We start from the raw sequence: 877,500 nt of genomic DNA on the forward strand, positions 1-877,500 counted from the left end.
ACGGTTGAGCCGTGGGCTTTCACATCAGACTTAAAGGACCGCCTGCGCGCGCTTTACGCCCAATAATTCCGGACAACGCTTGCCACCTACGTATTACCGCGGCTGCTGGCACGTAGTTAGCCGTGGCTTTCTGGTTAGGTACCGTCAAGGTACCGGCAGTTACTCCGATACTTGTTCTTCCCTAACAACAGAGCTTTACGACCCGAAGGCCTTCATCGCTCACGCGGCGTTGCTCCATCAGACTTTCGTCCATTGTGGAAGATTCCCTACTGCTGCCTCCCGTAGGAGTCTGGGCCGTGTCTCAGTCCCAGTGTGGCCGATCACCCTCTCAGGTCGGCTACGCATCGTTGCCTTGGTGAGCCGTTACCTCACCAACTAGCTAATGCGCCGCGGGCCCATCTGTAAGTGTCAGCCGAAACCGACTTTCAGCTTACCAACATGTGTTGATAAGAATTATCCGGTATTAGCTCCGGTTTCCCGAAGTTATCCCAGTCTTACAGGCAGGTTGCCCACGTGTTACTCACCCGTCCGCCGCTAACTTTTGGGAGCAAGCTCCCGCAAGTTCGCTCGACTTGCATGTATTAGGCACGCCGCCAGCGTTCGTCCTGAGCCAGGATCAAACTCTCCAAGAAAGTTGATTAGCTCATAAATTTTACGTTGGCTTCATCTCATAAAGAGATGAATAATTATTGTTTGTTGACGTTTTTGTTTGTTTAGTTTTCAAAGAACAATCTACTAATCTTTCAATTAGCGACAAAAAATATAGTAACATAATAATTTGTCGTTGTCAACATTTCTAAACTCATTTCAACTCATACATTTAAGTTGAATAATATCTCGTAATGAAGACATTCATTATATTACTCCCCATTTCACTGTTCGTCAACAATAATTTTTTAACACTGATTCAATAATATTATTCATCTTAAAAAACCAAACCAATAGCACCAACAATGATTCTTACTATTACCAGAAATTAAGACAGCAAATTTTGCGATTTTTATCATACACATACTGCTTATTCAAACAATATTTTAATTAAAATGGTTTAGTTTGGTTTTAAAAGGAAAAATTAATGAAGGCACAAGCACCGTCCCCATGTTTCAGAAGCTAAAAAAGGAGTGTTGAGAAAATGAACATGAATGAGTTTAAAAAAGGTGAGGATAAAGGGTTTGTGAATCCGGCGGATCAGGAGCGGGAGGAATTTTCGTCTGAGAGTGAGAGAATGCCGGAGTTTGATGAGATCGGGACCGCTTTGAATGAAATTTAACCGAAAAACCCTTTACAAATAAGCAATGTATTTGTAAAGGGTTTTTGATAATCGAATTATTTAATTTCTAGGAGTACTGGGCAATGATCGCTTCCCATTACATCAGAATGAATTTCAGCATTTTTAAGACGGCTGCGGAAGGACTCCGATACGATAAAGTAATCAATCCGCCAGCCAATATTTCTTTCTCTCACCTTATTCATGTAAGACCACCAAGTGTAAGATCCCTCTTGATCAGGGTAAAAATGACGGAAGCTGTCAACAAATCCAGCATCGAGCAATGCGGTCATTTTCCCTCGTTCCTCATCTGTAAAACCAGAGTTGCCAACATTTGATTTTGCATTTCGTAAATCAATTTTACTGTGGGCTACGTTTAAATCGCCGCAAAGGATGACAGGCTTAGCCAAAGCAAGTTCTTTAAGATATTCGCGAATCCGGTCCTCCCACTCCAAGCGATATGTTAATCGCGCTAAGTCCCGCTGCGAGTTTGGGGTATAGACATTGACAAGGATAAAATCTTCAAACTCCAAAGTAAGAATCCTTCCCTCGTCTTCTGATTCGTCGGCACATAACCCATATCGTACGGAAATTGGTTCCACCTTCGTGAACACCGCGGTTCCCGAATACCCTTTCTTAATAGCATAGTTCCAATATTGGTAATACCCGTCTAATTCTAAATCAATTTGCCCCTCTTGCAATTTCGTTTCCTGTACGCAGAAAATATCTGCATCTACCTGATGAAAATAATCTAAAAAACCTTTCTTCACACAAGCTCTAAGACCGTTTACATTCCAAGATACGAATTTCATTTTGTATTCCTCTTCTTCAATCAGTAGTTTGATAGAAGACATTGTACCAGTTAAAGAAAAAGGTTAAAAGTAATACGCATGCTATACCAAAAAAAGAGAGCTAATTATATTAGCCCTCCTGCCTCATTTATTCAACATCAAAAACCTTAACTTCTACCATTTTATCGCCGTTTCTCATGTTTCTTGCTGTTTCTAAACCAGAGGTAACCAGTCCAAATACCGTATGAACACCATCTAAATGAGGCTGTGAATCATGAACGATGAAGAATTGGCTGCCACCTGTGTCTCTTCCAGCATGCGCCATTGAAAGTGCGCCTGGAATATGTTTGTGTGGGTTTCCTTCAGTTTCACATTTGATTGTGTAACCAGGGCCGCCCATACCTGTTCCTGTTGGGTCCCCTCCCTGACTTACAAAGCCTGGAATGACACGGTGGAAAATGACACCGTTGTAGAAGCCTTCATTCGCCAATTTTTCAAAATTCGCTACCGTTCCAGGTGCTTCATTTGAAAATAAATCAAATTCGATTTTTTCTCCATTTTCCATTAATATGTATCCTTTTTTAGCCAAAATAACCACTCCTTATGTAAAAATCATTTCTATCATACACTTTTCGAAAAAGAAAATAAAGTCATGTCCCCTGATCCGTCATAATTCCAATGAACCTGTGGTAAAATATAAGGGAGGGATGGTCCTGTTCGAACATTTCGCTTGTTGCGGGACACTTAACCACTGTACGGACGGACAGGACGTCCCTCTCTTAACAATAATAAACCAAAAGCCGTGACCCATGTCCCGGCTTTTTTATTTCCCGCTTCTTTTCTCCAACAAATGATGGAACGCATCGATTATGCTTAGAAATAGCAGGTAACCAACAAACGAATAAATATGCTGCCAGCTGTCAGTATGGACAAAGAAACCAAGTTCTTCGGCTAATTTTTCAAGAATCGGCACCAATAAGCTGACAAAGAGCAGAATGCCCCTTCTCCCCCATTTGTTTACCTGTGAAGTATAATGCAATATAGCCATGACACAAAGCGGCAGAACCACTAAGGTAAATAGAATATTAACAGGAAAGAGCTGCGGAAATGGCCGCAGAGGGAATTCATACACCCCAACTCCTACAAGGATTATGTCTAGATAGGTTCCCAGGAGTGCCGCCAGAAGTGCACCGGGAATATATTTCTTACTCCAGAAAGTTAATTGTTTTTTTCGCCAAAGCTGCGGTTTCGAGTCGTTCAAGTGTTTTGCAATATTCATTTTTTATCTCCCCATCCATCACAACAGCGTCATCCACTAATTAGTCCGCTACCTGAAAGTCTTCAAACCAATCTCCCTTTTCCGCTTCCGGGAGCCTATGTGGATGCGTTTTCGCCCATTCAACAACTTGTCTTAGGAAATCTTTATTAGCAAACAGGATAGAATATAACCTTTTTTCCAAATAGCTTTGTTCATTAATGACTAGTGCGGATGCAAAGAATATATGGATCCGGATTCCGCCAAAAATGATACCAGATCGTTTCCATGAAGGTAGAAATATTTAAATAGGTTAATAGATAAAGCAATGGTTGATTTCGCCTTAAACTCTCTTCATAAAGCAAAAATTGCGGATACACGTCTTGAAAAATCAGCCAATTTCCCCGTTCTAAAAAGGCGTTTTTGCTCTTCTTTTCAGTTCATCCCGTATGCTGTCAAGCGGCTGTTTTTCACGGTTTCTGTTAAAAAAATGACAAACTCCCTCCCCTCATGAATGGGTCTTGCACAAAAGGAATATGTATAGCCTAGGGAAATTTATGGGAGAGGATGGATGGAATAATGGTTGATACAAGAAATGGAATAGATTGGATTATTGAAACATTAAGAAAAAAACAGTCTCCCGACGGCTCTTGGGATGATCCATTTGAAACAGGCATTTCAACCGATGCTTATATGATCATTTTATTACGAACTTTGGAAATACATGATGAGGAATTGATACAAGGCCTCTGCAGGAGAATTCTCAGCAGGCAGGAGAAAAACGGCGCCTGGAAACTATTTTATGATGAAGACGATGGAAATGTGACCGCCACACTCGATGCGTACTATGCGCTATTATATTCAGGTTATTACCCCAAAACTGACCCCAAATTACTGGCGGCAAAAAAGTTTATATTATCTCATGGCGGCATAAATGAGGTCGGTTTATACACGAAAATCATGCTTGCTATAACTGGTCAATATGAATGGCCGTCGGATTCACCGGTGCCGATTGAATTGATTCTGCTGCCGCTAAATTTTCCAGTCAATTTCTATTCGTTCTCTGTTTTTGGGAGAGCAAACCTAGCCCCAATCATGATTCTTGCCACCAATAAATTCACACTAAAACCGGCACAAACTCCGGACCTGTCGGAATTAAATTTGAACCGTTATGGTGAATCGTTGTGGATTCGCTCTAGCAAGTTGCGTTCTTTTTTATCTTTTATCGGAGATGGGGTGAAAAACTTAAACGGTCTTCCTGAAGAGCTCCGCCCATTAGCATTCGAACGAGCAAAAAAATACATGCTTGACCGTATTGAACCAGATGGCACATTTTGCAGCTATTACAGCAGTACATTTTTAATGATTTTTGCCTTACTTTCACTAGGTTATAAGAAAACCGATCCCATTATTACGAAAGCGATCTCGGGAATTAAGTCGATGCAATGTGAGATCAAAGGGCTGCCGCATATGCAATACACCACCGCGGATCTGTGGAATACCTCGTTGATTGGGTTTGCCCTGCAATCAGCTGGTATCTCCCCTGATGACCCGATGGTGCAGAAGGCCAACCGTTATCTGCTCAGCAGGCAGCAACATAAATTTGGTGATTGGGTGATTCATAATCCTAATAGTCTTCCGGGGGGCTGGGGCTTTTCTAACATTAATACCATCCTGCCTGATGTCGATGATACCACCGCATCTTTAAGATCGATTTCTAGGATTGTGCCGCCTGAAAACGCTGCTTGGGAACGGGGCATCAGCTGGGCACTATCAATGCAAAACAACGATGGAGGATGGCCGGCATTTGAGAGGAATGCTGATTCCAAACTAGTAGAAAATCTGCCGCTGGAAAAAGCAAAATTCTTGTTAATGGACCCTTCCTGCGCCGATCTTACCGGAAGAACGCTTGAGTTTTTCGGTAATTATACAAACCTTTCGCGAAACCACGAAGCAATAAAAAACGGCATTACGTGGCTAAAAAAAGACCAAAAGAAAGATGGTTCCTGGTACGGAAGATGGGGAATCTGTTATATTTACGGAACATGGGCGGCCATTACCGGGCTGAAGGCAGCAGGAATACCGAATAGTGATTCATCCATTGGGAAAGCAATCAGCTGGCTACGAAGAATTCAAAATAACGATGGCGGCTGGGGGGAATCCTGCCACAGCGATATTCAAAACAAATATATTCCGCTTGGCACAAGCACCATCGTCCATACGGCTTGGGCGTTGGATGCCTTAATAACGGTGTCAGATCAGCCTAATGTCGAAATCGAGCGGGGAATTACCTATTTAATGAATTCTTTAAATAAGGACGACTGGACAACCGATTACCCTAAAGGACAAGGAATGGGCGGGGCCTTTTATATACATTATCACAGTTACCGCTATATTTTCCCGCTTCTCACACTGTCCCATTATCAGAGGAAGTTTCAATAATAAAACAAATAAAAAATAGTGACGACAAAGGACCACCATCCTTACCGTCACTATTGTTTTCTCGCCCACATTCAATTCTTAGATCCAAAGTGCAAATAACCCTTCCGTCACCCCAAGATTGTACATGTAATATACCCCAAATACGGTACTAACAATACCGGCTGTTAATGTAAGTGACCGATTTATTTTCTTTCGCTTTGTACTTAATACAAAAGGAAGACCGATAATCGTTGTAAAAGTGAGCATCCCTGTAATGGTTCCTAATCCAAAGATTAAAATATATAATGCCCCTTCCCATACAGAATGCACAGTACTCATCGTCAGGAGAACCATCGCCGCACTGCCTGCAAGTCCATGAATCAATCCAATTACCACTGATTTCATATATGACCCTTTTATGTAAGACTTGTCCGTATGGGTATGTCCTTCCTCTCTGCCGCTCTTTCTAAAGGAAAGGATACTGACAATCCCTAAATAAACGAGCATAATTCCGACTAGAAACTCTAACGACATGGACCATTTATCGGAAATATCGTTTTTGATTAGTATTAATATGATCCCGATAATAAACAATGTTGCAGTATGGCCAATCCCCCAAAATACCCCGGCTAGGGAGGCGTTCCATAGTTTTTTGCTTTGACTGGCAATTGTTGTGACAGCGATGACATGATCAGGCTCAATTGCATGCTTCAGCCCTAAAATAAATCCAAGCGCTAATATTGATAAAAGTGTAATCTCCATAATAGCCCTCCTTCAAAAAAATTTCCTTATATAGATTACTATGACAACCCTTCTAAAATAACCATCGAATTTTTATTTAAAGTAAAATTCTTCATAAAAAAAAGGAGCTAAGGAAACACTATTAAACAGTATTTGTTTTACCAAACTCAATTTCCTGATCTGCAAAGGAGTGATGATCAATAGATAAGAACAAATTGAGCTGGCTCGTTAGAACATCCTTAAAAGGAATCTCTCAAGTCATTTTAATTGAAAATACTGTCTCTGGCTTTATTATCTTAGCAGCCATAACGATTGCTTCCTATTCATTAGGGATAATCACTCTTTTATCAAGCATTGTTGGAACATTAATTGGTAAATTAGGCGGTGCTGAAGAGGAAAGCGTCAATCAAGGCTTATACGGATATAACTCAGTTTTGACCGGGATGGCTTTATCCTTATTTTTAAGCAGCGATGATCGATGGTTGATTGCCATAGCCGGTGCTGCAGTTGCCGCGCTATTTACAGCAGCCATGGTGCACTTTATGCGGCAAAGTGGAATTCCTGTTTTGACATTTCCCTTTATTGTCCTTACATGGTTCTTGCTGCTAACTACATACAGACTGGTTACCTTCAAGATTAGCCCGGAGCTTACGCCGCAATCCTTATCTAATTGGACACTTAATATTAAAGGAGAGACCAATTGGCTGGACGGAGCCGTAAATGGGATTGGACAAATTTTCTTTCTTGACAATACGCTTTCTGGAGTATTGCTTTTTGTTGCCGTATTTTGGGCTGGATGGAGACTAGGTGTTTACGCCATCATCGGTAATCTTGCCGCATTGTTAACCTCATACGGACTTGGCGGCGAACATTCATTGATTTTTATGGGGCTTTATGGATACAATGCCATTTTAACCATACTTGCAGTATCCATTGTTTTCAATGGGGATTCTAAGCACGTGCTGATAACCGGCATTATTGCTGCTTGTTTAACCGTTCCGATAACAGCAAGTGTTGTTACTTGGCTTTTGCCTTATGGACTTCCAGCACTAACCATGCCATTTGTCCTTTGTACCTGGATTTTTTTAGGAGCCCGAAAAATCCTCCCTTCTATATAATAGCCAATAAGAAAGCATCCCGGTTCATTCCCGGGATGCTTGTTTCATTCTTCCAGTTGGTCGCTTATCATATCAAAAACCTTAGATTCAATGGCACTAACATGTTCCTCTTCAAGTGTTTGTTTGGGATGTGGATGGAACCAATGAATTTTATCATCATGAACCATACCTTTATATTCATTGCCCTGTACACTTAGGGAAAATTGTGGGCGTTCATGAACATGGCCTTCCCAAAGTTGACTTACTTCAAAATCTTCAAACATTAGCTGAAACCTCCTTACCTGTTTAAAGGGAGTTTTTCCAATTCAACAAAACAGTATGCGATGATTAAAATAATTGTCAGACTCTAATAACTAATATTTTCTTAAAGAATATGGTTTCGTTTGAAACCATTCGTGACAGATACTGCGGTGAATTTCTGAAAAAATTTGTTCGATGACCTGTGTCGAATTTGCGAATACACGAACCGTAAATCCCGGTACCGGAAGCATAGAAAGACCGACTTTATAATCAGATGTCTCCCTGTCAAGTTTGGAATATAAATGATCAAGAAAAGAACTGCTCACTTGTTGATCGACGATAATCATCGAACCTAAATGAGTGAAGCCTTCCATGAACCCAAGTCCCCCGATTTTTTGCGTTGATGGTATCAATTTCAAGTGATCATAAGCCACTAGTTCTTCATCCATGTATATCTCATTTTGCAGCTGGACTGTTTTATAGCTAAAACGTTCTCCTTCCGGTGACCAGCCAGGAGTAATAATTTCTGAATAAAGCAATGACGCCGAAGGGTCCATTCGAATCACGTTTTTTTGTTTAAAATGAGCATTTTGATAGGCAATCAGTGGATCAGGAAAATACTCGAGGTAACTTCCTGCTTGTAAAATAATCTCTGATTCCTGGTAAGCAAATTGCTTTGGTGTCTTATAAACCTTTGTAGCTCCCTGTGTTGTCAGGGTCAGCTTTGCGTTTTCCGCTAGCGAAATTTTCATTTGGTAGCGGTCACCATCTAAATAGCCGCCTCCTGGATTTAGCAAATAATAACAAGCCCGGCCGGAATTATCATGGTAAACAGGGCGCATTACCTTAAATGCACCCTGGAAAAATACATTTTTCGCAACTGTCTTACCTTTTCTATCTTCCGCATTTAAATGCAGAACACCTGTCCAGTCGCCCATATTAAGCCAATCCTTTTAATAAGGCATTTTGCTTTAGCCAATCGATCACATTGTCGAGCCCTGTTTCATCCTTTAAATTAGTGAAGGCAAAGGGCCGTTCCCCGCGAAAGACTTTTGTATCGGATTCCATGACATCCAAACTGGCCCCGACATGTGGTGCCAAATCGGTTTTATTGATAATGAATAAATCCGATTTAATCATTCCCTGGCCGCCTTTCCGCGGTATTTTTTCACCCTGGGCCACATCAATAATGTAGATTGAAAAGTCCACCAGCTCCGGGCTGAATGTAGCCGCAAGATTATCGCCGCCGCTTTCCACAAAAATCAATTCGACATCTGGGTGTTTCTCCTTTAATTCATTGATGGCCGAAAAATTCATTGAAGCATCTTCACGAATGGCCGTATGCGGACAGCCTCCCGTTTCCACACCAATAATACGGTCGGAAGGCAAGACTCCGTTTTGCATTAAAAATTTCGCGTCTTCTTTTGTATAAATATCGTTTGTAACAACTGCCATACTTATTTCATCATTTAAACGCCGTGTTAATTTTTCTACTAACATTGTTTTTCCTGCTCCTACAGGTCCGCCTACCCCAATCTTAATTGGATCCAATACAAACACTCCCTTTCTTTTTTTACGACATAAAAATTCGGATATTTACTCGTTCATGCCTCATTTGGGATAACTCAATTCCTGGTGAGACGATGCCAAAATCTTCTTCATCTAATTGCTCTATCTTCTGTGCCGCTTCAACGAGAATTGGCTGAACATCACGGATTACTCTCTGCCCCGCTGTTTGCCCCAACGGAATACCGCGAACTGCATTTTGAACAATACTAGAAACCACAGAATACAAGTAAAATAGAACCGTCGTGGTTTTTGATACACCAAGATAGCGGGCAGCTATTGTGAACACAATGGCCGGATGACCAAAGGATTGCTTTTTACTAATCCGCTCCCTGTATAATGAAAGAACCGGTGTCTCATATAAAGATTGGACAAGTTCCAACATCCGTTCTCCCATCCTCATGCCCCCCTCTCGGGTCTCACGAGGCAGGTTTTGGACAGTTAATAAACGATCAAGTTTCCATACCTTATCATAATTCTCTTCTTCCAATGCTTCGTATGTAAGAAGAACTGCCAATCCATCTGAATAAATCAGCTGCTCATGAATGTATACCTGCAGCCATTGTGAAAAGGTCTCTAAATTATGCACCGTATTATCTTGAATATAACTTTCAAGTCCATATGAATGGCTAAACGCACCTGTTGGAAAATTTGAATCACACAGCTGAAATAATGCTAGAATCTTTTCATCCATGACTATGACCAATATGGCGGAAAGCCTGTTTTACTTTTCTGTTCTCGCGTTTATAAGGAATTTCTATCTCTTTTAAAAGCTCTTCGACAAGATAATCATATTGAACCATCATCACATCATCCTCGAATTGAGCTGGAAGGTGCCTATTTCCTAACTGATGAGCAATCGTACCCATTTCTTTGATACTGCGTGGAGTGATAACGATTAAATCATCTGCGATAACATCAATTACAATCATATTCTTCTCATCCATATAAAGTACATCGCCAGCAACAAGGTCACGAGGGTCCTTTAAACGAATGCCAATTTCCCGGCCGTGGTCCGTTGTTACCCGTTGGATTCTTTTCACCAGATGATCACTATCTAGATATACCTTTTCAATATGGCGCCTTATAATCTCTTCTTTTTCCATGTTTTCAATATTTGTTTCAATTCTTTCAATCAGCACATCTTTCACCTCAAAATAGAAAATAACGCTGTGTCATCGGCAGTTTTTTAGCAGGTGGACTTGTGATAAGCTCCCCGTTGACTCGAACCTCATAGGTTTGCGGATCAACTGATAATTCAGGGGTTTCCGAGTTAAGTTTCATGTCTTTCTTCGTTAATTTTCTGATTCCTTTTACTGGAAGAATGATTTTTTCTAACCCTAGTTTCTCATGGACTTTTCCTTCATAGGCTGCTTGCGAAACAAAAGTAATCGAACTCTTTGGCAGTGCTTTACCAGTAGTTGCATACATCGGACGGCTAATCACCGGCTGAGGAGTTGGAATAGAGGCGTTCGCATCCCCCATCATTCCGTGAACAATAAAACCGCTCTTTAGAACCAATTCTGGTTTCACACCAAAAAATGCCGGATTCCAAACGACCAGGTCAGCAATTTTTCCGACCTCAATGGAACCAACATAATCAGAAATTCCGTGAGTAATTGCAGGATTTATGGTATATTTTGCAATATAGCGCTTTGCCCGATTATTATCACATAGCTTGCCATCCCCTTGGATGGATCCTCGTTCTTGTTTCATTTTATCAGCTACTTGCCACGTTCTAAGTACCACTTCACCGACCCGTCCCATCGCCTGTGCATCGGAACTTGTCATACTAAAAATCCCCATATCCTGCAGGACATCTTCTGCTGCAATGGTTTCCTTCCTAATCCGTGAATCGGCAAAAGCGATATCTTCAGGTACAGAAGGATTTAAGTGGTGACAAACCATGAGCATGTCCAAATGTTCATCAACTGTATTAACGGTATATGGCATTGTTGGATTTGTGGAAGATGGCAGTACATTCATAAAGCTGGCCGATTTGATTAAGTCAGGTGCATGACCGCCGCCCGCACCTTCTGTATGGTACATGTGAATAACTCTATCTTTAATTGCAGCCATCGTATTTTCAACAAAACCTGCTTCATTTAACGTGTCGGCATGAAGAGCCACCTGTACGTCGTATTCATCCGCTACCCTTAAGGCATGGTCAAGTGCTGAAGGAGTTGCCCCCCAGTCTTCATGGACTTTTAATCCTATCACACCAGCTCTTACTTGCTCTGCAAGTGGTTCTTCAGTTGCTGCCTGCCCTTTGCCCGTTAATCCAACATTTATTGGCAGTCCCTCCACTGCTTCAAGCATTCGGTGAATATTCCATTCTCCTGGAGTTACCGTTGTTGCTCTTGATCCAGCTGAAGGTCCGGTACCGCCGCCAATCAACGTTGTTAGTCCTGCCGTCAGAGCAACTTCTACTTGTGCCGGATTAATAAAATGCACATGAGTGTCTATGCCCCCCGCGGTTACAATCATCCCTTCTCCGGCAATGATTTCAGTGGAAGCACCAATGACGATATCGACTCCATCCATCACTAATGGGTTACCTGCTTTTCCGATCCCGGCAATTTTTCCGTCTCGAATCGCAATATCTGCTTTAATGATCCCTGTATAATCTAGAATGACGGCATTCGTGATCACCACATCCGGGATCCCATCACCGCGAGTGACAAGCGGATGCTGCCCCATTCCATCGCGGATGACTTTACCGCCGCCAAAAACGACTTCCTCGCCATAGGTGGTATAGTCTTTTTCAATTTGAATGAACAAGTCGGTATCCGCCAGCCGGATGGAATCGCCGGTAGTCGGCCCAAACATTTGCGCATACTGCTTTCTTGACATTTCAAAACTCATTTGCCATGCCCTCCTTCGATTGAGCCGTCCGTTTTGTTGTTAAAGCCATATACTTTTTGTTCACCTGCATATGGAACCAATTCAACCTCTTTCTCATCGCCCGGTTCAAAACGGACTGCAGCACCGGCAGGTATATTTAACCTTTTGCCGTAGCCTTCTTTCCTGGAAAACTGTAAGGATTCATTCACTTCATAAAAATGATAATGTGACCCTACTTGAACCGGTCGGTCACCCGTATTCGTTACCTTAACTTTGGATACGCTTCTTCCTTCATTACAAATAATTGGTTCTTCTTTTAAAAATAATTGACCTGGTTCCCATTCCATTAGTTATCCCTCCTGCTGCTATTAACGAATTGGATCATGCACAGTTACTAGTTTTGTTCCATCTGGGAATGTTGCTTCTACCTGAATATCGTCAATAATATCGGCAATTCCTTCCATTACATCCTCACGCTTTAAGATGGTGGCACCATATTCCATTAATTCTGCTACGGATTTTCCATCTCTTGCCCCTTCTAATACCTCATAGGTGATAAGGGCTACTGCCTCAGGGTAATTGAGCTTTAACCCTCTGTCTCTTCTCCTCTTTGCAAGATCTGCCGCTACCACAATCATAAGCTTATCAATCTCACGCGGTACTAGTAACATCACCAAGCCTCCTTTAAATTTCTGTGTTGTTAAAATTAACCACCCTCATTATAAATCTCCATAATCCTGGTAAATTAAACATCCAAATAATTAAAAAAGACCCTTTCAGGTCTGTAAGTTTTTATTGCTTTATCGCTGTTTTTTAAAGTAAGGCTGTAAGCCCTTTATAGATTTCCACCATCTCTTCAATCTTCATTCTTACCAAACCGCTTGAAGACGGAGCAACAAAATCAATTGTTCCATCGACAACTGCTTCCTTTTGCATACCCCACGGTGCCGACTTCTGTCGGCTGAATTGTAAATACACCCCTTTACCGACAAAACAAACAATTTTCGGACGTAGTCTAGCAATTTTTTGTTTTAATATTTCCCTGCCTTGCTTATACTCATCTTTTGTAATTTCATCTGCAGCCTTTGTTGGTCTTGCAACAATGTTCGTGATTCCCATATTCCATTCTAATAACCAATCATCCTCTAAAGGTTCTAGCTTTCTAGGGGTTAAGCCTGCCTCATATAATATTTTCCAGAACCGATTACTCGGGTTAGCAAAATGATGACCAGTTTCACTTGACCGAATACTCGGATTAAAGCCGACAAACAAAATATTTAAATTTTCTTTTATACGGTCATTTACTTCTTTCATAGCCGCCACCCTCTCCAAAAAAATGAAGTCAATATTTTTTTATTTTACCACAATCTTTTCAGTTTCTTTTCAGAGTAGAAGTCTAGACTCCAGTTATAAAGATATTTGGAGGGATTATAAAATGAAGAAGTGGAAAAAATGGCTGGCCGCCGCAGCCGCCCTTTTCATCACTTTATCAATTGGAACATCTGTTATTGCTGATGACCATGACGATGATGATGATGAAAAACATGAGTATTATGAAAAACATCATGATGAAGACGATGACGAGCAATGGGAAAGTCAGCAGCCGGCCGTTCCATACCAGCAGCAAACCGATTATTGGAATATTTGGTCGAAAGAACCCATGAATAACCCGGAAAAAGTACTGCCCATTGAAAATCCGGAAGAATTGTTGATCAACTCGGGGGAAATAGAAAAGAAGATTTACCTGATCCCCAAAGATGGACAGCTGCTTGTCTCAGCTGACAGCATTGCAGAAATTTTAGGGGCCACGTCCACTTTTTACCCAACCAGTAAAATTTGTCTATTAAAAAAAGGGGATTTGGAGCTAATAGTTAAAGCGGGCTCTAATGCCGCTTATGAAAACAAGGTAAAATCACCAATGCCGGTCAACGCGGCCGCTTACGAAAATTCTATTTATCTGCCGATTTCAGTTGCCGCAAATGCCTTAGGCTATCGAGTAACCTGGAATGAGGCAAAAAAAGCGATTGTTTTACAGTCGTTATAAAGAAAGGGGATTAACATGGCAAAATCAAAAAAAGCAAAATGGTTGATGGGCATAAGCGGAACGGCATTATCTGCGTTTGTAATCAGTCAAGTCGGGGCAAATCAGGGTTCCACTCCCCTTGACTTACCGCAAACCATTTCGGCCGATTCAGTAAGTAAACAGGAAAAAGCGCTGATCAAGCTAGACTGGACCAACTATAACATTAATGGGGCAGCACCATCCAAAGGGGTTGAACAAAGTGACCGCCAAACTCGAAGATCCTAATGGACTAGAGACCGTAACGGTGGATGCTATGAGCACCTCCTTCTTTATAGCCGTCAATAATTGTATGACGGCGAACTGGAAAGAGATTATTGTAGATTGGATTAAATATGTGGAGCGGGAATGGTCCCGTTTCAACAGTGGAAATGAATTATCACGACTGAACCAATTAAAGGCGGGAGAAGAAGCGGCTGTCTCCCCTCCCCTCTTCGATCTTCTCTCAATTGCTGAAGCGTATCGTAATAAGACAAATGGTTACTTTTCACCCTATTTATTGCCGCAAATGGAGTTCCACGGCTATACCCGGTCATTTCCGTTCCTAACAAGCACACATGTTACGGAACAAATTCCAGCGGTTCATCCATTAGGAACCAGTCCTTTGAGCCTTAATAAACACACGAGCGTGGTAAAACATCTTAGCGACTGTCAACTAGATCTAGGCGGCATCGCCAAAGGTTATGCTGTACAGGCAGCCGCAAACTGGTTAAAAATCAATGGGGCAGTCGCCGGGGTGGTTGATGGCGGCGGTGATATGGCAGTATGGTCAACTGGCGAAAAAGAATGGAAGATTTCAATTGCCCATCCTTATCAAACAGAATTAGATATTGCCCAGTTTCGAATTAAGAATGGCGCGATTGCCACATCTAATATCATTTACCGGAAGTGGCATCAAGGAGAAAAAGAAAAACATCACCTATTAAACGGGGTTACCGGACAGCCGGTAGAAAACGGCATCATTCAAGCTACAGCTATTTCCGAAACCTGCCCAGATGCCGAAGTGATCGCAAAGCTAGCCTTTATGGCAAGCGGAAGGGAGCTGGAACAAATGTCTAAAAAAATCCATCCAAACTACTCACTTGTAATGGTTACAAAGGATGGAAAAATAATATTTAGCGGTGGTGACATTCATTGAACGAATATTTCTCTGTATGGACATTTATACGAACTTCGGGATTTTTGGCTTATTACCTTTTAACCCTGTCACTTGCAGCCGGCATGTTGGGGTCATTCTCAAAACTAAGGAAAAAGAAAGCTGCTCTCATCGTCTTTCATCAATCATGCAGTTGGTTTGGATTTCTGACTATTCTATTTCATATCCTTCTGCTTCTTAAAGATCAATATGTACCTTACTCGGTGAAACAACTTTTAGTCCCATTTCTTGCCGAAAACAAACCGTTATTTTCTGGCTTAGGAACACTGTCATTTTACTTATTCTTCTTAGTCATAGGCTCCTCAGACTTTTTGATGAAAAAATTAGGCCGAAAAAATTGGCGGAAGCTTCATTTTGCTGTAATACCCGCCTGGGGATTAACCGTTGTACACGGGATTGGAATTGGAACCGATTCCACTGAACCATGGGCACAATTTCTTTATACCGCAGGGATTATGGTCATCCTGATAGTAGGAATCCTCCGCTATATTGAGTCGGTTGTAATCAGACACCAATCAGAACGGGGAAAACCGATAAATGAATGAAGGCAGCCTTATAAGCTGCCTTTTCCTTGTGTAAACACAACCGTAAATATACTTCCAGCTCCCTTTTTACTGGAGACCACTATTTTTCCACCATGACCGTCTACAATCATTTTCGCAATGGAAAGCCCTAAGCCGGCACCGCCTTTTTCCCTCATCGGATCAGCCCGGTAAAAACGGTCAAAGATAAACGGCAGATCCTCTGCAGCAATTCCACTGCCTGAATCTCGAACAGCTATGTGAATCTCTTCGTTTTCAGCAGTTAAACCAAGTGTAACTTTACCTGTTTGGGTAAAACGAAAGGCATTATCCAATAAAATATACATTAACTGCTGAATCCTAACCTCATCACAGTTAAAGGTGATTCCTGGTTGAATATTCTGCTCAAATTCTATTTCAATTGGTTTATTTCTAAAAAAGCGCCTATAAATCGCGATAAATAATAAAGAAAGATCAATATCTTTTAATTCATAGGTTAACTGATTTTTATCACTTCTTGCTAAAACCAATAAATCTTGAACCAGCTTATTCATCAGAACCGCTTCCTGTTTGACATCACCGAGCACTTCCCGGCCAATCGGGCTTAATCGCTCTTTTTCTTCCTGCATTAATAAGTCCACTGAGCTGTAAAAAATACTTAATGGTGTCCGTAACTCATGGGAGGCGTCGGAGACGAACTTTTCCTGTTTATCAAACGCCAGCTTGATCGGCTTTATCGCCTGTCCCGCAAAATAATAACCTAGTAAAGCGAAAATCAAACTAAATACAATTGTAAGAACTAATAAGATCCATGTTATTTTTTCAATGAGATGCTTTTCGGCTGTAATTTCCATTCCAAGAAGGACGTAACCATTGTGTCCAAGTTCCTGTTTCATTAATAGAAAATGCTGCGAGCCCTTATCTACCTTGATGCTGTTGGAACTTGATTTTATATCAAGATTTCTCTCAATCCAATCAAACAGACCTTTGTTTGATTCTTTACCATATACAAAAGCCCCAGAGCCGTCAAATAGATAATAAAAAATCTTTCTCTCTGGATCATATTTCATGCCGTGATGATCCTTTTCAGCCAGGTCCTCATAGAAATCATGTTGCTCTTTTATAAAATAGTCGTTTAACTCTACCATTTCTTTCACTTTTATTTCATATGAGATTAGGAAATATAGGACCCCGATGAATGAACATAGCAATAGAACCAGAGAGATGGTATATAGTAACGTCAATCTTGTCTTTACTTTTTTAAACATTGCCCGATCTCACTTTATAGCCAATTCCACGGACATTCTGAATTAAGGAAGGTGTTCCAGAAGAATCTACTTTTTTGCGAACTAGCTTTATTAATGCATCCAAGGCATTATCCGTAACTTCGGTATCATACCCCCACAGTTTCTCAAATAAGACCTCTCTTGTCAGTATTTGATTACGGTTTCGCATTAAAATTTCAAGCAATTGGTATTCTTTCTTTGTCAGGTCAATCGGAACACCATTTCTGCTAAATTCATGGGTAGTTAAATTTAGAGTAAAATCTTTGATGCGAATAACCTCCTCAAAAGGCTTTTCTTTTCGGCGGTAAATTGCCCGAATCCTTGCGGACAGCTCACTAAACTCGAAGGGCTTTACTATATAATCATCTGCTCCAGAATCCAGCCCTGAGATGACATCCTCGTTTGCATCCTTGGCGGTAACAAATAATATTCCGCTTTGATTCCCTTTCGATCGTAACCGCCGGCAAATAGACAGTCCGCTTTCCCCCGGGAGCATCCAGTCTAAAATAATCACGTCGTAATCTTTGAGGATCGCATGGTTATATGCTTCCTTCCCAGTTTTGACCCAATCAACACCGTGAAATTCTGTTCTTAATAAATGGTACATTAGTTTTCCAAGCCGAATGTCATCCTCAGCCAGTAATATGTTCACCATCATCCCCTCATTTCAAAAAAATTCCTGCTATCACTATGATAGCAGGCTTCCCTGAAAAGAAAGTGAAAATTCCTTGAACAAAAGACTTCCCATTATGAGTAGATGCGTATTCCTCGAAACGAGGTAATTATACTAGCCAGCAAGCCGACAATGGACACAATCACGAGCGAGTACAATAGTTTGACATCTTGAAGGAAAAGCAATCCGACTATAATAATGACCGCATCTGTCGCAAAGATGATGACGCCAACATTGATTCGGGACCACTTGGCCAGTATCAGCGCGAGTAAATCCATACCCCCGGGACTGATATGACTGCGGAGCATGACACCGACTCCTATTCCAATGATAGTTGCACCTAAAATAATGCTGCTCATGATCGGCATGTGAATAACCCCGTTTAACGGCATCCATATCTCCAGCATTAAACCGCAAATAATTGCCCCGATTAATCCGTTATAAAAATAACCAGGATTATTTTTTAAAGCAAATAAATAAACCGGAATATTTAGGAAAATAAACGTTATCCCCGCCTTCAGCCCCCATATGTAATTAAGTAAGAGACTAATGCCGAAAAATCCCCCATTAATTAAATGGAAAGGAAGGATAAATCCATTAATGCCAATCCCAATCATCGTACTCCCAAAGCCAATTACAGCAATTTTTTTAAGCATCCCGACCATCCTTGTCCGATTTCCTTTATATACATATATGATAGGAAAATAGACTTCATTCAAATGGTTTTAGACAAGTTGGTGCATGGGGACAGTTCTTGGGCTTCATCCAACAGCAAAAAGGAACCCCACAGCAAATGATCTGAACCCAAAAAGTTAGACACTGAAATTTAGGCAGCTACCTGGGCATGAGTTCGGTATAGAACCGGACTCATGCCTTTTAATTTTGCCTTAATCCGTTTGTGATTATAGTAATAAATATATTTCTCTAATTCTACTTTAAAATGCTGCATACTCTCAAATTCTTTTAAATAGAGTAATTCAGACTTTAATAAGCCAAAGAAATTCTCCATGACTGCGTTATCTAAACAATTCCCCTTACGTGACATACTCTGAGTAATCCCACGTTCTTTTAAAGCATGTTGGTACTGCTTCATTTGATAATGCCAACCTTGATCAGAATGGAGGATGGGGGTGTCTCCGTCATTTAGACGTTTAAAAGCTTTATCCAGCATTTTTGAAACAAGTGGATAAACAGGACGCTTTTCTGTGTTAAAAGCGATGATTTCCCCGTTGTATAAATCTAGAATGGTGGATAAATATAGCTTCTCTCCATGTAGGTGGAATTCTGTTACATCCGTTACCCACTTCTCATTAGGCTTTGATGCTTTAAATTCACGCTCCAAAATATTAGGGGCAATTTTACCTACTTGCCCACGGTATGAACGATATTTTTTCATGCGTACAAGACATTTTAATCCCATTTCATTCATCAGGCGGCGAACAGTTTTATGATTAATTTGTAATCCTTGATTACGTAATTCCAACGTGATACGACGATATCCATATCGTCCTTGATGTTCCTCAAAAATATGATTAATTAGTTCTTTGACTTCCTTATATTTATCTGGACGATTCATTTGTTTAATCCAGTAATAATAGGTACTACGCGCAATACCAGCGACCTTTACTAGATCGATAACTTTAAATTCATGCCTTAATTCATATATTACTTGCGCTTTGTCTTGTTCCGTAATTTTTCTTTTTCTTGAATTAAGGCACTCAACTTTTTTAAATAGGCATTCTCCATACGTAAACGCTCAATTTCAGCGCGTAACGCTTTTTCAGATCCTTCCGCCGGTTGAGCTTTGTTTGTTTCTTTTTTCATGGATGAACGCCCCTTTGTCTTTGGTTGAAGAGCGTCAATCCCTTGAGTTTCAAATAAACACTTCCAATTCCCGACTGTTGTAGAGGCTGGAATGTTAAATGCTAAAGCTGCTTCATCGATGGACGCTCCCATCTCGTTTATATAATTTAGTACGTCCATTTTAAACTCTACTGGATAGTTTGTATATGTTTTGTGGAAAGCTGCTAATCCATGTTCACGATACTTAGCTACCCATTTTTTTAACATCGTAATATTTACACTATATTTTCCAGCTATATCTTTAAAGGATTCTACCCCCTCAAGGTAGTCATAAATAGCTTCTAGTTTGGTTTCTAAAGAATATTTAGTCATAAAAAACTGCACCTCCAATTGTTAGTTGTGTCTAACAATTGGGGTGCAGTTCAAAACGACGGTTCCTTTTTTTGTTCATGATTAAAACGTAACTATCATCAATCCGAGTTTCGATTATTTGTTAATTTAACCGTCAAGGTTTTCAGCTTTCCATCGCGATATATCTCACATTTAATATCATCACCTGATTTTACCTTCGTATATAAATATTTTCGTAATTCTGCTGAACTAGAAATTTTTTCACCATTCATCGACACAATTACATCTTTAGGCTGAAAACCAGCTCGCGCCGCTGCAGAATTCGGGTCGATATTCATAACGATGACTCCTTTGGTGACATCCTTTGGAAGGTCTCCCCAATACATCTGCGGAACTTCATTAAGGTCAGCTAATCCAATGCCCAAATATGGACGTTCGATTTTGCCGTTTTTAATTAATTGATTCACAATTGGGATCACATCATTACTTGGAATCGCAAAGCCCAACCCTTCGACACCGCTTTCTGATATTTTCATACTGTTAATCCCAACAATCTGGCCTTCAGGATTGATGAGTGCCCCGCCGCTGTTTCCCGGGTTAATTGCGGCATCTGTCTGGATGACGGTTGTCTCCCAATTACCAGCCGATGTTGGTACTGAAATACTTCGGTTTGTCGCGCTGACAATCCCTTGGGTAACTGTTCGTGACAATTCAGATCCTAATGGATTGCCAATTGCATATACTTGGTCTCCTGGACGAAGTGTCGCTGAATCGCCAAATTCAGCCGTTGCATTAACATTTTTTTCGTCAATTTTTAGCACGGCTAAATCGGTTAAGGCATCTGTCCCAACCACTGTAGCCTGGGTCTTTGCTCCATCATATAAAGACACTTCCAGCTTAGAGGCGCCTTCAACTACGTGATTATTTGTCACGATATATGCATGACCATTCTTTTTCTCAAAAATAACGCCAGAACCAGAACCTTGTTCAACATTTTGTGATGGTCCTGTTGTATTCCCAAAAAAGTCAACACTTTGTTGCTGTTGATAATTTTCAATCCCAACAATTGCCTTTGATACTCTTTCCACCGTATTAGCAATTGAATTAGTATTTCCTGCTTGAGCCGAAACAGGTTTAGCCTGGGGGCCGGTTTGCTGGATTTGAACAGGCTGATCATCTGCTTGGGACTGGAAGTTCTTCACATAATCCGTATGCGGCAGAATCGTTAAGGTTAAGACAGATCCTATGACACCTGCTGCCAATGTAGAGGCAAAACCTTTAATATTCTTTTTCATACGGTTATTTCGTGCAGGCTCTTTCCCTCTTTTTTCTTCTACTTTGAAATTACTATTTTCCGCCTCAACTTTTGTCGCATCATTTGTCACTTTTGGTTCCTCTTCACCCTTTGCTGTATCACTTGTTACTTTTCGTTCTGCCTCTACCTCAGGTGCATATTCTGAAGTATTGGCCGGCAGTGATAAATCAACCGAATTTTCTTGTTCAAACTGCTCTTTATTTTCCATATTTGATCAACTCCTATAAAGTTAAATCAATGATTATATTTCTTGTCTTAAATGTATCCAACAAATGTTAAAAAACTATGAACAATTTTAGACCGGTTTTGGAAAAATTTAAGAATTATTATAGAAAACAAAAAGCCGCAGGTGTTTAATCTGCAGCTCATTTCAAACTTGATTGTTTTGGAAAGGTGATAACAAATTTTGTCCCTTTTCCTTTTTCACTAAAGACTTTGATATCCCCGTTATGAAGATGTACGAGCTGCTTGACGATCGATAATCCTAGGCCAAATTCGCCATACGGATTGGTGGTTCTGGATAAATCAGCTTTGTAAAAGCGCCGCCAAATATTTTCTACTTCATCCGCATCAATTCCAATCCCAGTATCCTCAATCTCAATAATCACATGATTGTGATCCGCTTTTCCCCGCAGCCAAATGATGCCATTTGCCGTAAATTGAATGCTGTTTTTAGTAATATTGATTAAAATTTGAACAAGACGATCATAGTCAGCTAATACATATAGGTCAGTAGAAGCATCCACAATTATCTGATCATTCTTTTCTTCAGCCTGAAGACCTAGTTGTTCCTGTATAATTTCCAGCACTTCCGTGAGCTGGATTTCCTCTTTAAATAAGTGAATCTGATTGGAGCGGATTTTTTCGTAATCGAGGTTTTCGTTTACAAGGCGGATTAATCTCTTGGCCTCTTGACTGACAAGATTAATCCCCCTTTCCTTATCCTCTTCAGGAATCATATTATTTTTTAAACCTTCAATTACACCGCTGATAGTCGTAAGCGGCGTCCGCATTTCATGGGACACATCGGCCATAAATTGCCGGCGGCGGTTTTCCAGGCTTTCAATTTCCAGCATAGAAACATTAATTTTATCAACCATATTATTAAAATCATTCGCTAATTCTCCAATTTCATCATAATTAGAGGAATCAACATGGACATTATAATTTCCCGCGGATACTTGAGAAGCAGCATCGCGCAGACGCTGGATACGTTTAACGTGAATTCTAGACAAGTACCAGCTTTGAAGAAACGAGACACCAAATGAGATTAAAATGGTATAAAGTAAAATCTTATTTATTTGCTGAATCATTTTAATAGATCCGCTGATTGGCGATGTTAAAAGAATCCCGCCATAGAATTTATCATGATCAATATACGGTAAAACAACAAATGTTACCCCATCTTGATCAAAACTTTTATAATCACTTTGAACCACAATGGTTTGTCCCTTTGTAACCTTTTCCCAATCGGAACGCGGCAGATTTTTTATTGCCGGCCCATGGTTATTGACTAAATACAGGTTCCCATCCCGGTCAAACATACTAAAGCTCATTTTTCTGGCCGCTAAAACATTACTGTATTGATCAATAATCCGGTCTGAAGCAAGAGGCGCTTCTTTAATATCAGACAAGATCGCTTCGCCATATGATATAAGCTCATCTGCTTTATTCTCATATACAAGATTTTCAAGATAATGCGCAAACAGCAGGCTCAGCAGTAAAAACGCCACGATGATAATACTAATATGGGTAGAAAACTGCTGGTAAAAATACTTAAATTTCATCGGCTTTCGTTGTGTCATCGAACTTATACCCTACTCCCCAAACAGTATGGAAAAACGTCTGTGACGATATTTCTACTTTCTTCCGCAGCCGTTTAATATGAACATCAACGGTTCGTTCATCTCCGTAGAATTGATAGCCCCAGACGCTTTCAAGTAATTGCTCTCTTGAGAAAACCTGGCGTGGATGTTCGGCCAAATAATAAAGCAGGTCAAACTCCTTCGGTGTAAGATTCGTAATTGGTGTTCCGTCAACAATTACTTCCCTGGTTGTTTTATTTATCTTAAAATGGTCCGTTTGCAGTATACCGTCCATTTCTTTAGAAGCTTGTGTTTGATAACGGCGGGTAACTGCTTTAATTCTAGCCATCAGAGTTAACGGACTAAACGGTTTCGTAACATAATCGTCCGCTCCCATCTCGAGACCTAACACTTGATCGGATTCACTATCCTTTGCAGTTAACATTATAATTGGAACCGTTAACTTTTCTTCTCTTATTTTTCGGCAAATCGTCACCCCGTCCATTCCAGGGAGCATCCAGTCCACAATCAATGCATCCCAAGTACCATTTTTAAACTGCTTATAGCCTTCGAGCCCATCGTTCACAAATACGCCATCAATCCCTTCTTTGGCGAAAAACATCTCAATCATTGAACAAACACTTTTATTATCTTCAATCACTAATATTTTCAAATTAGTTCAACTCCCAGAAAAAACTTCACAATACTAGTGTAAACAAAATTTCCTCGATAGCAAAGGTTCTTATACTTTCTTCCCAGCTTATTAATAGATTGTTCATAGTTTTGAAATAAATAAATAGGCAAAAAGGCCTTGAAACGTTTCAAGGCCTTCACTGATCTCTATAGGGAAAAATTAAGATAGAATGAGATGCTGTCTCAATCCATCTTTGATCAATTCCGGAAGCGGTTCACTTTTTTGTTTTTCAAAGTCAAAATACACCATTGTAACATTTCCGCGGGCAATCAGTTCATTTGTTTCTTCCACAACAATATCATGTTCAAGCTGGAAGCTTTTCGTTCCTATTTTGGATACAAAAGTTTTGATCCCTAATTTTTGATTGAAATACCCTTGGCTGACAAAATCACATTTCGCAGATGCTAAAATAAAGTTCCAATTCTTTGCATCCGCTCCGTAACCAAGAGCCTCCAAAAAACGAATCCGCGCTTCTTCAAGATAAATAAAATAACTTGTATTATTAATATGACCAAGTGCATCAGTTTCACCAAATCTTACTGTAAGATTAGTTTCATGCATGTTTTCTTCTTCCTTCCAAAATTTGAATATTTACTTCATTATACAATCAATTATTTAATATTTATATTTTTTTGAATTGAAATCCCTCACCCTTATTTCCAATTTTTATAGTAGCGAATTTATTTATCAATGCCTCCTGTAGTTACATGAAACAACAAAAGATAAGCAATATTAAAACGAGGAGGTGTGATGCTATGAATTTATCCTGGATAATGGCATTTTGGCTGGCAGCCCAGCCGGTTAGTGCTCCTGAAGAGATAACCATTACAAAAGATGGCGTATTGATCACAACTATCAACCATTTGGATTTTTTCAACCCATATACAGACCTGCCAATTTTCGACGATCAAAAATATCAGCAGTTTTTAAACCAATTAGATCAACAAATTTCTATGGAGCCAAAAAATGCACGTATTGATCAAAAAGGGAATATCATTCCGGAAGAATCTGGTTCTAAAATCAATCGCGAGGCTTTTAGAGAGCGAATTTATTCTTATTTCTTTAACCAAAATTATGCTAACTTAGAAATTCCAATGGAAACAGTCCATCCAAAAGTAGACAGCGAATTGCTAAGTGATATTCGCAGTAAGCGAATTGGAAGCTATGTAACATCATTTAACCCTCACAATAGGAATCGTTCCTTTAACATTAAGCTCGCTGCTGAGGCCATAAATAATCATGTCGTTTTTCCTGAAGAGACATTTTCATTCAATAAGGTTGTAGGAAAAAGGACGAAAGCAAAAGGATATTTAAAGGCCCCCGTAATTGTCCGAGGTGAATTCTCGGAAGATATTGGCGGGGGCATTTGCCAAGTATCATCTACTCTATTTAATGCCGTGGACAATGCCGGCCTTGCGATTGTAAAACGCTTTTCACACAGCCGGGATGTCCCCTACATCCCACCCGGAAGAGATGCTACGGTCAGCTGGTATGGTCCTGACTTTGTATTTAAAAATAAGTATCAGCAGCCGGTCTTAATTAGAGCACGCACACTTGGAAATCTGCTGATTATCAATTTGTATTCATCCGAAGGTATAAATTACCAACCGCGAAAAATTCCTAGAGCACTGCATTAAAAAAGTCCGCGATGGCGGACTTTTTACAGGCTGTCGAGAAACTCACGACAGCCTTTTATTCCACTTACATTCTTTAATGATTCTTTGCGTTAATATTTTATAATAAATTTATAAGCTCATTAAACTGGGCTGTTGATTTGCGCTCCAGGCGCTTCGCTTTCCGCGGGCGTTGGAGGCCGTGTTTTATTTACTGATTCAACCCATTTTTTTAAAGGCTAATGCCAATATACATAAGTTTACGAAAGAAGAAGTTGAAGTAAAAACTCGCGAATATTTATAGGAATTAAATAAAGCAATAGAAGAGGACAGAGTTAAGTCTGGAAAAGCCTTAAAGGGATAGGACAGAGTTAAGGCCTGCCAAAATACAAAAAAGTTTACAACACACTTAGCAAGGTTAGAAAAAGTGTGTTGCATACTTTAGGTTGAAATGCACCTCTGTTGATTGGAGCGGAGGGTACTCGACTCCTGCGGGATCGAGAGGTCACGGGAGACCCCGCAGGCGTAAAAGCGCCGAGGAGGCTCCCGTACCTCCCCGCGGAAAGCGAGTGCCCGGAGCGGAAATCAACAGGCCCCTTTGCATGGACTGTTTTTTATAAAAAGAATAAAAAAAGTCCGCAAAAATGGCGGACTTTTTACTTACCTATTTTGATTATTATTGTTTAATGCACTTGCTAATAGCTCATCGGAAAACTCTGTTAACGCGGCATTATCCATATTGTTTAAATTCATTTTTGGAACCATATTTTTTACCGAGTCCCTAATAGGACCAGCCATATTCTTAACTGAATCCCTCAGCGGAAGTGCCATATTATTTCGTCTTCCTTTCGTCATACCGTAAACAGCAGCCCCAATTCCAATACCGGCAAGTGATGCCCAGATGGCTCCTTTATTATTGCGCTTTGGCATAAACATTTTCATTAGCGGCATTCTTTTCAGATTTCTTCTCATGTTCAGCACCCCTTTACCTTTATGCGGAAGAACAAATGGGTCTTCCATTTACTTAATTTGTCCCCATTTCGGATGAGTATTAGTAGGAAACTGTACATGCTTTGTTATTTACTGACAGTCTTTTGTCCGTAATTTCCGTAAAGGAATTCCTTCGATAAAAATAAATACGTCAATTCGTGTTTTGGATAATGCTTTAACGGGGTACCGGACAGCAAAAAAATCGGAAGCTGGCCCAGCTGTTTCACCACACGATAGCAATAGCTTTGAGGTATAAAACATTCAAAACCTAACGATTGAACACCACGGTTAAGTGTAGTTATTCCAATAATCGCCTTAATTTTATCTTGCTTCGGATGGGCTTTAAGATAATTAGTCAGAGCTGGCATGGATTGGAGTACCAGCTTGTAAATCATTCGGGATCGTTTTAGTTCATTTTTGATTCTTACATATTCCATTAACAAGCGAACATTGTGAAGATGAATTTTTAAAAGCAGATCGTTTTTCCCGATCACGGTGCCGTCTGATAGAATTATCCTTTTCCCCCTATATTTTGTCACCCGTACACGGAAGATTGAGCGTTTTTTTTGGTCGTCCAATATATATTGTAAACGGGAACATATATAAAAAAGTGGATCCATCAGTTTCCATAACCAAAGAATTGCTAACCGAACAGCCATTTGCTACACTCCATTCCCATCGACCATAAGAATATGTTGTTGACCCTTTTTTATTATGGTATTAGGATATGAAAAATGAACTTGAAAATGAATCAGCGAATGAGCTATTCATTGAATAATCTTAGTTTACATAATTCCATTATGGAATAATAAAAATAATCATATTGATAAGAGCACCTATTCCCGACCAAATTCATAAGATGCAAAAAAGGTGTTAGGGTGGTGTCTATGGGTGGCTTAACATATATTGATTTTTTGGCAAAGTTTGGCATTGGCGGAGCCCATCCAGGAGGAATTGGATTAACAAAAAGCATACTTGATGATGAAAAAATTACAAATGAATGTACCATATTAGATGCAGGCTGCGGTACAGGGCAAACGGCAGCATATTTATATGACCAGTATAAAGCAGAGATCACTTGCCTTGAACTAAATCCAATTATGGTTGAAAAGGCGAAGAGCCGTTTCCAAACCCTTCAATTACCCATTCAATTGATTCAAGGTTCTGTAGAAGAAATTCCGTTTCAAAGTAATACCTTTGATTTGGTCTTATGTGAATCGGTTTTGGCATTTGTGAATAAGCCAAAAGCCTTAAAAGAATACTACAGGGTTTTAAAACCAGGGGGCCGGCTGATTGCCAATGAGATGACCATAAATGCCAAGCTAAATAAACAAGAAGAACAAGAGATCATCCAGTTTTATAATATTGATTCATTATTATTAGAAACCGACTGGATGCGGCTGCTAGAAGAAACTGGCTTTAAGAACATTGAAATGAAGGCCCATCATTTAAATTTAATGGAAGGAAACACAGCGCAGGAATTTAACTTTTCTCAAGGTTTCGAACCGGAGCTTTTTAGTATCCTCAATCAACATGGGAATATGCTCTTAAAATATCACGACATTTTAAGTCATCGAATTTTCACCTGTTCAAAATAAACATGGAACTGAAAGCCATGATTTTCAATTAAAATTTGAAAATCATGGCTTTTTTTAAAAATACGGACATGTTTGGTTATTTCGCCCTTCCATCATATGGACATCCTTCATATTTTATAACAACTACATTGATTGGGGGAATTTAAATGCAGCTTAGTTATGAACAGGCTAAACGTTTAGAGGGGGAAATTATTCGTTTTAAGAATAAAGAAGGGCAATGGGCTATGGGTAAAGTATCAAAGGTCAGAAAGGACGGCTTGGAAATCGAAGAGTTAGCATATGGGCGTTCCAACTCTGGAGACGGCTACGGCTATGGATTCTGGGGACCATTCTGGCGTCCGCCTGTTTTCTTCCCGTTTGTAGGTTTTGGCATCGGCTTCCCGCTTTTCTTTTAACTCAGCAAGTATGATTTCTTACTTGCTTTTTTTAAAGATTTTCCACAGTTCATCAAACCTCATGAATATATTATCCTTTCCGATAAAAAATAAGTGGTGAAAGGATTGGTGATTACTGTGGATAGAACATTAGGGTATCTTAGGGAAACTTTGTCGAATTATACGGATGACCATACTGAAGGCAGACATCTTTATGAGAAGCTGACCGAAGGACAATACAAATCTGAAGGTGCATTTGTCAGAAGTCTAAATCAAAAAGAAATCGATTTTTTAAATAAAATTTTACACGCCGAAATTAACTATGCCCAGGATGTACAAGATGACAGGCGAGTCTACGAATTGAATGAGGTATATGAGTTGTTATTTTAACGAAAAAGATGGCAGCGGTAATCTGCCATCTTTTTCGGAAATATCCCCTTTTCCGTTGTTTTATTTCCTAGGTAAGCGCATACTACGACAAAACTCGATTTACCTATTTTAAAATCCGCTCAATAATCGACAAATATTTTTAGAAAATTCAAACATGACCATTTTTAAGAATTGCAAATTCGACAATCGGTGCACTTTCTTACAAAATTTCCAAAAACAGCTTTAATGAATTTCCCGCTTTTTAAATCTGCCGCCGCGAACTTCCGCAATATCTGCAACAGCTAAAAAGGCGTTCTCATCATACTCCGTTACAATTTCCTTCAGCTTTGCTTCCTCCAGACGATTGATTACACAGAATATCACCTTTTTTTGGTCGCCTGAATAGGCCCCTTCCCCATTTAAAAACGTAACTCCGCGGCCAAGACGGTGCATGATGGCATCACCAATAATTTTTGCATGATCACTAATAATCCACACGGATTTTGATTCATCTAGACCGGTAATTGTAATATCAATGGTTTTATAGGCAACAAAATACGCAATCAGCGAATACATAGCCCGGTCCCAAGTGAACACAAAACCTGCACAGCCCAGGATAAACAGATTAAAAAACATAATGATTTCCCCGACCGAGAAAGGGAGTTTATTATTAAATAAAATCGCTAGAATTTCGGTTCCATCTAATGAACCACCGTAACGAATGACCATTCCTACCCCAATCCCAAGGACAATTCCGCCAAAAACCGATGCTAATAATATATCCTGCGTAAAGGCAGGAACTGGATGAAGTAAGGTTGTAGCAATAGAAAGGATAATAATACCGTACAAAGTAGATAAGGCGAAGGTTTTTCCAATTTGTTTATAGCCTAAGAAGAAAAATGGAATATTTAGAAGAAATAAGAAAATCCCTAATTTCCATCCGGTAATGTATGAAAGCATTATCGAAATTCCGGTAATGCCGCCATCAATTACATTATTTGGTACCAGAAATATTTCCAGTCCGACACCCATTAAACTTGCGCCAATGGTAATTAAAAAAATCCGCTGGAGAATTTTTTTCTTCGTTAATTTACGATGCTGAATTTTCTCCATTACCACTTCAATTGTTTCCTGTTGATTAATAATATTTAGCTCATGAGTTTCTTGCATTATCTAGCCCCTTTCGATATTTAATATTATATTTATAGAATACCGAATTAGGTTCGAGATTTATATCATTTTGCATTATTTTTTTATTTTTTCAAAAAAAAGGCCTGAATATATTCAGGCAGCCTGGTATTTTTAGCTAGGTTCAACTTCGTCCCAGGAAAGTGTGGTGACACTTGTGTATTCACCTTTATCGATCTCTTCTGTAGTCGCACTTTGTTCTAATTCTTCATGGTCGTCCATTCCTGGTGCAAGTGTTGGATTTTGTTTCTTATGATCTTTTCGTTTAAACAAAGTTATCAGCTCCCTTATTAAAATATTGTTCCTATGCGATGCCGTTCATATTCAAAAAAGGGTCTCCTTCGAGGAGAGCCCTTTAACTAATCCATAACTGGATTCTTAAAATTATCCTTTACAGTAATGCCAAATTGCTGAATTTTATCCTCGATCCGCCCTACATTTTCTGCAAATTTGTCATCGTACGGAAGCGTAATAATGCTGCCATTGTTCAGCTCAAATTTGTACTGATAATTGCTTACAGTCCCTTGGTGATTTCGATAAACAATATGAACAGTATGTACATTTTCCCATTTATACTCTTTCTCATTTACACTCATCAACGAATTATAATGGACCCCTTTATCATCTAAATAATAATAATTCGTTAAACTGAAATAAAACGCCGGAATACTAATCAAAAGAAGCAAACCTGTTATGATTTTAAAATTGTTCCCATCCCATTTTTGGCGAAAAATCAAAAATATAGTAAATACAACAGCGATATAAAACATTCCTGCCATAAATGTGATATAAGCGGAAAATGGTGTAGCAAAAAACCATTGTGAGCGGGAAAAGTAAACAAGACTTTGAAAAGACGCTACTATAACAAATGGAACAAAAAAACTGCTTATGTACAAAATAATCGTGTAGGCAACAAGCTTTACGGATTTTTCCTCGGATGTCTCCTTCTTTCTCATTAACAGCAAATTTATTTCCCCTTCCTGTAATTATCTTCTTACTCAATTTTATCAAATTTTACTAATAATTGTAATATTTTTAACAAATAACAAGCTGCACTTGAAATTTACCATCTTAATTGGTAAAACTTACGCCCCTTTACACTTTTTTTCTATACATAAGCTTTTGGATGATTCGCATACTATCTTTGAAACATCATTCACACATAGAAAGAAGGTACTCATTATGACAGTTGGAACACAAGTGAAACAAACCATCGCTGGATTAAAAAGTGCTCAAGCAGCTTTTGAAACTTTTGCGTTACAAACCGATAACAAAAATGCAAAACAGCTTTATCAACAAGCTGCCCAGCAGACACAGGCAATCCTTGACAGCGTAGAACCGCGTCTTCAAGAAATTACAACTGAAGAGCCACAATACAATCAGTAATAAACATGGTTGGCTTTTTCGCCAACCCCTTTTTCATGTATTACTTTTTATAAAAAGGTGGTCTAATTATGACAGTAGCCTCAAATGTTAAACAATGTCTCCTCACAGTAAGGGGAATTGAATCACAGCTTTCCACCCTTGCGTTAAATTCTTTAGATGAAGAAGCAAAATCCATTTTTCATGAGTCCGCAATGGCAATAGAAACCGTTAAAAAAGACCTGCAATTTCGAGTCTTAGAGTTAGAACGGCAGGAACCACAATATAAAGGCTCTTAATGAGGTGAAAATGGATGAATGGTTATATCGAAATACTGCTTCGCTCTCTTAGTTTTATTTTATTTTTATTCCTGATCACAAAGCTTGTTGGAAAAAAACAAATATCACAGTTGACATTTTTTGAATATGTTGCCGGAATTACCATTGGAAGTATCGCTGGTGAGGTCGTTACTGGTTTAGAACAAAATTATTTTCAGGGTGCACTCGCTATATTTATCTTTGGTTTTGTTACCTTTTTATCGGACTACCTCTCCCTTAAAAGCAAAAAATTCCGTGATATTGTTGAGGGCAGCGGGACTGTTATTATTAAGGATGGGAAGTTATTAGAGGAAAATCTAAAAAAGGAAAAGTACACGATCGACAATATCTCCACCTTGCTAAGGCAAAATAATGTCTTTAAAATTGCTGATGTGGAATTTGCTGTTTTAGAACCACAAGGAAAATTGAGTGTGCTTCTAAAGAAGGAAAATCGTCCATTAACACCCAAAGATTTACAAATGAAAGTGCCAAATGAGAAAGAGCCGTATACCATCATTATGGATGGTAAAATTATCGATGACGCATTACGCTGGAGCGGTAAAAGCAGAGGATGGCTATATACAGAACTGGAAAAGATGAATGCAACACTCGATAATGTTTTTCTAGGACAGGTTGATTCTTATGGTGAATTAACCCTTGATCTCTATGATGATAAAATCCAAGTTCCCCAGCCGCAGCAGCGTCCATTGCTGTTAGCTTCATTAAAAAAGACACAAGCGGATTTAGAGATTTTCTCTCTTTCAACCCAATGTGAGAAATCAAAAGCAATGTATAAGAAGAATGCTGCCACTGTGCAAGAAATCATTACAAAGCTGGAACCATTTTTAAACGGTTAGGTTTTTAATTGCAGGCATAAAAATAATCCTTATCAATCGTCTGATAAGGATTATTTAATGGACTTATGAGGCAGTAGCTTTGTCCCTGATTGGTGCTACATTTTTATTGGAAATATAGCTATGCAGCACCATTCCACCCATAACCAAGGCAACACCAAGCCACGATAGCGTTGTTGGAAAAGCAGAATTAAGCAGCAATAATTCCCCTATCAGGGCAAACAACACTTCCATTGATTGAGTAGCCTCAACAACGGCCAGTTTTTGCATATTTCCTCTCACCAAATCAGTTGCTTGGAAAAATAAAATGGTAGCAATAACCCCTGAAGAAATGGCCACTAGGCTGGATTGAACAGTCTGCCCGATACTCGGTAAACCAACCGTAAAGTATCCATAGATTGAAAGCAGGACCCAAAACGGAAGACTGGCAAGTGTCATCCCTAATACCCGCTGAAATACATCCAAACGCCCGCCGCAGACATCCATCATTTTACGATTTCCAAGCGGGTATGCAAATGATGCAGCGACTACCGGCAATATCCCTAGTGTCAGGGCCATTACTGTTAATTGGGATGCCTGCTGGACCTGCATTAAAATGATTCCAAGTAAAATAATCATCGACATAGCCAGCCCTTTTAGCGGAATTCTGCCCTTTATTTTACTTGGTCCATTCTCGGTCATAATTGTCTCATAGAATAACGGGGCAAGCAGAGAACCAGAGATGATTGTAATTTGCCAGGTTGCTGCAATCAGCCACCCCGGGGCATATGCCGCCGAGAAACAAAGCGGTGCATAAAACAAGCCAAAACCAACAAAACTCCATAAAAGCCACGTACCCGGTGCATTTTTCATTTCGACAAACAGCGGTTTTAAGTTTTTCCTCGCCATTACGATGATGAAGAGAAATGGAACCATAAAGAAATATCTAAGGGAAGCACTCCATATCCAGCTGCCGCCTGCTAGGTCCATTGCCCTGTTTAAGATAAATGTAAAGGCAAAAAAGAAAGCAGCAAAAATTCCAATGATGATCGGCTTCATCCATCTACTCCCCCTTTATATATTTTCTATAGGGTTATTTTTTTATCATTAACTTTTTCAGTATATCAGATTTCTGAATTTTTTGTTAAAGAAATCTATAATATTGTAGTTTAACATGTATAGATTTTTTACCATTGACTTTTACAATATAATGTTTATACTATAGAAATATATTAACTTTATAAAAAAATCCTCATCAAACCGATGGGGTAGAGGTCGCGGCTTTTATTAGTAGGATGGACGAGATGCAGAGACATTACCTGACTCCATCTGAAAGGAAAAGCTGCCGAAGTGTACTTTTTCTCTGGTTAAGTATGCTGGGGCTGTTTCCGAATAGGAACAGAACTGTCACGATTGGACCTACCAGCCAAACGTGTTGAGCTATCTTTCGGAAGGTATGATGCGGGGTATTAACAATGCCACCTGAATCTGCTTGGGTGGCATTTTTTATTCCAAACTCCTTCCTATAAAATGAAAAGGAGTCACTAGTATGCAATCAGCAAACGCAATGAAAAATGATAATTACAACAAATCAACCACAACAAACAGTGAAAAAACTGAATTAAAGCGCAGCTTAAAATCACGCCACCTGGCAATGATTTCACTTGGCGGAACGATTGGCACCGGATTATTTCTTGCCAGCGGCGGAGCCATTCATGAGGCTGGGCCCGGTGGTGCACTGCTTTCCTATATAGTAATTGGGATTATGGTTTACTTTTTAATGCAAAGCTTAGCCGAAATGGCGGCATATATGCCGGTAGCGGGCAGCTTCAGTACGTATGCGACAAAGTTTGTCGATCCATCCCTTGGCTTTGCCCTTGGCTGGAATTATTGGTATAACTGGGCAATCACCATTGCTGCCGAACTTTCAGCGGTAACAATGATCATGAAGTTTTGGTTCCCTCATACACCATCCTTTCTTTGGAGTGGAATCTTTTTAGTAATAATGTTCCTATTAAATTATCTCTCTGTTAAAGGCTTTGGTGAAGCGGAATATTGGTTCTCTTTAATTAAAGTTGTTACGGTTATCATCTTTATTATTACAGGAACGTTGATGATATTTGGAATCATGGGCGGCCAGGCAGTAGGTTTTAAAAACTTCACTGTTGGTGATGCTCCATTCCATGGCGGCTTTATGACTATGCTCGGTATTTTCATGGCTGCAGGTTTCTCTTTCCAAGGAACCGAACTTTTAGGTGTGGCTGCTGGTGAAACAGATAACCCTGGTAAATCGATTCCACGTGCAGTAAGATCTGTATTTTGGCGGATTCTTTTATTCTATGTGTTAGCCATTTTAGTTATTGGTCTATTAATTCCTTATACAAATGAAAGCTTAGCGAATGGAGATGTATCCGTCAGTCCGTTCACACTTGTTTTCCAAAAAGCAGGAATTGCCTTTGCTGCTTCTGTTATGAATGCAGTTATCCTAACAGCTGTATTATCAGCAGGGAATTCTGGAATGTACGCCTCAACCCGGATGCTTTGGGATTTAGCACGTGAAGGTAAAGCACCAAAATTCCTTGGTAAACTAAATAAAAGAGGAGTACCGGTAAACGCGTTAATTGCTACTACTTTAGTCGGTACTGTCGCTTTTCTAGCTTCATTCTTCGGTGATGGCACGGTTTACGTTTGGCTGCTGAATGCCTCCGGAATGTCAGGGTTTATTGCTTGGCTTGGAATCGCTATTTGTCACTATCGTTTCCGCAGGGCATTCATTGCGCAAGGGAAGGATCTTAGCTTATTACCGTATAAATCGAAGTTATTCCCATTCGGTCCCATCTTCGCCTTTGCTGTTTGTGCTTTCGTAGTATTAGGGCAAAATTATTCAGCATTTTTGGGCGATCATATTGATTGGAATGGTGTTATGGTTTCTTATATTGGCTTACCATTATTTCTAATCCTTTGGATTGGCCATAAATTAACAAGGAAAACGAAACTAATTCCTTTAAATAAATGTGATTTAGAAGTTTAATTTTATAAAAACAACACGCATCTGCTGCGTGTTGTTTTTATAGTTTTACCTCTACTTCAGTTCCATCCTTTAACCTTGTTTCTACAAGGACGAGCCCTTTATAATTGGATAGTCCTTGGAGTAAAGGTTTCAAATCTTTTCTGTCAATTTCCGGGAAGATAAATTTACTGTCGTCTTTTTCAATCGCATTATTAATAAAACGGTTAACTCGCTTCGAGGTAATAATCAAACTTGCCAAATTCAAAACCGCATACGGCACAGGAATGGAGAATTTTCTATCTTTTACTTTCACCCTGACCTTTAACATTATTACTCAATCACCACATATACTTTATCACCATTTGCAGAGTTGATATCAACAATCTGTCCATCTAATTCATTTTCAATCGCTTCGATTAATAGATCAATATTGATATCCTTCACATATTTAGAAGCCTCAGGTATTTTTTCAGCTATATTTGTCCCTACCTTTAAAACTGCCTTCACAAGATTAATCGGTAAATTTACATTTATATTATCGCCTTCATCGGATGTTACTCGAATTTTCAACATTTTATTGCCATAAGGGGTTCTTTCTTTTATTAAGGAAACTGGTTCTGATTGCTCCTTCCCCTGGAGAATATTAATCAATTCACTCGCCTTTTCCTTGTCAATTTTTCCTTCCTCTACCATCGTTAAAATTCTTGAAATTTCATCCTTCATTCCTCTTCCTCCTCTTTTAATAATTCAATCGCTTCTTCCGCTGAGATTTCTCCCTTTTCTAGCATTGTAACAATCTTTTTCTTATCAATTTCTGGTTTCTTTTGTGTAGAAAACCCTAAAGCTGAAATGATTTCATCCAATTTCCCTCTTACTGTCGGATAAGAAATGCCTAATTCTTTTTCTACTTCTTTTATATTCCCACGGCATTTAAGGAAAACCTCAATAAAACGAAGCTGTTCTTTTCCGAGAGCCGCCAGCTTTGAAACTTCAAATTCATTTTCTATTGTTGTTTGACAATGCCGGCATTGCAGCTTCGTAATTTTTAATTGTTGACTACAAACCGGACAGTTTGTAAGTAAAGGATATGCCATAATCTTCTCCTTTCCTGTATTAACCATATCATACAACATTTTTGATTAAAATCAAACTAAAAATTAATATTTTTTATTAAAATTAAAAATATAATTAACTTATTTAATTTCACCTTTAATATTTTAAAATTCATTTTTGATTAAAACCAACAAAAAAACAGACCCGTAATTAAGGTCTGCTTTTCTACTATTAAAATTCTGCATTACCTGGTGTTCTTGGGAACGGGATGACATCTCTAATGTTGGTCATACCTGTTAAATACATGATCAGGCGCTCAAATCCAAGACCGTATCCCGCATGCTTCGTGCCGCCGTATTTTCTTAATTCCAGGTACCACCAATAATCCTCTTCATTCATACCAAGCTCTTTAATTTTCGCAGTTAATACTTCTTCACGTTCTTCCCGCTGACTGCCTCCGACTAATTCTCCAATGCCTGGTACTAGCAGGTCGGTTGCGGCAACCGTTTTCTGGTCATCATTTAATCGCATGTAGAATGCTTTGATTTCTTTTGGATAATCTGTTACGAACACCGGTTTTTTGAATACTTTTTCGCATAAGTAGCGCTCATGTTCAGTTTGAAGGTCTAATCCCCATTCAATCGGATAACCAAAATCCTCACCTGACTCTTTTAATAGTTCAATGGCTTCCGTATACGTCACACGCCCAAAATCTGCAGTACGTGCGTTTTCCAAACGGTCCAATAATCCTTTTTCCACGAAACTATTAAAGAAATTCATTTCTTCAGGAGCATGCTCTAACACATAGTTGATAACAAATTTCACCATTTCTTCCGTGTTATCCATAATATCCGGCAGTTCAGCAAATGCCATTTCTGGTTCCATCATCCAGAATTCCGCAGCATGTCTAGCAGTATTGGAGTTTTCCGCCCTGAAGGTTGGACCAAATGTATAAACATTGCGGAAAGCCAAGGCAAACGCTTCAGCAGAAAGCTGGCCGCTAACCGTTAAATTCGTTTCTCTCCCAAAGAAGTCTTTCGAAGAATCCGTTTTTCCTTCTTCATTTTTTGGCAGATTGTCCATATCTAAAGTAGTGACTCGGAACATTTCGCCTGCTCCCTCGGTATCACTCCCGGTGATAATAGGAGATTGAACATAGACAAAACCCTGCTCTTGGAAAAACTTATGAATGGCATACGCTGCAATCGAGCGTACCCGGAAAACGGCATTAAACGTATTCGTTCTAGGACGTAAGTGAGCAATTGTTCTTAAATACTCAAATGTGTGTCTTTTCTTTTGAAGAGGATAATCCACATTCGAGGAACCTTCAAGATCAATCTTCGTTGCTTTTATTTCAAATGGCTGCTTTGCTTCTGGTGTATGTATGAAGTCCCCTTCTACTTTAAGCGATGAACTGATTGGCAGTTTGGCAATTTCCTTATAATTTTCTAACTGATCATCAAAAACAATTTGAACACCCTTGAAAAAGCTTCCATCATTCAGTTCAATAAAACCAAATGTTTTTGAATCGCGGATGGTACGAATCCAGCCGGAAATTTGTACTTTTTGGTCAATGAAGTTTTCTGTATGACGGTATAAATTTTTGATTAAGGTTTGTTTCATTATGTTTCACTCCTAAATCCTATATATAACGGCAGCAGGTAAACAAAAAACCTCTCATCCCTCATTTGGGACGAAAGGTGCTTTTTTGTATTTGCCGTCCGTCTATGATCCCTTCCATATTATATAAAAATCCTAACAAATAAGCAATATTCAACAAATCTTCCTAGTATGCACTTATTTTAAAAAATTTTCAGAAAAATAGAAGGATATTCAGTGACGTCGGTCGAATTAAATCATAAAAGCGATTCTAGATTCATAAGGAGTGGTAATGTGGACAAAATTACTTGTATTGCCTATCTTCTTTACAAATCTTCAAAGAATCAAGACATACAGGAGAAGGCCATTCAATTGCTAAATGGAGATGTATCGATTCGAGAATTAAAACGCAATGATGCTGTAAAAACCTTGATCATCATCTCCGAATCCATGTTGAAAAAGAACAAAATTGATAAAAATCAAGTGCAGCTTTTTGCCGAAGAATATATGTCTATAGAAGTCTGACAACTTCCTAATTGGAAGTTTTTTCTTTCCAACAAGAATGTTTTTACTTCTATTTCAGAGGCTGTTTTGATACAATATATAAACTCCTTTTTCGACACTTCCTTAAACATCAGATTATACTCTCACAGAAATCATTAACCATTTTTCAAGTTTCCTAACATGCATTTATTTTACAATAAAATTATTTAATAAAGAAAGGTGATTATCATGATGCAAATCGAAGTAACCATTATGTTTGAAGGAAAAAGCTATTTGACTAATGTAATTGCGGATCGAAATACCTCTGACGAAGAAATCATGCGCCTTGCCCTCGAACAAGTTGAAAAGCAATGGAAAAAATAATTAATACAGGAAAAACATAAAAAAGCTGTATGCTGCAAAAAATGCAACATATAGCTTTTTATTTTACCTTTTGTTTTCAATCATATATGTTTCTTTAGGAATCTTCTCCATAAGCGGACTTATGCCATTCGTCGCCATCATATGAAGTTCATGCATTGCCCTGGTACATACAGTATAAAATAATTTCCGCTCACTTTCCCTATTGTATTGGGAGAGATCATACAAAATGACGGCATCAAATTCAATTCCTTTCGCTAAATATGACGGAACAACATTAGTCCCTTTTTCATAAATAATTGTTCCTTTTTCAATCAAATGAAGTGATACCTCTTTATTTAACGCTTCATAAGCTTGTTTACTTTCCTCTGATGTACGGCAGATAATGGCAATTGTTCGATGTCCAGCCTCCTGCAAATCGTTTAATTTTTCAATAATAGCATTTATTAGCGTATTCTTGTTCACAAATGTCACTACAGGTTTGTTACCTTTACGGTTAAATGGTTCAATTTGATCACCGCCGGGAATAAGCGCTTTAGTATACTCGACAATTTCTTTAGTCGAGCGGTATGTCTTTGTGAGGTTAAACGCCGCTGTATCTTCCCCTGCTGCAACAATCTGATTTAACACTGTTTCCGCTTCAGTAACCCCGGAAAAAATGGCTTGATTAAAGTCGCCAAGCAGCGTCATTTTGCTGTAAGGAAAAAGCCTGCGAATAAAGGCAAATTGAAATGGCGAATAATCTTGGGCTTCATCAATGAAGATGTGACGGATAGCTGTACTAGACTTTCGCCCTTCAAGTAAATCCTGCAAATAAACATAAGGTGCCGTATCTTCGTATGACATCACCATATCAGCAAATCGCTTCTCCGTTAACCTGTAAATTTCGTTCCAATCAGCCGGCAGACCGCAGGCACCCTCTTGAACTCTATTAAATAATTGTAAATAAATATTTGGCATATCAATAAATTTCAACTGCTTTACGATTGAAAATAGCGGTCTAAACTTTTGTTTGACCACCATTTCCGCGAGCAGCCTTTGTTCGCGGTCAAAATCATCAAATGTATCATCCGAAAACTTTTGCTTCTGCTGCAGCTGTTTAAAGGCCTCCATATAGTCTTCCTTCTCTAGAAACTGCAATTCCTCCTCTACCCAGCTTCGTGAACGCTCCCGTTTCATCGCCCTCTTAAGCTCCCGCAAAAGCCATTCCTTCACTAGCAGCATGCGGTTAGGTATACTGATATTTCTGTCTAACGAATAAAAATATTGATGAATGTCTCGTTTAGAGATGAGAGGATCTCCTCTAAATTTTAAATCTCTAAATATAAGTCCTTTGGTGGATAATTCGATACTATATTGATCAATCATTTTTTTAAAATCAAGGCTTGCTTTATAACGAATTCCATTAAGCCTCGTCTGATAATCTGGGTCATTTTCTTCATTAAGTAAATATTCCATTTGGTTAAATGGATCCTCAACGGTAAAATTCTTCCCGATTCGTTGATATAAAAATTCCTGAAAGGTGGTTTGCTGCATATTCTCTTCACCGAGCTCAGGCAGTACAGTTGCAACATAACTATTAAATAAAGGGTTTGGCGAAAAAAGCATGATATTTTCTGACGTAATCGTTCCGCGGTAGCGGTATAGTAAAAAAGCGACACGCTGCAATGCTGCTGATGTTTTCCCGCTTCCTGCCACCCCTTGAACAATTAGAAGATTATTTTTTTCATTACGAATGATAGCGTTTTGTTCACGCTGAATGGTGGCAACAATACTTTTCATTTGTGTGCTGGCATTATTCCCAAGCACCTCCTGAAGCATTTCATCACCGATGGTAACACCAGTATCGAACATCCCTTTTATTTTTGCTGCCTTTATAATAAATTGACGTTTTAATTGCATTTCTCCCTGGATGAATCCTTCTGGAGTCTGGTATTGTGCCGGTCCCGGTGAATAATCGTAATAAAGACTGGAAATCGGCGCCCGCCAGTCATATACGAGAAAATTTTCATCCTGCTGATCCATAAAAGAGGCAATCCCTAAATACACACGATCAACTGTTTTTTCTCCTTCCTCTAAAAAATCAATCCGCCCAAAGTAAGGAGAGTATTTTAAACGTTCCAGCGTATTAAGCTTCTGGTCCAATTGTTTATGGGTTCGTTCTCTTTCTGAAAGCAATTCTGCCTGCTGTTTTATACTCGCAGCAGTCTCTATCACATCATCAGGTTCATCCAGATTGACGGTAACATCCTCCCAAAAGGTTTTTCGCAGCTCGAGGACATCAGAACTTACACTGCCGGTATTCTTTTTAAGCTTATTGATGGTTTTGTCAATTTCGCCCGCAACCGAATGGACCCTTTCCTGCTCCAATTGCCAGTCCTTGTTTTGCAGCTCACTCATGCAACCACTCCCATAATAAAATTTGGCTCATTCTGTTGACAACCACAAATAATTATGTTAATGTTAATATAGGATAATTATAAATTTTATTAACATTAACATATATGCCAAATGTTATTTTAACATGACATCTTTTTATTTTCAAGACTATATATATGACGACGACGCCTGCATAAGGCGTTTTTTATTATGCCTTTTTTCCCCACTTCCATTCCAGACCCTCTATTTTTAAATTCTGTTTTATTTAAAAAATTTATTGAGAATTAAAAAACAATTGACATTAAATGCATTCGCTTTTATAATTTATCTTGAATTAAGTTATTTTAAATTCGAGATAAATAATCTCGAAATAATTTCATTGGAGGAGAAACAAAATGACAAATACAAAATGGGCTCTTGATGCAGCACACAGCAGTGTAGATTTTTCTGTACGTCACATGATGATCGCAAACGTGAAAGGTTCTTTCGAAAACTTTTCCGCTGTAATTGAAGCAGATCCAGCTGATTTAACTACAGCAAAAATTGAATTCTCAGTAGAAACAGGAAGCGTTGACACTCGCAACAAAGACCGTGACGGTCACTTAGTTTCCGCAGATTTCTTTGATGCTGAAAATCATCCTAATATGACTTTTAAGGCAACAAACATTGTTAAAACAGGCGAAGGCGAATATGATGTAACTGGTGATTTAACATTACGCGGCGTAACCAAGCAGGAAACATTCGCAGTTACCTTTGAAGGTTCAGGAAAAGACCCTTGGGGTAATGAAAAGGTTGGTTTCAGTGCAGAAGGTTCACTTAACCGCTCAGACTACGGTTTAGTATGGAATGCTGCTCTTGAAACTGGCGGCGTATTGGTTGGTGATAAGGTAAAAATTAATTTACAAATTCAAGCTGCTAAAGCCGAGTAATAAGAAAAAGAGGCTGCGATTCGGTTCGCAGTCTCTTTTGTTAATTCATCGTCCCGCTACTGGACGATACTTCCTAAATTTATTGCTGAATAACAACTCTTGTACCATTCGGGACCATACCTGATAGCTGGAGCACATCTCGATTGTACATTCTGATGCAGCCGTGGGAAACCGCTTTACCAATCGAGCTTGGATCGTTCGTACCATGAATCCCGTAGCCTTGTTTCGAAAGACTAAGCCACATGACCCCGAAAGGCCCTCCTGGATTTATTTGACGATTGACAATCACATATTCTCCCGGCGGTGTTCTTGTCAGCATCTTTCCGACTGCTATCGGAAAAATCTTTGTCAGCTTCCCATTGTGGTAAAGTGTCAATCTTCTTTTACTAATAGAAACTTGAATAGAATACGGAATTGTATTCGGCTCTGGAAGGCCTGGTATCTGAATTCTTTGGCCCGCGTGCAAATGACCGATTCCCGGGTTAGCAGCATGAAGGCGGTTCAAGCTAACCCGATAATCAGCTGATATGGAAGATAGCGTTTCACCGGGTTTCACGATATGAATCATCAGGGTCACACCTTTTTTCACTAGCATATGCCCTGAAAGTTAAACGTTGACATTGCTTCTTTAAAAAGCTCTCTCTAACACAAAAATGCGAATTCTTTAATCTCAGATGCTCATTGAGATCATCAATGTACACTTCAGTTCATCTTTTCTACGGTTTCGTGTTCATTGTGGCCCTCTATGTGCACTTACCGAGCTTTTTCCATCGATTTAGTGTTCATTGAGACCCTCTATGTGCACTTCACAAGCTTTTTCAATCGGTTTCATGTTCATTGAGATCCTCTATGTGCACTTACCGAGCGTTTTCCATCGATTTTGTGTTCATTGAGACCCTCTATGTGCACTTCACAAGCTTTTTCAAACCGTTCCGTGTTCATTGAGACCCTCTATGTGCACTTCTCATACATTTTCCCTCGAATTCGTGTTCATTAAAACCGTTATCTGCTCTTCACCAGTAAATTCACTGCCTCTTCCACCAATTTAGAGGAATCAATTTCACCTGATTCGTATGAATCACGAATGCATTGCTCTAAATTTGAGCTCACAATTACCGCAATCGTGCGATCGATTGCTGATCTGGCGGCGGAAAGCTGGGTAATGACCTCTTTGCAGTCCTTCCCTTCTTCAATCATCCGTAAGATCCCTTTAATCTGCCCTTCAACCCGTTTTAGCCGGTTAATCGATTTATCATTATATATCATGTCATTCACCTCAAAAAAATGTCAGCTTGTATTATACTATTATTTACACATACGGGTTGTGGTATGTCAAGGTGCAAAAATTGGTTAAACATAACCAATTTTTAATCCTCCATTCTAAATAGTGGCGTTAAATCCTCTCTAACAAAATGGTTATAAAAATAATCATTACTCGCCGTATCATATTTGTAATCTTTTTTCCATTCATCAATATTAAGTGCAATTTCCTTTAACGCTTGTGCAAACAAGGATATTTCTTTGTTTGTCATGATCGGGTGGAGTGAATAGCGGACCCAGCCTGGTTTTGTTGACAAATCACCTTGATTAATTTTATCAGTAATTTGTTTCGAAGAACTTTTATCAATATTAAACAAATAATGGCCATAGGTTCCGGCACATGAACAGCCGCCCCTTACTTGAATACCATAGCGATCATTCAGGAGCCGGACAATTAAATTATAATGGATATTTTCCATCGTAAAGGAAATAATCCCAAGGCGATTTTTCACATGGCCTTCCATGATTCGCAGTCCTGGGACTTCTTCCAACTTGGGAAACAAAAGTGCTAATTGCTCTTTTTCCCGGTTTAGAATATTGTCAATCCCCATTTGCTCTTTTAAATTGATACAAAGCGCTGTTCGAATCGCCTGAAGGATCCCCGGTGTGCCCCCGTCTTCCCGCAGTTCAATCTCATTATAATAATGATGCCCGCCCCACGGGTTCGTCCAAGTAACCGTTCCTCCGCCGGGATGATCAGGGACTTTATTGGAATATAATCTCGAATCAAATATTAAAACTCCGCTTGTTCCCGGGCCGCCTAAGAACTTATGGGGAGAGAAAAAGACCGCATCTAGCTTTTCCAATGGGTCTTTCGGGTGCATATTAATTTTGACATATGGGGCAGATGCGGCAAAGTCGACAAAACAACTTCCTCCATGCTGATGCATGATTTTGGCTAATTGATGATAAGGAGTTAGAATGCCAGTGACATTTGAACAGGCGGAAAACGAACCTATTTTCCACTTTCGCTTTTTATACCGACGCAGTAATTGTTTTAAATGGCTAATATCAACACCGCCATTCGCATCAGGATTAATGACTTCAACATCCGAAGCCGTCTCTAGCCATGATGTTTGATTCGAATGATGTTCTAAATGTGTCAAAAAAACAATTGGTCTCTCACGTTCTGGCAGCTTAAGCCGGGCTTTCCACCGTTCATGTACCCTTAGCCCTAATATCCGTTGAAATTTATTGATAACAGATGTCATCCCAAAACCGTCTAGAATCACTACATCATTCGGGCCAGCATTCACATGCTCCTTAATAATTTCCTTTGAATGTTTATACATTCCCGTCATCATTAGGCTTGTAACATTCGATTCTGTATGCGTATTGGCCATATATGGTCCAAACACTTCAGACATTTTTTGTTCAATTGGCCGGTAGAGCCGCCCGCTAGCCGTCCAATCCGCATACAAAATTTTCTTTTTCCCATAGGGCGAATCAAATTCTTGATCCATTCCGATGGTCTCCGAACGAAATTGTTGAAAATAGTGCTCAAGGTTTTCCGGAATCCGAAACGTTTTACTGCCAAGATTCGCGGTAATCATGTCCAATGCCTCCTCCACTTACTTGTTCTGCTTATCAATATATGCACAAACCTTTTCAGTGGTAAAACGATAGATAAAAAAATGGCTTCGAGTACAAATAAAGACGCCCAAATAATTTGGGCGCCATTCTCTTATTAATACGTCGTGACCTTAGCTGATTCTTTTTTGGTCACTTCATCGATTTTTTGAATAAACATTTGGAAGACCCGCTTTTTCTCCTCTAGGTCCTTTATGTATTCCTTTAATTGATTATAATTTTCCTCAAATGGTTTATGGTACATTTGCCGTATCTTTTCAATAATTTCTTCGTTTACGGTCGATTGGATCACTTGCTTGGTGATTCCATATTTGTAGGAATAGACCTTTAATTCCTGTGCGACTTCCTCATATTCTTTTTCAATTTCATCGAGAACCAGTAATATATCATTTCTCCAATCTTCTAGTGATTTTTGAAGATAGGATTTTACGATTGTATCTTCCATATTAACCCCCGCCGCCATAGTTAGTATTAGTCTATTATAGCGTTAATAGTTTACATAGAAGTTTCTCATAGATTACAAAGTTTTTTCATAGATTATAATTTGGTAAAAATAATGCCCAGCAACGCAGTAAATACTCCTACCAGCTGATAGGACTTTAACTTTTCTTTGAAAAATAGCAGGCCTGCAAGTACAACCACTAAGCAGTTTAAACTAACAATCGGAAAAACGATACTGGCTGTCCCAGTTTGCAGCGCATAGAAATAGCTGCTGTAGCCAAAAAAGCTGATTAATCCGACAATGGAACCGACATTCGCTTCTGATTTCTGCCATTTTTCCTTAATCGTCAAACTGCAAATCCCTAAATAAAGAGTTCCACCGCCGTACATAGCGATCAAAATTTCCAGAGAACCAATATGGAAAAACGAAGATGTTTTCATCAATATTCCGAGCAGTCCAAAGGACATGATTGATAGAATGACCCGAATCATCCATGGCCGGTAGTTAATAATACGATTCGCTGCGGGAGAATATTGGATGGTAATAGCCGACCCCAGCATGAATACAATGCCTACCCACTGCAAAACGGTAATATGCTCATTGAAAATGATGCCCGCAGTCAAGATTGGAAAAATGGCATTCGTTCCAATGATTGGTGATGTTAAGCTGGCCGGACCATTTTCAAATGCTTTCGACATTTGAATATTCCCATTTGCATTCAATATGCCGATGATGGCTCCCAGTAAAATGGCAGAAAGCCCAAGATGAACTCCTTTAATAATCCCAAAACCGATTGTTAAGATAAATGCCGTGAAATAAAAGTAAAGCTGAATATGAACCTTTGAATATCCGTTCCCTGTACTCCACTTAAAAATCGAATTATTTGCACCAAAGCATACCATCGTTACAAACGCAGCTGCAATCCACATGATGATCCTTCTTTCTGTTATATTACAATACACATATTAAACCTCTTTTCTACAATTCTCAATAATATTTTCAAAAAATTATATTGTTCGCGGATTTTTTGCAAAATATGTTGGTATTTCTACCTTCAAGTCTTGTTTTGATAGCTTTTGTCATGGGGCAGGAAAATTGGATACCACATGGTGAATTACATACACATAGACAAATTTTTTCCTAGATAGATATAGAAAGGAATGGAGTTTGATGAAGACCTATACATTAAAAGAAGTGGCAAAAAAAATAAATATTGCACCAGGGATTATCCGCCAATGGGAGAAGGAATTAAATGAGTATTTAGAGATTCCCCGTTCAAAACAGGGGGCACGTATTTATACAGATACGGAAATAGAGCTTTTGCAGGAAATCAAAGAAATGTACTGCCAAAAATTAAGTAAAGAGATGATCCGAACAAACTTACAACAATTACATGAGTCGGAACGTGAGGCAGAACCCGAAATGTTGAATACAGATAAAGTAGAAGCAATCAAGCCGATAGAAAACACGCAAACAACGGATGTCACAGCGGAAACAACAGATGTTTCTGTGGAAGTTATTGCAGCAGAAGCCATCACCACTGCGCCGGCAAATGAAGAACCTAATCTGAATGCCAGTCTTTTTCTAGAAGCAGTTGATACCTTTAAAAACAACTTCATCAATGAAGTAAAGGAAGAAATCCGCACTGTGGTCCGGAAAGAACTAATCGAAGAAATGAAGAAAGAAATCAATAAGGGAACATACACCACCGTCAAAACTCTTACCGATTCGATTTACAAATCAACGGCTAATACAAAAGCGGAGATTGAAGGGCTATCAGAAACTGTTGAAAAAGCATCAGAGGAAACAGCTGATAAATTGCAGTATCTTTCCAACAGCATAAAGAATGTCTCGATTGAAACAGCGGATGAGATTGCGACTTTATCAAAGCAATTATCGGAAACGACAAATAATCTATCACATACGATCGATTACACAAACAACGAATTATCGGGTCTGACAGAAGCAATTTCACTTGACCGGGAATTCTTTGTGGAGGAACGTCAGCAATACCTTCATGAAATTAGCCAAAGAGAGGTCGCATTCCAGCAAATGCTGACAAATTTTAGAGATGTTGCCGCAGCCAAGGAGAAAAAATGGTGGAAATTTTGGTCATAATTTACCACATATAAACAAGCCGTCAATCCCATTGGAATTTTCGCCTTGATTTGATTTGTCGTAAAAGTGTCAATGGTTATTTTTTCTTTGGAGGGATTACTCTTGAATACAACGGAAGTAGCTATTATTTTAGGGGTTTCTGTCAGTACTGTTCAGCGCTGGGTAAAGCAGCTAGGATTGCCAATGGAACGCAATGACCGGGGACATTATTTTTTCAAAGAGGAGGATATTGAATTATTGAAAAATATCAAGGAGCAATTGCAGAGTGGTGCACTGCTGCAGGACATTGCCCCGGTGACGGAAAAGAAACCATCCCGCAGAGGAACAATTAAGAATGTCGAGCAGGAACAAACCATCGAATTTTTAATGACGAAGGTAAAGGAGCTCGAATTAAACCTCCATGCAAAAGCAGATTCTGTTACCTCCTATCAGCTCCTGCAGCATCGGAGAGAAATCGAAGACTTGCAGGCCCATATAACCGGGCTGAATAAAAAGGTGGAACTGCTCGAGCAAGAATTAAACACATTAAAAGCTGGTCCTTCCATAGAAAAACCTTATGTATTAGACGACAGTAAAGTCAAAAGAAAGAAGAAAAATTTTGTCAGCTCATTTTTTGGTTTTTAAAGGAAATGTCAAAACCCTTCCATAAAAATGACCGAGCGCGTCAATAAACGATCGGTCATTTTTCATTGAAATCAAAGAAGCGCTTTCAAAGCTTACGCCTCCTTCATCCTTTTTTCCGCTTCAAATAACTCGCTGCAGTAGCTGATCTCCTTAATGGACACTTGAAGTTCGCCAGTCGGAATCTTGAGGGAAATATTCTCTCCCAGATCCTTTAATAGAAGCTGTCTTCCTACCGGAGATAAAAAGGAAATGAAGCCTCTATCCGGGTCCGAATGCTCTGGAAAACAAATAACATAATCTTCTGTATCATTTTCATCGTCATATAAGACCGTAACCTTTGTCCCAATATAAACTTTAGGAAATAATCCGATAAAAGCGTTCTTTTGATTTTGCTTTAACAAATCCTCTACTTCTAAAACATATCGATTAAAAAAGTGCTTCAGTCTTTCCTGGATTGGAGTTGATGAGATATAAAGATTTGTTAACTCCTTTAAATTTTCTTCAATAAAGGCTAACTGTTCAGTAAAAAACTCCTTACTATGGTTCATAATAGTTAGCCCCCTGACTATGATCAAACCTTCTGCAAAACTTCATTACTTTTTTCATTGTAAATTCCTCCTTAATAAAAAAAATGAACCTTCCAAATGCATACAATCACTCATAAGCTTTTAGCCTGCTGGCGAAAAGCTTTATGTTGAATCATATACTCGAAAGGAAATATTATTGGGTCCTTAAATTATTGGAAGACTTAATATAATATTACCATATCTATACAGGAAAATCCCAATATCCCAAAAATCTTATGACAAAAAAGCGATTCTTCAACGAGAATCGCTTTTTTGTCACAGTATTAATTTCCCTGTAAACTATAGGATAAATTCGGTTCAACAATGGGTTTGGTATATTTTTTTACCAAATAGCTGCCCAAAAAGACGCAGACTATTAAGGAAAAACAAGCAAGCAGCAGGTAATGGTTAGATATCACCTTTAATCCTTTATTTGGAATAAGCGCGTTAACCGATTTTATTATAAATCCATGGAATAAATAAATATATAGGGTTCTTTCACCAATCTCCGTTAGTTTTAAGTGAACGGACGGTATAAAAGTTAAAAATCCAAAGACTACAAGAATGGTGATTACATACTGGACTCCTCGATATAAACCATCCGCTATGTTTTCAACCCCCATTGCGGAGTAAGAACGATCTCCTAAAAGCCATGGTACAGCTTCTTCTGGAAAGCCAAGGCTGAAATAAAGGAATGTTCCAGCAATAACCACAATGCCAATTGGCAATGACCAGCTGCTCTTAATAATCCTCTTTAATTGTTCCTGGTTTAATAAAAAACCGATGAGGAAATACGGGAAAAACACGAATGTTCTTGATAAACTTAAAAAGCTGCCGATTTGATCAATGTAGCCGATTCCAATGCCTAAAACAATGCTTAAGGCCACACCCTTCCATTTTAACCTAGCAAACAAATACAACATGCAATTCCAGCAGAATAAGCTGAGTAAAAACCACATCGTCCAATGGGGCTGGAATAAATCATAGTGAAATGTTTCCTCTTTGCCGCTGAGATAATAGTAGACAGAATACAGTAGTTGGAAGATAAAATATGGCAGTAAGATTTTCTTCACCGTCTTTTGGATATACCCCTTTTTTCCAAATCCCTTTGAAAAATAACCGGAAATAAAAATAAACGCCGGCATGTGAAAGAGATAGATGAAGGTATATAACGTAAACAGAAGTCCGTCTTTTTCCTTTAACGGACTAATCACATGGCCAAAAACCACAAGAAAAATTAAGATAAATTTAGCGTTATCAAAATATTTGCTCCTTCTTGATTGGGAAGCCATTTTCCTCACCTCTGTAAATGGATTCGATCAAAAGGTATAGTAATATTATATTATTATTTGTTGCACAGTTCATCAAAATGTTATCCTTCTTACTAAAATAGAAGTGTAATTACCCTTTTTATCATTTTACCCTAAATATATTACAAATTGATGATAGGAAAATAACTTTTAGTTGCAGCTAATTTACAATTTTACAATAATAATTACTTTTTCCTATGAAAAAATAACTATTAGAAGTTTCGCCCCCGGCTCTTTAATCAAAAAAGCTTTAAGGGTAAATCAACCCCTAAAGCCTTTTTCTATCCAATGATATCCATTAATTGATTACTTATAATCTCTTGGTAATTTTCCTTTAATTCATTTAAGGAGATTTTGAATAGCGCCGCCAGTTGGGGCAGGTATTCTTGGTCATATCTTAGCCAAGAGGCATAGTTTCTTTTTATAAACCGCTCCGCTTCATTAAAGGATGAAAAAGACTGTCCCAACCTTTTTCCCCTATGGACAATCTCAAATATCCCGTCTTTTGGGAGTATAAATGAGATTTCATTTTGATGGTTTTGATAGCTAATGGCATACAGAGAATCCTTTACATTAAATTCATTCCGGTCGGCATCCAGTTTAGGCGGATGCTGATCGAACACATCGACAACGAATGCTTTAAATACGTCAGCACTCAAATCTGCACCGGATGCTTTGGGATGTCCACCGCCGCCATATGTTTTCGCAAACTCCGCAACATTCACATCATCATGAATCGTGCGAAAACCAATTTTCTTAGTGCCTACATTTAATAGAGCAATCATATCCAAGTGAGGGTTCAGATTATTTAAGGCATTTCCAAGCTCCGATAAGTGCTGCTCGGCATGGACAATCCCGACACAATATTCACCAATAAAGCTTTGCACCATTTGTCTGCTTTTGGATTGAATATACCGCTGGATTTTTTTCTCCTCAATATCCAGAATCATTGTTTCCGTGTCCGTAAATGTAAACGAACCCTTATTACCGGAAATTCTTTTTATCATTTCCTCTTCAAACTGTTCCCGGTTCATAATGTAAAACAAATCATTTAACCGTTTGGCCGCCAAATTATTATTTTCATCCCATTCCCACGTATCGTATTGCCGTACTAAATCAATAAATTCCTCAAGCGTCTGATTTCTCTCCATCATTCCATGTTCAATTAAATAATCATAAAATAACGAGGTCGCACATGTCTTTTTGCCATTTTCATATTCAGGGTTCACATTTCCCCATTCATATTGATTAAAATGCATCGCTGTCACATGATGGTCAATCACTCGAATATGTTTTCCCGCATTGTATCGTTCAGCTAATTTCTTCTCAATTTCCATATTGACCGCGAGATCTGTAATATATGTATCTTCCTTATCATTCTCATGATTTGAAATAAATGCATCTACCCTCTGATTAAGATTACGATAGGAACAGTATGAAACCTTTGCTTGCTCCCCAAAGGCAATTTTCGCAATCACCCCGCATCCCAATCCGTCCAAATCAATATCAGTAAATAGTTTAACCATATGTTTACCACCATTCGATTATATTTCCATAAAAGTTAGTTTGGTATCTACTTATGAAGCTTATTCAAAAAAATACAATGCTTCTATTTAGGAATGATTACCTTTACTATTGTTCCCTTTCCCGCTTCACTTTCAATTTCAATTTGCCCATGATGCAGGTCAATGATCGACTTTACAATTGATAATCCCAGCCCTGTACCTTTTACGGTGCGGGTCCTTGATGCATCAGCCCTGTAGAAGCGGTCGAAAATCCGTTCCTTTTCATCTGTATCTAGCCCAATACCTGTATCCTTTATTAGTACTGTAAACTTACAATCTGATTCAGTAAGCTCGACATCAATCGAGCCATTATCCCGATTGTATTTAATGGCATTGGTTAACAGGTTTTCCCAAACGGAATATAACAAATTCGAATCCCCTGTAATGATGCTCGTATCAGGAAGCTCGAAACTTAACATGATCCCTTTTTCCATCATGCTCCATTGATATTGATGAATGACAGTTCTAATCTGACTTGCAATATTCACCTGTTGAACTTCCATTAAATCTCTTTTACTTTCAATGGAGGACAGGAGCAGCAGCTGCTTTGTCATCTCTGACAGTCTGTCTACCTCAGAATCAATCACAGAGATACACTGCTCCTTCTCAATCATACTCTTATCCGGTTCTCTCAGCATATTTAAATACCCTTTAATATTGGTCAGCGGTGATTGGATATCATGAGTAATATTTGAGATAAGCTCACGGCGGAGGCTGTCTACCCTTGCCAATTTTTCCGACATCGCCGTAAAGTTGGCCGCTAAATGGCCCAGTTCATCCTTTCTGTCAATATCGAGCCTAATAGAATAATTCCCCTCCGAAATCTCCTTTGTTGCTCGATTCAATTTACTGATGGGTTCCACAAGATATTTTGTACTAATAAGCACAAATACAATACTTAAAATAATTGAAATCATTAGCAGCCATCCAAAGAGTACATGCATTTCATTAAACATCAGCTTAATATCAGGTCTGATAAATAAGGCATATTTTTCACCGCGGTATTCAAAAGGAACGCCGACAGAATTTTTTAATTCATTTGCAAAAAATCCGGTTACAAATGTTTTATGCGGAAACTCACGGATACCGTGATAAATTTCCCCATGCATTACTTTCTTTGATATCGCAGCGGAAAGATTACGAACCCGGAAGGAAGATCCAAAAAATTGCCGCTGTCCATCTTCATGAACCACCATTATTTGATAGCCAATCGTACCAATATGGTCAAAATAATCGTCTAAGCGGATCACTGGATGTCTGCCTGCAAAGTCAGCAATTTCAAACGCAAAATTCGTGATCTTTGAATCATTTTGCTCCTTTAATTTGACTTGATAATAGGCATTGGAAAGTAAAAAGGAAATGATGCCGCTGACAATCATAATCATGATTGTTATAAAGGCAAATTTGCTGTATAACGATTTCATCCTCATTTAAACAACCTCCAGGGAATAGCCCACCCCTCGTATGGTTTTGATTGTAAAATCATCGGTAATTCCGGTAAAACGCTCCCGTAACCGCTTGATATGGACATCCACCGTTCTTTCGTCTCCGGCGAAATCGATCCCCCAAACCTTCTCGATCAAGTGGCTGCGGCTGAAAACCTGGTTTGGATGGGCTGCCAAGAAGGCTAAGAGTTCAAATTCCTTCAGCGGCAGCATAAACGTTTTCCCCTTTATACTTACCTCGTAGCTCTTTTTGTTGATATAGATTGATCCTAAGTTAATATTGGCTTCTCCGGCCATTCCATATCTTCTAAGCAGGGCATTTACCCTGAAAACCAATTCTCTCGGTTCAAATGGCTTAATTAAATAATCGTCAGTCCCGGCCTCATATCCTTTTTCTTTATCTTCAATCTGGCTTTTTGCCGTTAATAAAATGACCGGAATATCGTATTGTTTACGAATTTCATTTGTCAGCAGATAGCCATCCATGACAGGCATCATGATATCGACAATCGCAAGATCGCAGACTTCTTCCTGAAGCAGTTTCTTTGCGGATGCTCCATTTTCTGCCTGTAAAATTTTAAACCCTTCCTTCATAAGAATACTTCTTACCAATTCCCGAATGTGCACATCATCGTCCACGATTAAAATGGTTTTCAAATTCAACACCCGCTTCATTTTCTTTACTCTGAATACAGTTTACCTAATGAATCATTATTTTGAAAGAATGAAACCATGAGACGTTACTAGTTTTGCTATTAAAATAGCAGAAAAGATTTGTATATTCCATTTCAGTAACATCAACTAAAACCATTAGAATGATGAAAAATTGGACATAATTGAGAATAACTCCTATGGCAAGAGGTGCATTACATGAAACGCAAGCTTATTATCTGGCTGAGTATCCTTTTTATTCTCTTTATGGCTGCATTGTTTATATACTATTTAGTTAAAGGCGATTCATCTAGGTGGCAGGTAGCCCTCGGCGGTATTCTTGTCAGCGCGTTACCGCTGTTATTATTAAGAATGAAAGACAATCCGTTTAACATGCCGATGATTATCGGCTATTATCTTTTTTTGTTTTGTACTTTATTTCTTGGTTCAATTTCAAGCTTTTATCTGCATCTTAAATGGTGGGATTCGATGCTTCATTTTTATAAAGGAATCTTTGTCGGCTTCATTGGAATAGCCCTTTTTAAACACCTAATCCCTGAAAACCGGCGGAAAGATGTATCAACTTGGATTTTGTTTCTTTTCGTTCTGTCGCTTGCGGTTTTAGCGAGTGTAGTTTGGGAAATATATGAATTTGTAGGGGATTTAACTTTTACACATACAATGCAAAGAGGCGGCAATCGTGACACAATGCTCGATCTATTATGGGGGACCGGCGGTGGAATCTTAGTGAGCATTTATTCTCTTTATCGAAAAAAGCAGATATAGACTGGAGGGATTGAGCATGAATCGAAAGCTTGTGATAATCTTAAGTACCATTTATGTCATCTTCATGGCAATCTTGGCAGTGTACTATTTAACTCAAGGTCAATCTTTTAAAGCAACTGTTGCTTTCAGCGGCATAGTATGCGGCGCCATTCCATTGCTGCTGGCATTGTTTACAAAGCTGAAGTTCAACCTGCCGATTGTTATTTCTTATTTACTATTTTTAGTTTTGTCTCAGTATTTAGGCTCAATCCGCGGCTGGTATGGACTTGGCTGGTGGGATACCTTTGTTCATTTTATCAGCGGAGGAATTATCGCCTTTGCCGGGATTGCATTATATGAAAGAATGATCCACCGTAATGCGGGAAATGCGATATCCCCTTGGTTTGTTTTTTGGTTTACCTTCGCCTTTGCCGCACTTGGCGGGGTCTTATGGGAAATCTATGAATTTAGCTGTGATCAGTTTTTCGGGATGAACTTACAAGGCGGCGGCAACAAGGATACGATGACGGACCTGATTGCCGATACCGGCGGCGGTCTTGTCATCGCCTGCTGGAGCGGTATCAGAACAAAGCTGAAGCTGAATAAAAGCAAATAGTTTCCGAGCGAATAGAAAAAGAAAAAGCAGGCTAACATTCCACGTTAGCACTGCTTTTTAATTCCGCCCTTACACGGGCACCGCCGCAAAAAACTCTTCGTAAATAGCTTTTACTGCCCTTAATTCATCCACTTCTTTAACGCCAAACATCATACTTACTTCGGATGAGCCTTGGTTAATCATTTCTATATTTACTTCTGCCTTTGCTAATGCCTTTGAAGCTCTGGCCATTGTTCCAATATTATGACGCATCCCCTCGCCAACCACCATGATCAGTGCCAGGCTGTGCACTATCTTCACTTCGTCCGCGTGCAATTCGTATTTAATCCGGCGTATAATTTCCGCTTCTTTTTCGGCATTTAGCTGATTTTCTCTTAAGATAACCGATAAATCATCAATGCCAGATGGCGTATGTTCATACGATAAACCTAAGTCTTCCAAAATACTTAACAGCTTCCGCCCAAAGCCGATTTCCCTGTTCATTAAGTACTTACTGACATAAATGCTGCAAAATCCTTCATCACTTGCCACACCTATTACAGGACCATTGGTATTATCCCGTTCCGCGACAATTTTTGTTCCGTGCGCCTGAGGATTGTTGGTATTCTTAATATGAACGGGAATGCCCGCACGAAAAGCCGGAACAAGCGCTTCGTCATGCAGCACGGAAAAACCGGCGTAGGAAAGCTCACGCATTTCTCGAAAGGTTAATTCTTTAATTTCTTTCGGTCGTGCAATCAAGCTTGGATTGACCGCGTAAACAGCATCAACATCGGTAAAGTTTTCGTACAAATCAGCCTTCAGAGCATTGGCAAGAATGGATCCCGTAATATCTGAACCGCTTCTGGAGAAGGTGAATACCTCCCCTTCCTTGCTATACCCGAAGAAGCCTGGGAACACCAGAATTCCTGGACGTTCATGTAGTTTAAACAGCAGTTCATAGCTTTCGGGAAGTACTTGCGCATTTCCGGGTTCATCAGAGACGTAAAGCCCTGCTTCTTTAGGATCAACGTACGACGCATCGATTCCTTTTTTACGAAAAAAGGCGGCTACTAATTTGGCATTATTATCTTCACCGCTTGCTTTTACAAGATCCATAAATCGATCTGGATTACTTTTATCTGCATTTAACCGATTTGAAAAATCAGTTTTAATTTCAGCAATAATTTCCGCCGGCAGCCCCAGTTCATCTGCAATCGCTGTATATCGCTCTATTAATGCCTCGAATTCTTCTTTAGGCTCTTTATTCTCTAGGTGTTTATTAGCACACTCTATTAATAAGTCTGTTACTTTCGTATCATCCGGGTATCTTTTCCCTGGAGCCGAAACAACAACAACCTTACGCTCAGGATCTGAAATCACAATCTCAAATACCTTTTCCAATTGCGTCCCTGATGCTAAGGATGATCCTCCAAACTTTATAACCTTCATGATTTCATCTCCTAAAACCAAAAATATAAATTTAATTTTATTACAATTTAGAAAATAATCAAGTCTTTTTTTCCACCCTATATGGACAATTGTCCTTTTAGAGTGGACAAGGAGCGGGAAAGGGGTAAAAAATTGGTGTCAGGCACCTTGTGAATTTTTCACATGGTGCCTGACACCAACTCAACAAAATGTGCAAGTATTCTTGCTGTCATTCCCCAAATGGCTTTGTCCTCATATATATAAAAGTATTCTTCTATTCCTCTGGTGCGCCATTTGTAGTTTTTGCCGCCGACGACCAGGTCATATGGAAAGTTTTGCTGGGGGATTACTTTAAATTCTACATGGTGTATTTCCGGTTTGTTGTTCATAAAGAACTCTAGCGGGACGGTGAACACTTCCCCCACTTCCAAAGGATTAATTTTAATCTTTTCCTGTTCACTGATAAACCCTGCAAACGGATAAATCAGCATGCCGAAAGGTGAAACCATAAAGTCCAGCGGGTACACCTCTGAAATGTCCCTTTCGTCGATACCCAATTCTTCCTTCGTCTCACGAATAGCCGCAGCTTTTTCATCCCTGTCTTCAGGGTCTATTCTTCCCCCGGGAAAACAAATTTCCCCCGGCTGGCGTCTTAATTGGAGCGATCGGACCTCAAATAATACATGAATCCCGTCATCCTTTTGAATTAGCGGCACCATGACAGCATATTTGGAATATTCCCTGCTGCCTAATATGGTTGGCGTATGCTGCTTTAATTTTGACATAATCGCTTCCAGTTCCATGCTTCCACCTCTCACTAAATCAATTTCATCTACCATTACCATAACACGTTTTTGAAGTATTCCATAGAAAAAAATAGCCCGGCCATCTCGGCCGGGTTACAAACCATTTACTCTTTATTTTCTACTTTTTGGAGATAGATTACAGATTACCATTAAAAAAGGTACTTACGAAAGAATCGCTCGGTCACTTGCCATTTGTGTACCGCGTATCCGTTTAAATTCTTCCAATAAGCCTTCAATTGTAAGGTCTTTCTTCTGGTCTTCATTCACTTCAAGAATAATTTGCCCTTTATCCATCATAATAAGGCGGTTTCCAAGGTCAATTGCCTGCTGCATATTATGTGTTACCATTAATGTTGTCAGCTTATAACGGTCGACAATTTCCTTTGTGATGTTCGTTATCAACTCTGCTCGTGAGGGATCTAGTGCAGCCGTATGCTCATCAAGAAGCAGGATCGACGGCTCCGTAAAGGTTGCCATCAACAGTGAAAGTGCCTGACGCTCCCCGCCTGATAACAATCCTACCTTGGCGCTAAGTCGATTTTCCAATCCAAGATGCAAGGTTTCCAGCACTTCGCGGAAGTATTCACGCCGCTTATTCGTTACACCCCTTCTAAAGGTCCTTGCCTTATTCCGTGAATACGCCATGGCCAGATTCTCTTCAATCGTCATACTTGGAGCTGTCCCTGCCATAGGGTCTTGGAAAACACGTCCAATCATTCTTGAACGCTTATATTCTGTCATAATAGTGACATTCTTACCGTCGATGTATACCTCGCCCACATCCGGGAATAAACCGCCAGAAATGATGTTCATAAGAGTCGATTTTCCTGCACCATTACTGCCGATGATGGTGACAAAGTCTCCCGCTTTAAGGGAAAGGTTTATATGGTCGATGGCAATTTTCTCATCAGGAGAGCCTTCATTAAATATCTTATGAATCTGATTTAACTGCAGCATGATTTTCCCCCTTCCCTTCGACAGATGCTGTTATAATGCTCAGCCTTTCCGCTTTTCGGCGGGCTTTGCGTTTCTTTTCTTTTGAATAGTCCAATACTTTCGGCATGGTTAGGGCAATAATCACAATAATGGCAGTTATAAGCTTCATATCACCCGGATCGAGGAATTCAAACCGGAGTGCCATGGATACAACAATTCGATAAATGATAGAGCCGCCAATGACAGCGAGGGTCGTTCTGACAATTGTTTTTGTCCCGAATAAGGCTTCCCCAATGATAACCGATGCCAGACCAATAATAATCATCCCAATCCCCATACCGACATCTGCAAATCCTCCCTGCTGGGCAATCAGGGCTCCGGAAAAGGCGACTAGGGCATTAGAAATACCAAGTCCTAGAATGGTCAGTAGATTTGTATTGGCGGAAAAGCTGCGAATCATCCGCTTGTTGTTACCAGTAGCCCGAATTGCAAGACCAATCTCCGTTTGTAAAAACCAATCGGTCAGTAATTTAATCGCAAAGGTCACGATAATCATCATGATGAGGATGCCCCAGGTTTCCGGGAGACTGTCCCCTAAACCAACCATCGTCAAAAAATTATTAAAAAATGCATCAATGCCTGTTTTTTCAAATACGGCCTCAATCTTTGAAAAAGCGGTTTCAGTATTTAACATCGAAATATTTGGACGTCCCATAATTCGTAAGTTAATAGAATAAAGGGCAATCATCATTAAAATACCGGATAGTAAATTATTGATTTTTCCGAAGGTATGCAGGACACCTGTTATACATCCGGCTAAAAAACCTGCAAATAGTGCCACCACTGTTGCTGCATAAGGATTAACGCCGCTCATTATTAATACGGCTGCAATCGCACCTCCAGTTACAAAGCTGCCGTCTACTGTTAAATCGGGAAAATCCAGGATTCGAAAGGACAGATAGACGCCCAGAGCCATAATCGCATAGATAATACCAGCTTCAAAAGATCCAAAAATCGCTGTAAACAATAAGATCATCCTTTCTTTAAGTCTTCAGGTCTAAGCGAGGAAGTATATTAATCTTAAAAAAAGTTTTTTTCGCGTTCAGTCAAGGAGTCAATCTTTAAAAGATTGACTCCTGATCAGCTTATGATTAATTAATTTCCGTCATAAAACTCACCAAGGCTGCTCCATTCCTCTTTTACGGTTAAACCTTGGGCTTCTGCTGCTTTTTTATTAATAACAAGCTTCAAGCTCTTAGGCAGTTCCACTGGAATATCTGACGCCTTTTTATTTCCGCTTAAGATTTCAGCAGCCATTTCACCTGACTGATAGCCTAGGTCATAATAGCTGAAGCCGCTTGCCGCAACCGCGCCTTTTTTCATTGAATCCAGTTCACCGACAAATAATGGGATCTTTTTGCTGTTTGCAACAGCAATTACAGCATCAAGCGCTGTTACAACCGTATTATCTGTAGGAACATAAATCGCATCGACACGTCCAACCAATGACTCCGCAGCCTGTTTTACCTCTGATGTATTAGCTACAGAAACTTCCACAAGCTTGGCACCTTTTTCCTCTACCAGCTTTTTCACTTCATCAACCTGAACAACTGAATTTTGTTCACCAGCATTATAGATAACACCGACATTTTTCGCTTTTACTTCTTCTGTGATAAAGCTGATTGTTTTCTTTGTTGCTTCAGGATGGTTATCTGTTGTTCCTGTTATGTTCTTACCAGGTTTATCAAACGCTTCTACCAATCCTGCGCCAACCGGGTCCGTTACGGAAGTAAAAATAATCGGAATATCTTTCGTTGCATTAAGAGCAGCAATAGCACTTGGTGTTGCATTGGCAAAAATCAAGTCCACCTTGTCCCCGACAAAGTTCTTTGCAATAGTTTGCGTATTATTTTGGTCTGCCTGTGCATTTTGAACATCAAATTTCACATCTATTCCTTTATCTTTTAATGCCTTTTGAAACCCCTCTGTTGCCGCATCTAATGAAGGATGTGGCGCAAACTGCGAAATACCGACTGTAAATGTCTTCTTTTCTTTCTCCGTTCCCCCTTGTTTTGTATCCCCTGAAGATTCTTTACTGCCGCATCCGGCTAGAAGCAACATTCCGGCTAATGCGATGGAAAGCCCCTTTACTGTTTTCTTCATCGTTTCAATTTCCCCCTTGTTTGGTTAAAAAAGAGTATTCTAAAAATTCGTATATTAAAAACTATTCTAGTATTTTTTTAGGTCAAAAGCAATAGAAATAGGAAAAATATTTTTAAAATTTATTGTTATTCACACATATAGGAATTATCGGGATGGAGCAAAATTCAAAGAATTTCAGCAATGATTCCCAAAACAAAAAACCTTCTGTTCCTACAGAAGGCCTAGAAAAGTATTTGAAATGTAAAGTGAAGGAAACAAATTTAACAATTTACCAATCTTGCGTCTTATCAAGCAATTTATCGATCTCTACTTGTTTCATCAAGAAAAGACTGTTCTCAGTTGTTAGATCTAACGTTGCCTCTAGTAATGTATCGATATCAATAACCATTATTCCCATCTATCTAACCTCCCGAGTAATAAAATACTTTCTTTCACTAATATCCTTCGAAACAAACTCCAAAAATATGAGGGTTGTTTTAAAATAGTCAACCAAAAAATTTATGAACGTATTGGAATTCACTAGAAAGGTATGATTTAGTTCACTATTTTTTCACAAATTGCCGTTTAAAATGAGTATGGAAACAAACAAGGAGTTGGGGGACTTCTTGTTTGCCTAAATCAAAAATGGGAGGGATAAAAAATGTACCAATCCATTGCATGGTACGCTACACTTTTTTTCGTTTTCCTCATTGGACTTGCTTTTGCATTCGTTTATGGGGAATCTCGAAAACTCAAAGAATATGCATCAATACAAGAAAAAGGCTACAAAATTCGAAAATTCTATTTTCTAGCTTTGGTTGCCATTATGGGGTTTGCCACAAGCCTATCTTTAAGCAGACTTCCATATCATGCCCAGCATGCATTGGCAGAATCAACTGGCAAGGTTGTTGATGTAAAGGGGGTTCAATTTGCATGGGAATTAAGTGATGAAAACTTTACGGTTGGGGAGCCAGTAGAGTTTCGCGTCACAAGCAAGGACGTCACCCATGGGTTTGGTTTATACGACTCTGACTTGGAACTCATTGGCCAAACACAGGCTATGCCTAAATATACAAATGTATTATCTGTAACGTTTGATAAACCTGGCACCTACAAAATTATGTGTTTGGAATATTGCAGCACCGGCCATCACGTGATGATTAAAGATATTGTGGTCAAACCAAAGGGAGGTAACTAATATGGAAACAATAGCGCGAAATTCCATTAAAAAAGGCGTTGCTGCCGCCTTAACGATTACCTCAGCTGTCCTTGTATTGATGATGATTTTTGGTGTTATGATGTTATTAAACCAAGGAAATACAATTAAAATTTCGCCACAGTTATTCTACGAGATCATGACAATCCACGGGACTGGGATGGTTGGCATCGCAGCATTAGGTGGAAGCGCCATCATGTGGTATTTCTTATCAAAGTATATTCAGCTGAATCCGAAGATCTTTTTCACCAATTTGTTTCTCACTTTAATTGGGGTGATTATGGTCTTGGCTGCTATTTTTGTGTTTAATTTTTCTGATGGCTGGACCTTCCTTTATCCGCTGCCTTCTGCCTCGGCAAAAATATATGGTACAACGGGTGCCTTACTATTCCTATTTGGCTTGTTAATCTTAGGTATTGGGTATCTGATTATGTACTTCTATATAGCTGCGAGACTTATCAAAGAATATGGCGGCCTAGGTAAATCACTTGGCTGGGATTATATTTTTAGAGGCAAGAAAGGTTATGGACCGCCTTCTGCTGTTGTTGCTTCTACAATGGTGATTATCGCAAATTCTGTAGGTGTCCTCGCAGGGGCAACAGCCCTAGTCGAGTCAATCATCAATATTTTGTTCCCTGCTGTCTCCTTTGATCCAATGATGGCAAAACATTTAACTTATGCTTTTGGACATATCTTTGCAAACTGTACGATTTATATGGCGGTTATTGCCGTTTACGAAATATTATCTGAATACACAGGCCGTCCGTGGAAACCCAATAAAGCGTTTCTCATTGCATGGAACTGTTCTACCCTGTTTACATTGATGATCTATACGCACCATCTATTAATGGACTTTGCGGTACCGCAATGGATGTTAATTATTGGACAAGTATTTTCATATGCTAATGGTCTGCCAGTTATGGTTGTAACGGCCTATGGTGCGTTGATGATTGTATTCCGTTCAGCTGTTAAATGGGACTTTGCATCTAGTATGATGTTTTTGGCGATGTTCGGCTGGGTGGCCGGTGCTGTTCCAGCAATTATTGATGCAACAATTGTTGTAAATCACGTCATGCATAATACAAAATGGGTACCTGGACATTTCCATACTTATATGGGAATGGGTGTAATTGCGATGATCTTTGGCTTCATGTATTATTTCAATAAAACAGAAGGTACCCAAAAACAAACAGGCACTGATCAGTTTGCAATTGCTATCTATTTTCTTTTCTTCTCCGGTTTAGCAGGCTCATTTCTATATGCTGGAAAAATCAGTGTCCCTCGCCGCTGGGCAGAGCATTTACCAGAATGGACCGGTTCAGACCAAATCGGTGCCATTTGTGGTGCTTTTGTAATAATCGCTGCAGTAATCTTTACCACTCGATTTATTTATGGTTTAAGAAATGTGGGGAAAAAGCCGCAAGAAAAAATCTTTAAATCTGTTTCATAATAAAAACAATCCAGCCGAAAATGTTCGGCTGGATTGTTTTTTCATTTATTTTAAAATACTTTTTTAGAATAGCCTTTTTTTAAATACTTTTAACAATTTCGGGCAGTTCGTCCAATCGTTTGGACATGCTTCTACATATTTTGTATTAGTAAAGCATAAGGAGGTGTAGCATAATGAGTGGATATGGTGGAAGCATGAGCTTTGTTTTGATTGTTGTTCTGTTTATCCTGTTAATCATCGTAGGTACTTCCTTCGGTAGTTTCTACTAAGGGTAAAGGAACCATCCAGTCGGCAGTCCTCCACAAATGACAGTGGGATTGTTCTATACTATCCTGTAATCCTCCTAAAATAAAGGCTGAGCGTTCGGTGCTCAGCCTTTATTATGATACTACCTCTTAGATTTTCGATATCCGGCATCCTGTGCATCTTTTTCAGAACAAAACCAAACAATATTGTCCTTAGCAGCATCATAGTAATTTCCGCCAGGAACATGGTAAATATGAGAATTGGCGTTCCCTTTAATTTTACCTTTACAGTTCAAGTTTGTTTCTTTGTCGTCACTAGGGTTATTTTGGAAGCTGCCCCCGCCTATATTTTTTGAAGGCGTTTTGGACGGTTGATTGTTGGTTGACTTATCGGAATGATATCCATCCTCTTGTGCGTAATTTTCAATCGACCAAATACCGACACCTTTTTTCTGAGCTTTTTTCTGAATCGCGTAAAACTCATCTACATATTTAGTATTTGGTGCATAAATATAGGCAACGCGGGCCAGCCCTTTCTCAAGCAGCATTTTATTAAACATTTTGCCATCGACATAAATATAAGCCAGCAGGCGGCCGTATTTATCACGGCCATCGCCGATCCCTGGTTCAATCTCTACCTTTTTGCCAACAGGAAGGATTTTTTTTGTATAATCCGATGCCTCAGGTCCAAACGGCTGAACTCCCAGGCGGGGATGATGTGTTTCCGGCGTATCCACACAAAGCATTCTTACCTTTTCTATTCGATTATTGAACTTTATTTCAACAGTGTCACCGTCGATATTTTTCACAATAACAGCAGGTATCAGTTTCTTATCGCTTTTGGATACAGTTGGTACATTCTTTTCCGGTACCGCTTCTTTAGGCTGGTCTGCCTTTTGCTCAACAGGCGGTGCGGCATGATTTGAGTTTTCTTTATTGGGGTTTTTTGAAGCAGTTTCAGAATCTGCACATCCGGAAAGAAAAACAGATAGAATGAAAACAAAAAACAATAGGGAATACTGTAGTTTATTCCGCATAAAGCACATACCTCTTTTGACTTTAATAATATATTTACTATTGTAACAAAACTTAACTAAAATCTGAACAAAAAAAAGAGAGAAGATAGTTCTTCTCTCTTACTTATTGATTATTTTCAGTAGACTTTGTCCCTTTTTTGGCATTAGGTCCAAGGTAGTCAAAATCATTTGGGTTTATTGGTGTATATCCTTCTGGCTGGTAAAAGCGCAGAAGGTCTTTATAAACAATTTCATCAGACATTTGTAATTCCGTATTAACACTGTCTGCAATGTCACTACAAGCTGCGGAATCTTCCATTAGTTCCTCTGATTCAGAGGAATAGCACTTGTCTTTTACTTGGATTACATCACCTGACACATAGTCTCCATTGCGGAATAAAGCCCAATTACGATGCTGCTTCGATAATAAATCAGAACCGAATTCCAAGTAATCCTTCGTATCAATACCTAGCAGATGAAGTACTGTTGGACGTACGTCTACTTCTCCGCCAACTTGAGATTGGATTCCGCCTTTCACACCAGGAACATGGATAAATAACGGCACACGCTGTAATTTTGCACTAATTGGCGGTGTAATTTCATCGACACCTAGTACTTTAGCCATTGCATCGTTATGGTTTTCGGAAATACCATAGTGGTCACCGTACAAGACAACAACTGTATTATCATATAATCCAGAAGCCTTTAAGTCGTTAAAGAATTGTTCCAAGGCCTGGTCCATATAATGGGCGGATTGGAAATATTGGTTTACAACCGTATCACCATAATCACCTGCAGGGAATTCTGTATCACCAGGATCCATGGCAAATGGGAAATGGTTCGATAAAGTAATAAACTTCGTATAGAACGGCTGCTTTAAGCCTGTAAGCATTGGCATTGACTCTGTAAAGAAAGGTTTATCCTTTAAACCATAGTTCTTTGTATTTTCTTCTGTCATGTTATAGTATTCGGCATCGAAAAATTGGTCATAGCCAAATGCTTTATAAATCACATTTCGATTCCAGAATGTTTTATAGTTTCCGTGGAATACTGCAGATGTATACCCCTGCCCTTTTAATATAGCAGGCATGGCTTGGTAGGTATTTTGTGCTTTGTTAACGAAAACAGCTCCCTGTGCCATCGGATAAAGCGAATTCTCCATTAAAAACTCAGCATCAGAAGTTTTCCCCTGTCCTGTTTGATGGTAGAAATTCTTAAAATAGAATGTGTTTTTATCATGTGTTAAAGAGTTTAAGAATGGTGTAACTTCCTTACCATCCGGCATTTTATAATCAATCATGAAGCTTTGTAATGACTCCATTGACACATAAATCACGTTCATGCCTTTGGCCTTACCAAAATATTTTGGATTTGGAGCCGCATAATTTGCCTTACGGTAGTTCTCAACATCTGTAATATCACTAGAATCAGCAAGTGCCCGCTGACTGGAGGATTTAACATTTTGAATCACATCATAAATCGTAAAGTTATAAGCACCTAGATATTTCACCAAGTAATTTCGGTCAAAGGAACGAGTTAATAATTGTGGACGGTCCTTTTCAGCTAATCCCAAGTTAAATAAGAAAGTGGTAATGGAAAATAACAAAACGATTTTAAAAGATTTTCTGTTCGTTACCGTCACATTTTTGAATACTGTTAATGCTAATGCGATCAAAATAAAGAAATCAGTGAAATAAAGAATGTCCCAAGGCGACATTAACGATAAAGCACTATCACCTAACTGACCAGCGTTCGTCTTTGTCTGCATTAAAACTGGAACAGTGATGAAATCATTAAAGAAACGATAGTAAGCTATATTGGCATACAGCAAGAACGATAAGATGAAGTTAGTGATAATCATGACCATCTTTGTTCGTTTCTTAAATAATAAGGCCAGCCCGAAAAAGAATAGCGCTGAGCTTAACGGATTAATAAACAATAAAAATTTCTGCAGGTTATTGTCAATACCAAGATTAAATTCAATTCGATAGGCCGCATACGTTTTAATCCAGAATAGGACAACGGCAATTGCAAAAAATGTAATATGACTATTATTTAATTTTTTGGATAGTCGTAATTTATTCATATATAATTTCTCCCCTCACTTACCAAACTAAAGCCTCGGTAAACGAACTTCATTACTATACCATATTTTTATTGAAATGAAAAACATAATTCGTACCATTAATTGTTTAATTTATCGCTATTTTTTTCCATATTTTTTCGCCAATTTCGACAACAGCCATTTACTTATACAGCTCAATCCTATTTATTTTATCCAATTGTCCATTTCATTTGTATGATTACTAACGGTTGGACATGACTATTTTTAGGTCTCAATTATATAAGACGAAATACCAGCTGAATGGTTTCATCTTTTTTGCATTTTGATTTACACTCTAGACGCTTCGCCTTCGCTCCAATCAATATTAAGGTAAATTCAAAAAAGCATAAAATCATTCATACTCAGCGTCTAAAAAAGGATTTCTAATTATCATATACTGGAATTATTTAGGATGCAATATGATTTTAGCCTTATCTTTTTCCGTGATGGGTCGAATAAAAATAGTTTCTAAGGCAACGATATACAAAAACCGAGTTAAAAAAGGGGGGAAAGTATGCCGAGAATTAGGTCGGATTTTACAAATAGTCCGTATTTTGTAGATGAACCCGGGAATTGGCATTTAAAACCGGGGGCACCAAAGGAATTACAAATCGAGCTTGAACAATATTTAGACAGTCTGACAATTGAAGATGACGCAGGCACCATTAATGGAAACCAAATTCAATACCCATATAATCGTTAATATAATAGAAGCAAACGATTTCACAATGAAGATTATGGTATAGAGCATAACTCAAATACAAAGAATATACTGATTAAATTATCAAGGAGTGATTGGATTGAACCAGAATCGAATTAAACAAATTTTGTCGTCTTCAGCCGATATTGAGGTCAAATATAATGGCGCGTCTGTATGGATTGATCAATTAAATGAGGATGGCAGAACAGCTACGGTTCATTTAAGAGGGCCGCTTGAGGAACGTACGATTGTAGAGCTTCACGAACTTGTTGAGGAGTAAAAAGAGAAGGCAGGAGTATCTCCTGCCTATACCATGTCTTCGTTTTCCCGTTCAATTTCACTTGGCTGCGGCTGGACATTCTGGACAATCGACCCAAGGACTTCTCTGTTAAATTTCCCCGTATCTTGTCCCGCTCCAGGTAAGGTATGCGACATCGGTAATTGTTCTAATTCTTTCCCTCTAGGCATGTTTACACCCTCCTTTCCCTATAAGTTATCCTATCTGTCTTCATTTTATTTAATCTAACTTTCCAAATCGTTCAAGATCACTATTTTTCCCGATTACTACCAGCACATCCCCTTCATCAAGCAATTTATCAGGTGATGGTGATATGTATATTTCATGGCCATGGCGGATCGCGATGACACTAATATTAAACTTGGCTCGAAAATCTATCTCCCTTAAAGATCTATCAATCATACGCTGCGGTATTTTAACTTCTTCTACGCTATAATCCTTGGAAATTTCTATAAAGTTTAACACATTTGGTGATAACAGCTGGTGCGCAACTCTTATCCCCATATCACGTTCTGGAAAGACAACCCAATCAGCGCCTACTTTTTCCAGCACTTGCCCATGCAGCTTATTTAACGCCTTGGCAATGACCTTCGGGACACCCATTTCTTTTAACACCAAAACACTTAAAATACTTGCTTGAATGTCGTTTCCAATTGCCACAATAACAGTGTCGAAATTTCGGATGCCAATTGCTTTCATCGCCTCAGCATCTGTCGAATCAGCAATCACAGCATGGGTAACATATGACTGAGCCTCATCCACTCTTTCTTCATTCACATCTATCCCCAAGACATCCTGACCTGATTCAAATAACTTATTAGCTATGTTGAGCCCAAACCTTCCTAATCCAATTACTGCGTATTGATCAGCCATAGTCGTACCTCCTTGGTGTAAATACTAGCCTATCATGATTTTGCCCTTTGGATAGCGGAATGCATCAGGTTTTCTGCGCATTGTCACAGCAAAGGCAACCGTTAAAGGTCCAACCCTTCCGGCAAACATAGTAAAAATAATAAGCGCCTTTCCAATTGGAGACAAGTCCGGGGTTAACCCCATTGAAAGGCCGACTGTTGCAAAAGCAGATGTTGCTTCGAATAAGATCATCAGAAAATCTTTTCCGTGCTCCGTAATGGTTAGAACAAGCGTTACTAGCGTTACTAACGAAAGCCCGCTGAAGGTTACGGTTAATGCCTTATAAATGGTTTCGTATTCAATTCGCTGACGATAAAAAATAACATCTTCTTTCCCGCGAATTTGGGACCATACTGCACCAATCAACGTCGTAAACGTGGTGGTCTTAATCCCCCCGCCGGTTGAGCCTGGGGATGCACCAATAAACATGAGGAATATGATTAAAAATAAAGAAGTTTGCGTCAGGTCGCCAATACTCAAAGTATTGGCACCCGCTGTTCTTGCCGTTACCGACTGAAATAATGAGCCAAGAATTTTCCCCGTGAACGACAGCGGTTTTAGGGTTTTTTCATTCGTTAATTCTAAACAAAAAATCCCGATGGTTCCAATAACGACTAGAAACAAACTTGTCATCAGCACAATTTTTGTATGTAATGATAATTTCTTTGAACGGCGATATTCGTAAAGTTCATTCATAACAATAAAACCAATTCCACCTAAAGTAATTAACATACAGACCGTTAAAGTGACGATTGGGTCAGCCACATAACCTGTCAGGCTGTGGAATTCACCCATTAGATCAAATCCGGCATTATTAAAATTGGAGATGGAATGAAAAATTCCATAATATATGGCTTTGCCAATTGGCATATCAAAGGCAAAGCGTATGGACAATAGGACAGCGCCAGTACCTTCAATCACAGCCGTAAAGATTAAGATTCGCTTGGCTAGTCTGACGATTCCTTCCATAGAAATATTATTTAATGATTCCTGGAGCAAAATTCGTTCTTTTAACGATATTCTTTTTCCTAATAAGAACGCAAAAAGTGTAGCCACCGTCATAAACCCGAGCCCGCCAATTTGAATCAAAGATAAAATGACGATTTGCCCAAAAAGGGTAAACGTTGTCCCTGTATCAACCACAACGAGGCCAGTTACACAAGTTGCCGAGGTAGCGGTAAATAAAGCATTTAAAAATGACAATCCTTCCCCATCTGTTGTCGCCACAGGAAGTGTCAAAATGAACGCCCCGATCAGAATAATAAGCGCAAAGCCGATAACTAGTATTTTCGGTGGATCAAGATAGAATTTTTTCTTTTTCATAAATTCCTTCCTTACTTTGCTCCGTCATTTAGACTTATATTTTACCTTATCCAAAGAATAGATTAATTATTTAATTTACAGGCGTAAATAAGAGCCGTTATGATAAAAAAAGAAATTCATATCCTTAAATGTGCTGTACCTCACAGTTTATTATTGGAACTTGGTCTATAATACACAGAGAATTTTTTCCAACTGAGGAACCTGTTTCGTAATATTAGAAAAATGGTAAGGTAATATTAATAAGGGAATGGAATGAAGGGGGATTAAAATGAAACAAGGATCAAGACAGCTTTATGTCCAGACGTCTAGCCTTGTCGTCGGTTTTATGGTCTGGGTATTAATATCTTCGCTTATGACGTTTATTAAAGAGGATATTGATCTTTCAGCGACACAAATATCGTGGGCAACAGCAGTGCCTGTTATTCTCGGCTCTTTGCTAAGGATTCCAATTGGCTTTTGGGCCAACCGTTACGGTGCTAGAATTTTATTTACGATTAGTTTTATCATCATGCTGATTCCGATTGCGATCATCAGCTATGCCAATTCATTTTTTATGTTAATTTTGGGCGGATTTATGCTGGGGATTGGCGGTGCTGTCTTTTCAATTGGTGTTACCTCTTTGCCAAAGTATTATCCGAAAGAAAAGCATGGCTTTATTAATGGGATTTACGGAGCGGGGAACATCGGTACTGCAATTACTTCATTTTCGGCTCCAGTATTAGCAAACACGTACGGCTGGAGAACTACAATTCTAATTTTCTTAATTATTGTGTTAATTTTCGCCGTCATTAATTTTCTTTTTGGTGACCGTAATGAGCATAAAGTAAATAATTCGTTTATCGTTAGTTTTAAACAGGTTTATCGAAACCCTAAGCTATGGTTTTTAAGCTTATGTTACTTTATCACATTTGGCTCTTTTGTTGCTTTTACGATATATTTACCATCGTTTTTAGTTAATCACTTTGATTTAAGCAAAGTTGATGCCGGTCTCCGTACTGCCGGATTCATTGCTTTAGCGACCATCTTCAGACCTGTTGGCGGATGGCTTGGAGATAAGATCAATCCATTTTTAATCTTAATGGCTGTGTTTTTCAGCCTGACCTTTGCTGGATTTCTTTTATCTTTTACACCGTCACTGCCGATTTACTCTTTTGGCTGCTTATTAGTAGCTTTCTTTGCTGGAATCGGAAATGGCGCGATTTTCAAGCTGGTACCATTATATTTTTCAAAACAGGCTGGAATTGTCAACGGTATTGTGGCCGCTATGGGCGGGCTTGGCGGTTTTTTCCCGCCGATTATTTTAACAATTCTCTTTAGTTGGACCGGGCACTATGCCATTGGATTTATGTCACTGTCTGAATTTTCATTAGCTACATTAGTATTGGTTGTTTGGCTTTACTACCAAGACAAACTTGATGTTTCATCTAAAATTGTCAATCATGCGGGAGAAGGAATTATGCTCACCGATTCTAGCGGGATTATTCAAAAAGTAAATCCTGCCTTTACGAGAATTACCGGATTCTCACAGGAAGAAGTCATTGGCAAAACTCCAAGTGTGCTTCAATCCGGGGAACATGACAAGCAATTTTATGAACAAATGTGGAGTCAATTAATGAGCGAGGATTACTGGGAAGGCGCTATTTGGAACAAACGGAAAAATAAAGAGATCTATAAAGAATGGTTAACAATTACAGCGATAAAAGATGATTCCGGAGAAACAAAACATTATGTTGGGTTATTTAAAGAAGATCATGAAAAACAAAAAAGACTATAAATCAATCAAAAGAGGCCTTCATTTTGAAGGTCTTTTTTCTATTGTCCAGCTCCAAGCTCCTTCCCCTTTTCTAAACTTATGACAACTTTTCGTCAAAACCTCTTTGTTCACAGTTCCTTCACTATTTTTGTGACGTACGTCACAAATTTCATGCTGCCATCTGGTTTATATTAACATCGTAAACACCAATTACTTAATAATTGATAAAAAAATTAAACATAAACATTGGGGGAGAAAAAAATGGCCCGAATAACGTATTGGAATCCGGAAGACGAAAAATTCTGGAACGCTGAAGGGAAAAAACATGCTAAGAGAAACCTATGGATTTCTGTTCCATCATTAATGCTTGCCTTTATTGTTTGGCAAATATGGTCTGTTGTAGCGATCAGATTAAATGACATTGGATTTCACTTTACTGATGAGCAGCTGTTTACTTTAGCCGCTGTTCCCGGACTTGTTGGCGCAACACTTAGATTTGTTTATACTTTTGCAGTTGGAACAATGGGAGGAAAAACCTGGACAGTTATTTCTACAGCAATCCTTGCCATTCCGGCAGTAGGTATTGGTTTTGCTGTCCAGAATCCAGAAACCCCATTCACAGTCATGCTTATTTTAGCAGCACTTTGTGGTTTAGGCGGTGGAAATTTCTCATCATCAAGTGCCAACATCAGCTTCTTCTTCCCGAAAAAAGAAAAAGGAACAGCACTTGGAATTAATGGCGGTTTAGGAAATATGGGGGTATCAGTTGTCCAATTCGTCACTCCATTAGTTATTACTTCAGGGACTTTTGCTTTGGTTGGCGGAAAACAAGTTATGTCAAACGGCCAAGAAATTTGGCTTCAAAATGCAGCATTTGTTTGGGTTATTCCAATTGTCATTGTGACATTGCTGGCCTTATTCAAAATGGATAATGTACCAGGTGCTAAACAATCTGTTGCTGATCAATTTGTCATTGTGAAACGGAAACACACTTGGATTATGACGATTCTTTATATTGGAACATTTGGTTCATTTATTGGGTACTCTGCGGCATTTCCGCTGCTTTTGAAATCACAATTCCCTGAGTATATTTCACTGGCTTTTCTTGGAGCGTTAGTTGCTGCGGCTGCAAGGCCTGTCGGCGGCTGGATTTCCGATAAGTTTGGCGGTGCGAAGGTAACAGCTTATGTGTTTGTAGTTATGACAATCGGTGCTTTAGGGGTTATTTATTTCTTGAATGCACAGCAATTTGCCGGTTTCTTAATTTCTTTTCTAGTGTTGTTCTTGGCATCAGGAATTGGATCTGGATCAACATTCCAAATGATTCCAAATATATTTATTCCAAAAGAAGCGGCTCCTGTTATCGGCTTTACCGCAGCGTTTGCTGCGTACGGATCATTCCTGATTCCAAAGCTTTTTGGCTGGTCTATCAACACTACAGGTTCATATGTAACAGCGTTCTACTTCTTTATCGGATTTTATGTGATCTCTTTTGTGCTAAACTGGTTCTTCTATCAAAGAAAGGCTGCTGCAAAGGCAGTTGTGAAACAGGCCGGATAAATATCCAGCCTGTTTTTATTCTGTTGATTTGCACTCCAATCATCAGGGCAACCTCAAACAGTATCCTTTTACACAGCCCTACATAAAGAGGACGCAGTCAATTACTGCGTCCTCTTTATTTTTAGTTTACTATTTTTTCAATCGTTACGGCGCATGCTTTGTATTCGGCGGTCCCGGAGATTGGGTCGTATTCATTTAAGGTTAATACATTGGTTGGGGTTTCGTGCCAGTGAAAGCTCATAAAGACAAGTCCTGGTACCACTTGTTCGGTTACTTTCGCCTTTACCTGCAGTTCCCCTCTTCTAGAACGAACTTGAACAACTTCTCCATCCGTTATTCCGAGCAGCTGGGCATCCTCTGGATGGATATCTACGGTTTCTTCCGTTTGCTTAAGCTTCACACCGGACGCATAATGTCGCGTCTGTGTATGGGTATTATACGTTTCATAACGTCTTCCAGTTGTCAGCGTGAACGGATATTCCTCATCAGGAAGCTCCATCGGTGGTGTATAGTCGACAGGTACAAACGGTGCCTTCTTTGTTTCAGCTTCCTGATGAAAACGTTCATGCATGACGAACGTTCCTGGATGATTTTCGTCTGGGCAAGGATAATGAATACTGTATTCCTGATCAAGACGTTCATATGAAATACCGCCATACATCTCCCAAGCAAGCCTTCTTACTTCGTTCCAGATTTCTTCACTATCTTTATACCGCATCGGATACCCCATTATGTCCGCAAGCTCACAAAGGATTTCCCAATCCTCCTTCGTATTTGGATGGGGTTCCACTGCCTTTCGGACCCGCTGGATACGCCGGTCTGTATTGGTGTAAGTTCCATCCACCTCTCCCCATGAGCGAGCCGGGAGAACCACATCCGCCATCTTTGCAGTTTCAGTCATGAAAATATCTTGCACGACTAATAAGTCCAGTTTTTCAAATAATGTCTTTGTATGATTCATATCGACATCAGCAAGAAGCGGATTTTCACCAATAATATACAGCGCTTTCAAATCACCCATTTCAATCCTGTCAAATGTTCTTGTCTGTGTATCACCTGCAATCGGATTAAGTGTAACCTTCCATTCTTTTTCATAGCGGGCCCGAAACTCATCATTGGCTAAACTCATTGCCCCTGTTAATTGATTCGGCAAACAGCCCATATCCCCGGCGCCTTGAACATTATTCTGGCCTCGGAGCGGCATGATGCCTGTTCCTGGTTTGCCAATATTGCCTGTTAACAAAGCTAAATTAGCAATGTCGAACACATTGTTAACCCCACAATGATGTTCAGTAATACCCAATGTATAAGCGACCATTGAACCGTTCGATCCGGCATACTCTCTTGCAGTTGCCACAATATCCTCGGCGGGTACACCGGTGATTTCTGCGGCATATTCCGGTGTAAATGGTTCCACCTGTTTTTTCAGTTTTTCAACATCGACTGTCATTTCATTAATGAATCTCTCATTGTATAATCCTTCAGTCAAAATGACTCGAATAAAGGCATTGATAAGGGCAATATCAGTTCCGACTTTGATTTGCAGGTGGCGGTGGGAAACCTTCACCATATCAATTTTTCGCGGATCGATAACAATAATCTTAAGGCCCGCCTTGACCGCTTTTTTCATCCGATTGGCGATGATTGGATGGGCCTCAGTTGTATTGGAGCCCATTAACAGCAGGACATCTGCGCGTTCAAAATCTTCAAGTGTGTTGGTAGGGAAACCGCTTCCAAAAACTGTTGCCAGACCGGCAACGCTAGGAGCGTGTCACGTTCGGTTACAGCCGTCAATATTATTGCTGCCGATAACCGTTCTCATAAATTTTTGCGTCACAAAATTGGATTCATTTGTACTTCTCGCACAGGCGAACAAGCTGATTGCATTCGGACCCCAGACGGTTTTAATTTCTGACAGTTTGCTGGCAATAAATTGATAGGCCTCTTCCCACGTTACTTCGACCAGCTTGCCCGCTTTTTTTATAAGCGGGGACGAAAGTCTATTTTTGGCATGAACGTATTCATAGGCAAATGCGCCTTTTACACATGTTTGTCCTTTGTTCACTGGTGCTTCTTTGTCGCCGCGGATTTTAACGATTTTGTTGTCTTTGACTTCAAGGACTAAACCACACCCTGTTCCGCAATAACCGCAGATTGTTTTTACATAGTTCGGTTCTCCCACAATATTACCTCCCTTATTTCAACATTACTATCTATATTATAATTTTAATCTATTTTTGATGAATGTCTTTACCTTTTTTGTATAAAATTTTGTCTATTTTTTAAAAATTAAAAAACGGGAGAATCGTTCTCCCGTTTTTAGGCTGTTTTTGCCGGTAATAGAATGTTAAATGTCGTACCTTTATTTAATTCACTTTCTACAAATACTTTGCCATTATGGCTTTCGATTATTTTAAAGCTCATCATCAGCCCTAAGCCATTACCACGCTTTTTCGTAGTGAAAAACGGCTCTCCCAACTTATTTAATTTATCCTTCGGAATACCGACACCGGAATCCTGAATAGATATTTGCACATTCTTTTCAAGGACAGTTGTTTTAACAAATAGATCTCCGCCATTCGGCATAGCTTCAATTCCATTTTTAATAAAGTTTAAAAACACCTGTTTCAAACGATTTTCATCGCATTCAATTTGGATTATTTCTTGGCTGCAGTCAAAATGCAGGCGGACATTCTTTTTCCTCGCCTCAAATTCAAGCAGGGACACAACATTTTTAATAACTGGGACAACATTCTTTTCTTCCAGTTCAACCGCCTTTGGTTTGGCTAAAACCATAAAATCCTCAACAATAGTGTTTACCCGTTCTATTTCATCAAGAATAATATTTAAGAATTCCTGTCGTTCCGGGTCCTTTTCATCGAGCTGCAAAAATTCTGCATACCCTCTCATCGATGTCAATGGATTGCGAATTTCATGAGCAACTCCTGCCGCCAGCTGCCCTACCGCCGCTAATTTATCTTGGCGGTGTAATACTTCTTCTGTTCTCTTCCGTTCGGTAATATCCGTCCGAATGGAGAGATATTGATACGGTTTGCCATTACTATTTAGAAACGGCACAATGGTTGTATCAACCCAATAATTAGAGCCATCTTTAGCGCGGTTACATATTTCACCATACCACACGTCACCCTGCCCAATCGTCCGCCACAGTTCCTTGAAGAATTCTTTTGAATGATATCCGGAATTCAAGATCCGATGGTCCTCACCCAGCAATTCTTCTTCGTGGTACCCAGAGATATCACAGAACTTTTCATTTACTGAAGTAATTTTACCCTTTTCATCTGTAATGGCTACAATGGATGACTGATTTAAAGCGAATGTAATATCCTTTACTTCCTTTATGGACTCAATTAAACCTTCCTCCGCTTTTTTTCGCTGGGTAATATCTGAACGAATAGCAATATATTGAACAGGTTTTCCTTTTTTATTTAAAAATGGAACTATGGTCGTATCAACCCAATAAAATGATCCATCCTTAGCTTTGTTGCGAATTTCCCCGCGCCAGATTTTCCCCGAAGAAATCATGCTCCAAAGGTTTTCAAAAAATTCTTTCGAATGGTAGCCGGAATTTAACATGCGATGTGTTTTTCCGATGATTTCTTCCTTCTTATATTTCGAGATCTCTTCAAATTTATCATTTATATCTAGTATGACACCATTTCTGTCTGTAATCGCTACAATAGCCGAAGCATCAAGTGCGGCTTTAATATCTTTTAAGCTTGTATCGGAGGTTGCTAGCTGTTTGCTGATTAATGTACTTGAGGCAATTAAGCCGCCCATGATAAGGACTGATACAATCAATACCAAATAAAGAAAAAAAGGACTTTCTGTAATTGTGCCGGTAACCTCATGATTTGCCGTTACAATGACCATCGCTTTTTTCAACAAGATATGCCCTTCCGCTATGGTACCCGAGATAATCAATGCGCTGGCCGGTTTCAACCATGGCAGGTTTTCTTTAGTAATAGCCGAGGAAAAAAGAATCCATAATGCAAATAAAAATGATGCAAAAATAAGTACACTAGAAAAAATAAATAATACTACGTTGTATTGAATTGAAACGTTCATCGCATAAATTCCAATAATATGAATTGCAATCACTGCCAAAGCTAAAAAAAAGCTGCCAATCATTAAATGATAAAACCGCACAATTCTTCCGTAAAAAGGCATAAACGCCATCCCGGAAAAGGATATTCCAATTAAAATTGATAAAATGGTAAGGGATATATGATAATTAGCAAACAGAATTGCATCTGTTGCAATAACCCCAATAAAATTAGTTACCCAGATCCCTATCCCCATTGAAAATGCTGCACCCAAAAACAACAACCGCTTATTTTGACCCGACGATTTAATTAAGATAAACATATCCAATGCTGTATATGAAGCCATGATTGTTAAACCAATGGCAATAATAAAGAAAAATGGATGAAACGATTCAAATAATGTATCCATTAACCAGCATCCCCCCTAAAACAAGATCTTTTCTATTACGATTGTAATGTAAAGTATTTCGTTATGGAAGGGCCATTTAATGATGGAAAGTATTTTTTTAAACGGTTTATCGGATAAAGGACCTATTTTTAAAAAAACAGAAAATTTTTCAAAAAAAGTCTACACATTTTTAATTTTTTCGTTTATACTGTACTATAACAAGGACGAAATAAATATTCTGTATTAATAAAGGAGGAGTTAAAGATGTTAATGAGTCCACTTGAATTTTTCCGTAGTTTGCCAAAGAAGGAATGTCCTGAATGCGGAGACCATATGGAGGAGCAAGCTGAGTCCTACATGATGGAATGTGATCGCTGTCTATCTAAAAGAGAAGAATAAGTAAATTTTTTTGGCACATCTGTATTATAACAAAACAACCATTAATATACTGTATTAATAAAGAGGGGGAATTAATATGTTAATGAGTCCAGTTGAATTTTTCCGTACTTTACCTAAGAAGGAATGTCCTGAATGCGGGGAACATATGGAGGAGCAGGCTGAATGCTACATGATGGAATGTGACCGCTGTTTATCAAAAAAAGGTGAATAAACTTAATCTCCAGTAAAACTGGAGATTATTTTCTTTTTCGATAGAAACAGGCAGGCATAAACAAATCCCCACAGGTAAAACCTTAAGTTAAGGAGCTGATAGTGAATGGCAAGAAAACAAGATTTCTTAACAACTGCCCCTAAACAACAACAAATCACGCTTAATAACGGTAATTCGTATCCTAATTTAAAAAATATTCCCGGTGACTCAGTGGATGAGCATAAACAACTTGAAGAGGCAAATACCATTATTACAGGTGATGAAATCCGCCAGCAAAACGAAAATCTTTGATATTAAGGAGGCCTGCGGAAAGTGATTCATCTGAAGCAAAATCCCACAAAAAAAAATAAAAAGACTGTTCAGCCAATTTATCTGACAGTCTTTTAACACAACTATTAAATTTTAGGCAGAACACGAATCTCTTGAGTCATTTCATTGCCGCACATTGGACAAAGCAAATCATCTGCCACAAAATCTTTTCTCATCCAGCCAATACATGAATCGCCAATACAGGAGTATACTTCTGTGTCTTCTAGAATTGTTTCCATTTCTTCGTCTTTTGCCCGTCTACCGTAAAAAATTGGAACCGCCTCCTTTTTATTAGTATGTCCAAAAAGTCGCTCAATTATTTTCATTAAGGAGGGGTATAAGATTATGTCTTCTAATAAGCGCTTTAGCAGCGTTGGTACAGATATTGAAGAAGTAAAAAGATTAAACAGCCAGTCTGGGCTTAGCTACAATGAAGTAAAACAGCTGCTTGCCAAACAATATGAGAACAAAGAAAAAAAATAAGGAGGATGTGATTCCTCCCAGGCTGTCGAAAAACTTTCGATAGCCTTTTATTTTATATGAGTTCTTTAATAATTCATCGCATTAATTTTCTATAACATAAAAATATATAGGCTTTTCAATAGGTATGTTGATCTCCGCTCCAGGCGGCTTCGCTTTCCGCGGGCGTGCCGGAGCCTCCTCGGCGCTGATGCGCCTGCGGGGTCTCCCCTGCCCCGTACTCCCGCAGGACACTGAATCACATCCTCGAATCCGCCCACGCACGAAGAAAATGCGTTAGCATTTTCGAGGAGTCTTCGCCGTCTTCCGCTCCAATCAACAGTGTGTTTAATAAAGACCTTTCGTTCAACTCATAGATAATAAAAATAAGTGGTGCAATCAATGCTTAAACCAAAAGAGTTTAGCCCGATAAATATGAATTTGTGTCTACTGATGAATTAGTTCCAGACAACCCCCTTTTTTTGAAAGGGAAATAAAAACAGACTTTCTGATCGAAAAATTTTTGGAGTAATTGCCCATTGAAGATATCATCCAACTCTTATCTAAATCAGGCAAACTGCTTTATAAATAAAGGAAAAAATTGAGCAAAGCTTTGCAGACTGAAGAAGAGCTGCATGGGCTTCGCTACTGCGGTTATTGGGATTGAAGAAAGCACTCGAACGGCTCTCCTTACTGCAGCCTGCCTAAATCTAAAAAAGATTGCAACACATTTAGCTAGGTTGAAAAAGGTGTGTTGTAAATCTTCAGGTTAATTTGCCCTCTATTGATTGGAGCGGAGGGCACTCGACTCCTGCGGGATAGAGAGGTCTTTGGAGACCCCACAGTCGCCTAGCGCCGAGGAGGCTCCAGGACCTCCCCGCGGAAAGCGAGTGCCCGGAGCGGAAATCAACAGGCCCGTTAGCATAGAGAATCTTATAAAAAAATTAGTATTCTAGTTTTCACAAAATGAAAAATTGCCGAGAAAAATAAGCTTTCTCGACAATCTGAGGAGGATGTGATTCCTCCTTTTTTATGACTTATCTGCTATTTTTATTATAACCGTCCCTTGCCCGGTATTGCTGCGGAGCGCGTGTTGGATATCTTAGCGGGAAGCTAAACATATGAACAAGTCTCGTAAATGGGATTGCCGCAAATAGCAGAAAGGCAAGGATGACATGAATTTTAAATAATACTGGAACACCAAGCATGAGATTAGAAAGCGGGTTAAAAGTAAATAAACTTCTAAACCATGGTCCAATGGTTGTGCGATATTCGTATGAAACAACTGTTGTATTATAGATTAGTGTCATATAAGTACCCAGCCCTGCAACAAGCAGTAACAGCACAATGGTAAAATAATCTCCAAATGTGGTATGGGTACGGACTCTTGGCAGCGAAAGCTTACGGATGAGCATCACAATTAATCCAAATACAACCATCAAACCGGCAACTCCGCCGCCTGCAATAGCAAAGAAATGATACGTATGCTCATCGATTCCGATTGATTCATACACCTCTATTGGAATCAACACACCCATAACATGACCGATAAAGGCAAAAATAATCCCATAATGGAAAACAACGGATGCTATCCGCAGCCACTTCCTGCCGAATATTTCGGTTGATGGAGCAGTCCAAGTCTTCCCTCGAAATACAAAACGAAAAAAGGTAGCGACAATTAAAATAGTTCCGCAAATATAAGGGAAAATAATCCACCAAAAAAGTTCTTCCAAAGCAGTCGTCAACCTCCTTTAATACATTGGTGTCAGGCACCCTTATTGATACATCAGTGGATATGGCAGCTCGTCTTGATCAGCCTGTTCGCGCTCGTGTTCAAAAAGGGCAATTTCTTCTGCTGCTGGTGCTTTAAAGACATACTTCGTTAAGAGTGCGATCGCATGATAGTACGGATGGCTTTCAGGAAGGGCGGTTTGAATCCGATGGATAGCATAGGCCAATCGGCTTTTAAGGCGGATTATATTTTCCGATTCTGGCGCAAAGGCTGACAGCTCCAGCAACATTGGAATATAATCAGCCAATTCCTTCCCTTCGTATTCAAAGCCGCTTTCAACAATCAGTTTTTGCAGTTTTATCAGCGCCATTCCCCGCTTTTTGCTGTCACCCAGTTCATGGGCAGTTAAATAAAGGTTGGTCATTTCTTTATAGTCAAAGGTTTCTACATATATTTCCTGCAAATCTTCCAAGCGCATTTGATAAAGTGGGTTCAGCCCTTTTACAATGGTTTCCCGATCATCAGCAGATAATATATTTTCGTGAATAAACTCTTCGATGACTGACCGTTCTTCAAAAAAGCGTCGGTCCGGGTAATCTAAAAACCGGGATAGGATGATTAAAATGACTTTTGCTTCATTATTCATTGTGCGTCACTTCTCCCAAATGGATATGTTGCCATTCCTTCCGGCGGTGCCAAGTCTTCGATGCTGCAAGCTCCTTGCTTATAATGCAAATCATCCTTCATTTCGCGGCGGCCCGTCGGAATCACGAATCGTTCATTGTATTTCGCCACGGCCAACAATCTCGCCATATCTTCCAGCTCTTCGGCGGATGTTTCCGCTTCTTGGATTAATTTATTCAATTTCGTTTGGTCCAAACCTCCTACAGTCTTTGAACGCATATGCACGCGCATCGCGGCCATTTTCAACAGAACCCTTCGAATAACTTTCGTATCATCCGCTGCTAATATCGAAGCCAAATACTCCATAGGTATTCTCATTTGATCAACGGCAGGAATATAGCCTTCAGCACTTAGTTCATGTTCATTCGTAATATGATTCATAATTGGACTAAGCGGCGGTACATACCATACCATTGGCAGCGTCCGATATTCTGGATGCAGTGGAAGAGCGATTTTCCACTTTATCGCCATTTTATAGATTGGTGATTCTTGTGCGCTTTGAATCCAGCTGTAATTAATCCCTTGCTCCTGCGCCTTTTCAATAACTTCTGGGTCAAATGGATCTAAAAACACGGATAACTGCGCCTCATACAAGTCCTTTGGATCTTCTACAGTAGCTGCCGCTTTTACACGGTCCGCATCATATAAAACAACCCCAATATACCGGATCCGTCCCACGCAGGTTTCGGAACAAATCGTCGGCAGTCCCGCTTCAGTTCTTGGATAGCAAAAATTACATTTCTCCGCTTTATGGGTATTCCAATTATAGTACACCTTGTGATATGGACAGCCGTTCATACAGAAACGCCAGCCACGGCAGGCATCCTGATCCACCAGAACAATCCCGTCTTCATCCCTTTTATATAAAGCCCCTGATGGACAGGAAGCAACGCAGGAGGGGTTTAAACAATGTTCGCAAATCCGCGGCAAATACATCATAAATGTCTTTTCATACTCCATCGCAATATGTTCCTGGAGCTTGCGGACGTTCGGATCCATTGGCACAGTTTCGCTGCCCCCTGCAAGATCATCATCCCAGTTCGGACCCCATTCCGGCTTATCCATATATTTTCCGGTAATCATCGATTTTGGCCGTGCAACTGGTAAGCTATCACCCTTATCCCGCTTATGAAGATGTTCAAAATCATATGTCCAAGGCTCATAAAAATCATCAAGATCCGCCATGTTTGGATTGTAAAAAATATTAGCCAGCTTCGCTATTGGTCCGCCTGTCCTTAAATGCAGCTGACCGTTACGCAGCACCCAGCCGCCCTTGTAGCGGTCGGTATTTTCCCATTCCTTTGGATATCCCGGACCGGGTCGGGTTTCAACGTTATTAAACCAGACATATTCCATTCCCGGCCGGTTCGTCCATACGTTTTTACAAGTAACAGAGCAGGTATGACAGCCGATACACTTATCTAGATGCATGACCATGGCAACTTGTGCTTTAATTCTCAAGCCAATCAACCTCCTTCATCGGCCGTATAATCGCTAATGTGTCCCGTTGGCTGCCGGTTGGTCCGTAATAGTTAAACCCATAGCTTAATTGTGAATAGCCGCCGATCATATGGGTTGCTTTCGGATAGATTCTCGTAACGCTGTTATGCGTACCGCCCCGGACTTTATTAATCGTGTTTCCAGGAACACCCATTGTCCGGTCTTGAGCGTGGTGCATGTAAACCGCTCCAGGAGGCATCCGGTATGTCAGCACGGCCCTAGCCGTAACTACACCATTTCGGTTATAAACCTCAATCCAATCATTATCCTTAATTCCGATGGAGGCTGCATCCTTTTCATTCATCCAGACAACCTGCCAGCCGCGGAACAGCTGAACCATATTGGTTGTATCAGTGAACATCGTATGAATGCCCCACTTTTGGTGTGGTGTCATATATCTTAACGTAATGGATTTCCCGCTATTTTCAATTTCTGATTCACCTTTAATAAAAGGCCCTTTGTTAATCGGCGGAATATATAACGGAAGCCCTTCACCATAATCAAGCATTACCTCATGGTCCAAATAAAAGCTTTGCCTTCCTGTGAGTGTATGCCAAGGAATATGAAATTCCTTATTGACTGTAAATGGCGAATAGCGGCGATTGTCGTTTTCAAGTCCGCTCCAAACAGGTGTGGAAATGGCTTGACGAGGCTGTACAGTTAAGGCGTCTAACGTATAATCCTCTTCTTCACGTCCTTCGGATATATGTCCTAATTTCTTGCCGGTCTTCTCCTCCATTGACTTCCAGCCTTCTACGGCCCGTTTTCCGTTTGTCGCACCGGACATAAGCAGGATGGCATTAATCGCCTTTTTATCGGAATATAAATCCGGCATTCCTTTTCCAATTCCTTCACGCTTTGACGGCCCTAAGCGATCGAGTAATTCCTTGTATACTTTTTCTCCCGGAATCCTAACACCTTTTGTTCCATAGCCATTCTTAATATTGGGGCCGACCGTAATCCACATATCATATACATGCGGATAATCGCGGTGAACGAAATTAAAATTCGGCATCGTTTTACCAGGTATCCCTTCAATCTCGCCTTTACGCCAATCCATTACTTTGCCGAATGGCTGGGCTATTTCATTAATCGTGTCATGTGCAAGCGGCGACATGACCAAATCTTCCTGCGGCGGCAGATGCTCTTTCGCAAGTTCTGAAAACGTTTTGGCTATTTCCCTAAAGGCATCCCAGTCACTTCTTGTTTCCCAAGGAGGGCTGATAGCCGCATTAAATGGATGGACAAACGGATGAAGATCAGTACTAGAGATATCAAATTTCTCATACCAAGTTGCTGCCGGTAATATGATGTCAGAGAATAGACCGGAGCTTGTCATACGGAAGTCCATACTCACAAATAAATCGGTTTTTCCTTCAGGAGGTATTTCCGAAATATTTACGTTCTCCGGCTGCCATGAATTGTCACTATTTGTCAATACTGAGTCTGTTCCGCCAATTAAATGCTTTACAAAATATTCATGACCCTTCCCGCTATCACCAAGCAAATTAGAACGCCAGTTAAAAAATACACGAGGGAAATTACGCGGATCGTTTGGATTCTCAATCGCAAAATCAAGCTTTCCTTCTGTCAGCTGCTTTGCAATATATGCCGTAACAGCCTGATCATCGCTATGTTTGGCACGCGCTTCTTTCAGAACATCTAAAGAATTTTGCGACAGCTGCGGGAAACTTGGAAGCCAGCCGAGACGTGCCGACAAAGCATTAAAATCCGCTGGATGCATTTTTGCGTATTGGCTGCCCCAGTCGGTTTGCGAGTCATTAAAGTCATATTCATAGCGAAATTGTTCGGTTGCAAAGTAAAAAAACGACGTTCCATTCATGAATCTTGGGGCTTTAACCCAATCATTGGCAAAGGCAATTTGGGAAAAGCCTTCTAACGGACGGACCTTCTCCTGCCCAACATAATGGGCCCATCCGCCTCCATTTACCCCTTGTGATCCCGTCAACAACACAAGGTTCAAAATTGAGCGATAAATTTGATCACTATGGAACCAGTGGTTTGTCCCCCCGCCCATTGCAATCATTGATTTTCCCTTGGTTAGCGCCGCGTTTTCGGCAAACTCCCTGGCAACCTGGATCACATGTTCCTTTTTGACACCGGTAATGCTTTCCTGCCAGGCCGGAGTATAAGGCTTATCCGCGTCATTATAATCAGCTGGATATTCGCCATTTAGGCCCCTTGTGATCCCGGTATGGGCTAACATCAGGTCAAATACCGTTGTGACCGCTAATTCCTCGCCTGATTTATTTTTAAAATATTTAATTGGAATAGCTCGTTCAATGGTTCCTCCCTCTTTTTTCGCAAAATAGGGAAATTCCACCATTGCCACATCATCTTTTAGCTCAAGGAAACTTAGCAGCGGGTTTATTTCAGATCCATCAGCTGCGGTTAAATCCAAGTTCCACTGACTGGTCCCGTCCCATCTAAATCCTTGACTGCCATTAGGGATAACAAGGCCTTTTGAATTTTCATCCCAGACAATCGTCTTCCACTCACCTAACGAATGCTGGTCAGAAAAATCAGAAGCCCGCAAGAAGCGATCAGAACGAAATTTTCCATTTTTCTTATCTAAAATAATCAGATACGGCAAATCTGTATATTTTTTGACATACTCAATAAAATAAGGTGTCTCTTTGTCCACATAAAATTCTTTTAAAATGACATGGGTCATAGCCATTGCCAGCGCTCCATCAGTTCCAGCCTTTGCCGGCAGCCACATATCGGCAAATTTCTCATATTCAGCATAATCCGGACTGACTCCGACAACCTTGGTGCCGTTGTACCTCGACTCCACCATGAAGTGCGCATCAGGGGTTCTTGTCTGTGGAATATTAGTACCCCAAATAATAAAATACTTCGAATTATACCAATCGCCGCTTTCCGGCACATCCGTTTGGTCACCCCAAACCTGCGGCGATGCTGGCGGCAGATCAGCATACCAATCATAAAAGCTTAAAATCGTACCGCCGATTAACGATAAAAATCTAGTTCCGCCCGAATAGCTGACCATTGACATCGCAGGGATCGGACTAAAACCGGCAATCCGATCCGGTCCATACTTTTTTATGGTATATATAGAGGCTGCCGCAATCATTTGACAAATTTCTTTCCATGTCCCACGGACGAAGCCACCTTTGCCCCTCGCCTTTACATATCGTTCTCGCTTTTTCGGGTCAGATACTATATTCTCCCAAGCCTGCACTGGGTTGTTTGTGTTCTTTAGCTCATCCTGCCACAATGCATAAAGATCACCGCGAACATATGGATGCTTCACCCGGGTAGGACTGTATGTATACCAAGAAAAGCTTGCCCCGCGCGGGCAGCCTCGTGGCTCATATTCAGGAAAGTCATCCCCTGTTGAGGGATAATCGGTTTGCTGTGTCTCCCAAGTGATAATGCCGTCCTTCACATGAATTTTCCAGCTGCATGAACCCGTACAGTTAACCCCGTGAGTTGAACGGACCACTTTATCATGTGCCCAGCGGTTTCGATAGACGGATTCCCAATCCCTTGGGCGTGGGTTTTCTTCTGTCCAGCCGTCGTTGATTCGCTCACCGCGTACTAAATGCCGAAGCGAATGAAGCAGATTATTCTTTTTCTTCTCCATTTTCTCTCTCACGCCCTTTCAGAAAATCCCTCAATGGGTTGAAATTCTCACCCAATAGTCGAAAAGAATTTTCTTCTGTTTGTAATTCATGGTTAAAGACATTGAAATTTGCTGCATTTGCCGCGGCTAGAATTAGACGCTGCAATGTATTCATATCATCTATTTGATAAATTTGCTCAATCAGCTCGCCTGATACATCTCCGAATCTCATCCTTAATACAGCAATTAAATCTTCGCGATCATCCACCAGCATGGTATCTGATTCAAATGAAAACAAGGTTTCTCAGCTCCTTTTAAAGTTTGATCATTTTATAATAGTCTGATATTAACTGTGACTTACATTTCCTTGCCGTTTCTTCAAGAAATCGGGTTACCTCATCGTCCGGATGATCAGCCTGTTCAAAACTGATATGGGTTGATGCGGAAGTTGAAAAATCAGCCGCAAACCGTAAAGTAACCGTAAAACCGCTTTCATCCTTAACTACTGTTCCTTGAACATCATGTGGATGTAAGTTTACCGCTGAAAACGTTTCTACCATTTTGTTATAAAGAGCCGGCACTGCAAATCTCATTAATTTTTCCTCTAATTTAAGCTTTTCACCCATTTTCATCTCACCTGCTTGCTAATCCCTATTTTTACCTCTTTTATGTTTCGTTATTTGCTAGAAGTTTATTCATTTCATCCTCATTATGAAACTCATCAATGATGACGAGGCAGTCCAATAATGTCAGCATACGCTCATTGACGGTTTGCGTTTCCAGCTCTTGTTTTATTTTCTGAACAATCCGCCGCATCAGATCATGGTCACGAGTCAGCTGGGCAATAAGATTTTCTAAAGAAGGGTGCTCAGCTGCTATGTCTTTATACAGCCCTTCTTCCTCCGACTCTGCATGCTTTAAGGTTCTTGATTCCCAATGCTCAATTGTAATTTCTGCAACCTGTACAGCCTTAGTCATTTCCCCATCATCCATGCACTTTTTTAAGAGGTTTCTTAATTCTTTTGCTTCGTTTAATGCAGCCTCATGGATGGATGAATGGGCATCTATCTTCTTTAAACTCGGTCCTGACATTTCATTTCTCCTTTTTTACATATATAGGGAAAGCGCTAAATGGAACTCTTATCCATAAGACTTACCCTTAAACAAGACAGATAAACCACGAAAATCCATTTTAACTGGTAAATCGTGTCTAATTTATGACTCCTTGTCAGTACTTAGAACAGAAAAAAGCTGCCCTTAATGGACAGCCTTTTTCAAAAGCAAAATATTTAATAGTACATTATGTTCACAATTTATCCATATCATTTTTTACGAAACTTCTTTATCTTATTAGTAGGAGGGACTCATTTATGAAAAAGATTTATCTAATTTGCGGACTGGCATTATTTCTTGGCATCGCCGCAGGTATCTCTTTCTTTCTAATACGGGATGCCAGCGCAGCTATACCGTCTAATATAACCTTAATCAATCAAAATGGAGATTCATATACATTCGGGAAAGATCAAACGAAATTGAAGCTGATTGAATTTATTTACACTCATTGCCCGGATGTATGCCCGACAACGACGCAAAAGATGGTCAGCTTAAAGAACGAGCTTGAGAAAAAAGGGGTATTTGGAAAGAAGATTGAATTTATTACAATTACAATTGACCCTTACCGTGACACCCCTGAAGTTTTATCCCGTTATATGAAGGGATTTGGGATTGAAAATGAAAATCATTGGGTGTTTTTGACCGGCAAAAAAGAAAATATAAGGGCTGAGCAAAAGAAGCTAAAAGAAATTACAGACACCCTGCAATTTCAATTTAAGGATCCTGGCAACGGCCAATTCGTGCATACCACATTTACTTATTTAGTAGATAAGAACAACCGGTTTGTCGCTAAGTTTCCAATGGGGAATGACTTTAATCAACAAGATGTATACAACAAGATTATTGATAAAATTGAATAAAATAAAAAAAGCGGTTAGTCTCTAGGATTAATCGCTTTTTATACCTATTCTCTCATTTAATTCACGGATGAAGGATATTTTCTAAGCTCTTGTAAAGATAACAGGTAATTAGACTTTGGTTTGGTTAAACTCGCTTTGATCCCTGCTTTTTTTAATTTGTTAACGAGTTCGGCCAGTTGTTTTTTTGCCATACTCTCACCTTCTTTAAATCCTGCTTACCCTAATTCTACAACAAAAATATGAATAAAGTATGAAATCCTGAAAATTTTTTTGGAAATTTTTATTCCTACGCACCTCTTGTGAAATATTCGCTCTTCCCCCCTATTAATGGTATAATGATAAGCAATATGTTTTTTGGAGGATATTTTACATGATTACCGTAAGTAATATTAGTTTAAGATATGGAGATCGAAAGCTTTTCGAAGATGTCAATATTAAATTTACGCCCGGAAACTGCTATGGTCTAATCGGTGCAAATGGTGCCGGTAAATCAACTTTTATAAAAATTTTATCCGGAGATATTGAACCGCAGACAGGAACGGTTCAACTCAATCCAAATGAACGAATGGCTGTTTTAAAACAGAACCATTTTGAATATGAAGAATTTGAAGTCTTAAAAACTGTGATTATGGGACATACAAGACTATACCAAGTCATGCAGGAAAAAGATGCCATTTATATGAAGGAAGATTTCACTGATGAAGATGGCATGAAAGCGGCGGAGCTTGAAGGGGAATTTGCCGAGTTGAACGGCTGGGAAGCTGAATCAGAAGCAGCCATTTTGTTAAAAGGGCTTGGTATTGAAGAGGAACTTCATTACAAAACAATGGAAGAATTAACTGGTTCTGAAAAAGTAAAGGTATTGCTCGCCCAAGCACTGTTTGGCAAACCGGATGTCCTGTTGCTGGACGAACCTACCAACCATTTGGATATTAAGGCCATTCAATGGCTGGAAGAGTTTTTGATCAACTTTGAAAATACAGTAATTGTCGTTTCCCATGACCGTCATTTCCTTAATAAAGTATGTACCCATATTGCTGACTTGGATTTTGGAAAAATTCAAATCTATGTCGGAAACTATGATTTCTGGTACGAATCAAGTCAGCTTGCATTAAGGATGGCACAGGATGCCAACAAGAAAAAAGAAGAAAAGATCAAGGAACTGCAAAACTTTATTGCCCGGTTCAGTGCTAATGCGTCAAAATCAAAACAGGCAACATCTAGGAAAAAGCTTTTAGATAAGATTAATCTTGATGATATTAAACCGTCATCGCGCCGCTATCCGTATGTAGGTTTCACCCCAGAGCGTGAAATCGGAAATGATTTATTACGGGTTGAAGGATTAACGAAAACCATTGATGGCGTAAAAGTTCTTAATAACATTAGCTTTTTCATGAATAAAGGCGATAAAATTGCTCTTGTTGGAACCAATGAAATTGCGAAAACTACCCTATTTAAAATTCTAATGGGTGAAATGGAGCCTGACAGCGGCAGCTTTAAATGGGGAATTACAACCTCCCAAGCCTATTTTCCAAAGGATAACTCCGAATATTTCGAAGGCAGCGAACTAAATCTTGTTGATTGGCTGCGGCAATTTTCACCAAATGACCAAAGCGAAAGCTTCTTGCGTGGTTTTCTAGGCAGAATGCTGTTTTCCGGTGAGGAAGTGTTAAAGAAAGCCAGCGTTCTCTCCGGGGGAGAAAAAGTCCGATGCATGTTGTCAAAGATGATGCTTAGCGGTGCAAATGTACTGGTCCTTGACGAGCCGACTAACCATTTAGACCTGGAATCCATTACCGCCTTAAATAATGGTTTGATTAACTTTAAAGGTTCCATGCTGTTTGCTTCCCATGACCATCAATTTATTCAAACGATTGCGAATCGCATCTTTGAAATCACACCAAATGGTCTTATTGATAAACAAATGACCTATGATGAATATTTGGATAACACCGATATCCAACAGCAAGTTGCGGAAATGTATAAATAATAATCTCGGGGGCACCAATCCTTTGGTGCCCTTGTTCATTTAGGCTAATATCTTTTTTGTTTTCTTCTTGAGGAAGATTCTTCTCTTGTACCCGTTTCCATATTGGTAGTTCCTTGCCCTTCAACTTGCGGTGAGCCAAGTCCAATTGTGGATGGATCAGCTTTACGTTTGCTTCGTTTACCCAATCGAAACACCTCCTGCCTTAGCTTTTGATAGAATGGAACTCATTATACCTGCATATTTCCGTGAATCTTAGGCAACATAATGTCAGAGGAGGTGTTTTGTATGGCAAAGATTGGAGTAGAACAATCGCTTACAAATGTTCAGCAGGCTTTACGTGAAAAGGGTTATGATGTGGTGGAATTAAAGCAGGAATCAGATGCACGGAATGTTGATTGCTGTGTTGTAACCGGACTGGATTCCAATGTAATGGGTATGCAGGATACAGTATCTAAAGCTCCGGTTATTGATGCAAACGGTATGTCCGCAGATGAGGTTTGCCGTGAAGTAGAAAGTAGACTTCAATAAACTTTTTTTCAAAGACTAAAGGATTTCTTTAGTCTTTTTTATTTTTCTTTCTTGGCTTTAATGTTTATTTTTGGTCCCCTTTCGTGTTCAGACTCCGTTTTTTCTGCTTTCTCATTCTCTTTCTCTTTCTTTAGTTCTTCCTCCTCTTCATTCTTCGTCATTGGTGTAAATTCGCCGCCATATGTAGCTCCAATATTTAATTTTCCCTTTAGCTCTTTAATTCCCAATTGACCAAAATTATTATTAAGTTCATATTTGTCCAAAATAATTTTTTCAATATTTATTTTCTCGATAATTATGGGAGGTTCATTTGTTTTTGTCCCCTGATTGGCCATTTTTTGATTCTGAAGGGCATGAAGTGCTGTCTCAAGCTCTTTGATATTTAATTCCATTAAGGAAAGTTTTTTTCTCAATTCTTTTTCATGTTCACTTTTACGAAATAGGATAAAAAAATTTTTGATAGACATAATCTCCGAACGCTCCCCTTTTCATTCCCTTATTCCATATATATGGGGAAATTAAATGAACATGTACAAAAGGAAATATTGTTATTCATTCGATGGGAATAATTTCGCCCTTTTCCGTCACTCTAGGATAACGTACAATTAGAACCCCGTTCCAAAACTTGGCGCTTATATCACTGGGATTTATCGTATCTGGCAACGTAATTTGGCGCTGAAATTCCCCATAAAACCTCTCGGAATAGCTGATCTTCAAATGGGGATGGAGGGACAATGCCTTACCTTTTACAGTTAAGATATTATTACTTAATCCCAATTCAACATTCTCCTTTAAGACCCCCGGCAATTCGATTATAACAACAACCTCCTCATCCCCTTCTAATAAATCAATGGTCGGGAATGTCTTTTCAACGCTGGCTTCCCGGGAGGCTTGCTGATGATTTCCTGCAGAGGGGCCTTTCATCTGTTCTTCATTCATAAATTGTTTGGCAAAATCCTGGTCAAATAAATTCCCCCAGAAGTCACCTCCTTGCATACCTTTAGCGACTTCCATCCACTGCTTTATTTTCTCCATATCCATCCAGCTCCCCCCCCCCTCTTTACAATCTATGAATAAACATGAACGTACTTTCCTTATTACTACATCATACTGATGAATGAGATAATTTACGCCATTTTTTATATCACATTTCGTAAATGACCATTTCCAGCATAAAAAAATAGGCATTGAAAATGCCTCCTTTCCAATGCCTATTTTAATTAAATCAGCTATTTGCCGAAAATTTCTTAACAGTGCCAACAACAACTGCGGCTAATGCCATCATGATTAGACCGTAAAATACATTCATTTGATTGCCCGAATGCTCTTTTTCTTTCGATTCAGTATTTTTTTCCGGTACAGGCACTGGCTCCGGCTCTACAAGCTTTAACTGCACCGCCTGCAAAATTTTCCCTTGATGATTTTTGATAGAGAGAATTCCCTTATCACTGATTTCCTTTGTACTTCCTAAAACGTCCTCTGTTACAAGAAGATCATGCTCTGGGAAAAATTCCCTTTCTCCACTTTTAAACAGTTCTCCTTGTTTGATTGAGCTATTTTTAAAAGATTTAAATCCGTAGTCAAACAATAATGCTGTATCATCATACTTATCGCGTTTCATATCGGATTTTAACACAACTGCGGTTAACTTGATTTTCCCATTATCTGCTGTAGTAGACAATGTCTGCCTTGATTCTGTTGTATATCCTGTTTTACCGCCCGTAATACCTGAATATGGCAGTTCGCCAATCAGCATCTTATGATGGGAAAGAAGATTCGTCTCCCACGACTTTCCTTTCCAATGAAGCTTTTTTGTCCCAAAGATCTCGGCGAATATTGGATTTTTCATCGCATAGTTGGTCATTAACGCCATATCCTTAGCCGTTGTATAATGGTTCTTATCAAATAAACCACTTGGATTTGTAAAATGTGTGTGCTGAACGCCGACTGTAGTTTTTAAATAATCATTTAGATGATTCGCAAATTGCTCAACACTTCCATCCATTTGTTCGGCGATCGCGACAGCGGCATCATTCCCAGAGTTGATCAGCATGCCTTGAACCAACTGTTTTAACGGCATTTTTTCCCCTTCAACTAAATAAACTCTAGTGCCGTCCTGCCTAACAGCATTTGCGCTTATCGTTGCAATACTGTCCAAATTGCCATTTTCAATGGCGTAGATGGCAGTAGCGATTTTTGTCAGACTGGCAGGATACATTTTTTTATCAGCTTCTTTACTGTAAAGTACCGAATTTGTCTCTGAATCCAATAGTACAGCCGACTCGCTTTTTAAGGCCAATTTCGAATCTGTTTTGGCAAATACTGTAGTATAACTTGAAAAAGTAAGAAGAAAAAGAGATAGTATGACCGCAATTTTTTTCAAAACCAACACCCTTATATAGTTCTATTATCCTAACTAATTGTATCAGATTGCTGTCAGAAAAAAATAGTTTTTCCATAAAAAGTTACAAAAAAACGGCAAGGAAATTCCCAGCCGTTTTTATCAGTCTTTTTTCCGTGAGATCAATAGCGATATTTGCGCCATGATAATTGGTAATGAGGATTTTTTACGATATGCTAAATATTTCGCTTCCCAGATGTTTGTATATTTTTCTTTAAAATTCTTTAAGCCTTGAAAGTGGTAAATTAAATGACCATGTAAAAAAATTTGGGCGGCAATTTTCTCGCTTAAGAAGGAGAATTTCGTTAACCCTACATTTGCTAATGGAGCCATCCCCATATTAAAGCGGTCATATCCATTCTTTTTAGCCCAATCAATTAACGATAAGAATAGACAATCAACAGTTCCAGCAGGCGCATCAGGTTTAAAGCGCATTAAATCAACCGAAATGGTTTGCTCGTCGTAAACATACATAATGCTGACAAAACCAAGAATTTGCGAGTCTTTATTTCTAATAATGGCAATCGGCGCCTTATTCAAATAGTCTTCATCAAAATACCCCAATGAAAACCCTTGCTCTTTCCTGCCTTGAAGCCAGTCGGTCGAAATCTCCCACAATTCTTGAAGGAGCTCGTCTGAAAATGGCGGTTCCAGCAGCTCAAATACATACTTTTCACGACTGAATTTATTTTGAATGGCCCGTAAGCCTTTCATTTTTATTCCAGAAAGCGAAAAGGTTTTTAAATCGACAAACGCTTCTTCTCCAAGCTTAAAGAAAGCAAAGCCATGGTTATGAAGCAGCGGCAGCATTTTTTCACCAACTTGATAGAATACAGGTGTGTAACCATATAAATCGGCAATTTCTTGAAATTCCGCAATTGCATTTGATACCTCGCTTTTTTCACCAACCGGTTCACCAAGAATGACTAATTTATCAGCATATGGCTGAAATGCCATCAGAATATTCCTTTTGCTGTTCCAAAAAATATATTTATCGTGCAGCAGGATTAAGTGTGATAATGCCTTGCCTTTATACTTTTGAAAGTGCTGAAGTATTTCTGATTCCTGATGAATCGACGTCTCAAACTTCCACTTTTTTGGCAAGCTGATTAAATAACCAGCAGAAATAATCATAAAAGCAATGATCAAACCAATAAATGCGCTCATAAATAAATCATGAGAATCAACAATTACGTAGGGCAATAATTTTTCCGGCATGGCCAGTTTTGCGCTCGGAAGATTCAAATAACCAATCAGCAGGTACATGAATGAAATGATTAGAATAACTGATACATCAAAAATCGTTTTCCCCCATGTAAGGACATAGCTTTCTCGATAAAATTGCCCCTTTGACATTCTTAAAATAAGGGCAACTATTATTAAAAAAATCGCTTCTTCATAATCGATTCCTTTAAAAATTGAAAATAATGCTGCTAAGATTAAAGCGAACATCGTTAAATCATATGCCCGTTTCACACTATATTCAATTCCGCGTGATAAACCCAGCAATAAAAAACCGGCTGCTACAGAAAGCTGGTGGGAAACATTTATGACCGGCAAAGCCAAAAGCTCCTGTGCAATTCTCAGCCTCGACATGATTCCCGGTACACTTGCCGATAAAAGTAAAATAAGTCCCGACGAAAACACAAGTAGGGTCAAAACAATATGGCTTAGCCCCTGAACAATGGCCATTGGGATATCATTCCACGACTTATTCCACTTTTCCCAATACAGCTTCACAAAAAACACTAGGCTGACAATAAACGGAATAAAGTAATATCCAAGACGGTAGAGTAAAAGGAGTACCAAAACCTTCTCCTCAGGAACATGGATATCCTGCATCCCCCAAATGAAAACAAGGTCAAACGAACCGAGCCCCCCGGGAATCATGCTTATGATGCCCGCACAGGCAGACACAATATAGACAGGAAATAACTGTTCAAATGAAATGCCAATCCCGAGAATTTTGCTTAAAATGTAAATGGCAATAAACACCGCAAACCATTCAACAATGGAAACCGCAATCAGCTTGATACCGTCATTTTTTGAAATCAAGGCCTGATTATTCTTTTTAGCATTGATCATTTGGATAATGATAAAGATAGGAAGATATAAACCGACGGCTAAAACGGCAAAATATAACCATTTCACATCGAGAAATAATGGGAAATCCCGATAGCGGATCGTCACAATCCATGCCAAAACGGAAATCCCTGTTAAATAAAATAAGGATACCGAGGCAATGATACTTAGCAGTCTTCGTTTGTCGTTCTCCAGCTTATGAAAGAAATAAGTTCTTAACATGGCTCCAATTAATCCGCCAAAGCCGATTAAATTAGAAAAAGAGTTCGCAATGAATGACTGCTCTAATAGTTCCCTTTTCGGAACTTTTATACCCAGAATTCTAACCAGGATTATATCATACAAAATCATTGGCAAAACGGCTGCGAATGTAATAATGATAATGATTAATAATACCCAGACATTTAGCTGTTGTAATTCATTTTTAAGCAGTTCCCCATTTAAATCACTGGTAAATTTCCTTATTTCAGTAATCGCAAAAATCAATAAAAACAACGGAAATATAAATTTTATTCCTTTTAGAATTTTTTCTTTTTTAATCCCCAATAAGAAAACCACCTATTTTTTATTCCTGTTTTTACTATAAACGTTTCGACAGGAAAAACAAAGAAATTTTACCTATTGTTATTATTTTCAACACCTTTTTTATGGATCAATCATACGCAATTTGTCCTATGAAAATGAAAGTTATAAAAAGTAGACAAGTTTTCACTCCTCATATGCATAAGTATAAATAAGAACAAATTGTAAAGGGGGAAGTTATTGTGAAATTTTTAGTTTTTAAGAAGGAAACATTTATCTTCTTTTTAGCTGTAGGCATTATGTTAACTGCTATTTCTGCTTGGTTTTTGTTTAAGGCAGGCGATACAGCTGTATTTAATCAACAATCAGAAGATAAAGTCCGCGAAATCCATATGGTGACGGGGGAATTCAAAACAACCATGAAAAATGGAAATCAATTAGAGGCCTACAGATGGGACCCAGGTACCATTTTGGTAGAGAAAGGGGAAAAAGTCAATTTATATATAAGCGGAATAAACGGAGAAAAGCATCCATTTCATATAGAAGGAACAAATATTAAAGGAGTAGTTGGTAAGGGGGAAGAAGTATTGGTGCCTCTTCAGTTTAATAAGGAAGGAACATATCGGTTAATTTGTGAAACCCATTCCAACAGGAAGCATAACGGACCGATGATCGCGTATATTATTGTTGATTAAAAACATATTAGACACTAATTTTACCAAGAAATTAGTGTCTTTTTAAATTGATTAATTGGTTCATCTCCTATATACTCTTATCATTGGCTTATTTACGGGGTGATAACTATTGTTTCAATTACTCATCGACCACTCTGATGTTAATACGTTAAATGCTTTATATGTGAGCATTTACTTAGGATTGGTCTTAAAATATTTCTGGGCGTGGGGTGTAGAGTATACACTTAACAACTCATCGTCTTATGTTAAAAATACCAAAACTATTCACCCATTGTTTTTAACCAAAAAAACAAACGGAGTTCATGGGAGCATTATCTTAACTCGAATCATTAAATATATTCGGAAAAAAGCCTGCCATAAGGACGATTCCGAGGAGCCTATTTCCCTCCTTCCTGCATTCAAATTCTTAACATAAACTCTAGGAGGAAATATGAAACTAAACAAAACTTCAATCATAAGCATCGTACTATTAATGGCAACAACAATTTTATTATCTGCTTGTTCTGCTCAGGCTCAAAGCGGAAATAACTCAGGGTTTTTTCATCATTATTTTGTTGAGCCCTTTTCAAATATTATTAACGCTATTGCTAATTTATTTAATGGAAATTACGGTCTAGCAATTATCCTTGTGACGCTGATCATCAGACTTGCGTTAATGCCATTGATGTTAAGACAATATAAAAATCAAATGGCTATGAAGGAAAAAATGGATGGTTTAAAGCCCGAAATGGATGCGATTCAAAAGAAAATGAAGGCGGAAAAAGACCCTAAGAAGAAACAAGAGCTGCAAGCGGAAATGATGGGGCTTTATCAAAAGCATGGTGTGAATCCGTTAAATATGGGCTGTCTGCCGATTTTGATCCAGATGCCAATTTTAACTGCATTCTATTATGCCATTCGCAGTTCAAAAGAAATCGCTACACATAAGTTCTTATGGTTCAGCTTAGGACATCCTGATATCATCATTACCATCATTGCTGGCCTCGTGTACTATTTCCAATTTAAAGTTTCACAATCGAGTATGCCAAAACAGCAGCAGGATCAAATGAAATTCATGGGGCTGCTTTCCCCATTGATGATTGTGATGTTTTCCTTTAGCGCCCCAGCCGCTTTGCCGCTTTATTGGGTTGTAGGGGGAACGTTTTTAACGATTCAAACTATTATCAGCCATAAGCTTTATCGTAATAACCAGCCGCTTGCTAAGGCTGATTCTAAATAAGGAAAAGAGAAGCATCGGTTACCGTGCTTCTCTTTTCATAGATCTATACTTTTTCCAATCATGAGTCCACAGTATAATACCCCAAGTCCAATGACTAAACTCAAGACAACATACGCGTAAAAAGATTTGTTTTTCCCAGCGATTTGAAGCTGTTCCGATTCAAGCATAAACGTAGAAAAAGTGGTAAAAGCCCCCATAAAGCCTACCCCAATCAATATGTAAAGATGGCCGTGAAGCTGTAATCCAACGAATAATCCTAATAAAAAGGCCCCTAATAGATTAACAATAAATGTACCAACAGGAAATCCGCCGGCTCCCTTCAGCATTCTGCTTAATACAAATCGGCATATTGCTCCAAAAAAGCCGCCAATTGAAACAAATAAAATTTCTGTCATATAGTTTGCTCCACCCCGTTATCACTGTTCACCCATTTTTAGTCCGATTCGTACAAATAATAGGCCACCCAAAAGGCTGATTAGTATGTATAAGAATGAAAATAGGTATTGACCTTGCTCCATTAATTTGATGGTTTCCAAACAAAAGGTAGAAAAAGTGGTATAAGATCCGATCACCCCAGTGGTTAATGCAGTTAACAGCAGAGGCGGCAGCTTTTTTAAACTGACAAACTTATTCGTGATCCATCCCAGCAAAAAAGCCCCTGTAAGGTTAACAAACAGCGTTCCAAAAGGAAAGGTTTCGTCCATCAATCCCGCAGCTGCGGTAGATAATAAATAACGAATGACACTGCCAATCATTCCTCCGATACCCACAAACAAATAAACCATCGAATAACACTCCAATTTCTCCTAAATATCTTTCATTTTACCATATCCGAACGGTTTTCCATTTATTCTTTAGGATAGATTTTATTCTAAACGGTATGCTAAATATGTACAACTGATAAAAAGGAGTGCAAAGGAAAATGAAAAAAAGAGTATTCTTAACTACAGCTCTTATTTTCAGTCTGTATTTAACAGGCTGTGCAAGGAATAATGTCAATGACGATGTTGCTTACCGAAATGCAAATGAACCGACAAGAGTGAATTATAATACACCAAACCACGGCGGTCCTGCCCTTACCGGGGTAGATGTCAGCGATAATCGGCTGGATTATAATGCAAATCGCCGTGATAATGATTTACTTGATGTGAGAAATGATAATCGTTCGAAAATGCGTGTGGCAGATGATGCGGCTAGAAAAGTTGCGGACTTGCCTGATGTCGATCGGGCAAACGTGATTGTGACAGAAAATAATGCGTATGTGGCTGCTAAATTAGACCGTTCGGCAAGAAATGGTTTAACCTCTAATATTGAAAATCAAATTTCACGTGCTGTTAAATCGGTGGATCGCGATATTGATCGTGTTTATGTATCAGTAAACCCTGATTTTTATGACCGTTTTAATAACTATGCGGGGGATATTCGTAACGGTCGTCCAGTATCCGGTTTCTTCGATGAATTTACCAAAACAATCCGCCGGGTATTTCCGGATGCACGGTAAGTAATAGCTAATGAAAATGCCCGGCACATCTCTGCCGGGCATTTTTTTACGCATCCTGAAAATATTCTTTGTAAAAACCGCCTACTTTTCCGGAATTATCAATAATGTAATAAAATTCCTCTGTTTCATTTTTTACATCATAGATTTTTCCGACTGTAAGAACTTGATCGACAATATATTTTTTTGCATCTGTATGGATACATTTTACTTTTTTTAATGCTTCACGATCGCGCCAAGTTAAATGGATCATCTGCTGCCACCGTCCTTAAGATTTTTCTACAACTCCAAGTATAATCAAAAGAACTCCCGAAGCGCAACCTGTATGAATTATTTCTTTGACAGCTGTTTTGCTTTTTCGCGGAGGCGGAATTTTTGAATTTTGCCTGATGCTGTCATTGGATAGGCATCTGTAAACTCAATATATCTTGGGATCTTATGTTTCGAAATTCTCCCATTGCAATAATCTTGTATCTCCTCAGGCGTTGCTGTTTCTCCTTCTTTCAAGATAATCCAGGCCATTACTTCTTCCCCGTAGACTTCATCAGGTACACCAACAACCTGAATATCTAAAATTTTTGGATGGGAGTACAAGAATTCCTCAATTTCTCGAGGATAAATATTTTCCCCTCCCCTTATAATCATATCCTTTAATCTTCCAGTAATACGGCAATAACCCGCTTCATCCATAACCGCTAAATCACCCGTATGAAGCCAGCCATCCTCATCAATGGCTTCTTTCGTTGCCTCCATATTCTTATAATACCCTTTCATAACATGATATCCTCTTGTACAGAGTTCTCCTTGGACACCTCGTGGAACCTCAATTGATGTTCCTGGTTCCACGATCTTCACTTCAATATTTGGAAGAGCTTTCCCTACTGTTTCGACACGAAGCTCAATTGGATCATCAGTCTTAGTTTGTGTAATCACAGGAGAGGATTCTGTTTGTCCGTAAGCAATGGTAATTTCGGAAGCGCCCATTTTTTCAATTACAGCCTTCATTACTTCAATTGGACAATTGGAACCAGCCATGATTCCTGTCCTTAAGTATGAAAGATCATATTGATGAAATTCGGGATCATTTAATTCTGCAATAAACATTGTAGGTACGCCATGTAAGGCGGTGCATTTTTCATCCTGTACCGTTTGCAGCACCCGCTTGGGATTAAATTCCTGTACTGGTACCATCGTCGCCCCGACGGATACACAGGCCATTGTACCAAGGACACAGCCGAAGCAATGAAAAAAAGGTACCGGGATACATAATCTGTCTTGATTAGTAAGCTTCATACAGCCTGCAATATAAAATCCATTATTTACAATATTATTATGTGTGAGCATAACACCCTTTGGAAACCCGGTGGTTCCAGAGGTGTATTGCATATTGATGACATCGTCAGGTCTTAAAGAAGCCAGGCGATCATCCAACTCTGAATCAGGTACTGTTTCACTTAACTTCTCGATGTCATGCCAGCTATATGTACCTGGATACTTCTTTTCACCAAGAACAATGACATTTTTTAAATAGGGAAGACGACTGCAGTTCAGGTTTCCAGGTTTTGATGTTTCCAGTTCCGGTGCAATTTCATATAACATGTCAATATAGGATGAGTCCTTATATGATTCCATTAAAATGATGGTAGTGGAATCAGATTGTTTCAATAAATACTCAAGCTCTGCCGTTTGATAGTTTGTATTAACCGTCACAAGAACGGCACCCATTTTCCCCGTTGCAAATTGCGTTATTAGCCATTCCGGGGTATTCGACGACCAAGCGGCAATATGTTCTCCTTTACCAATCCCTAACTTCATCAATCCCTTTGCAGCCTTACGGCAAATCTCATCAAATTCGCGATAAGTCCATCTTAAGTCTCGATCCGAATAAATGACTGCCGGATGGTCAGGGTAACGCTCTGCTTTTTCCGCCAATAGTGCACCTACAGTGATATTTAGTAATTCCGACATCTACAATCCTCCTTACCAGAAGATAAAAAAACGCTTACAAAAGTATGTTACCATATTTTAGTGAATATTCAATATTTTTTGAATACAACATTTAAAAAATAATATAACTAGACAAAAATCTTACAAATTTGTGAAAAAGGCTGTTTTAGGGGTTCTCAAAAAGGGAATAAACAATTACAATAGTAAAAACTGAATATTCAATCCATTTTCCAAGGAGGGCATTCACAAATTGAAAATTATGAGTAACGAGCAGTTGGTTGTTTCGTATCGGGATGCATTAAAGTCTGGCAAGGAAAAGGAATGGATAAAAATTTTAAAGCAGGAAATAGAACGAAGAGGATTAAAACCAATTAAAAATCGATAGTGTTAAAAAACCGCTGAAATGATTTCAGCGGTTTTTATGATTCTAGCCTTCAAGCAGCAGCTTTTCCGGATCCTCCAATAATTTCTTAATCATCACTAAGAAGCTTACAGCCTCTTTACCGTCAACAATCCGATGATCGTAGGAAAGGGCGACATACATCATTGGGCGATTTTCTGTTTTTTCCTTATCAATGGCAACCGGGCGCAGTTGAATGGTATGCATGCCTAATATTCCTACCTGTGGTCCATTTAGAATCGGTGTTGACAGCAGGGAGCCGAATACTCCGCCATTTGTAATAGTAAACGTTCCACCCTGCAGGTCTTTTAACGATAATTTATTGGACCTTGCTTTTTCAGCAAGCTGCATGATGTCACCTTCAATGTCGGCAAACGATTTACGCTCAGCATCTCTGACAACTGGAACAACCAGTCCATCTTCCGTAGAAACGGCAACACCGATATCATAAAACTTTTTAACCAATAGCTGATCCCCTTGTATTTCAGCATTTAAATAAGGGAATTTCTTTAACGCTGCAACTACAGCCTTTGTAAAAAATGACATGAACCCTAAGCGGACATCATGCTCTTCAAAAAATTGGTCCTTCCAGCGCTTCCTTAAGTTCATTACAGCGGTCATATCTATTTCATTAAAGGTTGTCAGCATCGCAGTTGTCTGCTTCACTTCTAGCAGCCGCTTGGCAATAGTCTGCCGTCTTCGGGACATTTTTTCATAGACAATTGGCTTCGTAAGATCTTCTGCTTTTGCCTGCCCGCCTGTCGTCTCCATTTTTGGAGGTGAAGGTGGTCTTTGCGAAACATTATGATTAAACGAAGATACATCCTGTCTACGGACTCTTCCCAATGGATCGGCAGTGGGAACCTCCAGTAAATCAATTCCTTTTTCACGGGCCAGCTTGCGGGCCGCCGGTGATGCAATTGGCCTGCTTCCAATTTCTTGCGTTTTATCTTCTGTTTGTTCCGTTTTTGTTTCGGCTGCATTTACTCGTTGAGGCTCGGGTTTTGGTGCCTCTACCGGTTGTTGTTCTTGTGTTTTTTCCGCGGCCGGTGTCCCTCCGCCACCTTCTTGGACAATTGCAATGGTTTCACCGACTCTAACCGTATCCCCTTCACTAAACTTTTGTTCTGTCAGTGTTCCGGCAAAATCGGAAATAACCTCAATATTGACCTTGTCTGTCTCCAGTTCAATTAGGTATTCGCCTTTTTCAACGTGCTCTCCTACATTTTTCAACCATTTTGCAATAGTACCTTCCGTAATCGACTCCGCTAATTCAGGTACTTTAATTTCAGCCATTCCTATTACCTCCTTAATCACTTCTCGTTAATGCAGCGGCTAGAATTTTAGATTGTATTAATTTATGAACATTCGGTTCACCCTCTGCAGGACTTGAGCGCCGGCGACGGCCGATATATTGCACAGTGATTCCATTTGAAGTCTGTTCGTTAATTCTCGGTTCAACGAAAGTCCATGCTCCCATATTTTTTGGTTCCTCTTGGAGCCAAAAGACCTCTTTCACATTCGGATATTTTGTAAATAGCTGTTTTACACGGTCAGTTGGAAACGGATAGATTTCTTCCAGCCTCATTACTTGAAGCCAGTCGTACCCTGCTCCGTCTTTCACTTGTTCAGCAATATCAATCGCAATTTTCCCCGAACACATGACAATTCTTTCAACCTTAGAATCATCTCTAGAAAAAGTAAATTGCTCAAGCACCGGCTCAAAGCGGCCATTGCTTAGTTCCGAACCGGTTGATGCCACAAGCGGATTCCGTAACAAACTTTTAGGCGACATAAGAACAAGCGGTCTAACTTCTTCTCTTAATAATTGTGCAGCCTGTCGTCTTAATAAATGAAAATATTGGGCGGCACTGGTGACATTGGCGACAGTCCAGTTCTTTTCCGCCGCAGTCTGTAAAAATCGCTCTGGTCTTGCACTGGAATGCTCCGGACCCTGACCTTCATATCCATGAGGCAGCAGCATCACGAGCCCTGACTTTTGTCCCCATTTTGCTCTGCCCGCAGCAATAAACTGATCGAATATAACCTGTGCGGCATTCGCAAAATCACCAAATTGCGCTTCCCAAATGACCAAGGTTTCAGGTGAAAACACGTTATAACCGTATTCAAAGCCGACAACAGCAGTCTCTGTTAAAGGACTATTATAGATGGCAAATGATGCTTTTGCTGACGATAAATGGTGCAGCGGCAGGTAAGTTTCACCCGTTTGTTCATCGTGCAGAACTAGATTCCGCTGGGCAAAGGTTCCACGCTCCGTATCTTGACCAGTAAATCGAATCGGTGTACCATCCGCTAATATGGAGGCAAAAGCTAATGACTCGGCTAACGCCCATTCGACCTTACCATTTTCCTCTAATGCGTTCATCCTGCGCTTTAAAATTTTCGCAAGCTTATGAAACACATTAAAGTCATTCGGCCATTGTAGCAATTCTTGATTCATTTGTTTCAATGTATCCAATGGAACAGCAGTATTGATTGCCGCCTGATCATCCGTAAAGTTCGGCGGGTCTGGAATGTGTAAATCCTCAGCCTTTTCGACCTTTGCAACCTTTTGTTGGGCTTCTTGCAGCCTTTGAGTTATCGCGCTTTGTAATTCTCCTATTTCTTTTTCATTTGCTATGCCTTCAGACAACAGGTTCTTTTCATATATTTCTTTTACTGTCGGGTGTTTTTGGACTAGTGAATAGATTTTTGGATTTGTTGCCATCGGTTCGTCCATCTCGTTATGCCCAAAACGACGGTATCCTATTAAATCAATCAAAATGTCCTTGTGAAACACTGCCCGGTATTCCGCGGCAATCAAGGCAGCTTTTATACAGCTTTCAGCGTCATCGGCGTTTACGTGAATGATTGGAATCTCAAACCCCTTAGCTAAATCGCTTGAATATCTCGTTGAACGAGAATCATATGATTCGGTGGTAAAACCAATCATATTATTGGCAATTATGTGTATGGTTCCTCCAGTACGGTACCCGCGTAAACGGCTTAGATTTAACGTTTCGGCGACAATTCCCTCGCCTGGAAAAGCAGCATCACCATGGATTAATATAGACAGTGCCGAATCTGATACTTCCTTCGGATAACCTGGCTGGTTCCTTTCATCTTGGGCTGCACGGGTATAACCTTCAACCACTGCCCCAACAAATTCCAGGTGACTTGGATTATTGGCGAGCGTAATTTTTGCCGTCTTTTCATTTACACCCTTTAGCTCACGGTTCAAACCTAGATGATACTTAACATCACCGGTCCAGCCAAAGTTGATTCCAATGGAGCCCTCTGAAGGAACAAGTTCCTTATTTGGAGCATGCTGAAATTCAGCAAAAATCATTTCATACGGTTTTCCTAAGACATGGGCCAGTACGTTTAATCTGCCACGATGGGCCATTCCAATGTTGATAGTATCAGCACCGCCATCAACTGCTCTGGATATGATTTCATCAATAAGCGGCACCATGATATCTAATCCTTCAATCGAAAAACGTTTTTGACCAACAAACGTCTTGTGAAGAAATTTTTCAAATTCTTCTACTTCCATAAGCCTATTCAATAATGTTAGCTTTTTTTCTTTAGAAAAATGAAATTGACGGTCAGCATTTTCAATTCGTTCCATTAACCAATTCTTCTCGTTCATATCATGGACATGTTCAAACTCGTACGTAATCGTGTTTGTATATAACTGTTTTAAATACTCCACTGCCTCATAGGCAGATTTGTTTGCCAGCGCCGAATTTTTAGAAATGATTCCAGCGGGCAAATTCCGTAAATCACTCTCGGCCAAACCATAACTTTGGAAATCTAAATGGGTCTTGTCAGGCTGATGATTTCCTAACGGGTAAATATCCGCGGCCAAATGTCCATAGGTACGAATAGCATCAGCCAATTTAATGGCAGCAAACATTTTCTCATTTCCGACCGCCGGCAGGTTTACTTCATTTGCAGTTGGCGTATCAAGGTTGTAAAGGTCTGCTTCGTTCATATCGGTAAACAAAGCTCTCATTTCTTCATCAACTGAAAGAGGATCTTGTTGAAATCTTTCAAATTGATCCATTAAATATCCAAGATTGGGACCAAGAAAATCATTTAGGTAATGTTTGTGATCCTGATTTGGTCTCATTATCTTCAATCCCCCTTATCCCAGTATGTATCATAACGCGGCTCCACATTATCATGTCACAAAATTAGAAATAATAAATTGACCGAAGTCAATATATTTCTATGATGTGTTTCTAGTTTAGTGTGTCTTAAAATGTCACAAAAAATTTTCCAAAATAAAAAAAACACATCTACTCACTAGATGTGTAATACCCTTTATTTTTATACTAAAACAGGCTGAAAGGAAAGCTGCTCTAATTTAGTCGCAACGTGGTCAGCGGCATCCTGATAATCTTTGGCAAAGATATCAATAAATTCTCTTTGATATTCTAATTTAGCATGATCATATCTTGGGTCATAATAATATTCAAGTAATATTGGAATCATCCCTTGATAATTCCGTTTTATCAGGGCTTCTGACAGCTGACTTTTAAGTTCGGCATCTTTTATCCGTTTTATAACCCTTTCCATCCCAAGCGAAATTTTTTCATAATACCAAGCTTCCTTTTCAAATGGCAGTACATATTCGGAGACTAAGTGTTTTACCCTTTGTTCGAGCGGTGTATGGATATACAGGTTAATGCCTTTAAACTTCACGTCCATTAATTTTTCAGGCTGTACTGCCTTACCAATTCGTTTGCTTTCCGCCTCAACGATAAAATAATCGGCCCCTTGAAGATCTTGCAGCCCTTTAAATAATAAGGAATCAAATGTTTTTTGATTATTACCTTCACCTAGTCCAACAGTTCCAAAGATGGACCCTCTGTGACCAGCCATTTCCTCTAAATCTAATATTGGATACCCTTTTGTTTTTAAAATCTTTAAAATCTCAGTTTTGCCTACACCCGTCAATCCATGTAAGACAACTGCCTGATTGGGAATCGCTGCAGGAATCTCTTCAAGAATATAGTGGCGGTAAGCTTTATAGCCGCCAACAAGGCGCCAGGCATAGATCCCTGCAAATTCCAGGAATGTCACAACTGCCTTACTCCGCATTCCTCCGCGCCAGCAATGAATGACTAATTCTCGATCTTTGCTATAGGATTTTATCTTTTGCAGCATGTCGGGGATTTTTGGTGAAACAAGCTCCATTGCACGCCATTTGGCAGCAGCCTGCCCTTCATGCTTATAAATGGTCCCTACTTCCTGGCGCTCCTCGTTCGAAAATAAAGGAATATTAATCGCTCCCGGGATGGCCCCATCTTTATATTCAATTGGTGACCGTATATCAATGATGATTGGGTCCTTAAGCTTAAAAAGTTCTTCAACTGATAAATCTTTCATAAAAATAACGCGCTCCTAAACATTATTAAGAAGTCTGGAAAATAAACAAAACTTCCCTTAGGAAGTTTTTAAATGCTTGTCCATTCGTCAAATATATATTAATTATAAAGGAGTTTAAGGAAGCTAGCAAGTAAACGGTATTTTATTCCAAATATTAGCGAATTTAACGAAATAATCCCTCTATAATAAAAAGGGCTGCTCATGATAGAGCAGGCCTTTCAGTATTATGCCATGTTGGATTTTTGTTTAAAAATGGACATTAAATCTTCCATTTCCTGCAAATTATTTTTAGAAAATAATTCAACAATTTTACTGCCGGCGACAACACCGTCACAATATTTTGTCAAATCTTGCATTTGTTCTTGACTAGATATTCCAAATCCCGCTAATACTGGGATTGGACTAACCTCCTTAACTGCTTTTAAATAGGCATAGAGGTCACCATCAAATTCATTTCTTACCCCAGTGATTCCTTTGACAGTCACCGTATATAAAAATCCATTCCCTTTAGCAGCAATCTGTTTAATGCGCTCAATTGGTGTTGTTAGCGTTACAAGCCGAATCAGCTCAATTTCGGCTGCTTCAAGCTCTGGTGCAATTAGTGCCTCTTCTTCTAAAGGCATATCTGGAATTATGCAGCCATCTACACCTGCATTTTGAATATCTTCCACAAAGCTAGAAATACCATAGGCATAAATAGGATTAAGATATGTCATAAGAATAATCGGGATATTAACCGACGACCTTGCCTCGGCAATTTTAGCTACTATGTCCTTTAACGTTGTTCCATTTTTCAACGCTCTGATTCCTGCTTGCTGGATGGTTGGGCCATCAGCAACCGGGTCGGAAAATGGCACCCCAACTTCAATTGCAGCTGCACCAAACTGTTCAAGCAGTACCAATCTTTCTGGCAAACAATCCAAACCGCCATCTCCTGCCATGATATATGGAACGAATGCCTTTGAACCATTTTTGTTTAATAATTGAAATGTTTTTTCAATGCGGTTCATCATTTGTTTCCTCCTTTAAGCCTTGCCCTTACAGCATCAACGTCCTTGTCTCCCCGTCCTGACAGACATACGACAAGATTTTTCGAAGGTCCAAGCTTTGCTGCCAGTTTAACTGCAAACGCAACGGCATGGGAGCTTTCCAGCGCTGGAATAATTCCTTCTAGTTTAGACAATAACTGAAAGGCATCTAGCGCCTCTTGATCGGTAATTGAATGATATTGAGCACGACCAATCTCCTTTAAATAACTATGCTCCGGGCCGACTCCTGGATAATCAAGACCTGCAGACACGGAGTGGGCTTCTTGAATCTGACCGTCCTCATTTTGCAGCACATACATTAAGGCTCCGTGAAGAACACCCGGTTTTCCTTTGGTTAATGACGCTGCATGAAATGGAGTATCAACTCCTTGTCCAGCTGCCTCAACACCATAAAGCTCTACTTCGTTCTCTTCAATAAACGGATAGAACATTCCCATCGCATTGCTGCCGCCGCCGATACATGCGACCACCGCATCTGGAAGAGATGGATTCCTATCTAAAAATTGTTTTTTTGTCTCCTTTCCAATGACACTTTGAAAATCTCTAACGATCATTGGGAAAGGGTGTGGACCGGATACCGAACCTAATAAATAATGGGTATCTTCAACATGTGCCACCCAGTATCTTAAAGCTTCGTTAACAGCATCCTTTAATGTCGCGCTTCCAGATGTTACACTTACAACCTTAGCACCTAATAATTCCATCCTGAATACATTCAGCGCCTGTCGTTTGATATCTTCTTCTCCCATAAAAATAACACAGTCTAAATTCAACAAAGCACAAACCGTCGCAGTCGCCACACCATGCTGGCCAGCACCGGTTTCAGCAACGATTTTTCTTTTGCCCATGCGTACTGCGAGCAGCGCCTGGCCAATCGCATTATTAATTTTATGTGCACCCGTGTGGTTTAAATCTTCCCGCTTTAAATAAATATTGGCCCCGCCGGCATATTTGGTTAAGTTTTCAGCGAAATATAACGGCGTCTCTCTTCCAACATATTCCTTAAGCAATCGCTCAAATTCAGCTTTAAATTCCGGGTCCAGTTTCGCCTTTTCGTAAGCATCGGCCAGTTCAGTAATTGCCTTCATTAAAGTTTCCGGTACAAATCTTCCCCCGAATTTGCCAAAATGGCCTGTTTGATTCGGCAACGTATAAGCGGTCATTTCATTTCTCCTCCTACTGCGATTCCTTTAGCCTTCGCTATAAATGCTTTGATTTTTTCAAGGTCTTTTACCCCATTACTTTCAACCCCGGAGCTTACATCGACCATATAAGGCTTGATGATTCTAATTGCCTGTTCCACATTATCAATATGGAGCCCGCCAGCAAGAATGATTTTCTTATTGGCCAGCAAATTTGTATTTACTTCATGCCAATCAAACACCGTTCCATTTCCGCCCCGGTATTTCCCCTTTGGACTATCTAGCAAAATATAATCTGCCGGAAAATCTCCGATATTTGCTAACTGCTCATTCCCCTGAAAACTGACCGCTTTAATCACCGGATATGACAGTGATTGGCTATATTCGGCAGTCTCATCGCCGTGCAATTGTATATGGGTTAGACCTGCGAATGATGCAATTCTATCAATTTCCTCATGGGTTTCGTTTACAAATACACCGACTTTATAAACATCAGGGGGAAGACTTTTAGCAATTTCTTTAGCCAGCTCCACAGAAACTCGCCGCTTGCTTTCTGCAAAAACTAAGCCAATTGCGTCAGCCCCATAATGAACGGCTTGAATCCCTGTGTTCACATCTGTTATTCCGCAAATTTTTACTTTCATTTCTTTACACCTTCTACTAACGGCAATTTAAATCCTTTAAGGGTTTCGCCAATACTGCTACTTTTCATAAAAGCTTCACCGACTAAAATTCCGTTTGCACCCGCATCCCGTACGCGTTCAACATCCAGCGGCTGGTGAAGTCCGCTTTCACTAATTAAAAATGCACCCGCGCTTTTAACAATCGCAGCTAATTTTTCCGTTACTTCTAGTGAAACATTGAAGGTTTTTAAATCACGGTTATTTACCCCAATCAGTTTGGCACCTGTTTTTAGAGCTGTTTCTAATTCCTCCTGATTATGGACCTCCATCAAAACCTCTAACCCGGATTGAGTTGCATATTGATATAAATCTTGCAGTTCTTCTTCCTTCAATGCCGCAACGATTAACAGCACCAAATCAGCACCATAGCCTTTCGCCTGGTCAATTTGCAGCCGATCGATAATAAAATCTTTACAAAGAATTGGCAGCTGGACCGCTTCCCGGACAGCCGTCAAATCTGCGAAAGCCCCTTTAAAAAAGGTTTGATCCGTAAGAACCGAGATTGCGCTGGCACCGTTTTTTTCATATATAACTGCTTGTTCAGCCGGTACAGCCGTGCTATTAATCATCCCTTTGGATGGTGATGCACGCTTGAATTCTGCAATAATTGCTAATTCCTCAGCATTTTGGAGCGTTTCAATGAAAGACCTCGCCTTAAAATGGGATACAGGTATATCGTTTAAATGTTCACGAAGAAGTTTTACCTCTACCTTCTTCTGTTCAATGATTTGATCTAAGATGGTTCCCATTTATATTGCCTCCTTCTGAACTGCATTGGATTTTTCAATTAATGTCGTCAGCCTGTTATAGGCTTTACCTGAATCAATAATTTCGGCTGCAATCCTTATTCCGGCTTCAATGCTATCTGCTTTGTCAGCCGTAAAAATACCAATTCCGGCATTCAGCAATACAGTATCCCGGTACGCACCTTTTTTCCCACGTAACACTTCGAGTAAAATTCCTGCATTATCTTTCGCTTCCCCACCTCTAATAGCACTGTTATCATAGCGCGGCAGATTAACTTCTTCTGGAGTAAACGTTGTATGAGAAATGATCCCGTTCTCTAGAATCGCAAGATGATTTTCCCCTTGCAGCGAGGCTTCATCCATGAAACCTGCTCCATTTACAATGACCGCCTTTTTTCTACCGAGCTGCTTAAGCACTTCAGCAAACACGGTTAAAAGATCGCGGCGGTATACCCCAAGGAGCTGATAATCAAGTTCAATTGGGTTTGTCAGCGGCCCGATAAAGTTAAAAATCGTTGGAATTTTAAGCTCCCTTCTTACGGTCGTTACCTTTTTTAATTTCGGATGGACATGAGGGGCGAATAAGAAAGCAATCCCAATTTCTTCAATTAATTCTTCAATTGCATCCGGGCTTAAGTTTAAATTCACGCCTAAATATTCAAGAACATCAGCACTCCCGGTTTTACTGGAGATACTGCGATTACCATGCTTCGCAACGGGAATTCCGGCACCTGCCAATACAAAAGCTGACGTTGTGCTGACGTTAAAGCTGGACGATCCATCCCCGCCAGTACCGCAATTATCAAGGGCGTTCGGCAGCCTCTTATTAAATCGCAATGTATTTCCCTTTAATGCCTTAACAATCCCGACAATTTCATCAACGGTTTCCCCTTTTGATTTAAGTCCCATTAAAAAGGCGGCAATTTCGGATTCCGAAACCTCTTCACCTAAAATGTAATCTACCGCTTCCTTCATTTGATTTTCTGAAAAAGATCTATGCTCAGCTAACTGGAGTAAATAACTCTTCATCTTTTCTCGTCCTTTCTATCTCAGCTAAAAAATTTCTCAACATTTGCTTTCCTTCAGGTGTACCAATTGATTCCGGATGAAACTGCAGCCCGTAGACAAGGTGGTGTATATGTTTAACCGCCATAATTTCATGATCATCCGTTGAATGAGCCGTACATTCGAGCTCGGATGGTAAACTGTCCTTGTCAATCGTTAAGGAATGATAGCGCATCACCTCTATTGGGGAGGTAAGGTTAGCGAATACACCGCGGCTGTTATGGCTGATGTTCGATATTTTCCCATGTTTAATGGTTTTTGCAGTCCGGATTTCACCGCCAAATGCAGCTCCGATTGCCTGGTGCCCAAGACAAATACCTAAAATCGGGATTTTTTGATAAAAGCGTTGAATAACTTCTAAACAAATTCCAGCATCCTCTGGCCTGCCGGGCCCAGGTGATAAAATGATCGCTTTCGGTTTCAATCTGTCAATTTCTTCAATCGTTATTTGATTATTCCGGTGGACAGCTGCTTTTTCGCCAATTTCACCCAAATATTGATACAGGTTAAATGTAAAGGAATCGAAATTATCAATCAGTAAAATCATTTTGCCTCCCTCCCTTCTAGAAACGATTTTAATTTATTCGACGTTTCTTCATATTCAGACTCGGGATGGGAGTCAAACACAATTCCGGCACCTGCTTGAATGTAAGCTGTTCCTTCCTTTAAAATCATCGTCCGGATTGCCAGAGCAAAATCAATATTCCCGTTTGCAGATACATAACCAACCGCACCGGAATACAGACCGCGTTTGGAAGCTTCTAATTTATTGATGATTTCCATTGCCCTGACCTTCGGTGCACCTGATACTGTACCTGCTGGGAGGCAGGCAGCCAGCGCATCAAGTGCGGTTTTATCAGGATGAAGCTGTCCGCTGATTTCCGATACGAGGTGCATCACATGGCGGAACTTTTCAACCGCCATATACTTATCCACATAAACCGAACCGAATTCACAAACCTTTCCAAGATCATTTCTGCCAAGATCCACCAGCATTTTATGCTCGGCAAGCTCTTTTTCATCATGAAGTAAATCGGTTTCAAGCGCTAAATCTTCGGAAGCTGTTTTTCCTCGTTTTCTCGTTCCTGCGATGGGGTTGGCAATCACAGCTTTTCCTTTTGTTTTAATTAAACTTTCTGGTGAAGAACCAATCACATTATAAGCACCGAAATCAATGTAAAACATATACGGCGTTGGATTATGGGAACGATGCTTTCGGTAAAGTGACAGCGGGGAGCCTTGAAATTCTGATTTCATTCTCCTTGACAGCACCACTTGGAAAATATCCCCTGCGAGAATATGCTCCTTTGCAGTGTCAACATTTTTGATGAAGGTTTCCCTCGTAGTTTCCGATTCAAATCCGCTAAAGGAGAAGGGCTCATCTTCTTTAAAATCATATGTTTTTTTCAGTTCCGCTTCTCTCTGCTTTATTTTCTGTTCAATTTTGCTCATATCACTATCTGCAAACGGGACCCCGCAAATGAATACTTTTTCCGCGGGATGATCATAAACTATTACCTCTTCATAAAACATTAAATGCACATCAGGCATTTCCAATCCGTTAGGATACTCTTTGCCGATTTCCTCATATTCCCTAATGATGTCATAGCCAACATAGCCAACCGCACCACCAATAAATGGGAATTGCAAATCTTCGAGATCCCTTCCCGGAAGCAGACCATGTAATACATCTAATGGATTTCCTTTAATTGTCCTGTTGTCACCGCTTTGCCCGATAATGGTATTGTTATCTCCGTAGGAAATTAGCTCAAACGCGGGATCAGCTCCGATGAAGGAATAACGACCCGAGTGGTTAAATTTATTTGAGCTTTCCAATAAAAATTTCTTTACCCCGCTAATCTTTTGCAAAATTGAAATCGGGGTAAGGACATCTCCACTAATCTCACTGACTAAAAAGTCTGTTTTGGTTTCCATTTCTCTGCTCCTCTCAACTAAAAGCATCAGCACCTATAGTCAAATTCAAACTGTCAAGATGCTAAAGCGGACTAAAAAAAAAATTCGTCCTCCAGATGCATAACAAATGTTATGCATCTGGAGGACGAATCTTAGATCCGTGGTGCCACCTTCATTAGCTAAAAATCAGCTCACTTTACCGGTATCAGAGAAAAAATTTAATACCTGTCTCATATAACGATGAGAGTTCGCCAAAGCCTACTGAATCAAATGGAATTGTTCGGTTTGGAGGCTCGGAAGTCCATTCACCAATACATCTTCACTGATTTGCACCAACCATCAGCTCTCTTTAGAATTTGTAAAGACTACTCCTCTTCGTCAAAGCCAAAACAATTATTTAATTGATTTTTATCTTAATCATTTCACAATCACCTGTCAAGTGGTTTTTGGAAAATTCTAAATGGATAAGCAATTTTTATCTTCATTTTAGGATTTTTCTACCACGGTAATTTTGTAGCTGTCAGTAAATATTAACTATATAAATATTTAGAAGGCGGGATAGGAAGACAAATGGAACATATTGAGCAATTATGGAAAAACCAAAATGCTGCAAAAAACAAAAAGGCCAAGTCAGGCCAAAAAGGTTCCAGTGAAATTTCCAGCCAAAAATGGGCAATCCTTTCATTATCATCTATTCCTTTAGTCATGACGTTAGGAAATTCTATGTTAATCCCTGTACTGCCCTCGATGGAAAAAGAACTATCAATCAGCGCGTTTCAATCAAGCATGGTTATCACGGTATATTCTATTGTGGCTATCATACTCATTCCAATTGCAGGATATTTATCTGATCATATCGGCAGAAAAAAAGTTATTGTCCCTAGTCTTATTATTGCGGGTATTGGCGGCTTGATTTCGGGGTGGGCAGCCTGGAAACTCGAGAACGCTTATTGGGTTATTTTGGCAGGGAGAGCCCTTCAAGGGGTAGGTGCGGCTGGAGCATTCCCGATTGTTCTACCGCTTGTGGGAGATATGTTCAAAAATGAAGATGACGTAAGTACCTGTTTAGGACTTATCGAAACCTCCAATACCTTTGGCAAAGTATTAAGCCCCATTTTCGGTGCGATACTAGCAGGATTTATGTGGTTTTTACCTTTTCTTGCATTCCCAATTTTTTGTGCCATATCTGTTTTGATGATGGCTTTTCTTGTGAAATCGCCAAAAAGCTCGCAAAAGCCGATGCCTTTCAAGGATTTTTTTACCGGAATTAAAAAAACGTTTAAGGAAAAAGGGCGCTGGCTCTATGCTATATTTTTTGTCGGCGGGATTCTTATGCTTGTTCTGTTTGGAATATTATTTTATCTGTCTGAGGTATTTGAAACAGAGTATGGAATTAAGGATATTAAAAAGGGATTTTTTTTAGCCTTGCCGCTTGGCGCGTTATGTTTAGCCTCGTTTATTAGCGGGAAAGTCATTAAAAAGAATAAAGTATTAATGAAGTGGTTGACATTTGGCGGAATTCTTGCGGCGGCACTCTCAATTGCAGCCTTATGGTTTTCGATTAAGCTATGGTACATGATCAGCATGTTTGTCATTAGCGGAATAGGAATTGGCATCGGACTCCCATGTCTCGACTCCTTAATTACGGATGGAGTTGAAAAGAAAGAACGGGGAACGATTACAAGCTTTTATACTTCGATGCGGTTTATCGGTGTTGCGGCAGGGCCGCCAATAATTGCTCTGTTAATGAACTATTCTAATCATTTGATTTTCATTATCATGAGCAGCATTAGTATTTTAGCAGCGATTATCACACTATTTGCCATTAAACCACAGGCAAAAGGATGATCAATAAAAAAGAGCTGAGTGCGTAAAAAATTCGTATCTCAGCTCTTTTTTATATTTTGCTTTTAAACAAAAATACCGCCATGTGGTGAATCCCGTTGACACAATGTTTTCTCTTCCACATTTACAATTATTATGTTATAATAATTATCGTCCCAAGCCAAACATTGCGGGTGTGGTTTAATGGTAGAATTTCAGCTTCCCAAGCTGACGGCGGGGGTTCGATTCCCCTCACCCGCTCCATGTTGTTGGAGAAGTACCCAAGTGGTTATAAGGGGGCGCACTCGAAATGCGTTAGGGCGGGCGACCGTCGCGTGAGTTCGAATCTCACCTTCTCCGCCATATACATAACAAATCAACGCCAGAATCTTCTGGCGTTTTTTATATAATACTTTATGTGTATAATAACAATAACTAACAAAATGAGTTAAAGGATGATTGACTTGAATATCAAAAGTTATACGGTAGAAAAATTAGAAGATCCATTTGGACTGCTGTCCGGAGACCGCTATGAATTCTTTCTTGATCTCGATATAGATGAAGAGGATGAACTTTTTTCAGAGAAAGGGGTTGGCTTAAGGGTGCTGTTTGTTGCTGAAGGGGAACAGACAAAAATCGTCAGCTATCATTTTTTTGAACAAGGAAGCGAGAAAGTGTTCGACTTTGCCCTTGAGGATGATGAGGAAGAGGAAATTCTTCAATTTTGTAAGGAACATTTGGCGGAATAATAAACAGGGGTTGGTCCTAACTTCCACTAAGAAGTAAAGACCAACCCTCTGTTTTTTAAAAGTGCTTACTATGATTTTGAATTACCTGTAATTCTTTAGTTGTTTGACTCATTTCACTATTGCAAATAGGGCATCGGGGTACATCACTGCTTTTAAAGTTATCGCGAATCCAGCATTTACAATCAGATGAATTACAAACCCAAATTTTTGTTTCCTCTAATTTGATTTCCTCTTCATTTCTTCTACCAAATGCCAATTCTCTTCCCCCTTGATACTATTATAGATAAAAAGGTGATGCTAAACCTTGCATCACCTTTTTGTTAACAAAAGATTAAACTGCTTGAACGTTTGCAGCTTGTGGTCCACGAGCGCCTTCAACGATTTCAAAGGAAACCGCTTGACCCTCTTCTAATGTTTTGAAACCTTCTGATTGAATAGCAGAGAAGTGAACGAATACATCTTGACCGCCTTCAGCCTCAATAAATCCAAAACCTTTTTCTGCATTAAACCATTTTACTTTACCGTTTTTCATGGATCTTACCCCCAACATTTTGTTCACTTTAAAGTTAATCTTACATTTCAATTAAAAAGCCGTAATTACACGCTGGGCAATAGACATCACCCACATAAATCGTGCAGTTACGGCTACTCTTTCTAAAATATCAATCGAACTTAAAGCGTAATTTCATTATATTGCATGAATTGCAATTTGTCAAGCCATTTCCAAATTACTCAGGCTTCTTTCTTTACCTTTGCAGGCGCCTTTTTCCTTGGTGCTGCCGCTTTTTTGGGGGCAGCAGCCAACTTAGGTGACGCAGCTGCCGTTTTTGGCTTCGTCCTGTCAATTGAAGCCTGTAGTGCTGCCATTAAATCCGTCACATTCGAGGCTGCCGGCTCTTTCATTGCGGCTGTTACCGTTTCTTTACCTTGGCGTTTTGATTCAATTAATTCCAGCAGCGCCGTCCTGTATTCATCATTATATTTTTCAGGCTCAAATTCGGTTGTTAACTGGTCAATTAACAAAATCGCTGTATCAAGTTCCTTTTTGGTTACTTTATCCTCTGCTGGAACATTTGGTACGTCCCCTGCTTTTCGAACCTCATCCGGATAATGAATCGTCTCCATTATCAATGTATTTTCATATACCCGGATTACCGCCATCTGTTCTTTTGAACGGATAACAATCTTAGCCAGACCTACTTTTTCTGTTTCTTCAAGCGCTTTGCGTAACAATGAATAAGCCTTTCCCCCACCTTCATTTGGGGACATATAATAGCTGCGGTCGAAGTATATCGGATCAATTTCCTCCATTTTTACAAAATCAATAATTTCCACAGCCTTATCTTCATTTTCTTTTTTTAACTTTTCAAGATCATCGTTTTCGAGAACCACAAATTTCCCTTTTGTATACTCGTATGCCTTTACGATATCCTCTGGCTTTACTTCCTCCTCACAAACAGAGCAAACCTTTTCATATTTAATCGGGGCATGGCATTTATTATGCAGCGTTCTCAGCTTGATATCCTTGTCTTCTGTTGCTGTATGAAGCTTAATGGGGATATTAACAAGGCCAAAGCTGATGCTCCCCTTCCACATTGTATGCATAAATAATTCTCCAATCTTTTTGCTAATAGTGTGTGAATTGACGACCTTAACATACTTAAAAACATCTGGAAAAGAATGAACTGCTGCAGTTAAACGCAAAGTAATAGAAAAAGGGGAATTACATGATGAAACCAATGCTTCCAACCCTTACCTTTGACATTCCAGTTCGGCCAGGCTGGGGTTATGAGGTGAAATATGATGGCTTCCGGGCAATATTGGATTGGGATTCAAATGGGATTAAATTAACCAGCCGTAACGGTAAATCGTTATTACCGCAATTCCCGGAAATAGAAACGTTTTTAATCCAGCAGGAAGCCAAATTCAAACCTTTTTTACCGCTTCAGCTTGATGGTGAATTAGTTTCGCTGGAGAATCCATATAAAGCAAATTTTTCTGCAATCCAAGTGCGAGGTCGCCTAAAAGCCGTAAAAAAAATCAATGAACAAGCTGTAAATTCGCCGTGCCGCCTGATGGTATTTGATCTTCTTAAATTGGCAGGAAAACCTTTACATTCCCTTTCTTTTGAAAAACGAAAACAGAAGCTGATGGAATTATTTCAAACACTGGAACTCGATCTCACAGCAAATACTTCCAACCAACAATTATTGCAGCTTGTAATGGCAGATGATAATTTTAATGCTATATGGGAAAAAATCGTATTATTCGATGGGGAAGGAATTGTTGCTAAGAGTAGGGAGAGTCTATGGGAGGAAGGGAAACGCTCCTTACAATGGTTAAAATATAAAAATTGGAAATATGTAAGCTGTTTTGTCACTTCTTTTGATAAAACAAATGGTTATTTTTATATCGGGGTTTACAATGGAAATAAAATCCACGGAATCGGTCAGGTGCTTTTCGGCTTTAAATCGGAGGAAAAGCAGGCATTGGGGCAAATTATCAGACAAAACATGGTAAGTGAGGACCAGCAGTTTGTTTATGTCGAGCCTGCCATCTGCCTTGAGGTCAAATATTTGGAGCTTTATGACAATCAGCTGCGGGAACCCCATTTTGACCGCTTCCGCTTCGACTTGCAGCCGGAGGAATGCACTTACAATAAATTCATGTTTGCCCAGAAAAACTTACCGAAAAACTTAGAAATCACCCACCCAGACAAACCGCTGTGGGACAAGCAGAACATTCTAAAGGCGGATTATATCCTTTATTTACGGGAGGTATCACCCTATATCCTGCCATTTTTAAAAAATCGCTTATTAACCGTCATTCGTTATCCACACGGAATGTTTGGGGAAGCATTCTATCAAAAAAACTGTCCGGATTATGCCCCTGATTTTGTTGAAACGATGCTTGCGGATGGAATTAATTATATTCTTTGTAATAATCTCAAAACACTTATTTGGCTTGGTAACCAGCTGGCAATAGAATTCCATGTACCGTTTCATACGATTGATAGCAAAGGCCCAAGTGAAATTGTGTTTGACCTGGACCCTCCGTCGAAAGAACATTTCCATTTGGCTGTTAAGGCAGCCATATTAATTAAAGAGGTTCTGGACCAGTTGAATTTAATCGGATTTATCAAAACATCCGGAAATAAAGGCCTGCAGATTTACCTCCCGCTGCCGGAGAATGAATTCACTTATGATGATACAAGGTTGTTCACAAGTTTTATCGCAGAATACTTAATATCCAAAGACCCTGATTCATTTACGATTGAACGGATGAAGAAAAATCGCGGCAACAGACTTTACGTCGATTATGTCCAGCACGGTGAAGGGAAGACGATCATTGCCCCATATTCGTTAAGAGGTAATGAGCATGGCGGAGCGGCTACACCGTTATATTGGGACGAGGTCGATGAAAAGCTTGATCCTAAAACATTCACCATGCTACATGCGTTACAACGCCTTAAGCAATTAGGGGACCCTTTCCGCAGCTATTTTCAAACAAAAGAAAAACAGCCCTTTGCCCCAGTTCTTGAAATATTAAAGAAAGGTACAGCAAAAAAAGGATAAGGAGAACCCCTTATCCTTTCATGTTATCTTTTATAAATTGCTGCACCTCTGACTGAAGCTTTTCATATGCAATCTGTTCTGTATATTCATTTTGTGCCGTTACTTCAAATGTGCCTGCCTTTAGGTCAATACTAACGTTTGCATTAAATAAGTAAGTGGCATTTCCAATTAAATCAATTTGAAATTCCTTATCCAGCTGATGAACAACACATTGAACCTTTCCGCCATTATTATACACATCAATGACCGACTCAAATTCATTCAGCCCCTGCATACAGGTTACAAGTGATGAAGCCGACATGGCCGTGCCGCAGGCATTTGTGAATCCAACGCCCCTCTCAAATGTTTTTACATAAATGGAACCTTTTCCAAGCTGGTTGACAAAACTCACATTGACTCCGTCAGGGAACAGTTCATTAGGGCCATTCACTTTTTCACTTAACTTTTGCTGAATATCGCTTTGTAATGTTTCGACATCAACCATAGTGATTAAATGCGGATTAGGAACAGCAAGAGCCGTAAATCTTAAATCATCTGACAGCTCATAAATTTTCTCATTATATAATGTTGGTTTATTTAACTTCAGCGGCAAAGCTTTTAAATCAAATAGGACAGGTGATATTTCTACTTGATAAGTATGAACCTGTGAAAAAAGCTCTGGCTGCTTGCTTACTTTTAAATCAGCCTTCATCGTCTCAACAAAGGCTTCATTTTTCCCAAGCAGTTCACATAAGTAGCGTGCCACTATACGCAAACCATTTCCGCACATCGAAGCTTCCGAGCCGTCTGCATTAAAGACCCGCATTCTTCCATCAGCACGTTCGCTTTTTATGACAAAAAGAATACCGTCAGCACCAAGCTTCGATTCTCTATCGCATAATAGCTTAGCTAGTTCTGCCCGTTCTAATTCCGTAAATGTATAGCCATGGGTGATTTCATCAATTAACAGAAAATCGTTGCCAGACCCATGACCTTTTATCATCTTAATCTCCACTAATAAAACCCCCGCAAAACAAAAATATACAATTATCATACCAAACAATTTTGCTGAGGGAAACTTCTACCTCTCGATGAAAAATTCATTTATTAAAAATGACATCCTAAGGAGTTTTTCTTGTTCTGATAGATTCGCATCAAATGATAAAACCGGTGTGTTCGGTTCTGGAAATAATGGACTCCATTCAACGGGCATCCAGCCCCTTCTCAGACGGCTGACCTGCTGATTATATTGATCGATTATTTTTACATCCATAAACGTTCCGGAGCCCTCCACAAACCCGATTAATGTTCCTTTCGTGTCATACAATTCCTCCCTGCTTTTTAACCAATTCAGCCTCGTTTTTTTTAAAAACCCTAAACGGTTTCTCTTTTTATCGTATACTTCAATTGTGATCTCTCGTTTCCTTTTTACGCCAAAGCAGGCAATTGCCTCATTTTTTGAATTATATAACACATATAACATAGAAAACTTTAGCTTTCGTAACCCTTTTAAGCGGTATCTTTTAATGCTTCCTGCTAATTGTCCGTCTGGAAAATAAAGCAGCACCTGTGGTGATTGTGCATTATGGAACAGCACTAGTAAATGTCTTGCGGAAAAGAGCGATTGGTCACCGTTTACGGGCTTCAAGGATGATAGGTTCCTATTAATTGTGATGGATTGCCTTTTCCGAAAAAGATAGAGTTGAAAGCATATAAAACTATAAAGAAAAAATGGAACAGTTAGAACAAAAACCGCCTCGTTATGCAAATAAGATAAATTTGCGGCGGTCATTAAAATAATCGGTAATAACGCTGCCAAACTGCCATTTAAGCTAAGGTTTGCAGCATCTTGGTAGTAATCATTTATTTTCATAGGAAAAACTCCTTATCAAATCCTCTAATACTAGTTTATTTAAAACACTAATAAAAAATGATAGAAGTTTTTTTGTTTATAAATTGAAATAGAAGATTCCTTCGCCCCATAAAAATATCCCGGCAAATTCATACCGGGATACCTAAAAAAACAGTTATTTAATTAACCTAAAAATCAACGGGAACTGATATTCTTCTCCCTCATATGCTTTGATTGCCGCAATGATAGTAAACACAAATAACATGATCCCCAAGGCAGCAAGTGCTACAAAACCAATCAGAATAATAGTTAATAAACTGCTAATAAATAAATATACTGTATAGGAAATGAAAAAGTTAAAATATTCCTTTCCGTGATAATCGATAAAGGACGATTCCTCCCGCTTAATTAACCATATAATAAGCGGACCAAGGACAGGTGCAAAAAAACTAAGCACGTACATTAATGCCGCCAGCATTTTTTCTTCACTTTTTACCATATGCCTTTTCCTCCATTGGAATTTTTTTATTCCTTCACTATTATTTACGTATCACTACGTCAAATGTTTCATACTATTTAACATGAATTTTCCATCTTTTCCTTACCCACAAATGCTGATAAAATGGATAAAATACTATTTTCACATGTAGAAAGGTTTAAATATGACAAAGATACTGTTGAAAAATGCCGTGATCTATCCGATTACCTCTAGTCCCTTGCCATCCTTTGATATTCAAATTGAAAATGGACAGATTGTTAGAATAGGGAAAAATATTCCCGCAGGTGCCGGCCATAAAATTATTGATTGCACAGGCGGCTACCTATTTCCGGGCTTTATTGATGTTCATACCCATTTGGGCCTTTATGATGAAGGTACCGGCTGGGCAGGCGATGATGCAAATGAGACAGCCGAGGCGTTAACGCCCCATATCCGTGCCATTGACGGAGTCTATCCGTTGGATCCTGCTTTCAATGATGCGGTTAAAAGCGGTGTGACTACCGCTCATGTTATGCCTGGCAGTGCTAATATTATTGGCGGGACAACTTCGGTGATTAAGACAACAGGGAAAAATATTAAAAAAATGATTGTTCAAGACATCGCTGGCTTAAAAATTGCGTTAGGTGAAAATCCAAAAAGAATTCACAGCCAAGGGAAAAACGATTCCATTACAAGAATGGGGATTATGGGAATGCTTCGGGAAGCATTTTATCAGGCGATTAATGCCGATAATCCCGATGATCTGAGAATCAGTCCGCTTGTAATGGCGCTAAAAAGGGAAATTCCCGTCAGAATTCATGCTCACCGTGCCGATGATATTATTACAGCGTTAAGATTGGCGGAAGAGTTTAACCTTGATTTGCGGATTGAGCATTGTACCGAGGGTCACTTGATCGCCAGCGAGCTATCAGGGATCAATCTGAAGGTTTCTGTTGGTCCGACATTGACAAGAAGATCCAAGGTGGAATTAAAGAATAAAACTTGGAAAACCTATCAAATTCTTTCGCAGCATGATATTGAAGTGTCTATTACCACCGACCATCCTTATACACCGATTCAATATTTAAATATTTGTGCAAGTTTAGCCGTCAAAGAAGGACTCTCCGAACAAAAGGCACTAGAAGGAATTACCATTCTTCCCGCTCGAAACTTGAAAATTGATCATCTTGTCGGAAGCATTGAAGCAGGAAAGCAGGCTGATTTGGTTTTATGGAGCCATCATCCTTTTCATTACTTAGCAAAGCCTTACTGGACGATGATAGGTGGAGAAATAGTCTATAAAGAAGGATAGAATTTTGTAGAAAAATGGAAAAAAATTTAGATAAAATTCGCTAAAAAAACTATTTTCTTTTAGCTTTTTTTCTTGTATGATACTTTTTGAAGAAACTTTTTTGTAGGATAATTTTTGGGGGTTTTATAAACTGCTTCGCTTTAACAACAAAAATGATATAGGGAAGGCAAATGGTGCGCCACCAGTTTACTGGTTCTAGTGGGTTCGATTCCCACCCCGAAATTTTTTACGTTACTTTTATAAAAAATTTCGAGGGTGGACCGCTAATCTCTTATGGGTGCGGAATGCCCTAATGGAGGGATACGCATGCTCAAGAAACGTGATCTTCACGATTCTCATGTACTTTATGAATTAATGACGCATCCGGATGTCTTCCCTTTTGTACGTCAAAAGGCAGCTTCTTACGATGAATTTTTATTTATGACTAAGCAGACCATTGAAGCTGAAGAACGCGGGGAACTCATCTCCCGCACCATTCTTGATGAATGGGGTTCGCCAATCGGCACCATCAGCTTGTTTGATATTGAAAACGGGGCGGGATTTCTAGGTACCTGGCTCGGTAAACCATACCACGGGAAGGGCTATAACAACATTGCGAAGGGTGCCTTTTTCCAAGAGCTCTTTTATGAAATAGGTATTGAGACAGTTTTTATGCGGATTCGCAAGGTCAATATCCGCTCCAGAAAAGCCGCAGAAAAACTTCCTTATGTGGTAAATGCAAATGAAACGCGTCGAGCTATTTATCAACAATTAAATTCCGCTGGAGACATTTACGATTTGTACGAAATTCCCAAGGATTTGTATACATTTCATTTACTTCGAAACGGTTCTGTACAATCCGATTCTCAATTACTGGAAGCATAAAAAGCAATCGGCTAATCCGATTGCTTTTTTTAAATACTATTTATTCAATAACGCTTTGCTCAATCCCGCCATCTAATTCACTCATACCCATCTGGAGCAAAAATTCCTCTAATTCCTCATTTGTTAATGTTTCGAAACGGCCATCTTGATAAAGGACTTGAGTTTGATTAGGATTAATTCGGTTTAAATTAAAACTCATTTCTCTTTGCTCCTTTCATTGAAGATATCATTATTATCCTCAAACGAAAGAAGTTTCATACAAGAAAATCAAATTGTTCAAAAAATTGTAAAAAGGCTTGCTACTGTTTATATACCTTTCCTAATACATCCATACCGCCTGTTACAGGAATAATACTGCCAGTAATGAAATCAGATTGCTCATCTACCAGAAAGCCGATTACCCGAGCTATGTCTTCTCCAGTACCCTCCCTTTCATTTTGGTTTCTTCCAGTAAAGGTCGCTCTTGATTCTTGAATGTTTCTTTCCTTCCATTCATTTGTAATATCTCCTGGGGAAACCATATTAGCAGTGATTCCATATTCCGCTTCTTCAATTGCGATGGTTCTGGTCAGGGAAGCGAGTCCTGTCTTTGCTGCGGCGAATGCGGAACGATACACCCAGCCTGGTGCTGATTCTACCCGATCAAACCCCATGGTAATAATTCTTCCCCAATTTTGCTTGCGCATGACAGGGATCACCAGCTTTGATAAATAAAACACGGACGTTAAATTTCCATTCAACAAATAATTCCACTCCTCAAAGGAGTAGTCAGTCATTTTTTTTCTTTCATGTATATAAGGACCGGCATTATGAATTAAGACATCCACTGATTCGAAGGATGAAAGTGTTTCTTCCACAATCCGCTCACATTCCTCCTGACGGGCAATATCACCTTGAACAGCAATACTGCGAATGCCATAGCATTCCTCTACGTACTGAGCTAATGAAACAGCTTCGGATTCACTATTACGATAATTAATAGCGATTTGATACCCCTTCTCCGCCAGATGAATCACGGTCTTTTTCCCTATACCAGCTGCCCCCCCCGTAATCAAAGCAGTTTTTTTATTCACAAACATTACCCCTCTAAGTGTAAAATTTTCCTCTTTATTTCATGTTAAAAAGAATTCTTCATATATGCAAATATTTTGGTGTCAAATTTGGTGTCAGGCACCATGTGAAAAATTCACATTCTTTTGCTTACCGCTTGTTTGGATAAAGATTTAATAACGAATGGGCTTTGAATTGCATAGGATGTGATATCAAAGAAAAGGATGTGACAGCATGCAGACTGTTATCAATATTTTTAGCTTTAAAATTAACAGTGTTTCTACTAATGGGTCTGTCAACATCGGAGAAGCACTTCATAATGCACATACCGCTAATTCAAAATCACAAGGTAAAAATACTTCTTATGGAGATTATGCACCGCCGAATGCGGCGATGGAAAATGTCTTCATTGATCCGGATGTCAATGATATGGGAGATATAGCGAATCCGTCAAATGTTTATTCCAATCCCATATAACATATAAAGGACTGAAAAAATAACATGCCCTTTCAAATTAATATTTTTAATATCAAAACAAACGCCATTAATAATAACGGAAATATCGATTTCGGCCCCATCATACAAAACTCACATACATCAAATACAAAACTAATTGGTACGAACATGGCTTTTGGAGACCTATCCCCAGCAACTTCCGGTCATATTAATAATTATGTTGATTTTGATGTAAGCGAGTTAGACCAAATTGCCAACCCTTCTTTACCGAATTTAAATCAAATTTAACTTCTCTGTTCGAAAGGATGAAAAAGAATGTTCCCATGGAATATATTCCCTTTTAATAAAGATATGAAAGATACAATGCAAAAAATGAAGCCAGGGGAAATTGATAAATATGTTCAAGATATCATTTCTAAAGCGCTGCCTGATAATATGAGAGGAATGATGAACCCGCAAGAGATGTTTAATGGTTTTCAATCCTCCACTCAGCAGCAGGCAGCAACTGGCAGTTTAAACTCTACTGCCTATGAGACACATGATTATGTCTTCGTTAGAATCCCAATTAAAGATGAAGAATGGTTAAAGAAACTTAGGCTTTACCACACATCTAATCAATTAATCCTAGAACATATACCAGAAAAAGATGATAAACATACGATTACCTTGCCTGCCATTGTTAAGAAGAAGGGAGCTGCCGCAAACTATAAAGACGGTATTCTTGAAGTGAAGATCCCTAAAAATATTGATATGCAGTTCTCGCAAATTGATGTAACCGAAATCATGTAACAAGACTATTTTTTTGCATGTTTTGCCTTCCCTTTAATAAGATGAAGTAATGGTTCATGCAGGGAGTGATAAATATGGAGATTGATAAGTTAAAAAAGTGGATGGATGCTGCGCAAAGTTTTCAAACGGAGGCATTTTGGAATACCATATTCGACAACCCCAAAAAGAATTCATCCTCTACTTTAAACGTTAACCCCTTTATGGCTGCTGACTTTTTTCCAAAATGCGATTTATACGAATTTGGCCATGAATTAATAGCCGAAATTGAGCTCCCGGGATTAAACAAGGAACAATTTAAGCTCTCCATTCAGGAACAAATGATTACCATTTCCGGAGAATTAAAATCGTTCAAGCAAAAGCGCAAATATTTTCTAAAAGAACGGGCAAGCCGATCCTTTAAAAAGGAAATAGCACTTCCCTACCCTATTATTATCGAAAAAGTAAAAAATGAAATTCATAATGGAATTCTAATGATTACCATGCCTATAAACCAGGATGAGATCGAAACCATTCCAATCAACTTTAATCACAATCCATCTGAATAGGGGAAAATTAAAATGAAGATTGGAAAATTGATTATTAACAACGGAGGTATGGCCATTAACTTTGGAGAGCTTGGAATTAAAGAGTTAACCGGATCAATTAATATCGGAACTACCTATGAAGGCGAGTGTTCTGAAAAAATAAAGGCTAAAATCAAAGAAAAATTAGCGGGCAAAATTAAGGATCCCTCCCCCTTCGGAAAGAGCTGTAGGACAGAATAAACCTGTCCTATTTTTATTTATAAAAGGAGACTAAACTGCACAAATCAAATGTTACATATTTCCTCTCCTGTTTGTAAAAAATAGTCTTAACCGTTATTTGAAAGGAGATAAATATGTCTATGTCTACTCCCTATCGTTGTCCTAATTGCAAAACGAACCGAAGCCGTTTCAATATGATTCAACAGGTTTCGCATTCCGTAAAACTCGATCCGCAAACCGGGGACGTCATTAAAGAATATAATTTAACCGAATTGGAACCTTTCCATCACCCTTATACAGGGCCCGAGTTTCGAATTCAATGCGGAACATGTGGTTTAATAGAAGATGAACGCACCTTTATTAAATTTGGGGAACAGCCCATATGATGTTAAAACACCTTTATTAATGAGCTTATCACTAATAAAGGTGTTATTGTTGTACCAAGTAATTTTCTTGTAAAAAATGAAGCGAATCGATTTTCCATGCATCCTGCGGCGAAAAACGCACTAAATGCAAATCTCCGCGAAAGAGATGCTTTCCGGTCTTATTAAACCACTCCACATCAATTGGAACATCCAAGCTAATTTCCTGTGTTAAATCTTCAGGCGGCAAATACTCCAATCGAGCTAAATTGATATATTCAAGCTCAGGCATAATCTTCTTCCAGTTTACCTTTTGCAGTGAAATTTTAGAGACAATTGGCTCATCCTGCTGCTTAATCGCGGTAAAATAAGCATAAATCACATCATATGGGTTTGCCTTTGCCAAATATTCATTCAGTTTACCAGCAGCTTTTAATATCATGAGCTTATGTGATAAATCCATTGAATTCGTTCGATGTGTCGTACTGCCATAAAAATGAATACAGAAATGGCCTGGAAAATTATTTTGAAGTGCCCCCGCACCATGGGGCATTCCATGCATCGATGCAGCAATCCAATGATCTTTGTGAATCACAATAATAGCCCTTCGTTTCCAGCTCCATTTTCCGCCATATATTTTTTTCATAATGCTGGTATCTTTTACAGTGAGGGGCTGTACATCGGCATGATTGCTTCCGGCACGTCTTTGCACCTTAAATTTCTTCCCAGTTTCAATATCTAATACTGTAAATTTTGTATATTTTGGCACAATATGATTAACTTCTTTCCAATCAGGCATTGTGACCTTATAACTGATGGCAGCCTCTGCCTCTGTCTTTTGCCCGCCAAGGAGAAAAAAAAGTATAAAAAGAATGACTGCCGCTTTTCTCATTAGCTTCCTCCATTCATTTTAATTCTCACATTTAAAGAATTACCTGAAGGGGCAGTTATCATTCATTTTTTTACTGGGATAAAAGAAAAAGCGGATGGATCACCAACCGCTTTTTCTTCTTATTAAATCATTCCCAGTAACAGGTGTCGCTCAAAGTTATTTGATATTTCCTTTCAAAACTTCTACAGCCTTATTTAACTGGGTATCATTTTTTTCAATTTTCTCCCTTAATAGCTCCATAAGCTTGATGGTAGAGTCGCCTTTTAACACACCATCAGCTTTTAAATTATTGGCCTTTTGGAAGGCGATGACCGCTTCTTTCGTTTTTTCATCGAAGAAACCATCAACACGTCCCGGTTTATAGCCAAGCGCCTTTAACATTTTCTGTGCTGTCTGTACTTCCGTCGAAGCATTAGACTTAGTTAATGCCTTATCCGGATCAATAATGGACAGCGTCGCATATTCTGGCAGCGCCACCGAAAAATCCGGTTCTATACCTTTTTTATGAATCCAGTTGCCATCTGGTGTGAGCCATTTGGCAATAGTATATTTAATATTTGATCCATCTTTAAAGTCGGTTGTTGTTTGAACCGTTCCTTTCCCAAAGGACTTTTCTCCAACGAGAGGGACTCCAGCCGATTCCTTCACTGCCGCAGCAAGGATTTCAGATGCGCTGGCACTTCCCTTATCAATCAATACGACCAATGGAAGATCGGGATTACCTGCATTTTGTGAAGGGATTTCCGTGATTTTTCCATCTCGGTCTTCCTCTTTTACAATGACCTTCCCTTTTGGAACGAACATGCTCGAGATGCTGACTGCCTGGTCTAATAAACCTCCAGGGTTTTGCCTTAAATCCAACACGAGGCCTTTCATTCCTTTTTTCTGCAGGTCATTTAAGGTTGTCACAAGCTCCTTAGATGTGTTACTAGAGAAGCTGGTAATTTGAACCTTCGCAATTTCTTTGTCGACCATTTCTCCATAAACGGTTTCAATAGGAATTTCATCACGAATGATTGGAACCGTAATTGGATTATCCTGTCCAGGACGTTTAATCGAAAGCTCCACTTTTGTTCCTTTTTTTCCGCGTATCATCATGACTGCCTGGGTCGAACTTTTCCCTTGAAGACTTTGTCCGTCAACTGATAAAACAACATCATTTGGTTTTAAGCCAGCCTTTTCAGCAGGCGATCCTTTAATCGGTGACACAATCACAATATGGCCATCTTTTTCCTGAATTTCCGCCCCTATTCCCTCAAAGGAAGAAGAAATGGTATTATGGAAACTTTTTGCCTCTTCTTGGCTCATATAATCGGAATAAGGGTCATCAAGCGCCTCAACCATACCATTGATTGCGCCATTAATCAGCTTCTGATCATCTGTTTTTGTATAATACTTACCTTTTAAAGTATCAAACGTATCATATAGCTTATTAAATTCTGACCGTTCATTGCCGACGGTTACAACCTTTTCTCCCCCAAACGAAAGGGCAACAGCCGTAATCCCTGCCGATAAAAAAACAATTAAAAATAGCAGCATAATAAAGTGGAATTTTTTCAAATGAATGTAGCTGGATTTATTTTCAACAGCGTGATCTTGTTCAACTTTTTCTTGTTCGTTTTTCTCTTCTTCCAAAGCCTTCACCACTTTCATCAACCCAAAAATAATTACTCTAATGTAATACAGCTGAAGCTATGTATAATTCTCCAATAAAAAAAGAATCCTTAGAGATTAGAATAACATCTTTTTAATTAAATTAACAAAGAAAAAGATAGTGATTGTAAAAAAAACGAAAACCTCTTCCTAATGGAAGAGGTCCAGAAGCTGTTTATTCCTTAATAGCTGCCTCCAGTGCTACTTCAATCATATCATTAAAGGTTAACTGTCTTTCTTCGGCTGTTGTTTCTTCACCAGTTAAAATATGATCACTGACAGTGAGAACTGACAATGCTTTGCGGCCAAATTTAGCTGCTAGTGTATAAAGTGCTGAAGTCTCCATCTCAAGCGCTAGAATTTGATATTTTGCCCATTTTTCAAGCTCCGCGTTATCATTATAGAAAGAATCTGCTGTGAACACGCTTCCTACTTTTAAATTTAACCCTTTTTCGATTCCAGCATCATAGGCATTCTTTAATAGTTCAAAGTTTGCTGTTGGGGCAAAGTCAACATGTCCAAAATTAAGGCGGTTCATATTCGAATCAGTCGAGCTGGTCATCGCCAAAATAACATCGCGTACCTTAACATCTTTTTGGATGGCTCCGCAGGTACCCACACGAATTAACATTTGTGCGTTGTAGCTCTGCATTAATTCATGAATATAGATAGAAATGGACGGAACTCCCATTCCTGTTCCTTGTACGGAAATTCTTTTGCCCTTGTATGTCCCTGTGAAACCGAACATATTTCGTACTTCGTTATAGCAAACTGCCCCTTCTAGGAAATTCTCGGCAATATATTTAGCTCGAAGCGGGTCGCCGGGAAGCAATACCGTTTCAGCGATTTCATTTTCTTTTGCAGCAATATGTATACTCATTTGAATCCCTCCAATACTTGTCCTTATTATGTACCATAGTCAATATATCATAAACGAATTTCAATGAAAAACCAAAACGAAGAAAATGACATGAAATTTTTAAATTGTGGGAAGCTAATCTTGATTTACAATCAAATACATTGCTGATGGTGATGTAACGGGAGGAATGGAAATGGGAAAAAAGCATCGTGCAAGAATTAACTCACCGAAGAAAAATAATCATATTCCTGCTGAAGCGATTGTCGCGGAACACGAGGCACATGCAAAAGAACATCAGGCAACCGGCGGAAGAAAGCGATAATTTGTTTAATAAAAAATAAACCTAAGGACCTCATGATTCCTTAGGTTTTTATTGTTCAAAATTACAGCAATGTAATGCGGTTAATAGGAACCCAGCCGCCTGGTTTTAATTGGTAATAATATTGTCCGCCACGACCTTCATCAATTAATATGATATCACCAGTCGATAAAAATCTTCCTTTATAATTGGCTGGGATTCTATCAGTTACGTTAAAACGGCTAAAGGTTTCTTCCAAACAATGTTTACGGCTGTCGGCCGGTATATTTATTCGATAGACTTGTTGATGACCTTTTTTCTCACGCTGTCTTGGTGTTTGAAAGATGGTCACATCATACTGCATATTGCCTCTTCTTGTTAATGCCTTGATCATCAATATCCCTCTGAATTAATAGAATTTTTAGTCTTATCTATTAATTAGAGATGGATGTTGTCAAATCCTTCGACGAAAAAACACTAATTTTGTCGATTATATGATATCTCCCTTTACCTTCATTGTTTTTGGTTAGGAGTATCGTTGAATCACCATATAGATTTTTTCCTGTAAATATGGAATATCGGAGTCAGTGACAATTAATCTTACATTTGTTTCATCTGTTCCGAGCGCCTCTGAGAACAACCCGGCAATGCCTCTTGCTTTCCGGTCTACCTGGAACATAATCTCTAGACCGCCATGGGCAGATGGAAAGAAAACGACTTCAAGCTCATCCAACCTGCCGCGAAATGGTCCAGATACAGGAACAAATTCAAATTCTTGAACAAACGGGAGCCGCCCCCTCATTCGTCTTGGAGCCTCCTCGCAATCCGCTTCCCTAATTCTAAATCCAAGCGTATCTATTGCATTAAAAATGGCGGTCATTAATGAATTGGGAACAACCTTTATATAATCTTTGTCACTTGGGTCTACACCGCCTTTAATATCAAGATCGGTGGTTACCCATACTTTTGATCTGCCAATTGACAGTGGTGTATCGAATGGCAGCTGAAATGTAAACGGAATGTCTGTTCTTTCATTTTTTCCTATTTGGAACGGGGTTGTCAGCCGAAAACGATCGATTGTTGTATTAACCGAATACTTTCGATCATCTGACTCTCTTAAATAGGTTGTATTTAAAGAAAGGTAAATTTCATCAATCTGCTGGTCAATTTTACCTCCCCTAATTTCGACGATGCCCTTGACTGTTTCGCCAGGCATATAGGTTTCTTTTTCGAGCTTTGTATCCACTGTTGCCGCCCCGATCCCCACGCTGGCAAATACTTTATTAAAGAATGTCATGTATTATTTCCCCCTTTTTACCTCATCGATATATACGGGTTTATAAAATTATGGTTTCGTTTTCTAAAAAATTTTTTCGATAGTAAGTATGATTGCAAATAAAAAGCGAGCATGAACATGCTCGTTTAAACAATCTATATTTGATGAGAAGGAAATCTTATCTTTTTAAAAACTTATTCCTCCTCCACTTCTTCATCGATGATACTTTTTTCAATTAAATATTCAAAGGTAATGTCTGCGATTTCTTCCAATTCTTCTTCACTTGGAACATATCCCCTTTTTACAAGCTCATGGAAGAAGAATTCGGCGATTTCTTCTGTATCAATAAAAACTTCGATTTCTTTCAAACCATCGACCCCCTTTTTACAGAATGTATGAGCTTCGTTGTCTTTTCATGCTAGTAACTTAGCTGGATATCTAATGTTGCGATGCTGTTATGTTGGCTGGAAATTTTTCTTTTCTTGGGTCATTTTTTATTGGGACAAGCATAGGATGAATGTAAAGAAATTTTCTGGGGTGGTAGAATGTCTAATTTACAAACAAAGCTGGAGTTATGGATAGCAGATGTTAATCAAGAGGATAGTAACACTTTGAAGCTATTTGCGAAAATTACGGATACCATGTTTTCAATGATTAAATGGGCGGGTATCCCATTTGTGCTTTATTTGTTAATTGAAGCCGCAAGATGGTAGCTATACATGGCTTTTCCCATCATTACTGACGATATTTTCCAATTTCCTCAGTATAACCCGCATAACCTGATAATATTCTTGATCATGGAACAATTCATATAAAATCCGGTAATCATTAAAGATATCCAAAAGGTTATCAATTAACTCTTTCTTTTCTTTTTTCTTGGCGATTTCTTCAAGCTCCGCTTTTCTCACCAGATTTTGTAAACTTGGATTCTTTAGGATCTTTTCCTGTCTATTGACTAAGTAAAGCAAGCCCAGCTTTTGAATAAACGTGTCGGCACTTTCCGCATCAGCGACAAGAGTAAGTTCTTCTTCGCCGGCTTCGAGCCACTCGCCATCGCTGATTCTCGAGAGCTCATAGATGACATCTTCCCAGGCATCCTCTTTATAACGCCAGATTTCAGTGCGGAAGCCGACCACCTTAAACAAATCAGCGCCATATCCGCTTACCTGTACCAAGTCACCGATAAAAAACTTATATTCTATATCAATATGCTCCTGCTCCATTACAGTTCCTTCAAATTCTGAAAGCAATTCTAATGCTGATTCCATAAACAAACCCTGACTTTTATTTACTTCATATACATAATTCCCCTCAAGCCACTTTACATCTGTTATTTTCCCAACGGTGCCATAAATGGTAATCACCACTGTATCACCGATATTATACTTTGGTTTTTTCCGCTGTGTCATTTCCTCCCCTCCCCTCAAATGATGAACCGTAAATTTTGATTACATTATTATATGCGCGTAGGAAAATAAACGCGCATTTTCCTTGATAAAATGAAAAAATCGCCTCTCATATTAAGGCGAATAAAGAGTATTTTTAATTATTATTTTTCTGTACTGATATATTGCTGCCATGCCTCATCAAAAATCGACATCGATTCTAAATAATGTCCATTCAGTTCAAGATATGCCGAAAGTTCATGGTAATCATCAGAATGTTTCGGAAAACTATGATCCAAATAAGCATCATTGGCAAACTTACTAATCGAATCCTTGGGTGACGGATGCCGAAACTTCAACAAAAAATGATAAAACGATTTCCTCATATACGAACGCCCTTCTATTCCAATTTCGTTTCATTATTATACTATAAAAAAGGGTGCCTGACACCATTGTGGATAACTCAGTTATCCACAATGGTGTCAGGCACCAAATGCTTTATGAAAAGTCGAAATAGTTTCTTTTTAATAATCTTGGGATTTCCATCAAATTCTCGAAGGTTATGACTTTGTCGATCTTTTTGCAGTCGATTAAAAATAATTGGTCTTCTATTTCTTTCACTATTGCTTCACTTTGGTAAATCATTGAGCAATCTGGGCAGGAAAACGTTGGGGTTTCACTGATCTCAATTGCTCGTGTCCCGTCCGGCAGTTCCCAATAGACTGATCCGGAAATATGTTCAACGTTCTCGCTTGAGCACCACTCGCATACCGTTTTCATTCATGTGCCCCCCTATTCCTTCCCCTGTTCCGCAACGGCTTCGGGTTGTGTATCCTTTTGGACTAGTGCTTGATATTTCTTTTCTTTTAGTTCATCGCGTTTACCCCGTTTATCCTTTAACGTCGTGTGCTGCGGGTCCTGATTGTATGTTTCCCTGCGATTTAGGCGTGATAACCCTTCTGGAACAAGATTAAAGTGTTCGTCATTCATAATTCCCGCAATGCCGTTCAGCGATTTTTTCTCATCCATTTCCGGATAAATTTCTTTAAAATAGCCTTCCGCCCGTCCCGGTACATAATTTTCCGGCTCTGGATACGACGTAATCACACCCTCAAAATTTCGCAGGACCACTTTTTCCGGACTTTGTGAAATGAGATAATTCGGCTGGAGCGCAATTTTTCCGCCGCCGCCAGGTGCGTCGACTACAAAGGTTGGAACCGCATAACCGCTCGTATGCCCGCGCAGTCCTTCGATAATTTCTAAGCCTTTGGAGACAGGTGCACGGAAATGGCCGATTCCTTCGGATAAATCACATTGATAAATGTAGTATGGACGGACACGAATCTTCACAAGATCGTGCATCAGTTTTTTCATTATAGGTACGCTATCATTAATGCCAGCAAGGATAACGGACTGGTTACCCACTGGAACACCGGCATTCGCCAGCATTTCACAGGCTCGTTTAGAATCTTCTGTAATTTCAATGGATGTATTAAAATGGGTATTCAGCCAAATTGGGTGATATTTTTTTAAAATATTGCAGAGGTTTTCGGTAATTCTTTGTGGAAATACAACAGGTGCTCTCGTTCCAATACGGATAATTTCGACATGGTCAATTTCACGTAAATTTTTTAAAATATATTCCAAAATATTGTCATTAATCAATAATCCGTCTCCGCCGGATATTAATACGTCTCTCACTTGAGGTGTTTCACGAATATAAGAAATGGCGGCATCCAGCTGTTTCTTCGGCACACCCATACCAATCTGTCCGGAAAAACGTCTTCTCGTACAATAACGGCAATACATCGAACATTGATTTGTCACCAAGAATAACACACGATCCGGGTATCGGTGAGTCAGCCCGGGTGTCGGCGAATCTTCATCCTCATATAATGGATCTTCTAAATCATATTTAGTTTTATAAATTTCTTTTGAAATCGGTACTGACTGCATTCGAATTGGGCAGCGCGGGTCATCTGGATTCATTAATGACGCATAATATGGTGTAATATTTAAAGGGATTGTTTTCGTTGAGATTCTGACGCCTTCTTCTTCCTCAGGTGTTAAATTGATTACCTTTTTTAAATCCTCTAATGTACGAATTGTATTCGTCAATTGCCATAACCAATCATTCCATTGTTCTTCTGTTACATCTTTCCAAAGCTCAATATCCTTCCAATGCCTTTTCGGCTTATACAAAAATTGTTTCATAATCCATTCCTCCTTCTTGCCTCACTAAATTAATATGCAAGAATCATGCCAAATTGACAAAGCGGTAATTTAACGCGGTTTTCCTCTGCAATTAACTCGTATTCCTTGTTTCTCAACCAAAAAAGGCGCTGAAATTTCAGCACCTTATAATGAAAGCCTTTTTAATTTGTATTGTAATGTCTGCCTCGGAATGTCCAAAAGCTTGGCTGCTTGATTAATATTCCCGTCCGTTTCCTCCATGGCTGACAAGATCAATGATTTTTCCAATTCATCGAGATTTTTCCGTAAAGAAAGATTCTCAAGCTGCTGATGACTGCTGTGTACAATAGTTAACTGTTGTTTTAACATCACCGGCAGGTCCTCAATTGCTAATATATTCATCTCACAGACATTCATCATATATTCAATCGTATGTTTTAATTCACGGACATTCCCAGGCCAATAATAATTAGCAAAAAAAGTCTCTAATTCCAGTTCCATCCCTTTAATATTTTTTTGAAGCTGTTTATTAAAAAACCCAATAAAATAATCGCTTAAAAACTTAATATCCTCTTTTCTCTCCCTTAAGGGAATTAATGAAAAAGTAAATACGTTGAGCCGGTAATATAAATCTGAGCGCAGCTTATGTTCCTTTAACGCCTTGCTTGGATGAAGATTGACCGCTGCAATAACGCGGACATTAACGACGATATTTTCCGCCCCGCCAACCCTTCTAATGAGACCATCCTCTAATACACGAAGAAGCTTTGCCTGTAATTCAATCGGCATGGCATGCAGTTCATCAAGGAATAGGGTTCCTCCATCAGCAAGTTCAAATAATCCTTTACGCTCGACAGCTCCTGTATAGCTCCCTTTTGCCGTCCCGAACAAAATACTTTCAAGCAATGTCTCCGGTATGGCCGCACAATTTTGGGCAATAAACGGACCGGCAGCCCTTAGCGATTCATGATGAATTCCTTGGACAAACAATTCTTTCCCTGTCCCGGATTCTCCATATACAAGAATGGGAGAATCCGATTTTGCCAGTTTTTTCGCTTCATCCTTCATGCTATTAAAGGCTGGGCTTACTGTTTTTAAGTCATTAAAAGTATAATTCACCTGCTTTTTAACCCTTTTCCGGCTCCCTTTTTTCAAGCCCTTTTGCAGATCCAGCAGCCGTTCGGATAGCAGCTTCATTCGCGAATAATCTTTGGCGATTTCGACGGCACCAATAATTTCTTTATCAACAAAAATCGGTAATGTTGTATTCATCGTGTCAATCCTGGTCCCATGGACATTGACATAAACCTGTGTCTGGTTATATATGGGCTTCCCGGTTCTTACCACTTTTAATAGAGTACTCGATTCTTCTGTTAACGAGGGAAATGCTGTTAATAAATGTTTCCCCAGCACCTCCTTAACCTCCATGCCATCATGCTTCGCGGCAACTTCATTATAAAAGATCGTCTTTCCATCGGTGTTCACCACATGAATTCCTTCATCAATGCTTTTCAGAATAGCCGCAAGCACTTCCTGCGTTAAGGCGGTAAGTTGTCCCATTACTTTCACCTTCCTTCTATAGTGATTACACAAGGTGCTGAAAAATGGGCAGCTGCAGCCGAATTTTTAGCAGTTTGCCAGATTCTTAACCCATATATTCATATTTTCCAGCTTGTCATAAATATAGACATTATTCATTAACCGCCCCCGGTATTTATATCCGAGCTGGTAAAGCGCAGCATTCATCCCAAAGGACAAGGATCGGGCAATGGAATAGGCGCAATAGATTCCATCACGTTTCAGCTCCTGCTCCAGCTCCTGTAACAGCAGCTTCATCAAGCCATATTTCCTGTGTTCCGTGAGTGTTGCACAATCGGTTAATTCAGCATTTTTGTAAAATGAATTAATTTCCGCCGAAGCAGCACTGACGATTTCTCCTTGATGGAAAAAACCATAATAGATTGTCCCATCCTCCATCGTCTTCTTTACATAATCTGGGTCATTTAGCGGGGTTGGATAAATCTGAAATACTTGTCGGTAAAGTGCGGAGAGCTTGGCTGCATCGCTTTGACTCACTTTTTTCAAGATATATTCCTTTGGCGGGAGCGGTCTCTTACCAGGTGGCTCCAATTGATAAATGTTTTGAATGATCCCATCCTCCGTCATCCAATGGTCGGTGGTTTTACGTTCTGAGGTATAAAATTTTGTAAAAAACCAAGCGTCAGTGCCAAGAAAATAACGGTCTATCACTGCCTCCGGCTGGAATCCGGCCTCATAAAAAGTGAACGTATCCTCCGTACGCCCCTTAATAATCAGTTTTTCCACACTATGTTCATGGACCAGTTTCTCGAGTTTCGTTAGAATCTCTTGAATGTTGCCTCGATAATCATCAGCACGGATTCTTTTATTAAATGGATCAAGGCAAACCTCAAGATAAAAATTTGACTCTTGCAAACGAACGGTTGTTTGTAATTGATTCATCTATTTTTCTCTCCCTTCACCTTATGTTTCGTGCAAGCTGTTTGTCTTCGTGAAAAAAATGCCTGACTGTAAAATAAGCCAGACATTTTTCCAACATACCAATTACAAAGCTTATTCTTTTACTACTTCTTCAATCATCCTGTTAATTCCTTCCTGAATCTAAAAAAGAATCCTAATGGGCATGCTCAACCTCACACCAATTGAGAATCGTCAAGGCAATGATTTCACTTGCAGTAAACAATTCGTCTAGGACAATATATTCATTTGCATCATGCGCCATTTCGGTTACTCCCGGACCAAATACGATAACAGGAGTATGACCGACATTGGAAAAAATACCGCCATCTGTTCCCCATGGACTGGCCTCAATTACTGGGGCTTCTCCCTTTATTTCTTTGAAACTATCAATTAGTGCTGTCATCAATGGATGATCATTTTCCAAGCTTCCTGGAAGCCATCTGGCGCCGAACCATTCAATTTTCAGTGGATTCTTACTCAGCCACGGATCCTGTTCATTCAATTCCTGAAGGCACGACTCCATCGTAAGCTGTGCCGCATCCATCGTTTCTTCCGGTGCAACCCCCATCCTGCCTTCGATGGTGGCGGTGTCAGGAACCGAGGATGGCCATTCGCCGCTTATAATTTTCCCGATATTAATCGGAATAGGAATGGGGATGCCTTCGTAGAGGGGGTCTGTTATTTGGGCATTCCGTTCTCTCTCTAATTGTTGCAGACGCCCGATAACAAGGACCGCTTTTTCAATCGCGCTGATTCCTTCGTAACGTGTCCCGCCATGGGCCGCTTTTCCTGGGACTGTAATTCTAAACCACATGGATCCTTGCTGCTTTGGAAAGAGTTTCATATTCGTTGGTTCAGGAATGATCGCTCCATCTGCTTGATAGCCCCGTAAAACAGCCGCCAATGTTCCTGCCCCGCCGCTCTCTTCTTCGATAACACTTTGAAAAATAAGATCCCCTTTCAGCTTAATGCCGCACGCGACAATTGATTCAATCGCTAATAAAAGGGCAGTATTTCCGCCCTTCATATCAGTAGAACCTCTCCCATACAACTTGCCGTCCTCAATATGACCGCTAAAGGGATCATGTGTCCAGCTTGTTTCGTCACCAACCGGGACCACATCAATATGCCCGTTTAAAATAAGCGATTTGCCGCCGCCTGTTCCCTTCAACACAGCAACAAGATTAGGATTGCCTTCAAAGCTGTGGCGGTCACAAAAATAGGCGGGATGGTCTTTCAGTTTCTCACCGCCAATTTCCCATATATCAAGCTTTAAACCAAGCTGGCGGCATTTTTCGATAATCACTGCCTGGGTACTGCTTTCATTTCCTCTTGTACTGTCTTCCTGGACAGTTTTTTGCAATAATTTGATTCCCCGCGCCCGATTCTCCTTCAGCCAAGTTCTGATTTTCTCTTCTTCGTTCTTCAATTGTCCCGCTCCTTTATTGTGATTAGTATTTGATGTGCCGAAGCTTCTCACTTACGTCAAATTCGCATCCGGTTTTTTCGATAACTTCTGTGATATTACAGGGGGGAAACAGCTCGGTTAGCAGCAAACCTTTATCCGTTACCTTAAACACAGCCAGCTCCGTAATAATAAGGTCTACACAGCGGCTTGAGGTTAATGGCAGCTTACATTCCTTGACAATCTTTGGATTTCCGTTTTTATCACAATGATTCATTAACACAATCACTTTTTTGGCCTTTTGGGCAAGCTCCATCGCTCCCCCCATACCAGGCACTTTTTTCCCCGGAACGATCCAATTGGCAAGGTCCCCTTTTTCACTAACTTCCAGTGAACCAAGAATTGTAAGATCTACCCTTCCTTTACGAATCATCGCAAACGCGGCAGTACTATCACAATACGAACCCCCGGTTGTTAAGGTAACTGGAAACCCACCGGCATTGCAGAGATTTTCATCCTCTTCCCCATTAATTGGACTTGGACCCATTCCGGTTATGCCATTTTCCGCTTGGAACATCACCGTTACTTCTTTTGACAAATGATTGGGGACAAGTGAAGGGATACCGATCCCTAAGTTGACAAGCATTCCATGTTGAATTTCTTCAGCTGCTCGTTTGGCTAATTTATTACGAATGTCTATTCCCATGCCCATCTCCAATTCACCCCCTTTGTTGGAATTACATAGTCAACAAACACGCCAGGGGTAATAATTTCTTCAGGTTTAAGACCTCCAAGCGGTACAATTTCTTCGACCTCGGCGATAGTAATATCCCCCGCCATCGCTACTAGCGGATTGGTATTGCGGGCGCTTTTGTCATAAATTAAATTTCCATATTCATCTGCCTTTTTGGCATATACAATCGAAACTTCCGCCGTTAGAGCCGTTTCGAGCAAATATTCATTACCGTTATGGGCTATAATCGGTTTGCCCTTTACGACGATTTCATTATCCATGCCAATATCGGAGAGAATCCCGGGGAGGCCGACACCACCTGCCCGGATTCTTTCCGCTAAAATGCCTTGCGGGGAAAATTCGACCTCCAGCCTGCCTTCATGCATCATTTTTCCGGCAAATGGGTTGGATCCAATATGAGAGGCTATTACCTTAGCTGCCCGTTCCTGACTGACCAGCTTGCCAATGCCGATATGCGGAAAACCGGTATCATTCCCGATAAGTGTTATATTTCTTATTCCCTTCTCCAGGATCCCATCAATAATTGTCGGCGGCGATCCAACCCCGCCAAACCCGCCAAACATAAGTGTCATACCATCATGGAAAAAGGTAAGAACATGTTCCAACGTCGTAATTTTCCCAAAGATATTTTTCATTTAAGATCCACCAGCCATACAACTGAAATCTTGTGCAAACGCGGTAAATGTTTCATTTAATAGGGCAATCAATTCGTCAATCTCCTTTTCTGTTATTGTTAATGGAGGAGCAATCATAATCGAATCACCATTCACCCCATCAATTCCTGAACCGGCCGGATAGACTATCAGCCCTTTTTCCTTCGCAAGCGCTACCATCTTTTGAGTGATTAATGCTTGACGCGGATAAGGTTTCTTCGTACCGCGGTCGGCGACAAATTCAATCCCAAGCATCAAACCTTTTCCGCGGATATCTCCAATAAACTCAAATTGTGACTGCATTTTTTCGAGCTGCTGTTTGAAGTAAACTCCTTTTGATTCTACTTGACTCATAATCTTGTTTTTTTCGATATATTCAAGAACGGCTAAAGCAATGGCACAGCTTTGCGGATTGGCACTTAATGTATGCCCGCTCATCACTTGTTTTGTACCGGCCAAAATCGGTTCCATCACTTTCTCACTGGCAACCGCTGCGGCAATCGGTGCATAACCCGCTCCCATCCCTTTTCCTAAGGTAACAATATCCGGCGTGATCTCCCAATGTGTACAGGCAAGCATCTCGCCCGTCCGTCCTGAACCGGTCATTACTTCATCAGCAATGAATAAAATTTCGTGCGTATCACAGATTTGCTTAATCACTTTAAAATAGTCCTCAGGTGGTGCAATCGCCCCGCCTGCCGCCCCAATGACCGGTTCGGCGATAAAGGCAGCTATTTTGTCCGCTCCAATTCGTTGTATCGCTGTTTCCAGCTCTCGTGCACAGGCATATTGGCACGACGGTGCTTCAAGCTGATATGGGCAGCGGTAGCAATACGGCGGATTAATCACTGGAAAATCCTCCAAAAGGGGAACAAAACGGGCTCGTCTTCCGGTATGGCCGGACATCGAAAGCGCTCCTAGGGTAATCCCATGGTAGCTTACCCATCTTGATAACACCTTTGTTTTTGTCTGAATCCCCTTTTCCTGCCAATATTGAATCGCAATTTTCATCGCTGTCTCTGTCGCTTCCGAGCCGCTATTTACAAAGAAGCTCCAATTAAGGTCGCCGGGGGTCATGTCGGCAATCTTTTTGGCCAAGCTTTCAGCCGCCTCGCTCGTAAACTGCGAACGGTACACAAAGGAAACTCTTCTGGCCTGTTGATTCATGGCCTCGATGATTTCAGGCTCTCCATGACCTATATTTGCTGTAACCGCTCCTGATGCCGCATCCAAATACTTTTTTCCATCCATATCAAATAAATAAACACCTTTACCATAATCGATGACAGGATAGACGTCATCCAAGACTGGTTTGATTAAATAAGAGCGTTTCACAGGATTTTCACATCCTTTTTCAAATATGTTAGACCTTATTCCAATTGTATGATTCAATTTTTTGTTTCTTTCATCTTTATAGAAGAAAAAAAACAGACTTCACCTAGTCTGTTTACATGTAAAATTGCACATTTTATAAAAGGAAGACAATCTTTACCTTTTCCCTATGGTATTATAAAATAACAGTTATAATTTAATGAGGTAAGATTACATGAGTGCAATTCGAAAAATTCAATCGAAATCAAAAGAATTATCGGCATTTCAATTAATTGTTATTTTCTACCTTTCCGCCCTTGTTATTTCTACACTTATCCTTAAAATACCGATCGCACTGCGTCCAAATGCAGAACTAAGCTTTATTGATGCGATGTTTACAGCTGCAAGTGCTGTCAGCGTTACTGGATTAAGTGTCATCTCGATAAAAGATACATTTAATAATTTTGGCATTTTCCTGCTTTGCTTAATTCTTCAATTAGGCGGGCTTGGGGTCATGTCCCTCAGTACCTTTCTATGGGTGATGATTGGCAAAAAGGTAGGGTTAAAGGAAAGACAATTAATTATGATTGACCAGAATCAATCCAATCTCGCTGGACTGGTACAGCTGGCAAAACGGATATTTGTTATTTTTATTTCCATTGAGATTATTGGCGGTATCATATTAGGACTATCTTTCCTTAATGATTACGACAGCGGCTATACAGCTTTTAAGCATGGCTTTTTTGCAGCCATTAGTGCGGCGACAAATGCTGGATTTGATATCACCGGTGAGTCGCTGATACCGTTTAAGAATGATTACTTTGTTCAAGCAATTGTCATGCTCCTGATAGTTTTCGGAGCTATTGGTTTTCCGGTTCTCGTGGAGGTTTATGAATTTATTGTTACCTATCGGACGAAGAGAAAGTTTCACTTTACCTTATTTACGAAATTGACCACTTCAACGTTCGTTATTATTACGTTATTAGGCGCCATTGTCATTTACCTATTGGACAGTCAGCATTTTTTTGTTGATAAAAGCTGGTATGATTCTGTTTTTTATTCTTTATTTCATTCGGTCACCTCTAAGAGTGCCGGGCTTGCTACAACGGATATCAATGAATTCACCCCGAGCAATCAGCTGTTTATGGCCATCTTAATGTTTATCGGAGGTTCACCGAGCAGTGCGAGCGGAGGAATCCGGACGACCACTTTTGCGATTGTCATTCTCGCCATCATTTTTTATGCACTGGGGAAAGGCTCGATTAAAATTTTCAAACGAGAGCTTAGGCAGGAAGATGTGTTAAAATCATTTATTGTAATGAGCACCGGGGCTTTTTTATGTTTAATTTCTATTTTAATCCTTTCCATTACCGAACAAGGAACAGTCATAGAGGTCATCTTTGAGGTTTCTTCCGCTTTTGGGACCAATGGCTTGTCGCTCGGGTTAACGCCAAACCTATCTCCGTTTGGAAAGATTTTAATTATCATTCTGATGTTTATCGGGAGGGTTGGCATTGTGACCTGCCTGTTAATGCTAAGAGGAAAAGGGAGCAGAGAAAAAATTCATTACCCGAAGGAAAAGGTTATAATTGGCTAAAAATAAAGCGGCTGACTTCCATTGAAGTCAGCCTTTATTGTCCTTTTTAATACCAGCTTGCGCCAATGATAATTAACAGAATGAATAACACAACAATTAACGCAAATCCGCCAAAACCAAAACCGAAGCCGCCGCCGAACCCGCCGCCATAACCGTATCCGCCTGCTGGATAACCGTACCCGCAGCATCCATCCATTCCATATCCTCCATAGCCACCATATCCATACATCTGCATTCACTCCTCTAAAGATTTGTGTCTTTTCTCTGTTACTTTATGTACTAGGTGCTTGACCTGTATGTGCATCCGCCTATATTATTTAAAGGACAATCATGAAAAATATAGGTGGAAATCATGAAAACAATTTTGAAAAACTTTATTAACGGGATTTTAACCATTGTCCCAATCATTTTGGTCATTTATGTCATCTACAAAACTTTTATTTTTTTAGACAGCCTGCTTGGGAATTTTTTAAGACCCTACCTACATGAGGATTATATTCCGGGCATCGGCTTGCTTTCGACGATTGTGTTGATTACGATTTTAGGTTGGCTGTCGACAAAGTATATCACTGGGAAAATTATTAAGATCATTGATTGGCTGCTTGAAAAAATCCCCGTTGTCAAAACGATTTATTCGGTCATTAAAGACACGATTCAATCCTTTTTAGGAGATAAGAAATCTTTCTCCAAGGTTGCCTTGGTAGTGGTTCCAGGTACAGAAATGCGCAGTATTGGGTTTATTACATCGGAGCAGCTTGAGGATTTTTACAGCCCATTAAAGGACCATGTGGCCGTCTATGTACCGCAAACGTTTCAGGTTGCCGGCTTTACCTTCCTAGTCCCTAAGGAACAGGTGGAAATCATCGACGTCAAACCGGAAGATGCGATGAAATTTGTCCTATCAGGTGGTATGACTTCCACTTCAAAACAAAAAGAAATTGGTTAACAATAAAAGCCGCATACAGCGGCTTTATTGTTGTTCAAATAACTTCTTAAATTTTCCGTATCCTTCTTTGTCCAAGTCTTCTTTCGGAATAAACCTTAGGGCGGCGGAATTGATGCAATAGCGTAATCCGTTAGGTTCCGGTCCGTCATTAAAGACGTGGCCCAGGTGTGAATCGGCGGTTTTGCTTCTAACTTCCGTGCGAATCATAAAATGGCTGTAATCATCTTTTTCCAGGATTTCTTGTTCTTCAATCGGCTTAGTAAAGCTCGGCCAGCCGCAGCCGGCATCGAATTTATCAAGCGAACTGAATAGCGGCTTGCCCGAAACGATGTCGACATAAATTCCGTCACGCTGTTCATTCCAATATTCATTTCGAAATGGCGGTTCTGTGCCGTTTTCCTGCGTAACCGCAAATTGCATTTCTGTTAAGTTTTTTTTCAATTGTTCAAGATCTTTTTTGATCATTTTTTCAAATCACCCCAATGTTCTTCTATATAGCCTTTTCTTCCTGAACCAATTTGATAACGCACGTAGTGAGCCGGGTTTTTCTTATAGTAATGCTGATGGTATTCCTCTGCAGGATAAAATGTCCTAGCAGGCAGGATGGGCGTGACTATCGGCTTTTTGAAACGGCCGCTGTCCGCCAATGCCCGCTTTGAATCCTCCGCTAACTGTTTCTGCTGTTCATCATGATAAAAAATCGCTGTTTGATACGATTGGCCGCGGTCATAGAATTGGCCGCCGGGATCGGTTGGATCAATTTGCTGCCAAAATAACTCCAATAATTTTTCATAAGGGAAAATCTCCGGGTCAAACGTTATTTGAACCGCTTCATAATGCCCGGTAGTGTCGGAACAGACTTGCTGGTAGGTTGGATTGGCGACAGTTCCGCCCGTATAGCCGGAAATGACGTTTATAATTCCCGGCTGCTCATCAAATGGCTTTACCATGCACCAGAAACAGCCCCCAGCAAATGTAGCTAATTGGTATTGTTTATCCATCTTCACACCCCATTCTATAAGTCATTGTTTACTATGAGTATACAGAAAATGAGGATGGAAATAAAATTTGCTGTTTAAAAAAACCGACCAGCATCACTGGATCGGTTCCATTTCATCTAATATTTATTTTTTTGGTTATGAACCTTTTTCCACTTTTTTCTTTCTTCAGATTGGGCTCGTTTATCAGACTTTCTTTCAATAAACGCAAGTTCCTTTTGCAATTTATTGTAACTAGAAAGCCTTTCTGACATGAGCATCCCCGTTTCAACCGCCGCTGTCACGGCACAGCCGGGCTCATTTCGATGGGAGCAATCCTTAAATTTACATTGTGACGCCAGCAGTTCGATATCCGAAAAGGTTTCCGACAGTCCCGAGGTGCTATTCCACAGCTGCAGCTCCCGCATCCCGGGAGTATCAATCAAAATACTGCCATTTGGCAGGAGCACCAATTCCCGGTGGGTGGTTGTATGCCTGCCGCGATCATCCGTCGACCTGATTTCCTTTACTGCTTGTTTTTCCTCGCCTAGCAACCGATTGGTTAAAGTGGATTTGCCGACACCCGAGGAGCCTAGTAAAGCAATCGTTTTTCCCGGCTCTAAATATGGTGCTAATTGTTCCAAACCTTGATTTTTCTCGGCACTTATCGGAATAATCGGCACACCGCCAAATGTGACCGCTTCAATTTCGGTTACCTTCTCAGCTATATTAGGACAAAGATCGGCCTTACTTAGCACGATAACCGGATTTGCTCCACTTTCCCATGCTAACAAAAGATAACGTTCTATTCTACGTACATTAAAATCCTCATTTAAAGAGTTAACTAGAAATACCGTATCCACATTTGCAGCAACGATTTGCTCTTCCGCCGTATTTCCAGCCTGCTTTCTCGAAAACTTGCTCTTTCTCGGCAGCACCTGTAAGATTGTTCCCTTTCCTTCCTCCAACCTTGGCCTTAGTGCCACCCAGTCTCCAACTGCCGGAAAATCTTCTCTAGTAAGTGCCTGATAATTGAACTTTCCAGATATCTCACATAATAATTCCTGATGTTCCGTCCAAACACGATACATTCGTTTATGCTCAAGAGCTACTCTGCCAATAATTAAACTTTCTTCAGCTTTCAAGTGATCAAACTCTGACTTCATTGTTTCAGATAAACCGATTGATAATAAATTCATTTTTAAATTCCTCCACGCAAAAAGTAAATAAAAAACCATAGGCATACACAGCCCATGGTTTCATTTGCATTATAGGAATGACTAAAATGAAATCATTAACGGTTACAATTATGGGCTGTGCTTACAATATTCAAATAGAAGTTATTGTTCATTGTTTCAATTGACATTGCACATCACCCGCTTTCATGTATTTTACATTTATAGTATATGAAATTTTTTACTTCATGTAAACAAAAATATGAAACAAATCCAAAATTTTACGCCCCTTAGGCACCCAGCCAGAAAATTTGAATATCTTATGTTGTATCAGATTTTTAGGAGATGGTCGTATGTCCGATACGAGAAATCAGGCAGATTATCTGCAAAAGGCTGCGATGTATGATTCATTAGCTCAATATTATAAATACACAAACCCTAACTACCACATGCATTTTTACCTAAAGCACCTGCACTACATGAACAAGGCAATCACGATGATCCGCACCCAGCCGCAATTGGATCTGGAGGAGGCCAAAATCCGCGTACTTCACACCTCCTATAATTCTTCCAATATTGATTTTTACGTAAATGGAAAGCGGGTTATCAGGGACTTGCCTTTTAAAAATGTCAGTACCGACCTGGCTTTAAAACCCGGCAAATACCATATTGATATTTATCCCGCCGGCAAAATGATAGACAGTGTGTTAAATAAAAAACTAACAGTTGAACCAGGCAAATCGTACACCTTAACGACGATTGAATCGATGAAAAAAATGCGCCTGCTCATGTTTGAGAATCTGCCTGAGGTGCCACGAAATGAAGCAAAGTTCCGCTTCATCCACTTATCACCGGATACACCGGCCTTAGACATTGCCGTGACAAACCGCGATGTGATTTTTCAAAAGGTAGCATATAAACAAGCCACCGAATATTTAGGACTAACCCCGATGACTGTCGACCTTGAAGCAAGAGAAGCCGGCACAAAGAACGTCCTCTTATCCATGCCCAAGCTGCAATTTAACGAAAATAAAAGCTACACCATCATCTTCATCGGATTATCAAAAGAACAGCCGGAGCTGCAATTTATTAGTATGGAGGATTAAAAAATGGTGCCTGACACCACAATTTTTTGAGGTGTCAGGCACCAAAAGAGGTCAGCCTATTTAACCGGTACTGAAATCGTAAATGCAATATTATCATGTTTAAGATCAAATTTGTCTGCTTTAATTTTCAAGTCACTCTTTAGCTTTAGCTGCTGCATATTGATGTAGACAAGTTCATCATTTGGCCTGATGATAACTCCTTTTGGGAGCTTATAATTTTCGCTGATAAACTTTAAGACATTGGATATCGGCAGCGGTAAATCGCCGAGTGACATCGCCTTTGCCGTTAACACCAAGTCCCCATTCTTGAGCGCCTTTGGTTTAAAGGTTAACTTCATATTTAATTCTTCGCTAAAAACGGGAATCTTTCCGTATAATTCGACTTCATCAGCCAATAACACCCTGTATTGGATTGGGGAATCAGCAGCCTCTTCCTCCAAATAATGGTTAATAAGTTTATTTAAATCATGTTTATTTGATTTCACATGAAAGGAAACATGTTCCCCCGCTTGGCGTTTTACGATCTTTTGCTCAACATCTTCATATGACCTCGTAACAAGTGATAAAAGTATAATTGCGAACAAAATATTGATTCCTATGAGTACCAGAAATCCTATTTTCCATTTATTTCTCATACAAATACTAATTCCCCTCTGTACTTACCATTAATGCCCGCTTTTCAAGATCAGGAATGACTCGTTCACCTAAGGTCTCGTTCAGCCTTTGGGCGATAAGTTGATAACCCTTGTCGTTTGGATGAAAATGATCCTTATACAATAAATCATCCCTATTGTTCAAAAATAAATCATCAATTCCGACAAAGTAAGCGTTAGGATAATTGACGACTACAGATTGCCCCGTCTTGTTCCACTCGGAAACAATTTCGTCCATTTCTTTAATATCGGAAAACCATTTTGAGAATGGATTGTACATACCTACTAAAACAATCGATGCATTGGGGTTCTCTTTAACGATGGTCTTCATAATTTCAATCAAGTGGTCCCGGTATGTTTCTTTTTCCGTCATAAAGTCTCCGTACTTTAAATTAGTAAAATGCTCCCGTACTACCTTCATGATATCATTGCCACCAATCGTTAAAATAATTAGATCTGCTTTTTGTAAAACTGGCTTCAATTCCGGAGATTGTAATCTTTTTAACAGCTGTTTTGTACGATTGCCTTTTACACCATAATTAAAGAAATCAACTTGGTTAACCCCTTTATCTTTTTCAAGCATCGATTCTAGATACGGCAAGTAACCGCCTTGCCCCGTACTGTCACCAACACCTTGAGTTAAGGAATCACCGGCGGATAACACGGTTAAATTTCGTGGCGAAAAATCTGAAGGAATGGGTGCAAAAGCTTGAACCGCTGTCTTCTTTTCTGGATGCAATGCCAATTGGTCCGTTTCGCTGCATGAGGTTAGTAATAACGCCGAGAGAAATAGAGGGGTGAAAAATTTTTTCACTGTATTCACCTTCCCTTCTAAACTATCTTTATCCCGCTTTAACGTGCAGTATGTGCATTACTTTAATGCTAAACTTAATTAGGGAAGCTATTCGTAAATATGCAGCTGCCCGTAAAAGCCCGATTTGTTCAACTAATAATCATTGGGAGATGAAAAGAACCCCAATGATTATAGTTTCACTTTATTATAACACGACAACTTTCATTCAAAACACTTCTGTACTATATCCTATTCTTGGCAAAAAAAATAGACCCGTGTAATGGTCTATTGTAATGTTTTAATATCACTAATAATTTCTTCAAACGGTACATCTTTAAACCCGCTGTAGTTTTTTCGAATATGTCCATCTTGGTCCACTAGGTAAATAAAGGTTTGGTGGATGACTTGGTTACCTTCCTGCGGCTTTTTCACCAACGTTTTGAAATTCTTAGTTGCGAATTTCTCAATAAAGTCTTGGGAATACCCGGTTAAAAAATTCCAATTGTTAAAATCAGCTCCAAATGACTTGGCATATTTTGTCAGCACATCAGGCGAATCGACGGTTGGATCGACACTGAAGGAGACAAATTCCACGTTTTTCAATCCTTCATCCTTAACCATCTTTTGCAACTTTGCCATATTTGAAGTCATCGGTGGGCAAACATCCGCACAGCTTGTAAAAATAAAATCCGATATCCAAACTTTACCTTTTAAATCCTTTAAACCAAGAGGCTTATTTGCTTGCGTCGTTGCCGTAAAGTCCTGAATCGGCCAATCAACACCATTCTTGATATCCTTCTTTCCACAGGCAGACAATAGCAATACTGCTGCCAGCAAACATATAGCGGCTAATCTCATCTTCATCATATCACCTACAAAATTCATCTTATGTATCCGTGACTAGTTTATCAAAGAATAGCATAAGAAGAAAGAAAAAGACTTGATCCCCTTATTCTCCGCCCTCCCATAAGGGAATATGGATTTTAAATGTAGTCCCTTCACCTTTTATACTTAATACCTCCACTCTTCCCTTCAGCCGCTCGACAAGCTGGTAGCAGACCATCATTCCTATTCCGGTTCCTTTTTCCTTTAAGGAGTAAAATGCTGTTCCAAGCCGTTGGACTTCTTCGAATGACATACCAACACCGGTATCGTTAATCTCAAACACTCCGTAATGAGGGGTTTTATAAACCTTAAGAGTCAATAGACCTCCGCCTCGCATGGATTCAATCCCGTTCTTAACAATATTGATCAGCACCTGTTTTAATTCACTCTCATTCCCTTTGACAAAGATATCTAGTTCAATTTGCTTCTCAAGGCTGATATTTTTTGACATCAAGGCAAAGGTATTCATTAAATCCATGACATTTGATGCCAGTGTACCTGCATTCACTTTCGTAATCTCCTCAAGGTCAGGTTTTGCAAGAGATAAATAGTCATTGATAATCATTTCGGCCCGGTTCAATTCCTCTATCATTAAATTAATATAGGTCTTTTCCTCCGATGTTAAATGATCCTTGGCATAAAACAGCTGCAAAAATCCCCTTACCACTGTCATCGGATTTCTGATTTCATGGGCCACGGATGCTGCCAGCTGACCGATCGCATTCATCTTTTCAGCACGCTGTAATTCCTTTTGCAGCCTCGACTTTTCAATAACTTTCTCCATCTCACCGATGGCTTCTTCAAATGAACGGCTGCCGCAAAGATCTGAAGGATGGCTGCCAAACTCTTTGTATGTATCTGAAAGCCGGTCGAAAAGAATGGACAGCTGACTTGTCATATGATTAAATTTTTCCCCAATTTGGCCGAGGTCTGATTCATCCGATATTTGCAGCTTCATGCTAAAATCCCCTGCACTCACTGCATTAATTCCCGAGATAATTTCTTGCACCGGTTCAAAAACCTTTTTGAGACCCCACCTCATGATCAAATAGACAAATGCGGTAATCAGAATTAGAGCCACAAGCAAAAAAGTTCCTGTTTTCTTTTTAAAGGCTTCGACTTTTGCTGCATCTACATTTACGACAAAAACCGCAATCTGTTTACCATTGTTATCTTCAATCGGCTTAAACGCTGTCACCCATGTTCCCTCAGCATCATGATATATTCGGCTGCTAGTGAGTCCCTTTTCTTTAACTGAACGATTAAAGGCTGCAAGAAATTCCTTTCCAGCGAAATAAGTACTGAAGCTGTCTAAAGTACCTTTTCCATCTTTTCTTGACATAGTTATAAAGGAAAGTTCATTACCCTTTATTTTCTTAGCAATCACAATATAGCCATCAAAATATTTTGAATTCTTTTCTAAAAGGTCTACAATTAATTCATTTAATTTAATTGCTGCCGGAGCATCTTCATCATGCTGTTTAATTACCTCTTGAACCAAACTGGAAGGAATGGAATCTTTCCAAAGCACGGCAATTCCTTTTGCCCGTTCAATCAACTGCTCCTCCATTTGGTTGGATTGAAAGAAAAAAACCATTCCTGCTGTTGAAACAACTACCAAAAATGTAATCATAAAAGAAAATAATAATACCTTTCGATAGAGCGGCAGTTCTTTCACCTTGTCCTTGGTCATATTCCAGGTCCTTTCAAAAGATTTTATGATATATGAAATTTCGACATTAGGACTTTAGAATCCTTTTGCGTTTACTCAAAATCGTTACTTTTTTCTTATCTCCTGAAAAAGCATGATGAAAAAACATGTTTGTAGGTGGTAAATATGATATGATGAATGAGCGTTCAGTCGTATTTATTATTTTAAACAAAATGTGAGGTGATGAAAATGGAACGAATTGGTCCCATCCTAGTAATAGAAGGCCCTAATCACAGCAAGGTACCTTATTCCCGAAGTTTATACTTGGATGGCAGTGAAAAAGTATTGTTCGACAGCGGTGCCGAGGCAAAAACACTAATGGAACTCAAGCGGGAAAAAGGAATAGAATTAATCATCAATACCCATTATCATCCAGATCATACAACCCACAACCATCTATTCCCCGAAGTCACCAAATGGATCAATCCGATTGAATTTGAAACTTCACGCACCGTGGATGGCGTTGCCCGTGCTAATGCCATTCATCAAGAATTGGGACCTAAGGGAGTGAAAAAGTGGAAAGACTCTCTTCCTAAAGAGCTAATTGAAAATCTTAGTCAAATTTCTGGAACATATGATTATGAAATAGAGTATCGATTTGGCGATGTAAAAGTTATCTTTTTACATACACCGGGCCATACAAGCGGTTTTACCTGCCCATACTTTCCCGAACAAGGCGTCGCTTTTGTCGGCGATTATGACATGACCTCGTTTGGACCATGGTATAACGGAACCGACGGCGATATTGATGATTTTCTAAGCTCAGGAAAACGACTGCTGACACTTGATGCTGACACATATATAACGGGTCATCAAAAAGGCATCTTTAACAAGCAGGAATTTAAGACGGCAATGGAACAATTCCTCTCCATTATTGACCGGCGTGACGAAATAATTGATCAATATGTCCGCCAAGGATTAACATTTGATGAGCTTACCGAAATCGGAATCTTTTATCCAAAGAAAAACTTGAAAAATCCCTTGTTTAGAATATGGGAACGGAGCGGGATTCGCAAGCATTTGGAAAGGCTTGGCTATACAATTGGGCAAGCTTCCGCAGAGCTTGTTAAATCAAAATAGGATGGAGCCAACTCTTTTTTGGCCCCATCCTATTTTTTTATTCATAGTAATACATTAATGCCAGTGCCCCAGCTCCGGTATGAGTGATGACAGTTGGATTCGTATAATCAATTTCTACATCTTGAAACCCGGTTAATTCAAAAATACTTTCCTTGATCTTAACCGACAGCTCGTGTGCTTCCGCATGAGCAATCCCGACTCCACGAATCGTTTTGCCCTTTACATCCTCAGCAAACTGCTTGGCCAAAAACTTTACCACTTGGGAATAGCTGCGTACCTTTGTGACCGGCGTGTACTCTGCCCCTTCAAGTGAAGCGATCGGCTTAATATTCAGCAACGAGCCGATAAAGGCCTTGCCTTTCCCAATCCGGCCGCCTTTTACTAGATTCTCTAATGTATCTACCATTATATATAATTTCGTATGATCGCGGACTGTCTCAAGCCTCTTAAGGATTTCATCCACACTTTTACCCGCGTTTGCCAATTCCGCCGCTTCTCTCACTTGAAACGAAAGCGCTTTTGAAATAAATTTCGAATCAATCACAGTCACTTTTGTGTCGGTCATCTGAGCCGCGCTTTCCGCCGAACGAACGGTGCCGCTCATTTTACCGGTCATATGAATGGAAAGTACTTCATAGCCTTCCATTCCAAGCCGGTCATATACTTCAAGAAATTCACCAACGGATGGCTGTGAGCTTTTCGGCAGCTCCTTTGAACCTTCCATTTTTTTGATAAAATCAACAGAGTTAAGCTCTACCCTGTCTAAATATGTTTCACCATCTATCGTAATCGCCAAAGGCACTATTTCAATTCCAAGTTTCTCTATGATTTCTTCAGGCATATCCATCGTTGAATCGGTTACAATTTTCACCTTGTTCATGCGTTCACATCCCTACTCTTACTCCCTTGATTATACAAGTTTCGACAAGGGATGGGAATGATTATTTTTTTAGAATAATAAAGTGAGAATAAACTTCGAGATAGTTAGTCTAAAAATAAAAATAGACCTTGATTTTCAAATTGTACAAATCAAGGTCTCATTATACTTTTCTATCTATTCTTTTTCGTTTTATTTGAAAAAATTGATATATAGAACCAGTTAAAACTAGTACAATACCTGCTAGCATTATATTAAACATATTTGTGCCAGTTTCGGGGAGTTTAGGACCGTCAACTGGCAGAGTACCACCTAAGGTGCCTTCGACATAAAACTTAAACTGAAATTCACAGCTTAAACCTTGAAATTCATTATTTAATTCAATAGGTATATAAATGTTGAACATTAGATCCTCATGGGAACCCTTATTTAAAAATCTCGCATTTGACTTCTTAAAATCTTTCAATTTACCCTTAAAAATCTCTCCAGAATTGTCGGTGATAGTAAAATATAATTCATTATAAAATTTTTCAGAGCCTGTTAGAAATCTATTTGAAAATAAATATTTAAAATCTTTCGAACCATTATTTTTGACAGTCAGTTTCTTTGTGTATGTATCTCCCGGTCGACCATTTTGAATATCAAAGAAAATTTTATAAGGACTTGTTGAAATATCAATTTCTTTTACTTTTTCTTCAGCATTTGAATTTATTATAGGTGCAATTAAGCAGAGAAAAAAACTAGCGACTACAACAAAAAATGGAAATTTTTTTTGCATATGGTAATCACCCAACAGTTATATTGAAAGGTGGGCAAACAAACACCCACCTTTTAATTTTTCATAAATTTTTATTGGTTAGTATCTTCCCAAGCAGCTTTATCGGTTGTATCTGGATCTACAAGATCGCCTGTGCCATTAGGAGTAACTGTTTTATCTGTCAGACCTTGTTTTCCATTGCCTGTTATAGTGCCGTTTGGACCTTGTGCATTATGACTTTTATTACCCATAACTTGACGAGCATCCAGCTTAAAGTCAACCTTGGCCACCATTCCCTGTAATTTATTTTGCGCAACATTTGTCTCAGGGAATGATATCATAATACGGTATCTTCCATAACTTCCAGCATCAATTCCATCAGGAGATAAATTAAGCTTAGTACCTTTAAGGAATCGGGGTTGGATTTTACCCACATAATTACCTGCGATTGCATCTTTTAATGAAATTTTTTGTGAATTTACCAACATTGATTCCGGCACATATTGCCCATTAACGACAGTTTCATAAAAATATGTTACAGATAATGCACTTAAGAAATCGTCGTCAGTGGCACCTGTATTTAGCGGATTCTCTACCGATACTTTAGAAAAATCCAAATATGTGTCCTCAATTGCTAGGCTACCTACATTTTTCAAATCAAATGTTCTTTCAACAGTGTCACCAGGTCGTAAGTTTGAAAGGTCAAAGTTTACAGGCCATTGTGTACCAGGATATTTTCCTACTTCAAGATTTAATGTACCAGCCGCAAAACCATTGTGAATAGTTGCTTCGTCACTAAAGTAAGCAAATGTTCCTCCTCCGATTAATGACAGACCTAGAGCAGCTGAAGCCATTCCTAAACCTAATTTCTTTTTAATACCCATTTTTTCTCCTCCTGTTTTTTACCCCTCTTTTTGAGGTATGTAGTATATTTATTGAACCCTTATTAGATATAAGGAGTTGCAATCTAAACTAGATGGTTTCTTGTGCATCTTTTCTTTTACTTGCAGGATCAATTTCCTTTAATGCTTTGAAAATCGTAATTCCAGAATAAGCTAATAATAATAATCCAGGTAAAATCATTAGTAGGGCTGTCCCATTTTTAGACTTAGCAAAATCTAAGAAATATCCAACATATGGTATTGTGAAACCTGTATATTTTGCTACTACATTTTGAGCAATTACAGGATCTTGATCGGCATTATCATTGTTATCACCTTTAGTTTCATACATTACTTGGTTATCATTCTTTATAACATCGATAATTCTATGAGTAGCCATTTGATTTTCTGCTATCAAAAAGGTGATTACATCGCCTTTATTCAAATTATTCTTATCTTCTACTGGTTTTACTGCAATTATTGACCCTGTTTTAAATGTTGGTTCCATGGAGCCTGATAAAACCGTTTTTAATTGGTAGCCTAAGAAATTAGGTTCGCCTCCAGAGGCTTTTGATGATATGACAACAAAAATCATAAAGATTAGAGTTAATGATAGAATGACAGTTATTACAGTACTAATAACTTTTTTTACTTTTTTCATATTTACACCACCAGTTTTTTTAATTTTCGTTACTTTTCTTTGTTTGAATTGTTTCATCAGCTGTATCTTCTTGCTTAGTTTCTTCTGAAGAAATTGAGTTGTCTTTTGTTTCGTTATTAATATCTGTTTTCGTATCTTCCGATGAATTTGAGTTATTTATTTTTTCAGGTTTATCCTCTGGTTTTGTTACCTGAGCAGGATTTTGACCAACTACCTCGTCGGCGTTTGTTGTTACATCAATAATTGTTCCTACAGACTCTTTTCCGGACTTATCAACTGTTGTAATTTTATAGGTATACTTTGTTTCGGGTTTTAATTTCTCGTCATCGAATTGACCATTCTTTATGTTGGTCCCAACAGGGGTTTTATCTTCATTTCGATAAACATTGACATGACTAAAGTTTTTATTACCCTGGTTAGGATTTGACCAAGTCAGATTGATAGAATTACTCGTATGCTTTTCTTTTACTTCTCTTACTTCAGAGCAAGGGGCATTTGTATGATCGTCACAGCCGCCTTTGTTATGGCCAGGATTATCTGGATCTGTCTTTTCACCAGTATCTTCATCAGGTTTATCGGGGCCATTTCCAATTCCCGCGTTATCCTTACAATAATTGTGCCAGTAATCAGATTTTCCATTTAATTCTTTACAAAAATCTTTAGCAGCACTAATCGTTCCGCTAATTTTCTCCACGTCATTAAAGTAAGCACCGGTATCAGATGTTAGGTATGAACCTGTTAGAATCAGTAGATACCAAATCGCTGCAATCTTAGCTATGAATACCAGCTTTCTGCTACTTTTCTTAAATTTTCTCAATCTTGTAGATCGAATCGTACTCACTCCCTCATTCGCTCTATTTTCGAACCAGCATATGTAGTGATTAAGAACGAAGTCGGTGAATCTATTAAACTTTTCACAACAACTTCTTTGCATTGTTCTCATTTAAGAACTTACAAATTGAGTATAAGACAAAATAACGAACTTGGAAAACCGCAAAAATAGGCGAACTTTCTTAATAAAGAACGTTTTCGGGACTTTTTCTCTAGTTTTCTCGTAATTACTTAATTTCTTGTACTTTATAAAATATTTAATGTTCTTTATAATGTAAAAAAAGGTTTTTTTACTATATAGGAGATGAAGGTGATGATCGGGAAACGAATTAAGATATTGCGAGAGAAAATGGGATTATCAATTACGGAGTTAGCAAGCCGGGCTGATGTTTCAAAATCCTATATCAGCCAGATTGAGCGGGGCGCACAATCCAATCCCTCACTGCAATTTTTGCGGAAGATTGCCGTTCCATTAGAAACCAACATAGAGTTCTTTTTAGAAGACTCAGAAAGTAATGAGTCATTAGAAATACAGCTTGATGATGAGTGGAAGGCATTAATCCAAGCTGCAATAAAAACAGGAAAATCAAAAGACAAACAAATAGCCCCCATTCTTCTAAAAGAATGAGGGCTATTTTAAGAAGGCTTAGTTCACTTCAATAATTTCTTCTTCCTGTTGTTTCTTTAGTTTTTTTCGATAGACTAATTTTGAAAGGTTGATGCTGACTTCATAAAGCAGTAACAACGGCAATGTCACGACGAAATCAGACATGAAGTCTGGCGGTGTGATGACGACCGCAATAATGACCAGTACAAAGTAAGCATATTTTCGAATCTTTGATAGCACAAACGGATTGATAATGCCTAGCGAGGTTAGGAACATTACCACAACCGGCAGTTCGAATAATACCCCGAATGGAATCGTCATATTCATGATAAAGCTGAAATATCTGTCAGCGGTAAAGTTCGTGACAAACATGCCTGCACCAATGTTGACTAAAAATTTCAGGACCATTGGAAAAATCACGAAATAGCCAAAAGCCAGTCCCATTATAAACAATAAAAAGAGTGCGGGAATATAGGAAAGGGTCAGCCTTCTTTCATTTGGCTTTAATGCAGGCTTCACAAACAGCCAGATTTGCAGGGCCAAAACAGGAATCGTTCCGGCGATGGCTACGACCGTTGCCAGCATAAAATATATCCAAATAATATCGCTTGGTCCTAAGACCATTAATTTCACGTCCAGGTCGCGGACAAACCATTTGTAGATGTCATCCACATAAATAAATCCGATGATAAAAAAAACAATAAAGGCAAGCGCCGAAATGATAATTCGTTTTCGTAATTCCTCTAAATGATCAACAAGCTGTAGTTCTTTATCTGCCATTTACTTCCCCTGCCAATTTCGAAGGTTGAGAATTTGTGTGATGGTTAAAATCATACTTTCACACTAAATATAGTTTAAATTCCAGAAGAAAAAGGGTGCAAGACGCAAAATCTTACACCTTATTTAGTCAATTTTTCTTTTTCGTCTTTAATGTCATCCATTACATCTTCGGTAAGCTCTCGTGTTGATTTTTTAAATTCTTTTAACGTTTGTCCAAATGCCCGGCCGATTTCCGGCAATTTCTTTGGTCCAAAAATGATCAGTGCAAGCACTAAAATTAAAATTAATCCCGGTACTCCGATATTTGAAAACATGGAAATACCTCCCCTTTAGTTGTTAATTTACTACTACGATTATAGTATTGAAAATTTAGTTTGGGTTAATTTTTCGAAATAATTCATAGTAAATTCACAATATCAATAAAAAACGTAATAGCGGTCATAATTTTCACTTTAAATCTCTATAGTCAATTTAACAATAACCTGTTTTGAAGTCAACGCATTAATTTTAAATGAAATTTTTAAAATATTTTGACAATATATTTCCAATAGCATATAATTGAAACATTAGTAATATTTACTAATAATAATTCTTCGGGATGGGGAGTGAGTTGGATGGAATTTTCACTTTGCAGTTTTGATGGTGCCCTGCCTGTGGAAGTTACAATCGATGATGACAACGGAAGATACACCATTCGTAAGAGCGATCGGACCGGTGAATATTTTAATAGCCCGAAAGAACTTATCGCTTGGGTGAAAGCACATTTCCATGAGGAGGAATTTTGCCATCCACACGAATTCCGAGGTATGCTCGCGCAGTTAACGGAATACGAACTAAATGGACTAAGTTACTAAATTAAAAAGCACCAGCTTCGGCTGATGCTTATTTTTCGTTACTTAACCTTCCGATCATAAATCAAAAATTCATAATCATATGGATTTTTGTCATCTTTGATTCCTTGTTCAGAAGAGACTAGCTTCCACTTAGTTTCATCGAATTCCGGAAAATAGGTATCGCCGTCAAATTGATGATGGATTAAGGTAATATACAGCCTGTCACCAAAGGCGAAGGTTTCTTTAAAAATCTCCGCACCGCCGATGACAAAAATCTCCTCGTCTTGCTCTCGGCAGTAGCGAATAAATCCCTCCATCGAGTCAAACACAGTGCAGCCCTCTGCTTGGTACCCCTTTTGACGGGTTATGATCAAGTTCTCTCTTCCCGGAAGCGGCCGGCCAATCGATTCATGTGTTTTCCGTCCCATCGCAATTGAATGGCCCATCGTCGTCCTTTTAAAGAATTTCAAATCCTCTGGCAAGTGCCAAGGCAATTGATTATTTATGCCGATCACCCTATTTTCATCCATTGCAACAATAAAGGAAATCATACACTAACCACTCCTTTAATGTGTGGATGCGGATCATAATTCTCCAAAACAAAATCTTCGTATTGGAACGAGAAAATATCCTTAACGTCTGGATTAATTTTTAAAATTGGCAGCGGTCGCGGTTCTCTTGTAAGCTGTAGGTTAACTTGTTCCAGATGGTTTTGATAAATATGAACATCCCCAAAAGTATGAATAAATTCCCCTGGTTTTAGGCCGGAAACTTGGGCAATCATCATCGTTAACAATGCATAGGAAGCAATGTTAAATGGCACGCCAAGGAAAACATCAGCTGAACGCTGGTATAATTGGCATGAGAGCTTGCCATCAGCTACATTGAATTGAAACATACAGTGGCATGGCGGCAGTGCCATTTGATCGATTTCTGCGACGTTCCAGGCATTCACAAGCAGCCTGCGGGAACTCGGATTGGTTTTAATTTGCTCAATTAACTCGCTGATCTGGTCGACCGTTTTACCGTCGGCGCCTGTCCACGAGCGCCATTGATGGCCATATACCGGGCCAAGTTCCCCGTTTTCGTCCGCCCACTCGTTCCAAATGCGGACACCGTTCTCCTGCAAATAGCGGACATTCGTATCCCCTTGTAAAAACCATAATAGTTCATAAATGATCGATCTCAAATGAAGTTTTTTGGTTGTTAATAGCGGGAAGCCTTCTTCTAAATTAAAGCGCATTTGATATCCAAATGTGCTGATAGTGCCGGTACCGGTCCGGTCACCCTTCACAGTACCCGTTTCCAAGACATGCTTACATAGGTCTAAATATTGTTTCAAGATTTACACTCCTCTAATTCCATATCCTTTAATTTTATTTCAGGCCCTTGATTATTTCAAATGTTTTAGGTGCCTGTTTCCGTAATTGTTGATTGGTATCGTTATTTAAGTAGTACATTGCAAATGATTCCGCAAAGTATTCTTCCGGGTATAAAAAATAACTGTTTCCTGGGAACAATTGATCATGTTCCAGTTCCATTACATGTTTAAATTCTTTTGTTTGACTAATATTATTTAAGACAAATTTGTCAATAGAATGCGCCATTTCGTGCAGTTCCAGGTTCACTGAACCGTGGCCTTTTCCCTTGTCACTGCTGCCGATTTTAACAAGTACGACCTTGCCGCCGCCAATGCCCGGCACGTCATCCCAGGTAATTTTTGTTTGATAGCCTCTTGGAATTTTTCCAGCCAGCTGCTTTGCCGTTGGATTATCGGTCAGCTTTCCAGTGAAAAGCTTTAATGTGATTCCTTGATCATCTATTTTATTTAAAAGCGAAGCCGGCAGTGAATCGATTCGGTTAATCATCTTCGCCGCTTCTTCTTGGTCAAAATTCTTTTTTGGTAAAACAATAATGTCATTTAAGGGTTGTGAAGATTTTTTTTTAAGAGATTGATAGAGCTGCGTATTGACTGAAAAATCGACAAGCTTTCTACCGTCATTGGATGCTCGGGATGTTGTCATGGATAATAAGAATAAGCTGGCAACAACTACTGTGATAAACCATTTGCGCATGTTAAAAGCCCCCAAACTCTATGAAATACTCCTAATAGAATTATATCATGTGAGATTGGGAGAGATTATGAATTTTATTAGGCAAATTAGGTATTAGTTGGGTTTGGCTATGGGACAGATTTGGCATAAGATTGTTTGGGTTGTCCCTTAGAACAGCTCTATAAGACTGTTTTGATGCAAAGTTACCTGCCTGTGTCCCATAGAACCTCTCAATGAGACTACTTTGCCACAAAGCCACCTAACTTTGTCCCCTAACAGAAAAAAAGCCGCCAAAATACCGGCGGCTTTCCTAACATATCAAACCTCTAATCCAAAATTACGGCATAATGATGCCAGTCCGCCTGCAAAACCGCTGCCGACGGCGTTAAATTTCCAATCGCCGTTATGACGATACAGCTCGCAAATGACGACAGCAGTTTCTACTGAGAAATCCTCGCCAAGGTCAAAGCGAAGAATTTCCCTTCCCGAATCCTCGTCCACCACACGCGCAAATGCGTTGCTGACCTGCCCAAAGTTTTGGTTTCGAGCTTCAGCGTCGTGAATCGTTACAGTGATTGCAATGCGCTCAATATGGGAAGGAACCTTGCTGAAGTCGATTTTGATTTGCTCATCGTCCCCATCGCCCTCACCTGTTCGGTTATCCCCCGTATGCTCTACAGCTCCGGTTGAATGTACCAAATTATTATAAAATATAAAATCATGATCATTAATGACCCGGCTGTTCGCGTCGGTAAGGAAGGCTGATGCATCTAAGTCAAAGTCCTGACCACCATGATAACGGTTTGTATCCCAGCCAAGTCCAACAATGACTTTTGTCAGGCCCGGATTCGTTTTTGTCAAATCAATTCTTTGTCCTTTTGATAAATTAATTCCCATTATGATCACCTCTTACATAAAATTTTCTTAACTAAACGAACGGACAACTTCGCTCAGACTGGCAGCATTGGTCCCAGAGCCGATTGCAGCAAATTTCCACTCATTACCGTGGCGGTAAATTTCACCTGTAACAAGACAGGTTAGTCCGCTGTAATTATCCGTTAAGTTATAATGGATTAATTCCTGATTATTGTTTGGATTCACAATACGAATAAAGGCATTGCGAATCATTCCAAAATGCTGTTTTCTTTTAACACAATCGTAAATGTTAACCACGAACACAAGCTTCTGAATATTTGCTGGAACACGGCTTAAATCGACCCAGATTTGTTCGTCATCCCCGTCGCCGTCCCCCGTTAGGTTGTCTCCAGAGTGCTGAACGCTGCCATCATTGCTCTTTAAGTTGCCAAAGTAAATAACGTCTTTGTTGCTCCCAAGCTTATCATTAGCTCCAAGCATGATAACAGAAGCATCACAATCGATGTTGGCCTGGCTTCCGCCGCCGCCAAACAGCGACCCGAAAAAGCCGCCGCCACCGCCGCTATTTTGTACAGGATCCCAGCCTAAGCCTACCAAAATTTTAGATAACCCAGGATTCCCTTTCGTTAAATCTACACGTTGTCCTTTTTGTAAATTGATTGCCATAACGATCACCTCATCCAATTATTAAACAATACTATGATTGTTGTTTCAGTTGTTTAAAGTTTTGCGTCAGCTGTTCTAAACGCTTTGTACCTTCTTCACGCAGGCGCTTATTTTCGTCTTCGATAGCCTTAGTTTCCTGCATCCCTTTTATAATAATGTTCCATGATTCTTCAATCGTTTCAATTTTAATGCTAGGGGCACCGGCTAGTCTTGCAATATCGGTGCTTTGCTGGGAAATGTTCTGTGCGTTACGCAAGAGCATTTCATTAGTACGACGGTCAAGTTCACTCATCGAATCAGCCACGAGCTTCTGTCTTTTTGCCGCAACGGCTTGAATTAAACCGTTTTTAAAAATCGGAATGGTCGTAACGAATGCTGAATTGATTTTCCCAATCAGCTTAGTGTTGCCTCGCTGCAGCATCCGAATTTGAGGTGCAGTTTGCAGTGACACCATTTTCGCCATTTCCAGATCGTAAACGCGCTGCTCCAACAGTTCAATCGCATTCTTTAGGGAATCGAGCTGCATCGAAGCAAGCTGATCTCCTGAAGCAACACGTGCTTCAAGCTGCGGCAGCTGAGTCGTTTTCAGCTCTTCTACCTTTAATTCACCTGCAACGATATATTTCTCAAGCGTTAAATAATATTGGTAGTTTTGCTCGTACATGTTATCAAGCATGGTTGTGGAATCCACCATTTCCTGTCGGTACTTTGAAATTTCCACATAAACTTTATCAATTTCAGATCCCATTGTTTGGTATTTTCCAAACAGCTTCTCAACCACTTTTTCGCCCTTTTTAAACAGCTTACCGAAAAAGCCGCCGGATGATTTTTGAAAATCCTTGGGATCAAACTTATCCATAATCCTGCCAAGCTGTTTTAACAGCTCGCCGGAATCCTCCACTTTGGTGGTTCGCATATTGCCTAATATTTGATCAGAAAACCGCGAGATTTGTTCTGCCGGTTCTTTTCCAAATTCCAATACTTGAATTTGATCGCGTTCATCGATGGAACGGGCCAAATTCTGTACTTCCGGTTCCTTGCGAAGGGCAAGCTTAATGTCGGATACTTTTGTTTCTGTCAATAAATCTTCGACAGGTGCTGGTGTTAAACCGCTGGATGGATTTGGTGTAAGATTCACTGTTTAATCTCCCCTTAAGTTTTTTAAGAACCCGTGAAAAAGTCCCTTTTTGAATATGGAATGAGACGGCTCTTTATACTCTAAATCAAAGACAACATCCTCCAGCCAATGGCTGTCGAATAAGCCTTCATCTAGGTAATTTTCAATATCGTTGTGACCGGTTGGATTATATACCAACAGATCAATACCGAATTGATTCAGTAACAGGAGCATTGCCGCATCCGATCTTGATAACATTCCAGTCTTCTCATTATTAAAAATAATGCATTTGGGAACCTCTTGCGAGTAATCAAACCGTTCTAGAAGTTGAATGATCTTTTTCGGGATAAACATTGCCTGGGTGAAAAGATAGATTTTTACTTCTTCAAGACTCTCCATTGGCAATGGTTTTAAACTAGGTTTTTCGCATATTTTCTTAACGGCATTTGCCAATCCTTTTTGCAGGCCTACAGGCAGGAAGGAATATGGCCAATAATGGGCCTGCATGATTTTCTCCGTACTAATTGAGCCATCACGTTCGAGGGCATTCCGATAATGAAAACGAAAATCGCTATGACTCGGAATCGTAATTGGCAGCCGGTGAATCAACATACAATTGTCTAATTGACTAAGAGTGTGAAGCCGCTCCCAATACTCCTTCCGATCCCTGCTGACACCGTTTATTTTGGCAAAAATAGACGGAATCTGGACCTGTCCATTACTGACATCAAATTCCGGACGAACCATTGCGATTTCATTACTAACGATAAACAGCTCATCATAGGTTGTTTTGAGCGTTAATGACGACGGCGTATAGTCCCTTAATTGCCACGGTTTATAAAGCCCCGACCCTTCCTGATTCAAGATTGTCTCAATCTCTTTGGAAGCCCTGTATGCCACGGTTGTTTTGCGGCTCCGTTTCTCCGTTGGAAACGGTTCAGGATGCTGATTTTTTGGATAACGATGAACAAAGATCTTTTCTTTAAGAAATCCCTCTATAATTTCTTTACCCTCAGGGTGAAAAATCACAATGTCACAGCCAAGCATTATTAAATAATATAAAAAATATTGATGGCTTTTTTTAACATCTCCGTACCATAAAAACTTTGGCATTGCCCTTTCAGGGTCTGCCGTTTCCAGAGGAGGTGCTAAGTGATTGATGGACCACTTGACTAAATCAACAAGCACACGTCTTAATTCGTGATTTTTCATTCCGTCTTGTTCACGCTCGGAATACAATTCCAATGTCGCAATCATCGCTTCCCTCAGTTTTCGGTGAAGGACAGGAACCTTTGATTTAAGCAATAATTTCTCACCATCAAGAAACGCTGCAAAGCGGTTGATTGACAGCTTTTGCTCCTGATGGACATTGATGACCCGCTGGATAGCTTGAAAATGGGCATTATCAATTGACTTATCAAGAGTATCCTCGCTAAGCAGATGTAAGTCTAATTCAGTTGATGAGACATAATCAAAAAGCTGATTATAGTATTCGTCTGTGTCGATTGGTACTCCAAGGAATTCCCCTAATACTTGCCCGATTTGAATGGTCCCATTTTCTAATGAATAATTGGGTCTTTCCGGAAGCGGCTTTTTAAGCATTCCAAGCCAATTTTCATATGAAAGGGCTACAGGTTGGATGTTTATTTGATTTAAAGATGTATTCATTCATAACCCCTTCCCTAGATAAGCGAAAGTTTTTGTTTTCATTGTTTAGCAAATTATGTAAGGTATCCTTTTCATCATAACACAGTTCATTAAATCGTTCATTTGTTTATACGAAAGATATGGGAAAATGTTTCACCATCTCATCACCTTTCCGCCACAATCACCTTTCTCCACGCACATGCATAGTAATAAATACTCACATTAAAGTAGGTGGCTCACATGAGATTTTTATATAAACGGCCAAAAGCAGAGCTTGTTTATGAAGAATTGGATGACGTGATGGAAGTGATGGCTTCTGATGTGTTCATTCTTCTCGATTTACTTATCTTCAGCCTGATTTTCACATTCCTGCTTGCACCTGCCATTGCTTCACTTGGCCTGTCATTCTTGTTTTTCATTGCCAGTTATAGTCTATTTTCCGGTCTTTATTTCTTTGTGTTTAAAAGATTGGCGGTCGAGCGGTAGGAGATTGACTATTTGATTCAAGATTTCTTCTCCTGCCATTACCCCTGGTTGACCTATTACAGTAAAAGCCGCATTTCCATGCATGTTTGCCAGTTCGCCATGATTTGGTACAAACCGATATTCGCATTTCTGCAAAAAGTCCCAATCAAGCACCGAGTCCCCTGCTCCTGCAATTCTGCTAATACCTTCACGCTGGCAAATATATGCTAAAGCCGCCCCTTTACTAATCGCCTTTGGAATGAAATAAAGCTTCCGGCCTTGCAATGACACCCTCCAGCCATACATTGACACAAAAGCTTCAATCGTACTTTTGTTAAATGAAGCCGGAAGCGCTGTAAGGGTATAATAGAAAAATAGATTTTCAACCTGCCGCAGCTTACCCGTAAAATAAATGCCCTCCCGCTTTAACAGCGCAAACAATTCAGCCATCGGCACCGATTCCGACTTCATAACACTGGAAATATGTGCCGACCATTCTTCCAGCAGCATGCCGCGATATAATATTTTGGCTCCATTTGTGGTGACAGCATATTGAAGTTGAATTTCGTTTTGAAAAATAATAAACCGGTTAAATTGCTCTGTCGTTCTTGTCGTTACCGGTATAAATAAAATTTCTTCACTAAGCTGTTTAAGGACTGTAAAAGCTTGCTCGGTCATAAAGCCGACCCATCGATCATCGTTCAGTTCAACTGGCTTTAAAGTTCGGCTGTCACGCCCGCCCAATTCTTCCAGCGCCCTTTCTGAATACATCAATGTGCGGTCAAGGTCGGAAGCGAAGATCATACCTCCGCCCCCTTCACCGATTTAATAATGCCGCAGCATAGATAGGTCAGTTGAGGATATTCGACCACTTCGACTCCCTTTTCTTCCGCCAGCATAAGAATATGTTTTACAAACGGACTGGAGGCATCCCGCATCAGAATTTTCCATGGCACCCTTCTAAGCAGCACCCTTGTTGTTTCACCCACACCCGGTTTAATATAATGCGTGCTCTCAACAGCAAATTCCTTTTGGATTCTTTTTACGTCCTCCATTCCTAAAAAATTCGTCTCAATTTGTTCCTCTTTCCTCTCGAAGGCAATTCGCTCTGCCTCCTCTGCAATACCAATAAACTCTTTTACAATTAAATCAATAAATTCGTTGGAAACATCTTCCGCTAACAGCTCTTTATAGAATTTAGCTCCATGAAAATCATCACTACCAATATAGTTTTTGTTTAAAACCGTCCGGCTCACCAACCCTGAAACAGTCGAGTTCAAGCAAGCGCTCGGAATTAAAAAGTCCTCTCTCGTTCCAAAAAGCCTCGTGCAATGCCCGGGATCGGCAATTACGGCAAGGGTATCATCAAGCTTAATTCCGTATTTTTGTTCATATTCCTTACAGGCCTTTGTTAGTTCAATTGAAATAGCCCCTTTACCAGTCCAGCCGTCGACAAATTGTATCGTTCCTTCAGGATGGGTGGTGCGAATATAATGGATGGCGTTTTCATCTATCCCGCGGTCACGGATAATCGAAACACTGTAATGCGGCAATGTGGCGCCAAATCGCATTTCAATATACCGTTTGATTAAAATTCCGACAGGGGTCCCTGCACGGGCTAGAGATACTATAATTGTATCTTCACCTTTAGAGTGAAAAATCTGTTCCGCCACGATTCCAATGCATAAGGCAACTTTTTGCTTATATTCCTGCAATGTCTTCCAAAAAAGATCGACATATTCCTTTGGCGGCTGATATTCAATTGGCAATGACTCGCTATAGTGGCGACCTGATTGAATTTGCCGCTCGCGATTTACAGTTGAGTCTTCAAGCCTAATATCACTTAAATTCTTTAAAAGAAAAACAACGTCATCTTCCGCATAAGTACCGAATTTAGCGGACTTAGTTGTCTGCATGCTGCTCACCTCTGCTTTTTGAAAAAAAGACAAGATTAACCAAGTTTATGTTTGTCTTTTTCAAATCCTCAAAGAAGGGTTCAAGATTCTTTAACTCTACTTCCCTCTCAAAAAATAAAAATAATTCATCATAGAATCCGGGAGGGATATTGTAGACAAAGTGCCTTACCTCAGGTTCCTCCGGATTAGGAAAAGACAAACCATATCTCGCCCCGTACCCCTCCCGATTTTCGATGTAAATTGGACTTCTCGTCGTTGATTGATAATATACTCCCATTCCCATTTCTGCGGCAATTTTCATCGGCAAATACATGAATTCACCTGTTCCAAGGCAAAGCGTCCGTTTTCCTTCTCGCTTTTGGCGTAAAAAGGCCGCTGCCTGGAAAGCTTTTTGCTCAAGTTCCTGATTTTGCATACTGGTTAACCCGAATCTGCCGCTCTCTTGTATATATGAAGCAGATCTAGTTTTGGAAGAAAAACCGGAAGAAGTAAAAAATGGTTCAACGTCCGTCATCTCTATTTTGATTGCTGTTTCTGTTTTCCGATTTTCAGGCTTTTGTTCCTCCATCTCACGCAGCTGTTTTACCAGCACATTACCTGACAATAGACTGACTGTATTAATTTTAATCCCTAATTCTTGCTCCACTTTTGCAAATTGACTTCGATGTGCCTCTGAGCGCCAATCCAAGATGGAAACGACCGTGTATTCGTTTCGCGGGAACTTACTTTGAATTGACTTGATTATATTTAATGCTGTTTTCCCGGTGGTTATTTCATCATCCACAAGAATGATTTCACGTTCATTTTGAATCATTTCTGGCGGGATATAACAGCGGTGCGAGGTCGCATGAGAATGCTCCTCCTCAAAGGTCACCTCGGGTTTAACATTTATTAATTCCTCTCTTGTCGTATGAAAATAATCGGCTTTTTGCAAACAGGAAAAAAATGCATGACCAAGAGCAGTTGCTGTTTCGGCAAAGCCGATCACAACTGGATGTATGTCGGGTGGAACGAATGGGTTAGGGACCTCACTCTCCCGGTCAAACTCATTGAAAAATGCTGATAACAGACGTTCTTTTTCGCTGCAGCGCAGGCCCTTAACAGATTCCATGAATCTTGACGCTAATAATGCGCCTGTCAATAACCCCTTCTTTGGATGAATCGGCACATGTTTTCCGAGCACATTGCTGACGAACAAAAATGCCCGTTTTTTATTGATCCGGGCTGCCATCGTGAACAGCTCCTCTACCTTCAGGTCATATGGATTATCATGCACATTGATTTCAACGTCCAGCGCATCAAGTATGTGATAGGTATACTTCTTGTTTGATAAGGTCGATGTTTGTATATTGTTCATGGAGCACCCCGTAAAGCTTTGATTTTAACATTGTTTTCTCGGCCCAATAAAGATGTGGTTTAATTTCATTCATCTTATTGGCAAATTCACTTTTCATTACTCCTATTTCCCCAGAAGCCGCCTGGATAATTGTCCTTGCATCAATATATTCCTCGTATGATACAACATTTAAGGCTTGAACCACCTTGATATGTGAAGGGTGAATAATTGTTTTCCCGGTGATCCCATTAGCGATATCCATGAGGATTTCACGAATCAGTCCATCCAAATTCTCATTCAATAATTTTTTGCGCCATTTAAGCCCTTCATCACCGTAACGTTCGCGAAATGGAGTTTGCCTGAGCTGTGGCTTCAGAATCCTGTTTTTGGCCGCAAAATACTCCCATACCGGCCCGGACACAACATAGGCGCTGTCATGTCTTTGAAAAACATTAATAATATCAGAAATACAATCTCTTAAAACAGCAATATCGTAAACTGTTGTATCCATGCTGCGGCGGATGCCGTATAGCCCGCAGAAATCTGTTGCCCCGATGCGAATGTTGAGGACATTTTCTTTATAGCGGTCCACAAGCCGCTTAATGTTCACCAATTCTTCCATTCTCGTCTCTTTTTGTATCACTTTCGCGGATTCTAAAATCGGCATCGCATAAAACGGGTACTGGTCTGAATGAATGCGGCGGACTGCCGCTAACAAAGCCTCCCCTGTTTCACTGTTAAACTTCGGAAGCACCACTCCGGTTAACAGCTGGATGGCATCCCCAAGCTGAGCCGCCACCCGCAGGAATTGCTCGAGGTTCCGAATGCGAATGAACATCAGGGGGAAGTCCGAATTAGTCAGGAATCCTTTATGAACTTCACCATAAAGTTTCCATAGTTCCCCTATCAGCATTCGTTCAGCAGCTTCAACCTGCTGGTCTCCAACCGCATCTTCAAGATCAATAACAAGAGAGGTTAGTCCCACATGTTTGTTGGAAAGGATCTCCTGATGTATATTGGCGCGTGTCGCAGGCATGTAGAGGGTTGCCCCCAACCCGTAGGCAAGAATTTCACGGCTCGTATACTTATTAAACTCCTGCGGTTTTTTATAGAAAAACTGGTCCAGCTCATCCTCGTAAAAATAGGTAAAAAACCTCATATTTATATACTGCTCCTTATGTAAGGTAAAAAATAAGGGAGACAACTCGCGGAAGCTCCCCTTTTAAAATATATATGTTAGATTTCTCAGCCTTCTGCTTTCTTTTTGTTCAAGAAGTGAACAATAAAGGTTGCACCAAAGGTAAACAATAAAATGATAAAGAAATATAGCGGCGGCATTTCGTAATGGAATAACACGCCAAGGAACATTTTAACCGAAATAATTAGAATTAAAATATAGGCCGTTGTTTCTAATTCCGGCACACGGTCAATCAAGGTCAAGAATACGCCGGCTACTCCCCGCATCATTAGGACCCCAAGCATACCGCCGATTAACAGTACCCAAACCTCGTTGCTGACACCAAAAGCTGCCAGGACGCTGTCGACTGAAAAAGCGATGTCCATTAGCTCAACAGAAGCGACCGTTCCCCAAAAAGTCCCGAACAGACGGATAAATATACCATTTTGATTGATGCCCTCTTCTTCATCATTTTCTCCGTTGTCGCCTTTACGCTTATCAATAAAATATTTAATCGCTAACCACGCAAGATATGCTGCACCTATTGCTTTTACCCACCAAAGCTTAATTAAGTAAACACCAAGTCCGATGGCAATAAAGCGAAAGCAGTAAGCTCCAAGCAGTCCATAGAATAAAGCCTTTTTCCGCTTCTCGGGCGGCAGATGCTTTACCATTACGGCTAAAACGAGCGCATTATCCGCTGAAAGAAGTCCTTCAAGAATAACCAGTGTACCAATGAGCCCCCATGCAACCGGGTCGGTTAAAACTTCTCCCCACATATGCCAATCAAAAAATTGCGCATACGTATCAAGAATACCTTGTAAAACTGACATTAAGTGTGTTCCCCCTAAGATAGACTGAATAAAAAGTGTAAGCGCCTCGGTCAGCCCCGAAAAGCATAAGACAATCCGTCAAGAAGGTTGATTTTTAACCCTCTTGACGGATTGGCTGTAGACCATCGAGGGGCTAGGCGCTGGAGCTGGATGAAAATAGTTGTCAAAAAGACCCAGCTTACTGCCGGGTCTACACATCCATTACCGATTAACCAACCTGTAAGCCAAAATCAGTTGCCAGTGCCGCTAAGCCGCCTTGATAGCCGCTGCCGATCGCACTGAATTTCCACTCGCCATTATGGCGGTACAATTCGCCCACTACAATTGCTGTTTCAATCGAGAAGTCTTCACCCAAATCATAACGAATTAATTCTTCGCCCGTTTCTTCGTTAAAAATGCGGGCATAAGAGTTGGAAACCTGTCCAAAGTTTTGGTTTCTGCTCGCAGCATCATGAATGGTGATTGTAAAAGCAACGCGTTGAATATTAGCTGGAATCGCAGTTAAATTAATATTTACCTGTTCATCGTCACCGTCACCTTCACCTGTACGGTTATCACCGGTATGTACAACAGAGCCGTTACCACCTTGCGGGTTATTATAGAACACAAAATCCGTTTCGGTTGACACTTTGCCATTTTCCCCTAACAAAAACACAGATGAATCCAAGTCAAAATCATGTCCGCCGTCGTACTTATTTGTGTCCCATCCAAGTCCGACAACCACTTTCGTTAACCCGGGATTTGTCTTTGTTAAATCAACTTTTTGTCCTTTTGATAAACTTACAGCCATTTTTTCATTCCTCCAATTTAGTTGATAGTTTATTTACGAGATTTTTCAAAAAAAGTTTCAGCAAAAAATCATTTTTTTTGTAAAAAATCTTAACTCATCCATTTTGGCGGTGTATTTTTGTCCCAATAGATAGAACCTAGGTCATGGTGTGTTTGATAATCATCATGATACGTATGGTAGTGAAAATTAAACCAATAGCCAGCTTGAGGTGGATTCTCTCTTCTGACATGGAACCTGAGAATATCTTTCCCTGTTTCGGCATTTTTTATATTAAAAATTTTCTCAGAAAGACCTTTACCCGGTTGTTCTGTGATGGTTAAGTTTTGCAAATCGTCTTCGGGAAATTGCGCCGCTGTTTCCTCCAGGGCAGCTTCAATATTCGGCAGAATCACTTCTCGGAATTCATTTTCAATTACCGGCTTAATTCTAGTTCCAAATTTTTGATAGGATTGAAGTTCCGCTTGTTTTAACAAATCTTGCATGAACGCTGCTTTATTAAATTGGGATTCGTCTATGAACTCGTTTTTTCGAGCAAAATTGTTTTCAATCGAAGGGGCTTCAACTACATCCCGGTCCGTATGATTTTCGGCATTGACCGTATTCATCAGCTGGGACGGTGTTACCAGACCAAAGGTTAAGATGGAAACGATAACAAATAACGATTTCTTAAGCCATTTATTCATAAAAGGGATCACCAATTTTCTTTTAAAAATAATAGATTACTGTTTATATAAAACATTATATCTCTTTTTTTGAAAAAATGGAAAAAATAATAAAGAGACGACACATAGTTCGTCTCCATTTTATTTAGCAATTGGCGTCGAAAGCCCCCATTAAATTTTGCATAACTGCTTCCATCGGCATCCCTTCAATATCATGTCGTGGGATAAAATGCACCACTTTTTTCCCTTTTAAAAGCGCCATTGACGGGGAGGAAGGCTCATATCCTTCAAAATACTCGCGCATTTTGGCGGTTGCCTCTTTATCCTGGCCGGCAAATACGGTCACAAGATGGTCAGGCTTTTTCTCGCTATTTACGACTGCTTGCGTTGCTGCCGGGCGGGCTAATCCAGCCGCGCAGCCGCAAACGGAGTTAACCACCACAAGGGTTGTTCCTTCGGCGTTTTCAATAAACTTTTCAACGTCTTCTGGCGTTGTTAATTCTTCAAACCCGGCCGTTGTTAACTCCTGCCGCATAGGTGAAATAATTTGTTTCATATATTCTTCATATGCATTTGACATGTATCCTACACTCCATTTCTTTTTTGGAAACTACTCTTCTGTTTTTCTTGCTTCGGTCATCTGCTTCCATACAGAACCTTTTGCTTCTTCGCCGCCTTCAATTCTTTCGATAGCCATTTTAATTTGCATGCTGACTTCAAATTCGGGATCAGTGTCGGCAGCTTTTAATGCCGGCAGCGCCTGCTCATCACCAACTTCATATAGAAACATCGCGGCCCGCCAGCGGACTAATTTACTTGCATCCTTTAATGCTTTCATCATTTCCGGAATCGCTTCAGTGAATCCTAAGTCGGATAGGCAATCTCCTGCGGTTCTGCGGACTGTGACCGTTTTATCAGTTAATGCCTGGTAAAGGAGCGGCAGTACCGCTTTGTCCTCGATCATTCCGAGGTAAACGGTCGCAAGCCGGCGAATTGAAGGTTTTTCATCCTCCAATGCTTTTTCAAGAACAGGTAGATCATTAAGCTCAGGATCATCCATCTGCTCAAGCAGCTGGTATCTAATTCGCCAATCAGGATTTTGCAGGTCTTCAATCGTTACTTTTTTGCGAACGCGTTTTGTTTTTTGTTCCGCTGTTGAATCTGGCGTCTGTGCCTTTTTAACTAATTCATTCAGCCTTTCCATCGGATAGGCAGCGATTAATTCCTCGACAACCTCCTGCCCGACCTGATCCATATCGCCGTATCTCACGCCTTGATTTTGCCATTTGCGCAGCAAAATATAATTGTCCACAGGCAGCTGGGCCTTTTCTCTTTCCTTTAAAAAGTATTCCGGCATGCCGAAACGTTTTTCTGTTGTACCATCTGTCAGTTTAACCTGAAGCGGGATTCCTTTAAACATTTGCACTTCGACTTTTATTTCGCCAAAATGCTCGTTCATCGTTTGAGTTCCTCCGGCCGCTTCATCAGCCTTTTCACCGAAAGCCTTGCGGACTTTAGGGAGAATTTGCTGCCAGTCAAATTTTGCATTACGCTCAACAGCCAGGAAATCCGCCACATGGTAAACTCCCTTAACTCCTTCAATTTGAAGAATCGCTTGGATGGTTTGCGGCGCATCATTGGCCGTTTCTTTTTTATAATTATGGCTTTTCCCCATCGGCAGCTCTTGATCTAATATGATTTTCATTGTATTGGGACTTGGCGTTGGTTCAATAGCCTTTATTTTCAACACAATCACCTTATTCTAATGTATTCTTTAACAAGTTTAACATACTAGAGATAGTTCATTCATGCAAAATGCCTATTTGGCCGTTTAAAGGTTAACAAAAGATTCATAATTAAGAACTCGCAAACCTTTTAATTTTTATAAAATAAACTTGAAGTTTTGTAAAAATAAGAAAGGACGTGCTTTATGATTAAAAGACCCCTTGTTAAACCTGCCAAATTAACTCTTCTGGAATTCTTGGACAAACGTATGACTTTACCTGCTGAAAACAAGTATTATTTTTTGAACCTCAAAAAAGGCTATGAAGGCGAAGTTATGTTTAATACACTGACAGAAAAACTTTCGTGTGACTGCCACATATTAAATGGGCTGCGCTTCAAATTTAACAATACCATCTTTCAAATTGATTCAATGATTTCTACAGGGCAAACCTTGTTTATGAATGAAGTGAAAAACATGACTGGTGACTATTATTATAAAGATAATCACTTTTATTCGATAAACGGCGAGGAACGCAAAGATCCGCTCGTCCAAATGGAGCGTGCCTCATCCCAGCTACGCCAGCTGATCCACAGTCTTGGGTTCCAGGTTAAGGTTCAGCCCAATGTGGTTCATGTAAATCCCGAATTCACCTTATATCAAGCTCCCCAAAATGCGCCCATTATTTTTCCAACACAGCTTCATCGTTATGTAAATAACTTAAATACAATCTCTACTAAGTTAAATCGAAATCATGATCTATTAACCGAAAGATTAATTTCGCTCCATGTCGAAGAGGACCCTTATGCCCAATTACCGACCTATACATATAAGGGAATGAGAACAGGGATGACTTGTGGGATTTGCGATTCATTTGAAATTACTTTACATGGTAAAAATGGCATTTGCAGAGATTGCGGGCATGTGGAGACAGTGGAAGCTATAGTCTTGCGGAATGTTTGGGAGTTAAAGATGCTTTTTCCAGAGTTGAAAATTACGACTAATCTTGTATTTGATTGGTGCGGGGGAGCGGTGAGTAGAAAAAGGATTAGTCGAATTCTAGGAAGGCATTGTAAGATGTTTGGAAGTGGACCGTGGGCATATTATGTCCTAGAAGATTAATTTATAGTTATGACATTAAGGGATGTATAATCTTGAGGACAATTTTTCCTTTTTAAAGTATATAATGTCCTCAAGATTATTTATTAAAGACATTTTGCTTATATAGCATCTGCGTTTTGTCTTCAAGATGCCCTATCGAAGACATTTTCCGATGCTTCTACCTTCGTTTTTTCCTCAAGATGCCTTATCGAAGACAAATTCTACCACTTCCACCCGCGTTTTGTCCTCAAGGCACCCTATCGAAGACATTTTTCGCCGCTTCTACCTTCGTTTTGTCCTCAAGATGCCTTATCAAAGACAAATTCTACCGCTTTCCCACAGGTTTTGTCCTAAAGACGCCTTATCGAAGACATTTTTCGCCGCTCCCCCCACGTTTTGTCCTCAATATCCCTTATTGAAGACACTTCCCGCTCATTCCACCCTCATTTTTTCATAAATCCCACTTAAGACCACGAATTCCCGCTATTCATTTTCTGCAACCTCCGCTAAATACGACCAGCGCTCGATTAAATATTCGAGTTTCTCGCTCAACTCGGTTTCCTGCTTCATTAGATCCTGTATTTTTGTAAAATCACTGCCGGCTCCCGCCATTAAAGTTTGTACCTCTTCCAGCTTCTCTTCCGTTGCTGCAATGACATCATCAATTTCTTCCCACTCTTTCTTCTCCTTAAAGGTCATTCTCTTTTTCTTTTCCTTTTCTGGAGCTTTCTCAGCAGGTGCAGCAGGGACGGCCGGCTTACTGACTACAGCAGCCGATTCTTTTTCAAGATATTCGCTGTAATTTCCATAGAATGAATCAATTCGGCCTTCACCTTGCAGAACTAGCAGCTGATCAGCCACCTTATCTAAGAAATAGCGGTCATGGGAAACGGTAATAACGACGCCTGAAAACTCCTCAAGATAGTCCTCGAGCACTGTCAGTGTCTGCGTATCCAGATCATTTGTCGGTTCATCCAGCAGCAGGACGTTAGGAGCAGTCATTAATATTTTCAACAAATACAAACGGCGCTTTTCACCGCCAGATAGCTTCCGGATTGGGGTACCGTGTGTGTATGGCGAGAATAGGAAACGTTCCAGCATCTGTGCAGCGGAAATTGTCCTGCCATCAGAAGTTTCGACGATTTGCGCCGTTTCTTTGATGTATTCAATCATCCGCTTATTCTCATCCATGTCCTCGCCTTCCTGAGTATAGTAAGCGATTTTTACAGTCTGCCCCATATTATATTCGCCTTCATCAAGCGGAATCCGTTTGGCAAGGATATTTAATAGTGTGGATTTCCCCGTTCCATTTTTTCCTATAATGCCTATCCTGTCACCCGGCTTTATCAGCAGGTTAAAATGATTGAGTATTGTTTTGTCATCGTACCGTTTCGTAGCATCCTTTAATTCAAAAACCTGTTTGCCTAACCGGCTTCCTGATAAGGAGATATCCAGCTTTTCAGAACCGGACTTGCCGCCTGCTAGTTTTTCATCAAGTTGTTCAAAACGTTGAATACGTGCCTTTTGCTTCGTCGAACGCGCCTGGGCACCGCGCCTGATCCATTCCAGTTCCCGTCTGAAAAGATTTTTTTGCTTTTCATATGTTGCCGCTTCGTTTTCCTCACGAATTGCCTTCGCTTCTAAAAAAGCAGCATAATTGCCTTTATAACTAAATATCTGGCCGCGATCCAGCTCGAAAATACGATTGGTCACCCGGTCCAGGAAATAACGATCATGGGTAACAAGCAGGATCGCACCTTTATATCTGCTCAAATAATCTTCAAGCCACTTAACAGAATCGAAGTCAAGATGGTTTGTCGGCTCATCTAAAATAAGTAAATCCGGTTCAGCAATCAAGACCTGCGCTAACGCGACGCGCTTTTTCTGGCCGCCGGAAAGGGCACCGACTCTTACTTCGAAATCTTCAATCCCTAATTTCGTTAAAATCGCTTTTGCATTCGTACTCGCATCCCAGGCATTAAGTGTATCCATTTGCTTTTGCAATCTGAAAAGTTCCTCCTGGATTAAGGGATCTTCCGGATTGTTAGTAAGTTTATACAGCGTATTTTCATATTCTCGCATTAGCTTTAAGATTGGAGCGTCTCCATAAAAGACCTGTTCAAGTACGGTACGATCCGCATCAAACTCAGGCTGCTGCTGAAGATAGGAAATGGAATAATCTTTACCGGTCACAATTTTGCCAGCATCCGGCTGATCCAAACCAGCAACAATCTTTAATAAAGAGGACTTTCCAGTTCCATTTACCCCAATCAAGCCGACACGTTCCTTTTCAGCAATGGTAAATGTAATTTCCTGAAAAAGCTGCTTCTCTCCATATGTTTTTGATAAACCTTCGACTGTGAGCATTTTCATTTTGAGTCCCCATTCCATTCTTGAAAAAATTGTTCTAAAAAGGTTTCCATCATCTTTTGACGGCTTTCCGCCATTTTTCTTGCGGTTTCGGTATTTAATAAGTTTTGTAGTTTGAGCAGCTTTTCATAGAAATGATGGAGGCTTGTCGATTTTCCTTTGCGGTATTCCTCCAAGCTCATTTCTTCTCTCACCTGTATATTCGGATTATAGATTTGCTGGCCTTTTTTTCCGCCATAGGCAAAGGCTCTGGCAATCCCGATGGCCCCGATTGCATCCAAGCGGTCGGCATCCTGGACAATTTGTGCCTCAATTGATGCCAGTTCACAGTCGTTACCGCCTTTATATGAAATGGTACCGATAATTTGTTTAATAAAAACTTTCTCTTTATGAGTAAGTGTGACCGACTCTAAAAAGCTCTCAAGCTTTTGCTGTCCGCTTTCAGCACTTTCGTTCAATTTTTCATCTGGTATATCATGCAAAAGAGCCGCCATTTCAATAATGAAACGGTCTCCCGCTTGTTCTTCTTTGCAGATATGAAGCGCATTCTTTCTCACCCGCTCGACATGGAACCAGTCGTGGCCGGTGGAATCTTCTCCTAATACGCTGCTTACATAGCATTCAGTCTGTCTGATTATTTCATCTTTCACATTCACGCACCTGCCTTCGTCCTTGCTATTTTAACATGAAAAAAATAACCCCGAAACATTTCGGGGTCCGTTTTCTTAAGTCATTTCATTAAACCAGCTGATGCCAATGGTATTTTCACCGGCATGAACGCCAATTACCGCACCAAGCGGGCAGATAATAATTTTCAATTCAGGAAATTGCACCGAGAGCTCACGCTGCCAGGTAATGGCATGGTCTTCATGTAGGCCGTATAGGATATAGACTTCCTTTATGTTATTTTTTTCGCAGCTTGAGCGGAAATAATCAAGTATTTTATCTTTAGCCTTTTTCTCGCTCCGTACCTTTTCTTTAACGAACAACGCTCCCTCGTTAAAAGAAATGATTGGCTTTACGTTTAACATGCTGCCTAGGAAAAATTGCAGCCCGGTCATTCTGCCGCCTCGGTGAAGCTGTTCTAAACTGCCGATTAGTACATAGGTCTCACCGGTTTCCCTGATTTGTTCAAGCTTGTGGATCACTGAATCCAGGCTTTCTCCCGCTGCTTCCAGCTCCATTGCTTTTTTCAGCAGAGCTGACATCGGGTAAGTCAGAATATGGGAATCGAACGTAGTAACCGGGATGTTCACAAGCTTCGCCGCCTGTTCACTAGAAGAGACGGTACCGCTTAGTTTGCCCGAAATCAGGACTGTGACAATCCGATCATAGTCTTTTTCTAATTGTTCGTATAATGCTTGAAACGCGCCAATTGCTGGCTGTGAAGTCTTTGCCGGCTGCTTTAAAGTTTTAAGTCGATTAAATAACTGTGAAGGGGTTAAGTCCACCCCGTCCGTATACTCTTCCCCATCTAGCAAAATAGTTAATGGAATCGTATAGAGGTCCGGGTGTTTTTTTAATTCTTCATCTAAATAGGCTGTGCTATCGGTTACCCAAGCCGTTTTGACCAATTGCCATCTCCCCTTTTTAGTAATAGGTCATAATATCTAGTTACAACCATCGTACCCTTTAATTCCGCTATTGTAAATATTGAAATTAAAAAATAAAACCGGCATCAACAGCCGGTTACTTCTTTCTGCTTATGTAGTTTTCAAGTGCAGTTAATGTAGTTAACATGAAAGCGGTCATCTCAATTAAATCGTCCATTTGTTCCTCACCAATGATCCTTACAAAATCAATGGTCACAACATTTTTTACTTTTCGCTGTTCCGCTAACGGATTAAATTCAACACTCTGTGTAATGTTCCTTAACTCCCCCCAAATACCTGTAATTATCCCTTGTACAGCTTGATAATGGTTAGCATCATCCTCATGTTCGAAGATAAACTGCAGCGTCACATTACATCCGGCCAGTTTTTCTGATACGCTGCCGGAAAGGAGCTCTGCAGCTAAATTTTCAAGCTTTGCTTCCAATTCAATCCTGGCGGTAAGAAGACGGCAGGTGACTTTGGGAAGCGTAAAAGAAATATTAAACAGGCGGGACATTTTGGCGATATTAACAATGTCATTTCGATCAGTAATGGCGATTTCGCCATCCAAATCCATGTCATACAGGGCCCCTTCGATAACAACCTTCATATTGTCAAAAGCAGCAGGATCAAACATAATGTAATTCGTCTCCTCGGATTTTTAAAAATTTCATTCATAATAAAAGAAAATCGGCAAATCGCCGATTTTCTTTTATTATACCATTATTTTAGAAAAGGCCAGAAGCGTTGCCGTTTTCATCAACATCCATATTTAATGCGGCAGGTTTTTTCGGAAGACCTGGCATTGTCATAATTTCACCTGTTAAGGCAACGATAAAGCCGGCCCCAATAGATGGCTTGAACTCCCTGATGGTAACGGTAAAGTCAGATGGTCTGCCTAGCTTTGTAGGATCATCTGATAGTGAATATTGTGATTTCGCCATACAAACCGGCAAATTGGACCAGCCGAATTTTTCAAAATCCAGCAGCTGCTTTTTGGCCTTGGAGGAAAATTCAACATCCTTACCGCCGTAAACCTTTTGGACAATCGTTCTTACCTTGCTTTCGATAGAGTCAGAAAGATCGTATAAAGGCGCAAATTTATTTTCTTCTTTTTCAATAACTGACAATAGCTTCTCTGCTAATTCGATTCCGCCTTCGCCGCCTTTTTCCCAAACCTCGGTTAAAGCAACTTCCACGTTTTCCCGCTTACACCATTCTAGTAATGTTTCAACCTCAAGCTCTGTGTCCGTAATGAATTTATTAATCGCCACGACTACTGGCAGACCAAAGCCTCTGATGGTTTCGATGTGTTTTTGCAGGTTAGCAAAACCTAATGTCAGTGCCGAGACATTCTCATTGACCAATTCCGTTTTTGGCACCCCGCCGTGCATTTTTAAAGCACGTATCGTTGCGACGATGACAACGGCCTCTGGTTTAATTCCGGCGCTCCTGGATTTGATATGTAAGAATTTCTCAGCCCCAAGGTCTGCGCCAAAGCCGGCCTCGGTAATGACATAATCAGCTAATTTAGTAGCTGTAATTGTTGCGATTGCGCTGTTGCAGCCATGGGCAATATTGGCAAACGGTCCGCCGTGAATTAGAGCCGGCGTATGTTCAATGGTTTGAACAAGGTTTGGCTTTACAGCATCTTTTAATAATAACCCCAGTGCGCCTTCAACCCCTAAATCACCGACCGTTACCGGCTCTTTGTTGTAATTATAAGCTACAACGATTCGTGATAAGCGCAGCTTAAGATCAGTTAAATCACTCGCTAGACATAGTACAGCCATAATTTCTGAAGCAACGGTTATATCAAAGCCATCTTCCCGCGGTACCCCCTGCAGCGGCCCCCCAAGTCCGATCACTACTTTTCTTAACGCACGGTCGTTTAAATCAACAGCCCGTTTCCAAACAATCCTGCGGGGATCAATATTCAATTCATTGCCTTGCTGGAGGTTATTATCAATCAAAGCTGCAAGGGCATTATTTGCAGTAGTAATGGCATGGAGGTCGCCGGTAAAATGCAGATTGATGTCTTCCATTGGCAGAACTTGGGCATAACCTCCGCCAGTTGCACCGCCCTTTATTCCCATAGTTGGTCCTAAAGAAGGTTCCCTAATGGCAAGCATCGCTTTTTTCCCAATCCGGTTAAACGCATCAGCTAACCCGACGGTTACAGTTGATTTCCCTTCACCGGCAGGAGTTGGATTAATGGCCGTTACTAAAATGATCTTTCCGCTTTCTTTTGTTTTTAGTTTAGCTAACGCCCCACTTGAGATTTTGGCTTTGTATTTTCCAAAAAGCTCGAGGTCATCCTCCTCCAAATTGATTTTTTTGGCGATTTCAACAATAGGTTTCATCTTTGCTGCTTGAGCAATTTCAATGTCTGATTTTACGGTTGTCTTCATTGCCACTTAAATCCCCCACACTTTCTATTTTTATAAACTACTTCCTTATTGTATCAAACAAGCGCTTACATTCCGAGTAATAAATGTGACGAAATTATTATCTTTTCTGAAATCATAATTATGTTTATAATGATAATATTGAATTTTTATACTATTCGTTACTCACGAATAACATTTGCACTTAAGGGGGGAAGTCCATTGCCAATTAACATTCCTAGGTTATTACCGGCACGGGCAACATTAGAGCAGGAAAATATCTTTATCATGGATGACGAACGGGCTACGAGCCAGGATATTCGACCATTAAATTTCTTAATCTTAAATTTAATGCCTGAGAAAGAAAAAGCGGAAACACAACTGTTAAGATTACTTGGAAATTCACCTCTGCAGGTGAATGTTAACTTTCTAAAAACTAGCTCCTATGAGTCAACACATACGAGTAAACAGCATCTGGAACAATTTTATACAACTTTTCCGGAGATCAAACATCAAAAATATGATGGTATGATTATTACCGGTGCACCAGTTGAGCTGTTAGAGTTCAATCAAGTAAAATATTGGGAAGAACTGCAGGAAATCATGGAGTGGACGAAAGCAAATGTGACGTCTACTTTACATATTTGCTGGGGCGCCCAGGCAGCATTGTACTATCATTACGGGATTGACAAATTTGAGCTGTCTCAAAAATGTTCCGGAATTTATGCACATCAAATTTTTGAACAAAATGATACATTGCTGCGCGGATTCGACGACGAGTTTTATGCACCGCATTCCCGCTATACTGATGTTTCCATTGAAGCGATTAAAAATAATCCCGCGTTAACATTATTGGCGGCATCTGAAGAAGCGGGCGCGCTTTTGATTGCCTCCAAGGACCGTAAGCATGTGATGATAACCGGTCACCTAGAATATGAATCTGACACGCTGGCCCAAGAATATGAGCGGGATGTAAAGAAGGGCTTACAAATTCATGTACCGGAAAACTATTTTCCAAACAATGACCCTTCCCAGCCTCCAATTAATCGCTGGCGGTCTCATGGTCACTTATTCTTTTCAAATTGGCTCAATTATTACGTTTACCAAGAAACACCATTTATTTGGAAATAAACGAAGCATCGGAGGAAACTCCGGTGCTTTTTCCTTTTCTCTTTGATTAAAAATCGAATAATAGAGAAAAGATAGGAAGAGAAAGGTGGAATGAAAGGTGGAAACAATCACAGCGCTGCACCGAAATCATTTTGGGCAAATTATTAGTTTTGTTACCTCGGAAGGCAGGGTCATTTCCTATCAAAAGGCCATCATGGATGCTGAGAATGGCGTCATTTCGGGGCTCCAAATGGAAAGTGACATAACGGGGAATATTTCTTTAAAACCAGAAGACAGTCACAGCTTCGATGACTATCCTAATCTTTTCTAAAAAAGCACCCAGCATTTTCTGCCAGGTGCTTTTTTCTCATTCATTTTCATTTTGTTTCTGGATGTCTTTTAATGCTTCAACACGGCAATCGTCTTCTTCAAAAAATTGCACTAGATCGCCGATGCGGTCGATTGCATCCCAGCTTAAATGATGTTCAATACCTTCTACATCATTGTAGATGTTTTCTTCCTTGACACCAATGATGTTCAAGAATTGTTCGAGTAATTCATGGCGAAACACGAGACGTTTGCCAATCTTCTTTCCCTTGGCTGTTAAAACAAGCCCTCTATATTTTTCATAGACTAAATATTCGTCTTTATCAAGCTTTTGGACCATTTTTGTTACCGAGGAGGGATGAACAGATAACGCCTCTGCTATATCAGAAACACGAGCGTATCCTTTTTCTTCAATTAATATATATATTTGTTCAATATAATCTTCCATACTAGGTGTTGGCATCCCGAAGCCCCTCCATTACTATTCATCATAAAAAGTGTACTATAGAACAATTTGAGTGACAAGGCTACTGGTGACAGTATTACCTGCCTCATTCTTTATTTAACTGGTGTACTTTCAAATAAAAATTTTATTTTATGTTCTTTTTCATCGTAATGCAGCCTGGCATTGAAGCTGCGGTCTTTATTCGTAAACCCTTCAATCACTTCGGTTTTCCCGTCTGTCAAAAGCAGTTTAATATTCTTTTGCGTGATCGCTTTGCCAAGGATTTTTTTGGAAATGGTAAAATCACAATGATTATTTTTGTAATTGCTGCAGCCATAAAAACTGCCTTTGTCGACAACGGAGCCGTCACATTTCTTGCATGGTCCTAGTTTCGTAAAAGTTTTCTTTCTCCCCCGCTGTTTGCCAGGGGTAAAGCTTTCACTTACCTCTACTGGGAAAGCCCAGTTTGCTGCCTGTTCAACAGTCGTCGTAATTAAATGATAGACCATTTTCTTCGTTTGTTCCATGAATTGCTTCGGTGAAGCTGTACCCTCTGATATTTCCTTCAGCTTCTGCTCCCACTTTGCGGTCATTTCCGGTGACGCCAGAATCTCCCGCCCAATAGCGCCAATCAGAATTTTCGCCTTAGCCGTCGCGTAGACTACATTCTTTTTCACTTCAATATAGGCCCGGTCCTTAAGCATTGTAATGATGCCGGCTCGCGTCGCCTCGGTGCCCAGGCCTTCCGTCTTTGTTAATATTTTCTCAAGCTCTTTATCATCTATATGTTTTCCGGCGGTTTTCATTAAGGTGATCAGCTGGCCCTCTGTGTAACGCTTCGGCGGCTGAGTCTGACTCTCCTTCACCTCAACCTTAACTGTTTGCCCTTGTTCACCCTTTGAAAGCTGCGGCAGTGCCGGGTCCTCATCCTGATCCTTTTGATGAAGAACCTTTCTCCAGCCTTCTTCAATCTGTACCTTCCCTTTGGAAATAAATTGCGCCCTGCCGTCCACCAGAGTTGTAACCGTTGTATATTCGGCAATGGCTTTATGGTGATGTGCAGCAATTAGGCTCCGTACAATTAAATCATATATTTTCTGCTCATCTGCACTTAGTTTCTCTATATTTGGGATTTGTTCTGTCGGGATAATCGCATAGTGGTCTGTGACCTTTTTTTCATTAACATAGCGTTTGTTCTCAAGAATAGAGGAAATGGGCAGCGGAAAGAATGGCTGATAGTCTTTTAAATGACTTAATTTGCTTAGAATCTCTGGAAATCCCGCCGCTTCCTCTTTCGTTACGTAACGTGAATCCGATCTTGGGTAGGATACATTCCCTTTTTGATAAAGCTTTTGCATGACATCCAGCGTTTTTTTTGGCGGGAATTTGAACCGTTTATTTGCCTCTGCCTGCAGAGCGGATAAATTATATAAAAGCGGGGGCAGGAATTCCTTGCGCTCGGAGATCACTTCGCTGACCTCCGCCGGCTTTTCACGGCAAAAAGCAGCTACTTTCTCTGCCAGTTCTTTTGTTTTCACCCGGGTTTCTCTATCATTTTGCCACTTACCGGTATATTTCTTACCATTCACTTTGAAATGGGCTAGTACTTCCCAAAAAGGCTCCGACTTGAAATTTTCAATTTCCAACTCTCGCTTTACAATTAACGCTAATGTTGGCGTTTGAACCCTTCCGACGGAAAATACGTCAGAAAAACCTTGTTTCTGCAGCAGCAAACTATAAAGCCGTGAAGCGTTCATTCCCACTACCCAGTCAGCACAGGCACGGGTATAAGCTTCAAAATATAAATTCCGCGTCTCCTGCTCGTCCAATAATTTTCTAAAACCGTCCCGAATTGCGTTTGCGGTCAAGGAGGATATCCATAATCTTTTCATTGGTTTACGGCACTCTGTTAACCGAAGAATATTACGAACGATTAATTCTCCTTCACGCCCAGCATCGCCCGCATGAATAATTTCCTTCACCCTTGGGTCGGTAACCAATTTCCTGATAATGGCATATTGCTTCACCTTATCTTTTGTGACTTCATAAGCAAAATGATCCGGTACAATCGGTAATGTTTCTAAAGACCATTTTTTCCAGGAAGGCTCGTATTTTTCCGGCTGCACTAATTGGCAGATATGTCCGACAGCCCATGTCACGTATGCGCCTTCCGGAAAGAACTCATTCGGAAAAATTTCAATAAAACCATTTTGTTTCTTATGTTTAAAAATAGATGCCAAGGTGGACCCTTGGTCTGGTTTTTCGGCAATGATTACCTTCATAATTTTGGCCCCTTTTCATTAAGGCGGTGTGAGCGGAGCTTTACTAGACTTTATTCAAATATAAAAAATAAATATAACAACGCAATTGGTAAAAATGAATCGATTTTGCGGCGCTCCGCCCCTTTTCCGCAATGCCCAAAACTCATTTTAACCACTAATTTCTAAACTAGTAAAGTCCAAATTCATTTTACCAAATTCACAACTGTGAAAGTATAGTCAAATTTGTTACAATATTTTTCCTTTGACATGAAAAAGGATCGCCTTTTTAAGACGACCTTTTTTCATAAATATTTTACATGCTGTTAACTGACTGTGTCCTGAATATACCAATTTTCATCCGAAATAATATTGGATACGGTTAAAATAAACGATGGGATGGTTTCCACATCGAATACAATCGCCCCAATATTGTTTGTAAACATCAGAAAGGCATCACCATGAGAGTACTTGGACAATTTCTCACCAATTTGCAGCAGTGACATTAAGATTGCCTGCCTTTCATCAGCATCAATCGCTACCTTTGGGGAGAATCGCAAGATCCATTCATCCTCTTCAATTGAAAAACGATACATTATCCTCACCCCATCATTTAGGTATAGTTACTCTAGCATATGAATAACACATATATATTTATGTTATCGGCACTGTTAATAAAAAAACTTTTGGCAATTTTCATGATTTGTGTAAAAACCTTCCGCCGTTTCTTGACTGACATATTTTCTTATTGTATATTTAAAGCATCATGTAGACGAATAACAATAGATACTGCTTTGGGTTTGGCTGCATGGTAATATTTAACTGTGGCACTAAATAAAGGTGGTGCCTCGAAAGGCTTAGGAGGAAGAATTACATGCAAAACGGTAAAGTAAAATGGTTCAACAATGAAAAAGGCTTTGGTTTTATCGAAGTTGAAGGCGGCGACGATGTATTCGTACACTTCAGTGCAATCCAAGGTGAAGGCTACAAATCATTAGAAGAAGGTCAAGAAGTTTCTTTTGAAATCGTTGAAGGAAACCGTGGACCTCAAGCTGCTAACGTAGTTAAGATCTAATCCATTATAAATTGACAAATTAAAGGCTGACATTTTAATGTCAGCCTTTTTATGTTATTCGAGTTTTTTGCCAAATTCTTTAATTTTCCCACCGACGGTACATTGAGAAATACAGAAACGATGGGCCTGCCTTCTTCCGCCTTCTTTTTTTAACTGCCGGTGGACAAAACAACCGTCGCAGTACTCTGCCAACAAGCTTTCCAGCTGATGAATAACTTCCTTCCTGACTGATGGCTTCACTAATTTCCACATCCCGACTTTATAAAATAAGCATTTTCGAGAAGATTTCTTTTCCTTCTAATGCCTGAGACGCCAGCTTATCCGCTTCTTTGTTGTCCTTTCTCGGTATAACAGTGTAAGTTGGATTAATGTCAAGTGCTTTGATTTTTTCTTCAATCCGGTCAAGCCAGCGGTTCAGTACATCTTCGTAGCACGGCCATTCCCCTTGAAGCTGCTTCAATAAGCCTTGGGCATCGCCTTTAAATTCACAAGGCATATGTTTTACCCCTAAATCCTCTAATATATTTAACCCGTAATAAAAAGCGGCATATTCTGCTTCATTGTTTGATTCCATTTCGTCAAACATCTCGTTGGCACGGATCCGATACTTCTTTTTGCCTTGGTTAAAGAATATGACGACACCTAAACCGGCTTGGTACGTTTCCTTTTGAAAACCGCCATCAAAATACACGGTCACCTCATGAGGATCCTCTTCAATTTCAGTTAACAGCTTTTTCATTTCCTTTAAAATCCAAGATGTCCCTTTTTCATCATAAAAATACAATTCGCTTCCTTTGCCGCTCGCCTCCAGCTCCTCCCCCATTTGGATGGCAGTTTCTCCAGAAATCCATTCTGATGTACATTGAACCTTTTCATTATTTTTTAATTTATGCTTCCACTCCAGCCTGAATTTCATTTTTGTCAGCCCTTCATTTATATTTTTGCAGCTTTGTTAAATTGTACTAATATATCCTAACTATATTCTTTCTTATCATACCCACATGTGCAATAGAAAAAATATTCTGCGCTGCAGTCATAATTATGATAAACTTTCCATATTGCAAATATATGGACATTTAATGATTCGGAGGCAATTATTGAAATGAAAAAACCGTTTATCGCTGATATAAGTTTATTATTCGTAACGCTGGTTTGGGGGATGACCTTTGTTCTCGTCCAGAATGCCATCGATTTTTTAGCACCGTTTGCCTTTAATGGCATTCGCTTTTTTTCTGCTGCAATTTTGCTTTTTTTATGCCTAATAATCTTTGAACGAGGCCAATTAAAAAAATTAAATGTAAAAGTGGCGGCCTCGGGATTTTTTATCGGATTTTGGCTGTTCCTGGGATATGTGACACAAACAATCGGCTTGCTCTATACAACAACCTCTAAGGCCGGCTTTATTACGGGTTTAAGCGTTGTCCTGGTGCCTTTATTTTCTATGTTTATTTTAAAACAATTCCCAAGCAGAAATGCTGTAATTGGTGTTTTAATTGCGACAATCGGCTTATTTCTGCTGACAATGACGGATGTATCGGCAATGAATATCGGTGATGGCTTTGTCTTCATCTGCGCGGTCAGCTTTGCGCTGCATATCATTTTTACAGGTAAATTCGCTCATCAATACCCAACATTGCTGCTGACGGTGATCCAAATTTTCACTGTTGGGTTTCTTTCCATTATCTCGTCGTTTTTGTTTGAAGATTGGAAACAATCATTAAGGGCCGATGTTTTATTATCGAAAGATGTTCTCATTGCATTGATTGTCACAAGTGTTTTTGCAACAGCGATTGCGTTTTTCATCCAAACAAATTTTCAAAAATATACATCCGCGACTAGAGTGGCATTAATCTTTGCCATGGAACCAGTGTTTGCAGCAATCACCGGTTATTACTGGGCGGAAGAACGGTTGACCTACAGCGCATTATTCGGCTGCAGCCTTATCTTTATGGGCATGATTTTCGCGGAGCTGCCGGCGAAAAAAATCCCGCTGTTTAGAAAAAGGAACAGTATCGAAGGATAATAAAAAACTCCCTTTTTTGAGGGAGTTTTTTCATCTGTTACATCGCTATTAATTCTATGTCCTCTACAAACTTCAGCGCATCTTTTCTTGAGATGATTTCGTTTGTTGTAAAAGTTTCCAGCAATGATACATAGAAACTTCCGTCAAATCTCTTTTGAGCTTTTAATGTCAACTCGATTGCCGTATTAATCAATTCATCGGAAGCATTTGTAAAGTGTTTTCCGAAATAAATAAAACCGATTGCATCCTCTTGAAACTTAAAGCCCTTTCCTTTCAAGTAGTGCAAATAATCCTCAACTGTCCGCACTTACTTTCCATCCCTCTCCAAAAAACTTGCCAATCCCTTTAAAATCTTAACTTAAAATTCGCAAATTTTCTATCCTTTTTTGTACATTTATGCCCGACAATCCCGATCAATGCTCCAAGCAATGCGCCCCCTAATACCTCTTCGGGCTGATGTCCAAGCATTTCTTTTAACTTCTTGGGGGTATCCTGTTTATATTCAACACTTTCTTCTTTATGAATTTTTTCAATTAATTCATTTAATGAATTCACCTTTAACGTCAATTCACCTGTCTGTCTTCTTACCCCTTGGGCATCATACATAACAATCAAACCATAAATAAGCGACAAAGCAAAATCAAACGTCGGCATTCCCCGTTTTAAAGCAATATACGTTGTTAAGGTTGAAACTCCCGCAGAATGGGAGCTTGGCATCCCGCCAGTACTGAAAAATAAATCTGGGCGCCACTCCCGCTTTTTAATATAATGCAACGGAATTTTGATACCCTGCGCAAGTGCAATGCTAAGAAGGGATAAATAGACTCCCCTGTTCATGTTCATCACCTCTACCTTTATTGTTTAGAAAGCGGTGTTTTATTATGCGAATCGGAAATACTAAAAAACGGGAGGTGACCGAAGTGGGTAAAAAGAATAAAAATCGCGGAGTCAAAGCACCGGGGGTAAATCCACAAGGATATGGCCAAGACGCTGAATTCGCCGAGGAACCAAAAAGCAAATTAGAAAACAGAGCAAAAAAATCAAACACAAAAATTTAACGCAAAGGTGTCAGGCACCATGTGCAAAAAACAACATGGTGCCTGACACCTTTTTCCTTTTATTAGGAAATGATTACTTCATCAATTGGCAGAAGACGCTGGAGGCCGCGGATCTCTAGTTCCATTAATTTAGTTAAGGCTTTTTCGCGTTCTATTTTAAGCCCAGCGTCTTCGATGATGCAGCTGACTGGGACGTCGCATTTGATCTCTGCTAATTTTCTTGATAGGTGGAGCATTTCTAGATCCTGTTCGATTTTTGTGCGGTGTGATTTTGAAAGCTGCTCTAAGTTAGCAACTATTCCATCGACATGTTGAAATTCTTTTAAAAGCTTAAGGGCTGTTTTCTCACCAATTCCCTTAACTCCGGGATAATTGTCGCTAGGATCGCCCATTAATGCCTTTAAATCAATCATTTGTCTTGGGGAAATCCCTTTTTCCTCAAAAAAGGTTTCCGGTGTGTGAACAAGATAATTTCCGTACCCCTTTTTTAACAATACTACAGATATTTGTTCGTCCAACAGCTGGAGGATATCCTGGTCACCAGTTAAGATGGACACATGGGCAGCATCTTTGACCTGGTTAGCAATTGTACCAATGCAATCGTCGGCTTCGAACCCAGCTAATCCAATGTTTGGAATATCAAAGGATTCCACAACCTCTTTGACGAGGTCAAATTGCGGGATTAATTCAACCGGCGCTTCGCCGCGGTTTCCTTTATACTCCGGAAACAGCTCTGTTCGAAACGTTTTGCTGCCCATATCCCAGCAGACCGCTAAATGTGTCGGCTTAAAGGTAGCAACAGCGGTAAACATATGCTTTATAAACCCATGAATTCCATTCGTTGGAACTCCTTTAGAATTGATCATAAATTGGCCTGTAACAGCAGTTGCATAAAATGCGCGGAAGAGCAGTGCCATTCCATCAACAAGCATGAATGAAGGCTTTTGATTCATCATTATTGTAACCTCCCATTAGAAAAGCGTAAGCGCCTTGCTCAGGGGCGAAAAGCACAAGACAAGCAGGCAGGAAGGCTGCTTTTTAGCCTTCTTGACGGATTGACTTGTGACCTCGAGCCCCTAGCGCTGGAGCTGGACAATAAAAGCGCAAGCGCCCGTTTAGTGAAGAACACCAATCTGGGCGCTTGTACTTGACAGTTAAAAACAACACGTCTTCCATTATATCATATATACAGTGTAAATACTTAGTCGATTTTATTGTCCTCGTAACTAATCCAATCGCTGAAGCTTCCTAAATACAGCTTTACTTTTTCAAAACCAGCTTCCTTTAAAGCAAGGAAGTTGGGCGTCGCGGTAATACCTGAACCGCAATAAACAATAATTTGTTTCTCAGGATCGACGTCAGCAAATCGTTCCTTTTGCTCAGCGGCAGATTTAAATTTTCCGGCTTCAAACCCTTCTATAAAAGGCTTATTAATCGCTCCCGGAATATGTCCGGCCTTCTTATCAATTGGCTCTTCGATTCCTAAATAACGCTTTGCTTCGCGCGAATCGATTAAAACAGCATCTTTCTTACCGGCTGATACCGCTCTAACTTCTTCAACGTCCGCCAAAAATTCTTCACGAATAATGCTGTGGAATTGAACCTTATCAAACGAAGGCACATCCGCAGTGATTGGAGAACCTGCTTCCTTCCATTGCTTGAAACCACCATTTAGCACAAATACCTGTTCATGGCCTAAATATTGCAGCAGCCACCAAAAGCGGCCGGCAAATGCTCCTTCACCATTGTCATAGGCAATAACCGTAACGGTCTCGTCGATGCCTGCCTCCCCCAGCTTATGAATGAACTCATCCAAATCAGGCATCGGATGACGACCGCCATGCACTCCAACAGGACTGGAAAGATCCTTTTCGATATCAAAGAAAACAGCACCGGGTATATGTCCCTCTGTATAATCCCGGTGTCCCTTCTCCTTATCGGCTAATGAAAAACGGCAATCGACAATTCTAATCCTGCTGTCATGCAGATGATTAAACAGCCATTCATGATCAACTAAATATTTCAAGCCATTTCCCCCTCATCAATGCGCTAATTTTCCCCTTATTTCCACCAGACGATCAAGCGATACACCACCGTCCAATGCAGCTAATAAGCTTAAATAGAAATCGTCCGACTGTTCCTTGAGTTGTTCAAGTAAACGGCTGAACTCATTTGTAATTTCATCCTGGTAATACTGCTTTACTTTCTCAGACTCCCGCTGTAAATATTGATCTGCCAATGGATTTAAGATGTTATTCAGCTCATCCGACATAAATCTCTTTTCATCCTTTTCAAAAAATGCTTTTGGATTTTTAAAATTGGATAATGCTTTTGTAAATACCTGCGATTCTATCTTGCTAAAGGCATTCGGGAAATCCAGCTCATTATTGGTATGTGCTTCAAACCTTGAAAAGGATAGATCATGGTTAATTTCATGCAGATGGCGGATTAGCGCTTCCTGATATTCCGCAAATAATTTTTCCGCAAATCGATCAAGTCTTACAGTGGTTGCCCGCATCTCTTGGGCAAAATCGAAACCGAAGCTCTCCAAAAATTCATCAAGTGCCGACTGCAGTGCTTTTTTCAAGTTGCGGCCATCGTCCTTTAAAGTAGAAGGATTGAATGCTTCCTTAAAGAAGTCACCAAAACGGAAAAAGACCCGCTGTTTAATATAATAGATTAATTCCTCGGCTTCCTGAACCATCCGGCTGTTAAGTGTATCAGCAGTTTGTTTAGCTAATAACTTGCTGATTGCTCCCTTCTGCCGTTCAATATCAAGCCTTTTCTCCTCTTTTATGCTTCGATCTTCTTGTGCTGTTTGAATGAGCTTATTTACAACATCCTGAACCCTTTCCACTTCCTTTTCCGCAGCGGAAACGGCCATTTGCGTCAAATCGTTGGAAATAAATGCTGAGAAATCCTGCTCAAAACGGCCCATTCCTGATGGCACTGCAACAGCCTGATTTGTTTTCTCCCGTAATGCCATCAGACTTGATAACGGATATAGATGCGGATTTCTAATCCCATATTTCATTAACTGCTCTTTTACATAATCACAAACTGCCTCTTTTTCTTCATCATTTTCGGCAAGGTCGATTGCATTAATAATGAAGAACATTTTATCAAGCTGGAAGGATTCCTTAACACGGCCCAGTTGAATTAAAAATTCACGATCTGCCTTTGAAAAGGCATGATTATAATAAGTAACAAAAAGAATGGCATCCGAATTTTTAATATAATCAAAAGCAACCCCAGTATGACGTGCATTAATCGAATCTGCCCCTGGTGTATCTACAAGCGTAATCCCTTTTCGCGTTAATTCACAGTCATAATAAAGCTCAATCCATTCGACATAACAGGACTTTTCTTCCAATGCAACAAATTCATTAAATTCGTTAAGGTCTGTTTCTAAAATCGTTCCAAGCTTTGACACGAAAGAAGAATAGCCCTTTGTAAATGCCTTAAGAAAAGCAAAATGTGTTTTCTCTAAAACGCCGGCCTGCCCTTTCTCAAGCATCATTTCATCAATGACTTTGGCCGCCTCTTGAAAATCTTTCGCCTGTAAATCAAAAACCTTTAGTGATCGGTTAACGTCCTCAAGCATGACCGCACTTTCCTTAAACTTGACCAAAGCCGTTCCATGCTTATGTTCCGGGGTTACCGGCTTGATTTTATTAATGGCTGCCGTTGTTGGATTCGGTGAAACCGGTAATACCTTATCTCCCATTAAAGCGTTGGCAAAGGAAGATTTTCCTGCACTGAAAGCACCGAATAAAGCAACGGTAAAGCCTTTGTTTTCTAGTCTGCCGGCTTTCTCGATTAATTCAGCTGAAAGCTTTTGAAAGCCCGGTAATTCAGAAATTAAGCCGGATGCATGCTTAAGCCGCGCCACAGTCGTTTTCAAATGATCCTCCGCATGCTTAGCGGCTGGTTTCACAGTTGTTGAATCCACATCATTATTTTGCTTAACCGGCTGTTCAATTTTTTCACGTTTAATAGGCGTTATTTGCTGATCTGATTTAATTAGCTCGTATTCTTCCTCTTCCTCGTCAAATAAATGATGGTCATCCCTATTAAATTCTTCCGAGCAGTTTAAAAGATCGTTAATATGCTGCGATTTCCCTGCTATAGTTTGCTGATAGGTTTGGATGGCAGACAATGCGTCTACATATTTCTCCATTTCACTATATTTCTTATCATATTGAGCTTTCAGTTTCGCGGTTTGCTCCGAAACGGCATGCATGAAGTTTTCTTTAAAATCAGCCAGCTGATCTCTTGCAATCTTTTTTACACCATTCGCCACATCCTCGGTGTAATGAAGCAATGATTCACCTGTTAAGCGGGCACCTGGCTTTACGGCATTAACTAGTATTGTTTCAGGGACGGTTAATGAAAAAGATTGTGCAAGCCCGAGCAATTCCCCTTGATTTAATTTTGTTTCTTTTAAAGTCTTTAGTAAATATTCACGTAAATGCCATTCAAGCTGTGATTTTGTTTTATCAACAATGTCTTCATAAAACGTTTTCAGCCTGGCGTTTCTCTCCTCAAGCGTTTTTTGCTTTGAAAATAGGAAGCCTACCTTAAATTCCGGCTGGCATGACTCTAAATACCGTTCAGCAAGTTCTCTTGTTTGAAACGGCATTAAATAGGCATTCTTTAATATTTGATTAACACCCTCATCAAATTCCTTTTCGCATTGACTGGTGCTGTCTTGTAAGTAAGCAAGCTCAGAAGTTAGCTTTTGATAAGATTCCATCAACTCTGTCTTTTCCTGATCAGATAATTCATTTAATGTGTCAAAAACGGATGAAAGCTTATCTTTCTCTGTCTTCCTTGTTTGCTCGGTATGTTCCGCTGCAATCTTTTTCAAGGAATGAAATACTGATGGCAGCAAATACTCATCCTTTGCAGCCAAATGGTCTGCAATAAATTGCTGCAGCTCCTGAAATTGATTCAATGGATGGTCTTTATATTTCAATGTTGTATAAAAAATCTTTGCTGGTCTGACACCCCAGGAGCCAAAGCTATCGATCACACTTTGTTGGAAGTCTATAAACGCCAGTTCCTCATCTTTATGTTTATCAATTTGGTTTACAACTAAGTAAACATCTTTTCCAGCCTCTGTCAGCTCTTTCGTGAACAAAAAGTTAAGCTCTGCCTGAACATGATTATAGTCCATGACATAAAGAATTAAATCAGCAAGGTGAATGGCTGATTCCGTAGCAATCCGGTGGGCATCATCTGCCGAATCAATCCCTGGTGTATCCATTATCACCGTATTGGGCGGCAATTGCGAATCGCTGTTACTAATCTCAATTGCTTCAATTTTGTCTCCATCCTTGCAATAATTTTTTACCAGCCCATAATCATATGGCGCTAAATAAAGACGCGGCTTTTCATTTTTGAAAAATACCTTTGCATAATCCTCGCCGGATTTCACCTTTACCAGGTTGGCGCTGGTCGGGATTGGACTCGATGGCAGTAAATTTTCACCGACAACTCTGTTGATCATCGTTGATTTGCCTGCTGAAAAATGGCCGCAGAAAGCAATCGCGTATTCTCGATTTGCGAGCTTTTTCGCCAGCTGTTTTACTTTTTCGGCATTTTCGGTATCATTCTGCTCTATAAAATATTCATATAGTAAGACAATCTTTTGTTTTAATGTCTGGATTGTCTCATTTGGATTTGCTGTTTTAACCATTTTGTTTTATTCCCCTTAGCAACATGATAATATTCTTTATTTTATACGATAATTTAAACTTTTCCTACCTTGACACTGTACTGAATTACAATTTTACAGAAAAAAATAAAAAAGCCAAGAAGTGTTAAACTCCTTGACCATAATGAAAAGTATTTTTATTGGGTAACATTTTTTAATACGTGCTTCATGACAAATGCGTAAATAATAATGGTTCCGCCTACAAAAGCATAAGCCATATGTAACACTCTCCTTAGCATACTAGTACATGAGAATGAATTTCATTGTTAAGTAGATTTTAGCACAGGTGATAATCGTTTTCAACTGTCCTTAAAAAATTGTCACATTTATTTAACAAGCTTAGGCAGAAATCGTTTATGCGCATGAAAGCTCCCTTCGTATTCCGTCAGACTCTTGAGCGCTTTTTCCTCCTCGGGAATTCTTACGCTGAGTATAATTAAATTTAATAACGAAAAGACCACAAACGTATAGTAGGCTGAAAACAGCAATGGAATCACAATGAATTCCAGTGAAACGACACAATAATTTGGGTGTCTCAAAAAACGGTACGGTCCTTTCATTATTACCTTTGCATTTGGGAGGACAAGGATTTTGGTATTCCAATACCTACCAAGCGAGGCAATAACCCAGACCCTAAGAAATTGCGTTAAAACAAACACCGTAAAAATTACCGGCCAAACCGCTGCAAGCCCGCGATTGAAAAACACTTTTTCAAATATCAATGAGATAAAAAAGAGGATATGCATCGAAACCATATAAGGATAATGGGAAGCTCCGAATTCGATCGCTCCCCTTCGTCTCATCCAATTTTCATTAGTTTTTGCAATTATTAATTCGGTAATGCGAATGACAAATAAATAACTAATAAACCAAATAAAAAGGGAGAAATCGTTCAATCAAACCACCTCAATAGCAGTAATTCCGAGCTGAATCCCGGGCCAAGTGCAGTGCATAAGCCGTAAGAGCCGCGCGGGATCTCCATCTCTAAATAACGCCGCAGCACATACAAAATGGTTGCAGATGACATATTCCCGTATTCTTTTAAGACTTCTAATGATATATTCGTCATTGCTCCGGGGATGTCTAATGCTTTTACATAGGCATCCAAGACTTTTTTACCGCCTGGATGTGCAATAAAATAATCAATTGTTTCGAAATTAAGACGATGCTCTTGTAAAAAACTCGTTACGTTGGGCTTAAGCCAGCTTTCGACGATATGTGGTATATCTCTAGAGAAAACAACATATAACCCTTCATTTTTAACATCCCATCCCATTACATCCAAGGAATTCGGCATTAATGTTGACTGAACGGCCATGATCGAAGGCATAGTCTTTTTTCTTCGAATCTTATCAAGATCACACTCATCACCACAAACCAGTACACAGGCAATCCCATCCGCAAATAAAGAGGTACCAATTAAATTGCTTTTAGACATGTCGTTATGCTGAAATGTAAGACTGCATAGTTCAACCGAAAGGACAAGAACCTTTGCCTTTGGATATGCCAAGCAATACTCATAGGCCCTGGATAACCCAGCGGCACCGCCTGCACAGCCAAGGCCCCATATCGGAATCCGTTTCGTGTTTGCATGGAACGGAAGCAGATTCATAATTCTTGCCTCAATCGATGGTGTGGCAAGCCCCGTTGTCGAGATAAAAAAGATGGCGTCAATTTCTTCCGCTTGGACCTGCCTATTAAGTAACGAAGTATTAGTCAAGCATTTCTCAATAGCCTCTTTTCCTAAGGAAACGGCCGATTCAATGTATGCGTCATTCTTCTCTTCAAATGAATGGCTTTTTCTAAACCAATCTACATTTTTCACAAAATGCCGCTTCTCAATTTGCCCATTCTGAAAAGCTCTCAAAAGTCTGTCAATATCTTTAAATGAATCGGAAAATAACTCTCTCGCAAACATGCTTGCTGTTCCTTGATTGATTTCATATGGAGGTATAGCTTCTGCTGCTGAAATAATAATCGGCATAATCAAACCCCTTAACCTATTTACGGGTATTTTTTCCAGCCTGAACAGAATTATGCGGATTGTTTAACGGGGTGGAAATAAAAAAAGCTCCCCCGATGGAGAAGCAAACGTTTTGAAGGTTGTTGTTGTTGTGCCCTTTCATTATATAACAGGATGGATGGACAAGCATCGCACAATCTTTTCCAATTTTTAAATTATTTATTTTTCCGGCTGTTTTTGCACTTCTATTTTGATTTTATTACTGGCAATCGTTCCACATATTTTACACGGTTCCATTTTGTTATATAGCAATCTGCACTGTTCACAATAATATTTCTCCATAATCCACCACTCTCTTTTCGAAAATAAAAAAACAGTTTTTTTGTTATTTTATTTCTGTCATTTCTACAATGTGACAGAAAAAAGAAGTGATTTAGATTACAAATATTCAATTAGTAAAATCACATCTGAAATGTGATAATTCACATTTTCTTCACATTTACAGCTAGTGGTTTGTGACTTAAATCACTGTTATATCAAGTTTTTAACATTACCATAGTAAATACCTTAGTAATGAACAATTTGTGAACTGCGATATTTCATATTTTACTTTCCCAATTGTTTTGTATTATGAAAGAGAACTTACTAAATTTATTTTCCAAACTTTCGGAAGGGAGTGTTTACGGATGGCAAAAGCAGAATTAAAAACGGTTGTAAAAATGAAACAAAAAACCGAAGTGGAAGACAGCTCTTCGTTAAAGGGTACATTTGCATCAGTTTTATTCTTAGGGTTATTCATTATCATTTCATGGCTAAGCGTCTACTTCCTATTCGTAGATCGTTTCTAAAAAATTAAGGGGGAAAAATTATGCATATGCATAAATTGGAGAAGATTTGGCTGATATTTGGGATCAGCTGCCTGATTATTTTCTTAACAACAGTAGGTGTAAGCGCCTTCTACCTTGGCAACAAACCGCCTAGCTGTTTGACTACCATCGATTCAGAAAAGGTGGATACAACAAAGCCATTCGATAAGCCCGGACTACATAAGGTAGAGGGTAAGGAATGGGATTATGAACTAGTTTATGTGGCATCTGCATTTTCTTATAATCCAGCAAAAGTTGAAGTTCCGCTTGGTGCAAAAGTAAAAGTTATCGCTACTACAAAGGATGTTATTCACGGTTTTGAAGTAGCAGGAACAAATATCAACATGATGCTTGAACCTGGTTATATCAGTGAATATACAACAACATTCGATAAAGCCGGTGAATATTTAATCGTATGTAATGAGTACTGCGGTTCAGGTCACCATTTAATGTTCTCGAAAATTGAGGTGGTTAAATAATGCTAAACAGTTATTCAGCAAAAACAAAAGTTGACCCTAAAGATGCAAAGCTTTCAATGGCACACTTCTTCGTCGCCTTTGGAGCACTCGCCCTTGGCGGATTAATGGGTTTATTACAAACCCTTGTCCGCTCCGGAAAATTTGAACTGCCGCTAGGAATTGGCTATTATCAAGTTTTAACCGCTCACGGAGTATTAATGGGACTTGTTTTGACAACGTTTTTTATCATGGGGTTTCAATATGCAGCTGTAAGCAGAACAGCTGGTCCGCATTCAAATGCTGCCAGACGCACAGGATGGATTGGTTTTTGGTTAATGACCGCTGGAACACTTATGTCCGGAACCATGATCTTACTTAACGAAGCATCTGTCCTTTATACATTCTATGCACCGCTAAAAGCACATTGGATTTTTTACTTAGGCTTAACCTTTGTTGTCGTCGGCAGCTGGGTTGATGGGGCTGCGCAAATTATGACTTATGCCAAATGGCGGAAAAACAACCCGGGAAAACCAAGCCCGCTGTTAAGCTTTATGGCCGTAATTAATACTGTAATGTGGATTGTCGCAACTATTGGCGTTGCCGCAACTGTATTATTCCAATTGCTTCCTTGGTCCTTAGGTTTAGTTGACCGCGTGGACGTATTAGTTAGCCGTACCCTATTCTGGTACTTTGGCCATCCGCTTGTATATTTCTGGCTGCTTCCTGCCTATATGTGCTGGTATGCGATTATTCCGAAAATTATCGGCGGAAAAATATTCTCGGATTCATTGGCTCGTTTATCATTTATTTTATTCCTGCTATTCTCAATTCCGGTTGGTTTCCACCACCAATTAACCGAACCAGGGATTGATCCTGCATGGAAGTTCTTACAAGTCGTTTTAACATTTATGGTTGTTATTCCATCATTAATGACAGCATTCTCTTTGTTTGCTACATTTGAAAGATATGGCCGCAGCAAAGGCGCCAAAGGCCTTTTCGGCTGGTTTAAGGTACTTCCATGGAACGATGCCCGTTTCACAGTTCCATTTATCGGAATGGCTTCCTTTATTCCTGCAGGTGCAGGCGGTATTATTAACGCTTCTAACCAAATGGACCAGGTTGTTCATAATACGATTTGGGTAACCGGACACTTCCATTTAACAGCTGCAACATCTGTTGTGTTAACTTTCTTTGGAATTTCGTATTGGCTTGTACCGCATTTAACCGGTCGTAAATTAACGAAGGCCATGAATAAGTTAGGCATTATCCAAGCTTGGGTATGGTTTATTGGAATGGCATTCATGTCTGGGGCGATGCATATCCAAGGTCTGTTAGGCGGACCGCGCCGTTCATCCTTCTCAACTTACGGTGATTCTCAGCAGGCACTGGATTGGATTCCGTACCAAATCGCTCAAGCAGTCGGCGGAACCATTTTATTCCTTGGCATTATCTTAGTCTTGATAATATTCATTAACCTTGCTTTTTTCGCACCAAAAGGAGACGAAGAATTCCCTGTTGGTGTGGCGGAAAATCTTGAGGAAAAAGCACCAATGGTATTCGAAAACTGGAAATTGTGGCTCGGCATTACCGCCGCACTAATTCTGTTCGCTTACACGATTCCATTTATCGATATCATCCAAAATGCCCCTCCTGGGTCAAAAGGATTCAAAACTTGGTAAAAGGAAATACGATAGCTTAACTCTAATATTAAAGGCTTCAATCTTAAGTGATTGAAGCCTTTTGTTTTTTCGGGAGATTGACAATAATGACCGATGCCAGAATTACGATGGAACCAATCGCCTGAATCGTGCCAAAGCTCTCTTTATAAAGCAGTAAACTTAATATCGTCGCAACAACCGGTTCTACTGTTGCGATGATCGCAGCCTTGCTGCTTTCAATTTTCTCAAGCCCCTTTGTATAGCAGAGAAAGGCAATGACAGTCGGGAACAGTCCAAAGCCGATTCCGTAAATCAATACATCTCCGTTCATTAATAAACTTCCCTTATTCCATAAATGAGTCAGCGGGACCAACGCAACTGAAGCGACTAAAAAGGTATAGAATGTTACGGTATAGGGCTGATATTTTTCCAATGCAAATTTTCCAAAAATGCTGTACAGGGCGTAACCGAAACCGGCTCCAAGACCGGTAATTATTCCGATTGTACTTAGTGATGCCGTATCATTTTGGCTCACACCCGCAATCAGAATACAGCCGAGGATTGTTCCGGTCACTGAAACGACTTTAACCCAGGTCATTTTTTCCTTTAAAAATAGAAACGATAACACAGTGACAAATGCCGGTGACGTATACAGTAAAATGACCGCTAAAGACAGATTCATTTGGTTCACAGAGGTAAAATAACACCAGTTAAACAAGACAATGCTAAAAATTCCCGTCCCAACAAATAACTTAAGATCCGATATTTGAATCTTCATTTGCTGGCGGTACTTCATAAGTCCAATAATCCAAAGTAAAATTGTTGCTGTTACCACTCTGATTGTCACTATCTCCATTGAGGAAAATCCTATACTGGAAAGCTTACGGACAAAGATCGCGATAATTCCCCATAAGGATGCACTAATAGTAATCAAAATAATCGGGTATAAGCGTTTCAATTTAATTGATACACCTTTCCGTATTTATCATACAAGTAATCAATCAGGTATTGGGCGTTTAAGCCTTCACCTGTTACATCTCTCAGGATTTCCAGCGGTTTTTTCAATTTTCCATATTGATGGATATGATTTGTCAGCCACTCTTTTATTGGCCGCAGGTCGCCTGTTTCAAGCAGCTGGTCAAAGTTCGGCAGATCCTTTAACATGGCCTGCTTAAATTGGGCCGCATACATATACCCCAGGGCATAGGATGGGAAATAACCAAAGCTGCCACCTGCCCAATGGACATCCTGAAGCACCCCTTGAGCATCGTTTTCCGGACGGATTCCCAAATATTCCTCGTACATATCATTCCAAATAGATGGAAGGTCTTTTACTTCGATATCCCCATCAAATAACCCTTTTTCGATTTCATAGCGAATAATGACATGAAGCGGATAGGTCAACTCATCAGCTTCAATCCTAATAAAGGATGGCTTTGATTCGTTGATGGCCCGGTAAAAGTCGTCAATCTCCACATCATCAAACTGCCCGCTGGCGAATTTTTTTAATATTGAATAATTCCTTTTCCAAAATGGCAGGCTTCGTCCAACAATATTTTCAAAGAATAGTGACTGTGATTCATGGATTCCTGTAGAAGTGCCATTACAAAGCGGTGTGCCAATTAAAGCTTTAGAAATATTTTGCTCATATAACGCATGGCCGCCCTCATGAATAGTGCCGAAAACGGCAGAACGGAAGTCTTGCTCATCATATTTTGTGGTCACCCGTACATCACCAGGATTTAGGCCGATTGCAAAAGGATGCACAGTCTCATCAAGCCGGCCGGCGTCGAAGTTATAACCCATTTGTGCAAGAATCTCCAGGCTTAAATCACGCTGCTGCGCTTTGGGGAATAATTGAAAAAGAAAATCCGTCTTTGGTTTATTTGGAGATGCCTCAATTTGCTTTACTAATGGAATAATTTTCTCTTTTAATTCTCCAAATACCTTGTCTAGTATCTTGACCGTAATGCCTGGTTCATACAAATCTAGCAGTACATCATATACGTTTTCTTGATGACCCCAGTAGCCGGCAAACCGTTTGGTCATCTCCACCAGCTTTTCAAGGTATGGCTGAAACATCTGGAAATTGGCCTTTTCCTTTGCCTCCTCCCAGACACTTTCAGCCTTCGATTGAAGAATCACAAATTCTTTGTACTCCCCTGCCGGAATTTTTTTATTCAGGTCATAATCCTTTTTACATTCCTCCAAAATCTTTCTAGTCGTTTCCGGCAATTCTGCCTTTGATAAATTCGCTATGTATGCGGCCATTTCTTCTGATACAGACATATTAAATACTTCCGTCGATAATAATCCGATCACTTCTGACCTTTGATCAACGCCCTGTTTCGGCGCCCCCGTCCTTAAGTCCCAATAAATAACACCGAGGGCTTCATTGTAGGCGGTCATTTTTTTAACATATTCCAAAAACTCTTTTTCTACTTGTACAATTTCCATGACTCTTTCCCCCTTTTTCATAATTAAATCTTATCATATTCTTCTGAAAAATTTATACAAAAAAAGACAACAGAAATAAATTCTGTTGTACAATAAATTTATGGAAAAAAAGAGGATACTTATGAAAAATATACAATCAAACGTTTAGAGAGAGTGAAGCGGCTAAGGCTTTTCAGCCAATTGCCAAGATTACTTCTTACTTATAAACACTTTCCAAGTTTCAGGTCCTTCTTCAAGGTATTCCCAAGTAAACTGCTCCGGTCTTTCCATCATAAATTGATAGAGCAGCGGTCTTGGATCATGATCATTAACGATTTGCATCGTTTCACCGGCGGCTAATTCATCAAACGCCTTAAAAATGGTTGGATGTTTTTCCCTCGGCGGATAATCTGGTACATTGATAACTTTTGTAAATGTTTGCATCATTTTCACTCCTTATATTTTGTTAACTTCTATTTCATTATAAAAAATGACTTAACAATGAATAGTGAACCCTATCACACTTTCAACATGATTTTGTTAATAGGGGATTTGGAGGTAGTAATATTGAAAGAATTAGTTGGATCCTGTAAATGCTGCGGGAAGGATATTTATTGTTTGGACGGCTTTTTTAACGGCGTTATTACAGATGATAAACAAACCTATTGTTTTGACTGCCAAGGAGCCATTTCAAAAGAAACAGAAAATCCGCAAGGCTAACCTTGCGGATTTCCCATTCTTACTCCTCATCAACCGAAAGATCCTTCACCGGCAGCTTCTCTTCTTCTTTATGAGTTGGTTTACGTAAATTGAAGAGCGCTTTAATACAGAACAGGGTTAAGACTATGACTCCGATTAAAAAGATGGTGTCAGGCACCGCACGCCAGGTCAAAATCGTCTGAACAAGATCCTGTTTTAAGAAGGTCGATGACCGGCTTGCAGCATATCCATGATAGAATGCTTCTTTAATTTGCATGAACCCTACTGGAAGCAATGAGAAAAAGACCATTCCGGCAAGTCCGATATTCAGCATAATACAGCTGAATTTAATCCATTTATCATTCCATGCCTCTGGTTTCACAATATTTCGTAATGAGTATAACAATACGGCGCAGGCAAACATACCGTATACGCCCATCATCGAACCATGCCCGTGTGTTGGTGTTAAGAATTGTCCATGTTCAAAGTAGGCAACAGCCGGCAGGTTAATTAGGAAGCCCAGCACGCCCGCACCCACTAAGTTCCAAATTGCAACGGAAATAAGGAACCAGAATGTGCCTTTGTATGGAAAATCGACACCGCCATCACGCATCATCTTATACTGTTCATATGCTTCAAGAATTAACAATGTTAACGGAATAACTTCTAATGCCGAGAATACGGCACCCAGCGCAATCCAAACCTCTGCGGACCCATTGTAATAATAATGGTGGCCAATGCCGATGACGCCGCTTCCTAAAAGTAAAGTTAACTGAAAATACAATTGTCTTACAGTTGATTTTTTTGTTACAAGACCTAATTGCACTAATAAGAACCCAATGACAACGACCGCAAATACTTCAAAAATCCCTTCAACCCATAGATGGATAATCCACCAGCGCCAGTAATCGGCGAAGGTAAAGCTCGTATCAGGATTTATAAATAATGCAAAGATATAAAAAGCAGGTACTGCAATTGCAGAATAGAATAATAAGTGGATCAAGCCGCCTTTATCTGACTCCTTCTTCAGCCCAGCTTTAATTCCCCGGAAGACAATAAATAGCCAGATGAACATCCCTGCTATGAGTATCAGCTGCCAAACCCTTCCGAGTTCGATATATTCCCAGCCGGAATGACCTAGCAAGAACCAGTTGTTTCCGAGATAGCCTTTTGCTCCAAGCCATTCGCCTGCCATACTGCCGCCGACAAGAATAACCAATGCCCAGAATAAAATATCTACCAATAAACCTTGCTTCTTCGGCTCATAGCCGCCAACAAGCGGTGCAACATAAATCCCCATACCAAGCCAGGCGGTCGCAATCCAGAAGATCGCCAGCTGCAGGTGATATCCTTTTGTGATGTTGAATGGAAGGATATCATGAATCCACTTTATTCCAAAGAAGCTGTCCGGTTCAATATAATAGTGAGCAAGCAAAGCCCCAAACATACATTGTACAAAGAATAACACCGAAACAACTGTAAAGTACTTCCCTGTTTTTACTTGGGAGTTTGTTACCGGCATTTTTCGTAAATCAATCCGCGGGAAGTTCCCTTCCTTGTATGCCTCTTTCATGCTAAATTGATAGCGATAGAAAAAGTATAATATGACCCCTACCATTAAAATTAAAATCGTAATACTAGCGCCGCTCCACCAAACTGCCGAAAAGGACATATGATTGCCGGCATCCTCGTAATACGGCCAGTTATTCGTGTATGTAATCTTATCACCTCCACGAACAGTACTGGAAAGCCAAGCGGTCCAGAAGAAGAAATCAGATATTTGCTTGATTTGGTCGCCTTTATCAACATAGGCCCGGTCGGTCTTGGGAATGTCTGAATCTTTGATTAGATTTGCCTTTAAGCCCCAGCCATCGCCTTTTGTGAAAATCCCCTTATAATATTCTCTTATTTTTTCCAGTCCAAAGGCTTGCGCATCGGTTAACTGCAGCGAATCTTTACTAGAATTATAGCGGTTTTTCCGCATTTCCTTAATGACTTGATTCTTAATGATTGATTTTTCATCTTCACTTAAGGAAGAAAAGTCTTTACCGAATTGTTGATTTGCTTTAAAATCCTGCATTCCTTCCGTATATATTTTCAGAGACTCAGCTGTATAATCTGGTCCCATATATGACCCATGACCTAACACTGTACCATAATCCATTAACCCGTATTTTTGCCAAACTGCCTGGCCGCCCATGATAGACTTTTTCGTCAGCAGCACTTCACCTTTTTGATTGGTTATTTCAAGCGGTCTTGGCGCCTGCTCCTTAAAGATCCAATAGCCGCCGCCAAGCAGGACGGTAAAGCTGATTAAAATGGTCACTATTAAAATGGACTTCAATAGGGCATTCTTATTTTCCTTCACCATTTTGGTTGGTGCTCCCCGTTGTATTTCCATGCAAGTCATCCTCTCTATTTTTTTACATGACTTATTCTAGCCCTCATTAAATTCGTATATAGTGAGTTGATTCATTTTTGTACTGTGATTTTTCTCACACTACTGCTCATATTTTCACACATTTGTCACATTGAGAATTATTTTCACAAAAACTAAGATTCTATGACGCAGGTCACATATTTCCTGTGATGACATTGCTACAATGAAAGCGAATCGGAATTAATAACACGAAGGTGATGTTTAATGAGAAAGGAAGACATTGAAAAAAGGCTGTCTGATGTTCCTTTATTTAAAGAACTTTCAGCAGATGAATTGGCGCCCATCATTGAAATCGCGCAAACCCGTTTTTATAAGCATAAAATGTATGTTTTCATGCAGGATGACCCCCTTGACAGAGTTTTCTTTATCCATAGCGGCAAAATCAAAATATATAAAACAGATTTCACCGGTAAAGAACAAATTGTCTCTGTGTTAGAACCGGGGGAAATGTTTCCTCACGCCGGGTTCTTTCGAAAAGGAAATTTTCCGGCCCATGCAGAGGTGATCGAAGATGCTCAATTAATCGTCATTCCAATTGATAAATTTGAGGAAATTCTACTTACCTACCCTGAACTTTGTATTAAACTCTTTAAAGTGCTGGGAGAAAAAATTGTTGATTTGCAAGGAAGATTAGAAGCTCAAGTCCTTCATAATACCTTTGAACAAATTGTTTTGCTGCTGATTAGGCTTTGTAAATCGAACGGAGAAAAAAGCGGCGAACGTGTCAGACTGACGACCCAATTTACAAACCGTGAATTAGCCAACATGATTGGTACTTCAAGAGAAACCGTCAGTCGGACAATGAATCTGTTAAAAAAGAAAGAACATATTCTCCAAACTGAAGAAGGCGATTATTTTATTGATCGCGAAGGATTGCAATCGGAATTATTAATTTAAAAATATCAGATAAAGGATGATTGGAATGGAACGTAAAATTATTGAACTAGATGTCCGTGAAGATTTGAAAAATAAGATTGAACCATTTCAAAAGATTATGGAGGCGGTAAAAGAATGTAAGAAGGATGATGTCTTTATTCTCCATGCTCCGTTTAAACCGACTCCGTTGTTTACCGTCTTAAAAGCAAAAGGCTTTTCACATGATGCTGAAGAAATTGAGAAAAAGCACTGGAAAGTAACTTTTACAAAAAACAATTAGGAGTGTGGACAATTATGAATGTATTAGATAATCGCGGTCTTGAACCGCCGCAGCCAATGATGCGGACACTAGCCGCATTGACGAAGATGAAAGATGATGAAGTATTAACGATTATTAATGATCGAAGACCGATGTTCCTGTATGAACAGCTGGAAGAGCTAGGCTATAAACAGCGAACTGAAGAACAATCCGACGGTAGTTTCAAAATTGAAATCTTCCGTTAAGAAGGTGAATATATGCTTCCGCAAAACTTAGGAAGTGAAACGAATATAAAGCTTCCTTTCTCATTTATTATTTTTAGTTTACTTGCCCTAACAGGATCACAGCTTGTGCTGTTATTCAACGGGCAGATGATGACAGGCGGCGGCTTTCGAGTTCCGGCCATATGGTCGGCAGCCCACCTTTTAATTCTTGGCTGGGCCTTGATGGCCGCCATGGGCTCGATGTATCAGCTCGTACCCGTCGCTTTCTTGACAAAAATATGGAATGAAACGTTCGGCTTTATTCAGTTTTTTATTACAGGAGCTGGCATTATCTTATTTGCAGCAGCCCTATATTGGGCGCCTCGTGATGCGATGATACCGGGTATTATGACCTTGCTGGGAATTTTAATGTTTTTATTCCAAATGGTGATGACACTTAAAACTCAGGCAAAGCCAAACATCTTATCCGCATTTGTCGGGACTGCATTGATTTGTTTATTTTTAACCATTTCATTAGGCATAACACTCATCTATTGTTTAAAAACAGGGACAGGCGCCTACTATTATCAAGCCATATTTAAAAGTCATTTATTAATGGGGCTTACTGGATGGTTTACGCTGTTAATTTTCGGATTTTCCTATAAGATGGTGCCGATGTTTTCATTATCACATGGTTTCCCGATGGTTCATGCCAGATTTGTATATGGCTTTTATGTGTCGGGACTTGTCATTACCGTGATTTCTTTCTTTACCGGACAAGGACTTCTCATAAAGGCAGGCTTCCTTTTCATGCTGATTGGCTTTTCCATCTTTAGCTGGCATGTCAGCATTATTATTAAAAAAAGATTAAAGAAAAAGCTGGATAAACCATTTTCATTTTCCTTAGCAGCGATAGGATTCGGAAATATCATCCATTTAGCAGCCTTTATCCTGTTATGGTCGCGAGCATTTAGTGAGTTTGCCGGACCTCTTGTTTATTCTTATATCCTGCTTTGGATTATCCTTAGCATTACCGGCTATTTATATAAAATCGTCCCCTTTCTATGGTGGACCCATAAGTACAGCAAAGAAATCGGTAAGACGAAAGTCCCTGCGCTGAAGGATATGATGAATGAAAAAATCATTGTTCCAGTCCTGTCAGTTTTTATTGCAGCGGTATGGATTATTATTTGTTCCTTAATTGTAAAATCAGTAATGCTGTTTAATATCGGACAATTTGCTGTTTCGCTTGCATTTGTTGTGATTGCACTTTCCATCATTAATGTTCTAAAAAAATAAACGAGGTGTTTATCATGAATCTAGAAGAAAAAATTCTTGACGCATTAAAAAGTGTTTATGATCCGGAGTTAAATATTAATGTAGTAGATTTAGGCCTAATTTATGGAGTCGGTATTTCGGATGAGGGCAATGTTCAAATAACGATGACCTTAACTACCCCAGGCTGTCCGCTCCATAGCAGCATTACAAGCGGTGTCCGCTACTGTGTCGAAGCACTTGAAGAAGTAAAAAATGTCGATGTCAACCTCGTCTGGCAGCCAGCATGGTCCCCGGATAAAATGACAGAAGACGGAAAAAAAGCATTAGGAAGATGGTAAATGAAAAGCGGAAGCGCCTGATGCTTCCGCTTTTTTATTAGTCTATTTGTACCGGCAAAACAGCTTTTATTTTTTCTAAAACCACCGGATCAAGCTCTTCATGCAATAGAATATGAACCTTCCCGCAGTCCTGTTCACTTCTGATTAACCGGCCCACTCCCTGTCTGAGGCGAAGCAGCATATATGGTAAATCCACTTGGGCAAATGGATCCTCCAAACCATTCTTTTTCGCAGTAAAAACCGGATCATCGGGTGGAAATGGGAGGGAAAAGATCAGCACATTTTCAAGTGACCTTCCCGGTATATCAAGACCTTCCCAAAGATGAATAGAGCAAAGAACAGCCTGCTCCTCATTTTGAAACTTGGAAACTAACGTACTTATCTCCTTGTCCCCTTCATAATAAATAGGAAATGGGAAAGACTCCCGTCTAAGGCTTTCTTTTACCGCTGCTAGTTCTGCTTGGTTATTTACGAGTATTAATGCCCGGCCTTCAGATAAGCGAAGCTGTTGATGCACATAGTGAATTTTATTCACATAATCTTCCTTTTTAAACGATGGCAGACAAATTTGCATGATTTTCTCATAATCAAATGGCGAAGCAACCGAAAATGATAAATAATCATCAATTCCTAGACTCTCAGCAATATAATCAAACGATTTTTCATTTGATAAAGTAGCAGAAGAGAAGATATATGGTTTCTTTTGTGAGAAAACCTCTTCCCTCATCACCTCTTCCACCATTTTCGGCATAATGACAAGTGTATGTTCTGCCCCAGACTCCTCGAACCAAGTAATCCCATTTAGTTCCTGAAGGAATAGCGACAAGGAGTATGTTATTTGTTCCAAATATTCCTCGACGATTTTCAAATCATATTCATCAATCACAAATAATTCACTTTCAAAGACAAGCTCCTCTTCAATCTCTTGCAGCTTTGCGAGTAATTTGCGGCACTGTTTCATAACAAGAGGATGTTTCGTAATCATATGCTTTTCCGAGCCTTGTGTCCGTTTCGCAAATTGAGAAAGTGAACTAAAGAAGGCCTCATTTTCTATTAATGCCTCTTCGATTGTATATAATGTTTTTTCCCTGACATCATTCTCCATTAATCTTGTCAGCAGCGTTTCCAATGTATAATCGGTAAAACGGTAGCTTAATGCTTTTTGAGCAGCAAATTCTAGCAAATGCCCCTCGTCAAAGACAACAGAAGAATGCTCAGGTAACAGCGGCAGCTGGCCTTCCCGTTTTCGAGAATTCTTCGTCCAAATATGCTCCATATAAAAATCATGCGAACAAATAATCAAATCCTTCGAATGACGGTAATATTCGCGGTTTAAAGTTAACCCGCAGCGATGGCGCTTATCGCAGGAAAAACAATCCTGAAGCGAATCCCAATTGATTTTTGTCCATACTTCATCAGGCAATGACGGATAATCTCTACGGTCACCATACCTGCTGAAATTCTGCATCGACCCTGTCATATGCACAAAGTCTGGCAGCTGTTCATATAGATCACTGATTTCGTCGGAAAAATCCCGTACTTGATCAAGTTTTTTCAAACATAAATATTGTTCCTGAGATTTTGCGAGCCGGACATCAATTTTCAACCCTAATGCCTGCTCCAATTTAGCTATATCGCCTTCTTTTTTAACCAGCTGTTCAATCAAGGTCTCATCCGCACAAGCAATGATTGCTGGGCGATGGGTATATCGGGCATACATGATCGCGTAAAGCAAATAAACGATGGTTTTTCCTGTTCCAACCCCCGCCTCGGCAAACATGACTTTTTTCTCCTTAAACGCTTTTTCAAGCTGAAAGGCCATAAATATTTGCTCATCGCGGAGTTCAAACCCCGCTTCCGGCAGAATGTCATAAAATACGTCGCCAATCCATTCGTTTAATTTATCATAAAATGATTCCGTCTTTGCAACCGTAAATGGCATGCTGTTCTGCAAACATATCCCTCCACAAAAAGAATAGCGTCAAAACGACGCTACCCGATATTAATTATTGTCCAATTCCTTGTTACGCGGCGGCCTTTTGCCCCAATATTGGTATAAATCCGTCCGAATTGAACCGTTAAACAGCTTCCGTTTTTTTGTTGCCGGTCTGCCGTAAAATTGTTCAAATTCCTCATTTGAAGTTAAGATATAAATCGACCATGTATCAAGCTTGTTTAATACTTGTCCCATCTCGCGGTACATTGCTTCCACAGCATTTTTCTCGCCAATCCGTTCTCCATATGGCGGATTGCCAATAATTACACCGTATTCCTTGGAGGTGGTGAAATCCTTCACCTGCATCTGCTTAAACTGGACAATATCGCCAAAACCAGCTTCAAATGCATTTTCTTGGGCGATATTAACCATTCGATGATCAATATCCGAACCGGTAATATCAAGGTGCTGATTATAGTTAGCTAAATCCTCTGCCTCTGTCCGGACCTCATCCCAAACCTTTTGTGGAATCCACTTCCACTCCTCAGAAACAAAATCACGATTAAAGCCTGGAGCGATATTTTGCCCAATCAATGCTGCTTCAATTGGAATCGTACCAGAGCCGCAGAAAGGATCATAAAATGGACGGTCAGGATGCCAATTGGTCAGCATGATAAGTGCAGCAGCCATAGTTTCCTTTAACGGCGCCTCCCCCTGGGCAGCCCGATAGCCGCGTTTATGCAATCCTTGTCCGCTGGCATCGATGGTAATGGTCGCGACATCCTTTAATAACGCCACTTCAATACGGTATAAAGCACCATTTTCTTCAAACCAGCTATTTCGTTTATAATGTTGTTTCATCCGTTCCACAATTGCTTTTTTGACGATCGCCTGGCAATCGGATACACTAAACAGCTTTGATTTCACTGACTTTCCAATTACGGGAAACTCTGCATCCTCAGGAAGAAATTGTTCCCATGGTAGTGCCTTTGTCCGCTCAAAAAGCTCATCAAAGGTATATGCCTTGAATTCGCCGACTTTAATTTTGATCCGGTCCGCCGTTCGCAGCCATAAATTACTTCGGGCAATCGCATATTCGTCTCCTTCATATGTGATTTTCCCATTATCCACCTGACAATCATATCCAAGCGTCCGAACTTCTTTGGCTACTAATGCCTCCAGTCCCATTGCCGCTGTTGCGATTATTTGATATGTCCCCATTATTTCACCCTTAATGTATGTAATGTTAAAAGAATCCTGTATCATTATTGGCTAAAAAAAATAAATTCAACCTATTACGTATGTAAGCAATTAAAAAGCCCTCCCGATTTGGAGGGCAATAATTTGCATGATTCATTCATTAAAAACGTTCTGTAAGCCATGTTCTGTTCCTCCGTACTCCAAACGACAAAATGTCTCGTACAAAGGCGGTAATCATCTATCTACAGATGGAAACCATCTGTCCTTCCCTTTGTTCAATTCCTCTGGGAAGATGCCCCTACCATAATTTGGGTTTCTCGCTCGCGGGGTTTACCCGTTCCACCCTTTCCATTTCTGGAAAGACTACGTCACTGTGGCACTTTTATAGGTACTCATACCATATCCAAAAGGACTTAGGTATTTCCCAGCCGTCAACCGGCAGACGCCGGCTGCCCTAGCTTATGAATTCGCTAGGCGCGAACACTACGAGCATCTCAGCTTCGTGCGAGCATGGACTTTCCTCAACAATTCGCCTAAAGCAAATTGCAGCGATTACCCGAACGTTATTAATGAGTACTTAACTATTATATGTAGTTCAAGCCGTAAATTCAATGGTTATTATTAGGAAATTACGGGATTTCTTGTTAATCATATAATTTATTGCCAAATACATGCTTTTCAAGATTCGATAACCGCTTTAGTATATCAAAATTAGTTGTGCCGGCAGGCTGAGCCATTGGCTGTCTTTTGCCTGCTTCTTCAAGCTGTTTACGCAGTCTCAAATTTTCTTGCTGAAGATCTTCAATTTCCTGATGCATTGTTCCATAATCTTTAATAACCAAATCTAGAAATTTATCCACTTCTTCTTGTTTATAACCGCGGACACCCGTTTTAAATTCTTTCTCTAATATATCCTTTGCCGTTAATTTCACTTTATCTGACAGCATTCAAATCACCTCAAATTCGCCCATCATTACTTATTATTTTTTCAAAAATATGCGGTTTTGTCAATTTTCATGTAGCTTAAAAATGACTTGCTCCCAATTATCATTATATTATGAAGATAAGCAGCTATACCTATAAAACTAATATTCCGTTTGCTTTAATTGTTCCTCTTCCACAATCATTTGCAGGTCATAAAAGGTAATCAATTCAATTAGATAATCATGATCCTCTTGATACTTTACCGCTAATTCGTATAAATATTTCGGACTGCCTTCCTTCTCCTGATCATAAAGCAGTAAAAGACCATCAATTTTATCAAGGAAAAATTGATTTTTTAAGCGGAATTGCCATGGTTTTTCATATCCCTTTTTAGTTACCGAATCCACAAAATCGGCTTGCATCAGTACGGATTCATACCATTCCTTATTATGTTCATTCCACGAGGCTTCCTGATTTAGAAAAGGAGTAATAACTGCCAGTTTTAATTCCGGATATTCGACCTGCAATTCAAATACGGTCTCGGCTGCCCACAGTTCAACTCCAAGCTGTCCGCTGATTAACACCCATTCAAGCCCTTCTTCAACCTTTGGCAATAGTGCTTTTTTTATCGCCGCTTTAATAAATGCCGCAGATGGATGATCTTTTTTAAAAATCCCTAATTCAAATGGTTTATACCCGGAAATGGCTAAAACGTTGATGGAAACCGTCCCCTTTAGCAAAATTTTTTTAAAATTAGGACAAACATTTTAATGGAATCAGCATACCATATAATAAATAAAAAAATAAAAAACAAGGGCTTAAAAGCCCCTGTAAATGAAAATCAAATGATTAAGGTCTAGGTCCCATATATGGTCCTGCCCCAAAACCAGGACCTCCTGGGCCAAACCCTGGACCTCCTGGGCCAAAGCCTGCGCCTCCCATACCGTATCCCGGTAACACATTAGGTGCCGGCATTCCGCCTGGCGCACAAGGGTTACAGCAGTTTACATGCTGATTACATACTTCTTCACAGCAGGATGATGTGTGCGGACAATAGTGTTTATGCTCGAACATATGGTGGTTTACCGTTGTTGTGTGTACCGGATGAATATGAGGCACCACCGTTTTTGAAAAAGTATGATTTACATAGTTAGTAGTTGGATGAATAACCGGCGGCGTAACATTAGCTCCTAGAAACATAATCCCTTCTCCCTTCAATTTGTATTGTGTTTACATTAACAGCCTATGAAGAAAGGAGTACTCTTGTACTAATGAAAATACCTATTTTTACGATTATTTCCAAAATCTTTATATTTTCCGTTGGACGCAACCTTAAAAATCAGATTTTTTAAAAAAATGAATAAAAGCTATCTTTTAAACTAGTAAAAACAACCGCAGTCAAACAAACAACAATAAAAAACAAAAATAAAATAGCTTTGTACATCACTACCAGCTCCATAAAATTCTAGAGTTGATTTTACTCAACAATTTTAAATTGTACCTTGTCCGAAGCAGATAGACAATATGATTTGAAAAATTTTTGTCATTAAAATGTGAAATTTTTGTTACATTTGTCGAAATGTGAAAAAAAACGGTTGTTCATCGATTTTTTTGCTTATTTTTGCGCTTGCCCTGGAAATTTTGTAAGCTTTCGTTCAAGCCGTTCTCGTCTTTTTCGAAGCCCTTCATCTGCAGCTTCGGTAATTAATTTCGGATTATTTGTAACACGTTTAGAAAGATTGATGGCTTTATCACAAAATTGAACAGCTTTCTCAAGATTCTTTAATCGATGTTCGTAAATTTTAGCAAGCTCTAGACACGCTTCGAGGTTCAAGGCGGCATCGGCTGAATCGATGACATCTAGGAATAAGTCACGTGCCTTTTCCCAGTCTCGATCTTTTTTTGCTTGAAATGCCAAAACACGCTTTGCCTGAAACGATGCGGAATCTTGTTTGTTTGTCAATTTCGTCAGCGTCTTCTCCGCTTCCTTCCTTTCACCGATGGCTGCAAACCATCTGCCTACTTCATAGGTTTCCATTCTTGTCTGCATTGTATCGGTCCCACAAAGTTGAAATGTTAAATGAGTATATAACGTTAAAAGTGAAAGAATATCTATTTCATTATGCTTTAAGACACCCAGCATCCCATCAGGCTGTTTGTTTTCAATAAAATCAAAATAGATCATTGGGGCCAAAAAACCGGGGATATCGTCTACTCTTTCGACCCCAAGAACCTCATTTTCCACTACAGAAAGCTTTAACCGTTCTAATTTGTGTTTCCATAGCCTCCTTGCGGCATGGAATAAATCAAAGTGCCCAAATGCAGGCAGGTTCGGGACATGGTCTCTTACAAGCATATGCCTCGTTTTAACCTGGGGCCAGTCAAATGATTTTCCATTATAGGTGACAAGTGTTTTATAATTAACCTTTTCTAAAAAACTTTGGTATAGCGGCACCTCTGCTCCCGGATGCGGCAGTATATGCTGCCTTAGTATCACACTATTATGTGTGATGCTGGCATACCCCAGTAAAAAGATGGTATTGCCCACCCCGCCGCCAAGTCCGGTTGTTTCCGTATCAAAAAAGAACAGTTCTCCAGGATTAAATCCTTTTGCAGACAACGGGTGATTTACATCCTGTTCATTCCAAAGCTCAACAGCTGTTAAAAAATCTTGAAAACGATAATGGCCATGTTTTTGGGAAAGCGGATAGTTCACTTCCCTGATTAAGCAGTAATCATGATCAAAAAAATATGGATAAACCTTTTCATCTTCCCATCGTTGCCGAAATGGCACCTCGATTTCTTCCGTTTCTGGAACAGCCTTAATGGTAAGTCTTTCCTGTTGATTACCGGCCGATGACATATGGGGCTTTAATCGATTTAATTTATTTTTTAATGACATGGGCGCACTTCCTTATTCGTTTCGGAAGCCTGCAGATACGAATCGATGATGTTTAATGTATCTCGTTTAGCTGTCTCATTCATTGCCTCTGTTCCGATACAAGATGGACAGCCAGATTCACATCGACAACGGGTAATCATCTTTCTTGCCTCATTAAATACATTAAACATATCGGTATAAATCTTTTCACTTAAACCGATTCCACCCGGATAGCGATCATAAAAGAAGATTGTCGGTTTTTCATTATGGTCCGCCTTTACCTGCGGTATGACATGAATATCTTGCGGGTCTGCCATCACAAATAACGGGGCAATATGATTCAATGCATGGGCGGCGCCGACCAAGCCTTGCTCAAGCCGCTCCTGCCCCATTTCTGCCAAAGCCTTATGCAGGGAAATCCATGCCGCATTGGTGTGCAATTCTTCTTCAGGCAGATGGATTGGCCCTGAGCCGATATTTTCATGAGTTTCAAATTTAATTTTTTTAAAGATTGTTGCCATCGCCCGGACACTGACATCACCGAAGCCAATTTCGGCTTTAGCAAAAGACTTAAATTGATCCTCCTCAAGCACCTTTAACTGAACCGCCAAATTTGCATCGGTAAAATAATCTACATCCACTTCGCGGACAAATGCCTTTTTCTCTTCCCAGTCCAGTTTCTCGACCTGAAACTGCGTGCCTTGATGCAAATAAATGGCCTCGTCATGCAGCAGCGTCATTGCCGAAAAGCGGTCCATTTCACCGATCACTTTCACATTTGCCACATCGGATTGATCCACAATTATGACGTTTTCCTGCGAAGCCGAGCGGAGACTTATATTGTGGGCAGGAAAAGAATCATTCATCCAATACCATTTATCGCCGTTTCGATAAAGGACCCGCTCCTCGGTTAAATACTCCAGCAGTTCTTCCGTTCCGACGCCGCCAAACTCTTCACCTGCTTTAAATGGCAGCTCATAGGCTGCACACTTCATATGGTCAATTAGGATAATAAGATTGTCAGGGTTAATCCGGGCTGTTTCCGGACTTCTAGTAAAAAAGTAGTCTGGGTTTTGAATAATATATTGGTCAAGTGGGCTCGAACTCGCCACCATCATCACCAATGCCTCGCCATGCCGTCTGCCCGCTCTACCGGCCTGCTGCCACGCACTTGAAATCGTCCCGGGGTAACCGGTCATGATACAAACCTGCAGCTGTCCTATGTCGACGCCGAGTTCAAGAGCATTGGTACTGACAACTCCATAAATTTCGCCGGAACGTAAACCTTTTTCAATTTTCCTCCGCTCCGTCGGCAAATAGCCGCCACGGTAGCCCATAATTGATTTCGGTCCTAATTGATGTTTCACCAATTCTTGCAGGTATGTCAAAATAATTTCAACCCTGACCCTGCTTCTGGCAAACACGATCGTTTGGATTTTATTTTTTAACAGCTCCCCGGCAATTTTCCGCACTTCAAGTGTGGCGCTCCTTCGAATATTTAGCGGTTTATTAACAATCGGCGGATTATAAAAAACAAAATGTTTTCTTCCGCTCGGTGCGCCATTATTATCAATAAGCTCCATTTTTTCTTCGGTTAACGTTTCAGCTAATTCCAATGGATTAGCGATTGTCGCGGACGTGCAGATAAATATTGGATTGCTGCCGTAATAACGACAAATCCGCTTTAACCTTCTTATAACATTCGCCACATGACTGCCAAAGACGCCTCGATACGTATGAAGCTCGTCGATCACGACAAATTGCAGGTTTTCAAACAGCGAAACCCATTTTGTATGGTGCGGCAGAATGGCGGAATGCAGCATATCAGGATTGGTAATCACCACATGACCCGCTTTTCTTACCCGCTGCCGAATATTTGCCGGTGTATCCCCGTCATATGTATAACTGTTGATATCAACACCCGCCGCCTGAATGATTTCGTTTATTTCACTTTTTTGGTCTTGGGCAAGCGCTTTAGTTGGGAACATATAAAGTGCTCTTGTCTTTGGATTTTCAAGTATGGCTTGCAGCACAGGGAGATTGTAGCATAACGTTTTTCCTGATGCCGTCGGGGTGACCGCCACAATACTTCTGCCTGAACTGACGTAATCGTACGCTGATTTTTGATGAGTATAAAGCTGGTTAATACCTTTGGAACAGAGAGCACCCATAAGCGCCGGATGCAGTGCTTCCGGCAGCGGGACAGTTTGAGCCTCCTTCTCCGGGATGGTATGCCATGTTACAATATTTTCTTTAAAATTTTCATTTATTTTTAAGTCATCAATAATTTCGGATAAACTTTTTTTCACTTTCAACCGTCTCACCTCAATATCTCTATTCTAGCGAATAAATGTTCGTTTTGAAAGTCAAAAAAGCCATTTTATGTTGATTTATCCTTGGTTTTTTTTTCCTAATTAAATATTCGCTGGCGTAAAAGTTTTTTCCGCAAAGAGTAAACTATTAGAACATTATTTGTTAGAATAGAAGTAATTGAATTTATGATGAAGGTGATTGAATGAAAATAGAGGAAATTAAAAAGGTTCTTTCCGGTTTTACTCTTTTTCGAGACCTAAATGATTATGAGCTGACAAAAATTACAGATATTGCTATTGTTCGGGAATGGAAAAAACACAGTCATGTATTTCTTCAAGGGGACCCGCTTGAAAATGTTTATTTCATTTATCATGGGAAAATTAAAATATATAAGAGTGACGTCAGCGGGAAAGAGCAAATTGTAAATATCATGAAAAAGGGCGATATGTTTCCTCACGTCGGCTTCTTTAGAAAAGGAGACTACCCTGCTTATGCTGAAGTATTGGATCCGTCAACTCTGATTGCGATTCCAATTTCAAAGTTTGAAAATGTGTTGATTGAAAATCCTGAGCTTTGTATTAAAGTGTTTAAGGTGTTAGGTGAAAAAATTGTTGATTTACAAAACCGCCTCGAAGAACAAATCCTCAATAATACGTATGAGCAAATTGTAAAACTGTTAATCCGTCTTGCAAAAAATCACGGCAGGAAACAGGACGATGGAACCATCCTGTTAAAATCGGAATTTACCAATAAAGATTTGGCCAATATGATTGGTACAACAAGAGAAACCATCAGCAGGACCTTAACGAAAATGAAGAAAGATGAATTGATCGAAGTGGATGATGAAGGAAATATGGTGTTAGACACCGAAATCTTAATGGAAGAGATTCATCTTATTTAATCCCGCGGCAAAACGGCTGCGGTTTTTTCTTTTTTATCTCACAATATTCCCTTTATACATTAAGCACCGCAAATTTCAGCACATAGCCAATTTGTCACGCATATGATATCGTGTGAAAATTGTGAAAGAGAGGGGATTATGGTGTCATCTAATCTTCCAAGCGATAAGAATAACCCTAAAAAGCCGCTTGATCCATTCAATGACATAAGAAAAGCCATGAATGAGTTTTTTAATGAAAAACCGATTAGAGGATTTTTACAGTCGATTGATGATTTCTTCAAAACTCCTTTTCCATTCGAAGGAGGCTTATATGTGGACACGGTAGAAACTGAAAATGAATATATAGTTTCCGCCGAGCTTCCTGGAGTGAAACGTGAGCAAATCCACTTGAATATCACCGGAAATTACTTAACCATTTCTGTAGAAAACAACGAGCTTGAAACAGCAGAGGACAGCCAGAATCATATTTATCACAGGAAGTTTGTCCGTCAACAGTCGTCAAGGACCGTATCACTTCCACAAGCCATTAACGAGAAAATGATTAAAGCATCTTACCGCGATGGATTATTACAAATTCGCATCCCGCGGCAAAAAGGTAAGATCATTGAAATTGAATAAACGATGAAAGCAAAAAAAAGACGGCTTCAAGCCGTTTTTTTTATACTTTAAAGATACTTCCAACCCCCTTAACAAGCGATGAAACCTGCGTCACTGCGTTCATCATTTGACCCGCGGTATTCATCATTTTATTAAAATCCACAGATCCATCCTGAGATTTAAAAGAATTCATCAGTGACTGCATCCCGCTTGGCTGTTTTGGGATAAAGCTTTGTTTTGGATAGGGATTCATCATAGGATAATTATTCATTTGCATATACGGTTTAGGGATCATTTCTTCTTTTGGCTGCAACGGGTTTTGAAATAAAAATTGCGAGTCCTTTTGTGAAAAATATTGATTCGGCATATTTTGGTCCATGAGTCCCGACTGATAGTTTTGCGCTGAAAATGGCTGGTATCCTTGCGGAAAATATGGGATTTGCTGCTGGTATGGATTCCACTCCTGATTATGCAGCGGGGCCTGTGGTGAAAACGGACCATTCCGGTTAAAGGGCTGCAGATGCTGCTGCCCAAAGGCAGGGCCATTGTACATCATTTGCCCTTGATACCCATTATTCATATTTTGAAAAGCTCTCCTTTTAGCAAACATGGGCAAACATCTCCTCCGCATTTATCACTATTACACTTTATGAAGGACAAAAATGATTGGTGAATTCAACAAATGAAATTCTCCATGTCAAAATTAGTGTTATTTTGTCTAAAGTTTAAATTTTTTAAAAACTAAGAAAGCGCTTAATTTCGTGATACGATAGAAAAAATGATGAAGGAGGATTTACGATGAACATTCACGAATTAAAAGAAAAATTCAGTCAAATTCGCAGCTTCAGCACAGATGATGTCAACGCATTAATGGATTTTGCCAAGAAGACCTATATTCATAATGAGATCAGCATTAAGGAATATCGTAAACTAGTTCGTGAACTTGAAGGTAAAGGGGCGGCATTGCCTGAAGAGCCCATTGAAAACTCCCTCATCGAAAATTGAATAAAAAAAAAAGATGCTGCTAGGCATCTTTTTTATGTTTTTATTACTTTTAATACTTCCCTAAGAAAATATTCAACTGTCCGCTGTGAATTTAAAAACCTTGATTTGCTCGTTTCCGGAAAAAAACACTGAATCGCTAACTTCTCAATATGGTCAGCAGTAGTTTCTACCTGCTTTTCGTGAATATGTTTAAAGGTCAAATCAGCCAGCCATTTCTTCATCAGAGATTTCCATTCATTATTTACAGCCATTACTTCATCAACAAATGGTTTTATCATTTGTTGAAAATCCTGCTTCTCTCCAGTTTCCCGCGCAAGCTGAAAATAGTTTAAAAACGAGGTATTATATGTTAGCAATCTTTCGGTTAGTTCATAGATGGTACTTTCCATTTTTCTTATCTCCTAGCAATGCTATATATCAATAATAACAGCATACTATTACTTAAATGCCAAATTCAAGTTTTGAACTTTAGGGGATTGGTTATAAACAATCTCTTGCTCTTCTTGGGAGTGAAGATCTAATTGTGCAACTTTATTTTCCATGATGGAGAGTTTATTTGCTGTATGAAATATTTTTTCCCGTTCGGTCATGTTTAATTTGTTTCGGTGGTCGGAGAAAGAATCCTCTAGAACCGACTCTAACTCTTCTAATTGGCCATGAATTTCCTCCAGCATGGATAGAATCTTACCCTTTTCAGTCGATGAATCAGTCATATATTAGTCCTCCTCATGGTATTCTTATTTACTATATTCTCTCTTCCCTTTCTCCTTCCTTCCCGCTTGACAAAACTAGAAGCTATTCGTCAAAGAAAGTGCTAATCCTGCATTTACTCTTGTTCATTTCGACATCCTCCTGCTAATAGCATGAAATAAAAGAAAACAGTACATGCTAAAAATCGGAGGTGTTAGAGATGTCCAAAAAAAATAAACAAAATAAAAAACAGCAGATGCAAACAGAGCCTGAGAATAGACCGGGCTACGGAGATAAAAAGCTTGAAGGGCCCGACAGACCTTCAACCTGACCAAATGGTCTAAAGCAAGGGTACTTCCCCTTGCTTTTTTATTGCCTTTTATGAAAGTCTAATATTTGTTGCAGGGATAGCATCATGTCCAGCTGGTATGATTTCTCAAAATACCAATCAGTCAGATGAATTGGCCGCTTATGCCATACCGGTCCATGAAGCCATAAAGGAGAGATATACCGCTTATGGCTCCAATCCTCAAAGGTATGGCGGGTATGTTCAATGAGCGGAAATGTTGTTCTGAGAATCGGTGTATTTCGACCTGTCTTTTTTTTAAAATATTGTTCATAATCATGTCTTGAACCTGTATGTGGCGTCTTAATGGCAAATTCTAAAAAATGAGGAAACAGCCTAGGATGTGATAAAATATCCGCAAGTCTTTTTCCTAAATCAATCCGGGTGGACAGCTTGCGAAAACCATTGGCGCAAGCACCATAAACCTCCCCGCCGCATGTTGGAAATAAAACACAGCTGAAATGCAGCCAATCCTGAAAATTAAACAACATTGTTCTAAATACGCGCTTCTTAAAGGAAGGATGTTCAATCACAGGCGTATGAATGACATTTTGCTCATTAATAATTAATGAGGTTGTTAACCGATTTCTATCCTTTTCCTTCCAATATCGTACCCATTCCGCTTGAATAAATGAAGAAACATGAAAATAGGGCAATAAATGAAACAAAGGCTTATTTAATTTCGTCGAATATTGGTAGAGCAAAAGCTGTGGAAAAACATCATGAAAAATGAGCCAATTTGCCCGTTCATATGTTAAAAAAAGCTGTTTCCTTGTTTGCGGCGGTATCAGCTGGGAGAAAACCTGCCCCTCTAGATCACACATATTCCAGCCCCCATTTCGGGAAACCATATGGGCAAGAAATGACCAAATAATATCCGGATTTCGTTTAAAATAAGATAAATAAGCATCTGTCCTAGATATGTTGTCCAGATTTTTCTTAGCCGTTTCAGCTTGAATTTGACGAACGAGGTGTTGTTCCTGTATTGTAAGATAATTCATAGATGGTTTTCTTCCCTTTATGATATTTTTAATAGATTATTAGTTTCCCGGCTTCTTTTAGTGGATGTACGTAAAAAGATTCATGCCAATTCGTTTTATTAACGTTACAATTACTATTAGATTCTGTCAGGCATGCTATTTTATACATCAAGTTATGCTAACAGTTACTATTATAAGGTGTGGCTTAAAGAGGTGTAAGACATGGATATTAAGTATCCAAATGGCAAAAAGTTTGAGCGGAAAGAACTTCCGAAACAAGCACCGGTAAATAAACCAAAAATCGAAACATATGGAAACCGTGGAATGACGTTAGAAGAATATTTAAATGATACAAATCAATTTTACCGGGAGCGAAAAATAGCCGTCATTCACAAAAAACCAACCCCTGTACAAATCGTCCAGGTGGATTATCCGAAACGAAGTGCGGCTGTTATTAAAGAGGCCTATTTTAAACTTGCGTCTACAACGGATTATAATGGGGTATACAATGGGAAATATATTGATTTTGAAGCCAAGGAAACAAAAAGTCCTACTTCGTTTCCGCTGAAGAATTTCCACCAGCATCAAATTTCCCATATGAAAGAAGTGATGGCTCAAGGAGGGATCTGCTTTGTGATTCTCATGTTTACGAAATATGACGAAGTATTTTTCCTTGAAGCAAAGCATTTGTTAGCATTTTGGGAAAGAATGATGAATGGAGGCAGAAAGTCAATTACAAAACAGGAAATTGAGCAAAATGGCCACCTCATTTCGCTTGGATTTCAACCTAGAATAGACTATATTAAAATATTAGATGCACTAAACCTTTGCTAAAACCTATTCCAAAGGTTAGAAAGGAAGGAAAAGCAGAATGGCTGATCAATACCAATCAAGAGAGGAGCGCCGGAAGAAACTCCAGGAAAAAGGAAAGCAAAAACCAAGAAAAAAACAGAAGGGGCTATTCAAGAAAATCTTTCTGTCCCTTGTCATCTTGGGAATTGTTTGCATTATTGCTGGAGTTGGCACTTTCGCGTATTTAGTAAAGGATACACCTCCGCTTGATCCAAAATTATTAAAAGACCCAATTCCATCGAAGATATTAGATAAAAATGAGCAGCTTGTGACTGAAGTAGGAGCTGTTAACAGAGAATACGCGAGTTATAAAGACATACCTAAAGTAGTGGAAAACGCCATTTTGGCTACTGAAGACTACCGGTTTTATAAACACCACGGCATCGACCCCATCCGGCTTGGCGGTGCGATTTTGGCCAATTTCCAGCGTGGTTTTGGTGCAGAAGGCGGAAGTACGATAACCCAGCAGGTAGTCAAAAATTCATTTTTAACTCATGAAAAAACGTTAAAGCGTAAAGTACAGGAAGCATGGCTTTCTTATCAGCTTGAACAAAAATATACGAAACACCAAATTTTTGAAATGTATGCAAATAAAGTGTTCGTGTCTGAAAACAGTCATGGAATTGCTACTGCAGCTAAAATTTATTATGGAAAATCATTAAAGGAATTAACATTAGCGGAAGCAGCGCAAATTGCCGGCATGCCGCAAAGCCCAAATAATTATAATCCGTTTACACATCCAGACTTAGCTGAAAAAAGACGGAACATTGTTTTAAGCCTGATGTATCAGCATGGATTTATTACAAAAGAACAAATGGAAGATGCCAAAAAGGTTCATGTAAAGGATACCGTATTAAAACCTAAAGAACGTAAAGTCAACACGAAACCGTATGATTCGTTCGTCGATGCCGTCATTGATGAGGTGAAAGAAAATACCGATTTTGATATTTTCACAGACGGTTTAACCATCTATACATCATTAGATAAGAATGCACAAGAACATGTCGATAAAATTCTCAATTCCAAGGAAATACCTTATCCTGACGATGAATTCCAAGCAGGTATTGCCCTGCTCGATACAAAGACTGGAGAAATTCGGGCAATTGGCGGCGGAAGGAACCAAAATGTGCAACGCGGCTTTAATTATGCGATTGATACGCAGCGCCAGCCAGGTTCAACGATTAAACCTGTGCTCGATTATGCTCCTGCAATGGAATATTTGAACTGGGGTACGTATCAAATGATTGAAGATAAACCCATAAAATATTCTACCGGACAAAAATTCGGCAACTGGGACCAATCGTATAAAGGTGCTATGACAATTAGGACTGCACTGCAATTATCACGGAACAGTCCCGCGGTACAAACCCTGCAGGAGGTTGGCCTCGAAAGAGCAAAGGACTTTGCTGTGGGTATTGGTATCCCGTTAAAAGAGATTTTTGAATCCTATGCTATAGGCGGATTCGGCGGCAAAACAGTCGGTGTTTCTCCTCTTGAGATGGCTGGCGCTTACAGTGCGTTTGGAAATAATGGCATTTATAATAAGCCGCATGCCATAAATAAGATTAAACTTCGTGATGGCACTGTTATTAGTTTGGCACCGGAACCAAAGGTGGCAATGAAGGATTCAACTGCTTTTATGATTACAGATATGCTGAAAAGCGTATTAGAATACCCTGGAACGGGTGTGAGAGCGAAGGTACCCGGCCTGCCGATTGCTGGTAAAACCGGAACAACCAACTATACGGATGAAGAAATAAGAAAATGGGGTATCCCGAACAGCAAAGCCGTTCCTGATGCGTGGTTCACCGGGTATACAACCAACTACACCGCATCTATTTGGACAGGATATAAAGACCGTAGCACACCAATTACCGCAGTTGGTGATAACCAAAGAATTGCCCAGTTCATATTTAAGGACTTAATGGCATATGTCTCAAGTGATATTGATACACCAGACTTTGAAATGCCTAACAGCGTGCAAAAGGTCCGAATTGAAAGAGGTTCTATGCCTCCGGTGCTGGCGAGCGAATATACACCAAGCAGCCAAGTCTCCATTGAGTACGCGGTTAAGGGGCATGCACCTACCACCGTATCACAGCGGTATTACAAATTGAATGCTCCATCGAACTTTGCCGCTAAATATGATGAGGCAAGCGGAAGCATTGTGTTATCTTGGAAGTACAAAAATACAAATGAAGCTGTTACTTTTGATGTATCAGATGGTACCAAACATTATTCCGTTCAGGATACTACATTAACATTACCTGCGGAACCTGGAGCAAAATACAACTTTACCGTTGTCGCCATAAGTGGAAGTAAGAAGAGTGACCCAGTTTCTGCTTCTATTGAAATCCCTAAACCGGAAACGCCAACAGTGCCGGGAAATGAGAATGATAATGGACAAGATAACGGGAACACCGGCAATAAAAATAATGATGGCAACGGCAACAATAATGGAAATAACAATGGCCAGAATAATGGCAATAGCGACAATAACGGCAATGGCAACAATAATGGGAACAACAATGGTCAAGGCACCGGCCAAGGAAATGGTGCTGGAAACGACGACGGCAGCGGTCAAGGAAGCGGAGATGGCAATGATCAAGGCGGTCAAAGCACACCCTCCACCCCTTCCGGTGACCAAGAAACCAACGGCAATGGAACATAAGCAAAAAAATCGTCTAGCTTTTTCGGCTGGACGATTTTTTTATCAACTCTTTCTTGACATATAGCTTTTGCAGTTCAATCATTAACTCTGACAACTGACGATAGGAATGGTATAAATGGGGTCTGGATATAATAAATTCAAGCCTTTCTTTAAGATTGACCGGCTTTACATCCAGTTCATCGTATGATATTACCTTCCCTATGGAAACATCTAGATCATTTGCTATGTTTAAAAATTGATTGAATAAAGCAATCCCCTTTTCCATAAGGAGTTTGGCATTTTTTTGCTCGCGTTTCCGAAATACATCTTCCAGCTGTGCCTTCATACCGTTCCATTCCTTCAGAAGGTCGGAAGCGGTCATCGATTGATCATTCATTGACAGCAGCCTTTCCTTTCATACGTTTTTTCCCTTCACGGCACAAATCTAATAATGGACAGCTTGGACATTGAGGATTTTGAGCTTTACAATGATATCTTCCGAAAAAGATTAAGCGATGATGGGAAACAGACCATTCGTTCTTAGGAATTTTTTTCATTAATGTCTTCTCTACCTCAAGAACTGAATCCTTCCAGCGGCAAATCCCAAGGCGCTTACTTACCCGCTCTACATGTGTATCAACCGCTATAGCGGGAATGTTAAAGGCAACAGACACGACAACATTAGCCGTTTTTCTTCCGACTCCAGGGAGTTTCGTCAGCTCATCCCGGTCCATCGGCAGTTCACCGCCATACTCCTCTAACAGCATACGGCAAAGGCTTTGGATATTTTTCGCCTTATTACGGTAAAGACCAATCGAACGAATGTCATTTTGCAATTCCTCTAACGAAACCTTTAAATAATCTTCCGGAGTTTTATATTTATTAAATAACTCTTTCGTTACTTTATTGACTAAAGCATCAGTACATTGTGCCGATAATGAAACGGCGATAACTAACTCAAAAGGGTTTGAATGATTTAACTCACAATGTGCATCAGGAAACATTTCGCCGATTTGATCGAGACAAAATCGTATTTGAGTATTATTCAGCAACCAGTTCACCCCACAATCAATTCTCTAACCAATTATAAAAAGGAACGGAAGGATTATACGTTTGTTCCTTTGGATTACTTTTCTGCAGCTGCTTTTGACGAAATTTCTGACCATGGTTTTTCGCCTGTTCAACTGTTTTAACTCCATTTTTCTTCCATTCAAACAGAATTCTATCAATATAGCGGAAATTTAACTTACCGGACATGACAGCCTCTCTTAAGGCAGCTTTAATAATGACTGGATCGTGGTGATCGTCATCCATCCACATGGCGAGGGATTCGCATTCAAATGGGGAAAGCGGACGTCCAAATTCTTTTTCAAAGCAAGTGTAAAGATCCATTTCTTCTGTCTTCTTTGTTGTCTCTTGGACTTGATTTCGCTGGGAAACCAAAAACTGTTCTACCAGTCTTTCCCACAATGGTTTAATGGAGTATTTTTCAAAGCGGATTCCGTCATTGGAATATTGGTCAATTATTTCAAGGAAGCCTCTTTGCAGCAACCTTCTAAGGATGTCATTGCATTCCGCAGTGGAAATAGTCATTCGACCCGATAGCTCCTCCGGGGTCGGAAAATATTTTCCCTTTTCCAAGAAGGTTAAAATATTTAATAAAAGAACGAGTTCCGTTTCATTTAAAGTAAGATTTCGGTATTCAGAAAATAATAAACTGGGAATGGTAATATTCCCTTCTTCAAGCCATGCTAACACATTTGATTTCATCTTTGGACACCTCCTAAACAGTATAACATGAACGGTTGCTCCCAGTAAGACTTTTAGGTATCCAGCATTGGAAATTGAAAACAAAAAGTCTGCAGGATGCAGACTTTTATAGTTTCATTATGATTGTTTTGCTTCAACAAATTCCTTCATTCTGGCAACAGCCTTTTCTAACAGGTCAAGTGATGTTGCATATGAAAGGCGGATATTATCAGGTGTGCCAAAGCCTGAACCTGGAATAACGGCAACTTTTGCTTCGACGAGTAATGCGGAGGCAAAATCATCGACATTTTGATACCCGGTCATTTCTGCAGCAGCCTTTACATTTGGATAAAGATAAAACGCACCTTGAGGCTTAACACAAGTAAATCCAGGAATCGCAGTTAATTGCTTATAAATGATTTCCAGTCTTTCTTCAAACGCCTTACGCATTACCTCAACCGGCTCCTGCGTCCCATTGTATGCGGCGATTGCTGCATATTGAGCTGTTGTTGTCGGATTTGATGTACTGTGGCTGGCCAAATTGGTCATCGCTTTAATAATCTTTTCTTCACCTGCTGCATAACCAATTCTCCATCCTGTCATGGAATGGGACTTGGAAACACCGTTAATAATGATGGTTTGCGCTTTAAGTTCCGGAGAAAGCTGGGCAATGGATACATGCTTAGCACCACCGTATACAAGCTTTTCATAAATTTCATCCGAGACAATCAAGATATCTTTTTCCAAGCAGACTTTTCCTAATTCACGAAGCTCTTCTTCGGTATACAATACACCGGTTGGATTGCTTGGAGAGTTAATAATAACTGCCTTCGTTTTATTCGTAACAGCCTGAGCCAGCTGTTCAGGAGTAATCTTGAATTGATTTTCTTCCTTCCCCTCGATGTAAACAGGTACTCCGCCTGCCAATTTCACCTGTTCAGGGTAGCTTACCCAATACGGAGTTGGAATGATTACCTCATCCCCGTCATTTAACAGCACTTGAAATAAAGTATACAGCACGTGCTTGGCACCGTTTCCGACAATAATTTCTGCTGGTTTATAGGTTAGGCCTTGATCGGTTTCAAACTTTTTGATAATCGCCTGCTTCAGGGCAGGTAATCCTGCTGACGGGGTATATTTCGTAAAGCCTTCATTCATGGATGTAACTGCCGCATCTAAAATATGCTGCGGTGTATTAAAATCGGGCTCCCCTGCCCCTAAACCGATAACATCCTCCCCTTGTTCCTTTAATTCTTTCGCTTTAGCAGTGATCGCTAATGTCGTTGACGGTGTAAGTGACAACACCCTGTTAGCTAATTCCAACACCATTAGTACTTCCTCCATTCTCCATCGTTGCTATAAATTTTCGATTTTTTTCAGCCATTCCCCTGTTTCAAAATGAATGTAATAATAATTTATTAGGTTATTTTCAGAACGGTAATAAATTTCCCATAATGGGATATTTTTTTCCATTCCTAGGCGGACTGAAATAATTTTTTTTGGTTGTTTTTCTTGTAATAGTTTGTGAATGGCATCTTCTTTTGAAAGACCTGCACTCGCTTTTCTTACAATAATTTGCTTACTCTTTTCCGGAATCCATACGATTACTTTTTGTCCCTGCTGATTCTTTCCCTCAATCACATTAATCTGTTCTTGTCCATTATAAATGTGAAAGTCTTCTACCTGGTCAATTTCTTTACCCGCCAGCTTTACGGCTTTTACTTCTGCTGCTTTAACAGGTTCCATTGATGTGAAGTATACTTTTAAAGAGGTTCCCAGGAGGACAATGACCAACACGATGGAAATCGAGATCATCCATTTTTTCATTATTCATCACTTCTTTATGTACGATAATCTACTTTACTATTATAACAGGTTATCACAAAAATACGTTAAATCAAGTATGTTTTAAATGAATTTTTCCATAATTATTCTACACCGGATGGGATTGTGATAACCTCATATTTTGTTTCAGTAAATTTGATTGTTATAGTGCCATGTTTTTTTGTATAGTAAATTTCCGACCATGCTTCATGTAAATCATCCAAGACGTCTGCATTGAGCTGTTGCTCCGTTCCTGCGAACATAACTGATATTTCCGGGTTAAGATTTTGAATTAAACTCTTGGATATAGCATCTTCCATTTCCTTGGTAAAATTTGGCAGCTTGAAAATATTCACAGCATCCAATTTCTTGCTTAATAAGGCTTTTTCTGCCTGATCACTAAAAGATGACATAAGAAAAATTCGATGATTAAAAAACTCCAGCATAAAATCCAAACCTTCATTTTGATTGTTTCCAGCATACTGAACAACGGCGGTTACTTCCGGAAGGATCACGGCTTTTGTCCCTGTGTTCCAATTTGTTACCTTTAGGTTTGCCGGTAAGAATCGGGAAACAAGCTGTGTTTTCAGTTTGGATGTCGTGATAATCTCTTGAATTTTGTATTTAGAAATCAGCTTTTTTAATGGCTTTTCTGACAGCAGCCCCATCTCGTTGGTCAAAATTAATGCTTTTAACTTTTTGACATTATAAAGATCAAGCCATCCTTCCAGTTCAACAATGGTGTCTACTCCGCCAGTATTCACCAGAATGTTTTCAGCATTCGGGCCTTGAATGAGTGTCGCATCTCCATCTGAAAGCCCTAAGAAAGTGACGGCCATTTCATTGTCTTTAATATTTAATTTAACCTTTTCAACACTGCTGGCGGGCGCAGCCGCACCGGCCATTATTGAAAACGGTATTAACAGGCTTAATAGAATAAGTACTATTCTCAAATAGACACCTCCTATAACACTAGGATGTGCAATTTTCCAAATATTATCAAACCCAAGAACGAATGATCCTTGCTAATTCATCAATTCTTCCTTTATTAATCGAGACTGGAGGAATAGATGCTAGAAAGCTTTTTCCATACTGATTAGTAATTATTCTTTTATCAAATACAACAACAATACCACGGTCAGTTTCTGTCCTGATTAACCTTCCAAACCCTTGTTTAAAGCGGAGGACGGCTTCCGGTAATGAATATTCCGTAAACGGGTTTCCACCCCGCTCTAAAATTAATTTACTTTTTGCCTCGGTCAACGGCTCATCTGGGGCGCTAAATGGAAGCCGGACAATACAAAGACAGGAAAGATCCTCACCTGGGATATCGACTCCTTCCCAAAAGCTGCTTGTGCCGAACAAAATCGCTTTATCGTAGCGCTTAAAATTTCTTGTCAATCTTGCCGGGCTGCCGCTGGATATTCCTTGTGCCATCAGGACAAAATCATTTAAAAAGCCGCTTTCTTTTACGAGATCATACGTTTTCTTCAACATATCATAAGCAGTAAAAAGAACTAACATCCTCCCTTTTGCCGCTTCGGCAATCGAAATAATTTGCTCCGTTAAGGCAATCACAAATTCATCTAATGTGACAGTATTAATTTCTGGCAGCTCTTCGGGAATTAGCAGCTTCACTTGCTTCTGATAATTAAATGGTGAAGAAACCATCATTGTTTCCGTTAAGACAGGGTCAAGACCAAGTTCATTTAGAATGAAATGGAATGAATCGTTAACAGTCAGGGACGCGGAAGTGATGACTGCAGCTTTTTTAACTGAAAAAAATTGCTCCTGTAATTGGTCCGCGACGACTGCCGGCTGTGCGACAAAGGTAGTAATATTTTGCGGGGAGCGCATATCAATTTCAATCCATTTGACATCATTTTTTTCACGAATAAAGCAGTTCATCACCGTATCCCTCAGTTCTTTCACATCATTTAAGAACGTTTGGATTTCCTCTAGTGTAGTCTGTTGATAGGTTGTTAACGGTGTTTTTGACTTCATAATCCACTTCAAGCGCTCCTTTATGGCTATTTGCAAATCCTTAAGTAAAAATGCCAGTCTCTCCGCGCTAATTACTAATGCCCTTACTTCTCTTTCGCCATCACTCTGGGAAAATCTTACCTTCGATCGGTAAAATCGTGGTGCCGCTCCAAGTTTCTTTTTCGCAAACAGGGCAATTAAATTAAAAAATTCATCGACTTCGTATGTTAAATCCATAACTAGCTGGTTCAACTGGAAAGGATGCAGTAAAGGCTCCTGCCCCTCTGAAATCATTTGAATAATGTCCTCCATATCATGAAAAAGCTGCGGCTGGTCTTCAAGCCCAAATCTCCCTATTAAAAGGCGAATCGCCAAATAATCTAATGAAGCACCAAAAAACTGTGTTGCCGTCTTTTCAAAATGATGGCCTTCATCAAGGATGACATAATCATAATCAGGTAAAATCGCGGCCTTTTCCTTAATATCACTTAAAACTAAGGAATGATTAGTTATAATAATGTCCGCATATTCAGCTTCTTTTTTTGCTTTTAAGTAAAAATCCCTATCTGAGTATTCTTGGTTAAATGAAAAGCCAAATGGACTGCTCTTTATTTTTTCCCAGAATATATGTCCGCCGCTTGATAAATTCAGTTCATCCTTATCGCCCGTTTCAGTTTCTGTTAGCCATACAAGAATCTGCATTTTTGTTAACGTTGTGTCATAATTATCGTTTTCATCAGATAGCGATTGATGGAATTTTTCAAGGCTAATATAATGGCTTCTGCCCTTAAGTAAAACAGCGTGTATCTTAAACGGAAGAATGCTTGCTAATAAAGGAATTTCCTTTTTTAACAGCTGCTCCTGAAGTTGAATCGTATATGTACTGATTACAATCGGTCCACTTTTATTCTCTTTGCAAAAATAAGCAGCGGGTAAAAGATATCCAAGTGATTTGCCCACACCCGTCCCTGCCTCAATCAATGAATGCCGCTCATAATGGAGGGCGCGATACACAGCATCCATCATTTGAAATTGGCCTGACCGTTTTTCAAATGATTTAAACCCTTTATTCAGTAGGTTGATCTTATCATTTTCATGTTCCGGGTAGGACAAATTAGTTTGTTCTTGTTCCATATCTATTGTCTTGGCTGTCTTTTTCACGACGAGGTCCTTAACCAATTCCGTATGTTCTGGGATGCCCTCATCCATTGGATCGAATTCTTCCAGTATTTCATCCAGCAATTGCTGCAGATCACTTTTTAACCCGCCTGAAAGGGGTAAAAGCTGCCTGATTGTTACCAATGGAAGAGCAGCCAAGCGCCGCAGGAAGATGAGCAAAAGCTCTGCCGTTACTTCAGCGTCACTGTCTGCCTGGTGTGGACGGTCATGATTTAAATTCTCTTGTTCAGCTAAGTCAGAAAGCTTATATCCATCAGCAGTTGGATACATAATCCTTGCCATTTCTACCGTATCAAGCACAGGTCCAAAAAAACCCTCATAGCCGGCAGAGACCAATTCCTCCTGCAAGAACGATAAATCAAACAAAACGTTATGGGCAACAAAGTAGGCCCCATCTAATAAAGTGATTACTTTCTCCGCAATTTCAGAAAAAACGGGAGCATTTTTGACCATCTCATCGTTGATGCCAGTTAATTCTTCAATAAAAATAGGGATCGATTTTTGGGGATTGATCAATGACGAGAATTGTTCCGTGATTACTCCATTTTCAATGACCACGGCCGCAAATTGGATAATTCTATCGCCTTTTTTGGGAATATTTCCTGTAGTTTCTAGATCTATTACAACAAATTTATTATACATATCTTTAGCACCCCAAACATTCATTCCTTAAACCGTACCACAAAAATCATAAAAAGAAAATCCCCGATGAATTCGGGGACTTTATATAATAGTAAGTGCTGGCTCTGCATGAATTAATTCTTTAATGTGGTTATTTTCACCCATTATCGCAACTTTTGGTTTATGGGCTGCGGTTTTTTCTTCCGCAACAAGCACATAGGAAATAATGATAACGATATCACCAGGCTGAACGAGGCGGGCTGCAGCACCATTTAAGCAGACAACTCCGCTCCCTCTATCCCCGGGGATGATATACGTTTCGAGTCTTGCTCCATTGTTGTTATTGACGATTTGCACTTTTTCATTCGCCATCATGCCGACCGCATCTAAAATATCCTGATCAATGGTAATACTACCTACATAGTTTAAATTAGCCTCCGTGACAGTGGCGCGGTGGATTTTCCCGTTCATCATGGTGCGAAACATATTATTTAGTTCCTCCCCTATTAACAATCGATGTCAATGATTAGATTATCTATTAATCGAGCTTTAGTAAATTTGACAGCAAGTGCAATGATTACTCTGCCTGCAACTGTTTCTACCGGCTGCAGCTGTGGATAGGAATAGATTTCAACGTAGTCTATTTCTCCACTTGTATCCTTTGAAATCATGTCCTTTATTGTATTAGTAATTTCAATTGGATTTTTTTCTCCTCGAATGATTGCTGTATTTGCCGCGAGTAAACTTTTATAAAGAATAGGTGCCTGTTCTCTTTCTAAAGGTAAAAGGTTTACATTCCGTGAGCTTTTAGCCAGTCCGTCGGTTTCACGAACCGTGTCAACAGCGACGAGTTCAATCGGAAAATTAAAGTCGGCAATTAAGCCCTCAATTACTGCTACCTGCTGGGCATCCTTCTTCCCAAAATAGGCTCTTGTCGGCATTACAATGTTAAAAAGCTTCGTAATCACGGTAGCAACACCATCAAAATGACCGGGACGGGACTTGCCGCATAAAACATCTGTCCGCTGCTGCACTGCTGCTTTTACTGTTAATGGATTGGGATACATTTCCTTCACAGATGGATAGAATAAGAGATCGACTTGTTCACATTCAGCTAAAGCACAGTCCCGTTCGAAATCGCGGGGGTAGGCAGCCAGATCCTCCTTTGGTCCAAATTGGATCGGATTCACAAATATACTTAAAACAACAAGATCATTTTCCTGTCTGGCGTTTTTTATTAATGTGAGATGACCTTCGTGGAGGTAGCCCATAGTTGGAACAAAGCCAACCGTTTTGCCTGCTTCCTTTTGTAAAGCCAGTTCTGTCCGTAATTCTCTGATGGTTTTGATGATTTTCATTGGAAACCTCCGTAAAGGACTTTCAATTCCTCTTCCTTCATTGTAAACGTATGCTTTTCTTCAGGAAATTGTTTATTTCTTACATCAGCTGCATAGGCTTGAATGGATTCAATCATAAACGGATGGACAGAATGATATTGCTTCACAAACTTTGGCACCCTCTCCACTCCATAGCCAATTAGATCATGGTAAACTAAAACTTGACCGTCAACATCTAGACCTGCACCTATTCCAATAATGGGAACAGAGACAGCCTTTGACACCTCCGCGGCAAGCTGTTTTGGGACACATTCCAGTACAATCGCAAATGCGCCTGCACGCTCACACTTTTTGGCATCTTCAATTAATTTTTTCGCCGCATTCGCATCTTTTCCTTGGACCTTGTATCCGCCCAGGACACCAACTGATTGCGGTGTTAAGCCTAAATGGGCACAAACCGGGATTCCGGCTTTTGTTATCGCAGTGATTTTTTCAATTACCTCGTCGGCACCTTCCAATTTAACAGCATTGGCCCCTGTTTCCTGGATCAATCTTCCCGCATTCATTAAGGTATCTTTCATTGATAAATGGTAAGTAAGAAACGGCATATCAACGACAATAAACGTATCCTTTGCCCCGCGTTTTACCGCTTTTGCATGATGAATCATGTCGTCGAGCGTCACAGAAACGGTTGATTCATAGCCTAGTACAACCATTCCGAGCGAATCGCCGACTAAAATGACATCAACCCCGCCTTGCTCGGCCTGCTTTGCAGATGGATAGTCGTAAGCCGTCAACATAACAATCTTTTCATTTGATTCCTTCATCTTCAAAAAATCTGTCGTCTGCTTCATCATTTTCCCTCCTCTTAATTGGAAGAGGTGACAAAACGTAAGAAAGAGAGCATAAAAAAATCCTTCTGAAGGCAGAAGGATTCCGTACTCTTTTGCTTGTTCCATCCCTCTGTCCCGGTCCGTCTTTCGGATCTAGGCAGAAACCTTTTAAATTTTAAGTTATCTAGTAACACATCATCAGGTGCAGTTCACATGCAGGATACTGCCCAATAAAATTGTACAAAAATTACAATGATCTTGCAAGAAGTATATTACTGTCTTTAAAGTTCAATATCAGCTGAATACACATGATGAATCACACCGGATTGATCTTCGATTTTTAATACACCTTCATCCGTAATTCCCAACGCTTTACCTTCAATAACCTCAGTCAGGGTTCTCGCCTTCAGGATTCTTCCAATACTGACAGCGTAGCCTTCCCATAAAATCTTGATTGGTATAAAACCTTGCTTTAAATAAAGTGAATAAAGTTTCTCAAAGTGCTTGAATATTGTACGGATTAATTCCGCCCGAGAAATCTGCTCTCCTTTTTGAATAGACAGAGAGCTCGCCTTGTCTTGCAGCTCCAAAGGAAAATCCTCCAGCTTCTGGTTGACATTAATCCCAACACCGATAATGATCGAATGAATCCGGTCTGCCTCCGCTTGTAATTCCGTTAAGATCCCCGTCACTTTCTTGCCGTCAATTAGAATATCATTTGGCCATTTAATTCCCGGTGTAAGCCCCGTTATTTCTTCCATTGCCTGAACAACAGCTACTGCTGTTAAAAGGGTTAACTGCGGTGCTTTTGTCAGGGGAATGTTTGGTTTAAGAATCAGGCTCATCCAAATCCCGGTATATTTCGGAGAATGCCAATTTCGATTCATTCTTCCCTTACCAGACCTTTGCTCATCAGCTATCACTACCGTTCCTTCAGGGACACCCTGTGATGCTAATTTGTGAGCAATCTTTTGAGTTGATTCAACACTTTCTTCATAATGTATATTCCTGCCAATGAAGCTGGTGGTCAAACCTAGCATAATTTCATCAGCCGATACTCTTTCTGGTGTTTTTATAATCCGGTAACCTTTTTTCCTAATCGCCTCAAGCTCGAAGCCTTCTTTTCTTAATTCCTCAATATGTTTCCACACTGCTGTTCTGGAACAGCCGACCAGTTCAGCCAAATATTGTCCCGACAAGTAAGATTCACCGGCGGTTGTGAAGGCATCAAGCAGCTGCTTCCTTAATTCTGACTGCATGCCAATAGCCACTCCTTAATATTTTGTTTATCATTTTTTACTATCCCATTTAAAATTGCTTGTTCAATCTGAACCAGCGACTCTTTTACCCAAGGACCACCGTTCCGGTTAAACCATTTCATCAAATCAGTTCCTGTTGCGGCAACATCTTTACTGTCTTTGATTGGAAGCTCCTGATAAGTAGTAAGCAGGCGTTCAATTTCCGTCCAATCGTTTAGACGTTTAATCGTTAAATAAAGCTTTTCAACAGATTCGATGACAATGCTGCCCGCTTTAAACAAATCATATACGGACCAATCCTTTTCAAGCCGACGCTCTAAATACATCAAAATACTTAGGATATGTTTTATTTCCTTAACGGAGAGACGCCAATCACGAAGGAACGATTCAGCAGCTTTTTCACTTAGCTTTAGACAAAATAAAAGTAAAGACCACATTTCACTTGTAGTTAAATTTTTGCCGTCGTAGGATAAGAACTTTTCGATTTCGCTTTTTTGGTTTTTTAACCCGGGTAAGTATGCACAGATATTGGTTTCGGCAATAATCCTTAATGCTTCATGCCAATTGTCGCCCGCCAAAAGTTTCTCGAATTCTGCCCTTTTTCGTTCAATTGCAATATTTTCAAGCAAGTATGTTAACTCTTTTAAAGCCCGCATCGTCTCTTCTTCTATATGAAAAGAGAGCTGGCTGACAAATCGTACCGCTCTCATCATACGAAGTGCATCTTCACTGAAGCGTTCCTTTGCATGCCCTACTGATTGAATAATTTTCTGCTCAATTGCCTGTTGACCCTTAAACGGATCAATGACTTGTCCCATTCTGTCCATCGCCATGGCATTCATGGTAAAGTCCCGCCGTCGAAGGTCATCAGTTAAATTGCGAATGAACGCTACCTCCTTCGGTCTTCTGAAATCTTGGTAATCTCCTTCTGTCCTAAAGGTCGTAATTTCATAAGATTTCAGATTAAATAGAACAAGGACAGTGCCATGTTCTATTCCAATATCAACCGTTTTAGGGAAAATGGCCTTCACTTCTTCCGGCGTTGCGCTCGTTGCAATATCGACATCACTAATCTGTTTATTCAGCAGGTAATCACGAACCGATCCGCCGACAAAGTATGCCTCATATCCTGCATCCTCAAGCTGCTGTAATACCGGAACGGCAGATAAAAATGGTTCATTCATTATTCTTCACCTAAATTCACTAAACGGTAATAGATTCTCTCATATTGTTTAACAATCTCGTCGGATTTGAATTTGGTGTTCACCAAATCCAGCGATTGCCGGGAAAATTCCTGATGAAGATCTTCATCCTCTAATAAGCCAACTGCTTTTTTTGCAATGTCTTCAATATCACCGACTTCACAAATATACCCAGCAGCCCCATTGTCAATAACCTCCGGGATTCCTCCAATATTTGTCCCAATACAAGGAACGCCGCAGGCCATCGCCTCTAATGCAACGAGTCCAAAGCTCTCCTTTTCCGATAAAAGTAACATTAAATCACTGATGGAATATAGTTCCTCAAGGTTTTCTTGTTTGCCAAGAAAAATGACTTGATCTTCTAATGCCAGCTGTCTGACGAGCCTGCATATAATCGTCATTTCCGGTCCATCGCCAACGAGCAGCAGCTTAGCAGGCATTACGCTAGAAATTTTCGCAAATGTTTTCACGACATCCTGCACTCGTTTCACGGCCCGAAAATTAGAGACATGGATAATGACTTTCTCGTTTTCTTTGATGCCGAATTCTTCTTTTAGATGCCGGGCATCCGTCTTTTGGTAAATCCGGTGATCAATGAAATTATAGACCGTTTCAATTTGTTTATCGGGATGGATGAGATCATATGTTTGATTGACTAATGCGTTAGAAACGGCTGTTACCACATCTGATTTTTCAATCCCAAATTTAATGGCATCAGTTAATGATGGGTCATATCCTAACACTGTAATATCGGTGCCATGCAGGGTCGTTACAATTTTAAGGTCTCTTCCGGCCATTTGTTTAGCCAAAATCGCACAAACCGCATGAGGAATGGCATAATGGACATGAAGGACATCTAATTTCTCCCTGTTTGCGACCTCTGCCATTTTACTTGCTAAGGCAATATCATATGGTGCGTATTGAAATACAGAATATTGATTAACATCGACCTGATGGTAATAAATATTATGGTATATTTTGTTTAAGCGAAAAGGGATGCTGGAAGATATGAAATGGATTTCATGTCCTTTTTCGGCCAGCATTTTTCCTAATTCTGTTGCAACTACTCCAGAGCCCCCTACCGTTGGATAGCAGGTAATTCCGATTTTAAGTCTCCTCATGCATTATTCTCCTAACAAGTCATGCTTCAAAAGAATTGGAACCTTCGTTTTGAAGCCTTCAGCATATCTTACATTTACTAGCTTTCCAAACATTCTTTCCCTTGCTTCCACCGTTTCAATATATCCGTTAACCAACGGTGTATTAAAGCTCTCGGCTGTTTTTTCAAATTGGCTTTTATAAGCCCTTAAGGCCGTAAGCTTATGATCAATAAACGGTGTAATATCAATGGTAAAATCCGGGTGATGAAAGCCATTTATCATATAAAAATACATTCTATCCACCTTGTGGGGTACATTGCAGCCATCTGTATGATATTTTTTAATCCCCGCCGAAAAAACTGCCTCCTCCACTAGCCTTGCGCAATTCCCATGGTCAGGATGGCGGTCTTCGTAATATGGGGCAAACACAATTTTCGGCTTATAGATTCGAATGATTTTGGCAATCTCATTTATGTATGATTCCTGTAAAAACAGGCCCCGGTCAGGAAAGCCAAGTGACGTTCGGACAGAAACTCGTAATATTTCTGCAGCTTTTCCCGCTTCCTCCTTTCTTAGCAGGACATTCCCGTTTGAGGAAAGGTCGGCATCGGTTAAATCGCAAATGCCGACCTGTTTTCCTTCGGAGGTAAGTTTTGCAATGGTTCCTCCCATGCCAATTTCAACATCATCGGCATGGGCACCAAAAGCAAGGATATGTAATGCATTATCTTCCATTATTTTCATCATTCTCCCTGGCGATATTTCTCCAATCCAATAACCCTTCATCCAACCCTCTAATTAACAATTCTGCCGTCCCCATATTAGTCGCAAGCGGGATTGAATAAACATCACAAAGACGGATAAGGGCAGATACATCTGGTTCATGAGGCTGGGCAGTTAACGGATCACGGAAAAAAAAGATAGCATCCATTTGATTTTTTGCAATCATTGCTCCAATTTCCTGATCCCCGCCAAGCGGCCCTGATTTGTAACGAGTAATAGTTAAACCAGTTGCTTCAGATATCCGCATACCTGTCGTCCCTGTTGCAAAAAGATTATGTTTAACAAAAATAGATTGGTAAGCCGTCACAAATTGGACTAAATCATTCTTCTTTTGATCATGTGCAATTAAGGCAATATTCATCTGGGATGCTCCTAATCCAAAATATTTTCTAATCCGTATACAAATGTATTTTGCTTCATGACAGTTTCAACGGCAACTTTGACACCAGACATAAAGGAGGCGCGGTTATAAGAATCATGGCGAATCGTAATCGTTTGACCATCTGATCCAAACATCACCTGCTGATGGGCAATCAAACCCGGTAAACGGACGGAATGAATATGCATTCCATCAAAGTCGGCCCCCCTTGCTCCCTGGATTGTTTCTTTCTCATTAGGATGCCCCTGTATTTTCGTTTCCCTTACCGCTGCAATCATTTCGGCTGTTTTTACGGCCGTTCCTGACGGGGCATCGAGCTTTTTGTCATGGTGCATTTCAATGATTTCAATGTCTTGAAAATATTTTGCCGCCATTTGTGAAAATTTCATCATCAAAACAGCGCCAATTGCAAAGTTTGGAGCGATGATACAGCCTAGTTCTTTTTCCTTACAAATCTCGTCTAATTCCAGTAGCTGTTCTTTTGTAAACCCAGTTGTGCCGACAACTGGACGGACGCCATGGTTTAAAGCTGTTTTGGCATGGTACGGTCCCGCCTCTGGTGTCGTTAGATCAATTAGGACGTCTGCATCGGTTTCTTGAAGACATTTCTCAATCTCTGTATAAACCGGAACATTTGAAACGAAATGAAATCCTTCTATATCACTCAACATTATGCCATCGTATTTATGGTCCAATACAGCGACTAATTCAAATTGTTCGGTGTTTGTTACTAAGTTTACGGCTTCCCGTCCCATCCTTCCGCGGGGACCGGCGATGATAATTTTAACAGTTTCCATTTCCTTCACTCCCTATTAATCCTGTTCAATTCTTGTCCAGCGATTTTTATCTCGTGTGTTAAACTTGTTCATAACTATATCATGAGCCTCTTCCAAATCGATCTGTAATGAATTGGCAAAGCATATGATGACAAACAGAAGATCACCCAGCTCTTCCTCAATGGCTTTTTCAGTTTCTATGGATTTCTTCGGCTTCTCCCCATAATAATGGTTTACTTCCCGCGCCAGCTCGCCTAGTTCTTCCGTCATCCGAGCAAGCATGGCCAGCGGGCTAAAATATCCTTCTTTAAATTGACTGATGTATGTATCGACTTCTCGTTGAAGGTCTTTCATTGTTTTTCCTGCTGCCATTCAATTTCACCCTCATTTCACTACAGCTTTTTCTTCGTTTTTTCTTTCATTTTTTCTATTTTCATGTTAGCTAAATTAAACCCGTTTTACAAATGTTTTCGCTTAAATCGACATTTTTCTGCATCCAATTGCTCTTATAAACTTTATTCGATATAATTAAATTCGCCCATCTATGTGCAAAAAGTGGTAGTGGAGGAATGTTTATGATTTTTGGCCTTAAATTGAAAAATATCCTTTTTATCCTGTTAGGAACAGCCATCATGTCATTCGGTCTCGTTAATTTTAACATGCAAAATAAATTGGCTGAAGGCGGTTTTACCGGGATTACTCTCATACTTTATTTCTTGTTCCACTGGGACCCATCTTATACCAACCTGATATTAAATATCCCTCTTTTTTTTATCGGCTGGAAGCTTTTGGGGAGAAATGCCTTTTTATATACCATTATTGGCACTGTTGGTGTATCCATTTTTCTATGGATTTTTCAGCGTAATTCCATCGAAATGCCGCTTCAGCACGACTTAACACTAGCAGCTCTTTTTGCCGGGGTATTAGCGGGGATAGGCTTAGGAATTATTTTTCGTTTTGGCGGCACTACCGGCGGCGTAGATATTATTGCTAGACTTGTTCAGAAATATGTTGGCTGGAACATGGGGAAAACGATGTTCTTGTTTGATGCCTGTGTCATTACACTCTCATTATTTACTTACTTAAATTACAAACAAGCAATGTATACGCTTGTTGCTGTATTTGTCGGCGCGAGGGTAATCGATTTTATCCAAGAAGGGGCCTATTCTGCCCGTGGAGCGATGATCATTTCGGATAAAAACGAAGAAATTGCCGGAAAGATTATGGAGGAAATGGAACGCGGTGTCACCGCACTCAGGGGTTACGGCTCTTATACTAAAAATGAACGTGAAGTTTTGTACTGTGTTGTAGCGAAAAATGAACTCATACGATTAAAAAACATCATAACCTCTGTTGACCCCCATGCGTTTGTATCCATTTCCGTCGTCCATGATGTTCAAGGCGAGGGCTTTACACTTGATGAAAATAAAATGCCATTACATGATTAAAGGCAATGTCTCATAAAAGACATTGCCTTTTGTATTAATCGTCGTTACTGCGATTCATTCCAGTAAAAATAAGCACTAGCCTTAAGAGCTCTAGAACAGCAACAGCCGCGGCTGCGACATATGTCAATGCCGCTGCATTTAACACCTTCCTTGCCTCCCGTTCTTCGCGGTTTGCAATTAACCCAAGAGAAACAACCTGATCCATTGCCCGGCTTGAGGCATTAAACTCTACCGGAAGCGTCACAATTTGAAACAGAACTGCGGCCGCCATAAATATGATTCCTAGTAATAGCAGCCCTGACAAATGGGCAAATATCCCAATCATAATTAAAATCCATGAAATATTGGAACCAAAATTTGCTACAGGTACTAAAGTGGAACGGAATCGCAAAAACGCATAACCCTCGGAATCTTGCAAGGCGTGTCCACATTCATGCGCTGCTACAGCTGCTGCTGCAATAGAATGCCCATGATAATTTTCCGGGGATAATCGGACCGCTTTCGAGCGCGGGTCATAATGGTCACTTAAAAATCCATGTCCTTCTTCGACCGCTACATCATATAAGCCATTAGCGTTTAATATGCCTCTCGCTATCTCGGCACCAGTTCTATATGTGGATGACGGTACTTGTGAATATTTAGTAAAGGTACTTTTTACTCTCATTTGTGCCCATAACGGAACCAAGATAATGATCGCAAAATAGATAAGATACAATTTTTACACTCCTAACCAGCTTCATTAGACAATATTTTAGTTAAGCCGATTAGACGCGTCAATCTTTATGCTCTCTGGAGCGATTTTTCTTTACTTCTTTTTCACCTTGATATTTTCTAAAGCCTACATAAGACAATGTCATAATTATAATACTTCCTGTTGAGATAATCACCCACCACAAGGAGGGATCCGCTTCATCATCTTCCATGTTAGCAAAAAGATTTTTTAAATCTGTATCAAGCTTATCAAGCTCAGCCCTGCCCTCTTCATTATGAAGGATATCTGAGCGGTAATGATCGATAACTTTTATCCGTGCATCTAATCTCTGTATATTCTCTGCTGGAACATCAATTTTCATACTAGGATAAATGACATTGTACAAGGATAAAAAAGTATTAAAGCTTGAATGAAATTTGGCGCTGTCGCCATTAATAGCAGCATTCTTTGCATGGGCAAATGCCGTCATAATTTGGTTTTCCATTTCGGTCCACAATGGCTGATGGCTAGTAACAATGGCATCTATCACAAGCCGGAATTTTGTCAGTTTATTAATTCGTTCTTCATGATCCATTGTCGGACTAACAGCAGCTTCCATTGCTTCATCATGGGAGGTGTGTATGATTCTAACTTCATCCATGGATAACGGCTGCTGTCTGCCTGAAACACTAGTAAACTGGGTTGAAAAATAATCAAGTAATTTCTTAGCATCTTCATATCTATGGAACTTCACCATTTGGAGTGCTTCGTCTGATATATCATCCAATTTCTCCATTGGTGTTTGTACCTCGGCATTAACTGGTATGGGAGTAAGCATCAAGATGATTGCAAACAAATAAAGCCATTTTATTTTCACCATAGTCCCCCCTTTCGTTACTAATAAAGTGTATGAAGGGGTGGACAAGGTTAGACCATTTTTTATTTCATTTCTAGCTTAAATCTACCAGGACGTATGACAAAATAATAGGCAATTCCAATCGATACCATCGAAAGCCAGAACGTGAAATATCCGATTTGCGGGGTAAATTGGTCCAGCATATGGTAACTCGGCATCATGAAAAATACATAATCAATGACATCATTATGTAATGTCCAAATTGCTGCAACAACCAAATGCCAGATTTTAAAACGATAAAACGGGGCAAATAAAACGCCTTCTACCGCCATGGCAAAATGGGAGAATATTAACATTAAACCAATCCAGTCCAGCTCTCCCTGAACAAAGTAAACCAAGATGTTCATGACAACAGCCCAAATACCATATTTAAATAGCGTGACAATGGCAAAGGCCTCTAAAAGCGGCCAGTTTCCTTTTAATAAAAAGGCAATTAAGACAAAAACGAAAAAAAGACTGGCTGTCGGACTATCGGGCACAAACGGCAGAAAAACAGCCGGTGTTTCTTTTAATTGCCACCCGTACCAGTAATATCCATAGATTGTTCCGACAATGTTCACAATTAGCAATAATAGAAGAATAGAACGGTTTGCTAATAGGGGATAAATCCAACGCAAAAACAACACCCCTTTTCATTTTGATTAATAAAAAAGCTGACGAAATTTCGTCAGCTTTTTAGTTCATAGATTACTTGCCAAGTCCAGAGATAAATTCAGACAGCTTTTTCAGCTCTTCATCAGTACCTTTGAAGACTCCTGGAGGCATGTTTTTATAACCTTCTTTAGCAATCTTTGCCACTTCATCTGCAGATAATCCTGTGTTGGCTAATGAAGGTGCCGCAGCTCCGCCTTGCAGGTCATCACCATGGCAAGTGATACATGTATTTTTGCTAGCAATTTGATAGCCATCACTCGACTTATCAACTTCAACTTTTTGAACGATTTTCCCTTGACGTTCAGCAGCTGCCCAGTCATGAGTAGCAACTGATTGCCAAGTTAAAAATGTAGTGGCTGCCAATGCAAGTAACATAAATGCAGTAGCTAACGGACGCTTGCTGGCACGGCGTTCAGGTCCACGGTCAATAAATGGTGCTAATAATAAGCCGCCAAATGCAAGTCCCGGAATAATCATTGCCCCGATAACAGTATATGGACCGGAAGCATACGTGTATTTAAGTAGCTGATACAAGAATAAGAAATACCAGTCTGGTAATGGAATATAGCCTGTATCTGTAGGATCCGCGATTCTTTCAAGCGGAGCTGGATGTGCTACTGTTAAACATAAAATTCCAACAAGGAATACCGCCCCAACCATCCATTCTTTCAACAGGAAGTTTGGCCAGAATGCCTCAGTTTTACCAGGGTATTCTGAGTAATCTTTTGGAAGTTTCTGTTTTCTTACTTCAGGTGCCAAAATACGTGAGTCACCTACAAACTTTAAACCTTTACCGCGATGCATTGAGCAATCCCCTCCTTTTTCTATAAAGATTGGTAAAATTCATTGATTTTCATCAAAATCATAGTGGTCCGGAAATACCTTGTTTTCTAATCATGATAAAGTGTGCAGCTAGTAATCCAAATAATACAGCAGGCAAGAAGAATACATGAATCGCAAAGAAGCGGGTTAATGTTTGCGCCCCGACGATATGTTCATGACCAGCGAGCAGCACTTTCACGTACGAACCAATGAATGGAGTTGCCTCCGCAATCTGCAAGCCTACTTTTGTTGCGAACAACGCTTTCATATCCCAAGGTAACAGGTAGCCGGTAAAGCCTAAGCCAAGCATGACGAAGAAAATAAGTACTCCGACAACCCAGTTAAGTTCACGAGGCTTCTTATAAGCGCCTTGGAAGAACACGCGAAGTGTATGTAAGAACATCATCACAAGTACTAAACTGGCACCCCAGTGATGCATACCACGTACAATTTGTCCAAATGCAACTTCATTTTGTAAATAATAAACTGATTCCCAAGCATTTTTAATATCCGGTACATAGTACATTGTTAAAAACATACCGGAAAGGATTTGGATAACCGTAACGAAAAATGTCATACCTCCAAAGCAATAAACAAACGCAGAAAAATGATGCGCCGGGTTTACATGCTCAGGTACTTCATGATCCGCGATATCGCGCCACAAAGGCGTAATATCTAAACGCTCATCTACCCAATCGTAAATTTTGTTTAACAATGATTACGCCTCCTTCCGTGGTTTAGCTTTTCCTAAATAAAGATAACCGTCTTTTTCTTTGTATGGGTACACATCAAGCGGTGCTAACGGCGGTGTACCAGGTACGTTTGTTCCATCCTTTGTATAACGGCCATAGTGGCATGGACAGAAGAATTGTTCTGGATGTTCCTTATCAGAATTCCAGTTAACGGTACAGCCTAAGTGCTTACATACTGGTGACAGGGCAACGATTTTACCTGCATCATCCTTGTAAACCCAAGCAGATTCTGTTACGTCTGATTCATACCATGCATCTTTCTGCTTATAGGTAAAGTCAACACGCACCGGTTCATTTGTTAAATCAGCTACTTTTTGTTTTGTTGCAACAAATTCACCTGCCGCCTCTGCCTTTAACACAGGATCAACAGCAAAACGCACCATTGGCATTAAAATCCCTGCCGCCATGAATCCGCCTACACCTGTTAGTGTGTAACTCAAGAATTGCCGTCTTGAAACGCGATCTTTACTCATGCTTATCCCCCCTCCATTCATGAAGTTAAGTCCACGGGACTAATTTAAACACATATAAAACTAGGACATAACAATGATATATCAATCTTCAAGTAAGGTCAATATCATACTATTTTAAAAACAGTTAATATACGTGGTTTTATTCATTTTCGTGCCACTTTTGTGTAAAAAGTGTTAAAAGCTGCTTCACCTGGCTGTCAATAACCGGTAACTTTTGAGAATCGTTCATATGTTCCAGCGGGATAGCTGGAATCCAAATCAGGGATCCTTTTAATTCTCCTTCTTTCCGTCGCCATTCCAGATTAGAAGTGATGTAGAAAACATGCTTAAAGCCGGCTGCATAAATATTTTCCTCCCAGCTTTGCAAATCCGTTAATTCTTTTCCTTCCTGCTCTTGCTCAAGGTACGTAAAGGGTGGAAATAACAAGATTCTCCCGGTAAACTGTCTTTCTAGATGATTCGTTAATAAAGTAATAAATTCAGCTGCTGCGGCTGATTGCTTGATCCCTCCCCCAACTAATACGGAGTATAGTGGCACAACAGCAGTATCAACGTATTCCTTTGCATTTGAGTACGTCTCAACATCTTGAGGTATCCATTTCATTTTTTTTGCACCAACCTTTTCATTTCAATACCCCAATAGTACCATTATTCCCTAAACAATTAAACATATTGAAAGTTTATACAAATTTTCTAGCAAAAATAAAGGCATGCTTGTTGTTTTACGCTCAAGTATTTGGCACCAATTAACATGGTTATTAATCAAAAATGAATGAACCTAATCACAAAAAAAGAGTTTGCTTAGCGCAAACTCTCTTTTTTTGTCGAATGTGTCAATTTATTTAATTTTTCCGTTAAGGCATGAAAGGCTTCCCGATCCTGCCTGTCAAGAGCTTCATCAATTAGCTGCAGCAGCTTATCACGCTGAAAGCGTTCAATACTTTCTTTAAGCATTTGTTCAGCAATCATGCCATCTTTTTCATTTACCTGCAAATGTTTAGGTACGAATGGATTTTCCTCAAGTACCGCAGCATATTGATGTGCCTGATTAGAGGCATGGAAGTTAAGTTGAATATAAATATCCTCGTCCCGATTAAGCCGAATATCATGAAAGGATTTTTCGGCATCTGTTGTCATCACATTTTCCTTATAAAAGCGAAACGGTACTTTATCGACACAATGTGTTGACATAATTAAGCCCCGCGGACAATATTGTGCTTGCTCAACAAAATGGACCCTTTCCATCAGCTGATCATGACTCATTAAATAATTTAAAATCCAAACACATTCTCTTCTCTTTAATTGGTAATGATTTAAAAACCAGCGAATAAAATCCTTCTTCTCGTTGACAGATACAGGGGTTGCCATATTCATTTCCCTCCTCTGCATATTCAGTTTAGATCTCCTGATTCGGTAAGTCGCTCAAGTAAATCGAGAACTTCTGTATTGGTTGGGTCTTTCAATAATATCTGTTTAAAAATTTCGGCAGCCAGGTCGGTTTTTCCTTCTTCAATTAGAAAATATCCGTAATCTGTTAAAAACGTTTCATTATTCTTAAAATAAGTATATGCACTTTCATATTTGTCTAATGCGTCAGAAAATTCTTCTAATCCTTCATACGCCAAGGCGGAATCCCATAAAAGCTGCGGCTCATCCTCTGCCGCTAAATCGAGTTCGGAAATTAATTCAATAACATCCTTGTAGCGTTCCTGCTGAAGAAAAAGTTTATTCAAGGTAATGGCCGCTTCTAAATATCCGGGGTCTAAAACAAGTGATTCTCGTAGGTACTTCTCAGCTTCCTCTTCCATACCAAGTTTTAAGGCAATTTTTCCACCTTTATAAAATAATTCTTTATTAAATTCATCCTGCTTAATTCCCTCTTGAACAATTCGCAGGCTGTTTTCAAGCTCCTCTTCCCGTTCATAAGCGGATGCCAAGTGCAAATAAAGGGAGTGATATTCGGGGTCAAGCTCTTTTAGCTCCGTGAACTTTTCAATTGCAGTACGGTTATATCCTGCCTGTAGTGCGGTAAACGCATATCCAAATAACGTATTGATTTCGAGTTTTTCCTCAAGTGCTTTATCATAATAGATTAAAGCATCCTCAAAAGCCCCGGAAGCGCTTAACAAATCAGCCATCCGGCTGTGAATATTAACCCCGGCAATTTCGTTTGTTTCTTTAAGGACGTCTTCATAGGCCTTCATAGCCTTTAGAATTTCCCCTTGTTCACCGTATAGCTCTCCAAGGGCAAAATCAATAATAATTTCATTTGGCAATAATTCTTTTGCTTTCAATATCTTATTTTCGGAAACCTCGTAAAGTCCTTCCATTTGGTAAAGGTCGGCCAGCAGCAATAGTGATTGTCCGTAATTGGCATCCTGTGTTGAAATCTTCTCCAAAACAAGAATCGCCTGTTCTTCTTCCCCAGCTTCTACTAAAATTTCCGCTAACAGAATAAGGAGTTCGCCCTCCTCTGGAAATACTGTTAACAGCTTTTCAATTAATGCATTGGCTTCTTCGAGGAAGCCGTAATGGAATAATTCTTCACCAAGCATAAATTTTTCTTCGTGGCTGCCTTTGTTTAATACAACATTATATTCATCTAAGGCTTCTTTATGTTGGCCGTTTTCTAACAAATGAATAATTTTATTGACTCGATCCATAGAATTTTTACCTCTTTAGCTAGATTTACAAAGAAAAAAAGGACGGGGTTCGCACCGTAACATATTCCCCAAAACCCGGTTTAAATAACACTTCATTTAAAACACGGACAATTTTTCCTTTGTGGACTGTAATGACAAGTCTATCACCATGATAATGAAATAAATCAGCTTCATCAACATTCTTGATTTCCCGCTCCTTAAAATATAAGTTATAACTCAATTCAGTTCCATTCATGAGACTTGATTTTTGCGGGTAGAGGCCGATTTTATTTAAAACTTTTTTAGAAATCGGGGTGTTTTCGGATATTTCTTCATCTATTGCCGGGATTTTTTCTTGCAATATTATCTGTTTCCAATTCGACAATAGGGCCTTCGCCTCCTTCTTTTTTGAAGAAGAAATAATTGGAATTAACGGACAATTGTAAGGGAACATCGCTTCTCGTATCCAACCCCAGGGAATTCCCTTAAAGTCATCGTGTTCACCTATTTCAACAAAAATGGCCGGAATTTTTTCCTTTTTACATTTTCGGATCAATGATGGTGTAAGATGCCGTAAAGGAATTTTAATTCCAATGATATAATCAATTGGACTGCTAATTAGTGCCGTTTTCATTCCTTTTACTTTATATTCCAGTTCACTTTCGTAAGATACGGGAACATGTGTAAAAAGTGTCGTAGAGCCCTTCATTAGGAACTGTTCTTTAAATAGCTGCTTCAATTCATGGTGGGTGATCTTTGGTGAAATATTTGAGTTTAGAAGGACGAAGGAAGGGGTCATGATATATGGTTCAAGATTCATTTTTATGAATTGGTATTGCTTGGAATGGGTTAGATTTGCTGATACTTTGTCTTCCTGTATTAATAGTGAATTGATAGTTAGTTCTTTGTCTTTTAGGATATGGGCATTTTCAATGATATAAGTCATCCTCCCACCCTTTCTCTCTTTTTAAGACAAGCTATGCTGAATTTAAAAAAACTATGTCTGAAATAAAAAAAACAAAAGCCGCGGGGAGCGGCTTTTATTGGATTAATTGATTTAAATGTGTAAAGAAGTTTGGGTAGGAGACGGAGATAGATTCTGGATTTTCCAGAATAACTTCCCCATCGCTGATTAGGGCTGCGATTGCCAGCATCATGCCGATACGGTGGTCACCGTGGCTGGAGACCGTTCCGCCGGTTAATTTAGATTTTCCGTTGATGATCATGCCGTCCGCTGTCGCTTCTATTGAAGCCCCAAGTTTACGTAACTCTTCGACCACAGTGTCAATTCTGTTAGTTTCCTTTACTTTCAATTCTTCAGCATCTTTAATAATCGTTGTCCCTTCGGCCTGTGTCGCCATAAGGGCAATGATTGGAATTTCATCAATGAGCGTCGGAATGATATCGCCGGCGATTACAGTTCCTTTCAGATTGGATGCCTTGATGATTAGGTCTCCTGATGGCTCAAAGGAGTTTTCTTTATTTGATATGATTTCGAGCTCCGCCCCCATATTTTTCAACACTTCAATCATGCCGGTTCTTGTCGGATTCAATCCAACATTTTTCAAAACGATTTCACTGTTCGGAACAATCGCTCCAGCAGCAAGGAAAAACGCGGCGGATGAGATATCCCCGGGAACATGTACATCTTGAGCCGTCAGTCTTTGTCCGCCTTGGACCGTGATTGTTTGATTGTCTTTAGCAATTTCCCCGCCAAATTGACGAATCATTCTTTCCGTATGATCTCTTGTCGAGGCTGGCTCGAGAATTGTTGTAATACCATCTGCGTGGAGCCCTGCAAGAATTAATGCTGATTTAACCTGTGCACTGGCAACAGGCAGCTCATAATTGATTGGCGACAAATTGCCGCCGCGTATCGCGATTGGAGTATAAGCGCCATTTTCCCTGGCATCTATCTTTACACCCATTTGCTTTAGCGGTACGGTCACTCTCGTCATGGGTCTTTTGCCAATCGACTCATCCCCTACGAGTGTTGAGAAAAATGGTCTTCCAGCTAAAATTCCCATCAGCAAGCGGATCGTTGTCCCGGAATTGCCAACATCCAATACTTCTTTAGGTTCCGATAAGCCTTCAAAGCCGGCCCCATAAATTCGTATCTTTCCGTTTTCCTCTTCCTCAATTCTTACCCCGAGCTTACGAAAGCAGGAAATTGTACTCAAACAATCCTCACCGGGAAGAAAGTTCGTAATCGTCGTTTCGCCATGTGCGATTGCTCCAAACATGACCGAACGATGTGAAATCGATTTATCTCCCGGGATTACTACCTCACCGTTCAACCTATTAACATTCGTCTTAAGTTTTATTGACGCCATTTTATCACCTTTTCATTCATTTTAAGACCCATTCGAGGTGCCAAAGCTCGTATAGGAAAGGATACATTTTTCCGCCCGCTGGCGATCCTCTTCTGTTTGAAAACTTATCACCAGCACTCCGTTAATATCCTCCCTCGTTTCAAGGATACGAATATTGGTAATACTAATTTTCTCCTGTGCCAAATATCCAGTGATTTCTGAAACAACCCCAGGATAGTCAGGAACATCCACATATAAATCATAAAAAGATGGGATTGCTCCTTTTTCCTTTTGCGGCAAACCATCACGAAATTGTTTCGCTTGAGAAAAATAATCAAAAATCTCTTCACCGTTTCCCGACTCTAAGAGTTCTTTTACCCCGTTCATTTCCTTCTGCCACTGGTTTAGAAGGTCAATTAACACCTCTCGATTATGAAGCAGGATATCTTTCCACATTTTTGGACTGCTTGAGGCAATTCTCGTAATATCCCTAAACCCGCCGGCTGCAAGTCGGGGAATCAATTGCTCTGTTGCCGATAATTTTTCCGTTTGGCGGACAATAGAGGCAGCGATAATATGCGGAAAATGACTGACAATTCCGGTTAAATAATCATGATTCTGAGGTGCGATTGTTAAAAATTTGGCATTAGTGCCACTTAACCATCCTTTTAACTCCTCCACCTTTGAAGGTGCTGCCCCCTCATCTGGGGTTAACAGATAAAAAGCATTCTCAAACAAAATTTCTTTTGCAGCGGAAACACCGCTTTTATGAGAACCAGCCATTGGATGCCCGCCAATAAAGGTTATTCCCTCTTTCTTTAGGCTGTCAGCTGTTTCCACAATGGTTACTTTCGTGCTTCCTGTATCAGTAACAATTACCCCAGGTTTTAATGTTAACTTTGAGAGGGCTTGAATGATTGATTTCGTGTCATTTACAGGTGCCGAAATAATAATTAAATCAGCATCTTTCGCTCCTTCTGGAATATTTTCCGCCGCCTCATCAATAACTCCCAGCATTTTTGCGAGCCTTGCCTGTTCTCTATTTATATCAAATCCAATGATGGCTGCCTCTTTATGCGCTTTTTTTATACAAAGAGCAAGCGAACCGCCTATTAATCCTAAGCCAATGACAAATACCCGGCCATTCAAGTTTAATTCCCCCTAAATAGAAAAGCGGATCTCATCCGCTTATGAAAGCAAGAAGACCGCTAATTGTTTTACTTGTTTATATCCTTAAGGAATTCTCCCAGTACTTTTAATAATCCTTCATTTTGTTCAAACGAACCGACCGTGATTCTCACAGAAGTTGGGAATCCGAGCGGTTTACCGGAGCGGACAATAAATCCTCTTTCCAATAAAAATTGAAACACTTGATCAGCTTCAACATTAAAATCAATTAAAATAAAATTGGTTTGGGATGGATAATACTTCAAGCTGTTATCATGACAAAAATCATAGAATTGTGCCAGACCCTGGCGGTTTTTCTCTTTGCAAATTTCTACAAATTCCTGGTCAGCAATTGCTGCTGCAGCTGCCAGCTGGCCTAACGAATTATTGTTAAACGGCTCACGTGCCGGCTCAAGCGCTTTAATTATTTCCGGATTGGCAACACCATACCCAACCCTTAGAGCAGCTAACCCATATATTTTGGAGAATGTTCTTAATACAATTAAATTTTGATATTTTCGAATCAAGCTGATGGAATCATAATAATCCTCGGCAACAACGTACTCATAATAGGCTTCATCAAGCACAACAAGGGTATGTTCCGGAACCCGGTCCAAAAATGATACTAATTTTTGTTCAGGGATATATGTACCAGTCGGGTTATTTGGACTGCAAACCCAGATCACATTTGTCTTTTCATCAATCGCTGCAAGCATTCCCTCCAGGTCGTGCTCACCATCAATTGTAGGAACTTCTTTGATGATGGCTCCTTCAATCACAGCATTGTGTTTATATTGTGAAAAGGTGTGATCCGCCATGATTGTATTCGCATTTGGATGTAATAATGCTCTTGAAATCATTTGGATTAGGTTATCTGAACCGTTCCCAAAAATCAATTCATTCTCAGCAACATTTAAAAAGGCAGCAAGCTTTTCTCTTAGCAATGTGGCATATCCATCTGGATAAAGAGCTAAACTTATTTGATTCTCCCTAAGCGCAGCCATCGCCTGCTGCGAGCAGCCAAAGGGATTTTCGTTGGATGCCAGCTTAACAATATGCTTAAGATTGTATTCCCGTTTTACCGATTCAATTGATTTACCAGGCTGATAAGGTGTTAACGTTAATAATTGCTCTTTAAATCTCATGTTTGTTCACTCCATTTCATTGCTTTATTTTTCCCAGGATTAAATAAGACTTCCGTCCAAATCTGGCCGTAAAACTTTTGCTCCATTTAAATATACATGATTAATTTCTTTCTGTGCTATGTCTGTGTTAACATGAAGCATGACCCGGATGCAATTCGTTAATGAATTAGGAACCGGAATCTCACGCATGCACATAACTGGGACATAGGTCCAGCCCGGAAAATTCCGTAATACTCTAGCAGGAAATACTGCTGTAATATCTTCTGTTGTCGAAATAAAGACCGAGGCAACGGAGTCTGGGTCAATCTTGTTTAACTCAATAATCTTTGCCACCAGTTCTTCTGTGGCAGTAAGAATTTCTTCTGCGGAATTTCTGCTAACCGTAGTCGCCCCTCTTATCCCTCTGATCATGACCATTCCCCCCTTGAAGTCTAAAATTTTTGGAGTCTATCTATTATAAGCGAATCATCAATTTCTCTTAGATTCGGCCGTCCAATTTCCTCAAGTAAGACAAAGCGAACCGTTTCGTCTACAGACTTTTTATCCTGTTTCATTTTCTGCAGCAGCTGATCATTTGATATATGCATAGGAATCCTAGTCTGGTATCCAAGCTTTTGTACCCAAGAAATAAATCTTTCAATATTAAACGATAGACCAGTTAACTCTTCGCTTAGTTTCAAGGCAAAAATCATACCTATCATCACAGCTTCACCATGCGTAAAATTACCATAACCCATTTCTGCTTCAATCGCATGACCGAGTGTATGCCCAAAATTCAAATATGCCCGAATGCCAGTTTCTTTTTCATCTTGGCTGACGAAATGATTTTTAACTTGAATTCCCTTTATCAATGAATAGGACAGCTGCTTCATTGTTAATCCATTTAAATCATCAATATTAGATAGCAGCCAATCGTAAAATGCCGGATCATGAATTAACGCGTGCTTAATCACTTCGGCAAACCCGGACCGGATTTCCGCCTCAGGAAGTGTTTGAAGCAGGCCTAAATCATAAAACACGGCTTCCGGTTGATAGAAGGCCCCTATCATATTCTTGCCAAGCGGGTGATTAATCGCCACTTTCCCGCCTACAGCACTATCATGCGCTAAAATAGTCGTTGGGATTTGAATAAAGGGGATTCCCCTCATGAAAGAGGCAGCTACGAAACCCGCTAAATCACCAACAGCCCCTCCCCCAATGGCCAATATCAGGGATTTGCGGTCAAGACGGTTTTCAAGCGCTGAAGACAATGCTTGATAATATACGTCAAATGTCTTTGCTTTTTCACCGCCTGGGGCTGTAAAAACAATCGGTTTTCTGTGTTGGAGCTGTCCTAAAAGTTGATCAAGATGGAGCTTGGCGACATTTTCATCGGTAATAATTAACACTTTTGTCAACTTAGGAAAATGTGCTGCCAAAAACGAGTCAATTTCACTGCTTACACCATCACCGACGAAAACATTATATTTTTTAGACTCCGTCTGGATATGAATCGTTTCCATTAAAACTCCCTCGCATAGGCACGCTCTTTATTAATCTCGTCAAGGAAGGTATCAAAGCGATCGCTAAAAAAACGCTCGACAAGGGCGCATGCAAGTTCCCATGCAACCGCATGTTCTGCCACTACAGCAGCAGCCGGCACAGCACAGCTATCAGAGCGTTCAACACTTGCCGCAAACGGCTCCTTTGATTCAATATCGACGCTCATAAGCGGTTTATAAAGTGTTGGAATTGGCTTCATGACACCGCGAACGATAACAGGCATTCCTGTCGTCATCCCTCCCTCAAAGCCTCCAAGCCGATTTGTTTTGCGATAATAACCTTCTTTAGGGTCCCAAGCAATCTCATCATGGACTTCGCTGCCGGGCTTTCTAGCTGCCTCGAAACCAATCCCAATTTCAACACCTTTGAAAGCATTGATACTAACAATCGCTGCAGCTAACTTTGCATCCAATTTACGATCATAATGAACATAGCTTCCTACCCCCGCAGGCATGCCAGATGCAATGACTTCTACAACACCGCCGATGGAATCGCCGTTTTTCTTAGCTTCATCAATAGCGTTCATCATTTCTTGCTCAACGCGCGGGTCTGCCACTCTGACAGGAGAATTTTCTGTTCTTCCCTTTAATTCCGCAATTGTTAGAGAACTGTCGACTTCTGCCTTTATTCCAGCGATTTCGACAACATGCCCAACGATTTCAACCCCGACTAATGAGAGCAGTTTCTTGGCGGCTGCCCCCGCTGCGACTCTTACTGTAGTTTCCCTTGCAGAAGAGCGCTCAAGAACGTTTCTCATATCACGGTGGCCATATTTAAGCGCCCCGTTTAAATCTGCATGCCCTGGGCGGGCGCGGGTCACCTTCCGTTTCATTTCATCCTCCTGTCCCTCTTCAAGAGGTTCGGAGCCCATAATTTTTGTCCAATGCTTCCAATCATTATTTTTCACTACTAATGCAACTGGTGATCCAAGTGTTTTTCCATGTCTTATTCCCGACATGATTTCGACAGTGTCCTTTTCAATTTGCATTCTTCTGCCGCGTCCATAGCCCTTTTGCCTTCTAGCTAATTCTTTATTGATATCCTCAGCAAGAAGCGGCATCCCAGCAGGCAGCCCTTCAATAATGGTGGTTAATTGCGGTCCATGGGATTCCCCCGCTGTTAAATATCTTAAACCCATTGTCTTTCCCCCTTCAACTCATTAAAGAATTATGTATCAATATATCATATAAGAAGCAATTACTCTAGTAGAATAATTCAGAAAATAGGGAGTTTTTTTTTATCCGCTTACAAAAAAGCACCTGTATAAGGAACATACAGGTGCTTTAGATTATTGGATTAATAAATCCAATCGTTCATTAATTTAGAGTAATCAACTAATTCCGCTTCTTTAAAGAATAAGCCGATTTCACGTTCAGCACTCGCTGGTGAATCTGAACCGTGAATTACGTTTTTACCAACAGTTAAACCGAAATCACCGCGAATTGTACCTTGTGCGGCATCTTTAGGATTCGTTGAGCCCATCATTTGACGTGCTGTAGCAATTACATTCTCTCCTTGCCAAACCATTGCAAATACAGGACCAGATGTAATAAAGTCAACTAATTCACCGAAGAAAGGACGTTCTTTATGCTCACCGTAATGTTCTTCAGCAAGTTCAGTTGGAATGCTCATTAATTTAGCGCCAACAAGCTGGAAGCCCTTTTTTTCAAAGCGGGCTACGATTTCGCCAATCAAATTGCGTTGAACCCCGTCAGGTTTTACCATTAAAAATGTTTTTTCCATTAATTCCACTCCTAAAAATCAAATATGTATATGATTGTTTTCCAACAACAATCCACGAAAATAGTAACATTGTTTCAAACTTTTTGCAATAAAGTGAAACTTCAATCAGTGTGCGTTTTTCCACTGATTGTCGTTAAAGCGGGTTAAAGCGATAAACTTAAAATTTCCGTCTTCCGATAAATCTTGCAATGTCACGCAAAGCTTTTTTAGCTTTATTAGCTGGTATTTCCTCTAATATTGCTAAAGCCTTATCCAAATACTGATCACTTAGAGCAACCGATTTTTCAATGGCTCCCGATTGCTTAATTAGAGTAATAATATTTGAAATTTCTAAAGTTGTCATATGTTCATGAACCTTTTCGATTTCCTTACGAATTTCTTCATTTTCCATCGCAAAAAGCACAGGTGCGGTAATATTGCCTTGCAGCAGATCACTTCCGGCAGGCTTTCCTAGTTCCTTTTCGGTTGCCGTAAAATCTAGAATATCATCAGTTATTTGAAAGGACATGCCTACGAAATAACCAAAAAAGTAAAGCTTTTTGTGGACAGCTTCTTCCACGCCCGCGGCAATTGCCCCCAATTGACAGCTGGCTGCAATTAGTAAAGCTGTTTTGCGCTTAATTCTCCGGAGATAATCACGCAAGTTTTGATTAAAACGATATTTGTCTTTAATTTGCTGAATTTCCCCAACTGTCACTTCTACCATGGTATTAGCCAAAATCTTATGGGCCGCTGGTTTTTCAATATTCGCCATTAGCTTAAGAGCCAGTGCGAACACAAAATCCCCTGTATACATTGCAGTTTGGCTGTCCCACTTTGCTTTCACCGTTGGCTCCCCGCGGCGTAAATCGGCATTATCTATTACATCATCATGCACTAGTGAACCCATATGGATTAATTCAAGAGCAACGGCTACATCTTTCATTACATTAATATCATAATGGCCAAATTTGCCAGCAAGCAAAACAAAAACAGGACGAATTCTTTTTCCCCCAGCTTTTAGTGTATGCATTGAAGCTTGTCTCAAAAGAAGAGACTCTGTTTCAAACGTCTCTTCCAGTGCTTTTTCAATAATATTGATATCCGAATTCAAAAATGAATACATCATTTTTAATTTCATTTGTATTCACCCAGCTTTTCATCCTGTCTTCGTTAAAATCGTTATTTTTTAATCCCGATATGAACGGCAGCAGCCCCGCCGCTATATGGTTTATATTTTACATTTTTTAAGCCTGCCTGCTCAAAAAGCCTTGCCAATTCCTTCATTCCTGGAAAATCACGCGCTGATTCCTGAAGCCACGAGTACTCTTCATAGCTTTTTGCAAAGAGCTTCCCAAACAGCGGCATAATAAAGCGAAAGTAAAAGAAAAAAAGCTGTCGATAACCGAATAGAGTTGGCTGGGAAGTTTCAAGGCAGACGACTTTACCTCCTGGCTTGACAACCCTGTGCATTTCTTTTAATACCTGTAAATAGTCCGGTACATTTCTTAAACCAAATCCGATGGTTACATAATCGAAACTATTATCAGGAAAAGGGAGTTCCATTGCATTGCCATGAATTAATGTTACATGTTGTAACCCTAACTGTTTAACTTTTTCAATGCCAACATTCAGCATATTTTGGCTAAAGTCAAGTCCCGTAACTTCTCCAGATGGACCGACAGCATCCGCTAAGGCAATCGTCCAATCAGCAGTACCGCAGCAAACATCAAGCGCTTTAGACCCAGGCTGGACATCCATCCTGGCCATCGTATCTTTCCGCCACTTAATATGCTGTTGAAAGCTGATGACAGAGTTCATTTTATCATAGTCTTCTGATATTTTTTCAAATACATCATGAACCCGTTCTTCCTTCGATTGCTGCATTGTTTTACCCTTCTTCCATAAATGTTTTCGCATATGGCTGATGTTGTTGTAATAAAGAACCAATTCTGGTTTCTAGAAGTTCATTTAAATATGGAATATGTTTCAAACCGTTCTCAATTATTTGTTTAGAACGGTCGAGATACTTATCACAGACGACCATCAGCTGGATTTGCTGTTCTTCTGAGAGTTCGGCGGTCTTACCTTGATCATTGAAATTAGTTAAATTCGTGATTCCATCAAATAAAATGGAGCATTCCCTTGCGACATACCTTTTCTTTTCTAGTAGCAAACGTTTAAATAGCAGTAGATTTGCTGCTTGTTCATTCCATAAATCGTCCTGAAAATAATTTGCAAATCTTTCAAGCAAAGCACTTTCAAGCAGCTTCAAACTATTTATAAATTTTTCCATACCATCTGATTCTCTATGATAAACGGCAATTTTATGTTCGTTTACTTCTTTAACACCGTTAGAAAGTGTTTTTATCATCAATATCTCTTCAGAATCAGCGAGGAGCTTATAATATAAACCGCTAAAATAATCTCCTGCAAGTACCGTTAACTGCCGGCTTTTTTCATTTTCTGAGGTACGGGAAATATGTTCGTGGGTATCAAGGGCGGTTTGAATCAGCATCGTAGACAATGCAAAATTCTCTATTTTGCTAATTGGCAATTTAAGATAATCCATTATTGATACCAGAATGAGAAGCTTATCCTCATCAATAACAGGAGTATCTATATGTTTTAGTAAATACTGATCAAAAACATATAGTTCGACTTTCTCCTTAATATGTGTAAATTTTTGTCGAATATCGTGCACGCTTATCACCCTTGCTTCCCCGAAGTAATCTTCTTTATGTATTGTTTTAACCGAATATGACAGAAAAATTCAAGCCCATCAACCTTTAAGAAATTTTCCTGTCATTAAACACAAGGCATTCATCATTATATCATAAAAGATTTTCTTATGGGCTGAAATTCACAAAATAAATAATTGCAGCTGCACGAAATAGTTCTTCTCCGTAATAGGGCAATTACTATTTCTTTGATTCGCTGTTTACCTCACCAAATTGAGTCAACACTTTTGCATTTCCCCTTATTTTTATCGCTGAGGTATGTTCAGTGAATTGGGCAATCAGCACTTCTCCCTTATCAAGCTTTTCAGAATGATGGAATCTAGTATCAGACCCTCTTGTTAAACCAATTACATTGACACCATCTTCATTTGCTTTAATGACAATATAGTCATTAATTGGCTGTTGACGCTTTTCCACAATCGTCACCTCAATATTTTGGTTAGTTTTTAATTAATGATAAGATCTCTGAACGTGCCGTTGCATCATCCTTAAGAGTGCCTCTTACAGCTGTAGTCACTGTTTTTGAACCAGGTTTCTTTACCCCTCTCATGGTCATGCACATATGCTCAGCTTCGACAACAATCATTACTCCATGCGGCTCTAATTTCTCCATGATGCTGTCGGCGATTGTTGCGGTAATCCGTTCTTGAAGCTGCGGTCTTTTAGCAACTGCCTCTACCGCTCTTGCCAGCTTACTTAAACCGGTTACACGCCCATTTTGCGGGATATATGCAACATGCGCTTTTCCAAAAAACGGGACAAGATGATGTTCACACATAGAATAAAACGGGATATCCTTCACCAATACAAGCTCTTCGTGGTCCTCGCTGAAAATCGTCTCAAAATGTTTTTTCGGATCTTCATTTAATCCGCTAAACACTTCTTCATACATTTTCGCTACACGTTTTGGTGTATCTAGTAAACCTTCACGGTTTGGATCTTCGCCAAATGCTTCTAATATTAAACGTACCGCCTCTTCTATTTGGGCACGATTCACTTCTGACATTCCGATTCCTCCTACACTACCTGCATTTAGTTGACAAATACATAATACATATTAGCACAATCCTTTCTATGCAAGCAAAAAAATAAGAGAAAAAGGCTGTTGTTTACATGCCTATCTGGATAAAAGTATGTAAATTGAAAAAAGGCCATGGAAAGAAGCCATGGCCTTTTTTGCCTAAGCGTTCGCTTAAAGCAATATTTATGTAATTATTTTACAGCATCTTTAAGCGCTTTTCCTGGTTTGAAAGCAGGAACCTTGCTGGCACCGATTTCGATTTCCTCACCTGTTTGAGGGTTACGACCTTTACGTGCTGCACGTTCGCGTACTTCAAAGTTACCAAAACCGATAAGTTGAACCTTATCACCATTTTTCAAAGCATCTAAAATAGTATCAAAAACAGCATCAACTGCTTTTGTAGCGTCCTTTTTAGAAAGTTCGCTAGTTTCAGCTACTGCATTAATTAGTTCTGTCTTGTTCATGCCTTTCACCTCCTCCCAAAGAAAAATCCAGATAAATGAGATTACTTATCTACATTTCTAAACAATTTTTCAAATTTCTATACGTCAATGTGCCATTTTAATGTAAAAGCAGAAAAATAATGCCTGCCTTTCATTCTTTAACCTAGTTTATCGGTTAAAACCTTATCCTATAAGGTTTTTGGAGCACTTAACGTAATCTGTTAAAAGATTATCACAATCAATTCAGCATATCAAGAAGAAAACATGATTTTATGGTAATCTTTTCTTATGTTTCACAAAGTTTTCGACATAAACAAAAAAAGGACCCCCAAAAGGAGTCCAAAATTAGAGGATAATGGCAATTAACCCGCCAGATCCTTCATTGATGATTCTTTCAAGAGTCTCTTTTAATTTGTATCTGGCATTCTCAGGCATTAAGGAAATCTTTGCCTGAATCCCCTCTCGAACAATTGAGCTTAAAGAACGTCCGAAAATATCAGAATTCCAGATAGACAGCGGATCATCCTCAAAATCCTGCATTAAGTAACGGACAAGCTCCTCGCTTTGTTTCTCCGTACCGATGATTGGTGCAAATTCTGATTCGACATCAACCTTAATCATATGAATGGATGGAGCTACAGCCTTTAATCTTACACCAAATCGGGAGCCTTGACGGATAATCTCCGGCTCTTCTAAACTCATGTCTGCAAGTGAAGGCGATGCAATCCCATATCCAGTTTGTTTCACCATTTTTAAGGCATCAGAAATGTGATCATATTCTGCTTTGGCATGGGCGAAATCCTGCATAAGCTCCAAAAGATGGTCTTTTCCTCTAATTTCAACACCAACGATTTCTTTTAAGATATCATCGTAAAGTTCATCCGGTGCGAATAAGTCGATTTCTGCAATCCCTGTGCCCATTTCAACCCCGGCAAGACCCGCCCGGTCGATAAATTCATATTCACTGAAATGCTGGACCACCTGATCAACATCTCTTAATCTCTTGATATCTTTAACCGTTTCTTTTACTGCCTCTTGATAGCTTTCCCGCAGCCAATGATTCTCTTTTAACACCATTACCCAGCTCGGAAGATTAACATTTACTTCAAGAACAGGGAATTCATAAAGTGCTTCACGAAGAACATTTAATACATCACTTTCTCGCATGCTCTCGACACTCATGGCAAGTACTGGTATATCATATTTTTCAGATAAATTTGTTCTTAATGTTTCAGTGCTTGGATGATATGGCTGCGCACTGTTCACTACCATAATAAACGGTTTGCCAACTTCCTTTAATTCTTCAATCACTCGTTCCTCTGCTTCAATATAGTTGCTTCGTGGAATTTCACCGATTGTCCCATCAGTTGTCACGACAACTCCAATCGTTGAATGCTCTTGAATTACTTTCCTCGTGCCAATTTCGGCTGCCTCGTGAAATGGAATCGGCTCTTCATACCAAGGAGTATTAATCATTCTTGGTCCGTTCTCATCCTCATAGCCCTTTGCACCAGGAACAGTATACCCAACGCAATCTACAAGTCTAATGTTTACATCTAACCCCTCATCAACATGGATAGAAGCCGCCTGATTAGGGACAAATTTCGGTTCAGTGGTCATGATCGTTTTGCCGGCTGCACTTTGCGGCAGCTCGTCTTGGGCTCTTGATCTATCAGCCTCACTGTGTATATTCGGTAAGACGACCAGCTCCATAAATTTTTTAATAAATGTTGATTTCCCAGTTCGTACTGCACCTACTACTCCTAAATAAATATCGCCGCCGGTTCTTTCGGCAATATCTTTAAAAATATCGACCTTTTCCAAGTGATCCCCTCCTGATCATAGACTAAAGTGGGATAATTTCATCCATTTAGGTATTTTAGGACAGTATATGTTTATGACGTTGTCCTATCGTGTTATGACTGTTTTCGAAAATTTTTTAACCCCCTTCTTATGAATTCACAAGATATCATATCTATAGTGTTTGAGATTAAAATAAGTGGAGGGTTTCTATCTAAAGTTCATGTATATGAGCTTTGGTTGGTTAAATAGCTTTTACAGCAAAAAAACCCTTCTCCTACAATATATTTCGTAGAAAAAGGGTTATGACTAAAATTAGCGGTGCTAACATTATGAAAAGCTAAAAGCACCTATTTATTTCTCCAAAAAGATTGGCTCTTTTGTTTTCGCATCCATAGTATAAGGAAGGGAAAATGCCGGAACAAACATGGAATGGTCCACTAAAATTTTGCGGATATCCTCACCTGGCTTGACCTCATTAGAAGAATTTTTCAACGCCTCATATAGGTCTGGTCGGTAATCGACATATACTTTAGCATCTGTTGAAACAACAAATGTCAGATTTTTATTGGTAAATGGGCTGACAACATACGGAGGCTGATCATACCCTAATTTTTTAAAATCAATTGAATAAACATTTTTGGCAATTTCCTTTTTAAACGGCGGGAAGCCTTTTGTTTTAATTCGTAAGTTGATATCACGAATTGCCTCAGCAGCCCTTAAATCAAGTAATTTAACGGTTGGATTGGTTTCTTCATCTACTAACACGTATTGAAAAATCCCGCCGCTCTCAAACGCGTTTCCCGGCGCTTCCAATATATATTTAGGCGCAATTTTTTTAAAATCAATCGGATATTTTTGATATATTGGTGTATCAGCTTCCTTTGTTTTAATAGGCAGAATACCGCCGTTATCCTTTCTAAAATCATCTACTGCCTGCTGTACGGTCTGAATTTGATCTTTATAAGGAACTTGGTTCTGTGCCAGTTCTTCTTTCGGATACATGCATCCCGTCAAAAGAAGCGTGGTAAAAACAAAAAGAAAACCAATTATTTTCCACTTCATATAATCACCTTTGTTATGTAATTTCGCTAAATCATGTTAAGAAGACAACGAGCAATGTTAAACCGGCGCAAATCATAAATACATATGCTATGATCGCGGTGATCAAGCGAAATATCCCTTTAAGTTTATACCTGCTGAAATAAATCGTTATGATCGCAAGAAACATCAATCCCATTCCTGCAATGGAAATCCACATTTTTATCATACCTGGTGACAACTTTATTCCCCCCTTAATTCGATTGTTATTATAGCATAGGAATCGAATTCTGCATAAAAAAAGCTGAAGTAAAGGGGGCGTCTTCTTTACTTCAGCCAGATTGAGACTAAATAACCCATTCGCCAGGCGTCATACTACCAATTTTGCTTCGTTGCATTGTATGCATTTAGAATACAAAACGTATCGACGAATGCCCACTTTTGAGGAAAAAAGCACATTTTTTATCCTTCTTCGTTTCTTTCCTCCAAAATATTGACTAAATCCTCCATCTCATGTGTTTTTCCACGTGACATCAGCACATCTGCAGCTTCCTTAGCATCCTTGCCATTAAATAACACATCGTAAAGGGCCGCTGCAATTGGCATTTTAACCTCATATTTTTTCGCAAGCTGATAGGCTGCTTTCGTCGTTCGAACACCTTCAACAACCATTCCCATGCTTTCTAGAACCTCATCAAGCGATTTTCCTTTTCCAAGCATATTACCCGCTCTCCAGTTTCTGGAGTGAACGCTTGTACAAGTAACAATTAAATCACCAATCCCAGCTAATCCGGCAAATGTTAAGGGATTTGCTCCCATTTTCGTACCAAGACGTGCGATTTCAGCCAACCCTCTTGTAATCAATGCAGCCTTGGCATTATCACCATATCCGAGGCCGTCCGTGATCCCGGCGGCGAGTGCGATGATATTTTTTAAAGCACCGCCAATTTCCACTCCAATTACATCGGAATTAGTGTACACACGAAAATTATGGTTGATAAATAAATCTTGAATTTTCTCGGCTGCCTCCATATTTTCCGAGGTAACCGTAACCGTAGTCGGATGTCTCAAGCTCACTTCTTCCGCATGGCTTGGACCGGAAAGAACGACAATAGCCTTTAAAAGGTGCTCAGGCATTTCTTCCTTAATCATTTCTGAAATTCTTAATAATGTATCTGGTTCAATCCCTTTGCTTACATGTGCAATAGTAATTGGCGCCTTCAAAACTTCCCGCATTTTTCCGATTACTTCGCGAATTGCCTTTGTTGGCACTGCCAGTATAACCGTTTCAACCCCGTCCAAAGTATCAGGAAGGGAAGCATAGCCTGTAATTAAGTCTGGTAGAGTGATTTCCGGCAAATACTTTTTATTCGTATGAAATTCATTAATCTCTTTCACCTGCTGTTCGTTATGACTCCATAAACGAACTTCATGATTATTATCGGCCAGAACAATCGCCAAAGCCGTTCCCCAGCTTCCTGCACCAACAACTGCAATAGTTTCATGTTTTTTTTGCATGATTACACCTACTTCTAACTTATTTTCTTTCTCTAGCAAATATTTTAATCGGCGTACCTTCGAAGCCAAAGGCATCTCTAATCCGATTTTCAAGGAAACGCTCATACGAGAAATGCAATAATTCAGGTTCGTTCACAAAAATCACAAATGTCGGCGGTTTAACAGAGACTTGTGTTGCATAATAAATTTTTAACCGTTTCCCTTTGTCTGTAGGGGTTGGATTCATTGCTACAGCATCCATAATAATATCGTTCAATACACTGGTTTCTACCCGCATTGAATGATTTTCGCTAGCTAAATTAATCATTGGCAGCAGAGTGTGGACTCGTTTTTTCGTTTTTGCCGATAAAAAGACAATTGGTGCATAATCAAGGAATAAGAAATGATCCCTAATTTTCTGTTCAAATTCTTTCATTGTCTTTTCATCCTTCTCAACTGCATCCCATTTATTAACGACAATGACGACTGCCCTTCCCGCTTCATGCGCATATCCGGCAATTTTTTTATCTTGTTCAATGATGCCTTCTTCCGCATTAATAACGACAAGAACAACATCTGAGCGTTCAATCGCTCTTAACGCACGAAGGACACTATACTTTTCGGTGGTTTCATACACTTTTCCTTTTTTACGAATGCCTGCCGTATCAATGATTACATATCTCTGCTCATCGTAGGTATAAGGAGAATCGATCGCATCTCTCGTAGTACCAGCAATATTGCTGACGATTACACGCTCTTCACCAAGAATGGCGTTTACTAACGAGGACTTTCCGACATTCGGACGTCCAATTAATGAAAATTTAATAACATCCTCATCATACTCTGTTTGATCGAGCTTTGGAAAATGTTTTGCCGCTTCATCTAATAAATCACCAATTCCTAACCCATGAGAACCTGAAATAGGAATTGGTTCACCAAAACCAAGGGCATAAAAATCATAAATCTGATCACGCATTTCCGGATTATCGATTTTATTAACGCCTAATACAACCGGTTTCTTGGTTCTGTATAAAATTTTAGCTACCTCTTCATCAGCAGCTGTAACGCCTTCCTTGCCATTTGTTAAAAAAATGATAACATCGGCTTCATCCATGGCCACTTCAGCCTGCTGCCGGATTTGCTCCAAGAACGGCTCCTCGCCAATATCAATCCCGCCGGTATCAATAATATTAAAATCATGCGTCAGCCACTCTCCGGAGCTGTAAATTCGGTCACGGGTTACTCCGGGTATGTCTTCAACGATAGAAATCCTTTCTCCTACAATTCTGTTAAAAATAGTAGATTTTCCCACATTAGGCCTTCCGACAATGGCAATAACAGGTTTAACCAAATACAATCGCCATCCTTTCTATTTCAATAATTAACCATCAACCAATTTACGAAGTAAGTGTTAATGAAAAATAAACCCTTCTAAGGCAGTAGAAGGGCCAACCTTTATAGTGTAGCAAATGTTAAACCTTTCCCGCAATGGAAAGTGTTATTACCATATAGAAATCATGATGATTTTTGCTTTTCTTTTTCCAGAAAGGGGAAATAATTCTGCAGGAATGAACCGGCATTTTCAAGAATACTCCAACTTATAAGTAAAACGGCAATTAACGAACAAACATCTAAATAGCCAAAAGACCCAACAGCATAGGGGATTTGAAGTTTATTTAAAATATAGGCCGTTAAAAATTCACCCTGCATTGTACCGCTGACGGCAACAATTAATCTGTTTTTTAGATTTTTTTGCAAAAGAATCGCTAAATACCACATGCATATGCTAATCATCCATTCTTTTTTAAAGATAATCCAAATAGGATCAAAAATTTCAAATAAATGAAAGGAAGCATACGCAATAGATATTATCAAAGAACAAATTGAATGATAAATAATAATTTGATGTTTTTCATTTGCTAAAAAATAATAAGAAAAAAGTAATAAGATTAGACCACTCCAAGCTATTTCAATTCTTCCAAATATAAATTGATGGTTTGAAAAAATAATCACAGTGAGTACGATAAAAGCCAATTTTAAGCGATATGGGTTCTTTTTTTCTAATAAAAACGTGGCATAAACCCAAACAGCCCAAAAAAACCAAAAAAATACAGCTCCTTCCACAACATTCACCTCCTATCATTTCCATTATTGGTTCGCAATATGTATTTTCATACACTATTGAATAATATTTTCCCTCGTGAATCATTATAAATAGAGGAGGTGTGGAGGATGGGAAGAGATCGTCAAGAAAAAAAGTTAAAAGCCTCAAGAAGGGTAGAATCGGATCGAGATCAAGCATTGCATTATCCTGGTGCCACGAAACTATCAGGCCCTGAGGAAGCTAGAGGGCTAAACGATGGAAAAAGATAACCAGCACCATGCAAAAAGCTCCCGCACCGCGGGAGCTTTTTTATTTGTTAACGTCTGCTATATAATGTTGTATCAATTCCTCTTTGATGTAACCAGTGATACGTTTCCCCTTTAATCATCAGCGGAGTTTTTTTCAAATCTGCCACATTAGCAGCTCCTAATGCCGTCATAATAATTGACATTTCATGCTGGAGCGTTTCAATCTCTTCTTTCAAAGCATCAATTCCTCTTTCAATGAGGGTCTGTAAAAAATACCCTGCCATTCCAACGGCTTCGGCACCAATCGCGATTCCTTTAACAATATCCATAGCTCCCTTAAAACCGCCGGAACCTAGGATTGCTGTACGGCCGTTCGCAGCCGAATCAGCCTCAATAATGGAGATTGGAGTAGGTATGCCCCAATCGGCAAAAAAAGACAGGGCACGCTCCCTGCGGTTATTCTCTATTTCCGCAAAATTGGTTCCACCAAAGCCGCCAATATCGATCATCGACACTCCCGCCGCAATCAGCGTCTTGACTGTTTCACGCGACATACCGAAGCCTACCTCTTTCACAATGACCGGAACATCAACGGAACGGACGATTGCTTCGATTCTATTTAAAGCCCCTGTAAAATCCCGGTCCCCTTCAGGCATTGTCAGCTCTTGAATAACGTTTAAATGAATCTGCAAAGCATTCGCCTCTATCATGTTAACCGCCTCTTTAGCCTGATCAGGCGTTGCTTCACTTCCAAGATTTGCAATCAATATTCCAGAAGGGTTTTCTTTTCTCACTACTTCAAATGTGTATTTTTGGGATTTGTCTTTAATCGCTGCCATTTGCGAGCCTACAGCCATTGCTAATCCAGTGGCACCGGCGACCTGCGCAAGCTCCTTATTTATGCGATACGTTTTGTCGCCGCCCCCGCCCGTCATTGCATTGATAAAAATTGGCGAACTTAAAGAAAGTTCGCCAATTGAGTGGTCTAATCGAACATCGAGCATACTGATATTAGGCAGACTTTGATGAATAAACTTTATATCATCAAAAGCGGAGAATGGCTTCTCCTGGTTTGCAAGGGCAAAGCGAATATGATCCCATTTTCGTTCAGATCTCGACACGGATTATCACCATTATTTTCTTAAATTCTTTAATTTGTCACCAATAACTTCCCCAAGCTGGAAGCCTTTTGTCTCTTCAGGAAGTTCATAATCAATTTTTTCTTCAGCTTCTTTTTCAAGCAGGTCTTTAATGCTTAATGATAAACGTTGTTCAGCTTCATTCGCATCCAATACCTTAACAGAGACTTCCTGTCCCTCTTTTAGGACCTCATGAGGCGTACCAATATGCTTATGGGCGATTTGGGAAATATGAACAAGTCCTTCTACTCCCGGGAATACTTCTACAAAAGCACCGTAGGATACTAATCTTTTAACTGTACCGGTTAAGACACTGCCTTTTGGAGCCTTTTCAGCAATATTGGACCAAGGTCCAGGTAAAGTTTCTTTGATGGATAATGAAATTCTTTCATTGTCACGGTCAACACTCAAAATCTTTACTTGAACTTTTTGACCCTCTTGTACAACATCTGACGGCTTATCAACATGTTCATGTGATAGCTGAGAAATATGGACTAGACCGTCAATCCCGCCGATATCAACGAACGCACCAAAGTCGGTAATTCTTTGAACCGTTCCATCAATCACCTGGCCAGGCTCAAGTGCTCCAAGACGGCTTTGTTTTTGTTTTCCCTTCTCTTCTTCAACAACCGCGCGGTGTGAAAGAATCAGGCGATTTTTATCTTTATCAAGTTCTACAATTTTAAATGTTAGATTACGTCCTTTGTAATCACTGAAATCTTCAACAAAATATGTTTCAACCAATGATGCAGGAACAAACCCGCGTACACCTAAATCAACCACGAGTCCGCCTTTTACAACATCTTTAACTTCTGTTTCAACCACTTCACCGGATTGGAACTTTTGCTCTAAACTTTCCCAAGCTTTCTCAGCATCCACTTTTCTCTTTGAAAGAATTAATGCCTCTTCTTCTACTTTTAATACTTCTAATTCCAGTTCGTCGCCTTCCTGAACAGCATCTGATGCTTTTTCAATATGCAGGCTTGAAAGTTCGCTGATTGGAATAATTCCATCTAGTTTACTTCCTTGAATATCTACGAGCACCTGCTTTTCTTCTACCTTCGTAACTTGTCCGGTAACCTTTTCGCCAACTTCAAAGCTTTTCACTTCTACTTGATTTAATTCTTCAGACATATGTAATCCTCCTTAATCCATTTGGCTGCAAACCTATAAATCCTTTATTTACTTAAGAGCATTCCAGAGCAAGCTTGAAAAAATTGCCCTAGGTTAACTAAGAATATTCGAAAAAGAATCTCAATTAATAACTTCTTATAAATAAACTATTTTGTCAAGCAGAACCTATCGATGCTCTTTAATAAGTTTATGAATTTCAGACATAATTAATTCAGTCACATGTTCGGCAGAGGCTTTCTCCTGCCGCAGTGATTCCATCTCAATTGGTTTTCCAAATACTACTTTTAGTCTTTTAAAGCTTTTATATGGGCCTATTACTGCACATGGAACAACCATGGCGTCTGTCTTTAATGCGAAAAAACCTGCGCCAGCCAGCCCTTTTCCAAGTTCCCCGGTCTTACTTCTAGTTCCCTCAGGGAAAAGGCCTAAAACATGTCCCTCTTTTAAAACATTTAATCCTTTTCTAAGTGCCTCGCGATCGCTCATTCCCCGTTTTACTGGGAAGGCATTGCATTTCCTGACAATCCCGCCGAGTACAGGAACCTGAAAGAGTTCTTCCTTAGCCATAAAATGAACCGGTCTTGGGGTAGAAATCCCTACGATAATCGGATCAAAATTATTAATATGATTAGAGCATAGAAGAATCCCGCCTTCATTTGACGGAAAATTTTCAAGTCCAATAACCTGAACACGGTACCACGGTTTAAAGATTGCATTAACAACAGATCTAGCAAATGTGTAGAAGGTCACACCTAACCAATCCTTTCGTCCACTAAAGCCATAATTTGATCGACTACTTCGGGAATGGTCAAAGAGGTGGTGTCGATTTCAACAGCATCCTCGGCTTTTTTTAATGGAGCTGCTTCTCTTTCAGAATCAATCTTATCTCGAAGGGATATTTCTTGCTTTAATCTTTCCAGGTCAGATGGGAAACCTTTTTGCATGTTTTCAGTATGGCGGCGCAATGCCCTCTCCTCTACACTTGCAAGTAAAAACACCTTTACTTCTGCATTTGGCAGTACATGGGTTCCAATATCCCGGCCGTCCATTACGACTCCGCCGCTTTTCGCAAACGATTGCTGCCTCCTCACCATTTCTTCACGCAACTTAGCGTGTTTTGAAACGATGGAAACAGAATTGGTTACTTCAGATGTACGGATTTCTTTTGTCACATCTTTATGGTCGAGATAAACTAATTGTCCATTTTCAGAAGGAAGCAGTTCAATTTCTGTCGCTAAAAGGGTATCTAATAAAGCTTCTTCATCTTCAAGATTTAGATTTTCAATAATCGCTTTATATGTAATAGCCCTGTACATTGCCCCTGTGTCGATATATACATAGGATAATCTTTCAGCGACAATTTTTGCGACGGTGCTTTTCCCGGCGGCTGCCGGTCCATCAATGGCGATTGATAATTTCTTCTTCATAAATCCTCCTAAATTTCGCTTCTTTGCTGTCTCTCTCTATTTTACCATAAGAAAAAGAAATGCTTCTTAATTTTGCATGTAATTTCATAAAAATAAAGCAGGCAGCCCTGCTTTATTTTTCTTTTATCGTTTGAAGAATGTCAGTAAATGTATTTTCATTGACTCCTTCATATTTTGCTAATTCTTTTACTTCCGGCAGCAGGTCAAGTTGATGAAAAAAGAACTGAGTCACCACTAGAAATATAAATTGGACTATAATAAGCTTAATTAACAGCCTCTCAATTTTTTTCAAGCAAAATCACTCCATTAATCACGATATTCCTATTATTGGAGCAACAGCAATATTTTATGCTGTCTGTAAAGACTATATGAAAGAAAGGAAAAGCAGGTGCTTTTCCCTATAATACATCTTCGTATATACCTTCAGAGTCCTTTAATTTTTCGACTTCTTCTTCTCTTCCATTATCAGCGTTAATAAAAATGCGGTACGTATCATTTTTAATCGTGCCAAGGAATTCGTAACACAGCACTTCTTTATTTAAATCATTGACAATGACCGCTTTTCGATCCTCCATCACCTTAAGGTTTGGATTTACTTTACTCCGCGCCTCTTCCATTGTGATCGCCGCTTTGCCAATTTTCCTTGATTGCAGTGATTTTAAGTACTCTTCAGCAGACACACCAATGATATCTCCATTATCAAGTGCTACCTTCATCTTGATTGCTTCAGGATATATTCTAATGCCATTTTTATTTGTTACAAAATTAAAGACACCGGTATTGTCATATTGAGTACTTTCAAAAAGCTCTAATTCAGTAAATCCCGTATCCTTTAAAAATTTCTGGGCTTTTGTCATCGCCTCATGTAAGCTGATTTTTTGTTTTTTTACATCGCGATGATTAATAAACCAAATCGGATGTCCGCCTTTTTTAGTAATATCCATACTGCCTTCTTGACCTGTTTTCTCATTTTTTATCGACACACTGTAAAAGCCATAATCAGATCCTTTTCCATTCTCTGTTATTTTCACCTTTGTATTTCCATCAATGTTCATATATTTTTTGGCAATCTTAATTGCTTGATTACGTGTGATTGGATTTCCCTTAACGTTTTTAAAGTTCTCATCCTTTTTTTGCATATTCTCAAATGTCGGTCCAAAATCTGTTTCATCAAAACCGGTTACCGTTTTTTCCACAGTTTTAAATCCGTCGATGATTGTATTGTCTGTTGTTTCCTTCCCAGAGGCAAGAGCCAACTCCACATCCATCCAGCGTAGGTTATTTTTCAAAACCATATGCTGAACTCTGCGAAGCTCGTTTTGAATATCGCCTGATTGTTTATACAATACATTTAATGTGTTGTACTCTTTTTCTGTCAATGGCTCCTTATCTAAGTCTCTGATCGCCGTCCGATAGCTAAAATTACCGATGTTCGCCAAGAATTCCTCTGTCTTATTAAATGGTAACAATGTCAGCGGGAGCTGCCCTACATCATTATGCGCTTCTGAGGTAATTCTCCAAACCTCAGCCAATGATGGCGACAATGAATGTCTTGAGTTCATTGCCAGCGTTGCCCCAATTTTGTCGTGTAATAAATCCATTTGATAAGTAAGGCCGTGGAAGGCGCGTTGGTAGTTATTCTCCGAATTTAAAAGGATTGCATTTTTTTCTTGATGCTCTTGGTAGCCCCAATACCCGGTGCCAATTACTCCGAGTGCTAACACTCCTATTAATATACCTCTAATCACTTTTTGTTCACCTCTACTTACAAAAAATATGTTTCCCAATTCTTTTGATTTGCGGTCTTGACCAAATCCATGCGCTTGTTGCTGTAGCAGGATTAAAATAATAGAGGGCTTCACCTGTTGGATCCCAGCCATTAATGGCATCGATCACAGCTTTCTTAGATGTTTCATTTGGTGTAAGCCAAATTTGGCCGTCTGCAACTGCCGTGAATGCGCCAGGTTCGAAGATAACACCAGAAACGGTATTTGGAAAAGAAGCGCTATTAACGCGATTTAAAATCACTGACGCTACCGCCACTTGGCCGATATACGGTTCTCCTCTTGACTCACCATGGACAGCATTGGCCATTAATTGAATATCATTTTGTGAGAAACCTTTCGGAATATTGACAGCGGTTGCCTTTTTAGAAGTATTATTGGCATTCCCATTGTTTGATGAAGCATTATTACTCTTCGTATATTTCGTTGACTTCAGGAGCTTTTCCTTTGTGGTGGACCCTGCCAGTCCATCAATTGGCAAGCCAAATTCATACTGAAAATTCCGCAATGCCCAGTAAGTTCTCCAACCAAAAACCCCATCAATTTTACCGGTATAGAAACCAATATATTTTAGTCTTGATTGAAGTTCGATCACATCTTCGCCAACTGCACCACGCTGGATTACCTGATTGGAAAATGCTTGTGCCTTATCGGCATGGATTAACGGCTGAGAAGCGCATAATAATGTAACAGCAAGCATCATTCTTAATAAACTTTTTTTATTCATGGAATACGAACCCCCATTGTAAATCTTTTAACAGTAACCCTATTTTCTGTTATATTGGTGTTTTTATTCCATTAAATACAAAACCCTTCATTATGAATGAAGGGCAGATTGTCGAGAAAGGGTATTTTTCTCGGCAATTTTTCAGTTTGTCAGACCTAAAATACGGATTATATAATAAGATTGACCATGCTAACGGGGCCTGTTGATTTCCGCTCCGGGCACTCGCTTTCCGCGGGGAGGTCCTGGAGCCTCCTCGTCGCTTTGCGCCTGTGGGGTCTCCAGTGACCTCTCGATCCCGCAGGAGTCGAGTGCCCTCCGCTCCAATCAACAGGGAACAAATCAACCTAAAGAATTGCAACACACCTTTTCTAACCTAGTTAAATGTGTTGCAATCTTTTTTATATTTTGGCAGGCTGCAGTAAGGAGAGCCTGTTCACTCGCTTTCTTCAATCCCTGTAACTGGCAGTAGCGAAGCCCATGCAGCTCTTCCCGAGTCTGCAAAGCTTCGCTCAATTTTTTCCTTTCTAAATTTATAAAGCAGTTTTCCCGATTTAGATAAGCGATTTAACCTTACCTTTTCTTTGTACTCCTCCCATACATGTCGTGTCACAACTTTACTTTATTTTTTGAGCGTGACATTGGAATAGTAATCGGTGTTGACCAGCTAATCGTGGAGTAATGTGGTACTGAATCCTTGAATTTTAAACCTAAAAACCAGCGGTAGGCTATGTTTGTTCTTATTTCCCTTTCTAATCTCTTTTGGCTTAAACATTGATTTCTCCACTTATTTAAATTATTTATTTGTTGAACGGAAGGTCTTTATTGAAACACACACTGTTGATTGGAGCGGCAAGCGAAGCCGCCTGGAGCGGAAATCAACAGACCTATTGAAAAGCTTATATATTAATAACATTATAACAAATTAACGCGGTGAATTGTTGAAGAGTAAATATAAAATAAAAGGCCATCGAAAGTTTTTCGACAGCCTGCCCTTCATTATGAATGAAGGGTTTTTTGAACTGAATATTGTTTTTTAAAATGATTGGCACTTAATATTTTTGCTTTTTTGACCTTCGTTAAGCCAAACCACCAGAGAAAAATCATAAATGGAAAAATAATATATACCCAATGTTCTAATGACAAAAGAATAAAATCATAAAAACTATGAAGAATATACGGAATAAACAGCGATAGAATCAGCCATTTCGCTTTTGTTCCCTCAGTAAATTTTGCTTTTCCCAGGTAAAAACCCATGATCACTCCGAAAAGCGCATGGCTGGATACAGGCAAAAGAGCCCGGGACATAGCATGCCCGACACCGTTTGCAATTAAATAAAAAATATTTTCAATTGTTGCAAATCCTAATGATACGGCAACTCCATAGACAATTCCATCAAACGGTTCATCAAATTCTACATGCTGATAAACCGCATAGAAAAGGACGAACCATTTAAAAAACTCCTCTAAAAGACCTGTGCTAAAGAAGGCATCAAAAAGGTCTGATTTAACCAAATGCTCGGTTTCGAGAACATGCTGAATAAACATGATCGGGAACACAAGAAGCGCCCCATAAAGGAATGTCCGCAGCACAAACGAAATCGGCTCTGGTTCATATTCATCTTTTAAATAAAAATAACTGAGCAATGCCAATCCGGGGGCAATCCCGGCAGATAAGATTCCCAGCATGATGAACCTCTTTTCAAAAATTCCATTTTCTTAATCGTATCATGAAACTTACTATCTATAAAATGAAAGATTCATCTTTTTGACTGTTTTCTCTAGAAAATCTGGATATATTTAACAACACTTTAAAGTCTAAAATTCAATTCGCTCTAAACCGCTGGCAAGGGCAACAGCCAATTTGATTCTTGCCTTTTTCGAGTCATTATCACTGCCAAGAATAACACCTTTTTTATAGAGGTCGTAGGCACTGCCCAAATAATCATAGGTAGTGTAAACCGCCCCCTCCTCGGCGCTGGTGGTAATAACCAATTTAATCCCAGCTTTAATAGCAGCCTCGATCTCTTCCATCATGTTCGGAGCCACTTGTCCTCGCCCAACTCCTTCAAGAACAATCCCCTTCACCCCGGATTCTCGTGCAGCCTTAATAAATTTCCCGTCGGCGCCAATATAACACTTTATAATATCCACTTGCGGTATTGGCGATTGAACAGCAAAACATTCTCTCTTTAACGGTTTTTGATAGAGATGTACTTGGTCATTATCAATAATCCCAAGGTAGCCAAACCCAAAAACGTTAAACCCTTGAATATTGGAAGCATGCTCTTTTTTAACATATCTTGCAGCAAAAATACGTTCATTAAAAACAACCACTGTACCTGCATCATGTAAATCACTAGAACAGGCGGTATAAATCGCATGCCGTAAATTAATATAGACATCACTTCCTAAGTCTTCAGGAGAACGCTGTGAACCGGTAACCACAACGGGCCGCGGGTCCTTTATCGTTAAATCGAGAAAATAGGCAGTTTCCTCCATTGTATCGGTACCATGGGTAACTACAACACCAGAAATCGTTTCATCTTTAAAATATTGTTCTATTTTCGCTTTTAGGACTAATAAATCATCAAAGGTAATATGGATACTTGCTTTTTGGAATACGGATTCAACTATTACCTCGATATCATCGGGGAGCTGACACATCGCAGCCAGTTCCTCCCCAGTTAAGGCGCCAGATGCTAATTTACCGGATTCCTTATTCGGTTTACTGGCGATTGTTCCACCTGTTGTTAACAAGACCACTTTTTTCAATTCTTAATCACCCTTCTATTCATTTTTTAAAATGCAGCTCGCAATTAAGCCGCCATGGAACCGGCCATTTTCAATAAATATTTCATTTGCATTATTACCCGCAGCAATGACACCCGCGATAAAAATTCCCGGAATATTTGTCTCCATTGTTTCCGGGTCAAACATAGGTCTTCCGGATTCTTCATCAATTTTCACACCCATAGATTTTATCAATTTATGATTTGGGTGATAGCCGGTCATTGCAAAAACAAAATCATTACTGATTGATTTCTCAGTTCCGTCTTTCATATAAATGAGACTATCTTCGGTTATTTCCTTTACATGCGAATTAAAATGCATCTCAATTACCCCGTTACGGACTAATGATTCAAACTCAGGTAAAATCCATGGTTTAATGCTAGGAGAATACTCATTTCCTCGATATATAACAGTAACTCTTGCTCCCGCCTTTACAAGCTCTAGTGCAGCATCAACACTAGAATTTTTCCCGCCAATTACACAGACATCTTTATCAAAGTATGGATGGGCCTCTTTGAAATAATGAAATACTTTTGGTAAAGATTCACCGGGAACATTCATATAATTTGGATGATCATAATAGCCGGTGGCAATCACGATATAACGAGCGTGATAGGTGTCTTTAGAAGTATGAATAAAAAAGGCATCTTCTCCTTTTTCCACTTTTATTACTTCTTCATATGCATTAATGCGTAAATCCTTCCGTTTCGCCACTTCCCGATAATAGACAAGAGCCTGATTTCTTTTTGGCTTATAGCTGTCAGTTACAAAAGGAAAGCCGCCAATTTCCAATTTTTCACTTGTACTAAAGAACGTTTGGTGTGTCGGATAATGATAAATTGAATTAACCACATTGCCCTTTTCAATGATAAGCGGATTTTTCCCTATTTCCTGTAATGCAATTGCTGCTGCGAGCCCGCATGGACCAGCACCAACGATGATAATATCTTCATTGTGCACGGTGAATACACTCCTTATAGAAAACTTGCCATAAAAAAACTCCTACCTGATAATGATAGGAGTTTTTCTTGTATATTTCAATCTTAAATCCAGCCTCTGAAGCGGCTTGCTTCTGCCATTTTTCTTACACCGACCATATAAGCAGCAAGGCGCATATCAACACGGCGTGTTTGCGCCGTATCATATATATTATTAAATGATTTCACTAGAATCTTTTCAAGCTTCTCTTCTACCTCTTCCTCAGCCCAATAATAACCCTGGTTATTTTGAACCCATTCGAAGTAAGACACAGTTACACCGCCAGCAGATGCAAGCACATCAGGCACTAACAGAATTCCACGCTCAGTAAGAATTTGGGTTGCTTCCAATGTTGTTGGCCCATTAGCTGCCTCTACAACAATGCTTGCCCGGATATTATGAGCATTTTCTTCTGTAATTTGATTTTCAATCGCTGCCGGAACAAGAATATCACAATCCAGTTCAAGAAGCTCTTTATTTGTAATTGTATTATCAAACAATTTAGTAACTGTACCAAAGCTGTCTCTTCGATCTAACAAATAATCAATATCGAGGCCGTTTGGATCATAAAGGGCACCATAGGCATCGGAAATACCTACGACTTTCGCACCTGCATCATGCATAAATTTTGATAAATAGCTTCCGGCATTACCAAAGCCTTGGACAACTACTCTTGCACCTTCAATATCGATTCCGCGTTTTTTGGCAGCTTCACGAATACAAATGGTTACCCCTTTTGCAGTAGCTGATTCACGTCCATGGGAACCGCCAAGAACGAGCGGTTTACCTGTAATAAATCCAGGAGAATTAAATTCATCAATTCGGCTGTATTCATCCATCATCCAAGCCATGATCTGAGAGTTTGTAAATACGTCAGGTGCTGGAATATCTTTTGTAGGTCCAACAATCTGACTGATTGCCCGGACATACCCACGGCTTAACCTTTCAAGTTCTCTAAATGACATATCACGCGGATCACAAATAATTCCGCCTTTACCGCCTCCATATGGAAGGTCAACAATACCACATTTTAAACTCATCCATATTGATAAGGCTTTCACTTCTGTTTCAGTTACATTCGGATGGAAACGGATTCCACCTTTAGTAGGTCCAACAGCATCGTTATGTTGTGCCCTGTAACCAGTAAATATTTTAACTGAACCATCGTCCATTCTAACTGGAATCTTAACTGTCATCATACGTAATGGCTCTTTCAAGAGCTCGTATACCTCTTCAGGATAACCTAACTTTTCAAGAGCTTTGTGAATGACTGTCTGTGTTGATTTTAACACGTCATGCTGTTCCTCTTGATTAGTCTTTTCTGTACCTTTTTCGGCTACCATTTGTAAACCTCCTAAGAAATCACTTTTACGAATGTTGTCCGCTTTCAGTCACAAGTATACACCTTTAATTGATTAATGCAAGAACAAAAATTAGCTTTCTGTGTTTTATTTTACGAATATGTAATCGTTGCCATTCTTATTTTTTAGATAATAATAAATTTCAAACATCTAATGCAAAAAAAAGAACCAAAATCCTTGACGGAAGGCATTAGGAAAAGGCTCCACTTCCGGAAACCTTTTCCCCTTCTCCCGCAAAAAAATTATCCTAGGATATATTATTTAAAATGCTGGATGATTGTTTCAACCGCATTTTGTTTTATTATGACCCTTCCATATTCACTGAGAATATGTGGACTTAGAATTGAGGTATTCCCAAACTCCGATAAAATACATGCCGCCATTTTGTTTTTTTCCGTCTCTGATTGATCCATTAATAAATAGTAGCGATTATTCATCGAATACACACTGCCCCCAAAAAGGGAGATGGATGAAAGCCTCTTTGCTGCGTTAATAATATCCTCGAAATCTACAAACTCAAATAATAGCTTTTCCAAGCCGCAGGCCCTAACCTGCATTTCAATAAATCCGTCATGTAATACTTCATCAGAGTCTTTAAATTCCTCAACGGTAATGATCATAATCATTCCCTGTGCTTGAAGGGAAAACACTTCAACCGCTACGGATCCTTGGATTTCCACATTAAATTCTATACTCGCCTCTTCGAGCATATCATGAAAAAGCTGATTCCATTTCCCTGCATCCTTCCAAATATCTTCCTTTGAAAGACCCCGATCCATCAGATCATCAGAGGTTAAAAAAATTTTTATCTTATTTGCTGTTAAGCGTTCTAAGCGCATGTTTTAGCCCCCTGCTTATGACTACTGTTGATTTTAGTGTATGCCTCGGGGGTGTGTTTGTGATTGTCTTTATTAAACCTTGATTAACCTCGAGATAGTGATACCAAATGACACTCTGCCGGTGCACCTAATCTTAATGGAATGGCGGTTGTACCGTACCCATTACTAATTAGCAAGGTTGTATTTGCCAATTGTTTTACTCCGCCTCTTTTTTGCAGACTATATCCTAAGATATGAATTTGACCGCCATGTGTATGGCCGCTTAATACCAAGCTTATTTTATGTTCGGGAAGAACTTTTTCTGTAATGGCTGGATAGTGGCTGATTAGGATTTTAAACCCATCATAATCGGTTTCCTTAAGAGCCCAATCCAGCCGGTCCCGCTCTTGGCCAAGATCATCAACTCCAAGAAGAAATAACTTCTCTCCTTTTTTAGATTTTAATGTAACTGCCGAATTACTTAATATCTTAATTTTTAACTCAGCCATCATTTTTACTAATTTATGATAATTTATTTCATAATCATTATTGCCCCAGACAAAGTAGACTGGGCCTATTTGCTGCAATTTACGTAAATTGGTTTTGACTCTTTTGAAAGGTACTCCCTTTTCCATTAAATCTCCGCCGATTACAACGAGGTCTGCTCTCCCTTTTACCATATTAATAATTTTATCTGATATCGTGCGCCGATGGATATCGGAGATAAAGAAGATTGTCAGTTTTCCAAATGATTCCGGAAAATCAGGAAAACAAAAATCATGCTCTACCACATGATTTAGAAAAGCTTCATGCAGCATATATAACAACAGACATATACCTGCCCCAAACAAAAGTAAAATAATAATAATCATCCTATTGCCCCGTTTCAAAGATCAATTCCTTCTAAAAAAATCATAACATAACGAAAACTTTGACCAAAAATTTAAAGGAAAACAATTGAAAGTTTATGTAACTAATTGAACCGAGTCACCCACTCCATTAAAGGCAAAAAACCCCTCCATAACAATGTATGAGAGGGATGAAAAATCTTTCTCCTTTAAAATATCTAAACTTCCTGAATACTTAATATACGGAAGCCATGTTCTTCGAGTTTCTTAACGAATTTATCGATATTATCTTTCTTTTCAATCTTCATGACAATTCTTCGGACCAATTTATCGGTTTCATCGAAAGTAACTAGTGAGATGATATGCTCATGAAAATGATGAGCAATTTCAGAAAGACGGGCAATTCTTCCTTCCGTTTCCACAGATGTAAAGGCAATTCTAACTCCTGGACGATTTACTCCAAATGCACTTTCAAAGGAACCCAATACATCCGAACGGGTAACCACGCCTTGAAAGACATGATTTTCATCGACAACCGCAAGCAGAGGAAAATCCTTTAAATCAAGCATGGTTCTCTCGAACAGTTCCGTACCAATTAAGTATTGGTCATGGTGAGTCGCAATGTCTTTCATAAAGGTTGTCGTGAGGTAATCTTCCTTTTGTTTGTTAGAATTAAAAAAATTTTGGAATATACCATATCGTGTGACTACACCTAGATAGCGTTCACCCTGCAAAACCGGGAGTCCGTCAATTTGATGCTGCTCCAGCTTATCCAAGGCAGCTTTTAACGTGTCATTTTCTTGGGCAGTAATACATTCATACTTTGGTATCATTATATGTTTTACAAACATATCCCATCACCTCTAGAGTATAGTACTTTCACCTTATTATACTTCGACATGACTGTTAAATACCCTCTTATTTCGTAATGATTTATGTCATTTTATAATAAATGAAATCATATGTTTAAATGATGCTGAATATTAAGGGAGGGTAACGAATGAATACTCACCTCAAAACCTATCATCCTTACGTAAGTCCATATGATCCCTGTCAACCATTACTCGAAAAAACCTATTCTACTCCGCCGCATTTATATATGGGGTTTCAACCGCCAAATTTGCCGCAATTTTCTCCAATGGAAGCACTAAGAGCCGGTACGCTTTGGAAAGCCTTTTATGATCCTTGGTATGGTCCTTATGAGCAAGGAAAGAGGAGGCAGTCGCCATGAAACAAGTACCAGCTGAATATTATCAATTAATGGAGCAGCTGCAAGCTGTTGATTTTGTATTAGTCGAGCTTACCCTTTATTTGGATACCCATAATGATGACCTTGATGCGGTCAATCAATTTAATCACTATGTACAGGAACGAAAACGAATTAAAAAGCAGTTCGAAAGTCAATTTGGACCGTTACAGCAATTTGGCAACAGTTATTCCGGACACCCCTGGAATTGGGATAACTCCCCATGGCCGTGGCAGGTTTAAAAGCGGAAGCACCCGGTTAGCGATACCTTTATTTTGGCAGATTGGGAGGGATAAGAATCTATGTGGATATATGAAAAAAAGCTGCAATATCCGGTTCGCGTTAGTACATGTAACCCGATGCTAGCAAAATTTTTAATTGAGCAATACGGCGGCGCGGATGGTGAACTGGCTGCTGCGTTAAGATACTTAAACCAGCGCTATACAATCCCCGATAAAGTTATTGGTTTGTTAACGGATATTGGAACAGAAGAGTTTGCCCATCTCGAAATGATTGCGACAATGGTCTACAAATTAACAAAGGATGCAACACCTGAACAGATGAAGGCTGCCGGTTTAGGCGCACATTATGCTAACCATGAAAAAGCACTATATTACGAAAATGCCGGCGGTGTCCCATGGACCGCCACATACATTCAAGCAAAAGGGGACCCGATTGCCGATCTATATGAGGATATTGCCGCCGAAGAAAAGGCTAGAGCCACGTATCAATGGATTATCAATATGAGTGATGATCCAGATATAAATGACAGCTTACGTTTTTTACGGGAACGGGAAATCATTCATGCCCAGCGATTCCGAGAAGCTGTTGAAATATTAAAGGATGAACAAGGAAAGAAGAAAATCTTTTAAGAGGCAGTTTAATTCTGCCTCTTATTTTTTTTCGTGATAAAGATTGATATCATAGTGTTTTTTCATCACTTCAAAGATTAGATGACGATTCTTCCATTCCTCTTCCCGTTTCCATAAGTCCTTGCTGCGGTCGACGATTTCGCACCTTAACTCTTGGTATTCCTTTTCTTTTTTATCTTTCTGCTGCCGGAGGACATTCATCGTCCCATAGCTAATCAACGTCATCGCTAATAAAAACATATTTACCGTATTGTTTAACGAAGCTGAAAACATAGCAAAAAAAGAATAGGAATAGTGCTGCGCAATGTTAAAATAAAAATAACAAAAGAACAAGAATGCCATACCTAGTGTTCCATAGATTGCAAAAAAATGACGTTTTTCAGCAATGTCAAATTTCTCTTTTCTTTTTCTTAGGTTTTCTAACATCTGCTTTGTTGCAGGGTCCGTGTTTTCTAACAACTGAATTGGAGCATCCATTGTTCCCCCTCCATTCTCCCTATTAAACATATGAACTTGTCCCTCAAATTATGTTTTTCCAACAAAAAAACCGGCCAAAAAAATGGTCGGTTAATTATTTACGGGAATTTTCAATACCTGTCCGGCATTTACCTGGTCACTGCTCATATGATTAGCTTCCTTGATTGTTGCCATTCCTTTTGGAGAATGGTAGTATGTCATCGCAATACGATAAAGCGTTTCTTTCGGCTGTACCTTATGATAAATGATTCTTGTTTCCTTTTTTGGAACGGCTTGCTGCTTTGTTGTGTCTGACTCTGCCCGTTTGGTTATATTCTTTTCTGGTTCATTGACTATGGAAGCTGGCTTTTGACTGGCAGGACTGACTTCATTCATTCTGGTAGTCCCCTCTACTTTTTGCTGCTCTTGTTTAACCGCCTTATCATCAGACTTCTCGAGATCATCTTTTTCTTGAACGTCCGGTTCATCAGGTTGTTCTTCTTGATTTATTTCATCCTCGTCACCCGAGTGGTCGAGATTGATTGTTTCATAACCAACAGGACTGACATTTGTCTTTTCTACATGATTCATTTTTTTACCATCAAGATAAGAAATCGCACTAAAAATAATCACAGGAAGTAAGACAAAAAATAGCACCAACAGCCGAATAACCGGATATTTAAGTTTCCATTTCATTTTCTTTTTCTTGCGGCGGTGGAGCTGCTCCCGAGGCGGCAGATGGTCATCAACTTTGGTAGTATCATTAATTTTTTGAATCCGCTGCTTTAATCGTTCGGCTTGTTCTCTATATGGTTCTTCACTATTCATAATGACAGCCCCCTCCTCGTTTATCCTATTCATCTTCCATTTTCGGTGAACGTGTATATTTTATATATATACCTAAACAAAAATCTATGACAAAATGCATCATAATGGTCACTGCAAAATTTCCAGTCCATTCGTAAATCAAACCGATCAAAAAACTGAGTAACACAATATTTACAAATAAATACAAATTAAAAAGATAACGATAATGAATAATAGCAAAAATGATACTTGCCAGCATTAACCCTGCCGATGTTTGTATGATCCCGCGAAATAATAATTCCTCGCTAAAAGCGACAACTGCAGCAATGAAAATAATATGAAAAGAATTCCGTTTTTTAAAAATCCTTTCATTTAAACCGCCATCATTATAAAAATGCCGCGGAAGCCATTTCATCATGACAATATCAAAAATGACCACAGCAATTCCTGCCGTAAAACCTACCTTTAGAATATTAGGGTCATTTAAGCGAAAATGATCTAAAAAAGAAAACTCATCAAATAAGATCCATCCAAGAAACAACGAAATAGCAAGGATGATTGCTTGGGTTAAATATAAATGATAAAGCAATTCTTTATCTGATAAACTGGAAATGATTTCGTTATATTTATTTTTCATTTACTCATCTCGCTATTGAATAATAGTTTCCGCAGATATTCGATCCATGTACCGTCACCTGCATCAAGCAGCTGGTGAGCATTAGCCGAGTGAAAATGAGTTAAATCCAAGCCGCATCGATCACAGCATAGGTTAACATCTGTTGCTAAACGGTCATCAAAATATTCCATAATATATTTACGTCTGCAGTTTTTTACTTCAACCCACTGCTTCATTTGAAAAATATGATTTCTTTTTGCTTGTAATCTTTTTTTCGTAAAACCTTTAACGAATTCTTTTAACTGCAAACTGCTTATCTCTTGGTTAGAACGATTAACCAATTCCTCGATAATCCTACCTTGTACCTCATTGAAACCACCAAGCTCTTTTAATGTTTCAGACAGCACAAATGCTCCGTCAGATGTCATCTGGTTGAAATCAGGCCTGGAAAACAACCAATCAATTTGCTGCTCTGAAGGCAATTCCGCTTCGGCCAATTGGATAGGCAGCTGTTCGTCTCCCGGTGAATATAATAAGATTGCAATGCTTGGGGCGCCATCACGCCCCGCTCTGCCAATCTCCTGTAAATAGGATTCCATTTGCATCGGCATGTGATAGTGGATAACAAATCGGATATTGCCTTTATTAACTCCCATACCAAATGCACTCGTTGCACAAATGATATCGAGCTGATTATGAATAAATTGCTGTTGAATCAATATTCTTGTATCTTGTTCTAAACCACCGTGATAAACACTTGAGCGAAAGTTCAGCTCATTTGCAAGAAGATCTGCCATGTGCTCTGCAGCCTTCTTACTTGAAAAATAAATGATACCTGGCTTTTGCAGTTCGTTAACAAGGGCAAGGATCCGTTTTTCTTTATCACGATAATCTGCAATCTCTTCTACGTAAAACGCGATATTGGGTCGGTCTATCGTTGATTCTACTTTTGTCACCTTTGTCAGTCCAAGCGATTGAATAATATCTTGACGCACCTTAACGGTTGCTGTTGCCGTCAAGGCAAGTGTCAAAGGGCTCCCGAGCAGCTTTCGAATCTCCCCCAATTTGGAATAGTCCGGGCGAAAGTCATAACCCCATTGGGAAATACAATGGGCTTCATCAACGACAAATAAAGAAAGGGATAAGCCTTGAAGTCTTTTTATAATATAAGGAACACGCAGCATTTCTGGTGAAATAAAAATAAATTTATATTTATTTAATACCCTTAGCACCTCTTCTTTTTCTTGATGGCTAAGAAATGAATTCAGGGCAACGACCCGCTTTTCTCCCAGCCGTTTCATTTGCTCCACTTGATCCTGCATAAGCGAAAGAAGCGGTGAGATAATTAATATTTGCCCCTCAAAGATATATCCTGGCAGCTGGTAGCATAATGATTTCCCCGTTCCCGTGGGCAGCATGGCTAATGTATGCTCTCCATTTATAATTGCCGAAATGACTTCCTTTTGTCCTGTCTTAAAAGTCGAATATCCGAAATATTTTTTTAATAATTTCTCTAATTCCATTGTTTAACCACCATACTTTGCCAGAACAAGCCTGATTTGAAAATAACTTGCCTGCCTCACATGCTCTTTTATCAGCTTCAATTGTTTAGATGCTATACGTTTGGAAATCGTTATAATTTCTTCTTGTAATGTTTGGTCAACATAAGAATCAATTGGAAATTCGTTAAAATGTAAGGCAATCTCAACAAGATGGTCTTCAATCGTACTTAATTTTAACCGGCGTATATGGGCAATTGTTTCAATGGAATGACCTTGAGATAATAGCTGCCACGTTTTTTTAGAGGACTGAGTTAGCTCATTCTGCTGTATCAATCCATTATAAAGATGCACAAGTAATGCAAATCGTTTAGGTTCCTGACCTACCTTACGAATCATGTAATGAATAATATTGATGAATTGCAGGTGATAATCATAAAAATCCATTGAGAATTTTTGCGCTGCCTGCATTGGGGTTAATCCAATTTGTTGATATCCTGATAAGCGGAATATCAATATAGAAGGGTCAATTTCTTGATTTTGCCTGAAACATTCAATTAGCTCCGCATAAATCTTAGCGCCGATTTCCTTTTTCGAGACCTTTATTTGTATAAGAACGGATTTCAACCATATATGGATATCTTTATTTTTTTGGATCGGTATGTAGTTTGTTTCTTGATATTCAAGGTTTGATACTACCTGAATTAACAAAGAAAGTCTTCTCCAAAACTTTTCCGATACCTGATGATATTCCCAGCCGTTTAATTCCCGTGGGATTGGAATATTATTTAAATGTGCCTCTCCCATAGAAGTCAGCAGAAACTGCTGCTCACCGCAATTGTATATAAGCTTTTGAGCTTGAAGTGTTTCAATCATTTGGTCAAAAGCATCCCGTGTCAAAAAATCAAAAATTCCGAAAAACTTTTTCAAACTAAATAAATGGGCATCCTGTATTGTCTGAGAAGATTTTTTCCCTTTTAGCAGGTGATAAATAGAATAAATAGTTCTTTCGCTTTTCAACTGCTTTAAGCAATAAAGAATTATGGCATTACCTTGCGCCATTTCAAATCACCACATTTTTAATCGTTTCGACATTTTCCGTCTAAAACCTTTATATATTTTAACATGAAATGAGGAATCTTGTTGCTCAAAAATAAGGAAGTTACGAAAAAATACAAACCCAAGCGTTAATAATTATTTTTCTATTGAAAAGTTATCGATACAGTTTTACAATAGAGGGGAGAAAAGCGTTTACGAGCTTTTTAAGCAGGTAAACAGATTATAATTCTTTTTGAAATATCACTGGGAGGTTTTTTTGATGGCTAAGTACACTATTGTTGATAAGGAAACATGCATCGCGTGTGGCGCATGCGGCGCTGCTGCACCTGACATTTATGATTACGATGATGAAGGAATTGCATTCGTAACTCTTGACGATAACGAAGGAATTGTTGAAATTCCAGATGTTTTAATCGATGACATGATGGATGCATTCGAAGGCTGCCCAACTGATTCAATCAAGGTTGCTGACGAACCATTTGATGGCAATCCAACAAAATTCGAATAATATTTAGCTTGTAGATATTTTAAGCTGCTGCCCTCGCCCTTTAAAGCGAGGGTTTTTATATGTCCTTTTTTCACTACAATTAAAAAGCAGCCACTTTGCAATGGCTGCTTTTATTATTATTAAACATGTTTGACAACAGATAATTTATTAATCCAATTCTGCATCCGGATGAATAACAACATAAAGAGGATTGAAATCATAATTCCCTTAATAATATTAAAAGGCAGTATTCCAGCTACAACATAAGAGCGTAAATCTGGAAAACCCATTAAAGCCGTATAGGCCGGTAAAATGAAATAGTAGTTTAAAATACTCATTAATATGGACATTGTAGCCGTTCCAGTGATTAAACCTATTGTCATCCCTTTTTTCGTATTAAGCTTGTTATAAACATAATAAGTAGGCAATATAAACAAAACTCCTGCAAGGAAATTAGCAATATGTCCTACTGGAACTCCTGTTGGACTGCCAGTCATGACAAAATCAAGAAAATTTTTGAAAAACTCAACTAATATCCCAGCAATTGGCCCAAATATTAAAGCAGCAATCAGTGCCGGTACATCACTAAAATCCACTAATAAGAAACTTTGAAATGGCGGCATCGGGAAATTTAAAAGCATTAATAAATAGGCGATACTGCTGAGCATTCCGATTGATACCATTACCCTGATCTTTGTGTTCCCCATCTTTTTCATCTTCCTCTCTCCTTTTTTGATCCATCATGTTAGGAAGAGAGGTTCAGCATTCAGACGCACAAAATAAAATATCCCTCAAGATGCATACTTGAGGGAGAAATTTAAGGCACGCTTAATAAACGTCCAATCAATAAAATTTTTTGAACGTCCGCAGAACCTCCATCTTCTCCCATCCAGACTATACTGTCGGCTTTGGAATCTCACCAAATCCTGCCTTTAAAAAGGCTCGCGGGCTTAAGAGTACCTCTAATACCGCCGATCGGGAATTTCACCCTGCCCCGAAGATAGATCGATATGAAATTACAACCTTATTATACTGAAAAAACCCACTTTTGTTAAGCAAAAGTCATCAATACGTTTCAGTTTCTTTCTAATTATAGGGACAAAGAAAAATCCGCAGACTATTAGGTCTGCGGATTTGAACTCCTACTTCATAATTAACACTTGATTTGGCTTGATTAAGTCCGAAGTTAAACCATTTATCTCTTTAATTCTGGCAACAGTCGAATTCTTCTTTATCGCAATTGAATATAATGTATCGCCTGATTGGACAATATATTTACTGGCTTTTACCTGTTTTACTGCATTATTTTCTGCCCTTTCACGTACCGGTGAGCTTACCATAATAACTCCATTACTGGCTACCCCGCCGCGGACAAATTCTCCAACTTCGGTATTGCCTAATAATTTTTCAGGATCTATGGCGTACTTCTTATCATATCTCCACTCCATTTGGTGTGACTCAAAATGCAGATGTGTACCGGTAGCTTGTCCAGTTTGACCCATCTTGCCAATCACTTGGCCTTGGTTAATCTTTTGCCCTTCTTTTACGAAGCGTTTGTTTAAATGGGCATATACTGTTACGTAATTTTTTGGATGCTTAATAAATATTACATGTCCATATGTATCGGAGAAATAGGATTTCTCCACAATCCCATCCTCCACAGAAAGAATAGGGGTATCCATGTTACCAGCAATATCAATTCCTTTATGTTTTCCCATTCTTGTTCCAAATGTATCCGAAACAACACCATCAGCGGGCCATATCCAATGAGTATGACCCGTTGAATCAGGTAAATCGGCTGCTTGCGAGTGTTTCCCGCCTAAAAATAACAGACTTACACAAAGCGCCATAATAATGGCAATTAGAAATCTCCTTATGTAATCACGCATTTTCTTTCCAATTTCCTCCTTAAAATCATTACTCTCCTCCTCACGATATGTTCAATAATTCTTATTTAGAACATTACACAGAGGCGGACAGAACATATTTGTTATAATTTGGAGACAACAGCTATTTTATACAAAAAAAAACAAGAAAAGCGTAAGCGCCTGGGTCAGCCCCGACAAGTACAATAGAGGCCGGTCGAAAGGTTCTTTTTAACCTTTTGGACGGATTGACTGTGATCGCGAGGGGCTAGGCGCTGAATCTAGTCAGCCAAAAAGAAAATCAACCAAAATGGTTGATTTAAAAACTTTATTCTACATTACGCAGGTTCGGTGCAATTGGTACCTTGTTTTCTTTAGAAAGATCAAATGGCCCAATATTTTTTATAGGAGCATTGTTAACCATCACTTTTTCTATACCGAATTCTTTAGCGGTTAATAATAATGCCTCATAGGAAAACAATGTAAGCTGGTCATTCTTTAATTGGGCATTTTCTTCCACAGATACATGTAACGTATTTTTTTGAATTGTCATATCCTTATCACGCAGTTCAAGATGCATGGATTTTTTGAGCCCATAAGTTTGATCATCTTTTTTCATGGCTGCGATTGCATCCTTAATCGTTTTAAACGAATCATTCGTTGGTACAAGATATGGCACTTCATGTTGATCAGGGTAATAAAATAAATAACCATGGTTTTTTTCTGGTTGAATATTCAGCTCATATTTAATTCCGGTATTACCAAATTCAATTCCCGGTTTCCCATTTGTGAACAATTTAACCTTTTTCACATTGCTATTGGATGCTATATCTTTTTTAATAATATCAAGAAATTGCTCATTACTAGCCCCTTGACCGTACTGATGGTCTTCCGAAACATTTACTTCAAGAATTTGCTTCTGTTCATCATATTTGAATTCCCCGTTAATGGGATAGTACTCACTTAAGCCCCATGCGTCTTCCTTCAACTGTGACATGTGCTCATTAAATAAATCCAGCCATGATTTATTTTGCGGTTCTTTAACGATTGTTGATACAGGAATTAAGTTCTGGATTTGCGAGTCTGGAATCCAGTAGGTAATTACTTTGCCGTTTCCGATTTCATCTTCATAAACGGCGGTTTTCAGCGGACCTTCACTCATTCGATCAAAATTCTCTGTTCGCGATAATGATTTATCCTTTGCTGAAGAATCCTCTTTTTTCATGGTAATATGCTGTTCAGCCGTTTTTTTCTCACTGGACTGATCTAAAGAGTAATTTGGCGTTGGTCCGTCCAGTAATTTGGTCCCAAGTATAATAATAAGAAATAATGCCGCAGCCGCCGCGATACTTGGCACTACCCACGGAAACGATTTCCGCTTTTTAAAGGAAAGATTTTGGTAAATGTCACGAGGATCGCGATGATCTTGTATCTTTGGCATTTGCCTTAATAATTCCTCAATTTCTCTATCGCTCCACTCTGACTTTTTCACTGGTTACTCCCTCCTTTGCATACAAGGTTTCCATATGTTTCTTAATCTGCTTTAACGAGCGATGCTGCGTTGTTTTCACCTTACTTTCCGTCCACCCCAACGCCTGCGCAGTTTCGGTGATGGATAAATCTTGTAAAAAACGCAAAATAATAACCGCCCTTTGATCGACCGTACAATACTCTAAACATTTATATACCCATTGAATTTCTTCCCTTTGAACAGTAATTTCCTCCGGTATAGGGTCATTATCTCTTACCTGGCTTGTTGACCAATCGAATTTTTCCATCAGTTTGTCTTTCCAGCCTTTTTGTTTGCGGAAATAATCAATGGCGACATTCCGAGCGATTGAAAAAAGCCATGTTTTCTCACTGCTCTTTCCTTCAAACCGATTGTAGGACTTAAAAACTCTTATATAAACCTCTTGAACTAAATCCTCTGCCTGTTCCCTGTTTCTAACCATATAAAATAAAAATTGAAAAACATCTTGGTGGTATTTTTTATAAAGCTCTTCGAAAACGGAGTCCATCATTTCCCCTCCCCGTTCATTATATTAGTCGTTATATATGTATTAAAGGTTTCATCTATTAAATATAGACTGTAATTCAAAAAAAAGGAAGGTGCTTTTTAGAAAAACAAAAAGAAAAAACATTTAAAAGAATCATCTTAAGATTAGATGATCTTTTAAATGTTTCCCGTGAATCAAGAACAATCGCCAAAAACCTTTTATATCTTCCTATTTTCGAGGCAAAAAGAAGGAAAATGTCGTTCCTTGACCAAGCTTGCTATGAACTGAAATTGCGCCTTTATGGGCGTCGATAATGTTTTTAGCGATGGCAAGTCCTAGACCTGTTCCTGACTTCCCTCTCGTTCTAGCTTTATCAGCCTTATAAAAGCGTTCAAAGACAAATGGCAGATCTTCTTCCGGAATCCCGGATCCTGAATCCTGCACATTCAATCGAATCCCCTTATCCTCTAGTCCAAGCGTTAATTTAACGGACCCGCCTTTTGGGGTATGCCTTATTGCGTTATCTATTAAATTTGTGAGAACCTGTTCAATTCGGTCAGGATCAAGGTAGAAGGTTTCAATTCCACTTTCAATTTCGGCAGCTAAATAAATATCATTATCTTTAGCTAATCCTTGGAACTTATGAATAATCCGTTTAACAAAGGTTGAAAGATTAATTTCTTCCATTGTTAATTGAATATGACCTGCTTCCATTCGCGCCAGATCAAGCAGTTCATTTACCAGGCGGCCCATTCGGAGCGATTCGTCGTAAATGACTTTTGCCATTTCTTTCTTCTCTTCCTGGGATTCAGCAATATCATCTACAATCGCTTCACTATAGCCCTGCAGCATTGAAATAGGAGTTCTAAGTTCATGTGAAACATTTGCAATGAAATCTTTTCGCATTTTATCCAGGAGTCGTTCCTCGGTCATATCCCTAAGGACTGCAACTGCACCGCGGATAAATCGATTACTGTACAGCGGCGTTACAAGGATCACCCAATGACGCCCTTGAACCGATATTTCTCCCATTTGCTCTGTTTCCGTTTCTACTGCCTTTTGGAACAGCTCCATCACTTGAGTCGGAATAGCTTCGGAACCGGTACTGCCGCCTTTTTCATAATACCAATATTGAAGAAACCGATCCCCAGGAGGATTGGTAATCAGGATCGTCCCATCCCGATTAAAGGTGATAACCCCATCGGCCATACTGCTTAAAATGCTTGATAGCTGCTCTTTCTCTTGATTAAGGGCATTCATATTAAATTTCAATTGTCTGCCCATTTGATTAAAGGCTGTCGCCAGTTCACCGATTTCATCATGTGTGAGAATCGGAACCTTTGTATCGAACTTACCTCTAGCAACCTCGAAGGCAGCTTCCCGCATTTTTCGAAGCGGCGCAGTAATTCTTGTTGATAAGAAGAAGGCGAAAATAGTAGTCAAAACAATTGCAACACCAGCTACGAGTAAAATAAACTTTGTTGTAGACCTTGACGTATCCTTCATTACTTCCAATGATTGATAAATAAAAACAGCACCATGATCTCCTGACAGATGCAGCGGAACACCAATGATGGAATAATTGGCATTTTCATCATTAGGAGAGCTATTTGTTGATAAATTTGAAACCTTTTCCACCGTAATGTTTTGATGAAATACTTTTGATAAATCCGAATCATGCTTAATATCATCTATGGTTAATTTTTGATGATTTTCCGTGTTTGGGGAGTAATAAACTTCATGATCATTTTTGATAATCACTACCTTGGTCACTTTGTCTATTACTTCCCAGGATATCTCCAGTCCAATCGATTGCTTTTCATCAGGGTGTTCTTCTAAAATCCGGGCAATTTTTTCTGCTGTATTGGTTAAATCTTCCTTTGTTTGTTCAATCGTATAGTTTTGAAAAAACTCAAGCAGCATAACCGTTAAAATAAACAGAACAAATGAAACCAATAATAGAATGGTAAACCATAGCTTACCAACAACACTTCGTAAAAAGGTCATCCATTAGTTACCTCGAATTTGTAGCCGACACCCCAAACGGTTACAATCATTCTTGCGGCTTGTTCAGACACTTTGTTTAGCTTCTCCCGAAGACGTTTGACATGTGTGTCAACTGTGCGCAGGTCGCCAAAAAATTCATAATGCCAGACTTCTTTTAATAATTGCTCTCGATCAAATACTTTATCAGGTGCCTTTGCTAAGAAATAAAGCAATTCATATTCCTTTGGTGTTAAACTGACTTCTTTACCCTCAGCCATTACTCTGTGGGCATCGTTATCGATTGTTAAATGAGGAAATACAATGACATCCTTTGTAGTTGGTTCTGTCTGCAAGAAGCTTGTTTGAGACGCTCTTCTTAATAGGGCCTTTACTCTTAAAACAACCTCTCTTGGACTGAAAGGCTTCACAATATAGTCATCTGTTCCTACTTCAAAGCCCTGCACCCGATTTACTTCTTCACCTTTTGCCGTCAGCATGATGACGGGTGTAGCCTTCTTTTCACGCAGTTCGCGGCATACCTCAATGCCATCTTTACCTGGCATCATTAAATCAAGGAGAATGACATCATATTCGTTAGAGGTTGCTTTGGATAAAGCTTCAATTCCGTCTTCGGCTTCATCTATAATATAATCTTCCCGCTCTAAGTACATTTTTAATAAGCGGCGAATTCTTTCTTCATCATCAACAACTAAAATCTTAACGTCTTTTTCCATTAATAATCCCCCCATGGTGTTTATTTTACAAAATGGTTTCCAATTTTGCTATATGTTCTGTGTTAATAAACGCTTGAAAAAGTGTCAATTATATGACAAATTATAAAAAAGATGATTTCTGCTCCAATCAGTAATAATATAAGGTCAATTATTATTATTGCCATTTTATAAAAAGCCTCCACTTTTTAAAAATAAGTGAAGGCTTTTTTATTATTATGAACCGGCGTAGGAGTGCAGGCCGGCGATGATGAGGTTTACGGCAACTAAGTTAAACATAATGATAGCGAAGCCGATTACGGCAAGCCATGCGGACTTTTCCCCATGCCAGCCCTTTGACAGCCTTAAATGCATAAAGGCAGCATAGAATAGCCAAGTAATTAAAGCCCATACCTCTTTTGGATCCCAGCCCCAGAAACGGGACCAAGCCACCTGTGCCCAAATCATTGCAAAAATTAATGCCCCTAAAGTGAAAACAGGGAAACCAATTAAGACGGATCGGTAGCTGATTTCATCCACAAAATCTAGTTTAATATTTTTTACAAGCGGTTTGAGTGACGCTCCAATCCGCTTTCTAAGAATTAATCGAATTAATCCATAAAGGATAATTCCTGCAGCAAATGACCAGATTACAGTGTTTAACTTTTTAGCATTTATAAATGCCGGCATTTCAACCAATGGTTTAAAGCCGTCTTTTGTCAATAATTCCCCTTTATGCGGCCCTGTTAAAGCAGGCATCAAATATTCAACCTCTGCCTGGTTACCGTGTTTATCAATCCAATTAAACTTTTCTTGATATCCCGTACCGGCAAAAATCGAGGACACAATGACAAACCCAATCACAGTCACTAATCCAAACATAATGACTTCAAGCCAAAATGTTTTCTTGCTTGATTTGGTTTGATCAATAGCCTTTACAAGATAAATTAACCCCGCCGCAAAACTAATTGCAAGAATTGCTTCCCCAATTGCTGCTGTCGTTACATGAATATGAAGCCAGTAACTTTGCAGTGCTGGAATGAGCGGTGAAATATCTCTTGGAAACATGCTGGCATAAGCAATGACTAAAATTGCCACTGGCATGGTGAATAAACCAAGAAGTGTTGTTCGATAAATAAAATAAATAACAATGAATGCCCCTACTAATGCCATACCAAAAAACGTTGTAAATTCGAACATATTACTAACCGGGGCATGTCCGGCAGCAATCCACCTGGTAATGAAATATCCCAGCTGTGCGATAAAACCAATGATAGTTAAAAATACGGCAATTTTCCCCCATTTATTGGTTGCCTTTTTTTCATTTAAACTCTTCTTTTCCTTAATTGCACCTCCAAAAAACAGGGTAGCAATTAAATAAAGAATAAAAGAAATAAATAATAAATTACTACTTATTGATGCCAACTAAGCTCCCTCCTTGTCAGTCTCTTCACGTTGAAGTTGATCCTCCGGTTGACCCAGCTTCGTATTCTCAAGCACTTTTTCAATTTCGCGTTTTAATCCATACCAATTCTTATTTGTGTGGGCTGCAATCCAAACTTCCCCGTTCTTATGCTGTATCCAAATACGGCGATGATTCCAATAAGCACCTTGAATAACACCAATCATAAAGAGGATTCCTCCAATAATGATTACCCATAAGGATGAATCCTTACGAACCGTAAACCCGGAAACATTTTTTGTTCCTATTCCTTTAAACGACATTTTATAAGTATTATCGCCAAATGGCTCAATTGTCTGCCTGATAGCAACAAAGCTAGTTTCCCCTTTTGGCTTGTCCGGGGAATACATTCGGAAGATAAATGCCGGATTATTTGGCACCCGCGACTTCGTGCTAGGTTCTCCGTTTTTGGCAAATTCAAAATCAGGAAAATAATTGAGAATTTTAACGGAATACCCATTCCCCAAATCGTAAGTTTCCTTTGGATCTTGGAGATTGACGGTAAGCTCCCCAAAAGATTGCTGTGTCTGCTTATTCGTTAGCGCAAATGTCATGGAGCTCATTTCACTTCGAAAAGATGATTGATAAATGGAATAGCCTTCAAATGTTAATGGATGGTTAACACGAACCTTATAATCCTTAACCTTCTCAAGCTTTGGCTTTTCCCCAGGGATTTTCTCACCAGAGCGTCGATATAAGACGACATTGGATTGATAGTTTTTCACAACGTCACCGGCTCGCTCCAGCGCTTTCTCAAATGTTTTATTTTTTTCCTTATCATAATGCTGCAAGATAAATTTATTATTTTGTAAATAAAATTGTTCACCTGTTTCTGGAACTAAAGCGGTTTCTCCTTCACGAACCCATAGGTTTTCATTCACATACACCCCTGGAATAAAACGAAGCATTCCTCCAAAAAGGAAAATGATTAATCCCACATGGTTGACATATGGACCCCAGCGTGAGAATCGTCCTTTTTCTGCCAATAAATCCCCATTTTCCTCTCGAACATGATAACGCTTTTGTGCTAATTGCTTCTTAACGAGGGCAATATCGTTTTCATCAGGATTTTTATTTATTCCAAAAACACGCTGTCTCTTTAAAAAGCCCTCATGTCTTGATACCCGCTGAGCCTTTAATGCCTTGTATAGAGGGACTACTCGGTCCAGACTGCAAATGACAAGCGAAATGCCGATCATCGCAATCAGCAATAAATACCACCATGAACCATATAAGTCGTCAAAGCCCAGCTGATAATATAGTTTTCCAAACCAGCCATATTCCTGCTCATAATAAACTTCAGGCGGAAGGTCTATGTACATTTTCTGCGGCAAAATCGTTCCTAAAATAGAAGCTATTAAGGTAATGACAATCAGCCAAACCCCAACCTTAACAGACGAAAAAAAGTTCCATATTTTATCGACAAACGTTTTCGAATAGGTTTGTGAGCGACGGGCACTGCCCTCGTAACGCATGTCAAGCAGCTGTTTCTTATTTTCCTCCTCATCAAGAATTTTCCCACACGCTTCACATAGCACTGTACCATGAGGATTGACATGCCCGCATTCACATTTTACATCTTTCATGATAACAAACTCCCTGTAACCATTATGGTTTTATTTTCTCCATAAAATCCCTAACCATATCCTCAGACATCTCACCGGTAGTGGACTTTACAACCTTCCCATCTTTATCAATCAAGAATGTCGCTGGAAGATTGTCAATACCATAAGTGGTCATAACTTCCTTATCGGTATCTATCACAATTGGAAAATCAAGCCTATAACGGTCGGCGAATTGATTAACCGCAAGTTCCGATTCTTGAATATTGACAGATAAAACTTGAACACCCTTGTCTTTAAATTGGTGATACTGGTTATTAATATAAGGCATTTCCTTTTTACAAGGAGGACACCAAGTTCCCCAAAAGTTCAAAAAGACACCCTGACCTTTATAATCTGAAAGTTTATGCTTATTTCCTTGCATATCAGTTAATACAAAGTCAGGTGCGAGGCTGCCTACTGCTACCTTCTCGGCATGGTCCTTCATAAAGTTTGCATAAAGCGTATAAGCAACGGCTGCTACCAAAACAGCGAGGATAATGGATCGCATGATTAACCGCCGTTTTTTCATATTCACCCCTCCATTACATACATAACACAGTTAAGCTAAATTATAACATTTTTCATTATTGGCATAGTGTTTACCGACGATCATAATTGTGACGTTTCTATGAACTTTTTCAGCGAGATGTTCCATTAACACTAAAAAAGGCAGATTTCCATTATTTTTGCTTATTGCCGGCATCCATCGCAGCAGCCCGCAATTGTTTCACTTCATGTGGAGTCAGTTCTCTTGCCTCTCCTGCTTTTAATCCGCTTAATGTTAAGAAGCCATAGCGCTCACGTTTAAGCTTTAATACTTCATGACCAATTGCCTCAAACATCCTTCTCACCTGGCGATTCCGGCCTTCATGGATGGCAATTTCAACAATAGCCGTTTGTTTTTTCTTATCAAAAGAGAGCATCTTGACTTTGGCAGGTGCTGTTTTACCGTCCTCAAGCCGAATCCCTTTTTCTAATTTTCTAAGATTCTCCCTTAGGGGAACACCCTTGACTTTAGCAACGTACACTTTCTCCACTTCGCTTCTAGGGTGCATCAATAAATTCGCGAATTCCCCATCATTCGTCAACAGCAGCAATCCAGATGTATCGTAATCGAGACGGCCGATTGGAAAAATCCTTTCTTTCAAACCGGCAAAGAAATCGGTTACGACCTTTCTGCCCTTATCATCGCTTACACTGGAAATAACTCCTCTTGGCTTATATAGCAGAAAATAAACCGACTCCTCACGCTCAATCGGTATTTCATTAACCTCAACACGGTCGGAAGCAGCAACCTTTACCCCCAGCTCCGTGACGATCTTTCCATTAACCTTAACCCTGCCTTCTTTAATCAACTCTTCCGCTTTTCTTCTTGATGCAATTCCGGCACGGGCTATAACCTTTTGCAATCGTTCCATTCTATTCACCTCAAAATAATCAACCAAGTATGTGCTTATACACAGCCGTTGTAAAAATTCATTCATGGGTCTAACTAATCATACACCATACTGAATTATGACATAAATTCTTTACATTTCAAAGTACAGACTATTATTGAAGAAAAATAAATAGCAGGTCCGAAATAATCAGACCTGCTGCAAACAAAGTATTATTCTAAATTGTTCCAAAAACTAACGTTACAACCACAATGGAAATGATAATACCTAGTACATCTGCTAATAGCCCAACCTTTAAGGCATCTCCCATTTTTTTAATTCCCACGGCACCGAAATATACCGTTAAAACATAAAAGGTTGTATCGGTACTCCCCTGCAGAATGGAAGCAAGCCGGCCGATAAAAGAGTCCGGTCCGTAGGTTGCTATTAAATCGCTTGTCATGCCAAGGGCCGCGGTTCCGGAGATCGGACGAATAAATATTAGCGGTACGATTTCCGCCGGAACCCCTATTGTTTTCATCAGTGGGCGCAGCAGATTCATTAACGCGTCCAATGCCCCAGATGCTCGAAAAATAGCGATGGCAACCAGCATTCCTACTAAAAAAGGAATGATTTGTACAGCGATTTTAATACCTTCTTTTCCGCCTTCCACAAAGCTTTCATAGGTTGGTACTTGTTTAAACGTACCGTATAGCAGAATAAAACCAATTAAAAGCGGTATAAATGTGATTGAAATTGTCGTAAGCACTGCCATACCTCATCATCCTTTACGGCTTTTACGATAATAGAAATAGCGATCGATTAGAACTGCACCGATTGCAGATAGTAAAGTTGTCATAATGGTTGGTACCACAATTTCTGTAGGTGATACGGAATGATAATTCATTCGAATGGCAATAACCGTTGTCGGGATAATCGTGATACTAGCGGTATTAATTGCCAAAAAAGTAACCATCGAACGGCTAGCTGAATTTTTGCCGCCATTTAATTTCTTCAGTTCTTCCATTGCTTTGATTCCAAGTGGTGTAGCAGCATTTCCCAAGCCGAACATATTAGAAATCATATTGGACAAAATATAACCCATCGCGGGATGATTTACCGGCACCTCCGGGAAGATCATTTTGACCAGCGGGCGAAATAATTTTGACAATTTCTCCAAAAGCCCCGATTCTTGAGCGATCCTCATCATTCCAAGCCAAAAGACAAGGACACTAATCAATCCTATACAAATCGTTACCGCCTCTTTGGCTCCATCGAAAACTGCTTTGTTCACATCTTCAATTGTTCCGTTGATCAAAGCAAATACTATACCGATAATTGTCATACCTACCCAAATATAATTAACCATTTAATTTCACACCCATAATGGAAAGAAATATATCCTTCATAAAATTAAAGAAGCCTTTCTTTTTTTCTGGATTATTCTGATAGAAAATAGGTGTGTCCTGTACTGCTCTTCCGTCTAAATAGACAATCGCTTTTCCAGCGACTCGTTCGCTTTTTCTCGTTACCTTCCAATTCTTCTCAGGCTTGTACAATTTATATTTGACGGTGAATAACCCCATTTCCTTACTTGTTGCCGGGTAGAGAATTGATTTTTTAATATATAATGGATTTTTCTTATAATATTTATTTTTTTCAAGATCCAGCTTCCCGGTTGAAAGAACTTCGGCCATGTCATATTGCTGAAAACCATATTCATACATCGAAATATGATCATTCCAATCATCTGGGGCATTTAATGTGACGGCGATGAGGTCCATATCGCCCTTTGTTGCAGTTGTTACCAGCGTTCTTTTAGCCCGTTTTGTAAACCCTGTCTTTCCGCCAGTACAATACTTATACAAATTCAAAAGACGGTTTTTGTTGTTCCATTTATAATCCCAGGCCTCATTCGGATTTGGAGCCCGATGCACCTTGGTACCGGATATCTTTTGATAGGTTTTGTTTTCCATGGCATAACGGGTTAACAGTGCCATATCATAGGCGGTTGAATAATGATTTTCATGATCATCCAGCCCATGCGGATTGGCAAAATGGGTATTCACCATTCCAATCTCCTTTGCCTTTTGATTCATTAAATAAGCAAAGCCTTCCACACTGCCTCCAACATACTCAGCAATGGCAACAGCTGTATCATTTCCAGATCTAAGCATTAAGCCGTACACCAAGTCCTCTAGTTTTATTTTTTGCCCTGGTTTTAAATAAACAGAGGAGCCTTCCGCCCTTACAGCTCTATCACTTACTGTTACCGTTCGATCTAATTTTCCTGATTCAATTGCTAGAATTGCTGTCATAATCTTTGTAATACTGGCAATTCTCCTCTTCGTATGCGCTTCTTTCTCAAAAAGGATACGTCCGGATTCCTGTTCTATCAGCACGGCACTGGCGGCGCTTACCCCTATGGAAGCATCCACTTTTTGAGGAATATTTACAAAGACTAAAGTAATCAATAGAAGAAAAACTATTTGCTTCCGTATCATTCTCATTGGTATACCTCGTCCCTCTCTTTAGTTATTAAATTTTATGCAGGACAAGGTATGATATGACAATAACGGAAAGAAAACGGCATCAGGTTTACCAGCCGTCTTAAAATCCCTGTATCTCAGGCCACTTTATATCAGCCGCTTTTTCCAATCTCATTTCAACTTCATGCCAATTAACGATATTCCACCAATTATCCACATATTCAGACCGCTTGTTTTTATATTGAAGGTAGTAAGCATGCTCCCAAACATCCAGAACAAGCAGCGGAATCGTATCCCACTGGGTTAAAAGCATATGCCGCTCCGTCTGTAACACCTCCAGATGTCTCGCTTTGGGCGACCAAACCAACAATGCCCAGCCGCCCCCTTCCACCTGTTTAGCACATTCCGAAAAATGTTTTTTAAAAGCATCGAAGCTGCCAAAATAGTTTTCGATTTCGATGTTTAAGATACCTTGTGGTTTCCCACCGCCATTTGGACTCATATTCCGCCAAAAAATAGAATGAAGATAATGACCGGAACCATGAAAACTTAGCTCGCGGGACCAATGCTTGACAAATGAGAAGTCATTCGACTCCCTTGCCTTTTTCAGTTCAAGCTCAGCCTTATTTAACCCATTCACATAGGCGCGATGGTGTTTGTCGTGATGAAGTCTCATAATCTCCTCGGAAATATAAGGTTCGAGAGCGTTATAGTCGTACGGAAGATCAGGGAGAGAATGTCCTCCGGGAGGAATTTGCTTTTCCACAACCATAATGGTGCCAATCACATTTCCTTGTTTCCTATTAAAATAGGCCTCCAGTTCCTCATGAATACGTTCTGCTTTCACTTGCAGGTCTAGCAGCTCTTCAGTCGTTAATTCCTGGTCAGTCCTTTCGATTAACTCAGTAAACATGTCCAGCTTCTCCCATAACTCTGAATCCCGTTCAATCTGCTCCGATTGAAGAAATTCTTTCAATTGCCCATTCCATTTAAATAATTCATTGACGTAACGGTTGAAACGGCTCATCCATTACCACTTCCTTACATCCAATTTGTTATTAAAGGTATGTGGCGGCGGAACGATAAAGAACAAAAAAGGCTGCCCACATTTTGTGGACCAGCCTTTGTTTACAGATTTTTTTATTGCGGCTGCAAAATGAATTCCAGCGGCGAGCGCAGCTCATATTCATTCTTTTGATGCAGTGCCGCGAAAATTTCAGGTAATTTAACGAAGTTAACATCTTGAAAATAAGCAGCAAATTCATGTTTTGAATTAATATAAATTCGTTTCCGGCCTCGTAACCCTGGATTTTTCAGGAGACATACAAGGGCTACAATATCCTTGAAATTCACCTCATAGCCATCCTGTGCAAAAACTGGGTCCTGATTAAAAGGCGTAAATTCCGGAAAAATCTCTTCGAAATATCTTACATACAATACATGAAGTGTTTTTTCAACCCCATCTTCCACAAAGGTTAGTTCACTCCTGTTAAAGAAATCTTCCGAAGTATTGGATTTTGCTTTTTCCAATTCATATCCTTTACATTCTTTAATTAGCAACTTAATCCCGCTCCTTATTAAATCCTATAGATACATATCATAACTATTATTTTAGCATAAAAGAGCTTGGGTTTGATATGTTAAGAATTTAAGGTTTCTTGAAATTTCTCAAAAAACAGGTCGGCTTCCTCCTGGACATAGTCTTCCTCAACTTTTTCCGGAAGCTTCGGAAGCTCTTCTAAGCTTTTCAGCCCAAAATAATCAAGAAATTCTTTCGTTGTTCCATATAAATAAGCGCGGCCGGCGCCCTCTGCTCGCCCTACCTCTTTAATTAAGGCTTTTGCCATCAGTGTATGCAGCGGTCTTTCCGTCTTTACACCGCGGATTCCTTCAATTTCAGCACGTGTAATCGGCTGTTTATAAGCAACGATTGCTAATGTTTCGAGGGCTGCCTGCGATAATGTTGATGTGTTTGGAGAATCCACAAGCTTTTTTAAGTAATCAGCGTTTTCTTTCTTGGTTGCAAGCTGAAATGTCCCTGCCAATTGAACAATCATAATCCCTCTGTTTTCATTGTCGGCATACTCCCGCTTTAGGTCCTCTATAATTTCATTTGCCTCGAATTCATCTACATCCAAAACCTCGGCAATTTGCTTCAATGTAAGTCCTTCATCCCCGGCCGCAAATAACAGGCTTTCAAGGATGCTTGTCCAATTAATAATTTCCAACCACTTCTCTCCCTTCCTTTGCAGCTTCCACATAAATTTCTCCAAAATTCCCATCCTGCTCAACATCAATCTTTTTCCGCTTCATAAGCTCTAACAATGCTAAAAAAGTCACAACAATATGTCCTTTTGTCGGCTCAGGAAATAAATCATTAAAATTTTTCCGTCCTTTTAGCTGTTTTAAATCATCCATAATTTCAGACATTCTAGTTTCAATCGATATTTCCTGACGGGCAATTTTTGTTGCCAATGGCCTTTGCAGTTTCTTTCTGCGCATTAATTTTTGAAGGGCTGCCAACATATCGTACAACGATACATTGATTTCTGATTTGCTTGGCTGTATCTCCTTAGCAAATACCGACAGATCACTTGGAGGCTTTGTAAACATCAGCCCCCGATCCTCCTCCATTGATTTCAAATCTTGAGCGGCCTCTTTAAATTTGCGGTATTCAACCAGACGCTCTACAAGCTCGTCCCGCGGATCTTCCTCAAACGAAATTTCTTCATCATTTTCATTAAAATCCTCTTCATGTTTAGGAAGAAGCATTTTACTTTTAATAGCTAGCAAGGTTGCGGCCATTACTAGATACTCACTTGCGATATCAAGCCTCAGTTCCTTCATAGTATGGATATATAGAAGATACTGCTCAGTTATTTGAGCCACCGGAATATCATAAATATCTATTTCAAGACGATTAATTAAATGAAGCAATAAATCCAACGGGCCTTCAAAGGCATCTATTTTCACCTGATACGGCATAACTTTTCACCAAAATTCTCGAAATTAATTCATTGACTATTATAGAGGATTCGTTTAGGTTATCCAATAAAAAAATAATTACGACAGTGGTCATTGCGTGAATTCATGATATTCGCCCATAACACTGGACAAATCCCCTACATATGATGTTAAGGAAAACTCGCCTTATGGCGAACCTCTTTAGGTAAAGAAAAAAATCATTTTGTATAAAAATGATACCATTCAATCCTATTGAGGAGTATAAAAAATTTTTATAGGAGGTATTCGTTATGGCTGATGGTTTTGTAGCAGGTGGATTCGGAGCCGGATTTGCGTTAATTGTCGTACTGTTTATTTTATTAATTATCGTTGGTGCGGCTTGGGTTTGGTAATTTAACGAGGTATGCCGAATATAAAAAGGAAAAATTCCTTTAATGGATAGCAAACGAAGTGCCCGTCATCTTTGACGGGCATTTTAATTTCATGTAATACAATTTAGAAAGTCTTAATGTGATAAACTGGAGTAAAAAGAAATAGGGGGAAATCTGTTGTATCCAAAAGAATATATCGATTTTTTAATCCATTTTCATGGGGATCGGGATTACTTTGAATGTCATGAAATTCTTGAGGACTATTGGAAAGAAATCGATCCAGGAAATAAAGACTCCCAATGGGTCGGGCTTATTTTATTTGCGGTATCAACCTATCATCACCGCAGAGGGAATTTCAAAGGGGCAAAAAGAACTTTGGAAAAAGCGCTGAGAATATTCCGTACACACCCTGATTCTTTATCTATGTTAGGAATAGATGGTACTGTGTTATTTGAATTAATAAACGAGCGATTACGAATGATTGAAACAGAAAAGGAATATACGAGCTTTTCGTTCCCGCTAAATGATCCTCACCTTTTGGAGACATGTCTGAAAAGCTGCCGTGAGCATGGCTTTGAATGGGGAAAAGATAGTGATTTAACAAACGACAGCCTGATTCACCGTCATTCATTACGGGATCGTACTAATGTTATTGAGGAACGGAATAGAATGCTGACAGCAAAAAGAGGCGGCAAATAAGTATTTGCCGCCTCTTTTCTGTTTAACATACATCACATTTTTCAATAAATGCTGCAGTTTCTTTATTCGAAATAATTTCTTTGTCAGGATACATTTCTTTGAGTGCCTTAACCATTCTTTTACCGACACCTTGAAGCCGATGAGACGGATTAACAGAAATATGTTGAATTTCTATTGCATTCCGATCTGGATGAAAAACAATTCCAAGAAGTCCGATAATATCTTCTTCTTTCCATAAAAAAAGCTGTCTGCTTTCTTCCGCTTCATATTCCTTCATTGTCTGCTGAAGCTTCTTTAAATCCTTTTCATTCGGCATAAAGGACATTAATCCCATGGCGATTTTTTCAAATGTTTTTTTATAACGAATTAACATTTTGACCCCTCATTAAATTAAATAAACCGAACGATGCAATCGGTTTAACAATAGTATATTTTTTCCAAAAAAATCAAATAATAAACCATTTATTTATTATATGTAGGTTAAAAAGATAATGTTCTTTCAGCTCGCATACCCAAACCGCTTTAGTAAAATGAAAAATGCCCGATTATTTTGGAACGATAAACATCCAGTAAATGGCTCCCCAAATTAAGGAAATAGCTACTAGAATACCAAATAATATCCAATTATTTCTTCTCATAAAAAACCTTCCCCCAAAATAATTATACAGTTTCCGGCTGCCAGATACTATTCCCAAACAAATTACTCATTGGCTACATTCTACAACAAATCATAAAAATAATCCATTTTCCGCAAAAAATTATAGTTTTAAGGTCAACTATGAAACTTCTAATTTGTTTTTTTCGTTAAATATTATGGAATCGGTTATATTATTACTAGAGCAAGTGCAAGCCAACAACAAGGAGGAATTTCATGAGAAAACTACTAATACTGCTGTTTAGTATCTGTATGTTTATTTATCCTATTCAAAGTTTTGCCGACATGGCTGAGGGTGACATGATTGTCACACTTGGTGAAAATTTAACGGAAGTGCAAAAAAACGGCCTCTTATCAGAAATGGGTGCGCCAAAGGATGTGCAGATTGTCACAGTATCCAACCAAGAAGAACATCAATACCTAGGCAAATATATCGCAAAATCTCTGATTGGCACTAAGGCCATTTCTTCGTCTGCCATCACGATTGCCCCAAAAGGCTCTGGAATAACGGTGAAAACGAAAAATATTAATTGGGTTACCGATGAAATGTATGTCAATGCCCTAATTACCGCGGGCGTAAAAGATGCAAATATTTACATTACTGCTCCGATTTCCGTATCTGGAACCGCCGCTTTGACAGGGATTATTAAAGCATACGAAATCTCTGCAGACAAAACCATTCCGGAAGAAGTGAAACAAGCAGCCAATCAGGAAATGGTCGAAACCGCTAAGCTGGGAGACTCTATTGGAGAAGAGAATGCCGCAGCATTAATTGCAAAAGTAAAAGAAGAAATTGCAAAAAACAAACCGAAAAACGATGAGGAACTGCGAAAAATTATTGAACAAGCGGCCAAAGACCTGAATGTCAGCTTAAGTGAAAAAGAAATGCAGCGACTTATTGACTTATTTAATAAACTAAAGAACCTGGATATTGACTGGAATCAGGTTAGCGATCAATTGAACAAGGCAAAGGATCGTATCTCAAAATTTCTTCACTCCGAAGAGGGGCAAGGTTTTCTTGAAAAAATTAAGCAATTCTTTATTTGGTTAATTGATTGGATCAAATCCATCTTTTCATAACCAAAAAGGGCTGCCGAATTCTCGGCAGCTCTGTTTTATTTCAATGGTAAATCTAATTTGATCAAATCTTCATATGATTCTCTTTTTACAACGAGAGTTGCGTTTCCATTTTCTACAAACACAACCGCAGGCCTTGGGATCCGGTTATAATTATTTGCCATGGAATAGCCATATGCACCGGTACAAAAAACTGCGAGAAGATCATCCTTTCCAGCTTCCGGCAAAGGTAAATCCCATATCAGCATGTCCCCTGATTCACAGCATTTTCCGGCGATGGAAACCGTATCACTTGTTTGGGCTAACGGTTTATTGGCGAGAACCGCTTCATACTTTGCTTGGTATAAAGCTGGTCTGATATTGTCACTCATTCCGCCGTCAACCGCTAAATATTTTCTAACCTCCGGAACATCCTTAGAAGACCCAATTTTATAAAGTGTTATTCCTGCATCACCAACTAGAGAGCGTCCTGGTTCAATCCAGATTTCCGGCATTTGCAGCGAATTTTGGTCAATTAGCAGCTTAACCTCTTTGATAATCGCACTTACATATTGCGCCGGAGGAATTGGTTCATCCTCGTTTGTATAACGGATTCCAAAACCGCCGCCTAAATTTAAAACCTCCGCTTCAAAAGCAAGTTTTTGCTTCCATTCCGTCATTTTCTCGACAATTTTTCGAGCGGCAAGCAAGAAACCGGTTGTTTCAAAAATTTGCGAACCAATATGACAATGAAGTCCGAGGACATTAAAATAGTCATACGGCAGCACTTCTGCAAGTGCCTCTTCAGCTTGGCCATTTTGCAGGTCAAAGCCAAACTTGGAATCCTCCTGCCCAGTTAAAATATAATCATGCGTATGGGCTTCTATACCTGGCGTCACTCTTAATAGAATATTAACCTTCGTTGATTTTTCTGAACAAATATCTTTTAAAAGCTCTATTTCATGAAAATTATCAATCACAATGCAGCCGATCTGGTGTTCTAATGCCATTTCCAATTCTTCTCTGCTTTTATTGTTGCCATGAAAATGAATCCTTTCAGCAGGGAATCCCGCGGTTATTGCTGTATACAATTCACCGCCGGAAACAACATCCAGTGATAACCCTTCTTCCTCAGCAAGCTGTACCATTGCCACTGTCGAGAATGCTTTACTCGCATACGCCACCTGAGCCCTTACCTGTTGTTCTTCAAAGGCTTGTTTAAATCCGCGGGCTCTTTCTCGAATTAAGGCAACATCATAAACGTATAGGGGAGTGCCAAAGTTTTTTGCTAATTCTAAGGAATCCACTCCTCCAATTTCCAAATGTCCGTTATTATTGACTCCTGTTGTTCCGTAAAAATACATTCCCTTCCCTCTCTCCATAACGACTCACTACAGTTTATGTAGACAATCTTAAAAGATAATAAACAAATAGACAGAATCCGCAAAAGATACTGCCTATTTTTCTTATTCATCCTTAATTTAATTAAAATTACTGTAGCATAACTCTTCCCATTCTGCAATTTTTTCTTTCAATATTTTCAACTTTCAGGCGGCTGTCTGTAGCGATTTCTTGGGTGCACAATACTTGGTCTTAGTATTGAACCAGGTATTGCCCTGCGGAAGATAATTTGCAGGAATCCTTTCGGTTCAAACGGCAAGAAAGGCCATAAATACGGTGTGTTTAGTGCACGCATTTGTGCCAGGTAAATAAGCCATAATGTTGCACCTATCATGAATCCCGGAAGATGGAAGAAGGCCGTTAGCAGCATTAACAGCATTCTGGCAATTTTATTGGCAACACTTAATTCATAACTTGGTGTTGTAAACGTTCCGATTCCAGCTACCGCCACATAGAGGATGACCTCCGGTACGAAAAGACCGACATCAATGGCGATCTGGCCGATCAATACGGCAGCAATTAAGCCCATGGCCGTTGATAACGGTGTCGGTGTATGAATCGCAGCAATCCGTAAAAATTCTATACCAAAGTCTGCCATAAACAATTGAATCAATATCGGAATATTCGTTTGCTTATTTGGCCCGATAAATGACAGTTTTTCCGGCAAAAATGACGGTTCTAACACAAGTAAGAGCCATAATGGCAATAGGAAGATAGAAGTGAACACACCTAAAAAACGCGTCCAGCGGACAAACGTCCCCATCGCCGGCGATTCACGAAATTCTTCCGCATGCTGAACATGGTGAAAAAATGTTGTTGGTGTAATAATGACACTTGGTGATGTATCACAAAATATGACAACATGCCCCTCTAATATATGGGCAGCTGCTACATCGGCTCTTTCCGTATATCTAACAATAGGATATGGATTCCACCCTTGCCTGACAATAAATTCCTCGAGCGTTTTATCTGCCATTGGAATTCCATCGATATCAATTGCCTGCAGTTCTTTTCTAAGGATATTTAATAAGTCCGGATCGGCAACATCCTGGAGATAAGAAAGGGCAACATCTGTCTTGGAACGCTTTCCAACTTTAAGCATTTCAAAGCGAAGCCGTTCATCACGGATCCTTCTTCTTGTTAAAGCTGTATTCATCACAATATTTTCAACAAATCCGTCACGGGCCCCCCTAACCACCTTTTCTGTATCAGGTTCCATTGGCGAGCGGCCAGGATAGCTGCGGACATCGATAATAAATGCTGTATTTTCACCCTCAACGACGACACCAATTAAACCGGATAGCACCTGAGTGACAAGTTTATCCAGTTCCTGTGTATATTCCACTGATTGATTAACCAGTCTATTATCAATCAGCTTATATAGATCAGCGGTTGTCTTCTCATGATAATTGATGCCCACCAGTTCTTTAATCAATTGAATAATGTACATCGTATCGGTTAAACCATTTACATAATAAATATGAACATCTTTTTTCAAGATCTTTAGCTTTCGAATCCCGATGTCAAAGCTTACACCGAGACCTACACGCTGTTTCATATAATGCTCAACTTCATTTACAGATATCGGGATTGGCCATTTTTCCACTTTCTTTTGTGTCAAAAAAACCACTCCTTTCAAGTATTAGTTCGACAGCCTTTTTAGTAATGGGCGCCCCCAGCTTATAGGAGTCTTTTCGCGCCATTTTGCCGACGTCGCCAATTCCGACAACAATTGGGATATTTAGCTGATCTAGACAATAGACGGTATCTCCATTTATTCTTCCAATTTCAAGCTCAGGTATACCAAATTTATCTACACCATATGGGGTTAACTCGCCGTCGCGGTCAATGCTTACATCAATTCTTGCCCATTCCTCATGTCTGGATTTGGCGGCAACGGCAATTGCCCCTAACACTTCGATATCCTTGTGCACGGCAACATATTTAAGGGCATTTTCTCCGCTTCCTTCACCAACGATGCCGCTGTCGTCAAACATCACTAATACGGGGTCATACGGAGCTTGTTTAATTAACTTGACTAATTCTGGCCCCGTTAATTTTGACGGGTTGCCTTGTGATTTGGAAATACATCTGGCACCGATTTCTTTAGCAATTTGCTCGAGTGCCCTCTTTGTATGTTCATCACCATCAGTTACTAAAATGACACGTCTTCTTGTGTTCATACTTAATTTTCCTTTCATATGAAAACTCTATCGATGAACAAAGTATATCCATTGAAAAATAGAACCGAAGATTTTCCCGAATACAATCGCCATGATAAGAATCACAATCTCTCCATCCAAGCGAATTCTTTTGGCGAGGATTGGAAAGACATTCAATGCTTCCGTAAGACCCGCCGCCAGCATTCCGATAAAGACACCGCCGGTAAGACCAAGGGGAATTAGAAAATAGGCGGAAATATTTAAAGCTGGATCCCTTAAACTAGCGATTACTCCCGTAAGCGCTCCAATGACAACTGCCCATTCATATGATTGAATCATTTTCATCGTTTTCGTAAGCTGAGTCAGCCTTGGGATAATTCCAAGTACAGTTAAAAAGGCAACAAATCCGGAACCTACTGATAATCCACTTGCAAATCCTATAAAAATAATGGCCGCTATTTTAATCGTCATGTACTCGTTTCATACTTTCTTTGTTTTCATTAAGGATCACGTAATTATCCAGATCCATTTGATAATTAAACATTTCTACTTCAAGCGGACTCGGTTCATCATTTATCCGTTTTTTAAATACATGGTTAAAAAAGAGAATCATCCCAAGACCAAGCCCAATAGAATAGGGAATTTGAAAAAGCAGTGGTTTCGTTTCCTTTTTGCCGGTAATGATCGTATAAATTTTTTCCTGTACACTCCTCATACTTACGTCATCGTGGAAGTTCATTAGTGTCAAGGCTGAACCGAAAAATAATAAAAACCATATTAAAAGAAAAAAAGGAATGGAAACTCCTTTTTTCTTTGACACTACTTCGATAATCGTTTGGGCAGGGCCGATCGTTTGAACTTCCAATTCCGCAAATTGTTTTGCTATTAACTCAATCACTTTCATCACGTCGATGATAACAATATTTCCGTCCTTTTCAGATAATTGATGAATAACGATTTGCTGAAGCTTTCCAAGTTCAAGATCATCTGCAATGATTTGGGCAGCGTCCTTAAGATAAATGGTTTCCCTAGGACGGGTTTGAACGCGATTACGCATGCGGATGTAAATTGTCTTCTCCAAACTTTTCACTTCCCACAAAGCAAAATTCTAATAAAAATAGTGTGTGTCAAAAATGGCTTTTTATCAAAAAAATTGCGTGAATGTCAAGTGAGGACAGTTCTATTGTTCCAGTAAAAAGAAAAGACCGTATGGACTTAGAGGTCCATGCGGTCTTTCATTTGCTGTAAAATCTTCTTTTCAAGCCTTGACACCTGTACCTGGGAAATCCCCAGTCTCTGGGCGACTTCAGATTGTGTCTGATCTTTATAATACCTTAAATAAACAATTAGCCTTTCTCGTTCATCCAGTTCACGAATGGCTTCCTTCAAAGCAATTTTATCAAACCACTTGCCTTCGTTACCGTCATCTATTTGGTCAAGAAGCGTGATCGGGTCACCATCATTTTCATAAACTGTCTCATGAATGGACGACGGAGTCCTGCTCGCTTCTTGAGCTAAAATGACATCTTCCGGTGAGAGCTCAAGATGTTCAGAAATTTCATTAACGGTAGGGACTCTTCCAAGCGTTTTGGATAACTCATCCTTTGCTTTACGGATTCGATTCCCCATTTCTTTCAGTGAACGGCTGACCTTAACAGTTCCATCATCGCGGATAAATCGTTGGATTTCCCCAATAATCATTGGAACAGCATAGGTGGAAAACTTCACATCGTAGGATAGGTCAAACTTATCAACTGATTTTAATAATCCAATACAGCCAATTTGAAAAAGGTCATCCGGGTCATACCCTCTGTTAAGAAAACGCTGTACGACAGACCATACAAGCCGCATGTTTCTCTCCACAATGGTATCCCTTGCTTCTTGATCCCCTGCTTGGCTCCTTTTAATTAGCTCCTTGACTTCATGATCCTTTAAATACGTCTGATTTTTGTCGTTTTTGACCTCCACATCCATTGGCAAGTCTCCTTAATTGCAAAGCATTTTACGGGATGATTGTAAATGCTTTCGTAGTCTAACCTCGGTTCCTCGACCTGGCTGCGTGAGAACCTCAACCTCATCCATGAAATTTTCCATGATGGTAAAACCCATTCCGGAACGTTCTAGTTCTGGCTTTGTTGTAAATAATGGCTGACGAGCTTCTTCCACATCGACAATCCCTACGCCAGCATCCTTAATTGTCATATCTATAAAATTGTCCTCAATGATTACAGTGATATAAACAATTCCATTTGGATCGTTTTCATAGCCATGAATAATCGCATTCGTCACAGCCTCAGAAACGACTGTTTTGATTTCTGTCAGCTCATCCATAGTTGGATCTAATTGTGCAATAAAGGCAGCAACAGTGACCCGGGCAAATGATTCATTTTGACTTAAGGCACTGAACTGCAAGCTCATTTCATTTCTCATATTAAGCCACCCCCAATCTTTGTAAGGCAAATTCCTCTGTCTGTTCCATCTTTATAATTTTAAAGAGGCCGGACATATCGAATAATCGCTTAATTGCTGGGGAGATGGCACAAACAACCATTTCACCGTGGACCTGTTTAATTTGCTTGTATCTTCCTAAAATAACGCCCAAACCAGAGCTATCCATAAAGGAAAGCTGTTTAAGATTCAAGACAATATGACGAATTTCATCTCTTTCAATGACAGCTGTCACTTTTTCGCGAAGTTCATCGGCTGTGTGATGATCTAATTCACCGCTTAACCGGATACATAAAACATCATGTTTTGTTTCAAATTCAATCGATAGACTCACTATCCCTAGTCCTCCTTCGTCTTGTCCAGCGTAAGCAGCCTTGTGCTTATGCTTCTTGGTATAGTGAGTCAATTCGCTTTTTGTGGCTTAATTTCCTTCCTTAAATACAAAACTAGTCGTTTTTCGCTAAAAGAAGTGAAGATGCTTCCGCTTTCGACAATGATATAATTTAATTTTATTTTCCTGCTTTTGTAAACATGCCGAATGCCCGCTTATATAGAGTCCACCAGCTAGCTTCCTTGACTTCGTTTTTTGCAACGAGCGGACTCTCCAGCACAACTTTTCCATCCCTGATCAGTTTAATTGTTCCAACCCTGTCTCCTTTTTTAACTGGAGCCTTTAGATTTTTTTGAATGATAACTTTTTGTTTAACGTCCTTTGTTTTTTCACCTTTTTTAGTCAGCAGGGATAATGATTCACTAGTAACCGCTTCGACTATCTTTTCCTGTCCCTTGCTTACCTTTGCTTGGCTAATCACTTGGTTGCGCTTGTACATAGGATGAGTTTGAAATTGACTATAGGCGTAATCGAGCATCTTCGTGATCTGAGCATTTCGATCTTTAGATGTTGGCGCCCCAAAGACAACCGCAATAACGCGCATACCTTCCTTTTCGGCTGTTGCTGTCAGACAATATTTTGCTTCTGCCGTGAAGCCGGTTTTTAATCCATCCACACCCGGATAAAAGCGGACTAATTTATTTGTATTGACCAGCCAGAATTTTTTATCCGTATTTTCACGTAAATATCCTTCATACATTCCCGTAAATTTAGTTATGTCTTCATATTTTAATAGTTCTTTTGCCATAATGGCCATATCATAAGCGGAACTGTAGTGCCCGCTTTCAGGCAATCCTGTCGTGTTTTTAAAGACGGTATGCTTCAGCCCAAGTTCTTTTGCTTTATCATTCATCATGTCGACAAATGCTTCCTCTGAGCCTGCGATTCTCTCCGCCATCGCTACAGAAGCATCATTTCCGGAAGCAATCGCGATTCCCTTCAACATTTCTTTCGTCGTCATTTCCTCGCCCGGTTCAAGGAAAATTTGGGAACCACCCATGGATGCCGCAAACTCGCTTGTGCGAATTTTTTCGTTCCAGGAAAGCTTCCCTTTATCAATCGTTTCCATGATTAATAGCATCGTCATGATTTTTGTCATACTTGCCGGGGGCAGCTCTTCCTTACTATTCTTCTCAAAAAGGATTTTCCCTGTATCTCTTTCCAATAAAATAGCTGACCTGACATCAGTGACAATTTCAGTACTCTTCTTCTCTTCAGCTGCAAAAGCAGAAGGAAGCGGTAAACCCAAAAGCAAAACTAATATTGCAGTAATAGAAACCACACGTCTCATACACATAACCCTCCAATCTTTATAGCCACCATTTTTTCCAAAATAAATTACTTTATACAATAATTTCCTGTGAATTAAATAAAAAAAGGTGTCAGGCACCATGTGAATTTTTCACATAGTGCCTGACACCAAATATGACACCCTATTCCGTGATTTCTTCGTGTATGAGGGTTGGTGCTGTTACTTTTTGTGATGTGACCTTGATATTGTCGTACAGCTTTTGTTTGACTTCGTCGATATTTTCGAAGTTGCTGTAAATGGTGACAAGGGAGTCGCCTTTTTTTACATGGTCACCGATTTTTTTACGTAATACGAGACCTACAGCCAGATCAATGACAGATTCTTTTGTCACTCTTCCTGCTCCTAACAGCATTGCCGCTGTACCTACTTCATCAGCCACAATTTCCGCGACATAGCCGTCTTCTTTCGCCTCGAGCTCGACAATAAATTTCGCCTGCGGCAATTTCTCAGGATGATCAACAATGGATCCGTCACCGCCTTGGGAGCTTAAGAAAACTTTGAGCTTTTCAAGTGCTGAACCGTCTTCCATGGCCTTCTCAAGCATTGTCCGCGCCTCTGGCAATGAATTTGCTCGTTCAGCCAGATAGACCATATGGCTGCCGAGTGTTAAGCATAGCTCAGTTAAATCAGCTGGACCTTCCCCTTTAAGTGTATCGATTGCTTCTTTGACCTCCAGCGCGTTGCCAATCGCAAACCCGAGCGGCTGACTCATATCGGAAATCACCGCCATCGTTCTTCGGCCGACATTATTCCCAATCCGAACCATTGCATGTGCCAACTCACGAGAATCATCTAATGTCTTCATAAATGCACCGGCCCCTGTTTTTACATCAAGGACAATGGCATCAGCCCCGGCCGCAATTTTTTTGCTCATAATTGAGCTCGCAATCAGCGGAATGCTTTCTACAGTTGCGGTTACATCCCGAAGGGCATATAGTTTTTTATCGGCGGGCGTTAAGTTTCCGCTTTGACCGATGACAGCAATCTTATTTTTGTTAACAAGCTGGATAAATTCATCATTATCAATTTCCACATGGAAACCTTCTACCGATTCTAATTTATCAATCGTTCCGCCAGTGTGGCCTAAACCGCGCCCTGACATTTTCGCGACTGGGACACCAACTGCCGCTACAAGAGGCCCGAGAACAAGCGTTGTTGTATCGCCAACACCGCCGGTAGAGTGCTTATCTACTTTAATGCCTTCAATTTGCGATAAGTTGATTTGGTCACCTGATTCCACCATGGCCATTGTTAAATCAGCACGTTCTCGTTCAGACATCCCACGGAACACGATGGCCATCGTCAAGGCACTTACCTGATAATCCGGAATTGTACCGTCTGTGTATCCGCTAATAATAAAATTAATTTCTTCGGTTGATAGTTCATGACCATCACGCTTTTTTTCAATTAAGTCGACCATTCTCATCATTTATTCACCACTTTACGAGGGTAATTAATTTTTTATTATTTTAATTCATTTAAAAAACTCTTGCCGTAGTGCGGCATTTTTACTTGGAAGTTTTCTGCTACCGTTGCGCCGATATCAGCGAATGTCTGCCTTAGTGGGAGTTCTTTACCCCCTGTCATTCCTGTAGAGTATACAAGTAATGGAACATATTCGCGCGTATGATCTGTTCCAGGTGCAATCGGGTCATTTCCGTGGTCAGCGGTAATGATTAACAAATCATCCTCTTTCATTTTTGCGAATACTTCCGGGAGGCGTGCATCGTATTCTTCAAGTGCCTTGCCATAACCAAGAGGATCGCGGCGGTGTCCATAAAGCGCATCAAAATCAACTAAATTTAAAAAACTGATTCCCGTGAAATCCATTTCTAAGGTTTCCACAAGCTTATCCATGCCATCCATATTCGATACTGTTCGAAGCGCGTTTGTCACTCCCTCACCGTCGTAAATATCGGAAATCTTTCCAATGGCAATCACATCAAAGCCGGCATCCTTCAATTCACTCATCACCGTGCGGTCAAACGGTTTTAATGCGTAATCATGACGGTTAGGCGTCCGTTTAAAATTACCCGGCTCTCCAACAAATGGTCGAGCAATAACACGGCCTACCATATATTTCTCATCAAGTGTCAATTCCCTTGCAATTTTACAAATGCGATACAGTTCATCAAGCGGAATTATATCTTCATGGGCTGCGATTTGCAGCACTGAATCAGCAGATGTGTAAACAATCATCGCCCCTGTTTTCATATGCTCTTCACCAAGTTCTTCAATAATCGCCGTCCCGCTTGCCGGTTTATTGCCGATTACTTTCCGGCCGGTGCGCTTTTCTAGCTCAGAGAGCAGCTCATCAGGAAAGCCTTCGGGGAAAACTTGAAACGGAGTTTTAATGTTTAACCCCATGATTTCCCAGTGACCTGTCATCGTATCCTTTCCGTTTGACGCTTCCATCATTCTTGTATAAAAAGCTAACGGCTGCACCGCTTTATCAATTCCTTTTAGTTCGCGGATATTGCTTAAACCAAGCTTACCCATGTTTGGCATATGCAGACCATTCATTTTTTCAGCAATATGGCCCAGCGTATCCGCCCCTTTATCACCAAATTTATCCGCATCTGGCGCCTCACCAATGCCAACCGAGTCCATAACGATAATAAAAATACGTTTGTATGTAGTTAAGGCCATTTCAATTTTCCTCCTTTTTCGTACTGCGAAAGCTCGGATAAACTCTCGAGCCTTCACTGATTTTGATAACGTTTACAAGCTTCTCAATACTTTACAACCATATGTTTCCCGTAATAGGAAGGATTAGCCTAAAAAAATGCTTTTACACGTCAGAAGTCTGACATCTTTATTTTACTAAATGAGTGAGAAATTACAAGAAAAAAGCTACCTAAAAATTTGGCAGCTTTTTGAACTTTACCTATTATTTAATTCTTTTATTCTATTAAGCTCGAGGATGAAATTTCCGATAAACATCCGTTAATTTCGTTTTTGACACATTCGTATAAATTTGTGTGGTTGAAATGTCTGCATGACCAAGCATTTCCTGTACCGCCCGCAGGTCAGCCCCATTTTCAATTAAATGAGCAGCAAACGAGTGTCTTAGGGTATGGGGTGTCATGTCTTTATCAATTCCTGCTTCCCTGGCTAATTTCTTTAATATTTTCCAGAATCCCTGTCTAGTCAATCTGCTGCCTTGATGATTTAAAAAAAGGGCATTTTCGTCTGCATTTTTAGAATTAAACAATGCCCGGCCCCCATCTAAATAATGCATGACTGCCTCAGCAGCGGTCTTTCCAAGCGGGATAATTCTTTCCTTTGTTCCCTTCCCAATGCAGCGGACAAAGCCCATCGGTAAATTAATATGATGAACATCCAAATTAATGAGTTCACTTACCCTTATGCCTGTTGCGTAAAGCAGCTCAAGCATCGCCTTATCTCTTAACCCATAGTGATCATGCGGTTTCGGTGCGTCTAAAAGAGTTTCTACTTCCTGCAGGCTCAATACCTTTGGCAATTCTCTTTCTATTTTTGGTGTTTCAAGATGGACCGTAGGGTCTTGCTCGGTTATTTTTTCTCTTAATAAAAATTGATGAAAAGCTCTCACGGACGCAATGTGTCGAGCAATTGTTTTCGAAGATTTCCCCTGATCTTTTAAAAATTTAAGAAAATGAACGATATGGACCCGGCCGGCTTCATTTAGGTCTGTAATTGACTCAACCTCTTTTAAATAATGAATATAGCTTTTTAAATCGCGCTCATAGGATAAAATGGTATTTTGCGCGAGTCCTTTTTCTACCGTTAAAAATTGCAAAAAACGCTGTATTTGTTCTTCCATCGCCTTACTCCCCATTTAAATAAAACAATTTTAACCGCTCAAACCAGGTAGAATTGCCTTGGTTTACCGGGTTGGAAACGCTTATTGCCGATCCTTCCGGTTCATCATAGCGATGATAATTTTGATATTCTTCTGATATCCACATGATACCATAATAAAAGAGTACCGTGCACCCAGTGAATATGATAAATACCTTTATTGTTTGCAGAATCACCTTTATTAATGGAATCATTTTCTTTCCCCCATACTCTTATTTAATCGCAGGTGAATGCCATTTTATACATGTTTCCTACTAAAAAGGTATGCCAAAATGGACAAGTTTTATACATATTGACTAAGAATATGGGAAAATAAAAAAAGTCCTTTACATAAAAAAGGACCTTCGTTTATTCATCAGCTTTAGCTTCTTTAACTTTATCTTGACAACGATGGCAAATGCCATGGAAGGTAAGACGATGATCTTTTATCTTAAAATTCCACCTGCGCTCGACAATCGCTTCAACATCCTCCAGCAAATCTTCCTGAATTTCATCGACAGCACCACATTCAATGCAAACAAGATGGTGATGAAAATGTGCCGCACCTTCCTGCCTTAGATCGTAGCGGGATACGCCGTCGCCAAAATTTATTTTATCGACTATTTTTAATTCAGTTAATAATTCCAATGTTCGATAAACAGTTGCTAATCCAATTTCAGGCGATTTTTCTTTTACGAGGAGGTACACATCTTCTGCACTCAAATGATCCTCTTCATTTTCTAGTAAAACTCTAACGGTTGCCTCGCGCTGAGGTGTGAGTTTATAGCTTGCTGAGTGCAACTGCTTTTTAATTCTCTCAAGTCTAGTTTCCATGCCTATCGTCCCTCCCTCGCCACTGTTATTTTTCATTATAACAGATGAAAGGGGAGATTCAAAATAAAATTATTATAAACTACATTCAATATTAATTTTTATTTAATAATCATTTTAATCCTGAAGAACTGATAATAGTCTTCATTAACCATGGTGATAAATAGGCCTCCACCCCTGATGCTGCTGAAATAAAGACGACAGCTGCGATAAGGGCAAATATATATCCTTTAAATAGCGGCATCACCGGCTGGGCAAATTTTTTCATAAATTGCTTTTTGATCATTTTCAATGAAATGATGACTGATAATGCTGCCATAATAATAAACACTGGAATGATAATCAAATTTTGCGGCAGGATCGATACGAATGCCAGCATAAATCCTTTCCATCCCATTTGACTGACCAAAAATCCAACGGTAAAGCCGACAACCATTCCCTTTACAAATAAGAGTATAAGTATGACCGGAAGTCCAATAATGGAAATCCCAAGAATCCAAATCAGGCCGATAAATTTACTATTATGGAAGAAGCTTTGTGCAAATAAATCGTTTTGCTCGGCAACTTTCCCATCTGAAACCTGACCGAAAAATTGTGATAAATAATAGAATAGATCCTCTTTCTGGGTATAACTCATGCTATTGACAACAATCGCCCCAAAAATAACTCCCATTAGGAATAAGACGACAATAAATAAGAAGATTGAGGAATGTTCACGGAAATAAGCGGCTACATTGGACTGGAACAATCGTTTTTTCATCAATAATTCCTCCTGCTTTCAATCGAATTACTACATTCTATGCGAATCTAGCAATTCTATGATTAAAAAAAAGTAGAGTTTTAAACCAAAGGGTCTAACCCCTCTGACAGAATAAATTGTCAGAGGGGTCAGACCCTTTGGAATCAATTATTGTTCGGCGATTTTGCCGTATTTGCCGCCTCCTCCTGCTGCGAGAAGCACCTTTCCTTCCCGTGCTTTTAAAATTAGATCGGCGATTTTTTCCGGCACTACCTCTTTTAAGGCATCATATGGAACCTCATGGAGGATGGCCATTTCACTGCCAAAATGATCGACCAATTTCTCCAGAAGCCGTGGACCAAGGCCCGGGATAAATTCAAGCGGTACTTGATGCACATATGGCGGCCGATACGCTGGACTTTTATCTTCCGTTTTCAATTCAAGAATACGGTCTGCTACCCCTTTAATAATTTTTTTACTGCCGCACTGTGTACAAATTTGGTCAGTTTCATCCGCCGGGTGCAGACATTGCGCACAAACCGTTTTATGGTACTTACCAAGCAATGGGTCCAGACCATAGTTAGCAAGGATCTTTCGTCCGTCTTCCCCTTTTAATGCTTTTTGCAATTCTGCAAAAGTAGGTGCCTCCATTGCCATCACTTGATATTCCCTGGCAATCTTCGCCAATGAATGGGCATCGGAATTCGTCACGAAAGTGTAGCGGTGAATCTCCCCAATTTGATCGGCCATTTGTGTATCCGAGCTCAGGCCTAATTCAATTCCATCAATTAAATCAGGGTCAAACACCTCTGTAAGCGATTGATTCACACCTTTACCATACAAACTTTTAAACGGAGTGAACACATGGGCTGGGATAAAAATACCGCCCATTTCTTTGACCTTTTTCTGTAAAACAAGTCCTGTAATATAAACACGCTGCGAGCTTAACTGGATATTTTTTAAATGACCGGACAGCCAGTTTGAAAATTCCTTCATTGCCGAAAGATTTGGCAGGAAGCAAAGCACATGGATTGGACCATTGCACCCTTCGTCATAAATTTCTAATTCCGAACCTGGAATAACAGTCAGGTCACCAAAGACAAGCCCGCCGTCCGGATGCTCGTACACATCGCCGCTTTCAATCAGGCTCTCCATTTCAATAATCACTTCAGGTGAATGACTGTCGATGATCCCGACCATATTTAATCCTTTTATGTTTCTTGCATGTTCAATAATATTTGTGAACGTCAGCGACTTCGCTCCGGTAATTTTGACCGGCTTGCCCGTCCACGTTCTGCCAATGTGAATATGTAAATCTACATAATAGCGATTCATTTAGTAGTCAACGCCTCTTGTAATTGTAAGTATTGGACCCCGTAAATTGTTTTCGCGTCATATATCTTTTGTTCTTTTACGTATTGTATCGCTTCTTCAAGAGTTAATTCCTTTAAATTTACAAACTCATCTTCATCCATGGCAGCGGGATTTTCTTTTTTCGTCAAACCTTTCGCTAAAAAAACATGAACGATTTCATCCGCAAATCCCGGCGATGTATAGAAAGACAGAAGCGGCTCCAATGATTCACAGACATAGCCAGTCTCTTCTTCTAATTCCCTGCGGGCACAGCTTGCCGGCTCCTCCCCCTTTTCCAGCTTGCCGGCGGGGATTTCGACAATAATTTTTTCCAATGCTTTGCGGTATTGTTCGACCATCACGATTCTATTCTCATTGGTAAGAGCTATAACGGCTACGGCGCCCGGATGTTTCACAATTTCACGTTTTGCCTGCTTGCCATTCGGCAGCTTAACATCCTGCAGCTCGACGGTGATGATTTTCCCCGAAAATATTTCTTTGCTATGGAGCGTTTTTTCTTCAAGGCTATTCATTATTGTCAACTCCTGTTCTATTCCGTTCTTCACGTCATACATTTTACCATACTTTAATGGGAGGGTTATGGATGAAGGTGTACGTCCATGAAAAAGGAATCATCCTTGTCGGCAAAGGCTGGGAAGTACTGCAAAAATTAAAGGAATATAATCGGGAACATGCCACCGTTGCTGAATGGGTACGAAAAACTGCCTCAAAATAAGATTTGCTGTTTGTAGTTTGCCCCAATCTTTACTAAAATTGTAGAAAGATGAGGGGTGATTTTTTTTGAAAAAAAGAAGACTAGGGAATTCTGATTTATTTGTGACTGAGTTAGGTCTCGGCTGCATGTCGATCGGGACGGAAGAAAAAACAGCCCGGGAAATAATTGAAGCGGCGCTTGATGAGGGAATTAATTATTTCGATACTGCAGATTTATATGATTTTGGTGTAAATGAAAGTTTGGTTGGGAAGGCATTAAAAAATGTACGCGAACAAGTGGTCATTGCAACGAAGGTCGGCAACCGCTGGAATGCTGACAAAAGCAGCTGGACATGGGAGCCTTCAAAACCCTATATAAAGGAAGCAGTGAAAAACAGCTTAAAACGGCTCGGCACTGATTATATTGATTTATATCAGCTGCATGGCGGTACAATCAATGACCCGATTGATGAAACAATTGAAGCGTTTGAGGAGTTAAAGGCAGAAGGCTATATCCGCTATTATGGAATCTCCTCAATTCGACCGAATGTCATTCGTGAATATGTGAAAAAATCAAATATCGTTTCGGTAATGATGCAGTATAGCATGTTAGACCGCCGGCCTGAAGAAGAGGCCCTGACGCTTCTTGCTGAACATGGGATCAGCGTTGTGACCCGCGGACCGTTAGCTAAAGGTCTGTTGAGTGAGAAACTATTGGAAAAGGCTTCTGAAAAGGGATATTTAGATTACAGCTTCGAGGAATTAAGCAAAGTTTTACCGCTGCTAAAAGAAAAAACAGCTGCAGCAAGGTCGTTTACCGAGGCTGCATTACAATATAATCTAGCTGCCCAGGCCGTTGCTTCCGTGATTGCGGGTGCCAGCAGTGTTGAACAGGTTCGAAGTAATGCTGCAGCGGTCAGAAGTAATCCTTTAACCGAAGAAGAAGCTGCTTTGATTAAAGAATGGACGAAAGCGAATGTTTATCAGGAGCATCGTTAAATAAAGAGAGCCATGGAGGCTCTCTTATTTAAATTCCTTCCAATTCATACCGCTTTCGTTTAACAGCTCTTCAAAGGATTTATTCTTTTCTTTTAATTTTCTTTCTTCACGCTTTCTCTGCTCTTCCTGCTCTTTTCTTTTCTCTTCTTCAGCCTTTAACTGCTCCTGCTGGTCCTTTAATTGTTTCATTAAATCCGGATTAATCAAATCCTTAAGCGTTAATGGTGAATCCTCTTTTTTCTTTGTTGGTTTTTGCTGCCTTTTTTTCATATATGATTCTCCTTTAAAGAAGATTTTGTTCATATTATACAACCACATGCGGCGAATTTCATATAAAAAGGCAAGCCGTTAATAAAATCAGCCTGCCCTCCATTCTATTTAAACTAACTCTACTACTGTTGCTACCCCCTGCCCGCCGCCGATACATAACGCGGCTAGGCCTAATCGGGCATTTCTTCGATTCATTTCATGGATTAATGTAACTAGAATTCGTGCTCCGCTCGCCCCAATTGGGTGTCCAAGAGCAATGGCCCCGCCGTTCACGTTCAAAATCTCTTTATTGAAATGAAGCTCGCGGTCCACCGCTAATGACTGCGCCGCAAAGGCTTCATTGGCTTCAATTAACTCTAGGTCATCGATTGAAACAGCTGCTTTTTCCAGTGCTTTTTTGACCGCCGGAACTGGACCAATGCCCATAATGCTTGGATCTACACCTGCGCTGGCATTTGCCTTAATCGATGCAAGCGGCTTTAGACCCAGTTCATCCGCCTTTTTCCGGCTCATTACGACAACGGCGGCCGCCCCGTCATTAATCCCAGAGGCATTACCCGCTGTAACCGTACCATCCTTTTTAAAAGCTGGACGGAGCCCTGCTAATTTTTCTGCGGTTGTGCCCTTCTTGGGATATTCATCGACTGCAAATACAATCGGCTCCCCTTTGCGCTGCGGGATAACTACTGGAACAATTTCTTCGATGAATCTGCCCGCTTCGATGGCATTTACCGCTTTTTCCTGACTCCATGCAGCAAATTGATCCTGTTCCTCACGAGTAATCGCATACTTTGCTGCTAAATTTTCAGCTGTAATGCCCATATGGTAATCATTGAAAACACAGGTAAGCCCGTCTGATACAAGCGTATCAATCAATGTTTGGTTCCCCATTTTAAAACCTTCGCGGGCGTTTTTTAATATGTACGGAGCCTGGCTCATATTTTCCATCCCCCCAGCCACTACAATATCGGCATCACCGGCTAAAATAGCTTGGACTGCAAGGTGAACAGCTTTTAATCCGGAACCGCATACCTTATTAATCGTCATTGAGGAAACACTTTCAGGAATCCCTGCCTCCATCGCAGCCTGCCTTGCCGGGTTTTGCCCCAGACCAGCTTGAAGAACATTGCCCATGATTACTTCATCAACCTGTTCCGGTTTGACACCTGCCCGTTCTAACGCTCCCTTAATCACAACCGCGCCTAATTCCGGTGCCGAAATATTTTTTAAACTGCCATTAAAACTGCCCAGTGCTGTTCGGACAGCGCTTACAATTATAACTTCAGTCATACACTTTCTCCCCCTATCATTATTTCCTTCATTTTAGCATAAAAATTTGCTAAAATTCCGTTTATTCTTGATTTTTCAAATTTACTGCTACTACAATTGAAATATGACTGGTAAGGGGGAAAGAGAATGCTGACATTGCCGAAAAAAGTAACGATCATCGAAGTAGGACCGCGCGACGGACTACAAAACGAAAAACAATTTGTGCCTACTGAAATAAAAAAACAATTTATCCACGAGCTTCGAAATGCCGGAATCAAGGAAATGGAACTGACATCATTTGTGTCACCAAAATGGGTGCCGCAAATGGGAGATGCAGCTGACATTGTCCTCGACTGCCTTGATGAACAAACCAGAAATATTGTTCTTGCCCCAAACCGAAAAGGAATTGACAGGGTCTATTCCACCAGCTGCAAGGCGATCGCCGTGTTTGTCGGGGTCAGTAACAGTTTTAATAAAAAAAATATCAATAAATCGACTTCAGACAGTATGGCAGAATTGAAACCCATCATCCAGGAACTGAAAGAAAAAGGTTACTTTGTCCGGGCTTGCATTTCAACGGCATTTTATTGCCCTTACGAGGGAAAAATCAACGAAAGCGATACCCTTCAGCTTTGCCGTGAATTTGTAAATACCGGTGTTGATGAATTAAGTGTCGCCGATACAATCGGTATGGCGGCACCGAACGAGGCTTATTCGCTTTTTGTTAAATTAAAAGAAGAGTTTCCAATGACCCTTATTACGGCTCATTTTCACGATACACGAAAGCTTGGATTGGCCAATATCTTTTCCTGCCTTCAGGCTGGCATTGACCGCTTTGATACATCAGCAGGCGGTCTTGGCGGCTGTCCGTTTGCTCCCGGCGCCAGCGGCAATACGGCAACGGAGGATGTTGCCTATATGCTCGAAAGGATGGGCATCGAGACCGGGATTGACTTATCAAAGCTTCTTGATGCAATCGAACTGGTCCGCCCGCATGTTTCCAGACAAATTGAAAGCGGCTATTACCGCCTTCATGCGCAAAACGTCTAAAGCCATGAATAATCTTCCTTCCCTAAAAGCATCTTATTAGATGAAACTATCTCGAAGGGGGATTCACTTATGAGCCAAAAGAGAGAAAAAGGGAACAGTGCAGCAGGAAAAAACTATGCGGAATCAGCAGGAGGCGGCAAGCGGATGATTGCCGCTGAAGAAGTTGAAAAAGCCATTCATCCGACAAAACGACAGAACTCAGAACAATAATTACCTTTAAGAGCCGCTCATTGGTATATGCGGCTTTTCTTATGGTAAAATTAACTTTGCTAATTTATGTAAATATCTCTCTTGGAGGTGCCATTTTTTGAAAAAGGCATTTCGTACCCTGTTCATTATATTATTTTTCTGGCTGGCACTCGCTCTCTATTTCACCAACCGCCTCATGTATATGAAAAAGAAAGACGAGGATTTCATCTTAAGGAGGGAAAAAGATGCGGGCAGAGTGAATCCCGATCAATTAAAAACACTGCCAAGACAGCATATCGACATTTCCTCCCCGTTTGGCTATACGATTAAAGCGGTACTTGCCGAACCATATCAAACGAACCGCTATGTGATTATTGCGCACGGCGTGACGGAAACGAAAGTCAATTCGATCAAATATGCAAACCTGTTCCTTGAGCGCGGCTTTAATACATTGATTTATGACCATCGCCGCCACGGGGAATCCGGCGGGAAAACAACAAGCTTCGGCCACTATGAAAAATTCGATTTAAAGGCAGTAGTTGATTGGCTGAAAAAAGAAAAAGGGGAAGATATTTTATTAGGGATTCACGGGGAATCGATGGGGGCTGCGACGATGCTTTTATACGCCGGTCTGCTTGAGGATGGCGCTGATTTCTATATTGCCGATTGTCCGTTCTCTGATTTTAAGCAGCAGCTCTCCTATGTCATCAAAAAGGATTTTAAAATCATGCCTGGTTTGCTGCTTCCTCTTGGGGATGCTATTCTTCGTTTCCGCGACAAATATTCCATCCGCCATGTTTCGCCGATTTCGGTAATTGAAAATATCAAACACCCGGTCCTGTTTATCCATAGCCGCAAAGATGATTTTATTTTGCCCTCAATGACAAAGGAATTGTTTGAGCATAAGAAGGGCCCTAAGATGCTTTATATCGCTGAAAAAGGAAAGCATGCCCAATCCTTCAACGAAAACAGAGGCGATTATGAACGGGTCGTGGATGAATTTTTGCAAAAATATGTTGATCAGGCTTTACCATGTTAAAACAGACTGACCACTTGAGGTTCAGTCTGTTTTGTCTTTTATGATGAAGCCCATCCGTCCGTTAATTATTTGCTGCGGACTTTTAAGCTGGAAACTGTTTGTGCTTCCGGAAAAATCAATTTTCATTTGCTCATCAAAAAATACAAGCTTTGATTTCTCAACATACACTGATCTGTCATTGGTCTTAATTTCGATATCATCATTATCTAATTCGCCTGTGAACCACAAGGCGGCAACCCCGCTGACTGCTCAGCCGCAGCCATCTGTATCATATTTCAGCTTCAGATAACCAACTCGTCCGGCGGCTTTTTCGTTAATCTTTGCAGCGGCCTCTTCTGTAATGAAAATTTCCACGTTTTAACTCCTCCTTACTCGACATATGATGATATTATCATATGTAACTTTTGGCGGAATCTTTTTTGCTCATAGACTTTTGTTTGCATTTTCCTAGGATTCCAGTTAATCTCAGTTATATATAAATATTTTACAAGGGGTGCTTGCTAACATGTCAAAGGTACAAATTAAGGTAAATGATAATGGTTCATTAAGAATCACTGGTGATGTGGAATTATTAGACGGCGAGGGCAATATTTATACAACAAAGCCATCCTTCTCGCTTTGCCGCTGCGGCATGAGTAAGAATAAGCCATTTTGCGACGGCTCCCATAAAGGGAATTTTGAATCCCAGGTTCGGGTGCCAAAAGAGGATTAAGATAAAAGAGCGGCTTTCTATTCATGAAGCCGCTCTTTATTCTGTCAGCCGGATGTCAGCAATAGCATCTATCGAAATGCGGTGTACTTCTGCAAAGCGGTCCACAACATGGAGCTTGTGTGACAACTCATCCCAATAGTGGATTTTTCCAATCACAATTTCGTAGTTACGGTTTCGGTAATAAGTTATGGTTACATCCTGATTGAATTCAATCGCCTCAGCTAAGATTTCATTCATCAGCTCAAGCTGCTGTTCATCCATTTCCTTTTGCTGTTCATACTGGTCCTCTTTGACCCAATCTCTGAGCAGTTTCACATGCTCAGGAAGCATCATCGACGTCCATTTGATTCTCCCACGGTCGCGAATCATACGTATTCCTTCTTTCCATGTCCAGCTCCAGCACCTAGGGGCTCGAGGTCACAAGCCAATCCGTCAAGAAGGCCAAAAATCAGCCTTCATGCCGGCTCGACTTGTGCTTGTCGCCCCTGGTCAAGGCGCTTCCGCTTTTCTCATTACATTTTATGCCCCCCAACAAGTGTGGCCCGGTGTTTTGCCGTTCCTCCTGATGTATAAGAAACAGCTCTTAATAAAGAACCTGGTCCAAAGCGCCGGCGGACGGAATCGGCAACATAGCCAAGCTCCCGCCTTTTGTAAGCCCCCATGTCAAATAGGTCCAGCTGAAGTTCACAGTCGTCGACAATGTTACCAAGTGAAATCGAAATCTGCCTGACCGTCTTGCCATTATAATGCTCGTGAAACAATTCAAGGCAGACACGGTAAAGCTCCATCGTGACATTTGTCGGCTGCTTAATTGTTCTCGCACGATTGAAACCGCCGCCAAATTCGTCCTGGCTGTAACCGACTCCGAGGCTGACCGTTCTTCCGGCTTTGCGGCGGGTTCTCGCACGCCGTGCAACCTCCTCACACATTTCTAAAATGACATGCTTGATTTCTTCTTCGTCTTTGTAGTCTCTTAAGAGGATTTGACTTTTTCCAAAGCTGATCTGCCCTTCAATAATCGGGGCCCCTAAATCGGAAAGGTCGACTCCCCAGGCATGATGATAAAGCTGGTTGCCCATAATGCCAAATTTCTTTTCGAGCATGTCTAAATCATAGCGGGCCAGCTGACCGACGGTGAAAATGCCCATGCCATTTAATGTTTTTTCCACCCGGCGGCCGATGCCCCACATTTCCCTCAGCGGTGATACTTTCCATAGCTTTGCCTGGACATCATCATACGTCCACTCGGCAATCCATGTCTTTTTCGCTTCAAGATCAAGGGAAAGCTTCGCTAACAGCATGTTAGGGCCAATTCCAATGGTACATGGCAGCTGGAATTCCCGTTCAATATCATTTTTGATTTTCTCCGCAATCGTGCGGGCATCCCCCCATAAATGCAAGACCTCATCTACTTTAATAAAGCTTTCATCGACGCTGTAGACATGGATGGCTTCTTTCGGAACATAGCGGTTAAAGACACGGGTAATTTCAGTGGAAATCCGCAAATAGGTGGCCATTTTCGGTTCCACAATTCGAATTCTCGGATCCTTAGGAACCTCAAACAACCGCGAGCCTGTTTTGATGCCGAATTCTTTTTTTAGCTTTGGGGAAGCCGCAAGTACGACACTCCCCTGCCGCTCTTTATCGCCGACAATGGCGATATAGCAGTCCAAAGGATCAAGCCCCTCCATAACAGCGGAGCAGCTGGCATAAAAGCTCTTCATGTCTACACATAAAATTTTATTATGCGGTAACGTGCTGTAATCGATCATAGCTTTTCCCTCACAATTAATTATCGAACATCCGTTCCTTATTATATTCTATATCTTATACGAATATTCGTTCGTATTCAATGGGAATTTTTTGTATATTTATAAGAAGGCTTTACTCTCAAAAAAAATATTATCAACTTTTAGGAGCAGGTGTTAATTTACTCACTGTGTTATTGAAACCATCTTGCTACAATGAATGAGTATTTAAGATTCTGCTTCAAAAATAAAAACGAAATGGGGTTTTTTCTTGAATTTCCCACAATTAAAAATAGGACACATGATGCCAAAGGTTCCGATCATGCAAGGAGGAATGGGGGTCGGTATTTCTTTAAGCGGCCTAGCATCTGCCGTTGCCAATGCAGGAGGAATTGGAATCATATCAGGAACAGGGATAACCGTCGAGGAGATGAGAATGCATATAAGGAAGGCGAGGAAAAGGATAACGAATTCCGGGTATATTGGAGTAAATGTTCTCTTTGCCATGAATGACTTTGCTGAAAAAATGAAATCAGCTATTGAAGAAAAAGTTGATTTCATTATATCAGGTGCCGGCATTTCAAGAGATATGTATGCTTGGGGCAGGGAAGCAGGGATTCCCGTCATCTCAATTGTATCTTCAGCGCGGCTTGCGAAGATGTCGGAACGTCTTGGGGCAAGTGCAGTTGTTGTCGAAGGCTTCGAAGCTGGCGGGCACCTTGGAACCGAACGGCCTTTGTTTGACATACTGCCAGAGGTGGTTGAGGCGGTTAAAATTCCAGTCATTGCTGCTGGAGGTATCTTGACTGGAGAAGACCTCGCCCGCGCCTTACGGATTGGGGCCTCTGGAGTTCAGATGGGAACAAGATTTGCTGCCAGCGAAGAGTGTGATGCACCGTTATCATTTAAAGAAAAATATGTAGAGGCCCGGCAGGAAGATACGATTTTAGTAAAAACAACAGTAGGTCTCCAAGGCCGTGCCATTAAGAACCATTTCACCGATCTTATTTCTGATGAAAAAAAGGTAAAAATTAAGAAATGCATTGATTGCCTAAAGGATTGTTCTTATCGTTTTTGTACACTTGATTCATTGATTACTTCTATGAACGGGGATTGTGAAAATGGTCTTGTTTTTGCAGGTGCCAGAGTGCATGAAATCAAAGAAATTTTGCCGGTTCAAACAATCATCAACAATATTATGAGAGAATATGAAGCTTGCATCTAATTTTGAGAAGCCTGACCAAATATTCGGCTAAGTCTCTTTTTTCATCTTTTCAATAAGCCAGAAAAAGATATAATGTTGAAGAGGTGTGTGCTGATGGAAAAAAAGCTTGTTGAAAAGATGATTAAGAATTGTTTTAAACAGTACTATGAAGGCGATTCGATACCGCTTTCCGATAAAGATTTGGAGGAATTGACAAATAAGATCCTTCAGGCAAACGAATCAGCCCTAGATGATGATTTATACGCAGTAGTTAATGATGCAGTATATGATTTTTTAACAAAGTGAAGTACTAAACTAATCTTCAACAAAAAAACCGCTACCCGCGGTTTTTATTGTTGATCATTATTTTTTACTAAGCATTCGTTTACCAATTTTCTCAAATAATCGTGGAAAAAGAACATAAACCACACTGCCCATATTCATCCAGCGTGGCAGATTGATTTCGCGTGTTTTCGTCAGCATGCTGCCGACCACTTTTCGGGCGACAAATTCAGGCTGCAGCATAAACCGCTGGACGTTTTTCACATACGTCCCCTGTTCATCCGCGATATTAAAAAAGTTTGTCGCAATCGGCCCGGGGTTGACTGTTGTGACTTGAATATTATAGTCCGATAGCTCCATTCTAAGAGCGTTGGAATAGCCAAGCACGGCATGCTTCGAAGCAGAATAGACACTTGATTTCGGGGTAGCGATTTTTCCAGCTTGAGAAGCAATATTGATAATCTGACCGAAGCGTCTCTCGCGCATTTTTGGCAATACCATGCTGGTGCAGGCCATTAACCCGACAACATTCACCTCAAACATCCCTTTGATTTCATCAATCGATGCCTCGTGGGCTTCGCGAAAAATCCCAAAGCCGGCATTATTTACAAGAATATCAATATCCTGAATCACCGCAAATATTTGCTGAAAAACCTCTTGGATTTGATCCGTATCAGAGACATCAAGCTGAAAAACTTCTACTTTCACATGATGCTGCGCTTCCAGTTCGGCCTCGAGCAGCTTTAGTTTATCAAGACTGCGGGCAAGCAAGACAAGATTCGCCCCGCTCGCTGCACAAAGCTTTGCGATCTCTGCCCCTATTCCGCCTGAAGCGCCTGTAATCACGATATTTTTATTTTTTAATTGTTCCTTGAGCATTTTCCCACCTCAATTAGACTGCTTGGAATGAAATAATACAGGCTGATTCCCCTCCCTGATAATTTCTCCAAGGGAAGCTAAATAATCAAGCTGGGCAATCGTTTCCGACATCGTCATAAACAACTCACGCTTATAAGCAGACGGGAACAAACGCTGACATATTTCAAAAACCGTCAATTGCTCATCCTGCAGCCAGCCGTTAACCTTCATTGCCCGCTCATGCTGGCTGGAAAGCCGTTTTTCAACCAGCTCTTTTAACTGAAAAATCTCAGTACCATGTCCTGCGTAAACTACTTGGATTGGATAAGATAATAGCTTCAGCATCGAATGATTATGCTGCAGCTGGGACTTGGACCTTTCCTCATTACCGGGTACCGGCGGCTCGAGCAGCGGATTTGGAGAGACGTGGGCTAAAATGACATCTCCGCCGATTAGCACCCCGTCTTTTTCTCTAAAAAGGGCGATTTGACTCTGCGCATGCCCAGGCGTTTCGATTACCTTCCAATCCGAAAGTCCAGGCGGTGTCATTCCTTCATGCAAGTGACCCGTCAGGGAGCGGCTGCAGGAATATTTAAACATTTCCTTCGTATTTGCAATAAGCGGAAGATACTCCTTAGGCAGACCCGCGCGTTGAAACAGCTCTTTAAAAAAGCTCTCAATCTCACGAAAAAAACCTTCTGTCGGATGAATCCAACGCTCATTTAACGGGTGGCCATATATCTCTAGCAAATCGGGAAAAAAATCGAGCAGCCCGGCATGATCCGGATGATCGTGGGTAAGGATAACCTGTTCAATATCCTCCGGTGTCAGCTGTAACCCGCCAAGCTGCTCATTAAGAGAATTCCAAGCCTCTTCGGTTTTTGGACCTGCATCGACAAGTGTTAGTTTTTCTCCCTTAATCAAATAAACATTCACATCTCCGACCGGAAAAGGAGTTGGCAGAGTGATTTTTGCAATCCCATTATTCCATTTAATCAAATTAAAAACTCCTTAATATTATCGTTATATAATGCAGGTTCATGAATTTTATAATATAAAGTGTAGCGATTTTTTTTATAAATGTCATTATTTTCGCAAAATCATTTTTCAAAAAACAAAAAATTCCGGAAACTTACCTCTTGACAGACAGCCTGTCTTTCTTGCATAATCACTATTAAAACTTTGATTCGTTTTATGCAATGAGTAAGGCCAGTAAATGGGAAACGGCGAAAGAGAGTGAAGCTCAGCAGGCTGAAAGGCTTCACCGCCCTCTTGATCATTGAACCTACCTTATGAGCATTTAGGCAAACCTAACGTATTTCGGCGTTAACGGAATCGAGTGAACCTCGGCAGGGAACAAGATTGCATGAGGTAAATGAAGGTGGTACCACGGAAGCTTAGACCTTTCGTCCTTTAAGGATGAAGGGTCTTTTTGTTTTTTTAAAAAAACTAAAAGGGGGATTTTCCATGAAAAAAATGACAATTATCGGCGGCGGTTCCATGGCTGAAGCGTTTATTTCAGGTATTTTAGAAAATGGGTTAGTAAATCGAAAAAACGTCTGGGTAACCAACCACTCTAACAAGGTAAGGCTGGATTATTTAGAAGAGCGTTACGGGATCAACGGGTCTTATGATTTAAATGAACTTTTTATAGATACTGATATTGTCATGCTGGCAATGAAACCAAAGGATGCTGCGACGGCAATTGATAAAATCCGTAAATATTTAACAGAAGAAATGCTGATTGTTTCCGTGCTGGCCGGTGTTTCCATGAATACGATTGAAATGCTGGCCGGACGGCAGCTGGCAATTGCAAGGGCCATGCCAAATACATCCGCAGCAGTGGGAAAATCGGCAACAGCCATTGCGATAAACGAACGTGTCTCGGAAAGCCAGCTGGAAATGGCACGGAAGCTGTTCGAAACGGTCGGCCTGGCCGCCTTCGTCGAGGAGAGCCAGCTCGATGCCGTAACCGGACTTTCTGGGAGCGGCCCGGCCTATATATATTATTTGATTGAGGCAATGGAAAAGAGTGCAGTAGAAATCGGCCTGGAAAAACAGATAGCAAAACAGCTTATTGTGCAAACATTAATCGGTGCGGCGGAAATGGTCAAAAGCTCAGCAAAGCCGCCAGAACAGCTGCGCCGGGAAGTGACAAGTCCAGGCGGAACTACCGAAGCAGGGGTGCAAATCTTGGAAGCAAACGGAGTTCAGCAAGCTTTTATTTCCTGTATCAAAGCTGCCGCCACTCAGTCAAAAAAAATGGGCGATGCCTTATGTTCCCAGCTTAAAGTATATTAACAGGTGCCCCTTTCTGGTACTTTCTTTGCATCTTTCATATACTGAAGATAACATTTCAAAAAAGGATTTGGAAAGATGGAAATCATACTTACCGTGCTATTCGCCATTGGGATTCTTGTTTGGCTCGGATTTCTAGCGGATGCCCTTCTTGGCCTGCGGAATCTAGAAGCATTAGAAAAGGAAAAGAACTTAGAAACAGGTCCGTTATTATCTGTCATTGTGGCGGCACGCAATGAAGAAAAGCAAATAAAAGCAAGCATTCTGAGCCAGCTGAAGCAAACCTATCAAAATGTGGAATGGATTCTCGTAAACGACCGGTCCACTGACCAAACAGGAGCTATTATGGACAAATTGGCGGAGCTAGACGCACGAATATCCGTCATCCATATTGAAACCTTACCGGAAGGCTGGCTCGGAAAAAATCACGCCTTATATACTGGAGCTCTTGAGGCATCTGGAAAATGGCTGTTGTTTACGGATGCGGATGTTAAATATGAACCGCAAGCTTTCACCAAAGCGCTGCATTACTTTGAAAGGCACCAGCTGGATCATTTAACCGCTGCCCCAAACCTTAACGCTAAAAGCTTTTGGCTTAAAACATTTGTGGCCTTTTTTCTCTTTGGGTTTTCTTTTTATAAGCGTCCGTGGATGGCCAATAACCCAAAATCGAAAATCGGCACCGGCATTGGGGCTTTCAATCTTTTACGAAAGTCAGCTTATGAGGCATTTGGCACCCATGAAAAAATAAAAATGCGCCCCGATGACGATTTGCAGCTCGGCATGAAACTAAAAAAAGCCGGTTACAGGCAGCGAATTGTTACGGCATTGCCGTTAATAGAAGTAGAGTGGTATGGAAGCCTAAAGGAGGCATTTGTCGGTTTAGAGAAAAATACATTTGCCGGGTTAAATTACCGAATCAGCATGGTGTTTATCGCAATATTTGGTGTGTTCACCACCAATGTCCTGCCGTTTATTGCTGTTTTTTCAGACAATAAAATAATTGCCCTGCTGAGCTTAGGAAATATCGTGTTAAGCGGGATTCATTACTTTTTCATCATCAAACGAATGACCGTCTTCTCCCCTGCTATGTTTCTCGTACTACCGATTACCGCATTGTTGTTTATTTATTCGATTATCCGGGCAAGCTTTTTGACATTTAAGCGCGGCGGGATTGTCTGGCGGGGAACCACCTATCGTCTAAGTGAACTAAGAGAAAAAGATAGAGCATAGATTGCACATGATTTCGTATGTCTTTGCTATACTAAAAGTGGAAAATTTTGAAGGAGGTTTTTGAGAATGACAGTAAAATTATTTTCCCCTTATAGTATTAAGGGTGTCACAATGAAAAACCGAATTGTCATGTCACCAATGTGCATGTACTCAAGCCACAACGAAGATGGGCATGTGCAAAATTGGCATCGTACACACTACACGTCTAGAGCAGTCGGACAAGTGGGACTCATTATTGTTGAAGCAACCGCGGTTACACCACAGGGGCGAATCTCACCGCAGGATTTGGGGATTTGGAGCGATGAACATGTTAAAGGGCTCCAAGAGCTTGTTGAACTTGCAAAAGAACATGGCGCTAAAATGGGCATTCAACTGGCCCACGCCGGCCGGAAAGCCGAGTTAGAGGGGGAAATTATTGCCCCATCAGCCCTCGCTTTTAACGAAAAATCAAAAACCCCAAAGGAAATGACGAAAGCAGATATTGAACAAACTGTTGAAGCATTTAAAAAAGGTGCGGAGCGGGCGAAGAAAGCTGGCTTTGATGTGATTGAGCTTCACGGCGCACATGGGTACTTGCTTAACGAATTCCTGTCTCCACTATCGAATAAAAGAACGGATGAATATGGGGGAAATGCTGAAAACCGCTATCGCATTCTTCGGGAAGTGATTGATGCGGTGAAAACCGTTTGGGACGGTCCGTTGTTTGTCCGCGTTTCCGCGAATGATTACCATGAAGACGGGTTAACACCAGAAGATTACATATTATTTGCCAAGTGGATGAAGGAGCAGGGTGTTGATTTAATTGATGTCAGCTCCGGTGCCGTTGTCCCGGCACGCATTAATGTATATCCAGGCTATCAAGTGCCGTTTTCCGAAACAATTAAGCATGGCGCCGGAATCGATACCGGTGCGGTTGGCCTAATCACCACTCCTATTCAGGCGGAGGAAATTTTACAAAATGATCGCGCAGACTTAGTCTTTTTAGCTCGTGAATTACTGCGCGACCCGTACTGGCCGCGGACTGCCGCGAAAGAGCTTGGTGTTGAAATGGAAGCACCAAAGCAGTACCAGCGCGGATGGTAATTAGTTTAAAACAAAAGGGTCTCAGAACTATATGAGACCCTTTTGTTATTAAAGACATTTTTCGAGGGACGCACCCCATTCTGTCCTTAGGCATACCTATCTATATGGAATTGTAATTTCCTTAAAATCCTCGGCTATTTCGGTATTCTCGAATATTTCCTGTGCTTCGGCCGCTAATTCCAGCCATGCCGCCCGGTCATACCGCGAGCTAATATGAGTCAAACATAATTGCTTACATCCGGCCTTTTTCGCAATCTCTGCCGCCTGGTGGGTTGTCGAATGAAAGTAATCAGAAGCAAGCTTCTCCTCTCCCTTCGAGAAGGTGGCCTCATGAATTAACAGGTCCGCATCCTTCGCCAGCGAAACCGCGTTCTCACAAAACCTGGTATCTCCTAGAATTGTTACAATCCTCCCTTTTTGTGCAGGTCCTAAAAACTCCTCCGGTTCAATCACCCGGCCATCTTCCAACGTAACTGTTTCACCGTTCTTTATCTTTCGAAAAATTGGTCCCGGCTGCACCCCCGCCTCCATCAGCTTATCAGCCAGCAATGTGCCTGGTCTGTCTTTCTCTACAACCCGATAACCAAAAGAGGTGATGCCATGATCCAAAATTTTCGCCTCTACCAAAAATTGCTCATCCTCAAAAATCACACCCTCGTCAATTTCTGCTACCGTTAACGGATATTTCAAATACGTCTGGCTGATTGACAGACTTACCTGCAGAAATTCTTTAATCCCTTTTGGTCCATATACGGTAACCTCTGTATCTCCGCCTTGAAACGAGCGGCTTGATAATAATCCGGGAAGACCATATATATGGTCGCCATGAAGATGGGTGATAAAAATTTTTTCAATCCGCCTCGGTTTGATTGATGTATGTAAAATTTGATGCTGCGTAGCTTCGCCCGCATCAAACAGCCAAATCGCCCCGCGCTCCTCCAGCAGCTTAAGCGCGATTGATGTCACATTGCGAAGTTTCGCCGGCATCCCGGCGCCTGTCCCTAAGAAAAATATATCCAACAACAAAACCTCCGATCCCAAATATCCAATATGGATAATATAGCACAAATGCCCTTTAATTGCCCAAAATCCTTGTTCGTTCAAGTAATTTCATACATGCAAATCAATATATTTGAGAAATCTAAGAGAAACAGATACTATTATTTTTGGTCATAAATACATAGCGGGTAAGCTGCAAGAAGAGAGGTAACGAAATCGTGGAACAAAACATGGCTTCATTGATTATGATTTTCGGGGCAACAGGTGATTTGGCAAAACGAAAGCTATTCCCTTCCCTTTACCGATTATTTGAACGCGGCAAATTATCAGAACGGTTTGCAGTTATTGGAGTGGGCCGAAGAACCCTTTCAAATGATGAGTTTCAAAAATCTGTAAAAGAATCGGTCTCAGCTGCGTTAGGCGAAAAGCAAGACATTGAACAATTCGTTAACCATTTTTACTACCAATCACATGATGTTGCTGATTCAAGTTCATATGCAGCTTTAAGAAAGCTGGCGGACGAAATTGATGAACATTACCAGCTAGACGGCAACCGGATTTTCTATCTGGCAATGGCTCCGGAATTCTTCGGTCCGATTGCTTTGCATTTGAAATCAGATGGATTAACAGATGTAAAAGGCTATAAGCGCCTTGTTATTGAAAAACCGTTCGGTCATGACTTAGAATCGGCAAAGGAATTAAATAAACAAATTCGAACTGCCTTTTCCGAAGAAGAAATTTATCGGATTGACCATTATTTAGGAAAAGAAATGGTCCGAAATATTGAGGTCATCCGCTTTGCTAATGCGATTTTTGAACCACTTTGGAATAACCGCTACATTTCTAATATTCAGGTTACATCCAGTGAAAGCCTAGGGGTTGAAGAACGTGGACGTTATTATGAATCAAGCGGTGCGCTTCGCGACATGCTGCAAAACCATATGCTGCAAATGGTGGCGCTATTGGCGATGGAACCGCCAATCAGCCTGACAACCGATGAAATCCGCTCCGAAAAAGTCCGTGTATTCCGTTCACTAAGGACCATCAAGGGTGAAGAGGTAAAAAATTATTTTGTCCGCGGCCAATATGATGCCGGTACCATTAACGGGAATCAAGTTCCGAAATACCGCGACGAGCCAATGGTGGATCAAGAATCTAATACGGAAACGTTTGTGGCCGGAAAAGTCATGATTGATAACTTCCGCTGGGCCGGTGTTCCATTTTATATCCGAACAGGAAAAAGAATGGAAACCAAGTCAACGAAAATTGTTATTCAGTTCAAGGATATTCCGATGAATTTATATTATCAGCCGGAAAAAATGCTGAATCCAAACCTGTTAGTGATTCACATTCAGCCGGAAGAAGGCATTACCCTGCACTTGAATGCTAAGCATGCAGGAGGCCATCTTGATGCCCAAACGGTAAAGCTAAGCTTTTCTAATACGGGAACAAACGCCATGAATACACCGGAAGGATATGAAAAGCTTCTTTACGACTGTATGCGCGGCGATGCGACGAATTTCACTCATTGGGACGAGGTTGCTTATTCGTGGGCATTTGTTGATAAGATCTCAAATGTATGGGCCAATGAAAAGGCTGACTTTCCAAACTATGCTTCCGGTACAATGGGCCCGGAAGCAGCCGACAAACTCTTGGAAAAAGACGGCTTTTTCTGGTGGCCGGTAGCTGACCTAGACGTCGATACTTGTAAATAAGAAAATCTAACACAACTATAAAAGCTCCACATGCTAAGAAAATTAGGCAAGTGGAGCTTTTATTCTGGTTCCTCATCTTGATGCGGCAACGAACGAAGAAAATCTTTATTAAAGCTTGTGGCGGTTCCAATATCATGTTTCGGGTCAACCTTATGGGACCCGGCACTTTCGATAATATGTTTCCCGAACTTTTCACGTAAGCTTGAAAGTGTATGAAGCAACGGCTCTTTTTTCGCGTCTTTTTCATAGGAGAATAAATCCAATTGCTTATACGCTTGATCTACCTCTACTAAGTCATATCCGGTGATCCCTAATAATCGGATCGGGTCTCCATTCCAATGCTTTAGAAATAGCTGTTTGGCAATTTGAGCAATATCGTCTTTATGATAAATGGGATTAGCGAGCTTTTTGCTTCTTGTAATCGTTTTTCGATCCTTAAAACGGATGGTAATGCCTAATACAGCTGCTAAAACATTTTTTCGTTTCAGCCTGATGGACACTGTTTCCGCCAGTGATTCCAGTACATGGAACAGTTCTTGCTGATTGCTGATATCCCTTGGAAGAGTAGTGGAATTCCCGATACTTTTAAATTCCTCAATTGCCTCCGGGTCGACAGGACGTTTGTCAAAACCATTAGCCCGCTCTTTCAAGCGAATTCCATTAATGCCAAGCAGGCTTTTTAGCTGCAGCTCATTTGCTTTCGCTAAATCCCCAATGGTGTGAATCCCGATGGTTTTGAGCTTCTCTGCTGTTTTTTTACCAACCCCATGCATTTCATTGGCTTGCAGCGGCCAGAGGGCCGCAGGAATATCACGCTTGCGAAGGATTGTAATCCCGAGCGGTTTTTTCATATCAGAAGCCGTTTTAGCTAAAAATTTATTCGGGGCTATTCCGATACTGCAGGGTAAGTCAAGCTGTTTGAGAATTCTATTTTGAATACTTTCGGCAATCTCGATGGGAGTACCCAGTTCAAAGCTTTCAGTAATATCCATATAGCCCTCATCAATAGAAACAGGTTCCACCAGGGAGGTATATTGCCTTAATATTTCAAACATGCCAATGGATGCAGCCCGATAACGCTCAAAGTTCGGCTTTTTGACAATCAGCTGAGGGCACAGTTTTTTCGCTTCCCACAGGGGCATGGTCGTTTTTACACCAAATTTTCTCGCCTCATAGCTGCAGGTAACAATAATCCCTCTCCGCTCCTCAACATTTCCGGCAATCGCCAGCGGCTTTCCCTTAAGAGTGGGATCATAGGCCATTTCTACCGAGGCATAGAAGCTATTCATATCAACATGTAAAATGACTCGTCCGTTTTTTGGATACATCTCTTTCATGCAGACACATCCTTTTAAATCATTCTTGCCTTTATATTATAGCAAAAAGGAGAGCCTAACGTACCAGGCTCTCCTTTAATGAAATTATTGGTTTGTTACTTCATCGATAATTGCCAGGGTCATTTCCGCCAGCTTGTATAGTTCCTCAAGCGGCATGCGCTCATTAGTTGTATGGATTTCCTCATAGCCGACAGCAAGGTTAACGGTCGGAATACCGAAGCCATTAAAGACATTGGCGTCGCTGCCGCCGCCGCTATGCTGCAGTTCACAGCTGCGGTTAATTTTTGCTGCTGCTTTCTTAGCAATTTCTACAACCTGGTCGCCTTCGTCAAACTTAAACCCAGGATACATGACTTCTACATCCACTTCCGCTCTGCCTCCCATATCTGCAGCAACAGATTCGAATGCTTCTTTCATCTTGGCTACCTGTGCTTCCATTTTTTCAGGGATCAGCGAACGTGCCTCTGCTAGAATATCAACGCGGTCGCAAACGATATTGGTCGCCTGTCCGCCTTCAAAACGGCCGATGTTTGCTGTTGTTTCATGATCAATTCGACCAAGCGGCATTTTCGCAATTGATTTTGCCGCAATCGTGATGGCTGAAACGCCTTTTTCCGGTGCCACACCAGCATGAGCTGTTTTACCGTAAATAGCAGCCTTTACTTTTGCCTGTGTTGGCGCGGCCACAACGACATTACCAACTAAGCCGTCGCTATCAAGGGCATAGCCATATTTCGCTTTTAATAATGCCGGATCTAATGCTTTTGCCCCATGAAGACCTGATTCCTCTCCGACAGAGATGACGAATTGAATCAACCCGTGTGGAAGATTGTTTTCTTTTAATAAACGGATGGTTTCAAGCATGACTGCGATACCGGTTTTATCATCGGCACCAAGGATGGTTGTACCGTCAGTAACAACATAGCCGTCTTTAATTGAAGGTTTAACTCCTTTCGCAGGCGTTACCGTATCCATATGACAGGAAAAATAAATCGGGTCGACACCATCTTTTGTTGCTGGGAGTGTACATACTAAGTTCCCCGCGCCGTGCCCTGTTACTGAGGTTGTATCGTCTTCAAATACTTCAAGACCTAAATCCGTAAATTTTTGTTTTAACACCTTGGCAATTTCTGTCTCAAATTTTGTTTCCGAATCAATTTGGACAAGCTCTAAAAATTCATTTAACAGGCGTTCTTGATTCACCATTAGTTGACCCCTCCATTTATGTACTCACTATATCAGTATACCTTTTCGATTTCACCGCTTCAAATGACAGGTATCCAATAAATTTATAACGGGATATTTCCATGTTTTTTGTATGGCCTTAATTCTTTCTTATTGCGCAACATTTCCAATGCTTGAATAATTTTTATTCTAGTTTCGCGTGGATCAATGACATCATCGACCATGCCCCTTGAGGCTGCTACGTACGGATTCGCAAATTTATCACGATATTCCTCAATTTTCTGCTGTCTTGTCCGCTCTGGGTTCTCGCTGTTTTGAATTTCCTTAGCAAATATAATATTTGCTGCCCCCTGCGGTCCCATTACCGCGATTTCCGCATTCGGCCAAGCGAATACGAGATCAGCCCCAATTGATTTACTATTTAAGGCTACATACGCACCACCATAAGCTTTTCGTAAAATAACTGTCAGTTTCGGAACGGTTGCTTCGGAATAGGCATATAATATTTTTGCTCCGTGGCGGATAATCCCGCCATGCTCCTGCTTAACTCCCGGGAAAAATCCGGTTACATCCTCGAAGGTTATAATCGGAATATTAAAAGAATCACAAGTACGAATAAACCGCGCTGCTTTATCAGAGGAATCAATATCTAAACCGCCTGCCATCACTTTCGGCTGATTGCAAACTAAACCCACCGTCTCCCCTTTGATTCGGGCAAAGCCTACAACAATATTTTTCGCAAAATCTTTGTGAATCTCCATAAACGACTCGCGGTCTACCACCTGCTCAATGACGTTTCGGACATCATATGGCCGGACAGCATCAAAGGGAATCACATCGGTTAAATCCGGACGATAATCACCTGACTCCTCCACAGCAGCCAATGGCGGCATTTCTTGATTGTTCTGCGGCAAATAACTTAACAGCCGGCGAACCTGCTTCAGCACCTGTTCTTCCGTTGCCCCGCTGAAATGTGCGTTGCCGCTGATTGTATTATGTACATTTGCTCCGCCAAGATCTTCAGCAGAGATTTTCTCGCCGGTGACGGTCTCAATTACCTTTGGACCGGTAATAAACATTTGACTCGTTTTTTCCACCATGAATACAAAATCCGTAATTGCCGGAGAGTAAACCGCTCCGCCGGCACATGGTCCCATAATGACGGAGATTTGTGGAATTACCCCTGAATAAATTGAGTTGCGATAGAAGATATGTCCATACCCATCTAAGGAAACGACACCTTCCTGAATACGTGCGCCTCCTGAGTCATTTAAGCCGACAAAAGGTGTCCCGTTTTTTGCGGCTAAATCCATAACGGCAGCAATTTTTTTCGCATGCATTTCCCCCAGGGCACCGCCGAATACTGTAAAGTCTTGAGAAAATAAATAAATCGGGCGGCCGTTCACCTTACCGTAACCAGTCACAACCCCTTCGCCGGGACCTTTTTGTTCATCCATGCCAAAATCAGTTGTTCGATGCTCAATAAACGGATTCAATTCGACAAAGGTACCTTTATCTACTAACAGCTCAATCCGTTCCCGAGCGGTTAATTTCCCCTTTTCATGCTGTTTTTCGATGCGTTCGTCCCCGCCGCCAAGCTCTACCTCTCTACGTTTATCATATAGTTCATTAATTTTCTCATAGATGTCCATTCCGATTACCCCTTCTTCTCTTTCTTCTCACAAAGCTCAAATAACACCCCAGCTGCTGATTTCGGATGCATGAAAGCGATATCAGCACCACCTGCACCCAGCCGGGAATTTTCATCAATCATGCGAATTCCTTTTTCCTTTAATTCGACAATTCTTTCTTCAATGGATTTAACTCCAAGGGCAACATGATGTATGCCTTCACCGCGTTTTTCAATAAATTTGGCCACCGCACTTTCCGGTGACATTGGCTCAAGCAATTCCAGTTTTGTCTCTCCCGCCTTTAAGAAGGCCACTTTAACCTTTTGGCTATCTACTTCTTCAATCCCTAATAAAGGCAGCCCTAATACTTCCGTGTAAAATGGCAATACTGCTTCGATTGACTTGACCGCAATGCCAATATGGTCAACTTTGTTAATCATTTTTACCCCTCTGTTCAATAGTAAAATAATTTTCGACATTTATTGTATTCGTGAAAAAGTTCATAAATCCTTCCTAAATTGCATAGTTGTTTCCGTTGTTCATTCAAGTTTTTCCTTGTACAATATAATTAATGAAAAGATTATAGGAGGAATTCATTTTGAAAAATAAAAAAAAGAGAAAAATTATCGTCTATTTAATGTTGTTCGCAATGCTGGCATCCACCCTCCTTATTGGAATCGGTCAATTCTTATCCTAACATAAAATTAGGGACTGTTCTGTTTGAACAGTCCCTTTTTTCTATTTAATGGCTCCATGCTCCCTGGCCAATATTTCAAACGTTTTTTTCGTTCTTGTCACGAGTATTTTCGTCCCTAGGGGAATTTGAGGAAATAATGAGCTGATAACTTCATTTTGTGTGCGGATGCAGCCCTGGGAGACATATTTTCCAATCGTCGACGGCTGATTTGTTCCATGGATCCCGTAAATTCTGCCGTCTGTTCCCTTGGCATCAAAGCCAATCCACCTTGCTCCAAGAGGGTTTTTAGGATCCCCGCTGGGAATATTTCCACGGCGATAATAGGGTTTCTCTGCTTTTACGATAATCGTAAACAGTCCCTCAGGTGTCAGTTCTTCCGTTTTGCCGGTCCCGACACTGACAACCGTCTGTACCCTGTTATCGTTAATTAATGCAAGTTCGTTCGTACTCTTGTTAATAACCACAAACGGGTGACCTGGTAAGGGATTCGGTCCTAATGGCCATAATGGTGAAAGAAAAAAAGTAAGCAGGAGCGGCGTTAAAATGTTCGTCAATTACATCCACCTTCCTTTTTCCCCTAGTTTGCTCAGGTCACCTGCCAGTCATTCGCTTCCTTCAACCTAAACAAAAAAGATGATCCGTTAAGACCATCTTCGTTAAAGCATTTTTTCTAAAAATTCGCGGGCCCTTCCGCTCTTCGGATTAGAGAAGAACTCCTTAGGCGGAGCATCCTCAACCAGGACACCGCCGTCAAGGAACAGCACGCGATCAGCTACTTCCCGAGCAAATCCCATTTCGTGGGTAACAATAGCCATCGTCATCCCGGTATGAGCAAGGTATTTCATTACCTCTAATACTTCTTTTACCATTTCCGGGTCTAGTGCGGACGTCGGTTCGTCAAACAGCATGACCTCAGGCTCCATCGCTAGAGCTCTGGCAATGGCAACCCGCTGCTTTTGTCCGCCGGATAATCTTTTTGGATACTCGTTTGCTTTTTCCGACAAACCTACTTTCTTTAACAGCTCTTGAGCGGTTTTCTCCGCCTGGTCCTTTGACAGCCCTTTGACCTTCATTGGTGCATACGTAAGGTTTTGCAGCACCGTCTTATGAGGAAAGAGATGGAAATGTTGAAATACCATCCCGACATTTTGCCGAACCTTCATGATATTTGTTTTTTTATCAGTCGCCTCTTGATCACTAATCCAAATTTCCCCACTAGTAGGAGTCTCGAGCATATTCATGCAGCGCAGAAAGGTAGATTTCCCTGAACCAGATGGCCCGATAATGGCGACGACCTCTCCAGCCTTAATAGTCGTTGAAATTCCTTTTAAGACTTCAAGATTTCCAAAACTTTTATACAAATTTTCTATCTTAATCACTGCGTCTCATCCTCCTTTCCACCGCTTTACCTAAGAAGGTTAAGGCAATAACCATTAAATAATAAATAATACCGGCCATAATTAATGGTTCAAAATAAGAGTAATACTGCGCTCCCACCTGATAAGAACGACGCATAATATCCATTACACCGATTGTTGTAACAATCGCCGATTCTTTTGTAAGTGTTATAAATTCGTTCATTAGTGCCGGCAAAATGTTTTTCAATGCCTGTGGGAGGATAATATCCCACATCATTTTTCCGTAAGGGACGCCTAAAGCCATTGCGGCTTCCTGCTGTCCTTTATCGATGGCCAGGATACCGGCCCTGATAATTTCTGAAATATAAGCACCTGAATTGAGTGAAAAAGAAAGGATTGCTGCAGTATACGGTTCAATTTGAAAACCAAAAATCTGCGGTGATCCAAAGTAAATTAACATTAACTGCAAAACAAGTGGTGTACCGCGGAAGATCGATGTATAAAAGTCAGCAAACCAGCCTAGCAGTTTGATTTTGCTGATTTTAAACAGAGATAATATTACCCCAAAAACAAATCCCAGCACGGCTGCTAAAACGACAATTTTCAGTGTAACAAGGATTCCTTTTAGGATATAGGGTATTGAAGGGATAAATTGCATAAAATCCAAATCCATGCAGATACTTTCCTTTCTATCGAAAATAGCAGAGACGTCCGGAAGAGAGAAATCTTTCCAAACGTCTCTAGGTCAAGAAGATTATTTTTGCTCTCCGCCAAACCACTTCACAACTAATTTATCCAGTTCGCCATTTTCCTTCATTTTCTTTAATTCTTGATTAAACTTTTCTGTTAAATCACTATTTTTCGGAAACGCTATTGCCGAACCTTCTACACCTTTGGCTTCAAAGGTAAAACCTGCTAAATCCTTCTCATTTGTAAGATACCCTTTCGCCACTGTATCTTCAATGATAGCTGAATCAAATCGGCCTGATTTAATTTCTTGGATTAGATCTGGAATACGGTTACGGTCTTCAATTTTGATATCAATTGTTTTAGCGATCTCTTTAGCTTGTCCTTCCTGAATAGAACCAAGCTGAACACCCACTGTCTTCCCCTTTAAATCTTCAAGTTTGTTAATACCGCTATCTTTTTTAGAAACAATCATAAATCCGGCAGTATAATAAATATCACTAAAATCGACATTCTTTTTTCTCTTTTCTGTCGGTGTCATTCCTGCTAAAACAAAGTCAGCTTGTCCAGATTTAAGTGCTTGAACCAATCCATTGAACTCCATGTCCTTAACTTCTACTTTATAGCCTAGTTTACCCGCAATCGCCTTTGCTAAATCAACATCAAAGCCAATAATTTCATCACTTTTTTCTGTTTCGATATATTCAAATGGTGCATAATCGGCAGATGTTCCCATTACTAACACCTTTTTACCTTCACCCGCTTTGCTTGCCTTCTCGCTCGTACCGCAGGCTGCAAGACCAATTGCCATTACCATCGTTAACAATAGTATTAATACCTTCTTCATCTTGTATTCCCCCTAATTTGTAAGCTTATTTTAATAGATTCATTGGTTACAAAATTAATATTTATTCAACGTATTGAATTTTAACACATATTAATAATTATGCAAATATATTTTTAAAAATTCCCTTATGTTTTTTTACTGTAATTTTTCCCATTAAAAAAGCCAACTCCATAATGAAGTTGACTTTCATAAAAGATCTTTAAATTTCCTCGCAATATTTATCAAATTCCTGCTGTAATCTCGTGACAACCATTGCGGGATCAAAGCCTTCGATTTGATGTCTTTCCACCATGGTACAAATCTTGCCGTCTTTCAGCAATGCAAATGATGGCGAGGATGGCGGATAACCGGTAAAATAGCTTCTTGCCTTTTCGGTTGCTTCCTTATCCTGCCCGGCAAAAACAGTCACAAGATGATCCGGACGCTTATCATAATGAATCGCATATGCTGCCGCTGGACGGGCAACACCACCAGCACAGCCGCAAACCGAATTGATCATGACTAAAGTTGTACCTTTTTTATTTAGCGCTGTTTCTACATCTTCTGGAGTAGTCAGCTCTTCATAACCCGCTGAGACGATTTCTTGACGCGCCTGGCGGACAACATCATTCATGAAAAAATTGAAATCCATACCCATTGATCAATCACTCCTTTAAAATAAACCTATACTTACATATTAACAGTAAAAATGTCCTTATTTCAAATTGTACTTCCTATTATTTTAGAATAACAGGAAAAGACAGAGAGCCTTAGCTCCCTGTCCATTTCCTAAATTATTTTTCAGCTTTATATTTTACGGCAGTACGGGCGCTTTCCGCCTTGCCGTTTCTGATAATGCTGACATATACTTTACCTGATTTTTTTCCAAGCTGTTTGACAGATAACGTTGTGCTTGTGCCTGCTGCCTGTTTGCCGGTTAATAATTTTCCACCTTTACTTGCTGTATAAAGCTTGATGACATCGCCTTTTTTAATGCCTTTTACCAATACTGTATCAGCTTTACGCTTATTATTTGTTACCTTCACCTGTGATCCCTTTACTGGAGCAGATTGTTTATACATAAAGGATGTCATAACACTGTAAAGAACGCTTCGGCGTTTGTCTAATGTATTAAGAAATTGTGCTTCTGATGCATTTTCACTTAAATATTTGCCATAACGGATTTTTGTTGCGGTTACCTTCTTATTAATCTTCCAAGTTTCATTAACAACCTTGATACGGATACCAGTCAGGCCGCTTTCATCTTTAATTCCCGTCATATTGAAAGTAGATGAAGATTTCCGTTCATAAAACTTCTTATCTACTAGAATGCTCGTTTTTAAATAGTTATACTTTGTAAGCATTCCTGAATTTTTCATTTCCGGAAGAATTCCGGCAGTAAATTCTGTTTTGAATTGCTTTAATCCTTCTTGCAGTTCCTGGGCAGTGACTTTGGAATTATCGCCAGTCATCTTATTTAATTCATTAACGGCAGCCGCTAATTCTTCTAACGACTTTTGATCTTTCGCTAAATTATCAAGCAGAGCAATAAAGAGATTAGGCAGCTCGCTGAAATTGACCGTTGCATTTACCTTGTAACCTTTTACAGTTTCCCCATGGACCTTTTCAGTTGCCGATTTAACACTAATTTGTGTAGGGTTTGGCAAATTTTTCACGATAGGACTTAATAATTTGGTCTGTAAATCTTGAAGCCACTTGTCTTGGGCACCGCTGTTATCAACCTTCATGACAATTGGTTTTGAAGCATTATCAAGTAAAAGAACTACTTTCTTTTTATCCATGTACATCCGGAATGGGATTTTTCCCTGCCGAAGAACAATATTACCAGAAAGTGATGCTGTACTGCTATTCTGCAATTTTGTCTGAACCTCTAATTTAGCATTATTAAGCAGGTCTACTACCTTTAAAAACTCTTTATCTTTTGCTTTCCTTTTATTTACGGTTAATTGCAGCGAAACAGTCGTTTTGCTCTCAGCAGATTTAACTTTCGAATTGTTCAGAATCATTTGGTTAAGGTCGACGCCCTTAATGGATTGACAGCCTGTAATGAATAAGACAGATGCCATAATGACTAAAATCAGCTTTTTTAACATGGTACACTCTCCAACCTCTTTTTTTAGGTAATGCTTTGGGTTAAATTGCAGCAAGGAATGTTATCTCTCTTTTAATGCTCCGCCTTTCTATCAAAATATCACTAGAATATATTACCATATATTTAATTAATTAGATATAAAAAAATTGTAAATTTTTCTAAAAAAACGAGACGGTTATCATAAGATAATCGTCTCATAGATTCATACTATTAAGTAAAAAATTTATTCAATAGAATTCCTGCTGCGGAGGCAGCCGTCTTTTCTCCGGCAATGACCTCGTTCTCCAATTTCGGCAGCAGATTCTTTATTTCTGGATTATGATAAAATTGGTAATGAAGCTGGTCAGAAATTAATGAATGGAGCCATTCACGTTGTTGACCTTTTCTTCTTTCCTCAAAAACTCCTGAAGATCTTCCTTTTGCTTCAAAGGTTTTAATCACATCCCAAAGATCACTGATGCCTTCCTGAGTATAAGACGAACATGAATGGGCTTTTGTCACCCAGCCTTTAGTTGCCTGCTGAAGAAAATGAAGAATCCGATTATATTCATGCTTCGTCTTTTCTGCTTTCGTTTTATTCTCACCATCCGCCTTATGAACAATAATCGCATCTGCCAGCTCCATAATCCCTTTCTTCATGCCCTGCAGCTCGTCCCCGGCACCTGTTAAGACAAGAAGCATGAAAAAATCGACCATATCCCTGATAATGACCTCACTCTGCCCCACACCCACAGTTTCAATTAAAATCACGTCAAAGCCTGCAGCCTCGCAAATAAGCATCGTTTCTCTTGTTTTACGATGGACACCGCCTAGCTTTCCGGCGGATGGTGAAGGACGAATAAACGCCCGCGGATTCTTTGCCAGCTGTTCCATCCTTGTCTTATCGCCAAGAATACTGCCGCCGCTTAGCTTAGAACTTGGGTCAATTGCTAATACAGCCACCTTAAGCCCTGAGCTGCAAAGATAATTGCCAAATGCTTCGATAAACGTGCTTTTTCCGGCACCCGGCACCCCTGTTATGCCGATACGTATCGAATTGCCGCTGTATGGCAGCAGTCTTTGCAAGAGCTCCTGGGCCTCATGAAAATGATGCTCAGCATTGCTCTCTATCAGGGTAATTGCCCTTGCCAGGAGTCCCCTGTTTCCACCCCGGACACCATTGAATAATTCATCTGTCCCAAGCTCAGAGGCTTTACGCTTGGTAAAGCGGCTGTTTTTTTGCAGAGTGGCCTGCTGTAATTTATGGGCCTCCCCTTTTCTTACCACACTCGAACAAAGCTCGGGATTATTTGGATCGTTCCATTCCGGTTTATAATCGCCCGTCATTTAGTTTGCCACTTCCTCATAACCGAGCTGTTCATAGATTGCTCTAATCACCTTTTGCGCTGCTACCGGAATCACCGTCCCTGGTCCAAAGATCGCTGCTGCCCCATGCTCATATAAAAATTGATAATCCTGTGCAGGTATCACGCCGCCAGCAACAACCAAAATATCATCACGACCAAGTTTTTTCAATTCCTCAATCAACTGCGGCAGAAGAGTCTTGTGCCCAGCCGCGAGCGAACTCATCCCAATCACATGGACATCATTCTCAACTGCTTGCATTGCCGTTTCTTCCGGGGTCTGGAATAATGGGCCGATATCCACATCAAAGCCGAGATCGGCAAAGGCTGTAGCGATCACCTTAGCACCGCGGTCATGGCCGTCCTGCCCCATCTTAGCAATCAGTATTCTTGGCCTTCTTCCTTCATTTTCAAGGAATTCGTCAGACATTTGCTTCACAACTTTAATTTCCTCTTCGTTGCTAAACGCGGAACTGTAAACACCGCTTATGGACTGAATTACCGCCTTATGTCTACCGCAGGCCTTCTCGATGGCATCGGAAATTTCACCAAGTGTTGCCCGGGCACGCGCCGCCTTGACAGCAAGCTCTAATAGGTTTCCTTTTCCAGTTTCAGCTGCTTCGGCTAATGCCTCCAGCACCTCTTTGACCTTTTGGTCATCTCGGCTTGCCTTCAGTGCATTTAATTTTGCAATCTGCTTTAAGCGGACCGCTGTATTATCAATATCTAAAATATCGATCGGTTCTTCCCTTTCAAGGCGGTAGCGATTGACACCGATAATCGTTTCTTTGCCGGAATCAATTTGCGCCTGTCTTCTCGCCGCAGCCTCTTCAATTCTCATCTTTGGAAGCCCGGTTTCAATCGCCTTTGCCATGCCGCCAAGATTCTCAATCTCCTCTATATGACTCCATGCTCGTTTAACGAGTTCATCGGTTAATTTTTCCACATAATACGAGCCGGCCCATGGGTCAATAACCTGTATAATTCCGGCCTCCTCCTGCAGGAACAGCTGGGTATTGCGGGCAATCCGAGCCGAGAAATCAGTTGGCAATGCAATTGCCTCATCAAGTGCATTGGTGTGCAGCGATTGTGTATGTCCCATTGCCGCTGCATGAGCCTCAATCAGCGTCCTCGTGACATTATTAAATGGATCCTGCTCGGTTAAACTCCAGCCGGATGTTTGCGAATGGGTGCGAAGGGCCATTGATTTTTCATTTTTCGGCTCAAATGTCTTCATCATTTTAGCCCAAATCAACCTGGCCGCCCGCATTTTGGCAACTTCCATAAAATAATTCATCCCAATACCCCAGAAAAACGACAGCCTTGGGGCAAACGAATCGATATCAATCCCCGCTTTCAGACCGGTTCTTACATATTCCAGGCCATCCGCCAAGGTATATGCCAATTCTAAATCTGCCGGCGCCCCCGCTTCCTGCATATGATAGCCGGAAATACTTATGCTGTTAAACTTCGGCATATATTTAGACGTATATTCAAAGATATCGGCAATAATCTTCATCGACATTTCCGGTGGGTAAATGTACGTATTCCGGACCATATATTCTTTTAAAATATCATTTTGAACTGTTCCAGAAAGCTTTTCTTGACTTACCCCCTGCTCCTCGGCAGTCACAATGAAAAAGGCAAGTACCGGCAAAACAGCACCGTTCATGGTCATTGAAACAGACATTTGATCAAGCGGAATCCCAGCAAACAATATTTTCATATCAAGGACGGAATCAATGGCAACTCCGGCCTTCCCAACATCTCCAACCACACGCGGATGATCGGAATCATACCCTCTGTGTGTCGCCAGGTCAAACGCGACCGATAAACCTTTCTGACCCATAGCCAGGTTACGGCGGTAAAAAGCGTTACTTTCCTCTGCAGTGGAAAAACCAGCATATTGTCGGACGGTCCAAGGGCGATTAACATACATCGTCGGATATGGCCCTCTTGTGTAAGGCGGCAGACCCGGCAGATGATCAAGATGTTCGATTCCTTCTCTGTCTTCTTTCGTATAAAGCGGTTTCAGCTTAATCTGCTCATTTGTTTCAAACAGTAAATTTTCAATAGAATCCTCAATTTCTTGCTCGGTCCTTTTCTGCCAATCTTCTTTGGTCATTGTGGTCTTCTCATTAAATAGTTTCGTATTTTGAAAATCAGGCTTTTTCAGTTTCATCCACGGTCACCTCCAATGCTTCAAGAATAGCAGCAAGCGTTTCATAACAATTGCTTTTCACATGGATAAACAGCTGAATTCCTTCCGTAAGCCACTGATTTTGATTTTCCTTATCTGGGAGACCTGCTAGTAAAAATGTCGTCTCAGGGAAATCCAGCTTTAATGCTGCTAAAATTTCATGACCAAACAATTCATACTGTTCGTTTGTACCACAGATGCAAATGAATTTAGATGGCTGTTCATTTAAATAAAGTCTTGCTTCATCAACTGTGAAAATTGGTGTACTTTCTACCGTTTTAATTCCGCCTGCAGACAGAAACCCTTTCATAAAATCGAGCCTTGCTTTATGCTGCTTTAATTGGCCTAGGCAAAGAAGTCCGACATCTGGTGCAGCACCTTTGTGTTTCTCTATAAACTTTGCTTTTCTGCGAAGTTCTTCAAATGGTTCCGCTAATCTTCTCTGCGGAATGATTTCTATTTTAGTTTGATCTTTAACCGTTTCAATCTTTGTACAGGTAACGGACTCATCAAGTTTTGCATACACATTTGTGCCGACAATGCTTTGTTTTCTAGTCTCAGCGTCCAGTTTCTTTCTCGTAAAGACTTCATCAATTTCTTGCTGCAGCCAGTTCATTTTTAATCCCTCTAAGATGCCGCCCTTTGCCTCAATCTTTTGGAAGAGCGCCCATGCCTTTTCAGCCAGCACATTTGTCAACGTCTCTATATACCAAGAGCCGCCGGCAGGATCAACTACCTTATTTAATAGTGCTTCCTCTTTTAAAATCAACTGCATATTACGAGCAATTCTTTCTGAAAATGGACTTGCCCCGGCAAGTTCATCAAAAGGAGCCACATGCAAATATTGAACCCCGCCTAAGACGGCTGCAAACGCTTCGTTAGCCGTACGAAGGAGATTCACATGCGAATCATAAACAGTTTTTGTAAATCTTGAGGTCTCGGCTGCAATTTGCATACCCCTGGCATTTTCAGGAAACCCATACAGTTCCGTAATCCGATTCCATATAACCCTGGCAGCCCGAAGCTTTGCAAGCTCCATAAAGAAGTTTGAACCAATGGAAAACTGGAATACCATTTTAGAAAGGGCTCTATCAAACTCCATACCACTCTCCGTCAGCTTGTCAAGATAATAGACGCCTGTTGCTGCGGCAGCCGCCAGTTCTTGGACGGCATTAGCCCCCCCATTATGGTATGGTGTTGTATCAATAAGAACGGTACGTAAATTAGGAAAATAACGGTCTGCCTGCTTGATTTCCAATACCCAATCTTGAAGCGCCTCCATTTCAAAAGTTCCTTCTTCAGCAAATAAGGTAATTGGGTCACTGGCAATATAACCGCTCAGCTCGGCCCCGCTTGATAGATTCGCAAGCAGCTGGGTTTGAAACCGCTTAGTATTAATTGCGAATGGATAGTCTTCCACCTTTTCCCCGAGTAATTCTAAAAATCTATCAGCTATTTCGTTCGAAAGGTTAAATGAAATCGCAGTTTGTCCCTTCGTAAAGGCATCCTCAAGTTTTTGTTTCAGTTCATCAGCAGTTTTATATTGAATTCGCTGCGCAATCTTCCACTCATTCGTAACATGGCCTAACAGGCTTGTACCCCTTCTAAAATCAGCCCCGCCCGGATACTCCGATACAGGCAGTTCGTCATCTTGTGTATAAAGCGGTTTCAAAGTAATTGATTCATATGAATTACTTTGTAACGATTCTACTTTTTTCCCTTTTAAGGATTGCTCAGCTTTCACTTTCCAATCATCTATTGATCTATTTGGGAATTGCTGACTCCTCATTTTTTCCAAACTTCTCTCCCCCTTCCGTGTGTGTATATTTTTATTTTAGGATACAATTGGTTATCAGGCAATGAAAAGAAAATCTTAGGAGATCGCTATAAAGTGTACAAAAGAACCGCTGCCAAATTTGGCAGCGGCGCTTTTAATATATCGAAGTGTTCGATTTTGAAATATTTTCGATAATCTCTTTTACTCTTGCCAGGAAGCGACCGCAAACAAGACCGTCTAATACGCGATGGTCAAGCGACAAACAAAGATTGACCATATCGCGAACCGCAATCATTCCATTGTTCATGACAACTGGTCGCTTCACAATGGATTCCACCTGTAAAATCGCTGCCTGTGGATAGTTGATAATACCCATTGATTGGACGGAGCCAAATGAGCCTGTATTGTTAACAGTAAAGGTGCCTCCCTGCATATCTTCAGCCTTAAGTTTACCATTTCTTACTTTCACAGCAAGCTCTGAAATTTCGCGCGCAATTCCTTTAATTGTTTTTTCATCGGCATTTTTAATAACCGGCACAAATAAGGCGTCATCTGTTGCTACGGCGATTGAAATATTAATATCTTTCTTCTGGATAATTTTATCCCCTGCCCACATCGAATTAATCTGCGGGAATTCTTTCAGCGCCTGGGCAACAGCTTTAACAAAGAAGGCAAAGAAAGTTAAGTTGAAGCCTTCCTTTTGCTTAAATTCGTCTTTTAGCATATTACGATATTCAACAAGATTCGTTGCATCCACTTCCACCATCGTCCACGCATGCGGTGCTTCATGCTTGCTTCGCAGCATATTTGCCGCAATCGCTTTACGGACACCAGTCACCGGAATTTCAATATCACCGGCCGCAACAGGAATATTGGCAGCTGGTGCTGTTTGGGCTGGTGCTGCTGGTGCTTGGTTTGGAACAGCAGGTTTAACTTGCTCTGGGCTGACAGCCTGCGCCTTGGCAGGTGCTGTTTGCTGCCCTGCTGCCGGTATATTCCCAGATTCAATTAATTTTAAAATATCTTTTCTCGTAATACGGCCGCCTGCACCGGTGCCTGACACCTGTGTTAAATCAATCCCATGTTCTTGGGAAAGTTTCAGTACTGCAGGTGAGTAGCGGGCTTTGCTTCCTTGTTCCGCTGCAGTGACAGCTTTATTCGAATCAGAGACCGCTTGCTGCTTGCTTTCGGGTGCAGACGCTTCTGCACTAATGTCTGCTCCGCCTTCTATTTCAATGGTACAGATAATTTCGCCGACAGCTAATGTATCGCCTTCTGCCGCGATTAGCTCTTTAATAACCCCAGCGAATGATGATGGAACTTCCGCATTTACTTTATCCGTCATGACTTCAGCAAGGGGATCATATTTATTAACTTTGTCCCCGACGTTAACCAGCCATTTACTAATTGTGCCTTCGGTTACGCTTTCGCCTAACTGCGGCATTTTTATTTGTTCTACTGCCAATAGTATAACCTCCTAAGCTTGAGCTTCCGCTAAGATCAATTAGAATTCAGCTAATTCACGCATTGCTTTTTCAATTTTATCAGGATTGACCATAAAGAATTTCTCCATTGTCGGAGCATAAGGCATTGCCGGGACATCCGGTCCGGCCAGACGCTTGATTGGCGCATCTAATTCAAACAAGCAATGCTCGGCAATAATCGCCGCAACCTCGCCCATGATACTGCCTTCTTTATTATCTTCCGTCACCAGCAACACCTTGCCAGTTTTAGAGGCCGCTTCGATAATGGCTTCTTTATCCAGCGGGTAAATTGTCCGTAAATCTAAAACATGTGCTGAGATCCCGTCACCAGCAAGCTTCTCGGCAGCCTGCAAGGCAAAATGAACACAAAGTCCGTAGGTAATAACGGTAATGTCTTCCCCTTCACGCTTTACATCAGCTTTGCCGATTGGCAACGTATAATCTTCTGCAGGTACTTCGCCTTTAATTAATCGATATGCCCGCTTATGCTCAAAGAACAGAACCGGATCATTATCGCGAATCGCAGCTTTTAACAAACCCTTTACATCATAAGGTGTTGAAGGCATTACGATTTTAAGGCCAGGCTGATTAGCAAAAACGGCTTCAACTGACTGTGAGTGATAAAGCGCACCATGAACACCACCGCCGTATGGCGCCCGAATGACAATCGGACAATTCCAGTCATTATTGGAACGGTAACGGATTCTCGCAGCCTCTGAAATAATTTGGTTAACCGCCGGCATGATGAAATCAGCAAATTGCATTTCAGCAATCGGACGCATTCCATACATCGCTGCTCCAATACCGACACCGGCAATGGCAGATTCCGCCAGCGGAGTATCTATTACTCTTTCTTCACCGAATTGTTCATATAATCCTTGGGTCGCCTTAAAGACTCCACCCTTTTTCCCTACATCTTCGCCGAGTACAAAAACCTTTGGATCTCGCTCCATTTCTTCCCGAATAGCCATTGTTACAGCATCAATATATGAAATTACTGCCATGTTTCATCCCCCCGTTCAATTCTCATAAACATATTTCAACGCATCCTCTGGCGCTGCATACGGTGCATTTTCTGCATAGTCAGTAGCTTCATTGACCAAATTCATGACACGATCATTTATTGCTTTTTCCATGTCATCAGTCATTACACCCGTTTCCTTTAAATAAGCTCCAAATGTGATGATTGGATCCTTTGTCTTCGCCTTAGCCACTTCGTCCGGTGCCCGGTAAGAGCGATCATCATCATCAGAGGAATGTGGGGTCAATCGATAAGAAACAGTTTCTATTAAAGTTGGTCCCTCGCCGCGGCGTCCTCGTTCTGCCGCTTCTCTTACAACTTTGTATACTTCTAACGGGTCGTTGCCGTCAACTGTGAAACCTGGCATCCCATAGCCAATCGCACGATCTGATACCTTTTCACAGGCCAATTGCTTTTCAATTGGTACTGAAATGGCATATTTATTGTTCTCACACATGAAAATGACCGGCAGTTTATGAACACCGGCGAAGTTAGCGCCCTCATGGAAATCTCCCTGGTTTGAAGAGCCTTCACCAAAGGTTACGAAAGATACGAAATCCTTCCGTTCCATTTTGCCGGCAAGTGCAACACCGACTGCATGCGGTACTTGCGTTGTTACTGGTGATGAACCAGTCACAATCCGATTTTTCTTTTGGCCAAAATGCCCTGGCATCTGCCTTCCCCCTGAGTTCGGGTCCTCTGCTTTAGCAAAACCGGATAACATCAGTTCTTTCGGGGTCATTCCAAATGTCAATACAACTCCCATATCACGGTAGTATGGAAGTACATAATCTTTTTCACGATCAAGCGCAAAAGCGGCTCCGACTTGAGCTGCTTCCTGCCCTTGACATGAGATGACGAACGGAATTTTCCCTGCTCGGTTTAACAGCCACATCCGCTCATCTATACGGCGCGCTAAAAGCATCGTTTCATACATCTCCAACACTATTTCATCGCTCAAGCCTAGTGCTTCATGACGCTTTTCTACCATATTAACCAACCTCCCATTTATTTACATCAAACATTTCATCTACGTATAGTCTAGATATTAGAAACTAAGGAAAAAGAATTCGGCATCCAACAAGCCGATTCCTTTTTCCATTCTCTTTTTAATCAAAAAAATTCTTTTTTAAACTTACCCGTGAATCGCCTTTCCATCCACAGCGAGCGCTGCTTCCCCGATGGCTTCAGACAAGGTTGGATGCGGGTGAATAGTGTGGGCGATTTCCCATGGCACAGCATCAAGCACCATAGCAAGACCAGCCTCAGAAATCATATCTGTCACATGAGGCCCAATCATATGCACGCCTAACAGATCCTCTGTTTCTTCATCAGCAATAATTTTAACAAAGCCATCCGATTCCCCAAAGACAAGCGCTTTCCCAATAGCCCTAAAGGAAAATTTACCCACCTTCACTTTATGCCCTTTTTCAATGGCCTCTGCCTCAGTAATGCCGACACTTGAAACCTCTGGATTACTATAAATACATCTGGACACGAGTCGGTAATCTAACGGTGCAGGTTTTTGATCGGCAATATGTTCTACCGCAATGATTCCTTCATGTGAAGCCACATGTGCAAGCTGCAATCCGCCAATACAATCACCAATCGCATAAATATGGGATTCTTTTGTTTGGAAAAATTCATTTGTTACGATAAAACCTTTTTCAATCTGAATATCAGTATTATCGAGGCCAATTCCCTCGGTGTTTGCCTGTCTGCCAACGGAAACAAGAAGTTTTTCGGCTTTAAATTCTTTAGCCTCCCCTTTAACCTCCGCTGCAATGGTCACACCCTCAGCCTTCACCAGTGTTTCGGGAAGAACCTTTGCACTCATGACAACCTTAATTCCTTTTTTCTTAAGCAGCCGCTGCATTTCCTTTGAAATTTCATGATCTTCCGTCGGGATAATCCGGTCCGCATATTCAATTACCGTGACCTCCACTCCGAAGTCAGACAACATCGATGCCCACTCAATTCCAATGACACCGCCGCCGACAATGATGATGGAATTAGGTAGGGATTCCATTTCTAAAGCTTCATCGGAGGTCATCACATATTCCCCATCGATTTCGAGACCAGGAAGGGTTCTTGGTCTGGACCCAGTTGCAATGATCACATTTTTAGGGATTAGCATTTCGTTTTCAGAACCATTATTCATTTCGACCGAGATCGTCCCTGGCATTGGCGAGAAAATGGACGGGCCAAGAATACGGCCAATTCCTTCATACACATCAACTTTTCCCTGCTTCATTAAATGCTGTACCCCTTTATGAAGCTGGGTAATAATTCTGCTTTTTCGTTCTTGTACTTTTCCGAAGTTAAGTGTGACATCGCTTGTCATGACCCCAAAATCTTCACCGCGCTTGGTTGTTGCGTATACTTCCGCACTTCTTAACAGCGCTTTACTAGGTATGCAGCCTTTATGTAAACATGTACCACCGAGTTTTCCTTTTTCAACAATTGCTGTTTTTAAACCTAGCTGTGAAGCGCGAATTGCCGCTACATAACCGCCGGTACCGCCGCCTAATATCACCAAATCGTATTCATGTGCCACTTTGATTTCCTCCGAACATTTATATTTTAGCTTTTTTTAAATTTCCGGGATATATTTTTACCTTTTCCTCTCCTCGCAAAACGCGAAGCGCCCCTTCCGCTAATGCTTGCAGTTCATCTTCACCCGGCTGGATAATCACATCGGCAATCCAATTGATTCGATTGGAGATCGCTGTTACAAAATCCCTTCCATAGGCTAAACCGCCTGTTAAAATTATGGCCTCTACTTTACCTGACAGAACGGCACTTGCTGCACCAACTTCCTTTGCAACTTGATAGGCCATTGCATCATAAATTAATTTTGCTTCTATGTCTCCTGCCGCTATTCTTTCTTCCACCTTGACGGCATCATTTGTGCCAAGGTAGCCGACAAGTCCTCCTTGACCGACAAGCATTTTCATTATTTCTTCGCGGTAATACTCCCCCGAAAAACAAAGGGCTACTAAATCGCCGCCTGGTACTGTCCCTGCGCGTTCTGGGCTAAACGGTCCTTCACCATGCAGTCCATTATTAACCTCAACCACCCTGCCCTGTTTATGAACCCCGACTGTAATTCCTCCGCCCATATGAACAACAATTAAATTTAGGGCATTGTAATCTTTGCCCAATTCTTTTGCAACTCTTCTTGCCACCGCTTTTTGGTTTAATGCGTGAAAAATACTTTTTCGTTCAATTAGCGGAAATCCAGAAATTCTTGCGATGGGATCCAGTTCATCGACCACAACCGGATCAACAATATAGGCTGGAATATTAAGAGCAGAGGCAATTTCAAAGGCAATGATTCCTCCTAAGTTTGAGGCATGCTGTCCGGAATAACCGGTCCGAAGATCTGCTAGCATTTGCTCATTGACAGCATAGGTTCCGCCTTCTATCGGGCGGAGCAGACCACCTCGGCCGCAGACTGCCTTTAACTTAGAAATATTAATTCCTTCATAGTCCAATGTCTCTAATATGGTGTTTTTCCTAAATTCATATTGATCAATAATATTAGCAAAAGAATTGATAATTTCGGTATCATGCCGAATCGTTTTTTCAAGAATGGAAATGTCATTATCGAAAATACCAATCTTGGTGGATGTCGAACCCGGGTTGATGATAAGAATTCGATATTCATTTTCTGGCAATAGTAATACCTCCAATAAGCTTTAATAAAGGCAAAGACATTGAATTATCTCATTCAACGCTTTGCCTTTAGCCTACAAAGCTTTTATCTTGATCTTCTGCGACTTAAAATGTGGTGGCCATTTTGTAAAAATTGGCTTCTTGAGTTACGCACTCTTTCAATTCTTTCTTCAGCCATACGGTCCGCCGCAACATAGGTTGGAACGCCGTCTCGTTTTGATATGTCAATAATTTTTTCAATACTGTTATAAATGGTTTCCACCTTTTTCATTGCCCGTTCATGATTATAACCATATAATTCGTCTGCCACGTTAATAACTCCGCCTGCATTAATGACATAATCAGGTGCATAGACTATGCCCATTTCATGAATGATATCACCATGTTTTGTATCCTTTAATTGGTTATTTGCTGAACCAGCTATAACTTTAGCCCTTAAATGTGGGATTGTTTCGTCATTGACGGTTGCTCCTAGGGCACATGGTGCATAAATATCACATTCTACTCCATAAATATCGTCCGGATCAACTGCTCTTGCGCCAAATTCTTCCACCGCTCGATTGACAACTTCTTTATTAATATCGGTTACAATCAGTTGAGCTCCTTCTTCATGCAAATAGCGGCAAAGGGTATACGCAACATTACCGACACCTTGAATAGCGATGGTTTTTCCTTCCAACGAATCTGTTCCGAAGGCTTCTTTTGCTGCCGCCTTCATCCCGCGATAAACACCGTATGCTGTTACTGGTGAAGGGTTACCTGAAGAACCAAATGCAGGCGAAATTCCTGTAACATAATCTGTTTCTTCATGGATTAAATCCATATCAGCTACAGTTGTTCCTACATCCTCTGCAGTAATGTAACGGCCGTTAAGTCCTTGAATATAGCGTCCGAATGCCCGGAACATTTCTTCATTCTTGTCTTTACGCGGGTCGCCGATAATTACCGTCTTACCACCGCCAAGATTTAATCCAGCAGCAGCATTTTTATAAGTCATACCTTTTGCTAAACGAAGCGCATCTTCAATTGCTGCTTCTTCTGATGCATAGGTCCACATTCTTGTTCCGCCAAGAGCAGGTCCCAAAGTCGTATCATGAATCGCAATAATTGCTTTTAATCCAGATTGTTTATCTTGACAAAATACCACTTGTTCATAATCATATTTTTCTAAGTACTTGAAAATTTCCATGTCTCATTTCCTCCTCGTAGTAAGAAAAAAGCTTACTTCTTCATATTCAGAAACTAGCCTTTTCGTATAAACATATTAACATCCCTAATTTTTGGCACAGCACAATGCTAATGCAAGTGAATATAGCTTGCTTTCTGAACTGTCCGCCCTCGATGTCAGAACAATTGGCGCCTTTGCCCCGGCAATGACAGCACCTGTTTTTGCTTTTGCAAAATAGATTAAGGATTTATATAATACATTACCAACCTCAATAGTCGGTACCAATAATATATCCGCTTTCCCAGCGACATCGCTGTGGATTCCTTTATGTTCCGCAGCCATGATCGATACTGCATTGTCTAACGCAAGCGGCCCATCTATAATACAGCTGGAAATTTGCCCGCGCTTATTCATAACAGTTAAAGCTGCTGCATCCAATGTAGCATCCATTACCGGATTCACTGACTCAACTGCCGCAAGGGGGGCTACTTTTGGATGATCAATCCCTATCGACCTGGCGATTGACACAGCGTTTTTGACAATTTGCGCCTTCTGCTCTAAATTTGGCGCAATGTTCATCGCCGCATCGGTAATAATAATTAACCGATCGTAATCAGGTATTTCAAACACCGCTGTATGTGAAAGAATATTACCTGTTCTTAACCCATACTCTTTATTTAGTACAGCTTTTAAAATGGTGTTCGTTGGTATATTTCCCTTCATTAGTACATCGGCTTCTTTGGTAAAAACAGCCTTGACAGCAAGCTCTGCAGCTAATGCTGTTGTTTCTGCATGAACAATCCTAATATTGTGATTGTATGATTCCAATAACATGTTAATTTTCTCTTGATTTCCATAAAGGATAAATTGCGCCAGATTCCTTTCTGATGCTTCGACCACCGCCTTGATGACTTCAGAATCCTCTGCAGCGGCAACAGCAACTGTTTTAGTGCTAGCTTGGGTTGCTTTTTCAATTAGTGAATCGAGCAACAAGTTGTCATCAACCCTTTCTTCCTGTACTGTCATTCACTTAAATTAATATGCAAATTTCATGCCAAAAAAAAGTTATGAAAACGCTTTATTCCCTTCTTCCTTCCAATGCAAAATTCTTCATACCATGAAAATTATTGCATGCCATTGTTTTCAAGTTTATATTTTTCAAGCTTGTAATATAAATTCCTGACAGACAGTCCTAAGGTTTTGGCTGTTAAGGTCTTATTCCCATTAAATCGGGATAAGGTTTGCTCAATAATACCAGCCTCATATTCTTCTATCATTTCCGATAGAGACCGCCCAACAGCAATGTATTCCGGACTATTTGTTTCGCTATGTTCATTACTCTGTTTATTATTTTTCAATTCAGGCAAATGGTGAATATCAATTTGCGTTTCATAATAATTCATAAAGATCATTGCCCTCCCGAGAATATTTTCCAATTCCCTTACGTTTCCGGGCCAATCATATCTCATCAATTGCAATAACGCCGCTTCAGTAATTCCCTCAACGTTCCTTCCATAATCACGGTTTATTTTTTGAATCAGCCGCTCACAGAGAGCCGGAATTTCTTCCTTACGGCTTCTGAGAGGCGGAATATGGATTGGCATACGGTTTAGGCGATAATACAAGTCTTCCCTAAACGTGCCTTTAGCAATACCTTTTTCCAAATTGACATTCGTTGCGGCAATGATCCTGACATTGATCGTAATCGGTTTTGTACCGCCGACACGAATAATTTCACCCTCCTGCAGAACCCGCAGCAGCTTAGCCTGGGTATTTGCTGATAATTCGCCGATTTCATCAAGAAAAATACTTCCATTATTCGCCTCTTCAAACAGCCCTCTTTTTCCGCCCCTTAAGGCACCGGAAAAAGCACCTTCATCATAACCAAATAATTCACTTTCCAACAGCGATTCCGAAATAGCGGCACAATTCACTCGAATAAATTTACTATACTTACGATCGCTCGCATTATGTATGGCGTGGGCAAACAACTCCTTGCCTGTCCCCGATTCCCCGCGCAAAAGTACCGTTGCCGGTGTTTTCGCTCCTAGCTTGGCCTGTTCTATCGCCAGTAACATTTCATCGGATTTTCCGATAATATCCTCAAATGTATATTTTGCTTCCAGCTTGCGGATCAGCTGTCTGGCACTTTCCAACTCCTTACTTAAGGATTTCATTTCCGACACATCATGTACGACGCCAACGCTTCCTTTTAATTTACCATTAACAATGATAGGTGCTACATTCACAATGACCTCACGCTTTTTCGGTCCGAGCCGCAGCGGCACACCACGTACTGCCCGTCTTGTTTGCAGTACCTTCATATGCATGCTTTCTCCCTCAGAAATATCTGCTGTAGCAGGCTTTCCAATCACCTGTTCCTCAGAAAGACCTGTAATGCGGGTATAGGCGGGATTGATGAGAATCCCTTTTCCCTTTTCATCAACAACAGAAATTGCATCATCACTTGAATGAATAATAGCTTGAAGCATCGTTTGAATTTCCCTTAAATCTGTGATTTCTTCCGCGAGATTCACTACCTCGGTGATATCTTTAAAAACGGCAACCGCCCCGATTAGTTTACCGTTCCCTTCAACTATCGGAATACGGGTTGTAATAATTTTCAAACCATTTGCTAAAACCATTTCCTGATTTGTCTCAATTTGGCGTGTTTCAAGAATAAGCGGTAAACGGGTTTCCGGGATGACTTCAGTCACATACTTTCCTAACACCCGCCCTTTTTTAACACCTATCATTTCTTCTGCCCTGTTGTTAAACAAAATGACATAGCCTTCATGATCGATGACAACCATACCGTCATTTGTGGCATTAAGAATGAGCTCATGAAGATAGGTTTCATATTGATGCTTCCTGATTAGCTCTTCTTTTTCTTCCAATAATCGTGCAACGAGAAAGGCTACGCTGCCAGGAATTAAAACTGTTTGTTTATCTTTTTCATTTCGTAAAAGTTGAAATACCTGTTCATCCCCGGTAACCTCTATAATAATATCGATTTGGTCCGTCAAAAACGGCCTCCAATCAGTACCTGTTAGAATCCCTTCCTGCCGGGCCAGCATTACTCCCGGTGCGTCGATATTTCGGTCAATGACAGCGGCAACATGGAGTACCTCAGATTCTTTTACAATTTTTAAGATGGCCGTACCACCCTTGCCGGCACCAACAATCATTACGTTTTGCATGATTCACCCCTTAGATGATAGAAATTTTTTTCATGCAATATTTTTCATATTCATTGTAGCGTGAAACTGAATTCTTGACAAATTCTATCTATAGACTATTATTTCCTTGAGAGAGATAATAGGAATGATGTAAATTAAAAATGGAAGGATTTATTTATGACACGTATAATCGCCCTTATCATACTATTAATCCCCGGTTTTTTAGCTGCGTTTGGGATTAAATTAATGCGTGATATGACTTTTGGAGTACTTCAGCCGCCATTTTCCCATTTACTGCTGCAATTTCTTGCTGGGTTAGTATTATTCGTACTTGGTCTGGGGTTTGTTGCAGGATTTATTTTCCACCGTGACCGTAAACGCAATAAAGTCCAAGCCCGATTTAAACAACAACAACATAAAAAATAAAAAAGAGGCCGCTATGGTCTCTTTTCATATTGTTTTTTTATTTTTAATGCTTTTACGGGGTTATCGGTAATGACCGCCGTGCATTTAAGCCTAAACAACCGCTTTAAATCAACTTCTCGATTCACGGTATAAGGCCGCACCGCTATGCCATTATCCAATGTAGTAGAGATGATATGATCCGGAATGGAGGAATGTTTTGGATGAATTCCTTTGGCTCGTATCGATTGCGAATAAATCCATGGCATATAGATCGCCTCCAAAAAAAGCGGGGCTGTTTCAATTTCCGGAGCCAATCGATAGCTGTTTACAATACTGTAATGATTGAACGATGAAATAATAATCCGATTGGATAATTCATATTTTCTTATTAGATCGATTACCTTTTTCTCCATCCCTTCATAAGGAAACAAACCATTTTTCATTTCAATATTGCAAATTAACTGATTTGTCTTAAGCCATTCGAAAACTTCAATAAGCGACGGAATAGGCTCTTTTTTTATCCCCTTTTTATTAGCATTCAGCCTACTAATTTCTTTATACGAGAAATCTTTCACAAATCCATGTCCATTTGTTGTCCGATCTACCTTTTCATCGTGGATTACGACAATTTCACCGTCTCTTGTTAATTGAACATCAAGCTCTAATCCATCGGCACCAGCTTTTTCTGCTTCAAGAAAGGCACTCATTGTATTTTCGGCAAATAAAGCGGAGTATCCCCGGTGAGCAAATATCTGTGTCATTTCTTCACTTCCTAACGGTAATTTGGAGTGATTGTCATTTTGAGCCCCATTTTAATAATTAGAACCACCTATAGAACAGATTATGCATATGCCTTATTATATTCTCATTTAAATTAACAACTAAGAAAGATATGTAATTTCTGTTTAAGGCACTTTGCTTTCCGCGCTGGCACAAAGATAAAAAAAAGCCTCGTGCCCGAGGCTTTTATTCCTTTCAAGAAGCTTTATGTTCCAGGCGCAGTTTATCGGCTACCATGGCAATGAATTCGGAGTTTGTCGGCTTTGCTTTAGACATGCTCACAGTATAACCGAATAGAGAGGAGATTGAATCAATGTTTCCGCGGCTCCATGCTACTTCTATAGCGTGGCGGATTGCTCTCTCTACACGGCTTGCTGTAGTGTTATACTTTTTGGCAATGTCAGGATACAGCACCTTTGTAATGGACCCTAACAGTTCGATATCATTAAAGACCATAGAAATAGCTTCCCGCAAATATAAGTACCCTTTTATATGAGCCGGTACCCCAATTTCGTGTATAATACTGGTAATGCTGGCATCTAAATTTTTTGGTTTAGAATCGGCTTGTGAACGATAACTTGGTGATGGACTTTTTCTTGCTGAAATAGAATGATTATTACCGCTTACCTGGCGGATATGGTTGCCTAAGTTCTCCATATCAAATGGTTTTAATATGAAATATGACGCACCTAGTTCAACCGCTTTTTTCGTTACATCTTCCTGCCCGAAAGCCGTTAACATAATAACATTTGGCAGAATTCCCTTTTTCATTTCACGAATACGTTCAAGAACTGCTAAACCGTCAAGATGCGGCATTATGATATCCAATACTAAAACGTCAGGTTCAGTTGTACTCAGCATATCTAAACATTCCTGTCCGTTATGAGCTACCCCTGCCACTTCCATATCATCTTGAGAGGATATGTAATCCTCCAGTAATCCAACTAATTCTCTATTGTCATCAACGACACAAACTTTTATTTTCTTCAACTTCAGTTCCTCCCTCAAGTCATATCCAATCTCTATTTTAGTTGCTATCCTTTATCTTCCTTTAATTCTATTCTAAATAAGAAATTCGACAATGCAACTAAAAATCCTTTCATTTTTTTAATATTTCTTAAAATAGTGATAAAATCTTATATTTTCTTCGTTTTTCTTCTTATTTCGACTTAAATCGCAAATTATCCAATAATATGCAAGTATTTGTCATAATAACACTTATGTAAAAAGAAGCAAAATAGGAAAGAGGGCCTATTTTGCTTTGTTTTTCTTTTGAACATGAATTAGCTTGCTTTATTCTTTGGCATTTCATATATGTTAATTCCCGCTTCATTCAGCATCCATTCGATGTGAACTCCATACCCGGAAGTGGGGTCATTTACAAATACATGGGTAACAGCTCCGATGAGCTTGCCATTTTGAATGATTGGACTGCCGCTCATCCCCTGAACAATTCCACCTGTTTTTTCTAATAGTTTTGGATCTGTTATTTTGATCACCATGCCTTTTGTAGCCGGAAATTTCTGCGGGATTGTACTGACAATTTCAACGTTAAATTCCTCAACTTTATCATTGTTTACTACTGTCAAAATCTTTGCTGGCCCTTCCTTCACTTGATGTGATAATGCAATAGGAAGCGGCTTATCCATAATACCATTGGCCAAATCCTTATTTAATTTGCCAAAGATACCAAAAGGACTATTTTTATTGATATTTCCAACGATTTCACGATCATTGGAGAAGCGTGCCAATTTTTCACCAGGGTCTCCGCTGCTCCCTTTTTCTATCGATGTAACCGTCGATCGGACAATCTGCCCGTCTTCCACAACTATTGGCTGCTTTGTATCCATGTCTGAAATAACGTGGCCGAGTGCACCGTATTTTTTCGATTGAGGGTGGATAAAAGTCATTGTTCCAATACCTGCAGCGGAATCCCTTATATATAATCCAAGCTTGTAGGTATTTTCACCCTTGTCTTTTAATGGAGTTAATTTTGTTGTAAATTTGCCTTTTTCACGACTGACAACCAAATTTAAGGCTTCCTTACTTTGTCCGGCTGCCTGAACATAAGGGGCAACGTCCGTCATTTTTTCAATTTTGTTTCCATTAATTTCTGTTATAATATCGCCGACTTTAATTCCTGCTATTTCACCTGGGGACTTTTTTCCATTCGTCGTATTGACTAAGTGGTGACCAACCACTAGGACGCCAACTGTATTTAATTTTACTCCAATAGACTGTCCGCCGGGAATTACTCGAAAATCTTTTAAAACTTTTACATCGACCTTTTTAATTGGAATTCCTGCATATTCCAGAAGCATTTCATTTTGGCCAGTTTCTATTGCCTTTAATGAAACAGCTGTTTTTTCCTGTTCAAGTGTAATATTTGTATTAGATTTGAGAGCGGCTGTAACCGGAGCAGCCTTATTGATTGTATAGTCCTGTCCTTCAAACATTGTAACTGTTTTTGGGATGCTTACATATTGACGCATAGGTTGAAAAAAAATAATACTGATTAATGAAACAAGGAGAATTCCACCAATAATTTTTCTAATCATCTCTAGCTTCAAATTCTTCACTCTCCTCGCTTCTTTTTGCGGCACTGAAAATGGCTACATCTATAATTTTGCCTCCTTAACAGTCATTTATAACTTTGTTCTATATAAAAAAGCTACCCAACTTGGATAGCTTTTCAATTTTTTTTAGTTTTTACTGCTAATTGCAATAATTCCTCTGCATGCTGCTTGGTTAAATCGGTTATTTCCACTCCGGAAATCATTCGCCCGATTTCTTTAATTTTTTCTTGATCGGTTAACGGTGTAACCGCAGTTGAAGTTCGGCCATCTTTGACTGTCTTAGAAATAAACAAATGAGTATCGGCCATTGCCGCTACTTGAGGCAAATGTGAAATACATAATACTTGTGAATCGAGTGCTACTTTATAAATTTTTTCAGCAATCGCTTGGGCAACCCTGCCGCTTACCCCAGTATCCACCTCATCAAAAATAATTGAGGTAACTCCTTGATGCTTGGAAAAAATACTTTTTAACGCCAGCATAATCCGCGACAATTCACCGCCGGACGCCACTTTCGATAAAGGTTTTAGCGGTTCACCAGGATTGGTGGAAATATAAAACTCCACATGATCCGCCCCATATTTAGAAAAATGGTCATTCTCTGATGTAATTTGAATATTAAAAACCGTTTTTTCCATGTACAATTCTTTTAATTCTTTATGTATCAGCCCTGTGAGCTTTTCTGCCCATTTTTGGCGAAGTGCTGTCAACTGTTTCGCCTCGAGGGTTAAATCCTTTTTAATGGAAGCTATTTCTTTTTCCAACTCATCGATATGCGTTTCTTTATTTTGAATCGTCTCAATTTCTTCTTCAATTTTGGCCGCATATTCCAATATTTCCTGAATCGTTTTCCCATATTTCCGTTTTAATTGATTAATTTCATTCAAACGGTCTTCTATTTCATTTAATCTTTGCGGATCAAATTCCAAAACGTCTAATTCATTTCTTAGTGTCCTTGCCGCATCCTCTAACTGATAAAAGCAATTGGCTACCGCTTCGGAGATTTCCTTATATGCCCCGTCTATTGCAGCTGCATCCTCTAAATGCCCCATGACCATCCCGACCCAGTCAAGCCCTTTTTGGTCCCCGTGCAAGGCGTTAAAACTTAATTGAAGTGCTTCATAAATTTTTTCGAAATTAGACAGTTTCTGCTTTTCTTCATAAAGCTCCTCATCCTCATGCAGCTTTAAATCCGCTTTTTGAATTTCGTCAAACTGAAATAGAATTAAATCTAGCCTATGAGCCATTTGCTGGTCATTTTCACTTAGAGCCTTAAGCCTATTTTGCGTTTGTTCAAACCGGTGAAAGACTTGGCGGTATTCTTCCATTGATGCGGCAATCTCTTCAGCACCAAATTGGTCGAGCAATGGAAGATGTCGTGTTTCATCCATTAGTTCCTGGTGTTCATGCTGGCCGTGAATATCAACAAGGGCCGCACCTATTTCTCGAAGCACCGCTATCGTGACTAATTTCCCATTTATGCGGCATACGCTTTTTCCGGTGCGGGAAATATCACGACGTAATACAACCATACCTTCTTCTATTTCGATACCAAATTCCAATGCTTTCTTATACACGGGATGACCAATCTCATCAATTTGAAATAAACCTTCTATCTCTGCCTTATCTTTACCATGTCGTACAAACTCAGCCGACCCCCTGCCACCTGTCAATAAATGAATCGCATCGATGATTATGGACTTTCCCGCTCCGGTTTCTCCAGTCAGAACCGAAAGACCTTTTTCAAAGGAGATTGACAGGTTTTCGATAATGGCAAAGTTTTTGATTGAAAGTTCAGCTAGCAAGAGTTATTCCCCCTATTTAAAGCATCTCCAAGAACCTTTTAGTAATGACATCAATATCCTCCGGTGTCCGGCAAATAATAAGAATCGTGTCATCACCACAAATTGTCCCTAAAATTTCGTCCCAATCCAAATGGTCAATGAGTGCTCCGATTGCCATCGCATTTCCAGGCAGACACTTCATTACTAATAAGTGTCCAGCTGAATCAAGACGAATAAAGGCATCGATTAATGCCCTTTTTAATTTTTGCAATGGATTAAATCTTTGATCGGCCGGCAAGCTGTATTTATAGCGGCCATCACTTAACGGAACCTTGACCAGATGAAGCTCTTTAATATCACGGGAAATAGTAGCCTGTGTTATGTTATAGCCGGCTTCCTTTAAAGCATCGACTAACTCATCCTGTGTCTCAATATCATTACTTGCAATGATTTCCCTAATTTTAATATGACGTTGACCTTTATTCATATTGTCACCCCAATGATTTACCTGAGAACTTTGTAGTATAGTGTCGCATTTCCTTAAAGCTCATTCTACCAAAATTGAACATTTGTCCCTAATAATTATACACGAAAATACATAAAAGGATAAGCAAGAGCTGCCTATCCTTCTGTCTGTTTCGTATGAAATTCCTTATGTGCCTCATTTACTACTTCCTCAGGAGTAATTGGAAGCTGATTTGCACCGTATTCCTTTTCTCCTTCCCAATTAAGATGGAGCAGGAATTCAATATTCCCATCTCCCCCTGTAATAGGTGAATAGGATAAATTCTTGATCATATACCCATGTCCCATTGAGAAATCAATAATTTTTTGGATGACCTGAAGATGAACCTTCGCATCGCGGACAATCCCTTTTTTCCCAACCTGCTCACGCCCTGCCTCAAATTGCGGCTTCACCAACGCGATAATATCACTGCCGGGAACAAGAAGTGTTTTTAAGACGGGTAAAATTAAAGTTAATGAGATAAAAGAAACATCAATTGTTGCAAAGTTCGGCATTTCTCCTGCAAGGTCTGCAGGAGTTACATATCGGAAATTAGTTCGTTCCATTACAACAACCCGATCATCCTGCCGAAGCTTCCAGGCAAGCTGATTATAGCCGACATCAAGGGCATAAGAGCTTTTTGCACCATTTTGCAGGGCACAGTCGGTAAACCCTCCTGTTGAAGCACCAATGTCTAGAAGGACTTTATCAGCAACTACCACATCAAATACTTTTAATGCCTTCTCCAGCTTTAATCCCCCACGGCTGACGTACGGCATTATTTTTCCTTTGACAACAAGCGGAGTATCTATTTTAATTTTTTCACCCGGTTTCTCCAGCCGCTCCTCATTAGCGTATACTAGTCCTGCCATAACAGCACGTTTCGCTTTTTCCCGGGTTTCACATAGGCCTCTTTCTACAAGTAAAACATCTAATCGTTCTTTATTCTTCATGGTTTATGCCCTTTGTTGCTTTTTTCCAGCCATGATTGAAATTCTTTTGACAACCTCATCGACAGTCAAGCCAATTTCTTCTAAAAGACAGGAAACATCTCCGTGTTCGATAAATTCATCCGGGATGCCCATTCGGTCAATATACGTATGGTAAAAACCTTGAGACTGTGCATATTCTAATACAGCACTGCCAAATCCGCCTTGCAGCACTGCTTCCTCAATTGTAAGCAGCGGAATATTATCATTGAATAGCGCAGTAAGCATTTTTCCGTCTAATGGTTTAATAAACCGGGCATTGATGACTCTAACAGAAATACCTTTCTTTTCAAGTCTCATTGCCGCATCCAAAGCCATTGGGATAGTCGTTCCAAAGGTTAAAATAGCAGCATCGTAGCCCTCTTTAATAACTTCCCATGTACCAATCGGAATCGTTTTTAGTTCTTGATCAAGCGGTACCCCGAGACCATTGCCGCGTGGGAATCTCATGGCAATAGGACCATTATCATAATTCAGTGCGGTATATACCATATGCTGTCCTTCATTTTCGTCCTTTGGCATCATTAACACGATATTCGGAACATGTCTTAAAAAAGCAATATCAAATACACCTTGGTGGGTCTCACCATCGGCCCCAACAAGTCCGGCACGGTCAATGCCAATAAAGACATTTAAATTTTGCCGGCAAATATCATGGACAACCTGATCATATGCCCTTTGTAAGAATGTTGAATAAATAGCTAAAAATGGTTTCATGTTTTGTGTCGCAAGACCCGCAGCAACGGTTGCCGCATGTTGTTCGGCAATTCCGACATCATACATCCGTTCAGGAAATTCACTGGCAAAGCCTTCAAGTTTAGAACCGACCGGCATCGCCGGGGTAATCGCCACAATCCGTTCATCATCGCGGGCTACCCTACGTACTGTTTCACTTACAAGACTGCTCCATGCAGGAGGCTGCTTTTTAGTCGGCTTAACAAAATCTCCGGTGTCCATTTTATATGGCCCGGTTCCGTGCCAAGTTCCCTTTGTATCCGCTTCGGCAGGACGAAACCCTTTTCCTTTTTTCGTAATAACATGAAGAAGAATTGGTCCTTCGGTCTTTTTGGCATAACTGAAATTTTCAAATAAAGCTTCAAAATTATGGCCATCAATCGGTCCGAGATAGGTGAACCCTAATTCCTCAAAAAACATGCCGGAAACAAATAAATACTTTAGGCTATCCTTAATTCTTTCAGCTGTTGCAGCGAGTTTGCCGCCGACAGCAGGAACCTTTTTCAATAAGACTTCTAGTTCATCTTTAACCCATTGGTATTTTCCTGCAGTCCGTAATTGCCCAAGAATATTATGCAAAGCACCTACGTTTGGAGCGATAGACATTTCATTATCATTTAAAATGACAATCATGTCCTTTTTCTCATGTCCAATATGATTTAAGGCTTCTAAAGCCATTCCTCCGGTAAGTGCTCCATCACCAATCACAGGGATGACGTAATTGTTTTCTTTTTTTAGGTCCCTGGCAATAGCCATTCCCATCGCAGCTGAGAGAGATGTTGAGCTGTGGCCTGTTTCCCATACGTCATGCTCACTCTCAATCCTTTTTGGAAAGCCGCATAGTCCCTTATATTGCCTTAATGTATCAAATTCTGATGCCCTGCCCGTAAGAATCTTATGTACATAAGATTGATGGCCGACATCCCAAATAATCTTATCCTTCGGGCTGTCAAAACATTTATGCAAGGCAATCGTTAATTCTACAACCCCCAAATTGGGACCGATATGACCACCGGTAACTGAAAGCTTTTCAATCAAGAATTGACGAATGTCCTGACTTAAGGCTTCCAGATCTTTATTTGACATTCCTTTTAAAAAGGACGGGTCTTTTATTGATAATAGATCCATTGATGGACCACTCACTTTCATACTTTTTCTTCTAGAAGTAAAGGGGCGGAGCATGGCATAAAAAAATCCACTTAACTCGTTAAGTTAAAAATTTTAAACTTTAGATTCGAGAGGTTTAGCTCTCAACCGCCTTATCCTTAAAAATAGCCGCTAACACAATCGTGCGGGCGGCCTTTACAACGTATCAACATTGAAAACAATTATAACACAGTTCCTACATTGTCTCAAATTCCCGTTGGTTAGTGATTTCTAGATGCCACCAGATCTGTAATTTCTAGAAGGAGTTCCGTATTTAATGCTGTTTTAGCTAAATATTCTTTTGCCAGATTAATTTGCGTTTGCAAGGCATCTTGCGCCCCTTCAAGTGATAACAATAGGGGATACGTGCTTTTATGATTTGCTGTATCACTCCCTACCGGCTTGCCCATCAATTGTTGATTCCCTGTCAGATCAAGGATGTCATCCTGAATTTGAAAAGCAAGCCCTAGGTGGTGGGCAAATTGTGACAAGTTGTTGAGCATGCTTTGATTTGCTCCCGCTAGCATCGCCCCGGCTAAAACACTAAACCTTAACAGCTTTCCTGTCTTATGAATATGTATATATTCAAGCTCCTCAAGGGTTAATGTTTTCTCCTCGCCCTCCATGTCAGCGACCTGTCCGCCAACCATTCCTTCTGCTCCCGCCGCCTTCGCCATTTCCACGATTACATTCAATTTTACTTCAGGAGAGGCGACATCGCTTGGGATTTTATTTATTACCTCAAAGCTGTATGTTAACAGAGCATCTCCGGCAAGTGTTGCAATGGCATCACCAAACACTTTATGATTCGTTGGTTTTCCTCTGCGAAGATCATCATTGTCCATGCTTGGCAAATCATCGTGAATTAAGGAATAAGTATGGATCATTTCTACTGCGGCAGCGGCTGCAAGTCCATTTTCGGGATTTGTCCCGAATGCGTCAAGAGTTGCGAATAACAGTAAAGGACGGATCCGTTTGCCTCCAGCTTCTAGAGAATAAATCATTGATTCTTTTATAATAGCTGGAGCGTTAAGTTCTTCAACTAATCGTCGAAGCTCGCGTTCCAATAATTGTTTGTATTTCGTAGAAAATTCGTCTAAATCTCGAAGTTTCAAACCCTATTCCTCCTCGCCAATGGAAAAACTCTCCTGCCGTCCATCCTCTGTAATAATTTGCGTTAATTGCTCCTCAACGCTTTTCAATTTATCATGGCAAAGTTTGGATAATTCCATACCTTCTTTATAAAAAATAATTGCTTCTTCTAACGGGACATCGCCCTCTTCAAGTTTTTCAACAATCTTTTCAAGCTTTGACATCGCTTCTTCAAACGTTACGTTTTTGTCAGTTGTCATGTTTTTCGTTCTCCTTTACATTCTCCACTTTACAAAACAAGCTGCCATCCGTCAGCTGGATTTGTACCCGATCTTCCGCCTTTACTTGGCTGACACTTTTCATGAGATGGTTATCTTCCGTATAGGCTAGGCTATAACCCCTCTCCATAATTTTCAGTGGGCTTAACGCCTGCAATGTAGCGATCATCCGATCAAAATCCGTTTGCTTTTTAGCTAAAATCTGCCCCATTGAGCGGATCAAATCTTTTTGCCCCCTCTCTGTTCGCAATTTTGCTTCCCGAATCATTTCTTTAGGATTATTTCGCTCGAGCCGCTTGTAAAGAATTTCATGCTGATTATTTTTCAAAAGCGATAATCGTGAAGCACCGCGCACTAGCATTTCTGTTAATTTGTCTAGCTGCTCAAGCTTTTGTTCATACAATCTGTGCGGATAACGGAAGGCATAAGATTTCTGAACCCTTGTTAGGCGTTCTTTCTCAAAACGGAATTTCTCCTGCATGACCCGAATCAGCCGTGTTTGCCGCTGCAGGACACGGTCCATTAATTCATCTATATGGGGGACGGCTAGTTCAGCTGCTCCGGTTGGTGTAGGTGCCCTTAAGTCGGCCACGAAATCAGCAATTGTAAAATCCGTTTCATGACCTACAGCTGAGATGATCGGAATGGAGGAAGCATAAATTGCCCGGGCTACCACTTCTTCATTAAAAGCCCACAGTTCTTCAATCGATCCTCCGCCGCGTCCGACAATTAAAATATCGATATCCATCCCGGCATTGGCTTTTTCTATTGCCTTTGCAATAGATGGGGCGGCCTGTTCACCTTGGACGAGAACCGGGAAAACAAGGATATTCACAATTGGATAGCGCCGTTTGATAGTCGTTATGACGTCTCTAATCGCTGCACCGGTTGGGGAGGTAATCACCCCGACTGTTCTTGGAAATAGCGGAAGCGGCTTTTTCTTGTCCAAAGCAAACAATCCTTCAGCTTCAAGCTTTTGCTTAAGCTGCTCATAGGCAAGAAATAATTCACCAATACCGTCCGGCTGCATTTCTTTAATGTAGATTTGATACTGTCCGCTTGGTTCGTAAACGGTAATATCACCTTTCACAATCACCTTCATGCCATTCTCCGGCACAAACTTCATCGCCCGGGAATGGCTGGCAAACATGACAGCAAGAATACGGGCCTTCTCATCCTTTAGTGTAAAATACATATGCCCGCTTGAATGCTGTTTAAAGTTTGATATTTCACCACGAACATGTAGATCACGTAAATGGGGATCTGCATCAAATTTCCTTTTTATGTATTTGGTTAAAGCATTTACAGATAAGTATTGCTGCTCTTCCATCATAGCACCTTCTTTTTAGAACAAAAAAATCTGTCCTTACCTATTATATATTTAGCCCTTGTTTTTGTCCGCTAAAACAATTAAAAAGAGGGCTAAACAAATAAAAGATAAGGACAAGATAAATGAATTAGCGATTGATGCTTTCCTCAGCTGATTTTAAAGTATTATACATCAGCATTGTGATTGTCATTGGACCTACTCCCTTAGGTACTGGAGTGATAAAACCTGCTATTTCGCTTACTTCTGCAAAATCTACATCGCCGCAAAGCTTTCCTTCTTCATTACGGTTAATACCTACATCAATGACAACCGCGCCTTCTTTGACATGTTCGGCTTTGATGAAGTTTGCGATTCCTACCGCCGCTACTAAAATGTCTGCCTGTTTCGTATGAAACTTTAAATCTTTTGTCCTGGAATGGCAATAGGTTACGGTTGCATGCTGATTAAGCATTAACTGCCCTACCGGCTTTCCGACGATATTACTTCTGCCTACAACAACTACATGTTTCCCTGCAACCGAAATCCCTGTTTCTTCAAGCATCACCATAATGCCATATGGTGTGCATGGAAGGAATGCATTTTGGCCGGTCATCATTCTGCCGATATTTACCGGATGGAAACCATCAACATCTTTTGAAGGAGAAATCGACTCGATTACTTTTTTCTCATCAATATGTTTTGGAATCGGGAGCTGCACCAAAATCCCATGGATTTCAGCATCGTGGTTCAGCTCATCAATTTTAGCCAGCAGCTCTTCTTCCGAAACTTCTTCAGGCAATTCAATTAATAGAGAGTGCATCCCCAGCTCCTGACAAGCTTTTTGTTTATTTGTTACATATGTACGTGAAGCATGATTGTTACCAACAAGAATAACAGCCAAGCCAGGCGTGACACCATTTTCTTTTAATTTCGATACCTCTTTAGCAATTTCTTCTCTTTTTTTTGCAGCAATTTCTTTACCATTAATGATTTCAGCAGTCATTCGCTCTTCCTCCCCTAATAAATTCTAATGATGTTTCCTATAGATTTTGCTTCACCTTCGATAGAACAGCATTAATAAATTTGCTTGATTGGTCATCTCCATATATTTTGGCAATTTCAATTGCTTCATCTAAAATGACATTCTTAGGTACTTCCTCTTGTAAAAACATCAATTCATATACAGCTATTCGTAACAAGTTACGATCAACAGTTGCCAGCCGGTCGATAGACCATTTTTCAAGGTTTTCTACGATTAATCCGTCAATTTTCGCTTTATTCTCTACAACCCCTGAAACAAGACCTGTTAAATATTCGTCTCCCGCCTCCCCATCTAAAACATGTTCAATCGCTGATGATGGCTCACTATTGCTGACATCAATTTGAAATAGAGCCTGTAACGCCTTTTCTCTAGCTGTTCTTCTTTTCATTATATCGTGTTCTCCTTTAAATATAGTAACTGACATTTGACAATTTTTTATCATATTATAGTATTTAACAAAATGATAATAGCATAACTATTTTTACTCTGCACCCTAAATTGCCATTTCCTAAAAAGAAAAACCAAAGGATCTGATCCTTTGGCTTTCACAAGTTAAACTTCTTCTTCAATAACCGGTTCCTGCTTTGGTGTGTCGAAGTGGACCCCAACAATGTGGATGTTTACTTCCTCAGGGTCTAAAGCTGTCATATTGATTAATGCCTGACGGATATTTTCTTGTATCTTTCCGGCAACAGCTGGAATTGAGACACCAAACTTCATTAAACAGTACACATCAATGATAATTCCAGATTCCGTCAGCTCAACCTTGACGCCTTTTCCATGATTTTTCTTTCCTAAGCGTTCGACAACTCCCGTTGCAAAATTGCCGCGCATCCCTGAAACGCCCTCAACCTCAGAAGCTGCAATACCTGCAATTACTTCAATTACCTCAGGAGCAATTTCAATTTTTCCATGACTATTATTCCCTTGCTCCATCTCTAAAATATTTAATTCGCTCATTCAAAACACCTCCAGTTATTAAACTACTTCATGATTTCGTGTAATTCCAGGAATTTGGTATTGAAGTTACCTTCAACAAAATCCTCATGATCAAGCAGTCTTAAATGGAATGGAATGGTTGTATGGATTCCTTCAACAACAAACTCACTAAGTGCCCTTTTCATTCTGGCAATGGCTTCATCACGGGTGCTTCCATAGGCAATTACTTTAGCAATCATTGAATCGTAATAAGGCGGAATCGTATACCCCGGATAAGCAGCAGAATCAATTCGTACACCTAGCCCGCCAGGAGGTAAATACATTTTGATTTTTCCGGCGGAAGGCATGAAATTCTTTTCCGGATTCTCCGCATTAATTCGGCATTCAATCGCCCAGCCATTAAAGGTAACATCCCCTTGGGATAACGATAACTTTTCACCACTAGCTACACGGATTTGCTCTTTAATAAGATCAATGCCGGTAACCATTTCTGTTACCGGATGTTCCACCTGAATCCTCGTGTTCATTTCCATGAAATAAAATTTACGGTTGCGGTAGTCATATATAAATTCTACCGTCCCTGCGCCCGAATAATCAACTGCTTTTGCTGCTTTAACCGCTGCATTACCCATTTCTTCGCGGATTTCTCCGTCAAGAGCAGGAGACGGTGTTTCCTCTAACAGCTTTTGCAATCTGCGCTGAATGGAGCAATCCCTTTCACCTAAATGAATCGCATTGCCATAATTATCTGCAAGCACTTGGATTTCAACATGACGAAAATCTTCAATATATTTTTCAATATAAACACCAGGGTTGCCAAAAGCAGTTAACGCTTCCTGCTGAGTAATATTGATTCCTTTAATCAATTCTTGTTCGTTTTTCGCAACGCGGATTCCTTTACCGCCTCCGCCTGCTGTTGCTTTAATAATGACTGGATATTTGATTTTTTCCGCAAGCTCAAGAGCATCATCGATATCATTAACGATTCCTTGAGAGCCTGGTACAATTGGGACGCCCGCTTCACGCATCGTTTCCCTGGCAATATCCTTAGTTCCCATTTTGGTGATTGCCTCTGGACTTGGTCCAACGAAGGTAATATTACATTCGCGGCATAGCTCAGCAAAATCGGCATTTTCCGCCAAGAAACCATATCCTGGATGGATGGCATCGCAAGCTGTCAATTTCGCAACACTGATAATATTAGTTACATTTAAATAGCTGTCTTTTGATGCAGTGGGTCCAATACAGTAGGCCTCATCCGCCAGCTGCACATGAAGAGCTTCACGATCCGCTTCCGAATAAACAGCAACGGACTCAATCCCCATATCCCGGCAGGCACGAATAATCCTGACGGCAATTTCTCCCCTGTTTGCAATTAACAGTTTTTTAATCATCCTGTTTACCGCTCCTTATTCAGGCTTTACTAAAAATAAAGGCTGTCCGTATTCAACTAATTGTCCATTTTTCGCAAGCACTTCAACAATTTCACCGTTTACCTCGGCTTCGATTTCGTTAAACAGCTTCATAGCTTCCACAATACAAACGATGGAATCCTTTGATACCTTAGATCCTGCTGATACATACGGGTCGGCATCCGGACTTGGTGAAGCATAGAAGGTACCAACCATTGGCGATGTGATTTTATGTAAATTTTCTGTGTCGGCTGCTTGTTCGGCTTTAGGAGCCTCCTGTTTAACTTCTTGGACAACCGGTGCCTGAGGGGCAGCTGCTTGAACTGGAGCTGGTTGAACAGCCGCAGGTGCCGCTTGCACAACCGGCTGAACAGTTGAAACAGTTACACTGCCGGTTTTCTTCATTTTAATTTTTGAACCCTCATTTTCATAAACAAATTCATCAATGCTTGATTGATCAACTAATTTAATTAATTCACGAATTTCTTGTACTTTTAACATTAGGTTACACCCCTTTGAACAACTTAAATTAAGACTAGATATTAATACTATACGATAATACCAGATAAAAGTTCAATAAGCTAATATTACTGAATGACTACAACATAAGTGACTATCTCTATCTTAATATTTTTTACTAAAAATGTGAAATTAGATTGTTGGAACTCAAAGAAAAAAGGAAAGCACCATCGCTTTCCCTTTCACCCTTATTATTTCGCAGGTTGATATGCCACTGAGACGAAGTTAGCCTCATTCATTTCTTTTTTCACCTCTAAAATGATTTTATTTGCTTCCGAAGCAGAAGGTTTTTTATTAGACTTTACCGTCACTTTTACTTTCTCCCCCTCTGCACGAACAAGAGCATCTTTATATCCCATCGTTTTAATCATCATTTCTAGAAGTTCTTCTTTAGTAGCTGTTTCTCTTAACTGATCCATTTGGTCTTTAATTTTACTTCTATCATCTGCTGGCAGGTTAGTGGCAGCCATCTCTAATGTTAGTTCTTCTTCCTGCTTACTGCGCTCATCATTAAGCTTCATCCGCAGTTCTTCAAATTCAGCATCACCCGAAACGGATGTGATGACCTTTTGATCGTCGGCTGCATCTGTTTTTGAGTTCGCCTGCTTTTTCTCCACTTTGTCTTTTGCAGTTTCTTCTACAGCGGCAAGGTCACTTTTTTGCTGCTCCGGAGATGTAATATAGTACACTGACAATACCACCACAAGACTCAACATTGTTAATAGCCAAACTGTTTGCTTCTTTAATAACATGTAAAAACACCCCTTTTATTTTTTAGGCATAACTGAGACCCGATGGCTTGGAACGTCCAAAACTCTTGTCACAGCTTCTTTAATCCATTTTTTTACCTCAATATTTTCTGCACCCTTTGCCACCACAAGTACACCGCGGACATTAGGCTTTTTTGTTTCAACGATGATTGGCACTTCTTTTTCACCGTTACGGATTATGACAAGCTGTTCATCTGTTGAAACCTCTTGAACTTTTCGCTGTCCTCCTTCACGGTCACCTTCTTCCGTCGTTTGTGTTTTCGTGTTGGTATTCTTCTCTAGGACCTTTCGATCGGTTGAATCAATATTAACGACTACCGTCACATCATCGACACCTAGCATTTCTTCAAGAGCCTTTTTTAGCTGTTCTTCATACTTTTCTTCATATTCAGCGATTGATTTATTTCCGGTTGTTTTTTTCTGACCGAATACGGGAACATCTTTAGGCTCAGTTTTTTGATTGGCAGCTGCTGGGATATCTGATAAAGACGAATCCGTCTTAAACACAATATTGCCAACAATCATGAAGGCTGCTCCAATTAGGAGAACCAGGAACATGTATTGCATTTTGCCTGGTTTCTTATCTGTTTTATCATCTAATTTAAGTCGCTTTTTCAGCCATGAAAATGGACCTTTATTATTATCCATTCTTGTTATGAACCCCCCCTTCGATCGAAACTTCTACTGTTTCTTTTGTTACATTCCATTTTTGTGATAAGAATGCGGCAATTTGTTTTGCTTCCTCTGTTGGCTTTTGAGATGGAAGAGGCTTTTCTGTATTAATGACGATCGGTTTAACCGCTTCGACTGTCTCCACGCCCGTTTCCGGCTGCGTAAGAAGAACTATTACCTTTTGGAGGTTTTCTGAATTTGCTTGATCGCTTCCTGTGTCCATTACTACATCAATTTTTGCTATCTCCAATCCGTATTGTTCCATCAACTCCTCTTTAACGTCCTTTTTCAGTTGGACAGCCAATTCTTCTAAAATATATGCATGTTGTGAGGCTTGTATTTCTTTTTTCTTTAAATCTATTAAATTTTTCATATTTTTTTCTTCCGGACCTTGTTTAACGGTAATGGATGAAAAGGCTGCTTCAAAATCCTTAGAAATAACTTTGAATATAGGAGTAAGAATAATCGCGATCAGAAGCAGACCCATCACCATTTTTGTGTATTTTTGCATGCTTGAATTCGGCAGCAGCATATCTATGACAGCAGCTAACAAAATAAATAGAATAATATTCGTTACCCATTCTGTGATAAATTCCATTTTCCAGCCCCCTATCTCATCATCATCGTCAAGTTTCCGGCTGCGACAATAACCGTAATACTGAGAAAGAACATAAATGAGACAATCCCTAGCGCAGCGAAAACATATATGACGCTCTTGCTGATAATGTCAAGGCAGGTAATAATCGGCCCGCCGCCCAGGGGCTGAAGAATTGCCGCAGCGAACTTATAGATAAAGGAAATAAGTAATATTTTTACAGCCGGAAATGCCACTATAATCATTAAGATTGCCACTCCGGCAATCCCAACCGAGTTTTTCAACAGGACGGAGGCACCAATCACGGTATCAGTGGCATCCGTAAACATTCTGCCTATAACCGGGATAAAGTTGCCTGTAATAAACTTAGCTGTTCTAATCGCTACCCCATCGGTTACAGCAGCTGATGCCCCTTGGACGGAAATAACACCGAGAAATACTGTTAAGAAAAGCCCCATCAGGCCGATACTCCAGTTCCTTAGCAGCGCTGCTAATTGGGTTACTTTATATTGATCTGACATAGTACTGACAATGCTTAACAGGGTTGCTAAAAACAAGAGCGGTAAAATCACATATTGCATAAACATTCCGCTCATATTCATTAAAAACAGTATAACCGGATGAAAGAAGGCTGCCGAAACAATACCTCCGGATGCGGCGATCAACGCCAGCAGAAGCGGGATCAGCGCCAGGACAAAGGAAATCATTGTCCCGATTGCTTCATTTGTATAGCTTATGGCGATATGGAAACTATTCAAAGCAATAATGACTAGAACCATGTAGATAATGGCATAAGCGACTTTACTAATATTGCTTTTTTCAAAGGCATTTTGCATCGATTGCAAAAACATACTGAAAATTGCCAGCATAATCAATGAACCTAGTAATTTCCCATTTGCAACAAATTCATGAAAGGCAAACTTTAAAAATCCCTTTCCCCACTCTTTAAAGGAGAATTTCTTTTCCCCTTTTATAAAATCATATAAGCTGCCTTTTTGACTCTCTGGCAGGAACCCTCCATATTTATTGGTGATATCCTCCCAAAACTGTTTTAATTCTGTTAAATCAAGCGATTCCAACTGGTTATCTACGAGCTCCTGCGGCGAAAGCGGCGCATTTGCTTCAACCTCATCTGGAGACCCTTGGGCTGCATGGACATTTGAAATTGAGAAAAAAAAGATGAAAAGAATAATCATAGGAATCATCTGCAAACGCTGCTTCAATTTATACACCCCATTTAGGACGATATTAGCTCGGAATAAGTTTGATAATCGTTTCAATCAATACAGTCAGAATCGGGATTGCCATTGCCAGAATAATCACTTTTCCAGCTAATTCGATTTTCGAGGCAATCGCTCCCTGTCCCGCATCTTTGGTAATCTGGACGGCAAACTCAGCAATATAGGCGATTCCAATAATTTTAAGAATGGTTTCTACATATACAAGATTTACTTTGGCATTCACTGCAAGCCTCTCAAGCATATGGATAATTTCAAAGATCTTGTCCACTAAAAAAAGAAAAATCACACAGCCGACAAAGACAGTCAGCATAAAAGCAAAATTTGGTTTCTGCTCTTTAATAATCAAGGCTAGAAAGGTGGCAATTAGGGCTACCCCGACTATTTTAATAATTTCAATGGCAGAGCCCCCCTTTCTATTGAAATAAGAATACCGATTTTATTTTTTGGAAAAGATCATCTACGATGGAGGCGACTTGGAACAAAATATAAATAAACCCAAACAATGTCACCCATTGGGCATATTCTTTTTTCCCCACCTGGTCAAGGACCGTATGCAAAAAGGCAACAACAATTCCTACACCAGCGATTTTAAAAATAATATCCACTTCTAAACCCATGACTTTTCCCCCTAAAATAATAAAATAATCAGTAATAGGCCCGATAAGAACCCAAGGCTTTTAACCATTTTTTCGTATTTCATTTGGGCTTGTACGGCATTTGCCTCTTCTCTTTCAAGATGAGAAAGAGTTAACATGATTTGCTTCTGCTGGGAAAAGCGGTCATGGCGGCCCAGAGTTTCACCAAACTGCTTCATGATTTCAAACTCGCTTTTTTTTAGCGCAGTTGATTTCCAAACCTCTCGTAAACTTGTTTCCCACGCCTCATTTACCGTCGTTTCTGTATCGGTTAATTTCCTTGCGAAGCTGTCGAAAAAAGTTGACAGCGGCTTTGCCAGCTGTGCCGAAAGCCTCCTTGCGGCTTCATGTAATGGAGTATGACCATACATGATTTCAGCCTCCAGCGATTGCAGTGCTGCCCTTAAAGCCCGAAGCTGCTGCGGGCGGTCGCTAAAGTGCCTTGAAGCTTCAAATCCGATGACGGTGGTTGCTACAATTATGAATACGGCACCTATAAGCTTAACCATCTATGTCACACTCACTTTTTCCTGTATTTCCCGTCCGCTCTCATCTAAAATATGAGTTATCGTACCCGGACCCGATTTTCGGTTCAGTACCACATACCGCTCGAAGATTTTTTGTTGAACTATTTCCATTAATGATGGCCGTTTGCGGATTTCCTCGAGGCTTGACCCATGAGTTGTCATGATTAAGTTAATCCCCGCATGAACAGCCTCTTGAATCGCATCAGCATCTTCTTTACGGCCAATCTCATCGACAATCAGAACTTCAGGACTCATTGACCGAATCATCATCATCATGCCTTCTGCCTTTGGGCAGGCATCCAATACATCCATCCGAATCCCGAAAGTCAATTGCGGTACACCATTTATACAACCGGCAATCTCACTGCGTTCATCAACAATCCCAACCTTCTTGGCAGCAATTCGGTTGGTCTCGCTGCCGCTCGATATGATTCTGGCTATATCGCGCAATAATGTTGTTTTTCCGGTTTGCGGCGGGCCTATCACCATCGTATTCATCCATCTTCCGTGAAATATATAAGGAATAATTGGCTCTGCAATTCCAATTTTTTCTCTGGCAATACGAATATTAAAGGATGAGATATCACGAATGGCCTTAACTTTGCCGGCCTCCAAAACCACCTTGCCAGCTAATCCAATTCGATGCCCCCCGGCAACAGTGATATAGCCCCGCTTAAGCTCTTCCTCTAGAGCATAGATGGAGAAATGGCTGATTTTATTCATTAAATGAAAGGCATCTTCCGGCTGAATGATATATGAGAGAAACCTCGTCTCCCCCTTCGCAGTCAGTTCAATCTGCCTATTGATGCGGATGCGGATTTCTTCCAGATCTTCTTTCATATAAGGAGGGATTTGATTGATTTGGTCGGCAATTGTTTTAGGTAAAAAGTTCAAAATCATTTCCACTGCACTTTCCTCCTTGTCATGCCTGTCTCATTAATTAAAATGTATGCCCCAATAGACACAATATGACTTGCAAAACTGGCAAAATAAAAGTTTGATTCTATTTTTTATTTCCTTTTACTAGAATTCTTCTAAAAGGAGCGTATAAAACGGAGGAACATTTACTATTTATCAGCCGTAATCTATAGAAAAAAACTAGTTAGGGAGGGAATGCCATGTACAACTACCGGCCGCAAAATCAATTTGGACCGCCAAGGCAAAAGTGGTTTGTAATGAAGGTTAATGGTGAGGGCACAGTAGAAGTACGGCCCGATTCTGCATCAGTAAATCTAGGCGTGATTACTGAGAACAAGGAATTAATTGCTGCCCAGAAGGAAAATACTAAAAAAAGCACAAGTGTTATAAACTCGCTTGTGTCACAGGGAATCAGCCATGAGCGGATTAAAACGTTTGATTACCGAATTGATTCCGATTATGACTATATTGAAGGAAAGCAAATTTTTAGGGGATATAAAGTTACTAATATACTCCAAGTGAAAATAGAAGATTTATCTATAGTTGGCAAAGTAGTCGATGAAGCTGTTCAAAGTGGTGTAAATTATGTCTCCAATGTCCATTTCACGGTAAAGAACAAAGACCTTTATTATAAACAGGCACTTCAATTAGCAATAAACGATTGCATTGAAAAAGCAAAAACGATTGGCTCAACACTCAATGTACACTTAATTCCAACACCAAGTTTAATTGTAGAAAGTGGTACGACTGTACAACCGCTAACCCATCAGCCGGAAACACTTGTCAAAGGAATCAGCTCCACCCAATTTGAGCCTGGCCAAATTGAGGTAAAGGCAAATATAATGGCCGAATTTCAATATTTACCTGCACAATAAAAAGGATTGAACCAAATGGTTCAATCCTCATATTTTTTCACCCAATTATATAACTGCATTTCGGTTACTGCGCCATTATAATGCTCGCGAATAACCCCTTTTTTATCAATCACAAATGTTTCCGGCTGTCCGGTTACATTAAAGCGTTTTGAAACCTTAGCATTGTAATCAAATAAATAATTCATGCCTTCATGATTATTCTTTGTCACTTTATTTACTTTATCGATAGTTTCACCGCGGTTGATCATCAGAAGGGGATATTTGTCACCGTAATCCTTTTGAAATGCCGCTAATTCCGGAAACTCATCCTTGCATGGCTTACACCAGGTGGCAAAATAATTCAAGATAACCACTTTCCCTTTATAATCGGAAAGCTTGGTGGTACCGCCATCAATATTTGGCAGTTCAAAATTATAAGCTTGATCGCCAACATCCGTATGCTCACCCTTAGTGACGATACTATAGCCAAAAAAGCCGAACATCGCCACGATTAGAATCATCACAAGTGATTTAATAACCCGCTGGTTCATGCTTTATCCTCCTGACACCCTTAAGTCTTTTCGGTTCACCTAAATAACAGACCATTCCTCTATTGATCTAGTTGCTTTAAAAATTCAATTTCTTTTTTTAGTTTTTCATGTTTTTTTCCTAGAATAAACATATAAGCAAAAATAACCACCCAAGCAACAGAATAAGCGCCTAACATATATTCGTAATTCATGATCTATTCCTCCATTTTCGCTCTTAATTTTTCTTTATATTGCTCAACCGTAAGTTTCATTTTTTCAAACGATACCCCCTTATAAAGTAAATAGGAGTATAGAATGGTAAAGGCAGTGATTGTCACCAGCAATGCAACTAGCATCGAATCCTCAATTCCGCCGCCACTTTGAGATGGACCGTCGCCAAACACAATTGGATGGAATTTTGTCTGCCACCAGCGAATCGCAAAGAAGACAATTGGTACGTCAGCAAAGCCAATGATTCCGAATACGGCTGCCAGCCTTGCTTTTTTATCCCACACACCATCCATTTGCCGAATCATGATATAGGCAATGTAGATGAAAAATAAAATTAAAGTTGTAATTAAGCGCGGTTCCCATACCCACCACGTATTCCAGGCAGATCTTGCCCAAATTGGACCCGTTGTTAACACGATTATAGTGAACACGACACCAATCTCTGCGGAAACATAGGCATATATATCAAAAATACGTTTCCGTTTTATCAAAAACAAAATACTAAACACAAATGTCACAAAAAACGCCATAAACGCAAGCCAGGCGGAGCTTACATGAAAATAGAAGATTTTCTGTGCTGCCCGCATTGTTTTTTCTTCCGCCGCATAGATAAAGATAAAATAAAGCGACATGAGCATGGAAACAACTGTTGCTCCGAATAAAGCTTTTGATAAATTGGCGCTGCCGGAACCTGCCAACGGGGCGACGGGAAGCACCTGTTTCTCACGTTCGAGATTCATACTCATACTTATACCTCCAGCACAAAATCAATTAATAAGAAACAAACCACAAAAAAGATGACATCATAAGCAGTAATTAATTGGATCCACGCTAGTGCACTTGAAAACTTCTCCATGTTCGTCAAAATAATTCTGGTAGCTTGAACCACCCCAATGAGGATTGGGGTAGTAATCGGAAATAGTAATAACGGCAAGAGCATTTCACTGCTTTTGGAATTTGCCGCGAGTGCCGCCAAAAACGTTCCAATTGTGATAAACCCAAAGCTTCCAAGAAAAATGACAACTAGAAAATAGGGCAGGCTTCCAACAAATTTAAAATCAAATAACAGAAATAAAAATGGAATGGAAATCACTTCCACCACTAGAATCATCGTAAAATTGGCAAGAAATTTCCCCAAATAAATACTGGCAGCCTCCATAGGTGCAACCAATAGCCCCTGCATCGTATCATTTCGCTGTTCTGAAATAAACGAGCGGTTAAGACCTAATATCCCGGCAAACACAATGATAACCCAGATAACTCCCGGTATGACTGCCTTTGTGGTGTTGTTTGACGGGTCAAAAGCAAAGCTGAAAACAACAATTACAAGGGCAGCAAAAATGATTTGGGTCACAAGTATTTGTTTTGTTTTTAATTCAGAATACAAATCTTTTTTTGCGAGCAGGACGGCTGTACGAAAGACATTCATGATGCTCCCTCCACCTGCAGCTGATATTTTTTCGAAACAAATCCAAGATTTTGATTTTCAATATAGAAATCATCAGCAATTCTGCCGTTTTTCAGAATGATGATTCGATCACAAATTTCGGCTGCCTGTTTGAAATCGTGCGTAACCATTAAGGTAGTCGTTCCCTTTTCTTTTATAGAAATTATCACATTATTTAGAATTGAGATTGCCCCTTGATCCAAACCGGTATGCGGTTCATCCAGCAGTAAAACTTCCGGTTCATGGATAATAGCCCGGGCGATGGCAATTCTCTGAATCATTCCTCGTGAAAAGTTCTTTACCGGTTCATTTAAAAAGAAGGATAATCCTACTTCTTTCACCAGCCTTACAGCCCGTTGCTCTACATCATTAATACCGTAAATATTACCGAAGAAGACGAGATTTTCGATAGGTGAATAATGATCATAAAGCAGACTGGAATGGGGAAGGTACCCTATCATTTTTTTGATTTGGAGATGGTTTCTTTTCCATTTCAAACCATTAATTGTGACAAGTCCCGATGTTGGTTTAATTAAGGAAGCAAGCACTTTTAGAAGCGTACTTTTTCCTGCCCCATTCGGTCCGAGAATAGCAACGGTTTCCCCTTTATGGATGGTAAGGTCAATGCCGCGTAAAATCAGCTTATTATCTGCCTGCTTCGTCAAGTTCTTAATTTCTATCATTTTTTTGAACCTCCCCTCCGCTTTTAGTCAATGAAATCCCGTAACTTTAATTTCACTTGGACTAAATGCTGCTTATAGGCATCAAGCTTGGCCAGATATTCAGCTTCTGTAAGCTTTCCATCACCGAAGGTATCTTCCAATTCAATAATTTTATCCATTATCGCTTTTTGCTTTGCCATCAATAATTTGAATGCCCTTTCTTCCTGATCGGCTCCCAGTCTTTCCTCTCCCAATCGCGCTTTTCTCCTGAAATAGGCGTAATAGGAAATACCAGCAATGATAATGGCACTTAAAATAATCAAAAATACATGCGGATTAAACCTGTGAAAAGGTGATTGCGCCCACATTCTTAAATGACCTGGATTATGAAAGGCCGGAGCGGTATGGGTCACGGTACTATTACTGCCAGCAGTGCTTGCAGTCTGGTTTTGTTTACCGCTGTCGGCAGCGGGCTGCACATCTTTGTTATATACGATAGTAAAGGTTTGTTTCGGCATTATACCTTCAATGCTATATCCCCAATAATTTTGGTCATCAAATTTGAATAGACCTTGATTAGTAGACTGAATCCCCTTAACTTCAATACTGCCTCTGCCCTCAGGTACGAGAATTTGCATGGTCTGTACCGGATAGTCGACGGTCAGCTTTATTTCCTGCTCCTTTGGCATGCGATAGCTGTATGGAAGTACCATCGTTTGATTTCCAAGGATTGGCGTAGTAGTAATAAAACCTTTATCAACTTGTTTAAACGCGATTTTATTATCTAAAAAATTTAAATCCTTTGCTTCATTCGGTAGGGTTACATGCAAAACAGCTTCGCCGCTTCCCTCTCCTGTATAGTCCTTTTCCGACTGATTGGTGTAATTCACCATGTTCATCATATTTGTCGAACCATCCTCAGCTGCACTGACCACGAGATAATGCACGTCAACGGACACCTTTGAATCCCCCGCCGCTAATCCGTTGACAGGTATTAGCAGCAATCCGAGGAGGAGTATAGTGATTTTCCTCATCACTTTCCTTCCCCCTTTTTATTTTTGTAGTTCTTCATCTCCGCGGCGATTTCTTTTTCCACTTCAGCCATTATGTCGCTGTCAACGGCACTCTTTGCCGCTTGCTCTTCATCCTTCATAATTCTCGTGATTTCAGCCTCATATTGTTTCTTCAAATGTTGATAATCCACCGCCGATATTTTATCCATTTTGTACTCAAACTCCAGCTCATTCAAGGTTGTTAACAATGCCTCTTTCGTACTTGTGAACTCTTGTCCGCTTTTGTGAAAATGAAAGTTCAATGAACCCAGCTTAAAAAATGGCGATAGGATCAAAAACAAACAAACAAGTGTCAATGCGGCGGTAAAAATAAGCGACATGATTGAAATATCTTGCATTATAGTCACATCCTACAGATACTTTTTGCGTTCTTCATCAATAATGGAAGAAATAATCTCATCTTCAACTTCATCCTCAGTTTTTTTAATTTCAGCTTCCGGTTCATCGATACTTTTTCGTTTCACCCATTTACGAATGACTAAGGCTATCCCCGCTGCAGCAGCGGCAATCGCCGCGAACGGCAGAATCCAGGCCGTTAAACTAAAGCCGCTTTTCTCCGGTGAAGTTAAGATTTCTTCCCCGTAAATATTGATATAATACTTGCGGATTTTATCTTTATCCCAGCCTTTATTCATCATCTCGACTAAATCTTTTTTAAAGTCTTTTGTGAGATTACATGTATTAGGGTCACATTCATAATGATCTTGGCCGCAGCCGCATGTACAGGCAAACTGAGAAGCAACCGCCTTAAATTCAGCCGACTTGTAGTCAAATTCCTTACCCTCCGCACGAATAAACGAACCTTGAAAGATGAACAACGCTAAGAGGAGCCCAAGATATATTTTTATTTTCATATTAAGACACCTCTTTACGGACTCCAGTGTATCTTGGAGTAACATTTCCATATTTGCCGTTCCAAACGGCGAACAATGCACCAATTACAATCATGACCGACCCAACCCATAACCAATTCATCATTGGATTTACCTTAACAACAAAGGTTGCCTTGCCGTCATCTTCCCATGCGCTTAACACAATGTATAAATCTTCTTTTAACGATGAAATAATTGCGACCTCAGAGGAGGGCTGTTCCCAATTTCCGTAAAAAACCTTTTCCGGCTGGAAGGTTCCTAGTTTTTTGCCATTCTTAAAAACTGTTAAGTCCGCATAAACAATATCATTGATGCCTTCCCGTTTTTGGTCTAAGCGATCATAATTAAGCCTATAATCCTTTAACTCGATAGAGCCCCCTAGTGGAACGGTTTTCATTGTTTCCATGTCGAAGTTTTGCGAACCGATGATTCCCATAGTGATAAACGCAATACCTAAATGAACAATATATCCTCCGTAACGGCGGCGGTTTCGAATCATTAACCGATATAAGGCCGTGAGAGGCTCCTCCTTCGTCATTTTTCGCCGCGCTTTTACTCCGGAGTAAAACTCCAAAAAGTGGGTAATGAATAATAGAATAATAACCCCATAGCCAATGACGGCCCAGGCTTTTTGAATCCCCAATACAATCATTAACACCATTCCAACGACGGCTAAAATCGCAGGAATCATAAAATTTTTCTTTAGATTTTTCACCGTTGACCTTTGCCATGCAAGAAGCGGACAGACAGCCATAACAAACATCATTGATAGAAGAATTGGAGCCTCCACTTTATTGAAGAATGGCAGCCCGACAGTAACCTTTGTACCGCGCACCGCTTCCGATACTAAAGGAAAAATGGTTCCCCAAAACACCGCAAAGGCAGCCCCTACAAGTAACAGGTTGTTAATTAAAAAGCTGCTTTCTTTGGACACAAAGGAAGTAAATTCCCCTGCACTTCGTTTAAGCAGGTTATATCTGCTCATCAGTACATAAAGTGCGCCTATGACAGCGATTGCCATAAAGATAAGGAAGTATAATCCTAAATTCGAGTTGGCAAAGGCATGAACAGAAGTAAGGACACCGCTTCGCACCAAGAAAGTTCCAAATAAAGTTAAAGCATAGGAAACGATGATTAAGCTGATATTCCAAATCTTGAGCATATTTTTCCGTTCTTGAATCATCACCGAATGCAGAAATGCTGTCGCTGTCAACCATGGCATAAAGGAAGCATTTTCCACAGGGTCCCATGCCCAATAACCGCCCCAGCCAAGCTCAACATAGGCCCATTGTCCGCCAAAAATGTTTCCTAGACTTAAGAATAACCAAGCGATAATCGTCCACCGCCGGGTCATTTTAATCCAGAAATCATCGACGTTTTTCAAGATCAAAGCCGACATTGCAAACGCAAAAGGAACCGCTAGACCGACATAACCAAGATAAAGAGTAACCGGATGAATAATCATGCCGGGATTTTGAAGCATCGGATTCAAGCCTTTTCCTTCCATTGGAACTTGATCCAATAAAACAAACGGTTTGGCAACAAATGATAAAATAAAGAAAAAGAACACCGCATTAGCCATAAGGATTGCCGAAATATATGGAACCATCGGGTTTCCCTTCATTTTCCTTGAAAAAGCAACCATCAATGCATACAAGGTTAAAAAGAAGGTCCAAAGTAATAAAGAACCGGCATTTCCAGCCCATAAAGCAGTGAGTTTATAAATCACCGGGAGCTCGCTGCTCGTGTAGTCATATACATATTCGTATTGAAACTGAGATGCTGCCAGCAAATAAAACATTGAAAGTATCGCCAGCGCGGCGCAAATAAATAAGGAAATCATGGCGCCCTTGCCGCTGTTTACCAGCTTTTGATTTTTCGTACTAATTCCAAGCGTCATAATTAGAAGTGAATAAACTGCAATTGCAAATCCTATATAAATAGTTGCATTGGCAAATAAATACATTTTGTCACCTTCTTGTGTTTACCTTTATTTTTCTTTCGGTGGTTGATTCAGCTTTTCTTTATGTGTTTCAGGGTCATAGTCTTTCATATCTTTCCCTTCATATTTAGAAGGACATCTTGTTTTAACCGTTTCTGCTTTAAAGGTATCTTTAACGGTTGGAGAGCCTTGGAGAATCGTAATCACACCTTCGGAAAAGTTATCAGGCTTTGGGCCATTATGGATCACATGCATAATATTACCGTCACTGTCTTTGACATCGAATTTCAATTCGATTTTGTCAGGATTCCACTTAATGGAGTCTTCAATCAGCAATCCCTCTACGGTAACAAAATCATCCTTGTACTGCTCTTGGCTGGCTAACAGCTGTTTCATCGTCAGTTCAATGCCGCTCGAACCCGGGGTCGCAGCCATTAACAGAAATATAATGGCGCCAGCAATAATAAAACTCCCCAATAAAACCATCGTGTTCTTTTTCATTCCAATCACCCCGTTAAATTAATTTTTTCATTTCCTCTTCATATGTTTCTTGGTCCATTTTGCCTGTCAGCAGTTTTTTACGCAGTTCCTTTTTAGCCTCTGTGGTATCTTTTTTAATTTCAGTTTTCCTTGAAAAAGACTTCTGTTCATGTTGTTTTTTCTGCCCAGACCCCTTCCCCGTTTTTGAAGGATTTGCTTTAAGCCCTAAATAAACAAAGATCCCGGCGAGAATGATTGCCATTCCGATAATAGAGGCGCCGCCTAAGCCAATCAGCGGACGATTTGAATTATCCGTTGTACTTGATGTTCCCTTTGTTATTTGGTCAGTAGCCGAACCATTAACCCCCGTATGGTTCTCATCCTTTGGCACCTGCACTTTGCTCATTGCTTCCATTGAGGACTCCGTACCATCCTTCTTGTAAGAGAAGGAATACTTTAATGTCTCTCCGGCTTTAATATTCTTGTATTGGTAGAAAAAAAGATCTTCTCCATATTCATTTTTTGAGCTTTCCTGCGCTTTTGGCTCCATTTGAATTTCTTTAGCATTCATGGGTGCATAATAAATGACATCCAGCTGTTCTATGCTGCTATTATTCTTAAACTCGTATGTAAATCTTTTTCTATCCTTTACATCAATTGTTTTGGTGTAATATTCAATCACAAATTTGTAACTCTCATTGTTTTTAATCGGCTTTTCCGGCTTCCAGCTTATGATGCCATTTTCTTTGTCCACATCATAAGGGCGTTGAACTTCCGGTTTATTTTCCTCCGGGAATTCGGCTACCAAAAAGGCTTCAAATCCTTTTTCCCCAGCTGGAACAGCTACTTCAATTTTCCCGTCATAATCTTGACCGCTCTTATTGATGATTGTTCCGTATTCACCGATAAGTAATGAGGGAATATCTCTTGACGGCCAGTCCTCTGGATAGTCAAATTCCGGCATGACTTGGATCTGCATTTCCTTGATTGGAAACTTTTCCGCAGAATAAGCGGATGCTGCATCGGCTCTAGGAATCAACAAATTTGACAAAAATAATGCAATAACAAATACGGCCGACCACTTCTTTTTTCGCATAGTAATCCTCCTTAACCCTTCAGCCACATAATGAAAGTGCTAATTTTTTACTATAGTCCTCTTTGAAATAAATAATAATCGTAATCGATCGCTTATGGCCGCTGGACTCTTGAACATTTTGTTAACCGATGAAAATCGTTACTATTTCGACAAAAATTAACCACAAAATGTTCACATTTTCTAATTGTGGAAATAAGTACAAAAAACCTGAACCCCATATTCAGGATTCAGGTTTTTAGGCCATTATTTGTGTTCTAATGAGCGGATATAGCTTACAATATCGCTAATATCCTGCTTCTTCAATTGACGGGCGCCTTCCAGTCCTTTTAGGGACGGCCCCATTCTGGTTTCTTCCCGCCCATAGGCTGTGGTAATCCAAATTTGCCGGTCTGATGTATACTTTAAATATTGGGGATTTGCCAGGGCTGTACCCATTTTTATTTTTCCCTCTCCGGCCTCGCCATGGCAGGAGAGACAGTATAAATTATATTTACCCCTGCCCTGGTCTGGATCACCTGCTATTACATTTGGTGCCTCAAAAGAAATCTTTTCAGTCTGCCAATGTCTTATGAACACAACGAGTTTATGTATATCCTCATCTAACAAGCTGGTGCCATATGCATGCATATCCGTATCTTTTCTTCCGAACTTGACATAATTATATAAATCTTCATCTGATACAGAACTTAAAAAATGTTGATTATTGATGGCTGTTCCGGCTCGTTTCCCTTCACCTTTTCCAGTTTCTCCATGACAGGCAAGACAATACTGAAGATATAGTTTTTCTCCCGCTGCAACAGCCTTTGATTTTTTGCCGTCAATAAGCTCGCCATTACTAATAGCAAAAATGACGATGAACATAACAAGAATATAGCTGCCGATTAAAATTTTTCTCATCGAAGGAACTCACCTTCTTATTTTGGTTCAGGTGTTGGAGTCGGTTCCCCAAAGTCTTCATATTTCTTTGTAATATACTCGTAAATTTTTTTAGGGCTTTTTCCATCAACATGCATTTGTATCGCCTCCCGGGCGATATTAATACAAACATCTCAAGATATACTCATTGGGTCCCATTCTTCAACAGCGCTATTGTCGCCGAAGTGGTCAATATAGCAATCTAAATTACTTTTATGTCCATCCTGTGCATAACAGCCGCAATAACAAGGAACATTTGCAACCACTTCAGGATAGTTAGAAACCATAATATAGGTTTCTTTAATTTTGTCTGAGGAATTTAGGACATAATCCGGCAGCGGTTTGTGTTTTTTATCGAGTGTTACATTCGCCTTGTTCGAGCTGCAGGCTGCCGCAATTAGAACCATCGTTACGCAAAGGATCATTAACGAGAAAAACTTTTTCATTACCGTGTCACCCCTCCCATAATATTGTGATTTCCATTTCATTTTAACAAAAAGGAATCTTGTTAAAGCGCGCTAATTATTACTATTTCGTGAAGATTTTATGATAAAAAAAGTAAAAAAGCCTTAGTCCAAATACGAATGATCTGGACTAAGGCTTTTTAAACTTAAGCTCTGGATACGTAGGTTCCTTCTGATGTGTTGATGATTAATTTGTCACCTTGGTTGATGAAGAAAGGCACTTGAACAATAAGTCCTGTTTCCATAGTGGCAGGTTTCGAACCGCCGGAAGCAGTGTCACCCTTAATTCCAGGCTCTGTTTCAGTTACTTCAAGCTCAACAGTGTTCGGCAGTTCCACTCCAAGAGTTTCGGACTGATACATCATGATATGAACTTCCATGTTTTCCTTTAAAAACTTTAGTTCATACTCAATGTTTGATGCAGGAAGTTCTACTTGCTCGTAAGATTCCATATCCATAAATACATGCTGATCGCCGCTTGCATATAAATATTGCATTTTACGGTTGTCGATTTGAGCTTTCTCTACTTTCTCACCAGCGCGGAAAGTCTTTTCTTGGACAGCTCCATTACGAAGATTACGCAGCTTGGAACGAACAAACGCTGCCCCTTTACCTGGTTTAACGTGTTGGAAATCCATAACCCGCCAAATACCGCCGTCTACTTCAATAGTTAACCCTGTACGAAAATCGTTAACTGAAATCATGCTTAAATTCCTCCTAAAAACATTACAAAATAATTAAATCTTTGGTTGAATGAGTAAGGACTTCATTATGATCGTTTGTGATAAGCGTATCATCTTCAATCCGCACACCGCCTAGTCCTGGAACATATATTCCCGGTTCACATGTTACGACCATTCCCGGTTCGAGGACAAAGTCAGATTTCATAGAAAGGGCAGGTCCCTCGTGTACTTCAAGTCCAATTCCATGACCGGTAGAATGTCCAAAGTTCTCGCCGAACCCTTTTTCAGTTATGTAGTCCCTTGTCAATGCATCTGCCTGTTTTCCGGTTAAGCCTGGTTTCAAGCCATCCATGCAGCGCAGCTGTGCATCAAGAACAATTTGATAAATATCTTTTAACCTGCTGTCAGGTTCACCGACAGCGACTGTCCGGGTGATGTCGGATACGTAGCCTTTATAATAGGCACCAAAGTCAAGTGTAACCATATCCCCTTTTTCAATCACCTTGTCAGTTGCAACACCATGTGGAAGCGCTGAACGAACTCCTGAAGCAACAATGGTATCAAAAGAAGAAGAAGTCGCTCCAGCTTTTCGCATAAAAAATTCTAACTCATTCGACACTTCCATCTCCGTTTTACCCGGTTTTAGGAAATCCAAAATATGTTTAAAAGCAGCATCAGCAATATCCGCGGCTTCCTTTATTATCTTAATCTCTGCATCAGTCTTAATCAAGCGTAATTTTTCAATTACCCCAGCGATCGGTACAAGTTCAGCTTTCAATTCTTCTTCATATACTTTAAATAAAGAATACGTTAAATAATCTTCTTCAAAACCCAGCTTTTTGATGCCTAACTTTTTCACCTGTTCAGCAACTTCTTTTGGGATTGTATCGGAAAACTTAATAACCTCGAAGCCTTCACATTGCTTTGCAGCCTGTTCAACGTAACGGAAATCAGTTATGAATTGTGCATGATTGGTACTGATTAATACAACTCCAGCAGTACCTGTAAAATTAGATATGTAGCGGCGGTTATAAGGACTTGTGATTAGAACCCCATCAATTCCATGTGCTGCAAATTCTTCTCTTAATTTTGTTAATTTCTCCATCGTCTCCACTCTCCTTTTCAATTCCACAGACGGACACAATTATTTTATCACAACCATTCCTTATCCGACTAATATCAACTTAACTTGCCTCTTCTTTTTCCTGTTCTATTTTATTCCGATATTCATAGCTGATGGAATAACCGATAAACATCCCATAGATGATATATAGGCAAACAGACGTAATAATAGTATTTCGATTTAAATCGATAAGCGGTTTTATATCAGGAAGAAGCGGATTTAAAAGCATAAATACGACAAAAAATAAAATGACACCATATCCTATTCCGAACCATAGGCCATTAAATCGTTTTAAAAGAACTGAATAAATGAAAGCAACACCAATCGAAATAATTCCGAGCAGCAAGATTGCGATAACAGTTCCAGCCCATCCATATTTCCAATTTCCAAGCGCCCATGGAATAAGGATGACATTGGGCCGGATTTCCGTAAAATTTAAATAATAAGTAATAAAACCAACCGTTCCCCAAAAAATCCCCCCAAATAGTCCAGTCCAAAAAACCATTACAGGAAAAGCCATTGGTTGGGGATATTTAGCTGCTCCATTTTCGTTAGTCATTGCAACAACCTCCAATACATTTTCATTTGTATTATGCCCTTAGCATACCCATCACTTGCATAAAAAAATATTTTTCGGATTTTAAATGGAAAGATTATGTCAATCCTAGAGGATTTTTTATTTTTCTAGTAGAATACAATTAAGTACATACAGATTTCTTCAACTTTCTGCTCATGTGCAACTTTGTATATAGGTTGGTGTCAAATACATGTCCAATTCTCAAAAACCAGTATACGGCGGTCAAGCTGTCATTGAAGGTGTCATGTTTGGCGGTAAACATCACTATGTCACCGCTGTCAGAAGAAAAGATCATTCCATTGATTATTATCATGTTCCGCGAAAAGTTAATCCTGTTCTTGCAAAATTAAAAAAGATTCCGTTTCTTCGCGGGATTGTAGCGATTATTGAAGCAAGCGCAAACGGCTCAAAACATTTAAATTTCTCATCGGAAAGGTATGACGTCGATCCAAAAGATGATCATACAATAAAAGAACAAGAAGTTTCGAAATTAACAATGTATTTGGGAGTAGCCGTTATCGGCGTTATTTCCTTTGTCATTGGTAAATTGGCCTTTACATTAGTACCTGCTTTATTAGCAAACTTTATGAGACCCATTTTCCCATCAGATGTGGCTCAAGTTGTCATTGAAAGTGTGATTAAGCTTATCCTGCTTCTTTCCTATATTTATTTTGTTTCGTTAACGCCGCTGATCAAACGGGTATTTCAATATCATGGTGCTGAACATAAGGTCATTAATACATTTGAGGCCGGTGTCCCGCTCACGGTAGAAAATGTTCAGGCCCATTCTAGGCTTCATTACCGCTGCGGCAGCAGTTTTATTCTCTTTACCGTTATTGTAGGACTATTTGTCTATCTGCTTGTTCCTACAACACCGCTATGGCTGCGGATTGTCGACAGAATTTTGCTGATTCCTGTGGTATTAGGGATTTCCTTTGAAGTACTGCAGTTCACCAATAAATTAAGAAATGTCCCAGTCTTGAAATATCTTGGTCTGCCAGGACTTTGGCTCCAGCTCTTAACCACGAAGGAGCCTGATGATGAACAGGTAGAGGTGGCAATTCTTTCCTTTCAAGCATTATTAAATAAGGAATCAGAAACGGAATTCAGTATGAAAAATGAAGAAATTATCTAAATTTTGGTTATTACTTGTTTAAAAGGTAAAAAAAATGCTTAAGATGCTCATAGAGGGAGGTGGCTTTCTTGAAAAATCGGACATCCGTCCTTATTATAGGGGGGCTTGTTATTCTTGCCTTAATAGGTCTTGTTGGCTCATTCACGTCTAATCCCGCTGGGTTTATTCAGAAAATAGCCATTATGGCATTAATCGGATTTGCGATATTTTTTCTCGTTCGGAAGTTTTCAAATTCGGGCCCTCAAAAAAAAGAGCAGCGGGCATTTTTGAAAGCTGCTAGGCAGTCTAAGAAACGGCTGCAGCATAAGAGCGGAGACTCTAATACAAAGAGCTCCCTAGGCCGAATTTCCCCTTTAAAGAAAAATAAAACCAAACGGAAATCTCCTGCTCATCTCACTGTTATTGAAGGAAAAAAGGGGAAAAAGAAAAATCGAGCGTCATTATAAACGCTCGTTTTTTTTTGGTCATTAATATGTCCATTTGCTCAAAAAACGTTTGGCATGTTCTCTTCCAAACTGAAAAAGCGCTTGCTTTTTTTCATCCGTTAACTGAAACTCCGTCGTAAAAATTCCTTCTGTTGGAATAAAAATAATGTTTTTTACATGCTTTTTTGAAATATACCGGGCATCATGGGCGTCCTTCATGGTTTCAAATAAGGCCCCAAATAATTCAATCCCATTATTTATTTTATGTTTTTGATGCTCGTATTCATTAGCGCTTAACTTAATTCCTAAAACGGGTCTTACTTTTTTTACATTATCCTTATCGAATAGCCACATCGGAAAATTACTTAACACTCCGCCGTCTACAAGTATATTAATACCATCAATCGAGCGCATTTTTACAGGTTCAAAGAAATAGGGGATACTGCAGCTTATTCGAATCGCCCTGGCAATGGAAAAGGACCCTGGAGAAATACCGTATTTCTCCAAATCTTCCGGTAATACAACCATTTGTCCGTTCGATAGGTCTGAGGCAACCAACCGCAGTGCATCGGGAGGTAAATCAGAAAATGTTCTCAGGCCCTTAGCCTCCAGCTTTTCCTCAAGCCATTGTTCCAGTTCATCCCCTTTATATAGTCCTAATTTCCAATAGAGTAAAAGCCATTTTGCAAATTTGAACGGAATTATCGTTTTTCTGGAGTCTAATAAATTGGTTGGGTCCAGCTCATCCACCAGATCGTAGATTTCTTTACTTGTGTAACCTGCAGCAATTAAAGCTGCAACGATACACCCGGCGCTGGTCCCTGCCACTCTGACAAACTTGAAGCCACGGCGTTCAATCTCTTCATAGGCACCAATCAATGCAAACCCCTTTATACCTCCTCCGGAAAAAACTCCATCTATATTCATGGCAGCCACCCCTAAAGATGTAATCATTGTTACACTTTAAGCAGCTGCATCCTAAAATAGTACAACGGACAAGATGAAAATTTTTGATAACACAGCTTGAAAAGGAAAGAAGACTGAGAATATGTGTCAGTCTTCTTGAAAAGTGGTGCTCTTTTATAGTTTTATAGTTTCACTTTCTGTAGCCTTAACGCATTTAAAACAACGGATACGGAACTGAATGCCATCGCTGCTCCTGCTAACCATGGGGCTAAAAAGCCGAGTGCAGCAACCGGGATGCCCAAAGAATTATAGGCAAGGGCCCAGAAGAGATTTTGTTTAATATTGGCGATTGTTTTCTTACTCATAAAAATGGCATCGGCGATACTGTTTAAATCACCGCGAATAAGGGTGATATCAGCAGCCTCCATCGCCACATCCGCACCGGTGCCAATGGCCATCCCAATATCAGCAACAGCCAGTGCCGGAGCATCATTTATTCCATCGCCAACCATTGCCACTTTTTTGCCTTGAGCCTGGAGCTTCTTGATTTCTTCAGCTTTTCCTTCCGGCAGTACTTCCGCAATGACATGTTCAATACCAGCCTGTTCAGCAATTGCCATTGCTGTTTTCTGATTATCACCGGTAATCATGATAACATCCAGCCCCATTTTTTGGAGGCGTCTGATGGCTGCTTTCGACGTGATTTTAATGGTGTCCGCTACCGCCACTGTACCGGCAAACTGACCGTTAATCGCTGCCAGCATAGCCGTCTTTCCGGCACGTTCTAAACCGTCCATTTTGGAAAGTGCATTCGCAATTGGAACATTATGTTGACTCATTAGTTTTCTAGTACCAACAAGGATTTCTTTTCCATCAATCACAGCTCTTATTCCAAAGCCGGGAATTGCCTCAAATTCGGTTGCATTTTTTAAAGCTATGCCTTTTTCCTTAATCCCTTGAACAATTGCTTGGGCCAGTGGATGCTCTGATTGCTTCTCAGCAGAACCCACCAAGGTTACAAAGTCATTTTCAGTAAAATTTTTTTCAACAAAGATGTCAGTTAAAACTGGTGTACCATTTGTAACAGTTCCTGTCTTATCTAATACGACTGTTGAAATGCGGTGGGTCATTTCCAAATGTTCGCCGCCTTTGAAGAGAATTCCAAATTCCGCTGATCTTCCTGAACCAGCCATAATTGACGTTGGCGTTGCCAAACCTAATGCACAAGGGCAGGCAATAACAAGGACAGCAATTAATTTTTCTAGAGCTTCCGGAAAATCACCAGGCGAAATGACGAAATACCAAATAATGAAGGTTAAAACCGCCAGACCAACGACGATTGGGACAAACACCCCGGAAATTTTATCAGCAAGACGCTGGATTGGCGCTTTAGACCCTTGAGCTTCCTCTACCACTTTAATAATTTGGGCTAATGCCGTATCCCTGCCAACCTTAATCGCCTCAACTTTTAAAAATCCATTTTTGTTAATGGTGGCACCGATTACCTCATCGCCAGCTTTTTTATCAACCGGAACGCTTTCACCGGTAAGCATGGATTCATCAATTGCTGACTGACCTTCAATAATTCTTCCGTCAACCGGGATCTTTTCTCCTGGTTTAATGTGAAGAATATCACCAACAACTACTTCCTCAAGCGGGATTTCCTGTTCCATTCCCCCGCGTTCAACAACAGCTGTTTTAGCCTGGAGGCCCATTAGTTTTTTAATTGCCTCTGATGAACGCCCCTTTGCCTTTGCTTCAAACAGCTTTCCTAAAATGATTAATGTAATCAGCACGGCACTTGTTTCATAGTACAGTTCAACTGTGTGCAAACTGCCTGAGAGAGACATGATTGATAAATATAAGCTGTAAAAATAAGCAGCAGATGTACCTAAAGCAACGAGTACATCCATATTTGCGCTTTTATTTTTTAAGGCTTTATAGGCACCAATATAAAACTGTCCGCCAATGATAAATTGGACCGGCGTTGCCAAAAGCAGTTGAAACCATGGATTCATAAATATATCTGGCACCCAGATGAATGAAGTAAATGAAAAGTGACTAACCATTGCCCACAAAAGCGGTAATGATAGTATAGCCGAAAAGATGAATTTTCTCTTTTGCTTTTCAATTTCCTTTTGCCGATGGTCAACCGCTTCTTTTGTATCTTTTTTTATTTGTGCACCATAACCTAGATTTTCTACCTTTTTTATAATATCGTTCACGGATAAGGCTGAACCATTAAATTCCACCGTTGCTTTTTCTAACGCCAAGTTCACATTCACTTTTACAATACCATCAAGTTTATTGAGGCCTTTTTCAATTCTGGCAGAGCATGCAGCACAGGTCATGCCGGTAATATCAAACTCTGCTTTTTCCGTCACCACATCGTAGCCTAAGTCCCTAATTTTATTTTCTATATCCTCAACCTTTATTTGCGAAGAATCATATTTAATTGCCGATTTTTCCAAAGCAAGATTTACGGTTGCTGACTCTACACCCGCAAGTTTATTTAATCCCTTTTCAATTCTAGTGGCACACGCGGCACATGTCATACCGGAGATTTGCAGATTTGTTTCCTTTACATTTTGAGTCATAAAAGCCAACTCCCCATACCCCATATGGGTATATATTTTTGAGAAAAGAACGTGCTAATAACTAGCACGTCTTTTGAAATGGTTATTTTACATCATAGCCTTGATCGTCAATCGTTTCTTTAATTTGATCCAATGTTACTTTTTCTGGATTAAATTCAACAGCAACCGTTGCGTCTTTCAGGTTTACCTTTACAGTGTTAACACCATTCAGTGTACCAACACTGCCCTCTACCGCCTTAACACAATGATTGCAAGACATTCCCTGTACGTTTAATGTTACCTTTTCCATCTATATCCTTCCCTTCGTAACTAGTGAAATTGTTTCTCTAATATTAAATTACCATACCCCCCCACCCTATGTAAAGAGTTATATCTAATTTCCTTCATTATTTTTTCCGATATTTTTGTATTTACAACAACCAATATGTCAGGGTATCAAAAACTCCTAACAAAATCATGACAATTCCGGCTGTCCTTTGAATGATTGTTCCAATCCTTCTCCCTTTTTTCATTAAAAGTCCGCTTGCACCAAAATACCATATTAAAAAGATGATCAATAAAACTGGTAATGCTGTACCTAGGGCAAATATGGATGGAAGGATAAATCCATAGGAACTTGATAACACAACCGGCATTAATGTAACAAAAAATAAGATAAACATCGTCGGGCAAAATGCAAGTGAGAAACTAAAGCCAAGCATAAAAGAACCAAAAACATTTTCATGCTTATATTCTTTTTTCCCTTTAAACAAGTTGAACGTCCAAGTGAATTTTACTAAACCAAGCATATAAATCCCAACAATAATTAATAACGGTCCCATCAGCTTTCGCATCCATGGAAAATATTCTGTCAGCTGCTGTTCAATCCCCTTTCCCAGAAGCCAAACTAAAACACCCAGCAATGAAAAAGCTGTGATTTTTCCTAATGTAAAACTGAAAACATCTTTCCATACAATTTTCTTTTGAATAGAACTATTTCCGTAAAGAGTAATCGCACTAATATTCCCCGTCAGCTGGCATGGGGCAAGTGCGCCGACTACCCCTAAAATAAATGCAAAAGCAAGCGGCCATGATTCTAAATTATTCGCCATCGTAAAAAAGGGTTCACTCATGAATGTGCTAATTTTGTTAAATAAATTATACATAACACCATCCCAGCTATCATGATTCTAGAAAAATGATAACATAATCAACTGCAGAAATGGTCGAAATAAAACGTTGTTCAACGAATTGTCCTGATTTATCTTCGATTTTTTGTAACAAAGTCTTCATATATTATCAATTCGATTTTTTCTTGCAAAACCCTTTCAAACTTTTGTCACAATCTTGATAAATATTTTCACTTTTCGCAGAAGCTTCATGAATTCTTCATAATTCAGCAGTATGATGAAGACGAAAAAATGAAAGGGGAGATTAAAAGTGAAAAAGCTTGCAGTAGGTATGTTGAGTGCAGCGTTAATCCTTGGTGCTGGAACAGCTGTCTTTGCGGCCGGAAATAGTGGGCAAAGTGATGTTTTGAGTTTTGAAAAAATGCTGCCATTTATGCAAAAAATGCACCCTGATTTCTCAAAAGATGAATTAAAGGACATGTACAAGGCTTGCCATGGTGAAGGAGGGATGATGAACGGTTCAAATGGAATGAATGTGGAACGGCAAAGTATGATGAATCGGTTTTAGTTTCGTAAAAGTCATTTATCTACAGTCCAAAAAGAGCACCGGATTTCCGATGCTCTTCCTTTATTTATATACGCTTAGCGCCAATGAAGCGCGGCTTCCAATAGACATTGTTTGTGTAAGTAATGGATACACCTTTAGAAGATGCTGCTTGAATCATTTTACCGTTACCGATGTAAATAGCTACATGTGTCGGTTTGCTCGCTTTGTTTGGAGCAAAGAACATCAGATCTCCCACCTGTAAAGAGCTAACACGTTTACCTTGTTTGTAGAACATGTCAGATGCTGTACGTGGTAAAACTTTTCCCGCTTTCCCGTAAGAGTATTTCACAAGACCCGAACAGTCAAACCCTCTTGGTGAAATTCCTCCCCATCTATATGGGACTCCCAAATTCGCTTTTGCCACGGAGATTGCTTTGGTGTGATATGAAGCCGCTTCGGCTTTACCTCCCATAGCAGAAAACAATGAACTTAGAATAATAGTCATAGCAAAAACTGCAACGATTTTTTTCAACATCTTGTTTAATCCCCCTGGCGATTTATGATAACGTTATCATACAAAAAATGAGTAACACCGCCGTGACAGGAAGATTACAGTTTTATTACAAATTTCGACTTTATTTTTCACTTTTCGAATTTTTTGTAAAAAATTAATCTCTCCATTAACCATAACTAAAAGGTGTGGACTTGCATCCACACCTTCATTAAATCTTATAAACCGCACTTTAATTGTGCACCGCAGTTGGTACATGTATTACAGCCGCCAATTTCTTCAACTTCTCCTTTGCGGCATACTGGACAAGTGTTGCCTACTTCGGAGCCAATGGTTACATTTGTTGAACGAAGATCGCTGATCGTGTCGACAAGTACGACTGGCTTCTTTTCTTTTTCATCAAACATAGACAACTGCTCATTAGTATTTTCTTCTGCTTTAAGAGTTAATACTTGAGAATCGCGCGATCCGTCTACGTAAACAGTACCACCTTTGGCTCCACCACGGTATAGACGCTCGTAAACTTTCTCAACTTGTTCCACACTATATCCTTTTGGTGCGTTAACAGTTTTACTGATTGAACTGTCAATCCAGCGCTGGATAACACATTGAACATCAGCATGTGCTTCAGGAGCAAGCTCCATCGCAGTTACAAACCAATTTGGCAGGCTTCCTGGATCTGCTTCTGGGTGCTGATCTAGATATTCTTGAACAATGTCCGCCTTTACTTCGATAAACTTCCCGAGACGACCGCTGCGGAAATAAGAGAATGAGAAGTATGGCTCAAGTCCTGTGGATACCCCAACCATTGTCCCGGTGGATCCAGTTGGTGCGACGGTTAGCAAATGAGAATTTCTAATTCCGTTTTCTAAAATCGATTGTCGGATATCATCCGGCATTTTTTTCATATATCCTGTTTCAATAAATGCCTGTTTTAAGCGGTTAGTCTCTTCTAAAGATTCACTTGTTAAGAATGGGAAGCTTCCCTTTTCTTTCGCTAATTCAATTGAAGTTCGATAGGCCGTAGTAGCAATGATTTCAAACACTTGATCAACTAGTTTATTACCTTCTGGTGAACCGTATTCTGTTTCACAGTAAATCAAAAGGTCGTGTAATCCCATAACACCAAGACCAACACGGCGTTCACCAAGAGCTTGTTTTTTGTTTTCTTCTAAGAAGTATGGTGTAGCGTTGATGACGTTATCCTGCATGCGGACACCAACCTCTACTGTTTTCTTCAATTTATCAAAATTAACTGTTTTCGTTTCTTTGTCTGCCATTTCTGCTAAGTTAACTGCAGCAAGGTTACAGACGGAAAATGGTGCAAGAGGCTGCTCCCCACACGGATTTGTTGCAACAACCTGCTGGCCATATGCCTTTGCATTGGTCATATCGTTAGCATTATCAATAAAGAAGATTCCCGGCTCTGCTGAGTAAGTTGCGCAGATGTTGATTAAGTTCCAAAGTTCTTTCGCCTTAATCTTCTTGTAGACACGTACTTTGTATCCAAGTTTTTCCCACTCGCGAACGTCGCCTACTTTATGCCATTCTTCATTATAGATTTTCATTTCCTCTTCAGTATAGTGTTCCACATATGGGAAACGAAGTTCATATTCACCGTCATTTTCAACGGCTTCCATGAAATCCTTTGTCAAACAAACAGAAATATTTGCTCCAGTCAAGAATTCTGGATTATGGACTGTATAATTTCCGCCTGTCGCCAATTTCTCCTCAGCATCAGAAATTATACCTTCGCTGAAACCTCCGTAACCTTGAATGTTCTTATAGTTTACAATCCCTTGGTACATTGCGATTTCTTGTGAAGTCAAAGGAGTAAACTTTAATTTATCTTTCGCCAGTTTTTTAATCGTTTCATCTTTTGTATTTTCAATTAAGAATCGTAAAATCCTAGGATTTTGCATCTTAGAAATAATAAATTCTATGATATCCGGATGCCAGTCCGCCAACATGATCATCTGGGCGCCCCTGCGGCTGCCACCCTGCTCAACCAAATGAGTCAATTTTGCAATGTCATCTAACCACGAAACTGAACCAGATGACTTGCCATTTACTCCACGTGCCAGAGTGTTTCTTGGACGTAATGTTGAACCGTTTGTACCGACGCCGCCGCCTCGGCTCATGATTTCCATAACCTGCTTTCGGTGATCAGAAATTCCTTCGCGGGAATCTGCTACGAAAGGCATGACGTAACAGTTAAAGTACGTTACATCTGTGTTTGCCCCTGCACCGTAAAGAACGCGTCCCGCAGGAATAAAGTTCAGATTAACGAGCTCTTGATAGAACTTCTCCGTCCACTCAATCCGCTTCTTTTCCGTCTCTTCAACTGCCGCCAGACCTGTCGCCACACGGCGTGCAATCTGCTCATAGAACAGTTCAAGCGGTTTTTCAATTACATCAAGTGAACGTAAAATCACGCCTGTACCAGCTTCTTCAGGATCATCCAGAACGCCTCTAAATTCCTCTTCCACTAATACCTTTGCTTTCTTCTTCTCCCAATCGATATCTTCAATGGTTCCTAAACCTCGTGCTGGAAATTTTGGATCCTCTTTAATCGTCAGAACAACAAAGTCTCCTTTGGTGAGGGTAATTTTCTCCGTATCTTTGAAGGTGTATCGATCCAACATAACTAAGCGCGAAACACCCTTGTGAGTTATTTTCATATCCGGGGTAACTGGGTGTACCTGGGGAAATAGGCGGATATCCTCATTCAACCTTTCAAAATCAATATTCATTTTTTGTCTAAACACAACAGACATGAGAACAACTCCTTCTAAAAAATAAAATCTATTTGCTATCTGATAGATTCTAGTCTGTTAATATTTGCAATATCTAGTTGCTTCAATATACATAAGGTACCACAACAAGACAGAAAAAATCAACATATAGTGTTTTAGATTTTTTCGACACCACTATATATTGTATGTTGAGCAAAAAACATTTATTTTGTCAAACCTAAAATTAAATAGATTTTAAAGAAAATAAAAGCTTTAATCGATTTTTCTATTAAAAACGAGGAATTTTAACAAATTTCGCGGCTTGCTAAAAATTAAAAGCGGCCGCCGCCGCTTTCTAATTATTACCTTTTAAAATTCCAATCCTTATTTTCATAGCGTTCACGAGCCAATTGCTGAACGTATGCCAATTCTTCCTCTGATAACTGATACGGTACAAGGTCGATGTTCAGCCCTTCAGCAAAACCTTTATAAAACGCCTCTTTTGCCTCTTCAAGCGTAATCCGTCTTGGGCTGATGGCATTAATTGCGACCGCTTTATCCTTAAATGATTTCTTCATCCGTTCCTTTACCCGCTCATTTGGATACTTAAACAAGCTAAACAGCTTATCTTCATCCAAATCCAAAAGAATGGACCCATGTTGAAGAATAACTCCTTTTTGCCGCGTCTGCGCACTTCCGGCGACCTTCCTGCCTTCTACCACAAGCTCATACCAACTCGGTGCATCAAAACAAACAGCTGAACGCGGACTTTTTAGTGCATCCCTTTCTTCCGCTGTTTTAGGAACCGCAAAATAGGCATCAAGACCTAAATGATGAAACCCTTTTAAAATCCCTTCCGAAATCACTCGATAAGCTTCTGTGACCGTTTTAGGCATTTCAGGGTGCTCTTCTGACACAATCACGCTATAAGTAAGCTCATGCTCATGCAGCACCCCTCTGCCCCCTGTAGGCCGTCTTACAAAGCCTAAACCGTGCTCTTTGACGGCATCCATATCAATTTCCTTCTCTACCTTTTGAAAATAGCCAATCGAAAGCGTCGGTGGATTCCAGCCGTAAAAACGGATCACTGGTGGAATCTTCCCCTCACTGTGCCAATCCAGCAATGCCTCATCAAGTGCCATATTAAATGACGGAGAGCTGTTTCCTGTATCAATAAAATGCCATTTTTCTTTTTCCATTCAAAAACCTCATTTAAATGAAATATTTTACCTTTTAAGTCTATCAAAATCGAAAACGAATGCAAACTAGATTGTATTGGCATTATTTTATCAAAAGAATTTTCGTCATAATTCTTTATCTTTAAGTAAATGACTTATATAATAAAAACTAGTGGAGTACAGCTTGAAAGGAGAAAGTATTTTGAGTTCACTTTATGTTTTATTAATTATTATTGCTGCGGTTATTATTTACTCCGTTTTCACCTTTTTTTACCAAAAGAAAATTGTCAAAACGGTTACCGAGGAAGAATTCCGTGCAGGCTATAGAAAGGCACAGCTCATAGATATTCGTGAACCAAACGAATTTGAAGGCGGGCATATTTTAGGCGCACGTAACATTCCAATGTCACAAATGAGAATGCGGATGAAGGAAATCCGCCCGGATCTGCCGGTATATTTATACTGCCAAAGCGGGATGCGCAGCGCCCGTGCAGCTCAATTTTTACACAAAAAAGGGTATAAAGATCTGACCCAGCTGCAAGGCGGATTTAAAAAATGGACAGGCAAGGTTAAAGCAAAAAAATAGTGATGACAAGACTCTGGGTGAATCCGGAGTCTTTTTAAATGCCTTTAAAAAACAAGGGATGATTCGTTTTCAAATCATCCCTTGTTTTAAATATTAAGCTTGATATCTTAAGATTGGTTTACGAGCAGCTGTTGTTTCGTCAAGACGGCCGACAACCGTTGTATGCGGTGCCTCTTGAACGATTTCTGGATTTTCTTCCGCTTCCTTGGCAATTTGAATCATTGCATCAATAAAGGAATCAAGGGTTTCTTTTGATTCTGTTTCAGTTGGTTCAATCATGATACATTCTTCCACGTTTAATGGGAAGTAAATGGTTGGCGGATGATAGCCGAAATCTAACAGACGTTTGGCGATATCAAGAGTCCGGACACCCAATTTCTTCTGACGCTTACCGCTTAAAACAAATTCATGCTTACAATGTCTGTCAAACGGAAGATCGTAATACTCGGCAAGTCTTCTCATCATATAGTTCGCATTTAGGACCGCATATTCGGTCACAGCCTTCAAGCCGTCAGGACCCATTGAGCGAATATACGTATACGCACGAACATTGATGCCAAAGTTTCCATAGAATGGCTTCACGCGTCCAATTGACTGCGGACGATCATAATCCAGCACATACTCATCACCGCGTTTGTCAACAATCGGTTTCGGCAGGAATGGGATTAAGTCAGCTTTAACACCTACAGGGCCTGAACCAGGACCGCCGCCGCCGTGTGGACCAGTAAATGTCTTATGCAGGTTTAAGTGAACAACGTCAAATCCCATATCCCCTGGGCGGGCCTTGGAAAGAACTGCGTTTAAGTTTGCTCCGTCATAATATACTTTTCCGCCTGCTTCGTGGATAATTTCTGTTATTTCCAAAATATGTTCTTCAAATAAGCCAAGTGTATTTGGATTCGTCAGCATTAATGCCGCTGTATCTTCGCCTACCACTCTTCTTAAATCCTCAAGGTCAACTAGGCCATTTTCATCCGATTTTACGGTAATCGTTTCAAGTCCTGCAACCGTTGCTGAAGCAGGGTTTGTTCCATGGGCAGAGTCTGGGATAATAACCTTGGTCCGCAACGCATCCCCATTTGCTTCATGGTAGGCACGAATCATCATTAACCCAGTCCATTCACCATGAGCTCCCGCGGCAGGTTGAAGGGTAACTTCATCCATACCAGTAATTTCCTTCAAGTGCTGCTGAAGGTCGTATAAAAGTTCCAGAGCCCCTTGGACAGAACTTTCATCCTGAAGCGGATGAATATGTGCAAACCCATTATAACGCGCAACACTTTCATTAATTTTCGGATTATATTTCATTGTACAAGAGCCCAATGGGTAAAAGCCTGAATCTAAGCCGTGATTTCTTTTTGAAAGGGAAGTATAATGCCGCATAATATCAAGCTCTGATACTTCCGGAAGTGCCGGCTCTTCCTCTCGTACATATCCCTCGGGAAGAAGACCATTTAGATCTGCTTCCGGGACATCCAATTCCGGAAGACTATATCCGATTCGGCCTGGTGTACTAAGTTCAAAAATCAGCTTCTGATCTTGATTATGCATACATATCCCCCAATTCTTTCACTAAAGTATCGATTTCTTCCTTCGTTCTCTGTTCTGTAACAGCAATTAGCATATGGTGTGCTAGATCAGGATAATCACGGCCTAAATCATAACCTCCAATAATCCCTTTTTCCAGCAGTTTTTGATTTACCTGTTTAACCGGACTATTTAGTTTAACGACAAATTCATTAAATAAATGACCGTCATAAACCACTTCGATGCCAGCTGCTTTAAATGCATTTTTCGCATAGTTTGCCTTTTGAAGGTTGGCAGCAGCCATTTCACGGACACCGCTTTTACCAAGGGCGGTCATTGCTACAGAAGCTGCAAGAGCATTCAATGCCTGGTTTGAACAAATATTGGATGTTGCTTTGTCCCGGCGGATATGCTGTTCCCGTGCCTGAAGGGTTAGAACGAAACCACGGCGTCCTTCCTCATCAGTGGTCTGTCCGACTAGACGGCCGGGAACTTTCCGCATTAGCTTGCTTGTTACTGCAAAATAACCGCAGTGTGGTCCGCCAAAAGCTGTTGGAATCCCAAACGGCTGTGCATCACCGACAACGATATCAGCCCCAAATTTCCCTGGCGGTGTTAATACCCCAAGTGACAATGGGTTAGAAGAGACAACAAACATCGCTTTTTGTTCATGAATGATTTCTTCAAGCTCTTTTAATGGCTCAATACGGCCAAAGAAGTTAGGGTATTGTACGATTACAGCTGCCGTGTCCTTATTTACTAAATCCTTTAACACGTTCACATCTGTAACACCATCTTTTACAGGAACCTCAACCACTTCAATGTATTGACCCTTTGCATAAGTTTTCAAAACATCACGATATTCGGGATGGACTGCACTAGAAACAACAATTGTTTTACGTCTTGTATGGCCTGCGCTCAACATTGCAGCCTCAGCAAGTGCCGTTCCGCCATCGTACATTGAGGAGTTTGCTACTTCCATGCCTGTTAATTCACAAATCATTGTTTGGAATTCAAAAATCGCCTGCAGCTCACCCTGGGAAATTTCCGGCTGGTATGGTGTATATGCTGTATAAAATTCAGATCTTGAAATAACATGATCAACGATAATCGGCATATAATGGTCATATACGCCTGCACCAAGGAATGACACATTTTGTTTAAGGTCAGCGTTTTTACCTGCAAGTTTAAATAGTTCTTTTGTTAAAGACGTCTCTGATTTTGCCTGTTTAATATTGTACAAACCTTGAAATTTAACTTTTTCCGGAATATCACTAAACAGCTCATCGATGGTGGAAACACCAATTGTTTCAAGCATTGCCTTCTTATCTTGTTCAGTCATAGGTAAATAGCGATGTTTCATAACCTTAGCTCCCCTCATGTTTTACTTTCCTCGTTTATAAAAAGGTGTTGGAACAACTTTTACTTTTAATCGTTTGCCGCGAATCTCTACTTCTAATTCATCATCAAGTACCGCATGTTCAGAGGAGATCAGCGCCAGCCCGATATTTTTCTTTAATGTTGGCGATTGTGTTCCGGTAGTAACCTCCCCGATTAGCTCCTCCCCTTTATATACAGGGTAGCCGTGACGAGGAATTCCGCGGTCTATCATTTCAATCCCAACAATTTTTCTTGGGATGCCATTTTCTTTTTGCTTTACTAAAGCGTCCTTACCAATGAAATCAGCTTCCTTATTTAACTTAACGGCAAAACCGATACCTGCTTCAAGCGGAGAAATTTCTGCTGATAGTTCTTGACCGTAAAGCGCCAAATTAGCTTCAAATCGCAAAGTGTCACGAGCACCTAAGCCGCAAGGGAGAACCCCTTCTTCTTTACCAGACTCTAAAATGTCCTTCCAAATCTCCACTACATCATTTGCCTGGCAATATACCTCAAATCCATCCTCTCCAGTGTAGCCGGTTCTGGATACAAGTGCCTTTTTGCCGTTAATTCGGGCGTCCTGCTGGAATTTGAAGAAGCCAATGCCGCTTAAATCCGTTGCCGTAAGTTTTTGAAGAACCTTTTCTGCAAGAGGTCCCTGCAGTGCCACTTGAGCAGTTGTGTCTGACAAGTTTGTTAGCGTTACATCACCTTCTAAATGTCTTTCTAGCCATTCATAGTCTTTCTCGATATTAGAAGCGTTTACAACCAATAGATAATGCTCATCTTCAAGTTTATACACAAGCAGGTCATCAATCGTTCCGCCAGTTTCATAGCACATTGCAGTATATTGAGCGGCACCATTTTTGACTTTGGAAATATCATTTGTCATCATTCTTTGTAAATAATTTAAACTGTCAGAACCTTTAACTTCAATTTCTCCCATATGGGAAACATCGAATAACCCTGCCTTTGTGCGGACAGCCTCATGTTCCTCTTTTATGCTGGAAAATTGGACAGGAAGCTCCCAGCCGCCGAAATCAATCGTTTTCCCCCCGTATTCCTTGTAGACTTCAAACAGCGGAGTACGTTTTAATTCTGTCATCCCTAAATCCCCCTTAATATATTGTTAAAATAAACTCTTTTAAAAGAGGTAAATCCCGATATTAATTTTCTAATATTGAAGGCTGTTGGAAAGCATAAAAAAGGACAGAAACCTCCCTTGAACATAAGGAAGTCTCTGTCCTTGCACCTGAAAGTTTAACCTAAAATGGCTTTCCCCTTGGGTGGCTGTATTCACAGCACTCTCCAGAGCCGCGTCAAACAAGAGTTCTTTTGCCTGAGAGATTCACAGTTTCTGCTTGCTCCTTCGGCGCTACAATGAGTAGTCTCTCCCCTTGTTATCATCCGCATTTATAATATTTTCCAATTCGGTCATACTAATTATACAAAAAAAATTAGATTAACGTATTTAAATATTTAAAACCTTCAAAGCTATTATCATCCTACCATTAACGCACATTTTGGGCAATAAGATTTTATAAAAAGGAGCTGAAAACAATGTCTATAGAAATAGAATTTGATTCCTCTTGGCAGGATGGTCTTTTACATCGAATAGATGACGACGGTCCCTGGGGGGATTGGGAGCTTTTTAAACTGGCCATTGAAGTCGAAAAGCATTTGGTGATTCCCGAATTTGAAGGACTTCAGGCTCCAAAGCATCTGCCAAATTTAACACCGCTGCCGCATCAGCTTGAAACGGCAAAACAAGTAATTGAAAACATGAACGGCAAGGCAATTCTGGCTGATGAGGTTGGTCTTGGGAAAACGATCGAAGCCGGATTAATTTTAAAAGAATATATGATTCGCGGTCTGGTCAAAAAAGTATTGATTTTAGTGCCTGCCTCACTTGTGACACAATGGGGTCAGGAATTGAACAGTAAATTTTTCATTCCCGCGATTACACAAAAAAAGAGCTATGTCTGGGAGCAGTGTGATGTTGTTGTTTCTTCCATTGACACTGCCAAGCGCAACCCGCACCGGGATCTTATTTACCAGCAGGATTATGACTTAATCATAATCGATGAGGCACATAAGCTAAAAAATAATAAGACGAAAAACTATGAATTTGTGCAGAACTTGAAAAAGAAGTTTTGCTTACTTTTGACCGCTACACCGATTCAAAATAGGGTAGAAGAAATTTTTAATCTCGTTTCACTATTAAAGCCCGGTCACTTAGGGAACGAAACAGCCTTTTATGAAAAATATAAACGGGATGCCCGTTCCTTAAACGATAATCAGCATTTAAAAGAATTGGTCAATAAAGTGATGATTCGCAACCGTCGTGCTGATACCGGAATTGAATGGACCAAACGGTATGTAGAAACCATTCCCATTGAATTCAGCAAGTCAGAACGGGAGCTCTATGAGGAAATTTGCAGCTTAAAGAATGAAGATGATTGGCTTGCAACAAGCGCCTTTTCTGTCATGACATTGCAGCGGGAAGCATGCAGCAGCAGAGAAGCGGTATTCTATACATTAAAAAACATGCTGCAAAGAAAAGAGAACCCGACCACAGCCTTCCAGCAGCAAATTGAATTTTTAATTAAAAAAGTAGAAGCAGTAAAGCAAAATACAAAGGCAGAAAAAGCACTGGAATTAATCAACAATATTAATGATAAGGTGATCATTTTTACAGAATACCGCGCGACACAATTATACCTGCAATGGTATTTAAAACAAAATGGGATTACCTCCGTTCCTTTCCGCGGCGGATTTAAGCGCGGGAAAAAGGATTGGATGCGTGAGCTCTTTCAAAAGCATGCACAAGTTCTCATTGCAACAGAAGCGGGCGGTGAAGGAATTAACCTGCAGTTCTGCCACCATATTATTAACTTTGATTTGCCGTGGAATCCGATGAGACTTGAACAGCGAATCGGCAGAATACATCGTCTTGGACAGGAAAACGATGTGAAAATCTATAATTTCGCCATAAAGGATACTGTTGAAGAGCATATCTTAAAGCTTCTATACGAAAAAATTGATTTATTCGAGCGCGTAATCGGTGAGCTCGACGATATATTAACAAAACTTGAGTTTGGCAATATCGAGGATCATTTAATAGACATATTCGGTGCCTCCAGTTCCGAAGGCGAAATGCGAATCAAAATGGAAAACTTGTCTTCAATGATTGAATTTGCCGAAAATATGAGGAAGGGAGATTCACATGCAGCAGCAGGAAATTCATAACTTTCTGGTACAATATTTTAAAGCAAATGATTGTCCTATTTTGGAAAATAAGTCTGGGTTCTTAACAGTTCAATTAACCATCGCACTTGATAAAGAATTGATGAACCGCCCATTTTACTGGCATTATTTAGAGAAAACAGGCGGCACTCCGAATCCGATGAAGCTGACTCTTATCACGAATCAAAAGGAGGCTCCTGATCAACTTAAGGGAGAAATCATTCATCTCGGTTCGCCGAGACTTCACCAAATTTTTGCTTCGTCAAAGAATTTAGCCCGGTATATTCGATTATATGAAAATCATCAACACGGTCAGCGGCAAACCCCGCTGCTCCCGTGGCTGTGTTTGAATGTGAAAATATCATATCAATGCGACCGTAAACGTGACGAGTTTAAATCGATTGGTCTGCAGCTGATTAACGGAGCGATGGTCGAAAATTTCCATGACCGGCTCTTGAATATACCGTTAACACCAAAAATACCGGATTATTCCTTTACATTATCACCTTTGGTACGACCAAAAAGCGGAATACAGCGAATTGAAAACTATTTAAAAACAGATATCATGAAAGAAGACCATACATGGGCTGAAGAAGCACGAAAGCGCTGGGAAAAGGACCTGCAGCTTCTGGACCATTTCTATGAAGACATTGAAGAAGAAAACGAAAGCTACGACACCGAAAAAAAAGCACTCCAAGACCAATACGAACCCAAAATAAACATCACCTTCATCAACGGCGGCCTCTTTTACCTAACTGAGAAAGCGATATAGGGTGTCAGGCACCATGTGAATATTTCAATGGTGCCTGACACCCTTTTTTTGAAACTTATTTGTCATATAATCGTACTAACATTATAGAAGGATTGGACGGGGTGATGATTTGTTTCGATTTAGCAGGTGTTCGACTGTTTTGGCGATTTTTTTGATTTTATTTTCTCAATTGATAAGCGCTTGTTCGCATAAGGAGCAGCCAAAGCAAAAACCGGCAGCGAGTGGAAAACCTAATAATGCTTCTCCCGCCAAAGTACGCGAGTGGAAATTACCTATATCGATTTCAGAGGGTGAATTCTACAAAATAGCCGGCTGGCTTTCCGACACAGAGATCCTTTATATTACCAATCTCCAGCAAGCATCCAACGTTTACCGCTATGATCTTATATCAGGCAAAAGCGAATTAATTTATCGCAGTGACCACCCTATTGTTACCATACAGCTTAGTCCAACCAAAAAGTACTTATTAGTCCATTCCGCACCTTCGTCATATGAAGGAGAAGTCACTATCCTAGATACAAAAGGAAATGCAAAGCTAAAAAAGTCCATTGCTTCTTATGATTTGGTTTTTGAATGGAATCCTTATAACGAATCGGAAATCCTCGTCTCCAAATTTAACGAGGATTGGAGCTTTCAAATTATGCTGATTGATATAAAAAAGTCAACGACAACAGATATTCCCCTGCCGCAGCCTTTTATTAAATGGCTTACCGCCAAACAAATTGCCTTTATTAATTGGGACCATGAGCAGCCGGCTTTAGCTGCCCCTTTAATCAAAAAGGATCTTGCCAATGGAAATCAGACAAACTTGTTCCAAGATGTTATACAGTTTACTGCATTTAGGGATTTGCTTATGACCGTAACAATAAACGAACAGGAATCCTCTAAAGCCAATTATTCTTTTTACGAAAACGGGATGAAAAAATTATGGGAGTTCACTACACCGCAGTTATCAAACTATTCGGATTGGCTAATGCCCTTTTTTGATTATAATGATGCAACCGGTCAGTTTATCACACTGCAGCCTCTTAGCAGCGGTGAAGCCGACTCTTATGATGAAGGCTTTAATCTGATGGAATATGACATCAAGACACAAAAACAACGGAAGATTCTTGAGGGACTGGATAATGAACCAATCGCAATATCCCCTTCCGGTAAATCCCTGCTTTATGGTAACAGCTTTGAGAAGATTATCAATCTTCAAGAGAAGAAAATTTATCAAGCATTAGCGGAATAAAAAAAGACTGTCAATTGACAGTCTTTTTTTAGTGCGCACCTGTAGGAAATCCCGAATGAATCAAAGTCATGACAGCAAACCAGCCAAAAACTACGAATGAAGCGACTCCCCAAAATGCACCTAAAAGATTTTTATTCTTCAGTGCAGTGAATCCACCTACTGCAGCAAGTATGGCCACTAATGCAAAAATAATAACCAATCCCATGAATAATCCCCCTTTACGACTATTTTGCCCAATGTTTGAAAAAAGTTATGTAACAATATTATATACATTCGATTCCTATTTTATATTTTTTTCAATCATTTGTCGAGGGCAAAAAAGGATTCTTTACAATCACCATTATTTTTAAAGTATGGCATTTCTTTTTCTCTTCCTAAAGGATAGTGTAAAATAAACGTAAAGCATTCATTTTGGGAGGTACAGATGATGAAATGGCAGCAGCTTCCTTTAGGGAGTATTCAAACAAATTGTTATATTGTAGAAAATCCGGATCGTTCTTGTTTAGTATTTGATCCGGGCGGTGATGCGAAGAAGCTTATTAATTTGCTTAATACTAGGGGATTAAAGCCTGCAGCAATTTTATTAACACACGCCCATTTTGACCATATCGGCGCGGTCGATGTGGTGCGGGAAACGTATAAAATTCCTGTTTATGTCCATAAGCTGGAGGAAAAATGGCTTGGGGACCCAGCGTTAAACGGATCGCAGTTCTTCCCAATAATTGAGCCAATAAAAGTGAATCCAGCTGACCACATTATAAACGATGAAGGAACATTAAAAATCGCCGATTTTATAATGAGTGTATATCATACACCTGGGCACTCACCAGGAAGTGTTTCTTATTATTTTGAAAAAGAAGGTGTCGTGATCTCAGGGGATGCGTTATTCCAAGGGAGCATCGGCCGCACTGATTTGGCGGGAGGCAATCATTCACAGCTGTTAAAAAGTATCCATGATAAGCTTCTGACACTGCCTGAGGACACTTATGTACTATCCGGTCATGGACCTGTTACCACCATTGCCAATGAAATGGACAGCAATCCCTTTCTTAACGGATTTTGAAGGTCAAAATAGAAAGACCCTTCTCACCTGAGAAGGGTCTTTCTGGGGGATGTTCTATTCATATAATGGGAGGGGATATTGTTAAGCTACTAATTCTACAATATAATAAAGTTTTCACCATGTCAATAGTGTTTATTCAAGAGGAGTATATATGATTACCTATTTTCAGAACTTAATTTCTAATTCACCAAACCAATTAATTTCGTACGCTGATTTTATGGCAGCAGCCCTATATCATCCCGAATCCGGCTACTATATGAAGGAAAAACAAAAAATTGGCCGACAGGGTGATTTTATTACCACCAGTAATATTTCTGATGTTTACGGTCGGCTAATGGCAAAATGGTTTTCATTTGTAAGTCATAAAAATGATTTACCGGCTATCTTTTGTGAAATTGGCGGCGGGAATGGACGCTTTGCCCATGCATTCTTACAGGAGTGGACAGAAACAATAAAAACCCCCATCCAATACATAATTATTGAAACAAGTTCCTATCATAGGAAACTGCAAAGGGAATTATTAAAAGATTATCCGTTCATTCAGCAGATGGATTCCGTTTCGAAGTTAAACGATTTTGAGGGCATGATCTTCTCCAATGAACTTTTTGATGCCCTGCCGGTTCATGTCATTGAAAAAGAAAATGGAAACCTTAAAGAAGTCATGATTGGTTTAAATAAAGGACAATTAACTGAACAAAAAGTGCCATTAGCGAATAAGGAAATTCTTTTATTTATAGAGGAAAATAATTTATCCCTTTATAATGGCCAGCGGTTTGAGATTCCGTTAGCAATGGATGAAATGCTGCAGCAAATTTCCTCTTTCCTAAAGAGGGGAATAGTCGTCACAGCCGATTATGGCTATACAAATGAGGAATGGCAGGACCCAAGGAGGGCAAAGGGGAGCTTGCGCGGCTTTCATCAGCATCAGATGCTTGAAAATGTGCTGCTTCACCCTGGAGATATGGACATTACAACCCATATCCACTTCGATCATTTGATTCAAAAAGGGGAACAATTCCAATTGCAATTCATCACAATGCTTAGACAGGATGAATTTTTATTGAAAACCGGCATCTTAAAGGAATTGAAGGATCATTATGATCCGAATCCATTTTCAGAGATCAGCCGCAGGAATAGAGCCATTCGCAGTTTAATTATGCCTGGTGGAATAAGCTCCTTCTTCCATATCGTAATTCAACAAAAGGGCCTGAATCCTATTATAGAACAAATATTTGAATAAAAATGAAAAAACGCCGGAAGCTATTCCGGCGTTTTTTCATCATCAATGTCCTCCGCCAAGCGGCATCATGAACGTAGTCCAGTATGTGAATCCAGCGAAGAAAATAGTTAAATAAGCTGCGAAAATATGTAAATACATACGCTCTGAAAGCTTTAAATAACTAAGTAGAACGAAGAACCCGGTTTGGGCTAGGAAAAGCATTGCTGTCTTATCCATGTCGCCAAGATAAAACATTACGGTAAAAATACCAGTCCAGAAACCACACACTCTAAACATGCGATCCATATGTATCCCTCCTTTTACCCTACGAATACCATCAATACAATATTATAAGTAAAAGGCGGGGTAATGTAAATAATGGTTTCGTATTTAGTTTGTGACAAGTGCCTGATATGAGCATGCATCGCAGCCGGAAATCATATTTTCTTTCTCCAAAAGTTCAACAGAATCAAACAAGACTTCAAACATCCCTTTTAAGAATTCATGGTGCATACTGCAAACATCATCATGTTCCTCCGCCACTTCCTTAAATGGGCAATTAAATATTTGAAAATAAATTTTTGTTTGATCAGCATTAGCATCAAATTCAGGATAGAAACCAGCAAGTGTAGCAGCATTTTTTAATATCGTTAGCTTTTCTTCGAAATTTAATTCATCGCCAAGCGACCTTTTAGCCAATTCTTGCTCGATCAACTCTGTCCCAAAACGCTTACCCGTTAAAAACAGCGCCTGCCTTCCAACTTCTCCAAGCGATAGCATGGTTTCAATTGCTACCTTTGATAACAGCATATAGTCACGGAATGGAAAATGCAGCTGGATGACATCGTCAGATAGACGATATAATCGGCTAGGTCTTCCGCCTTTGCCAGTTTTCTTTGTTTCCGAAATAAGCATGTTGACATCCTCAAGTTTTGATAAATGCAGCCTCGCAACATTCGGGTGGATATTGAAATTATCCGCTACTTCCTGAACCGTTACCTCTTTATGCCGTTTTGTAATGTATTGATAAATATAGTACCGTGTTGGATCTGATAAAACGTTGGTAATCTTTAATGTTTGTTCCATCTTGGCTCACCTCAGCCCCCATAATTTATTCCCATTATAATACAGCATTAGAAAAGAGGGAATGAGGTTTACACTGTAAACACTATATGTTTAGAAAATGTTCACAATTACCGTCGATAGTTTGTAACAATTCTTCTAAAATAGGGCAAAAGTGGAATAAAATGACCCTAAGTTTCCATTCAAATGATGAAAACTCAGGGTCATCCACTGCATTTATTTTAATGTTTCCGTCTCCGCTTTACTTCTGTATAGACCACGTACGGCAAAATTCCGAACCAGCGATACCAGAATGATGCTTTCGTTTGTTTTTTTTCCTGACGCTGTCGTTTCCGTTCCTCTTTCGGCTGGTCCGCATATTTCACAATCGTTTGCGTCATATATTTTACATAATCGTTTGTTTTCAATGGACACACCTGCCTTTATAATTCATATCAAGTATGCCCAAATGTCCCCCTATCCAAACAGTCTATTGCATTTCCGTCCATTTAATTAACCTTTTTGTGCTAAGGTCAAAAACACCATTACCCATTACTGTTAATCCCGATTTAAATTTTAGTGAAAAGTAAACTTTTTGACTGTTTCCGGCAGGTGGATCTGTCTGATAACTCATTTCACCAAATTGATAGTAGATACTGCCCTTTGCAGGAATGCCCCTTTCAGTTTCAAGCATTTTCTCAACTTTTTTTACTGTGGTAAGATAATAATATTCCTCCTTTAGGACAGTTTCACTTTCATGGACTAATTTTCTTTCGGAAAGGAGCCGTTCAACATTCATGGAGAAAAAGAGCAAAAAAATGATTAGAAGGATTAATATCAATGGGTACGTAAAACCACTTTCATTATGCTTCATGTATCCTTTTTCCATTCCACTAAAGAATAAGCAATTACGGAGTGCTCTTTTCCCCATTTATCGATGACAGTTATTTTAACTGCATTTGGTAAGAGTATAAAGGAATACTGTGAAACATTTTGCAGGACAATCTCATGTCCCGTAGAATTGACCCGCCTTCGCAAATAGGTTTCGTATCTTTCATAAGATATTGTTTCCGAATCTTTTGTTAAAATTAACGTAACTCCGCCAGATCCGAGCTTTGCTTGCGTTGATAAGCGGATTTCTTTTTTTAACTGGTTGCAAAAAACCTCCCATTCCATCGCTTGAAGCCTAACCTGGCTCTCCTTTTGACCAAGTAAAAGATGAAAGATGGGGGAAATAAAGAAAATAATAATCATAAAAATCGATAAAGCGAAGAGCGCTTCTATTAGTGTAAATGCTTTTTCATTCGAGTTTTCCGCAAGTTTCCATTTTGGAACCGTTTGTGTTCCCATCAACACTCACGCATACCTCCTTCTCTTCACCTTCCTCAATTCCTCGCCATTGAATCAGGTACTCAACATTATTTTGAATAAACACTTGATCCGCAAAGCCTTGTGAATTAATTAATTTTGCCTGCAGTTCCTCATACATAATCTGCCGTGACGTTTTTTCTATTTCTAATACCATAGTCTGATTTCTTATATCGATTAATAATGGGATGAAATAGATGCAAATCATAAACATAGCCGAGAGCGACAATAATAATTCCAATAGGAAAAAGCCGTTATTGTTCCGCAACATAGAACCGTCCCCTGCCAATCAAAAAAGTTAACCGATATACCTTTGTTTTTGTTCGAATATAAAGAGAGCCAAAGTTTCTCACGTTTCCATTCGGGAGAAAAACGATTGTAAATGGTATGGAACCCTCCGTCACACGAAAATTTTGTGAATAGCTTCTCTCTAAAATAAGCGACTGCTCTGTTCCCTCGGATACTTTATATTTATATTGACTTGGAATAAATCTCAAAGATACTTCATGCTGATGGGACATTGCATAGTTCTGAGCAAAATAAAGATCAGCTTGCATCCGTGTTAAGAAACCCTCGTCCTCCATCATGGTATGTTCCGGCTTTAAAGAGAACACTGTTACGGTTGAAAGAATCATAAAAATGGAAAGTACAATAAGGGATTCAATTAGGGTGAACCCTTTTTGGGCTGATTTCATTATGATTCAGTCGATTGGGCGACTGTGACCTCACCAGTACTTGCATTGATTTCAACTGCCTTACCATTTGGACAGCCTTGTTTATCATCTTTTATATACCCTTCACTTTTCAACTCCGTAAGTGTTGGAATTTTATTTTTGTCTACCTGATATGCCTGTACTTCTGCTTGTACCATTTTCACGTAGGCCTGACATCCTTTTTCATTGATATTAGAATTATGTTTAGTAACATTCGGAATTGTGATAATCAGCAGGACAGAGATGATCAACATGACAATCATCATTTCAATCAGCGTGAACCCTTTTTCACTATTGACCATTTTTTTCTTCATTTTGTTAACCTCCAGTTTTTTTATATTCCGTCCAATAAATGAAACATCGGTAAAAGGATGGCTAAATACATTGACACAACAAGGAAGCCGATAAATAAGTATAGAATCGGCTGTATGGATCTTAAGCTTTTTTCAATCTTTTCTTCCATGTTTGCAACGCAATGCTTGCTGAAAAATAATAATTCCTGTTCTAATTTTCCATTTTCTTGACCGTGTTTAACAATCATTGGAAATTCCTTCTCAAAGAAACTATAGGAGGCAGCAATCGTTTCCAATCTTTCGCCGGTAATAAGCTTTAATTTAATATCCCTTCCCAATTCGCTGTAGAAGGGTTGTTTTTTATTTTTTTCAAAAAGAATCAGTGCTTCGGAAACAGAAATACCGCCGGATAATAGAAAACTTAATTGAATGGAAAAATAGTGGGTAAACAGCAATTTGAGGATTCTGCCGATTATTGGGAGGCGGGCAAGGAGTGTCCGCTGCTTCAAAACGGATAATTTACGGAAGCTGTAAAAATAATAAATTGCTGTTAACATTAGGAACACAAGCAGCACTTCAATGACAATTGGAAAATAGGCGTCAAATGCATAAATAACCTTCGTAAAAAAATTTGCTTCTAAACCAAGTGATGTAAACAAAGTCGTAAACCTTGGAAGCAGTGTTTTTTGTACAAAAACAAAAAGTAAACCGGTAATCATAATCAATAGCATTGGATATTGAAGTAATTTTAACAGTTTCTTAAGATCTTTATCCTTTAATTGTGCCAGGCTGCTTCCTTCGAGCAATGCATCGGCAAAGCTGCCGTGCTGTTCGGCAAAATAGACGTAGCCGATTAAATCTTGATGAAACCCGAGATGTTCTAAACATTCATGAAACGGAATTCCTTTTTGTAATTCCGCTAAGCAATCATGTAACTCCCCCTTCCGGTACTCAGGTAAATGCAATGATATGGACTCAATTGCGTCATCAATTGAACTTATAGATAACTATTGATATAATTACCTTATAACCTTAATTGTTGATTAAATATTAAAGTCCTAAGCTAAGAGATTACAAATAAAGGTGGGTATTTATATCAATGGTAAAACAATACCATGTAGCAATTTTTAACCGTAAAAGTCGAAATGAAGGAGATACTGATGAAACCTTACGTAACCACAGACAAATTACAATACGGTTATGTGAGGAAAAAGGATACACCTATGATAATTATGAGGAAATAATATCAGGTGCTAGTAAATTTGAAGAAAGAAAAGAGTTAATTCGGTTATTAGAAAATGTGGATAAAGGAATGTATGATGCAGTTGTTACTGTTGAAGTATCAAGACTTGCAAGAAGTGGACAATACTCGCAAATAATAGCTGATACACTAGCTGAAAATAATGTCTTAATCATTACTCCTAAAGAAACCATTGACCTTACTATTGATTCCCAGCGATTGTTATATGATATTCAGGCGGCAGTTAATAGTAATGAATACAGGGTAATTAGAAACCGGATGCGAACAGGTATGATAGAAAAAGCTAAACGTGGTGAATATGTATCAGCTAAAGCACCATTTGGATATGATGCAGTAATAAAAAATAAGATTCGTACTCTACAGCCTAATGAAAATGCTTCAACCGTAAAGTTTTGTTATGACCTAGCTGAAAAAGGCTACGGTATGAAACAGATTGTTAAGGAATTAAATCTTAGGGGTCTAAAAAGTAGTAGTGGCGGTAAATTTGCCTTTAAATCAGTTCAAAACATCTTAAAAAACAAACAATACACTGGTACAAATATATTTAAATTATCTGATAAGAAAGGGAATATTACTAACGTAATAGAAGTACCTGATGCTTTCACTAAAATTGTTTCCTTAGAACAATGGTTAAAAGTACAGGATGCAATTAAAGAACGGACAAGCGGTGACAATGAGGTTAGGAACCGTGCAAGGGGTGAAGTAAGGACAATTCTAAAAGACTTGTTATATTGTAGTAATTGTGGTGCAAAGATAGGGTTTCAGTTTAATCCAGCTAGAAATCTAATGGTTAAAAAGTGTCGTTGCGGTATGCGTGGTATCACTGAACAGGCCTTGTTAGAGTATTTTTGGGATGAATTAATCAGTGTAGAAAAACATTTCCGTAAAGAATGGGAAAAGGCTTTGGAAATTTCTTCAGAAGGTACAGCCAAGGAAATAACATTACAGATTGATGCCTTAAATTCTTCTAAGTCTAAACTTAACAAAAAGCTGAAACGTGCTAGGGATGAATACCTAGACGGAGTATTCACTAAAGAAGAATACCTATCTGATAAGGCTGATATTGAAAAGGAAATTCAAGAAGTAGAATCCAATATAGTTGAATTAGAAAAGCGGTTATTAGCTGTTGATACAGAAGGTTTAAGGAAGAAGCTGCAAGATAGAGTACACTGGATAGAAGAGGTTAAAAGAATCACTAAGAAACGACAAGGTAAGCTTACAATGCCCATTGGGGAAGAGATGCCAGCGGTACAGCCTGAAGATTTTCCTGAAGTGAATCGTTTATTAAAGTTGGTAATTGATAAGATATATTATAGACGGGATGATGAACATACTTGGGTAGATGAAGAAGGTAATGTAGAAGTTACTAAAGAAATATATGTCCATCTTAACATTACAACTAAATAATATATGTAGCCACCGTAATAAATGCGGTGGTTTCTTTTATACTTCTTCATCTATACAGTCACCCACTTATTGAAACTGACAAATATGAATTGGATTCCATTTCTAATTTTGATTTAATTAGTAATATAGAGAAACTTTTATTATTTGGGGGATTAATATGTGGAAAGAAGTTCAGGTAGATAATTGGCAACAATTTATGGAGTATATTTCAGGACTCCGTTTAAATGATTGGATATATCGTGGTCAAAGGTCATCCTCTTGGAATCTTCAATCTTCCCTTTACAGGGAAATCACGTCATTTCATGAAAACCTAGACAACAAAAAATGTATGAAATATGAAGAACAGATGATAAAGGAATATTACGGCAGTTCACCCCTCTATTCTCCTTATGAATTAAAGGAACCAAGAACCGATGATTCACCTCAGCGGTTTAACTATAGACTCGAAACTTTGTCTATTATGCAACACTACGGGGCACCTACAAGATTATTAGATTGGACTTATTCGCCTTATATTGCGGCTTTCTTTGCATTAGATGGTGCAATAGAGGATTTTTCTATTTTCGCATTAAATGTAAAGGAACTAGAGAATTTTGATAAAGAAAGATTTGATGAAAACTATTCTAAAATAAAGCAAAGAATTTTTTCTAGAATTATGAAACATAATAAACATTTTATTTTTAGTTTTGAACCATTTCAAAAGAATGAGAGAATTAGAAGGCAGCAAGGGTTATTTATCGTACCAAGTGTGATTAATAAAACCTTCGATGAAATTCTTAATGAATATTCTATTGTAGATGGGAAACTAAACAAAAAGTTTGTTGCTATTAAACTTATATTTAAAAAGGATGCAATTAAAGAATATTGGCTAAATTTAAGAAGAATGAATATTACCCATGAAACTATTTATCCGGGATTTGAAGGCTTCTGTAAAGCTTTAAAGCTAAATATTTTTAATTAGCAAGATATAAGTTTTTTCTAACAGATTGGGGGGCCTTTCTCCCCTTCTGTACCATAGGGTAAAGGTAAATTGATTATCAATATTCAAATGGTTTAATAAGCAAAAAAAACAAAAAAAGAAACAGCCGAAATAATCAGCTGCTTTTCATTTTATAAGAAATCAACTATAAAAACATAAATAGTTTGAATTAATTTTTTCTCCTTCGGATTACTTTTTGCTATTAAATTGAATAATCACTTTCAATTCTTCGTATACTTCCTTACTTGAAATCGGCAATTCATTAATTTCAAGTTCAATTTTTCTTTCTAATATTGACCAGAAATTCTTCCCTTGCTTCATTTTGTTTTGAATAAAGCCCCTAAGATTATCACGTTTTGCATCTTCAACAATTGAATCCTGAAAGAACATTTTTAAAATACCGTGAGTAATTATGAACAACTTCTTGTTAAGGGCTTCTTTCTTATATATATCTTTTATTATCTCAATATCTATATTATCTGCTGATTCATACTGCGTACCTAAAATGGTATTAACTAAGTTAGTCAATAATAAATAATATGTCGCAATAAATAAGAATGCTGAGTTAACCTTAAAATCTGATGCACCAGTCTTATATCCAAGTTCTTCTTTAATATATTTTAAAGTTAAATATGGAAATAAAAAAAGTTCTAATGGTAATCCCTTTGTTTCATCATTCATAATATCCTTCCACTTGTTACCCGTTGGTGTTAATTCATTTGCCCTTCCGTAAGCAATATCAGGCATTAGTTTAATTCCGGCTGTAAATGATTGAATCACCTCCTTAGCGGGAAGTACATATTTTTTCTTACTTTTTATTCCTGAAATTAAGTACTCATAATCTTTGTTACCTTTATATGAATTTTGTTTAACACTATTTAATGCAATAAATGAACCTCTTTGAATCTCATAATAGTAACCCAATTTTTCAAATTTACCAGTTAACATTTGCTGGAACTCGTCTAACGCATAAAAGTCTAAACCACGTACTGCATTTTGGCTATTAGTAAACCTTGTAATATTATCTCTTAATTGTTTCTTTTTACTTTCGTCAGTGCTTTTTTGTGTTTTTATAATCTTTACCAGTAAATGGCCTTCCGAGTGTAATGCAGCAAGTTCTTTTTTTGATTTATATTTATAAAAATCACCTATCGTTTTAGCTGTCTGGCATCCATTTACAATTTGAGGTGCTGTTAACTCTAAACTTCCCATTCTTTCATTAAATTTATCACAAACAATAGTTACTCCATTATTGAAGAACCAAAATTTTTCAGGTTCTTCTTTTAATGTCTTTTTCATTCCTGAATTTATTTGCGTGCTATTTAAGTAGTTCCTGATATTAGAGTGAAACAGAAGGTTGCCACCTTCATTAACAAAATGTGCAAAATCACTTGTTCTAACCTTAGCCACATAAGTTTCAAAGGTTGAAAAATTTTCTTCTATTCGAAGTTCTATTTTTTTATCTCTAAATTCTTTTGGAAGTAACCCTTTTTTCAATTCAATGTTTTCCACAATATTATAAAAATCATAGAATTCGTACTTTAGGTTTTGGAAGTCATCTCTTTTATTCATTAGGCTTGCATTTATTTGCGTATCATGCCATTCATCTATTTCACTATTTGTAATGTAATAACAATTTATTGGTTCATTATCATTATATGCATTCATTACTTTCAAACATAATTCTTTAACAGCATCCCTATCTGAAGTAGGTTTTTCAGTACACACTCTCTGGCAATCAGCAATAAACCTTTGTACAGAATCTATACTATGGGAAGTCAAATATTTACTTTGAAGTATATGTAGTTCACCATGATTTTCAAAAACTGCATCAATTCCATTATCAAACTTCCCACTTATTTCTGTTGCTTCAATTACTTTATCTTCCGTTAACTCAAAAATATTGTATAAAATCCACTCACAAAAACCGTTACCCTTTCCAACGGAATCCCGATAACCATTTTCATTTAGATATTCGTTTATGGATTCTTCAACTTGATTAGCTAAAACTTTATCGCATTGGAATTTTTTGACTTTACTCACAAAATCACCCCTAATATTTAAAAGCATCTAATTTTCCTTCATTTTCCTATAATTCTATTTTAAAAAAATACTCTGTGAAAATCTACCGTTTTCATTCTATTGTACTAGTAATTATTTACTGTAATTCTGGAATTTTTTGAAATCCTTCCAATATACACAAAAAAACCACTGTAATTAATCAGCGGTTTCATGGCTTACCTCACTTAATCAATTTTGCATCCAATTTTGAAGCTTCTTTTTCAATACTTTAAAGGACAATCCATCATCTTCTCCGGATACAGCGGTTCCTTCAAATACTAAGCCCTTCCTAAATGTCAGTTTTTCTAATGCTAATTCATAAGCGTTACGAAAAAGGATTGCATCCCTTATTGGTTTACCTGTTTCTAAGCTATAAATACGGGATTCAGAAACACCCAGTAATGAAGCTATATCCTTTACTTTTACATTTAAAGCCTTTCTTTTTTGTCTTAATTCACTCCCTTCTTTTTTCCACTTTTTATTTTGTTTCTTAACCCAATTTTGAGACTGTAGGTTATTCATCATTTAACTTTCATCCTTTTCAGTTAGTGATTTGTCTTACACTGACATAACGGGGTAGATTTCAATTTCTGACATAGCTTTATGATTATTGGGGAAATGCAAACGGATTAATTTATAGGATACAGGTGCCGACAGATTTGTAGGACACGGCAGAAGTCTAGAGATTAACAATTCCTATTAATTTATAGATGTAAGCTATTGGATTAAGAGTATATAATTGTAAAAGAGGTGATTACTAATGTTAAAAGATACAGAAATGAATTCTAGCAATTCTGCATCAAATATTGAAAATACTAATGATATGTTTAAGGTTAATTTCGAGGTAGATGAAGATGTAGCAGAAGTTTTAAATGAGTATCGTAAATTATATGGGGAAAATGGAGTATGTGAATTAATAAATAATTTATTAGATGATTTCTTTAAGACTATGAATAATGAAAAAAATTAATTCCTTATTAGGGTGTTGGGATACAGTAGTAGGATTAGTTAAAAACACTTTATAATAACACTAAGGAGTTGTGAATGATGGATGAAAAAGCAGCAAAACAGATTCTTGATAAGCTTACAGAAATGAATAAAGATATGCAAAAAGGATTTGCTGAAGTAAAGAGTAATTTGGATGATATGAAAGAAAGGCTTACTCCACTAAAAGAAAAACAGCAAAAGAATTATGATTTACTGGTTAAAGTGAATGAACAGCTTATAGAACGGAATAAAAAGTTAAACAGCTAATATCCGGCCACCTATGCACTAGGAAGGAACTAAAGGGGCCGATTTATTTTTTCTAGCAAAAAAATTTTCAAGGTGTAGTTTTCAGTCCAAATATCCCCCCTTCCCCCGTGTGGGGGGGGGATAACTATTTAAAACTATATTTTTGATTATTTATAATCATTTTTTACCAATGCTTCAGCGGCCATCAAAGGGAATACGAAAGATTTTTTATAATTTAATCAGCCATAAAGGGCACTTTAAGCGGCTATATTCGTCTATAACAGGCCCTTCAGTTTCGCATTCCTATAAGGAATATAAACCCCAAATAAGAAGCTTACCGGCCGTTATGCAAGTAAGCATATTATCTTATTCACCTGATTCCCTTTTCTTTTTGGCCCTGATTAGAGTACTTTTTGAAATTCCAGTCATTTCTTCCACTTGCTTATATGAATTGAATTCTAACAGTTTCAAAGCATGTTCTAGCTGTTTCTTAGTGAATTTATTAGGGCGGCCTTCCCTAAAATCATCACGCTGTTTAGCTATGGCCTTGCCTTCCTGTGTACGTTCTACAATCATATCCCTTTCAAACTGTGCAAATGCACTCATAACGGTAAATATAAGGTTTCCTGTAGGTGTATCTTCAACTAATCCCATATTCAACACATGGACTTTAACACCCTTTTCAAACAGCATTTTCACCGTTTCTATTGCATCTGTGGTGGAACGTGCGAACCTATCCAGCTTAGTAACTACCAGCGTATCAGCAGCTTCAAGTTTTTCTAATAGGGCTTTAAATTGCGGCCTATCAGCTTTAGTTCCGGTGAACTTTTCCGAATAGATTTCTTCACAGCCTTCTTTTTTTAGTGTAAGTAACTGTGATTCTAAATCTTGGGCCACTGTGCTTACCCTTGCATATCCATATTTCACTATGTATCTTCCCCTTTACTTTTGAAACTAAGTTATGACACCATTAAATACCTTGATTTTACTGGACTTAAAAAACGGTGTCAATACTTATAAGTTTTGGGTAAGATTTTATTATTGTTAAAAACTGATGGAAATCATATCGAGTTCAGACCATGCCCTAATTTATCAAGTAAAACACCTTTACATCAAGGTTTTAATACACAAAAGGATTTTAAATCCATGCCCCACGGTGGGCTTCATTTGGTATAGCTTTGTTTACAGGTACTTACTACTGTAAAAAAAAACAGCTGAATAATCAGCCGCATCCTTCATTAATATTTGTTGTTACTCTTATTATTTATTTCTTCTAAGAATATCTTATCGCGATATTCTACAAATTCATTAAAGTTTTCATCGATATACCTAATACCTATTAATTCTACAAAGTCCGAGTTAAGTTCTAATTTTGTAATTTGAATCTCTCCAGAATAGTTAGTAATTTGCTTTAGTTCACGTTCCTCTATATTTATGGTGTAAACATTTCCTCCCATACTAACTGTTCCCCAACCAAAGCCATATATCAAAACAATTGTAGAATTATCCAACCAAATTGCATATTTAGGTATGTTTTGGTTTTTATCTGGCGAAACCAACTCTGTAATATAGCCATTTTCAAGGTTATAAAGATACAAACTACCCGGACATTCCCATTCCAAAGGGGATATGTAAATAGCTTTATTTTTGTCTGGTGAGAACTCTGGTTTTGACGGAAAGGAATCTGCTATTACAACCATTTTGCCATCTGGGCTTATTTGATATATTTCTTCTTTTGTTTCATCATAGAACAGCTTGTACATTTAATCATCCTCGCCTTCAATTAAAGTTCCGTTTAATAATATATCTTTAGATTCAGGATAGACCCTAATTATTTCTTCTAAAGATGCTAATGGTACAACAATTATTTTAAAGGGATAACTTTTATTTAAAAAATGTATGAAATCTATTTGGCTTGCAGTTAAATCAACAGGTATAACCAGAACCCAAAAATCAGGTGAATGTTGTGAAGCAGTCAGAATCTCATTAATAATTAGATGGTTTGCAGGCATACGTACCCATTTTTTACATTGAAAAACCCATTTCCTTTCATAGCCTAAATTAAAAGGAAGTTCCTCATAAGTTGTTGCAACAACATCTCTTCCTCTATCTCCTCCACCTCTACCAAACCATTGTCTGTTTCTAAAACCAAATTTAGAAATTGTATAATATACAAATTTCTCAAAATTAGTGGGATTCACATTTTCCCATACAATCAAAGTTTGTCACCTCTCGTAAACTGTCCTATATCCATATTAACAGCATAAATGAAGTAGAACAAAAATTTTCATTTTATTTCATATAAACAAAATCTCCCTTCAGTGATTTCTGAAATTAGCCAATCTCCTAGGATTACAATCAGCTTTTACCAAAAAATATCATCCATAGGGGGAATCGGTCGGTTTTCTATTTCTTTTACTTCCTCTGTTATGTCAACTGTTCCGTTTACAATCACTTTTTCGATTAAAGTTTTACGATATCCGGTTTCTTGTTTAATGCCTTGTATGAACTGGTAAGCAACCCTTGGAACTTCACTTTTATTCTTGGCATAAAAATTTCCACCGGAAAATATCCCTGTATCTTCAATGTTTAGATGGACTTCCAAGGTAAATTTCATTACTATCACCCCTTTTCATTATAGAACGTGTGTTCTTTATTTTACACAAAAAAAAGCCGGGAGAATATTCTCCCAGCGTTATTATTGGTTATTTTTATCGCCCCTCAATTGGGAGTTCAAATGTAAGGTTCCTTTTAAAAGAAGGACTTTTAAAATCAATCTGAATAATTTTTGTATCATTTTTTAAGGAATACCCTGCATATATTTGTTTACTTCTACCTGCATTTAACCCCTCAGTGAAATATATATCTGCATCAAAAGGATAGTTACTACCTGCAAGGTCGATATGTTCAATAGACATTCCATTTTCGTCAAAAACTTGTAAGTCCCATGGGTTAATCCTTAAACCATCTTCAAGTTTTTTATCTTCATTAATATATTTAAAAGTATAATCGAGTACTAAAATTTTTTTCGTATCTTTTGGCATCTCCTCTACATAATCAGCAGGAACACCTATTGCCTTTGCAGAATTAATCGTTAATGAATAAATTTTTTCCCCGTTTTCATTTGTAATAAATGCTTCTTCATTTTGTTTATATATTTTCTTCTGAACTTCCTCATCTTTTTTATCAACAGAAGTTGTATCTGTCTTTTTTGCTTCTTTTGACTCATTGTTCTGGCATCCAGAAACTAAAGAAATTATTAATAGAGATAAGATTATTATAGAAAGCTTTTTCATTTTTATTATATTCCCCCAAGTTGTAGTGTTTACATTTTGCCTACTTATCCAGTCTTTTAAGACGATATTTATTATACGAACGCATTACAAATATTACAATACACATTGCAAATGTGTTAATTTTTTGATGATTCCGAACCTCTGAATCCCCAAAAAAGATGAAGCCATCAGGGGAGGAACTGACAACTGCAACAAGTTTCAAGGATTCCAAAAATCTGGTAAAAGAATTAACTAAGCTGACTTAATCAGGTATATCACACATTACAAAATAAAATTGTGAACCAGCAAAAATTAAAAACATAACTCCACGGAATCACACAGCAATCCGATGGGGTTTTATGATTATTTTTCATATCCATACTGCTGGAAATAAATAAACTGATAGCATATTAGCCATCAGTTTATCCTAATATCAGTTCCATTCACAGGCAATACCGTCTCCATCTCTATCTAAATCGTGTGGGTCATACTCAGGCCCACCATTAGCTTCAAAAAATAACTGTGCATCTTCTTGGGAATCAAAATCAGTGCAATTATGGTCAATATCTGTAGCTGTGTATGGGTTGTCCTGTATGACTTCTTCATCTATATCTTCTTCAATGTAATTATCTTCTTCATATGATACTTCTTCATTACTATCTTCAATATTTGTATCACCTTCTACATAACTATCACTATCCTCAATTATGCCTTTATAGTATTTAATGGTATCTTCTAGGTCATAATCCTCGATTCCTATATTTTCGACATTGGTTAATAGATAATAAAAAGCTGATTCCTTTCCACTATCCGCTTCAACTTCATCATAACTATCATTTATATATCCATGAACCGCTTCCGCAACGGATTCTTCAATTTCAAGCGGTGCATCTGATTCATCTATTGCATCTTGATATATTTGTTTTGCTGTATAAAATTCTTCATTTTCTATTGCATCAATCACCCTTTTAGCCGTTTTGTCACTACTACATCCGCCTAATAAAAGAAGTAAGAGTACTAAAATATATGTTTTCCTCACGAACTACATCCCCCACCTTTAATAAATCCCATATAGGTTAATCTTCCTACATATTCCAGTACATTTCAATGATAATTTACCTAAACAAAAGCAGCCCCTACTAGTTGGGAAAAACCAGTAAGGGCTTCAATAAGGTGATAGGAATGAGTAGTGAAAACACAATAGTTACCGGAACTATCAGGGCCTTCTATATCAATAACGGAATCTATAGTGAATCCTGACAAAAGAAGATAAAAAAAATGGCCCTAAAATATTTATGTCAGAAATTGCCTAAAATATCGTTATTGAAGTAGAAAGCTATTATTCTATTAATGGTGCTATTACTATAGTGATTATAGCTATGCACCTTGATAGATAATCTTTTATATAGAAATCTTTACTTAGTTAATTGGCTATTGTTATTGGTTATAGTTTATTGGTTATAGTTACATTTCAGATATTGAAGCAAGGTAATTACAGATATTGAAATAAGCTAATTACAAAAAGTGAAATAACCCTAGTAAAGAATTTTTACTACCCTATGTCAGAAACTGAAACACCTTCCGTTATTGAATTGAAATAACAAAATGGAGGGTGACTTTTAATGTCAAATAAATCAAAGGGCGGTACAAAGAAGGAAGAATTATTTATCAGGGTTTACCTGTCAGCTTTTGAAAGCGACTTGATTGCAAAGCTTTCAGGAAATCAGTTAAAGGTTCTTTTAACTATCTGTAGCTATATGGATAAAGACGGTAAATGTTGGCCAACACAGGAACAGTTAGCTGAAAAAAGCGGTGTCGGTAAAACAACAGTGAATAAAGTAGTTAATGAACTATTGGCCATCAGATTTAATGGTAAACCCATTATTAGTCGTAAAATGGAAAAGCACGGCCCCTTTAGGAATAGTGTTTATACAGTGCTTCCGGCTTCACAGATTGCCATTTTTGGCGGCCAAGTAGAAAAAATTGATACTGGTGAAAGTACTGATACTAGTACTATAAAAAGTACTGAAAATGAAAGTTCTGAATCTCTTACTACCACTAGGTTTATAAAAATGGGTTCAAATTAATTCCCATAATAATCCTTCACAAAATAGACACTAGTTTTGAATAGAACTTTAGGGCAGTTATGCACCTTATAGTATGTAGGAATGAATCACACCATTTCTACAGCTAATACCTTTAGGACAAGGTACTTTAACTTTTTGGCCATTTTAGCCAATTTCTTTCATTTTGGACAAGTCATCTTTTTAGGTGGCTTGTTCTTTTTTGTACTTAGAATTAGGGGTGAACTATATTGAAATACGATAAAGCGGAATTACTGATGCTGTTAGACAGTGCCACAATTAAGGCCCTGTTAAGGCTGTACGGTTTAGGGTATAAGTCTATAGCCGTTCGATTCGGTGTTACTAGGCCGGCTATCAATTATATGCTAAGACATGATAGCTTCAAGGACTACCAGCGGCAAATTCTACTGGATTTATTCTTTCAGCTTGGCATGGAAGCGACTGAATTGATACTGATTAACAAAATGATTAATACAACTGGAAGGTGCAAACATGAAACTTATTGATGAATTGATTCAGGAACTTATTGATATTAGCCAAGAATGGAACAGCAGTGAAATTTCAACAGATACTAGAAATCTTAAACTAGAACTACTGGAAAGCCAGTTAGAACAGCTTCAGATTGATTTTTCTATCCAGCCTTTCAAGCTTGTAAGTTACGGAAATCAGGGTACTTTTAAACAATTACTAAACCAGCATGTAGCAAAGGCAAAAGTGGGTTTAAACACGCTTAAAAGTACGGATAACAAGCGGAAATATAACGCTGCCGCTAGGCATCTGATTAGCCGTAAGCTATACTTTTCGGCCCTGAATCGGTCAATTCAAAGAAGTATTAGTGCATATGAATTTGTAAATAAGATGCAGCCAGCAAGTGATTATCAAATTTTCATATTAGGGGGAAATTCAAATGAGTAACACAGATAGAATTAGCTACATCCGTGAGTACTTTAAAAAACAGAATGATGTAGTGGTGGAAATTCCGCCAGTTATTAGCTATGTAGACAATATGAAGAAGATTGTACGCTTCAATGGTTATAGATGCGGAAACATAAAGTTCGTTGACGGAAAAGCAACAGTAAGTCGCCAAGATGCTTTTAAGCTTCAATCCCTTTACCCTGAAGCAATCATTCATGAAGAAGGTGAAAAGTAAGGTGAAGGCTATAGAAAAAGTACAACAGTTTTTAACCGAATATGATACTAAAGTTAATAAACTAAATGAAAGAATAGATTCCTGTTCTACAAGGATTGAAGAACTTCAGCTTGAAATCAGATTCATTAAGGAAAAGGAATTGCCGGAAGCTTCAATACAGCGTGTTATTGATGGAAATACAGCATTGGAAGCAAAACTGAAAAAGAATCTAGCTAAACTTGAAGCGGAACTAATAGAGAAACAGGAAGAAGCCGTGATTTTAAATCAGGCCCTTAACCGCTATAAATTTCAGGCCGCTAAAGAACTTAAACAGTATCAACAGATTTTCAATGATGAAAGGGCCATTGACAGTAATAAGGTTTACAGTAAAATGATGGCCGCCAAACGTGAATACGTGGAAACTATGAAGGCTGAAGCTGAAGTACTTCACAAGTACAAAGAAATTGACGTACTAATGCAAGGTATAGAAGTGGCAGCTGGGATTAAGTCGACTGTTTATAACATATTTGAAGTTGATTCAGCCCCAATAATTGGCCATTTAAACCGCCATAACAGTGTGTATTTAGCCCTTACCCATGAAGAAGTGCAAAAGATTATCAAGAAACAGGCTATTGATTTATCTTATCTGGATAAATTTAAGCATCCTAAGGGGTTATAAGAAATAAACAAAGTGATGCCTGTATTTAAAGCCAAACTTCTTTTCAACTTACAGGCATCACCATTATAAAGATGTTTATTTGAAAAAAAATTTGTATATTAAGGCAATAGGGTAAAGGATTATCATAATTACAGCTACACCTGTAAAAGATTTTTCTAAAATTCTGAAAAATCTCTTCTGATTTTCTCTATATATTTCTGTACTTCCTCCTACTATACGGGTCGAAACTTCTAATCCTTTATAATTTGTCATAAGTACATTAATCGTAAACTCATCCTTAGGATTTAAAAGTAAAGGCTTAATCCCTGTTAGCTTCCCAAAATCTTCATTAAATGTCTGGATATCCAAGTATGAAGGACTAGTTTCATAGGATGATATTTCATATACCGTAGGAACAAAATCGTCTTCTTTTTTGAACCTAAGGATTATATCTGATTCAAAATCATCCCTTTTAATTGGTTCATTTCCGTTATTAATAAATCGAATAGATATCATTTTTAGAGTTTCTGTTATTTCTGTATTATCTTTGTAAAAGATTTTTATATCATTAGTTAATTTTTCTACTACTGGTCGTTGAAATTCCACGTCATAGGCTAATTGCTTTTTCTTTTTACTTTTTAAATAAATATAAATTGATAGAAAAGCTGATACTAAAATGCTAATTATAGTTAAACCGTTTTGCTTAATAAAAGTTAACATATTTTCCCCCACGTATGAGTATTTTCTCATATCTAATCTACCAATATAATAGCATTTCTTGTAAAAAAAAAGAATATAAAAAAGACTCCTCGTTAATATGAGAAGCCCTTATTTTTATATTCTATTAAAGTTACTCACCGGTCTATACGGAATTACTGTTTACTTACTCGTATTCAATATCAATCTTTGGTTCTGTACTGCCCTTTTCGTATGGCCAATTAATTGGTCAAAATTATTATTTAATTGGAAGCATACACTAAGGCATTACATACACCGTACCCATACTGTCAACAACAAACATTCCGGTTGGGTCAAAACCGTATTCTTTCTTTAGATAACCCCCAATTTTCTCATGAATAATGCTACAAACTTTTCCGTACTTTTTTCTATTCTCCACATAGTCATTATGTTTGACCACATACATCCACTTTCTTCCGTGGTCTACTACTATTTTTCTACCGAATTTTCTCTTAAACTCTTTTACATTAATATTAATTAAGTCTAAACAAACTAAATTATTCAGGTACACGTGGTCAAGAAATTCAATCTCGAAGCGTTTTTCAAAGAGGTTAGGATTTGCTTTTGTTTCTTCATGTTCACTAATTTGGACACCATTAATAGTTTGAAACATAATACTCCCCCTAACAATAATAAAAATACAAGGAAAGTATACCATCAGAATTATGTAAATCATTAAAATAATAAGTACAGTTTTGTGTCCAAAAAAATATTTTTTCACTACACAAACGTTGATATCATCGAATTTTTACCTTAGTATCTATAAGTGCATTTGTTTCAGCAATTGGGTACCCCCTGGCTAAAAGCTCACCAATTCTTTTTAGAAAGCTTGCCTGTTCATTTACAGACCATTTATGTTTCTTCATCATCATACACCAGCCGGTCATATTCAGAGGATTGAATATAGCCTAGCGCAATCCCTTTTCTAATCACATCTTTTAATGTCCGATAATTTGTGTCAATCTTTTCTCCCATTGCCGCTCTCATTATGGCAGATAAATTTCTTCCCGATAACAGTTCAAACACACTTGCTCTTTTCCACCTGCCGCCTGAATAACAATGCGGTGGGCATTCGCCTTCACAAAATGGGCAGGTTAATTCAACTAATCTTTGTGCGGTGACGGCAATTAAAGTTTGTTCCACCTCTAACCAGTTTACGCCAAACTCCTCCAAACGAAAGACCGCACCTTTCGCATCGCGGGTATGCATTGTGCTTAAAACTAAATGACCCGTTAAAGCTGCGCGGACGGCAATTTTTGCAGTTTCCGCGTCCCTGATTTCCCCGACCATTATAATATCCGGATCATGTCGAAGAATTGCTTTTAAACCTGCAGCATAAGTCACCCCCGCTTTTTCATTCACCTGAACCTGGAGGACCGAATCATAATTTTTTTCAACTGGGTCTTCAAGAGTAATCACATTGCGATGGAACAGGTGTGCAGTTTCGTTTAAAAGTGAATACAAGGTCGTGGTTTTCCCAGACCCAGTTGGCCCAGTGAAAATAATTAAACCATGTGCATGTTTGAGCAAAGCTAATAATTTTCGTGTCATCGATGGAAAGAGTGAGAGCTGGTGAAAAGGAATTTGATCTTGCTGCGGCAATAGGCGAATGACAAGGCTTTCTCTGTTGTTGGAAGGAAGGGTAGACAGCCTTAGACCCATTAGTTGTCCGTTAACATCACAAACAATCGCACCGCTTTGCGGGCGTCTGCGTTCTCCGATATCCATATTTGCTGTAAATTTAAAATGGGAAATCAATCTGTCGCATTCATCTTTCGGAAGTGATAATCGAGGAATCAGTTTGTTTGTTAACCTAATTTGCACTAGGGTGTCATTCTTACGAGGAATAATGTGAATATCTGTCGCCTGGTTTCTTGCCGCATCAGTAATAATTCTGTTAGCTAAAATTTCAATTTCACTAACAATTGGAAACACCGCCTTTCATATTTTCTCAATACCTAAAATTCGACATCCTTCTATCTTTTCCTTCTTTCTTTTTAAAAAAATCATTACTTTTTGTGAACATTTTGTGTACAAAAAAACCTGCATAACGCAGGCTGGTTAACACTCTAATAATTTATTTTTGATTAACCATGCGGCACCAATAACGCCGGCATCATTCCCTAAGGTGGCTAGTGCTAGTTTTGTTGAATCCTTCACAGACGAGAAGGAAAAGCGTTCAAATTGGCTTTTTACAGCATTCAAAAGAATATCTCCTGCTTTAGAAACACCACCGCCTAAAACGATTTTTTCCGGATTCAGGGTATTCGCAATATTCGCCAGCACCAATCCTAAATGGCAGGCAACCTCATCTAACACTTTTATTGCTATAGAATCACCATTACGGGCACAATCAAATACATCTTTAGCTGAAACGCTGCCATCGGAACTATACTTTTCTGCTAATTCTCCTGCCACCCCCGGCATACTTAATGCTTCCTTTGCCAATCGTACAATTCCAGTTGCTGAAGCGATCGTTTCCAAGCATCCGGTTTTTCCACAATTACATGGAGCTCCTCCTTCAGGAATAGCAGTCGTATGACCGATTTCACCGGCAGCGCCATTAACACCCTGGACAATATTTCCATTTGCAATAACGCCGCCGCCGACTCCTGTGCCTAATGTTACACAAACAATATCTTTTGCACCATTGCCAGCACCCTTCCACATCTCACCTAACGCTGCACAGTTCGCATCATTTTCAATTAAAGCTGGAAGTGACGCGGCCTGTTCAAGACTGGCCTGTAATGGAAAATTACTTTGCCAGCCTAAATTAACTGTGTTTAACATAACACCAGTTTCATAATTAACAGGTCCAGGTGCCCCCATTCCAATTCCAGCTAGCTGGTCTTTTGTTTGACCAAGCTCTTTTAGTTTCTCAGAAATAGAATTTGCTATATTTACGGTGATGTTTTTACCCTCATTGCTATTGTCAGTCGGGATTTCCCATTTCTTAATAATTTCACCGTCCAATGTAATAAACGCAATTTTAGTAGTTGTACCGCCTAAATCCACACCAGCTATCCATTGTTTCGTCAATTTCATTCACCCGTCTTTTCTTTTATCTTTCTCCATTTGAATTTCATGTCTTAAAATCAAAAGGGCTGTTTGAAAATCCCGTGTTTCCATTAATTGTGATTGATATAACTCCTTTAATTCAGCTTCCATCAACTCCAGGTCTGCAACCCGGTCCCCAATATAGATTATCGTACCAAATCGCTTTAAATATTGCTGGATCTCATAGACTGTCTTCATCTAACGGTCCCCCCTGCCTTTATATTACTAGAGAGTTAGTTCATCAAAAAGTATAACCCATTGAAGGGACGGTCCTCAAGGCATTCTTACCCGCTAGTTCCATTCGATAAAAAGTATATTTTAGTCATTTGAAGCTGCTTTTGCCCATATAACAATACTAGGACAAACAGTTTGCAAACCGGAAGGATGAAAACATTCGTGAAAAAAAGCTATTACTTATTATTTGGAATCATTCTCATCTTCTCTGCTTCAAGTGCAATAATATATAATGCCCAGCAGCCAAAGGCTCTTGAAAGCATTACCTTTTTTCCAATCAAGCCAAATGTTTCTTTTACTAATTTCGATACTTCGCTAAAGTCGGTAGATCAAAACACTGTTTTCTGGCAAATAAAGTCCACCCTTGACCGCCATGCCTATCTGCGTCAGGATGCCGGGCTGCTGTACTCGAACGGCCGGCTGATCGGAAAACTAGGAGCCTGGAGGCAGCACACGGCTACCATAACTCAAGAAAAACAGGTGCCCGTCCCAGCAAGTTCATATCTCCAAGCAATTACCTTTCACTATGCCGAATTGCATGAAAAAGGTGGTCAAATCTTTAGCGCCCAGGCCATGTCTCAGGACCAATTATATGTTATTAAGAAAAACTCTGGAGTAACAGAGGGGAAATTAGAAGAACAAACCGAACGAATGCTCCGTTATAGCTGGAATAAAGGCGTCAGGTACTATGCCATTCGCTTAAAAGAATATATAGCTTACCCTTTAAATGAATTTTCCAAAAAAACTAACGGCACCTTCCCAGGCTTCACAAAGGATGAAACAGCCAAAATGATTGGACGTTTATGGGAAGGGCTGTATAAGAATTATTTCCTTGGCATCACAAAACAGGATGGTACCAAGGCGGAGCCCACAGGCAGTACCATCCCTCTCATCTTATTGGCTAAAGATAAAACACATTTATTAGTTTTAACGGAAACAGCCAAGGGTGAACCTATTCTCCTGCGCCAGATGATTGAAGATGCTGATTGATTTCATGAACTAAATCAGTATATTGCTTATGGTTAGGCTGCAGTTTTGCGGCCTTTTCTGCGTTCATTTTCGCCTCTTCTAAATCATTTTCCTCAAGGTTAATAAGCGCAAGATTATAATAGGCTTCATGAAATTCAGGATTTAGTTTGACAGACTTTTGCAAATGTAATTTGGCATCATTCAGCATGCCCTTTTTAATTTCCGTATACGACAAAAGGAAATATGTTTTATCAGATGGTTCAGCGGCATTCTTCTCAAATTCCTTTAAAATCCGATAAGCCTGATCATAATCATGCTGCTTAATATATTCCTGGGCAGCTAGTAAGGCGGAGGGTTCATTCTGTGATTTGACGTATGGACTAAAACCATAGGAAATCGCCCCCCACGTTATGGCTGCCGATAGGATTAGAAAAATAAGTTGCAGGATAAACTTTTTCTTTTTTGGAAAATAAACGACACCTGCTGCTAGGAAACCGCCGGCTAATCCGCCTAAATGTCCGGCATTGTCAATACTTGGCGCGGTAAAGCTGAATACGAGATTAATCCCAAGCACCACCAGCAAGTTCATACCCATTGTCCTGGAAAATAACTTCGGATGAATCACACCAAAGTAAAGCAATGCACCGAAACAGCCATAAATGGCACCACTGGCACCCGCGGATAAATTGGGACTAAAAATAAAACTGGCAATAAACCCTGTCACACCAGCAAACAAATAAATAAACAAGAATCGCGTATTCCCATAGATCCGTTCAACTGCCGTTCCAAGGAAATATAAAGCAAATGAATTAAGAGCCAGATGCAAGAAGCCGATATGGAGAAAGATCGGTGTGAAAAACCGCCACCACTGTCCATCGTAGATTAATTGATTTACTTTTGCCCCATATTTAATCAGTGTAGAGGAATTCGTACTTCCACCGTTTAACTGCAGCCACAAAAAAACTGCCGCTTGAATAAAGATCAAAGCATACGTAAAAAATGGTTTGCTGTTAAATAATATGTCACGTTCCGCCTTTACCTGATTTACAGCAGCCGCCAACGTTTGCTGCTTTAAAATCTGAACATCGTATTCAGTGGACTCCCCTGCTTCCGGGAAGGGAGCAGCTGTTCCCAGCCTCCCTGACAATCGCTCAAATCCCTTATCCATGATCCCTTGTGCAAGCAAGATGGAGCTAACCATAGTTTTATTCCCTTCAGTGTGTAGATATGGTTTTTCAAGCCGAAATTCATATTCATCCACAGGAGGATATTCACTAATATAAATGTTCAGAATTTCAAGCTCACGGCGGTTTAACTGGCGCCGAACTCTTTCTCCATTAGCAGCGGTAAACTCAATATCCCGCTGCAATTCATTGCTCCAATCTACATCCTCCTGCTTCAGCCGGATGATTGGAGCCGTTTTATTTTCCAGCTTTTCAAGCCAAAGTTCCTTTTGGTTTTCAAACAATTGGATGATCCGATAGCCAAGGTCAGTAATACATGTATTGGCTAAGCTCCAAAAGATATATTCCTCTTTATTACTCATTTCTCCCCTGCTTTCTATCAAAGTCCTTTCTCTATTATAGTCAAAAACACAATAGGACATGAAACAAACACCCTGCTTAAAGGGAAAAATAAAAACCATCTGATGGTTTTTACCATTCAGATGGTCCAAATACAGTCTTTAACATTTTATTTTTAACACCAGGAAAGCTCATAATTGACCCTAGCGCTACTCTTCGGAGCCAGCCTGATGCCAGCAGCAGATTAATAAGACGGAACCTGTAGCGGTACGCAAAGTAACCAATCGACCCGATCATAAGTATTGATGTAAGCATTCTGGACATTGTGCATCCCTCCTGTCATTATTCTGTGAAAATGGCAGGAATTTTATCCAAAAGTTACGAACTTTATCAATCATTATTAAACAGGACAGGCTCCATAGTTTTCTTTAACACTTGAACGGAATGATTAAATTTCTCCTGTTCGCCCTTGCTTAAATCCAGTTGTACGACCTCTCTTATACCATTGCGATTGACTACTGCCGGAACACCGATAAAAATATCGTTATGCCCGTATTCCCCTTCCAAATATGCAGACACAGTGAGCACCGAGTTCTCATTTTCCAAAATAGCCTTAGTCAGCCTTACAAGCCCCATCGCAATACCATAAAAGGTTGCCCCTTTTCGCTCAATGATCTGATAGGCAGCATCTCGAACATTTACAAAAATTTCATCAAGGTCTTTTTGATGATAACCCTGTTTATTTTTTGTCCATTCTGAAATTGTTGTGCCAGCAATATCCGCATGGCTCCAAACAGGAAGTTCCGTATCACCATGTTCGCCAATAATATAGGCATGAACATTACGGGTATCTACATCAAAGTAGTCTCCCAGCAAGAATCGAAAACGCGCCGTATCTAAAATGGTTCCTGAACCGATCACCCTATTCTTTGGCAGACCGGAAAACTTCCAAACTGCATAAGTAAGAATATCGACGGGATTTGTCGCAACAATAATGATGCCATCAAATCCGCTTTCCATAATTTCTTCGACGATACCTTTAAAAATCCTCGTATTTTTTTCTACAAGGTCTAATCTTGTTTCGCCTGGCTTTTGATTCGCACCAGCAGTTATCACAACAACATCCGCATTTTGACAATCTGCATAACTTCCAAACCAAATCTTTGTCCGCGATGGAGCGAATGGAAGCCCGTGATTTAGATCCATCGCATCTCCTTCGGCCTTGTCTTTATTTACATCTATTAAAACCAGCTCTTCCGTAATGCCCTGATTTAAAAGGGCGAATGCATAGCTTGAACCTACAAATCCAGTTCCAATCACGGCCACCCGATTCACTCGATTTAACATTGAAATTCCCCCTATTGGTTATTTCAAATACCTATCCAATTAAATTGTACACCGTTTTACCATTTTTATTTATCGTAAATGCGCGATGTAAACGGTATCTTTGTATCAATTTTGTTACAAAAAAAAGGAAAAGTGAAGCACAACCATCGCTAATATGGCTGCGATTAAACCTGAAAGGAAATTGACCATGTCATTTTCAATTAATGAAATTCCCTTTATTCTCGTAGTTCTCTGCCCGCAATGCATTCTTTTTTCAGTTTCAAGGCCGCAAAGTCTGCACACAAACAACTGTTGATAGAAGGCACCAACCAAAGTATCAATGACATTCCCGATAAAACCAAACAGGAAGACAATTCCTCCCGCCAGAATATCTAATTTTAAGCTCCATACACTAATCAGCGCAATTAGGAAGGACCCCGATAATGCAGCGATCGTCCCCAACCCGCTGACCGCTCCAGATGTCCCTTTTTCAACCCGTTTGAATGTACGAATATAGAGCGGAGCTTTCTTGCTTAAACTGCCGATTTCCGAAGCCCACGTATCTGAATTGGCACTGGCAAGTGAAACGGCAAAGCCAATCAGCCAAATAGATGCAGGGCTAAAATAATATATGACACTAAACAGCGCCGCAGCTCCCCCGTTAGCGAATACTTGGCGCCAATCTCTTGCCCCGCCCTTCGCTAATTTTTCCTCCATTTTTTCCTTTGCCGCACTTTTATATTTGGACCAGTAGCTTGAGGTTACAAAAAATACACCTAAGATCAATAATCCTTTATATCCAAAGCCTAAGTAAATTGCATATCCAACAACAGCGGCAGCAATAGCACCAGATTTGCTTAATGAATGCACCCTGTAGCCCGCATAACCTAAAAAGAACATGACCGCGAGCATTAATAGAGACTTCATCATACCGTCTTTATGACGTCATTTGGTGTAATAATTTTGCCAACCGGAAGATCATACTTCTCAACCGGGAAATCAGAAATCATTTGTTCCTTAAATGCCAGCGAAACAGTGTTACCGGTATAATCTGTTAAGAAGCGGTCATAATAGCCCCCGCCAAACCCGATGCGATACCCGGCCTTTGTGTAAGCGAGCCCCGGAACAATTAACAAACCTATTTGCTCTGGGCTGACCTCTGTTGTCAATGTCGGAACCGGCTCCAATAAACCATAAAACACCGACTCAAGCTGAGAAAATTCTGTCAGCGTTCTAAAAGATAACTTTTTTTCTTTAGGAACACATTTTGGAACAACCACAGTCTTCCCTGTTTCCCATGCTTTCCGGATTATTTGGTATGTATCCACTTCAGGAGGCTTTGACACCGTAACACCGATAACATCTGCTTTTTGCCACTCTTCTTCTTCAAATAATCGGCATGCAATTTTATAGGAATAATCTTCATAAAGCGGTTTTGACAGTTGAGAGAGAGTATCTTTCACTTGTTTCCGAATGGTATTTTTATCATCCATTTGTTAAACCTCCTTTTTGAATGCACAAAAAAACAGCAGGAAAGCCCCTGCTGTTTATTTTGTTTCACGGTGTACAGTTGTACGCTTTTCTCTTGGGCAATATTTCTTAAGCTCAAGACGGTCTGGGTTGTTACGTTTATTTTTGTTTGAAATATAGTTACGGTCTCCACACTCAGTGCAAGCTAACGTAATATTCACACGCATGTTTCTTTCCCTCCAAACGATTAAGCTTGTTCGTTCATACGACTTTTCTATAATATCATTTTTCAAAAGGAAATGCTAGTGAATTTTTAAAAGTGCTTGCTCTATTGCTAATACTTCTCTTTTATTCTTTCCAATAATCGCCCATGAGCTTAGCGTTTCAGTCTTTTGCGGGTAGACGGTTATGTTTTCCGCAAGGATACTGGCAGCAGGTCCTTTCGCCATTGGCTGATACCTTAAAGTTCCGTTATCTAAGGAACTCCAAATCTGGTCGGTATACACATTCCATAGCGGCATTGTAGTATATTCTTTTACTTCCGACTCATTGTGCTTTAAATTAACCAGAAACACCTTTTCTTCAGAGTGGTGAAAAATTCGCTGCTCAGTTGGTGAAACAAAGGCGAGACTATCCTGATTCACATTTTGAAAATGGTGCATCGCCAGAATTTTTACGTCCTTTGCTTGATTACTGTGATTGCTGACAAAGACACGGTAATAGTGAATTTTAGAGTGAATCGGTTTTTGTTTTATTTTTATGATGAGCCCTTCTTCATAAATAACCTTTTCCATCTGATTTTGGAGCCAAAAATACTTTCCATTTATCCAAATACCTGGAATTAATTGAAGCTGCCCAATTGAAGACTTCCGTTTGGAAAACTGTTTCATTTTTTGTAATTCAATAATATTAATCATTTATTATTACACCTTTTTTCATTATTGAGTCGTCTCATTCATATTAGCTCGTGTATTCAAGACCATATCCTCCATCAATCTGCTCGTTTCAGCAGCGATTCTGCCCCATCCGTAAAGACCTCTAGCTACTTTGCCGCCATTTATACCAATTTCACAAGCGGTTTTTCGGTTATTTACAAGAAAGCCAATTTGGTCAAGCAAACTTTGGGCATCCCCTGGGTTCATCAGCAAGCCCGTTTGCAAATGTCTGACAATTCCTTTCATTCCGCCTGCGTTCGAAACAATCACCGGTTTATCTTGGATCATTCCCTCTAAGGCAACGATTCCAAACGGTTCATACACGCTTGGTACCACAATCATTTCACTGCCCTTAATAAGAGCATCCCGCTCTTCATCTGTTACAGAGCCAATAAATGCAACTTGCTGTGCTAATCCTCGTTCTTCTACCTGACGCTTATACGTTTCAAGCAACGGCCCTTTTCCGGCAACAATAAAAAAGTAGTTGTATTCTCTTTCCTTGGCCATTTCTGCTGCTTTTATTATCGTTTCGAATCCTTTTTCCTTAACCATTCTTCCAATTGAGAAAATATACTTTCGCTTTGTCAGCTCCGGAAAAACTGATTCTTCTTCAATTTCATTCCTAGGGGGTTCAATCCCATTTGGAATTACCATCATTTTTTTCTCCTCAATATGAAAAATATTCATAAGCGATTCCTTCATATATTGACTGCAAACAATCATTTCCTCTGAAGCGGACATCAATGCCAGCTCCTGTTCATGGATAAATTGCTGAATTTCATTGTGAATCCCATTATTTCTCCCATGTTCGGTTGCATGTATCGTGGTCAAAAGCGGGATACCTAGAACTTCTTTTAAGGCAATACCCGCCGCACCTACAAGCCAGTCATGGGCATGAATCAAATCAAACTTAAGTTCTTCTGCCAATTGTTCTCCCTTAAAGGCCATAGCTAAATTAAGGCCGCCAATCCAGACAAGAAAATGTTCATCATGAGCATTGATAGGGTTCACCCGATGAACATGAACCCCGTTTGTCTTTTCATAACCCGGCAAGCGGCCGTTACCTGCAGTTAGCACATGTACCTCATGGCCCTGACCTGCCAATTGAACTGCCAAGCAAAATACGTGTCTCGAAAGCCCGCCAACAACATTCGGAGGATACTCCCAGCAAAGCAGCAGGATTTTTAACTGCCACTGATGTACAGACTGATGATTCAACTTAGCTTTTTCCGTTACAGCGTTAACCATTGTTCTCCTCCATATAACTTTCTTCAGCGTAATAACTGTAAGTACTTACACGGTCCTTCCATTGCGGAGGTTTGGCTTCATATCGCAGCAACTCCAGCTGATCATGGTTCAATGGATTACCAGAAAATTCAAGTTTTGGAGTTTGTACACAATTGGATCTTATAAGAGGAAAATAGCCAGTGGCCGGAACAAGAACACCTAATTCGGCTACATAGCTTCGATTCGCCGCTAATCCTTTCACAAACCAATGTCCATTTCGGTATGGCACGGTAACTTCATAATAATGGTGGGCATTTGTTCCATCGAAAATGATATCAGTTACATCATAAATCCTTACAGTCGAAACGAGTTCAGTTAAACTAACGTTAAAATAAGATTGAATTACTTTATGAGGAATCGCGGAAATATTCCAAAAAATAATTATTCTTTGATGTGTAACTAATCGTATACCCAACTCTCCCTTTTTAGGAATTAAGGAAGTTAGCGACTTACTTTCTGAAGAATTCTCTATTTCCCTCTCTATTTGGCTTGTCACTAGCCCGTTGGTGTTTTCCGGGTTTGCAGCCCATTTATTAAAGCGGTATTGGACCTTGCCGACCGTTGTATTTAATTCGGTGGCTATTTTCCGAAATGAAAGCCCATCCTTTCTCAATTTAATAATATCTTTAAGCATGATTTCTTCCGTCTCCTAATCTATTAATATATGTTCAATTTTGAAAAGTGTGAATAATCGTTCGTAATTTAATGGTACCATTACACTGGAAGGCATACAATAAACGCAATTTGTCGGATTTTGCCCCACCTTTATCAATGTAGTGTCCAGACAGGGAAATTTTTTTGAAGAATAAAAAAAGTGATAAAAACGATAATTTATGACAGATTTAATAAAGAATTATAAAAAGAATTCGACAAAAAAAAGATGAGTACGATTGTCTCATCTTCTGAATGTTCATGCTGATTTAGGCATTGAGATTGAATCGATTCCCTGTTTCAAGGTATACGACATTCTCCGCTATATTCGTGGAATGGTCTGCGATTCTTTCAATATATCGGCACACGAATGCCAGTTGAATAATTTGATTCGTAAAATCGGGGTTTTGCGGGATATAAGTTAGAAGCTCCTTGACCAAATCGCCAAACATTTCGTCCACCTGGTCATCCTTTTCCGCACATTTTCTGGCAAGTTCCTGATCCTCGGAATAAAAAGCGGTAATTGCATCAGTTACCATCTCCAATGCCATTTCCATCATTTTTGGAATATCAATTAGTTCTTTTACATGCTTCTCATTTCCAATATGAACAGTTGATTTGGCGATGTTAACGGCAATATCCCCTAACCGTTCTACTTCAGATGACACTCTTAAGGCCACATGCAGTCTGCGCAAATCTTTGGCAACTGGTGATTGCCGTGCTATCAGCATCAACGCTTTCTCATGAATTTCATACTCCAGGTTATCAATTAGATTATCGCCATTGATCACTTTTTTTGCTAATTCAATATCTTGATTTAATAAAGAAAGCATGGCATTTTTAATGGCTGTTTCTGCTTCACCGGCCATTTTTAATTGCAGTGCTTTTAATTCTTTTAAACTTTGATCAAAATTGGATCTTGTATTCATGACGATCACCCAAATCTTCCTGTAATATAGTCTTCCGTACGTGAATCCTTTGGCATTGAAAAGATCTTTGAAGTTTCATCAAGTTCAATTAATTCACCCATTAAGAAGAAGGCTGTTTTATCCGAAACCCTTGCTGCCTGCTGCATATTGTGTGTCACAATAACAATCGTATATTTTTCCTTCAGCTCAAAAATGAGTTCCTCAATTTTCAAAGTTGAAATTGGGTCAAGCGCAGAGGTTGGCTCATCCATTAACAGCACATCCGGCTTTGTCGCCAATGCTCTGGCAATACATAACCGCTGCTGCTGTCCGCCGGATAATCCAAGGGCTGGCGCAGATAAACGGTCCTTCACTTCATCCCATAAGGCTACATCCATTAATGCTTTTATGACAATTTCGTCAAGGTGCTTCTTTTTCTTAATTCCATGAATTCTTGGCCCATAAGCAACATTATCATAAATCGACTGTGGAAAGGGATTGCCCTTTTGGAAAACCATGCCCACATGTTTACGTAATTCTACTAAATCTGTTTTCTGATTTAAGATATTTTTTCCATCAAAATTTATTTCACCAGTAATTCTTACATTTGGGACCATTTTATTCATAAGGTTAAGGGTTTTTAAAAAAGTAGATTTTCCGCAGCCTGACGGTCCTATCATGGCTGTTACTTCTTTCTTCTGAATTGGAAAGTTAATACCTTTTAGAGCATGGTGGTCACCGTACCATAGATTAAGGTCTTTCACATCGAAGATATCTCTCGTTAATGTCTGTATCGCCATTAGTGTTCCCCCTTATCCGAACCGGCCGGAAATGTATTCCTCTGTCTTTTGTACAGATGGATTGGTAAAGATTTTTTCGGTATTGTCATATTCAATTAAATCACCGTTTAAAAAGAACGCGGTTTTATCTGAAATACGGGATGCCTGCTGCATATTATGTGTCACAATAACAATGGAATAATCCTTCTTTAAATCAACAATTAAATCTTCGACCTTTGCATTGGAAATCGGGTCTAACGCGGATGCCGGCTCATCAAGGAGGATAACAGTCGGTTTCATTGCAATGGTTCTGGCAATGCATAGCCGCTGCTGTTGTCCACCCGAAAGTGAAAGGGCTGATTTATGAAGCCTATCCTTCACTTCATCCCAGAGTGCTGCATTTCGCAAACTTTCTTCGACTATCTCATCCAGCTTGCTTTTCTTTTTAATTCCAGCAAATTTAAGTGCATGCGTAATATTTTCATAAATCGACTTCGGAAACGGATTAGGCTTTTGAAATACCATGCCGATTTCCTTGCGTAATGCTACTACATTAATATCTTCAGACAAAATATTGAGACCTTCGTAAAGGATTTCTCCTTCCGCTCTTGCCCCGGGGATCAGGTCATTCATTCGATTAATACTGCGTAAAAAAGTGGACTTGCCGCATCCTGAGGGACCAATTAATGCCGTCACGGAGTTTTTTTCAATTTCCATTGAAATTCCATTAACTGCCCGTTTTTCCCCGTAAAAAATCTGCAAATTGTTTACCGCTAATATGTTTTCCTGCCGGTCTTTATTATTATTTGGAATAGTTACATCCACCGTTGTTCTCTCCTTTAAGGCTGTTACCATTCGACTCCCACCTTTTTATTTAGTTGCGGTGACCCTCTTGTGAATCATACTTCCAATCCAACGGGCTCCTAAATTAAAGATCAATACAGAAATAACGAGTACAGCAGCAGATCCGCTTGAAACTGCCTCCACATCAGGGATTAACCCTTGAGTATTCACTGACCATATATGAACCGCCAACGTCTCTGCAGGGCGGAAAATATTCAATGGTGATTGTTCTGAAAATGGATTCCAATTTGCATAATCAAGTCTTGGAGTAGATAGCCCAGCTGTAAATAATAGTGCTGCCGCTTCACCAAACACCCTGCCGGCAGCAAGAATAGCCCCGGTTAATATCGATGGAAAGGCCGCCGGCAAAATAACGGTTTTAATCGTATGCCAATGGGTGATTCCTAATGCAAGACTCGCCTCTTTTAAATCACGCGGTACGGCTCTAATAGCATCTTCTGTCGTACGCACTATTGTAGGCAGATTGAATACTGTCAATGCCAGTGCGCCACCTAAAATTGTATAACCCCATCCAGTTGTGTTAACAAATACCAATAAACCAAACATACCAATAACAATAGAAGGCAAGGATGATAATACTTCAATACATGTCCGGATTAAGTCTGTTACTTTCCCCGGTTTCGCGTATTCGGCCATATAAATCCCGCCGCCTACCCCGATTGGGACGGTAATCAACATCGTAATGAACAAAATATAAAACGAATTAAACAATTGGTCGCGGATTCCTCCGCCAGCCCTTACGTTACTTGAAGGAGTTGTTAAAAAATCAAACGAAATATACTTAAACCCGTTAACGAAAATATAGAAAAATAGTCCGACAAGAATTGCTGTAATAATAATGGCGATGGCACTAAAAACCCCTGTTGCTATACGATCGGCTGTTTTACTATTCATCGTAATTTCCTCCTTGATGATAGATAGCGAATAAGAAGAATAAACGCGAAGGACATGATTAATAGAATAAGGCCCATCGACCACAGAGTGTTATTTTCCACGCTGCCATAAGTGGTATGTCCCATATTTAATGTAATAATCGTTGTTAGTGTTGCTGATGCATCCAAAATACTTGTCGGTAAGTTACGTACGTTACCGATGACCATTTGAACGGCTAAAGCTTCACCAAATGCTCGTGCCATACCAAGAATAATCGCTGTTAACAATGAAGGCATGGCAGCAGGTACTAATACTTTACGAATGGTTTGCCATCTCGTTGCACCTAAAGCAAAGGATCCTTCACGTAAATGATTTGGGAGTGAACTCATAGCATCTGTCGCGATTGTCGTAATTGTCGGTAAAATCATAATCGCAAGGACAATCATTCCGGAAAGCAAGCTAAATCCTAATCCGCCTACATGCTCCCTAATAAATGGAACTAAAACAGTTAATCCAATAAAACCGTAGACAACTGAGGGAATCCCAACTAGCAATTCTACCACTGGCTGGAGGATTTTCCTTCCCCAGGATGGGGCAATTTCTGTCATAAAGATCGCACCGCCAATCCCTAATGGTGCCGCAATTAGAGCAGCGAGAAAAGTAACCGCAAAGGAACCGAAAATAAATGGCAGTACACCATATGCCGGATTCGCTTTATCGGTAGGATTCCACTTAGCACTTGTTAAAAATTCCATTACACTTATTCCGTTTTTCGTAAAGGACTGCAGTCCTTTTGTACCCAAGAAAATGGTAATAGCAATCGTAGCTGATATCATGATTACAGCACACAATATGACAAAGAATTTACCTCGAAATTCCCCACCTAGTCTGCTTCTCTTCGATTTAAGTAATCTATCTTGTGCTGGAAGAAGCTTTTCCATATTAAACCAAACTCCTCTTAAATACGTCGTAATAGGGTAAACGCATTTGAGCATTTACCCTTTTATTTTTTGCAATACACATATGTTCAATTAGATATCTTTTTGATTACCTTTAGCATCACGTTCTACTTTCATTTTTGTAACAGGCAGGTATCCTTGATCTTTTAATAAAGTATTTTGGATATCGTCTGACATTAGATAATCTAAGAACGCTTTTGCTAAGCCTTCAGCTTCACCTTTTGTATAAGAATGCTGGTATGCCCAAACAGGGAATTTACCGGATTGTACATTTTCTTCAGTTGGTTCCACACCATCAATGGCAAGTGGTGTTACTGAATCGTCAGTGAAGTAAGAGAATGCAAGGTAACCAATCGCACCTTCAGTTTCGTTGATAATCTTTTTAACCGTATTAGAAGAATCTTCTGTAATTCCTTCAGCAGGTGTTGCCCCATCAAGAGCAAATTTATTGAATACTGCACGAGTACCAGATGAATCAGGACGGTTGACTAAAACGATTTTTTGATCTGCTCCGCCAAGTTCTTTCCAGTTAGTGATTTTGCCAGTGAATACTTTGATTAAATCTTCTTTTTTAATATCTTTAACGCCAACTTTAGGATTAACTGCGGCAGTCATACCTACAACCGCTACTTTATGGTCGACAAGCTTGTCAGCAGGAATACCTTCTTTTTCTTCAGCGAAAACGTCTGAGTTTCCGATTTGGACAGATCCTTCAGCTACTTGGGAAAGGCCTGTACCAGAACCGCCTGCATTGACTTGAATATCAACTTTAGGATTTTCAGCCATGAATTCTTCGGCAGCTGCTGCAACTAACGGCTGCATGGCTGATGAACCAGAAACGACTAGTGAGCCGGAAAGTTCTTGCTTATCTTCAGTTTTTGGTGCTGCATTATCTTTTTTATCTGTTCCATTTGTAGCTCCGCCTCCACATGCAGCCATAAATACCATTAACGCGGCTAATACTGTTAGTAGGCTAAACTTCTTCAAACTTTTCATTTTCTTGATTCCCCCTAAGGTTTATGGTTGATAATGTTTGTCTGCCTTACATGTATAAGAATAAAGTACTACTGTAAATTGCGTTTTAACGAATTGTAAAGGCTTTGTAAATTTATATTAAGCTTTTGTAAATCGATTTATGTATCTTCTTATCATCTTTTGTAAATTCAACTCGAATTATCCGTCATAAACGCAAAAAAACCTGTCTCACATTCGAGACAGGTTTCTTAAAGAAACATATTATTGGTTAGTGTTATTAGTGTTTTGCTCGTCACCTTTTTTTCCTTTATCCGATTGACGCTCTTTCTTTAAGTCAAAAAAGGCATCTAATACTTTTTTGCCAATATTGCCATTTATAGAAGGACCAGTGTTGCCTTGATAAGCCCACGGAACCACAACAGCAATGGCCACTTCCGGATTATTATATGGAGCAAATGAAACAAGGCTTAAGTTCATCACCGGTGTTCCCCATTTGCTGCGATCGGAACCATAGTAAAAGGCTTGGGCTGTTCCGGTTTTTGCAGCAGGGTCATAGGAGGCCCCTTTGAAATAGCTGGCTGTACCACCAGTCTGTGTGACCATATGAAATCCTTGCTGTACCCGCTTTATCCATTCTTCCTTCATATCGAGGGTGTTTAATACCTTCGGCTGAATTTCTTCAATAACCGGACCTAATTTATTATTATCCATGATTGGTTCACGAATTTCCTTGACTACATGCGGCTGCATCCGATTGCCGCCATTGGCAATCGTCGATACATATTGAGCAAGCTGAATTGGTGTATACGTATCATACTGTCCGATGGCAAGGTCCATAAGTTTACCAGGAATTGTTTCTGAACCTGGAAAACCGGTCATCTCATTTGGAAGATCAATTCCAGTCCGAACACCAAGACCGAATTGACTGAATGATTTTCTTACTGTATTAAATGCAGCTGGATTAATTGATAGCGGCTGACCATAAACATAGTGTCCACCTGCAATTCTAATTACCGTTTTAAACATATACACGTTCGACGAAACTTTTAGCGCTGTAAGATCATTGATTAGCCCGAAACCGCCTGCTCTCCATGATCCTTTAACTGTTTGACCAATTTTCATTGGTGCGTCCATTATAGGTTCGCCAGGATAAATTGCCCCGGTTTTATACCCGGTTAGGATGGTTGCCCCTTTTACTGCGGAACCTACGTTGTATGAAGTCGTAAATGTACCTTGAGCATAGTCCCGCATTTCTAATTTCCCGGTATCATTATCCCTGACAAGCTGTTTACCTGCTAGAGATAGGATTTCACCAGTATGCGGATCTATTAAGATGGCAAACGCGCGGTCCATAAGACCAGTGTTACCAAATCGTCTTTTCGCATCCCACATCTCTTCCTCAATGATTTTTTCAACCTTTTTCTGAAGTTCGGCATCGATTGTTAAGACAAGGTCTTTACCACGCTGACCTTCTGAAACAACTTCTTGGGATAAGACATTTCCGGCCTTATCAGTCTTATTGATTACTTTTGCCTTTTGTCCATGCAAAACATCTTCATATTTAAATTCCAAATAACTTTTCCCGACACGGTCATTCCGGCTGTAATCTCTTGCCATATATTTTTCTAGATCATCTTTCGGCAATCCTTCCTCGGATGACGAAACATTTCCGATAATCGTTTTTAACGTATCGCCAAATACATATTTTCGTTCCCAGTCAGTTGTCGTATCAACACCAGGAAGGTTCTCCAGATTTTCACTGACAGCAGCAAATTCTTTAGGAGATACATCCTTATTTTTAACAATTTGCGGTGCCAGCGCATAGCCGCTGTTCATTTTTTTAAAGATCGCTATGGCCTTGATATCTTCCTTTGAATAATGGTTAATCTCAGATTCTTTAATTCTATCAAGCTGTAAATTATAGATTTTTTTATAATCCCATTTCTTATCATCATAATAGGACCATTCTTTTTTCGTAATCAGATTCTTTGCTTCCTCTGGATTTTTGATCATCCAGTAGTCTTTTTTGTCGCGGTCACGCACTTTTTTAGTATCAACATTAATGATTTTGGCTAATTTCTCCGCTGTTTCTACCATTTCGGTTTGACTTGTATTCTGATATTTCGTATAGGTTATCGCATTCAATGGCGTATTATCCACAATCACGTTCCCATTGCGGTCAAACATTTTTCCTCGCGGTACCGGGTTGCTTACAGTAATATCTTCGGTCCGCTGGATTTCACGTTTAAAATCATCACCAAATACAATTTGAATTTCGCCAAGACGGAGAATTAAAATTGAAAACAGCAAAAACACAACAAAGAACAACATGTTCAAGCGAAAAGGAACATGTGACTTTTTCTTCTTTTTCTTTTTATTCAATGTTGATCAACACATCCTTTTCAAGGCATTTCATAACATGTTCTATTTTAGCCGAATTAATTGTATTTTTCTATGAAGAACCCTTACCAATTTTTTTCGACCGTACCAATACAAAAAACGCGATGAGTTTATTTTTTCTCATCGCGTAGGCAGGGGCAATTGAACCTTTTTCATAAAATAATAAATTAATGTATGTCCCGCGCCCAACACCAATAATAAAATGGGAATGCTTTTCTCTTCATTAAACAAGGTAATTGCTAAAAGGAAGGCTAAAATCGAGACCACCCTGCCAATATTTAAGAAAATCTCTCGGACAACGATATATTCAATTCTCATTTCTGCAGCTTTCCATCCAAGACCGATTACATCATATGTAGTTGAAATATAAGGAACAAGGAGAAGCGGATAAGCAATGGCAATGATCCCGGCATAAATTAATAATTTGGCATAAGTTACCTCCCAGACGATTAGGATGACTGCGGCATAAAGCAATAACCCGCCAATGAGAATCGCCTTTTTGCGGAAATTCTTTTTAATCAGCCTTGAGGCTAGGAAATAGGCAATAAATGAAATTCCCGAATTAAGTAAACCATAGGTGCCTAGTGCCATTTCACTTCCAGTCGAAATATAAACGAAGACCGAAATGACAAATAGAAACGTTCCTTCTCTCAACCCCTGGAAAAAGTGGGCATTTGTAACGAGCCGCCAATTTTCATTTTTCCTTCTTTCCTCAAAGATCCTTGTGAAACAATAATCTCCATGTGCTGGCCGCGGCTTCAACGAAAAGCTCATGAATACCGCTATGGCAAATAGTGCTAGTGATATGCCAAAAACAATCGTGTAACCAGTAAATTTTTCGAATCTTGTAATGATAATACCGGCAGCGATAGGACCGATCATTCCTCCGAAGGAAGACAAAATCCCCAAGAACCCGTTAAAAAAATCCCTTGTTTCAGGCTCCGTAATTTCAAAGGTTAACACATTGTAAGCCAGCCAATAAAATCCGTAGCCTATTCCCAATAGACCCCCAAGCAGCAATAAAAAATCAGCCGCCTTTGTTCCCGTTATTAATACAGTTAGATAAAAAAGCGCTAAAAAAATGACACCAATTCTCAGGACGATCACCCGGTCAATTTTTTTAGCCCATCGCCCTGCCAAAATAAAGGTTAACGGCTGCAACACAACGACTGCCAAATTATACAAAGCTAAATCTGAATACTTGCCTGTTTGTTTCCATAGATAAATGTTCACAAACGTGTTCGATAGGGCCACACTCAATGAATATAAACCGCCGATAATTAGTAATAATGATAAGTCTTTTGTTAATTCAACATCACCTAGAAATTTAAACTTTTTTGCCATCAAAAAACTCCCCTTTTTCTTAAAAGGTAGTTTTCAACAAGGCCGTTGTTCTTATTCACATTTGAGGGAAATAAAAAAAGACAGCCAAGGCTGCCTTTTTATTGAACTTCGAGAATTGTCTAGCTCCAGCGGCTAGCGACTAGTGTACTTCGCTAAACAGCCGCTTCCGCTTTTCTAATTATTTTGCTGCGCTGTAGCGCTTAGCAACTTCATCCCAGTTTACTACATTCCAGAATGCGCCGATGTAGTCAGGACGTTTGTTTTGATATTTTAAGTAGTAAGCATGCTCCCAAACATCAAGGCCAAGGATAGGAGTTTTTCCTTCCATTAATGGAGAGTCTTGGTTTGGAGTGCTTGTTACTTCTAATTCGCCGTTGTTTACAGCAAGCCAAGCCCAGCCTGAACCGAAACGAGTTGTAGCTGCTTTTGCAAACTCATCTTTGAAGTTTTCAAAGCTGCCAAATTTGCTGTTAATTGCATCAGCTAGTTCACCGCTTGGCGCACCGCCGCCATTTGGAGAAAGAATTGTCCAGAACAATGAGTGGTTAGCATGACCGCCGCCGTTGTTACGAACTGCAGTGCGAGCTGCTTCAGGAACTGCATCTAGATTAGAAATAACTTCTTCAACTGATTTAGAAAGCAATTCTTCATTACCTGCTAAGGCATTGTTTAGATTAGTCACATATGTGTTGTGATGTCTTGTGTGGTGAATGTTCATAGTTTCTTTATCAATGTGTGGTTCTAGTGCATCTTCTGCATAAGGTAATTTTGGTAATTCAAATGCCATGGATAATTCCTCCTATGTAAAATATTTTTTGGCTTTAGTCGTCATTCTTAAAAGAATTATGATTTAAGAATTCTTCTAAAGCTTTAGTTTTAAGATACCAAAGTTAACCATAAGATTCAAATAAAAAGCTTTGTTTCACCATATATAAAATATCCTTTAACAAAGAATTTATGCTTCTAATTTTATTTTTCGAAAAATTGTCATGAATGATCAAATATGCATTCTGCCAACGATATTTGTCATCCCCCCCTAAAGAGTCTTCCATTTTATACCTATTTTGTATTGACAATATACCAGCAATTTCTTTTAATCAAGCTGTAAAGATATCAAGGGAGTGGCACAAATGGATGAAACCCGCTTTTTAATCTATAATTTTTTATTACAGTTTTTTAAAAAAATCGAGCCCGTTCAAAAGGTAAAGGCAGGTACTGTCCTGTTTCATGAAAAGGATCCGGCCCAAAATGTTTACCTTTTATTATCAGGAAGCATTGCCCTCGGAAGAGTTCATATACGAGGAAAAGAGTTCATTCTTAAAATATTAAACGAACAGGAAGTAATTATTGAATATCCATTATTTAATGCAAATCCACATTATCAATTTTACGCGAAAGCATTGACCGATTGCGAACTGCTCACAATTAAGAGAGTACAGTTCGAAGACTATGTGTTAACAGATGCTGAAGCCATGAATGCGCTCGTCACCTGGTTAAGTACAAGCTACTTAAAAGCACAAATGAAATGCCAAGATTTAATAATGAATGGGAAAAAAGGCGGCTTGTATTCCATCCTTATTCGCCTGTGCAATTCATATGGAGTCATGACAAAGGAAGGAATTCTCATCGACCTGCCATTAACGCATCAAGAACTAGCTAATTTAACCTACGGAACAAGAGAAGTCATTCAGCGCTCACTAAAGGATTTACGTGAACTGAATATTATTTCCTATGAAAACCAAAAATTTACGATTAAAAATTTGGGTTATTTAAAGGATGCAGTAGACTGCCAAAACTGCTCGTTTGAAATTTGTGGAATCAATTAAATAGAAAACGCCGCCTCCCAAAAGAGACGGCGTTTTCTTCTGCTCAGCTCATTCTTGTATATCGTCTGGACAAAGGCTAAAATAGAATGGTGAATCTATGCAAAGGTGGTCTTTATGAATATTTTTAAGCAGCTAGTCAAAAGTATCTATTCTCCTAAGGATATTGCCTTATTTCGTTTCCAAGGCATCGGAAAAACCATTCTTTATGTCTTTCTTCTCACCTTTATTTCCGTTCTGCCTTCTATTTTTTATTTAAGTTCAGCATTGTCTACTGGACTAGACTCGGCGAAAGCTTTTATAAAAGACGAAGCACCTGATTTCACCATTAAAGATGGTCAGTTATCAGCAGATACAAAGGTACCGGTTATCATTAATAATGACGGCTTTACTTTTTTTCTTGACCCGACAGGAACAATTTCCCCGGAACATGTTGCTGACGAAGGGAATGCCTTTGGACTTTTAAAAGATGAATTTGTATTATCAGCTGGTGGTCAGAGTGATTCATATGCATACTCAATGATGGAAGGTTTAAACATTAATAAAGATGAACTTCTTAAATTGATTGATAGCATTAGCGGCTTAAAGGGTATCATCATCCCAGTTATATCGATTTTCATTTATTTATTTACTAGTGCATCAAGCTTTATTGAAGTTTCCATTCTTGCCCTTATTGGTTTGGCATTAAAAAACATTGCCGGCAGAAAGCTTACCTACCGTCACTTGTGGAGAATGGCCGCATACAGTGAAACACTGCCGACGTTATTCTTCACAATTATGGCGGCACTTAAAACGACCGTTCCAAATACATTCTTCATCAATTGGTTCGTTGCCGTCATCGTCTTACTTTTAGCAATCAAAGAAATACCAAGGCCAAAAAAAGCAGCTTAAACCGCTGCTTTTTTTGTTCTATAAATCTGTGGACAAGCATACGTATGTACAAATTCCTTTATGGAGGCTTGTCCGATGAAAAATTTTGTTGGAGTTCTAATTGCAGTTCTAGTCATATACGTCATTTATTTCGATTTAACCGTCGGCACACTTCCCTCCTTGGCAAATCAACATGTAGAAAAATCCGTCAATCAACATGGAGAAATAAATGAAGCGATTCAAAATCCGAAAATGACATTACCTTATTTTGACGCTAAAGTCGAACCGGGACAAACCGTTATTTCTGTTGTTGAACACCAGCTGGGCAAATCACTTCCAGTCTCCATTTCCGATTTAATTAATGATTTTAAAAAGTTAAACGAAGGACAGTCCCCAGAAAAAATAAAAATCGGTGTTACATATCATTTCCCGGACTACTCAAACTAAGACGAGGAATCCTTCTTCTTGTCAAAAATAGCGGAACATTGATACAATAACATAGATTTAATTAAAATCCCTGCTTACTTGAAAATATTAAAAGGGGCGAATTACACGTGGGTGAAATTATACATCGTACCAAAACCCGTCCGGTTAAAGTTGGCAATTTAACAATCGGCGGGAATAATGAGATAGTTATTCAAAGTATGACAACGACCAAGACACATGATGTCGAGGCAACAGTAGCGGAGATTAAGCGGTTAGAGGACGCAGGCTGCCAAATCGTCCGTGTCGCATGTCCGGATGAACGGGCCGCTAATGCCATTGCTGATATCAAAAAACGGATCAATATTCCGCTTGTCGTTGATATCCATTTCGACTACAAATTAGCTCTTAAGGCGATTGAGGGCGGTGCGGATAAAATTAGAATTAATCCAGGCAATATCGGCAGACGAGAAAAGGTCGAGGCTGTCGTTAAAGCCGCTAAAGAACGCGGTATCCCTATTCGTATCGGTGTTAACGCCGGTTCATTAGAAAAAAGAATTCTTGATAAGTATGGCTATCCAACCGCTGATGGAATGGTGGAAAGCGCGCTCCATCACATCAAGATTCTTGAGGACTTAGATTTTCACGACATTATCGTTTCAATGAAAGCGTCTGATGTCAATCTTGCCATTGAAGCATATGAAAAAGCAGCGCGTACATTTGATTATCCGCTGCATTTAGGAATTACCGAATCCGGTACATTGTTCTCCGGTACCGTAAAAAGTGCGGCCGGATTAGGGGCCATTATTAGCAAAGGAATTGGAAATACGCTGCGTGTCTCCTTAAGTGCTGACCCAGTGGAAGAAGTAAAGGTTGCTCGGGAGCTGTTAAAAGTATTCCACCTTTCTTCAAACGCCGCAACATTGATTTCCTGCCCGACTTGCGGAAGAATTGAAATCGACCTCATCAGCATTGCCAATGAAGTCGAAGAATACATTTCTAATATTAAAGCGCCAATTAAAGTTTCTGTTCTTGGCTGTGCCGTTAACGGACCTGGTGAAGCACGTGAAGCCGATATCGGCATCGCTGGTGCCCGCGGCGAAGGTCTGTTATTTAGAAAAGGTGAGATCGTTCGGAAAGTCCCAGAAGCGCAAATGGTCGAAGAATTGAAAAAAGAAATTGACAAAGTTGCTGAAGAATACTTTCAGAAAAAAGCAGAAGAAGAAAAGGTATCAAAATAAATTAGAAAAAAAACCCGGCAAATGTATGCCGGGTTTTTTACCACTATATGGCTTGATTTAAAAAAATGGAAGAATAAAGATACCGATGATAATCGATACCGCTCCAATACCAATTGCCCATGCGCCAAGGCTATTAGCCCCCCGGTTCCTTGCTACAATTCCAAGGACAATACCAGCGGCACCAAACAGAATTGGCAATACAAACAGCGATAAGATCGATAATGCTAAGGCAACTGTTCCTAGACCTGCACCACCTGCTGCTCTTTCCCTATTGTCGTCCCGTGCTCGATCGCGGATGACCGGAACTGGAGCGGCAATTTCTGCTGCCGTCTCTTCCTGATAGGTCCTCGAACGGATCGGTACAGCAGCACCTCTTTGCGGATGTTGGTCATCCTTCTTCAACGAAACCCTCAGCGGCACCGAGGCCCCGATTTCTGAGGCAGTTTCCTCCCTAAAGCTCGAGGTTTGAGTTGGTACAGGTGTATCGTTCTCGGAAGCAACTTCCTCCCCTATGTCGGAAGGATAACTAGGGATCCCTTCGCCAATCATGGAACCTTTGAAGGCTTCCTTTACGTTATTGTCAGTTTTCTCCGCCAATTTGCATCCCTCGCTTTCAGTAATAGGAGCATTTATTATTGTTTACCTTTTAGCCATTTTTACTATGTCAAAGTTTAACTGAAATAGGCAGGGTTTCTTTTTCCGAAAAATTTTCACAAAAAAATATCTTTATCATTCATTTTTCTTTGGTAAAATTATAAGTAATGTAAAGCATTGAAGGTGAGCGAGAAATGAAAAAAAGATTCGGAATTGATATAGATGGGACGGTTACTTGTCCAACCTCCTTAATTCCTTTTATCAATAAAGCATTTGATATGAATATTACCTATGAGGAAATTACTCAATATGATTTGACGCCTTTTGTAAACGTTCCAAGCGATGAGTTTGCCCGCTGGTTTTCCGAAAATGAACCGATGATTTATCAAGGATCCCCCATCGCATCAGGAGCAAAAAAAGCATTAGACAAGTGGAAAAGGGCTCATGAGTTATTTTTCATCAGTGCACGCGGCCCCCATTTACTCGATGTAACGAAACAATGGTTCATTGATCATAATTTGACATTTCATCATATTGAATTAATTGGATCACATGACAAAGTCGAAACGACAAAAAAACACAACATCGATATTTTTTTCGAGGACAAGCATGACAATGCCGTTGCCATCCATGAGGAATGCCGGATTCCTGTAATTTTATTTAATACCCCTTATAACCAAGATCCAATTCCAAATGGAGTGATCCGTGTTCACAATTGGAACGAGGCATTAAACTGGGTAGACAACTGGCTGCGCCAGCAGGAAAACTCATACCAAACTGCCTTATCATAGTCAAAAAAACAGCTTGCAGCTACTGCTGCAAGCTGTTTTTTCATTGAACACATTCCGGGCATTTCCCGTAAATTTCAAATTTATGTCCTGAAACCTCATATCCCTTTAAATTTTCGATTAACTCATCCATCGGACAAGTCTCAATTTCTTTCGTTTTACCACAAGATAAACAAATAAAATGATGATGATGCTGATGAACTGTACAAGTAAAGCGAAAATGCTTTTCACCCGACAATTCCGTCATCTCTAAAATCCCCATATTCACAAACAAAGCCAAGTTCCGATAAATCGTATCAAAACTTAACCCGGGATAATCATCCTTTAGCTGTTCAAAAACATCTTTGGCTGTCAAATATTTATCATTATCCGCAAACACCTGCAGCATATCTTCCCTTTTACCCGTCTGTTTAAATCCGTTTTCCTTCAAATATTGAATTGCTTCATGAACGTTCATCGAGCCCGATCTCCTTTTGCACATGCCTTTTTATCATTAATTTTTTGTAAAAAATCGTCAATACTAAAAGCAATACGGCAATCATGACAATCGTACCACCAGGAGCCAAATCTAAATAATAGGCTGAAAATAATCCGCCAAGTACGGAAATTTCCCCAAACAGGATTGAAAAAAAGATTGTTTGTTTAAACCCCTTGGCAATACGGATGCTGGCTGCAACCGGCAGGGTCATTAAAGATGACACTAATAAAATACCGACAATCCTCATCGAAGCGGCAATCACCAGAGCAACCATCACAATAAAGATAAAATGAATTGTTTTTGCCGGAATCCCGGAGGCTTTTGCATGCTCCTCATCAAAAGATAAAATAAATAATTCTTTATACAAAAGAATTATTGTGGCAACAACAACCACACTGATGATCAAAATAACGGCTAAATCAGTTCTGCTTACTGCTGTTACGCTGCCAAATAAATAACTGAACAAGTCCGTATTAAAACCGTTGGCAAGGGAAATAAAGATAACCCCCAGGCCAATGCCGCTCGAGAGGATAATCGGGATTGCCAGCTCCTGATAATGCTTATAAACACCCCTAAGCTTTTCGATAAACAATGAACCGCCGACAGAAAATACCATTCCTAAGTAAAGCGGGTTTAACCCCGCCATTACCGCAAACTTTCGTTCAATTAAGAGGCTCGCCGCAATCCCCGCTAAAGTAACATGGCTAAGAGCGTCGGCAATCAGTGACAATCTTCTAACAACGATAAACACCCCTAATAATGGAGCAAGGAAGCCGATTAGAATGCCTGTCAGGAAGGCATTCTGCAAAAATTCATAATGAAAAATCCCTTGGATCACCTTAATACACCTCCGTGTTCGTGTTGATGGGAAAGCAGGTGTATATCGTGACCATATGTCTTGGACAACTCTTCCATTCTCATCTGTTCAAATTCACTTGTTTCACCATGGAAATGCAAGTGCTTATTAAGACAGGCAACATGGGATACCTTATCCGAAATTGTCCCGATATCGTGCGTTACAAGCAGCAAGGTAATTCCTCGATTTGTATTTAAATCACTTAACATTTGGTAAAAAGAATTAACATTCTCGACGTCCACACCAACTGTCGGTTCATCTAGAATTAATAGCTTTGGATCACTGACAAGCGCACGAGCAATAAACACCCGCTGCTGCTGTCCGCCCGAGAGTTCGCCAATATTGCGGTTACGAAATTGCTCCATGCCAACAGCCTTTAACGCCGCATCCACAGCAGCACCATGTTCCTTTTTAAAAAACTTAAACATCCCAATCCGCTTAGTTAAGCCGCTTGCCACGACTTCAAAGACAGTGGCAGGGAAGCCGGTATTAAAGGAATTGGCCTTTTGGGAAACATAACCAATCTTTTGCCAATCCTTAAATTTGCTGATATCTTGATTAAACAATAAAATATTGCCTTTTTGCGGCTTTAATAAGCCTAAAATGAGTTTAAGTAAAGTCGATTTACCCGAACCATTTGGACCGACAATGGCTAAAAAGGACCCTTCCGGAATAGACAAGTTGATGTCATCAAGAACAAGATCCTTTTCGTAGCGATAAAATAAATGGTTTATTTCAATAATAGGTTGCATAATCTGCACTCTCACCTTTAATATAAGAATCATTCCGATTTAACTTACAGTAGTATACAATAGCTGCTTTAGATTGTAAAGTCCGTTACGGTACGTAGAAAATCAATTGTCACACTCCTTCCGTTTCTTCATAAATTATCATGGAGGAGTGATCAATGTGAGAATTTTTGAAAGTATTATTAATCATAAAATTAATACAATCACTGCTGAAGAACTATTGAAGTATGCAAAACAATTTAATATTACCGTAAATCGAGGGCAGGCAAAAAAGATAGCTGAATACTTAAAAGGAAAAAATATTAATATTTTTGATGACCGGGAACGATCCAAATTAATCAAGGAAATCGCCAAAGCTGCTGGGCCGGAGACCGCACGGGAAGTAAATAAATTATTTATGGAACTGGCAAAAAGTTAATCCAAAAATTAAATGCACAAGAGATTGGGTCTATTAATCTCTTGTGCATTTCTTTGTTTTGCCTTCTAATTAGAAGCGGCTAGTATTAATTTAATTTTTTACCTTTGGAAGGATTTTTGCTAATGGGACGTTTTTCTTTCGTTCCCACGTTGCTTCATTGTTTGGATCAAACTGTTCAAGGAATGAAATGACTTCCTTTGTGATTGGTGTCGGCGTAGAAGCACCGGAAGTTACCGCAACCGTTCTAGCATCCTTGATCCAATCAATCTGAAGTTCCGATATATCCGCAATCCGGTAGGCAGTGATTCCAGCAATTTCTTGGGACACTTGGGCAAGGCGGTTAGAGTTATTGCTTTTCGGATCGCCGACTACTATCGTAACATCGGCTTCTGGCGCCTGTTCTGCCACAGCCTCCTGACGAATTTGCGTCGCATGGCAGATCTCATTATGCACCTCAACATGCGGGAATTTTTCCTTTACCTTTTCCATCGTGTCACGGACATCCCATTGACTCATTGTCGTTTGGTTGGTGACAATCAATTTATCGTGCTGTATGTCCAGGGCTTCGACGTCTTCAGGTGTTTGAACTAAATACACCATACCTGGGGCTACACCCAGGGCGCCTTCAGGCTCTGGATGCCCTTTTTTACCGATATAAATTGTGTAAAAGCCCTCTTTCGCTTTTTCCGCAATCAGGACATGTGTCCTCGTCACATCAGGACAGGTCGCATCCAACGTCACGAGCCCTTTCTTCTTAGCCAGCTCCCTGACCTCCGGAGAGATTCCGTGGGCAGTAAAAATAACCGTCCCCTTATCAACCTTTTCTAATATTTCCAAACGATTATTTCCATCAAGGGTGATAATTCCTTCTTCCTCAAAGGCATCCGTCACATGTTTATTATGGACAATCATCCCCAAAATGTAGATTGGACGGGGAAGAGTTTTATCTAAAGCGGCATTTCTGGCAATCACCATGGCATCAACAACACCATAGCAATAACCACGTGGTGAAATTTTAATAACTTGCATTATTTAAACCTCCTAAAAAGGCTATTGATACTAGATTATACGTTTATTATATATAACTAATAGAAATAATACAAAGATAAATAAGGTGTCGGGCACCATGTGAATTTTCACATGGTGCCCGACACCTCAGCCTTAAATATATAATTTAGGCCTTGAAGATCCTTTGGGTGGTGTTGATTTTCTGGTTGAACTTGGCTGTTCACGTTGGGTGGTTGTTTTTGGCTGTTGGCTTGTTCTTCGTTTCGTTCTTTTGACGGTCGTTTTTGCTGTAGTGCTTTCCTTTAGTTTAGTATTACTTGACTCAATACTCGAACTTTCTTGTTTTGTATCGGTTGACTCATCCGTTTTATCTTTTGAAGAGTCCTTAAATCCACGATAAAGCTTCCAAAGGGCTGGAAGGTTTCTTACCAATGGCCCATACTGTTGAACCATTGGGCCTATTGTTTGAGCGGTTTTGATCATCTGCTGGGTATTATTAAGAAAGCCTGCAAGACCTCCGCCCCCTCCTGACCCAGAAAGGGATTGGAGTAATCCGCCTCCACCTGCGGCCCTTCCCGCTCCTCCCATCAAATTCCCTGCTCCTTGCATGGGTCCCATAAATCCTCCCGGTCCCCCGGCACCAGCACCTCTCCCTAATAGTCTTGAAAGTAATCCGCCTCCACCGCGGCCCATTTGTCGTGCTCCCCCACCCATTAATCCGCCTAAGGGATTCCCCTGCGGTCCCATCATGGGTGGCCGGCCGCCTCCAAATAGGTTAAGTCCGGAGCCCATCATATTTCCCCCGCCAAACATTCCACCTTGCATCGGCATTCTTGGTCCTGGCAGCATACTTAATCCTCCTTTCAATCATTTCGAGCTTACAGGAAAATGAGTGAATAAAATAATGCCTTCCCAAAGCACGAAAATTACATTTCTATCCTTGTTCTAAGGTATGCATCTATTTTGAATTTGTTTAGGTAATTTACACAGAAGCCGCCTGAAAAAAGTGGTTTAAAACTTTATAAGCAGTAAAAGATGATAATATAAGGAATGTTAACTGGAGATTTATAAGAAACTTTACTATAATTACATGATGAAAGAAAAGTGAATGTTTTTTCATACGTATATTCTATCTGTTATATAAGGAGTAATTAAATGAAGGAAAATCGATTTGAACGTTTTAAGCTGCAGCCATTTATTATGGAGGCTATTCAACAGTTCGGCTTTTTCGAGCCTACAGAGATACAGGAGCGAATGATCCCGCTCGCCTTAAGCGGTGAAAGTGCGATTGGCCAGTCCCAAACCGGGACAGGAAAAACCCTGGCCTACGTTCTTCCAATCCTTGAAAAGATAAAACCGGAACTAAATGAAGTTCAAGCAGTGATCACGGCCCCAACAAGAGAGCTTGCTTCTCAGATTTATCAGCAAATTGTGAAGATAACAGAACACACTAACCAGGAACAGCACATTCTTACAAAATTATTTATTGGCGGGACGGACAAACAGCGGACCATAGAAAAATTAAAGGTGCAGCCGCAAATCGTCGTTGGAACACCAGGCAGAATCAGTGATCTGACAGCAGAACAAGCTTTGTTTGTTCACACCTCCAAAATCCTTGTTGTCGACGAAGCGGATATGATGCTGGATATGGGATTTATTGAAGATGTTGACAAGATTGCAGCAAGAATGCCCGAAAACTTGCAAATGCTTGTTTTTTCCGCAACGATTCCGGAGAAACTCAAACCTTTTTTAAAGAAATACATGGAAAACCCAAAAGTCATTCAGATCGAACCAAGAAGAAAAACAGCGGAAAATCTCGAGCATTATCTTTTACCATCAAGGCATCGGAGAAAAAAAGAACTGGTTCATGATGCCCTCCTTGCCTTTAACCCGTATTTAGCCATCGTCTTTACGAACACAAAGAAAATGGCTGAAGAAGTGGCGGACTATTTAAATGAGCAGGGATTAAAGGTTGGCCGCGTACACGGGGATTTACCCCCTAGAGAACGTAAAAAAATGATGAAGCAAATTCAAGACTTGGAGTATCAATATATTGTGGCAACAGACCTTGCTTCAAGGGGAATTGATATCGAAGGTGTAAGCCATGTCATTAACTATGAACTCCCTTCGGATTTAGACTTTTATGTTCATAGGGTTGGCCGGACTGCCAGAGCAGGAAGTGCCGGTATTGCTTTAACAATTTATGATTTATCAGATGAAGATGCCTTAATCCGGCTTGAAAAAATGGGAATCCAATTTCAAAATGTTGATTTAAAAAAGGACGAGTTTATTAAACTCGAAGACCGAAACCGTCGAAAAATGCGCGTTAGACAAGCTGATGAGGCAGACTTAATCGCTAAGTCAATCGTAAAAAAACCGAAGAAGGTAAAACCCGGCTATAAAAAGAAAATGCAAGCCGAAATGGACAAAATCAAAAAGCGGAAGCGGAAATTAGATCAGAAAAAAAAGTAAGTAGAAAGGGAGAGGTAAGCTATGTTAAAACTAGGGTCGCATGTTTCGATGAGCGGGAAAGAAATGCTCCTAGCCGCTAGTAAAGAAGCCGTTTCATACGGGGCAAACACATTTATGATTTATACCGGCGCCCCGCAGAATACAAGAAGAAAAAAAATTGAAGATTTAAATATTGAGGCAGGCAGAAAGCATATGGAGGAGCATGGCATAGACGAAATAGTTGTCCACGCCCCCTACATTATCAATATCGGAAATACATCTAATCCGGATACATTCGAATTAGGTGTTCGTTTCTTGCATTCAGAAATTGAACGGACTGAGGCTATTGGAGCCAAACAAATCGTCCTTCATCCCGGTGCCCATGTCGGCGCCGGAACAGAAGCGGGAATTAAGAAAATTGTTGAAGGCCTTAATGAGGTTTTAACCGGCAAGGAACAAGTTCAAATCGCCTTAGAAACTATGGCCGGAAAAGGCTCAGAGTGTGGTAAATCATTTGAAGAACTTGCTATGATTATCGATGGTGTTAATTATAATGATCGCTTATCAGTATGCTTCGATACTTGCCATACGCATGATGCGGGATATAATATCGCTGAAGATTTCGACGGTGTATTATCTGAGTTTGATAAAATTGTCGGCTTGGACAGGCTGAAAGTGCTTCATATTAACGATAGTAAAAATGCTGTCGGAATGCGTAAGGACCGCCACGAAAACATTGGCTTCGGACATATCGGGTTTAAAGCGCTCAACTATATCGTCCATCATCCACAATTAATGGACATACCGAAGATTTTAGAAACTCCTTATGTAGGGGAAGATAAAAACAATAAAAAGGCTCCATATCAGTTTGAAATTGCCATGCTGCGCAGCCAGCAGTTTGATGCGGACTTACTGGATAAAATCTCGGTAGGATAATAGTCAACTAAAAGGTGTCAGGCACCATGTGAAAATTCACATGGTGCCTGACACCTTTACCATTTTTTTAAATAAACTGAAATGGGTTCGTATTTTCTTCCGAAGGGAAAATCTCTACTTCAAAGCCAGCCTCCTTACACATGTTTTGAAGTGTTACAGTTAATCCCTTTTTCATTACTTTTTCCACATTGTGACCCGGGTCAATTATATTTAAGCCCTGCATCATGGCATCATGCGCTGTATGATAATAAATATCACCCGTTACATACACATCTGCCCCTTTAAATTTAGCATGACTGAAATATTTATTTCCATCGCCGCCTAACACTGCCACCTTTTTCACCTTTGAAGTTAGATCGCCAACAACCCGAACTCTTTCCACCTCAAGGTTGGTTTTCACTTTTTCGGCAAACTCAGCTAAGGTCATTTCGCTTACTTTTCCGATTCTTCCTAAACCTAATACTTCACCTATATTTTCAAGAGGATAGACATCATAGGCCACCTCTTCATACGGATGGGCTTTAATCATCAAGGAAAGTGTTTTCTTTAGCAGCGGTTCTGGTACAATCGTTTCAATCCGAACTTCATCCACTGCCTCTAACGCCCCTGACTGCCCAATATAGGGGTTAGTGCCTTCCCCAGGCATAAACCTTCCTGTGCCGTCTGTAGAGAACGAGCAGTGGCTGTATCTGCCTATAAAGCCAGCTCCCGCTTCTCCAAGTACATGGCGGATTTGCTCAGCATGGCTGGCGGGCACGAAAACAACAAGCTTTTTAAGCTTCGTATCAATCGTCGGCACCAATACTTCCGAATCTTCAATTCCTAATGCTTTAGCAAGCCAATCGTTTACGCCCCCTTTTGCTACATCAAGATTTGTATGAGCAGCATAAACGGCAATATCATGTTTTAACAGTTTTTCAATCATCCGCCCCTGTGTCGTGTCAGTAACAATATTTTTTAACGGGCGGAAAATCGGCGGATGATGGGCAATAATTAACTGAACATCTTTTTTAATCGCTTCATCAATGACATTTTCAAGCACATCCAAAGCAACCATGACACGCTCAATCTTCTTATTTAAGCGGCCGATTTGCAGGCCGATTTTATCCCCTTCCATCGCCAAGCTTTTTGGGGCGAACTGTTCAAATAATTGAATAATTTCATGACCGTTAGGAATTTTCATCTGGTATTACCTCCTCCACCAGTTGTATTTTATGTATCAATTCTTGCTTTTTCTCCAAGGTATCGGGGCTTTCAGCGGCATTTTCGAGCTGATGGTAAATTCGCTGCCAATTATTTTTTTCACCGAGCCACTTTTTCTTAAAAACTGGATTTTTCTTCATTATGAGATATGGGCCAAGTAATAAACCAGCTTCCACATTTTGACCATATGGAGTCATTGGCGCATCGCCTTGTTCACCGACTAACACTTCGTAAATTTTTCCATCTTCCTCTAGAATTTCTTCAGCCGTAAGCACCCAGCCATTGTCCAAAAACCATTTCCGTATAGAAATCGCGCTTATATTAGGCTGCAAGATAAGCCTTTTCACTGCCCTTAGCTTTTCTTTTCCGTTTTCTAAAATACTCGCAATTAGCGCCCCGCCCATTCCCGCTATAGTTATACAATCCACTTCATCAGGCTGAATCACTTCCAGTCCATCTCCTAAGCGGACTGAAATCAATTCTGACAGCCCTTCTGCTGAAACATTCCGTTCAGCAGACTGAAACGGACCTTGTGCCACTTCACCGGCAACAGCAAAGGAAATTCCATTGTTTTTTGCTAAATAACAGGGTAAATACGCATGATCGGAACCAATGTCCGCTACTTTTGCTCCATTGGGTACATATTTCGCCACAGCCGAAAGCCGGGCTGATAGTTTATCAGTATTCAACAAATACACCACACTTTTACATCTAGTATAAAAAAGGTCCTTTACAGATGCAAAGGACCTCGGGTACTAACTATATTTTTTACATATAAAACTGGAAGCAGCTATGAACACGAGGTTCTTTTTAAGCCGGATTTTACTGAAGTTTGGAAATCCAATCAGCCATCGCATCAGCCTGCTCTGGTTTTACAAGTCCTGGCGGCATGTTTCCTTTACCATGTTGGATAACATCCTTGATTTCGTCTTTAGAAACCTTTTTGCCAATTCCTTTTAATGCAGGACCTACTCCGCCTTGGTATTGATCGCCGTGACAGCCAATACAAGTGGATTTATAAATGTCTTCAGGGTTTGTTGCAGCAACTTCTGTTTTTTCTGCACCTTTACCCTCGCCTTTATCCTTCGCCATTTCTTTCATATCGCCTACACCTTTGAATGACAAAATAAAGATGAGAGCAATACCGAAGACCATCACGAGAATGAAAGGAACAACCGGATTTCGTTTCATGATAAAACCTCCCTTATGTACGTAAACATGTTATTTAAATAAAAATCCTCCCACAAACAACTACTATTTTACTTTAAAATCAACAGAAGGAAAAGCCCTAAACTTATTTTCTTACGATAATCTTTTTAAAAAGATAAAAGAGGCTATCGCAGCCTCTTCTTATCCTCCCCATTTTCAATTTTTTAACAACCAATTAATCGTGAAATAACCATTCTTTGTACCTCGGATGTTCCTTCGCCGATTTCCAGCAGCTTGGCATCACGCATCATTCTTTCAACATGGTAATCCTTCATATAGCCATTTCCCCCGTGAATTTGAACCGCTTGACTTGTAACCTCCATACAAATTTCAGATGCGTATAGCTTACACATCGCTGCTTCCTTAGAAAATGCTCTGCCCTGATCCTTTAACCAAGCAGCCTTGTAAACCATATTTCGTGCTAGTTCTATTTTCATTGCCATATCTGCCAGCTTAAATTGGATTGTTTGAAAAGAGGAAATTGTTTTTCCAAACTGCTTTCTTTCCTTCGAATATGCCAGCGCCTTCTCATACGCCCCCTGAGCAATCCCTACGGCCATCGCTCCTATTCCAATACGTCCGCCATCTAGTGTAATTAAAAATTGTTTAAACCCCTCTCCAGCCTTTCCTAAAAGGTTCTCGAGAGGAACTTTAACATCCTCAAGCACAAGTTCAGTTGTATTAGAAGAATGAAGACCCATTTTTTCATAATTATCTATGATAGAAAATCCTTTTGCATCTGTCGGAACAATAATCGCAGTGATTTCCTTCGCTCCGTCCTTTTCTCCGGTTATAGCTGTAAGTGCCAAATGCTTGGCATAGCTCGCATTCGTAATAAAACATTTATTGCCATTGATGACGAATTCACCATTTTCCACTTTAGCCGTTGTTTTTGTCCCGCCGGCATCAGATCCTGCATTTGGTTCTGTCAGTCCAAATGCCCCGAATGATTCACCAGTACAAATAGGCGTTAAATATTTCTGTTTTTGTTCCTCTGTCCCAAACAAATGTAACGGTGCCCCTCCTAAAGAAATGTGGGCTGAGTATGTAATTCCTGTGGAGCCGCAGACACGGCTTAATTCTTCCACGACAATCGCGAAGCTTACAGAATCAGCACCGCCTCCGCCATATTCTTCTGGAAAAGGAAGACCCATCATCCCCAATCCTGATAATTTGTTAAAAATATCTAATGGAAATTGTTTTGTTCTGTCACGCTCGATTGCACCTGGCGCAACCTCTTCTTCGGCAAATTCACGAATGGTCCGTTTGATCATTTCCTGCTCTGTCGTTAAATCAAAATTCATTTCCATCCCCCCGATACTTTGTATACGCTTTCATTTATATTATAAAAGGAACGGAACAGAATTCTCAACATTTAAAAATTTCTTAAAATAAATTGTTATTTAAATATATTTATTTCCTTTAAAATACTTATTCATGTTAACAATATTAAATAAAAATCCCTTTATTTAAAAAGTAAATTTCCAAAAAAAGTTTATTTGCCCATTTGCAAAGTGAGAGACAATTCAGTAAAATAATAAAAAAATAGTTTACTCCGAAAACGAAGTAAACTATTTCAGTCAGTTTATTCTAAGAAATCCTTTAGACGTTTGCTGCGGCTAGGATGGCGCAGCTTCCGTAAAGCTTTTGCTTCGATTTGACGGATTCGCTCGCGGGTTACACCAAACACCTTGCCGACTTCTTCTAAAGTGCGAGTTCGGCCGTCATCAAGGCCAAAACGAAGACGAAGGACATTTTCCTCACGGTCAGTCAGCGTATCAAGAACATCTTCAAGCTGCTCTTTTAATAATTCGTAAGCGGCATGTTCAGATGGAGATGTTGCATCTTGGTCCTCAATGAAATCTCCAAGGTGCGAATCATCTTCTTCACCGATTGGTGTTTCTAATGATACTGGCTCCTGGGCGATTTTTAAAATTTCTCTTACCTTATCCGGCGTTAAATCCATATCCTCGGCGATTTCTTCCGGTGTTGGTTCACGCCCAAGATCTTGAAGTAATTGCCGCTGTACGCGGATCAGTTTATTAATCGTTTCTACCATGTGCACAGGTATACGGATTGTCCGTGCTTGGTCGGCAATTGCACGGGTAATCGCTTGACGAATCCACCATGTGGCATACGTACTAAATTTGAAACCTTTACGATAATCAAATTTTTCTACGGCTTTTATCAATCCCATATTTCCTTCTTGGATTAAATCAAGGAATAGCATACCACGCCCTACATAGCGTTTGGCGATACTGACAACCAATCGGAGGTTTGCTTCAGCGAGACGCCGCTTGGCTTCTTCATCCCCTTGTTCTATGCGGTGAGCCAAGTCGATTTCCTCTTCAGCAGACAGCAGGTCAACACGGCCAATTTCTTTTAAATACATACGAACCGGGTCATTGATCTTTACCCCTGGCGGCACACTAAGATCATTTAAATCAAATTCATCATCTTCCTTGGATAAATCCTTGATGCTTGGGTCTTCCTCTTCACTATCACCGACCAATTCAATTCCTTGGTCACCCAAATATTCGTAGAATTCATCCATTTGATGTGAATCTAATTCAAAATGCGCCATTTTTTCGGCAATATCATCGTAGGCAAGGACACCGACTTTCTTTCCTACCTCCGTTAATTGATGTTTCACCTGTTCTAAGGTCAATTCACTTTCGACCTCCTGTGACCGTGCTGATTTTTCAGCAGCCATAGGAAACCCTCCTTCCAGAATCAAAAACAATAAAATAATCTATAATGATTTTCGCAATTGAATAATCTCGCTAGCGATAACAGCAGCAGAGAGATAATCTTTTTGCCGCTCCGCCTCTTTTTGTTCTTCCTCTTTTTCCTTTATCTTTAACAATTTTTTGTAATTCAACACCTGTTTGATACAATCTGATAACTCCTGACCAGTTAATTCATCAGTAACGGATTGCATTTCAATATTTGCAACTATTCTTCTCAGATTGTCATCTTGAATATAGGTTAAAAATGCTGCGGAGTCAGGTTCCAAATGGTCTTCGTAAAATTCGATTAGATATGTTATTATTGCCTGATGTTCATCAATATTAAACATATTCCCCGCGAGCAGTTCCTGTACTTTATACGCTAAATCCCGATCTTTCAGCATGTGGGCAATCATATACCGTTCCGCGGTATAATAAGCAGGCTTTAACTCTTTTGCCGGTTTTACAACAATTACGGGCTTTTGCTGCTGCTCGCCCTGCACCTTCGCATTTCTTTTTTCAGCAAAATAAAACTGTTTTTGCTGCTCCTTCAATGCTTCTAATGAAAGGGAAAATTCAGCCGCCAGCTGCCTTAAATAATGATCTCTTTCCACAGCCAATGGCAATTTGCTGATTTCCTTAATTATTTCTTCGATATAGCTAAGCTTATCTCCTTCATTTTGCAGATTTTTTCCCCTGCGAAAATAAAGAAATTTAAAGCCCATCCACGTTAAGCTTGCTTCAATCACTTCGTGGCGGAATTTGTCCGGGCCATTGTTTTTAATGTATTCGTCAGGATCCTGCCCGTCCGGCATCACTGCCACTTTAATCTCAAAACCTGCATCCTGCAGGTGTCTTCCGGCACGATAAGCAGCTTCAATGCCGGCATTATCGGAATCATAGCAAATCACGATAGATTGAACGCTTTGACGTAATAATGCAATATGTTCATCCGTTAAGGATGTACCCATTGTCGCAATGCCGTTTTCTATCCCGGCTCGATCCGCTGCAATTACATCGGCAAAACCTTCAAATAAAACAGCGTACTGAAATTTTTTAATACTTGCCTTCGCTTGATGATAATTGTATAAAATTTTACTTTTATTAAAGATTGCTGTTTCGGGACTGTTTAAATATTTGGGGTCATCGCCCCCCAGTGATCTCCCGGAAAATGCAATCGTATTTCCATTTCGGTCAAATATCGGAAACATAATTCGATCCCTGAAACGATCAAAATATGTTCCATCTCTTTCGCGCCTGATAATTAGTCCAGCCTTTTCCATCCATTCGGGGGAAAAACTTCTTTTCGAAAGAAATTTTACTACAAAATCCCATGAGGCTAAGGAATAGCCGATTTGAAATTTATCAATCGATTCCTGGCTAAAACCTCTCCCATATAAATACTCCAATGCATGCTGTCCTTCTTTTGTATTTACCAGTAAATGGTGGTAAAATTTACGTAACAGCTCATGAGCATCTTTCATTGCCTGCAGTTCTTTAGGAACTTTTTTCTCTTTTTGCTGGTTATTTAAATTTATCTCCAGCACGATATTTCCTTTTGCTGCCAGTTTTATTGCAGCCTCTTGAAACGAGATTCCTTCAAGCTCCATTAAAAAAGAAAAAGCATTTCCTCCGGCACCGCAGCCAAAGCAATGGAAAATCTGTTTATCAGGTGATACCGAAAAAGATGGGGTACTTTCTCCATGGAAAGGACATAATCCGAAGTAATTTCGTCCCTGTTTTTTTAATTGCACATAATCGCTGATTACTTCGACAATATCAACAGCCTGACGAATTTCGTTTATTTTATCTTCGGCAATACGATCTGCCATGAAAAAACAACTCCAGTTTGCTATAGGTATTCAACATGAACAAATTAAATTCCTTCAAAATTCGACATTTTTTTGTTAATAACATTTGAATCTTAATCGGTCCGCAGCTTAAAAGGTTTTGGACCCTTTCCATAAACACCCTTTCCCAAACTCTCCTCAACATATTCCCAAATGATGTATGTACCCAGCTTTCTTTTGATGGTTATAGGAGGCAACAAAAATATTTTTGTGTTATATGCAGAAGTAATTTCGACAATTTCCGTTTCATCTGGGCAAGAATCTGCATCAATTTAAATTGTCGGAACTCCTGTTATATTTTTATTAATTCTACATCACTCCGCGTATTCCTTCTTAAACACCTTAATTTATCAAAGAAAACATTATGGAAATACGTTTTGATAATCATGCATACATTCGAATCATAAACGCGCCGATGATTATCTGAAAATAGAAAAAAAGAGTTTATGTCGAATTTTTTTAGGTATTGATAAGGTTCCATCACTTGACATCTCACAGTAAATAGTTTATTCGTTCACATGCAAGTCTAAACCTAAAAGATTCATTTTTATCACAATTTTTTATTATAGTATATTTATTATCATTTTGCCATAACTTTTTTTATCTTTAATACGAAATATTTTATTATAAAAGAGAAGTTTGGCCGCCGAATTTCGTACCATTCCAGCATAAAAGAACACATAATCAAAAGATTATGTGTCAAGCTTTCCCTTTATAAATATAATGTAAAATTACATTCGCCGTTTCTTCCACTGCTTTATTTGTTACATCAATAACAGGGCAGTTAATCTTTCCTACGATTTGTTCAAAAAAGTTCAGTTCTTCTTTAATCCGGTCTATATTAGCATAGCTCGCTTGATCATTTAAACCTAATGAAATTAACCGCTCTCTTCTAATATGATTTAGCTTTTCCGGACTGATTTTTAAACCAAAGCATTTTTCTTTCGGCACTTTATAAAGTTCTTCTGGAGGGTCGACCTCTGGAACAAGCGGGACATTGGCAACCTTTATACGTTTATGTGCAAGGTACTGGGATAAGGGAGTTTTAGATGTTCTCGATACCCCGATTAACACGATATCCGCTTTTAATATACCACGTGGATCCCTGCCATCATCATATTTTACAGCGAATTCAATTGCTTCAATTTTTTTGAAATAATCCTCATCTAGTTTTCTAACAAGCCCCGGTTCAAATAAAGGCGTTTTCCCAGAAAAGGCTTGAATCTCATCAATAATTGGACCAATAAGGTCAACCGTCACAATTCCTTCCTGTTTTGCCTGCTCCTTCATATATGTTCGCATTTCAGGCTTTACAAGAGTAAATGCAATCATCCCTTTATCCAGTAAGGCAAGAGACAATACTTCATCAATATGTTCCTTATCTTCTACATAAGGAAAACGTTTTAGAGTCATTCCTGAGCCATTAAACTGACTAATAGCGGCTTTCGTTACCAGCTCAGCCGTTTCCCCTACAGAGTCGGATACGACATAAATAATGGGCGAGTTCATTCCTTTCATCATCTCCTCTATGAGCCTTTCTTTTATTCTTCCCCTAATGCAACAAATGCCCTTGTAATATTCGTTTTCGTAATTCTTCCAATTACTTCAAACCCTTTGTCTGTTTTTTTGACCACCGGCAGGGCATCAATTTGTTTTTCTATTAGTTTTTTCGCTACATCAATTAATAGGTCATCTCGTTCACACATTGTAACATTTGGCATCCGGGTCATAATAATATGAACTGGAATGGATGTAAGGTCCTGCTTTCCAATGCTCGCGCGAAGCAGGTCCTTTCTAGATAAAACACCCACTAATTGTGTGCTTTGGTCTACAACGAATAATGTTCCTACATCCTCTAGAAACATAGTGCAAATTGCATCATAAACCGAGACATTTTCGTTAATGACAACCGGTATTGACTGGTATTCTTTGACGTAGATTTTCTGCAGATTTTCAGTTAATAATTGTGTGCCGGATTTTCCGGTGTAAAAGTAACCAACCCGCGGCCTGGCATCTAAATAACCAGCCATTGTTAATATTGCAAGATCGGGCCGAAGCGTGGCTCTTGTAAGATTTAATTGGTCTGCAATTTGTTCTCCTGTAATTGGTCCATTATCCTTAACAATTTGCAATATATGTTCTTGACGTTTTGTCAGTTCTATTGTAATCACCACCCATTATTTGACCATTGGCAGTTTTACTAAAAATATTAAAATCTAATTTTCTCCTCTAAGAAACGGACGAGATCGGTAATTGGCAATCGTGTTTGTTCCATTGTATCGCGGTCTCTGACCGTTACCATTTGGTCTTCGACAGAATCAAAATCATATGTGATACAGAATGGCGTACCGATTTCATCATGACGACGGTAACGTTTTCCGATGGAACCAGCCTCATCATAGTCAATATTAAAATGCTCAGCGAGAGTCGCAAATACCTCTTTTGCACCTTCTGATAGCTTTTTCGATAATGGTAATACAGCCGCCTTGAATGGTGCTATTGCAGGATGGAAGTGCATCACCGTTCTTGAAGTACCATCTTCCAGCTGTTCCTCATTATAAGCATCGATTAAAAATGCCAGTGTCACCCTGTCTGCACCAAGTGAAGGCTCGATACAATATGGGATATATCTATCATTAGTTTCTGGATCAATGTAGTTGAAATCCTCACCGGAATACTCCATATGCTGCTTCAAATCATAATTAGTTCTTGACGCAACGCCCCAAAGCTCTCCCCAGCCGAACGGGAATTTATATTCAAAGTCAGTTGTAGCATTGCTATAATGGGATAGTTCTTCATCTGAGTGATCGCGCAGTCTCAAGTTTTCTTGTTTTAAGCCTAATGACAGCAGCCATTTTTCGGCAAATTGCTTCCAGTAATTGAACCACTGCAGTTCTTCACCCGGCTTACAGAAAAACTCCAGCTCCATTTGTTCAAACTCTCTTGTGCGGAAGGTGAAATTACCTGGTGTAATCTCATTTCTAAAGCTCTTTCCAATTTGGGCAATACCAAAAGGCAGTTTCTTTCTCATTGTTCTTTGAACATTTTTAAAGTTTACGAAAATACCTTGAGCTGTTTCAGGACGAAGGAAAATTTCATTTGTGCTTGTTTCCGTTACCCCCTGAAATGTTTTAAACATTAAATTAAACTGGCGGATACCGGTAAAATCATGACTCCCGCAGTCTGGGCAGGCAATATTATGTTCTTTAATCAGTTCTTCCATTTTATCGAATGGCAGGCCGTCGACGACCATTTCCATTCCTTTTTCCTCCAGCGCATTTTCAATTAATTTATCTGCACGATGACGCGCTTTACAATTCTTACAGTCGATCATTGGATCGTTAAAGTTGCCAATGTGGCCGGATGCTTCCCATGTTCTTGGATTCATCAAGATGCTGGCATCTAAACCGACATTATATGGCGACTGCTGCACGAATTTCTTCCACCAAGCCCGCTTGATATTATTTTTAAATTCAACCCCTAACGGACCGTAATCCCAAGTGTTAGCGAGTCCGCCGTAAATTTCAGAGCCTGGGAAAATAAAGCCCCTATGTTTTGCGTGAGATACGATTTGCTCCATTGTTACAGTCATGTTCATTAGCTCCTTATTCTATTTTTCTCAATAAAAAAACTCCCGACTCTATGCCTTTAAAGCATAGGGACGAGAGTTTACCCGCGGTTCCACCCTATTTGCCGGCCAATGGCCAGCCTCTTTAAGATGTGTTCAATACACGTTTGCTCCAGAATGCCTTCCCTAGTGTTCTATACCCTAGCTCGCACCGCCCTAGGTTCGCTTTTATAGAAAACTTCTAAGTACTACTTTCCTTCACAGCAATTATTAATTTAATGAAAATATAACCAAAACAAGAACTATTGTCAACATATAGCTATAAAAGTTTTCGGAAATGGGCCATGGAATCAAGAAATTTCTTTGATTTTAAATGTAATCCGGAATATTCATCATAATAGGCATCAATCACTTTTTTGAGCTCCGCTTTGGTTGTTTCCTTAACGGAAATACTGCCTAAGCGTGATAAATCAAAATAATAAAACAGCCGCAATAATTTAACAGCCGCTGGTGATATTTTAATATGGTAGGGGTCTTGCTCCAAACAACGGTGGCAGATAAAACCGCCCTCGCGGATTGAAAAAGAAAAATGTCCGTCTGAACTTCCACAAACGGAGCATTGATTCAATACGGGATATTGCCCTAATACATTGAGCATTTTCATCTCATAAATATTCATAAGAATATCCGGATCATAGCCTTCATTCATTAGATGTAACGTTTGATATAACAGCTCAAAATGAAATGGATTTGGTTTCTTCTCCTCCGTACATTTATCAGTTAATTCAACAATAAAACTGGCATAAGCTGTCAAAAAAATGTCCTCAGCTATGGAACGAAAAGTAGTGATTATTTCCCCCTGCTGCAATCCGCTTAAGCCGGTTCCCTTTTGAACTAGAAAATAGCCGTACGTAAACAGCTGGGTTACGGAGGAAAGCCGGCTGTTCGGCTTTTTGGCTCCTCTTGCCATAACACCGACCTTCCCCCATTCCCTGGTATACAAAGTTACAATTTTATTTGTTTCACCATAATCTGTTGACCTAATAACGATGCCTTCACATTTCTGAAGCATAGTGTCACCTTCTAGAAACGTGCGGCCTGCTAGAAAGTAGGAAAATCAATTTGTGCTAGCTCTTCATTCGAATTACCGGGTATTTCTTGGTTTTCCTTCTCAAGTTCTTTAAAGAGAAGATATGTGTCAATATTACCTGTCTGGGTAAATACTTTCCACGTTAAATCCAACACGAAAACCCCACCTTTCAATTTTTAGACTAGCGTAAATTCAGGTCCTGCACCTTACAATTATCATAGCCTGCCGACGTTAAAATCATAAGACGAAAAATTTGTAAATGTTGTCCATGCATAATCTTAAATCTTAATAAATATTTTAATTAGGGTGGATTAGTTAGTACTCATCTTCGTTAAAGCCGTACTCCCGAAGCTGGGACATTTTATTGCGCCAATCCTTTTGTACCTTTACCCAAAGCTCTAAGAATACCTTTGTTCCCAGCAAATTTTCAATATCAACCCGGGCGCGCTTGCCGATTTCCTTCAACATACCGCCTTTTTTTCCAATAATGATTCCTTTTTGCGAATCACGTTCAACGATTACTGTTGCCATTACATGAATTAGGTCCTTGCCCTCTTGACGCTCTATTTTATCAATCATTACAGCGAGTGAATGGGGAATTTCCTCCCTTGTTAAATGCAGGGCTTTTTCGCGAATCAGCTCCGCAATTATAAACCGCTCCGGATGATCGGTCACCTGGTCCGCAGGGTAATATTGCGGTCCTTCTGGCAAATATAATTTAATTTGCGAAAGCAGGCGCTCAACATTATTTCCTTCTAATGCAGAGATTGGAACTATTTCTTTAAATGAATATTTTTCTTTATATGATTCAATAATGGATAGCAATTCATCCGGATGAATTTTGTCAATTTTATTAATTACAAGAAAGATTGGTGTTTTCACCGTTTGGAATTTTTCTATTATGAATTCTTCACCACGTCCAAATCCTTCTTCGGCATTTACCATGAAAAGAACCAAATCGACTTCTTTTAGTGTGTTCTGGGCTACCTTCATCATGAAGTCGCCCAATTTATGTTTAGGTTTATGAATACCTGGTGTATCAATAAAAATCATCTGTGAATCTTCAAGTGTTAGAACACCTTGAACTTTATTTCGGGTTGTCTGCGGTTTATCGCTCATGATTGCAATCTTTTGACCGATTACCTGATTCAAAAAGGTCGACTTCCCGACATTCGGCCGGCCAATAATTGAAATAAACCCTGATTTATACGTGTTATTATCAGTTACATTAGTTTGCATGTAAATCCTCCGCTGTAAATGCACCGGGCAATAAATCTTCAACTGTTAGTTCTAAAATATCCCCTTTAAGGTTTGTAAGAACCACTTTCATATCTCGAGGACATAATTCCGCTATTACTTGGCGGCAGGCACCGCAAGGCGAACAAGGGCGGTCCGTATCGGCAACGACTGCAAGCATTTGAAAATCACGATCGCCCTCTGAAACCGCTTTAAAAATGGCAGTTCGCTCTCCACAATTACACATGCTATAGGCAGCATTCTCGATATTACAGCCATGGTAAATTTTGCCGTCTGTTGTTAAAAGAGCTGCACCAACTGCAAACTTTGAATAAGGAACATATGCTTTTTCTCTTGCTTTTTTTGCTTCCACAATTAACTGCTCGATTGTCACTAGTCTTCTTCCCTTCCAGCAATAAGCTTGCTGTTACTTTATTTTACATTAAAATCAGATTGAAATCATTATTTGTAGCAAAAAAGTAATAAAGAAATTAGAATTTTCACAAAAGTCTAATTTAATTTAAGAATCGGTTGCAATAATATTACCTATTTTTACAGCCGATTTCAATCAACCCCAGCTAAAAAGCCTTAAAATATGAGGTGAAAAAATGACAGCCCCAACCAAAATGGAAAGAATGGCAAAGACCAATACTGCCCCCGCAGCTAGATCCTTTGCCTGTTTTGCCAAGAGATGATACTCGGGGCTTACTAGGTCCACAACCCTTTCAATCGCGCTATTGATCATCTCCAAGGAAAACATACCGCCAATGGCAAATAGAATGAACAGCCACTCCATTTTAGTAATTGAAAAATAAAAAGAAATCAGGATTACCAAAACGGAGCTTAACAGATGAATCCGCATGTTCCGTTCCTGCTTTACGGCGGTTACCATTCCAGTTATCGCAAATGAAAAAGAATGTAAAAGTGAATGGGATGTATGCTTATCTTTTAAGTCCATATTCATTCAAAATTTCCTTTTGCAGCGTGAACATTTCTTTTTCATCGGCCTCAGTCATATGGTCATAGCCTAAAAGATGAAGGAAGCCATGAACCGCTAAGAACCCCAGCTCTCTTTCAAAAGCGTGGCCATATTCCTCCGCCTGTTCCCTTGCTTTCTGCACCGAAATGATGATATCCCCCAAAACGCGAGGCAGATCAGCACCAACTAATTCCACTTCACCTTCCCCAAGTTCCTCCATCGCAAATGAAATGACATCTGTAGGAGCATCTTTATCACGGTATTCCCGATTAATTTCTTGAATTTTTTGATTGGAAACATACGTAACAGAAAGCTCACTATGGTCCTCAATCTTTTGTTTCTGTGCCGCAAAATTAAGCAGCCGCTCAATTTCAAGCATTTGCTGCTCTGTCAATTCTTGTGTCTCATCCATGCTGTCAATTAATAAAGTCATGCTTCCTTCACCTTCTTAGTCATTTCTGGATACTCAATCCTAGAGTGAAAAATCCCTTTTAATGTTTCACATAATGTATGGGTGACGATTTCAATTTCTTTTAATGTTAAATCACACTCATTTAGCTGACCATCCGCAAGGCGATCAGCAACAATTTTTCGCACCAATGATTCAATTAATTCAGGAGTCGGCTTTGATAATGAACGGACTGCTGCTTCAACACTATCTGCAATGCCTACAACTGCAGACTCTTTGGACTGTGCCCTGGGACCAGGGTAGCGAAAAGTCTCTTCCTTTGTCTCCTGATTCTCCTGCATTGCCTTATGGTAAAAGAATTTTAACAGGGTTGTCCCATGATGCTGTTCTGCAATCTCAACAATTTCCTTTGGCATATGGTGCTTTTTTAAAATCTGAGAACCGTCTATTACGTGTGCAATGATAATATTAGCACTTTTTTCAGGCGGCAGCCGGTCATGAGGATTATCACCGTGCATTTGATTTTCAATAAAAAAGTTTGGCCGGCGTGTTTTACCAATATCATGATAATAACTTCCCACACGTGCCAGAAGTCCATTAGCCCCAATGGCTTCGCAAGCGGATTCTGATAAATTAGCCACCATTACACTATGATGATATGTACCAGGTGCTTCCATTAAAATCTTTCGTAAAAGCGGGTGATTTGGATTCGACAGTTCAATTAATCTAATAGTGGAAAGGATCCCAAAGCTGGCCTCTAGAAACGGCAATAGACCGATGGTTAATACGGCAGAACCTATTCCTGAGGCGAGGGCTGTTATAAAATAATAGCCAAATTCAAGACCAGAAAACTGCCCGTTCGGCAAGAACACAATCGCGATAATGGTTAAAAGATTGACCAGGGCCGAAAAAGTCCCAGCTTGTAAAATCTTCAACCGCTGATTTTGATTGCTGAGGAATAGGATAGCAGCCAACGCGCTAAAGAGAATATACAACCCTTCAGCAAAATTCAGAGAACCGGCAACCCCTTCATTAAATAATATACTTCCACATACCGCCAAGACAAGCGACATAAGAATGGCAAGCTTTTCGTCGATTAAAATCTTAATTAGCATACCGCCCATTGCAGCCGGGAACAAATAGCCAATCCAAGAATAATTAAACCCCTGCAGCATGCTGATAATCTTCATGATAAATATTAAAAGTACAAAAATGATCCCAAACAACAATAAATCGGTTTGCTTCTTTTCAGGATGTGATTTTGATTGATAAAAATAATAATAAATCCCCGACAAAATAATTAAAATTAACGCTATTAAACCTATAAACGGTCTAAAAGACTTTTCGTTTTGCAAAAGACCGACAAGTTTCAGCTGACGGTAAATCTCTTGATTAATCAATTTCCCTTCCTCAACTATAATCTGTCCCTGAAGAATTTTGACAGGCTCCACACTTTCAGCTGCCTGACGGCGTAATTCTTCCGTTGCGCCGGGGTCATAAAATTCATTTTGAATGACGGCATATCTTCCAAGATTGATCGAGGCAAGCCTTAAATTATCATTTAACGTGGTATATTTTAGTTCTTCTTCCACTTGCTTTTTGGCATTCTCCACTTCATCAGCGGAAATTCTTTTGGTCATGACATTATTAATCGCTGTTACCGTTAAATCCTTGGCAATTGATAATTCCTCGTTACTTGCTTGAACCAAAGCGGAAAAAACCTGGTTTGATAAATCCTTGTTAACGGTTGAGGTTAGTTTTCCTTTTAACCTTTCAATTTTATCCGTAATAGTTGGCTCTTTCATTTCTTCGTCAGTCTGCTTATCCATTTCGTCCTTTACTTCATCATTTACCTCAGCAGCAGTATCAAAGATAGAGGTAATTAAATCGACGCGATTTTGGGTGTATTCCTTCTTTACGGCATAAACATCCTGAACTTGGTCACGCGCTTCTTTCCGTTTCATTTCTGTACTTTTCTTGTCTTCGACCGTTCCCGGAGAGCGAATCGTTTTTTCTGCAATTGAAAACAGGCTTAAATTTAATTTCTCCGGTTTTACATTGCTATACATAGCAGTGAATAAGAGAACCCCCAGTATTAGAAAAAAGAGCACCCGAAAAAACGTAATATCTAGAAGTTTTCGTATCCGTATGAAGTGTTGCTGCAGCATATCCAACTATATCCCTCCAACCACGGCCTCTTAACATTCATTACTCTATGTAAAATGATAACAGTTTTTTGCAGAAGTTTCACCTTCTTATGAAATAAAAAAGAGATCCCTGTCCAGCAGGAACCTCCTTTTGGTTCGTCCATCATTAAGTTGTGCTGTCAGCTTCCCCATAAGCTTGAATAATTCTCGCCACCAAGGGATGTCGGACAACATCGCTTTGTTCCAGAAAAACAAAGGAGATACCATTTACATTCTGCAAAATTTCCTCTGCTTCCACTAATCCTGATTTAGCCCCTTTTGGGAGATCAATTTGAGTTTGGTCACCGGTAATGACCATTTTGGAGCTGAAGCCGAGACGGGTTAAGAACATTTTCATTTGCTTATTGGTCGTATTTTGCGCCTCGTCTAAAATAACAAAGGCATCATCCAATGTACGCCCTCTCATATAAGCGAGCGGTGCAATTTCAATCGTACCACGTTCAATCAGCCGCTGTGTATGCTCAGCTCCCAATACATCATGAAGGGCATCATATAACGGCCTTAAATATGGGTCCACCTTTTCTTTTAAATCCCCTGGCAGAAACCCTAAACTTTCCCCCGCTTCAACAGCCGGTCTTGTTAAAATAATTTTATTCACCTGACCATTTTTCAGCGCGTTTACGGCCATGACGACCGCCAGATAGGTTTTACCCGTTCCAGCTGGTCCAATCCCAAATACTAGGTCTTTGCTCTTGATTGCCATTACATATTGTCGCTGGCCAAGCGTCTTGATTCGAATTGTTTTCCCTTTAACGTTTTTGCCAATTTCTTCGTCATACAAATTTACAAAATAATCAAGTGTCCCCTTTTGCGCCATTTGAATCGCATAAAGAACGTCTCTCCCGCTGATGGTAATCCCTTTCCGAATCACATACACTAATTTATCTAGAATCTGTCCGGCCATTATGACCTTTTCTTCGTCCCCGGACAAACTGACAGATTCTCCGCGTGTGACGATGGAAACATCGAGCTCCTGCTCAATCAGTTTGATATTTTGATCAGAATTACCTAACAAAGAAATTGCCTCTGCCGGATTTTCAAGCTGTACATTAATAGTCGTTAACTTTTCTGTCATTCATGAATCTCCTTGGTAATCGGCTGCCCGACTGCAATGTTTTCGATAACTTTAAAATGGATATCTAGTATAACCTTACCACTTTTTATCTTCTTGTGTAAAATTTTTTCCTCTTTAAAAATAGCATCGTCATCTACTTTCTTTTTTATGTCATTTCGTGCCATCTCGATTGCTTTTTCCTCTGCCTCTTTTTCTGTATAAGTTCGGATGTATTTTTCACGCTCACGGATGGTTTTGTCTACATAAGAAATCGGTAATTCCCATTTTAGAAAGTGAAGTTTATGGATAGTCTTTTCCGTTTTATAGTCTTTAAATTCAGGTTTTCCAAAACCCCAGACAGGAATTTCAAAACTCCCAAGTAAAAGTGAATATTTCCTCTTCTCCTTCCCATTATAAACATTAAAAGCAGACTTAATTGGCAGTTCCACATGGCCCATATACCAAATTTCCCCCCAAACATCCCCTTTCGCTGCTACAAGCTGCGGTTCCTCCCCTTCTTGTCCAATTACACCAGACACAAGCAGCTGTCCCTTCGCAACATAGTCATTCTTGTCAACCATTTTTTGACCATCATCAATATCCATCCTAACGATAACCGCCTTCTTTTTTGCAACAAGATTCCTTGGGGAGAGCTTTTCTGGCTGCTTCGGTTCATTTTTCTCCACGACCTGCAGATGGTAGGTTGTCCCCTTTAACTCCACACCAACCCACGTAATTTCACCAATATTATTGGTAAGCTGCCGTTGAATCCCTTCCGCGTTGTCAACAAAAAATTGAAACTTGCCAATTTTAACTCCTATCTTGTCCAATTCTTGACGGATTTGATATTCCGTTGCCGGCTTTGCCCCTTTTATATCAATTCCCCAAATAACATTTGATAAAAGAAACACAATTAGAAGGAACATCGCTGCCCCAATCAAGAAGCCGCTGTTTTTTAACATACGCTTTATTAAAAACGGTGCACCGCTTCTTCCCAAAAAGGAAATGCGGCAGCCGCTTTTTCTCGCTAAATGTCTTAATGACAAAGCATCCTGTAATTTTATTTTAAAGGTGATAGTATCGGTTCCATGCCTTTTAACATTCCAAATATGAATTCCATTGCGCATGAGGGTGTTTAACAATCGCTCGATGCCTTTACCTGTAACCTTTACAGTAACCCTGCCAAATAAAAAAACGATCCACTGGTTCTTCATTTTGTTCCTCCCGGATTTTCATTTATATAGATTACCTGATCAATTTTTCCTTCCAGTAAGATTTCTTCAGGTAAAATTGTTTTAATCACAAAGGATTTCCCTTTAATCAATAATTGCCCCTGCTTTAACAACAGTCGGAGTTCTTTGTCGGTAAAAGCCAGTAAGCCGCGATGATTTTCAATATATATGTGAATTTGTCCAATCATTGTGATTCGGGGTAAATCCATCATGACATCTTGAGGAAGATCCATGTTTTTTGTTATCCAGCTGCGAACCCGCCCGACCCATGTTTTTGCCATAAAAAAAAGAACCCCCTTTCATCTCATGTTTATGAAATGACGCGGGGTTCTAGCACATCTTTTTCCATTTGCGTTTCTATTTCCCATGAAAAAGAATTACGTTTTTCGAGTAAAATGAGGATTTTTTGAGCGCGGCTCTCCAAGTATTTCAGCCCAAACAATCCCATTTATAATCATGCTGGCATCCGGTTCTTCTTGTAAGAAACTTTTCTCCTCAGCTGTTTCAATGTAACGATGCTCTTTTACTCTTGGTAGTGCTTCTACTCCTTCTTTCTGAAGGTTTTGGTTTTCTTGTTCCTGCATTTGAACCTGTACTTTATGTTTTACTCTCTGCCGGTTGATCAATTCTGGATTTGATGGCAGAGGGTGCTGGGCTTCGCTCTGGACCGGTTTTGTTCTTTTATTCGTTTCATTCTGCATAAAGGTCTTAATTTCCTCGAAAGTTTCAAAGGAAATTGGCTTATTTCTTCTATGATCCTGTTTGTTAGTCTTGCCTTTTCCAAAAATACTTGAGAGGATTCCCGCTATAATGATAAAAAATAGAATCTCCATATGGCCACCTCTTTCTTCCTACAGACCAGGCACTACGTTACTTATCATCCTTCTTTTCACCAGTTAATCGCCCAATTGATCCTCTCATATCTGTGTCAGCGGAAATATTTTTAAAGTTCAAATAATCCATTACACCAATATTCCCTGTTTTCAAGGCATCTGCCATCGCAAGAGGAACCGTCGCCTCCGCTTCTACTACCTTCGCCCTCATTTCCTGTACTTTCGCTTTCATTTCCTGCTCTTGAGCAACAGCCATCGCCCTGCGCTCCTCAGCTTTGGCTTGAGCAATCCGCTTATCCGCTTCCGCCTGTTCCGTCTGCAGCTCAGCACCGATATTTTTGCCAATATCCACATCCGCTATATCAATCGAAAGAATTTCAAAGGCTGTACCAGCATCCAGCCCCTTTGCTAACACAGTCTGCGAAATCAAATCAGGGTTTTCCAACACTTTACTATGGCTTTCAGAAGAACCAATGGTTGATACGACACCTTCACCGACACGGGCAACCACCGTTTCTTCCCCGGCACCTCCGACAAGACGATCGATATTGGCGCGGACGGTGATTCTTGCTTTCGCCTTTACTTCTATACCATTCTTGGCAACACCAGCAATAAACGGTGTTTCAATTACCTTTGGATTAACACTCATTTGTACGGCTTCCAACACATCACGGCCGGCAAGGTCAATGGCGGCACAACGTTCAAAGGTTAATTCAATATTGGCTCGTTGTGCCGCAATCAAGGCATTTACAACCCGGTCAACGTTACCCCCGGCAAGATAGTGGCTTTCAAGCTGGTTAATTGTCACCTTTAACCCTGCTTTATGTGCCTTAATTAACGGGTTTACCACCCTGCCGGGAATAACCCTGCGGAGTCTCATCCCAACAAGTGTGAAAATACTAATTCTTACTCCTGCGGCAAGCGCTGAAATCCAGAGCATCACCGGAATGAAAGATAGCAGGATACCAAAGAAAATTAAAGCAACTACAACTACTGCTACAATAAAAAATGTTCCACCTGTAATAAAATCCATATTTTTTACCTCCAGTCTAATTCTAGTTTACCTCGCGTACTACAATTCGGGCCCCTTCTACTTTAATGACTTTCACCCGTACATTTTTCTCAATATAGCTGCCTTCACTGACTACATCGATTCTCTCATTATTAATCACAATCGTACCCGCCGGGCGCAAGGTGGTCAAAGCAATTCCTTCCTGTCCCAGCAAATCTGTCCGGTTAATATTCGAAACATAGCCGTCTTCCTTTTTAGCGGTATCAAACAATACCATTTTATTAAACAGAATCAATTTCTTTCCTAACACCCTAATCATTAAAAAGAATACCGTAATTGAAATTATAATTGCAATGAGAATGGATACACCCATTTGCAAAGGGTTTTCCGCAGCCAGGAAAAAGCTGAAAAGCAAAGCACCAAAACCTAGAGTCCCCGCTACTGCACCGGGAAGAAATAGCTCAAAAAAGATTAATAAGATTCCAACAACAAATAATGTTAAGGTTCCAACCCCAGCAAGCCCTGCTTGGAAATGTCCATAAAAGAATAATACTAACGCAAATAAACCAATGAAACCCGCGATACCGAACTTCGGTGAAAATAGTTCAAGGATCATACCTACTCCCGCAATGGTTAAGAGAGCGGTTACAACGATCGGGTCAGTCAGAAATGCAGTCATTCTTATGTGAGCCCCCTTTCTATAATCAATAATACGTTTAATGCGCTATAAGGTTTCATTTATTATTGGTAATAAATAAAAAGACCACAGACAATTTGCCTGCGGTCCCGATGTCAGAATACTATGAAAGGTGTTGTTGTACAAATTTATTAACAAGTGAGCCGTCTGATTTACCTTTTACTTTAGGCATAATAGCAGCCATCACTTTTCCCATATCTGCTTTTGATTTTGCGCCAACCTCAAGAATCGTTTGTTTGACGATTTCAGCAAGTTCTTCTTCAGACAGCTGCTTCGGCATATACAATTCGACAATTGCGATCTCATTGCGCAATTTTTCAACCAGGTCCTCGCGGCCTGCTTTATCAAACTCATGGAGGGAGTCTTTGCGTTGTTTAAGTTCGCGAGTTAGGACCGTTAACTCTTGATCATCGGAAAGTTCTTTTACTCCAAGCTTAATGGCTTCATTTTGCATGGAAGCTTTGACCATCCGAATGACAGAGAGTTTGTCTTTTTCCCTACTTTTCATCGCTTGTTTCATGTCATTATTTAAACGCTCTAGAAGACTCATTTATTACACCCTCTTAAAACTTACGTTTTCTAGCTGCTTCAGACTTTTTCTTACGTTTTACACTTGGTTTTTCATAAAATTCGCGCTTTCTTGCCTCTTGCAAAGTACCAGTTTTTGATACAGAACGTTTGAAGCGACGAAGAGCATCTTCAAGCGATTCGTTTTTACGAACGACGGTTTTAGACATCCTCTTTCCCTCCCTCCGAAACACAACACACTAACATCAATCCATGTACCTTGCAATTATAATATAACCTTGAAGCTAGGTCAACTGAAATTAACTTATCTAAGACTAGACAATTCAAATTTTATTCGGTGAAAGAATATTTTTTACAGCTTGCCTTTCATCGAAAGTAAATGGCATGTCCCTTCAGCATAGACCATACAATGAATGAAGGGGGGCCTAAGACAATGCTGTACATATTATTATTTGTTCTTTGTATCTTATTATTTATTTTTGGAATGACCATTATACGCTTTGGCTTGTTTAATTTGTCTGCCAATAAATTAAAAACGTGGCTGATTAAACTGACAAGCTCACCTTTAAAAGGAATGCTGACAGGAACATTTATTACCGCTCTTATTCAAAGCAGTTCGGCGGTAATGGTTATTACAATTGGTTTAATTTCGGCAAGGATCATGACCTTTCCGCAATCAATCGGTATCATTCTTGGGACAAACATCGGCACGACATTTAAAACCGAGCTGATTACCTTTAACTTAGACGCTGTTTTAGTTCCGTTTGCGGTCGGCGGCGCTGCTATGATCTTATTTCCAAATAAAAAAATAAGGAGTATTGGGATGCTGTTTTTCGGGATTGCTTCCGTTTTTACGGCGATGAAAGGGTTTGAGATGTTGGCCCATCCCCTTACCTCCATGAAAGCCATTCATCATTTTATCTTATCAATAAATGATAATATCATTTTAAGTTTGCTCACAGGCACCATTATTACATCGATTATCCAGTCAAGTACGGCGATGACGGGAATCGCTATGGGATTTTTATCAGCGGGGCTCTTGCAGCTTGATGCAGGCATTGCAATTGTTTTTGGGGCCAATATCGGTACATGTGTTACCGCGTTGATAGCCGCGATCGGAGGCGGCAGCGAATCGAGGCTCGCCGCCTACGCCCACGTCTGGCTTAACGTTTTCGGTGTCCTGCTATTTCTCCCGCTGATCCCGTGGCTAACGGAATTCGCCCCGTTAATGGCCAGCAAAAAGGATGTCCAGCTGGCACATATAAGCGTTATCTTTAATGTCGCTACCTCACTGCTTGTACTGCCATTTGCCGTAAAATTCGGCGAGATGATATTATTCTTGCATGATAAGAAGCCGAGAACCCCTATAATTAAAGAATAATGGGTACTTGTGGGATGTAACTAATTCATTGAATAACCGAATTTAAATTGGAATAACAAAATTGTAGGAATTGGGGGCTATCGGGCTATTGGCGACATAACTCAGTACAAAAATGAGTAAAGTGTTTCTAATCGAGGCTGTTGGCGACATAACTCAGTACAAAAATGAGTAAAGTGTTTCCAATCAAGGCTATTGGCGACATAACTCAGTGTAAAAATTTGAAAAGTGTTTCCAATCAAGGCTATTGACGACATAGCTTGGTGTAAAAATTTGAAAAGTGTTTCCAATCTGGGCTATTGGTGACATAACTCGGTACAAAAATGAGTAAAGTGTTTCCAATCGAGGCTATTGGCGACATAGCTCAGTATAAAAATCTGAAAAGTGTTTCCAATCAAGGCTGTTGGCGACATAACTCAGTGTAAAAAGCTGAAAAGTGTTTCCAATCAAGGCTATTGGCGACATAACTCGGTACAAAAATGAGGAAAGTGTTTCCAATTGAGGCTGTTGGCGGCAACATTCATTACAAAGCAAGAAAATGCCTCCATATATAGGATATTAGTAACAAAATTAAAAAGAGGTGTCCCTGTGAATTTTGGGACACCTTCGTTTTAGATTGCTGCTTCCTCTTGTGAAAGGATTTCGTCTTTTAAGGACATGCGGTCGTCGACTACCTTAACGAACTGTCCTTCATTGTATGGATAGCCTGCTTTAGTAATTTTCACTTTGACAATTTTCCCAACCATATCTTCTGTTGCTGGGAAGACGACTTTCATGTAGTTATCGGTATAACCTTCGTAAAGGCCTGAATTTGAGTCTTCCTTGAATTTTTCTTCAGGAATGACTTCGAGTACTTCTCCTTCAAACTGGGATGCGTACTCTTTTGCCAGCTGGTCCGAAAGGGTAATTAAGCGATGGACCCGTTCATTCTTGATTTCCTCATCTACTTGGTCCTCCATTCTGGCTGCAGGTGTGCCAGTTCGCTTTGAATAAGGAAATACATGAAGTTCAGAGAATTTATGTTCTTTAATAAAGCTATATGTCTCCATAAACTCTTCCTCTGTTTCACCCGGGAAACCAACGATGACGTCCGATGTAACCGCCAAGCCGGGAAGCACTTCTTTCAGACGTTCCAATCTTTCAGCGAAGAATTCCATCGTATACTTACGGCGCATCCTTTTTAGCACGGTATTCGAACCAGATTGAATTGGAATATGCAAATGGCGGACAACAAGATTAGAATGTTTGATGACTTCGATTACTTCATCGGTAATTTGACTTGCTTCAATAGATGAAATACGAAGACGCTCCAATCCCTTTACACCTGCCTCTAAATCACGAAGAAGCATCGCCAAATTATAATCCTTCATATCCTCGCCGTATCCACCAGTATGGATACCCGTTAAGACGATTTCTTTATACCCTGCATCAACTAGCTGCTGGGCTTGTCTGATTACTTCCTTTGGATCACGTGATCTCATTAGTCCGCGGGCCCATGGAATAATACAGAAGGTACAGAAATTGTTACAACCTTCCTGAATCTTTAATGATGCCCGTGTCCGGTCTGTAAATGCAGGGACGTCAAGCTCCTCGTAGACGCGGTTCTTCATGATATTCCCGACACCATTAATAGGCTGTCGTTCTTTTTTATACTGCTCAATATATTCAAGCATTTTTATCCGGTCCTGTGTTCCAACGACAATGTCAACGCCAGGAATTGCCATGATTTCAGCCGGCGATGTTTGAGCATAACAGCCGGTTACACAAATAACAGCATCCGGGTTTTTCCGAACTGCACGGCGAATCACTTGACGGCTTTTTTTATCACCTGTATTGGTTACCGTACAAGTATTAATAACATATACATCAGAAGTTGATTCAAAATCAACCCGCTCATAACCTTCCTGTTTAAACAATTGCCAGATTGCTTCAGTCTCATAGTGATTAACTTTACAACCAAGTGTATGAAATGCGACTGTTGGCATTTAACTCACCTCAGTAATTCAAAATGATAGGAAATTGCCGCCAATGTATATAAAGGGGCTGTTTCCGTTCTTAAAATCCGCGGACCTAACCCGCAGAGAACAAATCCGTTACTTTTTAACTTTTGAACCTCTTCATCCGCTAACCCGCCTTCAGGACCAAATACCAACAGTATTGAATCTCCCGGCTGCATTTGCTTAAGTGATGAAGAAAAGTTAGATGATTCGCCTTCCCTGCTTTCTTCCTCGTAAGCAGCTAATTTATATTGGAAATCCTTACTTTTTTCGAGCATAGCATGAAAGCTCATCGGGCTTATAATTTCTGGAACCTTCGAGCGATGTGATTGTTCCGCAGCTTCTTTAGCAATTTTTTGCCATCTTTCTATTTTTTTGGCTGCTTTTTTCTCATCCCATTTAACAACCGAGCGTGCCGCAGAAAATGGTAGGAACTGGTGTGCACCTAATTCCGTACCCTTCTGAATAATCCATTCCAGCTTGTCCCCCTTTGGCAGTCCACTGGCGATCGTAATGGAAATCGGAAGCTCCGAATTCCCTTCTTTCCATTGTACAACGTCTGCAACAACTGTTTCATCGGTAATTTCTACAAGCCGGCACACCGCCTGCTTTCCATCTTTATCGACGCAAATGATTTCATCACCAATTTGCATCCGCATTACCTTGATGATATGATGACGGTCGTCTCCCTCAATCTTAAAACTGTCATCTTTTGCTCGATGGTTAACAAAGTAGCGTTGCACACTTTTGCACCCTCTCTAAAACGTTTTACTCCTTATTTTACTAAAGATTAATCAATAAGGAAAGCTGTTATCTCAAATAAATGGTTCAAGGGTCCCCCATATGAGAGACCCCATTTTCTTGGATTATTTTTTTTCAGCAATTAGCGCTACCCAATCCTCCATCAAGATTGTTTCTATAATTTCAAATCCCGATGCAATCAGCGAGTCCTTTACTTGATCCTTTTTCGGCTGAATAATCCCCGATGCGATGAAAGATCCGCCAGGCTTTAATACTTTGGCAGCATCATCGGTAAATCTTAAGATAACCTCTGCTAAAATATTGGCAACAATAACATCCGCTGAACCTTCCTCGACCCCATCAAGCAGATTATTTTGGTTAACTGACACAATATTGTTAACTTTATTCAGCTTAATATTTAATCGCGCCTGAGTGACAGCAACTTCATCAAGATCATAGGCTCTTATGTCTTCTGCACCTAACATTGCAGCAGCAATACTCAGCACTCCAGATCCGGTTCCAACATCAATCACCCGGTCACCAGAACGGACTGTTCTTTCCAGTGCTTGAATGCACATAACCGTTGTCGGATGAGTACCAGTTCCAAAAGCCATGCCAGGGTCCAATTCAATGATCAATTCGTCACTGCTGACTGGATTGTAAATTTCCCATGTCGGAACAATGGTAAATCGCTCCGAAATTTTCACCGGATTATAATACTTTTTCCAAGCAGTTGCCCACTCTTCTTCATTAACCTCACTGATGGTAACCTTATTAAGACCAATATCAATATTATAAATAATTAAATTATTTATCGAGTCTTTAATCGCATCAACCGTTTCACCTAAAAAACTATTGACCGGCAGGTAGGCCTTCACAATGACGCCTTCTTCCGGGTAATCACCTGGATTGAGTTGGTAGATTTCGCCGAATTGATCTTCCCTTTCTTTCGTTAACTCAAATGGATCTTCAATGACGACACCGCTCGCCCCGGCCTCATGCAATATATTAGAAATAGGTTCGACCGCTTCGTTTGTTGTATGGATACTAATTTCAGACCATTTCATTCTACCAACTCCAATCCTTACTCACCTTTAAAGGCACGTTTTACTTTTGAGAAAAAGCTTTCTTCATGGTCACCAAGCGGTGCTGAGCCGCTGATCTCCGCAAATTCACGCAGCAGCTGCTTTTGTTTATCCGTTAATTTTGTTGGCGTAATGATCCGTACTTGGATATGCTGGTCCCCAACTCCATATCCGCGGACATTAGGCACACCTTTTCCTCTGAGACGGAATTTTGTACCTGTTTGTGTACCCGCAGGAATTTTCAATTTAACCTTTCCATGGAGGGTTGGCACTTCAATTTCGTCCCCTAAAGAAGCCTGAACAAATGTGATCGGCATTTCACAATAAATGTCATCGCCGTCTCTCTCAAAGAATTCGTGCGGGCGGACATGGAAAACAACATAAAGATCGCCAGCTGGACCGCCGTTCATCCCGGCTTCCCCTTGTCCGGCCATTCTTAATTGTTGTCCATCATCAATGCCTGCAGGAATTTTCACATGGATTATTTTACGCTTTTTCACCTTACCGCTGCCGCCGCAAGTTGAACATTTTTGTTTAATCTCCTTACCGGTACCATTACAGTAATGACAGGTCCGGCGATTCACAATTCGACCAAACGGAGTGTTTTGTTCAACACTTACCTGCCCGGAACCATTACAGTGCTTACAGGTTTCAGGCTTTGTTCCAGGTTTAGCACCTGAGCCATGACAAGTTTCACATGTTTCTTCCCTTGGTATTTCGATATCGGTTTCTTTGCCAAAAGCTGCTTCTTCAAAAGAAACCGTCATTGTATACTGCAGGTCAGCACCCTGTCTAGGGGCATTTGGGTCTCTTCTGCGAGAGCCGCCGCCGCCGCCAAAGAAGGTATTAAAGATATCCTCAAAACCGCCGAAGCCGCCAAAATCTGAACCGCCTCCGAAACCGCCGAAGCCTTGATTTGGATCAGTATGTCCGAACTGGTCATAATGCGCCTTTTTCTGGTCATCACTTAATACTTCGTAAGCTTCCGCAATTTCTTTAAATTTTTCGGCTGCATCTGGTTCTTTATTAATATCTGGATGATATTTTTTCGATAGCTTACGATAAGCCTTTTTTATTTCATCCTTAGAAGCACTTTTACTGACACCAAGCACTTCATAGTAATCCCGTTTACTCATGATTACCACTCCCGAATCTGTCACATAAAGCTTATTTTAACATCGTGAAGAAGTAGAAAGCAATAAAAAAACATATGAATCTAGTCGTACTGTCGATAATCAATGAAAAAGCCAAAGTCTAGGAATCTGACTTTGACTTTTCATTAACAGATACACACATTTTGGTTTTTCTGCTTATTTGTCATCCTTTACTTCTTCGAATTCCGCATCAACGACATTGTCATCTTTTGCTGAAGCGCCGTCTGTATCTTGAGCGCCTTGCTGTGCCTGCGCCTGCTGTGCTGCCTGTTCATAAAGTTTTACTGACAGGTCTTGAACGATTTGCTGTAATGCATCCTTTTTAGTACGCATTTCGGTTAAGTCATTCTTCTCGATGGCTTGTTTTAAAGCATCCTTGGCTTCATTTGCTTTTGCCACTTCTGCGGCATCCACCTTGCCTTCAAGATCCTTTAATGTTTTTTCAGTTGTAAAGACTAGCTGATCTGCTTCATTGCGAAGCTCTGCTTCTTCTTTACGAGTTTTATCTGCTTCCGCATTTTCTTCTGCTTCTCTGACCATTTTTTGAATTTCATCATCTGATAAGCCAGTTGAAGATTTAATTGTAATTTGCTGCTCTTTGTTTGTGCCTAAGTCCTTCGCACGAACGTTTACTATACCGTTTTTATCAATATCAAATGTTACTTCAATTTGTGGAATTCCACGTGGTGCCGGTGGAATATCAGCCAATTGGAAGCGTCCTAGTGTTTTATTATCCGCTGCCATTGGACGTTCCCCTTGTAGCACATGAATGTCTACAGCTGTCTGGTTATCCGCAGCAGTTGAGAAAACTTGTGATTTTGAAGTTGGAATCGTTGTATTACGGTCAATTAACTTCGTAAAAACACCGCCCATTGTTTCAATACCAAGTGAAAGTGGTGTAACGTCAAGCAATACGACATCTTTCACATCCCCGGTAATAACACCGCCTTGGATTGCTGCCCCCATCGCTACCACTTCATCAGGGTTTACACCGCGGTGAGGTTCTTTTCCAGTCGCTTTTTTAATCGCTTCTTGCACTGCTGGAATACGAGTAGAACCACCGACAAGAATAACCTTATCAATTTCGGAAGCCGACAGGCCGGCATCGCTAAGAGCCTGGCGTGTTGGTCCCATTGTACGTTCAACAAGATGTGCTGTCAGTTCATCAAATTTTGCTCTTGTTAGAGATACTTCAAGATGAAGCGGACCCGCAGGACCTGCAGTGATAAATGGTAAAGATATTTGTGTAGAGGTTACACCAGAAAGATCTTTCTTAGCTTTTTCAGCTGCATCCTTTAGACGTTGTACAGCCATTTTATCTTGGGCTAGATCAATGCCGTTTTCTTTTTTAAATTGTTCAACTAAATAATCAATAATCACTTGGTCAAAATCATCACCGCCAAGACGATTATCGCCTGCAGTTGCCTTTACTTCGAATACGCCGTCACCAAGTTCAAGAATAGAGACGTCAAAAGTACCGCCGCCAAGGTCATATACTAGAATGGTTTGATCTTGATCCGTTTTATCAAGGCCATACGCAAGAGCCGCAGCGGTCGGTTCGTTGATAATCCGCTCTACCTCAAGACCAGCAATTTTCCCTGCATCTTTAGTTGCCTGCCGTTCAGCGTCGTTAAAGTACGCAGGAACAGTAATAACTGCCTTTGTTACAGGTTCACCTAGATAGTCTTCAGCATAAGATTTTAAATACTGCAGAATAATAGCAGATAATTCTTGAGGTGTATATTGTTTTCCTTCTATTTCTTCCTTATGAGCTGTACCCATATGGCGCTTAATTGAAATAATTGTATTTGGATTTGTAATCGCCTGGCGCTTTGCCACTTCCCCAACCTGACGTTCACCATTTTTGAAGGCAACAACAGATGGAGTCGTGCGGTTCCCTTCTGGATTCGGAATTACTTTTGGTTCGCCGCCTTCAAGTACAGCCACACAGGAGTTTGTTGTACCAAGGTCAATACCAATAATTTTGCTCATTCCCTTTTCCTCCTTAAAATTATATGTAGATTACTGATTGACTTTCACCATGGATGGACGGATGACACGGTCCTTAAGAAGATACCCCTTTTGGAATTCTTCAATCACAGTGTTAGGTCCAAAGTTTCCATCTTCACCCTGCATAACTGCATGGTGCTGATGCGGATCAAACTCTTTCCCAACAGCTTCAATCGGTTCCAAGCCTTCCTTTTTCAAAGCTTCTAATAAGCCGCGGTAAACCATATCCATCCCTTGAAGCAATGATTTTGTTTGTTCATTATCGGCTTCGATTTGAAGTGCTCTTTCAAAATTATCTAAGACAGATAATAAATCTGTCACAACATTTTGTGCTCTATATTTTTCTGCCGCTTCTTGATCTAATTTTGTACGACGGCGGAAATTATCAAAATCAGCCTGCAAGCGTAAATAACGGTTGTCCGCCTCTTCCAGCTTACTCTTTAACTGCCCAATTTCTTTTTGAAGCTCTTCAAGCTGTTCGCCCGCATTTGCCTCTGTGGCAGTACTTTCTTCCGGAGTTACGCCTTCCTTCTCAACTGAATTTATTTCTTCAGCAAGGTTTACATCCTCATTTTTAAGCTCTTCGGTTTCTTGATTCATTGTCTGGCTTTTTTCATTCATCAACATGCTCACCTCCCTTAAAGCATTTCATCCTATTGAAATCATTTATTTTCATGATAAAAGGGGTGAAACAAATTGGTATTTCACCCTTACTCAATATTACCAGAGCTAATTATTTTGATACAGCCTTGTTAATACCGAGGTTAAATCCTGGCTTAACAGCTGCATCAGACCAATCACCCGGGAATATTCCATTCTGGTTGGGCCAAGAATCGCAATTGAACCTAATTTTTCATCGCCAACCGAATAGGTTGCTGTGATTAAACTGCAGTCATCCATAATCTTATTGTTGTTCTCACTGCCAATTTTCACATGAATTCCTTTCGAATTATTTCGAATGATATTGGTGATCCATTCTTCTTGATCAATCATCGTCATTAAGTCGCGAATTTTCGTAATATCATGAAATTCCGGCTGGCTCAGCATATTTGTTTTACCGCCAAAGAATAATTTTTCCGAGATTGGCATTTTTAGGAGCTGGGCAAACGTATGCAGCATTAAGTCATAATTATGAATATGCTGCTTTAATAGCATTGCTACCTCCTTATAGATTTTATTATTTAAATCCTCCAGAGGAACTCCGCTTAAACGATCATTTAATATATTTACCGTTTTTTCAAGATCGCCGGCATCCACTGATGGCGGCAAGGAAAACATTCGGTTTTCAACATGACCTGTATCGGTAACAAAAATCGCAACTGCCGTTTCTTTATTCAAAGGAATAATTTGTATTTTTCTCAGCTTGTTAATACTAACAGCTGGTCCCAGCACGATCGACGTGTAATTCGTTAAATCCGATAAAATGCTTGCTGACCTTTGAATAATCTTCTCAAATTCAACAATTTTCTCAGCAAAAATCGATTGAATAATAGAAATATCACGCTTAGTCAATGATTGAGGTGATAACAAATGGTCAACATAGTAACGGTAACCTTTTTCAGATGGAACCCTTCCCGAAGAAGTATGTGTCTTTTCAATAAATCCCATTTCCTCCAGGTCTGCCATTTCATTTCGAATGGTCGCAGAACTCAGCGAGATTCCTTCCTTTTTCGACAAGCTTCTTGAGCCGACTGGCTGTGCAGAACGAATAAAGTCATCAACAATCACCTGAAGTATTAATAATTGACGATCTGTTAACAACATTCATCACCTCTGTTAGCACTCATTAAACCCGAGTGCTAATTATATTAATAAATTATCAAAAAAGAGAGGATGGTGTCAATCAAACACACCTAAAAACATTTGGAAAACTTCATTTCCTAAAAGCCGCCCTTGTTTTGTTAAAAATATATTATCGCCGCTGACTTCTATCCATTTTTTTAACAATAATTCGTTTAATTCCTTTTCAAAAATCTCGAACGGGCCCCGGCCGTATTTTTGCGCAAATTTAGATATTTGTACTCCTGAAGTCTTTCGTAATCCTAAAAACATTTCCTCTTCCATTTGTTCAGTGAGGGTAACTTGATGATTATCCAAAATTGGCAGCTCACCATTGTTTAAGGAATCGATATATTTTTTTAATGGGCCGATATTCGAACGCCTATATCCATTTACATAGCTATGGGCACCGGCGCCAAAACCAAAGTAATACTCATTTTCCCAATAGGTTAAATTATGCCTGCTTTCATAGCCGGGTTTGGCAAAATTACTAATTTCATACTGATTGAGACCATGCTTCTCCATTTCCTCCATAACAACCTCATACATTCGCGCCTCTAGATCTTCTCCAGGAGTTGGCAGTTTTCCCTTTTTCAGCAAATTATAAAAGACTGTCTTTGGCTCAATGATTAATGAATAGGCCGAATAATGTGGAAGCTCTAAAGAAAAGGCTTCAGATAATGACGCTTTAAAGTCCCCCAATGTTTGCGTCGGTAAACTATAAATTAAATCAATACTGATATTTTCGAAACCAAGTGACTTAATCTTGTCAATCGTTTGATAAACATCTTTTGCTTTGTGCACCCGTCCGATTTTGGTCAATAATTCATCATTAAAGGTTTGAACACCAAGGCTGATTCGATTTACTCCAGCATTCCTTAATATTTGTAGTTTTTCCTTTGACAAGTCACCGGGATTTGCCTCGAAGGTAAATTCAAGATTTGCTGCTTTGGGTAAATTCGTGTTAATACTGTCACAAAAACGCTCAAGCTGCCGCTCATTTAATGATGTTGGTGTCCCGCCGCCGACAAAAATTGTTTCCAGCTCAGCTGCCGGTGCTTCTTCCAGCGTGAGTTTCATCTCCCGGTCAAGAGCTGTTATATAGTCATCGACAGGCTGACCTTTTAAAAATACTTTATTAAAATCGCAATAATAACATATATGCTCACAAAACGGGATATGAAGATAGGCTGCTTTCATTTATTTCACCTTCCTTACACAACAGGAACTAAGCGTATCCTGTAAATCAATAGTATAACTAAAAAGAGGCTAGACAGCATAACGGCTTGTCCAACCTCCCATTCGCTTATTTTTTTGTATTGCTATCATCCATTTTTAACACGGCCATAAACGCTTCTTGCGGTACTTCGACTGAACCGACCTGCTTCATCCGTTTTTTACCTTCTTTTTGCTTTTCAAGCAGCTTCCGTTTACGGGAAATATCTCCGCCGTAACATTTGGCCAGTACGTTTTTACGCATCGCTTTAATACTTGAGCGGGCTACAATCTTTGTGCCAATAGCAGCCTGTACCGGAACCTCAAATTGCTGTCTTGGAATTAAATCCTTTAATTTTTCAACAATTACTTTTCCGCGCTCATATGCAAAATCTTTATGAACGATAAAGCTTAAGGCATCGACTTTTTCATTGTTCAACAATATATCCATTTTAACCAGTTTCGACGGTTTATAACCGATCAGCTCGTAATCAAATGAAGCATATCCTCTAGTGTTTGATTTCAATTGATCAAAGAAATCATAGACGATTTCTGCAAGCGGAATCTCATAAATAATGCTGACGCGGTTTTCATCCAAATACTGCATGTCCACGAAAATTCCACGCTTTTGCTGGCATAGTTCCATAATCGCACCAACATACTCATTTGGCGCCATCATCGTCGCTTTAACATAAGGCTCTTCAACCCGGTCAATTTTTTGCGGATCTGGCATATTAGATGGGTTATCAACATTGAGCTGTGCGCCATCTGTCATGTGAACATGGTAAATAACGCTAGGTGCCGTGGTAATTAAATCAATTTTAAATTCCCGTTCGATCCGCTCTTGAATGATTTCCATGTGGAGCAGTCCTAAAAATCCACAGCGGAAGCCAAAGCCAAGCGCCTGCGAGGTTTCCGGCTCAAACTGAAGCGCGGAATCATTTAGCTGCAGCTTTTCCAGTGCCTCACGCAAATCATTGAATTTAGCGGTATCAATTGGATACAAGCCACAATAAACCATTGGATTCAGCTTGCGGTATCCCGGAAGCGGCTCAGCAGCGCCCTTTTTCGCGTTAGTAATCGTATCACCGACGCGTGTATCCCCAACATGTTTAATCGATGCGGCCAGGTAGCCAACATCCCCAACAGTTAGTTCATCTTGAGGCACTGCTTTCGGATTGTGGACTCCTACTTCAGTCACTTCAAATTCCGCTCCAGTTGCCATCATTTTAATCTTATCACCGACTTTAACTGTCCCATCCACCACACGAATGTAGACGATTACGCCGCGGTAGGCATCGTATAATGAATCGAAAATTAACGCCTTTAATGGTGCGTCAGGATCTCCTAAAGGTGCAGGAACCGTTTTGACGACCTGTTCAAGAATATCTTCAATTCCAATGCCCGCCTTAGCGGATGCCAAAACAGCCTCGGATGCATCCAACCCGATAACATCTTCAATTTCATTGCGAACCCTTTCAGGATCTGCACTTGGTAAATCAATTTTATTAATAACCGGTAAAATTTCCAGATCATTATCAAGTGCCAAGTACACATTGGCTAATGTCTGGGCTTCAATTCCCTGGGCAGCGTCCACGACTAAAATAGCCCCTTCACATGCTGCAAGACTGCGGGATACCTCGTACGTAAAGTCGACGTGTCCCGGTGTATCAATTAAATGAAAAATATATTCTTCTCCGTCTTGTGCTTTGTACTTTAATTGGACGGCATTTAATTTGATCGTTATCCCGCGTTCCCTTTCCAGATCCATGGAATCTAGCAGCTGCTCTTTCATTTCACGGGAGGATAATGCATTGGTTTTCTCCAAAATCCGATCCGCCAAAGTTGATTTTCCATGGTCAATATGAGCAATAATCGAGAAATTTCTGATTTTCGATTGTCGTTTAAGTCTTTCTTCTCTGTTCATGTCGTTCACTCCTACTATACACGCCACACGTAGACTATTTTTGATTATATCAGCAGGAAATTCAAGATTCAATTAAATTCGAATAGCGGCACCAATTTGGCGCCGCTATTTTTTACTCTGTTATTTTTTGAATCAGTTTTTCTGAAGCGTTTGTCATGCCTTCAGACATTTTTTTACCCATCGAAGAAAAGAAATTAAAGGCATTCATTTCCTCCAGCTTCTTCTTTTTAGCTTCAAGATCATGGCTTGATATATTTTTACCAAGAAATGTCGCCTGAAAATCTTTGTCATTTTCATGAATTGAAACCGCATTTTGAAAGTTGGGGTCGTTGTAACCCTTCATTTTATGAATGCCATTATTCGCGAGTTCCATCCCGGTAAGCACAGAGATAAACATTAAGGCAGCGGCAACAAAGCTTTTCAGCATAAATTTCTTCATACATAATCCCTTATTTCTATTGTTTATTTGTTGACTGATCCGTATCAGAATTTACCTTTTCAGCCTGCCAGTAGAATTCACTAAATACTTCCGCAAGAGCATCTGCCGAACGGTTTAATTCTTCGAAAGTATTATCTACCCCGCCGAATTCAATTAAAATGGCATTTTCAGAAAGGTTTTGGTTGTAAACTGCATTTCCGGTACCTGCTGGCTTAACAAAAACACCCCGGCTTAAACCTTTATACTTAGCCTCTAACCGTTTGTGAAGCTCCCTTGCTAATTTTTCATTCTTTTCGTGATTAGGGTTTCGGCCGCCTATAATAAATGCAAGCTTAGCATAAGCTTTACCGTTAAGCGTCGTTGTCGTTTTGCCTTTTCGCTGCGAGTCGCGGTGAATATCAATAAAATAATGTAAATCCCGGTTTGAAGCCATTGCTTCCCTAACAACCAATCCTGATTCTTGATAGGATTGTGTATAATCCCATTTCTTTTTATTTAAGTTCTCCTGAATATCTGTTTTATCCACAAAGGTTCCAATTCCTCGATCCTCAAGACTTGTTTTTAGGTGGTCGCCAATGTTCATTACGTTAATTTTTGAATGTTGTGCCAAATTAGGATTCGTAACACCTTTTAGATATGGTAAATACGATTCACGATTATGTGTGAAATATAAATAAACGACCTTTCGCTTCCCGGTAGTTTGTCCCGGTACAGCGGGTTTTTTCCCTTCAAGCGGCTGTTCTAAATCCTCTAAATTCTGCAGGGATGCCTCGCGTTCTGCTTTCATAATCTCAATCGGCGGTGCTGATTCCATTGGCATGTTCGTATAATTGGTCCCTTCACCGGCAACAAGAATTTGTCCGTCGAATTGAAAGAAACCTGGAAGTTCACGTCCTAAAAGGCTTCGCGGATCATCAAGATTAATATTACTTGCAAGTTTAAAGACAAGATTTGTTAAATTTGGTGACGCGGCATCGGGTTTTACCGTTAAGAAATGGTGATTTTCCCAGCCCATCAGTTGATATAACAGTTCGCCATTTACATTTGTTGCCGCTTGATTCACAGATGTTGATGTTAATCTGTATTGTGGCTTTAACGAGGTTAATAATCCACTAATAGAGAAAATCAATAGCATAAATAGAAATAGCGCGGCTGCAACTTTTAGTAAGCTTGTCCCTTGTACGATTACAAATGTTTCTGAAGCTCTTCTCATGGTTCCACCTCGCATAGCAGATTCTAGTAAATCCTATGACGTTACTAGAATTGATAGAACCACTTTTGTCTCTTTTTGGTGGAATTTAATCCTTACCTTGTATAGTATCCTGCGTTATCCTGGTTTACTATACTGTGGAGGGCAGCGTTTAAACCATTGGCCAGCAGGTTGGCCATGTCTTCGATGAATACGTCCACTTCCTTTGGTGTAACCATCAAATTATGACCCAGCGGTGATAAGACCTCATAAATGAGCTTTCGCTTTTCATCCTCCTCAAGCGTTCCAATGATTCCGAGAAATGTCTTTCGATGCTGCTCCTCCGGTAAATCTTCATCAGTCAGCTTTCGGCGTTCTCCAAAAGTCATGCCAGCCGGAGCAAGTGATCTTGAAGGACGGTTTCCTTCCCGCATCTCTTTGCCAAAATGCTTTAGAATAAAATCGATTGTATCGCTGGTGATCGATACCGCATCCACGACAGTAGGCACACCAATAGCAAATACCGGCACTCCGAGCGTGTCCTTGCTTAGCTCCTTGCGTTTATTTCCCACGCCTGAACCTGGATGAATCCCTGTATCAGATATTTGAATGGTTGAATTAACTCGTTCAATTGACCTTGATGCTAAAGCATCAATCGCAACAACAAAATCAGGTTTTGTTTTTTCTACCACACCAAAAATGATGTCGCTTGTCTCTATTCCAGTCAGCCCCATAACACCAGGTGCCAGCGCGCTAACTGGACGGTAGCCCTCTTCTACATTTTCCGGCTGAAGCTGGAATAAATGACGGGTAACGAGCAGATTTTCACAAACCATAGGTCCAAGGGCATCGGGCGTGACATTCCAATTTCCAAGCCCGACAACGAGACAGGAGTCAGTTTTCTTAATCCCTGCGTTTTCCAAGAAATGGGCAAATTCCCGGGCAAAGACTCCGCCTGTTTTTTGCTGTACCTCTGTATTCTGTTCTCGAATCCCTTGCACTTCCAACGTTAAATACCGTCCTGCTTTTTTGCCGATTGCCGCTTCCCCTTGTTTTGTCACTTCAACCAAAGAAATTTTTATATCCTCTACATCTTTCTCTTTAATAATGACTCCTTCAATATGAGAAAGATTTTCCTCCTGGTCCACAGTGTTTTGTGCAATGACCATTTCCCTTGCCTCAATCGCCAAATCCGTACGAATGGAATATTTACTTAAATCTATTGACTCTTTCATTCATAAATCACTCCTATTAGATAAAACTAATTCCTAGTTTTTCCCTGTTTAAGATAAAACATGCAAGTTTATCTTGTTTAGCAATAGAATTCTGTATTGCAATATGGTATTTCGTTTGATAAAATATCTCTTGTTGCGAATAATCGTTTATGAATGTAAGTCGAGTTCATATAGTCTCGATTCTTTACAGGAGGTGAATGTAATGCCTAATATTAAATCTGCTATCAAGCGTGTTAAAACTAGCGAAGCTCGTAATGCTCAAAATACAATGGCAAAATCTGCAATGCGTACTGCTGTTAAAAAGGTAGAAGCTGCAGTTACTGTTAACGATGCTGCTGCTGCGAAAGAAGCTCTAGTTGCTGCTGCAAGCAACTTAGACAAAGCTGCTGCGAAAGGTTTAATCCACAAAAACGCTGCTGCCCGCAAAAAAGCACGTCTAATGACAAAAATCAATGCGCTATAATAATAAAAAAACGATTCCTATTTAAAGGAATCGTTTTTTTATTATTTTTTTAAACGGAACAAGAGCATTTCAATCAGCAATGATTTGTTCATCCCGCCTGTTTTCATTTTGTAATCCGCATCAGCCAGCAAGCCGATTAAATGTACTAACTCTTCGTCCGTAAATCCCGCTGCCTGCCCGAGGGCAAGCTTTACACGAAAGGGGTGGGTTTTAAGGGATCCGGCAATTTGCTGCTGCCCATACCCCCTGCGTGACAGTTCCTTCACCTGATAAATTAACCGAAATTGTCCGGCCAAGAGCGCCAGAATTTTTATCGGTTCTTCATTTTGCTTCAATAAATCGTAATAGATTCGTAATGCTTCATCAAGCCTTCGCTGAACTACCTTTTCAATTAATGTAAAAATATTTTGCTCGAGCGATTTTGCCGCTAATTTTTCGACGAGGCTGCGGTCGATTCTTTTTTCCTCGGCAGCATATAAAGCAAATTTTTCTAATTCACTGGAGATCATATACATGTTTGTCCCTACAAGAGTCAATAATCGTTCAATCGCATCATCGTCAATTTCGAACCCGCGGGACTTAACTTGATTTTTAACCCAGTTTTTTAATTCATGTTCATTTAATTTCTTCGCTTCCACGACTTCAGCTTTTCGTTTCAGCTCTTTAGTAATCTTTTTCCGCTCATCTAATTTTTCATACGGAGCCGAGAGAACCATCACCGTATAAGGTGCTGGCTGCTGTAAATAAGCTTCAAACCGTGGTAAATTATGATCCACTTTGGCTTTTGATTTTTCGGCAGTTAAAAAGGCCGGATTATGTAAAAAGATTACTTTTCTTTCTCCCAGAAATGGAAATGTTTCGGCGTCCTCTATAGCTGCTTCAATTGGTGTCTCCTCTAAATCATATACAGCAAAATTAAATTCCATTTCTTCTTCATTCAAAACCTGATTCAAGACCAGTGTTTTTGTTTCATTGATTAAGAAGGCTTCCGTTCCATATACTAAATATACAGGAGCTATTGAATTTTGTTTAATTTTCCGCCAAGCATCTAATACCATTGGCAAGCGTCCTCCTAACTTCACTCTATAATATCGTAATGAAGCACGGACAATTTGACAAGTTATAAATTCCTTCTGTAAAATTAAAAGGGAATTGACAGCTTCTCCAGAGTGCCAATTCCCGATCTATGATAAACGCCTGAGGGGCAGCCCTAGGAACTGCCATTAATCAGGCGGGACTCATTGCTTAGTAACCTTATTGTAGCCTTATCAAAGTCAAGCTATGATGACAACTCTTGACAGTAAAGGAAAACGTGTCAAAGGCAGGCTGGATTTTTTATAATAAATCGCTTATACTATAATGTGAAATAGGAGGGGTAGACTGTGAACGAATTTGAAAAAAATCCGCAAAGTGTACGTAACGATGCAATTGATTCTGGGGTTGGATTTGGCGTATCATTTGGTTTCTTCGCCATCATGTTTATTATTGCAACAGTCATTAAGCTAATCGGTTCTTAATGATTGGCTACATAGCTTTATCAAAGAGACTGCGTTAGAAACGGTCTCTTTTTCTTTGTTTTATACTATGGCAAATAGGTTGAAAAGGTTCCTTTACGATGATAAAAACGGTAGGTAACCGCCCCGTTCAAATCCGTTCTATAAATTTTTGTATGCTGCTGTTCCAGCTTCTTTAAAACCTCATTATGAGGGTGGCCAAAGCGATTTTTCTCCCCTGCCGAAATAAGGGCAATTTTAGGTTTTATTTGCCGGATAAAGCCGTCAGCACTGGATGTTTTACTGCCGTGATGACCCGCTTTCAAGACGTCAACAGTTAAATGAGGATAGGATTTTATGATTTTTTCTTCACCAGCTTGATCAAGATCCCCTCCAAGAAACCAGCTTAATCCTCCTAAATAGGCTACGATTGTGAGTGAGCCGCTGTTTCGTTCACCGGAATAATTCCGTTCCGGGTTTACAATGTAAAATTGGTTTTCACCCACACTCCATCGATCTCCTGCTGCTGATCTGATGACTGGAATACCCTTCTTATTTGCGGCAATTATAATTTCCCGCTCCGTTTCCGATGATTCAATGACTGCCGGGAGTATAATTTCTTTGACGTCTAGCGCTTCAATAATCGACAGCGATCCGCCAATATGGTCCATATCCCCATGCGTTAAGATTAATTTATCAATCCTCGTAATACCTTTTCCTTTTAAAAAAGGCACAACCGTATCTCTGCCTACCTCATAAGGTTTAATCCGTCTACGCCATTGTTCTTCGTGAAAACTCATGGTTCCGCCGGTATCAATAAGATAGTTGCCTTTATCATGCGGAAGGTGGATCAAAATACTATCCCCCTGCCCAACATCAATCATCGTTACTTCACCCACAGGGCTAAAGCGGCTGCATATGGGCTGGAAGGCAAATAAGACTATAATTGCCGTTAATAGGTGAATTTGTTTCCGCGGGTCCTTCAATTCCCAAAGATAAAATATGAAGAAAGTTATCCCTATATAAATAAACATCTCCCAACTGTTTGGCCTGCCAGGAATAAAGGAAAGAAAACGGAAATCAGAGAGGTGAGCAATCATTTCGTTTGATAAGTTGATTGTTTTTAAAAAAAATTGAATTATGATATGCGGTGATGTTCCGAATAATAGTTGAATAATAAACAGCAAATAAAGACCTGGAAGATAGATAAACGAAAAAAGCGGGATATATAACATATTTGCTAGAATCCCTATCAGTGAAAGTTCAAAAAAATGGTACAGTAAAAAAGGCAGCGCCGCTAGCTGTGCCGTAATCGAGGTAACCAGCATTTTTAAACCGTAGTCCTTATATCGCCCAAGTATATGCGGGGCAGCCAAAATAATCGCTCCGCTAACAGAGAATGAAAGCTGAAAGCCTGCGTCAAATAACACCGTTGGACTCACAAACAAATAAAGCATAAATGCCAGACTAATGGCATCGATTGGCATCAATTTTATATAAGCCTTGAATTTTATGGTCAGGAGCACAAGAAAAATCATTAAAGCTGCCCGAATAACCGACGGCGACGCTCCTGTTAGGACCACATAAACGGGCAGCAGTACGAGTAAGAGAACGGTCATATATTCCCTTGTCACACCAAAACGAATGCCTAGATAAAAAAACATGCCAATAAGCAAGGAGACATGCAGCCCCGATATGGCAAGCAAATGGACAATCCCAGTCTGTTGATAATCACCGAGCAAGTTTGGGTCAAGCATCGTCCGATCACCGAAAATTAACGCAGCGGATAGGGATGCAATATCTGCCGGAAAATGTTTTTCCAAAAAGCGGATGCCGGTATAGCGAAGCTGTTTTAACAAAGACAGGAAAGAAGGTTTTACTTTAGTACAATCCTGAAGCAGGCTCCTGTTCGCTTCAATGATCCAATAGATATTTCTATCGGCTAAATATTGACGATAATCAAAAGCATTGGGGTTTTTGGAAATTTTCGGTTTTTTCATGGTACCTGACACTCTGCACTGTCGTTGAAAGAAATTCTGCTGTATCAAATTCTCTTTTTCTAATTTTGATTTTATTGGGTAACGGATTAGCAGCTTTTCTTTGAAGGTTATGTCGATTGCTTCAATCTGCAGGAGGGCTCCATCGATTTTAGGAAGCTGTGTATATTCGAGGTTGAATGTGGACGTTGATTCTGGAATGATTGTTTTATTAAATAATTCGGCCCTATGACCTACACCTAAAAAGAGGATGAAAACTCCAATACTAACCACTAAGTGCACTTTTTTAAAACGTTTATATGTATAAAGGATGCAGAAATAAAAAATCGCCAATAATAGAAAAGGGAGAAACGTAACGAGGGCGGTCAAAACCCCTAATAGGGCGGCCAGCGCAAAATAAAGATACTTTCCATTCATAATTCTCTTCTCCATTTGGAAATTTAAAAAACCAAGGAACGCCGGATTTATACCGGCGTATATGATTTTATTACTGATTAATTTTCCGAAAATCAACCACAGGTTCAGTTAGTTCTACTTTTTCCACTTTGACATTTGCCTGTTCAAAAAGGTCAATTGCATATGGGTGATTCTTATAGTCCTCAGCATAATAAACCGTTTTAATACCAGCCTGAATAAGCGCCTTACAGCATTGCAGACAAGGAAAATGCGTTACATAAATTTCTGCGCCTTCCGATGGCACACCAAATTTGGCACATTGCAGGAGAGCATTCATTTCAGCGTGAATGGTTCTGACACAATGGTTATCGATAACATAACAGCCTTTATCAATACAATGGTCCCCGCCGGCAATCGAGCCGTTATAGCCGCCGGCTATAATCCGTTTATCTCTAACAATCGTCGCTCCAACAGTCAGGCGTGTACAAGTGCTTCTTAGTGCAAGCAAATGGCTTTGAGCCATAAAATATTGATCCCACGAAATCCGATTCATCTTTCTCCCACCCTTAGATTAATTTATCCTTTTCTAGTGTAATGTGGTTTATCCAATACGGTCAATGGAAACATTCAGCGGACATCTACAAGGTCTTTTAATTTTTCAAACGTTTTATCACCAATTCCGCTAATATTCTTTAAATCTTCAATCGTCTTAAAGCCGCCGCTTGTTTCGCGATAATCGATTATCGCCGCTGCCTTTGCCGGGCCAATCCCAGGAATGGTTTGCAGTTCTGCTGTGTCTGCCTTATTAAGATTTATCTTCCCCTGCTGATTCGAGGCTCCTCCATTTGTGATTTGGCCCCCGGCAGCTATCCCTGGGACTGCAAGACCATCCTCCCCTTTAGAGGGTATATAGATCACCATTTCATCCTGGACGTGTTCAGCAAAGTTCACTTGGGTTTGATCGGCTTTCGCAGTTAAACCTCCTGCCCGGCCGATGACATCAATCACCCGTTCGCCGGCACTTGCCTGATACACCCCTGGCCGTTTTACCTGGCCCTTGACATCAACCATGATGGTTTCAGGCTGTTTTATATCCTGCTTTTCTTGATCTGGTTTTTCCGACACTGCTTCTAATTTATTTTCCTGGGCGGCAGCTTGCAGAGACTGCTCCGGTGATGCACTGCTGTCGTTAAAATAATAAAACCCGCCAATTGTTAATAAGACGGCAGCAGCCACATAAAGCTTATGTTCAATTAACCATTCCTTCATCGGAATCCATCCTTTCTAAAGGTATATTTTACTAACGGGAATCATATGGTTATAAAAGAAACTGCTATGTGAAGGAGGGTGGAAATCATGAATACAGGTATCATCGGTACCGGTAATATGGGGAGAATCCTAGTGGAAGCTTTGCTGGATGGAAAGGCGATATCCCCTTCTTCAATGATGATCACAAATAGAACATTAGAAAAAGCGATGGTGCTGAAAGATAAATATAAAGAACTTAAAGTGGGAGCCAACGCAATTGAAGTTGCAGCAGAATCCGATTTAATTTTTATTTGTGTTAAACCGTTAGATGTATTTAAAATCATCGATGAGATTAATCCTTATTTAAACGAGGAAAAATGTCTTATATCGATCACAAGCCCAATCAGTACAAATCAAATTGAATCAAAAGTAACATGTTCTGTTGCCAGAGTAATTCCAAGTATAACGAACCGGGCATTAACCGGCATTTCCTTAATTACTTATGGTCAAAATTGCCAAATGCCATGGAAATTAAAAATTGAACAAATGATGGCAAATATTTCAACGCCGCTGTTAATCGATGAAAAAATAACCAGAGTTGCATCTGATATTGTCAGCTGCGGACCTGCCTTCTTCAGCTATTTGCTTCAACGCTTTATTACCGCAGCCGTTCAAAAAACTGATATTGATACTAAAACAGCAACTGCATTAGCAAGTGAAATGACTGTCGGTCTTGGCGAGTTATTAAAGCAAGGGCATTATACCCTTCCATCACTCCAGGAAAAAGTTTGCGTTAAAGGCGGTATCACCGGGGAAGGAATAAAAATATTGGAAGATGAACTTGGGGATGTGTTTGAACATTTATTCCAAGCAACCCATGAGAAGTTTAAAGAAGATCTAGAAAAAGTTGAAATGCAATTCTCTAACTCTAACCTATAATTCGACTTTTTCCGCTAAATTCCTGCATATAAAATATTAAAAAGCCATCTTTTTTTAAAGATGGCTTTATTTTTTCTGTGCTATATAAAAGATTCTTTCGGAATCTGCCTGAGGTGCGATGTGTTCGAAATCGGCGTTGATATCAAGCAGCTTAAAGCCCGCCTCATCAAGCCAAGCTGAATATTGCTCTGTTGGAAAGGTCCGCTGATAATGGAACTCTTCAATTCGGTCATATTTACCAGCATTTTCATCCAACACAAAAAAACTGAGCTCATGCTCTACACTATTCGGCTCTTCACCGGGGAAACTATTCCAAATATACGAAATCGGGTCATCATTTAATGCATAGGTTCGTTCAAGGAATACCTCGTTAACTTTATATAGCGAATGAACATCAAAAATGAATAACCCGCCCTGATTAAGGTGAACGGATACACGAGAAAAGGTGTCAACCACCTCCTGCTCGGACTTCAGGTAATTTAATGAGTCACAAAAAATGCCAGCCACATCAAATAACCCTAAACCTTCAAGTTCCGCCATGTCCTGCTGATAAAACGGAATGGCTAACCCTTCTGCATCCGCTTTTTTCTTGGCAACCATCAGCATATCTTCAGATAAATCGACTCCTGTGACTTGAAATCCTTCTTTTGCAAAACGGGCAGACAGTTCCCCAGTGCCGCAAGCTAAATCAAGGATCCGAAGCGGTTCAGTGCTTCTTGAGCCACTTAAGCTGCCGTAGTTTTCTAGTTTTTCTTTGACAAACCGGACCCACTCGTCATACGGGGCCTCACTCATCAGTTCGTCGTATAAATAAGCAAATTGTTCATAGCTCATGAATTTGACCCGCTAAGGACATCTACCCTCGGCGCATCGCCCCAAAGCCGTTCTAAATTATAATAAACCCTTTCATCGCGGTGGAAGACATGTGCCACCACGTCACCAATGTCAATTAACACCCAGCGCGCTTCATCAAAGCCTTCCATTCGTTTCACTTCAAAGCCATTCTCTTGTGCTTTTTCACGTATTTCCCGTGCAATTGCCTGAACCTGTTTATCAGAATTTCCGTGACAGATAATAAAATAATCGGCAATTAGAGAAATCCCCTGCATGTTAAGCGCTATTATATTTTCCGCGCGTTTGTCATCTGCAGCTTTTACGGTAAGATTAAGTAATTCTTGATTTGTCATTCATCAAGCCTCCTGATTTTTAATTAAATCATTATACGTATGAAATGTTTCCGGGTAGACCATTTGATTCTTTTTTAATAAAAATAAAATCGTATTTTGAATCGATTTAATCAATGCTTTGTCCAAGCTTTCCTTCGCCAGCTCCCGGACTTCGTCCACACCTGGGAAATGCCGGCCGGGCTCAATATAATCGGCTAAGTAAATAACCTTCTCGAGGATACTCATTCCCGGTCTTCCGGAAGTATGGCATCTAATGGCATCAAGAATTTCCCGGTCTGTTATCCCTGCCTCTGTTTCTGTTAAGTATGCCCCAACAGGTGCGTGCCAAAGCTCGGCATTATATTCTAACAGATCCTTTGGAAATCCTTGTTCATTAATGATTTGCTTCATTTCCTCTTTTGGCCGGAATTTTGCATAATCGTGAAAGATCGCAGCCAGCTCCGCCTTCTTTTCATCAGCACCGTAACGGCCTGCTAAAGAAATTGCCGTTTCCATGACGCCTAAGGTATGCTGATAACGGTGTTCGGTTAATTGTTCTTTAACAAGTTTTAATGCTTTTTCACGTTCCATATAACTGGTTCTCCTTAATATAAGAGATGACATCCTCCGGCAGAAGATATTTTACCGTCTTTCCGTCCTTAAACCTGTCTCTGATCATACTTGACGATACATCAATAGCAGGTACATCTACATATAACACCGGATAATCCGTTTGATGGCTATAGGACGGCCGTTTAACCCCAACAAATTGCACAAGCTTCAAGAGCTCATCAATTTGATGCCAATTTGGTAAATATTCAATCATATCCGCACCGATAATAAAAAAGAATTGATGATCCTTATAAGTCTCATTTAGCAATTTCATTGTGTCGATGGTATAGGAAGGTCCTTCCCTCTCAAGTTCAATCAGCTGCATACGGAAAGATGGATTGCCTCTAATTGCACGCTCCAGCATTTTGACGCGGTCCTGATCCTTCACCGAATCCGGCTTCTTTTTATGCGGCGGCTCATGATTAGGCATAAACCATATTTCATCAAGTTCCAGACTTTCCAGAACTACATTAGCAATCAATAGATGTCCGATATGCGGCGGATTAAAGGTACCGCCCAAAATCCCGACTTTCTTCATCCAAGACTCCCCTTTATGGAAGAGTAATTTGTTTATTCTCGACCGATTCCTTGTAAAGAACAATAGTATTCCCGATAATTTGAGCAATCTCTGCCCCGGTCCCGGCAGCTAGTTCTTCAGCAACAACGGTTTTATCTTCTTCACAGTTTTGCAGAACACTTACCTTTAATAGTTCCCGCGCTTCAAGAGCATCGGCAATTTGTTTAACCATATTTTCATTTACGCCGCCTTTACCGACTTGAAAAATTGGATCCAAGTGGTGGGCTTTTGAACGTAAAAATCTTTTTTGTTTACCTGTTAACATGTAGACCTCCTAGTTGTTTCAGTACATTTTCCCTCATTCTTTCTACATCAGGGAAAATTCCTGTCCATTTTTCAAATGCAAGGGCCCCCTGATAGACAAACATATCTATACCGTTTTGAACGTTAGCCCCCCTGTTGCTGGCATCTTGTAAAAGTTTTGTTTCTAAGGGATTGTAAATAATATCACACACATGAGAATGTTTCTTAATATTGCTTAAATCCAGCGGCTGATCGGCAATTTTTGGCGCCATTCCAATTGATGTCGTTTGTACAACTAAATCGTATTCCCCTAGTTTTCTACCTGCCTCATCTAATGTACAAGCTTCGGATTTTACGGAATATGGACAATCATCAATCAGACTCTGTGCTTTTGCCACTGTGCGGTTAGCAATATCAATTGCGTCCGGCTTTTCCATTGCTAAGGTAAAATAGATAGCCCTTGCCGCACCGCCAGCACCGATCAATAAAATTTTTTTGCTGGCTGCACCAGACATAAACGCTTGCAGTCCTTTTAAAAAACCGGGCCCATCCGTATTATACCCCTTTAGCCTTCCATTTTCATTGACCACCGTATTAACCGCCCCAATGCTTGCCGCTAATTCATCCACTTCATCAAGCAGCGGGATGATAGCTGTTTTATGAGGTACCGTCACATTAAATCCGCCAATGCCAATCGCTTTAAACCCATCTACTGCATCTTTAAGGTCTTCACTTTTTATTTGAAAAGGAAGATAGCTGGCATCAATTTGATAAAATGAAAATAAATCATTATGCATAATTGGAGACATCGAGTGTCCAATTGGGTTCCCGATTACCGCATATAGTTTCTTCATCCATTCTCCCATCCCATATTCAACTTAAATTAAAGATTTTCGTAAAACCGTTTCCACGCCCTTAGGCACATAAGCAGCTACTTTTACCCCAGGTTCATTCACCGTGACCCAGCCGAGTCCTGAAAAGACAATATCTGTTTTAGCTTCCCTAATGACATATTCCTGTTTAACCAGCTCAGGAAACGACTCCACTTGCTCAGGTCTTGGCGGCGCCAGCAATTCCCCTAGATGATTTTCATAAAGCTCAACGGCTTTTTCTGTTTTCGTCCGGTGGATTGTCAATTCATTGGCTAAATAACAAACAAAAGACCGTTTCTCATCGCCGCCGATGTAATCAAACCGAGCCAATCCGCCGAAAAATAATGTCTGGCCTTCATTTAATTGATATACCTTTGGCTTAATTTCTTTTTTCGGGGTAATCAATTTTAAATCCCGCTTGTCAACGTAATGAGCCATTTGATGGTGATTAATGATTCCCGGAGTATCGATCAACGCTTTACCATCATCAAGCGGGATTCGAATCATATCCAATGTCGTTCCAGGAAAATGTGAAGTGGTAATCACATCGCCTTCACCCGTTACTTCCTTGATTATTCGATTGATAAAGGTAGATTTCCCTACATTTGTACATCCTACCACATAGACATCCTTGCCGTTTCGCAGCTTATCAATGGCTGCCGCCGTTTCCTTCATCATCCAGCCTTTTCCGGCGCTCACCAAAAAGATTTCCTCCGGCCTTAAGCCAAGCTCTCTGGCCTCCTGCTTCATCCAGTGAATCAGCTTATTATGCTTGACGGACTTCGGTAAGAGATCCACCTTATTGCCTACAAGAACAACTTTGTTGTTTCCGGCAAAACGATGGATGCCCGGAAGCCAGCTGCCATTAAAATCAAAAATATCGACAACCATTACAATCAGCGCATCCGTCTGGCCGATTCCATTTAAAATTTTTAAAAAATCATCATCAGTTAAGTTTACGTCCTGAATCTCATTATAATGCTTTAGGCGATAACAGCGCTGGCAGATGATTGTTTCTTTCTCTAAAGCGGAGACAGGCGCGTAGCCGATCATTTCCGGGTTTTCGGTCTGAACCGTTACTCCGCAGCCGATACAAATTTGTTGTTTTGGGTCACTCACTGATTAATCCTCCCACTGTAACATGCCTTTTTTTCGGAACCAATTCATAATTCTTCGTTCCACAAAGCGGTTAAATTTTGTTGCTAAGCCATCAGTCTGGGCAACCGGCACCACAAGAATCGTTTGAAAGCCGCTGCGATTCCCGCCAAGTACATCGGTTAGTAATTGGTCGCCGATCACGACGGTCTCTTCTTTTTTAATTCCCATTTGTCTTGAAGCCTGATTAAATGCCCTTGACATCGGCTTCCTAGCCCGAAATATAAAAGGGATTTTCAGAGGGTCCGCAAACGCCTTCACCCTTTGTTCATTATTATTAGAAACGATGGTAACTAAAATATCGTGCTTTTTTATCTCTTCGAACCATTGGACAAGCTGAGGAGTGGCACTTGGACGATCCCACTCCACGAGCGTATTGTCCAAATCTGTAATAATCCCCTTAATCCCCCTTGCTTTTAATTGTTCGGGTGATATTTCAAGAACGCTTTTAAAATGTTCATTCGGCAAAAATTGTTTTAACACTAAGTTAACACCCCATTAAATAAAATCAAACTTTCCGCTTTCCTTGTACCATTCTAACCAATTATAACCTTCGTTTCAAAGAATATATGCTTTTCTTATTGTTTATCAAAACATTACAATACATGAGGTTTGTCCAAATAAAAACGTGCAACGAGAAGTGTTTTTCACAGTAATGTGACGTATTTTGGAAAGTTACAAAAAAGTTTTCGACAAATTTCTCCATTTTTACCTTCTGTGGATAAAGTTATTAACATTATACCCATTGAATCAACCACTTTTCCTCACCTTATAAACAAATTAACCACAAGTTATCCACCTGTATTTGTGGACAACTAGAACGATTGTTCTAAAGGAATAAATTTGGTAGATTAAGGGTACACCTATTGAACATACTATTCTATGAATCCTTTACGGCAAATAGAACTTTAAATTTCATAATTGGAGGTGGAGCCTGACATGCGCAAACTGTCGGATGAATTATTAATCGAATCTTACTATAAAGCAAAGGAATTAGACTTAAGTGAAGATTTTATTAATCTTATTGAAATGGAGATCCGCCGTCGTTCCTTATACCATAAAATTAAATTATCTTCCTAAACCGCCCTTTAAAGGGCTATTTTTTTGTCAAATTTAATAACGGCGCAAATTCGCGCCGTTTATTTATTTTCATGGAGAACCCCAATTTTTTCTCCTACTCTTATTTCCTTTGGAGTTCCAATGGATGAATCAACTTGAAAAATCCCTTTTTCAAATAATAATACAACGGTGGACCCAAAAGTGAAATAGGCTATCTCACCGCCCTTTTTCAACTCCGAACCTTTATATGTAGTCTCAATGGAATTGACAAACATAGCACCGACCTTGACAACTGCTACATGGCCGGCAGCTGTTTTCACTTCTGTAATCACCCTGTAGTTCTTTGCAAGTGTGCGGACTCCATATCTTAACCCCCATTTATTGACAGGAAACGATTTGGTTCCAAGCGTCCACTGCTTAGTAACCGTGCCGTCGACAGGGCTATGGATTCGATGATAATGGCTTGGACTTAAATATAGGATCATATATGTTCCATTAAGATACTTCGTTAAAACATCCCTGTCTCCAAGCATTTCACCAATCGAGTATGTCTTTCCTTTTACAAAAATATCACTTGTCTCTGTAATTGCCCCAATATCCTCGATGACAGCATCAACTGGACTGACAACGGCGTTCGCATCTAGATTTATTGGTCTTGTATCTTTTTTTAACTGTCTAACAAATAAATCATGCAAAGTCGGATAATCCCGTAAGGCTTTCTCCATCTCCTTCTGATTTAAATGGTAGACTTTTGCGAAAGAAGGAACTAAAACACGGCTGATTGGCGAGCGGGCAAACCTTTTTAAAATGGCAGAGGACCACCTGCCATTTGTTAATTCAATTAGCATTCGATAAAACAACTGAAGCATGAAAAGACCCCCAAAAAGTGTAAAAATACTCTTTACGAATAGACATAAAAACATTACAATTAAATAATATAGAATAAACTGCCAAAAAGAAATCACTAACTTGAAAGGGGTGGTAAGTAAAAGTGTTTTTATTCGATGTACTTGACCAGACCATAAAGAAACTGAAATCTCAAACCGCCAATGTCATGACACTTACCAATTTATCGCTAGGCGGTTTTGCTATTGTGTTTGCCTTAGATGGCAATTTACGATTAAGCTTGCTCCTCATTTTTATCGCTGCATTGGCCGACCGGTTTGATGGGATGATCGCCCGGAAATTTAATATCGAATCCGAGCTCGGCAAACAATTGGATTCCATGAGTGATATTATATCATTTGGAGTAGCCCCAGCACTATTACTATATCAAGGAATTTTGCACGAATTTGGCGGACCGGGTTCATTTTTCACTGTTTTCTACATCGGCTGCGGGGCATTTAGGTTAGCAAGATTTAATATTACCGAAAGCAACGGCTATTTTACAGGACTGCCCATCACCGCTGCAGGGTGTCTTGCCACATTAAGTTATTTAGCCATTCCTTATCTGCCATCTCAAACGTTCTTATTTACTATTATGATCCTATCCTTCCTCATGGTAAGTACTTTTAAGCTTAAAAAGGTATAAATTCACCATATCATTTAATAAATTATTATAAAAGACTTACTCAAAGCATTTTGCCGAGTGAGTCTTTTTTTTCATTTTGCGGAGACGGCCAAATAAAATTTTTTGGACAGACACAATTTAACGTTTTTCTCATAGGAATTAATAATAGGCTATAGTCCAAAGTTTCGGGGGGGATATGGATGTCTGGAATCTTAACGGCTCTTGGTTATCTAATGAAGGAATTTTTATTTCTTGTATCTTATGTAAAGAACAACGCCTTTCCTCAACCCCTATCCGCTGCAGAAGAACGTAAATATTTACGGTTAATGGCAGAAGGGGACCCGCATGCACGCAATATGCTGATTGAACATAATTTACGCCTGGTGGCACATATTGTCAAAAAGTTTGAAAATACCGGAGAGGATTCTGAGGATCTGATCTCCATTGGAACCATCGGCCTGATTAAAGCGATTGAAAGCTATTCAGAGGGGAAAGGAACGAAACTCGCCACATACGCCGCACGCTGTATAGAAAATGAAATTTTAATGCATTTACGTGCTTTAAAGAAGACAAAAAAAGATGTCTCCCTGCATGATCCAATTGGCCAGGATAAAGAAGGAAATGAGATTTCATTAATCGATGTTTTAAAATCAGAATCAGAGGATGTAATTGATACGATTCAGCTTAATATGGAGCTTGAAAAAATCAAAAAATATATTGAGGTTTTAGATAGTCGTGAAAAGGAAGTTATTATAGGCCGTTTTGGTCTTGATTTGCAAAAAGAAAAAACACAGCGGGAGATTGCCAAAGAGCTTGGCATATCAAGGAGTTATGTATCCAGGATTGAAAAGCGGGCCCTAATGAAAATGTTCCATGAATTTTACCGAGCGGAAAAAGAGCGCAAAAAGAAAAACTAAGCTAATGGTATAAAAAAAGAGCGGGAGAATTAATCCCGCTCATTTTTACCGTTTAGAAGGAGGCTGACCCATTTATTCCCGCCATCCGTTGTTTCATATAAATCATTCTTATATGTGGCAAATGCCACTTGCTTTTGATTTTTCGGATTAACTGCTAAATAGGTAATGGGATTATCATAATCCAAAAATGGAAAGTTCAGCGTTGTTTGTTTACCAGTTACCGGGTTTAATGTTTTTAACATAATCTTTTCATTTTCCACACTTGAATACAACAGCGAATCACCAAGGAATGTCACTGCTGTTACCATTAATGGCTCAGTAACAAGCTTCATCGAATCCCCGCTGTCGCTTGAATAATAAATACCCGACCTGGTTGCCATTGCTAAAACATTGCCATTTTTCGGATGAACAGCCATCATGCCAAACGAATCCGCTTTAAAACCATTAAGGGTACTTTCCCTCCAGCTCTTACCGTTATCCAGCGAGTAATTCACTCCCAAGCTTAGCGGCTCAACTGGCTTCTCGTTTATTACATATAGGCTGGTTCCATAAAAGCCTGCTGCAATAAAGTGAAAGTTTGCTTTTTCATAAAAGGCGAGCTTTTCTAAACTCTTTCCTTTATCATTGCTTTTCACAATCCCCAGCGGACCTTTATATTCTGTCCCCTTTTCCGGCTTCCCGCTTGCCAGAAATCCTGATTCAACAGCCTGAAACCCCATATATTGATGACGGTTGGCGTTGGATTCTAACCATTTTCCGGCACGGTTAATTTTTATGCCGCTATTAGAAGCGATATAAAGACCTTGATCATTCCCCGGGTAACCAATTCCAAAAATACGGCTTACCTTTAGTGACTTAGCTTCCACAATTTCATACGGAATCGAGGTCTGCCCTTTATTTTCCTTACTTGTTCTTGTCTCCTGTCCATTCTTATTAGAACAGCCTGCGGCAACTATTAAAATAATGGTTAAAAAACTAAAAAGTGCTTTTCTTTTCACTAGTTCTCCCTCCGGAAATCCTTATCCTTCCACTTATACCGCAGGATTATGACCAATGTCAAATTATATGGACTAATTCCCCAATCTTCCGCTTATGCCTATTCAAATGGATAAATAACTACATATCTTAGTAAAAAAAGGCGAGAGGGGGTTTTTGTATGACTTATGGTTATCCGTATCCTTCCTTCGGTTCCCCAGCTTATGGGTATTCCCCATATGGCGGACGCAGAGGCTGGGGCGGGATATGGATTGCAGTGATCATCGTTCTATTTATCCTGTTAGTAATTTTCGGGGCATGGTGGTGGTATGCATCATTTTACTAACATACTCGAAAAGCTTATGCCAGTTCGCATAAGCTTTTTTATAATTCAGGTATTAGATTTTTTGGAAAATTACAGATAAAATAGTATTGTACATATTTTAGAAGGAGGAGTTTTTATGACAGCGGTTACATACTCAGATATTTGGGATCTTGATGTGTTTTTTAAAGGCGGCAGCGACTCTAGTGATTTCAAAAACCATCTAAAGCATACGGAAGAATCAATAAAACAATTTGATCTAAGAGTGAATGATTGGACTCCTCAAAATTCACCGGAAGACAGCAAGTACCTTAAGGAACTGCTGGAATACTTCGAGGCGGCAGCCAAAAAGCTGCGTCAGGCAGGCGCTTTTATCAGCTGCTTACAGGCGCAAAATACCGCGGATCAAAACGCGTACACGCTGGATGCATTAGTTACTAGTTTAAGAGCATCATTTAATACAGCAATCGGTGCATTTGAAAACCTGTTAACCACGATTACAGACGAGGGATGGGAACAAATTCTAGCCGACGAAAAATTGAAAAACCTTTCGTTTGTATTAACCGAGCGCCGTGAGCGGGCCAAGGAAATGCTTTCAAAAGAAGAAGAAGCAATCATTAATTCTCTTGAAGTTGACGGTTACCACAGCTGGGGGCAGCTGTACGATCTCATCGTCAGCAAAATAAAAGTTCCTTTTATCGAAAATGGAAAAGAGCAGAAGCTTTCTGTAGGCCAGGCGTTTAATAAATTCTCAAGCCCTGATCGGGAGGTCCGTGCGGCTATTTTTAAAAACTGGGAACAAGCTTGGGGTGAACAAGCTGACTTCTTAGGGAAAACATTAAATCATTTATCCGGTTTTCGATTAACCGTATATGACAAAAGAGGCTGGGAAAATGTGCTTGCGGAGCCGCTTAAAATCAACCGAATGAAACAGGAAACGCTTGAAACAATGTGGGCTGTGATTTCAGAGAATAAGCAAAAGCTAGTTGACTATTTAGAACGTAAGGCAAAGCTTTTAGGGTTAAAGAAATTAAGCTGGTTTGATTTAGATGCTCCATACGGTAATACCGAATCAAAGATGTCCTATCAAGAAGGAGCCGAATTTATTGAACAAAACTTTGCCAAATTCGGTGAAAAAATGGCGGCTTTTGCAAAGAAAGCATTTGAAGACCAATGGATCGAAGCTGCTGACCGACCAGGGAAGGCTCCTGGGGGCTTCTGTACCTTCTTCCCTGAAAGTGAACAATCAAGGATTTTCATGACTTACTCTGGAACACCGTCGAATGTGTCAACCCTTGCCCACGAGCTTGGACATGGTTTTCACACCTATTCAATGAGGGGCGTTCACCATTTAAATCGGATGTATGCAATGAATGTGGCCGAAACAGCATCAACATTTGCAGAGATGATTGTCGCCGATGCCTCTGTTAAAAACGCCAAGAATGAGGTAGAGAAACTCGTACTGCTTGATGATAAAATTCAAAGGACAGTGGCACTGCTCATGAATATACATGCCCGCTTCCTGTTCGAGACACGTTTCTACGAAGAAAGAAAGCTAGGTCCAGTATCAGTGGAAAGTTTAAATGAATTAATGCTTCAAGCACAAAAAGATGCCTATTGCAATGCCTTAGAGGAGTATCATCCGCTGTTCTGGGCTTCGAAGCTGCATTTCTTTATTACGGGCGTACCATTCTATAACTTCCCATATACTTTTGGCTATTTGTTCTCTCTTGGGATTTACGCGCAGGCGCTTGAAGAAGGAAAAGGATATGAAGAAAAGTATATTGCTTTATTAAGAGATACGGCCTCAATGACCGTAGAGGACCTTGCACAAAAGCATCTGCAGGTAAATTTAACACAAAAGGATTTCTGGCAAAAAGCTGTTGGCATCTGTCTAGATGATATTGATGAATTCTTAACACTTACTGAAGGTTAAGTGTTAATGGGGAAGGGCTTCCTTCCCCTTTTCATATTATCTGCTAATAATCAGCACAGAAGATACAACACTGGCGGTTTTCTTATCGTTTTGAAATAGGTCGGCAACGAGATAAGCTGTGCGTCTTCCAATTCTTTCGACCTTTGCCTCCACAATTACATCTCCCTTCATTACAGGGCGATGATATGTTGTATGTAAATCAATAGAAGTGAAGGTTTGTTCCTTATTAATTTTGGAAGCAACCGCATACGCCATCATAATATCAGCTGCGGAAGCAACAAAACCGCCCATGGCAACTCCAAGACCATTGATAAACTTTTCATCCACCCGCCAAATTCCCCGCGCAATTCCATCATGTGCATCTGTTACTTCAATTTGTAAAGTCTCATCACAGTTTGGAGGCTTTACACCCTTTGTTACAACATCCATTAGATCAAATCCATTTATGATATCACCCATTTGTTACCCCCCTAAATAAAACGCTCTTTACAGCGATGTAAATTGACGCAGATGTTCCTCCATTAATGCCCTGGCGTCATTCATCATTCCATCTAATAATTCTTTAACAGTGGGAATATCTTCAATTAATCCTGCAACTTGGCCGCTGTTCATAAATCCGTTTTCCTCATCACCATGGATAGCGCCATTTATATGATGATCCTCCGATGTCATTAGAGAGTATTTTTCCACGGTCAGCCCTTGGTGCTCCAAATCAATAATTTGTTTTGCATATGATGATTTTAATACCCGGCGTACTTGACCGACTGAACGCCCTAAAATAACGGTTTCATTATCGTCTGCTTCTAGCAGTCTAGTTTTATAGGCTGAATGAAACGGCGCATCCTTAGTAGCTATTAATCTAGTGCCAAGCTGTACACCCGCCGCGCCTAACATCAAGGCAGCTGCTAATCCCCTGCCATCACCTATTCCGCCGGCAGCAAGAACCGGAATAGACACCTGTCTTGAGATTTGCGGAATCAGTGTAAACGTGGTCAGCTCAAGGTTGGAATTAATCCCCGCAGCTTCGAATCCTTCTGCTACAAGGATATCCGCCCCTGCCTCCTCTGCCTTTTTGGCATGTTTAACGGCAGCAACAATGACAATTACCTTAATATGATGCTCATGCAAAAGCTTAATATATGGTGCGGGATTTCCTGCAGATAGCGATACAACCGGAATTTTATGTTTAATCACCAGTTGAATTAATTCTTCTGTGTATGGGCTTACATTAATCGGTATATTAACCGCAAAGGGCTTGTCTGTTTTTTCCTTTGTTTCAACAATAATCGCTTCTACCTGCTCCGGAGTCATCGTTCCGCTTCCAAGCGTTCCAAGCCCGCCGGCATTTGATACAGCCGCTGTCAGCTGGGCATTGCTGATGTTACCCATCCCGCCTTGGATAATCGGATATTTGATAGAAAGCAATTCATGGACATAGCTCATTTGTATTTCCTCCCTTACAGGACTGGGTACTAGTGCCATTCATAAAAAGCAGCCATTCATTCAAAAGAAAGAAAAGCTGCTTGATGATTACTGGACAATAAATGGATGGTAGTTCGCATCATAGGATTCATCTTTTTTGTCAATATCATTGTCCTTTTTAAAAATACTTTCAAAAAAGCGGCTGGCTGGTTCTGCAAGAATCCGATAATATTGGTTAAATAACGACGCAGCCAGGGTTCCGTTCCAGTTTTCCGGCAATAGTTCTTTCGGAAGGCCGGGATCGATAAACAGAAATTTCCGATATTCATGAACGAGCTTTGTCCGCTCCACGAAACATTCAGCATCGGACATTTCCCCGCGATTGATAATATCCTGATTGGCAATAAACTGTTTGCTGTATTTAATAATAAATTCTTCGTATTTATCAACAACTTCATTTAACTGCCAGCTTTTTTCCACAAGATTTTGATTATCCTTCGGACCAATATACTCGGAAACAAAATAATCAACATATTCACTAATATCGTATTTTTCAATCAAGAGCTTCATTTCTTTCTCGAGGTTATTGGGTGAAATCCAGCAGGCGTTGGAAAAGCTGCCGAAACCGCTCCACAATAATTCCTGCCTAAGCTCATCACGAATTTGTCTTTTCTCTTCCGGAATGGTATACATTAAAATTCGCCATTTGCCATCCCATTCATTTGGATTCAGCTTGAAGATCCGTTTTCCCGCTTCCTCAATCCGGCTTACCCCAAGCTTTGTCAAATAATAATAACTGCGATTTTCTTTCTTTTCTGACTGCAGCCAGCCTTGCTTTAACATCCGTGAGACTGCGACTCGAACAGCCTGTTCATTATGGCCAAATTCCTTTAGCAAACGAATTAAACTGCCAATCCAAATTCTGTTTCCATAATGATGAATATAGTCTCCATATATGGTAAAAATCATCGAACGAGTATTTTCAGCCATGATTTCCACCTCCATTCCCCTATGTATTACATTATAAATACGGACGTTATATAATTATAAGGTTTATTTTAAAAAAAACAATCTATTTTCCTTTAAATTGGGGTGCCCTCTTCTCACTGAATGCCCGCAAAGCTTCAACACGGTCCTCTGTCGGTATTGTAAGTTCATAGGCCTTTGCTTCAATTTCCAAACCAGTCTGCAGGTCCGTATTGATTCCCCGTGTAATCGCATATTTCGCCTGCCTGATAGCAACCGGCCCATTTTTCATGATGTTTACCGCAAATTCCTGACAGGAAGACAGCAGTTCACCTCTTGGTACAACCTTTAAAACAATCCCTAAATCACGTGCCTCTTCAGCAGTTATTTTTTTCGCTGTGAAAATTAACTCCTTTGCCTTCGTTTCACCAACTAAGCGCGGCAGACGCTGAGTACCGCCTGCACCCGGAATAATCGCCCAGCTTGTTTCTGTCAGCCCCATTGAAACACCTTCCACAGCAATGGTGAAGTCACATGACAACAGCCATTCAAAGCCTCCTCCAAGGGCATAGCCATTAACAGCGGCAATCGTAGGCTGGGGGAGCTGTGCAATGCTGTTAAACACATCACGAATCGCTTTCACATTTCTTCTTACTTCTGTTTCATTCAATGTTTTTCTTTCTTTTAAATCGGCTCCGGCACTAAATGCCTTTTCCCCGGCTCCTGTGAAAATAACGACATGGACATCCGGGTTTAAAGAAATATCAGTAACAACCTCTTGAAGTTCATGCAATGTATCATAATTAAAGCAATTCAGTACTTCAGGACGGTTGACCGTTACATAACCAATATGATTTTCTACATGGAATAACACGTTTTCCATAACTTAAATCAGCTCCCATATTTATTAAAAAGCCCTTAAATAGCAGGCTATATAAGGGCATCTAAATTAATCATTGATATTTTCTACAATTGCTGCAATTCCTTGACCGACTCCAATACACATCGTAGCAAGGCCATATTGTACATTCTGTTTCTTCATCTCATGGACAAGCGTTGTTAAAATTCTTGCCCCGCTCGCTCCAAGAGGATGTCCAAATGCGATTGCACCGCCGTTTACGTTGACTTTTTCCTGGTCAAGCTCAAGCTGTTTTATACACTCAATCGATTGTGATGCAAAGGCTTCGTTTAATTCAATTATGCCGATTTTCTCAATTGATAGATTCGCTCTGTTCAATGCTTTTCTAGTCGCGTAAATCGGACCAAGCCCCATCACCGAGGGTTCCAGGCCGGCAACAGCACCAACGACATATTTTGCCAGTGGTTTTAAGCCAAGCTCCTTCGCCTTTTCAGCACTCATCAAGAGTAGCGCGGAGGCGCCGTCATTTACCCCTGAAGCATTGCCGGCAGTAACCGTACCGCCTTCAAAAATTGGTCTTAATTTTGCCAGTTTTTCTAATGAAGTGTCCGGACGCGGGTGCTCGTCCTGTGTCACAACTACCTCATTTCCTTTGCGATCTTTAAAGGAGACAGGAACAATTTCATCGGCAAAACGTTCATTTTCCATCGCCTTTTTTGCGCGCTGCTGACTTTTGAACGCGAATTGATCTTGTTCTTCACGTGAAATGGCATAACGCTGTGCGACATTCTCAGCTGTTTGCGGCATCGATTCCGCCCCGTACATTTCTTCCAATTTCTTATTCGTAAAACGCCAGCCAATTGTCGTATCCTGAAGCTCCATAGAGCCTCTTGGGAATTCGGCATCGGGTTTGGCCATAACAAGCGGTGCCCGCGTCATGCTCTCCGTGCCGCCAGCAATATAAATATCACCTTCGCCGATTGCAATCGCTCTCGCTGCATAAATAACCGCATCCAGACCTGAGCCGCAAAGCCGGTTAATCGTAGTGCCGCCCACGGTGATAGGAAGTCCGGCAAGCAAGGCGGACATTCTTGCAACATTTCGATTATCCTCCCCTGCTTGATTGGCATTGCCAAACACAACATCTTCAATTTGATCGGCAGGCAGATTAGGATTTCTGTCTAATAAGGCTTTGATGACGATTGCCCCTAGGTCATCGGGGCGGACAGTCTTTAATGCACCTTTGTACTTGCCAATCGGTGTTCGAACCGCATCTACAATGACAACTTCTTTCATTTTTTCACCAACTCTTCTTTTTTGCTATAATCGTAAACGCCCTTACCCACTTTGCGACCTAATCTTCCTGCCCGCACATATTGCTCCAATAACGGTGCCGGACGATATTTCTCGCCTAGTTTCTCGTGCAAATATCGTAAATTATTTAAACGTGCGTCAAGTCCAACAAGATCTACCAGTTCGAACGGACCCATTGGATAATTTAACCCTAGCTTAATGGCCTTATCGATATCTTCTGGTGTCCCAAGGCCCTCTTGCAGCATATAAAATGCTTCATTTCCGACAAGACAGCTGATCCGGCTGGTTACAAAACCAGGGAATTCATTAATGACCACTGTTTCTTTTCCCATTTTCACTGCCACATTTTTAATTGTTTCAGCGGTTTCATCACTTGTTTCCAACCCTCGTACAATTTCCACTAACGGCATTTTATGGACTGGATTAAAGAAATGCATCGCAATGGTCCTGTCAGCCCGTTTTCCATAAGAGGCAATTTCTGTTGGGCTCATTGTCGAAGTATTTGTTGCAAACAAGCAATGCTCCGGTGCATGCTCTTCCATTGTTTCAAATACCTGCTTCTTAATTTCTGCCTTTTCCGGTACTGCTTCAATAATCAAATCTGCCGCCGAGCAAGCCTTAGACAGATCGCTTACATATGATAAATTGGCTTTCCCCTGCTGTTCCTGTTCAATGGAAAGCTTCCCTCTTTCAAGACCTTTAGCAAAAATAGAATCCAATTCGTTTTTGGCACTCGCTAACGCTTTTTCATTTACATCTACCAATGAAACGGAAAATCCGCCAACTGCACTAACATAAGCAATTCCGCGTCCCATTACACCAGAACCTACAACAACAATATTTTGCATTCCAGATCTCCCCTTTTCCTATTCCTAAATAAAGAAGTACGAATGAGAAAGTTATGTCTCATTCGTACAGTTAGGTTTTTAAACTCCTAGTGGATTTAATGGACGACTTCCATAATAAGAGATAATACTCTTTGTTTCAGTATAGAGATCCAGTGTTTCGATACATAGTTCACGACCAAAACCAGATTGCTTATATCCGCCGAATGGTGTTCCAGGGAAAGCGGAGAATGGACAGTTCACCATTACGATACCTGCTTGGATTTGGTTGGCAACGCGGGTTGCACGAGCACCATCTTTCGACCAAACCGCAGAACCTAAGCCAAATTCTGTATCATTGGCAAGACGAATCGCTTCTTTTTCATCCTTAAACTTCATGACTACAACCACCGGGCCAAAAATTTCTTCTTTAACAACAGTCATATTGTGATCAACATCAGCAATGACGGTTGGCTCATACCAGAAGCCGCCTTCGTAGCCTTCCACTTTAGCAGGCTTTCCTCCCGCTAAGATGGTCGCTCCTTCATCAATAGCTGATTTCACATAGCCATCAATGACATCTAGTTGTCCTTGGTCGATAATAGCACCTACATGCGTTCCTTTGTCGAACGGATTACCTAATACAAGCTTTTTCGTTTTCTCAACAAATTTAGTTACAAATTCATCGTAAATGTCTTCATGTACATACAAACGAGAACGAGCTTCACAAGATTGACCTGTGTTGTAGAAAATTCCAAATAAAGAGCCATCAACTGCCGCATCAATGTCTGCATCTTCAAATACTAGATTTGGAGATTTTCCGCCAAGTTCAAGTGTTACACGCTTTAATGTATCAGATGCTTTTTTCATAATATCTTTTCCGATCGGAGTAGAACCAGTGAAAGCAACCTTATCTACCTTTGGATGTTCAACAAGATAGTTTCCAACCTCTGAGCCAGATCCTGGAACAATATTAACCACTCCTGCAGGAACGCCCGCTTCTAAACAGATTTCCCCTAGAATAATAGCGGTTAAAGGAGTTAAGCTCGCTGGTTTCACAATAACAGAGCAGCCGACCGCGATTGCAGGGGCAATTTTCCAAGCCGCCATCATCATTGGATAGTTCCATGGGATGATTTGTGCACATACCCCGACAGGCTCTTTTTCTGTGTAATTATGGAATTGACCAGGCATGTTATTGACAACTCCGCGGTGGCCGACAATGGCACCCGCGTAAAATTCAAAATCCTCAATTGCCTGCGATACCTGTCCTTGAGCCGCAGCTAAGGATTTTCCAGTATCTAAAATTTCTAATTCAACAAGCTCATTAAAACGAGAACGCATAATTGCAGCAATCTTATTTAATACTTGTGAACGGCGGCCAACTGGATATTTACGCCATTTCCCATGATCAAATGCCTCGCGGGCAGCTAGTACTGCCTTTTCAGCATCTTCCTGGCTTGCTTTTGCCACTTCGGCAATTAATTCTCCAGTTGCAGGATTATATGTTTTAATGGTTTGACCATTTGAACTTGTTGTTTTTTCACCATTAATGATTAAGTGATAAAAGTCTCTTTTTAATGTAACTGCTTCGTTAGTTTGTACTGTAGACATTTCGTTGACCTCCTGTTATTTTCCGACAAATACCGGTTTTCTTTTTTCAATAAAAGCTTGCACACCTTCACGATGGTCTTTCGTTAATCCGGCAATTCTTTGTCCTTGAGCTTCTTCTTCCAAATAATCTTGGAAGGAAAGGTTACCGGCTGCTTTGATCGTCCGTTTTATTAAACCAATGGCTTTTGTTGGCATTACTGCCAGCCGTTCGGCAAATTGCTGAACTTCCGCCTCAAAGTGATCAGCCGGAAACACCTTCGTTGCTAATCCTAATGATAATGCCTGTTCAGCTTGAATTTTTTCACCTAAAACTGAAATTTCAAGAGCCCGTGCTTCTCCTACCAATCTAGTAAGAAAATAACTATTACCTGAATCCGGAATTAAACCGATATGAACGAACGCATTAAGGAAGCTGGCACGGTCCGACATCAAGCGGAAATCACAGGCCAGCGCGAGGCTGAACCCAGCACCGGCGGCGACGCCATTGACAGCGGCAATAATCGGTTTTTCACATTGATAGATTTGCTTCATCATTGGTCCATAATGCCTTCTCAACACTTCACCGTGATCCATATTCTCATCTACTTCAGAGAGGTCCTGACCGGAGCAGAAGCCGCGCCCTGCACCAGTCAGCACAATGACCCGGACCTCTTCGGATCCGGAGGCGGTTTTAATGGCATGGGTGATTTCTTGATTCATTTTAGAAACGAAGGCATTTAGGGTATTGGGGCTGTTTAATGTAATCCAAGCAGCTCCATTGTTTATTGAATAAGTAATGGTCTCATACATATGATTATCTCCCTTTAAAGTCCGGCTTCCGTTTTTCAATAAATGCAGTCATGCCTTCTTTTTGATCCTCTGATGAGAATAACAAATAGAAGTTCTTCCGTTCGTACTGCATTCCTTCGTAAAGTGAGTAATCGACTGCTTTATTAACTGCATCTTTAATTAAGCGGACGGCAAGTGGTGCTTGACGGGCTATTTGCTTTGCCATTTTCATAGTTTCTTCCATTAACAGCTCTGGAGAAACAATACGATTGATCAGTCCATGCTGAATGGCTGTTTCAGCTGGTATTCTGCTTCCACTCCACAGCCATTCAAGCGCTTTTGTCCTGCCCACTATTTTCGTTAAACGCTGCGTACCGCCGGCTCCAGGCATCACGCCTAGATTTACTTCAGGAAAGGCAAATTCCGTGCCGCTTGCGGCAATAAGCAAATCACAGTTTAACGCTAATTCAAATCCTCCGCCAAATACGAATCCTTTCACTGCACCGATCATCGGCTTTTTAATCAATGACAGGCGGTCCCATTCGGCAAATTGATTTAACAGCTCAAGCTTGACAGGGTTATCTCCCGCCATTTCATCAATATCAGCTCCGGCTGAAAAAGCACGCCCTTTACCAGTTAGGACAATGACGCGTATCTCTTCATTCCGGTCAAAGGATTCCACTGCATCGACGATTTCACCCACCATTTTGCGGTTGAGCGCATTATATTGAGCAGGTCTGTTTAACTCAATTAAGGCAACTCCATCGTTGTGGGAGGCTTCGATAAATTCATATGATTTCATTCATCGTCTTCCCCGATTACTAAAGTAACGAGCTTGCCGGCAAATTTCATTAAATCTTTACCAGAAGCCTTTCCTTCTTCGGAGCGCATACCGTTTTGTAAATCTTCCATGCTGTCATAGCGCATTTCGCACATTAAATAGTAAGGAGGTTCACCGCCCATTGGCGTACCGGTAAATTTTGTTACTTTAATTTCACGTAGACCAGGGATTTTTTTCGTAATAGGTACGTGAACGTTGTTGTAATGTTCATCAAAAGCTGCCTTGTCTTCAGGTTGTTTATATAAAGCGATTAATTTTGCCATCTTCATTCTCCTCACTTTTTATATAATTGAATGTTAATTTGCGAGCCTGCTATCCATCAACCACGATTTACATCAATGTTGAAATTGGTTTCATTGCTTCAAAAGGGTTTTTGCAGCTTTTACAGTACAAGATACTTCTGCATGCTGTTGGACCAAAAATATTGTCCATTGTCACATAAGTGGAGCCGCAAAACGGACAATCCACATGCCAGGAGCCATCACTATCCATCAGACGGGGTGGAGGAGCTATTCCGAATGCCTTTAATCCCATTCTGCCTTTTTCAGATATACGATCTGAAGTCCATGGCGGGTGGTTAATAAATTCAACGTTAACCTCTTTTACTTCATCAATAGAAATAACTGCCTTTTTTATATTTTCCTTTATCAATTCAAGTGCTGGACAGCCTAAGAAGGTCGGGAGAATTTTGATATTCACCACATAGTCTTGAACATTCACTTCCTCTACCATACCAAGGTCGATAATACTCACTGTGTTAATTTCAGGGTCATGAACTTCTTCTAACACGCCTAATACTTTCTTCTCCAGTGAATCCGTAGCCATTTGCATGATTACACCCCTTTCTGATGAAATGTGAAATTGTGGATTACCAAGAGGCTGCTGTATCTATTCGATAAACTTCTGAAAGTGTGGCAATTGCCGTTTCTAAATCCTTTGTATGCTCAAAATTCCGTCCATTTGCTTCCGGTACAGCTGGAATCTCAGGAATCTCTAAATTGAGTGATTCAAATACAGCTTTCATCTGTTCCTGCCATCTTTGAACAAGCGTTCTTTCCTCTTCAATTAAGCCTAATTCAACAATCTTCTTACCGTCAGTTCCTAATGAGAATACGTCACCAAAATCTTTCATAACTTGGGCAATAGCGGCCTGCATTCTTTGCTTTGCTTCATCTGTTGAGCTTAATAGCTGAACGAACCATGTTTTCCAATGAAGTAAGTGGTAATATAATTCTATATTCACTTTTACTGCTACCTCTGCCAATGGTTGATATGAGCTGTTTTTCAATGATTCTATTTTTATTTTCTTTGCTGCAGTATAAAAATAATTTCGAACAACCGCATATGCCCAATCATATTTAGGAACTTCCATATAATATCCTTCACCATTTGGTCTCTCGACTAGAATACTATTCTTACGTTCCTTAGCCGGTCTTAGGTGTGCTAAAGAGTCAGCGCTGCCTAAACCCAATTCTTCTAGCAATTGATAGTACATTGCGGCATGTCCCATGCTGTCCTGACTGATAGAAGAAGATGCAACATCTTCTTCTATATGCGGTGCTAGACCGAGCCATTCAGACCCTTTGAAGGAATATAGGAAGTCATCATCTGCAAGCTGAAATAACAAACTTACTACTGCATCTTTATTTTCTGAGTTGGCTGCTAAGTTTAGCTCAGTCATGTTTGTTACCTCCGGCCCATGATAGAATTTCTTTTTCATCAAACATTTTTTGCTGGTAAAAACGCCATTTTTTCTTCAGGTATCCGTACCCTTTCATTTCCCGGTAATCCTTATTATCTAAGCGCTGCAGCGATACCTTCTCTTCACTTGACAGCCCGCGGATATGCTCGCGCTGGACTACCCATATATCTGCTACAGGCTCCCGCCGCATAAAGTTTTCCTGAGCCATGATCATAGCCATTTCAGCATTTGGCGCCAATAAACTGAATTGATGCTGAAATGCTGAAGAAGGTGTCCGTTTACTGAAGACTTCAAATTCAAGATAAAAAGTTTTCTTTTGCTCCATTTTTTACCTTCTCCCTTCGTTAATTTGCTACCGCACTTAAGGCATCGCGTACCCATGCGTTTGTTTCATAAGATACTCTTCTTAAATTCAAACGAGCCTGCGATCGCGGACCATTGTTAGTGATAATTTCCTTGAACTTACTCCAATCAGGCTGCTGGTAAATCCATAACTGCTGCTCTTCATCAAATCGTAATGTCGGATCTGGAATCGTTAATCCTAATGATAAAATCCGTGGAATATATTTCGTAAAGAAGCTCTGTCTAAGCTCTTCATTTGTGCTGGTTCTAATTTTGTATTTAATGGTAATATCCTGCTTACTTGAACCCGTTGTTGAGCTGCTTGCTGGTCCAAAAAACATGAGCAGCGCTTCCCACCAGCCGTTTAGGGACTCTTGGAGCATTTGTTTTTGCTCTTCAGTACCTTCTGCCAGCGCCATAATGATGGACTCTCCGTGATGCGCATGGAATACTTCCTCTGCACAAATCCGGTGAAGTGCTCTAGAATAAGGGCCGTATGATGCATTCAGCATATTTGTCTGTGTGATAATCGCTGCGCCATCAACCAGCCAGCCAATCACACCTGCATCTGCCCATGTTTTGGTAGCCATATGGAAGACATTATGAAACTTTAATTTACCGCTGAATAAGTCGTTCATTAAATCGCCGCGGTCTTTTCCATAAGGCTTTAATAAATCTTCTGCCACGCGAAGAAGTAATTGACCATGACCCATTTCATCTTGTACTTTAGCCATGATTCCCAATTTCCGTCTTAATGAAGGAGCTTTAGGGACCCATTCTTTTTCAGGAAGTGCGCCCATAATTTCACTGATACCATGCATAGAGATTAATTTGATTAGCGCCAATCGATACTCCTCTGGCATCCAATCATCAGCCTCGATCTTATCTCCAGCTTCGATTTTAGCGATAAACTGTTCCAGCTTTTCATGTTCATTTAACTCTCGTTCTAGAACACTCATGTCCATACCACCTTTACATTATATAACGTATTATTAACGTTATTATAGTTTATTGTTATATAAAATTCAAGAATATTCCCTTTATTTCAATAACATAATATTAGTAAAAATTTATCCTGGCCGCCCATACTGCTAACACATTCAACTATTAATTGATGTTTTAGCAGTATGGTCAAGGCATTACTTTACATTTAAATAAAGCGATTTCAATATTAAGCTACGGGTTCTGCATTTCTTTTATCAACAATTCGCTTTGCTTTTCCATCAGAACGAGGAAGACTGCCTGGTTTATTAATAATTGTATCCATCGTTACTAAACAGCTGTTTTTCATTTGGTGCTGGATGCCGCGTTTCAATTTTTGTATTTCAGAATGTGTTAAATCTTGCCCAACCTTTTGATAAAGCTCATTTTCTATCTCTACATGGAGTTCAACACTATCAAGGCTGCCCTTCTTAATTAAATGAATTTGATAGTTTGGTACAAGTCCTTCAATCTGTAACAAAACACGTTCGATTTCCGAAGGGAAAACGTTTACACCGCGGATAATAAGCATATCGTCTGTACGACCTTTTAAGCGTGACATCCGCGTATGGGTTCTGCCGCATTTACACTTTTCACGGGTAATGGACGCGATATCTCCAGTACGATAACGAATAATTGGCAACGCTTCCTTCGTTAAGCTGGTAAAAACAAGTTCACCATCTTGACCATCTTCCACAGGCTCCAATGTATCAGGATTAAGAACTTCGATGAAAAAGTGGTCTTCAGCAATATGCAGACCATCTTGGGCTTCAATACACTCGATGGCAACACCTGGACCCATTACTTCGCTTAAACCGTAAATGTCGATAGCTTTAATATCCAGTTTACGTTCTAAAGTTGCCCGCATTTCTTCAGTCCAAGGTTCAGCGCCAAAGATCCCATATTCAAGACTAGTTTCACGAGGATTCATCCCAATTTGTTCCATATGTTCCACAATATTTAAAATATATGATGGCGTGCCACAAATACCTCTTGGCTTAAAATCATCAATTATTGTAATTTGTCTATCCGTATTTCCACCAGAAATAGGAACTGTCGCTACTCCCAGTTCTTCTGCACCATAGTGAAGACCAAGCCCGCCAGTAAATAATCCATAACCATATGCATTGTGGAAAATATCGCCTTTTCTCCCACCAGCTGTGACTATACCACGTGCAACAATCGAAGCCCAATTCTTAATATCATTCTTTGTATAGCCAACCACTGTTGGTTTTCCACTAGTTCCTGAGGAGCCATGAATCCTATTTACCTCATCCATTGGAACTGCAAACAATCCAAAAGGATACTGATCGCGTAAATCCTTTTTCTTTGTAAATGGCAGCTTTTTCACATCTTCTAATGATTCGATATCATTAGGTGTTATTCCCAGTTCATCAAATTTACTTTTATAAAACGGCACATTTTCATAAACTCTATTTACCGTTTGCTGAAGGCGGGACAATTGTAATTTTTCTATCTCAGTACGGCTCATTGTTTCGATTTCTGGATTGTACATTAATTAAAGCCTCCTTATTAATTAAATAACACATATAACACGGTTGTTTTAATTTAGTAATATATTTATAGATTAATACCACATTAGCACCATGTCAATATTGTTTACTGAATTTTTTTATTACTGAAACCGTTTTAATATAGGAGAAAACTAATAAATATAAGGGATTTAAGCGGTTTTGTCATAAAGATTATTTTGTTAATTCCGAAATTTGATACTAATTAATTAAAATGGTATATTACAATTATAGTTTTAACGTTAATAAATCGTTGTATAATGATTTGATTATGAAGGGGATAATATGATGGCAGTTAAATTAGATGATCACGCTTTACACGAGAAGCATTATGACCAAATCGTAAACATTATGAAAAATGAACCGTATGCAAATTTCCTTGGCATGAAGCTTACTGATCTTGGGCCTGGAACTGCCGCCGCTGAATTGATTCCGAATGAAAACATGTTAAATTCCCATAGCACCGTTCATGGCGGGGTTATTTTTTCTTTGGCGGATTATGTTTTTGCGGCAGCTAGCAACTCCTATGGAAAAACTGCTCTGGGAGTAACGACAAATGTCAATTTTATGTCTGCGGGCAAATTGGGACAAAAACTTACTGCCACCGCAGAGGAAGTTAAGAAAAACCATAAGCTTGGCTGGTACAAGATTCATGTATTTAGCGGCGAGGAATTATGCGCCACGATGGATGCAATGGTATATCGAAAAAGTCAGTCGTTTGTAGGAAATGAGGATTAAGCCGGAAGAGCCTGATCAAGAAAATGAAAAGCATCGACCAGAAAAATTCGGTCGATGCCTTTCATTTATCATTATTAATTTTCAGCACTTAATTCAGCGGATATAATACAGCCAATGGCACCAGTAATAACGAAGGCAACCACTACTAAAAACATAGTTCTCCACCCCTTAGATAGATCCGTCTTTAACTTTAATTTATCATATTTTCACAGTATCTATCTACTGGAAATTTGAACATTATGTTAACAAACACCGATTCAGCATTGACTAACAAAACATTTACGTTAGGATATTATTCCTTTTTCCTGACCTTAAAAATGAGGGACAGAAATATTATATGCAATGGCATTATTCATTTACCTCCTGCTTTATTTTTGCCCAGCTAGGTGGTATCTTTCATACCCCATATGCTATCTCCTCGGCCTTTTACTTTATACATCATCATTAAAACCCACCTTTCTTTTATTTTTGTTGTTGAATCACATCTTACATAAAGCGGTACATAGACATTTGACGATCCTTATGCTGATCATAAAGCTTCTCCACCATTTCTTGGTGTGCAGCCTCTTTTGTACTAACTTTACGTTTCTTAATGGTTATGGTTAGAAACAAAATATTTAAAGTCATGTTTTCACTTCCTTTTTTGTCAAAGCCATTACATGAAATGATGAATGGTCATTTGACGGTCTCTGTTTTGTTCATAAAGCTTATCAACCATTTCCTGGTGTGCAGCTTCTTTTGCGCTAACTTTACGTTTCTTAATGGTTATGGTTAGAAACAAAATATTTAAAGTCATGATTTTCACTTCCTTTTTTATCAAAGCCATTACATGAAATGATGAATGGTCATTTGACGGTCTCTGTTTTGTTCGTAAAGCTTATCAGCCTTTTCCTGGTTAACTGCTTCTTGAAGATTGATTTTTCGTTTTTTAATTGTAATCGAGAAAAATAAGATATTCAGGGTCATACTTGATCACCTCCTTAAAAATTTTACTTACACCAACAATTTCTAACGTATGCCATTCATATCCACTTGGCACTTAAATGTGGTAAAAAAGGGCACAAAAAGGCCGCAAGAAGTCACTCCTTGTGGCAATTGGTGTTTTATGGCACAAAAATACCGCAAGGCGTCATTCTCCCTGCGGCATGGATATGTATTGTAGGTTAACTAAATAGTTAAGCAATCCATTCCAATCTGGTCGAATGCGTGATATTCAAATATAAAGTTTTAACTGCTCCATTAGATCCTTTTACGCCATATACTAAAATCATCTTCTTCGACCTCCTTTGGAATTTTTTACTTACTACGGTAAGTATATCCACATATTGCACATTTGTAAACCATTTTATAGAAATTTTTTAATAAAAAAATAAAAATGGGTGTCAGGCACAAGAAAAGCTCCAGCGCTTTGATCAGCCCCGACAAGCATAAGACGAGCCGGCCTAAAGGTTGCTTTTTAACCTTTTGGACGGATTGACTTATGACTCGAGGGGCTAAGCGCTGGAGCTAGACATGTGAAAAATTCACATGGTGCCTGACACCCACTGACATCTTATGCGAGTGCAGCGACCATTTTCATGACTAATGTGGCAGAATTGGTGGCGGCTTTGTCGATGAATTGGTCAAAGGATATTTCTGATTGTTTTCCCGCGATGTCTGATAGTGATCGGATGATGACGAATGGAATGCCGAAGCGGTGGGCAACTTGGGCAATTGCCGATGCTTCCATTTCGACTGCTTGTAAGTTATCAAATTTCGATTGAACAAAGGCAACTCGTTCTGGATCCTCCATAAAAGAATCTCCTGATGCAATTAACCCTTTCACAATTTGAAAATTATTCAGTTCCTTAGCTGCTGTCTCAGCAATTGCCATTAATTTTTCATCGGCGGTGAAAGCTGCAGGAAGCTGGGGAACTTGGCCGTATTCATAATCAAATGCGGTAACATCGACATCGTGATGACGGACTTCCGTTGAAATAACTGCATCACCGACATTTAATTCAGGGTTTGTCCCTCCGGCTGAACCGGTGTTAATAATGCAGTCCGGTTTATATTTCTCCAGCAGGATAGTCGTCGACATGGCCGCATTAACCTTACCTATACCTGACCTTAAAAGGATGACATCTGCACCATTCATGTTTCCAAACGTAAATTCACAACCCGCCACAGTTTCCTGCGTGCGATTTTTAATATGATCTCTTAGCAAGGTGACTTCTTCTTCCATTGCTCCGATGATTGCTATCTTCATTGATTACCCTCCGATGTTATCTTGGAATCTCAGCTAATTCTTCTACTTTTGTCGGCATCCAGCCCTCACCGTCTACCCATTTAATATAAACTTTATATTTCTGTTGTTTATCCTTTGAAGAGACGGTTCCAATCGAAGCGTTCGTTGTACTGCGGTCTCTTCCTAAAAACCAAACGGTCATATTATTTTGATCAAGACCTGTAGCATACGTAATCGCGTTCAACATTTCCTGCCAATCAACGGAACTTGAATCATATACAGGCGCATGTTCCCCGGTTTGTGAGGTGCCGACCGGTTTCCATGTTGGATTCTCAATCGTCCTTTGTACATTTGCGGAGCTCCCGCCATCGGAAACAACCTTCTTGGAGTCGTCCGCTTTTTCCTCTGCATTTGAGCCCTCTTCAGCCTGTTTCTCTTCATCAGCTGCTGGATCTTGAGATGATTCATTTTCGTTTGTAGTTACTTCTTGTGCTGCCTCTTCTTCAGATGAAGTGGTATTATCTTTTTTCTCTTTATTTACGGCCTGGTTTTGTTCTGTTTTCGGTGTTTCCTTCTTTGTTGATGCCGTTTCATCGTTCCCTGAAACAAAAATATTATACGCAACAAAGATTATTAATGCGAGCACAATGATGATTAAGGTATTTAAGACAAGATTAGTTTTTCGTCGTTTTGCCCGGTTGCCTGAACGTGAATATTGGTTCAGATCGTTATTCATGTAATTTCCCTCCTAAAAACAAGGCTGTGAATATTCTAACATGAATTGCAGAGAACTTGAAGGAAAATCCCCCAATAGTGCCGATATTGGAAAAAAACGTAAGTCCTGAGGAAGCATTACAGTTTTTCTGTAACGACTAAAGATATTCTTTAAACCAATTTATAATATAATCTAGACGACTTACTCGCAGTTCCGGCTTACCGCTTCGTGACAGCTCATGGTTTTCATCTGGGAAACGAACAAACATTGTTTCCTTTCCGAGCCTTTTCAAAGCAATAAACAATTGTTCCGCTTGTTCAATTGGACAGCGGTAATCTTTTTCACTATGCAAAATTAACAGTGGCGTTTCGACATGATGAACATATGCCAACGGCGAATGCTTCCAAAGTGTTTCGATATCCGCTAATTCCGTTTGGATTTGCCACTCCGTGAAATAGTATCCAATATCACTGACACCATAAAAACTAATCCAGTTCGAAATCGAGCGCTGGGTCACAGCTGCTTTGAAGCGGTTCGTATGACCGACAATCCAGTTGGTCATGAACCCGCCATAGCTGCCGCCGGTGACTCCTAACCGGTCTTCATCGATAAAATCATAGTTTGCTAATACATAATCTACACCATGCATTAAATCCTGATAATCATTACCACCATAATCGCCCCTGACAGCATTGACAAACTCCTGACTATAGCCATGGCTGCCTCTAGGGTTAATATACAGGACAGCATATCCCTGTGCCGCCAAAATTTGAAACTCATTCATATATGTATTTCCGAACATCATATGCGGCCCGCCGTGAATTTCCAGGATCAACGGATATTTTTTTCCTTTTTCAAAACCAATCGGCTTCATCAGCCATCCTTGCACTTTCCAGCCATCGGCACCTTCAAATTCAATTGTTTCCGGCTGAGATAAGTCAATTCTTGATAGAAATTCCCCATTGGCATTAGTAAGTCTTTTAATCAATTTGCTGTCACTCAATGAAATGTAATATAAATCACCCGTGTCTGTCGGTTTGCTGATCGCTGCTACTGCTGTTTCGGTGTCTCGATGAATAGACAGCCCGTATACATGATGTTCGCCGCTATATATCTCTTTGATACTGCCCGATAGGTCAGTGTAATAAATGTTCGTATTGCCGCGTGCGGTCGCAATAAAATAAAACCCATCATTATTTTTTGTCCAGCTAATTGTTGGTGCCTGCACCCCTTGGAGAAAGTCACCAACCATTAAATTCCCCACCGGTACATCCCAATTTGCCGTTAAACAAGATAGCTGTTTTGTTTGAACTTCATATAACCAGATTTTCATATGGGTAGCATTTTTAAATTGCCGTTCATGCCCCAACATTGCAATATAACTGCCATCCAAAGACCATTCTGCACCGAAAAAATAACCTGTCCCATTAGTAATTGCAGTTAATTCTTTTGCACCGATTTCTAATAAATATAGATCCTCCTTAAAAGAGAAATCGTTATCATTATTTAAATCAGCCCCTATTGCCAAATATCTGCCGTCCGGAGACCAGTTGAACAGATTGAAATCGTGCTCCCCTTCTGTCAGCTGAGCCAGCTCGCCGCTCATTACATCAACAATGGCAATTTGCCTGAACTGCCCGTTCCAAAACCCTTCAGAATCAGATTTATACTTCATTTTCGATACTTCAAGCGGTTTTACTTTCTCTTCCTTTTTTTCTTCCTCATCAAATATCGTTTGACCGGCTTTTAAAGAGGTGTTAAAAGCAATTTTACTAGCGTCCGGCGACCAAACCGGATTTACCGCTCCGCCCGTAAGGAAGGTGAGCTGTCTTGCTTCCCCTCCATTCAGGCTAAGCAAGTAAATTTGACTTTTTCCGCTGCGGCTGGAAACAAAAGCAAGCGTTTTTCCATCCGGCGACCAACGGGGTGAATGATTTTTGCCTTTGCCGAATGTCCATTGTGTCGGCTTGTTCTTACTTCCTGCAGTATTAAAAAAAAGATGTGACTGATACTCATCTGTCTCCCGGTCAATCGTTGTCTGTATATAAACATAGGACTTCCCATCTGGAGAAAACTGTGGATTAGCCACAGATATTAACTCATATAAATCGTCTGATTTTATTCCTCTTGCTTCTGACATTTAGAATCCTCCTGAATTTTATATGTGTACCTCCTTTTATTTCGACATTAGAAATATTTTCCCTTCAAAAAAAGCAGCCAAATACTTTTTTACAAAAGCTTGGCTGCTTTTTTAATGATTTACTTCGTAAAGCATTTTCACCATATCGGCAAATAACAGATTTACACCGCCCTCATTGTCTGGAACATCCAAATTTACAGTGACCAAAGCATATTTCGGCTGGTTGTAGGGAAAATAACCGGCGAACCACTTATTGTGCAGCTGTTTTCCATCGGCGAATTTCCCAGTTTCCGCTGTCCCGGACTTCCCGGCAGCCTCATAAGGCAGGTTTTTGAACCATCTGCCTGTGCCGTTTGGGTTCACAACCACCTCACGCAATAACTTTTGCAGCTTCATCGCTGTATAAGGGGAGATCGTGTCGCCTTTGAGATCCTTTTTCGGAAAATCAACCATTGTTGTCCCATTTTTATATTCAATCTTGGAAACAGTCCTTACCATTTCCTTTTGCCCGCCCCTGGCAATCGTCGCCATCATATTAGCCACAGAGAGCGGCGTGCCGCGCACTTCATGCTGGCCGATTCCCGACATTGCGGCAAAGTTGGCATCCTTACGTGCCTCATCGGACACAAATACCCGGCCTTTATCTTCATCAGGCAGCTGCTTAAAATCACTTGTATGGTAAATATCTCCCTGCCAACCAACAGATCCGGTCAATGATAATTTTGATGCAAACTGCTCCAGCATATTCGAATCCGTTTTTTGCAGATCTTTTGCTAATTCACCAAAGGTCCGATTGCAGCTTCTAGCAAAGCTATCAGTAAAATTCAGCATCCCATAATCATATTTCCGCTCCGGTTTACCATTAATCTTTTGGCTGCAATTAAATAGCACATTAGGATTATCTAAATTATTTTCAATTGCCGCAGCCGCTGTGACTGTTTTGAACACGGAACCCATGATTTGCTGCTTTAACATTTGATTGACGATTCCCGCCCCATTATAAGGATCCTTTTTATTCATTACAGGCCGGGAAACAAGAGCAAGCACACTATTGTCTTCAATATCCAGAAGAACCAAGCCGCCCTTTTTTATTTGATAATGGTCAACTAACTCTTCCGCTTTTTGCTGAAATATTTTATCAATCGTTGTGCGGATGTTGACCGGGTAAAATGGATTAGCAGGATCAACATATTTAACATTTATTCCGAATAACGGTGCGCCGCCGCCATCAACATGATAAACTAGCTTGGACTTTCCCTCTGGCAGCAGAAATTCATCAAAGCTTTCCTCAAGACCAGATACACCTATTAACGTTTTTTCCGAAAGTTCTTTATCGGGATAGCGTTTTTTTAATTCCTTGGCATTTTCACCGGTTAGGCCCAGCAGCTGCTCTGCCGGCACCTCTGTTCTCTCAAACTTTTTTTCAACAGCAAAAACCCCAGGAATTTTTAAAGCATTAATTTGATTCATCTGAAAGCTTGTTAGTTCCACAGGATCGGGTTTTCCATATGCAAACGGCTTTTTAGCTGATTCTACAGATGCCTCTAATGCCTCTTGAGAGATTCCTGTTATATCTGCAACCTTTTCAACGTCCCAATCCGTCTTTTTTAAAAATGGAAAAAGTACAAGCACCGTTGCCTTCTTATGTGTCAACGGTTCGCCATTTCGATCAAGGAAATTCCCTCTGCCATTATCAATCACCAGCTCCTGTGTGCGCTGCTTCACACTTTCCTCCAACAAATTAACATTATGCTTTGAGAATGCCTCGGTTTTAAATAATTGAATTTGCATTAATCTAACTAACAGAAGAATGAAAGCAAAGATACAAATAAACAGCAAGCCAAGCGTTCGTCTCCTCCACATAAAAAAACACCTCGTCAAAAGTCTTGACGAGGTTTCGAATTTTCAAACTATCATTCATTATTTAATTGAAACAATACGAACGTTCATTTCTCCGCCTGGTGTTTGAACAGATACTTCATCGCCGACTTTTTTGCCGATTAGGCTTTTGGCAATAGGAGAATCGTTAGAGATTTTCCCTTCGAATGGATCTGCTTCAGCGCTTCCTACAATTGCATAAGTCTCTTCTTCGCCATCCGGCAGTTCGATAAATGTTACAGAGCGTCCTAATGCGACGGAATCTCCGGCAAGTTCCCCTTCTGCAATAATTTTTGCATTGCGGATCATATTTTCAATAGTGGTGATTCTTCCTTCAACAAATGCCTGTTCTTCTTTCGCGGAATCGTACTCAGAGTTCTCAGATAAATCACCAAAGCTTCTGGCGATTTTAATTCTTTCTACTACCTCTTTACGTTTAACCGTTTTCAGATATTCGAGCTCCTGCTCAAGTTTTTCTTTTCCCGCCTGTGTCATTGGAAATACTTTTTCTGTAGCCAAAACCCTCACTCCTTCTAGTCTTCACAATCCCCCGAAAGATTGTGTTTTCGTTATTTATGTAGAAATATGCCAATTAGCATAATACATAGTGCGCGTCCTAGTGTCAGGGCGCGCTGCTATGTTTATTCATCCATTCATGGATACTTTTTCTTTTCTTTTGCTATTGTTTCATAAAAACGACTTTTGTTCAAGAATTGTTTGAATTTTAGTCACCATTAAATCAATAGCAACATGATTTTGACCACCCTCAGGAATGATAATATCCGCATAACGCTTCGTTGGTTCAATAAACTGATTATGCATCGGTCTTACCACATTCGTATACTGGTCAATAACCGAATCAAAGCTTCGGCCCCGCTCTTTAATGTCACGAGTCAGCCGGCGGATAATCCTAATATCGGCATCAGTATCGACAAACAGCTTTATATCCATTAAATTCCTTAGCCGCTCATCCTCAAGCACTAAAATACCTTCTAAAATAATAACATCCTTCGGTTCAACATGGATCACTTGATCCGAGCGTGTATGAACGGCATAGTCATAAACCGGCTTATCAATCGGTTCATAACGTAATAGCTTTTCAAGATGTTCTATTAATAAATTATTATCAAATGCCAGCGGGTGATCGTAATTCGTCTTTAACCGTTCCTCAAACGGCAAGTGACTCTGGTCTTTGTAATAGTAATCCTGTTCAATGACTAAAATGGAGTGACCTTTAAAGCTTTCATATATAGCTTTTGTTACACTCGTTTTTCCGGACCCTGAGCCACCGGTAACACCAATAACAACCGGTTTTCGCATCATGCTAGTTCTCCTTTCGCATCATGTTGTTCGGATAAACCGGTTTGTCGAGCTTGAATTGGACGATTTGCAGGGGATGTCTAGCCGCATCAAGTTCATTCCCTTTTTCATCCCAAATTTTATCAATTACATGAGTAAAGTTTTCAATTTCCGGTCCAAAAAATTCAACTTCATCCCCTGGTCTAAAATGGTTTCTTTGCTGCAGCGTAACCATTTGTGTTTCCGGGTTATAATCTAACACAAGGCCCACGAATTCGAAACTTGTCTTCTTGCTATGATTACCAAACATTTGCTCTTTATACCCCGGAACACCCTCAAAAAATGCCGGTGCTGTTTCTCGATTCGCACATTTATCAAGCTCTTTCAGCCATTCCTGCTTAATAACAAAATTGTCTGGGTCTGCACAGTAAGCATCAATTACCTTTCGATAGACGCTGACAACGGTAGCGATATAGTGGATGGATTTCATCCGTCCTTCAATTTTCAAACTATCAATTCCAAGTTCAATCATCTTAGGAATTGATTGAATCAGGTTTAAGTCTTTAGGACTCATAGCAAACGGGGAGTCCCCTTCGGCAAATAAAGGCAGCTCATTATCCTCGCTCTCTAGGTTGTATAAATCATAATCCCAGCGGCATGACTGGCAGCATCCGCCTCGGTTAGAGTCCCGTGCCGTCATATGATTACTTAACGTACAGCGTCCAGAATAGGCAATACACATGGCACCGTGAATAAAGGTTTCAATTTCGATATCTACCTTTTCCTTCATTTCACGAATTTCCTCGGCACTTGTTTCACGTGCAAGTACAACCCGCTCCAATCCTTCTTCCTTCCAGAACTGAACCGCCTTCCAGTTGGAAAGCGACTGTTGTGTGCTTAAGTGAACTTCAATTTCAGGAGCTAAACGGCGGCATGTTTCAATAATAAGCGGGTCGGCTACGATAATTCCCGCAATTCCTGCCTCTTTTAATCCCAGCAGATATTCCTCTAGACCAGGAATATTTTCATTATGAGCATAAATGTTTGTCGTTACATAAATTTTTGCTCCATATTGTTTGGCGAATTCCACGCCTTCCTTCATTTCTTCAAGCGTAAAGTTATCAGCATTGGAACGAAGGCCATATTCCTGTCCGCCAATGAATACGGCATCGGCTCCATATTGAACGGCGATTTTTAATTTTTCTAGATTGCCTGCTGGTGCAAGGAGTTCCGGCTTCTTAACAATTACACGTTTTCCATCGATGATTTCAGAAATCTTCTCTTTGACTGTATTCACGTTTGAACTCCTCCTAATTTGTCTAGCTACAGCGCCTAGCGGCTAGTGTCCTTCGCTCTCCGCCCTACGATAAGTCAAACATCGAATCGCCTCCGGCTCTTCGTGTTTCCTTTATCTCAGTTGGAGCGCTCCAGGCCATACGCCACTGACCAAGGCGCTTCCGCTTTTCTATCAGTAAACTGTTTCCTTAAAAAAGAACCCTGTATCCAATGGACGGTTTTCCGGCTGAATTTCCTCAATTGCCGCTAACAGCTCGTCCTTTTTATCTTCATAAAGATCTGGGTCCTGGTCATATAAATCAATCGCTTCTCGATAAATTTTCGTTACAGCAGCAATATATTCCGGTGTCTTCAAAATTCCATCGATTTTAAAAGAATCGACACCAGCCTCTAACATATCCTGCAATTCATCAATGATACAAATATCATTAGGACTCATGATATGAGTACCATTTTCATCTTCAAAGATTGGGTATTTATTTTCCCGCTCCTTATCATGCAGGAACATGTTCTTTTGCTGCTTGCGATTTTCAATTTCCATTACTTTGCCCTGGTACTCAAAATAGTGGCCAAGCAATGAGCGCTTAGATTGGAACATGCAGCTCATACCATGAACCTGCACTTCAATTTCAACTTTGGCATTTTCTTTAATTTCAACAATCGCATCCATATTAATTTCTCGTGCAAGAACAGCTCTTTTTGCACCTTTTCTGCCCCAATAATCGCACGTATACCAGTTTGTCCCAGTTGTTTCAGTACTCCAGTGAAGCTTCATCTCAGGTACCGCTTCTTTTGCCGCCATTAACACAGCTGGATCGCCAAAAATGACTGCATCTGCATTGGCAGAAGAAAGGAAGCGAAGATAATCAGGCAGCTCATCCACCTTTTCGTTATGAAAAATGGCATTCATCGCGATATACACTTTTTTCCCTTGGGAATGTGCGAGTTCAATCGCTTTCTCGACATCATTACGGCTGAATTCCCCGGCAAGCCGTAATCCATATCTTTGTTCGCCAATGACAAAGGCATCTGCCCCAGCCTCAGCTAATGGCAATATATCTTCAACTGACGTCGGTGTTACAAGTAATTCAGTTTTTGTCATTTCCTCTCACCTCTTTTTTTGCTTACAGCCACTCCATCCCCGACAGGTAGGATGACAGAATCAAAATCCGGATGATCCATTAACCAGCGGTTGAATTCATCAATTTTTTTCACTAGGTTACGGGTTCTTTTCGATTCGATCTCTGATTCAGCTACAAGTCCTTTAAATAAAACATTGTCAGTAATGATCATTCCACCATCGCATAAGTTGTTAGAATAAATCTCAAAAAACTTTTTGTATTGTCCCTTTGCGGCATCGATAAAAATCGCATCAAACGGGGCATGACTGCTGACTGCCTCAGCTGCATCAAGGGCATCGCCTTCAATCAAGGTAATTTGCTGTGCCAGCCCTGAACGTCCAATAAACTCTTTCGCTAATTGAATCCGTTCTTCATCCCGCTCTATGGTCACAATATGTGTTTCTGGAATTCCATACGCCATTCTTAGGGCGGAGTAGCCGATCGCCGTTCCCACCTCAAGAATTTTTTTTGAACGATGTATTCTAAGCAGCTGAAGCATCGTTTCGATCCCTGTAAGTTCCATAATTGGTATATTATGAGCGGTCGCATACTGCTCCATTTCCGTTAATAACGAATTCCGCTCGTGGACTAACCCCTCAATATATAAATGCAGCTTCTCATTTAACAAGCTGCGTCACCTCAATCCTTTTAATACAGCATTCTTACCAAAATACTGCTCCTTAGACATGAAAAAATAGCGTACACAGAAAATAACGTGCCGCGAGCTGCCAAGCCCGATGCTTTAGGGCAATAACACCACGAACAAGCTAACTGTAAGTTACGCTTTAGGTCATTTATAAAACACCTGATCTATTTTACCATAAAAAAAGAGGGATTGCGAACAAATCCCCCGTTTATAAAACTATTTTTTGTTGGAAATATGCTTTGCTTTCTCTTTATTATGCTCATCTAACGTTTTTGTAAAGATAATCTTACCGTCAGCCGTCGCTAAGAAGTAATAATAATCCGTTTTTTCCGGGTCAAGCGCAGCCTCAATGGAAATTTTCCCGGCATTAGCGATAGGTCCCGGCGGCAGGCCTTTATGTTTATAGGTATTATAAGGTGAATTAACTTCTAAATCCTTATAATATACCTTTTGTTTATGCTTTCCTTGAGCATATAGAACGGTAGGATCCGTTTGCAGCGGCATGCCCTTTTTTATCCGGTTATAGAACACACTGGAAATCGTTCTGCGATCCACCTTTTCAGTCGCCTCTTCCTCAATTAAGGAAGCCATTGTTAACAATTGATGGATAGACAGTTTTTTAGCTTCTCTTTCCTCTTGATAATTTGCCAAAATATCCTGTGTTTTCTCAAGCATGACCGTTACTATTTCTTCGACAGTTGGATTTTTCTTATAAAAAGAATAGGTTGCCGGGTATAAGTACCCTTCAAGCGGATGCCTTACTTGAGAATTAAGAATTTCATTTGTTAAGAGATTAGGATATTTTGCCATTAATCCCTTAACAAAGGACTCATCATTTAATTGATTTAATACATCAGCTTCTTTTTGTTTGGTTGCTTTTGCCATGATGGCAGCAATTTCTTTCAGCTGTTTTCCCTCAGGAATCGTCATTATTACAGCTGCCTTTGCTAATACCTTTCCTGTTTTCAAGCGGCTGACAATTTCAGGTATATCCATCGATGGACTCAGTTCGTATTCTCCGGCCATAAATCCACCTTCATTTTTAAGCTTCACATAATATTTAAACACTTTCGCATTTTTAATAATGCCGTTGTGTTCAAGTGTTTCTCCAATACCCGTTACGGATGAGCCGATTGGAATATCTACCTTTTTCTGAACCTTGCTATTTTGATCAATCGGTTCAAGTGCCGATTTTATGTAGAGATACCCTCCACCGCCAATAATAAAAATAGATAATACCAATATGATCGAAACAATTAATACTATTTTTCTAACAACCCTAGCTTCCTTTTGTGATTCCAGCATTTTTTGCCGTATGATATCTTTTTTATCTGTTGCCATTATACTCCCCCTTTGAGTACCCCGGGTACAAAACCATCCTAAAATTGAGAATAAATTGGGTATCGTAATTATTTCAGCATATAGTAAGAGAATTGTCAATTTCACACGAAAAGCGGAGGCGCCCGTTTAGCGACGTATGGCCTCCTCGAAAAAGCTAACGCTTTTTCTTCGTGCGATGCCTATGCTGCCGAAGCATTCCTTGTGGAGGGCTTCGACTGAGATAAAGGAAACACGAAGAGCGATAGCGATTCGATGTTGACTTATCGTAGGAGAAGACCGAAGGACACTAGTCGCTGGGCGCTGTAGCTAGACAATTCTCAAAGTACAATAAAAGAACCAGCTGTTGTCAGCTGGTTCTTTCAATATTATTCATTTTCTTCTTCATCGTCAAGGAAAGTATTAAATACTTCTTCGACCATATCCCATTCTTCGTCCGATTCAATTGGCAGGAGCTCGCCAAAACCGCCGTCTTCGGTTGGAATATAGGCATATGCATGGACTTCTCCGTCTTCTTCATCCTCTGAAGCCCCTACAGGATAAAATAATACATAGGACTTTTCAAACTCTTCCGATTCAAAAGTTAACAGGATTTCAAATAATTCTTCGTCGCCATTGTCATTTACAAGTGTAATATAGCGTTCTTCTTCTTCTGTATGGTTATGTTCGTGTGTCATTGCTTCACCTCATTATTTTTTGCTGTCAAGATAGCCTTGAAGGATCATCATTGCAGCCATTTTGTCAATTACCTTTTTTCTTTTCTTACGACTTAAATCGGCTTCGAGCAAAACCCTCTCCGCAGCCATGGTTGTAAGCCGCTCGTCCCACAAAACAGCTGGTACGTTAAACTTTTGTTCAATCTCCGCTGCATAGGCTTGGCTCGCTTCACCGCGGGGACCAATGGTGCCGTTCATATTTTTTGGCAAACCAACGACAACTTGACTAACTTGATACTCTTTTATTAATTGACCAATTTCCTCAAAACCAAACTCCTGCTTTTCTTCATTGATATGGAGGGTTTTGAGGCCTTGTGCTGTCCACCCCAGCTCATCGCTGACGGCAACACCCACTGTTTTTGAGCCAACATCAAGACCCATTACACGCATTCTATTAAACCTCTCGTTGTTGTCTAAGATAGGATTTGACTAACTCCTCAATAATTTCGTCACGTTCCAGCTTACGAATTATATTACGGGCATCACGATGACGAGGAATGTACGCTGGATCTCCTGATAAAAGGTAACCGACAATTTGATTAATAGGATTGTACCCTTTTTCCTTTAACGCTTCATAGACCTGGAAAAGAACATCATTTACATCATGTTCAAAGGGTTCTTCAGGAAAATTAAATCTCATTGTTTTGTCAAATGAGCTCATGTAAAGTACACCTCGAATTGTAATTGTTACCTATATTTTACACTACTTTGTCGAGATTACAAACCAGATTTTACCCATTCGTCGACAAATTGCAATGCAGAATCAAGTTTTTGCGGATCCTTACCGCCGGCTTGTGCCATATCAGGACGCCCGCCGCCCCCGCCGCCGCATTTAGCAGCAACTTCTTTGACCAGTTTTCCGGCATGATAACCTTTTTCAATTAAGTCCTTTGTAACCGCGGCAATTAAATTAACCTTTTCGTCATGGGCACTGCCAAGTACGATTACGGCTGAACCGAGCTTTTCCTTTAAATCATCTGCCATATTTCGTAAATTATTCATGTCCGCTGCTTGTACCTTCGCTGCTAACACGGTAATACCATTGATTTCTTTCGCCTTTGACACAAGACTTCCAGCCTCAATATTTCCAAGTTTCGCAGTAAGGGATTCATTCTCTCTCTGCAAGTGCTTAACCTCGGACAATAATCCGTCGATCCGGTTGACTACTTCTTTTGGGCTTGTTTTTAATTTTTCAGCAGCCTCTTTTAATACCCCAATCTGCTCGTTTAATGCCTTGTATGCAGATTCACCAGTTACGGCTTCAATCCGTCTCGTACCGGCGCCAATACCGCCTTCAGAGACAATTTTAAATAGACCGATCACAGATGTATTCGGAACATGGCACCCGCCGCATAATTCCAGGCTATAATCCCCAACCTTGACAACGCGGACAATATCGCCATATTTTTCACCAAAGAGCGCCATCGCACCCATTGCTTTTGCTTCAGCAATCGGCTTTAAGCTGATGTCTACTTCAATGCTGCTCCAAATCTTCTTGTTGACAATCTTTTCAATTTGCTCCAGTTCTTCCGGTTTAATTTGACCAAAATGCGAAAAGTCAAAACGTAGACGCTCTGGCTCAACAAGTGAACCGGCCTGGTTAACATGTTCTCCCAGCACATCCTTTAAAGCACGGTGGAGCAGGTGGGTTGCTGTATGGTTTTTAATAATTTTGGCGCGATTTTCAGCATCAACTATTGCGGTTACTTGCTGATTGGTCGTTAAAGTGCCGGTTTTAACCTCTACTTTGTGCAAGTTTTGTCCGTTTGGCGCTTTTTGGACGTCCTTGACAAACAGGCTGACACCTTCACCTTCAATCATACCGTGGTCGGCAATCTGACCGCCGCTTTCAGCATAGAACGGTGTTACATCAAGCATAATTTGAACTTCTTCACCAGCCGATACTTCAGCAGCCAGCTCGCCATTTTTAATAATAGCAATTATAGTAGAAGTGGTTCTTAATTCATCATAACCAACAAACTTGCTTTCTAACATGATATCTCGTAAGACACCGCTTTGAACCTGCATTGAATTTTCATCCTGACGAGCGGCGCGGGCACGTTCGCGTTGAACCTCCATTTCTGCCTCGAAGCCTTCATGGTCAATTTTCATGCCTGCATCGAAGGCGTACTCTTCGGTTAATTCAACCGGGAAGCCATATGTATCATACAAACGGAAAACATCCTCTCCGCTTATGGTATCGCTGCCTTTTTCCTCTTCTTTTTTAATCACGCTGGCTAGAATTGCTAAGCCTTCATGAAGGGTTTCATGGAAACGCTCTTCCTCATTTTTGATGACCTTTTGAATAAATTCGGTTTTATCCTTTACTTCTGGATAGAAGTCAGCCATAATTTCCCCGACAACAGGGACAAGCTCATACATGAAAGGACGGTTAATATTAATTTGCTTTGCGTAACGAACCGCACGACGGAGCAAACGTCTTAATACATAGCCGCGGCCTTCATTCGATGGCAGCGCTCCGTCACCGATAGCAAAAGCAACTGTCCGAATATGGTCAGCAATTACTTTAAAAGCAACATCATTTTCCTTATCCACACCATATTTCACGCCGGAGATTTCTTCAGTTGCCCGGATAATTGGAATAAATAAATCTGTGTCAAAATTAGTTGGTACATTTTGAACTACTGAAGCCATCCGCTCCAAGCCCATTCCGGTATCAATATTTTTCTTTGGCAGCGGTGTATACGTGCCGTCCGGGTTATGGTTAAATTGTGAAAATACAAGGTTCCATACTTCCAAATAGCGTTCATTTTCACCGCCCGGGTATAATTCCGGATCGTTCGGGTCATCGCCGTATTCCGGACCGCGGTCATAGAAAATCTCCGTATTCGGGCCGCTTGGACCTTCGCCGATATCCCAGAAGTTCCCTTCCAGACGGATAATCCGCTCTTCAGGAATACCAATTGTATTATGCCAGATGTCATATGCTTCATGATCCTCCGGATGAACTGTCACGGATAATAGTTCCGGGTCCCAGCCGATCCATTTCTTATCGGTTAAGAATTCCCACGCCCATTCAATCGCTTCCTTCTTAAAATAATCACCAATGGAGAAATTACCTAGCATTTCGAAAAACGTATGGTGACGTGCCGTTTTTCCAACATTCTCAATATCATTTGTCCGGATTGATTTTTGCGCATTGGTGATTCGTGGATTTTCCGGCACTACGCGGCCGTCAAAATATTTTTTTAATGTTGCCACACCGCTGTTAATCCATAATAATGACGGGTCATCGTGAGGAATAAGCGAAGCACTTGGTTCAATTTGGTGCCCTTTTTCTTCACTGAAAAATTGCAAAAACATCTTACGAATTTGTGAGCCAGTTAAATTTGTCATCATTTAGCCTCCTTTATTTTCTTAAAAGAATATAAAAAAGCCCTCATCCCCTGACAGGGACGAGAGCTTGACTCGCGGTACCACCCTGATTACGAGCACAAAATGCACTCATCTCTCAATAACCTTTTAACGCAAGGGGACGGCAGGTATTAGCTGCACTCCGGATTAGCGTTCTGTTGTCCTTCATCTAGAACTTCTCTCAGCCATGGAAGCTCCTCTCTTTTGCACTATGTGCTGCAGATGGTCTACAACATACTCGATCCTTCAACATGTTTCACATATATTCTCTAGTCGAATTATATCCACCAGTAAAACGTTTGTCAATTATTCGCCGCCATTTGCTGGCTGTTCATTTCTCTTCACATCAACAAAGTGATTTTTCGCATGAACAATGCCCGCTTTTAATACCGCTAAAACAGGAACAGCAAAAATCAGCCCTAGGATTCCCCCAATCTCGCCACCTGCCGTTAAGGCAATCATAATGACTAACGGATGCATATGTAGACTCTTCCCAACAATAAATGGCGATAATATGTTTCCTTCAAGGAACTGCAGCCCGAAAACAATAACAATCGTAATAATGACTAATTTCCCTGAGGACACTGCAGCGATAATCACAGCAGGGACAGCTCCAATAATCGGGCCAAAATAGGGGATGACATTTGTGACCCCGATTATTAGGCCCAGCAGCAAAGGATATTTAAGATGAAAAATCCAAAATAGGAGGGCTGAAATCACGCCAATTATGATACAGACAAGAAGCTGCCCGCGGATATAGCTGCCAAGTGATTTATCGACATCCTTTAAAAACAGGGCACCTTTTCTGCGCCAAGATTTCGGAGTTATATACCATATTGAACGTTTAAGCAATGGAAAATCCTTCAACATATAAAATGCAATAAATGGTATCAGCATGAGAAGTAAGGCGGAATTTAAAAAATCAACTAATATGTTAACAATCGTCGACAGCAGCGAATCCAGCTTTTCTTCAAAGGCATCAATTCCATCATTTACTCTTGTCTGCAGTCCATCCGGCCATTCCCTTGTATGGGATTGCAGTGTTTGAATCCATTCGCGGTACTGCTCCGCAAATAGCGGCGCACTTTCGGAAAGGTCTTTTAATTGATCAATCATTGCTGGGATTCCCTTATACAGAGCAATTCCTATTCCGCCAAAGAAAATGATATAAATCAAAAGAATCGCCCAGCCGCGCTTCAGCCCTTTTTCATGCAGTTTCTCTACTATCGGGTGAAGCAAATAGGTAATAAACCCCGCAATGATAAAGGGTGTGGCAATGATGGCCGCTACTCTTATAATGGGCAGCCATACAGTACGGACTTTAAGAAAGAAATAAATGACAATTAATAAAAGGAGTAAAAAACCGATGCGATAATACCATTTCATACGAATATCCACGAATATGCCCCCTTTCTGTTATTTTTCGAGACATTGAGTGGAAATATGTAAAAACCCCCTCAATTGCTGAGGGGGATATCACTTAAAATAATGCGCGTTTTACTCTTTTTTGAATTCGTTTCATTTGCCGTCCTGACATCAGATTATTTCTCTGTGCCAGATTATAGGCCGCCATTCCTGCTCCGAAAGCAATCATCGACGTCATCATTTTGTTCATACGTCTCACCTCTTTTTTATTTTGCGTATGCCGCTTTAAAGGGTGTAACGACGCTCTTCTTCTTCAAACAAATCATCTAGGGAACTTAATGTACCATCCTCTTCGACCTGATGGGTGTTGATAATTCCTTTGGAGACAGAAAGTTCGATAAAACAGTTCCAGCAATAATATTGGTTAATGCCGATTTTACCGATATCCTTGCTCGCACAATTAGGACACTTAAACATGGAAAGACACCTCACGTTTGATTTACATCGACGATGATGGCATCCTTTCCGATCGTTAAGGGCTCTCGGGTGTGGATCACTTGCTTGCCTTCCATTATGTCCGAAAAGAAACCATCCGTGATTTCATACCCTACGATTGTGCCCAATTCTTCCTGAAAATATACATCTTTTAACAGTCCAAGCGAGTTGCCGCTCTTTGAGAGCATCATCATTCCTTCGATAGAATGGGCTGATGTATATTCCGAACCTTCCTTCTGCTTTTCCAAAGCATTCTCATCATCAATCATGACCCCGTCCCAACCGAAAGATGACACATTTTGGATATCCAAAAAACAGGATTGTTTGAAGAAAACGCCTTTTTTGACTAATAAACCTTCCACAGTGCCGGTCGTTGAAAGAAACAAATCCGTGACTTCTCCGATCTTCCTGCCACTCTTGGTTTCAAAAACAGGCTGACCTTTCAATAAAGAGAATGTTCGCAAAGAGTGACACCTCCTTCGAACATTCTTAGTTTCAGTCATTTACCATAAAATCATAAGGTGAAACGTTTTCCAATGTGGAATGGCTCCAACCCCTTTATTTACAAGTAATTATTCAGTCTTTATTTGATTTAGTCACAGAAAAGTCACGTTCTTTTAAATTTGGTATTTATTTTATCTACAATAAATTGTTGTTGATTAGGGAATTCATGACTATATATATCCAATGTCATAGAAGCCTTTGTATGTCCAGCGCGTTCTTGTACTTGCTTTACATTTGCTCCTAAATGAATACACATTAGTAATGTGAGAATGACGAGTATCATGAACTCTTATTCTTGGTAGATTAAGCTTTTTGCAATAATTATTTAATACATCATTAATTGTGTTTTCGACTACAGTTTTCCCGGTTCGAGTACAAAAAACTAAATTTAGTGGATTATTCGGAGAATCCTTTTTTTGAAATTCCCTATGACGAATTAATTCTTCCTTTAATACATCATCAAATGGAATCTGTCTAAAAACTCCGGTTTTTGTTGTTAATTTAATTTGCCTGCCATTGGATTCAAGAATTTGTTTAACATGGATAACTTTATTTTCTAAATCTACATTATCCCATGGTAAACCTAAAATTTCTCCTTTTCTCATTCCAGTGAATAGCGCCATTAAAACAGCAACATAGTATTTCCCTCTTTTTTTAATGTTTTCTCCGAAAGATAAAAATGTTTCAATATCTTTTTCGTTCCATATAGTCATTGGTTTTTTTGACATTTTTGGTAACTCCAAATCTCTAACGGGAGTTTCTTTAATAATGCCTTCGGTAATAGCCATTTTGAAAACACCATTTAATATAGTAGTAACTAAGTTAATGGATTTTCTTGCAAATCCTTGGTTAAAAGATAAATCATCAATTAAATTTTGAATAACTAATTGATTAATCTTTTGAATTTTCATTTTACCAATTGCCGGAAGTATGTGTAATCTCCACATACGTTCATAACGATCATAAGTGCTTTCCTCTAATTGGTTTCGTTTCCTTTTCTTCCATTTTTCTAAATAGGTTTCAAAAGTGACGTTGTTTGGGTCAGGAAATATATCTTGTTGAAGTTCATTTTTAATTGCTAAATAAGCTTCCTCTGCTTGCCACTTCTTTTCAAAACCTGTACGTTTTATTTGCCTTCTTCTTCCGTCAGGATAAAACCCGGCACTTATGACAAAGTACCAGGTTTTTTTCTTTTCATCTTTTTTAATACTGCTCATCGTCCGTCACTCCATTTATATCAATTGGAGTGCAAACCATAAGTGTGACTAAAAATACTTTATCATATACCTATGGAGGTTGCACCGATTACCACCGGGATTTCCTTTTGGTTTTTTCTCCCTTTAAATAATTCTCCAGATTATCTTTGTGAACCAGTAGCCGCTTCCCTATTTTTGTGACATGGAATGCATCACTGTTCATCAGTTCATATGCTTTATTTCTCCCCAATCCAGTAACAACCATGACATCCCGAACATCCAACATCACTTTTTCAGTCAATTGAACCTCCTCCTTTCGTATATTGCTTTTGCTTATCGCTTACTGGACCAAACCTTATTATGGCAAAAATTGAATATTGTATACTTTGATTGCTTATAATGATATTTAAAAAGGAAGTAAAAAGGAGTAAAAAACGGTGGAGATAAATCCGGTTGTTATTGGACAATTAGTCAGGCAAAAAAGAATTGAAAGAAATATCGGCGCAAGGGAACTCGCTAGAGGGATCGGAGTAAGTGCAGGATATATTACGCAGTTAGAAAAGGGAGTTTACAAAAAACCTTCGCAAACCGTATTAATAAGGTTGTTCGAACTTTTAAAGTTCGAAAATAAATATAAAAATATTTTTGGATTATCAGAAATGAGTGAAAAAGAATTAAATGCAAAAATAAATTGTGAAGAATTAAAAAAGATGTACGTTGCCAACCTAACGGCTCAAGCCGAAAACATGGAAGCAGACGATTTAAGAAAACTAACCGTCTTTTTAGAAAATTATCGCGATATTTTTATCAAAATTTGCGAAATAGATGAAAAAACCCATGAAAAAGGGAAAGTAATACATTCAATCCGTGAATTTGTTGACTTTACTCATAATAAAAATGTTGTTAATCGATTAGATAAATTATTTGAATAAGTGGAATCTATTTAACATTTATAAAATGTGAGATTAAATAAAATCCATAAAAAATCGCCCTTTTTTGCAGGACGATTTTTTATCATAAAATGTATAACTAAATACATTATTAGCAATTTTAGCTTTAAATAATAAGACTTTATATCAGTGTAACTGATTGAATATATTTACCTGTGCCTATCCATTCATAGCATTGTGTTTTAGGCATCGCATTCCAACGATGACCTAGAAACAATGAAAAATGGGAGGGTCCTGCATAAAAGAATTCAATTTCTTCTGCTCCAATTTTTGCAGAATTATTTTTTACATTTTCTTTAATTTGATTGATCGCTTTATTTGCTTGGTCGGATGATACAATTGGTATCGATGATGTTATTTCTAATACCGAATTGTTAGTTTCGCCACTTTCTTTCAAAAATGATAAGACTTCTTCTTTCATGTTCTCTTTCATAATCGCAACCACTACTATTAGCTTTTTAGAATTTTCAGCATTTAAATTGATTTTTATTGGATAGTCTGGAGTGTTTAAAGTTGGGTGTTGATGAGTTTCCCAAAGTTTCCCCCTATGTTCCATTGTTATGTTAAAGCCTGCAACAGCGGAAAATGTATGCCCAATAGCCATCGCAGTCGAATTTCTTCTGTTACCATTTAAGAGAATATTCAGGTTATTTCTGTTTCTTTTAATCCAATCTTTTGTCTCATACAATTCTTTAATCATTTGGCTTTGCCATTTTTCTGTTGATGGATATACTCTATCCTTTCCTCCGAAAAAGGAATGCCACTGAAAAGTAATCTCTTTGCCACTTAATTCATCGTTATCAATTTTTGTTTCTAATAATGTAAACTTTAAGAAATCATTCGGGTTATCAAAAACACTTGATAATTTTTCTTCAATTTCTTTTCTTGCAACAGGTTCATTTCTTCTTGATACTAGTAAATCGATTAAACTGCTATAAACGATATTTGTTTTTTTCCTTGGTAGATCATCAAATACAGGAAAGTTCTTTGATAAGCTATCAGAAAACATTCCTTCGGACTGCGCATTCAGTGAGCCCCACGTATTTTCAATTAGAACTTTATTAAATATAAATTCAGCAGTTTCTTCGTCCTTTCCCATTCCCAAAACAATATTTTTATAGGCATCATAAGAATTTTGAAAAATCCCTGATGAATTATCGTAAAAAGGATAAGGATTTCTAATTCTTTTTAATCCATTGATTAAAGGATTGATAGTGGGTGAAACGGCTGTGCAAGATAGGGTAAACCAACGATATGTTCCCGGGCTGCCTTTATCTATTCTTTTAAATCGTTCAATTTCTGCCCAAAATTCTGTAGGTGTGACTGAATGATTTTTTGCTTCTACTGCCTCATTAACCAATCCTATTCCTGGAATAAAAAATTTCGCTTCAATATCGCCTATCGATTCCCAGATTAATGATGTAAAACCTTCAAATGAAAGCCAATAAGGAATTTTATTTAAAATGATATTTCTCTGAAATTCAAATCCACCATCGGCAATGTCTCCTCCGGTAGATTCAGGTTCTAATAATGATGGTCTTGATATATTATTTTCGCTCATGTGCAACCTCTTCCTCTCTCAACAGTTCCCCTTTTAAAATTGGATAATCGGGAACAAAAAGAGTAATGTCCCCTTTTAATTCAATATCAAATTTTACTATTAATAAAATGGCAAAGTTTGCCCCTACATTTTTATCGTTCACAAGCTCCAGCATAGTTTGTACGTCGTTTTGACTTGGTGTTAGCGCAAAAGAAGGATGTGAATGCCACTCTCCTAGATAGTTGTATTTAGTATATTGGTAATGAGTTTTCTGAAAAAAATGGTGAAAAGCATTTTTTACTGAGTTTGAGAGTTGCCGCACAAATCTTGCCCATGAACCACCTTGCGTTTGAACCGTGATATCATAAATCCTGAATGTATTATCTTTTATGTGTTCCCCCATTATGATGCCGCCGATTTCACGATTTCCAGCCTTTTTAAGCTCATTTTCCAATCTTTGTTTAATAATTGTAGGAATAATAACTTTAATCACCGTTTTTACCCTTAAGTAATGACACAATAAATTCCATTGCTTCCTTTGTGGTATGATTATCCTCATCTGGTGATTTTTCTTCATTTAAATGATCTGTATGAATTGGAAACGTTACGAATGGCTCTTCGAATATCCATGCTTTCTTTAATCCGGTTAAATACATTGAATATGGGTAATCAGAATTTCCATTTTTCAGCGTGTCGATAACTAATCCAGCTAAATAGTTTGAAATAACACCAACATCAATATCAGATGCTATCCATACTTCACCGCTTTCAACTTCTAATTCATATGGTCTAGCGTCTTCTTGGCTATTCACGGGGACGTTTTGTGTTGTTTCAAAAAGAGCCTTCCTCATTATTTGAGGACTCGGATCCAAATTTGGTCTACTTCTTGCTATAAGACCGCCGATGCCACCAGCAAAAACTTCTCCCCAAGCCATTGGCTTGTTATATCCTGTACATACAGCTGATAGCAAATTAAATACTTTGCTATCAGCTGTTGCATCAATAATAATATCACAGGCTCCTAACCGAGAAATAACAGCATTTAAGGCTGATGTTGATTCTTGTCCTGTTAAGTTCATAGAAGACACATCAACTTTTATTGAAGTTGAAATAAGTTTAAGTTGATTTTCTATTGCATCAATTTTATGAGTACCAACACTTCTCCAATCAAGAGAATGCCTTTGAATATTACCGGCTAAGAAAACATCATCATCAATAAGTAAGAAGTTCTCTACTCCCGTTCGGGCAAGTGAATTGGCTAATTTACTTCCCAAAGAACCTAATCCAACGATTCCCACTTTTTTGTCTTTTAACAAATTCAAATCAGATTGGCGGCGATCTACATTTTCATTTTCTATTACAGCCGATGCTCTATAAAGCTTGTCGTCATCACTGAAACTTATAAATGGATATATTTTTCCATCCGTATCAATAAACAAAAATAATCGTTCGCGTTCAATATCAAGATTTATTTGTTCTCCTTTAATTCCATTTGATATCAAAAAGGCTTTAATCTCTTCTATTGATACCATTTTTTTATTTTTTATCAATGAACAATTCATTAAAAAGGCTTGTGCTTTTCCTAAAAATTTTCTTTTTAGTTCATTTGGTAAATACTCATTTTCCCAAATAACCATTGATTCATTATAAATTTTGATAATATGCAATATAGTAGCATTATTTTCAAAGAGAAATTGGAAATCCATTTCTTGATGGTTAGTATGGCTTAAATTTAAGATGATTTCTAGTAGAGATTGGTTTAGGTATAACCTAATTTTTTCTTTTCTCAATTCTTGTCCCATAGTAAGTAAGTGCCTTGAAGGGACGGAAGACCGCTCCTTGCGGTCATTACTCCCTTTGGGATTTTCAGTATTTATTAATCGATAGGCACTTTCTAGTATTTTAGCCCCTGTCACACTACTATGCCAATTGTCTGGTCCCCATTCTAAGCAAAGAGTTCCATTTGTGTATTGGTGCTCTGTCCACCATTGCTCCTTATCTATGGGTATAACACTTGGCGGGGCAAATGGATAAATAGACGGATATTCCATTTCCATTTCATAAATGTGACCATGAGCTCCCATTTTTACTTTAACAGCGATCCCAATTCCTTTTATTGACCACTCTACACCTAACAACCACTCTTGATTTAATTGCAGTTGTTCGATTTCTTTACGCTCGTCTATTAAGCGATTAGGATTTTCTAAAAACCAAATCGACATCATGCAAATCCTCCTGGTTTTTTAGGTTCAACAGGACGATCTGGGAACGATAATGCAGGAGGAACCAATGCATTCTTTAACAATGAATTGGATGTACCTTTATTTTTAGGGAATCGATCACCAAAAATACTTCTCCACAATTTTAAAGATTCTTCTCCATCTGTTTCATCTAATGCTTTTCTTCCTATTTCAGCATGAGCCTTAGCTTTGTTATAAAACCCTTTGAATGCCTCAAATGTCATTCCATCTGTAACAGAATTTCCTGCTACCCCTGGATCTTCAATACGTGGAAGAATTTTTAAGTCAATATAAACCTTATATTTTGCGACAATTTCTTCTAGTGTTTGTACAAAAAGTTCGCCGTAATTTTTTTCAGATTTATCCATACATTCAGCCACAATACATTCGATGACAAATCCCTTTGGTTTTTTTGAAATTGTTGGATTGACACGACGCCACCACTTCATTAATTTCACAAGGGGCTTAAATGTCCCTGAACTTTCTTCATTCATCTGCGTTGTCCATGTAGTATGTTTGGGCGGATTTGTCTCAAGCCACTCTTCTTTTTTTCTATCAGGAATATATAGCGTTCCTTCCATACCATCAGGCGCAATAATAGGTACTACATCCATGTCCGCTTTATTTGTAACAATTCCAACAGAACGTGCTTGTTTACGAATCTCCGAATATTCTTTTTTCAAGACATCATAGAGTAAGTCTATTACATCTTGAGGTTCGTCATCTTTGGAATGATTTGTTACAACAATAATATCAACATCAGGACGCGCAGTTACCCCATCCACAGTTCTTGGTCGAATAGCTGTATTTCGCTTGTATGAACCAGATAAAAAATCTGAAATGTGATAAGGCTTAAAATCCTCATCTTTTTGAAGAAAATCCCTTAGTGCGGTGTGCGATTTACTGGCATCGTCCTTTGTTGTTTTGCTCGGTTCGATATCTTTTAATAATTCCAAAAATTGAGTCTGCGTAACCATTATTCTTCCCCCTTAAATATTAATTTCTGTTTATTTACATTATAACAAGAAAAAATACATTATCAGGAAATAAGTATTACATTTATTTTTAAGAAAGAAAATAATAAAAAAATCGCCCTAATTAGCAGGACGATTTTTTAAATAATCATAAAATGTTGTGCGGCTGATGCCGACTTTTTCTGTTATTTCTTTTACGGAATAGCGTTTTGATTCGTGCAGCGCTAATGCCATTTCTAATTTTTCGTTATCAACTGCCGGTCGACCGAGTTTTATACCGTTTTTCTTTTTAGCAGCCAATTGCTCTTTTGTTCGCTCCGAAATAATATCTCGTTCAAGCTCGGCAATTGCACCCATCATGCGGAAGAAGAATTTGCCCATTGCACTTGTTGTATCAATTTTTTCATGTAGGGAAATAAATTCTATTCCCCTTATATTAAAACCCTCTACAAGCTCTTCCAAGTGCTTTAGGCTACGACTGATTCGGTCGAGCTTGAACACAACAATCTCATCCCCTTCACGGGCGTATTCCAGTAATCTTTTCAGTTCCGGTCGGTCTTTTTTCATGCCTGATACATGTTCCTTAAATATATTTTCTTCTATCACACTGGCAGCTTTCAGCGCTTCTATTTGCATCAGCATATCTTGATCGTCAGTTGATACCCTTGCATATCCTAATTTCAATTTTTCCTCCATCTATGTCCGGAAAAGGGGTGATTCAATCATTTACGTACATTATACTTTTCGTACCCTTTTTCGAACATTTTTTATTCTTATTATAACAAAAAAATTGCACGTTTTAGTTTTCTGAAAATAAGTCAATTAAACGGTCGTTTTTTGAACACTACTATTATGGTACAAATTTAAATTTTCGAAACCTTTATGGTAAATATTGGTATCACACCCTCCCATAGTTGTTCAAAGGGATTTTCAAAATCAAATATAATTTTTTAAATGAAATATAAACAAAAATTAGGGGGTGAAAGATTGGTATCTATATTTTTAATAGTCTTCAAAATTTGTTTATCTTTATTCTTCGGCATCAGCTTTACAATAATCTTATCATACCTATTTACAAGTATTTCTGAAAATAAATTAAAAGGAATTTTACTTATTTCCACTTTACTATCATTTTCTTTTGTCTTTTTAATTTAAAGAAATATTATGATTTACAAAATCTTTATATTATTTAATAATAAAGATTGGTAAATGTGGGGAACAAAGGGAAATGAGGGGTAAGGATGAAATGGTTTTTAGTTATTTTAGGTGTAGTATTACTTGTGGTAGGTTTAGTAATTCAAAACGAAAAAGTGATTCTCGATATTGCTTTTTTTAGCCTTGGATTTACACTTTTTAGGCTATCTAAAAGATTAATTAGTGTAAATCAAAGATTGAACAAGAAATTTCTTTATTTTTCCTGGTGGGGCATTTTGATACTCACGATAATTTTTATGACATTATTTGTTGCAGATATATTTTTCTTTAAATTTGCTATCAATAATTATTTAACAGATAGCGGAAATATTAAAATCGGAATGCCTTTTATAGCTTTAGCGTTTGTTTTTTTACAACTTGCTCTTGATCAAAGTTTAAAAAATAGTTCTAATCCTCCTACTCAAGAAAATCAGCAGAATCAGCAGGTATAACGGTTAAAAACCATCTCAGATTTGAGATGGTTTTTTTAACGACATATTTTTTTATACAATTGCACAGTTCATCTCCAAAGCCAGTACCTCGTCCAACAATAATTATTTTCCTTTATTATACCATTTGATTTCTTGAGCAATAGGAACTAAAAATAACCCTAATTCAATGTTTATTTTGCCTAGTTTTCGATTTTGCAATGAAGATTACCCTTTTTTATATTGGTCTTTTATAAAATTCAATACAAAATGCTTTTAATAATCTTCAAAAACCTTTTCCATGATCAATACATCAACAAAGCGACCGTCTAATTTGCCTTGATTCTTAAAAACCCCGACTTCCCTGTAGTCATTTTTTCTATAAAGCCCTTGACCCAAATGATTAAACGGAAATGTAAATAACACAATTTTATTAAAGCTATTTTTTATTGCAATTTGTTCAATTTCCTTTAGTAAAAATGAACCTGCACCCTTTCCTCGATAATCCCGTTTGATATAGATCGATAAATCGGCTACACCAGAATAAGAACATCGGTTGGAATATGGATTTAATGATGCCCATCCAATTACCTCATTATCTTTTTCAACCACGATAACTGCATAACGCTCTTTATGGTTTTCGAACCATTCTTTCATATATTCAATATCTTTTTTATCTTCCTCTAATATTGCAATTCTGTCATCAATTCCTTGATTGTAGATGTTTAAAATTGATTCCAAGTCGTCTTCTTTAGCCGGTCTTGATTTAAACTCATTTTTCAAGTTAATCCCCCCGAAATTATTAGGCTTATAACCATTATATAAAATTTTTTCCAAATTTAAAGGAAAAACAGTTGCAAAAAGCAAATAATTAGTATATAAATAAATCAGAGGTGAAAAATATGGAAGATCTTCGAGAATTGTTTCAAGTTATGACAAGACGTTTTGGACTTTTGAATAAAAATTGCTGCCAGGTTGGAGGAAATGAGATATCCCTTGTACAAAGCCATATCCTATATGAGATCATGCGTAATGACAAACCTTCAATGCAGCAGGTTGCAGAATCTATAGGGATGGATATAACGACTTTTAGCCGGCAGATTCAAACTCTAATCAAATTGGAACTGGTTAAAAAAACACCACTTCCTGAAGATAGACGTGTTTCTCAGTTAACGCTAACTGCACAAGGGAAATACGTGGCAGCCAAAATTGACGCTGAAATGAACCAATATTTAAATGAGGTTTTTTCTAATTTGAGTGAGTTTGAACGAGATATGGTAATAAAATCGGTCAAACTTTTAAATAACGCAATGTCAAAGTCAACTGTTTGTTGCAAACCATTACTTTGAGCAAGAAAACTTGCTCTTTTAATAAAAATTAATACTTGCAAATTACAAATAATTTCAAGGAGGAGATACGTATGTGGATAGATACATTTAAAAGCTTTTTGTTGATTGCCCTTGAGTTAACAGTATTATTTATTGCCATTTCATTTATCATCAGTCTTCTACAAGGGTTAATTCCTTATGAAAAGATAGAAAAGAAATTATCTGGCAGGAATAAAATTATCGGGGCATTCGCTGCTATTGTGTTCGCTTTTATTACACCATTTTGTTCATGTTCGACGATTCCTGTTGTTGTGAACATGTTAAAGAAAAAAATGTCTTTTAGCATCGTCATGATTTTCTTATTTTCATCGCCTGTTCTTGACCCTACAATATTGACGATTATGACAGTAGCCTTGGGATGGAAGGTAACCATCATCTATACCGTTTTAACCTCTGTATTTTCTATCATTATCGGGTTCACCCTTGAAAAACTAGGGTTTGAAAAATCGGTTAAAAATGTTGTGATGACAGGATATGATGAAGAGCATCAAAAATTCAGCTTGAAGTATGCATTAACAGAAACGCTTAGCCTTATGAAAACTGTTTATCCATATTTAATCCTTGGAGCAGCAATTGGTGCGGTCATTCATGGTTTAGTACCAACGGAATGGATATCAAATGTTTTTGGAAAAGATCGTTGGTGGCTCATTCCGATTGCAGCGATTATTGGCATTCCATTGTATATCCGTCTTTCCAGCATGATTCCTATCTCGCAGATCCTTATTGCTAAAGGAATGGCTTTAGGACCTGTAATGGCGATGATCATCAGTTCGGCAGGTGCAAGCCTTCCAGAAGTAATTCTGCTCAAATCTATCTTTAAAAAGCGATTAGTTGCCGCCTTTGTATTGTCCGTCTTTGTGATGTCTACCCTGTCAGGCTTTATCTTTTATCTTGTTTAATTGAAAGGAGGTGAGTATTGTGTTGAAGATTTTTAAGAAAAAGTCCAACTGTTGCAATGTAAAAATTGAAGAAGTAAAACCGCAAGATGAACAAAAAAACACCTGCTGTTCAAAATAAATTGTTAGGAGGAAGTCAAAATGAAATATGCTCATGTTGGTCTTAACGTCACGAATATTAAAAAGTCTGTTGAATTCTACAGTAAGCTTTTTGGCGTTGATCCGGTTAGAGTAAAGCCGGATTACGCAAAATTTCTTCTTGAAAAACCAGGGCTTAATTTTACTCTCAATCTGTGTGATGGAGTAAGTGGAAATCAGGTCGGACATTTTGGTATTCAACTTGGAAGTACAGAGGAAGTTATGGCTCATAAGAATCGGCTTGCTGAGGCGGGGATTCAATCCCAGTTCGATGAAATCAATACTACATGCTGCTATGCCCTCCAAGATAAATTCTGGATTCAAGACCCGGATGGGAACGAGTGGGAGTTCTTCTATACAAAAGCTGACGTCGATGTGAATGATGAAAATGCTTCTTCCTGCTGCGCTACCCCAGAGACAAAAGAAAATTTGAACAATTGTTGTTCTTAATAATAATTTTACGAGGGTCTCATTTCTATCAGGGACCCTTTTTGGGAGGTACACTTTATAACTGTAAATTATGTAGGTACATTAAAGAAGGTCTAATTTTCAACTTATTTAATCTTAATCAAGCTTTCACGAAATTATACCGGACACTTGAGCAACTCTAAAATGAGTTGCTTTTCAATTTTTTAATATATAAAAAAGCCACCGAACGCCGGCAGCTGTACCTAAACAAGTTCTTTAAACTTTTTGTTTTTCATAAATTTCTTTATATCTTTTTTGAAAAGCCATTCTTTTAAATCAAGACCGGTGCATTTGTGTCTTGTTGGATCAAACGAAGGTAGAGCACCATGCTTCAAACCGGGATTAAACCATTGTCTGACCCGATCAACATTCCGATTGAAGATAGCAGAGATTTCATTTGGTGTTAGAATCGCATTGTCATCGATTAACTCATAATAAAAAGGAATATTGATACCCAATTGTTTATAAAACGAAATATTACGTTCAAATTCTTTATACTCCATGTTTCTCTCTCCCTAATCAAAATTTAACTGATTAGTTTGCTGTCAATTTCCTCTTTTTCTTTCAGCCACCCGTTTCGTTTCATTAACCATTCATGAGCTGACCAATTTACTGGTTTTTGACAGGTACTATTTAACAATTCCTCAAGTTCGTTTGAGCGTATTCTTAGTTTTTCCTTTTCATCAGCGGTTAATGCAACCCTCTTAACGGGGATGAATTGTTTTGCGGTTGGAATCTTTATTAAACCATTATCATCGATGCGCTTTTCATCTGCAGATTTGTAACCAAGATCAATTTCCCATTTTTCAAGTTCTCTCAAATCATAAGGGAAATTAATAGAAGCATCTATAATGGTTTTATAAGTTTCTTCATCCAGTTTCATACGATAGTGTTTTTTACCAACGTCAGTAGACTTTGCTGAATGCCTCATTTGCAGATCTGCTGCCCAATCTCTTTTTTCATTTAATTTTGGAATGACGATGGAGGTTTCAATCCATTCGTTTAAAGTGTGCCGCCCATCATGGGTTGAAAAAACTTCTCGTTTTTCTTTCGGAAGGAAAGTTAATAAATCCCTAATATTTCTAAAATAAGTTCCGATAGAAGCTGGTGTCAAGTTACTATCAGGATTATAAAAATATCCTTCTTTTCTAAAGAGAAACCCATGGCTATCTTTATAAACCTTTTTAGAATTATTACCTATAAAAGTTTTCCCCGCATACTTAGCATGCTCACTAAAAGGACACTTAGGATAGAGTACGTTTTTAAGGTAAAGATTTATCAACTCAACAACCTTCGGAGGTACAAGATTACCAAAAGAAGGACTGGGACTGTAAAAACCTTTACTTTTTTCTTTTGGAAAATGAAGACGACCGTATCCTTCATCGTCAGTGTTTAAAAAGCCATTTTCATCGATCCAGAAATCTTCGACCGCAAGTAAACTTATTTCCGACCGCCTTAAACCGAGTTTGAAATCTATCTCCAATAAAACAGATCGTTGCAATCCTTGTTTTGATGCTTCATATACTCGATTGAAAACCTGACAATATTCTTCCTTGGTCAAAAACACTTTTAACTCATCGTTGTCGTTTTGGCTACGTTTTACATTAACTTGGTTCAAACTTGTCAGGATAGAAGTTCTTAGTTCGTTGAACTTTTCCGTTTCTTCCATTTTTGTATAAAAGTCAAAATTACCGTCTTTAATTTTTCCTTTGTATTTTTTTTCTTCTTCCATTAGGAAAAATTGCATGAATGGTACCAATGGTGAGTAATAATGACTTTGAAAGGTATCATTGCTAATACCATAAGCTAACGCTTGTAAATCTTCAATTCCAAATGAGTCGAGAGAAAATGAGGACGGGTTATATGATTTAAGCTTTTCTTCATTCAATTCCCGGAATGATTTTATACTTATACCACTTCGTGCAGCGATTATTTTCACTAATGATTTTTTTATTTCTTCGCAAGCGCGTTTTGCGGCTTTATCATTTTTAAACCCATCCTTTTTCAGAACAAAACCATCCAATACAATTCCAGGTGTAACGGATAAACGGTGTTAGATATATTTATCAATCAAGGATAAAATATTATTAGGAAGATATTGGTCATAATCAATACTTGAATAACGAAATTTATTGGTATTTTCTTCAGCCTGAGAAGCCATTTTTCGAGCTCTATCCACATTATCCAAAATATGTCTTTCGTTGTACCATAAAGTATGCTCGGTCCAGCGATAACATGGAACTTCCCCAAAATATCCTTTTTCAATCCAGTTTTTTAGTTGGATATGACTCATGTTTAATTTTTGGGAGATGGCATAAAGTGTTAAATTCCTTTTTTCAAATTCATAAAAGTCATCTAACAAAAAGACATATTTTAAGATCCTACCCTTACGAGAAATAGGACCAATATTATTGCCGGGAACGAAATAAAATTGTTTGAACCATTCAACATCTTCATCAATCAATTTTTTCATCGTGTCAAAATGGCGACCCTTAGTCGACGATAATTCCGTTGTAGTGTACAACTTCTTCCCTAATTTTTTCTCCGCTTCTTCAATTGTTTTCACTTCCATTAGTGGTGCATGTAGAATGCTTTCCATGTAAATCCCTCCACTTTTATTATGGTCACGAAACCCACGAAAAATACCATTTCCTTTCAATGCTCAGAAACGAGCTTTTGAAGGAAATCACGTTTTTCGTGGGTTTCGTAACTATCGTCTGTTTAGTGGTCTTCGTATCTTTAGTGTCTTTCGTAGTATTAGTGTCGTATGGTTTAATTATAATACGATTACATATGAAAAAAGGATGGGAATTCATCCCATCCTTTTTTTGGTATTTATATTTTGATTTTCAATATCCTTTTTTAACATATAACCCATTAGAAGTTGGAACTTCTCAGAAATCTTTATAAGGTCTTTCTCTAATCTTGTTCCACTATTTTCTTTAATTACTTTATTCAATAATTTTGTTATATCATGGCGTTCATTTGTGGGATTATAAAATGGCTTTGAATCTTTCATTTTATCTTTATTATTTTTAAAGGTATCCATTAAATTTTTCATACTGCCTTTTAAACCGCAGGAAGTACAACTCCAATTTGTATCTTGTTCCATGACAGCTTCAGAATTACACTTATAACATTGAAAAACAATTTGTTCGTTTTGAATAAAATATTTTACTTTGTGCTCTTTAAAAAAAGCAATGCAAAAAAGTTTTAATGACATTGGAAATCTCTTCTTACCTTTTTAGATCTCTTTTTCGAGTTCAATATAAAATTTTTAAACTCGGCGCCAAGTATGCCGTATTTCCCACCAAAACTGTAGCTCGGCAGCTTTCCTTCGCGGCACCAACGTCTAATAGTTTCCTCGCTTCTCCCTAAGAGCTCAGAGATATCGGAAATTGAAAGAATTGTTTCGTCAGGTATTGCTGAAAAATATTGACCTAAAACTGGACCTAATCCAAACTCTTGTTCAATTCTTTGCTCCATTTATATTCCTCCCAAATTTATAAATTAATATTATTTTTTTGTCCTTATTCAATTTCTTTCAATAAATTTTCGACCGCTTGATTGAAAAAGTGGGTTTTAAATCCCCGACCCTTTTCTGTTGACAATGAATTCACTTTATTTAAAAGATCGTTGCGCATTAAAAAAGTTGTCCTGGTGTGGGTTTCTTCTACTTTATCCCTACTCTTTTTTTCATAAAATGAATCAAAGACATCATTCCTCTTTTCCAAAAATGACACCATCCTTATCGAGATAATATTAGTATGACCGGTTATGTAATAGTTATACATAATATGCTTTACAAAAACCTATTTCTGGATAATATCGGATAAGAGGTGGTGACAACTTTTATGAAAAAGAAAAAAATTTTACTCATTATAATAATTTGCGTTATATGTTTTTCAACATTTTTAATAATAAATAAGCAAAAAAAAGAAGAAAAAAAAGAGCCGTACTTAGTTTTAGTTGATAAAAATTATACTAGATATGAAAATTTAAATGAAATAACAAAGATAGGAGGGGAAATAACTAGCGAATATTTTTATCCAACTGTAAATGTACGTTTAAATGAAAGCCAAGTTAAAGAATTGAAAAAAAGCAAACATATTAGAGAAATAGAAAAAAACGAATTGATTGAGTTTCGACCAGATGGTGGTTCCGTAAAAGATTTAATAAAGTAAAAATTTTATGGATAATTAAAAAGAGTAAATTGATTGCTCTTTTTATATTATGTCTTTACAAAAACCTATTTATGGATAATATCGTAAAAAAGGTGGTGGTGAGAATATATGAAAAAGAAACAAATATTGCTCATTATAATTGTTTGTATTCTATACTTTTCAACATTTTTAATAATAGAAAAGCAAAAAAAAGAAGAAAAAAAAGAGGAATACTTGGTCGTAGTTTATAAAAAATATTCTAGATATGAAAATTTAAAGGAAATAGAAAATATAGGAGGAGAAAAAATCGATGATTACTTATATCCTATTGTAAGTGTACATTTAAACGCAAAACAAATTGAAAAATTGAAAAAAAATAAACATATTAAAGGATTACAGAAGAACGAAAAAATTAAATTGGGACCAGAAATTTCATAAGGTTCAATAAAGTTCAATTACCATTGTTTAGAGCATTTTACCATTCCAAGAATGGAAAATGTCAAAAAGGTTCAAATTATTAATCCTTCTACAACAATGTTTTACATGAAAGAAATTGATTTTTATGATTCCCAAAGATAAATTTTTTATAACTTTATAAAAGGAGCGACTATCGCCCCTTTTTCTTTACAGAAATATACTTTTAATTAAATTCATAATTAGCGATTATCACCGGTACTTTTTCCTCTTCAATCAATTTGTATTTTTTCTCTTAAAATTACTACTCAATTTGCCGTTTGCGCACTTTGTTTCCCCCTGCCAACGTTATAACAGGAGGTGAATATATGCGAGGATTTTCCTTATACCAAATGCAGTATGCATCATCAAAATCCCAAAATCTACTGGCATTAAAATGGGATCTTTTGAATTTAAAGCACGCCGGAGCATTGTTTTTTAAACCGGATATTTCGGTGATCCACCCAGATGAGCGGTTCGAAGTGTACCACTACAAGTCACCCGGCAAAATGCCTTATCGCAATGCTTTTCCGGTCGAAAAGTATGAGTTTATAAACTTGAAATTAAACACAAATAATTACAAAACATTTTTAAAAGAAAAGTATGTTGAATACTACAACGAGGATGTGAGTGATGAATCCATTAAACAATTTCAAAATAGTTATTTGGCGGAAGAATATGTCTGGATATATAAATAAAAAATATTATAAAAACAGTCCGTAGGTTTCGGACTGTTTTTATAATGGAACTTTCCTTCTATTCGATTCCTTAGGAGGAATAGGTGTTTTACTTACACGTACGTCCCTTGGATTTCTTCTAGCTCTTTTTACAATCTGAGCCATAATCATTCCAATTTGAACCTTGTACCGTTCTACTTCTTCAATTGATTTAGCAAATTCGATTTGTTTTTCAAGCAGGTCAATTTGCATTTTCTCTTTATTAGAAAGTAAATCCCAATAGTTTATTTTTGCCATTGCTCATCACCCCTTATCTTTAGAGTTATCAAATCCATCTGCTTTATGATTATTTTTATCGTTTTCAGATTCATCAGCTTGTCCATTTGTTTCCGTCTGACTAGCATCGTAATTTCTGCCAGATTCATCGATATCTTCAGTAATTTCTGGTCCATCTTCTTCAATGTAGGGTTCGTCATCATCTACGTATGTCTTACTTATATTATATGTTTTACTGATCATCTTAGCAAGTTCATCGAGGCTAAGGTCTTCATCAGATATCAATTCTTCTTTCACCGAAGTATGCTCGTCCAAAGTTTCATTTTTAAAATTTGAAAGAATTTTTTCTTCAAAAACACCTTCAACAAGGGAACTTCTCAACAGAAATGTAACTCCACTTAATCCTGCAATTATTGATAAAGTGCTAACCTGTCCAAACGAGCCCTGTGGATTAATTAGATTAACAGCAGTAAACCCTGCAATTGCTCCTACTAATAAAAAAATCCATGAGTATGATTTAAGAATTTCTTTCTGCTTTTCCTTTTTGATGCTTGCACCTTCCGGGGTGACCATTGCAACGAGCAATCGTACCCAACAACCAAGTGCACCGCAAATAATTGGAATGAACAATTGGTTTATCCAACCATATTCATTTTCGAAGTATGTATTATCCATAATATTACAAAACATATTCAACAAAAAAGACATTTCACTTCTCCTTTCTTTGTAAAGAATACCATGAAATGCCTTGCTTATTCATTATGTTTTTTATCTAGTTCGAATTTTCGCCTTATACAAATACGTTCCATAATAAGACCAATTTGCTCTTTGTATAATTGAACTTCTGTTACACTCCTAGCCGCTTTGATCTTATGTTCAATTTCGGTAATTTTTTCACGCTCTTTTCTTGTTAAATATCTGTAATACATCATTTAACACCTCTACTTGACTATTCTTATTTACCACTATTATTCAAAAATTTCATCAGTATTCCTTTTAACTGAATAAGGACGGAGAATTTCTAACAGTAAAAAAGGTTCATTTTGTTTCTTAATATTTTTTAAATGGCAATACCGGACAATTAATGATGCGAACTGAAAAAAACTGCCGATAATATTATCGGCAGTAAACAATTATTTTTAGTCACACTTATAGTCACACTCTGCTTAAAAGTCACACGAAAGTCACATTTTTTTAAACCAAATCGGGAAGAAAAGGGATTGTTTAAACTCAATTAAAAAATGACTTTAACCCTTGGTTTGACAAGTTTTCATAGTATTTTCAAATGGTCTTGAAACACCCCTTATAAAAAATCATAAGGTGTAACGTTTTCCATCCCAATCATCGGATTTACCTGCATTAATTCTTCTTCTAAGGACATCTCTGCAGACGCTTTTGCGCTCTGTTCAACCTTGCTATTCATTGGTGGAATAGCTTCCTGAAGTTTTTCAGATAATGTCGTTAACCGCTTCGATTCATCTGCCCGTTCAACGCCCATCTTAAGCGCATCCGGTTCACCGCATAAAATCAACGACTGCTTACTTCTGGTAATCGCTGTATAGATCAAATTCCTCTGTAGCATGCGGTAATAGCTTCTCGTGACGGGAAGGATGACAATCGGAAATTCACTGCCTTGAGATTTATGAACTGAGCAGCAATAGGCATGAGTAATTTGAGTTAAATCCTGCCTCGTATACTCGACTTCATTTCCTTCATAAGAAATATAAATCATATCCTGCTTTTCGGTATTCTCCTTGGCATAGATAATAGATATTATTTCACCGATATCCCCGTTAAATACGTTACTCTCCGGCTGGTTTACTAGCTGGAGCACCTTGTCGCCAATCCTGTACTTCACTTCGCCAAAAGCAATTTCCTTCCGTTTGCCGTCAGGATTAGGATTAAAGATTTCCTGCAATAATACGTTTAAGCGGTCAATTCCTGCAGGTCCTCGGTACATCGGGGCAAGCACTTGAATATCCTTAGCTGAATACCCCTTGGTTTTGGCATTTAAGGCAACCTTCTCCACCACTTGTGCCACCTGTGCAGTTGAACATTTAATAAACGAACGATCCGCCTGCTTTATTGTCACATCAGCAGGCAGCCGTCCTTTTTTAATTTCATGGGCAAGCTCAATGATCGAGGATCCTTCTGCCTGACGGTAAATATCTGTCAGCTTTACCGTTGGAATCCGTTCTGAATGAAGCAAATCCTTTAAAACCTGCCCCGGACCGACCGATGGCAGCTGATCCTCGTCACCAACTAGAATGACTTGGATATTCTCAGGCAGGGCCTTAAACAATTGATTGGCCAGCCAAATATCAAGCATGGAGGTTTCATCAACAATTAAAATTTTTCCTTCTAACGGACTCGTATCTTCCCGCTCAAAGCCTTCTGTTCCGTTAAAGCCGAGCAGCCGGTGGATTGTAACGGCCGGAAGCCCTGTCGATTCGCTCATTCTTTTAGCCGCCCGGCCGGTAGGAGCTGCCAGTAAGAAGGGAAACGGCTCATCTTTTTTATGATAGTCTTTTATTTCTAACGAACAGCCGTGCAATTCCCCATAAAGCTCCACAATCCCTTTAATGACAGTTGTTTTACCTGTGCCAGGTCCGCCGGTTAAAATCATCATCGGCGACATGAGCGCGGTTTGAATTGCTTCCCTCTGCGTCGGTGCATATTGCACACCCAGCCTTTCCTCTAAACCGCCTAAAGCGAGCAAAAATTCCGATTCAGGAAATTGGTCCTTATATTCCGTTTGTTTTAAAATGCGCTGAATATTTGTTACCAAACCCTTTTCCGCATAAAATAACGACGGCAAATAAACCCTTTTTTCTTCACCAATGATCTTTCCTTCTTCTTCAAGCTTGATGATCTCATTAGAAATATTCAAATAATCAATTTGATCACGTTTATTTTCTTCAAGCAGCGCTTTTACACGTTCAAGTAAATCCTCTGTTTGCATGTAAACATGTCCGGTTTGCATACATTCGTTTTCTAACATATATAAACAGCCTGCTTTTATTCGGTCGGGATGGTTTCCGGTCATTCCCAGCTGGTAGCCGAGCTCATCGGCCCGACCAAAACCAATTCCTTCAACATCCTCGACAAGCTTATAAGGATTCTTTTCAATGATGCTTAGCGTTTCCTCTTTATATGCTTGATATATTCGCATGGACAGCTGCGGACCAAAGCCAAATTGATTGAGGGCAATCATAATCTGTTCAAGGCCTTGATGCTCCATCAATGTATCGTATAATAATTTCGCTTTATCGGGAGGGAGCTTTGGAACCGAATCGAGCAGCGAAGGCTGATTAAGGATTTTGGAGATGGCGTCTTCCCCTAATGTTTCGACAATATTTTCGGCCGTTTTCTTACCGATCCCTTTAAACATTTCCCCTGACAAATAGGCAACAATCCCCTGCTTTGACTGCGGCATATCCTTGCGAAAATGATTCGCTTGAAATTGCAGGCCGAATTTTGGGTGCTCCTTAAATTCGCCGTAAAAAATATAGGTTTCTTGCTCGTAAACTTTCGGAAAATAGCCGGTAATGACCGCTTCTTTATCATGATATGTATGATTAGTTTCATCAACGCGGATTCTTAGAACGGTATAAAGGTTCTGTTCATTATGAAAAATGGTCACAATCGGTCTTCCTTTTATAAACCGCCCTTGTTCCCCAAATAAATCCAATGATTCTTGATTTGCCATGCTTCTCCCTCCTTCCGCGGCTATTCGTCTGTTATCAGCTTTGTTCGATTATCTTTTTCGCATGTCCGGCTAAAAGATGGTCAGGCTGGATTTTCAGTGCTTGATCAAACATGCTGATTGCTTTTTCAGCGTCTTCTTTAAAGGCATTACAAACACCTAGGTTGTAATATGCATCGGAATGATTTGGATCAAGCTCGATACATTTTTCAAATTGCGCCATCGCTTCATCAATAAACTCCTGCTGGGCAAGACACAGTCCATATTGGAAACGAGCCTCGGCATCTGTTTCATTTAGCTCAACCGCCCTTTGGAGATAGGGTAAAGCCAGTTTGTTTTGCTCTAAATGAATCAGCGACAGCCCTATCATGAAGTAATTATCGCTTGATTCCAGCCCTTTCTTCATGGCAAGTTCAAACATATTCTTGGCTTCAGTGAATTGTTCATTATTGAAAAAAAGACTGCCGGCACTATAATACGCTGTCGGTGCATTTTCATCTAATTCGATTGCTTTTTGAAAAAATTTCAATGCTTTTTCATTTTCATCTAAGGCGGCTAATACATTGCCGAAATTGATATATCCGATTGGGTCGTTTGGGTTTTCATTAATAGCCTCATTAAAGGCTTTTGCGGCTTCTTCTAAGCTGCCGTCCTGCATGTATTGTACACCTAATTGGTTTTTATCCACTATGTTCAACTCCATTCTACATGGAAGTATACCATATTTCGCCGTTTTTATGGAAAGCTCGATAGCTCTTTTTCATAACAAAAAGCCAGGCGTTAACCTGGCTTTCGTACATCTTTTTATACAGCACTCTTGTTCTCATTCGTTGTATCTATTTCCATCCCCTTTTTAAATTTTACGAAGGAGATGGCGATTAATGATGCAAAGATAAGCAGGCATGCCATAATGCTGACTCGGTTTTGTCCATCGAGCACAAAAGCTGTTAAGATGATGAATAAAAATACTAATGTCGCCCCAGTAATGTACGGAAATCCCCATACTTTAAAGCTTGGTTCTTTTGAATAGGTTCGTCGAAGCTTCAGCTGGGCGGAACAAATCCCGGTCCAAACTAATGAAACAACAAATCCTGGAACAGCCATTAGGATCGTAAATACTTGATCCTGTGCAATAAAGGCGACCATAGACCCTGCAGTCAAGACAACCGCCGTCAACAATAAACTAGCAACAGGAACCCCTTCTTTGGACACATAGGAAAATGATTTGGGTGCTTCCCCTTCAGTTGCTAAGGAATGCAGCATTCTTGTACAGCCATAGATACCTGAATTGGCTGCCGATAGAACAGCGGTAATCAAGATAAAATTCATAATATGTGCCGCACTTTGCAGGCCTACCATTGATAAAACCTGGACAAATGGGCTCGCCTGCCCGCTAAGCTCATTCCAAGGAATTAAACCGCAAATAATCAGAATTGGTAATGTGTAAAAAAGGACAATTCGTAAAATGAAGCTTTTAATGACCTTTGGCAAAATCTGTTCGGCATTTTTTGTTTCAGTAATTGTGACTCCGATTAATTCAGATCCCCCGTAGGAAAACATGACGATTAACAAAGCAGGAAAAATTGACATCCAGCCATTTGGGAACAATCCGCCATGATTGACATAGTTTTGCAAATAACCCGTTTTGTCCGTTGGGATAAGTCCGAAAAGGATGCAGGCACCGAGAATGATAAATACCATAATCATGACAATTTTTATGCCGGCAAACCAAAATTCGAATTCGCCGTAGTTCTTCACATTCATCATATTAATTCCTAGGACAAATGCTGCACACCCTAAGCTCAATAACCAGAGAGGGATAGCTGGAAGCCAGTACTGGAGGAAGCTGCCGGCAACGACCACTTCAATTACACACACTGCCAACCACATGAAGCAATACATCCAGCCCATCACGAAAGAAGCGCGTTTGCCGAATGCCTTTTGAACAAATCCTTTAATATTCGTATTGGGATAGGCGCTCGCCATTTCGGCGATGGCCCCCATCACAACGAGGAGAAATAACCCTGCTAACACATAGGAGAAAATAACGCCTGGACCGGCAATCGATACCGTTTCCGCACTTCCTTTAAAAATCCCGGTGCCGATTGCCCCCCCCATTGCCATCAAACTAATATGCCGCGGCAGCAGCCTCTTTTGCAGTCTTGCATTATTTGCATTCATTATTCATTCCACCCACATTTCTAAGCTTCAACTATTGTAAAGAAAAGTATTTCGAAAAGTGCTATGATTATTTCTTTTATGCTAATTCAATCGACCAAAGCTTCGGGTTTTCAATTAGCTGTTTAAAACGGTTAGTAAAAGCAACTGCAACAGCTCCATCGGCAACGCGGTGGTCAAACGACATGGACATGTTCATCATTGAGCGGATTTTGATTTCATCGTTTTCCATGACAACAGGCATTTTCTTTGTTTTGTGGAAAGCTATTAAACCTGTTTCCGGATAATTGATAATCGGAGTAGCCCCAATACTTCCTAATGGGCCGACATTACTAATTGTGAATGTCCCGTTTCTCATTTCCGCAGGCTCTAATCTACCCTCCTGCGCCTTTTTTGTTAAAGTTTTGAGCTGATCGTGAATTTGTCGGACAGACAACCTGTCTGCATGGTGAATAACAGGGACAATTAAACCGTCTTCCGTATCGGTAGCGATGCCGATATTGTATTCCTTTTCTAAATAAATCACTTCATTCTCTTCATCCAGCTTGGCATTGAAAATTGGATACTGCTTAAGTGCAAGCGTAATCGCTTTTATAAAAAAGGCAGCAGCTGATATATGAATATCCATTTCTTTTAATTCATTGCGATAAGCCAGCAGCTCTGTTAAATCCGCCTCTTCAAAATGGGTCACATGCGGAATGGTAAACAGGGACTGGGTCATCTTTTTTGCAATCTGCTTACGACGCCCTCTAAAAGGAATCACTTCCGGCTTTTGATGATCTTGTATTAGGTCATTTCTTCCTTTTCTTGTTTGGCGCTCATGCTCTATTTTGGTTTGCCCTTGTGAACCATTACTGGAAGCTTGTGGCACTTCCAACGCTGAAGGAACCTGGTCGCGTTTCTTCACATAATCATATACATCTTTTACGGTAATTCTTCCGTGCGGGCCAGTACCGATAATTTTTTCGATGTCTACTGAAAACTCGCGGGCAATTTTCCGCGTATAAGGAGCTGCCATCACGAATCTTTTTTCATGCTTGGGGGCTCTTGCTTCTATATGTTCTAAAACTGATTCTTCTTTTACAAGTACGTTTTCTTCTACGGCTTCCATTACCGGCTGCTCCGTTTTCATGTCCTTCGCTTCCAATACAAGCAGTGTTGTTCCAACGGACACCACATTGCCGTGATCGACGACAATATTTTTGACTTTACCCGAAACAGGGGATGGGAGCTCGGCTACCATTTTGTCGGTTTGAACTTCTACAAGCGGCTGATCTACCTGTACCACATCGCCGACTTTTACAAAATATTGGATAACCTCCCCTTCGGTCATCCCTTCCCCAATATCATGCAATTTCACTTCAACCATTGTTCTTCCCTCCTAGAAATGCACCACTTTTTCAATTGCCTTGATAACCCTTTGCGGTGTCGGCAGATAATGTTCCTCTAAGGAATAAAACGGCACCGGAACATCAAAACCTGTTACACGTTCTATTGGCGATTTCATAAATAAGAATGAGGTATCATTTATAATTGAAATAATATCATTACCTAATCCGCCTGTTTGGTGTGCTTCATGGACAATCACCGCACGCCCTGTTTTTTGAACAGATTCCGCGATAATCTCTTTATCAATCGGATATAAGGTTCTTAAGTCAATCACATCACAGTTAATTCCTTGTTTTTTCGCCTGCTCTGCCGCCTTTACAGCCACCGGCACCATTGCGCCCCAGGCGATTAAGGTAACGTCGTCGCCATCCTGAAGCTTTTTTCCTTTTCCGATTTCAACCGTATACTTACCTTCTGGAACCTCTTCCCGGCTGGCCCGGTAAATCCTCATCGATTCTAAAAACAAGACAGGATCCGGGTCTTCTATCGCTGCGATTAGCAAGCCTTTCGCATCATAAGCGGATGATGGACAGACAACCTTAATCCCTGGCATATGCGTAAACAGTGCCTCAACACTGTCCGAATGAATTTCCGGGGCACGGATGCCGGCGCCATACGGGGCTCGGATTACCATCGGAACGGAGTATTTCCCCATGGTTCGCATCCTTATCCTTGACACATGTGTCATTATCTGCTCATAGGCTGGGTAAATAAACCCTAAAAATTGAATCTCTGCTACTGGTTTAATGCCATTTACCGCCATTCCGACAGCTGTGCCGATAATCCCTGCTTCACTTAACGGCGTATCGATGATTCGGTCTTCACCAAATTGTTCATACAAGCCTTCGGTAGCTCGGAACACACCGCCGTTTTTACCAACGTCCTCTCCCATCACAAGGACCCTTTCATCCTCCTGCAGCATGGTCCGTAACCCGTCAGTTATCGCCTGAATCAGTGTTAATTGGTTCGTTTTCGTGGAGCGGCTGACTACTGCTTTATCCATCACCATTAAACTTCCCTCCCAATTAATCGAAGATAGTCTTCCTTTTGTTTGGCGATCGTCCATGTTGGTTGTTCAAAAACATGGTCAAATAAATCGCTTACATCTGCTTTCGGATAATCCCCCATCTCTTTAACCGCCTCTTCAATCTCAGTTGCAATTTCTTCTGTTATCTCCTGAATCCATTTTTCATCCCAGAAGCCGTTGCTCTTCATATATCTCTCAATCCGAAGCAGCGGGTCGCGGGTTTGTCTAATCGTCTCGCTTTTTGATTGATTCCGATATTTTGTTGGATCATCCGCGGTTGTATGGGCGCCATATCGCCAGGTCACGGCTTCAATCAAAGTTGGACCGCCTCCGGTTCGCCCTCTGTTAAGCGCTTCCTTCGTGTGAAAATAAACAGCAAAAACATCGTTCCCATCGATCCTTATCCCTGGCATATTATAAGCAATTGCCTTTTGTGCAATCGTCCTTGAATTCATTTGCTTTTCAATTGGAACAGAAATTGCAAAACCGTTATTTTGATTAAAGAAAACCACCGGTGCCTGGAACACACTGGCGAAATTTAACCCTTCATGGAAATCTCCTTCAGAAGTCGCTCCGTCGCCAAAGTAAGCAATCGCCGCATTTTTTGTCCCTTTCCGTTTTTCCGCGATCGCCGCCCCTGCCGCATGCGGTATTTGTGTAGCAATCGGAACAGCAGGAGGAAAAATCTTTTTGCCATCCTCCGGCACGCAGCCCTCCATACGTCCATTCCAATACAGCAGCGTCCGTGTCATACCGGCCCCAAACGTTAACGTAGCCCCATGATCCCGGTAAGTCGGGAAGATCCAGTCATCCTCCCAAAGCGCCAGCGCACTGCCCACCTGTGATGCCTCCTGCCCCTCGAACGGAGCATATGTCCCAAGTCTCCCTTGGCGCTGCAAATTAACAGCTTTGCGGTCAAATGTTCTGATGCGGACAATGTGATAGTAAAATTGTTTTACTAGCTCCTCTGTTATTTGCTCTTTGTATTGTTCATTTACTAAGTTGCCGTTTTCATCCACAATCTGCAAAATTGGAAACTCAGCTAACATATCAATCACCTCTTCTTTTTGATATTCCATCATTTACCAATGTTCCATTTAGGACGCCTTGTATGGGAGAAAAAGCTATTCAACCTTTTACCGTCCTCCAAACGTTTTTCACATAACCGATTGGCCGCTTGAATGGTTGTAATATCATCTAATCTTGCTTGCTTATATACTTCTAACAATGAGTCATAGATTGACTTTGTTTTCTTCAACACGCGCTCCTTGTTATAGCCGTATAGTTCATCAGCTACTTGAATAAGACCGCCGGCGTTGACCATATAATCAGGGGCAAATAAAATTCCTTTTTGTTTTAACATTTGACCATGTTTTTCTGTAAGCAGCTGATTATTAGCGGAACCGACTACTGCTTTTACTTTTAATTGGTCTATTGTTACATCATTGATAATTCCGCCTAAAGCGCATGGAACAAAGACGTCAGCCGCTGTGGTATATACCTCATCCCCACTTACAACATCTACATTTCTTCCTAATTGCTTAGCGCGTTCTTGAATCGCTTTAATAGATGACAGATTAATATCATTGACATAAAGATCGGCACCTGCTTCGAGCAATTGCTCCGCTACCTTGAAGCCTACCTTTCCAAGTCCCTGGATAATATAGGTTTTACCTGATAGGTCTTCGCTGCCGAAAATGGTTTTATTCGTTGCTTTTAACCCATAAATCACCCCAAGTGCGGTAGGAACGGATGAATCCCCACTGCCGCCATATGCTTCGGGAATGCCAACAATACAGTTTGTTTCCCTTGAAGCATGAACAAAATCCTCTGTTGAAGTTCCCATATCCGTTCCCGTATAGAAACGGCCATTGAGGGAATCGACAAATTGGCCAAATGCTCTAAACATTGCAGGTGTTTTATCCGTTAATGGATCACCGATGATTACTGCTTTACCACCGCCAAAGTCGACATCGGCAGCGGCACATTTATATGTCATTCCTTTTGACAGCCTTAAAACGTCCTCCAAAGCTTCATCCATAGAAGCATATGGACGCATCCGGCAGCCGCCTAATGCGGGACCAAGCGTTGTATTATGAATGGCAATTATCGCCTTCAGTCCTGTACTAGGATCATTACAAAAAACAATCTGCTCATGTTCCTGCATTTTCTCTAAAACGGTTAATTCTACTGATGCTTCTTGCGCCTTCATTGCGTTCATCATGATACCTCCATTGTTTTTTACCGCCAGTTTAAGATAGCGCTTTCATTTTTTTAGTAAAAAAAAGTAACCTCTTGAACTGGTTTACGAATGATGGGAAAATAACAATAATTAAGTCTATTGAACTATTTAGAAATTTGTGTTTATACTATTATGATAGTGAAAATATAAAGCCAATTACATAGCAATCTGCATAATTTTCAAGTCCACATTATACATTTTGAATAAGTTTTCAATGAAAAAACTTCATTTTTAAAAGGAGGGCATTTTTATGGATCAAATCGATATTTGTCTGCTGAAACTCCTTCAAGAAAATGCACGGATGACAATCAGTGAATTGTCAAAGCAATTATCACTTAGCCGCCCAAGCATTACTGAACGATTGAACAGATTGCAGGAACAGGGGATTATAGATGGTTTTAGCGCCCGGATATGTCCAAAGAAAATTGGCCGCGATGTAGTTGTGTATATTCAATTGAGCGAAATAAAAATACTTTCTTATATAGATTTCGAGGAATGGATTAAAAACGATCCCGATATCGTGGAATGCCACCGATTAACAGGCGCCGTCAGTTATTTACTAAAAGCAGCCGTTACCGGAATGGACCACCTAAGCAGCCTCATAGACCGGCTGACACCATACGGCAATGTTAACACCTCAATCGTTTTGTCATCCCCCGTATCATTTCGCTGCATCACACCACATAGTGCACTGCAGGAATAAAAAAGGGTGTCAGGCACCATGTGAAAATTTCACATGTCTAGCTCCAGCGCTGGAGCTTTTCTCGGTGCCTGACACCTTACTTCATCAATTTAGCCAACGTATGTTAAACGTTCGCCATTTTTATATACTTCGTCGATCGTTCCTCCTCCAAGGCATTCATCGCCAATGTAAAAAACAGCGGCTTGTCCTGGTGTTACAGCACGAATCGGTTCGTTAAATATCACTTCTGCTTTGTTATCCTCTAATATTCTAACTTTCACTTTATGGTCTTCCTGACGGTAGCGAAATTTTGCAGTACATTCAAATTCTACTGGCTTCTCCCGATTCGAGACCCAGCTGACATCTGTTGCAATAATAGAATCAGAATAGAGCTTTTCATGGTGGAAGCCCTGCCCTACATAAAGAACATTTCGCTTAAGGTCCTTACCAATGGCAAACCACGGCTCACCGGCACCGCCGATACCAAGTCCATGGCGCTGGCCGATCGTGTGGTACATCAAACCTTCATGCCGTCCTTTTACTTCACCGTCAAAGGTTTCCATATTACCTGGCTGTGCCGGCAAATATTGACCTAGGAAATCTTTAAAATTCCGTTCACCGATAAAACAAATTCCGGTACTGTCCTTTTTTGTTGCCGTTGCCAGCCCCGCTTCCTTAGCAATCTCACGAACCTTTGATTTTTCAAGATTACCAATTGGAAACATGACCTTACTGATTTGCTCCTGTGTTAATTGGTTCAAGAAATAAGTCTGATCCTTATTTTCATCGATACCGCGCAGCATTTTGTATTCGCCGTCGCGGAACTCAACACGGGCATAATGTCCTGTAGCCAAATAATCTGCCCCTAAATTCATTGCATGCTCAAGGAAGGCTTTAAATTTAATTTCCTTGTTACACATCACATCGGGATTTGGCGTCCGGCCAGCTTTGTACTCATTCAAAAAATAAGTGAAGACCTTGTCCCAATATTGCTTTTCAAAGTTAACGGCATAATATGGAATGCCAATTTGATTACAAACTCGAATGACGTCATCATAATCTTCTGTCGCCGTACATACCCCGTTTTCGTCGGTATCATCCCAGTTTTTCATGAAAATCCCGATGACATCATAGCCCTGCTGCTTTAATAACAGCGCTGCAACGGAGGAGTCGACACCGCCGGACATACCGACAACAACCCGGATATCTTTTGGATCTTTCCTTTCCACTTCGATTCACCTCTCTTTGCCTAAATTAGGCCTTACAATTTATTTTCTAAGACGCGAAACGACTTTAGCAGTCTCTTCAGCAGCCTTGATGATTTCTTCCGTTGTATTGTTATAACCGAAGCTAAAGCGGATAGAGTTTGTTAACCGCTCCGAATTTTTGCCAAACATGGCAACAAGCACGTGCGACGGCTCGATTGAACCGGCCGTACAAGCAGAACCGCTTGATACCGCAATTCCGGCCAAATCTAAATTGACCAGCATAGCCTCGACATTTGTTCCCGGAAAGCTTAAGTTTAATACATGCGGCAATGATTGTTCAAGCAATCCGTTTACAGCGAAATCAATTTCTTTTTGCTGCAATGTTTCGATTAATAATTTTTTAAAGCCAAGGAATTTTTCCCGCTTTGCTCCACAATCCCCAGAAGCTGTTACAACTGCTTCATGAAACCCTGCAATCGAGGCGACATTTTCCGTTCCAGCGCGCCTTTTTCGTTCCTGTTCGCCGCCAAATAAACGCGGGGTAATTTTCACATCGGATCTGACATAAAGAAAACCGATTCCTTTTGGTCCGTTTATTTTATGAGCGGAAACGGATAATAAGTCAATTCCGCTCTCATTCACATCAATGTTTTCAATCCCATAAGCCTGAACCGCATCCGTATGAAATTTCGCCTGGTGCTCCTTTAGAAGCTGTCCTATTTCCGTAATCGGCTGCAGCGTGCCAACCTCATTATTGCCATACATCACGGAAACTAAGATGGTGTCATCCCGTAATGCCGATTTGAGTTCGGCGAATGAGATCCGCCCTGTCTCGTCTACAGATAAATATGTGACCTCGAAGCCCATCTTTTCTAATTTTTGGCAGGCGTGAAGAACCGCGTGATGTTCAATTTGAGTTGTGATAATATGCTTTCCTAGATTCTGATAGTTTTCAGCTACGCCAAATAGCGCCATATTATCAGCTTCAGTACCACCGCTTGTAAAAATAATCTCATTTTCCCTTGCCCCAATGCTATTTGCGAGTGCAGCACGGGCCACATCAAGATAATGCCGTGCTTCCCGGCCAAATGAATGGATGCTGGATGGATTTCCAAACGTTTCATTCATCACCCGCAGCATTTTATCAATAACCTTTGGGTGCATCGGTGAGGTAGCGGCATGGTCTAGATAGACTCTTTCCATCTTTACACCTTCAATCAAAATAATTCTCTTCTATAACTTTGTCATTAAATATAAAACATATAACCTTCAAGATCGTTATCTTCACTATGGCTGGCTAAATCTTCAAGTGTCGTATTATCCAATACATCTTTAATGGCATCGCGAATGCGAATCCACAGCTCGCGCTTTGCCGGTTCTTCATCCTCAATTCCTTCAACTGGCGTAATTGGTCCTTCCAATACACGGATCACATCACCAGCCGTAATTTTTGACGGAACATCTGATAAAATATAGCCGCCGTATGCCCCCCTGATACTTTTCACCAGCCCGGCATTTCTTAAAGGGGCAATCAATTGCTCTAAATAATGCTCTGATAGATCATTTGCCTGGGCAATCGTTTTTAGCGAAGTCGGTCCCTCACCATAGTTTTTTGCAAGTTCAATCATAATCGTAAGTCCATAACGTCCTTTAGTTGAAATTTTCATTCCATCCACTCCTTATCCTAATATCATTATCAAATAAAGACGATGCGTGTAAATTTTTTCTACGATTCGTCGGTAAAGATGGTTATTTTTGTTTTTATATAAAAATCCGCAGTAAATAGATAGGCATTAGAAATTATATCATATTCTTCTTCAATATGCTTTTTCAAGCGAAAATGGTATTGTATAAGGAGTGAAGTTTACCTGGAGAGATGATTATCATGCAAAAACCATTAGCATTTCGCATGCGCCCACGAACAATTGAAGAAGTTGTCGGCCAGCAGCATCTTGTCGGCGAAGGCAAAATAATTGCCCGAATGGTCAAAGCCAAGCAGCTTGCGTCAATGATCTTGTACGGTCCGCCGGGAATTGGCAAAACGTCAATTGCCAGTGCGATTGCCGGCAGCACGAAGTATGCATTTCGAACATTGAACGCTGTTACCAATAATAAAAAGGATATGGAAATCGTCGCTGCTGAGGCAAAAATGTCCGGTAAAGTGATACTTCTCCTTGATGAAGTGCACCGCTTAGATAAAGGCAAACAGGATTTCCTCTTGCCATATTTGGAAAACGGAATGATCGTATTGATTGGAGCAACAACGAGCAACCCTTATCATGCAATTAACCCGGCCATCCGCAGCCGCTGTCAAATTTTCGAACTGAAGCCGTTAACCCCTGATGAGGTAAAACAGGCACTGCTGCGTGCTCTTCAGGATGAAGAACGCGGATTAGGAAAAATGAATGTGAACATCTCAGAGGAAGCCTTACATCATTTCGCACAGGGCTCAGGCGGTGATGTAAGGAGTTCGTTAAACGCTCTGGAACTTGCCGTTTTATCGACAGATCGAGACGAAAATGACGTCATCCATATTGATGTTCAGACAGCTGAAGAATGCCTGCAAAAGAAAAGTATCGCCGCCGATAAGGATGGTGATGCCCACTATGATGTGGTCTCGGCTTTTCAGAAATCAATCCGCGGCAGCGATGTCAATGCCGCGCTGCATTATTTGGGACGGCTAATTGAAGCAGGCGACCTGCCGAGCATCAGCAGACGATTAATTGTCATTGCCTATGAAGATATCGGCTTGGCTAACCCGCAGGCAGGTGCACGCACCCTGGCGGCGATTGAAACGGCGGAAAGAATCGGTTTCCCCGAGGCGAGGATTCCACTTGCCAATGCCGTTATTGAACTTTGTTTGTCGCCTAAGTCCAATTCTGCCATTTTGGCGATTGATACAGCCCTCGCAGATATTCGCAAAGGAATTGGCGGTGAGATCCCGGACCATTTAAAGGATGCCCATTATCAGGGGGCAAAGGAACTTGGCCGTGGTATCGGCTATTTATATCCGCATGATTACGAAAACGGCTGGGTGCCGCAGCAATATCTTCCTGACAAACTGCGTCATAAACGATATTACGAACCAAAGAAAACCGGCAAATTCGAGCAAGCATTTGCGGCTGTTTATGAAAAGCTGACGCGAAACAAATAAATATGAAAATCCCCTTGAAAATTTTTTACAAGGGGATTTTTATTAACTATTAATTTATCCTTGTGTAACAGTTAAATCTTCACCAATTTCCTTTAATCTCTCTTCAACCTGATCATTTGTTAAACCATGTTCCTTCACATATAAATTCCTTGGATGCACTCTGCATTCATGTGTACAGCCGCGTAAATATTTATGCTCATTTTCTTCGGAACAAATGATTTGTTTATTACATTCCGGGTTAGCGCAATTAACATAACGTTCACATGGTTCGCCGGTGAAATAATCTTTTCCGACTATAACATGTTCTGTTTGGTTAACAGGAACACTAATCCGTTCGTCAAAAACATAGCATTGTCCATCCCACAATTTCCCCTGTACTTCCGGGTCTTTTCCGTAGGTTACAATTCCACCATGCAATTGCCCAACATCCTCAAATCCTTCTTTAACCAGCCAGCCGGAAAACTTTTCACAGCGAATACCACCTGTACAATAGGTCAAAATCTTTTTCCCTTCGAACTGCTGCTTATTTTCGCGAATCCATTCTGGAAGCTCACGAAAGGCTTTAATATCGGGACGAATCGCCCCTCTAAAATGACCTAAATCAAATTCATAATCATTTCTCGCATCGATGACAACCGTCTCGTCATCCTGCATCGCTTCAAAGAACTCTTTTGGACTTAAATGCTTACCAGTAATTTGATTTGGGTCAATATCATCTTCTAAGCGAAGTGTTACAAGCTCGGAACGAGGACGGACATGCATTTTTTTAAAGGCATGAACATCTGCTTCGTCCACTTTAAACACCATTTCCGCGAAACGTGCATCCTCTTTCATGGTTTTCATATATTGGTCAGTCTGCTCAATCGTCCCAGACACAGTTCCATTGATCCCTTCACCCGCCACAAGAATGCGTCCTTTTAGACCAAGGTCTTTACAAAACTGCAGATGCTGTGCGGCAAATTCCTCTGGATTTTCGATTGGTACATACATGTAATAAAGCAGTACTCTATATGGTTTGTTTTCTGTCATAATTCTCTACCCCTATCTGATTATATTTGCAAGATATAAGCATTTGGGTTTATTCTTACAAATTTGTTGTTGAAAAAAGTCGAGCTTTTCTCCTAAAGTATAATTTTTATACAAAAAGGCGTAAATTGCAATGGGAATAATTGTTTTTTACGCAGCTACATCCCGCTTTTTAAATATTACGAAGGCTAAAAGCTGGAAAATCACAAAATAAAGCAGCAGCATGAGAATCGAGAAGGGCAATGTCATTCCCTCTACCAATGGTGTTCCTTCGAAATACTGCATTAAATCCGTATTGGCAAACAATATATATTTTGCCCAGGAGTATTTAAGTGAGATCAAAGCAGTAAATTGCGCTCCGGTAAACAATAGAAAAAGAGATAAACCGATCGCCAGCGAACTATTCCGAAATACTGAAGAAATCATGAACGCCATTGTCGCCAGCATAATCATATCAATGGAGCTTAAGCCATAATAAATTAACAAATGGATGACAATATTTTGCTCAGTAACATGGCCATTATAATAATTTAAATACGGTATTGATTTATCCGGCATGCCAAAAAGAACCGCCCCAAGTATCGTTGAGAATAGAAACAGTATAGCTAATAGAAATAGAGCATACAGGATGACCGTAATATATTTAGCAGCTAATATTTTGCTCCGGTTAATCGGTCTTATTAACAGCAACTTGATAGTGCCCCAGTTAAATTCACTTGCGACGATCCCCGCGGAAATGATAATGGTAAATAACCCCGCCAGCATGATGAGTTCTGACGCATCCTTCACAAATGTCCAAACATTATATTTTTCACGAGGCGGAAAATTGTGCTTGATCCGGTATTCATTAATGGCAATTTCCTTTTTGAAAAATTGCTGCTCCACTTTTGAGCTGCTTTGCTGCAGCTGCCGCTTTAAAGCGTCATTCTCCTGCTGCAAATTTTGGGTCCAATGCTGATCAATCACTTCCGGCCCTTTTTCCTGATATTTAAAAAAGGCACCGACTATCGCCGTGGCAATGATCAGAATCGTAATCATCACATAAGTCCCCGGCCGTCTAAAAATCTTCATCCATTCATTTTTGATTAAATTAATCACGGTTTTCAGCCCCCTTATTTCCCGTAACTTCAAGGAAGCGGTCCTCTAACGTTTTTGCCGTTTCTTTTACTGCATAAATTTGAATTTCTTCTGCCTGCGCTAGCATTTTTATTAGTTTAGGAATTTCTTCCTTGGGCAACTCAACGGTTATTCCGTTTCTTGACAGGCTGGTCCGAACGTCAGGGTATGATGACCGAATTAAATCGAGGGCTATTTCACTTGGAGTAAGCTCTAGCTCATAAAAGGTCTCTTTGCCGCTGACAAATTCTTTTACCTGCTGCACATCGATTAATTTCCCATTTTGAATAATGCCAATCCGGTCGCACATCATTTCCATTTCCGACAGAAGGTGGCTTGAAACAATAACCGCCATATTTTTTTCACGGGCTAACAGCCTGACATAATCGCGAATTTCTCTAATTCCAGCGGGATCGAGCCCATTTGTCGGCTCATCAAGAATAAGGACATCCGGGTCATGCAGAAGGCACTGTGCCAGCCCCAACCGCTGCCTCATTCCGAGCGAATACGTTTTGACCTTGTCGTTGATCCGGTCTGTTAGGCCAACCAGCTTCACCGTTTCAGCGATTTTTTCCTTCGTAATCCCTTTCGACATCCGTGCATAGTGAACAAGATTTTGATAACCGGTAAGGAATTTATACATTTCCGGGTTTTCAACAATAGCTCCGATATGGCCGACCGCCGCTTCAAAGTCCGTTTTAATGCTTGAGCCGCCGATAGTGATATCCCCAGAAGAGATTCCCATCAACCCGACAATCATCCGAATCGTCGTAGTCTTCCCGGCACCATTCGGCCCAAGGAATCCAAACACCTCACCTTTATTTACTTGAAAACTAATATTGTCAATGATCGTTCTTCCCTTAATCACTTTAGTTACATTTTTAAGTTCAACAATAGATTCCAAACTCGTACTCCCCTCTACTGCAAATTGCTGCTACTACAGTTTACCTTATTGTGGCGGAATTTTCCTGTTTTGTTATGTTTTTAAATGTTAACAAAAGGTTCAATTATCTTTCTACATATTTCAATATTTTTCTATAAAATATTGGTTGTAAGACCCACAATTATGAGAGGGAGTGCCTGAGGACTTATGATACTATTAAAACCGCGTGTTGAGTCTGACGAACTAAAAATACTGAGATTTTTAAATAATCGAATGATTCTCCCAGTAAAAGATAAAAAACGTTACATCTATCTGGAAAAAGGCTATAGAGGTGAAATGTTTTTTGATCAATTAACCGCTGACCTACAGCCCAAATTCTACATAATTAACGATTTATGCCTGGAATTTAACAACTCTGTATTTCAAATTGACACTACAATTATTGCTCAAGATAAAATTTTTCCAATCGAAGTAAAAAACTACGAGGGTGATTTTTATTATGATAATGATTCCAAAGGCTTCTTTACGTTAGCTAAAGACGAAATAAAAAATGCACTAGACCAGTTGAAACGAAGTAAATCATTACTTAATCCTTTACTTAAAAAACATGGGTTTTATTTACCTCTTGAAGGCTACGTCACCTTTGTTAACCCTGAATTCACACTTTATCAAGCCCCATTGAATGAACCAATTGTTTATCCAACACAGTTAAATAAATTTATGGAGAAACTTAATAAGATACCTTCAAAATTAAATGAGCGTCACAAAAAGCTTGCTGAACTATTAATTTCGATGCATCAAACCGATTCGCCATATAAACGTCTGCCGCCTTATGAATACCACCAAGTTGAAAAAGGGTTGACCTGTGCTAAGTGTCAGTCTTTTGTTCCTTCAGTGAGTGGAAAGTACTTTACGTGTATATGTGGGTATAAAGAGGACGTCGAAACTGCTATAATACGCAGCGTAAGAGAAATTCAATTACTGTTTCCAAATTTAAAAATTACTACAAATCTTGTATATGAATGGTGTATGGTGATTCATTCTAAAAAGGTAATTAGGGAAGTCCTTAAGAAAAATTTTGTAGTTGTGGGTGATAGACATCTTAGATATTACATATAAAATTTATGAGTACTCTTTTCCTCTTTTTGGTTGATGGTAAATCTAGTCAATTGACCAATTTGGAGGATTTTTCTCTTTTTGAGGCAATGAAATACGGTGCATTGACCTTTTTTAATGAGTTTCTCCTTTTTTGGGCAATGGAACCCTAGTGCATTAACCTTTTTCAATGAGTTTCACCTTTTTCGGGCAATGAAACCCTAGTCCATTAACCTTTTTCAATGAGTTTCACCTTTTTCGGGCTATGGAACCCTAGTCCATTAACCTTTTTCATAGAATTTCACCTTTTTTGGGCTATGCAACCCTAGTCCATTGACCTTTTTCAATGAGTTTCCCCTTTTTCAGGCAATGGAACCCTAGTCCATTAACCTTTTTCAATGAGTTTCACCTTTTTCGGGCAATGGAACCCTAGTCCATTGACCTTTTTCAATGAGTTTCACCTTTTTCGGGCAATGGAACCCTAGTCCATTGACCTTTTTCAATGAGTTTCCCCTTTTTCAGGCAATGGAACCCTAGTTCATTGACCTTTTTCAATGAGTTTCATCTTTTTCGGGCAATGAAACCACGGTGTATTGACCTTTTTTAAAGAGTTTCCCCCTTTTTTCGGCAATGGAACACAGCTGCAATGATCTTTTTATAAAAAAACCCCAAACCATCAAAGAAAGATTCAGGGCCCTCAAACCAAACCAAAACAAACCAAACCTATTTCTCATCGCTCACACGTTGAATCTTAATATCCTTAAGAAGCTCTCTTACAACATAGCTTGCCATGATTAAGCCGCATGCGGACGGCACGAACGCATTTGACGATGGCGGCATTTTTGCCTTCCGAATCTCGGCCTCATCGTTGCCGACTACTTTCCGGACATCTTCACGAATGACGATTGGACTTTCGTCGGAAAAGACCACCGGAATCCCTTTGCGTATCCCCTCTTTTCGCAGCTTCGTACGGATCACCTTAGCAATCGGGTCCGTGTGAGTTTTCCAGATATCAGCTATTTTGAAGCGGGTCGGATCCATTTTGTTAGCCGCACCCATGCTGGAAATAATTGGAATATCACGCTTCAAACATTCCTTCATCAAATGAATCTTATACATAATCGTGTCAGATGCATCGACGACAAAATCCAAATTATGGCCAAAAATTTCTTCATAGGTTTCTTCGGTATAAAACATTTTTAACGAAATCACTTCGCAATCGGGATTAATATCTTTAATCCGTTCTTCCATGATTTCAACCTTTGGCCGGCCAATAGTGGAAAGCAGTGCAATCAATTGGCGATTTACATTTGTGATATCCACATCGTCTTTATCGATTAAAACTAAGCGGCCTACGCCTGAGCGGGCAAGCGCTTCCGCCGCAAATGAACCAACACCGCCGACGCCAAGGACAGCAACGGTGCTGTTTTTCATGATATCAAGACCTTCTTTACCGATCGCAAGCTCATTACGAGAAAATTGATGCAGCATGATGTTCACTCCAAATTTATTCAAATTGATTTTTTTTATTTTTCACCTTAAAAAATATATCATACCATTCTATAAAAACAAGTATTTTTATAGGAATTATGAACATAAATTGCAAAATAAAAACCCCCCGCAGCCAGCAGGAGGTTAAAATCGCAAAAGAAAAGAGTCCCAATAATGCCGTCGCTTTAGATCCCTTGTTTTGATCCCGCACACAGCAGGTGGGTGTTCTATTCCTGATATTGCAAGTCCCCATACTCGTCAATGAGCGGGGCATTTGCGCAACCAAGAAACTCCGGACTCCCAATAAAAATATGTTCGGTCAAAACTTCAGGTAACACAACGTACATTTCAGGACTCTTCTTTGATTGAGTTTATATTAGCATATTTTGAAGCATCATTCAAGATTTCTTGAAAGCGAATTCTTGTTATTTATTAACATTTAGTGCCAAATTTAATTCCTTTAGTTGCGCCTCTGAAACTTCGCCTGGTGCATCAGTTAACAGACAGCTCGCGCTTGCTGTTTTTGGAAAAGCAATCGTATCTCTTAGGTTTGAGCTTCCGGCAAGAAGCATCACTAAGCGGTCGAGACCGATGGCAATTCCGCCGTGTGGAGGTGTTCCATATTCGAAGGCATTTAACAGGAACCCAAATTGCTCTTGTGCTTCCTCTGGTGTGAAACCAAGAACCTTAAACATTTTTTCCTGAATGTCACGTTCGAAAATCCTTAAGGAACCGCCGCCAAGCTCATAGCCATTTAATACAATGTCATAGGCCTGGGCACGTACTTTAGAAGGATCGCTGTCAAGAAACTCCAAATCTTCTCGGAAAGGCATCGTAAATGGATGGTGGGCTGCATAATAACGTCCCTCTTCCTCATCATACTCTAACAGCGGCCAATCTGTAACCCATAAGAAATTAAACTTGCTTTGATCAATTAGATCAAGCTCTTTACCAAGCTTCAGTCTCAGAGCTCCTAAAGCATCAGCGACAACGCTCTTCTTATCAGCAACAAATAACAATAAGTCACCTTCAGCTGCTTCTAATGTTGCTTTGATTGCTGCCGAATCTTCTTCTGAGAAGAACTTGGCAATTGGTCCTTTAAGTCCTTCGACATCGACCTTTAACCATGCAAGGCCTTTAGCGCCATATACGGCCACAAATTCGGTTAAGGCATCAATGTCTTTCCGGGAATACTTATCAGCTGCTCCTTTGACATTAATGGCTTTTACTTGACCGCCCCCGGCAACTGCCGAAGCAAACACCTTAAAGCCCGATTCTTTGACGATTTCGGAAACATCTACTAGCTCAAGTCCGAAGCGGGTATCCGGCTTATCTGAACCGTAGCGGCTCATCGCTTCGTCATAGCACATCCGCGGGAACGGAACAGTAACTTCGATTCCTTTTACTTCCTTCATGAGCTTAGACATCATGTTTTCCATTAATGCTATAATATCGTCTTGGCTTAAAAAGCTGGTTTCGATATCGACTTGCGTAAATTCCGGCTGGCGGTCTGCACGAAGATCCTCATCACGGAAGCAGCGGGCTATTTGATAATAACGTTCAACTCCGCCGACCATCAACAGCTGTTTGAAAAGCTGCGGCGATTGCGGCAGGGCATAGAATTCACCTGGATGCACACGGCTTGGTACTAAATAGTCACGGGCCCCTTCAGGTGTGCTTTTTGTTAAAATTGGTGTTTCGATATCTAAAAACCCCTCCGAATCAAGGAAATTTCTGATGGTTTTAGTCACCTGATGACGCATTTTTAATGTTTCAAAAATAACCGGACGACGGAAGTCCAAGTAGCGGTATTTCAAACGGATATCTTCAGAAGCATCTGTTTTATCGGAAATCATAAATGGCGGAGTTTTCGCCTCATTTATAACTGTTACCGTTTCAACCTGAAGCTCAATTTTCCCAGTTTTAAGATTTTCGTTAATTGTCTGCGGGTCGCGGGCTACGACCGTCCCCACCACATCGAGCACATATTCATTGCGGATGGACTCGGCAATTTCCAATGCTTCTTTGGAAACGTCAGGATTAAAGACAATTTGTACAATCCCTGTTCGGTCGCGTAAATCAATAAAGATCAACCCGCCAAGGTCGCGTCGTTTTTGGACCCACCCTTTTAATGTAACCTTTTCGCCAACTGCTGTTTCTGGCACTTCACCACAAAAATACGTCCTGCCAAACATCACTGTTATATCCCCCTTATTGTTGCAGCTCCTGAAAATATTCAATGAAAGAATCAAGTGCTACCTCTACTTGTTCTCCTGTTTCCATGTTTTTCACATTAATAATATTGTTCTTTAGCTCATCATCGCCAAGTATCGCGACATATCGAGCATTTAGGCGGTCAGCTGCCTTAAATTGCCCCTTAAATTTACGGTCGAGATAATCTCTTTCTGCGGAAAAACCTGCAAGACGCAGCTTTTGCAAGAGCCCCACGGTATAATCCTTTGCCTCTTCGCCAAGGGCCGCCAAGTAGCAATCGATTCCCTCATTTATATTTGTATCAACGCCCTCTGCTTTTAGAGCTGCGATAAATCGTTCAATACTTAAAGCAAAGCCGATCCCAGGTGTCTCCGGTCCGCCAAGTTCCTCAGCAAGACCATTGTAGCGCCCGCCGCCGCAAAGTGTGGTTATGGCGCCAAACCCTTCGGCATCACTCATTACTTCAAACGTTGTGTGATTATAATAATCCAAGCCGCGGACAAGATTAGAATCCACTTCAAAAGGAATATCCAGCATCGTTAAGTATTTTTGAACTTTTTCAAAATAAACCTTTGACTCCTCATTTAAATAATCGAGAATCGAAGGTGCACTCTCCATTAATTCGTGGTCGCGGTCAACCTTGCAGTCAAGAATACGAAGCGGATTTTTCTCAAGCCGTTTTTGGCAGTCGGAACAAAATTCACCGATTCTTGGCTGGAAGTGTTGGATCAAGGCATCCCGGTGTGCCTGACGAGACTCCTTATCACCGAGGCTGTTAATGATCAGCTTCAGCTTTTTAAGACCCATTTCTTTGTATAAATTCATCACCAAGGAAATAACTTCTGCATCAATTGCCGGATCGTTGCTTCCGAGCGCCTCTACGCCAAACTGGACAAACTGGCGGAAACGTCCTGCCTGCGGGCGTTCATAGCGGAACATCGGTCCCATGTAATAAAGCTTCACCGGCTGCTTGGCATAGCCAAACATTTTTTTCTCCACAAATGAGCGTACGACCGGAGCAGTTCCTTCAGGTCTTAGTGTAAGGCTTCGGCTGCCGCGGTCTTCAAAAGTGTACATTTCTTTTTGAACAATATCGGTCGTGTCACCAACGCCCCTGGAAAAAAGTTCAGTATGTTCGAAAATCGGGGTACGGATTTCTTGATATTGGTATTTCTCACAAAGCTCTCTTGCTTTCTGTTCAATCTGCTGCCATAACTCGACATCACCTGGCAGAATGTCTTGTGTTCCTCTAGGTATACTGATAGACATTTGTAAGTCCTCCTTTTAAAAAAATGGTTATGTAATGGGTTCCTTTGAAAAAATGAAACGCCATGATGGTTTTCAAGGCAAATAAAAAAACTCCCACCCCTTGTAATAATACAAGGGACGGAAGTTTGGATCCGCGGTGCCACCCTAGTTGAAAAGCATTGATCCATGCTTTTCCTCTCAAACAGTTAACGCCTGTTACGTTCTTCTCCTACTAGAGACTGGCTTTTTCAGAGAGAAACCTACGGAGTGTTCCTTCATTAAGATTCATGCAGAAATGCTTTCAGCCTGGGGCATTTCTTCTCTTTTCATGGAAATGGCCTTAACTACTGTGCTCCATCATTGGTTATTTCAAGTTTTAAGTTTATTTAATAATAATACGGAGCAACTGTAGTAATGTCAAGTAAAGATTAAGACCTCTCAAGGTGTTTTTTTAAATTTCTGACATCCCTCATCGATAGGCCAAATTCCGATGCCAATTCAACCGGGGTCGAATGCTGCTCCTTTTGTAAAAAATCATGAAAATCAACGCCGAAAAGCCGTCCTTCCATGGATTGTACATTCATTCCTTTTTCGCTCGCACGCATTTTCCTCACTCCTCAACATGTCTTCCATTGCTGTTTATTATCTCCATTAGTCATCGAAAAATTTCATCAACCACTAATTTTTACCCAAAATTGGCATAAGAGGAATGATTTTCAGAATATTTTGCGTTAAAATGAATATGGACATTTTAATTAGGGAGGAGACCATGAAGAAAAAATCTTGCCTATTTCTAGTAATCGTCATTCTAATTTGTCAAGCCTTCCTGCCACATGGAAAAGCTTATGCAGCAGGCAGCGGGGAAACTGTAACGATTGGTACCGATGTTGTTAATATTCGCAGCGGTCCCGATTTAAGTTATCCTTTAACAGCCATCGCCAAACGAGGTGAAAAATATGAAATCGTACAAGAGCAAGGAGATTGGATAGAAATCCGCTTCGCTGTTTCCAAAACCGGCTGGCTTGTTAAATGGCTGGTAGTGAAAGACAATGAGCAAGCACAGCCTACCGCAGCTACTCCAAAAAACACACAAAATTCACAGAGTTCGTCTCAAGGACCGCAAAATACTCAAGTAAAACCTGCTGCTGCCGTCATTGGATACGTGAATGCCGATACGTTAAATATCCGCTTGGAGCCATCGGCCACAAGCACCGTAGTGGGAAAATTAGGAATAGGGACTATGGTGTCAATTTATCATAGCCAAAATAATTGGCTGGAAATTGGCTATGCCGGTCTAAGAGGCTGGGTAATCTCGGAGTTTATTAATCGTGATGGACAAACTGCTACTAAGGCAGGATCTGAAAACTATCTTCAAAATAAAACCATCGTTATTGATCCGGGCCATGGAGGAGGAGACAACGGTACAACCGGGGCAAATGGTACGCTCGAGAAAAAGCTGACGTTGAAGACGGCCTATCTGCTCTATGATAAACTAAAAGCCGCTGGAGCAAACGTCTTTCTGACCAGGAATTCAGATACCTATCTGTCACTCTCATCAAGAGTGATGATGGGTCAGGTCAATCAAGCAGATGCCTTTATCAGCCTGCATTATGACAGCAATCTGGACCCAACACTCCGGGGTACGACCGGCTATTACTATCATGCCTATCAAAAGGCACTTGCTGTTGCCCTGTTCAATGCAACAGTGGAAAAAACCAAATTATTCAACCGCGGCGTCCGCTTCGGAGACTACCATGTCATTAGAGAAAACAGCCAGAACGCCGTATTAATCGAGCTCGGCTATCTAAGCAACCCCGAAGAAGAAGCCATTCTAAATTCCAACACGTACCAAGCAAACGCCGCAACCGGTCTATACAACGGACTCGTACAATACTTTAAAGAGCATAACTAACAACGAAGGGTGTCAGGCACCATGTGAAATTTTCACATGGTGTCTGACACCCTTATTTTACTTTTTGCTTTCGACAATCAACGTAACGGGACCGTCGTTGATTAGCTGGACGTCCATCATAGCGCCGAAGATTCCGGTTTCGACTTTGACGCCTTTGTCGCGTAGCATTTGGTTAAATGTATCATAGATTTGGACGGCATGCTCAGGTCTTGCCGCGTTAATGAAGCTCGGTCTTCTCCCATTTGCACAATCACCGTAAAGGGTGAATTGGGAGACAGAAAGAATGTCTCCGCCTGCATTAAGCAGGGAAAGATTCATTTTTCCATTTTCATCTTCAAAGATTCGTAAATTTACAACTTTATCTGCTAAATAGGCGGCGTCCTCCACTGTATCATCATGGGTAACCCCAACTAGCAGAACGAGTCCTTTTGAGATTTGTCCGGTTATTTCCCCATCAACTGTAACTTTTGCCTCTTTACTGCGCTGAAGAACAACTCGCATTACAATTACTCCTTAATTCATCATCCGGCGGACAGAATAAATGTCCGGGATTTGTTTAATCCGGTCGACAACCTTGTGTAAATGGTTCACATTATGAATGGCAATCGACATACTGATCGTCGCCATTTTATTGCGGTCCGTCTTGCCGGTTACTGCAGAAATATTCGTTTTTGTCTCGTTCACAGCCTGCAGGACTTCGTTAAGAAGTCCCCTGCGGTCGAATCCGCTGATTTCAATATCCACATTGTATTCCTTGCGGTCATTCAATGAAGATTCCCACTCTACTTGAATCAAACGGGACTGTGCATCATTGGTATCAATATTAGTGCAATCGGCGCGATGGACGGAAACTCCGCGGCCCTTTGTAATATAGCCGACAATCTCATCCCCAGGAACCGGGTTGCAGCATTTCGATAAGCGTATGAGTAAATTATCGATGCCTTGTACACGGACACCGGATTCCCGCTTTTTCGTTGACGGGAATGCTTTTAAATCTGCAACCGCATTGGTGATGCTTTCAGCCTGCTCTTGATCCCGTTTCTTACGCCATTTTTCCGTTAAGCGGTTCGCCACCTGCAGGGCTGTGACACCATTATAGCCGACGGCCGCATACATATCTTCCTCATTGGTAAAATTAAACTTCTCAGCAACCTTTTTAAGATTTTCCGAAGTTAAGATTTCTTTAATATCAAACTCCATATTGCGAATTTCTCGTTCAACGAGCTCTTTCCCTTTGACCACATTTTCCTCGCGGCGCTGCTTCTTAAAGAAGGCACGAATCTTGTTCTTAGCCTGAGAAGTTTGCGCCAGCTTCAGCCAGTCTTGGCTTGGGCCATAGGAATGCTTTGAGGTAAGAATCTCGACGATATCACCGGTTTTAAGCCTGTAATCAAGCGTGACCATTTTGCCATTGACTTTAGCACCAATGGTTTTATTCCCAATTTCAGAGTGAATCCGGTAAGCAAAATCAATCGGAACCGAACCAGATGGGAGTTCAATAACATCGCCTTTTGGAGTGAAAACAAACACCATATCAGAGAAAAGATCGATTTTTAACGATTCCATAAACTCTTCCGCATTGGACGTATCGTTTTGGAACTCTAAAATTTCCCTGAACCAAGTTAATTTTTGCTCAAAGGTCGAGCTGTCATTAACCGTTTTGCCTTCTTTATATGCCCAATGCGCGGCAACCCCGAATTCCGCAATCCGGTGCATTTCAAATGTGCGGATCTGCACTTCCAGCGGGTCCCCTTTAGGACCAATAACGGTTGTATGCAGCGATTGATACATATTTGTCTTAGGCATGGCAATATAATCCTTGAAACGGCCAGGCATTGGCTTCCAGCACGTATGGATAATTCCCAAGACGGCATAACAATCCTTGATGCTTTTTACCACAATTCTGACGGCAAGCAAATCATATATTTCGTTAAACTGCTTATTTTGCAATGCCATTTTCCGATAAATGCTGTAAATATGCTTAGGGCGTCCGGAAATTTCCGACCTAATAGAAACTTCGTTCATCCTGTCTTTTACTTCATCAATGACATCATCAAGGTATTGCTCCCGCTCTGCCCGCTTCTTTTTCATCAAATTGACAATCCGATAATATTGCTGCGGATTCAAGTAGCGTAGTGCCGTATCCTCCAACTCCCACTTAATCTTGGAGATTCCAAGACGATGGGCTAAAGGTGCGAAAATTTCAAGTGTTTCATTTGAAATCCGACGCTGCTTTTCAGCCGGAAGATGTTTGAGCGTCCTCATATTATGCAGACGGTCAGCAAGCTTAATCAGAATCACCCTGATGTCCTGTGCCATGGCGACAAACATTTTCCGATGATTTTCGGCCTGCTGTTCCTCGTGCGATTTATATTTAATTTTCCCTAATTTGGTTACCCCATCGACAAGCATAGCCACTTCAGCGTTGAAAGATTCTTCGATATCCTGTAAGGTTACGCTGGTATCTTCCACTACATCGTGAAGAAAACCGGCTGCGACCGTTGATGGATCCATTTCCAAGTCTGCCAGAATCCCGGCAACCTGAATGGGATGGATGATATACGGTTCGCCCGATTTTCGATATTGTTCACGATGAGCATGTTTGGCAAACTCATAGGCTTTCTTGACCTGTGCCACATGCTCTTCATTTAAGTATTTTCTAGTCTTGTCGATGACTTGGTCGGCTGTTAACACTTGATCATTCGCCATAAAAATCACCTTTATTTTTATCTCATTATCATAAGCTATCAACGGCTTATTAGAGTATTTGATATTCAATGAATCGTCTGAAAAAACAGTTACTAAATTAGAATGATTGTTACTATTATCGAAAAAAATCGCGTAGATGTAAAGAGATTCAAACTTTTTTTCGTAAAAAATGAAATTTATGTCGATTTTTCTGTTACTTAGGTGAAATATAAAACACTATATAAAGAGAGCACTCTCCATTTGAGTGCCCTCTTACAATCGTTAATACATCATTAATGATAGGATATCATATCCGTCAAGTTTTTTCCTGCCGTCCAAATAAGATAATTCAACTAAGAAAGCGATTCCAGCCACAACACCGCCAAGCTGCTCAACTAGTTGAATTGTTGCATCAATTGTACCGCCGGTAGCTAATAAATCATCAGTGATCAACACGCGCTGTCCAGGCTTGATCGCATCTTTATGGATAGTCAATACATCTTTACCATATTCAAGTCCATAGCCGACTTTTATCGTTTCACGAGGAAGCTTGCCTTCTTTTCGTACCGGTGCAAACCCTACTCCAAGTGCATAGGCCACTGGACAGCCAATAATAAAGCCGCGAGCTTCAGGTCCGACAATAATATCAATTTGTTTATCTTTAGCATAATCAACAATTTGATCTGTTGCATATTTATAAGCTTCGCCATCATTCATTAATGGGGTAATATCCTTAAATACGATTCCTTGTTTCGGATAATCCGGAACGATTGCTACAAATTGTTTTAAATCCATTGTTTAACTTCCTCCTCAATTTCAACTGATTCCTCGATAATGTTCGAAAACCAAGTCTTTAATTCCTCAAAGGAGGAAAACAATAAATCTTTTTCAAGAGCTGATTGTGCCTGCTTTTGCAGAAAGGTTTTCGAGTCAGTTAAATCGCGTTTCTGTGGTTGATTATTTAAGGTAATAAATCCATTGTTTATTGTAACAAAATCTAATTCAGAAAACACCTTTGACATAAAGATAATCGTTTCCCGCGACCAGCCTTTAAGTTTCGCAATATCATCTCCATAGCGCTTAAGGTCAACAGGTCCTTTTTTCAATAAGAAGCCATAGTACCATTTAAAATGCTCCCGTGTTGGTACAGTACTGAAAAAGTCGCTCGATGCTTTGTAAAAATAAGCATAAATACGTGCGGGCTCTTTCCCTTTCAATAAGTGGATGAGAATCTCCTTAGACGGCGGGAAGTCTACTAAGGCAATATTTTTATGGTAGCCGTCAAACGCTTTTGCCGCCTCAGCATCCTCAATATAAATCGTCTCCACACCAAGATGTGAATTCATTTTTTCCACATACTGTTTATTAAAAACAATAATCTGTCTATTTTCAGCCGGAACGGTTGATGGAATGCTATAAATCCGCTTCTGTCCGCGAAAATCAAATAACTGCCACGAATTCACAGCGATGTCTTGGACAAAAATTTGTGGTTTACGTATATTGTTCCATTCATTGATGGATAATTCTCCGATTAATGATATTTTTGAAGCGGGAGAAATTTCATCCACCACTGCTCCTAGCCCAAACCCTACACCATCCAAATTTCCGGCGGGATCATTAACAGTAATTTTCAAATGATTTTGTTCGCTGCCAATTTTTCGGATATTAGCGATTTCAACATTATTAATAAGTACCTTGGGCTTCGGATTATCTACCCCAAACGGCGCAAGCATGGCAATTTCATCCAATGATGATAAATGAACCTCATCCAAATGCACTTCTTCATCAAGATACGTGACCGGAATAAAATCTTCCTCCGTCAGCAATTCAAATGCACGGGCATTTAATTTTTCACGCAGTTCTGCCACATCATCCAGCTTTAAGGTCATCCCTGCTGCCATCGGATGGCCTCCAAAATGCGGAAGGATATCTCTTAGCGTTGATAAATTTTGAAACAGATCAAATCCTGGAATACTTCGGGCGGACCCCTTCGCTAAACCCTTTTCCGGGTCAAAGCTTAAAACAATCGCAGGACGATAATACTTTTCTACCAGCTTCGAGGCAACAATGCCAATTACCCCGGCATTCCAGCCTTCCTTCCCGATAACTAGGACTCTATTATCGTCAATTGGATAGTTGCTTTCTACCTCAGCAATTGCTTCCTCTGTTATGGTATGAACGATAGACTGCCGTGATTTATTGAAACCTTCCATCTCTTCAGCAAGATATTCAGCTTCTTCCGAGTCCTCACATAAAATAAGATCTACTGCTAAATCGGCATCCGCTAACCGCCCAACAGCGTTTATTCGGGGAGCAATCGTAAAGCCGATGGTTTCTTCGTTAATCGTCATCGGATCGACACCCGCTAGTTTAAAAATAGCCCGAAGACCAATATTTTTCGTTACTTTTAATTTTTCCAGACCTCTTTTGGCAATTAAACGATTTTCCCCTGTTAAAGAAACAAGGTCTGCAATCGTTCCAATAACGGCTATTTCAAATAAATGCTCCGGCAGTCTGCCATAAAGTGCATGGGCTAATTTAAAGGCAACACCGACACCTGCCAGTTCCCGAAACGGATACGTACTGTCTGGGAGTTTCGGGTGAATGATGGCCAGTGCTTCCGGAATGACGGGTCCCGGTTCGTGGTGGTCAGTAATGATGAGATCAATTCCCAGTTCCTTCGCGACATTGGCCTCATGTACCGCCGCAATCCCGGTGTCAACAGTTATGATCAATTTAATACCGGTTTCGGCCGCCTGTCGAAAAGCGGCTTCATTCGGACCATAACCTTCTGTAAAACGATTAGGAATATAAAACTGAACGTCAGCACCTAAATCTTTAAGTGTCAGCATTAATACAGACGTACTGCTGACTCCATCAGCGTCATAATCCCCAAAAATCAATATTGGCTCTTTCTCATCTATCGCAGTTCGAATCCGCTTGACGGCAATATCCATTCCTTTAAACAAATAGGGATCGTGAAACTCATCCTTTCCAAATAAAAAAAACCGTGCGGAGGATGCAGAATCAAATCCACGGTTAACAAGCAATGATGCAGCAAGAGGAGTAATGTTTAATTCAGATGCAAGCTGTTCAGCTTTGTGACGGTCAGAATCACGCACAACCCATCTAGTTTTCGGTTTTAACATCTTTCACGTTCACCTCTCAGACTTTCTTATTATACAGGAGCGCAAACCCGCTTTCAATCATTGCGATAAGAAAAATGAAACCGCAGAACAAATCTGCGGTTTCATTTTTGCTATTACACCTGTGGCTGATCTGAGTATTTTCTCTTTTCTTTCACGGTTTTGATAACACCTTTTTTCTTAAGCTCCCGTGTCTTAAAGACATACCATAGTGGACCAGCTATACAGATGGAGGAATATACCCCAACCATTAAGCCGACAAATAACGCAATCGAGAAGTTACGGATTGACTCGCTGCCAAAGATAACGAGCGCAATGACAGTAACTAATACAGTAAATACAGTGTTAATCGATCGTGTTAAGGTTTGCCGGGTACTTACATTTAATACGTCAGCAATATCAGCCGGAGTTTTAAGACGTTTTTTCTTTTGCATATTTTCGCGCATTCGGTCAAAGGTTACGATGGTATCGTTAATCGAATAACCAACAATCGTTAACACAGCAGCGATAAACGTTAAATCTACCTCGAGTCTTGTGATGCTGAAGAACGCCACCATAAAGAAGGCATCATGCAGCAAGGAGATAACCGCCGCTATAGCCATATATAATTCAAAGCGAATACTAACATAAATGATAATTCCGATGGCAGCAATGATCAAAGCAATAATGGCGTTTTTCGCCAATTCCTTCCCAACGGTTGGAGAAACGGTGCTTATACTTGGCTCGGAACCAAATTCTGTTTTAAAATCATTTTTCAACTTGGCAATCTGATCCTTAGAAAGAACGGTAACCAGCCTTGCTGCGGCCCTTTCCTGCTTTTCACCAGATATGACAACATCATCCGTTGTTAAACCTTGTTCCTTAAACGCATCGTTAACGATTTCAGTTGTTAATGGCTTATTAGACAAAACTTCTACACGAGTCCCGTTTGAAAAATCAATCGACAAGTTTAAACGCATGACAATCAGAACGATTAAACCAGCAATAAGCAGGACACTTGAAATGGTAAAAAACTTCTTCCGATTCTTTACAAAATCTAGTTTATCGAAACGAGTTGGCAGGTCTAATGTATCAAAGTTTTCCTTTAAGTCATGAATGTCAGACTGCTTAACACCAAACCAGCTTGGTTTCTTCTTAAAGATGCCGCTGTGCACCCATAGGCCAAGGAATAGACGTGAACCATAAACAGCAGTTAAAAAGCTCATTAGAATACTGATGATTAACATCGTTGCAAACCCTTTAACAGAGCTATTACCATAGAAGAAAAGAACGGCAGCTGTTAGGATCGTTGTCAGGTTCGAGTCAAGAATTGAGGTAAACGCATTTTTCTCCCCTGCTTGGAAGGCAGATTTAATCGATTTCCCAACCTTAAGCTCTTCTTTGATCCTTTCATAGGTGATGATATTTGCGTCTACCGCCATCCCTACCCCGAGAATAATCGCGGCAATACCCGGCAGCGTCAGCACTCCATTCATCCAATCAAAGATTAATAGGACTAAATAAATATAGATGCTTAAAGTTACGCAAGCAATGAAACCAGGGAAACGGTAATAGAAAAGCATAAACAAATAGATAATCGCAACCCCGATGATTCCTGCAAAAATAGTATCATTTAATGCCTTTTCACCAAATGTAGCGCCTACGGAAGTAGAGGACTCTTCTATAAGTTTCACAGGCAATGATCCTGCATTTAATAAATCAGCCAATGATTTAGCCTCTTGCGCTGTAAAATTACCAACGATCGAAACTGTATTTTGGTTAAATACCTCTTTAACTGTTGGTGCTGATAAATATTTTGGATTTTTCTTACCAGCTTCTTGTTTAAAGGAGTCTTTTCCTTCTTCAAAATCAAGCCAGATCACGAGTAGATTTGTACCGTACGGCTTGCTGGAAATTTCTTTCGTTACATTTGCAAACTTGTTAGCATCTTTTAATGTTAAAGATACACTTGGCTTTCCTTCTTCATCAAAAGTCTGTTTTGCGCCGCCTTGTTTAAGGTCGGAGCCGTCCATCATCAGCTTATCATCGATATCCCTGAAGGATAGATTGGCCTGAGTGGATAAAATTTCACGGGCTTTATTCTGGTCCTTTACCCCGGCAAGCTGAACACGAATCCGATTTTTACCCTCAATTTGAATACTTGGCTCACTTACACCAAGAACATTAATCCGCTTATCAAGCGCCTCAGCGGTGCTGGCCATTACGTCTTTGTCAATTTTTTGACCCTTTTTCGCCGGCTCAACCGTGTATAAAACCTCGAAGCCGCCTTGGAGATCCAATCCAAGCTTAATATTGTGTACAATGTCTTTTGCCGTTACTCCAATTGTGCTGCCAAAGAGCAGTACAAGTAAAAAGAAAGCAACGATTCTACTTCGTTTTACCATTATGTATTTTTTCCTCCCTTAATGCGCGCGCCTGAAACAGAAACGTACAAGCATTATTTAAGTAAAATAAAGCCGCTTTTTTCATTATGAAATAATCAGGAATAACTGTCAATTTACAAAAAATGAAAAGCGGTCTGTAGTTAGAGAATTTATTTCAATAATTCTTTCAATTCGTCTTCATCGTTTAATGAAAACTCGGCAGTTTTATAAGACTCAATGGTAGCAAAGCTAATGAAATCACTCACCTTTACAGCGAGAATATCCTCAATGATTTCATAAAGATGAATTTCTTCCTTCGTTTTTCTCCACTTTTTCTTTGTTAGAAAATCCCATAGTTCAATAACTGTTACTGAATCGTACCCAAGCAAGTGAAACTCGTCCAATTTACTGACTAATGCCGGCTTTACTTCTGTCCGAAATCCCTCATATGCATGGCCCTGCTCCATATAAACTGCCTCCCCTGTTTTGAACCTTCAAGTTTAACGCCTAACTTGTCATGCTTTGTCCACCATGGTGCATATAGTTAATTGTATATGAATTCCTCTTTTTTGAGAAGGTGGGAAGTTGAATGTCGAAATTTATAAAAGGAACTTTTATCCTCTTGGCTGCAGGTCTTGTTACAAGAGTCCTTGGTTTTATTTATCGAATTGTTTTAGCACGCAGCATTGGTGAAGAGGGTGTCGGTTTATATATGATGGCATATCCAACATTTATCCTTGTTGTGACGCTCGTTCAGCTGGGTCTGCCGGTGGCCATCTCCAAAAATGTTGCCGAAGCCGAAGCAAAGGGCAATTATGCAGAAATAAAAAAGATCTTAGTCGTATCTCTTGCGATTACAATAACGTTATCGATCGTTATTACACCTGCGTTAATAATGCTAGCACCGCTGCTTTCTTCTACCATGTTTACAGATTCAAGAACATTTTACCCATTAATCGCGATTACACCGGCGATTCCGATTATAGCCGTATCTTCCGTTTTACGGGGCTACTTTCAAGGGAGACAGAATATGCAGCCTTCCGCTACCTCGCAAATTTTAGAGCAGGTAGTCAGAATCACCCTTATTGCGGTGATGACAAAAGCATTTCTTCCATATGGTATTGAATATGCGGCCGCTGCCGCGATGGCGGCTTCCGTCTTGGGTGAATTGGTTTCCCTTATTTATTTGGTAACGACATTTAAATTTAAGAAACGCTTTAGGCTGAGGAAAAACTTTTTCAAATTTATCCAAGCGGGAAAGGATACGTTTAAAGATTTAATGGAGATTGCCCTGCCCACGACGGGAAGCAGGATGATTGGGTCAATTTCGTGGTTTTTTGAACCGATTGTTGTGGCTCATAGCTTGGCGATTGCAGGAGTCATAGCAGGGGAAGCAACTAAACAATACGGGTCGTTGACCGGTTATGCCATGCCGCTGTTAATGCTGCCGTCTTTTGTTACTTTTTCGCTGGCAACATCCTTAGTACCGGCAATCAGTGAAGCCAACTCGCGGAAAAACTATAAACTAATTGAATACCGCTTAGAGCAGGCATTACGGTTCGTTTTTTTATCCGGGGGATTAGCCGTTATTGTGCTTTATGTACTCGCGGACCCACTGATGGAGCTGATGTATGGCTCAACAAAAGGCTCTTATTTAGTCCGTTTGATGGCACCGTTTTTTATCATTTATTATTTCCAAGGCCCATTGCAAGCCGTGCTTCAGGCGCTAAACCTTGCAAGAGCGGCAATGATTAACAGCTTAATCGGGGCGGTTGTAAAAACAGCAGTTATCTTTGTATTGGCTTCACAAGCGTCATTTGGCATTACCGGGGCAGCGCTGGGGATCATTGTCGGCTTTGTATTAGTTACCTTTCTTCATTTGGCAACAGTCATGAAACAAGTATCATTTTCTATATATGTTCGCGATTATGCAAAGGGGTTTCTCGTCATGGGGGCGGCAGGATGGGTTGGTTATTGGCTTTTTGAAAATTTCATGAGCAACGAACTTTTGATTATTAGAGTATTAATTTCATTAATTGCCATGACGCTTGCATATGCCTTTTTGCTTGTAATCCTAGGTTTAATTAAAAAGGATGATCTCATTAGAATTCCGTGGATTGGGAAATTTTTCACAGCCAGTTAAAAGACACGCACTAGGGATAGGCGTGTCTTTTATTCATAATCCTTTAAATCAATAAAAAACTTCCCGTTTTCATAGCTGCAAAATGATATTTTTTTTATATCACGGTATCCCTTCTTTTTCATTTCCTGCCGAAGCCAGAGATTCGTTTTATTAATTTTACTAAGCCCCTCTTCCCTAATGTTTCCATCCATAATCAGAGGAATCGTAATATCGCCATTTTTTTTCGGGTTCTTTGGCTTCGTGGGATCCTCCATTTTTTCAATAACGGATAATTTCCCGGATGTCTCTAGGATAGCAAATTCCACATCTTGAATACTTCTCACATCTTTCTCGCGCAACTGCATCATTAAATCATCAAAATTATAACGATGCTTTCTCATGGCTTCCTCATCAACCTTTCCCCGATTAATAATAATCGTAGGCTTCCCATCTACAAGGTCACGAAATTTTTTACTTTTTAATGACATAAGGGCAAGTGTGATTTGAATCGCCATTAACAAAATCATAGGTACGATTGTATGAAATAAAGGATCTTTGGTATTTTCAATTGCAATCACGGCCATTTCACCTATCATAATAAAGACAACTAAATCCAAGATGCTAAGTTCACCGATTTCCCGCTTCCCCATAAATCTAAATATTAAAAGCAGAACGATGTATAAAATCAAAGTTCTAAAAATGATATTTAAATAAACTATCACGTTTGGACTCCCCTTTCAAAACGTTACAACTCTTATTGTTTATCAATCCTTAACATTTCATTTCCGGAATAAAATCCCAACTCAACATCTGCTATCTTGCCATGAAAATTTTAATTCTACTTTCAAACGAGCTTGAATATGCTTGTACTAGGAAAGAATCTGTTCCATTGCTAACAGATTAAAAAAACAAATAAATAATAGTTGGCCACGAGGCTTAAGGGGGAGAGAAAAATCGAGTCAAAAAGCTTTGGTACATCAATTTTGTACGGGTTAATCTTTATTTTTGCCTTTGCAGCTGTCTCCAGCCTAATTGTATCTTCAATTATGAGATTTACATCCGCCGGTGAAACATCGCTTCAATACATCGTTACTGCAATCTCATTTATTGCATTGTTTGGCGGGGGCTTTTTATCCGGAGGAAAGCGAAAGGAAAAGGGCTGGCTGATTGGCGGGATCACGGGGCTGATTTACTCACTGATTGTATTCTTATTTCAATTCTTGGGGTACGACCGCTTATTCGACGCCGAACAATTAATTTATCATACATGTTATACATTAATTGCAATGATGGGCGGCATTCTCGGAGTCAATATTTCCACTAATAACTCTAGATCCGCATAAATTTCACGTTATCCGCGAATCAAAAATCAAGTATAAAAAAAGGAAGCCGCAAAAATAAATCGGCTTCCTTTTTTATGCTTTTTTAAGCTTGTGCTTCCTTACCTGCTTCCGTTACCTCACGAATCGCATTGCGATCATATGTAAGACGGCTGCCATCGCCACACTTAATTACGGCTTTGCTTTCATCGATCGAATCGATGATGCCATGCAAACCGCCAATGGTGACAATCTTATCACCCTTTTTTAGGTCCCTTTGCATCTGTTGAACTGCTTTTTGGCGTTTTTGCTGTGGACGGATTAATAAGAAATAAAACAACACAAACATTAGAATCAATGGAAGAATTGTACCTAACCCACCTTGCATACTGTTCCCCTCCTTTCAAAATAGCATCTATTAGAAATTTCTTGCGTTTGGCTTATTAAACCCGTAACGCTCAAAAAATTCTTCGCGGAAATCACCAAGCCGGTCTTCTTGAATAGCTTGTCTGACTTTCTCCATTAATTTTAACAGAAAATAGAGATTATGGTAAGATGTTAAACGAATTCCAAATGTCTCATTGCAGCGAATTAAATGACGGATATAGGCTCTGCTGTAATTTTTACATGTGTAGCAGTCACACTCAGGGTCAAGCGGACCGAAATCTCGAGCATATTGAGCATTTTTCACGACTAAGCGGCCTTTGCTTGTCATTAATGTTCCGTTTCGTGCAATCCGCGTCGGCAGGACGCAGTCAAACATATCCACACCGCGGATGGCCCCGTCAATTAAGGAATCCGGAGATCCGACACCCATTAAATAACGCGGTTTATTACTTGGCAGAAGCGGTGTAGTGAATTCCAGCATGCGATTCATAATATCCTTCGGCTCACCAACTGACAGGCCGCCAATCGCATAACCTGGAAAATCAAGAGACACAAGATCCTGCGCACTTTGCTTCCGCAGTTCCTCATATTCCCCGCCTTGAACGATGCCGAATAACCCTTGATCTTCAGGACGCTGATGCGCTTGTAAACAGCGCTCGGCCCATCTTGAAGTCCGTTCCACTGAATTTTTCATATATTCAAATGTGGCTGGGTATGGCGGGCATTCATCAAAAGCCATCATAATATCAGAACCAAGGGCATTTTGGATTTCCATCGCTTTTTCCGGGGATAAGAATAATTTTTCCCCGCTTAAATGATTACGGAAATGGACGCCTTCTTCTTCAATTTTACGGAATTCACTTAGACTAAACACCTGGAAGCCGCCAGAATCAGTAAGAATCGCCCGGTCCCAATTCATAAATTTATGTAGGCCGCCTGCTTCCTTAATAATTTCATGTCCCGGGCGAAGCCATAAGTGATAGGTGTTACTTAAAATGATCCCTGCACCCATCCCCTTAAGCTCTTCCGGAGCCATTGTTTTCACGGTTGCCAATGTTCCAACCGGCATAAACGCCGGGGTATCGAAGGAACCGTGCGGTGTATGGACTTTGCCGAGACGTGCGCCTGTTTGTTTACACGTTTTAATTAATTCGTAACGAATCGCAGTCAAATTGTTTTCTCCTTCCTAAAGGCGGTGTGAGCAGAGCTCAGCAAAAACTTATTTAAGTGAAGAATCTATTTTTTTATAGCAAGCTTTGCTAAAGTGATTCTTTTATGCGGCGCTCCGCTCTTTATCCACTAAACGATAAACATTGCATCACCAAAGCTGAAGAAACGGTATTTTTCTTCTACAGCGGTATTATAGGCGTGCAAAATATGCTCCCTGCTGGCCAAAGCACTGACAAGCATAATCAAAGTTGATTTTGGCAGGTGGAAATTTGTAATCATTCCGTCAATCCCTTTAAATTCATAGCCGGGATAAATGAAAATATCCGTCCAGCCGCTGCATCCGATAAATTGTCCGTTATTAGCGTGGGCAATCGTCTCTAACGTTCTTGTCGAGGTCGTACCAACTGTAATAATTCTGCCGCCGCTGTTTCTAACCTTATTGAGCAGTGTTGCTGTTTCATCAGTCATGATATAAAATTCCGCATGCATATCATGTCCTTCTACATCATCCGCACTTACCGGCCTGAAGGTCCCGAGACCAACATGAAGCGTGATAAAGGCAATATGAACGCCCATTCCGGCAATCTCCTGCAGCAATTCTTCAGTAAAATGAAGCCCGGCTGTCGGCGCTGCCGCTGAACCTGGTTCCTTTGCATAAACCGTTTGGTACCTGTCTTGATCATCAAGCTGTTCTTTAATATAAGGCGGTAATGGCATTTGACCTAACTGATCAAGAATTTCGTAAAAAATTCCCTCATATTTAAATTCAAATGTCCGTCCCCCGTGGTCAGATTCCCCGGTACAAACAGCTGTGAGCAGACCATCGCCGAATTCAACGACTGTACCTTCCTTCACGCGCTTTGCCGGTTTAACAAGTGTCTCCCACTCATCACCTTCAAGCTGTTTTAACAGCAGCACTTCAATTTTCGCGCCAGTATCTGTTTTGACGCCAAAAAGGCGTGCGGGCAGTACCTTCGTATCATTTAAAACAAGGCAGTCCCCTTCACGCAAATACTTAGTAATATCCTTAAACACTTCATGCTGAATGTCACCTGTTTCCTTGTTCAGTACCATTAACCTGCTGTCGGTCCTTTTCTTCAGCGGAACCTGGGCAATTAATTCTTCTGGTAAATGAAAATCAAACAAATCTACTTTCATCTTCAAACATCCTAACTTTAACGAAATCTCCCTATGAAATAAAATATAAGGGATAGTACAATACTTACAACAATTGAGGTAACCACCGGGAAATAAAAGGTTGTATTCCCTTTTTTCACAACAATATCACCCGGCAGCTTCCCCAAATGCAAAAATGGCATCAATAAGCCGATTAGAAAAATAACCGCGCCAATAATCATCAATGTTTTTGATAATCCTGTCAAGGCGCAGGCACCTCCATACCAAAGTGATGATAGACTGCCGCTGTTACCATACGTCCGCGCGGCGTCCGCTGGAGAAAGCCGATCTGCAATAAATAAGGCTCATACACATCTTCAATTGTTTCCGACTCTTCACCAATAGAAGCCGCAATTGTATCAAGCCCAACCGGACCACCGCGGAATTTTTCAATAATCCCTTTTAATAGCTTATGGTCAATATGGTCAAGGCCGCGCTGATCCACCTGCAACAGTTCTAGCGCTTCTTTGGCAAGCGAGAGATGGATTTCCCCATCCCCTTTCACTTGGGCAAAGTCGCGGACACGTCTTAGCAGGCGGTTGGCAATACGCGGTGTTCCCCTCGCCCTTCTGGCAATTTCCGCTGCTGATTGATGATCAATTTCCGTCTCAAACAATTCGGCAGTCCGTAGCACAATACTTGTCAGATGTTCTTCTTTATAATACTCGAGACGGGATAAAACTCCAAATCGGTCTCTCAGCGGAGCCGACAGCGAGCCGGCTCTTGTCGTTGCTCCCACAAGGGTGAAAGGCGGCAAATCAAGGCGGATTGATCTCGCGCTTGGACCTTTGCCGATAACGATATCGAGGCAAAAGTCCTCCATCGCCGGGTACAGCACCTCTTCAATCGAACGCGGCAGACGATGGATTTCGTCGATAAACAGTACATCCCCTGGCTCAAGTGCGGTAAGGATCGCCGCTAAATCACCAGGCCTTTCAATTGCCGGTCCTGAAGTTGTTCTAATGTTCACACCCATTTCATTAGCAATAATCATTGCAAGAGTGGTTTTTCCTAATCCGGGCGGTCCGTAAAGCAGCACATGGTCGAGGGTTTCTCTCCGCTGTTTTGCGGCCTTGATAAAAATCTCCAAGTTCTCCCGTACCTGATCCTGTCCGATATATTGCCTAAGTGATTGCGGACGCAGGCTTTGTTCGAAACTCACTTCACTCTCATTAACTTCACTGGAAATGATCCGCTCTTCCATATACGATCACCTATTTTAATAGCCGCTGCAGGGCTTTTTTAATATATTGGTCTGTGGATAGCTGTTCCTTCTGTAATTCAGGTGAAATTTTCCTTATTTCCTTTTCAGAATAGCCAAGTGCTTTTAAGGCAAGAACCGCTTCTTCAAAGGCCGTATTCGCTGATTCTGTATGTATTGGAAGCTGATCCGCATTGAATAAATTCGGAAAGTAGTCGGGAACGACATCCTGCAATTTTCCCTTTAAATCAAGAATCATCTGCCGGGCTGTTTTCTTGCCGACACCAGGGAATTTAACGAGAAATTTCTCGTCCTCATTTTCAATTGCATTTACAACCTGCTGGACCTCGCCGGAAGCAAGGATGGCAAGCGCCCCTTTAGGTCCGATACCTGAAACATTCAATAATTTGGTAAATAGCTTCTTTTCTTCTCTCGTTTCAAAGCCGTATAGTGCCATTACATCCTCACGAACATAATGGTATGTATAAACCGTTACCATTGTTTCCATTTTACCGGCATAAATAAACGGATTCGGCGTCGATATTTGAAAACCAATTCCGTTGTTTTCGATGACAATATATTCCGGTCCGACAAAATCAACGGTCCCTTTGATAAATTCAAACAATCCGCTTCTCTCCCCTAATCTATTGACACTGCCATGCGAAAATCGCACTGTATTCCATTCTAACATATTTTCGAAGTGTAGTTGAAGAAATTAGTGCTAGGGTTACGATTCGCTAATAAAACGTTCAAATTCGCTATTATACTTTAAAAATTCGCTAATACCCTCTCTTGAAAGATAAAAAAAATCAGGCTGATATATTCGTCAGTCTGATTTTCCATCCATATTATTCTTTTGTGACGGAGTAAGGCTTAAATGTTTCTAATACCTTTACGTAATGGTCCTTAGTTTTTATAGGAATTCCTTGCAGCAATTCCTCCTGCTTATTACTCTCAAGCTTTTTCATATCTAGTTGAAAAAATGATTGAATGATCTTAGAGCTTCTTGGTCTTCCGTTAAAAATCGTCAATACGCCGTCTTCTGTTATGCCGAAATAGCCATTTGCTTTTAACAAAGGTGAAATATCATCCATTTGTCTAGTAAATACCATTGTCGACTCATCTCGACTCTTCAACGTCCAAGCATCATACTTAGTCCAGAAGTTTTCCATTGACCAGCTTGTCTCGTGAACAATCTCTTGACTGACTTCTCCATCCAAATAAACTCGTTCCAAAATGACTGTAATATGCAGAGGTTCCGTCGCTTGCTTGGTCTCCACTGATGCAGCGAAACCATCTTGTGTCATTCCTAAATTGACGAGAATAACAGAAAACACGGCGAAACAAAAGAGCATTATAGCTTTTTTAATGAACCTCATGCCTCTCACCTCTTATGTTAAAAAATTAACAAGCTTTTTCATTTCTAGTTTAGCCTTTTTTTGCCTTTTTATTCGAAAGCTTGGGATTCCTGCTTAACCCTTTCTAATTTTCCCAGTAATCATTTTTCCATTCAAAAAGGCAAAGCCAGGAAAGCTTTGCCTTTTTACCATTATTTAACCGATTTCGGTATTTTCATCGGTATATCATTATTGATGTTACGGTCACGTCCAAAAGTACCTTCATCAATAATGACCTTCACCGTCTTTCCAGGGACATATGGCTGGACCGCTCTTTTGATTGCGCGTTTTGTATTGGAAGCTGCTGCTTTACTTTCGTCCACTAAACGTACTGAGATCCAGACGGAATGGCCGTAAGCCACATTACGGATGCTTCTGACATTAGCAACATCTGCCACCTTATCCCTAATGGCATCGGTGACATCTTCCTGGAACCCATGACCAACATATGTCTCGTTATTGCCCATTTTACGATTTAAGTGACCATGGTAATTCATGTCACTTGTACTAAAACGGTTATCACGCTGGAAAAAATTCCGATCCGTTTTCGCCAATGGTGTCGTCGGGTTTATTGGATGCCCATTTTTGTCCCTTGTTTGAAAATCGTTTCTACTTTGTTGATTAAAATTTCGGTCTTCATCCCCTAAGGTATGATCCATCATTTCTGTGACAGCGCCATCATTGTCTCGATATAAAGCGTTGCTGTTGTCCGGGTGGTTTTCATTGGAGTAATACCCCATTGGCCGGGCCAGGTTATTGGCATCATTGACACCCTTGCTGTTATTATTGGCACAGCCCGCTGCTCCAACAATCATTAAAGCAGAAAGCGCAAATCTCCATCGGTTCCTGTTCAAGCGAAAAACCCCCTCACGTTAATCCTGAGCACATAAGCATGCTCAATATTAGGGTGTTAACATAAGGAGGATTTCATTCTTCTAAAAAAACGACTTTACTCCAAAACGCCTTTAATTTGATGAAAAAATTTTTTCCGGGCATAAAACTGGCCAATCGATAAGTCCATGACCTGCTGTAATTTCTTTTGATTGGAATAAGATTGTTCTCTTACTAATCGATTCCATTCGCGTAAAATATCAGCAGGATAGGCAAGCGCATATAAAAATGCTTTATCACGAAGCAAACTTCGAAATTGTTTATAACTGCCAAGTTTATTTAATGACCAATCGATATAGGGAAGAATCCTGTTAGCATACTGTAAATAATCAAGAGCTGCGGGACCAATGCTAATTAAGTCAAAATCAATTAAATACAGCTTTCCCTTTTTATCGCGTAAAAAATTATGGTGGGCAACATCCCCATGTAGAATGACGTACGGTTCTTTTTCAAAATAGTTGATGTTCTTTTCCATCCCGTTAAGGGACCAGTCGGCCCATGCAACCATTTCCGAAATAAACGGCTCATTCATAAAATATCTGAGAAATGGGATGTTATTCGAAAAGATCATTAGTCTTTCTTTCCATTTATCAGTTAAGTCTGCTTTTGAGAGAAGCCTCTCGTATCTTGCTTCAAATGAAGCGGTAGTCTGGTGAAATTTCTCCAATAAATCAAGCCCTTCTCGGCGGTCCTTCTGCTCATAATAAGTAAAAGTTGATTTATTAGGGGAAATATATTCGATACAGCCAAAATAAGTACCTTCAAAGTACAGCTGTTCTTTGCCGGTGGTGTCCAAAAAGGCGTACGTGTTGGAAAAACCCTCTTTTCTGAGTGTCGCCGTGAACGCTTCTTGCAGTTTCAGCCTGCGGTTAGATTGATATCCTTTCATGACATACAGGTTTTTTTCTGTTTTTAACAAAAGAACAGACCTTTGCAGCGGGGTCATGTCAACCACTTTTTCATGAAATTGCGACTGAAAATAAGAGAAGAGACGATCAAAATAAGCATCGTCTCCATGCATGTTTTCTGACGGTTTAACTCGATTCGTCATGGTATCCTGGCATTCCGTAAGAACTTGTTCCCATTGGTCCTATCCCATATGGATTCATAAAAGGTGGCTGGGCGACATCATTGGGTCCTGTATATGGTGCGCTATAAATCGGCGGTGTCGGCGGTACAAAATCTACCGGCATACCTGCTGGCTGTCCAGGGCCGCAACCACAATCCCCTCCGGCTCCTGTCGGTAAACCTTGTACCGATGCTTCTTGCATCAACGGTATTGGAGCTCCCATAGCCTGAGAAGCCCGTTCCGGAGATTCATAATCAAATTCCGGTCCTCTGGTGTATGGTGTAGTGCCCATCATTTGTGGATATCCATATGGTGTTGGCCCATATGGCTGGTATCCGCCGCTGTATGGGGCGCCTGCTCCCGGCCCATAAGCTCCATCGGGAATACCCGGTGCTGCCGGTGCTCCTGGAGTAAATTCCATTCCTGCGGGAAAGCCTCCCGCACCCGGAGTCTGCATATGCCCTCCTGAATACCCTCCAGGCATTTCACCATACCCTCCTGGATATCCTCCTGAATGCCCCCCAGGCATTTCACCATACCCTCCTGGATATCCTCCTGGATGCCCCCCAGGCATTTCACCGTATCCTGCTGGTGTTTGACCATACCCCATCGGCATACCGCCATAAGCTCCTGGCATTGGCTGGTAGGCTTGCTGCATTCCATAAGCCCCAGGCTCCATTCCCATCGGCTGTTGGAAGCCCGGTGCTGCCCCTTGTGGATATGTGCCTTCCATTACCGGTCCACCGGGATTATACCCGGGATTATAACCAGGGTTATACCCAGGATTCATCGGCATTTGCGGCATAAAGGCAGATGATTCATCATGATAGTGTGGCATATAAGCTCCGCCCATCATTGGACCCGGATTATTCGGCGTCATGTTAGGGAGCATATTCGGCACCGCATTGGATACAGGCATCATTTGAGCTGGTGCCTGAACTGGCGGGCAAGGCATTTGCATTGGAATACCCCCAAATGGCGGACAGAAACCCGGTCCTGGCATAACTGGAGTAACCGGGACGCAGTAGTCTTGCACCGGCGGACATTCCGGTACCGGCAGCGGTGCCGGAATTGGCATTTCTTTCTTTGGAACCTCCTTCACCTCTGGAAGGATGTTAGCCGGTTTTGGCGGCAGCTCCGGTTTTACCGTCATATTCGTCATATTGGTCATATAATAATTATTAATATCGATTTCAGGAACTACTTGTAGAGGCATTTTTGGGGTATAAGGCGCTTTGGGTGCTTCTTTGATAATTGGCTGCTCTTTGATTGGAACTTCCTTAATTGGGACTTCCTTAATTGGAACTTCTTTGATCGGTACCTCCTTAATTGGTACTTCCTTTGCAAACGGCTGCTCAGCTTTGATTGGCCCTTCTTTTTTGATAGTTCCACCTGTTGTCGGGACCTTTATTTTCATTCCGGGCATAATCATATCAGGGTTGCTGAGCTGTGAATTCATCTTTTTCAGCTCTTCAAAATTCACGCCGTACTTCTTGGCGATCTTCCAAAGAGTATCCCCTTTCTGTACGATATGGATCTTCACTCTGATTTCCCTCCTATGGCATAAGTCCATATAGTGTATGTGGAAATGGGCAAATTGCTATCATTCTTCACAAAAACTTATGCTGGTTTTTCCAAAAATATGTTTATCCAAGCTTCAGTCTCCAGGTTAACTGCGTTTCTTTTTAAAAATCTGTATGGTACTATGTAAGCATGTAACATGTTAAGGAGCGTTAAATAATGGAACAAAAAAAGATACTAGGGGACGAACGGAGAAGGTTTATTTTACAACTATTAAAAGATAGCAGCCATCCAATTACCGGCAGTGAATTAGCCGAGAAGACAAATGTAAGCCGGCAGGTAATCGTCGGTGATATTACGCTGCTTAAAGCTAGGGGCGAGCCGATCATCGCAACAAGCCAAGGGTATATGTTTTTACAGCAGCGGACTGGTAATGTAGTTTATGAACGAACCATCGCCTGCCGTCATAATCTGGCTGAAACCGAAAAAGAGCTTAATATCATTGTGGACTACGGAGTTACAGTGAAGGATGTTAAAATTGAGCATGCCATTTACGGCGATTTAACAGCCTCCATAATGGTGTCAAACAGACAGGAAGTAAAGCAATTCATTGAAAAGCTTAAAACAACTAAAGCGCCGCTGCTTTCAGAATTAACCGGAGGCATTCATTTACATACATTAACAGCCGCAACTGAGTCAGCCCTCGACAAAGCTGAAGCCGCGCTTTATAAAGAAGGAATATTGCTGGAATCATAAAAAGGACCTACGAGAGGTCCTTTTCTTAATCCAAATCCACCATGATCGCAGGATAGCTTCCGAGCAGCTTCACACTGCAGCCTAAAGCTTCCATTTCCGCGATTGCTCCTGGAATTAACACATCATCTAGCTTCATTTCCAAATCAATAATAAAGAAGTAATTACCAATTCCAGTTTTCATTGGTCTTGATTCAATTTTTGAGAGATTTATTTTTCGCCAAGCAAATGCAGACAACACTTGGTGCAGGGCACCCGCCTGGTCTGACGGTAAGGTTACCATTAATGTTGTACGGTAATGGGATGAACCGCTGAGAACTTGAAAATCAATATTTTGTTCGGATAAAACAATAAACCGGGTATGGTTATAGTCAAAATCGTGAATACTTCGCTCAACGATGGTTGCCCCATATTCTTTTGCCGCCAATTCATTGGCAATCGCAGCTGCGTTCTGCTCTGGTGATTCCATAATCATTTTGGCTGCGGCAGCTGTGGAGGAAACACTTTCGTACGGCACTCCCTTAAAGTGTTTATGTAAAAATTTATGACACTGAGCAATCGCATGGGAGTGGCTGTAAATTTTTTCAGCATCCTGCCAGCTCTCTGCATTCTGCGGGTGAACCATTAAATGCTGTTTAATTGGAATCGTAATTTCCCCGATAATCGGAAGTTCAGCAACCTGCGTTAAATAATCAAGCGTAATATTAACAGATCCTTCTAATGCGTTTTCCAAAGGGACAACAGCAAGCTCTACATCATGGTTAGAAACTGCGTCCATACATCCCGGAATCGTCTGATACGGAACATGTTCGAATCTTTCAAAAACTTTCTTCACAGCTAATTCCGTAAATGTTGCCTTTGGGCCTAAATAACCTACCTTCACTTCTCTTACTCCCCTCTTAAAAGAAAGCCAGGAACCGCAACCGAGGATAAACCTCTACGCGCCTGTTCCCAGCACCTCAACCTTCTCGACAAATGCCAATTTTCTTAACTCAGAAAGCAATGCTTCAATATCATTTTCCATTTCCGATGTGTTTAAAGATAGTGTAACATTCGCTCTCCCCTGCAGCGGAATCGTCTGGTGAATCGTCAACACGTTACAGCCGGAAGCGGCCACAATACTTAACAGCTTCGATAATGTTCCAGAACGATCTTCCAGATGAAAAAACAATGATACCAAGCGCTCTTTTTGAATCGTAGAAAACGGGAAAACCGTATCCCGATATTTATAAAAGGCACTTCTGCTTAAATCCACCTTTTGGGCAGCATCCCAAATTGATTCTGCTTTTCCGCGTTCGAGCATTTCTTTGGCATCAAGTGTTTTTTTCATCGCTTCCGGCAGCACATCTTCACGGACTAAATAAAATTTCTTTTCAAAGTTGTCCATTATCATCTCTACCTTTTTGGAAACTTTCTATTCAATAAATTCAAACTCAAATTCCAACAATTTAACGATATCCCCGTCTTTGGCTCCTCTTTGTCTTAGTGCATCATCTACTCCCAAGCCGCGAAGCTGTCTTGAGAAGCGGCGGACAGATTCATCACGTGAGAAATCAGTCATCTTAAACAGTTTTTCAAGTTTTTCACCGGAAAGTACAAAGCTGCCATCCGGTTCTCTTGTAATGACAAAGGCATCCGGGTCTGCTTCGTGTTTGTATAGGACACGGTTAACTCCTTCATCCTCATCGTGGTCAAGCGGGAATTCCGGTGTCTCCTCTAATTTATCCGCTACGGCAAACAGCAGCTCACGCAATCCTTTTCGGGTAATCGCAGAAATCGGATAAATTGGATACTCCTCTTCCAGCTGTTCCTTAAACCTTTGCAGATTTTCCTCGGCATCCGGCATGTCCATTTTATTCGCGACAATAATCTGCGGACGTTCTGTCAACCTAAGGTTATACTCTTTTAATTCACGATTGATTGTCAGATAATCATCAAACGGGTCGCGGCCTTCTGTCGCGGCCATATCAATGACATGGACAATAACTCTTGTCCGTTCAATATGACGTAAAAACTGATGCCCTAAACCGACTCCGGCGTGCGCCCCTTCAATCAATCCAGGCAAATCGGCCATGACAAAGCTTCGGTTATCCTCGGTTTCCACCATTCCAAGGTTAGGAACAATGGTTGTAAAATGATACTCGGCAATTTTCGGCTTTGCCGATGAAACAACCGATAACAATGTCGACTTCCCAACACTAGGGAATCCGACAAGCCCAACGTCAGCTAAAAGCTTCAATTCTAAAATGACATCGCGCTCTTGACCCGGTTCGCCGTTTTCAGCAATTTCTGGCGCCGGGTTGGCAGGTGTCGCAAACCGTGAGTTACCACGACCGCCGCGGCCGCCTTTAGCGATGACAGCCTGCTGGCCATGCTCAACTAAATCAGCGATTACTATCTTCGTTTCAGCGTCCATCACCACAGTTCCAGGCGGGACTTTTACAACCATATCCTTGGCGTTTCGGCCATGCTGGTTCTTAGACATACCATGCTCGCCGCGCGATGCTTTAAAATGGCGCTGATAACGAAAATCCATCAGCGTCCGTAAACCCTCGTCAACCTTAAATACTACATCGGCACCCTTACCGCCGTCGCCGCCAGCAGGACCACCCTTTGGTACATATTTTTCACGACGGTAAGCGACCATGCCATTGCCGCCGTCCCCGCCTTTCACATAAATCTTTACTTGATCGACAAACATACGTTAAAATCCTCCGGTCGTAGAAAAATAACAGAGAATCGCTTGGCTCTGCCGGGCTAAACAGCCGGCAAATAAATCTCCAATGTGAGTTCATTATCCGAAAATTCCTTAACCGCCGATTCAAACTGGGCAGTTTGTTCAGCAAGGAATTTCTCAATCAATTCTCTGTTCATTATTATCCCGCTAAAATCAAAAAAGAAACGAAGCCCATTTGATTGCGGTTCTATCGTAATTGATAAATGATTTTCCTGAAATGGTTCTATTGCTTTATTTAAACATGAAAAAAATTGCTTTGTCCAATTTGTTAAGGCCTCGTCATCTACCATCACTGCTTCCTTGCAGTTTAATACCTCATATTCAAGTTCAAACGTGGGATTTTCCCAATTCGTTTTCAATAGCAGTGAAACAAACCCCTTGATTGGCAGATTAGAGAGATTCGTCTCATTCTGTGCCTCAATGATGATCTCATCAATAACCGTTTTGACACGGTCAATCCGGTTTAAATCGATATTCCCCTTTATGAGCTGCAGCTTATTCATCCAGTCATGACGTGAATGCCGCAGCACCTCAATTATACCCCATTGTTTCTCCATACCTTCGCTCCCAATTTCGTTATCCGAAAAACTATTTGCTGTTAGTATATCAAAAAAACAACCATGCGTAAGCAATTTTTCTATGTATACAGGGAAAATGTCTGAATTTATGAAGAACTTTTTGAAGATTTCTTGATGAAGTTATTGAAAAAAAGAAAACTCTAACCGACCGGGTTAGAGTTTTCAGGCAGCTATTAAGCTTCTTGAGCTACTGGATATACGCTCACTTTTTTGCGGTCACGACCAAAGCGCTCGAATTTTACAACGCCGTCGATTTTTGCAAATAGAGTGTCGTCTCCGCCGCGGCCAACGTTTTCACCTGGATAAATCTTTGTACCGCGTTGACGGTAAAGGATAGAACCGCCAGTTACGAATTGACCGTCTGCACGCTTAGCACCAAGGCGCTTTGCGATAGAGTCACGTCCGTTCTTTGTAGAACCTACCCCTTTTTTAGATGCAAACAACTGAAGATCTAATTTTAATAGCATGTTATTCCACCTCCTGCTTTTTGAAGGTAATTTTTATGTTCTTCCCATAATCAATTTCAATCGTTCGGAGTGCAACAATCATGCCTTCGAGGAGAAGCTGCACTTTTCCGCTTGTATCTTCCGGAAGTTCATCCGGAACCACACAGCGAAGTAAACCGGAATCATGATCAATTTCAGGAGTAACACCTGTCAGCTCATGCACCGCATTAATGGCGCCAACTGATACGGCCGATACTCCGGCACAGACAATATCCTTGCCCCGCCTATCAAATAGAGCATGCCCGCTTATCTCGAACGACTGAATCTCATCGGATTTCGTACGATTAATCACTACTTGAATCATCTAAATTCCAACACCTTACGCGTTGATTTTTTCGATGACGACTTTAGTGTAAGGTTGACGATGACCTTGTTTCTTGTGATAGTTTTTCTTTGCTTTGTACTTGAAAACAACGATTTTCTTCGCACGGCCTTGTTTTTCAACTTTAGCTGTAACAGTTGCGCCTTCAACAACAGGGCTTCCAACTTTTACAGTTTCGCCGCCAACGAAAAGAACCTTGTCAAAAGTAACAGTTTCACCAGCTTCTACGTTTAATTTCTCAATGTAGATTGCTTGGCCTTCTTCAACTTTCACTTGCTTACCGCCAGTTTCGATAATTGCGTACATAACTGCACCTCCTTATAAACTCAGACTCGCCATCTGCAGGTGTTTGCTTTTGAGGGCAAAATCTTATAACCTGGTATGTGCGGTTGTAGCACGGGTGCTACAAACAACATTAAAATCCTACCATAATCCAAAGCTTTATGTCAATAGTTTACTTTGGATGATATCTCCTGCTCTTCCCCGAACTGCGTTAAAATATAATAATGTTCAATCGAAGGCTGGATGGAAAAATAAATCTTAAAATGAAGGATTTCTTCTAAAACCTCTTTGTAGGATTGGTCAGGACCAATCAATGCATCCTTCACTTCATTTGTCGTTTCAACAAGCACAGCCTCGTATTCCGAATGGCGGTGTTCTAACAGTTCCCTCTCAAGTCGGAAGGCAACTGTCTCAGCACTTAACACCCGGCCAGTCCCGTTACAAACAGGACATTTTACCTGCATTGCCTCGGAAATCGCCACCTTCGTTCTTTTCCTTGTCAGCTGCAGGATACCGAGCTGTGTAAAGCCGACAACTTTAGTCCTTCTCTCATCCTTCGCCAGCTCCCGCTCGACCGTGTTTTGAATCTTATCCCGATCCTGTTCCCGTTTCATATCAATGAAATCAATCAGGATGATACCGCCTATATCGCGAAGTTTTAACTGACGAACAATTTCTTTCGCGGCAAGCTGATTCGTTTTAAACACCGTATCCTGATAATCTGCCTTCCCGGAAAATTTTCCGGTATTTACATCGATGATCGTCAGCGCCTCTGTTTCGTCAAAAATCAAATAGGCGCCGTTATCTAGCCAAACTATTCGCTTTAATGCCTTCTCAATTTCGGATTCCACCTTGTAAGCCGAAAAAATATTTTCTTTTCCATTGTAGTAGCTGACTGTTACTTTTCCATGGTCAAGCAGCTTTTTTAAGGTCAAATCATCTACGATTACTTCACCATCGGTTATTCTCGAGACTTCCTCTTCGATCATTTCGCTAAAATGATCTTTTTGAAAAATTAATCCCGGCTTTTTCAATGAAGAGGTTTGGTGAAGGTGATCATAATATTGCTGCCTTAATTTGTGGAGTTCATTTTGAAGCTCGATTTCCGCCGCATTCTCGCTTGAGGTTCGAAAAATAAGTCCTTCTTCCTCCGTTTTGAATTGGCTGCTGAGTTTCTTAAGCTGTTCTTTTCGGTTGTCGTCGGCGATTTTCTTGGAAAACGCCACATAATGCCCTTTTGGCATGTAAATCAAATGTTTCCCTGGAATTTCAATAATACCAGTCACTTTCGGACCTTTCGTCCCCGTCGCATCCTTGTCCACCTGCACGAGCATTTTTTCCCCTTGATGAACGAACGAAGTAATATTCTTTTCTTTTTCCTGGGATGCCACATAAGCAGGAATTGCGTCACGGTGTAAATAAGCATTTTTTTCAATGCCGATATCAATAAAGGCCGCATTCATTCCCAGCAGCACCTTCGTAACCGTCCCAAAATAAATATTACCGACCAAAGAACGATGCTCCGGCCGGTCAAAAACGATTTTTTCCACTCGATTATCTCTAATATGGGCAAACCTTTTTTCACGTGAAGCGGTATTAACAATTAACCTTTCCAAACCAAACGTCCTCGCTTTTTTCTCAGATGGTATTATTATAACCTTTTAATACAAAAAGAGAAGGTCGCTGATTTTATCGGTTAACCGTTTTTCCGTGAAATAAGCATGCAACAGTTCATTTTCGTCCAAAGTGCCCTTTTTCTCTCCTGCTGCTTCCACCAAAATCGGGTGCTTGCAGCCGCGCTGGAATTTTTCCAAAACATGAATCAGTAAATCCTCTTCCCTTGCCTGAATCGGCACCAGTTCATCCGGATTGGATTTATTGCCGTAATAACGCTCTAGTAAAAAGCGCATGAAAATAAAGCGCCGCTGCTTCCATTCATAGTAGATGGAAAATAGCAGATAGCCAATCACAACCCATACATTAATATGCGCTGGCGCCGTCAGCAGAATGGCCATTGAAAAAACGGCCAGACTTATCAGGGAAATATATAATGTTATTTGATGAGCCCTGGCAAAGGAATTTTTTAATGAGAGCATTAAAAATACCAGCTTTCCGCCATCCAGCGGCCAAACCGGAAATAAATTAAATACAAGAATCATCAAATTATATTGAATAAATAACTGATATAAGTCATCTGGTATGATGTTTAGCGACAAGAGCCCATATGCCGCCGCCATCATCCAGACGTGCTGCAGCGGCCCGGCAAGCACCACAATTGCTTCTTCCTTTAGCGGTCGGTTGCCATGCTCATCCATCTCCGCCACACCGCCAAATGGCAGGAGCGTGATTTTTTTTATCCGCCAGGAAAAAAAAGAAGCTGCGGCTGCATGCCCCATTTCATGAATAAAAATAATTCCGAATAACATACAAACTTCGCGGAAATGTGCCGTTACAATGGACAGGGCAATGATCAGCCACAGCAATGGATGGATATAGACGAGCCGCAGTAGAGAAATCAATCTACTCAAAGCGGATCACCTTTACAGGGTCGATAAAACTATCATCCTTTTTAACGGCAAAATAGTATTGACCCTTCGTTTTGTCTTCACCGCCAGACTCCGACACCGTTCCGACCACCGTTCGCTTTTCGATATATTCATACAATTTCACTTTAATACTTTCTAAATTTCCGTACCACGTTTCCGATCCATCCCCATGCTGCACAATGACGGTTTTCCCTAATCCTTCTTTTACCCCGGCAAAAAGGACATTACCTCCATTAATTGCTTGAACCGGAGCTCCTTTTCCAGTTTCAATCATGATTCCCTGGCCATTCTTTTCAAAGTTTTCAAGGAGTCTTCCAGTAACCGGAATAGCTCCCCTTTGGACTTGTTCTTTCGTGTCTGATTGTTCCTTCTCTGTGAACGGAAGCAAAGCAAGCGGTTTGCCAAATTTATCCTCATACCATTTGGAAACGGTGGCAAACTTAAATTCCTTGTCCATTGTTTTGACAACAAAATTTCTCGCCGGCTCTAAAGCCGGGATTTCACTGCGGAACATGATGCCCACCACTAGAAACAACAGGATGGAAGCTAATATTTTGAAAAAGAAGACCTCTTTTTTAAACAGAGGATGTCCATCATCATCTCCATCTGATGGGGAAATATAGTTGTATCCGTAGGACTCATCATCACCGGGCCATAATAATTGGTGCTCTTGTCTTTTCCCGGCTGTTCCAGTTCCTGTTGTTCCTTTACCTTTCTTTCTCTTGGCAATTCGTCGCCGTATTTCATCCGCCGTAGACCGCGCCATACCCATCAATCCTTTACGAGCTTTTGTACAAGTCTATGTGGGGAGTGAGGGGAGTATGACTGGTTTTGAATGAGGATGTTGTTGTTGGCTGCTTTTTTTATAGAGTGGGATTAGGGTGGGGGCTATGTTACTTTTGGGCGGAATTTTTGTGTTGTTTGGGCACGTAGATGGAGGATACGTTACGTTGAGGCGAGGGATTTGCGCTTGAGGGGCACGTAGAGGGGGCCTACGTTACCATGAGTCAGGATATTTACGCTGGACGGGCACGTAGACGCCTTCTACGTTTCCTTGAGGCGGTGAATTCGCGCTGGATGGGCACGTAGACGCGTTCTACGTTTCCTTGAGGCGGGATATTTACTCTGGACGGGCACGTAGACGCCTTCTACGTTTCCTTGAGACTGGATATTTACTCTGGATGGGCACGTAGACGCTTTCTATGTTACCTTGAGGCGGGATATTTACTCTGGATGGGCACGTAGACGCCTTCTACGTTACCTTGAGACGGAGTATTTGCGCTGGACGGGCACGTAAATAAAGATCTATTCTTTAAAAAGGAAATCTGCATCTTTAATTAGGTGTTTTTCACCCAAATTGTAAAGGTATCCTAACCAATTGACCACAGAAGCAACATTTTCCTCTTTTCGGGTAATGAACCTCTTCACCATTGACCAAAATATCAACCTATTCTTCTTTTCAGTCAATGCAACCCCCCTTCCATTGACCAAAATATCAATCTTTTCCCCATTTCGGGCAATGCAACCCGCCTCCATTAACCGAAAATACAAATTTTCCTCTTTTTTGGGCAATGCAACCTCTTTCCATTGACCAAAACATCAATCTTTTCTTCTTTTCAGTCAATGCAACCTCTTTCCATTGACCAAAATATCAACCTATTCTTCTTTTCGGGCAATGCAACCCCCTTCCATTAACCGAAAATACAAATTTTCCTCTTTTTCGGGCAATGCAACCCCTTTCCATTGACCAAAATATCAATCTTTTCCCCATTTCGGGCAATGCAACCCGCCTCCATTAACCGAAAATACAATTTTTCCTCTTTTTTGGGCAATGCAACCCCTTCTCGGAAATCAAAAAAGACAAAAAAGCCTGTCCACCAAAAATAGCAGACAGGCTAAATATATTACCGTACACCAAAAAACTTTTTAATCCGGCCAAACATGCCTTTGTTCGCTTCTTCAAGCGGCTGGAGCGGGATTGATTCTCCGAGAATCCTCCTCGCAATATTGCGGTAGGCAATAGAGGCTTTGCTGTTTGGATTTAAAGCGATCGGCTCCCCATGATTCGAAGCTCTGATGACCTCGTCATCGTCAGCAACAATGCCGATAAGACCTATTGATAAGTGCTCCGCAATTTCATCTAAGTCAAGCATATCGCCATTTCTCATCATATGGTTGCGAATACGGTTCACGATTAACTTCGGGGCTTCCATATGCTTTTCTTTTTCAAGCAGGCCAATGATTCTGTCGGCATCGCGTACGGCAGAAACTTCTGGCGTTGTTACGACGATTGCTTTGTCGGCACCGGCCACCGCATTCTTATAGCCCTGCTCAATGCCTGCAGGACAGTCGATAATGATATAATCATAATCTTGTTTTAATTCATCCATCAGCTTCTTCATTTGCTCGACCGTAACGGCGTTTTTATCAACAGTTTGGGCAGCTGGCAATAAGTATAATAAGCCATCAAATCGTTTGTCTTTCACCAATGCTTGATGGATTTTGCAGCGTCCATCGACCACATCAACAAGATCATAGATAATTCTGTTTTCAAGTCCCATTACGACATCCAAGTTTCGGAGACCGATGTCTGTATCAACCAAGCATACCTTCTTGCCTTGGAGGGCGAGCGCTGTGCCAATATTGGCGCTGGTTGTCGTTTTACCGACGCCGCCCTTGCCGGATGTAATTACAATTGCTTCTCCCACTCTAATGTCCCCCTTCTAATCTCGTTAAATTAGGTCTTAACTGAATTAAAACTTGTAATCTATCAATTTTGATTTGATGGTTCTCATCATCTATGTAGGCACATACCATGTCATGTTTTTCATCTGCAGGAAGGGAATCCGGTGCCGAATAATGCGTATCGCTGATTTTCAGCAGGGATGGTCTCATACTGGATGCGGAAATCACAGCTTGTTCATTTCCAGAGAATCCGGCATGGGCGATTCCTTTTAATGCTCCCATGACAAAAATGTTCCCGCCCGCTATGACCGTGCCGCCCGGATTGACATCGCCGATTAGCAATAAATCACCCGCGACTTGTAAAACTTGTCCGGATCGAATGATTTTTGAAACGGTGACAACCTCGTTTTCTGCCCGCACCTGGTCCGCTTCTTCCCTCGTAATAACATTTGAGTAAATATCCTCGACAACGAGGTTCTTCTTTTGCCGAATCAGCTCTTTTAATTCCTCTCGCTGCTCTTCGGTTACGTAACGGTTGCCGACCTCCAGTTTGACGGAGATTAATTGGCGCTCTTCCTGAGTTCTAGTATTTGCCGAAAGCTTCTGGTCCAGCTCCCTCTTTAATTCATCATAGGAACAGCTGTCATCGAGACGAAGAACCAGACCATCCTTTGTACCTTTTATTGTAACATTTTGCCGTTTTTTCATGGAGAAAAATTCACCTCATAACAAGAAAACAATTTCGGAATCACAGACAGAACCCGCCTGACCCGAAGGAGTTATTTCCATATCTTAATAAAATTCGACACGAACTGTCCATTCTCCTTTTTTTACCGAGGATTATTCGTCTCTTAATGCTTCGGCATACTTTTCAAAGTAGCGTTTTAAAGGATAAATGAAGATTAGCAAAAATGCCGCATTCAGTATTAATGTAGGATATAAACGCAGATTTAAAAAGTCTAGAAAATCTAGGTTTGTTACGTGAATCAAATAATCCATTTCATACACGCCAATCTCGAGAAGCGCGATTCCCAAAATCGAGACAAAGTAGGCAACGATGATATTAGCCTGCAAGACATGCATAATTTTGGAAATAACATAGGCGACAAATGGAAAGAGAAATAAATAAATGCCGATAATTTCAATATAAACAATATCAAATATCAAGCCAAAAATGGCTGCGTAAATAATCCCTTTTTTCCTGCCAACAAAAATCGTCAGCAAGAGCAAGGCGGAAAATAAAAAACGGGGCGCTAAAATTCGATTCCCCCCGAAAAAATCTCCCGGTAAAAATTGTACAAAAAGACTTTCGGCAATAAAAAGCAGTATAAATAAAAGGGGAAGAAGGAATTTCCTCACAATTCCTCCTCCTTCCCGTTCGATATATCTTTTTTAGCTGGCTGCGTCATCGAACGTTTAATAATAATGACATTTTGCACATCGTAGAAATCTGCCCCCGGCTTTACTAATGCCATTTGGTTTAATCCATATTGGTCTGTTTTCACATCGACGACTTTACCAATCATTAAACCGCCAGGAAAAACACCGCCCAGTCCAGAGGTGGTAACCGTTTGTCCCTTTTCAATCTTTGCCCCTGATGGGATGCTCTTGATTTGAAGCAGCTTTTGCTTGTCGTCAAATCCTTGAACAAAACCATATACATTAGAATCCTTGCCTTGAATCACAGCGGAAATCCTATTTTTCGGATCCATTGCACTTAACAGCTGTACGGTTGAACTAAATTGGTTGACACTTTTCACTTTCCCAATCAACCCGTTTGCGGTAATAACCGCCATATTCTTTTTAATGCCTTTTAGATTACCTTTGTCAATGATAATCATTTCATGCCAACGATCAGGATTCCTGCCAATTACGGTAGCTGGTTGTGTTTCATAATCTCTCAGGGTCTCTTTTTCACCGAGAATGTCACGTAATTCACTGTTATCTTTTTTCAGCGCTTGAACTTCCGCTTCAAGGCTGGCAATTTTCTCAACCCGTGATTTTAGTTCTTTATTCTCATTATATGTATTCTGCAAGTCCTGAAGATTTTCAAAAAAGCCCCCAATATAGTTGGCGGGCTTTGAAACCAGGGATTGAACCCAGCCAGTCGTGTCTTTGACAAATTGCTCCGGCCAGGATAGTTTCTCTCTCTCCCTTAAAGAAAACCCAATCAATGCCACGAGAACAATAATGCTGACTAGCAAAATGATCAGACGTTTATTCAAAAAGAACTGTGGCATGATGATACACCTCTCGATTCTGTCTAGCTTAAGCGCCCGTTTAGCGACAAGGATACGTCATCAAGCGGGCGCTTGGAGCTTTTCTTTTATCTAGATTCTTTCGCTTTGTTTTTAAATAGCTGAATATTATCAAGCGCCTTGCCGGTACCGATGGCCACGCAGTCGAGCGGGTTTTCAGCGATTAATACAGGCATTTTCGTTTCTTCGCTGATCACACGGTCCAAATTACGAAGCAGCGCCCCGCCGCCTGTTAAGACAATGCCACGGTCCATAATATCGGCCGCAAGTTCAGGCGGAGTTTTTTCCAAAGTATTTTTCACTGCCTCAACGATGGAAAATACGGTATCATTTAAAGCAGCGGAAATTTCTTTCGGTGTAATTTCGATTGTTTTTGGCAGACCGGTTAATAAGTCACGGCCGCGAATTTCCATATTGTCGATCCCTTCAGGAACACCGGCCGAACCGACTTCCATCTTAATCGTTTCCGCAGTCCGGTCACCGATTAATAAATTATAATTTTTTCTAATATAAGTAATAATTGCATCATCCATTTCATCACCGGCCACACGAATCGACTGGCTGGTTACAATACCACCTAAAGAAATAATCGCTACTTCAGTCGTACCGCCGCCGATATCAACGACCATGCTGCCGGTTGGCTCCCAAACAGGAAGATTGGCACCAATTGCGGCTGCAAACGGTTCTTCAATCGTATATGCGTCCTTAGCCCCAGCCTGTCTTGTCGCATCGATTACAGCGCGTTCCTCAACCGCGGTAATTCCTGATGGAACACAGACCATTATATATGGTTTACCTGCAAAAGGTCCTTTATTTTTGACCGCTTGACGAATCAAATGCTTCATTAATGCTGAAGTTGTTTCAAAATCAGCAATTACCCCGTCCTTCATAGGTCTTAATGCCACTACATTGCCCGGCGTCCGGCCAATCATATTTTTCGCGTCATTTCCGACAGCGACAATGCTTTTTGTATCTGTTTGCAACGCCACCACTGACGGCTCGCGTAATACGATTCCTTTACCTTTTACGTACACAAGGGTATTGGCTGTACCCAAGTCAATTCCAAGATCTTTTGTTCCAATTCCTAACATCGTGTGTATCTCCCTTTCTGATACGAATTGCTTTAACTAGGCAGGTATGACCTTTATATCATGTCTTTATTGTTAAAATAGTAATAAGCTATTTCAAAAAACATCCTAAAAAATCATAACCAATATTATATCGCAACGTCAAATAAAAACATAGACTTATACATATCCTTTTTCCTTCAAACTAACAAACTTATTTTCCCCAATGATTAAGTGGTCGAGTAAATCAATGCCGATAATTTTCCCGCATTCAACTAAACGCTTCGTGACTTCTATATCCTCACGGCTTGGCGAGGGGTCCCCAGAAGGATGATTATGCAGCGCAATGACCGAAGCGGCTGAGCGTTTTAATGCTTCACGGAAGACCTCCCGCGGGTGGACAATCGAAGCATTTAAGCTGCCAATAAAAACCGTCTGCTTATGAATCACCTGGTTCTTTGTATTTAAGTACAAACAAACAAAATGCTCCTGCGTTAAAAAGCGCATATCGTTCATAACGTATTTGGCGCCGTCCTCCGGTGAACGAATCACATAACGGTCGGTGAAGTTCAGATTGGCAATTCTTCGGCCAATTTCTACAGCGGCAAGAATTTGAATCGCCTTGGCCGTGCCAATCCCTTTGATTTCGGTTATTTCCTCCAGTGTTGCGGATTTTAATTGCCGCAGCCCTTCAAAATGGGTCAGCATACGATTTGCTAACTGCAGCACTGACTCATCCTTCGTACCGTTCCTCAGCAGGATCGCAATCAATTCATGGTTCGAAAGACTCTGAGGCCCGTGAAGTATAAAACGTTCTCTTGGCCGTTCATCCTGCGGAAAATCACGAATCATTAATGTTTTGGTAGACACACCTTTTCCTCCCTAAGTGGCAGGGAGTTAATGATGGCCTAATACGGCAGCTGATAGCCTAACCGTCTCAATTCCCGTATCGTCCGTGAAACTGGCAGACCGACAACTGCAAAATAGTCCCCGTGTATTTTTTTGACAAGCATACTTCCTAGCTGCTGAATACCATATGCTCCTGCTTTATCAAGCGGTTCACCGCTTTTCACATATGAACGTATCAAGTCGTCCGTTAACTCCCAAAACCATACTTCTGTTTTTTCGAAAAACTTCGTCGAGTTATCTTGCGACACAATGGATACACCTGTGTAGACTTCATGCTGTTTTCCTGAAAGAGTTTGTAGCATTGAAATAGCTTCCGCCTCATCGCTTGGCTTCCCTAGGATTTGATTATTCGCAACCACTACCGTATCTGAGCCGATTACAAAAGCGTCTTGATGGTCTTGAAAAACTTTTCTCGCTTTGCGATCAGCTAATTCCATAACTACTTCTTCCGGTGAAAGCTTTGGATCAAAGCTCTCATCAACTTCACTGCTTGAAATTGCGAATGTTAGATGGAGATTTTCTAGTAGTTCTTTTCGCCGTGGAGAAGAAGAGGCTAAAATGAGGTTCTGCATGTCATCACCTTACCTTTTTTGCTTCTAAAGGGAGATACATGTTAATGGTATCAGAAATCGAAGAAGCAAACAATTTTTATATCATTAAATTTTGATGAATTTTGGAAAATTATGCAGTAATTTTGCCCACGTTCCTAATCTTGTCACTCCAAAAAGCCCGCCCCTTTTGGAACAGGCTATTTTGATAAAATAATTTCCCGGAAAATAGCGACTTTTGACATAGGTTGTTTTAACAGATTTACAGTGAGTAATAGGCAGCTAAAAAATTCAATAAGTGCTGCTGAGATTCTTTTAAACTCTTAGCATCTTTTGAACCTTCAAATTCCTTTACTTTTTTATCCGCACCTTGTAATTCGGATTTTAAACTTGTTACTTTTTTATTCGTAATTCCCCCTGTATTTAATTTCTTTTCAATTATGGCTAATGCACTGCTCCCATCTTCGGACAGATCATTGGTTAATAGCGCACCCGAAGTAACTAAAGAAAGAGTTTCATAAATGGTTGGAATCGCATCTAAAAAGTTCTTTTCATTTGCGTTAAGACCGGAAAGATTCTTTTCTTCTAGTAAAAACGGTTTTGCGAAGGCATCTTCCACTCCGTTTGCTTTATATTGTGCAGCCAATGATTTAGCGTCCTCAATGGTGTGCGTCACCCCAAGAAAAATATAGAATTTGTCATCCATATTGATTGTTTGGGTTGGAACGCCAAGAGAGGCTAGTTGATTAGAAACGTTATCAGCACTTTCTTTCGAACCATATACGCCGCCCTGAACAACAAAGGCTGTTTGCTGTTTGATTGTTATCGATGTTGTGCCGGCAGCAGGCTTCTTAGTATCTTCTTTTTTCGGTTCCTCAATGACTGGCGGGGTGGTGACTGACTTTTCAACAGGAGGGCCGTTCAGCAGTTTGAGCATGAATACACCGATGGTTGTCCCAATGAGAATCGCAAAAACAGCCGTAACCAAAATGGAACTGATTGGCTTGCCGTTTTTCTTTTTATAATAATTTGAAAACGAAACCGTTTTTTTGTTGTTTGGTTTTTGTTGGCCTTTTCCCTTCCCCTTTCCTTTAGCCATCGGAACCTTACTATCCTCTTCGTCATTCTCCATTGATTCGGGAATGATCCAGTCGAAGCTCTCTTCCTCGTTTTCCTGTGCTGCTGCCACTTCTAATTTTGTATCCTCTTCTATTTTGTTAGGATCTAATTCTACGATTTTATCCTTTACCGGGCCGCTTTCCTTCGTCTCGCCTTTACGAAGTTCTTCCTGATAGGCTTTATTGTCTCCATTTATTTTAATCGTGATTGTGCCCTTTTTAGGCTTGTCCACAGCGCGTACTCCTTTCTCTATAAATAGCTAATTTGTTCCATCCTATCATAATGAAAAAAAAAAATAACAAGACTTTTGTCGTCTTGTTATCGTAGAGTTTCGCCAAATTATTTAAAAGTTCGCAGATCGAGTTAACTAAGGATTGTTATTCGTAACAACTGGAAACTGTGATAATGGATTATCCTTTCCAGCCCCTTGTGGTGCATCAATCTTCGGCAGGTCCGCAGCCAAGTCAGCTAAGTTTGGCATGTAAAAGGCGGAAATGGTCAGGCTGAAGCTTAACGGCTGATCTTCCTGGTCAACACTAGTTATTTCCTGGCCGCCCGCATAGCTAATTGACTCTACCATTACAATGCGCTTTAAAGATTCAATCGTCCCAACAAACTTTTCAAAATCTTTATAGCTTGGTGATTCAACCGCCAAGTTTACTGTCAGTTTTTTCATTCCTGCTGGCGTTGGCAGTGCTGGCGGCTGTCCATCAGTTCCTTGAGCGGTTTGATTTGCGGTATCCTCATTCGTGGTGTTTTGCTGATCATTTGCATTTTGCCCGTTTGGCTGATCAGGTGCGGTACCGACATCGGCATCCTTAGCAAAGCCCATTGAGTTTATTTTACTATTCGAAACGGTTTCAGCCTTTTCTAAGTCCAAAATGAGCTGTTCTTCCAGCGCTTTTACGGGCAGCTTCTTTTGCAGCTCTCTTGTATCCTGAATTGTTTTCTTTGTATCGACCGTATTTTTTCGGGAGGCAATTTCCAGCAATTTTTGTTCAGATTTTAAGGATTGCTGCTTCATTTCTAGATCAGATTGTAACGGAGAAAGAAAAGTAAACTGAGCAATGATAATAACCAACACTAAAATAAGTGCACCGGCTCCGATTATAAGTTTATTCCTTTTGAAGGCGTTAAGCTTCATGAGCCGGTCACCCCTTCCTCCGTTTTCTTATCTTTGTTAATCATTTCTTTCATAACATCTTTATTAAGTTTAATCTCGTATTGTCCATTATAACGAGGAAGAATATCTTTATTAACCTTTTTCTTCTCCGTACTGTTGTTTGTGGATACTGCAGTATTAGTAGTACTGCTTATATTAGTATTTTGAGATGAGTCAGCAGTTCCTGTTGTATTAGTATTATTGATTGTCTGACCATTACTTTGGTCCCCAGTAGTATTTGAAACAGTTCCATTATTCTGGGTTCCATTATTAGTATTAACTGTCGTGGTCGCTTGTCCCGAGGTTTCCGCCTCAGGCAAGGCTACTGTCGTTAAGGAGTTTAAGCTTGCTTCTTGAACCCATTTGGATTCATTTAGATTATCTAAAAAGTATGCCGCTTCCCTAGCAGTATCGAACTGTATCGTTAACGTAATGGTACCTTCCTCTGTATAACCGAAGCTTTGAATAAAACCGCGATCAGGCAATAACGCAGTCAGATTTCTCATGACCGGAACGGATTGAATCGGGTATTCCTTCGCCCATTCAATCGCTGTTTTTAATTGGTTGATTGAATTAGCTGATTCATTCAATTGAGCAGCTTGATTTGTTTTCTCAACAACCTTGGTCGTCATTGAGATATTTCTATCAACTGAAGCAATTTCGTCTTTAACAGCATTAATCTTCCAAAGGTAAAAGCTGCCTACGATTAATAAAATCACTAGTAAACTGGATAAAGTAATAATGAATGCAAATTTCTTTGGTTCTTTTTGGGGGAGCAGGTTAATATCGACTAACATCATTGCACCCCTTTTAACGCAAGACCTAATGGCAAGAATTGACTGACAGGAAAACCAGTTTGATCCTTATCTTCTGAGGTAAGCGACATCATTTCAACGGGGATTTCAAATCTCTCTTTCATTTCTTCATAAATGGCTTGGAGCATCGGATGGTCCCCGTTTAACAGAAATTTAGTAATATCATGTTTTTCGCTGTTTAAGGAGTAGCGATAAAAATCACTTAACTTATTAATCTCACGAAAAATATCTTCAAATTGAAGCACCAGTTCATCCTCATCACCAATATATTTATAGACAAGAGCCCCTGAAACATCATGTTTTATATTCCATTGCTCCATGTTAAACGTCAGCGGAAACTGGCGCATGATCAGCGGAACCGTGTCTTGAAAAATGGAGAGGTTGACGCTCGTCAAGTCAAATTGCACGGTAAACAGAACTTCATCCGTACCGGCCCGGTCAAGCTGATAATACAAACGGTACAACGCTAAAGGCGAAATATCTGCCGCCACCGGATTAAGCTTTAGCTTAGACAATAGTTTAGAATACTCCATGACATTCTCTTCTGGTGCTGCAAATAATAAAAGCTCCTTTGATTGCCCGTTATTCGTAAGCGGGTAATAATCAAAGATTGGTTCTTCAAATGGCAGATGGATGCTCGAGCCAAGTTCTAAATAAAGATATCCCTTTACTTCATCATCTTGAATTTCCGCCGGTATTGAAACCTTCCGGATAATAACAAGTGGATCCGGTACTAGAAAGCGAACCTGGCGCCTTTGAATCTTCCATTCCGTTATGCACTCGTCCAAGATGTTCGATAAGGAATCTTTGTCAATGATTTTCCCATCTTGAATGATGCCAGGCGGCAAAAAGCGTTCACTCCACCGTTGTGCGGCAGGCGGATTGACCTGTTTTAATTCAAGCAGGCGAATCGAATGGTCATTTAAGACAAGGTTCATTATTCGGTTTTTAGGTGAAAACAGGGAAAAAGCCATTCAAAAAACCCCTTAGTCAAATCCTTGAAGGAATTGTATATAAAAATAAATTATTTCCGATCCCCAAAAATAAGCTGTTAACGTTCCAGCCGCGATAAACGGTCCAAATGGAATGGGCTGCTTCCGTTTGACAATTTTCAAAAGTAAGGCAAGCCCGCCGATGACAGCTCCAAATAGTGTTGAAAAAAAGAAGGATAACAATACTAGTTTAGTACCAAGTACCAAGCCTAGTAAAGCGTAAAGTTTCACATCACCAAAACCCATTCCGCCTTTGCTGACGATGGCGATGATCAGCAGCAGGATAAAACCAATGACTGCTCCTAAAAGGCTATCCCACCAAGGGGTGAGCGGCCAAATAATTCGTTCCAATAAAAAAATCCCTGCAAACCAAATTAAAATTTTATCAGGGATGATCATATAGTGAATATCTGAAACTGTGATAATCATAAACATGGATATTAGCGTTAAGGCTACTAATAATTCTCCTGACCATCCGGTAAAGTATGGTGCTGCTGCAAACAAGATTCCTGTTAACAATTCAAAGATTGGATAGATAGGGGAAATCCGCGACTTACAGCCGCGGCATTTTCCCCCTAGGATTAAGTATGATACTACTGGAATTAATTCGTATGGTTTTATTTGGTGCCCGCAGGTTGGACATGCGGACCTTGGTGTTACAATAGATTTCTTTTCTGGTACTCGCAGACCGAAAACGTTGAAAAAAGATCCTAGTAGAAGACCATAGACAAAAAGTACACTGCTAATCATTATTTAGCTTTATCTATAAGATCTTGTTCTGAAATTGACTTGCCAGTATCACCAGTAGCATTATTTGGCGCATCTGCAGCAGGATGATTAATTAATGTATAAGTTAATTTACCACCTGATGCAACAGTTGCTTTCTTTACTTCAACTTGGAATGGATTTTTTGCATCCACACGATCAAGATAATCCATTAGACCTACACCAGTAGCAGGATCCCGATCAATAGTAACTTTTAAAGTGGTAGAATCAATTGTTGCTTCATTGTTAGCTATTATTAATTTTGCAGCATTAATAATCTGCAATCCTTCTTCAGCATTAGCTTTTTCCTGCGACTTGTTTATAACATTTGAAATAGCAGGAATCGCAATCGCCGCAATAATCCCCAAAATAACAATAACAGCCAATAATTCAATCAACGTAAAACCTTTTTGTTCCTTAAGTTTCAAACCTAACTTTTTTACCATTTCTCCATCCCCTCCTGGTTCTTTTAACCTAGTATTATTTCTCTATGAGTATACAATATCTGTCATATATTGAAAAGAAGTTTTTAGCAAATTTTGTCCTAACTTTAACATTTTTGTTACAAGAAGGATGAAAACACTATTTTTTAGCTCATTTGGTCGAACATGGAGAACATTGGCATCATTATTGATAGCACAATAACTCCGACTACCCCTGCCAAAAGAACTATCATAATCGGCTCTATTAAAGATTTAAGCCGGTCCGTTACCTGTTCTACTTCTTTTTCATAGAATTCAGCAATTTTAGCTAGCATTGCATCCAAAGCCCCAGTTTCCTCACCGATTGAAATCATTTGAGTAACCAAAGGAGGAAAGGCCCAGTGCTTTTCCATTGGTTCTGTCATCGAAAGACCTTTTTCAAGAGTGTTTCTGGATTCGCGGATTACTTTTGAAATAACCTCATTTTCTACTACCTTCTCTACAATGGACATGGCCTGGAGAATTGGTACAGAGCTAGAAAATAGTGTACTTAGAGTTCTCATCATACGTGCCAAAGCTACTTTTTGCAGTACATTACCGAATACCGGCATTTTCAATAGTGCATAATCCAAATAGTATTTTGTTTGATTATTCTTCTTAATATATATAAAGAATAAAACAATACAGATGACAAGCAATGCAATTAGCCACCAAAATGATTGCATAAATTCACTACAAGAAAGCACAAATTTAGTGATTCCAGGTAGTTCAGCATTCATTTCAGCAAACATATTTACGAATGTTGGAACAACCGAAACTAATAAAAAGATAACCGCACCAATGGCTAAAATACCAATAACCGCTGGGTATGTTAAGGCTGAAACAATCTTTTGTTTAGTATAATGCTGTTTTTCAAAATCCTCAGCCAACCGTTCCAACGTTCCATCTAAATTACCGCTGACCTCACCGGCAGTGACCATATTAACGAACATCGAATTAAATATTTTGTTATGTTTTGAGACTGCCTTAGAAAGTGGATTCCCTTCTCGTAGCTCCTGCTCAACATCAAATAATGCCCTTTTTAAAGCCTTACTCTCCGTCTGATGAGCAAGAATAGATGTTGCCTCTACGACAGTTACTCCGGCCTTTAAAAGAGTGGCAAATTGCCGTAAATAAATGACAAAATCCTGAAGTTTAACTGGATTTCCAAAGGAAAGGTCTTTTGTTAATAACGTTTCCGGAACCTCTGTTATTTCAATAACCCGGATTCCATCTCCATTTAATTTGACCATTGCCTCCCGCTTAGAGGTGGCATTCACGGTGCCCTGCCGCTTTCCTTTTCGGTCACGCCCCGAATATTTAAACCTAGGCATTTTGCATCATTTTCTCATGTAAAAATTGGGATGCTGCCTCTAATTGAATCTGGTTGCGGTCAATTAGGTCTTTTATACTCATCTCCAACGTATGCATTCCCTGGGCACGGGACGTTTGCATGATACTTGGGATTTGGTGAATCTTTTCATTGCGAATGAGGTTGGCGATTGCTGGATTATTCACTAAAATTTCTGTTGCTGCTTTTCTGCCTTTTTTATCTGATGTCGGGAATAATCGCTGTGAAATAACCCCCACTAGAACAGATGATAGCTGGATACGGATTTGCTGCTGCTGAGCAGGCGGAAAGACGTCAATGACCCGGTTGATTGTTGTCGGGGCACTGGATGTGTGTAGTGTAGATAACACAAGGTGGCCGGTTTCTGCCGCTGTAATCGCAATCTGTATGGTCTCCAAGTCCCTCATCTCCCCTACTAGAATCACGTCTGGGTCCTGACGGAGAGCGGCTTTTAAACCGTTGGCATAGGATATCGTATCAAAGCCAACCTCACGCTGGTCTATGATTGAATTCCCATGCCGGTGAAGGTACTCAATTGGGTCTTCTAATGTAATAATGTGCTTTCGCATTGTTCGGTTCATGTAGTCTATCATGGATGCAAGTGTAGTAGATTTACCGCTTCCTGTCGGTCCTGTAACAAGGATTAGTCCCTGCGGTTTTTCAACTAATTTTGAAATTATTCCCGGCAGCTGGAGGTCTTCAATTGTAGGTGTTTTTGATGCTACTACACGAAGGGCCAAAGATACACTTTTCCGTTGATGAAAGGCATTAACACGAAACCGCGAAACACCCGGGACACCGTAAGAGAAGTCAAGCTCTCCTTTTTCTTTAAATTGCTCCCATAGATTTTCCGGAATAATGGCCTGAGCCATTCCTTCTGTAACTTCGGGAAGTAGTATATCACTCCCATACCTTCTTAAATCTCCGTTAATACGCAAGATCGGCGGTACTCCAACAGTTAAGTGGACGTCTGACGCTTTGTACTCTATCGCCGCCTTTAATATTTGGTCAATTTTCTCTTTCATGCAACCCTACTCCTATTCCAGAATGGCAACACGTAATACTTCTTCGGTTGTTGTTAATCCTTGCTTCACTTTTAACAAACCATCGTCAATCAAAAAGATGGTTTTATTTTTAATCGCTATTTCTCTTAACTTTTGAAAATTCTCGCCATTCATAATAACTCGTCGAATATCGTCATTAATCACGAGCACCTCATGCAAGGCAACCCGGCCTTTGTATCCGGTGATATTGCACGAGGCACAGCCCTTACCACGAATAATCTTCTCGATCTTCATCCCGCGGCGGGCAAAAATTTCGATTTCCCGTTTGGATGGTTCATGCTCCTCCATACAATCACGGCATACTTTCCGAACGAGACGCTGTGCTACAATACCGCTTAACGTAGCGGCAAGTAAGAAAGGCTCAACCCCCATGTCAATCAGCCGTGTTACCGTTCCTAGTGAATCATTTGTATGCAATGTGCTTAACACTAAGTGACCAGTTAAAGATGCGCGGACTGCAATTTCGGCTGTTTCTTTGTCACGAATCTCCCCTACCATGATGATATTCGGGTCCTGCCGAAGAATCGAACGAAGTCCTGCCGCAAAGGTCATCCCGACATTAGTGTTCACTTGAACCTGATTAATCCCTTCAAGCTGATATTCCACAGGATCTTCAACGGTAATAATATTCACTTCATCACTGTTCATTTTATTTAATGCAGCATATAAGGTAGATGATTTACCGGACCCGGTTGGCCCTGTAATTAATACAATTCCTGTTGGCTGTTCAATCATCTGATTGAATCGCTTCATGTTTAATGTGTTGAACCCTAGCTTATTAAGATCATTTAAGGTGGAACCCATATCAAGCAGACGCATAACAATTTTCTCGCCGTACACCGTTGGAAGTGTTGAAACGCGAAGGTCTACTGGATGGAAATCCAAATTTAATTTAATCCGGCCATCCTGCGGAATCCTGTGCTCGGTAATATCCAGGTTGGACATAATTTTAATCCTGGCTGTCAAGACGTTTTGCATGCTTTTTGGCAGTGTTCGGTCAACCCTTAATACACCGTCAACCCGATAGCGGACAACGATTTTCGTTTCCTGCGGGTCAACATGAATATCACTCGCCTTTTGTAGCACTGCACTTGTCATGATCTGGTTTACCAGCTTGACAATCGGCGAGTCTTGATCGGTAATATCGTCCGTTCTGCCTCGCTCATTTTGCGGCAATTCGTCCAGCAGTTCCTCCAAACCATCGTCAATATTGTAATATTTATTAATGGTCCTTAGGATGTCGTCCTTTGTCGCAATCGCCGGTTCTATTTGAAATCCGGTTGATAGACGCAAGTCATCAATGACGATGAAATCCATTGGGTCAGCCATTGCGACAAACAATTTATTCCCTTCTTTTTTTAACGGAATAATTAAATTCCGTTTCGCCGTTTCTTTTGGAATCAACGTAAAAAGGTTCGTTTCAAATGGATATTGGATTAAGCTGATATGCGGGACCCCAAGCTGATATTCTAGTACCTCGATCAACTGCTGTTCACTGATAAAGCCTTTTTGTAAAAGGGCTTCCCCCAGTTTTTGATTTGGGCTTTTTTCGTTTAACACCACTTTTAGCTGCTCGGGTGTAATTAATTCCTCTTCTACTAATAAATCACCAAGTAGTTTTCGTGTTTGCTTCATATACATTCCCTTCCTCTACTTTGGCTGTTCATTCGGCTTTCCCCATAGATCGCTGTTATCTGTATCCTGCTGTTCTGTTTCAGAAGGAGATGTTGTGGTACCACTATTTTGGTTAGTTGTTGTTGTTTGATCATTCGATTGGTTTCCAGTTGTTGGGGTCGATGTACTTTGCTTGCTGACTCCAAGGCCATGAATTTCCACTTGATATACTGCTGGATAATAATCCTCTGATATTAACTCACTCTTAATTAATTCGTTATCCTGATAGACTTCACGATAAATCTGTACAATCTGCCCATCCTTCCCTTTTGCTTGGATAGTTATCTTTCCTGGGAGCAGCTGAGGGCTGTACTGAATTATTTTCTTTGGTGTCAGTGTCTGCTTGTTCTGCAGGCTGATTTCATAGTTATTGAAGAACTTTTCACCTTTTAAAATCACATTTAGCTGATTATTATCCAGCGTTAGATGCAGTGAGTACTTTGCTTTATTCGGATTAGCGATGATTAAATCAGTATTTTTACTTGGATTGATCTTAGCTTCAAATCCTAAATGTGCGTAATCGGGGAGCTCAGTCCCAATATTTCTTTCAATGATTGAAAAGTTGGTTGGCATTATTGCTTCATAAATACCGGTAGCCATCACGTTTAATGCATCATCTTGGGTAATTTTGTGATTCTTAGCATATTCAAGTAAAGAGAACGTTGATTCTTCCGGAATATCGATTTTAGGATTTTCCTGAATGATTGATTCCAGGTTATCAGGGATCTCTTTGAGCTGAACGGTTACTTTATTAAGGACAGCATCCTTTTTTATTTTGTCAAATGCTAGATAATCAGAGTACAAGTTAAAAGTTTGAGCTTTTATTTCAAAAAGAGAAGCTGTCGCATTTAAACTAGTTGTCAGTTTATCCATGTCAATATCACTAGTTTTTAGGTTAGGAAAAAGTATTTCCAGTTGTGCGCTAACTTGACTTTTATCAATTGTAATGAATGCCGTATTTTTTTGCCCGTTTTTGATTGATGCTACCGTTTGTTGGGCATCAAGATGAAAATCATTTAAATCAAATGGTGTAATTTTTTCACCATATTGCAGTTCGATTTTTGCTTCTTTAATCCATTCTGGAAATTTTTCTTCTAACAAACCTCTAGCTTCTTCTGAAGTTTCCCCCGAAATATCCAATACTCCGATTGATGTACCGTCAGAGAAATTCCCGTCTGCATTTGTCATACTCTCAAATGCCTTTGCCCCAAAATGGGAGGAACTAAAGATAAATGCTGTACAAAAGAGCAATACAACAAATAATTTGATCAGCTGCTGATTCTTGCCCAAACCTTTTCCTCCATTCAAACCCCAAATAATAATATCAAAATTACTTTTGCAAACTGAGTTTTTCTTTTTGATCAATTGCTTCCAGTTCATCATCACGATTTGCTTCTTTATTTCCGGCAAGAAGAAAGTCGAAAAGAGAATCATCAAGCTGATCTTCATCTTTACCTAGATTCTTTGCATCTTGAATATCAAAAACAGGAAGATCATCAATTTCTTCAATAATAATATCTTCCTCCTTATTGAATGAATCAGTGGACTCATATTCTAATAAACTTTCAATTTCCGATAGATAGTCATTATCTATTGATGTTTCTAGTATTTCTTCTTTATGTGGCGCGACTTCTTTTTCTGCAAGAAGAAAATCAAATAGTGAAGCATCCAAAGGGTCTTCCTGTTTATCTGTAATATTGGTTCTTTTTTGAATTTCAACAGATGCAATATCACCCAACAAATCATCCATTGCATTAGTTGCGAATTTCCCAGCCGTTATACTTTCATTTTCTTGTAAGCTAGTATTTTCTGTAGGATCATTGATTTCCAACTCAGTTTCGTTTTCGGAAATAAGCGAAATATCCTCAACGATAATATCAAGCTCGTTACCTTGTGTATCCTCAATAATATTGGAAATTCGATTCATTTCACCTGATATTAAATTAGGTGTTAGTGGCTGTTCGTCAATTTTAACTAAATTTATACTATTTCGATTTTCTAAAGAATCTATTTGTTCCTGTAGGTCTAACTCCTTGTCAGCTACTTCTTCAAATGCAGGCTTTTGCTGCATAAATAGCGCCCCCATCCGGCTATTCATGAAATAAGCTGCTGAAATACTAAGTAATAACAGTAATAACGCAGTCTGCCATAGTGGAATAATGGCAACCACTGTGAGACCGCCTAATGATAACAAGAAACTAATGGATACTAAAATTGCTTTCGCTTTTAAAGAGTATCCAATTCTTAAAAAATAAAAAATTAACATTAAAACAACCATAGAACAAAAGGCCCATATAAACGTTACCATTTATTCACTATCCCTTCACTAGTCTTTATGTACTATAAACTACATTTTTCATCATAAAAATAACTTTTTTGTGGTTTTATGCAAAAATTAGACAAAATTCGTCTACTAAATATTGTATAATACTCTTAACGATTTTAAAAGAAGCTGAAAAACTTTTATGGGTACTAACTACTGTTTTTTTGTTTTCTATTACCAATGATGCATTAGATATTATCTAGATTATTTTAGAATGAAATTTTTTCGCTAGGAAGGGTTTAAATTCTATGGAATTATTAAAAAATCAAAAAGGCGTAACATTAGTTGAGGTTCTCGCATCAATTGTTATTTTATCAATTATCTTAATATCAATTATGGGATTTTTCCCTCAAATGGGACTTATGAATAAACAAAACGAGGAAAAATCTCAGGCAATCAATATTGCTAAAGAGATTCTGGTCGGTTGGCAGGAATCAAATGAGGTGAAAACATTTATTTCTCAATCTGATAGAATAATCGGCTTCACTCCCTCGTACGTCAACGAAAATGTTAATTATACACATTTTGATTATAATAAATATCCGAACTACTATTATTTTGAAACCGACAAAAATCAGTATCATGTTCAAATCAAAATAAAAAAATCCCCTGATAAAAGTGCAAGTGTATTACATGTTCACCAAATTGTTATTAAACTTCAAAATAAAAAAGGAAACATTATTGCTGAAACTTACGGATACATAACAAGGAGAGAATAAAATTGAATCAAAATGAGCGAGGTTTAACATTAGTAGAGGTTTTGGCAACATTAGTAATAATGTCTATCGTAAGTATTATAATATGGAGCATTTTTTTCCAAGGGTTTAACTTTTCGCAAAAGGCAATTTCCAAAAACCAGATGCAACAAGAAATGAACCTTTTAATTAACAATTTATTAGGGATTCACCAAACCGCTAAAGAATATAACTTAAAGAATATTAACTCAAATTGTGAAATTAAAGTGGAAATTATAAATAAAGATAATTCAACAGAAACTGAGATCTTCAGCCATCCAAATATGTGTTTTAAATATGACATAAAAAATTCAGTAGTTCCTCCCATCGTTCCTAATCGAGCAAATAATGACGTTCAATTAAAAATTACTATCAGTGTTAAGAATGATCCAAATAATAAAATAACGATGGATACCTATCTCTATCGAATTAAAGGGGTTAAATACCAATGAAGAGTGTTAAGAATGAGCAAGGTTATACACTAGTAACAGTCTTACTCATTATAACTGTTTTTATGATTCTTGCCCTTTCATTTATGGGACAGGCTTTATCAACCACAAAACAAAATAAAATGATTGAAAAAAAAGCCACTACTGTTTCAGCAGCTGAAATGGGAATATCCTATTATCAAGTTGAAATTCAAAAAATGTACGAATCAAAACGGAGTGAGGTAAATACTTACGTAAGTTCAATTATGAGTCACCCCGGAGCATCTACGACAACAGACTTTAAAAAGGAAGCAACTGTCAAAATGGCTGAAAAACTCCAAAGTTTAATCCCAACTGGTACTACTTTAGCTCCAGTTCAAATTGATGACCATCCCAATGCATCATTTTATATGAAAGATTTCGTTGCAACAGCTGATCCAGCTTCTGATTCCTATAAAATAAATATTAGTTTTAAGGTCATTGGAAATGAGGATGGCAAGGATACGACACTTTTAACAGAAATGTACTTAGACTTAGATACAATTATTAATTTGCCAACAACAAATAACCCTAATGATTACCTACTCCCCACATATAATAATATTATTAAGCCAGAAACGCTTTGTGAAATTTTAGAGGAATGTAATCCAGTTTACACTGAAGCTAACACAAGTTTTGATGGGAATAATTTACTTTCAAGTAATAAGACAATTTACACAACTGGTACGCTTACCCTTACAGGACAGGGGAACGAAAATAATATTAGTGATATTAAAATTCATGCAGACGGTGATATTATCGTTGGTAAAAACATGAATAGTCAAACAAAAATGCAAATCGAAACTAATGGTAATGCAACATTTCAACAAAACTTAAAAATTGATATTATGTCAAAATTGTTAGTTAGAAAAAATTTATCAGTTTTACAACAATTTGATATTACAAATAGTTCCTTTGTTTATGTCGGTGAAAATGCAACGGTTCAAAAACTAAATATATCTTCCTCAAAAATGTGTGTTCACGGTGATTTAAAAATAAACGATAGTAAAACAGTCGATAAACCTGAGAATCTTATAGTACTTGGGAAGGTATACCAATGGACAAAGAAAACAGGAAATGAATACGAATACAAAGAGGTTGTAGGAGAAGGTAATATTAATTTGGAAACTTTCAAGAAGGAATGCGGGACATATGTACCTCCAGCATTCCAAATTAATTGGGGCAATGAAGTTAGTCCGATAATTAGTGATGTTGATTATTAAAAAAAGTGTGATTGTAGTTGCTATACTACAATCACACTTTTTTTAACAAGACGAATACTCCGCCACCCGGTTCCGTCCAGCTCTCTTCGCTCCCACATAAAGTGCCCTATCAGCATGTCGGACCAACGCCAGCGCATCCTCCGCGTTCTCAGGTGCGGTTGCAACTCCAATCGATACTGTAATATTAACCTGCTGTTGTGTATGGTCCAAAGACTGGTGAAGTGTAAATGGCCACTTATCAATTGTTTGCCTAATTTGCTCAGCTATTTCGTATGCATTTTCTTTTGCGGAATCAGGCAAGAGTATGACAAATTCCTCTCCGCCATAACGCGCCACTGTTCCACGGTCTCCTACCAATTGTTTGATCCTGCCGGCTAATTCATATAGAATTTCATTACCGCTTTGATGACCGTATGTATCATTAACCGCTTTAAAATGATCAATATCCAGAATAATTAAGGACAGCTGGCTACGCTCAAAGCGCATCAACAATTCAAATTCCTTCGTTAACAAGCTTTCGAAATGACGATAATTATATAATTTCGTTAACGAGCAGCGTTCACTTTGTATTTTGGTTTGCTCGTAATGTTTGGCATTTTCCATTGCCACAGCAAAGTACGAACAAAGAATTTCTAAGATCATTAACTGGTATTTCTCATAGGCATGTTTTTCTTTTGAGGCAAGAACAAGCACCCCAATTAGGTTATTACTTCTTTCGATAGGCATGCTTAATATGCTTTCTGCATCCTCTGGAATATAGCCGTTCGTATATTGATGCCATTCCTTTCTTTTTGAAAAAAGGTAAGGTTTGCAGTTTGTCCAAGCTAAACCGCTGACGCCTTCATTTTTCCGTAATAGCCTCATATCATTTGATAGTGCCTTTCCCATTTCCATCCTGCGGATCAATTTAAGCTGATCCTCGGAAACTTCTAAAATATAGGCATAATCTACAGGGAACGTTTCAGAAAGTTTTTGAATGAATAGATTAATAACATCGTCCACATTCAGATGCGCGGCCATTTTATGGCCGATTTCCGCAGCCTTTTGCAAATATTCATTGACCTTTTGACTCGAATAATAAAGATTGAAAAAGACCGATACACTGATAAAAGGGCCCCCAACTAAAAGAAGGGCTATTATTCCAACCTCCCTATATAATATGTACAGCACAATACCAATTGGGAATGTTATGATTGTAGCAATTGTTTCAACAAATAAATCCTTCCCCAAAAAAGGCTCTTTATAAATAAAGTGCAAATGCATCGAGACAATGACCTGGTTTAAGGCATAAATCATAAAAGCATAGAGCACTACAAGCCATACTGCATCAGGATTCCCTGCTAGTTTGGGCATAACGTCCCCGCCAAGTGCATAATAAACTACACCGCTAAGGAACGAAACGATAAAGATCATATATAGATTTAGTGGGTAGCGGAATAATTGATCCTTACCAAACACCTTTGAACGTAAGAGTAATACTATGACGGCGGCTTGAGCAAAAATGATTTCTACAAATAATCCAAATTGTAAAAAGGTTGCAAGCGCGACCCACTGGATTAAGAAAATGAACATTTTGTTGATGACAATAGGCATTGCCGCAACCACTAATGTTAACAGCAAAAAGCCTGACAAAGCAGTCCAGCTGCCTGGATGATGAGGAGGGGTGATTTTATATGTAAACCATAAACCTGCTGGAACCAATAAGATCCACAACAAAAAAATCGCTTTTTTTATTTGTGGTGTAGTTTCCATCTACAGGGTCCCCTCCTCTCTAAATATGAGTAATTATAGATAAGACTATTTTACCAAATTTTGAGAAGCTTGTCACAAAGAAATCGTCTTATTTTTCAAAAAATGACATAAAATTGGTTTTACCTCAGAGATAAAATAAAGAGAACCCGTAACCACTAACATGCTGTTGCCTTGAAGATTCTGAATTTCTTCACCAAGATAGGACTTCCAATCATCAACGGCCACTTTATTTGCACATTGGCTGATTTTCAGAAAATCTTTCGCATCCGCAGCACGTGGAAAATCAAAATTCACGAACGAAATTTGACTTGCCACTTTGTCAAGTTTGCCAATCATTTTGTCGTATTTTTTATCCTTTAATGCCGCAAAGACAATATGTATGTTCTTGTCTTTAAACCTAGACGATAATTCATTCACTAATGTAGTGATTCCCTCATCATTATGAGCCCCATCGATGATAACAAGCGGGCTTTCGGAGAGAATTTCAAATCTTCCCGGCCAGTATGCTTGCTTCAAGCCGGTTCGAATGGCTTGCTCGAAAATGTTGAATAAGCCCTTCTTATTTAAAAATTGAGCTGCACATACAGCTAACGATGCATTTTCAGTCTGGTGCTGCCCGATCATGCTGATTTCAAGCTTTTCTAAAGTTTTTTCTTCCGTTTGCAGGGTAAAGACTTCCCCTTTTGAAACAGAATGATGACCGCCGATGTTAAATTCCTTACCTAAGCTATATAAAGGTGCTTTCATTTTATCAGCTTGTTCTTCAATTACCTTCATCGCTCCCGGATGTTTAACCGCGGTAAAAATTGGTGTTCCCTCTTTAATGATTCCGGCTTTCTCAAAGGCAATCTTTTCGTATGTATCACCTAGGATACTGGTGTGATCAAGACCAATATTGGTGATAATGGATGTCAAAGGTTTAATGACATTAGTAGAATCAAAACGGCCGCCCAGTCCCACCTCATATAGGACGATATCCACTTCCGGGTTATTAGCAAAATAATAAAAAGACATTGCTGTAATCACTTCAAACTCAGATGGTCCGCCAAGCTCTGTTTCTTCCAGTTCATCAGCAAGCGGGACGATTAAATTGGTCAGGTCCAGCAAATCCTGGTCGCTGATTGGCTTTCCATTGATACTAATGCGTTCGTTAAAATGTTCAATATATGGAGAGGTGAACGTTCCAACTTTATATCCAGCTTCCTGCAGAATGGAGCGGAGAAATGTTACGGTCGATCCCTTACCATTCGTTCCGCCTATATGGACTGCATTGATCTTCCCTTCCGGATGGTCCAGCTTCTCCAACATCCATTCCATGCGTTTTAATCCCGGTTTAATGCCCAGCCTTAGTCTTCCATGAATCCACTCTAGGGCTTCGTTATAGGTAGTAAACATTCTTGACACCCCAATTTATTTAATAAAATGAAGGCGAGACGAATCCTAGTTTAGAATTCGTCTCACCATTTATTAGCCTCTTAATTCCTTAATACGGGCTTCCACAATATTTCTTTTTTCCAGATAGTCTTTCTCTTTTGCTCGTTCTTCAGCAATAACCTTTTCAGGTGCCTTCTTCACAAAGCCTTCATTGCCTAATTTCTTTTGAACCCGTTCTACTTCCTTGTTTAACTTCTCGAATTCTTTTTGAAGACGGGCAATTTCTTCATCAATATTGATTAACCCTTCAAGCGGCAGGATGATTTCCACACCTGTGATCACCGCAGTCATTGCCTTTTCAGGGATTTCAATGTCTGTTCCCATTTGCAATGTTTCAGGATTACAGAATCGCTCGATATAAGCACGGTTTTTCTCAATTGATTTCAGGATGGTTTCATCCTTGGCTTTTACAAGCATTTTGATTTTTTTGCTTAACGGTGTATTCACTTCAGCACGAATATTACGTACAGAGCGAATCATTTCTACCAATAGCTTCATTTCTTGTGCTGCTTTTTCATCAGATAGCTCTGGTTTAACTTCAGGCCACGTCGCGGTTGTGATGGATTCACCGGAGTGCGGAAGGTTTTGCCAAATTTCTTCGGTTATAAATGGCATGAATGGATGCAATAGACGCATGGTTTGATCAAGTACATAGGCTAAGATGGAACGTGTTGTTTTCTTAGCTGCTTCATCCTCACCATAAAGAGGAAGCTTCGCCATTTCAATATACCAATCACAGAAATCATCCCATATGAAGTTGTATAACGCACGGCCAACTTCACCAAATTCGTAGCGCTCAGAGAGCTTTGTCACATGATCAATGGTTTCATTCAAGCGAGTCAGGATCCAATTGTCAGCTACTGATTTGTCACCACTGAAATCAATTTCCTCATATGTTAACCCGTTCATATTCATTAAGGCAAAGCGGGAAGCGTTCCAAATCTTATTGGCGAAGTTCCAAACTGCTTCTACCTTTTCAGTGCTGTAGCGTAAATCTTGGCCTGGTGATGTTCCAGTAGATAGGAAGTAACGCAGTGCATCCGCGCCGTATTTGTCAATCACATCCATTGGGTCAACACCGTTGCCAAGGGATTTACTCATCTTCCGTCCCTGTTCATCACGAACTAATCCATGAATGAGAACATCTTTAAATGGACGCTCGCCGGTAAACTCAACACTTTGGAAAATCATTCTTGATACCCAGAAGAAGATGATGTCGTAACCAGTTACTAAAGCACCTGTTGGGAAGTAGCGTTTGAAATCAGCCGCCTCTTTGTCAGGCCAGCCCATTGTTGAGAATGGCCATAGTGCTGAGCTGAACCAGGTATCTAAAACATCTTTGTCCTGCTCCCAGTTTTCAATGTCAGCCGGCGCTTCATGACCAACATACACTTCGCCCGTTTCTTTATGGTACCATGCCGGAATTCGGTGGCCCCACCATAGCTGTCTTGAGATACACCAGTCGCGGATGTTTTCCATCCAGTGAAGGTACGTTTTCTCGAAACGCTCTGGAACGAAGTGAACTTTATCTTCTTTTTTCTGAAGTTCAATCGCTGCATCTGCGAGCGGCTGCATTTTAACGAACCATTGTGTTGATAAATATGGCTCTACAACGGCACCGCTGCGCTCAGAGTGACCAACAGAGTGCAGGTGGTCTTCAATTTTAAATAGAACGCCTTGCTCTTGCAGATCTTTAACGATTTGCTTTCGGCACTCGAAACGATCCATGCCTTGATATTTTCCGGCCTTTTCATTCATAGTGCCATCTTCATTCATCACAAGGATACGCTCAAGATTATGACGATTGCCAATTTCAAAGTCGTTAGGGTCGTGTGCAGGTGTGATTTTTACTGCCCCGGAGCCAAATTCCATATCTACATAGTCATCGCCAACAATCGGTATTTCCCGGCCGGTAATCGGCAGGATCACGGTTTTCCCGATTAGGTGCTTGTAGCGGTCATCCTCTGGGTGAACGGCTACTGCTGTGTCTCCTAACATTGTTTCCGGACGTGTAGTTGCGATTTCAATATGTCCTGAACCATCCGCTAATGGATAGCGCATATGATAGAAAGCACCTTGAACATCCTTATAAATAACTTCAATATCAGATAATGCCGTTTTGGTGGACGGATCCCAGTTAATGATGTATTCGCCGCGATAAATTAAGCCCTTGTTGTATAACGTAACGAATACTTCACGAACGGCCTTCGATAAGCCCTCATCCAGCGTGAAACGTTCGCGTGAATAATCAAGACCTAATCCTAATTTTGCCCACTGGTCGCGGATATGAGAAGCATACTCCTCTTTCCACTTCCATGTTTCCTCAACAAATTTCTCCCTGCCAAGGTCATAGCGGCTTTTCCCTTCACTGCGGAGTTTTTGTTCAACCTTTGCCTGTGTTGCAATCCCAGCATGGTCCATACCAGGGAGCCAAAGCACATCATATCCCTGCATCCGCTTCATACGGGTAAGAATATCTTGCAGAGTTGTATCCCATGCATGACCTAAATGAAGCTTACCTGTAACGTTTGGCGGCGGGATGACAATGGTATATGGCTGCTTGCCCTCATCGTCTTTCGCTTCAAAAAATTGACCTTTGAGCCACCATTCATAACGACCTTTTTCAATACTTTGCGGATCGTATTTGGTAGGCATTGTTAATTCCTGTGTTTCCATTTGATTTGCCTCCTTTATATTTATAAAAGTACCGTAAAAATATAAAAAACCCCATTCGTCATAAAAGGACGAATGGAGTTTGCTTCGCGGTACCACCTTTTTTCCAATCAAACAGATGATTGGCACTTCATCGGATAACGGATTTCATCCGTCTTCTACTAATAAGGCATTTGTGGCCTATTTCGCAGAAGAAGCTCTTGGGCGACCTTCCGATGTACCTCTTAGGAAATCTTTCAGCTAATGATTTCCCTCTCTTAAAGCAGGCTGGCATCGTACTCTTCCCTGTCACAGCTTTGTTTTCATTTTTATATTGTTATACTATCCAAAAGAATGGATTACGTCAATCATGATTGCCAATTTTTTTTATTCTATACCATATGAAGAAAAATTAGAAACTGCCTGGACTATTTTATTAAGCACTAATAGACTTTTCAATATGTGTAACAGGAAGTGTATTCTTTCTAAGAAGCGATTCTGACTTTGCCAAAGTAATTCCTAGAAGCGCCCAGAAAATAGGAGCAACAGGGACGGTGCTTATATTAAAGAATGCTTGAATTAAATATCCAATGACTACTGATATTAGACCAAGCAGGATTACTTTTTCTTTGTCTGCTGCTCTTTTTACCGCTTGGAAAGCCTTGCTTAAAATCGAAAACACGAACAATAAATAAACCAAAAGTGCCGGTGTCCCTAATGTAACAGCTATTTGTAAATACTCGTTATGCGCTTTATCAACGATAATATTAGCATCTCCCAAATATATTTGGCGTTCCTCGGGTGTTGCTGGGAAAATAAATTCAAATGTATCCGGTCCGGATCCTATCCAGAAAAAATCCTTTACAAGCGGCAATGATTTTTTCCAAATAAACAGCCTTGAAGACCCTTCATAGCCAGTACTTTGATTCGTTACCACTTGATATGACTCCGACAAAATCGTACTTGCCCTGTTAAAATAGTGGCCTTTTTCAGAAAAATTGATAATAACAGCTATTAATAATAACGATACCGCTAGCAAAGACCATTTTTTCCAAAGATGTTTTCTTTTATATACAACAAAAACTGTTAAAAAGACTGTTCCGCAAAATATGCCCAAATAGGCACTTCTGGTATTTGAAAACAACAAAGCAATAAATGTCAAACAAAGCGTTAGAAAATAAAAGATGTTTACATTCTTTTTATTGACTGTTAAGTAAACTGTCAATGATATTAGGAAGCTTAATACGAGATAAGACCCGAAAAAGTTTGGATTATCAAAAAATGTATAAGTGCCGGAATAATTACGCATTGCACTATTTCTTGGCAGAAAATCTAAAGAATAATGCTGTAATATAGCATAAATCGAGACTATGGCGGAGACGATTGCTGCCCCTGAGATTAGTTTAGTAACTTTCCTTATATCCAGGAGCCGGTAGGAAAAAAGGAACATACTGCAATATGAAAAAAACGTGATTAACCCCTCTTTCCGATCAATGGTACCGTGGACAGAGGTATATGTATAGTTTGAAAAAGCAGTGGAAATTTCAATTAAACATAAAAATATGATTAATAAAGCAAAAGGTGTTTTCTCCCCTTTTTCTGGAATCAGCGTACGTTGCTTCTTTCTGAAAAAGATGAACAGCCAATAGCCTAATACAAACAAATATAAATAATTTGCTTTCGTCGTTGTGTAATATGGATCGATGCCCCAAGGGTATATTAAAAGCGGAAACAGCACAATAAACCAGTACATAATTTTATACTCCTTTATACCTACTTCTTTAGACATACCAATTATTCCATTTCCTGACTAACAATTCAATCTGAATTTTTGATAAATTGAGGGTTTCTTTTGTGAAGTTTTTGGGGAATTCACACAAGTTGGGAATATACATAAACTAAATGTAAAATTTGGGAAAGGGGAGGTTTTCCGGTGAGGAATTTTCAGAAGTATAAATACCGTCCCTGGTTTCAAACGTTTCGCAAATGGAGCGGGCAACTAATCGTTCCCTTTATCATTTTCCAGTTCATCCGAACACTCTTTCTTCCGACCGTTTTTGATGTCTTATTATTAGCCCTTTTTATCGTGATTGCAGTTGCCATTTGGTCTGAAATAATTTAAGGAGCCCTCTTGCAGGTTTATTACTGCTCTTGGGCTCCTTCTTTTGCTTGCTCGGCTGCAGCTTCTTTGGCCTGTTGCTGTGCTTCAATTTCCGTCATCCGCATGACGACATACTCGGTATTTTTCAAATGCCAATAGCGCTGTTGCAGCTGCTTTACATATTTAAATTCATTTTTCGGACGCTGCTTACGATAATATTTTTCCACCGTTTGGATGATGGGAATAGGGTAGGCTAAATAGCTGTAGAATAATAGCTTTTCCTCATCTTTAAAAGGAAAATATTTGAAATAATGATAGACCAGATCAACCGATTCATCGCTGCGCTTCGGCCCGCTGTTTAACGTCCGGGAGATAAACGGCAGCAAGTCATGGATCGGTGAACCGTAAGTGGCATTTTCAAAGTTGATAAAGTAGCCGTAGCCTCTTTCATCAAATAGAAAATGGTCAGGTGATAGCTTCCCATGGGTCACCACCATACGGGCTTTTTCGTTCTCCTTTGTGCTTTCATACCATTCTTCAAATTTTGCCTTTGAAAAGCGCAATGCCTGGCTGATCTCATTGTAATACAAGCAAAATAGTAATTCGAATGGCGACATATACGCCTGCCTTTCGCATACATCGATAAAGCCGTCGAGAAACTCCTGATGCTTATCCAGCTGCTGTATCGTCTTTTCATAATGTTCGATACGTTCTTCCTTGTTGATCGTGATTTCTTTTGCAGAAAGTGTGTGGAGCCGCGCCAGCTCCCTAAACAGCTGATGACTTTGGGGATCGCGGTTATCATTGGTCATCCATGGCATCAGGTAATAAAGGTATTGACCATGTAAAACCGCATACCGTCCGTCCATCGTCGGATATATCGGAACAATTCGGTTAAACCCTTTTTGATATAAAAAATGCACGTGGCGAATGAAATCTGTCCCATTCGCAGGGGAGATTTTTTTCAAAGCAAACGTGCCTTTGTTTGAATAAATCTTCTGAATGCTGCCGTAGTCCTCAACAAATTGTGGTTCAATCTGATAATGCTTGAGTATAGGACCGATTGTTTCAAGCCAATTCGAGTCATTCATATGAACTCAACTCTCTCTTTGAAAATCTAAATAGGGTGGACCTTGGTTAGTTAATGAAAAAAGAAGCAGAGCAGGCCGTTTTTAACCCGCTCGCTCTCTTTTGTGAAAAATTATTTTTTCGCCAGTGTTGCCGGAACGTATAACACTTGCCCCTCGTATACGTCCTGATTGAGTTCTAAATTGTTTACGCGAAGCAGGTTATGGACGGATACATCATAGCGCTCGGCAAGACTGTCGACCGTATCCCCTTTTTGAACGATGCACATCTTTAGTTTTACCTGTGCAGTACTCTCATCCTTGCGGGCAAAGAATTCAGTCAAAGTCATCGTTTTACTTTTTGAGAATAACTTCTTCTTCTGTTTAGGCTCTTCAGGTGAGGATGACGAACTTTCCTCTTCGTAATGTTCGTTCTCGATAACGATTTCTTCTTCTACTTCGACCTCAACCTCTACAGGATGATTATCTTCACTTCTCGCTTCCTGGTATGGCCATGAAGACTGACTTGCAGACGGATTATACTCCTGGAATTGCCACGATGACTGGTCCTGTTCTTGTTCTTCTTCCTCTTGCTCCTCCGGTTGATAGTTGAAGGTTGGAAATTTGGGAAATGCGACCTCTGGCTCTTCCTCCTGCTGTTTTTTTGCTTCTGTCTCAAATAAGAAATTATTTGCATAATGACTTGGGATTGCAGGCTGCTCCTCAATTTCTTCTTCCTGAACGGCATGACTACGATGTAGCAGCTCAAGTTCTTGTTCCTCCTGTTGCTGCTGTTCCATCTGCTGTTCAGTTCCGTAAAGACCGCTGATGGTTAATTCTGCTGACAGCTTCAAACAGCTGCGTTCCGGGATGGAATAGTCAAACGATTCCACGAGGACGTCGATATCATAAATACTTTGAATCCGGTTATTTGGGATTGTAATATCCACTGGGAATCGATGAGAAAATTCGCAATTTCCTTCCTCTCGCTCCTCCACCGTCTCAACGAATTTGTGAGAGGTGTAACCTTCATCCTGGCTTTCATTGCTTACTTCACAACTTTTATATTCGCCGGTAAGTTCCAGCGAACCTCGTATGGTTACGTACTGATCATTTTCCTGGATTGTAATGTCCGGGTCGAGTGAAATGGACAGTAGCTCCTCGACTTCCTGTCCTTTTCGAAACCACAAAGACTCCTCCAAGGAAAATCTTAGTGACGATTGATTCTCCTGGGACAAAGCGACTCCTCCTTTCTTTTCCTTCACGCAAAAATCACCATGTCACTTACACTTTATGAAAAGTTATTTTTATTTATGATAACTTGATAGGAAAAGAATTGAAGAAATGCGTTTTTCTTTCCGGACTGTGTGGGTGTATGGAATTTTGGAGAGTTTGATTTCGCGGATTTTTGAGTTTATTTCGCGGATTCTGAGAAGGATTTCGCGGATTTCTGATTTTATTTCGCCGATTTTGAAAAGAATTTGGCCCTTTTCAAAGTTTATTTCGCAGAACATATAAAAAAACATATAAAAACACCCGCCAAACATGGCGAGTGCTTTATCATAACAACAATTATTTGAGCTTCGAAAACGCAGCTTCTGCCGCTTTAATTGTTTTTTCAATATCCTCATCAGAGTGCTCTGTTGATAGGAACAATCCTTCAAATTGGGAAGGCGGCAGAAATACGCCTTGATCCGCCATTTGACGGTAGTACTCTGCAAAGAATTCCAGATTCGATGTTTTGGCTTTTTCATAGTTGATGACATCTTCGTTAGTGAAGAAGAAACCAATCATCGAGCCGGCGCGGTTAAAGGTAATTGGAATATCATACTTTTCAGCTGCAGCCTTGTAGCCTTTTTCAAGCATGTCACCCTTACGGACAAATTCTTCATAGTGAGACGGTGTCAGCTGGCTTAATGTTTCATAACCAGCAGTCATCGCAAGCGGGTTACCGGACAAGGTACCAGCTTGGTAGATTGGACCGCTTGGTGCGATTTTTTCCATAATTTCCGCTTTACCACCGTAAGCTCCTACAGGAAGCCCGCCGCCGATTACTTTTCCTAAGCAGGTTAGGTCAGGTGTGATGCCGAAGTAGCCTTGAGCACAGTTATAGCCGACTCGGAAACCTGTCATGACTTCATCAAAAATCAACAATGCCCCGTATTCGGTCGTAATGTCACGTAATCCTTGTAAGAAACCTGGTAGCGGCGGTACAAGACCCATGTTTCCAGCTACTGGTTCAACAATAATACATGCAATATCTTCACCAAATTGCTCAAACGCATATTTAACGCCTTCAAGGTCATTGTATTGCACTGTAATCGTATTGGAAGCAACGCCTTCAGGAACACCAGGGCTGTCAGGTAAACCGAGTGTTGCGACACCAGAACCAGCTTTAATCAATAAGGAATCACCATGGCCATGGTAACAGCCTTCAAATTTTAAAATCTTATTGCGGCCAGTGTAGCCCCGCGCTAAACGAAGGGCACTCATTGTTGCTTCCGTTCCAGAATTGACCATTCTGATAATTTCAATTGAAGGTACACGGTCCTGGACAAGTTTAGCTAATTTGTTTTCCGATAATGTTGGAGCACCGAAGCTTGTTCCCTGCTCAGCAGTCTTTTTCAATGCTTCAACAACTTGATCATTGGAGTGGCCGAGAATCAGCGGGCCCCATGAAAGAACGTAGTCGATATATTCATTGCCATCAATATCATAAATTTTCGAGCCTTTTCCCCGTTCCATGAAAATCGGATCCATATTCACCGATTTAAAGGCACGGACCGGGCTGTTTACCCCGCCTGGCATTAATTTTTGGGCTTCTTTAAATGCTTCAATAGATTTTGTATACGAACGCATCCTATTCCCTCATTTCAGAAATTATTGTTCTTTTAACCAGCGAATGGCGTCTTTTGCATGATACGTAATAATGAGATCGGCACCGGCGCGCTTCATGCCTACAAGCATTTCAAGAACCGTGCTTTTTTCATCAATCCAGCCGTTTTGGGCAGCCGCTTTAACCATCGAATATTCACCGCTGACATTGTAGATTACTACTGGCAGGCTGAAGTTATTTTTAACATCACGAACGATATCAAGGTATGGCATACCCGGCTTCACAATCAGGAAGTCTGCGCCTTCTGCGACATCGGATTCTGCCTCTCTGAATGCTTCGATGCGGTTAGCAGGGTCCATTTGATAGGTCTTGCGGTCGCCGAACTGCGGTGCGCCTTCTGCTGCTTCACGGAACGGACCGTAGAATGCTGAAGCGTACTTAACAGCGTATGACATGATTGGAATTTCGGTAAAACCAGCTTCATCCAAGCCTTCACGGATAGCGGCAACAAAGCCGTCCATCATGTTGGAAGGAGCGATGATATCTGCGCCTGCTTGAGCCTGGCTGATAGCTGTTTTAACAAGTAATTCAAGTGATTCGTCGTTTAAAACTTTCTCCCCTTCCACAACGCCGCAATGACCGTGGCTTGTGTATTCACATAAGCATGTGTCAGCAACAACAAGAATTTCAGGGAAGTGTTTTTTAATATAGCGGATTGCTTCTTGGACGATCCCATGGTCATGGTAAGCCTGTCCGCCGCACTCATCTTTTGTTGCAGGGATACCGAATAACAGTACAGCTTTAATTCCGTGGGCAGCGATGTCTTCCATTTCTGCATGTAGATGATCCATGGATACTTGGAAAACTCCAGGCATAGATGATACTTCTTTCCGAATGTTTTCGCCTTCATAAATAAACAACGGGTAAATAAAATCTTCCGCTCTTAAGTGATTCTCTCTAACAAGAGCGCGCATGCTGGCACTTGACCGCAGGCGGCGATGACGTGAAAATTGAAGTTCCATTTTTTTACATACCTCCAAGGTGATTTAACATTGTATATTAAAAGGTTTTAGCTTACTTATATGACGGATTTCTGTAGATTTTTTGTCCAAGTTTAGAGTACTTAATTTTGCTCCTGACGGTGGATGTTGCTTTTTCCTGTTTTCGGGCAATGAAACCTCGATCCATAGGACTCAATAGAAATTTAACTCTGTTCTTCCCCCAAAAACCTTACCAAACTCTTCATCATCTCCCTCACCGTATATTCCTCTGGTGAGGCATGAATCGGCAGGCCATATTCTCGCAGGCGCTTCTCGGTGATTGGGCCGATGCAGCCGATGATGCACCTGTTAAGCCGTTCAGCAAGACCATATTCCTGAACTACAGCCATCAAATGGTCCACGGTTGAAGGGCTTGTAAATGGCAAGATATCCAGCAGCCCGCTGCCAAGCATCTCCGCCAGCTTCCCCCGGCTTTCTTCCGGCAGGTAGTTTTCATAAATAACAACCTCATCGACCTTGGCCCCAGCCTCAGCCAATGAAGAAGCGATATAATCGCGTGCAAGATTCCCTTTTGGGATTAATACCCGTGAACCCTTTTGAACAAACGGCAAGAATTCCTCAACAAATGCCTCTGCAACGTATACCGAGGGCACAAATTCGACCGGAATCCCTTTTTCCTTTAACACGGCTTCCGTCCGTTTTCCAATAACCGCAATTTTCGGCAGCCTATTTCCGACATTGGTTCCAAAATCGGAACCATCCCCGGCCCCAGCTTCAACAAACGAAAAAAACGTTTCAACCGTCACATTACTAGTAAAAATAAGCCAATCATATGTACCCAGCCTCGATAAACATTGCTCAAGGCAGTGATTTTTTTCAATCGGACGGAAGGCAATCAGAGGGACTTCAACTGGAATCCCTCCGTATTCCCTAACAAGCTTAGAGAAAGATTTTGCCTGATCCTTTCCTCTTGGAACGAGAACTTTTTTGTTAAATAAAGGGGGAACCTCAATCATTTCCCCTCGAGCTCCCGCTTAACTCGATCGATTAGGTCTTTCGCTCCTTTTTCGATCAAGATATCAGCAGCTTTAATACCGAGCTCTTCTGGGTTCTGTCCTCTTACTTCTTCTTTAAAAATTTCTTGGCCTTCTGGTGTACCGACTAATACATTTAAGACAATTTCGTCGTTATCTTCTACTTGTGCAAAGCCGGCAATCGGCACCTGGCAGCCGCCCTCCATTTTTTGCAGGAAAGCTCGCTCTGCCCTGACGGCTCTATCTGTTTTCTTACATGTGAATTTCTCAAATAACTCGAGAAGCTCCTTGTCGTCTGCACGGCACTCGATTGATAAAGCCCCTTGACCTACGGCAGGAATACACACATCTGCATCTAGAAACTCTGTAACAACATCGGATGCCCAGCCAAGGCGGGAAAGACCTGCCGCTGCTAAAATAATGGCATCGTATTCTTCTGTTTCTAATTTTGCTAATCTCGTATCAACATTGCCTCGAATCCATTTAATTTCAAGATCCGGACGTTTTGCCAGCAGCTGGGCGCTGCGGCGGAGACTGCTGGTACCGATGATTGCTCCCGGCTTCAGGTCTGCTAATTTGATATGTCCTTTTGAAATCAAAGCATCACGATGGTCTTCACGGAAAGGCACACAGCCGATTGTTAAGCCCTCTGGCAATACGGCCGGCATATCCTTCATGCTGTGAACTGCCATATCGATTTCTTTATCCAGCATCGCCTGTTCGATTTCTTTGACAAATAGGCCTTTGCCGCCGACTTTTGAAAGGGTTACATCTAAGATTTTATCGCCCTTTGTAACGATTTCCTTTACCTCGAATTCCAAGCTTGGATTAATTTTTTTCAACTGGTCGACCACCCAGTTGGTTTGTGTTAATGCTAGTTTGCTGCGTCTAGAACCTACAATAATTTTTCGCATGACTGCCTCCTAAAGTTATGAGTACCATAAATGAAAGGATGATAATTGCCCGAATAAGAAAAAGTTAATTAATACAATCAGGAAAGATGCCACATTCCATAAGGCAAGCTTTTTCCCGTATACGTTCCTCACTGTCCGTAAATATAAAAAGATACTATAGGCGGTTAGTAATATAAACGAACCGATAATTTTCGCATCATACCAAGGCATGCCGGGGAGCTTCAAGAATGCCCACTGCAGACCTAGGATTAAACTTAACAAAAGCATTGGAACACCGATGATCGCTAATATGTATGATAATCTTTCTAGTTTCTCCAAATCGGCAATCCGTAAAAGTCTTGTTCCCCATTTTTTCCTTTTCAATAAATCGTATTGGAGCAGATATAAGACTGAAAAGACAAACGACAAGGAAAAAGCCCCGTATGAGAGAATCGCCATCGTTATATGAATTAACAGCAATTCCGATACCAGCTTCTGGGCCATGACATGGGATTGATATTGCATCGGTGCGAATGTATGGATGGCCATGACAATAAAACCAAGAATATTCGTAAAAAAAACGATAAAATCGACCCGTAATAATCGATTTATTCCAAGTGACAATGTGATTAATACCCAGGCATAAAAATAAAGCCCCTCGAAAATCGTTAAAACTGGGAACCTTCCTGTTTCTTTCATATAAAGAATAAGGAAAACCGTCTGCAAAACCCATACAAATGCAAGTAACCAGAAGGCAATCCGATTTGCCTTCCGGTTATGATGAATAAAATCGAAAAAATATAGCAGCACACTGAAGGCATATAGAACAACTGTCACCTCATGAACTCTCGTCATAAAGACGCTAAGCATAGCGGATGGCCCCCTTATGACTGAAAGGAAGCCTGCGCTTCTGTTACCGGCCGTTTATTCATTTCGGCTGAATTCGACTGTTGTTCATTTACAAGCTCTTCAATATTAAAGATTTTCATAAAGAAATCCATTGCCTGTTCCCGGTCAGGTCTTGCCGCCAGTTCCTTCGCTTGTAAGATCGGATCTTTTAACATTTGATTGATAATGCTTTTCGTGTGTTTGCTTAATACTTTTTTATCGCGATCCGATAGGTTTGGCAGCTTGCGCTCCAAACTTTCCATCGTTTCTGCCTGGATGGCCAGTGCTTTTTCTCTTAGCGCCGAAATGACAGGAATGACACCAAGCATGCCGAGCCACTGCTTAAAGTCCACGATTTCTTTTTCAATCATCAGCATGATTTTTTCAGCAGCCCTTTGGCGCTCCTTCAAGTTCGCTTCGACAATACCCTCCAGGTCGTCGATATCATATAAAAAGACATTTTCCAGTTCGGAAATTTGCGGGTCAAGGTCACGCGGCACGGCAATATCGACCATGAATAATGGTTTACCCTTCCGCTTCTTTTCCACACGTGCCATCATGTCTTTTGTAATGACAAAGTCTTTAGCTCCAGTTGAACTGATCAGAATATCAGCCTCAATCAGTGATTTCTGAAGCTCATCGATTGATTTAGCTTCACCGCTGAAGCGGCTGGCGAGATCTTTTGCTTTATCGTAAGTACGGTTAATCACCGTTACTTTTTTCACACCATTACCATGCAAATTCTGGGCAGCTAATTCTCCCATTTTCCCGGCGCCAAAAATGAGGACATGCTTATTGGCAAGGGAACCAAAGATTTTCTTTGCCAACTCAACAGCAGCATAGCTGACAGAAACAGCATTCGCGCCAATTTCGGTATCTGAATGGGCTTTTTTCGCCAAGGTAACCGCTTGTTTAAACAAATGATTGAACACGGAACCGGTCGTTCCCTGTTCTTGCGCATTCATGAAGCTATTGCGGACCTGTCCAAGAATTTGGGTTTCCCCTAAGACCATAGAGTTGAGCCCGCAGGTTACGTTAAATAAATGTTCCACAGCACCGTCTTCTTCATAAATGAATAAGAACGGCGAGAATTCCGCCTGCTCCATTCCAAACCAGTTCGCTAAGAACTCTTTAATGTAGTAGCGGCCTGTGTGTAATTGATCAACTACAGCGTAAATTTCCGTTCGATTACAAGTTGATAAGATGACATTTTCCAGGATGCTTTTTTTCGTTTTTAATTGTTTCATGGCATCCACAAGATCGGTTTCATTGAATGTCAACCGCTCACGGATTTCTACAGGGGCAGTTTTATAGTTAAGGCCGATCACTAAAATATGCATATGTCGAAAGACACCCCCAAAAATGATGACAGTAATAACTAGTCTGATTATATCATGTCTTTTTTCGCTTTCTTAGCGAAAAATGTGAACATAAAATGAACTATATGATAATATAGGAAATTGAATAGAACCTGTTATATATTTTATCTCCCTATGTACAGTACCAAAAAATTCGACAGGATTCAAGTGAACCTTACTGGAAGTGGTGTTTACGATGAAAAACCAACGCATTTTTCCTGGAATTATCTTAATTGGCTTTGGCGCCTACTTTTTATTGCAGCAAACAGGTATTTCGTTTTTTCTAGAATATTCGACATGGCCGACGTTAATCATGATTGTCGGTGTTGCCTTCTTAGGCCAAGGTTTTTGGGCAAAGGATGCGGAAGCGATTCTGCCTGGAATTATTATGTTCGGCTTTGGGCTCCATTTTCAGCTCGTCGGCCGAGTCGACTTCTGGCCGCATAATCATATCGGGATGCTGATCTTAATTATTTCGATTGGTTTCTTTATGCGCTTCCAAAAAACAAACACCGGCTTGTTTCAAGCATTCCTCTTTCTCATCATATCGGTATTGCTGCTGTTTTATGATCAAATTGCCGGCTATTTTGGTTTACTCCAAAGCGGCTTCAGCTTTATTTGGAAATTTTGGCCCGCACTACTAATCGTTATTGGTATCTATTTTCTCTTAAAACGCAAAAAATAACCAAAAACAAGGGTGTCAGGCACCATGTGAAAAATTCACATGATGCCTGACACCCTTTAGAATAATCTTACATATAACTTTCAAGAAGGGCCCATGCTTTGTCTTTTCCTTCTCCTGTTTCGGAGGAAAAAATGACCATGTGGTCGCCTTCCTCGAGGTTTAGCGTCTGTCTGGTTACTTTTAAGTGCTTTTGCCATTTGCCTTTTGGAATTTTGTCGGCCTTTGTTGCAATCACGATGCAGGGGATTTCATAATGCTTTAGAAAATTATACATCATTACATCGTCTTCCGTCGGCGGATGGCGTAAATCAACAATCAACACAACAGCCCGTAGCTGCTCGCGGGTCGTGAAGTACGTTTCAATCATCCTACCCCAAGCGGCACGCTCTGTCTTTGAAACCTTGGCATAGCCGTATCCGGGAACATCGACGAAATGCAGAATTTCGTTAATCAGGAAAAAATTCAATGTTTGTGTTTTTCCAGGCTTGGAGGAGATCCTCGCAAGCCCTTTACGATTTAACATTTTATTGATAAAAGACGACTTACCCACGTTCGAGCGGCCGGCAAGAGCAAATTCCGGTAAATCGACATCCGGGTACTGCTCCGGTTTTACCGCACTAATTACAATATCTGAACTTGTTACCTTCATCTAGCTTCTCCTTCTAATAAAGCATGTTTCAATACTTCATCCACATGCGATACCGGAACAAATTCCAATTCATTGCGGACACTTTCCGGAATATCTTCAATATCGACTTCATTATCTTTCGGTAAAATTACTTTCGTAAGGCCGGCACGGTGGGCACTTAGAGTTTTTTCTTTTAACCCGCCAATCGGCAGTACTCGTCCCCGTAAGGTAATTTCCCCGGTCATTCCTACCTCGCGGCGAATCGGCTTTCCGGTTAACGCTGAAACAAGTGCCGTTGCCATGGTAATCCCTGCTGATGGGCCATCTTTAGGCACTGCCCCTTCAGGCACATGGATATGGATATCATATTTCTCATGAAAATCTTCTTCGATTCCTAATTCTTTTGCCTTTGAGCGAACATAGCTGAACGCTGCTTGAGCGGATTCCTTCATCACATCGCCCAATTTACCGGTTAAAACAAGCTTACCTTTACCTGGCGCAAGCGACACTTCGATTTGCAGCGTATCGCCGCCGACCGTTGTGTAAGCAAGACCGGTTGCAACGCCTACTTGATCCTCGGTTTCTGCCTGGCCGTAACGGAATTTTGGTTTTCCTAAAAATTCTTCCACCGTTTTTTCTGTCACTACAACGCGTTTTTTCTCACCGGAAACAATGATTTTCGCTGTTTTCCGGCAAATTGTTGCCATTTGCCGCTCAAGACTGCGGACTCCGGCTTCCCTGGTATAATAGCGGACAGTTTTTAAAATGGCATCATCGCGGACTTGCAGCGTGCTTTTAGAAAGTCCGTTTTCCTTGATTTGCTTTGGCAGCAAGTGATCGCGGGTGATATGAACCTTCTCAAGCTCGGTATACCCGGCGATTGAGATAATTTCCATACGATCTAACAGCGGTCCTGGAATGGTTGCCAAATTATTCGCAGTGGCAATAAACATAACCTTAGATAGGTCATAGGTTTCTTCGATGTAGTGGTCGCTGAAATTATGGTTTTGTTCTGGGTCCAATACCTCAAGCAGCGCTGCTGAAGGGTCGCCGCGGAAGTCACTGGACATTTTATCAATCTCGTCAAGTAAAAATACCGGGTTAATGGTGCCTGCCTTCTTCATCCCTTGGATGATTCGTCCTGGCATCGCCCCGACATATGTTCTTCTATGCCCGCGAATTTCTGATTCATCGCGGACACCGCCTAAAGATATACGGACAAAATTACGGTTCAATGAGGTCGCAATAGACCGGGCAAGGCTGGTTTTACCAACACCTGGAGGTCCAACAAGACAGAGAATCGGGCCCTTTAATGAATTTGTCAGCTTTTGAACAGCCAAATATTCTAGGACACGCTCCTTTACTTTTTCAAGACCGTAGTGATCTGCATTTAAGATCTTTTCTGCCCGCGCGATATTAATATCGTCCTTCGTCTTTTTAGACCATGGCAGGGAAATCAGCCATTCGATATAATTGCGGATGACGGCGCTTTCCGCTGAACTGGATGGTACCTTTTCGTAGCGGTCAAGCTCCTTCATGGCTGCTTGGTGAACATGCTCCGGCATGCCAGCTTGGTCAATTTTCTTCGTCAGGTCGGCAATTTCACCTGTTTTGCCTTCTTTATCGCCCAATTCTTTTTGAATCGCCTTCATTTGTTCGCGCAAATAATATTCTTTTTGCGTTCTTTCCATTGAACGCTTTACCCGCTGACCAATTTTCTTTTCGAGATTGAGAACTTCTTTTTCATTATGAATGATATTAATGACATAATTCATTCTTTCTTTTGTATCGATTGTTTCTAATATTTCCTGCTTTTCCTTCAGCTTGATTGGCAAGTGGGAGGCGATGATATCCGCCATTCTTCCTGGTTCTTCTATATCAGCAACAGAAGCAAAAGTTTCAGCGGAAATTTTCTTTGATAATTTTATGTATTGCTCGAAATAATCCAGCATCGTTCTCATTAATGCTTGATCTTCGGGATCCTTTGTTACAGGATCTTCGTATGTCGAGATCTCGACGGAATAATAATCCTCTTCATCAAAAAAAGAAATGATTTTCGCCCGTTTGAGTCCCTCTACTAATACCCGAATGGTTCCATTTGGCAGCTTTAACATTTGCTTTACCTTTGTTAAAGTGCCATAGCTGTAGATGTCCTCCTCCGAAGGGTCATCGATGGAGACATCCTTTTGCGTGGTTAGAAAGATTAAATGGTCATCTACCATTGCTTTTTCAAGTGCTTGTACTGACCGATCACGTCCGACATCTAGATGTAGGACCATTGTTGGATAAACAAGCAAGCCTCGAAGCGGCAGGAGGGGGACGTTCATTTCGTTCATATTCGTCAAAGTACTGCACCTCCAGTAAATATAGTCTTTGTACAATTCTATCTTATTTGTTTTTTAGTGTCTAATTTTAACTTAGCTTAGTTATTGCGCGATAACTTTATTTTCCCCTGTTTAAAAATAAAAACTCCGGTTTGTTTTACTTCCAAACCGAAGTTTTTTTCTTCTATAAAATTTCTTGTTGATTTCAGCTTCAGGCGCTTCGCTTTCCGCTCCATTAAAAGGGTCGAAAAGTAACAATGTCTTTATTTTTAAATCGATTCCTTTTTCGTCAGTTCGATTGATGCAGGTATGACATTTCGCTGGCCCATGCCGTTTACTAGGGCGATTTCAAATACTTCACGCAAATTTGTGACTGGGACGATATTTATCCCTTCGATTTCATTTAAAATGTTTTGCATATTTTCTTCCGGAATAATAACGGTTTTGGCTCCGGCTTTCTTTGCCGCTTTCACCTTCGGATACACTCCGCCTATTGGCTTCACATTTCCGTGAATGCTGATTTCACCTGTCATCGCAACCGTATTGTCGATTGGGATTTTATAAATGGCAGAATATATTCCTGTCGCCATGGCAATCCCGGCAGATGGTCCGTCTATTGGAATGCCGCCAGGGAAATTCACATGAATATCATAGTCATTTGCCGGTACACCCATTGAGCGTAAAACAGTAATAACATTTTCAATCGAGCCGCGGGCCATACTCTTGCGGCGAATTGATTTCCCCTGGCCGCCAATGCTTTCTTCTTCCACGATCCCGGTAATGTTAATCGTGCCCTTTTCCTTTGCCGGAATGACGGTTACTTCTATTTCAAGCAATGCCCCTGAATTCGGTCCATAAACTGCCAGTCCATTAACGAGACCAATTTGTGCATTTTCGTTAATCATCCGCTCCATGCGCGGGGTCATCTGGCTGGAATGGATGACCCATTCAATATCTTCATCTTTGATAAAATTACGATCTTCGGTAATCGCCAGTCCTGCGGCAATTTGAATCATATTCACCGTTTCACGGCCATTTCTAGCATATGTAGAAAGCGTGTGTACACCAGATTCATTAATATCCATTTTCACCTTTGCTGCCGCTTTTTTCGCAACTTTGACGATTTCCTCCTGTGTTAAATCCCGGAAGAATACCTCCATACAGCGTGAGCGAATCGCCGGCGGTATTTCACTCGGGGTTCGCGTTGTGGCGCCAATTAAACGGAAGTCAGCCGGCAGACCATTTTTAAAAATATCATGGATATGCGTTGGAATTTGCGTGTTTTCTTCATGATAGTACGCACTTTCTAAATATACTTTCCGATCTTCCAAAACCTTTAACAGCTTGTTCATTTGAATTGGGTGCAGTTCTCCAATTTCATCGATAAATAGTACGCCGCCATGGGCATTTGTTACTGCTCCTTGCTTCGGCTGCGGAATCCCGGCCTGTCCCATCGCACCTGCTCCTTGATAAATCGGGTCATGCACGGAGCCGATTAACGGATCAGCGATTCCCCGCTCATCAAACCGCGCTGTTGTCGCATCTAACTCGATAAACACTGATTCTCGTTTAAAAGGTGATTTCGCATTCTTTTTTGCTTCTTCTAATACTAATCTGGCTGCAGCAGTTTTTCCAACTCCTGGCGGTCCGTAAATAATAACATGCTGTGGATTCGGTCCGCATAAGGCCGCCTTCAATGATTTAATCCCATCTTCTTGCCCGACAATATCTTGAAAACTTGTAGGTCTTACTTTTTCAGAAAGAGGTTCTGTTAAGGAAATAGACCTCATCTTCCGTAATTGTTCCATTTCTTTTCGTGATTCCCGGTCAATCGAAACCTTTTGCGTCCGCTGATTTTTTAACAGGTTCCAAAAGTATAGTCCGATAATAATACCAAAAAAAAGCTGTATAAATAAGGCAATCCCCGTCCAACTCATCTCTATTCCTCCTGCACCAAATTACTCAATTGATAATAATAAGTATTTCCTGCAGGTTGGTGGAATAAACAAAAAAATTAAAAGACCCGGCAAACTTTACCGAGTCTTTCATAACAATTAAGCTGATTTTTCTTCAACAATGACCGTTCCGTCTTCTAAGATAAGCTTTGGAACGCTGTTATTTTCAACTGTTTCCTTCGTGATAATACATTTTGTAATATCATCACGGGATGGCAGATCAAACATCACATCAAGCATGATGCCTTCAATGATTGAGCGTAAACCACGGGCACCTGTTTTACGTTCAATTGCTTTTTTGGCAATTTCATTAAGTGCGCCTTCTTCAAATTCAAGCTCAACATCATCAATTTCGAGCATTTTTTGATATTGCTTAACTAGCGCATTTTTCGGCTTCGTTAAAATTTCTATCAATGCAGCTTCATCTAATTGCTCTAAGCTGGCAATGACCGGAAGACGACCAATAAATTCTGGAATTAATCCAAAGCGTAATAAATCTTCAGGAAGCACTTTAGAAAGCAGTTCTTTTGAAGAAATTTCTGTTTGCTTTGACTCGGAACCAAAACCGATGACCTTCTGGCCTAATCGACGTTTGATAATTGGCTCAATCCCGTCGAATGCGCCGCCGCAAATAAATAAGATATTGGTTGTATCAATTTGGATAAATTCCTGATGCGGATGCTTTCTGCCGCCTTGAGGCGGAACACTGGCAACCGTACCTTCTAGAATTTTCAATAATGCCTGCTGAACGCCTTCACCGGAAACATCTCGTGTGATCGATGGATTCTCGGATTTACGGGCAATTTTATCAATTTCATCAATATAAATAATCCCTTTTTCCGCCTTTTCCACGTCGTAATCAGCAGCTTGAATTAATTTTAATAAAATATTTTCTACGTCTTCGCCTACGTAGCCGGCCTCTGTAAGGGATGTGGCATCCGCAATGGCAAAAGGAACATTTAGAATCCGTGCCAAAGTCTGGGCTAATAGCGTTTTACCGCTTCCTGTAGGTCCAATCATACAGATATTACTTTTTGAAAGCTCTACATCATCAATTTTGCTGTTGGAATTGATGCGTTTGTAATGATTGTAAACAGCAACGGAAAGCGCCTTTTTTGCTTTATCCTGGCCGATTACATATTCATCGAGGATTTCGCAAATCTCCTTTGGCTTTGGAACATCTTTAAACTCAACTTCTTCTTCTGAGCCAAGCTCTTCCTCAACGATTTCTGTGCAAAGCTCGATACATTCGTCACATATATAAACACCAGGTCCCGCTACTAATTTACGGACTTGATCCTGGGTTTTACCACAGAACGAACATTTTAATTGTCCTTTTTCATCATTAAATTTAAACAAACCTTTCACCCCTTGAAACGTAAAATCCCATTATTATAAGTCGCGGTTCTCACAAACATTATTATTTCTTGAATAGTATGTATTTTGCATTGTATCACATTTAGACAATAGACTGGAAATAAAAAGCTTTATCGTTATATGTTTTTCCTGTTTGTGATAACGCGATTTAAAAAATAATGTACTCATTAATCATAGCCATAATTTTTAAAAATAAATCTTTAATTTCTTGGAATTATTAATTCGCCCTGATCTTACATTATTCCTGCCTATTGTTAAAAATGTTCCCTGATCTAATTATAATATGTAATTGAAAAAATGTATAAAACAAGGCACGACTAAAAATCGTGCCCTGTGGGAATCTAAAAATTATTTCTTATTTTCGATAAGAAATTCTACTGCTTTTTGAAGTTGCAGGTCACCTTTGATGCCTTCAACTCCACCCAGAGCAGCTTTAATGTTGTCAGCAGTCATGTTGTACATTCCAGCCATTTTTTCAAGCTCAGCATTCACATCTTCGTCAGTTGCTTCGATGTTTTCTGCCTTCGCAATTGCTTCTAATGTTAAGTTGATTTTCACACGCTTGCCAGCTTCCTCTTGCATTTGTTCACGAAGAGCTTTCTCGTCCTGACCAGAGAATTGGAAGTATAGCTCAAGGTTCATACCTTGCATTTGTAAGCGTTGTTCGAATTCTTGCATCATGCGGTTTACTTCGTTCTCAATCATTACTTCTGGAATTTCAACTTCTGCATTGTCAGCAGCTTGTTCCACAAGAGAATCTCTTAGTTGATGCTCTGCTTCATGCTTCTTGCTGTCTTCTAGGCGAGTTTTGATTTTTTCTTTTAATGCATCTAATGTTTCAACTTCGTCATCCACATCTTTTGCAAACTCGTCATCTAATGCAGGAAGTTCCTTTGCTTTGATTTCATGAACTGTAACCTTGAAAGTTGCTGGTTTGCCTGCAAGCTCAGCAGCATGATACTCTTCAGGGAAAGTTACTTCAACGTCTTTAGAGCCGCCTGCAGCAACACCTACAAGCTGTTCTTCAAAGCCAGGGATGAAAGAGTTAGAACCAAGCTCTAATGAATAGTTTTCAGCTTTACCGCCTTCAAATGCTTCACCATCAACGAAGCCTTCAAAGTCAATAACAACTGTATCGCCGTTTTCAGCTGTTCCTTCTTCTTTAACCACAAGCTCTGCTTGACGGCTTTGAAGTGTTTCAAGTTCTTTTTGAACATCTTCATCAGTAACAGCAGTATCTTGTTCTTCAACTTCAAGACCTTTATACTCGCCTAATTTAACTTCAGGCTTAACAGTTACAGTTGCTTTGAAAATTAACTCTTTGCCTTTTTCCATTTGCTCAATGTCGATTTCCGGACGATCCACAGGCTCGATACCTGTTTCTTCGATTGCTTCGCCATATGCTTCTGGAAGTAGAACATCAAGTGCATCTTGATAAAGTGATTCTACACCGAAACGCTTTTCAAACATACCACGAGGCATTTTCCCTTTACGGAAGCCTGGTACATTTACTTGTTTAACAACTTTTTGGAATGCCGCATCTAAGCCTTTGTTAACTTTTTCAGCGCTAACTTCAACTGTAAGAACGCCGCGGCTTCCTTCTAACTTTTCCCATTTAGCAGTCATACTTTTTCCCTCCAACATCTATTCTCATTACATTCGTTACGAATTAAGTTCAGGCATATGTCTTGTCCACCAAGTCATGTCCCAATTTTTAATGTAAAATATACTTTTTTACACAATGCAACCCCTACATTATACCATAGGATTTGTTTCTTTCAACAGCCCAGGCTATAGATTCGGGTAAGAAATTTTCTCAATATGGTCAATTTGACGGATCGCTAGCTCTATTTCTTTAGACTCTACCCCATACTCAATGGCTAATTCAGTGATATCCGATTGCATTCCGTGGTATTCCTCTGCCAATAAATGAACGGCAGCGGCCCAGGCATTAGCGCTTCTAGGCTCCAAGTCCATTGGATAACTAATGAAGAAAATGCGCTCGACTAATGAGGTAATATTTTCATAGAGGACCGGATTCGAGCTTTCAAATCGTTTTTCTAATGCCGCTTTCACTTCCAGCATTTTCGGCTGCATCCCTACTTCTGGGAGCCCAGCAGGTACGACCGTACTTTCCATTGCAAGTTTTTGGATGATGATTGGGCGATCGATTTCCTGTTCCTTCAACAGGGTTAAAAGAATCGATTTAAGAAATGGATGCCCGGCTTCCGCTTTTAAATATTCTTCTATTTCCTCCAGATAAGGACGAATATTTTTCTCAGCCAGACTTGAAACCAATAACATTTGTTCATTAAGTGTGCTCAGTGAAAAAAGCTCCAGCTTCTGGTCCTTATCCTCTTCTTCCATTGATCCTGGCATTTCAGGGGGATGATTCAACGCCATTTTACGGCTGAATTGCAGAATCGTTAAGAAATGATCATACTTCTCGGGCGGTACTTCCTTTTCATCCAGCAGCGCCTCGATGGTAGTGATAATTTCTTGATATTCATGCAGCTGAATCAATACCGTCAAATATAAATCAACCATTTGAAAATAGTCGCCGACACCTTTATGAAGCATCTCCTTGGCCAGTACCTTTGCTTTCTGAAAGGCGGAAGCTTCAAAATAAGCCATGACCAATCCAATTAAAATCTCATCATTATCTGGATCATGCTCCCTGGCCTCTTCCAGAAGGTCGATAGCTTCGGAAAATCTTTTATTGTGCAGACTCTCTAAGCCTTTGTCTGTTAACCTTTTTTCAATGCCGGGAAAAAATACTACGTTATCTTTTCTTTTCACACGTTCCCGTTTTTTCATTACTAAATCCGCCCTTTGGCATATTTGATGAAATTTAGTTTAGCATTATTAAGGCAAAATGTGAAACAGAGCAATCGATGCGAGTGTTGCTTCCGCGTTGGCAGCACGCTTCATTGTCACTTTTCCCCATGAAAAAAACTCACCCAAAAGGTGAGTTAAATGTCTGGTATGTAGTATGGCGTCCCAGGAGAGATTCGAACTCCCGACCGTACGCTTAGAAGGCGTATGCTCTATCCGGCTGAGCTACTGGGACATATTAGTTGTTTAACAAGGACAAGATTTATTATATTATCGTAATACCTAAAAGTCAACAGCTTTTTTATAATTTTTTTAAAACCATCGGGGGACATTTCCCCCGTTAATTTTATAGTGTGAAATCGCTGACTAAGCCGGCGATTTCCCGTCCGTTTGATTCATAGACTGACATTTTAATTCTATTATCTAATAAATCGAGGATTACATATGTTTTTTCAGAGCGCCCGCGCGGCAGACGAATGCTGCCTGGATTTACAAATAGAGTTCCGTCTACCACCTCGGCACCTAGAACATGCGAATGCCCAAAGCAAACAATATCTGCACTTACTTCCTGCGCTTTATATTTTAATGGCATCAGTGATGATTTCACAGAATAACGATGGCCATGGGTAATAAAGAATTTCTTGCCGGCAACATCGGAGATCAGCTCCTCTGGAAAACTGCCAAAATCACAATTTCCCGCCACCGTGAAATATCCTGTTATCGCTTTATTGTCGGGCATTAACTGTGAATCACCGCAGTGGATCATTAAATCCACCTCTTGAAGATGCCGTTCTCTTATAAACTCCAGCTCTTTCGTCAAACCATGACTATCGCTGACGATAAGCACCTTGCTCATGACCGCTCAGCTCTTTCCAAAAGCGAATCCAGCATTTCATCCAGTTTCATTAACGCATTGGCGCGGTGGCTGATTTTATTTTTTTCATCGGAGGAAAGCTCCGCCATCGCAACCCCTTTTTCCGGTACAAAAAAGACTGGATCATAGCCAAACCCATTGGTCCCTCTTCGTTCCTCGAGGATTCGGCCTTCGCAGGTGCCTGACACCGTGAATGCTTCCTGCCCGGGAACGGCGACCGCTAAAGCGCAATAGAATCTTGCCGTTCTTTTTTCTGCAGGGACGCCGGTTAATTCCGATAACACTTTATCAATATTGTTTTCGTCGTTTTTTGGTTCGCCGGCATAACGGGCGGAATAAATTCCGGGTCTGCCCTCTAAAGCGTCAATCATCAGCCCGGAATCATCGCCAATAACCATTTTATTCAATGCCTTTGAAACTGCTTCCGCCTTTAAGATAGCATTCTCTTCAAATGTTGTACCTGTTTCCTCCACCTCCGGAAACTCTGGAAAATCAAGCAACGTCTTCACTACGATTCCTCGTGGTGAAAAAATATGTTCAAATTCTCTCGCTTTTCCTGGATTCTTTGTAGCAATAATAACTTCTTTCATCGTAAACGCCTCTTTTTTTATAATTTAAGTAGTTTTGGGCACGTAGATCACGTCTACGGGACCGAACCTGCAGTTTTTCTGCTGATTGGGGCACGTAGAGAGCGTCTACGCGACCGAACTGTCAGTTTTTCAGCTGGTTGGGGCACGTAGAACCCTTCTACGTGACCGAACCGTCTCTATTTCAGCTGATTGGGGCACGTAGAGAGCGTCTTCGTGACCGAACCTTCAGTTTTTCAGATGCTTGGGGCACGTAGAACACGTCTTCGTCACCGAACCGTCTCTATTTCAGCTGCTTGGGGCATGTAGAACACCTCTACGTGACCGAACTGTCAGTTTTTCAGCTGGTTGGGGCACGTAGAACACCTCTACGTGACCGAACCGTCTCTATTTCAGCTGATTGGGGCACGTAGAGAGCGTCTACGTGACCGAACCTTCAGTTTTTCAGATGCTTTGGGCACGTAGAACACGTCTTCGTGACCGAACCGTCTCTATTTCAGCTGATTGGGGCACGTAGAGAGCGTCTACGTGACCGAACCTTCAGTTTTTCAGATGCTTGGGGAACGTAGAGCACGCCTACGTGACCGAACCTTCAGTTTTTCAGCTGATTGGGGCACGTAGAGCACGACTACGTGACCGAACTGTCAGTTTTTCTGCTACTCGGGGCACGTAGAACACGCCTACGTAACCAAACCGTCACTATTTCAGCTGATTGGGGCACGTAGAACCCGTCTACAGGACCGAATCGTTAATTTGTTTTTTTATTATATATCTGCAATTCACACAGCCCAGCCTATTTCTTCCGGCGGGCCTCAATTTTTTTTGTAATTTCTTCTCCTAGCGCAGCCTTTTGCTGTTCAAATAGCTCCATAAGCCCTTCCTGCGCGGCATGCAGCAATCCTTGGAGCTGCTCATAGGAAAATGTTGATTCCTCGCCTGTTCCTTGCAATTCGACAAATTCACCGCCGCCGGTCATAACTACGTTCATATCCACATGTGCTTTTGAATCCTCGGCATAATTAAGGTCCAGCACCGTTTGATTATCCTTAAGAATTCCGACACTAGTTGCAGCTAAGTAATCGGTGATAGGAAATTTTGCTAATGACCTTTTCTCTGCTAATCCGTTTAATGCCAGCGTCATAGCGACAAATGCCCCCGTGATCGAAGCCGTTCTTGTGCCGCCGTCTGCCTGAATGACGTCACAGTCGATCCAAACCGTCCGTTCCCCAATCGCCGTTAGGTCAACAACTGCCCGCAGCGCCCGCCCAATCAAGCGCTGTATTTCCATCGTCCGGCCGGTGACCTTTCCTTTCGACGATTCCCGAATATTTCTTGTTTCTGTAGCCCGCGGAAGCATCGAATATTCAGCAGTAATCCAGCCCTTTCCTTCCCCTCTCATAAAAGGAGGGACACGGTCCTCGATGCTGGCGGAACAAATCACTTTTGTATTTCCTACGGATATCAGCACCGAGCCTTCCGGGTGCATTAAATAATTGGTTTCAATATGTATCGGCCTTAATTGCAGCGGTTCTCTTCCATCAACGCGCACAACATTTTCCTCCTTAGTTTCAATCACTTTTTTCGATAAATAAGAAAGAGGCGGCCCCAAGCCAACCTCCTTCATAGTCCATTATATAGTATATCAAAAATACTTTTTTAAAAACTACCTGTATTGACTTTTTCTGGGCGGGTTACCGGCTCAGAAAGCTTCTTTCCTTGGTCGTTCTTTATTTCAGCCTTCCCTTTAACCTGTACAGCAACTTTTTCAATGCCTTTTTGCTCGGTTAATGTTAACACCAGGGCATCAACCAGGTGTTGGGAAATCACTTTTTCCTCGAAGCTGCCATAAACGTTCTCGTCAAAGTTTAATGTTACCTTGCCATCCTCATATTTCGGTTCATCCAGAAGCTTTACATCTGGCGTAAAATCAGAAACAAGGTTCGATTTTTCATTTGGCCCTTTAATTAATTCATTAACGGCAGCAGCGACCGGATCTTTCTGGTTGTTGCTGACCCTGCGTGTCACAGGTACATAGTAATAGGAACCTTCTTCACCGCCGATGAAATAGACAGTAACTGGTTTCGTATTTGTAATATCGATAACATCTGCTACATCAAAATTTATGCCTGAGGCCCTGGAGAGATTTTCACTGATTGGTGTTCCTTTGACTGGCATTTCTGTTAGCTCATGGCCGTTCATTTTTAGTTTAACAGCGCTCACATTATCAAATTGAGTCAGCGTCCAGGTCACAGACTGGAGAATTCTCATCTCATCTTCTGGCTGGTAGTTCTTAAATTCTTTTGAAAAATTAACTGTTGCCACTCCGTCTTTTATATCGACAGAAAGGTCCGTCGACTCAGGTAATACCGCTCTAAAACCGTTTGGAAGTTCGTTAGAGACAGGGCCGCCTTCGACTAAATACTGAAGCGCTTGGGTTGCTACGGATTTCGTTGTTGGAAGGTTTAGTGTCTGCGGTACAACATAGCCGTTTTTATCAATAAGATAAAGTTCTGTTTTAACGCTGTTTTCTGTTTTTTCCGCCTTGGACTTTTTACTTTCTTTTTGGTCGGCAACGGAGATTGTTTTTGGCGGATCAATTTTTTGTTTTGTTTCACCACCTAAAAGACCGCACCCAGACAGCATAATGGTTGAAGTAAGTACCGTGTATCCAAGGATTTTCCCCTTATGTTTAAACATATTTTTCCCCCCAAAGACAGTTTGTACTATCATATATACGAGCCTACGAAAAAATTAGACCGTCTTCGGAAAGAAAAATTGGACAAATTTCAAAAAAAGAACCTCCTTTTAAAGGAAGCTCTTCATAGTTTAATTTTTTTCACTTGGTTAACCGGGCAGAGTTCTTCGAGCCATTGGGATGCAATTTTTGAAAAAATCCATGTTGAACCAGTTGTATAAAATTCGTGTACATGCGCTTTTTCACCTGTTGCCAATTGACCATTATATTCTAAGATGGCGCTAACCTCGCGGGCTGTTTCGTCCCCTGAACTAATAACGTTAACATTTTCACCCATTTCCTTTTTAATCAGCGGTTCAAGTAATGGGTAATGGGTGCAGCCTAATATTAAAGTATCAAGATTTTGATCTAATAATGGTTTTAATGCTTCACTGACAATTTTCTCCGCAATCGGTCCGCCATATTCACCGCTTTCCACCAGCGGCACAAATTTAGGGCACGCCTGACTCTTAATGAACAGATGGCTGTTAAGAGACTTCAACGCTTTTTCGTAAGCACCGCTTTTCACGGTTCCTTCCGTACCGACTACACCAACCCGATAATTCCTTGTCCGCTTGACCGCGGCACGGGCCCCGGGATTAATGACACCCAGGACAGGAATGGGTAGCTCCCGGCGAATTTCATCCAGCGCCGCTGCTGTCGCCGTATTACAGGCAATAACAAGCATTTTTATATGTTTTTTCAATAAAAAGTTGGTTAATTCCCATGTGAATCTTTTTACTTCTTTAGTTGTTCTTGGACCATACGGGCAGCGAGCCGTATCTCCTAAGTAAATGATCTTTTCATTCGGAAGCTGCCGCATTATTTCTTTAGCAACTGTTAACCCGCCAACACCTGAATCGATCACACCGATTGCCTGCTTCAAAACATCTCGCCTCATTTTTTATTCATAAAATCAACTGTGTCCCATACATTCCCCTATTAAAGGGAATCTAATGAGTTTTGCGTTATCGCATTTCCTGGTGCAGTTTTGCTAGATTATTTTGAAGAAGTTGAATTTCTTCCATTGAGAAGTCTTTTAATACTTCCGTCAAATACGCTTGACGTTTTTTTATCACTTCATCAATGATTCGTTTTCCCTCTTCAAGCAAATGAATTTGCACCACACGCCGGTCATGCGGGTCTTTTACCCGTTCAACTAACAGGTTCTTTTCCATACGATCGACAAGATCAGTTGTTGTACTGCATGCCAAATACATTTTATTGGAAAGTTCTCCGATTGTCATATCTCCTTCTTCAAAAAGCCACTGCAGGGCTACAAATTGCGGCGGCGTAATCTTATAATTACTTAGCATTTCCCTGCCTTTTTGCTTGATGATTCCGGATATATAACGCAAATCCTTTTCAATATTCGCAACAATATCCCCGTTAATTTTCTCAGAATTTTCAACCTTCATTTATTTTACACTCCTAGAATATGCTCTCATCAAAACAAATAAATCTATCAGCTTGTCCTTATTTTCCACTTTTTCCGCAAAAAATTCAAGCAAAATCATTGAATGGGTGTCAGGCACCATGTGAAATTTTCACATGGTGCCTGACACCCAAAATAACATCCTTACAAAGCAGGAACCGGCATCCATTACGGATGCCGGCCATGTTTAAAGTTCTAGCTCTCCCATACGAAGGAGTTCTACAACTGCTTGTGATCGCCCCTTAACACCAAGCTTTTGCATTGCATTCGAAATATGATTCCGAACCGTTTTCTCGCTTATAAATAATTCACCAGCGATTTCTTTTGTTGTTTTGTCTTGTACTAACAGTTCGAATACTTCTCTTTCTCGTTTGGTGAGTAATGGCTTGTGAGTATATTCATTCTCCTTCAAGTATTGTAACCCTCCTTGCCTTCGCCAGTTATGCACCGGGGGTGGGTATATATTTAGTCACCATATCATATGTATAGTGTGCTTAGGTAGTGACTGTAATTGCTTTATAAATAATGATTTTTAATAAACTAAGAAAGCAATAATGAAAAAGAGGTCCCTGCAAAATAACAGGGACCTCTTTAAATTTGAAAATGAATGCTTTCACTTTTAGGGCTTGCCTACTTACCCAGTGTTAAAACATAAGTGCTTAGCCCGGGAACTTTAATTTTATTTCCTTTAATGATGTCAATTGCTTTAGTTCCAGCCTCTTCACCGTTAACGATTAACTTCCAAGTTCCATTTGCAGGCAGCGTAATATCGATTGGCTTACGGTTAGCGTTATAGGCGACAGCAATTTTTTCTACGGAATCCCCATTCGCATTTCCATCAAGATAGAAAGCCACAGCGTTTGCCGGTGCATCTAAAAATTTAAGATGTTTTTTGATGTCCTCAGCGGTTGTCATCCGGAATGCGGGGTGTTTTTTCCGAACTTTGATTAATCCTTTAACATATTCCACTTCCGCATTGAATTGACTACGGCGGGTCCAATCTAATTGGTTTACAGCATCAGGTGCATTATAGCTGTTTTCATTGCCGCCTTTTGTCCTCATAAATTCCTGTCCGGCATGTATAAAGGATATTCCCTGTGACGTCAAGACAATCGAAGAAGCTAATTTATGCATTTGTTTGAGCACATCATCACTGTCATTTGGATTTGTCTTCTTCAATTTATCCCATAAAGTTAAATTATCATGAGCTTCCACATAGGTGATGGTTTTTCCAGGTTCATCGGCGAACGTTTTAATCGCTTCATTATATTCAATACCGCCGACAACACCTTTTTTAATGCGGTCCTCCATTCCCGGCTTTCCATTGACAAAACCTTTGTCATGCTCATCAAATACACTTCCTTTCAATCCATCACGGATATCATCGTTAAAATGAGCGATCCCCTCCATTTTATAGGCATTCTTTTGGTTGGCCTTCAGTGCAGGGGCAAGCGGCGAATTAAGATCCCATCCTTCCCCAAGAACTATAATAGAACGATCCATTTTGTTTAAGGCTTCGCGAACCTGTTTCATTGTTTCGATATCATGAATCCCCATTAAGTCAAATCGAAAACCGTCAATATGGTACTCTTTTGCCCAATATGATACAGAATCTACTATGAATTTCCGCATCATTTTATGTTCCGAGGCGGTATCGTTTCCTACCCCCGTGCCATTTGCCAGTGTCCCATCTTCGTTGTAACGGAAGTAATAGCCGGGTACTAGCTTTTGAAAGTTGGATTCTGCGGCATTATACATATGATTGTAAACCACATCCATAATGACACGCAGATTATTATCATGAAACGCTTGCACCATTGTTTTCATTTCCTTTATCCTTACTGTCGGTGTATATGGATCAGTTGAATAAGATCCATCAGGTGCATTATAGTTTTTCGGGTCATACCCCCAGTTGAATTGCGGCTGATTCAGTTTTGTTTCGTCAACCGTATTGTAATCATACATTGGTAAAATTTGCACATGGGTTACACCAAGATCTTTTATATGACTTAAACCGGTTTTTACTTTATTCGGACCTTTCGTCCCCGCCTGGGCAACACCAAGGAATTTCCCTTTATATTGCTCGCTGACCCCGCTGTCAGGGGAAATTGTCAAGTCCCGAATATGAGCTTCATAAATGATCGCGTCTTCCGGATTTTTCAACTGGGGCTTTTTATTATTCCAACGATCCGGATTTGTGGCAGCCATTTCAATAACAGCCCCTTTATCGCCATTTGCTGAAACAGCACGGGCATATGGGTCAACCGCCTCATTCCATGTATCGCCAATTTTTACTTTATAGGTATATAATAAATCATTCTGATCACCAGTTAATTCAACAATCCATGTTCCTTTTTCGGAACGGATCATTGGGATTTCTATTCCAGCTCCTGCATCCCATTTTTCGTAAGTAACTAGTTTCGCTTCCGCAGCTGTTGGAGCCCATAATCGGAATCTCGTTTTTTCTTTCGAGTAACTGTTACCAAGGTCATTACCGTCATAATAGAATTGTTCTTCGAAAGACTTACTTCCAATCACTTTGCCCATTTGAACGGTTGCCTCTCCGAAACCTTCTTTGCTGACTTTGTAAACCTTTGTTAAATCCAGATCCTCTTTCGTTGTAATTTTCACTTTATTTGTCAGTCCATTTGCCAAATTCCCAATTGGTTCAACTGTTGCAATTTTGGCCCCAATTAACTGGATTCCCGCATTTTCTTGATCATTTATCGCAAATGGGAAGTTCGTTTCTAAAGTAATCTGATTTAATTCATCAATTGCTGCTTTCACGATTCTTGGATTGCGTTCAATCTTGGCTGGATTATCATATATTCGCGCCTGCCCCTGAACAAGCCATACCTCGGCCTTGCCATCCGGAGAAAACTTTGTGACAAAGCGGTCACCGTCAATATCCTTTGCAGACCAATCCTTTTTCCGGACAATAAATCCAACCTTTGTTGCCCCATTTAAATTCGTTAATTTCAATGTTCCCTGTTTACCAATGGAAGTCATATTTGCTAATGGAACCGCCTGGCCATCTGACTTATCAGTCCATACCCATATATCCCAATCATCGTAATTTGAGTCGTATCGGTAATAATTAAAGGTTACCTCTAATTCATCGTAGGTTGGCAATTCACGATATTCTCCATCCGGAGGACTTGTGTAGACCTTGTCATCCCCGGCCTTTACCCAAACTTCCTCAGTTCCATTCCAAATATTGTCGATGATCCGGTCGCCGCCGTCCTTTTCCCAGCTATCGGTTCTAACGATAAAGCCTACGCGGTTAAAATCACCATCAATTTCTACGTCAGCCACTTTACCATACTTGTCTTCACCGGTAAACGGATATACTTTACCTTCTTTTCCTTCACCCCAAACCCATAGGTTCCAATCTTTTATGTCTCCTGCTTTTGGCTGGTAGTGAATTTTCACCTTTGTTGTTACCTTTTGTTCAGCCACACGGACATCTACTTTTCTTTCATCAAGTGCATGGAATACAAAAATAAATTTATCGGTACTTTCAGGTGTATAGGTGAGGTTATCTCCTTCCATCCACTGACCATCTTTTACATACTTAAACTCTACCTTTTTGCCTTTTGTTAAAGCGATTGGCTGACTCTTCCAAACCTTTTGCACCGCATCATAGCTTAGCTTCTGGTCTGCGCCACCCCAAGCAAGCGGCGGCTCAGATCCTCTAAGTACAACGTCTTTGTATACTTTATTACGGTCAATTGGTGTATCACTGTATTGCAGCTGGCCTTCAACCTTCCATACTTTAAACGACTGGCCTTCGCTCGTAAACTTTAAATCTCCATTACTATCATTATTTATTTCTTCTGTGCCTAACTGGTCCTTTAAGTTTACATCATTAATTTTTATTTGATTATATAACTGATTGACATCAATTTCTTGGCTGGTGGTACCTTTATTGATGACAACTAGGTATTGACCATTCTGATCTGCTCTTTCGTATGCAAAAATATTTTGAGTGGCCAATAATGACTTAAATGACCCTGTTCGAAATGCGGATATATCATTTCGCAGCTTAATCAACTGTTTATAATGATTTAATAGTTCGGCATTTTGGGCTTCAGGAGTCCATGGCATCATTTCACGATAATAACGGTCCTTCCAATCAGCTACTGAATTTGGATCTTTGCTCATCGAAAGGCCGACTTCATCTCCATAATAGATGATTGGCGATCCCGGAAGTGTAAACTGAGCAGCAGCTGCCAGCTCCATTTTTTTCACATCTCCGCCGGCTTCGTAGATAAATCGCGGTTTATCATGACTGTCAAGGAATGACGAAACGACATATTCACGAGGATATGTTACCGCATTCTCCTTCACGGTATTACTTAGATCCACCATGGAACGGTCTTTCGCAAAAGCATTCATAAGAGCATCGTTCATTCCAAAGTCTATGGCTCCGTCAAGCTCGCCAGCATAAGAATTAATTTTTTCACGGCTGTCCCAAATTTCTCCGAAGATGTACGCATTCGGTTTGAGTTCTTTTACTTTGTGGCGGAAATCAACCCAATAGCTGTAGCTTGGTCCTTTGGCATAATCCAAACGGAGACCGTCAAAATCAAGGTCCTTCAACCAAAAAGGAACAACTGTATTAATGATATAATTCCTTACTTCAGGGTTGTCATTGTTCAGCTCCGGCAATTCGGCTATCCCCGAAAATGCTTTATATTTATCGGGCCATTCTGTGAAGGTATACCAGTTATAGTACGGACTGCCCTCACCTTTCGCTTTGGCATCCTCAAAAAATGGATGCTTAGATGATGTATGGTTGGCAACAAAATCATAGACAACCTTCATTCCCATAGCATGGGCTTGATCCACTAATTTCTTCATTGTTGCCTTATCGCCAAATCGTTTGTCGATCGCCATAAAATCGGCCGGGTGGTATCCATGGGAGTAAGGTCCTTCAAATACCGGAGAAATCCAGATGGTATTCACACCTAACCCCTTAATGTAATCTAATTTCTTTAAAACACCCTCAAGGTCTCCTCCCATCCAACCTTTCAGCTGTTCATCATAAGGAAGGTCTTTTGTACTTGGGTCATCATTTGTGGTGTCCCCGTTATTAAATCGATCAACAAAAACTTGATAAATGATGGCATCCTTTGCCCACTGCGGTGATGTAAATTGATCAACGTAATATCCGAATGGTGTTGCATCGTCCGGATTTTGACTGTTTGAATCCGCAAATTGCGAACCAACCCCTGCTTCACTCCATACATCGGTTATATATTTAACGGCCGTTCTATTTGGCTGCTTTGGAATGATTCCTTTAAAAATCGTTGTTGTTAGTCCATTAGCAGATGATTCTGAACCTTTTTCAAGCTTCACTACCTTAGTGTTGTCAGCTGCAGTTCCACGGCTTCCACTCGGAAATGAACCATCAGTTGTGTAATATATAGCCCCGCTGTCAACTGATCCATAGTGCTTCACCGAGACACTGATGGTTACATCATCATTACTAGTTGGAAGCTCAGGCAAATATGAATTATTATTTTTAACATCCTTTGCTACAGGAACAACATTCCAGTCGGAAACTGTATCCTCATAGACTTTTCCTTCGTTTGTAAAAACCGCTTTCCTTTTTTCCTCTCGATCTTCTGTAAATTTGGCATCTCCTAAGGAGTAAAGATATTGAATTTCCTCGCCATTATTCCCAGCCAATGATACAGACCATGTCCCATCCGGATTCTTCGTTAATGGGGTCACCGTGTAATTAAACCCATTTAAACTGGAACCTATGGTTGGCACCGCCCAATCAGGCGTGTTCGCCGGCAGCTTTACCTTCAAGGTTAATTTTCCAGTAAACTTGGAAAAATCAAGCTGAACGTCAACAGTTCTTTGTTCATCAGGGTGAAATACAAAAATGTAATCACCGGTTTGCGGCGGTGTAAATCGAAGGTTCTCACCCGGCATCCATTCGTTATTCATGACAAATTTGTATTCAACCTCTTTGCCGCCCTGCAATGGAATAGCTGAACTTTTCCATACTCTAGAGCCCGCATCATAAGTCAGCGGATGATCATCAGAACTCCAATCTAATGATTCAGCATTGCCACGGAGTACAACTTTTTCATACGTCTCATCTGCAGCACGCGCTACGTGTGCAAACGGTATAATGATAGTACTAAACAACATTACCAAGATAATCAATGATGAATATACCCGTTTCAAAGAAATCCCCCCTACATTTTATTTTTTTGCGAAAACGTTTGCACAAAAGTGAAATAAAAAGTGAAAACAGTGGAACCGTTTTCACTTTTTCAATTATAGACTATCATCTCTATTACTATTTTTCAATTCAATTTTTTGATTATAATCTATGTATTTTGAAAATACTTTATTTTCGCGTTGCATAAATAATATATCGTTCCGGTGCATTTCCGACAAAACGGAACGGATAGCATGTTGTTAAAATTAATTCCTCATGGTCGCGCTGCAAGGTGATAATGCTGGTATCATCCGCATTAACAATTTTTGTATTAATAATTTCATAAGTGAAATTTCCATATGGCATTTGTACTTCTAGGCTGTCACCAAGTTTGAGCTCGCCTAAATGCCGGAATACGGTATCACGGTGTCCGGATAGAATGATTTGTCCTGCTTCATCCGGAAAATAAGAGCCTTTGTAATGACCGACCCCTTTCTCTAAATCATCCGGATCCGTTCCCTCAATAATGGCCAGCTCCGCATTAATTTTTGGAATAACTAAAAGTCCTGCTGTATCTCCCGTTTCCAGGCTGCTTAATTGCTTTTTCGCTTCAGCCGGTTCTACTGACTTATTATTCGCGACTATTTCCTTTGCCTGTTTAATCGAGGCATCTGTTTGCATTTTCACCTTTAAAAGCTGCCAAGCGGCAAATCCAATAATGATTAATCCTGTTAAAATTAATATTAATGGCAGTTTTGCTTTCACAATCCGATACCGTCCTTTTCAATCCTTGAGCTATATTATAGCAAACAAAACGATTTGATTCTTTAGTAAATAAAAAACCTTCTCTCCAAAATTGGAAAGAAGGTTTTCGCTATAATCAGCCACGGTCACTGCCGAAGAAGTTTTTAAATGATTGAAATGATGCATCACGGTTAACAGCAGCAATTGAAGTTGTAATCGGAATACCCTTCGGACATGATTGTACACAGTTTTGTGAGTTACCACAGCCTTGCATTCCGCCATCTTCCATAAAGGCGTTAAGACGTTCCGCTTTATTCATCGCACCTGTTGGATGTGCATTAAATAAGCGAACTTGGTTAAAGACAGCAGGTCCCATAAAGTTTGATTTGCTATTCACATTTGGACATGCCTCTAAGCAGACACCGCAAGTCATACATTTAGATAATTCATATGCCCATTGACGTTTTGTTTCAGGCATACGAGGACCAGGTCCTAAATCATAGGTTCCGTCAATTGGAATCCATGCTTTTACTTTTTTCAATGAATCAAACATTCTGCTGCGGTCAATTTGAAGGTCACGGACAACAGGGAATGTTTTCATCGGTGCCAAACGGATCGGCTGTTCCAGCTTGTCCACTAATGCTGAACAAGCTTGGCGCGGCTTTCCATTGATAACCATTGAGCAAGCACCACAAACCTCTTCCAGACAGTTCATTTCCCAAGTAATCGGTGCGGTACCTTGCCCTTTTGTATTTACAGGGTTTCTGCGAATCTCCATCAATGCCGAAATAACGTTCATATTCGGACGATACGGAACTTCGAATTCCTCCTCGTAAGGAGCAGATTCTGGAGTATCCTGACGGGTTATGATAAATTTCACTATTTTAGTTTCTGCCATTTTTTCCTACTCCCCTTTCTCTTAGTGCTTTTTCGTGTAATCGCGCTCTCTTGGCTTAAGCAAGGAAATATCTATATCCTCATAATGGAAAGCTGGAGCAGAACTAGAATCAACAAATTTAGCCATTGTTGTTTTCATGAAGTTTTCATCGTCACGTTTAGGGAAATCAGGTTTATAGTGAGCACCGCGGCTCTCATTACGATTGTACGCTCCAATGGTAATAACACGAGCCAGCTGCAGCATGTTTTGTAATTGACGAGTGAAAGCAGCTCCTTGGTTACTCCATTTAGCTGTATCATTAATATTAATTTTCTTATAGCGCTCTAAAAGCTCTTGGATTTTTTCGTCAGTTTTTAGCAGCCTGTCATTGTAACGGACAACTGTAACGTTATCTGTCATCCATTCGCCAAGCTCTTTATGGAGGACGTAAGCATTTTCAGTACCATCCATTGCCATAATTGCATTCCATTTTTCTTGCTCTTCTTTAACTTTACGATCAAAAATAGTAGAAGATACAGCATCAGAACTCTTTTCTAGTCCTTCAATGTAATTCACTGCATGTGGTCCTGCTACCATGCCGCCATAAACTGCAGAAAGCAAGGAGTTTGCACCTAAGCGGTTAGCACCGTGCTGTGAATAATCACATTCCCCTGCAGCAAATAGACCAGGGATACTTGTCATTTGTTCATAGTCAACCCATAGACCGCCCATTGAATAGTGAACAGCAGGGAAAATTTTCATTGGAACTTTGCGCGGGTCATCACCGGCAAATTTCTCATAAATCTCAATAATACCGCCAAGCTTAACATCCAATTCATGTGGGTCTTTATGCGATAAATCAAGATATACCATGTTTTCGCCGTTAATACCTAATTTCTCATCAACGCAGACATGGAAAATTTCACGTGTTGCAATATCACGTGGTACTAGGTTTCCATATGCAGGATACTTTTCTTCTAAGAAATACCATGGTTTACCATCTTTGTAAGTCCAAATACGACCGCCTTCACCACGGGCTGATTCACTCATAAGACGAAGCTTGTCATCACCAGGAATGGCTGTCGGGTGAATTTGAATCATCTCACCATTTGCGTAGTATGCACCTTGCTGATATACAATAGATGCTGCAGAACCTGTATTGATAACAGAGTTTGTTGATTTACCGAAGATAATTCCAGGACCGCCAGTTGCCATGATGACAGCATCAGCTGCAAATGATCTGATTTCCATTGTTTTCAAGTCTTGAGCAACAATACCGCGGCAAACACCATCGTCATCAACGACTGCACCTAAGAATTCCCATCCTTCATACTTTGTTACCAGACCTGCTACTTCGTGACGGCGAACCTGCTCGTCCAATGCATATAATAATTGCTGACCAGTTGTTGCACCAGAAAATGCAGTACGGTGATGCTGTGTCCCACCAAAGCGGCGAAAATCAAGTAACCCTTCAGGAGTACGGTTAAACATAACTCCCATACGGTCAAATAAATTAATAATTCCAGGTGCTGCCTCACACATTGCTTTAACTGGCGGCTGGTTTGCTAAGAAATCTCCGCCGTAAATTGTATCGTCAAAGTGAATCCACGGTGAATCTCCTTCACCTTTGGTGTTTACTGCTCCATTAATACCACCTTGGGCACAAACAGAGTGAGAGCGTTTCACAGGAACAAGTGAAAATAATTCTACAGGTGTTCCATGTTCTGCAACCTTAATCGTTGCCATCAAGCCAGCCAATCCACCGCCGACTACGATCACCTTGCCTTTACTCATATCGTAACTCACTCCTATATTCTAAATCCAATATTTTTCCGTTCAAGACCTTTTTTAAACAAAAGCAAACACAGCTTGCATTCCTACAATAGCTAAAACTACAAAAATAATCATAGTTACGTATGTAGAAATGACTTGTGAGCGTGGTGATACCGTAATACCCCAGCTAACCATGAATGACCATAATCCATTTGAAAAGTGGAAAATAGCAGAAAGTACTCCAACAACATAAAAAACAATCATAAATGGTGAAGAAAGAATATCCTCCATCATTTGGTAATTAAGCGGTGTTCCAAACATCATTGCAATACGTGTTTCCCAAACGTGCCATGCAATAAAGATAAGAGTCAGCACACCAGTGATCCTTTGCATTAGATACATCCAGTTTCTTAAAAAGCCATATCTTCCTGTATTAGCAGTACCTGTAAAGGCAATGTAAAGACCATAAATGGCATGGTATAATAATGGCAAGAAGATTAATAAAATTTCGAGGACTGGCAGAAATGGCATACTTTCCATGAAATCTGCTGCCTTGTTAAATGATTCTGCTCCTCCTGTTGCCTGGTGATTGACTGTGAGATGCACCAATAAAAATAGGCCAATAGGAATAACTCCTAATAATGAATGCAATCTCCGATTAAAAAACTCGCGACTACCCGTCATTAATCAAACGAACCCCCTTTAAATTTTTACCATGACGTTAAGTTTTTTTCCCAATTTTTACCCCTAAAACTTAGCGCCAGTGTGACAATTATGTGACATGTCCATTGTACTCCCAACATCATATAGCGTCAAGGAAACGGATACACAAAACTTTATGTTTTAAACAAAACATTTTAAATATATTACTATTATAATAGAGCCCATTAGTTATGCCTTTTTACGATAGATTTGTCCGTATGCAGCGAAAATATTCACTTGTTATTTTCCAATATCTTACGGTAGGAAACCGCATCATTTTGGGAATGATAAATTATCATAACAAATACAATAAAATATTGGAAAATAATAATCCTCTGAATCTTAACCCTTTTTTTAAAAACTGTACTGAAACTTAATCTAATTTGTATATAATAGAATGGTAGAAAGAGGGGAAACATGTGAAAGAAAGCACAGCTGCAAATCAAATAATAAATTCCGTTGAGCCACGGTCCATTTCCATCTTTGGTTATGAATTAATTCGGGAAACTCTTTTACCTGAAATTTTAGGTAAAGACACCCCTGAGATCTTATATTGGGCAGGAAAGCTTCTAGCCCGCAAATATCCTATAGATGATTACGATCAACTAGTTGAATTTTTCGAACAAGCCTCGTGGGGCCAGCTTGAACTCAAAAACGAATCGAAAAACGAGATGGAATTCGAACTAATCAGTCCGCTCATTGTGTCACGTATCAAAACCAAAGCAGAGCAATTCTTCCAGCTCGAAGCAGGCTTCCTTGCCCAGCAAATAGAACAGCAAAAACAAGTCATCACCGAAACCTTTGAACACCCAAACAAAAAATCCAACAAAGTCCGCTTCACCGTCAAATGGGACCAGCGAGACGCACTATAGCGGTGTCAGGCACCATGTGAAAAATTCACATGGTGCCTGACACCGTTTCCCATTTTATTTCCCAAGTTCAAATGCTTCGTGGAGAACTTCTACTGCTTTGTGCATGTGTTTTTCTTCGATTACGGCGGATACTTTGATTTCTGATGTGCTGACCATTTTGATGGCGATGTTGTTGGCGGCCAGGACTTCAAACATTTGGGCTGCTACGCCTGGATTTGAGATCATGCCTGAACCGACGATGGATACTTTGGCTAGTTTATTTTCCGCGTCAAGCTGTTCATAGCTTAATTCCGATTTGTTGTCTTCTAATACATTTAATGTTTCAAGCCAGTCCTTAGTATGAATGGAGAATGACAGGTTGGATGCTCCTGTTTCAGTTGTGCTTTGAATAATGATATCTACGTTGATTTGATTGCTTGCTAAAGTGGTAAAAATCGTCGATAAGCTGGTTAAAGAATTGCTAAGCCCCAGGACCGTTACCCGTGTAATTTCATCTTCGAATGCAACGCCTCTTACTACTAAATTCTGTTCCATTGTAGCTTCCCCCTCAATAATTGTTCCCTCTACTTTTTCCATGCTTGAACGGACCTCAAGGCGAACCTGATAATTCTTAGCAAATTCGACTGCTCTTGGATGAAGTACTCCTGCGCCTAGATTAGCGAGCTCCAGCATTTCATCATAAGAAATTGATAATAATTTCCGGGCACTTGGAATATATCTTGGGTCAGTGGTAAAAACCCCGGTAACATCTGTATAAATATCGCACTTATCAGCATTTAATGCTGCCGCTAGCGCTACGGCCGTTGTATCGGATCCGCCGCGTCCGAGGGTCGTAATGTTACCTGACTCCGTGATCCCCTGGAACCCCGCGACAATGACAACCTTTCCTTGATTAAGCTCTCCCTCAATTGCCTCAGTGTTGATTTTGGTAATCCGGGCATTTCCGTGAACCGGCTCGGTTACAATTCCTGCCTGCCAGCCTGTATAGGAAACAGCCTCAAGTCCCTTTTCCTTTAACGCCATGGCTAATAAGGAAATGGTCACCTGTTCACCGGTTGCAAGCAGCATATCCATTTCCCGCTTGCTTGGCTGCCCTGAAATTTCCTTCGCCATATTAACAAGCTGATCTGTTGTTTTTCCCATCGCGGAAACAACCACCACAACTTGATTTCCTCTATCAGTTTCTTCTTTTACACATCCTGCCACATTTAAAATTCGTTCAACATTCCCAACGGAAGTGCCGCCAAATTTTTGGACAATTAATCCCATCTCTTCCCCTACTTTCAGTTAATGATGTTGAACTATCTTTACAATAAAAAAAGCAATGAGAGAATATCCCATTGCTTTGATTGACACCAAGAAAAAAGTTCTTGTGCAGACAATGAAAGATAGCTCTCCAAGACAATTCGTCTTGACAATCCTGTATTTATTCAACACAGGACCAGCAAAGAAAGCAATGAGTCTTTCCCCGCTTCGGCGAACATACCCTTTCAAGGTTCTTCATCGAAGCCCATCCTTCTCCGAACCTTTACTATTGAAGCTCGCACCTCTACCTTCACTTTAGCGTATAAAAGTGATAGTAAATTAAATTTTCCTAATTATAGCATAGCCCAAACTATCTGACAATCACTCTGACTGTAATTTTTTCACCAATTCCACGGCAACATTTTCTGGCAGTCCAATCGCTGTAAACTTATCTAAGCCCGCATCCTTCATTTTCTTCACAGAACCAAAATGCTTAAGCAATAATTTTTTCCGCTTCTCACCGATACCGGGAATATCATCCAATAAGGATTGGAAAGCAGTTTTCCCACGTGTTTGCCGGTGAAACGTAATGGCAAAACGGTGGACCTCATCCTGAATTCTCTGTAATAAATAAAATTCCTGGCTGTTTCTTGGCAGCGGGACAATTTCTAAAGGATTTCCATACAAAAGCTGTGAAGTCCTGTGCTTCTCATCCTTTACCAGCCCTGCTAATGGAATATCCAAGCCAAGTTCATTTTCTAATATATCCCTGACTGCTTCCACATGCCCTTTTCCGCCATCAATGATAATTAAATCGGGCAGCGGAAGATTTTCCTTCAGCACCCGGGAATACCGTCTGCGCGTAACTTCCCTCATTGATTCATAATCATCGGGTCCCTTGACGGATTTAATTTTGTACTTCCTATATTCGCGTTTATTTGCTTTACCATCAATAAACACTACCATGGCCGATACCGGATCTGTTCCTTGGATATTTGAATTATCGAATGACTCAATCCGATGCGGTGTGTAAATGCCGAGAAGTTCTCCCAGATTTTCCACCGCCTTAATCGTCCGTTCCTCATCTTTTTCGATCAGCGAGAATTTTTCATTCAGGGCAATTTTTGCATTCTTAATCGCCATCTTCACTAGCTCTTTTTTCTGCCCTCGCTGCGGCTGCAGCACCTTCACTTCCAGGAGCTGTTCTGCCATGTGCAAGTCCACATCATCTTGGATGAGAATTTCTTTTGGCTTAAAGTGATTCGGCTGCTGGTAAAATTGACCGAGGAACGTTAATATTTCTTCTTCCGGTTCATTATAGATTGGGAACATCGAGACATCACGCTCAATCATTTTCCCCTGCCGGACAAAAAAGACTTGAACACACATCCAGCCTTTATCAACCGCATAGCCAAAGACATCACGGTCGGTAAAATCAGTCATCGTAATTTTTTGTTTCTCCATAATCGTTTCAATATGGATAATTTTATCGCGATATTCCTTTGCCCGTTCAAAGTCCAAGTCCTCAGCGGCAGCCGTCATTTTTTCGGTCAGTTCTTTTTTAATCTCCTTATACCCGCCATTTAAGAAACGGGTAATTTCATCCGTCATTTGTTTGTACTGGTCTTCGCTTACCTCATTTACACATGGTGCCAGGCACTGACCCAAATGATAATACAAACAGATCCGGTCAGGCAGGGTTGCACATTTTCGTAGCGGATAGATCCGGTCTAAGAGCTTTTTCGTCTCATTTGCTGCACCGACATTTGGGTATGGTCCAAAATATTTGCCTTTATCCTTTTTTACTTTTCTTGTGATAATCAGCTTAGGATGTCTTTCCGCGGTCAGCTTGATAAACGGATAGGTTTTATCATCCTTCAGCATGACATTATATTTTGGATCGTATTTTTTGATTAAATTAAGCTCAAGCAGCAATGCTTCAATATTTGAAGAGGTTACAATATATTCGAAGTCTTCAATCTCCTGTACCAGCCGTAACGTTTTTCCATCATGCGACCCGGTAAAGTAAGAACGAACACGGTTCTTTAACACCTTTGCTTTACCGACATAAATGATTGTCCCCTGACGGTCTTTCATTAGGTAGCAGCCAGGCTGATCAGGCAGCAGCGTTAATTTTTGTTTAATGGTTTCATTCATCGGGCCACTCCTCCCCGTCGGTCTCTTTTCTATCAATATTAAAACAAACCTTCCATAAATGAAAGCAGGTTTCCCTTGGAAAAAGTAAAAAACCTTTACCAAATTGTTTCCGGTAAAGGTTTTATGAAGTATTTGAATTAGATGTGCTTTTCTAATACGCTAGCTAATGCTTCTTTTGGCTGGAAGCCGACAACTTTGTCAACCACTTCACCGTTCTTGAACACCATAAGTGTTGGGATGCTCATAACACCAAAGTTAGAAGCAGTTTGTGGATTATCATCCACATCAAGCTTAGCAATCTTTACTTTATCGCCCATTTCAGCATCAAGTTCTTCTAATACTGGAGCAATCATTTTACAAGGTCCGCACCATGGTGCCCAGAAGTCTACAAGCACTAGGCCAGAGCCTGTTTCAGCGGTAAAATTTTGATCTGTTACATGAGAAATTGCCATTATTCAGTAACCTCCTAAATATTTCTTCAAATACTACCGAAAGTATAACATCGTTTGGAAAATCACGCTAATAATATGTCTTAAAGGAAAAAGGGAGGAGCGTCGCAATAGTTATTCAACTTATCATTTCTATTGAAAAATTCCAACATTGCTTCAGATAAATTTGAGTAGTTTAGCTCTGCTCACACCGCCTTTATGCTTCGTTTTTAAGCTACCCTGTTTACAAATTACTATACAAAAAGCGAGCGGCCTCTACACCACTCGCCAATAACTATTATTGATGTACTTTCAGCTTTTTAAACTCTTCCGTTAACATCGGAACAACTTCAAATAGGTCACCAACGATACCGTAGTCAGCCACTTTGAAGATGTTTGCCTCCGGATCTTTGTTGATTGCCACAATTACTTTGGAGTTAGACATACCAGCAAGGTGCTGAATGGCACCAGAAATACCACAAGCAATATAAAGGTCTGGTGTAACAACCTTTCCGGTTTGACCAATTTGTAATGAGTAGTCACAATATTCAGCGTCACATGCCCCGCGAGACGCACCAACTGCGCCGCCCAATATATCTGCTAATTCCTTTAACGGTTTGAAGCCATCTTCACTTTTCACACCACGTCCACCGGAAACGACTACTTTTGCTTCACTTAAGTCTACACCTTCCGTTGCTTTTCTTACTACTTCTTTGATAATAGCGCGAAGGTCCTTAATGTCAACAGAAAGGGAAGTTATTTCACCGCTTCTTGCTTCATCTTTTTCCAATGGAGCAATATTGTTTGGACGAACCGTAGCAAAAATTAAACCATCCGTTACAATTTTCTTCTCAAACGCTTTTCCAGAGTAAATCGGTCTTGTAAAGACAATATTCCCGCCAGCAGCTTCTACAGCCGTTGCATCAGAAATAAGACCGGAAGACAGTTTCGCTGCGATCCTTGGTGAAATGTCTTTTCCAAGTGCAGTGTGGCCGAATACTAAGCCTTCTGGCTGTTCTTGTTCAATAACGGCAAGTATTGCCTGTGCGAATCCGTCTGAAGTATACTGCGCAAGCTTCGCATCTTCCACTACAACCACACGATCTGCACCGTATTTTACAAGTTCTGTGCCTAAAGCGCTTACAGCCTCACCAGCTAAAACCCCGACAACTTCTCCGCCCTCTGCAACAGTTTTCGCCGCAGCAATTGCTTCAAATGATACATTACGTAACGCGCCGTCACGCACTTCTCCTAAAACTAATACTTTTCTAGACATTTGAGTTTACCTCCTAGTAACAAAAATTTATGAAAAAGAACGATTAAATTACTTTTGCTTCAGTGTGAAGAAGATTGACAAGTTCTTTTACTTGATCTGCTAATTCGCCGGATAAAACCTTTCCTGCTTCCTTTTTAGGCGGCAAGTAAATTTCAATTGTTTTTGTCTTTGCTTCTACATCATCTTCATCAAGATCTAGATCATCAAGCTCTAATTCTTCAAGCGGCTTTTTCTTCGCTTTCATAATTCCAGGCAGTGATGGATAACGAGGCTCATTTAAACCCTGCTGCGCCGTTACTAATAGCGGCAGGCTTGTTTCGATAATTTCAGCATCCCCTTCAACATCACGGGTTACTGTTACTTTGCTGCCATCAATTTCAAGCTTTGTAATAGTGGTTACATAAGGAATGTTAAGAAGTTCAGCCACACGTGGACCAACTTGACCAGACCCGCCATCGATCGCTACGTTACCGCCTAAAATTAAATCAGCGTCTTGGTCCTTCAAGTATTCAGCAAGAATTATCGCCGTGGTAAACTGGTCGCCATTTTCAACATCGTCTTCTGTATTAATAAGGACTGCCTTATCAGCCCCCATGGCCAAAGCAGTACGTAATTGCTTTTCAGCTTCTTCATTACCGACAGAGATGACCGTTACTTCACCGCCATGGGCATCGCGTACTTGAATCGCTTCCTCAATAGCATACTCGTCATAAGGATTGATGATGAACTCTGCGCCATCTTCGTTGATTTTCCCTCCGCTCAGGGCAATCTTCTCTTCAGTATCAAACGTTCTTTTCATTAACACGTAAATGTTCATGGTCTAGCTCCCTCCTATGAAATTCAAACATTTTTTCAGTTTGAAAGATTAAAAAAATTTAAGTTAAAAAAATATTAACCCTAAATCCAACTATACAGGTAAGTTTACTCACCTTTAAAATGCGGTTCTCTTTTTTCGATAAAGGCTTGGATACCCTCTTTTGCATCCTTCGAAACAAACACTTTGCCAAATAACTCGGCTTCCTTCTTCATTCCATCATAGAATTCTTCCGTTTTGGCATAGTTTAATAGTTTAATAACTGCACTAATGGAAACAGGGCTTTTATTAGCAATTTTTCCAGCCAGCTTATAAGCCTGTTCCAATACTTCCGCCTCAGGGTAGGCATGATTTGCCAAACCATATTGGACAGCCTCTTTACCGGTAATTGGCTCCGAAGTAAACATCATTTCTGCCGCCATCGCTGTACCGACATACTTTGGCAGACGCTGTGTGCCGGCAAAGCCCGGAATCAAGCCTAGCTGAAGCTCCGGCAGTCCGAGCTTCGCTGTTTCGCTTACCAGCCGGATATGACATGCCATCGCAAGCTCTAAGCCGCCGCCAAGTGCTGCCCCATGGATCGCCGCGATGATCGGCTTCGGAAATTTCTCCATGCGGTCAAATAAATCTTGTCCGAATTTGCCAAGATCAGAAAATCCTTGAGCGGAATCAATCGTAGTAAACTCCTTAATATCCGCACCGGCTGAGAAGAAGCGTCCCTCTCCATGGATCACGATGACTCCGATATCACGGTTTGGTTCAATTTCATCAAGCACCGCAGATAATTCCCGCAGGAGGCCTGATGAAAGTGCATTAGCCGGAGGACGCTGAATCGTGATCGTGGCAATACTGTTTTCGCTGGTCCATTTTAAAAATTCCATACCAGAGAATCCCCTCCCATAAAATAAGGTTCTTGCTCTAGCGGCCTCCAAATCCATTAATAAGCAATTGGTGGACTGGGGATGCCAGGGCCTTTAAGTCATACTTCTCTTCATTCATCACCCATGATGTAACGGTTTCATCAATTGTACCGAATACCATTTGCCGGGCAAGACGAACATCTAGTGTGCTTGAAAACTCACCATTTTCCTTACCTTCAATTAGAATCTTATCAATCACCTTTAAGTAACCTTTAAGAACTTCATTAATTTTCAATCGCAATTCCTTATTTGACTGGCGTAATTCCAGCTGTGTTACGATTGCTAGATGATGATCTCGTGAAAGCAATTCAAAATGAGTTTCAACCATCATTAATAACTTCTCCGTTGCTGTCTGTTTTCCTGCTATCAAATTATCTATTTCTTCAATGAAGCTTCCCATTTTTTCTTCAAAGAGCGAGATAAGGATATCTTCTTTGTTTTTAAAATAAAGATAAATCGTACCATCAGCTACTCCAGCCTGTTTAGCTATCTTTGAAACCTGTGCCTGATGATAGCCATTTTCCGCAATGGCAATGACAGCTGCGTCAATAATTTGCATGTATTTTGGTTTCGACTTCTTCACAATCTTTATCCCCCCTTTGAAGAAAAATATTATTATAATAAAAAAGTAAAAATATGAATGAATCATCATTCATATTTTTATAATAATTTTTATATGTATTTCTGTCAAGAAATACTGGGTAATTTTCTTTATAATATCTTTAAAATGACAGCGGGACAAGCCTTTCTTTCAAAAAAAAAAATTATAACTCTTTTCGCTAGGCATGCTTTTTATTTTCTTCATCTATTTTTTGTTTTTCTTCTTCCACTAGCGTTCTTCTTAAAATTTTTCCTACGGCCGTTTTAGGCAGCTCTTTTCTAAATTCATATAATCTTGGGACCTTATAGGCAGCGAGGTATTTCCTTGCATATTGGTTCATTTCTTCTTGTGTAACCGCTGCACCGTCTTTCAAGACGATGTATGCCTTCACCGTTTCCCCGCGGTATGGATCGGGCACTCCCGCCGCAACAACCTCCAATACAGCCGGGTGTTCATATAATACTTCTTCAATTTCCCGCGGATAAATATTGTATCCACCGGCGATAATCATATCTTTCTTTCGATCAACCACGTAAAAAAAGCCTTTTTCATCCATATAACCGAGATCTCCAGTATGAAGCCACCCATCTTTTAAAGCATCAGCAGTTTCTTCAGGACGGTTCCAATAGCCCTTCATAATCTGCGGACCTTTAACGACTATTTCACCGATTTCTCCTGCAGTCAATGCTTCACCAGTCTCTAAGGAGATAATTCTTGCATCTGTATCAGGATATGGAACACCAATACTGCCTTTTACCCGTTCCACATCCCATAAAAAGTTAGCATGGGTAACAGGCGATGCTTCTGAAAGTCCATAACCTTCCACCAGTTTGCCTTTTGTAATTTCTTCGAATTTTTGCTGAACTTCCACCGGCAGCGGTGCAGACCCGCTGATGCATGCATCAATGGATGATAGGTCATACTTTTGTAAATCCGGATGATTGAGGAGCCCAATATAAATGGTGGGCGCACCAGGGAACAGCGTCGGCCGGTATTTATGGATTGCCTTTAATGTGTCGAGAGCATCAAATTTTGGCATAATCAGCAATTTACAGGCCATTTTAACGGATAATAACATACAAACCGTCATGCCATATACATGGAAGAATGGAACAATGCCGAGAAGGGTGTCCTCGCCTGGTTTACGTTTATAAATCCATTTTTCACTCATGGTGGTATTCGCCATTAGGTTTTTGTGAGTCAGCATGACCCCTTTTGGTGAACCGGTCGTGCCGCCTGTATACTGCAGCAGTGCTAAGTCTTCTTCAGGATTAATCTCATATTTTGTCAATTCAAGCGGTTCCATTTTTAAAATTTCGGAAAGCAGGTGGGAGTTTCCTTTGTGTTTTACTTTGACGACAATTCCATATTGCTTTTTCTGGATGTAGGGATAAACGAGATTTTTCGGAAACGGCAGGTAGTCTTTGATGGAAGTTACAATGGTGTGCTTTAATTCTGTATGCTGCATAACTTTAGTGACCCGCGGGTAGAGGATATCAAGCGTAATGATTGCCTTTGCCCCTGAATCCTTCATTTGGTATTCGAGCTCACGCTCCGTATACAATGGGTTCGTTTGAACGACAATTCCGCCGGCCATCAGGACCGCAAAATAGCTTATGACCGCTTGAGGAGTGTTCGGAAGCATGATGGCAACCCGATCATCTTTAGCGATTCCTATATGTTCCTGCAGATATCCGGCTAGCTTTATGGCATCTTCATTTAGCTGCTTGTAGGTCATTTCTTTTCCCATAAAATGCAGTGCTGCTTTATCGGGGAAATTTCCAGCTGAATCTTGAAGGTATTTTTGTACTGATTCAAAGGAGTAATCGATGGCTGCGGGAATTTCTTTCGGATACAATTTCAACCACGGTTTAGATTCCGTCATTCAAAAACCTCCTCTGTTATTAAACTTTTAAATAATTCCAATTACTCCTTTTATTATATTACAGTACTTACTAATTAACAATTAATGTTCTGATAATTTGCACAATTACTTTGTTCCAAAGTATAAAAAAATCACCGCTGGAACAATTAGTCCAGCGGTGATTTTAATGGTTTGCTGACTGTCTGTACAGCAACAAAAATTTTAGGCGAAAAACACCATATAAATAATTCCAATTAGTAAAAACACGCCGCATAAGCCGATCAATACTTTAGCTAAAGTTTCCACTTTTTCCATTCTCCTCTTACGAAATGCCTGCCCCGATTACATAGGACAGCCCAACTGAAATAATCAGCGAAATCAAGCCTACAGCACGATTATCATTTTGAATTTCTTCGTCAATATGAAATTTCGGTGTTAAAAACTCAAAAATAAAATAGCCGACTAACAATAAGAAAAAACCATAAATCCCCCAGCCAATCATCGACAGCAGAGAAGTGTGCGCTTCAATTGTATGACGAAAGATATTAGCAACACCGAATATCTTTCCACCGGTTGCCAAGGCTACGGCAAGATTGCCCTTTTTAATTTCATCCCAATTTTTATATTTAGTGACTAATTCAAATATCGCTAAAAAAACTATCATACATAAAATAACGACACTGTAATAGGCTGCAATTTGAACATACTCATTTTCCCAAAAGTGCTTCATTGCAAGAACTCCCCGGACATTATTTAAATTCAACTACAGTGACGCCTGTACCACCTTCACCGGCATCACCAAAGCGGATTTTCTTGACAGAACGATGGTTTTTCAAATACTCCTGTACTCCCTGTCTTAAGGCGCCTGTACCTTTTCCGTGGATAATCGATACGCGCGGATAACTTGCAAGCAGTGCATCGTCGATATATTTTTCTACCTTTAACAGGGCATCCTCATACCGTTCTCCACGCAGGTCTAACTCTAGTTTAACATGAGAATCGCTCCCCTTCACAATTGCAAGCGGTCTTGTTTCCTTGACCTCGGCGGGGGCACCAAGATATTCCATATCTTTTTCTTTGACCTTCATTTTTAAAATTCCAATTTGAACCTGCCACTCATCAACCGACACTCTGTCCACTAATGTACCCTTTTGGTCAAATGAAAGAACCTTTACCTCATCTCCAGGCATATACTTTTGCTTTTTATTTTTCTTATCCACCAGCTTAGCTGATTTCGTTATCTCAGGAGCTGCTTTTTCGAGACGTCTTTTGGCATCAATTAATTCGTGCTCTTTAATTTCAGCAACCTTATCCGTCCTCATTTTCCGAAGGTCTCGGATAACATGCTCCGCTTCTTTTTTCGCCTCATCCACAATTTCTTCAGCTTTTTCGGCGGCTTTCTCAAGCATCGAATCCTTTTTCTCGTAAAATTCTATCATCTGTTTTTGCAAGTCTTTATGCAGTTTTTCCGCCTGCTTTAAAAAATCTCGCGCTTCCTGCTGCTCAATTTCTGCCTGCCGCTTGCTTGCTTCCAATGATGCAATCATCTTATCAATTTGATTTGTGTCCTCACTTACGTGTGAACGAGCGTTGCTGATCACTTTCTCATTCAGGCCAAGACGTTTGGAAATTTCAAACGCATTACTGCGGCCAGGCACGCCAAGCAATAGTTTATAGGTCGGGCTTAATGTTTCCACATCAAATTCTACACTGGCATTCAATACACCTTCACGGTTATAGCCATAGGCTTTTAATTCCGGATAGTGTGTTGTAGCGACAACCCTTGCACCGATTCGGTGAACTTCATCTAAAATCGAGATCGCCAATGCCGCGCCTTCCTGCGGGTCGGTACCGGCACCAAGCTCGTCAAACAAAACGAGACTATTGTAACCAACTCTATTTAAAATCTCTACAATATTCACCATATGTGAGGAGAATGTACTTAAGCTCTGCTCAATCGATTGTTCATCTCCGATATCAGCATAAACAGAGTCAAATACAGCAAGCTCTGAACCGTCCTGGGCCGGAACCTGTAAGCCTGCCTGCGCCATTAGTGAGCATAAGCCAAGCGTCTTTAACGTAACGGTCTTCCCGCCCGTGTTTGGTCCGGTAATGACAATTGTTGTATAATCTTGCCCAAGCATAATGTCATTAGCTACAACTTCGTCCATCGGAATTAATGGGTGCCTTGCTTTAAATAAGGTTATCCGGCCTTCATTATTCATTGCCGGCATGGCAGCTTTGATTTTTTTCCCATATCTTGCCTTGGCAAAAACAAAATCTAAATTTGCCATTACTTTTACAATGATTTGCAGTTCACTCTCATATTCTGCGGCATTTGCTGACAGTTCAGTAAGAATCCGTTCAATTTCCAGCTGCTCCTTTACGCGAATATCCTGCAGCTGATTATTTAATTGGACGATCACCTGCGGCTCAATAAATAATGTCTGCCCTGATGCGCTCTGGTCATGAATAATCCCGCCGTAGTGGCTGCGATATTCCTGCTTAACCGGAATAACAAAACGGTCATTACGAATGGTAATAATCGCATCAGACAACATTTTCCCGGCATTGGAGGAACGAATCATACTTTCCAATTTTTCACGTACCCGTGCTTCATTCGAACGAAGCTGCTGCCTTAAGGAACGCAAAAGGTCACTTGCCCCATCTAAAACCTCGCCGCTTTCATCGATTGCCTGCTTTATATCTTGTTCAAGGTTCGTAAGCGGAATGATCTGGTCCACCTGTTCCTTTAAAATCGGTATTTCCGTGCGTTCTTCGTCAATTTCTTCAAGAAAACGTTTCATTTGCCGGCTCGCATGAATCGTGCTGGCAATTTGCATCAGCTCATGCGGACTTAACACACCGCCAATGACAGAACGCTTAATATGCGGTCTAATATCATGAATCCCCGATAATGGGATGTTGCCTTTAATTCGAAACACTGTTGCCGCCTCATCCGTTTCTGCCTGAAGCTTGACCACCTCCGCAAAATCCGTGGACGGTACTAAGTTAATAATTCTTTCCTTCCCAAGCGGAGAAGCCGCATTCTCTAGCAGCTGCTCCCGCACCTTGGTAAATTCTAATACTTTTAAAACTCTTTCTTGCATGAGGTTAACCCTCCTTAATTGGTCAATGTCGGTTATGCAAAAAGTTAAGCAATTCCTGCGGTTCAAGGGTATTGAGCACCGTTGATTTTTTTATCCAGCCTTTTTTAGCGGCAGATACACCGATTTCCATGTGGCTTAATGTTTCTTTTCGATGGGCATCGGTATTGATGAAAATTTTTACGCCCGCCTCCTGAGCTTTTCTCAAATATTCCGCCTTCAAGTCTAGCCTATTAGGATTTGCATTTAATTCTAATGCTGTATTCGTTTCCTTCGCCAGCTCAATCAGCTGATCAATATCAACATCATATCCGTCGCGGCGACCAATTTTCCTGCCTGTTGGATGGGCAATTAAATCAACGTGCGGATTTTTAAGCGCCGTTTTCAACCGCTCCATAATTTTTTCCTTAGACTGGGAAAAAGCAGAATGAATCGAAGCAATAACAAAATCCATTTCCGCTAACACATCATCCTCATAATCCAAAGTGCCATCCGGCAGGATATCCATTTCAACTCCAGATAAAATCAGGATATCATCGTATTTTTCATTTAATTTTTTAATTTCTTCGTTTTGCTTCAGCAATCTCTCAGAAGTAAGTCCATTTGCCACCTTCAAATATTGTGAATGATCGGTAATGGCCATATAGCGGTAGCCTCGGGCCCGGCATGCTTCCACCATCTCTTCAATAGAATGAGCTCCATCGCTCCATGTCGTATGCATATGGAGATCGCCCTTTATATCGGATAATTCGATTAACCCCTCATTGACTGAAAATGTTTCTACTTCTTTCCCATCTTCGCGAATTTCTGGGGGAATAAACGGCAGATTGAAATGCTTGAAAAATTCTTCTTCTGAAGCGAATGTTACTATCTCGCCCGTTTCGCTGTTTTCGACACCGTATTCACTTATTTTTTCGCCGCGTTCCTTGGCTAGCTGGCGCATGCGGACATTATGGTCCTTGGATCCGGTGAAATGGTGCAAGGTGGTGATAAATTCTTCCGGTTTCACGATACGGAAGTCCACAGAAATATCATAATCAAGTTCAAAAACCAGCGAAACCTTTGTATCACCGGCACCGATGACTTCTTTAATGCTTGGCCACGATAATAATTGCTCGCGTACTGATTCCGGCTCGGTTGTAGCAATGATAAAATCCAAGTCCTTTACAGTTTCCCGCATCCTTCTTAAACTACCCGCCCGTGAATAGCGATTAATTTCTTTTATTTCAGCCAGCCTTGCTTCAATCTGTTCCGCAACCGGTAGCATATACGCGAGTGGCAGCCGTTCCGGTCTTGTACCGACATTAGCAATTGCTGCTAAAATCTTTTCTTCGGTCTTTTTCCCAAAACCTGCAAGCGCTTGAACCTTCTCCGCCTGGCACGCTTCTTTTAAACTGGCAACATCGGTAACACCTAATTCTTTATACAGTTTGGCAATTTTTTTACCGCCAAGCCCCGGCAGCTGCAGAAGCGGAATTAAGCCGGCAGGCACCTCTTCTTTAAGTTCCTTCAAAACGGATGAAGTGCCTTCTTTTATGTATTCATCAATAACAGCGGCTGTCCCTTTACCAATCCCGGGGATCGCAGTGAAATCCTCAATTTCCGATAAGCTTCGGTCATCCGCTTCCAAAGCTCCTGCAGCTTTCCGAAAAGCTGAAACTTTAAAGGGATTCTCTCCTTTTAATTCCATATAAATCGCAATCATCTCTAAAAGATGTACTAATTCTTTTTTATTTACTTTCATGGTATCCACCTGCCTTAAAATCACATTATTATTTTGCCCATCAAAAGAAAAGCGTAAGCGCCTTGTGGCTAGACGCCGGGCTGGACAATAGAAAAACTTCTCTGCTACAGAGAAGTTCACGCAGCTGTATTATCAATCCACCAGCTTTTTACTTGTTCCGAAAGAATCGGTGTGTAATTTACAATAGTCTTTGCTAAAGACGATTGATCTAACAATGTTTGGAAATGTTCAATTGGAATGAGCGCAGCAATATATAATACAATAAAGATAATTAAGTAGACTTCTAAAAAGCCTAGAATGCCGCCAGCCCAAATATTAAATTGCTTAAGAACCGGCAGATGGGCAATAAAATCAAGCATGGAGCCGATAATCTGCAAGACAATTTTTACCGCAATAAAGATAATCACAAACGCAATCGCTCGGTAAAAAGCAGTTTCCATATCGCTTGAGCCTGTTAAGATTTTTAATGTCGGATCGTCCCCAAAAGTAGGGTATGGAATCCAAAGCGTTAATTTAGGAGCCAACTCTCCATAGTACAAATAGGCAACCACATATGCGATAATAAAACTTGTTAAATGAACAAGCTGTAAGATGAAGCCTCTTTTTAGGCCTACAAAGAAACCAATCACGAGAAAAATAATAATTGCTAAATCTAACATATTTATAATTCCTTTTCTTTTTGTAGTTCTGTTTGCAGCCGTTCTAACTCTTCTTTCATTTTAAGATAATCATTGACTGCATTTATCGCTGTTAATACAGCAAGCTTGTTTACGTCTAACCCTGGATTCTTGGAACTGATTTCCCGCATATTATTGTCAACTAATGATGCGACATGGCGAATGTGGTCTTTGCCTTCTGTTCCCAATATAACGTATTGAGTTCCAAATATATCAACGGATATTCTATTTTTCTGTGTATTCGACAACGTCAATGCCTCCAATCAAAGAATCCTACACTTTATCATAACACGAACGAAATAAACGGAAAAGTCAAAAGAAATGTGGTGTTAAATAATGGGACAAATTGTTTTAATTTGTAGTAAAGAATCGATTAATGCAATGAATAAATTTTATGAAAAACAGCTCTTGGGTAAGAATCCTCCTGGGAGTGTGTTTGTCGCCAAAACCTCCGGCTGCACGATCACGGCCTACCAATCGGGTAAAGTATTGTTTCAAGGTAATGATTGTGATAGGGAAGCCGGAAGATGGCAGGATGCTGGGGCTCCAGCGGCTGGAAAATTAGGTAACGCTGGCAAGCCGGGTATTTCCGGACATACGGCGGCTGGCAAATCGAAGTCAGCGGCAAAAGGTAATGTTCCTACAGGGATTGGACAAATGTCCGTGATTGGTTCCGATGAGGTCGGCACAGGCGACTTTTTCGGCCCGATTACCGTTGTAGCCGCCTATGTGAAAAAAGAACATATTCCGATATTAAAAGAATTGGGTGTGAGGGATTCCAAGGATTTGAACGATGAAAAAATCATTGAGATTGCAAAGTCAATTAAAGATGTTGTTCCTTTTAGTTTGATGACCTTAAAAAATGATAAATATAATCAAGTCCAGCAAGCAGGGATGTCTCAGGGAAAAATGAAGGCATTGCTTCACAATCAAGCAATCTTAAAAGTTTTGGAGAAAATTGCACCTGAAAAACCAGAGGCCATTTTAATTGACCAATTTGTCCAGCAAAGCACGTATTTTCTGCATCTGAAGGGACAAAAAGCAATTGCCCGTGAAAATGTTTATTTTAGCACGAAAGCGGAGGGCATCCATTTAGCCGTGGCCGCTGCCAGCATCCTCGCCCGTTATGTCTTTATTCAATATATAGATAAGCTGAGTGACGCAGCCGGCTTCCGAATTCCTAAAGGTGCCGGTTCTCTCGTTGATGAAGCCGCGGCAAAGCTTATTTTGAAAAAGGGGCCAGACAGCCTTAGTTCATTTGTAAAACTTCACTTCGCCAATACAGACAAGGCAATGGCACTTGTTCGGAAGAAAAGGGGTTAAGAGAGGGAGGCTTCGGTATGCGGAGGTTAGATGGGATGGAGATCGATGAGTATGTTAGCAGGTTAAGCGGCTGGAAATTAGACGGAAAATTTATTTTGAAAAGGTATCGTTTTCGGGAATTTTTAAAGGGCGTTGCCTTTGTAAATGATATTGCCGAGCTTTCAGAGGAGCGGCAGCATCACCCCTTCATTTCGATCGACTACAAGTTAGTCACATTACGGCTTACCACTTGGAGCGCCGGCGGACTAACAGATTTAGACTTCGAATTAGCGAAAAAATATGATGAAATCTTTGAAAAATACACGATTTAGAGAAATCTGCCCCGGCGATTATGCTGCGGGGCAGATTTTTTGTATTTTAACTTACAGTTATTACTATAAATTTGCTTATAAAAAGTTTTATTAGCGATTTTTTTAGTTATATTAGCGATTCTAGCGTGTTTATTAGCGAATTTATGCGGTATATTAGCGATTTGATTTTTACCAAGGAAATGTTTTCGGAAAATAAACCCTCCATTTATTGGATCCCGAAAAACTTAATTTATCAGAAACTAATAATCTTTTGGCTGTATGAATTGAATGTACAAGTGCAAACTTCCGAAACTGCTTATTTGTAATTTTCATCTCATATAATAGGAAATAGTCCATTAATCCACCTAAATGGGCATCTGTAGAATAATAATCGCAGCGCGGGCAATACCATTTGTGCTTTTTACGAATCATTGGAAGAAGCTTACATTTGGGACAGTGGACGCCAGGAAGCAATTCGGACCGATCAATCCCATATTTAGATAGAAGAAAGTTTGTTGGAGGGGTATTCATTTTCACTAGGAGTCGGCAAATCTTTCGAAGGTCTTTTTCGCTGAGAATTGGGTCTGGATACATTTTTACTAAAACTTGCATTTTGCTGAGAAACGCATCGGCCTTGCATACACGGGGCTTTACTATGCGGGCGTTAGGACCCCTAATCGAATATATAGCATGGGAATTGCTGATGACCACTATATAATCAATTGGTACCGGCGGAAAACCGTTAGCAGCGAGCCATTTTCGGATGTATTCTTTATGTCTTTCCGCCTGGGCGATTGGATCTGGGTAACCTTTTTCTTTGTCATGATTGATTTGAATAAACTGTTGATTTTCGGTGTCAAAAATTAATTTACCAGCCATATTCTTTACATCAACAATTAGAACAGATTCTGGAGAAACTAGAAGTGTGTCAATTTGGCAGTTATAATCACCGTCTGGTAGGTTTAAGTCGTGGAAGATTCTATATTTTTGCTGCGGCAGGAATCTATAGTAGTAATCCAATGATACCTCCCCCTGGTATCCGGCCTCTCTCCTCTTAAATTCTTCTAAAATTGCCTGGTATTTTTCATGGTTTAGCGGAAGCCGCCGCAAAATTGCTGCCAAAATCAGAAGTTTTAATGGAATTGCCCTTGCTTTTACGATCAAAATAATCACTCCTTTCAATTTTGATTATTAATTTCTTGCGAGCTAGTCGAAATTCCTGCAGAAATTTGACGAGGTTTGTAAAAAATATTTTTCTTAAAAACTTTTATTAGCGAATTTTAGGGTGATATTAGCGATTTTGTCGCTTTTATTAGCGAAAAACACGTTTTTATTAGCGAATCTAAAATCTACGCAAAAAAAAGCTAGCCCGAAAGCTAGCTTTTCCCAAATATTATCCCCGTAATACTGCTCCAGCCTTCTCTTCCAATGCTGCAAGCACTTTTTCGTGAACCTTTGTTACTTCTTCATCTGTAAGAGTCCGCTCAGGGTCAGCGTACTTCAATGAGAAAGCAATTGATTTCTTGCCTTCTTCCATCTTATCGCCTTCATATAGGTCAAAGACGTATGCTTCCTTCAGAAGCGGAGCGCCGGCCTCGAGAATAATATTCTTCAAGGTGCCTGACACCGTTTCTTTGTTTGCCACGAGGGCAATGTCTCTTGTAATGGAAGGGAAGCGCAGGATGGAAACATAGTGTAAATCTTCCGTTTCCTCTTCAAGCACGGCTTTTAAGGAAAGCTCGAATACGTACGTATCTTTTAGGTCCAGATCCTTTTGAACGCTTGGATGAACTTGACCGATGAAGCCAATTACAGAACCATTCAGCTTGATTTCCGCTGTTCGTCCTGGATGCAGACCGTCTACCTGTGCTTGAACATACTCTACCTTATCCGTTAAACCAAGTTTCGCAAATAATCCCTCTAAAATACCTTTTAAAACAAAGAAGTCAACAGGCTTCTTCTCCCCCTGCCAGGAATGATTGGTCCAAAGCCCGGTGATGGCCGCTGCTAAGTGCTCTCTTTCCTCAGGAAGGGTATCCGCACCATTTGCTAAAAAGACATTACCCGTTTCATATACAGCTAAGCTGTCATTTTGACGGGCACTATTATACTTCATAACCTCTAATAGCTGTGGCAATAAGCTTAAACGGAGCACACTGCGGTCCTCGCTCATCGGCATTGCTAAATGAATCGCTTCACGTGTCTCAAGTGCATATTGCGCCGCTTTATCTTCACTCGTTAATGAATAAGTAACTGCCTGATAAAGACCGGCTCCCTCAAGATATTGACGGACAACGCGGCGATTCTTTTGATACGCTGATAATCTTCCTGGTGTTGAGGAGCCCACTGGCAATGTCATCGGAATATGATCGTAACCATATAGGCGAGCCACTTCCTCCACCAAATCTTCCTCTATTTTAATATCACCACGGCGGGTTGGAGCTGTGACAGTAATTGTCTCACCTTCAACCGAAGACTCAAATTGCAGGCGGTCGAATATGTCTTTTACTTGGCTCATTCCAAGATTTGTACCCAATACACGATTGATTTTTTCAAGGGTAATAGAAACAACGGCTGGTTCAATTGTTAAAGTGTCAACTTCAGCGGCACCTTCTAACACTTCGCCGCCAGCGTATTTAGCCATTAAGTACGCCGCTCTTTCACCAGCTGGGCGAACGCGGTTAGGGTCGACACCTTTTTCAAAGCGTGCGCTGGCCTCACTGCGTAATCCATGATCTTTCGATGCTTTTCTTACAGTCTGACCGTTAAAATAAGCGGCTTCTAACAATACAGTAGTCGTATCATCAGTAACCTCGGAATTAGCACCGCCCATTACACCAGCTAGAGCAACAGGTTCTGTGCCATTTGTAATGACAAGATGGTCAGATGTTAAAGTTCGTTCGACATTATCCAGAGTTGTAAATTTCTCGCCATCGTTCGCACGGCGGACAAGGATTTCTTTTGATCCTAGTCGGTCGTAGTCAAACGCATGAAGCGGCTGTCCGTATTCTAACAAAATGTAGTTTGTAATATCGACCACATTGTTGTGCGGACGGATTCCGGAATTCATTAAGCGGGTTTGCATCCATAACGGTGACGGTCCGATTTTGACATTTTTAATAATCTTTGCCGCATATAGCGGATTGTCTTCCGGCACGTCGACGACAATTTTTACATAATCGGAAGCCTTCTCAGCTGCCGCTTCAACATTCGTTTCCGGTAGCTTTACATCTTTTCCTAAAATTGCTGCAACTTCATAGGCAACGCCAAGCATGCTTAGGCAATCTGATCTGTTAGGCGTAAGCCCGAGCTCAAGCACTTCATCGTCTCTGTTTAACTCGGCGATCGCATCAGTCCCGACTACTGCATCAGCTGGAAAAACAAAAATGCCTTCCGCATATTCTTTCGGAACGATTTTTCCTTCCATGCCAAGCTCCTGAAGCGAGCAAATCATTCCGTTGGATTCTTCGCCACGAAGCTTTGCCTTTTTAATTTTAAAATTCCCTGGCAGTTTCGCTCCGACTGTAGCGACAGCAACCTTTTGCCCTTTGTCAACATTCGGTGCACCGCAGATAATCTGTACCGGCTCATCAGCACCAATGTCAACAAGACATTTGTTTAATTTATCGGCATTTGGATGCTGCTCGCGCTCAAGAACATGACCGACGACAACTCCTTTAATTCCCTCATTTAAAACTTCTACACCTTCAACTTCAATCCCGCTTTTCGTGATTTTTTCAGCGAGTTCCTTTGCAGTTACTCCAGTTAAATCAACATAGTCCTGGAGCCATTTATATGAAACGAACATTTCCTCTACCTCCTATTCCTCAATCGCAAACTGTTTTAAGAAACGTACATCATTTGTATAGAAATGACGGATATCATCAATACCGTATTTCAGCATTGCAATCCGCTCGGGCCCCATTCCAAAAGCGAATCCATTGTATTTTTTCGGATCATAGCCGGCCATTTCGAGTACGTTTGGATGAACCATGCCGGCGCCAAGAATTTCAATCCAGCCGGTTTGCTTACAGACATTACAGCCGTGTCCGCCGCACATTTTACAAGAAATATCCATCTCAACTGATGGCTCTGTGAACGGGAAGAAGCTTGGGCGCAGTCTGATTTCACGGTCTTCGCCAAACATTTTCTTAGCGAATACTTCCAGTGTTCCTTTTAAATCGCTCATGCGGATGTTTTCGCCGACAACCAATCCTTCAATCTGCATGAATTGGTGGGAGTGAGTCGCATCATCATTATCGCGGCGGTACACTTTACCAGGGCAAATAATTTTGATTGGTCCTTTGCCTTGATGTTTCTCCATCGTCCGCGCCTGCACTGGTGATGTATGGGTACGTAATAAAATTTCCTCCGTGATATAGAAAGAATCCTGCATATCGCGGGCAGGGTGTCCTTTTGGCAGGTTAAGAGCCTCGAAGTTGTAATAGTCCTGCTCTACTTCCGGACCTTCCGCCACTTCATAACCCATTCCGATAAATAAGTCTTCGATTTCTTCAATGATTTTGGTTAACGGGTGATGATTACCCACTTTAACAGGGCGGCCTGGCAGCGTAACATCAATCGTTTCTAATGCTAATTTCGCTTGAACTTCTGCTTCCTCAAGCTCCGTTTGTTTTGCTTCAATTTTAACTGCAATAGCTTCGCGAACTTCATTAGCAAGTGCTCCCATCACTGGGCGCTCCTCTGCTGAAAGCTTACCCATTCCTCTTAATACTTCAGTGATGGGGCCTTTTTTCCCTAAGTAAGCAACGCGAATATCATTCAATTCCTTTAAGCTCGCAGCCTCTGCAGCCTTTTGAATCGCTTCTGCCTGCAATTCCTTTAAACGCTCTTGCATTGATCCTCTTCCTCCTTATAGTTTGGTGTCAGGCACCACTTAAAAAAAGCAAAAAAACCCCATCCCCTAAAAGGGACGAGGTTTATAGTCGCGGTACCACCCTTATAAACACCTATGTACTTCACTAGTGTTCACTTCATTGGGATAACGGCTTTTTGCCGATGCATCTTTACATTTCATAATCGAAATGGTCCCGATGCCAACTCTGGAGGTGAACTTCTTATACCTTTCCCATAAAAGTGCTTCCAGTCGCGGCACTTTCTCCCTTGATGGTCAAAAAAGTATAATACTTTTCTCCGTCATCGTTTTTATTTTCATTAACATTGTTCACTATTATATAATAATTTTTTGAACCTTTCAAACAAGTTTCGCCTATTTTTGCAAATAATATAACAGAATTCCTGTGGCAACGGCAACATTCAGTGATTCGCTCTTGCCGTAAATTGGAATATACAGGTTTGCCGTCGTTTTCATAAGCAGGTCTTTATTGATACCGCCGCCTTCGTTACCAACCATCAAAGCAAATGATTCTGCCGCTGGAATATCAGTATATGTTGATGCACCCTCTAGCGCTGTACCGTAAACAGGAATATTTTTCCCTTGCAGCTGCTCTATCCAGGTTTGTAAGTCTCCTCTGATAATTGGCAGGTGGAAATGGCTTCCCTGTGCTGATCGTAAAACTTTTGAATTATAAACATCTACGCTGCCCCGTCCGACAATCACCGCATCAATTCCTGCGGCATCAGCTGTGCGAATCATCGTTCCCAGATTTCCCGGGTCCTGAACTGCATCAATCAGCAAGAATGTTTTAGCATTCGAAACACCATCATCTGTTTTCAGCTGGCGGCAAACGGCATATATGCCCTGCGGGGTCTCTGTATCAGACAGTGAATCAGCTATTTCTTCAGTTACCATCGTGACAGATGCAGATCCGATATCCAACCGGGACGGCATCCCGATTTTTTCCGAAATAATAACTTCTACTACTTGGTTTTCCTTGAGAGCTTCTTCGACCAAATGAAAGCCTTCGATTAAAAAGGTGTCCGAGCGGTCACGTTCTTTTTTCGTCAACAGTTTTTTCCATTGTTTGACTTGCGGATTTTGTGATGATTGAATATATTTCAATGATTCTTTCCCCTTTAATATACGTTTGATTTTAATATTATATCTAAAATACATAATAACACCAAAAATAGAAAATCATATTATTGAAAAAGATTGGACTTTAAAGGAGAGTGCTGAGATGAATTTAAATTTACGAAATGCGGTTATTCACAATGTTTCCGGAAATACTCAAGATCAATTAGAAGATACAATTGTTGATGCGATTCAAAGCGGCGAAGAGAAAATGCTGCCTGGCCTTGGTGTTCTGTTTGAAGTTATTTGGCAAAACTCTTCCGAAACAGATAAAAAAGAAATGCTTACTACCCTTGAAAATGGGTTAAAACACTAAAATTAAGGTACAGGGCCATTAAATAAATTTTCACCTAAAATAGAAACTGGAGCAGCAAATGCTGCTCCAGTTTCTTTTATTTGAAATCGAATTAAGCTACTTCCCTTTGCTTTGAGTGAACTTTTTTCATGAATAAATTGACATCCTTTGGTACTTGGCGGTCTAGTTTAGACACGATATAAACCGTTAAGAAGCCGATTGGTACAGTGATGATGCCTGGTACTTTAAACTGCAAGGCGGGTGGTAAAGCAGAGGCAAAGAAAATCATAAACATGGAAACGGCTAATCCGACAAGAAGACCAGCAATTGCTCCTTTTTCTGTCATTCCTCTCCACCAGATTCCGAATAGGAAAATTGGTGTAAATGTACTTGCAGCTACTGTAAATGCTAAAGCAACTAAATGACCGATCGAAGCTCCTTTTACTAATAAGCCTAAGGTACCGTATAACACACCAAGAATGATGATGGAAACTTTTCCTGCAATTACACGCTGCTTCTGTGTTAATTCTTTTTTAGAAAAAGAAGCGTATAAATCGTGAGCGAGTGCTCCGGAGCTAGCAATAAATAAACCGGAAAGGTTAGAGAAAATCGCGGCAAAGGCACCGGCAATTACAAGTCCTAGCAACCATTTTCCGCCAAGTGCTTCCGCGATGGATGGCACAACCATATTGTCTCCACCGGTAATTAAATGTTTCATTACCTCAGGACTGACATTCCCCTCGATAAATAAAGCTCTTCCTACAACTCCTAGGAAAACGGCGAATAAGAAGAAGACACTAGCAATACCAATCGCCATTAATGCAGATTTACGTGCAGCTTTAGCGCTTGGATTTGTATAAAAGCGTAATAAAATATGCGGTAAACCAATAGTTCCTAAAGATAAACCAATGACGAGTGACAAAGTGTGTATGAAGTTAGGTGTGATGACTCCGGATGTTGACCAAGCTTGTCCATCTACTGCCACATCTTTGCCGTCTTGTGTAAATTGAGATGTGTTAGCAATTGTACCGCTAAATTCAGTGATAGCAGTTAAGATTTTTTGGTAATGCAATCCACCGTAAATGGCTACACCTACCATAATAACGAAAGCACCGAGGCGGATCCATAGTTCTAATGCCTGATTAAGAGTTGTTCCTTTCATGCCTCCGACGCCTACATATAGAATCATAACGGAACAAGTAAAAATAATACCGAATTCATAGGAAGTATCAAAAAACATGCTTAAAATTTGAGCAGCACCGAGCAACTGTGGAGCGGCATAGAATCCAGAAATCGAAAGGACGACCAGTACCGCTACTAAACGAGCCCGTTTACTGTGAAAACGATAGGCAACGAAATCAGCTACTGTAAATGCACCGAATTTCCTTAATGGCCCTGCAACGAAAATAGCAAGAAGCGTTAGGCCGATAGAAAAGCTAAACGTATAGAATGCCCCATCATAACCGATGGTGAAAGTTAAACCGGCTAACCCTAGGAAGGTAGCAGCACTTAAGTAGTCTCCAGCGATTGCAGAACCGTTTGTAAACCAGCCAAACGATCGACCGCCGACGAAGAAATCACTGGCGCTGGAACTCTTTTTCGATAGGTATGTAATATAAATGATCGTACCCATCAAGATGAAAGTAAATAAATATTTAGGCTCTAGTAAGGTTTGGATCATGCCGTGACCCCTCCTTTTCCTTTATTTCCATGAACTGATTGTTCATATTGTGCCAATCGTTTTTCATAACGCTTCGTATGGATATAAGCGATTAGAAAGGCCATACCCATTCCGGCAATCGTTGTTAAAAACCAAGTCACGGACATTCCTCCCCAAAATTTGAAAAAGGCAAAGTCTTTAAAAAACCAATTAATGACTGGGATGAAAAAAATAAACACGTAATAGAAAGAAGAAAGTTTAATACCTGTACGAAATTCTGATTTCATAATTGCGCTTGTGTCAGAATCTAGTGGGGATAACTCAGCTACATCAATCGTTCCGTGTGACTGATCCGTCAATTCATATTCTTTTTCCACAAATATCTCCTCCTTTTTCCACATTATATATATAAACCCAATGGAAACCCTTACGATATAATATCTGAATATTATAAAAAATTGCTTGTTTTTGTCATATTAGCACGTTATATTATATAAGGGGGTGGAGAATGAAGTATAAGGTGTGTCTTTCATATGTGAATCCAGCTATCAATCCTTTGCTTAAGGAATGGCTCCAAGAAAGATTTAAAGATCGTCTTTCCGTTATTAATCAAGCTTATTTAGATGAGCCCATTCATATAAAAATTGTTCAAGTGAGCGGCTTATATGATTGGATGAAAGTAAACCGATTAAAGAAGCATTATGATTGCTATTATATATTGTTACTTGATGAAGAATGGGTGAACACCTCTCCAATAGCCATACGCTTGCAAATTCAATCTTTATTATTATTTCCAGTCAAGAAATCAGCCTTTTTTCGAAGTATTAGCGAAGCAATTAAAGTGCTTGATCAACAAAAAATTGCATTGATTCAAGTAGAAGGTAAGAAAATTATCTCCGTACATAAAACAAAGATGAAACTTAATGAATCAATGGAAGATTATATATTAAGAAGATTGTTGCATGAGGATATTCATTCGGAAAGTGAGATGATTGAATCATTATCGCTGTTTAATGAAAACGAATTTCCTAATACCGTTTGTTATGTGCAAGGATTCATTCATCTCGATGGCCACCCTATTGATGAAAATCAGGCGGTTCAGCTCATTTGCACAAATTTTAGACAGACATTTAAAGGAATTGTTCCGCGTGTATATTTTCTTCCTTTTCGCAGATCTTTGATTGTTTTATTTCGTCAAACCGATCCTATTAGTTGTGTGAAAGAATGGAAAGAAGGACGCGCAACATTTGAAAAAATCGTAGATCGTCTGTTAAAGGAGTATAGAATTCAAATCTATATTGGTGTCGGTTCGCTATATAGTGACCCACTGCTTTTGCATCATTCTTTTAATGAATCTAAAATTGCTAGAGCGCTTCCTCCATATCATAAAGTTTCACTACGATATTTTGAAGAAATTACAAAAGAGCCTGATATAAAGAAAAGTACGGAATATATGGAAGATCACTTTTCAGATGAAATAACCGCAAAAGATGTAGCAAGCCATGTTAATTTAAGTTATTCTCATTTCATACGCTTGTTTAAGAAGGAAACAGGGAATACATTTTCAGAATATATTACCTTTATTCGTCTAAGAAAAGCAGTTTGGATGTTAAGACATACTGATAAAACGATAGAAGAAATATCTGACATAGCAGGTTTTAACACACCAAATTACTTCAGTTCAACCTTTAAAAAAGTAATTGGAATCACTCCGAGAGATTTCCGATTGACTAAGGAGATTATTTTTGTTTAAGAAAAAAGCTGATCCAATATCAAGAAAGGATCAGCTTTTTTCATTTTATGCCCCATACTTTATACTTCGACTTTTTGACCATGTTCTATAAGATACACAACCCCGATTCAAAGGACCAAGACAGAAAAAATTATTCAAACGTAATCTTATCAACGGTCTCACGATCAAGACGTTTAATCACTTCAACAATTAACTTCACAGCATTTTCAAAATCATCACGGTGAAGCATAGCTGCATGGGAATGAATATAACGGGTTGCAATCGTAATTGCCAGTGCCGGTACACCATTATGAGTTAAATGGATTGAACCTGCATCTGTACCGCCCCCTGGAATGGACTCGAATTGATAAGGAATATTCAACTCATCCGCAACATCAGTAACAAAATCGCGCAAGCCTTTGTGAGATACCATTGACGCATCGTACACCACGATTTGCGGACCTTTGCCCATTTTACTCATTGCTTCTTTTTCTGAAATTCCCGGAGTATCTCCAGCAATACCAACGTCAACAGCGAATCCGATATCCGGCTCAATTTTGTATGTAGCTGTTTTTGCGCCTCGAAGACCTACTTCTTCCTGTACGGCCCCAACGCCATAAACAACGTTCGGATGCTCGACACCTTCCAGCTGCTTCAAGACATCAATCGCAATTGCACAGCCGATGCGGTTATCCCAGGCTTTTGCCAGCAGCATCTTCTCATTATTCATGACGGTAAATTCAAAGTAAGGTACTACCATATCGCCGGGACGGACACCCCATCCTTCAGCTTCTTCTTGGCTGGCTGCACCGATATCAATGAACATATCTTTAATCTCGACTGGTTTCTTGCGTGCTTCCGGTGATAATATATGCGGTGGTTTTGAGCCAATCACTCCGGTTACATCGCCTTTTCTAGTTACGATTGTCACTCGCTGGGCGAGCATAACCTGGCCCCACCAGCCGCCAACAGGCTGGAAGCGCAAGAATCCTTTATCATCAATTTTCGTAACCATGAAGCCGACTTCATCCAAGTGGCCGGCCACCATAATTTTTGGACCGCCTTCTTTTCCGACCTTCTTTGCAATCAAGCTGCCAAGACCGTCGGTTGTGATTTCATCCGCAAATGGCTCTATGTACTTCTTCATAACATCGCGCACTTCACGCTCGTTACCGGGTATTCCTTTAGCATCGGTTAAATCCTTCAGCATGGTCAATGTTTCGTCTAACTTTGCCATTTGTTTGCCCCCTTTTTCTACTATATGTAACCGTATTAATTATATCGAAGTTCAAAATAGTTTTACAAATTTTTCGCGAATCGTTATTTTATTGTCTTAGATAATTTACTTCGTTTTTATTAAAAATATGTCTTTGTCCTGGAGGGAAATTGACGGGGATGATTATTATATGGGGGACTCTCTACTTGTGTAGAAATTCTTTCAGAGTGAAAATTATAATAGAAGAAGTATTTCGTGCAAGAAAAAGAGGATATATGCCTTACTTAATGGACATATTATCCTCGTCCTATTTTTGTATGTTTAACCTCCACATTTTTTTATTAAAGGCGGTTATTTTACAATTAATACTGGGCATGTAGCCTTTTGCACTACGTGATGGCTGACACTTCCCAAATGCAATTCCTTTAGTACGCTTAACCCCCTGCTCCCCATGATAATAAGGTCTGAACCATTTTGCTTTACAAATTCCAAAATCATTTGCGGTGGATTTCCATCTAATACAATAGTTCGCGTTCTATTTGGAAGCGATGCTAATTTTTCCTTTATCGTGGTTTGTAATTCCGCTGCGGCTTTACGTTGGGTTTCCTGCTCGAGTTCAAGGTTATAGACAGGCTTTCCTGTAATTTCTTTGTTGACTACGGTAAGCACATCCAATTCAATTCTTTTATCCTGTTCTGTAAGCTTTATAGCCATTTCCAAGGCTTTTTGACTTAATGCTGAACCATCATAAGGTACTACTATTCTCGAATAAACAGTTAACATAACTGCCAACTCCCTTATAAACTTTTGTGATTACTACTTTTATTATACATAAGGAAGCTTTTACATCTGTTACAAATATTTATCAAAATTAGGCAATTTAGTGACAATAATTTTCATATTATTTAACACCGGAGGATCCAAAGCCTCCTGCGCCTCTCTTAGAATCAGATAACTCTTCAACTTGAGCAATATGTACTCTTGCAACCGGGGCTATCACCATTTGGGCGATTCTCATTTGTTTTTCTATTTTAAAGTCTTTTTTTCCATGATTGATTAATATGACTTTTATTTCCCCTCTGTAACCTTCGTCGATCGTACCAGGACTATTTAATACAGTTACTGAGTGTTTCAATGCTAAGCCGCTTCTTGGCCTTACCTGCGCTTCAGTGCCTTCAGGAAGCTCTATAATAATCCCTGTACTAATCAATTCCGCTTCTCCTGGTTTAATCAGCTTTTCTTCAGCAGCAAACAAATCTAATCCTGCATCTCCTGGATTAGCCTGAAATGGTAATTTAGCATCCTCATTTATTAATTTAACTTTTAAGTTATAAGCCATGGTTAAAACACTCCTATTATTTTTAAAAAAAGAACTATTTCAATAAGGGCAAGAATCGGAAAACCCATTTTAAAGCCAATATGCTTTGTTTTATGCCGGAAAAATTGCATCCCTGCCGTAGACCCAACAGCGCCTCCAAATAGCGCAACAAGCCATAATGTCCTTTCCCTTATTCGGTATTGATGCATTTTCGCCCGCCTTTTGTCAGCGCCCATGATCCAAAAACCAGCAATATTCATGATTATAAGAGCCGCTGATAATAAAGTTTGTCCATTCATTCCCTGGCCCCCCTCTCCCTTATAGAAAAAGCCATCCTCATCATTGAGAATGGCCTTTATAAAAAATTATTTGTTTAATTGTGCTTTTGCAGCATCTGCTAATTGGTTGAATGCATTAGCATCGCTTACTGCTAATTCAGAAAGCATCTTGCGGTTTACTTCGATACCAGCAAGCTTTAAACCATGCATTAAACGGCTGTAAGATAGACCGTTCATACGAGCAGCTGCATTGATACGAGTGATCCAAAGTTTGCGGAAATCACGCTTTTTCTGACGACGATCACGATAAGCGTAGTTGTATGATTTCATAACCTGTTGGTTAGCAACTTTGTATAATGTATGTTTTGAACCGAAATAACCTTTAGCTAATTTAAGAACTTTTTTACGACGTCTGCGAGTAACTGTACCGCCTTTTACACGTGGCATTGATTTTCCCTCCTAAATAAATCGAGACTTTCGAATTACTTCATGTTAGTTAATAAAGAACGAATGCGTTTGAAATCGCCAGATGAAACCATAGATGATTTACGTAATTTACGTTTTGCTTTTGTAGATTTGTTTGCGAATAAGTGGCTAGTATAAGCGTGGTCACGCTTTAATTTACCAGATCCAGTTTTTTTGAAACGCTTTGCAGCGCCGCGGTGTGTTTTCATTTTTGGCATTGGGATATCCTCCTTATTACTTTTCGATTTTCGGTGCTAAAACGAGGAACATGCTGCGGCCTTCCATTTTAGGATGTGACTCAATTGCAGCTACTTCCTTGCACTCTTGGGCAAACCGATCTAATACCTTCTGACCGATTTCTTTATGGGTAATCGCACGACCCTTAAAACGGATAGAAGCTTTTACCTTATCGCCTTTTTCCAAGAACTTAATGGCATTACGAAGCTTTGTATTAAAGTCATGCTCATCAATTGTTGGACTTAAACGTACTTCTTTAGTGGTAATGATTTTTTGATTTTTTCGAGCTTCTTTTTCTTTCTTTTGCTGCTCGAATTTAAATTTGCCGTAGTCCATAATCCGGGCTACCGGAGGCTTTGCATTTGCTGCCACAAGCACTAAATCAAGATTCACTCTTCCGGCAATCTCCAGCGCTTCGTTTTTCGACTTGATTCCTAATTGTTCGCCGTTTTGATCAATCAGGCGGACTTCACGAGCGCGAATACCCTCATTTACCAACATGTCTTTGCTAATAGTTAGCCACCTCCAAGGTTTAATCACGAATACAGCTTGGGTCAAGATATCTGACAGGCCTACACTTCCAACCTGACTACTGACACTATATTGTTTGAACAGGTTGATTATGTTTTTGCAATCTAGTAAGAAGAATGGCAAATAAAAAAGTGCGGATGAATGCACCCACACTTACGAACATAGTTAAAAACTAAAAGTCCATGTTAAACCTGGCAACTGCTTTATATAGCGTCAATCAGGTGAGAAGCGGGTGCTTCTTCTTTTCCCCAAAATTTGTATTCAATTTTTATACCTTAGCTACTATATCATATTGAAAGACGGAATGTCAAATGAACTTAATTACGACAACGAAATTTATTTTAACAAGAAACAAAAAATTATTCAACCATTTTTTTAAAACAAAAAGGGAGCCTGAAGCCCCCTTTCATAATTAACCTCTATTAACTTCCGCTTTAAGTGCTGCTGTGAAGTCGGCAAAAGCCATTGTTTCTGAGTTTTGTTCGCCGTATTTTCGGACGTTGACGGCGTTTTCAGCCGCTTCTTTATCACCCACGACGAGCATATATGGGATTTTTTGCATTTGTGCTTCGCGGATCTTGTAGCCGATTTTTTCATTACGGCCATCCAACTCAACACGGAAGCCTGCTGCTTTTAGCTGCTCTTGAATTTTTCTTGCATAATCATAATGAGCATCCAGGGATACCGGAATCACTTGAACTTGTACCGGTGCAAGCCATGTTGGGAATGCCCCTTTATATTCCTCAATCAGGTATGCGACAAAGCGTTCCATTGTGGAAACAACTCCGCGGTGGATTACTACCGGGCGATGCTGTTTGCCGTCTTCACCGACATAAGTCAAATCGAAACGTTCAGGCAGCAAGAAATCAAGCTGAACAGTGGAAAGTGTCTCGTCTTTGCCTAAGGCAGTTCTTACTTGAACATCTAGCTTCGGACCATAGAAAGCTGCTTCTCCTTCAGCCTCAAAATAGTCAAGACCAAGATCGTCCATTGCTTCCTTCAGCATGCTTTGGGCTTTTTCCCACATTGCATCATCATTAAAGTATTTCTCTGTATCTTGTGGATCGCGATAGGATAAACGGAAGGAATAATCCTTAATATCAAAATCCTTATAAACCTCAAGAATCAATTGAACAACCCGTTGGAATTCTTCCTTAATTTGATCTGGACGGACAAAGATATGGGCATCGTTTAGAGTCATTCCGCGAACACGCTGTAATCCGGATAAGGCACCGGACATTTCATAACGGTGCATTGTGCCAAGCTCAGCAATACGAATTGGGAGCTCACGATAGCTGTGAATCGCATTTTTAAACACCATCATATGATGCGGACAGTTCATAGGGCGAAGCACCAATTGTTCATTGTCCATATCCATAACCGGGAACATATCTTCATGGTAATGATCCCAGTGACCAGAAGTCTTATAAAGCTCCACATTGGCCATGATTGGTGTATACACATGGTCATAGCCTAAGCTGATTTCTTTATCAACAATATAACGCTCAACAATACGGCGGATTGTTGCACCTTTAGGAAGCCACAGCGGCAGCCCCTGGCCGACTTTTTGGGAAGTCGTAAAAAGGTCAAGTTCTTTTCCAAGCTTGCGGTGGTCACGCTCCTTTGCCTCTTCAAGCAAACGAAGGTGCTCCTCTAATTCTTCTTTTTTGAAAAAGGCTGTACCGTATACGCGCTGCAGCATTTTATTATTACTGTCACCGCGCCAATAAGCACCGGCAATGCTTAATAATTTAAATACTTTAATTTTCCCTGTTGATGGCACGTGTACACCGCGGCAAAGGTCAAAGAATTCTCCCTGCTCGTAGATTGTTACCGTTTCATCTTCAGGAATAGCTTCAATGAGTTCCAGCTTGTACTCGTCGCCGATCTCTTTAAAAAGCTGGACAGCTTCCGCCCGGCTTACTTCTTTACGGACAACTTCAAGGTTTTCACCCACGATTTTTGCCATTTCCTTTTCGATTTTTGGCAGGTCTTCTGGAGTTAAGGACTCTTCTAAATCCATATCATAATAGAATCCACCTTCAATTACAGGACCAACACCAAACTTTGTATTGGGATAAAGTCTTTTCACCGCCTGCGCCATTAAATGGGCAGTACTATGGCGAAGTACTTCTAATCCTTCCGGCGAATCTTGGGTCACAATTTCTATTGCCCCGTTTTCTAGGATTGGACGGCGAAGATCATACATTTTTCCATTCCATTTGCCGGCAATTGCCTTTTTCTTCAGTCCTGGGCTGATGGATGCAGCAATATCTTCGGTTGTTGTTCCTTTAGGAAACTCCTTTATTGCTCCATCGGGAAACGAAATTTTCACAACGTCTGACATTTTAATTCCTCCTTTTTAATTCGGCGTTAAAAACGCTCAGAAAAATAAAAAAACCCGTCCCTGTGAATAGGGACGAGTTATTATTAACACGTGGTTCCACCCAAATTTTTCAACTTCAGCAAGCATGGCTGCGAATGAAATTGACTTTGGTCAGGTAACGGCTTGAGACCGTCAACAATTACTTGTATCTTTGAAAAAAGAACGTTCACTGCTGAAGTTTAAAGGCGGTAAGTATTCTTTCGTGTTAGGAGACTTTCAGCCGCGGCCTCCCTCTCTAAAAACCGTAAACAAATACTGTTGTCCTTATCATTACTTTTTACTACGATAAATAACTATGTACGTTATTATAATGATTAAATATTAAAAAATCAACTTCATACGCACATTTTTTTAATCCTTTTTTACTTTTAGGCTTGTTTCTCATTGGAAGTATTGTCCGTATTTGAATTTCTTAACTCCCGCAGTGCCTGATAAGACTTGATCATCACTCTCTCCTCAAAAATATTTTTGATTGTTCTAACCAATGGTGCCTCGGCATTTTTGGTGTAAAGAAAGATTTTCGTCGGAGCCAGAGACAACAGCGGGGCAATCGAGGCAGAATCAATATAAACTGGATGATTCACCAAAAGCTTTCGGTCAATCATTTTCGCTAATTCCCCTCGTTTAATTTCTACAAATTGTTCATCATAGAACGTGATATCATCATCTAACAGCAAATGCAGCACTCTTCTTTTCGGTTCACGATCCGCCAAAAACTCACGGAGCATATGAACAAACATTTGATACTCCTGCTCCAATTTGTATTCATCAATTGATATCTCGACATAGTTTTCAAGCAGCTGCAAATAAGAGCGCAGCCGGAATTTCAAAAACGAATCAAATGAAAATGAGACATTATCACGGAAAACATGATCAATCGCCTCCCGAACGACCGGATCTAAATTGGTTTCTTTTAAGAAAACGGATAAGTCTTCACGCTGGCCGTCCATTATAGAATAAAGAATCTCAAGGATTTGCTGCTGCTCCTCAATGTCCTCAAAGTAATAATGATTTCTCAAAATGTCCCTTAGCCAATCATCCCGTTTGATATTCGTAACGAACTCATAAAAGGCATTTTTAACCGCCTCTTGTTTATCATTGGTGAAAGAAGAATTAAAAAGCTTTACTATATGTCGATCTTCAATCAGAAGAATATTTTCATAGTCCGGATCATTGTTTAACCACTTCTGCAAATAGTTAAAAAACCGAATTGCATCCACCCTATTTTGGAAGATGATTTCAACCAACCAAATCCCCCCTTTTACCAAAATCTCTGTTTTAAATATATATGGGGGACTTGACCAAAATAGACTAGAAAAGCGTAAGCGCCCGTTTAGCAACGTATGGGCTCCTCGAAAAAGCTAACGCTTTTTCTTCGTGCGATGCTCATGCTGTCGTAGCCTTCCTTCTGGAGCACTTCTACTGAGATAAAGGAAACACGATGAGCGAAGCGAATCGATGTTGACTTATCGTAGGGAAAAGAGCGAAGCATACTAGTTGCTGGGCGCTGGAGCTGGACAATACATTAGAAAAAGGACTGCCTGAAAACTCTGGCAATCCTGATAAAAATAATTATTTTATTTAACTTCGGCGGTTCGGCCCCTCTACAAGGACTGGTTCGCTGATCGCACGGATTCTTTCCATTAATCTTCGAGCTTTCATTTTTTCCTCTTCACCGCGCTGACTATGAGCCAAATGATGCTCCAATCCCTGCAGGTCAAAATTGGAGGTAAAAAAGGTAGGCAGGCTTTCCAGCATCCGAAACTGCAAGATTGGACCCAATACTTCGTCTCTCGTCCAGCTCGAAACCGACTCCGCTCCAATATCATCAAGCATTAATATCGGTTCTTTCTTGAGCGCCTCGATTTTTTCACTTAAAGTCGAATCGGCAATGGAGCTTTTCATTTCTCTAAATAATTCAGGAACGTAGACAATCATCGATGAGATTTGTTTCTTGGCTAATTTATTCGCAATAGCTCCTAATAAATACGATTTTCCGACCCCAAACTTTCCGTAGAAATATAGGCCTTTGATTGGTTTTCCCAGCTCATAATTCATTAAAAAGGCAGCAGCTTTTTTAACCGCATCGATTCTATCAGCATCCTGTTCAAAATCCTCAAACGTTGCGGACAGAATATCCTTTGGAACATGTAAGCTTTTAATCAGCTTTTCATTCTTTTTCTTTTCATCATCCATAACTTTCCTTGGACAGCGGTCATAACGGATATCAATGGAATTTCTTGTTAGCACTAATTCCGGATGGTATCCCTTCATCATATTGATACAGCCGTCAAGACTTTCACATTTGCTGCATTCTTTGCTTTGATTGATATATTCATAAAGCTTATTCAGGCTTTTCTCAACCATTTCCGCATTGATATGACCTTGGTTTTCCCTGATAAAAGCTTTGATATCGGGATTTTCGAGGATTTCCCGCCGCATTTGTTCATACCGCTTTTGAAAATTTTCATTTGAGGCTAACCGTTTCAGTGTTTGATTTATTTTTTCCATGACAATTCACCACCTAGTCATCAAATGCCTTCAGCATTTCTTCAATTTCCCGTTTTTTCGCCTCTAAGTCGTTATTATTTGCCTTTTTCGGGTTTCCCTGTTGTTTGGACGGTGCTTCATCAAACCATTCCGGCAGCAGTTCCGTACGTATTGGTTTTTGCTTTGTCCCTTTATTGCCTGTCTTTTTGTTTTCCGCCCAACTTAGATAAGTGCGGTACTCCTTCTTGGCAAGGTCCATTGCTTCTTTAACCGTTTTTATTTGAAGCCTCGCCCAGTGGCTGGCGATCTTTTCAACATATCCCTTTGTCAGTTTCATCTCATTCCGGAGCATGACAAAATGCAGCAATACATTAATCACGCCTGGCAGGAGTTTTTGTTTAAACATTACATCTTCTATAATCTGGATATCCGATTTAGAAGGTTCTGCCCCTCCGGAAATGTCTTTCAAAAACTGTAATGGGGAGGTTATTTCCAAATAGCGGATAAATTTCTCTTCCTTCGTTTTTGGTTCTGCAGCCTGGACCCGGTGTGCAGCTGGCTGACTCCGTTCAACTAGACTCGGCAGCTGGTCATAGTTGACAAATTGATACCAGTCCCGCGCCCCTTTTCGCAGTTCCTCAACATCAATCTCGCTTGATTCATTTACAGCGCTTAAAACGATGTTTTTCATTTGGATCGGGTCAATACTATAAAGAAACGCCAGATTGCTGATTACCTCTTTCACCTTTGGCGTTAAAGCTTTTTTAGGGACTAGAGATTCATTCAGACCAGCCATTAATAATTGAAAATCAAAAGAATTCGTATCAATTTGAATTTCTCTCTGTTCATGACGTCCAATAAATCGTTCATTTTCCTCGATGTCTAAATCACTTGAAGCATCTTGAAGATACTGCATCCTTTCCGGAGTTTCTGAGGCAAACACATCCTGAAACGCCTTCGTGATGTCAACGAATCCGTTTCCCTTAGGAATCTGTTGATCCGTAAAAAAACGCTTTAAGCGTGCAAAATGATTTTTTCCTATTTTTCGATATAGATATATATTTAACATCCCATCTAAAAAAAACTGTTCCGGTGAAAGCGGCGGGTACAGCTCATAAATAAAGGAGCGCTCCCCGTCCTCTGTGTTGACATAAGTTTTTAACAGTCCAATACCTTCAAGTTTCATCCTTGCCTCGTATATTTGCTTTAAATTCATCCCCAATAGATTCATTAATAAGTGGTGTGTCGATGATTCGGCCCATAAGCGGTTTTCCTCAAGCTCTGACCATAGCGTCATATATAAGCTGTAGCAGGTTGAACCAATTAAGGGCTGGTACAAGAACGTCAGCACTTTGCGGTCATATTCATGGAGCAGCCCGTTTGCCGATACAATATAACGATCAATCGGAAGAATTTCCTGCCAATGCTGCGCCATACTTTTTCACCTTTCCTTTTGGAATAAAAAAGGAGCCAAAGCCCCCTTTTGCTCCTTATGATTTTTCTTTTTTTATTAATTCTTTTAATTCCTCAATAAACACATTAATATCTTTAAATTGGCGGTACACGGAGGCAAAGCGGACATATGCCACCTCATCGACATGGGCTAGTCTGTCCATGACCATTTCCCCGATTGCCTCACTCTTTATTTCTGAAATCCCCTGACTGCGGAGCTCCTTCTCAACACCATGTGTAATGTCTTCTAATTCCTTTAGGGCTACCGGCCGCTTCTCACAAGCCTTGATCAAGCCCCTTAATATTTTATCGCGGCTGAATTCTTCCCTAGTTCCTTCTTTTTTAACGACAATTAAGGGAATTTCTTCGATTTTTTCAAAAGTTGTAAATCTGTAGCCGCATTCTTCGCATTCCCGTCTCCTTCTTGTGGCTCGTCCTTCATCAACCGGTCGAGAATCTAGTACACGAGTACCATAGTGCTGACATGAAGGGCATTTCATTGTATAATCAACTCCAACTCTTAACTACAAAATTCCCTGACAAAATCCGATAGTTTTCTTACTCCTATCTTATAAAAAAGTGAACGTTTGGACAAGTAGAAGTATCTATTAATTTCTTTTTGTCCCGATATTCGTATGTAATTGGTTAAGCTTGTTAAAGTATGAGTTGATTCGTTTTCTCAAATCAGGATAAATCCCTAGCAGCGAAAACTTTTCAGATGAAATCGCAAAGTCAACGGCTGTTTCCATAGGTCTAACGGAAACAACTGTCGCCACAAGGAAACAGGAAAATGGTTTGCTGACTTCAATAGCCAGTTCGCCGCGCTCTTTAGAAACGGTTGAGATTCGGCAATCCGCATCATCGCGGAACATTTTTTCAACCGAATCAAACACCTGATTAAAGGTTGCTTTATAGTAATGGGTTTTTAACACATCATCGGCTTGATGATCGGAAGTCTCAATTTCTTTTTTAAAACGAGTGAATAAACCAAGCAGTAACGCCATGGGCCCCCTCCTCCAAATAATATGTATTACTATGTATTATAAAGCATTAGCGGAAAAATATAAAAAGAGGTGTACACAAATACACCTCTTAACTGATTTCTGTTTAAAATTATTATTTAATTAGCCACTTTTACTTGGGACATTTTCGCCATTTCTGCAGCAACGAATAGACTTAAGTCAACAACACGTGTAGAGTAGCCCCATTCATTATCATACCAAGCAAGGACTTTTACTTTTCTAGTTCCCATAACCATTGTTGATAAGCCATCGATCGTTGCGGAAGCTTCATTTGTATTGAAATCAATCGATACTAAAGGTTCCAAAGTGAAATCTAAAATTCCTTTTAATTGACCATCAGCAGCCTCGATAAAGGCATTGTTAACATCATCAACAGTCACGTCTGTTTTCAGATCTACCACTAAATCAACAAGCGACACATTTGGTGTAGGAACACGAAGCGCCATTCCATGTAATTTTCCTTTTAATTGCGGCAGCACAAGTGATAATGCTTTTGCCGCACCAGTGGTAGTCGGAATGATTGATTGTCCGCATGCACGGGCTCTTCGTAAATCTTTATGTGGATTATCTATGTTCTTTTGATCATTGGTATAAGCATGAACAGTGGTCATTAAACCGCTTTCGATTCCAAACTTCTCATCTAACACTTTGGCCACAGGCGCAAGGCAATTGGTTGTACAAGATGCGTTAGAAATAACATCATGCTCTTCGATATTAAGCGCCTCTTCGTTTACACCCATTACGATTGTTACATCTTCATTTTTACCTGGTGCTGTTAAAATAACCTTTTTAGCCCCAGCTTCTAAATGCAGTGCTGCTTTTTCCCGTGAATTAAATTTCCCGGTTGCTTCAATGACAATGTCAATTCCAAGCTCTCTCCATGGAAGTTGTTCAGGATTACGGTCGCTTAATAGTTTAACACGCTTGCCGTTAACTAGGATTTCATCATCTAAAGGAAGTACTTCTCCTTGGAAAATTCCATGATTGGAATCATATTTAATTAAATGAGCTAATGTTTCTGCCGGATAGCTCGCATTAATTGCTACAACCTCAAGTTTATCTTCAAGGATTGCTTGTCTAAAAACCATCCTTCCAATTCTCCCAAAACCATTAATTGCAATTCTCGCTTTCATTGTACGGCCCCTTCCGCATTAATGTTATACTTTTTATCTTGTTCTGTTGGTATTAGTATAACACATTTATATTTAATTGTGATGAATAAAAAGTGTATTTTTAAAATGTTTTTTTATTCAAAAAACGGTGTCAGGCACCATGTGAATTTCACATGGTGCCTGACACCGTTTAACGAAACTGTTTTATGCTATTTCTATTGAATTCCCCATTCTGCAAGGGTCTTCATGAGCTGGTTTTTCGTTTCTTCAATTGTGCCATTGTTATCGATTATTGCATCGGCTAAGCTTACTTTTTCAGATAAAGGCATTTGTGAATCGATTCTTGCTTTTGCGTCTGCTGGTGATAAGTTGTTTCGCTCCATTAGCCGCTTAAGCTGTGTTTCTTCGTCCACATATACAAGGATGGTTTTTTCGACCATGAAGGTTAATTTGCTTTCAAACAATAACGGTATATCAAGCACAATGACTTCTTCATTGGCGTTTTTCGCCTGGTCGATCTTTTCATTCATTTGCCTTCTAACTTCAGGATGAACAATTTGGTTTAGAAGCTGTCTTTTCTCTTCTTGGTGGAAAATAATGGAACCTAGCTTAGGCCTATCAATTTCTCCATTAGGAAGTAAAATCTCCCTGCCAAACTCAGCCACGATTTTTATATATGCCGGCTCACCATTTTGAACTGCAAGGCGTGCTTCCACGTCTGCGTCGATGACGGTTATCTTCATTTCCTTTAGCATATTAGATACTGTACTTTTTCCACTGGCAATCCCGCCTGTTAAACCGACAATTAATGTCATACTAATTTCCTTTCTAACCCATCAGATTTTCCAAATACCAATAATGATTAATAAAATCCCCGGCAGGAAGGTAAACCGCTGAACCCATTCAAACCGATGTAGATAACGGCCGCTTTTAATACCCATCAGCACAAACAGTGAGCTCATCACTGCAACCGCTGCAGCCAAATAGATCGGTGAAAACCCCAGCATTGCAGCCCCTATCCCCGCACCAAAGGAATCCAGCGATAATGCTAACCCTAACATCAGGGCCTCAATCCCTGTAATCGTTCCAGATTGGTCGAAATCGGCAGACATCGGTTTTTTCAAAATGTTAATGGCCAATCCAAGGGAACGTATTTCGAAATTTACAATTGTTTTTTCTTGCTTTAGAACTTCCTTTTCCTTGTCAGGGCGGAAAAATTGATACAAAACCCCCGCCCCTAAAGCTATTAAAATTAAGCCTCCAAGGCTTGCTGTTAACCTTGGTGATAATACTCTTTCAAGCCCATGTCCGATTGAGATGGCAATTAACATAGAAAGAGCCGAGCAGGTTGCAATAATTAGAACAGACTTAAGCGGCATAACCATTTTTCTTAAGCCATAGGTTAAGCCGACGCTAAAGCTGTCAAGACTTAGAGCAAAGGCTAAAATCAGAAGTGAGAATAATTGACTCATGTTGTCTAGGACTCCTTCCTGCAAAATCACTACGATAGTATATGGCAGGAGCCTATCCGGTGTGTTTCATTATTCTCTTCTTCTTAAAGTCCCCCTTTACTTCTTAAGCTTTTGACATTTTGGACAATAATGGGTGCCTCTGCCGCCTACAGTTGTTTTCACTAAGGGACCGCCGCATTTTTTACACTCTTCACCTTTTCGTCCATAAACGAATAATTCAAGCTGAAACATGCCGATTTCCCCTTGGGAGTTCACATATGAGCGGATAGTACTGCCGCCCTTAGCAACAGCTTCGGACAATGTAGCAACAATCTCTTGATGAAGCAGGGCAATTTCTTTCTTCTTCAGCGAACTTGCCAGTCTTTCCGGATGAATTCCCGCACGAAAAAGGGCTTCATCGACATAAATATTACCTAATCCGACAAGCAGTTTTTGATCTAGCAGGGCCGGTTTTACTTTTCGATTGGTCTTTGTTAAATTCGCTTGTAAGTAGGCGGGCGAAAAGGCTTCAGAAAAAGGTTCCGGTCCCAAATCGGCCAGAGGCAGCTTCTCGAATTCCTCACCTTTATTAAATAAATGCATAGTACCAAACTTACGTACATCGCGGTATCTTAGTTCCGTCCCATCTGTAAAATGAAAAATGACATGTGTATGTTTGTCAAATGGATCTTCCTTGGGATAAAGTCCATATTTCCCTTCCATCCTTAAATGAGACACAAGGGCAAATTGATTGGTATAAATAATTAAAAATTTCCCTCTTCTGCCGACATCAACAATCGTCTCCCCTTTTAAGGCATCGATAAATTGCTCCACCTCTAACGGATACTTGATGATTTTCGGCCAAAAAACAGTAATATTTTCAATTGTCTTATTGACAACTAGTTTTTTTAGCGTTTTACGAACAGTTTCAACCTCTGGAAGTTCAGGCATTACGAATATCTCCCTTACTTAGCATCGAACCAGGTTGGACCGTAAGCATAATCCACCTTTAACGGCACATCTAGTTCAACAGCATTTTCCATGACTAGTGGAACTAACTCTTTTAGAATCTCAATTTCCTCTTCAGGTGCTTCAAAAATTAATTCATCGTGCACCTGCAAAAGTAAGCGTGATTTTAACCTCTTCTCTTTTAAGGCTTCGTCCATATCAATCATTGCCTTTTTTATAATATCAGCGGCACTGCCTTGGATCGGTGTATTCATCGCCGTCCGTTCAGCAAAGCTTCTTAAGTTGAAATTTCGGCTTGTAATTTCCGGGATATACCTTCTTCTTTGCAGCAATGTCGTGACATAGCCCTTTTCCTTTGCAGACTGAATGATAGTATCCATATATTCTTGTACGCCTGGGTAGCTGTTAAGATAGCGTTCAATAAAATGACCAGCTTCTTTTCGGGTAATTCCCAAGTTTTGCGAAAGGCCATAATCACTTATACCATAAACAATTCCGAAGTTAACCGCCTTTGCCTGACGTCTCATGTTAGAGGTTACTTCTTCCTTATCGACGTGGAATACCTCCATCGCTGTTTTCGTATGAATATCCATGTCATCCTTAAATGCTTGAATCAGCTTTTCGTCCCCGGCAATATGGGCAAGAACGCGCAATTCTATTTGTGAATAGTCAGCGGCAAAAATAACCCAGCCTTTTTCTGATGGAACAAAGGCCTGCCGAATTTTCCGTCCTTCTTCTAGGCGAATAGGGATATTCTGCAGATTCGGATCAATCGAGCTTAATCTACCTGTCGCCGTTAATGTTTGCTGGAATCTTGTATGAACCTTTTCCGTTTTCGGATCGATAACCTTCAAAAGCCCTTCAATATATGTTGACTGCAGCTTGCCTAATTGTCGATATAAAAGTATATGTTCAACAATTTCATGATGAGGCGCCAATTTCTCTAATACATCAGCAGATGTTGAATAGCCTGTTTTTGTTTTCTTCAAGGAAGGCAGGTTTAATTTTTCAAATAAAATGACACCTAACTGTTTGGGTGAGTTGATATTAAATTTTTCGCCAGCTAACTCACAAATCTTTTCTTCAATTTCGGTCAGCCTTAAACCCAATTCCCGCCCCATGGACTCAAGACGACTTCGCTCCACTTTAATCCCGAATGATTCCATATCCGCCAAAATCAGCGATAATGGCATCTCAAGGTCCATAAATAATTCATATTGTTCATTACTATTTAATTCATCCTCAAGCTTTTCTTTCAGTTTGGACATTGCGGCTGCTTTTCGCACAAGATTTTCGGCAAGCATTCCCGCTTCCGGTACCTTCTGTTTCGCTCCTTTTCCGTAAAAGGATTCATCGGATTGGATATTTGAAATATCGTATTTCTTTGCAATTGCCGCCAGGTCTTCCTGCGCCTCTGAAGGATTAATGATATAAGACGCAATCAAAATATCAAAATTAGTTCCTTTTAAATGAATGTCATATCTTCTTAAAGAAACCTCTGACCGCTTTGCATCATAAACTGTTTTTTTCCTTGCATCATCCTCTGCCCACTTTTTAAACGAGGCTGACTTTAGGGCAAGTTCAGTTGGCAGGTAGAAAGCGCCCTTCTCATTGACCAAGGAAAAGCCAATAATTTCAGCATGATGATAATTGTCATCGAGCATCTCAACATAAAAATAGTTATCATCCGCAAATAAATCATCCGTAATCTCATCGGGTATGATAAATTCAATTTCTTCAAGCTGATTCGGCTCTGCCTCAGCCGCATCCTCACCCAGCTTGTCCAATAATGAGGAAAAACCAAGCTCTTTAAAAAGATTTATTACCTTTTCTCTATTAAGGCCTTCATATCCAATATCCGTCAATTCCACTTCAATAGGAGCTTTCCTTTCAATTGTTGCCAGCTGCTTGCTCATAATGGCCTGATCCTTAAATTCCGTAAGCTTTTCTTTCAATTTGTTACCACTTACTTGATCAAGCGATTGAACCAAATTATCAAGCGTTGAAAATTCCTTTAGCAGCTTGATCGCAGTCTTTTCACCTACACCAGGTACACCAGGGATGTTATCAGAGGAATCACCCATTAACCCCTTCATATCAATAATTTGCTCTGGGGTAAGTCCATACTTTTCCTTAATATGCTCTGGTGTATATTCCTCAATATCAGTAATCCCTTTTCGAGTGATCCCCACAGTAGTAGTTTCTGAAGAAAGCTGTGTTAAGTCTTTGTCCCCGGAAATAACCTTAACTTCATAACCATCCGCTTCTGCCATTAAGGAAAGAGTTCCAATGATATCATCTGCTTCATAATTTTCAAGTTCATACCTTGAAATTCCATAGGCATCAAGCAGCTCACGAATAAATGGAAATTGTTCTGATAGCTCCGGCGGCGTTTTTTGTCTGCCGCCCTTATATTCCTCAAAGGTTTTATGGCGGAATGTTGTTTTTCCAGCATCAAACGCTACCAATATATGTGTGGGGTTTTCCTCTTCTAAAATTTTCATTAACATCATTGTAAAACCATAAACAGCATTTGTATGGATTCCTTTATCATTATTCAGAAGTGGAAGTGCAAAAAAGGCCCGATAGGCAATGCTGTTTCCATCTATCAGGACTAGCTTTTTCTTTTCCATTGATTTCACCTTCTTAAATCTCTTGTTATTTTTTTAGTTCAATAATAAATTCGCTGCCTTTTCCAATATCGCTCCTTACGATTATATTTCCGTGATGCGCCTCGACTAAGTGCTTAACGATGGCAAGCCCGAGACCTGTTCCGCCAGAATTTCGGCTCCTTGCACGGTCTACCCGGTAAAAACGTTCAAATATCCGCGGTATTTCTTCCTTTTCTATTCCTACCCCGGAATCGATGACATGTATTCGGATATATTCATCATTGTCTTGCAAAACAACCTCTACATGGCCATCCTCAGGTGTGTAATTGATGGAATTGCTGACTAAATTAATAAATACCTGTTTTAAACGATCAAGATCTCCATTGATGAACACCGATTTAGACAGCCGATTATATTCCAGCTTAATATGCTTAGCCTGCGCTCTCCCTGTAAGAAGATCGTTTACTTCATCCAGTAACTTATTAATGTCAACTTGCTGCAGATTTAACTTAAAACCTTGCTGTTCAATTTTTGAAAGCTCCAATAAATCTTGAATGAGGGTTTGCAGACGTTCACTTTCTTTTAAAATAATCGAAAGAAAGGCTTCTAACGTTTGTTGATTATTCATGGCCCCATCCATAAGGGTCTCAGCAAATCCTTTAATCGATGTAACCGGTGTTTTTAATTCATGAGAAACATTTGCAACAAAATCCTTTCGCATCTGTTCCAGCTTTTTTAATTCCGTTATATCATGGAAAACCAGGACTACACCCTTCCAAACATTATTAATACCGATGATTGGCACACCATAAACATCAAAATACTTTCTTTCAATATTTAACGGTATTAATAATTGCTTTCGAACCTTTTGCTCTGTCCTGAACACCTCGGCAACTATTTGACAGACTTCCTTTTGGTCCATCACTTCATAATACAATTCACTTAAATAATCTTTAGGATTGACATGAAATATGTCAATATAGCCCTTATTGATTAAATTAATATAGCCGCGGCTGTCGATCAGAATTAATCCCGCACCGATATTTTCAATTAAAGCGGTCAAACGGTCCTGCTGCATTTCCTGCGCCTTAACCAGTTCCTGCAGATTCATAGCCAGCCGATTAATGGAGGTACCAAGCATTCCCGTTTCATCTAATTTACCTGTTGACGTTCTTGCTCGATAATTTCCTTTCGCCAATTCAATTGCAACATTTGCTGCCTCTTCAATTGGTTTTGTATAGCGGGAGGTAATCCGGATCCCAAGGTAAAGGATCACGATAAGGGCAATTCCTAAACTAATTGACAGGATCCACCATATTTGCCCGTATGCCTGATTAAGCTCATTGGTTTTTGTACTTAGGAATATATACCCTTCCTTTTGTCCGTTTTTCATCAGTGCCTTCCAATAATAGTGAAGGTCGTAACCATCGCCTTCTTCAAAGCGATCCTCTTGTTCGATCTTTTTCTTAATTACATCTTGAATGATTTGCTTTAAGCCGTTTGATGGGGAATCCTCCAATTCACCGCTGTCGTACAAAATTTTCCCCTGTGGATCAGTAATAGTTGCCCTGACATTTAACATACCGCTGATTTTAGACACATCTTGTTTTTTAAAAGCGGATACCCCGCCATTTTCCTCGATATAAAAACTAAGAAGATTCTTTTCCACCTTTAATCGTTCATTAAAAGATTGTAAGTAATAGCTTTTAAATAACTGACCAAGCAAAATTCCTAAGCCAATCAAAACGGAAATAATTAGCGTTATGAGGGCAATTAGAAGCTTTGTTCGAAATTTGGTCATTCTCCTTTCGGCTCCTCAAGTTTATAGCCCAGTCCGCGGACCGTTTTTATATAATCAGGTCTCCTCGTATCCTTTTCGATTTTTTCTCTTAAATGAGAAATATGTACATCAACAATTCTAGTATCACCAGCAAAGTCATAATTCCAAACAGCACTTAGCAATTGATCCCTGGTTAATACACGTCCCTTGTTTTGGGCTAAATACAACAGTAATTCAAATTCCTTTAAGGTCAGTTCCAGCAGGTCCTCTTTAAAATAAGCTTCATATTTTTCCGGAAAGATTTTCAAACTTCCAATCTCAATCAATAATTCGTCTGCAGCGGTTTCACTCGAAGCTTCTACTGTCACCTGCGTCCTCCTTAAAATTGCCTTGACACGTGCAATCACTTCCCGAGGACTAAATGGTTTCACCATATAATCATCCGCCCCAAGCTCAAGACCTAATATTTTATCAAACTCATCATCTTTTGCCGTCAGCATTAAAATCGGGGTCATTATTCGTTCCTGTCTAAGCTGCTTACATACCTCCATACCATCTAATTTAGGCAGCATTAAATCCAAAACGATAATATCTGGTGATTCCAATTCAGCCAGACGTTTTCCCTCAGCACCATCCATTGCTGTTATAACTTCGAAACCTGCCTTCTCCAAATTATACTGAAGCAGCGTAACAATTGACTGCTCATCATCGACTACAAGAACCTTTGTTTTCATCCGTATCCCCCGCTATTCATTACTTAAAATTTACTTATTTTCATTATAATATAAATTTGAAAAGAATACTTATCATACCCTGCTCTAAAAAAACAAAAGGAATGCACTTCAGCCGGCGGGGGCCTCACCCTCCTGCTCATGGTACATTCCTACTCTATGTTTATATTAAAAATTTTCTAATGCCGCGGAATGGATTTCCCGCAGACGATGCGGCGGACAAACCTTTACCTTTCCAATTACTACTGTTTCATCTTTGTCATTTCTGCCAATAATACGTAGCACGATATAATGTTCAGGGAGATTTACTTCTATTATTTCAAATAGCAGTTCTACTTTCCCATAATGATAAACAGGGTTAGGAAATTCAATTTCTTGCCCTAACACATGACTTCCTGGTCCGGGAAAGTATTTTGAAATAGCTGAGGTAACCATCCCTGTTAGCATGATGCTAGGGACAATTGGTTTTTCAAAAGGAGTTTGTGAAGCATAGTCATGTTGAATATAAAGAGGGTTAGCATCATCAGTCAAACCTAAATAAAGAAGAAGATCTTTATCTTCAATTCTTTCTGTTATAGACAGTTTTTCCCCAACAGAGATTTCTTCAATTTTTCTCCCAAGCTTTCGCTTTTTTCCTAATAGCAAACAAAACACTCCCTTTGAAAACGATTTCATTTTATCGAAAAAGAAATTCGGGAAAGAACCATAAAGACCCCTTACCCGAATCATTTGTACTTTATACTAACACTTTCATTACATTTCGAACAGATTCAACAGATTTGTCTAAAGCAGCCTTTTCATCTGCAGTAAGCTCAAGTTCGATTACTTTCTCAATTCCTTTTGCCCCAAGGATTGTCGGGACCCCAAGGTAAATACCTTCATAGCCATATTCACCCTCAAGATAAGCAATCGTTGGTAATACGCGGCGCTGGTCTTTTAAGATTGCTTCACACATTTCAACTAATGAAGCTGCCGGTGCATAGTAGGCACTACCATTTCCAAGCAGGTTTACAATTTCCCCGCCGCCTTTTCTAGTGCGCTCAACAATTGCCTCTAAACGGTCTTTTGGTATTAACGTTTCCAATGGAATTCCGCCGGCATAGGAATAGCGTACAAGCGGTACCATATCATCGCCATGTCCTCCAAGAACAAAGCCGGTAATATCTTTAACAGAGAGATTTAATTCTTGTGAAATAAATGTACGGAAGCGGGCTGTATCAAGAACACCTGATTGGCCGATTACCCGATTTTTAGGGAATCCTGACTCTTTAAACACGGTGTAGGTCATGGCATCAACAGGGTTAGTTAAGACAATGATTGTACAGTTTGGAGAGTGTTTTGTAATTTCCTGCGTTACAGCTTTCATTACTTTTTGGTTGGTTTGCACTAAATCATCACGGCTCATGCCGGGTTTACGGGCAATACCTGCAGTAATAACAACAATATCGGAGTCTTTTGTATCTTCATAGTTAGAGGTACCAGTAATATTTGCATCAAAACCTAGAACCGGGCTTGCTTCAAGCATATCTAAAGCTTTTCCTTTAGTCGGGTTTTCCATTTGCGGGATATCAACTAAAACCACATCTCCAAGTTCTTTTTGAGCAAGTAAAAATGCAGTAGTTGCTCCAGTAAATCCTCCGCCAATGACAGAAACCTTTTTGCGTTTTAATGACATAATAACCATCCCCTTTTGTAAGCATAAGATATATAGAATAAGGGCTGTTGGAATACAGCCCTTATTCTTCAAATATACGGAGATTTTACTCCATATTTTTGATTAACTCATCACCAAACTCAGAAGTTTTTACTTCTGTTGCACCGTCCATTAAACGAGCGAAGTCATAAGTTACAACTTTAGATGCAATTGTCTTTTCTACTGATTTAATAACTAAATTCGCTGCTTCATTCCAGCCTAAGTGCTCAAGCAATAATACACCTGATAAAATAACAGATGAAGGGTTTACTTTATCAAGACCTGCATATTTAGGTGCAGTACCATGTGTAGCTTCAAAAATGGCATGCCCAGTTTCATAGTTGATATTAGCACCCGGAGCAATTCCGATTCCGCCTACTTGTGCTGCAAGTGCATCGGAAATGAAGTCTCCATTTAGGTTCATTGTAGCTACAACATCAAACTCACGTGGGCGAGTAAGGATTTGTTGTAAGAAGATGTCAGCGATCGCGTCTTTTACGATAATTTTTCCTGCGGCATCTGCATCAGCCTGTGCCTTGTTGGCAGCGTCTGTTCCCTGCTCAGCCTTAATACGGTCATATTGAGCCCATGTAAATACCTTATCGCCAAATTCCTTTTCTGCAAGCTCATAACCCCAGTTTTTAAACGCGCCTTCAGTAAATTTCATGATATTACCTTTATGCACGAGTGTAACTGATTTGCGGCCTTCTTTAATCGCATAGTTAATGGCTGCACGTACAAGACGAGTTGTACCTTCTTGGGAAACAGGTTTAATACCGATACCTGACGTTTCAGGGAATCTGATTTTATTAACACCCATTTCGTTTTGAAGGAAATCGATAACCTTCTTAGCTGCCTCAGTACCTTTTTCATACTCGATTCCAGCATAAATATCTTCAGTATTTTCACGGAAGATTACCATATCTGTATCTTGTGGACGCTTAACCGGAGAAGGAACACCTTCAAACCATCTTACTGGACGCAAGCAAACGAACAAATCTAATTCTTGACGTAATGCCACATTTAATGAACGAATACCGCCGCCAACAGGAGTTGTTAATGGACCTTTAATGGCAATTAAATATTCATTGATTATATCAAGAGTTTCTTTAGGAAGCCATTCACCGGTTTGATTAAAGGCTTTCTCACCTGCTAGAACTTCCTTCCAGACTATTTTACGTTCACCTTTATATGCTTTTTCAACCGCTGCATTTAAAACTCTCTCGGAAGCAGCCCAAATATCCGGTCCAATACCGTCACCCTCAATAAATGGGATAACTGGATTGTTTGGAACGTTTAAAACTCCATTGGTTACTGTGATTTTCTCTCCTTGCATGTTATGTCTCCCTCCTGCTTATGTAAAAAGCTTTGAAATAAAGTGTGTAGACTGAGCCAAAGGTTAGAGGCCGCTCGCCCCTAACCCAAGACATCCATATCTATTGAATCAATTTTTCGTATAAAAGTAAAATATTATCCTCTTTGTTCAATCGGAACGTAATTTTGCATGCCAGGACCGGTGTATTCCGCACGTGGACGAATTAAGCGGTTGTTTTCATATTGCTCAAGGATATGAGCAAGCCATCCTGAAACACGGCTAACAGCAAAGATTGGTGTCATTAAGTCATGATCAATTCCTAAGCTGTGATATACAGATGCGGAATAGAAATCAACATTAGGCGGTAATTTCTTTTCACCTGTAACAATTTTCTCAATGTTAACAGACATTTCATACCAGTGAGGTTCACCAGTCAGCTCAGTTAATTTCTTAGACATATCTTTTAAATGTTTGGCGCGTGGATCACCTTGACGGTATACTCTATGTCCAAAGCCCATGATTTTTTCTTTCTTTTCAAGTTTGCCACGGATATATGGTTCCACATTTTCAAGTGTACCAATTTCCGTCAGCATTTTCATAACAGCTTCGTTTGCTCCGCCATGAAGCGGTCCTTTTAAAGCTCCGATTGCAGCAGTAATACCGGAATATACATCAGATAATGTCGCTACGCAAACACGAGCAGTAAATGTAGAAGCATTCAATTCATGATCGGCATGAAGAACAAGTGCCTTATTCATTGCTTCAACAGCGATTGGCTCCGGTTCTTTTCCAGTTAACATATAAAGGAAGTTAGCTGCAAAGCTTAAATCATTTCTAGGCGCTATCGGTTCAAGACCCTTTCTTACACGAGCAAATGTAGCAACAATGGCAGGCATTTTCGCCTGTAATCTGATTGCTTTACGATAATTTGCTTCAGGATCCATTACATCAGCCTCTTCATCATAAAGACCCAATAAAGAAACTGCTGAACGAAGAGCTGCCATTGGATGTACCTTTTGAATCGGATACATATTGAAATGCTCAATTATTTCCTTTGGAAGGGCTGCATTTTCAGCAAGCTGTTTTTTTAACTCTGCTAACTGCTCAGCGTTTGGCAATTGAAGATGCCATAACAGATAAATTACTTCTTCAAAGCTTGCGTTTACCGCTAAGTCATCGATGTTATAGCCGACATATGTCAGTGTATCATCGATAATTGAGCTGATAGAGGAAGTTGTTGCCACTACCCCTTCTAGACCACGTGTAACTGTCATCATAAATCTCTCCTTCGCTTTCTAAATTTCCCCATTACCCATATTTTATTAAAAAAGATGGTTTGTCGAAGCCATTATAGGCTTCAGCCTTTGTTTGGATGAAATGGCTTAACAAAAATTTCTTCTCATTAATCCTGCCGAACTTTTGACCCACGTTTAGACTGAGCGGTTGCTCGAGAATGGAACAAATAAATGTCTGCCCTTTCATTCACAATAAATAATTATTTTACAAGTATCCACCATAAAAAAAAGTTTATGTATGAAAGGATACGCTTACAAGCTTATTATAAACAATAATCAGATTTTTGTGAATGGAAAGCATTCCAAAATACAAAAAAATATTTCACCATTTCTTCGCATAAATTATTTTACCATAATATTTTTCGAAAGTAGAAACAAGAGGTATATATTTCTTGAAACTTTTATTCATTTAAAAACGTATGTATTTGTCGAAGAATACCATTTGGTAAATTATGCAGAGCCATTTAATAAATGGTAAAATAAGTGTTAATGACTTTAATTTAGGAGGTCTAATATTGAATCCTAAGTACCTTTACCGAACGCTAAGGTTTTTATTGGTTGTTGGTGTTGTTGTCTTTTCCCTGCTTGCATTTTTTTATGTCTCAAAAGTAACTTACCCATTTCTTATTGCAATTGCCATTGCTTTTATGATTAACCCGCTGGTTAATTTTTTTGAAAAAAAGGCAAAAATGCCCCGGGCACTAGCGGTTGTCGTGGCATTAATTATTCTTATTGCTGTATTTGCGGGATTGGTCACACTGCTGGTGGCGGAAGTTGTTTCCGGCGCAAACTATTTGGCAAAAGTCGTGCCACAGCATCTGGATACTTTAATTAACTATATTGAAACATATTTTACTGCCCAAATTATTCCACTATATAATCAGTTGTCATCTATGTTTAAACAGCTTGGCACCGGGCAGCAGGATACAATTATTTCTAATATCCAAAATGTAGGTAAAACTATCGGATCAACTGTCGGCGATTTCATAAAAAATCTTTTTGGCAATATTCCAAACTTCTTTTCTTGGATTCCAAACGCTGCGACGGTTCTTATTTTTTCTTTGCTAGCAACTTTTTTTATCAGCAAAGACTGGCATCGCTTTACTGTAATGGGCGGCAGGCTTTTGCCGAAAAAAGCGCAAACAAGCGGCAGAACTGTGTTTATTGATTTAAAAAAGGCGCTGTTTGGTTTTATTAAAGCACAGTTGACACTTATCTCGATCACTACGGTAATTATTTTGATTGGTTTGCTGATTCTTAGAGTCGATTATGCAATTACCATAGCGTTACTTACCGGCATTGTCGATATCATCCCGTATCTTGGAACGGGAGCTGTATTTGTTCCGTGGATTATTTATGAAGCAATTGGCGGGAATATGGGGCTTGCGATTGGCTTAGGGATCCTTTACATAATCGTTCTAGTCCAGAGACAGGTCATGGAGCCAAAAATTTTATCTTCGAGTATTGGTTTGGATCCGTTAGCGACATTGATTGCTTTGTTTGTCGGGTTTAAATTGTTTGGGTTTTTGGGATTGATAATCGGGCCTGTGACACTTGTCATTATTAATACATTGTACCGTGCTCATGTGTTTCATGATCTTTGGACGTATATTAAGGGAAAAGAAGCTTAAAAGAACGTCAGCTCCAGTAAAGGGCTGACGTTCTTTTATATTATAAGACGCTTGCGTGGCCGTTGTAGACGAAGCCTCTGGCGGCGTCGACTGTTACCTCTTGTCCTTCATTAAACAGCGTTATGGCGTTTTCTACGCCGACAATAACCGGAATCCCCAAGTTCAATCCTACTACGGCTGCGTGGCTGGTTAGACCGCCTTCTTGGGTTATAAGCGCGGCACATTTCTCAATAGCAGGCATCATTTCACGGTCAGAACCAATTGTCACCAGGATGGAACCTGACTTAACCTTCTCGATTGCCTCCTGTGCATTATGCGCAATTACTACTTTACCAAAAGCAGATTTCCTGCCGATTCCTTGAGCTTTTGTAATGATATCGCCGACGATATGAATCTTCATCAAGTTTGTCGTGCCTGCTTCGCCAACCGGTACACCGGCGGTAATGACGACTAAGTCTCCACGTTTTACAATCCCGCTGTTTAAGCTTTCTTCAACAGCAACTTCTAACATTTCATCTGTGGTAGAGCAAAACTTTCCGAGCTGTGGATAAACACCCCAAACAAGTGATAAACGGCGGCAAATTGCTTCACTGGCCGTTACCGCTACAATCGCTGCTTTTGGTCGGTATTTAGAGATCATTCTAGCCGTATGACCGCTTTCTGTCGGAGTAATAATCGATTTAACCTCTAAATTTAATGCTGTATGAGCAACAGATAATCCAATTGCATCGGTTACGTTATGATCTGTATTCTTGCTGCGGTGAGATAAAATCTCTTTATGATTTAATGCCTGCTCAGCCCTTGAAGCAATATTGTGCATCGTCTGAACGGCTTCTACAGGATAAAGTCCGGCAGCTGTTTCTCCTGATAGCATAATCGCATCTGTACCGTCAAATATGGCATTTGCCACATCGCTTGCCTCGGCACGGGTAGGTCTTGGGTTTCTCTGCATGGAATCAAGCATTTGTGTCGCCGTAATGACTGGTTTTCCCAATGCATTACATTTTTTAATCAACATTTTTTGTACGAGCGGCACTTCTTCAGCAGGAATTTCAACACCCAAATCACCACGAGCAACCATTAGTCCATCAGAAACCTCTAGAATCTCGTCGATATTATCGACACCTTCTTGGTTTTCAATTTTAGGAATGATATGGATATGAGCTGCATTATTTTCTTCTAAAAGGCGGCGGATTTCAAGTACATCTTTTGCTCTGCGGACAAAGGAGGCAGCGATAAAGTCGATTCCCTGTTCAATTCCAAACAATATATCGTTTGTATCTTTCTCGGTAATCCCTGGTAAATTTACAGAAACCCCAGGAACATTAACACCTTTTTTGTTCTTCAGCGTACCGCTGTTCAGAATTTTTGTATATATTTCTTTTGCTTCTTGATCCACTTTTAAAACTTCCAGCCCAATCAAGCCGTCATCAAGAAGAATTTTAGAACCTACATGAACATCATCGATTAACCCAGGATAGGTAATAGAAAACTTCTCTATTGTCCCTTCGACTTCTGTCATGGAAATGATAATATTTTCCCCGGCTTTAAGCTCAATCGCACCATTTTGCATATTATTTGTGCGAATCTCCGGTCCTTTTGTATCAAGTAAGATGGCGACCGTTTTTCCAGTCAGCTTTGCTGCTTCGCGAATATTTTGAATCCGTATGCCGTGCTCTTCATAATCACCGTGGGAAAAATTTAACCTAGCAACATTCAAACCTGAATCCATTAATTGTTCTAATTTTTCAACACTTTCACTTGCTGGACCTATCGTACAAACGATTTTTGTTTTTCGTAACATTCTTTTTCCTCCCTACCTAAGCTGGTTATATCGTTTTTGAAGTTTATAGTCTGATGCATTCAAAAAGCTAAATGGATAGTTCTTTCGAAAGTTTATATAATTCCAAATCTAATTGATGACGTTTGTTGTTAAGCGCCTCTACAATATCGTAATCAACTAATACATTTTTTTCGATTCCAACAGCCCTGCCGCCTTTTCCTTCAATCAGCAGTTCGACCGCCCTTGCTCCTAATCTGCTTGCAAGTACTCTGTCCTGGACTGTTGGGGAACCTCCGCGTTGAATATGCCCTAATACCGATACCCTTGTGTCTAAATTAGCAGCCTCTTTCAGCTGTTTGGCAAAATCGACAGCACTGCAGACTCCCTCAGCAACCACAATGATACTATGCTTTTTACCGCGTTCCTGTCCTTTATGAAGCCTTTCAGCGATTTCATTCATATCATAATTTTCTTCCGGAATTAATATTGTTTCCGCACCTCCGGCAAGACCTGACCAAAGAGCGATATCTCCAGCATCCCGACCCATTACTTCGATAATAAAAGTTCTTTCATGGGAAGTCGCCGTATCACGAATTTTGTCAATAGCATCAATAACCGTATTCAATGCGGTATCGAATCCAATCGTAACATCTGTCCCAGGAATGTCATTATCGATTGTTCCGGGAACACCAATGCATGGAAAGCCTTGTTCTGTTAATGCTTTAGCACCGCGGTAAGACCCATCACCGCCAATTACGACGAGTCCTTCAATTCCAAACGCTTTTAATTGATCAATCCCTTGCTGCTGCCCTTCTTTTGTTCTGAATTCCGGACAGCGGGCAGAATGAAGCATCGTTCCTCCACGATGAATAATATCGCCAACAGAACCTAGTTCAAGCTTTTTAATATTCCCGCAAATCAGGCCTGAGTAACCTCCATAAATTCCGTAAACCTCTATATTATGATAAATGGCCTTTCTGACAACAGCCCTTATTGCCGGATTCATCCCTGGAGAATCGCCGCCGCTCGTAAGTACCCCAATTTTTTTCATGATCCTCACCTCAAAATGAAATTAAAGAATTATGTAAAGCATTTTTATAAGTGCATTAGAGTTCAAACAGGATTTTAACCTTTATATATTATTTACATAAAACCCTTGAATATTTATAAAATAACATGAAGGCGGGGTCTTCACAACATTATCACACTGCTATTTCTAATTCGCAGAATAGTCAATAAATTGAAATCGCTTTATATATGAATGTAACCGTTATCTCCAACTGGATTGTGAATTTTTTATGAAAACTGGCTAAAAGATCCATTTTCACATAAATAAAAGACGTGCTCAAAATGAGCACGTTTTTTATTTCACACCAACATAATCATTAACGATACCATACTCTCCAATTGTTCTGAAACGATTGTACCTGTCTTCGATTAATTGATCCGGAGACAATTTCATTAATTCCTTTAAGGATGACAACAAAGTACGTTCAATCTCTTCTGCCTGCTTTTTAACGTCTCTATGGGCTCCGCCTTTAATTTCCGGAATAATTTCATCAATGATGCCCAATTCTTTTAGATCCGGGGCGGTAATTTTCATCGTTTCGGCTGCACGTTTCGCCTGCGCAGCATCCTTCCATAAAATAGCCGCGGCACCTTCCGGAGAAATAACAGAATAAGTGGAGTTCTCCAGCATATAAATCCGGTTGCCGACTCCTAATCCAAGTGCGCCGCCGCTTCCTCCTTCGCCGATCACAACACAAATAACCGGTACCTTTAGGCCAGCCATTTCAAATAAGTTATAAGCGATCGCTTCACTTTGCCCGCGCTCCTCGGCAGCTTTTCCCGGGTAAGCACCCTTTGTATCAATAAAACAAATGATCGGCCGCTTAAATTTATCAGCCTGATGCATTAATCTTAAAGCCTTTCTATAGCCTTCCGGATGCGGCATGCCAAAGTTTCTGCGGATATTTTCTTTTGTGTCTTTTCCTCTTTGATGCCCAATAATGGTTACTGGCAGACCTTTAAATTTAGCAATCCCGCCAACTATTGCTTCATCATCACCAAATACACGGTCGCCATGACATTCAAAGAAGTCTTCAAATAAATAAGATATATAATCCAGCGTTGTTGGACGATTAGGGTGGCGTGCTATTTGCACACGGTCCCAAGGTTTAATATTTTCATATACATCTTGTTCAAGTTTTACCAAACGGGCTTCTAATTTGCTTATTTCTGAGCTTAAATCAACATCAGTGTTTTTGGTAAACTCTTTTAATTCGGCAATCTTTTTTCTTAACTCAATTAACGGACGTTCGAATTCCAATTCACCTACCATTTGATTTCACCCCCTGGTTGATGGATTTCAAGAATACTCGCTATTTTCTCAGCCAGCTCCAAACGCGAAATAATCGCGTCCAATTGGCCATGCTTTAAAAGAAATTCAGCCGTTTGGAAATCCTCCGGCAGCTTTTCACGAATGGATTGCTCAATTACCCTTCGGCCGGCAAAACCAATTAACGCTTCCGGCTCCGCAAAGTTAAAGTCCCCTAAAGAGGCAAAACTTGCTGAAACACCGCCTGTGGTAGGATGGGTCATGATTGAAATAATCAGGCCGCCGTTGTTGCTGAATTTCTTTAGCGCCACACTTGTTTTAGCCATTTGCATTAAACTAATTGCACCCTCTTGCATTCTAGCACCACCGGATGCAGTAAAAATAATAAAAGGAACAGACAGCTCGTCTGCTTTTTCAATCGCCAAGGTAATTTTCTCGCCAACAACTGATCCCATACTGCCCATACGGAAAGAAGCATCCATGATGGCAACAACTGCTTTATGCCCGCCAACAGTTCCAATCCCAGTCACTATCGCTTCATTCAGCTTACTTTTTTGCCGGTCTTTTTCAAGCTTTTCCATATACCCAGGGAATTGAAGCGGATTTTTTGAAATCATATTTTCATTAATTTCTTCAAAACTTCCCTCATCAATAAAGCTCTCAATTCGTTCTCCGGCATTCATTTGAAAATGATACTTGCAGTGTAAACATACTTTATGGTTTTTCACTAATTCTTTTGTATACATAATTTTCTTACATGAAGGGCATTTTGTCATAATTCCTTCGGGAACATCATGTTTTGCAGCTTCCGTCGGAATGGTAGCATATTTTTTCTTTTTGGTCTGATTTTTTGTAAAAAGATCTTTAAGCGCCAAGTTTTAAACCTCCCTTGTGTAACACCTGCCTGATAGAAAGCAGCCCAATTAAATCTATTCAGCAGTCTTTCTATCTACCTTAAATCTCATACGTACTAGATGAAGAAAAGTGGTCAGACCACTAATGTATATAAATGCCACTATATTTTTGGGCTTGTATCATTCCCACTATAAAATAAAAAGAATTCAAAATTTGTTAGTATTTGTCACTGCTAAATAGACAAATTTCGTAATTCACAATAAGCTTTTATCATTTTTTCTTCATTCTTTTCAGCTAAAGCTGCCAATAAAAATAAATAATCCTCACGTTTGTATGTTGGAGGAATTTGAAGTAATGAATAGTAATATTCCTTAAGGATTAACCAAATTCTTAGAAAGAGGTGATTATCCGCGAGTAAAATGATGCGATAAAAAAACTCGTCATCATCAAAGCTTTCAACATTCTCTGCCCACTCACTTAATTTTACAAGATTTTGATGGCTTATCCTTTTTAATGCCAGCCGAAGACAATCAATTTCAATGATATTTTTGGTTTCAGAAACATCTCTTTTTGCCCTCTCATCCTGCAATATAAAGGTACTGAGGATCTGCACCAGCTGATGGCCGTGAAAGTCACGGAGAAAAGTCCCTTCCCCCTGCCTGGTTTCAATTAATCCAAGCAGTTCCAATGCTCTTAGTGCTTCCCGAACTGAAGAGCGCCCGACATCCAGGCGCTCTGATAATTCCCGTTCAGAAGGTATTTTATCACCGGGTTTAAGCCCGTCAGCACTAATCATTTCACGTAAATGTTGTACGATCTTAAGGTATACTTTTGAATTTGCCACTTATTCATTCACTCGCTTTTACCGATAAGAGCGAGTCTCTTTGTTTTTTCCTTTACTTCTTCAGGATCCACTTTAATCCGAGCCACTCCTGTTTCCATAGCTGCTTTAGCAACCGCAGCAGCTACATTCGGAGCAACGCGCGGGTCAAAAGGTCCTGGGATAACATAATCTGCACTCAATTCATCATCATGAATCAGTTCAGCAATTGCTTCAACCGCAGCAATTTTCATTTTTTCGTTAATATGGGTGGCACGAACATCGAGTGCCCCGCGGAAAATGCCAGGGAAGGCAAGAACATTATTAACCTGATTAGGGAAATCGGAACGACCGGTACCTACTACTTTTGCTCCAGCGGCCTTAGCCTCTTCAGGCATAATTTCAGGTACTGGGTTAGCCATCGCAAAAATGATTGCATCCGGGTTCATGGATTCAACCATTTCCTTTGTCAAGGCTCCTGCAACAGAAACTCCGATGAAAACATCGGCTCCTTTAATAACATCTTCGAGACTCCCGGTTAAATTATCACGATTTGTAAACTTTGCGACTTCTGCCTTTACAGCGTTCATGCCATGAGGACGGCCTTCGTAAATAGCTCCTTTTGTATCACACATAATGATATCTCTGACACCATAGCTATGTAATAATTTAATAATGGCTATTCCAGCAGCGCCAGCTCCATTAGCGACAACTTTAATTTCGGCCATTTTTTTGCCAATCAGTTTAAGCGCATTAACAAGACCGGCAGCTGTTACAATCGCTGTACCATGCTGGTCATCGTGGAAAATCGGGATATTGGCTTCCCTTTTTAGTCTTTCCTCAATCACAAAACAATTTGGCGCTGCAATATCCTCTAAGTTTACACCGCCAAAGGTTGGTTCAAGAAGCTTCACAGTTTCAACAATTTTGTCTACATCTGTTGTATTTAAACAAATTGGAAAAGCATCTACACCGGCAAAGCTCTTAAATAATACAGCTTTCCCTTCCATTACCGGCAATGCAGCTTCCGGCCCGATATTACCCAGCCCCAAAACAGCAGTACCATCGGAAACAACCGCCACCATGTTTCCTTTCATGGTATAGTCATAAACGGTTTCCGGCTTTTCATAAATATCTTTACATGGTTCAGCAACACCTGGTGAATAGGCTAAACTTAAATCATGAGCATTCCGGACAGGTACCTTTGATTTGGACTCTAATTTTCCTTTATTAATACGATGCATATGTAACGCTTCTTCTCGTAAAGTCAAGAAATGTCACCCCTCAAATAATTACACACATTAATAAAATTACTTACTATTAGTAAAAAAATCGCAATGGCAATAGTGGTCAGACCACACTTATCCCTTTAACAATATAACATAACCTCGATAGTTGTAAAGATTTAATCTTTGAGAACCACATTTTCCGGACCGAGAATTTCCCTCAACGAATGAAGGACATTCGGGGTTGGATTCACTGCCTTATCGTCCCCTAGCCTGATTGTTCTTCGGTTGGCTTCGTAATGCAATATCACACTTGTATTCCCCTTATTGTTCCCAAGAAGCAGGTTCAGTTGTTGAAGAGATTGATCTTCATTCTTTTCTTTGCTGATTTTTAAATATAATACCGGCTGCTTCACCAATTTTGTATTCAGCCATTTAACCATTTCATGAGCCTGTTGAATAATAAACTGCAGCTTCCCTTCTCTTTCCTCCACTTTCCCTTCAAGCAAGGCGCATTCACCTTGTTGTAATAACGCTGCTGCCTTTTTATATACATTAGGGAAAGCAATTGCTTCCATTTCTCCGCTTGAGTCACTGAGCGTTAAAAACGCCATTAATTCCCCTTTTCTTGTCCGAATTGTTTTGACTGCTGAAATATAAACACCTGTAAAAACTTTATACACGCCCGCTCTTAGTTGAAATAAAGGATGTGCACCACTTCGAATCAACTCTTTTTCATAAACGGAGATTGGATGGTCAGAAAGATAAAGACCCAGCGCTTCTTTTTCAAACGAGAGCTTATGTTCTTGGCTGATTGGATCTACTATTACATATTTCGGCTTAAGATTAAATTCTCCTTCAAATAAATCAAATTGGTCAGAATCTTCCGGCTTAAATATTTGTGCGTGATCAAGGGCCACATCAAGACTTGCAAGCAAAACAGCCCGATCCTCGCCAAATTCATCAAAGCTGCCAGAGTGTACAAGAAATTCCAGTGTCTTTCGATTTATTGCTTTACTAGAAACCCGGATACAAAAATCGAATAAGTCGGTAAATCTTTTTTTCCTTCTTGCCTGAAAAATTTCCTTTAATGCCGCTATCCCTATACCTCTTATAGCTGCTAAACTATATCGGATTGCACCGTTTTCAACCTGGAAGGAAGAGCTGCTTTGATTGATGGATGGAGGAAGTATGATGATCCCCATTTGTTTTGCTTCCATGATGTATTGCGAAATTTTCGTATCATTACCGATCGCTGATGTTAACAAGCCGGCCATGAAAAAAACTGGAAAATTCGCTTTTAAAAATGCGAGCTGATATGCAATCATACTATAAGCAACGGCATGGCTCCGGTTAAATCCATAATTGGCAAAACGAACGATTAAGTCGTAAACTTCATTGGCTGCGGCAGTTTCATAACCATTTGTCAAAGCTCCCTCGATAAAATGGTTTCGCTCCCTGTCTAACACATCCTTTTGCTTCTTTCCAACAGCGCGTCTTAACAAGTCGGCTTCACCAAGTGAAAAACCCGCCATTTTCGAAGCAATTTGGATAATTTGTTCTTGATAGACAATGACCCCATACGTATTTTCAAGGATCGGTTTTAATTCGGGAAGAGGATATTCAATCGGAATGCGTCCATGCTTTCTATCAATAAATAGTGGAATATTCTCCATTGGACCTGGACGATACAACGCATTAACCGCAACGATATCTTCAAAGCATGAAGGTTTAAGCCGCCTTAACACCTTTCTCATCCCTTCTGATTCCAACTGAAAGATACCAGTCGTTTCTCCAGCCGCCAATAACGAAAATGTTTTGACATCATTTAATGGAACAGAGCGAATGTCCAATGTTTTTCCGGTCTGACGTTTTATGGAAGTTAAAATTGTTTCGATTAATGTTAAATTTCGCAGCCCGAGAAAATCCATTTTTAGCAGGCCCATTTCTTCCAAATATTCCATAGAATATTGGGTTAAATAAACATGATTAGACCCCTGCTGAATCGGAACTAAATCGATAAGCGGTTTATCACTTATTACCACACCTGCAGCATGTGTGGACGTATGCCGAGGCAGGCCCTCTAATTTCAATGCCGTTTCATACAACCTTTTGTTAAGTGGTGTTTCGTTAATAAATTTCCTGAGACCTTCAGATTCTTTCAAGGCATCTGCCAAATTAATTCCCAGGCGCGACGGAATTAATTTAGAAATAGAATCGAGCTCTTTTGGATTTAAGCCAAAAACCCTTCCTGTATCTCTTATCGCAGCTTTAGCGGCAAGCGTTCCAAACGTTACAATTTGGGCAACATGAAGCTCGCCGTATTTTCTTGCAACATATTCTATCACTTCGTCACGACGGTGGTCCGGAAAATCTATATCAATATCAGGCATCGAAATGCGTTCCGGATTCAAAAAGCGCTCAAATAATAGATTGTGTTTAATCGGATCAACATCTGTGATGTATAAACAATAGGATACCAGGGAACCCGCAGCAGAACCACGTCCCGGACCGGTTAGGATTCCATTCTCCCTCGAGAACTTCATAAAATCCCATACAATTAAAAAATAATTACTAAATCTCATTCTTTTGATTACCGCTAATTCATACATCAGCCGGTCAATATATTCTTTCGAAGGCGAGGAAAAACGTTCTTGAAGTCCTTTCCGGCACAGCCTTTCCAGATATTCATCTGCGGAAACCTCTGGGTCTTTCGTCGGGAAAGCGGGAAGATATGTCTTATTTAATTCAATATTGACATTGCATCTTTCAGCAATGGAAAGTGTATTCTCCAAAACCTCGGGAAGGTCCGCGAAACACTCAATCATTTCGGCTGCCGTCTTCAAATAGAATTGATCGTTCCCTAATGTTTCCCGATGCTCATCCTGGAGTTTATCTCCGTTTTTAATGGCTAACAGACATTCATGTGCAAACATATCAGCTTTTTCTAAATAGTGGACTTGATTAGTTGCAGTGAGAGGAATATTCATTTCTTTTGATAACTGTATCAGTTGAGATTTTATTTTATCCTCTTGTTGTAAATGATGGTTTTGCAAAGCAAGATAAAAATTGCCTTTCCGGAAAATGGCGTCAAATTTTCGAATTAACTCTCTTGCAATATCCATTTCACCGCTCGCCAGTGCCTGTTCAATTTCCCCTTCAGCACCAGGCGTAAGCGCAATGAGTCCCGATGCATAATGACGCAGCCAATTATACGGCAGTCCATTGTCAGCCTTTGTTTGAACAGCACTCGATATTTTCAACAGATTCTGATATCCTGTTTCATTCTCAGCCAGCAGGACAAGCGGGAAGGTTTCATTTTCCCTATTGGTGCTTGCCACATCCACAGTCAAACCAATAATCGGTTTAATTCCTTTCTGTTTACATAGTTTATAAAACTCGATCGTCCCGTACATTACATTTCTATCAGTTAGAGCAAGCGCACGAAATCCCTTTTCAAAAGCATTATCAATTAACTCATGGACGGAAGCCGTGCTGGTTAATAAACTATACGCGCTATAAACATGCAGGTGAATAAAAGCCATTTCATCACACCCTTATATATACATGATCCTATCTTCCATTATAGAGCTTTGCTAGAAAAAAAGAAAATATGTTCTCATTTAAAAATTCATATTTATTACCGCCTGTCCATATAAATGATAGAAACAACATTTATCTAGATTAAGGACTGAGGAAAGCATGAAAGAAATTGGCTTTTTTCCCGCTTTTATTGAAAGTTACTTTATCGCTTTAGGGGTTTTGCTCGGGGGTGCATTAATTGGTGGAATTGCCTCTTTTTTAACTGGACAGCCTCCGCTCACAACTGTCTATCGCTTATCAACAGCACTCAGAATATGGGCGATTGTTGCGGCGATTGGAGGTACATTCGATGCCGTCTATACATTTGAACGAGGCTTCTTAAATGCAGATACAAAGGACCTTTTTAAACAATTTTTATTAATTCTTTCTGCTTTAGGCGGTGCACAAACGGGGGCACTGATTATTAACTGGATGACACAGGAGCATATTTCGTCATGAGAATTCCTCCATATTATCGTAGACCTTCGTGGCAGCGTTTTTTTGCGGGGATGGCTGTCGGCGGTGCCATTAGCTGGTGTATTTTTTTATATATTTTTGGAGTTTGGCAGGAGGAGAATGCAAAACTGATCCGTAAACAACAGAATGATATTACCGAACTAAATAATGATATTAAAATTTGGCAGGAAGACTATGAAGAATTGAATAACCGTAACTTAGCAAAAATCACTGTTCAAAATATCCAAATCAAGATCACTAATTGGGAAAGATATAAGCTCGATGATTTCAGTGTCTTTGAAACAGAAGAAGCAGTCCGCAATGACATCAAAATGGTTTTGGCAAAGGATTTAGAAACAGTCGCCAAAAGTAAAGACTTGGTTAAAAAAATCATTGAAAACAAACCTATTAAAATAAACGACAAACGATATAAACTCAAAGTAAAAGAAATGATTATCTTCACTACACTAACAATCCAGCTGGAAATTCAATTTGATGAATAGAGAAAGGTGTCAGGCACCATGAAAAGCTGCAGCACCTTGGTTAGGCGCTGCAGCTTTTCATGGTGCCTGACACCAACAATGACACCTAAAACTATTCACATACCTTGTTTAACTCTTTTAAAACATCCTGCACTTCATCCCATGAATAGATGGATGCGCCGGCTGCGAGCGGGTGTCCGCCTCCTTTAAATTTCCTGGCAATACCATTAATGACCGGGCCTTTGGAGCGGAGCCTTACTCTTATTTGGTCTGCTTCTTCAATAAAGAATACCCATGCCTTGATTCCTTTAACGTCTCCCAAAATTCCCACTAATAGAGATGCTTCCGCTGGTCTGGCCTGATATTCTTCCAGCAGTTCTTTTGTCAATTTAACAGAGGCAACGCCATTTGACATAAATTCAAAATTTTGTAATACGAAGCCTTTAAGTTTTATAAGATTTGGCTCAAGTTCATACATTTTGTCAAACAATTCCGGACGGGAAAACTGATAATGAATTAACTCTCCGGCATAAGTAAAGGTCTTCTCAGTCGTGCTTGGAAATAGGAAACGGCCGGTATCCCCGACAATTCCAGCAAACAGCAGTCTTGCTCCTTCATCATTCAACTTTAACCCTTGCTCTTTACCGAACTGATAAAAATCATAAATCATCTCGCTGCAGGAGCTTGCTTTTGTATCAACCCACAATAGGTCCCCATACGGGTCTTCATTCGGGTGGTGATCAATTTTAATCAATTTGTCCCCTAAAGTATAGCGGGAGTCACATATTCTTTCCTTATTGGCCGTGTCACACACGATAACCAATGCCCCTTTATACACTTCATCGTCAATTACATCCAGCATCCGCATATATTGAAGCGTAGGTTCATCCTGTCCAACCGCATAAATTTGCTTTTCCGGAAAGGATTCCTTCAAGATCTCTACTAATCCTCCTTGAGAACCGTAGGCATCAGGGTCCGGACGTACATGGCGGTGAACAATAATGGTTTCATACTGTTTAATAGTTTCTAAAATTTTCTCTTTCATAAGCGCTCCTTCACCTTTTAAGGTTGAACCTTTTGTGGCATTTTCCTTTATTTAAAGTTACAATAATAATGATGTCGAAATCTGGAGGAGTCATTTACAATGTTTATCTTTGTCTTTCTCATTATTATTTTACTTGCTTTCTATTTATTTTATAAAACAAAATACTTCCGAAGCAACCGTCCTGTTGAAAAGAAATGGCTTTCGGCCAAATCCAACATCGCCCTTGGTTTGTTTGTCAGCTTATTTGGCTTAAACCATTTGTTTTTCATTGCCGAATCCGCCGTTAATTATATTATTGCTGTTCTCTTTACTCTTTATGGAGCCTATTTTGCCCTGGTTGGGTTTAAAAAATATAAGCATTACCTTCCATTCGCAATCGAAGAGGCCGAAGAACTTGACATGCAAAACTAAAAATTTAGCCGCTTCTCACCCGGAAGCGGCTTTATTATTTACGGCGTTTATTACTGCCTATCGATTAACTGACACATCATCATAGCTTTCCCTACGAGAATCCCTTCATTGAACACTTCTACATCCACTTTTCCAAATTTCCGGCCCACTTCAAGGATTTTCGGATAAATTTCCAGTCTGCTTTCCATTTGAACAGGTTTTATAAAGTAAATCGTCATATTTTCTACAACTAAATCACCTTTTTTATAGCCTCTTAAAACCCGATTAGCCGCGTCGGAAACAATTGTTGTGAATACACCATAGGAAATAGTTCCAAGATGATTCGTCATTTGCGGCGTGACTTCTAATGAAAAAACGGCATCTCCTTTTGATTTCTCAGTAAGTACCTCCATCTGATTAGTGACAAGATCATCAATCGTTTCACCAACCTGAGGCTGCCTTTGAGCCATTTGCAGGGCTTTCAGAACATCCTGCCTGCTGATAATTCCCTCTAATCGGCTTGAGTCATCTGAGACAGGAAGCATTTCAATCCCTTCCCATACCATCATATGGGCAGCGGAAGCAACGCTTGTTTTCCCCGTTACTGTCATCGGATGTTTGGTCATGATTTTATCAATTCCGGTTTCTTTATCCTGTCCAAGGATATCCTTGCTTGTCACCATACCTTGAATCTTCAAGTTTAGATCAACAACAGGATATCTGCTGTGTGTCGTTTGTTGATTTAACTCATGCCATGTGGAAACTTTATCCGATGTTTTTAAGTAATAGGTATCCGTAAGCGGCGTTAAAATATCTTCCACCAAAATAATCTCTTTTTTGATTAACTGGTCATAAATCGCCCGATTAATCATGGTTGCAGTAGTAAACGTATCATAACTGGAGGAGATGATCGGCAGTTCGAGTTCATCAGCAAGTTTTTTAACATGCTCCTCAGTATCAAATCCTCCCGTTATGAGAACAGCCGCTCCTGCTTTTAGTGCCAGTTCATGGGCCTGTGTACGGTTTCCGACAATCAAAAGACTGTCTGCGTCCGTATACCGCATCATCGCCTCTAATTTCATGGCACCAATTACAAATTGCTTCAATGTTTTATGCAAACCCGTTCTGCCGCCTAAAACCTGACCGTCAACGATGTTTACGACCTCGGCAAACGTCAGCTTTTCAATATTTTCTTTCTTCTTCCGCTCAATTCGGATGGTGCCTACCCGTTCAATCGTACTTACATATCCTTTATTTTCAGCCTCTTTAATTGCCCGGTAAGCTGTTCCTTCGCTCACACTCATCGCTTTGGCAATTTGTCTGACTGAAATTTTTTCCCCAATTGGAAGTCCATCAATATATCGTAAAATTTGTTCATGTTTTGTAGCCAAGACCTTCACCCTTTATGCATGAATTCGTATTCTTCTGGTTCCTTGCCAGAATTATGCTAAACTCCATTATAAAGTTTTAAAAGTCTTGATTCAATGCGGTTTCTCACAATGATATCAGAAAGAGCGGGATTTTCGTTTTAAACCTTGAGGCTCGCGTCCTTGTACCTGCCTTTTTGGTGCGTATAAAAGGGCGGTTAGATTACCGGCAATCACCATCAAGGCAAACGCAAGCCAAACAATAGCGAAAACCCCTTCTGCACCTTCAGCTCTTACTGAAAGCCGCGGCACAGCAAAATAAAGCATAAACCCGCATAATAATAGACATAGCAAATATCTGTTTTTCTTCAAACTTCATTCCCCCTAATAGAACTGCTTGTTCTATCTTTATGCAAATAGGGGAAAAAAAAGTATGTGAATCCATGATTATAATTCAATTACATCTCCAGGATTCATTACCTTTCCATTTTTGTCTTCCAGCATTTCAATAAATTGTTGCGGATCTTGTTTAATTGGCGGGAATGTATTGTAATGAATCGGCACGACCAGCTTTGCCTGTAATAATTTTGCCGCGTAGGCTGCATCCTCTGGCCCCATCGTGAAATTATCGCCTATTGGCAGGAAGGCAACATCGATTGGATGACGATCGCCAATCAGCTTCATATCGGAAAATAACCCTGTATCACCGGCATGGTAAATCGTCTTTCCTTCACTGCTGAACAAAATTCCCGTAGGCATTCCACAATAGATGATTTCATTGTTTTCAGTAGCATAGCCCGAGCCGTGGAAGGCTTGAGTCAGCCTAACCTTTCCAAAATCAAACTGCCAGGCACCGCCAATATTCATTCCATGGGTTTTAACCCCCTGCCAGCTAAGAAATGTTGTAAGGTCTGCATTCGCCACTACAAGGGCATCATTTTGTTTCGCAATCGCAACGGTATCACCGACATGATCATTATGTCCATGTGTTAAAAGAATCGCATCAGCCTTCACTTTCTCAGGCACTAAATCCGTTAAACTATTTCCGGTAATAAAAGGGTCAATTATAATGTTTTTTCCGTTTGTCTGAATTTGAATAACCGAATGTCCGTGGTATGAGATTTTCATTCTTCCAGCTCCTTTAAAAAATACTACAATATCTACTTCCATATAAACATGAAAATTCCTTCTCTATTTATACCCTTTTCCTATTCATTTTAAGACTAGTAAGCTTCAGATGTTTACTTTTTAATGCTGAATTGATACTCTCAAATAGGATTTATTTATGAAGGAGGCAATAAAAATGAATCAACGATTACAAAAACTGCAAACCTGGATGAAGGAAAATGAAATTGAAGTTAGCTTCCTAACCTCTACAGAGAATGTTTTTTATTTAACCGGTTATTATACTGACCCGCACGAACGGCTGTTGGCGCTGGCAGTATTCCAAGAGGCGGAGCCTTTTTTAGTCTGCCCGGCAATGGAAGTTCATGATGCTAGAAACTCAGGCTGGGAACAGGAAATTATCGGCTACAGTGATATTCAAAATCCTTGGGAATTGATTCATAAATCTATTAACAACAGGATCAGCAATATTTCAAAAGCTGCCATCGAAAAAGAGCATATGAACGTTGAACGCTACGAACAGCTTCAGCATTTATTCCCGAAAGCAGTCTTTGTTTCCGCGGAAGAAAAAGTAAGAATGCTGCGGATGATTAAAGATGCGAAAGAATTAAAAACCATCGAGGAGGCATGTGCGCTTGCCGATTATGCTGTTCAGTTCGGAGCGAGCGAAATTAAAGAAGGCAAAACCGAGCTTCAAGTGCTAAATGCCTTGGAATACGCCCTAAAAGAAAAAGGCGTGACTGAAATGTCGTTTTCAACAATGGTGTTAACCGGTGCTAATGCCGCATCCCCCCATGGAAACCCTGGGGAAACAAAAATTCAAAAAGGCGATTTCGTTCTCTTTGATTTAGGTGTCGTCGTTGACCGCTATTGCTCCGATATTACCAGGACTGTTGCTTACGGTGATATTAACGACCAGCAAAAGGAAATCTATGATACGGTTTTAAAGGCACAATTAGCTGCCATCGAAGCAAGCAAGCCGGGAGTCACAGCTGCCGAGGTTGACTTGACAGCGCGAAAAATTATTGCGGATGCCGGATATGGAGAATATTTCCCGCATCGTCTTGGACATGGCTTGGGAATAGGGGTACACGAATATCCGTCTATGACTGAAACCAATCAGCTCGTCATAGAAGAAGGTATGGTTTACACGATTGAACCGGGAATCTACGTCCCAAATGTGGCCGGCGTACGAATTGAGGATGATGTCTATATTACCGCTGATGGCGTGAAGGTATTGACGAAATTCCCGAAAGAACTGCAAATAATTAAATAATTAATTTTACAATTATTTACATTGAATTTTTGAACGTTTTGCAGTAATATACTTATACAAGCTGCGTTGTACGTAATGATAATAAAGTTTTAACCTTTAAGCTGTAATAGGGAGTTTTTTTAACAAAGCCAAAATGACAGGCCTCTGTCTATACGACATGGAGGACATGCAGGAAGCTTCGTGCGAACACCCACTTTGAGGAGTGGTGGTTTAAAACTTTCTTATAGTTAGTACGGCAATTGCGGCTGCACTTATCGAAAACATAAACCAGCATCGATTCGATGCTGGTTTTTTCGTTTATTGCAGAAGCTCTCTAGTGTCTTTATATTCTACACCGTGAGCCTCAGCGACTGCCTTATAGGTAACATAGCCATCTAGCGTATTGATTCCTTTTAATAGTGGTTCATTCTCTAAACAAGCTTGGCGGTAGCCTTTATTGGCAATCTCGACTGCATAAGGAACGGTTACATTTGTTAACGCAATGGTTGATGTTCTAGGCACTGCACCAGGCATATTTGCTACCGCGTAATGGACAACACCATGCCTCAAATATGTTGGATTATCATGTGTAGTAATTCGATCCGTTGTTTCAAAAATACCGCCCTGGTCGATGGCAATATCCACAACCACGCTGCCAGGCTTCATTGATTTAATCATCTCTTCGGTTACAAGCTTAGGTGCTCTGGCTCCCGGTATAAGGACTGCACCAATGACAAGGTCAGACTCTTTCACAGCCTCGGCAATATTATAAGGGTTAGACATCAACGTCGTTACTTCCGAGCCGAAAATGTCGTCTAACTGCCGCAGCCTCTCTGGATTCAGATCAATAATCGTTACCTTTGCTCCCAAACCGACCGCCATTTTCGCGGCATTCGTTCCAGCCATACCGCCGCCAATAATCGTAACTTTCCCTCTTTGAACACCTGGAACGCCAGAGAGAAGAATACCCATACCACCATATATCTTTTCTAAAAATTGCGCGCCCACCTGTGCAGCCATTCGTCCTGCTACCTCGCTCATCGGCGACAAAAGCGGCAAACTGCGGTTTGGCAGCTGTACCGTTTCATAAGCGATTCCTACGACCTTCGAGTCCAGTAATGCCTTAGTCAATTCCGGCTCCGGCGCCAAATGTAAATATGTAAAAAGGATCAAGTCTTCGCGGAAATATTGATATTCATCTGGAAGCGGTTCTTTAACCTTCATCACCATTTCCATCGCCCATGCCTCCGCAGCTGTGTCAACTAATTTTGCCCCGGCAGAGGTATAATCCTCATCGCTAAAGCCAGAACCAAGACCCGCTCCTTTTTCAATAAAAACCTCATGCCCGAATTTCGTTAGATTCACAACTCCCGCCGGTGTCATGGCCACTCGGTTTTCATTGTTCTTAATTTCTTTAGGTACCCCAATCCGCATGCACATAACCTCCAAAAGATTATTGTAAACACTACCATCTTATCAAAAATTAACCAATATTGAAATGCAAAAGAATTTGCATTAGCCCTCATAATGTCTAGGGTAATACACTTCTTAAAATAATTACCTTAGGTACGCACAAAAGGCCGTCCATTTTAGACAGCCTTTTGTCGATTTACTCAGTCTTCAGCAGAAAAAAAGTCCTCTCCTTCATCAGCTGCTTTATCATGATCAATAAAACCGCTATTATAAGAATCCATAATTTGCTCGCTTACCATGTTTGTTCCTTGTTCATCAAACTCAAACGAAAACTGCTTGCTCGGCTCTATCCTGCCCATTATGTAAACTCCCTTTCAATGTTAGTTACCCCATTATTGTTCGAAAAGTTGCAACAATTATACGTTGTTAAATATTGTATAATCAAGGTGAGGAGATGATAATCATGGGACTTAAATATCAAAATATTTTAGTCGCAATTGATGGTTCAAAAGAAGCCGATAGGGCATTCAAAAAGGGAATCGAGATAGCAAAAAGAAATAATGCAAAATTGCTGTTAGTTCATGTAGTAGATACAAGGTCTTTTGCACTGATTGAAGCCTATGACACCGTTATTGGCGACAGAGCGGAAAAGCTTGCTAAAGAAATGCTTGAGAATTACAAACAGCTGGCAGAAGAGGCAGGTTTATCAAATGTTCATTATGAAATTGACTTCGGCTCTCCTAAAGTAAAAATCCCAAGGGATCTCACGAAGAAACACAGTATCGACTTAATCCTTTGTGGTGCAACCGGATTAAATGTGGTGGAACGATTCTTTATCGGAAGCGTGTCTGAACATATTGTCCGTTATGCCCCATGCGATGTCCTTGTTATCAGGACAGAAAAAGATTCAGAATAAGATTTAAAGCACGGCAGCATTTTGCTCCCGTGCTTTTTTATTATTTTTGCCCAATGCTCCCGCGATGTGTAGTACAATGAAAATAATTACACGATTTTGGAGGCATACCAATGAAAGAACATTTTTCCTATGACCAGCGTCTTGGTATTTTCATCCCAGAGCTTGCGCTGGACTGGGACGAATATAGCAAGGATACACAAGAGGAGGTTCTCTTCCATTGGGAGAAAATCCGCGGTTCTATTCCCGATCGTATTGTAGAACTTGAAGCCGATATTAATAAGAAACAAGCACAGCTAAATGATGAAAGTGATTTTCCTCGCTCCTGTCAATTGAATAGCGAAATAGCCGAACTCGCATCCATCATCAATGATTTATGGTTGTGGTACCGGGCAAACCAAACGATATCAACAAAGATGCACCATTAGAAAAACTCCCTTTTTCAGAGGGAGTTTTTCTATAAGTCTTTTTTTAATTCTCTTACAACGTGACCAATCTCAGGCAAGATTAATTTATTCATTGCAAGCTTTACAGCACCTGATGAACCTGGAGTGGAAAATACCGCCTTATTGTTGACGACGCCGGCAATTGCCCTTGATAAAATGGCTGCAGAACCAATATCCTCTAGATAGCTTAACATTCTAAACAACTCACCGAAGCCGACGATTTCTTTTTCAATCAGCCGTTGAACGGTTTCAATCGTTACATCCCGCTTCGCAATCCCTGTACCGCCGTTTGTAAGGATCACATCAATATCATCTCTTCCTGCTCCGAGCATAATTGCTTCTTTAATTGCCCCCGCCTCATCCTTGACTACAATATAGTCTACGATTTTGTGCCCTGCATCTTCAAGCATCTCAATCATTAACCTGCCGCTTTTATCCGTATCCTTATCTCTTGTATCACTGACTGTTATCACTTTACAATTGACCGACTTCGGTGCTTTCATCTTATGTTCTTGGGTACTCATTGTTCTATAACTCCTCTTTCGCCTTTAAGTAGCGATATTGATAGTATTTATGGGCCAAGTCCGTTACTTTTCTTGTTAACTGGTAATTGGCACCTGCTCCAATGGCCATGCTTACCAGCGGAATCCCTTGGATCATCCTTTTTCTAAACAACGCTATGACCATTCCCTTAAACAATTGCTGTACGGGCTGCTCAATCCAATTGATATCTGTAATTTCTTCCTTACCCTTATAAAAATAATGGCTATTATCAACTGGCAGTTCCTCTATTAATAAGGACCAACCTTCTTTTTGAATTCTCGGAGGCAGCGTCCCGATATGAAAAACTTTTAATGAAGTCATCATTTCGTAGGGCGTATTAATTTCATATCCATAGGTCATAGCAATTAGCTGTACGGCCCTCAAATTTATGACCGCCATTGACGGGATATCAGCACCTAATAGAAGCGTCTCACCGGTACCTGCTAACCCGCCCTGGGCAAATGAATAGAATCGGTGTCTCGCAATTTGCTGTTCCGCTATGTATTGCAGCTGGTCAATCGATAAACTGCTCATATCCTCAATTTCTTCAATCTCTTTATTAAAAATTCTTCCCGCTTGCTTTATTCGTTCTTTCGCATCCATTTGAAGCTGGGATCCTTGAATAATGCCATGTAAATGGAACAGCCAAGTATCGATAACCGAAAAAAATTGACGTTGAACTCCTTCAGGCAGCAAGGAGAAGGAGCGCTCCAAATATTTTTCATATGTTAGCTGGAAATCATTTGGTTCATAACTTAAGAGCTTTCTTTCCCAATCTTGTATTTCATTCATGACAATCTGTTCCCGATCTGTCAGCGGCATCGCGAACCCTCCTCAAAATGGTTCTATTTCCAGTATATCACATAAATAAACGACAATAAAAAAGCAAGGGAAGAACCCTTGCTTTTTTTGCATTTAATGATTTACCGTTAATCTAACCACATCACGGGCAATCATTACTTCTTCATTTGTAGGGATAACTAAAACTTTCACCGGGGAGTGAGGGTAATTAATGAATGACTCTTCGCCTCTCACCTTGTTAAGCGCAGGGTCCCAGTAAACCCCCATGAACTCCAATCCTTTTAACACATTTTCACGGATGACATCACTGTTTTCACCGATTCCAGCTGTAAAGATAATTGCGTCTACACCATACATTCGGGCAGCATATGAGCCGATATATTTATGAATTCGGTTAGAAAACACATCTAAAGCAAGTTTTGCCCGCTTGTTTCCTTGACTAGCTTGAATTTCAATATCCCTTAGGTCGCTTGAAAATCCTGAGACAGCCAGCATACCACTCTTTTTATTTAACACCTCAAGAACTTCATCGGCAGTTTTACCTGTTTTCTCCATGATAAATGGGATTAATGCCGGGTCAATATTTCCTGACCGTGTTCCCATGGTCACACCTGCTAAAGGAGTAAAGCCCATCGATGTATCAATCGATTTTCCCCCTTGAATCGCAGCAATACTAGCTCCATTTCCTAAATGGCAGGAGATGAGACGAAGCTGTTCAAGCGGGCGTCCCAGCATTTCGGCAGCTCGAATGGAAACGTACTTATGGCTTGTTCCATGGAAACCATATTTTCGAATACCATACTTTTTATAGTAGTCATATGGAAGGCTGTACAAATAAGAACTTTGCGGCATTGTTTGATGAAAAGCTGTATCAAATACTGCAACCGCCGGAACATTCGGGAGGACACGTTTGAACGCTTTAATACCAGTCACATTGGCTGGATTATGCAATGGTGCTAACTCCGATAATTCCTCAATTTTTGCCAAAACTTCCTCGGTGATAACAACAGAATCATTAAATTCCTCACCGCCGTGTACTACACGGTGACCGATTCCATCAATTTCACCAAGCGATTTGATAATTTCAAGAGATGTCAGTTTATCTAAAAGCATTTTAACGGCCACTTCATGGTCAGGAATATCAATAGTTTCCTTAATTTTTTCGCCGTTCACTGTAATTGTAAAAATAGAATCATTTAAACCAATTCTTTCAATCAAACCTTTTGTAATGACTTCCTCGCCGGGCATTTCAAATAATTGAAACTTTAAAGAAGAACTACCAGCATTAATCGCAATGATTTTTGCCATATTTAATCGCTCCTTTTATAGAACACATTTATTACATATACCCACTTATATATATCAACTTATTTTTTGCAATCTGCCCTTAATTTCATTCCCCAAGTCCTCATTTAATCATTGTCCATACTACATTTCAAGGGATATTTTACAGTAAAACGATTACATCGAAATATAAATGTATTCTGAGTTTTCATAAAGAAAAGGAATGACACCAGTATTATGATGTCATCCCTTATTTTCTTTAAACCACTTTTCAATTTTAATCAAAATTTTGTCCATTTCAAACTTATTTGATAAACTCGGTAAATCAACCAATAGAGCCTGGTTCGGAGGCTTGACGCCCTCTCCCTTTTTCTGAACAACAAAGATGCTTTTGGCTGCATTTTTATTTTTAAACATACTGGACGGAAGCTGCAAAAGTCCTTGGACAATGAGATGTTCCTTCATGAAATTATGAAGCTTCCCGGCCTGTTCGCTTTCGAATAAACCGTTGGGAATGATGAAAAATAAATATCCGCCAGGCTTAGTATAGCGAATGCTTTGTTCGATAAATAAATGATGTGCATATGTATGGCCCTCGTCTGCCCTTATATCAAAATCCGCAGCTCTAAAATCATTAGGGTAGTAGCCAACAGGCAGGTCACCAACGACTGCATCGACGGGGTCAATAAAAAGAGGCTCTATACTATCCTGATTAAAGAGGCGAACCGGCTGCTCCTGCAGGTTAGCATTTACATAAGCAAGCTTTATGAGCAGATCGTCGATATCCACTCCGATGGCATCTGCCTGCTTTTCGCTGTGGTTTAATACTGTCAACAATAAATTTCCAGTACCAACCGCGGGATCAAGCAAGCGAAATGATGGGGCTTTGACGAACTTTCCAACAAGATAAGCAGTCAGCATGCCAACCGAATCTGGAGTCATTTGATGATTAGGCTGTGCTGTTTCTTTCATTCCTTTTAGTATGGCTAATTGGAATGCCTTGCGGATATCTTCATTTGTATACTGTTCTAATTTGATTGTTTCATATTGCTTTTTTAACCCTTTTTTTGTTATTTCGCTTAATTCCTCTTGGAGGATGGAGCCTTGGAATAGGTTTTCGCCGGTTTCGGCTAATGCTTCCAGAAAGGTGCATTGTAATTCTTCCTGCAGGCGAAGTGCGGTTTCATTAAATAATGTAAATAATTGTTCGACTGGAGACGCTATCATCATTTTCCTCCCTTTTTCAAGTTAAAAAAGACCCCGTCGAATGGACGAGGCCCCATTATGCTTTGTATTTATTATTTCGCACTCTTAGCTGCTTCTAGGGCTGCTTCATAGTTTGGATGGTTGGTTGCTTCACTTACATACTCAACATATGTAACAGTATCGGAAGAATCAACTACAAATACAGCACGAGTCAATAATCTTAATTCTTGAATTGCAACTCCGTATGCCTCACCGAATGAAAGGTCGCGGTGGTCAGACAATGTTTGTACGTTTTCAATTCCAGCTGCTGCACACCAGCGTTTTTGAGCAAATGGAAGATCAACACTTACTGTTAATACTTTCACATTTCCTAAGCTATTAGCTTCCTCATTAAAACGGCGTGTTTCAGCATCACATACACCTGTATCAAGTGAAGGTACAGAAGTAATTAAACGAACTTGCCCCTTTGTATCGTTTAAAGTAACTTCTGATAAGTCATTTGCTAAAACTATAAAATCTGGCGCCTTGTCCCCAACCTTTACTTCATTGCCAAGTAAAGTTACTGAATTCCCCTTAAATGTAACGTTTGCCATTTTAATATCCTCCTTTGTTCTATCGAGCAGTGCAGTCATAAAACCATGCGCCTCTGCATCATTATGTACAGTGTAAATATATCCTGTCAGAATTATTTTTGCAATTAATATGATTTTAGTAAATAACATTTTGTGCCTCAAGTCGCAAAGAAACTCGCCGTCTGGCGAGCCGTCTATCGTGTTATTGAATTACGTCAATATCCAAATCTACTTTTGGCTTATTACTTCCCGATTGATTATTTCCCGATTGTTGGTTAGATTCGTTTTTCTTCGAGAACATCTGCTGAATCTTATCAACTGCCTGTGGAGCAAGTTCTAAAATTTTCTCGTACAGATGGGTGCTTTCATCTAAATGAAGCATTTTTACGCCGGAAGAATTAACAATTAAAAAGGCGATTGGTGTAATCGATACACCTGCACCGCTTCCACCGCCAAATGGAAGCTGGGGGCTCTGTCCCTGCCCTTGACCTTGTCCTTGATTTTGACCGCCTGAGCCGCCACTCATATTAAATTCACTGCCGCCTGCGGCAAAACCGAAGCCAACCTTTGAAACGGTTAAAATAACACTGCCATCGGGAGTTTCTACAGGGTCCCCGATAATGGTGTTAACGTCAATCATTTCTTTTAAGCTTTCCATTGCAGTGGTCATCAAACCTTGAATTGGATGATCTGCCATCTTAATTTCCTCCTTCTTCAAACGAATTTCGTTTTTTCATTTGAAAAATTTGCTTTATTTGGGATGCGGGATTTTCCGCCTCTCCAGTATTTAATCAACTTTAATCCTGCTAAAATAGCATGCCCGATTCGAAACTGAAAAATACATAAAACCTTAGTCTGAATCACTGCAGCCTGAAAATGGGGTGTGATCGCTAATTGCGGTGTGACTGTCAGTTTTAAATAATGGCTGAGGATTCCCACAATACTCCCTTTCAAAGCCCATAATCCACCGACAGCAATTGCTGTATGGGCGGCATCGCCTACACCAATAAATGTTTGCCATTCAAATTTTTTAATACTAATCTTACGAAGAAATTTCCTGACAATCACGTGCATACGTACAACCTTTTGTAACAGTTCTTTAGCCTTTTCGAAGTTTTTCATTACTTTTTGTTTCGTAATTTGTTCCACCTTATGATCCGGTTTTCCCCCAGGGGCTTCCCCAATATGGGAATGATGTTTGACAACCACGCTTGGCGAATCATCATCAATTTTGATCAGCGGTACATTGATTTTATATTTAATCAGCCCAAACCATACCCGAAACTCGATTTTTAAATCATCATTATCATTGTGATGATAATAGTTTACGATGATGGTTAATTTAGTAAAGACAATAAGTATAAATAAAAGCACAAAAACGGTTAAGAAAATATAGAGCCAAATCAATTTTTTCACAACCTTTCCGCCTGCTAGTATCTCCTCTAACAAAAAAAATAAACCTGCCAACTTTCCTTGGCAGGCTGCAAATTATGATTCGATGTGAATGACTGTCGTATCTGTAAAAAGATCATGAAGGCCTTGTTTTTTCGGCAGGAAGGCAACAAGGAGATAGCCAATAACGACGGTGGCGGAAATAAAACGGCCAATCCACTCACGAAAAAGAATGGTTCCCCAAGTTAATTGATCACCTTTTAAATCAATGACTTTTAAGCCGAACACCATTTTACCCAGTGTTTGCCGAAAATACTTCGTCATTAAAACGAAATATAAGTAAAAGATCACCGCCGAAGCAATCGAAATCGGTGCAAACATACTATATTCTGCCAATGATAGATCCAAGAGCCGAAAAACAGGATTAATTGACAACCGGACGATACTTCCTATAACTATTAAATCAAGAAGATAGGCCCAAAACCGCATCCAAAAACCGGCATAGCGAACAACAGGCTTTCCGGCTTTAATTGCTTGACCGATTGTATCTTTATGTAAATTATAGGTTTCTTCTGTATCTTTGTTTTGAGACTCAAAACCATATGAAGGAAGTTCATTTGTTTCATTATATCTTTCATTTGAATCCATTTTTCTCACCTCTATTCCGCATAAAGATACATAAGCCTTGGGGAATTAGGTTTTGAAAGAACCTTCATCAACCCTGCCATTTCTGTACTGTCACCCATCCATTTTTTAGCTTGGAATGAAAATAAAGAACCAAAACCAAGCGATTCTGTATAGCGGACAACCTTTGCTCCTTTTAGTTTTTCATCGGTTTTCATTTGGGTAATGACATCATCCAAATAGCCGAAACCATCGATCAATTTTAATTCTTTTGCCTGGCGACCGTCATACACTCTGCCATCGGCAATTTGCTTAACTTGATCAACACTCAAATGACGACCTTCTGAAATCACCTTAACAAATCCTTGATAGGAATTATCAATCATCGATTGTAAGATATTGCGTTCTTCCTCCGTCATTTTGCGCGTCGGACTCATGATATCCTTGTATTTACCGCTTTTAATGGTGACAAAATCCACACCATATTTATCGGCCAGCCCTTTATAGTTAATTCCTTCCATAATGACACCTAGACTGCCAGTCAAGGTTTCCGGGCTTGCATAAATCTTTTTAGCAGCGGTTGAAATATAGTAACCTCCTGATGCTGCCATTGATCCCATTGAAATATAAACCGGCTTTTTGCTGTCCTTTTGAAGTTCAATTAATTTTTTATGAATTTCCGCACTTTCCACCACGCCGCCGCCGGGAGAGTTCACCCTTAAGATCACCCCTTTAACGGTATCATCATCCTTAATGTACTTTAGCTGCTTCAAAAACAATTGATGATTGTATCCGGCACTTTGAAAGAAAGAACTTGAATCACCTGTATCTTGGATAACCCCATCCACATCGAGAACCACAATTTTCTTAAGCTCACTCCCATCATCGATAATCTCTTCTGTGAACGGCTGCTCTTCCGACGCAAATAAATCGCTGATATTTGTTTCAATTCCTTTAAATGCAAAAGCTGATAAAAAGTTTATAACTACAGAAATAAAAAATAAGGCCGCAGCAATTCCTAATGCTGCCCAGCGCTTCCCATTCATCATTTTATCCCCCTTGTTTTCTCTATTTATCTGACTAACGTCATTTTCATATTGTTTGAAAAAAAGTGCTAAACTAAATTCAAGTCAAGCCTTATTTTATCAAAAATTAATGGTAAAATGGGTAAAAATTGAGGATTTCTTTCATGATTTACCAAGGAGGGGACAGTATCATGGCAGATAGAAAAAATATTTATTATTACTACAAACGTGATGATGACATTGTAAAAAAAGCGGACCCGCTGTTTGAAGCAACTGAACGGTATGGTTTCACTATTGTAAACGACTTCCGTAAGGCAAATATTATTGCCAGTATTGGCGATGATGGGGCATTCCTGCAAGCTGTCAGAAAAACAGGATTTCGAGAAGATTGCCTCTATATGGGCATTTCGACAAAGAATCACTTAAATATGTACTGTGATTTTCATATTGAAGATTCTTCGAATATGATTGAAGCGATGATGAATGAACAGCTTGAAGTTCGTCGTTACCCTCTGATCAATGTCACAGTTGACGGCCAAGGAACCTTTAACTGCCTTAATGAATTCAGCATCGTCTCATCTATTATTAAAACACTAGTGATAGACGTCTTTATTGACCAGCTTCATTTTGAAACCTTCCGCGGCGATGGTTTAATCGTGGCTACACCTACCGGAAGTACCGCATATAATAAGTCAGTGAAGGGTTCAATTGTCGATCCGCTTTTGACCTGCATGCAAGTAAGTGAAGTAGCATCCATCAATAATAACAGCTATCGAACGCTCGGCTCTTCATTTATTTTAAGCGCTGAGCGAAAACTTACGCTTAAGGTCGTATCGGAAACAAACGACCATCCGACAATGGGGATGGATAATGAAGCATTAAGTATCCGCGAGGTCGATCACATCCAGATTGAATTAAGTAATAAAAAGTTAAAAACATTGAAATTAAAAGATAATTCCTTTTGGGAAAAAGTTAAAAGAACTTTTCTTTAACAAAAAAACCTTATCCTTGACGGATAAGGTTTTTTCGTTACAATGCTTGTTTTTCATTAAATCCTTTTGACGATAAAAGTTTAGTTTTAGAAAGGGAATATATGGTTAATGCTGACCAAATAAATAAGAATGAAATAAAATATACTTTCGAAAAATGTTCATGATACACAAAGATTCCGAGAAGCAGCATTAAGGTTGGTGCAATATATTGCAAAAAACCTAGTAATGATAATGGAATCTTTTGTGCCCCCTTTGCAAAATAAAGAAGTGGTACGGCAGTTGCCGCCCCTCCGCCGATTAACAGCCAAATGGTTTCTGTTCCCGAAGTAAGGAACGCATTGGTTCCTTGGATAAACAAATAAATTATATAGACGGCTGCCAGCGGTGTGATTACCAAGGTCTCTAACGCTAATCCTACAGACGAGTCCACATTAATCAGTTTTTTAACCAAGCCATATAAACCAAATGACAATGCCAAGGCAATCGCAATCCATGGAAACCTGCCATACGAGATTGTAATGATCAATACACCGATTGCTGCTAACCCGAAAGAAATATATTGGACTGGAGAGAATTTCTCCTTTAGAACCATCATTCCCAATAAAATACTAACCAGCGGATTAATATAATATCCAAGACTTGCGTCGACAATATGCCCATTATTCACAGCCCAAATATAAATATACCAATTTCCGCTAATTAGAATCGAAGCGAAGATTAAGGCATACAGCTGTTTTTTATTGCGGGCAAAACCTTTTATCGTCCCCAGAAATAATCCCCACTTTTTTGCAAACAAAAGGACAAACAGCATGAAGATAAACGACCAAAAAATCCGGTTAGCAAGAATTTCTTCCGCACTAATATCATCTAAAAATTTCCAGTAGATCGGTAATAATCCCCATAAAAAATAGGAAAAGCCGGCATGGAGTGCACCAAGCTGTGTTTCATTTTTTTTCATTGTTTCCCAAGCCCCTATTCTTTCTATAATCGAAATAATCTCTATTATACCTTGAATTTACTAAAATAGGGGAATCTTTTGCTTCCAATTTTTGACTTGCACTTAAAAAAGCAGGCAGCCGCCTGCTTTCTTATTCATCAGAACATGAAACCCTGATTAGTTCTTTAACGCTTCCATCTCTTTTTGACGGAGTTCAACCCTGCGAATTTTACCCGAGGTTGTTTTTGGAAGCTCAGCAACGTATTCAATCTTTCTTGGGTATTTATATGGTGCTGTTAATTCTTTTACATGCTCCTGAAGTGTTTTAGTTAATTTCGGTTCATCAGCGTTAATTCCTTCTCTTAAAACAATAAAAGCTTTAACAATAAAGCCGCGGATTTCATCAGGGCTAGCAACAACCGCACATTCCTTGACAAAAGGATGCTTGACAAGGGCATCTTCAACTTCAAATGGCCCAATTGTATAACCGGAACTGATGATAATATCATCACCTCGGCCCTCAAACCAGAAGTAACCTTCCTCATCCATTTTTGCTTTATCGCCGGTGACATAATAATCACCACGGAACTGCATGGCGGTTCTTTCCGGATCCTTATAATAATTTTTGAATAAGGCAGGAGTTTCCACATGCACAGCAATATCCCCTACTTCGCCAACTGCACAAACCTCGCCTTCATCATTAATGATTTCTACTCGATTGCCAGGGGTTGGTTTCCCCATAGAACCAGGCTTTAGTTTCATACCCTTTGTTACCCCAACGAGCAGTGTATTTTCGGTTTGACCATAACCATCACGAACATCAATATTGAAATATTTCCTGAATGTATCGATTACTTCACGATTCAAAGGTTCTCCGGCAGAAACTGCACTATGAAGATTTGGTAATTGGTATTCTCCTAAATTATCTACCTTTGCCATTAACCGATATTCTGTAGGTGTACAACAAAGCACGTTAACGTCGTATTTTTGCAGCAAGCTTAAATATTTGTTTGGTTCAAACTTTCCGTTATAGACAAGTCCGACTGCTCCCGAACCAAGTACAGATAAGAACGGGCTCCAAATCCACTTTTGCCATCCCGGACCTGCCGTTGCCCAGACAGTATCACCCTCTTCAATGCAAAGCCACTTTGAAGCGGCTGTTCTTAAATGAGCGAATGCCCAGCCATGGGTATGAACAACCCCTTTTGGATTTCCGGTTGTCCCCGAGGTATAGGATAAAAAGGCCATATCATCTCTAAGCGTATCCGCAATCGGGAAGTCTTCACTTGCTGCCTCCATTTCGGCATCTAAATGAATCCATCCTTTTTCGCTTGCCCCAATTGAAAATTTAACAAGCGGCTGTTCGGAAGTAATATCGTCAAATTGATCAACATACGGATAATAGCTAATGACAGCTTTTACATCTCCATGCGAAATTCTGTATTGTAAATCTTTTTCCCTTAGCATTTCAGAGCTTGGAATGACAACCATACCAGCCTTTAATGCTGCCAAATAAACAACATAGGCTTCGATAAGCCGTGGAACAATGACGAGTACGACATCCCCTTGATTTAAACCACTTGCTTTAAACACATTCCCTGCCCGGTTGACTTGCTTTATCAATTGCTCATATGTAATTTGTTTGGTTTCACCAGACTCATTTTCCCACTTTAATGCTGCTGTGTGCGGATCATTCGCAAAACGCTCTACTTCGGTGACGAGATTATACTTTTCAGGTGCAATTAAATCTTCCCGGTTCATACTACTCCCCCTCAAGAATATGTCTTTCAACTAATTATACAAAATTATTTTAAAATTTAAAAATGTTATTAAAAAAATATTGCTGAGGGGCATATAAAAAGAGCGAAGGGAATCCTTCGCTCTTTGTAGCCATTATATTTTGTTAATGATTAGCGGGAAAAGCCGCTTAAATGCTGCTGCGCCATAGAAACGAGACGCTTAGTGATTTCACCACCAACAGATCCGTTAGCGCGTGAAGTTGTGTCAGCACCAAGGTTTACACCAAATTCTTGAGCAATTTCAACTTTCATTGACTCAAGAGCTTGCTCAGCACCTGCAACTAATAATTGGTTGGAGTTGTTGTTTGCCATGTGATTTTCACCTCCTTGTGAGTATATAATGTGTAAAATCACATGGCATAATTCTTAATTTTATTTGGTAATTGTTCACATATTATATAAAAAGTGCTATTAAAATAACTCCTCAAACTCTTGGCGATTTTCTTCACCTGGTTTAATTGTCACTGTTTCAACATTTTGAACTGCCTCTTCAATCAATTGTTCAAAGTCAAAGTAGCTCTCATACTGATTGACCTTTTCTCTCTTTGGTTTTGTCTTTGGAGATGATGGGACAAAAATCGTGCAGCAATCCTCATATGGCCTGATGGAAATATCCATCGTGTCAATCTCCTCAGCGATTTTAATAATATCGTTCTTATCCATTGAAATCAATGGACGTAAAATCGGTGTATTAGTCACTTCGTTTATCGCATACATCGATTCAAGGGTTTGACTTGCTACCTGCCCAAGATTTTCTCCTGTAATAATCGCTAACCCTTCACGTTTTTTTCTAATTTCATCGGTAATCCGAAGCATCATTCTTCTTGTAGAGGTCATCGTATAATTTTCCGGAACCTGCTCGCGAATAGCCTGCTGGACATCAGTAAACGGTACGATATGCAGCGTAATGGAGCTGCCGGCAATTTCAGCTAATTTCTTTGACAAATCGATCACTTTTTCCTTAGCCCTCTCACTTGTAAATGGCGGACTGAAAAAATGAACCCCTTCGATCTCTAATCCCCTTCTCATTGACAAATACCCTGCTACCGGGCTGTCAATTCCTCCAGAAAGCATTAGCATGGCTTTGCCGCCGGAACCGATTGGGAGCCCTCCGGCGCCAGGAATGGTTTCACAGGATAAATAAACAGCGTCGCTTCGTACTTCAACCCTTAAATTAATATCAGGTTGTTTCACATTAACCTTCAAGCCAGTGATATTTTGCAATAAATGCCCGCCAATCGCATGATTTATTTCATTTGTATTTAATTCAAATGTCTTATCAGATCTTTTTGCTGTAACCTTGAAGGTTTGACCATCCTGATAAAGAGCTTGTACTAATTCAAGTGAAGTCTGCTTTATTGTTTCAATTTCTTTATCCACCTTAATGGCTGGACTAAAGGATTGAATACCAAAAATATGCTTTAACTTTTCAATAACCGCTTTGGCATTTTCACCATTTAACACAACATACATTCGGTCGCGGCTGGCTTCTATTTTGATTTTTGGAAACTCGGATAGGGCAATCCGAACGCTTTTTCTTAGTTTATCGACAAATTTATTTCGATTCCTGCCTTTAGTAGATATTTCCCCATAACGGATTAATATTCGGTCATAATTCATTTATTTCATTACCCTCTCTAATTGTTTTACGGTATTCTTGATCACATTAATTGTCTCCACTGCTTCCTGGACAGTATTATTAAATGAAAGACTGAGTCGAATCGCGCTTTCAGCGATTTCCTCCGGTAATCCCATTGCGATTAAGGTCGAACTAGCAGATTTCTTTTTAGAGGAACAAGCACTGGTTGTTGAAACAAAAATCTTTTCTTTTTCAAGTGCATGAACAAAAACCTCTGATTTGATCCCTTTTAAAGAGAAATTTATAATATGCGGTGCAGCGTGATCAACCGGTGTATTAATCCGGATGAATTCATTTTTGCTTAATTCCGTTCGCAGCATGCTTTGAATTTCTCTCATTGCGCCAATCCTATCTGGGCTTTTTGCCAATGTCATTCTCAGCGCCTTAGCAATGGCAACCGCCCCTGCTACATTTTCTGTTCCGCTGCGGAGCTTTCGTTCTTGATTGCCTCCGGAAAATAATGGCGTTATTCTAATACCATCCCGCACATAAAGGATCCCTGTTCCCTTCAGTGCATGGAACTTATGTCCCGAAAAAGAACAAAAATCAATTCCATATTCATGTAAATGAAGCGGTACCTTCCCTACCCCTTGAATCGCGTCAACATGAAAAAGAACTGTAGAATGCCTTTTTAACACTTCGCCAATTTCTTTAACTGGCTGAATTGTGCCTACCTCATTATTCACAAGCATAATTGAAACTAAAATGGTATCTTTCCGAATCGCTTGTTCCAGCTCCTCTGCTGATACCCTGCCATTTCCATCGACCGGCAGATAGGTAATCTCGAATCCTTCCTCTTCAAGCTGTTCCATGGCAAGACGAACGGAGGGGTGTTCAACACTTGAAGTAATTAAATGCTTTCCACGATTGCGATTTTTATAGGCGGCTCCTTTGATGGCTAAGTTGTTACTCTCTGTACCGCCTGAAGTAAAATAAATTTCGTTTGCTTTCACATCTAGAAGCTTGGCTGTTTGTTCCCGTGCTTGCGATAGAAGCTTTTCGGCCTGGCCTCCAAAGCTGTGCAGTGAGGATGGATTTCCAAAATATTCACTCGATACAGTTACAAAGGAATCCAATACTTCTTTATATGGCTTGGTTGTTGCGCTATTATCTAAATAAATCATGGTCTTCACCTTTCTCTTTAACGAAATAAATCTTATCATAAAAGTACAAAATTTTAAAAGCCAGACAGTAAAGAAACCGGTTAACCAATATTTGGTCAATCCGGTTTCCATACATTATGCTGATTCAATCGCGGCTTTAATTTTCTTTAATGCTTCCGGGTCAATTCCTTCAAGTGTTGCCGCTACCTGCTCCAATGCTTCTTGATAGTTATAGCGTCTGAACGCCATTTCTGCTTCCGACAGTCCTTTTTCAACCGTAGGATAATGACTCCGATATCGATTTCCATACTGGATTGCCTGCTCCGCAAGCATAACATTTTCAATCAACTCAATAGTTGAATTAACTAGTTTCTCTACCGATAAAACCGACATTTCTAAGTATTGATTGAGCGCAGATATATTTAGGGGCTTTTCTTCAAGCTGAACCCTTACATTCTGGATACTTTCATTTGCATCCTCAAAAAGATATTTATAATCTTCCGGCAGGCCCGGAACATTGCTTTTTTGAACAAGCCGGACTGTTTCAGCGACTTTTTTCGTCAATTCCTTCACCTTTTCCCTTGCTTCAAATTCATCCTTACGCAGTGCTTGAAGCTTTTGAGCAAAGGTTTGCTGCTCCTCACGAATTAATTCTAACTGCTCTTTTATATCGGAAAGTTCCTCACTAATGACGGATTGAGCTGTTTCATTTTGCCTTACTTTCTCCATCAAAATATCGTAGCGTTTAAAAACAGCTATTAGTTCTTTTTCTAAATTCCCTTGAATCTCAAGGTCCTGTTCCGGTACTTGATAGCTTGTTTGCACATGGAGCACTTCTTCTGAAAGACTTTTATTTTCGGCTTCAGCAGTGAAAAGAAGACTATCTGCTAGTTCTTTATGTTTTAACACAAAATGCTTGGCATGAACTTCTTTTTCTAAAAGGTCTAAAAGAATATCAATTCGGTCCTTAACCTCTTTTGTCCCTTCAACCGCTTTTTCAATTTCTGCATTTTCTATAAGGCCGATATTTTCATCCAGCTTTTCCTGCAATCGTTTTGTTTCGTTTTCCACATTGATATGTTCTAAATAATATTCCTGCTCGTTCATCTCTCGAAAGCCGCCAACAACTTCAGTAAGCTGATTAGGCAGTAGTGATTGGTTTTCAATCAGCAGCTGTGGAATTAAGTTCATATTATTTTGAATCGTTTCAAGCTTATCATGAATTAAAAGCACGACTTCACGCGCCTCAAGATAATTTCCATGCTCCGTTTTTTCATCAAATTCATGGAACTTTTCCGTAATTTCTTCAAGAGTGGATTCTAGCTGCTTTTCCGCCTTTCCAAAATTATGACGATGTGCCAGCAGCCTTTTCTTTGAATCACGATATAATTCCTTCAATTGTTCAATTTCTTCACGATTTTTCTCTTCACTGCCAACAAGCTCATGTAATTCTTCCAATATACTATTAATCTGGTTTTCAGTCTCCTGCAGCTGGGCCGCGATGTTCTGCTGAACCGATTTTGCTTTATTGAAACGGTACTTATCTATGTACTCTTCAGCATCAAATAGCATTTCTTCTAAATTTGGAAGCTTGATGGTTACTACTTCATCCCATTGATTTCGCCAGCGTTCAAACAGCTCCTCTGTCTGCCCTGTCATATTGAGCTGCTTTACCTTCGACATCTCATCTTGCACCGGACGATTAAACAAGTCAATTTTCCATGCCTCCAGGCGATCCATTTCTTTAAAATACTTCTTCTTTATGATATATCCCACTAAAAACAATGCTAGTAAGAGGATGAATGGTCCAATGATATATATCACGTGTAAGCCTCCTATTCCAACCAACAGATAATTCCATTTTTCAAATATCTATAAATAAATTCGCTAATGTTTGTTCAATGCCTTTATGATACCATGTTAACGACAATTTTTGACTATTATTTTCAATATTTTTGTAAAAAAAAATAGCGAATGATCGCTATTTGATTACTGCACCCTTTTTTACCGGAAGATCCGAACATAATGTCTTATCAATCCAAAAATAAATATCTTTTAAATATTTTTGGACAAAGAACGCTTCATTTGGAAAAACATACAATACTTCCCGCATATAATGGGTATTAATAAATGGCATCATTAGCAGCGCCTTTAGCTGTGTGATTAAATAGGGAATGGAGTGTGGGCGAAATTCGTTCCATTCAAAGCCCCTCTCAAAAATCTTTTGGAAATAATATTTTTCCTTTAACGAATAAGTGGACATGACTTCCCGGGAAACCTGCGAATCGACTGACATTTCACGGTACACAAAGCTGGCAAGCTGGATGTTTTCGCATTGGAATTGAAGCAGATCCCCTGTGACTTGTTTTAAGCAGATCTGCGCACCCTTATCAATAGAAAAATAAGCTTCTTCAATTTTTTGAATGTATTGTTCAAAGAAATGGGTAAAGCAATATTCCAGCAGTCCCGCTTTATTATCAAAATGGTAGGCAATCGCAGCCGTATTTACTTTTGCTAAACTGGCAATGTCTCTAATCGACGTTCCAGAATATCCTTTTGAATTAAACAATAGAATAGCAGCCCTTACAATTGCATCCTTCGAATTCTTCTTCATTGGTTTTCCCCCTTTGGAACATCCATACTCCCTTATTACTATAGATTCTTGTTGTCACAATTGATTCCTTCATGAAAAAGTCGACAAAGTCTGCTCTTTTTCTTTGATTTCTGATAAAATAGACTATAAATTTTATGAAAATAGGTGAAATGTCATGTTTAACGTCGAAATGTACACAGGGACGCGGGAGGAAAATTATGATCTTGTAAAAAAACAATTGCGCGCCCTTCTTCATGGTGAAACAAATCAGATTGCAAATCTGAGCAATGCAGCAGCATTATTAAATCATTTTTTTGAACGGATCAACTGGGTTGGTTTTTACTTAATGGATACTAATGATGAACTTGTTTTAGGGCCGTTTCAGGGGCTGCCAGCATGTGTCAGAATTCCTGTTGGGAAAGGGGTTTGCGGGGCTGCGGCGCTAAAGAAAGAAACAGTACGCGTCGAGGATGTCAATAAATTCCCAGGTCACATCGCCTGTGACGCTGCCTCTCAATCTGAAATTGTCGTTCCAATTATAAAAGATGATCAATTAATCGGAGTACTGGACATTGATTCACCGGAAACAAACCGCTTCGATGAACTTGATCAGGAAGAACTCGAGGAATTTATCGCCATCTTAACAGAATACATTTAAAAAACTCGCCCTATTACCGGGCGAGTTTTCTTATATTTTTCCTAAAGCCTGTTCGAGATCTTCTTTTATATCCTCCCATGCCTCTAGACCTACAGAAAGTCTTAGCAGCGTATCTTCTATTCCCATTTTCCGGCGTTCTTCTTCGGGTACAACAGCATGAGTCATCGTCGCCGGATGCTGAATTAACGATTCAGCATCCCCCAGGCTTACAGCAATTTTAATCAACTGCAGCTGATTCATAAACTGCTGCGCTGTTTTTTTCGTCCCTTTTACAGAGAAAGAAATCATTCCACCAGGCTGCCTCATTTGCTTTTGCATGATATGGTAGTCTGGATGTTCCTGGTCACCCGGATAATAAATCGTATCGATTTTCGGATGTTTTCTTAAAAAATCAAATAGCTTTCTGGCATTATCGGAATGCCGATCCATCCGCACAGGCAGAGTTTTTAGCCCGCGAAGCAAGAGCCAGGCATCAAAAGGAGAAATGATCCCGCCCATATCCTTTTGGGTTGTCCGGGCAACATGCTGAATCCATTCTTTTTTGCCAATAACCAGGCCAGCTATCACGTCACCATGTCCGCAAATAAATTTGGTTGCACTGTGGATGACGACATCGCAGCCTTTTGTCAGCGGTGTTTGCAAATATGGTGAACTAAAAGTATTATCAACGACAACTGGAATTCCCTTTTCCTCAGCGACTTTGGCGACCATTTCTAAATCAATCAGCTTCATCGTTGGATTAATTGGCGTTTCAATATAAATAACGGCAGTATTGGATTGAATTTCTTTATATAAGGTTTCCGGTGAGTCCATTGCAGAAAAATCATGAGTAATTTCATATTTTTCTTTAAATAACTGCAGGAGTCCAAATGTACAGCCGTAAATTCCTTGTGAACAAAGAATATGATCGCCTGTTTTCGTTAAATCTGAAAGTACAGCACTGACTGCTGCCATACCGGACGCAAAGGCGAGTGCCGCATCCCCTTTTTCAAGTGCCGCAATCCGCTCCTCCAATATTTTGACTGTCGGGTTTCCTAATCTTGAATAAATATAGCCGTCCTCTAGTCCTGAAAACCTTTTTTCCCCTTGTTCGGCATTTTGAAATGTAAAGGTTGAAGATTGGTATAATGGGGGCACCAGGCTTCCATTATGTTCGTCTTGGTGGTAACCGGCATGTATAACTTCTGTTTCAAATCTTATTTTCTTATCCGTCATTTTGGCAGCTCCTCTCCATTGGAAACGCTCTCACTATACTATATTATATGATAAATACATTATTATCGTTAAGATACTAAATTTAAAGTTCAGAAAATCGTTGATTTCTTCCTGTACCCTGAAATCTTCTTGACTTTACTAGTATAAAAATTATATAATAGCTTTTGTGTAAAATATTGCAGCCTTAAAGAACAACTTTAATTGTTTCATTTTGTTCCTCATAAGAAAAGCAGAAGGCTTAGTGCCTGATTATTTTATTTTTATTCTTACGATGGTGCATCGTGTAACCCTCTGCTGCTAGGGCGATGGTGCATGAAAACAAAATGACTGTTATTGTAGTGTCTTAACGGTTTTTATTTTACCAGAATAAAAACACGAAGGAGGAGTCATATTATGGCTCGTTATACCGGCCCAAGCTGGAAACTATCTCGTCGTCTTGGAATTTCTCTAAGCGGCACAGGTAAAGAATTAGAAAAACGCCCTTACGCACCTGGACAACATGGTCCAAACCAACGTAAAAAGCTTTCTGAATACGGATTGCAATTACAAGAAAAGCAAAAGCTTCGTCATATGTACGGATTAAATGAGCGCCAATTCCATAACTTATATGTTAGAGCTGGTAAAATGGGCGGCGTTCATGGCGAAAACTTCATGATCCTTCTTGAATCTCGCCTTGATAACCTTGTATACCGTTTAGGTCTTGCCCGCACTCGTCGTGCAGCACGTCAATTAGTTAACCACGGACATATTTTAATTGATGGTTCTCGCGTTGATATTCCATCATACCGTGTAGCAGCTGGACAAACAATCAGCATTCGTGAAAAATCACGCAGCCTTGATGTAGTTAAGGAAGCAATCGAAGCTAACAACTTCGTACCTGACTATTTAACTTTCGATGCTGACAAATTAGAAGGTACTTTCACTCGCTTACCAGAGCGTTCTGAATTACCTGCTGAAATTAACGAAACATTAATCGTTGAGTTCTACTCTCGTTAATTTTCAGGAAGACTTCCCTGCCATCTTGGCCAGGGGAGTTTTTTTCGCTTTAATTGCTCATACATGCAAAAAGCACACGTATTTTTTAACGTGTGCTTTTTTGTATTAGACTTTTTACGGCAAGCATTATTCAGGTTTTTTTGATGGTTTTTCATCTGGCTTTCCGGCCGGTTTATCTTTCTTTTTGTCATTTGGTTTATCTTTCGGCTTTTCACCTGGTTTCCCTGCGACCGGCTGGTCCTCAGGTTTGTCCGGCGCCCCGATTTCCACTACATTGGATGGTGCCGATTCTTTTCCGGCAATATCGACAGCCGTTACATAGTAGGCACCGTTTCCAGCAGCAAATGAGCGCGCTGAACCATTCACGATACTGCCCACTTTCGAGCCGCCGCGATAGATCCTGTAACCAACAACATCATTATCAGAAGCAGCCGACCATGTTAACGTGTTCCCGCTTGCCTTTAACCCGACAGGATTTGGTTTTTTTCCATTATCGGCCATTTTGGAGGTTGACACCAGGATTTTCCCCCAGCGATCCCGCTGCGGAATCAGCTGGCTGTAATTATGGAAATTAGGTCCCACCATCCGCTTGATAAAATCAGGGTTTAAGATCATACCAAACTGGGTAAACTCTTTTGGCGTGGAATTCAAAGCTAAGTACCTTTTATCACCAATGGTGACGTAATTTGCTTCAAGTAAGCTGTCATCCACTTTTGTAGGAACATTATTAACATTAAAATAATCACTTTCAATCAGTCCTGCTTTTGAACAAACAGCTGATGGAAGCATTCCGGAAACAGCACAATATGACCTTCTAACAATCCCGCCCGGCATTTTAAACGATTGTTTAGGGGCAACTAATTCAGGTCTGATTTTATATGCTGCATTGATTAATTGGGCCCAAAGGTTATTTGTCCGCTGGCTGTATGACATGCCGCCAGTCTTCAGTGACTTAGGTGTATCATAGCCCCGCCAAATGCCAAATGTTACGCTTGGGTTGGAAGCAACAAACCAGGAGTCAATATACTGATTACCCGTACCAGTTTTACCTGCCCAGTCGGCGCTGAAGTTTAACTTGCTTCTAATTCCAGCAGCTGTCCCCATTTTGATAACATCACGCATCATGTCAAGTGTTAGATACGCTGTCTGCGGTGTAAATACATCCACCTTCTTAACCTTGTGCTGATAAATAGTTTTGCCGTTTTTATCGACAATTTTATCAATCAAATGGGCATCAACAAATTTCCCGCCATTAGCAAAGGTGCTAAAGGCGTTTGTATTTTCTTCTATTGTTACACCATTAGTCATTGAGCCAATACTTGTTGCCAGATTCGTATAGTCCCCTTCTGTAAGTGAAGTAAAGCCCATTTTTTCTAAATACTTGGCTGGCCGTTGATTCACAATTTCCTTATAAAGCTTTACTGCTGGAACGTTATACGATTTTGCCAGTGCATAACGCGCGGAAACTAAACCACTGTATCTTAAATCATAGTTATGCGGCCAAGGACTTGAGCTTGCAGGATTCAGACTTAAGGCTACATCCGGAAGCGGCGTTCCTGGAGACGCCTTGCCAAGTTCAATGGCCGGTCCGTAAATAAGCAGCGGCTTCATCGTCGAACCATTTTGGCGAATGGCATTTGTCGCATGGTTCAGCTGATGATCGCTGTCATACTTTCTTCCACCGACGAAGCTGATAATTTTCCCGGTTTTATTTTCAATCAGCATTGCCCCAACCTGCACAGGCTCCATCACAGTTTTCCACTCGCCTGTTTCCGGGTCTTTAATTTTATCCGGCTTATCAGGTCCATACCATTGATAATTGTCCTTTACCTTTTGCATGGCATCGTAAATTTTCTTATCAATTGTTGTATAAATTTTATAGCCATTTTGCCGTAAATTATGGCTTGCTAATGTTTTATACTTGTAATAAAGAGAATCATCCTTTTTTAGTTCCTTTTCAGAATAGCCGTCGTTTTGGGCTAAAACCGTGGTTAAAACCTCTTTTGCCCGGCTCTCAATTTCAAACGTCAGCCAAGGATATTTCTCAATAGGATTTGGTACAGGTGAAATGAAATCCTTTGTAATGTCATAGGCAGAAGCCTCTTTATACTGCTTTTCATTGATATAACCGCCATCATACATACGCTTTAAGACCGTTTTCATCCGTGTCAGTCCAGGTTCAAGATAGTTCTTAACCGTTCCCTCTCTTGTGAAAGGTGTATAACCAAAGGGACTTTGCGGCAAACCGGCAATGAAAGCAGCCTGCGGTAATGTTAAATCGCTGGCTTTTTTGCCAAAAATACCTTTCGCGGCCGCCTGTACTCCGGCGATATTTTTACCTGATGAATTTCTGCCAAAGGTGGAAACATTTAAGTAAGCCTCTAATATTTCCTTCTTATCAAAGAATTTCTCTAAGCGGAGCGCAAGTATAATTTCGTTTGCTTTTCGTTGAAAGGAAACCTCATTCGTTAAAATTTGGTTTTTGATTAGCTGCTGTGTTAATGTACTACCGCCGGATTGAACGGAGGAGTTTGTCACCTCTTGAAAAAGGGCTCTAAAGACAGCCTTCGGAACAACGCCATGATGCTGATAGAAATATTCATCCTCTGTCGCTACGACTGCCTTGATTAAATTATCTGAAACTTGGTCAAGCTTCACTTCTTCACGTTCGAGGTCTGTTCTAAGCTTCCCTAAATAGACATTATGATCAAAAAATAATTGCGATGTTTCTGTGTAATTATAAATGTCCTTTTTCATACTGTCGTATGAACGGATAGGTTCATCCTTTACAAGTGAAGCGAAATAACCGGCCCCCACACCAGCTGCAAACGAGCCTCCAATCATGACAACTGTCAGAACTAGAAGGATTAAATTCCAAACAACCGAATAGGTAATTCGGGCACCTTTAACCGTTTTTCTATGGGTAAGCAAGGTAAAGATGGATTTGGCTTTTTTCATCCAAGTTTGCCATTTTTCATTCATTAAGTGCATCACCTCATTTTAAATCACCTTTCATTATAGCATATCAATAATAGAATGTTTGACAACATTCAACATTTTTCTGAAATTTCCATTTCCAATTTGACAAGGATTAAGGATTATGTTAAAAAAGACTATAAGAAAATTTTTTTATAAAAAAGCATTGAAGGGAAACAATCGTAGTTCTTCTATCCCTGTTAATAGAGAGGCAGCGGCCGGTGAAAGCTGTCACACATAGAAGAATGAATTACATCCTGGAGCTTTTTCTGTGAACCTATTAGTCATATTAGTAGCAGAAAACGGACAAAACCGTTATTTATTTGAGTTGGAGGAATTTTCCTCAAGCTGGGTGGTACCGCGATTTGATCGTCCCTGCATTATTGCAGGGGCGTTTTTATTTTTTTAATGGAGGTTTTTCAAATGGATTTATTACAAGATTTACAATGGCGTGGAATTATTTATCAGCAAACAGATGAAGAAGGCTTGAATGAATTATTAAACAGCGAAAAAATATCGCTATACTGTGGAGCTGACCCAACTGCTGATAGTCTGCACATCGGTCATTTAGTACCGTTTTTAACGTTAAGAAGATTCCAGCAGCATGGGCACCGACCAATCGTATTAGTTGGCGGTGCTACAGGCTTAATCGGGGACCCAAGCGGTAAAAGCGAAGAACGCAAGCTGCAAACATTGGAAGCAGTTGAGAAAAATGTCGAGGGAATTAAGAAGCAGCTGGCAGCAATTTTTGATTTTGATGGTGATAACGGCGCAATCATGGTGAATAACTATGATTGGACTAGTTCAATGAGCGTTGTTACCTTCCTGCGCGATATTGGGAAAAATATCGGGGTCAATTACATGCTTGCTAAAGATACCATTGCAAACCGCCTTGAATCAGGGATTTCCTTTACGGAATTTACCTACACAATCTTGCAGGCAATGGATTTCAACCATTTATACGATCACCACAATTGTAAATTGCAAATTGGCGGAAGTGACCAGTGGGGGAATATTACAACGGGCTTGGAGTTAATCCGCAAAATGCATACAGAAGAAGCTAAAGCTTACGGGATGACGATTCCTCTTGTGACAAAAGCAGATGGCACTAAGTTTGGAAAAACGGAAGGCGGCGCCATTTGGCTGGATCCTGAAAAAACAACCCCTTACGAGTTCTACCAATTCTGGATTAATACAGCGGATGCTGATGTTGTGAAATACTTAAAATACTTCACATACCTATCACATGAAGAAATCGACCAACTTGAGGTCAGTGTAAAGGAAGAGCCGCATCTTCGTAAGGCGCAAAAGGCGCTGGCAGAAGAAATGACCCGACTTATTCACGGAGAGGAAGCACTGCAGCAGGCGATTAAAATTTCCGGTGCTCTATTTAGCGGCGATGTTACAAATCTATCTGCTGCTGAGATTAAGCAAGGCTTTAAGGATGTTCCAACATATGAGGCTCAAGGGGAAGAAAATTTAGTTGACCTGTTAGTTACAGCTAAAATCTCACCATCTAAACGTCAGGCACGTGAGGATATCTCCAATGGGGCCGTAACGGTAAACGGTGAAAAAATTACCGACACCGCCCATGTGCTGCAAGAAGCGGATAGAATTGAAGGACAGTTTACGATCATTAGAAGAGGTAAAAAGAAATACACCTTAATTAAATATTAAATATAAGAAAAGACAGCACAATCGTTGGATTGTGCTGTCTTTCTTTTTCTAATTAGTCTTCCATCGTTGACAGGTCACCTGTTGGTAAATCTAATTCCCATGCCTTTAGGACACGTCTCATGATTTTACCGCTGCGTGTTTTCGGCAGTTTGTCGCGGAAGTCGATTTCCCTTGGTGCCGCATGGGCAGCAAGGCCTTTTTTGACAAACTGGCGGATTTCTTCTTTTAACTCATCTGAAGCACTGTAACCATCTCGAAGCGCGATAAACGCTTTAATGATTTCACCGCGGACAGGGTCCGGTTTACCAATAACGCCAGCCTCGGCAACAGCAGGATGCTCGACTAGCTTACTTTCTACTTCAAACGGACCGACACGTTCACCAGCTGTCATGATGACATCATCCACTCTGCCTTGGAACCAGAAATAGCCGTCCTCATCCATATAGGCTGAATCTCCTGAAACATACCAGTCTCCATTTGGCAGGAAGTAAGATTCATATTTTTCTTTATTATTCCAAATCGTCTGCATCATCGAAGGCCAGCCTTTTTTGATTGCCAAGTTGCCCATTCGGTATGGAGGCAGTTCATTGCCTTGGTCATCCACAATCGCTGCAACAACACCTGGGATTGGTTTCCCCATCGAACCAGGCTTAATTTCCATACATGGGTAGTTGCTGATCAGCTGTGCACCAGTCTCCGTCATCCACCAGTTATCATGTATCCGTTTATTGAATACTTTTGCACCCCATTTTACGACTTCTGGATTCAATGGCTCGCCAACGCTCAATACGTGACGAAGGCTGCTTAAATCAAATTTCTTCACCAGCTCGTCTCCGGCGCCCATTAACATCCGGAATGCCGTTGGCGCACTGTACCAAACGGTAACACCGAAGTCTTCAATCATTTTATACCATGATTCAGGACTGAAACGTCCACCGATAATCACATTGGATGTTCCGGTTAACCAAGGACCGAAAATTCCGTAGGATGTCCCTGTAACCCATCCTGGGTCAGCTGTACACCAATAAACATCATCCTCTTTTAAATCAAGAACCCATTTTGCTGTTTGATAATGCTGAATCATTGCATTATGTACATGCAGAACCCCTTTTGGTTTTCCGGTTGACCCGGATGTATAGTGAAGGATTAGACCGTCGGTACGCTCCACCCACTCAATGTTTAGTTTAGTGCTGGCAGCTTCGAATTTTTCAAGGAAATTAATTAAATTCCCCTGTTCTTCAACATTATTACCGACTACGAAAATATGTTTTAATTCAGGCAGCTCTTCAACAGGAACCCGGCCGAGCAGCTCCGGAGTTGTAACTAATACTTTCGCCCCGCTGTCCTGCAGACGATCTCTAACAGCCCCCTCCATAAAGGCCTCAAATAAAGGACCGACAATTGCGCCAAGCTTAATCGCACCTAGAACAGTAAAATAGAGTTCTGGAGAGCGCGGCATAAAAATAAATACGCGGTCACCTTTTTCTACATCACCATAATTCTTTAACACATTTCCCGCTTTGTTTGAAAGTTCCTTCATTTCTTTAAAGGTGTACTTTTCATTTCTTGACCCGTCACGATAGTAGAGAGCAACCTTATTTTTCCGGAAGCCTTCAGCATGGCGGTCAATAGCCTCATAGGCCATATTGACAAGCCCTGTTTCGCTCCAGGAAAATACCTTTTCTGCATCTTTCCAGTTAAATTGTTCGTACATTTCTTCATAATTGTGTAAATTATGCTCCCCTTGTACAACTGGCAACGCTTCCACTTTCACTAAAATCTCCCCCTTTTAAGTTATTGAGATTATTATATTACAAATAAGGACTATTCACAATTTTAAAAAAATACTTTTTTTGAAAAACTTCCAATTTCCCCTTACAAACACTATTTACATCAGTAATTTTAACATCTTACTGAAAATTTTGTGAAATGTCTTCTTCTTCTGCAAAATTATGTATAATAGAATTGTTACACGATAGATTTCTAGGGGTGACCTAATGGAACATAAAAAAATTTACAATGCTAAGGAGTTAAAAACTCCGCATGGCACGTTAATAATTGAGGGTCCAATTTCTTCTGAAATACTAAAAAGCTATGACTTTCACGAAGATTTAATAGCCTTCCGCCCCCCGGAACAGCAGCATAAAGCGTTAATTGGAATTGCTGACTTGCCGGAAGGAAGAATTATCATTGCCAGGCACCAAAACACCATTGTTGGTTATGTAACCTTTCTCTATCCTGACCCGCTTGAACGCTGGTCTGAAGGAAAAATGGAAAATTTAATAGAATTAGGTGCCATTGAAGTCATTCCGCAATTCAGAGGGTGTGCCGTCGGAAAAAACCTTTTAATTGTGTCGATGATGGATGATGCAATGGAGGATTATGTAATTATTACAACAGAATATTATTGGCACTGGGACTTAAAAGGGACGAAATTAAATGTATGGGAGTACCGAAAAATCATGGAAAAGATGATGAATGCCGGCGGGTTAGAGTGGTATGCCACCGATGACCCGGAGATTTGCTCTCACCCTGCAAACTGTCTGATGGCGAGAATCGGAAAACGGATTGACCTTGAAACCGTCCAGAAATTCGACCGTCTTCGCTTTTTGAACCGTTTAATGTATTAACGTATTCATTCTTTTCCTTCTTGAATCTATTAGAAATTGAGGGGATACCAGATGATTGTAGAAGAAATTATGAAAACAGAAGTGGTCACATTGCATCCGACCGATACGATTGCGGATGCCATTCGTGTAATGGAAACCAATAATATCCGTCATATACCGATTATTAATGAAGAAGATAATTTAGTCGGTCTTGTGACTATTTCCAGATTAAAAGAGGTCACCCCATCTACGTTTCGAACAAATGAGAATCCCAATGATTTAAAGAAACGGCTTGAACTAATAATGGAACAAAATGTTATTACCGGGCACCCGCTGGACTTTGTGGAAGAGGCGGCGGCGGTTTTTTATGAACATAAAATAAGCGCCATTCCGATTATTAAAGACCGGAAGCTCGTAGGAATCATTACTGAAACGGATATACTGCGGACGATGGTAGAGCTGACCGGCGCCCATCAGCCGGGGTCGCAAATTGAAATTAGAGTTCCTAACATTACAGGAATCCTCTCAGATATTGCAGAAATTATTCGTAAACGCAATGCCAATATTCTTAGTGTTTTAGTTTACCCGGATAAGCAGGATGAGCAATACAAAATACTGGTGGTAAGGGTCCAATTGATGAATCCTGTCCGTTTAGTACAAGATTTGAAGGAAGCCGGCCATCATGTTCTATGGCCAAATCTGCCGGGGATTTCTCTATGACAGATTCTTGCGCATTTGTTTTTTCAGAAGAACTGCTAAATTATAAATTTAGCACACATCATCCTTTTAACCAATTCCGGCTAAAATTAACAATAGACTTATTAAATAAAATTGATGCACTAGACCCTATGCAAATTATTCCTCCAAGGATGGCTACAGATGAAGAGTTAATGCTGATTCATGATCCTGCTTTTATTGAAGCCGTAAAAAAAGCCGGTAATGGGAAGCTTTCAAAGGAAGTTGCTGAAAATTACGGCCTTGGAACGGAAGATACTCCGATATTTTCGAACATGCATGAAGCAAGCTCTCTTTTGGTTGGCGGAACACTTACTGCCGTTGATCAGGTAATGACGGGCAAAGCTTTACATGCTGTAAATCTTGGCGGCGGATTGCATCATGGTTTTCGAGGAAAAGCATCAGGCTTTTGTGTATATAACGATAGTTCTGTCGCGATAAAATATTTACTTGAAAAATATCAGGCCCGTGTATTGTATGTGGATACAGATGCCCACCACGGTGACGGCGTCCAATGGTCCTTTTACGACGAACCAAATGTATGCACCCTTTCAATTCATGAGACCGGTCGTTATTTATTCCCTGGTACAGGGAATATCAATGAGCGTGGCCAGGGGGCAGGATACGGATATTCATTTAATATTCCGGTGGATGCCTTTACCGAGGATGAATCATGGCTCCATGCCTATACTCACGCGATTAGAGAGGTTGCTGATTTTTTCAAACCAGATGTCATTCTTACGCAAAATGGGGTTGATTCTCACTATTATGATCCATTAACACATTTATCCGCTACAATGAAAATTTATCGGGAAATACCAAAGCTCGCACATGAAATCGCACATCAATATTGTGGGGGCAGGTGGATTGCAGTAGGCGGTGGCGGTTATGATATTTGGCGAGTGGTTCCAAGAGCGTGGGCAATGATTTGGCTTGAGATGACAGAAAATCGAATTTGTTATGGAAGCTTGCCGGCCGACTGGCTTGAATATTGGCAGAAAAAATCTCCTGTTGAACTGCCAAAGGAATGGGATGACCCGGAAAATTTATATCCTCCTATTCCTAGAAAGCCAGAAATCACCGAAAAGAATTTAAATACACTCGAAAAAGCGTTATACCCGATTCGATCTCAGAAAAAAAGTGAAACAGGTTAAATAAAGAGGCTGTCTTCTTCAAAAAGAAGCAGCCTCTTTACTATAAATATTTATTGTTCTCTTGTTGATTGTCGGTGCTCAATTCGATGCGGCAGAACCACAATTTGATTTTCTACTTTTTCTTTCGTCATTAATTTAGTTAAAAGACGCATAGCAACCGCACCAATATCATATAGCGGCTGGACAATCGTTGTAAGCTGAGGACGCACCATCAATGACAATCTTGTATTGTCGGAGGTAATCACTTCAAAGTCATCTGGAATATGATATCCCTTATCTTCGGCACCATGAACAACACCTAGCGCCATTTCATCCGCGCCAACAAAAATAGCTGTTGGCCTCTCATCAAGCTCTAACATTTTTTCAAATGCTTCAAGCCCAGAATCATACGAATAATCCCCTTCAAGAATAAATTCTTCATTAAAAGGAATATTTGCTTCCGCTAAAGCTTTTTTATAGCCGTCCAGTTTCTTAACGGCAATATCAGGTTCATAATGCGGGCCATTTACAAAGGCTATTTGTTTATGTCCCCTTTCAATAAACTCTTTAACAGAATCATACGCAGCCTGTTCATAATCAATATTGACTGAAGGAATTGTTTCAGAATCTTCAATTGATCCTGCAAGAACAATCGGCACTTGAGATTTTTCAAATTCTTCGACATGCTCCTCGGTAATATGCCCGCCCATGAAGACAATGCCATCTACCTGCTTGCCAAGCATTGTATGAAGTAAGTGTAATTCCTTGTCCTTATTTTGGTCAGAGTTGCTAAGGATGATATTATATTTATACATCGTAGCAATATCTTCAATACCGCGGGCCAATTCAGCAAAAAAGATGTTAGCAATATCCGGAATGATCACCCCTACGGTTGTTGTTTTCTTACTTGCCAGTCCTCTTGCCACCGCATTTGGTACATATCCAAGTCTTTCAATAACTTCTAAAACTTTTTTCCGGGTAACCGGTTTTACGTTTGGATTCCCATTAACTACACGGGAAACGGTAGCCATTGACACGTTTGCCTCACGGGCTACATCATAAATCGTAATATTATTCACTAATAACACTCTCCTAAATACGAACATTGTTTTCTTTATTTTACATCATGAAGCGAAAATCTAGTCATATTATCCGGCGTTAATGCCCATCGACTTCTATATGCTTTTGTGATAAAGTAAACAATCTCTAAATTATGTATTAATGATACGATAAGAACATAAAAGCCGCAATTACATTGCGACATTTTTTACATTTTCTTTAAAATATGTTGATTTCCGCTCCAGGCATTCGCTTATAATTGAGTATCAAAAAACCTTCTGTCAGTTTAAACAGAAGGTTTTAATGCGTTCGATTAAATACGGACGAAGTTGGATGCTATTAGTTCGCTATAGAATTGGTCGAATTGTTCTAGGTTCATTTGCTGCTGGGCATCGGATAAGGCTACAGCCGGGTCTGGGTGCACTTCAGCCATAACACCGTCTGCACCGATTGCAATTGCGGCTTTCGCGCATGGAAGAAGTAAATCTCTTCTGCCTGTAGAATGTGTCACATCGACCATTACTGGTAAGTGAGTCTCTTGTTTTAAAATCGGTACAGCGGAAATATCCAAGGTGTTCCTTGTTGCTTTTTCGTATGTTCTAATTCCACGCTCACAAAGAATGATCTGGCCATTTCCTTGTGCCATAATGTATTCGGCCGCATTAATGAATTCTTCAATTGTTGCGGCTAGTCCTCTCTTTAAGAGAACAGGTTTATTAATAGCACCTGCAGCCTTTAATAATTCAAAGTTTTGCATGTTACGGGCGCCAATTTGAATGACATCAAGATATTCGGCAGCCATTTCAATATCAGCAGGATTCACAATCTCACTAATAACAGCCATATCATATTCAGCTGCCACACGCTTTAAAATCTTTAAACCCTCTACACCTAATCCTTGGAAATCATAAGGGGATGTTCTAGGCTTATAAGCACCGCCGCGCAAAAGCTTTAAGCCTTTTTCCTTCATCGCTTTGGCAACAGTAGCCACTTGCTCATACGATTCAACAGCACATGGTCCAAATACGAAATGCTGTTTACCATCACCGATATTTTCACCTTTTAGGTTAATAATAGTATCTTCAGGTTTTTTCTTTCTAGAAACAAGTAAGGCTTTTTTATGGTCATCTTTTTGAAGATCAAGACCTGCCTTGAAAATTTCCTTGAAAATATGGTCAATCGTTGCATTATCAAAAGGACCATCATTGTTTTGCTTAATTTTATCAAGCATCATTCTTTCACGTACCGGGTCGAAGCGGTATACCCCTTGGCTGCCCTTCACATGCCCAATTTCTTGGACGAGCTGGGCTCTTTCGTTGATTAACCTTAATAACTCCAAGTTTACTTCGTCCACTCGCTCTCTTAACTGATCTAATTCATTATTGCCCATAATCGTCCCATCCTTTCTTTGCAAATCAGTATGAATATATCTAGTCTTAGATATTTGTTTACTGGCTCACAAACTTATATTTGAAATTTTATAACAATTTGATATTAGGGTTAATTATAACTGAAAAAGTTTCCTTTGTCATCACTTTTTACTTTACCTCTTAGACGCTTTTAAGTGTTAAAGTGGTCTAGCTATATTTAATTATTATATGTCATAGTATTTCAATTTGTGCTCTATTTTTTCACCAAAGCAGGATGGTTCACAGTTATTTATTGATTTTCCGATAGTGCGCTTGTTAAGGACTTCTTGGTGATTTTCCAATGAGAGGCATTCCATATAGCTTTCCCTTCGGAAAATAATATTGCCTGCGGTGATTCATGCTTAATTTGGAATCTTTCGGCAATCTCATTGGATAATGAGCGTGAATCCTGTACTGCTAAATAATAGCTTGGAGTTTCTTGGTATTCAGAGGTAAATTTTTCATATTCCTGATAGGCGGCATGGCTGATTGGGCATGTAAGGCTATGTTTAAAAAAATAAAATTTACCCTCTTGTTTTAGTAATTCATTGAATTGTTCAGCTGTTTCAATTTTTTTCATCATTTTTATTTCCTCCCAAAAAATAAACGGTGAAGTAATTTTATCACTTCACCGTTTGCATAACAATTAAACAGACCTCTTTTATTACCTGCTTTTGATTTGCGCTCTAGGAGCTTCGCCTTCCGCTCCAATCAACTAAGCAGTAATATTTTCACTGAATATTTTGTTTTATAGTTTAATCTTGTTTTCTTCTTCGTCGAAGGCCATTTGGGCTTCCTCTAATTTTTTTCTTATTTGATCATCAGTTGCTGTACTTTTGTCTTCACGCTTTGACTTGGGGTTTTCAGAACCGCCGATTGAAATATAGTTAGTTTCTGTTTCTTTGCCAGTTTCATCGCTGCCGGCTGTTTTTCCTTTTACCTTATTAATTAATTCGCTAGATTGCTGGACTAGCCCTTGTGATAGAGAGGAAGTTTTGGCAGCGAATTCATTGCTCTTCGTCTTTACTGTTTCACCCAGCTGACCTGTCTTACTCATAATAGAACTAGCATTGCTGCCAAGGGAATTGCGCAATTGCTTACCGTTATTAGGTGCAAATAATAGCGCAGCCGCTGCACCGACAACACCGCCGACAATTGCACCTAGTAAAAAACTGCCGGCAGATCCTTCATTTCTTCCTTGATTTGACTCCCGTGATTCATAGTCTCGATTTGACATAAACTTCAACTCCTTATTTTTCTAATATGAACGAACCTTCTGTTTAACCTGCAAGCTGGCTTCCTTCTTTGCTTCTTTTCTTTCCTGCCATTTGTCCTTTAATTCCAAAATGACATTGCTCCATTGAATGATTTGGGAAACCTTCTCCTTACTTTCCTCTACTTGAATGTCAACCGTTTTCGTTATGTTCTGCAATGTACCGTTAAAGTTAGAGACAGTAACCCCTACACCTTTCACGGCATCTACCACACTATTTAAGTTGGCTGACTTTTGCTGGAGATCCTCAGCAAGGGTATTTGTTTTTTGTAAAAGTAATGTGGTTTCTCTTGTTACACCATCAAGCTGCTTTTCTACTCCTTTTAATGTATCAGATACACTGTCGAGTGTGCCCTGAAGTGTTTTAAGAGTTTTTGAAATAAAAATGACCAGCACAAGGAACGCCACAGCTATTAAGGCAACGCTTAAGTATAAAATTATTTGCATCTTCCGACCTCCGACTTCTTCTATATCTATGTATTACCCATCTGCTATGAAACTAAACCCCGCTTATATCTTATACTACTTCCATTCATTTGTCTTAATTTCCTGCACGTCAGTTAAAATTTTTCATAGAAAAGTTCTACATCATACTAAACAAAAAGGATGCCAAATTGATGGCACCCCTGAATTTTACACTAATTGTTTTTCATAAGATTCTTGGAATTTCTGGATATCTCCAGCACCCATAAACAGGATGACACTGTGATCATGCTGTTTCAATACGGAAGTGTTTTCTTCCGATAGAATTTCGGATCCGGCCACCTTATCTTGCAGGTCCTTAATGGATAATTGACCATGATTTTCACGAGCAGAACCAAAAATTTCACACAAATACGTTTTGTTCGCCATACTCAAAGCATCGGCAAAATCCTCAAGGAACGCTTGGGTTCGAGTAAAGGTATGCGGTTGAAATACCGCAATAATCTTTCTGTCAGGATATTTTTGCTTTGCTGCATCAATGGTTGCTTTGATTTCAGTTGGGTGATGAGCATAATCGTCAATTAATATTTGGGAACCGATTACTTTTTCTGAAAATCTCCTTTTCACTCCCTGGAAAGTGATTAATCCTTCCTTGACTGCTTCCGCATTCATTTCTTCATAATGGCATAAACCAATCACAGCCAATGCGTTTAACACATTGTGGTCGCCGAATGTCGGAATTGAAAAAGTATCATAGAATGTATTGCGGATAAACACATCAAAGCTCGTTCCAGTGGTTGTTTTAACAATGTTTTTGGCTTGATAATCATTTCCCTCATCAAATCCGTAAAACAATACAGGAACCTTTGCCTGAATTTTTTGAAGCTGCTCGTCATCGCCGCAGGCAAATATGGCTTTCTTAACTTGTATCGCCATTTCTTGAAACGCTGAAAAAACATCATCAATATTAGCAAAGTAATCCGGATGATCAAAATCAATATTCGTCATAATAGCATAGTCAGGGAAATAAGATAGAAAATGCCTTCTATATTCACAGGCTTCGAAGACGAAGTACTCTGCATCCTTCTCCCCTTTACCGGTACCGTCCCCAATGAGGAAAGAAGTCGGCTTCATTCCCGAAATTACATGGGCCAAGAGTCCGGTTGTCGAAGTTTTCCCGTGCGCTCCCGTAATGGCTATACTTGTAAAATTCTGCATAAAATCGCCCAAAAAGCGATGGTAACGTACTATAGGAAGTCCAAGCTTCATCGCCTCTTGAATTTCCTCATGTGTATCAGGGTAAGCATTCCCCGCAATAATCGTCATTCCCGGCTTTATATTCTCTTTTTGAAAGGGAAGAATCTTTATTCCTGATTTTTCAAGGGCAACCTGTGTAAAAAAGTGCTTGTCAAAATCGGAGCCTTGCACTTCATATTTCATATCATGCAGCACCTGTGCGAGTGCACTCATTCCTGACCCCTTTATACCTACAAAATGGTAAATAGTCATAGATGAACCTCCAACCAACGTAATACTGTAAAACAGTATATGACATTTGTCTGTATTTGCTAATAATCAAAAGCTTAGCTTTAGAAGCGTCAATTCGCTTCACCAAATTACATTTTAATATTATAACACTGTTTATTTATAAAAACTATTTTATAACTCAGGCTTAAAAGAATAATGGTCTAATTTACTATTATTATTTGTCCTTCTTGATAAAGCATACTAACCGTTTACATATTATAGCTGTCCTCTTGGATGGCCTCCAAGTCAGCCTCCGAAATCAATACTTCACGTGGCTTGCTGCCATTAGCACTTGTAATATAGCCGTTTTTCTCTAACATATCCATCAGTCTGGCCGCACGGTTATAACCGATTTTAAAACGGCGTTGCAGGCTTGATGTAGATGCTGCTCCCTGATCAATAATAAACTCACAAGCCTCAAAAAACAGCTCATCTTCACCTTCGGAAACCTGCGCCTTTTTTAACAGCTCTTCCTGCTCAAATAAATAATCAGGTTCCCGCTGCTCTCTAACGTGACCAACAACAAGATCAATCTCTTCATCAGATACAAATGTTCCTTGCAGGCGGACAGGCTTTGAAGAGCCATTTTCTAAAAACAGCATATCACCGCGTCCTAATAGCTTTTCCGCGCCGCTAATATCAATTATGGTACGAGAATCAACTTGTGATGATACTGAAAAAGCAATCCTTGTTGGGATATTGGCCTTGATTAACCCGGTTATAACATCAACCGACGGCCTTTGCGTCGCGATGATTAAGTGTATGCCGCATGCTCTTGCCTTTTGAGCAATCCGGCATATCGCTTCCTCTACATCTGCGGGCGACATCATCATGAGATCGGCCAACTCATCAATTATAATGACAATAAAAGGCAGTTTATCTGAATATTGCTTATGCTCCATGGCCAAGTCATTAAACCGATTAATGTCTCGTACTCCTGTATGGGCAAATAATTCATAGCGCCTTTCCATCTCGTCCACAGCCCATTTTAACGCGGCTGTAGCAGCCTTCACATCCGTAATAACCGGACTGACAAGATGTGGAATCCGATTATAAGGGGCAAGTTCAACCATTTTAGGGTCAATCAGCAAAAGACGTAAATCCTCTGGTGTCGCCTTATACAACAAACTAATTAAAATGGAGTTCACACATACACTTTTCCCCGATCCAGTCGCTCCTGCAATCAGCCCATGCGGCATCTTTTTCAAATCGGTAACGATTGGTTTGCCAGCAATATCAAGACCAAGAACAGCGGTTAACTTTGATTCAGATTCATCGAAAATGTCGGTTTGAATGATTTCGCTAATACAGACCGGTCTTGATGCTTGATTAGGCACCTCAATCCCAATCGTATGTTTGCCTGGAATTGGTGCTTCAATCCGAATATCTCTTGCTGCCAAACTAAGTTTAATATCATCGCTTAAGTTCGTGATCTTATTCACCTTGACTCCCGGTTCAGGCTGTACTTCAAAACGGGTAACCGAGGGACCTTGAGTAACATTAACAACGCCTGCACTGACATTAAAGTTTTGCAATGTTTGATTAAGCAGTTCCTCCTGTCCAGAGAGCCACTCTGTATCCTTCCCTTTCGCAACCGGTGGATTTAACAAACTATAGGATGGGAATTGGTATTGCCCTCTTTCATTTGAATGTACAGCTAAAGCTGGGTGCTGCTTAAACTGGGGTCTTGTTTCTTGAACAGCTACTGTTCTTTGTACCGCAGCTGCTTCCTGCACCGTTTTCACTTGTTCTGGTTCTCGTTCGGTCATATTCGGTCTTACATTTGTCTGCTGCCGTAATTCCCATTTTTCCTTATCCTGTTTTAACATCATGACATTAAAAGGCAAATGTGATCTTTCTGACCTTGCTGATTTTCTCTTCTCTACATTTTCTTCTTTTAAAAATGATGGTTCCACCGCATCTTCATTTGGTGATTCAACAGCTGATTTTTCTGTTTCACTGTACAATACGGGCTCGTCATATGTATTTTCTTCCTCATAATCCTTTTCAGCCCGCTCAACAATCTTATTTATGATTGCTGGAGGTTCCTCATTTTGTTTCACAACGGCAACAGCAGCTTCTTGTCCAGCTTCCTGAAGAATGACTGAAGCTGTTTCTTCTATGATTTCTTCTTCTAATTCAGCCTCTGGTTGTAAAAAATGACTTAACTCATGTTCAATAATGGAAGCAGGAGCAGACTTACGCGGCCGATTAAACCCAAATACCGGAGAAGGAATTTCAGTTGGGTGAAATGGACCGCGCGGTTTAGATTGCGGCTCGGTTTTCGGTTTTGGCAATTCTTTTTTTTCAGCAGGCTTTTTTGGCTTTTCAGGGCTGCTGGCTTCAATGGAGCTCGTTTTTCGATCTTTCGTTCTTTCTCTAGTTGATTTACCAATAATCAACGAAGAGGAAGGAGCTCCTTTTGGATATTGATAGGAAACTTTAACATCGACTTCTTTTATACTTTCATAATTGACAGGCGGTGAAAGATCTCCCGTCTTATCATTATGAAAAAAGGACTTGTCAAATTCATCTTCTTCATCTTTTTTAAATTTTTGAAACAAGTTTTGGATCCAGCTCAAAACTATCACTCTTTCTACTTCATCTATCATTCTATTTTATCAGTAATTAAAATTTTTTCGACACAATTCTGTGGAATTAGTCAAATTCTATTCCGGTTTGGATGATACCGGAAAAAGTCGATGTAAAAAGGACCAATGAAATGGTCCCTTCTCCCAATGTGTTATTTATTTTTCCCAAGGATAAAAATCGGTTCCAATTCGCCATTTTCATAATAAAATGAGAGGGCTGTGATTGGCACCCGGCCGCCTGCGAAAAAGCTCATTGTCATTTGGGCCAATACATCATAGCCGCGGTCATTGCGAATATCCGCAATGATTAATACATCTTGATGCGGAACTGCGACAACCATTGTTCCGGTAATTTGCTTCTCAACTTCATTTAAGAATCCTTTATTCAAAATCCGGCTTGCGTCATATCCGTCATTGGTATTTAGAAAATAAAAGAAATTGCCGGCAACTTGATCTTCCTTTACTGGTGTTGATAATGAACGCACATTAAATAAAGCGATTTCCCTGATTCGATTAGGGTCCCAGCCTTCCTTTTCCATTATCTTCAAGTCAATTAGGCGATATGTTTTCCCCATATCGAAAGCATAATAGATTTTTGTTTCAGCTGTATGTTCATCTATTAAAAAAGGGACCCCCTCTTCCGCTTCCGCGGGGAATGAGGCAGAGCGAATAACAGGAAAAATTCTTTTTTCATGGTCGCTTAGTTGAATGGGGCTCTCCATTGCCTTAAGTCCCTCTTCTACATAATAAACCACTTCATCAATCGCCGTATCTTTTTCATTATGCCATTTGGCAACAATTCCACCAAGGGAAAGTGTGATCCCTTTTCCGACTTTTTTACTTTCAATTCGCAGCTGGTCTTTTTCGCGGTCATATGTAATGATGCGGTCGCCCCGGCCTAAGCGGGACTCTAATTCACGTTTCATTTTAATACTATCCATCTTCATCGTTGTTCCCCCTCCATTAACAGGAGCCGTTTCCCCTATTTTACATGAAGAAACCTCCTTCTCCAAGCGAAGGAGGTGAAGATATTATTTTAAACCTTTAATAAAGGTTTCAATTTCTTCTTTTGTTTTTCTATCCTTACTGACAAATCTTCCAAGTTCTTTGCCATTTTCAAAGGCGATAAAGCTTGGGATGCCAAATACATCAAGCTGCTGGCATAAATCGATAAAGTCGTCACGGTCAACATGAATAAATGTATACTCAGAGAAGTTTGCTTCTATTTCTGGTAATACTGGTTCTATGACGCGGCAATCTGGACACCAGCCGGCAGAAAACATAAAAATAGTTTTTCCTTGATCGCGAAGCTGTTCAAATTGCTCCATCGTTTCTAAATGTTTCATTTTTCCAACGCCTCCGTTTGCCCTAATGTTATTTAAGAATCCTTCACATCATAGCAGTTAGATTATCTGCTAGTCCAACAGAAAGCACTATGTAAATTTCCGCTCTAGGCGCTTCGCTTTCCGTTGGCGTTGCGCTATATCCAAAATAGTGCAGTCACTGGTCTCTTTTCAAAACTGCTGTGATTCATTTTACACTTATTTTTTGTTGGTATGTGTATTGGCCGATTAAGAGGTTCATTACATGGGTGAACATCTCCGCTCGGTTAACCATGCAATTGGTAAACACACCAATTGCTCCTTCTTGCTTGCTGACATTTTTCTTTTTCGCATATTCTTCCATAACCGGACCTAGTTCTTCTCCAGCGCGGAGCCTTGCTGCTACTTCCTCGGGAAGCAAAATTCGGGAACCACCCGCAATGATTGGCTCCATTCCTTTCGCCGCCAAAGCTCCCCAGTTACATATGAACAGTCCTTGGCTTGTTTCCTGGACACCGCCCTCTAGGCCAATGCCAATGTCGCCATTTCCTTCTCGAAGGGCCCCTGCCGCCCGATTAATCGCCCCTTTAATCGTTTCCTCGTCTGAAAAAGGCTGACCGCTGACACCTGATGGAATATCAAGTGAACTAAATTCGATCTGTTGCTCGCTAAAGCTATTTTTAACAGCTGCAATTTTAGCAGGATTTTTCGACCCTATGATCACTTTCATTGCTGCATACCTCTCCTTTTATCACAAAAGGAGGCGGATCTTAAAGAAACGCCCCCATTAAAATTAAGATTAACTATTTGCTTTAATCGTATCCACAGTTGTTTTATCACAGGATTTAACTAATTTCACCAATAGCTCTTTAGCAGCCGCATAATCATCCACATGAATTATGGAGGCATGTGTATGAATGTAACGCGAACAAATTCCTATTACCGCACTTGGAATTCCTTCATTTAATTGATGGATACGGCCGGCATCCGTTCCTCCCTGTGAAATGAAATATTGATATGGAATATTGTTTGTTTCCGCAGTATCCAGGACAAACTCCCTCATTCCACGATGTGTGACCATTGAACGGTCAAGAATCCGAAGCAAGGTCCCCTTCCCTAATTGGCCAAATTCAGATTTATCTCCGCTTGCATCATTGGCAGGAGAAGCATCAAGGGCAAAAAAGAGATCGGGCTTAATCATATTTGCCGCCGTTTGCGCGCCGCGAAGCCCTACTTCCTCTTGCACGGTCGCTCCGGAATATAGGATGTTCGGTAAAGTTGCATCCTTTACTTCCTGCAGCAATTCAATCGCTAAGCCGCAGCCATAGCGGTTATCCCAAGCCTTTGCTAAAACCTTCTTCTCATTTGCCATCAGAGTAAATGGACAGATTGGCAGAATCGCCTGTCCCGGCTTGATCCCCATTCTTTCGGCATCGGCCCGGTCATCAGCCCCCACATCAATCAGCATATTTTTTTGTTCCATCGGTTTATTTTTCTTAGACTCATCTAACAAATGCGGTGGAATTGAGCCGATCACCCCAATTATTGGCCCGTTGGTTGTCATGACTTGAACTCTTTGCGCTAAAAGTACCTGGCTCCACCAGCCGCCAAGCGGTTGAAATCGAAGCATCCCGTTATCTGTAATAGCAGTTACCATAAAACCAACTTCATCCATATGACCTGCAACCATAATCGTTGGACCACTTTCATTGCCTTTTTTGATACCAAAAATACTTCCTAGTTTATCTTGGACAATTTCATCAGCATATGGTGTCAGCTGCTCTCTCATAAATTTACGGACTGCATGCTCATTTCCTGGTGCCCCAGGAAGCTCTGTTAACGTTTGAAAAAGCTTTAACGTTTGTTCATTCATGACCTAAAACTCCTTTTTGATTGAACTAAATAATTATGTATACATCTTATTTTACAGAATTAATGTTTTACATACCAATAATTCATTTTCAATAATTGTAATATTACCTTCTTACTACTAAATACGATATACTGAAGAGAGAATACAATATGTAATCTTTTCCATATTGATGTTGGAGGTCCTGCTAAATGAACTGGAAGTCGTTTATCGTAGGTGCCGCAGTTGGAATTCTCAGCGGTTATGCCACACGTGAAATTATCTTAAAAAAATCAAAGGTTTCACCTGAAAAGGTATTGGAAAACGTTAAAAAACAATTTACTCAAACTGGACCTATTACGGGTTCCTGGATTCATATGGCCGCAGAACCGTATGAAAAACACGATATTCATTATCAGGTGTACAAGGGCGGAATATCAAAGAACATTGACGGGGTTAACGAGCAATACGAATTTACCGCCGATGCTTCCACCGGAACCCTGATTGATGTCCAACGTTTATCGGCATCATAGGATAAAATGGAAAAGGGTGTCAGGCACCGCTACAATAGTGGCGTCTGACACCTTTTCTTATGCTATTTCGATCGCTTAATACACTCAATAATCTGCCCATCTTCTCCCCATTTAACTGCCCTATACACAGCATCATGATAAAAAGTAAACCAGGCATTTTTCTCCATAGCGTATGGCTGCCACTTTCCTTTTGCGGCAATGGAGTCCATCGGATAATCGTCATAAGCCATCACCCATAAGACATTTTGATGGGCATGTGTAGCCAAAATATCCGCCATATGAATCGCCATTTCACCGCCATCTTCAATAATAATGATGGAATGGCCATTGCTATGGCCGCCTGTATGAACCATGGTAATCGGGCCTAAACTCCAAGTTTCATCAAATGGCTCGACCTGTGTTTCAATCACTTCCCAGTTTTCTTTCCAATATGTACTCTTTGACCGAATATTAGGATTTCGCATTTCATCCCACTCAATTTGCGATGTAATGATTTTCGCATTCGGGAATACCGATACATACTCACCGTTTACAGGCTTTGTCAACCCACAGGCGTGATCAAAATGCAGATGGGTCATTAAAACATAATCAATTTTCGTTGCATCAAGTCCTAAGCTTTCTAATGAAGTATCCAGCTCCGATTCCTTTGTTACCCCGAAATTCCGGATTTGTTTTTCAGTTAACTTTCCATTCCCCAGTCCTGATTCAATTAAAATATTTTTTCCGTCAACTTGAATCAGGATAGGATCAGTCGGCAGCTCAATTTGATTTTTTTCATTTGCCCGGTATTTTCTTGACCAAAGCGCTTTTGGAACTACTCCAAACATTGCACCGCCATCTAAATTGGTTACCCCGCCGGACAACCATGTAAGGGAGACGCTCCCTATCTTCAATGTATCCATTTTCTCATCTCCTTTTTTACAGTTTACCATTGTGCGACAATTAAGAAAAATAAAAAAAGACAACCCTATTAAAAAGAGTTGTCTTTTGATTTCGGTTGAAATTTTACCTCACAGCGATAAATGCGATTGCCTTGTTCGGAAAATTTCTGTTCGTATTCTGTCATCATATTGCCTTCAAAATCGCTCTTATGAAGATCAAGGCTGATAAACTTTAATAACATGCCGTAAGCCGAAAAACTCATTAGTGAGTATTCAAATAAGCCTTGATTATCCGTCTTAAAATGAATTTCGCCGCCGTCCACCATAATATCCTCATAAAGCTTTAAAAAATCTTTATACGTTAATCTTCTTTTTTCATGACGGGTTTTTGGCCATGGGTCAGAAAAATTCAAATAGACACGATGTACATCATTTTTAGTGAAATATTTTGCTAAATCATTCGCATTGACATTCAACAGCTTAAGGTTTGGCAGATCTGCCTCAATTAAGCGATCCAATGCCGCGACGATGACACTGTCAAACAGCTCGATTCCGATGTAATTAATATCTGGATGAGCTTTTGCCATTTCTGTAATAAATCGGCCTTTTCCTGTTCCTACTTCAATATGAAGCGGCTGCTGATTACCGAACGCCTCATGCCATTTCCCTTTATAATCTTCCGGATTTGGCACAACATATTGTGGATTTTGCGCTATTTTATCCTTTGCCCAAGGTTTATTTCTAAGTCTCATATTGGCACTCCTAATAAATCATTTCGTTTTCGTTCACAACATATCATGAAGCCATTTTTCTTGCAAGTGTATAAACAAAAAAAGAATTCACAACCTAAATGTGAATTCTTTTTTTCATTTCACTTGAAAGGGTGCACCGATATGCCATTAAGTCATCAAGACCAAGTAACATTACTGAAAGATATATTAAATAATCATCAAACCGATTGCTGCGGGTCAACAGCAGAATGTGAACAACTGGAACGATTAACCAAATCACTGATGGTAAATGCGCAGGTCAATCAAAATGTAAAAAACATTTTACAAGATGTTTACTATTACAGCCAGACAGGGGCGCAGACTGCTGATTTAGACCAGCATATTTTATCCAACCAAGAAAATTTATCACAATGGGTTAATAATATCGATCAGTTTTCATAACTAAAGGATTTCATGTAAAAATTGTATCCAATAGTTCATTTCTTCAAAACGAGTCTTATTTTTATGAAATTGTATAAATGAAATCGTTTGAAGCACAACATACCATTTCATTCGCAGTCTTAAATTGTCAGTAAGCTCTTCCCCATACATTTGCAGCCAATCCTGCCAATTCTTTTCGGGAATGTATAAGTAAAGAAGCATTCCTAAATCAATCGCAGGGTCGGCAATCGAAGCTCCGTCCCAATCAATTAAGTACAACTGGTTGTCTTCCGTAAGCAGCCAGTTGTTATGATTGACATCACCGTGACAAACAACCTTTTCATCACAATGGACATTTTGAACTTCTTGTTCCAAGAAATTAAGTGCTTCTTTTACCTCTGGCAAAGAAAGGGTTTCTGTATCAATTTCCCTGATTACCGATTGAAAAAACATTTCGGGATTTAAGGGAGATTTCTCTAAGCGGCTGAGCATACCAAGCATCGGCTCTGAACGGTGAATTTTCTTTAATAACCGAGCAACTAACTCTTGGTTCATCTCAGGCGGCTTGAGTTCCCGTCCTTCAAGCCATTGCTGCGCAGTAATGACATCCCCGTTTTCCAATCTTTTCGTCCAAACAAGCTTTGGGACGATTCCCTCAGCAGACAACACAGCCAGAAAAGGGGAGGAGTTTCGTTTCAGAAATAGACTTTGATCCTCGTACCTTGCATAAAACGCTTCACCAGTGGCGCCGCCAGCAGGACTTATTTCCCACTCTTGTCCTAATATATGTTCCAACATTGTTCACCTTCAATTTATGCCGTTCTATTGGTGGCAGGGGGTCCTCATACCTAACCCGCGGATGAAAAGGACCAATTATTTCAGAGGTAAAACCCAGACGTCCAAAGGTTCTACCTTTTTTACAGCCAATTCCAATTAAGTTTTTCAAATGTAAAATAAAAAAAAGCTATTGATATATTTTTCTACAATAGCCATCTTTATAAATTTTATCTCCAATTGCCTTTTTTCGTCAAGTCATCTTTTTAAAGAAAACATTTAAGGAAATGGGGGCAATCTTTGCCCGTTCTTGGAAAGTATCTCCTTTTGGCGTTTTTCCGGCATAGCGATCATTAACCAGCACCGCCCACTCGCCACTTGGAAGAACAATTGATCGGCTTTCGGCAGATGGATTGATTACTAATAGGAGACTCTCTTCTCCATTATTAAGAATGCACCCTAGAAGTGGAGGGGCCACGGTAAACGGGCGAATCTGAGTCCGAATTTCCGCTGCTGTCCGGAAACGAAAGCATCGATAAGCATTTCTAATTCTAATCAGCCCTTTAATGTATTCTACATTATTTTTATATTTATTTTTTCGCGCCCAATCAAGCTTATTAATGGAGTCAGGAGAACGATAACTGTTTCCGTCTCCTTGTTTAGTCCGGAAAAACTCCTGACCGCTATGAAGAAAAGGAATTCCTTGAGATAAAATGACAATACCCGTTGCCAAGCGATGATAACTCTGTCTCACTGCTTCGTCCGTTTCCTTCTGACAGACTTGAAGCTTATCCCATAATGTATGGTTATCATGGCATTCAATATAGTTTACCGTTTGAACCGGTTCATTAAACAGCCCTTGTTCTTCATTAAAACCTATGCTTCCGGTAATGACTTCGAATGCGGCATCGAGGTATTGGTCATTTCCTATGGCGTATCCTTTATCATAGATATTAAACGTACTGCCTTTAATCGTATCGCGAAATCGATCGTTAAATTGAGCAATTCCCGGCATTTTTTTCTGATTGGCAATAATGGCTTTTTGCTTAAAGGGGAGCGGTGTATTTAAATTCCAGCCTTCTCCAATCACGATGATATCCTTTGAAACAGCATCACATACTTTTTTCACTTCGTTCATTGTATCAATATCCAAAATTCCCATTAAATCAAAACGAAAACCGTCAACATGATATTCCTCCAGCCAAAACCGTACCGAGTCTACGATAAATTTCCGTACCATCAGCCGTTCTGAAGCGATATCATTCCCGACACCAGTACCGTTTGACGGCATCCCTATCTCATTGTGCCGGAAATAATAGCCTGGGACGATCTTTTCAAATGAGGACTGTTCACGACTGTACACATGATTATAAACCACGTCCATTATTACCCTAAGTCCTGACCGATGGACTTGATCGATTAACTGTTTTAATTCTATTATTCTGGAATAGGGGTTAGCGGGGTCAGTGGAATAACTGCCTTCTGGAGCATTAAAATGAAGGGGATTATACCCCCAGTTATATTCTTGATGTGGATTTAATTCATCAACACCTTCAAAATCATGAAACGGAAGAAACTCTATATGGGTAATGCCCAAATCTCTGACATATGACAAACAAGTCTGCCCGCCTGAGTTATCATTTGTATCCAGTTCACCCGCGCCTAGGTACAACCCTTTATCCTTAACGCCGCTGTCTTCGTGGATGGTGAAATCCCTTATATGTGTTTCATAAATAATGGCATCAACCGAACTCTCAATGGGTATGAGATCCATTTTCGGGCGATCTGTTTTTCTTAAATTGACGATCACTCCCCATTTCCCGTTTGCTGTAACCGCCTTCGCATAGGGATCTACGGCCTCTCGCCATTCCTGATTTATTTGGATAAGAAAACTATATTGATAACATTCCAAATCGCGGTGCACAATTGCCGTCCAGACGCCTTTCTCTTCCCGCTTCAGTTTGACTATCTCAGAATAACAGCTTTTGGTTGAGCATAATTTTAACTTTACTTGTGACGCGGTTGGGGCCCACAGCTTGAAACAACTTCTTTCCGGTTCGTAAGTCACTCCCAAATCTGTCCCGCTATAATAAAACATTTGGTCAAACGCTTTGGTTCTAATCACGGCCCCAATTTGAAGGTCCGTTTTCCCGCCATGTTCATCAATGATCCAATATTGTGTTCCAAAACAATATTTTTCTGAAAACTGACATACATATTTATAATGTCCTTCTATTAAAAACTTTTTCACAATTTGCAATCGACTCTTCCCAGGCCTATCTGTAAGATAAAATGACGAAGACAAGCCTTGGTGGTACGAAAGGGGAAGAAGAATCGTAATCAAGTTCATCTCGTCCAAATAGGCTAGAAAATCCCTCTTAATGGATACCATTCGAATCCCTCTCTTTTACATCAGCTTCTTTATATTCCGCATTCTTATCAACATGTGAAGGCCTGCACCGATCATGTTAATGAAACTCGAAACCGCTAGAATCGATTCAAGTGTTATATTTTTATGCTTGATATTTCCATTCATTACTTTATTCATTACCTTGACTTTAATGGAAAAATAGCTATAGCTTCATACTTCGGTGTACGATTAAGATATGTTTGATATAATACGATGTCTGTTACTTTGAAATTAAGTGGTTTAGGAGAATTCTTATCTAACAAGACTTTCTCAAATCGTGTCATTGAATTCCATTTTCTTGCCAGTGTTATATGGGGGCGAAACGGTCTCGTTTCCAGCTGAAATCCGGCCTGCCCACAGGCTGAAAAAACCTGGTTTCTAATCAGCTGAAGTTCCTGGCTTTTCGCAGTATCAGCCCATAACACTCTCGGGGAATCTTCCCTTCCGAATATCCCAAGCCCTTGGATTTGTAGAGAAAAGGAGTTTTCATCTTTTAAAGCCTCTCTTACTAGGTTTTGAGCCGCAGTAAGTTGCTCAGGGTCAGCATTCCCGAGAAATGCCAATGTGATATGCAAATCCAAATGATGCACCCAGCGGCTGAAAGGGAAGGTTTCCTGCCAGTTTTCAATCAGCTGCTTCATACTGTTCTTCGTTTCTTCTGGGATTCTAACCGCAAAGAAATAGTGAGTGTGTCCCATTATGTTTTCATTCCTTTTTATCATTTTATTCTATTTTCACCCAATTGTATCTAGCTTTAGACAAAGATTTTTTTAACTGCTAAAAAGACGTGGAGCAGCATATCCACGTCTTTTGTCTAAGAAATTTTATATAATGCCGCATTGGTTTTCGATTTCTTGTTTGAACAATGCTTGTAATTTTTTGGTGATAGGACCTGGGGACCCGGTGCCTACTTTTTTCTCGTCAATGACCACGATAGGAGTTACTTCACTGGTTGTGCTGGATAGGAAGACTTCATCCGCCTGTGCCAGTTCCTCAAGTGAGAAGGTGCGCTCTTCGACCGGGATTTCGTTTTCAGCACAAGCCTTCAAGATTACATCCTTTGTGATTCCTTTTAAAATCAGATTATTTGATTCATGTGTGATCACTGTCCCATTTTTCACAATATAAACGTTAGAAGAGCTTCCTTCCGTTACATCCTGTCCTCGGTGCTGGATAGCCTCGTAACAGCCCTGTTCCGCAGCTTTTTGTTTCGCTAAAATATTTCCCAGCAGGTTCAAGCTTTTAATATCACAGCGCAGCCAGCGGATATCTTCCGTTAAAATTGTTTTCACACCTGATTGCAGATTAGCCTCTGGGATCGGCATCTCTTTCGTATACGCTGTTATCACCGGGACAACATCATCCGCTGGAAATGCATGATTTCTCGGTGCTGCTCCTCTAGTAATTTGCATATAAACTATTCCAAGCTTGAGATTATCTTTTTCAATTAGGTCCTCAAGCATTTTCGTTATATTTTCAGAGGCATAAGGGATTTTGATGCCAATACTTTCAGCGCTTCTAACAAACCGCTCCATATGTTCTTTCACAGTAAACATTTTTCCGTTGTACACACGGATTACTTCGTATACCCCATCGCCAAATTGATAACCACGGTCTTCAATATCTACCTTTGCTTCTTCTCGATTAATGATATGGTCATTTACTATTGCGTACTTCATGTTTCCCCATCTCCCTTTGACATACTATTTATTTTGTGCTAATTCATAAATGGCTTGCGCATAAATGGCAGTGGCTCTTAACAAATCTTCAATATACATATATTCGTCTTTTTGATGGGCAATATCCGGTCGTCCGGGGAATAATGGTCCGAAAGCTACCCCTGATTTTAATGAGCGGGCATATGTCCCGCCGCCGATGGCAATTAATTCTGCCTTTTCCCCTGTTTGTTCTTCATAAACCCTTTTCAATGTTTGGATTAAAAATTCTTTTTCATCCACATGGTGCGGTTTGGAATCAGAGAAGTTTTCGATACCGAAGCCTTCTTTTGCTAGTAGTGATTCCAGCTTTTTCTTCGTATCCTCCATTTTATTTGTTACAGAATATCTGCAAGTAATTCCAACGCTGCCACCAGACTCTTGTGAATATAAGAATTTACCTGGATTAATCGTTAAATCACCAGAAACATCATCACGATAAGCAATCCCTAGGTTGACACCCCTTGAATCATCAAACAGAAAACGAGATATTAACTGAAAATATTGAGCTGCCTTCGCATCAAGTCTTAGCTTTGATAAAAAATCAGCTAAATACAGACCGGCATTTTTCCCATGTTCCGGCAGCGAACCATGAGCCGAAATCCCTTTCACTTCTAAAATGAGCTGTTCATTCTCTGAAGTGAAATGATGATCTAAGTCATGGTGATTCATGAAACTCGTAAATTGCTTGGTAATTTCATTCTTATCTGCTTTTACGGTTAATACGGCTTTAGCATAATCCGGCACCATATTATATCGTTTTCCGGAAGCGAAGCTCAATACGTTAATAGCATTATTTGATGCGTCTGGCGTGCCTGCATTTTGGACGATATCAAAATTAGAGATTCCTTTTTCGGCATTAATAATCGGAAAATCCGCATCTGGTGCAAACCCTAATGTCGGCATTTCTTCATGATTAAAATAGTGCTCGACACAGCGCCAGTCACTTTCTTCATCTGTCCCGATGATCATCCGCACACGTTTTTCGAGGGGCAGCCCCATATCTTTCACAATTTTCATCGCATAATAAGCAGCCATTGTCGGCCCCTTATCATCTAAAGCACCACGTGCATAAATTTTCCCATCGCGGATTTCCGCTCTAAATGGGTCACTCGTCCAGCCGTCGCCCTCTGGAACAACATCGACGTGACAAAGTACCCCAAGGAGTTCTTTTCCTTCGCCAAACTCCAGATGCCCCGAGACATTTCCAACGTTTTTCGCAATAAAGCCATCCTTTTCACCGAGCTGAAGCATGTAATCTAATGCCTCTTTTACTCCTTTCCCAAGAGGAGCCTCCGGTAAAGCATTCGCCTCGTCCAATATGCTTTTTATATGTAATAAACCTTGCGTGTCTTGAATAAGGGATTCTATCCTTTTCTCGACCTCACTCATCCAATCAATTTTTGTCAAATTTGCTCACACCCCCATTATTTGTATAAAAGTATCTTATCAATTTTGTCCGAAAAAACGAAATATTAATTTAAGAAAAAATGAATTTAGAAATTTGCAGAAAATTCAAATAACCAATCATAATTCTACTACTATCCACCATACCTTAATAATAAGTAATTAAACTAAAGGGGTGTTTCACAACTTTTTTCAAATTAATGGAACAAATTATACCCTTGCGGTAGAAATTTTCAGAAATTGTGGGTACAATAAAAGTAGATGTATGACATCTAGGTATTCACAATTAACCTTCTATAAATATAAAAGGAGATGTCTGCGCGGAAAAGAAAACTACATATGTTGAAGAGCAATCTTCAAAAAGGCTGTCGGTAGAGGGATAGACACTAGGTTTTAAAAAAGGATAGGGAGTGGTTCTTTGAAACCTTCAACTAACCGGATGTTAAACCGCATCAAATGTATCTACATGTTTATTCGTAAGAACGGCATTGTCACGACGCAGGAACTTGTAGAGGAATTTGGTATCACTCCTCGCACCATACAACGAGATTTAAATGTCTTAGCCTATAATGACTTGGTCAAAAGCCCAAGCCGCGGAAAATGGACAACAACACAAAAGAAAGTGAAGATGTCATCGTAATATTGTAAAATCAGTGAATAATAAGATAAGAATGGCACGCGAATCCTCGCGTGCTATTTTGTTACGTTGCTGACTGTTCTACTAAACAATCGGGATTGACATTTTAAAAAAAAATGATATATTAATATAAAAATACTTTAGCGCTTAAAAGCGTTTAAGCGGAGTAAGAAAAGGTGCATCATGGGACAAAAACAACAAGATTTAAATAAAGGCTTATTACCGCGTCACGTTCAATTTATCGCGTTAGCGGGAATGATTGGAACAGGGATCTTTAAAGGAAGCTCTGACACTCTTAACATCGCCGGACCAAGTGTCATTGTTGCCTATCTGATTGGCGGTCTTTTACTTTTTATTATTATGGCAGCATTAGGCGAGCTCGCACTCGCTTACCCCAACCACAATGTACAGCATTTAGTAAACAGAGCATTTGGATTCCAGATTGCTTTTCTGGTTGGATGGCTTTACTGGATTAACTGGATAATTGTTACTGTAGTAGAATTATTAGCAGCAGGGAGCTTTTTGCAATTCTGGCTACCGCAAACACCATTATGGCTGCTCAGCCTCATTTGTGCAGTAGTCATTATTGGAATTAATTTGTTTCAAGTAAAATATTACGGTGAAATGGAATTTTGGTTTGCCAGTGTGAAAATTATTGCTTTAACAGCATTTATTGTTTTAGGATTTTTACTACTTTTGGGCGTCATTCCAAGCGGCATTCATAACCCAATTTCAAACTATACAGCCCATGGCGGATTTTTCCCGCACGGCATTGGCGGTACATTCAGCGCCTTTTTAGTGGTTATGTTTTCATATGGCGGGGCTGAATTAATCGGTGTGGCTGTTACCGAAACAAAGAATGCTGAGAAGGTATTACCAAAAATCATTAAAAGTGCTGTTTGGCGGGTAGTAATCTTCTACATTTTCCCCATCCTCATTATTTGCGGAATCATGCCATGGGACAAGGTAACCGGCGAGGACAGCCCGTTCGTTCAAGTGTTTAGTGTAACAGGTCTGCCTGGGGCGGCACATATTATGAATTTCGTGCTCTTAACGGCGGTACTGTCAGCGGCTAACTCAGGAATTTATGCCACTTCGAGGACATTATTCTCAATGGCCCAAAGTGGTGTAGCACCTGCTGGGCTTGCAAAAATTTCCCGCAAAGGAATTCCTTTTGTTGGTATTATGTTGACTAGCCTTTGTATCTTGGTTGGTGTGTTCCTTGCTTACCTAACACCAAGTGAGGTCATCAGCTATCTTATGACGATTCCAGGGTTTACCGTCATGCTCCTTTGGATGAGTATTTGTGCTGCACAGTTGAAATTAAGGCCACATTACTTGAACCAGCCATCCTTTAAGGTAAAATGGTTCCCTTATACGACCTGGTTCGCGATCATAGCCTTGGGCGTAATATTTATTGGATTTTTATTTAACCCAAATAATATAACAGGAACTACAGTCAGTCTTATAACCATTGGATTGTTAATCCTGTTTTCATTTATTACTCGAAAGACTAATACTGTAACAGTTTAAATGCCAGCCATTACATGCTGGCTTTTTCTTTTGTGTAGACTATATCAAGATGATAGATCCATGAAAATTGCAGAGGAGGTCCTAATGTTTTTTTCGGTTGATAATAGACTCTGTTGATTTTTTTACTTTACCCGTCAACTTGATTCCAACAATTAAAAAAGCGATATCCCATTAAGGAATATCACTTTTATTTTATTGCTGTCTGCTTGTTAGGAGTGCCTGGGCAATTCCGATGAAGTACTCGGATTCACGGATGATGTGCACGAGTACTACTTTAGCTGTGTGATTTGAACTAACGGCGGCGCTATGTGTTTTAATTTGCTGACACAACTGAATGAACCCTTCACTTTGCTGCAGGCAATAGGAAACGAGTTCCATCACTTGCTGCTGCAATTGTTCTGATACCTGATATCCGGAGCGAACAACTGATTCAATATAGCGGATAACCTGCTGGTGCGTTTCCCCGAGTGCCTTCTCCCATTTTTTCAAAGCATCGACAAATTCAGGCTCGAGCCCGGTTACCAGCTCGCGGATGACAACTGTATGCTCTTCCTCTTGATGTTTCCAAAATTCCGCTTCATCTAATATCCTTAATGGCATTTGCTGGCCATAGTAAAATTGCATACAAACTCCCCTCCCATTCCAAATGTATGGGATAGGCTGTAAAAATATGCTTAGTTTCCTGCGCCGCCGTTAGCTGTAGCGGCATTGTTGCTTCTGCGCTTTTGAATCGCATTAACCCCCATAACAACTGCTATTAGTTCTTCAGTTGATAACTTATCGCTGTAATTTGTTAATTGGAAGGCAGGCGAAGCGAAGAAGCCGCTAACCTTTTCAAACTTGGCTATCTGGTTGGACTGCTCGTCGAAAATATCATACTCGCGCGAAAATGCTTCAGAATGAATAAGATATACCCCGCGCCCGTAAGCATCATATTCATATTTTTTCGACATGAACGTAAATATCTGTTTAAGGATTCCCAAGTCTTCACCGCTCGCCGTGGTTACCCTCCACTTATTGCTAAAAAAGCCAAAACTGCCGCTTACTGCGGGACGTCCATCCTTATCTAGTACATCCACACTGGAAGAAAAGGTGCTTTTTAAATCAAGTTCGCCAACCTTTTCTTTCTCACTATTAAAAATTTCTGTCACTCCTGCGGAAAAGAAATTATCTTTAAAAAATACAGTTTGATTACTCATCCCAATCCCCCCTGTATTTTTATTACGTTTCTCCATTGATATAGGTTTCACACTATTGGTACAATATTGGTAAATAGCAGACCCGAGGTAAAAAAATGTATTGGAACAGCCAATTTTTAAGAAGCATTCAATTAAAACGAAATGAGATTCCTTTTTTTAATCGGTATCCCTTTCATCTTCCATGTGTAAAAAATTTAGATGAGCTGCATTTTCACCCCAAAGTCACTTTCCTTGTCGGCGAAAATGGCATGGGTAAATCTACATTACTGGAGGCCGTCGCCGTAGCCTTAGGGTTTAATCCTGAGGGAGGGTCCTTAAACTTTCATTTTTCTACCTATGATTCTCATTCTCCGCTTGGGGATTATCTCAAACTCATTAAAGGAGTGGATAAACCAGGGGATGGATTTTTTCTGCGGGCTGAAAGCTTTTACAATGTAGCTTCCAATATTGAGGAAATGGACCGGGAAGGCCTTGGGCGCAGGGTGATTGATTCCTTTGGCGGTGTTTCTCTTCATGAGCAGTCTCATGGTGAGGCGTTCTTTGCTACGTTTCTTCATCGTTTTGGCGGAAATGGGATCTATATTTTGGACGAACCGGAGGCAGCGCTGTCGCCTCTCAGGCAAATGTCCATGCTGACGCGGATTCATGATTTGGTTCAGAATAATTCCCAATTTATCATCGCGACCCATTCTCCAATCATAATGGCATACCCCGATGCGAAAATTTTTGAATTTACAGATACCGGAATTATCGAAAGTAAGCTTGAAGAAACAAATCATTACAAGATGATGAAGCAATTTTTCGATGATAAAAATCGAATGCTTCACCATTTACTGGACGAATAATGGAAAAGAGCCCGGAGGTTTCCGAAGCTCTTTTTTCTATACAATATTTTTTCCGTAAAAAATCTCATCCATTTCCAGCTTGATTCTTTCTGTTATTTCATCTACTTCTTTTTGCGACAATTTATCTTTTGTATATCCGAACAGATAGTTATTAATATCAAAATCCCGCAGCTTGCATTTCGTATGAAAAATATTTTCCTGATAGACATTCACATCAATCATATCGAATAATTCAATCACGTCATCAGGAATGTAATTTTGAATGGAGCTGATTTCATGATCGATAAATAATTTGTAGCCGTCTTTGTTCCTTGTGAAGCCGCGGACCCGGTAATCAATGGTCATCACGTCAGTCTCAAAGGAGCGGATTAAATGGTGCAATGCCTTCAAAGGTGAAATTTCTCCGCAAGTGGAGACGTCTATATCGGCCCTGAATGTGCTGATCCCCTCGTCCGGATGGTATTCAGGGTATGTATGAACCGTTACATGACTTTTATCTAATTGAAGAACAACTGATTCCATTAATGGTCCGGGTGATTCCTCAAAAATTTCAGATGCCGGATTTTCAACTGGTGCTTCCGATACTAAAAATGTTACACTTGCCCCCGCAGGCTCAAAGTCCTGACTAGCGATGTTCAAGACATGTGCACCAATAATATCGGCGACATCCTGTAAAATTCTTGTCAATCTTTCAGCACTATATTGCTCATCAATATATTTTAAATAAGCCTCACGCTCTTCTTTCGTTCTAGTAAAGCAGATATCATACATGTTAAAGCTTAGCGACTTGGTTAAATTATTAAAGCCGTGTAACTCAATCGCTTTTTCATGTGTTAATTTCATCAACACTTCCCCCCATAGATTCTTTATTTAGTAAGATACCCAAAGTTTAGGTAAAATATCGGGTTACCTTTTTTTAAACAAAATCGCTGGCAGATAATATGCAATTTTTATCATATTTCACCAATTGTTGAGGACATTAACATTGAGGTGACACAATGAAAAAACTAATTTGGCTGTTATTTGTTTTTCTAATAGTACCCGGCTTTGCAAAAGCAGAAACACAGAATAACAAAGTAAAAGCGGCATTTGTTAAGGAAGGATATCTATGGACGAAAATAAACGGTAAAGAAGAAAAAATTACAAAGGAAGCGACAAAATTCCTATATTCGCCGCAATGGTCTTATGACGGTGTTTGGATTGTCTACCAAGTGGAACCGCAAAAGAAACTAAGACCCGACCTGGAAAATCAAACGGAAATTTGGGTGTATAATACGAAAACGAAAAAGCATAAAAGAATTACTTATACTGGAACAAATCCACAATGGTCTCCAACGGAAAACCTGCTGGCGTTTAAAAGCGGCGGCGTCTTAAATGTTTCCAATCTTGAACAATTTTATAATATCGCCCTCGGTGTCGGTGATTATCGCTGGTTCCCGGACGGCCGGTCCTTCATTGCATCATCTGGGGCGACTTTAATGCCGGACGGCTGGACCGATCCGGTTCTTTATAAAATCGGATTGGAAAAGGACTTAGACAAAATCTCTAGTCTGACCAAAAACGTGAAGAAGTTTTATACCATCCCAAGCGAATTAAAGAAAGGCGACATGACACTGTTGGCTATTGATGCAACGGATTTCCGGTTCTCTCCCGACGGAAAATGGATTTCATTTATGGTCAGTCCTACTGCCTCTTGGTCAATGGATAGCAATTTCGCTTGCGTAATTTCTGCCGATGGACAAAAGTTCGAAGTGTTGGATGATATTATCTGGGAAGTCGGTACTCCAAAATGGGCTTATGTACAAAATCGGTTAGGCTATATTGCCGGTTCTGGCAGAATTGTCTTTGGGTTTACGAATAAAAATATGAAGGTTACGGACCTACCTTCGTTTAAATCGCTTAGCCTTACACCGCCAAACTTTGCGGAGTTAGGGTTTACATGGAAGGATGATCATTCTATCGTCGTTTCCCGAGTCAAAGAAAGCGGCTGGTCAAATGATGAGAAAAAGCGTCCAGACCCTTCGTTATTCTTGATTAAAATTGGTGAACTGACTCAATCACAGCTTTCCCATCCACCAAAAGACTATGGTGATTATGATCCCATTTATCTTCCAAACGCTCAAAAACTCACCTGGCTCCGGAAACAGGATATAGCCTCAGCACAAAATGATTTATGGATCGCCAACGGGAACGGAAAAAATGCAAGGCTTTGGATTAAGAATATCGAGGGGTATGATTTTTACGAAGAAAAGTAGTTTTTAAACTCAATATCTTATCAATCATTTGCAGGTACAAGGCAGAGTCATGGAAATTCCACGCACTTTGCCTTTTTTTGTTATTTATTATTGAAAAATAGAATATTCAGAATATATATTACTATTAAACGTAATAATTTTTTCTCTAAGGAGTAATTCTAAAGGAGTTCTTAAAATGGACGAAATAAAATTAAATGTAGAATTGTTACGAAAGCGTGTGCCAAATTTGACAGTTGCTGCGGCAGCAGCAGGACTTAGACCGGCAACGGTTTCGAATCTTTGTACCGGTAAAATCCCCCTAGCCCGTGCCGAAGTACGGACGCTTGTGGCATTGGCAGATCTAGCCGAATGCTCTGTAGATGAACTGATTATCCGGGGGAATACCGTGGAAATGTTAGAAACCGGAATAAAAGCAATAGATTTTTTTGCACCGCTTACCCTTGGCGGCACTATTGGATTTGTGGCCAGGCCTGGAATGGGCCAGTTGGTTCTTTTAGCTGAGATTTTTCACAGAATGAACGAAAGAAGCTACCAAACTTTTTTCCTAAAGCCAATGGAAGATGCAATTGGCTTGAGTGATGTTACAGATGCAGCAGAATTTATCTGTTTCTCCCCCAATGAGGTTCTCGAAAATATGCTCACAGTCTCCAAGAAGCCTATTTTGCTTGCTGCTGACCGGCAAACCGTTTTAAGCGGAGAAATTGATACACTTTTGGAGGAGCTTAAGGAGAAGGGAATTGTCCCAACTACCATTTTAGTAGACTTAAGAGGCGAGGCCGTGGATGAACAGGAACCATATGGTCCATTAGACACCCTTCTGCAATTTGATGCAGATCTTGTCTCACGAAAAATCTATCCATCCATCAATCCGCTTTATTCTACCTCGGTACTGGCAGAAGGCGGGCATCTTTCAAAGGTGCATCTGCAAGCCTTGCAGGAGGCTAAAAAAATTTTACGACGCTACCGGGAATTAAGATTTCTTGGCAGGGATCGTGTACCAGAATCAGATAAGTCAACCTATCATCGCGGCTTGCGCTTAGAGGCTTATTTTTCACAGCCATTTTTCATTGCGGAACCTATTACAAAAATACAAGGTGCTGCGGTAGCGCTTCAAACCACGATTAAAGATGTACAGCGAATTATGAAAGGCGAATTGGATGATGTCGAGATTGAATCATTATCTTATAGAGGAGAAATAGGAGGCTAAAAAAATGAAAACAGGATTTGTCGAAGTCAATGGGGCGCAGCTTTATTATGAAGTGAAAGGTGCAGGGCAGCCAGTATTAATGCTGCATGGCTATCCGCTTGATTCAAGAATGTGGGATTATCAATTTGAAGAATTAGCAAAGGACTTTCAGGTTATTCGCTTTGACTATGCGGGAGCAGGAAAATCGGAAGCACATAATCAGGATTTTTCACTTGTGGAGGACATTAAAGATTTATTAGCTTTTTTAGGAGTAGAGAAAGTTAACATCATAGGCCTTTCCGTCGGCGGAAATCTTGCAATGGGTTTTACCTTGACCTACCCTGAATTGGTGGAAAAATTAATTCTTGTATCAACGGGTTTATTAGGCTGGAGTGAATTTTCACCTGAACGGCAGCAGTATAATGCAAAATTACGAGAGTGCATGGACGAAAAGAAGGTAATTGAACTTATGTGTAAAGCATGGGTTGCTGGTCCATTTCGATCTGTTGATGAAATCAAACCGGAAATTATAGAGAAGTATTCCACTATGCTGCGAACAAATTTAGCAAAAGAAAATGGAAAATGATTCTACCGGAAACGAAAACAATTGATAGGGTATGCAACATTACAAAACCAACACTTATCATAACCCCTGATGTTGATTTCCCAGATTTTAGGGCCATTGCCGACTTTCTTCATAAAAAAATTAAAGGCTCTCAAAAGGTTGTAATTCCCGGAACGGCACACATACTTAATATGGAAAAGCCTCGAGTTTTTAATGAGCTTGTACTTAATTTTTTTAAAAGTTGATTCTATCCGATATTTATGAAGGGCAGTTTTATATTTCTAGGACAAAAAATGTCCTTCATACCCGTGATGAAGGACATTTTCCATATTTCAAGACTAAGTTATGTCCTTCATCAGCTTGATGAAGGATAATTTTCATATTCCAAGACCACGTTTTGTCCTTCATCGTCTAATCAAAGGCATAATGCAATTCATTTCACCTGATATTCCTTTAATAACTCTACTTCTTCATCCGTCAATTCCCGATATTCTCCTAGCTCGAGTGTCTCGTCCAAAGCAAGTGGTCCCATGGAAATCCGCTGCAGGTAGACAACCCTTTTTCCAACGGCTTGGAACATTCGCTTTACCTGATGAAACTTGCCTTCTGTAATCGTTAATTCAATATCGGAACGAATCCCGGACTTTAAGATTTTCAGGTCACCGGGCTTTGTTTTATAACCATCATCGAGGACGACACCTTGGGCAAAGGCTTTAACATCCTCTATTGTTACTTCTTGATCAATCACCGCAAAATACGTTTTAGGGACGTGCTTTTTTGGCGAAAGCAGGCGGTGTGCCAATTGACCATCATTTGTGATCAATAACAGTCCCTCGGTATCTTTATCAAGTCTGCCGACCGGGAACGGCTCATAAACCTGATCCTCAAGCTCCAATAAATCAATCACCGTTTCATCGTTGTTATCCTCTGTTGCCGATAAAACCCCCGGCGGCTTGTTCATCATTAAATAAATAAATTCTTTATACTCAATTATCTCACCATTAAGTGTAACGATCTCCGTTTCCGGATTAACATGCTGTTTCGCATCCTTGACCACCGCATCATCAACCTTAACCGCGCCGCTTTTTAACAGCTGCTTTACTTCCTTGCGGCTGCCATAGCCAAGATTGGCAAGCATTTTATCAATTCTCAACGCTTCGTCTCCTTCCAGGCAACTTTAATTTTGTCATCATCCGGTCTAATCTTGTACCAAATAAGCGTCTTGCCAGACCTGATCTTAAAGCAAGATAGAAATAAATCGCGGCCCCTGCCCCAGCACAGATGACAATTATAATCACCGATTGTATTTTTGATGCAGGTGACAGGAATAACTGCAATAGCTGGTAGACCCCTTCTGTTCCGGCCCACATCAATCCGGCAAAGATAACAATCAATAAACTTCTGCGCCAAACAAAACGGAATGGATAGTTGGCAAATTTTTTAATGACGAAGATATTAATCGTAATCGCTGCTAAATATCCAAGTGTGGTTGCTAAAACCGCCCCTCTAGTTTCCATCATTTTAATCAGCGGAATGTTCAACGATAATTTGACTAGTAAGCCTACTAGCAGACTGAGCACTGTAAATCGCTGTTCATTGATGCCCTGTAAAATAGCTGCTGTTACAGAATATAAAGAAAAGAGAATCGCAACTGGTGCATACGCGCTTAAAACTTCTTTACCGATTAGATCATGCTGATAAAAGACTGTATAAACCGGTTCTGCCAGTAAGGACAACCCAATTGCTGCAGGCAATGTTAAAAACAGAAGCACCTGAAACGACTGATTCAATTGATGAACCATGCTTTTTTTGTCGCCCTCTACAAATGCTTTCGTAATGCTTGGGACCAGAGTTAATGAAAAAGCTGTTGCAAGTGAAACAGGAATAATAACAATTTTATGTGATTCAAAGTTTAGCATGGAAAAAAAGGCATCTGCCATTTTCTCTGTGAACCCAATTTGAACTAATGCTTTACTAAAGGTAAATTGGTCAATTGCCTGAAATAAGGGATTGGCGATTCCAACTAAAACAAATGGAAAAGAATACATAATGATTTCTTTATAGATTTCTTTAAGTGAAATATTAATTGTACCCTTATCTTGTTCAAGCAATTGATTTAAATATGACTTCCTTTTATACAAATACCAGAATAATACAGCCAGCCCGCCAATTGCTCCAATAAATGCGGCAAATGTGGCCACGCTGACAGCTGTCACAATTTTTCCATTCAAAAACTTCATTACCACAAATGCGCCCAAGAGAACGAAGGCGATTCTGACAATCTGTTCCACTACTTGTGAAAGGGCTGAAGGCCCCATTGATTGGTGCCCTTGAAAGTAACCTCTAATTAAACTCATAAACGGTACAACAATTAGGGCAAAACTGACAGCCCGCATGACAGCGGTGACATCTCTTAAATTAGCTTCCCCGCCGGTACTCATCTTAGCAAGAGTCGGTGCAGCGAGATACATAATTAAAAAGGCAACAAATCCGGTTGTCAGCATAATCACTAATCCAGACTTAAATAGCTTTCTGCCAACCGCATATTCCTCTAAAGCATTATATTTTGAAATAAATTTAGAAACAGCCAGCGGTACACCTGCCGTTGCGACACTAATAAAAATAGTATATGGAACGTAGGAATATTGATAAAGTACAGTTCCTTCCCGGCCAACTATTTGAAAAAACGGGATAACATAAATTAAACCAAGAATTTTTGAAAGTATTGTTCCTAATGTTAAGATAAACGTGCCTCGTAAAAGCTTAGACTGCATAGAATCCCTTCCTGACTGAAGAAATAGGTGTGTTTCATCAGGTCCAAAAAATTCGACCTTTTTTGCACACTATTAGTAGTTTACAACTTCTTTTCCCGCGATGCTACTAACAACCAAGTTATTTTTGCGAAAAATCATTGGAAATTCGTTTATTTTTAATAGATATGTTTATAATGAAATGAATATATTTCAAAGTTGGTGGAAGTATGGAATTTGATGTTATTGTCATTGGCGGCGGTCCTTCGGGGCTTATGGCGGCGATTGCTGCCGGTGAAAAAGGCGCAAAGGTACTATTGATTGATAAGGGAGAGAAGCTGGGGAGGAAGCTTGCGATATCAGGGGGCGGGCGCTGCAATGTTACCAACCGGCTCCCGATAGATGAAATTATTAAGCATATCCCTGGGAACGGAAAATTTTTATACAGCGCATTTTCGATTTTTAATAATGAAGATATTATTAAGTATTTCGAAGGTTTAGGGATTGCCCTAAAGGAAGAAGACCATGGCCGGATGTTTCCGGTATCCAATAAGGCGCAATCGGTCGTTGATGCCTTATTACAGCAATTAGAAAAACTCAATGTCAGGGTGTATAAAAACAGCCCGGCTGCCGATGTGATGTATGATGATGGACGTGTTTCGGCTGTTTTATTAAAAGACGGGCAAAAGTGTTATGCCAAATCGATAGTGATTGCTGTCGGCGGCAAATCTGTACCCCATACAGGTTCAACAGGCGATGGCTATGCTTGGGCGGAGAAAGCTGGACATACCATTACTGATTTATTTCCAACAGAAGTGCCCGTTACATCAGGAGAGCCATTTATTCAGAATAAAACACTGCAAGGTTTATCATTACGGGACATTGAATTAAGTGTACTAAATCCAAAAGGCAAGGCGCTAATCAGCCATCGTATGGATATGATTTTTACCCATTTTGGAATCAGCGGCCCGGCGGTATTAAGATGCAGCCAGTTTGTCGTAAAGGCGATGAAAAAGTGGAACTTATCACAGGTTACGATGAGCTTGGATGCCCTGCCGGATCGAAAAGAAGAAGAGTTATTCAAAGAAATTGTAAAGCTAGTAAAAGCGGAACCGAAAAAGAGTATCAAAAATACATTAAAAGGGATGCTTCCTGAACGCTATTTACTTTTTCTTTTGGAACATAACGAAATCGATCCTAGTGCGCAAGGCGGGACCATTTCTAATGAAAGTATCCGCAGTTTTGCCAAAAGCAGCAAACAGTTTCAGTTTAAAGTGAATGGTACCCTGTCACTTGAAAAAGCCTTTGTAACTGGCGGTGGGGTGTCTGTAAAGGAAATCGACCCTAAAATGTTGGGCTCGAAATTCATGAACGGGTTGTATTTCTGCGGTGAAATCCTCGATATTCATGGTTATACTGGCGGTTATAATATTACCTCCGCACTTGTTACCGGCAGGCTGGCGGGAACGAATGCCGCCTTAACTGCTAAGGCCTGACTTTTTTGTCAGGCCTTATAAATAATCATCGCGGAAAAACAATAAATTTGCTCTTCCTGCTCTTCTTCAGTCATTGCTGCCACATTGTATTTAATATCCAATAGACTCTTTTCATCCAGCCCCTTTAAAAAGCGGTTCATTTCCTTTTCCAAATCCTTTTCATGCTCTCGGTCAAACAGTTTAACCTGAATCAATAGACTCTTCCTTTCTTTTTTCTATCATTATGGCCATTTTTTCAGAAAATTAAAATTTAACAAAATGAAAAAGTTAAGTATATTTTAAGCTTCAGCTTGTAGACTTCTTCTTGAAGTCACAATTGGAAGGAGCTTTTCAATGAATAAAAAGCAAAAAATCTCATGGGGAGTCAGCTTCGGCAGCATAGCCTTAGTAGCCGGAATGGTCTCTTACCTTGGGTTATCTAATGGAAATACAAATAATAAGCAAATGGACACGAATCAGGGTATAAGTGCAAACCGTAATTCTGACGGACAATCACTAGATAACTTTAATAATGATAAAGGGCAGGAATTATTCGACGGGGATTCATCTTCAGCCTTTAATCAGGATGGCCAAGGACCATCCATTGACTTTTGAACAGTAAATGGCAGCACCACCTGATTGAATTATGACCATTATAACCTCCAAGACTCTCAAGAAAATGGGCTATCAAACATGGAGAAAGATTCATGCCTTAAATCCAGTTCTATATGTCTTTGTTACTTTGCATGGCCTTTTAATGGGGACAGACTTTCAAGGGACCTGGCTTGCAGTTATCATATCGTGCCATTTATTATTCTTGGAATTATGCTGTTAAAAGACAAGCAAAAACTTTCGCCTATGCACTAAAGAATTGAAAAAACCGATTCCAAAAACGGAATCGGTTATTTTGTTTCTCCAGTCCATTGCAGCATGCCACCAATCATATTACGAACCTTATAGCCCTGCTCTTGCAGGTAATAGCAGACATTCTCACTGCGGCGGCTGGAACGGCAGATAAAAATATATTCTTTATCTATGTCAAAATAATCAAGGTGTGCTGGAATATCACCCATGCGGATATGTTTGGCCCCAGGAATCATTCCCTCCTCCACCTCTTCATCTTCCCGAACATCCACAAGCTCGAGTTTTTCACCGGCTTCGAGTTTCTTTTGTAAATCTTCTGGCGTAATAATCTTTATTTCGTCCATCACGTTCATCCTTTCAGAAAAGAGATTGTTCATAGGTGTCAGGCACCATGTGAAATGTTCACATGGTGCCTGACACCGTAGCTAATTTTTAATTTGCAACAATATTAACTAGTTTTCCTGGTACTGTAATAACCTTGCGGACGGTTTTTCCGTCGATTTGTTCCTTGACGCGGTCGTCGCCCATGGCGATACCTTCTAGTGCATCTTTACTTGCATCTTTTGGGACTACTAGCTTGGCTTTCACTTTACCGTTCACTTGAACGACAATTTCAATTTCATTATCTACTAGCTTCGCCTCATCGTAAGCAGGCCATGCTTGATAAGAAATGGTTTCGTTAGACCCGAATTTTTCCCAAAGTTCCTCTGCAATATGTGGTGCAACTGGTGCAAGCAGTTTAACAAAGCCTTCCACATATGTCTTTGGAATAACTGTAGCTTTATAAGCTTCATTAATGAAAACCATCATTTGTGAAATGGCTGTATTAAAATGAAGTGCTTCGTAATCCTCAGTCACCTTTTTCACGGTTTGATGATAAACCTTCTCTAGGCTTGATGAATCTTCACCTGGCTGGATTTTTGGATTTAATTCACCATCCTCCTCGACAAATAAACGCCAGATACGGTCAAGGAAGCGGCGGGATCCATCAAGGCCATTTGTCGACCATGCAATTGATGCATCCAAAGGTCCCATAAACATTTCATAAAGGCGAAGCGTATCAGCACCGTGGCTCTCGAGGATATCATCAGGATTGACAACATTTCCTTTTGATTTACTCATCTTTTCATTGCCTTCGCCTAAGATCATTCCTTGGTTAAAAAGCTTTTGGAATGGTTCTTTAGTTGGCACTACACCGATATCGTACAAGAATTTATGCCAGAAACGGGCATATAACAAGTGTAGTACGGCATGCTCCGCACCGCCAATGTAAATATCAACAGGCAGCCAGTGCTTTAATTTTTCAGGGGAAGCCAGTTGTTTATCATTTTTTGGATCAATATAGCGCAAGAAGTACCAGCAGCTGCCGGCCCATTGCGGCATAGTGTTTGTTTCACGACGGCCTTTTTTGCCTGTAACAGGATCGACGACATTTACCCATTCCTCGATGTTGGCAAGCGGAGATTCGCCAGTGCCGGATGGTTTGATATCTTTTGTTTTTGGCAATGTCAATGGAAGCTCCTCTTCCGGAACAGCCGTCATCGTACCATCTTCCCATTGAATAATCGGAATCGGCTCGCCCCAATAACGCTGGCGGCTAAACAGCCAATCGCGCAGGCGGTACGTTACTTTCTTCGTGCCGATACCTTTTTCCTCTAACCAGGAAATCATTTTGGAGATTGCCTCTGCTTTATTTAAACCATTTAAGAAGTCAGAGTTAACATGTTCACCGTCACCTGTATAAGCTTCTTTGTCAACATCTCCGCCGGCAACGACTTCTTTAATCGGCAGGTCAAATTTCTTTGCAAATTCATAGTCACGTTCGTCATGTGCAGGAACAGCCATGATGGCACCTGTACCATAGCTTGCTAAGACATAGTCAGCAATCCAGATAGGCATTTTTTCGCCGTTTGCCGGATTAATCGCATAAGCACCAGTAAAGACGCCAGTTTTTTCTTTTGCAAGATCAGTACGCTCTAGATCACTTTTTGCTTTAATTTTTTCAAGATAGGCCTCAACTACTTGGCGCTGATCTGCAGTTGTTATTTCTTCTACGAGCTTATGCTCAGGAGCAAGCACAGCGTAGGTAGCTCCGAAAAGTGTATCAGGACGCGTCGTAAATACGGTAAATGTTCCTTCGTGTCCTTCAATTTGGAAGGTCACCTCGGCACCTTCAGAACGGCCAATCCAGTTACGCTGCATTTCTTTTAAGCTTTCTGGCCAATCCAAATCTTCAAGATCCTCTAATAACCGGTCTGCGTAGGCCGTAATTTTTAAAATCCACTGTCGCATCGGCCGGCGTTCTACCGGGTGGCCGCCGCGTTCGCTCTTACCATCAATAACCTCTTCATTAGCCAATACAGTTCCAAGAGCCGGACACCAGTTAACGGGTACTTCATCAACGTAGGCAAGGCCTTTTTCCCAAAGCTTTAGAAAAATCCATTGAGTCCATTTATAATATTCCGGATCGGTTGTATTCACTTCACGGTCCCAGTCATATGAGAAGCCAAGCGCTTTAATTTGTCTGCGGAAGGTGTCAATGTTTTTCGCTGTAAATTCCGCCGGGTCATTTCCAGTATCAAGAGCGTATTGCTCTGCTGGGAGACCGAATGCATCCCAGCCCATAGGATGGAGCACGTTATACCCCTGCATCCGTTTCATTCGTGATAAAATGTCTGTTGCCGTATAGCCTTCAGGGTGTCCTACATGAAGCCCGGCCCCTGATGGGTATGGAAACATATCTAAAGCGTAGAATTTTCTTTTGTCATATTCTTCGCTTGTTTTAAACGTTTTTTCTTCTTCCCACTTCTTTTGCCACTTTTTTTCGATTTGTTGATGATCGAAACTCATAACGATTTCCTCCTATAGAAAAATAAAAGCGGAAGCGCCTTGGTTAGGGGCGGCAACCACAAGACGAGCCGGCGAGAAGGCTGTTTTTTACCCTTCTTGACGGATTGGCTTGTGACCTCGAGCCCCTAGGCGCTGCAGCTAGATAAAATAAAAAACCTCTCATCCCACACAGGGACGAGAGGTTTGTATGTATCTCCCGCGGTACCACCCACATTAGTGCTTATGCACTCGCTTCATTCATCCTTAACGCGGAAAACGGCAAACATTACTTTTCATTTCGTGTCTGCAACTCATAGGCGAGTTCATGATGTTCCCGATTGACTTGCACCAGCCGTCAACTCTCTAAAAACAGGTGTCCACCATTACTGCTCCTACTCACGGTTATTATATATTCAAAAAACTATGATGTAATTGTTATTTTATTAAATTTTCTAACAGGATGCAAGTAAACTTGAGCCTAATTTCTGTTATGTACCCTTTTTCTTCAATTTAAACATCAAAAAATGACAGGCACAAGATTTTTCTTATTTCACACATAAATAGATCCTAGCAATAAAAAGGACAATAGGGAAAATGGGCCCTACTGTCCACGTGGGGTGGACAAATCGTTACATTTGTCCACGGATGGTGCCTGACACCACTTTCAAACTACGGTCATAAATAACAGTTGTAACGATAGCAATTAGGAATAGTCCTAAAAGGATGATAAATAATGCTGACATGCTGTATAGGTCGACGATGATTCCGCCGAGTAATGGGCCGATCATCCTGCCGCCGGTGGCTGTACTGTTGACGATTCCTTGGTAGAAGCCCTCGCGTCCCTTTGGGGAAAGGTTGAAGGCAACGGTTGGGACCGCCGGCCAGATGAACATTTCTCCAATTGTCAAAATAATCATTGCGACAAGAAATCCTGTAAAAGCTGTCGCTTTTCCGGCAATTAAAAATGATACGATAAATATACCGATCCCAATCAGCATTTGAACTTTAAGAGAAGCCGATAAGTGCTTTAGCAGCCCGTTTAATATTGGCTGTCCAAGTACAATTACAGCGCCGTTTATTGTCCATAAAAGGCTGTATTGTTTAAGTGACATATTTAATTCCTGTGTATAAGAGGCAATTGTTGTAGTCCACTGACAGTAGGCAACCCAGCACAGCAGGTATCCAACACAAAGAATCAATAATGCTTGAAGACTCGTTTTACTGCTGGTCTGAACCCCATTCTCAGTACTGCTCTGCCCTGTTGATTCGACGGTAATGCCTTTATATCCAAAAATAGCAATCAATAAAAATAGGATATACATAATCGTATTTGCTAAGAAAATCAGTTGAAACGAATAAGCCGCCACAATCCCGCCAAGTGCAGCACCTACAGCAACCCCAAGGTTTTGGGCAACATATATTGCATTAAATGCTTTACGTCCGCCTTCCTTCCATACAGATCCAGCCATGGCGTACATCGCTGGAAATATAATTCCCGTTCCAAACCCGACAATGGTTAAAAACACAACATACTGCGGCCAGCTATGCCAGATGGTTAATCCGACCAAAGCAAACAATGAGATAAAGATTCCCAGAAGAATAGATTTATAGCCGCCAATTTTATCAAATAAACTGCCGCCATACAGATTTCCGATTACGTTTGCTCCTGAATTCAGCATAAGCACAAGTCCTGCAACCGACAAGGACTTTCCTAAATGATCGTGAATATAGATTGTATTTAAAGGCCATAAAAAAGAAGAGCCTATTACATTCACTGCCATCCCGATAATCAAGAGCCATAGGGCACGTGGCATGAAAAACGCTCCTTTATCTAAAAAATATTCAATATCCTAGGTTATTTTAGTCGTTTTTTAGGAACGTTGCAATCTTTTTTCATTACCATTTATCGACGAAAAAGATTTGAGCCGATTATCGGATTTATTCCGTCGATTTCGAATGGAATTCCACCGATTTTATGGTATATTCCGCGGACTTTCACCATCATTCCGCAAACGATATTTTCAACCATCTGCAATTGACAAGTACGCATTTCATTTTGCAAAATAAACATAGGAAAACACTGCTCTCAATAGAGAAACAGTGTTTTCCAAATCATTTCATTAAGGACTCTTTTATTACCCCCTATTCCTTCTTGGCGGGACGAATAGAGTGGACATGTAAAAGGGTCTATTTTTTTGGCGGTGTTGGTACGACTGGGGCTTGCGCCGGGAAGTAGTTGTTGACTGCGTGATCCTTCTTCTTCTCATTGACTTTTTCTGCCGCAACTGACTTTTTCACTTTTTCAATTTCTTTATTCAATTCTTCGATGCTGACACCTTTTTTCACAAGCTCTTCGGTTGCGAGGCGGATCGCTTTATTGGATTCCTCAATTGATACCCTTAGAGAATCCATCGAACCTTGCGGGTTATGGAAGCCCGCGGAATTTTCAGCTGCGACGATGTCCCAGAACCATTGACCTTTACGAACAAATTCCTGAGCCTGGTTAATTTTCTCCTTGCTGACACCGGAGGTAATCATTTTATTCACGTAATAATGTGAAGAGGTTGAAACATTTTCCGCTTCATGCAAGGCGTTAATATGCGTGTCTTCAATTTCCATTACGCGCTCTTTTAACTTATCTAAATCGCGGTCACCATGGCACTGGCCGCATGAGGTCTGCATCGTTTTAAGGGGTGAAGTCCACCAGTGAGATGAGATCTTTCTTTTTCCGTCCACACGTTCATACGGCATATGACAGTCTGCACAGGACACCCCTGCTTTTCCGTGCGGGCCTGACATATGTGTTTCATATTCAGGGTGCTGCGCTTTTAATACTGGTGTGCCGGAAACATTGCTGATCCAGTCCTTTTCAAAGCCATTTTTCTTGGCAATCGTATTATAGTATTCATACATTTCCTCTGGCTTAAATCCATTTGTCCACGGGAAGGTGACTTCGCTGTTTGAAGCGGCAAAATAATATTCCACATGACACTGGCCGCAAACATAACTGCGCAGTTCGTTTTTTGTTGGATTGGAAAGATTGACACCTTTTGCTTTTAAAGCCTTATAAAAACTAGGACGGGTAACACGCAAATCCATTGTTTTCGGGTCATGACAATCTGAGCAGCCAATTGGCGAATGACCCATTTTTTCACCTTTAGGCCAAATGTCTTTATTAAAATTAGCCCCCCAATAACCGTCGCCCATTTCCTTAATCATTTTTGGAACAGCTGTCGATTTACATGTATAACAAGAGCCGACAGACTTATCAGTAATTCGCTTGACATCCCGAATATCATCTAAGGCATACACGTGCCCTCGATCTTCATTATACTCTGTGGCAAATCCATAACCGTTAAAAAGGATCGGTAATAGGGGTTCTTTATCGGGATCATATTTGCTGCGTTTAACCGAACCTCCGTACTTGGTATCCTCCATTTTTTTATTTTTCAAATAGCTGTTATATTGAAGTGGAAATAAGTCTTTGAACGCTTCATTGCTGATCTCATCAGCTGATAATCCTGTTGTCTTGCCTCCCGTTGCAGAAGCGGTTTTTTTACTGGTTTGATTGCTGCAGCCAGAGACAGCAAGCACAAGTGCCAGCAGGAGAAGATACACCCCAAACTTGATCCTAGCCATTCTTAAAATCCTCCCTTATTTTTTAATAATTCTCCTGATACAGGCGGCTTGTTATAGTGATCATCCTTAAAGCCTTTTCCATGCGGTACCGTTGTGTGGCATGATGTGCAGCTATCCTTTGCATCATGGGATACGTTTGTTAATGTACTTTTGTGGCAGGAGATACAGTTATCATTCATAATGCCTTTCGTTCGTTCAGTTGCATGAATTACATCCGGTATCTGGTTTTTTCCGAGTGTGTTGTAATAAATATGTGTCATCCCGGCACGACCTTTAAAAAATAGTTTACCAGCTTCACTTTTATGCGGCAGATGGCAGTCATTACACTGCAGTTCCGCATGGGTGGAGTCCATAAATGACGCGTACTGCGACTGCATCGTGTGACAGTTTTGGCAAAACCCAGGTGAATCCAAATAGTCCATGGACTTCACAGTTGAAAAGGATAAAAAAACACCAACAATCAACGCCAATACAAGCAGCCATTTTTTAGGCATTTTAAAAAGCTTTTTAAACAATTTTCGTCACCTCCCATAACTTCTTTTCTCTTTGTTTTTATGTATTAAAGCGCATTTGCACTTTAATCCCCTAAAGGATAAATATTAATGTGAATAGATTCACATTAATATTTGTAGGGTAATATCCATAGCTGGTAATCTTCACCTTATTTAAACCATTTACATCACTTCTAATCTGTGATGTATATCACGCCCTAAAATGCAGTTATTGCTAAATTGTGAACAAATTTTACCTCTATTTACAATTTGTTTTTGGTGTGAAATTGACCTATTCAAACTGAAGCAATGAAATTTGCAAAAAAAATCCCTCAACAGCCTGTTGAAGGATTTTTGACATTTTTAAGACGATTGCTCTTTTTCTTGGTGCATTTTAGATTTTACCGGCTGCCCGCCTGTATTTTCGATTTTCTTTTTTGCCTGTTTAATCAAATCCGTTTCCTGCCCAAGCTCAAGATCTTGATTGTTTACGCCGTTTCGAGTCTTTTGTTCAGGGTTTTGCTGCTTAGAACGCTTTTTCAAAACTGTTCTCCTCCTCTTGACCCCTGTAGAATCAAACTGTTTTGCAATTGTTGAATTTGCAGCCGCATACGGTGTAGCTGCTCCCTTTGAGGTCCGTTGGCACTATGAGCCATTGTCGCAATATCTTGATAGGTTTGTTCCAGCCGCTGTAAGGCTTGAAAATAATTGTCATCGTTATATTGTTCCTGTAGGCTGCTTTGTTTATATTGCTCCTCAGCATAACGGATTGTGTCCTCCACCTGCTGCGTTAAATTTGTCATTGAATCACGAGTAGCCATCCTAAGAACCCCCTTTAAGTCAACACTGCCATGAAGCGTACTGCTTCATTTCTTATTGTGTTCTCCAATCATTTTCCTATTACGTAAACAGATTAATAATTACTGGGAAAAATCTTGAAACAATTACATTTGGATATGCTTTACGCTTCATGATAAAATTAATTTTATGCAAAATTTTATTCATAAGGAGGTTTGCTGAATGCTTCAGACACAACCTTTTCCATATGCTTCTGATGATAAGCGTTACCATACATGGAATTACCATCTGCGACAGCATTTCGGCCATAAAGTATTTAAAGTGGCCCTTGATGGCGGATTTGACTGTCCGAACCGTGACGGTACTGTTGCCCACGGCGGATGTACATTCTGCAGTGCAGCAGGATCAGGAGACTTTGCCGGCAATCGCGCGGAGAGTTTGGAGACGCAGTTCAATGAAATAAAGGAAAAAATGCATACAAAATGGAAAGACGGCAAATACATGGCCTATTTCCAAGCATTCACGAATACGCACGCACCGGTTGAGGAGCTGCGTGAAAAATATGAAACGGTTCTCAAGCAGGACGGTGTTGTCGGACTTTCAATCGCAACCCGCCCGGACTGCCTGCCTGATGATGTAGTCGAATATTTGGCAGAATTAAATGAAAGAACATATTTATGGGTAGAGCTGGGACTTCAGACCGTACACGAACGGACAGCCCTGCTGATTAACCGAGCTCATGATTTTCAATGTTATATTGATGGCGTTAATAAACTAAGAAAGCATGGAATCCGGATTTGCTCTCATATTATTAATGGCCTGCCGCTCGAAAATTATGACATGATGATGGAAACCGCCCGCGAAGTAGCGAAATTGGATGTGCAAGGTATTAAAATTCATCTGCTTCACCTGCTAAAAGGAACACCAATGGTCAAACAATATGAAAAAGGGATGCTTGAATTCCTCTCACAAGAAGACTATGTAAACTTAGTATGCGATCAATTGGAAATTTTACCGCCGGAAATGATTGTTCACCGTATTACCGGGGATGGACCAATTGATTTAATGGTTGGCCCAATGTGGAGCGTGAATAAATGGGAAGTGTTAAATGCCATTGATGCGGAGCTAAAACGCCGGAACAGCTGGCAGGGTAAGTTTTATCAAGGAAGTGTTAAGTAATAACGATGAAACTGGATCGAATTCTTCCATTTGCAAAGGTTTTATTGAAAAAATCTGTTTCCGAAGGAGATGTCGTGGTTGATGCGACTGTAGGAAACGGACATGATACCGTGTTTTTAGCTGAACTCGTCGGCGAAACTGGCAAAGTGTATGGCTTTGATGTTCAGGAACAAGCGATTGCAACAACGAAAGAGCGTTTGAAACAGCAAGACTTACTTGAACGTGTCGTTCTCTTTCAAAACGGTCATGAACACTTGGCTGCCTTTATCCCTCCCGGTGAGCATGAAAAAATAACCGGAGCTGTGTTTAATCTCGGCTTTCTGCCAGGCAGCGATAAAACCGTGGTAACTCAAGCGGAAACGACGATTAGGGCGATAAACCAGCTGCTTGAAATTATGGCTTCCGAGGGCATTATTGTATTGGTTATTTACCACGGACATGAAGGCGGTGCCGCGGAACGGGACGCACTGCTAAAGCATTGCAGCCAGTTAGACCAAAAGACCGCTCATGTTCTGCAATATCAATTTATCAACCAGCAGCATAATCCGCCATTTATCGTGGCGATTGAGAAAAAATAAACCAGGCACCTTAGTGCTTGGTTTATTTTTTTATGATGCAGGAGAACCGTCCCACATGCATCATAGTTTTGATTTTTGCAGGGAACGGTAGGCTAGGCCGTTAAAATAAAAGAAGTAGCTGACCCAGCCGCCGGTTTTGATGATACCTTTTGCGAGCTTTTTAACATTTTTCTGTCTGCGGACTTTGGAGTCGGATAAATAAATCCCAAGCAGTCCTCGGTTAATCAATTGATGGAACTTCTTGTGTGGGAGCAGCTCTGTATGCTTGTCCGCTTCCATTACAAAATGTTTTAAGCGGTTAAACAGTGTTTCCTGATCTTCATAATAAAAGCAAAAGTTCAAATCGCCCCCGGCTTTATCTTCTTCTTGATCAATAAAGTAATCCAGCAGAATATGTAAGCCTTGGATATACGGAAAATATCCGTTGCGGATATTCAAGGCATCACTTGCTGTAAAGTCTTCACGCATGGCATAAGAAATTAAACAAAAAATTCCTAATGTCGATCCCGAGCATGCGGAAAATTCAAACCATTCCATTTCCGGAAGCTCATCTTGATAATGCTGGAACCATTTTTCAAGACGCGGTACCCGTTCTTCTTTTTTTACGTGCTTGTGAATTTGCAGATCGCAATAATACTGACAAAGCTCTTGCAAATAATCTTTAATTAAATCATAATGTTCAATTTCCCGTAAACACGCGCGGCATGTTTCCGATAAATCATATAAATAATCAGCATCATCCTGGTCTTCGCGCAATCGATAATAATTTTTTTTATCCGCATGCAAGACAAGTGCATCAGACATCGACTCATGAAGCGCCGCAAAATCCTCGGGGTCAAGGGAAGTACTGCGGTCACAAAGATTATCTAGATAATCACTGATTGTTTGATAGGCAACAATGAACTTTACTGCCTGCTTATACCGTTTATTGGCCGTCAGCGCAAGAATTCCTCCCCCCTCACAGTGGAAGGTTTTATGCTCAATACTGGCCATAGCCTGTTTTCTAAGCTCTGGATTTGGAATCTTTTTGGCACGGCTTTTCCAATAGGCCAATTCTTGGTGGACAGCTGGCAGTATTTTGCGATATACCCTGGACATAAGGGTGAATGGCTTCATGGAAACTACAACCTTTCTATACAATATAACCAATCGATTTTAACTGGCTTAACACAAAATCCTTAGCGTATTCAAAAACCTCTTCCCGTTCAGGTTCGTTAAAAATCTCATGATAGCATTTCGGCCATTCCTTAAATCTCTTTTCTGATAATGGGACGCGGTTAAACCAATCCCTTACAGGAACCTTATTGACAATTTTATCATCGCCGCCCTGCATGACAAGCATTGGCACATCTTGGATTTTTTCGAGATTAAGGAATGCCAGTTTAATGGCATGGACAAGTTCACGATACCATCTTACAGAAACCTTTGTCACGTAAAGCGTATCATTGGAATCGGCTTCTCTTACATCCTCGTTTCTTGTCGCCATTTGAACAGTCAGGCCGGAATTAATCCTGAAGGATGGGAACACGATATTTAAAATTCTGGATATGAGCTCCAAAAATTTAGATGGTGCTTTAATTAGTCCTAAACATGGGGACGAAAGAATGACACCGGCAATATTCAATTTTTCTTCTTGTAAAAGACGGATGGAAATGAGTCCTCCCATGCTATGCCCGACTAAAAATACCGGCAAATCATAACGATAGGCTGCCTGTACCCAATCCTTTACTTCAATTATGTATTCATCAAAGGAGTGAATATGTCCGCGGTTGGCTCGTGTTGTCATTCCTTGCCCCGGCAGATCGGACATGATGACATGGAAGCCTGATGAACGCCACATTTCAATCAGCCAGCCATACCTGCGGTGATGCTCCATCGCACCGTGAACAATCACAATAACGGCTTTTGCTTCCCCTTCTGCTTCCCACTTCCACATACTACCTTCCTCCTATAAATTCGATATATCATTACTCTATTTTACCATAAAGGCAGTATTATAAGCCCCTTTTAAAAAAATAAGCACCCGCTGCGGGGTGCTATATTTTTCATTAATTTTTGGCGAGTACTTTTTTCGCCTTAAATTCATCCTGGAAGGAGTACACATTCTCAACATAAATTTGATGCCATACCATGAACATTAGAACAGTCCAGATTTTGCGGCTGTTATCCGCTTTTCCGAGGCAATGGTCATCAAGCAGCTTCAATAAATAGGATTTATTGATTAAATGATCTGTTCCGCTTTCACGAATTATGTTTTTCGCCCAATCATTCATTTCTGCCTTTAGCCAGTGTCGAATCGGCACCGGGAAACCAAGCTTTTTACGGTTTAGCACATGGTCAGGGACAATGCCCTCTGCGGCTTTTCGTAAAATGTATTTGGTTGTTCCGTGAGCAGTTTTTAAGCTGGTTGGAATTTTTGAAGCCACTTCGAACACAGCTTTATCCAAGAATGGAACACGGAGTTCTAATGAATGAGCCATCGTCATTTTATCTGCCTTAAGTAAAATATCGCCGCGCATCCATGTGTGAATGTCAATATATTGCATCCGGTCTACCGGATCATAGCCTTTTGATTCACGGTAAAGCGGCTTCGTAATATCAGTATAATTCAGTCCTTCACGATATACATTTAATAATTCCCGCTTCTCTTCCTCGGTAAACATTTTTGCATTCCCAATATAGCGTTCTTCCATTGGGGTTACTCCGCGTTCAATAAAACTTTTCCCCTTCATTCCTTCTGGCATCATGTTCGCAATCAATTTCAATAAGCCATGGAATACGTGAGGGATTTTGTTAAAAATCTCCAAGTCTTGCGGTTCACGATAAATATTATAGCCGCCAAACAGTTCATCTGCACCTTCACCGGAAAGGACAACTGTCACATGCTTTCTTGCTTCGCGGGCTACAAAATAAAGCGGTACGCAAGCAGGGTCCGCCAGCGGGTCATCCATATGCCACATGATTTTCGGAATTTCGTTCATGTACTCTTCAGGAGAAATGATATAGCTGATGTTTTCTACCCCAAGCTTTTCCGCCGTTTCCTTAGCTACATCAATTTCACTAAAACCATTATGGTCAAAGCCGACCGAGAAGGTTTTAATTGCTGGATGGAATTCTTTCGCAATTGAAGCAATAATGGATGAATCAATACCGCCTGAAAGGAATGAACCAACCGGTACATCACTGCGCATATGCATTTTCACCGAATCAAACAGCACATCTTGAATTTCTTTAATGAAATCGGCTTCCGATTTTTGAATCGGTGCAAAATGTGCCTTCCAATAACGTTTGATTTCCATCTTAGAACCGATTTTTTTTGTAAAATAATGTCCTGGTTCAAGCTTTTTGATACCGGCAGACATTGTATTTGGTTCGGGAACAAACTGGTATGTTAAGTAATGCTGCAGAGAGTCATAATCTAATACATCATTTTCTAATGCAAGCAAAATACTCTTTTTCTCAGAAGCAAAGAAAGTTCTTTCACTGTCCTCGAGATAAAAGAATGGTTTAATGCCAAATGGATCACGGGCACCATAAAGTGTTTGAGATTGTTTATCCCAAATAACGAAGGCAAACATGCCTCGTAATTTTTCTACCGCCTTTTCTCCTAAGTGACTAAATAGGGCGATAATTACCTCAGTGTCGGAACTTGTTTGAAACGTTAATCCGTCTTTTAAAAGTTCCTCACGAAGCTCTACATAGTTGTAGATTTCACCGTTAAAAATAATCCAGTAGCGCTCGTTTTCGTAAGTAAGCGGCTGATGTCCGCTTTCAATGTCGATAATACTTAAACGGCGGAAGCCGAATTGAATATGATCATCTAAATAATACCCATCATCATCTGGTCCGCGATGGGTAATGATATCATTCATATTTTTAAATCGATGTTTTTGTTCGTCAGTATAATTTTGTGCTTTGTCATGTACACAGCCGATAAATCCGCACATTATGTACCTCACCTACTCAATTCATTATATATCGCCAAAAGGCGGTGTGAGCAGAGCTAAAGTGAACTAAATCAAAAGTTGAGAAATTTCTGCTCCACAATTTTAAATATTATTTCACTTTTGCAGCGCTTTGCCCCTTTTCCTTTAACTAACTTATAGTACCATTTTTTTTTGAAAAATGTCACTGTGAGTACGAGGAAATTTACGGTATCATCATTTTTTACTTCCATAGTCCTACTTAAACATTTTATTCCTAAACACCCGCATCTGAACAAAAAATTAGACGAAAATTAAAAATGGGAGTTACATGTAAATGCAACTCCCTTGATGATTATCGATTTTCTGCCTGTTGGCGAAGTGTTTCTGCTTTATCCGTACGTTCCCATGGCAAATCAATATCTGAACGGCCAAAATGACCGTATGCAGCGGTTTGCTTATAAATCGGACGGCGTAAATCTAACATCCTGATAATGCCGGCCGGACGAAGGTCGAAGTTTTGGCTGACTAAATCAACCAATACATCCTCACTTACTTTTCCAGTACCAAACGTATCAACAGAAATCGAAACCGGTCTAGCCACACCGATTGCGTATGCAAGCTGCACTTCACATTTATCAGCAAGTCCCGCGGCAACAATATTTTTCGCTACATAGCGGGCAGCATAGGCAGCAGAACGGTCAACCTTGGTTGGATCTTTCCCTGAGAAGGCACCGCCGCCATGACGGGCATAACCGCCATACGTATCAACAATAATTTTACGGCCAGTTAAGCCGGCATCCCCTTGAGGTCCGCCAATAACAAAACGGCCTGTTGGATTGATGAAATATTTAGTCTGATCATCAATTAGTTCTTTTGGCACAACCGGATTAATAACATGTTCTTTAATATTGCGCTGAATCTGTTCCAAAGAAATCTCCGGATGATGCTGTGTTGATATGACAATGGTATCGATCCTAACCGGTTTATTATTCTCATCATATTCAACGGTTACCTGTGTTTTACCGTCCGGACGTAAATATGGAAGAATATCTTCTTTACGTACTTCTGTCAGCCGGCGGGAAAGCTTATGAGCAAGCGAGATTGGAAGCGGCATTAACTCTTTTGTTTCGTTGCAGGCAAAGCCAAACATTAACCCTTGGTCTCCCGCCCCAATCGCTTCAATTTGCTCATCCGTCATTTGTCCTTCGCGGGCTTCAAGAGCCTGGTCAACCCCCATTGCAATATCCGGGGACTGCTCATCAATGGAAGTAAGGACGGCACAAGTTTCGGAATCAAAACCATATTTGGCCCGATTGTATCCGATTCCCTTTATGGTATCCCGAACAATCTTTGGAATATCTACGTATGTAGAAGTCGTAATTTCCCCCGCTACAAGGACTAAGCCAGTTGTGACAGATGTTTCAGCGGCAACGCGGGCATTAGGGTCTTTAGACAAAATAGCATCTAAAATCGAATCAGAAATCTGGTCACATATTTTATCCGGATGACCTTCTGTAACTGATTCAGAAGTAAACAATCGACGTTTTGTGGACATCTGAATTCCTCCTATATTATAGAAATAAGTGAGGTTATCTTGTTGAAGTAATGCTGATAGTATAGTTTAACCTCGGATTGAAACGGAACTCATTCCCTAGTATTATGAAGTAAAAATGGGAAATTTATTAAAGGTCAATAAACCCCGGGTGAATTCTTAATAAAAGTTATGATTAAAACAAAAAACCTTCCCTAAATTGAGGAAAGGTTTCATACACAATTTTGCATTCCTTTCGCTCTTATCGTTCAAGGCCAAGCCTTGCATCAGGTTTAGCACCTTTGCTTCGGAAAATGCCCATAGGAAATGGATTCATTTTCGTCATTGCAGGTTGCTGGGTTTCATAGGGCCTGTCCCTCCACCAGCTCGGGATAAGAGAGTATCCGTTCAATTTAAACCTTAACGTACTATATCCTGCTATGTCAATGAATATTTTATTAAATTATGGAAATGTGGCCATGAAAAATAATTAATCCTGTCTTTTTACCTATTCATTGAATATATTGAAAAAAAACAAACATTATTTCACCAATTAGTATAGACTAATGATTTTAATGTGTTATACTAATTACAGATTAAATCTGTTAAAAACAAGCAAAGGATGGTTTCGATCGATGAATTCAGTTCACGTTCCAAATGAACTAAGTCAGCTGCTAAAAGAAAATAATATTCAAATGCAATTATCTGTTCCTCAGTTAGTTGAAAAGATATTAGCCCGAGATGAAGGAACGTTAACATCAACAGGAGCAGTACGCGTTTCCACCGGAAAATATACAGGCCGGTCACCTAAAGATAAATTTATTGTTGTTGAAGACTCAACGAAAGATAAAATTGACTGGGGTTCAACAAATCAGCCTATTTCAGAAGAAGTATTTACAAACTTATATTATAAAGTTCTGGATCATTTAAAGCAAAAAGAAGAGATTTTTGTTTTTAAAGGATTTGCCGGTGCCGATAAAAAATCACGCTTACCTATTCAAGTCATTAATGAATATGCTTGGCATAATTTATTTGTCCATCAGTTGTTCATTCGTCCAACGGAAGATGAATTACTTGCACATGATGCACAGTTTACAGTAATTACTGCCCCTGATTTTAAAGCGGATCCTGCAGTAGACGGTACGAATTCAGAAACCTTTATCATCGTTTCATTTGAACGAAAGATTGTTCTTATCGGCGGCACAGAGTATGCCGGAGAAATGAAAAAATCAATTTTCTCCGTCATGAATTTCCTGCTTCCGGAAAATAATATTTTCTCTATGCACTGTTCTGCCAACGTTGGTCAGGAAGGCGATGTTGCCCTATTCTTCGGTTTATCTGGAACAGGAAAAACAACTCTTTCTGCTGATCCAAACCGCAAGCTGATTGGCGATGATGAGCACGGCTGGTCTTCCAATGGAGTCTTTAATATCGAGGGCGGCTGCTATGCAAAATGTATTAACCTTTCAGAAGAAAAAGAACCGCAAATTTTTAATGCGATTCGTTTTGGTACCGTTTTAGAAAATGTCATGTTAAATCAAGAGTCAAGAATAGCAGATTATGATGACAATACATTAACGGAAAATACCCGTGCTGCTTATGCAATTGAAAACATTGACAATATTGTGAAGCCAAGTGTCGCTGGCCACCCGCATACAATCGTATTCCTAACTGCAGATGCATTCGGCGTGCTGCCGCCAATTGCTAAGCTTACAAAAGAACAAGCGATGTATCATTTCCTAAGCGGTTATACATCAAAACTTGCCGGAACAGAACGAGGTGTCACATCTCCTGAAGCCACTTTCTCAACTTGCTTTGGAGCTCCGTTCTTGCCGCTGCCGGCAACTCGTTATGCCGAGATGCTCGGAGAAAAAATTCTTGAGCATAATGTCAATGTCTTCCTTGTTAATACAGGCTGGACGGGCGGCGAATACGGTGTTGGTAACCGGATGAAGCTTTCTTACACAAGAGCAATGGTGCAGGCGGCTCTTGAAGGAGAGTTAAACACTGTCGAAACAGTTAAAGATGAAATCTTTGGTTTAAATATTCCGCTTCATATCGCCGGTGTACCGGATGAAGTTCTGCAGCCAAGTAAAACATGGCAGGACCCTCAGGCCTTTGACAAGAAGGCAAAGGAATTAGCAGCTAAATTCCAGGAGAACTTTAAGAAGTTTACGAACGTCTCTGCTGAAATTGCTGAAAAAGGCGGCCCGGTCGCTTAAATATAAAACCCCCGCGTGATGAAGAAAATCACGCGGGGGTTTTTGCATCTGATTTTTTATTTTAACTGACTATATGATGTCTTCAAGAATTCAATGCTGTCATCTATAAATGGTTCCTTTGTACTTTCCATTAAGATGTTGATAAACGGCTTTTTCTTCTTTATATACTCCAGCACAAAACTATAGTTTAATAACCCCTGGCCAACCGCGAAAAGCAATCCCGATATTAAACAAAACAAAAAGCAGGTCATAAACCTGCTTAATTTGTCGAGTTCAAAGAAACTAATTGATATGTTATCGTTGTTTTGTGGTTTTCCCATTCTACTTTCTTAATTAACGCTGAACCAGTGGTGTTGGTGTCGAGTGTTTTTCTTACTTCTAATGGAATTTCAATCGGATAGAGTCTGTATCCCTTTTTTTCTAACACAAACAGATTCTCTTCAACTCTCTGCTCTCTTCCCTTTGTTACAATCAGGGTGTTTAATTCAAGGGGCATTCCCATAAAAATCCGCTCCTCTTTTATCTTATACCTTTATATTACCATCTTTTGCTCTGATTTTTCATCCACTTCGTTAAATCTTGGACTACTTTTCGATTTACTGCCGGGGGAAAATAGTGGGTGAATTCGTCAAAATACCAAGACTCGGCAGGTTTGTTCAATTCCTTAAGCTGACGTTCCAGACGGTAAGCATGCTCGATGGACACGTTATGGTCGTTAACACCGTGAATGATTAGGACCGGCGCCTCCAGTTTTTCAAGTTCATAAAGCGGTGTCCTACTCTCATACCTTTCGGGAAATTTCGAAGGTGCACCGCCTATTACCCTTTTCAACATTCTTCTTAAATCCTTCCGTTCCATATAGGTTAAGCTCATGTCGCTGACACCGCCCCATGTGCACAATGATGCGGCTTCAGGAAACTTAATCCCGGTCAGAAGGGCCATGACACCGCCACGTGAAAAACCAAAAATATGGACTTGTTTAACGGTTGGAAGTGATTTCAACAACTGAAACGCAGCAAAAGCATCTTCACGGTCATCTCCGGCAAAATCTTCATTTCCTTCCCCGCCCTGGTTCCCGCGATAATATGGAGCAAACACAATAAAGCCCTCTTGTGCAAATTGGGCAATTCGGGCGGGACGGACTTTACCAACATTTTTTATCCCGCCTCGTAAATAAAGGAAACCGTCAGTCACCACTTCATTTTTCGGTTCCGCCAGCATTCCCTTCACCCTTAAGCCATTTGAAAGATAGGTGATTTCCTTTAATTTAACATTTGGATTAGGGGAAGGGAATCGTATAACCTCTAAAATTTCTCCGTTGTTTATATTCATATGTATCGACCCTTTAAAAAATATTTCCTCACTAGGCATTCACGCATTCACACATTTTTACGTAATTCATACATTATCATAGGTAATCAGCCCAGATTGAGGAGGTTTTATATTTGATGAAAAGATGGCTAAAAATCAGTTTCTCCTTAGCATTAATCGCTATTCTTATGATTCCTTTAGCTGCTTGTAATAATGATTCTGCAAAAGAACCAAAGAAACTGGAAAAAGTTCGTATTGCCGAGGTGACCCGCTCCATTTTCTATGCGCCTCAATATGTTGCCTTAGCAAAAGGATTTTTTAAAGAAGAAGGCTTGGATGTCACCTTGACAACTACTCCAGGCGGTGACAAAACAATGACGGCCCTTCTTTCCGGCGGTGCCGATGTAGCTCTTGTAGGTTCAGAAACATCCATTTATGTTTATGCACAGGGCTCTAATGACCCGGTCATCAACTTCGCCCAAGTCACCCAAACCGACGGAACATTCCTTGTAGCCAGAGAAAAAATCGATAACTTCTCATGGGATCAATTAAAAGGAACGACCTTCCTCGGTCAGCGAAAAGGCGGGATGCCGCAAATGGTTGGCGAGTTCGTATTAAAGAAGCATGGCATCGACCCGCATAAGGATTTAACCTTGATCCAAAACATCGATTTCGCCAATATTGCCAATGCCTTTGCCTCGGGCACTGGCCAATTTGTTCAATTATTTGAACCGACCGCCAGCATTTTTGAAAAGGAAGGTAAAGGCTACATTGTCGCATCCTTCGGGAAAGAGTCAGGTCATGTTCCCTATACAACCTTTATGGCGAAAGAAAGCTATATGAAACAAAACAAAGAAACGATTGAAAAATTCACAAAAGCTGTTTACAAAGCCCAGCAATGGGTTGAATCACACAGCGCTGAAGAAATCGCCAAAGCGGTGGAGCCATACTTCCCTGATACTGATTTTGAGATTATGACAACCGTTGTTGACCGTTATAAGAGTCAAGGCAGCTTCGCAACAGACCCTATCTTAGATGAAGAAGAGTGGAATAACCTGCAAAACATTATGAATGAAGCAGGAGAGCTACCGAAAGAAATCGATTATAAAACACTTGTCAACACCGAAGTAGCAAAGAAGGTAATAAAAAAATAAACAGGAAAGGGAGGCCGTACCATTGAGCTTCTTAAAAGTTCACGAAATTCATCACACGTATTTCACCAAAGCCTCTGCCACCACGGCCCTCTCCAATATTTCGTTTACCGTTGAGGAGGGAGAATTTATCTCCCTTCTCGGCCCTAGCGGCTGTGGAAAAACAACTTTGCTATCAATTATCTCCAGTCTGCTCAAGCCAACAGAAGGATCCATTTTGCTGGAAAACAAGCCCGTGTCTACTTCCAAAAATGAAATTGGCTATATGCTCCAGCAGGATTACCTGTTTCCCTGGAAAACAATTGAAGAAAATATTCTATTAGGGTTGAAATTATCCAAACGGCTAAATTCAAAAACCAAAACCTATGCTCTTAACCTTTTAAAACAAATGGGGTTAAACGGCGGGGTTGAAAAGCAACTGCCAAAACAACTATCCGGGGGCATGCGGCAGCGTGTTGCCTTAGTCAGAACACTTGCCACTGAACCAAAACTGCTGATGTTAGATGAACCATTCTCCGCCCTGGATTATCAAACAAAGCTTAAGCTTGAAGATTTAGTATCACAAACATTAAAAGAGTTTCATAAAACAGCAATTCTTGTTACCCACGATATCGGGGAAGCCATTGCTATGAGCGACCGAGTGTTTTTAATGTCGACGCGGCCTGGAACAATTCATAAAATATTTGAAATCCCTGATGTGTTACGAAATTTATCCCCTTTTGAAGTAAGAAATCATGAAGCTTATCCTGCTGTATTTCAAGCCATATGGAAGGAGTTGGAGTCCCTTGAACAACAAAATGAATAAAGTGGAGCTCCTCCATAAAAATTATTTAAGGTCATTACAGATTGAAAAAAGATGGGTCCTCCTATATCAGATCATTATTTTCCTTGTCTTTTTCGGCAGCTGGGAGCTTTTCAGCCAAAAGCAATGGATTGATCCGCTGATCTTTAGTTCTCCGTCCAAGATTTGGGCGTTATTAATAACTAAAATTCAGGATGGTTCGCTGCTAACCAACTTAGGAGTCACCTTAACAGAAACTGTGTTTGGATTTATTTTGGGTACCCTGCTTGGTACGCTGCTAGCGGCGATTCTTTGGTGGTCATCAATGATTTCAAAAGTCCTAGACCCGTATCTTGTCATTTTAAACGCTATGCCCAAAGTGGCCTTGGGACCGGTTTTAATTGTGGCGATGGGTCCCGGTTATCCATCCATCATTGCAATGGGGGCAATCATCTCCGTAATTATTACCACCATTGTAGTTTATACCTCTTTTAAAGAGGTCGATCCAAACTATTTAAAGGTACTGCAAACCTTTGGCGCCACCCGCTACGAATGCTTTAAAGAAGCGATATTGCCGGCAAGCTTTCCGACCATTATTTCCACCCTAAAAGTAAATGTTGGCCTTTCATGGGTAGGGGTTATTGTCGGTGAATTCCTTGTCTCCTCCAAAGGCTTGGGCTATATGATTATTTACGGCTTCCAAGTTTTCAATTTCACCCTCGTATTCTTGTCATTGCTTGTGATTGCCGTATTTGCTACCATTATGTATCAGCTGGTTGATCTTTTAGAGAAAAAACTAATTAAAGAATAGCGGATTGCTTACAGGCTATCTGCTATTCTTTTTGCTGTTGCTGAATATATTTTATGCATTCCTGCACGACTTGGTCTTTCATGATAAAACTGTATTCCGGACCGAACCGTAAGTGAAGGAGGTCACCATCCACCAGCACCGGCCCGTTCGTTTCAAAGTAGCTGTCGGATTTCTCCATATTTTTTACCCTTCCCCAAAAAACAGCTTTCACAAAAGAGCCTTTTTCTTCGGTTACCTTGTATTCTGCGATATGTTCTAACTGGTCAAAAGCAGCCCCAGTCTCCTCAAAAGCTTCCCGTCTGGCTGCATCTTCAATTGTTTCCCCTGCTTCCCTTTTGCCGCCGGGGAATTCAAGCCCTCTTTTTTTATGTTTGGTTAACAGCCAGCTTCCATCATATTGGCATAGTACTAAAACATGCCGGGCTTCTTCGGCGAAAGCATTCTTTGAAAAAGCTAATTCCACTTTTTTCCCATGATCATCTAAAAACTGTTTCATCATAAAACCCACCTGTAAGTTAATACATATATTATAAACGAAAAAGGAAAATCCGAATTGGATTTTCCCAAATTGATTATTTATTGCTCCTGCGGTAAAATATTCATACTTTCAATATGATTTTTTGCTTCTTCATCGCCAAGCTGATACAGCATGCCATAAATTTGCTGAATGGTGCTGTCATATTCATCATTTTGACGATCATAATGATACTGCACATAAGGAACATGCGCCCTGAAAAAGTTCTTCCATTCAGTTAAATAATTTTGATCCATTAAAGCCCTAAGCTGCCCGATTTCCACATCAGTTGCTTCAATTTTAAAACTCCAAGTAGATGCGGTGGCACTTCGTGATATTTCGCCTGACCCCACATCGATATAATACGTTCTTTTCTGTTCGTCCATCTTCCCACCCCTTTTAAGTTTAGTAATCCACAAAAATAAAAAATTTATTCTCCGTCAAATTTCGATTCATTTTTTAAGGGGAAATACGATATAATAAAAAAAACCAAAAGACAGATTTTTCTGTAAATTGAAAGTGAAATGATAATGGATTATTTCATCATTTTATGGGAATGGAATAACTATGGAATAAAAAAATAGGAGGTGTTTGGATATGAAACTAATTGATGAATTATTTGAAATGTATCGAAACAAACTTACAGGTGATGAAGAGGATATTGATATGCTGACATTTGCTTTCTTAGAGGAAATGTCATATGAGGATCTTATTGGATTAATACATGAAATGGATAAGCAGGAGCTATATGATTTGATGGGACTTTACTTAATTGAAAGTTTAAAGGGAAAATTTGCACAGGAACAATATGGGCAGCAGCGTACACATACCTACTATCCCCGAAATATTCATTAATTGTACATATTCAACCTTTAAGGAAACTGAAAAAACAGTTTCCTTTTTATTTTCGGCAAACATGGTACAATATTGGAAAGAAAAGCGCAAGCGCCCTGGTCAGCGGCGTATGGCCTCCTCGAAAAAGCTAACGCTTTTTCTTCGTGCAATGCCTATACTGACGAAGCCTTCCTTGTGGAGCGCTCCAACTGAGATAAAGGAAACACGAAGAGCGTTAGCGATTCGATGTTGACTTATCGTAGGGCGGAGAGCGAAGGACACTAGCCGCTAGGGTGCTGGAGCTGGACAAAAAAGGGGGAATGGCGGAATTGACCATTGTTCTAATCGTATCCATTGTCATTGTTTTTGTTGTCCTATTACTTGCTGTTCTAACAACTTCAAAAGCCTATACTATTAAGCACACTGTCGATCCGGATCCAATCGAAAATAATCCTTATATGAAGAACAGTGAAGAAAAAAATGGAAAATAAAAAACTCGCTTCCGGCGAGTTTTTTATGTGCAAAATAATGTATTAACTTGTTACAACTATGGTATCTTGAAGATAACCAATTAAAGGAGCTAGCAAGATGTTGAAACAATTATTTATCTCCCTTATACGCTTTTACCAAGTCGTAATATCCCCTTTAAAACCGCCTACATGCCGTTTTTATCCGACATGCTCTCAATATGGCCTTGAAGCCATTAAGCGCTTTGGCGCCTTAAAAGGCGGGTATCTGACAATCAGAAGAATCTTAAAATGCCACCCGCTGCATCCTGGAGGTTTGGACCCGGTACCAGAAAGCTGGAAACAGCGAAAGAAGCATTAACCGTTATACCCGTCAACAATCAGGTCAAGCTTTCCTGTCTTTGGATCGATCACTAAGCCATGTACAGGAACATCCTTCGGCATTAACGGATGCTGCTTGATAATGCCTACACTATGCTTGACACTATCCGTCACATTGTCAAAACCATGAAGCCATTCTTTAATATCGATTCCGGAAAAAGCTAACGTATTTAATGTTTCCTCAGAAATGCCCTGCTCCTTCATGTGTTCAAGGACAGGCTCCGCCTTTAATCCGCTCATCCCGCAATCATGATGGGCTATGACCAGAACTTCCTTTGCCTGTAATTCGTATACGGCGATTAAAATACTCCGCATAATACTTCCAAATGGATGCGAGACAAGTGCACCAGCATTTTTAATCAGCTTTGCATCACCATTTCCCAAATTTAAAGCTTTGGGCAGCAGCTCTAGAAGCCGAGTATCCATACAGGTTAAAATGACCATTTTTTTGTTTGGATATTTTGTTGTCTCATATTTCTCATATTCGTGGTTTTCTACAAAATTTCCGTTAAATGTCAGGATTTCTTGTAAAATGGTTTCATTTTTCATTGCCGCCACTCCCTCTTTCTCTCTCCTATTAGCATACAAAAAATCACTGGGTTTAAACAAATTTTTACTCTTGCAATTTCTTCATTTTTCTTGTAAGATACAAATGTTAATCGGAATCGTTACGTATTATAAAAAGCGAACGTAAACACCTTAGTAAGGAGCTTACGTAAAATTAGAAAATATTTTTTTCGAATTTAAATCGTAATAAATACGATTTAAATCGAGAGGGGACTTTATGAAAAAATTACTTTTTATTCTTTCTTTTATTTTACCATTAAGCATTATTTTATCGGCGTGTGCAAACGAAGCGCCTTCCAAAAATAAGAGTCAGCTGCAAATCTATACTACAGTTTATCCGCTGCAATATTTTACGGAACAAATTGGCGGTAAATATGTGAACGTAAATACCATCTATCCTCCAGGTTCTGATGAACATACCTTTGAACCATCGCAAAAGGATATGATGAAACTCGCTGATTCAGACTTATTTTTTTACATTGGTCTTGGGTTGGAAGGATTTGTTGAAAAGGCAAAGGAAACATTAAAAAACGAACATGTCACATTGGTCCCTGCTGCTGAAAAGCTCCAGCTTCCAAAAGACAGCAGCTATGAAGACCCGGATCATGAAGAAGATCCTGACCACGATCACCATGGTGATATTAATCCGCATGTATGGCTCGATCCTGTGTACTCAAAAGAAATGGCCGGTGTCATCCGCGATCACTTAATTCAAAAAATGCCGCAGCAAAAAGATTATTTTGATCAAAATTATCAAAAGCTTGCCGTAGATTTAGATAAATTGAACCAACAATTTACAGATACCATTTCAAAGGGGAAGCATAAACAAATTATCGTCACCCATGCTGCTTTTGGATATTGGGAAAAACGCTACGGCCTAGAACAAATTAGTATTTCCGGCTTATCAACGACAAATGAACCAACACAGAAGGGGCTGGAAAAAATCATATCCTTAGCCGACCGCGAAGGGTTAAAGTATATTTTATTTGAACAAAATGTCCAATCTAAATTAGGAAAAATTGTTCAGCAGGAAATTGGCGCAAGCGCCCTGCCAATTCATAATTTAGCTATTTTAACAAAAGACAATATTGAAGGTAAAGAAACATACTTTTCGTTAATGGAAAAAAACCTGGAAACTTTAAAAAAGGCTTTAAATGATTAAACAGAAATAAACTGGCGTTTTTACCAGCACTCTGCAGGATTCCCTTCTGTTTACAAGTTTGATTACCGTCCTTTTTTCTCATGCTAATACTGTATTACCGAACCTAAAAGGAGTGATACAAGTGGCAAAAGATGTATTATGTGAAGTCAACAACTGTTCGTTTTGGGCAAAGGGAAATAAATGCAGCGCAGAGAGTATTTATGTTGTCAGTCATACCGGTAAAACTGCTGACTCCACGAAAGAAACAGATTGTAAAACATTTGAACCGACAGATTTATAAGGAACCAGGCAGCCTGCCTGGTTTTTTTATAATTGAAAGTCTATTGCTGCCGTAGTCGTTTCCTTCAGTCTTTTTTCATTGATTTTAAAGCCAATACCAGGACTTGTTGGAACTTGAGTAACTCCATTTTCTACCGTTATCTCTGGAGCAATTATATCCTCTTCCCAAAAACGGCTGGAAGAAGAAATATCCCCGGGAATCGAAAAGCCCGGCATAGACGCAAGAGCGATATTGTGGGCTCGGGATATCCCAAATTCAATCATCCCGCCGCACCACACAGGAATGTTGTGTTGAAAGCAATAATCATGAATTCGCTTAGCTTCTGTAAGCCCGCCAACTCTCCCAACCTTAATATTAATGACTTTACAGCTTCCCAATTCCACTGCATTTCTCGCATCCTCAAAGTTGACTATGCTTTCATCCAGACAAATCGGCGTTTGCAGCTCCTTCTGCAGCGCGGCATGCTGGATAATATCATTAGGACTAAGAGGCTGCTCAATCATCATTAGGTTTAATTCATCGAGCGCTTTTAGCCGATCAAGATCCCTCAATGTGTAAGCAGAATTAGCATCGGCCATTATTGGCAGGTCAGGATAACACTTTCGTATTTCAGCTAAAAATTCATAGTCTTGCTGTGGATTGATTTTCACCTTAATCCTTTGATATCCTTCCGCTACATATTCTTCAATTTGCTTAAGGGCATTTTTTATCGAATCCACAGCCACAACTACCCCGGAAGCAACAACTTCCCGGGTACCGCCAATGGCTTTTGATAGCGGCTGACCTTTTTTTTTCGCATATAAATCCCAGAGGGCTGTTTCTATTGCCGCTTTTGCCATGTTATTTCTACGAACTGATTGAAAAAGCGCCGCAGCTTCCTCAGGGTGGTTGACAGGATGTTTCTTCAGTAATGGAATTAAAACATCTGAAATCATATGGATACTTGTTTTCACGGTTTCTTCAGTATACCACGGGGTGGAGAAAGCAACCCCTTCTCCCATTCCTGAAACTCCGTCATTGTCTGTTACCTTAACAATAATACCTTCACGGTCACGGACGGTGCCTAAATGGGTAATAAAAGGCGATTTCAAGGGCATTTCAATAATGAATAGTTCAATAAGGGCCAAATTCATTACTTGAACCTGCCTTCATCGAGCCATTCCTTCAAGGTTCTCCGCAATAGTTTTTTGGCGGCATTTCTTGGCAGTTGATCTGTAAAATAAAAATCTTTTGGAACTTTGTATTTGGCTAATTGTTCTCGACAAAATTGCTTCAGCTCATCAGATGACAATTCTTCACCATTCTTTGTTACGATAAATGCCACAGGCACCTGTCCCCATCGCGGGTCATTAAGACCAGTGACACCCGCCTCTTGAATCTCTGGATGAGCTAATAATACCGCTTCAATTTCTGCAGGATAAATGTTTTCTCCACCAGAGATAATTAAATCAGAGCGGCGGTCAAGGACATATAAGAACCCATCCTCATCTAAATAACCAATATCTCCGGTATACAGCCAGCTATTACGGATTTTATCTTCCGTTGCATCCGGCCGGTATAAGTAACCTCTAGTTACATTTGGACCCTTCACAATAATTTCCCCTGCTTCCCCCGGCTGAGCTTTGCTGCCTTCGGTTCGTTCAATTCGGATTTCCGACGGGAACAATGGTTTTCCAGCGGAACCAAGCTTGCTCAAACTGTATTCCGGCGACAGGGTAACAATTTGCGAGGAGGTTTCTGTCATTCCATACGTTTGAAAAACAGGTATTTGCTTCTCCACACAAGCCTTTAATAATGGGAGCGGTGCCGGTCCTCCACCTAACAGCATACAGCGAAACTGCTGCGGCAGCTGCCCTCCCTTTAGACTTTCAACAATACGTGTCAGCATCGTTCCGACAACAGACATAATCGTTACTTTTTTCTCTTTAATATCTTGAATCGTCCGCTCTTGATCAAATTTTTCATGAAGGACAAGCGGCATCCCATAAATAACGCTGCGCATCAAAATTGAAAAACCACTAATATGAAATAACGGCACTGTGCACAACCAGCAATCTTGATCAGTCACCCCTAAATTTAATGCCGAACCGGTTGCACTCCACCAGTGATTTCCATATGTTTGCATGACACCCTTTGGATTTCCTGTCGTACCTGATGTATACATAATCGTGCAGATTTCATCCAGACTAATTTCTTCTTGAAGCTCCGTACTTATTGATTCCTGTGAGAATAAGTTGGTTTTTGTGAATGTATGTAAGGAGGAAAGCTCCTGAGACAACATTTGCTCTAAATGTGAAAACACATCATCTAGAATGAGTGCAGATACTTTTGAATCCTTTAGCTGCCAAGCTAATTCCGCGGGTGTTAACCGATTGTTTAGAATCACCGTTTTGACTCCCAACAGCTGTAGCGCAAATAAGATTACGACTGTGTCTAGATGGTTTTTTAATAAAACAGCAATGAACTGGTCTTTTTTTACCCCGAGCTTCTGGAGCTGCCCGGCCGTTGTTACAGAGAGAATGTAAAGTTCCTCAAATGTAATCGCCTGATCACGGAAATACACCGCAATCCGTTCCGGGGTTAAAAAAGCACGCTTCATTAGAAAGTTGGGCATAGTTTGCATAAATTTCACCTACTTTTATAAAAAACAGCCTGATGGAGTCCATCAAGCTGTTTAAAAGAATTCCTCATCAAGGGAAACGCGGGAATTGGCCAAAATCTGGCTTCCGCTTTTCTTTAAAGGCATCACGGCCTTCTTTTGCTTCATCTGTTGTATAGTAAAGCAATGTAGCATCACCAGCAAACTGCTGTAAACCAGCAAGGCCGTCGGTATCCGCATTCATCGCAGCTTTTAAGAAACGAAGGGCAGTCGGGCTCTTTTCAAGCATTTCCTCGCACCATTTAATCGTTTCTTCTTCCACCTGCTCAAGCGGCACAACTGTATTAACTAAGCCCATATCAAGCGCCTCTTGGGCATTATATTGACGGCATAAGTACCAAATTTCACGGGCTTTCTTATGACCGACAATCCTTGCAAGATAACCTGAACCATAACCGGCATCAAAGCTTCCTACCTTTGGACCTGTTTGGCCAAAGACCGCATTTTCAGCTGCAATCGTTAAATCACAGACAACATGCAAAACATGACCGCCGCCAATGGCATAACCCTTAACCATTGCAACAACTGGCTTAGGAATAATACGAATTAAGTGCTGTAAGTCAAGCACATTTAAACGTGGGATATGGTCCTCGCCAACATAGCCGCCATGACCGCGTACACTTTGGTCACCGCCGGAACAGAACGCCTTATCTCCGGCACCTGTCAAAATAATAACCCCAACATTAGAATCGTCACGTGCAGTTGCAAAAGCATCGATTAATTCCATGACGGTTCTCGGTGTAAAAGCATTATGTACATGTGGACGGTTTATCGTAATTTTTGCAATTCCATTATACGTTTCGTATATAATTTCTTCATATTTACGGCCGGGAATCCATTCTACTGCCATATTAAAATAACCTCCTTATGATTTTTCTAATTCGACAAAAAGTCACTTACTATTGTACCAAATTTTTCTCCATCTTCCACATGAATTGCATGACCGGAATTTTCAACGGTAATCCAAGTCCCTTTTTTTAAACTCTTAACCATCTTCTCTGCAATCCCGTAGAACTTTTGGTCTTCGGCACCGGTCAGTAATAGCACTTCACATTCAAGCTGTTCTAAGCGCCCCCACCATGAAGGCTGAGAGCCCGTTCCCATGCCAAGCAAACTATTAGCGAGTCCAATAGGAGAATTAGCTAACCGCTGCTTTCGCACTATTTCCCTATTAACCTGTGGGAGTCGTTTCATCGAAGCAAATAGAGGAATGTCCTCCCAATAATCGACAAATTCCTGTATTCCCTTTTCTATAATAAAATTAGCAAGTCCCGCATCTTTCATACAGCGCTGTTTTTTTTCATCTTCCGTTTGAAGACCAGGTGAGGAACTTTCTAAGATTAATTTTCGTACCCGCTGCGGAAATAGAAGCGCAAAGGAGAGGGCCAGTCTGCCCCCCATTGAATAGCCAAGCAGGTCAATTTCCTGAATCCCGAGCTTATCCAAAATCGAGTTAAGATCTGCCGCAGCCTTTTCTATATGATAACGGTCCGGGTCACCTGGAGATTCAGTTTTCCCATGCCCAATGATGTCAGGTATTACGAGCCGGGAATGACTGCCCCATATCTTACAAAAGGGGGACCAAGTTGATGAATCTCCAGTAAATCCATGTAATAAAACAAGCGGAAACCCGCTGCCGTACATCTCAACATGATAACGGATTCCGCCCGCTGAGATATTCATCGTCTTTCATCCTTGACAAAATTCGATATTTCCTGGGAAACAGACTGCCAGAATTCACGGTGCTCATCGCGATTTCTGTCTCTATTTGTTGCGACCTCATAGACATTTATACCTTTTGACACGCGCGATTTTTCCAATTCAATCCGCAAATGATTCCAATCCATTATTTTAGTGAATTGACCATTAAACATCCTTACAGCATGTTCAAATTCAATATCCAACGGTGTACCAAAAAGCAGCTCAAAATGCTTTGGATGCCCCGCCTGCGGCAAGAATGAAAAGATTCCGCCGCCATTATTGTTGACAAGAATAATATGAATATCAATATGAAATTTCTTCGCTGCCACTAAGCCGTTTAAATCATGGAAAAAGGTTAAGTCCCCAAGCACCAGATACAATGATTTTGAGTAAAGCGCTGCACCTAACGCTGTTGAAACTGTCCCATCAATTCCATTAGCCCCGCGGTTTGCCATCACTTTAATATTTTTCTCATTATTAAGAAAGAAACTGTCCAAATCACGAATCGGCATGCTGTTACCAACAAACAGTGTCGCACCCTCCGGCAGCATCTCCGCTAGCTGATAGAATAGCTTGCCTTCACTTAATTCCGTCAATTCCTCTACCCTCGTCATATTTTCTTTTGTCAACGCATTCAACTGCTGCCAATCATGCAAATATCCTGAAGCAGATTTGTCGTTTAACTGAGATACAAGCTTGTCACAGAAAATAGTTTCCTGACAAAAGATCATATCAGTGGATAAAACAGCCGGGTCTCTCCAGCCGCCGCCCCCATCGATTATATAGTGGTCAGCATTTGGGTTTTCTTTAATAAATATGGTTAATGCTTTGGAAACCGGAATGGCCCCAAACCGAATTATGACATCCGGTTTAAGAAAAAACTTTGCGTCTTCATTGCGTAAAAAGGTATCATATGTATCAATGATATTGTCAGTTTCATGTTTCCCGCTTCGAAGCTGTGATAACGGGTCTGCTAAGATTGGAAAATTTAATCTTTCGCTCAGACGGGTTACGGAAGAAGCAAATTGTTCATCTGCAATGTTCCCGCAAACAATAATTCCCCGCTCTTTTCCTTTCAATCGCTCAGCGATCTGCCCAAAAGCTTTCTCTGAAATAGTTAAATCTCCGTTTTGAACCTTCACATATCCTTTAGGACGCTCCGTAATCTTAAAAAGATTATCATCCAAAAGCGGAATCAACGGCTCCCTGAAAGGAAAATTCAAATGGACTGGTCCAGCTGGCGCGTTTGCAGCAATAGCAATAGCACGTGAGCCTACTGTCCTGGCATAGCGGATCATTTCTTCTGATTTCTCGGGCGGTGCCATTTCCGCAAACCATTTCACATGATGGCCATACAGATGCATTTGATCAATCGCCTGCGGGGCTCCAATTTCCCGCAATTCATGTGGCCGGTCAGCCGTCAGTACCAATAATGGAACCCGTGCATAATGGGCTTCTACTATAGCTGGGAAATAATTAGCCGCGGCTGTACCGGATGTGCAGAGAATGGCAACTGGCCTGTTAGTCACTTTAGCAATACCTAACGCAAAAAAGGCAGCGGAGCGTTCATCAACATGAATATGAACGTTCAAATCAGGGTGCTCCGCCATGACCAAGGCCATCGGTGTTGACCTTGACCCCGGACTTACAACAACATCCGTAATGCCGGAATGTGCTAACTCTGCAACAAAGGCAGCTAAATATACGGTTAATGATTCTTGATGACTCATATTATTCTCCCCTAAGGGCTCTAAGCATAGGTCTAAATTTCAAGCCCGTCTCTAAATATTCACTTTCCGATTTGGAATCTGCTACAACACCGCAGCCGGCAAATAATGAGGCTTCATTCCCCTGAATCAGGCCAGAGCGAAGCGCAACGGCAAATTCCCCGTTGCCGCGATAATCGAGCCAGCCAAGCGGTGCGGCATAAAAACCGCGGTCAAGCACCTCAACCTGCCTGATTTTTTCGACGGCTTCCCTTTTTGGGAGACCGCCAAGAGCCGGAGTCGGATGAAGTTTTTCAACCAGAAGCAGTAATGATGTATCATTGCGTGCCTCTCCAATCACAGGGGTATACAGATGTTGGATATCCCTAACTTTCATCAATTGCGGGTGATCAGGAATTATCACTTTTTCACATGACTCCTCTAAAGCCTCCTTAATCATTTCAACCACATATTGATGTTCAATCAGGTTCTTTTGATCATGGAGCAGCGTTTCGCCTAAGCGTACATCCTCCTCCACTGTTTTACCGCGGGAGATGGAACCGGCAAGGCATGTTGATAAAATTTCATTTTCCTGCTTTTTAACCAGCCTTTCCGGGCTTGCCCCTAAAAAGCAGTCCCCATTTGATTCAAAGGCAAAAATAAAGCTTTCATGCTGCTGCCTATATAAATTCTCCAAAACGGTCTCTGCTTCTATTTGCTTGTCAAAGATAAGCCTTAATTCCCGGGCTAATACGACTTTTTTTAACGGACCGCCGGTTAATTCCTTAACGACGTCATTCACAGACTGCTTCCACTGTTCAGGCGCGATTTCCTTCGTTTCGAGAAGCACAGCCTGTTCATTCTGACTGTTTTGATAAAGTGAGTGCAAAAGTTCATTCCGTTCATCCAATATTCTTTCAAATAATGTATGATCATCCTGCGGCATACAAACAATACTCGTTGTCAAATATGCCTCTTCATTGATGATGCTAAGTAAATATTTAGGTAAATAGAATAATGAGTCCGGGTATTTTGACCATAGTTCCGTCTTTTCCTTGTTTGGATCAAAAGAAAAGCCACCAAAAAGCACCGGTCCGACACCCATTTCGACGTATTCGTTAAAAATGAGACTATCCTCTAGAAGATCACCCCACTCTTTTCCAACACGAAAAAAGCGGTCAGTAGCCTGATCCGACTGAATTTGTTTTGAAATTCCAAGTCCAATAAGGATATTTTCACCTTTTGGGTCTTTCCAGAAAAACCTTTCCCCTAAGAAGCGTTCACTTCCTATTTTGAAAAATGATAAAGGATTAATCGAATCCAATTTATATACTTCACTAAGCAGTACGGGGCGGCCTAGCTGCTGTGCTTTCTTGACAGCTGTAATACCTCTGTCTTTTATTTCCGTTCCCTGAATGGTAAGCAAAACAAATCCCTCCAAGACAGCCGATGTCCAGCATATGCCAAAAGGCGGTTACACTCTTCCATGACTGTTGTCCATCCATTTTATAAACCTTTTTAAGATACAACTTCAATTGTAAAGAAGTCAACAACACTTGTCACTACTTATCCTGTTCATTCCTTATTATATGCCAAATTTCGAAACAAAAGGTTAAAAACGTCTTGTTTTATTAATCATTTTCCCACCAAAAATCTGTTTATAATCAGATAGGTATTATCTTCTAGTTTTGATAGTAAAATTTCATTGACACTAAAGTTTTATTTCCATACACTAATGTGTGGACAAGTATATAATTGAAATAGAGGAATTTGATCTATATAAAGGGAGGAGAACAGTTTATGCAGCCAAATTTACAGGGAAATTCCAAGCCGGTTGTTGAAGCAAACAAAGGCTTTCAAGTTTGGTGGCAATTGACCCGTCCCCATACCTTGACTGCAGCATTTGTACCGGTTGTACTTGGTACTGCACTTGCACTCAAAGAGGGAAACATTCATTTTGGTCTTTTCTTTGCCATGTTAATCGCCTGTCTTTTAATCCAAGCGGCTACCAATATGTTTAATGAGTATTATGATTTCAAACGCGGTCTTGATACAGAGCATTCGGTAGGGATTGGCGGAACAATCGTCCGGGACGGCATTAAGCCTAAAACTGTCATGCAGCTTGCATTAGGCTGTTACGCAATTGCCTTATTACTAGGGGTATACATTTGCATGAATAGCAGCTGGTATTTAGCGTTGGTCGGGCTCATTTGTATGGCTGTCGGCTATTTATATACAGGCGGTCCGCTGCCAATTTCTTATACGCCATTTGGCGAATTGTTTTCAGGATTATTCATGGGAATGTTCATTATTTTAATCGCCTTCTTCATCCAAACTGGAACTGTTACGACGGGAAGCATTCTTTTTTCCATTCCTATTTTTATTTTGGTTAGTGCGATTAATTTATCAAATAACATTCGCGATCTTGACGGTGATAAAGAAAATGGCCGCAAAACTGTGGCCGTGTTATTAGGCAAGCAAAAAGCTGTTACATTACTTGCTGTCATGTTCGCCTTTTCTTATTTATGGGTTCTTGGGCTCATTATCAGCGGTACAGCACCGATTTGGACAGCGCTCGTTATTTTGAGCACAGTGAAACCATTTAAAGCAATTCAAGTCTTTAAAAAAGGCAGTATGCCGATTCAAATGGCACCGGCAATGAAGGCTACAGCCCAAACCAATACCATTTTTGGTCTTCTATTCGCAATCGGTATTTTTGTTGGACATTTCTTCTCATAAAACAAAAAAGCTTCTGCCAATCAGCAGAAGCTTTTTTGTTTCTAATAAAGCGGACGTATTCCCCAAATATCTTTTGCATATTCCTTAATCGTACGATCGCTTGAAAAATAACCTGCATGGGCAATGTTTATAAGACTCTTTTGCTGCCAGCCAAGAGTGTCCCTAAATGCTTCCCCAACTTTTTCCTGTGTATTAGTATAAGCAGCAAAATCCTTCAACACAAAATATTGATCATTTTCACCTAGCAGCGAATCAAAAATCGGTTCAAATTCATTGTACACATCAGGGAAAAAGCCATTGACCAGCTGATCCACGACCTCGCGGATCCGCTGGTCAAGATGATAATATTCAACTGATTCATATCCTCCATGACGATAATAATGCAGCACTTCCTCCGCCGTTAAGCCAAAAAGGAAGATATTATCGTCGCCAACAAGCTCATGAATCTCAACATTCGCACCATCGAGCGTTCCCAATGTCAAGGCCCCATTAATCATAAACTTCATGTTACCTGTTCCAGACGCTTCTTTACTGGCGGTTGATATTTGCTCACTAACATCTGCCGCCGGGAAAATTTTTTCCGCTAAAGAGACGCGGTAATTTTCCAAGAAAATCACCTTCAGCTGATCACCCACCTGCGGGTCATTATTAACTTTATCAGCTACCGTATTGATTAATTTGATAATCTTTTTTGCATAATAATACCCCGGTGATGCCTTTGCCCCGAAAACAAACACCCTTGGCGTCATTTCATAGCTTGAATCCTCTTTGATGCGATTAAAGAGATACATAATATGCAAGACGTTAAGCAGCTGTCTTTTATACGCATGGAGCCGCTTGACCTGAACATCAAAAATGGCCATTGAATCAACCGCTACACCATTTTGTTTATAAATGATGTCTGCAAGTTTTTGCTTATTATCTATTTTGATTTTTTCCAGCTGTCTTAAGAAAGTATGGTCATTTTGGTATTGAAGTAATTGTGTCAGTTCATGTGCCGATTGTGTCCATGATGATCCAATCTTTTCTGTAATAAGAGCTGAAAGTGCCGGGTTGGCTTTTAACAGCCAGCGGCGGTACGCAATCCCATTCGTTTTATTGTTAAACTTATCAGGATAGAGATGAAAAAATGGCTTCATTTCCCGCTCCTTTAAGATTTCCGTATGAAGCCTTGCCACTCCATTCACACTGAAGCTGCCGACAATTGCCAAATGAGCCATTTTGACATAATGGTCGGCAATAACCGCAAGCTGGCTGATCCGTTCCCAGTCACCGGGGGATTCTTCCCAGAGCTGACGGCAAAAACGCTCATTTATTTCCTCAACAATCATATAAATTCTTGGCAGCAACGGCTGAAAAATATGAACTGGCCACTTCTCCAGCGCTTCAGACAAGGTTGTATGATTGGTGTATGAAATCGTGTTTGTGGTAATATGCCATGCCTGTTCCCAATCCAGCCCCTCTTCATCTATTAAGATTCTCATTAATTCTGGAATCGCCAGCACCGGGTGGGTATCATTAATATGAATACAAACATATTCATGCAGCTGTTCAAGACTTGAGTGCTGTTTCCGATAGGACCTTAAAATCGATTGAATACAGGCAGATACGAGAAAATATTGCTGCTTCAACCGTAAGATTTTCCCTTCATCATGCGTATCATCTGGATACAAGAACTCTGAAATAGCTTCAGTTTCCCGCTTATATTTTAAAACATCCTTATGAAACGGGAATTGTGCCGGCTCAGCATTCCAGAGCCGTAACGTATTGACCGTGTTCGTGTTGAAGCCGGCTACAGGCACATCGTATGGAACAGCAGTAACCGTTTCGGCATGTAAATGACGAAACACGAGCCGGCCGTTTTCATTTCTGCTTTCTACTTTGCCCCAAAACGGGATACTGACCGCCAAATCCGCTTTGCGAACCTCCCAGACATTACCGCTCCTCAGCCATTGCTCCGGCAGCTCCACCTGATATCCATCGACAATCTTCTGCTCAAATAAACCGTGCTTATAGCGGATACCATGCCCATGTCCCGGAAGATTAAGGGAAGCCAATGAGTCTAAAAAACAGGCGGCAAGTCTTCCTAAGCCGCCGTTTCCTAAGCCTGCATCAGGCTCTAATTCTTCTAGCCCCGTTAACTCAATTCCAAGCTCCCCGAGTCCCTCTTCGACAATTCCCTCAACACCAAGATTCATTAAATTTTGCCGTAAAAGCTTTCCTAATAAATACTCAATCGACAAGTAATAAACTTGTTTATTCTTTGTAGCTAAATAACGTTCGTTGGTTGTAATCCAATCATTGCTGACGAATTCACGAATCATATGACCAAGCGTTTGATAATGATCCCGTGGCGTACTTTCGGAAAAGCTCTTCCCGAACAGCATCTCAAGCCTTTTTAAAAAGGTATGCTTAAATTTTTCTTTCGAAGAAAACATGTGATTCACTCCTTGAGACAAGTTCGGCATAGAGCTGATTATAACTAAAAGCTGACTGTGCCCAGCTAAAATCCTTTTCCATTGCCTGTTTGACAATCTTCTGCCATACCTGTTTATTATGATAAAAACCAAGTGCCCTTTGAATGGTGTATAACATATCATGGGCATTAAAATTTTGGAATGAGAATCCATTCCCCTGCTCGCTAAACTCGTTCCATGCCTTAACAGTATCATTCAAACCACCAGTTTCCCTGACAATTGGAATGGCCCCATATTTCATAGCGATTAACTGTCCAAGGCCGCATGGTTCAAATAGGGAAGGCATTAAAAAGAGGTCTGCCGCAGCATACAGCTTATGTGCTAATTCCTCGTTAAAGCCGGTGTGCACCTTAAGCTTCTCCGGATAAACCCTTGCCGCTTGACGGAAATAGTCCTCATATTCATAATCACCAGTTCCAAGCATAATCACTTGTATATCTTCTTGAAGAATTTCTCTTAATACACATTTTACAAGATCAAACCCTTTTTGTTTGGTAAGCCTTGAAATCATGACTAACAGCGGTGTTCCCGAACTTTGCCTCAGCCCAAATTGCTTTTGGACTTCGCGTTTATTTACCGCTTTTTTAGCCAGGTCATTTACACTGTAAGTTTGAAAGATCAGCGGATCTTGAACAGGATTATAAAAATCTTCATCTATCCCATTTAAAATTCCATTCAGGTCGTCATCTCTTTCCTTTAGAAGTCCATTGAGTTTTTCACCATAGACATCCGTTTGAATCTCCTCTTTATAAGTAGGACTAACCGTCGTAATTTTATCCGCAGCGATAAGGGCACCTTTCATAAAATTTATGTTTCGGTAAAACTCTAGCTTCTGATAATGAGGTAATTGATCTTCAAGACCCAATAAATCTCCCAAAACCTCCTTTGGGAAGATCCCTTGGAACTGGAGATTATGAATTGTAAAAACGGTGTGAATCAGCCCGTACCCTCGCTCCTTATAGTATTCAGTTTTTAGGAGATAAGGAATCATAGCAGTATGCCAATCATGACAATGCAGCACATCCGGGAAAAAGTTCAGTTGGGCGATTGCTTCGAGTACCGCTCGGTTAAAAAAGACAAACCGTTCACCGTCGTCAAAATAGCCATAGAGCCCTTCTCGTTTAAAATAGTACTCATTGTCGACAAAATAGAAGGTAACACCTTGGTAAATTAATTCCTCAATCCCGCAATACTGGTTTCTCCAGCCGACTGAAACGGTATACTCCTTTACCTTTTTCATGTTTTTTTTATATTTCTCGGCAATCGTGCCATATTTGGGCAGAATAACTCTTACATCAGTACCCAAACTTTTTAGCTCTTTTGGAAGTGAACCGGCAACATCCGCAAGCCCCCCGGATTTTGCGAATGGTCCGCATTCTGATACGGCAAATAATACTTTCACGAGTTCATCAACGCTCCTTGCTTCGTCCCTTTACGAACCACATATGGTGACCCTGCTGTTCCGATTAGTTTAGTCCCTGCTTCAATTTTGACATCCTTATCTAAAATGACCGAATCTAAATAGCAATTATCTTCGATGTGGCATTTTTGCATGATAATGCAATTTTTTATGACGGTTCCTTTTCCTATTTTCACACCGCGGGAAACGATACTATTTTCCACTGAACCGTTGATTAATCCCCCATTTGCAATCATCGCATTCTTTACATCGGAGCCTTTTACATATTTCGTTGGCGGCTCATCCTTTACTTTTGTTAAAATGGGCTGTTCTTTTAAGAATAGATTTTTCCATAGATTCTTTTGCAGTAAATTCATACTGGTAGAAAAGTAGGTTTCAATTGAATCGATCATGACTGCATAGCCGCTATAATCATAGTGGCAAATTGAATACCCATGATGTGGAGAGTGAACAACATCCTTCATGCAGGTATACCCTGTTTGATGCCTTGTTTCAATCAGCTTTATAAGGAGTGAAGTTTTAATAAGATATAATTCCAGCGATCTTCCATCCTTATGATGGATTTCGGTAATATCACAGCCTGAGCGCATATGCCAATTCAATAATGGACGGAAATCCATATTAAAGACGGTAAAACAATTACTGATCAATGAGTATTCCTGTGTACTGCGATAAAAATAATCCATATTAGCAGCAAACAGGTCAAATGAACCAACTCTAGTATACTCGCTGTCTACTATTGCTGATGGAAAAAAGAACAGGCCATCACGCTTACGGTTTAAATCCCAGTTCTTCCCCGAACCTAAATGATCCATTAAGGAACGGTACTGCATTTTTGGAAAAATCGCTACGCTTCTTATACCTGAATTCACCATGTTCGAGAGCACGAAGTCAATGATTCGATATCTCCCGGCAAAAGGAAGTGCTGCCAATGAACGGTGAGTTAATAAATCTTCTAAATCTTCATGATAGGTTGTAGCATCAATAATTCCTAATAGCTTTCTCTTCACTCCAAAGTCCCTCCAGTTTCTCTATTCCATGCCCGGCTGAAATCGAACTGCTTCGATACCAGCTGGCGGTTAAAAACATTAACTAATATGCTGGATATAAACCGTTTAACATTTCCTTCGTTACAAGTATTACTTCGCCGTCAAAGGAACGAATAACCGTCCCGTCAGGAATCAGAACATCATGTGGTACAATTGCTTTCTCGATGAAACAATTTTCACCTATAATCGTATCCGGCATGATCACTGAATCCTTCACAATTGAGCCGGTGCCAATAGATACCCCTTGAAATAGGACAGAATGCTCAATCTCTCCTTCAATGGTACATCCTTCGTTTATTAAGGACTCTTTTACTACAGCATCCGGTGAAATGTACTGCGGCGGCTGATTAGGGTTAACCGAATAGATTCTCCAGCTGTTATCAAATAAATCTAAGCCGCAATCATCCTTTAACAGATCCATGTTGGCCTCCCAAAGACTTTCGACAGTACCAACATCCTTCCAATACCCTTTAAACGGATAAGCAAATAGATTTTTCCTATCTTTCAGTAACGATGGAATAATGTCTTTTCCGAAATCATGGCTTGACTCAATGTTTTGTGCATCTGTTTCTAAATATTCCCTAAGTATATTCCAGCTGAAAATATAAATACCCATGGAAGCAAGATTATTTTTAGGATGAGCCGGCTTTTCCTCAAATTCTACTATTCTCATATCCTCATCCGTGTTCATAATGCCGAACCGGCTCGCTTCATCCCAAGGTACCTCAATTAGGGAAATCGTCACATCGGCATTCTTTTCAATATGGAATTCAAGCATCATTTCATAATTCATTTTGTATATATGATCGCCTGAAAGAATTAAAACGTAATCAGGCTGATATTGCTTTAAGTAATTTAAATTTTGATAAATAGCGCTTGCGGTACCGGTATACCATTTAACCTCAGATGACTCACTGTACGGAGGCAATACTGTTACTCCCCCATCTTTACAATCGAGATCCCAGGCACTGCCAATCCCTATATAAGAATTTAATAATAGTGGCTGATATTGCGTTAATACTCCTACAGTATCGATACCGGAATTAGCACAATTGCTTAAGGTGAAATCTATGATGCGATATTTTCCTCCAAATGGTACAGCAGGCTTTGCCAAATCCTTTGTCAATTCATTCAGCCTGCTCCCCTTCCCTCCTGCTAAAAGCATGGCCACGCATTTTTTCTTTACCATTCCCTTTACGCTCCTTCCGTTTTCTCACTGGTCTTAACATTTGAAACCCAAACGGGGCTATTGATAAATGAAGTGAATATGGTTTCCCATGAAATGGCTCAGAAGCCGCCATTATTGTCTTTTTGTTGATGACGCCGCTGCCGCCAAATTCCAATTGATCACTGTTAAAAATCTCGCGGTATGGCCCTGGGGCGGGAACCCCTATTTTATAATCCGTGTATGCTACACCTGTGAAATTACAAACAAAGATTAACAAATCCTCTTCTTTTTTCCCCTTTCGGATAAATGTGAAAATTGATTGCTCTGCATTATCCACAACAATCCACTCAAATCCGTCCGGTAAATGATCCAGTTCATAAAGTGCTTTAGTGCGTTTATAAACCTGTATCAGTACTTTTACATATAGATTCATTCTCTGATGCATTTCATAATCCAACAAATTCCAATCTAATTGATCTTTATCCTTCCACTCGGCAAACTGACCAAATTCAAATCCCATAAACAGCAGCTTTTTCCCTGGATGGGCAAACATATAGCCAAGTAACAGCCTAAACTGGGCAAATTTCTCCCAATAGTTACCTGGCATCTTATCAAGCAAGGACTTTTTCCCATGAACTACTTCATCATGTGAAAATGGGAGCATAAAGTTTTCAGAAAAAGCATACAAAAGTGAAAACGTTATTTTTGAATGGACATGTGACCTTGCAAAAGGCGGAGTTTGCATATATTCCAAAACATCGTTCATCCAGCCCATATTCCATTTATAATCAAAACCTAATCCCCCGTAGCGTGCCGGTGCAGTAGCATGGGGGAATTCCGTGGAGTCTTCACCAATCATTAAAAAATGTGGATCGTATTGTTCAATTACTTGATTTAACTTTTTTAAGAAATGAATACCAAATGGATTTTCACGTTTTTCATCACCGGTATTCGGCCAATAAATAATATTTGCAACTGCATCCATCCGAAAACCGTCGATATGGAATTCATTCATCCAAAATAATGCATTAGAGATTAAAAAGCTTTGAACTTCTCCTTTACCCAGATCAAAATTCGCTGTTCCCCAAACAATATTTTCCCTATCAGCGGCATGTTCATAGGAGTATAGATGTGTACCATCGAAACGGTATAATCCATGAGCATCTTTACAAAAATGGCCCGGTACCCAATCAAGGATGACCCCAATTCCATTAAGATGGCATTGGTCAACAAAATATTTAAACTCGTTTGGTTCTCCGTATCTTGAAGTAACAGCATAATACCCTGTCCCTTGATAGCCCCAAGAGTCATCGAGCGGATGCTCGACAAGCGGCAGCAGCTCGATGTGTGTAAAACCATGCTCAATTACATAAGGAATCAGCTCCTCGGCCAATTCTTTGTATGTAAGATAGCTGCCGTCCTGCTTTATTCGCCATGATCCCAAGTGGACTTCATAAATAATGATTGGCTCCGATAAGGAATTACTATCGGACCTTCGTTTCATCCATTGGCTGTCATGCCACTTATATTGATTCAGGGAATAAACGACAGATGCAGTATTCGGTCTTACTTCAGAATAAAAGGCAAATGGATCTGCTTTAAGCATCGTTTCCCCTGATTTAGTCGTAATTTCATATTTATAAGTCTGCCCTTTCAGATCTTGATCAACGACTATGATCCATATGCCTTCTTCATTCATCCTCTGCAATTCATATCCACGGCCATCCCAGTTATTAAAATCGCCTGCAAGTCTTACTTGAAAGGCATTTGGGGCCCAAACACAAAATCGTGTATATTGTTGATGGGAATCACTAACGATATGGGCACCAAATAACTGATAACTTTGAAAAAGGTTTCCCTCATGAAATAGATGCAGCTGATAGTCAGTTGGTAAAAATGTATTGACTGTCATGATTCTCCTCTTCCTCATCTGAGAATATGTATTTCAAAATACAATTATATATGCAATTGGGTCATATTCCTCAAAATACTTTTTTATCTTTTCAGACAATTTCGACGTCTATCTTTGTTAAAAGTTCAATTTTCCCCGGGTTTCAACCTTATTCGACAATTATTTCTCTGTGTTTCGACAGAAAAATATTGCTTTTTTCAAAAAATATTATTCACTGAATAGTAATTTAAGCGTTTTCATTTTATTGTTTGATGAAAAGGATAGTTATAGCAAGGATTATTAAGAGGCATAGATAGACCGTCTGGAGGAGATTGGTTTTTGATTGCATGTGGAAAAGAGACAGATAACGTTGGAATTTTTCATGCTAAAAAACAAAAAAACCTGATAACATAAGTTATCAGGTTTTGATTATGACCCCTACGGGATTCGAACCCGTGTTACCGCCGTGAAAGGGCGGTGTCTTAACCGCTTGACCAAGGGGCCAATAGGAACGGAGAAGGAGGGATTTGAACCCTCGCGCCGGTTACCCGACCTACACCCTTAGCAGGGGCGCCTCTTCAGCCACTTGAGTACTTCTCCATATGGCTCCGCAGGTAGGACTCGAACCTACGACCGATCGGTTAACAGCCGATAGCTCTACCACTGAGCTACTGCGGAATAATAATAGGATGGGCCTAAATGGACTTGAACCATCGACCTCACGCTTATCAGGCGTGCGCTCTAACCAGCTGAGCTATAGGCCCATTATGGAGCGGGTGATGGGAATCGAACCCACAACAACAGCTTGGAAGGCTGTGGTTTTACCACTAAACTACACCCGCATCATGGGGCGGGTGATGGGAATCGAACCCACGAATGTCGGAACCACAATCCGATGCGTTAACCACTTCGCCACACCCGCCATTACTATATTTATTTTTTATTAAAATGGTGGCTCAGGACGGAATCGAACCGCCGACACAAGGATTTTCAGTCCTTTGCTCTACCGACTGAGCTACTGAGCCACAATTTAGTGGCGGTCTGGACGGGACTCGAACCCGCGACCTCCTGCGTGACAGGCAGGCATTCTAACCAACTGAACTACCAGACCGTATTGCGGGGGCAGGATTTGAACCTGCGACCTTCGGGTTATGAGCCCGACGAGCTACCGGACTGCTCCACCCCGCGATAATA

General features: G+C 40.1%; 918 protein-coding genes, 12 tRNA genes, 1 rRNA gene, 3 other RNA genes, 8 pseudogenes, 5 riboswitches and 10 other annotated features (1 of these 957 running past the window's edge). Of the genes and pseudogenes, 206 read left to right on the forward strand and 736 right to left on the reverse strand.

Annotated elements, in window-relative coordinates:
• A 16S ribosomal RNA gene (locus A6749_RS01545) occupies positions 1-632 on the reverse strand (it extends 918 nt beyond the left edge of the window).
• A gap of 500 nt (positions 633-1,132) precedes the next feature.
• Here A6749_RS01545 and A6749_RS28280 point away from each other — a divergent pair.
• Positions 1,133-1,270 (forward strand): hypothetical protein, encoded by a 138-nt coding sequence (locus A6749_RS28280; RefSeq protein WP_161487105.1) that lies wholly within the window; start codon positions 1,133-1,135, stop codon positions 1,268-1,270.
• A 56-nt stretch (positions 1,271-1,326) separates the two neighbouring features.
• Here A6749_RS28280 and A6749_RS01550 read toward each other — a convergent pair whose 3' ends face one another.
• The 4 genes and pseudogenes from A6749_RS01550 to A6749_RS29345 all read right to left on the reverse strand — a co-directional run.
• Positions 1,327-2,079, reverse strand: a complete 753-nt coding sequence (locus A6749_RS01550; RefSeq protein WP_066384098.1) for an exodeoxyribonuclease III — start codon at positions 2,077-2,079, stop codon at positions 1,327-1,329.
• Between the two features lie 127 nt (positions 2,080-2,206).
• Positions 2,207-2,647: a peptidylprolyl isomerase gene (locus A6749_RS01555; RefSeq protein ID WP_066384103.1), complete on the reverse strand. Its 441-nt coding sequence runs from the start codon at positions 2,645-2,647 to the stop codon at positions 2,207-2,209.
• Between the two features lie 234 nt (positions 2,648-2,881).
• Positions 2,882-3,337 (reverse strand): CBO0543 family protein, encoded by a 456-nt coding sequence (locus A6749_RS01560; protein WP_236719613.1) that lies wholly within the window; start codon positions 3,335-3,337, stop codon positions 2,882-2,884.
• Positions 3,264-3,750 (reverse strand): annotated as a pseudogene (locus A6749_RS29345) (DUF2515 family protein); the annotation flags it as partial. The pseudogene A6749_RS29345 and the gene A6749_RS01560, both read right to left, overlap by 74 nt.
• Before the next feature lie 142 nt (positions 3,751-3,892).
• Here A6749_RS29345 and shc point away from each other — a divergent pair.
• Entirely contained in the window at positions 3,893-5,755 is a 1,863-nt protein-coding gene (gene shc, locus A6749_RS01565; protein WP_153042993.1) for a squalene--hopene cyclase, read from the forward strand.
• 78 nt (positions 5,756-5,833) lie between these two features.
• Here the strand turns inward: shc and A6749_RS01570 are convergent, their stop codons facing one another.
• Positions 5,834-6,496, reverse strand: a complete 663-nt coding sequence (locus tag A6749_RS01570) for an urease accessory protein UreH domain-containing protein (protein WP_066384108.1) — start codon at positions 6,494-6,496, stop codon at positions 5,834-5,836.
• A 194-nt stretch (positions 6,497-6,690) separates the two neighbouring features.
• Between A6749_RS01570 and A6749_RS01575 the strand changes: the two genes are divergently transcribed.
• Positions 6,691-7,593: an urea transporter gene (locus tag A6749_RS01575; protein ID WP_066384111.1), complete on the forward strand. Its 903-nt coding sequence runs from the start codon at positions 6,691-6,693 to the stop codon at positions 7,591-7,593.
• Between the two features lie 44 nt (positions 7,594-7,637).
• Here the strand turns inward: A6749_RS01575 and A6749_RS01580 are convergent, their stop codons facing one another.
• The 9 genes from A6749_RS01580 to mug all read right to left on the reverse strand — a co-directional run bounded on the left by A6749_RS01580 (position 7,638) and on the right by mug (position 13,557).
• Positions 7,638-7,856, reverse strand: a complete 219-nt coding sequence (locus A6749_RS01580) for a hypothetical protein (protein ID WP_066384115.1) — start codon at positions 7,854-7,856, stop codon at positions 7,638-7,640.
• A 90-nt stretch (positions 7,857-7,946) separates the two neighbouring features.
• Positions 7,947-8,771 (reverse strand): urease accessory protein UreD, encoded by an 825-nt coding sequence (locus A6749_RS01585; RefSeq protein WP_066384123.1) that lies wholly within the window; start codon positions 8,769-8,771, stop codon positions 7,947-7,949.
• A 1-nt stretch (position 8,772) separates the two neighbouring features.
• Positions 8,773-9,384: an urease accessory protein UreG gene (ureG, locus tag A6749_RS01590; RefSeq protein ID WP_066384126.1), complete on the reverse strand. Its 612-nt coding sequence runs from the start codon at positions 9,382-9,384 to the stop codon at positions 8,773-8,775.
• Positions 9,385-9,406: 22 nt separating this feature from the next.
• Positions 9,407-10,093 (reverse strand): urease accessory protein UreF, encoded by a 687-nt coding sequence (locus A6749_RS01595; protein WP_066384129.1) that lies wholly within the window; start codon positions 10,091-10,093, stop codon positions 9,407-9,409.
• The gene (gene ureE, locus A6749_RS01600; RefSeq protein WP_066384139.1) at positions 10,086-10,541 is read right to left on the reverse strand and encodes an urease accessory protein UreE; all 456 of its coding nucleotides are present in this window, start codon (positions 10,539-10,541) and stop codon (positions 10,086-10,088) included. Before ureE ends, A6749_RS01595 begins: the two co-directional genes overlap by 8 nt.
• 10 nt (positions 10,542-10,551) lie before the next feature.
• Positions 10,552-12,264 (reverse strand): urease subunit alpha, encoded by a 1,713-nt coding sequence (gene ureC / locus A6749_RS01605; protein WP_066384147.1) that lies wholly within the window; start codon positions 12,262-12,264, stop codon positions 10,552-10,554.
• Entirely contained in the window at positions 12,261-12,590 is a 330-nt protein-coding gene (locus tag A6749_RS01610; RefSeq protein ID WP_066384152.1) for an urease subunit beta, read from the reverse strand. The genes ureC and A6749_RS01610 overlap by 4 nt, the downstream gene beginning before the upstream one ends.
• A 21-nt stretch (positions 12,591-12,611) precedes the next feature.
• Positions 12,612-12,914: an urease subunit gamma gene (locus tag A6749_RS01615; protein WP_066384155.1), complete on the reverse strand. Its 303-nt coding sequence runs from the start codon at positions 12,912-12,914 to the stop codon at positions 12,612-12,614.
• 142 nt (positions 12,915-13,056) lie between these two features.
• A complete protein-coding gene (gene mug / locus A6749_RS01620) occupies positions 13,057-13,557 on the reverse strand; it encodes a G/U mismatch-specific DNA glycosylase (protein WP_066384158.1) in 501 nt (166 codons plus the stop codon).
• 121 nt (positions 13,558-13,678) lie between these two features.
• Here mug and A6749_RS01625 point away from each other — a divergent pair, with 121 nt between their 5' ends.
• Genes A6749_RS01625 through A6749_RS01640 form a run of 4 tightly spaced genes read left to right on the forward strand, consistent with a single transcriptional unit; the run spans position 13,679 to position 16,024 of the window.
• The gene (locus tag A6749_RS01625) at positions 13,679-14,287 is read left to right on the forward strand and encodes a copper amine oxidase N-terminal domain-containing protein (protein WP_066384161.1); all 609 of its coding nucleotides are present in this window, start codon (positions 13,679-13,681) and stop codon (positions 14,285-14,287) included.
• 15 nt (positions 14,288-14,302) lie between these two features.
• The gene (locus A6749_RS01630) at positions 14,303-14,551 is read left to right on the forward strand and encodes a hypothetical protein (protein WP_066384166.1); all 249 of its coding nucleotides are present in this window, start codon (positions 14,303-14,305) and stop codon (positions 14,549-14,551) included.
• Entirely contained in the window at positions 14,526-15,461 is a 936-nt protein-coding gene (locus A6749_RS01635; protein ID WP_236719614.1) for an FAD:protein FMN transferase, read from the forward strand. Before A6749_RS01630 ends, A6749_RS01635 begins: the two co-directional genes overlap by 26 nt.
• On the forward strand, positions 15,458-16,024 hold the full coding sequence (locus A6749_RS01640) for a ferric reductase-like transmembrane domain-containing protein (RefSeq protein ID WP_066384177.1): 567 nt from the start codon (positions 15,458-15,460) through the stop codon (positions 16,022-16,024). Before A6749_RS01635 ends, A6749_RS01640 begins: the two co-directional genes overlap by 4 nt.
• An 8-nt stretch (positions 16,025-16,032) precedes the next feature.
• Here A6749_RS01640 and A6749_RS01645 read toward each other — a convergent pair whose 3' ends face one another.
• The 8 genes from A6749_RS01645 to A6749_RS01685 form a co-directional block, all read right to left on the reverse strand.
• Positions 16,033-17,268, reverse strand: coding sequence for a sensor histidine kinase (locus tag A6749_RS01645; protein WP_066384182.1), 1,236 nt, complete (start codon positions 17,266-17,268; stop codon positions 16,033-16,035).
• Complete coding sequence (locus tag A6749_RS01650; protein ID WP_066400631.1) at positions 17,261-17,938, reverse strand: response regulator transcription factor; 678 nt, start codon at positions 17,936-17,938, stop codon at positions 17,261-17,263. The genes A6749_RS01645 and A6749_RS01650 overlap by 8 nt, the downstream gene beginning before the upstream one ends.
• A gap of 95 nt (positions 17,939-18,033) precedes the next feature.
• A complete protein-coding gene (locus A6749_RS01655; RefSeq protein WP_066400633.1) occupies positions 18,034-18,615 on the reverse strand; it encodes a YitT family protein in 582 nt (193 codons plus the stop codon).
• Positions 18,616-18,785: 170 nt separating this feature from the next.
• A protein-coding gene (locus A6749_RS27460; RefSeq protein ID WP_153042994.1) for an IS3 family transposase occupies positions 18,786-20,134 on the reverse strand; the annotation gives its coding sequence in 2 pieces (ribosomal slippage) (positions 18,786-19,690 and positions 19,690-20,134; 1,350 coding nt in all).
• Positions 20,135-20,232: 98 nt separating this feature from the next.
• Positions 20,233-21,636 carry a S1C family serine protease gene (locus A6749_RS01670; protein WP_084797602.1) on the reverse strand — a complete coding sequence of 468 codons (1,404 nt, stop codon included), beginning with the start codon at positions 21,634-21,636 and terminating at the stop codon, positions 20,233-20,235.
• A 157-nt stretch (positions 21,637-21,793) separates the two neighbouring features.
• The gene (locus A6749_RS01675; RefSeq protein WP_084797603.1) at positions 21,794-23,233 is read right to left on the reverse strand and encodes a sensor histidine kinase; all 1,440 of its coding nucleotides are present in this window, start codon (positions 23,231-23,233) and stop codon (positions 21,794-21,796) included.
• The gene (locus A6749_RS01680) at positions 23,205-23,906 is read right to left on the reverse strand and encodes a response regulator transcription factor (RefSeq protein ID WP_066384189.1); all 702 of its coding nucleotides are present in this window, start codon (positions 23,904-23,906) and stop codon (positions 23,205-23,207) included. Before A6749_RS01680 ends, A6749_RS01675 begins: the two co-directional genes overlap by 29 nt.
• 180 nt (positions 23,907-24,086) lie before the next feature.
• Complete coding sequence (locus A6749_RS01685) at positions 24,087-24,488, reverse strand: acyl-CoA thioesterase (RefSeq protein WP_066384193.1); 402 nt, start codon at positions 24,486-24,488, stop codon at positions 24,087-24,089.
• A 194-nt stretch (positions 24,489-24,682) separates the two neighbouring features.
• Here A6749_RS01685 and A6749_RS01690 point away from each other — a divergent pair, with 194 nt between their 5' ends.
• Positions 24,683-25,564: a VanW family protein gene (locus A6749_RS01690; RefSeq protein ID WP_066384196.1), complete on the forward strand. Its 882-nt coding sequence runs from the start codon at positions 24,683-24,685 to the stop codon at positions 25,562-25,564.
• A gap of 168 nt (positions 25,565-25,732) precedes the next feature.
• Positions 25,733-25,938 (forward strand): annotated as a pseudogene (locus A6749_RS28005) (IS5/IS1182 family transposase); the annotation flags it as partial.
• Positions 25,939-26,200: 262 nt separating this feature from the next.
• Here the strand turns inward: A6749_RS28005 and A6749_RS01695 are convergent.
• Both A6749_RS01695 and A6749_RS01700 read right to left on the reverse strand, forming a co-directional pair.
• The gene (locus A6749_RS01695; protein WP_127487741.1) at positions 26,201-26,512 is read right to left on the reverse strand and encodes a hypothetical protein; all 312 of its coding nucleotides are present in this window, start codon (positions 26,510-26,512) and stop codon (positions 26,201-26,203) included.
• A gap of 104 nt (positions 26,513-26,616) precedes the next feature.
• On the reverse strand, positions 26,617-27,189 hold the full coding sequence (locus tag A6749_RS01700) for a YkoP family protein (protein ID WP_066384201.1): 573 nt from the start codon (positions 27,187-27,189) through the stop codon (positions 26,617-26,619).
• 228 nt (positions 27,190-27,417) lie between these two features.
• On the opposite strand from A6749_RS01700, the gene A6749_RS01705 reads away from it, so the two are divergent.
• From A6749_RS01705 to A6749_RS01715, 3 genes are all read left to right on the forward strand, one after another.
• On the forward strand, positions 27,418-28,128 hold the full coding sequence (locus A6749_RS01705; RefSeq protein ID WP_066384205.1) for a class I SAM-dependent methyltransferase: 711 nt from the start codon (positions 27,418-27,420) through the stop codon (positions 28,126-28,128).
• A 146-nt stretch (positions 28,129-28,274) separates the two neighbouring features.
• Positions 28,275-28,523, forward strand: coding sequence for a hypothetical protein (locus A6749_RS01710; protein WP_066384206.1), 249 nt, complete (start codon positions 28,275-28,277; stop codon positions 28,521-28,523).
• 117 nt (positions 28,524-28,640) lie between these two features.
• The gene (locus A6749_RS01715; protein ID WP_066400644.1) at positions 28,641-28,892 is read left to right on the forward strand and encodes a sigma-G-dependent sporulation-specific acid-soluble spore protein CsgA; all 252 of its coding nucleotides are present in this window, start codon (positions 28,641-28,643) and stop codon (positions 28,890-28,892) included.
• A gap of 222 nt (positions 28,893-29,114) precedes the next feature.
• Here A6749_RS01715 and A6749_RS01720 read toward each other — a convergent pair whose 3' ends face one another.
• The 3 genes from A6749_RS01720 to A6749_RS01725 all read right to left on the reverse strand — a co-directional run bounded on the left by A6749_RS01720 (position 29,115) and on the right by A6749_RS01725 (position 31,024).
• The gene (locus tag A6749_RS01720) at positions 29,115-29,984 is read right to left on the reverse strand and encodes a YitT family protein (RefSeq protein ID WP_127489945.1); all 870 of its coding nucleotides are present in this window, start codon (positions 29,982-29,984) and stop codon (positions 29,115-29,117) included.
• A gap of 189 nt (positions 29,985-30,173) precedes the next feature.
• Positions 30,174-30,332 (reverse strand): hypothetical protein, encoded by a 159-nt coding sequence (locus A6749_RS28285; RefSeq protein WP_161487106.1) that lies wholly within the window; start codon positions 30,330-30,332, stop codon positions 30,174-30,176.
• 86 nt (positions 30,333-30,418) lie between these two features.
• Complete coding sequence (locus tag A6749_RS01725; RefSeq protein ID WP_066384213.1) at positions 30,419-31,024, reverse strand: hypothetical protein; 606 nt, start codon at positions 31,022-31,024, stop codon at positions 30,419-30,421.
• 217 nt (positions 31,025-31,241) lie between these two features.
• Here A6749_RS01725 and A6749_RS01730 point away from each other — a divergent pair, with 217 nt between their 5' ends.
• The 3 genes from A6749_RS01730 (at position 31,242) to A6749_RS01740 (ending at position 32,595) form a co-directional block, all read left to right on the forward strand.
• Positions 31,242-31,445 (forward strand): DUF1657 domain-containing protein, encoded by a 204-nt coding sequence (locus tag A6749_RS01730; protein WP_066384217.1) that lies wholly within the window; start codon positions 31,242-31,244, stop codon positions 31,443-31,445.
• Positions 31,446-31,513: 68 nt separating this feature from the next.
• The gene (locus A6749_RS01735; RefSeq protein ID WP_066384220.1) at positions 31,514-31,720 is read left to right on the forward strand and encodes a DUF1657 domain-containing protein; all 207 of its coding nucleotides are present in this window, start codon (positions 31,514-31,516) and stop codon (positions 31,718-31,720) included.
• A gap of 14 nt (positions 31,721-31,734) precedes the next feature.
• Complete coding sequence (locus A6749_RS01740) at positions 31,735-32,595, forward strand: DUF421 domain-containing protein (RefSeq protein ID WP_066384222.1); 861 nt, start codon at positions 31,735-31,737, stop codon at positions 32,593-32,595.
• Positions 32,596-32,658: 63 nt separating this feature from the next.
• Here the strand turns inward: A6749_RS01740 and A6749_RS01745 are convergent, their stop codons facing one another.
• Positions 32,659-33,630 (reverse strand): DMT family transporter, encoded by a 972-nt coding sequence (locus A6749_RS01745; RefSeq protein WP_066384232.1) that lies wholly within the window; start codon positions 33,628-33,630, stop codon positions 32,659-32,661.
• A 202-nt stretch (positions 33,631-33,832) separates the two neighbouring features.
• A riboswitch (Lysine riboswitch) is annotated at positions 33,833-34,022 on the forward strand.
• A 116-nt stretch (positions 34,023-34,138) separates the two neighbouring features.
• On the opposite strand from A6749_RS01745, the gene A6749_RS01750 reads away from it, so the two are divergent.
• Positions 34,139-35,602: an amino acid permease gene (locus A6749_RS01750; RefSeq protein ID WP_236719755.1), complete on the forward strand. Its 1,464-nt coding sequence runs from the start codon at positions 34,139-34,141 to the stop codon at positions 35,600-35,602.
• A gap of 37 nt (positions 35,603-35,639) precedes the next feature.
• Here A6749_RS01750 and A6749_RS01755 read toward each other — a convergent pair whose 3' ends face one another.
• The 4 genes from A6749_RS01755 to asnS all read right to left on the reverse strand — a co-directional run bounded on the left by A6749_RS01755 (position 35,640) and on the right by asnS (position 38,257).
• Positions 35,640-35,909, reverse strand: a complete 270-nt coding sequence (locus A6749_RS01755) for a hypothetical protein (protein ID WP_066384238.1) — start codon at positions 35,907-35,909, stop codon at positions 35,640-35,642.
• A gap of 2 nt (positions 35,910-35,911) precedes the next feature.
• The gene (locus A6749_RS01760) at positions 35,912-36,304 is read right to left on the reverse strand and encodes an SHOCT-like domain-containing protein (RefSeq protein ID WP_066384239.1); all 393 of its coding nucleotides are present in this window, start codon (positions 36,302-36,304) and stop codon (positions 35,912-35,914) included.
• On the reverse strand, positions 36,301-36,675 hold the full coding sequence (locus tag A6749_RS01765; RefSeq protein WP_066384241.1) for a DUF2089 domain-containing protein: 375 nt from the start codon (positions 36,673-36,675) through the stop codon (positions 36,301-36,303). Before A6749_RS01765 ends, A6749_RS01760 begins: the two co-directional genes overlap by 4 nt.
• A 190-nt stretch (positions 36,676-36,865) precedes the next feature.
• Positions 36,866-38,257: an asparagine--tRNA ligase gene (asnS, locus tag A6749_RS01770; RefSeq protein WP_066384244.1), complete on the reverse strand. Its 1,392-nt coding sequence runs from the start codon at positions 38,255-38,257 to the stop codon at positions 36,866-36,868.
• Positions 38,258-38,527: 270 nt separating this feature from the next.
• Between asnS and A6749_RS01775 the strand changes: the two genes are divergently transcribed.
• Positions 38,528-38,758 carry a hypothetical protein gene (locus A6749_RS01775; RefSeq protein WP_066384249.1) on the forward strand — a complete coding sequence of 77 codons (231 nt, stop codon included), beginning with the start codon at positions 38,528-38,530 and terminating at the stop codon, positions 38,756-38,758.
• A 207-nt stretch (positions 38,759-38,965) separates the two neighbouring features.
• A complete protein-coding gene (locus tag A6749_RS01780; protein WP_066384251.1) occupies positions 38,966-39,100 on the forward strand; it encodes a BA3454 family stress response protein in 135 nt (44 codons plus the stop codon).
• Positions 39,101-39,163: 63 nt separating this feature from the next.
• On the opposite strand, the gene helD is transcribed toward A6749_RS01780, so the two are convergent.
• Complete coding sequence (gene helD / locus A6749_RS01785; RefSeq protein ID WP_066384255.1) at positions 39,164-41,497, reverse strand: RNA polymerase recycling motor HelD; 2,334 nt, start codon at positions 41,495-41,497, stop codon at positions 39,164-39,166.
• Between the two features lie 374 nt (positions 41,498-41,871).
• Between helD and A6749_RS01790 the strand changes: the two genes are divergently transcribed.
• Positions 41,872-42,405, forward strand: coding sequence for a YceI family protein (locus A6749_RS01790; RefSeq protein ID WP_066384258.1), 534 nt, complete (start codon positions 41,872-41,874; stop codon positions 42,403-42,405).
• A 79-nt stretch (positions 42,406-42,484) separates the two neighbouring features.
• On the opposite strand, the gene A6749_RS01795 is transcribed toward A6749_RS01790, so the two are convergent.
• The 5 genes from A6749_RS01795 to A6749_RS01815 all read right to left on the reverse strand — a co-directional run bounded on the left by A6749_RS01795 (position 42,485) and on the right by A6749_RS01815 (position 46,686).
• Positions 42,485-42,976, reverse strand: coding sequence for a L,D-transpeptidase family protein (locus A6749_RS01795; protein WP_180321150.1), 492 nt, complete (start codon positions 42,974-42,976; stop codon positions 42,485-42,487).
• A gap of 431 nt (positions 42,977-43,407) precedes the next feature.
• Positions 43,408-43,671: a metal-sensitive transcriptional regulator gene (locus A6749_RS01800; protein ID WP_066384265.1), complete on the reverse strand. Its 264-nt coding sequence runs from the start codon at positions 43,669-43,671 to the stop codon at positions 43,408-43,410.
• Between the two features lie 101 nt (positions 43,672-43,772).
• A complete protein-coding gene (locus A6749_RS01805) occupies positions 43,773-45,278 on the reverse strand; it encodes an aminotransferase class V-fold PLP-dependent enzyme (RefSeq protein WP_066384268.1) in 1,506 nt (501 codons plus the stop codon).
• A gap of 134 nt (positions 45,279-45,412) precedes the next feature.
• Positions 45,413-45,760: a hypothetical protein gene (locus A6749_RS01810; protein WP_066384271.1), complete on the reverse strand. Its 348-nt coding sequence runs from the start codon at positions 45,758-45,760 to the stop codon at positions 45,413-45,415.
• A gap of 92 nt (positions 45,761-45,852) precedes the next feature.
• On the reverse strand, positions 45,853-46,686 hold the full coding sequence (locus A6749_RS01815; protein WP_066384273.1) for an EamA family transporter: 834 nt from the start codon (positions 46,684-46,686) through the stop codon (positions 45,853-45,855).
• 241 nt (positions 46,687-46,927) lie between these two features.
• Here A6749_RS01815 and A6749_RS01820 point away from each other — a divergent pair, with 241 nt between their 5' ends.
• Positions 46,928-47,875 (forward strand): MerR family transcriptional regulator, encoded by a 948-nt coding sequence (locus A6749_RS01820; protein ID WP_066384276.1) that lies wholly within the window; start codon positions 46,928-46,930, stop codon positions 47,873-47,875.
• Between the two features lie 102 nt (positions 47,876-47,977).
• Positions 47,978-48,499, forward strand: coding sequence for a MerR family transcriptional regulator (locus tag A6749_RS01825; RefSeq protein ID WP_066384279.1), 522 nt, complete (start codon positions 47,978-47,980; stop codon positions 48,497-48,499).
• Positions 48,500-48,591: 92 nt separating this feature from the next.
• On the opposite strand, the gene A6749_RS01830 is transcribed toward A6749_RS01825, so the two are convergent.
• The 5 genes from A6749_RS01830 to A6749_RS01850 all read right to left on the reverse strand — a co-directional run bounded on the left by A6749_RS01830 (position 48,592) and on the right by A6749_RS01850 (position 54,042).
• On the reverse strand, positions 48,592-49,047 hold the full coding sequence (locus A6749_RS01830) for a GreA/GreB family elongation factor (RefSeq protein WP_066384281.1): 456 nt from the start codon (positions 49,045-49,047) through the stop codon (positions 48,592-48,594).
• A 302-nt stretch (positions 49,048-49,349) separates the two neighbouring features.
• Positions 49,350-50,357, reverse strand: a complete 1,008-nt coding sequence (locus A6749_RS01835) for an acyltransferase family protein (protein ID WP_066384284.1) — start codon at positions 50,355-50,357, stop codon at positions 49,350-49,352.
• A 299-nt stretch (positions 50,358-50,656) separates the two neighbouring features.
• Positions 50,657-51,901 carry a DHH family phosphoesterase gene (locus tag A6749_RS01840; RefSeq protein WP_066384286.1) on the reverse strand — a complete coding sequence of 415 codons (1,245 nt, stop codon included), beginning with the start codon at positions 51,899-51,901 and terminating at the stop codon, positions 50,657-50,659.
• 83 nt (positions 51,902-51,984) lie between these two features.
• Positions 51,985-53,370: a sensor histidine kinase gene (locus tag A6749_RS01845; RefSeq protein ID WP_330220436.1), complete on the reverse strand. Its 1,386-nt coding sequence runs from the start codon at positions 53,368-53,370 to the stop codon at positions 51,985-51,987.
• A complete protein-coding gene (locus A6749_RS01850; RefSeq protein WP_066400653.1) occupies positions 53,371-54,042 on the reverse strand; it encodes a response regulator transcription factor in 672 nt (223 codons plus the stop codon).
• Between the two features lie 213 nt (positions 54,043-54,255).
• Here A6749_RS01850 and A6749_RS01855 point away from each other — a divergent pair, with 213 nt between their 5' ends.
• Both A6749_RS01855 and A6749_RS01860 read left to right on the forward strand, forming a co-directional pair.
• Positions 54,256-54,822: a membrane-spanning protein gene (locus A6749_RS01855; protein ID WP_066384295.1), complete on the forward strand. Its 567-nt coding sequence runs from the start codon at positions 54,256-54,258 to the stop codon at positions 54,820-54,822.
• 16 nt (positions 54,823-54,838) lie between these two features.
• Positions 54,839-55,417 (forward strand): hypothetical protein, encoded by a 579-nt coding sequence (locus tag A6749_RS01860; RefSeq protein WP_066384298.1) that lies wholly within the window; start codon positions 54,839-54,841, stop codon positions 55,415-55,417.
• Between the two features lie 69 nt (positions 55,418-55,486).
• Here A6749_RS01860 and A6749_RS01865 read toward each other — a convergent pair whose 3' ends face one another.
• From A6749_RS01865 to A6749_RS29115, 6 genes are all read right to left on the reverse strand, one after another.
• A complete protein-coding gene (locus A6749_RS01865) occupies positions 55,487-56,848 on the reverse strand; it encodes an aspartate kinase (RefSeq protein WP_066384302.1) in 1,362 nt (453 codons plus the stop codon).
• Positions 56,849-57,006: 158 nt separating this feature from the next.
• Entirely contained in the window at positions 57,007-57,630 is a 624-nt protein-coding gene (locus A6749_RS01870; protein ID WP_066384306.1) for an NUDIX hydrolase, read from the reverse strand.
• A 165-nt stretch (positions 57,631-57,795) separates the two neighbouring features.
• Positions 57,796-58,590 (reverse strand): ABC transporter ATP-binding protein, encoded by a 795-nt coding sequence (locus A6749_RS01875; protein ID WP_066384308.1) that lies wholly within the window; start codon positions 58,588-58,590, stop codon positions 57,796-57,798.
• The gene (locus A6749_RS01880) at positions 58,565-59,596 is read right to left on the reverse strand and encodes an ABC transporter permease (protein ID WP_066384310.1); all 1,032 of its coding nucleotides are present in this window, start codon (positions 59,594-59,596) and stop codon (positions 58,565-58,567) included. The genes A6749_RS01875 and A6749_RS01880 overlap by 26 nt, the downstream gene beginning before the upstream one ends.
• 128 nt (positions 59,597-59,724) lie before the next feature.
• Positions 59,725-60,732 carry an ABC transporter substrate-binding protein gene (locus tag A6749_RS01885; protein ID WP_066384312.1) on the reverse strand — a complete coding sequence of 336 codons (1,008 nt, stop codon included), beginning with the start codon at positions 60,730-60,732 and terminating at the stop codon, positions 59,725-59,727.
• 268 nt (positions 60,733-61,000) lie between these two features.
• A complete protein-coding gene (locus A6749_RS29115; RefSeq protein ID WP_269085674.1) occupies positions 61,001-61,129 on the reverse strand; it encodes a hypothetical protein in 129 nt (42 codons plus the stop codon).
• A 243-nt stretch (positions 61,130-61,372) separates the two neighbouring features.
• Between A6749_RS29115 and A6749_RS01890 the strand changes: the two genes are divergently transcribed.
• The 3 genes from A6749_RS01890 to A6749_RS01900 all read left to right on the forward strand — a co-directional run bounded on the left by A6749_RS01890 (position 61,373) and on the right by A6749_RS01900 (position 63,646).
• Entirely contained in the window at positions 61,373-61,909 is a 537-nt protein-coding gene (locus A6749_RS01890) for a cupredoxin domain-containing protein (protein ID WP_066384322.1), read from the forward strand.
• 1 nt (position 61,910) lies between these two features.
• On the forward strand, positions 61,911-63,377 hold the full coding sequence (locus tag A6749_RS01895; RefSeq protein WP_066384325.1) for a cbb3-type cytochrome c oxidase subunit I: 1,467 nt from the start codon (positions 61,911-61,913) through the stop codon (positions 63,375-63,377).
• 173 nt (positions 63,378-63,550) lie between these two features.
• Complete coding sequence (locus A6749_RS01900; protein ID WP_066384328.1) at positions 63,551-63,646, forward strand: YjcZ family sporulation protein; 96 nt, start codon at positions 63,551-63,553, stop codon at positions 63,644-63,646.
• A gap of 119 nt (positions 63,647-63,765) precedes the next feature.
• On the opposite strand, the gene A6749_RS01905 is transcribed toward A6749_RS01900, so the two are convergent.
• Positions 63,766-64,659 carry a thermonuclease family protein gene (locus tag A6749_RS01905; RefSeq protein WP_066384330.1) on the reverse strand — a complete coding sequence of 298 codons (894 nt, stop codon included), beginning with the start codon at positions 64,657-64,659 and terminating at the stop codon, positions 63,766-63,768.
• Between the two features lie 103 nt (positions 64,660-64,762).
• Positions 64,763-66,724, reverse strand: coding sequence for a lipoteichoic acid synthase (locus A6749_RS01910; protein WP_066384332.1), 1,962 nt, complete (start codon positions 66,722-66,724; stop codon positions 64,763-64,765).
• Between the two features lie 532 nt (positions 66,725-67,256).
• Between A6749_RS01910 and A6749_RS01915 the strand changes: the two genes are divergently transcribed.
• Both A6749_RS01915 and A6749_RS01920 read left to right on the forward strand, forming a co-directional pair.
• Complete coding sequence (locus tag A6749_RS01915) at positions 67,257-67,445, forward strand: hypothetical protein (RefSeq protein ID WP_066384340.1); 189 nt, start codon at positions 67,257-67,259, stop codon at positions 67,443-67,445.
• Positions 67,446-67,542: 97 nt separating this feature from the next.
• A complete protein-coding gene (locus A6749_RS01920; protein WP_066384345.1) occupies positions 67,543-67,722 on the forward strand; it encodes an H-type small acid-soluble spore protein in 180 nt (59 codons plus the stop codon).
• A 26-nt stretch (positions 67,723-67,748) separates the two neighbouring features.
• Here the strand turns inward: A6749_RS01920 and A6749_RS28535 are convergent, their stop codons facing one another.
• From A6749_RS28535 to A6749_RS01930, 3 genes are read right to left on the reverse strand one after another with little or no spacing between them, the layout of a single operon-like run.
• Positions 67,749-67,910 carry a hypothetical protein gene (locus A6749_RS28535; protein ID WP_164745675.1) on the reverse strand — a complete coding sequence of 54 codons (162 nt, stop codon included), beginning with the start codon at positions 67,908-67,910 and terminating at the stop codon, positions 67,749-67,751.
• Between the two features lie 49 nt (positions 67,911-67,959).
• A complete protein-coding gene (locus tag A6749_RS01925) occupies positions 67,960-68,613 on the reverse strand; it encodes a potassium channel family protein (protein ID WP_066384351.1) in 654 nt (217 codons plus the stop codon).
• A gap of 24 nt (positions 68,614-68,637) precedes the next feature.
• Positions 68,638-69,975: a TrkH family potassium uptake protein gene (locus tag A6749_RS01930; protein ID WP_066384355.1), complete on the reverse strand. Its 1,338-nt coding sequence runs from the start codon at positions 69,973-69,975 to the stop codon at positions 68,638-68,640.
• Between the two features lie 268 nt (positions 69,976-70,243).
• Here A6749_RS01930 and A6749_RS01935 point away from each other — a divergent pair, with 268 nt between their 5' ends.
• Positions 70,244-71,749, forward strand: coding sequence for an MFS transporter (locus A6749_RS01935; protein WP_066384359.1), 1,506 nt, complete (start codon positions 70,244-70,246; stop codon positions 71,747-71,749).
• A 240-nt stretch (positions 71,750-71,989) separates the two neighbouring features.
• Positions 71,990-73,288, forward strand: a complete 1,299-nt coding sequence (locus A6749_RS01940) for an MFS transporter (protein WP_066384361.1) — start codon at positions 71,990-71,992, stop codon at positions 73,286-73,288.
• Positions 73,289-73,409: 121 nt separating this feature from the next.
• Here A6749_RS01940 and fdhF read toward each other — a convergent pair whose 3' ends face one another.
• Entirely contained in the window at positions 73,410-75,470 is a 2,061-nt protein-coding gene (fdhF, locus tag A6749_RS01945) for a formate dehydrogenase subunit alpha (RefSeq protein WP_236719615.1), read from the reverse strand.
• Positions 75,471-75,607: 137 nt separating this feature from the next.
• Complete coding sequence (locus A6749_RS01955) at positions 75,608-77,764, reverse strand: PAS domain S-box protein (RefSeq protein ID WP_066384372.1); 2,157 nt, start codon at positions 77,762-77,764, stop codon at positions 75,608-75,610.
• A 243-nt stretch (positions 77,765-78,007) separates the two neighbouring features.
• Between A6749_RS01955 and yhfH (A6749_RS27470) the strand changes: the two genes are divergently transcribed.
• The 3 genes from yhfH (A6749_RS27470) to A6749_RS01960 all read left to right on the forward strand — a co-directional run bounded on the left by yhfH (A6749_RS27470) (position 78,008) and on the right by A6749_RS01960 (position 78,644).
• Entirely contained in the window at positions 78,008-78,142 is a 135-nt protein-coding gene (gene yhfH, locus A6749_RS27470) for a protein YhfH (RefSeq protein WP_084797606.1), read from the forward strand.
• A gap of 76 nt (positions 78,143-78,218) precedes the next feature.
• Complete coding sequence (yhfH, locus tag A6749_RS27475) at positions 78,219-78,353, forward strand: protein YhfH (protein WP_084797607.1); 135 nt, start codon at positions 78,219-78,221, stop codon at positions 78,351-78,353.
• Between the two features lie 105 nt (positions 78,354-78,458).
• Positions 78,459-78,644 carry a hypothetical protein gene (locus A6749_RS01960; protein WP_066384376.1) on the forward strand — a complete coding sequence of 62 codons (186 nt, stop codon included), beginning with the start codon at positions 78,459-78,461 and terminating at the stop codon, positions 78,642-78,644.
• A gap of 104 nt (positions 78,645-78,748) precedes the next feature.
• Here the strand turns inward: A6749_RS01960 and A6749_RS01965 are convergent, their stop codons facing one another.
• On the reverse strand, positions 78,749-78,901 hold the full coding sequence (locus tag A6749_RS01965) for a cold-inducible protein YdjO-related protein (RefSeq protein ID WP_236719616.1): 153 nt from the start codon (positions 78,899-78,901) through the stop codon (positions 78,749-78,751).
• A 106-nt stretch (positions 78,902-79,007) separates the two neighbouring features.
• On the opposite strand from A6749_RS01965, the gene A6749_RS28540 reads away from it, so the two are divergent.
• Positions 79,008-79,145 (forward strand): hypothetical protein, encoded by a 138-nt coding sequence (locus tag A6749_RS28540; RefSeq protein ID WP_164745676.1) that lies wholly within the window; start codon positions 79,008-79,010, stop codon positions 79,143-79,145.
• A gap of 1,013 nt (positions 79,146-80,158) precedes the next feature.
• On the opposite strand, the gene narI is transcribed toward A6749_RS28540, so the two are convergent.
• Genes narI through A6749_RS02000 form a run of 7 tightly spaced genes read right to left on the reverse strand, consistent with a single transcriptional unit; the run spans position 80,159 to position 87,739 of the window.
• Positions 80,159-80,854, reverse strand: a complete 696-nt coding sequence (gene narI / locus A6749_RS01970) for a respiratory nitrate reductase subunit gamma (protein ID WP_066384384.1) — start codon at positions 80,852-80,854, stop codon at positions 80,159-80,161.
• Positions 80,855-80,896: 42 nt separating this feature from the next.
• A complete protein-coding gene (narJ, locus tag A6749_RS01975) occupies positions 80,897-81,499 on the reverse strand; it encodes a nitrate reductase molybdenum cofactor assembly chaperone (RefSeq protein WP_066384387.1) in 603 nt (200 codons plus the stop codon).
• Positions 81,496-82,998 (reverse strand): nitrate reductase subunit beta, encoded by a 1,503-nt coding sequence (narH, locus tag A6749_RS01980; RefSeq protein WP_066384401.1) that lies wholly within the window; start codon positions 82,996-82,998, stop codon positions 81,496-81,498. Before narH ends, narJ begins: the two co-directional genes overlap by 4 nt.
• Positions 82,988-86,668 (reverse strand): nitrate reductase subunit alpha, encoded by a 3,681-nt coding sequence (locus A6749_RS01985; RefSeq protein WP_066384403.1) that lies wholly within the window; start codon positions 86,666-86,668, stop codon positions 82,988-82,990. The genes narH and A6749_RS01985 overlap by 11 nt, the downstream gene beginning before the upstream one ends.
• Positions 86,649-86,945 carry a hypothetical protein gene (locus A6749_RS01990; protein ID WP_066384406.1) on the reverse strand — a complete coding sequence of 99 codons (297 nt, stop codon included), beginning with the start codon at positions 86,943-86,945 and terminating at the stop codon, positions 86,649-86,651. Before A6749_RS01990 ends, A6749_RS01985 begins: the two co-directional genes overlap by 20 nt.
• Positions 86,946-86,961: 16 nt before the next feature.
• On the reverse strand, positions 86,962-87,273 hold the full coding sequence (locus A6749_RS01995) for a hypothetical protein (RefSeq protein WP_236719617.1): 312 nt from the start codon (positions 87,271-87,273) through the stop codon (positions 86,962-86,964).
• Positions 87,274-87,313: 40 nt separating this feature from the next.
• Entirely contained in the window at positions 87,314-87,739 is a 426-nt protein-coding gene (locus A6749_RS02000) for a hemerythrin domain-containing protein (protein WP_066384412.1), read from the reverse strand.
• Positions 87,740-88,017: 278 nt separating this feature from the next.
• On the opposite strand from A6749_RS02000, the gene A6749_RS02005 reads away from it, so the two are divergent.
• Positions 88,018-88,620, forward strand: coding sequence for an SCO family protein (locus tag A6749_RS02005; protein ID WP_066384415.1), 603 nt, complete (start codon positions 88,018-88,020; stop codon positions 88,618-88,620).
• Positions 88,621-88,676: 56 nt separating this feature from the next.
• Here the strand turns inward: A6749_RS02005 and A6749_RS29120 are convergent, their stop codons facing one another.
• The gene (locus A6749_RS29120) at positions 88,677-88,811 is read right to left on the reverse strand and encodes a hypothetical protein (RefSeq protein ID WP_269085675.1); all 135 of its coding nucleotides are present in this window, start codon (positions 88,809-88,811) and stop codon (positions 88,677-88,679) included.
• Positions 88,812-88,990: 179 nt separating this feature from the next.
• Between A6749_RS29120 and A6749_RS02010 the strand changes: the two genes are divergently transcribed.
• Positions 88,991-90,610, forward strand: coding sequence for an ABC-F family ATP-binding cassette domain-containing protein (locus tag A6749_RS02010; protein WP_066384417.1), 1,620 nt, complete (start codon positions 88,991-88,993; stop codon positions 90,608-90,610).
• A gap of 44 nt (positions 90,611-90,654) precedes the next feature.
• On the opposite strand, the gene A6749_RS27485 is transcribed toward A6749_RS02010, so the two are convergent.
• A complete protein-coding gene (locus A6749_RS27485) occupies positions 90,655-90,795 on the reverse strand; it encodes a YuzL family protein (RefSeq protein WP_084797608.1) in 141 nt (46 codons plus the stop codon).
• Between the two features lie 100 nt (positions 90,796-90,895).
• Between A6749_RS27485 and A6749_RS02015 the strand changes: the two genes are divergently transcribed.
• Complete coding sequence (locus tag A6749_RS02015) at positions 90,896-91,138, forward strand: YkuS family protein (protein ID WP_066384419.1); 243 nt, start codon at positions 90,896-90,898, stop codon at positions 91,136-91,138.
• 38 nt (positions 91,139-91,176) lie between these two features.
• On the opposite strand, the gene A6749_RS02020 is transcribed toward A6749_RS02015, so the two are convergent.
• The 4 genes from A6749_RS02020 to mprF all read right to left on the reverse strand — a co-directional run bounded on the left by A6749_RS02020 (position 91,177) and on the right by mprF (position 96,167).
• Positions 91,177-91,605, reverse strand: coding sequence for a hypothetical protein (locus A6749_RS02020; RefSeq protein ID WP_066384423.1), 429 nt, complete (start codon positions 91,603-91,605; stop codon positions 91,177-91,179).
• Positions 91,606-91,690: 85 nt separating this feature from the next.
• Complete coding sequence (locus A6749_RS02025) at positions 91,691-92,179, reverse strand: Hsp20/alpha crystallin family protein (protein WP_066400656.1); 489 nt, start codon at positions 92,177-92,179, stop codon at positions 91,691-91,693.
• Positions 92,180-92,363: 184 nt separating this feature from the next.
• Complete coding sequence (locus A6749_RS02030) at positions 92,364-93,530, reverse strand: D-alanyl-D-alanine carboxypeptidase family protein (protein ID WP_084797609.1); 1,167 nt, start codon at positions 93,528-93,530, stop codon at positions 92,364-92,366.
• Between the two features lie 111 nt (positions 93,531-93,641).
• The gene (gene mprF / locus A6749_RS02035) at positions 93,642-96,167 is read right to left on the reverse strand and encodes a bifunctional lysylphosphatidylglycerol flippase/synthetase MprF (RefSeq protein WP_066384433.1); all 2,526 of its coding nucleotides are present in this window, start codon (positions 96,165-96,167) and stop codon (positions 93,642-93,644) included.
• 218 nt (positions 96,168-96,385) lie between these two features.
• Here mprF and A6749_RS02040 point away from each other — a divergent pair, with 218 nt between their 5' ends.
• Positions 96,386-96,838 carry a cupredoxin domain-containing protein gene (locus A6749_RS02040; RefSeq protein ID WP_066384437.1) on the forward strand — a complete coding sequence of 151 codons (453 nt, stop codon included), beginning with the start codon at positions 96,386-96,388 and terminating at the stop codon, positions 96,836-96,838.
• 430 nt (positions 96,839-97,268) lie between these two features.
• Positions 97,269-98,057 carry a membrane protein insertase YidC gene (gene yidC, locus A6749_RS02050; protein ID WP_066384442.1) on the forward strand — a complete coding sequence of 263 codons (789 nt, stop codon included), beginning with the start codon at positions 97,269-97,271 and terminating at the stop codon, positions 98,055-98,057.
• A gap of 35 nt (positions 98,058-98,092) precedes the next feature.
• On the opposite strand, the gene A6749_RS02055 is transcribed toward yidC, so the two are convergent.
• On the reverse strand, positions 98,093-98,452 hold the full coding sequence (locus A6749_RS02055) for a fluoride efflux transporter FluC (RefSeq protein WP_066384444.1): 360 nt from the start codon (positions 98,450-98,452) through the stop codon (positions 98,093-98,095).
• Between the two features lie 21 nt (positions 98,453-98,473).
• Complete coding sequence (crcB, locus tag A6749_RS02060) at positions 98,474-98,842, reverse strand: fluoride efflux transporter CrcB (protein ID WP_066384446.1); 369 nt, start codon at positions 98,840-98,842, stop codon at positions 98,474-98,476.
• A 137-nt stretch (positions 98,843-98,979) separates the two neighbouring features.
• On the opposite strand from crcB, the gene A6749_RS02065 reads away from it, so the two are divergent.
• On the forward strand, positions 98,980-99,558 hold the full coding sequence (locus A6749_RS02065; protein ID WP_066384448.1) for a YhcN/YlaJ family sporulation lipoprotein: 579 nt from the start codon (positions 98,980-98,982) through the stop codon (positions 99,556-99,558).
• Positions 99,559-99,604: 46 nt separating this feature from the next.
• Here the strand turns inward: A6749_RS02065 and A6749_RS02070 are convergent, their stop codons facing one another.
• Positions 99,605-99,808 (reverse strand): DUF6501 family protein, encoded by a 204-nt coding sequence (locus A6749_RS02070; protein WP_066384451.1) that lies wholly within the window; start codon positions 99,806-99,808, stop codon positions 99,605-99,607.
• A gap of 77 nt (positions 99,809-99,885) precedes the next feature.
• Positions 99,886-101,523, reverse strand: a complete 1,638-nt coding sequence (locus A6749_RS02075; RefSeq protein WP_066384463.1) for an AMP-binding protein — start codon at positions 101,521-101,523, stop codon at positions 99,886-99,888.
• Between the two features lie 238 nt (positions 101,524-101,761).
• Between A6749_RS02075 and sda (A6749_RS02080) the strand changes: the two genes are divergently transcribed.
• Positions 101,762-101,887, forward strand: coding sequence for a sporulation histidine kinase inhibitor Sda (gene sda / locus A6749_RS02080; protein WP_370465031.1), 126 nt, complete (start codon positions 101,762-101,764; stop codon positions 101,885-101,887).
• 42 nt (positions 101,888-101,929) lie between these two features.
• Here sda (A6749_RS02080) and odhB read toward each other — a convergent pair whose 3' ends face one another.
• From odhB to trpE, 10 genes are all read right to left on the reverse strand, one after another.
• Positions 101,930-103,198, reverse strand: a complete 1,269-nt coding sequence (gene odhB / locus A6749_RS02085; RefSeq protein ID WP_066384469.1) for a 2-oxoglutarate dehydrogenase complex dihydrolipoyllysine-residue succinyltransferase — start codon at positions 103,196-103,198, stop codon at positions 101,930-101,932.
• Positions 103,199-103,211: 13 nt separating this feature from the next.
• Positions 103,212-106,037, reverse strand: coding sequence for a 2-oxoglutarate dehydrogenase E1 component (locus A6749_RS02090; protein WP_066384470.1), 2,826 nt, complete (start codon positions 106,035-106,037; stop codon positions 103,212-103,214).
• Positions 106,038-106,237: 200 nt separating this feature from the next.
• A complete protein-coding gene (gene mnmH, locus A6749_RS02095) occupies positions 106,238-107,299 on the reverse strand; it encodes a tRNA 2-selenouridine(34) synthase MnmH (RefSeq protein WP_066384472.1) in 1,062 nt (353 codons plus the stop codon).
• A gap of 224 nt (positions 107,300-107,523) precedes the next feature.
• Entirely contained in the window at positions 107,524-108,309 is a 786-nt protein-coding gene (gene trpA, locus A6749_RS02100; protein WP_066400662.1) for a tryptophan synthase subunit alpha, read from the reverse strand.
• Entirely contained in the window at positions 108,309-109,511 is a 1,203-nt protein-coding gene (gene trpB, locus A6749_RS02105; protein ID WP_066384481.1) for a tryptophan synthase subunit beta, read from the reverse strand. The genes trpA and trpB overlap by 1 nt, the downstream gene beginning before the upstream one ends.
• Positions 109,508-110,134, reverse strand: coding sequence for a phosphoribosylanthranilate isomerase (locus A6749_RS02110; RefSeq protein ID WP_066384484.1), 627 nt, complete (start codon positions 110,132-110,134; stop codon positions 109,508-109,510). Before A6749_RS02110 ends, trpB begins: the two co-directional genes overlap by 4 nt.
• Positions 110,131-110,922, reverse strand: coding sequence for an indole-3-glycerol phosphate synthase TrpC (gene trpC / locus A6749_RS02115; RefSeq protein WP_066384487.1), 792 nt, complete (start codon positions 110,920-110,922; stop codon positions 110,131-110,133). Before trpC ends, A6749_RS02110 begins: the two co-directional genes overlap by 4 nt.
• Complete coding sequence (gene trpD / locus A6749_RS02120; protein ID WP_066384489.1) at positions 110,923-111,948, reverse strand: anthranilate phosphoribosyltransferase; 1,026 nt, start codon at positions 111,946-111,948, stop codon at positions 110,923-110,925.
• Positions 111,920-112,531, reverse strand: a complete 612-nt coding sequence (locus A6749_RS02125) for an anthranilate synthase component II (RefSeq protein ID WP_066384492.1) — start codon at positions 112,529-112,531, stop codon at positions 111,920-111,922. The genes trpD and A6749_RS02125 overlap by 29 nt, the downstream gene beginning before the upstream one ends.
• Positions 112,528-113,919 (reverse strand): anthranilate synthase component I, encoded by a 1,392-nt coding sequence (gene trpE / locus A6749_RS02130; protein ID WP_066384502.1) that lies wholly within the window; start codon positions 113,917-113,919, stop codon positions 112,528-112,530. The genes A6749_RS02125 and trpE overlap by 4 nt, the downstream gene beginning before the upstream one ends.
• Before the next feature lie 117 nt (positions 113,920-114,036).
• Positions 114,037-114,289, reverse strand: a binding site (T-box leader).
• A 179-nt stretch (positions 114,290-114,468) separates the two neighbouring features.
• Between trpE and A6749_RS02135 the strand changes: the two genes are divergently transcribed.
• From A6749_RS02135 to A6749_RS02150, 4 genes are all read left to right on the forward strand, one after another.
• Entirely contained in the window at positions 114,469-115,746 is a 1,278-nt protein-coding gene (locus tag A6749_RS02135; RefSeq protein ID WP_066384505.1) for an MFS transporter, read from the forward strand.
• A gap of 166 nt (positions 115,747-115,912) precedes the next feature.
• A tRNA-Gly gene (locus tag A6749_RS02140) sits at positions 115,913-115,986 on the forward strand.
• 7 nt (positions 115,987-115,993) lie between these two features.
• Positions 115,994-116,085 (forward strand) — tRNA-Ser (locus tag A6749_RS02145).
• 92 nt (positions 116,086-116,177) lie between these two features.
• Positions 116,178-116,471, forward strand: a complete 294-nt coding sequence (locus A6749_RS02150; protein WP_066384508.1) for a DUF6509 family protein — start codon at positions 116,178-116,180, stop codon at positions 116,469-116,471.
• A 55-nt stretch (positions 116,472-116,526) separates the two neighbouring features.
• Here A6749_RS02150 and A6749_RS02155 read toward each other — a convergent pair whose 3' ends face one another.
• The 3 genes from A6749_RS02155 to ku all read right to left on the reverse strand — a co-directional run bounded on the left by A6749_RS02155 (position 116,527) and on the right by ku (position 118,076).
• Complete coding sequence (locus A6749_RS02155) at positions 116,527-116,727, reverse strand: cold-shock protein (protein ID WP_066384510.1); 201 nt, start codon at positions 116,725-116,727, stop codon at positions 116,527-116,529.
• A 75-nt stretch (positions 116,728-116,802) separates the two neighbouring features.
• The gene (locus A6749_RS02160) at positions 116,803-117,003 is read right to left on the reverse strand and encodes a cold-shock protein (RefSeq protein ID WP_066384513.1); all 201 of its coding nucleotides are present in this window, start codon (positions 117,001-117,003) and stop codon (positions 116,803-116,805) included.
• Between the two features lie 200 nt (positions 117,004-117,203).
• Positions 117,204-118,076, reverse strand: a complete 873-nt coding sequence (ku, locus tag A6749_RS02165; RefSeq protein WP_066400673.1) for a non-homologous end joining protein Ku — start codon at positions 118,074-118,076, stop codon at positions 117,204-117,206.
• 125 nt (positions 118,077-118,201) lie between these two features.
• Here ku and A6749_RS02170 point away from each other — a divergent pair, with 125 nt between their 5' ends.
• Positions 118,202-120,046 (forward strand): DNA ligase D, encoded by a 1,845-nt coding sequence (locus A6749_RS02170; RefSeq protein WP_066384515.1) that lies wholly within the window; start codon positions 118,202-118,204, stop codon positions 120,044-120,046.
• A gap of 10 nt (positions 120,047-120,056) precedes the next feature.
• On the opposite strand, the gene dapF is transcribed toward A6749_RS02170, so the two are convergent.
• From dapF to A6749_RS02185, 3 genes are all read right to left on the reverse strand, one after another.
• Positions 120,057-121,040, reverse strand: coding sequence for a diaminopimelate epimerase (dapF, locus tag A6749_RS02175; protein ID WP_066384517.1), 984 nt, complete (start codon positions 121,038-121,040; stop codon positions 120,057-120,059).
• A 66-nt stretch (positions 121,041-121,106) separates the two neighbouring features.
• Positions 121,107-121,898 (reverse strand): hypothetical protein, encoded by a 792-nt coding sequence (locus A6749_RS02180; RefSeq protein WP_066384536.1) that lies wholly within the window; start codon positions 121,896-121,898, stop codon positions 121,107-121,109.
• Positions 121,899-122,052: 154 nt separating this feature from the next.
• Complete coding sequence (locus A6749_RS02185; RefSeq protein ID WP_066384539.1) at positions 122,053-122,376, reverse strand: DUF4870 domain-containing protein; 324 nt, start codon at positions 122,374-122,376, stop codon at positions 122,053-122,055.
• A 163-nt stretch (positions 122,377-122,539) separates the two neighbouring features.
• On the opposite strand from A6749_RS02185, the gene A6749_RS02190 reads away from it, so the two are divergent.
• Positions 122,540-123,667 carry an amidohydrolase gene (locus tag A6749_RS02190; protein WP_066384547.1) on the forward strand — a complete coding sequence of 376 codons (1,128 nt, stop codon included), beginning with the start codon at positions 122,540-122,542 and terminating at the stop codon, positions 123,665-123,667.
• Between the two features lie 306 nt (positions 123,668-123,973).
• The gene (locus tag A6749_RS02195; protein ID WP_066384551.1) at positions 123,974-124,531 is read left to right on the forward strand and encodes a GNAT family N-acetyltransferase; all 558 of its coding nucleotides are present in this window, start codon (positions 123,974-123,976) and stop codon (positions 124,529-124,531) included.
• A gap of 40 nt (positions 124,532-124,571) precedes the next feature.
• On the opposite strand, the gene A6749_RS28545 is transcribed toward A6749_RS02195, so the two are convergent.
• Both A6749_RS28545 and A6749_RS02200 read right to left on the reverse strand, forming a co-directional pair.
• A complete protein-coding gene (locus tag A6749_RS28545) occupies positions 124,572-124,730 on the reverse strand; it encodes a hypothetical protein (protein WP_164745677.1) in 159 nt (52 codons plus the stop codon).
• A 100-nt stretch (positions 124,731-124,830) separates the two neighbouring features.
• The gene (locus A6749_RS02200; RefSeq protein WP_127487818.1) at positions 124,831-125,604 is read right to left on the reverse strand and encodes an SDR family oxidoreductase; all 774 of its coding nucleotides are present in this window, start codon (positions 125,602-125,604) and stop codon (positions 124,831-124,833) included.
• A 211-nt stretch (positions 125,605-125,815) separates the two neighbouring features.
• Between A6749_RS02200 and A6749_RS02205 the strand changes: the two genes are divergently transcribed.
• The 6 genes from A6749_RS02205 to A6749_RS28780 all read left to right on the forward strand — a co-directional run bounded on the left by A6749_RS02205 (position 125,816) and on the right by A6749_RS28780 (position 127,955).
• Positions 125,816-126,058, forward strand: coding sequence for a spore germination protein (locus tag A6749_RS02205; RefSeq protein ID WP_066384562.1), 243 nt, complete (start codon positions 125,816-125,818; stop codon positions 126,056-126,058).
• Positions 126,059-126,082: 24 nt separating this feature from the next.
• Positions 126,083-126,325: a spore germination protein gene (locus A6749_RS02210; protein ID WP_066384573.1), complete on the forward strand. Its 243-nt coding sequence runs from the start codon at positions 126,083-126,085 to the stop codon at positions 126,323-126,325.
• Between the two features lie 27 nt (positions 126,326-126,352).
• A complete protein-coding gene (locus A6749_RS02215) occupies positions 126,353-126,826 on the forward strand; it encodes a spore coat protein (RefSeq protein ID WP_066384576.1) in 474 nt (157 codons plus the stop codon).
• A 74-nt stretch (positions 126,827-126,900) separates the two neighbouring features.
• Entirely contained in the window at positions 126,901-127,371 is a 471-nt protein-coding gene (locus A6749_RS02220; protein ID WP_066384579.1) for an Hsp20/alpha crystallin family protein, read from the forward strand.
• Positions 127,372-127,383: 12 nt separating this feature from the next.
• Complete coding sequence (locus A6749_RS02225; protein ID WP_066384583.1) at positions 127,384-127,590, forward strand: hypothetical protein; 207 nt, start codon at positions 127,384-127,386, stop codon at positions 127,588-127,590.
• Positions 127,591-127,709: 119 nt separating this feature from the next.
• Entirely contained in the window at positions 127,710-127,955 is a 246-nt protein-coding gene (locus A6749_RS28780) for a DNA alkylation repair protein (protein ID WP_066384588.1), read from the forward strand.
• A gap of 43 nt (positions 127,956-127,998) precedes the next feature.
• Here the strand turns inward: A6749_RS28780 and A6749_RS02235 are convergent, their stop codons facing one another.
• From A6749_RS02235 to deoD, 3 genes are all read right to left on the reverse strand, one after another.
• Positions 127,999-128,823 (reverse strand): hypothetical protein, encoded by an 825-nt coding sequence (locus A6749_RS02235; protein WP_066384591.1) that lies wholly within the window; start codon positions 128,821-128,823, stop codon positions 127,999-128,001.
• A 156-nt stretch (positions 128,824-128,979) separates the two neighbouring features.
• Entirely contained in the window at positions 128,980-130,467 is a 1,488-nt protein-coding gene (locus tag A6749_RS02240) for a lmo1851 family serine protease (RefSeq protein ID WP_456237950.1), read from the reverse strand.
• A gap of 184 nt (positions 130,468-130,651) precedes the next feature.
• On the reverse strand, positions 130,652-131,356 hold the full coding sequence (gene deoD, locus A6749_RS02245) for a purine-nucleoside phosphorylase (RefSeq protein WP_066384593.1): 705 nt from the start codon (positions 131,354-131,356) through the stop codon (positions 130,652-130,654).
• 172 nt (positions 131,357-131,528) lie between these two features.
• Between deoD and A6749_RS29125 the strand changes: the two genes are divergently transcribed.
• The gene (locus A6749_RS29125) at positions 131,529-131,657 is read left to right on the forward strand and encodes a hypothetical protein (protein WP_269085676.1); all 129 of its coding nucleotides are present in this window, start codon (positions 131,529-131,531) and stop codon (positions 131,655-131,657) included.
• Positions 131,658-131,718: 61 nt separating this feature from the next.
• On the opposite strand, the gene A6749_RS02250 is transcribed toward A6749_RS29125, so the two are convergent.
• From A6749_RS02250 to A6749_RS02260, 3 genes are all read right to left on the reverse strand, one after another.
• Positions 131,719-132,027 (reverse strand): YodL domain-containing protein, encoded by a 309-nt coding sequence (locus tag A6749_RS02250; RefSeq protein WP_066384614.1) that lies wholly within the window; start codon positions 132,025-132,027, stop codon positions 131,719-131,721.
• Between the two features lie 132 nt (positions 132,028-132,159).
• Positions 132,160-132,930, reverse strand: a complete 771-nt coding sequence (locus A6749_RS02255) for a sporulation protein (protein ID WP_066384617.1) — start codon at positions 132,928-132,930, stop codon at positions 132,160-132,162.
• 173 nt (positions 132,931-133,103) lie between these two features.
• Positions 133,104-133,277 (reverse strand): YozD family protein, encoded by a 174-nt coding sequence (locus tag A6749_RS02260; protein ID WP_066384620.1) that lies wholly within the window; start codon positions 133,275-133,277, stop codon positions 133,104-133,106.
• Between the two features lie 177 nt (positions 133,278-133,454).
• On the opposite strand from A6749_RS02260, the gene A6749_RS28290 reads away from it, so the two are divergent.
• A complete protein-coding gene (locus A6749_RS28290; RefSeq protein ID WP_161487107.1) occupies positions 133,455-133,622 on the forward strand; it encodes a hypothetical protein in 168 nt (55 codons plus the stop codon).
• Here A6749_RS28290 and A6749_RS02265 read toward each other — a convergent pair whose 3' ends face one another.
• The 10 genes from A6749_RS02265 to A6749_RS02310 all read right to left on the reverse strand — a co-directional run bounded on the left by A6749_RS02265 (position 133,623) and on the right by A6749_RS02310 (position 143,133).
• Positions 133,623-134,318, reverse strand: coding sequence for a hypothetical protein (locus tag A6749_RS02265; protein WP_066384623.1), 696 nt, complete (start codon positions 134,316-134,318; stop codon positions 133,623-133,625).
• A gap of 140 nt (positions 134,319-134,458) precedes the next feature.
• Positions 134,459-134,680 carry a YozE family protein gene (locus A6749_RS02270; protein WP_066384631.1) on the reverse strand — a complete coding sequence of 74 codons (222 nt, stop codon included), beginning with the start codon at positions 134,678-134,680 and terminating at the stop codon, positions 134,459-134,461.
• A 112-nt stretch (positions 134,681-134,792) separates the two neighbouring features.
• Entirely contained in the window at positions 134,793-135,074 is a 282-nt protein-coding gene (locus A6749_RS02275; RefSeq protein WP_066384635.1) for a YokU family protein, read from the reverse strand.
• Positions 135,075-135,086: 12 nt separating this feature from the next.
• Positions 135,087-136,508, reverse strand: a complete 1,422-nt coding sequence (kamA, locus tag A6749_RS02280) for a lysine 2,3-aminomutase (protein ID WP_066384637.1) — start codon at positions 136,506-136,508, stop codon at positions 135,087-135,089.
• Positions 136,509-136,652: 144 nt separating this feature from the next.
• Positions 136,653-138,047 (reverse strand): sigma-54 interaction domain-containing protein, encoded by a 1,395-nt coding sequence (locus A6749_RS02285; RefSeq protein WP_066384641.1) that lies wholly within the window; start codon positions 138,045-138,047, stop codon positions 136,653-136,655.
• Positions 138,048-138,113: 66 nt separating this feature from the next.
• Positions 138,114-138,968, reverse strand: a complete 855-nt coding sequence (gene ablB, locus A6749_RS02290; RefSeq protein WP_066384652.1) for a putative beta-lysine N-acetyltransferase — start codon at positions 138,966-138,968, stop codon at positions 138,114-138,116.
• Between the two features lie 172 nt (positions 138,969-139,140).
• On the reverse strand, positions 139,141-140,415 hold the full coding sequence (locus A6749_RS02295) for a peptidase (RefSeq protein ID WP_066384655.1): 1,275 nt from the start codon (positions 140,413-140,415) through the stop codon (positions 139,141-139,143).
• A gap of 22 nt (positions 140,416-140,437) precedes the next feature.
• Positions 140,438-141,103 carry a 3-oxoacid CoA-transferase subunit B gene (locus A6749_RS02300; protein ID WP_066384658.1) on the reverse strand — a complete coding sequence of 222 codons (666 nt, stop codon included), beginning with the start codon at positions 141,101-141,103 and terminating at the stop codon, positions 140,438-140,440.
• Positions 141,088-141,780: a CoA transferase subunit A gene (locus A6749_RS02305; RefSeq protein WP_066384661.1), complete on the reverse strand. Its 693-nt coding sequence runs from the start codon at positions 141,778-141,780 to the stop codon at positions 141,088-141,090. Before A6749_RS02305 ends, A6749_RS02300 begins: the two co-directional genes overlap by 16 nt.
• The gene (locus A6749_RS02310; protein WP_066384665.1) at positions 141,781-143,133 is read right to left on the reverse strand and encodes an aspartate aminotransferase family protein; all 1,353 of its coding nucleotides are present in this window, start codon (positions 143,131-143,133) and stop codon (positions 141,781-141,783) included.
• Positions 143,134-143,353: 220 nt separating this feature from the next.
• On the opposite strand from A6749_RS02310, the gene A6749_RS02315 reads away from it, so the two are divergent.
• Positions 143,354-144,706, forward strand: a complete 1,353-nt coding sequence (locus tag A6749_RS02315; protein WP_066400683.1) for a TrkH family potassium uptake protein — start codon at positions 143,354-143,356, stop codon at positions 144,704-144,706.
• A 46-nt stretch (positions 144,707-144,752) separates the two neighbouring features.
• Here the strand turns inward: A6749_RS02315 and A6749_RS02320 are convergent, their stop codons facing one another.
• A complete protein-coding gene (locus A6749_RS02320) occupies positions 144,753-144,935 on the reverse strand; it encodes a YjcZ family sporulation protein (protein WP_066384670.1) in 183 nt (60 codons plus the stop codon).
• Between the two features lie 123 nt (positions 144,936-145,058).
• Between A6749_RS02320 and A6749_RS02325 the strand changes: the two genes are divergently transcribed.
• Complete coding sequence (locus tag A6749_RS02325; RefSeq protein ID WP_066384675.1) at positions 145,059-145,652, forward strand: DUF502 domain-containing protein; 594 nt, start codon at positions 145,059-145,061, stop codon at positions 145,650-145,652.
• Between the two features lie 24 nt (positions 145,653-145,676).
• Here the strand turns inward: A6749_RS02325 and msrB are convergent, their stop codons facing one another.
• The 3 genes from msrB to rsgA form a co-directional block, all read right to left on the reverse strand.
• A complete protein-coding gene (gene msrB, locus A6749_RS02330) occupies positions 145,677-146,117 on the reverse strand; it encodes a peptide-methionine (R)-S-oxide reductase MsrB (protein WP_180321120.1) in 441 nt (146 codons plus the stop codon).
• The gene (gene msrA / locus A6749_RS02335) at positions 146,114-146,653 is read right to left on the reverse strand and encodes a peptide-methionine (S)-S-oxide reductase MsrA (RefSeq protein WP_066384682.1); all 540 of its coding nucleotides are present in this window, start codon (positions 146,651-146,653) and stop codon (positions 146,114-146,116) included. The genes msrB and msrA overlap by 4 nt, the downstream gene beginning before the upstream one ends.
• Before the next feature lie 116 nt (positions 146,654-146,769).
• Entirely contained in the window at positions 146,770-147,828 is a 1,059-nt protein-coding gene (gene rsgA, locus A6749_RS02340) for a ribosome small subunit-dependent GTPase A (RefSeq protein WP_066384690.1), read from the reverse strand.
• Positions 147,829-148,157: 329 nt separating this feature from the next.
• Between rsgA and A6749_RS02345 the strand changes: the two genes are divergently transcribed.
• Positions 148,158-148,910 carry a DUF4397 domain-containing protein gene (locus tag A6749_RS02345; RefSeq protein WP_066384700.1) on the forward strand — a complete coding sequence of 251 codons (753 nt, stop codon included), beginning with the start codon at positions 148,158-148,160 and terminating at the stop codon, positions 148,908-148,910.
• 56 nt (positions 148,911-148,966) lie between these two features.
• Here A6749_RS02345 and A6749_RS02350 read toward each other — a convergent pair whose 3' ends face one another.
• The 4 genes from A6749_RS02350 to A6749_RS02365 all read right to left on the reverse strand — a co-directional run bounded on the left by A6749_RS02350 (position 148,967) and on the right by A6749_RS02365 (position 152,934).
• Positions 148,967-149,545: a YpmS family protein gene (locus A6749_RS02350; RefSeq protein WP_066384705.1), complete on the reverse strand. Its 579-nt coding sequence runs from the start codon at positions 149,543-149,545 to the stop codon at positions 148,967-148,969.
• 7 nt (positions 149,546-149,552) lie between these two features.
• A complete protein-coding gene (locus tag A6749_RS02355) occupies positions 149,553-150,377 on the reverse strand; it encodes an SGNH/GDSL hydrolase family protein (RefSeq protein ID WP_066384708.1) in 825 nt (274 codons plus the stop codon).
• A 264-nt stretch (positions 150,378-150,641) separates the two neighbouring features.
• Positions 150,642-151,223 (reverse strand): SCO family protein, encoded by a 582-nt coding sequence (locus tag A6749_RS02360; protein WP_066400685.1) that lies wholly within the window; start codon positions 151,221-151,223, stop codon positions 150,642-150,644.
• An 82-nt stretch (positions 151,224-151,305) separates the two neighbouring features.
• Positions 151,306-152,934 (reverse strand): ATP-binding protein, encoded by a 1,629-nt coding sequence (locus A6749_RS02365; RefSeq protein ID WP_066384713.1) that lies wholly within the window; start codon positions 152,932-152,934, stop codon positions 151,306-151,308.
• Positions 152,935-153,141: 207 nt separating this feature from the next.
• On the opposite strand from A6749_RS02365, the gene A6749_RS02370 reads away from it, so the two are divergent.
• Entirely contained in the window at positions 153,142-154,032 is an 891-nt protein-coding gene (locus A6749_RS02370; protein WP_066384718.1) for an MBL fold metallo-hydrolase, read from the forward strand.
• A gap of 37 nt (positions 154,033-154,069) precedes the next feature.
• Here the strand turns inward: A6749_RS02370 and A6749_RS02375 are convergent, their stop codons facing one another.
• From A6749_RS02375 to A6749_RS02395, 5 genes are all read right to left on the reverse strand, one after another.
• Positions 154,070-154,912 (reverse strand): DegV family protein, encoded by an 843-nt coding sequence (locus A6749_RS02375; protein WP_066384722.1) that lies wholly within the window; start codon positions 154,910-154,912, stop codon positions 154,070-154,072.
• A gap of 160 nt (positions 154,913-155,072) precedes the next feature.
• Positions 155,073-155,687, reverse strand: a complete 615-nt coding sequence (locus tag A6749_RS02380; protein WP_066384725.1) for an LPXTG cell wall anchor domain-containing protein — start codon at positions 155,685-155,687, stop codon at positions 155,073-155,075.
• A gap of 71 nt (positions 155,688-155,758) precedes the next feature.
• The gene (locus A6749_RS02385; RefSeq protein ID WP_066384729.1) at positions 155,759-156,550 is read right to left on the reverse strand and encodes a TasA family protein; all 792 of its coding nucleotides are present in this window, start codon (positions 156,548-156,550) and stop codon (positions 155,759-155,761) included.
• 88 nt (positions 156,551-156,638) lie between these two features.
• Positions 156,639-157,208 carry a signal peptidase I SipW gene (gene sipW / locus A6749_RS02390; protein ID WP_066400689.1) on the reverse strand — a complete coding sequence of 190 codons (570 nt, stop codon included), beginning with the start codon at positions 157,206-157,208 and terminating at the stop codon, positions 156,639-156,641.
• 19 nt (positions 157,209-157,227) lie between these two features.
• Positions 157,228-158,049: a fibronectin type III domain-containing protein gene (locus A6749_RS02395; protein ID WP_161487108.1), complete on the reverse strand. Its 822-nt coding sequence runs from the start codon at positions 158,047-158,049 to the stop codon at positions 157,228-157,230.
• 303 nt (positions 158,050-158,352) lie between these two features.
• Here A6749_RS02395 and A6749_RS02400 point away from each other — a divergent pair, with 303 nt between their 5' ends.
• Positions 158,353-158,667 (forward strand): helix-turn-helix domain-containing protein, encoded by a 315-nt coding sequence (locus A6749_RS02400; protein WP_066384751.1) that lies wholly within the window; start codon positions 158,353-158,355, stop codon positions 158,665-158,667.
• 18 nt (positions 158,668-158,685) lie between these two features.
• On the opposite strand, the gene tatC is transcribed toward A6749_RS02400, so the two are convergent.
• Together tatC and tatA are read right to left on the reverse strand one after the other, a co-directional pair.
• Positions 158,686-159,426, reverse strand: coding sequence for a twin-arginine translocase subunit TatC (tatC, locus tag A6749_RS02405; protein WP_066384754.1), 741 nt, complete (start codon positions 159,424-159,426; stop codon positions 158,686-158,688).
• A 119-nt stretch (positions 159,427-159,545) separates the two neighbouring features.
• Positions 159,546-159,740: a twin-arginine translocase TatA/TatE family subunit gene (tatA, locus tag A6749_RS02410; protein ID WP_066384757.1), complete on the reverse strand. Its 195-nt coding sequence runs from the start codon at positions 159,738-159,740 to the stop codon at positions 159,546-159,548.
• 300 nt (positions 159,741-160,040) lie between these two features.
• Between tatA and A6749_RS02415 the strand changes: the two genes are divergently transcribed.
• Positions 160,041-160,280 carry a hypothetical protein gene (locus tag A6749_RS02415; RefSeq protein ID WP_066384758.1) on the forward strand — a complete coding sequence of 80 codons (240 nt, stop codon included), beginning with the start codon at positions 160,041-160,043 and terminating at the stop codon, positions 160,278-160,280.
• A gap of 38 nt (positions 160,281-160,318) precedes the next feature.
• On the opposite strand, the gene A6749_RS02420 is transcribed toward A6749_RS02415, so the two are convergent.
• From A6749_RS02420 to A6749_RS02450, 7 genes are all read right to left on the reverse strand, one after another.
• Positions 160,319-160,810, reverse strand: coding sequence for a dihydrofolate reductase (locus A6749_RS02420; RefSeq protein WP_066384760.1), 492 nt, complete (start codon positions 160,808-160,810; stop codon positions 160,319-160,321).
• On the reverse strand, positions 160,807-161,601 hold the full coding sequence (locus A6749_RS02425) for a thymidylate synthase (protein WP_066384763.1): 795 nt from the start codon (positions 161,599-161,601) through the stop codon (positions 160,807-160,809). Before A6749_RS02425 ends, A6749_RS02420 begins: the two co-directional genes overlap by 4 nt.
• 34 nt (positions 161,602-161,635) lie before the next feature.
• Positions 161,636-162,334: an anthrax toxin lethal factor-related metalloendopeptidase gene (locus A6749_RS02430; protein ID WP_066384766.1), complete on the reverse strand. Its 699-nt coding sequence runs from the start codon at positions 162,332-162,334 to the stop codon at positions 161,636-161,638.
• A gap of 297 nt (positions 162,335-162,631) precedes the next feature.
• Positions 162,632-163,210 (reverse strand): TerD family protein, encoded by a 579-nt coding sequence (locus A6749_RS02435; protein ID WP_066384769.1) that lies wholly within the window; start codon positions 163,208-163,210, stop codon positions 162,632-162,634.
• A 27-nt stretch (positions 163,211-163,237) separates the two neighbouring features.
• Complete coding sequence (locus A6749_RS02440) at positions 163,238-163,855, reverse strand: TerD family protein (protein ID WP_066384773.1); 618 nt, start codon at positions 163,853-163,855, stop codon at positions 163,238-163,240.
• Between the two features lie 31 nt (positions 163,856-163,886).
• Entirely contained in the window at positions 163,887-164,993 is a 1,107-nt protein-coding gene (locus A6749_RS02445; RefSeq protein WP_066384777.1) for a toxic anion resistance protein, read from the reverse strand.
• Positions 164,994-164,996: 3 nt separating this feature from the next.
• Positions 164,997-166,640, reverse strand: a complete 1,644-nt coding sequence (locus A6749_RS02450; protein ID WP_066384781.1) for a YceG family protein — start codon at positions 166,638-166,640, stop codon at positions 164,997-164,999.
• Between the two features lie 219 nt (positions 166,641-166,859).
• Here A6749_RS02450 and A6749_RS28020 point away from each other — a divergent pair, with 219 nt between their 5' ends.
• A complete protein-coding gene (locus A6749_RS28020) occupies positions 166,860-167,105 on the forward strand; it encodes a hypothetical protein (RefSeq protein WP_066384783.1) in 246 nt (81 codons plus the stop codon).
• Here A6749_RS28020 and A6749_RS02460 read toward each other — a convergent pair.
• The 9 genes from A6749_RS02460 to A6749_RS02500 form a co-directional block, all read right to left on the reverse strand.
• On the reverse strand, positions 167,052-167,888 hold the full coding sequence (locus tag A6749_RS02460; RefSeq protein ID WP_066384794.1) for an HAD family hydrolase: 837 nt from the start codon (positions 167,886-167,888) through the stop codon (positions 167,052-167,054). The two genes, A6749_RS28020 and A6749_RS02460, sit on opposite strands and share 54 nt — an antisense overlap.
• Positions 167,885-169,000 (reverse strand): cysteine protease StiP family protein, encoded by a 1,116-nt coding sequence (locus A6749_RS02465; protein ID WP_066384805.1) that lies wholly within the window; start codon positions 168,998-169,000, stop codon positions 167,885-167,887. The genes A6749_RS02460 and A6749_RS02465 overlap by 4 nt, the downstream gene beginning before the upstream one ends.
• A complete protein-coding gene (locus A6749_RS02470) occupies positions 168,987-170,357 on the reverse strand; it encodes a phosphoribosyltransferase family protein (RefSeq protein WP_066384811.1) in 1,371 nt (456 codons plus the stop codon). The genes A6749_RS02465 and A6749_RS02470 overlap by 14 nt, the downstream gene beginning before the upstream one ends.
• Positions 170,299-171,495: an HpcH/HpaI aldolase/citrate lyase family protein gene (locus tag A6749_RS02475; RefSeq protein ID WP_066384815.1), complete on the reverse strand. Its 1,197-nt coding sequence runs from the start codon at positions 171,493-171,495 to the stop codon at positions 170,299-170,301. The genes A6749_RS02470 and A6749_RS02475 overlap by 59 nt, the downstream gene beginning before the upstream one ends.
• A gap of 86 nt (positions 171,496-171,581) precedes the next feature.
• Complete coding sequence (locus A6749_RS02480; protein ID WP_066384817.1) at positions 171,582-172,346, reverse strand: TerC family protein; 765 nt, start codon at positions 172,344-172,346, stop codon at positions 171,582-171,584.
• 208 nt (positions 172,347-172,554) lie between these two features.
• Positions 172,555-173,136, reverse strand: coding sequence for a TerD family protein (locus tag A6749_RS02485; protein WP_066384821.1), 582 nt, complete (start codon positions 173,134-173,136; stop codon positions 172,555-172,557).
• 89 nt (positions 173,137-173,225) lie between these two features.
• A complete protein-coding gene (locus A6749_RS02490; protein WP_066384823.1) occupies positions 173,226-173,819 on the reverse strand; it encodes a YpjP family protein in 594 nt (197 codons plus the stop codon).
• Positions 173,820-173,943: 124 nt separating this feature from the next.
• Complete coding sequence (locus tag A6749_RS02495; protein ID WP_066384825.1) at positions 173,944-174,378, reverse strand: BrxA/BrxB family bacilliredoxin; 435 nt, start codon at positions 174,376-174,378, stop codon at positions 173,944-173,946.
• 30 nt (positions 174,379-174,408) lie between these two features.
• The gene (locus tag A6749_RS02500; protein ID WP_066384827.1) at positions 174,409-175,545 is read right to left on the reverse strand and encodes a conserved virulence factor C family protein; all 1,137 of its coding nucleotides are present in this window, start codon (positions 175,543-175,545) and stop codon (positions 174,409-174,411) included.
• Positions 175,546-175,728: 183 nt separating this feature from the next.
• Here A6749_RS02500 and A6749_RS02505 point away from each other — a divergent pair, with 183 nt between their 5' ends.
• A complete protein-coding gene (locus tag A6749_RS02505) occupies positions 175,729-176,643 on the forward strand; it encodes a nuclease-related domain-containing protein (protein WP_066384830.1) in 915 nt (304 codons plus the stop codon).
• 462 nt (positions 176,644-177,105) lie between these two features.
• Here the strand turns inward: A6749_RS02505 and A6749_RS02510 are convergent, their stop codons facing one another.
• The 5 genes from A6749_RS02510 to A6749_RS02530 form a co-directional block, all read right to left on the reverse strand.
• Positions 177,106-178,995 (reverse strand): ABC-F family ATP-binding cassette domain-containing protein, encoded by a 1,890-nt coding sequence (locus A6749_RS02510; protein ID WP_066384831.1) that lies wholly within the window; start codon positions 178,993-178,995, stop codon positions 177,106-177,108.
• Positions 178,992-179,642 carry an HD domain-containing protein gene (locus A6749_RS02515; RefSeq protein WP_066384834.1) on the reverse strand — a complete coding sequence of 217 codons (651 nt, stop codon included), beginning with the start codon at positions 179,640-179,642 and terminating at the stop codon, positions 178,992-178,994. The genes A6749_RS02510 and A6749_RS02515 overlap by 4 nt, the downstream gene beginning before the upstream one ends.
• A gap of 75 nt (positions 179,643-179,717) precedes the next feature.
• Positions 179,718-180,566: a DegV family protein gene (locus tag A6749_RS02520; protein ID WP_066384836.1), complete on the reverse strand. Its 849-nt coding sequence runs from the start codon at positions 180,564-180,566 to the stop codon at positions 179,718-179,720.
• Between the two features lie 115 nt (positions 180,567-180,681).
• Entirely contained in the window at positions 180,682-181,221 is a 540-nt protein-coding gene (locus A6749_RS02525; protein ID WP_066384838.1) for a hypothetical protein, read from the reverse strand.
• Positions 181,222-181,312: 91 nt separating this feature from the next.
• The gene (locus tag A6749_RS02530; RefSeq protein WP_407937524.1) at positions 181,313-182,995 is read right to left on the reverse strand and encodes a formate--tetrahydrofolate ligase; all 1,683 of its coding nucleotides are present in this window, start codon (positions 182,993-182,995) and stop codon (positions 181,313-181,315) included.
• Positions 182,996-183,193: 198 nt separating this feature from the next.
• Between A6749_RS02530 and metA the strand changes: the two genes are divergently transcribed.
• On the forward strand, positions 183,194-184,102 hold the full coding sequence (metA, locus tag A6749_RS02535; RefSeq protein ID WP_066384846.1) for a homoserine O-acetyltransferase MetA: 909 nt from the start codon (positions 183,194-183,196) through the stop codon (positions 184,100-184,102).
• A gap of 97 nt (positions 184,103-184,199) precedes the next feature.
• Complete coding sequence (locus A6749_RS02540) at positions 184,200-184,412, forward strand: DUF3892 domain-containing protein (RefSeq protein WP_066384848.1); 213 nt, start codon at positions 184,200-184,202, stop codon at positions 184,410-184,412.
• Positions 184,413-184,448: 36 nt separating this feature from the next.
• Here the strand turns inward: A6749_RS02540 and mntR are convergent, their stop codons facing one another.
• The 3 genes from mntR to A6749_RS02555 form a co-directional block, all read right to left on the reverse strand.
• Positions 184,449-184,871, reverse strand: coding sequence for a transcriptional regulator MntR (gene mntR / locus A6749_RS02545; protein WP_066384850.1), 423 nt, complete (start codon positions 184,869-184,871; stop codon positions 184,449-184,451).
• 95 nt (positions 184,872-184,966) lie between these two features.
• Positions 184,967-187,135: a DNA topoisomerase III gene (locus A6749_RS02550; RefSeq protein ID WP_066384852.1), complete on the reverse strand. Its 2,169-nt coding sequence runs from the start codon at positions 187,133-187,135 to the stop codon at positions 184,967-184,969.
• Positions 187,136-187,437: 302 nt separating this feature from the next.
• Entirely contained in the window at positions 187,438-187,707 is a 270-nt protein-coding gene (locus A6749_RS02555) for a hypothetical protein (RefSeq protein WP_066384854.1), read from the reverse strand.
• A 278-nt stretch (positions 187,708-187,985) separates the two neighbouring features.
• Between A6749_RS02555 and cspD the strand changes: the two genes are divergently transcribed.
• On the forward strand, positions 187,986-188,186 hold the full coding sequence (gene cspD, locus A6749_RS02560; protein WP_066384856.1) for a cold-shock protein CspD: 201 nt from the start codon (positions 187,986-187,988) through the stop codon (positions 188,184-188,186).
• Between the two features lie 54 nt (positions 188,187-188,240).
• Here the strand turns inward: cspD and A6749_RS02565 are convergent, their stop codons facing one another.
• Both A6749_RS02565 and A6749_RS02570 read right to left on the reverse strand, forming a co-directional pair.
• Positions 188,241-188,426, reverse strand: coding sequence for a zinc-finger domain-containing protein (locus A6749_RS02565; RefSeq protein ID WP_236719618.1), 186 nt, complete (start codon positions 188,424-188,426; stop codon positions 188,241-188,243).
• A 19-nt stretch (positions 188,427-188,445) separates the two neighbouring features.
• Complete coding sequence (locus A6749_RS02570) at positions 188,446-189,102, reverse strand: reverse transcriptase-like protein (protein WP_066384862.1); 657 nt, start codon at positions 189,100-189,102, stop codon at positions 188,446-188,448.
• 186 nt (positions 189,103-189,288) lie between these two features.
• Between A6749_RS02570 and A6749_RS02575 the strand changes: the two genes are divergently transcribed.
• Positions 189,289-190,209, forward strand: a complete 921-nt coding sequence (locus tag A6749_RS02575) for a DMT family transporter (RefSeq protein ID WP_066384864.1) — start codon at positions 189,289-189,291, stop codon at positions 190,207-190,209.
• Between the two features lie 37 nt (positions 190,210-190,246).
• On the opposite strand, the gene A6749_RS02580 is transcribed toward A6749_RS02575, so the two are convergent.
• Both A6749_RS02580 and A6749_RS02585 read right to left on the reverse strand, forming a co-directional pair.
• The gene (locus A6749_RS02580) at positions 190,247-190,516 is read right to left on the reverse strand and encodes a DUF6123 family protein (protein WP_066384867.1); all 270 of its coding nucleotides are present in this window, start codon (positions 190,514-190,516) and stop codon (positions 190,247-190,249) included.
• A 38-nt stretch (positions 190,517-190,554) separates the two neighbouring features.
• A complete protein-coding gene (locus tag A6749_RS02585; RefSeq protein WP_066384869.1) occupies positions 190,555-191,046 on the reverse strand; it encodes a divergent PAP2 family protein in 492 nt (163 codons plus the stop codon).
• 83 nt (positions 191,047-191,129) lie between these two features.
• Here A6749_RS02585 and sspL point away from each other — a divergent pair, with 83 nt between their 5' ends.
• On the forward strand, positions 191,130-191,267 hold the full coding sequence (sspL, locus tag A6749_RS02590; RefSeq protein WP_066400695.1) for a small, acid-soluble spore protein L: 138 nt from the start codon (positions 191,130-191,132) through the stop codon (positions 191,265-191,267).
• 62 nt (positions 191,268-191,329) lie between these two features.
• Here sspL and A6749_RS02595 read toward each other — a convergent pair whose 3' ends face one another.
• The 5 genes from A6749_RS02595 to A6749_RS02620 all read right to left on the reverse strand — a co-directional run bounded on the left by A6749_RS02595 (position 191,330) and on the right by A6749_RS02620 (position 198,970).
• Positions 191,330-192,223, reverse strand: a complete 894-nt coding sequence (locus A6749_RS02595; protein WP_066384871.1) for a 5'-3' exonuclease — start codon at positions 192,221-192,223, stop codon at positions 191,330-191,332.
• A 245-nt stretch (positions 192,224-192,468) separates the two neighbouring features.
• Positions 192,469-193,293 carry a sulfurtransferase gene (locus tag A6749_RS02605; protein WP_066384874.1) on the reverse strand — a complete coding sequence of 275 codons (825 nt, stop codon included), beginning with the start codon at positions 193,291-193,293 and terminating at the stop codon, positions 192,469-192,471.
• Between the two features lie 15 nt (positions 193,294-193,308).
• Positions 193,309-196,968: a dynamin family protein gene (locus A6749_RS02610; protein WP_066384876.1), complete on the reverse strand. Its 3,660-nt coding sequence runs from the start codon at positions 196,966-196,968 to the stop codon at positions 193,309-193,311.
• Between the two features lie 344 nt (positions 196,969-197,312).
• Positions 197,313-197,882 carry an isoprenylcysteine carboxyl methyltransferase family protein gene (locus A6749_RS02615; RefSeq protein ID WP_066384878.1) on the reverse strand — a complete coding sequence of 190 codons (570 nt, stop codon included), beginning with the start codon at positions 197,880-197,882 and terminating at the stop codon, positions 197,313-197,315.
• Entirely contained in the window at positions 197,879-198,970 is a 1,092-nt protein-coding gene (locus tag A6749_RS02620; RefSeq protein WP_066384880.1) for a type III polyketide synthase, read from the reverse strand. The genes A6749_RS02615 and A6749_RS02620 overlap by 4 nt, the downstream gene beginning before the upstream one ends.
• A 665-nt stretch (positions 198,971-199,635) precedes the next feature.
• Between A6749_RS02620 and A6749_RS02625 the strand changes: the two genes are divergently transcribed.
• The 3 genes from A6749_RS02625 to A6749_RS02635 are packed head-to-tail and all read left to right on the forward strand — an operon-like array spanning position 199,636 to position 201,952.
• Complete coding sequence (locus A6749_RS02625) at positions 199,636-199,797, forward strand: cytochrome c oxidase subunit 2A (RefSeq protein ID WP_066384882.1); 162 nt, start codon at positions 199,636-199,638, stop codon at positions 199,795-199,797.
• A gap of 20 nt (positions 199,798-199,817) precedes the next feature.
• On the forward strand, positions 199,818-200,294 hold the full coding sequence (locus A6749_RS02630) for a cytochrome c oxidase subunit II (protein ID WP_066384884.1): 477 nt from the start codon (positions 199,818-199,820) through the stop codon (positions 200,292-200,294).
• The gene (locus A6749_RS02635) at positions 200,294-201,952 is read left to right on the forward strand and encodes a b(o/a)3-type cytochrome-c oxidase subunit 1 (RefSeq protein WP_066384886.1); all 1,659 of its coding nucleotides are present in this window, start codon (positions 200,294-200,296) and stop codon (positions 201,950-201,952) included. The genes A6749_RS02630 and A6749_RS02635 overlap by 1 nt, the downstream gene beginning before the upstream one ends.
• A gap of 43 nt (positions 201,953-201,995) precedes the next feature.
• Here A6749_RS02635 and A6749_RS02640 read toward each other — a convergent pair whose 3' ends face one another.
• The 3 genes from A6749_RS02640 to A6749_RS02650 all read right to left on the reverse strand — a co-directional run bounded on the left by A6749_RS02640 (position 201,996) and on the right by A6749_RS02650 (position 204,811).
• Positions 201,996-202,889, reverse strand: coding sequence for a DMT family transporter (locus tag A6749_RS02640; RefSeq protein WP_066384888.1), 894 nt, complete (start codon positions 202,887-202,889; stop codon positions 201,996-201,998).
• A complete protein-coding gene (locus A6749_RS02645; protein ID WP_066384891.1) occupies positions 202,886-204,388 on the reverse strand; it encodes a carboxypeptidase M32 in 1,503 nt (500 codons plus the stop codon). The genes A6749_RS02640 and A6749_RS02645 overlap by 4 nt, the downstream gene beginning before the upstream one ends.
• Before the next feature lie 189 nt (positions 204,389-204,577).
• A complete protein-coding gene (locus A6749_RS02650) occupies positions 204,578-204,811 on the reverse strand; it encodes a DUF2249 domain-containing protein (protein WP_066384893.1) in 234 nt (77 codons plus the stop codon).
• 123 nt (positions 204,812-204,934) lie between these two features.
• On the opposite strand from A6749_RS02650, the gene A6749_RS28555 reads away from it, so the two are divergent.
• Entirely contained in the window at positions 204,935-205,087 is a 153-nt protein-coding gene (locus A6749_RS28555; RefSeq protein WP_164745678.1) for a hypothetical protein, read from the forward strand.
• Positions 205,088-205,106: 19 nt separating this feature from the next.
• Here the strand turns inward: A6749_RS28555 and A6749_RS02655 are convergent, their stop codons facing one another.
• Positions 205,107-207,467: a nitric-oxide reductase large subunit gene (locus tag A6749_RS02655; RefSeq protein WP_066384894.1), complete on the reverse strand. Its 2,361-nt coding sequence runs from the start codon at positions 207,465-207,467 to the stop codon at positions 205,107-205,109.
• Between the two features lie 243 nt (positions 207,468-207,710).
• Here A6749_RS02655 and A6749_RS02660 point away from each other — a divergent pair, with 243 nt between their 5' ends.
• The 5 genes from A6749_RS02660 to A6749_RS02680 are packed head-to-tail and all read left to right on the forward strand — an operon-like array spanning position 207,711 to position 210,460.
• Complete coding sequence (locus tag A6749_RS02660) at positions 207,711-208,403, forward strand: Crp/Fnr family transcriptional regulator (protein WP_066384896.1); 693 nt, start codon at positions 207,711-207,713, stop codon at positions 208,401-208,403.
• Between the two features lie 25 nt (positions 208,404-208,428).
• Positions 208,429-208,662: a DUF2249 domain-containing protein gene (locus A6749_RS02665; RefSeq protein WP_066384902.1), complete on the forward strand. Its 234-nt coding sequence runs from the start codon at positions 208,429-208,431 to the stop codon at positions 208,660-208,662.
• A 14-nt stretch (positions 208,663-208,676) separates the two neighbouring features.
• Positions 208,677-208,886, forward strand: coding sequence for a DUF2249 domain-containing protein (locus tag A6749_RS02670; RefSeq protein ID WP_066384905.1), 210 nt, complete (start codon positions 208,677-208,679; stop codon positions 208,884-208,886).
• A 12-nt stretch (positions 208,887-208,898) separates the two neighbouring features.
• Positions 208,899-210,143 carry a hypothetical protein gene (locus A6749_RS02675; RefSeq protein WP_066384907.1) on the forward strand — a complete coding sequence of 415 codons (1,245 nt, stop codon included), beginning with the start codon at positions 208,899-208,901 and terminating at the stop codon, positions 210,141-210,143.
• Between the two features lie 14 nt (positions 210,144-210,157).
• Positions 210,158-210,460: a metal-sulfur cluster assembly factor gene (locus tag A6749_RS02680; protein ID WP_066384909.1), complete on the forward strand. Its 303-nt coding sequence runs from the start codon at positions 210,158-210,160 to the stop codon at positions 210,458-210,460.
• Between the two features lie 37 nt (positions 210,461-210,497).
• On the opposite strand, the gene A6749_RS02685 is transcribed toward A6749_RS02680, so the two are convergent.
• From A6749_RS02685 to A6749_RS02720, 8 genes are all read right to left on the reverse strand, one after another.
• A complete protein-coding gene (locus A6749_RS02685; RefSeq protein ID WP_066400697.1) occupies positions 210,498-212,402 on the reverse strand; it encodes an ATP-dependent DNA helicase in 1,905 nt (634 codons plus the stop codon).
• A gap of 60 nt (positions 212,403-212,462) precedes the next feature.
• Positions 212,463-213,617, reverse strand: coding sequence for a THUMP domain-containing class I SAM-dependent RNA methyltransferase (locus A6749_RS02690; protein WP_066384911.1), 1,155 nt, complete (start codon positions 213,615-213,617; stop codon positions 212,463-212,465).
• Between the two features lie 148 nt (positions 213,618-213,765).
• An RNA gene (gene rnpB / locus A6749_RS02695) (RNase P RNA component class B) lies at positions 213,766-214,160 on the reverse strand.
• A gap of 80 nt (positions 214,161-214,240) precedes the next feature.
• A complete protein-coding gene (gene gpsB, locus A6749_RS02700; RefSeq protein ID WP_066384916.1) occupies positions 214,241-214,543 on the reverse strand; it encodes a cell division regulator GpsB in 303 nt (100 codons plus the stop codon).
• A gap of 138 nt (positions 214,544-214,681) precedes the next feature.
• Positions 214,682-215,239 (reverse strand): SLOG family protein, encoded by a 558-nt coding sequence (locus tag A6749_RS02705; protein WP_066400708.1) that lies wholly within the window; start codon positions 215,237-215,239, stop codon positions 214,682-214,684.
• 130 nt (positions 215,240-215,369) lie between these two features.
• On the reverse strand, positions 215,370-215,720 hold the full coding sequence (locus tag A6749_RS02710) for a CotD family spore coat protein (protein ID WP_066384917.1): 351 nt from the start codon (positions 215,718-215,720) through the stop codon (positions 215,370-215,372).
• Positions 215,721-216,135: 415 nt separating this feature from the next.
• Positions 216,136-217,422 (reverse strand): ribonuclease H-like domain-containing protein, encoded by a 1,287-nt coding sequence (locus A6749_RS02715; RefSeq protein ID WP_066384920.1) that lies wholly within the window; start codon positions 217,420-217,422, stop codon positions 216,136-216,138.
• Entirely contained in the window at positions 217,413-219,716 is a 2,304-nt protein-coding gene (locus tag A6749_RS02720; protein WP_066384924.1) for a DEAD/DEAH box helicase, read from the reverse strand. The genes A6749_RS02715 and A6749_RS02720 overlap by 10 nt, the downstream gene beginning before the upstream one ends.
• Positions 219,717-219,916: 200 nt before the next feature.
• On the opposite strand from A6749_RS02720, the gene A6749_RS02725 reads away from it, so the two are divergent.
• Positions 219,917-220,615 (forward strand): Crp/Fnr family transcriptional regulator, encoded by a 699-nt coding sequence (locus tag A6749_RS02725; RefSeq protein ID WP_066384926.1) that lies wholly within the window; start codon positions 219,917-219,919, stop codon positions 220,613-220,615.
• Between the two features lie 138 nt (positions 220,616-220,753).
• Positions 220,754-221,233 carry an Hsp20/alpha crystallin family protein gene (locus tag A6749_RS02730; RefSeq protein WP_066384928.1) on the forward strand — a complete coding sequence of 160 codons (480 nt, stop codon included), beginning with the start codon at positions 220,754-220,756 and terminating at the stop codon, positions 221,231-221,233.
• A gap of 40 nt (positions 221,234-221,273) precedes the next feature.
• On the opposite strand, the gene A6749_RS02735 is transcribed toward A6749_RS02730, so the two are convergent.
• The gene (locus A6749_RS02735) at positions 221,274-221,792 is read right to left on the reverse strand and encodes a YppG family protein (RefSeq protein ID WP_236719619.1); all 519 of its coding nucleotides are present in this window, start codon (positions 221,790-221,792) and stop codon (positions 221,274-221,276) included.
• Between the two features lie 218 nt (positions 221,793-222,010).
• On the opposite strand from A6749_RS02735, the gene yppF reads away from it, so the two are divergent.
• Positions 222,011-222,217, forward strand: a complete 207-nt coding sequence (yppF, locus tag A6749_RS02740; RefSeq protein ID WP_066384933.1) for a YppF family protein — start codon at positions 222,011-222,013, stop codon at positions 222,215-222,217.
• Between the two features lie 32 nt (positions 222,218-222,249).
• On the opposite strand, the gene A6749_RS02745 is transcribed toward yppF, so the two are convergent.
• The 3 genes from A6749_RS02745 to A6749_RS02755 form a co-directional block, all read right to left on the reverse strand.
• A complete protein-coding gene (locus tag A6749_RS02745) occupies positions 222,250-222,606 on the reverse strand; it encodes a DUF1798 family protein (protein ID WP_066384936.1) in 357 nt (118 codons plus the stop codon).
• A 48-nt stretch (positions 222,607-222,654) separates the two neighbouring features.
• Positions 222,655-222,930, reverse strand: a complete 276-nt coding sequence (locus tag A6749_RS02750; RefSeq protein ID WP_066384937.1) for a hypothetical protein — start codon at positions 222,928-222,930, stop codon at positions 222,655-222,657.
• Positions 222,931-223,276: 346 nt separating this feature from the next.
• Complete coding sequence (locus A6749_RS02755; RefSeq protein WP_066384938.1) at positions 223,277-224,254, reverse strand: DUF2515 family protein; 978 nt, start codon at positions 224,252-224,254, stop codon at positions 223,277-223,279.
• Positions 224,255-224,455: 201 nt separating this feature from the next.
• Here A6749_RS02755 and recU point away from each other — a divergent pair, with 201 nt between their 5' ends.
• Both recU and A6749_RS02765 read left to right on the forward strand, forming a co-directional pair.
• On the forward strand, positions 224,456-225,067 hold the full coding sequence (gene recU, locus A6749_RS02760; protein WP_066384940.1) for a Holliday junction resolvase RecU: 612 nt from the start codon (positions 224,456-224,458) through the stop codon (positions 225,065-225,067).
• 37 nt (positions 225,068-225,104) lie between these two features.
• Complete coding sequence (locus tag A6749_RS02765; protein ID WP_066384942.1) at positions 225,105-227,756, forward strand: transglycosylase domain-containing protein; 2,652 nt, start codon at positions 225,105-225,107, stop codon at positions 227,754-227,756.
• A gap of 13 nt (positions 227,757-227,769) precedes the next feature.
• On the opposite strand, the gene A6749_RS02770 is transcribed toward A6749_RS02765, so the two are convergent.
• From A6749_RS02770 to A6749_RS02850, 17 genes are all read right to left on the reverse strand, one after another.
• On the reverse strand, positions 227,770-228,132 hold the full coding sequence (locus tag A6749_RS02770; protein ID WP_066384946.1) for a YpoC family protein: 363 nt from the start codon (positions 228,130-228,132) through the stop codon (positions 227,770-227,772).
• Positions 228,125-228,787 (reverse strand): endonuclease III, encoded by a 663-nt coding sequence (gene nth, locus A6749_RS02775; RefSeq protein ID WP_066384949.1) that lies wholly within the window; start codon positions 228,785-228,787, stop codon positions 228,125-228,127. The genes A6749_RS02770 and nth overlap by 8 nt, the downstream gene beginning before the upstream one ends.
• 16 nt (positions 228,788-228,803) lie before the next feature.
• Entirely contained in the window at positions 228,804-229,505 is a 702-nt protein-coding gene (locus A6749_RS02780) for a DnaD domain-containing protein (RefSeq protein WP_066384953.1), read from the reverse strand.
• A gap of 117 nt (positions 229,506-229,622) precedes the next feature.
• A complete protein-coding gene (locus A6749_RS02785; protein ID WP_066400711.1) occupies positions 229,623-230,807 on the reverse strand; it encodes a pyridoxal phosphate-dependent aminotransferase in 1,185 nt (394 codons plus the stop codon).
• A 33-nt stretch (positions 230,808-230,840) separates the two neighbouring features.
• Positions 230,841-231,311, reverse strand: coding sequence for a cell wall elongation regulator TseB-like domain-containing protein (locus A6749_RS02790; protein WP_066384957.1), 471 nt, complete (start codon positions 231,309-231,311; stop codon positions 230,841-230,843).
• A gap of 101 nt (positions 231,312-231,412) precedes the next feature.
• Positions 231,413-232,261, reverse strand: a complete 849-nt coding sequence (locus tag A6749_RS02795) for a ComEC/Rec2 family competence protein (protein WP_066384958.1) — start codon at positions 232,259-232,261, stop codon at positions 231,413-231,415.
• Between the two features lie 46 nt (positions 232,262-232,307).
• Positions 232,308-235,112, reverse strand: a complete 2,805-nt coding sequence (dinG, locus tag A6749_RS02800) for an ATP-dependent DNA helicase DinG (RefSeq protein WP_066384959.1) — start codon at positions 235,110-235,112, stop codon at positions 232,308-232,310.
• Positions 235,113-235,193: 81 nt separating this feature from the next.
• Positions 235,194-235,577, reverse strand: a complete 384-nt coding sequence (panD, locus tag A6749_RS02805) for an aspartate 1-decarboxylase (protein ID WP_066384964.1) — start codon at positions 235,575-235,577, stop codon at positions 235,194-235,196.
• A 20-nt stretch (positions 235,578-235,597) separates the two neighbouring features.
• Positions 235,598-236,449 (reverse strand): pantoate--beta-alanine ligase, encoded by an 852-nt coding sequence (gene panC, locus A6749_RS02810; protein WP_066384966.1) that lies wholly within the window; start codon positions 236,447-236,449, stop codon positions 235,598-235,600.
• Positions 236,446-237,282, reverse strand: a complete 837-nt coding sequence (panB, locus tag A6749_RS02815) for a 3-methyl-2-oxobutanoate hydroxymethyltransferase (RefSeq protein ID WP_066384968.1) — start codon at positions 237,280-237,282, stop codon at positions 236,446-236,448. The genes panC and panB overlap by 4 nt, the downstream gene beginning before the upstream one ends.
• A 260-nt stretch (positions 237,283-237,542) precedes the next feature.
• A complete protein-coding gene (locus A6749_RS02820) occupies positions 237,543-238,520 on the reverse strand; it encodes a biotin--[acetyl-CoA-carboxylase] ligase (protein WP_066384970.1) in 978 nt (325 codons plus the stop codon).
• A complete protein-coding gene (locus A6749_RS02825; RefSeq protein WP_066384972.1) occupies positions 238,505-239,704 on the reverse strand; it encodes a CCA tRNA nucleotidyltransferase in 1,200 nt (399 codons plus the stop codon). The genes A6749_RS02820 and A6749_RS02825 overlap by 16 nt, the downstream gene beginning before the upstream one ends.
• Complete coding sequence (gene bshA, locus A6749_RS02830) at positions 239,704-240,843, reverse strand: N-acetyl-alpha-D-glucosaminyl L-malate synthase BshA (RefSeq protein ID WP_066384974.1); 1,140 nt, start codon at positions 240,841-240,843, stop codon at positions 239,704-239,706. The genes A6749_RS02825 and bshA overlap by 1 nt, the downstream gene beginning before the upstream one ends.
• A 3-nt stretch (positions 240,844-240,846) precedes the next feature.
• The gene (gene bshB1 / locus A6749_RS02835; RefSeq protein ID WP_066400718.1) at positions 240,847-241,557 is read right to left on the reverse strand and encodes a bacillithiol biosynthesis deacetylase BshB1; all 711 of its coding nucleotides are present in this window, start codon (positions 241,555-241,557) and stop codon (positions 240,847-240,849) included.
• The gene (gene mgsA / locus A6749_RS02840) at positions 241,547-241,966 is read right to left on the reverse strand and encodes a methylglyoxal synthase (RefSeq protein ID WP_066384977.1); all 420 of its coding nucleotides are present in this window, start codon (positions 241,964-241,966) and stop codon (positions 241,547-241,549) included. Before mgsA ends, bshB1 begins: the two co-directional genes overlap by 11 nt.
• Before the next feature lie 11 nt (positions 241,967-241,977).
• Positions 241,978-242,781, reverse strand: a complete 804-nt coding sequence (dapB, locus tag A6749_RS02845; protein ID WP_066384979.1) for a 4-hydroxy-tetrahydrodipicolinate reductase — start codon at positions 242,779-242,781, stop codon at positions 241,978-241,980.
• Positions 242,782-242,796: 15 nt separating this feature from the next.
• On the reverse strand, positions 242,797-243,132 hold the full coding sequence (locus A6749_RS02850; RefSeq protein ID WP_066384981.1) for a nucleotide pyrophosphohydrolase: 336 nt from the start codon (positions 243,130-243,132) through the stop codon (positions 242,797-242,799).
• A 203-nt stretch (positions 243,133-243,335) separates the two neighbouring features.
• Between A6749_RS02850 and A6749_RS02855 the strand changes: the two genes are divergently transcribed.
• On the forward strand, positions 243,336-244,208 hold the full coding sequence (locus A6749_RS02855) for a YitT family protein (protein ID WP_066384983.1): 873 nt from the start codon (positions 243,336-243,338) through the stop codon (positions 244,206-244,208).
• 34 nt (positions 244,209-244,242) lie between these two features.
• Here the strand turns inward: A6749_RS02855 and A6749_RS02860 are convergent, their stop codons facing one another.
• The 29 genes from A6749_RS02860 to A6749_RS03000 form a co-directional block, all read right to left on the reverse strand.
• Positions 244,243-244,923: a zinc metallopeptidase gene (locus tag A6749_RS02860; RefSeq protein ID WP_084797612.1), complete on the reverse strand. Its 681-nt coding sequence runs from the start codon at positions 244,921-244,923 to the stop codon at positions 244,243-244,245.
• Between the two features lie 58 nt (positions 244,924-244,981).
• On the reverse strand, positions 244,982-245,776 hold the full coding sequence (ypjB, locus tag A6749_RS02865; RefSeq protein ID WP_407937500.1) for a sporulation protein YpjB: 795 nt from the start codon (positions 245,774-245,776) through the stop codon (positions 244,982-244,984).
• Between the two features lie 62 nt (positions 245,777-245,838).
• Positions 245,839-246,432: a lipoprotein heptaprenylglyceryl N-acetyltransferase LhaT gene (gene lhaT, locus A6749_RS02870; protein WP_066384988.1), complete on the reverse strand. Its 594-nt coding sequence runs from the start codon at positions 246,430-246,432 to the stop codon at positions 245,839-245,841.
• Positions 246,433-246,502: 70 nt separating this feature from the next.
• Positions 246,503-247,273, reverse strand: a complete 771-nt coding sequence (locus A6749_RS02875; protein WP_066384989.1) for a menaquinol-cytochrome c reductase cytochrome b/c subunit — start codon at positions 247,271-247,273, stop codon at positions 246,503-246,505.
• Positions 247,274-247,331: 58 nt separating this feature from the next.
• Positions 247,332-248,006 (reverse strand): menaquinol-cytochrome c reductase cytochrome b subunit, encoded by a 675-nt coding sequence (qcrB, locus tag A6749_RS02880; protein WP_066384992.1) that lies wholly within the window; start codon positions 248,004-248,006, stop codon positions 247,332-247,334.
• A 3-nt stretch (positions 248,007-248,009) separates the two neighbouring features.
• Positions 248,010-248,516: a QcrA and Rieske domain-containing protein gene (locus tag A6749_RS02885; RefSeq protein ID WP_066384995.1), complete on the reverse strand. Its 507-nt coding sequence runs from the start codon at positions 248,514-248,516 to the stop codon at positions 248,010-248,012.
• 139 nt (positions 248,517-248,655) lie between these two features.
• Positions 248,656-249,120, reverse strand: coding sequence for a YpiF family protein (locus A6749_RS02890; protein ID WP_066385001.1), 465 nt, complete (start codon positions 249,118-249,120; stop codon positions 248,656-248,658).
• Between the two features lie 197 nt (positions 249,121-249,317).
• Positions 249,318-249,884: a ReoY family proteolytic degradation factor gene (locus tag A6749_RS02895; RefSeq protein ID WP_066385005.1), complete on the reverse strand. Its 567-nt coding sequence runs from the start codon at positions 249,882-249,884 to the stop codon at positions 249,318-249,320.
• Between the two features lie 23 nt (positions 249,885-249,907).
• Positions 249,908-251,179, reverse strand: coding sequence for a tetratricopeptide repeat protein (locus A6749_RS02900; RefSeq protein ID WP_066385009.1), 1,272 nt, complete (start codon positions 251,177-251,179; stop codon positions 249,908-249,910).
• Positions 251,180-251,204: 25 nt separating this feature from the next.
• Positions 251,205-252,104: a hypothetical protein gene (locus A6749_RS02905; protein ID WP_066385012.1), complete on the reverse strand. Its 900-nt coding sequence runs from the start codon at positions 252,102-252,104 to the stop codon at positions 251,205-251,207.
• 94 nt (positions 252,105-252,198) lie between these two features.
• Positions 252,199-253,491 carry a 3-phosphoshikimate 1-carboxyvinyltransferase gene (gene aroA, locus A6749_RS02910; RefSeq protein ID WP_066385014.1) on the reverse strand — a complete coding sequence of 431 codons (1,293 nt, stop codon included), beginning with the start codon at positions 253,489-253,491 and terminating at the stop codon, positions 252,199-252,201.
• Positions 253,492-253,512: 21 nt separating this feature from the next.
• Positions 253,513-254,619 (reverse strand): prephenate dehydrogenase, encoded by a 1,107-nt coding sequence (locus A6749_RS02915; RefSeq protein WP_066385022.1) that lies wholly within the window; start codon positions 254,617-254,619, stop codon positions 253,513-253,515.
• A gap of 68 nt (positions 254,620-254,687) precedes the next feature.
• Positions 254,688-255,782, reverse strand: coding sequence for a histidinol-phosphate transaminase (gene hisC / locus A6749_RS02920; protein WP_066385024.1), 1,095 nt, complete (start codon positions 255,780-255,782; stop codon positions 254,688-254,690).
• A 39-nt stretch (positions 255,783-255,821) separates the two neighbouring features.
• Positions 255,822-256,193 carry a chorismate mutase gene (gene aroH / locus A6749_RS02925; protein ID WP_066385027.1) on the reverse strand — a complete coding sequence of 124 codons (372 nt, stop codon included), beginning with the start codon at positions 256,191-256,193 and terminating at the stop codon, positions 255,822-255,824.
• A gap of 20 nt (positions 256,194-256,213) precedes the next feature.
• Complete coding sequence (gene aroB, locus A6749_RS02930; RefSeq protein WP_066385030.1) at positions 256,214-257,284, reverse strand: 3-dehydroquinate synthase; 1,071 nt, start codon at positions 257,282-257,284, stop codon at positions 256,214-256,216.
• Positions 257,284-258,462, reverse strand: coding sequence for a chorismate synthase (gene aroC / locus A6749_RS02935; protein ID WP_066385040.1), 1,179 nt, complete (start codon positions 258,460-258,462; stop codon positions 257,284-257,286). Before aroC ends, aroB begins: the two co-directional genes overlap by 1 nt.
• Positions 258,463-258,620: 158 nt before the next feature.
• Positions 258,621-259,067 (reverse strand): nucleoside-diphosphate kinase, encoded by a 447-nt coding sequence (ndk, locus tag A6749_RS02940; RefSeq protein WP_066385041.1) that lies wholly within the window; start codon positions 259,065-259,067, stop codon positions 258,621-258,623.
• 157 nt (positions 259,068-259,224) lie between these two features.
• The gene (gene hepT, locus A6749_RS02945) at positions 259,225-260,187 is read right to left on the reverse strand and encodes a heptaprenyl diphosphate synthase component II (protein WP_066385042.1); all 963 of its coding nucleotides are present in this window, start codon (positions 260,185-260,187) and stop codon (positions 259,225-259,227) included.
• Positions 260,188-260,228: 41 nt separating this feature from the next.
• Positions 260,229-260,933: a demethylmenaquinone methyltransferase gene (locus A6749_RS02950; protein WP_066385043.1), complete on the reverse strand. Its 705-nt coding sequence runs from the start codon at positions 260,931-260,933 to the stop codon at positions 260,229-260,231.
• A gap of 4 nt (positions 260,934-260,937) precedes the next feature.
• Positions 260,938-261,750, reverse strand: coding sequence for a heptaprenyl diphosphate synthase component 1 (locus A6749_RS02955; RefSeq protein ID WP_066385045.1), 813 nt, complete (start codon positions 261,748-261,750; stop codon positions 260,938-260,940).
• 217 nt (positions 261,751-261,967) lie between these two features.
• Entirely contained in the window at positions 261,968-262,204 is a 237-nt protein-coding gene (gene mtrB / locus A6749_RS02960; RefSeq protein WP_066385048.1) for a trp RNA-binding attenuation protein MtrB, read from the reverse strand.
• 22 nt (positions 262,205-262,226) lie between these two features.
• Positions 262,227-262,793, reverse strand: coding sequence for a GTP cyclohydrolase I FolE (gene folE / locus A6749_RS02965; RefSeq protein ID WP_066385053.1), 567 nt, complete (start codon positions 262,791-262,793; stop codon positions 262,227-262,229).
• A gap of 206 nt (positions 262,794-262,999) precedes the next feature.
• Positions 263,000-263,272, reverse strand: coding sequence for a non-specific DNA-binding protein Hbs (gene hbs / locus A6749_RS02970; RefSeq protein WP_066385056.1), 273 nt, complete (start codon positions 263,270-263,272; stop codon positions 263,000-263,002).
• Between the two features lie 324 nt (positions 263,273-263,596).
• Positions 263,597-265,075, reverse strand: coding sequence for a stage IV sporulation protein A (spoIVA, locus tag A6749_RS02975; protein WP_066385058.1), 1,479 nt, complete (start codon positions 265,073-265,075; stop codon positions 263,597-263,599).
• Between the two features lie 330 nt (positions 265,076-265,405).
• Positions 265,406-266,116 carry a hypothetical protein gene (locus A6749_RS02980; protein ID WP_066385061.1) on the reverse strand — a complete coding sequence of 237 codons (711 nt, stop codon included), beginning with the start codon at positions 266,114-266,116 and terminating at the stop codon, positions 265,406-265,408.
• Between the two features lie 31 nt (positions 266,117-266,147).
• On the reverse strand, positions 266,148-266,333 hold the full coding sequence (locus tag A6749_RS02985) for a DUF2768 domain-containing protein (protein WP_066385068.1): 186 nt from the start codon (positions 266,331-266,333) through the stop codon (positions 266,148-266,150).
• 221 nt (positions 266,334-266,554) lie between these two features.
• On the reverse strand, positions 266,555-267,610 hold the full coding sequence (locus A6749_RS02990; protein WP_066400724.1) for an NAD(P)H-dependent glycerol-3-phosphate dehydrogenase: 1,056 nt from the start codon (positions 267,608-267,610) through the stop codon (positions 266,555-266,557).
• A gap of 19 nt (positions 267,611-267,629) precedes the next feature.
• Positions 267,630-268,940, reverse strand: a complete 1,311-nt coding sequence (gene der / locus A6749_RS02995; RefSeq protein ID WP_066385069.1) for a ribosome biogenesis GTPase Der — start codon at positions 268,938-268,940, stop codon at positions 267,630-267,632.
• 164 nt (positions 268,941-269,104) lie between these two features.
• The gene (locus A6749_RS03000) at positions 269,105-269,713 is read right to left on the reverse strand and encodes a YphA family membrane protein (RefSeq protein ID WP_066385077.1); all 609 of its coding nucleotides are present in this window, start codon (positions 269,711-269,713) and stop codon (positions 269,105-269,107) included.
• Between the two features lie 108 nt (positions 269,714-269,821).
• On the opposite strand from A6749_RS03000, the gene A6749_RS03005 reads away from it, so the two are divergent.
• A complete protein-coding gene (locus A6749_RS03005) occupies positions 269,822-269,962 on the forward strand; it encodes a YpzI family protein (protein WP_066385079.1) in 141 nt (46 codons plus the stop codon).
• 47 nt (positions 269,963-270,009) lie between these two features.
• Here A6749_RS03005 and fni read toward each other — a convergent pair whose 3' ends face one another.
• The 16 genes and pseudogenes from fni to A6749_RS03075 all read right to left on the reverse strand — a co-directional run bounded on the left by fni (position 270,010) and on the right by A6749_RS03075 (position 283,798).
• Positions 270,010-271,062 carry a type 2 isopentenyl-diphosphate Delta-isomerase gene (fni, locus tag A6749_RS03010; RefSeq protein ID WP_066385081.1) on the reverse strand — a complete coding sequence of 351 codons (1,053 nt, stop codon included), beginning with the start codon at positions 271,060-271,062 and terminating at the stop codon, positions 270,010-270,012.
• Between the two features lie 12 nt (positions 271,063-271,074).
• A complete protein-coding gene (gene rpsA / locus A6749_RS03015; protein ID WP_066385083.1) occupies positions 271,075-272,214 on the reverse strand; it encodes a 30S ribosomal protein S1 in 1,140 nt (379 codons plus the stop codon).
• A gap of 165 nt (positions 272,215-272,379) precedes the next feature.
• On the reverse strand, positions 272,380-272,964 hold the full coding sequence (locus A6749_RS03020; RefSeq protein WP_066385086.1) for a lysophospholipid acyltransferase family protein: 585 nt from the start codon (positions 272,962-272,964) through the stop codon (positions 272,380-272,382).
• A 2-nt stretch (positions 272,965-272,966) separates the two neighbouring features.
• Positions 272,967-273,641 (reverse strand): (d)CMP kinase, encoded by a 675-nt coding sequence (gene cmk / locus A6749_RS03025; protein ID WP_066385088.1) that lies wholly within the window; start codon positions 273,639-273,641, stop codon positions 272,967-272,969.
• 112 nt (positions 273,642-273,753) lie between these two features.
• Positions 273,754-273,933 carry a YpfB family protein gene (locus A6749_RS03030; RefSeq protein WP_066385089.1) on the reverse strand — a complete coding sequence of 60 codons (180 nt, stop codon included), beginning with the start codon at positions 273,931-273,933 and terminating at the stop codon, positions 273,754-273,756.
• Positions 273,934-274,039: 106 nt separating this feature from the next.
• Entirely contained in the window at positions 274,040-275,389 is a 1,350-nt protein-coding gene (gene ypeB, locus A6749_RS03035) for a germination protein YpeB (RefSeq protein ID WP_066385090.1), read from the reverse strand.
• Between the two features lie 13 nt (positions 275,390-275,402).
• Positions 275,403-276,128, reverse strand: coding sequence for a spore cortex-lytic enzyme (gene sleB, locus A6749_RS03040; RefSeq protein ID WP_236719758.1), 726 nt, complete (start codon positions 276,126-276,128; stop codon positions 275,403-275,405).
• A gap of 363 nt (positions 276,129-276,491) precedes the next feature.
• Positions 276,492-276,768, reverse strand: a pseudogene (locus A6749_RS27490) (transposase); the annotation flags it as partial.
• Positions 276,769-276,809: 41 nt separating this feature from the next.
• Positions 276,810-276,917: pseudogene (locus tag A6749_RS29350) on the reverse strand (transposase); the annotation flags it as partial.
• Between the two features lie 231 nt (positions 276,918-277,148).
• Positions 277,149-277,838 (reverse strand): glutamic-type intramembrane protease PrsW, encoded by a 690-nt coding sequence (gene prsW / locus A6749_RS03045; RefSeq protein ID WP_066385093.1) that lies wholly within the window; start codon positions 277,836-277,838, stop codon positions 277,149-277,151.
• Between the two features lie 129 nt (positions 277,839-277,967).
• Complete coding sequence (locus A6749_RS03050) at positions 277,968-278,924, reverse strand: asparaginase (RefSeq protein ID WP_066385095.1); 957 nt, start codon at positions 278,922-278,924, stop codon at positions 277,968-277,970.
• Between the two features lie 15 nt (positions 278,925-278,939).
• Positions 278,940-279,902 (reverse strand): YpdA family putative bacillithiol disulfide reductase, encoded by a 963-nt coding sequence (locus A6749_RS03055; protein WP_066385097.1) that lies wholly within the window; start codon positions 279,900-279,902, stop codon positions 278,940-278,942.
• An 83-nt stretch (positions 279,903-279,985) separates the two neighbouring features.
• Positions 279,986-281,263, reverse strand: coding sequence for a Glu/Leu/Phe/Val family dehydrogenase (locus A6749_RS03060; protein WP_066385098.1), 1,278 nt, complete (start codon positions 281,261-281,263; stop codon positions 279,986-279,988).
• A gap of 275 nt (positions 281,264-281,538) precedes the next feature.
• Complete coding sequence (locus tag A6749_RS03065; protein WP_066385100.1) at positions 281,539-282,120, reverse strand: genetic competence negative regulator; 582 nt, start codon at positions 282,118-282,120, stop codon at positions 281,539-281,541.
• A gap of 83 nt (positions 282,121-282,203) precedes the next feature.
• Positions 282,204-282,971: a metallophosphoesterase gene (locus tag A6749_RS03070; RefSeq protein ID WP_066385102.1), complete on the reverse strand. Its 768-nt coding sequence runs from the start codon at positions 282,969-282,971 to the stop codon at positions 282,204-282,206.
• A gap of 194 nt (positions 282,972-283,165) precedes the next feature.
• Complete coding sequence (locus tag A6749_RS03075; RefSeq protein ID WP_066385105.1) at positions 283,166-283,798, reverse strand: CBS domain-containing protein; 633 nt, start codon at positions 283,796-283,798, stop codon at positions 283,166-283,168.
• 149 nt (positions 283,799-283,947) lie between these two features.
• Here A6749_RS03075 and A6749_RS03080 point away from each other — a divergent pair, with 149 nt between their 5' ends.
• The 3 genes from A6749_RS03080 to A6749_RS03090 are packed head-to-tail and all read left to right on the forward strand — an operon-like array spanning position 283,948 to position 285,065.
• Positions 283,948-284,178, forward strand: coding sequence for a spore coat associated protein CotJA (locus A6749_RS03080; RefSeq protein ID WP_066385106.1), 231 nt, complete (start codon positions 283,948-283,950; stop codon positions 284,176-284,178).
• Positions 284,175-284,435 carry a spore coat protein CotJB gene (locus A6749_RS03085; protein WP_066385109.1) on the forward strand — a complete coding sequence of 87 codons (261 nt, stop codon included), beginning with the start codon at positions 284,175-284,177 and terminating at the stop codon, positions 284,433-284,435. The genes A6749_RS03080 and A6749_RS03085 overlap by 4 nt, the downstream gene beginning before the upstream one ends.
• Positions 284,436-284,495: 60 nt before the next feature.
• The gene (locus A6749_RS03090) at positions 284,496-285,065 is read left to right on the forward strand and encodes a manganese catalase family protein (RefSeq protein ID WP_066385111.1); all 570 of its coding nucleotides are present in this window, start codon (positions 284,496-284,498) and stop codon (positions 285,063-285,065) included.
• Between the two features lie 21 nt (positions 285,066-285,086).
• Here A6749_RS03090 and A6749_RS03095 read toward each other — a convergent pair whose 3' ends face one another.
• The 5 genes from A6749_RS03095 to A6749_RS03115 all read right to left on the reverse strand — a co-directional run bounded on the left by A6749_RS03095 (position 285,087) and on the right by A6749_RS03115 (position 289,505).
• Positions 285,087-285,542: a YpbF family protein gene (locus A6749_RS03095; RefSeq protein ID WP_066385113.1), complete on the reverse strand. Its 456-nt coding sequence runs from the start codon at positions 285,540-285,542 to the stop codon at positions 285,087-285,089.
• A gap of 90 nt (positions 285,543-285,632) precedes the next feature.
• Positions 285,633-286,349 carry a LysM peptidoglycan-binding domain-containing protein gene (locus A6749_RS03100; protein WP_066385117.1) on the reverse strand — a complete coding sequence of 239 codons (717 nt, stop codon included), beginning with the start codon at positions 286,347-286,349 and terminating at the stop codon, positions 285,633-285,635.
• Positions 286,350-286,374: 25 nt separating this feature from the next.
• Entirely contained in the window at positions 286,375-286,965 is a 591-nt protein-coding gene (locus A6749_RS03105) for a CPBP family intramembrane glutamic endopeptidase (protein WP_066385119.1), read from the reverse strand.
• Positions 286,962-288,467, reverse strand: coding sequence for a RecQ family ATP-dependent DNA helicase (locus A6749_RS03110; RefSeq protein ID WP_066385120.1), 1,506 nt, complete (start codon positions 288,465-288,467; stop codon positions 286,962-286,964). Before A6749_RS03110 ends, A6749_RS03105 begins: the two co-directional genes overlap by 4 nt.
• 3 nt (positions 288,468-288,470) lie before the next feature.
• Entirely contained in the window at positions 288,471-289,505 is a 1,035-nt protein-coding gene (locus tag A6749_RS03115) for a YpbB family protein (protein ID WP_066385121.1), read from the reverse strand.
• Positions 289,506-289,761: 256 nt separating this feature from the next.
• On the opposite strand from A6749_RS03115, the gene A6749_RS03120 reads away from it, so the two are divergent.
• A complete protein-coding gene (locus A6749_RS03120) occupies positions 289,762-290,010 on the forward strand; it encodes a ferredoxin (RefSeq protein WP_042355233.1) in 249 nt (82 codons plus the stop codon).
• Between the two features lie 119 nt (positions 290,011-290,129).
• On the opposite strand, the gene A6749_RS03125 is transcribed toward A6749_RS03120, so the two are convergent.
• The 17 genes from A6749_RS03125 to A6749_RS03205 form a co-directional block, all read right to left on the reverse strand.
• On the reverse strand, positions 290,130-290,696 hold the full coding sequence (locus A6749_RS03125; RefSeq protein WP_407937525.1) for an ECF transporter S component: 567 nt from the start codon (positions 290,694-290,696) through the stop codon (positions 290,130-290,132).
• Positions 290,697-290,862: 166 nt separating this feature from the next.
• Positions 290,863-290,995: riboswitch (FMN riboswitch) on the reverse strand.
• Between the two features lie 136 nt (positions 290,996-291,131).
• Positions 291,132-291,878, reverse strand: a complete 747-nt coding sequence (locus A6749_RS03130; RefSeq protein WP_066385125.1) for a peptidoglycan DD-metalloendopeptidase family protein — start codon at positions 291,876-291,878, stop codon at positions 291,132-291,134.
• A 304-nt stretch (positions 291,879-292,182) separates the two neighbouring features.
• Entirely contained in the window at positions 292,183-293,346 is a 1,164-nt protein-coding gene (locus A6749_RS03135; protein WP_066385128.1) for a hypothetical protein, read from the reverse strand.
• Positions 293,321-293,872 carry an RNA polymerase sigma factor SigX gene (gene sigX, locus A6749_RS03140; protein WP_066385130.1) on the reverse strand — a complete coding sequence of 184 codons (552 nt, stop codon included), beginning with the start codon at positions 293,870-293,872 and terminating at the stop codon, positions 293,321-293,323. The genes A6749_RS03135 and sigX overlap by 26 nt, the downstream gene beginning before the upstream one ends.
• Positions 293,873-294,079: 207 nt before the next feature.
• Positions 294,080-295,858 carry an ATP-binding protein gene (locus tag A6749_RS03145; RefSeq protein WP_066385134.1) on the reverse strand — a complete coding sequence of 593 codons (1,779 nt, stop codon included), beginning with the start codon at positions 295,856-295,858 and terminating at the stop codon, positions 294,080-294,082.
• Entirely contained in the window at positions 295,855-296,571 is a 717-nt protein-coding gene (locus A6749_RS03150) for a response regulator transcription factor (RefSeq protein WP_066385136.1), read from the reverse strand. The genes A6749_RS03145 and A6749_RS03150 overlap by 4 nt, the downstream gene beginning before the upstream one ends.
• Positions 296,572-296,784: 213 nt before the next feature.
• Positions 296,785-297,972, reverse strand: coding sequence for a c-type cytochrome biogenesis protein CcsB (ccsB, locus tag A6749_RS03155; RefSeq protein WP_066385138.1), 1,188 nt, complete (start codon positions 297,970-297,972; stop codon positions 296,785-296,787).
• The gene (gene resB / locus A6749_RS03160; RefSeq protein ID WP_066385145.1) at positions 297,973-299,595 is read right to left on the reverse strand and encodes a cytochrome c biogenesis protein ResB; all 1,623 of its coding nucleotides are present in this window, start codon (positions 299,593-299,595) and stop codon (positions 297,973-297,975) included.
• Positions 299,596-299,617: 22 nt separating this feature from the next.
• Positions 299,618-300,142 carry a thiol-disulfide oxidoreductase ResA gene (gene resA, locus A6749_RS03165; RefSeq protein WP_066385148.1) on the reverse strand — a complete coding sequence of 175 codons (525 nt, stop codon included), beginning with the start codon at positions 300,140-300,142 and terminating at the stop codon, positions 299,618-299,620.
• Positions 300,143-300,293: 151 nt separating this feature from the next.
• Complete coding sequence (gene rluB / locus A6749_RS03170; RefSeq protein WP_066385150.1) at positions 300,294-301,031, reverse strand: 23S rRNA pseudouridine(2605) synthase RluB; 738 nt, start codon at positions 301,029-301,031, stop codon at positions 300,294-300,296.
• A gap of 196 nt (positions 301,032-301,227) precedes the next feature.
• Positions 301,228-301,764 (reverse strand): spore maturation protein, encoded by a 537-nt coding sequence (locus A6749_RS03175; protein ID WP_066385152.1) that lies wholly within the window; start codon positions 301,762-301,764, stop codon positions 301,228-301,230.
• Between the two features lie 6 nt (positions 301,765-301,770).
• Positions 301,771-302,358: a nucleoside recognition domain-containing protein gene (locus tag A6749_RS03180; RefSeq protein ID WP_066385155.1), complete on the reverse strand. Its 588-nt coding sequence runs from the start codon at positions 302,356-302,358 to the stop codon at positions 301,771-301,773.
• Entirely contained in the window at positions 302,351-303,499 is a 1,149-nt protein-coding gene (locus tag A6749_RS03185; RefSeq protein ID WP_153042997.1) for a D-alanyl-D-alanine carboxypeptidase family protein, read from the reverse strand. The genes A6749_RS03180 and A6749_RS03185 overlap by 8 nt, the downstream gene beginning before the upstream one ends.
• Positions 303,500-303,599: 100 nt before the next feature.
• The gene (locus A6749_RS03190) at positions 303,600-304,505 is read right to left on the reverse strand and encodes a superoxide dismutase (protein ID WP_066385158.1); all 906 of its coding nucleotides are present in this window, start codon (positions 304,503-304,505) and stop codon (positions 303,600-303,602) included.
• A 113-nt stretch (positions 304,506-304,618) separates the two neighbouring features.
• The gene (locus A6749_RS03195) at positions 304,619-305,038 is read right to left on the reverse strand and encodes a hypothetical protein (protein ID WP_066385160.1); all 420 of its coding nucleotides are present in this window, start codon (positions 305,036-305,038) and stop codon (positions 304,619-304,621) included.
• Positions 305,039-305,118: 80 nt separating this feature from the next.
• Entirely contained in the window at positions 305,119-305,706 is a 588-nt protein-coding gene (gene scpB, locus A6749_RS03200; protein WP_066385163.1) for an SMC-Scp complex subunit ScpB, read from the reverse strand.
• The gene (locus A6749_RS03205) at positions 305,693-306,463 is read right to left on the reverse strand and encodes a segregation/condensation protein A (RefSeq protein ID WP_066385165.1); all 771 of its coding nucleotides are present in this window, start codon (positions 306,461-306,463) and stop codon (positions 305,693-305,695) included. Before A6749_RS03205 ends, scpB begins: the two co-directional genes overlap by 14 nt.
• A gap of 269 nt (positions 306,464-306,732) precedes the next feature.
• Here A6749_RS03205 and A6749_RS27500 point away from each other — a divergent pair, with 269 nt between their 5' ends.
• The gene (locus tag A6749_RS27500; RefSeq protein WP_084797614.1) at positions 306,733-306,834 is read left to right on the forward strand and encodes a YjcZ family sporulation protein; all 102 of its coding nucleotides are present in this window, start codon (positions 306,733-306,735) and stop codon (positions 306,832-306,834) included.
• A gap of 156 nt (positions 306,835-306,990) precedes the next feature.
• The gene (locus A6749_RS03210) at positions 306,991-307,512 is read left to right on the forward strand and encodes a DUF309 domain-containing protein (protein WP_066385168.1); all 522 of its coding nucleotides are present in this window, start codon (positions 306,991-306,993) and stop codon (positions 307,510-307,512) included.
• A gap of 22 nt (positions 307,513-307,534) precedes the next feature.
• On the opposite strand, the gene A6749_RS03215 is transcribed toward A6749_RS03210, so the two are convergent.
• Positions 307,535-307,885 carry a GNAT family N-acetyltransferase gene (locus A6749_RS03215; RefSeq protein WP_066385169.1) on the reverse strand — a complete coding sequence of 117 codons (351 nt, stop codon included), beginning with the start codon at positions 307,883-307,885 and terminating at the stop codon, positions 307,535-307,537.
• 498 nt (positions 307,886-308,383) lie between these two features.
• Between A6749_RS03215 and A6749_RS03220 the strand changes: the two genes are divergently transcribed.
• Positions 308,384-309,247 (forward strand): DUF1002 domain-containing protein, encoded by an 864-nt coding sequence (locus A6749_RS03220; RefSeq protein WP_066385170.1) that lies wholly within the window; start codon positions 308,384-308,386, stop codon positions 309,245-309,247.
• 35 nt (positions 309,248-309,282) lie between these two features.
• On the opposite strand, the gene lysA is transcribed toward A6749_RS03220, so the two are convergent.
• The 17 genes from lysA to A6749_RS03305 form a co-directional block, all read right to left on the reverse strand.
• Positions 309,283-310,587, reverse strand: a complete 1,305-nt coding sequence (lysA, locus tag A6749_RS03225) for a diaminopimelate decarboxylase (protein ID WP_066385172.1) — start codon at positions 310,585-310,587, stop codon at positions 309,283-309,285.
• Positions 310,588-310,763: 176 nt separating this feature from the next.
• Positions 310,764-312,245, reverse strand: coding sequence for a spore germination protein (locus tag A6749_RS03230; RefSeq protein WP_066385174.1), 1,482 nt, complete (start codon positions 312,243-312,245; stop codon positions 310,764-310,766).
• The gene (locus tag A6749_RS03235; RefSeq protein WP_066400731.1) at positions 312,196-312,807 is read right to left on the reverse strand and encodes a stage V sporulation protein SpoVABEA; all 612 of its coding nucleotides are present in this window, start codon (positions 312,805-312,807) and stop codon (positions 312,196-312,198) included. Before A6749_RS03235 ends, A6749_RS03230 begins: the two co-directional genes overlap by 50 nt.
• A gap of 27 nt (positions 312,808-312,834) precedes the next feature.
• Complete coding sequence (locus A6749_RS03240; protein WP_066385176.1) at positions 312,835-313,257, reverse strand: stage V sporulation protein AB; 423 nt, start codon at positions 313,255-313,257, stop codon at positions 312,835-312,837.
• Entirely contained in the window at positions 313,247-313,867 is a 621-nt protein-coding gene (locus A6749_RS03245) for a stage V sporulation protein AA (RefSeq protein WP_066385181.1), read from the reverse strand. Before A6749_RS03245 ends, A6749_RS03240 begins: the two co-directional genes overlap by 11 nt.
• A 134-nt stretch (positions 313,868-314,001) precedes the next feature.
• Entirely contained in the window at positions 314,002-314,760 is a 759-nt protein-coding gene (sigF, locus tag A6749_RS03250; RefSeq protein ID WP_066385183.1) for an RNA polymerase sporulation sigma factor SigF, read from the reverse strand.
• A gap of 12 nt (positions 314,761-314,772) precedes the next feature.
• Positions 314,773-315,216 carry an anti-sigma F factor gene (spoIIAB, locus tag A6749_RS03255; protein ID WP_066385184.1) on the reverse strand — a complete coding sequence of 148 codons (444 nt, stop codon included), beginning with the start codon at positions 315,214-315,216 and terminating at the stop codon, positions 314,773-314,775.
• A 1-nt stretch (position 315,217) separates the two neighbouring features.
• Entirely contained in the window at positions 315,218-315,568 is a 351-nt protein-coding gene (spoIIAA, locus tag A6749_RS03260; protein WP_066385185.1) for an anti-sigma F factor antagonist, read from the reverse strand.
• Between the two features lie 175 nt (positions 315,569-315,743).
• Complete coding sequence (locus tag A6749_RS03265; protein ID WP_066385186.1) at positions 315,744-316,916, reverse strand: D-alanyl-D-alanine carboxypeptidase family protein; 1,173 nt, start codon at positions 316,914-316,916, stop codon at positions 315,744-315,746.
• Positions 316,917-317,058: 142 nt separating this feature from the next.
• A complete protein-coding gene (locus tag A6749_RS03270; RefSeq protein WP_066400733.1) occupies positions 317,059-318,363 on the reverse strand; it encodes a pyrimidine-nucleoside phosphorylase in 1,305 nt (434 codons plus the stop codon).
• 38 nt (positions 318,364-318,401) lie between these two features.
• Positions 318,402-319,586, reverse strand: a complete 1,185-nt coding sequence (gene deoB, locus A6749_RS03275) for a phosphopentomutase (RefSeq protein ID WP_066385187.1) — start codon at positions 319,584-319,586, stop codon at positions 318,402-318,404.
• A gap of 262 nt (positions 319,587-319,848) precedes the next feature.
• Entirely contained in the window at positions 319,849-320,742 is an 894-nt protein-coding gene (gene xerD, locus A6749_RS03280; RefSeq protein WP_066385188.1) for a site-specific tyrosine recombinase XerD, read from the reverse strand.
• A gap of 4 nt (positions 320,743-320,746) precedes the next feature.
• Positions 320,747-320,974 carry a YqzK family protein gene (locus A6749_RS03285; protein ID WP_066385194.1) on the reverse strand — a complete coding sequence of 76 codons (228 nt, stop codon included), beginning with the start codon at positions 320,972-320,974 and terminating at the stop codon, positions 320,747-320,749.
• 154 nt (positions 320,975-321,128) lie between these two features.
• On the reverse strand, positions 321,129-321,593 hold the full coding sequence (gene fur / locus A6749_RS03290) for a ferric iron uptake transcriptional regulator (protein WP_066385195.1): 465 nt from the start codon (positions 321,591-321,593) through the stop codon (positions 321,129-321,131).
• Positions 321,594-321,702: 109 nt separating this feature from the next.
• Entirely contained in the window at positions 321,703-322,350 is a 648-nt protein-coding gene (gene spoIIM, locus A6749_RS03295; protein ID WP_066385196.1) for a stage II sporulation protein M, read from the reverse strand.
• A gap of 147 nt (positions 322,351-322,497) precedes the next feature.
• A complete protein-coding gene (locus tag A6749_RS03300; protein ID WP_066385202.1) occupies positions 322,498-323,664 on the reverse strand; it encodes a TIGR00375 family protein in 1,167 nt (388 codons plus the stop codon).
• On the reverse strand, positions 323,661-324,215 hold the full coding sequence (locus A6749_RS03305; protein WP_066385206.1) for an NUDIX hydrolase: 555 nt from the start codon (positions 324,213-324,215) through the stop codon (positions 323,661-323,663). The genes A6749_RS03300 and A6749_RS03305 overlap by 4 nt, the downstream gene beginning before the upstream one ends.
• A 71-nt stretch (positions 324,216-324,286) precedes the next feature.
• Between A6749_RS03305 and mciZ the strand changes: the two genes are divergently transcribed.
• Positions 324,287-324,418 (forward strand): Z-ring formation inhibitor MciZ, encoded by a 132-nt coding sequence (gene mciZ / locus A6749_RS27505; RefSeq protein ID WP_084797615.1) that lies wholly within the window; start codon positions 324,287-324,289, stop codon positions 324,416-324,418.
• A 65-nt stretch (positions 324,419-324,483) separates the two neighbouring features.
• Positions 324,484-325,395 (forward strand): aldo/keto reductase, encoded by a 912-nt coding sequence (locus A6749_RS03310; protein WP_066385208.1) that lies wholly within the window; start codon positions 324,484-324,486, stop codon positions 325,393-325,395.
• 24 nt (positions 325,396-325,419) lie between these two features.
• Here A6749_RS03310 and A6749_RS03315 read toward each other — a convergent pair whose 3' ends face one another.
• The gene (locus tag A6749_RS03315; RefSeq protein ID WP_066385210.1) at positions 325,420-325,665 is read right to left on the reverse strand and encodes a YqkE family protein; all 246 of its coding nucleotides are present in this window, start codon (positions 325,663-325,665) and stop codon (positions 325,420-325,422) included.
• 108 nt (positions 325,666-325,773) lie between these two features.
• Entirely contained in the window at positions 325,774-326,955 is a 1,182-nt protein-coding gene (locus A6749_RS03320; RefSeq protein WP_066385212.1) for an acetyl-CoA C-acetyltransferase, read from the reverse strand.
• 126 nt (positions 326,956-327,081) lie between these two features.
• On the opposite strand from A6749_RS03320, the gene A6749_RS03325 reads away from it, so the two are divergent.
• The 3 genes from A6749_RS03325 to A6749_RS03330 all read left to right on the forward strand — a co-directional run bounded on the left by A6749_RS03325 (position 327,082) and on the right by A6749_RS03330 (position 329,212).
• Positions 327,082-327,984, forward strand: a complete 903-nt coding sequence (locus A6749_RS03325) for a hydroxymethylglutaryl-CoA lyase (protein WP_066385215.1) — start codon at positions 327,082-327,084, stop codon at positions 327,982-327,984.
• Between the two features lie 69 nt (positions 327,985-328,053).
• A complete protein-coding gene (locus tag A6749_RS28560) occupies positions 328,054-328,194 on the forward strand; it encodes a hypothetical protein (protein ID WP_164745679.1) in 141 nt (46 codons plus the stop codon).
• Positions 328,195-328,291: 97 nt separating this feature from the next.
• Positions 328,292-329,212, forward strand: coding sequence for an alpha/beta hydrolase (locus A6749_RS03330; RefSeq protein ID WP_066385216.1), 921 nt, complete (start codon positions 328,292-328,294; stop codon positions 329,210-329,212).
• Between the two features lie 21 nt (positions 329,213-329,233).
• Here the strand turns inward: A6749_RS03330 and A6749_RS29245 are convergent.
• Positions 329,234-329,446: pseudogene (locus tag A6749_RS29245) on the reverse strand (iron-sulfur cluster biosynthesis family protein); the annotation flags it as partial.
• A gap of 271 nt (positions 329,447-329,717) precedes the next feature.
• Here A6749_RS29245 and A6749_RS03340 point away from each other — a divergent pair.
• Positions 329,718-329,924, forward strand: coding sequence for a CDGSH iron-sulfur domain-containing protein (locus A6749_RS03340; RefSeq protein ID WP_066385217.1), 207 nt, complete (start codon positions 329,718-329,720; stop codon positions 329,922-329,924).
• A 36-nt stretch (positions 329,925-329,960) separates the two neighbouring features.
• On the opposite strand, the gene A6749_RS03345 is transcribed toward A6749_RS03340, so the two are convergent.
• Complete coding sequence (locus tag A6749_RS03345; RefSeq protein ID WP_066385222.1) at positions 329,961-330,293, reverse strand: YolD-like family protein; 333 nt, start codon at positions 330,291-330,293, stop codon at positions 329,961-329,963.
• A gap of 143 nt (positions 330,294-330,436) precedes the next feature.
• Positions 330,437-331,696, reverse strand: a complete 1,260-nt coding sequence (locus tag A6749_RS03350; protein ID WP_066385224.1) for a Y-family DNA polymerase — start codon at positions 331,694-331,696, stop codon at positions 330,437-330,439.
• A gap of 277 nt (positions 331,697-331,973) precedes the next feature.
• Between A6749_RS03350 and A6749_RS03355 the strand changes: the two genes are divergently transcribed.
• Both A6749_RS03355 and A6749_RS03360 read left to right on the forward strand, forming a co-directional pair.
• Positions 331,974-332,897 (forward strand): NAD(P)H-dependent flavin oxidoreductase, encoded by a 924-nt coding sequence (locus A6749_RS03355; RefSeq protein ID WP_174842972.1) that lies wholly within the window; start codon positions 331,974-331,976, stop codon positions 332,895-332,897.
• 93 nt (positions 332,898-332,990) lie between these two features.
• Positions 332,991-333,182 (forward strand): YqzH family protein, encoded by a 192-nt coding sequence (locus tag A6749_RS03360; protein ID WP_084797616.1) that lies wholly within the window; start codon positions 332,991-332,993, stop codon positions 333,180-333,182.
• A gap of 57 nt (positions 333,183-333,239) precedes the next feature.
• Here A6749_RS03360 and A6749_RS03365 read toward each other — a convergent pair whose 3' ends face one another.
• Positions 333,240-334,037, reverse strand: a complete 798-nt coding sequence (locus A6749_RS03365; protein ID WP_066385226.1) for an SDR family NAD(P)-dependent oxidoreductase — start codon at positions 334,035-334,037, stop codon at positions 333,240-333,242.
• Between the two features lie 9 nt (positions 334,038-334,046).
• Positions 334,047-335,015: an MBL fold metallo-hydrolase gene (locus A6749_RS03370; protein ID WP_066385227.1), complete on the reverse strand. Its 969-nt coding sequence runs from the start codon at positions 335,013-335,015 to the stop codon at positions 334,047-334,049.
• Positions 335,016-335,483: 468 nt separating this feature from the next.
• Here A6749_RS03370 and proC point away from each other — a divergent pair, with 468 nt between their 5' ends.
• The 3 genes from proC to namA all read left to right on the forward strand — a co-directional run bounded on the left by proC (position 335,484) and on the right by namA (position 338,630).
• Positions 335,484-336,317 carry a pyrroline-5-carboxylate reductase gene (proC, locus tag A6749_RS03375; RefSeq protein WP_066385228.1) on the forward strand — a complete coding sequence of 278 codons (834 nt, stop codon included), beginning with the start codon at positions 335,484-335,486 and terminating at the stop codon, positions 336,315-336,317.
• Positions 336,318-336,392: 75 nt separating this feature from the next.
• Positions 336,393-337,547: a glycosyltransferase family 2 protein gene (locus tag A6749_RS03380; protein WP_066385233.1), complete on the forward strand. Its 1,155-nt coding sequence runs from the start codon at positions 336,393-336,395 to the stop codon at positions 337,545-337,547.
• 66 nt (positions 337,548-337,613) lie between these two features.
• A complete protein-coding gene (namA, locus tag A6749_RS03385; RefSeq protein ID WP_066385235.1) occupies positions 337,614-338,630 on the forward strand; it encodes an NADPH dehydrogenase NamA in 1,017 nt (338 codons plus the stop codon).
• Between the two features lie 96 nt (positions 338,631-338,726).
• Here namA and rnz read toward each other — a convergent pair whose 3' ends face one another.
• Positions 338,727-339,650: a ribonuclease Z gene (gene rnz, locus A6749_RS03390; RefSeq protein WP_066385241.1), complete on the reverse strand. Its 924-nt coding sequence runs from the start codon at positions 339,648-339,650 to the stop codon at positions 338,727-338,729.
• 224 nt (positions 339,651-339,874) lie between these two features.
• Here rnz and zwf point away from each other — a divergent pair, with 224 nt between their 5' ends.
• Positions 339,875-341,344, forward strand: coding sequence for a glucose-6-phosphate dehydrogenase (gene zwf, locus A6749_RS03395; protein WP_066400737.1), 1,470 nt, complete (start codon positions 339,875-339,877; stop codon positions 341,342-341,344).
• A 59-nt stretch (positions 341,345-341,403) separates the two neighbouring features.
• On the opposite strand, the gene A6749_RS03400 is transcribed toward zwf, so the two are convergent.
• The 4 genes from A6749_RS03400 to mce all read right to left on the reverse strand — a co-directional run bounded on the left by A6749_RS03400 (position 341,404) and on the right by mce (position 345,937).
• Positions 341,404-342,681, reverse strand: a complete 1,278-nt coding sequence (locus A6749_RS03400; RefSeq protein ID WP_066385242.1) for a DNA polymerase IV — start codon at positions 342,679-342,681, stop codon at positions 341,404-341,406.
• A gap of 84 nt (positions 342,682-342,765) precedes the next feature.
• Entirely contained in the window at positions 342,766-343,887 is a 1,122-nt protein-coding gene (locus A6749_RS03405; protein ID WP_066385243.1) for a tripeptidase T, read from the reverse strand.
• An 83-nt stretch (positions 343,888-343,970) separates the two neighbouring features.
• The gene (locus A6749_RS03410) at positions 343,971-345,518 is read right to left on the reverse strand and encodes an acyl-CoA carboxylase subunit beta (protein WP_066385244.1); all 1,548 of its coding nucleotides are present in this window, start codon (positions 345,516-345,518) and stop codon (positions 343,971-343,973) included.
• A gap of 5 nt (positions 345,519-345,523) precedes the next feature.
• The gene (mce, locus tag A6749_RS03415) at positions 345,524-345,937 is read right to left on the reverse strand and encodes a methylmalonyl-CoA epimerase (protein ID WP_066385247.1); all 414 of its coding nucleotides are present in this window, start codon (positions 345,935-345,937) and stop codon (positions 345,524-345,526) included.
• A 158-nt stretch (positions 345,938-346,095) separates the two neighbouring features.
• On the opposite strand from mce, the gene prli42 reads away from it, so the two are divergent.
• A complete protein-coding gene (gene prli42, locus A6749_RS28030; protein WP_153042998.1) occupies positions 346,096-346,194 on the forward strand; it encodes a stressosome-associated protein Prli42 in 99 nt (32 codons plus the stop codon).
• Positions 346,195-346,235: 41 nt separating this feature from the next.
• Here the strand turns inward: prli42 and A6749_RS03420 are convergent, their stop codons facing one another.
• From A6749_RS03420 to A6749_RS03500, 17 genes are all read right to left on the reverse strand, one after another.
• The gene (locus A6749_RS03420) at positions 346,236-346,748 is read right to left on the reverse strand and encodes a L,D-transpeptidase (protein WP_127488011.1); all 513 of its coding nucleotides are present in this window, start codon (positions 346,746-346,748) and stop codon (positions 346,236-346,238) included.
• A gap of 102 nt (positions 346,749-346,850) precedes the next feature.
• Positions 346,851-347,573 carry an amino acid ABC transporter ATP-binding protein gene (locus A6749_RS03425; RefSeq protein WP_066385249.1) on the reverse strand — a complete coding sequence of 241 codons (723 nt, stop codon included), beginning with the start codon at positions 347,571-347,573 and terminating at the stop codon, positions 346,851-346,853.
• Complete coding sequence (locus tag A6749_RS03430; RefSeq protein WP_066385251.1) at positions 347,566-348,225, reverse strand: amino acid ABC transporter permease; 660 nt, start codon at positions 348,223-348,225, stop codon at positions 347,566-347,568. The genes A6749_RS03425 and A6749_RS03430 overlap by 8 nt, the downstream gene beginning before the upstream one ends.
• Before the next feature lie 81 nt (positions 348,226-348,306).
• Entirely contained in the window at positions 348,307-349,086 is a 780-nt protein-coding gene (locus tag A6749_RS03435; protein WP_066385252.1) for a transporter substrate-binding domain-containing protein, read from the reverse strand.
• 199 nt (positions 349,087-349,285) lie between these two features.
• The gene (locus A6749_RS03440; RefSeq protein ID WP_066385254.1) at positions 349,286-349,723 is read right to left on the reverse strand and encodes a BrxA/BrxB family bacilliredoxin; all 438 of its coding nucleotides are present in this window, start codon (positions 349,721-349,723) and stop codon (positions 349,286-349,288) included.
• Between the two features lie 136 nt (positions 349,724-349,859).
• Complete coding sequence (locus tag A6749_RS03445; RefSeq protein WP_066385261.1) at positions 349,860-351,179, reverse strand: hypothetical protein; 1,320 nt, start codon at positions 351,177-351,179, stop codon at positions 349,860-349,862.
• Positions 351,180-351,388: 209 nt separating this feature from the next.
• A complete protein-coding gene (gene meaB / locus A6749_RS03450; RefSeq protein ID WP_066385262.1) occupies positions 351,389-352,504 on the reverse strand; it encodes a methylmalonyl Co-A mutase-associated GTPase MeaB in 1,116 nt (371 codons plus the stop codon).
• The gene (scpA, locus tag A6749_RS03455) at positions 352,505-354,646 is read right to left on the reverse strand and encodes a methylmalonyl-CoA mutase (protein ID WP_407937526.1); all 2,142 of its coding nucleotides are present in this window, start codon (positions 354,644-354,646) and stop codon (positions 352,505-352,507) included.
• A 37-nt stretch (positions 354,647-354,683) separates the two neighbouring features.
• Complete coding sequence (locus A6749_RS03460; protein WP_066400744.1) at positions 354,684-356,510, reverse strand: methylmalonyl-CoA mutase subunit beta; 1,827 nt, start codon at positions 356,508-356,510, stop codon at positions 354,684-354,686.
• 142 nt (positions 356,511-356,652) lie between these two features.
• A complete protein-coding gene (locus A6749_RS03465; protein WP_066385271.1) occupies positions 356,653-357,963 on the reverse strand; it encodes a dihydrolipoamide acetyltransferase family protein in 1,311 nt (436 codons plus the stop codon).
• 39 nt (positions 357,964-358,002) lie between these two features.
• Positions 358,003-358,986: an alpha-ketoacid dehydrogenase subunit beta gene (locus A6749_RS03470; RefSeq protein ID WP_066385276.1), complete on the reverse strand. Its 984-nt coding sequence runs from the start codon at positions 358,984-358,986 to the stop codon at positions 358,003-358,005.
• A gap of 15 nt (positions 358,987-359,001) precedes the next feature.
• Positions 359,002-359,994, reverse strand: a complete 993-nt coding sequence (locus A6749_RS03475; protein ID WP_066385277.1) for a thiamine pyrophosphate-dependent dehydrogenase E1 component subunit alpha — start codon at positions 359,992-359,994, stop codon at positions 359,002-359,004.
• Positions 359,995-360,138: 144 nt separating this feature from the next.
• A complete protein-coding gene (gene lpdA / locus A6749_RS03480; protein WP_066385278.1) occupies positions 360,139-361,560 on the reverse strand; it encodes a dihydrolipoyl dehydrogenase in 1,422 nt (473 codons plus the stop codon).
• Positions 361,561-361,579: 19 nt separating this feature from the next.
• The gene (gene buk / locus A6749_RS03485; protein ID WP_066385279.1) at positions 361,580-362,683 is read right to left on the reverse strand and encodes a butyrate kinase; all 1,104 of its coding nucleotides are present in this window, start codon (positions 362,681-362,683) and stop codon (positions 361,580-361,582) included.
• 83 nt (positions 362,684-362,766) lie between these two features.
• Positions 362,767-363,870, reverse strand: coding sequence for a branched-chain amino acid dehydrogenase (bcd, locus tag A6749_RS03490; protein ID WP_066385281.1), 1,104 nt, complete (start codon positions 363,868-363,870; stop codon positions 362,767-362,769).
• 84 nt (positions 363,871-363,954) lie between these two features.
• A complete protein-coding gene (yqiS, locus tag A6749_RS03495; protein WP_066385284.1) occupies positions 363,955-364,842 on the reverse strand; it encodes a phosphate butyryltransferase in 888 nt (295 codons plus the stop codon).
• Between the two features lie 131 nt (positions 364,843-364,973).
• A complete protein-coding gene (locus A6749_RS03500; RefSeq protein WP_066385286.1) occupies positions 364,974-367,049 on the reverse strand; it encodes a sigma 54-interacting transcriptional regulator in 2,076 nt (691 codons plus the stop codon).
• 156 nt (positions 367,050-367,205) lie between these two features.
• Between A6749_RS03500 and A6749_RS03505 the strand changes: the two genes are divergently transcribed.
• Complete coding sequence (locus tag A6749_RS03505) at positions 367,206-367,454, forward strand: DUF2627 domain-containing protein (protein ID WP_066385289.1); 249 nt, start codon at positions 367,206-367,208, stop codon at positions 367,452-367,454.
• 11 nt (positions 367,455-367,465) lie between these two features.
• On the opposite strand, the gene A6749_RS03510 is transcribed toward A6749_RS03505, so the two are convergent.
• The 23 genes from A6749_RS03510 to spoIIIAA form a co-directional block, all read right to left on the reverse strand.
• Positions 367,466-368,194 carry a glycerophosphodiester phosphodiesterase gene (locus tag A6749_RS03510; protein WP_066385295.1) on the reverse strand — a complete coding sequence of 243 codons (729 nt, stop codon included), beginning with the start codon at positions 368,192-368,194 and terminating at the stop codon, positions 367,466-367,468.
• A 214-nt stretch (positions 368,195-368,408) separates the two neighbouring features.
• Positions 368,409-369,203, reverse strand: a complete 795-nt coding sequence (gene spo0A / locus A6749_RS03515; RefSeq protein ID WP_066385296.1) for a sporulation transcription factor Spo0A — start codon at positions 369,201-369,203, stop codon at positions 368,409-368,411.
• Between the two features lie 293 nt (positions 369,204-369,496).
• The gene (gene spoIVB, locus A6749_RS03520) at positions 369,497-370,783 is read right to left on the reverse strand and encodes a SpoIVB peptidase (protein WP_127488017.1); all 1,287 of its coding nucleotides are present in this window, start codon (positions 370,781-370,783) and stop codon (positions 369,497-369,499) included.
• Between the two features lie 122 nt (positions 370,784-370,905).
• Positions 370,906-372,594 carry a DNA repair protein RecN gene (gene recN / locus A6749_RS03525; RefSeq protein WP_066385297.1) on the reverse strand — a complete coding sequence of 563 codons (1,689 nt, stop codon included), beginning with the start codon at positions 372,592-372,594 and terminating at the stop codon, positions 370,906-370,908.
• A 16-nt stretch (positions 372,595-372,610) separates the two neighbouring features.
• Positions 372,611-373,060: a transcriptional regulator AhrC/ArgR gene (ahrC, locus tag A6749_RS03530; RefSeq protein ID WP_066385299.1), complete on the reverse strand. Its 450-nt coding sequence runs from the start codon at positions 373,058-373,060 to the stop codon at positions 372,611-372,613.
• A gap of 134 nt (positions 373,061-373,194) precedes the next feature.
• Positions 373,195-374,031, reverse strand: coding sequence for a TlyA family RNA methyltransferase (locus tag A6749_RS03535; protein WP_066385305.1), 837 nt, complete (start codon positions 374,029-374,031; stop codon positions 373,195-373,197).
• A 3-nt stretch (positions 374,032-374,034) separates the two neighbouring features.
• On the reverse strand, positions 374,035-375,930 hold the full coding sequence (gene dxs / locus A6749_RS03540) for a 1-deoxy-D-xylulose-5-phosphate synthase (RefSeq protein WP_066400747.1): 1,896 nt from the start codon (positions 375,928-375,930) through the stop codon (positions 374,035-374,037).
• Between the two features lie 239 nt (positions 375,931-376,169).
• Positions 376,170-377,063 (reverse strand): polyprenyl synthetase family protein, encoded by an 894-nt coding sequence (locus A6749_RS03545; protein WP_066385306.1) that lies wholly within the window; start codon positions 377,061-377,063, stop codon positions 376,170-376,172.
• Between the two features lie 3 nt (positions 377,064-377,066).
• Positions 377,067-377,300: an exodeoxyribonuclease VII small subunit gene (locus tag A6749_RS03550; RefSeq protein ID WP_066385312.1), complete on the reverse strand. Its 234-nt coding sequence runs from the start codon at positions 377,298-377,300 to the stop codon at positions 377,067-377,069.
• Positions 377,290-378,648, reverse strand: a complete 1,359-nt coding sequence (gene xseA / locus A6749_RS03555; RefSeq protein WP_066385315.1) for an exodeoxyribonuclease VII large subunit — start codon at positions 378,646-378,648, stop codon at positions 377,290-377,292. The genes A6749_RS03550 and xseA overlap by 11 nt, the downstream gene beginning before the upstream one ends.
• A gap of 127 nt (positions 378,649-378,775) precedes the next feature.
• Entirely contained in the window at positions 378,776-379,630 is an 855-nt protein-coding gene (gene folD / locus A6749_RS03560; RefSeq protein WP_066385321.1) for a bifunctional methylenetetrahydrofolate dehydrogenase/methenyltetrahydrofolate cyclohydrolase FolD, read from the reverse strand.
• Positions 379,631-379,667: 37 nt separating this feature from the next.
• The gene (gene nusB, locus A6749_RS03565) at positions 379,668-380,057 is read right to left on the reverse strand and encodes a transcription antitermination factor NusB (protein ID WP_066385327.1); all 390 of its coding nucleotides are present in this window, start codon (positions 380,055-380,057) and stop codon (positions 379,668-379,670) included.
• Positions 380,058-380,221: 164 nt separating this feature from the next.
• Positions 380,222-380,629, reverse strand: coding sequence for an Asp23/Gls24 family envelope stress response protein (locus tag A6749_RS03570; RefSeq protein WP_066385333.1), 408 nt, complete (start codon positions 380,627-380,629; stop codon positions 380,222-380,224).
• A 23-nt stretch (positions 380,630-380,652) separates the two neighbouring features.
• On the reverse strand, positions 380,653-382,002 hold the full coding sequence (accC, locus tag A6749_RS03575) for an acetyl-CoA carboxylase biotin carboxylase subunit (RefSeq protein ID WP_066385334.1): 1,350 nt from the start codon (positions 382,000-382,002) through the stop codon (positions 380,653-380,655).
• A gap of 15 nt (positions 382,003-382,017) precedes the next feature.
• Positions 382,018-382,521: an acetyl-CoA carboxylase biotin carboxyl carrier protein gene (gene accB, locus A6749_RS03580; protein ID WP_066385340.1), complete on the reverse strand. Its 504-nt coding sequence runs from the start codon at positions 382,519-382,521 to the stop codon at positions 382,018-382,020.
• Between the two features lie 209 nt (positions 382,522-382,730).
• On the reverse strand, positions 382,731-383,291 hold the full coding sequence (locus A6749_RS03585) for a SpoIIIAH-like family protein (protein WP_066385346.1): 561 nt from the start codon (positions 383,289-383,291) through the stop codon (positions 382,731-382,733).
• A gap of 15 nt (positions 383,292-383,306) precedes the next feature.
• The gene (gene spoIIIAG, locus A6749_RS03590; RefSeq protein WP_066385347.1) at positions 383,307-383,957 is read right to left on the reverse strand and encodes a stage III sporulation protein AG; all 651 of its coding nucleotides are present in this window, start codon (positions 383,955-383,957) and stop codon (positions 383,307-383,309) included.
• Positions 383,950-384,579: a stage III sporulation protein AF gene (gene spoIIIAF / locus A6749_RS03595; RefSeq protein WP_066385348.1), complete on the reverse strand. Its 630-nt coding sequence runs from the start codon at positions 384,577-384,579 to the stop codon at positions 383,950-383,952. Before spoIIIAF ends, spoIIIAG begins: the two co-directional genes overlap by 8 nt.
• An 11-nt stretch (positions 384,580-384,590) precedes the next feature.
• Positions 384,591-385,781 (reverse strand): stage III sporulation protein AE, encoded by a 1,191-nt coding sequence (spoIIIAE, locus tag A6749_RS03600; protein WP_127489980.1) that lies wholly within the window; start codon positions 385,779-385,781, stop codon positions 384,591-384,593.
• A gap of 43 nt (positions 385,782-385,824) precedes the next feature.
• Positions 385,825-386,205 (reverse strand): stage III sporulation protein AD, encoded by a 381-nt coding sequence (gene spoIIIAD, locus A6749_RS03605; protein ID WP_066385354.1) that lies wholly within the window; start codon positions 386,203-386,205, stop codon positions 385,825-385,827.
• A 25-nt stretch (positions 386,206-386,230) separates the two neighbouring features.
• Positions 386,231-386,434, reverse strand: a complete 204-nt coding sequence (gene spoIIIAC / locus A6749_RS03610; RefSeq protein WP_007084610.1) for a stage III sporulation protein AC — start codon at positions 386,432-386,434, stop codon at positions 386,231-386,233.
• Positions 386,435-386,445: 11 nt separating this feature from the next.
• The gene (spoIIIAB, locus tag A6749_RS03615) at positions 386,446-386,961 is read right to left on the reverse strand and encodes a stage III sporulation protein SpoIIIAB (RefSeq protein ID WP_066385360.1); all 516 of its coding nucleotides are present in this window, start codon (positions 386,959-386,961) and stop codon (positions 386,446-386,448) included.
• Positions 386,962-387,885 (reverse strand): stage III sporulation protein AA, encoded by a 924-nt coding sequence (spoIIIAA, locus tag A6749_RS03620; RefSeq protein ID WP_066385362.1) that lies wholly within the window; start codon positions 387,883-387,885, stop codon positions 386,962-386,964.
• A 212-nt stretch (positions 387,886-388,097) separates the two neighbouring features.
• Between spoIIIAA and A6749_RS03625 the strand changes: the two genes are divergently transcribed.
• Positions 388,098-388,772 (forward strand): SIMPL domain-containing protein, encoded by a 675-nt coding sequence (locus A6749_RS03625; protein WP_066385365.1) that lies wholly within the window; start codon positions 388,098-388,100, stop codon positions 388,770-388,772.
• Positions 388,773-388,792: 20 nt separating this feature from the next.
• Here A6749_RS03625 and A6749_RS03630 read toward each other — a convergent pair whose 3' ends face one another.
• The 16 genes from A6749_RS03630 to A6749_RS03700 form a co-directional block, all read right to left on the reverse strand.
• Positions 388,793-389,302: a TlpA family protein disulfide reductase gene (locus A6749_RS03630; protein WP_066385366.1), complete on the reverse strand. Its 510-nt coding sequence runs from the start codon at positions 389,300-389,302 to the stop codon at positions 388,793-388,795.
• Between the two features lie 59 nt (positions 389,303-389,361).
• A complete protein-coding gene (locus A6749_RS27510; RefSeq protein WP_084797620.1) occupies positions 389,362-389,493 on the reverse strand; it encodes a CcmD family protein in 132 nt (43 codons plus the stop codon).
• Between the two features lie 3 nt (positions 389,494-389,496).
• Positions 389,497-390,258, reverse strand: a complete 762-nt coding sequence (locus A6749_RS03635; RefSeq protein WP_084797621.1) for a cytochrome c biogenesis protein — start codon at positions 390,256-390,258, stop codon at positions 389,497-389,499.
• 2 nt (positions 390,259-390,260) lie between these two features.
• Positions 390,261-390,941, reverse strand: coding sequence for a heme exporter protein CcmB (locus A6749_RS03640; protein ID WP_066385368.1), 681 nt, complete (start codon positions 390,939-390,941; stop codon positions 390,261-390,263).
• Positions 390,938-391,642 (reverse strand): ABC transporter ATP-binding protein, encoded by a 705-nt coding sequence (locus tag A6749_RS03645; protein WP_066385370.1) that lies wholly within the window; start codon positions 391,640-391,642, stop codon positions 390,938-390,940. The genes A6749_RS03640 and A6749_RS03645 overlap by 4 nt, the downstream gene beginning before the upstream one ends.
• Before the next feature lie 23 nt (positions 391,643-391,665).
• A complete protein-coding gene (locus A6749_RS03650; protein ID WP_236719759.1) occupies positions 391,666-392,655 on the reverse strand; it encodes a hypothetical protein in 990 nt (329 codons plus the stop codon).
• The gene (locus A6749_RS03655) at positions 392,655-393,032 is read right to left on the reverse strand and encodes a hypothetical protein (RefSeq protein WP_066385374.1); all 378 of its coding nucleotides are present in this window, start codon (positions 393,030-393,032) and stop codon (positions 392,655-392,657) included. Before A6749_RS03655 ends, A6749_RS03650 begins: the two co-directional genes overlap by 1 nt.
• A gap of 12 nt (positions 393,033-393,044) precedes the next feature.
• Positions 393,045-393,548 carry a cytochrome c-type biogenesis protein CcmH gene (locus A6749_RS03660; RefSeq protein WP_066385376.1) on the reverse strand — a complete coding sequence of 168 codons (504 nt, stop codon included), beginning with the start codon at positions 393,546-393,548 and terminating at the stop codon, positions 393,045-393,047.
• 1 nt (position 393,549) lies between these two features.
• A complete protein-coding gene (locus A6749_RS03665; RefSeq protein ID WP_066385377.1) occupies positions 393,550-395,532 on the reverse strand; it encodes a heme lyase CcmF/NrfE family subunit in 1,983 nt (660 codons plus the stop codon).
• A gap of 24 nt (positions 395,533-395,556) precedes the next feature.
• Positions 395,557-396,009, reverse strand: a complete 453-nt coding sequence (locus A6749_RS03670) for a cytochrome c maturation protein CcmE (RefSeq protein WP_084797622.1) — start codon at positions 396,007-396,009, stop codon at positions 395,557-395,559.
• Between the two features lie 13 nt (positions 396,010-396,022).
• A complete protein-coding gene (locus A6749_RS03675) occupies positions 396,023-397,084 on the reverse strand; it encodes a hypothetical protein (RefSeq protein WP_066385378.1) in 1,062 nt (353 codons plus the stop codon).
• Positions 397,085-397,327: 243 nt separating this feature from the next.
• Positions 397,328-397,981 (reverse strand): c-type cytochrome, encoded by a 654-nt coding sequence (locus A6749_RS03680; RefSeq protein ID WP_066385380.1) that lies wholly within the window; start codon positions 397,979-397,981, stop codon positions 397,328-397,330.
• A gap of 17 nt (positions 397,982-397,998) precedes the next feature.
• On the reverse strand, positions 397,999-398,445 hold the full coding sequence (locus A6749_RS29250; protein ID WP_342354923.1) for a PCYCGC motif-containing (lipo)protein: 447 nt from the start codon (positions 398,443-398,445) through the stop codon (positions 397,999-398,001).
• A gap of 164 nt (positions 398,446-398,609) precedes the next feature.
• Positions 398,610-399,167, reverse strand: a complete 558-nt coding sequence (gene efp, locus A6749_RS03690; protein WP_066385384.1) for an elongation factor P — start codon at positions 399,165-399,167, stop codon at positions 398,610-398,612.
• Between the two features lie 22 nt (positions 399,168-399,189).
• Positions 399,190-400,251, reverse strand: coding sequence for a M24 family metallopeptidase (locus A6749_RS03695; protein ID WP_066385385.1), 1,062 nt, complete (start codon positions 400,249-400,251; stop codon positions 399,190-399,192).
• A 79-nt stretch (positions 400,252-400,330) separates the two neighbouring features.
• Positions 400,331-400,828 carry a YqhR family membrane protein gene (locus A6749_RS03700; RefSeq protein ID WP_066385387.1) on the reverse strand — a complete coding sequence of 166 codons (498 nt, stop codon included), beginning with the start codon at positions 400,826-400,828 and terminating at the stop codon, positions 400,331-400,333.
• Positions 400,829-401,036: 208 nt separating this feature from the next.
• On the opposite strand from A6749_RS03700, the gene A6749_RS03705 reads away from it, so the two are divergent.
• Entirely contained in the window at positions 401,037-401,981 is a 945-nt protein-coding gene (locus A6749_RS03705) for a DUF1385 domain-containing protein (RefSeq protein WP_066385390.1), read from the forward strand.
• Between the two features lie 59 nt (positions 401,982-402,040).
• Positions 402,041-402,427, forward strand: coding sequence for an SA1362 family protein (locus tag A6749_RS03710; protein ID WP_330220438.1), 387 nt, complete (start codon positions 402,041-402,043; stop codon positions 402,425-402,427).
• Positions 402,428-402,448: 21 nt separating this feature from the next.
• Here A6749_RS03710 and A6749_RS03715 read toward each other — a convergent pair whose 3' ends face one another.
• The 4 genes from A6749_RS03715 to A6749_RS03730 form a co-directional block, all read right to left on the reverse strand.
• Positions 402,449-403,333 carry a patatin-like phospholipase family protein gene (locus A6749_RS03715; RefSeq protein ID WP_066385393.1) on the reverse strand — a complete coding sequence of 295 codons (885 nt, stop codon included), beginning with the start codon at positions 403,331-403,333 and terminating at the stop codon, positions 402,449-402,451.
• A gap of 161 nt (positions 403,334-403,494) precedes the next feature.
• The gene (locus A6749_RS03720) at positions 403,495-405,909 is read right to left on the reverse strand and encodes a heavy metal translocating P-type ATPase (protein WP_066385394.1); all 2,415 of its coding nucleotides are present in this window, start codon (positions 405,907-405,909) and stop codon (positions 403,495-403,497) included.
• Between the two features lie 82 nt (positions 405,910-405,991).
• On the reverse strand, positions 405,992-406,198 hold the full coding sequence (gene copZ / locus A6749_RS03725) for a copper chaperone CopZ (RefSeq protein ID WP_066385395.1): 207 nt from the start codon (positions 406,196-406,198) through the stop codon (positions 405,992-405,994).
• Between the two features lie 121 nt (positions 406,199-406,319).
• Positions 406,320-407,054, reverse strand: a complete 735-nt coding sequence (locus tag A6749_RS03730) for an urease accessory protein UreH domain-containing protein (protein ID WP_066385396.1) — start codon at positions 407,052-407,054, stop codon at positions 406,320-406,322.
• A gap of 274 nt (positions 407,055-407,328) precedes the next feature.
• On the opposite strand from A6749_RS03730, the gene A6749_RS03735 reads away from it, so the two are divergent.
• Positions 407,329-407,586 (forward strand): hypothetical protein, encoded by a 258-nt coding sequence (locus A6749_RS03735; RefSeq protein ID WP_066385398.1) that lies wholly within the window; start codon positions 407,329-407,331, stop codon positions 407,584-407,586.
• A 64-nt stretch (positions 407,587-407,650) separates the two neighbouring features.
• Here the strand turns inward: A6749_RS03735 and A6749_RS03740 are convergent, their stop codons facing one another.
• From A6749_RS03740 to A6749_RS03750, 3 genes are all read right to left on the reverse strand, one after another.
• Complete coding sequence (locus A6749_RS03740; protein WP_066385401.1) at positions 407,651-408,100, reverse strand: C40 family peptidase; 450 nt, start codon at positions 408,098-408,100, stop codon at positions 407,651-407,653.
• 194 nt (positions 408,101-408,294) lie between these two features.
• Positions 408,295-410,853, reverse strand: a complete 2,559-nt coding sequence (locus tag A6749_RS03745) for a vitamin B12-dependent ribonucleotide reductase (RefSeq protein ID WP_066385403.1) — start codon at positions 410,851-410,853, stop codon at positions 408,295-408,297.
• A gap of 320 nt (positions 410,854-411,173) precedes the next feature.
• The gene (locus tag A6749_RS03750) at positions 411,174-412,010 is read right to left on the reverse strand and encodes a lipoate--protein ligase family protein (protein ID WP_066385405.1); all 837 of its coding nucleotides are present in this window, start codon (positions 412,008-412,010) and stop codon (positions 411,174-411,176) included.
• 181 nt (positions 412,011-412,191) lie between these two features.
• On the opposite strand from A6749_RS03750, the gene A6749_RS03755 reads away from it, so the two are divergent.
• Positions 412,192-412,575 (forward strand): rhodanese-like domain-containing protein, encoded by a 384-nt coding sequence (locus tag A6749_RS03755; protein ID WP_066385408.1) that lies wholly within the window; start codon positions 412,192-412,194, stop codon positions 412,573-412,575.
• 93 nt (positions 412,576-412,668) lie between these two features.
• Here the strand turns inward: A6749_RS03755 and gcvPB are convergent, their stop codons facing one another.
• The 3 genes from gcvPB to gcvT are packed head-to-tail and all read right to left on the reverse strand — an operon-like array spanning position 412,669 to position 416,587.
• Positions 412,669-414,126, reverse strand: coding sequence for an aminomethyl-transferring glycine dehydrogenase subunit GcvPB (gene gcvPB / locus A6749_RS03760; protein WP_066385410.1), 1,458 nt, complete (start codon positions 414,124-414,126; stop codon positions 412,669-412,671).
• Positions 414,119-415,465, reverse strand: a complete 1,347-nt coding sequence (gcvPA, locus tag A6749_RS03765) for an aminomethyl-transferring glycine dehydrogenase subunit GcvPA (RefSeq protein ID WP_066385412.1) — start codon at positions 415,463-415,465, stop codon at positions 414,119-414,121. The genes gcvPB and gcvPA overlap by 8 nt, the downstream gene beginning before the upstream one ends.
• 21 nt (positions 415,466-415,486) lie before the next feature.
• A complete protein-coding gene (gene gcvT / locus A6749_RS03770) occupies positions 415,487-416,587 on the reverse strand; it encodes a glycine cleavage system aminomethyltransferase GcvT (RefSeq protein ID WP_066385414.1) in 1,101 nt (366 codons plus the stop codon).
• Between the two features lie 212 nt (positions 416,588-416,799).
• Positions 416,800-416,889: riboswitch (glycine riboswitch) on the reverse strand.
• A gap of 153 nt (positions 416,890-417,042) precedes the next feature.
• Here gcvT and A6749_RS03775 point away from each other — a divergent pair.
• From A6749_RS03775 to A6749_RS03785, 3 genes are all read left to right on the forward strand, one after another.
• The gene (locus tag A6749_RS03775) at positions 417,043-418,731 is read left to right on the forward strand and encodes a DEAD/DEAH box helicase (RefSeq protein ID WP_066385416.1); all 1,689 of its coding nucleotides are present in this window, start codon (positions 417,043-417,045) and stop codon (positions 418,729-418,731) included.
• Positions 418,709-419,500 carry a YqhG family protein gene (locus tag A6749_RS03780; RefSeq protein WP_066385419.1) on the forward strand — a complete coding sequence of 264 codons (792 nt, stop codon included), beginning with the start codon at positions 418,709-418,711 and terminating at the stop codon, positions 419,498-419,500. The genes A6749_RS03775 and A6749_RS03780 overlap by 23 nt, the downstream gene beginning before the upstream one ends.
• Positions 419,501-419,639: 139 nt before the next feature.
• Positions 419,640-420,737 (forward strand): YqgU-like beta propeller domain-containing protein, encoded by a 1,098-nt coding sequence (locus A6749_RS03785; RefSeq protein ID WP_066385421.1) that lies wholly within the window; start codon positions 419,640-419,642, stop codon positions 420,735-420,737.
• Positions 420,738-420,765: 28 nt separating this feature from the next.
• Here A6749_RS03785 and A6749_RS03790 read toward each other — a convergent pair whose 3' ends face one another.
• A complete protein-coding gene (locus tag A6749_RS03790) occupies positions 420,766-420,942 on the reverse strand; it encodes a DUF2759 domain-containing protein (RefSeq protein ID WP_066385423.1) in 177 nt (58 codons plus the stop codon).
• 222 nt (positions 420,943-421,164) lie between these two features.
• On the opposite strand from A6749_RS03790, the gene A6749_RS03795 reads away from it, so the two are divergent.
• Positions 421,165-421,800 (forward strand): MBL fold metallo-hydrolase, encoded by a 636-nt coding sequence (locus A6749_RS03795; protein WP_066385425.1) that lies wholly within the window; start codon positions 421,165-421,167, stop codon positions 421,798-421,800.
• Between the two features lie 151 nt (positions 421,801-421,951).
• The gene (locus A6749_RS03800; RefSeq protein WP_066385426.1) at positions 421,952-423,040 is read left to right on the forward strand and encodes a class I SAM-dependent methyltransferase; all 1,089 of its coding nucleotides are present in this window, start codon (positions 421,952-421,954) and stop codon (positions 423,038-423,040) included.
• A gap of 42 nt (positions 423,041-423,082) precedes the next feature.
• On the opposite strand, the gene A6749_RS03805 is transcribed toward A6749_RS03800, so the two are convergent.
• The 9 genes from A6749_RS03805 to comGB form a co-directional block, all read right to left on the reverse strand.
• On the reverse strand, positions 423,083-423,325 hold the full coding sequence (locus tag A6749_RS03805; protein ID WP_066385429.1) for a DUF2626 domain-containing protein: 243 nt from the start codon (positions 423,323-423,325) through the stop codon (positions 423,083-423,085).
• An 84-nt stretch (positions 423,326-423,409) separates the two neighbouring features.
• Positions 423,410-424,105, reverse strand: a complete 696-nt coding sequence (locus A6749_RS03810) for a helix-turn-helix transcriptional regulator (RefSeq protein ID WP_066385431.1) — start codon at positions 424,103-424,105, stop codon at positions 423,410-423,412.
• 218 nt (positions 424,106-424,323) lie between these two features.
• Positions 424,324-424,509 carry a YqzE family protein gene (locus tag A6749_RS03815; protein ID WP_066385433.1) on the reverse strand — a complete coding sequence of 62 codons (186 nt, stop codon included), beginning with the start codon at positions 424,507-424,509 and terminating at the stop codon, positions 424,324-424,326.
• A gap of 62 nt (positions 424,510-424,571) precedes the next feature.
• Entirely contained in the window at positions 424,572-424,955 is a 384-nt protein-coding gene (gene comGG / locus A6749_RS03820; protein ID WP_066385435.1) for a competence type IV pilus minor pilin ComGG, read from the reverse strand.
• The gene (comGF, locus tag A6749_RS03825) at positions 424,952-425,431 is read right to left on the reverse strand and encodes a competence type IV pilus minor pilin ComGF (protein ID WP_084797625.1); all 480 of its coding nucleotides are present in this window, start codon (positions 425,429-425,431) and stop codon (positions 424,952-424,954) included. Before comGF ends, comGG begins: the two co-directional genes overlap by 4 nt.
• Positions 425,382-425,720 carry a hypothetical protein gene (locus A6749_RS03830; protein WP_066385437.1) on the reverse strand — a complete coding sequence of 113 codons (339 nt, stop codon included), beginning with the start codon at positions 425,718-425,720 and terminating at the stop codon, positions 425,382-425,384. The genes comGF and A6749_RS03830 overlap by 50 nt, the downstream gene beginning before the upstream one ends.
• Complete coding sequence (comGD, locus tag A6749_RS03835; protein WP_066385439.1) at positions 425,704-426,144, reverse strand: competence type IV pilus minor pilin ComGD; 441 nt, start codon at positions 426,142-426,144, stop codon at positions 425,704-425,706. Before comGD ends, A6749_RS03830 begins: the two co-directional genes overlap by 17 nt.
• Positions 426,144-426,476: a competence type IV pilus major pilin ComGC gene (gene comGC, locus A6749_RS03840; RefSeq protein ID WP_066385444.1), complete on the reverse strand. Its 333-nt coding sequence runs from the start codon at positions 426,474-426,476 to the stop codon at positions 426,144-426,146. Before comGC ends, comGD begins: the two co-directional genes overlap by 1 nt.
• Positions 426,477-426,496: 20 nt before the next feature.
• The gene (gene comGB / locus A6749_RS03845) at positions 426,497-427,456 is read right to left on the reverse strand and encodes a competence type IV pilus assembly protein ComGB (RefSeq protein ID WP_084797626.1); all 960 of its coding nucleotides are present in this window, start codon (positions 427,454-427,456) and stop codon (positions 426,497-426,499) included.
• Between the two features lie 98 nt (positions 427,457-427,554).
• Between comGB and A6749_RS03850 the strand changes: the two genes are divergently transcribed.
• Positions 427,555-429,123: a recombinase family protein gene (locus A6749_RS03850; protein WP_066385446.1), complete on the forward strand. Its 1,569-nt coding sequence runs from the start codon at positions 427,555-427,557 to the stop codon at positions 429,121-429,123.
• Between the two features lie 157 nt (positions 429,124-429,280).
• Entirely contained in the window at positions 429,281-430,084 is an 804-nt protein-coding gene (locus A6749_RS03855) for an FRG domain-containing protein (protein WP_066385448.1), read from the forward strand.
• 207 nt (positions 430,085-430,291) lie between these two features.
• Here A6749_RS03855 and A6749_RS03860 read toward each other — a convergent pair whose 3' ends face one another.
• The gene (locus A6749_RS03860) at positions 430,292-432,145 is read right to left on the reverse strand and encodes an AIPR family protein (RefSeq protein WP_161487109.1); all 1,854 of its coding nucleotides are present in this window, start codon (positions 432,143-432,145) and stop codon (positions 430,292-430,294) included.
• A gap of 207 nt (positions 432,146-432,352) precedes the next feature.
• Positions 432,353-432,688 carry a helix-turn-helix domain-containing protein gene (locus A6749_RS03865; RefSeq protein WP_066385455.1) on the reverse strand — a complete coding sequence of 112 codons (336 nt, stop codon included), beginning with the start codon at positions 432,686-432,688 and terminating at the stop codon, positions 432,353-432,355.
• Positions 432,689-432,923: 235 nt separating this feature from the next.
• On the opposite strand from A6749_RS03865, the gene A6749_RS03870 reads away from it, so the two are divergent.
• Positions 432,924-433,133, forward strand: a complete 210-nt coding sequence (locus A6749_RS03870) for a hypothetical protein (protein WP_066385457.1) — start codon at positions 432,924-432,926, stop codon at positions 433,131-433,133.
• 77 nt (positions 433,134-433,210) lie between these two features.
• A complete protein-coding gene (locus tag A6749_RS03875; protein WP_066385458.1) occupies positions 433,211-433,417 on the forward strand; it encodes a hypothetical protein in 207 nt (68 codons plus the stop codon).
• 345 nt (positions 433,418-433,762) lie between these two features.
• Here A6749_RS03875 and A6749_RS03880 read toward each other — a convergent pair whose 3' ends face one another.
• The 6 genes from A6749_RS03880 to A6749_RS29355 all read right to left on the reverse strand — a co-directional run bounded on the left by A6749_RS03880 (position 433,763) and on the right by A6749_RS29355 (position 437,710).
• Complete coding sequence (locus tag A6749_RS03880; RefSeq protein ID WP_066385465.1) at positions 433,763-434,323, reverse strand: recombinase family protein; 561 nt, start codon at positions 434,321-434,323, stop codon at positions 433,763-433,765.
• A 311-nt stretch (positions 434,324-434,634) separates the two neighbouring features.
• Positions 434,635-435,159 carry a DUF4652 domain-containing protein gene (locus tag A6749_RS03885; protein WP_066385467.1) on the reverse strand — a complete coding sequence of 175 codons (525 nt, stop codon included), beginning with the start codon at positions 435,157-435,159 and terminating at the stop codon, positions 434,635-434,637.
• Positions 435,160-435,615, reverse strand: a complete 456-nt coding sequence (locus tag A6749_RS03890) for a restriction endonuclease (protein WP_066385469.1) — start codon at positions 435,613-435,615, stop codon at positions 435,160-435,162. It abuts the gene before it with no gap.
• Between the two features lie 146 nt (positions 435,616-435,761).
• Positions 435,762-436,013 carry a hypothetical protein gene (locus A6749_RS03895; protein WP_066385475.1) on the reverse strand — a complete coding sequence of 84 codons (252 nt, stop codon included), beginning with the start codon at positions 436,011-436,013 and terminating at the stop codon, positions 435,762-435,764.
• Positions 436,014-436,107: 94 nt separating this feature from the next.
• The gene (locus A6749_RS03900) at positions 436,108-436,692 is read right to left on the reverse strand and encodes a hypothetical protein (protein WP_066385477.1); all 585 of its coding nucleotides are present in this window, start codon (positions 436,690-436,692) and stop codon (positions 436,108-436,110) included.
• Between the two features lie 412 nt (positions 436,693-437,104).
• Entirely contained in the window at positions 437,105-437,710 is a 606-nt protein-coding gene (locus A6749_RS29355; RefSeq protein WP_066385481.1) for an excalibur calcium-binding domain-containing protein, read from the reverse strand.
• Between the two features lie 583 nt (positions 437,711-438,293).
• Here A6749_RS29355 and A6749_RS03910 point away from each other — a divergent pair.
• The 5 genes from A6749_RS03910 (at position 438,294) to A6749_RS03930 (ending at position 440,563) form a co-directional block, all read left to right on the forward strand.
• Positions 438,294-438,758: a helix-turn-helix domain-containing protein gene (locus tag A6749_RS03910; protein ID WP_066385482.1), complete on the forward strand. Its 465-nt coding sequence runs from the start codon at positions 438,294-438,296 to the stop codon at positions 438,756-438,758.
• Positions 438,759-438,985: 227 nt separating this feature from the next.
• Positions 438,986-439,261 (forward strand): hypothetical protein, encoded by a 276-nt coding sequence (locus A6749_RS03915; protein ID WP_066385483.1) that lies wholly within the window; start codon positions 438,986-438,988, stop codon positions 439,259-439,261.
• Positions 439,248-439,670 carry a hypothetical protein gene (locus A6749_RS03920; protein WP_066385488.1) on the forward strand — a complete coding sequence of 141 codons (423 nt, stop codon included), beginning with the start codon at positions 439,248-439,250 and terminating at the stop codon, positions 439,668-439,670. The genes A6749_RS03915 and A6749_RS03920 overlap by 14 nt, the downstream gene beginning before the upstream one ends.
• Positions 439,663-439,905 (forward strand): hypothetical protein, encoded by a 243-nt coding sequence (locus A6749_RS03925; RefSeq protein ID WP_066385491.1) that lies wholly within the window; start codon positions 439,663-439,665, stop codon positions 439,903-439,905. The genes A6749_RS03920 and A6749_RS03925 overlap by 8 nt, the downstream gene beginning before the upstream one ends.
• Position 439,906: 1 nt before the next feature.
• A complete protein-coding gene (locus A6749_RS03930) occupies positions 439,907-440,563 on the forward strand; it encodes a hypothetical protein (RefSeq protein ID WP_066385492.1) in 657 nt (218 codons plus the stop codon).
• Between the two features lie 75 nt (positions 440,564-440,638).
• Here the strand turns inward: A6749_RS03930 and A6749_RS03935 are convergent, their stop codons facing one another.
• The 6 genes from A6749_RS03935 to A6749_RS03955 all read right to left on the reverse strand — a co-directional run bounded on the left by A6749_RS03935 (position 440,639) and on the right by A6749_RS03955 (position 444,535).
• Positions 440,639-441,262, reverse strand: a complete 624-nt coding sequence (locus A6749_RS03935) for a hypothetical protein (RefSeq protein ID WP_066385502.1) — start codon at positions 441,260-441,262, stop codon at positions 440,639-440,641.
• 256 nt (positions 441,263-441,518) lie between these two features.
• Positions 441,519-441,893, reverse strand: coding sequence for a hypothetical protein (locus A6749_RS03940; protein ID WP_066385504.1), 375 nt, complete (start codon positions 441,891-441,893; stop codon positions 441,519-441,521).
• A gap of 124 nt (positions 441,894-442,017) precedes the next feature.
• On the reverse strand, positions 442,018-442,146 hold the full coding sequence (locus A6749_RS29130) for a hypothetical protein (RefSeq protein WP_269085679.1): 129 nt from the start codon (positions 442,144-442,146) through the stop codon (positions 442,018-442,020).
• Positions 442,133-443,215, reverse strand: coding sequence for a competence type IV pilus ATPase ComGA (gene comGA, locus A6749_RS03945; protein ID WP_066385505.1), 1,083 nt, complete (start codon positions 443,213-443,215; stop codon positions 442,133-442,135). Before comGA ends, A6749_RS29130 begins: the two co-directional genes overlap by 14 nt.
• A gap of 126 nt (positions 443,216-443,341) precedes the next feature.
• Positions 443,342-444,319 (reverse strand): ROK family glucokinase, encoded by a 978-nt coding sequence (locus A6749_RS03950; RefSeq protein WP_066400757.1) that lies wholly within the window; start codon positions 444,317-444,319, stop codon positions 443,342-443,344.
• A gap of 6 nt (positions 444,320-444,325) precedes the next feature.
• Complete coding sequence (locus A6749_RS03955; protein WP_066385506.1) at positions 444,326-444,535, reverse strand: YqgQ family protein; 210 nt, start codon at positions 444,533-444,535, stop codon at positions 444,326-444,328.
• A gap of 198 nt (positions 444,536-444,733) precedes the next feature.
• On the opposite strand from A6749_RS03955, the gene A6749_RS03960 reads away from it, so the two are divergent.
• On the forward strand, positions 444,734-445,561 hold the full coding sequence (locus tag A6749_RS03960) for a hypothetical protein (RefSeq protein ID WP_153043000.1): 828 nt from the start codon (positions 444,734-444,736) through the stop codon (positions 445,559-445,561).
• Here the strand turns inward: A6749_RS03960 and A6749_RS03965 are convergent.
• The 18 genes from A6749_RS03965 to A6749_RS04045 all read right to left on the reverse strand — a co-directional run bounded on the left by A6749_RS03965 (position 445,524) and on the right by A6749_RS04045 (position 462,621).
• The gene (locus A6749_RS03965) at positions 445,524-447,086 is read right to left on the reverse strand and encodes a rhomboid family protein (RefSeq protein ID WP_066400759.1); all 1,563 of its coding nucleotides are present in this window, start codon (positions 447,084-447,086) and stop codon (positions 445,524-445,526) included. The two genes, A6749_RS03960 and A6749_RS03965, sit on opposite strands and share 38 nt — an antisense overlap.
• 109 nt (positions 447,087-447,195) lie before the next feature.
• The gene (locus tag A6749_RS03970; RefSeq protein WP_066385508.1) at positions 447,196-447,387 is read right to left on the reverse strand and encodes a hypothetical protein; all 192 of its coding nucleotides are present in this window, start codon (positions 447,385-447,387) and stop codon (positions 447,196-447,198) included.
• Positions 447,388-447,453: 66 nt separating this feature from the next.
• Complete coding sequence (locus tag A6749_RS03975; RefSeq protein WP_066385509.1) at positions 447,454-448,410, reverse strand: L-lactate dehydrogenase; 957 nt, start codon at positions 448,408-448,410, stop codon at positions 447,454-447,456.
• A 114-nt stretch (positions 448,411-448,524) separates the two neighbouring features.
• Positions 448,525-449,316, reverse strand: coding sequence for a DUF92 domain-containing protein (locus tag A6749_RS03980; RefSeq protein WP_236719621.1), 792 nt, complete (start codon positions 449,314-449,316; stop codon positions 448,525-448,527).
• Positions 449,316-449,882 (reverse strand): 5-formyltetrahydrofolate cyclo-ligase, encoded by a 567-nt coding sequence (locus A6749_RS03985; protein ID WP_066385512.1) that lies wholly within the window; start codon positions 449,880-449,882, stop codon positions 449,316-449,318. The genes A6749_RS03980 and A6749_RS03985 overlap by 1 nt, the downstream gene beginning before the upstream one ends.
• A 54-nt stretch (positions 449,883-449,936) precedes the next feature.
• Positions 449,937-450,086, reverse strand: coding sequence for a 50S ribosomal protein L33 (gene rpmG / locus A6749_RS27520; RefSeq protein ID WP_082692947.1), 150 nt, complete (start codon positions 450,084-450,086; stop codon positions 449,937-449,939).
• A gap of 75 nt (positions 450,087-450,161) precedes the next feature.
• On the reverse strand, positions 450,162-450,776 hold the full coding sequence (locus A6749_RS03990) for a hypothetical protein (protein ID WP_066385513.1): 615 nt from the start codon (positions 450,774-450,776) through the stop codon (positions 450,162-450,164).
• 21 nt (positions 450,777-450,797) lie between these two features.
• Positions 450,798-452,042: a glycosyltransferase family 4 protein gene (locus A6749_RS03995; protein WP_066385515.1), complete on the reverse strand. Its 1,245-nt coding sequence runs from the start codon at positions 452,040-452,042 to the stop codon at positions 450,798-450,800.
• Positions 452,035-452,715, reverse strand: a complete 681-nt coding sequence (locus tag A6749_RS04000; protein ID WP_066385517.1) for a DUF4912 domain-containing protein — start codon at positions 452,713-452,715, stop codon at positions 452,035-452,037. Before A6749_RS04000 ends, A6749_RS03995 begins: the two co-directional genes overlap by 8 nt.
• 286 nt (positions 452,716-453,001) lie before the next feature.
• Positions 453,002-453,661 carry a phosphate signaling complex protein PhoU gene (phoU, locus tag A6749_RS04005; RefSeq protein WP_066400766.1) on the reverse strand — a complete coding sequence of 220 codons (660 nt, stop codon included), beginning with the start codon at positions 453,659-453,661 and terminating at the stop codon, positions 453,002-453,004.
• Between the two features lie 5 nt (positions 453,662-453,666).
• Complete coding sequence (gene pstB / locus A6749_RS04010; protein WP_066385518.1) at positions 453,667-454,440, reverse strand: phosphate ABC transporter ATP-binding protein PstB; 774 nt, start codon at positions 454,438-454,440, stop codon at positions 453,667-453,669.
• A gap of 12 nt (positions 454,441-454,452) precedes the next feature.
• Positions 454,453-455,274 (reverse strand): phosphate ABC transporter ATP-binding protein PstB, encoded by an 822-nt coding sequence (pstB, locus tag A6749_RS04015; protein ID WP_066385521.1) that lies wholly within the window; start codon positions 455,272-455,274, stop codon positions 454,453-454,455.
• 15 nt (positions 455,275-455,289) lie between these two features.
• On the reverse strand, positions 455,290-456,177 hold the full coding sequence (gene pstA / locus A6749_RS04020; protein ID WP_066385527.1) for a phosphate ABC transporter permease PstA: 888 nt from the start codon (positions 456,175-456,177) through the stop codon (positions 455,290-455,292).
• Positions 456,174-457,097: a phosphate ABC transporter permease subunit PstC gene (pstC, locus tag A6749_RS04025; RefSeq protein ID WP_066385528.1), complete on the reverse strand. Its 924-nt coding sequence runs from the start codon at positions 457,095-457,097 to the stop codon at positions 456,174-456,176. The genes pstA and pstC overlap by 4 nt, the downstream gene beginning before the upstream one ends.
• Before the next feature lie 90 nt (positions 457,098-457,187).
• Positions 457,188-458,111 carry a phosphate ABC transporter substrate-binding protein gene (locus A6749_RS04030; RefSeq protein WP_066385530.1) on the reverse strand — a complete coding sequence of 308 codons (924 nt, stop codon included), beginning with the start codon at positions 458,109-458,111 and terminating at the stop codon, positions 457,188-457,190.
• A 240-nt stretch (positions 458,112-458,351) separates the two neighbouring features.
• Positions 458,352-460,421, reverse strand: coding sequence for a peptidoglycan D,D-transpeptidase FtsI family protein (locus A6749_RS04035; RefSeq protein WP_066400768.1), 2,070 nt, complete (start codon positions 460,419-460,421; stop codon positions 458,352-458,354).
• A gap of 189 nt (positions 460,422-460,610) precedes the next feature.
• Entirely contained in the window at positions 460,611-461,834 is a 1,224-nt protein-coding gene (locus tag A6749_RS04040; RefSeq protein ID WP_066385531.1) for an MFS transporter, read from the reverse strand.
• A gap of 178 nt (positions 461,835-462,012) precedes the next feature.
• Positions 462,013-462,621, reverse strand: a complete 609-nt coding sequence (locus A6749_RS04045) for a superoxide dismutase (RefSeq protein WP_066385532.1) — start codon at positions 462,619-462,621, stop codon at positions 462,013-462,015.
• A 343-nt stretch (positions 462,622-462,964) separates the two neighbouring features.
• Here A6749_RS04045 and A6749_RS04050 point away from each other — a divergent pair, with 343 nt between their 5' ends.
• The 4 genes from A6749_RS04050 to ispG all read left to right on the forward strand — a co-directional run bounded on the left by A6749_RS04050 (position 462,965) and on the right by ispG (position 466,191).
• Positions 462,965-463,660, forward strand: coding sequence for a Crp/Fnr family transcriptional regulator (locus A6749_RS04050; RefSeq protein ID WP_084797627.1), 696 nt, complete (start codon positions 462,965-462,967; stop codon positions 463,658-463,660).
• A gap of 114 nt (positions 463,661-463,774) precedes the next feature.
• On the forward strand, positions 463,775-464,548 hold the full coding sequence (locus A6749_RS04055) for a DUF1189 domain-containing protein (protein WP_066385534.1): 774 nt from the start codon (positions 463,775-463,777) through the stop codon (positions 464,546-464,548).
• A gap of 75 nt (positions 464,549-464,623) precedes the next feature.
• Positions 464,624-464,974 carry a hypothetical protein gene (locus A6749_RS04060; protein WP_066385536.1) on the forward strand — a complete coding sequence of 117 codons (351 nt, stop codon included), beginning with the start codon at positions 464,624-464,626 and terminating at the stop codon, positions 464,972-464,974.
• Between the two features lie 116 nt (positions 464,975-465,090).
• Positions 465,091-466,191 (forward strand): flavodoxin-dependent (E)-4-hydroxy-3-methylbut-2-enyl-diphosphate synthase, encoded by a 1,101-nt coding sequence (ispG, locus tag A6749_RS04065; RefSeq protein WP_174842973.1) that lies wholly within the window; start codon positions 465,091-465,093, stop codon positions 466,189-466,191.
• A gap of 57 nt (positions 466,192-466,248) precedes the next feature.
• Here the strand turns inward: ispG and A6749_RS04070 are convergent, their stop codons facing one another.
• Complete coding sequence (locus A6749_RS04070; RefSeq protein WP_066400780.1) at positions 466,249-466,593, reverse strand: hypothetical protein; 345 nt, start codon at positions 466,591-466,593, stop codon at positions 466,249-466,251.
• A 386-nt stretch (positions 466,594-466,979) separates the two neighbouring features.
• Between A6749_RS04070 and A6749_RS04075 the strand changes: the two genes are divergently transcribed.
• Positions 466,980-467,576, forward strand: coding sequence for a 5' nucleotidase, NT5C type (locus tag A6749_RS04075; RefSeq protein ID WP_066385544.1), 597 nt, complete (start codon positions 466,980-466,982; stop codon positions 467,574-467,576).
• A 40-nt stretch (positions 467,577-467,616) separates the two neighbouring features.
• Here A6749_RS04075 and A6749_RS04080 read toward each other — a convergent pair whose 3' ends face one another.
• From A6749_RS04080 to A6749_RS04090, 3 genes are read right to left on the reverse strand one after another with little or no spacing between them, the layout of a single operon-like run.
• Entirely contained in the window at positions 467,617-468,030 is a 414-nt protein-coding gene (locus A6749_RS04080; RefSeq protein ID WP_066385547.1) for a Fur family transcriptional regulator, read from the reverse strand.
• On the reverse strand, positions 468,017-468,889 hold the full coding sequence (locus tag A6749_RS04085) for a metal ABC transporter permease (RefSeq protein WP_066385549.1): 873 nt from the start codon (positions 468,887-468,889) through the stop codon (positions 468,017-468,019). Before A6749_RS04085 ends, A6749_RS04080 begins: the two co-directional genes overlap by 14 nt.
• The gene (locus tag A6749_RS04090; protein ID WP_066385551.1) at positions 468,886-469,659 is read right to left on the reverse strand and encodes a metal ABC transporter ATP-binding protein; all 774 of its coding nucleotides are present in this window, start codon (positions 469,657-469,659) and stop codon (positions 468,886-468,888) included. The genes A6749_RS04085 and A6749_RS04090 overlap by 4 nt, the downstream gene beginning before the upstream one ends.
• 157 nt (positions 469,660-469,816) lie before the next feature.
• On the opposite strand from A6749_RS04090, the gene A6749_RS04095 reads away from it, so the two are divergent.
• Positions 469,817-470,074 (forward strand): DUF2624 domain-containing protein, encoded by a 258-nt coding sequence (locus A6749_RS04095; RefSeq protein WP_066385553.1) that lies wholly within the window; start codon positions 469,817-469,819, stop codon positions 470,072-470,074.
• A 90-nt stretch (positions 470,075-470,164) separates the two neighbouring features.
• On the opposite strand, the gene A6749_RS04100 is transcribed toward A6749_RS04095, so the two are convergent.
• Positions 470,165-471,103, reverse strand: coding sequence for a 4-hydroxy-3-methylbut-2-enyl diphosphate reductase (locus A6749_RS04100; RefSeq protein WP_066385555.1), 939 nt, complete (start codon positions 471,101-471,103; stop codon positions 470,165-470,167).
• A 132-nt stretch (positions 471,104-471,235) separates the two neighbouring features.
• Entirely contained in the window at positions 471,236-471,931 is a 696-nt protein-coding gene (gene vrrA, locus A6749_RS04105) for a VrrA/YqfQ family protein (RefSeq protein ID WP_066385557.1), read from the reverse strand.
• 306 nt (positions 471,932-472,237) lie between these two features.
• Here vrrA and A6749_RS04110 point away from each other — a divergent pair, with 306 nt between their 5' ends.
• Together A6749_RS04110 and A6749_RS04115 are read left to right on the forward strand one after the other, a co-directional pair.
• Positions 472,238-473,554 carry a DEAD/DEAH box helicase gene (locus A6749_RS04110; protein ID WP_066385558.1) on the forward strand — a complete coding sequence of 439 codons (1,317 nt, stop codon included), beginning with the start codon at positions 472,238-472,240 and terminating at the stop codon, positions 473,552-473,554.
• 21 nt (positions 473,555-473,575) lie between these two features.
• Entirely contained in the window at positions 473,576-474,469 is an 894-nt protein-coding gene (locus tag A6749_RS04115) for a deoxyribonuclease IV (protein WP_066385559.1), read from the forward strand.
• A gap of 67 nt (positions 474,470-474,536) precedes the next feature.
• Here A6749_RS04115 and A6749_RS04120 read toward each other — a convergent pair whose 3' ends face one another.
• The 24 genes from A6749_RS04120 to rpsU form a co-directional block, all read right to left on the reverse strand.
• A complete protein-coding gene (locus tag A6749_RS04120; protein ID WP_066385570.1) occupies positions 474,537-475,652 on the reverse strand; it encodes a Nif3-like dinuclear metal center hexameric protein in 1,116 nt (371 codons plus the stop codon).
• Positions 475,639-476,361, reverse strand: coding sequence for a tRNA (adenine(22)-N(1))-methyltransferase (locus tag A6749_RS04125; protein WP_066385572.1), 723 nt, complete (start codon positions 476,359-476,361; stop codon positions 475,639-475,641). The genes A6749_RS04120 and A6749_RS04125 overlap by 14 nt, the downstream gene beginning before the upstream one ends.
• Positions 476,362-476,494: 133 nt before the next feature.
• Positions 476,495-476,863, reverse strand: coding sequence for a cytochrome c550 (gene cccA / locus A6749_RS04130; protein ID WP_066385575.1), 369 nt, complete (start codon positions 476,861-476,863; stop codon positions 476,495-476,497).
• A 182-nt stretch (positions 476,864-477,045) separates the two neighbouring features.
• Complete coding sequence (locus A6749_RS04135) at positions 477,046-478,185, reverse strand: acyl-CoA dehydrogenase family protein (protein WP_066385577.1); 1,140 nt, start codon at positions 478,183-478,185, stop codon at positions 477,046-477,048.
• Between the two features lie 281 nt (positions 478,186-478,466).
• Positions 478,467-479,594, reverse strand: a complete 1,128-nt coding sequence (rpoD, locus tag A6749_RS04140; protein WP_066385578.1) for an RNA polymerase sigma factor RpoD — start codon at positions 479,592-479,594, stop codon at positions 478,467-478,469.
• A 39-nt stretch (positions 479,595-479,633) separates the two neighbouring features.
• Positions 479,634-481,442, reverse strand: coding sequence for a DNA primase (gene dnaG / locus A6749_RS04145; protein ID WP_066385580.1), 1,809 nt, complete (start codon positions 481,440-481,442; stop codon positions 479,634-479,636).
• Positions 481,443-482,159: 717 nt separating this feature from the next.
• The gene (locus A6749_RS04150; protein ID WP_066385585.1) at positions 482,160-482,969 is read right to left on the reverse strand and encodes a pyruvate, water dikinase regulatory protein; all 810 of its coding nucleotides are present in this window, start codon (positions 482,967-482,969) and stop codon (positions 482,160-482,162) included.
• 32 nt (positions 482,970-483,001) lie between these two features.
• Positions 483,002-483,634 (reverse strand): helix-turn-helix transcriptional regulator, encoded by a 633-nt coding sequence (locus tag A6749_RS04155; RefSeq protein ID WP_066385587.1) that lies wholly within the window; start codon positions 483,632-483,634, stop codon positions 483,002-483,004.
• Positions 483,635-483,669: 35 nt separating this feature from the next.
• Positions 483,670-485,052 (reverse strand): glycine--tRNA ligase, encoded by a 1,383-nt coding sequence (locus A6749_RS04160; protein WP_066385589.1) that lies wholly within the window; start codon positions 485,050-485,052, stop codon positions 483,670-483,672.
• A 62-nt stretch (positions 485,053-485,114) separates the two neighbouring features.
• Positions 485,115-485,299, reverse strand: a binding site (T-box leader).
• A 48-nt stretch (positions 485,300-485,347) separates the two neighbouring features.
• A complete protein-coding gene (recO, locus tag A6749_RS04165) occupies positions 485,348-486,100 on the reverse strand; it encodes a DNA repair protein RecO (protein WP_066385596.1) in 753 nt (250 codons plus the stop codon).
• A gap of 29 nt (positions 486,101-486,129) precedes the next feature.
• Positions 486,130-486,273, reverse strand: coding sequence for a YqzL family protein (locus A6749_RS04170; protein WP_066385598.1), 144 nt, complete (start codon positions 486,271-486,273; stop codon positions 486,130-486,132).
• Positions 486,274-486,433: 160 nt separating this feature from the next.
• Positions 486,434-487,357 carry a GTPase Era gene (gene era, locus A6749_RS04175; RefSeq protein ID WP_066385600.1) on the reverse strand — a complete coding sequence of 308 codons (924 nt, stop codon included), beginning with the start codon at positions 487,355-487,357 and terminating at the stop codon, positions 486,434-486,436.
• On the reverse strand, positions 487,347-487,748 hold the full coding sequence (locus tag A6749_RS04180) for a cytidine deaminase (RefSeq protein WP_066385602.1): 402 nt from the start codon (positions 487,746-487,748) through the stop codon (positions 487,347-487,349). The genes era and A6749_RS04180 overlap by 11 nt, the downstream gene beginning before the upstream one ends.
• 174 nt (positions 487,749-487,922) lie before the next feature.
• Complete coding sequence (locus tag A6749_RS04185; protein ID WP_066385603.1) at positions 487,923-488,318, reverse strand: diacylglycerol kinase family protein; 396 nt, start codon at positions 488,316-488,318, stop codon at positions 487,923-487,925.
• Entirely contained in the window at positions 488,296-488,766 is a 471-nt protein-coding gene (ybeY, locus tag A6749_RS04190; protein ID WP_066385604.1) for an rRNA maturation RNase YbeY, read from the reverse strand. Before ybeY ends, A6749_RS04185 begins: the two co-directional genes overlap by 23 nt.
• A complete protein-coding gene (locus A6749_RS04195; protein WP_066400782.1) occupies positions 488,763-490,910 on the reverse strand; it encodes an HD family phosphohydrolase in 2,148 nt (715 codons plus the stop codon). The genes ybeY and A6749_RS04195 overlap by 4 nt, the downstream gene beginning before the upstream one ends.
• Positions 490,911-491,055: 145 nt before the next feature.
• Complete coding sequence (locus tag A6749_RS04200) at positions 491,056-492,024, reverse strand: PhoH family protein (RefSeq protein WP_066385607.1); 969 nt, start codon at positions 492,022-492,024, stop codon at positions 491,056-491,058.
• Positions 492,021-493,217: a sporulation protein YqfD gene (gene yqfD / locus A6749_RS04205; RefSeq protein ID WP_066385609.1), complete on the reverse strand. Its 1,197-nt coding sequence runs from the start codon at positions 493,215-493,217 to the stop codon at positions 492,021-492,023. The genes A6749_RS04200 and yqfD overlap by 4 nt, the downstream gene beginning before the upstream one ends.
• Positions 493,214-493,516: a sporulation protein YqfC gene (yqfC, locus tag A6749_RS04210; RefSeq protein WP_066385611.1), complete on the reverse strand. Its 303-nt coding sequence runs from the start codon at positions 493,514-493,516 to the stop codon at positions 493,214-493,216. The genes yqfD and yqfC overlap by 4 nt, the downstream gene beginning before the upstream one ends.
• A 96-nt stretch (positions 493,517-493,612) precedes the next feature.
• Complete coding sequence (locus tag A6749_RS04215) at positions 493,613-494,068, reverse strand: hypothetical protein (protein WP_066385613.1); 456 nt, start codon at positions 494,066-494,068, stop codon at positions 493,613-493,615.
• A 37-nt stretch (positions 494,069-494,105) separates the two neighbouring features.
• Positions 494,106-495,101: a flotillin-like protein FloA gene (floA, locus tag A6749_RS04220; RefSeq protein ID WP_066385614.1), complete on the reverse strand. Its 996-nt coding sequence runs from the start codon at positions 495,099-495,101 to the stop codon at positions 494,106-494,108.
• A gap of 22 nt (positions 495,102-495,123) precedes the next feature.
• Positions 495,124-495,759 (reverse strand): NfeD family protein, encoded by a 636-nt coding sequence (locus A6749_RS04225; RefSeq protein WP_066385619.1) that lies wholly within the window; start codon positions 495,757-495,759, stop codon positions 495,124-495,126.
• Between the two features lie 121 nt (positions 495,760-495,880).
• Positions 495,881-496,327, reverse strand: a complete 447-nt coding sequence (locus A6749_RS04230; RefSeq protein WP_066385621.1) for a GatB/YqeY domain-containing protein — start codon at positions 496,325-496,327, stop codon at positions 495,881-495,883.
• Between the two features lie 13 nt (positions 496,328-496,340).
• Positions 496,341-496,514, reverse strand: a complete 174-nt coding sequence (gene rpsU / locus A6749_RS04235; RefSeq protein WP_003152957.1) for a 30S ribosomal protein S21 — start codon at positions 496,512-496,514, stop codon at positions 496,341-496,343.
• Positions 496,515-496,738: 224 nt separating this feature from the next.
• On the opposite strand from rpsU, the gene A6749_RS04240 reads away from it, so the two are divergent.
• Positions 496,739-497,686, forward strand: a complete 948-nt coding sequence (locus tag A6749_RS04240; protein ID WP_066385624.1) for a Na/Pi symporter — start codon at positions 496,739-496,741, stop codon at positions 497,684-497,686.
• Positions 497,687-498,294: 608 nt separating this feature from the next.
• Here A6749_RS04240 and mtaB read toward each other — a convergent pair.
• The 12 genes from mtaB to gpr form a co-directional block, all read right to left on the reverse strand.
• Positions 498,295-499,668, reverse strand: a complete 1,374-nt coding sequence (gene mtaB, locus A6749_RS04245; protein ID WP_066385629.1) for a tRNA (N(6)-L-threonylcarbamoyladenosine(37)-C(2))-methylthiotransferase MtaB — start codon at positions 499,666-499,668, stop codon at positions 498,295-498,297.
• A gap of 5 nt (positions 499,669-499,673) precedes the next feature.
• On the reverse strand, positions 499,674-500,423 hold the full coding sequence (locus A6749_RS04250) for a 16S rRNA (uracil(1498)-N(3))-methyltransferase (RefSeq protein WP_066385630.1): 750 nt from the start codon (positions 500,421-500,423) through the stop codon (positions 499,674-499,676).
• Between the two features lie 123 nt (positions 500,424-500,546).
• Positions 500,547-501,488 carry a 50S ribosomal protein L11 methyltransferase gene (prmA, locus tag A6749_RS04255; protein WP_066385631.1) on the reverse strand — a complete coding sequence of 314 codons (942 nt, stop codon included), beginning with the start codon at positions 501,486-501,488 and terminating at the stop codon, positions 500,547-500,549.
• A 17-nt stretch (positions 501,489-501,505) separates the two neighbouring features.
• Positions 501,506-502,642, reverse strand: coding sequence for a molecular chaperone DnaJ (dnaJ, locus tag A6749_RS04260; protein WP_066385633.1), 1,137 nt, complete (start codon positions 502,640-502,642; stop codon positions 501,506-501,508).
• A 174-nt stretch (positions 502,643-502,816) separates the two neighbouring features.
• Entirely contained in the window at positions 502,817-504,652 is a 1,836-nt protein-coding gene (dnaK, locus tag A6749_RS04265) for a molecular chaperone DnaK (protein ID WP_066385635.1), read from the reverse strand.
• A gap of 30 nt (positions 504,653-504,682) precedes the next feature.
• Positions 504,683-505,291 carry a nucleotide exchange factor GrpE gene (gene grpE / locus A6749_RS04270; RefSeq protein WP_066400784.1) on the reverse strand — a complete coding sequence of 203 codons (609 nt, stop codon included), beginning with the start codon at positions 505,289-505,291 and terminating at the stop codon, positions 504,683-504,685.
• A 108-nt stretch (positions 505,292-505,399) separates the two neighbouring features.
• On the reverse strand, positions 505,400-506,431 hold the full coding sequence (gene hrcA / locus A6749_RS04275; protein WP_066400786.1) for a heat-inducible transcriptional repressor HrcA: 1,032 nt from the start codon (positions 506,429-506,431) through the stop codon (positions 505,400-505,402).
• Between the two features lie 78 nt (positions 506,432-506,509).
• The gene (gene hemW, locus A6749_RS04280) at positions 506,510-507,649 is read right to left on the reverse strand and encodes a radical SAM family heme chaperone HemW (RefSeq protein ID WP_066385638.1); all 1,140 of its coding nucleotides are present in this window, start codon (positions 507,647-507,649) and stop codon (positions 506,510-506,512) included.
• Between the two features lie 106 nt (positions 507,650-507,755).
• Positions 507,756-509,591, reverse strand: coding sequence for a translation elongation factor 4 (gene lepA / locus A6749_RS04285; RefSeq protein ID WP_066385640.1), 1,836 nt, complete (start codon positions 509,589-509,591; stop codon positions 507,756-507,758).
• A 112-nt stretch (positions 509,592-509,703) separates the two neighbouring features.
• The gene (locus A6749_RS04290) at positions 509,704-510,030 is read right to left on the reverse strand and encodes a DUF3679 domain-containing protein (protein ID WP_066385642.1); all 327 of its coding nucleotides are present in this window, start codon (positions 510,028-510,030) and stop codon (positions 509,704-509,706) included.
• A gap of 16 nt (positions 510,031-510,046) precedes the next feature.
• The gene (gene spoIIP, locus A6749_RS04295; RefSeq protein WP_066385643.1) at positions 510,047-511,243 is read right to left on the reverse strand and encodes a stage II sporulation protein P; all 1,197 of its coding nucleotides are present in this window, start codon (positions 511,241-511,243) and stop codon (positions 510,047-510,049) included.
• A 92-nt stretch (positions 511,244-511,335) separates the two neighbouring features.
• The gene (gene gpr, locus A6749_RS04300) at positions 511,336-512,454 is read right to left on the reverse strand and encodes a GPR endopeptidase (protein ID WP_066385645.1); all 1,119 of its coding nucleotides are present in this window, start codon (positions 512,452-512,454) and stop codon (positions 511,336-511,338) included.
• A gap of 202 nt (positions 512,455-512,656) precedes the next feature.
• Here gpr and rpsT point away from each other — a divergent pair, with 202 nt between their 5' ends.
• On the forward strand, positions 512,657-512,917 hold the full coding sequence (rpsT, locus tag A6749_RS04305) for a 30S ribosomal protein S20 (protein ID WP_066385648.1): 261 nt from the start codon (positions 512,657-512,659) through the stop codon (positions 512,915-512,917).
• A gap of 41 nt (positions 512,918-512,958) precedes the next feature.
• Here rpsT and holA read toward each other — a convergent pair whose 3' ends face one another.
• Positions 512,959-513,975 (reverse strand): DNA polymerase III subunit delta, encoded by a 1,017-nt coding sequence (gene holA / locus A6749_RS04310; RefSeq protein ID WP_066385652.1) that lies wholly within the window; start codon positions 513,973-513,975, stop codon positions 512,959-512,961.
• 324 nt (positions 513,976-514,299) lie between these two features.
• Between holA and A6749_RS04315 the strand changes: the two genes are divergently transcribed.
• Complete coding sequence (locus A6749_RS04315) at positions 514,300-514,434, forward strand: YqzM family protein (RefSeq protein ID WP_066385656.1); 135 nt, start codon at positions 514,300-514,302, stop codon at positions 514,432-514,434.
• Positions 514,435-514,499: 65 nt separating this feature from the next.
• On the opposite strand, the gene A6749_RS04320 is transcribed toward A6749_RS04315, so the two are convergent.
• From A6749_RS04320 to A6749_RS04330, 3 genes and pseudogenes are all read right to left on the reverse strand, one after another.
• Complete coding sequence (locus A6749_RS04320; RefSeq protein ID WP_066400788.1) at positions 514,500-516,824, reverse strand: DNA internalization-related competence protein ComEC/Rec2; 2,325 nt, start codon at positions 516,822-516,824, stop codon at positions 514,500-514,502.
• Between the two features lie 85 nt (positions 516,825-516,909).
• Positions 516,910-517,356, reverse strand: a pseudogene (locus A6749_RS04325) (ComE operon protein 2); the annotation flags it as partial.
• 74 nt (positions 517,357-517,430) lie between these two features.
• A complete protein-coding gene (locus A6749_RS04330) occupies positions 517,431-518,072 on the reverse strand; it encodes a helix-hairpin-helix domain-containing protein (protein ID WP_066385661.1) in 642 nt (213 codons plus the stop codon).
• A gap of 87 nt (positions 518,073-518,159) precedes the next feature.
• Here A6749_RS04330 and comER point away from each other — a divergent pair, with 87 nt between their 5' ends.
• Positions 518,160-518,990, forward strand: a complete 831-nt coding sequence (gene comER / locus A6749_RS04335; RefSeq protein ID WP_066385664.1) for a late competence protein ComER — start codon at positions 518,160-518,162, stop codon at positions 518,988-518,990.
• 66 nt (positions 518,991-519,056) lie between these two features.
• Here the strand turns inward: comER and A6749_RS04340 are convergent, their stop codons facing one another.
• From A6749_RS04340 to A6749_RS04375, 8 genes are read right to left on the reverse strand one after another with little or no spacing between them, the layout of a single operon-like run.
• Positions 519,057-519,824 (reverse strand): class I SAM-dependent DNA methyltransferase, encoded by a 768-nt coding sequence (locus tag A6749_RS04340; protein WP_066385665.1) that lies wholly within the window; start codon positions 519,822-519,824, stop codon positions 519,057-519,059.
• Positions 519,821-520,177 (reverse strand): ribosome silencing factor, encoded by a 357-nt coding sequence (gene rsfS / locus A6749_RS04345; protein WP_066385666.1) that lies wholly within the window; start codon positions 520,175-520,177, stop codon positions 519,821-519,823. The genes A6749_RS04340 and rsfS overlap by 4 nt, the downstream gene beginning before the upstream one ends.
• 3 nt (positions 520,178-520,180) lie before the next feature.
• Positions 520,181-520,747: a bis(5'-nucleosyl)-tetraphosphatase (symmetrical) YqeK gene (yqeK, locus tag A6749_RS04350; protein ID WP_066385667.1), complete on the reverse strand. Its 567-nt coding sequence runs from the start codon at positions 520,745-520,747 to the stop codon at positions 520,181-520,183.
• Entirely contained in the window at positions 520,737-521,306 is a 570-nt protein-coding gene (locus tag A6749_RS04355) for a nicotinate-nucleotide adenylyltransferase (protein ID WP_066385669.1), read from the reverse strand. Before A6749_RS04355 ends, yqeK begins: the two co-directional genes overlap by 11 nt.
• A gap of 13 nt (positions 521,307-521,319) precedes the next feature.
• A complete protein-coding gene (gene yhbY / locus A6749_RS04360) occupies positions 521,320-521,610 on the reverse strand; it encodes a ribosome assembly RNA-binding protein YhbY (RefSeq protein WP_066385671.1) in 291 nt (96 codons plus the stop codon).
• On the reverse strand, positions 521,597-522,442 hold the full coding sequence (gene aroE, locus A6749_RS04365) for a shikimate dehydrogenase (RefSeq protein WP_066385673.1): 846 nt from the start codon (positions 522,440-522,442) through the stop codon (positions 521,597-521,599). Before aroE ends, yhbY begins: the two co-directional genes overlap by 14 nt.
• A 24-nt stretch (positions 522,443-522,466) precedes the next feature.
• Entirely contained in the window at positions 522,467-523,579 is a 1,113-nt protein-coding gene (gene yqeH, locus A6749_RS04370) for a ribosome biogenesis GTPase YqeH (RefSeq protein ID WP_066385677.1), read from the reverse strand.
• A 3-nt stretch (positions 523,580-523,582) separates the two neighbouring features.
• On the reverse strand, positions 523,583-524,098 hold the full coding sequence (locus A6749_RS04375; RefSeq protein WP_066385680.1) for a YqeG family HAD IIIA-type phosphatase: 516 nt from the start codon (positions 524,096-524,098) through the stop codon (positions 523,583-523,585).
• Positions 524,099-524,554: 456 nt separating this feature from the next.
• Here A6749_RS04375 and sda (A6749_RS04380) point away from each other — a divergent pair, with 456 nt between their 5' ends.
• Entirely contained in the window at positions 524,555-524,695 is a 141-nt protein-coding gene (gene sda / locus A6749_RS04380; protein ID WP_066385683.1) for a sporulation histidine kinase inhibitor Sda, read from the forward strand.
• A 59-nt stretch (positions 524,696-524,754) separates the two neighbouring features.
• Here the strand turns inward: sda (A6749_RS04380) and A6749_RS04385 are convergent, their stop codons facing one another.
• Positions 524,755-525,543, reverse strand: coding sequence for a phosphatidylserine decarboxylase (locus A6749_RS04385; RefSeq protein WP_066385685.1), 789 nt, complete (start codon positions 525,541-525,543; stop codon positions 524,755-524,757).
• 122 nt (positions 525,544-525,665) lie between these two features.
• On the opposite strand from A6749_RS04385, the gene pssA reads away from it, so the two are divergent.
• Together pssA and sigK are read left to right on the forward strand one after the other, a co-directional pair.
• On the forward strand, positions 525,666-526,205 hold the full coding sequence (pssA, locus tag A6749_RS04390) for a CDP-diacylglycerol--serine O-phosphatidyltransferase (protein WP_066385687.1): 540 nt from the start codon (positions 525,666-525,668) through the stop codon (positions 526,203-526,205).
• 179 nt (positions 526,206-526,384) lie between these two features.
• Positions 526,385-527,101 carry an RNA polymerase sporulation sigma factor SigK gene (gene sigK, locus A6749_RS04395; protein WP_066385690.1) on the forward strand — a complete coding sequence of 239 codons (717 nt, stop codon included), beginning with the start codon at positions 526,385-526,387 and terminating at the stop codon, positions 527,099-527,101.
• 29 nt (positions 527,102-527,130) lie between these two features.
• On the opposite strand, the gene A6749_RS04400 is transcribed toward sigK, so the two are convergent.
• A complete protein-coding gene (locus A6749_RS04400) occupies positions 527,131-528,099 on the reverse strand; it encodes a F510_1955 family glycosylhydrolase (protein ID WP_084797629.1) in 969 nt (322 codons plus the stop codon).
• 158 nt (positions 528,100-528,257) lie between these two features.
• Between A6749_RS04400 and A6749_RS28565 the strand changes: the two genes are divergently transcribed.
• Entirely contained in the window at positions 528,258-528,422 is a 165-nt protein-coding gene (locus tag A6749_RS28565) for a hypothetical protein (protein WP_164745682.1), read from the forward strand.
• A 115-nt stretch (positions 528,423-528,537) separates the two neighbouring features.
• Positions 528,538-530,334: a M3 family oligoendopeptidase gene (locus tag A6749_RS04405; RefSeq protein WP_066385693.1), complete on the forward strand. Its 1,797-nt coding sequence runs from the start codon at positions 528,538-528,540 to the stop codon at positions 530,332-530,334.
• A 36-nt stretch (positions 530,335-530,370) separates the two neighbouring features.
• On the opposite strand, the gene A6749_RS04410 is transcribed toward A6749_RS04405, so the two are convergent.
• From A6749_RS04410 to paaK, 15 genes are all read right to left on the reverse strand, one after another.
• Positions 530,371-530,793, reverse strand: a complete 423-nt coding sequence (locus A6749_RS04410; RefSeq protein ID WP_066385695.1) for a PaaI family thioesterase — start codon at positions 530,791-530,793, stop codon at positions 530,371-530,373.
• A 27-nt stretch (positions 530,794-530,820) separates the two neighbouring features.
• Complete coding sequence (locus A6749_RS04415) at positions 530,821-531,777, reverse strand: NAD(P)H-dependent flavin oxidoreductase (RefSeq protein WP_066385697.1); 957 nt, start codon at positions 531,775-531,777, stop codon at positions 530,821-530,823.
• An 87-nt stretch (positions 531,778-531,864) separates the two neighbouring features.
• The gene (gene paaX / locus A6749_RS04420; protein WP_066385699.1) at positions 531,865-532,746 is read right to left on the reverse strand and encodes a phenylacetic acid degradation operon negative regulatory protein PaaX; all 882 of its coding nucleotides are present in this window, start codon (positions 532,744-532,746) and stop codon (positions 531,865-531,867) included.
• An 82-nt stretch (positions 532,747-532,828) separates the two neighbouring features.
• Positions 532,829-533,605 carry an enoyl-CoA hydratase-related protein gene (locus tag A6749_RS04425; RefSeq protein ID WP_066385701.1) on the reverse strand — a complete coding sequence of 259 codons (777 nt, stop codon included), beginning with the start codon at positions 533,603-533,605 and terminating at the stop codon, positions 532,829-532,831.
• 66 nt (positions 533,606-533,671) lie between these two features.
• Positions 533,672-534,877, reverse strand: coding sequence for an acetyl-CoA C-acyltransferase (locus tag A6749_RS04430; protein ID WP_066385704.1), 1,206 nt, complete (start codon positions 534,875-534,877; stop codon positions 533,672-533,674).
• Positions 534,874-535,743 (reverse strand): 3-hydroxyacyl-CoA dehydrogenase, encoded by an 870-nt coding sequence (locus A6749_RS04435; RefSeq protein ID WP_066385706.1) that lies wholly within the window; start codon positions 535,741-535,743, stop codon positions 534,874-534,876. The genes A6749_RS04430 and A6749_RS04435 overlap by 4 nt, the downstream gene beginning before the upstream one ends.
• A 78-nt stretch (positions 535,744-535,821) precedes the next feature.
• On the reverse strand, positions 535,822-537,333 hold the full coding sequence (locus tag A6749_RS04440) for an aldehyde dehydrogenase family protein (protein ID WP_066385708.1): 1,512 nt from the start codon (positions 537,331-537,333) through the stop codon (positions 535,822-535,824).
• A 15-nt stretch (positions 537,334-537,348) separates the two neighbouring features.
• Positions 537,349-538,122, reverse strand: coding sequence for an enoyl-CoA hydratase-related protein (locus A6749_RS04445; protein WP_066385710.1), 774 nt, complete (start codon positions 538,120-538,122; stop codon positions 537,349-537,351).
• 4 nt (positions 538,123-538,126) lie between these two features.
• Positions 538,127-538,903 carry an enoyl-CoA hydratase/isomerase family protein gene (locus tag A6749_RS04450; protein ID WP_066385712.1) on the reverse strand — a complete coding sequence of 259 codons (777 nt, stop codon included), beginning with the start codon at positions 538,901-538,903 and terminating at the stop codon, positions 538,127-538,129.
• Positions 538,900-539,205: an EthD family reductase gene (locus A6749_RS04455; protein ID WP_066385714.1), complete on the reverse strand. Its 306-nt coding sequence runs from the start codon at positions 539,203-539,205 to the stop codon at positions 538,900-538,902. The genes A6749_RS04450 and A6749_RS04455 overlap by 4 nt, the downstream gene beginning before the upstream one ends.
• Before the next feature lie 67 nt (positions 539,206-539,272).
• Positions 539,273-539,773, reverse strand: a complete 501-nt coding sequence (paaD, locus tag A6749_RS04460; RefSeq protein WP_066385717.1) for a 1,2-phenylacetyl-CoA epoxidase subunit PaaD — start codon at positions 539,771-539,773, stop codon at positions 539,273-539,275.
• A gap of 37 nt (positions 539,774-539,810) precedes the next feature.
• Positions 539,811-540,623 (reverse strand): 1,2-phenylacetyl-CoA epoxidase subunit PaaC, encoded by an 813-nt coding sequence (paaC, locus tag A6749_RS04465; RefSeq protein ID WP_066385719.1) that lies wholly within the window; start codon positions 540,621-540,623, stop codon positions 539,811-539,813.
• Positions 540,616-540,969: a 1,2-phenylacetyl-CoA epoxidase subunit PaaB gene (gene paaB / locus A6749_RS04470; RefSeq protein ID WP_066385721.1), complete on the reverse strand. Its 354-nt coding sequence runs from the start codon at positions 540,967-540,969 to the stop codon at positions 540,616-540,618. Before paaB ends, paaC begins: the two co-directional genes overlap by 8 nt.
• 19 nt (positions 540,970-540,988) lie before the next feature.
• Complete coding sequence (gene paaA / locus A6749_RS04475; RefSeq protein ID WP_407937502.1) at positions 540,989-541,945, reverse strand: 1,2-phenylacetyl-CoA epoxidase subunit PaaA; 957 nt, start codon at positions 541,943-541,945, stop codon at positions 540,989-540,991.
• Positions 541,946-542,157: 212 nt separating this feature from the next.
• A complete protein-coding gene (paaK, locus tag A6749_RS04480; protein WP_066385724.1) occupies positions 542,158-543,483 on the reverse strand; it encodes a phenylacetate--CoA ligase PaaK in 1,326 nt (441 codons plus the stop codon).
• A 304-nt stretch (positions 543,484-543,787) separates the two neighbouring features.
• Here paaK and A6749_RS04485 point away from each other — a divergent pair, with 304 nt between their 5' ends.
• Positions 543,788-544,237 carry a PaaI family thioesterase gene (locus tag A6749_RS04485; RefSeq protein WP_066385726.1) on the forward strand — a complete coding sequence of 150 codons (450 nt, stop codon included), beginning with the start codon at positions 543,788-543,790 and terminating at the stop codon, positions 544,235-544,237.
• 486 nt (positions 544,238-544,723) lie between these two features.
• On the opposite strand, the gene A6749_RS27525 is transcribed toward A6749_RS04485, so the two are convergent.
• The 23 genes from A6749_RS27525 to A6749_RS04580 form a co-directional block, all read right to left on the reverse strand.
• Positions 544,724-544,864 (reverse strand): YrzI family small protein, encoded by a 141-nt coding sequence (locus A6749_RS27525; protein WP_084797630.1) that lies wholly within the window; start codon positions 544,862-544,864, stop codon positions 544,724-544,726.
• Positions 544,865-544,892: 28 nt separating this feature from the next.
• The gene (locus A6749_RS27530) at positions 544,893-545,033 is read right to left on the reverse strand and encodes a YrzI family small protein (protein ID WP_084797631.1); all 141 of its coding nucleotides are present in this window, start codon (positions 545,031-545,033) and stop codon (positions 544,893-544,895) included.
• A 29-nt stretch (positions 545,034-545,062) separates the two neighbouring features.
• The gene (locus A6749_RS27535) at positions 545,063-545,203 is read right to left on the reverse strand and encodes a YrzI family small protein (protein WP_084797632.1); all 141 of its coding nucleotides are present in this window, start codon (positions 545,201-545,203) and stop codon (positions 545,063-545,065) included.
• 586 nt (positions 545,204-545,789) lie between these two features.
• On the reverse strand, positions 545,790-546,485 hold the full coding sequence (gene mtnN, locus A6749_RS04490) for a 5'-methylthioadenosine/S-adenosylhomocysteine nucleosidase (protein WP_066385728.1): 696 nt from the start codon (positions 546,483-546,485) through the stop codon (positions 545,790-545,792).
• A gap of 16 nt (positions 546,486-546,501) precedes the next feature.
• Entirely contained in the window at positions 546,502-547,200 is a 699-nt protein-coding gene (locus A6749_RS04495) for a YrrS family protein (RefSeq protein ID WP_066385730.1), read from the reverse strand.
• Positions 547,201-547,336: 136 nt separating this feature from the next.
• Positions 547,337-549,319 carry an alpha/beta hydrolase family protein gene (locus tag A6749_RS04500; RefSeq protein ID WP_066385732.1) on the reverse strand — a complete coding sequence of 661 codons (1,983 nt, stop codon included), beginning with the start codon at positions 549,317-549,319 and terminating at the stop codon, positions 547,337-547,339.
• A gap of 111 nt (positions 549,320-549,430) precedes the next feature.
• Positions 549,431-551,182 (reverse strand): peptidoglycan D,D-transpeptidase FtsI family protein, encoded by a 1,752-nt coding sequence (locus tag A6749_RS04505; RefSeq protein WP_066385734.1) that lies wholly within the window; start codon positions 551,180-551,182, stop codon positions 549,431-549,433.
• 57 nt (positions 551,183-551,239) lie between these two features.
• Positions 551,240-551,716: a transcription elongation factor GreA gene (gene greA / locus A6749_RS04510; RefSeq protein WP_066385736.1), complete on the reverse strand. Its 477-nt coding sequence runs from the start codon at positions 551,714-551,716 to the stop codon at positions 551,240-551,242.
• 168 nt (positions 551,717-551,884) lie between these two features.
• A complete protein-coding gene (gene udk / locus A6749_RS04515; RefSeq protein ID WP_066385738.1) occupies positions 551,885-552,520 on the reverse strand; it encodes a uridine kinase in 636 nt (211 codons plus the stop codon).
• Position 552,521: 1 nt separating this feature from the next.
• A complete protein-coding gene (locus A6749_RS04520; protein ID WP_066385741.1) occupies positions 552,522-553,793 on the reverse strand; it encodes a peptidase U32 family protein in 1,272 nt (423 codons plus the stop codon).
• Positions 553,794-553,964: 171 nt separating this feature from the next.
• Positions 553,965-554,894: a peptidase U32 family protein gene (locus tag A6749_RS04525; RefSeq protein ID WP_066385743.1), complete on the reverse strand. Its 930-nt coding sequence runs from the start codon at positions 554,892-554,894 to the stop codon at positions 553,965-553,967.
• Positions 554,891-555,541 (reverse strand): O-methyltransferase, encoded by a 651-nt coding sequence (locus A6749_RS04530; RefSeq protein WP_066385744.1) that lies wholly within the window; start codon positions 555,539-555,541, stop codon positions 554,891-554,893. The genes A6749_RS04525 and A6749_RS04530 overlap by 4 nt, the downstream gene beginning before the upstream one ends.
• A gap of 234 nt (positions 555,542-555,775) precedes the next feature.
• The gene (gene mltG / locus A6749_RS04535) at positions 555,776-556,900 is read right to left on the reverse strand and encodes an endolytic transglycosylase MltG (protein ID WP_066385747.1); all 1,125 of its coding nucleotides are present in this window, start codon (positions 556,898-556,900) and stop codon (positions 555,776-555,778) included.
• Between the two features lie 365 nt (positions 556,901-557,265).
• Positions 557,266-557,574, reverse strand: a complete 309-nt coding sequence (locus tag A6749_RS04540; protein ID WP_066385749.1) for a DUF1292 domain-containing protein — start codon at positions 557,572-557,574, stop codon at positions 557,266-557,268.
• Positions 557,575-557,586: 12 nt separating this feature from the next.
• A complete protein-coding gene (ruvX, locus tag A6749_RS04545; protein ID WP_066385751.1) occupies positions 557,587-558,003 on the reverse strand; it encodes a Holliday junction resolvase RuvX in 417 nt (138 codons plus the stop codon).
• A 4-nt stretch (positions 558,004-558,007) separates the two neighbouring features.
• The gene (locus tag A6749_RS04550; protein WP_042354965.1) at positions 558,008-558,274 is read right to left on the reverse strand and encodes an IreB family regulatory phosphoprotein; all 267 of its coding nucleotides are present in this window, start codon (positions 558,272-558,274) and stop codon (positions 558,008-558,010) included.
• A gap of 56 nt (positions 558,275-558,330) precedes the next feature.
• On the reverse strand, positions 558,331-560,970 hold the full coding sequence (alaS, locus tag A6749_RS04555) for an alanine--tRNA ligase (RefSeq protein ID WP_066385753.1): 2,640 nt from the start codon (positions 560,968-560,970) through the stop codon (positions 558,331-558,333).
• Between the two features lie 324 nt (positions 560,971-561,294).
• Positions 561,295-562,386: an AI-2E family transporter gene (locus tag A6749_RS04560; RefSeq protein WP_066385755.1), complete on the reverse strand. Its 1,092-nt coding sequence runs from the start codon at positions 562,384-562,386 to the stop codon at positions 561,295-561,297.
• An 82-nt stretch (positions 562,387-562,468) separates the two neighbouring features.
• Positions 562,469-562,603, reverse strand: a complete 135-nt coding sequence (locus A6749_RS27540) for a YrzQ family protein (RefSeq protein WP_084797633.1) — start codon at positions 562,601-562,603, stop codon at positions 562,469-562,471.
• Positions 562,604-562,638: 35 nt separating this feature from the next.
• The gene (locus A6749_RS04565) at positions 562,639-562,830 is read right to left on the reverse strand and encodes a hypothetical protein (RefSeq protein ID WP_066385757.1); all 192 of its coding nucleotides are present in this window, start codon (positions 562,828-562,830) and stop codon (positions 562,639-562,641) included.
• An 11-nt stretch (positions 562,831-562,841) separates the two neighbouring features.
• Positions 562,842-563,312, reverse strand: a complete 471-nt coding sequence (locus A6749_RS04570; protein WP_066385759.1) for a PRC-barrel domain-containing protein — start codon at positions 563,310-563,312, stop codon at positions 562,842-562,844.
• 210 nt (positions 563,313-563,522) lie between these two features.
• Positions 563,523-564,569 carry a site-specific integrase gene (locus A6749_RS04575; RefSeq protein ID WP_066385761.1) on the reverse strand — a complete coding sequence of 349 codons (1,047 nt, stop codon included), beginning with the start codon at positions 564,567-564,569 and terminating at the stop codon, positions 563,523-563,525.
• Between the two features lie 88 nt (positions 564,570-564,657).
• Positions 564,658-564,849 (reverse strand): helix-turn-helix domain-containing protein, encoded by a 192-nt coding sequence (locus tag A6749_RS04580; protein ID WP_066385763.1) that lies wholly within the window; start codon positions 564,847-564,849, stop codon positions 564,658-564,660.
• 136 nt (positions 564,850-564,985) lie between these two features.
• Between A6749_RS04580 and A6749_RS04585 the strand changes: the two genes are divergently transcribed.
• Positions 564,986-565,480 (forward strand): helix-turn-helix domain-containing protein, encoded by a 495-nt coding sequence (locus A6749_RS04585; RefSeq protein ID WP_066385765.1) that lies wholly within the window; start codon positions 564,986-564,988, stop codon positions 565,478-565,480.
• Between the two features lie 139 nt (positions 565,481-565,619).
• Here the strand turns inward: A6749_RS04585 and cap4 are convergent, their stop codons facing one another.
• The 5 genes from cap4 to A6749_RS04610 all read right to left on the reverse strand — a co-directional run bounded on the left by cap4 (position 565,620) and on the right by A6749_RS04610 (position 570,936).
• The gene (gene cap4, locus A6749_RS04590) at positions 565,620-567,059 is read right to left on the reverse strand and encodes a CD-NTase-associated endodeoxyribonuclease Cap4 (RefSeq protein ID WP_066385767.1); all 1,440 of its coding nucleotides are present in this window, start codon (positions 567,057-567,059) and stop codon (positions 565,620-565,622) included.
• Entirely contained in the window at positions 567,046-567,531 is a 486-nt protein-coding gene (locus tag A6749_RS04595; protein ID WP_201787871.1) for a Mov34/MPN/PAD-1 family protein, read from the reverse strand. The genes cap4 and A6749_RS04595 overlap by 14 nt, the downstream gene beginning before the upstream one ends.
• A complete protein-coding gene (locus A6749_RS04600) occupies positions 567,524-569,263 on the reverse strand; it encodes a ThiF family adenylyltransferase (RefSeq protein ID WP_084797634.1) in 1,740 nt (579 codons plus the stop codon). Before A6749_RS04600 ends, A6749_RS04595 begins: the two co-directional genes overlap by 8 nt.
• Positions 569,260-570,255 carry an SMODS domain-containing nucleotidyltransferase gene (locus A6749_RS28295; protein ID WP_066385772.1) on the reverse strand — a complete coding sequence of 332 codons (996 nt, stop codon included), beginning with the start codon at positions 570,253-570,255 and terminating at the stop codon, positions 569,260-569,262. The genes A6749_RS04600 and A6749_RS28295 overlap by 4 nt, the downstream gene beginning before the upstream one ends.
• A gap of 117 nt (positions 570,256-570,372) precedes the next feature.
• Positions 570,373-570,936, reverse strand: a complete 564-nt coding sequence (locus A6749_RS04610) for a recombinase family protein (RefSeq protein WP_153043003.1) — start codon at positions 570,934-570,936, stop codon at positions 570,373-570,375.
• A gap of 557 nt (positions 570,937-571,493) precedes the next feature.
• Here A6749_RS04610 and A6749_RS04615 point away from each other — a divergent pair.
• The gene (locus A6749_RS04615; protein ID WP_066385775.1) at positions 571,494-571,898 is read left to right on the forward strand and encodes a hypothetical protein; all 405 of its coding nucleotides are present in this window, start codon (positions 571,494-571,496) and stop codon (positions 571,896-571,898) included.
• A 252-nt stretch (positions 571,899-572,150) separates the two neighbouring features.
• On the opposite strand, the gene A6749_RS04620 is transcribed toward A6749_RS04615, so the two are convergent.
• Positions 572,151-572,657 carry an arsinothricin resistance N-acetyltransferase ArsN1 family A gene (locus A6749_RS04620; RefSeq protein WP_066385779.1) on the reverse strand — a complete coding sequence of 169 codons (507 nt, stop codon included), beginning with the start codon at positions 572,655-572,657 and terminating at the stop codon, positions 572,151-572,153.
• A 119-nt stretch (positions 572,658-572,776) separates the two neighbouring features.
• Here A6749_RS04620 and A6749_RS04625 point away from each other — a divergent pair, with 119 nt between their 5' ends.
• From A6749_RS04625 to A6749_RS04635, 3 genes are all read left to right on the forward strand, one after another.
• Positions 572,777-573,223: a MarR family winged helix-turn-helix transcriptional regulator gene (locus tag A6749_RS04625; protein WP_066385780.1), complete on the forward strand. Its 447-nt coding sequence runs from the start codon at positions 572,777-572,779 to the stop codon at positions 573,221-573,223.
• Positions 573,224-573,294: 71 nt separating this feature from the next.
• Positions 573,295-574,161 carry a permease gene (locus A6749_RS04630; RefSeq protein WP_066385782.1) on the forward strand — a complete coding sequence of 289 codons (867 nt, stop codon included), beginning with the start codon at positions 573,295-573,297 and terminating at the stop codon, positions 574,159-574,161.
• Between the two features lie 138 nt (positions 574,162-574,299).
• A complete protein-coding gene (locus A6749_RS04635) occupies positions 574,300-574,746 on the forward strand; it encodes an ArsI/CadI family heavy metal resistance metalloenzyme (protein ID WP_066385785.1) in 447 nt (148 codons plus the stop codon).
• 221 nt (positions 574,747-574,967) lie between these two features.
• Here the strand turns inward: A6749_RS04635 and A6749_RS04640 are convergent, their stop codons facing one another.
• From A6749_RS04640 to A6749_RS04665, 6 genes are all read right to left on the reverse strand, one after another.
• The gene (locus A6749_RS04640) at positions 574,968-575,267 is read right to left on the reverse strand and encodes a hypothetical protein (protein ID WP_066385791.1); all 300 of its coding nucleotides are present in this window, start codon (positions 575,265-575,267) and stop codon (positions 574,968-574,970) included.
• A 23-nt stretch (positions 575,268-575,290) separates the two neighbouring features.
• Positions 575,291-576,787, reverse strand: a complete 1,497-nt coding sequence (locus A6749_RS04645; protein ID WP_066385794.1) for a hypothetical protein — start codon at positions 576,785-576,787, stop codon at positions 575,291-575,293.
• A gap of 30 nt (positions 576,788-576,817) precedes the next feature.
• Positions 576,818-577,363, reverse strand: a complete 546-nt coding sequence (locus A6749_RS04650) for a hypothetical protein (RefSeq protein ID WP_066385796.1) — start codon at positions 577,361-577,363, stop codon at positions 576,818-576,820.
• A gap of 213 nt (positions 577,364-577,576) precedes the next feature.
• Positions 577,577-577,987, reverse strand: coding sequence for a hypothetical protein (locus A6749_RS04655; RefSeq protein ID WP_066385801.1), 411 nt, complete (start codon positions 577,985-577,987; stop codon positions 577,577-577,579).
• Positions 577,978-578,250: a helix-turn-helix domain-containing protein gene (locus A6749_RS04660; RefSeq protein WP_066385806.1), complete on the reverse strand. Its 273-nt coding sequence runs from the start codon at positions 578,248-578,250 to the stop codon at positions 577,978-577,980. The genes A6749_RS04655 and A6749_RS04660 overlap by 10 nt, the downstream gene beginning before the upstream one ends.
• Before the next feature lie 44 nt (positions 578,251-578,294).
• The gene (locus A6749_RS04665; RefSeq protein WP_066385807.1) at positions 578,295-578,498 is read right to left on the reverse strand and encodes a hypothetical protein; all 204 of its coding nucleotides are present in this window, start codon (positions 578,496-578,498) and stop codon (positions 578,295-578,297) included.
• Positions 578,499-578,618: 120 nt separating this feature from the next.
• Between A6749_RS04665 and A6749_RS04670 the strand changes: the two genes are divergently transcribed.
• The 3 genes from A6749_RS04670 to A6749_RS04680 all read left to right on the forward strand — a co-directional run bounded on the left by A6749_RS04670 (position 578,619) and on the right by A6749_RS04680 (position 580,078).
• Complete coding sequence (locus A6749_RS04670) at positions 578,619-578,948, forward strand: hypothetical protein (protein WP_066385809.1); 330 nt, start codon at positions 578,619-578,621, stop codon at positions 578,946-578,948.
• Positions 578,949-579,056: 108 nt separating this feature from the next.
• Entirely contained in the window at positions 579,057-579,365 is a 309-nt protein-coding gene (locus A6749_RS04675; protein WP_066385811.1) for a hypothetical protein, read from the forward strand.
• 344 nt (positions 579,366-579,709) lie between these two features.
• Complete coding sequence (locus A6749_RS04680) at positions 579,710-580,078, forward strand: hypothetical protein (RefSeq protein ID WP_066385814.1); 369 nt, start codon at positions 579,710-579,712, stop codon at positions 580,076-580,078.
• A 39-nt stretch (positions 580,079-580,117) separates the two neighbouring features.
• Here A6749_RS04680 and A6749_RS04685 read toward each other — a convergent pair whose 3' ends face one another.
• The 10 genes from A6749_RS04685 to A6749_RS04730 all read right to left on the reverse strand — a co-directional run bounded on the left by A6749_RS04685 (position 580,118) and on the right by A6749_RS04730 (position 590,854).
• Positions 580,118-580,354, reverse strand: a complete 237-nt coding sequence (locus tag A6749_RS04685; RefSeq protein ID WP_066385816.1) for a hypothetical protein — start codon at positions 580,352-580,354, stop codon at positions 580,118-580,120.
• A gap of 6 nt (positions 580,355-580,360) precedes the next feature.
• Positions 580,361-581,041, reverse strand: coding sequence for a hypothetical protein (locus A6749_RS04690; protein WP_066385819.1), 681 nt, complete (start codon positions 581,039-581,041; stop codon positions 580,361-580,363).
• Positions 581,042-581,085: 44 nt separating this feature from the next.
• Positions 581,086-581,265 carry a hypothetical protein gene (locus A6749_RS04695; protein WP_066385822.1) on the reverse strand — a complete coding sequence of 60 codons (180 nt, stop codon included), beginning with the start codon at positions 581,263-581,265 and terminating at the stop codon, positions 581,086-581,088.
• A gap of 371 nt (positions 581,266-581,636) precedes the next feature.
• Positions 581,637-584,042, reverse strand: a complete 2,406-nt coding sequence (gene recD2, locus A6749_RS04700; RefSeq protein WP_066385825.1) for an SF1B family DNA helicase RecD2 — start codon at positions 584,040-584,042, stop codon at positions 581,637-581,639.
• A 34-nt stretch (positions 584,043-584,076) separates the two neighbouring features.
• The gene (locus A6749_RS04705; RefSeq protein WP_066385827.1) at positions 584,077-584,727 is read right to left on the reverse strand and encodes a tetratricopeptide repeat protein; all 651 of its coding nucleotides are present in this window, start codon (positions 584,725-584,727) and stop codon (positions 584,077-584,079) included.
• A gap of 116 nt (positions 584,728-584,843) precedes the next feature.
• Positions 584,844-586,220: an amino acid permease gene (locus A6749_RS04710; RefSeq protein ID WP_066385832.1), complete on the reverse strand. Its 1,377-nt coding sequence runs from the start codon at positions 586,218-586,220 to the stop codon at positions 584,844-584,846.
• Positions 586,221-586,296: 76 nt separating this feature from the next.
• Positions 586,297-587,586, reverse strand: coding sequence for a dihydrolipoamide acetyltransferase family protein (locus A6749_RS04715; protein WP_066385834.1), 1,290 nt, complete (start codon positions 587,584-587,586; stop codon positions 586,297-586,299).
• A 12-nt stretch (positions 587,587-587,598) separates the two neighbouring features.
• Positions 587,599-588,615 carry an alpha-ketoacid dehydrogenase subunit beta gene (locus A6749_RS04720; RefSeq protein ID WP_153043004.1) on the reverse strand — a complete coding sequence of 339 codons (1,017 nt, stop codon included), beginning with the start codon at positions 588,613-588,615 and terminating at the stop codon, positions 587,599-587,601.
• The gene (gene pdhA / locus A6749_RS04725; RefSeq protein ID WP_066400799.1) at positions 588,615-589,682 is read right to left on the reverse strand and encodes a pyruvate dehydrogenase (acetyl-transferring) E1 component subunit alpha; all 1,068 of its coding nucleotides are present in this window, start codon (positions 589,680-589,682) and stop codon (positions 588,615-588,617) included. The genes A6749_RS04720 and pdhA overlap by 1 nt, the downstream gene beginning before the upstream one ends.
• Positions 589,683-589,711: 29 nt before the next feature.
• Positions 589,712-590,854: a Leu/Phe/Val dehydrogenase gene (locus A6749_RS04730; protein ID WP_066385839.1), complete on the reverse strand. Its 1,143-nt coding sequence runs from the start codon at positions 590,852-590,854 to the stop codon at positions 589,712-589,714.
• A 271-nt stretch (positions 590,855-591,125) separates the two neighbouring features.
• Between A6749_RS04730 and A6749_RS04735 the strand changes: the two genes are divergently transcribed.
• On the forward strand, positions 591,126-591,578 hold the full coding sequence (locus A6749_RS04735; protein WP_066385840.1) for an Lrp/AsnC family transcriptional regulator: 453 nt from the start codon (positions 591,126-591,128) through the stop codon (positions 591,576-591,578).
• 89 nt (positions 591,579-591,667) lie between these two features.
• Here A6749_RS04735 and mnmA read toward each other — a convergent pair whose 3' ends face one another.
• The 3 genes from mnmA to cymR are packed head-to-tail and all read right to left on the reverse strand — an operon-like array spanning position 591,668 to position 594,432.
• Positions 591,668-592,786 (reverse strand): tRNA 2-thiouridine(34) synthase MnmA, encoded by a 1,119-nt coding sequence (mnmA, locus tag A6749_RS04740; protein WP_269085681.1) that lies wholly within the window; start codon positions 592,784-592,786, stop codon positions 591,668-591,670.
• 39 nt (positions 592,787-592,825) lie between these two features.
• Positions 592,826-593,968 carry a cysteine desulfurase family protein gene (locus tag A6749_RS04745; protein WP_066400805.1) on the reverse strand — a complete coding sequence of 381 codons (1,143 nt, stop codon included), beginning with the start codon at positions 593,966-593,968 and terminating at the stop codon, positions 592,826-592,828.
• 44 nt (positions 593,969-594,012) lie between these two features.
• A complete protein-coding gene (cymR, locus tag A6749_RS04750) occupies positions 594,013-594,432 on the reverse strand; it encodes a cysteine metabolism transcriptional regulator CymR (protein ID WP_066385841.1) in 420 nt (139 codons plus the stop codon).
• A 215-nt stretch (positions 594,433-594,647) separates the two neighbouring features.
• Between cymR and A6749_RS04755 the strand changes: the two genes are divergently transcribed.
• Positions 594,648-595,919, forward strand: coding sequence for a replication-associated recombination protein A (locus tag A6749_RS04755; RefSeq protein WP_153043056.1), 1,272 nt, complete (start codon positions 594,648-594,650; stop codon positions 595,917-595,919).
• A gap of 54 nt (positions 595,920-595,973) precedes the next feature.
• Here the strand turns inward: A6749_RS04755 and trhO are convergent, their stop codons facing one another.
• The 3 genes from trhO to A6749_RS04770 form a co-directional block, all read right to left on the reverse strand.
• A complete protein-coding gene (gene trhO, locus A6749_RS04760; protein WP_066385846.1) occupies positions 595,974-596,948 on the reverse strand; it encodes an oxygen-dependent tRNA uridine(34) hydroxylase TrhO in 975 nt (324 codons plus the stop codon).
• A 147-nt stretch (positions 596,949-597,095) separates the two neighbouring features.
• Positions 597,096-598,043, reverse strand: a complete 948-nt coding sequence (locus A6749_RS04765; protein ID WP_066385848.1) for an ABC transporter permease — start codon at positions 598,041-598,043, stop codon at positions 597,096-597,098.
• On the reverse strand, positions 598,036-598,965 hold the full coding sequence (locus A6749_RS04770) for an ABC transporter ATP-binding protein (protein WP_066385850.1): 930 nt from the start codon (positions 598,963-598,965) through the stop codon (positions 598,036-598,038). Before A6749_RS04770 ends, A6749_RS04765 begins: the two co-directional genes overlap by 8 nt.
• A gap of 186 nt (positions 598,966-599,151) precedes the next feature.
• Here A6749_RS04770 and A6749_RS04775 point away from each other — a divergent pair, with 186 nt between their 5' ends.
• Complete coding sequence (locus A6749_RS04775; RefSeq protein ID WP_236719622.1) at positions 599,152-600,063, forward strand: nuclease-related domain-containing protein; 912 nt, start codon at positions 599,152-599,154, stop codon at positions 600,061-600,063.
• A 699-nt stretch (positions 600,064-600,762) separates the two neighbouring features.
• On the opposite strand, the gene A6749_RS04780 is transcribed toward A6749_RS04775, so the two are convergent.
• The 5 genes from A6749_RS04780 to A6749_RS28570 form a co-directional block, all read right to left on the reverse strand.
• Positions 600,763-601,530, reverse strand: coding sequence for a tRNA threonylcarbamoyladenosine dehydratase (locus A6749_RS04780; protein WP_066385852.1), 768 nt, complete (start codon positions 601,528-601,530; stop codon positions 600,763-600,765).
• Between the two features lie 161 nt (positions 601,531-601,691).
• A non-coding RNA gene (gene ssrS, locus A6749_RS04785) (6S RNA) lies at positions 601,692-601,888 on the reverse strand.
• Between the two features lie 67 nt (positions 601,889-601,955).
• Positions 601,956-603,725, reverse strand: coding sequence for an aspartate--tRNA ligase (aspS, locus tag A6749_RS04790; RefSeq protein WP_066385855.1), 1,770 nt, complete (start codon positions 603,723-603,725; stop codon positions 601,956-601,958).
• A 16-nt stretch (positions 603,726-603,741) separates the two neighbouring features.
• Positions 603,742-605,013 carry a histidine--tRNA ligase gene (gene hisS, locus A6749_RS04795; protein ID WP_066385857.1) on the reverse strand — a complete coding sequence of 424 codons (1,272 nt, stop codon included), beginning with the start codon at positions 605,011-605,013 and terminating at the stop codon, positions 603,742-603,744.
• 110 nt (positions 605,014-605,123) lie between these two features.
• Positions 605,124-605,362: a binding site (T-box leader), on the reverse strand.
• 58 nt (positions 605,363-605,420) lie between these two features.
• Complete coding sequence (locus A6749_RS28570; protein WP_164745684.1) at positions 605,421-605,597, reverse strand: hypothetical protein; 177 nt, start codon at positions 605,595-605,597, stop codon at positions 605,421-605,423.
• 164 nt (positions 605,598-605,761) lie between these two features.
• Here A6749_RS28570 and A6749_RS04805 point away from each other — a divergent pair, with 164 nt between their 5' ends.
• Positions 605,762-606,904, forward strand: a complete 1,143-nt coding sequence (locus A6749_RS04805; protein ID WP_066385862.1) for an N-acetylmuramoyl-L-alanine amidase — start codon at positions 605,762-605,764, stop codon at positions 606,902-606,904.
• A gap of 57 nt (positions 606,905-606,961) precedes the next feature.
• On the opposite strand, the gene dtd is transcribed toward A6749_RS04805, so the two are convergent.
• The 6 genes from dtd to A6749_RS04835 all read right to left on the reverse strand — a co-directional run bounded on the left by dtd (position 606,962) and on the right by A6749_RS04835 (position 615,568).
• Positions 606,962-607,405, reverse strand: coding sequence for a D-aminoacyl-tRNA deacylase (dtd, locus tag A6749_RS04810; protein ID WP_066385864.1), 444 nt, complete (start codon positions 607,403-607,405; stop codon positions 606,962-606,964).
• Between the two features lie 12 nt (positions 607,406-607,417).
• Entirely contained in the window at positions 607,418-609,613 is a 2,196-nt protein-coding gene (locus A6749_RS04815; RefSeq protein WP_066385866.1) for a RelA/SpoT family protein, read from the reverse strand.
• A gap of 261 nt (positions 609,614-609,874) precedes the next feature.
• The gene (locus A6749_RS04820) at positions 609,875-610,387 is read right to left on the reverse strand and encodes an adenine phosphoribosyltransferase (RefSeq protein WP_066385867.1); all 513 of its coding nucleotides are present in this window, start codon (positions 610,385-610,387) and stop codon (positions 609,875-609,877) included.
• Positions 610,378-612,741, reverse strand: coding sequence for a single-stranded-DNA-specific exonuclease RecJ (recJ, locus tag A6749_RS04825; protein ID WP_066385869.1), 2,364 nt, complete (start codon positions 612,739-612,741; stop codon positions 610,378-610,380). Before recJ ends, A6749_RS04820 begins: the two co-directional genes overlap by 10 nt.
• A gap of 113 nt (positions 612,742-612,854) precedes the next feature.
• A complete protein-coding gene (gene secDF, locus A6749_RS04830; protein WP_066385872.1) occupies positions 612,855-615,122 on the reverse strand; it encodes a protein translocase subunit SecDF in 2,268 nt (755 codons plus the stop codon).
• A 149-nt stretch (positions 615,123-615,271) separates the two neighbouring features.
• Positions 615,272-615,568, reverse strand: coding sequence for a post-transcriptional regulator (locus A6749_RS04835; RefSeq protein WP_066385874.1), 297 nt, complete (start codon positions 615,566-615,568; stop codon positions 615,272-615,274).
• A gap of 122 nt (positions 615,569-615,690) precedes the next feature.
• On the opposite strand from A6749_RS04835, the gene spoVB reads away from it, so the two are divergent.
• Complete coding sequence (gene spoVB, locus A6749_RS04840; protein ID WP_066385876.1) at positions 615,691-617,244, forward strand: stage V sporulation protein B; 1,554 nt, start codon at positions 615,691-615,693, stop codon at positions 617,242-617,244.
• Positions 617,245-617,273: 29 nt separating this feature from the next.
• Here the strand turns inward: spoVB and A6749_RS04845 are convergent, their stop codons facing one another.
• Complete coding sequence (locus A6749_RS04845) at positions 617,274-617,945, reverse strand: DUF421 domain-containing protein (RefSeq protein ID WP_066385877.1); 672 nt, start codon at positions 617,943-617,945, stop codon at positions 617,274-617,276.
• A 261-nt stretch (positions 617,946-618,206) separates the two neighbouring features.
• Here A6749_RS04845 and A6749_RS04850 point away from each other — a divergent pair, with 261 nt between their 5' ends.
• Positions 618,207-618,566 carry a TIGR04086 family membrane protein gene (locus A6749_RS04850; protein ID WP_084797636.1) on the forward strand — a complete coding sequence of 120 codons (360 nt, stop codon included), beginning with the start codon at positions 618,207-618,209 and terminating at the stop codon, positions 618,564-618,566.
• An 82-nt stretch (positions 618,567-618,648) separates the two neighbouring features.
• Here A6749_RS04850 and yajC read toward each other — a convergent pair whose 3' ends face one another.
• The 10 genes and pseudogenes from yajC to safA form a co-directional block, all read right to left on the reverse strand.
• Positions 618,649-618,930: a preprotein translocase subunit YajC gene (yajC, locus tag A6749_RS04855; RefSeq protein WP_066385882.1), complete on the reverse strand. Its 282-nt coding sequence runs from the start codon at positions 618,928-618,930 to the stop codon at positions 618,649-618,651.
• A 30-nt stretch (positions 618,931-618,960) separates the two neighbouring features.
• Positions 618,961-620,100 (reverse strand): tRNA guanosine(34) transglycosylase Tgt, encoded by a 1,140-nt coding sequence (gene tgt, locus A6749_RS04860; protein ID WP_066385885.1) that lies wholly within the window; start codon positions 620,098-620,100, stop codon positions 618,961-618,963.
• 128 nt (positions 620,101-620,228) lie between these two features.
• Positions 620,229-621,257, reverse strand: a complete 1,029-nt coding sequence (queA, locus tag A6749_RS04865; protein WP_066385886.1) for a tRNA preQ1(34) S-adenosylmethionine ribosyltransferase-isomerase QueA — start codon at positions 621,255-621,257, stop codon at positions 620,229-620,231.
• A gap of 17 nt (positions 621,258-621,274) precedes the next feature.
• On the reverse strand, positions 621,275-621,481 hold the full coding sequence (locus A6749_RS04870) for a DUF2905 domain-containing protein (protein ID WP_066385888.1): 207 nt from the start codon (positions 621,479-621,481) through the stop codon (positions 621,275-621,277).
• Positions 621,478-622,479: a Holliday junction branch migration DNA helicase RuvB gene (ruvB, locus tag A6749_RS04875; RefSeq protein WP_066385890.1), complete on the reverse strand. Its 1,002-nt coding sequence runs from the start codon at positions 622,477-622,479 to the stop codon at positions 621,478-621,480. Before ruvB ends, A6749_RS04870 begins: the two co-directional genes overlap by 4 nt.
• A gap of 10 nt (positions 622,480-622,489) precedes the next feature.
• Positions 622,490-623,101, reverse strand: coding sequence for a Holliday junction branch migration protein RuvA (ruvA, locus tag A6749_RS04880; protein ID WP_066385892.1), 612 nt, complete (start codon positions 623,099-623,101; stop codon positions 622,490-622,492).
• Positions 623,102-623,324: 223 nt separating this feature from the next.
• Entirely contained in the window at positions 623,325-623,855 is a 531-nt protein-coding gene (locus A6749_RS04885) for an intercompartmental signaling factor BofC (RefSeq protein WP_066385894.1), read from the reverse strand.
• Between the two features lie 170 nt (positions 623,856-624,025).
• On the reverse strand, positions 624,026-624,727 hold the full coding sequence (locus tag A6749_RS04890; RefSeq protein WP_066385897.1) for a YhcN/YlaJ family sporulation lipoprotein: 702 nt from the start codon (positions 624,725-624,727) through the stop codon (positions 624,026-624,028).
• Positions 624,728-624,822: 95 nt separating this feature from the next.
• Positions 624,823-625,815, reverse strand: a complete 993-nt coding sequence (locus tag A6749_RS04895; RefSeq protein ID WP_066385899.1) for a phosphotransferase — start codon at positions 625,813-625,815, stop codon at positions 624,823-624,825.
• 1,426 nt (positions 625,816-627,241) lie between these two features.
• A pseudogene (safA, locus tag A6749_RS29360) lies at positions 627,242-627,406 on the reverse strand (SafA/ExsA family spore coat assembly protein); the annotation flags it as partial.
• Positions 627,407-627,570: 164 nt separating this feature from the next.
• Between safA and A6749_RS04905 the strand changes: the two are divergent.
• Positions 627,571-628,110: a transcription repressor NadR gene (locus A6749_RS04905; RefSeq protein ID WP_066385904.1), complete on the forward strand. Its 540-nt coding sequence runs from the start codon at positions 627,571-627,573 to the stop codon at positions 628,108-628,110.
• 25 nt (positions 628,111-628,135) lie between these two features.
• Here the strand turns inward: A6749_RS04905 and pheA are convergent, their stop codons facing one another.
• The 29 genes from pheA to A6749_RS28040 all read right to left on the reverse strand — a co-directional run bounded on the left by pheA (position 628,136) and on the right by A6749_RS28040 (position 654,256).
• The gene (pheA, locus tag A6749_RS04910) at positions 628,136-628,990 is read right to left on the reverse strand and encodes a prephenate dehydratase (RefSeq protein ID WP_066385907.1); all 855 of its coding nucleotides are present in this window, start codon (positions 628,988-628,990) and stop codon (positions 628,136-628,138) included.
• A 54-nt stretch (positions 628,991-629,044) separates the two neighbouring features.
• Positions 629,045-629,500, reverse strand: coding sequence for an ACT domain-containing protein (locus A6749_RS04915; RefSeq protein ID WP_066385913.1), 456 nt, complete (start codon positions 629,498-629,500; stop codon positions 629,045-629,047).
• Between the two features lie 21 nt (positions 629,501-629,521).
• Complete coding sequence (obgE, locus tag A6749_RS04920) at positions 629,522-630,808, reverse strand: GTPase ObgE (RefSeq protein ID WP_066385915.1); 1,287 nt, start codon at positions 630,806-630,808, stop codon at positions 629,522-629,524.
• Positions 630,809-630,864: 56 nt separating this feature from the next.
• The gene (locus tag A6749_RS04925) at positions 630,865-631,401 is read right to left on the reverse strand and encodes a sporulation initiation phosphotransferase B (protein ID WP_066385916.1); all 537 of its coding nucleotides are present in this window, start codon (positions 631,399-631,401) and stop codon (positions 630,865-630,867) included.
• 194 nt (positions 631,402-631,595) lie between these two features.
• The gene (rpmA, locus tag A6749_RS04930) at positions 631,596-631,889 is read right to left on the reverse strand and encodes a 50S ribosomal protein L27 (protein ID WP_066385918.1); all 294 of its coding nucleotides are present in this window, start codon (positions 631,887-631,889) and stop codon (positions 631,596-631,598) included.
• Between the two features lies 1 nt (position 631,890).
• On the reverse strand, positions 631,891-632,232 hold the full coding sequence (locus A6749_RS04935; protein WP_066385919.1) for a ribosomal-processing cysteine protease Prp: 342 nt from the start codon (positions 632,230-632,232) through the stop codon (positions 631,891-631,893).
• A 15-nt stretch (positions 632,233-632,247) separates the two neighbouring features.
• Positions 632,248-632,556 carry a 50S ribosomal protein L21 gene (gene rplU, locus A6749_RS04940; RefSeq protein WP_066385920.1) on the reverse strand — a complete coding sequence of 103 codons (309 nt, stop codon included), beginning with the start codon at positions 632,554-632,556 and terminating at the stop codon, positions 632,248-632,250.
• A 12-nt stretch (positions 632,557-632,568) separates the two neighbouring features.
• Positions 632,569-632,651, reverse strand: a sequence feature (ribosomal protein L21 leader region).
• Positions 632,652-632,696: 45 nt separating this feature from the next.
• Positions 632,697-634,148 (reverse strand): Rne/Rng family ribonuclease, encoded by a 1,452-nt coding sequence (locus tag A6749_RS04945; RefSeq protein ID WP_066385923.1) that lies wholly within the window; start codon positions 634,146-634,148, stop codon positions 632,697-632,699.
• Positions 634,149-634,193: 45 nt separating this feature from the next.
• Positions 634,194-635,060, reverse strand: coding sequence for a M50 family metallopeptidase (locus tag A6749_RS04950; RefSeq protein WP_066385928.1), 867 nt, complete (start codon positions 635,058-635,060; stop codon positions 634,194-634,196).
• A complete protein-coding gene (locus tag A6749_RS04955; RefSeq protein WP_330220439.1) occupies positions 635,053-635,844 on the reverse strand; it encodes a M23 family metallopeptidase in 792 nt (263 codons plus the stop codon). Before A6749_RS04955 ends, A6749_RS04950 begins: the two co-directional genes overlap by 8 nt.
• Before the next feature lie 539 nt (positions 635,845-636,383).
• Entirely contained in the window at positions 636,384-636,545 is a 162-nt protein-coding gene (locus A6749_RS28300; protein WP_161487110.1) for a hypothetical protein, read from the reverse strand.
• A gap of 437 nt (positions 636,546-636,982) precedes the next feature.
• Entirely contained in the window at positions 636,983-637,786 is an 804-nt protein-coding gene (minD, locus tag A6749_RS04965) for a septum site-determining protein MinD (protein ID WP_066385934.1), read from the reverse strand.
• A gap of 1 nt (position 637,787) precedes the next feature.
• Positions 637,788-638,471: a septum site-determining protein MinC gene (gene minC / locus A6749_RS04970; RefSeq protein ID WP_066385936.1), complete on the reverse strand. Its 684-nt coding sequence runs from the start codon at positions 638,469-638,471 to the stop codon at positions 637,788-637,790.
• A gap of 132 nt (positions 638,472-638,603) precedes the next feature.
• A complete protein-coding gene (mreD, locus tag A6749_RS04975) occupies positions 638,604-639,122 on the reverse strand; it encodes a rod shape-determining protein MreD (RefSeq protein WP_066385938.1) in 519 nt (172 codons plus the stop codon).
• Positions 639,119-640,003, reverse strand: a complete 885-nt coding sequence (gene mreC, locus A6749_RS04980) for a rod shape-determining protein MreC (protein WP_066385940.1) — start codon at positions 640,001-640,003, stop codon at positions 639,119-639,121. The genes mreD and mreC overlap by 4 nt, the downstream gene beginning before the upstream one ends.
• A gap of 86 nt (positions 640,004-640,089) precedes the next feature.
• A complete protein-coding gene (locus tag A6749_RS04985) occupies positions 640,090-641,112 on the reverse strand; it encodes a rod shape-determining protein (protein WP_066385941.1) in 1,023 nt (340 codons plus the stop codon).
• Between the two features lie 156 nt (positions 641,113-641,268).
• The gene (gene radC / locus A6749_RS04990; protein WP_066385942.1) at positions 641,269-641,958 is read right to left on the reverse strand and encodes a RadC family protein; all 690 of its coding nucleotides are present in this window, start codon (positions 641,956-641,958) and stop codon (positions 641,269-641,271) included.
• A gap of 38 nt (positions 641,959-641,996) precedes the next feature.
• The gene (locus A6749_RS04995) at positions 641,997-642,569 is read right to left on the reverse strand and encodes a Maf family protein (RefSeq protein ID WP_066385944.1); all 573 of its coding nucleotides are present in this window, start codon (positions 642,567-642,569) and stop codon (positions 641,997-641,999) included.
• Positions 642,570-642,807: 238 nt separating this feature from the next.
• Positions 642,808-643,896, reverse strand: coding sequence for an SPOR domain-containing protein (locus A6749_RS05000; protein WP_066385947.1), 1,089 nt, complete (start codon positions 643,894-643,896; stop codon positions 642,808-642,810).
• 135 nt (positions 643,897-644,031) lie between these two features.
• Positions 644,032-644,808, reverse strand: a complete 777-nt coding sequence (locus tag A6749_RS05005) for a hypothetical protein (RefSeq protein WP_066385949.1) — start codon at positions 644,806-644,808, stop codon at positions 644,032-644,034.
• Positions 644,805-645,623, reverse strand: a complete 819-nt coding sequence (locus A6749_RS05010; RefSeq protein WP_066385951.1) for a PilN domain-containing protein — start codon at positions 645,621-645,623, stop codon at positions 644,805-644,807. Before A6749_RS05010 ends, A6749_RS05005 begins: the two co-directional genes overlap by 4 nt.
• Entirely contained in the window at positions 645,623-646,615 is a 993-nt protein-coding gene (pilM, locus tag A6749_RS05015; RefSeq protein ID WP_066385953.1) for a type IV pilus biogenesis protein PilM, read from the reverse strand. The genes A6749_RS05010 and pilM overlap by 1 nt, the downstream gene beginning before the upstream one ends.
• Positions 646,616-646,627: 12 nt before the next feature.
• On the reverse strand, positions 646,628-647,383 hold the full coding sequence (locus tag A6749_RS05020) for a prepilin peptidase (RefSeq protein WP_084797637.1): 756 nt from the start codon (positions 647,381-647,383) through the stop codon (positions 646,628-646,630).
• On the reverse strand, positions 647,383-647,844 hold the full coding sequence (locus A6749_RS29255) for a prepilin-type N-terminal cleavage/methylation domain-containing protein (protein ID WP_066385955.1): 462 nt from the start codon (positions 647,842-647,844) through the stop codon (positions 647,383-647,385). The genes A6749_RS05020 and A6749_RS29255 overlap by 1 nt, the downstream gene beginning before the upstream one ends.
• A 143-nt stretch (positions 647,845-647,987) precedes the next feature.
• Positions 647,988-649,193: a type II secretion system F family protein gene (locus tag A6749_RS05030; RefSeq protein ID WP_066385960.1), complete on the reverse strand. Its 1,206-nt coding sequence runs from the start codon at positions 649,191-649,193 to the stop codon at positions 647,988-647,990.
• Positions 649,186-650,235 carry a type IV pilus twitching motility protein PilT gene (locus A6749_RS05035; protein WP_066385963.1) on the reverse strand — a complete coding sequence of 350 codons (1,050 nt, stop codon included), beginning with the start codon at positions 650,233-650,235 and terminating at the stop codon, positions 649,186-649,188. The genes A6749_RS05030 and A6749_RS05035 overlap by 8 nt, the downstream gene beginning before the upstream one ends.
• Positions 650,236-650,247: 12 nt before the next feature.
• On the reverse strand, positions 650,248-651,909 hold the full coding sequence (locus A6749_RS05040) for a GspE/PulE family protein (RefSeq protein WP_066385968.1): 1,662 nt from the start codon (positions 651,907-651,909) through the stop codon (positions 650,248-650,250).
• A 15-nt stretch (positions 651,910-651,924) separates the two neighbouring features.
• Complete coding sequence (locus A6749_RS05045) at positions 651,925-653,238, reverse strand: G5 domain-containing protein (RefSeq protein WP_161487111.1); 1,314 nt, start codon at positions 653,236-653,238, stop codon at positions 651,925-651,927.
• Positions 653,239-653,278: 40 nt separating this feature from the next.
• Positions 653,279-654,256, reverse strand: a complete 978-nt coding sequence (locus A6749_RS28040) for a hypothetical protein (RefSeq protein ID WP_066385970.1) — start codon at positions 654,254-654,256, stop codon at positions 653,279-653,281.
• 263 nt (positions 654,257-654,519) lie between these two features.
• Between A6749_RS28040 and A6749_RS05055 the strand changes: the two genes are divergently transcribed.
• Genes A6749_RS05055 through A6749_RS05065 form a run of 3 tightly spaced genes read left to right on the forward strand, consistent with a single transcriptional unit; the run spans position 654,520 to position 656,695 of the window.
• Positions 654,520-654,990 carry a prepilin-type N-terminal cleavage/methylation domain-containing protein gene (locus A6749_RS05055; RefSeq protein ID WP_066385971.1) on the forward strand — a complete coding sequence of 157 codons (471 nt, stop codon included), beginning with the start codon at positions 654,520-654,522 and terminating at the stop codon, positions 654,988-654,990.
• A gap of 2 nt (positions 654,991-654,992) precedes the next feature.
• On the forward strand, positions 654,993-655,457 hold the full coding sequence (locus A6749_RS05060; RefSeq protein WP_066385972.1) for a prepilin-type N-terminal cleavage/methylation domain-containing protein: 465 nt from the start codon (positions 654,993-654,995) through the stop codon (positions 655,455-655,457).
• Positions 655,454-656,695, forward strand: a complete 1,242-nt coding sequence (locus A6749_RS05065) for a type II secretion system protein (protein ID WP_066385973.1) — start codon at positions 655,454-655,456, stop codon at positions 656,693-656,695. Before A6749_RS05060 ends, A6749_RS05065 begins: the two co-directional genes overlap by 4 nt.
• 42 nt (positions 656,696-656,737) lie before the next feature.
• Here A6749_RS05065 and A6749_RS05070 read toward each other — a convergent pair whose 3' ends face one another.
• The 4 genes from A6749_RS05070 to A6749_RS05085 all read right to left on the reverse strand — a co-directional run bounded on the left by A6749_RS05070 (position 656,738) and on the right by A6749_RS05085 (position 664,286).
• The gene (locus tag A6749_RS05070) at positions 656,738-658,447 is read right to left on the reverse strand and encodes a sensor domain-containing diguanylate cyclase (RefSeq protein WP_084797640.1); all 1,710 of its coding nucleotides are present in this window, start codon (positions 658,445-658,447) and stop codon (positions 656,738-656,740) included.
• 72 nt (positions 658,448-658,519) lie between these two features.
• Complete coding sequence (locus tag A6749_RS05075; protein WP_066385974.1) at positions 658,520-659,842, reverse strand: bifunctional folylpolyglutamate synthase/dihydrofolate synthase; 1,323 nt, start codon at positions 659,840-659,842, stop codon at positions 658,520-658,522.
• Positions 659,843-659,914: 72 nt separating this feature from the next.
• Positions 659,915-662,557 (reverse strand): valine--tRNA ligase, encoded by a 2,643-nt coding sequence (locus A6749_RS05080; protein ID WP_066385975.1) that lies wholly within the window; start codon positions 662,555-662,557, stop codon positions 659,915-659,917.
• A 61-nt stretch (positions 662,558-662,618) separates the two neighbouring features.
• Positions 662,619-662,855, reverse strand: a binding site (T-box leader).
• A gap of 114 nt (positions 662,856-662,969) precedes the next feature.
• Positions 662,970-664,286, reverse strand: coding sequence for an O-antigen ligase family protein (locus A6749_RS05085; RefSeq protein WP_066385976.1), 1,317 nt, complete (start codon positions 664,284-664,286; stop codon positions 662,970-662,972).
• Between the two features lie 180 nt (positions 664,287-664,466).
• Here A6749_RS05085 and A6749_RS05090 point away from each other — a divergent pair, with 180 nt between their 5' ends.
• Positions 664,467-664,655, forward strand: a complete 189-nt coding sequence (locus A6749_RS05090) for a hypothetical protein (protein ID WP_066385977.1) — start codon at positions 664,467-664,469, stop codon at positions 664,653-664,655.
• Between the two features lie 20 nt (positions 664,656-664,675).
• On the opposite strand, the gene ysxE is transcribed toward A6749_RS05090, so the two are convergent.
• The 8 genes from ysxE to hemA all read right to left on the reverse strand — a co-directional run bounded on the left by ysxE (position 664,676) and on the right by hemA (position 673,693).
• Positions 664,676-665,725: a spore coat protein YsxE gene (ysxE, locus tag A6749_RS05095; RefSeq protein ID WP_066385978.1), complete on the reverse strand. Its 1,050-nt coding sequence runs from the start codon at positions 665,723-665,725 to the stop codon at positions 664,676-664,678.
• Between the two features lie 110 nt (positions 665,726-665,835).
• Complete coding sequence (gene spoVID / locus A6749_RS05100; RefSeq protein WP_066385979.1) at positions 665,836-666,939, reverse strand: stage VI sporulation protein D; 1,104 nt, start codon at positions 666,937-666,939, stop codon at positions 665,836-665,838.
• A 334-nt stretch (positions 666,940-667,273) separates the two neighbouring features.
• Positions 667,274-668,560: a glutamate-1-semialdehyde 2,1-aminomutase gene (hemL, locus tag A6749_RS05110; protein ID WP_066385981.1), complete on the reverse strand. Its 1,287-nt coding sequence runs from the start codon at positions 668,558-668,560 to the stop codon at positions 667,274-667,276.
• A gap of 21 nt (positions 668,561-668,581) precedes the next feature.
• Positions 668,582-669,559 carry a porphobilinogen synthase gene (gene hemB, locus A6749_RS05115; RefSeq protein WP_066385982.1) on the reverse strand — a complete coding sequence of 326 codons (978 nt, stop codon included), beginning with the start codon at positions 669,557-669,559 and terminating at the stop codon, positions 668,582-668,584.
• A gap of 182 nt (positions 669,560-669,741) precedes the next feature.
• Positions 669,742-670,554, reverse strand: a complete 813-nt coding sequence (locus A6749_RS05120; protein ID WP_066385983.1) for a uroporphyrinogen-III synthase — start codon at positions 670,552-670,554, stop codon at positions 669,742-669,744.
• Complete coding sequence (gene hemC, locus A6749_RS05125; protein ID WP_066385984.1) at positions 670,551-671,486, reverse strand: hydroxymethylbilane synthase; 936 nt, start codon at positions 671,484-671,486, stop codon at positions 670,551-670,553. Before hemC ends, A6749_RS05120 begins: the two co-directional genes overlap by 4 nt.
• 15 nt (positions 671,487-671,501) lie before the next feature.
• The gene (locus A6749_RS05130) at positions 671,502-672,335 is read right to left on the reverse strand and encodes a cytochrome C assembly family protein (RefSeq protein WP_066385985.1); all 834 of its coding nucleotides are present in this window, start codon (positions 672,333-672,335) and stop codon (positions 671,502-671,504) included.
• Between the two features lie 14 nt (positions 672,336-672,349).
• Positions 672,350-673,693 carry a glutamyl-tRNA reductase gene (gene hemA / locus A6749_RS05135; protein ID WP_066385986.1) on the reverse strand — a complete coding sequence of 448 codons (1,344 nt, stop codon included), beginning with the start codon at positions 673,691-673,693 and terminating at the stop codon, positions 672,350-672,352.
• A gap of 214 nt (positions 673,694-673,907) precedes the next feature.
• Between hemA and A6749_RS05140 the strand changes: the two genes are divergently transcribed.
• A complete protein-coding gene (locus tag A6749_RS05140) occupies positions 673,908-674,396 on the forward strand; it encodes a LiaF transmembrane domain-containing protein (protein ID WP_066385987.1) in 489 nt (162 codons plus the stop codon).
• A 67-nt stretch (positions 674,397-674,463) separates the two neighbouring features.
• Here the strand turns inward: A6749_RS05140 and yihA are convergent, their stop codons facing one another.
• The 20 genes and pseudogenes from yihA to A6749_RS05235 all read right to left on the reverse strand — a co-directional run bounded on the left by yihA (position 674,464) and on the right by A6749_RS05235 (position 699,404).
• On the reverse strand, positions 674,464-675,045 hold the full coding sequence (gene yihA, locus A6749_RS05145; RefSeq protein ID WP_066385988.1) for a ribosome biogenesis GTP-binding protein YihA/YsxC: 582 nt from the start codon (positions 675,043-675,045) through the stop codon (positions 674,464-674,466).
• Positions 675,042-677,360, reverse strand: coding sequence for an endopeptidase La (lon, locus tag A6749_RS05150; protein WP_066400814.1), 2,319 nt, complete (start codon positions 677,358-677,360; stop codon positions 675,042-675,044). The genes yihA and lon overlap by 4 nt, the downstream gene beginning before the upstream one ends.
• 257 nt (positions 677,361-677,617) lie before the next feature.
• Positions 677,618-679,285, reverse strand: coding sequence for an ATP-dependent protease LonB (gene lonB / locus A6749_RS05155; protein ID WP_066385989.1), 1,668 nt, complete (start codon positions 679,283-679,285; stop codon positions 677,618-677,620).
• 117 nt (positions 679,286-679,402) lie between these two features.
• Positions 679,403-680,662 carry an ATP-dependent protease ATP-binding subunit ClpX gene (clpX, locus tag A6749_RS05160; protein ID WP_066385990.1) on the reverse strand — a complete coding sequence of 420 codons (1,260 nt, stop codon included), beginning with the start codon at positions 680,660-680,662 and terminating at the stop codon, positions 679,403-679,405.
• Between the two features lie 366 nt (positions 680,663-681,028).
• Positions 681,029-682,306 carry a trigger factor gene (gene tig / locus A6749_RS05165; protein WP_066385991.1) on the reverse strand — a complete coding sequence of 426 codons (1,278 nt, stop codon included), beginning with the start codon at positions 682,304-682,306 and terminating at the stop codon, positions 681,029-681,031.
• A 165-nt stretch (positions 682,307-682,471) separates the two neighbouring features.
• A complete protein-coding gene (locus A6749_RS05170) occupies positions 682,472-683,497 on the reverse strand; it encodes a tetratricopeptide repeat protein (protein ID WP_066385992.1) in 1,026 nt (341 codons plus the stop codon).
• Positions 683,498-683,673: 176 nt separating this feature from the next.
• Positions 683,674-683,750, reverse strand: a tRNA-Arg gene (locus tag A6749_RS05175).
• Between the two features lie 111 nt (positions 683,751-683,861).
• On the reverse strand, positions 683,862-684,371 hold the full coding sequence (locus A6749_RS05180) for a metallophosphoesterase family protein (RefSeq protein WP_066385993.1): 510 nt from the start codon (positions 684,369-684,371) through the stop codon (positions 683,862-683,864).
• Positions 684,368-684,979 (reverse strand): XTP/dITP diphosphatase, encoded by a 612-nt coding sequence (locus tag A6749_RS05185; RefSeq protein WP_066385994.1) that lies wholly within the window; start codon positions 684,977-684,979, stop codon positions 684,368-684,370. Before A6749_RS05185 ends, A6749_RS05180 begins: the two co-directional genes overlap by 4 nt.
• Positions 684,980-685,769: 790 nt before the next feature.
• Positions 685,770-686,525 (reverse strand): ribonuclease PH, encoded by a 756-nt coding sequence (gene rph, locus A6749_RS05190; RefSeq protein WP_066400818.1) that lies wholly within the window; start codon positions 686,523-686,525, stop codon positions 685,770-685,772.
• Positions 686,526-686,632: 107 nt separating this feature from the next.
• Complete coding sequence (locus A6749_RS05195) at positions 686,633-687,673, reverse strand: GerMN domain-containing protein (RefSeq protein WP_066385995.1); 1,041 nt, start codon at positions 687,671-687,673, stop codon at positions 686,633-686,635.
• Between the two features lie 122 nt (positions 687,674-687,795).
• Complete coding sequence (gene racE, locus A6749_RS05200) at positions 687,796-688,596, reverse strand: glutamate racemase (protein WP_066385996.1); 801 nt, start codon at positions 688,594-688,596, stop codon at positions 687,796-687,798.
• Between the two features lie 82 nt (positions 688,597-688,678).
• Entirely contained in the window at positions 688,679-689,128 is a 450-nt protein-coding gene (locus A6749_RS05205) for a MarR family winged helix-turn-helix transcriptional regulator (RefSeq protein ID WP_066385997.1), read from the reverse strand.
• 204 nt (positions 689,129-689,332) lie between these two features.
• Positions 689,333-689,557 (reverse strand): spore germination transcription factor GerE, encoded by a 225-nt coding sequence (gene gerE / locus A6749_RS05210; protein WP_009796032.1) that lies wholly within the window; start codon positions 689,555-689,557, stop codon positions 689,333-689,335.
• 218 nt (positions 689,558-689,775) lie between these two features.
• Positions 689,776-692,604, reverse strand: a complete 2,829-nt coding sequence (pulA, locus tag A6749_RS05215) for a type I pullulanase (RefSeq protein ID WP_066400821.1) — start codon at positions 692,602-692,604, stop codon at positions 689,776-689,778.
• A gap of 627 nt (positions 692,605-693,231) precedes the next feature.
• Positions 693,232-695,313, reverse strand: a pseudogene (locus A6749_RS29260) (alpha-amylase family glycosyl hydrolase); the annotation flags it as partial.
• 202 nt (positions 695,314-695,515) lie between these two features.
• Positions 695,516-696,091 carry a class D sortase gene (locus A6749_RS05220; RefSeq protein ID WP_066385998.1) on the reverse strand — a complete coding sequence of 192 codons (576 nt, stop codon included), beginning with the start codon at positions 696,089-696,091 and terminating at the stop codon, positions 695,516-695,518.
• Positions 696,092-696,206: 115 nt separating this feature from the next.
• The gene (gene sdhB / locus A6749_RS05225) at positions 696,207-696,968 is read right to left on the reverse strand and encodes a succinate dehydrogenase iron-sulfur subunit (RefSeq protein WP_066385999.1); all 762 of its coding nucleotides are present in this window, start codon (positions 696,966-696,968) and stop codon (positions 696,207-696,209) included.
• A 21-nt stretch (positions 696,969-696,989) separates the two neighbouring features.
• Entirely contained in the window at positions 696,990-698,741 is a 1,752-nt protein-coding gene (gene sdhA / locus A6749_RS05230; RefSeq protein ID WP_066386000.1) for a succinate dehydrogenase flavoprotein subunit, read from the reverse strand.
• A gap of 54 nt (positions 698,742-698,795) precedes the next feature.
• Positions 698,796-699,404: a succinate dehydrogenase cytochrome b558 subunit gene (locus tag A6749_RS05235; protein WP_066386001.1), complete on the reverse strand. Its 609-nt coding sequence runs from the start codon at positions 699,402-699,404 to the stop codon at positions 698,796-698,798.
• 437 nt (positions 699,405-699,841) lie between these two features.
• On the opposite strand from A6749_RS05235, the gene A6749_RS05240 reads away from it, so the two are divergent.
• A complete protein-coding gene (locus tag A6749_RS05240; protein ID WP_084797642.1) occupies positions 699,842-700,294 on the forward strand; it encodes a YslB family protein in 453 nt (150 codons plus the stop codon).
• A gap of 54 nt (positions 700,295-700,348) precedes the next feature.
• On the opposite strand, the gene A6749_RS05245 is transcribed toward A6749_RS05240, so the two are convergent.
• The 13 genes from A6749_RS05245 to zapA all read right to left on the reverse strand — a co-directional run bounded on the left by A6749_RS05245 (position 700,349) and on the right by zapA (position 715,375).
• Positions 700,349-701,563: an aspartate kinase gene (locus tag A6749_RS05245; RefSeq protein WP_066386002.1), complete on the reverse strand. Its 1,215-nt coding sequence runs from the start codon at positions 701,561-701,563 to the stop codon at positions 700,349-700,351.
• A gap of 112 nt (positions 701,564-701,675) precedes the next feature.
• Positions 701,676-701,854, reverse strand: a riboswitch (Lysine riboswitch).
• A gap of 66 nt (positions 701,855-701,920) precedes the next feature.
• Positions 701,921-703,696 (reverse strand): excinuclease ABC subunit UvrC, encoded by a 1,776-nt coding sequence (gene uvrC, locus A6749_RS05250; RefSeq protein ID WP_066386003.1) that lies wholly within the window; start codon positions 703,694-703,696, stop codon positions 701,921-701,923.
• Positions 703,697-703,833: 137 nt separating this feature from the next.
• Complete coding sequence (trxA, locus tag A6749_RS05255) at positions 703,834-704,148, reverse strand: thioredoxin (RefSeq protein ID WP_066386004.1); 315 nt, start codon at positions 704,146-704,148, stop codon at positions 703,834-703,836.
• A gap of 274 nt (positions 704,149-704,422) precedes the next feature.
• Positions 704,423-705,400 (reverse strand): electron transfer flavoprotein subunit alpha/FixB family protein, encoded by a 978-nt coding sequence (locus A6749_RS05260; protein ID WP_066386005.1) that lies wholly within the window; start codon positions 705,398-705,400, stop codon positions 704,423-704,425.
• Between the two features lie 43 nt (positions 705,401-705,443).
• Positions 705,444-706,217, reverse strand: a complete 774-nt coding sequence (locus A6749_RS05265) for an electron transfer flavoprotein subunit beta/FixA family protein (RefSeq protein ID WP_066386006.1) — start codon at positions 706,215-706,217, stop codon at positions 705,444-705,446.
• Positions 706,218-706,321: 104 nt separating this feature from the next.
• Positions 706,322-707,095 carry an enoyl-CoA hydratase gene (locus A6749_RS05270; RefSeq protein ID WP_066386007.1) on the reverse strand — a complete coding sequence of 258 codons (774 nt, stop codon included), beginning with the start codon at positions 707,093-707,095 and terminating at the stop codon, positions 706,322-706,324.
• Between the two features lie 37 nt (positions 707,096-707,132).
• The gene (locus A6749_RS05275; protein WP_066386008.1) at positions 707,133-707,717 is read right to left on the reverse strand and encodes a TetR/AcrR family transcriptional regulator; all 585 of its coding nucleotides are present in this window, start codon (positions 707,715-707,717) and stop codon (positions 707,133-707,135) included.
• Between the two features lie 196 nt (positions 707,718-707,913).
• Positions 707,914-709,620, reverse strand: a complete 1,707-nt coding sequence (locus A6749_RS05280) for an AMP-binding protein (protein WP_066386009.1) — start codon at positions 709,618-709,620, stop codon at positions 707,914-707,916.
• Between the two features lie 301 nt (positions 709,621-709,921).
• A complete protein-coding gene (locus A6749_RS05285; RefSeq protein ID WP_066400833.1) occupies positions 709,922-710,329 on the reverse strand; it encodes a DUF350 domain-containing protein in 408 nt (135 codons plus the stop codon).
• A 19-nt stretch (positions 710,330-710,348) separates the two neighbouring features.
• Positions 710,349-712,709 (reverse strand): endonuclease MutS2, encoded by a 2,361-nt coding sequence (locus A6749_RS05290; protein ID WP_066386010.1) that lies wholly within the window; start codon positions 712,707-712,709, stop codon positions 710,349-710,351.
• 22 nt (positions 712,710-712,731) lie between these two features.
• The gene (gene polX, locus A6749_RS05295) at positions 712,732-714,450 is read right to left on the reverse strand and encodes a DNA polymerase/3'-5' exonuclease PolX (RefSeq protein WP_066386011.1); all 1,719 of its coding nucleotides are present in this window, start codon (positions 714,448-714,450) and stop codon (positions 712,732-712,734) included.
• Between the two features lie 116 nt (positions 714,451-714,566).
• Positions 714,567-715,109 (reverse strand): CvpA family protein, encoded by a 543-nt coding sequence (locus tag A6749_RS05300; RefSeq protein WP_066386012.1) that lies wholly within the window; start codon positions 715,107-715,109, stop codon positions 714,567-714,569.
• A 2-nt stretch (positions 715,110-715,111) separates the two neighbouring features.
• A complete protein-coding gene (gene zapA, locus A6749_RS05305) occupies positions 715,112-715,375 on the reverse strand; it encodes a cell division protein ZapA (protein WP_066386013.1) in 264 nt (87 codons plus the stop codon).
• A gap of 88 nt (positions 715,376-715,463) precedes the next feature.
• On the opposite strand from zapA, the gene rnhC reads away from it, so the two are divergent.
• Positions 715,464-716,450, forward strand: a complete 987-nt coding sequence (rnhC, locus tag A6749_RS05310) for a ribonuclease HIII (protein WP_066386014.1) — start codon at positions 715,464-715,466, stop codon at positions 716,448-716,450.
• A gap of 17 nt (positions 716,451-716,467) precedes the next feature.
• Positions 716,468-716,761: a 4a-hydroxytetrahydrobiopterin dehydratase gene (locus tag A6749_RS05315; RefSeq protein WP_066386015.1), complete on the forward strand. Its 294-nt coding sequence runs from the start codon at positions 716,468-716,470 to the stop codon at positions 716,759-716,761.
• Between the two features lie 168 nt (positions 716,762-716,929).
• Here the strand turns inward: A6749_RS05315 and A6749_RS05320 are convergent, their stop codons facing one another.
• The 4 genes from A6749_RS05320 to A6749_RS05335 all read right to left on the reverse strand — a co-directional run bounded on the left by A6749_RS05320 (position 716,930) and on the right by A6749_RS05335 (position 722,723).
• On the reverse strand, positions 716,930-717,904 hold the full coding sequence (locus tag A6749_RS05320; protein WP_161487112.1) for an NERD domain-containing protein: 975 nt from the start codon (positions 717,902-717,904) through the stop codon (positions 716,930-716,932).
• A 229-nt stretch (positions 717,905-718,133) separates the two neighbouring features.
• A complete protein-coding gene (gene pheT, locus A6749_RS05325) occupies positions 718,134-720,548 on the reverse strand; it encodes a phenylalanine--tRNA ligase subunit beta (protein ID WP_066386016.1) in 2,415 nt (804 codons plus the stop codon).
• 12 nt (positions 720,549-720,560) lie between these two features.
• Complete coding sequence (pheS, locus tag A6749_RS05330; protein ID WP_066386017.1) at positions 720,561-721,598, reverse strand: phenylalanine--tRNA ligase subunit alpha; 1,038 nt, start codon at positions 721,596-721,598, stop codon at positions 720,561-720,563.
• 68 nt (positions 721,599-721,666) lie between these two features.
• Positions 721,667-721,910 (reverse strand) — a binding site (T-box leader).
• 60 nt (positions 721,911-721,970) lie between these two features.
• Positions 721,971-722,723 (reverse strand): TrmH family RNA methyltransferase, encoded by a 753-nt coding sequence (locus tag A6749_RS05335; RefSeq protein ID WP_066386018.1) that lies wholly within the window; start codon positions 722,721-722,723, stop codon positions 721,971-721,973.
• 118 nt (positions 722,724-722,841) lie between these two features.
• On the opposite strand from A6749_RS05335, the gene sspI reads away from it, so the two are divergent.
• Complete coding sequence (gene sspI / locus A6749_RS05340) at positions 722,842-723,051, forward strand: small acid-soluble spore protein SspI (RefSeq protein WP_066386019.1); 210 nt, start codon at positions 722,842-722,844, stop codon at positions 723,049-723,051.
• 91 nt (positions 723,052-723,142) lie between these two features.
• Here the strand turns inward: sspI and A6749_RS05345 are convergent, their stop codons facing one another.
• Positions 723,143-724,711, reverse strand: a complete 1,569-nt coding sequence (locus A6749_RS05345; RefSeq protein WP_066386020.1) for a sodium/solute symporter — start codon at positions 724,709-724,711, stop codon at positions 723,143-723,145.
• A complete protein-coding gene (locus A6749_RS05350; RefSeq protein WP_236719623.1) occupies positions 724,708-725,067 on the reverse strand; it encodes a hypothetical protein in 360 nt (119 codons plus the stop codon). The genes A6749_RS05345 and A6749_RS05350 overlap by 4 nt, the downstream gene beginning before the upstream one ends.
• 131 nt (positions 725,068-725,198) lie before the next feature.
• Here A6749_RS05350 and A6749_RS05355 point away from each other — a divergent pair, with 131 nt between their 5' ends.
• Positions 725,199-726,443 (forward strand): helix-turn-helix transcriptional regulator, encoded by a 1,245-nt coding sequence (locus A6749_RS05355; protein WP_066386022.1) that lies wholly within the window; start codon positions 725,199-725,201, stop codon positions 726,441-726,443.
• A 130-nt stretch (positions 726,444-726,573) separates the two neighbouring features.
• Here A6749_RS05355 and A6749_RS05360 read toward each other — a convergent pair whose 3' ends face one another.
• The 24 genes from A6749_RS05360 to citZ all read right to left on the reverse strand — a co-directional run bounded on the left by A6749_RS05360 (position 726,574) and on the right by citZ (position 750,754).
• Positions 726,574-727,659, reverse strand: coding sequence for a M42 family metallopeptidase (locus tag A6749_RS05360; protein WP_066386023.1), 1,086 nt, complete (start codon positions 727,657-727,659; stop codon positions 726,574-726,576).
• A 330-nt stretch (positions 727,660-727,989) separates the two neighbouring features.
• The gene (locus A6749_RS05365; protein WP_066386024.1) at positions 727,990-728,421 is read right to left on the reverse strand and encodes a universal stress protein; all 432 of its coding nucleotides are present in this window, start codon (positions 728,419-728,421) and stop codon (positions 727,990-727,992) included.
• A 118-nt stretch (positions 728,422-728,539) separates the two neighbouring features.
• On the reverse strand, positions 728,540-728,977 hold the full coding sequence (gene dut / locus A6749_RS05370) for a dUTP diphosphatase (RefSeq protein ID WP_066386025.1): 438 nt from the start codon (positions 728,975-728,977) through the stop codon (positions 728,540-728,542).
• A gap of 2 nt (positions 728,978-728,979) precedes the next feature.
• The gene (locus tag A6749_RS05375; RefSeq protein ID WP_066386026.1) at positions 728,980-729,255 is read right to left on the reverse strand and encodes a DUF1294 domain-containing protein; all 276 of its coding nucleotides are present in this window, start codon (positions 729,253-729,255) and stop codon (positions 728,980-728,982) included.
• A gap of 66 nt (positions 729,256-729,321) precedes the next feature.
• Positions 729,322-729,681, reverse strand: a complete 360-nt coding sequence (gene rplT / locus A6749_RS05380; RefSeq protein WP_066386027.1) for a 50S ribosomal protein L20 — start codon at positions 729,679-729,681, stop codon at positions 729,322-729,324.
• A gap of 35 nt (positions 729,682-729,716) precedes the next feature.
• Complete coding sequence (gene rpmI, locus A6749_RS05385) at positions 729,717-729,917, reverse strand: 50S ribosomal protein L35 (RefSeq protein ID WP_066386028.1); 201 nt, start codon at positions 729,915-729,917, stop codon at positions 729,717-729,719.
• A 16-nt stretch (positions 729,918-729,933) separates the two neighbouring features.
• The gene (infC, locus tag A6749_RS05390) at positions 729,934-730,437 is read right to left on the reverse strand and encodes a translation initiation factor IF-3 (protein WP_066386029.1); all 504 of its coding nucleotides are present in this window, start codon (positions 730,435-730,437) and stop codon (positions 729,934-729,936) included.
• Positions 730,438-730,586: 149 nt separating this feature from the next.
• Positions 730,587-730,717, reverse strand: a sequence feature (ribosomal protein L20 leader region).
• 162 nt (positions 730,718-730,879) lie between these two features.
• Positions 730,880-732,814: a threonine--tRNA ligase gene (gene thrS / locus A6749_RS05395; RefSeq protein ID WP_066386030.1), complete on the reverse strand. Its 1,935-nt coding sequence runs from the start codon at positions 732,812-732,814 to the stop codon at positions 730,880-730,882.
• 65 nt (positions 732,815-732,879) lie between these two features.
• Positions 732,880-733,133: a binding site (T-box leader), on the reverse strand.
• 88 nt (positions 733,134-733,221) lie between these two features.
• Positions 733,222-734,100, reverse strand: coding sequence for a putative sporulation protein YtxC (gene ytxC / locus A6749_RS05400; RefSeq protein ID WP_066386031.1), 879 nt, complete (start codon positions 734,098-734,100; stop codon positions 733,222-733,224).
• A 334-nt stretch (positions 734,101-734,434) separates the two neighbouring features.
• Positions 734,435-735,364: a primosomal protein DnaI gene (gene dnaI, locus A6749_RS05405; RefSeq protein WP_066386032.1), complete on the reverse strand. Its 930-nt coding sequence runs from the start codon at positions 735,362-735,364 to the stop codon at positions 734,435-734,437.
• A 13-nt stretch (positions 735,365-735,377) separates the two neighbouring features.
• Complete coding sequence (locus A6749_RS05410; protein ID WP_066386033.1) at positions 735,378-736,778, reverse strand: replication initiation and membrane attachment family protein; 1,401 nt, start codon at positions 736,776-736,778, stop codon at positions 735,378-735,380.
• A 55-nt stretch (positions 736,779-736,833) separates the two neighbouring features.
• A complete protein-coding gene (gene nrdR / locus A6749_RS05415; RefSeq protein WP_066386034.1) occupies positions 736,834-737,295 on the reverse strand; it encodes a transcriptional regulator NrdR in 462 nt (153 codons plus the stop codon).
• A gap of 108 nt (positions 737,296-737,403) precedes the next feature.
• Entirely contained in the window at positions 737,404-737,799 is a 396-nt protein-coding gene (locus A6749_RS05420) for a hypothetical protein (protein WP_066386035.1), read from the reverse strand.
• A gap of 116 nt (positions 737,800-737,915) precedes the next feature.
• Positions 737,916-738,950 (reverse strand): glyceraldehyde-3-phosphate dehydrogenase, encoded by a 1,035-nt coding sequence (locus A6749_RS05425; protein WP_066386036.1) that lies wholly within the window; start codon positions 738,948-738,950, stop codon positions 737,916-737,918.
• A 194-nt stretch (positions 738,951-739,144) separates the two neighbouring features.
• Positions 739,145-739,744 (reverse strand): dephospho-CoA kinase, encoded by a 600-nt coding sequence (gene coaE, locus A6749_RS05430; RefSeq protein WP_066386037.1) that lies wholly within the window; start codon positions 739,742-739,744, stop codon positions 739,145-739,147.
• A gap of 21 nt (positions 739,745-739,765) precedes the next feature.
• Positions 739,766-740,401, reverse strand: a complete 636-nt coding sequence (gene ytaF / locus A6749_RS05435; protein ID WP_066386038.1) for a sporulation membrane protein YtaF — start codon at positions 740,399-740,401, stop codon at positions 739,766-739,768.
• A gap of 96 nt (positions 740,402-740,497) precedes the next feature.
• The gene (gene mutM, locus A6749_RS05440) at positions 740,498-741,331 is read right to left on the reverse strand and encodes a DNA-formamidopyrimidine glycosylase (RefSeq protein WP_066386039.1); all 834 of its coding nucleotides are present in this window, start codon (positions 741,329-741,331) and stop codon (positions 740,498-740,500) included.
• Between the two features lie 14 nt (positions 741,332-741,345).
• On the reverse strand, positions 741,346-743,982 hold the full coding sequence (polA, locus tag A6749_RS05445) for a DNA polymerase I (protein WP_066386040.1): 2,637 nt from the start codon (positions 743,980-743,982) through the stop codon (positions 741,346-741,348).
• Positions 743,983-744,007: 25 nt separating this feature from the next.
• Positions 744,008-745,762, reverse strand: a complete 1,755-nt coding sequence (pnpS, locus tag A6749_RS05450) for a two-component system histidine kinase PnpS (RefSeq protein ID WP_066386041.1) — start codon at positions 745,760-745,762, stop codon at positions 744,008-744,010.
• Complete coding sequence (locus tag A6749_RS05455; RefSeq protein ID WP_066386042.1) at positions 745,759-746,475, reverse strand: response regulator transcription factor; 717 nt, start codon at positions 746,473-746,475, stop codon at positions 745,759-745,761. Before A6749_RS05455 ends, pnpS begins: the two co-directional genes overlap by 4 nt.
• 165 nt (positions 746,476-746,640) lie before the next feature.
• On the reverse strand, positions 746,641-747,117 hold the full coding sequence (locus A6749_RS05460) for a MaoC/PaaZ C-terminal domain-containing protein (RefSeq protein WP_066386043.1): 477 nt from the start codon (positions 747,115-747,117) through the stop codon (positions 746,641-746,643).
• 91 nt (positions 747,118-747,208) lie between these two features.
• Positions 747,209-748,147: a malate dehydrogenase gene (gene mdh, locus A6749_RS05465; RefSeq protein ID WP_066386044.1), complete on the reverse strand. Its 939-nt coding sequence runs from the start codon at positions 748,145-748,147 to the stop codon at positions 747,209-747,211.
• Positions 748,148-748,232: 85 nt separating this feature from the next.
• Positions 748,233-749,501, reverse strand: a complete 1,269-nt coding sequence (icd, locus tag A6749_RS05470) for an NADP-dependent isocitrate dehydrogenase (protein ID WP_066386045.1) — start codon at positions 749,499-749,501, stop codon at positions 748,233-748,235.
• Between the two features lie 134 nt (positions 749,502-749,635).
• Positions 749,636-750,754: a citrate synthase gene (citZ, locus tag A6749_RS05475; RefSeq protein ID WP_066386046.1), complete on the reverse strand. Its 1,119-nt coding sequence runs from the start codon at positions 750,752-750,754 to the stop codon at positions 749,636-749,638.
• 536 nt (positions 750,755-751,290) lie between these two features.
• On the opposite strand from citZ, the gene ytvI reads away from it, so the two are divergent.
• Positions 751,291-752,406, forward strand: a complete 1,116-nt coding sequence (gene ytvI, locus A6749_RS05480; protein ID WP_066386047.1) for a sporulation integral membrane protein YtvI — start codon at positions 751,291-751,293, stop codon at positions 752,404-752,406.
• A gap of 40 nt (positions 752,407-752,446) precedes the next feature.
• On the opposite strand, the gene pyk is transcribed toward ytvI, so the two are convergent.
• The 7 genes from pyk to dnaE all read right to left on the reverse strand — a co-directional run bounded on the left by pyk (position 752,447) and on the right by dnaE (position 762,973).
• Positions 752,447-754,210: a pyruvate kinase gene (gene pyk / locus A6749_RS05485; protein WP_066386048.1), complete on the reverse strand. Its 1,764-nt coding sequence runs from the start codon at positions 754,208-754,210 to the stop codon at positions 752,447-752,449.
• 67 nt (positions 754,211-754,277) lie between these two features.
• Positions 754,278-755,240 carry a 6-phosphofructokinase gene (pfkA, locus tag A6749_RS05490; RefSeq protein ID WP_066386049.1) on the reverse strand — a complete coding sequence of 321 codons (963 nt, stop codon included), beginning with the start codon at positions 755,238-755,240 and terminating at the stop codon, positions 754,278-754,280.
• Between the two features lie 312 nt (positions 755,241-755,552).
• On the reverse strand, positions 755,553-756,530 hold the full coding sequence (gene accA, locus A6749_RS05495; protein WP_066386050.1) for an acetyl-CoA carboxylase carboxyl transferase subunit alpha: 978 nt from the start codon (positions 756,528-756,530) through the stop codon (positions 755,553-755,555).
• Positions 756,524-757,402, reverse strand: a complete 879-nt coding sequence (gene accD, locus A6749_RS05500) for an acetyl-CoA carboxylase, carboxyltransferase subunit beta (RefSeq protein WP_066386051.1) — start codon at positions 757,400-757,402, stop codon at positions 756,524-756,526. Before accD ends, accA begins: the two co-directional genes overlap by 7 nt.
• Before the next feature lie 212 nt (positions 757,403-757,614).
• Positions 757,615-758,178, reverse strand: coding sequence for a FadR/GntR family transcriptional regulator (locus A6749_RS05505; RefSeq protein ID WP_066400837.1), 564 nt, complete (start codon positions 758,176-758,178; stop codon positions 757,615-757,617).
• 56 nt (positions 758,179-758,234) lie between these two features.
• On the reverse strand, positions 758,235-759,473 hold the full coding sequence (locus A6749_RS05510) for an NADP-dependent malic enzyme (protein WP_066386052.1): 1,239 nt from the start codon (positions 759,471-759,473) through the stop codon (positions 758,235-758,237).
• Between the two features lie 134 nt (positions 759,474-759,607).
• The gene (gene dnaE, locus A6749_RS05515; protein WP_066386053.1) at positions 759,608-762,973 is read right to left on the reverse strand and encodes a DNA polymerase III subunit alpha; all 3,366 of its coding nucleotides are present in this window, start codon (positions 762,971-762,973) and stop codon (positions 759,608-759,610) included.
• 157 nt (positions 762,974-763,130) lie between these two features.
• On the opposite strand from dnaE, the gene A6749_RS05520 reads away from it, so the two are divergent.
• Together A6749_RS05520 and ytrI are read left to right on the forward strand one after the other, a co-directional pair.
• Positions 763,131-763,469, forward strand: a complete 339-nt coding sequence (locus tag A6749_RS05520) for a sporulation membrane protein YtrH (RefSeq protein WP_066386054.1) — start codon at positions 763,131-763,133, stop codon at positions 763,467-763,469.
• A complete protein-coding gene (ytrI, locus tag A6749_RS05525; RefSeq protein ID WP_066386055.1) occupies positions 763,466-763,969 on the forward strand; it encodes a sporulation membrane protein YtrI in 504 nt (167 codons plus the stop codon). The genes A6749_RS05520 and ytrI overlap by 4 nt, the downstream gene beginning before the upstream one ends.
• Positions 763,970-764,060: 91 nt before the next feature.
• Here ytrI and A6749_RS05530 read toward each other — a convergent pair whose 3' ends face one another.
• Positions 764,061-764,993 (reverse strand): DHH family phosphoesterase, encoded by a 933-nt coding sequence (locus A6749_RS05530; RefSeq protein WP_066386056.1) that lies wholly within the window; start codon positions 764,991-764,993, stop codon positions 764,061-764,063.
• A 99-nt stretch (positions 764,994-765,092) separates the two neighbouring features.
• Here A6749_RS05530 and A6749_RS05535 point away from each other — a divergent pair, with 99 nt between their 5' ends.
• Positions 765,093-765,404, forward strand: coding sequence for a YtpI family protein (locus tag A6749_RS05535; protein ID WP_066386057.1), 312 nt, complete (start codon positions 765,093-765,095; stop codon positions 765,402-765,404).
• A 50-nt stretch (positions 765,405-765,454) separates the two neighbouring features.
• On the opposite strand, the gene A6749_RS05540 is transcribed toward A6749_RS05535, so the two are convergent.
• From A6749_RS05540 to A6749_RS05550, 3 genes are all read right to left on the reverse strand, one after another.
• Positions 765,455-766,774: a CBS domain-containing protein gene (locus A6749_RS05540; protein ID WP_066386058.1), complete on the reverse strand. Its 1,320-nt coding sequence runs from the start codon at positions 766,772-766,774 to the stop codon at positions 765,455-765,457.
• A 114-nt stretch (positions 766,775-766,888) separates the two neighbouring features.
• Positions 766,889-767,122 carry a hypothetical protein gene (locus tag A6749_RS05545; RefSeq protein WP_066386059.1) on the reverse strand — a complete coding sequence of 78 codons (234 nt, stop codon included), beginning with the start codon at positions 767,120-767,122 and terminating at the stop codon, positions 766,889-766,891.
• Between the two features lie 75 nt (positions 767,123-767,197).
• Positions 767,198-767,878 (reverse strand): metal-dependent hydrolase, encoded by a 681-nt coding sequence (locus tag A6749_RS05550; protein WP_066400838.1) that lies wholly within the window; start codon positions 767,876-767,878, stop codon positions 767,198-767,200.
• Between the two features lie 175 nt (positions 767,879-768,053).
• Here A6749_RS05550 and A6749_RS05555 point away from each other — a divergent pair, with 175 nt between their 5' ends.
• Both A6749_RS05555 and ssrS (A6749_RS05560) read left to right on the forward strand, forming a co-directional pair.
• Positions 768,054-769,151 carry a M24 family metallopeptidase gene (locus A6749_RS05555; RefSeq protein ID WP_066386060.1) on the forward strand — a complete coding sequence of 366 codons (1,098 nt, stop codon included), beginning with the start codon at positions 768,054-768,056 and terminating at the stop codon, positions 769,149-769,151.
• A 55-nt stretch (positions 769,152-769,206) separates the two neighbouring features.
• Positions 769,207-769,403: non-coding RNA, 6S RNA (ssrS, locus tag A6749_RS05560), on the forward strand.
• A gap of 45 nt (positions 769,404-769,448) precedes the next feature.
• Here ssrS (A6749_RS05560) and ald read toward each other — a convergent pair.
• Both ald and A6749_RS28575 read right to left on the reverse strand, forming a co-directional pair.
• Positions 769,449-770,564 (reverse strand): alanine dehydrogenase, encoded by a 1,116-nt coding sequence (ald, locus tag A6749_RS05565; protein WP_066386061.1) that lies wholly within the window; start codon positions 770,562-770,564, stop codon positions 769,449-769,451.
• A 179-nt stretch (positions 770,565-770,743) separates the two neighbouring features.
• Positions 770,744-770,902, reverse strand: coding sequence for a hypothetical protein (locus A6749_RS28575; RefSeq protein ID WP_164745688.1), 159 nt, complete (start codon positions 770,900-770,902; stop codon positions 770,744-770,746).
• Positions 770,903-771,006: 104 nt separating this feature from the next.
• Here A6749_RS28575 and A6749_RS05570 point away from each other — a divergent pair, with 104 nt between their 5' ends.
• The gene (locus A6749_RS05570; protein ID WP_066386062.1) at positions 771,007-771,459 is read left to right on the forward strand and encodes a universal stress protein; all 453 of its coding nucleotides are present in this window, start codon (positions 771,007-771,009) and stop codon (positions 771,457-771,459) included.
• 110 nt (positions 771,460-771,569) lie between these two features.
• Positions 771,570-771,884 (forward strand): hypothetical protein, encoded by a 315-nt coding sequence (locus A6749_RS05575; protein WP_066386063.1) that lies wholly within the window; start codon positions 771,570-771,572, stop codon positions 771,882-771,884.
• Positions 771,885-771,913: 29 nt separating this feature from the next.
• Here A6749_RS05575 and A6749_RS05580 read toward each other — a convergent pair whose 3' ends face one another.
• From A6749_RS05580 to sppA, 9 genes are all read right to left on the reverse strand, one after another.
• The gene (locus A6749_RS05580; RefSeq protein ID WP_066386064.1) at positions 771,914-772,426 is read right to left on the reverse strand and encodes a MogA/MoaB family molybdenum cofactor biosynthesis protein; all 513 of its coding nucleotides are present in this window, start codon (positions 772,424-772,426) and stop codon (positions 771,914-771,916) included.
• Positions 772,427-772,430: 4 nt separating this feature from the next.
• A complete protein-coding gene (locus tag A6749_RS05585; protein ID WP_066386065.1) occupies positions 772,431-773,267 on the reverse strand; it encodes an EcsC family protein in 837 nt (278 codons plus the stop codon).
• A 93-nt stretch (positions 773,268-773,360) separates the two neighbouring features.
• Complete coding sequence (locus tag A6749_RS05590; protein ID WP_066386066.1) at positions 773,361-774,554, reverse strand: acetate kinase; 1,194 nt, start codon at positions 774,552-774,554, stop codon at positions 773,361-773,363.
• Between the two features lie 219 nt (positions 774,555-774,773).
• Complete coding sequence (locus A6749_RS05595) at positions 774,774-775,757, reverse strand: class I SAM-dependent methyltransferase (RefSeq protein ID WP_066386067.1); 984 nt, start codon at positions 775,755-775,757, stop codon at positions 774,774-774,776.
• A gap of 71 nt (positions 775,758-775,828) precedes the next feature.
• A complete protein-coding gene (gene tpx / locus A6749_RS05600; protein WP_066400841.1) occupies positions 775,829-776,329 on the reverse strand; it encodes a thiol peroxidase in 501 nt (166 codons plus the stop codon).
• A 181-nt stretch (positions 776,330-776,510) separates the two neighbouring features.
• Positions 776,511-777,005 (reverse strand): GerW family sporulation protein, encoded by a 495-nt coding sequence (gene ytfJ, locus A6749_RS05605; protein WP_066386068.1) that lies wholly within the window; start codon positions 777,003-777,005, stop codon positions 776,511-776,513.
• A 17-nt stretch (positions 777,006-777,022) separates the two neighbouring features.
• Positions 777,023-777,724, reverse strand: a complete 702-nt coding sequence (locus A6749_RS05610; RefSeq protein WP_236719624.1) for a DUF2953 domain-containing protein — start codon at positions 777,722-777,724, stop codon at positions 777,023-777,025.
• A gap of 72 nt (positions 777,725-777,796) precedes the next feature.
• Positions 777,797-778,348: an RDD family protein gene (locus A6749_RS05615; RefSeq protein ID WP_066386069.1), complete on the reverse strand. Its 552-nt coding sequence runs from the start codon at positions 778,346-778,348 to the stop codon at positions 777,797-777,799.
• A gap of 11 nt (positions 778,349-778,359) precedes the next feature.
• Positions 778,360-779,370 carry a signal peptide peptidase SppA gene (gene sppA / locus A6749_RS05620; RefSeq protein WP_066386070.1) on the reverse strand — a complete coding sequence of 337 codons (1,011 nt, stop codon included), beginning with the start codon at positions 779,368-779,370 and terminating at the stop codon, positions 778,360-778,362.
• A 170-nt stretch (positions 779,371-779,540) separates the two neighbouring features.
• On the opposite strand from sppA, the gene A6749_RS05625 reads away from it, so the two are divergent.
• Complete coding sequence (locus tag A6749_RS05625) at positions 779,541-780,341, forward strand: NAD kinase (RefSeq protein ID WP_066386071.1); 801 nt, start codon at positions 779,541-779,543, stop codon at positions 780,339-780,341.
• Between the two features lie 37 nt (positions 780,342-780,378).
• Here A6749_RS05625 and rarD read toward each other — a convergent pair whose 3' ends face one another.
• The 7 genes from rarD to refZ all read right to left on the reverse strand — a co-directional run bounded on the left by rarD (position 780,379) and on the right by refZ (position 788,433).
• Positions 780,379-781,299, reverse strand: coding sequence for an EamA family transporter RarD (gene rarD / locus A6749_RS05630; RefSeq protein ID WP_066386072.1), 921 nt, complete (start codon positions 781,297-781,299; stop codon positions 780,379-780,381).
• Positions 781,300-781,455: 156 nt separating this feature from the next.
• Entirely contained in the window at positions 781,456-783,039 is a 1,584-nt protein-coding gene (gene mbcS, locus A6749_RS05635; protein WP_066386073.1) for an acyl-CoA synthetase MbcS, read from the reverse strand.
• 149 nt (positions 783,040-783,188) lie between these two features.
• Complete coding sequence (locus A6749_RS05640; RefSeq protein ID WP_066386074.1) at positions 783,189-783,389, reverse strand: alpha/beta-type small acid-soluble spore protein; 201 nt, start codon at positions 783,387-783,389, stop codon at positions 783,189-783,191.
• A 99-nt stretch (positions 783,390-783,488) separates the two neighbouring features.
• Positions 783,489-784,697 (reverse strand): tRNA uracil 4-sulfurtransferase ThiI, encoded by a 1,209-nt coding sequence (gene thiI, locus A6749_RS05645; protein WP_066386075.1) that lies wholly within the window; start codon positions 784,695-784,697, stop codon positions 783,489-783,491.
• A complete protein-coding gene (locus A6749_RS05650; RefSeq protein WP_066386076.1) occupies positions 784,698-785,840 on the reverse strand; it encodes a cysteine desulfurase family protein in 1,143 nt (380 codons plus the stop codon).
• Between the two features lie 114 nt (positions 785,841-785,954).
• Positions 785,955-787,643, reverse strand: coding sequence for a septation ring formation regulator EzrA (gene ezrA / locus A6749_RS05655; protein WP_066386077.1), 1,689 nt, complete (start codon positions 787,641-787,643; stop codon positions 785,955-785,957).
• 157 nt (positions 787,644-787,800) lie between these two features.
• The gene (gene refZ / locus A6749_RS05660; RefSeq protein WP_066386078.1) at positions 787,801-788,433 is read right to left on the reverse strand and encodes a forespore capture DNA-binding protein RefZ; all 633 of its coding nucleotides are present in this window, start codon (positions 788,431-788,433) and stop codon (positions 787,801-787,803) included.
• 154 nt (positions 788,434-788,587) lie between these two features.
• Between refZ and A6749_RS05665 the strand changes: the two genes are divergently transcribed.
• On the forward strand, positions 788,588-789,070 hold the full coding sequence (locus A6749_RS05665; RefSeq protein WP_066386079.1) for a GAF domain-containing protein: 483 nt from the start codon (positions 788,588-788,590) through the stop codon (positions 789,068-789,070).
• A 30-nt stretch (positions 789,071-789,100) separates the two neighbouring features.
• On the opposite strand, the gene megL is transcribed toward A6749_RS05665, so the two are convergent.
• Complete coding sequence (megL, locus tag A6749_RS05670) at positions 789,101-790,285, reverse strand: methionine gamma-lyase (protein WP_066386080.1); 1,185 nt, start codon at positions 790,283-790,285, stop codon at positions 789,101-789,103.
• 393 nt (positions 790,286-790,678) lie between these two features.
• Between megL and rpsD the strand changes: the two genes are divergently transcribed.
• Positions 790,679-791,281, forward strand: coding sequence for a 30S ribosomal protein S4 (gene rpsD, locus A6749_RS05675; RefSeq protein ID WP_066386083.1), 603 nt, complete (start codon positions 790,679-790,681; stop codon positions 791,279-791,281).
• Positions 791,282-791,407: 126 nt separating this feature from the next.
• Here rpsD and A6749_RS05680 read toward each other — a convergent pair whose 3' ends face one another.
• Complete coding sequence (locus A6749_RS05680) at positions 791,408-794,263, reverse strand: transglycosylase domain-containing protein (protein ID WP_066386086.1); 2,856 nt, start codon at positions 794,261-794,263, stop codon at positions 791,408-791,410.
• A 151-nt stretch (positions 794,264-794,414) separates the two neighbouring features.
• Positions 794,415-794,637, forward strand: a binding site (T-box leader).
• A gap of 43 nt (positions 794,638-794,680) precedes the next feature.
• On the opposite strand from A6749_RS05680, the gene tyrS reads away from it, so the two are divergent.
• The gene (gene tyrS, locus A6749_RS05685) at positions 794,681-795,934 is read left to right on the forward strand and encodes a tyrosine--tRNA ligase (RefSeq protein WP_066386087.1); all 1,254 of its coding nucleotides are present in this window, start codon (positions 794,681-794,683) and stop codon (positions 795,932-795,934) included.
• A 52-nt stretch (positions 795,935-795,986) separates the two neighbouring features.
• Here the strand turns inward: tyrS and acsA are convergent, their stop codons facing one another.
• Positions 795,987-797,708: an acetate--CoA ligase gene (gene acsA / locus A6749_RS05690; RefSeq protein WP_066386089.1), complete on the reverse strand. Its 1,722-nt coding sequence runs from the start codon at positions 797,706-797,708 to the stop codon at positions 795,987-795,989.
• 223 nt (positions 797,709-797,931) lie between these two features.
• On the opposite strand from acsA, the gene A6749_RS05695 reads away from it, so the two are divergent.
• Genes A6749_RS05695 through A6749_RS05705 form a run of 3 tightly spaced genes read left to right on the forward strand, consistent with a single transcriptional unit; the run spans position 797,932 to position 800,432 of the window.
• Entirely contained in the window at positions 797,932-798,564 is a 633-nt protein-coding gene (locus tag A6749_RS05695) for a GNAT family N-acetyltransferase (RefSeq protein WP_066386093.1), read from the forward strand.
• Positions 798,565-798,615: 51 nt separating this feature from the next.
• The gene (locus A6749_RS05700; RefSeq protein ID WP_066386095.1) at positions 798,616-799,263 is read left to right on the forward strand and encodes an acetoin utilization AcuB family protein; all 648 of its coding nucleotides are present in this window, start codon (positions 798,616-798,618) and stop codon (positions 799,261-799,263) included.
• Positions 799,260-800,432 (forward strand): acetoin utilization protein AcuC, encoded by a 1,173-nt coding sequence (locus A6749_RS05705; protein ID WP_066386097.1) that lies wholly within the window; start codon positions 799,260-799,262, stop codon positions 800,430-800,432. The genes A6749_RS05700 and A6749_RS05705 overlap by 4 nt, the downstream gene beginning before the upstream one ends.
• Positions 800,433-800,482: 50 nt before the next feature.
• Here A6749_RS05705 and ccpA read toward each other — a convergent pair whose 3' ends face one another.
• From ccpA to A6749_RS05760, 11 genes are all read right to left on the reverse strand, one after another.
• Complete coding sequence (gene ccpA / locus A6749_RS05710; protein ID WP_269085688.1) at positions 800,483-801,490, reverse strand: catabolite control protein A; 1,008 nt, start codon at positions 801,488-801,490, stop codon at positions 800,483-800,485.
• Between the two features lie 293 nt (positions 801,491-801,783).
• The gene (locus tag A6749_RS05715) at positions 801,784-802,860 is read right to left on the reverse strand and encodes a bifunctional 3-deoxy-7-phosphoheptulonate synthase/chorismate mutase (RefSeq protein WP_066386103.1); all 1,077 of its coding nucleotides are present in this window, start codon (positions 802,858-802,860) and stop codon (positions 801,784-801,786) included.
• 269 nt (positions 802,861-803,129) lie between these two features.
• Positions 803,130-803,459: a bacillithiol system redox-active protein YtxJ gene (ytxJ, locus tag A6749_RS05720; protein ID WP_066400844.1), complete on the reverse strand. Its 330-nt coding sequence runs from the start codon at positions 803,457-803,459 to the stop codon at positions 803,130-803,132.
• A gap of 168 nt (positions 803,460-803,627) precedes the next feature.
• Complete coding sequence (locus tag A6749_RS05725) at positions 803,628-804,116, reverse strand: YtxH domain-containing protein (RefSeq protein ID WP_066386106.1); 489 nt, start codon at positions 804,114-804,116, stop codon at positions 803,628-803,630.
• A gap of 21 nt (positions 804,117-804,137) precedes the next feature.
• Positions 804,138-804,599 carry a DUF948 domain-containing protein gene (locus A6749_RS05730; protein WP_066386109.1) on the reverse strand — a complete coding sequence of 154 codons (462 nt, stop codon included), beginning with the start codon at positions 804,597-804,599 and terminating at the stop codon, positions 804,138-804,140.
• 186 nt (positions 804,600-804,785) lie between these two features.
• Complete coding sequence (gene murC / locus A6749_RS05735) at positions 804,786-806,084, reverse strand: UDP-N-acetylmuramate--L-alanine ligase (RefSeq protein WP_066386111.1); 1,299 nt, start codon at positions 806,082-806,084, stop codon at positions 804,786-804,788.
• A gap of 227 nt (positions 806,085-806,311) precedes the next feature.
• Complete coding sequence (locus A6749_RS05740) at positions 806,312-808,684, reverse strand: DNA translocase FtsK (RefSeq protein ID WP_236719625.1); 2,373 nt, start codon at positions 808,682-808,684, stop codon at positions 806,312-806,314.
• Between the two features lie 161 nt (positions 808,685-808,845).
• Complete coding sequence (locus A6749_RS05745; RefSeq protein WP_066386114.1) at positions 808,846-809,640, reverse strand: DUF1444 domain-containing protein; 795 nt, start codon at positions 809,638-809,640, stop codon at positions 808,846-808,848.
• A gap of 84 nt (positions 809,641-809,724) precedes the next feature.
• On the reverse strand, positions 809,725-810,039 hold the full coding sequence (locus A6749_RS05750) for a thioredoxin family protein (RefSeq protein WP_066386116.1): 315 nt from the start codon (positions 810,037-810,039) through the stop codon (positions 809,725-809,727).
• A gap of 184 nt (positions 810,040-810,223) precedes the next feature.
• Positions 810,224-810,745: a DUF84 family protein gene (locus A6749_RS05755; RefSeq protein WP_066386118.1), complete on the reverse strand. Its 522-nt coding sequence runs from the start codon at positions 810,743-810,745 to the stop codon at positions 810,224-810,226.
• A 69-nt stretch (positions 810,746-810,814) separates the two neighbouring features.
• On the reverse strand, positions 810,815-811,888 hold the full coding sequence (locus A6749_RS05760) for a M42 family metallopeptidase (RefSeq protein ID WP_066386121.1): 1,074 nt from the start codon (positions 811,886-811,888) through the stop codon (positions 810,815-810,817).
• A 188-nt stretch (positions 811,889-812,076) separates the two neighbouring features.
• On the opposite strand from A6749_RS05760, the gene A6749_RS05765 reads away from it, so the two are divergent.
• Entirely contained in the window at positions 812,077-812,397 is a 321-nt protein-coding gene (locus A6749_RS05765) for a PepSY domain-containing protein (RefSeq protein WP_066386122.1), read from the forward strand.
• Positions 812,398-812,459: 62 nt separating this feature from the next.
• On the opposite strand, the gene A6749_RS05770 is transcribed toward A6749_RS05765, so the two are convergent.
• Together A6749_RS05770 and trmB are read right to left on the reverse strand one after the other, a co-directional pair.
• Positions 812,460-813,299, reverse strand: a complete 840-nt coding sequence (locus tag A6749_RS05770; protein ID WP_066386126.1) for a YtnP family quorum-quenching lactonase — start codon at positions 813,297-813,299, stop codon at positions 812,460-812,462.
• A gap of 68 nt (positions 813,300-813,367) precedes the next feature.
• Complete coding sequence (gene trmB / locus A6749_RS05775; protein WP_066386129.1) at positions 813,368-814,030, reverse strand: tRNA (guanosine(46)-N7)-methyltransferase TrmB; 663 nt, start codon at positions 814,028-814,030, stop codon at positions 813,368-813,370.
• 141 nt (positions 814,031-814,171) lie between these two features.
• Between trmB and A6749_RS05780 the strand changes: the two genes are divergently transcribed.
• Complete coding sequence (locus tag A6749_RS05780; RefSeq protein ID WP_066386130.1) at positions 814,172-814,450, forward strand: YtzH-like family protein; 279 nt, start codon at positions 814,172-814,174, stop codon at positions 814,448-814,450.
• On the opposite strand, the gene A6749_RS05785 is transcribed toward A6749_RS05780, so the two are convergent.
• The 5 genes from A6749_RS05785 to pepV all read right to left on the reverse strand — a co-directional run bounded on the left by A6749_RS05785 (position 814,451) and on the right by pepV (position 820,738).
• Positions 814,451-815,224 (reverse strand): phosphotransferase family protein, encoded by a 774-nt coding sequence (locus A6749_RS05785; protein ID WP_066400846.1) that lies wholly within the window; start codon positions 815,222-815,224, stop codon positions 814,451-814,453.
• A 232-nt stretch (positions 815,225-815,456) separates the two neighbouring features.
• The gene (gene pulA, locus A6749_RS05790; RefSeq protein WP_066386132.1) at positions 815,457-817,595 is read right to left on the reverse strand and encodes a type I pullulanase; all 2,139 of its coding nucleotides are present in this window, start codon (positions 817,593-817,595) and stop codon (positions 815,457-815,459) included.
• 155 nt (positions 817,596-817,750) lie between these two features.
• Positions 817,751-818,311 (reverse strand): RNA 2',3'-cyclic phosphodiesterase, encoded by a 561-nt coding sequence (thpR, locus tag A6749_RS05795; protein ID WP_153043006.1) that lies wholly within the window; start codon positions 818,309-818,311, stop codon positions 817,751-817,753.
• Positions 818,312-818,437: 126 nt separating this feature from the next.
• A complete protein-coding gene (gene dat, locus A6749_RS05800; RefSeq protein ID WP_066386136.1) occupies positions 818,438-819,292 on the reverse strand; it encodes a D-amino-acid transaminase in 855 nt (284 codons plus the stop codon).
• A gap of 24 nt (positions 819,293-819,316) precedes the next feature.
• Positions 819,317-820,738 carry a dipeptidase PepV gene (gene pepV / locus A6749_RS05805; RefSeq protein ID WP_153043007.1) on the reverse strand — a complete coding sequence of 474 codons (1,422 nt, stop codon included), beginning with the start codon at positions 820,736-820,738 and terminating at the stop codon, positions 819,317-819,319.
• Between the two features lie 415 nt (positions 820,739-821,153).
• Between pepV and A6749_RS05810 the strand changes: the two genes are divergently transcribed.
• The gene (locus A6749_RS05810; RefSeq protein ID WP_066386137.1) at positions 821,154-821,375 is read left to right on the forward strand and encodes a DeoR family transcriptional regulator; all 222 of its coding nucleotides are present in this window, start codon (positions 821,154-821,156) and stop codon (positions 821,373-821,375) included.
• Between the two features lie 180 nt (positions 821,376-821,555).
• Positions 821,556-822,905, forward strand: coding sequence for an amino acid permease (locus A6749_RS05815; RefSeq protein ID WP_066386143.1), 1,350 nt, complete (start codon positions 821,556-821,558; stop codon positions 822,903-822,905).
• A gap of 192 nt (positions 822,906-823,097) precedes the next feature.
• Here A6749_RS05815 and A6749_RS05820 read toward each other — a convergent pair whose 3' ends face one another.
• Together A6749_RS05820 and A6749_RS05825 are read right to left on the reverse strand one after the other, a co-directional pair.
• Positions 823,098-823,529, reverse strand: a complete 432-nt coding sequence (locus A6749_RS05820; RefSeq protein WP_066386145.1) for a DUF2935 domain-containing protein — start codon at positions 823,527-823,529, stop codon at positions 823,098-823,100.
• A gap of 50 nt (positions 823,530-823,579) precedes the next feature.
• Positions 823,580-824,104 (reverse strand): hypothetical protein, encoded by a 525-nt coding sequence (locus tag A6749_RS05825; protein ID WP_066386147.1) that lies wholly within the window; start codon positions 824,102-824,104, stop codon positions 823,580-823,582.
• Between the two features lie 95 nt (positions 824,105-824,199).
• Between A6749_RS05825 and A6749_RS05830 the strand changes: the two genes are divergently transcribed.
• Positions 824,200-824,949 (forward strand): AAA family ATPase, encoded by a 750-nt coding sequence (locus A6749_RS05830; RefSeq protein ID WP_066386149.1) that lies wholly within the window; start codon positions 824,200-824,202, stop codon positions 824,947-824,949.
• A gap of 36 nt (positions 824,950-824,985) precedes the next feature.
• On the opposite strand, the gene speD is transcribed toward A6749_RS05830, so the two are convergent.
• Entirely contained in the window at positions 824,986-825,792 is an 807-nt protein-coding gene (gene speD, locus A6749_RS05835) for an adenosylmethionine decarboxylase (protein WP_066386151.1), read from the reverse strand.
• A gap of 155 nt (positions 825,793-825,947) precedes the next feature.
• Between speD and A6749_RS05840 the strand changes: the two genes are divergently transcribed.
• The 3 genes from A6749_RS05840 (at position 825,948) to A6749_RS05850 (ending at position 828,976) form a co-directional block, all read left to right on the forward strand.
• Positions 825,948-827,204: a TolB family protein gene (locus tag A6749_RS05840; protein ID WP_066386153.1), complete on the forward strand. Its 1,257-nt coding sequence runs from the start codon at positions 825,948-825,950 to the stop codon at positions 827,202-827,204.
• Positions 827,205-827,379: 175 nt separating this feature from the next.
• Complete coding sequence (locus A6749_RS05845; RefSeq protein ID WP_066386155.1) at positions 827,380-828,411, forward strand: hypothetical protein; 1,032 nt, start codon at positions 827,380-827,382, stop codon at positions 828,409-828,411.
• Between the two features lie 4 nt (positions 828,412-828,415).
• A complete protein-coding gene (locus A6749_RS05850; protein WP_066386160.1) occupies positions 828,416-828,976 on the forward strand; it encodes an alpha/beta fold hydrolase in 561 nt (186 codons plus the stop codon).
• A gap of 412 nt (positions 828,977-829,388) precedes the next feature.
• Here the strand turns inward: A6749_RS05850 and A6749_RS05860 are convergent, their stop codons facing one another.
• The gene (locus A6749_RS05860; RefSeq protein ID WP_066386167.1) at positions 829,389-830,108 is read right to left on the reverse strand and encodes a pseudouridine synthase; all 720 of its coding nucleotides are present in this window, start codon (positions 830,106-830,108) and stop codon (positions 829,389-829,391) included.
• Positions 830,098-831,729 (reverse strand): putative polysaccharide biosynthesis protein, encoded by a 1,632-nt coding sequence (locus tag A6749_RS05865; RefSeq protein WP_066386169.1) that lies wholly within the window; start codon positions 831,727-831,729, stop codon positions 830,098-830,100. The genes A6749_RS05860 and A6749_RS05865 overlap by 11 nt, the downstream gene beginning before the upstream one ends.
• Positions 831,730-831,935: 206 nt before the next feature.
• On the opposite strand from A6749_RS05865, the gene A6749_RS05870 reads away from it, so the two are divergent.
• Positions 831,936-833,201 carry a BaiN/RdsA family NAD(P)/FAD-dependent oxidoreductase gene (locus A6749_RS05870; protein ID WP_066386171.1) on the forward strand — a complete coding sequence of 422 codons (1,266 nt, stop codon included), beginning with the start codon at positions 831,936-831,938 and terminating at the stop codon, positions 833,199-833,201.
• An 8-nt stretch (positions 833,202-833,209) separates the two neighbouring features.
• On the opposite strand, the gene A6749_RS05875 is transcribed toward A6749_RS05870, so the two are convergent.
• The gene (locus tag A6749_RS05875) at positions 833,210-833,395 is read right to left on the reverse strand and encodes a sporulation protein Cse60 (RefSeq protein WP_066386174.1); all 186 of its coding nucleotides are present in this window, start codon (positions 833,393-833,395) and stop codon (positions 833,210-833,212) included.
• A 139-nt stretch (positions 833,396-833,534) separates the two neighbouring features.
• On the opposite strand from A6749_RS05875, the gene A6749_RS05880 reads away from it, so the two are divergent.
• Positions 833,535-833,795 (forward strand): hypothetical protein, encoded by a 261-nt coding sequence (locus A6749_RS05880; protein WP_066386176.1) that lies wholly within the window; start codon positions 833,535-833,537, stop codon positions 833,793-833,795.
• Between the two features lie 287 nt (positions 833,796-834,082).
• On the opposite strand, the gene A6749_RS05885 is transcribed toward A6749_RS05880, so the two are convergent.
• The 8 genes from A6749_RS05885 to A6749_RS05915 form a co-directional block, all read right to left on the reverse strand.
• Complete coding sequence (locus tag A6749_RS05885; protein ID WP_066386179.1) at positions 834,083-834,388, reverse strand: rhodanese-like domain-containing protein; 306 nt, start codon at positions 834,386-834,388, stop codon at positions 834,083-834,085.
• A gap of 88 nt (positions 834,389-834,476) precedes the next feature.
• Positions 834,477-836,894, reverse strand: coding sequence for a leucine--tRNA ligase (gene leuS / locus A6749_RS05890; RefSeq protein ID WP_066386182.1), 2,418 nt, complete (start codon positions 836,892-836,894; stop codon positions 834,477-834,479).
• 167 nt (positions 836,895-837,061) lie between these two features.
• Positions 837,062-837,282 (reverse strand) — a binding site (T-box leader).
• A 220-nt stretch (positions 837,283-837,502) separates the two neighbouring features.
• Positions 837,503-838,687 carry an MDR family MFS transporter gene (locus A6749_RS05895; RefSeq protein WP_066386185.1) on the reverse strand — a complete coding sequence of 395 codons (1,185 nt, stop codon included), beginning with the start codon at positions 838,685-838,687 and terminating at the stop codon, positions 837,503-837,505.
• An 89-nt stretch (positions 838,688-838,776) separates the two neighbouring features.
• Positions 838,777-838,944, reverse strand: coding sequence for a hypothetical protein (locus A6749_RS28305; RefSeq protein WP_161487113.1), 168 nt, complete (start codon positions 838,942-838,944; stop codon positions 838,777-838,779).
• 116 nt (positions 838,945-839,060) lie between these two features.
• Positions 839,061-840,512 carry an ammonia-forming cytochrome c nitrite reductase subunit c552 gene (locus A6749_RS05900; protein WP_066386187.1) on the reverse strand — a complete coding sequence of 484 codons (1,452 nt, stop codon included), beginning with the start codon at positions 840,510-840,512 and terminating at the stop codon, positions 839,061-839,063.
• Between the two features lie 2 nt (positions 840,513-840,514).
• On the reverse strand, positions 840,515-841,027 hold the full coding sequence (locus tag A6749_RS05905) for a NapC/NirT family cytochrome c (RefSeq protein ID WP_066386189.1): 513 nt from the start codon (positions 841,025-841,027) through the stop codon (positions 840,515-840,517).
• A 339-nt stretch (positions 841,028-841,366) separates the two neighbouring features.
• Positions 841,367-841,546 (reverse strand): glycogen biosynthesis protein GlgD, encoded by a 180-nt coding sequence (locus tag A6749_RS05910; RefSeq protein ID WP_066386191.1) that lies wholly within the window; start codon positions 841,544-841,546, stop codon positions 841,367-841,369.
• Positions 841,543-841,824 (reverse strand): YtzC family protein, encoded by a 282-nt coding sequence (locus tag A6749_RS05915; RefSeq protein WP_066386192.1) that lies wholly within the window; start codon positions 841,822-841,824, stop codon positions 841,543-841,545. Before A6749_RS05915 ends, A6749_RS05910 begins: the two co-directional genes overlap by 4 nt.
• A 199-nt stretch (positions 841,825-842,023) precedes the next feature.
• Between A6749_RS05915 and A6749_RS05920 the strand changes: the two genes are divergently transcribed.
• The gene (locus A6749_RS05920; RefSeq protein WP_066386198.1) at positions 842,024-842,980 is read left to right on the forward strand and encodes a tRNA modification radical SAM protein MnmL/YtqA; all 957 of its coding nucleotides are present in this window, start codon (positions 842,024-842,026) and stop codon (positions 842,978-842,980) included.
• A gap of 5 nt (positions 842,981-842,985) precedes the next feature.
• Entirely contained in the window at positions 842,986-843,558 is a 573-nt protein-coding gene (locus A6749_RS05925; RefSeq protein WP_066386201.1) for a tRNA 5-(aminomethyl)-2-thiouridylate-methyltransferase MnmM, read from the forward strand.
• A 60-nt stretch (positions 843,559-843,618) separates the two neighbouring features.
• Here the strand turns inward: A6749_RS05925 and A6749_RS05930 are convergent, their stop codons facing one another.
• From A6749_RS05930 to metK, 4 genes are all read right to left on the reverse strand, one after another.
• The gene (locus tag A6749_RS05930) at positions 843,619-844,674 is read right to left on the reverse strand and encodes a tetraprenyl-beta-curcumene synthase family protein (RefSeq protein ID WP_066386203.1); all 1,056 of its coding nucleotides are present in this window, start codon (positions 844,672-844,674) and stop codon (positions 843,619-843,621) included.
• Positions 844,675-844,690: 16 nt separating this feature from the next.
• The gene (locus A6749_RS05935) at positions 844,691-845,494 is read right to left on the reverse strand and encodes an alpha/beta hydrolase (RefSeq protein ID WP_066386206.1); all 804 of its coding nucleotides are present in this window, start codon (positions 845,492-845,494) and stop codon (positions 844,691-844,693) included.
• Between the two features lie 112 nt (positions 845,495-845,606).
• Positions 845,607-847,505: an asparagine synthase (glutamine-hydrolyzing) gene (gene asnB / locus A6749_RS05940; protein WP_066386208.1), complete on the reverse strand. Its 1,899-nt coding sequence runs from the start codon at positions 847,503-847,505 to the stop codon at positions 845,607-845,609.
• Between the two features lie 331 nt (positions 847,506-847,836).
• A complete protein-coding gene (gene metK, locus A6749_RS05945) occupies positions 847,837-849,039 on the reverse strand; it encodes a methionine adenosyltransferase (protein ID WP_066386211.1) in 1,203 nt (400 codons plus the stop codon).
• Positions 849,040-849,274: 235 nt separating this feature from the next.
• Positions 849,275-849,414, reverse strand: a riboswitch (SAM riboswitch).
• A gap of 236 nt (positions 849,415-849,650) precedes the next feature.
• On the opposite strand from metK, the gene pckA reads away from it, so the two are divergent.
• Positions 849,651-851,237 (forward strand): phosphoenolpyruvate carboxykinase (ATP), encoded by a 1,587-nt coding sequence (gene pckA, locus A6749_RS05950; RefSeq protein WP_066386212.1) that lies wholly within the window; start codon positions 849,651-849,653, stop codon positions 851,235-851,237.
• A gap of 259 nt (positions 851,238-851,496) precedes the next feature.
• Here pckA and A6749_RS05955 read toward each other — a convergent pair whose 3' ends face one another.
• Both A6749_RS05955 and A6749_RS05960 read right to left on the reverse strand, forming a co-directional pair.
• Complete coding sequence (locus tag A6749_RS05955) at positions 851,497-851,739, reverse strand: DUF2584 domain-containing protein (protein ID WP_066386213.1); 243 nt, start codon at positions 851,737-851,739, stop codon at positions 851,497-851,499.
• Positions 851,740-851,774: 35 nt separating this feature from the next.
• Positions 851,775-852,569 carry an alpha/beta hydrolase family protein gene (locus A6749_RS05960; RefSeq protein WP_066386218.1) on the reverse strand — a complete coding sequence of 265 codons (795 nt, stop codon included), beginning with the start codon at positions 852,567-852,569 and terminating at the stop codon, positions 851,775-851,777.
• A 116-nt stretch (positions 852,570-852,685) separates the two neighbouring features.
• Here A6749_RS05960 and A6749_RS05965 point away from each other — a divergent pair, with 116 nt between their 5' ends.
• The 3 genes from A6749_RS05965 to A6749_RS05975 are packed head-to-tail and all read left to right on the forward strand — an operon-like array spanning position 852,686 to position 855,291.
• A complete protein-coding gene (locus tag A6749_RS05965) occupies positions 852,686-853,702 on the forward strand; it encodes an ABC transporter substrate-binding protein (RefSeq protein WP_066400848.1) in 1,017 nt (338 codons plus the stop codon).
• Between the two features lie 22 nt (positions 853,703-853,724).
• Positions 853,725-854,504: an ABC transporter ATP-binding protein gene (locus A6749_RS05970; protein WP_066386222.1), complete on the forward strand. Its 780-nt coding sequence runs from the start codon at positions 853,725-853,727 to the stop codon at positions 854,502-854,504.
• Positions 854,497-855,291, forward strand: coding sequence for an ABC transporter permease (locus tag A6749_RS05975; RefSeq protein ID WP_066400849.1), 795 nt, complete (start codon positions 854,497-854,499; stop codon positions 855,289-855,291). The genes A6749_RS05970 and A6749_RS05975 overlap by 8 nt, the downstream gene beginning before the upstream one ends.
• Positions 855,292-855,313: 22 nt before the next feature.
• Here A6749_RS05975 and ytkD read toward each other — a convergent pair whose 3' ends face one another.
• Together ytkD and A6749_RS05985 are read right to left on the reverse strand one after the other, a co-directional pair.
• Positions 855,314-855,787, reverse strand: a complete 474-nt coding sequence (gene ytkD, locus A6749_RS05980; RefSeq protein ID WP_066386225.1) for an RNA deprotection pyrophosphohydrolase — start codon at positions 855,785-855,787, stop codon at positions 855,314-855,316.
• A gap of 80 nt (positions 855,788-855,867) precedes the next feature.
• Positions 855,868-856,191, reverse strand: coding sequence for a hydrolase (locus A6749_RS05985; RefSeq protein ID WP_066386226.1), 324 nt, complete (start codon positions 856,189-856,191; stop codon positions 855,868-855,870).
• 211 nt (positions 856,192-856,402) lie between these two features.
• Here A6749_RS05985 and A6749_RS05990 point away from each other — a divergent pair, with 211 nt between their 5' ends.
• From A6749_RS05990 to yidD, 3 genes are all read left to right on the forward strand, one after another.
• Positions 856,403-856,660, forward strand: a complete 258-nt coding sequence (locus A6749_RS05990) for a DUF6154 family protein (protein WP_066386227.1) — start codon at positions 856,403-856,405, stop codon at positions 856,658-856,660.
• 299 nt (positions 856,661-856,959) lie between these two features.
• Positions 856,960-857,130: a YtzI protein gene (gene ytzI, locus A6749_RS27550; protein WP_084797645.1), complete on the forward strand. Its 171-nt coding sequence runs from the start codon at positions 856,960-856,962 to the stop codon at positions 857,128-857,130.
• A 97-nt stretch (positions 857,131-857,227) separates the two neighbouring features.
• Positions 857,228-857,467, forward strand: a complete 240-nt coding sequence (gene yidD / locus A6749_RS05995; protein WP_066386229.1) for a membrane protein insertion efficiency factor YidD — start codon at positions 857,228-857,230, stop codon at positions 857,465-857,467.
• Here yidD and A6749_RS06000 read toward each other — a convergent pair.
• A complete protein-coding gene (locus tag A6749_RS06000; RefSeq protein ID WP_066386231.1) occupies positions 857,464-858,036 on the reverse strand; it encodes a beta-class carbonic anhydrase in 573 nt (190 codons plus the stop codon). The two genes, yidD and A6749_RS06000, sit on opposite strands and share 4 nt — an antisense overlap.
• A gap of 235 nt (positions 858,037-858,271) precedes the next feature.
• On the opposite strand from A6749_RS06000, the gene A6749_RS06005 reads away from it, so the two are divergent.
• Entirely contained in the window at positions 858,272-859,216 is a 945-nt protein-coding gene (locus A6749_RS06005; protein ID WP_066386232.1) for a metal ABC transporter solute-binding protein, Zn/Mn family, read from the forward strand.
• Positions 859,217-859,337: 121 nt separating this feature from the next.
• A complete protein-coding gene (locus A6749_RS06010) occupies positions 859,338-859,496 on the forward strand; it encodes a DUF1540 domain-containing protein (RefSeq protein WP_066386235.1) in 159 nt (52 codons plus the stop codon).
• Positions 859,497-859,522: 26 nt separating this feature from the next.
• Here the strand turns inward: A6749_RS06010 and menC are convergent, their stop codons facing one another.
• The 6 genes from menC to A6749_RS06040 all read right to left on the reverse strand — a co-directional run bounded on the left by menC (position 859,523) and on the right by A6749_RS06040 (position 866,988).
• Complete coding sequence (gene menC, locus A6749_RS06015) at positions 859,523-860,629, reverse strand: o-succinylbenzoate synthase (RefSeq protein ID WP_066386237.1); 1,107 nt, start codon at positions 860,627-860,629, stop codon at positions 859,523-859,525.
• Positions 860,629-862,119: an o-succinylbenzoate--CoA ligase gene (locus A6749_RS06020; protein ID WP_066386240.1), complete on the reverse strand. Its 1,491-nt coding sequence runs from the start codon at positions 862,117-862,119 to the stop codon at positions 860,629-860,631. Before A6749_RS06020 ends, menC begins: the two co-directional genes overlap by 1 nt.
• A gap of 67 nt (positions 862,120-862,186) precedes the next feature.
• Complete coding sequence (menB, locus tag A6749_RS06025; RefSeq protein WP_066386242.1) at positions 862,187-863,005, reverse strand: 1,4-dihydroxy-2-naphthoyl-CoA synthase; 819 nt, start codon at positions 863,003-863,005, stop codon at positions 862,187-862,189.
• Between the two features lie 26 nt (positions 863,006-863,031).
• Positions 863,032-863,838, reverse strand: coding sequence for a 2-succinyl-6-hydroxy-2,4-cyclohexadiene-1-carboxylate synthase (gene menH / locus A6749_RS06030; RefSeq protein WP_066386243.1), 807 nt, complete (start codon positions 863,836-863,838; stop codon positions 863,032-863,034).
• Positions 863,835-865,586, reverse strand: coding sequence for a 2-succinyl-5-enolpyruvyl-6-hydroxy-3-cyclohexene-1-carboxylic-acid synthase (gene menD / locus A6749_RS06035; RefSeq protein ID WP_066386244.1), 1,752 nt, complete (start codon positions 865,584-865,586; stop codon positions 863,835-863,837). Before menD ends, menH begins: the two co-directional genes overlap by 4 nt.
• A gap of 1 nt (position 865,587) precedes the next feature.
• A complete protein-coding gene (locus A6749_RS06040; RefSeq protein WP_066386246.1) occupies positions 865,588-866,988 on the reverse strand; it encodes an isochorismate synthase in 1,401 nt (466 codons plus the stop codon).
• A 374-nt stretch (positions 866,989-867,362) separates the two neighbouring features.
• On the opposite strand from A6749_RS06040, the gene A6749_RS06045 reads away from it, so the two are divergent.
• Complete coding sequence (locus A6749_RS06045; protein ID WP_066386248.1) at positions 867,363-868,301, forward strand: 1,4-dihydroxy-2-naphthoate polyprenyltransferase; 939 nt, start codon at positions 867,363-867,365, stop codon at positions 868,299-868,301.
• Between the two features lie 41 nt (positions 868,302-868,342).
• Here A6749_RS06045 and A6749_RS06050 read toward each other — a convergent pair whose 3' ends face one another.
• The 14 genes from A6749_RS06050 to A6749_RS06115 form a co-directional block, all read right to left on the reverse strand.
• Positions 868,343-870,739 (reverse strand): glycogen/starch/alpha-glucan phosphorylase, encoded by a 2,397-nt coding sequence (locus A6749_RS06050; protein ID WP_066386249.1) that lies wholly within the window; start codon positions 870,737-870,739, stop codon positions 868,343-868,345.
• A complete protein-coding gene (gene glgA / locus A6749_RS06055) occupies positions 870,714-872,180 on the reverse strand; it encodes a glycogen synthase GlgA (RefSeq protein ID WP_066386252.1) in 1,467 nt (488 codons plus the stop codon). The genes A6749_RS06050 and glgA overlap by 26 nt, the downstream gene beginning before the upstream one ends.
• The gene (locus A6749_RS06060; protein WP_066386253.1) at positions 872,177-873,208 is read right to left on the reverse strand and encodes a GlgC family sugar phosphate nucleotidyltransferase; all 1,032 of its coding nucleotides are present in this window, start codon (positions 873,206-873,208) and stop codon (positions 872,177-872,179) included. The genes glgA and A6749_RS06060 overlap by 4 nt, the downstream gene beginning before the upstream one ends.
• Positions 873,209-873,290: 82 nt before the next feature.
• Positions 873,291-874,436 (reverse strand): glucose-1-phosphate adenylyltransferase, encoded by a 1,146-nt coding sequence (locus A6749_RS06065; RefSeq protein ID WP_066386254.1) that lies wholly within the window; start codon positions 874,434-874,436, stop codon positions 873,291-873,293.
• A complete protein-coding gene (glgB, locus tag A6749_RS06070; protein WP_066386257.1) occupies positions 874,375-876,327 on the reverse strand; it encodes a 1,4-alpha-glucan branching protein GlgB in 1,953 nt (650 codons plus the stop codon). The genes A6749_RS06065 and glgB overlap by 62 nt, the downstream gene beginning before the upstream one ends.
• A gap of 411 nt (positions 876,328-876,738) precedes the next feature.
• Positions 876,739-876,810 (reverse strand) — tRNA-Glu (locus tag A6749_RS06075).
• A gap of 8 nt (positions 876,811-876,818) precedes the next feature.
• A tRNA-Ser gene (locus tag A6749_RS06080) sits at positions 876,819-876,906 on the reverse strand.
• A 3-nt stretch (positions 876,907-876,909) separates the two neighbouring features.
• Positions 876,910-876,984: transfer RNA gene (locus A6749_RS06085), tRNA-Asn, on the reverse strand.
• Between the two features lie 12 nt (positions 876,985-876,996).
• Positions 876,997-877,070 (reverse strand) — tRNA-Ile (locus A6749_RS06090).
• A gap of 4 nt (positions 877,071-877,074) precedes the next feature.
• Positions 877,075-877,148: transfer RNA gene (locus A6749_RS06095), tRNA-Gly, on the reverse strand.
• Between the two features lie 4 nt (positions 877,149-877,152).
• A tRNA-His gene (locus tag A6749_RS06100) sits at positions 877,153-877,228 on the reverse strand.
• A 27-nt stretch (positions 877,229-877,255) separates the two neighbouring features.
• Positions 877,256-877,331: transfer RNA gene (locus A6749_RS06105), tRNA-Phe, on the reverse strand.
• Between the two features lie 9 nt (positions 877,332-877,340).
• Positions 877,341-877,417, reverse strand: a tRNA-Asp gene (locus tag A6749_RS06110).
• A 3-nt stretch (positions 877,418-877,420) separates the two neighbouring features.
• Positions 877,421-877,494, reverse strand: a tRNA-Met gene (locus tag A6749_RS06115).
• Between the last annotated feature and the right edge of the window lie 6 nt (positions 877,495-877,500).

It is taken from the genome of Neobacillus mesonae (assembly GCF_001636315.1).
In the GTDB taxonomy this organism is placed as follows: Bacteria; Bacillota; Bacilli; order Bacillales; family Cytobacillaceae; genus Neobacillus; species Neobacillus mesonae.

Coding starts and splice junctions, on each gene's coding strand:
- A6749_RS28280 (WP_161487105.1), top strand. CDS start 1,133: ATGAACATGAATGAGTTTAAAAAAGGTGAGGATAAAGGGTTTGTGAAT.
- A6749_RS01550 (WP_066384098.1), bottom strand. CDS start 2,079: ATGAAATTCGTATCTTGGAATGTAAACGGTCTTAGAGCTTGTGTGAAG.
- A6749_RS01560 (WP_236719613.1), bottom strand. CDS start 3,337: ATGAATATTGCAAAACACTTGAACGACTCGAAACCGCAGCTTTGGCGA.
- shc (WP_153042993.1), top strand. CDS start 3,893: ATGGTTGATACAAGAAATGGAATAGATTGGATTATTGAAACATTAAGA.
- A6749_RS01570 (WP_066384108.1), bottom strand. CDS start 6,496: ATGGAGATTACACTTTTATCAATATTAGCGCTTGGATTTATTTTAGGG.
- A6749_RS01580 (WP_066384115.1), bottom strand. CDS start 7,856: ATGTTTGAAGATTTTGAAGTAAGTCAACTTTGGGAAGGCCATGTTCAT.
- A6749_RS01585 (WP_066384123.1), bottom strand. CDS start 8,771: ATGGGCGACTGGACAGGTGTTCTGCATTTAAATGCGGAAGATAGAAAA.
- A6749_RS01595 (WP_066384129.1), bottom strand. CDS start 10,093: ATGGATGAAAAGATTCTAGCATTATTTCAGCTGTGTGATTCAAATTTT.
- ureC (WP_066384147.1), bottom strand. CDS start 12,264: ATGAGTTTTGAAATGTCAAGAAAGCAGTATGCGCAAATGTTTGGGCCG.
- A6749_RS01610 (WP_066384152.1), bottom strand. CDS start 12,590: ATGGAATGGGAACCAGGTCAATTATTTTTAAAAGAAGAACCAATTATT.
- A6749_RS01615 (WP_066384155.1), bottom strand. CDS start 12,914: ATGTTACTAGTACCGCGTGAGATTGATAAGCTTATGATTGTGGTAGCG.
- mug (WP_066384158.1), bottom strand. CDS start 13,557: ATGAAAGAAGTAAATGACCGTATAAAAGAAAATTTAAATATTTTGTTT.
- A6749_RS01625 (WP_066384161.1), top strand. CDS start 13,679: ATGAAGAAGTGGAAAAAATGGCTGGCCGCCGCAGCCGCCCTTTTCATC.
- A6749_RS01630 (WP_066384166.1), top strand. CDS start 14,303: ATGGCAAAATCAAAAAAAGCAAAATGGTTGATGGGCATAAGCGGAACG.
- A6749_RS01645 (WP_066384182.1), bottom strand. CDS start 17,268: ATGTTTAAAAAAGTAAAGACAAGATTGACGTTACTATATACCATCTCT.
- A6749_RS01655 (WP_066400633.1), bottom strand. CDS start 18,615: ATGCTTAAAAAAATTGCTGTAATTGGCTTTGGGAGTACGATGATTGGG.
- A6749_RS01670 (WP_084797602.1), bottom strand. CDS start 21,636: ATGGAAAATAAAGAGCAGTTTGAACAAGAAAATTCGGTTGATTTATCA.
- A6749_RS01675 (WP_084797603.1), bottom strand. CDS start 23,233: ATGACACAACGAAAGCCGATGAAATTTAAGTATTTTTACCAGCAGTTT.
- A6749_RS01685 (WP_066384193.1), bottom strand. CDS start 24,488: ATGCATGAAACTAATCTTACAGTAAGATTTGGTGAAACTGATGCACTT.
- A6749_RS01690 (WP_066384196.1), top strand. CDS start 24,683: ATGAATTTATCCTGGATAATGGCATTTTGGCTGGCAGCCCAGCCGGTT.
- A6749_RS01695 (WP_127487741.1), bottom strand. CDS start 26,512: ATGAGAAGAAATCTGAAAAGAATGCCGCTAATGAAAATGTTTATGCCA.
- A6749_RS01700 (WP_066384201.1), bottom strand. CDS start 27,189: ATGGCTGTTCGGTTAGCAATTCTTTGGTTATGGAAACTGATGGATCCA.
- A6749_RS01705 (WP_066384205.1), top strand. CDS start 27,418: ATGGGTGGCTTAACATATATTGATTTTTTGGCAAAGTTTGGCATTGGC.
- A6749_RS01710 (WP_066384206.1), top strand. CDS start 28,275: ATGCAGCTTAGTTATGAACAGGCTAAACGTTTAGAGGGGGAAATTATT.
- A6749_RS01720 (WP_127489945.1), bottom strand. CDS start 29,984: ATGGAGAAAATTCAGCATCGTAAATTAACGAAGAAAAAAATTCTCCAG.
- A6749_RS01730 (WP_066384217.1), top strand. CDS start 31,242: ATGACAGTTGGAACACAAGTGAAACAAACCATCGCTGGATTAAAAAGT.
- A6749_RS01735 (WP_066384220.1), top strand. CDS start 31,514: ATGACAGTAGCCTCAAATGTTAAACAATGTCTCCTCACAGTAAGGGGA.
- A6749_RS01740 (WP_066384222.1), top strand. CDS start 31,735: ATGAATGGTTATATCGAAATACTGCTTCGCTCTCTTAGTTTTATTTTA.
- A6749_RS01745 (WP_066384232.1), bottom strand. CDS start 33,630: ATGAAGCCGATCATCATTGGAATTTTTGCTGCTTTCTTTTTTGCCTTT.
- A6749_RS01750 (WP_236719755.1), top strand. CDS start 34,139: ATGAAAAATGATAATTACAACAAATCAACCACAACAAACAGTGAAAAA.
- A6749_RS01755 (WP_066384238.1), bottom strand. CDS start 35,909: ATGTTAAAGGTCAGGGTGAAAGTAAAAGATAGAAAATTCTCCATTCCT.
- A6749_RS01760 (WP_066384239.1), bottom strand. CDS start 36,304: ATGAAGGATGAAATTTCAAGAATTTTAACGATGGTAGAGGAAGGAAAA.
- A6749_RS01765 (WP_066384241.1), bottom strand. CDS start 36,675: ATGGCATATCCTTTACTTACAAACTGTCCGGTTTGTAGTCAACAATTA.
- asnS (WP_066384244.1), bottom strand. CDS start 38,257: ATGAAACAAACCTTAATCAAAAATTTATACCGTCATACAGAAAACTTC.
- A6749_RS01780 (WP_066384251.1), top strand. CDS start 38,966: ATGATGCAAATCGAAGTAACCATTATGTTTGAAGGAAAAAGCTATTTG.
- helD (WP_066384255.1), bottom strand. CDS start 41,497: ATGAGTGAGCTGCAAAACAAGGACTGGCAATTGGAGCAGGAAAGGGTC.
- A6749_RS01790 (WP_066384258.1), top strand. CDS start 41,872: ATGACAAATACAAAATGGGCTCTTGATGCAGCACACAGCAGTGTAGAT.
- A6749_RS01800 (WP_066384265.1), bottom strand. CDS start 43,671: ATGATATATAATGATAAATCGATTAACCGGCTAAAACGGGTTGAAGGG.
- A6749_RS01805 (WP_066384268.1), bottom strand. CDS start 45,278: ATGATTACCGCGAATCTTGGCAGTAAAACGTTTCGGATTCCGGAAAAC.
- A6749_RS01810 (WP_066384271.1), bottom strand. CDS start 45,760: ATGGAAGATACAATCGTAAAATCCTATCTTCAAAAATCACTAGAAGAT.
- A6749_RS01815 (WP_066384273.1), bottom strand. CDS start 46,686: ATGTGGATTGCAGCTGCGTTTGTAACGATGGTATGCTTTGGTGCAAAT.
- A6749_RS01820 (WP_066384276.1), top strand. CDS start 46,928: ATGAAGACCTATACATTAAAAGAAGTGGCAAAAAAAATAAATATTGCA.
- A6749_RS01830 (WP_066384281.1), bottom strand. CDS start 49,047: ATGAACCATAGTAAGGAGTTTTTTACTGAACAGTTAGCCTTTATTGAA.
- A6749_RS01835 (WP_066384284.1), bottom strand. CDS start 50,357: ATGGCTTCCCAATCAAGAAGGAGCAAATATTTTGATAACGCTAAATTT.
- A6749_RS01840 (WP_066384286.1), bottom strand. CDS start 51,901: ATGGTTAAACTATTTACTGATATTGATTTGGACGGATTGGGATGCGGG.
- A6749_RS01845 (WP_330220436.1), bottom strand. CDS start 53,370: ATGAGGATGAAATCGTTATACAGCAAATTTGCCTTTATAACAATCATG.
- A6749_RS01855 (WP_066384295.1), top strand. CDS start 54,256: ATGAAACGCAAGCTTATTATCTGGCTGAGTATCCTTTTTATTCTCTTT.
- A6749_RS01860 (WP_066384298.1), top strand. CDS start 54,839: ATGAATCGAAAGCTTGTGATAATCTTAAGTACCATTTATGTCATCTTC.
- A6749_RS01865 (WP_066384302.1), bottom strand. CDS start 56,848: ATGAAGGTTATAAAGTTTGGAGGATCATCCTTAGCATCAGGGACGCAA.
- A6749_RS01870 (WP_066384306.1), bottom strand. CDS start 57,630: ATGGAACTGGAAGCGATTATGTCAAAATTAAAGCAGCATACGCCAACC.
- A6749_RS01875 (WP_066384308.1), bottom strand. CDS start 58,590: ATGCTGCAGTTAAATCAGATTCATAAGATATTTAATGAAGGCTCTCCT.
- A6749_RS01885 (WP_066384312.1), bottom strand. CDS start 60,732: ATGAAGAAAACAGTAAAGGGGCTTTCCATCGCATTAGCCGGAATGTTG.
- A6749_RS29115 (WP_269085674.1), bottom strand. CDS start 61,129: ATGGGAATAATGGTTATTGATATCGATACATTACTAGAGGCAACGTTA.
- A6749_RS01890 (WP_066384322.1), top strand. CDS start 61,373: ATGTACCAATCCATTGCATGGTACGCTACACTTTTTTTCGTTTTCCTC.
- A6749_RS01895 (WP_066384325.1), top strand. CDS start 61,911: ATGGAAACAATAGCGCGAAATTCCATTAAAAAAGGCGTTGCTGCCGCC.
- A6749_RS01900 (WP_066384328.1), top strand. CDS start 63,551: ATGAGTGGATATGGTGGAAGCATGAGCTTTGTTTTGATTGTTGTTCTG.
- A6749_RS01905 (WP_066384330.1), bottom strand. CDS start 64,659: ATGCGGAATAAACTACAGTATTCCCTATTGTTTTTTGTTTTCATTCTA.
- A6749_RS01910 (WP_066384332.1), bottom strand. CDS start 66,724: ATGAATAAATTACGACTATCCAAAAAATTAAATAATAGTCATATTACA.
- A6749_RS01915 (WP_066384340.1), top strand. CDS start 67,257: ATGCCGAGAATTAGGTCGGATTTTACAAATAGTCCGTATTTTGTAGAT.
- A6749_RS28535 (WP_164745675.1), bottom strand. CDS start 67,910: ATGCCTAGAGGGAAAGAATTAGAACAATTACCGATGTCGCATACCTTA.
- A6749_RS01925 (WP_066384351.1), bottom strand. CDS start 68,613: ATGGCTGATCAATACGCAGTAATTGGATTAGGAAGGTTTGGGCTCAAC.
- A6749_RS01930 (WP_066384355.1), bottom strand. CDS start 69,975: ATGAAAAAGAAAAAATTCTATCTTGATCCACCGAAAATACTAGTTATC.
- A6749_RS01935 (WP_066384359.1), top strand. CDS start 70,244: ATGAAACAAGGATCAAGACAGCTTTATGTCCAGACGTCTAGCCTTGTC.
- A6749_RS01940 (WP_066384361.1), top strand. CDS start 71,990: ATGGCCCGAATAACGTATTGGAATCCGGAAGACGAAAAATTCTGGAAC.
- A6749_RS01955 (WP_066384372.1), bottom strand. CDS start 77,764: ATGGATACATTATTTGAATCGTTTCATCCATTTTTCTTTATTATTGCC.
- yhfH (WP_084797606.1), top strand. CDS start 78,008: ATGTTAATGAGTCCACTTGAATTTTTCCGTAGTTTGCCAAAGAAGGAA.
- yhfH (WP_084797607.1), top strand. CDS start 78,219: ATGTTAATGAGTCCAGTTGAATTTTTCCGTACTTTACCTAAGAAGGAA.
- A6749_RS01960 (WP_066384376.1), top strand. CDS start 78,459: ATGGCAAGAAAACAAGATTTCTTAACAACTGCCCCTAAACAACAACAA.
- A6749_RS01965 (WP_236719616.1), bottom strand. CDS start 78,901: ATGGAAACAATTCTAGAAGACACAGAAGTATACTCCTGTATTGGCGAT.
- A6749_RS28540 (WP_164745676.1), top strand. CDS start 79,008: ATGTCTTCTAATAAGCGCTTTAGCAGCGTTGGTACAGATATTGAAGAA.
- narJ (WP_066384387.1), bottom strand. CDS start 81,499: ATGAATAATGAAGCAAAAGTCATTTTAATCATCCTATCCCGGTTTTTA.
- A6749_RS01985 (WP_066384403.1), bottom strand. CDS start 86,668: ATGGAGAAGAAAAAGAATAATCTGCTTCATTCGCTTCGGCATTTAGTA.
- A6749_RS01995 (WP_236719617.1), bottom strand. CDS start 87,273: ATGGGTGAAAAGCTTAAATTAGAGGAAAAATTAATGAGATTTGCAGTG.
- A6749_RS02000 (WP_066384412.1), bottom strand. CDS start 87,739: ATGTCAGGACCGAGTTTAAAGAAGATAGATGCCCATTCATCCATCCAT.
- A6749_RS02005 (WP_066384415.1), top strand. CDS start 88,018: ATGAAAAAGATTTATCTAATTTGCGGACTGGCATTATTTCTTGGCATC.
- A6749_RS29120 (WP_269085675.1), bottom strand. CDS start 88,811: ATGGCAAAAAAACAACTGGCCGAACTCGTTAACAAATTAAAAAAAGCA.
- A6749_RS02010 (WP_066384417.1), top strand. CDS start 88,991: ATGATTACCGTAAGTAATATTAGTTTAAGATATGGAGATCGAAAGCTT.
- A6749_RS02015 (WP_066384419.1), top strand. CDS start 90,896: ATGGCAAAGATTGGAGTAGAACAATCGCTTACAAATGTTCAGCAGGCT.
- A6749_RS02020 (WP_066384423.1), bottom strand. CDS start 91,605: ATGTCTATCAAAAATTTTTTTATCCTATTTCGTAAAAGTGAACATGAA.
- A6749_RS02025 (WP_066400656.1), bottom strand. CDS start 92,179: ATGGATATGGAGAAAATAAAGCAGTGGATGGAAGTCGCTAAAGGTATG.
- yidC (WP_066384442.1), top strand. CDS start 97,269: ATGAAACTAAACAAAACTTCAATCATAAGCATCGTACTATTAATGGCA.
- A6749_RS02055 (WP_066384444.1), bottom strand. CDS start 98,452: ATGACAGAAATTTTATTTGTTTCAATTGGCGGCTTTTTTGGAGCAATA.
- crcB (WP_066384446.1), bottom strand. CDS start 98,842: ATGGTTTATTTGTTTGTGGGTATCGGAGGAATGATTGGCAGTGTCATT.
- A6749_RS02065 (WP_066384448.1), top strand. CDS start 98,980: ATGAAAAAAAGAGTATTCTTAACTACAGCTCTTATTTTCAGTCTGTAT.
- A6749_RS02070 (WP_066384451.1), bottom strand. CDS start 99,808: ATGATCCATTTAACTTGGCGCGATCGTGAAGCATTAAAAAAAGTAAAA.
- A6749_RS02075 (WP_066384463.1), bottom strand. CDS start 101,523: ATGTCGGAATTACTAAATATCACTGTAGGTGCACTATTGGCGGAAAAA.
- sda (WP_370465031.1), top strand. CDS start 101,762: ATGAGTAACGAGCAGTTGGTTGTTTCGTATCGGGATGCATTAAAGTCT.
- odhB (WP_066384469.1), bottom strand. CDS start 103,198: ATGGCTGAAATTAAAGTACCTGAATTAGCGGAGTCGATTACGGAAGGT.
- A6749_RS02090 (WP_066384470.1), bottom strand. CDS start 106,037: ATGAGACCAAATCAGGATCACAAACATTACCTAAATGATTTTCTTGGT.
- mnmH (WP_066384472.1), bottom strand. CDS start 107,299: ATGAAAGATTTATCAGTTGAAGAACTTTTTAAGCTTAAGGACCCAATC.
- trpA (WP_066400662.1), bottom strand. CDS start 108,309: ATGAACCGCATTGAAAAAACATTTCAATTATTAAACAAAAATGGTTCA.
- trpB (WP_066384481.1), bottom strand. CDS start 109,511: ATGACCGCTTATACGTTGCCGAATCAAACAGGCCATTTTGGCAAATTC.
- A6749_RS02110 (WP_066384484.1), bottom strand. CDS start 110,134: ATGAAAGTAAAAATTTGCGGAATAACAGATGTGAACACAGGGATTCAA.
- trpC (WP_066384487.1), bottom strand. CDS start 110,922: ATGGGAACCATCTTAGATCAAATCATTGAACAGAAGAAGGTAGAGGTA.
- trpD (WP_066384489.1), bottom strand. CDS start 111,948: ATGAAGAGTTATTTACTCCAGTTAGCTGAGCATAGATCTTTTTCAGAA.
- A6749_RS02125 (WP_066384492.1), bottom strand. CDS start 112,531: ATGATTTTACTGATTGATAATTTCGATTCCTTTACATTTAACCTGTAT.
- trpE (WP_066384502.1), bottom strand. CDS start 113,919: ATGGAAACCAAAACAGACTTTTTAGTCAGTGAGATTAGTGGAGATGTC.
- A6749_RS02135 (WP_066384505.1), top strand. CDS start 114,469: ATGGAACATATTGAGCAATTATGGAAAAACCAAAATGCTGCAAAAAAC.
- A6749_RS02150 (WP_066384508.1), top strand. CDS start 116,178: ATGATTGACTTGAATATCAAAAGTTATACGGTAGAAAAATTAGAAGAT.
- A6749_RS02160 (WP_066384513.1), bottom strand. CDS start 117,003: ATGAAAAACGGTAAAGTAAAATGGTTTAATGCAGAAAAAGGTTTTGGA.
- ku (WP_066400673.1), bottom strand. CDS start 118,076: ATGCATACAATGTGGAAGGGGAGCATCAGCTTTGGCCTTGTTAATATC.
- A6749_RS02170 (WP_066384515.1), top strand. CDS start 118,202: ATGAAACCAATGCTTCCAACCCTTACCTTTGACATTCCAGTTCGGCCA.
- A6749_RS02180 (WP_066384536.1), bottom strand. CDS start 121,898: ATGAAAATAAATGATTACTACCAAGATGCTGCAAACCTTAGCTTAAAT.
- A6749_RS02185 (WP_066384539.1), bottom strand. CDS start 122,376: ATGGTAAAAAGTGAAGAAAAAATGCTGGCGGCATTAATGTACGTGCTT.
- A6749_RS02190 (WP_066384547.1), top strand. CDS start 122,540: ATGACAAAGATACTGTTGAAAAATGCCGTGATCTATCCGATTACCTCT.
- A6749_RS02195 (WP_066384551.1), top strand. CDS start 123,974: ATGCTCAAGAAACGTGATCTTCACGATTCTCATGTACTTTATGAATTA.
- A6749_RS28545 (WP_164745677.1), bottom strand. CDS start 124,730: ATGAGTTTTAATTTAAACCGAATTAATCCTAATCAAACTCAAGTCCTT.
- A6749_RS02205 (WP_066384562.1), top strand. CDS start 125,816: ATGCAGACTGTTATCAATATTTTTAGCTTTAAAATTAACAGTGTTTCT.
- A6749_RS02210 (WP_066384573.1), top strand. CDS start 126,083: ATGCCCTTTCAAATTAATATTTTTAATATCAAAACAAACGCCATTAAT.
- A6749_RS02215 (WP_066384576.1), top strand. CDS start 126,353: ATGTTCCCATGGAATATATTCCCTTTTAATAAAGATATGAAAGATACA.
- A6749_RS02220 (WP_066384579.1), top strand. CDS start 126,901: ATGGAGATTGATAAGTTAAAAAAGTGGATGGATGCTGCGCAAAGTTTT.
- A6749_RS02225 (WP_066384583.1), top strand. CDS start 127,384: ATGAAGATTGGAAAATTGATTATTAACAACGGAGGTATGGCCATTAAC.
- A6749_RS28780 (WP_066384588.1), top strand. CDS start 127,710: ATGTCTACTCCCTATCGTTGTCCTAATTGCAAAACGAACCGAAGCCGT.
- A6749_RS02235 (WP_066384591.1), bottom strand. CDS start 128,823: ATGAGAAAAGCGGCAGTCATTCTTTTTATACTTTTTTTTCTCCTTGGC.
- deoD (WP_066384593.1), bottom strand. CDS start 131,356: ATGAGTATACATATTGCTGCAAAAGAAAATGAAATCGCTGAAACGGTA.
- A6749_RS29125 (WP_269085676.1), top strand. CDS start 131,529: ATGGGAAAAAAGCATCGTGCAAGAATTAACTCACCGAAGAAAAATAAT.
- A6749_RS02250 (WP_066384614.1), bottom strand. CDS start 132,027: ATGATCAAGGCATTAACAAGAAGAGGCAATATGCAGTATGATGTGACC.
- A6749_RS02255 (WP_066384617.1), bottom strand. CDS start 132,930: ATGACATTCTTTAATAAAGTATTTGCCAGCGTGGGGATCGGGGCGGCA.
- A6749_RS28290 (WP_161487107.1), top strand. CDS start 133,455: ATGTCTAATTTACAAACAAAGCTGGAGTTATGGATAGCAGATGTTAAT.
- A6749_RS02265 (WP_066384623.1), bottom strand. CDS start 134,318: ATGACACAGCGGAAAAAACCAAAGTATAATATCGGTGATACAGTGGTG.
- A6749_RS02270 (WP_066384631.1), bottom strand. CDS start 134,680: ATGAGGAAATCGTTTTATCATTTTTTGTTGAAGTTTCGGCATCCGTCA.
- A6749_RS02275 (WP_066384635.1), bottom strand. CDS start 135,074: ATGAAAACGGTATGCGAGTGGTGCTCAAGCGAGAACGTTGAACATATT.
- kamA (WP_066384637.1), bottom strand. CDS start 136,508: ATGAAACAATTTTTGTATAAGCCGAAAAGGCATTGGAAGGATATTGAG.
- A6749_RS02285 (WP_066384641.1), bottom strand. CDS start 138,047: ATGGGACAACTTACCGCCTTAACGCAGGAAGTGCTTGCGGCTATTCTG.
- ablB (WP_066384652.1), bottom strand. CDS start 138,968: ATGAATCAATTACAAACAACCGTTCGTTTGCAAGAGTCAAATTTTTAT.
- A6749_RS02300 (WP_066384658.1), bottom strand. CDS start 141,103: ATGGGCATGGGAATAGACATTCGTAATAAATTAGCCAAACGAGCAGCT.
- A6749_RS02305 (WP_066384661.1), bottom strand. CDS start 141,780: ATGAAAAATATCTTTGGGAAAATTACGACGTTGGAACATGTTCTTACC.
- A6749_RS02320 (WP_066384670.1), bottom strand. CDS start 144,935: ATGTATGGATATGGTGGCTATGGAGGATATGGAATGGATGGATGCTGC.
- A6749_RS02325 (WP_066384675.1), top strand. CDS start 145,059: ATGAAAACAATTTTGAAAAACTTTATTAACGGGATTTTAACCATTGTC.
- msrB (WP_180321120.1), bottom strand. CDS start 146,117: ATGATCAAAAAAGATCTTGAACAATTGAAAAAAAACTTAACAGAAATG.
- msrA (WP_066384682.1), bottom strand. CDS start 146,653: ATGGATAAACAATACCAATTAGCTACATTTGCTGGGGGCTGTTTCTGG.
- rsgA (WP_066384690.1), bottom strand. CDS start 147,828: ATGAATTTATTATCAATCGGTTTATCTGAAACAATGAAGTCAGAGTTT.
- A6749_RS02345 (WP_066384700.1), top strand. CDS start 148,158: ATGTCCGATACGAGAAATCAGGCAGATTATCTGCAAAAGGCTGCGATG.
- A6749_RS02350 (WP_066384705.1), bottom strand. CDS start 149,545: ATGAGAAATAAATGGAAAATAGGATTTCTGGTACTCATAGGAATCAAT.
- A6749_RS02360 (WP_066400685.1), bottom strand. CDS start 151,223: ATGATGAAGATGAGATTAGCCGCTATATGTTTGCTGGCAGCAGTATTG.
- A6749_RS02365 (WP_066384713.1), bottom strand. CDS start 152,934: ATGACCAAGGACAAGGTGAAAGAACTGCCGCTCTATCGAAAGGTATTA.
- A6749_RS02370 (WP_066384718.1), top strand. CDS start 153,142: ATGGAACGAATTGGTCCCATCCTAGTAATAGAAGGCCCTAATCACAGC.
- A6749_RS02375 (WP_066384722.1), bottom strand. CDS start 154,912: ATGAACAAGGTGAAAATTGTAACCGATTCAACGATGGATATGCCTGAA.
- A6749_RS02380 (WP_066384725.1), bottom strand. CDS start 155,687: ATGCAAAAAAAATTTCCATTTTTTGTTGTAGTCGCTAGTTTTTTTCTC.
- A6749_RS02385 (WP_066384729.1), bottom strand. CDS start 156,550: ATGGGTATTAAAAAGAAATTAGGTTTAGGAATGGCTTCAGCTGCTCTA.
- sipW (WP_066400689.1), bottom strand. CDS start 157,208: ATGAAAAAAGTAAAAAAAGTTATTAGTACTGTAATAACTGTCATTCTA.
- A6749_RS02400 (WP_066384751.1), top strand. CDS start 158,353: ATGATCGGGAAACGAATTAAGATATTGCGAGAGAAAATGGGATTATCA.
- tatC (WP_066384754.1), bottom strand. CDS start 159,426: ATGGCAGATAAAGAACTACAGCTTGTTGATCATTTAGAGGAATTACGA.
- tatA (WP_066384757.1), bottom strand. CDS start 159,740: ATGTTTTCAAATATCGGAGTACCGGGATTAATTTTAATTTTAGTGCTT.
- A6749_RS02415 (WP_066384758.1), top strand. CDS start 160,041: ATGGAATTTTCACTTTGCAGTTTTGATGGTGCCCTGCCTGTGGAAGTT.
- A6749_RS02420 (WP_066384760.1), bottom strand. CDS start 160,810: ATGATTTCCTTTATTGTTGCAATGGATGAAAATAGGGTGATCGGCATA.
- A6749_RS02430 (WP_066384766.1), bottom strand. CDS start 162,334: ATGCGCAAATGGTTTATCACAGTAGTTGTTGCCAGCTTATTCTTATTA.
- A6749_RS02435 (WP_066384769.1), bottom strand. CDS start 163,210: ATGGGAATTAATTTATCAAAAGGACAAAGAATTGATTTGACAAAAACG.
- A6749_RS02440 (WP_066384773.1), bottom strand. CDS start 163,855: ATGGCAATCAATTTACAAAAAGGACAACGTGTAGATTTAACGAAAGGG.
- A6749_RS02450 (WP_066384781.1), bottom strand. CDS start 166,640: ATGAATACATCTTTAAATCAAATAAACATCCAACCTGTAGCCCTTTCA.
- A6749_RS28020 (WP_066384783.1), top strand. CDS start 166,860: ATGAGATTTTTATATAAACGGCCAAAAGCAGAGCTTGTTTATGAAGAA.
- A6749_RS02460 (WP_066384794.1), bottom strand. CDS start 167,888: ATGATCTTCGCTTCCGACCTTGACCGCACATTGATGTATTCAGAAAGG.
- A6749_RS02465 (WP_066384805.1), bottom strand. CDS start 169,000: ATGCAGACAACTAAGTCCGCTAAATTCGGTACTTATGCGGAAGATGAC.
- A6749_RS02470 (WP_066384811.1), bottom strand. CDS start 170,357: ATGAACAATATACAAACATCGACCTTATCAAACAAGAAGTATACCTAT.
- A6749_RS02475 (WP_066384815.1), bottom strand. CDS start 171,495: ATGAGGTTTTTTACCTATTTTTACGAGGATGAGCTGGACCAGTTTTTC.
- A6749_RS02480 (WP_066384817.1), bottom strand. CDS start 172,346: ATGTCAGTTTTACAAGGTATTCTTGATACGTATGCGCAATTTTTTGAT.
- A6749_RS02485 (WP_066384821.1), bottom strand. CDS start 173,136: ATGGCTGTAAGTTTATCAAAAGGACAAAAAGTTGATTTAACAAAGACA.
- A6749_RS02490 (WP_066384823.1), bottom strand. CDS start 173,819: ATGAATAAATGGCTTAAGAAATCGTTATTTGTTATCGTTTCCATCTTA.
- A6749_RS02495 (WP_066384825.1), bottom strand. CDS start 174,378: ATGTCAAATGCATATGAAGAATATATGAAACAAATTATTTCACCTATG.
- A6749_RS02505 (WP_066384830.1), top strand. CDS start 175,729: ATGATTAAAAGACCCCTTGTTAAACCTGCCAAATTAACTCTTCTGGAA.
- A6749_RS02510 (WP_066384831.1), bottom strand. CDS start 178,995: ATGAAAATGCTCACAGTCGAAGGTTTATCAAAAACATATGGAGAGAAG.
- A6749_RS02525 (WP_066384838.1), bottom strand. CDS start 181,221: ATGTTTGATCCTGCTGCTTTTGACAATATGAAGGTTGTTATCGAAGGG.
- A6749_RS02530 (WP_407937524.1), bottom strand. CDS start 182,995: ATGAAGACAACCGTAAAATCAGACATTGAAATTGCTCAAGCAGCAAAG.
- mntR (WP_066384850.1), bottom strand. CDS start 184,871: ATGCCAACACCTAGTATGGAAGATTATATTGAACAAATATATATATTA.
- A6749_RS02550 (WP_066384852.1), bottom strand. CDS start 187,135: ATGAAGGTAATCATTGCCGAAAAACCAGACCAAGGGTCCACCTTGGCA.
- A6749_RS02555 (WP_066384854.1), bottom strand. CDS start 187,707: ATGTATCGTTTTTCAATTGAAGAGGATGAATGGATCTTGCGATTCTCC.
- cspD (WP_066384856.1), top strand. CDS start 187,986: ATGCAAAACGGTAAAGTAAAATGGTTCAACAATGAAAAAGGCTTTGGT.
- A6749_RS02570 (WP_066384862.1), bottom strand. CDS start 189,102: ATGAAATTCAGGCTGGAGTGGAAGCATAAATTAAAAAATAATGAAAAG.
- A6749_RS02575 (WP_066384864.1), top strand. CDS start 189,289: ATGAAAAAACCGTTTATCGCTGATATAAGTTTATTATTCGTAACGCTG.
- A6749_RS02585 (WP_066384869.1), bottom strand. CDS start 191,046: ATGAACAGGGGAGTCTATTTATCCCTTCTTAGCATTGCACTTGCGCAG.
- A6749_RS02595 (WP_066384871.1), bottom strand. CDS start 192,223: ATGATGAATCAAAAGCCTTCATTCATGCTTGTTGATGGAATGGCACTG.
- A6749_RS02610 (WP_066384876.1), bottom strand. CDS start 196,968: ATGGTTAAAACAGCAAATCCAAATGAGACAATCCAGACATTAAAACAA.
- A6749_RS02620 (WP_066384880.1), bottom strand. CDS start 198,970: ATGCCGATTATTATTTCAGCAGCAGAAGCTATACCTCCATATGAAATC.
- A6749_RS02625 (WP_066384882.1), top strand. CDS start 199,636: ATGGCAAAAGCAGAATTAAAAACGGTTGTAAAAATGAAACAAAAAACC.
- A6749_RS02630 (WP_066384884.1), top strand. CDS start 199,818: ATGCATATGCATAAATTGGAGAAGATTTGGCTGATATTTGGGATCAGC.
- A6749_RS02635 (WP_066384886.1), top strand. CDS start 200,294: ATGCTAAACAGTTATTCAGCAAAAACAAAAGTTGACCCTAAAGATGCA.
- A6749_RS02645 (WP_066384891.1), bottom strand. CDS start 204,388: ATGGAAATTGTACAAGTAGAAAAAGAGTTTTTGGAATATGTTAAAAAA.
- A6749_RS02650 (WP_066384893.1), bottom strand. CDS start 204,811: ATGCAAACATTTACAAAAGTTATCAATGTACCAGATTATCCGCCGAGG.
- A6749_RS02655 (WP_066384894.1), bottom strand. CDS start 207,467: ATGGAAATACAACGGGGAGCACCAACCAAAATGGTGAAGGAAAATAAG.
- A6749_RS02660 (WP_066384896.1), top strand. CDS start 207,711: ATGAGAAAGGAAGACATTGAAAAAAGGCTGTCTGATGTTCCTTTATTT.
- A6749_RS02665 (WP_066384902.1), top strand. CDS start 208,429: ATGGAACGTAAAATTATTGAACTAGATGTCCGTGAAGATTTGAAAAAT.
- A6749_RS02670 (WP_066384905.1), top strand. CDS start 208,677: ATGAATGTATTAGATAATCGCGGTCTTGAACCGCCGCAGCCAATGATG.
- A6749_RS02675 (WP_066384907.1), top strand. CDS start 208,899: ATGCTTCCGCAAAACTTAGGAAGTGAAACGAATATAAAGCTTCCTTTC.
- A6749_RS02680 (WP_066384909.1), top strand. CDS start 210,158: ATGAATCTAGAAGAAAAAATTCTTGACGCATTAAAAAGTGTTTATGAT.
- A6749_RS02685 (WP_066400697.1), bottom strand. CDS start 212,402: ATGCCATTTACGGTTGCAAAGACGGAATCATTTTATGATAAATTAAAC.
- A6749_RS02690 (WP_066384911.1), bottom strand. CDS start 213,617: ATGGGGACATATCAAATAATCGCAACAGCGGCAATGGGACTGGAGGCA.
- gpsB (WP_066384916.1), bottom strand. CDS start 214,543: ATGCTGTCAGATAAAGTGAAATTAACGGCAAAGGATATATTAGAGAAA.
- A6749_RS02710 (WP_066384917.1), bottom strand. CDS start 215,720: ATGTTTCTAGGAGCTAATGTTACGCCGCCGGTTATTCATCCAACTACT.
- A6749_RS02715 (WP_066384920.1), bottom strand. CDS start 217,422: ATGTCATTAAAAAATAAATTAAATCGATTAAAGCCCCATATGTCATCG.
- A6749_RS02725 (WP_066384926.1), top strand. CDS start 219,917: ATGAAAATAGAGGAAATTAAAAAGGTTCTTTCCGGTTTTACTCTTTTT.
- A6749_RS02730 (WP_066384928.1), top strand. CDS start 220,754: ATGGTGTCATCTAATCTTCCAAGCGATAAGAATAACCCTAAAAAGCCG.
- A6749_RS02735 (WP_236719619.1), bottom strand. CDS start 221,792: ATGAATAATGGGTATCAAGGGCAAATGATGTACAATGGCCCTGCCTTT.
- yppF (WP_066384933.1), top strand. CDS start 222,011: ATGAACATTCACGAATTAAAAGAAAAATTCAGTCAAATTCGCAGCTTC.
- A6749_RS02745 (WP_066384936.1), bottom strand. CDS start 222,606: ATGGAAAGTACCATCTATGAACTAACCGAAAGATTGCTAACATATAAT.
- A6749_RS02750 (WP_066384937.1), bottom strand. CDS start 222,930: ATGACTGATTCATCGACTGAAAAGGGTAAGATTCTATCCATGCTGGAG.
- A6749_RS02755 (WP_066384938.1), bottom strand. CDS start 224,254: ATGAATTATCTTACAATACAGGAACAACACCTCGTTCGTCAAATTCAA.
- recU (WP_066384940.1), top strand. CDS start 224,456: ATGGATATTAAGTATCCAAATGGCAAAAAGTTTGAGCGGAAAGAACTT.
- A6749_RS02765 (WP_066384942.1), top strand. CDS start 225,105: ATGGCTGATCAATACCAATCAAGAGAGGAGCGCCGGAAGAAACTCCAG.
- A6749_RS02770 (WP_066384946.1), bottom strand. CDS start 228,132: ATGAATGATCAATCGATGACCGCTTCCGACCTTCTGAAGGAATGGAAC.
- A6749_RS02780 (WP_066384953.1), bottom strand. CDS start 229,505: ATGAAATCAAATGTGTTAGCATGGCTTGAAGAAGGGAATATTACCATT.
- A6749_RS02790 (WP_066384957.1), bottom strand. CDS start 231,311: ATGAAAAAATGGATGATCTCGATTTCCATCGTGTTGGTCATTGTCCTC.
- dinG (WP_066384959.1), bottom strand. CDS start 235,112: ATGTATAATAAATTTGTTGTAATAGATCTAGAAACTACAGGAAATATT.
- panD (WP_066384964.1), bottom strand. CDS start 235,577: ATGTTTCGCACCATGATGAACGGGAAAATCCACCGCGCCACTGTCACG.
- panC (WP_066384966.1), bottom strand. CDS start 236,449: ATGAAAATCATCAAAACCATCAGAGAATTACGGACAGAACTGGCTTTA.
- panB (WP_066384968.1), bottom strand. CDS start 237,282: ATGAAGCAGACGACAGATTTTTTGAAGATGAAGGAATCAAATGAAAAG.
- A6749_RS02820 (WP_066384970.1), bottom strand. CDS start 238,520: ATGCAGTCAGAATTAAGGAAGCAGCTGCTTGATGCCTTCACAACCGCC.
- A6749_RS02825 (WP_066384972.1), bottom strand. CDS start 239,704: ATGAATGAACCATTTTTATCTGCCGTTCCGGTATTACAGCAGCTTGAG.
- bshA (WP_066384974.1), bottom strand. CDS start 240,843: ATGAGGAGACTTAAAATCGGAATTACCTGCTATCCAACGGTAGGGGGC.
- bshB1 (WP_066400718.1), bottom strand. CDS start 241,557: ATGGAAGATAATGCATTACATATCCTTGCTTTTGGTGCCCATGCCGAT.
- mgsA (WP_066384977.1), bottom strand. CDS start 241,966: ATGAATATTGCCTTAATTGCACATGATCAAAAGAAGAATGATTTAGTC.
- dapB (WP_066384979.1), bottom strand. CDS start 242,781: ATGGAAACTGTTAAAATTATCATCGCCGGTCCCCGCGGAAGGATGGGA.
- A6749_RS02850 (WP_066384981.1), bottom strand. CDS start 243,132: ATGGCAGCAGGAAAAACAATGAAAGACCTTCAACGAGAAGTCGATACA.
- A6749_RS02855 (WP_066384983.1), top strand. CDS start 243,336: ATGATTTTTGGCCTTAAATTGAAAAATATCCTTTTTATCCTGTTAGGA.
- A6749_RS02875 (WP_066384989.1), bottom strand. CDS start 247,273: ATGCATCGCGGTAAAGGTTTAAAGTTTGTAGGTGACTCACGTATTTTG.
- A6749_RS02885 (WP_066384995.1), bottom strand. CDS start 248,516: ATGAGTAAAGATCGCGTTTCAAGACGGCAATTCTTGAGTTACACACTA.
- A6749_RS02890 (WP_066385001.1), bottom strand. CDS start 249,120: ATGAAATGGATACCTCAAGATGTTGAGACGTACTCAAATGCAAAGGAA.
- A6749_RS02895 (WP_066385005.1), bottom strand. CDS start 249,884: ATGGCAACCCCTGTATCTGTCAACGAGAAGAAGGATTTTATTCGCTGG.
- A6749_RS02900 (WP_066385009.1), bottom strand. CDS start 251,179: ATGGATCGAGTCAATAAAATTATTCATTTGTTAGAAAACGGCCAACAT.
- A6749_RS02905 (WP_066385012.1), bottom strand. CDS start 252,104: ATGACTTATATCATTGAAAATGCCCATATCCTAAAAGACAAAGAACTA.
- aroA (WP_066385014.1), bottom strand. CDS start 253,491: ATGGCGTCAATAAAACTTAAGACGAATGTTAATAGGTTGAACGGTGAG.
- hisC (WP_066385024.1), bottom strand. CDS start 255,782: ATGAGATTTAAAGAGCAATTATTAACGTTAACACCTTATCAGCCTGGT.
- aroH (WP_066385027.1), bottom strand. CDS start 256,193: ATGATCAGAGGGATAAGAGGGGCGACTACGGTTAGCAGAAATTCCGCA.
- aroB (WP_066385030.1), bottom strand. CDS start 257,284: ATGGAAACGATTCATATCCAGACGGAGTCTAAAAAATATAATGTTTTC.
- aroC (WP_066385040.1), bottom strand. CDS start 258,462: ATGGGTTTAAGATATTTAACAGCGGGGGAATCCCATGGACCGCAATTA.
- ndk (WP_066385041.1), bottom strand. CDS start 259,067: ATGGAAAAAACATTTTTAATGGTAAAACCTGACGGGGTTCAACGCAAT.
- hepT (WP_066385042.1), bottom strand. CDS start 260,187: ATGAAATTAAAAATGATGTATTCATTTTTGAATTCGGATATCAATATT.
- A6749_RS02950 (WP_066385043.1), bottom strand. CDS start 260,933: ATGCAGCAATCGAAGGAAGAACGGGTTCATGATGTATTTGAAAAAATA.
- folE (WP_066385053.1), bottom strand. CDS start 262,793: ATGTCAGAAGTGAATCGTGCCCAAATAGAAGAGGCGGTACGTTTAATA.
- hbs (WP_066385056.1), bottom strand. CDS start 263,272: ATGAACAAGACAGAACTAATTAATGCAGTAGCTGAAACTAGCGAACTT.
- A6749_RS02980 (WP_066385061.1), bottom strand. CDS start 266,116: ATGAAGTGGAAAATAATTGGTTTTCTTTTTGTTTTTACCACGCTTCTT.
- A6749_RS02990 (WP_066400724.1), bottom strand. CDS start 267,610: ATGCAAAAAAAACATGAAACTATTGCAGTTGTTGGTGCAGGAAGCTGG.
- A6749_RS03005 (WP_066385079.1), top strand. CDS start 269,822: ATGGGAAGAGATCGTCAAGAAAAAAAGTTAAAAGCCTCAAGAAGGGTA.
- rpsA (WP_066385083.1), bottom strand. CDS start 272,214: ATGTCTGAAGAATTAAATCAAGTAGAAGTGAAAAGCTTTGAAGTTGGC.
- cmk (WP_066385088.1), bottom strand. CDS start 273,641: ATGAAGAAGAAATTATCAATCGCCATTGATGGACCGGCAGCCGCCGGG.
- sleB (WP_236719758.1), bottom strand. CDS start 276,128: ATGATGCTTGCTGTTACATTATTATGCGCTTCTCAGCCGTTAATCCAT.
- prsW (WP_066385093.1), bottom strand. CDS start 277,838: ATGCTGGGAATCTTATCTGCCGGGATTGCCCCCGGATTGGCATTGCTC.
- A6749_RS03060 (WP_066385098.1), bottom strand. CDS start 281,263: ATGGTAGCCGAAAAAGGTACAGAAAAGACTAATCAAGAGGAACAGCAT.
- A6749_RS03065 (WP_066385100.1), bottom strand. CDS start 282,120: ATGCGCTTAGAACGCTTAACAGCAAATAAGATAAAAATTTTTTTAACC.
- A6749_RS03070 (WP_066385102.1), bottom strand. CDS start 282,971: ATGATTATTATTATTTTACTTTTGTTTGGGGCAGGTATATGTCTGTTG.
- A6749_RS03075 (WP_066385105.1), bottom strand. CDS start 283,798: ATGTTTGTAAAACATATAATGATACCAAAGTATGAATGTATTACTGCC.
- A6749_RS03080 (WP_066385106.1), top strand. CDS start 283,948: ATGAATACTCACCTCAAAACCTATCATCCTTACGTAAGTCCATATGAT.
- A6749_RS03085 (WP_066385109.1), top strand. CDS start 284,175: ATGAAACAAGTACCAGCTGAATATTATCAATTAATGGAGCAGCTGCAA.
- A6749_RS03090 (WP_066385111.1), top strand. CDS start 284,496: ATGTGGATATATGAAAAAAAGCTGCAATATCCGGTTCGCGTTAGTACA.
- A6749_RS03095 (WP_066385113.1), bottom strand. CDS start 285,542: ATGGATGCTCCAATTCAGTTGTTAGAAAACACGGACCCTGCAACAAAG.
- A6749_RS03100 (WP_066385117.1), bottom strand. CDS start 286,349: ATGAATAGTGAAGAACCATATAGAGAACAAGCCGAACGATTAAAGCAG.
- A6749_RS03105 (WP_066385119.1), bottom strand. CDS start 286,965: ATGAAAAATAAATATAACGAAATCATTTCCAGTTTATCAGATAAAGAA.
- A6749_RS03110 (WP_066385120.1), bottom strand. CDS start 288,467: ATGGAATTAGAGAAATTATTAAAAAAATATTTCGGATATTCGACTTTT.
- A6749_RS03115 (WP_066385121.1), bottom strand. CDS start 289,505: ATGGCGCAAGGTAATGCCATAATTCTTTATTGCTTAAAGCAGTTGAAA.
- A6749_RS03120 (WP_042355233.1), top strand. CDS start 289,762: ATGGCTAAGTACACTATTGTTGATAAGGAAACATGCATCGCGTGTGGC.
- A6749_RS03125 (WP_407937525.1), bottom strand. CDS start 290,696: ATGGGGAACACAAAGATCAGGGTAATGGTATCAATCGGAATGCTCAGC.
- A6749_RS03130 (WP_066385125.1), bottom strand. CDS start 291,878: ATGCGTGATTACATAAGGAGATTTCTAATTGCCATTATTATGGCGCTT.
- sigX (WP_066385130.1), bottom strand. CDS start 293,872: ATGGACTCCGTTTTCGAAGAGCTTTATAAAAAATACCACCAAGATGTT.
- A6749_RS03145 (WP_066385134.1), bottom strand. CDS start 295,858: ATGACCTTTTTACGAAGTGTTGTTGGTAAGCTATGGTTTACCATTCTA.
- A6749_RS03150 (WP_066385136.1), bottom strand. CDS start 296,571: ATGGAAAAAGACGTTAAGATTTTAGTTGTTGATGATGAAGAAAGAATT.
- resB (WP_066385145.1), bottom strand. CDS start 299,595: ATGAAAGATGTAAAATGTGAATGCGGGCATGTCAATCCTCATGGTACA.
- resA (WP_066385148.1), bottom strand. CDS start 300,142: ATGAAAAAACGGCGGTTAATCATGCGATCCATTATCCTCGCTGTTTTG.
- rluB (WP_066385150.1), bottom strand. CDS start 301,031: ATGGAACGATTGCAAAAGGTTATAGCCCGTGCCGGAATTGCATCAAGA.
- A6749_RS03175 (WP_066385152.1), bottom strand. CDS start 301,764: ATGGCAGTGCTTACGACAATTTCAATCACATTTATACCGCTTTTAATT.
- A6749_RS03180 (WP_066385155.1), bottom strand. CDS start 302,358: ATGGTTAATTATATTTGGGTAGGTATGACAATTATCGGTATAGTATTT.
- A6749_RS03185 (WP_153042997.1), bottom strand. CDS start 303,499: ATGAGAATGATACGGAAGCAAATAGTTTTTCTTCTATTGATTACTTTA.
- A6749_RS03190 (WP_066385158.1), bottom strand. CDS start 304,505: ATGAGCCGTTTCAACCGTTACGTCAATGAATTATTTAAATGGAATGGG.
- A6749_RS03205 (WP_066385165.1), bottom strand. CDS start 306,463: ATGCCGTATCAGGTGAAAATAGATGCCTTTGAAGGCCCGTTGGATTTA.
- A6749_RS27500 (WP_084797614.1), top strand. CDS start 306,733: ATGGCTGATGGTTTTGTAGCAGGTGGATTCGGAGCCGGATTTGCGTTA.
- A6749_RS03215 (WP_066385169.1), bottom strand. CDS start 307,885: ATGTTAATTCGTTATAAAAAAACATTTGAAAAAATCGCCATGGGATTA.
- A6749_RS03220 (WP_066385170.1), top strand. CDS start 308,384: ATGAGAAAACTACTAATACTGCTGTTTAGTATCTGTATGTTTATTTAT.
- lysA (WP_066385172.1), bottom strand. CDS start 310,587: ATGTATTTTTACGGAACAACAGGAGTCAATAATAACGGACATTTGGAA.
- A6749_RS03235 (WP_066400731.1), bottom strand. CDS start 312,807: ATGAACACAAGAAGACGTGTCATTTTAGTAACTGATGGTGATGAACAT.
- A6749_RS03240 (WP_066385176.1), bottom strand. CDS start 313,257: ATGACGATTAAAATAGCGGCCATTATTTTTATAGGATTTGCAAGTGGA.
- sigF (WP_066385183.1), bottom strand. CDS start 314,760: ATGGATGTGGAGGTCAAAAACGACAAAAATCAGACGTATTTAAAGGAT.
- spoIIAB (WP_066385184.1), bottom strand. CDS start 315,216: ATGAGAAATGAAATGAGCTTGCAGTTCAGTGCCTTAAGTCAAAATGAA.
- A6749_RS03265 (WP_066385186.1), bottom strand. CDS start 316,916: ATGAGACGTGTGGTTTCTATTACTGCAATATTAGTTTTGCTTTTGGGT.
- A6749_RS03270 (WP_066400733.1), bottom strand. CDS start 318,363: ATGAGAATGGTCGACTTAATTGAAAAAAAGCGTGATGGTCATGAACTA.
- deoB (WP_066385187.1), bottom strand. CDS start 319,586: ATGGCCTTAACTACATACAAACGTATTTTTATTATCGTTATGGACTCG.
- xerD (WP_066385188.1), bottom strand. CDS start 320,742: ATGGAAGAACAAATACAGCGTTTTTTGCAATTTTTAACGGTAGAAAAA.
- A6749_RS03285 (WP_066385194.1), bottom strand. CDS start 320,974: ATGATTCCATTAATAAAGGTGATTCTGCAAACAATAAAGGTATTTATC.
- fur (WP_066385195.1), bottom strand. CDS start 321,593: ATGGAAACTAGACTTGAGAGAATTAAAAAGCAGTTGCACTCAGCAAGC.
- spoIIM (WP_066385196.1), bottom strand. CDS start 322,350: ATGAAAAAACGATTGTTCCAGTCCAATGTAGCCGCTTATTTCCGTGAA.
- A6749_RS03300 (WP_066385202.1), bottom strand. CDS start 323,664: ATGAATCGCTATTATGTAGATTTACATATTCACATTGGCAGAACGTGG.
- A6749_RS03305 (WP_066385206.1), bottom strand. CDS start 324,215: ATGAATAGCCTTGAAGAAAAAACGCTCCATAGCAAAGAAATATTTTCG.
- mciZ (WP_084797615.1), top strand. CDS start 324,287: ATGAAGGTGTACGTCCATGAAAAAGGAATCATCCTTGTCGGCAAAGGC.
- A6749_RS03315 (WP_066385210.1), bottom strand. CDS start 325,665: ATGAAAAAAAGGCAGCAAAAACCAACAAAGAAAAAAGAGGATTCACCA.
- A6749_RS03320 (WP_066385212.1), bottom strand. CDS start 326,955: ATGACTGAAGTTATAATTGTAAGCGCTGTCCGAACAGCACTGGGCAGT.
- A6749_RS03325 (WP_066385215.1), top strand. CDS start 327,082: ATGCTGACATTGCCGAAAAAAGTAACGATCATCGAAGTAGGACCGCGC.
- A6749_RS28560 (WP_164745679.1), top strand. CDS start 328,054: ATGAGCCAAAAGAGAGAAAAAGGGAACAGTGCAGCAGGAAAAAACTAT.
- A6749_RS03340 (WP_066385217.1), top strand. CDS start 329,718: ATGTCAAAGGTACAAATTAAGGTAAATGATAATGGTTCATTAAGAATC.
- A6749_RS03345 (WP_066385222.1), bottom strand. CDS start 330,293: ATGATTCGCGACCGTGGGAGAATCAAATGGACGTCGATGATGCTTCCT.
- A6749_RS03350 (WP_066385224.1), bottom strand. CDS start 331,696: ATGATCGATTACAGCACGTTACCGCATAATAAAATTTTATGTGTAGAC.
- A6749_RS03355 (WP_174842972.1), top strand. CDS start 331,974: ATGATGCCAAAGGTTCCGATCATGCAAGGAGGAATGGGGGTCGGTATT.
- A6749_RS03360 (WP_084797616.1), top strand. CDS start 332,991: ATGGAAAAAAAGCTTGTTGAAAAGATGATTAAGAATTGTTTTAAACAG.
- A6749_RS03365 (WP_066385226.1), bottom strand. CDS start 334,037: ATGCTCAAGGAACAATTAAAAAATAAAAATATCGTGATTACAGGCGCT.
- proC (WP_066385228.1), top strand. CDS start 335,484: ATGAAAAAAATGACAATTATCGGCGGCGGTTCCATGGCTGAAGCGTTT.
- A6749_RS03380 (WP_066385233.1), top strand. CDS start 336,393: ATGGAAATCATACTTACCGTGCTATTCGCCATTGGGATTCTTGTTTGG.
- namA (WP_066385235.1), top strand. CDS start 337,614: ATGACAGTAAAATTATTTTCCCCTTATAGTATTAAGGGTGTCACAATG.
- zwf (WP_066400737.1), top strand. CDS start 339,875: ATGATTTTCGGGGCAACAGGTGATTTGGCAAAACGAAAGCTATTCCCT.
- A6749_RS03400 (WP_066385242.1), bottom strand. CDS start 342,681: ATGAAAGAGATGTATCCAAAAAACGGACGAGTCATTTTACATGTTGAT.
- A6749_RS03405 (WP_066385243.1), bottom strand. CDS start 343,887: ATGGTGAATCAAGAACGCCTGTTAAATGAATTTTTAGAGCTTGTCCAA.
- A6749_RS03410 (WP_066385244.1), bottom strand. CDS start 345,518: ATGGACATCTATGAGAAAATTAATGAACTATATGATAAACGTAGAGAG.
- mce (WP_066385247.1), bottom strand. CDS start 345,937: ATGATTAACAAAGTTGACCATATTGGCATTGCGGTCAAGTCAATCGAA.
- A6749_RS03430 (WP_066385251.1), bottom strand. CDS start 348,225: ATGGATTTGGATTTTATGCAATTTATCCCTTCAATACCCTATATCCTA.
- A6749_RS03435 (WP_066385252.1), bottom strand. CDS start 349,086: ATGAAGAAGGTATTAATACTATTGTTAACGATGGTAATGGCAATTGGT.
- A6749_RS03440 (WP_066385254.1), bottom strand. CDS start 349,723: ATGGGTATGGATTTCAATTTTTTCATGAATGATGTTGTCCGCCAGGCG.
- A6749_RS03445 (WP_066385261.1), bottom strand. CDS start 351,179: ATGTTAAAAAAGCTGATTTTAGTCATTATGGCATCTGTCTTATTCATT.
- meaB (WP_066385262.1), bottom strand. CDS start 352,504: ATGACGGGCGATTATAAACCGGAATGGAACGATCCAAATAATCCCGAG.
- scpA (WP_407937526.1), bottom strand. CDS start 354,646: ATGACCAAAGAAGATTGGCAGAAAAGGACCGAGCAAGAAATTGAGGAT.
- A6749_RS03460 (WP_066400744.1), bottom strand. CDS start 356,510: ATGAGGAGTCAGCAATTCCCAAATAGATCAATAGATGATTGGAAAGTG.
- A6749_RS03470 (WP_066385276.1), bottom strand. CDS start 358,986: ATGGCAGTAATTTCATATATTGATGCTGTAACAATGGCTATTCGGGAA.
- A6749_RS03475 (WP_066385277.1), bottom strand. CDS start 359,994: ATGGTAGAAAAGCGTCATGAAGCACTAGGCTTGAGCGATGAAATAGTG.
- bcd (WP_066385281.1), bottom strand. CDS start 363,870: ATGGAAATTTTCAAGTACTTAGAAAAATATGATTATGAACAAGTGGTA.
- A6749_RS03500 (WP_066385286.1), bottom strand. CDS start 367,049: ATGCAAAACGTAATGATTGTTGGTGCCGGCAAGGGTGGTACGGCCATC.
- A6749_RS03505 (WP_066385289.1), top strand. CDS start 367,206: ATGACACGTATAATCGCCCTTATCATACTATTAATCCCCGGTTTTTTA.
- A6749_RS03510 (WP_066385295.1), bottom strand. CDS start 368,194: ATGACACAGATATTTGCTCACCGGGGATACTCCGCTTTATTTGCCGAA.
- ahrC (WP_066385299.1), bottom strand. CDS start 373,060: ATGAATAAAGGTCAACGTCATATTAAAATTAGGGAAATCATTGCAAGT.
- A6749_RS03535 (WP_066385305.1), bottom strand. CDS start 374,031: ATGAAGAATAAAGAACGATTAGATGTTTTACTTGTAGAAAGAGGCCTA.
- dxs (WP_066400747.1), bottom strand. CDS start 375,930: ATGGATCTATTATCAATAAAAGACCCGTCCTTTTTAAAAGGAATGTCA.
- A6749_RS03550 (WP_066385312.1), bottom strand. CDS start 377,300: ATGACAACTGACAAAAACGTAACGTTTGAAGAAGCGATGTCAAAGCTT.
- xseA (WP_066385315.1), bottom strand. CDS start 378,648: ATGGAAGAGCAGCAATACTTATCTGTAAATGCTTTAACCAAATACATA.
- folD (WP_066385321.1), bottom strand. CDS start 379,630: ATGACTGCTGAAATCATTAATGGTAAAGAAATTGCTGCAAAAAAAAGA.
- nusB (WP_066385327.1), bottom strand. CDS start 380,057: ATGAAAAGAAGAACAGCTAGAGAAAAGGCGTTACAGGCTCTATTTCAA.
- A6749_RS03570 (WP_066385333.1), bottom strand. CDS start 380,629: ATGAGCGAATTAAATATTTTAGAGATGGAGCAAGGGAATAATAGTCAT.
- accC (WP_066385334.1), bottom strand. CDS start 382,002: ATGATTAAAAAACTGTTAATTGCAAACAGGGGAGAAATTGCCGTCAGG.
- accB (WP_066385340.1), bottom strand. CDS start 382,521: ATGTTAAAAGTACAAGAAATTCGTGAATTAATTAAATTAGTTGATCAA.
- A6749_RS03585 (WP_066385346.1), bottom strand. CDS start 383,291: ATGTTATTAAAGAAGCAAACAGTTTGGCTATTAACAATGTTGAGTCTT.
- spoIIIAG (WP_066385347.1), bottom strand. CDS start 383,957: ATGGATAATAATAAAGGTCCATTTTCATGGCTGAAAAAGCGACTTAAA.
- spoIIIAF (WP_066385348.1), bottom strand. CDS start 384,579: ATGGAATTTATCACAGAATGGGTAACGAATATTATTCTATTTATTTTG.
- spoIIIAE (WP_127489980.1), bottom strand. CDS start 385,781: ATGATTCCTATGATTATTCTTTTCATCTTTTTTTTCTCAATTTCAAAT.
- spoIIIAC (WP_007084610.1), bottom strand. CDS start 386,434: ATGGGTTTAGAAGTGGATATTATTTTTAAAATCGCTGGTGTAGGAATT.
- spoIIIAB (WP_066385360.1), bottom strand. CDS start 386,961: ATGGTTAAGCTTATAGGTGCCGTATTCATAATTGTAGCAACCACCGTC.
- A6749_RS03625 (WP_066385365.1), top strand. CDS start 388,098: ATGTACAACTACCGGCCGCAAAATCAATTTGGACCGCCAAGGCAAAAG.
- A6749_RS03630 (WP_066385366.1), bottom strand. CDS start 389,302: ATGAACCAGCGGGTTATTAAATCACTTGTGATGATTCTAATCGTGGCG.
- A6749_RS27510 (WP_084797620.1), bottom strand. CDS start 389,493: ATGAATTACGAATATATGTTAGGCGCTTATTCTGTTGCTTGGGTGGTT.
- A6749_RS03635 (WP_084797621.1), bottom strand. CDS start 390,258: ATGAGTATGAATCTCGAACGTGAGAAACAGGTGCTTCCCGTCGCCCCG.
- A6749_RS03640 (WP_066385368.1), bottom strand. CDS start 390,941: ATGAATGTCTTTCGTACAGCCGTCCTGCTCGCAAAAAAAGATTTGTAT.
- A6749_RS03645 (WP_066385370.1), bottom strand. CDS start 391,642: ATGATAGAAATTAAGAACTTGACGAAGCAGGCAGATAATAAGCTGATT.
- A6749_RS03650 (WP_236719759.1), bottom strand. CDS start 392,655: ATGAGGAAAATCACTATACTCCTCCTCGGATTGCTGCTAATACCTGTC.
- A6749_RS03655 (WP_066385374.1), bottom strand. CDS start 393,032: ATGCAAGATATTTCAATCATGTCGCTTATTTTTACCGCCGCATTGACA.
- A6749_RS03660 (WP_066385376.1), bottom strand. CDS start 393,548: ATGAAAATAAAAATATATCTTGGGCTCCTCTTAGCGTTGTTCATCTTT.
- A6749_RS03665 (WP_066385377.1), bottom strand. CDS start 395,532: ATGTATTTATTTGCCAATGCAACTATTTATATAGGATTTGCAATTGCA.
- A6749_RS03670 (WP_084797622.1), bottom strand. CDS start 396,009: ATGAAAAAGAACACGATGGTTTTATTGGGGAGTTTTATTATTGCTGGC.
- A6749_RS03675 (WP_066385378.1), bottom strand. CDS start 397,084: ATGCGAAAAAAGAAGTGGTCGGCCGTATTTGTTATTGCATTATTTTTG.
- A6749_RS03680 (WP_066385380.1), bottom strand. CDS start 397,981: ATGAGAAAAATTTTAATCGGCAGCTATATTCTTGTTATGTTCATCGTC.
- efp (WP_066385384.1), bottom strand. CDS start 399,167: ATGATTTCAGTTAACGATTTTCGTACAGGGTTAACTATTGAAGTAGAC.
- A6749_RS03695 (WP_066385385.1), bottom strand. CDS start 400,251: ATGGAGAAATTAACAAAATTAAGAGAAGAATTTGCAGCACATGGAATT.
- A6749_RS03700 (WP_066385387.1), bottom strand. CDS start 400,828: ATGACTAACGAAAATGGAGCAGCTAAATATCCCCAACCAATGGCTTTT.
- A6749_RS03705 (WP_066385390.1), top strand. CDS start 401,037: ATGTCCAATTCTCAAAAACCAGTATACGGCGGTCAAGCTGTCATTGAA.
- A6749_RS03715 (WP_066385393.1), bottom strand. CDS start 403,333: ATGAATATAGATGGAGTTTTTTCCGGAGGAGGTATAAAGGGGTTTGCA.
- A6749_RS03720 (WP_066385394.1), bottom strand. CDS start 405,909: ATGACTCAAAATGTAAAGGAAACAAATCTGCAAATCTCCGGTATGACA.
- copZ (WP_066385395.1), bottom strand. CDS start 406,198: ATGGAAAAGGTAACATTAAACGTACAGGGAATGTCTTGCAATCATTGT.
- A6749_RS03730 (WP_066385396.1), bottom strand. CDS start 407,054: ATGTATAATTTATTTAACAAAATTAGCACATTCATGAGTGAACCCTTT.
- A6749_RS03740 (WP_066385401.1), bottom strand. CDS start 408,100: ATGTTGAAAAAAATCGTTGCAGTTTTTGCTATGACTATTATTCTAAGT.
- A6749_RS03745 (WP_066385403.1), bottom strand. CDS start 410,853: ATGTCTGTTGTGTTTAGACAAAAAATGAATATTGATTTTGAAAGGTTG.
- A6749_RS03750 (WP_066385405.1), bottom strand. CDS start 412,010: ATGGAAAAAGAAAAATGGCATTTTATTGATACAGGAAACAGCTCTCCG.
- gcvPB (WP_066385410.1), bottom strand. CDS start 414,126: ATGCATAATCAAGATCAGAAGCTGATTTTTGAACTTAGTACACCAGGC.
- gcvPA (WP_066385412.1), bottom strand. CDS start 415,465: ATGAAACATCGCTATTTACCTATGACTGAACAAGATAAGAAGGCAATG.
- gcvT (WP_066385414.1), bottom strand. CDS start 416,587: ATGACAGAATTAAAACGTACTCCGCTGTTTGAAGTCTACAAGGAATAC.
- A6749_RS03775 (WP_066385416.1), top strand. CDS start 417,043: ATGTCTATAGAAATAGAATTTGATTCCTCTTGGCAGGATGGTCTTTTA.
- A6749_RS03780 (WP_066385419.1), top strand. CDS start 418,709: ATGCAGCAGCAGGAAATTCATAACTTTCTGGTACAATATTTTAAAGCA.
- A6749_RS03790 (WP_066385423.1), bottom strand. CDS start 420,942: ATGGGATTGGTTATTATTTTTGCATTAGTGGCCATACTTGCTGCAGTA.
- A6749_RS03795 (WP_066385425.1), top strand. CDS start 421,165: ATGAAATGGCAGCAGCTTCCTTTAGGGAGTATTCAAACAAATTGTTAT.
- A6749_RS03800 (WP_066385426.1), top strand. CDS start 421,952: ATGATTACCTATTTTCAGAACTTAATTTCTAATTCACCAAACCAATTA.
- A6749_RS03805 (WP_066385429.1), bottom strand. CDS start 423,325: ATGGATCGCATGTTTAGAGTGTGTGGTTTCTGGACTGGTATTTTTACC.
- A6749_RS03810 (WP_066385431.1), bottom strand. CDS start 424,105: ATGGAACAAACATTAAAGATTACCAACGTTTTATCAGATCCAACACGG.
- comGG (WP_066385435.1), bottom strand. CDS start 424,955: ATGAAGCATAATGAAAGTGGTTTTACGTACCCATTGATATTAATCCTT.
- comGF (WP_084797625.1), bottom strand. CDS start 425,431: ATGGGAACACAAACGGTTCCAAAATGGAAACTTGCGGAAAACTCGAAT.
- A6749_RS03830 (WP_066385437.1), bottom strand. CDS start 425,720: ATGTTGCGGAACAATAACGGCTTTTTCCTATTGGAATTATTATTGTCG.
- comGD (WP_066385439.1), bottom strand. CDS start 426,144: ATGAAATCAGCCCAAAAAGGGTTCACCCTAATTGAATCCCTTATTGTA.
- comGC (WP_066385444.1), bottom strand. CDS start 426,476: ATGAAGAAAAAAATGGTCAATAGTGAAAAAGGGTTCACGCTGATTGAA.
- A6749_RS03850 (WP_066385446.1), top strand. CDS start 427,555: ATGGTAAAACAATACCATGTAGCAATTTTTAACCGTAAAAGTCGAAAT.
- A6749_RS03855 (WP_066385448.1), top strand. CDS start 429,281: ATGTGGAAAGAAGTTCAGGTAGATAATTGGCAACAATTTATGGAGTAT.
- A6749_RS03865 (WP_066385455.1), bottom strand. CDS start 432,688: ATGATGAATAACCTACAGTCTCAAAATTGGGTTAAGAAACAAAATAAA.
- A6749_RS03870 (WP_066385457.1), top strand. CDS start 432,924: ATGTTAAAAGATACAGAAATGAATTCTAGCAATTCTGCATCAAATATT.
- A6749_RS03875 (WP_066385458.1), top strand. CDS start 433,211: ATGGATGAAAAAGCAGCAAAACAGATTCTTGATAAGCTTACAGAAATG.
- A6749_RS03885 (WP_066385467.1), bottom strand. CDS start 435,159: ATGTACAAGCTGTTCTATGATGAAACAAAAGAAGAAATATATCAAATA.
- A6749_RS03895 (WP_066385475.1), bottom strand. CDS start 436,013: ATGAAATTTACCTTGGAAGTCCATCTAAACATTGAAGATACAGGGATA.
- A6749_RS03900 (WP_066385477.1), bottom strand. CDS start 436,692: ATGAAAAAGCTTTCTATAATAATCTTATCTCTATTAATAATTTCTTTA.
- A6749_RS03910 (WP_066385482.1), top strand. CDS start 438,294: ATGTCAAATAAATCAAAGGGCGGTACAAAGAAGGAAGAATTATTTATC.
- A6749_RS03920 (WP_066385488.1), top strand. CDS start 439,248: ATGAAACTTATTGATGAATTGATTCAGGAACTTATTGATATTAGCCAA.
- A6749_RS03925 (WP_066385491.1), top strand. CDS start 439,663: ATGAGTAACACAGATAGAATTAGCTACATCCGTGAGTACTTTAAAAAA.
- A6749_RS03935 (WP_066385502.1), bottom strand. CDS start 441,262: ATGTTAACTTTTATTAAGCAAAACGGTTTAACTATAATTAGCATTTTA.
- A6749_RS03940 (WP_066385504.1), bottom strand. CDS start 441,893: ATGTTTCAAACTATTAATGGTGTCCAAATTAGTGAACATGAAGAAACA.
- A6749_RS29130 (WP_269085679.1), bottom strand. CDS start 442,146: ATGAAGAAACATAAATGGTCTGTAAATGAACAGGCAAGCTTTCTAAAA.
- A6749_RS03955 (WP_066385506.1), bottom strand. CDS start 444,535: ATGAAGACAGTCTATGAGATCCAGCAATATTTAAAGCGATTTGGTACG.
- A6749_RS03965 (WP_066400759.1), bottom strand. CDS start 447,086: ATGAGTAATAAAGAGGAATATATCTTTTGGAGCTTAGCCAATACATGT.
- A6749_RS03970 (WP_066385508.1), bottom strand. CDS start 447,387: ATGTCCAGAATGCTTACATCAATACTTATGATCGGGTCGATTGGTTAC.
- A6749_RS03975 (WP_066385509.1), bottom strand. CDS start 448,410: ATGTTAAATCGAGTGAATCGGGTGGCCGTGATTGGAACTGGATTTGTA.
- A6749_RS03980 (WP_236719621.1), bottom strand. CDS start 449,316: ATGAAGTCTCTATTAATGCTCGCGGTCATGTTCTTTTTAGGTTATGCG.
- A6749_RS03985 (WP_066385512.1), bottom strand. CDS start 449,882: ATGGATGATAAAAATACCATTCGGAAACAAGTGAAAGATACTCTCTCT.
- rpmG (WP_082692947.1), bottom strand. CDS start 450,086: ATGCGTGTGAATATTACGTTAGCTTGCACTGAGTGTGGAGACCGTAAC.
- A6749_RS03990 (WP_066385513.1), bottom strand. CDS start 450,776: ATGATTAATATTATTGAATTACAAAAAATGAAACAGTTTTCCAAACGG.
- A6749_RS03995 (WP_066385515.1), bottom strand. CDS start 452,042: ATGGTTAACGCTGTAACGGAAAAAGCTAAGTTGAATCATCAGTCTGTA.
- A6749_RS04000 (WP_066385517.1), bottom strand. CDS start 452,715: ATGCTTAAAGATATTATTAAATTGAGAAAGGATGGGCTTTCATTTCGG.
- phoU (WP_066400766.1), bottom strand. CDS start 453,661: ATGAATACAAGATCCAATTTTGATCAAAGTTTAAAAGAATTAAAAGCA.
- pstB (WP_066385518.1), bottom strand. CDS start 454,440: ATGGCGATACAGACATTAACGAGAGATATCTTCGATGTGAAAGACCTT.
- pstB (WP_066385521.1), bottom strand. CDS start 455,274: ATGGTAACAGCCTTAAAGGAGAGAACAACGGTGGATGTAACTATTCCA.
- pstA (WP_066385527.1), bottom strand. CDS start 456,177: ATGAATAGTAAAACAGCCGATCGTATAGCAACAGGGGTTTTTAGTGCC.
- pstC (WP_066385528.1), bottom strand. CDS start 457,097: ATGGAAAAGCTTCTTCCAGCACAAGATAGATTACTTAAATCGAAGAGA.
- A6749_RS04030 (WP_066385530.1), bottom strand. CDS start 458,111: ATGAAAAGTTTGAAGAAGTTTAGCCTACTAACAGTATTAGCCGCGTTA.
- A6749_RS04035 (WP_066400768.1), bottom strand. CDS start 460,421: ATGTTGTTCTTTGTTGTGTTTTTGCTGTTTTCAATTTTAATTCTCCGT.
- A6749_RS04040 (WP_066385531.1), bottom strand. CDS start 461,834: ATGGCAAAAAAGTTTAAATTTCTAGGTGATGTTGAATTAACAAAAGAC.
- A6749_RS04045 (WP_066385532.1), bottom strand. CDS start 462,621: ATGGCATTTGAATTACCAAAATTACCTTATGCAGAAGATGCACTAGAA.
- A6749_RS04050 (WP_084797627.1), top strand. CDS start 462,965: ATGGATGAAACCCGCTTTTTAATCTATAATTTTTTATTACAGTTTTTT.
- A6749_RS04055 (WP_066385534.1), top strand. CDS start 463,775: ATGAATATTTTTAAGCAGCTAGTCAAAAGTATCTATTCTCCTAAGGAT.
- A6749_RS04060 (WP_066385536.1), top strand. CDS start 464,624: ATGAAAAATTTTGTTGGAGTTCTAATTGCAGTTCTAGTCATATACGTC.
- A6749_RS04075 (WP_066385544.1), top strand. CDS start 466,980: ATGAAAAAAAGATTCGGAATTGATATAGATGGGACGGTTACTTGTCCA.
- A6749_RS04080 (WP_066385547.1), bottom strand. CDS start 468,030: ATGAACGTTCATGAAGCAATTCAATATTTGAAGGAAAACGGATTTAAA.
- A6749_RS04090 (WP_066385551.1), bottom strand. CDS start 469,659: ATGCAACCTATTATTGAAATAAACCATTTATTTTATCGCTACGAAAAG.
- A6749_RS04100 (WP_066385555.1), bottom strand. CDS start 471,103: ATGCAAGTTATTAAAATTTCACCACGTGGTTATTGCTATGGTGTTGTT.
- vrrA (WP_066385557.1), bottom strand. CDS start 471,931: ATGCTGCCAGGACCAAGAATGCCGATGCAAGGTGGAATGTTTGGCGGG.
- A6749_RS04110 (WP_066385558.1), top strand. CDS start 472,238: ATGAAGGAAAATCGATTTGAACGTTTTAAGCTGCAGCCATTTATTATG.
- A6749_RS04115 (WP_066385559.1), top strand. CDS start 473,576: ATGTTAAAACTAGGGTCGCATGTTTCGATGAGCGGGAAAGAAATGCTC.
- A6749_RS04120 (WP_066385570.1), bottom strand. CDS start 475,652: ATGAAAATTCCTAACGGTCATGAAATTATTCAATTATTTGAACAGTTC.
- cccA (WP_066385575.1), bottom strand. CDS start 476,863: ATGAAACGAAATCCGGTTGTTCCTTTCATTCTCGTGATGGTCTTCGGT.
- A6749_RS04135 (WP_066385577.1), bottom strand. CDS start 478,185: ATGAATTTTGATTTAACGACAGAGCAGGAAATGATCAAACGGACCATT.
- rpoD (WP_066385578.1), bottom strand. CDS start 479,594: ATGGCTGCTGAAAAATCAGCACGGTCACAGGAGGTCGAAAGTGAATTG.
- dnaG (WP_066385580.1), bottom strand. CDS start 481,442: ATGGCAGATCGTATTGCCGAAGATAAAATAAACGAAATTCGTCAGGCT.
- A6749_RS04150 (WP_066385585.1), bottom strand. CDS start 482,969: ATGAACTCGCCCATTATTTATGTCGTATCCGACTCTGTAGGGGAAACG.
- A6749_RS04160 (WP_066385589.1), bottom strand. CDS start 485,052: ATGACTGTAACAATGGAGCAAATCGTATCTCACGCAAAACATAGGGGC.
- recO (WP_066385596.1), bottom strand. CDS start 486,100: ATGCTTCAGAAATGTGAAGGCATCGTTATTAGGTCAACAGATTATGGT.
- era (WP_066385600.1), bottom strand. CDS start 487,357: ATGCAAACTAATGTAACTGATAATAACACGTATAAATCAGGGTTTATT.
- A6749_RS04185 (WP_066385603.1), bottom strand. CDS start 488,318: ATGAATATGGACTTAAAAGATAAGCATACATCCCATTCACTTTTACAT.
- ybeY (WP_066385604.1), bottom strand. CDS start 488,766: ATGACTTTATTAATTGACAGCATGGATGAGACACAAGAATTGACAGAG.
- A6749_RS04195 (WP_066400782.1), bottom strand. CDS start 490,910: ATGCTGCAGCAACACTTCATACGGATACGAAAACTTCTAGATATTACG.
- A6749_RS04200 (WP_066385607.1), bottom strand. CDS start 492,024: ATGACAGAAAAGTTAACGACTATTAATGTACAGCTTGAAAATCCGGCA.
- yqfD (WP_066385609.1), bottom strand. CDS start 493,217: ATGAAGAACCAGTGGATCGTTTTTTTATTTGGCAGGGTTACTGTAAAG.
- yqfC (WP_066385611.1), bottom strand. CDS start 493,516: ATGGCAAAAACATGGGTCGGGCGGGTTCGCAGCTGGATAACAAAAAAC.
- A6749_RS04215 (WP_066385613.1), bottom strand. CDS start 494,068: ATGGAGATTCTATTTTTTATCATTATAGCGGGAATCCTCTCAAGTATT.
- floA (WP_066385614.1), bottom strand. CDS start 495,101: ATGGATTTTATTACAGGTGGAACATTTTTTATTGTAGCAGTAGTTGTA.
- A6749_RS04225 (WP_066385619.1), bottom strand. CDS start 495,759: ATGACTGCATTTCTGACTGACCCGATCGTTGTAACCGCTCTCTTAACC.
- A6749_RS04230 (WP_066385621.1), bottom strand. CDS start 496,327: ATGAGTCTTCTAGAGCGTTTAAATAATGACATGAAACAAGCGATGAAA.
- rpsU (WP_003152957.1), bottom strand. CDS start 496,514: ATGTCTAAAACCGTCGTTCGTAAAAACGAATCGCTTGAAGATGCTCTT.
- A6749_RS04240 (WP_066385624.1), top strand. CDS start 496,739: ATGCTGTACATATTATTATTTGTTCTTTGTATCTTATTATTTATTTTT.
- mtaB (WP_066385629.1), bottom strand. CDS start 499,668: ATGCCAACAGTCGCATTTCATACACTTGGTTGTAAAGTTAATCACTAT.
- prmA (WP_066385631.1), bottom strand. CDS start 501,488: ATGAAATGGTCTGAAATTAGTATCCATACAACAAACGAAGCGGTCGAA.
- dnaJ (WP_066385633.1), bottom strand. CDS start 502,642: ATGAGTAAACGGGATTACTATGAAGTGCTTGGTGTCAGTAAAAGTGCT.
- dnaK (WP_066385635.1), bottom strand. CDS start 504,652: ATGAGCAAAATTATTGGTATTGACCTTGGTACAACAAACTCCTGTGTG.
- grpE (WP_066400784.1), bottom strand. CDS start 505,291: ATGAATGAAAAAAGCCAGACAATGAATCAAGAAACCGAAGAGCTTAAA.
- hemW (WP_066385638.1), bottom strand. CDS start 507,649: ATGAAAGCAGCCTATCTTCATATCCCGTTTTGTGAGCATATATGTTAT.
- lepA (WP_066385640.1), bottom strand. CDS start 509,591: ATGAACAGAGAAGAAAGACTTAAACGACAATCGAAAATCAGAAATTTC.
- A6749_RS04290 (WP_066385642.1), bottom strand. CDS start 510,030: ATGAAGAAATTTATGCTGAAAAGCTTTGTTGCCGCTGCCTTAATGTTT.
- spoIIP (WP_066385643.1), bottom strand. CDS start 511,243: ATGAGAAGAGCTTCAGAAACATTTGTAATCGTACAAGGGACAAGCTTA.
- gpr (WP_066385645.1), bottom strand. CDS start 512,454: ATGAAAGAGTCAATAGATTTAAGTAAATATTCCATTCGTACGGATTTG.
- rpsT (WP_066385648.1), top strand. CDS start 512,657: ATGCCTAATATTAAATCTGCTATCAAGCGTGTTAAAACTAGCGAAGCT.
- holA (WP_066385652.1), bottom strand. CDS start 513,975: ATGGTATTAGATGCTTGGCGGAAAATTAAACAAAATTCAATAGCTCCT.
- A6749_RS04320 (WP_066400788.1), bottom strand. CDS start 516,824: ATGAATGGAAAGTATCTTTATTTTGCGCTGGCCGCCCTATTAGGGGTT.
- A6749_RS04330 (WP_066385661.1), bottom strand. CDS start 518,072: ATGAAGGAATGGTTAATTGAACATAAGCTTTATGTGGCTGCTGCCGTC.
- comER (WP_066385664.1), top strand. CDS start 518,160: ATGAATACAGGTATCATCGGTACCGGTAATATGGGGAGAATCCTAGTG.
- A6749_RS04340 (WP_066385665.1), bottom strand. CDS start 519,824: ATGAGCTATGAACAATTTGCTTATTTATACGACGAACTGATGAGTGAG.
- rsfS (WP_066385666.1), bottom strand. CDS start 520,177: ATGACAAATCAAGAATTACTTAATCTTACCGTAAAAGCTGCAGATGAC.
- yqeK (WP_066385667.1), bottom strand. CDS start 520,747: ATGGAACGTGAAAAAGCATTAAAACTTGTTAAAGAACAATTAACCGAA.
- A6749_RS04355 (WP_066385669.1), bottom strand. CDS start 521,306: ATGAAGAAAGTCGGGATTTTGGGCGGTACCTTTAATCCGCCGCATATC.
- yhbY (WP_066385671.1), bottom strand. CDS start 521,610: ATGTTAACAGGTAAACAAAAAAGATTTTTACGTTCAAAAGCCCACCAC.
- aroE (WP_066385673.1), bottom strand. CDS start 522,442: ATGAAGAAACTATATGCGGTAATCGGGAACCCAATTGGACACTCGATG.
- sda (WP_066385683.1), top strand. CDS start 524,555: ATGCGCAAACTGTCGGATGAATTATTAATCGAATCTTACTATAAAGCA.
- A6749_RS04385 (WP_066385685.1), bottom strand. CDS start 525,543: ATGCTTCAGTTGTTTTATCGAATGCTAATTGAATTAACAAATGGCAGG.
- sigK (WP_066385690.1), top strand. CDS start 526,385: ATGTCTGGAATCTTAACGGCTCTTGGTTATCTAATGAAGGAATTTTTA.
- A6749_RS28565 (WP_164745682.1), top strand. CDS start 528,258: ATGACTTATGGTTATCCGTATCCTTCCTTCGGTTCCCCAGCTTATGGG.
- A6749_RS04405 (WP_066385693.1), top strand. CDS start 528,538: ATGACAGCGGTTACATACTCAGATATTTGGGATCTTGATGTGTTTTTT.
- A6749_RS04410 (WP_066385695.1), bottom strand. CDS start 530,793: ATGGGTGATATCATAAATGGATTTGATCTAATGGATGTTGTAACAAAG.
- A6749_RS04415 (WP_066385697.1), bottom strand. CDS start 531,777: ATGAGCTATGTCCATGAATTGCTTTCTATCAAATATCCGATTATCCAA.
- paaX (WP_066385699.1), bottom strand. CDS start 532,746: ATGGCTGAAAATACTCGTTCGATGATTTTTACCATATATGGAGACTAT.
- A6749_RS04425 (WP_066385701.1), bottom strand. CDS start 533,605: ATGGAAAACGTGTTATTCCATGTAGAAAATCATATTGGTTATGTAACG.
- A6749_RS04430 (WP_066385704.1), bottom strand. CDS start 534,877: ATGAAAGAAGTTGTCATTGTAGATGCGGTTCGAACACCGATTGGCAAG.
- A6749_RS04435 (WP_066385706.1), bottom strand. CDS start 535,743: ATGCAAAATATTGTTGTTGTAGGTTCTGGTGTAATGGGACGCGGAATT.
- A6749_RS04440 (WP_066385708.1), bottom strand. CDS start 537,333: ATGTCTACAGTACAAACTAACGAAGCAGTTACATTAAAAAGAGACTTT.
- A6749_RS04445 (WP_066385710.1), bottom strand. CDS start 538,122: ATGTATGAGACCATTACTTATTCAATAAACAATGGAGCTGCTTGGATT.
- A6749_RS04450 (WP_066385712.1), bottom strand. CDS start 538,903: ATGAAATCATATGAATTTATCGAAGCCTCCCACAACGATGGAGTTGCC.
- A6749_RS04455 (WP_066385714.1), bottom strand. CDS start 539,205: ATGGCAAAATTAATCGCTTTATATAAACAACCTGAAGACAAGGCAGCT.
- paaD (WP_066385717.1), bottom strand. CDS start 539,773: ATGCAAATGGCTACGGATTCACTGGAGAAGAAAGTATTAGGCGTGTTA.
- paaC (WP_066385719.1), bottom strand. CDS start 540,623: ATGACTGAGCTAAACTTAGCAGCCAACTCAGAAAATAAAGATGCAGTA.
- paaB (WP_066385721.1), bottom strand. CDS start 540,969: ATGGAGCAAAAGAAAACTTTTTATCTTGAATTTGAAGTCTTCAGTAAA.
- paaA (WP_407937502.1), bottom strand. CDS start 541,945: ATGAGTGTTCTAGAACGAGAGTTAAATGAACATGAAAAGCTGGAACAG.
- paaK (WP_066385724.1), bottom strand. CDS start 543,483: ATGTACAATCCAGAAATCGAAACAATGAGCCGTACTGAGATAGAAAAA.
- A6749_RS04485 (WP_066385726.1), top strand. CDS start 543,788: ATGGCAGTTAAATTAGATGATCACGCTTTACACGAGAAGCATTATGAC.
- A6749_RS27525 (WP_084797630.1), bottom strand. CDS start 544,864: ATGACTTTAAATATTTTGTTTCTAACCATAACCATTAAGAAACGTAAA.
- A6749_RS27530 (WP_084797631.1), bottom strand. CDS start 545,033: ATGACTTTAAATATTTTGTTTCTAACCATAACCATTAAGAAACGTAAA.
- A6749_RS27535 (WP_084797632.1), bottom strand. CDS start 545,203: ATGACCCTGAATATCTTATTTTTCTCGATTACAATTAAAAAACGAAAA.
- mtnN (WP_066385728.1), bottom strand. CDS start 546,485: ATGAAGATAGCAATCATCGGAGCAATGGAAGAAGAAGTCACCTTGCTA.
- A6749_RS04495 (WP_066385730.1), bottom strand. CDS start 547,200: ATGAATAACGATCTGAACCAATATTCACGTTCAGGCAACCGGGCAAAA.
- A6749_RS04500 (WP_066385732.1), bottom strand. CDS start 549,319: ATGTCAGAAGCAAGAGGAATAAAATCAGACGATTTATATGAGTTAATA.
- A6749_RS04505 (WP_066385734.1), bottom strand. CDS start 551,182: ATGTGGAGGAGACGAACGCTTGGCTTGCTGTTTATTTGTATCTTTGCT.
- udk (WP_066385738.1), bottom strand. CDS start 552,520: ATGATGCGAAAACCGGTTGTTATTGGTGTTACCGGTGGCTCAGGGTCC.
- A6749_RS04525 (WP_066385743.1), bottom strand. CDS start 554,894: ATGACAAAAACTGAATTACTTGTAACACCGACGTCAGTTGAAGATATA.
- mltG (WP_066385747.1), bottom strand. CDS start 556,900: ATGGCAACAGATAAAAAAGATATCATACGGCAAAAAATGCTGGAATCA.
- A6749_RS04540 (WP_066385749.1), bottom strand. CDS start 557,574: ATGACACACGAACATAACCATACAGAAGAAGAAGAACGCTATATTACA.
- ruvX (WP_066385751.1), bottom strand. CDS start 558,003: ATGCGTGTAATGGGTCTTGATGTTGGCTCAAAAACAGTGGGTGTTGCC.
- A6749_RS04550 (WP_042354965.1), bottom strand. CDS start 558,274: ATGAGCTCATTTGACAAAACAATGAGATTTAATTTTCCTGAAGAACCC.
- alaS (WP_066385753.1), bottom strand. CDS start 560,970: ATGACAAATTTAACTGGCTCACAAATTCGTAAGATGTTTTTGCAATTT.
- A6749_RS27540 (WP_084797633.1), bottom strand. CDS start 562,603: ATGAACAAAATGATGACGTCGATGATTGCTTTCGGAGCAGGAATGGCG.
- A6749_RS04565 (WP_066385757.1), bottom strand. CDS start 562,830: ATGTTTAAGTGTCCTAATTGTGCGAGCAAGGATATCGGTAAAATCGGC.
- A6749_RS04575 (WP_066385761.1), bottom strand. CDS start 564,569: ATGAGCAGTATTAAAAAAGATGAAAAGAAAAAAACCTGGTACTTTGTC.
- cap4 (WP_066385767.1), bottom strand. CDS start 567,059: ATGAGCGAAAATAATATATCAAGACCATCATTATTAGAACCTGAATCT.
- A6749_RS04600 (WP_084797634.1), bottom strand. CDS start 569,263: ATGATGTCGATTTGGTTTTTAGAAAATCCTAATCGCTTAATAGACGAG.
- A6749_RS28295 (WP_066385772.1), bottom strand. CDS start 570,255: ATGGTTACGCAGACTCAATTTTTGGAATTATTAAAAGATATCGAACCG.
- A6749_RS04615 (WP_066385775.1), top strand. CDS start 571,494: ATGAAATGGTTTTTAGTTATTTTAGGTGTAGTATTACTTGTGGTAGGT.
- A6749_RS04625 (WP_066385780.1), top strand. CDS start 572,777: ATGGAAGATCTTCGAGAATTGTTTCAAGTTATGACAAGACGTTTTGGA.
- A6749_RS04630 (WP_066385782.1), top strand. CDS start 573,295: ATGTGGATAGATACATTTAAAAGCTTTTTGTTGATTGCCCTTGAGTTA.
- A6749_RS04635 (WP_066385785.1), top strand. CDS start 574,300: ATGAAATATGCTCATGTTGGTCTTAACGTCACGAATATTAAAAAGTCT.
- A6749_RS04640 (WP_066385791.1), bottom strand. CDS start 575,267: ATGGAGTATAAAGAATTTGAACGTAATATTTCGTTTTATAAACAATTG.
- A6749_RS04650 (WP_066385796.1), bottom strand. CDS start 577,363: ATGGAAAGCATTCTACATGCACCACTAATGGAAGTGAAAACAATTGAA.
- A6749_RS04655 (WP_066385801.1), bottom strand. CDS start 577,987: ATGTCATTAAAACTTTTTTGCATTGCTTTTTTTAAAGAGCACAAAGTA.
- A6749_RS04660 (WP_066385806.1), bottom strand. CDS start 578,250: ATGGAGCAAAGAATTGAACAAGAGTTTGGATTAGGTCCAGTTTTAGGT.
- A6749_RS04670 (WP_066385809.1), top strand. CDS start 578,619: ATGAAAAAGAAAAAAATTTTACTCATTATAATAATTTGCGTTATATGT.
- A6749_RS04675 (WP_066385811.1), top strand. CDS start 579,057: ATGAAAAAGAAACAAATATTGCTCATTATAATTGTTTGTATTCTATAC.
- A6749_RS04680 (WP_066385814.1), top strand. CDS start 579,710: ATGCGAGGATTTTCCTTATACCAAATGCAGTATGCATCATCAAAATCC.
- A6749_RS04685 (WP_066385816.1), bottom strand. CDS start 580,354: ATGGCAAAAATAAACTATTGGGATTTACTTTCTAATAAAGAGAAAATG.
- A6749_RS04690 (WP_066385819.1), bottom strand. CDS start 581,041: ATGTCTTTTTTGTTGAATATGTTTTGTAATATTATGGATAATACATAC.
- A6749_RS04695 (WP_066385822.1), bottom strand. CDS start 581,265: ATGATGTATTACAGATATTTAACAAGAAAAGAGCGTGAAAAAATTACC.
- recD2 (WP_066385825.1), bottom strand. CDS start 584,042: ATGGCAAATCAAGAATCATTGGATTTATTTGGGGAACAAGGGCGGTTT.
- A6749_RS04710 (WP_066385832.1), bottom strand. CDS start 586,220: ATGAATGCAAATAATGCAAGACTGCAAAAGAGGCTGCTGCCGCGGCAT.
- A6749_RS04715 (WP_066385834.1), bottom strand. CDS start 587,586: ATGGTTGAAGTGAAATTGCATGATATTGGGGAAGGGATGACCGAAGGG.
- A6749_RS04720 (WP_153043004.1), bottom strand. CDS start 588,615: ATGGTGATGGATAAAGCAGTAGTCAGCCGCTCCACGAAAACGAACCAA.
- pdhA (WP_066400799.1), bottom strand. CDS start 589,682: ATGTTAGCTGAGTTTCCAATTTTGCAGATTGTGGATGAAAACGGCAAC.
- A6749_RS04730 (WP_066385839.1), bottom strand. CDS start 590,854: ATGAACGCAATGAAGGCGCAAGAAGCATCAGTAGAATTAACCGTTTTA.
- A6749_RS04735 (WP_066385840.1), top strand. CDS start 591,126: ATGGATCAAATCGATATTTGTCTGCTGAAACTCCTTCAAGAAAATGCA.
- A6749_RS04745 (WP_066400805.1), bottom strand. CDS start 593,968: ATGGAAAGAGTCTATCTAGACCATGCCGCTACCTCACCGATGCACCCA.
- cymR (WP_066385841.1), bottom strand. CDS start 594,432: ATGAAAATTTCAACTAAAGGACGTTATGGACTTACGATTATGATTGAA.
- trhO (WP_066385846.1), bottom strand. CDS start 596,948: ATGACAGAAAACAAACCATATAGAGTACTGCTTTATTACATGTATGTA.
- A6749_RS04775 (WP_236719622.1), top strand. CDS start 599,152: ATGATACTATTAAAACCGCGTGTTGAGTCTGACGAACTAAAAATACTG.
- A6749_RS04780 (WP_066385852.1), bottom strand. CDS start 601,530: ATGCTGCATCAATTTTCTCGTAATGAGCTTGCGATCGGTAAAGAAGGT.
- aspS (WP_066385855.1), bottom strand. CDS start 603,725: ATGTTTGGCAGGACGTATTTTTGTGGTGAAGTGCCAGAAACAGCAGTT.
- hisS (WP_066385857.1), bottom strand. CDS start 605,013: ATGTCTATCAGTATACCTAGAGGAACACAAGACATTCTGCCAGGTGAT.
- A6749_RS28570 (WP_164745684.1), bottom strand. CDS start 605,597: ATGCGTGCGAGCGAAAAAGGAATGAATGTACAATCCATGGAAGGACGG.
- A6749_RS04805 (WP_066385862.1), top strand. CDS start 605,762: ATGAAGAAAAAATCTTGCCTATTTCTAGTAATCGTCATTCTAATTTGT.
- dtd (WP_066385864.1), bottom strand. CDS start 607,405: ATGCGAGTTGTTCTTCAGCGCAGTAAAGAGGCAAAAGTTACAGTTGAT.
- A6749_RS04815 (WP_066385866.1), bottom strand. CDS start 609,613: ATGGCGAATGATCAAGTGTTAACAGCCGACCAAGTCATCGACAAGACT.
- A6749_RS04820 (WP_066385867.1), bottom strand. CDS start 610,387: ATGGATTTAAAACAATTTGTAGCAATCGTTCCGGATTATCCGAAACAA.
- recJ (WP_066385869.1), bottom strand. CDS start 612,741: ATGTTAAAACCGAAAACTAGATGGGTTGTGCGTGATTCTGACCGTCAC.
- secDF (WP_066385872.1), bottom strand. CDS start 615,122: ATGGTAAAACGAAGTAGAATCGTTGCTTTCTTTTTACTTGTACTGCTC.
- A6749_RS04835 (WP_066385874.1), bottom strand. CDS start 615,568: ATGGAGCAGGGCCATGCATATGAGGGATTTCGGACAGAAGTAAAGCCG.
- spoVB (WP_066385876.1), top strand. CDS start 615,691: ATGTCGAAATTTATAAAAGGAACTTTTATCCTCTTGGCTGCAGGTCTT.
- yajC (WP_066385882.1), bottom strand. CDS start 618,930: ATGCAAGGTGGGTTAGGTACAATTCTTCCATTGATTCTAATGTTTGTG.
- queA (WP_066385886.1), bottom strand. CDS start 621,257: ATGAAAGTAGATTTGTTTGATTTTCATTTACCAGAAGAATTAATTGCC.
- ruvB (WP_066385890.1), bottom strand. CDS start 622,479: ATGGAAGAGCGGATCATTTCCAGTGAAGTTAATGAGAGTGAAGTGAGT.
- A6749_RS04885 (WP_066385894.1), bottom strand. CDS start 623,855: ATGAGGTTCATTAAAAAAGCTATAATGCTCTTTTGTTTCGCCGTGTTT.
- A6749_RS04895 (WP_066385899.1), bottom strand. CDS start 625,815: ATGACGAATCGAGTTAAACCGTCAGAAAACATGCATGGAGACGATGCT.
- A6749_RS04915 (WP_066385913.1), bottom strand. CDS start 629,500: ATGATAATGGACAACTTTGAAAAGAAATTTTATTTAGTCCGTGAAGAT.
- obgE (WP_066385915.1), bottom strand. CDS start 630,808: ATGTTTGTCGATCAAGTAAAGATTTATGTGAAAGGCGGGGACGGCGGC.
- A6749_RS04925 (WP_066385916.1), bottom strand. CDS start 631,401: ATGGAGAAACAATGGGGTATAATTGAGGTGCTGCGGCATTCACGTCAT.
- rpmA (WP_066385918.1), bottom strand. CDS start 631,889: ATGCTATTAAAATTAGATCTTCAGTTGTTTGCATCTAAAAAAGGGGTA.
- A6749_RS04935 (WP_066385919.1), bottom strand. CDS start 632,232: ATGATTCAAGTAGTGATTAATCGTACGAAATCCGATGAGATTCAGTCG.
- rplU (WP_066385920.1), bottom strand. CDS start 632,556: ATGTACGCAATTATCGAAACTGGCGGTAAGCAAGTGAAAGTTGAAGAA.
- A6749_RS04955 (WP_330220439.1), bottom strand. CDS start 635,844: ATGGCGCGGTCTACGGCGGATGAAATACGGCGACGAATTGCCAAGAGA.
- minC (WP_066385936.1), bottom strand. CDS start 638,471: ATGAAAAAACGGCAAAATGTTACAATAAAAGGTACAAAGGATGGTCTG.
- mreC (WP_066385940.1), bottom strand. CDS start 640,003: ATGCCACAGTTCTTTTTGAATAAACGTCTGATCATTTTGCTAGTCAGC.
- A6749_RS04985 (WP_066385941.1), bottom strand. CDS start 641,112: ATGTTAGGAATTGGAACAAAAGATCTTGGAATTGACTTGGGTACAGCC.
- A6749_RS04995 (WP_066385944.1), bottom strand. CDS start 642,569: ATGCAGAACCTCATTTTAGCCTCTTCTTCTCCACGGCGAAAAGAACTA.
- A6749_RS05005 (WP_066385949.1), bottom strand. CDS start 644,808: ATGAAGCTTAACGCCTTCAAAAGGAATAAACTTATAATCGGAGCCGGT.
- A6749_RS05010 (WP_066385951.1), bottom strand. CDS start 645,623: ATGTTAGTCGATATTAACCTGCTCCCCCAAAAAGAACCAAAGAAATTT.
- pilM (WP_066385953.1), bottom strand. CDS start 646,615: ATGGCTTTTTCCCTGTTTTCACCTAAAAACCGAATAATGAACCTTGTC.
- A6749_RS05020 (WP_084797637.1), bottom strand. CDS start 647,383: ATGATTAGCAGTGTACTTTTTGTCTATGGTCTTCTACTAGGATCTTTT.
- A6749_RS29255 (WP_066385955.1), bottom strand. CDS start 647,844: ATGGTAAAAAAGTTAGGTTTGAAACTTAAGGAACAAAAAGGTTTTACG.
- A6749_RS05030 (WP_066385960.1), bottom strand. CDS start 649,193: ATGCCTAGGTTTAAATATTCGGGGCGTGACCGAAAAGGAAAGCGGCAG.
- A6749_RS05035 (WP_066385963.1), bottom strand. CDS start 650,235: ATGAAAGAGAAAATTGACCAAATATTAAAGGCGGCGATAGAGTACAAA.
- A6749_RS05040 (WP_066385968.1), bottom strand. CDS start 651,909: ATGAAGCAAACACGAAAACTACTTGGTGATTTATTAGTAGAAGAGGAA.
- A6749_RS28040 (WP_066385970.1), bottom strand. CDS start 654,256: ATGGTAACGTTTATATGGGCCTTTTGTTCTATGGTTGTTTTAATGTTA.
- A6749_RS05055 (WP_066385971.1), top strand. CDS start 654,520: ATGGAATTATTAAAAAATCAAAAAGGCGTAACATTAGTTGAGGTTCTC.
- A6749_RS05065 (WP_066385973.1), top strand. CDS start 655,454: ATGAAGAGTGTTAAGAATGAGCAAGGTTATACACTAGTAACAGTCTTA.
- A6749_RS05070 (WP_084797640.1), bottom strand. CDS start 658,447: ATGGAAACTACACCACAAATAAAAAAAGCGATTTTTTTGTTGTGGATC.
- A6749_RS05075 (WP_066385974.1), bottom strand. CDS start 659,842: ATGTTTACTACCTATAACGAAGCCCTAGAGTGGATTCATGGAAGACTA.
- A6749_RS05080 (WP_066385975.1), bottom strand. CDS start 662,557: ATGGAAACACAGGAATTAACAATGCCTACCAAATACGATCCGCAAAGT.
- A6749_RS05085 (WP_066385976.1), bottom strand. CDS start 664,286: ATGTACTGGTTTATTGTGCTGTTTCCGCTTTTAATATACCCTTGGGGC.
- ysxE (WP_066385978.1), bottom strand. CDS start 665,725: ATGAATGACTCGAATTGGCTTGAAACAATCGGTCCTATACTCAAGCAT.
- hemL (WP_066385981.1), bottom strand. CDS start 668,560: ATGCGTTCGTATACAAAATCTATTGAAGCATTTAAAGAAGCCCAAAAA.
- hemB (WP_066385982.1), bottom strand. CDS start 669,559: ATGGAACTTCAATTTTCACGTCATCGCCGCCTGCGGTCAAGTGCCAGC.
- A6749_RS05120 (WP_066385983.1), bottom strand. CDS start 670,554: ATGATTGAGGTTCCCCCTTTATTTAACAAAAAAGTTCTCGTTCCAAGA.
- hemC (WP_066385984.1), bottom strand. CDS start 671,486: ATGCGAAAAATTATTGTAGGTTCTAGACGCAGCAAACTAGCATTAACA.
- A6749_RS05130 (WP_066385985.1), bottom strand. CDS start 672,335: ATGCTTAGCGTCTTTATGACGAGAGTTCATGAGGTGACAGTTGTTCTA.
- hemA (WP_066385986.1), bottom strand. CDS start 673,693: ATGCATATTTTAGTGATCGGCCTTAACTATAAAACTGCCCCTGTAGAA.
- A6749_RS05140 (WP_066385987.1), top strand. CDS start 673,908: ATGAAAAACCAACGCATTTTTCCTGGAATTATCTTAATTGGCTTTGGC.
- yihA (WP_066385988.1), bottom strand. CDS start 675,045: ATGAAGGTAACAAGTTCAGATATTGTAATTAGTGCGGTAAAACCGGAG.
- lon (WP_066400814.1), bottom strand. CDS start 677,360: ATGAACGAAATGAACGTCCCCCTCCTGCCGCTTCGAGGCTTGCTTGTT.
- lonB (WP_066385989.1), bottom strand. CDS start 679,285: ATGAGTTGGACGGGGATTGCCTTATTTATACAGCTTTTTTTTGGTATT.
- tig (WP_066385991.1), bottom strand. CDS start 682,306: ATGACTGCTAAATGGGAAAAGTTAGAAGGAAGCCGCGGCGTTCTTACA.
- A6749_RS05170 (WP_066385992.1), bottom strand. CDS start 683,497: ATGAAAAAACGGGAACGTGTGAAAAGAAAAGATAACGTAGTATTTTTT.
- A6749_RS05180 (WP_066385993.1), bottom strand. CDS start 684,371: ATGAGCAAGGTGCTTATCGTCAGCGATAGTCATGGTTTGACGAAAGAG.
- A6749_RS05185 (WP_066385994.1), bottom strand. CDS start 684,979: ATGAAAGAAGTTATTATTGCTACAAAGAATCCAGGAAAAGCGAGAGAA.
- A6749_RS05195 (WP_066385995.1), bottom strand. CDS start 687,673: ATGTTTAAACATAAGGGGAAAATCCTTGGATACACGGTACTTACTTCA.
- A6749_RS05205 (WP_066385997.1), bottom strand. CDS start 689,128: ATGAAGGTTGAAAATTCTGAGAAAATTAACGGGGATATTGTTGCGAAT.
- sdhB (WP_066385999.1), bottom strand. CDS start 696,968: ATGGCAGAAACTAAAATAGTGAAATTTATCATAACCCGTCAGGATACT.
- sdhA (WP_066386000.1), bottom strand. CDS start 698,741: ATGAGTAAAGGCAAGGTGATCGTAGTCGGCGGTGGATTGGCTGGCTTG.
- A6749_RS05235 (WP_066386001.1), bottom strand. CDS start 699,404: ATGACGGGTAGTCGCGAGTTTTTTAATCGGAGATTGCATTCATTATTA.
- A6749_RS05245 (WP_066386002.1), bottom strand. CDS start 701,563: ATGGGATTAATTGTCCAAAAATTTGGCGGCACTTCCGTTGGGAATGTT.
- uvrC (WP_066386003.1), bottom strand. CDS start 703,696: ATGAATGAAACCATTAAACAAAAATTAACGCTGCTGCCTGATCAGCCT.
- trxA (WP_066386004.1), bottom strand. CDS start 704,148: ATGGCAATTTCTCATGTAACAGATCAAAATTTTACCGCTGAAACAGGC.
- A6749_RS05260 (WP_066386005.1), bottom strand. CDS start 705,400: ATGTCTAGAAAAGTATTAGTTTTAGGAGAAGTGCGTGACGGCGCGTTA.
- A6749_RS05265 (WP_066386006.1), bottom strand. CDS start 706,217: ATGAACATTTACGTGTTAATGAAAAGAACGTTTGATACTGAAGAGAAG.
- A6749_RS05270 (WP_066386007.1), bottom strand. CDS start 707,095: ATGGAATTTTTAAAATGGACCAGCGAAAACAGTATTGCCACGATCACG.
- A6749_RS05280 (WP_066386009.1), bottom strand. CDS start 709,620: ATGACGGAATCTAAACCGTGGTTGAAATTGTATCCGAAAGAAATTCCC.
- A6749_RS05285 (WP_066400833.1), bottom strand. CDS start 710,329: ATGAAGCACTTTTGGGAAAATGAGTATGTTCAAATTGCAGCCTATTAC.
- A6749_RS05290 (WP_066386010.1), bottom strand. CDS start 712,709: ATGCAAGAAAGAGTTTTAAAAGTATTAGAATTTACCAAGGTGCGGGAG.
- polX (WP_066386011.1), bottom strand. CDS start 714,450: ATGAAAGTAAATAAAAAAGAATTAGTACATCTTTTAGAGATGATTGCG.
- A6749_RS05300 (WP_066386012.1), bottom strand. CDS start 715,109: ATGTTAGATTTAGCAATTATTATTTTTCTCGTGATTGGTTTCTTTGTA.
- rnhC (WP_066386014.1), top strand. CDS start 715,464: ATGGGACAAATTGTTTTAATTTGTAGTAAAGAATCGATTAATGCAATG.
- A6749_RS05315 (WP_066386015.1), top strand. CDS start 716,468: ATGCGGAGGTTAGATGGGATGGAGATCGATGAGTATGTTAGCAGGTTA.
- pheT (WP_066386016.1), bottom strand. CDS start 720,548: ATGTTCGTTTCATATAAATGGCTCCAGGACTATGTTGATTTAACTGGA.
- pheS (WP_066386017.1), bottom strand. CDS start 721,598: ATGCAAGAGCGTTTAAAGGAATTGCAGGCAGAAGCGATTCAAAAGGCT.
- sspI (WP_066386019.1), top strand. CDS start 722,842: ATGAATTTAAATTTACGAAATGCGGTTATTCACAATGTTTCCGGAAAT.
- A6749_RS05345 (WP_066386020.1), bottom strand. CDS start 724,711: ATGATCCAAACCTTACTAGAGCCTAAATATTTATTTACTTTCATCTTG.
- A6749_RS05355 (WP_066386022.1), top strand. CDS start 725,199: ATGAAGTATAAGGTGTGTCTTTCATATGTGAATCCAGCTATCAATCCT.
- A6749_RS05360 (WP_066386023.1), bottom strand. CDS start 727,659: ATGGCAAAGTTAGACGAAACATTGACCATGCTGAAGGATTTAACCGAT.
- A6749_RS05365 (WP_066386024.1), bottom strand. CDS start 728,421: ATGTTAACTGTTTATTCGAGAATAGTAGTACCTTATGATGGTTCAGCA.
- dut (WP_066386025.1), bottom strand. CDS start 728,977: ATGGCTTATAACTTAAAAGTTAAATTAATAAATGAGGATGCTAAATTA.
- A6749_RS05375 (WP_066386026.1), bottom strand. CDS start 729,255: ATGAATGGACAAACTTTATTATCAGCGGCTCTTATAATCATGAATATT.
- rplT (WP_066386027.1), bottom strand. CDS start 729,681: ATGCCACGTGTAAAAGGCGGTACAGTTACTCGCAGACGTCGTAAAAAA.
- rpmI (WP_066386028.1), bottom strand. CDS start 729,917: ATGCCAAAAATGAAAACACACCGCGGCGCTGCAAAGCGTTTCAAAAAA.
- infC (WP_066386029.1), bottom strand. CDS start 730,437: ATGTTGGTAAATGAGGGTATTCGCGCTCGTGAAGTCCGCCTGATTGAT.
- thrS (WP_066386030.1), bottom strand. CDS start 732,814: ATGTCAGACGTTGTGAAAATTTCGTTTCCCGATGGAGCAATAAAGGAG.
- dnaI (WP_066386032.1), bottom strand. CDS start 735,364: ATGGAAAAAATAAATCAAACACTGAAACGGTTAGCCTCAAATGAAAAT.
- A6749_RS05410 (WP_066386033.1), bottom strand. CDS start 736,778: ATGGCGCAGCATTGGCAGGAAATTCTTCCGATTGATCGTTATATTGTA.
- nrdR (WP_066386034.1), bottom strand. CDS start 737,295: ATGAAATGCCCTTCATGTCAGCACTATGGTACTCGTGTACTAGATTCT.
- A6749_RS05420 (WP_066386035.1), bottom strand. CDS start 737,799: ATGGCGTTACTGCTTGGTTTATTCACTCGTTTTAAAAAAGAAATTGAG.
- A6749_RS05425 (WP_066386036.1), bottom strand. CDS start 738,950: ATGAAAGCGAGAATTGCAATTAATGGTTTTGGGAGAATTGGAAGGATG.
- coaE (WP_066386037.1), bottom strand. CDS start 739,744: ATGACATTAATTGTCGGTTTAACAGGCGGGATTGCCAGTGGAAAAAGT.
- ytaF (WP_066386038.1), bottom strand. CDS start 740,401: ATGAGTCAATTATTCTCACTTCTGATTTTAGCCTTTGCTCTAAGTCTT.
- mutM (WP_066386039.1), bottom strand. CDS start 741,331: ATGCCTGAACTTCCAGAGGTTGAAACTGTTCGTAAAACGCTAAAAAAA.
- polA (WP_066386040.1), bottom strand. CDS start 743,982: ATGGAAAAGAAAAAGCTAGTCCTGATAGATGGAAACAGCATTGCCTAT.
- pnpS (WP_066386041.1), bottom strand. CDS start 745,762: ATGACCAAATTTCGAACAAAGCTTCTAATTGCCCTCATAACGCTAATT.
- A6749_RS05455 (WP_066386042.1), bottom strand. CDS start 746,475: ATGAAAACAAAGGTTCTTGTAGTCGATGATGAGCAGTCAATTGTTACG.
- mdh (WP_066386044.1), bottom strand. CDS start 748,147: ATGTCATTAAAACGCAAAAAGGTTTCTGTCATTGGCGGAGGATTTACT.
- icd (WP_066386045.1), bottom strand. CDS start 749,501: ATGCAAGGAGAGAAAATCACAGTAACCAATGGAGTTTTAAACGTTCCA.
- citZ (WP_066386046.1), bottom strand. CDS start 750,754: ATGACAGTTACACGTGGTCTAGAAGGGGTAGTGGCAACAACTTCCTCT.
- pyk (WP_066386048.1), bottom strand. CDS start 754,210: ATGTTACGAAAAACAAAAATCGTTTGTACGATAGGTCCAGCAAGTGAA.
- pfkA (WP_066386049.1), bottom strand. CDS start 755,240: ATGAAAAAAATTGGGGTACTTACGAGCGGCGGCGATTCTCCAGGGATG.
- accA (WP_066386050.1), bottom strand. CDS start 756,530: ATGGTAGGTGAATTGGAATTCGAACGTCCGTTAATTGAGTTAAGAAAA.
- A6749_RS05505 (WP_066400837.1), bottom strand. CDS start 758,178: ATGATTAGTGCTGACGGGCTTAAACCCGGTGATAAAATACCTTCTGAA.
- dnaE (WP_066386053.1), bottom strand. CDS start 762,973: ATGGCTTTTATTCACCTGCATGTTTATAGCGCGTATAGTTTATTAACC.
- A6749_RS05520 (WP_066386054.1), top strand. CDS start 763,131: ATGAAAGAAATTGGCTTTTTTCCCGCTTTTATTGAAAGTTACTTTATC.
- ytrI (WP_066386055.1), top strand. CDS start 763,466: ATGAGAATTCCTCCATATTATCGTAGACCTTCGTGGCAGCGTTTTTTT.
- A6749_RS05530 (WP_066386056.1), bottom strand. CDS start 764,993: ATGAAAGAGAAAATTTTAGAAACTATTAAACAGTATGAAACCATTATT.
- A6749_RS05535 (WP_066386057.1), top strand. CDS start 765,093: ATGTTTATCTTTGTCTTTCTCATTATTATTTTACTTGCTTTCTATTTA.
- A6749_RS05550 (WP_066400838.1), bottom strand. CDS start 767,878: ATGAAAATCTCATACCACGGACATTCGGTTATTCAAATTCAGACAAAC.
- A6749_RS05555 (WP_066386060.1), top strand. CDS start 768,054: ATGAATCAACGATTACAAAAACTGCAAACCTGGATGAAGGAAAATGAA.
- ald (WP_066386061.1), bottom strand. CDS start 770,564: ATGCGGATTGGGGTACCTAAAGAAATTAAGAACAATGAAAACCGAGTG.
- A6749_RS28575 (WP_164745688.1), bottom strand. CDS start 770,902: ATGGGCAGGATAGAGCCGAGCAAGCAGTTTTCGTTTGAGTTTGATGAA.
- A6749_RS05570 (WP_066386062.1), top strand. CDS start 771,007: ATGGGACTTAAATATCAAAATATTTTAGTCGCAATTGATGGTTCAAAA.
- A6749_RS05575 (WP_066386063.1), top strand. CDS start 771,570: ATGAAAGAACATTTTTCCTATGACCAGCGTCTTGGTATTTTCATCCCA.
- A6749_RS05580 (WP_066386064.1), bottom strand. CDS start 772,426: ATGAGTACCCAAGAACATAAGATGAAAGCACCGAAGTCGGTCAATTGT.
- A6749_RS05585 (WP_066386065.1), bottom strand. CDS start 773,267: ATGCCGCTGACAGATCGGGAACAGATTGTCATGAATGAAATACAAGAT.
- A6749_RS05590 (WP_066386066.1), bottom strand. CDS start 774,554: ATGGCAAAAATCATTGCGATTAATGCTGGTAGTTCTTCTTTAAAGTTT.
- A6749_RS05595 (WP_066386067.1), bottom strand. CDS start 775,757: ATGATAGCGTCTCCAGTCGAACAATTATTTACATTATTTAATGAAACC.
- tpx (WP_066400841.1), bottom strand. CDS start 776,329: ATGGCAAACGTTACATTTAAGGGGAATTCAGTAACTTTACTTGGCAAT.
- ytfJ (WP_066386068.1), bottom strand. CDS start 777,005: ATGGCAGATCATCCAATTCAAGGTTTGATGACCACTGCAATGGAAAGC.
- A6749_RS05615 (WP_066386069.1), bottom strand. CDS start 778,348: ATGGATTCAAATGAAAGATATAATGAAACAAATGAACTTCCTTCATAT.
- sppA (WP_066386070.1), bottom strand. CDS start 779,370: ATGAATGGGAAGCGCTGGGCAGCATTAGGAATTGCTGCGGCCTTATTT.
- A6749_RS05625 (WP_066386071.1), top strand. CDS start 779,541: ATGGCAGATAGAAAAAATATTTATTATTACTACAAACGTGATGATGAC.
- rarD (WP_066386072.1), bottom strand. CDS start 781,299: ATGAAAAAAAATGAAACACAGCTTGGTGCACTCCATGCCGGCTTTTCC.
- mbcS (WP_066386073.1), bottom strand. CDS start 783,039: ATGAACCGGGAAGATTTAATTGCACCTGAAAAGTATAATCTCGTCACC.
- A6749_RS05640 (WP_066386074.1), bottom strand. CDS start 783,389: ATGGCAAACAACAACTCCAACCAATTATTAGTTGCAGGTGCTGAGCAA.
- thiI (WP_066386075.1), bottom strand. CDS start 784,697: ATGAATTATGACCGAATATTAATCCGTTATGGGGAAATATCTACTAAA.
- A6749_RS05650 (WP_066386076.1), bottom strand. CDS start 785,840: ATGATTTATTTAGATAATAGCGCAACAACCAAGCCATATAAAGAAGTA.
- refZ (WP_066386078.1), bottom strand. CDS start 788,433: ATGAAGAAGAATTCGAAGGATGCAATTGTAAGGGCTGCTATTCTATTG.
- A6749_RS05665 (WP_066386079.1), top strand. CDS start 788,588: ATGTTTAACGTCGAAATGTACACAGGGACGCGGGAGGAAAATTATGAT.
- megL (WP_066386080.1), bottom strand. CDS start 790,285: ATGACGGATAAGAAAATAAGATTTGAAACAGAAGTTATACATGCCGGT.
- rpsD (WP_066386083.1), top strand. CDS start 790,679: ATGGCTCGTTATACCGGCCCAAGCTGGAAACTATCTCGTCGTCTTGGA.
- A6749_RS05680 (WP_066386086.1), bottom strand. CDS start 794,263: ATGAATGAAAAATGGCAAACTTGGATGAAAAAAGCCAAATCCATCTTT.
- tyrS (WP_066386087.1), top strand. CDS start 794,681: ATGGATTTATTACAAGATTTACAATGGCGTGGAATTATTTATCAGCAA.
- A6749_RS05695 (WP_066386093.1), top strand. CDS start 797,932: ATGGAACATAAAAAAATTTACAATGCTAAGGAGTTAAAAACTCCGCAT.
- A6749_RS05700 (WP_066386095.1), top strand. CDS start 798,616: ATGATTGTAGAAGAAATTATGAAAACAGAAGTGGTCACATTGCATCCG.
- A6749_RS05705 (WP_066386097.1), top strand. CDS start 799,260: ATGACAGATTCTTGCGCATTTGTTTTTTCAGAAGAACTGCTAAATTAT.
- A6749_RS05715 (WP_066386103.1), bottom strand. CDS start 802,860: ATGGGCAATAATGAATTAGATCAGTTAAGAGAGCGAGTGGACGAAGTA.
- ytxJ (WP_066400844.1), bottom strand. CDS start 803,459: ATGAAAAAAATTGAAACAGCTGAACAATTCAATGAATTACTAAAACAA.
- A6749_RS05725 (WP_066386106.1), bottom strand. CDS start 804,116: ATGTCAAATCGAGACTATGAATCACGGGAGTCAAATCAAGGAAGAAAT.
- A6749_RS05730 (WP_066386109.1), bottom strand. CDS start 804,599: ATGCAAATAATTTTATACTTAAGCGTTGCCTTAATAGCTGTGGCGTTC.
- murC (WP_066386111.1), bottom strand. CDS start 806,084: ATGACTATTTACCATTTTGTAGGTATAAAGGGGTCAGGAATGAGTGCA.
- A6749_RS05745 (WP_066386114.1), bottom strand. CDS start 809,640: ATGAAGATGGATAGTATTAAAATGAAACGTGAATTAGAGTCCCGCTTA.
- A6749_RS05750 (WP_066386116.1), bottom strand. CDS start 810,039: ATGAAACATTTAGAAACGATGGAGCAATTTGAACAGCTTCGCGATCAA.
- A6749_RS05755 (WP_066386118.1), bottom strand. CDS start 810,745: ATGAAAGTGATCATAGGGTCGAAAAATCCTGCTAAAATTGCAGCTGTT.
- A6749_RS05760 (WP_066386121.1), bottom strand. CDS start 811,888: ATGAATGAACAAACGTTAAAGCTTTTTCAAACGTTAACAGAGCTTCCT.
- A6749_RS05765 (WP_066386122.1), top strand. CDS start 812,077: ATGAACTGGAAGTCGTTTATCGTAGGTGCCGCAGTTGGAATTCTCAGC.
- A6749_RS05770 (WP_066386126.1), bottom strand. CDS start 813,299: ATGGATACATTGAAGATAGGGAGCGTCTCCCTTACATGGTTGTCCGGC.
- trmB (WP_066386129.1), bottom strand. CDS start 814,030: ATGAGACTTAGAAATAAACCTTGGGCAAAGGATAAAATAGCGCAAAAT.
- A6749_RS05780 (WP_066386130.1), top strand. CDS start 814,172: ATGCCATTAAGTCATCAAGACCAAGTAACATTACTGAAAGATATATTA.
- pulA (WP_066386132.1), bottom strand. CDS start 817,595: ATGGTATCCATTAAGAGGGATTTTCTAGCCTATTTGGACGAGATGAAC.
- thpR (WP_153043006.1), bottom strand. CDS start 818,311: ATGGGACACACTCACTATTTCTTTGCGGTTAGAATCCCAGAAGAAACG.
- dat (WP_066386136.1), bottom strand. CDS start 819,292: ATGAAGTACGCAATAGTAAATGACCATATCATTAATCGAGAAGAAGCA.
- A6749_RS05815 (WP_066386143.1), top strand. CDS start 821,556: ATGGGACAAAAACAACAAGATTTAAATAAAGGCTTATTACCGCGTCAC.
- A6749_RS05820 (WP_066386145.1), bottom strand. CDS start 823,529: ATGCAATTTTACTATGGCCAGCAAATGCCATTAAGGATATTAGATGAA.
- A6749_RS05825 (WP_066386147.1), bottom strand. CDS start 824,104: ATGAGTAATCAAACTGTATTTTTTAAAGATAATTTCTTTTCCGCAGGA.
- A6749_RS05830 (WP_066386149.1), top strand. CDS start 824,200: ATGTATTGGAACAGCCAATTTTTAAGAAGCATTCAATTAAAACGAAAT.
- speD (WP_066386151.1), bottom strand. CDS start 825,792: ATGAAATTAACACATGAAAAAGCGATTGAGTTACACGGCTTTAATAAT.
- A6749_RS05840 (WP_066386153.1), top strand. CDS start 825,948: ATGAAAAAACTAATTTGGCTGTTATTTGTTTTTCTAATAGTACCCGGC.
- A6749_RS05845 (WP_066386155.1), top strand. CDS start 827,380: ATGGACGAAATAAAATTAAATGTAGAATTGTTACGAAAGCGTGTGCCA.
- A6749_RS05850 (WP_066386160.1), top strand. CDS start 828,416: ATGAAAACAGGATTTGTCGAAGTCAATGGGGCGCAGCTTTATTATGAA.
- A6749_RS05865 (WP_066386169.1), bottom strand. CDS start 831,729: ATGCAGTCTAAGCTTTTACGAGGCACGTTTATCTTAACATTAGGAACA.
- A6749_RS05870 (WP_066386171.1), top strand. CDS start 831,936: ATGGAATTTGATGTTATTGTCATTGGCGGCGGTCCTTCGGGGCTTATG.
- A6749_RS05880 (WP_066386176.1), top strand. CDS start 833,535: ATGAATAAAAAGCAAAAAATCTCATGGGGAGTCAGCTTCGGCAGCATA.
- A6749_RS05885 (WP_066386179.1), bottom strand. CDS start 834,388: ATGGACGAAATAAAGATTATTACGCCAGAAGATTTACAAAAGAAACTC.
- leuS (WP_066386182.1), bottom strand. CDS start 836,894: ATGAGTTTCGATCATCAACAAATCGAAAAAAAGTGGCAAAAGAAGTGG.
- A6749_RS05895 (WP_066386185.1), bottom strand. CDS start 838,687: ATGCCACGTGCCCTATGGCTCTTGATTATCGGGATGGCAGTGAATGTA.
- A6749_RS28305 (WP_161487113.1), bottom strand. CDS start 838,944: ATGTTTATTTTGCAAAATGAAATGCGTACTTGTCAATTGCAGATGGTT.
- A6749_RS05900 (WP_066386187.1), bottom strand. CDS start 840,512: ATGGCTAGGATCAAGTTTGGGGTGTATCTTCTCCTGCTGGCACTTGTG.
- A6749_RS05915 (WP_066386192.1), bottom strand. CDS start 841,824: ATGGCTACTCGTGATTCAATGACAAATTTAACGCAGCAGGTGGAGGAC.
- A6749_RS05920 (WP_066386198.1), top strand. CDS start 842,024: ATGCTTCAGACACAACCTTTTCCATATGCTTCTGATGATAAGCGTTAC.
- A6749_RS05925 (WP_066386201.1), top strand. CDS start 842,986: ATGAAACTGGATCGAATTCTTCCATTTGCAAAGGTTTTATTGAAAAAA.
- A6749_RS05930 (WP_066386203.1), bottom strand. CDS start 844,674: ATGAAGCCATTCACCCTTATGTCCAGGGTATATCGCAAAATACTGCCA.
- A6749_RS05935 (WP_066386206.1), bottom strand. CDS start 845,494: ATGTGGAAGTGGGAAGCAGAAGGGGAAGCAAAAGCCGTTATTGTGATT.
- asnB (WP_066386208.1), bottom strand. CDS start 847,505: ATGTGCGGATTTATCGGCTGTGTACATGACAAAGCACAAAATTATACT.
- metK (WP_066386211.1), bottom strand. CDS start 849,039: ATGTCCACAAAACGTCGATTGTTTACTTCTGAATCAGTTACAGAAGGT.
- pckA (WP_066386212.1), top strand. CDS start 849,651: ATGAATTCAGTTCACGTTCCAAATGAACTAAGTCAGCTGCTAAAAGAA.
- A6749_RS05955 (WP_066386213.1), bottom strand. CDS start 851,739: ATGGGAATGCCCCTTGAATTAAACACCCTGATTGTAACAAAGGGAAGA.
- A6749_RS05960 (WP_066386218.1), bottom strand. CDS start 852,569: ATGAATATAAACAACGGAGAAATTTTAGAGGTTATACGATTCCCTTCC.
- A6749_RS05965 (WP_066400848.1), top strand. CDS start 852,686: ATGAAAAGATGGCTAAAAATCAGTTTCTCCTTAGCATTAATCGCTATT.
- A6749_RS05975 (WP_066400849.1), top strand. CDS start 854,497: ATGAATAAAGTGGAGCTCCTCCATAAAAATTATTTAAGGTCATTACAG.
- ytkD (WP_066386225.1), bottom strand. CDS start 855,787: ATGAAACAGTTTTTAGATGATCATGGGAAAAAAGTGGAATTAGCTTTT.
- A6749_RS05985 (WP_066386226.1), bottom strand. CDS start 856,191: ATGGACGAACAGAAAAGAACGTATTATATCGATGTGGGGTCAGGCGAA.
- A6749_RS05990 (WP_066386227.1), top strand. CDS start 856,403: ATGAAACTAATTGATGAATTATTTGAAATGTATCGAAACAAACTTACA.
- ytzI (WP_084797645.1), top strand. CDS start 856,960: ATGGCGGAATTGACCATTGTTCTAATCGTATCCATTGTCATTGTTTTT.
- yidD (WP_066386229.1), top strand. CDS start 857,228: ATGTTGAAACAATTATTTATCTCCCTTATACGCTTTTACCAAGTCGTA.
- A6749_RS06000 (WP_066386231.1), bottom strand. CDS start 858,036: ATGAAAAATGAAACCATTTTACAAGAAATCCTGACATTTAACGGAAAT.
- A6749_RS06005 (WP_066386232.1), top strand. CDS start 858,272: ATGAAAAAATTACTTTTTATTCTTTCTTTTATTTTACCATTAAGCATT.
- menC (WP_066386237.1), bottom strand. CDS start 860,629: ATGAATTTGGCCCTTATTGAACTATTCATTATTGAAATGCCCTTGAAA.
- A6749_RS06020 (WP_066386240.1), bottom strand. CDS start 862,119: ATGCAAACTATGCCCAACTTTCTAATGAAGCGTGCTTTTTTAACCCCG.
- menB (WP_066386242.1), bottom strand. CDS start 863,005: ATGGCAGTAGAATGGATTCCCGGCCGTAAATATGAAGAAATTATATAC.
- menH (WP_066386243.1), bottom strand. CDS start 863,838: ATGAATATCTCAGCGGGCGGAATCCGTTATCATGTTGAGATGTACGGC.
- menD (WP_066386244.1), bottom strand. CDS start 865,586: ATGAGTCATCAAGAATCATTAACCGTATATTTAGCTGCCTTTGTTGCA.
- A6749_RS06045 (WP_066386248.1), top strand. CDS start 867,363: ATGCAGCCAAATTTACAGGGAAATTCCAAGCCGGTTGTTGAAGCAAAC.
- A6749_RS06050 (WP_066386249.1), bottom strand. CDS start 870,739: ATGTTTTCTTCGAAAGAAAAATTTAAGCATACCTTTTTAAAAAGGCTT.
- A6749_RS06065 (WP_066386254.1), bottom strand. CDS start 874,436: ATGGTAAAGAAAAAATGCGTGGCCATGCTTTTAGCAGGAGGGAAGGGG.
- glgB (WP_066386257.1), bottom strand. CDS start 876,327: ATGACAGTCAATACATTTTTACCAACTGACTATCAGCTGCATCTATTT.